We start from the raw sequence: 900,365 nt of genomic DNA on the forward strand, positions 1-900,365 counted from the left end.
GTGGCAGATTGCCGCTCACACGCCGCCAATCCTCGCAAAAAGCAAGGTTCCACCTGCCAGCCCGTATCGGCCGGGATCAGGGCGCTTTTGCGGCGGGTACCCCCAGGAAGGAATCATACAATAGCGCCGCCACCCCAGCAACGATCGCCACGTCCGCGAGGTTAAACACGTACCAATTATAGGTATTTCCGCCGATCTCGACATGGAACAGGGCGAAATCGACCACCGCGCCATAGGCCAGGCGGTCGATGCCATTGCCGATGGCACCGCCGATGATCAGGCCGAGCGCCACGGTTGCGAGCAGGGTGTGCGAACGGGCCATCCAGATCGCCAGTGCGACCACGGCGAGGACCTTGACCGCCATGAGCGCGAGCTGAGCTGCCTGGCTGTCGTTCTGGAGCCAGCCGAAACTGATGCCGATGTTCCAGGCCAGCACCAGGTCGAAGAACGGCATCACCTTCACCGCGCCGCGACGGGCGAGGTCGAAAACGTTCAGCAGCCAAAGTTTTGAGGCCTGGTCAGCCACGAGCGTGACCACGGCCGAGAGGATGCCGGCGCGGAGCGGGGTCATGCCGGGATCAGACCCTCACCCCCAACGCCTTCCATTCGCGCAGCGCCTTGGCGTCGCGCGGGGTGACGTCGGGGTATTCGGGGTCTTCGCCGACCATCGGCGAAATCTTCCAGGAGCGGGCGCATTTGGTGCCGACCGCCTTTTCCACCACGACCGCGACGCCGGGCACGGCATCGAGACGGAATGCATCGGCCGGCGCCTCGCCCTCACGCACCTCGTAATTCGAAGTGATGCAGACTTCGGCGAGATCGGTGTCGAACAGCGCCGCCAGCATGTCGCGGTCGGCGACATAGATCACCGGCGAGGCCTCGAGCGAGGAGCCGATGTTCTTGGCGGCGCGCTCGAGCTCGAGTGCGCCGGTGACGACGCGGCGGACGTTGCGGATCGCTTCCCACTTTGCGGCGAGCTTGTCGTCGCGCAAGCTTTCGAGGTTCTCCGGGAACAGCGTCAGATGCACCGAGGGCTCGGCGTTCGGCCGGAACATCCGCCACGCTTCCTCGGTCGTGAAGCTCAGGATCGGCGCGAGCCATTTCAGGAGGGTATCGCACAGGAGCTCGATCGCGGTGAGCGCCGCCTTGCGCGCCGGCGAGGACGGCGGATCGCAATACAGCGTGTCCTTGCGGATATCGAAGTAGAACGCCGACAGCTCCGAGTTCATGAAGGCCGAGAGGCTTGCGACGACGGTCTTGTAGTCGAAGGCGGCATAGGCCTTGTGAACGGTTTCGGCATGGCCGGCCAATTCGTGCAGCATCAGCCGCTCGAGCTCGGGCATCTCGGCATGGGCGACCTTCTCGCTCGCCTTGAAATGATGCAACGTTCCAAGCATCCAGCGGATCGAGTTGCGCAGCTTGCGATAGGTCTCGATGGTGTTCTTCAGGATCTCGGGGCCGATGCGCTGGTCGTCGGCATAGTCGGTGGCGCAGACCCACAGGCGCAGGATGTCCGCTCCCGAATCCTTGATCACCTTCTGCGGCTCGACGGTGTTGCCGAGCGACTTCGACATCTTGCGGCCGTTCTCGTCGAGCGTGAAGCCGTGGGTGAGCACGATGTCGTAGGGCGCGCGGCCGCGCGTGCCCGCGCTTTCCAGCAGCGAGGAATGAAACCAGCCGCGATGCTGGTCGCTGCCTTCCAGATACATCACGGTGTCGTCGCCGCCGTCGATCTTGCGGACGATGTTGCCGAGCTGCGGGAAGTTCTGCCGATCCTCCAGCACGAAGGCGTGCGTGGAGCCGGAATCGAACCAGACGTCGCAGATGTCGTCGACCTTCTTCCAGTCCTCGGCTGCGCGGGACCCGAGAAAGCGCTCGCGGGCGCCGTCCATGTACCAGGCGTCCGCGCCTTCCTCCATGAAGGCCTCGGTGATGCGCTGGTTGACGATCTCGTCTTGCAGGATCTCGGCCGAGCCGTCGCTCTTCTCGCGAACGAACACGGCGATCGGCACGCCCCAGGCGCGCTGGCGCGAGATCACCCAGTCCGGCCGGTTGGCGATCATGCCGTTGATGCGGTTCTCGCCCGCCGGCGGCACCCATTGCGTGACCGAGATCGCGCGTAGCGCGCGGGCGCGCAGGGTGTCGCCCTTCTTCGCGTGGCCATCCTCGCTGATGTCCTTGTCCATCGCGATGAACCATTGCGGCGTGTTGCGGAAGATCACCGGCTTTTTCGAGCGCCACGAATGCGGATATTGATGCTTGAGGCGGCCGCGCGCGAGCAGCTTGCCGGCCTCGATCAGCGCCTTGATCACGGCCTCGTTGGCATCGCCCTTCTCGCCCTTGTCGTTGAGCACGCGCTTGCCGGTGAAGCCCGGGGCCTGCGCGGTGTAGGTGCCGTTCTCGTCGACGGTGTAGGGGATGGCGGTCGAGATGCCGCGCGCATCGAGCTCGCGGGTGTTGGCCGTCCAGACGTCGAAGTCTTCGCGGCCGTGGCTCGGCGCCGTGTGCACGAAGCCGGTGCCGGTGTCGTCGGTGACATGCTCGCCGGCGAGCAGCGGCACGATGAACTCGTAACCGCCATCGAGGCCGCGCAAGGGATGGGCGCATTCCACGGCGTCCAGCGTGTCGCCGGGAATGTCGCGCACCTTCTCATAGGCCGTGACGCGCGCCTGCTTGAACACCTCGGCGGCGAGCGCATCGGCCAGGATCAGGAGGTCGCCGGTCTTGGCCCAATTGTCGGCGGCCGCGTCCGTCACCTTGTAGAGGCCGTAGGCGATCTTGGGCGAGAACGAGATCGCGCGGTTTCCGGGCAGCGTCCACGGTGTGGTGGTCCAGATCACGACGCTGGCGGAGGCAAGCGCGCCATGCGCGGGCGAGGTGACCGGGAATTTTACCCAGACCATGTCGGAGGTGTAGTCCTCGTACTCGACCTCGGCTTCCGCGAGCGCGGTCTTCTCGACCACGCTCCACATCACCGGCTTGGAGCCGCGATACAGCGTGCCGTTGGCGGCGAATTTCATCAGCTCGCGCGCGATCTGTGCTTCGGCCGGATAGCTCATCGTCTGATAGGGGTGATCCCAGTCGCCGATGATGCCGAGCCGCTTGAACTCCTCGCGCTGCACGTTGATCCAGTTGGTCGCATAGGCGCGGCATTCCTTGCGGAACGCCACCATTGCGGTGGAGTCGCGGAAGTCGGGCTTCTGCTTGCCCTTGGAGCGGTAGTTCTCCTCCTCGATCTTCCATTCGATCGGAAGGCCGTGGCAGTCCCAGCCGGGCACGTAATTGGAGTCGAAGCCGAGCATCTGCTGGCTCTTGGTCACGACGTCCTTGAGGATCTTGTTGAGGGCGTGCCCGATATGGATGTTGCCGTTGGCATAGGGCGGGCCGTCATGCAGCACGAATTTTGCGCGGCCCCGCGCTTCCTGGCGCAGCTTGTCGTAGAGGCCGATGTCGTTCCAGTATTTCAGCAACTCCGGCTCGCGCTGCGGCAGGCCGGCCCGCATCGGGAATTCGGTCTGCGGCAGATAAAGGGTCTTGGAATAGTCTTTGGCGTCGGACTTTTGCGGCTTTTCGGACATGAGGCTGACTGGCTCGGAAGGGCGCGGGAACGGATGGCGATGCGGAATCGCGGGGTGAAACGACAAAATCCCGGTCTTGCGCCGAGCCGAAAGCTCAGGCGGAAGCCGGGCCGCTAATCCCTATGATGCGCCGCGCAAACATGGGCTCTCCATAGCAGCCGGGCGGGGGAAGCGCAAAGGCCGACAGGCCCGCTTCGAGCCCTCAATCGATCACGCCAAGCCTCGGAAACGCGTCCGGGGCGGCCGCGAGCATGGTGCGGGCGCGGGTGGAATCGTCGTCCATCTGGCGGATCAGGGCATCCAGGCTGTCGAATTTCAGCTCCTCGCGGATGAAGCCGACAAAGGCGCAGTCGAGCGCCTGCCCGTAAAGGTCGCCCTTGAAGTCGAACAGGAAGATTTCCAGCAGCGGGGCGCCATTGTCGAAAGTCGGGCGGCGGCCGAAGCTGGCAACGCCGTCGAGGCGTTCGGTGCCGCGGCCGACCCGCACCGCATAGATGCCGTGCTTGAGGCCGCAATTGGCATCCAGCCGGATGTTGGCCGTGGGATAGCCGAGATCGCGGCCGCGCTTCTCGCCGTGGATGACCTCGCCGGTGATGAACCAGGGGCCGCCCAGCATGTTGGTGGCTTCGTCGAGTTGGCCCTCGGCGAGCGCGATCCGGATCGCACTGGAGGAGACCGGCCGCTCGTCGAAGTCGACGTGCGGCTGCACGTCGACTTCGATGCCGAGCCGGGGCGCCTCGTTGACCAGGAGGCTCGGCGAGCCGACGCGACCCTTGCCGAAATGGAAGTCGTAACCGACCGCGATGCCGCTGACGCCGAGGCGTCCGATCAGCTCATGGTGAATGAAATCTTGTGCGCTGGTCCCGGCCCTGGCCTTGTCGAAGGTCATGACCACGGCGCCGGCAAGCCCGGTGCCGGCCAGAAGCCGCAGCTTGGCCCCTTCTTCCGTCAGGCGGAATTGCGGGGTGTTAGGGCTGAAGAATCGCCGCGGGTGCGGCTCGAAGGTCAATGCCAGCGCGGGGCGGCCATGTGTCCGGCCCATCTCCAGGGCTGCAGCGATCACGGCGCGGTGGCCGAGATGAACGCCGTCGAAATTGCCCATGGCGACCACGGCGCCCCTTGCAATCGCGGAGTCCGGCGTGGTGTCGCGGATAATGGTAAAATGCGGGGCCATCAGGGGAATTCTCGAGCCGGCGGGACCGGCCGGGACCGTGGCTTGACCGGCCGGATGAAGTCAAGCGGGAGGGGGCGGCCGCCTCGAATGCGATTTCAGTCAAGCGGGGGCGCCCCCAATTAACGGGCTGTTTAACGCCTTGGTGTTAGTCCTTGGCGAGTGGAACCGCCGGGCTCCGGCTTGGCAGGTCCGATTGTAATATTCCTTGGTTTGCGTTGGGGGAGTCGAGATGGCGGTTGATTTGTCGATGTCGGTTCTGGTGGTGGACGACTACAGCACCATGATCCGGATCATCAGGAATCTCCTGAAGCAGCTTGGCTTCGAGAATATCGATGATGCCAGCGACGGTTCGGCTGCGCTGAACAAGATGCGCGGCAAGAAGTACGGTCTCGTGATTTCCGACTGGAACATGGAGCCGATGACGGGATACGACCTGCTGCGCGAAGTGCGCGCGGATCCGAACCTCGCCACCACGCCCTTCATCATGATCACGGCCGAATCGAAGACCGAGAACGTGATCGCGGCCAAGAAGGCCGGCGTGAACAACTACATCGTCAAGCCGTTCAACGCGGCGACGCTGAAGACCAAGATCGAGGCGGTCTTCCCGGACATGGCGAGCGCGTAAGGCGCGATCGAAGCCATCAGGTGAATTCGGAAGGCCCGGGCGGTTGTCCCGGGCTTTCTTTATTGGGTTTGTCGTTCCGGGATCGATGCTCACGCGACTGCGGAGTGTCGATCAGCTCACTACCATTTCAGTTCGCGCATCAGCGCCTTCGGCGGGTGGCCGAACAATTCCAGCACGGAGGCCGGGTCGAGCTGGTCGAGCCCCTCGAACTCCTCGGCATGGATGCCGCGGGTCACGAACAGGCAATCGATGCCGAACTCGCGCGCGCCGGTGAGATCGGTACGGACCGAATCGCCGATCGCCAGCACCTTTTTGCGGTCGATCTGGTGGCCCTGGCGTTCGCCGGCGAGCGCCATCGCGCGCTCGTAGATCGGCCGGTGCGGCTTGCCGTAGAAGATCACCTCGCCGCCGAGCTCGCGATAGAGCTCGGCGATCGCGCCGGCGCAATAGATCAGCCGGTCACCGCGTTCCACCACGATGTCGGGGTTGGCGCAGACCAGCGTCAGCTTGCGCTCGCGCGCCTTCAGCATCATGCCGCGATAGTCTTCCGCCGTCTCGGTCTCGTCGTCATAGAGGCCGGTGCAGACGATGTAATCGGCCTCTTCCAGCGGCGCGGTCACCGCATCGAGGCCGCGGTAGATCGAGTTGTCGCGCTCGGGACCGAGCCAGAACATCTTGCTGCCGGGATGCGCGGCGACATAGAGCCGAGTCAGGTCGCCTGACGACACGATCGCGTCGTAGGTTTCGTCGGCGACGCCGAGCTTGCGCAATTGCCGCTGCACGGAGTCGGCCGGGCGCGGCGCGTTTGTGATCAGGATCACCGTACCGCCGCGGCTGCGATAGGTGTGCAGCGCTTCGCAGGCTTCGGGGAAGGATTCGAGGCCGTTGTGAACCACGCCCCATATGTCGCTGAGCACGACGTCCACGCCGCCCACGAGCTCGCGCAGGCTTTCGGCGAAATGCAGCGTGGTCATGATGCGCGCGGCCGATCAGAGGCGGCGCGCCAGCGCGGCGTTGCCGGTGATGCGTTGTGCCGGAGGCGCGGCTGACGTCGCGCCTGGGCTTGGTGTGCCGGAGCCATTGGATCCCTGAGTGTCCTGCGCCTGGGTCGGCGCGGCCCCGCCGGTAGCAGATGCCCCCTCCGGCCGCAATGGCCGGGGCGGCGCGAACAGGAACCCCTGGCCGAACCGAACGTCATAGTCGAGCAGGTCAATCACGGCGCGCTCGCCCTCGATCCGCTCGGCGATCAGGTCGATGCCGAAGCGACCGAGCAGGTCGGAGAGGTCGGAGGGGTGGATGTCCGAGGCCGACGCCTGTTTCGGGTCGAGCAGCAGCGTCGCCGGCACCTTGATGAAGCGCACGCCGCGGTCGGCGAGCTCGCGCGGCTCGATGCGCAAATCCGTGACATGGTCGATGGAGAAACGGAAGCCGCGCTGCGCGAGCGCAGCAAGATTCTCGGTCTCGGCCGGGCCGAGATTGCGGAACGTCGATTGCTTGAATTCGAGCACCAGCGAGGGCGCCAGCGCCCGGTTGGCTTCGAGGAAGTCGAGATATTGCGCGAAGGTGGTGGAATTGCCGAGCGTGGAGGCCGCGACGTTGCAGAACACGCCGACGTCCTTGTTGCGCACCATCAGTCTCCGCAGCACCTGCACACAGCGCAGCATCACCATGTTGTCGATGCGCCCGATCAGGCCCGAGGCCTCCGCGATGCTGATGAATTCCTCGGCCGCGATCAGCTGGTCGCGCTCGTCGCGCAGGCGCGTGACCGCCTCGTAGAACCGGACCTTGCGCTGCGGCAGCGTCACCATCGGCTGGAGGAAGATGTCGATGCGGTTCTCGTCGATCGCGTTGCGCAGCGTCGCCAGCAATTGGGTCTGGTTGCGGCCATTGGCCGTCTGAACCGGATTGGCGGTCCGGCTCTGGACCGCCGGTGGGGCCGGCCGCGCCGGCGGTGCGGGCACTGGGGGAGGGGCAGCCGGCAGCTCCTCGAACGACGCAATCAGGTCGAGCGGCGCCTCCGGCTCCGGCCTCGCGACCGGGGCGGGGGCCGGCACCGGCGCGTGGCCGGCCATCAGATCCTCATGGGCCGACACGGTGGTGGCGAGCTGCCTGACCAATCCGCCGAGCTCGTTGATCTCGCCCACCACCGACTGGATGCGGTCGGAGTTGGTCGAATTGGAAGAAGCGATGCGCCCCTCGACGGCCGCAAGCCGGCGGCCGAACTCGGCCACCTGGCGGGCGAGGTCGGCGGTGCCGCGCGAGAGGTCGGCGATCTGGCCGCCGACGTCGCTGCGGTCGCGCAGCCGCATCGACACTGCATTGTAGAGGATCAGGAAGGTCAGGGCGGTCAGCGCCACGATCGCTGATTCGGTTCCGCTGATGCCCGCGACCGCGTAGAGCACAAGCCCGAGCGAGGCCGCGACCAGAACCATGCAGATGGCGATGAAGATCGTCGAAATGCGAATCATGCCGCGCGCTACGCCTCAAAGAGCTGCTGCCTCACCCCGGGAAAACACGGGCCGCTGTGCGACCCCGTCACGCCTCATGCTCCCCCAAGCGGCACGAGCCTAACATCATTGTTGATTCGAGGGGATAGCGGCCTGTTCGCGGGTCAGGTCAGCCCGGCGCGGCGAAAGCCTTCGAGGTAGTGCTCGCGGTCGGGGGCGAGCCTGATCGGCATGAACTCGGCGATCCAGGCCAGCGACACGTTTGGCTGCGCGCGGCGGAGTTCCTTCAGGGCCGCGCTGGCGGTCTCGGCATTCCCGGCCATGCCGGCGGCCGCGGTCAGTACCCGGTGTCCGCCGACGAAATCGCTGCGCTGGCGCAGGGATTCCTGCGCCAGTCGGATGGCTTCTTCGTAGTCGCTGCCGAGGAAGCGGGCAAAGGCGGCGATGCCGAAATAGACCGGCGCGTAGGGATCGCGCGGGCTGAGGCGGATCGCTCGCCGCGCCGCCTCGTCGGCGTCCCGCCAGCGGCCGCAATAGCCGAGCGCCAGCCCATAATAGCCCTGCGCGAGCGCAAAGTTCGGATTGAGCCGCAGCGCGGTCTCGAATTCGGCCAGCGAGTCGTCGAACCGCCGTGCGAACAGATTGACATGGCCGAGCGCATTGTGCGCCCAGGCATCCTCACTGTCGGCGCGGATTGCGGCCCCCGCCGCGCGCTCGGCGGCGGATATGGCGGCGGCCATCTCCATCCAGCCCATATGCGCCGTGAACATGTAGCTTGTGCCGAGCAGCCCGAGCGCCTTGCCGTAGTCGGGGTCGAGCGCGATGGCCTTTTCGAGCAGGGCCTGTGCCACCACGTGATCGTGCCGCGTCACGCGCCAGTAGTGGGAGAGGGCGCGCATCACGAGATCCCAGGCATCCATGCTGCCGGGCGGCTTGCGCTCGGCGCGAAAATTCTCCGCGGCATAGAGCTGCGGCTCGATCGCGGCGACGATGCGTTCAGTGATCTCGTCCTGCACGGCGAAGACGTCGGCGAGCTCGCGGTCGTAGCGTTCGGCCCAGAGATGGCTGCCGGTCGCGACGTCGTTGAGCTGCGCGGTGATGCGGACGCGGTCGCCTTCCTTGCGGACGCTGCCCTCGACGACATAGCGCACGCCCAGCTCTTCGGCGATCTGGCGCAGGTGAACCGCGCGGCCCTTGTAGACAAAGGAGGAGTTGCGCGCGATGACGAAGAACCAGCGCAGCTTCGATAGCGCGGTGATGATGTCCTCGCTGATGCCGTCGGAGAAATAATCCTGTTCGGCCTCGCCGCTCATGTTGACGAAGGGCAGGACCGCGATGGCGGGACGGTCGGGCAGCTGCAAGGCCGCCGGTGGCGGGGCGGACGGTCCGGCCGCCGCAGCCGGTGTTGCTGCTTTGGAGTGCTCGGTCACCTCGCCGACGAACCGCATGCCCTTGCGGGCGATGGTGCGGATCAGCCGCTGCTCGTCGCCATTGTCGTTGACCGCACGGCGCGCCGCGTTGATCCGGCTGGTCAGCGTGGATTCCGAGACGACGCGGCCGTTCCAGATCGCGTCGAGCAGATTGTCCCGTGTCACCACGCGCTCACGGTTGCGGACCAGATAGAGCAGCAGATCGAACACCTGGGGCTCGATCGCGACGAGCGTCTCCATCTGCCGCAATTCGCGGCGTTCGGGATCGAGCACGAAATCCTCGAACTGAAATGTCACGCTGCTCCTCGGCTCCTGTCCGGAAATCAAGGTGCTCTCAGCCTAAAATAACGCCGCTCTCAAGGCCAGCGAACCGCATGCGCCCTATCGTCCCGGCGTTTTCAACCGCAGGAGATTGCCATGTCGACATCCGCCGCGATCAAGCCGGCCACCGCTCAACCCGATCTCGCCGCCGTGAAGCAGCGCCAGCACGGCGCCTGGTCGTCCGGCGACTATGCCGTCGTCGGCACCACCTTGCAGATCGTCGGCGAGCAGCTCTGCGAGGCGCTCGACCTGCGCGCCGGCAGCAAGGTGCTGGACGTCGCCGCCGGCAACGGCAATGCGACGCTGGCAGCGGCGCGGCGCTGGTGTGACGTCACATCCACCGACTATGTGCCGGCGCTGCTCAAGCGCGGCCGCGAGCGGGCCGCGGCGGAGCATCTGATGGTCGAGTTCCGCGAGGCGGACGCCGAAGCGTTGCCGTTTGCGGATGCGAGCTACGACGTCGTGCTTTCGACCTTCGGCGTCATGTTCACGCCGGACCAGGACAAGGCGGCTTCCGAGCTCGCGCGGGTCTGCAAATCCGGCGGCAAGATCGGCCTCGCCAATTGGACGCCGCAAGGCTTTATCGGCCAGCTCTTCAAGATTATCGGCAAGCATTTGCCGCCGCCGGCAGGGGTGAAGTCGCCCGCGCTGTGGGGCACGCCGGCGCGGCTCGAGGAGATGTTCGGAGGCCAGGCCTCGGAGATCGCCGCCGAACCGCGCATGTTCGTGTTCCGCTATCGCTCGCCGGATCACTGGCTCGACGTGTTCAAGTCGTTTTACGGGCCGATGCTGAAGGCGTTCGCCGCCCTCGACGAGAGCGGCCAGGCGGCGCTGCGGCGCGATCTCATGACGCTGCTCGACGAGTTCAACCATGCCGATGACGGCACGGTCGTGGTGCACAGCGAGTATCTGGAAGCCGTCATCACCAAGCGGTGACGGCGAATCGGTCAGGCCGGACAATCTCCGGCCTGACCGCCGTGATCAGGTTGGCGCTGCGGCGCCGACCGTATCGGCCGAGACGGCCTCGCGGTTGCCGAGCGGCTTGGGCCGCCCGGTGGTCGTGTCGCGCAGGGTTTGCCGTTCGATCTCCGAATTCAGCTCGGCGCCGAACATGATGACGATCGCCGACACCCACATCCACATCATCAGTCCGATCGCCGCGCCGAGCGAGCCGTAGGTCGCGTTGTAATTGGCGAATTCGGACAGATACCAGGACAACAAGGCGGAGCCGGCAATCCAGAGGATCGCGGCCGTCACCGCGCCGATGCTCAGCCACTGCCAGCGCGGCGCGTCGCGACTGGGCGCGAAGCGGTAGAGGATGGCGAGCGCCGCCAGCAGGATGACGAGCAGCAGCGGCCAGCGCGCCAGCGCGACGATCAGCTTGCTCTCGGGCGCCATGCCGAGATGGTCGAGCGCGAGCGGGAAGGCAACCACGGCGCCCACCATCAACAGCAGTGCGGCGATGCCGCCGACCGTGAAACTCAGAGAAATCAGGTTCAGCTTGATGAAGCTGCGCTTCTCGCGCTCCTCATAGGCGACGTTGAGGGCGTCGAAGATGGATTTGACGCCGGCATTGGCGCTCCAGATCGCAAGCAGGAGGCCGAACAGGAAAGTCACGCCGAGGGCCGTATTGCCATTGGACACCACGCGCGCGACCTGGTCCTCGACGATCTGGAACGCGCCCTCGGGCAGCATCAGCGCGAGCGTTTGCAGATTGCTGCTGATCGTCGAGGGGTCGGCGAACAGTCCGTAGGAAGAGACCAGCGCGGTGACGGCGGGGAAGATCGCGAGCAGCCCGAAGAATACGACGCCGCCGGCGGTCGCGAGCAGGCGGTCGTCGTCGATGCGCTGGTAGGTCCGCCAGAAAATGTCCTTCCAGCCCCTCCAGGGGATCGCGAACGGGCTTTTCGAGCGGCGGCCATGGCCGGCCTGCAGGGCTGCGCCTGCCGGGTTCGTTTCCGGTGAGCTTGCTTCGTTGTTGCGGTGGTCCTGCGGAGGCCCCGGCCGAATCAAGCCGGAGTCCTGAAAGTATCGTTCCGCCGTGAGCACGAAAACCGTCGTGGCTGCCACCAGCAGCCAGCTGTCGAACTGCTCGGACTGCCGCGCACGCATGTCAGGCGTCCAAGCGGTGACCGTGACGTCTCCGACGCGCGGCTGTGAAGCCCACCAATCCGATCGCGGCGAGCATCAGGCCAAGCTGTACGGGCCGGTTTGTCGCAGCCCGCGAAATGTTGCCGCCGTGGCGGCGTTCGCCGGGCGCGAGGGGAACCAGCGGGATCGTCGTTGCGACCTCCTTCACCGCCTGCTGGACCGTCCCGCGCGGGATCCGCGGTGTGGCGATCGCAACGCGCATGCGGCTGGCGAGCGGCACGATCGGCCTGGTCCGGCGCTTGATTTGGGCCATGGCCACTCCGGCGCAGGCTGCAGCCAACACCAGGAGCAGGGCTGCGACGGCGCCAAAGCCCCAGAATTGTCCGTATGTGATCGCAACCCAGCGATACAGCGCGATCAGACCGACAAGGAAGGTCGCGATCAGGAACAGCCCGGCCGCCGCGAACAGCCCCGCCGCGACCGCATAGGAGGTTGCGCGTCCGGTGGCCTGATTGGTGCGGTCACGCAGATAGGACTGTGCGGCGCGCTTGAGATGGTTGAGTTTCAGCGCCACGCCGGCGCGCAGCAATTCGCCCGATGGCGCGAGCATGCGGGACATCCTCCGAGAGCGAGAAAATTCGTCAGGGGATGAACGTGGCGGAATTTGACTTGTTCCGCCGGGGTCGCAGCTGTCGTGACGGATCAGCCCAGATCGGCCGCCGCGATCCAGAAAACCTCGCCCTCGGACTCCTCGGTGTCCAGCCAGAGCAGCGGCAGTTCAGGAAAGGCCTCATCGACCAGTTCGCGTCCGCGGCCGATCTCGCAGATCAGCCCGCCGTCCGGCGTCAGATGATCGGGCGCGTCTCGCAGGATCCGGCGGACCACATCGAGGCCGTCGGCACCGCCGTCGAAGGCGAGCTTCGGCTCGGCGCGGCACTCCGGCGGCAGCGCCGCCATGCCTTCGGCGTCGACGTAAGGCGGGTTGGTGATGATCAAATCGTATTTGTTGTCACCGAGCGGGGTGAACAGGTCGCCGCGGTGCAGACTGATCCGGTCGTCGAGCCCGTATTCGCGGACATTTCGCGCGGCGACTTCGACCGCGCCCTTCGAGATATCGACGGCATCGATCGTCGCGTTCGGGAAATGATGTGCGGCGAGGATCGCGAGGCATCCCGATCCCGTGCAGAGGTCGAGCACGCGCTCGACGGCCGTGGGATCGTCGATCAGCGAGCCGGCATCGCCGTCGCCGCCGAAATGCGAATCCAGGAGCTCGCCGATGAAGGAGCGCGGAACGATGACGCGCTCGTCGACATAGAAGGGCAGGCCGCGCATGTAGACCTTGTTGACGAGATAGGCGGCCGGTTTGCGCGTCGTGACGCGCTGATGGATGAGATCGAGCAGGGTCTTGCCTTCCGCCGACGTGAGGCGGGCATGGGCAAAAATCTCGAACTGGTCGGGATGCAGATGCAGGGCTTCGCAGACCAGGAAGGCGGCTTCGGCGACCGGATCGGTCGTGCCATGGGCGAAGGCGAGCTTTGCCTCATTGAAGCGGCTGACCGCATAGCGGACGAAATCGATCAGCGTGACCAGCTCACCGGGGCCGACCTTCGCGAGTTTTGGCGCGGCGGGGCCGCGCGGGGTCTTTCTCGTCGCTCTCGCCATCAGGATCGGGTCCAGCGTGCGGCCGCCTCGTCGTCACGGGCATGGGCCTCGACCCAGCCGGTGCCGGTGGCGCTCTCTTCCTTCTTCCAGAACGGCGCGTTGGTCTTGAGATAGTCCATCAGGAACTCGGCCGCCTGGAATGCCGCCTGGCGGTGCTGCGAGGCGGTCAGCACCAGCACGATGTTCTGGCCGGGCATGAAGCGGCCGACACGGTGGATCACAGTGACGCCGTTGAGCGGCCAGCGCGATACCGCCTCGTCGGCATGGCGCCTGATCTCTTCCTCCGCCATGCCGGGATAATGTTCGAGCGTGAGCGCTGCGATCTTCGCACTGTCCTCGTCGCCGCGGCAGATGCCGGAGAAGCTCACGACCGCGCCGATGTCGGTGCGGCTCCTGGTCAGGGCCGCGATCTCGCGCGCGATGTCGAAATCGTCTTGCTGAATGCGGATGGTGACGGGGCAGGTGGTAGCAGGGGAGGTGGTCACAGGGGAGGTGGTCACGGGAGAAGACATGGCCTAGCCGCCGGTCATCGGCGGGAAGAACGCGATCTCGCGGGCGCCCGCGATCGCAGCGTCCGGCCTGACGTGGGCATGGTCGATCGCGGCGCGGATCACCTTCGGCTTCTCGAACGCGTAGGCGTAGGCTTCGCTTTGGCCCGACAGCCAGGCGATCAGCTCCTCCACGGTGCGCACGGTCGCAGGCGGCTCGATGGTCTCCTCGGCCTTGCCGACGCGCTCGCGTACCCAGGCGAAATACTTCACCTTCATCCCTCATCCTCCTTGATGAGGTGATGGATGCCGGCACGGAAATAGTCGTAGCCGGTGTACATGGTGAGGATCGCCGAGGCCCACAGCAGCGCCAGCCCGATCATCGAGACCACGGGCACCACTTCGTCGCCGGCCGGACCGGCCAGCAGGAAGCCGATGGCGATGAGCTGAACGGTCGTCTTCCACTTCGCAAGCTTGGTCACGGGCACGCTCACCCGCAAAGCGGCGAGGTATTCGCGCAGGCCCGAGACCAGGATCTCGCGGCACAGGATCACGATCGCGGCCCATAGCGACCAGCCGTGGATGATGCCGTCGGCGGCCAGCATCAGCAGGCAGGAGGCGACCAGCAGCTTGTCGGCGATCGGATCGAGCATCCGGCCGAACGCCGATTGCTGATTCCAGATCCGCGCGTAATAGCCGTCGAGGTAGTCGGTGACCGCAGCCGCGATGAAAATGGCGACCGCGAGCCAGCGCAGCCACAGCGAGCCGTCCATGATCGACTGTGCATAGATGCACCCGACCACGACCGGGATCGCGGCGATCCGGCCGTAGGTCAGGATGTTCGGGAGGGACATCGCGCGGCTGGTCGTCCCTCGTGTCGTGGCGATGTTCATTCGTCCTACCAATACCGCTGCAGCCTGAAGGTCAACCGTTCCGCTCCCAAAATGGGCCGCGGGATGCGACGACCATATGACCGCGGCCCCCTTAGTTCACCCCGGCTGGGGATGGAAATAATCGAAAATCCTGCGAGCGCTCTCCGCGCTCACCCCCGGAACCTTGCCGAGATCGGCGATCGAGGCCCGTTCGATCTCCTTCAAGGTTCCGAAATGATGCAGCAAGGCACGTTTGCGTGACGGGCCGATGCCCGGAATCTCCTGCAAACCGGCCTCGCGGATGTCCTTCTTGCGCAGCTTGCGGTGCGAGCCGATGACGAAGCGGTGTGCCTCGTCCCGCAGCCGCTGGATGAAATAGAGCACGGGATCGCGCGGCTCCAGCTTGATCGCCTCGCGCTCCGGCATGAACAGGGTCTCGCGGCCGGCATCCCGGTCGGGCCCCTTGGCCACCGACATCAGCGAGACCTGGGTCAGGCCGAGATTAGTGAAGATCTCGCGGACGGCGTTGAGCTGGCCACGGCCGCCGTCGATGATCACGAGATCGGGCCATTGCGGGAAATCGTCGTCCTTGACCTTGGCGCCCTCCTCGGGCGGATTGATCAGGCGCTTGAAGCGGCGCTCCAGCACCTCGCGCATCATGCCGTAGTCATCGCCGGGCGTCAGCCCTTCCGACTTGATGTTGAACTTGCGGTACTGGTTCTTCACGAAACCGTCCGGGCCGGCGACGATCATGGCGCCGACTGCGTTGGTGCCCTGGATGTGGCTGTTGTCATAGACCTCGATCCGCTTCGGCGAATGCGGCAGGCTCAGCGTCGTGGCCATGGCGTCCAGCAGGCGGCCCTGCGTCGCGGTGTCCGCGAGCTTGCGGCCCAGCGCTTCGCGCGCATTGGTGAGCGCGTGGGTGACGAGCTCCTTCTTCTCGCCGCGCTTGGGCGCGGCGACCTCGACCTTGTGGCCGGCCTTGATCGACAGCGCATTGGCGAGCAGCTCGCTCTCCTCGATCTCGTGCGAGAGCAGGATGTTCCGCGGTGGCGGCTTGTCGTCGTAGAACTGGGCAAGGAAGGAGCCGAGCACCTCTTCGGGCGTATAGCTCTTCTCCGCGCGCGGAAAATAGGCGCGGTTGCCCCAGTTCTGCCCGGTGCGGAAGAAGAACACCTCGACGCAGGAGAAGCCGCCGTCCTGGTGGATGGCGAACACGTCGGCTTCCTCCACCGTGCGCGGGTTGATGCCCTGCTGCGACTGAATCGCCGACAGCGCGGCGAGGCGGTCGCGGTAGAGTGCCGCGGTCTCGAATTCGAGCTCGCCGGAAGCCTTCTCCATCTCGCCGGCGAGCTCCTGCTTCACCGCCTGGCTCTTGCCGGACAGGAAGTCGCTCGCCTCGCGCACCAGGGTCGTATAGCCGGGGAAGTCGATCTCGCGGGTGCAGGGACCGGCGCAGCGGCGGATCTGGTAGAGCAGGCAGGGCCGGCTGCGGCTCTCGAAGAAGGAATCCGTGCAGGAGCGGATCAGGAACGCGCGCTGCAGCGCCGTGATGGTGCGGTTGACGGCGCCGGCGGAGGCGAACGGGCCGAAATAGCGCCCGGGCCGGGTCTGCGCGCCGCGGTGCTTGAGGATCTGCGGCGCCCAATGGTCGCCGGTGATCAGGATGTAGGGAAACGACTTGTCGTCGCGCAGCTGCACGTTGAAGCGCGGCCGCAGCTGCTTGATGAGGTTGGCCTCCAACAGCAGCGCTTCGGTCTCGGTGTTGGTCGAGACGATCTCGACGGTCACCGTGGCGGCGATCATGCGCAGGATGCGCGCCGGCTGCGGCGCGCTTTGGCGGGCATAGTTGGACAGGCGCTTTTTGACGTTCTTGGCCTTGCCGACGTAGAGCACGTCGGCGGTCGCATTGAGCATGCGGTAGACGCCGGGCGAGGTGGGGGCGAGGCGCACCGCGCGCTCGATCGCCTCGTGGCCGGTCGCCAGCGGCTCTTCGCCGACCGCGCCGTTCTCTTCCAGGATATCAGGCAGCCGCGCATCGTCCTCGTCGTCACCGCTTGCGGTCGCGGGATCGAGGTCCGGCGGCCCCATGTCCGTTTCCCGGGGCGGGGCGTCCGGCGCGGTGCCGCGCACGGGTCTGCGCGCGCGCGCGTCGTCCGGATTGTCAGGGGAATCGTGAACCATGGAACGAATTTAGGTGCTGGGGCGACCGATTTGAAGTTCCGGCCGTGCCGTACGCACAGATGACGGCGCAGTTCCCGGTAACACTTGCTTAAGCCTGTTAACAGCGCGGTAACCCGGCTTAACAGCGCTTTAACTTAAAACTCTCGATAAATCTTACGCGAAAAGATCTTGGTTTCGTAACCATGCGACACGGCCCGGCGCGGCGATGCCGGCATCGCACAGGTTGCGACAGTTGCGTTGGAGTGTGTGATGAAGAGGCTCGTTGTGGGCGCGGCCGCGTTGGTCGCAGCCGGCTGGACAGCTTCGGCAGAGGCCGCCGATCTCAGTTACGGGCAGCGAGCGCCCTATACCGTCAACCAGCCGCTCAACGCCTATAGCTGGGCCGGTCCGTATCTCGGCGGCAATGTCGGCTATGAATGGGGCTCGGTGAGCAACTCTCCCGTCAAGCCCTCCGGCTTCGTCGGCGGCGTGCAGGCCGGGTACAATTTCCAGAACGGCCCATGGGTGTTCGGTGTCGAAGGCGACATCCAGGCCGCCGGTGCCGACGACACGTTTGCGCCGTGGAAGTTCTCCAATCCGTGGTTCGGCACGCTGCGTGGCCGCGCCGGCTATGCCTTCAGCAACATACTCTTCTACGGCACTGCCGGTCTCGCTTTCGGTGAGCTGCGCGCGCAGACCTTTGGCTGGACGGAGTCGCACACCAGCGCCGGCTGGACCATCGGTGCCGGCGCGGAAGTCGGCTTCGCGCCGAACTGGAGCGCCAAGCTCGAATATCTCTACATCGATCTGTCGTCGAGCCAGTTCGCAATTACGGGCGTGTCAAACGGCTATAGCGCCAGCGTTGTGCGCGCAGGCGTGAACTATCACTTCTGATAGCCAAAGAAGAAAATACCGGACCACAGCCTCCCGGCCGCTCGCGGCCGGGATTTTTTTTACGCCAGGTGTTTCGTCAGAATCGCTAGGAGAGGATGACCAAATTGACCGCTTTCGGCCCCTTCCCCTTCTTGTCCGGTTCGACTTCGAAAGTAATACGCTGTCCTTCGGCAAGGTCCTTCAGTCCGGCCCGCTCCACAGCTGTAATATGCACGAAGACGTCGCGGCCTCCGTCGTCCGGTTTAATAAAGCCGTAGCCGCGTTCGCCGTTGAAAAACTTCACCGTTCCCGTCATGGCCATCGGGAAACTCCCCCTCATTGCTCCTCCGCCGCGACGCAACTCACGTCACGACATGACCGGGCCTTACGAAGCCCGGGAGCTGGCCATCCTTGGGCGGACCTTTCGGTCCGGTCGGATCTTTCTTAGGCCTTCACTCCGCCGCAACCATTCGCGGAAGCGGAACGTAAAGCCGGTCACGGAAACAGCATAATACGGTTCTTTGCGGATTGACTACCGCTCCTGCATATTTTTCCCAAGAATGCCGGAGTGTTACGGCCTCGGCACCTCTAATCGGAATCTGGCAGCGCCGCCCTGGCCGAGCGGCATTTCCAGCTCGGGCAGGATCGTCTTGAGCTCGCCATGCAGCGTGTAAGGGGGATTGACGATCAGGAGGCCGGTGGAGGTGAGAGCCGAGCCGTCGGCTTGCGGCGCAACGCTGAACTCGAGGCGCAGGCAATTTGCCGGCGGCTTTGCTGCGGCTGCGAGCCGAGCCACTGATTGCGCCAGGGCGTCGGTGGCACGCCGGCTCTTGGCGGGATACCAGATTACATAGATACCGGTCGCCCATTTCGCGAAAGCCGCCGAGAAGGCTTCGCCGAGCTTTTCGAACTCGTCCTTTGCCTCGAACGGGGGGTCGATCAGCACGACCCCGCGCCGTTCCTTGGGCGGCACGAAAGCCGGCAGCGCCACCCAGCCGTCGAGATCGACCACGCGGGCCTGTTCGTCGCGGCGCAGCACGCCGATCAGCGCCTTGCGCGCCTTCGGCTCGAGCTCGCAGGCGACGAGGCGGTCCTGCGGCCTGAGCATGCCGCGCGCGATCAGCGGCGAGCCCGGATAGGCCTTGAGTTCGCCCTTCGGATTGTAGGCGCGGACGATGTCGAGATAAGGCTTCGTCAGGGCTACGGTCTCGTTCGACAGCCGCGCCTGCATCAGCCGCGCGATGCCGGTCAGCCACTCGCCGCCGCGGCGCGCCTCGTCGCCTTCGAGATCGTAGAGGCCGGCGCCGGCATGGGTGTCGATGACGCGGAACGCCCCGGGCTTGTCCTGCAGATAGGTGATGATGCGTGCCAGCACGATGTGCTTGATGACATCGGCGAAGCTGCCGGCATGGAAGGCGTGGCGGTAGTTCATGAGGAAGAGTTACGACATCGGGCGATGAAAGTAACTGTTGTCATTCACGGCGGTGCACCCGCACCGAACCATGAGGCGCAATTGCGCATCTGAGAATCCATTTCGCCGCCGCCGATCTGGATGCCGGGATTTCGCGCATGTGCGCCCGGCATCACGTGCCGAGAGCTCGCGCTACCCGCCCCTGATCGGCGGCATCGTCACCTGGTCGCGGCGGCAGGCGCGGCGGTCGGTCTCCTCGCAGGCCCGGAATTGCAGGTCCTTGCTGAGGCAGATGCGGACTTCGGACAGCCGCGTCCGGTTGCAGGTGATTGAGACGGCGGCATTGCTGAGGCCCGGGTTGGCCTTGATGAAAGCCTCCTCGACCTCCGCCGGCGCCACGGTCTTGGCTTGCGACAAATCGAGATATTCGGCCGGAATCTTGATCGCGGCGCGCGCCTTTCGGATCGTCTCGAAATAGCCGCGGTCGGCAAGCCCCGAGCAGGTGCCGTGCTTGTCCCACTCGTTGAAGATCAGCCCCGGCGCGGGCATCAGGTCGAGCATCGAGGAGACGATGCTGCGGTTCAGCCGCGGCGCCGGCCGCTGGCAATATTCCGGAAAACCGTTCTCATATTGCGGCCACAGACCATGCACCACGAAAGCGTAGGGCCGTCCGCTGCACTGGATCTGCGAGCGGCCGCCGCGCTCCGCCGCCTCCTCGCAGAAGGAGGGAGACCACGACAGCGAGAGCACATAGAAGTCGAATTCGCCGGGCGCGTTCTGCCGCTTGTCCTGGGCCTTCGCGCCGCCGGCGAGGGTGGCCAGTCCCGCGGCCAAGGTCAGCGAGATCATCAGGCGGGAGAACGAATGCAATCTGGAATAAAACATGGCAACGCCCCTCAACTAGACTGTGCAACCGAGCCTAGCAGGCGATAAGAACATTTCAAGAACAAAATTCGAGCCGGGAGCGTTTAGTCGCCCGATCGGTGCGAATCAGCGCTCTTCCGATCAGGGCTTGTAATCAGGGCCTAGCGGCGCGGCAGGCCGGGTTGTAGGCCCAGTTGCGGTCGAGCCCGACCACGCACCATTCGACGCCATTGCCGTAGCCGGCGAAGCCGCCGTCCTCGATGATCGAGAAGTGCACTTTGCGCATCTTGCCGTCGGTGAGCATGGCTTCGCCGGTGCAATAGCGGCGCGGAATATTGTCGGACTGCCAGGGCCGGAAAGCGGTCTCGTGAACGGCTGTAAAGCCGGTGATCTTCAAGGAGGAATTCCAGAACGAGCTTTCCTTCTCCCAGAACTGGGTGGCGATTGTCGGCAGCGCCTTGTCGCAATCGGCGACGGCACCGTCATAGCGCGGCCCGCTCAGCCAGAAATTCAGCTCCAGCGGATTGGCGGCCCTGGCCTCACCGAGCGACAGCGCCCCGAACAGGAGGCCTAGCACGGCGGCAAAACGGAGTGATTTCAGGGGGGGCGAGGCGCGCATGGGCAATCCAGACAGCATGATCTGCGAGGGTGGGACGGTGCCGCGAAGGCCGGGCGGGGTCAAGTGCAGCGCGGCAACACTCGGCCAAGAGTTGACTGCAATGCTGCGTCAGACAGGCCTTCCGTTCTTTTCACAGCCGCGCAGGCACCGTAAACTGGCGCCAACCAATTGGAGTAACGGGAATGCGAATCATTGCGGCCGCGGGCCTTCTTGCCTTGGGTATGATGGCGAGCCAGTCGGCGCGCGCCGATCTTCTTCCGGTGCCTCCGTTCAAGGGCAACGACACCGGCGGCATCATCGCCTATTCGATGGCGACGCAGGTCGATGCCCGGCAGGCCGCGGTCGATCACTGCGCGCGCTACGGCAAGGTCGTGAAATTCCTTGCGGTGCAGGCCTATGAGGGCGGCTACATCTCGTTCTCCTGCCGCTGGGTGCCCTATGGTGCCGCCGACCAGCCGATCCGCACGCTCTACTGAGGCGTTGTCGTAACGCCGCGTCTCTCAGCCGGGAGCCTCTCACATGACGCGCAAACTTGTTTTGCTCGGCTCGACTCTTTGCCTGGTGCTGTCGGCCGGTGCGGCCTGCGCCGACGATCTGCCGGTGCGTAAGGCCGGCCTGTGGGAGCTGAAGATGGCCAGGACCGGCTCGGCGATGCCGGACATGACCATGCAGCATTGCACCGACGAGAGCGTCGACAAGGAGATGAACAACAACGTCTCGCCGATGGCCAAGCAGATCTGCGCCAAGCAGGACATCAGGAAGACCGCGACCGGCTATGTCAGCGATTCCGAGTGCAACGTCGCCGGCATCAGCACGACCTCGCATGCCGAGATCACGGGCGATTTCAACTCGGCCTACACCGTGAAAACCTCCTCGCACGCGCAAGGCGGCGCCGCCGGTACCGCGGGGCGCGATACCACAATGACTCTCGAAGCGAAGTGGCTGGGAGCCTGCAAGCCGGACCAGAAGCCCGGCGACATCGTGATGCCCGGCGGCTTCAAGATGAACGTGCGCGACGTCGACAAGCTGAAAGCGCTACTGCCGAAATAGGCGGCCGCGCCGCGAAACCGGTGCGCTCCCTCGCCCCGTTCCTACGGGGCGAGGTGAGAAGTAACTACACCGGTATCCGCACGCTCGCTCGCAATCCCCCCATCGGGCTGTCGCCGAGCGTGATGTCGCCGCCGTGCGAGCGGGCGATGTCGCGGGCGATGGCAAGGCCGAGGCCGGTGCCGCCTTCGTCCTGGTTACGGGCGTTGTCCAGCCGCAGGAACGGCTTGAACACCTCTTCGCGCAAATGGGCGGGAATGCCTGGGCCGTCGTCGTCGACCGTGACGGTCAGATAACGGTGATCGCGCTGGCCGGTGATGGCGATGGCCTTGCCGTAGCGGGCGGCGTTGGTGACGAGGTTGGCAAGGCAGCGCTTGAACGAGGCCGGCTTCACCGTGACCACGGGCAGTCCGTTGAACGCGACGGTCGCAGTGTGGCCGTGACGCTCCGCGTCGCTGCGAAGCTCCTCGAGCGCCTGCGCCATGTCGGTCGGCTGCGACTGCTCGCCGGAATCGCCGCGCGCGAAAGCGAGGTAATCCTCCAGCATCATCGACATCTCGTCGACGTCCTTGCGCATGCCTTCCAATTCGGGGTTGTCGCCGATCAGCGCCAGCTCGAGCTTGAACCGGGTCAGGATGGTACGCAGATCATGGCTGACGCCGGCGAGCATCGCGGTGCGCTGCTCCATCGTGCGCTCGATGCGCGATTTCATTTCGAGGAAGGCGACCGCCGCGCGCCGCACCTCGCGCGCGCCTCTGGGTCGGAAGTTCGGCGCCTCGCGGCCCTTGCCGAAACTTTCCGCGGCATCGGCAAGCCGCAGGATCGGCTTGATCTGGTTGCGCAGGAACAGCACGGCGACGATCAGCAGGATCGACGACGTGCCGACCATCCAGAACAGGAAGATTTCCGAGTTCGAGGCGTAGGCGGCGCTGCGTTGCGCGAACACGCGCATCACGGCGTCGTCGAGCTGGATGCGGATCTCGACGAGGTTGGATCGGCCGACCGTGTCGATCCAGAACGAGCGTCCGATCTGGCGGCCGAGCTGTACCGACAGCGTCTGGTCGAGCAGCGAGAAGAACGGTTTTGGCCCGGGCGGCGGCATGTCGCCGGCGGGCAGGAAATCGACGACGAGGCCGAGGCGCTGCTGGGCGATGCGGCGGATCTGGTCGCGATCCTTGTCCTGCGGATAGCCCTTGTAGACGTCGATCAGTGCGGCGATGTCCTGCACCACCGCGGCCGACAGGCGGCGTGTCACCGTGTTCCAGTGCCGCTCCATGAACACGAAGGCGACGACCGATTGCAGGATCACCATCGGCACGATCATGATGAGGAGCGCGCGGGCATAGAGGCCTGTCGGCATCCAGCCCTTGAACGCGTTGCCCATCCAGCCATTGACGGCGGAGACGCGGCCGGCGGCGCTTTTGAGCAGCGTCAGGCCGGTATCGATCGTGCTCATCGGTCGCGCTTCACTGCTCTGACTCTATGGCGATGCCACCAGGCGGTAGCCGATCCCGCGCACCGCCTGGAGGAAAAGCGGATTGGCGGGGTCGGTCTCGATCTTGCGCCGCAGGCGGTTGATCTGAACGTCGACGGCGCGCTCGTTGACGCTGCCATTGCCGGTCAGCGCGCTGCGCGGCACGGTTTCGCCCGGCGTTTCCGACAGGATTCGCAGCATCTCGCGCTCGCGGTCGGTGAGGTGGATGACGTCTTCGCCCTGGCGCAGTTCGCCGCGATCGAGATGGTAGACGTAGGGACCGAACGCGATCTTCTCGACCGCCGCGGCCTGCGGTGGCGGAGCGGCGCGCTTGAGGATGTTGTTGATGCGCAGCGCAAGCTCGCGCGGCTCGAACGGCTTTGCGACGTAGTCGTCCGCGCCGATCTGCAAGCCCTCGATGCGGGCTTCCGCTTCATGGCGTGCCGTCAGCATCACGATCGGCACCGAGGAGGAGGTCCGGATGAAGCGGGCGAGGTCGAAGCCGGTCTCGCCGGGCATCATCACGTCGAGGATCAGGAGATCGAAATGCAGGCCTAAAAGCTTCGAGCGCGCGTCGCCGGCACTGGCCGCGGTGGTGACGCGATAACCTTCACTGGCGAGGAAGCGCGACAACAGATCGCGGATGCGGCGGTCGTCGTCGACCAGCAGCAGATGCGGCGCGTCGTCTGCCGGTTGCACCGGCGGACGGGTGAGCGTGGCAGCGAGCGGCACGGTCACTCCTTTGCGTCTTGATTGACGGAGGCGAAGATCGTCTCGAGCACCTTGTCCGGATCCTCGCGGTCGATCATAGCGCGCAGGAAGCGCTTGACGGTCTCGGCATCCTGCGGAGCCATCTCGGCGAGTGCCTTGGTGATCCGCGTGGTCTGAAGGCCGGCCAGCTTCTGCACCAGCGCTTCGCCCTTCGGCGTCGCGTAGAGCAGGCGCTGGCGGCGATCATTGTCGCCGGTCTTCTGCACGATATAGCCCTCGTCCAGGAGCTGCTTGAGCACACGGCCGAGCGACTGCTTGGTGATGCGCAGGACATCGAGCAGGTCGGCGACCTTGAGGCCGGGATAGCGATAGACGAAATGCATGACCCGGTGATGGGCCCGGCCGAAGCCGAACGCCTCCAGCTCCTGGTCGGGATCGCCGACGAAATCGCGATAGGCGAAAAACAGCAGCTCGATGATATCCCAGCGCAAATTGCCTCCATCGCCTGCGGCCGGCCGAGGCTCGGCAGCGTCTTGAGGGGGAGTCGCGAAATTTATGTCAGGCATATTGACGTATCTTGGGTTCAATGTTACAAAACGATCAGCCCGCACGAAATTTTAGATCGTTTCGCGTCGGGTGGCAGTTTCAAGAGCGGCCGGAGAGAGCCGGACAGGCGGCAACGGCCGGATCAGATCTACCGTGCGATTGTCGAGCGGCATTTCGGCAAAACATACTGGACTTCTGCCTTCCGCAAAAGCATGTCCTCGCCGACATGCTGGCCACGGAAACCGGCCGTAACAAGGCTGGCGGTGGTCCGGCCAGTAACCTAATCAAGCCAGCCGGGCCCGGAACGGGCAGGCAGGCGCCAGAACAGCGCCGCCAACGGCAGCGGGAGCCAACGACATGAGCATGACATTCGACATCCAGCCCGCATCCAATCCGACGCCAGAGAAGGACCGCGTCGCCAAGCTGGTGGACCCCGGCTTCGGGCGGGTCTTCACCGATCACATGGCGATCGTCCGCTACAACCAGGCCAAGGGTGGCTGGTACGAGGCGCGGATCGAGGCGCGCGCCAACTTCCAGCTCGATCCGGCTGGTGCCGTCCTGCACTACGCTCAGGAAATTTTTGAAGGCCTCAAGGCCTACAAGCGCGACGACGGCGGCGTGAACCTGTTCCGCCCCGATGCCAATGCACGGCGCTTCAAGGACTCCGCCGACCGCATGGCGATGGCGCAAATCCCCGAGGACGTCTTCATCGAGGCGGTCGAGCAGGTCGTGCGCATCGACCGCGCCTGGATGCCTGGCGGTGAGGGCAGCCTTTACCTGCGCCCCTTCATGATCGCGAGCGAGACCTTCCTCGGCGTCAAGCCGTCGTCCGAATACATTTTTGCGGTCATCGCCTCGCCGGTCGGCTCCTATTTCAAGGGCGGGCCTGCGCCGGTGTCGATCTGGGTGTCGGAGAACTATACGCGCGCCGCAGTCGGCGGCACCGGCGCGGTCAAGTGCGGCGGCAATTATGCCGCCAGCCTGCGCGCCCAGGCCGAAGCGATCCAGCACGGCTGCGATCAGGTGGTCTTCCTCGACGCGATCGAGCGCCGCTATGTCGAGGAACTCGGCGGCATGAACGTGTTCTTCGTGTTCGACGACGGCTCCCTCTCGACGCCGCCGCTCGGCACGATCCTGCCCGGCATCACCCGCGATTCCATCATCGCGCTGGCAAGAGATGCCGGCAAGACCGTGCGCGAGGAGCCGTATTCGCTCGACCAGTGGCGCAAGGATGCGGCCAGCGGCAGGCTGAAGGAAGCGTTCGCCTGCGGCACCGCCGCCGTGATCTCGCCGATCGGCAAGGTGCGCTCGGTGAGCGGTGATTTCGACATCAGCGGCGGTGTCGCCGGCCCGGTCGCCATGGGCCTGCGCAAGCAGCTCGTCGACATCCAGTACGGCCGCACCAACGATCCGCACAACTGGATCCGCAAGGTGTTTTGATGCTTCTCCCTCTCCCCGCTTGCGGGGAGAGGGGCACCATGAACGCCCTGCCACGATCCCGCGACAAAGCCCGGAGATACTGGCGCATCCGGACATCGCGAACATGGCACCCAAACTCTCCCAGCCCGTGAAATGGGCCGTTCTCGCCGCAGTCACCGGCGTCACCGTTTTCGGCATCCTGACCATCGGCCCCAAGCCCGAGGTCTCGGCGGAAGACCGCTCGCCCCGAGATCACTCTCCTATCGTCGACGTACGCACCACCGATCCGGAGATGAATACCGCGATCGCGCGCGCCCGCGGCACGCTGTCGACATTCTGGGCCTCCTATGGGGCGCCGAAACCGTCGGAGACGGGGCACGCCCTGAAAGTGCGCTTTTCGACCCGCAAAGGCGGTGAGCACATCTGGATCGCCGAGGTAAGGAAGTTGCCGGGCGGCGCCTATTCCGGTCTCTTCGCCAATGAACCGCGCGATCTGCCGGGCAAGCGGGCCGGCGATAAGGTCGAGTTCGCTGAGGCCGACATCTCCGACTGGATGTTCATGCGCAATGGCAAGATCGTCGGTGGAGAAACCATCAAGCCGACGCTGAAGTCACTGCCGAAAGCGGACGCGGATGCCCTCCGGGCGCGGATGGAGCAGCCGTAGGGGACAAGCCGGCAGTTGCCGCTTCGCGCGTCGGCTGGTAAACGCCGCGCATGGCCGAGAAACCCAAAAAACCCCAGAAATTGAAGGCGCGGCTGCCGCGCGGGCTCGAGGATCGCGACCCCGCTGCGATCCGGGCGACGCGCGAGATGGTCGAGAAGATCCGCGCCGTCTACGAGCTCTACGGGTTCGAGCCGGTGGAAACGCCGGCGATGGAATACACTGATGCGCTCGGCAAGTTCCTGCCCGATCAGGACCGTCCGAACGAAGGCGTGTTCTCGTTCCAGGACGACGACGAGCAGTGGATCTCGCTGCGCTATGATCTGACCGCGCCTCTCGCCCGCTATGTCGGAGAACGATACGGGACCGACGGTCTGGTCCTGCCCTATCGCAGCTACCGGGTCGGGTACGTGTTCCGCAACGAGAAACCCGGCCCCGGCCGCTTCCGCCAATTCATGCAGTTCGACGCCGATACGGTCGGCTCGGCGACGCCGGCGGCGGATGCCGAGATCTGCATGATGGCGGCGGACACGATGGAAGCGCTCGGGATTGCGCGCGGCTCCTATGTCGTCAAGGTGAACAATCGCAAGGTGCTGGACGGCGTGCTGGAAGCCATTGGGCTCGGCGGCGAAGAGAACGCCGCGCGCAGACTGACCGTGCTGCGCGCGATCGACAAGCTCGACAAGTTTCCCGCCGACGAAGTGCGCAAATTGCTCGGTCCCGGCAGATGGGATGGTGGCGAAGAAGGCAAGGGCGACTTTACCAAAGGCGCCAATCTGAGTGCGGCGGAGGCCGACGTCGTTCTCGCCATCACCAAGCCGCGCGACGACTGGAAAGAGGCCATTGCCGCGGCAGAAACCTACCTCGCCAAGAGCGAAGTCGGTCAGGCCGGCGTGAGCGAGCTGGAAGAGATTGCCAAGCTGGTCACGGCGTCGGGTTACGGTGCGGACCGCATCAAGATCGACCCGTCCGTGGTGCGCGGCCTCGAATATTACACCGGCCCCGTCTACGAGGTCGAACTCCTGCTCGAGACCAAGGACGAGAAGGGCCGCCCGGTGCGGTTCGGCTCGGTCGGCGGCGGCGGGCGCTATGACGGCCTCGTGTCGCGTTTCCGCGGCGAGCCGGTGCCGGCAACCGGCTTCTCGATCGGCGTCTCTCGCTTGCAAGCCGCGCTGACGTTGCTCGGCAAGCTCGACACGCGGCCCGAGTTCGGACCCGTCGTCGTGACCGTGTTCGACCGCGACCGCGTCGCCGACTACCAGAAGATGGTCGCTGCCTTGCGCAGCACGGGCATCCGCGCCGAGCTCTATCTCGGCAATCCCAAGAACATGGGCAACCAGCTCAAATATGCCGACCGCCGCAACAGCCCTTGCGTCATCATCCAGGGCTCGGATGAAAAGGCGCGCGGCGAGCTGCAGATCAAGGATCTGATCGAGGGCGCCAAGGCGGCCGCTGCGATCGCCTCCAACCAGGAATGGCGCGAGAGCCGCCCGGCGCAGTTCTCGTGCAGCGACGCCGACCTCGTCGTAAAAGTGCGCGAGGTCCTGGCGCGCCATGACGTAAAGTGGGGATAGCCATTCCGGCAAGCCGTCATGCCCGGGCTTGTCCCGGGCATCCGCGTCTTGTTTGATGGCGACCGTCAATGGCCGGAGTTCGGCCGCATGGGAGAGAACAATGCCTGAGATCACCGTCAGCATGGCCGTGGGCCGCACCGATGAACAGAAGGCCGGCATGATGCGCGACATCACCCAGGCACTGGTGAAGAATCTCGGCGTCGATGCCGACGCCGTCGTCATCCAGATCAACGAAGCCCCGCTCGCCCACAAGATGAAGGGCGGCAAGACCTTCGTGGAGCGCGCGGCGGCGGCGAAGAAGTAGCTTCGGCTCGCGCGGCATTTTCCGCTGTCGTCCCGGATCGGCGCGCGCTTGGGGCGCGCTTGTCCGGAACGACACCGTTGAGGCAAGCATGGACGCACGCGACGTCATCAGGGTCGGCATGAGCGCCGAGCGCACGCTGGTGGTACCGGTGGAGCGCACGGTCGGGCATTTCGTACCCGGCATGCCGATGGTCTATGCGACGCCGATGATGATCCTGGAGATGGAGATGACGTCGGGCGATGCGATCCGCGGCGCGCTCCAGCCGGGCTGGGTCACCGTCGGCACCGAGGTCGACATCCGCCATCTTGCGGCAGCCTTGGTCGGTGCGACGGTGCGGACCACGGCAACGGTGATCGCGGTCGAGCGCCGCGTCATCCGCTTCGAGGTCGAGGCTTTCGAGGACACGCGCAAGCTCGGCGAAGGCCGTCACGCGCGCGGGCTCGTCAATGTCGAAATGTTCAACAAGCGGCTGGGGGCGACTTAGCGTCCGCTTGCTTCGACCTCATCCTGTGAGGAGACCGCGTAGCGGTCGTCTCGAAGGACGGCTGCGGGTGAGAGACGGGCCTGCATGGTTCGAGACGGCGCTGGCGCGCCTCCTCACCATGAGCGCCTATCTATTTCGCCAATTCCTTCGACCGTTTCGTCGCCGCCGCGATCGCGCGGATCATCAGGTCGCGCAGGCCGGGCTCGCCCATCAGCACGCCGAGGGCCGCGGCCGTGGTGCCGCCGGGCGAGGTGACGTTCTGGCGCAGCGTGCTCGAGGCAAGCTCCGACTGGTGCAGCAGCTCACCGGAGCCGGCGACGGTCTCGCGCGCGAGTTTTGTTGCCAGCGCCTCGGGCAGGCCGGCTTCGACGCCGGCGCGTGCGAGCTCTTCGGCGAGCAGGAACACATAGGCCGGGCCCGAGCCCGAAACGGCGGTCACCGCATCCATCAGGCTCTCGTCATCGACCCATTCGACCGAGCCGGTGGCGCGCAACAGCGCATCGGCCACTGCGCGCTGTCCGGTGCTGACGCTTTTTGCCGCGACCGCGACCGTGATGCCACGGCCGATCGCGGCCGGCGTGTTCGGCATCGCGCGCACCACGGCGCCGCCACAGACCTCTTCTAGCGATGCGATCGTGATTCCCGCCATGATCGACACGACGGAAGTGCCGTTCGAGACGAACGCTTTCAGCTTGGCGCCTGCATCGCGGAACATCTGCGGCTTCACCGCGACGACCATCGTCTCGACGGTACCTGCCGCCTGCGGGTCGGGATTGAGCGCGACGCCTTTTGTGGCCAGCGCAGTGATCTCCGGCGAGATGAACGGATCGACCACCGCGACGCGGCGCGGATCGAGCCCGCCCGCCAGCCAGCCGGTCAGCATCGCGCCGCCCATCTTGCCGGCGCCAGCGAGAAGGATGGTGCCGGTAATGCTTTGAAGAGTGCTGTTCGCCATCGCTGTTGCCACACCTGGTGTCGTCCTGGCCTAGTGCGCAATTGCGCACGGGGAGCCAGGATCCATTACCCCGAGGGTTCTAGTGGATGAAGGGCAGAGCAACAAGCATCGCGCGATGCGGAGAAATCACGCGGTATCGATCCCGGATCTGCGCTTCGCTTGTCCAGGACGACGTTGGAGAGAGAGGCGAGACTTACGCCTCGCCGACCGTGTCGAACATCGCCGCGTCCATCGCTTCGGTCGTGGATTTGCCCGCCCAGACCACGAACTGGAACGCCGGAAAATAGCGCTCGCAGGCGTGGATGGCGCCGGCGAGCATGGCTTCGCATTGCGCAGTGGAGGCGATGAGCCCGCCCGGCAGCACCAGGGCCTGCCGGTGCATGATCATGCCGGTGTTGGTCCACAGGTCGAAGTGGCCGACCCACAATTGCTCGTTGACCGCGGCGACGAGCCGCTGGACCTCGGCCCGCCGCGCGACCGGAATCTTCATGTCGAACGCGCAGGCCAGATGCAGCGCCTCGATTTCACCCATCCAGGTGAAGGAGATCTGGTAGTCGGTCCATTGTCCCTTGGAGACAATGGTGAGTTCGTCTTCGCCGGAGCGTTCAAACGGCCAGTTGTTGCTGGCAGCGATATCCTCGACCACCGCGAGCGGATGGTTTTTGGAATCGATAGTGCCTTCGAGCAGGGACATGCCGTCTCGACCTCTTGCCTTTTTGTTGTCTTTGATACGCACGCGGTTGGTCCGGCGCGCGCTCCCTCAATGTCGTTAAGGCGATCCCTCGGAGTCGCTGTTGCGATCTCCTCGGATCAGCGCGGGCTTGTCGCGGATCAACTGATGTGATTTGCGGAATCTGCGCAACCGGCTGCCGAGTCCGTCCACAAGTCAGGACTCGTTCGTCCACAGCTCATCTCCGCCACAATTATTAACGAAAAGAACAAACCGGAGTCGGATTCCGGGGGCGCGCCCAATCGTTAATTCCGCCCCGCGAGGGCCGCGCCCGCCATAGCGGCATGGGACCATGCGGTTTTCCCATGCGGAACGCGCTTGCTGCAGCCCCGAACCGGCGTCATATTTCCAGCTAGGCCGTTCATTCCGGACGGCCGATGTTCTCAGGGCGGGGTGAAAGTCCCCACCGGCGGTAAGGGCCGAAAGGCCCAAGCCCGCGAGCGCCTTCCTCGAGGTTTCCACCGAAGGGAAGGGTCAGCAGATTCGGTGCAACTCCGAAGCCGACGGTTAAAGTCCGGATGAAAGAGAACGGTCGGTGGCGGACGCATCGCAGGATGCGGCTGTTTGTCGTTCCGTGTGCCCTGATTCTGGTCCTTAACTGAGGAAAGCCATGAATCAGATGTTGCAAGACCCCCAAACCGAAACGTCCCAGACAACCCAGCCGCCGGTTCCCGTGGACCCGCCGGCAGTCGAGCACCCGCGCTTCGCAAAACCGCAGCGGGTGGCCTTCGTGCAGGCCTGCTGGCACCGCGACGTCGTCGAAGAGGCCCGCATCGCCTTCGTCAAGGAGGCCGAGGCGCGGCACCTCACCCACGTCGACGTGTTCGAGGTGCCGGGCTCGTTCGAGATCCCGCTGCACGCGCAGGTGCTCGCCAAGACGCGGCGCTACACCGCGATCGTCGCGGCCGGCCTCGTCGTCGATGGCGGCATCTATCGCCACGAGTTCGTGGCCGACACCGTGATCAAGGCGCTGATGGACGTGCAGCTGCGCACCGAGGTGCCCGTGTTCTCGGCCGTACTGACGCCGCAGCAATTCCACGAGACCGAGGTGCACTACGATTTCTTCCGCAGGCACTTTGCGATCAAGGGCGTCGAGGTCGCGGCAGCCTGTGCGGAGACGTTGCTCGGGCTCGAGCGTCTGCGCGGCCAGGTCGCGGCGGGGATCGTGTAACGCAGCGCGACGACCATCACCCCTCATCCCGAGGAGCGCGTAGCGCGTCTCGAAGGATGAGGGGCCATTCTACGATCGCGGCCATCTTGCATCACCCCAATGACACGCCCGCCTTGGCCCGGCTGATCCCGAGCGTCAGGATGCGCTGCAGGAGATCCGGATATTTGAGCCCGGCATGTTGAGCCGCCGTGGCGAACTCCTGGCTCTTGGCGATCTCGGGGTTGGGATTGGCCTCGATGAAATACGGCGTGCCGTCGGCGGCGAGACGAAAATCGATGCGCGCGTAGCCGTCGAGGCCAAGCGCCCGATAGATCCGCTTCGCCGCGCGCTGGATGCGCGCGGTGACTTCGGGAGCGAGGTCTTTCGCCGGCCCGTCGACGATGCCGACCTTCTCCTGATAGTCGGTGTCGTGCTTGGCTTTTTCGGTGGCGATGTGGCGTGACCTGCGCCCGCCCATGCTGCCGAATTTCAATTCCCAGACCGGCAGAACGCGCAGCCGGTTGTTGCCGAGCACGCCGACATAGAGTTCTCGCCCCTCGATGAACTGCTCGGCGATGGCGGCGGATTCGACCCGCTCGTGGATGAAGGCAACCCGCTCCGCGAGCTTCTCGTCGGTGTCGACGATCGAGGCCTGCGAGATGCCGAACGAGCCATCCATGTTCAGGCTCTTGACGATCAGTGGCAGCGCAAGCCGCGTCGGGCGCTTCACCTTGCGGCGCATCGGGAAGACGGCGAAGGCCGGCGCCGCAATCCGGCGGTGATGCACCAGCGTCTTGGACAAATCCTTGCCGCGCGCCAGGATCAGGCCGCGCGGATTGCACCCGGTATAAGGGACCTTCATCAGCTCGAGATAGCTGGCGATGTGCTGGTCGAAGGCGACGTTGTTGTGGAATTCCTCCAGCAGCGTGAAGACCACGTGCGGCTTGAACTCCTCGATCGCCTCGCGCACCGGCTTGATCTCCTCCTGCGCGCCGAGCGGGCGGACGTCGTGGCCGGCCGCGCGCAGGGTGCTCACCACGTCGTATTCCGTTTTCCACGTGTTGATCTCCTGCGGGGTGTACCCGTCGGAGGAGTCCGGGGGCAGGAAATCCGGATGCATCAGGACCAGAATACGGAGTCGCCTCATAGCGCGATCCATTTGCGCCGAGACGGGCCAAACAGCGCGTGCATCGTCTTGGCGGTCACGAGGACGGTGAAATCGAGAACGAGCTTCTGTTCGGGGCCGACGGCGCGCAGATCGAGCTCGCGGCAGCGGGAGATCATGTCGTCGAGAACGGCATCGAGCGTGAGCTGGTTCTCGCCAGTCCATCGCGAGACCAATTGCCTGATCTGGGCGCGGTGGCCCCTGATCAGGGCCGAAGCCGGCTTTGAGCGGTGATGGCGCGGATCGGCCGAAAACAGCCGTGAGAGGTCGCGGTCGTAGGTCTTCGGCGGCGTGAAGGCGTAGAACGCCTGCTTCTTCTTGTAGTGGTCTTCGAGCGTCTGGCCGAGCCGACCCAGCGGGTCGACGCGCTCTCGCGTGGTGATCAGCGGCCGCTTTCCCGCAATCTCGCTCATCAGCTCGTCGACATATTCGAGCTTCTTCAGCGCCGGCCAGCCGGCATATCGCGTTCGCCAGTTCGAACGCGGCCGCAGCCACACCGCAAAGGTCTCGGCGAAATCTTCGTCCGGATGGCTCTGCGCGTACCACAGCCGGAGATGCTGGACGTAGCGCCTGCTGGCAGGATTGGGCCGATAGTAGCGCGGGTAATGTTTCGACGACGGGCCGAACAGCTGCTGCCAGCGCCGGCGTCGCTGCAGCTGATAGCCGTGCTGCATGGCATGGCCGGCCTCGTGACGGAGGATGGCCATGCACTCGCGCCAGGTTCCGCCCTCGACGTCGAACATCATCTTCTTCTCGAGCTTCATCAGACGGGGATGGGCGAGATAGAAGGGGATGGCGATGCCCGGCACATCGCCCGGACTGAACCACTCGCTCGAGATCCATGTGTGCGGCCGCAGCCGAATGCCCCGCTCTTCGAGTTCCTCATGGAGCGTGCTGACGCAGTCCTCGAGCCAGGTGCCTTCGACCGTCACTCTCAGGCTGGAGAGGCGCTGCTTGAGCAACTCGTCATCCGACAGCTTCTCCCAGGCAAATTTCCGGCTTGGCATCAGGAATCCAGAGGGCAGAGATGACTCGGTATCCGGATGATGTCATGGGCGGCGGGCGGCAACAACCGGGGGGCCGTGAGGCGTGCTGCGGCGCGTCAGAGCGAGAGGCGGTAGGGTCGGCAAAGCGCAAGCGTGCCCACCACCTTCATCACAAAAGAAAAAGGTGGGCACGGCGCTTTGCGCATTTGCCCACCCTATGAGACCTTCCGGGATCGGAAGAACTAGTCGAACAAGCTCGACACCGACTCTTCCGCCGCGGTGCGCGCGATCGCGTCCGAGATCAGGCTGGCGATCGGCAGCGTGCGGATGTTCGGCGCCTTGGTCACCGCATCCGTCGGCAGGATCGAGTCGGTGATCACAAGCTCCTTCAGCTTCGAGCCGGCGATGCGGGCGGCCGCGCCGCCGGAGAGCACGCCGTGGGTGATGTAGGCATAGACGTCCTTGGCGCCCTTGGCGATCAGCGCGTCGGCCGCGTTCACCAGCGTGCCGCCGGAGTCGACGATGTCGTCGATCAGGATGCAGGTGTAGCCGGCGACGTCGCCGATGACGTTCATGACCTCTGATTCGCCCGCCCTTTCGCGGCGCTTGTCGACGATCGCGAGCGGGGTGTTGATGCGCTTGGCGAGGCCGCGTGCGCGCGCCACGCCGCCGACGTCGGGCGAGATCACCATCGTCTTGGAGAGGTCGAACTTGTCCTTGATGTCGCGCACCATCAGCGGCGCCGCGTAGAGATTGTCGGTCGGGATGTCGAAGAAGCCCTGGATCTGGCCGGCATGCAGGTCGAGCGTCATGACTCGGTCGACGCCGGCCTGCGTGATCAGGTTGGCGACGAGCTTGGCCGAGATCGGCGTGCGCGAGCCCGATTTGCGATCCTGCCGGGCATAGCCGAAATAGGGCAGCACCGCGGTGATGCGGCGCGCCGAGGAGCGGCGCAGCGCGTCGGTGATGATCAGCAATTCCATCAGATGGTCGTTGGCGGGAAACGAGGTCGACTGGATGATGAAGGCATCCGAGCCGCGGACGTTCTCCTGGATCTCGACGAAGATTTCCATGTCGGCGAAGCGCCGGACCACTGCCTTGGTCAGCGGCAGGTCGAGTCCTTGCGCGATGGCCTGCGCGAGAGCCGGATTGGAGTTGCCGGCGACGAGCTTGATGGAGCCGTTCTTGGCCGACATGGACGCTTCCTCCCGCGCTTTGCTGGACACGATGTTCAACATCTCGGATACCCACGGAGCACGGTTACGACGGGCGAGGAAATATCAGGCCGAGGGCAGCAATGGCAACCCGGCATGCTACGTTTTCCCTTCGAAAATCCTGAGTCGGGCCAACGGTTTGGCCGCAACTTCCTGAATACTTGGGGCCGTGGTTTAGCGGGGGTTATCGGTCGGCATAGCCGAGCGCCGAGGCCGGCATCCCGGCCGCCGGAGCCTCCGGGATGGCGCTCGCCACCGCTGGTCCCCGCAAGCCCGGCGCAGCGCCCGGTGCATCCGGGGTGCCGTTGATCATGTTGGAAAGTCCGCTGAATCCGGCCTGGGCGATCTTCCGCAGAACCAGATCGTCGGCGGCGCCCCAGGGATCGCGGCCACCCCTGGCCGAGGTCGGTTCCTCGCCGGAAAGCCGCAGCGCCCGCTGCTGGTTGGCGTCGTAAACGTCCCAGACCCAGGCGATCACGGTCCTGCCGCGCACGATCTGGGCCGAGAGATAGCTGCGCACGCGGTAGGCAGCCGTCCCCTCGCGGGAGACGACGGACAGGCTGCGCAGCTTGGATTCGCTGTCGAGCACGCCAACCATGCGGTCGAATACCTGCGGCGGTGGCCCGTCGATCGATTCGAAGGCGACCGTCGCCCCGGAGCCTGAGCTTGGCGCCATCGCATAGGAGTTTGCGGCACCACCGCCACCGGCGCAGCCGCCAAGCGCGGTCGCAGCCGCCAGCAGCATGACCGCCAGCACGCGCGAGCCCGCACGGCGCAAGATGAATGACGCGTCCCTCATTATGGAGGGCAGCGATATCGTTAAAACGCATTAACGTCTAGGGCGGGGGCGCCACAGGCCACGTCATTCCGGGTTCGATGCGGGCCGCATCGCCCCGCAATGACACGAGGTTGCCCGTGTGTTCACCCCTCCAGCGCGATCGCGTGAACGTGCCGGCCGTAGTCCGGCTCCTTGCGATGCACCGAGCGGCGATAGCTGAAGAAGCGCTCGTCGGCGTAGGTGTCCAGACCAAGATCGTCGATCATCAGGATGCCGGCGGCCTCCAGCCTCGTACGGATGAAGCCGGCGAGGTCGAACATCGCGTGTCCCTCGCGCACCGACGGCATGAAGAATATCGCGTTGTCCGCGTCCGCCTCGATGAAGCGCACCACGAACTCGTTGCCGACCTCGTAGCTGTCCTGCCGGATCAGCGGGCCGATCGCGGCGATGATGCCGCCGCGCGTGGCGCCGAGCTTTTCCATGGCCGAGATCGTCGCCTCCAGCACGCCTGTCAGCGCGCCCTTCCAGCCGGCATGGGCACCGCCGATCACGCGCGCGTCGGGGTCGACGAACAGCACCGGCCCGCAATCGGCGGTGGAGACGCCAAGCGCGATGCCGGGCGTTCTGGTGACCAGCGCGTCGCCCTTCGGCCGCGGCCCGCCCGGCCAGGGCGTTTCGGCAACGAGCACGTCGGGCGAATGGATCTGGTGCAGGCTGAGAAAGCGTTCCGGGGCAACGCCGACATGCTCAGCCATGCGGCGGCGGTTCTCCGCGACGAGGGCCTGGTCGTCATTGGAGCCGAGCCCGCCGTTCAGCGCCGAATAGATGCCGCCGGAGACGCCGCCTTCACGGGTGAAGAAGGCATGGCGCAGGCCTGGCACCGCCGAGAGCAGCGACGAAGTGAGTGTCATCCGTTCCCTCCGGCCTGTTCGAGATCGCTGAGGCCGGCAAGGCCTGTTAGCCGCGGCTCGGAGATGCCGAGCACCTTGAACATCGAGCCCATGCCGCTGCGCCCGGTGTCCGTCAGGCGCTTCAGCGCCACCGAAATGTCGGTGGCGATTTCAGGCGTTGCCTTCTGCATCAAGGCGGCCGCGCGGGTGTCGATGCCGACGCGCTTGAGGAAATCGCCCTGCGTCACCGGCCCGTGCACGCGGGCGCCGACATCCTCGGCGGCACGCGCCAGCGCCTGGAAGTCGACATGGGCGGTGACGTCGGCCTGGCCCGGCGCCTTCAAGGGATCGGTGAAGCTGTGGCGCGCGATCGCCTGGAACGTGTCGCCGGCGTCGCTGCGCAGATGGCCGTAATCGATGATCAGCGCCGCGCCGTCCTGGTCGCGCACGCGCGTGGCGAGCTTCATGACCTCCGCATCGGGCCGCCATTCGAACACGGCGCCGATGGGCGCCGCGCGCACCAGAGGCGGCAGCAGCACGTCGAAGCGCGGCGTGGGCTCGGAGGCCGCGCCGAATTGAAGCTTGCCGTTGGGATCGATCTCGATCACGCGCTCGTGCCAGCCGTTCTCGCGCTTCACCATCTGGTGGATCGGCAGCACGTCGAAATATTCGTTGGCGAGGATGATGCTCGGCCCCTCCGGCACATCGTCGATGCTGTCGTGCCAGGCGATGTTGCGTACGCCCGACAGCGTCGCGTTCTGCCGCTCGCGCAGCACCGGATTGACCTCGACCATGTGGATGTGAAGCGCCTGGTACAGCGGCGGCAGCACGCGGAGCGCGCGCAGCGCATCCGCCATCATGGTGCCGCGGCCTGGGCCGAGCTCGATCAGCCGCAGGAATTGCGGCGAGCCCATCTGCTTCCACACCGAAGCGGTCCACAGGCCCAGGAGTTCGCCGAACATCTGGCTGACCTCGGGCGCGGTGGTGAAGTCGCCTTCACGGCCCAAAGGATCGCGCGAGACGTAATAGCCGTAGCGCGGGTGCATCAGGCACAGTTCCATGTACCGCCAGACCGGCATGGGGCCCGATGATTTGATCAGCGCCCTGATCTCGTTGAGTAGCGGCTGCTCGGTCACGGTCCATCTTCTCGAAAGGAATTAACGAATGGCCCCTGCGGGCTTGGGCGCATCGCGCCTCACTGCCAGTACAATAAGTATGCCGCCGATGATAAGCATCGGGATCGACAACAGCATGCCCATGGTTAATCCGCCCCAGAGGAAGCCGAGCTGGACGTCGGGCTCGCGAAAATGCTCGCCGGCGATGCGGGTCAGACCATAGATCAGGATGAAGGCGCCGAGGATCATGCCCGGCCGCTTCAGGGCGCCGAACCGGATCATCACCGCGAGCACGGTGAACAGCAGGATGCCCTCCATGCCGGCCTCGTAGAGCTGGCTCGGATGGCGCGGCAGCTGGGTGGGATCGTTGGGGAAGATCATCGCCCAGGGCAGCTGCGGGTCGGCGGCGCGGCCCCACAATTCGCCGTTGATGAAATTGGCGATGCGCCCGAGCAATAGCCCGACCGGCGCGACTGCGGTGGTGATGTCGCCGAGCGACAGGATCGGGATGCGGTTGCGATAGGCAAACCACATCACCGCGACGACGCAGCCGAGGAAGCCGCCATGGAACGACATGCCGCCTTCCCACAATTTGAAGATCGCGGCGGGATGGTCGATGAAGAAGGGCAGATTGTAGAACAGCACGTAGCCGGTGCGGCCGCCGAGGATGATGCCGAGCGTGACCCACAGGATGAAGTCGTCGATCTGCAGCAGCGACATCGGCGCCGGCCCGCCCCACAGGCGCTCCTTCTTCAGGAGCGAGCGCGCATAGAGCCACCCGAACACGATGCCGCAGATATAGGCCAGCGCATACCAGCGGATCGCGAACGGTCCGATCTCGATCGCGATCGGTTTGAAGGCGGGAAAGTCGATGAGCAGAAAGGGCATCGGGCCTTGCTCTTAGAGTTTGATGGGCAAGCTGCGGCCCCGACGGAATTGCGCTCCCTCCCCCGCTTGCGGGGGAGGGCTGGGGAGAGGATGCCTCCACTGAAAGACTCCCCCAGAGGAGAGAGCCCTCACCCGGCGCGTTGCGCCGACCTCTCCCGCAAGCGGGAGAGGTGCACCGAGTTCGCGGATAGACTGATCCATGCTGCTCACACGAGATTGCGGCGATAGAGCGCCAGCAGACGCTCCCAATGCCGCTCGGCGGCGTCACGGTCATAGACCGGCCGCCTGGGAAAGGCGAAGCCATGATGGGTGCCGGGATAGATCTCGACCTCTGCTTTTGCGCCGCTCATGCCCTGCTTGACCTTCTCGATGATCTCGGCGGGCGCGTAGATGTCCGTCTCGGCGCAGGCGAAATAGAGCTCGGCCTTGGTCTTGTTTCCTGCGAGATGCGGGCTGTCATCCTGGTCGGTCGCAAGCTGCGTGCCGTAGACCGAGGCGGCGGCCTTGACGCGGTCGGGGAAATGCGTGGCGGCGTTCACGGCATAGCGGCCGCTCATGCAATAGCCGACGGTGCCGATCAGCTTGACGTTCGCCGCCGTCTGACCCTCGGCATAGGCGAGCAGCGCCCTGGTGTCGTCCATGATCATCGGAATCGTGAGCGAAGCCATCAGTGCGAACATCCGCTTGCGCTCCGGCGCGTTCGGATCGGCCGGCAGCGCGCCGAGCTCCATAACGCCGGAGCGGTAATAGAGGTTCGGCAGCATCACGTAATAGCCCGATGTCGCCAGCCGGCGCGCCATGTCGCGCAGCTCTTCGCGGATCGCCGGCGCGTCCATGTAGAACAGGATGACCGGAAACGGCCCGCCACGTTCGGGATGGGTGATGAAGGTTGCGGTGTGGCCGTCCTTGGTGGGGATCGCGATCTGCTGCTCGATCATCTCGTGCGCCTTCTGATTCTTCTTATGCAGGGACGTTGAATACGATTGCAAGGAAACCGGAGCATGACAAGGATACCGCCGCTCGGCCCTTGATCCGCCCTGTCCGGATTGCCATTGTCTTCCGAGCTGTTCGCGCAAAGTTTATCGGAGGCCGCCAATGACCCAGACCAACAACCGGTTTTTCGACGAGATCGGCCGCCTGATGAACGACGCCGCCGGTGCGGCCCAGGGCGTCAAGCGCGAGGTCGACACGGTATTGCGCACCCAGGCCGAGAAATTCCTGCGCGACATGGACCTGGTCAAGCGCGAGGAGTTCGAGGCGGTCAAGGACATGGCCCGTCTGGCGCGTGAGGAGAACGAGGCCCTGAAGGCGCGCATTGCGGCGCTGGAGGCGAAGCTCGGGGGATCTCCGGCAACCTGAACTGCGTGACGATCCGCCTTCTCACGATCCTGCTTGGCGCAATGGCGGGTACCGCCGTCAACCTGCGCTGAGGAGTTTGCGGGTTTCGGCTGCTTCTCTCGCGACCAGTCGGGTTTCGACCATATTCACGAGCAAATTCTTCAGCGGCAGCCTCATGAAGACGGGCGGGGCGGTGCGGCCGGATTGCCAGCGCGAAACAGTGGAAACGGCGCAGGGGAGTACTTCTGCGATGTCACGCAGCGTCAATCCGACTCGTAGCGCACAGGCAATCAACTTGCTCCAGTGAGCCTGTTCATCCACGCGACGCATCAGATCCAGCACCTGATGATCGATCGAATCGAGTTCCTCGTCGATTGACAGGGGTCGAAACCCGGCGTTCGACTCCGCATTCTTTACAGCGGGGGCCATTTGTGGTGCCTAACTTCGCGTTTTGCAATCAAGTCATCCCGAAGCAACTCAACGCACAATATGCAATAATGTTGCATATTGCAATAGGTCGGCACCCTACCTCATTACCGCAATTTCACTTCGAGGTAGAAGCTTGATAGCATGACTCTTTCTGCGGGTATGCAGTCATGGAAACGTTTTTGATTGCCGCGTCAAAGCGCGATGAGCTTGACGACCTGATAGGATTTTACCAGTCCGGCGAGACGGACACGCTTCCCGTTCCGTCATACGTCAGTCTCCGAGACGCCTTGGCTAATCAGTCGCTTATTACCGTAAGGGCCGCCGACGGCACCCTCGTTGCCGCGGCGGGCTATTTCGAATACGAGGTCGATCGATGCCTGGATCATCTATGAATTAGCGGGCACCAGGGTCAGAAACGCCATCGGCCGCCTGGCACCAGTCCCCCTTCAGCAGATATTACTCTCGCTGCGCATTATCCAGGTCGCCGGTACCGAAGAAGGGCCTCTCACCTTGATCTCAAGTGCGAAAAGCCTCGCCAGCATTGGCAATCTGGGATCTGCCGGCCTTGAGCTGATCAATCCGCTGCCCAATTGGTTCGAATACGATACTTGTAGCTGGATAGGCATGGCCGACCGGCCCGCATGGAAGCATTTCGCTGCGACCGCAATGACCGTCGGCAAAGCGCTTTCGATCCTGACACTCGTTGGCTTTGGTGGCGGGACCCACATCTGCGATGCGTCGCAGAAGCTGCCGGATGATACGATCGCCAGCCGTCGCATCAGGCTCGTATACGACCTGAAGGGATTGGTCCGTCAGTTCCCCTGGATGGTGACTGCCCACCGCCGTGGTTTCTGGCAAGATCCCTTCGTTCCCCTTCCGGCCCATCTCTGAGGGCACCCCTTAAAAAATCCCCGCATTTCCTTGTCATTTCCGCATCTTCCGGGTAAAAGCCCGCCAAGTTCGCGGCCCCCGCACCCCTGGAGGCTTGCTGCGAGCTGCACCATGGGCCGCGTTGCGGCCCATTAACTTTTGCAAAAACAAGGACTTAACGTTATGGCGACGACCGTCAAGGAATTGAAGGCGACCGCACGTCCGAAGAGCGGCAAGGGGGCCGCCCGGGCTGAGCGTCGCGCCGGGAGAGTGCCCGGAGTGATCTATGGCAACAACCAGCCCCCGCTGACGATCTCGATTGAAGATCGTGAACTGCGCCAGCGCATCCTCGCCGGCCGGTTCCTGACCACGCTGGTCGACATCGACCTCGAGGGCAAGAAGCACCGCGTGATTCCGCGCGACTACCACCTTGATCCGGTCAAGGACTTCCCGATCCATGTCGACTTCATGCGGCTCGGCGAAGGCGCCACCATCCGCATCAGCGTTCCCTTGCATGTCGTGAAGGCTGAAGGTTCGCCCGGCGTGAAGCGCGGCGGCGCCGTCAACATTGTGGCGCACGTGATCGAGCTCGAGTGCGGCGTCGAGAGCATCCCGCAGTACATCGAGGCCGATGTCGGCTCGCTCGAAATCGGTCACTCCTTGCATCTGGCCGACATCAAGCTGCCGGCCGGCGTGAAGGCGCTGACGCGTGAGGACGCGACCCTCGTCACCATCGTGCCGCCGTCCGGTTACGCCGAAGAGCAGAAGGCCGCGGCTGCGGCTGCTGCTCCGGGCGCTGTTGCGGCTGCTCCGGCGGCTGGTGCGGCGGCCCCGGCTGCGGGTGCTGCTGCGCCTGCTGCGGCTGCCAAGGCTCCCGCCGGCGGCGACAAGAAGAAGTAATCTTCCAAAGCTGGCGCGCGGTCTCTGATCGCGCGCCGAGCGAGGGGCGCGCCGCGTCATGCGACTCTTTGTTGGGCTCGGCAATCCCGGCGCGAAATACGCACGTAACCGGCACAATATCGGCTTCATGGCCGTCGACGAGATCGCGCGGCATCATGGTTTCGCACCATGGCGCCGCAGGTTTCAGGGCGAGACCTCGGAGGGAACGCTCGGCACCGAGCGCGTGATCCTGCTCAAGCCGACGACCTACATGAACGATTCCGGCCGCGCAGTGCAGGAGGCGGCAAGCTTCTTCAAGATCGCACCGGCCGACGTCACAGTGTTCCATGACGAGCTCGAACTGCCGCCGGGCAAGGTGCGGGTGAAGATCGGCGGCGGCATCGCCGGCCACAACGGCCTGCGTTCGATCTCGGCGCATATCGGCAACGACTATCGGCGGGTGCGGCTCGGCATCGGTCATCCCGGCGTCAAGGAGCTGGTGCACGGCCACGTTCTGTCGGACTTCGCCAAGGCCGACAACGAATGGGTGGTGACGCTCTGCGAGGCGGTGGCCGAGCACGCGGCATTGGTTGCCAAGGGCACGGACGCGACCTTCGCCAACAGGGTTCATCTCGCCATGCAGGCGAAGGGGTTTTTGACCAAGGACGACAACGGCAAGGAATAACGCTCGTGGGATTTAAATGCGGGATCGTCGGGTTGCCCAATGTCGGCAAGTCGACCTTGTTCAATGCGCTGACCGAGACGGCCGCGGCGCAAGCCGCCAACTATCCGTTCTGCACCATCGAGCCGAATGTCGGCGAGGTCGCCGTGCCGGATCCGCGGCTCGACAAGCTTGCGGCGATCGCCAAGTCCGGACAGATCATCCCGACGCGGCTCACCTTCGTCGACATCGCCGGCCTCGTGCGCGGCGCTTCCAAGGGCGAAGGCCTCGGCAACCAGTTCCTCGCCAACATCCGCGAGGTCGACGCCATAGCGCATGTCGTGCGCTGCTTCGAGGATTCCGACATCACCCATGTCGAGGGCAAGATCGCCCCGCTCGCCGACATCGAGACCATCGAGACCGAGTTGATGCTCGCCGACCTCGACAGCCTCGAGAAGCGCGTCGACAACCTCTCCAAGAAGGCCAAGGGCAACGACAAGGACGCCAAGGAGCAGCTCGACCTCGTCAACCGCACGCTGGTGCTGCTGCGCGAGGGCAAGCCGGCGCGGCTCGTCGAGCGCAAGGCGGAGGAGGGGCGTGCCTTCGGGATGCTCGGCCTGCTGTCGTCCAAGCCCGTGCTCTACGTCTGCAACGTCGAGGAAAGCTCGGCCGCCACGGGCAATTCGTTCTCCAGGGCGGTGCAGGACCAGGCCGCCAAGGAAGGCGCCATCGCCGTCGTCATCTCGGCAAAGATCGAATCCGAGATCGCCACCATTTCGCGTGAAGAACGCGCCGACTTCCTGGAGACGCTGGGCCTCGAGGAGGCCGGCCTCGATCGCCTGATCCGCGCCGGCTACACGCTGCTCGACCTCATCACCTATTTCACGGTGGGCCCGAAGGAAGCGCGCGCCTGGACCATCCATCGCGGCACCAAGGCGCCGGGGGCGGCCGGCGTGATCCACACCGACTTCGAGAAGGGGTTCATCCGCGCCGAGACCATCGCGTATGAGGACTACGTCGCACTGAACGGTGAAGCCGGTGCCCGCGACGCCGGCAAGCTGCGCCTCGAAGGCAAGGAATACGTCGTCGCCGACGGCGACGTGATGCATTTCAGGTTCAATACGTAAGACGCTGGCCGCAGTGCCGTAGGGTGGGCGAAGCGTGCCCACCACGTCACCCTTATCTCGCGAAAGATGGTGGGCACGGCGCTTTGCGCCTTTGCCACCCTACAGCGCCGCCACCCGCCTCACCGCAATCCGCCGCCCTGGTCCCGGATCGCGCCGAGATGCTCGTTGATGCGGAAGATGATCAGGATCAGCTCTGCGACGATGCGCGAGAACACGATTCCGACGACGACGCTCGCGATCGACGACAGCAGCATCAGGAAGCCGCCGAACGGGCTGATCGCCATCATCGCGAGGCCGGAGAAGATGCCGGAGAGGCCGAACAGGCAGATCAGCGCGATCACCAGCCAGTAGAAGGTCTTGATGATTGTCGGCGTGATGAAGCGGTCCCACTGAAACAGGTCGCTGAATGAAAACATCGCTCTCCCCAAGCCAAATCGAGGCTCCAAACCGGGCCTTGCAGGAAAATCCTGGCCCTCGGTTGATCCGACTCAAGACCAACGCCGGCGCGCCGAATGTAGCACGAGCCATGCGGGCCGGCGGGTTGAGATTGCCGCAAAGTGCGGCCACAATCTGTCATTCCCTCAAACCTCTCCCACGATGACCCTGACCTTCGAAGATTTTCCGCCCGGCCGTTACGGAACATTCGGCCCGCGCCATGTCACTCGCGACGAGATCCTGGCGTTCGCTGCCGAGTTCGATCCGCAGCCGATGCACCTGGACGAGGACGCCGCCGGCAAAAGCATGCTGCGCGGCCTGTCCGGCTCGGGCTGGCACCTCTGCTCGCTGATGATGCGGATGATGGCTGACGGCTTCATTATCCGGGCCGCTTCGCTGGGATCTCCCGGCGTCGATGAAGTGCGGTGGTTGTCGCCGCTCAGGCCCGGTGACGACCTCATGCTCGACGTCGATGTGCTGGAGGCGCGCGGATCGAAGAGCCGCCCGGAGCTCGGCATCGTCAAGTTCAAATGCACCGCGCGCAACGCGGCGGGGCAGGCGCTGTGCGAGATGACCTCGCCGATCCTGATCAAGCGGCGCGAGGGGGCGGTCTGATGCCGTTCTTCGAGGAGATCGAGATCGGGCACCGCCGCGAGATCGGCGCCTATACGTTCACGGCGGAGTCGATCAAGAGTTTCGCCGCAAAGTTCGATCCGCAGCGTTTTCACCTCGACGAGGAGGAGGGCAGGAACTCGCTGTTCGGCGGGCTCGCGGCCTCGGGCTGGCATGTCGGCTCGGCCTGCATGAGCCTGCTTGTCGCCGACGGCCAGCGTCTGGCGCGGGAGGCCGCTTCGCGCGGCGAGGAGGTCGCGGTGTGGGGCCCGTCGCCGGGCTTTCGCGACCTGCGCTGGATCAGACCGGTGCTTGCCGGCGACACCGTCGCTTACGTCAACGTCGTGATCGACAAGCGCAGCTCCGCCTCGCGCCCCGGCTGGGGCATTTTGAGCGCCCGCACCACCGGCACCAACCAGCGCGGCGAGGAGGTCTATTCGATCACCGCCAGCGCCTTCGTGCCGAAGCGCCCGAAGGACGATTAGATCTGTTCCAGGATGAACGGTCCAAATGAGTGCGTGAGTGTTGCCCGCGCGCTATGGACGCGATTCCGGACGGCTGCCATAAGCCTGCGCAACATGGTTACCCGCGAAGCAATTGGGGGAACCATCGAGTTGCTAACCAATTATGAACCTGTCGCTGTCTAATTGAACCAATTGGGCAGAGTACAGGGGAACGAGGACCATGGCAGACCGCGGCGCACTCAAGCTGGTCGGATTCATCTTTGCTACCGCGACGCTGGCCGTGATGCTGGTCGCCGGCATGGTGGTGAAGGGCTATGCCGATGGCGGCTACACCCTGGAAGCCTCGACCGTGGAAGCCGCCCGGTAAGATCTCGTTAATTCTTCGGGGCCGGCATCGGGCCCCGCTTCAGCGGCTATAGACGAACGCCAGGATCGCGATCGCAACCGCCAGCAATCCGACAAAACGCATCATGATCGTGCCGAACTGGTTCGGCGCGGGCCGCAGCGGTATGGGGTCGGTATTGTCGGGCCGAATGCTTTCCATGAAATGTTCCCCTGAGGCCAATCGCAACAGGGACCGGCGCTGGGCATTGGTCGCCGTGGCGGCGCGGAAAGTTCAAGGCCGTCCGGGCGCGAGACCCCTCCAGAATCAAAACCGCCGCGCTCCTTGCGGAACGCGGCGGCTGGTGATGCCTTCCAGTGATCAGCTGTTGCGCAGGCCGTCGGCGGCGCGCTTCCACTGCGCGACGTTGTCGGCGATCATGCGGGTCGACTTCATTGCGGCCTGGCTGAGCTGGGCATAGCCGGAGATCTCGCGCTGGACGCGCTGGCCTTCGGCATGGAGCAGGTCGCGCAGGCTCTCGAGCTCGGAGATCAAGTTCTCGATCTCGGCGAGCGAGGTGCCGGCGACGCGCTGGATCAGCGAATTGACGTTGGTGACGGTGGCTTCCGCGCTCGGATCGAGCGGCGGCGCGTCCGTGGCGGTCGTGGCCGGGCGGCGCAGATAGGCGATGTCGTTGCGGACGAAATCGCGGATGCCGGCTTCGACTTCGGTCACGGCGGCAAGGTTGGTGTCGACCGTCTCGGTCTCGGTGGTTTCGGTCTTTTCCGGACGCATGGCGTTCATCGTTTTCCCCTGTTCGCGTTGAGCGCAGCGCGAGTGTCCCCCGCACGACGACGTCAGTCAGGGACTAGGGCGTCGGATTTTGGCCGCAACTTGGCCGAGGTGCGGCAAGGGCGGTCCATTCGGGGGCTTTGCCGTGGCGTATGGTTACGAGAGTCTGAATGCCTGGCGCAGGGAAGAACCGATCCCCTCATGGTGAGGAGCGCGAAGCGCGTCTCGAACCATGCAGGCCCGGCTGCCGGAGCGGGGCCTCGATCCTTCGAGACGCGCGCGAGAGGCGCTCCTCATCAGGATGAGGGGAGAGAGTGGTGCGCGGGCTACCAGCTCTTCTTGAAACCCGCGGTCAGGCTCTTGTTGATCGCCCCTTGCGAGGTCTCGCCGACCGAGCCGGACACCGTGACGTTGTCGAACAGCTTCTGCTCGGCGCCGACCTTGCGCAGCCATTTGTCGTCGGTGGTCGACAGCGTCTGGCCGGCGGTGATGCTGGTGCCGGTGTCGGTGAGGGTGACCTTGGCGGACTGCTCGGTCTCGTAATTGCGCGTGACGTGCCCGCCGACGCCGGGCACCGCGGTGGTGCCCTGCTGGTTGACGCTGTAGCCGTTCTGGAGCGTCAGCGAGGTGTCGTCCGACAGCGGCACCGATTTGATCAGGGACGCCCCGAGCTTGCTTTGCTCGGCGCCGGGATCGACACGGGCCTCCACCGCGGTCTTGTCCCAGATCGCGCCCGCGCCCGGCGCGGTCGCGGCTGCCCAGGCGCTGCCGGAGGATTGCGGCAGGTTGCCGCCGTTGGTGGCCTTCTGCGCCAGCAGCTCGGACATCGTCCGCGGCTCGCTCGCCACCGTCATGTCGGCGCCGATGCGGGCGTCCCAGAACGAGGAGACCGACTGCTTCACCGTCACCGCCGAGGAGCCGTTGGCATTGGCGTTGGACGACCAGTTCAGCCCGTCATTGGCGGCGGCCTGCGCGCGTTTCTTGGCGGCGATGATGTCGTTGAGCGTGCCGGCGTCGATCGCGAGCTGGCTCCAGTCGAGCTTGTCGACGTCGATGCCCTTCATCACGTCGGGATCGCTGACGTCGGGGGCTTCCGCCGCTTCGGTGTCCTCGTCAGGCGCGGTCGCGGCGGGGGAGAAGGGCGGAATGATCTGCGCCGACACCGTCAGCACCGATCCCAAAATGAACATGGCCGCCAGCACCGGCAGCCTGGTCCAGCCAAAACCTGTCGAGAATTCCATCGTCCTGCCCGCGAACCCCGGCGCATGCCTTCCGATATTATATATCGGCCTTCGGTGATGACCATGCGCCATTCCGCACGAAACATGTTGATCCATCGGTGCGAAATTGTGGCGGCTCGCGCCGCGGACGCGAACCAACGGGCCGCGCGAAGGGCGCGCGCCCGATGACGAGCTTCTCCACGACGGCATCCGGCGGGGCTGGAGGCCAGGACGCGTCGCGGGGAGCATCAGTCAATCGGTCCCGGAAAGCGGGGCCCGTTGGCGTCCCCCTCAGCCGACGCTGCTCATCTTCGGCAGATGAATGGCGCGGCCGAGTGCCTGCTCGACCAGGTCGAACGTGTCGATCAGCACGCGCATGCTGATCAGCCTGCCCGCCCTGAACTGGGCGAACTGCGCGACCCGCAAGCTGATCGGCTTGTTGGAATCCAGCGCCGTCAGCGAATAGCGCAGCATCGAGGCGGCGGAATCGACGCCGAGCATGATGCTCTCGCGGTCGAAGCGGCGGACCTGGAAATTGTCGGCGAGCTGGCGGATGACGTCGAGCACGGAATCCTTGCCCTGGCGCGCGCCGAGGAACGGAAACATGTCGATCGGGCCGTACAGCGCCCACTCGACGTCCTCGTCGATCAGGGCCTCGATGTCCTCGAAATGCCTGTCGTTGATCGCGCGGTGCAACGCGCGCGAGAAACGCCAGAGGCTGTGCTCTGTCATTTTGGGCAGTCCTGACGCTGGCTTGCGAAAAACGAAAAACAACCCCGCGCACGGCAAAGTGCCGCGGGGCCGCTCAACTCATTTGTATACGAACAAAATACCAGATTTCGGCCAAAACGCAATTCACGTTTTTGCAATGCACAATTGATCGCAGTGTGTGGGATTTACAATAGAACCCCGTATTTTCCCGGTCCCGGCGGTCCTACGCCCCGTCCGCCGGCGCGCCCACGATCAGCGGCCCGATCTCCCGCTCGAGCACCTGCTGCACCAGATCGTAGGAATCGATGATCTCGCGGATCTGCGAGATCAGCCCGCCGCGCAGCGTGTAGAACACGGCCATGTCGAACTGCACGACGCGGTCGTTGCCGCGCTTCCTGAAATAGGTGTGCATGTAGGTCGCGACCGCGTCGCCCTCGGCGACGATGTGCGGCGTCTTGTAGCGAACCTCCGAATAGCGCGACCAGACCGTCTGCCACAGCGCGCGCAATTCGGCCTTGCCGTGGCGCGGCACCATGTGCGGCAGCACGTCGATCGGCGCGTGCGTGAGGAAGTCGACGTCGTCGGTGCAGCAGGAGAGGGCGGCCTCGATATCGCCGCCCGCAAAGGCGTCGAGCAGATGCAGCACGCGTTGCCTGTTCAGCGATTCGACCGTCATGCTGCTCCCGCCCTCATCGGCTGCGGATTGCCAACGCTATCGTGGGGTATGCCGATCCATCAATCCGCAAAAACACAGGGGGTCATTGCAGCTTATGACGCGCGAGCACAATGCCGCGTTCATGGGGTGCAATTACGGGTTGTGCGCCTGTTCGCGTGCAAGAGTTCGAACAGACGTCGCGTCGGGGAGTGACGTTGCGCGCACACCGGAGGGCGCGCCTTGCCGGGTCTGCGCAAGGGAACCCGGACCCGCCTGCGCTCGTTGATAGCGGGACATCGCATCCGGAGACATCGATCCATGAAATCCCCGCTTCTCGCCGTCACTGCCGCCCTTCTCATGCTCGGCGCAACCTCCGCTGCCAACGCCAAGGGCTGCATCAAGGGCGCCATCGTCGGCGGCGTCGCCGGCCACTATGCCGGCCATCACGGCGTCCTCGGAGCCGCCGCCGGCTGCCTCTACGGCCGGCACCATGCCAATGAGCAGGAGAAGCAGCGGCAACAGCAACAGCAGAGCCAGGTGAACGGGCAGGGCAAGCTGTAACGCTGTCGCCACCTTTCCACGCAGCTCGCGTCGTGGTAGCGAGACGTCGCGGCAACGGGCCGCGCTTCCAACCGATGGAGGGCGTCATGCGCAAGTCTCGCGATCTCGAAAACCTCCCCAGCTTTCAGCATCACGCGTAAGCGGCGGAATTCATTCCCCTCGGAAACCCACGTCAAGCGGGGCAGCCGCGTCGTTCACGGCGACGTCGAGCTGACAGAAAAGCTCGGCCGCAACGACCTCTGCCCTTGCGGTTCCGGACGCAGGTTTCAAGGCCTGTTGCATGACCTCCGGCGCCCATGACGGCTCCAACCGCAAATACTACTTTTAGGGAGTAGCCGTGGAAGCGCGGCGATCGCTCTCAACTCGTCGTTCCGGGGCGCGCGAAAGCGCGAGCCCGGAATCCATCACGCCCCTTGTTCCGCCAGTGAGGAGGGGCGTGACCCACCTCACATCGCCCCGCTACCATCGCGCCTAACGTCATTCCCATGTCATCAGGGAGACGTGCCATGGCCGCCCTCGCCACCGCCAGAAAGTCCCGCCTGCACAACGCGCTCGAAGGCCTCGCGCTGACCGCGACGCTGCAGAGCTTCCCGACCTTCGCCGCCGCCGCCTTCCTGCTCAAGCTGGTCGGCAACCACGACCTCGTCGGCGACCCCGGCGTCGCCATCTTCGTCGCCATCGCCTCGCTCGCCCATGCGATGCTCGCGGTGACGTTCGGCCCGAGCTTCCCCGCAGTCTTCAAGACCGTCTACGAACCCAAATTTTTCGAGGCCCATCTGTCGCTCGCCGACAAGATCACGGCATGGCGCACCCAGCCCGTCGCCTCGCTCCAGCTCGTGACCATCGTGCTGCTGCTGTCGGTGATGGCCGTGGTGACGGCGAGCGTGGGGTGAAGGTGCCATGCTCTTCATCACCGCGCCAAAACCCGGTCCGCTCAACTGGCTCGAAGGTTTTGCGCTAACCTCAATCCTTCAGGGCTTCCCGATCTTCGCCGCCGCATCCCTGATGGTGAAGCTGCTGGGAGTCTACCGCGGCAGCAGTCCCGTGCTCACCATTGCATTGGCGTCGATCTTCTACGGCATTTTCGTCGTCTCGGTCGGATCGGCCTTCCCGAAGGTCAAGAGCGGCTACGAAGCGCAGTTTTTCGACGCCAGCCTGTCCCCCTCCGAGAAGATCGCCCGCTGGCGCGCAAAGCCCGCAACCTCGCTGCAGCTCATGGCATCAGTGGCTGCTGTCGCTGCTGGCGACGATCGCGGGGTGAGGTGCGGACGATGCTCCGCCGCCCTACCTCTTCTTCCACCCGCCCCGTCGCCCCGGCATGCCGCCCGTCGACTTCGGCGCCGGCCCGAACTCCGGGCCCGACTGCCTTGAATCCGTCGGCTGGATGATCCGGCTCTCGCCGCCGAACGGCTTTGACGGCAATGCGCGGTTTTCGCGGTAGGGCAGCGATTCCGGCCCGTGCATCTCGTCGAGATGCGGCTTGTGCACCTTCGAGCCGGTGCCGCCGCCACCACCGCTGGCCTTCAGCGCCGAGCTCACGGTTTTCTTCTTCATGGCGCTGACCGGCAGATTGGCGGCGTCGCCGTATTTCTTACTGCCGGCATAGGCGCCGGCTTTGCCCTGCACGGTGCGCTGCTTGACGGTGGGGTCGTCGACGACGGCAAGCTCGGTCGCGCGCAGGCGCTTGACCTCGTCGCGCAGGCGCGCGGCTTCCTCGAAGTTCAGGTCGGCGGCGGCCTCGCGCATCCGCGTTTCCAGATCGGCGAGCACGGCTTCAAAATTGTGGCCGATCGAGATGACGTCGTCGGTCATGTCGTGGCCGCCGACCTCGACCAGCACGTGGTCGCGCTCGTAGACCGAGTTGAGGATGTCGCCGATCTGCTTCTTCACGCTCTCCGGCGTGATGCCGTTGGCGGTGTTGTACTCGACCTGCTTCTCGCGGCGGCGGTTGGTCTCGGCGATGGCGCGCTCCATCGAGCCCGTCATCTGGTCGGCATAGAGGATCACCTTGCCGTCGACGTTGCGCGCGGCGCGGCCGATGGTCTGGATCAGCGAGGTCTCGCTGCGCAGAAAACCTTCCTTGTCGGCATCGAGAATGGCGACCAGCGCGCATTCGGGAATGTCGAGGCCTTCGCGGAGCAGATTGATGCCGACCAGCGCGTCGAACGCGCCGAGGCGAAGATCCCTGATGATCTCGATGCGCTCGATGGTGTCGATGTCGCTGTGCATGTAGCGGACGCGAATGCCCTGCTCGTGCAGATATTCGGTGAGGTCCTCCGCCATGCGTTTTGTCAGCACGGTGATCAGCGAGCGATAGCCGGCCTGCGCGGTGGCGCGGACCTCGCCGACGAGATCGTCCACTTGCGTGCGGGCGGGGCGGATGTCGACGGGCGGATCGATCAGTCCGGTCGGGCGAATGACCTGCTCGACGAACACGCCGCCGCTCTCGTTGAGCTCCCAGCTGCTCGGCGTCGCCGACACCGCGACGGTCTGCGGCCGCATCATGTCCCACTCCTCGAACCGCAGCGGGCGGTTGTCCATGCAGGAGGGCAGGCGGAAGCCGTATTCGGCCAGCGTCGCCTTGCGGCGGAAGTCGCCTTTGAACATGGCGCCGATCTGCGGCACGGTGACGTGGCTTTCGTCGGCGAACACCAGCGCGTTGTCGGGGACGTATTCGAACAGCGTCGGCGGCGGCTCGCCGGGCAGGCGTCCGGTGAGGTAGCGCGAATAGTTCTCGATGCCGGCGCAGCTTCCGGTCGCCTCCATCATCTCGAGGTCGAAGGTGGTGCGCTGCTCCAGCCGCTGCGCTTCCAAAAGGCGCCCCTGGTCGTGGAGCTGGTCGAGCCGCTGCTTCAATTCGGACTTGATCGACTTGATCGCCTGCACCAGCGTCGGGCGCGGCGTCACATAGTGCGAATTGGCGTACATCTTGATGAATTCGAGCTCGTCCTGCTTGTGGCCGGTGAGCGGATCGAACTCTTCGATGGTCTCGATGATGTCGCCGAACAGATTCACGCGCCAGGCCCGGTCTTCATAGTGCGCCGGGAAAATGTCGATCACGTCGCCCCTGACCCGGAAGGTGCCGCGGGTAAAATCGGCCTGGGTGCGCTTGTACTGCAGCGCGACGAGGTCGGCGATGAGCTGGCGCTGGTCGATGCGCTCGCCCTTCTTCAGTGCGAAGGTCATCGCGGTGTAGGTCTCGACCGAGCCGATACCGTAGATGCAGGAGACCGAGGCGACGATGATGACGTCGTCGCGTTCGAGCAGCGCGCGCGTCGCCGAGTGGCGCATGCGGTCGATCTGCTCGTTGATGGACGAGTCCTTCTCGATATAGGTGTCCGTGCGCGGCACGTAGGCTTCTGGCTGATAGTAGTCGTAATAGCTGACGAAATACTCGACCGCGTTGTCCGGAAAAAAGCTCTTGAACTCGCCATAGAGCTGGGCGGCCAACGTCTTGTTCGGCGCCAGGATGATGGCCGGCCGCTGCGTCGCCTCGATCACCTTTGCCATGGTGTAGGTCTTGCCGGAACCGGTGACGCCGAGCAGCACCTGCGAACGGTCGTTGCGATTGATGCCCTCGACCAGCTCGGCGATCGCGGTCGGCTGGTCGCCGCGCGGCTCGTAGGACGATTTGATCTCGAAGCGCACGCCGCCTTCGGACTTTTCCGGCCGTGGCGGCCGGTGCGGGGTCCACACCTGCATCGAGCCGTCGTTCCCGCGGAACTCCGGCCGGCCCTCGCGGATCAGCGATTCCAGCGCCTCCGCGGTCGCCTTGACGCCGAGTGCTTCCAGCTTGCTGCGCGGTGGGCGGGCGAGCGCCTCGGCGTCGTCCTCCTCGGTGGGAAGACCGAGCTGCCGCGCCAGTTCCGGATCGAGCGTCGGGATCGTGGCCGCGGTGCCGTAATTGGCCTGCGGCGCCTCGCCAAGACCTTCGGCCTCTCCGCCCTTGCGGGGGAGGGTCGGGGAGAGGGGTAAGCCACGCGCCGCGCTGCCCGTCGCCATATCCTGCGGAAACTCCTTCGGCGTCGAGGCCCGCGCGCGATGCGCGGCGGCCTCGCCGCCGGAGCGGCGGTCGCGCGAATTGTCCGGCGGCGGCTGCAGGCCGGTGCCCGATCCAAGCCCGGCATCGCCGCGATTGATCGCGGGATTGAGCAGTTCGGCCAGCGCCGGCCCGATCGGCTGCACGTCAGGCCGATGCGCTTTGGAGTTCGGGGCCTTGGATTTCGGGGATTTTGGGGGAGCAGGTTTCTTCGCCATGACGCGAATATGGGGCGAGTCCGCCTCGCAATAAAGGGCGAATGCCCGTCCCGGGATCAGGCTGCTGACAGCAGGTTGGCAGCAGCGATGAGCGCAGGTGTGCGAACCAAAGTGCGGCGTGTCGCCCGGTCTGAAATTTGGGGCCTCGAGCTCCGTTTCATCGTGCGCTGCCGGGCCCACGCAGCGAAAGTCGCAAACTTCGCGCGGAGCCTCACTAGAGAGCGCTATTGTCAATCAAAACATCCCATGATTGTATATTGCGAGGAACCTTTCCCGAACTCCCTGCGACTGTCGACGGCTTTCACCAAAGTAATTTTGACATCGAATTTTTCAGGAGAGGCGGATGGCACGGCGAGCCAAAACTGCCGTCAAGACTGCCGTCAAGGCTCGTGTAACGAGCGCGCAGACCGATAAGCCCACGAGCGAGCAGCTTGATAAGCAGGTCGATAAGCGTCCCTGGCACCGGGAGCGCGTTCAGAGCTGGACCGAGTTCCAGAGCCGCATCGAGAATTATCTGGATGGCAACTATCTCTTTCGAGGTGTTGCCTCGGTGCGGTTTCCTCTCGTGACCTCCGTCGGCCGTCAGCGAGAGGGCTATGAGTACAGCAAAGTGCGCGAGCAGGCCTTGTTTGACCAGTTCAAGCGCGAAGCGTTGCCGTTCCTGCCGGTCCGGCCCGCCAGCAATTGGGAATGGCTTGCACTTGCTCAACATCATGGCGTGCCAACGCGTCTGCTGGATTGGTCGGAATCGCCCTCCGTGTCCTTGTTCTTCGCAGTGTGGGGAAATGACGAGGAGGATGCCGGTCTCTACATCATCCGTCGGCCGGACGAAGTTAAGGCCAAGGAGTTGGAAGAGCAGTCTCCCTTTGGCGTGACAGATGTCGCCTTCTTCTACCCCGGTTACGTCACGCCGCGGCTGGTCTCGCAACGCGGACTCTTCACGGTTCATCCGAAGCCTGATGAGCCCTATACAAGCGAGGAAATGCGGCAGATCGTGATCGGCAAGGAGTGCAAGGCCGATTTCCGCAGAAAGCTGGACGCCAGCGGCATCCACCATGCGGCAATCATGGCTGACCTCGATGGATTGTCGAGGCGTCTGGTTGCGGTTCAGGGGTATCGCGCGACGCCGCTGTCGCCGACGGCGGTCGTCGTCAGCTCCTCGGCCGGTACGGCACGCGCTGGCACCCTCGCGGCGAGCAATGCGAAGGTCGATGCCTCGTCGCCGAATCTGCGGATCAATCCAAGAGATCCGCAAAAAGGGCAGTGGGGCGGAAAGAGCGCCGATCGTGGTTGGAGAGTTTCGGCGAAGGTGGCCGAAAGCGAGACCGACTGGTTCAGGATCACCCTCACTGTGTCCGCGGCCCGTGGCGCAGGCAAGGTGCTTTCGGGCGATGTCGTATTCCATCTTCACGATTCATTCGCGAAGTCGGTACGCACGGAGCCTGCCCGCAACGGCAAGGCCGTCCTGCAGCTCTGGGCGTACGGCGCCTTCACTGTCGGGATATTGATCAAGCAGGACGGCACGATGCTGGAGATCGATCTTGCCGAACTGAAGGGAGCACCAAAGGTGTTTCGCGAGCGTTGATCTTCGCAAGCGCGTGCGCGGCAGGCTGGAATCTCAGGCCGCCGGCGGCGGCCCCTCGTCGTTCCCGGCCGCCTGATGCGGCTCGAGGATGTCGAGATGGATGCCGCCGCAATCGGTGCAGCGCATGGTCCAGTACTCGCATCCGGCACGGCCGCCGATCACACGGAGCACCGAGAGCTCGCCGTCGCATTCGGGGCATTTCGACAGCACGGTGCGGTCGTAGATCCTCGGCCGCGGCGCGTCTTCGAAATCGATGACTGACATGACCGGTTCCCCCTTTTACGCTGCCTGTCCCTTGCAGTCCGCTCGCTTATGCGTCGTCGGCACGGCGGCGGAAGCGATCGATATGGTGCTTGGCGTCGGCAATCGCGGCGTCGGGGTCCGGCCAGGCGAAGCCGACTTCCATAGCCGGAAACAGCACGCCGTCGATGGCGACGAGGCTGAGATCCGCGCGGCGGATGCGGGCGTGCCAGAGGCCCTTGCCGGCCTCGAAGGATTCGATGTCAAAACCGTCGTAGAGGGTCGTCATGTGTAGTCCCCAGAGTGTCCCGTGTCTTGTTGGAGGGTCAAGGGACCACATCTGCGGATTTCCGGATGTGAAGCCGTTCACAAGCGGCGGGCTTTTTCGCCCGCGGAACCGCTGAATTTCAGTTCCGCGCCGCGCTACGGCCGATCCGCTTGACCGGCCGAGCGGCGGGTTCCGACGCCGCGCGCATGATCCAGCGGCGGAACGCGGCGAAGTCGCGCTGCTCAGTCTGGAAGCTACGATAGAGCAGGTACCAGCGCATGCCCTTGGGCACCGAAAGGTCGAACGGCGCCACCAGCCGGCCGGCGGCAAGATCGTCGTCGATATAGGGCCGGATGCCCATGGCGATGCCGAGGCCGTCGGCGGCGGCCTGGAGCGCCTGGCCGTAGAACTGGAACTCCGGGCCGCGCGCGCTGATCCTTGTGAGGCCTGAAGCCTTCAGCCAGGTCGGCCAGTCCTCCGGCGAATGCTCGACGCGGATCAGGCTGGGGCCCTTGAGGTCGGCCGGGCGCTTCAGGCTCGCGGCGAGGCGAGGCACGCAGACCGGCGTGAGGTCGCCGGCAAACAGGGGCTCGGCGACCAGCCCCGGCCAGTCGCCGGTGCCGAGCTTGATGCCGCAGCTCCAGTCCTCGCCGAACGGCACCGCCGCGCCGCCGGTGGTGAAGCGCACCTCGATGTCGGGCTCCTCGCTGCGAAACTCCGACAGCCGCGGGATCAGCCAGCGCATCGCAAAGGTGTGGCCGACGCCGATGGTGAGCACGCGGACGCCGGACGGCGCCGTCACCTGCGCGGTGAGGCTCGCCAGCGCGTCGAAGATCGGCGTCAGCCCGCTCTGATAGGCGCGGCCGGCCTGCGTCAGCACCAGCTTGTTGGCCTTGCGCTCGAACAGCGCGACGCCGAGCCGTTCTTCCAGGATATGCACCATGCGGCTGACGGCGGCCGCCGATACGCTGAGCTCGAGCCCGGCCGCGGCAAAGCTGCCGGTGCGCGCCGCCGCCTCGAACGCCTTGATGCCGTTGAGAAACAGCAGCCGCCGCAAATGACCACCCTCAGGAAAGCTGATGCCAGGCCAAGATAACTCAGTTTGCGAAGGCAGGGCAAGCGGGGCAGAAATATCGGCGTAATTCCAGCTGATGTGTTGAAGGCCTGGACGAGGGGGCGCGCGCAGCTTGCGTTCCTGACCGGTCCACCACGGGAGAGCCCCCTTGACGCCCATCATGATCGCGGCCCTTGGATTGCTGATGGTCGGCACCGCCTTCCTGTCCGGGCTGTTCGGCATGGCGGGCGGGCTGATCCTGATCGGGGTGCTGCTGGCCCTGATGCCGCTGCCGACCGCGATGGTGCTGCACGCGATCACGCAGATGGCCTCGAACGGCTGGCGCGCGTTTCTGTGGCGCGCGCATATCCGCTGGCGGCCGGTCGCGAACTATATGGTCGGCGCTGCCGTCGCGCTCGCGGCCTGGTCGCTGACCCGCTACGTGCCGGACAAGCCGATGGCGCTGCTGCTGCTCGGCATCACCCCGTTCATGGCGCGGCTGCTGCCCGCGAACATCAAGCCGGATCCCGACCGTCTCTCGCAGGGCGCGGTCTACGGCACGATCTGCATGGGCCTCATGCTGATGACCGGCGTCTCGGGGCCGCTGCTCGACACTTTTTTCCTCGGCGGCGATTTCGGCCGGCGCGAGAAGGTCGCGACCAAGGCGATGTGCCAGCTCGTCAGCCATTTCACCAAGCTGATCTATTTCGGCGGCATCATCGACCAGGCCGCGACGCTCGATCCCGTGCTCGCCGGCGTCGCTGTCCTCGCCTCCATGCTCGGCACGACGCTGGCGCGGCGCATTCTCGAAGCCATGACCGACCAGCAATTCGTGGCCTGGTCGAACAAGCTGATCACCACCATCGCCTGCTACTACATCGCCTATGGCGGCTGGCTGCTGGTTCGCACGCCGGTGCTGGCGGCTTTCGACAAGGGAGGTTTGCAATGAGCGAGACCGCCGATCCGCTGGTGCTGGACTTCGTCGAATGGGTCGCGCGCGAGCCGCGCGCCTATGCCGAGGTGATCGCGACCTGGAAGACCTCGTGCCCGCGCCTCACCATCTGGGAAGACGCCGCCGAGCGCGGCTATGTCGCGCGCGAGACGCTGCCCGGCATCGGGCTGATCATCGCAGTGACACAGGACGGCGAGAAGTTGCTGCGAATGAATGGGCGGTGATGTCTCCACATCATCATTGCGAGCGCGAGCGAAGCAATCCAGAATGGGAGACCCTCACCCTGAGGAGCGCGCATCTTGCGCGCGTCTCGAAGGGCGAGGTCGAGATCGGGCTTTCATCCTTCGAGACGCGCGTTCCGCGCTCCTCAGGATGAGGTCCGGCGGGAGTTGCCTTTCCATGTCGCTCAAGCTCTTCGAACTCGTCGGCACCGACGCCTCGCGCCCGTTCAGCCCGTATTGCTGGCGCGCGCGGATGGCGCTGGCGCACAAGGGGCTTTCGGCGGAATCCCTGCCCTGGCGCTTCACCGAGAAGAGCGCGATCGCGCCGCACGGCTCGGAGAAGGTGCCTGTGCTCCTGCATCACGACAAGCCCGTCGTCGATTCCTGGGCGATCGCGAACTATCTCGAAGACAATTTCCCTGATCGCCCGTCGCTGTTCGGCGGCACGGGCGGCCGCGCCATGGCGCGCATGCTCAACGCCTGGGGCGACATCGCCATCGTCGGCGGCATCTTTCCGCTGATCATCGCCGACATCCCGAAGAATCTGGCGGACGTCGACGCGGACTATTTCCGCAAGTCGCGCGAGGCGCGCTTTGGCGGCAAGACCCTGGAAGAGATCATGGCCAGCCGCGACGCGGCCGTGGTCGCCTTCCGCAAGTCGCTCGAAGTGATGCGGCAGACGCTGAAAAAGCAGCCCTTCATCGGCGGCGATGCGCCGAACTATGCCGACTACATCGTGTTCGGCGGTTTTCAATGGGCGCGGGTGACGAGCCCGTTCAAGCTGCTGGAAGCCGATGATCCGGTGTATGCCTGGCGCGAGAAGCTGCTCGACGCGTTCGATGGCATGGCGCGGAAGTCGCCGGGGCACGCCGTGTAAGCTCGGTTGCTACGATACTGCCCCAGCCCGGATTAAGCTTGCGCTCCATCCGGGCTCCGCGCCGCCTTCCTTAGACATTCCCGGCACAAACAATCCTCGCCCTTGACCGGCATCGGCAGGCGCGCCGTTTCCTCCGCGCACCAGCAGGTCCCCGAAAGATCGCAGCCGAACTCGGTGCCGCAGCGGGAGCAGGCGAGGCGGCGTGGTTCCGGCATTGGAGTTTGTTTCGGATTTGTCATGATTTCCGCAACGGCTTGGCCATCATTTTCATGTCGGGTTCATCTCTCGCTGCGGTATATTATGCGCTGTGCGCAAGCTCGGAAAGCGCTTCAGGACGGCGCGAAGGACAAATCGATGGCCCGCGATTCGCAAGCCGCCCTCGTTGCGCTCAATCGTTTCGGCTTCGGAGCCCGCGGCGGGGCCTCGGGCGATCTCATCAATGCGGCGTCCGATCCGCGCGGCTTCGTGAAGGCGGAGCTCGCGCGTCCCAACGGTGTGCTGCTGGAAGCGCCGGGCCTGCAATCGACGCCGCAGCTCGGGCAGGCCGTGTTCGCCTATCAGGATCAGGTCAAGCAGGCGCGCGAGGCCGCCGCCAAAGCCGGCGCGCCGGCCGAGGCGGCGACGCCGGCCGATCAGAAGCCCGGGCTGCGCCGCAATCTCTCGCTCAATGCAGTCGCAACCGAGATCGCCGGCCAGATGGCCGAGGCCAAGCCGATTGACAACAAGCCGACCGACAATATGGCGAGGCCGGACGCCATGCAGCCCAACGTCGCCGCGCCGCCCGCCGCAAAGCCGGCCCCGCAGCCGCTCAACGTCATCCAGAAGACCTTTCGCGCCGAGGCGCTGGCGCGGTTGCAGCGCGCGACGCTGGTCGAGTGCGGCTTCACCGAGCGTCTCGTCGTGTTCTGGTCGAATCATTTCTGCATCTCCGCGAGCAAGGGTGAGCTGGCGCGAATCTGGGCCGGTGCTTTCGAGCGCGAGGCGATCAGGCCGCACGTGCTCGGGCGTTTCGCCGACATGCTCAAGGCGGTCGAGCAGCATCCGGCGATGCTGTTCTTTCTCGACAACCAGCAATCGCTCGGGCCGGAGTCGCGCGCGGGACAAAATCGCAAGCGCGGGCTCAACGAAAATCTCGCGCGCGAGATCATGGAGCTGCATACGCTCGGCGTCGGCGGCGGCTACACGCAGGAGGACGTCACCTCGCTCGCGCGCATCATCACCGGCTGGACCTTTGCCGGCCGGCAGGGGCAGCTCGGCACACCCGGCTCCTTCGTGTTCAACACCAATGCGCACCAGCCCGGGCCGCAAACGCTGCTCGGCAAGACCTACGAGGCGACGGGGCTGGCGCAGGGCGAAGCCGCGCTCGCCGACATCGCGCGACATCCGTCGACCGCGAATTTCGTCGCCGTCAAATTCGTCCGTCACTTCGTCGCCGACGATCCGCCACCCGCGCTCGTTGCGCGATTGCGCGATGTCTTCGTCAAGACCGACGGCGATCTCAGGGCGATGGCGACGGCGCTCGTCGATTCCGACGAGGCGTGGAAGGCGCCGCTGACCAAGATGCGCAGCCCTTACGATTTCCTGGTCGCGAGCGGCCGGCTGCTCGCGCGCGTGCCGGAGGATCCGGGCGCCTATCTGAACGGTCTCAATCTGCTCGGCCAGCCCATGTGGGCGCCGGCCGGTCCCAATGGCTTCCCTGACACCGCTGCGGCCTGGGCCGCGCCGGAAGGCATCAAGCTCAGGCTCGATATCGCCGCACAGCTCGGCGCGCGCCTCGGTAACAGCATCGATCCGCTCGACCTCCTGGAATTCGCCGCGGCGGATGCGGCATCCATCGAGACGCGGCGGACCATCGAACGCGCGGAGTCGCGGCAGCAGGCGCTGGCGCTGCTGTTGATGTCGCCGGAAATGCAGCGGAGATGATGATGATGATCGATTGCGTCGAGAACCGGCTGCTCACCTCGCGCCGCGGCCTTCTGCTCGGCGGCGCCTCCTTCGCGGCCTGGGCTTATTTGCCGAAATTCGCGCGCGCGGCCGAAGGGCGCGATCCCCGCCTGGTCGTCGTGATCCTGCGCGGCGCGCTCGACGGGCTCTCGACCGTCGCGCCGGTCGGCGACCCCGACTACGCCGGCCTGCACGGCTCGATCGCGCTCACGGCGGACGGCGCGCATCCCGCGATCATGCTCGACTCCTTCTTCGCGCTGCATCCGGCGATGCCGGAATTCGCCCGCATGTATCGCGACATGCAAGCCGCTGTGATCCACGCGGTGGCGACGCCCTATCGCGACCGCTCGCATTTCGACGGCCAGGACGTGCTCGAAAGCGGCTATGCCGGCCCGGGCCGCGTCCAGTCCGGCTGGCTCAACCGCGCGCTCGAAGCGCTGCCGCGCGGCGAGCGCGTCTCGTCAGGTCTTGCGGTCGGCCCCACCGCGCCACTGGTGTTGCGCGGCAATGCGCCGACCGTCGGCTGGGCGCCGGTGGCGCTGCCACAGGCCGATGACGACACCGCGATGCGCCTCGTCGATCTCTACCGTCACCGCGATCCCGCGCTGGCATCGGTGCTCTCGCAAGGCCTTCAGCTGGAAAGGGCCGCCAGCGGCAACGACATGAAGCCGAAGCCCGGCAACCAGGTCGCGCAGATGCGGCAGGTCGCGCGCGGCGCGGCCAAATTGATGGCGGCCGATGACGGCCCGCGCATCGCCGCGCTCGCCTTCGACGGCTGGGACACGCATGCGAATGAAGGCGGCCCTGTGGGGCGTCTCGCCTTCCTGCTCGGTGGGCTCGATGGCGCCCTCGCCGAATTCGAGAGCGGCCTGGGGGAGCGCTGGCGCGATACCGTCGTCGTCGTCGCCACCGAGTTTGGCCGCACCGCGCGCATCAACGGCACCGACGGCACCGATCACGGCACGGCCACCGTCGCGCTGCTCGCCGGCGGCGCCGTGAAGGGCGGCCGCGTCATCTCCGACTGGCCCGGCCTCAAGCCCGCCAACCTCTTTGAGGCACGCGACCTCAAGCCCACCACCGATTTGCGCTCCGTGATCAAGGGCGTGCTGCAGGACCAGTTCGGCCTGTCCGACCGCGTGCTGGCCGAGACCGTGTTCCCAGACAGCGCCAGCGCAAGGCCGATGAAGGGGCTGGTTACTTAACCTCTCCCCGCTCTTTGCGGGGAGAGGTCGGATCGCGCAGCGATCCGGGTGAGGGGCAAGGCAATGCGCGGCCATAGCGACAAATCCATCCGACTCGCGCGACGCTTGCGCGTCGATCAAACAGATGCGGAGACGGTTCTCTGGAATCGCATTCGCGGTCGGCGGATCGACGGCAACAAGTTCGTCCGGCAAGAGCCTATTATCGGCTACATCTGCGATTTCGTGTGCCGTGAGAAGCGGATCGTCATTGAAGTCGACGGCGGGCAGCACAATGAATCGGCAGCAGATGCGATCCGGGATGAACGCCTGCGCGAAAAAGGATATAAGATCCTTCGGTTCTGGAACAACGACGTGCTCGGAAATATCGAGGGCGTTTTGACCATTATTCAAACCGAACTCGCGGAGGCGGCCCCTCACCCCACCCTCTCCCCGTAAGAACGGGGCGAGGGAGTGAGAGAGCGGTGCCTCCCTTACGACTATGTGCCTGGTAGGAGATATCGACGATGTACATCGCCATGAACCGCTTCCGCGTCAGCAAGGGCTCCGAGGCCGCCTTCGAGCAGGTCTGGCTTTCGCGCGACACCCACCTGGACAAGGTGCCGGGCTTCGTCGAATTCCATCTGCTGCGCGGCCCCGAGCTCGAGGACCACACGCTGTATGCCTCGCATACTGTGTGGGCGAATTACACGGCGTTCGAGGCGTGGACCAGGTCCGAGGCGTTTCGCGCGGCGCATGCGCGGGCTGGCGACACCAAGCCGACCTATCTCGGTCATCCCCAGTTCGAGGGCTTCGAGGTGATGCAGACGGTCGGACGCGGCGCGAAGTAACGCGCCGCGCCGCTAGGATCAGCCCAGGGTGATCTTGTCGATCTCGGCGAGATCCTCCGTGCCAAGCTTCCACGCGATCGCCTTCACGTTCTCCTCGACCTGCTCGACGCGGGTGGCGCCGGCGATCACGCTGGAGACTTGCGGCCGCGCGGCAAGCCAGGAGAAGGCGAGCTCGAGCATGCTGTGCCCGCGCGCCTTCGCGAAGGCCGCGAGCTTCTCCACGATGTCCTCGTTGCGCGGCGTGACGTAGCGGTCGCGCAGCCGCGGCGTCTGGCCGAAGCGGGTGTCGCCGGGCGCGGCCTCGCCCTTCCTGTATTTGCCGGTCAGAAGCCCGCTTGCGAGCGGGAAGAACGGCAATAATCCGAGCTTGTATTCCGCTGCTGCCGGCAGCAAATCCTTCTCGATGTCGCGCACCACGAGGGAATATTCGTCCTGGCAGGAGACGAAGCGGCTGACATTCATCGCGCGTGCGACGTACTCCGCCTCCGCGATGCGCCAGGCCGGAAAGTTGGAATTTCCGATGTAGCGCACCTTGCCCTGACGGACGAGATCGTCGAGCGCGCGCAGGCTCTCCTCGATCGGCGTCAGCGGATCATAATCGTGCTGCTGGTAGAGATCGATGTAGTCGGTCTTCAGTCGCGTCAGGCTCGCCTCGACGGCGTTCATGATGTAGCGGCGGGAGGCGCCCTGCCTGGTTCCGTCCTCCGCCATCGGCTTGGAATATTTCGTCGCCAGCACGATGTCCTTGCGGCGATCGCCGAGCACGGTGCCGAGCACCGTCTCCGATCCGCCCATTGCGGAATAGATGTCGGCGGTGTCGAACAGCGTGATGCCGAGATCGAGCGCGCGGTGGATCACCTTGCGCGAGGCCTCCAGGTCGATGCGCTGGCCGAAATTGTTGCAGCCGAGCCCGACCGCGGACACGCGCAGGCCGGAGGCGCCGAGATTACGAATTTCCATGAAAGATCCTGTCGGAGATGGTCAGCGGCGCATTGTGACCACCGCGCGCCGCGGCAGCAAGCGGCCCGCTGCGCTGCTGCCATGCCGGCAGAGCGGACAAAAAAATGCGGCCCCTGTCAGACGCGGCGACTGACGGGGACCGCTTTGGGGCGCTTGATCGGTGACGGGGGGCCTGATCAGACGCAGGTGCAGCCTAATCCCGGAGTGTTACGCGCCGGTGACAGGTAAAGTTATCCACAGGCCGCGACCGCGAGGATCAGAAGATCTTGCGATAGACGATGAAGCCGGAGCGCTCGGCGACCTTGTCGTACAGGCTCTGTGCCGTGACATTGGTCTCGTGCGTCTGCCAATAGACGCGCGGGGATCCTGCGACTTTCGCACGCTCGTAGACGCCATGGATCAGCGCCGAGCCGACACCCTTGCCGCGTGCGGCCTCGGTCGTGAACAGGTCCTGCAAATAGCACGACGGCTCGATCGCGGTGGTGCTGCGATGAAACAGGTAATGCGTCAGCCCGAGCAGACGGCCGTCGCCTTCGGCGACCAGCGCATGCACCGGCTCATAGGCGTCGAAGAAGCGCTGCCACGTCATGCGCGTGACCTCGGGTGCGAGCGCGGTCTGGCCGGAGCGGCCGTAGAAGGCGTTGTAGCCGTCCCATAGCGGCAGCCATTGATCATAGTCCTGCTTGGTGACGGAGCGAATGGTGAGCGACATGTGAACTTCCGCAGGAGGACGCCAGGCAAAGAGCCGGTGAGGTGTCCTTCATACGTGATGATCGGCGCATCAATCAATCGCGCTTGTGCCTCACTCCGCGACGCGCAAGTACCGGATCAGCTTGCGGCTGGCGGGATCGCGCAGCGAGCGGTAGTAGTCGGCGCGCGACGGCGCATCGGTGTGCCGGACGAGGTCGGTCACGGGAGTGTAGCTCAGCATGCGGCCGCCATCGGGCAGCGCGGCACAGACGAAGCGCAGCACCTCGCCGTTGCGCAAGGCGATGTCGAACGGCGTGGCATCGCCGATCCGCACCGTCTCCATGCGCTGGGCGATGAAGGTGCCGAGCTCGTCCTCGGGCAGTTCGAATGCACCGGTGTCGCGGCCGTGATACATCAGCGCGATGAAGGGCGGCCTGCCGTCGGCGACGTCGTCCGGCACCGCAAAATAATCGCGGAACGCACGGTTGATGAATTCGGCACGCGTCTCGGCATCGAGCAGCACGATGCCGATATCGACCCGGTCGAGCGCGGCCGACAGCCGCGCCGCAGTGGCGTGGTTGCGGCGCTCGGCGGCGAACGTGCCGAGCAGCCGCGCGCGCATCACGCCGGTGATCGCCGCGGTGCCCGCGGCCGTGATCGCGAGCAGGCCGAGTTGGAGCAGATCTGCCGGCGCATGAAACGGGCCGGCGCCATGGGCGAGGAACAGCAGCGCTGCGCCGATCACCGCGAGCGCCGCGCTGCTCATGGCGGAGGCGAAGCCCGACAATGCGCCGGCCAAGGCTACGACGCAGACGAACAGCGGCGCAGGCGAGGGGACGGGGACAAAACGATCGAGCAGGATCGCCAGCAGCGTGATCGCTGCCGTCAGCGCCGGACCGGAAATGGCACGCCATCCGAACCGCATGAGCCTGGCCCGTTCCTCCCTGAACGAGATAAGGCCGCCAGACTGACCCATGGTTGCAGGAGCGCAATGCGATTTCGTGCGGGGCGCTTAAGGTGCGCTTGCCTGCAAGCGCAAAGCTTTCGGTTGTTTTTAGACCAAATGCACGGACCGCTCGCGCTGTTGCAGCGCGGGCGCGTTCAGCGTCGATATCCCCGGGCCTTTGCGCGTGCCGACGAATATCAACAGCGACGCCGCGACGAGGATGGCCGCAGTCAGGGTGATTGCAACGACTAACACAGGTGATTTCATCGACGTCCTGTCGCGATGCCGGTCGGCGCGGGCCACGCGGCGCCTTGAAGGCGGGTCCAGGATGAAACGGGAATCAGACCGGCAGGCCCATCGCCATGGTCGCCTTGGTCGACAGCACCGTCAGGGTGACGATCAGGCACAGCGAGAGCGCGGCGACGGCAAGCGAGGCCGCGACCGCGTTGGTCAGCCGGGAAGACGAAACGGTAGCGGGATGGCCTTGAAAGCCTGCCGTGCCGGACGCCCGAGTCATTGTCTAAATCCTTCAACGCACGAGCGAATCACCCGCGACTCGCGCAATTTCCCTGTTTCAACCGGCAATATTGCGGCGGCTATCCTGCCGAAAATGGCGACAATGCGGCAAAGGTCACGCTTGTGCCCGCTATTCGTTGGAGCGGGCGCCCGTCAGGCGCCCGCAGCGATGCTGGCGGGGGCCTCGACATCGGCCGGTCGCCAGTCCATCGCCACGAAGCCGGGGGCAGCCTCCACCCGTTTCAGCCAGTCCCGGATCGCCGGGAAGGTCGAAAGATCGAAGTCGCAGCGGTCGGCGAGGTGGGTGTAGCCGTACAGCGCGATGTCGGCGACCGTGAGCTGCCGCGCGGCAAAATAGGCGTTGGTCTTGAGGTGGTTCTCCATCACCTGGAGCGCCCCATAACCACGCTCCATCCAGTCTTCCAGGGAGTGGGTCTGGAGATCGCGGCCGCCCTTGACCAGCGACAGCCAGAAATAGGCGGCGCCGATGTTCGGCTCCAGCGCGTGCTGTTCGAAGAACATCCATTGCAGCGCTTCGGCGCGGTCGATCCGGTTCTCCGGCGCGAGCGGTGTTCCGACGGCAACATACCAGAGGATGGCGTTGGACTCGGCGAGATAGCGGTCGTCGCCGACCTCGAGCAGCGGCACCTGGCCGGACGGGTTCTTGGTCAGAAAGTCCGGCGTGCGGCTCTCGCCGCGCAGAATGTCCACCTCGACCGCTTCGTAAGGCACGTTCAACAGCGCCAGCGCAAGGCGGACCTTGTAGCTGTTGCCCGAGCGCTGCATCGAATAGAGCTTGTACATTCTGAGAATGATTCCGGAAGACGGGAAGGCGCGGCGCTTGTTGCCTCGCGACGCGGCTAAACAATGATGCCGATGCGAATCCGCTGCAAGGGTCAGCCAGTAGAAAAACTCGAAAACCCTACCGCATTGCAACGCGGCGGAAGATCATTTCCGTGCGAGCATGCAATTCGGTTCACGCTTGCGTCAACGCGCGGGCACATCGCGCGGCGCGTTCGCGTGAGAGAGTTGAACGGACGTGATCGCCTCGGTCGCCGTCGATCCGCCCGACACTCCGCCCGTCTCTCGAGCGTCGGACCGCCGTCGACTTCAAGGCCTGCGATGGGCGCAAAATTGCTCCGAGGACAGGTCTTGCCGGATATGAGCGATTTGCCCGGCAAAATTGCGGGAAATTGCGGGAAGTCGCGCATTGAACCGCTCCGGATCCGCAAACTTTTGCAAGATCGGACCGAAGTTCGGACCGAAGTTTCTTGCGGTGCAGCGGCACTCGTTTTAAGGTCACGCATTCCCACAATCAGAGTCGTGAAGCCAAAGGGTTCACGACGCTTGTCAGGAGATGACGATGTCCTTCCTTGCCGCTGCGCTCGACCGTGTGAAGCCGTCCGCGACCATCGCGGTCACGGATAAAGCACGTGCGCTGAAAGCGGCGGGCCGCAACGTCATCGGCCTCGGCGCCGGCGAGCCCGACTTCGATACGCCCGCCAACATCAAGCTGGCCGCGATCCACGCCATCGAAGCCGGCAAGACCAAGTACACCGCGGTCGACGGCATCCCCGAGTTGAAGGAAGCCATCATCGCGAAATTCCAGCGCGAGAACGGCGTCGTCTACAAGCCGAACCAGATCATCGTCGGCACCGGCGGCAAGCAGGTGCTGTACAATGCGCTGATGGCGACCATCAATCCGGGCGACGAGGTGATCATCCCCGCGCCGTACTGGGTCAGCTATCCCGAGATGGTGGCGCTCGCCGGCGGCGAGCCGGTGTCGGTGGTCTGCACCGCCGCGACCGGCTTCAAGCTTCAGGCCGAGGCGCTCGAGCGCGCGATCACGCCGAAGACCAAATGGGTGATCCTGTGCTCGCCGTCGAACCCGACGGGAGCTGCCTACACCAGGACCGAGCTGAAGGCGCTCACCGACGTGCTGGTGAGGCATCCGCATGTGTGGGTGATGACCGACGACATGTACGAGCACCTCGTTTACGACGACTTCCAGTTCACCACAGTCGCGCAGGTCGAGCCGAAGCTCTACGACCGCACGCTCACCGTGAACGGCGTGTCGAAGGCCTATTGCATGACCGGCTGGCGCATCGGCTATGCCGGCGGTCCGGCGCAGCTCATCAAGGCAATGGCGACCATCCAGTCGCAATCGACCTCGAACCCGTCGTCGATTGCGCAATGGGCCGCGGTGGAAGCGCTGAACGGTCCGCAGGACTTCATCCCCGCCAACAACAAGGTGTTCAAGGAGCGTCGCGACCTCGTCGTCTCCATGCTGAACCAGGCCAAGGGCATCGAGTGCCCGCGTCCCGAGGGTGCGTTCTACGTCTATCCGTCCTGCGCCGGGACGATCGGCAAGACCGCGCCGTCGGGCAAAGTGATCGACAATGACGAGACCTTCGTCACCGAGCTGCTGGAGACCGAAGGCGTCGCTGTCGTGCAGGGCTCGGCCTTCGGCCTTGGACCCGCGTTCCGCATCTCCTACGCGACCGCGACCTCGGACCTCGAAGATGCCTGCAAGCGTATCCAGCGCTTCTGCGGCAATCTTCGCTGAGCCTGTCGCGACAACACATCGACAAGGCCCGCTTCGGCGGGCCTTTTTTATTGCTTCACGAAATCTGGCACCGGCATCACACTTGTGGCATAGAACTCCCGCGCGGCTTTTACCGCGCCCTTTCTGCTCCCATCGCATTCATCGCCGGAGACATTTCATGCGTCGTTCGTTCATCTTCGCGGGGCTCGCTGCCGCCAGCCTCGTTGCGTCCGTCGCGAGCACGAGCGCGCAACAGCGGATGGTGCGGGTCGGCGTGCTCGAATGCCGCGGCGGTGCCAGCGTCGGCTTCGTGGTGGGATCGGTGACTCATCTCGGCTGCGTGCTGCGCGCCGAGGGTCTGCCCGAAGACCGCTACGTCGCGACCATTCGCAAGGTCGGCCTCGACATCGGCATCACCCAGGAGACGGCGCTGGCCTGGGGCGTGTTCGCACCGGTCGACCGGCTCGGACCGGGCGATCTCTCCGGCACCTATGCGGGCGCGCAGGGCAGCGCGTCGGTCGGCGTCGGCCTCGGCGGCAACGTGCTGGTCGGCGGCTCCAACAATTCGATCGCGCTCCAGCCGCTCAGCGTGCAGGGCCAGGTCGGCCTCAACGTCGCCGCCGGCCTCGAGAGCCTGGAACTTCGTCCGGGCCGTTGACGAATTCGCGACGGGAATCGCGCCGGCCGGCACGATCCCGGCATCGACGCACCGCAGCGACGTTTGACGCTTGCCAAATCTCGGGGACGGGCAGAGCATCTGCGTTTGCCGACCCAATCATGGGCCGAGCTCCACACCAAGGAGGCGGCGAAATGGGACAAGACGTCAGAAGTCCCCGAGGTCCACGGTGCATAGCGCTGGTGGGCCCTTTCCAAAGCGGTAAAACCACACTTCTCGAAGCAATACTGGCGCGAACGGGCGCCATCCCGCGCGCCGGCAGCGTCGATGCCGGAACTTCCGTCGGCGACGCCGCGCCCGAGGCCCGCCATCACAAGATGACCGTCGGGCTGACTGCCGCCACCACGATTTTCATGGGCGACAGCTACACCTTCCTCGATTGTCCGGGTTCCGTCGAGTTCGCCCACGACATGCGCGCCGCGTTGCCCGCGGTCGACGCCGCAATCGTGGTCTGCGAAGCCGACGAGAAGAAGCTGCCGCAACTTCAGATCATCCTGCGCGAGCTGGAGGAGATGAAGATCCCGCGTTTCCTGTTCCTCAACAAGATCGACCGCGCCAACAAGCGCATCCGCGAGACGCTCGCAACGCTCCAGCCCGCCTCGCGCGTGCCGCTGGTGCTGCGCCAGATCCCGATCTGGAAGGACGAGCTGATCGAGGGCTTCGTCGATCTCGCGCTGGAGCGTGCGTTCATCTATCGCGAGCACAAGGCTTCCGAGGTCATCGGGCTCGAAGGCGGCGATCTCGATCGCGAGAAGGAAGCCCGCTTCTCGATGCTGGAGAAGCTCGCCGATCACGACGATGCGCTGATGGAACAATTGCTCGAGGACATCCAGCCGCCGCGTGATGCCGTGTTCGACGATCTCGCCCGTGAATTGCGCGAAGGGCTGATCTGTCCCGTGCTGCTGGGCGCGGCCGCGCGCGAGAACGGCGTGCTGCGCTTGATGAAGGCGCTGCGTCACGAGGCGCCCGGCATTGAGGAAACCGCAAAACGTCTCGGCGTTTCCGAGAGCAAGGACGCGCTCGGCTTCGTCTTCAAGACGCTGCATTCCCAGCACGGCGGCAAGCTCTCGCTGACACGGCTGCTCGCCGGCCATCTCGACGACGGTGCCACGCTGCAATCCTCCTCCGGCGGGACCAGCCGCATCTCCGGCATCCTCGCCGTCACCGGCGCCTACGACACCAAGCGTGCCGCGGCGGACGCCGGCGACACGGTGGCGCTCGCCAAGCTCGATCTGATCAAGACCGGCGACACGGTCTCGAACGGCAAGTCGCCGCCGGCAGCGCTGGTCGCCGCGGAGCCGACAGCGCCGGTGCTCGCGGTCTCGATCGCTGCCACCGATCGCAAGGACGATGTGAAGCTCGGCCAGGCGATGGCGCGGCTGCACGAGGAGGACCCCTCGCTGGTGGTCGTGCAGAATGCCCAGACCCACGACACCGTGCTGTGGGGGCAGGGCGAGATGCATTTGCGGGTCGCCGGCGAGCGGTTGCGCGACCGCTTCGGCGTCAAGGTCACCTCGCATCCGCCTGCGATCGGCTACCAGGAGACCATCCGCAAGCCGATCATCCAGCGAGGCCGCCACAAGAAGCAGTCCGGCGGCCACGGTCAGTTCGGCGACGTCGTGCTCGACATCAGACCGCTGCCGCGCGGCGACGGCTTCAAGTTCGCCGAGAAGGTGGTCGGCGGCGCAGTGCCGCGCAACTACATCGGCGCGGTGGAAGAGGGCGTCGTCGACGGGCTCACGCGCGGCCCGCTCGGCTTCCCCGTCACCGATTTGCAGGTGACGCTGACCGATGGCTCCTATCACAGCGTCGATTCTTCCGACCTCGCTTTCCGCACCGCGGCGCGGATCGGGCTGAACGAAGGCCTGCCGCTATGCCAGTCGGTGTTGCTGGAGCCGATCCACGTGGTCGAGATCGTCTGCCCGACCGATGCCACCGCCAAGATCAACGCGATCCTGTCGGCGCGGCGTGGCCAGATCCTAGGCTTCGACACCCGCGACGGCTGGAGCGGCTGGGACTGTGTCCGCGCCATGATGCCGGAAGCCGAGATAGGCGAGCTCATCGTCGAGCTGCGGTCGGCCACGGCCGGCGCCGGCAGCTTCACCCGCACATTCGACCACATGGCCGAAGTCACGGGCCGCGCCGCCGACCAGATCATCGCCGCGCATCAGCACGCGGCGTGATCGGCTTCGCGCGATAAGGGAGGCATCGCTCTCTCACTCCACCTCTCCCCGTTCTCGAGGGGGAGGTGGGGTGAGCAGCCTATGCCTTTCCTCGGGCTCGCATGAGCGTCTCGGACGGCGGCTCCCCGAACTCAACTCTGTAGGTGTGCGAAAACTCCCCCATGTGCCAGAAGCCATGAGCGGCAGCGGCGGCCTTGATGTTGGTTCCCGGGTGGGCCTTTGCCAACGCACGGCGAACCATCCAAAGCCTTTTTATCCGAATGTATCTGTGCAGCGAGATGCCGTGAACGGCCACTATCGCGGCTTGCAACGTTCGCACGGAAGTTCCGAGGGCGAGAGCCAAGTTCTCGCTGTACATCGCGACGCCGGGTGCTTCCTGGATCATGGCATCGAGCTGGCTAACGAATTTGAGATGGCGATCATAGGACCTCGGACGCGATTCTATTGCGTCTGGGCGGATCAGGATGTCGTCCAGAGCGGCGTACAGTGTTTCCTGCATGTCAGGCGCTTGTTGCGCGAAGTCATCTGCTACCGGGCAAGCGGATGCCGCTTTGGCGATGTTCCACAAGACCCGCTGCAAATAATGCATCTGTTGAGCGGTGGCGCCAAAAAGGCCCAAGCCCTGCTCGACGTCCGCCCACCCTCTCGTGCGCATTGCCGTCCCGAGGCGGACCAGCGCGTATGTGTTTGGATACGGTTCGACCACACGGCAGGGCACAATTCCCCGCAGAAGGACAACTCCATCGCCTCTGACTTGCTGACCGTTTACGGTGTGGCAATGATCGTCGGACATTGGCACGACCAAGCCGCAGGTATCAGAGCCGAGATCGCCTTCATATTCGCGAGCGAACGATCGTTGCAGCACCAAGCGGCACTCCGGCAAAGCCAGCGTCGCGCGATGAATGGATGCTGACGCAGGATCGAGCGCGACCGTTCTTGAAGTGCCGAGGATGCCGCTCGGGCGAAATTGTTCAAAAGTCGCGAAGTGATCGGTCCGCAGCACCGCCGAGCGTCTCAGTCCGCAAAAACCCGGGGAGCACCCGGCTTGATCTTGAGAGCCGTCAAGGGCGCTTAGGTGGCGCATGGTCGCAAATCAGCAACTTTCTCGCGAGCAGATTCGATCAACAAATTCAAAGCAGCTGACTGTTCGATCAGCTGCGCCGTCGTCGGCACGTCTCGAAAATCACTCAATACAATTCGGATACATTTGTTTGCCGCGTCCAGTGCCGCGAGGGCGCGAGACAGGTCAGCCGCAGTGCTCAGATGCACTGTGTCGAGGCTCGCAACAGCTTCCCTGATGCCGTTAAGTCGTTTGACCGCGGGGTGCGCAAGCGGCCCCCGGACTGCAGGAAGGGGTATTATGTTGGGCATTCCAACATTTCCTTGTCGCTTCGATTGGGCGCTGGCGATACGGAGGGTGCACTATGATGGATATCATCTAATGATTAATGTCCCAACCGGCCCGCTTATCGGATTTCGGCGAGAATAGCGCGTGCTCCCATCGTGGCCGGAAAATGCAGCGGTAAAATCTTATTCTCGTTCGGTGGATCTGCATTGATCCAGATCAAGCTGAACGCTTGCCGGATTCCGTTAGGACTCCAAACGTCTCGTTAGCGAAGGCACGCACTTTTCTCGAAGCAGCGGGCTATCGTTAGGCGGTCTGAAGCCTTGCATGATGATCATCATTCGGGTGCATCCGAACGGACCAGACGGCAATGGCTCATATCCATCAGTCGATTCAACGCAAGCCGCAACTGATGGTCGGCGCATTCCTGGCATTGATGTTGGCCTCGGTCCTTGGTCTGGTCTCCTGGAAGACCTCGGTCGCTCGCAACGCAACCCTGGTCCGGGCAGAAGAAGATCTGAACAATCTGGCTCGTTCGCTCGCCCGGCACGCGACCAACACCTTCAAGGCCTCTGACGTGGCCATGACGGGAATGGCGGACCTGCTGAAGTATCAAAATCCATTGCCAGAGCGGTTCAATGCCCATCTGATCGCCACCACTCGAACCCTGTCGCAAATCCGAGAGATCGGCGTGCTTAACGCGGAGGGCAACTGGCGATACTCGTCATTTGAACGCCTGCCGGAGCACAACAATTCCGATCGCCCGTACTTTGCGCGTCACCGCGACAATCCCAGCTCGAAGATGCTCGTGACGGGGCCGATCATCTCCAGGATGAGCGGCCAGCCTTCCATCATCTTGTCGAAGCGGATCACCACGCCAAGCGGCGAGTTCGCAGGTGTCGTGGTGGCCGCGATCGACTGCGGTTACTTCAGCAGTTTCTACTCGTCCTTCGGCGTCGGCACCCAGGGCGGCATCAGTCTCCTGTCTACCGATGGAACGATGCTCGCTCGTTGGCCAATCGTGGAAGCAGGTCGAAAGTTCGCCGACACCTCGCTCTTTCAGAAGCGCCTGAGTGAAAGCTCCGCGGGAGCCTACAAGATCACCTCGCCGTTCGACGGTCTCGCCAAATACATCGCATACGAGCGGGACCCCGAATACCAGATCGTCGTGACGGTGGCGCGATCGGAGAATGAAGTGCTCGCTAACTGGCGTGCCGATCTCATCTCGGACGCAGTTGTGGCAGGCGTGCTGGTGGCAATCATCATCGGGATGGCGGGGCTGTTGAGCAGCCAATTGAGGTTCAGGACGGCACTCGAGCGGTCGCTGCGGGAACGCGAGGCCCGGTTCAGGCTGTTGGCGGACAACATCGCCGACATCGTGATCGTGATGGACCGAAACGGAGTCCTCCGTTACGTGTCTCCGTCCGTGGTGCCGGTGCTCGGGATGACCGAGAACGTCTTCCTGGGGCGCTCATGCCTCGATGTCGTGCATGACGATGACCGCGAAAAGGTAATAGCCGCGAGCCGCGAATTGAAGCAGGCAAGGGCCTACAGCTCAGTTCGGTTCCGCGTGCTGCGAGGCGATGGAGCCATGGCCTGGCTGGACGCCCACTTCAAGCTGGCAGAGCAATCGTTTGGCGGTGAGTTAGAGATCGTTGGAGTCCTTCGCGACATCACGGAGCAGAAGGGCCTTGAGGACGAGTTGTCGTCCGCCAACCTGAAGCTGGCGCAGCTCGCCACGACAGACGGTCTAACGCGGCTCGCCAACCGGCGCAGCTTCGACGCCTTCCTTCGCGAGGCTTACGTCAAGTATCCAGTTCTCTCGGTGCTGTTGATCGACATCGACCACTTCAAAGACTTCAATGATACCTTGGGTCATCAGGCCGGTGATGACTGTCTCCAGCGCGTCGCTGAAGTCGTTGGAAGTGCTACTGCGAACACAGGAGGGCTTTCGGCGCGATATGGCGGGGAGGAGTTCGCCATGGTTCTACCAGGCGTGGACGAAGAGAGGGCAGTCAAAGTGGCCGATGCCCTTCGAGTGCTGATCAGGCGGCTGCAAGTCTACCATCCGCGGGCGCCGCGAAGCTATTTGACGATCAGCGTAGGGGTCGCCCAAAAGAGCGACGCTACGATTGATGAACGGGCTCTCGTCCGCGATGCCGACATAGCCCTGTATCACGCTAAGGAACAGGGGCGAGACTGCACGATGGCAAGTTCGAGGCTGGTATCCGCTCGTTTGCGGACGCCCTCCCTGGTGCCGTCCTTGTCAGACTTGCAGAGGACTTCCAATGACGCCTGACGGAGTCACCCAGCCAAGACCACGTGACGCGTCTTCTTCAGGCACCGGCCGCCGTTCGTCGATGTACCGTTGGACAGATGCCTTTGTTATTCCGCAAAATCTTGCGGCTGCATGCCGGGCGCACGGAGCCATTCGCTCAAGTGAGACCCGGTCTCGCATTGGCGAGCCTTTTTCAGCAGGTGCTCGCGCTCCACGCCGGGGGGAAGCACTTTCGCTTCTTCCCGCAAACGGGCGGCTTCCCTTGCCAGTCTGGATTCCAGACTCGTTACCTGTTTGATCCGACGCCGCTGCGCCATCGTGATCTCCATGCCGAAAAACGCTCCAACGTTCCGCTGGGAGAACAGTTCCTCAAACGCGGTCGCTTGCAGCGCGAGTGGGGGCGCGCGCGGGCTCAGCAACTGCGATCTGGTTTGCAAGCCGAAGGCGCGCGATGGTCGTACGAGTCGGACGGACATTCGCTGGTAGCAAAGGAGTGCTCCCCCCGGATCGCACCGGACGATGCTCCCGTCACCGGACCGATCCGACCGCCCCCGCCGGCAAAGCGGGGAGATGTTGGCTCTTGCGTTTGCCCACATATGATGTATTTTACATCATTGTACATGTACTAGATATCACTTATAAGATCTGATACGTGAGGCCAAGGTGATCACGTCGTTCCAAATGCGGGCAGCCCGCGCGCTGCTCGGCATTGACCAGAAAACCCTGGCCGAGCTTGCCGGCGTTTCGTTGCCGACCGTCCAGCGGATGGAGGCCAGCACCGGCAATGTGCGTGGCGTGGTCGAGACCTTGATGAAAGTGGTCGAGGCGTTCGACCGGGCCGGCGTCGAGCTGATCGGTGAGCAGGCCCGCAGCGAAAGCGGCGGGCGTGGTGTTCGCCTGAAGGAGCCGGGGCCGCCGCGCCGTGTGGGGGCTTGATCGGAAGATGATCGTGCCTGGGATCAGGATGAGCTAGCGCATCGTCGCACGCACGATGCATCGGAGCATTGTGGGCATGAGCAGCACAGGCGAACACGCAGGCAAGCTGCACCAGCTTCGTCGACCGACATTTGCAGAACTCTATCTGCCAAAGTTCGTCACGGTCTGGCGCGAGGGCTACGGCGTCGCGGACTTTCGCGCCGACGTGTTCGCGGGCCTCACGGTCGCGATCGTCGCGCTGCCGCTGTCGATGGCAATCGCGATCGCTTCGGGTGTGACGCCGGACCGCGGCCTCTACACGGCCGTCGTCGGCGGGTTCATCGCGTCGCTGCTCGGCGGCAGCCGGTTCCAGATCGGTGGACCGGCCGGCGCCTTCATTGTGCTGGTTGCGGCGACGGCCGACCGTCACGGCGCCGACGGCGTCATCCTCGCCACGCTGATGGCTGGGCTTTTTCTGATCGCCGCCGGCTTCCTGCGCATCGGCACCTACATCAAGTTCATTCCATATCCTGTCACGGTCGGCTTCACCGCCGGCATTGCCGTGATCATCTTTGCGAGCCAGCTCCGCGATCTCTCGGGGATCACGCTGGCCGGGAAAGAGCCCAGCGAGTTCGTTCCGAAACTCGCAGCGCTCGCCAAAGGCCTGCCTACCGTCAATCCGTCAGCGCTTGCCGTCGCAATCGGCAGCATCGTCATCATCGCCGCCTTGCGCCGCTGGCGGCCGTCCTGGCCCGGCATCCTGATCGCGGTCGTGTTTGCGGCGGTCGCGAGCGCCGTGCTGTCGCTGCCGGTCGAGACCATCGGATCGCGATTCGGCGGCATCCCGCGCGAATTGCCGTCGCCGGCGCTGCCGGCGTTTTCGCTTGCCAAGGTGCAAGCGGTGCTGCCGGACGCGATCTCCTTCGCGCTGCTGGCCGCGATCGAATCGCTGCTGTCCGCCGTGGTGGCCGACGGCATGACCGGACGCCGTCACCGCTCCAATTGCGAGCTGGTCGCGCAAGGCGCGGCCAATGTCGGCTCGGCGCTGTTCGGCGGCATCTGCGTCACCGGCCTGATCGCGCGCACCGCGACCAATATCCGCGCCGGCGCGCGCGGACCGCTCGCGGGCATGCTGCATTCGGTCTTCCTGCTGCTGTTCATGCTGATCGCGGCGCCGCTCGCAAGCTACATTCCGCTGGCCGCACTCGCCGCCGTGCTCGTCGTCGTGGCCTGGACCATGGCGGAGAAGCAAGAATTCACGACGCTGCTGCGCTCCTCCTGGGGCGATGCCGTCGTGCTGCTCGCAACCTTCCTGCTCACGATCTTCCGCGATCTGACCGAGGGGATCCTGGTCGGCTTCGCGCTCGGCGCGGTGCTGTTCATCCATCGCATGGCGGAAATGACCGGCATCGAGGAGCGCTCGCCGCTGGTAGTCGCCGATCGTCCCGATGACGGCAATGGCAAGCGCGTGCCCTACGATCCCGCGCTCGCGGTCGATCGCGACGTGCTGGTCTACCGCATCACCGGCGCGTTCTTCTTCGGCGCGGCCTCGGCGATCGGAAGCGTGCTCGACGGCGTCGCCGACAAGCGCAAGGGTTTTGTGGTCGATTTCGCCGACGTGCCGTTCCTGGATTCCACCGCGGCAAACGTGCTCGGCCGCGTCGCCGCCAAGGCCCACCGCCAGGGGATCCGGCTGTTCATCACCGGGGCATCGCCCACGGTCCGCCGCGCGCTGCTCACCCATGGCGTCACGCCGCCGCGCGCCCGCTATCGCGAGACCATCGCGCGTGCGGTCGCCGACATCAAGGGCGGCGCGGCGCAGCCCGCGGCAGGTGACGCGGGCACGACCTAGCGCCGCGCCCCTCCCGATGCGGCGCCCGCGCGCTTGACAGAGCCTGCGGGACGCGAAATGGATCGCCTCCGAAACGACCCGAGGGGAGGACGACCGTGACCAAGGCTCCCGCAGCCTGTCTGATCGGATGGCCGGCCGCGCATTCACGCTCGCCGCTGATCCATCACTACTGGCTGCGCACGCTGGGTATCGAGGGCGGCTACGTCATCGAGGCGGTACCGCCCGATGATCTGCGCGATTTCGTGCTGCGGCTGTCGCTGCGCGGCTTCGTCGGCGCCAACGTCACCATCCCGCACAAGGAGGGCGTGCTGGCGCTGTCGACGCCCGATGCCCGCGCCATGGCCGTGGGCGCAGCCAACACGCTGTGGTTTGCGGATGGCGAGCTGCGCTCGACCAACACCGACGTCGAAGGTTTTCTCGGCAATCTCGATGCCAGTGCGCCCGGATGGGACGGCGCCGCCGAGGCGGTGGTGCTGGGCGCCGGCGGTTCCTCCCGCGCCGTCGTGTTCGGCTTGCTCGAACGCGGCTTCAAGCGCGTCCATCTCGCAAACCGCACCATCGCGCGGGCCGAGGCGCTGGTGAAGCAGTTCGGCGAGAACGTGCATCCCGTCATGTGGGACAGGATCAGCGACGTGCTGCCGGCCGCAAAAATTCTCGTGAACACGACCTCGCTCGGCATGCACGGCCAGCCGTCGCTCGAAATCGACGTGTCGCGCCTGCCGGATGGCGCCGTCGTCGCCGATCTCGTCTATGTCCCGCTGGTGACGCCGCTGCTGGCGGCCGCGAAAGCGCGCGGCCTGAAGACCGCCGACGGGCTCGGCATGCTGCTGCATCAGGCGGTGCGCGGCTTCGAGCTGTGGTTCGGCCGGCGGCCGCAGGTCACGGCCGAGCTGCGTGCGCTGGTCGAGGCCGATCTCACAAAGACTTGAGAGATTAGCGCGTAATCTCCGTGCCCGGCGAGAAAGCCGAACTGAAGACCGGCGCTAAGATCATCGCCTTCGTCAAGCCGCTGGCGGATGGATCACTCGAAGCCAATCGCATCAGCGTCGGCCGTTGACGGCCTGACGCCGCCGATGTGAGGCGGATGCTGCCGCCACATCCTCGCGGTCGTCCCGGACAAGCGAAGCGCAGATCCGGGACGACATTTGAGGCGCGCGTTTCGCGCCTCTGTGCCTCATACCGCAATGATGTGATCGTCGATCTCGTCGATCCTGTTGACGCCGCACAGGCCCATGGTGGTGAGCAGCTCCTTCTGGATAATGTCGATCGCCTTGGCGACGCCGGCCTGGCCGCCGGCGCCGAGGCCGTAGGCGTAGGCGCGGCCGATCATGCAGGACTTTGCGCCGAGCGAGAGCGCGCGCATCACGTCCTGGCCGGAGCGGATGCCGCCGTCGAACATGATCTCCACCTTGTCACCGACGGCATCGACGATCTCGGGCAGCACCTCGATCGAGGACGGCGCGCCGTCGAGCTGGCGGCCGCCATGGTTGGAGACCACGATCGCCTGCGCGCCGGTCTTGGCGGCGAGCTCGGCGTCCTCGACGTCGAGAATGCCCTTCAGGATCAGCTTGCCCGGCCAGATCGAGCGGATCCAGTCGATGTCCTTCCAGTTCAGCGAGGTGTCGAACTGCGAGCTGATCCAGGTCGACAGCGAGGTGATGTCGTCGCTGACCTTCAGATGACCGGCGAGATTGCCGAAGGTGCGGCGCTTGCCCTGGAGCACCCCCGACACCCAGGCCGGCTTGGTGGCGAAATCGATCAGCTTCGACAGCGACCATTCCGGCGGCACCGTCATGCCGTTCTTGATGTCCTGGTGGCGCTGTCCGATCACCTGGAGGTCGACGGTCAGCACCAGCGCCGAGCATTTTGCGGCGAGCGCACGCTCGATCAGCGCCTTGATGAAGCCGCGGTCCTTCATCACGTAGAGCTGGAACCAGAACGGCTTCTCGACATTGGCGGCGATGTCCTCGATCGAGCAGATCGACATCGTCGACTGCGTGAACGGGATGCCGGCGGCCTGCGCGGCGCGGCAGGCATGGATCTCGCCGTCGCCATGCTGCATGCCGAGCAGGCCTACGGGCGCGAGCATCAGCGGCATGGACGAGGGTTCGCCGAGGATCGTGGTGGAGGTGTCGCGCTTGGAGACGTCGACCAGGATGCGCTGGCGGAACTTGATGTTTTGCATGTCGTCGCGATTGGCGCGCAGCGTTTCTTCGGCATAGGAGCCGCGGTCGCAATAGTCGAAGAACGCCTTCGGAACGCGGCGCTGATGCAACGTGCGAAGATCGTCGATACAGGTGATGTGCTTCATGAACGTTTCCCCGGCCCGTCTTCTATCGGAAAGTCTCTTGGTGTCAGGAGTCTTGCATCGGAAGATCGAGGGGTCATCTAGCATGGTTGGATGCACAGCCAAATCGTTTGAGATGAGGGCGCCATGACCAAGCCGCACGCCGGACCTTCGCCGGAAGAGATCAAGGAGAAGCATGATCTCGAGGAAGCGCTGGAGGAAGGTCTGGAAGAGACCTTTCCGGGCTCCGATCCGGTCAACGTCACCCAGCCGGCGCCGAGCCGCGGCGACGGCCATGTGAAGCGCTCCGGCTAGGCAGGTTCCGCCCTGTTTCGCCATTTCGGCCGGAAATATAATGTTAACAAGACGTTATCGGGCCGGCGGCCGGGCCGGTTCCGTAATGATTCATCATATTTTTTGAAGCCAAGTTAGCCGCGATGGCTCTATAACACCTCAGCAAATCAGGGATGCGGGGCCCGTTCGGGCAGCCCGCGGTTGTATTGGGGGACCCTGGTTGTTGCGTGGGGGACGATATGAGCCGCAAATATTTCGGGACAGACGGGATTCGGGGCCGCGCCAACGGACTGATCACGCCGGAGCTCGCGCTCAAGGTCGGCCAGGCCGCGGGCCTCGCGTTTCAGCGCGGTGACCACCGCCACCGGGTCGTGATTGGCAAGGACACCCGCCTGTCCGGCTACATGATCGAATACGCCATGGTCGCGGGCTTCACCTCGGTCGGCATGGACGTGCTGCTGGTCGGCCCGATGCCGACGCCGGCGGTCGCGATGCTGACCAAGTCGATGCGCGCCGACCTCGGCGTGATGATCTCGGCCTCGCACAATCTGTTCGAGGACAACGGCATCAAGCTGTTCGGTCCGCAGGGCTTCAAGCTCTCCGACGACGTCGAGAAGCAGATCGAGCAGCTGCTCGACGAGCCCATCGACAAGCGCCTCGCACAGAGCGCGAGTCTCGGCCGTGCCCGCCGCATCGACGGCGTGCACGACCGCTACATCGAATTCGCCAAGCGAACGCTGCCGCGCGATCTGTCGCTCGATGGTCTGCGCGTCGTGGTCGATTGCGCCAATGGCGCCGCCTACAAGGTGGTGCCGGAAGCGCTGTGGGAGCTGGGCGCCGACGTGGTGCCGATCGGCGTCGAGCCGGACGGCTTCAACATCAACAAGGATTGCGGTTCGACCTCGCCGGAAGCGCTGTCGAAGAAAGTGCGTGAGATGCGCGCCGACATCGGCATTGCGCTGGATGGCGACGCCGATCGCGTCATCCTGGTCGACGAGCGCGGCCATGTCGTCGACGGCGACCAGCTGCTGGCGGTGATCGCGCAGAGCTGGAAGGAGGACGGCCGGCTGTCGCGGCCCGGCATCGTCGCCACCGTGATGTCCAACCTCGGGCTCGAGCGCTTCCTGAAAGGCCAGGGGCTCGATCTCGTGCGCACGCCGGTCGGCGACCGCTACGTGCTCGAGCAGATGCTGAACGGCGGCTACAATCTCGGCGGCGAGCAGTCCGGCCACATCATCCTGTCCGACTACGCCACCACCGGCGACGGCTTCGTTGCCGCCTTGCAGGTGCTTGCGGTGGTGCAGAAGCTGCGCCGGCCGGTGTCGGAAGTCTGCCACCGCTTCGATCCCCTGCCGCAGATCCTCAAGAACGTCCGCCACAAGGGCGGCAAGCCGCTCGATGATTCCGACGTCAAATCGGCGATCTCCGACGGCGAGAAGCGGCTCAACGGCCACGGCCGCCTGTTGATCCGCTCCTCCGGCACCGAACCGGTGATCCGCGTCATGGGCGAGGGCGAGGACCGCATCCTGGTCGAGGACGTCGTCGACACCATCGTCTCGGCGTTGGGTCAGGCAGCGGCCTGAGGTCTTCTTACCCTCCCCTGGAGGGGCAGGGTCGTTCGCGCGAAGCACGAGCGGGGTGGGGTGATCTCTCCACTCGGGCAGTATGGGGTGCGGAGGGATCGTCACCCCACCCCGTCTCACATTTTCGCTGCGCTCAATGTGAGCCGACCCTCCCCCTCCAGGGGAGGGTAAGCGACGAGAGCACACGCGCATCCCAGCCATCGACGATTGGCGGTGGTTCGGCCGCAGCTGGCATCGTAGTTAGGCAGTGCGGCGGTTCGCCGCGCCTGCCGGGATGCGCCATTGAACAAGCCTGTCGTCGTCTCCGAGGAAACGCTGACCGAGCCCGTCGTCGTCAGCGACGTGGCGCCCGCCGCTAAGGGTGCGGGGCCGGCCTATGTCGTGCTTGCCGGCATCAGCGTCTCGCACTTCCTCAACGACACCATGCAGTCGCTGATCGCCTCGGTGTACCCGATCCTGAAGGACACCTACGCGCTCGACTTCGCGCAGATCGGCATGATCACGCTGGCCTTCCAGTTCACGGCCTCGCTGCTCCAGCCGGTGGTCGGGCACTACACCGACAAGAAGGCGCAGCCTTATTCACTGGCGATCGGCATGGCCTCGACCTTCTTCGGCCTGTTGCTGCTGAGCGCCGCGCACCAATATCTCGTCATCCTCGTCGCCGCCGCGCTGGTGGGGCTCGGCTCGGCGGTGTTTCATCCCGAATCCGCGCGCATCGCCCGGCTGGCGTCGGGCGGCCGCTACGGCTTTGCGCAATCGGTGTTCCAGCTCGGCGGCAGTTTCGGCACCTCGATGGGGCCGGTGCTGGCCGCGCTGATCGTGGTGCCGTTCGGGCAGGGCAGCATCGCCTGGTTCTCCTCGATCGCGTTCCTCGCGATTCTCATCCTCTGGCGCATCGGCCGCTGGTACGCGCCGCAGATCAAGGCGAAGAAGACGGTGGCGGCCCTGGCTCATCCCGATGCGCCGAGCTCGCGCCGCGTCGTCGTTGCGCTTCTCGTGCTGGTGGCGCTGTTGTTCTCCAAGCAGCTCTACGTCTCGAGCCTGTCGAGCTATTACATCTTCTACCTGATCGATCGTTTCGGCGTGTCGACCCAGGCCGCGCAGATGTACCTCTTCATCTTCCTCGCGGCGAATGCGGTCGGCGCGTTTCTCGGCGGACCGCTGGGCGATCGCTTCGGCCGCAAGATCGTGATCTGGATCTCGATCCTGGGCGCGCTGCCGTTCACGCTGGCGCTGCCCTATGCCGGCCTCTATGCGAGCGCGGTCCTGTCGGTGATCATCGGCCTGATCATCTCCTCGACGACGTCGTCGATCATCGTGTTCGCGCAGGAGCTGGTGCCGCATCGCTTCGGCATGATCTCCGGCGTGTTCTTCGGCGTCGCCTTCGGCATCGGAGGCCTCGGCGCCGCCGTGCTCGGCAAGCTCGCCGATCACACCTCGATCGCGTTCGTCTATCAGGTCTGCGCCTATCTGCCGGCGATCGGACTGCTTGCGGTGTTCCTGCCCAAGCTGCCGCGGCACGCGCGTTAACAAATCCTGCTTCGCTGCATTGCGGCTTCATCAATCGTTAGCAATTGCGGCGCGCATGCGTTGCATTTTTGCAATGCTCTGGCCGCATCCGCGTGTGCGGTCAGAAAAAATCAACCTTAAAAATTAGGGTTAAGTGGCGCTTAAACATTTGCTGCCATCGTCCGTCCTGTGAGTTTCCAGAACGTGAGGCATCTGCATTTTGCCTCACCGGCCATAAGGACGAAGCCAATGCGTAGCGTGAAGTCTCTCCTTGCCGCGGGTGCGGCAACCCTGATCTCGTCGATGGCGTTCGCCGCCGATATGCCGATCGCGGCGCCCCCTCCGATGTACGCTCCGCCGGCTCCGCCCGCCGACTTCGGCGGCTGGTATCTGCGCGGCGACGTCGGCATGACCAATCAGCGCGCCAAGAGCATCGAGGGCACCATAGCGCCTGGGTTCACGAAGACGACGGAGGGGCTCGGCTTCGACTCGTCACCGCTGTTCGACCTCGGTGCCGGCTATCGCTTCAACAACTGGTTCCGCGCCGACGTGATCGGCCAGTATCGCGGCAAAGCCAATCTGCACGGCAGCGACAACGTCGTTGGACCTGGCTTCGTCGGCGTCAACAATTACACCGGCAGCAAGTCCGAGTGGGTCGTGATGGCCAACGCCTACGTCGACCTCGGCACCTGGTGGTGCATCACTCCGTTCATTGGTGCCGGTGTCGGCGGCTCCTACAACAAGATCAGCGGCTTCCGCGACGACGGCGTGTCGTACAGCCCCGGCCTCAACAACAGCGTCGCCTACTTCGCCGACAACGGGAAGTGGAATCTGGCCTGGGCGGCCCATGCCGGTCTCGCCTACAAGGTCAATCCCGGGTTCACCGTCGAACTGGCCTACAGCTACATGGATCTCGGCGACGCGGCGCCCGGCAACTATCGCTTGTTCGACAACAGCGGCTCAGGCCCGAGCTCGATCAAGATCAAGGACATCACCTCGCACGACATCAAGCTCGGCGTGCGCTGGGATCTCAGCAGCCCGCCGGCCTACATGCCGCCGCCGCTCGTCACCAAGGGCTGATCAGCAGCCTCATCGCTTAAGACCTCTTAACGGCGCGGGATCATCCCGCGCCGTTTTGCGTTGCGTATTTTTCATGGCGAGCGGTGACGAAGGGCTCCGGCGCAACCATTGGTTAAGGTTAACGAGCCATGATCATGGCGAAAGTTCGAGTTCGATGGAGCGTTGCAATGCGTAGGCTTTTGTTGGCGGCGGCAATGTTGGGGACGGTATCTGCCGCGCACGCGGCCGACATGCCGGATCTGCCGATCCTGCGCGGCAGCTTCACCGACGGCTTGAGCAAGTCCAACGTCAATTGGCAGGGAAGCTATTTCGGCGCCCAGGGCGGCTACGGCGCGTCGGACGAACATTTCAGCGGCAGCAACAAGACGATGCTGGACACGCTGCTGGACCACAACGTTATCCAGCAGATGGACGTGGCGAACTGGAATCTCGGCCTCGGCGGGCAGTCGACCCGGTCGAGCGGCTACGGTGCCTTCTTCGGATATAACGGCCAGTGGGACGATGTCGTCCTCGGCCTCGAGGTGAGCTATCTGCACGGCTCATTCGGTGGCACGTCACAAGCGTCCAAGGAGCTTGTCAGTGGCAGCGCGCTCAGCGACGGCTTCTTCCACGATGTCAGGGTGACATCGTCGGCCGGAATTTCAATCTCGGACATGGCGACGTTCCGCGGCCGCGCGGCGTATGCCTGGGGCTGCTTCCTGCCATACATCTTCGGAGGCTTCGCGCTCGGCAAGGCCGATATCTCGCGCAGCGTGCTCGTCGAGGACGCGGTCAGCGCCACGATCAACGGAGCTTATACGACCCTCCAGCCGCTGACCGCCAACGATACCGTGCACAACCACATGATCTACGGCTACACCGCTGGACTTGGCGTTGACGTCAACCTCGTCGGCGGGCTGTTCGCGCGCGCCGAATGGGAATACATCCGCTTCACCAGCAGCATCGACACGAATATCAACACCGTCCGCGCGGGCCTCGGCTACAAGTTCTGACGCGCGCGCATGGCGCCGGTTGACAGGTTTCCTCCGTCCTGATGCTCTGTCGCCCTGAGCGGGGCGACGGCGATGAAGATCTACGGCGATACCAATTCCGGCAATTGTCTGAAGGTGAAATGGGTCTGCGACAAGCTCGCGCTGCCCTATCACTGGGTCGAGATCGACACCCGCAAGGGTGAGACCCGCACGCCGCAATTCCTCAAGATGAACGGTGCCGGCCAGGTGCCGACCGTCGAACTCGACGACGGCCGCACGCTGGCGCAGTCCAACGCCATCATCCGCTATCTCGCCCGCGACAGCGCGCTGATTCCGCGCGATGCGTTTGCTGCGGCCAAGATGGACGAATGGCTGTTCTGGGAACAGTACAGCCACGAGCCCTATATCGCGGTATGCCGCTTCCAGCTCGTCTATCTCGGCAAGGACGCGGCGGATCTCGATCCCGAGAAGGTCAAGCGCGGCTATGCGGCGCTTGAACGCATGGAGCAGCATCTCTCCGGCAGCCGCTTCTTCGCGGGCGAGGGAGCTTCGCTCGCCGATTTGTCGCTGCTCGCCTATACCCGCGTTGCGCATGAGGGCGGCTTCGATCTCGGTCGCTTTGCTGCCGTCCGCCGCTGGATCGGCGAAGCCGAGGCCTATCTCGGCCTTCCATCGGCGCGTTGAGCCTGGAGCTTTTCGCATGAACGATAAGTCCGTTTCCATTCGTCCCGCACGTCGCGAGGACGTCCCTGCGATGATCGCAATGCTCGCCGACGATCATCTCGGGCGCGCCCGCGAGCGCGTGGAGGATCCGCTGCCTGCGGTCTATTACGCGGCGTTCGAGCGGGTCGAGCGCGATCCCAATCTCGCGCTCGTAGTCGCAGAGAGCGAGGGCAGGGTGGTCGGCTGCCTGCAACTCGCGGTGCTGCCAGGCATCAGTTCGCAAGGCGGTATCCGCGGCCTGCTCGAGGACGTTCGCGTTGCTTCCGATTGTCGCAGCCGCGGCATCGGTGAATTGCTGGTGCATTGGGCAGTCGCGGAAGCGAAAGCGCGCGGCTGCAATCTGGTCGAACTGTTGACGCATCAGACGCGAGTCGATGCTCAGCGCTTCTACAAGCGGCTTGGGTTCACTGCGAGTCACGTCGGCATGACTGTCCGCTTTTGACGCAGCTCTGCGGGAGCCTTGCGCGATCAGCACATTCGGATCGCGCGTGCGTTCGTATTAAGAGTGGGTAAACTACCCAACCGTCGTTCACGTGGAACCAGGAACGAACGGTGCTACCGCTGCGTCTGAAACCGGGCTCGGTCGGTTCGGGGATTTCGATGAAAAGCTATTCGATGATCAAGGTCGGCAACGACTACGTTGTGCAGGCCAATGACAAATGCATTTTGAAGGTCGGCAGCCGACGCCGTGCCGCGCAATTGATCAGCGATGCCACGGACTTGCTGAACGCGCTTGCCGTGGTCGAATCCCCTGATATCGCGCCGGAGGCGCCATCACTCGCGCGTGAGGCTCCGGAACTTCCTTGACGACTCTTCCCGTTTCCCGTATCAGCCGCGGCGGGACACCTCCCCCCAACGGGAGGCTTACTATCTGGAAGGGTAGATCATGACTGTAGCGAAGCCCGCTTCGCGGCCCAACGTGCCGCATTTCTCCTCCGGCCCCTGCGCCAAGCGCCCCGGCTGGAATGCCCAAAATCTCAAGGACGCAGCGCTCGGCCGTTCGCATCGCGCGAAGGTCGGCAAGACCAAGCTCAAGCTCGCGATCGATCTGACGCGCGAAGTGCTTGAAGTGCCCGCCGATTATCGCATCGGCATCGTGCCGGCGTCCGATACCGGCGCGGTCGAGATGGCGCTGTGGTCGCTGCTTGGTGCGCGGCCCGTCACCACGCTCGCCTGGGAATCCTTCGGCGAGGGCTGGGTCAGCGACATCGTCAAGGAATTGAAGCTCAAGGACGTCACCAAGCTCAATGCGGCCTATGGTGAAATCCCCGACCTTTCGAAGGTCGATCCCAAGAGCGACGTCGTCTTCACCTGGAATGGCACCACCTCCGGCGTGCGCGTGCCGAACGCGGACTGGATCAGTTCTGCCCGCGAAGGCCTGACCATCTGCGACGCCACCTCGGCCGCGTTTGCGCAGCCGCTCGACTGGGCCAAGCTCGACGTCGTCACCTTCTCCTGGCAGAAGGCGCTCGGCGGCGAGGCCGCGCACGGCATGCTGATCCTGTCGCCCCGCGCGGTGGAGCGGCTCGAGACCTACAAGCCGGCTTGGCCGCTGCCAAAAATCTTCCGCATGACCAAGGGCGGCAAGATCAACGAAGGCATCTTCGTCGGCGAGACCATCAACACGCCGTCGATGCTCTGCGTCGAGGACTATCTCGACGCGCTGAACTGGGCCAAGTCGATCGGTGGCCTGAAGGCGCTGATCGCGCGCGCCGACGCCAACACCAGGGTGCTCGCCGACTGGAAGGCGAAGACGCCGTGGATCGACTTCCTGGCCAAGGACGCCGCGATCCGCTCCAACACCTCGGTGTGCCTGAAGTTCACCGATCCCGCGATCACCTCGCTCTCCGAGGACGCGCAGGCCGAGTTCTCCAAGAAGCTGGTCGCGCTGGTCGAGAAGGAAGGCGCCGGCTACGACTTCGCCTACTACCGCGATGCCCCGGCCGGCCTGCGCATCTGGTGCGGCGCCACCGTCGAGGCCAGGGACGTCGAGCTCCTGACGCATTGGATCGACTGGGCCTTCTCCGAGACCAAGGCCACGCTAGCGAAAGCAGCGTAAGTTCTTACCCTCCCCTGGAGGGGGAGGGTCGACGCACCGCCAGGTGCGGCGGGGTGGGGTGATCTCTCCACACGGCGCACCGGCGATTTTCTTTTTGCAGCTTCACCCCACCCCGGCGCTTCGCGCCGACCCTCCCCCTCCAGGGGAGGGTGTGAAGGACACATTCCCATGACCAAGCCCAAAGTTCTCATTTCCGACGCGCTCTCGCCCGCTGCCGTGCAGATCTTCAAGGACCGCGGCATCGAGGTCGACTTCCAGCCCAACCTCGGCAAGGACAAGGACAAGCTCGCAGAGATCATCGGCAATTACGACGGTCTTGCGATCCGTTCCGCGACCAAGGCGACCGCCAAGATTCTCGACAAGGCCACCAACCTGAAGGTGATCGGCCGCGCCGGCATCGGCGTCGACAACGTCGAGATTCCCGCTGCCACGGCAAAGGGCGTCATCGTGATGAACACGCCGTTCGGCAATTCGATCACGACCGCCGAGCACGCCATCACCCTGATGCTGGCGCTGGCCCGCGAGATTCCGCAGGCGGACGCCTCGACCCAGGCCGGCAAGTGGGAGAAGAACCGCTTCATGGGCGTCGAGATCACCGGCAAGGTGCTCGGCGTCGTCGGCTGCGGCAACATCGGCTCGATCGTCGCCGACCGCGCGCTCGGCCTGCGCATGAAGGTGGTCGCGTTCGATCCGTTCCTGTCGCCGGAACGCGCCAAGGACATCGGCGTCGAGAAGGTCGAGCTCGACGACCTGCTCAAGCGCGCCGACTTCATCACCCTGCACACGCCGCTGACCGAGAAGACCAAGAACATCATCGATGCAGCCGCGATCGCCAAGATGAAGAAGGGCGTGCGCCTGATCAACTGCGCGCGCGGCGGCCTCGTCGACGAGCAGGCCGTGGTCGATGCGCTCAACGCCAAGCACATTGCGGGTGCCGCCTTCGACGTCTTCGTCGAGGAGCCCGCGACTGCGAACGTGCTGTTCGGCCATCCCAACGTGATCTGCACGCCGCATCTCGGCGCCTCCACCACCGAAGCGCAGGAGAACGTCGCACTCCAGGTCGCCGAGCAGATGTCGGATTATCTGCTGACCGGCGCGATCTCGAACGCCGTCAACTTCCCCTCGATCACGGCGGAAGAAGCGCCGAAGCTGAAGCCGTTCATCGCGCTCGCCGAGAAGCTCGGCTCGTTCGCGGGCCAGCTCACCGAGAGCGGCATCCTCAAGGTCGAGATCACCTATGAGGGCCACGTCGCCGAGATGAAGATCAAGGCGATCACGTCAGCCGTGCTGTCGGGCCTGCTGCGGCCGATGCTGGGCGAGATCAATGTCGTCTCCGCGCCGGTCGTCGCCAAGGAGCGCGGCATGGAGATCGACGAGATCGTGCGCGCCGCGCAGAGCGACTATGAAAGCCTGATCACCGTCACGGTCACCACCGAGCGGCAGGAGCGGTCGGTCTCGGGCACCGTCTATGCCGACGGCAAGCCGCGCCTGGTCGACATCAAGGGCATCCGCGTCGACGCCGAGTTCGGCAAGTCGATGATCTACGTGACCAACGAGGACAAGCCGGGCTTCATCGGCAAGTTCGCAAGCCTCCTGGGCGACGCCAAGATCAACATCGCGACCTTCCATCTCGGCCGTGTCGCGCCCGGCAGCGATGCCATCGCGCTGATCGAGGTCGACGGCGCGGTGCCGGCGGACCTGCTGGCCAAGGTGCAGGCCCTGCCACAGGTCAAGCAGGTCAAGGCGCTGACGTTCTGAGACGCCGACATATTCCGACCCGCGGAACAGCGCCGCCCTGATCCGAGGGCGGCGTTTCTGTTTGCCGCGAGGCGGCGCTATATTTTCTCCAAGCTTCGTGTACCAATGGCGCGATAACGCTGGGTTCAAGATCGTTCGAAAAGGGAGAAGACAATGCGTGAAGCCGTCATCGTTTCCTATGCGCGCACGGGCCTCGCCAAATCCGGCCGCGGCGGGTTCAACATCACGCCGCCGATGTCGCTCGCGGCCCACGCGATCCAGCACGCGGTGAAGCGTGCCGGCGTCGAGAAGGACTATGTCGAGGACTGCTATCTCGGCAATTGCGCTCACGGCGCGCCCAACATCGGCCGCCAGGCCGCGCTGCTCGCCGGCCTGCCGACGACCACGGCCGGCGTTTCGGTGAACCGTTTCTGCTCGTCGGGCCTGCAGACCATCGCGATGGCCGCCAACTCGATCCGCTCGGACGGGGCCGATTGCATCGTCGCCGGCGGCGTCGAGAGCATCTCGATCCCGGGCGGCGGCTCGCCGAAGGAATCGATCGATCCCGAATTGCTCAAGGTCGCGCCCGACATCTTCATGGCGATGATCGACACCGCCGACATCGTCGCCGAGCGCTACAAGCTCAGCCGCGAATACCAGGACGAGTTCTCGCTGGAATCGCAGCGCCGCATGGCATCGGCTCAGCAGGCCGGCAAGTTCAAGGACGAGATCGTCCCGATGAAGACGAAGATGAAGGTCGTCGACAAGGCGACCAAGGCCGAGAGCATCGTCGACTATGTCGTCGACCGCGACGAGTGCAACCGGCCCGAGACCACGCTGGAAGGCCTTGCCAAGCTCGAGCCGGTGAAGGGGCCCGGCAAGTTCGTCACCGCCGGCAACGCCAGCCAGCTCTCCGACGGCGCCGCCGCCGTGGTGCTGATGGAGGCCAAGGATGCCGAGAAGCGCGGGCTGAAGCCGCTCGGCCGCTTCGTCGCCTGGGCGACCGCCGGTTGTGAGCCGGACGAGATGGGCATCGGCCCGGTGTTCGCGATCCCGAAGCTGCTCAAGCGCACCGGCCTGAAGATCGACGACATCGACCTGTGGGAGCTCAACGAGGCCTTCGCCAGCCAGTGCCTCTACTCGCGCGACAAGCTCGGCATCGATCCGGCCAAGTACAACGTCAACGGCGGCTCGATCGCGATCGGCCATCCCTTCGGCATGACCGGCGCACGTCTCACCGGCCACCTGCTGCAGGAAGGCGCCCGCCGCAAGGCCAAATGGGGCGTGGTGACGATGTGCATCGGCGGCGGCCAGGGCGGCGCCGGGCTGTTCGAGATCTACAGCTGAGATCGCAAGGTCTGAATTGAATTGCGAAGGGCACGGCGCAAGCCGTGCCCTTCGTCATTGCGCGGGGCCGAAAGCCTTCGTCTATCCCGCAGTTCGTATTTGAAGCCCTCAGGCCTTCGCCAGCGCCTGTGCGAACACCACTTCGATCAGCGTGCCGGTGTTGGCCGTGCTCCTGATGTTGAACCGGGCGCGGTTGGCTTCGACCAGCGCCTTGGTCAGCGACAGGCTCAGCGCCGAATTGTCCTCGGCATCGCCTGGCGGCGGAGTGCGGAACGGCTCCATCGCGGCGGCGACTTCGCGCTCGGTGAGGCCGTGGCCGGTGTCGCGGATGCGCAAGGCAACCTCGCCGCGGTCGGACAGCGCGGTCGAGACGATGACCTGGCCGCCGGCGCTGGCGAGCCGGATCGAGTTCGAGATCAGGTTCATCGTGATCTGCCGCATCGCGCGCGCATCCACGCTGACCTGCGGCAGCGCATGGGCGAGCGAGGTGCGGATGATGATGCGCTCGCGGTTGGCCTGCGGCTGCATCACCACCACGCAGGCTTCGACCAGGTCGTTGAGGTTGAGGTTGGCGAAGTTGAGGTCGAGCTTGCCGGTCTCGATCCGCGACAATTCCAGCAGGTCGTCGATGATGGCGATGACGCGCTCGCCGGAGGCGCGGATGTCCTTCATGTATTCGCCGTAGCGCTCGTTGCCGAGCGTGCCGAAGCGTTCGGAGATCATCACCTCGGCAAAGCCGATGATGGCGTTGAGCGGCGTGCGGATCTCGTGGCTGATCCGCGCCAGCATGTCGGCCTTGGCATTGGCCGCGCCGTCGACGAGGTGGCGGGCGCGCATCAGCTCGCTCTCGCCCTGCTTGCTCTGGGAGAGATCGCGGAAGACGGCGAAGAAGTTCGGGCCGTCGGGCCGCGTGCGGCCCATGATCATCGCGAGCGGAATGACGCCGCCCTTCTTCTCGCGTCCCAGCACCTCGCGGCCGTGGTCGAGCAGGCTGGCGATATCCTGGCTCTTGACGCTTTCGAGATAGTCGGCGACGACATGCTGGCTCTCCGGCGCGAACAGCGTCACCAGGTTCTGCTGCATCAGCGTTTCGCCGTCATAGCCGAACAGCGCCTCGGCGCTGCGGTTGCAGGCGTGGATGTTGCCTTCGGCATCGAACATGACGATGCCCTCGGCCGTGGTGTCGAGGATCGCGGCGAGATCTTCCGCGTCGGCATCGCCGGCCTCGGGCTCGAGCGCGTAGGGGAACGATTCCGGGACGATGGTTTCGGCAACGACAGACTGGGCGACAACGGACTGCACGACGACGGTCTCGGCGGTGACGGGCGCGGCGACCACGGGAAGCGCCTGCGGCAATGCGCAGATCAGCGCGTGCGCGCTCTCGCCGTCCCAGTCGATGGCGTGCAGATGCGCTTCGGTGGTCGGCAGCGGCGCTTCGCCGCTCGCCACCGTCGCGCTGATCGTCACCGGCGTGCCGGCCTGCGACGTGCTGCTGGCCGGGGACACGCCCGGCTCGACATAGAGCGCATCGAGCCCGCCGGCGTTCTCCAGGGCGCTGATGCTGGCATAGCCCATGCGCGCGAGGAAGGCGGGGTTGGCGTAGAGCAGCCGGTCGAGGCGGTAGATCAGGATGCCCGTCGGCAGCAAATCGAGCAGCGCGCGGTCGCGCGTACTGTGGCCGCGTGCGGGCGGCGCGGGCTCGGTCAGCCATTCGGCCGGCGCGTGCGGGGCCTCGGGCTCCGGCGCCGGCGGTTCGGGGGCGATCTCGGCCGCCGGCGGCTCGATCGCGCTTGCTGTGATCGTCTCGCGATCGCGTTCGAGCCGCTCGGACAATTGCCGGGCGAGCTCGTTGAACGCGCTGTTCTCGATCGGCGTCAGCGTCGGCGATCTCTGATCACCGGGTGATCTGACATCGCCCGACGGGCGGAACGGCACGACATTGGGGGGCGTTTCCACGGGTGCTTCCGGATCGGTTGGGTGTGAAGTCACATCGGTTGCGGGTTCGGGCAGTTCGGCGATGGGCTCAGGCTCAGGCGTGGGTTCGGGCGGCTCGATCGGCGGAGGCGGCGCCTCCAGCTTGGGTTCGGGCTCAGGCTCCGGTTCGGACTCGGGTTCGACGATGTCGGCGGACAGGCCTTGCGGCGCCGGCGGCTCGGCGCGCTGCTCGAAACGCCGGAGCGCCTCGAGCCGGTTGAGGCCGTCGAGATCGCGGCAGACGCCGAACCCCCGGAAGCCGGCGAAATTGCGCGCGCTGTCGTAGACGGGAAGGCCCGCAAGCTCGATCGGCAGATGCTCGCCGCCGTCGGCCGGCCAGTTCACGGTAATGCCGGCCCAGGTGTCGTGACTTGCGAGCGCCTCTGCGACGCGCCGGTCCGGATCGAGCGCGAATTCCGCGGCGATCTCCTGCCAAAGGCGGCCGAATCCGGCGGCCGTGCGCGGACCGATCAGGTTGATGAACTCCTCGGAGAGCAGCGCAAAGCGGCCCTCCGCATCCATCTGCCAGAGGAAGCGCAGCGGATGCTGACGCGGTGCGGGCGGCTCTTCATGGCCCGACGGCGGCTCGACCATGCGGGAAATGATCGGCGCGGCCTGCGGCGACACAATGGCTTCCGGCGAGTTTTCAACCGGAGTCTGCGGGGCGCTGCCGGCGGTCCCGGCGAGCGCTTGCTGGATCGACACGATCTCCGTCGCCGGCTCGCTCGCGGGCGATTGGTGCGCGAGCGTCCCGGTTGCGTCCGGCGCTTCGACCGGCTCGGCAAAGGCGTCGAACAGCGCGAATTCGGACGGACCCTCGTTCGCCAACGCAGGCTGCACATCCTCCGGCACGGCGGCTGCAGTCGCGGGCGGCGCAGCCTCGGGCTGAGTTGTTTCTTCGCGCGCGACGTCTTCGGCAGTTTCAGTTTCGACGTCACCAGGCGCGGGCGCTGCAGCTTGCGCGGCCGGCTCGATCAGCGCGACCAGGCCGATATCGGCACCGCTGCCGACCCGTTGCAGCACCATCTGGCCGATGCCGATCGGGGTCTCGGCGCGGCCGAAGCTGAGCGCGTCGCTGCGCGCCTGTTCGAGGCCGGCTTCACCGAGATCGCGGAAGCCGAGCAGGGGACGGGCGGCCTCGCTGGCGCCGACGAACAGGCCGTCGGGCGCGAACACCGCCATCGGCACCCTGGCGCCGTCGACGAGACGAAGCAGGCGCTCGACCAGCGGCATGGTGCGCAGGTTCGGGTCCATCGCGGTAACGAGCACGCCGGAGCTGCCATCGGCAAACTCGAGCCGGGCGCAGCCGCAGGTCATCAGCGTGCCGAGCCGGGCGCCGAAGCCGCGCAGCCGTTCGAGCCTGATGGCGCCGTTCGCCGGCAGCTGGCGGGCGAGCCGGGCGACCTGGCGGCGATGGCCGTCGGCCGGGCCGAAGCTTCGCTCCGCCAGCGCCGCGGCATGGATTGCGCCGAACAGTCTTGCGCCGACCGGATTGGCCCACAGCACGCGCGTGCCGTCGATCGACCAAAGCCAGGCGGGCAGCGGAGAGGTCGCGTGCACGGCCAGCCGGGGATCACCCACGCCTCGCAACTGGAAATCCGAACTCGTCATCCGACCGGCTTCAAGTCTCGCTGTCACGCATCAGGGTACGAGGCTGCCGGAATGACAGCCTTAAGAAAGGGTTAGTATCGCCCGCGGGCGCGGGCAGGTCCACGGCCCCGGTCTACAGGGGAGGCCCTAAAGCCGCGATAACCTTAATCCGGCCGGCGCCGCAAGCCGCTGGCGCTCTGCATCCGCAGGATTCGCGGGGGGCTGCTCATTACCCTCCCCTGGAGGGGGAGGGTCGATCGCGCGAAGCGCGAGCGGGGCGGGGTTAATCTCTCCCCTCGGGCACCGCTTCTGCGGAAAGACTGTCACCCCACCTCGGTTCGCATACCGCTTCGCGCCATGCGGACCGATCCTCCCCCTCAAGGGGAGGATGGGCACTTACGATGTCGCCGCCCGAGCAATTACCCCTACCCCGCCACCTCAACCACCGGTTCCATCCGCCGGGAACCTCATCCTCTCCGGGATTAATTTTCGCAACGCCGCCCAAACTGCGTTGCGATGCACAATGTTGACATGTTAGGCAGCGATAGTGCTGGGCGTTGGGCGAGCCATCATTCGTTTCGCGTTTCCAGTCTTCGTACCCGCCAGGTCTTGGGCCAGTACTCTTCAGCCAAAGACACAGCCCGGTTGGCCGGCGGGCGCGCCAGAAGGCTCACTCCATTTTTCCATTAGCGTGAGGGACAACCATGACAGGTGCGACTGATCCGTTTTCTGCCTCGATCATTCCGTTCGAGGTCCCCGAGCAGATGCGTGCGTTCGCCGAAAAGGGCGTGTCGCAGGCCCGCGAGAGCTATGCCAAGTTCAAGGACGCCGCCGAGACCCACAACGGCACCATCGAGGCCGTGTTCACCTCCGCCCACAAGGGCGCGAGCGAGTACAATGCCAAGGTGATGGAGTTCATGAAGGCCAACACCACCGCCCATCTGGACTTCACCCAGGAGCTGTTCAGCGTGAAGTCGCCGCAGGACGCGTTCGCGCTGTGGACCGGCCATTCCAAGAAGCAGCTCGAGACCTTCCAGGCCCAGGCCAAGGAGCTCGCCGAGATCGCCCAGCGCGCGGCCACCGCCGCCGCCGAGCCGATCAAGGCCTCTGCCGCCAAGCTCTACCCGCCCGCCGCCTGAGCGGCTGGCTGGTTTGAATTATTGAAACCCGGGCCTCACGGCCCGGGTTTTCCTTTGGAAATAACGTCGTTTGAGGGTGGATTCAGTCCGTTTGCGGCCTTGCCAAAAACGGCCGTTGCACCTAGTTTCCGCCCCGTCCAGCCCCCCTCGGTACCGGCCCTTTCAAGGGCGCCCTTCGGGCGGCTCGCAAGGATGCAGTTGTAGCTCAGTTGGTTAGAGCGCCTGTCTGTGGAACAGGAGGTCGGTGGTTCGAGCCCACCCAACTGTACCAAGTTACTAAATTCCCCTGCAATCCCGGCATCTTACTGATAGACCTGACGTATTTGCGCCGCCTAAATACAAAAGGCGCTACAAATGGCATTGCGGATGGTCGCGTTAATTCGAGCTGCTGATGGTCGGTGGTTTGCACGTAAGGGCATTCCTGAAGATGTCCGTGAAGAGTACGCCCGGCTGTACGGGCACAGGCGTGAAGCGCACCTGAAGCTGCCTGCCGATACCCCCAAGTCCGAAGCGAGGGCGCGTCTGGGTGAATGGCTGGCAGAGATTGAGATCCGCATCGAGACGCTGCGGGCGCAACGGAACGGCGATGGACAGCCGCTCACCAAGCTAAATGCCATTGCCCTCGCAGGTCGCTGGTACTTGTGGTTCGTAAAGCAGCATGAGAGCGACCCGGGAAAACCGCGGTATTGGCGGGATCTAAGTGACTACGTCGTGTGGGAGGTGCTCCGCCCTGAGGCGCCCAACAGTTACGAGGCGAACACCAAAGCTGATCCCCGATGGGATTGGATCAAGGAGCCAGACGTTCGTGAGGCCGTGAGGCCGCAAATCGCTGAGCTGGCGCGGGTAGCAACGTTCCTTGCTAGCGAGGGCAAGGCACTGAACCGAGCTGCGTACACCCTCTTCGTGGATGCTGTGAGCGACAATCTTCTGCCCGCCATAACGTTGCTAGAGAAGCGCGCAAACGGCGACTATTCTCACGACGACAATCCTGACACCTTCCCGCCGTTCACAGAAGGGCCATCGAAAGCCTCAGGTGTTAGCTGTTGGGAGCTTTTTGAAGCGTTTGTCCATTTGACCAAACCCAAGCCTAACACGGTCAACCGATGGCGCGCCGTATTTCTTGAGATGCAGCGTGAGTTTGCAGAGACCGGGGCCGATGGCATTACGGAAGACGCAGCGCGCAGTTGGATGCACGGCCTGATCACGGAAAAGCGCACCGCTAAGACCGTGCGTGAGATTTGGCTTTCCGCATCACGGCGCGTGTTCAGCTGGGCGCGCGAGCACAAACGCGTTCGTACCAATCCGTTCAAAGAGGTCAAAGTCGATGTACCTCGCAAGGTGCAGACGAGAGAAGAGGGACGGAGTTTCACAGCCGCTGAAGTAACTACGATCCTGAAAGCCAGCCTCGCGTATGAAAAAGCTACAACCGCTACGCAGAGGACGCGCCGCTGGGTACCTTGGCTCTGCGCTTATTCCGGTGCTAGGGCTGGAGAGATAACCCAGCTGCGCGGCAAGGACATTGAGGAGCGGGATGGCACGCACGTCATGGTCCTAACGTCTGAGGCTGGAACGATGAAGACCGGAGAGACGCGCGTTGTGCCGCTGCATGAGCATCTCATCGCTCAGGGCTTCATCGAGTTCGTGAGGCAAATGGGAAGGGGCGCTCTCTTCTATAACGACAGTACGCCGCAACGAGTGAGCGCTGACCCTCTCAAGCCTTCGCGCAGCCGTGCTGAGACCGCGCGAGCGAGGCTTGGAGAATGGGTAAGAGAACTCGGTGTTACAGACCCCGGCATCAGCCCGAACCACGCATGGCGCCACACATTCAAGCGCATCGCTGACGAAGTCGAAATTTCGGAGAAGATGAACGACGCCATTACAGGACACAAACAGCTTACCGTTGGTAGGAACTACGGGCCGCCACTCGTCACCGCGATGGCCAAGGCCTTGAGAAAATTTCCGCGATACAAGCTAGATTGAGGCGCCTGTGAGTGCACAGTGTGTGCGACGGCGAGCCTCGCCCACAAAATGCCGCACCAAGGCAACCCGATGACGGCGCAAGGCCGCTCAGGGGCTGGCGAGAACCACGTCGGCTAACCCACGAGGAGCGGACGAGACCCGGAGCAGTTCGGCAGGTCGCAGTTTGACCCGGAACGGACCTGCCTTGGTTGAAGAGCAATTGCCCTAATTTGGATCTAGCGGCGACCCAATTCACTAACGACACGTTAAATTCTTTGGCATGTGAGCAATACTGACCAGCGCCGAACGCAGCGGAGGTTCCAGAGTGGTTACATCACCGCCCGCAACGGCAGCTACCGGTGACTGAGAGTTCTGTAACGCTCCCGCCTGATCAAGGCGTGCAACATGCTCCACCATCCCCAAACGCTATGTCCAACGTGTCGAACAGAAGCGGTGCTGGCTCGGATTACGCCCGGCCACTTTGGCTTCGATATCCGGACATTTGAATGCCCCGCGTGCAAGGACGTCCACCAGCTTGTGGCCGATTTGGTTGATCCGATGAAATCCCCACGAACAACCGGCTGGCTCTGCGGCCAACTGCAAGCGCCGACGTAGCGGCTGCACGTTAATGAGCCGGGTTTTTGTATGAGGGCCTTGAATACACGGGCACGGTGCCAATCTCACGTCCGTCATCGCTGATTATGGCGATGCGACGCTCAGGATCATCTTCGGGGTTATCAAGTGAAACGCCGATCGCCAGCGTCGTCGCTCTGATGATTGCCGCGATATCGTCGTCGCAAACAAAGCCCGATGAATCAAAAAGCCTGTGGCCATCCTCAACATCAAAAAAGTAGCGGGGCATTGGCAACCTCCAGATTGCCAAGTTCTTGCAGATGGCATTGTTCCGATATGAGGCCTCATCAGTTGGCGGCCTCTAAACCTGCCATGTCGCTTGATGGCCCATAGCGGCATCTCAGCCAAGCTGGCCCTATGTCCGCCATTGCGCTCTAAGCTGACGTGCCGCGAAGAAAAAAGGCCGCACCTGAGGCTCCGAATGGAAAACCTTGGTGCGGCCAGTGCTGGATCAGGCGGCCTTCACGAGGAAGCTCTTGGAGCCACGGCCAACACCTGGAATGTACTTCACGCCCAACTCCATAAGCGCCTGTGTGGTCGGGTGTGCGGTGTTGTTCAATGTCTCGCGCAGCTTCTTCACACTGCTGAGCTGCAGTGCATGTTGGATGACCGAAAGGGAAACGATGCCTGCGGTCGCCTTCCGCATGTACTCGATTAGCCGGACGTGAGAGCTTCCTGCCCGAGGTCTCTTCTCCTTCGCAGGGTCGAGCGAGAAGTCCCAAGGGCTCACGATAATACCCGGCATGTCCGCCTTGATGTCGTCAAGGATGGCATCTCCCGTACCGTCATGCGGCAGCACGATGAAGATGTCAGCGGCTGGACAACGCCCTTCAGCGTCGATGACGTGACGGCAGCAGATACGGTTCATGGCTTGTATGACCGAGACAGACAACTGCCGTTGCTCCATCTCCTTGCGGACATTCTTGTACTGCTTCCATTCGGGCGACTTGAGCCACTGATTGTCCTGAGCGCCCTGCAAAGCACAGAACATGTTAGTGGCCCACGTTTGGGGCCGGTACGGCAGGCCGAGGATGAGCGCCGTGTCGAAGTCCTGCCACGTGTTGCGACCGTCAACGGCGCCCCAGTGCCCCATCGAGAACTGCTTGAACTTAGCCTTCTCGGCCCATCTTTTCGTAATGACCTCTTCGACGTCCTTATGGACGCACATGAACACAGAGCGCTCCGGGCGTACCGCTGCCTCGATTGATTGACGAACACGGGACAGTCGTTCCCTGATCCGTTCAATCATGGCGTTCTTCCCAAGACCAGAGCCCCGCGCAACGTGGAGCCTCACGCTGCTATAGTCCCTTGCGCGCCCCGGGATGGTTGGTCGCACGTGTCCTTCCTCGAAGAGGTCCCACAGGAAGTTCGCACGTGCGGTGGCATCGAGGACCACAGGTCCCGGCGCGTTCAGAGGCACCGCCAGAGCCGCCGAGTTGATCGAATGCCACTCACCTGACTTGGAGTAGTAGGCGAACTGATCCAAGCAGGACTGAACGGCATTGATCGTTTCCTCAACACGCTTGGCCAAGCGGGTTCTGTCTGCGGTGCTGGTGTGGTTGTACACTATCCGGTCGTACGGGAGAGCCAGCATGGCCGAGATGAGAGGTGCGAAGTCTACGCACGCGGGCGCGCTCCCTTCTCCCCAGATCAGCGACATAGCGCCGTCGAGGTCCTCAAGGTCAACATATGCGAGGAGCACCTTGTGCACCTCTTCGAGAACGGCAACTTGCTCAGGCAATTCAGCGCGCACCGCAGGCGGAATGAGGCCAATGACGAAAGCCAAGTTCTCAGTCGTGGCGCTGCTCTCGTCCACGACATTGGCAAGCGCCTCGTCAATGATGGTGAGTAGCCGCTGTCCGCCTTTCCAAGACACAAGTCGGTCCCAAGGCCGCCAGTCTTGGCCCTTGAGGTTCCGCTTGGCATTCAGGAACGCTTGGTGGGTGATGATCACCACGTCGCTCTCATGCAGCTCTTCCGGTTTGGCGTAGTTGTCCGAGTGGTGCACGACAGCTACTGAGCGTCCCGCCAGTCCATTGATTGTGTTCTGAATGCTGTTCGCATCTTCCCTCAGTCGCGTGACGATGAGCATGCCGACAGGCTTAAGGGTGTCCGCGGTCTCCCGATTGAGGTCCGCTTGCATAGCGGCGTACACGCAAGTGCCTTGGGTTTTACCAGTGCCGGTTGGAGGCTGCAAAATGCGCCATGGAGATTGAACACCGCTGGCTGCTTCAACGATGGAGGTTCCGAAGTTCTCACCCATGATCCTCCAGAGCGTCTGAAGGTCTGACGAGGAGTGTTGACCAAGGCCGCCTTCGGAGCGAGATTTAGTCCAGTGCGAGTTCATGCGCTGGCTGAAATCCTGCGGGCACACGAGTGCATGTTTTGCTTTCGGTAGTGTGGTGACGTCCATAATGTTGGTGTTCCTTGTAGGACACGACAAGCCGCGCGGTGAACTCAGAGGAGCACCGTGAGAAGGCTTGTGACTGTGGGTTTATGAAAATGGTTGGTCTGGATAGACCAGCCGAAGGAGCCCCTGAAGGCTCTAAAGGAGGTAGTGGAGGCTCAGGGGTTGGTTGGGGTAGTGTTCTCGTAAATCACCCCCCAGAAGCTCTAATAGAAGATGGTCATTAGAGGTCTCAGGGGGATATTTCCTGATCACCGATACAGTTTATGACAGGATAGGGACTTCCGCTCCGACGTCGCAAAAGCGGCTCAAGGGCATTCCTCCGGCGCCACAGGGAGCCCTCACCAATCGAGCCGGCTGCTTGGCTCACCAAAGAGCCATCAATCATCAAAACCCCATCAGTGAACTTCTCTTGAGCCTCAGGCGCCGCTGCCAGTGCTGAGGTATCCTTGGTGTTCGCGCCAAGGCTTTACCGACGGTTTGATGTTGAGTTAGCGAGGCACGGAAGGCCCGCTTTCGTGCAGAAGGGCGTGGTGGCGGCTTCTAAGTGTCTGAAGCAGATGCAATTCAAAGCGGCATGAGGGGTTCTTGTATGCAGCTAACGAAACGCGTAGATCAGAGGCGTGCCGGAGCTTCCCTTGCCTTCTCCCTTCGAACACGATGGTGCCGCCCGTCAGCTTCTGGAGGCATTGCGATGGCCCGATGGTCCCCAATGCCCTCGCTGTGACGCCCGAGAACCTACCGTGTTCATAATCGGTGGTGAGAAGCGCACCCATCGGGAGGGGCTTTACCAGTGCAAGCGGTGTCGTCGCAATTTCAGCGTCACCGTGGGAACACCCTTGCAGCGCCTGAAAGTTCCTTTGAGCACTTGGGTGCGTGCGGCTCGTGAGTTCAGCGCCGATGACACCAATCGACCAGACAACGCAAGGCGCGGGGATAACCTGGTGCCCTTGGGCGAGCTGGCGCTTAAAATCGGCGTTTCCTACAGGACCGTGTTGCGGATGCGCGACATCCTCAAGCGATCCGCGAGCAAGTACAGGGGACACAGGAACGGCTTTGGTGCGTGGCCCCGGAGCCTGATGAGGCACAAAAAGGGCACTCCAGAGAAGACGATTAGGTCTTCTGGAGAACTCATCAAATTCATGTCGGCGGGTCCGAAGGCAAAGGGGATGCTGGATCGTACCGAGCAGGTTCTACGGCTCCTCCTTGCCGCTCGGCCCAAAGCAGTCCGACGCAAGCGCCGCCTTTCTACTGGGAGTGGGCGTGATAGGCCGCTAACGCCTTGATGATGCAAAGAAAGCCCACAAGATGCGCGGGTGTTCGTATGCAGCTAACGAAACAGAGGCCTTTTGTCTCCCGACACAAGGCTCATTGAGGTCGAAGGTGAAAGCGCGGCACCACACCATCTGACCCTCAGCGGGACCCGAGGGAAGCGGAGTGCATCGGTCAGTCTGATAGCGCTTGGCGCTTTAGCCCCCATATTTTGAAGGCGGGGGGGCGGGGTCGATCAGGAATGGGACCCGGTGGCCAGATGGGACCCACAGAAATTGCAAAGCCAGCCGGTGTTAATCGGTTGCTCCGTCAACTGCGGTGATCGAAGGCCGTGAGGTGCGGACGAGCATCAGCTTCACAGCGGTCGGTGCATAGGGCTTGCCTGTCTGCGTCATGTGCCCTGCATCCGCGAGGGCTGCAGAGATTTCTCTAAGGGACCGCTTGCCACCCTTTGGTCGCGCCCGTGCCAGCTGGCGGGCGAAGGCAACAGTCTCAGGTCGTTCCTCCGCGATAGACTTGCGCCCTTCCACCTTAATTCCCGCGCGTCTCTTACGATCCCGCGCGCCTCTCAGTTTTGCCACCAACATCGCCTTCTCAAACTCAGACACTGCTCCAAGGACCTGCCTGATTAGCCGAGCGGTGGGCGTATCGTCCAAGAACGACGTTGGGCTATCAGCGGCGATCAGATCGAAGCCGCGAGCTCTGAGCATCGCAAATCCGACCTCTTGGACCATTAGGTCGCGTGCAAATCGGTTAGCCGTCTCGACGACAATTGTTTTGGTGCCGTTGGCCTCCAAAGCCTCAAGCATCTCAGCAAAGCCGGGACGAGTGTCGATTGGGTCAGAGCCCTTCACCGCTTCGTCATGGTAGGTGCCCGCCAGCTCAATGCCAGCTCGCTTTGCGAACGTCTCGATGGCCTGCAGTTGTCTGCGGCCGCTGTCCTTGTCCTCCCCGATATTGGCCGCCGAGGAAGTCCTCAAATACGCGAATGCCTTGATCGATTTCGATGTCTTTCTCATGAGTTGGTTCCAATTTACGTATCTTATTCTTGAGAAATAGATACACGCCTTCGGGTATTTTGCAAGATGGATATCTACCCACCGTAATTTCGCTGGGCCGGAACTCGCGCGTTAGTTGACGCAATCCATGCTAGTGTTGCGGGTGAGGGTTCGCATGAGATGCCTAGATCGAGGATGACGCCTGACGTCGTGTAGGCCTCACGCGGAATTGGGGTGGGGAAACGGAACGATGGCGTTGACGCCGATTGAGCACGAGCTCTTCAAGCTACAAAAATTCAAAAAGAACCAGATCAATCATATGCAGAATGGAGTGCGCCTAGCGGGTCTCGCGGGCGTGCCTCTCGAAGACCTGTTGCGACAGGCGAGCTCCGCACGGTTGAAGCTAGCTAAGCGTTTCCTTCGCAGCTCACGGCACCTGATGTCTCACAGGCCTGTTCTATATAGGGATGTCGTCTCGCGAGCGTACTATTCCATCTACCACTCAGCTCGGGCCGTGTCGTTCCTGAGCCATCCCGGCGATGACTATGAGGAGCATGACAAGGTAGCGACGGGACTTCCGCCAGATTTACCGGATGTCGAAGTCTGGAGGAATAAGATCAAGGATGCGCGGCTGAAGCGCAACGAGGCGGACTATGAGCCGTTCATGGTCTCTGATCCTCAGTTCAAGCGAGCAAGCGCAACAGTGCTGAGCACGGCCAACGACTTCATTGTGGTGTGCTCGACATACCTGAGATCAGAGGGGTGTAACGTTTGATGCCCGAGAACGTCAGAAAAAGCTTCGCCGAGAATGGGGTGGTCGTTCGTGGGGTGGAAGTCCGGTCATTTCCTGGAGAAACGATTTACGTGGTTGAGGTAGACCCCTCCGCGTTCGAACAAGCCATGCGAACGAGTACCCAAGTTGAAGGCACACTAGGGCCCGGAAACTTGGTCGTCGTTCGCCAAGCAAAGGTTTCAAGCCAAGAGGTCGCCAGTGCGGTTCACTCAATCAATGATGAACGAGTTAGCAAGCTAATTGAGCTTCTAAACGAGCGCTCTCGGACATCGGAACAGCAGCCGAGCTTGGAGTACATCAAAGACGCCGCCGAGAACCTCCGGGTTGCGGTCACCCGCCGGCATCATCTCATCTTCGGTCGTCGTGGCGTCGGAAAGACAGCCCTGCTTCTGGAAGTGAAGAGGCGGGTCGAAAGAGCGTCGGGTGCGGTCCTATGGATCAACATGCAGGTGTTAAGAGGGCTGGACGCGAACAGGTCATTTCTGACGGTTGTTAAGCGGATTTGCGAGCTACCGAGCGTCCTGCATAAGCAGCGAACCCTATCCCCCGCTAGCATTGCTAAGGCCGATGACCTCGCGCGCCGGGTCCAATCTCTGTCTGACCTTTCATCGCTCCCGGAGCAAAAGGTGGCGCAGCTCATCCCGGACGCGCAGCGTCTGGTGGCCCTCTTATGCGCCGAAATGGCCGGAGATTTGTTCATATTCATTGACGACCTTCACTATCTTGAGATGAAGGACCAACCTCGCTTCTTGGATTTATTGCACGGGATTACGCGGGACACGGCCGCGTGGCTGAAGGTCGCGGGGATCAGGAACCAGTGCAAAACCTTTACGGATCACCCTCCTGTGGGGCTCCAGAGCGGTCATGATGCGGCCGAGATTACGCTGGACATAACTTTGGAAGAGCCCAAGAAAGCCCGCGGCTTCCTCAGCAATGTCCTGCAAACCTACCTTAGCGCTTCGAACATATCTAACCGCACTGGTGTTCTTTCTCCTGCGGCGCTTGACCGGTTAGTCTTGGCATCAGGCGGCGTTCCGAGAGACTTTCTAACGGTAGCAGCTAGGTCGGTTCAGATTGCAAGACTACGAGACAACGCAAGACAGGTCGGCGCTCAGGACGTCAATGAAGCTGCCGGTGAAGCAGGTAAGCAGAAAAGGAATGATCTTGAGGAGGATGCTGCGGCATCGACCGGTCAAGCCTCCGTCCGCCTGACCGCATTGGACCGCATCCGAAGGTTCTGCATCGACGAACGGCATTTTTCCTTTTTTCGGATTGGCCTCCGAGACAAAAACGACCATACCGATGCCTACCGGCTCCTCCAGAGCCTCGTAGACCTCAGAGTGATCCACCTCGTCAAATCGAGCCTGTCTGAGGCTCATGAGGTCGGGGAGAGATCCGAAGTCTACATGGTCGATTTGTCTGAGTATTCGGCGTCTCGTTTGAAGAAGGATCTCTCGGTCATTGAGCTGAAGGGTGACATTCTTGTGCTCAGGAAGACGGGTAAGGAGGGAAAGCGCGTGGACGCGGACACCGCGCGGAAGGTTGTTCAGGTGTTTCGAACCGGCCCGGAGTTCTCTCTCGGCGATTTCGATGACCTTCTTCCCGCGTTGGGTGTTTTCGCTTGACCGATGAATTGCACATCGAGCTTGCGAACCGCCGCGTGCATTGCTTGATCGCGTACCTTGAGCCCTTTCGCATCGTTGAAGCGGAAACGCTGACGCCTTGGCAAGTCTCAATAGACGACGTGAATGCTCTCAACTGGGACTATGTGAAGCTTCACGAAATTGTCGGAGGAATAGACGTCGGACTGCCGGCCCCATTCAACCTAGTCGTAACTAGAGACGGCGCACTTGCCCTCCCGCCGATCAAGGAGCTGCAGGCGGATCACGCTTCGGTCGAGTTTTTTAACCGTTGTCTGGCCGGCTTTTTGATTGGTGGTGTGTATTGCGAAGCGATTTCGTCGGATAGCCTTGATTTGGGGTCGGTTATCGACTGGAAGTATGTGCGCAGTCACAAAACAGGATTAGCTGCCCCAAACCGTTTTCACGAGCAGATTAGGTACCGCAAGGCTTCGGCTCTTGAGGCCATTTTGCTGATGGACCCGCGCACTGTGCAATTTTCGATCCTGGTTGATGCGATGAAAACGGGATTGTCCGTGTTGGACGAAATCACCAGACTTCGCGGCGATATCTTATTGAAGGGCGTAACAGGTATTGCTCGCCGCGATTGGAGCGCGGGTCTCTCCAATCTTTGGATTGTCATCGAGCAACTTGTGTCTCACGTTTGGAACGATGCCATCATCAAGAGAGCGGAAGCCGTGAGTGCTCCCAAAGCAAGACGGGATCAACTCGGAGACAACAGAACTTGGACCGTTGCCGTAAAGTTAGAATTGCTTCACCAGTTGGGCTATCTGAGCGCTGGCGCACTTCAGGAGCTATCGGTTGCTCGAAAAGCAAGAAACGACTTAGCACACGAAGGCCGTACGCCGTCTGAGGCATCTGCCCTTAGTGCGTTCAATGGGGTGCGCCATCTCGCCAAGGTGATCCTGCCGCACAAGCACATACCGCTTTTCGATCTTGATCTGGCCGATCACGCAATCTCGGACCCTTTCGCTCCCCGACGGCTAACCGGAGAACCCAAGTACTGGATGGCAATTCCAAAGCTGCCCGGCGAGGAGGAGCTTGAACGGCTTGAAGGATCATTGGCGCATCAGGTCCGGTCAGATCAACGCACCCGATGACGTGGTTGCGATAGTGCATTGGACGTCGATACCGGAGCGGGGCCGGAGGCAATCGTGGAAATCGTCGATAACCTGGAGACGCTCCATCGGGAGGAAGAGAGGCTCCGCGGAGAGCATCAAAAGCTCGTGGTTTCGAAGGAAGACTTGGGCGACCACATTCATATCATCCGAGAGGCGATGAATATGATTTGGGCGCTGTTGCATGAGTACCAGCACAAGAGCGAAGACGAACTTACTATGCAGTTCCTTGGCATTCGCCTTTTCAATACGGCAGCCGGTTCGATCAAGCTGGCCTACTCGGGATACTATCAGGGTGCATTTTCATCGCTGCGTGACTTCCTCGAAACCTTCTTTCTGATCGACTACTTAGGCACTCACCCCGAGCAAATCAGTAGTTGGAGCAGTGCAACCCAACGGGAACTGAGGGGGAAGTATGGGCCAAATGCGATTAGGAGCGCGCTGGACGCTCGTGACAGTTTCAAAGAGGGAAAGCGCAAGGAACTCTATGACCTGATTTCCCATCACGCGACCCATGCCACGCCAAGTGGGTTCAAAATGACAACTAACGATATGTTGGGGGAAATAGGACCTTTCTATCGAGAGCTGAACTTCGAAGCGTGGATGGGCGAAGCCGCAAAGATGGTCTGCAATGCAGGCATCGTATTCGCCGCGTCATTCAAGGCCGTTGACGAGCGCATACTCACAACGAAGGCCGTCTACCTCGAGCACCTGAACATTTGGAAGAAGAAGTACTTTGGCGGTGCTGACGTATGGAAAACATAGTGCTGTTCCTTTGCCGATAGACGAAGGCGTGTTGAACGAAGCGCGTGCCTTGGTGAGAAAGGCCGGGATGGGTGATTTCGTTTGCGTGGGATCGGCGCCAGCCTCTGAAGGTGCAGAAGGCCTTGTCGAGATTTCGCTGATTGATCCTCCGACGCGTCATGCGGGTGTCCTGAACTTTGACAAGCCCGACCCCGACAGGCCGGGTGTCCTGCGGAGCGCCAGCATCCTGTCGGCCATACGTGACAACTCACCGCTCCCACCGGTGGTTCTCTTTCGGCGGGCAGGGGAAGCGCGATACGAGCTCCGCGACGGTTTTCACCGCTTCCACCTGTCTGCAGCACTGGGCTTCACCCATGTGGCCGCAGTAGTGACTGACTGGAAGCCCGGCGAATACTGACATTGAGCGAGCAGCGCGGACTGCACCCGCTCCCTGAGGACGCCCTGCGGCCAACACCGAGATATTGGAAAATACAAAGGCGTGCTACAAAACAGCAGGAGGCGAGCGCAAATTCCTCAGTCTTTTCAGTAGGGAAATTGGCGGTTTAGGGTTCCCACCCAACTGTACCAGATTTTCTAATTTAAGATCAACACCTTGCCGATTGAGTCGCCTTGACTGGCCGCTCGATCACAATTTCGCGCAAGCAAATAGCAAGCAGCGAGAAGAGTTTCGCGGCCTCTGGAGATCAATTCCCCACCCCCTCGCTCACACCTTTGCCGCACCGCTGACCGGGGTTGGCGAAACGCGCAAGCCATGCAATCGCGGCATGTGTCCGCCTGTTCGCACCTCTACATGAAGCTATTTTCTCTCAAATAGGAAATGCGGCCGTCCAAGCCGTCCAAGTCGTCCGAAACGCTATAGCCATGCGGGTTGCTCATGCGTGTGGTTTTCCGTCCGGTGCCGCCCGAGCCGTCCGGAAAATTCGGGATCGTCAGGGGGCTTGGCGCGATCCTGACGCTGTGGCGCGCGCGGGGTGCGATACGTCAGGGTTGTCAGGTGAGAATCCCAACTTTGCGGCTGGCGGGTTTTCGGGGCGCGCTTGTGCCGTAGGGGCTAGCCCCCCGGGAAGGACCCGCGCCCAATAGGGCTGCCGCAGGCCGGAGGGCGCGCCACGAAGGGAAGCGCGCGCCATGCGAGGACACGATCGAGGGCGTGACGATGCGTCTCCATGATCGCCGACATGCACGGGCAGCGTGCCGAGCGCGAGCGGCGAGGGGGGCGGCGGGGGCAGGTGCAGCCAGCGAGCGGGCGAAGCTTCTCTCGACATCGCCTCGGGGTGACCACGTGCGCACCGGCGACGGCGCGGCGCACCGCGAAGGAAGCGCGCGCCAGCGGACGTCATCGAGGGCGCCAATGATGCGTTGCCCAAGCGGCCCGACGCCCAAGGCTAGCGCGCCAAGGCGGAAGCAGTAAGCCACACGCCGAACGCCGCGCCGCGCGACCGGGAGAATTTGTGTCGTACGAAACAAAACAGCGGCCCAAATGGACCGCTGTTTCAACGTGTCGGGCTGGATGCGCCCAAGCTTTGTGATTTTGACGCATGGGCGCCCGCCGCTGCGAAGCCTAGCGGCGCTCTAGCGCTACTGAGGCGGCCCCGCTTCCGGCATCGACCGGCCCGTTGATCCGGAGGAGCCCGTTGCCGGGCCGCCGCTCGATCGGAAAGCGTTGATGCCGTTCTGCACGGTCTGTTGCACCCGCGTGAGGAAGTCGGGCGACGGCGAGACCGTCACCTCCGTTTTGAGCGTCGCCTCGCCAACAACCTTAGCCTCGACGGACTCGCCGCTCCCGCCGATGCCAGTCGCCTTGCGGATGTCGTCGATCGTCCAAGACGACGCCATCTGCCCGCGCCCCGGCGTGCCCGGCCCGGCATAGCCGAGATCGGTCAGGCTCGCCTCGATCCTGGCGCGCTTGGCATCATTGAGCGCCTTGAGTTGCGCGTCATAGGCCGGATCGTCGTGGCCGTAGATGTCGGCCGCCGTTTCCGAGTCCTCGATCGCTTTCAATTGATCGAAGCGATAGCGCGGCCCGGCCTCATACCGCCGCAGTCGGTTGATGTCGTCGTCATCGAGCGCGGCGTCGGCGATTTGCGTGAGCGCGAGCATCGGCGCCATCGCCGCGACAGCCTTGCTCAAGCCGAAACTACCGCCCTTGCCAGTAATGAACTCTGCCGTTTTGCCGATGCCATCCGCGCCGAGTGCACCCGTCATCGCCGCAAGCCAGCCGCCGCCGGCAACGATATCTCCCGGTCTTGTCTTGCCGTGCTCAGCGGTATAGGCGAGCCCGCTCGCAAGCCAATTCATGCCCTGATTAACCGCCGGCATCATCGGCGCCGTCGTGTTCGCGAGCGTGTTGTCGAGTTGGGCACCGATCGACTTGGCGATCACCTTCGGATCGTTCTTTTGGAAGTCCTCGGCCGCCGCACCGCCCTTGGCATGCGCAATCAACTCGGCATCTTTTTTGATGCGGGCCTGTTGCGTGGCAAAGATGCTCATCATCTGCGCCGTCGTCTGTTGCGATGCGAGCGCTGCAATCACCTCTTGGATTTGCGTTGGATCGGTGACGCCCTTCGCCGCAAGTGTCGGCAACAGCACGTCGTTCACCCATCCGTAGGGATCGGTCTTGCCGGGCTGCAAGTATTCCTGACCGGCGAACGCGCCCGGCAACACGCCCTTGACGTTGCCGGTCGATGTCTTGATCACCTTGGACTCGTCGGTGATCAGGCCATATTTGAACGCCTGCTCAAGCGCCTTATTGGACATCTTGCCGCCGACGAATTGGGTGTAGAAGCTCGACAGCGCCTTACCGGCCGACGATCCGCCCAACTCTTGCGCCAGCGTCAGTGCCGTCTTGAGCATGAAGTCGTCACCCAAGGCGTTCGTTGCCGCGCGACCATATTTAAACATCTCATAATAGTCGGTCGGCCGCAGTGTGTCGCCGAACACATTGACGGCCTTCGCCATGCCGTCGATGTAGTGGTTGAACTTCTCGACGTTCTGAGTGACGCCCTTGATCTCCATGCCTTTGACGAGCTTGTCGAAGTCCTCGCCCAGCTCCTCGGCCTTCTCCGGATGCGCTCCGAGCGCGACGACACGCAAGCGCATGAGAGGGTCGAGAATTTTAGTCGCCTCCTCGAAATTGCCGACGACGGAGCGGATGTTGCGGGCAGTGTGCATGGCGTCCGTTTGCGAAATCGATTTGTACTTCATCGACATGGCGCCGGCGAGATCGTTCGCTTCCTTGATCTCCTCGGCCGTCATGCCGGCGGCCGACATGCGCGTTTCCTCATGCGCGCGATCGGAAGAAACCCTGACAGTCTCACGCGCGAGAGCGCTAACGGCCCGAGAGGCGCCATAGGCTGCCGCCGCGCCAGCGGCCATCTTCGCGCCGGTCGCGATCGTGTTCGAGGCGCGTTCAAGGCGCCCCGCCTGTCGATCGACAAGCGCAGCCATGTTCAATTGCTTCTGCACATCGCGGTTGAGCGCGTTCGCCGCACGCGCGATGCGGTTGATTTTCGCGGCGACGGCATCGAACGCACCGCCGGTCGCATCCTTGCCTTTGATGACGGCAAGGGCTTCAAGAATTGTACCCATGATGATTTCCCTTCAAGACTTAGTTGCGGCGCTCGCCCCGGCGCCATTCCGTTCGTCGAGCATGTCTTGCTCGTATAGCTTCACGCGCACAGCGGTTGCTATGACACGAAGTGCGAGACCGTCCTCGCCGCGATCAGTCATTTGGTCGCTGATGGGCGTCTGAATTTCGGCAGTCGTCTGTTTGATCACTCTCTACGTTTTCCTTTCTTAGGTTGGCTGGTTGAATCCCGTGAATCGGATCGACGATCCACGGCTCGGCGCTCTCTGCAATTACGCCAAAGGCGTCCGCGATCTCCACGCGCATGTTGTGAACGATGGCGTTCAATTCGGATCGCACTTGCGGAATGCCCGCCTTCGTGAAGGCTGCCGCGAGAGAGTCGGCATGCGAGGGAAGGTGCGTAACGACTTTGAGTACAGCCTCGGCCATGAGGCGCGCCCCCGCCTTCGCCTCGGCGACAGGCACCAATTCGCCGAGGCGTTGTTGAAGTTCGAGATACTTCAAATCGGCAGTGTACTGTTTCTCTCGCGTCTGCGCGTCGCGGAAGGCGGAAGATGTTGGCGCATCGACATCGGTCATCGCTTTCGTCGCCGTACCCGCCTCACGGGCGGCATCGCCGGTCGAGCCAACCGCAAGGTCATATTGCGCGAGGTTCACGCGAAGCGACCGGCCCTCGCCACGAGTAACGATGTTGCCCGCCTCGACGAGCCGCCGGACACGTTCATGAACGCTTTGGCGGGACAGATTCTTGAGCCGCGCCAATTCGGCGACGGACAGCCAAAGGCCGGAATCCAACTCGCTATCGAATGATGTTTGAGACATTGAAGCTTCCTTTAGATTGACGCCGCGGTTAGACCGGCGCGATGTCGTCGTCGGCCGCGTGCGGCGGCAGCGCGGCCCGGCGCATTGGCGCGACTGGCATGTCGTCAGGTGCGATGATCGAGATCAATCGCGCGTCCGACTTCCTCCGGTCAATAGTGAAGCCTTTGGCTCGCAGAAGGGGCGCGGCGCGATCGAGGCGATTACCGAGCCCTGATGCCGTCGCCGGCCAAGCGCGCGACCTCCGAACCGTCTCGCTGGAATGCCCGGTCAATCGACTAAGCAATTCAGTCGCCGTGCCAGTCCAAACCCGCTCAGTGCTCGCGCACATGAAATCCCGGATCGCGACCGCCACCGCGTCGGCCTCGAAAGCGCCGTCCGCAACATCAGCCCGGTTTCGGTTGTACGCAGCAACAAAGTCCCCCGATTCCCAGCCGAGACCGCGCTCCGACGCTGTAATCCACTTCATGAAATCGGCCATGCGAGGAAGCCGATCCAGCTTGACGCTCGCAACGTTGCGCAACCCGGCGCTGACGGCATCCAGAAGCGCGCCGAGGATCAGCGGTTGACGCTCGTGGTAATCCTGCCACAACGCATCTTCCGGACGACGTCCCGACTCGGGAATGACGCGAAGGTGCACATTGAGCGCGCGATCGGCCAAGTCGGCACGATCAGTCAATGACGGAATTCCATTGAGAATAACAGGCGACTGCACCTCACAGATCACCTCGTCGCGGTCGGTGTGCAGCATACGCGTTGCGAAGCCGCCGCCCGTCGCGATCCGGCAGAGCGCGTCACTCAACCAATTCGGCACCGAGGACAGGTTGTCGAAAGCGAGAACTTTCGAATTCATCGCCGACACGATAAGGTCGCGGTCATCTTTTGGTGCAGCGCGGATGGGTGCGGCGCTCGGGTCGATCAGCCCGCGCACCATGCGCGAGAATACCGACTTGCCGGTGCCCTGCTCGCCGTTCACCACGAGAACCGGATACGGTCCGCGATCGCGCAGCGAGGCGACCATGAACGCCACCACAAGTTTGAAGCTGTCGTCATCCTTGACGTTGACGAGATCACGAAAAACCTCGATCCCTTCACCAGCCTCAGGCTCGGGCAACGCGCGCATTGCCGGTGTCCGGATGAATTTCACCGGCGGGCGCTCGATCACTTGCCATCCGTGCGCTGTGATCTCGACGGCGCGCCATGCGTCATCGCAGAGATCGAGATAGATATGTTCGCCATATCGGCCCGTCCGCAGGCAAGCGACGCGCCGAGGCCTTTCATTGATCGCAATCGCCTCCAGTGTTCGGATCACATCGTCGAGCGTCGAGCTACTGAGAACCTGTCCGGTTTTCAGGCGAGAGAGGTTTGCCAGCCATCGCTTGAAAGCCTGCGATTTGAGCGCCCAATTTTCGGCGTGGCCGGCAATCTCGATCGTGGCGTAAGCGACAAGATCGGCATCGTGCCAGAGATCGAGCCCGTCAAGCGCGGCCATCAATGCGTCGCTGCGATTTTCGCGGCGCTTGCGTTCCCCCGGTTCGGTGCTTTGGTCCGGCTTGTCAGCTTGGACAGCGCGCGCGCTGTCGATCACTGCCGCGATGCGATCCGGTCCCCAGCCGTCGGCCTCGGCGTCCGCCGCGTCCCACCCCTCTGCGCAGGACTCCGGCGGCGACACGATGCGCACGGATGCCGCGATTGGCGCGACGATCGATGCGACGGCTTGCGCGTATGCCAGTCCGGCATCGTCCGCATCAGGCCAGATAATCACGCGCCGTCCGGTGAGCGGCGACCAATCAGCTTTCTTCGCGCTCTTCGAGCCGTTTGGGCTCGTGATTGCTACCAAGCCCGCCGGCAGCAAACGGCGAGCGGCGTCACAGGCCTTCTCGCCCTCGACGACGACAACGGGTGCACTCGGCTTTGCAGCGAGGAGATCGAGGCCGTACAGCGGACGCGGCGCCGGCCACGATTCCCACCGCCATTCAAATGCGCTGGCTGCATTATCTCGCCACAGGGTTTGAGGCCTGAATTGCTTGTCGTCATCGCGATCAAAGCGGTGCACATAGCCGAGCAACGCGCCGGTGGCGTCGGTGTATCGCCAAGTGGTGGTCGGTTTACCGAGCCGATGCCCAGGCGGTGAGGGCGCGTTGGCAGGAATTGGAACAACAATGGAGCGCCCAGCCTCGGGCTCGACCGCCGGCGCGGCGGCCGGCTTGCCGCTAAGCGGCGCAAACGGATCATTCATACGGATTCAGTCCAAGCATGCCGGCCACGCGCAACGCGGCCTCGGCTTGCTTCAAGCGAAAAATATATGCGGCGAGACTCACGAGATCGCCGCCACGGTCCCCGGTAGCGAAGTCGGCCCACGAGCCGGTGCGGAGATTGATCTTGAAGCTCCCCGGCTTGGCGTCGCCCCGTGTCGGGTTAAGCGCGATCCATTCGGCGCCTTCGCGCCTGCCGCTCGGCAGCCAACGCGAAACGATAGACTCCGCTTGCGCGCGTGCCCCCCGACGCGATGCGCGCGAAAGCGATGGGTTTACGTGCTGTCATCGGTCGGCCATCGCCTCATTCAAGGCCACGATGTCGGCCGCGCCGTTTGACGGCAGTTGCTTGGAGGAGCGAACGGCGCCGACAATCATCAGGCGGTAGCCGCGACCAAACCAAGGCGAGAGCGGATCGTGGCAGCCAGCCCCCCGGCCGGTCACAACCGAGCGCTCGCCATCAGGTTCGCCATGACAGTGAACGGCGCGGCAATGCGGACACCGGAACATCAGCGACATTCCACCGTCATCGCGCTTAACGCGGTAAGCCGGGATCAAATCCTCACGGTATGCGGCTTTCATGCCCGGCGCTCCCGACGAAGCTGGCACTTGATGCAAGGGCACGTCGCGACGGTTGCCTTCGGAGGCTTGCCATCGCGGCGCGGCTCGGCGTCGCACTGAATGCAAATGCAGCCGCGTCCGCAGCCGAGTTTCACCGGGCGCAACACGCCGCTATGCGGACAAACGAACCCTTCGCCCACGCTGACGTTGCCGAGAACTTCGACCACGCCATCACTGATCAGGCTGCCGCTCTTGGCGTCGAAGTAGTGTCGGCCAACCATGCGGAGCGCCGGCCGCAACGGCAGCACCGAAGGCCGAGCCTCCCGCCCGGTCTGTTGTTTGGATTCGCCACCGGAGCGTTCAAGGAAACGCTTAGCCATGGGCCGCCCTCCGCGCATCGGCCTCGGTGGTCGAGCTGACAACCCGCGCCTTGATGAAGGCGAGGACATCGCCGCGCCGATATCGAACCGATCGCCCAAGCTTCACGTAGCAACAGCCCGAGCCCCGCAGCCGCTCCATTTGCAGCGTTCGCACGCTCTGGCCGCGCATCCGCGCCGCCTCGATTTCATTGATAAGATCGTCTTCAGAAGTCATCATCGCGCTCCATGCGTTATCGCCGGGCATCCCGCCCGGGCGTTGCTGTTACGGTGGAGCGCTTGGAGATGTCCGGCGCTTCACCGATTACGGTGGAGCACTTGCCGTGATTTTAGCGGGGCAGCCGAGCCCGAAAGGCTACGATTCTTTTGCGCCGCATCCATGACCATTGAAGCCGCCCAAAATCGCGGGGGGCTTCCATGGGGCTATCGCCGGGCCAGCCGGTACAGAGCCAGCCGGCGAGATTCTATTCCGAGCGCGACTTGCGAGGCTTACGGTCGAGATGCCCAGCGGCGAGCTGCTCGAACAGCTCGCGGGCACCGGGCACCGAGGCGAGGGCGGCAAGCTCGGCATTCCTCTTTTCCGTGTCGCGAACCTGGCGTTTGGCGAGAGTTTCGGTAACCACCTCACGACCCATCCCCGGCGGATCAAGATAACGATCATATCGCTCGAAACCATCCCAATCCGGCCGACCCTTCAAGTCTTTTACGACCGTGCGAATGACGCCAGTCCAATCATCGAAAGGTGGAAGTCTGTCGGCATCGACACGCGACGCGGTGCCACCGCCGCCCTTAAGGCTGTCGTAGCATTTCGATACGAAGCGGTAGAAACGACCGCCGTCGGGCGTTGGATCGGTGCCAGTCAAATGTTTCCAGCCAAAGCACAGCGTTGCTACAAAGCCCTGGCGCCAGATGTCGCCCGGTGCATGCGGTGGAATGAGGCGATCCCTCTCGGCCCGAGCAAATTCAGCCAATTTGCGTGCGGCGTCACGGGCATTTGCGATCGTATCGAGAACGGCGTGGGTCGCCTTCGCAACATCGTTGTGTCGCGTGTAGTTCATCCGCGAGGCGCGATATCCGAAACTTGGGGCAACGCGCCACTCCCGAGCAGTAGCGAGGAAGTCGGCGATCTCCTCGGCAAGACGCCGCGCCGCATCCTCGGAATTTTCTAGAGAAGCTCCATGCTCCCGTTCCGCAAATCGGCGCGTTTCCAATTCGAGTGCGGCTCGCGTTACAGCCAAGACGATCCAGCGGCGCGCTTCGATGTGAGCGTTGGAGATTTTCGATGACCGCATGCGTTCGGGTAAACCGTCCAAGCAATCATCGATTGCCAGCCACTGCGCCCGCGAGGGAATCCAATCACCTCGCGCCGCTGGCTGGCCGCCCTTCGTGATCATTGATTGCGGGAAAAGGCGTCTCACCGCTTGATGACGCAAGGCGAGAAGCGCCGCATCAATTTTGTTTGCAGTCCACACTAGGAGCTAGCCTTTCGATGAGACGGTCCCTTTCTCAAGCGTACGCCGGCACCGCCTCCATTTTCGGGAATGAATATGATGCCGGCGGCGCGGAGTACCCGAAACACCGCCTCCATATTTTCCGGCCGCGCTGCAGGTTCACCATCGACAAGCTCCATGCGCTTGATTGTCGAGTCGGCCACGCCCGATCGCTCGGCCAAGTCTCTCACGGACCACTTTAGGAACCCGCGCGCCATGCGCAGTTGTCCGCCTGTAAACACTCAAAATCCCCCCATCTCGGTTTGACAACGATTCAGATATGTGACCTATTTTGGTTCACTTTAGTTTACTCGAATCCACGCTACAAGGGAGATTGCCACGATGCTGGCCTCGCCATCCAAGCCATCCAACACGATCACAAGGGGCGGCGCGGCCAAGGGTCGCGCGCCCGACGAAAACATCCACTTGCTAGTCGCGAAAGTCAGCCAGATTTGCTCAGAATTGGACACCGACAAAAGCAACCATTTGTCCGACGTCGGTGCGGAGAAAATCGCCATCGAGCTCGATCGGCTCGAGAAGAAGATCGTAAACGCCCAGGCGAGCACAATTGAAGGATTGAGAGCAAAGGCCGAGGCGGCAGATAAGCTGTGCTTCGAATACGGCAAAATCCCCGACTCGATCGTCCGTGATATCATGACCAACAAGTTTCCCGGCGCCACCTAGGCCTGATCGCGATCCATCGGCGGGCACGCCCGCCGGGCCTTCTCTCCATGAGTAGCGGTATACGGACGATGCCTCCTAAATTCTACACGCTCGCCGAGGCCGCCGCGATCTTTCGGGTTTCGAAGCGGGTTTTTGCCCAGTTCATCGCCGACAAGCCGTTTTATCGGACGATCGGCCGAGCAAAACTCTTCACCGACCAAGACATCGCACAACTCTATGAGGCGATGGAAAGTCCCTCGAAATCAATCAATGCGCGGGCTCCCCGCGCGCCGCGCTCTGAGGCGTCCGAGTACGCGCGCATTGCCGCCCTCATGCCGAAGGCCCTGCGGAAGAAATCAAAGCCGCTCACGCGCTAGTTTCTCCTTGTTAGGCGCGCGTTAACCGCCGGCAGGCGCGTTGGAGATCGCGGCACGACAAGCGAATGTATCGTTAGCAAGCCTCGGCTGACCTGATTCGTTGACCAATCGGATGCCGCTGCGATGATCGAACAGGGCCGGCCCGTGCTATGTGCCTCCTCCAGAATAGGGGGCATCTTCCCGGCCCCCGAGTCCCCACGCGCCGGACTTGAAGAGTTCCCTCTCCATCCCCATTTCAGGGAACCTCGAAGCTCCACCGACGCCCCAAAGGTCAACGTCTTGTCCGCGGATCACAAAATGAACCTTCCAGAGCGGCTTGCTTTACATGACAGCAGAATCGCCCAATTCTGAAAATTTCACCGAACCTCGGTTGCCGTCGACATGCGCGCACGACGACCGCATTTATTTTCAGACTCGGTGAAAAGAACTGACGTTTCGCTTTCCCAAGAAGTCCTGTCCCATCATCTCGAAACTTGACCAAACAAAGGTCGGAAGCGGCCTTTTGAAGGCTTCGCAAAACGGCTCGTTGAAAAGTTTGTCGCCCCCAATTTACGTCCTCAAGCTGGCCCGACAGGCGGCGGCGATGGAAAGACGGACGCTGAGACCTATCCGGTTGCCAAAGAGAGTTCTGAACGGTGGTTCGCGGCGGACCAGGCGGCAGCAAACGAACGCTGGGCTTTCGCGTTCAGTGCGAAGGAAGATTAGGCTGATAGTCTGATTGAAAGCTGATCGACCGAGTATATGATCAGCATGGCCTGGTTTCATTGGCACGTGGAGCTTGGCGACTATTCAGCAGATTGGGGACGATCAGTCAGACGATGATTTGGATTTTGCGGAACGGTGATCCGGAAGAGTTGGGTTTCGAGGGACTCAACCCGTCGGGCCTTCACCGTGTTTCCATGCGCACTTGTTTTCGGCGCAGGCTATCCCCTCTTGAATGTACGGCACGTACTCCGCCCGAACCGATCGGCCTACAGGTTCCGGAATTCCTATAGCCTTTTCCTTGCAGGATAGCAGACTGGAAACTGCCAAATCCCACCTGCCGCACTCGATCGCGGCAAATCCCGTATACAGAAGGCGTTTTGGAGACCCCTTCTTGCCAAAATCCCAGACGCCCTCAAGACCGATGGCATCTTCATCTTCCAGGAAGGTTCGCAGCAACTCTCCTGAGTCTTCGAATCGCTGGAAGAACGGAATAGCGTTATTATTGATGGTATCAAGGACGTCCTGCACGACCCCATCGTCGCCCGCACACCAAATCCTAGGAGCTTTATCTGCTCGTTGCGATCTTTCGTCCCGGATCGATAGACGGACTTGGCCGAAACCCTTTTCAGGTTGGAATCCGTCTGTTAGCGCATGCCCAGCGCGTGGCAGGAACGGGAAGAGGCAGCTCGGCTCGAGACCGAACGACCCCAGCGGCACCCGCCACTTTTCGCTGCGCGCACGCGGAATCACATCGAACTTGAGAACATCGAATTTGAGATTTGTGCGTCGCCAAATAGTCGTACCCTTTCGACCAATAAAGCCGGAAGGAGCAAGTTCCTGCTTACATAACGTTACAATTTCAGTCGAGGTTCTTTCTGGCATCATTCGCGATAGGCCTTATCTTTGGACATCACATTGGCGCGCTCATTTGAGACTGCGAATAGCCGAATCGACCGCCCCAACTACTCCTCCGATTGCTACCGCGTCACCTTGACTGAGTATGTTTACTCCAAGGTTATTGATGCCGGGGAGTAATTTTTGTTCAACCGCACCACTGTTAATCAATCCCTGGATGAGGGACACGTCGGTGCTTTCACGAGTGAATAGCCGAGCGGTTTACAGACGAGCATCGCAAAGCAATTGAATGGCTGAACGATCATACTAGCAACGACCTGAGCCTATTCGCTGTCGAACTCCAACTCTGGCGGATATATTAGCAATCGGATCGCTTCCGAAGCGCTGCCGCAGCTTGAAGCGCAGAAAGCTGAGATCGAGACGGAGATAGGAAGCTCGCTGAAGTGGAATCCGAATCCGAATGCAATCGACAAAGTCATCGTACTGGATCGCGCCGCTGACCTCGCTGACCGCACCAAATGGCCCGAATATTTTGAATGGCTCTGCGAACAAGTCTCACGCTTTAAGAAAGCATTCGAGCCGCGGATTAGGCAGCTAAAGTACCCACAACTGGACGAAGCGTCCGACTCGGCAGGCCTTTAAGCGCCTTCGGCGGGCGCGACGCCGCTCGCTTACCTCGCGACGGAGAAGGGGCTCGGGTCGTCGAGGAGATTCCGTTACGGTGACAGTGCACAAACTCCCGATCCAGCAGGACAGGCGCGCTATCCGCAACGCTGCGAATTTTGTGCGCGGTCACCGTAACAGCTGTTAGCCGCGCCACGATCGTCACCGCCGCCGGCAATCTCACCGCGGCCAGCAGCGCGCTAAGCTCCCGTGCCCGACACTGGGTTCATCAGCGGCTGGTACTGCATCGCGAAGTTGTACGCGTTCGCACCGGTCGGCATCGCCGCGAATAGCACGACCACGCTGGCCGCGGTCGGAGGCAAACCGAGCAGCTTGGTCAGGGGAAGGCGGCGGCCGGCCATTGCCAGCAGTTTGAGGAATTACGCTGACAGTGCACCAAACTCTCGACGCGGGGACTGCCCGCAACTGCTCAAAGCCGGTTTTGTGCCGGTCACCGTTACTCCCATCTGAGACAGGCCCAAGGTTGGGCACTAGAGAGCCACCTTATTGGGCGCAAAGGATTGGCGAGACTTGTCAGCGGAGAATTGATCTGTTAGATGATCTGTGCAGTGCATTCAGGAGATTAAAAATGCAGATCGTCTTCCCAGATAGTCACGAGGCATCTCAAGGAATTTGGATAACAAGGGTCCTCCCACATCACCTGACCATGTTTGGCAGCCCAAGCATTCCTAAAGGCAAAACCAGCGTGCTCATGGTGATCAAGCCCCGCTTCGATGAGGAGAAGGAGGAGTTAGCCGTGCAGGCCGAGCAAGTGCTTCTGTTGAACGTCGGAACAACTGCTCGAACCATCGTGATAGACGTGGACGGCGGTACAGCGCTGGGCGAGAGCGTAGATGCTCTTGCCGCTCAGGGCCATGGAGACAAAGATTTCCGCTATCTGGTCGATGTCCATCTCAAGGGTGAAGCGCGTGAAGCCGCGCACACCCTTCTGACCAAAGTACGCGAGGTATCTCCCGGAGACCTAAAGCGAGGTGAGCGCAACAATTTCAGCAACACGCCCGACAATTTTTGGTACGTGATCGTCCAACCTCGAGTGCAGGCCCTATCTGTGACTGTGCGCGGTGAAGCAGAAAGCTTCATGCCTTCAACTCTGACGTTGGTGACAGATCGCCCGGGTTTCACTCGCTTTCAGTTGCGTGGTCTCAACGAAATTGAGGAAGCGCTGAGGTTGATCAACAGCTCCACAAGGAGCAAGCGGTCAAAGCTCGGAAAGTACACCTGAGGAGGGTCCTCACGAGAAGGGCCATGTTACGGTAACAGTGCACAAAACTCTCGACGCAGGGAGTGCCCGATCCGCAACGCTGCTCAGAGCCAATTGTGTCCGTGGTCGCCGTAGCTCCTCAGTCCGCAATGCGCTATCGGTAGCTCGCCAAAGACGTTCATGAACAAGAAAGCCGGGCGAAAAAGATCGTGAGTTTCTTCGAGCGTCTCAAGACAGCAGCAGCCGCCGAGTGGCGGGCCTACACCGAGCATCCCTTCACGAACGGATTGGCAGACGGCTCGCTCCCCGAAGCGGCGTTTCGTCACTATCTCGTTCAGGACTATCTGTTCCTCATCGAGTTTGCGCGCGCCTACGCGCTCGCGGTCTACAAGTCGCCCAGTCTTGCCGACATGCGTGAAGCAGCGGCGGGCCTTTCGGCCATCCTCGATGTCGAGATGAACCTGCATGTGAAGCTCTGTGCCGAATGGGGTCTATCCCCGGCCGACCTCGAACAGGCCCCTCCGGCGGCCGAGATGCTGGCCTATACACGCTACGTGCTCGACGCGGGAATGCGCGGCGACCTGCTGGCACTCAAGGTGGCGCTGGCCCCCTGCGTGATCGGGTACGCGGAGATCGCGACGCGGCTCGCCTCGCTCCCCCTCGCGGACGCTGCGACGAACGCCTATCGCGTCTGGATCGCCGAGTATGCCGGCGCGCCGTACCAGGAGGTCGCTGCCAAGGCGCGGGCGCACATGGAGCATCTCGCCGATCTCTACGCCACACCGGCCCGCGAGGCAGAACTGATTGCGATCTTCAAGGAAGCCACCCGGCTCGAGGCAGACTTCTGGGAGATGGCCTGGCGCGCGGGCCAGCGGGTTCAATAACCCTTTCGGCAGTCGCCAGGCTCATGGCCTGAAGGTTATCAGCATCGTGGCACGGTGGATGCGCAGCGTCTCCAGAGCCGCGCGATCACCCGGTCGCACATGGCCGTCCACGATCAGCGATATGGCAAGCGGCATGCCGGTCCGGCTCAATGACCGTGCGGCACGCGATACCCCGCGTTTCGCAGCTTCAGGACGTTCGAGGTTGAGAGTTCTGCAGCGGACAAGCGGGACGCCACGTACGTCTGCGACGCCATGAACAGGCAAATCGAAAATGCAATCGTCGTGGTCGCACTCGCGATTTGATGCCAGACACCCATCGATCCCTCTTGTTCCAGACAGTCCCGCATTCAGAAGCGGCAGGGAGGCCATTCGTTCCTTCGTTCGGGAAAAATCGGCAATCGGTGCGGCGGACCTTTTCGGCGGCCGGGGTGTTTGCATACGGCAGGGACAAACAACGCTGAGGAGTTGAGCCATGAACGGAATTATCTATATCGTCGGTCTCGTCGTCGTGGTTGGCGTAATTCTGTCATTCCTGGGATTGCGTTGATCCGGCGGGTTGCGACCTGCCGAAGCGGAACGCGCCTGGCGGCCAGACGTGCCACCACCATGACCACCACCGGTAACGTCACCGCCGCCAGCACCGTGCCCAGCGCCACCGCGCCGGACACCGGGTTCAACAGCCGCTGATACTGGACCGCGTACGCGTTGGCACTGGTCGGCATCGCCGCGAACAGCACGATCACGCCGGCTGCGACCGGCGGCAATTCGAGCACGAGGATCCCGGGCTTCTCTCCCTGCGCGAGGACGATTCAATCCAGTCTCATCGCGCGTCAGGAGATCATGGCTTTGATTTGTGCCGTGTCCGCGAACTCAATCAGCTCGGCGAATTTGCCATCCTCAAATCTGAACAGGTCGAGAATCTCGGTGCTGGCAGTCTTTCCGGTTGGGTGGTGTCGAACGAGAGCGCGGGAATGTATTGCGGCACGATTCCCGTCAACCAACTCAGCCAGAATTTCGCGGCTTTCGAAGCTGAAGTCGGCAATCAATTGGCCGAAAGCCCCGCGCAGGGTCGGGTGCCCTTGCATAGTTCCCGTCAGTTCGAGCGTGCTCTTGTCTCCCATCAACGTGAACAGGCCCTCGGGATGAAAAGCCGCGACCAGGCCCTCCACGTCACCGTCATCGCGCGCGGCGTAAGCGCGTTTGATGACGTCGAGCATTCCCTCGCGATGTCCCATATCCGCCTCCTGTGATGCCTGTCATCCCATAATAGCTACCTTTGCGTGCAATGGCAAAATCGTGGCAGCGGGCTTACCGCGCCACCACCACCACCACCACCGGTAGAGTCACCGCCGCCAGCAGCGTCCCCAGCGCAAACGGCTCCAGACCACCGGGTTCACCAGCCGCCGATACTGAGCCGCGAAGATGTACGCGTTCGCTCCGGTCGGCATTGCCGCGAACACGAACGCGGCTGCCGGCATCGCCGGCAGTTTGAGCGCGTACGCCACGGCGACGGTCAACGACGAAGTTAGCGTCTATGCCTGGTCTCGCCGGGTCGTTTCGAGCTCTCCGAGAGCGCCAGCCGAGATCAGCTCTGTTGGCTCAGCTGGCTGGACCATATTCAGCATTTGGAGTAGGCTTTTTGGACACGGCATCATGTCAGCGGAGGTTCTCCGTGGAACATCGCGGCGTCAGCTTTTCGATCGTTGAAATGAGCTATTTGTCCGGTTGGCAGTGGACGGTCGGAAAGGGCCGAACCGTGTCGGTCGGTGTCTGTGCGACGCGGCTGGATGCGATCCGACAAGCTCGGACTTTCATTGACGCGATTGTGGACTGGGCTGCTTGAGCGGATCACTCACCGTCCCACCGCAACGTCATCCCCGCCAGCAGCGTCCCCGACACCGCGTTCACCGGTTGCTTATACTGAACCGCAGCGCGATGACGCTTCGTCCCCAAGCCATCTCGTCCCAAGCCATCTCATTTCAAGCCATCGCGCTTCAGAGATCATCTCGCGGACCAACGAATTTCATTTCCCCAAAAGACGGTCATTTTCCGGGCATTCAGGCGTAGCTCGCCAGGCAGGGACAGCGAGCAGCTACTTCACACCCGCCACCACCATGACCACCACCGGTAACGTCACCGCCGCCAGCAGCGTGCCCAGCGCCACCGCGCCGGACACCGGGTTCACCAGCCGCTGATACTGGACCGCGAAGATGTACGCGTTGGCGCCGGTCGGCATCGCCGCGAACAGCACGATCACGCCGGCTGCGACCGGCGGCAGGTCGAGCAGTTTTGCCAGCACGAACGCGACCGCCGGCATCGCCAGCAGTTTGAGCGCGCTCATCACGACGACGCTCAACGTCTCGCCCTTGACCTCGAACCGGAACAAATTGATGCCGAGCGCGATCAGCGCCGCGGGCGATCCTGCTTGTGCGAGCAGCTCGATCGTCCTGTCGACGACGGGATGAAGGCCGAGGCCGGTGAAGCGCCAGACCACGCCAAGGCCGATCCCCAGCATCAGCGGATTGCGCGCGAGATCCGCGAGCACGGGCCGGATCACCGACAGCACCGAGCCCGTCCGCTTGCGGCTGACGAGCTCCATCTGCAGGATGCCGCAGAGCCAGAGCAGCGGCGTGTTCACCGACAGGATCAGCGACATCGGGCCTGCGGCCTCGTTGCCAAGCGCCGAGAGCGTCATGGGGATGCCGAGCATCACGATGTTGCCGTAGACCGCGCCGATCGCGAAGACGACGCCGTCCTCGCGATCCTCGCGCCGTTGCCGCAGCAGAGCCGAGAGCGCCAGCGCCGCGATCCAGATGATGGCGAGCGCGCCGTAATAGGCGCCCCACATCCGCCAGGGGCTGACATCGGGGAATTCGGACACGACGATGGTGCGGAACAGCAGCGCGGGGATGGCGATGCTGAAGGCGAATTCGGAGATGCCCTTGTGCGCGGCCTCGGAGACGAAGCGAAACAGCACCGCAGCATAGCCGGCCGCGATCAGCGCAAACACCGGCGCGACGATCAATACGGTGGCCATGCGACCCTCACCTCAAGGGGGGAGACAGCCGACCACCCCACGCATCCTCGATCATGCCATCATGCCACTGTTTTGCCCGACGGGTCAAATTGATTTCGTAAAATCCGCAAGCATGAAAATTCGCAGGGACGCTCAGTGCCCCGGCTACTGTGCATGGGGTTGTTTTCGCATTTTTTGTCGGAGGAGGAGGTGCGCTCCCTCTCCCGCTTGCGGGGGAGGCCGGGGAGGGGGCTGTTGCCGAGACCGCACACGTCCGACCTTTCGCCTCGCCCCTCGTTGCCAACCAACGCCCGTTCACCCACTATTCGCATCGACTCGACATTTGGGGGGATCGATGCCGGCGTTCCGCTTTAAGACAACCTTGGCTGCTGCGATCGCGGGGATCGCCCTGGCCGTCCTGATCCACCCCGGTGCGGGCTTTGCCTACACGCCGGAGGAACAGCAGGCCTGCTCGCCGGACGCGATGCGGCTGTGCGGCGAGTTCGTACCGAACGTCGATGCCATCACCGCCTGCATGATCCAGAAGAAGTCGCAGCTCTCGCCGCCGTGCCGGGCCTTCTTCCGGCCGGGACCGGAGCCGGGCGAGGCCCGCGCCGGCAAGCCGACCAGCATCGCGCCCAAGGCCGCGAAGAAGACCACCAAGCCGGCGCCGAAGAAGAAGAAATCAAGCGAAGGCTGAGCGCCGGGCGCGCGCGCAGCGTTCCTCGCCTGAAACTCATCGTGCCCGGGCAAAAGCGCGTAGTCGCGCCCAAGGTCCCGGGCATTTGCGTTTCCGGGCTTCAGCCCCGCGACAGCCACCGGACTCGTTTTGTTCGCGCGGCTGGCGCGCAAGGATTGCGACAATTGCGACCGCGCGCGATGGAAAAGAGTCGCCAGACGGTTTGCGCGGCGAGGTTGCATTCCGCCTTGTCCGGTCCGGTTGCTCAAAAAACGCACGATTGGCCGGCGCGGAAGGCGTTTCATTGCAGTTCGTGTCGAGCGCCGAACGACGCAGTGTGACTCAAAAGCCAACACGCCTTGTTATTTCGTGGCGGCGAGGCAACTGTCGGTAAATTTTTCTTTCCCGAATCAGCGCGCTGATTCATTTTCACGGCCTGGGGTCAATCTGGAGGCCGAAGGTATGAACGTTATTGTTTTTGCATCGCGTAAAGGCGGCTCGGGCAAGAGTACCCTCGCCGCACATCTTGCCGCGCAGATCAAGGCGACCAAGCCCATCCTGCTCGTCGATGCGGATCCGCAAGGCTCGCTCACGCTGTGGCACAAGCTGCGTGGCACCAACGAACCGCCGATCAAGGCTGCGGTGAACTCGGTCAGCGGCATCGTCTCCGCTGCCAAGCGCGACGGTTATGAATGGGTGTTGATCGACACGCCGCCGAACCTGTCGGCCGTCGTCGACGACGCCATCCGCAATGCCACCATGGTCGTGATCCCCGCCCGTCCCGGCGTGTTCGACGTCAACGCGGTGCAGGAAACGATCCAGATGTGCCGTGCGGCGCGCAAGCCCTACGCGGTCGTGCTCAACGGTGCGCCGGCGCGCCGCGACGAGTCCGAAAGCCCGATCGTGACCATCGCCCGCGAGGCGCTGGCGAAATTCCGTGCTCCGGTGTGGGGCGGCCAGATCACCAACCGTTCGGATCTGCTGATGGCGCTGAGCCACGGCGAGGGCGCGCGGGAATACCAGGCCGAGAGCCGTGCGGCTCAGGAGATCGCAAGGCTGTGGGCGGCGATCGAGCGTTCAGTGAAGGCTATTCGCGGCACGGCGTCGGCGTCCGGCGCAATGCACAAGCAGGCGGCATAATTTTCATAAATCATTCCCCGGACGAAAAACGCGCGGACGTCCGCGCGTTTTACGTTTTCGGAGATAGCTATGGTGGTTACGCCACCATCAGCATGTAGAACACGATCACCGGCGACAGCGTGAGGATCACCGACCAGATGCCGGCGGCCCAGAGAATGTCCTCGGTGGTGAAGCCCTGCTGTCCGGCGTCGTAATGCGACGCCATGTCGTTATGACTATTCATAAACGCCCCCGCGATTTCTTCGCTTATGGACGTGAACGATAGGCAGGATGTTTTAAAATTCCGCGTCGCAGTTTCGCGCGCTTTCGAACACAGGTGCTACCACGGATTAACCATCCGAAAGGGATGCGCGTCAGCTGAGCCAGATCCGAAACACCAGCACCGGCATCAGGCCGAGCACCACCGCCCAGAACCCGAACGACGACACCAACAGAATTCCCCGCAAGAGATCGGCGGGCGCGAACATGTCTGCCGCCGTCGGGCGGATGCGTTGTCCCATGGTCATTCCCCCTTTTGAAAGACGTCGAACGCAAACGATAGGCGCGATTGCGTAAACGAGCCGTGGACGCGCCATGCGGCAGCAGCGAAGGCCGTTCGCGCCCGGTTAACCACGGAATCCACTTACCCTCCCCTGGAGTGCCGCCCAGGGGAGGGTAAGATGAACTACGCCGCCAACTGCATCCGCCGCTCGATCTCGCGATCGAGCGTAGCGGCAAGCTCGCTGCCGACTTCCACCATCGGCAGGCGCACTTCGGGGCTGTCGATGAGGCCTGCCCGCCACAGCCAGTACTTCGCCGGTGCGGGGCTGGGCTCTGCGAACAACAGTCGCGTCAGCTCGGCAACCTCGTGCCAGTGCGCCTGTGCCGCGTCATGGTTGCCGCGCCTGAGCTCGGCATATACCGCCGCGAACGTCGCGGTCTCGACATGGGCCGACAGCACGATGCCGCCGTCGGCGCCGTCGCTGAGCGCCTCATGATAATTTACGTCCTCGCCGGTCAGCACGCGAAAACTCTTGGGACGGTCGCGCAGCAGCGCGATGGATTGCTCGCGGCTCGCGCCGCAATCCTTCAGCCCGACGATGTTGCGATGCTCGGCCAGCCGCAGCAGCGTCTGGTTGGTGATGTTGACCGAGGTGCGATAGGGAATGTTGTAGAGCGCGATCGGCCAGGCGGCGTGGTCGGCAAGGGCTTCGAAATGCGCCAGCAGCCCGCGCTGCGACGGCCGAACATAATAGGGGCTCGCGATCAGATATCCGTCGATCGGCCAGTCCGCGGTCTCGTCGAGACGCTCCTTCAGCCGCGAGGTGTCCGCGCCCGACAGGCCGAGGCAGATCGGAATGCTGCGGCGATCGCCGGCCATCTCGTCGCGCACGATGGCGGCGAGCCGTTCGAGTTCGGCCTCGCGCAGCGTCATGCCTTCACCGGAGGTCGCGCCCAGGATGAAGCCGTCGACGGCCTGTCCGCAATAGTGCCGCGTCAGCCGTCGCAGCGACCTCTCGTCGAGCGCGCCGTCGCGAAACGGCGTCACCAGCGGCAGCCAGAGGCCGTGCAAATGATCTTGTAGACCGGTCATGTTCCATCTCCTTCTCGGGAAAAACCTGAGACGGAGGCACATGAAAAAACCCCGTCCAGGCGGCGGGGTTTTCGAAGATTTGCTGCGATGACGAAGGCAGTATTAGCGCGCGCAAAAATCCGAGGTCCCCGGGTGGGGGCCTTTTTTCGAAACGATTGCGCACGACTTCGTGATCATTTGCAAATGATGCGGGGTATGCGTGGAACTGTCAATACACGCGGAAGGCGAGAGCCTGATCGGACAGAAAAAAAGCCGGACCCGAGAGGGTCCGGCTTAAGGTATTGGCCACGTGAGGCCGACACAATCACCTTCCAAGAGGGATTACTGAACTCCCGCGCCACTGGAGGAGGGGGACAAATGCGCAACGCGAAGGCTCAGCGTGCAAGCAGTATGAGCTTGACCCGCGGCTTGCAGCAAGCGCCGGAGCCGCATGTCAGTCATGCGGAAATCAGGACGGCCAGCGCTGCGCCTTGCTCACCACGAAGTCGCGGAACACCTGCACGCGTGCGACCGTCTTCAGCTCTTCCGGATAGACGAAATACGTATCGAGCTGGATCGAATCCGATTCGCCGAACAGCTGTACGAGGCGGCTCTGTTCTTCGATCAGATAGTCCGGCAGCGCGGCGATGCCGAGGCCCTGCTGACAGGCGCGGACGAGGCCGAGGATGTTGTTGACCCTGAAATAGGCCTCGCGCGGACCCGAGCCGTTGCGCCCCGCTTCGACCAGCCAGTTGCGGTTCTGAAGATGCGGCGCGAAGTTGCCGTCGGAGAGCGTGATGATACGGTGGGAGTCGAGCTCCTCGAGCGTGCGCGGCGTGCCGAAGCGCTTGATGTAGTCCGGCGAGCAATAGGCATGGAAGCCCATCGCGAAAAGCTTGCGCTGGATGAGATCCGGCTGCGTCGGCTTGCGGGTGCGGATTGCGACGTCGGCCTCGCGCATCGAGAGGTCGAGCTCCTCGTCGGTGACGATCAGCGAGATCCGGATTTCCGGATAGAGCGCGGTGAATTCGCCGAGCCGCGGGATCAGCCAGTTGATGCCGACGCCGGGCGTGGTGGTGATCTTGAGATCGCCGCTCGGCCGCTCGCGGCTGTCGGTTAATTTGGCGCGCGCGGCCTGCAGCTGCATGAAGACGTCATGCGCGGTGCGGAACAGGAGGTCGCCCTGTTCGGTGAGGATCAGGCCGCGGGCATGGCGGTGGAACAGCGAGACCGAGAGCTCCTGCTCCAGCGCCGAGACCTGGCGCGACACCGCCGATTGCGACAGGCCGAGCTGCTCGCCCGCATGCGTGAAGCTGCCCGCTTCAGCTGCCGCGTGAAACACCTTCAGCTTGTCCCAATCCATATCCGTAAATCCGTCGCGTGTTCGAGGCATGATCTTTATTCCGCTGCCGCGCGCTCGCTGGCGCGCAGGGCCAAGAATCGTTCGGCCTCAAGGGCTGCCATGCAGCCGAGGCCGGCGGCCGTCACGGCCTGTCGATAGGTTTCGTCCGCGACGTCGCCGGCGGCGAACAGGCCGGGCACCGAGGTCGCGGTCGAGTTCGGGGCGACCTCGACATAGCCCGAGGGTTTCAGCTTGACCTGTCCGGCCACGAGCTCGGTCGCCGGCGCGTGTCCGATGGCGATGAACACGCCGTCGGTCTTCACGTCCGTAAGCGCGCCGGTCTTGACGTTCTTCAATCGCACATGGGTGACCTTGTTCGGGTTCTCGCTGCCGCAGATCTCGTCGATGGCCGAGTCCCAGACCACCTTGATCTTCGGGTGCTTGAACAGGCGCTCCTGCAGGATGCGTTCGGCGCGGAAATGATCGCGACGATGCACGATGGTGACCTGCGAGGCATGGTTGGTGAGGTACAGGGCTTCCTCGACCGCGGTATTGCCGCCGCCGACCACCACGACTTCCTTGTTGCGGTAGAAGAAGCCGTCACAGGTGGCGCAGGCCGACACGCCGCCGCCCTGGAATTTGCCTTCGGACGGCAACCCGAGCCAGCGCGCCTGGGCGCCGGTGGCGAGGATGACGGTGTCGGCGAGATAGACGTCGCCGCTATCGCAGGTGAGGCGGAACGGCCGCTGCGAGGTGTCGAGCTTGATCACCAGATCGGTCTTGATCTGTGTCCCCACATGCAGCGCCTGCTTCTCCATCTGCTCCATCAGCCAAGGGCCCTGGATCACGTCGGCGAAGCCCGGATAGTTCTCGACGTCGGTGGTGATGGTGAGCTGGCCGCCCGGCTGGATGCCTTGGATCAGGATCGGCTCGAGCATCGCGCGCGCGGCGTAGATCGCTGCCGTGTAGCCGGCGGGGCCGGAGCCAATAATGACGACCTTTGCATGGACAGGGGCGGACATTTCGACGGACGCCTTTCACGGGGGATTGCAGCGCGGGCGCGGAACATGCCGGGAGGCCTCGCGGAGGCGCTGAAATATCAGAGCTAATCTAAGCCTTCTGGTGAGCTATGCAAGAATTGCATTCCCTGTCGGCGGATTTTTCCAACAGGGAACAAAACTCGATTGCACTGCACGCGCAATAAAATTGCGCTGCGCGGTGCGTCTGCGCTATGAGGATTGCGACAAACCCACCAATACCGTCGCAAAGGCCCAGGAGTTCCAATCACGTGTCGCGGAACCTAGACGAGATCGACCTGAAAATTCTCACCGAGATTCAGGCCGACGGTCGAATCACCAATGTCGAGCTGGCCAAGCGCGTCGGTATCTCGCCCCCGCCCTGCCTGCGCCGCGTCCGGGCGCTGGAGGAGGAGGGGTATATCCACGGTTATCGCGGTCTCCTCGACGCGCGAAAGCTCGGCTTCGACGTCACGGTGTTTGCCGCGGTGCATCTCTCCAGCCAGGCCGAGGCGGATTTGCGCGCCTTCGAAGAGTTCGTCCGCGCCGAGCCGCTGGTGCGTGAGTGCTGGATGCTGTCGGGCGAAGTCGATTTCATCCTGAAATGCGTCGCGCCCGACATGGCGACCTTCCAGGATTTCGTCACGCACCTGACCGCCGCGCCCCATGTGCGCAACGTGCGGACCTCGCTGGTGCTGCACAATTCGAAGTACGAGGCGGCGGTGCCGCTGGACGTGAAGGGGAGACGGTAGGGCCTCCTTCGTCATTGCTTCGCTGCGCTCGCAATGACGAGTGGTGAGCGCGCGGGTTCACCTCAGGCTCAGGAACACGCCGAAACAAAAAGGCCGCACATCGCGCGGCCTTTCCAAAACGTCATCACGCGGCAGCGACAAATCCCTACCGCCACTCCACCTTGGTGATCTCGTATGCCTTGGCGCCGCCGGGTGCGTTGACCTCGACGGTCGAGCCCTTCTTCTTGCCGATCAGCGCGCGCGCGAGCGGCGAGGTGATGGAAATGCGGCCCTTCTTGGCGTCGGCCTCGACCTCGCCGACGATCTGCCACACCGCCTTCTTCTCGGTGTCCTCGTCGACCAGCGTCACGGTGGCGCCGAACTTGATGGTGTCGCCGGACAGTTTCGAGATGTCGATGATGTCGGCGCGCGCCAGCTTGTCCTCGAGCTCGGCGATGCGGCCTTCATTGTGGGACTGCTCTTCCTTCGCGGCGTGATACTCCGCGTTCTCCGACAAATCGCCGTGCGAGCGCGCCTCCGCGATGTGCTCGATGATGCGCGGACGGTCCTCGGACTGGCGCTTCTTCAATTCTTCCCCGAGTGCGGCAAAGCCGCCCGCTGTCATCGGAACCTTTTCCATGTCTTCTCTCGTCCTTCGGCCGCGCGCCCAGAAAAACAAAGGGCGCGGCAACCTTGATTCGTCAGTGTTTCCGGGGGCTGAACACGCCGCCGCCGGAATGTTATGTGGGCTTGGCGCCGGAACAGAACAACCGCATGGCCGGACAGTTCCTCCGGCCATTGTGGCTTCATCGCCAGTCACTTAGCAAAAGGCTTCCCCCTCAAGGTGTCCCCCTCGAGGCTTACCCTTCAAGGCTTACCCTTCAAGGCTTACCCTTCAAGGCTTGGCCTTCCGCTCGGATCAGGTTTCCGAAAAGTAGCTCTGAAGAGTCCGAACCTCAAGGTCCCCGCCCAGATAGGCGCGGATGCCCTGCGCGGCCGCCACGGCCCCGGAAAGAGTGGTGTAATACGGCACTTTATGCAAGAGGGCCGCGCGCCGCAGCGAACGGCTGTCGGCGAGCGCCTGCGGGCCTTCGGTGGTGTTGAAGACGAGCTGGACGTCGCCATTGGTGATGGCGTCCACGATGTGCGGCCGGCCCTCCAGCACCTTGTTCACCTTCTCGGTCGGGATGCCCTGGTCGGTCAGGAAGCGCGCCGTGCCCGACGTTGCCAGCACCTTGAAGCCGAGCGAATGCAGCTGGCGGACGGCCTCGGCGATGCGCGTCTTGTCGCTCTCGCGGACCGAGACGAACACCGTGCCCTTGCGCGGCACCCGCGTGCCGCCGCCGAGTTGGCTCTTGGCAAACGCCACTGCGAAGGAGCTGTCGATGCCCATGACCTCGCCGGTCGAGCGCATCTCGGGGCCGAGCACCGTATCGACGCCGGGGAAGCGGGCAAACGGAAACACGGATTCTTTCACGCCGACATGCTTGAAGTCGGGCTTCTTCAATTTGAAGTCGGCGAGCTTTTCGCCGGCCATGATCCGCGCGGCGATCTTCGCAACGGGCGTGCCGACCACCTTGGCAACGAAGGGCACCGTGCGCGAGGCGCGCGGATTGACCTCGAGCACGTAGATCTCGCCGTCCTTGATCGCGTATTGCACGTTCATCAGGCCGACGACGTCGAGGCCGAGCGCGAGCTCGCGGGTCTGCCGCTCCAGCTCCCCGATCATCGCGGCATCGAGCGAGTGCGGCGGCAGCGAGCACGCGCTGTCTCCGGAATGGATGCCGGCTTCCTCGATGTGCTCCATGATGCCGACGATGAAGGTGTCCTTGCCGTCGCAGAGGCAGTCGACGTCGATCTCGGTCGCGTCGGACAGATAGCGGTCGAACAGCAGCGGGTTCTTGCCGAGCACGGTGTTGATCTGCCCGGTCTTGTCGTTCGGGTAGCGCGCCTTGACGTCGGCCGGCACCAGCTCCGGCAGCGTGCCGAGCAAATAGTCGCTGAGCTGGTTCTCTTCGCGGATGATCTGCATCGCGCGGCCGCCGAGCACGTAGGACGGGCGCACCACCAGCGGCAGGCCGAGATCGGTTGCGACCAGGCGCGCCTGCTCGACCGAATAGGCGATGCCGTTCTTCGGCTGCTTCAGCCGCAACTTGTCGAGCACGCGCTTGAAGCGGTCGCGGTCTTCCGCAAGGTCGATGGCGTCGGGGGAGGTGCCGAGGATCGGCACTTCGGCCGCTTCCAGCGCGCGCGCGAGCTTCAGCGGGGTCTGGCCGCCGAACTGCACGATCACGCCGTGCAGCGTGCCGTTGGTGCGCTCCTTGGCGATGATCTCCAGCACGTCCTCGGCGGTGAGCGGCTCGAAATAGAGCCGGTCGGCAGTGTCGTAGTCGGTCGACACCGTCTCCGGGTTGCAGTTGACCATGATGGATTCATAGCCGGCGTCATGCAGCGCGAAGCAGGCGTGACAGCAGCAATAGTCGAACTCGATGCCCTGGCCGATGCGGTTCGGCCCGCCGCCGAGGATGATGACCTTCTTCTTGTCCGACGGCGTGCTCTCGTCCGCGGGCGCACCCGCGAACAGCGCCTCGTAGGTCGAGTACATGTAGGCGGTCGGCGAAGCGAACTCGGCCGCGCAGGTGTCGATGCGCTTGTAGACGGGGCGAACGCCGAGCGCGTGTCGCTTCGCCGTCACCTCGGCCTCCGTCGTCTCCGCGAGCACCGCGAGCCGCGCATCGGAGAAGCCCATGGCCTTGAGCGTGCGCATGCCGAAGGCGTTGCCGGGCAGGCCGCTCTTCCTGACCTTCTCCTCCATGTCGACGATCCCGCGCATCTCGCCGAGGAACCACGGATCGATCTTGCAGGAGTTGAAGATCTCCTCGTTCGACCAGCCGAGCCGCATGGCCTGGGCGACCTGCAGCAGCCGGTTCGGCGTCGGCGTGCCGAGCGCGGCGCGGATCGCGTTCTTGTCGTCGTCGCGGCCGAGCCCTTCGATCTCGATCTCGTCGAGGCCGGTGAGACCGGTCTCGAGCCCGCGTAGCGCCTTCTGGAGGCTTTCCTGGAAGGTGCGGCCGATCGCCATGACTTCGCCGACCGATTTCATCGACGTCGTCAGCGTGGTGGAGGCACCGGGGAATTTCTCGAAGGCGAAACGCGGCACCTTGGTGACGACGTAGTCGATGGTCGGTTCGAACGAGGCCGGCGTCGCGCCTCCGGTGATGTCGTTGGCGATTTCGTCGAGCGTGTAGCCAACCGCGAGCTTGGCGGCGACCTTTGCGATCGGAAACCCGGTGGCCTTCGAGGCCAAGGCGGAGGAGCGCGACACGCGCGGATTCATCTCGATGACGACCATGCGGCCGTCTTCGGGATTCACGCCGAACTGCACGTTGGAGCCGCCGGTCTCGACGCCGATCTCGCGCAGCACCGCCAGCGAGGCGTCGCGCATGATCTGGTATTCCTTGTCGGTCAGCGTCAGCGCCGGCGCCACCGTGATGGAATCGCCGGTGTGCACGCCCATCGGATCGAGGTTCTCGATCGAGCAGACGATGATGCAATTGTCCTTCTTGTCGCGCACCACCTCCATCTCGTACTCTTTCCAGCCGAGCACGGATTCCTCGATCAGCACTTCGTTGGTCGGAGACGCGTCGAGACCGCGCTCGATGATGTCGAGAAACTCTTCCTTGTTGTAGGCGATGCCGCCGCCGGTGCCGCCCATGGTGAAGGAGGGGCGGATGATCGCGGGCAGGCCGATCTCGGACAGTGCCATCAGCGCCTGGCCGAGCGCATATTCCTGATAGCGCTTGCGGCGGTCGCTTTCGCCGAGTGTCCACTGGCGCTCGAGCTCTTCGAGCGCGGCACCCGACGCCTTCGCGCGTTCGGCCTGGTATTTGTCGCGGAACGACTTCTTCAGTTCGGAGGCGTTGGCGAGCCGCGACTTCGGCGTCTCGAGCCCGATCTTGGTCATGGCCTCGCGGAACAGCTGGCGATCCTCGGCCTTGTCGATCGCGTCGGCGGTCGCGCCGATCATCTCGACGTCAAACTTTTCCAGCGTGCCCTGCCGGCGCAGCGACAGCGCGCAGTTCAGCGCGGTCTGTCCGCCCATGGTCGGCAGCAGCGCGAAGCCGCCGGGAATGACGTGGCGCTCTTTCTCGATGATCTTTGCGACGATTTCGGGGGTGATCGGCTCGATATAGGTCGCATCCGCCAATTCCGGGTCGGTCATGATGGTGGCCGGGTTGGAATTGACGAGGACGATGCGATAGCCCTCTTCCTTCAGCGTCTTCACCGCCTGGGTGCCCGAATAGTCGAACTCGCAGGCCTGGCCGATCACGATGGGACCGGCGCCGATGATCAGGATGGTGGTGATGTCTGTACGTTTGGGCATCAACTCTCGCCGAAGTGGAATTTGGGCACAAAAAAAGGGCGCGCTTGCTGCGCGTCCCTTTGGCCGAGAGCGCGGTGGTCTCCCCTGCGCGCGGGTGGGTCTTAGACCAGTTTTCGGGGCGGCGAAACCCCGAAAAACACCCATCAACCGGCAATTTTGACCGGTTTTGGCCGGGCCTGCCAGCCGCGGGCCAGATGCACCAGCAGCGAGGCGGCAACGCTCGTTCCGCCGATCCAGCCGAGGTCGTCGGACGAGAGGGTGGCCAGCACCGCGCCCCCCAGGGCTCCGCCGACGGCGAAGCCGAGATACATCGCGGAGGCGTTGAGCGAGAGCGCGATCATCGAGGCCTGCGGCTCGATCCGGATGATGCTGGCGACCTGGGCCGGATAGAACGCCCATCCCGAGATGCCCCACAGGAAGATCGCGCCCAGCACCGCATAATGCGCCTGTGCAGGCATCAGCTTCAGGACCAGCGAATGCAGGATCAGCGCGCCGGCCATGCCGGCGAGCCCGATGCCTGCGGTGGCGAGCGTGCCGAGCCGGTCGGCAAGGACGCCGCCGAGCATGTTCCCGATTGCGGCGGCGCCGCCGAACACAAGCAGCGCGAGGCTGATCTGCGAGGCATCGAAGCCAAGGCTGCGCAGCGGGATCGCGAAATAGGTGAACACGGTGAAGCCGCCGAGCGCCCATAAAATCGTGATCAGAAGGGCGATCAGGACATTGCTGTGACGCGCAACCGCCAGCCGTTCGCCGAGCGAAGCCGTGTTGCGCGGCAGGCCGCGGGGCAGGCCAAGCAGCAGGCCGGCGAGCGCAACGGCGCCGATCAGGGCGACCATGGCAAAGGTCGCGCGCCAGCCGAGAAGGCTGCCGACGAGGTTGCCGAGGGGAACGCCGATGACGGTCGCAACCGTGAGGCCCGAGGTGACCAGCGCCACCGCACGGCCTCGCCGTTCCGGCGCGGCGACCGCCACGGACACCGCGAGCGCCGTCGGCATGCACAGGCCTGAACCCAGGGCCATCAGCATGCGCGAAGCCAGCAACAGGGCGTAGTTGGAGGCCACCATCGCCGCGAGGTTGCCGGCAATGAACGTGGACAGCGCCAGGGCCAGCACGGTGCGGCGGTCGATATTGTTCAGCGTCACCGCCAGGATCGGCGATCCGACCGCATAGGTCAGGGCGTAGGCGGTGACCAACTGTCCGGCTGCGGGGACGGAAATCGACAGGTCGGTGGCGATCGCCGGTAAAAGCCCTGCAATGACAAAGCCTTCCGTACCGATCGCGAAGGCGGCCAGGGCCAGCCAGAGCACGCTCATTGAATCTATCCTCATGTTCAACGTTTATTGAACTATTGTATGCGAAAGGTCAGGAGTCAATTGGTTCAAGAACTATTGAACATTCCGGCCAGTTCGCTATGATTCTCGGACCATGAGCCGCACACCTCTACACCCCACCCGCGAGCAGATCGAGCTGCCGATGGTTCTGGATTGCCTGAGCGATCCGATCCGATTGGCGATCGTGTACCAGCTCGCCCAGCAGGAACGTGTCAGCAGCGAGCTCTGCTGCGGCGACTTCAGCGGGCTCGCCGGCAAATCGAATCTCGCCTACCACTTCGCCAAGCTGCGCGAATGCGGCCTGATGCTGACGCGCGTCGCGGGGACCAACCGCTTCATGCGGCTGCGCCGGGAGGATCTGGACACGCGTTTTCCCGGTCTGCTCGATGCCGTCATCAACTCGGCGAGCAAGGATGCCGACCGGCTTCAGCTGCTGTCGGAGTGCGAGGTGACTGCCGCGGGTTGAGGCTGGGACGATTGCGCGCCAACGCCCGACTACGCCCGGCGTGCTTCGTCGAGGCAGCCTTCGCCACGATACGGCTCGCCTGGCCGAAGCTGGCGGAGCCAGCGAAGGCTGGAGACCCGGCCTGGATTTGAACCAGGATAAAGAGCGATGCACCGCCCTCGCGTAGACGCTTCCGCCACCGGGCCGCAGCGATCATTACCGATCGGGGGTGCGACAGGCCATCCCAGGCAGTCGTTATGCTTAACGGACCAGAGGCGGCCGCGCGATGAAGGTCATGCGCCAGCGATTGTGGCCGATGTTGCGCTGAGCGCGCTGGACCGCGAAGCCGGCTGCCTTGAGCTTGGCGGTGATCTCCTCCTCGCTGTAGCGCTGCAGTCCGATGCGCGTGCGCAGATGACGGTAATCCGACAGCGCGGTGCTGATCAGCCCGATCAGCGCATCTTTCAAAAAGCCGTGACGCAGGCCGAAGCTGAGCAGAGCCAGGACGTCCCTGAACATGCCGACCTCAGGCTGGAGGATGTCGCCGAGCACCAGCTTGCCGGACGGCGTCAACAATCGCCGGATGTTGAGGAGCGCGGCATCGAGCTCTTCCGGCGCCATGTATTGCGCGACCGAGTTCATCACGACGAGATCGATTGACTGGTCCTGCATCTTGCGGACGTCGTCGAGCGAGCGGACACGAATTTTTGTATTCGGGGCAAACCGCGCAATCAGACGGCCGCGCACGCCGGGCGCAGGCTCGGCGAGGATCAGTTGGCCGCAAGCCGATGCAACCTGGGTCGCCGACAGCGCCTCGCCGCAGGCATAGTCCAGCACGGTCGCCTCGGGCGAGGAGATGTAGGCGATGATGTCCCGCGCAATGATCTGGAAGTGCAGGTCGCGATGCAGCTTGCTGACATAGATCGTATGCGTCGAGTCGTAATAATCGATCCAATCGTCCATGGTATCCGAAGGCCCCCGGCCAGACGGTTCCGGCAGAGGAACCGACGCTGCCCGCATTGCGTTAGGGGTGCGGCAGCGCGCCGTCAATGTCCGCGTCCTAACAGGAAGGTTTCCCGTGAGCAAAGCCCCGACCAAGGTCTCGCCCGATCTCGACACGCCTACCGATCTTGCACCTGATGGGGTCAAGAAGGTCTCGGAGGCGCTCAACGTGCTTCTGGCCGACGCTTTCGCGTTGTATCTGAAGACCAAGAATTTCCACTGGCACATCAGCGGCCGGCATTTCCGCGACTATCATCTGCTGCTCGACGAGCAGTCCGACCAGATCTTCGCCACCACCGATCAGCTGGCCGAGCGCGTCCGCAAGATCGGCGGCACCACGCTGAAGTCGATCGGCCAGGTCGCGAAGCTCCAGACCATCAAGGACAACAACGAGGACTACGTCCCGCCGCGCGAGATGCTGCGCGAGCTGATGCAGGACAACAAGCATGTCGCCGGCGCGATGCGCAAGGCGCATGAGGTCTGCGATGACGCCGGCGACGTCGCAAGCGCCAGCATCCTCGAAAACTTCATCGACGAGACCGAGCGCCGCACCTGGTTCCTGTTCGAAGCCACGCGCCAGGAAGGCGGCAACGAGGCGTAGTCGGACTGCATCAGCATCGTCGTCCCGACCTTCGCCGGGACGACGATGGAGTGTGCAGCTGGCGTTCGCGACTCACTACCGCCACAGGCGCATCATTGCCCCATCCTTGCCCGTGACCGGATCGGCCGGCGGCAGCGCGACCTTCGGGATCGTCTTCAGCGCCTTGGCATGGTTGTCCGGCGTTGCTCGCGTGATCTCCATCTTCGCGCCCGGTGGATAAGCACCGATCACGCAGAAATCGCCGCTCGCCTTGATGCGCTGATGTCCCGTGCCGGCCGGCAGGATCGCGACGTCGCCCGTCTTGATCTCCAGCTCCTGGCCATGATCGCCGCCGAAGCGAACACGGGCGCTGCCACGCGCGACGCCGAGCACCTCATGCACCGTCGCGTGATAGTGCAGATAGTCGAAGACGCCGTTGCGCCACGTGCCGCCCCAGCCGTTCGCTTCGAACAGGCTCTCGATCGTCTCTTCCGGCTGCGTGGAATCGAGCTTCACCGCGCCCTGATAGACCAGGAAGGGGAGAACGTTGTTCGGCACGAGCCCGTCATCCTCGAACACGATGGCGAGTGGCTCGGCATTGTCGCGGACGACGGCCATGGCGGGGCTCCTGCGCGGAATAGTTTGAATCAACGAAGGTCGTCAAGCGACGTTCCTCCGTCGCTCCGGCCTCGCGCTAGGCGCGCGCCAAAATGACAAAGCCCGGGGCGGACCCGGGCTTTTGTCGTGGAAGTGCTCTCGCGAGAGCGCCTTACGCGCTCTTCTTTTGCCGCATCAGATCGGCAAAGCGCTGGAACAGATAGTGCGAGTCGCGCGGACCGGGTGAAGCCTCGGGGTGATACTGCACCGAGAACACCGGTTTTCCGTCGAGCTGGATACCGCAATTGGAGCCGTCGAACAGCGAGATGTGGGTCTGCGTCGCGCCCTTCGGCAGGGTCTTCTCGTCCACGGCAAAGCCGTGGTTCATCGAGGTGATCTCGACCTTGCCGGTGGTCTCGTCCTTGACGGGATGATTGGCGCCGTGGTGGCCCTGATGCATCTTTCTGGTCTTGGCGCCGACGGCGAGGCCCAGCATCTGGTGACCGAGGCAGATGCCGAAGGTCGGCGTGCCCGACTTGATCACGTCCTGGATCACAGGCACGGCGTATTTGCCGGTCGCGGCCGGATCGCCCGGACCGTTGGACAGGAACACGCCGTCCGGCTTCATCGCCAGAATGTCTTCGGACGAGGTCGTCGCCGGCACCACCGTCACCTTGCAGCCGACGCCGGCGAGCAGGCGCAGGATGTTGCGCTTGATGCCGTAGTCGATGGCGACGACGTTGAACTCAGGCTTGTCCTGCCGGCCAAAACCCTTGTCCCAGAGCCACGGTGTCTCGTCCCAGGTGAAGCGCTGGCCGGAGGTGACCATCGGCACGAGGTCCATGCCCTCGAGGCCCGGCCATTCGCGCGCTTCTTCCTTGAGGCCATGCAGGTCGAACTCGCCGTTCCTGGCGTGTGCGATCACGGCGTTGGGCATGCCCTTGCTGCGGATCAGCGCGGTCAGCGCCCTCGTGTCGATGCCGGAGAGGCCGATGATGCCGCGCGCCTTGAGCCAGGCGTCGAGATGCTTGGTGGCGCGGTAGTTGGAGGGATTGGTGATCGCGGTGCGCAGGATCACGCCGCGCGCGCCCGGCGTCGCGGCCATGTTCACCGTCTCGATATCTTCCTCGTTGGTACCGACATTGCCGATATGCGGGAAAGTGAAGGTGATGAGCTGGCCGGCATAGGAGGGATCGGTGAGAATCTCCTCATAACCGGTCATCGCGGTGTTGAAGCAGACCTCACCGACGGCGTGGCCCTCGGCGCCAAGGCCAAAGCCTTCGAGCACCGTGCCGTCGGCAAGCACCAACAGCGCGGTCGGTTTGTGGTCCGGCCAAGCGGGATCGTTGTCATGTTGTGTCATGAGCCCGGTTCATAGTCCCAGCGGACGCCGGCGTCAAAGCGGAGAAGCGCCGATTCACATGCGTTTTTGCATATTTGACAGCTCCCGCCCGGCACTTAAAGCTCTGCAGAATAATTTCCGGCAAATTCCGGGGCTTGAGAGGCAATAATGGATCAGACCACCCCGATCGTGCTGGTTCCGGGGCTTGCCTCCTCGGCCCGGATCTATGCCCCGGTCATCCCGGCGCTCTGGCGTTTTGGCCCCGTGATGGTCGCCAACCATATCCGCGACGACAGCATGGCGGCGATCGCCCGCCGCGTTCTGAGCGAGGCGCCGCCGCGCTTCGCGCTCGCCGGCCATTCCATGGGCGGCTACATCGCGTTCGAGATCATGCGCCAGGCGCCCGAGCGGGTTTTGAGGCTCGCACTGATCAACACCCAGGCCCGGCCCGATACGCCGGAAGCGACCCTGCGCCGCCGCAGCCTGATGGAGCGAGCGAAGCGCGGCGAGTTGCGTGCCGCGCGCGAGGAGATGTTTCCGGAGCTCGTGCATCCCTCCCGCCGCGACGATTCCGGCATTCGCCGGCTCGTGGATGAGCAGGGCGAGGACGTCGGCGTCGAAGGCTATCTCCGCCAGCAGACCGCGATCATCGCGCGGGTGGATTCGCGGCCCACGCTTGCGACGATCACATGCCCGACGCTGGTGCTGACAGGCGATGCGGACAACACCATCTCCAACGCGTTCTCGAAGGAGATGGTAGAGGGCATCGCCGGTGCAAAGCTCGTCATTTTGGAGAATTGCGGGCATCTGCCGCAACCGGAGCAGCCTGAGGCGACAGTGCGGGCGCTGGTCGAATGGCTGGGACCCCCGGTTGTCTCAGGGACGCGAACGGCCTAGATCAGGCGTCGGATATTCGAAGGGATCACGATCATGCTGCGCGACGACATCAACAATGCGGTCAAGGAGGCCATGAAGGCCAAGGACGAGCGCAAGCTGTCCACGCTGCGCATGGTCAATTCGACCATCAAGAACGCCGACATCGAAGCGCGCGGCAGCGGCAAGCCGCCGCTGTCGGATGCGGACCTGCTCGGCGTCTTCCAGAAGATGATCAAGCAGCGCCAGGAATCGGTCGAGCTCTACGACAAGGGCGGCCGCGCCGAGCTCGCCGCGCAGGAGCGCGAGGAGATCGCGGTGATCTCGGCGTATCTGCCGAAGCAGATGGCGGATGACGAGGTGAAGAAGGCGATCTCGGATGCGATCTCGGAGACGGGCGCAGCCGGCATGAAGGACATGGGCAAGGTGATCGCGGTGCTGAGGGCGAAATACGCCGGGCAGATGGATTTCGGCAAAGCATCCGGTCTCGTGAAAGCTGCGTTGACTGGCTGAGCTCGTCCCCGTTCCCCTAGTGGGGGGAAGGGGGCACCTTTGAAGCGGCGCCCGTTCGGTCTACTCTCTCCCGATAGATAAATCGGGAGCAACCGATGACCGTCATCAAGCCGTTCCGCATCGCCGTCAGCGACGACATCCTCACCGACCTCAAGTCACGCCTCGTCCGCACGCGCTGGCCGGAGGCGGAGCTGGTCGACGACTGGAGCCAGGGCGCGCCGCTGACATGGATCCAGGAGATCTGCGGTTACTGGGCTGATGGCTATGACTGGCGCGCGCGAGAGGTAAAGCTCAACCGCTTCGAGCAATTCACGACCGAGATCGACGGGCTCGACATCCACTTCGTGCACGTCCGTTCGAAAGAACCATCAGCGCTGCCGTTGATCATCACCCATGGCTGGCCCGGCTCGATCGTCGAATTCCAGAAAGTGATCGCGCCGCTGGTCGATCCCGCCGCGCATGGCGGCAATCCCGCGGATGCGTTCCACGTGATCTGTCCCTCGCTGCCGGGCTTTGGGTTCTCCGCAAAACCGAAGACCACCGGCTGGGGCGTCGATCGCATCGCCGCGACCTGGGCCAAGCTGATGGATCGCCTCGGCTATGTCAGCTATGGCGCGCAGGGCGGCGACTGGGGTTCGGCGGTGACGACCTCGCTCGGCGCGCAGGACGCCGGGCATTGCGCCGGCATCCACATCACGCTCGCCTTCAACGCGGCGCCGAAGGTCGAGGGCGAGCCGACACCCGAGGAGAAGCGCGCGCTTGCCGGCCTCAAGCATTATGTCGACCTCGATTCCGGCTACTCCAAGCAGCAATCGACGCGCCCGCAGACGCTCGGCTACGCGCTGACGGACTCGCCGAGCGGGCAGGCGGCCTGGATCCTGGAGAAATTCTGGGCCTGGACCGACTGCAATGGCCATCCCGAGAACATTTTCGACAAGGACGAGCTGCTCGACAACGTCATGCTCTATTGGGCGACGCAGACGGCGACCTCTTCCGCACGGCTCTATTGGGAAAGCTTTGGCAAGCGCCGCACCACGCCGAAAGTCACCGTGCCGACCGGGGTTGCCGTGTTCCCCAAGGAGATCATCACGCCGGTACGGCGCTGGATGGAGCCGAACTTTTCCCGTATCACGCATTGGAGCGCGATGGAGAAGGGAGGCCATTTCGCCGCATTCGAGCAGCCGGAGCTGTTCGTGCGCGATGTCCGCAAGTTCTTCGCGACCGTACGATAGGATCTGGTGCATGCTCACCGAAGCCAAGACCTACGACGAGCTCTATCGCAACTTCCGCTGGGACGTTCCGGCGCACTTCAACATGGCGGAAGCCTGCTGCGATCGTCACGCCGAGGGCACGGGCCGGCTCGCGCTGGTCTATGTCGACGAGAGCGGCGCCGCCACGCGCACTTCCTTCGACGAGGTCGCGGAGATGTCGCGCCGCTTCGCCAACGTGCTGAAGGCGGATGGACTTGCCCGCGGCGACCGCGTCGCGGTGTTCCTGTCGCAATCGCTGGAATTGCCGATCGTGCATATCGCGGCGTTTCGTTCGGCGATGATCTCGATTCCTCTGTTCGCGCTGTTCGGCGAGGACGCGCTGGAATTCCGCCTGTCGAATTCGCAGGCCAAGGCGATCGTCACCGACGAGGGCGGCTGGGAGAAGCTCGCCAAGATCCGCGATCGTCTGCCGGATCTGAAGAACGTCTACATCGTCGGCGAGCGCGCGCCTGCGGGCACGAAATCGTTCTGGGATGCGGTGAAGGCCGCATCGCCCGACTTCGCCCTGGTCGACACCTCCGCCGACGATCCCGCGCTGATCATCTACACTTCAGGCACGACCGGCAATCCCAAGGGGGCGCTGCATGCGCACCGCGTCGTGCTCGGTCACCTCCCCAATGTCGAGATGTGCCACAACTTCCTGCCGCGCCCCGGCGATCTGATGTGGACGCCGGCGGACTGGGCCTGGATCGGCGGCCTCGTCAACGGCTTGTTCGCATTCTGGTACCACGGCATTCCGCTGGTCGGTCACCGTGCGCGCAAATTCGAGCCGCAGGCAGCGATGCAGATGATGGCCGATCTCGGCGTGCGCAACGTCTTCCTGCCGCCGACGGCGCTGAAGCTGATGCGGCAGGCCGGCGTGAAGCATTCCGGCGTCAAGCTGCGCAGTATCTTTACCGGCGGTGAATCCCTCGGCGGCGAACTGCTCGGCTGGGTTCGGGAGACCTTCGGCATCGATGCGCATGAAGTGTTCGGTCAGACCGAGTGCAATCTCGTGATCGGCAGCAACTCGAACCTGTTTCCGATCCGTCCCGGCTCGATGGGCAAGGCGACGCCGGGTTTCGACGTCCGCATCGTCAACGACAAGGGCGAGGAGCAGCCACGCGGCCAGCGCGGCATCATCGGCGTGCGCCAGCCGTGCCCGTGCACGATGCTCGAATACTGGCGAAATCCCGAGGCGACGGCGAAGAAATATGCCGGCGAATTCCTGCTCACCGGCGATCTCGGCGTGCAGGATGAAGACGGATATTTCTGGTACGTCAGCCGCGAGGATGATGTCATCACCACCGCCGGCTACCGCGTCGGTCCCTCCGAGATCGAGCACACGCTGATGAAGCATCCCTCGGTGGCGATGGCGGCGGTGGTCGGTATTCCCGATCCGATCCGCACCGAATCGATCAAGGCCTGGATCGTGCTGCGCCCGGGCTTCGCGGCTGGCGACGCACTCGCGCGCGAAATCCAGGAGTTCGTCAAGGTGCAGCTTGCCGCCCACGAATATCCGCGTTTCGTGGCGTTCGCCGAGACGCTGCCGATGACGGCGACCGGCAAGGTGCTGCGGCGCGAGCTGCGGGCGAGGGGTTAGCTTCTGACAATGCCAAAGATGTCTCAAGCCGCGGGCCTTCACCGCGCTTCGCTGAAGAAGCTGCACGATCTCGATGCGGCGCTGGAGCTCATGTACTACGGCTGGCGCGGCATGACGCTGGAGGCCGACGACTATCTGACAAAGCAGGGTCTGTCGCGCCCGCACCATCGCATCCTCTATGTGGTGGCGCGACAGCCCGACATCGCGATCGGCTCGCTGATCGAGACCCTCGGCATTTCCAAGCAAGCGCTGAACCGGCCGCTCAATCTCCTGCTGGAGCGCAAGCTCCTGACGTCGAAGCGGTCGTCCGAGCAGCATCGCTCCAAGCTGCTGCGCCTGACGGCCACGGGGCAGCGTATCGAGCAAACGGCGTCGGACCACGAGCGCAAGGTCATGCGTGATGCGTTCGATCGCGTCGGGACGCGAGGCGCAGTGGCCTGGATGGCCGTGATGGAAGCGATAGCCGACAACAATTGACAAGTCTCAAGTCAACATGGTTGACATGAGGTGCGCGCTTTGCCACTCTCCGGCAACGATCTGGGGGAGGGCCGCGCCATGGGCGGACAGGACAAGAGCGTACAGAAAATGGACCGCGGGGCCGCCGAACGCTTCGTCGCGGCATGGTGCGCGAGCTGGTGCCGGGTCGACATCGACGCGGTCGTCGCGCATTTTGCCGACGATGCGCAGATGCGCAGCCCTCTGGCGCTGTCTCTGACCGGCTCTCCTGTCGTCACCGGCGCCGACAACATCCGCGCCTATTGGCGCGAGGCCTATGGCCACATCGAGAGCGCAGACCTGAAGATCCTGAGCTGGAGCTGGGACGAGTTGATCGCGCGCCTGACGGTGTGGTGGCGACTCGGCGACACGCGCGCCAGCGAGTTCATGGATTTCGACGACGCGGGCCGCGTGGTCCGCAGCGAAGCTTTTTACGGAAAATAGGCATGCACCTTTCGGATTTCGTCCTCCTCCTCAACGCGCTCTGGTTCGGCGGCGCATTCATCCAGTTCAGCATTGCGCAAGCCAACACACTGAAGATTTTGCTGCCGCGCGAAGAGCGCGGCAATCCGATCGCGCCGACCCTGGCGGCCAGCGTAGCCTTTCTGGGCGGCATCAACCTGCCGATCGGGCTTCTGTCGCTCTATCTTCTCACCGCTCGTCCGCTTTTCTTCCAGCCGGTCGAGGCGCAGCTTGTGCTGTTCCTGTTCTTTGCCGCCTGCCATTTCAGCCAGTTCGCCTACAACCTTCCGGTCATGATGCGCGGTGGGCGCGTCGGGGTGGCTTACTGGCCCGTGCTGAAGGGCCCGATGCTCAGGATCTTCGTCATCGACGCGGCTTTGTTCGTCGCCAATCTTGGTGCGGCGCTTCTCCTCGCGTCGCACTCCTGACCAACAGTCCCGCGGCGCAGGCTTAGCGCGACGGCGCCGATAGTGCTGATCGCAGCACCGCGGCGAGGTCTCGTCGCCGGAACGGCTTGGTCAGGACGCGGGCGTCGCCGGCCCCGTCGGGCGCCTTGACGGGATTTTGGGTGTAGCCGGAGGTGAACAGCACCTTGAGCCCCGGCCGCAGCTGGGTTGCTTGCCTGGCAAGCTCGGGCCCGAACATGCCGCCGGGCATCACGACGTCGGTGAACAGCAGGTCGATATCCCCGGAGCCGCGCAACAATTCGAGGGCTGCGGGGCCGTTCGACGCCGCGATCACGCGGTAGCCGAGCGCTTTCAGTTCGTTCTCGACATAGGCCCGAACCATGTCGTCGTCCTCGACGACGAGAATGGTCTCGCTTCCGTCGGGAGCGACGATCCGTTCGGCGGGCGACGAAGGCTCGCTTCGCGGCGTTGCAAGGCGGGGAAAGAACAGCCTGACGACGCTGCCTTGTCCCGGCTCGGACTGCATCTGCACCACGCCGCCGGACTGCCGCACAAACCCGTAGACCATGCTCAGGCCGAGCCCGGTCCCCTTGCCGACCTCCTTGGTCGTGAAGAACGGTTCGAACGCCCGGCTCGCCACCTCGGCGGTCATGCCGCTGCCGGTGTCCGTCACGGCCACCATGACATAGTCGCCGGCGCGCGGCTCGCCGTTGACGTCGAGGTCGGATTCACCGAGCGAGGCGTTGCGCACCGCGATGGTCAGCCTGCCGCCCAGCGGCATGACGTCACGCGCGTTGAGCACGAGATTGAGCAGCGCAGTCGTCAGTTGGCCGGGATCGACGCTGGTCGGCCACACCTGCGGTTCGAGCGCGAAGCTGCATTCGATGTGCTCGCCCAAGGGACGGCGCAACAACGGCTCCATCTCGTGAACCTTCTCGCCGATGTCGATGTCTCGCGGCCTCAGAGGCTGCTTGCGCGCGAAGGCGAGCAGGCTCCGGGTCAGGTCGGAGCCGCGTTCGGCGGCGGTCGCGATGTCGCCGGCGATCCGGTGCAATTCCTTGTTCCCCGCCAGCCTGTCGGCGAGATGCTCTGAATTGCCGAGAATGATGGTCAAGAGATTGTTGAAATCATGCGCCACGCCGCCGGTGAGCTGGCCCATGGCTTCCATCTTCTGCGATTGGCTGAGCTTCTGGTTGAGGTCTGCGATGGCCGCGCGTTGCTGCTCGAGCGACTCCGCGGTGCCGTTGAGCAGGGTCATCAATCCGCCGAGCTCGCCGCGCGGATGGGGAAGAGGAATTCGCGCGCTGAGATCGCCGAGCCCAAGCCTCTTCGCCATGGTGGCGAGCCGCCCGACCTGGCGCCCGACGCTCACGGTGGCGAGGATCCATACGCCGGCCAGCAGCAGCAGCGAGGCCACCGCGAGGATCGCCATGTCCTCGTGGAGCCGGCGGTTCGCCGCCGCGACCAGTCCGTCCTTGGACCGTCCGACCAGGACGTAGAGGCCGGCGTCACGGGTCGAAGGCGAGCGGGCGACGGCCCAGACCTGCGTTCGGCCCTCGCGATCGGTCACTTCCTGAAACGCCTTCTGACCCGGAGCTGTCGCGAAGCGCAGCAGGTGGGATCCTGCAATCGACGCGCCCACGGGTTCGGCCCAGCCCGCTCCCGAGGGGGCGACGAGAACAGTCCCCTTGCCGTCGATGAGCAGCACCTCCTTCTCGCCAAGCAGCCGCTTGTGGTGGTACTCGGCGAATTTGCGCAGATTGAACGATGCGAGCAGGATCAGTTTCAGCGCGCCTGCCTCCGATCGCACCGGATATGCGATCTGGAGCACCGATATTCCGGTCAGCCGGCCGAAGACCGGCTCCAGCACGACGCCGTGCGAAACCAGGGCCTGCTTGAAATAGGCGCGATCCCTCAGATCGAGGGTGCGGTTGGTCCGCAGCGAGTCGCAGAACAGGCTGCCGTCCGGATCGATGGTCAGGATGCCGGTGAACTGAGGATATTCCTCGCGGACATCGGAGAGGAAAGCCGAGCACGCCGCCTTGTCGCGCGTGTCGAGGTCGCGCGCACGGGCCAGCCCATAGTGAAGCTGGGCGGTGCCCTGAATCTTTTCGCTCAGATCGCTTGCAATCTCGTCAGCCGACGCCGCCAGATTGGCCAGGGCGGCGTTGATTTCGCTGGTCCTGTTCTGCATGAAACGCAGCCCGACGAGGCTTGCCGGCACCAGCATGGCCGCGATCACGAGTATCAGTAGCCGGGTACGCAAGCTCATCGGTCGGGCGGTCCATTCCGGTCATCGCGAATGCTCGTTCAAAGACCCAATTTGCGGTACCACCATCCGTTCAGTCCATAGGCTCGGGGCCGAAAAAAGCCCCTGGCGTGAAAGATTTCGCGCCGTGTGCATCACGGTTGAGCCTCCTGAAGGGAGCGCCGGCGCCGGTGCGGTGGTTTTCCCCGGGCGCGCGGCGGAGGCTTGGGAATACCGTTGTCGGCGATCAACTCGCGCGTGCGCGCGCCGGAGAGAGGCGCTAACATGGAGGTCGATCCGCGTGCGACGGAGATCGCGGCGGCAGATGAGGAGGGAGCCGATGTCCATTTCGGGCAAGGTCGATCCGGTGGTGCGTCCCGTTGCGGCGACCGACATCGCCGAAGCGCTGGTCGAGGGCCTGCGTGATTTCCAGGCGCTGCCGTTTTACGGTCTCTGCTTCGGTGCGCTCTACGCGGCCGGCGGCATCGTCATCATGCTGTGCCTCACCGCGTTCGGCATGGTCTATCTCGTCTATCCCCTTGCGGCCGGCTTTGCGTTGATCGGGCCGTTCGTGGCGATCGGCCTCTACGAGGTCAGCCGGCGCCGCGAGCGCGGCGAGCCGGTCTCGCCCGGCGCGATCTGGTCCGCCATACGTTCACGCAGCGAGATCGGTTGGATGGCCTTCGTCACGCTGTTCGTTTTCGTGATCTGGATGTACCAGGTGCGGCTTCTGATCGCCTTGCTGCTCGGGCTGCATGCCTCGTTCTCGAACCTCCAGGAATTCATGACGGTGGTCCTGACGACCAACGAGGGCCTGCTGTTCCTGGCGATCGGCAACGCGGTCGGCGCTGCACTGTCGCTGGTTTTGTTTGCGCTGACCGTGGTGTCGTTTCCGCTGCTGCTCGATCGTGAGGTCGATTTCGTCACGGCGATGGTGACGAGCGTGCGCGCGGTGGTGACGAGCCCGCTGCCGATGATCTCGTGGGCCGCCGTGATCGTGATGCTGCTGATCGTCTCGGCGCTGCCGTATTTTCTGGGATTGGTCGTGACGCTGCCCGTGCTGGGGCACGCGACCTGGCATCTATATCGGCGCCTGGTGGTGCCGGTGGCGTAAGCGGGGAGCCGGACGCACCGGCCGCGTTCTATGCGCCCGTTGCCAGGCGGCGAACGCCGGATGAGGTGAGTTCGAGTTCGCCGAGGCGCCTGATCGCATAACCGAGGCCCGTCAGACGCTCGCCATGCACCTGCGGGATTTCGCGTTGCGCCTTGCCCTTGCCGACCTCGGCTAACGAGGCAAATTCATCCGCGTCGAGGGTCGCTGTGCCGTCTGTCATCAGCTGACCTCGTCGGTCCATACCTTGAAATTGAGCAGAGTGTTCGGGCCGAAGGTCTGGGTGATCGGAACGTCTGCGGCATCGCGTCCCTGCGCGATCAGCACCCGGCCGATCCGCGGCGTGTTGTTGCGCGGATCGAACATGTGCCAGCTTCCACCGATGAAGGCCTCGAACCAAGCCGCGAAATCTCCGGCCGCCCACGGCTGCGGTGTGCCGATGTCGCTGAGATAGCCGGTGCAGTAACGCGCCGGGATGTTCATGCAGCGGCAGAACGTGATCGCGAGATGGGCATAGTCGCGGCACACGCCCTTGCCTTCATCGTAAGCTTCCCGGGCTGTCTTGGTCGCCCGCGCATGCTCATGGCCGAACGTGATGCGGCGATGAACAAAATCGCAGATCGCCTGGACCCGCGCCCAGCCCGGCGGCGTCTGCTCGAACAATTTCCATGCGATATCCGTCAGGCGATCGGTCTCGCAGTAGCGACTGCCGAGCAGATAGACGAGCGTGTCGGTCGGCAGTGCTTCGACGGCGTGCTGAAACGCGTTCGGAAACGCCGGGTCAGGCAGGCCGCTGTCGCGAACGACGCCATCGGCAGCAAGGCGGAAGTTGCCGGCCGGCGCCACGATGCGGCTGCACCAATTGCCGAAGAGGTCGCGATAGGGACTGATAACCACTGAGGGGCTGGTAGTCAGCAGATCGGGCACGATGACATCGGAGGCGCGCGTGAAGTGCGTGCCCAGCACCATGATCATGGGCGTCGGTTGCGGGAACTCGTACAGCATCTCGAACCCGACGCGGAGCTTCATGCGAACGACTTTCCCTTGGCTGAGCTCCTAACATGGCTACGAAGCGGTCGAACACAAGACGTCGACGGTCTTATTCGATCGAGAGTGGCATCTGGCGCGTCAAAAGCGCGGCGGGGGCGAGAAAACGATAGCTAATTGCGGCGATTGCGCGCACGGTGCGGCAATGCCGGAAAGATCGGTCGTCTCTGCGCACGCGGCGCCACGACGACATGCGCTCGACGTGAAACGGCTCATTTCCTGCACCGGCGGAGCCAACTCATCGCGACGTCTCCAGTGGTGAGTCGAACGCGGCAGGCTCATGCCGCGGATGCCTGAACAATCCCACAGCGGTTCGATATGAGATCGAACGCCAACCGAAAGCACCCGATGGAAGCTCTACCGATCCAAGCTCTCTCCCCACGGCACGTCAAGACAGATGAAGCGGTTCGGCTCGGCGTAGAGTCGGGCTGGTACGCGATCAAGGTCAGCGGGACCTTTGTCTCGGGTCCGCACGACTCGGAAGGGGATTGCCGTCGCAAGATCGACGAGATTCAGCCGCCGGTGAAGAAGAAGCGATGAGGTCGCAGATTCCAGCCGCTACGGCGTCTTGATCCCCATCGCCTTCAGTGCCGCCAGCATCTGCGTCGGCGGCGCCATCTTGATCTGCGGCGCCTTCCCCGTCTCCAGCAGGCTCTTCAGCCCCGACAGGATCGCCGGCCAGCCCGAACGCCCGCCGGAAAGGATGGCGTCGCTGAGCGGCCGGTCGTGGCCTTCGCTCATGGTGAGCCTGACCGCGTCGCCGGCCGGCTCGATGTCATAGGTCACGAGAGTCGGTCCGAGCTTCTCGATCAGCTCGGGCCAGTTGACGTTGAAGGTCACCGACAGCTTTTTCGGCGGATCGTATGCGAGCACCTCGCCGCTGATGTGCGGGGCGCCATCCGGCGTGCGGACGATGAACGCGCCGCCAAGTCGCGGCTCCACCTCCACGGCATTGCCGAAGAAATATTGGCGGCTGAACTCGGCCGAGGTCAGCGCTTCCCACACCTTCTCCGGCGTTGAAGCGATGTAGATGGTGTAGACCGTGAGCGGCTTGAATTGATCGAGGTTCATTTTGCGTCGAATCCCTTGTTGAGCGCCGTGCACGGGATGGCGAGCACCTTGCCTCTCTCCAGGAGGCTCTTGAGCCCGGACAGGATCGCCGGCCAGCCATTGGAGACGGCCCCGAGATACTTCCCGCCTTCGACGAAGCCGTCATGCAGCACGGTCAAACGCACGAGCGCGCCGAACGGTTCGATGGTGAAGACCACCCGCGAGATCGGTTCGCCGCGCAGCTCTTCGTACTTCTGGTGCTTGAAGCTGTAGGACAACCGCCGCGGTGGATCGGCTTCCAGGATTTCGCCGGAATCGGTGATCTCGCCCTCCAGCAGCAGCGCGAAGGGGGAGCCGATTTTCCAGTCCGACCTGACCTCGGCGCCGAACCAGTATTGCCGGGTGAACTCGCTCGACGTCAGCGCCTCCCAAAGCCTCTCCGGTGTGGTCTCGATGTAGGTGACATAGACGAACTCCGGCTTACTCATCGCGCTTCTCCTGCTGGCGTTTCAACTCGCTGAGCGCGGCGAGCTTGCCGCGCTCGAATTTTTTAATCCAGCGTTCGCCGATCTGATGGATCGGCACCGGGTTGAGATAGTGCAGCTTCTCGCGGCCATGCCTGATGGTCGTGACAAGATTGGCCTCCTCGAGGATGACAAGGTGCTTGGTCACGGCCTGGCGCGTCATCGCGAGGCCTTCGCAAAGCTCGTTCAGCGTCTGGCCGTTTCTGGCATGAAGCCTGTCGAGCAGCGACCGTCGTGACGCATCGGCGAGCGCTTTGAAGACCTCATCCATGGCTGCGATAATAGGCAACTAAAAGGTTGCATGTCAAGATGGCGTTTTTGGCGCACGCAATATGGGTGTTGCGGATGTCGATCTGATCAGCCCGCGCTTTGCAGCGGTGACGTCTTCCGTTCCCGCCTCCGCCATGCATTAATGCTCCAAACCGCCCTCAGCGAGTCCTCACCATGATGTCCCTGCAAGCCTATCTCGCCTTCCTCGCCACCTGCATCGCGCTCGCGCTGCTGCCGGGTCCGATCGTCACGCTCGTCATCGCCAACGGGCTACGCCACGGCACGCGCGCGGCGCTGACCAACGTGGCCGGCGCCCAGGCCGGCCTCGCCATCGTCATCGTCATCGTTGCGGTCGGCCTGACCTCGCTGATGGCAACCATGGGCTACTGGTTCGACTGGGTACGCTTTGCCGGCGCCGCCTATCTGGTCTGGCTCGGCATCAAGCTGATCTGGGCGCCGGTCGAGGGCGTCAACGTCGACGAGCCGCCGGCGCCGCCGCGCGGCGGGTTCTTCCTGCAAGGTTTCCTGGTGCTGCTGTCGAACCCGAAGGTGCTGGTGTTTTTCGGCGCCTTCATCCCGCAGTTCATGGACATGAACCGCGACCACTTCCCTCAGGTCGCGCTGCTCGGGGCCACCTTCATGGTCACCGCGGTGATGACGGACGCGCTCTACGCCATCGCCGCCGGGCGCGCGCGAAAATTCTTCTCAGCCCGCCGCACGCGGATGATGTCGCGCATCTCCGGCGGCTTCATGATCGGCGGCGGCATCTGGCTGGCGCTGACCCGGGCAAAATAACCCCTCCAAAGCCGGTCCGGCTTGAACCCTTCGCAGCGGCAATGCGTCCAATCTGACATTGCCGCCGACGAAGGAATTGCCCGTGCCCGATCTGCCATGGTTCGTCTATGCGATGCTGCTCGCACCGCTCGGGCTCATCCTGGTCGCCGCCATCGTCAAGACCTGGCAGGTGCGCGAGGCGCGAAACTGGCCGCAAACGCCCGGCAAGGTCATGACCTCGGTCGCCGAATTGCGCGACGTCAAGGTTTTCGACGACGATCGCGAGGGAGGCTCTCGCCTCGAAAGCCGCAACTTTGCGAACGTGACTTACGAATATTCGGTCGGTGGCCGCAAGCTGCGCTGCAACCGTATCTCGATCGGCGAGGACCTCGGCAATTTTCAGGTCGCCGAGAAGCTCGCGAAATATCCCGCCGGCACGATCGTCACCGTCTATTACAATCCTCGCCATCCCGATCAGGCCGTGCTCGAGCGCGACCTTCCCAAGGGGCTGTGGGGCTGCCTCGGCATCGGCACGGTGGTCGTGCTTGCCATCGTGTTCGGCTCGGCCTTCGGCCTCAACCAGACTTATGCCTATCTCGCGCACCACGTCGGACGGCCCGATCTCGCCGGCCTCGTGGTCGCCTTTGCCGCGTTCGGCCTCGTCATCGCGCTGATGGGGTATGCCGTGCACCGGCAGGCGTCGATGGCGACGCGCTGGCCGGTGGTGCCGGGCACCATCAAGCTGTCGGGGATCGAGGACTATCGCGAGGCCAGCGAACCCGGCGAGGCGCGGGGCACCGAGATGTTCGGCAAGCGGGTGACCTACACCTACCTCTATCAGAACGTCAGCTACACCAATGAATGTGCGCGCGTCGCTGCCGGTACGCCGTCGGCTTCTGATGACATGCTGCGCAAGCTGATGTCGCGCTACCAGGACGGCGCGACCGTCGAGGTTCGCGTCAATCCCGACAACCCGGCCGAGGCAACGCTCGATGCAGGCGGCGCTGGCCGCATTGCCTTTGTGCTGTGGGGCATTGCCGCGATCTTCGCCGCGCTCGCGATGTTCGTCGCGACACGGGGGAGCTAGTCGACCAGCCTCGCCGCCCGCAGCTCCACCTCGATCTCCGCAAAGATCCGCGCCAGCCGCTCGGCCCATTGCTGTTGGCCGGACTGGTCGGCGATCAGATCCTGACGAATCTCGATGCCGGTGTTGACGAGGCCGCGGGCCTCGCCGTGGACGGGGATGGTGTAGTCGGTGAGGTCGTTCACGGCATAGGGCTCGTTGTCGCCGACGACGAGATCGCCCTCGGCGCGGAGGTGCCTGAGCAGCAGCTGCGGCAGCACGGTGTCGCGATTGTAGAGTGCGCCGATGTGCCAGGGGCGTGCGACGCCGGCATAGACCGGCGTGAAGCTGTGCAGCGACACCAGCACCGTCGGTTTCTTGTCGTGCAGGCGGCGGTCGATCGCGGCCTCGATGCGACCGTGATAGGGCTCGAAGATTTCGCGGCGCCTTGCGGTGCGCTGCTGCTCCGTGATCCCTTCGTTGCCCGGGATCGCGGTTGCTTCGGAAATCAACGGGATCGAGCTCACGGCGGCCGGCGGGCGGTTGCAATCGATCACCAGCCGCGAGTAGCGCTGCGCGATCAAATGCGCATCCAGCATCTCTGCCAGCCGGTCGGCGACGCCGGCAATGCCAATGTCCCAGGCAATGTGCCGCGTCAGCTCGCTGCCTGCGACGCCGAGATCGTCGAGCGCGCGGGGCAGGATCCGTCCGTAATGATCCGAGGTCAGCAGAAAGGGCGATTGGCCGGCCGTGTTGACTTCATGGACCGGATGGGCCTCGCCCTCGCCGAGCAGTTGAGATAGCGCGCCTGTTGCGTCTGTATCCATACGGGGTTGCCTGTCGAAGCAGCACTGATCCGCTAGGCTATAAAGCATGGGGCCCCAAAGCACTATTGCGAAGACGGCTTGAATGGGCGCCCGTTCGCGGGATAACAAGCTCCATGACCTCCGATCGCCTTTTCGTCTACGGCACCCTGATGCGCGGCTTCGACCATCCGATGGCGCGGCTGCTCGCGGCGCATGCGGACTTCCTCGGGGAGGCGACCTGCCGCGGCCGGCTCGTCCTGGTGAAACACTATCCGGGATTGCTGCTGTCCGAGGCGCCGTCCGATCGCGTGCACGGCGAGCTCTTTCACCTGCGCGCGGGCGACGAACTCTTGGGCGAGCTCGACATGTACGAAGCCTGCGGCGAGGGCTTTCCTGAACCGACGGAATATCTGCGCGAGCTGATCGACGTGACGCTGCCGGACGGGGCCACCGAGAAAGCCTGGACCTACGTCTACAACTGGCCCGTCATTGACCTGCCCGTCATCGAGTCCGGTCGTTTCCTGGATCACTAGGCCGACAGCACTTCCTTCACAACGCGCACATCCACCTCGCGCTCGACATAGGTCCACTCCTCGGTCCGCCTCAGCATCGCGACCAGCTCCTCGAACAGCGAGGCGTGCGTGGGGGCGAATTCGAACCAGGTCAGGAAATCGAACGGACCGCCGAGGTCGCGGCAGTGATAGAGCTGGCGGGCGATGGCGGGCAGGTAGCGCAGGCTGCTCGCGATGTGATGCGATTTGTCCTCGAAGATCCTGCGGCGCTCTTCCTGGGTGAGCTCCCACCAGGCCTGCGACTTGCGGATCGGGATCAGCGCCGCGCTGGTTGCCTCCAGTCGGCCGAGGCCGGCCTGGACGGCCACCAGCTGCTGCTTCTCGGCGCGCTCAGTGTAGCGCAAGCTGCTCGCGGCGCCGACCAGCCGCCAGGCATTGCGCGAGGGCACCAGCGGCAACGCGATGGCCTCGCTGTCGGTGACCGACAGCGCTGGCATGAAGGGCAGGGGCTCGCCCGTCACGGGCGAAATCGAGGTGATGCGCCAGCCCCCGCTCTGACCGCCTCGAAAGGTCCTGAACATGCCCTATCGAAGCGTGGAACCGGGCCGGGTTCAAGCTTTCCGTCGAAACTTTCGACCTGTGAATAGCCGGGAGAAGCCACACATGCTTCGTATTTCCGAGGGCCATCCCTATATGCCTATCCGGTTGGCCATAATGCCGACTCAGCCCAGAAATCAGCATCATGCGCTTCACGCCACAATTCCTCGACGAGCTTCGCGCCCGGCTTTCGGTGTCCGAAGTCGTGGGCAAGCGCGTCAAGCTGAAAAAGGCGGGGCGGGAGTGGAAGGGGCTGTCGCCGTTCCAGCAGGAGAAGACGCCGTCCTTCTACGTCAACGACCAGAAGGGTTTTTACCACGACTTCTCCTCCGGCAAGCACGGCGACATCATCACCTTCGTGATGGAAACCGACGGCTTGCCGTTTGCCGAAGCCGTCGAGCGGCTCGCCAGTCTGGCCGGCCTGCCGCTGCCGGCGGTGACGCCGGATGCGGCGCGGCACGAGCAGCGGCGCAAGTCTCTGCATGACGTCATGGATCTTGCCGCAAAATTCTTTGCGGAGACGCTGGCCTCGCGCCTCGGTGCCAAGGCACGCGGTTATCTCGCTGACCGTGCGATCTCGCCGGCGACGCAGTTGCAGTTTCGCCTCGGCTATGCCTCGCCCGACCGCTTCGCGCTCAAGGAGCATCTCGGCCAGCTCGGAATCTCCGTCGACGACATGGTCGAGACCGGGCTGCTCGTCGCCGGCAACGACATCCCCGTGCCCTACGATCGCTTCCGCGACCGCGTGATGTTTCCGATCACGGACATGCGCGGCCGCGTCATCGCCTTCGGCGGGCGCGCGCTGGAGAAGGACGTTCCGGCCAAATATCTGAACTCGCCCGAGACGCCGCTCTTCCACAAGGGCGACAATCTCTACAATCACCAGACCGCGCGCAAAGCGACCCATGACGGCAGCGCGCTGATCGTGGTCGAGGGCTATGTCGACGTCATCGCCATGGTCACCGCGGGTTTTGCCGGCAGCGTGGCGCCCCTCGGCACTGCGCTCACCGAAAACCAGCTCGCACTGCTCTGGAAGATGGCGGACGAGCCGATCCTCTGCTTTGACGGCGACCGCGCCGGTCAGAAGGCCGCGTATCGTGCGGCGGACCTTGCGCTGCCGTTCCTCAGCCCCGGCAAGAGCCTGCGCTTTGCGCTGCTGCCGGAAGGGCAGGACCCCGACGATCTCGTGCGCTCCGGCGGTCGCGGCGCGATGGAAGAGGTGATCGCGGCGGCGCGCCCGCTTGCCGACATGCTCTGGTCGCGCGAGCTGGAGGGCGGCAACTTCGCCACTCCCGAACGCCGCGCGGCGCTGGAGGCGCGCATCAAGGAGCTCGCGGGCGGCATCCGCGACGAGGTGGTGCGGCGCTATTATCGCCAGGATCTCGCCGAGCGGCTTCAGCGCACGTTCGCGCCGGAGAGCGGGCGCGGCGGCTTCGCCGGCCGTGGCAATTTCCGGCCCAATTCCGGGGGCCGTCCGTTCCAGCCCCGTGGCGGCGGACCAGCGAATCGATTCGGCGGCCGCGGCGCGCCGGGTCCGATCCAGATACCCGCCGGCCCCTACCAGGCGGCGAGCCCCCAGCTTGCCGCGAGCCCGATCATGCGCGGCCAGCGCAGTGCCATCTCGCGCCGGGAGGCCCTGATCCTGCAGTGCCTCATCAACCACCCCTGGCTGCTGCACGATCACCTCGAGGAAGTCGCGGCCCTGGAGCTGGCCCATCCCGAGGCCCACAAGCTGCGGGCGGGCATCATCGCCGCCTTCGCCAACGACCATCACCATTCGCCGGACCCCGGCGAACGCGCCGAGAAGATGCGCGGCGATCTCGACAAGGGCGGGTTTTCTCAGGTTCTTCAGAGGGTTGAGAACGGTATCACGACCGCGGCGGTGTGGGGGGCCCGCGAGGGCGCGGCGCAGGACGACGTTCTCTCCACCTGGCACCAGCTGGTTGCCTTGCATCGGCAATACCATTCACTACTTAGAGAGTTGAAGGACGCCGAGCTGGCCTTGGGGGAGGACCCCAGCGAGGCCAATTTGGCGTGGCTGCGCGACGTCAAGGCGCGGCTGGCCGAGGTCGACGGCACCGAAGCCCTGATCGAGGGTTTTGGCGAGCTATCGGGCCGGTTCCAGAAGAGCGTGTGATGAAAGAATCATGCGGACGGCCGGGGCCGGAACCGCTAAAAGACTCGCCAAATCCAAGGTTTGGCGGCAAAAACAGGGTTAATCGAGGCTTAACGGTCTTGTAGCACTTTGGCCACCAGGCGGCCGCAGGCAGAACAGACGCGTCAGGAATGAATCCGCGCAATCGCTGTTGGCACTACACCTGCATCCGCTGCGACAAAGAGGCTGACGAAGCGTTAGGCAATTCCGGCGAGAGAAAGTTTGGGGGTGGCGAGAGATATGCGCGCCGCCCTTTCCGTGTCGAGAGCTGCCGAAGCGAGAGCGTCGGGCAACAGGTTCAAGTGAATTCAGGCAGCGGCGAACGTCCTGCATGAAGCGCGTTTAGGAGCAATGGATGGCCACCAAGGCAAAGACGCTGCAGGCGAAGGACAAGGAAAAAGACGACAAGGCAGCGGACGCGCCGGAGAAGGACTCCCAGGACGCGCCCTCGCCCTTGCTCGACCTGTCCGACGCGGCAGTGAAGAAGATGATCAAGCAGGCCAAGAAGCGCGGCTTCGTGACCTTCGATCAGCTCAACGAAGTTTTGCCGTCCGACCAGACCTCCCCCGAGCAGATCGAGGACATCATGTCCATGCTCTCGGACATGGGCATCAACGTCACCGAAGCCGACGATAGCGAAGGCGAGGAGGACAAGGACGAGGGCGGCGAGGACGAGACCGACAACGAGCTCGTCGAGGTCACCCAGAAGGCCGTCACCGAGGTCAAGAAGAGCGAGCCGGGCGAGCGCACCGACGATCCCGTGCGGATGTATCTGCGCGAGATGGGCACCGTCGAGCTGCTGTCGCGCGAAGGCGAAATCGCGATCGCCAAGCGCATCGAGGCCGGCCGCGAGGCGATGATCGCAGGTCTGTGCGAAAGCCCGCTGACCTTCCAGGCCATCATCATCTGGCGTGACGAGCTCAACGAAGGCAAGATCTTCCTGCGCGACATCATCGATCTCGAAGCGACCTATGCCGGCCCCGACGCCAAGGCCGGCATGAACAATGCGATGATCGCCGGTCCCAACGGCGAGAACGGTGAAGCCCAGGCCGAAGGCGGACAGGCCGCTGCCACGGGTGCAGCGCCCGCGCATGTGGCGCCGCCCGCCGCGCCGCCGTCGCCGACCCCGTTCCGCGCCGCGCCCGCGCCCGGCAATGCCGGCGAAGCCGAGAAGGATCCTGCGGAGTCCGCCGCCGAAGCCGACATGGACGAGGACGACGAGTTCGAGAACCAGATGTCGCTCGCGGCGATCGAGGCCGAGCTCAAGCCGAAGGTCGTAGAGATCTTCGACAAGATCGCCGACAGCTACAAGAAGCTGCGCAAGCTGCAAGAGCAGGACATCCAGAACCAGCTCGAGAGCACCTCGCACGGGCCCTCGCTCTCGCCGCACCAGGAGCGCAAATACCGCAAGCTCAAGGACGAGATCATCGTCGAGGTGAAGTCGCTGCGCCTGAACCAGGCGCGTATCGACTCACTCGTCGAGCAGCTCTACGACATCAACAAGCGCCTCGTCTCGCATGAGGGCCGCCTGATGCGCCTGGCCGACAGCCACGGCGTCGCGCGCGAGGACTTCCTGCGCAACTACACCGGCTCGGAGCTCGATCCGCGCTGGCTCAACCGGGTCTCGAAGCTTTCGGCCAAGGGCTGGAAGAATTTCGTCCACCACGAGAAGGACCGGATCAAGGACCTCCGCCACGAGGTGCATCAGCTCGCTGCGCTGACCGGCCTCGAGATCATCGAGTTCCGCAAGATCGTGCACTCGGTGCAGAAGGGCGAGCGCGAAGCCCGTCAGGCCAAGAAGGAGATGGTGGAAGCCAACCTCCGTCTCGTGATCTCGATCGCCAAGAAATATACCAACCGCGGCCTGCAGTTCCTCGACCTGATCCAGGAAGGCAACATCGGCCTGATGAAGGCGGTCGACAAGTTCGAGTACCGCCGCGGCTACAAGTTCTCAACCTACGCCACCTGGTGGATCCGGCAGGCGATCACCCGCTCGATCGCCGACCAGGCCCGCACCATCCGTATCCCCGTGCACATGATCGAGACGATCAACAAGATCGTGCGCACCTCGCGCCAGATGCTCAACGAGATCGGCCGTGAGCCGACCCCGGAAGAGCTCGCCGAGAAGCTCGGCATGCCGCTCGAGAAGGTCCGCAAGGTCCTCAAGATCGCCAAGGAGCCCTTGTCGCTCGAAACGCCCGTCGGTGACGAAGAGGATTCACATCTCGGCGATTTCATCGAGGACAAGAACGCGATCCTGCCCATCGACGCCGCGATCCAGTCGAACCTGCGCGAGACCACCACGCGCGTGCTCGCCTCGCTCACCCCGCGCGAAGAGCGCGTGCTGCGCATGCGCTTCGGCATCGGCATGAACACCGACCACACGCTGGAGGAAGTCGGCCAGCAGTTCTCGGTGACGCGCGAGCGTATTCGTCAGATCGAAGCCAAGGCGCTGCGGAAGCTGAAGCATCCGTCGCGGTCGCGGAAGCTGCGGAGCTTCTTGGACAATTAATTCGGATCGTCATGCCCGGGCCTGACCCGGGCATCCATCCCAACGAAAACGGCGGGCCTGTGCCCGCCGTTTTTCTTTGTGCTGTCGCTTCGCGTGTCTCGCCGGCGGGCGGAGCCTATTTCTTCTTCGCGCCGACCCGTTCGAGTTCCTTGATCTCCAGCGGCGGGCGGCCGGATTTTTCGGCGATCTCGCGGTCCTGCTCCATGATGAAACCGCGCGCGGGCTCGTCGCCGTCGAGGCCGCCTAGCAGCTCGGAAGGCACGCGCCGGTTCGAGCGTTGGGAGCCGTCTTCATAGAAGACGTTGAAAAAGGCGAATTCGCCCTTGGGATTGGTTCCGGGTTTTTTGGCCATGGCGGCTTTTCGTCGATCAGGGCGCCATAGTCAAATGGCTTTGCGCATTGTGGGCGCGGCGCGCCCGGCCGCGGCGGGATCGATCGACGATGTCGGCTTGCAAGATGGAAAGCGTCGTGCGCCACGTAGGTCCGGCGCGGCCCTTCCTCGAATAAACGGCGGGCCGCGAAAGCCCGCCGTTTATTTTGGTCTTCCAGCGTCGCCCGGGGCTGGCGGGGCGACAACCTAGAATAGAAGACTATAACTCGAGCCATGCCGTGGCAAGATAAATGCGGAAGCGCTGATGTCGCAGCGAGCGCATCAGATATGCGCGATCGCGATATCCAGTTGCGATGCGGGCCGCGCATTTCAATTGGAAGGCCAAATCACTTGTTCATGTGTGCTGCTCTCGCAATGCAGCGACAGGTGCGCGCTTTGTCGAAAAGCGCATTTTCCTGCATGTCTTCCCGTCTGCGTGCACAGGTTGTGTTCCAATGCACGAGCGAGTTCCATGCGATGCGCAATTGCGCGTTGCAGATCGCGGCTTCCGCCTTCGCTCTCGGCGGAGAAGTCGCGCGCCTCGCAATGACAAGCAGGAGCTATGGCGCCACCAGTTCCACCCGCCTGTTGAGCGCGCGGCCGGTGTCGGTCGCATTGGAGCCGACCGGCGCCAGCAATCCGACACCGGCGGTGCGCAGCCTCGTCTGCGCGATGCGAAAGTTCTTCACCAGTTCGGCCGCGACCGCTTCGGCGCGGCGTTTCGACAGGTCGAGATTGTATTCATAGGCGCCCTGGCTATCGGTGTGGCCGACGATGAAGACGTTGAGTTGCGGCTGGCCGATCAGGAGCTTTGCGATCTGCTCCAGCGTCGGGCGGCTCTCCGGCTTGAGCACGGCCTTGTCGGTGTCGAAATAGATGCCGTAGAGCGCGATGTGACCGGTCTCGCCAAGACCCTTGGCCATCGCGGGGGCATCGACCATCTTGTTGGCGATGGCGCCGAGCTCGGCGACGGTGACCTGCGCGGTGATATCCTGGTTGTTCTGACTGACGATGACGCTGGAATAGGTCTCGCGCCCGCCCTCGGTCTTGCGGCCGGCAAAATAGCGATAGTTGAAGCCGTCGACCCACATCTGCGGCACCGGCAGCGTGTCGATGCTTTCCGTGAACGGAATGGCGCCGCAGGCATCGGTGTCGCACGCCAGCAACGTCTCGAAGCCGGCCTTCGCAAGCTGGGTCTCGAAATTGCGCGAAACCTCCAGGATCGAGGGGCCGGGATTGGTGCGATAGGCGATGCGGAAGACGCGGCCCTCGAGACGCCGCGCGTCGGTCGGCTGGCCGTCCTTGAAGGGCGCCGCCTGCATCCGTGCCGCGTCAAAATCCTTCATCACGTAGCCGGTGATGACGCTGCCGGCGAACCGGCCGATACCGGGATAGTCGCGGCTGCCTACGACATCGCGCGTCTGCGCGGAAGCTGTGATGACGGCGAGAAGGGAGAGCAGGGCGGCAAGGACGAGCGATCCGGGGCTGTTTCGCGGCGCGGGCATTGGCACTCTCTGTGGGTTGAGGAAACGGGGCGCAGACGTTAGTCGCCTGCACCACGCCGCCGGTTCTCACCGATGGCCCATTCCCTTGCCGATTGCCCGGAAAGCCGCGGCCGGTTTCAAGCCGCGGGTGCCATCCGGCTGCCTGGCTCGTGCGCCTGCGCCGCCTGCTGGCGTTCCATGATGGTCTGCCACAGCGTTGCGATGCTGGCCTGGGTCTGCGGTGCGATCAGGCAGTGGCCCTCATTGTCGAAGCCGCAAAACCGGGCCGACGGATCTTTCCGCACCTCGGTCAGCGCCTGGTTGATCATCTCCAGGCAGGTCATGACCTGACTGACGTCCTGCAGGCGGGTGTGATGCAGGATGTCCATCAGGCGGAACGTCATCACCGCGGGCTGACCGATGCTGATGCCGGGACGGCCGAGCTCGAGCAGCACGTTCACGGCGGGAAGCATGCCGCGGATGTGCTCAAGCACGCCGGCGATGTCTTCCACGCGACAGGCGACGAGATGGGCGGCCTGCGGCGGCGCGGCCGCAGGCGTCCGCGGCGCAAGGCCGAGCGAGGCGATCACCTCCTGCTCGATCCATTGCCGCACCGGTGCGGGTGCGTTGCGAATCTGCTCGGCGTTCAAGGTAATTCCGGTCATCGGCTAGTCTCCTGGGCGGCTCTGCCGTCTTGCTCAATCTAGAAGGCAGGGCGTGAGACACGTTGATGCGGATCAAGCGTGCCGCTTTGACGGTCGCCGCTTTCCCGGGCATGATCGCGCGCGCTGCTTTGCACTAGGATTTGGGAGATCGCTCGACATGCTGAGATACGCTGCGGCCACCGCTTTCATCGTCTGTCTGGCCGGCGGATCGGCGCAGGCCGCGCGCTGCGGCGGCGACTTCAACAGCTTTGTCGCCAGCATGACCTCGGAAGCGCAGGCCGCCGGCGTCTCGGCGGGCGTGACCAGCGCGGCCTTCAGCGGCATCGCCCAGGACGGCGCGGTGCTCGCCTTCGACCGGCGCCAGCGCTACACCTTCAACAAGAGCTTCGAGCAGTATGTCTCGACCCGCGTCGGTCCCGGCCGCATCAATGGCGGCCGAGCGCTGCTCCAGCGTCACGCAGCCTTGCTCTCGCGCATCGAGCAGCAGTTCGGCGTGCCGCGCTATATCCTGGTCGCGATCTGGGGGCTGGAGAGCGATTTCGGCAAGGGCGACATCGGCAAGCTGCCGGTGATCCGCACGCTGGCGACGCTGGCGCATGATTGCCGCCGCACCGAGCTGTTCCAGGGCGAACTGCTCGCAGCGCTCAAGATCGTGCAGCGCGGCGACCTTCCGCTGCGCGACCTGATCGGCGCCTATGCCGGCGAGATCGGCCAGACCCAGTTCCTGCCGTCGTCCTACATCAAATACGGCGTCGATTTCGACGGCGACGGCCACGTCGATCTCCGCCACAGCGTTCCCGACGTGCTCGCCTCGACCGCGAACCTGCTCCACACCAGCGGCTTCAAGATGGGCCAGCCCTATGGCGAAGGCACCGCCAATTTCGAGGCCATGCGCGAATGGAACAGGGCAGTGATCTACCGCAAGACCATCGGCTATTTTGCGGATCGGCTGGCAGGGCAGTGAGACCAGGCCGCTCGTCGCTGTGCTTCTCGCAATGGCGAGCAGAAACAGTGCCGCGTCACTGAGCTATTGCGCCGCCCCCTTCGTCATCTTCTCCAGCCGTCGCTGCAGCGGCGCCCAGTACGTTCCCGGACGGAAACGCTGCAGCAGGTCCATGAAGCGGGCGTCGTTGCCGATCAGGATGCGCGGCTCGTTTTTCTCGATGCCCTTGATGATGCGTAGCGCGGCGTCCCTCGGCGTGGTCTTGGCCGCGTTCTCGAACCGCTCGATCGATTGCGCGCGGCGCGCATTGTCGGTGACGCCGACGCCGGTGCGCGAATTGCGGGCGATGGCGGTGGCGACGCCGCCGGGATGCACGACCGAGAGCTTTACGGAGCTTCCCGCCACCGCAAGCTCGTGCCGCACGCTCTCGGAAAAGCCGCGCACCGCGAATTTCGCCGCCGCATAGGCCGACTGGCCCGGCGGCGCGATGATGCCGAAGATCGAGGAGAGGTTGACGATGTGCGCCGCCTCCATCGTCTTCAGATGCGGCAGGAAGGCGCGCGTGCCGTGCACCACGCCCCAGAAATTGATGTCGAACAGCCAGTCCATCTGCGCCTGGTCGATCTCCTCGAACGAGCCCATCAGCGCCACGCCGGCATTGTTGACGACGATGCCGAGCGAGGGATGCGCCATCGTCGCCTCACGTGCGAACTCTGCGATGTCGCCGGGCTCGCCGACGTCGACGCGGTGCACGCTGAACTTGCGGGCCTTGTCCGGTCCCTGGCCGATCTCGGCGGCGAGCGTCTTCAGCCCGGCCTCGTCGCGGTCCGCAAGCGCGAGATCGCAGCCGCGTAGCGCAAGCTCGATCGCCAGCGCGCGGCCGATGCCGCTTGCGGCTCCGGTAATGGCGGCGGCGCCGCGAATCGCAGTCATGATCTCCCCCCGTCAAGCCGTTCGCGTGGAACTATGATGTACATTTTTTCAAAATGGAACCGAACCGGAGGCGAATTGGCTCCTTAACTTACGCTACTCAAGCAGCATTGGAGCCGCCATGGGCCAGGCAGAACCATTTCGTGCCACTGCGTTGATCGTTGAGGACGATGCCATGCAGCGGGAGATGCTTTGTCTTCTGCTGGAGGAGAGCGGCTACCTGGTCATCCAGTGCGAAAGTGCCGAGGCCGCCGAGCGCATCCTCGACAAGGACGCGGGCGCGCTCTGCCTGATGCTGACGGACGTGCAGCTTGCAGGGCGCATGAACGGGGTCGAGCTCGCGCATGTCGCCAAGGACCGCAATCCCCGGCTCGACGTCGTCGTCACCTCGGGCCGCCCCTTGATGCAGCCCTTGCCCGCCGGTGCGAAATTCTGGGCCAAGCCGTGGGCGCCGCTCGACGTGCTGCGCGAGGCCGAGATCGCGCAGCTGTCCTGAAGGCGAGCCTGCGGGGCCCCCTTCTTGCCGGTTCTCTTGCCGACTTTCTTGCCGGGAGGCGCAATGATAAGGTCCGCCGATGACCTTGTCCTTCCTGCTCACCTCGCTCATCGTCGTCGCCTCGCCCGGCACCGGCGTGCTCTACACGCTGGCCGCGGCGCTGACGCGCGGCTCGCGTGCGAGCATCGCTGCCGCCTTCGGCTGCACGCTCGGGATCGTGCCGCACATGACGGCCGCGATGCTGGGGCTCGCCGCCGTGCTCCATACCAGCGCGCTCGCCTTCGCCGCGCTGAAATGGTGCGGCGTCGCCTATCTGCTCTACATGTCCTGGCAGGCGCTGCGCGAGACCGGGGCGCTGGCGGTCGAGGGCGAGATCAAGGAGCGGTCGAGCGGCCGGGTCATCGTCACCGGCTTCCTGATCAATATCCTCAATCCAAAACTGTCGATCTTCTTCCTCGCCTTCCTGCCCCAGTTCATCGCCGCGGACGAGCCCCATGTGCTGGCGCGGATGCTGGAATTGAGCGGCGCCTTCATGGCGATGACGTTCGCGGTGTTCGTGGTCTACGGCCTCTGCGCCGCCTCGGTGCGCGAGCGCGTCATCTCCCGTCCGCGCGTCATGGCCTGGCTGCGCCGTAGTTTTGCCGCCGGCTTCGCCGCCCTTGGCGCCAAGCTCGCTTTCGCCGAGCGGTAGGCAATAAAAAAGCGGGCCTTGTGCCCGCCATCTTCCAGCTCATGGACCTACCCGACGCCCGGGCGGAGCGAGCTCCACCCGGGCAAAGAAAAAGAAGCCTCGTTACTTCTTCTTCGCCTTCTTGGCCTTCTTCGCCTTCTTCTTCGTCGCCTTCTTCGCTTTCTTAGCCATAGTATCCTCTCAAGGGTTCATGGTTAAACGCGACACGAGGGATGCTCGGCGGAGGGCCAGCCTCGCAACATCCTCAGCGGCAAGCTCAGCAGATTCGCGCGCTTCTGCCCCGCGCTGTCATATCCGTGTCATCGCGTTATCCACAGCTCAGATGCATTTTCGGGTGATTTTCCGCCCGCGAATCCGCATCACCGCGTCGCAGCGCCATCGCCACCGACATGCCTAACGATCCGACAACGGCGCAGTCGTTCATGAATCCAAAACCAAGGGCGCGTTTTCGAGCAACGCGGTGAGACTCCGTTAAGCGCGCCGGCCGCATTGTTCCCCGCAAGAAAACGGGGACGGGGTCATGGACGGACGGCTGCAAGGGACGGGGAGCGCGCGGCTGCGCGTACCGCACGCGCCATGCTGAACGTGCCGACACTCTGGACCGTGTTCGTCGTCAACTTCCTGGCGCTGGGCCTGATCTGGGCCTACGTGACGCGCTCCTATCCGAAATTCGCGGCCGCCCGGTTCTGGATGGCATCGTCCTTCGTCGGCGCGACCGGCGCGATGGCCGCGCTGGTCCGCCTGTTCGTCACCTCCCCGGTGCCGCTCCTGTTGGGCGGAGCCGGCATCATCGCCGCAAGCTGTTTCGCCGCGATGGGCATTCAGCGCTTCTACGGCAGGCCGGTGGCCTGGCGCATGATGATTGCGACGGCTGCCCTGAGCGTCGGCGGCACCGCGTTTTTCCTGCTCGTCTTCGACCAGATGCAGTTGCGCATGACCTTCTACACGCTTGGGCAGGCCGTTCCGCTGCTGCTGGCATTGCGGCTTCTGCTGTCGCCACAGGACGGCCGCGTCAGTCCCGGCGCCTGGCTCGCCAGCATCGTCATCCTCACCATCATCGGGATCTTCGTGGCCCGCGTGGTGGGCAATCTGCTTGGCGGGGATTTTTCGGCCGTCGCCGGCAGCCAGGGCCACGCCGTCATGGTGCTCGGCCTCCTGTTCCTGTCGATGACGCTCAATTTCGGCTTCCTGCTGATGGCGATGGACCGCCTGCGCAACGAGGTTGCCGACCTCGCGCTGCTCGACGATCTCACCGGCGTCGCCAACCGGCGGCATCTGTTGCAGCGGCTCGGCGAAGAATGCGCCCGCTCGGAGCGCAGCGGCGAGCCGTTCTCGTTGCTGGTGATCGATCTCGATGGCTTCAAGAACATCAACGACACCCATGGTCATGCCGCGGGCGATGCCTGCCTCCAGCACTTCACCCTGATGGCGCAGACCCGCTTAAGGCCCGGCGACATGCTGGCCCGCACCGGCGGCGACGAGTTCTGCGTCGTGCTGCCGTCGTCGTCCTTGCGCGAGGCGGCCGCGATCGCCCGCCGCGTGCTCGAGGTCTGCCGCCAGGATGCCGCGGCCTGCAATGGCAAGGACATCCCGATCGCGATCTCGATCGGGGCCGCGCAGTGGGATCGCGACATCGGCCAGTTTCCGGACCGCCTGATCGCGCATGCCGACCACGCCCTCTACGCCGCCAAGAAGAACGGCAAGAACGACTTTGCCGTCTACGATCCGGCGCCGCCGCTCTCGCCTGAGCCGATCGGGCCGGGCAAGGCCGCACGCAAATTCGCTTGATGGCGTGCTAGGCTCGGGTCCGCACTGGACCCGCATGATGATGTCTCGCCTGCTCGCGGCGCTTTTCGCCGCCTTCCTGATCGCACCCGCCGCCGCAACGGACGCCGGGCTCGCAAAACTCGCGCGCGGCTCCGGCACGCCCGACATTCCCGGCCTGAAGATGGTGTGGCTGGCGCCATGGGGCGATGTCGCCAGCGCAAGGCCCTGGCGCAACATCATCGTGCACCAGACCGAGGGACCGGCGGGCTCGGCCCGCGGCGGCGCACAGGAGCAATCGAAGAACCCGACGCGCCGCGGCGTCACCCTCTGGGTCGAGACCGACGGCACGGTCTATTGGGCGGTCGCGGAGAATCTGGTGCCGACCCATGGCGACGGCGCCAACCGCAACGACAACAAGTACATCGACAACAGATCGACCTATCGCCAGGTCGTGCGCGACAACTCGATCGGCGTCGAGTTCGCCGGAAACTATCCCGATGTCACGGCAGGCCCGACCGAGGCGCAGGTCGCAGCATGGAAGATCCTGGTCCAGGTCCTGCGCGCGCGCTACGGCATCCCGCTCGACCACGTCTATGCGCACAACTGGATCGACTACAAGGATGCGCGCTATTGCGAAGGCTGCTGGCTTGCGACCCTGGCGAGGACCTGGGGGGAATAGAGGCCGCGCTCCCTCACCCCGCAAGCGGGGCGGGGCGGGGACGATGCGCGTCAATTACACCGGCTGCGCCATCCATCCGAAAAACCGCCGGATCAATCCCGGTCGCCGCGGCAGCCCCGGCGGATCGTCTGCCGCGAGCACGCGTTTGAAGAAGTAATCCAGAAACACCATGTCGTTCGGCTCGGTGACGGTGAATTTCTCCTCGCCGAAGAAGACACTGTAGTTGAAGAAGAACGGGCCCATGATCGGGATCGTCGCGGTCGAGGCGTAGTCCTTCGAGATCACGAACTCCGACGGTTCGAGCCCGTGCTCGCGCATCGCCTGCTCGACCAGCGGCAGCTTGCGCATGAACTGGGCGGAGAAGCCGCCGACGGTGGATTGCAGGATGATCGCCACGGTGTGTATCCGTTTGCTCGGTGCTGGTCGCTCTCATTTGGGTCGTTGACCGGCGACAAGGGTTCAAGATGCCTGGCCCGCGCCTGCGCGAACATGCTGCAAGTCACACCTCGAACAAACGCGTCACACCTCAAACAAAAAAGCCGGCGTTGCCGCCGGCTTCTTGTCTCTTTCGATCCGCCAATCTCTTACAGCGCGGCTTCCAGCGCGGCCTGTTCGGCCTTTGCGATGGTGCCCTTGACCGCGGCCTGCACCTTTTCGAAGGCGCGGACCTCGATCTGGCGGACGCGCTCGCGCGACACGCCGAACTCGGCAGCAAGGTCTTCCAGCGTCATCGGCTCATCGGCGAGACGGCGGGCCTCGAAGATGCGGCGTTCGCGCGGGTTGAGCACGCCCATGGCGCCGTTCAGGGCGTCACGGCGGTGATCATATTCCTCGTGCTCCGCCAGCATGGCTTCCTGGTTGGGCGTGTTGTCGACCAGCCAGTCCTGCCATTCGCCGGCTTCACCGTCGTCGCGGATCGGAGCATTGAGCGACGCGTCGCCACCGAGGCGGCGGTTCATGTCGATCACGTCCTGGTCCGTGACGCCGAGGCGCTTGGCAATGATCTTCACCTGGTCGGGGCGGAGATCGCCTTCGTCCAGCGCGGAAATCTTGCTCTTCGCCTTGCGCAGGTTGAAGAACAGCTTCTTCTGGTTCGCGGTGGTGCCCATCTTCACGAGCGACCAGGAACGCAGGATGTACTCTTGAATAGACGCCTTGATCCACCACATCGCGTAGGTGGCGAGGCGGAAGCCCTTTTCGGGCTCGAAACGCTTCACCGCCTGCATCAGGCCGACATTGCCTTCCGAGACGACCTCGGAGATCGGCAGGCCGTAGCCGCGATAGCCCATGGCGATCTTGGCCACGAGACGGAGATGGCTGGTGACGAGTTGGTGCGCCGCGTCGCGATCGTCATGCTCACGCCAACGCTTGGCGAGCATGTATTCCTGCTGGGGTTCCAGCATCGGGAACTTGCGGATCTCGGCGAGGTAGCGAGAAAGGCCGGATTCTCCATTGAGCACCGGCAAAGCAGCGGTACGGGCCATACTGAAGCCCTCCAAAGGTTCAGGCCCCCGATAGCGGCGGGCCAGGCAGACGACCGCTGTGTTAAAGCCGGCCGTAGCTGCGATGTTCCGCGTTGGTCATTTCCAACGCAGGCGCAATATAACCCAAGGGGGGCCAAAAAGGGAAGGATTGCTGACGTCACGTCCCCGTGTGGCAGCTATAACTTTTTGTAATGTAACGCTTTTCTTAAAGCCCCTGCGTCATAGCGCCGCTTTCAGAGCGCCTTGCAGGAGAAGCAAATCCTCCGGCAGTGGCGCCTCCCAGTGGAGTAATTCTCCGGTTCTCGGGTGCTCCAATTCCAGCAGATAGGCATGCAGGGCCTGCCGCCCCAGCGCCGTCAAGGCTGCCTGAGACTCGGGGCCGAGATGGTTCGCCTTGGTCTTGAAGTGCGGGCCATAGACGGCGTCGCCCATCAGGGGATGGCCGAAATGGGCGAGGTGGACGCGGATCTGGTGGGTGCGTCCGGTCTCGAGCTCGCAGGCGAGCAGTGAAGCGATCGGCTTGCCGTCGCGCCCGGCAAAACTCTCCAGGATTTCCCAATGTGTGACGGCCTCGCGGCCGCCCTGGCGCACCGCCATCTTCTCGCGCGCGTGCGGGTGGCGGTCGATCGGCGCATCCACGGTGCCGCGATGGCGGCCCGGCAGGCCCCAGGCAAAGGCCATGTAGCCGCGCCGCATCGCCCCGGTGCGGCCGTGGTCGGCGAATTGCGCGGTGAGCGAGGCGTGCGCAAGGTCGTTCTTGGCGACCACCATCAGCCCGGTCGTGTCCTTGTCGAGCCGGTGCACGATCCCCGGCCGGCGCACCCCGCCGATGCCGGAGAGCGAAGTTCCGCAATGGGCGATCAGCGCGTTCACCAGCGTCCCGGTCTCGTGCCCGGCCGCGGGGTGTACCACCAGCCCCTTCGGCTTGTTGAGGACGACGATGTCGTCGTCCTCGAACACGATATCGAGGGCGATATCCTCGCCCTTGGGCTCCGCCGGGGCCGCCTCCGGCACGTCGATTATGATCGTATCGCCCGAAGTGACGTGATAAGCGGGGTCGCGGACCGCGGTGGCCTTCAGGCTGACCGCGCCCGCCAGAATCAGGGCTTTCAGCCTCGATCGCGACAGGTCGGAAAGGTGCGCCGCCAGCACGCGGTCGAGCCGGGCCGAGCCCTCGTCGCCGCCGACCACGACCTCCAACCTTTGCGCTGAGCCTGAGTTTTCCATGACGACGTCTGATACCGCTGTTCCCGAACCGAGCCCCGAGCAGGCCGCGCTGTTCGCGCGGGTGCGGCGGATGATGCTGATCGCGGGGTTGACGACGGCGCTGGCAATCTGCGCCGTCCTGATCGCGGTGGGCTACCGCCTTTTCAAGTCGGAGGGAAGGGCGGCCGAGCCGGTCGGCGACGTCACCGCCACCCTGCCGAAGGGCGCCAGGATCGTCTCGACCGGGGTCGCCGGCGACCGGCTCGTGGTCACGCTGGACATCGGCGGGGTCACCGAGATCCGCACCTTCGACGCCCACACACTGAAGCCGACCGGGAAGCTGAAATTTGCCAATGAGCCGTAAAAGGGCGGTTCGGGTCCTTGCGGCGGACAAATTTCGAGGTTATTGGCTAGCCCTCACGCTCCCTTCGTCTAGCGGTTAGGACGCGGCCCTCTCAAGGCTGAAACAGGGGTTCGATTCCCCTAGGGAGCGCCAGACAATTCAACAACTTAGAGACGCAACGGAAAAGTCGTCGAATATCCGTTGAATAAGCGTCGGCGGACGTTGGCGAACTCCAACACACTGATTCACGGATCCAGCCACGCGCAGGTTCGCGCGCATAGATCCGGCAGCCCCGTTGGCAATCCGAGCGAGATTATAACGCACGAGCAGCAGGACTTGAGCCTGCACTTTGATCGTTATGAGCCGCAGACTATCGATCAGCTTTGTTGATTTTTCTGCATTTCGGTAAAGTCCGATCGCGATCGTTGCGTTCCGGTCGGATCGTTTCTGATGCGAAACTGGGGCAGTTACTTAGTCCGTGGTTTTGGGCTATGGGCCATTGCTCTCGGGCCGTTGAACTAATCAGTTAAAAAATCGACCAGGCGGTTCTCCTCCGTCGCTGGACTGCGCCGATCGCGGCATTCGAGAGGTCGTTGCGGAGGGAGAGGCACGCTACAAGCAGGCGTGCCGTTAAACAGGTCCAAAGCTGGTTGGGTCATTCACGGATCAGCACGACCGCGATCTACACCGCTTCGCGCGCGCCCGAGGATATCGAATGCGCGACCGCGTTCTGGCGAGATGCCGGTCTAGATCGGGACCGAATCGTGGCTCAAATTGACCCGCTCAACCGGGTCATTGGTGCGAGGATGCGAAGGCTGCGGGTTGCGCTTGGCCTGACCCAAACTGAATTAGGTGCCTACGTTTCAGTGACGCAGCAGCAATTCCAGAAATGCGAGTCGGTCACGATAGCATCGCAGTGAGCAAGCTTACGCTGTTGGCAACCGTGCTAGAATACCCGATAGCGAGCGTCTTTGCGCTGGCGCTCGCCGCTTCTGAATCATTGTGACGAGAAATGACCAAGCCCGCGAAGACTAGACCGTTCATCAGCAAAGTACGTTGCATTTACACCGGCAAAGTGATCGATCCGTTGGATGCTGCCCTCAAGCCGAGCGTCGAGCATATCATCCCACTCGCATTGGGTGGGTCGAACCAGTTTACGACGCGCGACGTATCGTCGGCGGCAAACAGCCGAGCCGGCGATGAAATCGACGATGCGGTTGCCAGCACCCTTCCGTTCTTGATGCTGCGCCATCGCTACAAGCTTCAGGGGAACCGCAAGGTTATACCCTGTCTGAAGATGAAGGGTGAATTCATCGACATCAAAGAGTCAGCCGAAATCAGCGTCAGCGCGGAGGGGGATATCGATTTCACGTTCCAGAATGAAAAGAAGATATCCGGAAAGATCATCTCGCTGGGCTCAACCGAGGACCGGGTGCGCTTTTTCCTTCGCGGGCGGCTTGAGCAAGCCAAACAGCGGAAGCAGCATCTTTACTCCCAATTTGGCGAAATCACGGACGATGAGGATATCGAGATTGCGCTTCTTCTCGCCAACCGAAACGAAGGCCGCGACTTCAAGGCCAGCGTGACGGTCGACATTTCGGCATTTAACGAAGCTCGCGCGCGCCTCATGGTTAAAATTGCGCTCGGATTGGGCCACCGGGTCCTTGGTCCCGAATGGACGTTTGGGCCGGGTGGCATCATGCTAAGGAGCCACCTCTTCCCGGGGGAAAAGGATCTGAACTTTGGTTTGCTGAAGGGCACCATCGATGCCGACGTTCCCGCGGTCCTCGCAGATATTGTCGGCCTTGCCAATAATCGGCATGTCCTGGCCGTGCTTCCCAACGGCAAATCGACGTCTGCCTTTATCTCTTTATTCGGAGGTCAGGCGGGTACTGCCGTGGTTGACCTTGGCTACGACTCCCGCCGCAAATTCAACCGTGCTGTGAACAAGGGCGAGCGTCTCGACTGCGCGTTCTCAATCCCGCTCGAGGTTGCGGGATCACGACCCCTGGAGGTGCGCTCGATCCACGAACTGGCCAATGCGGCAAACCTCAATGGAATTTTGCCAAAATCGCGAACCGAAGCCAAACGGCTATTGCGGTGACCTGTGCGATGCCTCGTATTCTGGTCTAAAAGCGCCGCCGTGCGCGTTGTCTCCGCATCAGCTGCCAATCAAACGCGCTCGGCATTCGGTGCCGGAACTCCTGACGTTTGCGCAAAAGGTCTGCGACGAGCTGAAGAGTTTCAGTGAACGGCTCGTCGAATGCGACACCGGTTCGATAAACCTCGATCAGATAGGATTTCGCGACAGGGGAAAGAAAGACCGCCCCACTCTGGCTATTCGGGTTCAGCCGCCAAAGCGTGGGCTCGGAAAATCGGCAAAGATCGGAGGGTTCGCTGTCGCCAAAGTCGAAATAGACCGGGACACGGCTCGCTTTCCAGTCTCGCAGTAGCGCACTGTCATGCAACCGCGCAGGAATAACCAGCGGTTGCTGGTGGATGGCATTATCGAAGGAGGCGAAGAATTGCGCCCGGTCCCGCTTGCGTCGTTGCCCATCTACGATCCAGATCATCTTCGAATAAAACTGCTCACGCCCCTGCCGTTCCGCTTCCGGAAGGAAGGAGTGCTGGAATTCAAGGGCAACGCCGCTTTCCGTTTTGACATCGGCGATGTGTTTTTCGCCGTTCGGCGCCGCGTGGATCGTTTCCTGCCAACCTTTTGGAAAGTGATCCTTCCAGCCGCGGTGCCATTGCGTCTCCGGCTCCCACCATGTGTCGCAGGTGCGCGTGCCTTTGTGCGCCCAATGCCAAATCCGGTGCTGACCACATTTTGCAATCGCCGCACCGCCGCAAACGCGACATGTGCCCGCGAGACCTGGCGCCGCTTCATGGCAATCATCTTCAACGAAAGCATATCTCATAAGCCGTCATTCCCCCGCCACGGTTGCCCATTGCCGTTGCATGGATGTTCGGGCCCGTGGAGCATATCAGGCCTCCGCTCCCTCGCTGAGGGTGATGCTGAGACCATGCTTCAGCGCCAGTTTTTCCATCATCGCGGTAAGCGATTGCGGAACCGGCATACTCAAATCACGTCCTAGCTTTGGGTCACCCTCATGGCAGCGGAGGCCATCGGAGATAAGCTGACCTACCGTCTTAGCGCTAGAAAAGTCCAACTTGCCTTCCGCGACATCGTCCGCGGGAACGACCGAGATGCTGGAGGGACCGTAAGCCCAAACGTAGGAGGAAGTTGTGCGGTCCTTCATGTCGCGCACTTGGGCAGCCAGACCTTTCCGATCTTTTGAGTCATTCCACTTGGACTGAACAATCATTCCCTTGTTGACTTGATAGTCCGGGGTATCCACGACGAGAGAAATATAGACATCCGCGCCCGACTTTTTCTCCCAACTTCCGCGACCCTTGTCCGGGAAATCTTGCGCGTGAACTTTGACGTGCATGCCGTGAACGTCCATGTTGTGGAGTTCGCGTTCGATGAGAGCTGTAATCTTGCTCGTAAACTGGTGCTCTTGCGTTGGCGCCAGGTAGTGCCTCGCACAGGTCTGGGCGACGATTTCGCCGATGAGGCGATAGGCTCGCTCTTGCCGCTCCTCGTCGTCTTCCTTTGTGCCCACCACTTCCCCCTTGAGGCCGGCTCGTCTGCTTCCGAGCGTCCGGTTTTTTCTAAAACTGCGAATAGAGGCCCTTCAGCAGGCGCGGCCATACCCTGGAAGCAAGTAGGCAATAGGCCTCAATAGGAGGCACCACCGGCTTTCTTAGCAATAAAGTCATTCATGCATTTCGCAAGGGCTGTACGGCGCGCCTTCAAGAATGCTTTGTAACTCTCAAGCTTGAGAAGCTCCGGATCGTTAGGCACAAGCTGCGCATCGAGCGACTCCTGCCCTTGCTTGGCAACGATTCCGGGGAGATACGCGGTTGGCTCTTTATTGCTTAAGCGGCGATTGGTCTGCCCCGTGATAAAGGCCATGTTGGCAATCTCATTGATCTCGCCGGTCTCGTATTGACGATCCTTAAGCAGAGATTTTGGGAAAATGTGATGCCACTGAATGAAATGCAACTTGCCTTGATGCGTCAGCGAAAGGCCGAGGCCGCTGAACCAATCCTTCGCGCCAGCATCCTTGAGGGCGAGATAGGCTAGCGAGAAGAGCGGGCTGTTCACGCCGCGCCCAGCGAGATCGTCTGGCTCTATATGCAGCCTTCCGAATTGCCGCTTCACGGGGTCAATCAGGGCCGCGACGTCGCCGCTGCGGAAGATGATCGCGAGATCCTCGTTCAGGAGCGTTTCGGTCGACCCGCGGGAATACCGGCCACGCGCATTTGCCGTAAGTAGCCAGTAGAGCAGCGCACGGCTTTCTTCCTTGGTCAGCTTGTTGTCCTTGACGCGGCTTACCGCGGCAAGAGCAATCACGAACATGGGAGAAGAAAGCAGGCTTTCGTCTTCGATGCCGGCGTTTGTCCGCAAAAAGTTAATGGCGAAACGTAACCCCTCTTTCGCTTCCTTCCATCCCTCTTGGAGGCGCACAATGGATGTTGCGCCAACCACACGGAAGAGGCCCTGCTTGGTTGCGAACACCACGATAGCGCGCACGAGAAGGCCGAGATCGAGCGTAAACCCATTATCCTCACACTCGTCCTGAAACTCCTCCAGCTCTTGCAGAAGATTTTGCCACCGCGACGTCATCTGCGCCAAGGCGAGGTCCGAGGATCGCAGCTTCGCCCCGAGCGAATTCACGCGAACGAATATCTCGGTGACTTCCTCGTAACTCATTCCCCGTTCGAGGACGTGGACCACATAGGAGTAGTTTTTGACCTGCCTTAGGCGCGTCAACCGATCGAGGTACTTCTGATAGCGCGGGTCGTCGAACCCCGTGATGCCAGCTTTTTGAAGAATGGCTGTGTCGCTCGACTTGAATATCTCGCTGACCGGTACCCAATTGGGCATCGCCAGGAGCGCGCGGCTAGCGACCACGAAGGTGCGGCGACTTAATCGCTCCGGCAAACCTCTATCGGCTCCGCCGCCGTCCTCGTCTGCGTTGTCCTCCCCGTTCCCGTCATCGGCCAACTCGTCCTCAGCCGAAAGGAGCGACTCCTGGTCGCTGTCGACCTCCAATGCTTCACTAGGCGGGCCTTCCGGATGGTCGAGATTAAATAGTATGTCGATGGGTCTCTTGCGGTGACGGACGGTGACCGGCTCGCCGTTGATGACGGCTGTGAGGGAGGTGAGCCGTTGCTGCCCATCAAGGAGGAGCTTCCGTCCCGCGAAGGCCGTTGTTTCCTGCGCAATCGCGAAGTCGCGCGTCGGTATGGGCTCATCCGTTTCCCACACCAGAATGGAGCCGCTCGGATAGCCACGGTATAGCGAGTCCAGAAGGTCGCGAACGCGCGTTCCCTTCCAGACATAGTGGCGTTGAATCTCAGGAAGCCTGAGCTCGCCCCGCTTGTACATGTCGACGAGCGCGCTGATCGGAACGTTCTGTTGCTGCATGGAGCCCCCGCAGTTGAATGCCGAAATCTACCGAAGGTTGACGGGGCAAGCTAGATGTCCCCAGCAACAGCGGTTAGCCTGAGAACGCTCGCCACCTAAAGGTAATGCCTAAACGGAAGCGGTTTCGAGGTCACATCCGGAATGGCTGTGAGGATTTCGCCGATGTCGTCTGCGAAGCGCAGCGTCACGGGCAGCCCGTCGTTGAATATGCACGTGTTGAAGTTGACCTTGGTAAGGGCCAGGATGTCGGCGATCACTTGCTCCAGCTTGGTGTCACCGAACACGATTTTGACCTTGAGAGGCGTCGGCACTTCGCGTCCTGGATAGGTCAGGAGGTGCGGTACGTAACCCGCGGACCAGACGAAGGCGTTGCGCTGGTCGACTTTCAAGGCGAGGCCGCGCATCACGGCCTTGCGGCCCTCGCGGAAAAGCTTGAGGTCGTTCGGCCGGAGGATCTGGATGCCAGTGACAGAGGTGCCGTCCGGCGCTCCCTTGCGGAAGCCCTTGATCTCGTCCCAGTTAAAGCGGGTCCGGCCGTGGATAAAAACCTCGCGCGGCGGCTGCTTGTTGTGAAGGTTCTTGTAAGCTTCGACGCAACGGCGAACAATGTCCTCAGCCTTCTCTTCCGATAGGTGATATTCGCCGTACTTGTCCGAAGCCCATTGGCCGACGGCGCCCTTGAATACGATGCCTTCGCCGGTATGAAGGAACATCTGCGCGCCGCAGCACGCTTCCTTGGCTTCGAGCGGGTTGTTGGTGCGCTTGAAGACGAGGCCGATGTAGCACACACCATCGCGAATGTCGGCGAGGGTCCACGGCTTCTCGCCGGCCTTGTAATAGATGCCAGTCGTAAGATTCCACGCAACGGTCGCATCATCCTGCATCTTGCGAGAGCGCTCGCCCTTGCTGTTGAGGTATTCGTGGGGAGCAATTGTGGTCTGGCGCACGAGCTGCGTGATCGCCTCGCAGCCAAGCAGCTTGGCCTTGAGCTGGTTGTGGAAATGGTTCTCGAACAGGTGCTTCTCGGCGGCAACATTCGCATCGTCGAAGAAGTCGGGTTCTTCCCAGAGTTCGATGGCCTTGGAATGCGAGAGCGAGACCTTAGGCACAATGCCTTCCGCTTTGCTTATGGTCGAGCGTGGCCGACACAGCTTCCACACCTCCTCGGGCACGACCACGAACCAGAGCGCGACCTTGGGGTCTTCCTCTTCGACCCAGCGAATGAGCGGTTTGGAGAACAATTCCACGGTGTCATAAACGCGCTGGTGCGGATCGGTCAGCTTGACCTTCGAATTCAGCTCGTCAGGATCAACCTCGATCTTGACGCGGGGAACGTCGTCCCATGCAGTGCGGAACACCGCTTCGAAGCCGGGATACGTGACCGAGCTACCGACCTTGGGATCGGCAGGCACGGCCTGCTTGATTTTCGCGGCCCATGCCTCGAACTGGCGGATGCAGTCCCGCGTGCCGATGACGCCGTAATGGATGCCGTGAAGCTTTTTGGGCGGCCCGAACATCATCAGGCCGTCCTTGGGGTCTTCAAGCAACTGCTCGAAGCCGAAGCGAAGTCGCGGTTCGGCGAATGTAAGGAGGCGCCGCGCGGGCTGGGACTTACGGGGTTTCGTCATCGTCGTCCTCCGGCGAGGTATCCTCGATCAGTTCGATCTCCCGGGCTTCGTCGAGGCCGTCATCGGCATCTTCGAAATATGTCCATGGGCTGGTGAAATTCATCGGCGCCATGGTGACAGCCAGTTCTTGGCCGCCGCCCACATTGATGGCCAAGGTCTTGCCGCCCTTGGCGAGCTCGGCCGTGAAAGCAAAGAGCCGGTCGCGCCATTCCTTGTTCCACCACTGCTTACAAACACTGCGCCGGGCCTTGTGCATCCGCTCAGGCTTTGACCACGGCTTGATCCCGTCGTCAGTGAAGATGACATGGTGCCGGAGCACGAGCCGCGGGAACGGCAGGATCTGAGGCGATGCCGAAAGGGCGTAGTGCCAGAAGCCGTCGGGAACCTTCTCGCCCTCCTTGGTGCGCTTGCTCTTGTTGCCCACCACCTGCCGGAAGGCACGGCGGCCGCGAAGCGCGCGGTAGTAGGCGCGGTTCTTTTCAAGCTGGGCATTCTTGAAAAACCGCGCAGCAAGGCCGCTTGCGAGCTCGAAAGTACCGAGCTCGCGTGCGGTGAGGGCGCCTTCCCATGCTTGCCGGACGAGGTCGGTGACGATGTTAGCTGCATCGAACGGGGCAATCTCGAGTGCTTTGTCCCCGCCTTCGATGAAAGCCTCGGTTTTGGCTGATGCGGCCGGTTTGAATGGCGCGTCAGAACCAAAGTGCTCCATCACCTCCGGCTCGGCAGCGAAGGTGATAAGATGCGTGCCGTGGAGGCGATGCGGATATGGGAAACCCGAGGCGCGCTTTTCGAGTGACTCGGCAGACCCAGCGAAGGGATGGAACTTGGCCATCTTGGGCAAGCGCAACTCGAACCAGTTGGTGTGGCAGACCTCGTCGCTGACGACCACCTGCCGCCGTCGGTCGAGTTGACGGTCGTACCATTCCGCGACGCAGGCCGGCCCTGCCAGCGGCGACTTCGGGATGTTCTCGCGCTCGAACAGCTTCAAAAGGGTCGCAAGGCCTTTCGACCAATTCTCGTCGAAGCGCACGATGTTGAGATCAGCGAGCGGCTTCTGCATCGCCGAGAAGGGAAAGGCGTCGATCTTCAACGGGATTACGAAATCGCGGAGCTTGTGCTTCTCTTGCGCCTCGAAGGCAAGGCGCAGTTCGCGCAAGCAGCCGGCCTTGCGGTTTGATTCGAGCTCGGAGACGAAGATGAAGCGGATCGCATGCGCATCGATGGCTTCCTCGATGTCGGTCCAGAAACGTTCACCGCCGAGGAGCTTGGTGGTGTCGCACCACACCTCGTAGCCCGCAATGGCGAGCTGTGTAGCGAGCCAAGTGGCGAAGGTGTTTTGCTGCGGGTTTGCGTGGCTGAGAAAGATGACGCTACGCGCGGGTGAAGGCGGCGCCGAAACCGCCGGGCCGCCTTCCAACACTTGATCGTCAACATCTCCCCGCATGGACTGGCTCCTAGTGCTTGCGGTCGCGGGGCGGGAACGGGTCATGGCCAGGTGCCACGGTGTCCGAGTCCCGCCAGCGGCCATCGCGGCCCTGAATGCGGACCTCGCCCCCGCCCAGGTTGTGGACGGTGCGCTTGGCTGAGCGTTCGGCTTCGCTTTGCTTGTGATGAACGCTCTCGGGCGTCACCACGCCGCCTTTCTTCACGGCCCAATCAGAGCCATGCTTCACGACGAATCGGTCGTTCTTTGACATTGTAATCTCCTTAAATGTGTTGAATCCAAACTGCCGATGGGTTAAGAAACTATACGCACCCAAAGCGGGTGTCAATATAGTTTCTATACGTACTTTCGGGAGTGGATATGAAGGCGGACGACAGCGGTATCCGATGGGGTGTCGAGCAAAGGCTCGAATTCATCGAGTTCCGTCTTTTCTGGGAGGGGGCGCTTAACCGGGCCGACATCACCCGTTATTTTGGGGTGTCGGTGCCGCAGGCCTCTAATGACCTATCGCGCTATCAGGAGCTTGCGCCGAATAACATCGAGTATGACCGCAGCGACAAGCGCTATCTGGCCAGCAAGCGCTTCAAGCCGATATTCCTGAAGCCTGACGCCGATCGCTACCTCAATCAACTTCGATCGATCAGCGACGGCGTCCTGCCCGCCCAGCAAACGTGGCTCAGCAACACGCCGGAATTTGAGTCGATGCCGCTTCCACGGCGACGCGTCGATCCCGCGATCCTTCGAGCGCTGCTCGCCACGATACGCGAGAAGCGCTCGATTCAAATTCACTACCAATCCCTGACCCGTGCTGACGCGATGTGGCGATGGATCACGCCGCACGCTTTGGGCTCCGATGGATTTCGCTGGCATGTTCGCGCCTTTTGTCACGAGGAGCGCATTTTCAAGGATTTCCTGCTTCCTCGCTTCCTCGACCTAAAGGGAGACGCTGAGCCAGGTGCTCCCGCCGAAGCCGATCACATTTGGGCCGAGCATATTGATGTGGTCCTTATCCCCCACCCCGATCTCACCAAGGGCCAGCGCCGAGTCGTTGCCCTCGACTTCGGCATGACCGGTGAGTCCATCAAGGTGCCTGTGCGGCTCGCGCTTCTTTATTACTTTCTAAAACGCTTAAATCTGGACGGAGATGCCGAGCGTCGCCCGTCGAAGGAACAACACATCGTGCTTGGTAACAAGGCCGATGTGCGTGCTGCCATGAAGCGCTCCCAAGAACAGACGCCGCTTGCGGCATAACAAGTAAGTACGAACGGCATCACAAAATGACAATCTACGGCCCAAACAATCCTCACCCGCTGTCCCGCATGAAGACGGAGCTGGTGTGGGAAGGAAAATATGACGAGTTCGGCAATCGGCGTGAAGTCGGTGTCGGCAACCTTGCCTTGCCATTGCAAAAAATTGAGACGATCGACGAGCCGCGCTCTCGCGCGGAAGAGCAGGGCTCCCTATTCGACGTATCGAAGGCTCATCGTGACGATTTTCGCAATCGGCTGGTCTGGGGCGACAACAAGTTAGTCATCGCCTCCTTGCTTGAGGAGTTCAGAGGAAGGATTGATCTCATCTACATCGATCCACCGTTCGATGTTGGTGCGGATTTCACAATGACCGTTCCGATCGGAGATGCGCGCGAGACGGTGCAAAAGGATCAATCCGTCTTGGAAATGGTCGCTTATCGGGACGTATGGGGCAAAGGGACCGCGTCGTACTTCCACACAATGTTCGAACGTCTGTCGTTGATGCGCGATCTGCTGTCGGAGCAAGGCTCTATTTGGGTGCATGTTGGACCGCAGGTCAGTCATCAAATCAAGATTATCTTGGACGAAGTTTTTGGGACAGAGAACTTCCTCTCGGAGATCGTCTGGAAACGGACCTCAGCGCACGGTGATACAAAATCTTTTGGGCATGTAACCGAACAGATATTTGGCTTCTCAAAGTCTGTGAGGCACTCGATTTTTAATGTAGTGCGCATACCGTTTTCAGACGAATACGTGGCATCGGAGTATCGGTATGTCGACGAGAAAGGCCGCCGGTTTAGGCGCGGCGACCTTACGGGGGCAGGCGTTCGCTATGGCGAAACGGGGCTACCTTGGCGTGGTCTCAACCCTACAGACGTCAATCGCCATTGGGGAAATCCGCCGTCTGAATTGGACAGGCTCGACAAAGAAGGGCTGATCTATTGGCCGCCGAAGGGAAAATGGCCGCACCTAAAAATATTTCTGGACGAGAGAAACGGTAGCCCCGCAACCAACATCTGGACGGACATCCCTCCGATCAACAACGTGGCCAAGGAAGCCACCGGATACGCGACGCAAAAGCCGGAAGCTCTGCTCGAACGCATCATTACCGCGTGCAGCAATCCCGAAAGCATTGTTGCTGATTTTTTCATTGGTTCCGGGACCACGCTGGCGGTAGCCGAAAAGCTGGGCCGCAGATGGATCGGCTCCGATCTTGGAAGGTACGCCATTCACACTGCGCGGAAGCGCCTTATTGGCGTTCAGAGAGATCTCCATGACGCCGCGCAGCCCTATCGCTCGTTCGACCTTTACAATTTAGGCCGCTACGAGCGTCAATGGTGGCAAAAAGAAGCGCTCAACGGCGCTGACGATCAGCATCGCGCGATTGTCTTGAAGTTCTTCAAAGCGGAGCCTCTTGGATCAGCTCCTTCTCCTCTTCTTCATGCACGCAAAGGGACTGCGTTTGTGCACGTCGACGGCATCGACAGCATCTTTACTCGTCCTGAAGTCAAGGAGGTTGCCCAAGCGGTCGCCGCGGCCGGCGGCCGTGAGGCCTACATTCTCGCTTGGGACTTCGAGATGGACATCCGGCAAGTGACGGCTGCCGTGGAGGCCGAGACCGGCGTCAAGCTTCGCCTAAGCCGTATTCCTCGCGAAATTATGGAAAAGAACCGTGCAGAGGTCCCGCCCTTCTTTGAGGTGGCGGTGCTGGAAGCCTCTCCCGTTGTTCGGAAGGAAGGCAAGGAACGGAAGGTCGATATTAAACTCACAAATTTCCTACCGTCACTTTCGGAGGTGCCGAGTAAGGAGCTGGAGGCCTTGCAAGAGCGCGCGTTGGAGAGTGGCTTCGATTTCATCGACTTCTGGGCGATCGATTTTGACTGGAAACCAAACCGGCCGTTCAACCACCATTGGCAGGATTTCCGTACGCGCAAGGACCGTGCGCTCAAGACCGTGAGCGACGCGGGTCATGTATATTCAAAGCCTGGAAAATATGTCGCCTGCGTCAAAGTCGTTGACGTCTTCGGCTGCGACACGAGCATTTCAGTTGAGGTAGAGGTATGATTGAGCAGAGTACGCCGGTCATCAACACGGCTGCGCTGGAACCCCTTTTTGCGCCATGGGATGAACCCAACCGACACCGCGTGCGCGGGCCGGGCCCGGGCACGCCGCCCGAGATCAAGACCTATCGCCGGCCTTCGCCGATCCGACTGGTCAATCCGCTGCGCGCGGCAGTCAAGGAGTGGCGCGACCTCCACTATCCGGGCGCGAGCGGTACCACCCGTGAATTGCTCGCTCATTGGTTTGAACGGCCCCACCGCGTGGGGTCGGGCGCGGGCGACGATTTCGAGTTCCGGTATTACTTCTGTCAGCGGGAAGCGATCGAGACGTTCATCTACTTGTTGGAGATCAGACGGCTCCGCAATCTGTCCTCCCTGCTGTTTGAGTATGGCGGTCCTACGGGTGAGACAGAGGCCTTGGGCGTCCGCCCGGAGGACGATGAGTGGGCACGCTATGCCTTCAAGCTCGCCACGGGTGCTGGCAAGACCAAGTGTATGAGCCTTGCGATCGTGTGGAGCTACTTCCACGCGCTGCGTGAGACGGAATCCGAGATGGCGCGGCACTTCGTCGTGATCGCGCCTAATCTCACTGTGTTTGAACGGTTGAAGCAGGATTTCCGTCCGGAGGCCGGAGGCAGAGATATTTTCCTTGCTGATCCGCTCATCCCCGCTGAATGGCGCGGCGACTGGAATTTCTCGGTTATTTTGCAAGACGAGGCTGGTGGCGCGACCACCGGCGGCGTTCTTTACCTCACCAACATTCACCGTCTGTTCGATGGCCGCTCGGGCGACGGCGATAGCGACGAATACGACTGGGCTGGACCTGCCGTCTCGAAGTCAAAGGTACTGGCGACGGCCGCTGAGCTCCGTGATCGCATTGCGGGGAATCGTCGGGTGATGGTGCTGAACGACGAAGCCCACCACGTCTGGGATCCTGGTTCGGCGTGGAACCAAGCGATCCGAGCGCTTCACGATGGGATGAAGGAACTGGGCGGCGATGGTGTGATCTCGCAGCTCGATTTCTCGGCCACACCCAAGAACAACAACGGCCAGATTTTTCCGCATGTCGTTTGCGATACGCCGCTTGGCGAAGCCGTCGATGCGGGCATTGTCAAGACGCCGGTCCTTGGCCGCACCAAGGAAATGATCGAGCAACCGCATGATGACGCCGCCTACCGGTTCGAGGCCCATTTGCGGCTTGGCTATGAACGGTGGCGCAAGAGCCAGGACGAATGGAAGAAGAGTGAGAAGAAGCCGCTTCTGTTCGTCATGTGCGAGAATACCGACGCTGCCAATCAAATCACTGCACGGCTCAACAACGATCCGATCTTCGCGGGGCTGAACCTGAAGACGATCAACCTTCATACGAACCTGAAGGGTAAGATCAAGACCATCAAGCAAGAAGGCAAGCGGATCGAGGTCTTTGTCGAGGACGAAAAGGCGATTTCCGATGACGATCTAAAGGCAATCCGCCGCATCAGCCGCGAGCTGGACAGCAACGAGAGCCCCTATAACTGTATCGTTTCGGTCCTGATGCTGCGCGAAGGCTGGGACGTTCGCAACGTTACGACGATTGTTCCGCTCCGGCCGTTTAGCTCTTCTGCGAACATCTTGCCGGAGCAGACGCTCGGCCGCGGCCTTCGCCGTATGACGCCGCCCGGACAGGCGAACGAGCTGGTGACCGTTATCGAGCATCCGGCTTTTGCAAGCCTGTATGAGCACGAGCTCGAACAGGAAGGCTTGCCGATCGAGATCATCGACGCGGAGAAAGTCCCCGCGACCACCGTCACCATCTTTCCAGACGATGCCAAGGATCTCGAAAAGCTCGACATCGCCCTGCCGGTCCTCTCTGCGGCGCACGAGATCCAGCCCAAGCTCGAAGGCCTCAGCGTCGAAAACGTGCGGGAGAAGTTCCGCGAGTACAAGGCACTTCCGCTTGGCACCAAAGGGGCAACCGAAGTCAAATACGAGGGCCGCCACCTCATCACCGACGAGGTGGTCGAGGAAATGCGCATAAGCCTGCCACTTCTCCAGAACGGCCTCACGGCGATCTCCTTCTATGTTCGTGAACTCGAAGCCGCCTGCAAAGTGCAGAGTACGCATGCGGTCCTTGCGCCGCTTTTGCAGACATTCCTCGGTGAAATTTTGTTCGGGGAGAAAGTGTCGCTTGTCGATCCGCGTCTGGTCGCGCGACTTTCGGACCCCGATGTGCGCGAACACATTCGCGCGGTGTTCGTGCCGCTTATCCGTGCGCGCACGGTCAAAACCGAGAAGCGCCGTATTGCGGGAGGGGCAGAGTCGGTTCGCCACTGGAAACCGTACCAAGCGACCTTCTCTGAGCAGCGCCCCGCCATGAAGGCCGGGCGCACCCTCTTCAATCTTGTTCCTTGCAACCGGTCGCTTGAAGTCGCGCTTGCAAAATTCGTCGATGTTGCGCCGGACGTCGCAGCGTTTGCAAAGAATGCGGGACCGCAAGCGGTTCGCATCGACTACCTGACGATCGACCAGCGGCTCGCTTTCTATACGCCCGACTTCTTCGTGCGCAGCCTCGATGGGACACACTACCTGGTCGAAACGAAGGGACGCCAAGACCGCGATGTGCCGAAGAAGGCCATGGCTGCGGTCGAATGGTGCAAGACCGCATCGCGCAGCAAAATCAAATGGGAATACGTCTTTATTCCTCAAAATGTGATGGAGGGGCTGGCTACGGAAAAGCTGGCCGACCTCGTTCGTGCCTGCGCGCCGGCGTTGCAGAACCTACTCAGTGAAACGAGCCGCGAGCCCGAGTTGCCATTGTTCGGGGCGAAGACGGGTCACGACGCTGAAAATTTCTTCGGCGCAAGCACGCTCGCCAAACTTGGGCCGCGGGCTAAGAAAGCAGCGGAAGATGCCCTCGAACTCTACCGCTACCTGGAGAAGAAAACGGACACAACGAGCCTCGCTCCTGTGTTCAACACCTTGCTTGGTTCGGTCGACGAAGCTGCAAAAGCCTTCATCATCAAGTTGCTTCAACCCAGGGTCCCGGTCAACCGCCTTGACCAGCAGCGTTGGTTCGAGCCGGATCTCTCAGCAGCGCCTCATCGGGAAGTCCGGCATTTCCAAAACATGGCGGCCTCTCTCAAACGCGCGCTGGTCTATGGCTCAGTTCACTCGGCGATTGGGCTGGCGCGATCGTGTCTGGATCATGCGGTTCAGGGTAAGCCTCCATTGAAGGGCGTATTTGCGGGCGTGCGAGAAGCCTTTGTCATCTCTGACGCAAAGGGGCATTTGATGCGGATCACAGAGCTGAACGATTTCCGAAATATGTACGTTGCTCATCACGAGAAGCCGCTCACGGATAGACCGCTCGCTGAAAAGAACCTTAAAGCGTGGGTTACCACGCTTTCCCTGCTGCGCGCGTAGGACGCAAGCGCGACTCTTTGGAGACTAACCCGTGGCACGCAACTCTAAAGTTTCACAAGCGATCTATCGGCATCACCTCAGGCTCAATCGGTTCCTCAACGACGCGTGGATTTTCACAACGTTGACCCGCCCAATGCTGAAGGAAAAAGGCGACGCGCTGGTCGCGAGCAAGTCGAAGCGAAAACGAGAATATCCTGTTCCGAGGAAGGGGGACACAGTAATCAGCGAACGCCGGGACGAAGACGTGGGAGCGCTTTTTCTCGCGCAGCATCGCCGAGGCATCTTTGACACCCACCTCATATCCATCATCTCGCGAATCGAAGCCTTCATTCAGGATTGCATCTTTGAGGTCGTAAAGAAATATCCCGAAAAGCTCTCCATCATCGGCGGAAAGTCGGGTATCCCGCTCGACCTCTATCTCCAGCACGAGGATCGTGACGATTTGCTGGAAGCCTATATCGCTCTGAGGTGCCAGGATTTGATGTTCGGGAAGCCATCGGACTATCTGGCGAAAGCGGCGGAGGTGCTTTCGATCCAACTCAAGCCGGATCTTGTCGCAACCTACGTTGAAATGAAGGCTTCTCGCGATTTGTTGATCCACAACGGCGGCCTGATCAATCAGCTCTACCTCGATAAGGCGGGGCGCAAGGCGCGGGGGAAGATCAATGAGGAGCTCGATATTGACGAGGACTATTTCGCGGAGGTGATCATGAATGCCAAAATATTATCAGGCGCCGTCCAAAGAGAGACTGAAGAAAAATATCGATGAAGACCCAACTCACGGATTTTCGCCGGATCGCTAGTTTGCCTTCCGTACGCGGACACATAGACCTGTGACCTAGCTTACTCGCGAGGATAAGTGTGAGTGTCCAAGGGCGTAAGCCGTCCTTCAGTCCCGACCGCTACCGCAACCCCGACAACGATCCGCGCGGAGCTTATTTCGTCGCGCCTCTTACTTACCTTGGTGTGCGGCACAATCGTCAGTACGAGTGGAGAGGACACGCTCCGCCGCCCGGCCGACACTGGAGGTTCACTCTAGAAGAAGCAGAGGCGGCGGATGTGGATGGCCGCATCCATTGGCCAGCCAATGGCGGCGCGCCTCGGCTCAAAAGATATTTGGCGGATGAGGAGACGCCTCTAGATGAGGACAGTCTTCCGCACACATCGGTTGATCGTGCACTGCGTTCCATGTTGCAGGCCTTGGCGCAAGAGATCGTCCGAAAGCCAGATTATCTAGCGCAGGTCGAGTGGCGTGATCTTGAGCGATTGCTCGGCGAGGTGTTGTCGGGATTGGGGTTTGGCGTATTGGTTACCCGGCCTGGACGTGATGGAGGCTTCGATCTGGAGCTAAGCTGCGACGAAGCCGGTCAGCAAGAAACTTATCTCGTAGAGATCAAGCATTGGGGTGCCCCTTCAAGACCGGGGCCCGGCGTGCTGGAGCGCTTCTTCGAGGTGGTGCTGTCAAGGCGGGCCAACGGTGGTCTATTTCTGTCGAGCTCCGGCTACAGCGCACCTGCGCTCGCAGGGCGCTCTGAAATTTCTCGTGAGTTAGTTCGATTGGGGAACGCCAACAAGATTGTCGGACTCTGCCAATCCTATGTCAGCCGCGGACACGGTCTCTGGACCCCAACCAGCAGTCTTCCTACAATTTTATTCGCAGACACGTACTAGAGTTGCCTAGCACCAGGGCAGCAGATGGCTCACGCATCGAGAGAGCCATCCATCGTCGCTGATATCTGCCGGCGCGGCGTGACTTTCCGCGGGGCGACGAACCGTTCCTAAATCATCTTGTAGAGCTCAACCACCACCCGAACGCGTTCTTCATCAGAGGAGTGGTTCCTGCACAGGCCAAGGAACTCGCGAGCCATGGCAGTTCTGGCCGATCATACCAGGAGACGAGGCGCGGGCGGGGCTGATCGAACCCCTGATAGGTCATGCCGTGCCGAAATGCACGCCTATCGGTGACAAACCATGACCAGCCGTATCGCTCAAATTAATTCCGCATGCGTGCTCTCCCAAGGGAAACTCACGCTCAATCTATTCGCGCCGTTGCATGGCGCTATTTGGAGGCCGCGGAATAGATGGCAATGTCTGCGATAGCCCGTGCGATTTAGCGGAAAGTTGCCTGAGCACGCCTTTGGCACGGCTGTCGGCGGATCCGCCGTGCAGCTAATCACCTCGCCTTGGCAACCGGGAAACGTCCACGCCCGCTTCCTCGAGGCGCTTCCTTGCGGCCGACACGACGGTGGCGTCAAACAGATCGCCGTGCCGCAGGACAATGGCTTCTCCGGTGAGCTCCGGCATGTTCCGCTCGATGATCATCGTGAAGCCGTCCGTGCTCTTCGTCCCCATCGCCCAATCGCGGAGTGTGTCGATCTCGCCGACACGCGCCACCTTCTGTCGCGTGCGCGCTAGCCGCGTGGTCTTGCCTCGCTCCACTGTCAGCATGTGCTCGAAGGCATGGATCGTCCGCCAGAAATCATGCTCCACGGTGCCCGGGGCTTCTTTCGGCAGGATTTCGATCAAGCGTCGAAACGCAGCTTCCTCGATGTCTTGTTGCTTTTCCTTCCGCGCATTCGCAATCCAGGTACGCAGCTTATCGACGTCCTCGCTGACGGCAATGAGAGCATGGATCTTTGCGTGATCAGGCATCTGAAATTCCTTGAATCACAAAAACGGTTGCAGCTTAGCAATTCCTTGAGCGTGCCAACAAGCCGTTCGAAGAATATCCTCGTTGTGTTCCAATTGGGCGCATGCGGCTTCGCCGCACCGGTGCTCTCGTAAACTGAGCCGCATAGGGCGTCTCGGCCATTCGGCTTCGATCACGCTTGCGCGAATTTGGAGAGCGGCCACGCCGCTCATGTCCTTTCTTCCTGTTGCTAAAGGGCTGCGCCCTTGGCGCGCGCAAGGCATCCAAACGCTCCGCGCCGCCTCCACACGTCTCCCGCAAGGGCGGGGCCCTCGTGTGGACCCTCGGCGCTCCGCGTTCGGAGCCTCCTTGCACTTGCCTACTGCCTGCTCGCCACGAGGGCAGGGTTGCAGCAGCTGCTGCAACCAGAAAGCAAGGAGGCAAGAATGAAATTAATCACCGACGAAATCCGCAACATCCTGCTCACCAACGGACAAGCCAACGCCGGACGCGAAGAAACCATCGACTTTAACCCCGCTGTCAAGCTGTTCTGCCCATGGGGCGCGGCGACATGGCTCCTCACCGAACTTGACCCCGAAGACCCGGACATCGCTTTCGGCCTCTGCGATCTCGGCATGGAATGTCCCGAACTCGGAAACGTCCGCATCAGCGAGCTTGAAGAGTTACGCGGCCCCGGAGGCTTGACCATCGAGCGCGATCTCTTCTTCACCGCCCACAAGACCCTTTCCGGATACGCAGACGAGGCCCAGCGCCTTGGGCGCATCGACGCGTAAGGGGGCATCATGGCTTCATGGCAAGGGCTGGCTGCCTGTGATCCTGCGAACGCCCGCTAGATCCGCCCAGCTTGAAGCGGAAAAGGAAGCGGCCTGAAATCAGCGCGGCGACGGGGCGCCGCCCCGTCGCTGTTCCTATTGTCGATAGCGAAGGCGGCGCAGAAAGGTGCGACACGTCACCAGCACCACATGAAGGCGGAAGGTGCTGTGATCCTCGTCTGATAACCCCGGATGCGAGCCATCAGTGTGCAGCATCTTGAACAGGCCGTTGATGTAGTTCTTGCCGTCATCCGTCCACTCGTTGCGATCCTTGGCAAGAAAGCCAATCTTCGCCAGCAGCGCACGGCGGTTCTCGGAGGTTAATACGTCTGTCTTGTCCGCCCCTTCGCAATACCGCGCGATGTCATCGAACAAGCCTTCAAGGAAAGTGCGGAACTGCGCATTGGCCGCCGCCCAATCCCCACGCGTATGCGCCTCAATCCCCTGGTCGAGATGGCCAAGCGGCTCGAGGAAACTAAAATGCTTCAAGAGTTGATGCACCTCGTCATCGACTTCCGGAAGCCCAAGCTCTTCCGGCAGCGCCTTGCGCAGATGCGGCACTCTTTGGTCGTCGAACCCAATCACATAGCCGTCGCGGGCCAACCCACGCGCGAAGGCGATCTCGTTCGGGTGAAGGGACGCCACGCGCATCGGCTTGACCGCTTCACGAACCACCGCCTCCGCCAATGACATTCGACCCTCCAGCGTATCGAGGAGATCATCACGCCGCTGCACGAGGATGCGGCCCAATCTGTCGGCTTTTTTCGACACGCTGATCGATGTGTCAGACGGAATCTCTCCCTCGAGTCCGAGGCGCAGCACCATGTGATTGAATGCAGCTTGCGACAGGCTCGTATCCAAAAACGCGACGGCGGCGATAAGGGTTGGACGCGTGAACGGCACGGAGCTCATCAGATCATGACGCCTTCAGATGCCCGGCAAGCGCGTCAAGAGATGTCATGGCGGTGACGAAGTCCGGTTTGTCGCCATAGACCATGTCGCGCTGGAAGGTGGCGTAACCGTCGATAAAGACTTTGTCTTTTGGGATGCCTTCAATGGCGCGGAGCGTCTCGGCGAGAGGGTCCTTCTGATAGGCCGGGAAACTTTTGCCACGCGTCGCGGCATCGTCCTTCATCACCTCGCGCGCGAGCGCTGCGACTTCCTTGCCGTCATACGCCTCCCGCGTCATATGCAAATCATAGATGTGCCGCACCAAGGTCGGGTCGCGATCCTTGCGCAAACCGGCAAGCTCCGACCCTGCGCGCCATGTCAGGCCCGTGAGCTTTTCCGCAGCCGTTTCCAGCACGGATGAGCACGGGATCGAGGCAACCTCAGGGGCAAGCCCGTTAGCCTCGGCGTAGAAAGACGCGATTGGCTTATCGACCGCAGGCCGCCGCAGCGGCCAGAGCGAAAGCTCGATCTGCACGCCGCCGGGGCGGAGCCCGCCGCCTTGCGCGAGCGCTTCATACGGAAGCATGTATTTCGTGTATTCGCCGCCATACATCACGCGGCGGTGCTCTTCGTTAGCGGGATCGAACACGAAGCCCGCGCCGAGCAGCGCCTCGGTGACGCTCTTACGAAGCTTGCGAAGCGTGTTCGACGAGGGCTTGCTGTCGCTGACGATTTTGAGGTCGATGTCTTCCGACATCCGCTTTGTCAGCTTGTAGGCGCGGCTCAACGCTGTGCCGCCGCCGAACACAAGGCGGAGATTGCCCGTGTCGAGCGCAGCAATCGCCGCCAATGCCCGCGCCACGTGCCAGTCTTTCTCGACAAGCCCTGCGCTCGGCAAGCCAAAGTGTTCCTGCACATCGACGAGTTCGTCGAGCGTTGGTTTACCGTTCAAGAACCAACTCCGCGTTGCGATAGCGCAAATGCCGGGAGAAACGGCCTTTGATGCGCACGACCGGATTGACAGGGACTTGCGTCGAGCGGCCTTCATTGTAGGCGCGCTGCGCCTCCGTTGGCTCCCATTCCACGCCGAGTTTATCAAGCGCTTGCTGCGCGACACCCAAGAAACCTTCACGGCTGCTCAGGACGGCTTTGCCGCTCAAGCTGGATGGCCGCGCACGGCCATAGATGCCGTAGCCGAGCCGCACCAACTGACCTTCATCGACCAGCGTACGCAGGGTGCGCAGCACCTGATCCTCGCCGCCGAGCTTCTTGAACTCGCGCGTGAGAAACACGTCTTCGCCTTCCTTTCGGGCGATCCGATGCTCGATCTTTTGACGTAAGGTCAGCTTGCGCGGCATATCGGGCCTCCTTGCAAAAACCCGACACCAATATAGGCAAAAACCCGACATACAGCAAGAAAAATCGTAGCAAAATCAATTATATAATAAATATCAATAGGATGGTACGGGCGCCGACGTAAGTTGAGGAGCCGGCCCTTGGGCTCGCCTCCTTCCAACGCCTGTCGGCTCATTCTAACGGCTCATGCGGCGAAAGATGTGGGAATGTCTGGTGCCGGCTGAAAGCCATACCTCGCCGCACACGCAATGCCTCCCATCTTTGCCGCGCCACGACCGAGCGATAATCACGTCGCTGGCCCAGCTGGATCTTCCTTGAGGCCGCGGGCGACGATCTGGAGCGTTCCGTCGGCAAGCGGCCGCTGCAGCTTCAGGGCCTCGTCCAGAGGGGCCGTTATCCAGGTCTCGACATCGTCCGGCGTCGTCAGGATCACCGGCATCGCCTTGGGGTGGATGGCGCCGACCTCGGCGTTCGGCTCTGTCGTGAGGAACGCGTAGAGGTCGTTAGTCGTCTCGCCTTCCTTGACCTTCCGGACGGACGTCCAGTTGGTCCAGATGCCGGCGAAGCAGGCGAGGGGGCGGGTCTCATCGAGCGCGAACCAGATATCACCGCCCTCGGCCTTGTTGAACTCGCTGAAGGAATTAAACGGCACCACACAGCGGTTTTCGGCTCCCAGCCATCTCGTCCAGTGTTTGCTTTTGACATTCCGGATATTGGTCGTCCCGCTGTCCGGCTCCATTCGCAGCAGTTCCTTGAAGTCGACCGCTTTGCCCTTGGCCTGCAGCTTTTCGGCCCGTTTCTTCGTGGCATCCATCTGCGCCTTTGACGACGACGGCATTCCCCACCGCGCAGTAGCGAGTTCGCGGCCCTCGGCGCCATTGCGCACGATCGGTGCCTTGTAATCGGGAAAAACCCCCGGCATCGGCGCCAGATTACCGACGTATCGGTTCACGACGCGGAACAGCGCGCTGATGGCTGCCTGGTTGGTCGTGATCGAGTAGAGATTGCACATCGGTCAGGCTTCGGTCCGAGGGTGGCGCGGCTGCCGGGCTAGTTGTAGCAGAGTCGCGGAAGGACGCCGGCCCGCCTTAGCGCATTTGCGGCAGCGCAGCCGGCTGGCGAGATCGTGCACGAAGTTGGTCGGCGGATGCTTCATCGCCGCGAGGTCGACGTCGCTCGGCGTCTTGCAGCGCGCGCACTGGATCTCCAGCCAGGGGAAGCCGCCATTCACCGCTTGGTCAATCGTCGGGGACGGATCGATCGGCTCTCCGTCTGACCACATGCGTTCATTCCAACTCTCGCATAGCAGCTTGTCGGCCTGCTGGATGAGCGCTTCTGCCTTCGAGCGCATTTCCGCCGATCGGGTGGCCAGGATGTTGGCCATTGCCCGCGCCTTGCCGAGCTCTTTCGCCAGAGCCTTTCGGTCGCCGCCCGACAGGGGCGTAGGGTGATACTTCGGGGCCATCCGGACATCCAGGCGCAAAGGGATCGGATCGGCGATCCGGAACGGGCTACGGCGCCTCGAACGCCGGCCAGCACCCGTCTTCCTCATGCCTGCCGGTGCGCTGCTGGCAGGTATTGTCGAGCAGTCGCTGCGCGACGTCCTTCCAGAGAGCATTGCCGCCATACAATCGGACTGCATCGGCGGTCTGGATTTCCACGGTTCGCTCGCAGCGGCGGCAGGAGACGCGCAGGACGTGGCGTGGAATTTCCCAAAGGCGTCGCTGACGCATTTGGACCTCTGTTGCGCTAGCGCGAGGGTCTTTGAAGACAGATTCCCAGTATTCGGCCGGGAGCGGCGCATCTGGAGCCGCACCGGGGGAAGCTGGCTTCCGGGCGGCTTCGGCGGCCAGTTTTTCCATCTGCTTCGGGATCGGCATGCGCCAGCTCGCGGGTCGGTCGGTCATTCCGAATTAGAACATAAAGAGAACAAAAGTCGAGTCCGCCCGTCTCGTCGCTGAGAAAAATCATCCCGTTGGCCCGGCCGCGATGTCGGAACCAAGGCCTGCAAATCGTCTTGAATCCGGCAATCAGTATCGGAGTTTTGCTCGCCATGGCCCCCCGCGCTAACTGGAAAGGCTTCCTGCGCCTTTCGCTCGTCACCTGTCCGGTCGCGCTGTATCCGGCCACCTCCGAATCCGAAAAGGTCTCGTTCAACCAGCTCAACCGGAAGACCGGCCACCGTATCAAGTACGCCAAGATCGACGTAGACACCGGCGAGGAGGTTGCCAACGAGGACATCGTCAAGGGCTACAAGGTCGACACCGACACCTTCATCGAGTTGACCAAGGAGGAGCTCGAGAACGTCGCGCTGGAATCGACGCGAACCATCGAGATCGACGAGTTTGTTGACCGTAGCGAGATTGATCCGCGATATCTGATCCGGCCCTATTACCTGTGTCCCGACGGCAAGGTTGGGCACGATGCGTTCGCCGTCGTCCGCGAAACCATCCGTGAAATGAACAAAGTCGCGATCGGACGCGTGGTGCTGACCAATCGCGAGCACATTATTGCCCTCGAACCCATGGACAAGGGCCTGATGGGAACGCTGCTGCGCTACCCTTATGAGGTGCGTTCTGCGGACGAGTATTTCGACGAGATCCAGGACGTCAAAGTCACCAAGGACATGCTCGATCTCGCCAGGCACATCGTCAATCAGAAGGCGGGTCACTTCGAGCCAAACAAGTTCGAGGACCAGTACGAAACCGCCCTAATTGATCTCATCAACAAGAAGCGCGCCGGCAAACCCATCACCGCGAAAGCGCGACCACGTGGCGAGAACGTCGTCGATTTGATGGACGCATTGCGCAAGAGCATTGGCGACGAAAAGGCGGCAAAAGTCTCCAAGACGGCCAAAAAGCCGCGCAAGGTCGCGAGCGGTCAGAAGGAAATGCTCATGCCGATCGCCGGCAAGAAGCCGGCGAAGGAAGCTACGGCAAAGAAGCCAGCGGCAAAGGCGCAGCGGAAGTCAGCCTGAGGAGCAGTCCCTGGACCCCGATCGTCAATACGCGGTTGCGTCCTTGCTTTTTGACTTCGTCAAAAGCCCGTCATTGCGACATCTGCGCGATCCCCACAGCATCAACAAGCTCGCGCGAGATATTGTGAATGCACTCGATCGAGCGAGTTCCGTGTGGAAGAAGTGGGAGGCAGGCCGGGAAGAGATCGCAAAAGCCGCGGCTCCCTGCTGGATACCTATAGAGGATCTCCAAGCTTTTCTGAACACGTTGCCCGGTCCACCGGTGACGAAAACCGATGTCGAGCAGCGCCTGCGCGCGATCTGGGAGGAGCCGCACTCAATCTATCCAAAGGATGAACTCAGGGATAGTTGTCTCGCGCTATATCAAGCAGAAAAGGCGTCAGGCACAGAAATGCGTGCCATCATTGGCGCGTTGCAAGAACACATAGAGCGTGAAGAGGAGCGGCTGAGGCAAGAGCAACAGGAACAGTACCGCCGGTGGAGGGAGGAGGAGCGAGTAAAGTTGGAGCAGCGTTTTCTCTTGGGCGCCGATTGCGGATGGACCAAAATCGAGAAGTCCGATGCGTTCTATTGTCGCCGCAATGGCCGCGCGTTTCGTATCGTGCAAGGCAAGGACAAGCGCTGGACGATGTACCGAATCAAAGAGATCGCCGATAAGGGCGAGTTTCTCGGCACGTACCAAGGGCGTGGTGATGCGAACAAGGCGCTCTCGAAGATTGCCTATGCTCCCGAGCCATAGTCATGATCTCGTAAAGGGCCTGAAATGGCATTTCGTGTCTTGATCATCGGTGGCACGGGGCAGGTGGGTGCTGCGGTGGTAGGTGCCCTCGCCGCGGAACCTTCCTGCGCTGAAGTCGTGATGGTCAATCGCAGGGCGACTTCCCTGAGCGCTGGTCCTCGTGTGCGGCAGGTGGTCCTGGATACGGCCGCTGCCGAGTTTCCTACAGAGGTGACCAAGCTTGCCCAGGGCATGATGGCGCAAGGCGATACCGTCTATGGGGCATCCTGTGTTGGCGTCGGTCAAGGCAGCCTGAAGTGGAGCGAAGAGGAACTAAAGGCGCTCGAAATTGGCGTGGTCGGTGGCTTTGCCCGCGGCTGCCGGGACGGGGGTATCACACATTTTTCTCTGCTCTCGGCAGTGGGGAGCACTGCGAAAAGCAGGATTCGCTATGTGCGCGTCATGGGGCTCAAGGAGGAGGCAGTTGAAGCAATCGGCTTCAAACGGCTCGCGATATTTCGCCCGGGAATCATTGCAGGCAATGTTCATACGCCGGGCTATGTAGCCTGGTTGGGAAGCCTGATTCCGGGGCGATTTGGGACGATTGAGCAGGACGATATCGGGCGCGCCTTTGTCGCCGAATTCATCGGTGGCTCGGACCAAACTGGGGTCGCGTATCTTGAGAATGGGGCGATGAGACAGCGGTCTCGTGCGTTGAAATAGACAACTAATTGCTCAGTCAGGGACATTCGGGGCAGGTATCACCGATCGAGTCCAGCATCTCGCGAACCTCGGCCGCGGCTTCATCGGCGGAGACGCCTGCTGGCGGATCTCGACGAGCGATATCATAGGCCCGGTCTCGCGCATGCGGATCGGCGCGATCCTGCATCCAACCGTGATCGTCGCATTCGCGGATAGCGCCGGCTTCCTGGAGCACGTGGATCGCCCATCCGCGCAGTGTCCGTATCGGCGGCCTTCGTTCACGCGTCATCAGCATCGAAATGGCTCCTCATACGACGAATCGTTGTGTCCGCCATTCGTTCCCCTCCTACCACAAGGCTGGGATTCGTAACGGCGCGGCTCAAGCTTTTGGAGTTCCGTATGCAGCCGCGAGCTGTTCTCTCCCGCGGTGGGTACTCGTCGCACTTTGAGGCCGGTTCGACGCGCCGAGGGCAACAAGGCGACCCTTCGAGAGCGATTTCGTCGCGCGGCTCGCAGCTCAATCGCCGTCTGCGCGGTCCATCTGTAGCGCCGGAATCGACCTTGATCGCCGGCACCAAGACCAAGCTTTAGACACGTGACCAAACCTGCTTGCAAAGTGAAATTATCTCGTCTGGGATCGCGATGAAGTCGAAGCAGTGCACGTCAGCGCGCTGCCCAAACGCCGCTTGTGCGGGGTAAACAGCGCTCTGGGGCGAGGCCCGTCTCCTTCGTCCGCAGAGGGACGATTCCCTGCTTTTGGCGCTACGACCTATGGCAGCCGTCCCTCATCCGAAACCCTCGCACGCGTCTTTTTTCCCCGCCGGCAAGCCGGCTCCTCGCGGCCGCTTCGCTGCAAAAAAGGAGCGGCTTCAGGTGCGCCGCTGCGCTTCGCCCCAAGGGTTCGGATGGGGGCCAGCCGCCATGACGGTCTCGCCATCGCAGGGCATCGGCGCCCTGCGGCAACGAAGGAGACAGACCATGACCGCGATTGGATTCGTCACCCGCACAATTTACGGCGGCTTCAGGGGCCAGCTCAAACTTCTGCCCATTTGCGCCGACATCGACATCGTGCCCAACCGCGACAAGTCCGGCGATTCATCACCGGACTTCCGCATCTTCACCCACGGGCTCGAGGTCGGATCCGGCCGGATTTTGTCCGGCGAGGGCCGCGGCGCGGACTATCTCAGCCTGTCATTTGCAGCACCTGGCCTCGGAGGCCGTAAGCTCAGTGCCAACCTTGGTCGAACGGCTGGCCTTTACGGTGACGGCAGCTTCTTCCTGATCTGGAATCCTGTCGACTAGGTCAAACATTGGGCTCCCACGCGTCGCGTGGGAGCCCTTTCCTATGTCCCGGAGATCAGGTTCTGAATACCGCCGGCTGGTGCAGAAACGCCCTCAACTAGGCGCACGTCGAAGAGAGAACGCAGCTGAACGGCGTGCGAGACAACCCAATGCGATCGAAGAAATGCGTTCGCACAGAGCGGAATTCTGCCTCGAGCCGAAGGTCGTTGGATGGCTTTTTCTGCTCATTTCGATGCAGAAAATCGCTCCATCGCCATTGGAATTCACGCCAATCTGTGGACGGCGGAGAGGCTGGAATTGATGGCCTGGGCGCGTGCCGAACGGTCGAGATTTTGCGTGCTTCTGCCTCAAATCGCTTGTTTCAAAATGGTGCGCCGGGTGTGCCTCAGCTGGGATTTTTGCACAAGGATTGCTCTCTTTTGCGGGCAAAAGGGACTTCGTTCTGCGTGTTGATCCCTGGACTGGTTTGCCACTAAAGGACCCTCGTTCACGCGCGCGAGAGTTCGCGGAAGAGTGCGATATTGACGTGCTGAAGGCATACGGGCGATGCCTTCGGCCCGCGCTCTACTCGTCGCTTCGCTCCTCACCGAGCCACCCTAGGGTGTCTCGGCCCTTCGGGTCACGATCGCTATCGCAAGCGCGCAAGCCGTGGGGTTTCGTAATTTAACTGCCAAGTCGGGTGGCATTTTCACAATGAATCAGCCACCAGGTAGCGTGTTCGGGCGGCGCTATTGATGGATCTACCGCAATGATCTGAACTGCATCTTGTCGCAGATCTCCGCGAGTACCGAGAGGATCTTGGCTCGCAAGTTGGGCCTTGGGAGAGCAGGGAGAGGAAGCCAGCATGGGTGAGCTGAAGCAGATCGGACGACCGATTAGGAGGGCAAGATAAAAGCACTGTCGCCGAAGAGCGGCTAAGTGGTTGTCTGCACATCCAAGATTTATCGGTAGCGGTAGATCCGATGTCGCCACGACACCGCTAAGTCGCTGAAGAACAACGTCTGCTCGGGCCACGGTAGCCTCTAGGCGCCAAGAGTACAGCGTAGCGAGAAACGGGCTATCGTCGAAGAATTTCGTGCTGTGCTCAGAGGTTTGGCGTGAGCAAGAACCGCACCCTCGTTGCGTGAAGCGCATCGCACGTCGACTGCTCAGTCTCAAGCGGGCCGCTCGCGCCCTTGCATCGGCATCCCGTGGTGCTGCATGTGACTGGCTTCGGAAAAATAAGCGGGCAGGCCGTAGCAAGCCCCCTCCCGGGCGCGCTATAACGACCTCTAGTTGGACGTCGCGCCGCGTCCGAAAAGGGCCGTAGAATTTCGCTTTGTCTTTATGGTCCATGCCTTCGACTTACTTGCCTTGGAGGCGACGAATTGCGCAGACTTCAGGCAGCTGAACCTTCACTGCCATCTCCTCAAACCGGCAAAACCCACTCGCCCACCCCATCTGTTCCGGCGTGCGGCAATCAGGTTCGAAGAGACGTGGGTTCGCAACGAGAATCACTGCGCAGCACGCCCGGCTGGTGGCCACATTGAACCGATGCGGGTCATACAGGAACGCCATGCCGCGCGGCGCGTCTTCGGGCGAGGAACTGGCGCACGAGTAGATCACCACTGGTGCTTCCTGGCCCTGGAACTTGTCGACGGTGCCGACGCGGACCACGTTAACATCGGCCAGCGCACGCCTTAAAGCGCTCACCTGGGAATTGTAGGGAGCGACGACGAGGATGTCCTTCGGCTCCAACGGGCGGGTTTCTCCGTCGGTGTTTGTCCAGGTAATGCTGGGCTGTAGCAACGAACGCGCAATAGCGACGACAGCGTCCACCTCTTCAAGGGATTGGGCTTGGTTGCCTTGGTGGGTCACTTCGACGAGGAAGAGCCCAGCACCGACGAACGGTGTGGCACCGTCAATCCGCTGGCGCTCCAAGCCAAAATTCGACTGCAACCGCCCCTCATAGTAGGCTTCCGATGTGAACGCGCAAACGGTGGGATGCAGCCGATACGTCCGGTCGAGGAAGAGGCCTTGCTCAGCTCTCAACGTCGCCTGCGCCGGTCCGAGCAGGTGCACGAGTGCCGCAACGTCGGCTCCATCCTCGTGGGCGCCCCGCGTGGGCTGTTCAAGCTGCTGCGGGTCGCCGAGCAACACCAGGTTACGGGCCGCACGTGCGGCGGCCAGCGCTTGCGCTAGAGCCATCTGTCCAGCTTCGTCGATGACAAGCACATCAAGGCGACCGATAGCATCAGGATGGGCCCAGAGCCACGCGGTGCCACCGACGATGGTGCCCGGGGCAATGCGGTCGAGCGCCTCGCCTGGCGACTTGGCGAATTCAATGCCATCCACACCATCGTGCTCATCATCTTTGTGCACCAGGTGCAGATGTTGGGCGCGGCGGCTCGACGCATTGTCGGCCTTGCGCACGGCGACCAGCAGGTTGTCGATAACCTTATGGCTGACTGCCGTGATACCAATCTTCTTGCCTGCCGCCGCGAGCGCAAGGATGGCCTTTGCACCTAGCGTCGTCTTGCCGGCTCCGGGCGGCCCTTGTACAGGCAGCACGCCGCCGTCGAGTTCGCTAGATAGGCGCACTAGCGCTGGGCCGGTGTCTTCATCGGCTCGGCGCAACTCCTCGCCGGCGCCGGTGACGCGGCGCGGCGGACGTGCACGCAGAAGCTCACACGCAGCGGCGTAGGGGCTGTCATGGTCAAACCCGTTGTCGCGCACGTGTTCGGCGAAGGCGAGCAATGACTCTTCGAGAGGTTTGGCGCCGACCACGGGATCTTTGAAGACTGAGGCGGGAAGGGCATGCATAGCCTTCTCACTGATACTCAGCACGATGGTCCGGTCGTCGAGATCGAGCGCTTCGACTGCAGCCTTAACCGTACCCGGTTCCTGGCCTGCATCTGCGGGGACCGGCCACACGGCGGTGTCACCGACGTCGATAGCCGCTTCCTGGATCGGGAAACGGAATCGGCAGCGCGCGTTCCGCTCGCGTCCTTGCTTCGGAAGCCGTTCAACGAACTCAAGGCCGGCGAGGATCTGACGTTCGTCGAGGTGCTCGTCGTTCGGCAGATCGCGAAGGCGGAAAAACTCCCACCAGGCGTTCTTTTCCTCCTGCCGGTAGTAACCGAGCATTGCAGCGAGCAGCAAGCGCGCACTTTCGTCCGCCGTCCGCGCCTCGGGGTCCGCAGGCAGGCCTCGCCGCAACGCTTCCCGAAGCTCCTCGATTCGCTGATCGCGGGCGCTGACCTTCTCACTTGGAGCTAAGATGCCGGGCACCGGTCGGACGATGCTTTGGCCGCGCGCGAGGAAATCGTCGCGCTGGTGCTCGAGCCAGCCGCGTAGGGATTCAGTGGAGAGGCAGTCGTCGCCGTTGTACGCGGCGACACGCTCACGGATCTCTTCGGCAATGCCGTCAGTGTCACCCAGTTCGAGTGCCAGTTCGAGGTCGCGCCGCGCAAGGCTGGCGTCGCGCAAGTCCAGCCGGCGCTGGAAGCCATGCAAAGCTTCTAGCTCCTTCAGGCCATAACGCTCCACGCCGATGCGAAAGCCCTCGCGTACGGTGGCATGCAGGTCCACGAAACGCCGACCGCGCAGCAGTTGATCCAGCTCAGATCCGCGCGTGGCATGGCGGGCTGACAGCCGTTTGAGAGCGGAGGGCTCGTAGGCGCCGTAGTGGTAGACATGGGCGCCGGGATACTTCTGAACGCGAGCCAGCGCAAAGTCGATGAAGGCCTCCAAGGCGGCCTTCTCTTCACCAGCATGCAGCGCCCAACGCTGGTTGAACTCGATTTCTCCGTTCTCGTTCTTGATGCTCACGCCGGTAAGGTATTCCAGTCCGTGCGGGGCAACGAATGGGTCGCCCTCGAAGTCGAGGAAGATGTCGCCTACCGAAGGCTCCGGCAACCGTGCGAGCCCGCGGCCTGGTTCAAGCGCAAGTGCCTCGGTCTGCGGCATGTCGGCACCACGGCTGACCACTTGCAGCCGCGCCTGCTGTCCAAGCCGCCTGTAGGTGTCTTCAGCGCCTCGTATAGGCTTGTCGGGGAGTCTGCCTTCGCGTTGGGCGATGGTCGCAACCGAAGGAAGTCCTTGCCGCTCGAACTCACGCACTTGAGCGCTGCTGATGGCGGCGATCAGCGAAGGGTGATCGTCAACCCGCCTCTGCCGGTCGCAATGGCGCCAGTAGATGCAGATGTCGCAGTGCGCCACGGGATGCGGATAGGTGCTCGGTGGCGGCGTCGCCGTTACCGCGGCCAGCAAGCGGGCACGTACGAGCCGGTAGTAGGCAGCGAACTTCGCGGTGCGATAGGTTTCCTGTTCGATCGGCGTGACAACGTGGATGTAATCAGGCGCCACGCCCTGCATTGGCTTCAGCAATTCGGCATAGGTGCAGAGTTGGAGGATCGTGCCCGGCTTGGTCTCAAGCGAGAGCTTGGTGTCAGCAGGCTCGTAGACGTAGCCAGGCAACGACGAGGTCGTGCTATCGACGCGCAGCAACAAGTCGGCGATGCCGCTGAACACCTCGTTGCTCAATGTTGCCTGCACGATAGCGTCGAAGCCGTCCTCCATCGCTCGGCGGGTCGCCGCAGGATCGCGCTGGTCGCGTAAGTCGCAGATCGAGCGGCCCGCACTACGCAGCTTCTCAACGTAAGCCGTTTCGTGCTGGCGGCCACGCTCGCGCAACGCCTCAAGCCGTGGGTCGGGGCTGAACTCGATCTGTAGCAGCCCCTCGCGCCGCTGGCGCTCGAGTTGCGTAAGGTGAGGACAAGCCAGATGGGCCGCAAGCTGTGTCGGAGTGAGGTGCCCAGATAGACCTAAGGTCGACTTATCGTGGGCGGCGACGTCGCCGTTTAGCGACTCTTGTCCCAGCGCTGCCCCCTGGGCATCCCGCGTCTCTGCCATAGCTCCCCCGGTGGTTCACGGCATCCTCCAATGTTGGTCTACCTTATCGCGAGCTTGCGTCTGTGGAACCCCGGTAGTTGTAGGGTAGCATAGAAATTTTTCCGCTGCAGCAGGCGCCTCGGGCGGATCAGACGTCACCTCGAGCCACTTAGGCCTCTTAGGATTGCTATCCTCGGATGGCAGCAACCAAGTCTGCGGTCTGGCACCTGAGCAATCCGACTTCTGCAATGCCTTTGAAAGCGGACGTTGGTAGGTCTGTTAGATGCGTACACTTACAACAAGATGGAGCTGGGCCTGCGGCGCGGTCGCTAGTCGCTTGATCAGAGCCTCGGCTTGCTGGCAGCTAATGTTCTATGAGCTGCAATATACGCTCGTCGATTTAACTAGGTTGGCGAGGGAGCGTCACCTCGGATCTTAAGCATGATGATCGGACAGGTGCTCTATTGCTTCTTGCACGAGGGCGACCGAACGTTGAAGCCGTTCCAAAAGAGACTTCAAATCAGCGGAGGTGATCTCCTCCAAGCGCAGATTATTGACCGCAACACACTGAGCGATAAGTTGGTCAATCGATCCGGCGATTGACGGCAAGCCGTTGCTCATGTCTTCGCAAGCAACTCCGCATACGCTGAAGCGCATGTGCCCATCCGGCGCTACCGTGGCGAAGAGCTTTGCATCTCTTAGGACCGTCGTCTCGACGATCGAGGCCGGAAGTTCCAGCGCACAAACCACGTTTCCACTTTCACTGAAGCGATAACCAGCTCGGTACCACATCGGGCCCGACGGTCCTCCGCCTTCAACTGCCAAGAATGCTTCAAGCGTATCGGCCATCTCTCGTCGTTGCTTTCCGTCGGATGCACGGGACGGGCAATCCCAGGCTAGGTGGTCGCAGGCAGAAATCTGAGCGACCAAATTACATACTATAGTTGGTAAACTTAAATTGTGTAATCGATTTTGTTTCCGCGCATGGATATGCGCCGGCTGGTTGGCCAAAATGTCAAAAGAGTTCGCCTTGAGAAGAAGCTCACTCAGGAGCAATTCAGCGACATGTCAGGCTTTAGCCAGCAATACATCAGTGGGCTCGAGTCTGGGCACCGCAATCCGACGGTTGTGACCTTGTATGAGATTGCAAAAGCGTTAGGGGTTAGTCCCTTGGATCTATTGGAGCCGCCATCGTCCCGACAGAAGCGTAGCAGTTGAAGTGGTTTGTCTAGAATTGGGACTCGGTCGAACTTTAGAAGCTTCGAAGAGCGTAGTTGCGCACCATACGTGTGCTCACGCGACGTGGATTTCGCCGGATAGCAGCTCACGTTTTGTTGTACCGCTTCCTCACATGCGTTCTGATTTGCCCGAGCTTGATCTGCATGAGGTGGTGTGGATTGAAATGGCGGTAGCTGATCCGCACGATTTTCGGATCTGTTGAAGTTTCTTCGTTGTTGCGCTTTATGTGGAGCCAACGCGAACTTGCCGAGAACGACACATGATACTCGAAGCGACTTCTCTCGGTTCAATAAATCCCGTTACTTCTCTGCTGATCGTTGCTGGCGTTTGCGGACGAGTGGCGCAATTGCAAAGAAGTCGAGTCGTTGTTGGCATCTCCGAGAGGTCATTGTGGGGAAGGGCTGCGCCCCGCGGGACTCAGATGTTCATCTTGGCGCTATTCGTTTCGCCCGGGCAAATGATGCTCCGATGCGCTTCCCTCGAAGGGGCCAAGCTATGACGGGCAAGCTTTCAGAGCATAGCGGGCGAAGACAGTCGGGATGCACTCCGTCAACAGGGCGCGAACTGAAAAGGCTTCCTTTTGCTCAGCGACTCAGCTGCACGATCGACGAGGCCTGCGAGGCCACTGGCCTGGGCGCACAAAGCTTTACGAGCTGATCGGAGCTGGCCGACTTATGACTACAACGGTTGGACGTCGGCGTTTGGTGATGGTGCAATCACTCTTTGCACTTCTAGGCACGACTAGGCCGTCGTGACCGACCGCCACCCTGGTCTTCTTCGGGCTCCGATCTTGGTGGTAAGCCCTCGAGAGGGCTCTCCGCGCACTACGCTCCTTCACTCGCGCCCTTGCCAAAATCCAATGGTATGGGTGTCGGCCAGAATTCCCGTGTCTCTAGATTCGTAAGACCGCGAACGGGTCCCTTCGCCTCTTGTGGCATCTGCAACGACGTGGGCTACGTTGGGAGGGGCGTCAACAATTCGGGCGCAAGTCGCGACTGGCATCATCGCGGTCCGTCCCGCGTTGCTGGCTCAAACGCCGGAACTTTCATGCCCGTTTCCCCATAGACACCACATTTCCGCCGCTCCTAGGTACCAGCGGCACGACCGCCGCCCTGGCGAGATCTTCCAGAGCTGTAGCAATGTATTTCGCATAGTGTCGCTCGATCATTTTGACGGAGGTGTTGTGCAGTTTGGCGACGTGCTGGATCGGTAGACCCTTTCGGAGGCCGCGCACAATGCTTGAGTGCCGTAAAGCATAGGGAATCAGGTCAGGCGTAGCGGTGCGTTCGCGAATGGCGCTCCATGGGCGTGTCAGCTCAGCTCTTTTCCATGGGCCGCGTTCGGACCTTTTCCACTCGATGCCGTTCGGCCCCTGTTCGTGGATCCAGCGTTCGAATAGCGTCGCATCGCTCGGCCGTCCGACGGTCGCGGGCAAAAGCGCCTCAATGACATCGTCACCTACGGGCACGGGGACTGAGCCGCCGTTGCCGCCGCGCCCCTTGTACGAACCGGGCACCATTAGACGCCGCTCCGAGGCCTGAAGGTCGCCCACGCGCATACGCCTAACCTGGGCATACCGCGCGCCGGTCGCCGCTAGACAAACGACGACTTGATACAGATCGCCGTCGAATCCCTGCTTCCTGTCAACTTCCAACGCTGCCTGAAGTATTTCGGCGACCTGCTGATCGGTGAGGATCTGGTTGTCGCGAGCAACCGATGTCTCATCATCGTCATCGATTCGCTCGGCCTTGAAGCCGGCTTTCACGTCGGCGAGGAACGTAGGATTTAGCTTCTTTCGATCCGCGGAAAGCCTGGGCCATGAAGCGTTGAGAGCGGCCTTAAGGTCATTCATAAGCCGCTGCTTTGTCGTGACTTTAAGTCCCTTCGGCAAGCCCTCACGCCACGTCAGCATATGATCTTCGTTCAACACATGCAGATGCACTGCCGCTAGAGGTGCAGCTTCGATGGCTCGCTGATTGCCGCGCTTGTCTTGGCCAAGAACGTAGCGTCGCAGTCTGTTGGCGGCATCGGACCGTACGTCACGACCTGTTCGTCGCCATTCTCGAGCGTCGCGCTCCTCGATGTAGGCCTCAACGGCCGATCGCACGGTAGGGGCAGGCCCGGCTGCCTGTGCCGCGGCTTCTACTCTCGCCCGAGCGACTGCGTCTCCGGCCGTCTTGTTTGCCTGCTGGAAGGTCAGAACGCCAACGGCCGGTTTGTCGTTGACGTCGTTGGCGGCGCCAATAGTGGTCTGCTTGTAGCTGGCGCCTTCATGATGGTTACGCCAACGGACTAACCAAACGCCGCTTTGTTTCCCTTTGCGATAGCCCAGGTGTGCTTCCGCATCGAGGCGGCGCCAATGCACGCCAGGCTCCAGTCTAGAGCGCGCCTTTGCCGTCGTAATTTGAGCCTCTATGAGCGCTTTCGACATTCATCTACCGCATCGCCACAGGACGGATAATCGTCGAATATCCGTCGAATATCCATCGTCGTGCAGAGGCGGACAATAATGAAATTAGATCGTCAAGTCATTGATTTTATTGAATGTAGGCGAACGGTGGCGAACTGGTTCAGGTGCTTTATTTAGCCCTCTCAAGGCTGAAACAGGGGTTCGATTCCCCTAGGGAGCGCCATCAGGCTCCATCGAGCGTTGATCTCTATCCTTTTGGCTGGTGCCAGACTCTCGCCGCAAAACGCGACCTCATCCTGAGGGCCCGCCGCAAGCGGGCGTCTCGAAGGATTGCCTCAGGCGAGTCTCCAGCCACGCCCTTCTTCATATGCTGTTTCACAGCCGGCGACAGGAACGACATTCTTCGCCTGTTGCGACCGAGGTGATCGTCGTCACAGCTCTCATCGGAGGTTTGCGCGCATCCTGTTCGTGATCGCGGATGGCCCGCGTCACCAACTGGAGACCAACATGAAACGTCCTGACGATATCGGCTTTGAAAGCCGCGAACTGTCCATCGACGAACTCGACGGCGTTGCTGCTGCCGGCCTGTTCAGCTGGATCAAGCACGAAGTGTCTTCGGCCGCGAAATGGATCGGTTCGGAGTTCGCCAAAGCCGAGAACGCCGTGAACTCCGCCCTCGGCGGCGGCCGCGTCACCATCACCATTCACCGGCAGAACTGAGCGAACGGCGTCTCCGACGCGCAACCTCCGGACCTTCGGGTCCGGAGGTTTTGAATGCCCGGCTGCACGTGAAGAATTTTCCGAAGCCGCAGCGCGGTGTCGGCTGTGACGGGCATTTCCTCGCGCTTAATGCGCTCGATCCGGGGTGCATGCCGGTGAGACAAAACACGGCAATTTGCTGTCAAGTAGCCGTCGCGAAAATATTCCACTTTACCGAAATTCGGATTTGTCGTATGTCTCGCTCATCCCAGCCCACAAAAGGGGCGGTCGTACGTCGTCACGAACGCGGGCTGGAATGCGGTGGACGCGGGCGGCGTTAAAGGCGGAGCGTAGCGTGCAGGGCGAGATGAATCTCGTGAGCACGGCACGAACCGCATCGACGGACGGCGCTCAAACCTCGCGAAGCCTCTGGCGAAGCAGGGCCATGTCCTGAAGCCTTAGGCGAAGCAGGAGGCCTGCGTACGGCGAAACCGTGTGGTCCTGGCCGTCGTTGCTACGGTCAAGCCTTTGCGAAGGCGTCATTGCGTCAACCGGCGCGGTGCCGTGCATTTCGCAAGGGTGAGGGAGGCCAGAACGAACTCGGCTCCCGGGAGAGCGCGGCATAGGCCGTCAAACCATCGCGCAGGGAAGGCCTGGTCTCGGCTGCCCTGTGTCTCCCCTGTGCATTGCGTGTGCATCTGTTCAGCATGGGGGTTTTGTGGGTGCCAGCCGGCGCCCGGTCTTCCCTGCGCCCTTTCTTCGCGAGGGGATGAAGCGAGAAAGCAAAGCTCGGGCAAAACTTGCCGCGAGGACGCGAGCGCATGTTTCCAACGATGTGCAAACCGACCTCCCGTGTGAGCATGCTGCATCGGCATCGGCGGCGGTGGTCGTTCCCTCCAAAATCTGCACTATGCGCGCCGGGACGGTGCGCGATGCGGCCGGCTCCCTCCAAAGCTGCTTCCGGGCCTTTGGAGGTTCTGGCTTTCTGCTTTTTGGAGTGACGACATGAGCGGTTTGGTGATCTCTGGCGGCCGGGTGGTGGATCCGGCGAGCGGAATGGACGCGGTTGGCGATGTGGCGGTGGTGGATGGCAGGATTGCCGCCGTCGGTGCCTCGCTTGGCGGCGCGGAGCGGGTGATCGACGCCACCGGCCTCGTGGTCGCGCCCGGCTTCATCGATCTGCACGCGCATGGCCAGTCGATCCCTGCCGACCGGATGCAGGCCTTCGACGGGGTGACGACGACGCTCGATCTCGAGGCCGGCGTGCTGCCGGTCGCGTCCTGGTATGAGCGCCAGGCCAGGAAGGGACGCGTGCTGAACTATGGCGCCTCCACCAACTGGGCCTTTGCGCGCATCGGCGCGATGACAGGTTCCAATGCGGAGAGCTCGCTGGAGGCGTTCGGCAACGCGATGCGCGATCGCCGTTGGATGGACAACGTTGCGAGCGATACGGAAGTGGCCGGCATTCTTGAGCGGCTCGGGCGCGGCCTGAGCGAGGGCGGCATCGGCATCGGCATCTTGAACGCCTACGCGCCGGGCGCCGGCGTGCAGGAGCTGACCGCGGTCTGCCAGCTCGCGGCCAAGCAGGACGTGCCGACCTTCACCCACGTCGCCTACATGTCGCGGGTCGATCCCGAGAGCGCGGCGGAAGCCTATATCCGCTTGATCGGCTATGCCGGCGCCACCGGCGCGCACATGCACATCTGCCATTTCAATTCGTCGAGCAAGACCGACATCGAGCGTTGCCGCGTGCTGGTCGAGAAGGCGCAGGCGCAAGGCCTGCCCATCACGGTCGAGGCCTATCCCTATGGCACCGGCTCGACCGTGCTGGCGGCGGCCTTCTTCAGCGACCCCGAATTCGTCGAGCGCAACGGCACCGGTTACGATTCGGTGCAGCGCGTGACCGACGGGCACCGCTTCCGCGATCGCGAGGAGCTGCTGAAGGCCCAGGCCGACGAGCCGTCATCGCTGGTGCTCTGGCACATCCTCGACACCGAGAACAATGCGCATCATCGCGACCTGCTCGACATGTCGGTGCTCTATCCCGGCGGCGCGATCGCGTCCGACGCGATGCCGTGGACGACGTCGGACGGCAAGACCTACACCGGCGATGCCTGGCCGCTGCCGGATGATGCCACCTCGCATCCGCGCTCGGCCGGCTGCTTCACGAAATTCATCCGCGAATGGGTGCGCGAGCGCAAGACAGTGTCGCTGCTCGAAGGCGTGCGCAAATGCGCGCTGATCCCCGCGGAGATACTGTCGCAGAGCACACCCGCGATGCGCGCCAAGGGGAAGCTCGCGAAGGACGCCGATGCCGACATCGTCGTGTTCGACTACGAGAAGCTCAGCGATCGCGCGACCTTCACGGCGATGAACCGCCCCTCCGAGGGCGTGCGGCATCTGATCGTCAGCGGCCAGCCGCTCATCACCGATGGCGTGCTGGACGTGGCGGCGCGCCCCGGCCGCCCCGTGCGCCGCCCCGTCGTCGAGGGCTGACCCATGCCGGTCCCCGTTCTCCTGGTCACGGGCTTTCTGGGGGCGGGCAAGACCACGGTCGTCAACCATCTGCTGGCGCACGCGGAGGGACGGCGGATCGCCGCAATCGTCAACGATTTTGGCGCGATCAACATCGATGCGGAGCTGATCGCGGGCGCCAGCGACGGCGTGGTCAGTCTCGCCAATGGCTGCATCTGCTGCTCGCTCGAAGGCGATCTCTTGCGCACGCTCTCGACGCTGCTGCGCCGCGATCCGAAGCCGGACTATATCGTTATCGAGACCAGCGGCGTCGCCGATCCCGCCGACATCGTCCGCAATCTGATGGATCCCGTGATCCTGCGCGAGGCGCCGCTGGAGACGGTGCTGTGCGTGATGGATGCAGCGACGCCGACGGCTGCCCTCGACGATGCGCTCCAGCGCTCGCAATTGCGAGTCGCCGATATCGTGGCATTGAGCAAGCTGGATCTGGCGGGCGGGGGTGCGGCTGGGCGGATGCGCGAGGCCATTCGCGCGCAGCGCGTCCCTGCCGTGGTGGTCGATGCGAAGCACGGCGAGATTCCGTCCGCGCTGCTGTTCCCCGCGATCGCCGATCGTACGCCCGCGTTACGCGAGCCGGGACCGCGGCGGCCGGCAGAGGAGCGCTTCGAGACATTGAGCTGGACCTCGGACCAGCCGCTCTCGCTGCCTCGCCTGCAGCAGGCCATCGGCCGCCTTGCTCCAAAACTCGCCCGCGCAAAAGGCTTGCTTGAGACGGTCGAGCAGCCCGGACGCCAGATGGTGTTTCAATTCGCCGCCGGCCGCGCGACGCTCGCTCCGGGCGAGGCGCCGACGCCGGGCGTGCCGCGCGCGCGGATCGTCTTCATCGCCGAGCTTGGTGTGCTCCCGAAGGCGGAGCTCGACGAGATTATGGCGGCGTGCGTTGCGGAATGAGTAGCGCAGTTCACGCCATTGCCGATGTGCCCGGTCAAATCGCGCGACGCTTCAACCCTCGACCGGCAGCGCATCGCCGTGCACGTACCACTCCGCGCGCGAGGTCCACTGCACATGCCGGTCGGGTGTCGCACCAAGCGGCTCGTCGAACGCGCCGGCGTGGATGATCGCTTCGCGCCCGCTGCGGGTCAAATGCGGCATCGGGCTGCTGCAGATCTTGCAGAACGCGGTGGCAAAGCTTCGCGCGTTGGGTAGATCGAAGCGCGCGACGGATGGTTCCCCGCGCACTCCACAATTGCTCGACCGACATGGTCATGCCGTTCAGGTCCCGGGTTCGGCTCGGCGGAGGTCTACTCCGCGGCCTATCAGACCCTGCCGGCCGGCAATTCTCAAGAGGATGTTCGGAGGCCCGGCAAACTCACGCAAATTGCGCGAGGCCGTGGCCGACGGACCAGTTCTCCGCCGGCGCGTCGAGCACGTTCACGAACACGTCCTCGGGCCGGATGCCCGGGCTCTCGCCGAGCAGCTCGGCGATCCGCCGGTACAGGGCCTTCTTCTGCTCGGCGGTGCGTGTGGCGAACACGGTGATCTGGATCAGCACGGCGTCGTCGCTGCGCTCGACGCCGTAGGCGTTGCCGCAGCGAAAGTTTGCCGGCGCAAGCTCGCTGATGGTCATGAACTCGTCGCCTTCGGGCACATTCAGCGCCTCGCGCATGGCGCGATAGAGACCGTCGAGGATCGCCTGCCGGTAGGCGTCCGGTTTCCCCGCGCGCATCGAGATGTGGAGGAGAGGCATGAGCTGATCCCTTTGCATGCGGGCCCGACCGGCCGCATGGTCCGTGCCGGCGGTTCGGCCCATCGACAAAACGGGCTATCAATCCCGATCTATTTTTGACACGATGTCCAGAAACCATATTTTTGACATCGTGTCAATTATGGTGAAAGCCCGGCATTGCCGGACAGTGGAGCAAACGTTGAGGCCGCGCGAATTCGACCACGACGATGTCCTGCGCATCGCGTTCGACCAGTTCTGGCGCAAGGGCGTGCGCGGCACGTCGCTGTCGGACATCGCCCGCGACGCCGGTGTTCAGCGCGGCAGCCTTTACAATGCCTTCGGCAGCAAGGAGGCGCTGTTCCTCCAGGCCTATGAACGCTATGCCGGCGAATATCTCCTGGCTCTGCAAAAGGCGCTAGGCGCGGGCTCGTTGCGAAGGCGCCTCGCCGCGTTCTTCGACCTCACCATCACGAACTTCCGCTCGGGCTCGCCGCCGCGGGGGTGTCCGACCACGCGCGGCTTGATGGAGCTCGGCGCGGTCGAAGGCGAGGGGCTCGACGAGGACGCGCGCGAGGCTTTCGCCAGCCTGATCTCGCGCATTACCACCCTGGTTCAGGACGCGTTGTCGGCGGGCGCCGTGCGCGGCGAGTTCAGCGGCAATCCCGCGGCCGCAGCGCTGCACATCATCACCGTGACGCGCGGTCTCGCCGTGATCGAACGTGCCTTCGGCGACGAAGCCCAGCTGCGCAAGATCGCCGCCCACACGATCGACCTGATGCTCGACAAGAAGGCCCGCTAGGTCGCAAGACGGATCTGGATGCGAGTAGAACCCATCGAAGCTTCAGCAGCAGGCAAGCGCGTCGAAGGCCCGCGTCGTTGCCATCTCGTTCTCGTTGCCGACGAACTGGCAGACCACGGACTTGAGCTCGCCAGGCTGCCTGCTGCGCGCGACCGCCAACAGCCGCATCAACTCCGCCTCGTCCTTCGACAGGCGCCGGCACGACGGCGGCATGAAGCACAGCTCGCACGGCCGGCCGCTGCGCAGGATTCGTACCAGCGCGGCAGCCCGCGCCACCAGCAGCGGGCTGTCGGCGATATCAGGCGCCTCGTCGGCGAAGCGATAGGCAGCCTCCCAGCAGTCGGAAGCGCCGGTCGCATAGGCCGCGCCGATGAACCGGAGCAGCGACAGCGCGATGCGGCAAAAATCATCGTAGTTCTCGACGCATGGACGCGACGACAGTGCGGTCTGGAGCGGACAGTGCCGCGGCTGGCCGGCTTCCGTGACAGGCACAAGGCCGCATGCATCCTGCATCATGAACGCCCTTGTCAGTGCAACGTGGGGCTGCCGACCAGCCAGTTCTTCATCGCCATCGTCCGCTCATGATCGAAAGACGGAACGTGCCGGTCGGGAAGGATGAGACCCGCCATGCGGAAGATCGTTGCAAGCCCGCGCACAGGCGCGAGAGCCCAGTCGGCGCCGACCGGCGGCAGCCAGGACTCGAACTGCTCGCGCGCGACGTCGACACGCTGCTGCTGTGCCGCGGCGATCGCCCGCAACAGTCCGTGCTCGCTGTCGGACATGCGCGGACAAGTCGGGCAATGCACCTCGATGGCCGTATGCGCCGTGCAGGCAAAGATCTCGATGATCGATTCCAGCGAGGGCACGGCATCGCCCACGCGAAAGTGGTCGTACACTTGCTGGATGTCGGTCGCGGTCGGAACGGCGCTTCCGCCGCGGGCCTTGGCCCGAAATCCCCAGATGAAGAGCCGCTCCGCCGCGCCGAGCGCGGGAAGGTCGAGGGACCCTGTCGATGTCGATTGATGCATTGAGCCTCTGGCCTCCGGCTGCGCTCACGCCACAGCTGGCGCTGATGATCTGCGCCGATCGTTCCGCCAGAGCCTCCTGCAAGTCAACGCCCGGAGGGGCGATATCGAGCTCTTCTAGTTTTGAAGAACTCGCATCTCGGATGCATCCGGCTTCGCGAGCCTATGGCGCCGTGCGCAGTAGGACGGCAGCATCCCCGCCGCAATTTGCGGAGGCCGGGAACCCGAATGCTTAAAGCTTTGCTAAGGGGCGTGGGATAAACTTGCATATCACCCTTCCAATTCTGCGAGCATCGATGTTTTTCTCCCGCATCAGTTTCAAGCTGGTCCTGATCGTCGGCATCAGCCTCCTTGGCATGGTCGCGCTCGCGCCGATCGCGCTCTCGACCCTGCGCGCACAGATGATCGCCGACCGCCAGGCCAAGACCCAGCATATGGTCGATGTCGGCTACGGCATCCTGGCGCATTACCAGAAGCTCGAGAGCGAGGGCAAACTCCCGCGCGAGAAGGCCCAGGCCGCCGCCATCGCGGAGATCAAAAGCCTGCGCTACGACAAGGTCGAGTATTTCTGGCTCAACGACATGGCCGCGAAGATGATCATGCACCCAATCAAGCCCGAGCTTGACGGCAAGGATCTCTCGGACATGAAGGACCCGACGGGCAACCGGCTGTTCTCGGGCTTCGTTGACGTCGTCAACAAGCAGGGTGCGGGCTTCTACAGCTACCTCTGGCCGAAGCCCGGCTTCGACCAGCCGGTCGGGAAAATCTCCTATGTGAAGGGCTTTGCGCCCTGGGGCTGGATCATCGGCACCGGCATCTATCTCGACGACGTCGATGCCGTCTTCCGTCAGGATGCGATGACTTTCGCACTGGTGTGCCTCGTGGTGTTGGCGCTCGTGCTCGGCGCCTCCTTCGTGATCGGCCGCAGCGTCACCCGGCCGCTGGCCAGGATCACCGCGCTGACCGAGCGCCTCGCCGCGGGCGACGGCGCGTTCGAAGTGCCCTACACCGGCCGCGGCGACGAGGTCGGCGGGCTCGCCAAGGCGCTCGCCGTGTTCAAGGACAATGCGACGGCGGTGGGGCGGATGCATGCCGAGCAGCAGGAACTGAAGCAGAGGGCCGACGAGGAGAAGCGCAAGGCCATGACCGACCTTGCCGGCAAGTTCGAGGCGAGCGTTCAGGCCGTCGTCCGCGAGGTCTTCAACGAAGCGCGCGCAATGCAGCAGGCCGCGCAGGGCATGTCGGAGACCGCGAACAAGGCGACCGATCGCGCGAGCATCGTCGCCACCGCCTGCCAGCAGGCCTCGAGCAACGTGCAGACGGTGGCCTCCGCCGCGGGGCAGCTGTCGTCCTCGATCACCGAGATCAGCCAGCGCGTCGCACAGGCTGCGAGCGTGGCCGACAAGGCCGCCGCCGACGGTCAGCGCACCAATGATACCGTGCAGGGGCTGGCCGCGGCCGCGCACAAGATCGGCGAGGTCATCGACCTCATCAACCAGATCGCCTCGCAGACCAATCTGCTCGCGCTCAACGCCACCATCGAGGCGGCACGTGCGGGCGAGTCCGGCAGGGGATTTGCCGTGGTCGCGAGCGAGGTCAAGTCGCTGGCGAGCCAGACCGCAAAGGCGACCGACGAGATCGGTGCGCAGATCACCGCGATCCAGGCCGAAACCAATCAGGTTGTCGGCAACATCGAGAGCATTCGCAAGACCATCATGGAGGTCAACGAGATCTCCTCGTCGATCGCGGCCGCGGTCGAGGAGCAGGGCGCCGCGACGCAGGCGATCGCCCATAGCGTGCAGGAGGCGGCCGCCGGCACCGATCAGGTCTCGCAGAACATCTCGGGCGTCACCGACGCCACTGCGGAAACCGGCCAGGTCGCCGGCCTCGTTCTGCAGTCCAGCGGCCGGCTGTCGCAGAAGCTGCAATCGCTGGAAAACGAGGTCAGCACCTTCGTTGCGGGAGTGCGGGCGGCCTAGTATAGCAGGGGGATGGGCCAACACCTCCGTGGACGCGCGCGCATCCTACTAATCAATCCGAACAGCACCGAGGCGACCACAGCGATGATGGTCGCCATTGCGACGTCCGCCGCCGCGGACGGTTTCGACGTCGTCGGCGCCACGGCAACGCGGGCGTCGTCGATGATCGTGACGCCGGATGCGCTGGACGCGGCTGCGCCTGAAGTCTTGGAGATCGCGCAGGCACATCGGCACGCATGCGACGGCATCATCGTCGCGGCGTTCGGCGATCCCGGCCTGGCCGGGATCAAGGCCAGCGTGAAGCTGCCGGCGGTCGGCATCGGCGAGTCCTCGATGCTGGCAGCCGCCGAGAACGGCCGCCGCTTCGGTGTGGCGACCACGACGCCAATGCTCAGGGCGAAGATCGACGCCTTGCCGGACGCGCTGGGATTGCAAGCGCGCTACACCGGCGCCCGTTTCGCCGACGGCGATCCGCAAGAGCTGATGCGCGATCCGGCGCGGCTACGCGCAGCCCTTGCCGGCGCGGTCGAGGCCTGCATCGCCCTCGATGGTGCCGGGGCGGTCGTCATCGGCGGCGGGCCGCTGGGCGAAGCCGCGCGCCAGCTTCAGCCGATGTTCAATGTCCCCGTCGTCGCGCCGATCCCGTGTGCCGTGGCGCGGATTATTCGCCTCATCACCTCGCGCGCGGCCGATTGATATTCCGGCCGACGGGAGCGGTCATCGTGGCCGGCGTTCTTGCCCTTGACGGCCTCGGCTAAAGTGACGAAGCAGAACTATCGGGCCTGTCGACCCGCGCCCCGGCTCGCGGGCATGGAGACGCTGCATGTCGTTCAAAAAACTCCTGATCGCCAATCGCGGCGAGATCGCCATCCGCATCGCGCGTGCGGCAGCCGATGCCGGCATCGCGACGGTCGCGGTTCACCCCGCGGATGATGCGCTGTCGCTGCATGTGCGCGTTGCGGATGAAGCGGTCGAAATCCCCGGCCGCGGCGCGCGGGCCTATCTCGACATCGAGGCCGTGGTCAAGGCGGCAATGGCATCCGGCTGCAACGCCGTGCATCCCGGCTACGGGTTCCTCAGTGAGAACGCTGCGTTCGCAAAGGCCTGCGCCGACGCAGGCATCGCCTTCGTCGGACCGAAAGCCGCGGCGCTTGAACTGTTCGGCGACAAGGTTGCGGCACGGCAACTGGCAAAGCGCTGCGGTGTGCCGATCATCGCCGGCACCAGCGGCCCTTCCTCGCTGGAGGACATCGCGGCGTTCTTCACCTCGCTCGGCAGCAACGCGGCGATCGTGATCAAGGCGATGGCCGGCGGCGGCGGCCGCGGCATGCGCGTGGTGGAGAGCGCCGCCGATCTCGCGGAGGCCTATGCGCGCTGCCAGTCCGAGGCCAAGGCGGCATTCGGCTTCGACGGCGTCTATGCCGAGCGCCTGATCCGGCAGGCGCGCCATATCGAGGTGCAGATCATCGGCGATCGCCATTGCGCGATCTCTCATCTCTGGGAACGCGAATGCACCATTCAGCGCCGGCACCAGAAGCTGATCGAGGTGGCACCGAGCCCGTCGCTGAGCGATTCCCTGCGCGGCCGCATCATCGAGGCAGCGAAGCAGCTTGCCGCGGCCGCGTCCTACGACAATCTCGGCACGTTCGAGTTCCTGGTCGACGGCGCCGCTGACGACAGCTTTGCCTTCATCGAGGCCAATCCGCGGCTCCAGGTCGAGCACACCGTCACCGAAGAGGTGCTCGGGCTCGACCTCGTCCGCGCCCAGCTTGCGGTTGCCGCCGGCGCAACGCTGGCCTCGCTCGGCCTGGCGCAGGGGTCCATCCCGAAGCCGCGCGGCTTTGCGATGCAGCTCCGCGTCAACATGGAAACGCTGGATGAGACGGGTGCGACCCATCCGACCGGCGGCGAGCTGGCCGTGTTCGAACCGCCGTCGGGGCCGGGCGTCCGTGTCGATAGCTTTGGCTACGCCGGCTACAAGACCAGTGCTGCCTTCGACTCGCTGCTGGCCAAGGTCATCGTGCATACGCCGGGCGAGGCCTGGCATGACGTCGTGGCCAAAGCCTCGCGCGCCTTGCGCGAGTTCCGGATCGACGGCGTCGTCACCAACATCGCCTTCCTCCAGGCGGTGCTCGCGCATCCAGATTTCAGGACCAACCGCATCGCGACCGATTTCATCGATCGCAACATTGCAAAGCTGGTCGAGGCGGCCGATGGCGCGGCCAAACCGCTCTCCTTCGCCCCGACCGAACGAAGCGGCGGTCACGGCACCGAAGCTCACGTCGCACAAGCGGTGCCCGAAGGCGCGGTGATGGTTGCCGCACCCCTGCAAGGCACCGTCGTCACCATCCACGTGAAGGAAGGCGAGATTGTGCGCCCGGGCCAGCAGCTCGCGGTGATCGAGTCCATGAAGATGGAACATCTGGTCATGGCCGATCAGGGCGGCCGCGTCATGAAGCTCGTCGCCGGCGACGGCGTCACGCTGCTGCACGGCGAGCCGATCCTCTACCTCGAGCCGCTCGACGTCGCGGCTGATCAGTCAGCGGCGGAAGCCGACATCGATCTCGATCACATCCGTCCCGATCTCGCCGAAATGATCGCGCGCCAGGCCAACACGCTCGACGAGAACCGCCCGGCCTCGGTCGAGCGCCGCCGCAACACCAACCAGCGCACCGCGCGCGAAAACGTCGCCCAGCTCGTCGACGACGGCTCGTTCATGGAGTATGGCAGCCTCGCGATCGCGGCGCAGCGGCGCCGGCGCAAGCTCGACGATCTCGTCAAGAACACGCCGGCCGACGGTCTCGTGATGGGCGTCGCGACCGTCAACGCGGAGAAGTTCAGTCCCGACGGCGGGCGCTGCATCGTCGTGGCCTATGACTATACCGTGCTCGCGGGCACGCAGGGCCACATGAACCACAAGAAGATCGACCGCATGCTGACGCTCGCGGAAGACTGGCACGTGCCGCTGGTGTTCTACGCCGAAGGCGGCGGCGGTCGGCCCGGCGATACCGATCGGCTCGGCATGACCGGCCTCGACGGTCCGTCCTTCGTGCAGTTCGCGAGGTTGTCGGGTCTCGTGCCCGTGATCGGTATCGTCTCCGGCTATTGCTTTGCCGGCAATGCCGCGATGCTCGGCTGCTGCGATGTGATCATCGCCACGAAAAATGCCTCGATCGGCATGGGCGGCCCCGCCATGATCGAGGGCGGCGGCCTCGGCGTCTATCATCCGGCGGAGGTCGGCCCGGTCTCGTTCCAGTCACCGAACGGCGTCATCGACATTCTCGTCGAGGACGAGGAGGAGGCGACGCGCGCTGCGCAAAAATACCTGTCCTATTTCCAGGGCGCGGTGACAGAGTGGCACGCCGCAGACCAGCGCCTGCTCCGTCGCGCGATCCCCGAGAACCGCCTGCGCGTCTACGACATCCGCAGCGTCATCGATCTCGTCGCGGACAAGGATTCCGTGCTGGAGCTGCGCCGCGACTACGGCGTCGGCATGATCACCGCGCTGATCCGGATCGAGGGCAAGCCGTTCGGCCTGATCGCCAACAATCCACGTCATCTCGGCGGCGCGATCGATGCCGATGCCGGCGACAAGGCGGCGCGCTTCCTCCAGCTCTGCGACGCCTTCGATCTGCCGATCGTCTCGCTCTGCGACACGCCCGGCTTCATGGTCGGCCCCGAGGCCGAGAAGACCGCGATCGTCCGTCACGTCTCGCGCATGTTCGTCACGGGCGCGAGTCTCACCGTGCCGCTGTTCGGCATCGTGCTGCGCAAGGGTTATGGGCTGGGCGCGCAGTCGATGATCGGCGGCGGCTTCCACGCCTCGTTCTTCACCGCGGCCTGGCCGACCGGCGAGTTCGGCGGCATGGGTCTCGAAGGCTATGTCCGCCTCGGCTTCCGCAAGGAGATGGAAGCGATCGCCGATCCCGACGAGCGCGAGACCTATTATCGCAACAAGGTCGCCGAGCTCTATGCCAACGGCAAGGCCGTCTCGATCGCCTCGGTGTTCGAGATCGACAACGTCATCGATCCCGCGGAAACGCGGCGCTGGATCATGGCGGGGCTAAGGTCTGTGCCGAAGCCGCCCGTGCGGACGGAGAAGAAGCGGCCCTGCATCGACACGTGGTGAGCGCAGTGCAGCAATAGCCGCGTTTTCGGTTCCCGATTGACATCCCCGCCTGTGGTGCCAGACTTTGCACAATAATACAGGGTGGAGACGTCCGCGATGGCCAGCCTTTCGGCCTCGAACCATGTCGCCCGTGTCTTGTCCGTCGCCAACCAGGTGGCCGACGTCGATGCCTCTTCGCGCATTGCCGATTCATGGCGGCGCTGCCTGATCAGCCACAAGCTGGACCCCGCCCGCCAGGGCCCGCCGCAGACGCTGACCGAGGCGGAGGTCCGGCATGTTGCCGAGCCGATGGAGGAGACGATCAGGCTCGTTACCCCCGAGCTCGACGACCTCGCCCGCGTGCTGCGCGACGCCGGCTATTGCGTCAATCTGGCGGATGTCAACGCAACCATGCTGTTCAGCCGTCTGCCGGGCGAGGCCGACGCAAAGATGTTCATGGACTGGAAGATCTATACCGGCTCGAACTTTGCCGAAACCTTTGAGGGGACCAACGGGCTCGGCACGGCGCTTGCCGAGCAGAAGCCGATCCTGGTGCATCGCGACGAGCATTTTCGTGCGCAGTGGCACATGTTCTCCTGTGCGGTGGCGCCGCTGTTCGACCAGGCCGGACGTCTTGCCGGCGCCATCAACATCACCTCCTGCCGCGAGGATCTCGAGCGGGCCGCGCACCAGCTCGCGCTCGCGGTGACGATGGAGGCGACGCGGCGGATGGAGGGCGTGATCTTCCGCGGTCATTTCCGCAACGCCTGGATCGCCACCGTGCCGGGCGACGGCGGAAGCGGTCTGCTCGCCTATGACGACGATCGCCGCATCGTCGGGGCCTGCCGATCGGCGCGCGCTCTGCTGGGCCTCACCGACGGCCTGATCGCAGCCGGCATCGATCTGTCACGCTACATCAAGTTCGATCACCCCGCACGTAACGCGGACGAAATCGTCGCGTTGCGCCGGGCCGACGGCAGTCCGCTGGGGCACGGCCATGTCGCGCCGCCGCTGCGGGTACGGCCGTCCACGCAGCATCGTGACGTCGCTGTCGATCGCTTCGACGCGCTGCATCGGCTTGCCGGTCGCGATCCCGAGCTGATCAAGAGCGTGAAGCGGCTGCGGAGCATCGGCGATCACAATCTGCCGGTGCTGCTGCATGGCGAGACCGGCGTCGGCAAGGACGTGTTCGCCCGCGCCATTCACGCCGCCAGCAATCGCGCGCGCCACAACTATGTGGCGCTGAACTGCGCGGCGATGCCGGAAAGCCTGATCGATGCCGAACTGTTCGGCTACGAGGCCGGCGCCTTCACCGGCGCGCGGCGCGACGGCTCGAAGGGCCTGATCGTGCAGGCCGACGGCGGCACGCTTTTCCTCGACGAGATCGGTGACATGCCGATCGCGCTGCAGACGCGCCTCTTGCGCGTGCTGGAGAACCGCGAGGTCTGGCCGCTCGGTGCGCTCAAGCCCGTGCCGGTCGACATCCGCCTGATCAGCGCCACCCATCGCGATCTCGGCCGCATGGCGGAGGAGGGCGCCTTCCGCGCCGACCTTTATTTCCGTCTGCGCGGCATGGAGGTGCGGCTCCCGGCGTTGCGCGAACGCGTCGACCGCGACGATATCATCCGGCAGATCGCGCGCGAGGAAGCGCCGGACTGCCGTCTCTCGGACGAGGCCTGGTCGCTGCTCTCGGCCTATCCCTATCCCGGCAACATGCGCCAGCTCCGCCACGTGTTGCGGCTCGCCGGCTGCACGGCCGAGGATCGCGTCATCACCGACGCCGACCTCGATCTGCCGCCGTTCGGCGGAAGAGCAGCGGAGCCCGATCTCGCAGCGGCCGAACGCGCGACGATCGCAGAGGCGCTGCGCAAGCACGGCGGCCGGGTCGCCGAGGCAGCGCGTGCGTTGAAGCTCAGCCGCGCCACGCTGTATCGCAAGATCAAAGCGATGAAGATCGAGGCGGCGCAGTAGGCGCCGTTCTTTAGGAGAAATCGCTCCAGCTCAGATGCCGCGAATCGAGGTCGCCGACCGTCACGGTGCCGCGCATCTCGCGCGGCGTGTGGAAGCTGCTGCGGAGATAGATCAGCGGGGTCGCTTCCGCCCCGTACGACACGCCGCGGACTTCACCGACGAAGATCGAATGCGTCGCGGTCTCGAACTCCTGCGCCAGCATGCAGTCGAAGGCGGCGACGGCGTCGGTCAGTACCGGTGCGCCGGTGGTCCCGCGCGTCCATTGCCCGAACGCAAATCGGTCGTCGCCATTGACGCCCTTCTGGCCGCTGAAGGTCAGCGCCAGCAGCGCATGATCCTCGTGCAGGAAGTTGATGGCGAACGCGCCTTCCTCGCGGATGCGCGCATGGGCGCTGGCGTTGCGGTTGACGCAGACGATCAGGGACGGCGGATTGTCCGACAGCGAGCAGGCCGACGTCACCGTCAGTCCCGTGCGTTTGCCGTGCTCGGCGCCGACCGTAACCAGCGCGACGGCGCCGGCGCATTGGCGCATCGCCTGCTTGAAATCCTTTGCGTCGACGCTCACGCCGAAATCTCCGAAATGTTGCGGGTGCGGCACGATCGCGCCGCACCCGCCTTCGGTCAAGCCGCCTTGCGCGCGGAGCCGAGATGCTTCAGGCGCGGTAGCACCTCGTTCTTCAGCAGGGACAGCGAGTGATGCCAGGCTTCCGCCTTGTGCTTGTAGTCGAAGCCGAACACCAGCAGCACGCCGAAGCCGCCGACCTCCTCGTAGATCTTCTCGATCTTCTCGGCGACGGTGGCGGGCGAGCCCACGATCCAGTTCCGCTTGGCGCAATATTCGACCGTCACGTCGCTGTCGGGCACGTCCGGCGCGTGCTTCAGATAGTCCTTGAAGCCGAAATGGCCGAGCAGGGGCAGGAAGTACTCGCCCATCATCCGGCCCATCATGTCGCCGGTCGAGAGCTTCCACGCCTCCTCGTCGGTGTCGGCGACGAACACCTCGCGCACTAGCCGCCAGTCCTGCCGGTTCGGCTTGCGGCCGGTCTTGGCGGCGCCCGCCACGACCGAGTCCCAATGGCTGCCGACATAGGCCGGATTGAGGTTGAGGCTCATCGGAATGAAGCCGCGCTCGCCGGCAAGCTTCAGCGTGTCCGAGTTCTTCGAGAGCCCGGCGACGCCGATCGGCGGATGCGGCGCCTGCAGCGGCTTGATGTGCGGCTTGAGGAAGTCGAACATCGTGTCCGGCTTGGTCACCGTCCAGAACTTGCCCTTGTAGGTCCAGGGCGCGGGATCGCTCCACATCTTCAGGATGATCTCCAGCGCCTCGCGGGTCATGTCGCGGTTCTGCCCGCTCATGCCGTCGACGTTGAACATCGCCCAGTCGCTCGGCAGGCCACTGGCCGCGACGCCGAAATTGAGCCGGCCCTCGGAGAGATGGTCGAGCATGGCGACGCGGTTGGCGAGCTCGGCCGGATGGTGATAGGGCAGCAGGAAGCCGCCCGGTCCGATGCGCAAGCGCTTGGTCTGCATCAGCGCCTGCGCGATCAGGAGATCCGGCGTGGGATTGGGTTCCCAGGGTGCGGTGTGGTGTTCGCCGACCCAGGCCTCCAGATAGCCGAGCTCGTCGAGCCAGCGCATGACTTGCAGGTCCCAGTCGTTTCCTTCCTTCAGGCCGCACTCCGGCGGATGCGAAGGCATCGTGAAATACCCGATCTCCATGGTTTCCTCATCTGATGTTGACGCGTCTTGTTGCGCGGTTCACGGACGTGAGCGGGGACACTTGAGCAAGCCGTGTGCCAGCGCGGAGTGCCCCTCGGGCCGGTGAGAAATCGCTGGTTTGTGGCGGCAATAGCCGATATCCCGGGGCGGATTTGCAAGGCCTCGTCTCATTGTCGCGAGACGGTGTCTTGTCGATGAGACGAGGACAGTTTCGAGATGACCGAACCCGCTTATCTCGCGGTGGACTGGGGCACCAGCAGCTTTCGGCTCTGGCTGGTCGATCGCACCGGTCAGGTGCTGGCCGAGCGCCGCAGCGATGAGGGCATGCTGGCGGCGGCCAAGGCCGGCTTCGCTGCCGTGCTGCAATCGCATCTTGCCGCCGTCGATGCGCCGGGCCATCTGCCGGTTCTCGTCTGCGGCATGGCCGGCGCCCGCACGGGATGGGTCGAGGCGGGCTATGTCGACACGCCGGCGCCACTCTCTGCCGTCCTGAAGCAGGCAGCGCGCGTGCCGGGCGAAGCGCGCGACATCCGCATCCTGCCCGGCATCGCCCAGCGCGATGCAGGCGCGCCTGACGTGATGCGCGGCGAGGAAACGCAATTGCTCGGCGCGCTCGGTCTCGATGCCGCAGGCGAGGCGCTCGTCTGCATGCCCGGCACGCATTCGAAATGGGTGCGGGTGACCGACGGCACGGTCGAGCGCTTTTCCACGTTCATGACGGGTGAGCTCTTCAGCGTGGTCTCGCGCGAGACGATTCTGTCGCTCGCGGTCGCCGGCGCCGATGATGCCGAAGATGTCACGAGCTTCAAGGCGGCGGTAATCGCTGCATTCAAGGCGCCTGCCTTCGCGGCCAATCTCCTGTTCGGCGCGCGGTCGCGTCAGCTTCTGTTCGGCGGCACGCCGGCTGCAGCGCGTGAGACGCTGTCGGGCACGTTGATCGGTGTCGAACTGGCGGCCGGGCTCTCCGGCGCTGTGCCGAAATCCGGCATCACGCTGATTGCCTCGGGGCGGCTCGCGATGCTGTACCAGCACGCCTTCGAGGCACTGTCGGTCGCAGTGCAGCCGGTCGATGCGGATGAAGCGGTCCGCCGCGGCCTGTCGATGGCGGCTGCGTCGATCTGGACCACATAGAAGGACCCTTGAGATGAGCATTCCCTTTCCGCCGATGAAGCGTCCGTTGGTCGCGATCCTGCGCGGTGTGAAACCGGAGGAGACCGAGGCCATCGTCGGCGTGCTGATCGAGGCCGGCATGACCGCGATCGAGATCCCGCTGAACTCGCCCGATCCATTCCGCTCGATCGCCACCGCTGCGAAACTGGCGCCGGCCGGCGTGTTGATCGGCGCCGGCACGGTGCTGACCGCCGCGGATGTCGATCGTCTCAACGATGTCGGCGGCAAGCTCATGGTGTCGCCGAATGTGGATACGCAGGTGCTCACGCGCGCGCATCAGCACGGCATGGTGACGCTGCCGGGCGTGTTCTCGCCGACCGAGGCGCTGCTTGCGGCGCGCTCCGGCGCATCGGGCTTGAAGTTCTTTCCGGCGAGCGTGCTCGGCGCGTCCGGCATCGCCGCGATCCGCGCCGTGCTGCCGGCCGGTGTGATGATCGCCGCCGTCGGCGGCGTCTCAGACCAGAATTTTGCGGAGTACATCAAGGGCGGCGTGACGGCGTTCGGGCTCGGCTCCAGCCTCTACAAGCCCGGCATGACGGCAACGGATGTTGCCGCTCGCGCGAAGTTGACGATTGCGGCCTACGATCGGGCGATTGCGAAAGACTGAGCCCGCAATAAACAAGCCGTGATGCCGTCACGGTCGCGCTTTATCCTATCTTGCCGCACTCGCGAGATCAGGAGACCGACATGGCGATCAACAACGTAGCCGATCTGTTCGTGGCAACGCTCGAACAGGCCGGCGTCAAGCGCATCTACGGCATCGTCGGGGATAGCCTGAACGCCCTCACCGAGGCGCTGCGCCGCCGCGGCACCATCGAATGGATCCATGTCCGGCATGAGGAGGTCGCGGCCTTCGCTGCTGCCGGCGAGGCCGAGATGACCGGGAGCCTTGCGGTGTGTGCCGGTTCCTGCGGCCCGGGCAATCTGCATCTGATCAACGGCCTGTTCGATGCACATCGCAGCCGCGTGCCCGTGCTGGCGATCGCCGCGCAGATCCCGATGGCCGAGATCGGCAGCGGCTATTTCCAGGAAACTCACCCGCAGAACCTGTTCCGCGAGTGCAGCCATTATTGCGAGCTGGTTTCGGACCCGAGCCAGCTTCCTTATGTGCTGGAGAATGCGATCCGCGCGGCCGTGGGTCTGCGCGGCGTCGCCGTCGTCGCCATGCCGGGCGACGTCGCTTTCCGTAGCCCCCCGAAGCGCGCGCTATCGACGACACGCGGCCTTGCGCTGTCGGCGCCGAAGGTCGTGCCGCAGGCGTGTGAGCTGAAGGCGCTCGCGGAACTGCTGAACGGCGCCGAGCGGATCACCCTGTTCTGCGGCCGCGGCTGCGCCGGCGCGCATGCGCCGCTGATGCAGCTTGCGGAAGCCCTGAAGAGCCCGATCGTGCATGCGCTCGGCGGCAAGGAGCATGTCGAATACGAAAATCCCTACGACGTCGGCATGACCGGCTTCATCGGTTTTTCCTCGGGCTATGCCGCCATGCACGCCTGCGACGCGCTGGTGATGCTCGGCACTGATTTCCCCTACAAGCAGTTCTTCCCGACCGACTGCCAGATCGCGCAGATCGACATTCGTCCGGAAAATCTCGGGCGGCGCTGCAAGATCGATCTCGGACTCGTCGGCGACGTCAAGCTCACCATCGAGGCGCTGCTGCCGCTGTTGAGGAAGAAGACGCAGCGCAAGCATCTCGACGATGCAGTCGCGCATTACAGGAAAGCGCGCGAAGGCTTGGACTCGCTTGCCAGGGGAACCCCGGGAGCCAAGCCAATCCATCCGCAATATCTTGCGAAAGTCATCAGCGACCATGCGTCCGAGGATGCCGTGTTCACCGCCGATGTCGGGACGCCCACAGTGTGGGCCGCGCGCTATCTCGACATGAACGGCCGCCGCCGGCTGATCGGCTCGTTCGTGCACGGCTCGATGGCCAATGCGATGCCGCAGGCGATCGGCGCGCAGGCCGCGCAGCCTGGCCGGCAGGTGATCTCGCTCTCCGGCGACGGTGGCTTCACCATGCTGATGGGCGATCTAATTACGCTGACACAGATGAAGCTGCCGGTGAAGATCGTCGTCTTCAACAACGGCGTGCTCGGCTTCGTCGCGCTGGAGATGAAGGCGGCGGGCTTCGTCGACACCAATGTCGATCTGGAGAATCCCGATTTCGCCGCGATGGCGCGCGCGATGGGTATTTTCGCCAAGCGCGTCGAGGATCCCGGCGAACTCCCGGATGCTATGAAGGAGATGCTGGCCCACAACGGACCGGCGTTGCTGGACGTCGTCACCGCCAAGCAGGAGCTGTCGATGCCGCCGACCATCACGCCGGAGCAGATCAAGGGTTTCAGCCTCTGGGTGCTGCGCGCGGTGATGAACGGCCGCGGCGACGAGGTGCTCGATCTAGCGAAGACGAATTTGCTGCCGCGCTAATGCGCGATCAAGTCATCGTGCTTTAGCTTTTTATCTTGAGCATGATCTTTTCGGAAAATCGCGTCACACTTTTCCGGATCATGCTCTAGCTGCGTTTGGCTGACGGCAGCGGCAGCCGTTCGTGGCGGCGCTGGAAGCGCTGCCAGTGCAGCACGATGCCGATCAGCAGGGCCGGCACGAAGCCGAGCGCGATCAGGAAATGCGGCAGCTGGGTCGGCGAGATGAACGCGATGGCGATGTCGGAGATCAGCCAGAGCGCTGCGAACATCACCGCGAAATCGGTGCGCGGGCAGCGCAGATAGTAGAATACGGCGGTGATGACGATGGCGGGTCCGATGGCGATGCCGATCATCACCGCCGTCAGCTCCTTCGGCGTCAGCGCGTCGAGCATCATCGACGCCAGCAGCCAGAGCGCGGCGAACATGGCGATAATGTCGAGCGGATGCCGCAACCCAATACCTCTCGCGGGAACGCGCTATCGTTGTGGCCCGGCCCCCGGCCGTCAAGGGAAAATACGCCTATTCCTCGTCGCTTCCGGGCGTCGGGCGCAGCATGAAATGGCCGAAAGCGGTGGCGATCGGCTTGTTGGCATCGTCCTGCCAGGCCCGTGCCTCGAAGGCCACGATGCGCCGGCCCTGCTTCACGATCGAGACATTGGCAACGGTGTCGAGTGCGCGGCCAGAGCGTAAGTAGTTGACGGTGAGGCCGATCGGCTTCGGCAGCGCGGTGACGCCGAGCTCGCGCGCCACGCCGACGATTGCGCTGGTCTCGAGGAAGGCGCCGGTCATGCCGCCATGGATCGCGGGCAGGATCGGGTTGCCGATGATCTGCGGGGAGAACGGCATCGTCAGCGTGCCGTCGTCGTTGACACGGATGCCGAGGCAGCGCGCGAACGGGCTGTTCGCGAACGGGCCGTCCTGATCCTCCGGCGCTTCCAGCGTCGGGATGCTGCGCGCATCCATTCTGCGGTCCGCGAGCATGTTGGTGCGGTTGGCGCCGATCATGAAGCAGGCGGTCGCGGTCGCGACCGGATCGTCCTCGGACTCCTGGTAGGCGGTGGAGCGCACGAAGGCGATCGAGCGCGTGGTGCGATAGCAGACCGAATGCGCCTTGATGGCGAGACCCGGCGTCGCAGGCTTCTGGTAGTCGATCCGCAGATCGAGGGTTGCGATGGCGCGCGTGCCGTCGAGCGCAAGTTGCACCGCCATGCCGCAGCTTTCGTCCAGCATCGCGGTGACGACGCCGCCATGCAGCACGCCGGTCTCGGTGTCGCCGACGAAGACGGGCCGGTAGGGGAGGCTGGACCAGGCCTCGGCCGGCGCGAAGCGGTCGAGCTGGAGCCCGCTGATATGGCCGTAATCGGAGCGGCGGCCCTTGATCGCTTCGGCGAGTTCCTCGAACGGGAGCGTGGCGGGTGGAGTGGGCGTTGGTGATGTGGACATGACGACGTTCTAGACCAGTGGCGGGCGCCGCGCAAAACCCCGACTGCGCGTGGCAGGGCGCTCCCGCCGGGGCGGTTTAGCCTCGACAGGGCGGGCCGAAGCAACGATGGTGAGCGCATCGTCTCTCGACTAGCTGTAAGGAGTGCTCATGGCCGACCCCGAAACGCCCGCCACCAGCCAGGGGCCCGTCACCATTTCGAGCTCCAGCTCGGAGCGGGCGCCGATCATCTATTTCGACGGCGCGTCCTGCTTTGGCCACCACAACGGCGCGATCCAGATCGAGCTCGCGGCGAACCTCTTGATGCCGGTCGGCGCCGCCGTCAGGGTCGACGTGGTCCAGACCGCGCACTTACGTTGCAGCGTGGCCGCGGCGCTGGCGCTGCGCGAGGCTCTCGACAAGGCGCTCGCGATGTATCAGCAGGGGCGGCAGCAGCCGGCGGAGGAGGAAATACCGGCGGTCAAGAATTGAGGCAGGCGGCGCGATCGCAAGTCAATGCGATCAACTCGCTCAGCTCACATGCACCTTCGGCTTCCTGCCGCCGTTCCACTTGCCGTCGAGCGCGCGCTCGATCTGGGCGGCGAGTTGCAGCAACAGGCCGTCATTGGCCTGCTTGCCGATCGCCTGGATGCCGAGCGGCAGGCCGTGCTCGTGGGTCGCCATCGGCATCGAGATCGCGGGCATGCCGCAGAGATTGGCGAGCGGCGTGAAGGCGAAGAAGCGCCAGAGATTGCCGAACCAGTCGAGCACGTCGGGATTGTCGGAGATGGTGAGGTATTCCCTGGTGCCGACCTTCGGCGTCGGTAGCGCCGTGATCGGGGTCAGGATCACGTCCCACTGCTCGAAGAACGCGCCGAAACCGCGTGAGGTCGTATTGAACACGCCTTGCATCTTCGCCCGCTCGGCGAAGCTCGTCTGCCGGCCGGCTTCCCAGATACGGATGTTCATGGGCTCGATGAGATCTTCCGGCGGCTTTTCCAGTCCGCGCGCGGCAAGCATGTTGGAGATCACCACGGCGAAATTCGAGATGTAGCAGGTCGTCTGCGCCTCGAACGCGGCGCGGAAATCGAGCTCGGGCAGCGCGTAGTCGACGTGATGGCCGAGGCCCTCGAGGAAGCGGCCGGTCTTCTCCAGCTCGGCGGCGATGTGCGGCGTCGCCGTGTAGTCGCCCCAGCTGTGCGACAGCGCGATCCGGAGCTTGCCCGGGTCGCGCTTGATCATCTCGGAATAGGGCTGAGCCGTGGTCCAGAACGGCATGAACTCGCCGGGCGCAGGCCCGCGGGCGTGGTCGACGAAGGCGGCGGTGTCGCGAACCGAGCGCGACTGGCAGCCCTGGATCGAGACCAGGCCCGTGAGGTCGGACATGTGCGGCGCGAGCGAGAACACGCCGCGCGAAACCTTCAGCCCGATATTGCCGTTGACGCCGGCGGGAATGCGGATCGAGCCGCCGCCGTCGGTCGCGTGCGCGATCGGCACCACGCCGGCGGCCACCATCGCGGCGCTCCCGGCCGACGAGCCGCAAGTGGTGTAGTCGGTGTCCCAGGGATTGCGCGTGACATAGACGGCGGGATTGTCCGCCGAGCTGCATACGCCGAATTCCGGCGTCGTCGTGCGTCCGATCAGGTTGAGCCCCGCCTGACGGAATTTACCGGTCAGGAACGTGTCGGCAGCGGCGCGATTGCCGCGCATCAGCAGCGAGCCCATCTCCTGGAGCCGGCCCTTCATGGTCGGTCCCAGATCCTTCATCAGGAAGGGCAGGCCGGCGAACGGGCCGGCGAGATTGGCGCCGTCCTTGGCGGGGTCGGCGATTACGTCCTCGAACAGCTCGACCACGCCCGACAGCGCCGGATTGACCTTGGCAACGCCCGCGGCGGCCTGGCGAGCCAATTCCTTTGCCGTCAGCTCTCCCTTGCGGACGCGCGCCGCCAGCCCCACGCCATCGTGCTGCGCCCATTCGTTCCAGCTCATCGGCAAAGTCATGAAGTCAAAATCCCTTGAGATGCGGCTCCACCTTTTTCGCAAGGGCCCGCGTGAATCAACTGAGCCGGCGCGAGGGGCAGGGTTGCGCCGGGCGGAGAGGTCCGCGTCAATAGGGCAGCCGCGCGATTACCGCAACCGGCCCGCCGCCCGCCGGCCCCTGATGCTCGGCGCCGCCGGAAACATAGACCGCGCCGGTGCCGGCAAGGCCCGCGATCAAGCCGCCGACGGCGGCGCGGGCATGGCGCGTCGAGCTGATGTCGGTATCTTCGAGCATGGTGTGGCGGAAGCCGCGCACGCTGCCGTCAGGCGAGGCTTCGGCCTTGGCGAAGATGTTGACGAGCTCGCGGCCCGCGGCGGCTTGCGGCGCGACGCCAAGTTGGACGCCAAGCCCGACGCTCCTCAGCGCCGACACCACCGCCGCTGCATCGATGGCGTCGTCCATCACGGAATGCCCGATCTCGAACCCGCTTGCCGACGACGCGGAGTTACCGAGCACGATGACGACGTTGTGCATCAGCTCGATCCCGGATGACGTAGACGCAACTGAGGAGAACAGATCGTAGCGCCGCAGCACGTCGTCGTCTTGGATGTCGGAGGCGACCTCACCGAGCGCGACCGCAACCCCGAGCGCCGAGGCGCCGCGCGAATAGGCCATCGAGCTGTAGGCGCTCGTCGTCGCCGTCTTGTGGCCGCGCGCGGCTGCCGCCTCGACTCGCTCGCTGGTGAGCAGCGGGCACTTGATCTGCACGAAATGGACATCGGCGGTTTCGGTGATACCCGCATCCTCCATCGCGGCTTTCACGGCTTTCGCCGTCTCCGTGATCTGGGCGGCGCGGCCGAGCTCTTCAGGAAGGAAATCGCGGGTGTGCGCCATGCCGATGCTCAGGCGCTTGCCCGAGATGCCTGGCGGCCGTTGCGCGACCTCGCTGCGCGTGAACACGGTGATATGAGGGCTGAGCACGCCCTCGGTGCCGCCCGACATCACGAAGGCGATGCGCTGCTCGACTTCGTGCGCGGAAAGGCCGAGCCGCGGCGCCAGCGCCGTGCACAGCGCTGCCACCGCATACTCCCTGGTAAAGTCGTTGACGCCGCCATTGCCCTCGGTCTTGCCGAGGATCGCCAGGATCGATGCCGGTTCGATCTCGCCGGAGCCGATCATGGCCATGAGGCCGGAAACGTCGCCGGGTCCCCTTGTGGCGATCTTGAAGACGCCGACCGATGAAGTCCGCATTGGAGTCCTCGCGTGGAGTTCGGTGGTCCGGCGGAGCAAACAGTCGTCGAACGGAGGCGGCTGTCAAGGTGCAAGCGATGGTCTCTCACAATCCCTTGCGCTGCCCGACGAGCAAAACACGCGAGCGCTTCCATTCGCGTTCTCGTGCCCCGGACGCGGCGCAGCGTCCCTTCGACGGTGCGTCTCCGCATACAGTGGCGCCTCTGGATCCCGGCTCTGCGTCGCAACGCAAGAGCGTTGCAGCGCGTCCGGGACAAGAACATAATGACCGCCGGCGGCAAATCCACGATTGTGGCGAGATCGCATCTGGGCGACAAAAAATCCCCTGTCGACGGTTGCGCGCCGCACCTTGATGAATCAACCCCGGTTGGTCCATAAGCGGCGTCCCGCAGCCGGTGGTTCGTCCCCGCATTGCGTGCTTGGATAGAGGGATTCGCGCGTGGCAAATATCAACCAGAAGATTGCGCAGGAGCTTGGGGTCGGGGCGGAGCAGGTCGAGGCGGCGGTGACGCTGCTCGATGGCGGCGCCACGGTTCCCTTCATCGCCCGCTACCGCAAGGAAGCGACCGGTGCGCTCGACGACGCGCAATTGCGCACCTTGGAGGAGCGCCTGGGTTACCTGCGCGAACTCGAAGACCGCCGTAAGGCCATCCTCGAATCGGTCCGCGAGCAGGGCAAGCTCGATGCCGCGCTGGAAGCCTCCATTCTCGCCGCCGACAGCAAGGCGCGCCTCGAAGACATCTATCTCCCGTTCAAGCCGAAGCGCCGCACCAAGGCGGAAGTCGCCAAGGAAGCCGGCCTCGAGCCACTCGCCAACCAGCTCGTGGCAGAGTCCGGCAACGATCCGAAGGTCGTGGCCGAGGCCTATGTCAATGCCGAGAAGGGCGTCGCCGACGCCGCCGCCGCACTCGACGGCGCCCGCGCCATCCTGGTCGAGCGTTTCGACGAGGACGCCGATTTGATCGGCGTGCTGCGTGAGGAGATGTGGACCAATGCGCGCATGGCCTCCAAGGTGCGCGACGGCAAGAAGACCGAGGGCGAGAAGTTCGCCGATTATTTCGAGTTTTCCGAGCCGCTGACGAAACTGCCCTCGCACCGCATCCTGGCGATGTTCCGCGGCGAGAAGGAAGAGATTCTCGATCTGCAGATCCAGGCCGAGACCGAGGCGCCGCCGCCGGGCGTGCCGAGCGCCTATGAGCTGAAGATCATGAAGCGGTTCGGCATCGCCGATCTCAAGCGCGCCGGCGACCGCTGGCTGATCGACACGGTCCGCTGGGCCTGGCGCACCAAGATCCAGGTGCATCTCAACATCGACCTGCGCATGCGGCTGTGGAATGCGGCGGAGACCGAGGCCGTGCGCGTGTTCGCCTCGAACCTGCGCGACCTGCTGCTGGCGGCGCCGGCCGGCACCCGCGTCACCATGGGTCTGGATCCCGGCTACCGCACCGGCGTCAAGGTCGCCGTTACCGACGCGACCGGCAAGGTCGTCGATACCGCCGTGATCTATCCGCACGAGCCGCAGCGGCAGTGGAACGAGTCGCTTGCAATCCTCGGCAAGCTTGCGCTCAAGCATCGCGTCGAGCTGATCGCTATCGGCAACGGCACCGCCTCGCGCGAAACCGACAAGCTCGCGGCCGATCTCGTCAAGGGCCTCGCCGAGTTGAAGATGACCAAGATCGTGGTGTCGGAGGCCGGTGCGTCGGTCTATTCGGCCTCGGCTTTCGCCTCGGAGGAATTGCCTGGTCTCGACGTCACCCTGCGCGGCGCGGTCTCGATCGCGCGGCGGCTGCAGGACCCGCTCGCCGAGCTCGTCAAGATCGAGCCCAAGGCGATCGGCGTCGGCCAGTATCAGCACGACCTCGGCCAGGCCAAGCTCGCCAAGTCGCTCGATGCGGTGGTCGAGGACTGCGTGAATGCCGTCGGCGTCGACGTCAACACCGCCTCGGCTCCGCTGCTCGCCCGCGTGTCGGGCGTCGGCTCCGGCCTGGCGCAGAGCATCGTCGCGCACCGCGACGCCAACGGCCCGTTCAAGTCGCGCAAGGCACTCAAGGAGGTGCCGCGGCTCGGACCCAAGGCGTTCGAGCAGTGCGCGGGCTTCCTGCGCATCCTCGGCGGCGAGGATCCGCTCGACGCCTCCGGCGTGCATCCGGAAGCCTATCCGGTGGTGCGCCGGATTCTCGCGGCCACCAAGAGCGACATCAAGGCGCTGATCGGCTCGAGCGAGATCGTGCGCACGCTGAAGCCGAAGGATTTCGTCGACGAGACCTTCGGCCTGCCGACCGTCACCGACATCCTGCGCGAGCTCGAGAAGCCCGGCCGCGACCCGCGTCCGGCGTTCAAGGCCGCGGTGTTCATGGAGGGCGTCGAGGAGATCAAGCATCTCAAGAAGGGCATGATCCTCGAGGGCACCGTGACCAACGTCGCCGCCTTCGGCGCCTTCGTCGACATCGGCGTGCACCAGGACGGGCTCGTGCACATTTCGGCGATGTCCAGGACCTACATCAAGGATCCGCGCGAGGTGGTGAAGCCCGGCGACATCGTCAAGGTCAAGGTGCTGGACTTCGAGGTCGCCCGCAAGCGCATCTCGCTGACGCTGCGCCTCGACGACGAGGTCGGCGCCAAGAAGGACGCTCCCGGCATGCAGCGCGACAACAATTCGCGCAACCCCGCTCGCATGACCTCGTCGGCCCCGCGCAAGCCGGAATCCTCCGGCGGCGGCGCCCTCGCCGAAGCCCTGCGCCGCGCGGCCGAGAAGAACGGCGGCAAGCGGGCGTGAGCTTTTAGCCTCTCCCTGCTCTTTGCGGGGAGAGGTCGCAGACTCTCCCCGCCTTGAGCTGCTCGACATCTAGAGAGTTCTATCCACGTCGTCATTGCTTCGTCGCGAGGGCTCCTCGCAATGACCAGGAGAGAGCCTGCGTCCCTAACACGCGCGTCAGAATCTGGCGCATTTGTAAGTTGAAGGTGAGGGCGCATTTTCCTCATCTGATCCCCTGGAGCGGCGAGACTGTCGCCGCGACAAGGAGGATCTTCCGATGCACAAAAGGCTTCTCACGGGCATCGTCGCGGCGGCCGTGGCTGCGACGCTGGCAGTCGCTTCGCCCGTTCTCGCCCGCGGTGGAGGCGGTGGCGGCGGCCATGGTGGTGGTTTCGGTGGCGGCGGCCACGGCGGCTTCGGCGGTGGTGGGCATTTCGGCGGCGGCATGCACGCGGGCGGTTTTGGTGGCATGCATGTCGGCGGTATGGGTGGTGCGCGCTTCGCCCATGTCGGCGGGCCGGCGTTTGGCGGCGCGCGGTTCTCTCATGCCGCGATCGGGCCGGGCTTCGCCGGCGTCGGCTGGCACGGCCACCACGCCTTCTTCCATCACCATCACTTGCGCCGTTTCGCCGTCTTCGGCGCGCCTTATTACTACGCCGGCTACAATGATGGTTGCTGGCGCAGAAGCTGGACGCCCTATGGATGGCAATGGGTCAATGTGTGCGGAGACTACTGGTAGTCGCATCGCCGTACCGCACCATTGTCGCGATCGCCATCGGGCGGTTCCGCTCAGCCCCGGAACGGGATAGTCTGGTGGCGATCGTCGCGGGGAGTTTGCCATGACCGGAGGCCACCGTCGCATCCTGGTCGTCGAGGACGATCCGGAAACCGCAGGCCAGCTCGTCGAGGAGTTGACGACCTCCGGCTACGACGTCGATCTCGCAGCCAGCGGGCGCGAAGCCCTGAGTCATGGCATCGCGCGCAACTATGCCGTGATCACCATCGACCGCATGCTGCCTGACATCGACGGCATCACCGTGATGCGCCAATTGCGCGACGACGGCATCGCCGCGCCGTTCCTGATCATCTCCGCGCTCGGCGAGGTCGATGATCGCGTGCGGGGTCTGCGCGCCGGCGGTGACGATTATCTCGTCAAGCCGTTTTCCTTCACCGAATTGCTGGCGCGGCTCGAGGCGCTCGGCCGCCGCAGCGAGACCGTCGCCAAGGAGACGATCTTGCGGGTCGGCGACCTCGCCATCGACCTGATCGCGCGCAACGCCAGCCGCCGCGGCCGCAAAATCCCGCTGCTGCCGCGGGAATTCCAGCTGCTCGAATATCTCGTCCGCAACGAGGGCCGCGTCGTCTCGCGCGCGATGCTGCTCCAGCACGTCTGGGACCTGCATTTCGATCCCTCCACCAACATCATCGACGTCTATGTCGGACGCGTCCGCCGCAAGGTCGACGATGCCCAGGCCTATCCGTTGATCCACACCATCCGCGGCATCGGATATTGCCTCCGTGCTCCTGGTTAAGACGCTCCGCTCCTCGACCTTCCGCCTCGCGCTGATCGCGATCGCGGCGTTCGGGCTGATCGTCGCCGCGATCATGGCGTATGTCTACTTCGGCACCATTGCCTTTGTGCGGAGCCGGGTCGGTGACGCCGGCGATCACGGCGGCTTCACCGCGATGATCGAGCTTGCGATGGTCGCGGTCGCCCTGTTGCTCCTGGTGCTCGCCGGGCTGGCGGCCGTGCTGGTGACGCGCCGGACGGTCGGGCGGATCGAGGAGATCAATGCCACCAGCCGCGCCATCATGCTGTCCGGTCTCGACCGGCGCATCCCCTTGCGCGGCAGCCACGACGAGTGGGACCGCGTGGCGGAAAACCTCAACCATATGCTCGATCGCATCGAGACGCTGATGGGCGAGGTCAAGCAGGTCAGCAACAACGTCGCCCACGATCTGCGCACGCCGCTGACACGCATGCGGGGCCGGCTGGAGAAGGCCTATCATGCCCCGCGCACAGGCGAGGCAGATGCGGCGCTGATCGGCGACACCATCGCCGATCTCGACGCCGTGCTGGGCATGTTCGCCTCCATCACGCGGATCTCGGAGATCGAGACCCGCGCCCGCAGGAGCGCCTTTCGCGCGCTCAATCTCGCCGAGGTCGCCGGCGAGGTCGTCGAGCTCTACGATGCCGCAGCCGAACAGGTCGCGACGCGGCTCAGCCTTGGCGGCGACCGCGAGGTGGCGATCACGGGCGATCGCGACCTTCTGTTCGACGCGATCGCCAATCTCGTCGATAACGCGATCAAGCACGGGCGGACGGGAGGGCAGGTCACCGTGACCTGTCGCGGCGCCGGCGCCGGTGGCGGGGCGACGATCGCGATCGCGGACGATGGTCCGGGCATTCCAGTTGAGGCGCGCGATCACGTCTTCAAGCGCTTCTACCGGCTCGAACAGAGCCGCTATACCCCGGGCAACGGCCTGGGCTTGAGCCTGGTTGCCGCCGTTGCCGGCCTCCACGGCGCAGAGATCGCGCTGCACGACAATGCGCCGGGCCTCACGGTCCAGCTCACCTTCCCGGCGACATCATAGCTCGATCACGCCGCGGCGCGCGGCATGCGCCACCGCATCGGTACGACCGGTGGCATCGAGCTTGTCCAGCAGCGAGCCGACGTGAAACTTCACGGTGTGCACGGAGATGCCGAGCTGACGCGCGATCATCTTGTTGGAGCCGCCCTCGGCCATCAGCGCCAGCACGTCGAGCTCGCGCTGCGTCAGCGCGATGTCGTCGGGCATGGTGCGCGCGTCGCGGGCGACGACCGTCGCAGCCGCTTGCTCGCCGGGCGCGGCAAGGCGAAGCCCGGCGACATTGCCGAGCAGCGTCGCCAGGCGGTCGGCGAGGGCGGGATCGTCGATCTCAAGCGACAGCACGATCTCCGGCGTCTTCGTCTCGTCCTCGCTCACGCCTCCGGCCTTTCGCCGACCGTGACCTTGAAGCTGACCGGCTCGCCGCCGCGACGCGCTGCGACATCGACCACCGCGCCGACGCTCGCCGGACCCAGGGTGCGCGACAGCGCGCGTACGCCGGACAGCTTCTGGTCGTTGACCGCGACGATGACGTCGCCCTGGCGGATGCCGGCCGCGGCCGAAGGTCCGGCCTTGTCGACGTTCATCACCATCGCGCCGATTCCGTCGTCGAGCCGCACCGGCTGGAGCCCGAGGCCGAGATAGCCGCGTGCGATGCGGCCGCGTGTCTCGAGCTGGGCCGCGACCCGCTCGATTGTCGCCGTCGGGATCACCAGCACGCGCCTGGGGCCGAGCACGGCCATGCCGAAAGCTTCACCCGATGCATCGAGCGCGAGGCCGCCCTGCTGGCTGGAGCGCAGGCGGACGTCGAGCTCGATCCGCGCGTCGATGTCGCCGCCGCGCAGGCTGCGCCAGCTCTTGCCGGACAGCGACACCATCCCGAGCGCGGCGCTCGGCGCGTCGCGATGGGTGGCGACCACGACCGACAGCGCGCCAAGGGATGGGATGGTGGCGGCCAGCTTGACTGGCGCGGGGCCGGCATCGATGCGCAGCAGCGCGATATCGGTCGTGTGGTCGCGGCCGGCGATCGTTGCGGCCGCGGTGCCGCCGTCAGGGAGGCCGATCTCGACCTCCCCCTCGTCAGCCAGGGCCTCGTCTGCAGTGACGATCAGGCCTGGCTTCCAGACGAAGCCGGTCGCGCGGGAGCGGTGCGAGTGCACGGAGACGACGGACGGTGCGGTGCGGGCCACCACATCCGCGAGAGCGGACGACAGTGAGGACAGAGGAGTTGGGTCGGTCATGGCTGGCTCCTGTAAGTTGTCCTCAATCTGGGATGTCGCGGCCGATCGCGTAACTGGCCGCATGGCCAGGAAAATGGCCAGGAAAAATGGCCAAGGAAGCTGATCCGTAAGACCACGGCCGACGAACATGTGATTGGGAGGCGCTCACGGGAACGTGTAGCAATCGGCCGACACTGCGCCGCACGGCGCTCAAGCGTTTCCAGCGAGCCCCGATTGATGACCATCGACCTCACCCGCCGCACCATGCTTCAACTCGCCGGCGCCACCTCGCTGGCGATGGCCGCCGCGGCCGCGGCGCGCGCCGAGGGTATGCCGCAGGGCGGGGGGCCGACCTATGCCAGCCGTACGCCGATGCGGGTCGGCATGGTGACGCTGCGGGTGAAGAATCTCGACAAGGTGGCGGGCTACTACCGCGACGTGATCGGACTCACCGTCATGCAACGCTCGGCTGCGGCCGCAACGCTCGGCACGGCCGGCATCGCGCTGCTGGTGCTGGAAGCCCGCCCCGACGCCGCAATCGAGCCGCGGGACGCCGCCGGCCTCTACCACACCGCCTTCCTGATGCCGACGCGCAAGGACCTCGCGCGCTGGCTGGTGCATGCGGCCTCGCATCGCGTGCCGCTGTCGGGCTTCGCCGATCATCTCGTCAGCGAATCCGTCTATCTCGACGATCCCGAAGGCAACGGCATCGAGGTCTATGCCGACCGCGATCCCTCGCAATGGCAGTGGAGCGAGGGCAGCGTGAAGATGGCGACCGACGAGCTCAACATCCCCGACCTGCTGTCGCTGACCAACACGCGCGTCGCCGACTACGCCAAGGCGCCGGACGGTCTGCGCATCGGTCACATGCATCTGCGCGTCGGCGATCTCGCGCAGGCCGAGAGCTTCTATCACGGCACGATCGGCCTCGATCCGACGCGCAAGCGCAACGGCGCCGCGTTCCTGTCGTCGGGCCGCTATCACCATCACCTCGGCATGAACGTCTGGCAGAGCCAGGGCGCCGGCCAACGCGACGATCAGGCAACCGGCCTCGCCTGGTTCTCACTGGTGACGGCGAAGCCGGATCTGCTCGCCGCCCAGGAGGAGCGCCTGCGCAAGGGCGGCGCGAAGGTCACGGCGCTCGCGAATGGCGTTGAGGCGATCGATCCCTGGGGCACGCGGGTGCGCCTGATCGGGGTTTGATCGCGGGCGCGAGCGTTGGTAATACCGGTCAGGCGCTCAGCCAGTTTCCGGGATCCACACCTGACATGTCCGATTTTCACGGCGTCTTCCCCTATCTTGTCTCGCCCGTCGATGCCGACGGCACGGTGCGCACGAACGTACTTGCAAAACTTTGCGACGATCTGATCGGCGCCGGCGTGCACGGGCTGACGCCGCTCGGTTCGACCGGCGAATTCGCCTATCTCAACGCCGTGCAACGCACGGCGATCGTGCAGACCACGATCGAGGCGGCGAAGGGACGTGTGCCGGTTGTCGCCGGCGTGGCCGCGACCACGACGGCGGATGCGGTCGCACAGGCGAAAGCGTACCAGAAGCTCGGCGCCGACGGCATCCTGGCGATCCTGGAAGCCTATTTTCCGCTCGCCGATGCCCAGGTCGAATCCTACTTCCGCAGCATTGCCGACGCGGTGGATATCCCCGTCGTCATCTACACCAATCCGCAATTCCAGCGCTCCGATCTGACGCTCGACATCATCGCGCGCCTCGCCGGGCATCCGCGCATCGGCTACATCAAGGATGCCTCGACCAACACCGGCCGGCTGCTCTCGATCATGAACCGCTGCGGCGATGCCTTGCGCGTGTTCTCGGCCTCCGCCCACATCCCCGCCGCGGTGATGCTGATCGGCGGCCTCGGCTGGATGGCGGGACCTGCCTGCATCGTCCCGCGTCAGAGCGTCGCGCTTTACGACCTGTGCAAGGCCGGCCGCTGGGACGAGGCCATGGCGCTCCAGCGCAGGCTGTGGCGCATCAACGAGGCCTTCGCCCGCTTCAACCTCGCCGCCTGCATCAAGGCGGGGCTGGCGATCCAGGGCTACGACGTCGGCGACCCCGTCCCTCCGCAGGCGGCCCTGACGGCCGATGCGCGCAAGGTGGTGGAAGCGGCGCTGCTGGAGCTTGCATAGCGCATCCGGCATGACGAAATCGTGGATATGCCGCCTAAAACCCCGGCTGGTCTCGGCTGCCTCGATCCGCTAAAAGGCTGCCGCATTTCAAGAGACCTCGAGGACCCAGCGGAATGAACATTCTTCCCGGCAATTTGCGTTTCGGAGCGGGGCAGCCCGTCAGGCGTTTGGAAGACCAGCGGCTGCTCACCGGGAAGGGGCAGTTCATCGACGACAAGCCGGAGGATGGCGCGCTGTGGTTGCACGTGCTGCGCTCGCCGCATGCCCACGCGAAGATCGTCTCGATCGAGACCGGCGCGGCGGCCGCGATGCCCGGCGTCACCGCGATCTACACCGGCGCCGACCTCGTCAAGGACGATATCGGCACCATCCCGACCCTGAGCATCTTCAAGCGCCCCGACGGCAAGCCGATGACCGTGCCGCCGCGGCGCCTGCTGGCCCACGAGGTCGTGCGCTACGCCGGCGAGGCGATTGCGGCGGTGGTGGCGGCCTCTCGCGCGGAAGCGCAGAGCGCGGCCGAAGCGATCGTGGTCGAATACGACGTGCAGCCGGCGGTGGTCGATCCGGTCGAGGCGGTCAAGCCCGGCGCGCCCGTAGTGTGGCCGGAGGCGCCCGACAACATCGTCGGCGCGATGAGCTATGGCGACGCCGCCAAGGTGGACGAGGCTTTTGCCAGCGCGGCGCATACGGTCGAGCTCGACCTCGTCAGCCAGCGCCTCGTGCCGTCGGCGATGGAGCCGCGCTCCACCATTGCCGAGATCGACAAGACGTCCGGACGGCTCCTCCTGCACGTGCAGTCGCAGACGCCCGCCTCGACCCGCGACGTGCTGGCGGAAGCCGTGCTGAAGCGCCCGAAGGACAGCGTGCGCGTGCTGGTCGGCGATATCGGCGGCGGCTTCGGCCAGAAGACCAACCTCTATCCCGAGGACGGCATCGTCGCCTATGCCGCGACCAAGCTGAACAGGAAGATCCGCTGGCGCGGCGATCGCACCGACGAATTCGTCGGCGGCACCCATGGCCGCGATCTGACCTCCACCGCCTCCTTCGCGCTCGACGAGAAGGGCAAGGTGCTGGCCTATCGCGTCAAGTCGATCGGCTGTACCGGCGCGTATTCCTCAGGCGCAGCCAACATCATTCCGCTGGTGCTCGGACCGTTCGTGCAGACCGGCGTCTACGACCTGCCGCTGGTGCATTTCGAGGTGAAGTCGGTGATGACCAACACCGCGCCCGTCGGTGCCTATCGCGGCGCCGGCCGGCCGGAGGCCGTGTTCATCGTCGAGCGCCTGTTCGATGCCGCCGCGCGAAAAATCGGCATGGACCCGCGCGCGATCCGGAAAGCGAACTACATCAAGCCGGCGCAGCTGCCCTACACCAACGCGGCGGGCCAGGTTTACGATTCCGGTGCCTTCGCCCACATGCTCGACCGCGCCGTGAAGCTTGCGGACTGGGACGGCTTTGCCGCGCGCAAGAAGGCCGCGAAGAAGAAGGGCTTGCTCTACGGACGCGGCCTCACCTCCTATATCGAATGGACCGGCGGCCGCGCTCACACCGAGAAGGTCAGCCTGCATGCGACCTCGCAGGGTCGCGTCGTGCTTCATTCCGGCACCATGGCGATGGGACAGGGGTTGCAGACCACCTACACCCAGATGATCTCCGACACGCTCGGAATTGCCATGGACAAGATCGACGTGGTCCAGGGCGACACTGATCTGGCCATGGGTTTTGGCAGCGTCGGCTCGCGTTCGCTGTTCGTCGGCGGCACCGCGGTTGCGGTCTCCTCCAACGACATGATCCAGAAAGCGCGCGAGAAGGCGGCGAACGTGTTGGAAACGTCGGTCGAGGACATCGAATATCAGGGCGGCATGCTGACCGTGGTCGGCACCGACCGCCGCATCAGCCTGTTCGATCTCGCCGAGAAGGAGAGCGGCGCCAGGCTCAGCGTCGATTCCGAAGGCGAGGTGGATGGGCCGAGCTGGCCGAACGGAACGCATATCTGCGAGGTCGAGATCGACCCGGAGACCGGCGTCTCCAAGGTGGTGCGCTACACCACGGTCGATGACGTCGGCGTCGCCGTGAACCCGATGCTGGTGACCGGCCAGATCCATGGCGGCGTCGCGCAGGGCATCGGCCAGGCGCTGTATGAGGGCGTCTCGTACGATGCCGATGGCCAGCTCCTCACCGCGAGCTACCAGGATTACTGCATCCCGCGCGCTGACGACGTGCCGCCGATCGAGGTGACGCTTGACGATTCCGCGCCGTGCCGCACCAACCCGCTCGGCGCCAAGGGCTGCGGCGAGTCCGGCGCCATCGGCGGTCCGCCCTGCGTCACCAACGGCGTGATGGACGCGCTCGCCGAGCTCGGCATCACCCAGCTCAACACTCCGCTCACGCCGCAGAAGATCTGGAAGGCGATCAGGGACGCGAGGGCGGCGGGTTAGTTACGCGGCGTGTAGCCCGGATGGAGCGCAGCGAAATCCGGGCCCGCGCTATTGCCACGACGTCATTGCGAGCGCAGCGAAGCAATCCAGAGTCCCTCCACGGAAGGATTCTGGATTGCTTCGTCGCAAGGGCTCCTCGCAATGACGAAGGAGAGAGGCGTATCCCGTCAAATCCCCAGCATCATCTTCGCAATGATGTCTCGCTGGATCTCCGAGGTGCCGCCGAAGATCGTGTAGGCGCGGCCGTTGAGATATTCCGGCACCACCGTCAGCATCTCCTCCGGCATCGCCGGCTCGTGGTTGAGCTTGTAGAGCGGGCGCATCGGCTCGACGACGAGTGCGTCGTGGCCGATCACATCGGCGCCCAACCGCGTTACGGCCTGACGGATCTCGCTGTTGCGCAGCTTCAGGATCGACGACACCGCGCCGGGATTCTGCCCGGTCTGCAGCGCCGAGAGCACGCGCAGCTCCGTCATCTCCAGCGCGTCGATGTCGATCTCGACCTCCGAGATGCGCGTTGCGATGTCGGGGCTGTCGATCGCGCGGCCGGTCAGGTCGGATTCGGCGAGCTCCGCGATTGCCTTCAGCCCCTCGCGCAGTTTCGCTGACGCAATCCCCGAGCCGCGCTCGAACTCGAGCAGATATTTGCCGTAGGTCCAGCCCTTGCCTTCCTCGCCGACGCGGTTGGCCACGGGCACGCGGACGTCGTCGAAGAACACCTGGTTGACCTCGTGGTCGCCTCCGATGGTGAGGATAGGCCGCGTGGTGATGCCCGGCGTCTTCATGTCGATCAGGACAAAACTGATGCCGTCCTGCTGCCGCGGCCCGTCACTGGTGCGCACCAGCGCGAACATGCGGTTGGCGTGGTGGGCGTGCGTGGTCCAGATTTTTGTGCCGTTGATGATGTAGTCGTCGCCGTCGCGCACCGCGCGGGTCTTCAGCGAGGAGAGGTCGGAGCCGGAGCCCGGCTCGGAATAGCCCTGGCACCAGTAGTCTTCGCCAGACAGGATTCGCGGCAAATAGAAATTCTTCTGCTCCGGCGAGCCGAAGCCGATGATGACGGGCCCCACCATCTTCACGCCCATCACGTTGACGTTCGGCACCCCGGCGCGTGCGGATTCGGTCTCGAAGATCCAGCGCTGCGCCGGCGTCCAGTCCGGCCCGCCATGCTCGACCGGCCAGCCCGGCGCGCCCCAGCCCTGCTTGTTCAATGCGCGCTGCCAGGCCATGCCGATGTCAGGGTCGGAGAATACCGACGGCGTCAGTGCGGTCGCGCGCTTCATCTCGTCGGTGAGATTCTTCGCAATGAAGCCGCGCACCTCGTCCTGGAAGGCGCGCTCCTCGGCATTGAACGACAGGTCCATGATGCGATCCTCTGGTCAGGCCGGAATGGTGATGCGGCCAAGCCGGGCGTGGCGGCCATAATGATGCGCGCTGCCGCCGAACAGCGTGTCGAAGGCGACGAGGCGCTTGAAATAGGCGCCGACCTCGAGCTCCTCGGTGACGCCCATGCCGCCGTGGAGCTGGATCGACTGCTCGCCGACGAAGCGCGCGCATTTTCCGATCTTCGCTTTCGCGCCCGAGGCCGCTCGCGCCCGCTCGACCGGCGGGCTATCTGCCTTCAGCGCTGCGCGCAACGCCATCGATCGCGCCTCGTCCACTTGCATCGCCATGTCGGCGAGGCGGTGGCGGATTACCTGGTTCGCCGAGAGCGGCCGGCCGAATTGCTTCCGGATCTTGGTGTATTCCAGCGTGGTGTCGAGCAGCGTCTGCATGATGCCGACGGCTTCCGCACCGAGCGCGGCGATGGCGCGATCGATCGCCCATTCGATCGCTGGTAACGCATCGCTGCCGTTGCCGAGCAGAGAATCCCCCGGCAGTTGCACGTCCGCCAGCTCGATATTGCAGGCCCTCCCGCCGCCGAGGCGCTCATAGTCGCTGACGACGAGGCTCGGCGCCGTCGCTGGCACAAGAAACAGGCCGATCCGTCCCGACGGCCCCTGATGATCGTGGATATGCGCGGAGACGATGATCTCGTCGGCGGCATGACCGTCGAGCACCGCGATCTTGCTACCGGCAAGCCGCCAGCCCTGCGCGGTCTTGTTCGCGGTCGCTGCGACCTTGGCGAGATCGAACCGCGCGGCGCGCTCGGAATGCGCGAATGCGAGCTTCAACGATCCGTCTGCGATCTTCGGCAGGCTCGCCTGCTTTTGCATGGCGTTGCCGCATTTCTCGATCAAGGCGGCACCGAGCACCACGGTCGCGATATAGGGCTCCGACACCAGCCCGCGCCCAAAGGCCTCCATCAGGATGCCGATCTCGACCGCGCCGCCGCCGAGCCCGCCGAGCTCTTCAGGTATCGGCAGCGCCAGCCAGCCGAGCTCGGCGAACTGCTTCCACACCGCAGGACTGAAGCCGAGCGGATCGTTCGCCATCTTGCGGCGGTGATCGGCATCGTAGCTTTCGGCCACGAAGCGTTCCGCGCTTTCGCGCAGCAGCCGTTGCTCGTCGCTGAGATTGAGGTCCATGGCGCTACTCCGCGGCCGCCGGCGGCTTGCGCACGGAGGGATGCAGTCCGGACGGATCGACCACCATGCCGAACTCCTGGAGATTATGCGCGTGACAGAGCTGATGCAGCGCAAAGGCCTGGTCGATCGCGGCCGGCTGGCCCATCACGTCGACCGAGCGGTTGACGGCTTCCTTGGTCAGCTTCAGTGCAAATGACGGCTTCGATGCGATCCTGCGCGCCAGCTCCAGCACGGACGCCGAGAGCTCCGCACGCGGCACGACCCGATTGACCATGCCGAGCTGATGCGCCTCCTGTGCGCTCCAGCTGTCGGCCGTGAACAGGAACTCCTTGGCTTTGCGCGGGCCAAGCTCCCAAGGATGCACGAACCATTCAACGCCGCAAACGCCCATGGTGACGACGGGATCGCAGAACTGCGCATCGTCGCTGGCGACTATGAGGTCGCAGGCCCAGGCCAGCATCAGGCCCCCGGCGATGCACTTGCCGTGCACCTCGGCGATAGTGGGTTTGGCGAGGTTGCGCCAGCGCCGCGTGATCTGGAGATAAATTTCCTGCTCGCGCGCAAAGCGGCCATGGGCGTTGGGCTCGGCAAAGCCGCCCCAATTTCCTACCGGTGGAAAATCGACGCCTGCGGCATTCTTGCCACCAGGGCGAAGGTCGTGGCCGGAGGAGAAGTGCGGCCCGTTGCCGGCGAGGACGATGACCTTGACCGCGTCGTCCTGCACCGCTTCGTCGAAGGCGGCATTGAGGTCGTAGGTCATTTGCAGGTTCTGCGCGTTGCGCGCATCGGGCCGGTTCATCACGATCCGGGCAATTGCCGGCTCCGGCCGCTCCATGAGGATGGTCTCGAACGAGGACATCGCGTTCCCTCTGGCGTTTCCGGTTTGATCTTGTTGTTCCGCTAAGTTGACTATGTCGGCCAAGGATAGGCAAGAGGCTTGCGTCAGTCGGCTGCTTTTCGCGCCGCCGGCGCAAGATGTCTGGCACCACGCGCACTCAATCTGGTAGTTTGCACCGGATTCCACCGGGAGAAATTTGATGCGCAAGATCCTGACCGTGCTGGCGGCCCTGGCCTCGCTGAGCCTCACCAATTGCGGCTACAACGCGATCCAGAGCGAGGACGAGCAGATCAAGGCCAACTGGTCCGAGGTCGTGAACCAGTATCAGCGCCGCGCCGATCTCGTGCCCAATCTCGTCAACTCGGTGAAGGGTTTTGCGCAGCAGGAAAAGGACGTTCTGCTCGGCGTCACCAATGCCCGTGCCAAGGTCGGCAGCATCCAGGCGACGCCGGAGGTGCTGAACGACCCAGCAGCCTTCCAGAAGTTCCAGGCCGCGCAGGGCGAGCTCTCGAGCGCGCTGTCGCGCCTGCTTGTCGTCACCGAGAATTATCCGCAGCTCAAATCGGATGCGCTGTTCAAGGATTTGATGTCCCAGCTCGAAGGCACCGAGAACCGCATCACGGTAGCGCGCAACCGCTACATCAAGGCGGTGCAGGAGTACAACGTCACCATCCGCTCGTTCCCGAGCAACCTGACCGCGATGATGTTCGGCTACAAGGAGAAGCCGAATTTCTCGGTCGAGAACGAGAAGGAAATCTCGACCGCGCCGAAGGTTGATTTCAACCCGTCGCCCGCGCCCTCGAAATAGCGCCGTCGGCTGACGATGCGCTCCATCAAAGGCTTCCTGATTGCGATCGTCCTGATATGGGCGTCCGCAGCGGCCGCCGACGTCGCGGTGCCGCAGCTCACCGGGCGTGTGGTCGATCAGACCGGCACGCTCTCCAGCGGCGACATCGCCGCGCTGTCACAAAAGCTGCAGGACTTCGAGACGCGCAAGGGCAGCCAGCTCGCCGTCCTGATCGTGCCGACGACACAGCCGGAGACGATCGAGCAGTTCTCGATCCGCGTTGCGGAGACCTGGAAGATCGGACGCAAGAAGGTCGATGACGGCGCGATCCTCGTCGTGGCCAAGAACGACCGGCACCTTCGCATCGAGGTCGGCTACGGCCTCGAAGGCGCGCTCACCGACGTCACCTCGCGGCGCATCATCGACGAGATCGTCACGCCGAAGTTCAGAACGGGCGATTTCAGTGGCGGCATCTCGGATGGCGTCGATCGGATGATCCGCGTCATCGACGGCGAGCCGCTGCCGGTTCCCTCGCCCAGCGTGAATTTCGGCAATCTGGACGATATCGCGCCGCTCTTCATCGTGACGCTGTTCGCCTCGATCGGCGTCGGAGGATTCTTCCGGGCCATGCTGGGGCGGCTGCTCGGATCATTGGCGACCGGGGGCATCGTCGCAGCATTGACCTGGCTCATTCTAGGTTCCTTCGCGCTCGCCATCGCTCTCGGAGCCCTCGGCTTCATCATCGGATTCATCGCCGACCTGTTCTCGGCGATGGGACCAGGCACGGGAGCGTCGCGTCGAGGCTCGTGGCAGAGCGGGTCCTCGGGAGGTGGCTGGAGCAGCGGATCGTCGTCGAGCGGCGGATTCAGCGGCGGTGGCGGCAGTTTCGGCGGCGGCGGCGCCTCGGGGAGCTGGTAGGTCATGGGCATCGGGCGAATCGGCAGGCATCTGCTTCATCACCATTGGCGCGCCAAGCGGGTGTTTCCGCCAAACGTGCTGGGCCGCATAGAGCAGGCAATCCGGCAAAGCGAGACCACGCATTCCGGCCAGATCCGCTTCGTCGTCGAAGGCGCGCTCGACGGCGGTCCGCTGTTCCGCAACCAGCCGGCCCGCGAGCGGGCGCTCGACGTGTTCTCGCATCTGCGCATCTGGGACACCGCCCACAACAACGGCGTCCTGATCTATCTCCTGCTCGCCGACCGCGACGTCGAGATCATCGCCGATCGCGGCATCGACGCGAAGGTGAGTGCCGAGGGCTGGGAGACGATCTGCCGCGCGATGGAGGCCGAGTTCAGGTCCGGCCAGTTCGAGCGCGGCGTGCTGGGTGGCATCGCGGCGGTGTCACGTGAATTGGCGCGGTATTTCCCGCCGCAGGAGTCTCACCCGAACGAGCTGCCGGATGCGCCTGTGGTTCTCTGACGCCGGGACGACGGTTTCAATCGTCCAGCTTGTTCAGGTCCCGCACCGACTGCATGATCGGCTCGAAATTCGAGCGCGCATCAAGCGCGTCGAACAATTGTGCTGTGTCTTCCAAGAGGCCGTGCGACCGCGCGATGGCGATGCGCACGTCCTCCTGCGGCGTGTCCGACAGCCGCCCGTGGCCTGACAGCAGGAGCTTCGCGTTCAGCCCTTTCAACCGCTCCAGCGACTGGATGTAGTCGGCGATGCTGCCGGAGCCGAACACGCCGCCCATCACGCCGCCGGGCATCAACGTGTCGGCGGCGAACAACAATCCCTTGTCCTGGTCGAACAGCGTGATGCAGGCCGAGGTGTGGCCCGGCGTGTACATCACATTGAGGCGGAAGTTTCCGAGGTCGATCAGATTGCCTTCCTCGAGCCAGATGTCGACGTTGATCGGCATGTTCGGCTCGTTGAACATCTTTCGCAGCATCGAGAAATCGTCGCGCAGCATGATCTTGTTGGCGGCCAGGCGATGGGCTGCGACATAGGTGCGGCGTTCGTTGAAATGCCAGGCGGCGCCGATATGGTCGAGATGCTCGTGGCTCAGCACCACCATGTCGATCTTCTCGGGCGGGCATTCGGCAAAGTTCAGGCATTCCACCATCGCCGGAAAGTTCGACGACAGGCCGACGTCGATCAGGATCGTCCGCGCCGAGCCGCGCACGAGATAGGCGTTCGCCGCGCGGTTGGAGAAGCGGATCTGAAAGACGTCATCGGTCGCCTGGATCAGCGAGCAGGTGTCGTTCTTCATCAGGACCGGGAAGGCCGTCGGCTTGCGGTCGCTCATGGCTGTGTAGCCCTGTAGGTGACCGCGTTGGAGGCGCGCAGGCGCTTTGCGAGCGCGTCCATCACCATCAGTGCGAACGCCGGCTGCTGGCTGACGAGATAGACGAAGCGGGCGTGGTTGATCCTCATCACCCTGGTGTTCGGCGCAGATGAGATCGCAGTCGCCGAGCGCGCCGAGCCGTCGATGACGGCCATCTCGCCGAAGAACTCGCCTTTGCCAAGCTTGATGATGCTGGTCTTGCCGACGTCGTTCATCTTGGCGATCTCGACCTCGCCATCGAGCACGACGAACAACTCGCGGCCGGTCGAGCCCTCCTCGAAGATGACGTCATCGACATCAAACGTGTTGATGCACTTCTCGATCGTCATCGTGCCTCTCCTGGCACCCCCGGGCTTTCTGCCTGTCGGGACGGTAAGCCATGTTAGCCGGGGAATTGCTTCAGGCAAGCAACGCCCTTGGGTGATGGCGGCCTCCCGCAGGGCAGCATCGGCTGACAATCTGTTGCACGGTGCCACACCGGTTCCATTTTCCCGGCCAAATTCGGCCCCGGATGAGTTCCTAAAATTTCGGTAAGCGGGTCCACAGGTAAGGATTTCGCAAGCAATGAAAGTTACCAAAAGGTCAACCCAGACTGGAGTATTTGAGCCGTGAGCGAACCAATGGCCGAGCAGGCTGCCCAGGATACAGGCGTCGTTGAAGTCGCTGCGACCGCGCCGCAGGCCGTCGAAGCCGCCGCCGGCATCGAGGCCCCCTCGATCGCCCCCGACCACGAGGCGCCGCCCAAGCCCGATCCGGTCAAGGCGGATGCCCCCGCTGTTCAGCCGCCCCGCATCGAGGTGCCGAAATTCAGTGCCCAGCTCGCGGTTGAGCCCAAGGCTCAGTCCAAGCCTGAGTCCAAGTCCGAGCCGAAGCCCGGCAAGCTCATCGTCATGGCCCCGTCGGAGCGCTCCTGGGAGCGTGAAGAATTTGCTCCGCATGTGAAGGCGGACGAGCCGCGCGAGACCGGCGGCAAGCGCCGTCTGTCGGCGATGGCAGCGGTCGTGGCGATCGCGGCGAGCGTCGGCGCGATCAGCGGCGCGCTCGCGACCGCCGGCATGATGCACTTCGCCAGCCCCGCCCCGACTCAGGTCGCCGACACCAGCGCGCTGGATGCTTCCGTCGCCCGGATCGACGCCGATGTCGTCGCGCTGAAGGCGAATGTCGAGCACACCTCCAGGACCGGCCTTGGCCAGTTCAACCGGACCAACGACCGCCTCGACAAGCTCGAGAAGGCGCAGGCCGAGCCGATGGCGAGGATCGCAAAGCTGTCCGAGACCGTCGACAAGCTCCGCGCCACGCCTGCGAAGGAAACCACCGGCTCGATCGCACCGACCCAGGTTGCGACCGCCGCGGCTGCGCCGGCCCCGGTGCCCGCCGCACCCAAGACCGAGGTCGGCCGGCTGCCGACGATCGAGGGCTGGGTGCTGCGCGACGTCGCCAATGGCGGTGCGCTGATCGAGGGCCGCGGAGGCCTCTACGAAGTCTACGCCGGCGATCCGATCCCCGGCATTGGCCGTGTCGATGCGATCCGCCGCCAGGACGGCCGTTGGGTGGTCGTCACCAGCAAGGGCCTGATCGTCGCGCGCTGAGCGGCTGATATCCGGCGTCCGAAGAGGCGCTTCACCACCATGTGAAGCGCCTTTTTGCTTGAATAGCCGTCTCGGCGCGGTGTTATTGAAGGCATGAGCCGCGCGCTGCGAATTCTCGTTGCCGCCGCCGTCTTTATTGGCGGCGCCGTTCCGCTTTTCGCGGCGGAGATAGCGCCGCTGACGCGCGGCACGGCGATCACCGATCCCGATCTGCTGCGCGAGTTCGACCAGCACGATGCGCTCACGATCTCGCGCCTGTTGGGGCCGGAGCGGAACGCGGACGTTCCGTTGACGACCGATCTGCTGTTCTCGCGGCTGCCCCAGCTCAAGCAAATTCCGCCCGCGATCGACGCGGAGTTCGACCGCTACGTCGCCCGGCTGAAAGCGGCCTATCCGACCGAGACCGTCGGTGTCGGCGAAGGCTTTGACGTGCAGCTGTTCGACCGGGCCAATCTGAAATCCCGCGAGACGCGTTTCGTGCTGGCCGGAATCGTCAACCGCATGGACCGCGCTTATGTTGCGGAAGAGACCTGCGGCGAGATCCGTCTGATCTACCGTCTGGCGCGTTTCGACACCGGGCCGGACGGCGGCAAGACCGCAACGCGGCTGCCGATGACGCTCAATCTGGTGATGAAGGCGCGCGATGCGCGACAGACGGACGGGAACGGCAAGCCGATCCCCTGCGCCGAGATCGCGCGGCGCTGGCTCGACAATGGCGACTGGCAGGGGCTGATCGGAGCCCGCTTCGCTCCTCACGATGCGATGCTCGATCGCATCGAGACCAACATCCAGCTCTCGGTCGCCGCAAAATCGGCGCTGCACGATTTCCGCTCGGACTATCTGCTCAAGGTGTTCAAATACGACGCCGCCACGAAGACTTTCGAGGAATCGACGCTGGAGAACCAGATCGACCGTGACCGCATCCTCGCCGACGACGCGCTCCGGCGCGACTTCAGGGATTGGCTGCTCGCGCCCGATCGTCTTCGCGAGTTCGATCGCGGCACGGTGCTGATTCCGGAGAAATTCCTGGCCAGGTCTGCGATCGTGCCGACGCCAGCCGGCCTCGATGCTTCTCCGTTGCAGCCGGAGTTCGGGATGATGCAGGGGGAGGGCAACGGGGAGGGGCAAGGCGAGCCTGTCTTCGCCGACAATGACGTGGTCGGCGCGCTGAAGCAGGCGGCCGCGCGCGGCATCGACATGCAGAACATCCGCTCGGTCGCGGGCTTCCGGCGCCGCCTCAACGACGTCACCTGCGCCGGATGCCATCAGACCCGCGGCATCGGCGGCTTCCATTTCCCCGGCGTCGATTGGCTCGCCGACAAGCCGTCGAACTCCAATATCGTGCCGGCCTCGCCGCATTTCTTCGGCGATCAGGTCCGCCGCCGCGACATCCTGATAGCGTTCGCCGCGGGCAAGCGCCCTGATTTCTCACGCGGATTTGCCAGCCGGCCGCAGACGCGCGGCAGCAACGAACTGGCCGGCACCGAATATCAGGACGGCTGGGGCGCGCATTGTTCCCTGGAAAAGGGGGGATCGGGAACGCCCGACAGGAGTTTTACGTCATGGAGCTGTGCTAAAGGCTTGACCTGTCAGGCTGCGGCGGCCTCGAGCCGCATCGGCATGTGCTTCATCAAGACGCGTTAGCGCGCGATCCGGAAAAGTGTGTAGCGGTTTTTCGAAGAGATCACGCGCAAGATAAAGCCAGCAAGCGATTTGGATGACCCATGACGGATAGCAGCGACGCCAACAAGGAGCGCAATCGCGAGATTGCGCGCAATGAGGAAGCCAAGCAGGTCAGCGGCAGCGTCCGAGTCAGCACCTGGGCCATTGCGATGGTGGTCATCGTCGGCGGCATCCTGTTCACGCTCGGCTGGCTGGCGCTGAAGTAGCCGGCGCCCTCAATTCGCGTAATTCGTCATCCGCTTGCCGGGCAGCAGCTCATAGGCCGGCTTCCAGCCGGGCAGTGCCGCCATACGGCCGAGCCAGGCGTGGATGGCGGGATGGCTCGCCCTGAAATCGAAGCCGTGCTCGTCGCTCGGATAGTGCAGATAGGCCATCATCGAGATATCGGCGACCGTCGGCCTGGTGCCGATCGCGAAGGCATTGTGCTGGAGATGACCGTCGAGGATGCCGAGGAAGTCCTCGAGCCGGCGGTGAAAGTGCTTCAGCACCTGCGGATCGTTTTTCTCGGTGAAGGCCCGCATGAAGCGGTAGGTCGCCATGTAACCGGTGAGCTTGTGGTTGTCCCAGAACAGCCAGCGCAGCAGCTCGAACTGTTCCTCCGCCGTCTCGGCGCCGAAGCGGCCATACTGCTCGGCAAGCTTCAGCAGGAGCGGTGCGGTCTGCGTCATCTTCACGCCGTCAACCTCGAGCACGGGAATCTCGCCCATCTCGTTGACGGCCTTGCGCCACTCCGCGGTGCGCGTGACGCCGCCGCCAAAATCGGTCCAGACCGGCTCGAACGTCTCGCCGCAAAGCGTCAGCATCAACGCCAGCTTGTAGCTGTTGCCGGATTCGGGGAAGTAGTGCAGGCGGTAGCTCGGCATGGGACCTCGCGACGTCGGGGCTCTGCCGATTGTTATACCGAGATGTTTTAACGCCGTCATTGCGAGCGCAGCGAAGCAATCCAGCAATGCATCCGCGGTGGGATTCTGGATTGCTTCGCTGCGCTCGCAATGACCGTGTTTGTGGGGCGAGCTTACCCCACCGCCCCCGAGCCCCGCAGCTGCTTGATCGCGGCCTCGTCGTATCCCGCGCCACGCAAAATCTCGTCACTGTGCTCGCCGACGCCGGGCGGCTTGCGCGGTTGCACCTTCCTGGCGCCGTCGATCCAGATCGGACTGGAGATCGTGAGCATGGTGTCGTTCTCGAACGGCACCAGCACCTCGTTGTCGAGCATCTGCTTGTCGTTGGGGATGTCGTCCAGAATGCCGACGATGCCGAACACCAGACCGTTGCCGTCGAGGATCCTGCGCCATTCGGCGAGATCCTTTGTGGCGAAGGTCTCGTCGAAGATCTTGATCAGCTCGACAGAGCGGGCGTGGCGGTCAGGCTTGGTGGCGAAACGCGGATCGGTGATTAGATCTTCGCGGCCCAAGCATTTGGCCAGCGTCGGAAACTGCTTCTCCTCGCTGAGCAGCGACAGGATAAGCCAGCGGCCGTCCTTGCACTGATAGTGGTTGGCGACAGCGTTCAGCGCGCGCTCGCGCGGCCGTCGCTCGGCGAATTTGGCGCCGCAGAGCTTGGCCTGCGCCAGCACGCTCGCCGCCCACACGCCGTTCGCCATCAGATTGGAGGCGACATGCGAGCCCTTGCCGGTCTTCTCGCGCTGATACAGCGCGGTGACGATGGCGCCGTAGAACGCCATGGCGCAGGGATGGTCGCCCATGCCGGCGACGGAGCGGGCCGGCGTGGTGTCGGTGTCGGCGCGGACGAGGTCCATCAGCCCCGAACGCGCCCAATAGGCATTGCTGTCGAAGCCGGGCTTGTTGGCCTCTTCGCCCTTCTCGCCATAGCCGGTGAAAGAGGCGTAGATCAGCCGGTCGTTGAGATGGGCGAGGTGGTCATAGGTGATGCCGAGCTTGGCGCGCACCGGCGGCGGCATGTTGGTGATGAAGACGTCGGCCTCTTCCACCAGCTTGTAGAGCACGGCCTGCGCCTCCGGCTTTGCGAGGTCGAGCGCGATGCTCTTCTTGTTGCGGGCTTCAAGCAGCCAGGCGAAATTGTGCTCACTGCTCGGATAGCCCGGAATGTTGGGTAGATTGCGGTACGGGTCGCCGGCGCCGGGCGGCTCGATCTTGACGACATCGGCGCCGAAATCCGACAGCACGGTCGCGGCCGCGGGCGCTGCGATGAAGCTCGCGCAATCCAGAACCTTCAGGCCTGCAAAAATGCCTTTTTCCATCGCGGCGTTGCTCCCTCGCTCTTGTCGTTTCCCGCGCGCTGGAATTGGTGCGGGCAGGCCATCGGCAGCATTAGACCGATGTTTCGGCGGGATGCAACGCTCCTTGCTTGCCTCACGCCTCGCCTGCGAGCAGGGCAGCATTGCCGCCGGCCGCGGCGGTGTTGATGGTTACCGTCTGCTCGGTCGCAAAGCGCGCGAGGTAATGTGGGCCGCCTGCCTTGGGGCCGGTTCCGGAGAGGCCGTTGCCGCCGAACGGCTGGACGCCGACCACGGCACCGATCATGTTGCGGTTGACGTAGATGTTGCCGATCTGGACGCGGTCGATGATGGCCTCGATGGTGTCGTCGATGCGCGAATGGATGCCGAGCGTGAGGCCGTAGCCGCTGCGGGCGATGGCTTGCAAGACGCGTTCGAGGTTCTCGGCGCGGTAGCGCACGACGTGGAGGATCGGGCCGAACACCTCTTCCGTCAGCTGGCCTGCGTCCTTGAGCTCGAAGATGTGCGGCGCGACGAAGCAGCCCTCTGGCGCCGCGCCTGCGAAGTGCAGCCGCGCCGCGGTCTTCATGCGCGCGATGTGCGCATCCAGCCTCTGCTTGGCCTCGGCGTCGATCACCGGGCCGATATGGGTTGCGACGTCAGAGGGATCGCCGAGCTTCAACTCGCGCGCCGCGCCAGCGATCATCTCGATCATGCGGTCGGCGACGTCCTCCTGCACGAACAGTAGCCGCAGCGCCGAGCAGCGCTGGCCGGCGGAACGGAAGGCGGAGGTCACGACGTCGTCGGCGACCTGCTCGGGCAGCGCGGTGGCATCCGCGATCATGGCGTTGATGCCGCCGGTCTCCGCGATCAGCGGCACGATCGGCCCATCCTTGGCGGCCAGCGTGCGGTTGATCAGGCGGGCGACCTCGGTCGAGCCGGTGAAGACGATTCCGGCGATATCGGGATGCGCGGTCAGCACGCTGCCAATGCGGCCGTCGCCGGTGACGAGATGCAGCGCGCCAGCGGGGATGCCGGCCGCGTGCAGCAGGGCTACCGCCTCAAGCGCGATGCGCGGCGTCTGCTCGGCGGGTTTTGCCACCACGCTGTTGCCGGCCATCAACGCCGCCGTGACCTGGCCGAGAAAGATCGCCAGCGGAAAATTCCACGGCGAGATCGCGACGAAGACGCCGCGGCCGCGCATGGTGAGCACGTTGCTCTCGCCGGTCGGGCCGGGCATCGCCGTCTCGCTGCCGAACAGTTTACGGCCCTGCGCGGCATAGTAGCGGCAGAAGTCGGCGGCCTCGCGCAGCTCCGACAGCGCATCGTCGAGCGTCTTGCCGCCCTCGCGCTGCAGCAGCGCGATGAAACGAGCGCTGCGGCTCTCCAGCAGATACGCGGCCTGCTCCAGGGCCGCCGCACGTGTTCCGGCGGGCGTCCGGCTCCAGCTGGCAAAGCCCGCGCGCGCTGCGGCCACTGCGGCGTCGGCCCGATCCGCGGTTGCATCGCCGATCGGCGCGAGGTCGGCCGTCTCGGCCTTGATGTCAGCAAGCAGTTGGTCGAGTGCGGCGCGCGCGCCGAACTCGACGCCCCGTGAATTCCGCCGCTCCGGTGCGAACAGGTCGCCAGGGAGCGGAATCCTGGGATGGGCCGCCGCTTGCGGCCGGACAATGGCATCCGCCGGACGCTGCAACAACGCCGGGACAGGCACGCGATAATCGGCGGCCTGCGCCACGAAAGATGAATTGGCGCCATTCTCCAAAAGCCGGCGCACCAGATAGGCGAGCAGGTCGCGATGGCTGCCCACGGGCGCGTAGGTGCGGTAGGCGATGTCGGGGTGATCCTTGGAGAGCTGCTCGTAGAGCGCTTCGCCCATGCCGTGCAGGCGCTGGAATTCGAAGCCGCCGTTGTTGCCGGCAAGCTCCAGCACGGTCGCGACCGTCAGCGCGTTGTGGGTCGCGAATTGCGGGAAGATGCGTGGCCGCAAGGAAAGCAGCTTCGCGGCACAGGCAACATAGTTCAGATCCGTCATCGCCTTGCGCGTGAACACGGGATAGCCGTCGAGCCCGCGCTCCTGCGCGCGCTTGATCTCGGTGTCCCAATAGGCGCCCTTGACCAGCCGCACCATCAGCTTGCGATCGTGCGCGCGGGCGAGCGCATCGACATAGTCGATCACCGCGCTTGCGCGCTTCTGATAGGCCTGGATGGCGAGGCCAAATCCGTCCCAGCCGGCAAGCGAAGGATCGGCGAGCGTCGCCGCGATCACGTCGAGCGACAGCTCTAGTCTGTCGGCTTCCTCGGCATCGACGGTGAAGTTCAGATCATGGGCCTTGGCGCGCTGCGCCAGATCGAGCAGCTGCGGCACCAGCTCGGCCATCACGCGCGCGTGGGTGATTGCCTCGAAGCGCGGATGCAGCGCCGAGAGTTTTACGGATATGCCGGGCCGGTCGGGCAGGGGATGGCTGCCCGCCGCCTTGCCGATCGTCTCGATCGCGCTCGCATAGGCATCGAAATAGCGCGTTGCGTCCGCCGCCGTGCGCGCGCCTTCGCCGAGCATGTCGAAGGAGTAGCGCGTCTTCTGGCCGGATCGCGGCCTACCTCGCTCCAGCGCCTGCTCGATGGTCTCACCCAGCACGAAATGATTGCCCATCAGCCGCATCGCCTGACGCGTCGCGGTGCGCACCGCCGGCGCGCCGAGCCGCTTCACCAGACGGCCGATGGTGCCGTCGGGCGTCTCGCCGGGCTGAATCACCCGCGCCGACAGGCCCAGTGCCCATGCCGAGGCGTTGACCAGGAAGGCCGTCGACCTGGTCTCGTGGTGGATGAAGTCGCCCTCGCCGAGCTTGTCCTCGATGAACTGGTCGGCGGTGCGCGCGTCCGGCACGCGAAGCAGTGCCTCGGCCAGCACCATCAGGGCGAGCCCCTCCTTGGTCGAGAGCGCGAATTCCCGCAGCATGTCCTCGACCCCGCCGAACCGGTCGTCGCGCTTGCGGATCGCCTCGATCAGCCGCGTCGCGGAGCGGTCGATCCGCGCCTCCTGCGGCGGGCTGAGATGCGACCCCGGCAAGAGGCGTGCGGCGATCTCGGCATCATCGGGCGCGTATGGAGCGGAAAACGGAGGCTGGATGTTCGGCATGGCGTGTCCTGTGGCTGAAATCCAGGATAAAGCCGGCGTTACCGTAGTTCGATAGACAAATTAGTCGATTTGCCTTAGAAAATGAAGGCTACCAATGTTTTGACCGGATAAAGTATGGAACTCGATCGAACGGACCGGAGAATCCTCTCGATTTTGCAGCAGGATGGGCGAATCGCCAATGTCGAGCTCGCCGAGCGCATCGGCCTGTCCCCGACCTCGATCGGCGAGCGGCTGAAGCGATTGCAGCGCGAGGGGTTTGTCGAAGGCTACGGCGCGCGGCTCAATCCGCACCGGCTCGGCCTCGGGCTGCTGGTGTTCGTCGAGGTGCTGCTCGACAAGACCACGCCCGACAATTTCGAGCGTTTTGCGCGTGCGGTGAAGCTCGCGCCTGAAGTGCTGGAGTGTCACATGGTTGCCGGCGGCTTCGACTATCTTGTGAAGGCGCGACTGGCCGACATGACCGCGTATCGGCGTTTCCTCGGCGAGACCCTGCTGTCGATGCCGGGCGTGCGCGAGACGCGAACCTATGCGGTGATGGAAGAGATCAAGCGCGACGCACCGTTGCCGGTAGACTGACGAAATGCCGTCGCGATTGTCATTGCCGAGGCGCTGGATGGGCGGTCCTTGCAGAAAAACAGCTCTCCGTGTGCAATCGCAACGCCTGTCGTCGAATGCACTGACCGTCTTCTAAAATTTTTTTGGCCCACTCCCGGACAGATCCGGGAGGCAGCAAAGGCTGGCGGGCTTATACTTTGAGGTTCTCTGCGGAGGTCTTGCCCCGGTTTGCGATCTCTTCGTATTCCACCGTCTGTCCTTCGTTGAGCGAGGACAGGCCGGCCTTCTGCACTGCCGAGATATGCACGAACACATCCTTGCCGCCCGACGCAGGCTGGATAAATCCATAACCCTTCGTCGGGTTGAACCACTTGACCGTACCTTTAGCCATCACGTCTTCTCCGCGGGTCTTCCTCCGAGATCTCGAACCGCCAGTCCCCGCCAACCGGCCGGTTCGGTCCTAATAAGATACGCGGAATGTGGCGGGCTTCATAGATCAAACCACATCGGCATTTCGCGGAATTCCGCTCAACTTCGCGGCGTTTTTACCCGGTTTTGCCCGTTTCGAGGTCAGTCGGCCCGCACGCGTCCCGCTGTCTGTCAATAAGTCGCGGCTAGATAATCGACGATCTTGCCGACATCGGCATCGTCGATCGGCGCGCCGTAGACCTTGATCATCTTGGTCACCTCGGCCTGCCAAAAAGCTTTCTTGTCCTTCATCGGCGGCTGCGTGTTGATGTAGTCGGCCGAATGGCAGGCGCTGCAATTGCCCTGCACGATCTCGAGGTTGGGGCCGGGCTTGAAGGCGGCGACCTCGTTCGGGAGCTGGTAGTTGACGGGCGCCGCGGTCACGGCGCCGATGCCGGCCCCGAGGGCGAGTGAGATGGCGAGGAGAACGGTGCGCTGCATGATTCATTCTCCCTTCAGGCCACGCTGACGCGGACGTTTTCGACGACGTTGCGCAGATAACCCGCCGGGTTCCAGCGTGGCGTGTCCGGCTGGGTCTCGCCGCCATTGCCGGTGGCACGGACCTTGAGATCATAGGAGCCGGCGGCGAGCTTCACCGCCAGCTTCCATTCACGGAATGAGTATTTGCCGAGATCCTTGCCGAGCCTGGCGCTGGTCCAGGTCTTGCCGCCGTCGGTGGAGACCTGGACCTCCTTGATGCCCTTGCCGCCGTCGAAGGCGATGCCGCGCAGCGTGGTGCGCCCCGCCTTCAGCTTGGCGCCGTCGGGCACGCTGGTGATGAAGGAGCGGATGGTGAAGCGGTTGATCGGGATCGTCGCCTTCGGCGTCGTGCCCGGCTCGATCGCATTGTTCGGGGTATCGGGAATGCGATAGGCCGACTTCATCCAGAAGCCGTCAAAGACATTGTCGACGACGGTGATCTCGCTGAGGTGCTTGACCCAGTAGGTGCCGTAATAGCCCGGCACGATCAGGCGCAGCGGAAAGCCGTTCAGGAACGGCAGGTCCTCGCCGTTCATGCCATACGCCAGCATCACTTCGCCGTCGGTGGCGTGATCGAGGTCGAGCGCCTTGACGAAGTCGGGCGTCTTGTCGCTGGCCGGGCCGTCCATGCCGTTGAAGGTGACTTGCTGGGCGCCGCTTTGCACGCCCGCCATCTCCAGCACGGCCTTGAGCGGCACGCCGCGCCAGCGCGCATTGCCCATCGCGCCGTTGGCGAGCTGGCCGCCGGCGACGCGCGGCTCAAAGAGGCCGCGGCTGTTGCCGGAGCACTGGTTGACGGCGACGATCTCGGTCGCCTTCATCTTCCTGATATCCTTCAGCGACAGCTTGAGCGGCTTGTCGACCTTGCCCTTGACCTCAAGCGTGAACTTGTCGGGGTCGAGATTGTAGGGCAGGTCGGAGAGATGGTAGCGGACGAAGAACGCGTTGTTCGGCGTGATCGGGCCGTCGTTGAACACAGCGAACGGCGTCTCGAGCTGTGGCGGCCGGCTGGTCAGGCCGATCATCGGCCGCTTCTGCGGATATTTCACCAGCGGCCGCTCGCCATTGGCAAACGGCAGCGTGACGGTGTCGAGTGCCAGCGCCTTGGTGGAATTCAATGTGGCCGCCATGGCGGCAAGGCCCGCTCCTTTGAGCAGGTCGCGTCGATCGAACATTCTCGTCTCCTCCCGGAGCTTTTCGTTGGATCGCGGTCATCACCGCGAACACGCGCTCATCTGTCGCGACGACTCGGATGAAGTCAATTCGTGCTTTCGCAGCAGGCCCATGCCGCTGCGTTGCAGCAAGCCGGTGTTACGAAGCGACGGCCCGAGTTGGCCGAATCGAGTCCCGCCGCGAGTTTGGTGCACTTCTCCCGCTTGCGGGAGAGGTCGGCGCGTAGCGCCGGGTGAGGGTTTTCTCTGCTAGGGGAGTGTCCCGTGGCGGAGATACCCTCTCCCCAGCTCTCTCCTGCTTGCGGGAGAGGGAGTGCACCGCATTCGTGGCTGACTTACGCTGCGACCCGCTCGCTTCCGTCGACCAGCGCCGTCAGCCCTCTCACGTCCGCGACGACGCGCACGGCCATCGGCTCGTCGCGGCCGCGGATCGCGACCTCCTGCTGCGGCAGCGAATCGTCGGCAACGCCCGCGGTGCGGCGGACCTCCTCCGAGACGACGGCTTCGCAGGCCAGCGTCTTGGTCATGTCCTGGAGGCGGGCGGCGACGTTGACGGCATCGCCCAGCGCCGTGAAGACGATGTGATCGCGATAGCCGATGTCGCCGATGATCACCTCGCCGCCGTGGATGCCGATGCCGAAGCGGATCGGCTGGCGCAAATCGTGGCTCAGGAGCTCGTTGAGCTCGTCGACATGGGCCGCGATCCCGGCGGCGGCCTTCAGCGCCTGCCGGCAGGCGGTCTGCGGATCGGTTGACAGCCCGAACAGCGCCAGCATGCCGTCGCCGACGAACTGGTTCGGCTGGCCGCCATTCTCGATCACGGCCTGCGAGACCGCGCCGAGGAAGCGGTTGACGATGAAGACGGTGTCGAACGGCAGCCGCTTCTCGGCCAGCTGCGTCGAGCCGCGCATGTCCACGAACAGGCTGACGAGATAGCGCTCCTGACCGATCCGAGCCGGCGTCGAGGCTTGCGCATTCGCCGACAGCGTATGCGCCGTGAAGAGCTGGAAGAAGGAGAGGTCCGACGTCGGCCGCAGCTGGCAGGCCAGCCTGATCGACGGATCGGTGGTGCCGACACGGGTGAGCACGAAGGCCTCGCGCTGCGACGGCTCCGGCAGGACGCCATGATCGCCGATGACGCGGATGCGGCAGGTCGAGCAGCGGGCGCGGCCGCCGCAGACGCTGGCATGCGGCACATTGTGGCGCAGGCTCGCTTCCAGCACGGAGAGGCCCTTGGGGACCCGCACCGTCTTGCCGTTGCCGTAGGACAGCGCGATCATGCCGCCGCGCCGCTCGCGCCAGGCGCGCACGCCGCGCGCGGCCAGCGCCAGTCCGAGCAGGCCGACATAGCCGATGGTGAGGCCGCCGGTGATGCGGTCGAGCGTGTTGGCTTCGGCGGTCGTGCCGACCTGGCGGCTGGTGAGATTATGCGTGCGCCATTCCCCGTCGTCGGCTTCGATCGCGACGCTGCGGCCGCCCTGATAGACGCCGAGCAGCGCCAGCGTCGGGATCAGCACCGCGGCCGCGAGCAGATAGGGCGCGGCACGCGTGAAGAACGGCTTGAGGCGGAGCCAGAAATAAATGCCGATGCAGCCGTGGACCCAGGCGATGATCAGCAGGATCGTCATGGTCCAGATGCGGTTCGACGCGACGAAGAACAGGTAGAGCTCCTGCGGATAGAGCTTCTGGTGTCCGTACAGCGTCTGGCCGAGCCGCACGCCGATCACATGCGCCATGACGAGGGCGGGGATGCTGAGCCCCAGCACGAGCTGGAGCGGCTCGATCGTCCGCCAGCGGAACTGCCGGCGCTGATACAGCGCGTAGACGCCGAGCCCCATATGGATGAGCGCGGCCGCATAGAAGATGATTGCGACCGGCAGGAACTGCCAGAACAGGACGTGGTAGTAGACCCCGACCTCCATGGCATCGACCGAGATGTTGCCGAGCGCATGGTTGAGGAGATGGCTGACCACATAGGCGAACAGGACGACGCCGCAGACCAGCCGCACCTGCCGCAAGCTGGCCGCGCGGACGAGTTCGGACATCTGTGCGAGAGCTTTGGCCATGATTCGCTTGTATCAGTTCACCAAGGAGAACAGCCAGCGTAGCGTTTAATTCCACCGGCGGACAGCTGGCCCGATCACATGCGCGGTAGGTCGCCAAATACTCCATTGTCGTCCGGGATCGGCGCTTCGCTTGTCCGGGACGACGGCGGAATAGGCCGATTCGCCGCCCAACATTGACTCCCCCTCCCAGGTTGGCGAAAAGCGCGGCCGTGACGACAGGTCCTGACATCACCGTGCCCTCCCACGGCGCCGCGCGCCGGCTCCTCGTCATGGCCGCGGCGATCATCGCCGCGATGACGCTGCTGCGGATCGTCTATGCCTGCGCGATCGAGCTGCGCACCGACGAAGCCTATTACTGGACCTGGTCGAAGGAGACGGCGCTGAGCTTCCTCGATCATCCTCCCATGATCGCGTGGTTCATCCGCTTTGGGACCGCGATCTTCGGTGACACCGCGCTCGGTGTTCGCCTCGGTGGCATCGTCGCAATGCTGGTGACGCAGCTCCTGCTCGCCGACATCGTCCGCCGTCTCACCCATGATGCGCGCGCCGTCATGTTCGCGGTGTTGATGCCGGAGGCCGCGCTTTACTACGGCCTGCTGATGGCCAAGGTCGCGCCCGATGTCGCCATGATCCCGTTCGCGGTGGCGATGATGTGGTCCCTGGTGCGGCTGGCACAGGGCGGCGACGGACGCTGGTGGCTCGCGGCCGGCCTGTTCGCCGGGCTGGCGATGCTGTCGAAATTCACAATGATCATGTTCGCGCCGGCGGTTGCCGCCTTCCTGCTGGTGCCGGATTGGCGCTGGCGCTGGCTGCGCAGCCCCTATCCATATCTCGCGGTCGTGATCGCAATCGCAATGTTCTCGCCCGTCCTGATCTGGAACGTGCAGCACGATTGGGCCTCGTTCCGCTTCCAGGGCGTACGCGCCACCGCCAATTACGGCATCTCGCTCCGCACCGTCGGCGATTACATCGGCTTGCAATTCGGCCTGGTCGGTTTCGTCATGTTGCCGGTGGTGCTGTCAGGGCTGGTGCTGACGGCATGGCGCGGCTATCGCACGCGCGAGCCGGCCGCGATCCTGCTGTCGACTGCAGTGCTGGTGCCGTTCCTCTACTTCCTCTTCAAGTCGCTGACGCTCCGGGTCGGCGACACCTGGCCGATGTTCATGTGGCCGGTCGGGTTCGCCGCCACTGCGGTCAACCTCGTGATGCTGCCACGCGAAAACTGGTCGGCGCGGTTGATTCGGTCGAGCCACTTCTGGCTCAAAACGGCGGTCGTCTCGGGCATCGCCTTCGTCGTCATCGTGTTTCTCTATTATGTCGCGGCGCCCTGGAATCTCCTCGGCAAGATCGATCCGATCGGCGCCGAGGCGGGCTACGAGCAGGTTGCAGCGCGCGCACAGGCCGCACTCGATGAGACCGGCGCAACCTGGATCGCCACCACGGACTATCGCACCTACGCCATGATGCGTTGGCTGTTCCGGGGCCGTGTGCCCGTCGTTGAGATCAACGAGCGCGGCCGCTTCCAGGATTTCCGCGATCCCGGCATGGACCGGATCAAAGGCCACGACGGTATCTATGTCGGGCGCGAGCCAGACAACCGCTCATCGCTGTGGGAGAATATCCCCGCCAGGCGCGAGCCGCTCGGCCGGGTCGAGCGCCGCTGGCGCGGCGTTCTGGCGGATAACTATGTGATAGAAAAGCTCACCGGCTGGACCCCGGAGCTGTCGCCGCCGAAGGACTCGCCGCTGTTCCTGTGGCGCGTGCTGGCGGGGGAATTCGAGAGGCGTACGCTCGGTTAGCACGGCGTCTCTTACCCTCCAGGGGAAGGTAAGTATGAGCGGCGTGCTACTCCTCGTCTTCTTTCTTTCGCAACAAATCCGTCGCGAGGTCCGACAGTTTCGGCGGCGGCAGTGCCGCGAACGGCAGCGGCCGCGTCACGTCGATCGCGGCGAGGCCCAGCCGTGCCGTCAACAGGCCGTTGAGCACGCCTTCGCCCAGCCGCTGCGACAGCTTCGCCGCGATACCGTGGCCGAGCATCTGCTGCACCAGGCTGTCGCTCGCGGCCATGCCGCCGGTGATGGCAAGATGGGCGATGACGTGGCGGAGCAGGCGGATCATGCCGAGCGCGCCGGGGCGGCCGCCATAGAGATAAGCAAGCTGGCGGATCAGCCGCAACGAGGCCACGAACACGAACATCACGTCGATCAGCGCACGCGGCGAAACCGCGGTGACGATCGAGACTTTTTGCGCGGCTGACGACACCAGCCGCCGCGCCTCCGCGTCCAGCGGCGACATCAGTTCGCGCTCGGCGAGGCGGATCATGTCGGCGCCGTCGATGATCTCGCCGGCGTGGCTCTCCAGCGTGGCGCGGGCGCGGGCGAGCTGCGGATTCTGGTGCGCGAGCGCGAGCAGGTCCTGCACGATGACGCGGCTCTCCTTGCGGTCGTCGCTGGCAAGCACCGCGGCCGCGCGCTGATGCAGCTTCTCGATCGTCGCGAGCCGCGCCAGGCCGAACGCCTCGCGCCCGATCACCACCGCGAGCGCCAGCGCGGTGACGAGCGCGAACGCCAGGCCGACAAAACCGAGGCTTTCGCTGCGCGCAAACAGATCCTCGATCAGATGCACGATTCCGAGCCCGACGCCGAGCAACGTCAGCCCGGCGACGCCCGACCAGAACAATGCGCCCCAGGGAAAGCCGCGCCGCGCCGGGAGCGCCGGTGCGATCGGCACCGGCAGCGCCAGTGGATCGTGCTCCGGCGTGATCTGGATCGTGCCGCGGCTCAGCCGGCTGGTCTCGTCGGCTTCGGTGACGACGACGCCGGGATCATCGAGCCGGAACGTCGCCGGCCGCCGCGGCTGGGATCGGTCGTTCATGACAGCTTGTCTCCGATCAGGAACTGCAAGGCACGGTCGAGGCGGATGTGTGGCAGCGCCGGCTGTTCATTGCCCTCGCGCTCGAGCTTGGGCGAACGGAAGCGCAGGAAGCGGAAATCGCTTTTCCCGGCGGCCTCAGTCGCCAGACCGCGGAACGACTCCGTGCCGTTGAAGAGCTGCTCGGGATCCAGAGGCAGATCGCCCGGAAAGGTCGCGACCTCGGTGTTGCCGTCAAAGAACTCGCCCCCGGCGCTTTCGCCTGCGGCCGGCGTTCCCAGGATCGACGGCAATTTGTCGCGGCCATTCGCGACCTGCGCCTCGCGCGTGGCGCGAACGGCGGCAAGCGCCACCACGTCGATCTCCGCGCCGGTATTTTCCGCACGCGCAACGGCGCGGGTCACCGCGCGGCGCAGCACGGCCTCGAGCCGGTCGTGACTGGAATGGTGCAGATGATCCGCCTTGGTCGCCGCGAACAGGATGCGGTCGATGCGCGGCCGGAACAGGCTGGTCAGGAAGGTGCTGCGGCCAATGTGGAAACAATCGAGAATGCCGGCAAGGGCGGCTTCGAGATCGTGCAGCGCCTCGGGGCCGGAGTTGAACGCGGCGAGCGCATCGGCCAGCACGATCTGACGATCGAGCCTGGCGAAATGGTCGCGGAAGAACGGCCGCACCACGACGTCCTTGTAGGCCTCGTAGCGGCGCACCATCATCGCCCACAGCGATCCCTCGGGCGCCTGCCTGCCTGCGGGCACGTCGAGCGGCGCAAAGGTCAGCGCCGGCGTGTCGGCGAGATTGCCGGGCATCAGGAAGCGGCCGGGCGGCAGCAGGCTCATCGCAAAGCGCTCGTCGCGGCAGGCTTGCAGATAGCCCCTGAAGAGCTTCGCCGCCGTCAGCGTCGCCAGCTCGTCCTCGCGCGCCTCGGGCTTGAGCGTTGCGAGATGCGCGTGCCATTCCGTGGCCAGATGCGCGCGCGGCGCCTCGCGCGACAGTGCGAGGCTTTCAGCCGACCATTGCTCAAAACTCTTCTGGAGCAGCGGCAGGTCGAGCAGCCATTCGCCGGGATAGTCGACGATGTCGAGCGTGAGTGTGCGGTCGGCGCCGTTGTGGCGCTGGTAGTCGATGACGAGGCGGAGCTCGCTGATATCGACGGTCGAGATCGGCCAGAGCCGTTCCTCGATCAGCGCGCGCAAATGGTTCTCATAGGCAAAGCGCGGCACCGCATCGTCCGGCTGCGGCGCCAGATGCGCCCGCGCGATCCGGCCGGATGAATAGGCCTCGAATACCGGAAACCTGCCGCCGCGGGTGAGGCCATGGATCAGCGCAGTGATGAACACCGTCTTGCCGGCGCGGGACAGGCCGGTGACCCCGAGCCGCACCGTCGGGTTGAACAAATGCTCGCCATAGTCGATCAGCGCCCTCGCCGACAGGCGCGCTTCTTCGACCATATCCTGGAAACTGAATGCCATATGAACGGTAGGGGATCTCGGGCGGGTGAAAATGTGAGACTGTTCACAGAAGTGGCAATTGCGTGGAGAAAATCAAGCTTCATACTTCCACCGCCTTTGTCGGCAAATCAATCGATTGAACGACGCGCCGGTCCCGAAACACCCATACAAGAGAGCATCGTCTCACCTTGCGGATTGCCATGACCGTCTTCCAGCTGAAACAACTCGCATCCAATTCCGTCCACGCCGCCGCCGATGCGTTCGGCTGGAATTACGACCGCGCCGAACTGATCGCCGATGGAATCATCCATGCGGTCGGCGTCCTCGCCGGCATCGTCGCCGCGACCGTCCTGGTGGTGCTCGCGGTGGTCTATGCCGACGCCACCGACATCGTCGGCGTCTCGATCTACGTCGCCGGCCTGCTCTCGATGCTGGTGCTGTCGGCGACCTATAATCTCTGGCCGGTCTCGCCGGTCAAATGGCTGCTGCGGCGGTTCGACCATTCCGCGATTTATCTGCTCATTGCCTCGACCTACACGCCGTTCATCCTGGAGCTGAAGGACAGCGTGTTCGCGCTGGTGCTGCTCGTCTGTGTCTGGTGCGTCGCGATCCTCGGCATCGTGCTGAAGCTTCGCTATCCCGGCCGGTTCGACCGCGGCGCGGTCGGCATCTACCTTGCAATGGGTTGGAGCGGCGTGATGCTCTATGATTCCGTGGTCAAGGCGCTACCTGCGCTGGTTCTGGATTTCATCCTTGCCGGTGGCCTGCTCTATAGCTTTGGCGTGATCTTCCACGCCTGGCGGCGGTTGCGCTTCCAGAATGCGATCTGGCACGGCTTTGTCTTGGCCGGCGCGGCGTGCCATTATACCGCGGTGCTCGACCTCGTGTTGAGCTGAGCAGGATCCAAGAAACCGTACAAGCCGCGGTAAAAGACAAAACAAGACAAGAGGAGACGTCGCATGCAGGTGACCGGCAAGGTCGTGGTCGTCACGGGCGGCGCCAACGGCATCGGCAAGGCGCTGTGCGAAGCGTTTCACGACGCGGGCGCGGCGAAGGTCGTCGTCGCCGACATGGATGCCGCCAACGCAAGGGCCGTTGCTGCCACTGTGGATGGCGCGGCCTTCAGATGCGACGTCGCGCAGGAAAAAGAGATCGCCCATGTCATCGAGGAAACCGAACGGCAGTTCGGCCCGATCGAGTTGTTCTGCTCCAATGCCGGAATCGGCGGCGGCTTCGATCCGATGTCGGTCAACGCCGGGGGCGCCTCCGACGAGCCGTGGCAGCGCAGCTGGGCGATCCACGTCATGGCGCATGTCTATGCGGCGCGGCATCTGATCCCGCGCATGAAGGCGCGCGGCGGCGGCTATTTCCTCAACACCATCTCGGCCGCGGGCCTGTTGTCGCAGGTCGGCAGCCCCGCTTATTCCACCACCAAGCATGCCGCGGTGGGCTTCGCCGAAAACCTCGCGATCTCGCACAAGGCCGACAACATCAAGGTCTCGATCCTCTGCCCGCAGGGCGTCGACACCAACATGCTGCGCGGGATCCCGAAGGGCCCGCAATCCGGCGACGGCGATCTCACGCCCGAGCAGGTCGCCAAGGATGTGCTCGCCGGCCTCGAGCAGGAAACGTTCCTGATCCTGCCGCACCCCCAGGTGCTCGGCTACATGCGCAAGAAGACCGAGAACTACGACCGCTGGATCGGCGGCATGGCCAAGATCCAGGCCAAGATGCGGGACGAGTTCGGGACGTAGGGAAGCTTCGCGCCAAATACTCGCCGTCGTCCCGGCCTTCGCCTGGCCTTCGCCGGGACGACACCGGTGGTTACGCCGCCGATTGCGCCTCGTTCTCCGCCCGGCTCTGACGCAACGCCTGCGCATAGAGCATCATGCCCTTACGCACCGTGCGCTGCTCCGTGGCCGTCAACACCGCCAGCGCCCCGCTCACCTGCTGGCGACCGAAGGCGTGCAGCGCTTCCAGTGTGCGGCGGCCCTTCGCCGTCAGCGACAACAACTTGCTGCGCGCATCGGTCTCATCGGCCGTCTCCCTGAGCTCACCGCAATCGATCAGCTTGCGCACCAGACGGCTGACGCTGGATTTCTCCAGCCGCAGGAAATCGCCGAGCGCACCCGATGTCATCGGGCCCCGGATGCCGATCTCCAGAATGGTGTGCACGGCCGACGGCGGATAGTCCGATGCCACCACCGTCGCATCCATGAAGCCGAGCTCGCGCACCATCAGGCGCGAAGCGGCACGGATGTCGTCGATCAGCGCAAGCTCGGCCATGCTTGACTCTCCGCATATAGTTGTATCATACAACTATATGCGGAGAGCGCCGCGCGCAAGCGTTTTGGAGCGGACCATGAGCGGAACTTTGCCGGCGGGGATGCGGATGCGGGGCAAGGTCTGCCTCGTGACGGGCGGCGGCAGCGGCATTGGCCGCGCCACGGCCTTGCGGATGGCGTCGGAAGGTGCGGAGGCCGTGGTCATTGCGGGCAGGCGCGAGGCCGAGATCGAGGCCGCCGCCGCGGCGTGCCGCGAGCTCGGTGCGGACGCCGTCCCGGTCAAGACCGACATCACGCAGGAGGACGATGTTGCGCGCCTTGTGCGCACCGCCGTCGAACGTTGCGGACGGCTCGACATCGCTTTCAACAATGCGGGCTTCCAGGAGCGCCGCGCGCCGCTGGAAGAGCAGGGCATGGACATCTACGACAGCGTGTTCGACACCAATGTCCGCGCGCTGTTCCTGTGCCTGCGCTATCAATTGCCGGCGATGCTGGCGCAGGGGCGTGGCAGCATCGTGGTCAACGCCTCCGTCAGCGGCGTGCGCAATCCCAACCCGGGATTCTCGCTCTATTCGGCCTCGAAGGCGGCCGCGATCTCGCTGACGCGCTCGGCGGCGATGGAGAACGCCTCGCGCGGCATCCGCATCAACGCCATCGCCCCCGGCCGCGTCGTCACCGACATGATGCTGCGCGCCGGCGTCGGCGACATAGCAACCGTCAGTGCAGGCCTGCCGCTGCGGCGGATGGGGAGCCCGGAGGAAGTTGCGGAAGCCGTGGTGTGGCTGTCGTCCGACGCGTCATCCTACGTGGTCGGGCACGTGCTCGCGGCGGATGGGGGCTTTCTGGCGTCGTAGCGCCCTAATGCTTCTGTCCGTACAACACCGGAACTGCTGAATCCACGATCACCTCGACGAGGCTCGTGCCGGCGAATGCCATCCCGCGCTTGAGCGCTTCGCCGAGCTCCGCGGCCTTCGTCACCCGCACCGCATCGCAGCCCATGCCTTCGGCGAGCCGGACGAAATCGATGCCCGGCAGCTCCAGTCCCGGCACGTTGCGCACCTGCATCACCTGGCTGAACGAGCGCATCGCGCCGTAGCCGGAATTGTTGATGACGACGACGGTGAGCGGCAGTTTTCGCTGCGCGGCGGTCCACAGCGCCTGGATCGAATACATCGCCGAGCCGTCGCCGATCAGGCACACGGTGCGGCTCTTCGGCTTGCCGAGCGCCATGCCGACCGCGGCGGGCAGGGAGTAGCCGAGGCCGCCGCTCGACATGGTGTAGAAACTGTCCTGGCCGCGCATCGGCATGAATTTTTGCATCGCCGGCCGGTGCGAGGGCACTTCCTCCACCAGCGAGCTGCCGTCCGGCATCGCCTGCGACAGCGCGTGCAACAAGAACTCCACCGGCAGCGGCTCGCCGGCTTGCGGCGCCGGCGGCAGCGTGCGGCCTTTCGGCGCCACACGTTTGCTCTCCGGCAGGAGGTCGAGCAGCAGGCTTAGCGCCGGCTTCATCGTGGCGATGATGCTGGTGCCGAACGGTGTGACCGCGGCGGCATCCGGGTCGTCGGTGATCTGGAAGATCGTCGCGCCGCCATCGAAGATCGCGGCGTGGCCCTCGACATGGAAGGTGAACACCGGCGCGCCGACGACGACGACGAGATCGTGCTCGCGCAGCGCATCGGAGAGCTGTGCGGGCGAGGCGTGCAGGAAGCCCGCGAACTGCGGATGGCGCTCGGGGAACGAGCAGCGCGCCGAGAACGGGCTGACCCAGACGCTCGCCTTCGCCTTCTCGGCCACGCGCACCATGAGGTCGACAGCGCCCGCGCGATCGACGCCGGGGCCGACCACGAGCGCGGGGTGCTTTGCCGAACCGAGCGCTGTGACCAGCGCCTTCATCGCATCAGGCTCGGGCCCGATCTCGCGGCTGACCTTGCGCGCCTCGACCGGAGCCGTCGCATGCGCCCAGTCGTCGATCGGGATCGACACGAAGGTCGGCCCGCAGGGCGGCTGCATCGCGGTGTAATAGGCGCGCGCGATCGCGGCCGGCACGTCCTCGGGCCGCGCCGGCTCGACGCTGTACTTCACATATGGCCTCGGAAACTCCGACGCGCGCTCGGCATAGAGGAACGCCTGCAAGGGGAGGATCGAACGCGCCTGCTGGCCCGCGGTGATGACGAGCGGTGTCTGGTTGCGATGCGCGGTGTAGATGTTGCCGAGCGCGTTGCCGACGCCGGCCGCCGAATGCAGATTGACGAAACCGGCATTGCTCGTCGCCTGCGCGTAGCCATCGGCCATGCCGACGGCGGAGGCTTCCTGCAGCGCCAGCACGTAGTCGATGTCGTCGGGCCAGTCGCTCAGGAACGGCAGCTCGGTCGAGCCGGGATTGCCGAACACTTTTTTGATGCCGAACGACCGCAGCAGGTCGAGCGTGGCCTGCTTGACGGTGACGGATTTGCTGCCGCTCTTGCCGTTCTTTGCCATGGTTTCCGTCCCTGTTGATTACCGACGCTCGTAGACCCACCGTCATTGCGAGGAGCCCTTGCGACGAAGCAATCCAGACCATCTCCGCGGAGGGACTCTGGATTGCTTCGCTGCGCTCGCAATGACGAGGAGGAAACAGCAGCGGCCTACCACACCGCCGTGCCCTTCATCGTCGGCTGCCCCTCGGCATTCGCGGTCCAAAGCTCCATGCCCGCCTCGGTCTCATTGGCGTTGATCGAAAACTCCGAACCCTCGAACAGCGGCTGCAGACCGCGATACGAAAACTTCTTCGGCGCTCTGCCGCCGCGCAGCTTTGCCGCCATCTCGATGATCAACGCGGCCTGCAACGGGCCGTGGAAGACCAGGCCCGGATAGCCCTCGACCTTGGTGACGTAGTCGCGGTCGTAATGGATGCGATGGCCGTTGAAGGTCAGCGCGGAATACCGAAACAGCAGCACGGGATCAGAGACATGGGTCTCGCGATGCTGCGCCTTCGGCGGCGGAGGCGGGGCCTTTGCCGGCGCGGTCGGCGTCGTCGTCATCTCGCGATAGACGATGTCCTGGCGTTCGCGGATGGCAGTGCCGCGCGGCGAGGAGATGCTGTGCTCGACCGCGACGAAGCACAGCGTGCCGGTCGATCCGGTCTTTACCGTCACGTCGGCAATGCGCGAAGTCCGGGTCGATTCATCGCCGACGTGCAAGGGCTGCAAAAATTCGATCTCGCCGCCGGCCCACATCCGGCGCGGCAGCGGCACCGGCGGCAGGAAGCCGCCGCGGGTCGGATGCCCGTCGGGCCCGAGCATCGACATCGGAAACACCGGCTGTGCCAGGCACCAATGCACCGTGAACGGCGCGGCATCGCCGGACTTGGGCTCGCCCACGTCCTGGAAAAGTGTCGCCCGAAGACCCTTGACGAGCTGCGCGGTGACGACGTCGGTGGCCTCCGTGCTGCGGCCGATCCATTGCCTGAGATGATCGATGTCGAGCTGCTCGGTCATGACGCCTCGCTCTGTTATGTCCTGGATTGTGGCTTTTCGCCGATCGCTGGCACAGCGCCGTAGGCGCGCGTCTCGCCGACGATGATCGGCGCCGGCGCGGGATAGCTGACGCGGCCGTTCGGCGTGTCGACCTCGATGCGGCGCAGATGCGGATGGTTGGTGAGGTCGGCCATGGTGTTGACCTCGGCGAAGGCGATGTCGGCGTCCGACAGCCGCTTGAGCAGCTCGTCGCGCCTCATCTTGCCAAAGCTGTCCGCGACCGTCTTGTCGGTGAAATCGCGGTTGCGCACGCGCTCGACCATGTTGGCGACGCGGGGGTCAGCCGGCAGGTCCGGCTGGTCGAGCACCTTCGCGCACAGCGTCTTCCACTCACGCTCGCTCTGGATCGAGATCAGAATGTCCTTGCCGTCGCTGGACGTGAACACGCCGTAGGGCGCGATCGAGGGGTGGCGCAGGCCCATGCGCTTGGGCGGATTGCCGGCTTCGGAATTCAGCAGCGGCACGGTGCACCAGTCGGCCATCACGTCGAACATGGAGATGCGGATGTCGGCACCCTTGCCGGTGCGGCCCCGGCCGATCAGCGCCTCCAGGATCGCTGCATGCGCGGTGGCGCCGGTCGCGACGTCGACGATCGACATGCCGACGCGCGAGGCGCCGTCGGGATTGCCGGTGATCGAGGCAAGGCCGCTCTCGGCCTGGATCAAGAGATCATAGGCCTTGCGGTGCGCGTAGGGACCCTCGTCGCCATAGCCGGTGATGGTGCAGGAAATCAGCTTTGGATAGTCCTTCAGCAGCCGCTCGCGCGAGAAGCCGAGCTTGTCCATCGAGCCCGGCTTGAGGTTCTGGATCAGCACGTCGGCGCTGGCGATCAGCTTCTCCAGCTCGGCGCAACCTTCCTTGGTGGCAAGATCGACCACCGCTGACTGCTTGCCGCGGTTGAGCCAGACGAAATAGCTGCTCTGGCCTTTGGCCGCGGCATCGTAACCGCGGGCGAAATCGCCCTCCGGCCGTTCGATCTTGATCACCTCCGCGCCGGCATCCGCCAGCCGCGACGAGCAGAACGGCGCTGCCACCGCCTGCTCGACCGCGATCACCCTAATCCCGTCCAATGCGCCCATGATTGCTGCCTCAGTACGAGCGGGGCATGCCGAGCACGTGCTCGGCGATGAAGGAGAGCACGAGGTTGGTCGAGATCGGCGCCACCTGGTAGAGCCGCGTCTCGCGGAATTTGCGCTCGACGTCGTATTCCTCGGCGAAACCGAAACCGCCATGGGTCTGGACGCAGGCATTGGCCGCTTCCCAGGACGCATCGGCCGCGAGCATTTTCGCCATGTTGGCTTCCGCGCCGCAGTCGAGCCCGGCCTCGTACTTGCGCGTGGCTTCCTTCACCATCAATTCGGCTGCGCGCATCGCGGCGTAGGCCTTGGCGATCGGGAACTGGATGCCCTGGTTCTGGCCGATCGGCCGGCCGAAAACGCTGCGCTCCTTGGCGTAGTTCGTGGCCTTCGCGATGAACCACTTTGCATCGCCGACGCATTCGGCCGCGATCAGGATGCGCTCGGCATTCATGCCGGAGAGGATGTAGCGAAAGCCCTTGCCTTCCTCGCCGATCAGATTCTCCGCCGGCACCTTCATGTCGGTGAAGAACACTTCGGTGGTGGCGTGGTTCATCATCGTGCGGATCGGGCGGATCTCGAGGCCCCTGTTCTTGGCCTCGCGCATGTCGACGATGAACACCGAGAGCCCATCGGTGCGCTTCTTGACCTCGTCCTTCGGCGTGGTGCGCGCCAGCAGCAGCATCAGGTCGGAATGCTCGGCACGGCTGGTCCAGATCTTCTGGCCGTTGACGATGTAGCCGGCGTTGCCGTCCTTGCGCGCAAAGGTCTTCAGCGAGGTGGTGTCGGTGCCGCTGGTCGGCTCGGTGACGCCGAACGCCTGCAGCCGTAATTCGCCGCTCGCGACCTTCGGCAGATATTTGGCCTTCTGCTCGTCATTGCCATGCCGCAGCACCGTGCCCATCGTGTACATCTGGGCGTGGCAGCCGCCGCCGTTGCAGCCGGCGCGCTGGATCTCTTCGAGGATCGCCGCGGCCGCGGACAGCTTCAGGCCCGCGCCGCCATATTCCTCGGGGATCAGCACCGAGAGGTAACCGGCCTCTGTCAGCGCATCGACGAAGGCCTTGGGGTAGGCCATCTCGCGATCGAGCTTGCGCCAGTATTCGCCGGGAAACTGCGCGCAGAGCTTTGCGACGGCTTCGCGGATGTCGGCGTGATCTTCGGTCTGGTGATCTTCACTCATGGCGTTTCCCGTTGGGTGCGGCGGTTAAGATAACGCCGGCCAATCCTCTGGCGTTGTGAAAACAACGCCATCCCCCTATGCTCATTTGCTATAGCGTATGGAGTAGCCTTCCAGGATTGGCAAGCATGGATTTCCGTCAGCTCAGGACCTTCAGTTGCGTGGCGGAGCTCGGCAGCCTCTCCAAGGCGTCCGACACGTTGCGCGTGGCGCAGCCGGCGCTGAGCCGGCAGATCAAGCTGCTGGAACACGAGCTGCGCACCGAATTGTTCACGCGCAACGGTCGCGGCATGGTGCTGACGGAGGCGGGCCGTCTCTTGCTGGCGCGCACCGCCGGCATCGTGCGGCAGATCGACCAGATCCGCGACGACATCCAGTCGGCCAAGGGGCCGCTGTCCGGTCAGGTCGTGCTCGGCCTGGTTCCGACCGTGAGCTGCGTGCTGTCGGCGCGTTTCGCGCGGCGCTGCGTCGAGAAGTTTCCCGGCATCTCGCTGCGCATCGTCGAGAGCTACAGCGGCCATCTCGTCGAATGGCTGCATCGCGGCGAGATGGACCTCGCCATCCTCTATGGCCGCTCCGCCGATCTGCATCTCAATGTGGAAAGCCTCGGCCGCGACAACATCGTCGCGGTCGGCCCGCGCGGCTGCGGCCTTGCGCGCAGGAAGAACGTCGAGATCGGCTGGCTGCTGCGGCAGCGGCTGGTGCTGCCCAGTCATTCCCACGGTCTCCGCGCGCTGATCGAGCATGCGGCGGCCCAGCGCAAGATCAAGCTCAACGTCCAGCTCGAGGCGGATTCGTTCCGTGTGCTGACCAGCCTTGTCGAGGAAGGCCTCGGCTTCGCGCTGCTGCCGCCCTCGTCGGTCCACGGCGAGGTCGCCGACGGGCGACTGGAAACCGCTGTCGTATCCAAGCCGATGACGCGCGAGCTCATATTCGCTTCTCCAATCGACCGCCCGGTCTCGACGGCCTCGCTTGCCGTCACCGCCCTCCTGCGCGAGGAGGTCGCCGCCTGCCGCAAGGACGGCGTGTGGGACATCAAGTTGAGTTAGATGCGCGCTTGTCGTAGAACAGCCGCGCGCCATCGTGCCTTCGCATCTGGCGCGAGCTGTCATGCCGAAATTTTATAGCTGGAGGTGGCCGCCGCGCTCGCCTGCGCGGCCGTGACGCGCATATGCATCCACAACTCGTCATTGCGAGCGCAGCGAAGCGATCCAGACTGTTTCCGCGGAGGGATTCTGGATTGCTTCGCTGCGTTCGCAATGACGGAGGCTAGGGTCTACCCCGGAATCCGCACCGGCAGCGACTCGTACCCCTTGATGAAGCTCGAATAGATCCGCTTCGGCTCGCCCACCACCTCGATGCGGTCGAAGCGCTTCAGCATCTCCTCCCAGACGATCTTGAGCTGCAGCTCGGCGAGGCGCATGCCGACACAGCGGTGGATGCCGAAGCCGAAGGAGAGATGGGTGCGCGGCCGCGGGCGGTCGATGATGAAGTCGTTCGGCTTCTCGAACATCTCCTCGTCGCGGTTGCCGGAGACGTACCACATCACGACGCGGTCGCCTTTCTTGATGTGCTTGCCGCCGATCTCGGTATCGGCAAGCGCGGTGCGCCGCATATGCGCGAGCGGGGTCTGCCAGCGGATCACCTCGGGCACCATGGAATCGATCAGTTCCGGGTTGGCGCGGAGCTTGTCGTATTGGTCCGGGTTCTCGCTCAGCGCCAGCACCGAGCCGGTCATGGTGTTGCGCGTGGTGTCGTTGCCGCCGACGATGAGCAGGATGATGTTGCCCATGAGGTTGTCGGGGTCCATGAAGCGCGTGGCGTCGTTGTGCGCCATCAGCGACAATAGGTCGTTGCGCGGCGCGGAGTTGACGCGTTCGTTCCACAGCTTGGACATGTACGCGTAGCACTCGTCCATCTCGCGGCGGCGCTCCTCGGCGGATGCGACGATGCCGCTCTTGGGCAGCGCGGTCGCGACATCCGACCAGCGCGTCAGCTTGCGCCGTTCTTCCCAGGGGAAGTCGAACAGGGTAGCCAGCATCTGCGTCGTCAGCTCGATCGAGACGCGCTCGACGAAATTGAAGGTCTCGTTGCGCGGCAGATTGTCGAGCACGGTCTGCGAGCGCTGGCGGATCAGTTTTGCCAGTTCGTCCAGATGGGTCGGCGTGAACATCGGCGACACCGTCTTGCGCTGCGACGAATGACGCGGCTGGTCCATGGCGATGAAGCTCGGCCAGTCATAACCTTCCGGCACGTCGCGGATCCCGATGCCGCCGAGCGTTGAATCGGAGGAGAACAGGGCGTGGTTGGTGTCGACATGCATGATGTCGTTGTACTTCACCACCGACCAGTACGGCTCGATCGGCGCGTTGGTGCAGTAGTGCACCGGCTCTTCCTTGCGCAGCCGCTCGAACCACGGCCACAAGGTGTCGTCCTGGAACAGCCGGGGCGCGCCGGGATGGAAGTGCGACAGCGGCGTCGCATAGGCCTCCTCGCGGGCCTTGCGCATGCGTTCGGCCTTGTCGGTCTTGACCGGAGTCTGGATGTTCATGTTGGTAGCTCCAGTGTTTGTTTCCAACCTCTCCCGCTTGCGGGAGAGGCACAGGCCGCCTCCGGCGGCCGACATCTCAAGAACGCCAAGGCGAAGGCTCGGCTAAGGCGCAGCGCCGGGTGAGGGCTTTCTCCTCCAGGGGATTGTCCCGTTGCGGAGATACCCTTTCCCCAACCCTCTCCCGCGAGCGGGAGAGGGGGCAGTATCCTCGTGGGTTATAGCTCGAACTCACGCCGTAATCTTCACCGGCAGCGTTTCCAAACCCTTCACGAAACTCGAATAGACCCGCTTGGGTTCGCCGACCACGTCGATATGGTCGAATCGCTTCAGGATCTCCTCCCAGATAATCTTGAGCTGGAGTTCGGCAAGCCGCAAGCCGACGCAGCGGTGGATGCCGAAGCCGAAGGACAGATGCGTGCGCGGCCGGGCGCGGTCAATGATGAAATCGTAGGGCTTTTCGATCGCCTCGGCGTCGCGGTTGCCCGAGACGTACCACATCACGACCTTGTCACCTTTCTTGATCTGCTTGCCGCGGAACTCGAAGTCGGCGAGTGCGGTGCGGCGCATGTGCGCCAGCGGCGTCTGCCAGCGGATCACCTCCGGCACGAAGCTGTCGAGCAGGCCGGGATTCTCGCGCAGCTTGCGATATTGCTCAGGATGCTGGCTCAGTGCGTAGATCGAGCCCGACATGGTATTGCGGGTGGTGTCGTTGCCGCCGACGATCAAAAGGACGAGATTGCCGAGGAAGTTCTTCGCGTCCATGTCGCGTGTCGCGGCTCCATGCGCCATCATCGAGAGCAGATCGCTCTTCGGCGGCTGCGCGATGCGCTCCTTCCACAGGCGCGCGAAATAGCCCGCGCATTCGGTCAGTTCGGCCTGCCGCTCGTCCTCGGTGGCGACGAGGCCGTCGGGCCCGGGAATCGTGGTGGCGATGTCCGACCAGCGCGTCAGTTTGCGGCGATCCTCCCAGGGAAAGTCGAACAGCACCGCAAGCATCTGCGTGGTCAGTTCGATCGAGACGCGGTCGACCCAGTCGAACACTTCGCCACGCGGCAGATTGTCGAGGCACTCGGCCGAGCGCTCGCGGATGCTGAGCGCGAGATTGTCCAGATGCGTCGGCGTGAACATCGGCGCCACGGTTTTGCGCTGGGCGGCGTGCCGCGGCGGGTCCATCGAGATGAAGCTCTCGCGGCGCAGATCCGGATCGATGTCGCGGATGGTGATGCCGCCGAGCGAGGAGGCCGAGGAGAACACCGAATGGTTGGTCTCGATCTCCATGATGTCGTTGTAGCGCGTCACCGACCAGTACGGCCCGAACATCGAATCCTTGCAATAGTGCACGGGATCTTCCCGGCGCAGGCGGTCGAAATAGGGCCAGAATGTATCCGTCCTGAACAGCTCGGGATCGCCCGGATCGAACTGCTCCAGCGGCAATGACGTGGCGCGCGCGCGTAACGCGTCGAGCTTCGCCGCGTTCTCGATGGTCCCATGCATGACCGCTCTCCCTGACATGAACCGCGCGTTCTCGTTGAATTCTGCGCTGCGGTATTTGATTTGCAATTACAGCCGGTTGTCCGCGCCGGAGCAAGGGAGAGTTTTGCCACATCCAACCTTTGCGAGAGGGTTGATCGGCCGTCACGCGGATGTGTCAACGTGATCTCCCGCACGCCCTCGGCTGCGGAGACGTGCGAAAACCGACTGGAATCGAGGTGAATCGAACCCGCCCGCCTTGGGGATCGACCAATCTCTGATCTATAGTTTGATCGCACCAGGCCGACATCCCGAGGTTGCCGCCGTGAACGACATGCAATGGGCCCCCATCGGTTCCGAACCCTTACCCCCGCCGCTGCCGCCCACGCGGGTCGACTTCACCGGTGACCGCTCCGCGTTCCGCAAAATGGTCACCAAGGGTGCCATGCTGGAGCTGGTCACGTTCGGCTTCTACCGGTTCTGGCTCGTCACCGACATCCGTCGTCATTTGTGGACGGACACGTCGATCGACGGCGACGCCGCCGAATATACCGGCCGCGGCAAGGAGCTGTTGATCGGCTTCCTGTTCGCGCTGGCAATCCTGGTGCCGATCTATCTCGCCTATTTCCTCGTCGGTATCGAGTTCGAGCGGTGGCAGGGCTTTGCCTCGACGCCGCTGTTCATCAGCTTCTACGCCTTCGGTCAGTTCGCGATCTTTCGCGCGCGGCGCTATCGGCTGACGCGCACGGTCTGGCGCGGCGTGCGGTTCTGGATGGACGGCTCCGGCTGGGCCTATTCGTTCCGTGCCATGCTGTGGGGCCTGCTGGTGTTCCTGACGCTCGGCCTGGCGCTGCCCTGGCGCGAGGCCTCGCTCGAACGCTACAAGATGCGGCACACCCATTACGGCGATTTGCGCGGCGATTTCGCCGCCGACGGCTGGACCTTCTTCAAGCGCGGCTGGTGGCTGTGGCTGCTCAGCCCGATCGCAATTGTGATCTTCCCGCTCGCCCCGTTCTTTTATGCCGAGTTCAAGGCGCGCGAATGGCGCTGGTGGCTCGACGGCATCCGCATCGGCGGCGTCAGCCTGTCCTCGAAGTTGCCGCACGATGCCTTCTACGGCCTGTACTGGAAAGTGATCGGCTGGTGGACGCTGCTCTCGGCCATTTTCGGCGCCTATCTCGGCGGCGCGACCATGCTCGTCGTCACGCTCAGCGGCGTTCCGGCCGAGCAGGCCTTCGGGCCCGACAATGCCGCCAAGAGCATCCCGATGCTGGTGATGATGGTGATCGGCTACTTCGCGCTGGCCCTTGCCCTCAACATCGTCATGCGGGTCTATCTCCAGCGCGATCTCTGGGCCAAGGTGCTGGAGACCGTCGAGGTGCACAACATCGGCGCTGCGGCGGACGTGCGTGGCAGCGGTGAACTCGCCAGCGCGCTCGGCGAAGGCTTTGCCGATGGGCTCGATGTCGCGGGATTCTGAGCTGTGAGTGAGGTGTCCACCGAGATCCCGGCGCAGTCCGCAAGGCCGACGATCTTCTTCGACGGCGTGTCGAGCCGCAGGCGGCAGGTGACGCTGGCGCTCGGTCAAGCGCTCGAGATTGCCGAGGAGGGCGGGGCGCCCGTGAGCTGGGCCTATGCTGACATTCGCCGCGCCGACAGTCCGGCCGGAATCTTGCGTCTTGCCTGCACGTCCGCGCCGTCCCTGGCGCGCCTCGAAATCCGCGATGCCGCGCTGGCCGCCGACGTCACCGTCCGCTGCATGCATCTCGACGAGCACCAGACCTCGCGTCGTGGCGTGGTAAAAATCGTCGGCTGGTCGGTGGCGGCCGCCGGTTCCATCGTCTGTGTCGTGCTGTTCGGCGTGCCGCTCGCCGCCGACCGTCTCGCGCCGCTGGTGCCGAAACCGATCGAGCGGCGCATCGGCGATGCGTCGGAAGTCCAGGTGAAGACCATCTTCGGGCGCAACGTATGCGAAGACCCCTCAGGCAAGGCCGCCTTCGTCAAGCTCGTCAACCGCCTGCGCGATGCCGCCGGTCTCGACGACGATTCCGTGACGGCGGGCGTGCTGCCGACTTCCGTGCCGAACGCGTTCGCGCTGCCCGGCGGCAAGGTCTACGTGCTGAGGGGCCTGCTCGACAAGGCGGAGAACCCCGACGAGATCGCCGGCATCCTCGCCCACGAGCTCGGCCATCTCAAGCATTACGACAACATGCGCGGCCTGATCTACAACGGCGGCACCTCGTTCCTGATCGGCCTGCTGTTCGGCGACGTCACCGGTTCGAGCGCCGTGATCTTCGCCTCGCGCAGCGTGGTCGAAGCCTCCTATTCGCGCGAGGCGGAAGCCGCTGCCGACACGTTCGCGATCGAGATCATGCACAAGCTCGGGCGCTCACCGAAGCCGGCGGCCGAGCTGATGTTCCGCATCACCGGCAAGGAAGGCGGCGGCCTCACCTCGATCCTGGCGAGCCATCCGCTGACCGAGGACCGCCTCGCACGCATGACCAGGGAGGATCGCCCTCCAAGCGGCCCGCCGCTGCTGACGGATAAGGAGTGGCAGGCGCTGAAGGGGATTTGCGGCAGCGGGAAGATCTGAGCTTCAGCGTTACCGCGTCCCGTAAGCGCGGTCGCCGGCATCACCGAGGCCGGGGATAATAAAACCATTCTCGTCGAGGCCTTCATCCACCGCCGCCGTCCAGATCGGCACGTCCGGATGCAAACCGCGCAGCCGTTCGAGCCCTTCCGGCGCTGCGATCAGGCAGGCCAGCCGAATGTCCTTGGCGCCGCGCTCCTTCAGCCGGTCGATCGCGGCCACCGCCGTGTTGGCGGTCGCAACCACCGGCGTCACCACGATCGCCAGCCGCTCGCTGAGATCGGACGGCGATTTGAAGAAATACTCGACCGCCGCAAAACTGTGCGGCTCGCGATAGAGCCCGATATGCGCGACGCGCGCGGTCGGCACCAGATCCATCATGCCGTCGACGAAAGTTGTGCCGGCGCGCAGCATCGGCACGAACACGAGCTTCTTGCCGGCGATCTTGGCCGAGTGCATCGTCGCCAGCGGCGTCTCGATGACGGTATCGGCGAGCGGCAAATCGCGCGTCACCTCGTAGCACAAGAGCATGCCGATCTCCTTGATCAGCTCGCGGAACGACTTTGTCGAGATGGATTTGTCCCGCACCAGCGTCAGCTTGTGCTGCACCAGCGGATGATCGACGATCGTGACGCCTTCCATGATCGGATGCCTTTCTTCCTTCTCCCCTTGTGGGAGAAGATGGCGCGAAGCGCCGGATGAGGGGTACCTTCCGCGAGCTTCAGTGAGAGAGACTCCCGCGGAAGCAACCCCCGCTACGCGAGGCACCCTCTCCCACAAGGAGAGGGTCAGAAAACCGTGCCGTCGCTGATCACCTTGAGCGGCGGCGCGCCATCGGGACGACGCGAAAAGGCAATGGCGCGGCCTGCGGCCCAGGTGCCGCCTTCCAGAATGCTGGCGAGCGGCAGGGACTCGGGCGTGCGACCGAGCTTTGCGCGGACGCGCTCCGCCAAACGGTCCAGCAACGCCACGGTCAGCGCGCGCCATTCCACGACGAGGAGGGAATCCACCGCATGCGCCCGCTCGGCGTCATTGGGATCGCGCAGGCGCAGCACCTCGTGGTCGACGAACAGGCCGCCATTGCGGTATTCGGCAAGCCCGGTCAGGCCGTCGATGTCGGTGACCTCGAGCCCGGCGCGCTGCAGCGGTTCGATCAACGAATAGCTCAGCCATTGCGACAGCTTGTGCAGGGGCACGAGGCCCGCCGTTGCGTCGTTGGCCTTGATCGCCGGATGGCGCCAGCAATCGCCGAGCGGAATTCCTGCAAGTTCGAGGCGCGACGGCCAGATCGGCCCAAGCTGGTTCAGCACCGCCGACAGGATCGCGGGCGCGGCGATGGCGCCGCCCACTGCCTGTGCCGCGATGTGATCGAACAGGCCGCCCGGCCGCGGCGTATCGCGCAGGCCGAAAACATCGGCACGTTCGGATACGAGCCGGCCCAGACGCCGCAACAGATCGGTGCGTCCTTCGAGGCCGAGCAGCGGATTGGCATCGCTCACCTGAAAAGCGGAGGTGAGCGCGGCGAGGGGCAGCTTTGCGAGCAAATCCGCGTCGGCCCTGAACGGTGCGCGCGCATCGCCGGAAAACAGTCCGCTCGCGAACATGTCGAGGCTGGCGATCGCAAGTCCCTCGGATCGGCCGATATCTTGCCCCGTCACGGCGTCACGGTATCGCCACGCCGCTCCCGCGCCGGCATCGAGCAGCACGCTGACGATGGCAAGGTCGAACTCGGCGCGCGCGCGCGCCGCGCGATCCGGCCACGACGTGGCGTCGGCGAGCCGCGCCCAGCGGTCGACGCCGCCGAGCACGAAGTGGCGCCAGCGCGCATGGAAGGGAATATCGAGCGTCGGATAGGCCTTGCGCGTGACCGCGAGCACGGCCTCCGCAACGCCGTCCATGCGGTCGAGATCGATGGTGAAATGCGTGAGCCCGCCGTTCAGGCCGATCTCGAGCATCTCTCCGGCCCGCGTGCGCACTGCTTCTGCGCTGAGCAGCGAGCGGGCCTGCAGTTCCAAAGCGTCCGCCATCACGCGATCAATATTTTTCCAGCGACCGTCCGACCACGCCGTTGACGTCCTTCTCCGGCGCGATGTCGGTCGAGTAGTAGCCGGCGGCCTTCTTCGCTGCGATCTCGACATAGGCGTCGGCCGGGATCAGCTCCGGCGGGATCGGTACGCGCTCGACGATGTCGATGCCCTGCGAGGTCAGCGCGTCGTGCTTCATGTCGCTCATGGACAGGAAGCGGTCGATGCGCTTCAGGCCGAGCCAGTGGATGGTATCCGGCATCAATTGCTGGAAGCGTGCGTCCTGGACGCCGGCGACGCATTCGGTGCGCTCGAAATAGGCGGCGGCCGCATCGCCATCCTCCTGGCGCTTGCGGGCGTTGTAGACCAGGAATTTCGTGACCTCGCCGAGCGCGCGGCCTTCCTTGCGGTTGTAGATCACGAGCCCGAGCCCGCCCTCCTGCGCGCCGCGCGCGGATTCCTCGATGCCGTGGATGAGGTAGGGGCGGCAGGTGCAGATGTCGGAGCCGAACACGTCGGAGCCGTTGCACTCGTCATGCACGCGGCAGGTGATCTTGGTGCGATGGTCCGGCAGTTTGGTCACATCGCCGAACATGTAGATCGTGGTGCCGCCGATCGGCGGCAGGAACACCTTCATGTCCGGCCGGGTCACCAGCTCGGGGAACATGCCGGCGGTCTGCTCGAACAGCGTGCGCCGCAGCTCGGTCTCGTTGGTCGCGAAGCGCTCGGCAAGGCCGGGCAAATACCAGACCGGATCGATCGCGATCTTCACCACCGACACGCTGCCATTGGCATGCACGACTTCGCCGTCGGCGCGCAGCCGTTTTGCGGCCAGCGCCTCGCGGATCTCCGGCAGGTCGAGCCGCGCGCGCGTTACCGCGATGCTCGGCCGGATGTCGGAGCCCTCGGCGATCTCCTTGCCGAAATTCTCGGCGACCAGATGACCCCAGGGATCGAGCGCGACGATCTTTGCGGGATCGCGCCATTGCTCGAACGGTCCGATGGTCGCCGCGGGGAACGTGTTGGTGAGGTCGGGGCGCCGGATCGGATCGAGCGCGCCGGCGGAGACGGCGAGCGCCCGGTACATCGCATAGGAGCCGCCATGGCTGCCGATCACGTTGCGATCCCCAGCGCGCGACACCGTGCCGATGATCGGCCCGCGGGCGCGCGCGTCGGCGGCGCCCCAGTGGATCGGAAAGGCGGCCTTCCGGCCCGGCTCCGGATGGGAGGTCAGGCGGATGTGGTCGGTACGGTTCGCGCGGCTCATGTCCAGGCTCCCAAAAAGCCAACGGCCCGCCGCTCGGACGGGCCTGGCTCTGTTGCGCTGCCGGAACGCCGGCGACGCAAGCTCAATCCAACATATTGTAGCGGCCAGCCACGACAGACAAGTTAATCGTGCTGTGCGGGGCAGGGCCGTTCGCCGCCAAATTCCCGTCATCAGCGCGCCGGCGGGGCTCTTCCGTGCGCCGCAACCTCACGCCGGCGAGCCTTGCCCGCGCGCCGTCGCGATTAGTGTAAGATACTGAAATAATTGTTATTTTTGTATTTTCAAGGGGCGGTGCCTGGTCTGCGCGGCGGCCGTCGAGTTTCTGGACAAAACATGTCATCAGTCCAGTCGCACAGAACGCCCTTGCCCTGGAGACCGCCATGCCCGCCGCCAGCTATATCGATCCCCGCAACGGACAGCTTTATCCGCTGGACCAGCCGCGCTGGTGCTCTGACCAGCGTACGCCGCTGCTGGTGACGCCGGGGGCTGGGCTGTCGCGCGAGGACATCGAGCCCCGCACGCGTTCACTCTGGCGCTACCGGGCAGCGCTGCCGGTCGCGATCGCGCAGCCGATCACGCTCGGCGAAGGCTGCACGCCGCTGGTTCAGCAGAACTGGGGCGAGCTGCGACCGTTCTTCAAGCTCGAATGGTTCAATCCGACCGGCAGCTTCAAGGACCGCGGCTCGGCGGTGATGCTGTCCTTCCTGCGGCAGATCGGCGTCGACGCCATCCTTGAAGACTCTTCCGGCAATGGCGGCTCGTCGATGGCCGGGCTAGGTGCCGCCGGGGGCATGCGCGTGAAAATCCTTGCACCGGCGTCGACCTCGCCGGCGAAGATTGCGCAGGTGCGTGCCTATGGCGCCGCGGTGCAGCTCGTCGAGGGCCCGCGCGAGGAGTCTGAGGCCGAGGCCATCCGCCAGTCGAGCCAGACTTTTTACGCCAGCCACAACTGGCAGCCGTTCTTCCTCGAAGGCACCAAGTCGCTCGCCTACGAGATCTGGGAAGACCTCGGTTTTCGCGCGCCCGACAATGTCATCGTCCCCGTCGGCGCCGGCAGCAGCCTGCTCGGCTGCGCCTTCGGCTTCCGCGAGCTGCTCAAGGCCGGCCAGATCGCAAGGCTGCCGCGCCTGTTCGCGGCGCAGCCGCAAAACTGCTCGCCGATCGACGCGAGCTTTCGGGCCGGCGTCGATACGCCTGTCGCGCGCGAGGTGAGCAAGACCATTGCCGAAGGCACCGCGATCAAGCATCCGCTGCGCCTGCGCGAGATCATCGGCGCCTTGCGCGAGAGCGGCGGCGGCACCGTCGCGCTCACCGAGGACGAGATCGTCGCCGCCCTGCGGCGTCTTGCCCGCCAAGGCCTGTTTGCCGAACCGACCAGCGCCAGCGCGGCCGCGGCGCTGGAAAAACTCTCCGCCAACGGTGCCATCAAGGCGAACGAGACCACGGTCGCAGTCCTGACCGGCACCGGCCTCAAGGCGGCAACCACCGTCGCCGATCTCGTTCAATAGGCCGGCGCGACCGCCCTTGGACGGCCCTTGCGCGTGCGTTGAACCTTCGGCGACCCTTGCGAGCCTCATGAAGATCGACCTCGAGCAAAGGAGAGTTCCGTGACCGAGCAGGATCCGTTTGCAGGTTTCAAGGCAGTCCAGAAGGAGGCCTGGTCGCTGTTTACGCCGATGGAGGTGTTCACGACGCCGAGTGCCGCCAAGCTCGTTGGTTTTGCCGGCGTTGCCGCCGGCCAAAGGCTGCTCGATGTCGGATGCGGCACCGGTGTCGTCGCGATCACGGCGGCGCGCCGCGGCGCAAAAGTCAGGGGTCTCGATCTGTCGCCGGTCTTGATCGAGCGCGCCCGCGAGCACGCGCAATTGGCGAAGCTCGATGTCGACTTCGCCGACGGCGACGCCGAGAGCCTGCCTTACGGGGACAATGAGTTCGATGTGGTGCTGAGCCAGTTCGGCCACATGTTCGCGCCGCGCCCCGACGTCACCATTGCCGAGATGCTGCGCGTGCTGAAGCCGGGCGGCACCATCGCCTTCTCCACTTGGCCGCCGCATCTCTACGTCGGACGGATGTTCGCGCTGATCGGCCGCCATTTGCCGCCGCCCGAGGGCGTTGCATCGCCGGTGCTGTGGGGCGATCCGAAGATCGTCACCGAGCGCCTCGCGGGCAAGGTGGCGGATCTCCGCTTCGAGATGGACATGATGACGCCGTCCGCACTCAGTCCGCAGCATTTTCGCCGCACCATGGAAACGACCATCGGACCTTTGATCAAGCTGATCGGCCAGTACAAGGACGAGCCGGACAAGCTCAAGAGCTTCCGCGCCGGGTTCGAGGCGCTGATCTCGGAATATTTCGACGCCGGCAACAACGTCATGCGCCAGCAGTTCCTGATGACGAAGGCGACGAAGGTGTGAGGCCCCCAGGGGAGGGGCAGAGCCTCACTCCTTCAGGTCGTTCACGCGCTTCACCCAGATGCGCACATCGGTGAGCACGCCGGGCAGCGCCGCCTTGACCTCGGCCACGGTCATGCCGGCCTTGATGCGGGGATCGTAGAGCAGATTGAGGATGTATTGGTCGTAGACGTCGAAATAGCCCATCGAGACGTTGTCGTTGAACATCGTCCACGGCACGCTCGCGGTGTCGTTGATCGGCCCAAGCGATTGCAGCAGCTCCTCATAGGCGCAGTCGAGGAAGGTGAAATCGCCGTTGTCGACGGTGAGGATGACGTCGGAATGCTCGATCTCGAAATGCTCGTTCTTGCGAAAGCCGGACAGGCATTGCGGATCGAGCGAGGTGCGGATCTCGCGGGCCTTCTCCGCGCCGTAGAAACTCGAGATGGTGCGGAACAGATCGCGGTCGCGCACGAGCTTCACGCGCACGTTCGCCGCCTCGCTGGAGTCGGTCATGGCGATGTCGAGATGCTGCACGCGGGTGCCGATGTCGGCCACGACTTTGGCGAGCTGGGTCTTGCGGTCGGCGCGGTCGCTCTCGGCGAACACGCGCACCGGCCCGTCGAACTTGCGGATGCGGTCGACGCGGCCGGCGAGATGATACTCGGCGCCGAACGCCGTTTTCAGGAAGCCTTCGACGATCTCGCCGTCGGTAAAATTCTTCTTCTCGGCGCGCTGGCGCGAGGCGATCGCGGGCAATTCGCCCGCGACGGCGATGGTGGTGTCAGGGGCGAACCCGAAGGTGGCGAGCGCCAGCAGGGCGATGCGAAAGCCGGACGAAGGCGGGACCAGTGCGCTCATTGCCATGCGACGCTGCCGTATTCGGAAGCGACGCACAAGACCGCATATTCACCCAACCCGTCGGATTGCGGCCGTTCGCTGCCCGGCTAGTTGTTCAGCACGACCACGGGGGTGCCGACCGAGACGCGGCTGTAGAGGTCGCTGACGTCGTCATTGGTCATGCGGAAGCAGCCCGAGGACACCGCCTGGCCGATCGTCTCCGGCTCGTTGGAGCCGTGGATGCGGTACAGCGTCGAGCCCAGATACATCGCGCGCGCGCCGAGCGGGTTCTCGATGCCGCCCTTCATGTGGCGCGGCAGGTCGGGCCGGCGGGCCAGCATCTGCGACGGCGGCGTCCAGTCCGGCCATTCCTTCTTGGCCGTGATCCTGTGCACCCCGCCCCAGCGGAAGCCGTCGCGGCCGACGCCGATGCCGTAGCGCAGCGCCTGGCCGTTCTGGAGCACCAGATACAGCCGCCGCTCGGCCGTGTTCACCACGACGGTGCCGGGGGCATAATTGCCGTTGTACATGACGGTGGTCCGGGGGATCGGGCTCACGCCGCCGCCGCCGAGATACCCGGTGGAACTGGTACCCGTGAAGTCGAACATTCCGGCCGCAGAGGCGCCGCCCAATGTGGCCGACAGCAATGCGATGGCGGCAATCGGCGCGGCAAAAAACCGGATCATTGTTTCCCCCAGCAAAAAATCGATTCAACGAAAGCCACAGGCCATATTTGCGGGCATTTCGCAAGCCACGGCGCCGTGAGGGACGTCATCCTCGGCGATCGGCGTTACCAAATCGGCAACCACGCCGATTGGTCGGAAAGCATTAGCCAAACCTGCGCATCGTCGCGCGGGGCTGGGCCGCGATGCCGCCTATTGCTTTGACGGAACCAGCGAACAATGATTGATCGGACGGATAATTGGACATTGCCGGTTGCGGGAGCTGACGGATGAACGGTGCGGAAAGCCTGGTGCGGACGATGGTCAAGGGCGGGGTGGACGTCTGCTTCACCAACCCGGGTACCTCCGAGATGCATTTTGTCGCAGCGCTCGACCGCGTCCCGGGCATGCGCTGCGTGCTCGGGCTGTTCGAAGGCGTGGTGACGGGCGCTGCCGACGGCTATTTCCGGATGAAGGGCACGCCGGCCTCGACCCTGTTGCATCTCGGTCCCGGCCTCGCCAACGGCCTTGCCAATCTGCACAACGCCAAGAAGGCGAATTCCGGCATCGTCAACATCGTCGGCCAGCATGCGATCTACCATATCGGCTACAACGCGCCGCTGACCTCCGACATCGAGGGCCTTGCCCGGCCGATGTCGTCCTGGGTCCGCACCTCGCCGGACTCCAAATCGATCGCCGCTGACGGCGCCGCGGCGATCGCCGCCGCCAGAAGCGCACCGCCGCAGATCGCGACCCTGATCCTGCCCGCCGACACCGCCTGGAACGAGGCCGACGGCATCGCCGAGGTTCCGGCCGAGCAGCAGCGCGCGAGCTATTCGCCGCAGGCGGTCGAGCAGGCCGCGAAGATCCTGCATGGCGACGGCGAGGGCACGCTGCTGCTGATGACCGGCAGCGCGCTCTCCGAGCAGGGCCTGGCGCTGGCCGAGCGCATCGCGAACAAGACCGGCTGCACCGTGATGGGCCCGACCTTCCGCCCGAAGATGGCGCGCGGCCGCGGCCGCTACTCGATCGACCGCATTCACTACGTGATCGAGAACGCAATTCCGATGCTGGCGAAATTCCGTCACATCGTGCTGGTCGAGTCCGACGACCCCGTGGCGTTCTTCGCCTATCCGAACAAGCCGAGCGTGCTCAGGCCCGAGGGTTGCGACGTGCACCGCATGACCTCCTGGGGCGAGAATTCGGTCGCCGCGCTCGAAGCGCTCGCGGGCGCTGTGAAGGCCAGTGCGAAGGACGTCAAGCCGCAGGCCCTGGCCGATCTGGTCAAGCCGACCGGCGCGCTGACCCACGCCTCGATCGCGCAGGCGATCGCCTACGCGATCCCCGAGAACGCGATCATGGTCGACGAATCCCTCACCACCGGCCGGGCCTTCTTCCCGCCGACGGCGGCCGCCGCCCCGCACGACTGGCTCCAGAACATGGGCGGCTCGATCGGCTTCTCGACGCCGCTCTCGATCGGCGCCGCGATCGCTTGCCCGGACCGCAAGGTGATCACCATGGTCGGCGACGGCAGCGCGATGTACACGATCCAGTCGCTGTGGACGCAGGCGAGAGAGAACCTCAACATCGTCACCATCGTGTTCGCCAACCGCATCTACCAGATCCTGCGCGGCGAGTTCGACAATGTCGGCGCCGGCGAGCCCGGCCAGCGCGCCAACGACATGCTGCGGCTCGACCGTCCGACGCTGGATTTCGTGGCGCTGGCCAAGGGCATGGGCGTGCCCGGCCGCGCCGTCACCAGCGCGGACGAATTCAACAAGGCGCTGGCCGAGGCTGTCGCCGAGCCCGGACCGCGGCTGATCGAAGTCCAGATGTAGGGCACAGCATCAGGAGCGCCGAGGGCCGGGGGGCAAGATGCAGACCGAGCTGAACAAGGTGATCGCGGCGCTCCGGGACTTCTACGCCAACGAGGGTTTCCTGTTCGAGAAGGACCTTGGCGAGCGGGCGATCACGCACCGCTTCGCCGTGCATCTGGAGAAGCAGTTCGCCGGCTGGGCGGTCGACTGCAACTACGACCGGCTCGGCGAGCGCACGCTGCACCTGCCGCACGGCACCATCATCTCGACCGACGATCATCTGGGCAAGTCGATCTATCCCGACGTCGTCGTGCATCAGCGCGAGATCCCGAACAATCTGCTCACCGTGGAGATCCGCAAGGCGAGCAACCACACCGCGCTCGATCACGACCAGCACAAGCTGATGGCGCTGACCGACGCGCATGTCTGGTTCGCCTATTGGATCGGCGTGCTGCTGGTGCTGGACGCGCACAATGTGACGATGTCGGAGGTCTATGTCAGCGGCCTCCTCGATCAGCCGCTGTCGCGCTGGTTCGCAACGCGGCTGGAAGAGATCGGCCTCGGGGCCGCGCATTGAGGCGCGATCTCGTAAGCGTCAGATGTCGAGGTCAAAGCGGAAGTCGCCCCAAATTGCCATGGAGTGAAACATGAGCAATGAAAGTGCTCACAATCGGCCCACCGTCCCTCTCGCAGCTTCCCTTGCCCTGTTCAGCGAAAATCTGATCGCACGGCGAGGTGTCGAACAAGCGAACATCCTGTTCGGGGGCCAGATAGATCCTGCCATTCAGGCTTTGCGCGTGAGAACCAAAGCCGTCGGCGTTGGCGACAAAGCACCGGACTTTTCGATGCCGATGGCTGAGGGCGGAACATGGAGTCTGGCCGAGCATCTTGCCCAGAACAAGTACTCTTCTCTGGTTATGGTCTTTTACCGCGGCACTTGGTGCGGATACTGCAATGTCTACCTCCGTGGGCTGCTTGGAGTTCAATCGCTGTTGTCCGAAGCCAACGCAGCCTTGATAGCGGTGTCTCCGGAGGCCGTCCCGGTTTTTTCTGACAATACCACTTCCGCCGGCTCGATATTTCCGGTCCTGATCGATCAGGGTGGGAAGATAGCCGAACAATTCGGTCTTACCTTCGAAATGGATGATGCCGCAAAAAGTATATTGAAAGGCTCGAACATCGATCTTGAGAAGCGAAATGCCGACGGCAAGTGGATACTTCCCGTACCTGGTACATTCGTGATTGATCGATCCGGGCATATTGTCTACGCGCATGTCGATGCAGACTATCGCAACCGGCCTGAACCGCAGGAGATCATTGCAATTTGCCGGGCGCTACAGCGATAACCGATATCGCACATTGGAAGATCGAGTGTGGCGGCAGGAAAACGTATTCACTTCCGCCTTTGGCCAAGGCCGAACTGTTGGCATGTCGGTCTCAATGTCGCCTTCTGAGAGCAATCCGGACTCGACGAGTTTATGAGGCCACGCCTGTGAGCTGGCTAATCTTTGGCTGACTCGATGCGCGCTAAAGCGCGTTGAGGTTGGGATGAATCGTCATCGCGCTTTAGGTTCTTGTTTGAGCATGATCTTTCGGAAAACCGCTTCGCACTTTTCCGGATCATGCTCTAGCAGCACGGTCGCCTCTCCCCGTCGCGCGCGATGACAAAGGGCCGCTCGCACGACACGAGCGGCCTTTGCATCATCGTCCGTCACGTGCTCAGTGCAGGGGATCGCCCTGGCCGAGCGCGTAGGCGACGAGGTCCTTCAGTGCGAAGCCGGAGCCGGTCACCGGCGTCCAGTTCGGGTCCTGCGACAGCACGGAGGAATTGTCACCGAACATCATGCCCAGGAAGACTTCGGCGACGATGCGGCCGCCGACCGGCCCGAGTTGCGGCGTCCTGACTCCCGTCGCCGGCGCGCCGGTCGCCGGGACCATCACATCGGTGTGGAAGTTGCGCGCCTCGGCCAGGATGTAGGTCCAGAGCGGGCAGTTGTCGGCAAACACGCCGTTCGCGATGTTCGCGATCTTGACTTGCGGATCGCCCGGTCCCGGCTCGTCGACGGCCTTGCCGATGATGATCTGATCGTCGGTCAGCGGCGTCAGGTTCATCGCCCTGGCGACGGCCTGGCCCGACGGCAGTCCGAGCCGCCAGCCGCGCTCGAGATTGCGCAGCGCCAGTGACGACGGATTGGAGGCGACCTCCGGCGGCAGCTTGCGCAGTGGATCGACCAGCGAGGTATCGATGCGATAGGCGAACTGAAGCCGTCTCTTGTTGTCGGGATTGGTGTCGTCGTCCTCGACGCCGTAGGGGCGCGTGTCCAGATCGATGAAGCGGCCCCAGTCCATGGCGCGTCCCGGTCCCATGGAACGGAAGCCGGTCAGTGCGTTGTGGTCGGGATTGTTGGGATCGGGGAAGATCTGCAGCAGCATGTTGGCCGCGTCGTTCAGCCGGTAGCCGGGACGGATCATGGAGTGCCCGAGCCGGTAGGCCGCGACCGAGAACTCGACCGGCATGAACGGATAGGTCTTCCAATGGTAGTGGGCGAGCTTGCTGCGGTCGTAGTGACCTGCGGTCTTCAGCTGGTCAAGCACGCTGGCGTGGACGATGCGCGGCAGGAAGTCGTTCAGCACCACGTATTGATAGTGGAATCTGACGCGCTTCTGCACGTCTTCGAACGACAGGCTGTCATTGTCGTCGACCATGCGGTTGTGAAAGCGCAGCATCAAGGCCTGGAACTGCGAGACGATGCTGTTCTCGTCGTTGCGGGGATCGCCGATCAGCGCGCGGCCCTTGAAGCGCGGCAGGTCGCTGGCATCCGGTACGCCCGCGCCGGTGACCTTCTCGCCGAGGCGGAACTTGATACCGTCATACATGTACGGCTGATCGTTCGGGCCACGGCCGTAGAGATTGTCCAGGTCGAGCGACGGCGTGCGGAAGTCGACGAGCCCGTCGGGGTCCTGCAGCTTGGTCAGCGAGCTGACCGGATCGAAGGTGATGTCGTGGTCGATGAACTGGCCGAAATAGGTGTAGAGCGCGGGAATGCCGCTCTCTTCCGCATCCGGCCCGTCCTTCGGTCCGTCGAAGTCGGCGACCATCTTGTCGGCCAGCGCCGACAGGTTCGCGACATTGTCGGAATCGTTCGGGCCGAATTTGGCCGGTGCGAGCTTGCGGAACATGCGTCCGAAGCGGCCTTGCGAAAGCGACGAACGCGTTGCGTTCAGACCGCGCGGAACAACTGCGTGGCGGCTGGTCATTGAAACACCTCCCTGAAAAGTCACGGTGGAACAAATAAAGCTAAAGTTGTTTTCAACATAATATGCATGTCAGGCTAGATCAGGCGTTTGGACGCCACAAGCCGCCACTTCACACGTTGCGCGGCATCGATGCTGTTCCGGGAGCAAGCGCGATGGACAAGCTGCGGCTGCGCTTTGCAAATTCTTCCCGGAACGATGGCGGATAACATTCTCGTCATCGAAAGACGCAAGCGGCTTCGCGCAGTGTCAATTCGCGGGATCGTCGGCGAGACGGATCGTCTTCACGTCGAGATTGTAGCGACGCGCGCGTCGTGCGCGCACGCCGCGACGTCGTCGGTCGTTGCGCTGCTGCGCGAACGTACAGCGCAGGCGATGATATCGATCGTTCGAAGGATGCGCCTGCGCGGCCGGGGATGCTACGGCGAGCAGGGCCGCGAGCGATGGAATGCCTTGCGTTCGCGACGAGGCACATCGTGCCGCAGCGAGCGGCCGGCTATGTGATCTCGGCCACAGTTTGCGATGGGGTTCCGGCCTATCGTGAGCAGACTTGCATGCGTCTCCCCGGGAGAACTACGCTTGCCACATTCCGATCAGGTATTTTGGAGGTTCTGATGCATAGGTCATACTTGCTGGCTGCGACAGCAGCGCTGGCGCTTCTCACGCAAACACCGCTCGCGCTGGCCCAGGGCGCGCCTGCTGCCGCCGGCACCGCGGCGCCTGCGGCGACAACGACTGCGCCGGCAGCGACGACGACGGCGCCCGGCGCAGCCACCGACAGCTCCAGCCAGCCGAGCGATTCCAAGAAGAGCGCGTCGAAGAAGTCCGCGAAGAAGAAGATGACGCGGCAGCAGGAGATCGATCATTCGGTCGACAGCGGCACCGTGCCCGCGCGCTACCGCAGTTCGGTGCCCAAGCAGTATCAGCAATACATTCCGTTCGATAAGCAGTGACGATCGCGCGGCGGCGCGAGGCGATCAGCCTTTGCGCCGCCGATGTCCTCGAAGGACGGCCCTGGAATGGGATCTTGGCCCTGCCGATTCCGGCCCCACATCCCCGGTGGCGGTCTGCGAGAGCGGTGCTAGATTAGGCCAAAGCCCGGGGGGAGCAATGAGTGACGACGTGAAGGATGCTGGCCTTGTGGCCATGATCAGCAGCATCCTGGGAGGCAACAAGCGCTCAGCAGACAGTATCGTACCGCCGCCGCTCACCGAGGTTCCCCCGACCGCGCCGACGAACGGGTTTGAGCTGGTCGAGCCGCCCACCCCCGATGCTGCGCCGGCCAAGGCCGAGAACAAGGCCGAGATCAAGCCCGAGAAAGCGGCCGAAACCGTGCCGGCAGTCACAAAGCCGGTCGAGCCGCCGGTGAAGATCGCCACGACGCCGGACGGCAGGCAATTGCTGCCTGCGGAAGCGATTGCCGATCTCGTGCTCGGCGAGCTGCGCAAACTGGAGGATTTTCCGGCGACCGGCGCCTCAGTCACGGTCTACGGCTACCGGCACTGGAACGCGATGATCACCTTCGCGCCGTTCTCGACGACGTTCCAGAATGCGACGCGGTTCCGCCAGGCCATGCCGGACCTCGTCTTCAAGCTGCGCCGTTTCGTCGAACTTGAGATATAATTCGGCAAATCGTCCAAAACAGTTCGACAGGATTTTGCATTGAGCGTCGCCTTTACCAAGGAAGAGAGCGCCGAAACCGCGGCAGAGACGCTGCTGCCGGATCGCCCGATCTCGCCGCATCCCAACCTCGTGACGGAAGCAGGCTTGCAGGCGTTGCAGAGACAGCTCGACGAAGCGCGCGAGGCCTATGAAGCCGCGCAAGCCATCGAGGACGTCAACGAGAGGCGCCGGCAGTCGGCGGTGCCGTTGCGGGACGCCCGCTATCTCACCGAACGGCTGCGCACGGCGCAGGTCGTTCCTCATCCGGCCTCGACCGATATCGTCGCCTTCGGCAGCACGGTGACCTTCAGCCGCCCTGACGGCCGCGTGCAGACCTATCGCATCGTCGGCGAGGACGAAGCCGACCCCAAGGCAGGCTCGATCTCGTTCGTCGCGCCGGTCGCGAAGTCGCTGATGGGGAAGGCGGTCGGAGACGTCGTTGGGGCGGGCACGCAGGAGATCGAGATTCTGTCGATCGCATGAGGGGCGCGCAGGGCGAGGCGAGGATTGCTATCGACAGGGGCGATCTCATTCGCCTAAACCATGTGTCATGCGTTTCAATTGTCTCGTCCTGATATCGATGGTCTCCGCCGTGTCCGCGCAACAAAGCCCGATGGTTGGATGAGACGGTTTTTGTCGGGAGCGTTGCCGTTTTATGCGCTGGCCGGGTTGGCCATGTGCATGTACCTCGTCCTGTACAGGACTGATCTCTTCGACTTGAACGCCATCGTCCAGGATGCGACCGGTTCACCGTGGTTTCCGGTATTCATATTCGTCTGCGTGCTCCTGGAGTCCGTCTTCCCGTATTTCGGCTATTTCCCCGGAACCGCGCTCATCCTGATGTCCGTGGCGCTCAATCCGAAGCCCGCGGATGTCTCCGTTTTCGTCGTGGCGTGGCTCGCCATCATCGTGGGCGCCGTCTTGAGTTACGGACAGGCTCGTTTTTTCAGACCGTTGTTGCAGCGGGTTGCCTCAAAGGCGGCACTGAACCGGTGTGAGTCGCTTCTCGACGCCTACGGTCCTTACGCGCGCGTCGCCTTGTTCGTTCATCCCAACGCTTGCGCGATGTATTTCACGGCACTCGGACTTCTCGGCCGGAACCTGACGCGAGAGCTCGCCTATCTCAGCGTGGGCGCAGCGGCCTCCGTGGGCATTCTGTTCGTCGTCGTGACCAGACTCGTGTCGTCCATCGGCACGACCGACGATGGGGAATTGCAGGTGCTGCTGGCGGCAGCGCTGGTCGCCATCGGGACCCTCGTCGGCCTCTACGCAGCCTTGCGGCCGGCTCGGGCCGCATGAAGCCTGAACAAGCGAGCAGAGCGCCGTACTCGCGGATGGTTCCTCTTGATGGCGAGACCGCAGCAGGCCCCATCCTGGCGGATTTGGGAATAAGTCTGCAAATTTCTCGCTATTCGGCCAGAAGTGGTTATACCTGAGGCATCACCGCGCGCCCCTGGCAGTCTATCGGTGACTGAGAGCGTTGCGCTCCCGCCCAAGCTAAGGAGGCGGTCAGGTGTCAAATCCAGCCAAATTCGATTTGCGTGAGTGGGGCGTGCCTCCGACGCTGCTGCTGGTCGTTTTCGTGCTGCTCATCGCGGCCGCGTTTATCTTTTAACGTCGGCCCTTCTGCGGTCCGGACCGCGCAACAAACCCGCCAGGAGGTCGCAATGGCCAACAAAGCAACGATCAGGAATGCGTATGGAATGCCGGCCGTGTTCGCTGGATCGAAAACGGGAAGTGATGACGCGGCTTTCGTCTTTGTCAGGGTGGGAGATGAGGAGCGCCGTATGCGATGGGCCGAATGGGATTCGCTCCCGGCATGGACTGGGCCTCGTCCTTCCTGGGGACCGAAATCCAGCACTCCGACATCCATCATCGACTGAGACATTGCGGAAGCCAGGTACGACTTGGCCCCTGGATACGCTGGCGGCACGTCGTGGAGCAAATGAGACGAACGCTGCTGTTGCGAAGTGGAGCGAGTAAAGCGCCCTCCGGGAGGTTGTAATCGCGTGCCGGAGTAGCCACCTGAGGAGCTCAGCATCCGACGCCTTGGGCGCCTGCCCGGATTCGCGACGCCTTAGCCACGCCAAATCCTATTGACGAAATCGGTCAACGGCACGTCGCCCCGACGTGTGCGTCACGGGTCAGGATCACCTATGCCTACCGAACATGCCAGCGTGCGGGTCGTCCACAAGCCCTGGGGCGTCGGCGATCTCAAACCCTGGAGCAATATTGACGGGTCTGGCGGTGCCGTCGGCGAGCTGTGGTTCGAGCGATCCGACGAGAGCGCACCCACCCCCGCCTTGCTGCTCAAGCTGCTGTTCACCAGTCAACCGTTATCCATCCAGGTTCATCCAGATGACACGTTCGCGCGCGCAATGGGGATGCCGAACGGCAAGAGCGAGGCATGGTACATCCTCTCGGCCCAGCCCGACGCGCAGATCGGCGCTGGATTGAAACATCAGGTAACGGCGCAGCAGTTGCGTGCATCGATCCAGGACGGCTCGATCGCCGAACTCGTTCACTGGCGATCGGTTGCCGCAGGTGATGTCATCTACATCCCGGCCGGCACCATCCACGCCATCGGAGCCGGCATCGTGCTCGCGGAAATTCAGCAACGCAGCGACACGACATTCCGCCTGTTCGACTATGGTCGGCAGCGTGAATTGCACGAGGACAACGCCGTCGCCGTTGCCCATCCGTGGCCGCTTCGAACGCTTGGCAATTCGGCGGCCGTTACCGCCAACCGGACGCTTCTCGTCGCGAGCAAGCATTTCGTTCTCGAACGCATTGAACTTCCCGGAGGTTCGAGCTGGGCGCTGCTTGCCGAACCGGAGACCTGGATGCTCATTCTCGAGGGCCACGCCGCAGTCGGTCTGGCCCCGGCATCCGTCGGGGAAGCCATCTTCATCGGTGGCGGCCGCAACAGCATCGAGGTTGGCGACAATGGATTGAGCGCGCTGATCGCGTATCCCGCCAGCCGCCCGGTCGATTTGCTGTTGCAGAGTCTCGACCAACCCGGCAAGCATGCCCGTCCGGTCGCGCATTCAGTTCCGCAATTCGCAGGCCTCGCCGAGGCGCGAACGTGAGCCCGCTTCGGCGCATCGCAGTCATCGGCAATTCGCTCCCTCGCCGTTGTGGCATCGCGACGTTCACGACCGATCTGGAAAGGGCGATTTCGAATTCGCGGCCGGACCTGGAGGTCAGCATCGTTACAATGAACGACCACGGACAGGCCTACGATTATCCCGCTTCCGTCGCCCTGCAGATCAAGGATGACGCCATCGAAGACTATGTCCGTGCCGCGGCATTCCTGAATGCGGGCCGATTCGACGTCGTTTGCCTGCAACATGAATTCGGGATCTTCGGCGGTGAGGCCGGCGCTCACATCCTGGAGCTGCTTTCGGGCCTCAGCATGCCTGTCGTCACGACGCTGCACACGGTGCTGGCCAAGCCGACCGCCGCGCAGCGTGCGGTCATGGAGCGTCTCGTCGAGGCGTCTTCCAGGATCATCGTGATGGCGAACAAGGGACGCGAGATGTTGCGCAGCGTCTATCGCGTGCCGGACGACAAGATCGAGGTGATTGCCCACGGCATTCCCGATTTTCCGTTTGTCGAGCCCGACGCGGCCAAGGCCAAGCTCGGATTCAGCGGGCGTTCCGTCATCCTGACCTTCGGGCTGCTGTCCCCCAGCAAGGGCATCGAGGTCATGATCGACGCGATGCCTCTGATCCTGGAACGTCGCCCGGACGCGGTCTATGTCGTGCTCGGCGCGACGCATCCCAATCTGGTGCGCGACCAGGGCGAGGCCTATCGCGAGAGTCTGATGACGCGCGTGCGCGAGCTTGGCATCGACGACCACGTCGTATTCCTCGACCAATTCGTCGATCAGGCGACGTTGCTGGAATTCATTTCCATGAGCGACGTCTACGTTACGCCCTATCTCAACGAAGCGCAGATGACGTCGGGGACGCTCGCCTACAGCTTCGGATTGGGCAAGCCGGTCGTTTCGACTCCGTATTGGCATGCGCTCGAGTTGCTGGATGACGGCCGTGGCGTGATCGTTCCCTTCGGCAACGCGGTCGCAGTCGGCAAGGAAATCGCGCAATTGCTCACCAATGCCCCTCGCCGGCAGGCGATGCGCGAGCGCGCCTACGCCATCAGTCGATCGATGACGTGGGAGCGCACGGCCGAGCGTTACATGGTCGCGTTCGAAAATGCACGTCATGGAGACTGGCTCAAGGTGGTGGCGCGTACCGGGCCGGTCGCGGTCGCCCACAGTCCGGCGGCATCAGATATGCAACTGGATCATTTTCTCTCGATGTGCGACGACACCGGCCTGTTCCAGCACGCCGTGCATTCGGTGCCGAACCGGGATCACGGCTATTGCGTGGATGACAATGCCCGTGCCTTGCTGCTGGCGTGCGCCCTCAACAATCCCGGCGAAACGCGCCTGTCCGAAGTGTTGACGGCCCGTTTTGCCGCGTTCGTTCAGCATGCGTGGAATCCCGACACCAGACGGTTTCGCAATTTCATGGGTTTCAATCGAAGCTGGCTCGAAGACCGCGGCTCCGAGGACAGCCATGGGCGAACATTGTGGGCACTGGGTGAGTGCGCACGCAGGGACGCAAGCCCGTCGCGACGCCGATGGGCCGCCGGCTTGTTTGCCGAGGCACTGCCTGTCGTCGAGACCTTTGGTTCGCCCCGCGCGTTGGCCTTCACCCTGCTGGGCCTGGACGGCTATTGCGCCGCTGTTCGCGATGATGCGCGCGCCCGCGCAATCCGGCTTGCTCTGGCCGACAGGTTGATGGCGAGTCTCGCGTCGGTCGAGACGCCGGACTGGACGTGGTTCGAGGAAGGCCTGGCGTACGACAACGCGCGTCTGTCGCAAGCCCTGATCCTCACGGGGATGGCTACGGAAGCACGGGATTACCTCGCCGCCGGATTGCGATCCTTGCGTTGGCTGATGACGCAGCAAACGGCTTCCACCGGGCATTTTCGCCCCATCGGCACCGACGGCTTCGGTGAGTTGCGCCGGGCGCCTCGCCCGTTCGACCAGCAGCCGGTGGAGGCCGCGGCGACGATCGCAGCCTGCCTGACCGCCTGGCGCGCGGAAGGTCATGCCGAATGGAAAGCGATCGCAACCAACGTTTTCGCCTGGTTTCTTGGCCGGAACGATTTGTCGATCGCGCTCGTGGATCCCGAGACCGGCAGTTGCCGGGATGGATTGCATCCCGACCGTGCCAACGAAAACCGCGGCGGCGAATCCGTCGTGTCTTACCTGCTCAGTCTTGCGGATATTCGTCAGCTTGCGCGCGTCAATGTCAGCGTGACGCCGTCGGCGGCGCTTCGCGTCATCGGCGTCTGAGTTCGGTTGACCTCTCCAAAGATCCGAGGACATCTTGTCGCAAGCCAGTTTCCTGCATCGGCAAGCGCTCCATCTGCGCCCCGACCCTACGCGCGTGATCGTTCGGCCGTTCAAGCCGGCAACTGAGCCGCGCGATCTCAACCCGACCGACAAGACGCGCGCCAACCACATCGTCGAACGCGTTTTGGCCCTTGACCCCGAAGTCACCGCCAGCCTGTTGGCGGACGTCTTGGCGAACTTTCAGGGCCGGCATCGCAACCTGCTGGAGACGTTCGAATTCCGCGCCGAGGAGATGGAACGGGCGCTGGCGGCTCACGGCGCTTTTTCGAGCGTCCAGCGCCAGTTGATCGGAGCCTATTTCCTCAACGAATATTCGTTCGAGGCGTCCGCCCTGTTCAATCCCAGCATCGTGCCGCATCCCGACCAGTCGGGCGCGCCGAAAGGCGGCTTGCGCTTCGTTCTCAGTCTCCGGGCCGTCGGCGAGGGGCACGTATCCTCGCTGACATTTCGCACCGGCACGATCGCAGCCGATGGCAGCCTGGCGGTCGATCCGACCGCGCGACTGGCCTCCAGTCCCCGCATCGGGAGCCGCGTACCCGGGCCGTCAGGCGAAACGGTTGAAATTACGTTCAAGGAAGAACAGGACATCAGCGAACGGGTGATTTTTCCGGTTACGGAGTCACAGTCCCAAGGCATCGAAGACGCCCGCTTCGTCCAATTCAGCGATGAGGATCGCAAGACGTATTACGCGACGTTCACCGCGTATACGGGCAGAGCGATACGGTCGGAGTTGATCGAAACGCGCGACTTCCTGTCATTTCGAATGACGCCGCTGCAGGGGACCGCCGCCCACAACAAGGGCATGGCGCTGTTCCCGCGCAGGATTGACGGCAAATACGCGATGATCGCGCGGCAGGACAACGAGAACCTTTACTTGATCTATTCGGACGATCTGCACCAATGGGACGGCGGTCAAGCCATCCTGAAGCCGCGGTTTCCGTGGGAGTTCGTGCAGATCGGAAACTGCGGTTCGCCGATCGAGCTCGATGAAGGCTGGCTGTTGCTCACGCACGGTGTCGGCCCCGTTCGAAAATATTCAATCGGCGCCGCCCTGCTCGACAAGAAGGACCCATCCAGGGTGCTGGGTCGTGCGAGCGAACCTTTGCTGCATCCGGAGCCGTCCGAGCGCGAGGGCTACGTTCCCAACGTGGTCTATACCTGTGGGGCGATGCGGCATCATGATCAGATTATTTTGCCCTACGCCGTCTCCGACACCTATTCCAACTTTGCGACGATCAAGATCGCGGCCCTGCTGCAAGCAATGTCCTGATTGCGCGGAAATCCACGTCTTGGGAGAGGCGGCCTGAGCGGCATCCGGAAGGGTCCATCAATGAAATTGAGGCCCTTGCGCAGCTTCCCGCCTCACGCCGTCGGGCATGGTCACCTCCCTCGACCGTGATGACCTGACTTGCCTCAGGCGTGGCCGAACACCGCATTCTCGCGAATAGATACAGACAGCGCGCCCTAAACCTGCTTCGCTGCTCGATTAGCGTCTTCGGAATATATTAGCGATCAGCCCGGTCTCGTGCCGGGCTTTTCGTCGAATCGCCTGGTTCCATTCGCGAGAGCCACCACGCCCGGGGATGATGCCATCCTGGCCCCTGTCTTGCCCGACGCGTCAAATCGAATTCGGAAAAGCGTAACTTATTGTTTCCGCTCGCCTCGGCTACTGTGCATGGGGTTGTTTTCGACAATTTTGACGGGACGGGTCTCGACCGCCGCGAGGCGTCGATCTTTGTCCGCAACGGGATGGTTCAGGAAGGCTGGCGGGGGGTGGGATGAATGGTGGGCGCACAAGGGATCGAACCTTGGACCTCTCCCGTGTGAAGGGAACGCTCTCCCGCTGAGCTATGCGCCCGGGACCATCATGCAGGCGGCCGGACTTTCGGCCGGCCGGCGCATTGGAGCCCGCGATTTAGAAGTGCGGGCCAAAGGTGTCAAGTTTCCAGGCGCCCCGCGGCCCGAAAACCTTCCGGAGTTCACGCAATCCGGCGACGGGACCGCTTTGGGGCCGTTTACGCGCCCTGCTGGCGGGCGCGGGAGGCGTGGGCCTGGAGTGCGCGGATGCGCTCGGCGAGCGTTCCGCCGCCTTCGGGCAGGGTGCCTGCGGCCGCGCCGTTGGTCGCAGCGTCGTTGGCCGGGCGCGGTGCCGGTCTCGGGGGCTGGCCGGCCTCGGCCGCGAGCAGGGCCTCGATCGGCGAGTTCGGGCCTTCGAGCTGCATCGCGAGCTTGGCCACCTCGGCGGCGATGTCGTTGATGCGCTCGCGCAGCAGCGCGTTCTCCATCCGCTCGGTCGCCCAGGAGCTTTCCGCCTGCTGCTGGATCGCGTTGAGGTCGCGCTGGAGTTTTGCCCGCTCGTCGCGCGCGCTGCGCAGTTGCTCCTCCAGCGCGGTCTTTTCCGCGCGGATCTGCTCCATGGCGGCCGACGACTTGCCGCCGCTCAGGGCTGCGATCTCGACGCGCAGCTCCTTGACGGTGCGCTCGTTGCCCTCGTTGGCCTGGCGGAGCTGGTTGTTCTCATAGTCGCGCTCGGCAAGCAGCTTGCCCTGGGTGGCGAGGCGGCCTTCGAGATCGCTGACGCGGCCCGACAGCATCTCGGCTTCCTTCACCTGCAGCATGAGCTGGCGATCGAGCTCGGTGACGCGCTGGCTCAGATTCTCGACGCGGCCGCGCGCGTCGCCGAGCTCGCGCGAGGCGGTCTCGGATTCGGTGCGCTCCTGCGTCAGCCGGGCCTGCGTCGTGGCAAATTCCTTCTCGGCATCGCCGACGCGGTTCTTCAGCTCTTCGATCTGCGCGCGTACAGCCAACAGCTCGACCTGGCGGCTCTCCGCCATCATCGAGCGGTCGGACAGTTCGGAATTGATCTTTGCCAGCTCGCCCTGCTTGTCGCTCAGCGCAATCTCGGCCTCGCGCAAGGATGCGGTCTTGGCGTTGAATTCCTCTTCGGTGGCGCGCAGCTGCTCCTTCACCGCCTTCTCGCGCGCCTCGAGTGCGAAGATCGTGGCGTTCTTCTCGCCGAGCTCGATCTTCATGCGGTTGATGGCGTCGCTCTTCTTGCCGAGTTCGGCGAGCTGGCTCGTGGTCTTGTTCTTGAGCTGGTCGACGCTCATCTCGAGCCGCCGCGCCGACATGGCGAATTCGGCGCGGAGCTGGTCCTTGTCGGCCTGGATCTCGGCCATCGACAGCGGCGTGGCGGCCTCGAGCCGGCGCGTGGTCAGGCGTACCGCGCGGTTGTGCACCAGCGGCACGATGGCAAGCCCGCACAGCATCGAGAGCAGGAAACCGATCGCCAGGTACATGATCGGTTCGACCATGGGCCAGAACTCCAAAGCTAAGGAAAAATTTACCAACGACATTGCATGCGGGGCCGGCAAAAAGCCAGCCCCGACACGTCGTTAACCTTGATCCGTCGCCTGAGGGGAAAGCGGGGACGCTAGAACGGGTTCCAGGTCGCGCGCGGGGTGAATTTCAAATAGCCGATATTGGCTCCCAGCCGCAGGCCGAGTCCCGAGCGGATCGGCACCAGCACGATGTTGTTGGCGGTGAGCGCCGTCATGCCGAAGCCGCCGATGATGTAGGCCGAGCCGTCGAGGCCGGCGAAGCGCTGGTAGATCGCGTTGGTGGCGGGCAGGTTGTAGACCAGCGTCATCGTGCGCGCGCCGTCGCCGCCCCAGTCGAAGCCGAGCGAGGGGCCCTGCCAGTAGACGCGCAGGTCGCCGGCGTTCTTGGTGTAGAGCGTGCCTTCGCCGTAGCGCAGGCCGGCGACGAAGGCACCGGACCCTTCCTCACCCAAGATGTAGCCGTTGGGCAGGCCCCATTGGCTGACCGCCTTCTCGATGATCGAGGCGAGGCCGCGCGAGACGTTGCCGAAGAAGCGGTGGCCGGCGGTGACGAGCTCGTCCGGCCCATAGGTGCCGGGCGTCGGGGTCCGCTGCGGCGGCGGCAGATCGGGCGGCGGCGCCTGCTGGGCGGAGGCCGGCACGATCCAGCCGACCATCGCGGCAAGCGCGAGCGCAGCAAGGCGTGATGCGAAAGTCATAAAAGAACCCCTGGTATCGAATCCGGTCGCTTCCTTAACCTGACGCCAACAGGCGCGGCTCTAGGTTGCGCCGGATGTCCCCTCGACTCGGATGTTATCCGCAGCAACTATGACGGCACAACGGCAGGAAGATAGCCCATTGCGCCCCGGAATTGCCTTGATCGGGCGCCTGGTCTGCCTTCTGGCGGGCATTTGGATCGCCTCTTGCGGAATGTCGGCACAGGCCGCCACCACCGAGCGGATCGTCGTCAATCGTTTCAGCGGCGTGGCCATCGAGGGCTTCGACCCCGTGGCCTATTTCGTCGACGGCGCGGCCGTGCAAGGGACGGCCGAGTTCGAGGCGAATCTCTGGGGCGCGGTCTGGCGCTTCCGCAACGAGGGCAACCGGGCCGAGTTCCTGGCCCATCCCGAAATCTACGGGCCGCAGTTCGGCGGCTACGATCCGGCCGACATCGCCCGGGGCGTTGCCATCGCCGCCAATCCCCGCTTCTACGTGATCTCAGCTCAGCGGCTCTATCTGTTCAGCCGGGAAGCCAATCGCGACGCCTTCGCCGCCGATCCGGAACGCTTCCTCTACGAGGTGGGCAAGCGCTGGCCCGCAATCCAGGACCAGCTCGGTCAGTAGCGGTTTTACAACCTCAGAGGCCTGCTCGGAGTTTTGCCGCCTGCGAGTCGCCCCAGGCGATGAACTCCGGGATGATGAAGCCGCCATCGTGCCGCTCACCGAAGCGGAGCTCGCCGCCCCTGCCGTCGGTCACCCGGCCGCCGGCCGCGGTCACGACCGCGCAGCCGGCCCCGACGTCCCATTCACAGGTCGGCCCGAAGCGGGGATAGATGTCGGCACTGCCTTCCGCGATCCGGCCGAATTTCACGGCCGAGCCGGCCGTCCGTCTGACGGCATTGGGCCTGTTATCGATGAATGCCTCGCTTTTGGGATCGCCGTGCGAGCGGCTCACCGTCGCGATCCAGGGCTCGCCCTGTGCCGGCAATTTGCGGGTATGGATCGGCACGGCAGCGCCGATGGTCGTGCCCTCAAAGCTCACACGCTCGGCACCACGGCCGACGATGCCGCGCCAGAGCAGCCCGAGCGCGGGCGCGGACACGATGCCCAGCAGCGGCACACCTGACGTTACCAGGGCAAGGTTGACGGTGAACTCGTCGCGACCGGCGACGAACTCCTTGGTGCCGTCGAGCGGGTCGATCAGGAAGAAGCTGCCCTGGAACGGCGGCGAGGCGAGCTGGGTCCGCTCCTCCGACAGCGTCGGCACGTCGCCCGCAAGCTGCGCCAGGCCCTCGGCGATGATGCGGTCGGCGGCAAGATCGGCCTCGGTCACCGGCGAGCCGTCCTGCTTGCCTTCGACCCGCATCGTCGCGCGGTTGACGCTGAGGATCGCTTCGCCCGCCCTCACCACCAGCGTGGTCAGCGGCTCCATCAGGCCGGATGCGGCCGCCCCGTCGATGATCCGCTTCACCTGCATGCCTCATTCATCGGCAATTCCGTTCCCTCGACTGATTCGCCGGCGGCTTTAGGGCCGCCTCGACCCTATCGCAAGCTAGCTGCCGCGGGCTTGCGAATGTTAGAACCCGCGGCATCGCCAAGCATGCGTGATTCGCCGCGTCCGTGCCGTGCAATACCAGGAAACCTTTATGTCTGACGCCTCGTCACCCGGTACCGCTACTGCTCCCGATATGCTCGAACTCGCAGCGCTGCTGTGCTCGCGGGTTTGTCACGATCTCATCAGCCCTGTCGGCGCCATCGTCAACGGGCTCGAAGTGCTCGACGACGATCCCAAGCCCGACGATCGCGAGTTCGCGCTCGACCTGATCCGCAAGAGCGCCAAGACCGCGTCCGCCCGCCTCCAGTTCTGCCGGCTTGCGTTCGGTGCCGCCGGCTCTTCCGGAGCCCAGATCGATCTCGGCGACGCCCAGACCATGGCGCGCGGCCACATCGAGGACGGCAAGTGCTCGATCACCTGGAATCTGCCGCGGCTTCTGCTGCCGAAGAATCGCGTCAAGCTGCTGCTCAACATGCTGGTTGTTTCCCAGCACACGATCCCGCGCGGCGGCATGCTGACGATCGATCCGATCGGCGAGGGCGAGACGATGAGCTTCCGCATCACCGCGACCGGGCATAATGCGCGCCTGCCGCAGAACATTTCCGAGCTCCTGAGCGGCGAGCGCGGCCCTGCCGCGGACGCGCACGCGATCCAGCCTTATTACACCCGGCTGCTGGCGCAGGCCTGCGGGCTCACCGTGACGCTCAAGCTGGAGGGCGAAGCCATCATCATTACGGCTTCGTAAACGGGCGGCGTCATCCGCAAGGATTAATCGAATCTTTACGAGGCGCTTCGGCTTGTCCGGAGCGCCTTATCTCTTTGTTGGTTCCGTTCTTTTGCACATACTCAACCATTATTAAACGCTTTGCGGTGAAGCTGGCCCCATTCCGAATTGGCGCATCACGTCTCGTGCGCGCCCTCCCTGTATGAAGGCCTGTTTTCATGGATGATCTGTTGCGGGAGTTTCTGACGGAGACCAGCGAGAGCCTGGATACCGTGGACAACCAGCTGGTGAAGTTCGAGCAGGAGCCGAACAACGCCAAGATCCTGGATAACATCTTCCGCCTTGTCCACACCATCAAGGGCACCTGCGGCTTCCTCGGGCTGCCGCGACTGGAAGCGCTGGCGCATGCCGGCGAGACCCTGATGGGCAAATTCCGTGACGGCATGCCGGTGACGGCCGGCGCGGTGACGGTGATCCTGGCCTCGATCGACCGCATCAAGGAAATCCTGGCCGGCCTCGAGGCGACCGAAGCCGAGCCCGAAGGCACTGACCGCGATCTCATCGACAAGCTGGAAGCGATGGTCGAGCAGGGCATGGCGGCAATGGCTGCCGGCGCCGCTGCTCCCGTCGCCGAAGCGCCGCCGCTGGTGCCGGAAGCACCTGCTGCCGTTGAAGCTGCGCCCTCCAGCCAGGGCTTGCTGATCGACCAGACCCTCGAGCGCCCGCTGCGTCCGGGCGAAGTCTCGCTCGACGAACTCGAGCGCGCCTTCCGCGAGACTGCGATCGAAGCACCGGCACCTGTTGTCCAGGCCGCGCCCGCTGCTGAAGCTCCCGCGCCTGCCGCCAAGGAAACTGTGAAGGAAACTGCCAAGGAAACTGCGAAGGAAGCCAGGGCGCCCAAGGACAAGGCCGCGCCGAAGAAGTCGATGGCCGACGAGGGCGCCTCCGAGGGCGACCGCATCGCCAACCAGTCGATCCGCGTCAACGTGGATACGCTGGAGCATCTGATGACCATGGTCTCCGAGCTGGTCCTGACCCGCAACCAGCTGCTGGAGATCTCCCGCCGCAACGAGGACACCGAGTTCAAGGTGCCGCTGCAGCGGCTCTCCAACGTCACCGCCGAGCTGCAGGAAGGCGTCATGAAGACGCGCATGCAGCCGATCGGCAACGCCTGGCAGAAGCTGCCCCGCATCGTCCGCGACCTCTCGAGCGAACTCGGCAAGCAGATCGAGCTGGAGATGCACGGCGCCGACACCGAGCTCGACCGCCAGGTGCTCGACCTGATCAAGGACCCGCTCACCCACATGGTGCGCAACTCCGCCGATCATGGCCTCGAGACCCCCGCCGAGCGCCTCGCGTCTGGCAAGGGCGAGCAGGGCACCATCCGTCTGTCCGCCTATCACGAGGGCGGCCACATCATCATCTGCATCGCCGACAACGGCCGCGGGCTCAACACCGAGAAGATCAAGGCCAAGGCGATCTCCTCGGGTCTGGTCACCGAGGCCGAGCTCGAGAAGATGAGCGAAGCCCAGATCCACAAGTTCATCTTCGCACCGGGCTTCTCGACCGCGGCCGCCATCACCTCGGTCTCGGGCCGCGGCGTCGGCATGGACGTGGTGCGCACCAATATCGACCAGATCGGCGGCACCATCGACATCAAGTCGGTGGCGGGCGAGGGCTCCTCCGTCACCATCAAGATCCCGCTGACGCTCGCCATCGTCTCGGCGCTGATCGTGGAAGCTGCCGGCGACCGCTTCGCGATCCCGCAGCTCTCGGTCGTCGAGCTGGTGCGGGCCCGCGCCAACTCCGAGCACCGCATCGAGCGCATCAAGGACACCGCGGTGCTCAGGCTCCGCAACAAGCTGCTGCCGCTGATCCATCTGAAGAAGCTGCTCAAGATCGACGACGGCGCCGCTTCCGATCCCGAGAACGGCTTCATCGTGGTCACGCAGGTCGGCAGCCAGACCTTCGGCATCGTCGTCGACGGCGTGTTCCACACCGAAGAAATCGTGGTCAAGCCGATGTCGACCAAGCTGCGTCACATCGACATGTTCTCCGGCAATACCATTCTGGGCGATGGCGCCGTCATCATGATCATCGATCCCAACGGCATCGCCAAGGCGCTCGGCGCCGCCGGCTCCTCGGCCCATGACATGGGTGACGAGAACGGGGCGCACCACATCGGAAGCGGCGAGCAGACCACCTCGCTCCTGGTCTTCCGCGCCGGCTCGTCGCAGCCCAAGGCGGTTCCGCTCGGGCTCGTCACCCGCCTGGAAGAGCTGCCCGCCGACAAGATCGAGTTCTCCAACGGCCGCTACATGGTGCAGTACCGCGAGCAGCTGATGCCGCTGGTCGCCATGGAGAGCGTCACCATCGCCAGCCAGGGCGCCCAGCCGATCCTGGTGTTCGCCGATGACGGCCGCTCCATGGGCCTCGTCGTCGACGAGATCATCGACATCGTCGAGGAACGGCTCAACATCGAGGTCGGCGGCTCCGCCTCCGGCATTCTCGGCTCGGCCGTGATCAAGGGCCAGGCCACCGAGGTGATCGACGTCGGCCACTTCCTGCCGATGGCGTTCGCCGACTGGTTCACCCGCAAGGAGATGAAGCCGTCGATGCACTCGCAGTCGGTGCTGCTGGTCGACGACTCGGCCTTCTTCCGCAACATGCTGGCGCCCGTGCTCAAGGCGGCCGGCTACCGCGTCCGCACCGCGCCGACCGCGCAGGAGGGCCTCGCCGCCCTGCGCGCGCAGACCTTCGACGTGGTCCTGACCGACATCGAGATGCCCGACATGAACGGGTTCGAGTTCGCCGAAGTGATCCGCTCGGACAACAATCTGGGCTCGATGCCGATCATCGGCCTGTCCGCGCTGGTGTCGCCGGCGGCGATCGAGCGCGGCCGTCAGGCCGGCTTCCACGACTATGTCGCCAAGTTCGACCGTCCCGGTCTGATCGCGGCGCTGAAGGAGCAGACCGCGGGCGCCGCCGGCGCCTCGGAGCTGAGCCGGGCAGCGGCGTAAACGGCAGGATCAGGAGACACGCACATGAGCAAGAAAGCCCAATCCACCGAAGGCGCCATGGTCGAATACGTCACCGCGATGATCGGCGGCCAGCTGTTCGGGCTGCCGATCTCCCGCGTCCAGGACGTGTTCATGCCCGAGCGCGTCACCCGCGTGCCGTTGTCCTCGCGCGAGATCGCGGGCGTGCTCAATCTGCGCGGCCGCATCGTCACCGTGGTCGACATGCGCGCCCGCCTCGGCCTGCCCAAGCCCGAGGACGGCAAGACCCCGATGGCGGTCGGCGTCGATCTGCGCGGCGAATCCTATGGCCTGCTGATCGACCAGATCGGCGAGGTGCTGCGGCTTGCCGAGGACGGCAAGGAGGAGAACCCCGTCAACCTCGATCCCCGCATGGCCAAGCTCGCCGGCGGCGTCCACCGTCTCGACGGCCAGCTCATGGTCGTCCTCGACGTCGATCGCGTCCTCGAGCTCGCGCCCGAGATGATGGCGGCCTGATACGGCGGCATCGCTGCCGACGGACTTGCAATTGGAAGTGCCCCCGCAAAAGGGGGGGAAGCAGAGGTTCACATGCGAACTTGTCTCGTCGTTGATGATTCCAGCGTCATCCGCAAGGTTGCGCGCCGGATCCTGGAGGGCCTCGACTTCCAGATCCTCGAAGCCGAGGACGGTGAGAAGGCGCTGGAGGCCTGCAAGCGCGGTCTGCCCGACGCGGTGCTGCTCGACTGGAACATGCCGGTGATGGACGGCTACGAGTTCCTCGGCCATCTCCGGCGCATGCCCGGCGGGGACCAGCCCAAGGTCGTGTTCTGCACCACGGAGAACGACGTCGCGCATATTGCGCGCGCGCTCCATGCCGGCGCCAACGAGTACATCATGAAGCCCTTCGACAAGGACATCGTGACCGCGAAATTCCAGGAAGTCGGCCTTATCTGAGCGACCGCCCGGAGGCTGAACGGCTCCTTCGGCGTTTGTTTTCAACTGACCGTTTCAGTCTGAGTTGGTGAGTAATGAGTGTTGCGTTCGCAGGTAATTCGACCCCGGGCTCGTCGCGCGAAGCCGGACCGCTGCGGGTGATGATCGTCGATGACTCCGTCGTCATCCGCGGTCTGATCTCGCGCTGGATCGGTGCCGAGCACGACATGGAGGTCGCGGCCTCGCTGCGCACCGGGCTCGAGGCGGTCAACCAGATCGAACGCATCAACCCCGACGTCGCCGTGCTCGACATCGAAATGCCCGAGCTCGACGGCATCTCGGCGCTGCCGCAGCTCCTGGCGAAGAAGCGCGATCTCGTCATCATCATGGCCTCGACGCTGACCCGCCGTAACGCGGAGATCAGCTTCAAGGCGCTGTCGCTCGGCGCGGCCGACTACATTCCGAAGCCGGAATCGACGCGCGAGGCGTCGGCCGCGGACATCTTCCACCACGACCTGATCCAGAAGATCCGCCACCTCGGCGCACGGCTGCGCCGCAAACCTGCCGTTGCGAGCCCGCCGCTGGCGCCTGCCAGCCCTGCTGCACCGGCCGCGCGTGCTCCGGCTGTCGCACGGCCCGCCGCGCCCGCACCTGCCGTGCATGCGCCGTCGTCGTCTTCGCCGCTATCCACGCGTCCGTTTTCGACCCAGGCACCGAAGGTGCTGTTGATCGGCTCGTCGACCGGCGGTCCGCAGGCGCTGATGGCGCTCGTCACCGAGCTCGGCCCGGTGATCGACCGCGTCCCGGTTCTGATCACCCAGCACATGCCGCCGACCTTCACCACCATTCTCGCCGAACACCTGGCGCGATCGAGCCGCAAGCCGGCGGCCGAGGCGGTCGACGGCGAGCCGGTGAAGCCGGGGCGGATCTATCTGGCGCCCGGCGGCAAGCACATGCGCGTCGTGCGCAGCGGCGCCGACGTGGCGATCGCGCTCGACGACGGCCCCGCCGTCAATTTCTGCAAGCCCGCGGTCGATCCGCTCTTCACCTCCGCCATCGACATCTGGCATGGCGCCATCCTCTCCGTGATCCTGACGGGCATGGGCTCGGACGGCATGCGCGGCGGCAAGGATATCGTCGCCGCCGGCGGCAGCGTGATCGCGCAGGACGAAGCCTCCAGCGTCGTCTGGGGCATGCCGGGCGCGGCGGCCAATGCCGGCATCTGCGCGGCGATCCTGCCGCTCAACCAGATCGGCGCCAGGGTCAACCGCCTGTTCGCGGGAGACCGTTCGTGACACCGGTCGACTATGAGTATCTGCGCAAGTTCCTGAAGGAGCGTTCCGGCCTCGATCTCTCCGCCGACAAGCAGTATCTGGTCGAGAGCCGGCTTCTGCCGCTTGCCCGCAGGGCGAGCCTTCCCGGCATTCCCGACCTCGTGCTGAAGATCAGGAACGGCGACGGCCGGCTTGCGACCGACGTGGTCGAAGCGATGACCACCAACGAGACTTTCTTCTACCGCGACAAGATTCCGTTCGATCATCTGCGCGAAACCATCATGCCGGGCCTGCTCCAGGCGCGCGCGGCGCGCAGGTCGCTGCGGATCTGGTCGGCGGCGTCCTCGACGGGGCAGGAGCCCTATTCGATCGCGATGTGCGTGAAGGAGATGGGCGCGGCCTTCGCCGGCTGGCGCATCGAGATCGTCGCCACCGATCTGTCGCAGGAGGTGCTGGAGAAATCCAAGGCCGGCGTCTACAGCCAGTTCGAGGTGCAGCGCGGCCTGCCGATCCAGCACCTGATGAAGTATTTCACGCAGACCGGCGAGACCTGGCAGCTCAATGCCGACATTCGCGCGATGGTGCAGTTCCGCCAGCTCAATCTGCTGCAGGACTTCTCCCATCTCGGCACGTTCGACGTGATCTTCTGCCGCAACGTGCTGATCTATTTCGACCAGGCCACCAAGGCGGTGATCTTCGAGCGGATGGCGAAGGGCCTGGAAGCCGACGGCACGCTGCTGCTTGGCGCCGCCGAATCCGTCGTCGGCATCACCGACGCGTTCCGCCCGATCGCCGAGCGGCGTGGTCTCTATCAGCTCAACCCCGCGCGCTCCGGCCGCCCGATGGGCGGACTGATGCCGCCGTCGCTCAAGGTTGCCGCGGCAAGGTGATCATTCTTCACCCTCTCCCCTTGTGGGAGAGGGTGGCTTCGCGATAGCGAAGCCGGGTGAGGGGTCTCCATCCTCACGAACGGTCTCGCGAGTGGAGAGAACCCCTCATCCGGCGCTTCGCGCCACCTTCTCCCAAAAGGGGAGAAGGGAAGAAAACTAACCCTCACAGGATCGCATGCGGCAGAAACCGCGAGCCGTTGCCCGTGATCGGGCTTTCGTCCTCGCGGATCGACAGCCCGCATGGCTCGTGATCCACCAGCCAGCTTCCGATCACCGGATAGAAGCCCGAAAAATTCGGCAGCGGTGACAATGCCTGCCGCACGAATCCTTCGGCGCCGTAAGGTCCTGCCTGCTCGTCGGGCGGGAGTCCGCCGGACACCAGCGTGACGTTGGCGCCTTCGCGCGACAGCAGCGGCTTGCGGACGTAGGAGCTGCCGAGTTCTGCGGCGCGCGCGTCGTCCTCGAAGAAGGCCGGCAGCAGATTGGGATGGTTCGGAAACATCTCCCAGAGCAGCGGCAGGATGCCCTTGTTGGAGAGTACCGCCTTCCACGGCGGCTCGATCCAACGTGTCGGCGCGCTCGCAAGCTTTGCGCCGAAGGCGTCGTGGAACATCCATTCCCAGGGATAGAGTTTGAAGGCGAGCGCGATGTCGCGGTCGTCGAGATCGACGAAACCGCCGGCCTCGTTGCGCCAGCCGATCTCCTCGATGTCGAGCAGCGTGGTGGAAAGTCCCGCCTGGCGCGCGGTGTCTTCGAGATAAGCGAGGGTGCCGGCGTCCTCCTCGTTGCCGGTGGTGCCGGTGAGATGGACGTGGCGGCTGGCCGCAATCTCCTTCCACGCCGCGATCAGCCGCTCGTGGATGGAGTTGTACTGGTCGGCGCGCCCGGGGATGATGCGCCGTTCGATCGCCTGCTCGAGCCAGGTCCATTGAAACACCGCGGCTTCGAAGATCGAGGTCGGCGTATCCGCGTTGTATTCGAGCAGCTTTGCCGGGCCCTTGCCGTCGAATGTCAGGTCGAGCCGGCCGTAGAGGCTGCGGTCGTCTCGCTCCCAGCTCTCGGCGATCAGGCTCCAGAACGCTTCCGGAATCTTCAGGCGCCGCAGGTGGCGCTCGTCGCCGATCACGCGGCCGGCAAGCTCCAGGCACATCGCGTCGATCTCGCCGGTCGGCGTCTCGATGCCGCGCTCGATCTCGTCGAGGGTGAAAGCATAGTAGGCGCGCTCGTCCCAGTAGCGCTCGCCGTCGATGGTGTGGAAGGCGAAGCCGCATTGCTCGGCGGTCTGCCGCCAGTCGTCGCGCTCGGGGCAGACGATGCGTTGCATGGATCAGCCGCCGCTCGAGAAGCCATGGCCGAACGAGCCGAAGCCGCCGCGGCTCACGCTGCCGGAGCCCGAATCGGACGACGTTCCCGACGAGGGATGGGACGAGGAGTCGCTGCTGAAGAAGCTCGATCGCGACGACCAGCGCGAGCTGCCGCCGCTCGAGGAGCTGCTTCTGCCGCACGCGGTGCCGGCCTGCACCGGCGTGTCCGCGCCCGGGACCGTCGCACCGGGGGCTATCGCCCCGGGGACTCTCGCCCCGGCAGGACCGGGCTCGCAGTGCTGCCGCGGCATCAGCGTGTAGGCGGTGGTGCCGACCGCAATCGTGCCCATCACCAGCAATGCGACGTGGCCGGAGCGTTTCGCCGGCCGTTGCGAAGGCGGCGGCCCGGCCGGCGGCCGGCGTTTGCCGAACTCCTTTTTGGAGGGTTTGTCGGCCATGTCAGTAGATCATGCACGCGGCGTTGAGCAGTCCCGCGGCGAGCGAAGACAGCCCGAGCCAGATCGCGGGCGCGAGCTCGCCGGCCGCGATCCGCGCCGGCAGATTCGGCACCGGCACCCTCACGAGAAAGAGCACGATGATCTGCACGATCAGCGCGATGATCGCCCAGATCAGGCAATCCAGCACATTGGCCGAATGCGCGATGGCGCTGACCAGCGGCGCGACGAAGCCGAGCAGGCTGAGGCCGAGCGCGATCGCTGCGGCCGGCTCGTTGTCGCGGATGAGCTGGAATTCGTTGTAGGGCGTGATGCGGGTGTAGACGAACAGGTACGCCACGATCGCGATCAGCCCGGTGCAGAAATAGACCAGGAAGGCGGGCAGGCCGGCGAGTGATTGCAGGATCATGGTTCCCCCATCGTGCAGCGACCATTCGTCGGCGGGGGAAGGATAGCGGTTCAACGGCGGGACGGCGATGCAGCCGCGTTCGCATCCCCCAAAAAACAAAACCCCGCCATTTGCGGCGGGGTCCAGGCTGGGAGGAGCGAGCCCCAGAGGCTCGCGAGTAAACCCAGGATCAGGCGGGAATGCGTTCTTCCTGCTCGTGCGGCTCGCGCAGCACGTAGCCGCGGCCCCACACGGTCTCGATGAAGTTGCGGCCTTCGGAGGCGTTGGCGAGCTTCTTGCGCAGCTTGCAGATGAAGACGTCGATGATCTTCAGCTCGGGCTCGTCCATGCCGCCATAGAGATGGTTGAGGAACATTTCCTTGGTGAGGGTGGTGCCCTTGCGGAGCGAAAGCAGCTCCAGCATCTGGTATTCCTTGCCGGTCAGATGCACGCGCTGGCCGCCGACTTCGACCGTCTTGGTGTCGAGGTTGACGACGAGGTCGCCGGTCTGGATGACCGACTGGGCATGGCCCTTGGAGCGGCGCACGATCGCGTGGATGCGGGCCACCAGCTCGTCCTTGTGGAAGGGCTTGGTCATGTAGTCGTCGGCGCCGACGCCGAGACCCTTGACCTTGTCCTCGATGCCGGCGAGGCCGGAGAGGATCAGAATCGGTGTCTTGATCTTGGAGACCCGAAGCTGCTTGAGCACGTCGTATCCGGACATGTCGGGCAGGTTGAGGTCGAGAAGGATAATGTCGTAATCGTATAATTTACCGAGATCGACGCCTTCTTCCCCCAAATCGGTCGTGTAGACGTTGAAGCTCTCAGACTTCAGCATCAACTCGATCGACTGCGCGACGGCGCTGTCATCTTCAATCAGCAAAACGCGCATGCCAGTTCCCCATAGTCGCCGCTCCTGGGCGTCAGGTCGGCCGCATTCGCGGCACTCAACAAAACGCCTTTGAACAACTGATTCGGATCCTGACGACAGATGGTTAACAAATCCTGATTCTGGAACGCAAGTCCCCCCGGTGCAATTTTTGTCGAATCGCCCTAAGGTCCTGTGTACGAAGCAGCTTTTGTCACCCGATACCGTTCAAGTTCCACTTTAAGAGACGGGCCTAACCGACTCCCGCGACTCAGCCTTCTTCTGAAGGGGAGTCACGCTCAGTCACAAAGACAGTGACGCAATGATTAACGATGCGGGTAAACACGAAGTTAAGCGCCGTTCAGAAATATGGCGAAACTTAAGGTTTTCGCCATGAAGCCCCCAAGGATGAAGGCGCGCTCCTTACCGCGTCCCTGATGAAGGCCCCGTTATGAAAGCCCCGTTATGAAGGCTCTTGCCGAACAGATCGGCGACATCGACGGCGTCAACATTTACGGCCGCGTGGTCGGCGTGCGCGGCCTGATGGTCGAGGTGGCCGGCCCGATCCATGCGATGTCGGTCGGCGCGCGGCTCGTGATCGAGACCGGCGGCAACCGCTCCATTCCTTGCGAGGTGATCGGCTTCTCCGGCAACAATGCCGTCGTCATGCCGTTCGCCGGCCTCGACGGCGTGCGGCGCGGCTGCAAGGCGGTCATCGCCAACGCCGCAAACCAGGTGCGGCCCTGTGCGGCCTGGCTCGGCCGCGTCGTCAATGCACTGGGGGAGCCGATCGACGGCAAGGGGCCGCTGCCGCAGGGCCCGGCGCCGATGCCGTACCGCAATTCGCCGCCGCCGGCGCACTCGCGCAAACGCGTCGGCGCGCCGCTCGATCTCGGCGTGCGCGCGATGAACACGTTCCTGACCTGCTGCCGCGGCCAGCGCATGGGCATCTTCGCGGGTTCCGGCGTCGGCAAGTCGGTTCTGCTGTCGATGCTCGCGCGCAACGTCGATGCCGCGGTCAGCGTCATCGGGCTGATCGGCGAACGCGGCCGCGAGGTTCAGGAGTTCCTGCAGGACGACCTCGGCGAGGAGGGCCTTGCGCGTTCCGTCGTCGTGGTCGCGACCTCCGACGAGCCGGCGCTGATGCGCCGCCAGGCCGCCTATCTGACGCTTGCGGTCGCCGAATATTTTCGCGACGAGGAGCAGGACGTCCTGTGCCTGATGGACTCGGTGACACGCTTTGCCATGGCCCAGCGCGAGATCGGCCTGTCCGCCGGCGAGCCGCCGACCGCCAAAGGCTACACGCCGACCGTCTTCACCGAGCTGCCGAAGCTTCTGGAGCGCGCCGGGCCGGGCCTGGGCGAGGGCGCCATCACCGCGATCTTCACGGTGCTGGTCGACGGCGACGACCATAACGAGCCGATTGCGGATGCCGTCCGCGGCATCCTCGACGGCCACATCGTGATGCAGCGCTCGATCGCCGAGCGCGGCCGCTACCCCGCCATCAACATCCTCAAATCCGTCTCCCGCACCATGCCGAAATCGGCCGACCCGGAGTTCTGGCCGACGATCCAGAAGGCGCGGGCGGTGATGGCGACCTATGCCGACATGGAGGAATTGATCCGTCTGGGCGCCTACCGGGCCGGCTCCAGCCCCGAGGTCGACGAGGCAATCCGCCTGCACGAGCCGCTGGAGGCCTTCCTGCGCCAGCGCAAGGACGAAAATGCGTCGCTGGCGGACGGCTACCGCCAGTTGGCGCAAATCCTCGGCAATTTGGAAACGGAACGCTAACTTTGTCCCGTCATCATCCGATCCCACAGAGTAGCAGAGCCGGTCTTGGCCCCAGTCGGGCCCGTGGGGAGACCGGTGCCGTCCCACGTGCAGCCAAGGGACTTCTGGGGAGTACGAGTCGATGAAGTCACGTGATACCCTCATCCGCCTGAAGAAGTTTCAGGTCGACGAGAAGCGCCGCCGGGTCACCCAGATCGAGACCATGATCGCCGACTTCCAGCGGATGTCGACCGATCTTGAACGCGAGATCTCGACCGAGCAGGAGCGTGCCGGGATCAACGATCCCTCGCACTTCGCCTATCCGACCTATGCCAAGGCTGCCATCCAGCGCCGCGAGAACCTGACCCGCTCGGCCGACGAGCTGAAGGGCCAGCTCGACGAAGCCAAGGGTGCGCTGGCGGAAGCCTTCGAGGAACTGAAGAAGGTCGAGCTCCTCGACGAGCGCGACCAGGCCCGCGAACGCGCCGAGGAAAACGCCCGCGAGCAGGCCGACCTCGACAGCATCGGCCTGATGCGCGCCCGCATCGGCGCCGTCGCCTAAAAACGCAGTCAGCGGTCGAACCGCCGAGAATCTGCTGAACCCGGGCCCGCAAGGTCCGGGTTTTCGCGTTTGCTATCCACAGCGTGGCGCCCCGCCCCTTGGTGATGGGCTTTGCTGCGCGCTATGGTGGCGGAGTGCCTGGGTCCGCGCGGAACGACGCGCCGGGGCCTGCGCGTTGGGGGGCTGAATGCTGACGCCAGCAGAGCTGGTCGGGCTGATTGAGGCGGTCGCCAAGGGCGATCAGGCCGCGTTCGAGCGCCTTTACGTCGCCACGCGCGCGAAACTCTATGGCGTCGTGCTCCGTATCTTGCGCAGACAGGATCTCTCGGAGGAGGTCATTCAGGAGGCCTACGTCAAGATCTGGAACAGCGCTGGCCAGTTCAATCCGGCCTTGTCGTCGCCGATCACGTGGATGGCGTCGATCGCGCGCAACCGTGCCATCGACATCGTGCGCAAGAAGACGGAATCCTCCATCGAGGAAGAGCCTCAGGCGATGGAGGTTGCGGCCGACAGTCCCGATCCGCTGGCGCGCCGTGAGATGACGGAAGAGTTGAAGCGGCTCCTGGAATGTATCGGCCGGCTCGAGCCGGACCGTCAGAGGCTCGTGCTTCTCGCCTATTACAACGGCTGGAGCCGCGAGCAATTGGCGGAGAAGTTTTCGGCGCCCGTCAACACGGTCAAGACGTGGCTGCGGCGCAGCATGTTGGATATCCGCGAATGCCTCGGACTATGAGGGCTGATGTTGTGAGGGTGGTTCTGGACTGCATGTGATGGCCTACACGGAAGACCATATCGCGCTTGCTGCGGAATATGCGCTCGGCACACTCGATGCCGACGAGCGCACGCAGGTTGCGATCATGATGGCGGTGGACACCGAGTTCGCCGCGATCGTGCAGGCGTGGGAATTCCGGCTCGGCGTGCTCAACCAGATGGTAGGCACGATCGAGCCGCGTCCGGTCGTGTGGGAGAACATCAGGTCCGAGCTCGCGCGGACGGGCTTCGCACAGCAGCCCCCCGCGCTGTCCGAAGCCTCGCCGCCGCCACCCGTACCGGAGTCTTTCTCGTTCGAAGCCGTGCCGCCGGAAGCGTCATCGGACCGCACGGAGCAACCGGAGCCGCAGCCTTCCGAAGCCGCGCAATCCGAAGCGGCGCAATCCGAAACCGCGCGCCCGGACCCCGATGCGCTTCCCGACATCGCGCCGGTCTTCATGCCGCAGGTCCATGCACCCGATCCTGATGTCGCGCGCGCGCCGCCGGCGCCGGTCGTGGACAACACCAATGTGATCCGGCTCGAGGGCCGCGTGAAGCGCTGGCGCACCGTCGCATCCGCCGTCGGCGCGCTTGCGGCCGCGCTGCTGGTGACGCTGTCGCTCCAGATCTTCCTGCCCGATGCGCTGCCTGGGGCCCTGCGTCCCGCGCCGCGCATCCAGACGGTCGAGGTCAAGACGCCGGCGCCGCTCGCGGCGTCGTCGCAATATGTCGCGCTGTTGCAGGGCCAGGCCGGTGGCCCCGCCTTCATCCTCACCATCGACGGTACGACCAGGAACTTCACCGTGCGCAAGGTCGGCGCGACGCCGGAGCCCGGCAAGAGCTTCGAGCTCTGGCTGATCTCCGACAAGCTGCCGCGCCCGCGCTCGCTCGGCGTGATCGGCAGCAGTGACTTCACCGCGCGTCCGCTGCTCGCCGCCTACGATGCCGACGTCGTCAACGGCGCCACCTACGCGGTCACCGTCGAGCAGCCCGGCGGCTCGCCCAATGGTCAGCCGACCTCGGCGCCGGTATTTTCCGGCAAGCTGATCGAGACCGTGCCGCCATCGCAGGCGCAGGTTCCGGCGAAGAAGTAGATTTCCATCGTCCGCCTGGCGAAAGCCAGGACCCATGACCCCAAGAGCTTGTTGCAAGAGTGAGCTGTGGCCACACCGGCGAGCAGCCGCTCCAATGCACGCTCGCCGTAGTTGGAGGTATGTGACCGCCACCATGATCACGTAGTCTCAAGCGCGGGCCCAGGCCATCCGTGGAGGAAGACGGATGATCAGGAATTTAGTGCACTGTCACCGAATTCCCAAAGCGCGTGAAGTCCGCAGCTTGACGCTTCTTGTGGTTCGAGTGGCCGCCGGCAGACGTCAGTCGCGAGAAGCTGAACTCTTATGCGTCCCCGAGAGCATTTCTGTTGCGCCCCTTCGGAGAAACGGCCCGCTCTGCTCCACGAGTCCGCTTATTGAGTCATAGCGGACAGGATTTGCTCAGGTCGAGTTCTTCGCATTTTGACCCATCGGCGAAGTGGCAGCATCGCTCCACGAGGTCCGCTTGTTGAGGCATGGCGGACAAGATTTGCTCAGGTTGAGTTCTTCGCATTTTGACCCAAGACAGACATTGGCCGGTAGTCGCTATAATTTGAACTCTATTCTTCATGCGGGCGAAAGCGTGCTTAGCTATTGTGGTTGTAGGACAAATGAGGTGCTGCGTCCCATGCCGAAATGGCTTGTTGTACTTGTCGCTCTCCTCGCGGCTACCGCCTACATCCCTCAGGTCCGCCACAGGGTGATCAACTGGCTTAAGACGCACCCTGCGCTCATTGGCCCAGCGCTGACCATCATCGGAATAGCGGCAGCCTTGTATCTGTTCATCGATCCTACCACTGTCCTATTTTTGGCGGTTGTTGCAGTCGTCTCCGGTCTCGCTGCATTTTTTGACCCAAGAACGTATTCGAGCCAATGAGAACGTCGTAGGAAGGGAAGGATCGTACACCAAATGGGCTCGGTTTTTCTGCTCTGGCATAGTCGACCACTTGAAGGCGGCGTCGATGAAAACGAGACTGACGATAAGCTCATCGGGGTCTACAGCAGCGCTGCCGAAGCGGAAGCCGCAAGAAGGCGCAAACTCCAGTTTGAGGGTTTTCGCGACTATCCCGACTGTTTCCAAGTCAGCAAGATGGAAGTCGACAAGGATGCATGGAGCGAAGGGTTCGTCACTACAAAGACGTAAATGAACTTCGCGCCGATGTCCGGTTCTGGCCCAAAGCGTCAGTTTGCGTGGCGGCAAGACCATGTCCTTAGTTGGGGGTAAGGCCGACCTGCCGGTTGAGCGCCCGGACTTCTCACTTTGACCCGTTTCAGACGTTAGCTGCTCCGCCGACCATCCTTCGAGACGGGGCTCAAGTTCTAACTGCGGCCATCGGCCGGGGACTGCAACAACTATGTCAGTTGCACACTTCTGTGGCTGCGCTTATGGATGTGCTGTAATACTTCCGCTGCTCGACGTGACATCCGGGCTTGACGGGCCGGCAACCGGCACTCGAGCAGATCATCTGGCCACTTGATCTCGCTTGTTGCTTCGGAGGCGCTGATTCGACCTGCTTGCGCTCGTCGTCTACTGCCTTCGGCGATTCACGCGCCGCGACAGGTTTCTTGTCTTGGCCTTTTTCACATTCGTTGTCGCTATTGATGTGATAGCCAGACCGGCACGTGATCCTGACACAGCTTTCGCCATCGGCCCTGAAGCCGCGCTCGCAGGCAAGTGGACAAACCCGACCGGGCTTGCCTTTGATGGCATCGAGTACTTCGAAGCTGGCAAGCTTGGTGTCGAATTTCGTCCCGGCAAATTTGTTGAACAGCGTCAAGGAGCGCTGTGAGGCGGTGTTCCAGTCACCGTCACCTGCGTTTGTCAGACAGCCCACGCGGTGCAACTCAGACTGAACCAGCTTGATCGTCTCTTGGGGCGAGAGAGATGGCTGCGGCGGCGTCGGCGGGAGATCCGCGACCTTCAGGTCGTCGTTCTTGTCGTTGGTTACCCTGGTGGCCGGCTGCGTCGTAAGCTCGGCTGCAGCCTTTTCCTTGGCAATCCTATCAGCAAGCGCGGCCTCGGCGGCCTGCTTTTCGGCAAGCGCTTTGTAAACGGCTGCCTCTGCATCCTTGCGCCGCTGCTCGGCTTCTGCTGCCTTCGTCTCTTCCGCCCTCTTGGCCTTTTCTGCCGCAAGCCGGGTGTTCTCGGCAGCTTTCGCGGCCGCCGCTGCCTTCTCCTGTTCAGCCCTGTTGGCGCGATCAGCAGCGAGACGTGCCTTCTCCTCCTCGGCCTGTCGCGCTTTGTCTGCTGCAGCAGCTCGCGCCTCTTCCGCCGCGATCTTGTTGAGCTGACCCTTTGCGAGACCGGCGTAAAACCCATCGGGATACTGCGCAAGGAATACGGTCCAGCCATCGCGGGTACCGAGTTGTAGCGCAAGTTCGTAGTTGCGGCGGACGGCCTCTTGCGGATCGGCTTGCGGTCCCATAGCCGGAGCGGCCGGGACCAGCGGCAGATCTTCGCCACCGAGAGAACCGTAGACGTAGGGCTCTTGGCGATAATCCGTGCTCTTGAGAACATCGTCGCGGACGAAGCCAAAGGCTTTACGGAGGTCGAGCCCGGGCTTTGGCAAACGCTCCACCACGGCCGTTGCAAATGGGCTGTTCTTCGAGGCGCCGTCTGACGCTGTCGAGCCGGCCTTTGCCGCAAAGGCGATCATCGTGTTCGGGCTTGAAGGCTCGACTTTAGCAAGACCGCGACCAATCGAACGGCTGGCCACGGTACGTTTCATCGATCCCGCGAACGGGTTGTCACGACAGGCATCGAGAATGACAAGGCGAAGCTGCTTGGCCGGTTCGATCGTCGCGAGAATACGGTCGAGCGGAAGTGCCTCGTCGTATACGTCCGTATCGACTTCCAGCGCAGCATCAGTTGGAACTAAATAGTTGATGCCATCGACCTCGATCCCGTGCCCCGCATAATAAACAACGGCGATGTCGGCATCCCGGCTCCGAAGGCCAAATTCCCTCAGCGTCTTCCGCGTCTCGGCAATGTTGAGATCAGTCCTGATCTCGACGAAATCGAACCCAGCTTTCTTGAACATGCCGCCAACCAGGGCGGCGTCATTCACAGGATTCGCCAGCTTCGGCACGCTCTTATAGGCGGAATTGCCTATCACCAGCGCGACCCGGCGTTCGGCGTGCGTCGGACCTATCGTCAAGGAAAGCAAAAGGATTAAGAAGAACCAGCCAAGTGCGCGCATGGAAGCCCCGAATATTTGCGCAGGGTATTCGCAGCTTGGGAGAATGCAAGTGGAACTCTGCGATGTCTCTGAGGGGCCGGGGCCTTTTGGACCACCTCATCAAACTACGGCTCGTAAGATGAACTAGGCCTCATCTGGCGGACTTTCATTCTGCCTTAGGCCGACTTCCGCTTCTGGCCCGTTGCCGCCGTTCGCTGACAGGGCCGCTATGTCTGGCTTCAGGAGATAAGCCGACCTAGGCTCAAGTCGGTTCGGAAGTCGGCCTGTGACCCAAAGCTGACTTCGCTCGACGTTTGTCTCAAGGCTTAGTTCGAAAAATCGCCGCCAGGACCCCCACCGGGAAACTTCTCTGGGGTGTCATCGGGCTTAATGCTGTCGCCTTGGACAAAGCCGACGACAATGATGGTAAGCAAAGCGATCTCGCCGAGAACCATTCCAGCTTCTCCGATCGGCATGGGTTGGCAATCGCAAAACACCGGGGTGAGGCCATCGCATCCTCTAGCGCTTTAGCGGTCGGTCGCTAAATCTGTCGGCGTATGCTGCGTCGGTCCAAAAGAACTCGTGAACGGCAATCACTTCACAGCCTGCCGCCTTGGCGAGCCCCATTGCTTCTACCGTAAAGTGTTGACCTGCGAGCAAGGTCGGGCCCCGCGGAGTTGGTATTTTTCCTAAAGCATGTGCAACCGCGCGTCCGGTGACAACACCATCCGGGAATTTGAGGACGAACGCGTATCTCGCCAGATTAGGATTTGCAGCGTATTGCTTGCCTAGATTCGGACCAAGTACCTTCCTCATCGAAGGAACATCAGCCGGAACATCGCGCATGAAAGCAGGTTTGAGGCCCATCGTTCTGCTTACCCGCCGGGCTATTGCAATGCAACCCTAGCGGTAACAATACCGAGGTGGCTGATTTAACGCGATCAAAAGGCAGTCGGCTCAGCGAAAGCCTTAACATGGTGAATGTCCGCTTTTGGCCCATCAGCGAAGTGTCGGCGCACCTCGTTGAGGTCCGCTTATTAAGGCACGGCGGACTAGATTGGCTCAGTTTGAGTTCTTCGCATTTTGACCGATTCTGTTGAGAAAGGCGGCTGTTGCGACGCAGAGGGATCAGTGATTCAGTCAGTCTAGGTGATTACGGTGACAGTGCTGGGCTGCACCCCTGAAGTGAGACACGGTAATTTGCCGAGACAGGCATTTCGAGGATGACCTGTGCAGGACGAGGAGAGAACCGTCACTTTCCGACGGCGCTCAAATCCAAGGCGAGAACGTGCTGGAACGGTTCTGCTGATGTTTGACGAGCATCGAACGAAGATCGCCCCTCCATTGGATTTTCGGGACAGCGGGACGTTCGCGCGCCGCGTATGGCGACCAGCCGGTCGCGATTTCCGAAACGGGCTAGCATGGCATAGTGCCACTGTTTTGCCCGACGCGTCAAATGGTGTTCGTAAAATACGAATTCGTGCGGGCCTTGAATCGCGCCTGGCTGACGGCGTGTCCGGCTGCGAAAGCGAAGCCGCGCCGCAGATGCCGCGCTCCTTGCCGGTCTGCCGCTGATTTGCCCGACGCCGCAATGGCTTGACCGACTGCATCGTGTGCCGCCCGGCAGCCGCGTCTCTACTGTGCATGGGGTTGTTTTTTATTTTTTGCAGAAGGGCCCAGCGAGGAGGGGAGGGAGCGCAGCCTGCGCATCGCTCTGTCGCCCCGGTCCATCCGGTCGTCGTGATCCGACAAGTCCCGCCAAATCCGTCCCCGATTTGAACCTCTCCGCGTTTCGCGGCGTCAAATGCCCGGAATTTGCAGTCGACACCGCCGATCATGGTGCCGGAGAGGGGCGAGAAATCAGATGGATGCAGCGAGAACGCCGGGCATCTTCGTTCACCAATATGCGGGCCTGCCGATGGGTCCGGCCTTTGAGCATTGGCGCGAACGGGCTTTCGGTTCCTGCGGCCTGGACATCGGGCCGAGCCGTGGCGACAGCATCGATTGCCGGCTCCAGATCAGCGTGGTCGACAACATCGCGCTGGCCATTCCCGAAGGCGCCTCCGCGCAATATTCACGCACCCAGAGCCATCTTGCCGACGGCAGCGACGACCTCGTCCTGATCGCGGGCCATGCGGGCCTCGTCCGCGTCGGGCAGAACGGCCATACCGTCGAGCTTGCGCCGGCGCAGATGGTGCTCGTCGACATGGCCATCACCGGCACGGTCGGCCATACCGACGAAGATCGCTTCACCAGCATCCGCATGCCGCGCCGGGCGCTGCTCGACATCAACCCGCGTGCCGAGGACAAGCTGTCGCAAGTGCTCTCCGACGGTGCAATCGCCGAGACGATCTTCCGCTACCATGCCCTTGCCGCCCATCATGCGCCGCATCTCGACGCCGTGGGCCAGCGCCTCACGGCGCAGCACATGGTCGATCTCGTCGGTCTTTTGCTCGGCACCGATGCGGAGCATGCAAGCCTCGCGCGCGGGCGAGGTCATGCGGCGGCCCGTCTCGATCTCATGCGCGCCGACGTGATGGCCGCTCTCGGCCGCAATGATCTCTGCCTGTCCGAGATCGCGACGCGCTCCGGCTTGAGCCCGCGCCAGGCTCAACGCCTGTTCGAGCAGGCCGGAACCACATTCACCGAATTTGTGCTGGAGCAGCGCCTGCTGCAGGCGCGCAAGCTGCTCGGCGATCCCCGCGCCAGGACGCGCAAGATCAGCGACATCGCACACTCATCGGGCTTCTCCGACCTGTCCTATTTCAACCGCGCCTTCCGCAAGCGCTTTGGCGCGACGCCGTCGGAACTGCGCGAGGCCTGAGCCGCACCGAGAATTTGTGCTGCCGGCCGGTACCGCGACAGTTGGTCCGCCCGGCCGGATGAGCTATATCTGTCTGCGCGGTCGGACGCCTCGATCGCTCGTCGCTTCCTTGTCACTCTCTTGGGAATGCAGTCACGGACATGGCGCGTATCGTCGTGCTCGGCGCCGGATTTGCGGGTCTGTGGGCGGCCATCGGTGCCGCGCGCAAGCGCGACGAGATCGGTGCGGCCGGCAGTGACATCGAGATCCGCCTCGTCGATCGCAATCCCTATCACAACATCCGCGTCCGCAATTACGAGGTCGACCTCAGCGAGGTCGCGCTTCCGCTGCCGCAACTGCTGGATCCGATCGGCGTCAGTCACGGGATCGGCGAGGTCGAAGCCATCGATCCCGTCCGGCGCGAGATCTCGCTGGTCACCGGCGGCGGCGACGAGACGCTGGCCTATGACCGGCTGGTGCTGGCGCTCGGCAGCGAAGTGATGCGTCCCGACGTTCCCGGCCTTGTCGAGCATGCTTTCGACGTCGACACCTATGCCGCGGCGCTCCGACTCGAGGATCATCTGACTTCGCTTGGACGCAGCGCGCCCGCGCCGGGGCGCGCGACGGTCGTTGTGGTCGGCGCCGGCTTCACCGGCATCGAGGTCGCGGCCGAGATGCCCGACAGGCTGGCGCGCGCCGGCATCAATGGCAGCCGACGCATCATCCTGGTCGATCCCAATCCTGTGGTCGGCGCCAGCATCGGCGCGCATGCGCGTCCGGTCATCGAGACGGCATTGGCCTCGCTCGACGTCGAGACGCGGCTCGGCGTGCGCGTCGCATCCGTCGAGGCCGGCGGCCTGCGCCTGAGCTCTGGCGAGTTCATTCCGGCGCAGACGGTGATCTGGTGTGCCGGGATGCGCGCGAGCCCCTTGGCGGCGAGCTTTCCGGGTGCACGCGACCGCCTCGGGCGTCTTCTCGTCGATCCCTTCATGCGGGTTGCGGATGCCGACGGTGTGTTTGCGGCCGGCGACGTTGCCTCGAGCGTGGTCGACGGCTTGCATCCGACCGTGATGTCCTGCCAGTTCGCCCGCCCGATGGGCCGTTTCGCCGGGCACAATGTGGTGGCCGATCTCGCAGGCCTGCCGCTGCTCCCGCTGCGGATCGATTGGTATGTGACCGTGCTCGATCTCGGTGGCTGGGGCGCGCTCTATACGGAAGGGTGGGACCGCGAAGTCCGCACCACCGGCGCGGCCGCGAAGGCGACCAAGGAGACCATCAACCGCAGGCGCATCTATCCGCCGCTCTCGGGACGCAAGGAGGAGCTCCTCGCTGCGGCAGCTCCGACCCTGCAGGCGCCGCCGCCGACCTATGGGGCGCGGTAGCGGATGCTCGTTGGAGGATTGACGGCAGTTCGCCCCACTCCGTCGCGATGACGGACCCCAGACATGAGAAAGCGCCCGTGGGGGGCGGGCGCTTTCTGTAGTCGACTTGGGGTTGGGGTCGTCTACATATCCACGTGGCGACTTTGGGGGGCTGATAAAGAGCCGCGTGAATTCCTGAAACTCATGTCTCCTTAGCGAACGAGTGAAGCGTTCGAGCTGGTGATCACAACCGGCTTGCCGGCCTTGATGACGCGGGCGGTCTGGGTCAGACCTTCGTCCGAACCCGTGCGCGCCGTGATGCCGAAGCCTGCCACCGCGATCCCTGCGACGAGGGCCACGACCACGATCTTCAGGTGGGTCGAGCGATCTGCGCTGTAAATCGAGTGGTTCATGGAAGGCTCCTGCCGCCCTCTACCCGAAGTAGTCGCCGCCCTGTTCGGGCAGGTTCATGCTTCCGATGCCCAACAACCTAGTATTGGGGGGATTCGTTCCCAAGAGGCGATCACAAGAGCGTGACACGACGTGAGAGTCCGCGATCAGAAGCGGCCTCCAATCGTGCAATTATATAATTATTTCAAGTACGTAATGTGCCTGCAAGGCGTTTTATCGACATCTGGTCGACAAGGCGCCCGGAACTCAAAAACCATTTGCCTGTGGCCAAAAAACATACGGCTTCTTAAGGCAAATCAGATGCTTCCGACCGTTTTCAACCTTGCCCTCGGGTGGATTTCCGCCTGCGACAGCACGGTGGTCTGGGCCCGGAACCGCTCGACCAGGGAGCGCACGAAGGGACGAATTGCCGCAGAGGTGACCAGCACCGGCGCCTCGCCCTCGCGGGCGGCGCGTTCGAACGCCTCGCGCACGCCGGTCATGAACTCCGACAGCTTCGAGGGCTGCATCGCGAGGCTGCGCTCCTCGCCCTGGCCGATGATGGATTCGGCAAAGGCCTGCTCCCACCGCGCCGACAATGCGATCAGCGGCAGATAACCGTTGTAGGAGGTGTTCTGCGCGCAGATCTGCCGCGCCAGCCGCGCGCGGACGTGCTCGACCATGGTGGCGGGATTGCGCGAGAAAGCGAGCGAATCCGCGATGCCCTCGAGGATCGTCGAGAGGTCGCGGATCGAGATGCGCTCGGCGAGCAGCAGCTGCAGCACGCGCTGGATGCCGGAGACCGTGACCTGTCCCGGCACGATGTCCTTGACCAGCTCGCTCTGCTCCTTCGGCAGCTCCTTGAGCAGCTTCTGCACCTCGCCATAGGAGAGCAGGTCCGACATGTTGGCCTTGAGCAGCTCGGTGAGGTGGGTCGAGAGCACGGTCGCGGCGTCGACGACGGTATAGCCCTTGAGCGAGGCCTCCTCCTTGAGGCTGGCATCGACCCAGGTCGCGGGCAGGCCGAAGGTCGGCTCGGTGGTGTGGATGCCGGGCACCTGCACCTGGCTGCCGCCGGGGTCCATGACCATGAACTGGTTCGGCCAGATCTTGCCGGAGCCCGCGTCGACTTCCTTGATCTTGATGATGTAGGTGTTGGCTTCGAGCTGGACGTTGTCGAGAATGCGCACGGCGGGCATCACAAAACCCATCTCGATCGCGAGCGAGCGGCGCAGCGCCTTGATCTGCTCGGTGAGGCGGTCGGTGCCGTCCGGCCCGTTGACGAGCGGCAGCAGCGCATAGCCGAGCTCGATCTTGAGGTCGTCGATCTTGAGTGCAGCCGAGATCGGCTCCTCGGTCGCAGCGGCGCCCGACGCGCCCGGCGTTCCCGGTGCAGGTGCGGTCTTTGCAATTTCGGCAGCCCTTGCAGTCGCCCGGTTGCGGTTGCGGGCGTGCCAGGCGAGCGCGCCGGCGCCGGCGCCGAGCGCCAGGAACGGAAGGGTCGGGATGCCCGGCAGCGCCGCCAGCACCAGCATGACCGCCGCGGACATCGCGAGCGCCTGCGGGTAGCCGGAGAACTGCTTCATCAGCGCCTTGTCGGCAGCGCCCGAGACGCCGGCCTTGGAGACGAGCAGGCCGGCCGCGGTCGAGACGATCAGCGCCGGCACCTGGGTGACGAGGCCGTCACCGACGGTCAGCAGCGTGTAGCTGCGGCCGGCGTCGGCAAAGGAGAGGCCCTGCTGCGCCACGCCGATGATCATGCCGCCGACGACGTTGATGAAGACGATCAGGAGGCCCGCGATGGCGTCGCCGCGAACGAATTTCGAGGCACCGTCCATGGCGCCGAAGAAGCCGCTCTCGTCCTCCAGGTCCTTGCGGCGCTGCTTGGCGACCGCCTCGTCGATCAGGCCGGCGGAGAGGTCGGCGTCGATCGCCATCTGCTTGCCGGGCATGGCGTCGAGGTGGAAGCGGGCGGCGACTTCGGCGATACGGCCCGAACCCTTGGTGATGACCACGAAGTTGACGATGATCAGGATGGCGAAGACGATGATGCCGATGACGAAATTGCCGCCCATCACGAAGCTGCCGAAGGCCTCGATGACGTGACCGGCGGCATCCGTGCCCTCGTGCCCGTGCGACAGGATCAGGCGGGTGGAGGCCATGTTGAGCGACAGGCGCAGCATGGTCGAGATCAGCAGGACGGTCGGGAAGGCGGAAAATTCCAGCGGCGCCTGGATGAACAGCGACGTCATCAGGATCAGGATCGAGAGCGTGATCGAGATCGCCAGGAACAGGTCCAGCACGATCGCGGGCAGCGGGAGGATCAGCACCACCAGGATGGTGAGGACGCCGAGGGCCAGCGCGATATCGCCGCGCTTGAGGATGTTCCCGACCTCGGCAAGGGTGGGGAAGCCGGCGTTCGTGCTGCCTACGCCCTGTCCCGCGGTGACGTCGACCATGGTAGCTGCTCCCCCGCGCGACTGCCGTCCGCGCGCCCCAATTGTCTGCGCGGCGGCCGAAGGGCCGCCGTTCCGAAAGTGAGGCACCGCACTGGCGTCCACGGGGGCTCCCGTCTTACGCGGCTGACGACACTCGACTTCACTCGGCAATTCTTGCCGGGTGTATGGTTAGCAAACGGTTAACGGAGGGTGCGGGCAAGCGTGAAGGGAGAGGGCGTCGGGGGGCCCCGAGAGATCATTCCAGGCGGAGGCTCTGGGCGGCGAACCAACAGCCACCCAGCCTCAGGCCTTAGACGGGAACCGCCACTTCACGCTCCGGATCTACAGCGCGTCCAGGACATCGGCCTTGCCCATGGGCGACGGTGCGGTCGTCCCCTTCCTGATCGACTCCGCAACGTAACGAAGCTCGAGATTCTTCACGAACCAATAAAGGGCAAAGGCCCAGAGGCCGGACCACTCCACATACAGGATGTAGGAATCGTTCTCTCGATCCGTATGCAGGAAATGCATGATGACCGAGCCTGCCATGGCCAGCAACATGTAGGTGCCGATCAGGAAGTAGGCCCTCCTGAACCATTTGCGGGCCGCACTGTCCTTCTTGAGCTTCGACAGCGTCGAGTCCGAGTACCAGAATATGATGATGCCGATACAGGCGAACGCCAGCACCGCGCTGATTCCGTGCAGCGTCACATTCGGAAGGCCGAACGATGCGAGTGTGAATGGACTCGTCTTGCCGGAGACGGCCATGGGAAAGATCGCAACGCCCAGGACAAATGCGCCGGTAAGGCTGAGCCAGCGGTCTTCATTTTTCGAGAAGCCCTTGTAGCGGTACAAGAACACGCCGACAGCGAAGAGGAAACCGCAGAACCAAAGCCGGACGGGATAGAGATCCGCCCTGCCTTGAACCGCGTCCTGGGCAAAATAGTAATCGCTCAACGAGGGCTGGAGACGAATGCCCCAAAGGAGTCCGATCAAGATGACGACGACCGGGAAAGCCGCAGTCAGCGCGCCCATCCGTGTTCGCAGTTTGCGGTAGTTTTCAACAATAGCCTTGTCGATATGATCCTGCTCCATAATGCGCTCCATGACTCAAATAAGGGTCATCTTGCCATTATTTAAAGTTGTGGAAAAGAGAGAGGTATCTCTGCGGGCGTCGCCGTTTAAGTCATGGTGGCGATCCCCGAACCTCGAGATTCCGGGGTTCGATGCAGCGCATCGCCCCCGGAACGACGAGGGCTGCCTACTTCGCCTTCTCTATTCTGGTCACCGTATACCCCGAAGCCGCCTCCTCGGCTTCGAAGGTGACCTTGTCGCCGACCTTCACCTGCTTGAGCAAGGCAGGGTCCCTGACCCGGTAGACCATGGTCATGGGTTCATCCATGCCGAGGCTTTTCGCCGGTCCGTGCTTGAGCGTGATCTTGCCGGTGCCTTCGTCGATCTTCTTGACCTCGCCGCTGATCGCGGCGCCCTGGGCCGCGAAGGCTCCGGCGGCAAGACCGACGGTCAGCGCCAACGCGGCAGCGATACGGATGATGCGGTTCATCGAAGGCTCCCTCGTTACTTCACGGTGACGTGGCCGACCATGCCGTAGTCGCGGTGGTCGGGGATCAGGCAGGAAAACTCGAATGTGCCGGCCTTGCTGAATTTCCAGAGGATCTCGGCCGTCTTGTTCGGTGCGAGCCGCACGCCGTTGGGGTCGTCGTGCTCCATGTGCGGATGCTTCTTCATCTCCACCGCATGCGCGAGATTCTCCTTGGTGGTGGCGAGCAGGAATTCGTGGTCCTCCTTGCCGACATTGCGCAGCACGAAACGGATCTGCTCGCCGCGTTTGACCTCGATCCTGGCGGGCGTGTAGTCCATTTCGTTCATCAAGATCTCGATCGTGCGGGCGGGCTTCTTGGAATCGCCGGGCTCGCCGGCCGAAAAGGTCCCATGCCCGTGCTGCTCGTGGGCAAAGGCCGGCGCGATCGAAAGCGCAGCCAGCGCGAGGGCGAGTTTGATCGTCTTGTTCATTGGTCTCTCCAGTTGGTGGTGGTTCATCGGCAAGCTCACATCTTCATGTTCTTCATCGGCGGGCCGCCTGGTTGTTGCCGCGGCGGCTCCGGGGCCGGCGGCGTGATCTCGTAGGCGACGGTGCCTTGCGGGAACTGGTAGGCACCGGGATCGCGATAATCGTCGCGCGCGAGGTCCTCGCGGATCTTCATCACCGTGAACATGCCGCCCATCTCGATCGGGCCGAACTGGCCGGTGCCGGTCATCATCGGCAGCGTGTTGTCGGGCGCGGGCATCTCCATGTTGCCCATCGCCATGCCGGTCGAGCCCATCGCCATGCTGTCGGGCGCGAGCTTGCCGACGGCCTTGGCGAGATCCTTGCGCGACACGCCGATCAGATTGCGCACCGCGTGTCCCATCGCATTCATGGTGTGATGCGACTTGTGGCAGTGGAACGCCCAGTCGCCGGGATTGTCGGCGAGCACGTCGAACACGCGCACCGCGCCGACCGGCACGTCGGTCGTCGTCTCAGGATATTGCGCGCTCTCCGGAATCCAGCCGCCGTCGGTGCAGGTCACCGCAAAGCTGTGGCCGTGCAGATGAATCGGATGGTTGGTCATGCTGAGATTGCCGATGCGCACGCGCACCTTGTCGCCGAGCCTGACCGGCAACGGATCGATGCCGGGAAACACCCGCGCATTCCAGGTCCACATGTTGAAGTCGGTCATCTCGTTGACCTGCGGCAGATAGGTGCCGGGATCGACGCGATAGGTGCTCATCACGAAGACGAAGTCGCGGTCGACGGCGCGGAAGTTCGGATCGCGCGGATGCACGACGACCATGCCCATCATGCCCATCGCCATCTGCACCATTTCGTCGGAATGCGGGTGGTACATGAAGGTCCCGCTCTTCTTCATCTCGAACTCGTAGACGAAGGTCTTGCCAGGCTGGATGTGCGGCTGGGTCAGTCCGCCGACACCGTCCATGCCGCTGGGAATGATCATGCCGTGCCAGTGCACGGTGGTGTATTCGGGCAGTCTGTTGGTGACGAAGATACGAACCTTGTCGCCTTCGACGGCCTCGATCGTCGGTCCCGGCGACTGGCCGTTATAGCCCCACAAATTCACCTTCATGCCCTCGGCGAACTCGCGCACCACGGGCTCGGCGACGAGATGGAATTCCTTCCAGTCGCCGTTCATGCGGAACGGCAGCGACCAGCCGTTCAGCGTGACGACGGGGTGATAGTCCGGGCCGCTGGTCGGATGCAGCGGCGGCTGCATCACCACCTTGTCCATGTGCGGGGCTTCCGGGATCGAGGCGGCCTGCACGCGGCCGCTGACGACGGATGCGCTGGCTAGCGCGGCAGTGCCCAGGAATCCTCGGCGGGAAAACATCTCGGCCTCCATGTCAGTGGCCGCCGTCGGCAGGCGCTGCCGCGGCGATGGTGGTTGAATTGTCGCCGCCGGCCGCAGGCGCGCCGCCGCCGTTGACGGCGGTCTGCAAGTCGGACTGGGCGAGGAAGAACTTCTGCCTGGCATCGATCGCGCCGCGCAGCGATGCGAGGCGCTGTCGTGCCTCGGTGAGCAGCGCGAAGATATCGACCTGCATGCTGGAGAAGCGGAGCTGCATCTCCTCGGTGATGATCTTGCGCAGCGGCAGGATCTCGCGCTGGTAGTGGCTCGCGATATCGTAGCTGGAGCGATAGACCCGATAGGCATCGCGCGCTTCCGAGCGGACGTTCACGGCGCGCTCGGTCAGACGATTGAAGGCGAGGTTGTAGGTCTCTGCTGCCTGCCGCACCCGAACCTCGCCGCCGTCGAAGATCGGGATCTGGAACTGCACGTCGAAGCCGCGTTCGCGGAACGGCGCTCCTTCCGGATCCTGGGTGCGGCGCGAGATCCCGGCGAGATCGAGCAGCGTCACGAAGCGCGTGGCCTCGGTGAGGTTCAGCGATTTCGCCAGCGCCGTCAATTCCAGCCGCGCGATCTGCAGGTCGATGCGATGGGCGACCGCGTCGGTTTCGATCGACGGCAATGCCCGCGGCCGGCGCGGCAGCGGCGGCATTTGATTGGGCAGGCGGAAGTCGAGGCCGCCGTCCCACAATCCCATCAGGCGCGCAAGCTTTTCGCGCGCGCTCGTCGCCGTCTGCCGCGCGGTCGCGAGGTCGGCGGTGGTTTCGGCGTAAAACACCTGCTCGCGGGCCTGGTCGAGCTTGTTGATCGAGCCGGTCTCGCCGAGCTTTACCGCGAGTTGTGCGGTCGATTCCGCCGTCGCCTTCGCGTCCGTCAGCAGCACCACCATCTCGTTGCCGGTCACGGCGCGGACATAGGCGCCGCGGACATCGGCGGCGAGCCGCAGCGTCGCCAGCGCTGCACGCAACTGCGCCTGACGAAAGCGGTCGCGGGCGATGTCGGAGCGGAACGGCAGGGTGGCGAGCGCGAGGATGTCGCCGACCACCTGGCGCTCGATTTCGCTGGCGCCATTGCCTGAGATCCGCGAGATCGAGAACACCGGATTGGGCGGCAGGCTTTGCTCGACGAGATCGGTCTCGGCCAGCGCCAGCTCGTTATAGGCCGCTTGCAATCCCCTGTTGTTGAGCAGCGCGATCTGCACGGCGGTCTCGGTGGTCAGCGTTCGCGCCAGCAAGCGGCGGACGGCCGCGTTGACGGCCTCCGCGCCCTCGGCCGACCGGACGAAGGCGACATCCTTATTGATGGTCTGGCTGGTTAGGTCCGAGACCGTCGTCATGCCTCCGTCCGGCGAGAATGCCATGCAGCCGGAGAGTCCGAACGCAGTGAGGACGAGCAGGCCCCGCGCGAGATGATGTGTCATGGCGCGCTCCTACCGGTCCTGCTTGGGCTGCGGCGCGACGTTCTCGTTGCGCTCGCGCCATGGTGCCGGCGTCGCAGGCCGCAGGCTGGTATACGGCGCGATGGTCGACCGATAGCTGGTGCGTGCGACCTTTGCCGAGGGATCGGCAGGATCGACGCCGGCGACCTGCGTCGTTGCCGGCATGCAGCCGGACAGTGCCAGCGCAGCCACGGCCAGCAGCGGCCAGTTAAATAGAAAGTGTCGTCGTCCAAGCGCCGCGGACGCGGCGGCGGACTTCGCCCCGGAAAGCGTCAACATGATTCATCCCTGATCTGTCGTAGGACCACAGGTCCACGCGCGCGGATGCGCGTCGGCCTGACGTCGTCGCGTCAGATCAGGCGATGGGAGGGCGGTAGAGCAGGGGCGGCGCGGCGCTGTGCAGGATCGCCACGATCTCGGGCGCACAGGCGGAAACCGGCTGAAGCGGCTTTGCGAAGCTGGGCAGATCGGCCGGCAACGCGCTCACACACATCATCGCGCAGCACGGTCCGGCCGTGCCCTTGCCGCCGTGGTGATGGGGCGCCGGCGCGTCCTGTGCAGCGGCCTGGTGATGCGCATGTGCCCCCGCATTGTCATGCGAGGAGTCGCCATGTGTATGGCTCGTCTGCATCTGATGGTGCGCGGGCACGATGTCGCCGAGCAGAACGTCGTCGCCGAGGCATGGCGCGGGGCCATGACCCCAGGCGAGGCTTGCTGCCGGCGCGAGCACGCAGAACAGATAGGCGAGGGCAATGAGGCGCCCCACCCTGATCCGCATCGATCGTGTCAATCGCAGCAACATTCCGTCGACATGCTCTCCGCGCGGCAATGTTGCACACGCTGATTGCAAATTAACGGCAAAGCGCGCGTTCGCCAAGCTCCTTCTTACCGCAGTGCACCGTGCATGCCCAATATCGCGCCACGCTGCTTGACCCTGCGGCCCCCTGCGGGCCATGGTCCGGCCCGTGCACGCGCCAAATCATCCAGAACAAACACCCGAGACATTCAGCCCTGATTCCCGTCGGGCCTGGATGCGGCTCGTCATTGCGCTGCTGATCGGCTCGATCGGCGGCGTCGGCATGTGGGCGATCGTGGTCATGATTCCCGCGGTGCAGGCTGAATTTGCCGCCACGCGCGGCGCGGTGTCGCTGGCTTTCACCCTCCTGATGTTCGGGTTCGGGCTTGGCGGCGTGATCGCCGGCAAGATCACCGACCGGTTCGGCATCGTGCCGGCGATGGCGATCAGCATCGCGTTCCTCGGCGTCGCCAATGTGCTCGCGGGACTGTCGACCCAGCTCTGGCAGTTCGTGGCGGCGTATTTCCTGATCGGTCTCGGCACGTCGGCGACCTTCGCGCCGCTGATGGCGGAGGCCTCGCACTGGTTCGAGCGTTATCGCGGCCTTGCCGTGACCATCGTCGCCAGCGGCAATTACGTCGCCGGCACGATGTGGCCGCCGCTCGTGAGCTTTGGCATGCAGACGATCGGCTGGCGCTACACCCATATCGGGATCGGCATCGTGTGCGTCGGTCTGATGTCCATCCTGGTGCTGGTCCTGCGCGCGCAGATGGGCGACGACAAGGTCCGCAATCACGCCAATGCGCCGCCGCCGCGGGTCGATCTCAAGCTGTCGACCAACACGCTGACCGTGCTGCTCTCGATCGCCAGCATCTCCTGCTGCGTCGCCATGGCGATGCCGCAGGTGCATATCGTCGCCTATTGTGGCGACCTCGGTTATGGCGTGGCGCGCGGCGCCGAAATGCTCTCGTTGATGATGGCCTGCGGCATCGTCAGCCGCATCGGCTCGGGCTACCTCGCGGACAAGATCGGCGGCATCCCCACGCTTCTGGTCGGTGCTCTCGCGCAAGGCTTTGCGCTGGTGTTTTACCTGTTCTTCGACAGCCTCACCTCGCTCTATCTGATCTCCGCCATGTTCGGCCTGTTCCAGGGCGGCATCGTGCCGAGCTACGCCATCATCGTGCGCGAGGCGATGCCGGCGAGCCAGGCAGCAACGCGCGTCGGCATCGTGATCTTTGCCTCGGTGTTCGGCATGTCCTTCGGCGGCTGGGTGTCGGGCGTCATCTTCGACGCGACCGGATCGTATGCTGCAGCCTTCGCCAACGGCGTAGCGTGGAATGGCGTCAATATCGTCATCGTCGTGACACTGCTGATCCGGTCGCGGATGAATGCGGTCAGGACCGGGCCGGGTTTTGCGACCTAAACCGCCTGTCCCGCCTTCAGCAGCGAACAACCCGTGATCTTGTAGCTGCCGTCCGGCTGCAGCTCGAGCGTGTAGAGCGCCTCCCAGGCCTCGCCATTGGCATCCACGATGTGGACGCGCTGCGCGACCCGGTTGCCTTCGGTCTTGCTCTCGCCGAACTCAAAGCTCTTGTGTCGATAGACCGGCGGGTAGCCGTTTTGCACCATGGACATGAAGATGTCGGGCGCGGGGAAGATCTCCCGGATCGCCGGCGCGGCATGGGAATAGGCCCCGGCCGCATCATCGTGCGCAAAAGCCTGTTCCTGGGCGCGGATGACGCCCTGCGCCGCAGTGACGTCGTCGGCGAATGCTGGAGCTGTGCCGAAGACGATCGTAAGGATGACGAGCAAAGCGGCAATGCGCATAACAGGCTCCGCGTTGAAACCCCGGCGATGCTGATCTTAGCATGACCTTAGGTAAGTACGGCGCGCTATCGCTTCCGTTTCACCGCCGGCTTCGCAGGCTTGGGAAGCCGAACCTTGGGCTTGCCGGCCGGTTGTACCCGCAGCCCGTCGACGAACACGTCGAGCATCCGCAGCACCGAGGATTGCCAGCCCGGCTGGTCGTGCATGTAGCACATGCCGAAGAACGCGCGCAGCAAGTCCTCGGGACTGACGTCCGCGCGCATCGCGCCAGCCGCGGCTGCGCGATCGAGCAGCGAGCCGATCGCCTTGGTCAGGCGCTCAAAGGAAAAGGCATGCAACTCCGACCCGCTTTGCACCGCGAGCGCCAAGGCTGCCACCATGCCCTTCTTGGTGGCAACGAATTCGACCCCTGAGCGCAGCCAGCGCCGCAGCGCATCCACCGGGTCCTTGGCGTTCTTCAACTGCTCGGCGAGCTCGCTGAGCTGCTCGACCTCGCGCCGGTACACCGCCTCGAACAAATCCTCGCGCGTCGGAAAATGCCGATAGAGTGTGCCGATGCCGACGCCGGCACGCTTGGCCACGGCCTCGAGGCTCGCCTCCGGACCGCCCGCGTTGAACACGGTCTTGGCCGCCTCGAGCACGCGCTCGCGATTGCGCACGGCGTCGGCGCGGGGCTTGCGGGTCTGGTCGGTGTGGTCGTCCATGCCGGCAATGTAGATCACGAATTGGTTAGATTGAACCCTGCAATGAACCCTTGCAGGGCTGCATCGCGTTGTCCGCGTTCGGGCTTTTGACGAATTCCAAATATTTTTCGGCGGCCCTTGTTAAACGGAGGGTGCCTCCGTATCTTCGTCGAGACGTTGGCTCGGATTGTGTCCGGGCGGCGCAGATCGACGGCGGCCACGGCGGTGGCGCGCTACGCGATCACCCATGTCCATATCTGATCGGAGCCTTGTATGAACCACTCCATCAGCCTCACCGTGAACGGTGCGCGGCGCGACTTCGTCCTCGACGATCCGCGCGTCACGCTGCTCGATCTGCTGCGTGAGCGCCTCCATCTCACCGGAACCAAGAAGGGATGTGACCGCGGCCAATGCGGCGCCTGCACCATTCTGGTCGACGGCAAGCGCATCAACTCCTGCCTCGCACTCGCCATCAGTCATGACGGTGCCGACATCCTCACCATCGAGGGCGTCGCGCGCGGCGACCAGCTTCACCCCGTGCAGGCCGCCTTCATTGCCCATGACGGCTTTCAATGCGGCTTCTGCACGCCCGGCCAGATCATGAGCGCCATCGGCATGATGAGCGAGGCGCAGGCCGGCAACGATCCCGAGCGCATCCGCGAATGCATGAGCGGCAATCTGTGCCGCTGCGGCGCCTATGCCGGCATCGTCGATGCCGTGCTCGAGGCGCAGGCCGGCATGGACGAATCCAATCAGAGGCGCTCCGCATGAAACAGTTCGATTATGTCAAGCCCGGCACGGTCGCCGAGGCCGTCGCCGCCGCGGCTCAGCCGGGCGCCGTCTATCTTGCCGCCGGCACCAATCTGCTCGATCTGATGAAGGGTGGCGTCAGCCGACCGGATCGTCTGGTCGACGTCACGCATCTGGGCGGCCTCGATCAGATCGAGCATCTCGCCGACGGTAGTGTGCGCATTGGCGCGCTGGTGAGCAACGCCGATCTCGCGCATGACGCGGACTTTGCAAAGGCCTATCCGGCCGTCGCCGAAGCGCTGCTCTCCGGCGCATCGGCGCAACTGCGCAATGCCGCCACCGTGGGCGGCAATCTGCTGCAACGGACGCGCTGCGCGTATTTCTATGACACCGCCAGCCGCTGCAACAAGCGCGAGGCCGGCAGCGGATGCGACGCGCGCGAGGGCGAGAACCGAAGCCACGCCGTGCTCGGCTGGAGCGAAAACTGCATCGCGACGCATCCGTCGGACTTCTGCGTGCCGCTGGTCGCATTCGATGCCGTCGTCGAGATCGAGGGCAGGAACGGGCGGCGCGAGATCGCGCTCGACGAGCTGCATCGCCTGCCGGGCGCTGCGCCCGAGCGCGAATCGGCGCTCGAACCGGGTGATCTCATCGTCGCCGTGCGTCTGCCGCCTGCGGCGCGCGGCTTTGCCGCGCATGCGCGCTACCTGAAGGTTCGCGAGCGCACTTCCTACGCGTTTGCCGTCGTCTCGGCCGCCGCTGCGTTGCGAATCGAGAACGGCAGGATCGGGGAGGCGCGGCTTGCGCTCGGCGGCGTCGCCGCAAAGCCCTGGCGCGCCCGCGCCGCGGAGGATGTGCTCAGGAACGTCGCGCCGACGGCAGACGCGTTCCAGGAGGCCGCCTGGCGTGCGCTCACCGACGCAAAACCGTCCGGTGACAACGCCTTCAAGATCGAGCTCGCGCGCCGCATCGTCGTGCGCGCGCTGACCCTCGCCGCTGCCGGCACGCCCGCGCGCATCCCCGCGCTGCCGGCCTCTTCCTTTGCCTCGACGTCCGGAGCCATTCATGCCTGAGCTCAACCTGACCAGCGCGCCCGCCCATCTGCGCCACGGCTCGAACATCGGCCAGCCCCTGACCCGCCGCGACGGCATCCTCAAGGTGAAGGGGCAGGCGACCTACGCCGCCGACAATCACCCGCCGGGCATGCTGTTTGCGGTCATGGCTGTTGCCAGCATTTCACGCGGCCGCGTGACCGCGCTCGATGTCGCCGCCGCCAAGCGCCATCCCGGCGTCGTCGACGTCATGACACCGGACCACAAGCCGCAGCTTGCGATCGACCCCGAGATCAAGACCAATCCGTTCGTGTTCCGGATGGAGGTGTTGCAGAGCAACGAGGTCCGCTACGCCAACCAGCCCATTGCCGTCGTGATCGCCGAAACGCTGGAGGCGGCGACGGAAGGCGCGGTGCTGCTGGCGCCGCGTTACGAGACGCTGCCCGCCCTCGTCGGGCTCGATGCCGGCGAAAGCTTCGTGCCGCCTGTCGTCGGTGTCGGCAACCCCACCGAAAATCACCGCGGCGACGTCGAGGCCGGTCTCGCGTCGGCCGACAAGCAGATCGACGCGACTTACGAGACGCCGCCGCAATATCACAACGCCATGGAGCCGCATGCGATCGTGGCCGCCTGGGACGGCGACAGCGTGCAGATCGACATGCCGACCCAGGGGCTCATGCTGTCGCTTGCGCGCGTGGCTGAGCTGTTCGGCATTGCCCACGACAAGATCCACATCCGCAGCCCCTTCCTCGGCGGCGGCTTCGGCTCCAAGGGATTGATGGCGGGCCCCCCGGTCCTCGGTCTCATGGCTGCCAAGCTCGTCGGCAAGCCCGTCAAGCTCGTGCTGCGTCGTGAGCAGATGTACGGTCCGGTCGGCCATCGCGCGCCGACGCGGCAGCGGCTGCGCATCGGCGCCGATGGCGAGGGGCGTCTGACCGCGCTCAATCATCATGCCAGAACGGTGTCGAGCACGTTCGATGATTTCTACGAACCGGCTGCCGATGCCTCGCACACGCTCTATGCGGCTCCTGCGATCCGCACCTCGCATGATGCCGTGCGCGTCAATACCGGCACCCCTTTGTTCATGCGCGCGCCCGGCGAGGCGACCGGCTCGATCGCGCTGGAGAGCGCGATCGACGAGATGGCCTGGGCCTGCGGCATCGATCCGCTCGCCTTTCGCCTCCAGAACTATGCCGAGGTCGAGCCGATCACCGGCAAACCGTTTTCGTCCAAGGCATTGCGTGCCTGCTACGAGCAGGGCGCGGCGCGCTTCGGCTGGGCGAAGCGACCGCTCCAGCCGCGGCAGATGCGCGACGATGCCGGCCTCCTGGTCGGCTGGGGCATGGGCACCGCGACCTTCCCGGCGTTGATGTTCCAGGCCGAGGCACGTGCAGTTCTTCGCGGCGACGGCTCCGGCGCCATGGAGATCGGCGCGCATGACATGGGGCAGGGCGCCTGGACGGCGCTGGCCCAAATCGCAGCCGACGAGCTCGGGCTCGATATCGACCGGGTCGAGTTCAAGGCCGGCACGTCGGACCTGCCCGATGCCGGCATCGCCGGCGGCTCGGCGCATACCGCGACCGCGGGTGCCGCGATCCACAGCGCCGGCGCAGCCGTGATCGCAAAGCTCGCCGATCTCGCAACCGGTGACGAGCGCTCGCCGCTGTTCGGCGCCGGCAATGCCGGCGTGATCGCGCGCGACGGCAGGCTGATCCGGCGTGACGACCAGAGCCGCAGCGAGAGCTATCCCGAGATTCTCGCGCGCGCAGGCGTCGCCGAGGTCGAGGCGCGCGGCACCGGTGCGCCGAATCCGGCGGCGATGGAGGAGTATGCGATGCATGCCCACGGCGCGGTGTTCGCGGAGGTGAAGGTCGATCCCGAGCTCGGCCAGGTCCGGGTCATGCGCATGGTCGGTGCGTTCGCGGCCGGGCGCATCGTCAATCCGCGCATGGTGCAGAGTCAGCTGTTCGGCGGCATGATCTGGGGCATGTCGTTCGCGCTGCACGAGGAGGCCATCACCGACCGCCGCAGCGGGAGGATCATGAACGCCAATCTCGGCGAGTACCACATCCCCGTGAACGCCGACGTGCCGTCGCTCGACGTGATCACGGTCGAGGAGCACGATCCGCACGTCAATGCGCTCGGCATCAAGGGCGTCGGCGAGATCGGCATCACCGGCAGCGCCGGCGCGGTCGCCAACGCGGTCTGGCATGCGACGGGCGTCCGTGTGCGTCGTTTCCCGATCAGGATCGAGGACTTGCTGACGCCGCTTTGAGGCAAAAAAAGCGGGACGAGCTGGTCTCGTTCCGCCGCGTCCTGCTAGTGCAACTTCTTGCGGAGGGCCTTGAGAGCCTCTCGCTGCGTCTCGATGTAGTCAGCGATCATCTTACGCAGCTCCTGCGAATGGAGCTTGTCAGTGTCGCGCTGCACTTCATCGAGCGCAGCCTCTGCATTGGCGAGCGTGATCTTCATCTGCGAGCCCGGTTAGAATGCGGCGCCGGAATGTCTCTCGGCTACGGCTCGCATCATATAGAGGATCGGCTCGCGGAAATTGAGATGGCTCAATCTCCGTAAGACACCGGGGCACTCCGTAAGATTCCGGATAATTTCAAAACGTCGGCGGCGTGCAGGCCGAGATCACCTCGCACGGCCTGCCGCCGACGCAGCGGAAGCGATGCGGGCGGCGGCTCTCGAAATAATAGGCATCGCCCGGATTGAGGATGCGGCGCTCGTCCTCGACGGTGACTTCGAGCTTGCCCGAAATCACGATGCCGCCTTCCTCGCCGTCATGGACGAGGTGCACCCGTCCGGTGTCGCTGCCGGGCTCGTAGCGCTCCTTCAGGATCTGAAGGCTGCGGCCGAACAGATTGTCGCCGATCTGGCGATACGAGATCGGCTTCTTGCCGACCTCGGTCAGCTCTTCGGAGCGGTAGAAGATCTTGCGCCGCGTCTCCGGCTCCAGCGCGAAGAATTCGGCGAGCCCCATCGGGATGCCGTCGAGGATGCGCTTGAGCGCGCCGACCGACGGGTTCATCTGGTTGGATTCGATCAGCGAGATCGTCGAATTGGTGACCCCTGAGCGCTTGGCGAGCTCACGCTGCGACAGCTTCTGGCGGGCCCGGATGAATCGCAGCCGTCCACCGATGTCGACGCTCATGCCCGGAATCCCTGTTGCAAGTGTTGCGGATCGGGCAAATATGGACCAGCACCCCCAGCTAAATCAATGGGTTGCGGCAGCGCAGAAAAGGACTTGTTGACTGGCCTGAGCCGTGGCTCTGCTAACGGGTCAGCAAAGGAGCGTGGCCCGTGACCCTTCATCAGATTCCGAACACCATCAAGACCGATTCGTTCTGGATGCCGTTCACGGCCAACCGGCAGTTCAAGAAGGCGCCGCGCCTGTTTTCCTCGGCCGAGGGCATGCACTACACCACCGTCGACGGCCGCAAGGTGATCGACGGCTCCGCCGGTCTCTGGTGCGTCAATGCCGGCCACGGCCGCAAGCAGATCGCGGCTGCGGTCGAGCGGCAACTGATGACGCTGGACTTCGCGCCGTCGTTCCAGATGGGCCATCCGCTGGCTTTCGACTTCGCCGAGCGCCTTGCCGAGATCGCCCCGAAGGGCCTCGACCGCATCTTCTTCACCAATTCCGGCTCCGAGTCGGTCGATACCGCGCTGAAGATCGCGCTCGCCTATCACCGCGCCAACGGCCAGGCGAGCCGCACCCGCCTGATCGGCCGTGAGCGCGGCTATCACGGCGTCGGCTTCGGCGGCACGTCTGTCGGCGGCATGGTCGCCAATCGTCGCGCCTTCACGACCCTCCTGCCGGGCGTCGACCACATCCGCCACACCCATGATCTCAGCCGCAACGCCTTCGCCAAGGATCAGCCGGAGCACGGCGCCGAGCTCGCCGACGATCTCGAGCGCCTCGTCGCTCTGCACGGCGCCGAGACGATCGCCGCCGTGATCGTCGAGCCGGTTCCGGGCTCGACCGCGGTGCTGCCGCCGCCGAAGGGCTATCTGCAACGCCTGCGCGAGATCTGCGACAAGCACGGCATCCTCTTGATCTTCGACGAGGTCATCACCGGCTTCGGCCGCCTTGGCACGCCGTTCGCCGCCAACTTCTTCGGCGTCACGCCTGATTTGATGACGACGGCCAAGGGCATCACCAACGGCACCATTCCCTGCGGCGCGGTGTTCGCTCACCGCAAGGTTCACGACGGCCTGATGGTCGGCCCCGAGAACCAGATGGAGCTGTTCCACGGCTACACCTATTCGGCGCATCCGACGGCCTGCGCCGCCGGTATCGCGACACTCGACATCTACAAGGACGAGGGTCTGCTCACGCGCGGTGCCTCGATCGCCGAATATTGGCGCGATGCGCTGCATTCGCTGAAGGGCCTGCCCAACGTCATCGACATCCGCAATTGCGGCCTGATGGGCGCGGTCGAGCTGTCGCCGCGTGACGGCACGGTTGGTGCGCGCGGCTACGACGTGATGGTCGACTGCTTCAATCGCGGGCTGTATTTCCGCATGAGCGGCGACTCCTTCGCGCTATCGCCGCCGCTCATTGTCGAGAAGAGCCACATCGACGACATCGTGTCGATTCTGGGCGACGCCATCAAGCGGGTGGCCTGATAATTGCTCTCGCCGTTGCGAGTTGTTTCTTGCAGCGGCGGGCGTGATGCCGCGGGAGTTTGACCAAGCGTGAAAGTTCTGATCCTCGGCAGCGGTGTCATCGGCGTCACCTCTGCCTACTATCTCGCACGTGCCGGTCATGAGGTAACGGTCGTCGACCGTCAGCCGGAGCCGGCGCTCGAGACCTCCTTTGCCAATGCCGGCGAGGTGTCGCCCGGCTATTCCTCGCCCTGGGCCGGTCCCGGCGTGCCGGTGAAGGCGATCAAGTGGCTCTTGATGAAGCACGGCCCGCTGGTGATCCGGCCGAAGCTCGATCCCGTGATGTGGGTCTGGCTCACCAAGATGCTGCGCAACTGCACCAGCGCGCGCTACGCGGTCAACAAGAGCCGGATGATCCCGATCGCGGAGTACAGCCGCGACTGCCTGCGCGACCTGCGCCGCGACATCGGCATTCAATATGACGAGCGTTCGCAGGGCACGCTCCAGCTGTTCCGCTACCAGGCCCAACTCGACGGCACGGGTGAGGACATCGCCGTGCTCAAGCAATACGGCGTGCCGTTTGAAGTGCTGAGCCGCGAGGGCTGCATCGCGGCCGAGCCGGCGCTGGCGGGCGTGAAGGAGAAGTTCGCCGGCGGGCTTCGCCTGCCGCAGGACGAGACCGGCGACTGCCACATGTTCACGCAGGCGCTCGCCAAGCATGCCGAAGCGCTCGGCGTGCGCTTCATGTTCAACACCGGCATCGACCGCATCGTCACGGACGGCGGGCGCGTGACTGGTGTTTCCACCAGCGCTGGCCTGTTGCAGGCGGACGCTTACGTCCTCGCGCTCGGAAGCTGGTCGTCGCGGCTGGTCGCGCCGCTCGGCATCTCGCTGCCGGTCTATCCGGTGAAGGGATATTCGATCACGGTGCCGATCAAGGACGCCTCCGGCGCGCCGGAATCCACCGTGATGGACGAGAGCTACAAGGTCGCGATCACCCGTCTCGGCAATCGCATCCGCGTCGGCGGCACCGCCGAAATCTCGGGCTATTCGAGCCAGCTCTACGACGCGCGGCGCGCCACGCTCGATCACTCGTTGACCGATCTGTTCCCGCGCGGCGGCGACCTCTCGAAGGCGACGTTCTGGAGCGGCCTGCGCCCGATGACGCCGGACGGCCCGCCCGTGATCGGTCCGACGCGCTACCCCAACCTCCATTTCAACACCGGCCACGGCACGCTCGGCTGGACCATGTCCTGCGGCTCCGGCCGCGTGCTCGCGGACATGCTGTCGGGCAAGAAGCCTGACATCGATGTCAGTGCGCTGACGGTGGAGCGATACGATCACCGGTTCGGGTAAGACTCTATCCGCTCGTAATGACGGCGGGGAGGTGTCGCGGTTCGCCTCACCTGCTCGCGGAGAGAGGACGAGCGATCAACCCGCCCCCGTCACGCAATTCACCCACAGCACCACGGCCTTCGCGTCATTGGCCGGATTCGAAAACCGGTGCGGCCTTCGGCTCGCGAACCGGAAACTGTCGCCCGTCTTCAGCGACCAGGTCTCGCTGTCCACCGTCAGCATCATCTCGCCGTCGAGCACGAGGCCGGCTTCCTCGCCGTCATGGGTGTAGAGCTCGTCGCCGGTGGAGCCGCCGGGCTCAAGATGTACGAGGAACAGGTTGAGCCGGTTGTCCGCACTGGCGGGGCTGAGCAATTGCTTCGAGACGCCGGTGCGCCATAGCTTCAATTCCGGCCGCTGCAGCCCGCGCGTCACCACCTGATCGGATGCACCGTCGGCGCTCGGGCTCGCGCCGAACAGCGCGGCGATGCCGACGCCGAGCACGTCGGCAAGCGTTGCCAGCACCCGCAGCGACGGCGAAGACAGGCCGCGCTCGATCTGGCTGAGGAAGCCGATCGACAGGTCCGTTCGCGAAGCGACCGTTTCGAGCGAGAATTGCCTGGCGCGCCGGAGATCGCGGATGCGGCGGCCGACCGCGACGTCCATCGCGGGCTCCGACGGTTTGGCGATGGCCTTGGTGACAACCTTGGCCTTCACCTTCGCCTTCACAGCCCTGGCCGGCTTTGCCGCGGCCGGTTTGCGCATTCTTTTGCCACCGCTCACGTCAAATCGCTTCCTTCATGTGCATGAAAACCGCTTGCATCGTCCGCGGAAGTGTGACCAAATTTTCATATTGGTGAAAATAGGCTGAAACGGCTTGGCCCGCAACGTCTCTCGTTTCGACACCGCGCCTCGCCGCCACCGGCCGAGTCCAAAGGGGATTGCGATGCCGTTGAAGCGTTTTGTTCAGGCCGCGGTCGCGGCGCTCGTGCTAGCTGTCGTGGCGCCGGCTTCGGCGCAGCAGGTGCTGAAGGTCGGCTCGACGCCGACAGGCATTCCGTTCACTTTCCTCGACACCAAGACCAATACCATCCAGGGCATCATGGTCGATCTCATCACCGAGATCGGCAAGGACGCCGGCCTCAGCGTGCAGATCGAGCCGATGCAGTTCTCGGCGCTGATCCCCTCGCTGACCTCGAGCAAGATCGACATCATTGCAGCCGCGATGTTCATCACCGCGCCGCGCAAGGAGGTCGTCGACTTCTCCGACCCGATCTACACTTACGGTGAAGGTCTCGTCGTGCCGAAGAGCGACACCAAAGCCTACGCTGTGCAGGAAGATCTGAAGGGCGAGACGGTCGGCGCCCAGGTCGGCACCGCCTTCGTCGACGCGTTGAAAAAGTCGGGACTGTTCGCCGACGTCAAGGCTTACGACACCATTCCCGACATCCTGCGCGACGTGAATGCCGGCCGCCTCAAGGCCGGCTACGCCGACTACCCGATCCTCGCCTATAATCTGAAGCAGGGTGGCTTCCCCGAGGTTCGCCTCGTCGACGGCTACAAGCCCGCCACCGTCGGGTCGGTCGGCATCGGCGTGCGCAAGGGCGAGACCGCGCTACTCAGCAAGATCAACGCCTCGCTCGCCAAGCTCAAGGCCAACGGCACCATCGACAAGATCCTCGACAAATGGGGCCTGAAGGCCCAGGGCTGATCGTTAAGGATCGATCGATGAAGGCTGGCCGATGAAAGGCTTCTGGCACGACGCCGCCGAGTTCTTCCCGATCCTGATGAGCGGCGTCGCGCTGACGATCGTCGTCACCATCGGCTCGCTGCTGCTCTCGACGGTGCTCGGCCTGATCTGGGCGATGATGCGGGTCTCCGGCATCAAGGCGCTGTCGATGCTCAGCGCCAGCCTGATCAACGTGATCCGGGGCATCCCGATCATCGTGCTCTTGTTCTACCTCTACTTCGTGATGCCCGATCTCGGCGTCACGCTCTCGGCGTTGCAGGCCGCGATCCTCGGTCTCGGCATCGCGTACTCGGCCTATCAGGCGGAAAACTTCCGTGCCGGCATCGAGGCGATCGACAAGGGCCAGATCGAGGCGGCGCAATCGATCGGCATGGGCTGGTGGCTCACCATGCGCCGTGTGGTGCTGCCGCAGGCGGTGCGTATCGTGTTGCCTCCCTACGGCAACGTCATGATCATGATGCTGAAGGATTCGTCGCAAGCCTCGACCATCACGGTCGCCGAGCTCGCGCTCCAGGGCAAGCTGATCGCGTCCTCGACCTTCAAGAACACCAGCGTGTTCACGCTGGTGGCGCTGATGTATCTCACCATGAGCATCCCGCTGATCCTGCTGGTTCGACACTTCGAGAAGCGGGCGGGCAAGAAATGATCGACCTCAACGACGTCCACAAGAGCTTTGGCGAGAACGAGGTGCTCAAGGGCATCACGGCGCGCGTCGAGAAAGGCGAGGTGGTCTGCATCGTCGGCCCGTCCGGCTCCGGCAAGTCCACGATTCTGCGTTGTATCAACGGTCTGGAAAGCTACGACCGCGGCGAGATCAACGTCGAGGGATTGAAGGTCGACCGCGATGCCGCCTCGATCGTGAAAGTCCGCACCCAGGTCTCGATGGTGTTCCAGCGCTTCAACCTGTTTCCGCACCGGACGGTGCTGGAGAACGTGGTCGAAGGTCCGCTCTATGTGAAGAAGGAGGCGCGCGCACAAGTGCTCGAGCGCGGCCGCGCGCTGCTCGCGCAAGTGGGCCTCGCCGAAAAGGCCGAGGCGCACCCGCCGGAGCTCTCGGGCGGCCAGCAGCAGCGCGTCGCGATCGCACGGGCGCTCGCGATGCAGCCCAAGGCCATCCTGTTCGACGAGCCGACGTCGGCGCTCGATCCTGAATTGGTCGGCGATGTCCTCGGCGTGATGCGCAAGCTCGCCGACGACGGCATGACCATGGTCGTCGTCACCCACGAGATGGGTTTTGCCCGCGACGTCGCCGACCGGGTGCTGTTCATCGACGGCGGCGTCATCGTCGAGCAGGGGCCAGCCAGGGCGCTGCTCAATCAACCCCAGCATCCGCGCACGCAGGACTTCTTGCGCCGCGTGCTGCATCCGCTCTGAACGGTCTCGCCATGCCGACGCGCCTGCCTCTGCCGCCTTCGCTCTATGCCGAGACCGCCGTCGCGCCGGTGGCCACGCCGCCGCTCGACGTCGACAAGACCGTCCCGGTCGCGATCGTCGGCGGCGGTTACACAGGCCTGTCCACAGCGTTGCATCTGGCCGAGCAGGGCGTCGAGGCACTGGTGCTGGAGGCGCAGGAGCCGGGCTGGGGCGCGTCGGGCAACAATGGCGGCCACACCAATCCCGGACTGAAGCACGACCCCGATCAGATCGAGGCCGATTTCGGCGCTGAGCTCGGCCGCCGCATGATCGAGTTCTCCTACGGCACCACGAATTTCACGCATGATTTGATCCGTCGCTACCAGATCCCGTGCGAGGCGCGGCAGAACGGCACGCTGCGCGCGGCCTATAACGAGGCCAGCGCCGCGGCGATCGACAAGACCGCGCAGCAATGTATCCGCCGCGGCATGCCGGTGAAGCTGCTCAACCGCAAGCAATTGCGCGAGATGACCGGCACCGATCGCTATCTCTGTGCGATGCTGGATTCCCGCGGCGGTGATCTGCATCCGCTGAGCTACGCCCGCGGCCTTGCGCGCGCCGCGATCTCCGCAGGCGCAAAGGTCCATGGCGAGACGCCGGCGCTGTCGCTGCGCCGTGAGGGCTCGCGATGGCGCATCGAAACGCCGCGCGCCGTGGTGCATGCCGACAAGGTGTTGCTCGCGACCAACGGGTTTACCGACGATCTCTGGCCGGGCCTCCGCCGCACCATCGTGCCGGTGTTTTCGTCGATCGCCGCCACCGCGCCGCTCTCCGACGAGATCGCCCGTTCGATCATGCCGACGCGCCCGGTGCTCTACGAAAGCGGCCATATCACGGTGTACTACCGCATCGATCAGCACAACCGCCTGTTGATGGGCGGCCGCGGCCCGATGCGCTGGATCAGCGCGCCGAACGATGTCGCCTATCTCATGCGTTATGCAGAACGGCTATGGCCGCAGCTCAAGGGCGTCGCCTGGACCCATGGCTGGAACAGCCGGCTCGCCATCACCAAGGATCACTATCCGCATGTGCACGAGCCGGCGGAAAACATCCTGATCTCGCTCGGCTGCAACGGCCGCGGCGTCGCGCTCTCGACCGCGATGGGCGCGCAGCTCGCCCGTCGGCTGATCGGCGGGCCCAAGGCCGGGATCGACATGCCCGTCACCGGCATCAAGCCGATCCCGATGCATGCCTTCTGGCCGGTGGGCGTGACGAGCGCCGTGATCGCAGGTCGCGTGCGCGACCGGCTGGGGATCTAAGGCGCAGTTGGATTTTCTTCTCGCCACGAAGCAGGTGCTCTCCCGCTTGCGGGAGAGGTTAAAGAGCCGGTGGCCCGATCTGGTGTAGTTTAACCTCAGCCTTCCGCGATCGCGTCGGCCCAAGGCTGAAAAATCTCGACCGCGCCTGTGTTGACGTCACCGTCACGCATCACCACGCTCGGGCAGGCGAACTTCATCGGCAGGGCCTGCACTTGTGTTTCCTCGTAGTCGAAGCGCGCCGCCAGGACTTTGCGCGCGTCGGCCGGCAGCCTGATATCGCCGATCACGGTCGCGCCTTCGCTGGCATCGATGCGCGGCTGATGGATTGCGGCATCGAGGTCCATGCCGAAATCCATCGCAAAGGACACGAGCTGCATCACCGAAGGCAGGATGCGGCGGCCGCCGGAGGCGCCGACCGCCAGCCGCTTGCCGTCCTCGATCTCGGCGATGACGGGCGTGTAGTTGGTGAGGCAGCGCTTGCCCGGGGCGAGCGAGTTGGTCGTGCCAGGCATCGGGTCGAACCACATGATGCCGTTGTTCATGGCAATGCCCGTGTGCGGCGTCACATATTTCGAGCCGAAGGACGAAAGCAGCGTCTGCGTCACCGCGGCGATGTTGCCGTGGCGGTCGACGACGGAGAAATGGGTGGTGCAGGCCGGCGCGAGATATTCGGCGCCGAGCGAGCGCTTGCCGTCGGCATCGCCCATGTCCTTGAGCCGCTCGCGATAGGCCGATTGCAAGGCGAGCGCATATTCGGCGTAGGCGGCTGCATCGGGCGCACCTGCCGGTTTCAGATTCTGCTGCAGAAGGCGGAGCGCATGTGCCAGCGTCGGTCCGGCTGTGAGCTCGGGCGTCGCAAATACCTTGCCGCCGCGGTAAGGGATCGCCAACGGCTCGCGCAGATGGGCGCGGAACGCGGCAAGATCCTCCACCGACAGCGCGCCGCCGTCGCCCCTGATGTCGGATGCGATGCTCCTGGCGAGATCGCCCTGGTAGAAATCACGCGGCCCGGCTTCGGCGAGGTGCGACAACGTCGCCTTCAAATTGTCCTGCGGCAGCCGAGTCTCGGACTTGATGCCCCACGGCGCGCTCGGCGGCAGGCCGTCCTTCAGGAACGCTGCCGCGCTCGCGGGATAGCGCCGAAGATCGGCCGCCGAGGCCGCGATCGTCAGCGTGGTCCACCAATCGGCCAGCAGGCCTTCGCCGGCGAGTGCGGCTGCCAGCGCGACCAGATCCTTCCATGGCAGCCTGGCGTGACGGCGATGCGCCTCCTCCATGCCGGCGACGACGCCGGGCACGGCGATCGAGCCGGGGCCATGGATGTTGCGGTCATCCTTCACCCGCTGCCAGGGGAACAGATCCGACGCTGCGCCTTCGCCGCTGAGCGGATAGTCGGCCATTTGCAGGCTCTGCGGCGCACACATGCCGTAGTCGATCACCTCGGTGCGATTTTCCCTGGCGCGGTAGAGCACCATCGCGCCGCCGCCGCCGATGCCGCTGTTCCAGGGCTCCAGCACGTTCAGCGCGAACGTGGTCGCGACGATCGCGTCGACGCAGTCACCGCCAGCCGCCAGCACCTGCGCTCCCACCTCGGCCGCCCGCCGCGATTGCGCGGCGACGATGCCGCCCTTGGACCTGACGGCGGGTTTGCGGATGGTCTGGGCGAGGCTGAACTGATGAGGCATGATGTTGTCTGCGTCTGGCTCTGTTGCGCGTCCCGATCGGCGTAGCGCTCGAACATTGGCACATCGCCGCTGACGAGAACATCCACGCGGCGAAGCGACATGGCAGGTGTGAAGCAGGCGCGGGATGGTGCGGCCGCGCACTTCTGCGACTGGCCCAAGACGTCGATGCCCGGGACAGGCCCGGGCATCACGAGTTTGCGAAGCGGTCAGCTGAAAAGGGAGGGCGAAGCCGCGGCGCTCAGCGCGCGCGATCCAGCCGGCTGGCTTGATACTTGGCGTGCCATTTCGGGCCGGGCCCGCGCATGTAGTGGAGCTCGGGCCGGTAGGGGGTGCCGGCGATCCGGATCAGCGTCTGCCATTTGGTGGCGACGAAGCTCAGGGGCTGGCGGAGCAGGCTCAGTGACGCGAGCAACATGGCATCACCTCAATGCGGCTTGCCGAGCATGGCGGTGAAGGGGAGATCGAAGATCTCCTCGCCGTCAGAGCCGCTGACATGGATCACCCAGTCGCGCCAATCTTCGGTGCCCGGCGTCAGGATCATCGTGTTCATGATCTGGGCGGCCCGGTCACGCGCCTCGGTCAGGCTGGCCACCGCGGTGCCGCTGCGATCGATCAGCGTGCCCTCGGTATTGGAGCAGTGGAAATAGACCTGGACCATATGCGTCTCCTATTGGGAGCGATTGGGACGGCAAACGGATACCATCCCAAGCCTTCGCGAAACATTCGGGTCGAACCCGGTAAGGGAATCTACGGAGATTGGTCGGCACCAAGACCCCTGCGGGTTTGATCACAAGGGGGTGTTGATCAACTGGACGGCGTTCCCATGACATGGAACAACTTTTGGCGGAAAGTCCAGGAGGCCGCCGTGAACCAGCTCACATTCTGGCGTGAACGCCGCTGCCCGCGGCTGTTTGCGGCGATCGTCGCTGGAGCGCTGCTCGGCCTTGCCTCGGGAGCCTCCTCCGAATCGGTGAGGAAAAGCGGCTACGCGATCGGCACCGAGACCTGCGGCGGTGCCGATCTGGTGTTTCCAAAAATCCAGATCGACATGAAGGCGGGATTTTGCGCCGGCCTCGTCGCCAGCGAAGAGGACCATCTCAAATTTCCACGCGCGATCGTCCAGGTGCCGGGCCGCGACCTGTTCGTGGTCGCCGACATGGGCGGCTGGGGCCACACCGATGGCCGGCTGCTGCTGCTCGATCCGCATGCACCCCAGGGCCAGCGGTTCAAGGAGCTGCTGACGGGAATCGAATATCCGTTCGGCCTCGTGATCGGCCCGGACAAGAAGCTCTATGCTTCGACCGCGGAGACGATCTTCCGGTTCGATCCGCTCGCCGACAATCCGCGGAGCACGGTCGAGACCATCATCCGTCATATGCCCGGCCGTCGGATCACGTTGCCCGACGGCACCAGGCTCGACGAGAGCGCGCATCCGCTCAAGCAGTTCGTCTTTGACAAGAACGGGCGGCTGTTCGTCAATGTCGGCTCGCACAGCGACGATTGCATCACGCCGGCGCCGATCACAAAACCCTGCGCGGCCGCAGAGGGCGCCTCCGCTATGGCATCGATCTGGCTGTTCACGCCGCCCGCGGGCGGCATCTTCGCGGCGTTGAAGCCGAACGATCCGGATCCGCCGCACAGCGTCTATGCGCGCGGTCTGCGCAATTCGATGGCCCTGGTGCTGCATCCGAACTTCCCCGATGCCGGCTACGCCTTCCTCCAGGGCGAGAATGGCCGCGACCTGCCCGACATCTTCAAGCCGAACGAGGAGATCAACGCGATCGAGCAGGGCAGGCATTACGGCTGGCCCTATTGCTACGATTTGTCGACGCCGAGTCCCGAATTCAGGAGCGTGCTGCAATCCGGCATCTACAAATCGCTCTGCACGACCAACGCGCTCTACAAGGCGCCGTTCTCGCTGATGCCGCCGCACGGCGCGCCGCTGGCGATGCTGTATTATCACGGCGCCAAATTTCCGGAGCTCGAGGGCAAGCTGCTGGTCGGCCTGCACGGCTATCGCCCGACCGGCAGCCGTGTCCTCGTCTACGACGTCGACGATCACGGCTTCCCGAATACCGTCCCGGCGCCGGTGCGCTACCACGTCAGTTGCGCGGCCGACCCGACCCACAGCTTTCAGACCGACGCCGGGGAGGTGGCTGCTGCTCCGTTCGAGGAGCTGATCGCCGGCTGGCACCGCGTCAACGGTACGCGGCCGCAGGGCGCCCCGGTCGGCATGACAGTTGCGGAGGACGGCGCGATCTGGCTGGTCGAGGACAAGAACCAGACCGTGATCCGGATCGATCGCGCCACGGGCGATGCGCCGCCGCCGCTGCCCTGCGACACGCGCAGCCAGATGCTGATCGACCGGCTCGCGGCCTTCGTTGCCGGGGACGCGCAGAACAGCATCCGGCTCACCACGCTGCGCAAGGGCCTCGTCGAAAAACACTGCGTCGGCTGCCATTCCGATTTCGGCCTGAAGCCAGGGCAATCGGACGCGGAGAAGGATGCAACGGTGCTGCGCTTCATGCTGTCGCAGGACGGCTGGATCTATCCCGGCGATCCCGACTCCGGCAGGCTGCGCACGCGGCTGCGCGGTCTCGGCGCCGAGAAGTTGATGCCGCCGGGCGGCGAAAGCCTGCCGAAGACCGAGCCTGGCTACACGCGCCTGCTCGACACGGTGGATCTGCTGGTTGCGAAAATGGTTCCGGGCACGCGGATGCGGATCAGGCCGGGTCCGCCGCAGCGCAAGTTCTTCAGCAAATCCAACACGGAATGCGGCGAAATACCGGCCGCCAAGGTCGTCGTCGTGACACAAAGGAACGCTGTAGACAAACCCGGCTTCAGCCGCTTCTTCCGGCCGGCCGATCCCTATCTGAACGGCGAGTGCAGCGACGACGATGGCTATTACATCCGGCAGGAATTTCTGGTGCCTGTGCAGTAGCATCCTGCTCATCGCGACGCTGCCGGCCGCTGCCGAAACCAAGTTGTTCGACAGCGTGCAGGTGACGCCCGCCAGCGAATATACCTTCGGTATCGAAGGACCCGCCGCCGATCTCGATGGCAATCTGTTCGTCGTCAATCTCGGCAAGCCCGGCACCATCGGCAGGCTGCCGGCGGGCGGTACGGCCTCGGAGCTGTTCACGACACTTCCCGAAGGCAGCGTCGGCAACGCGATCCGTTTCGATCGGAACGGCGCGATGTTCATCGCCGACTACAAGAAGCACAACATCTTCACCATTCCGAAGGGAAGCGCCGAGCCTGCCGTCTGGTTTCACTCCGACGAGATGAACCAGCCCAACGACATCACGGTCGCCCATGACGGCACGGTCTATGCGAGCGACCCGAACTGGAAGGGTCGGGAAGGCCACATCTGGCGCATCGCCAAATCTGCTGACGGCGCGGTGCAGGGGCAGGTCATGTCGGCGCCGCGCGCGATGGGCACCACCAACGGCATCGACCTCAGCCCGGACGGCAAGACGCTCTATGTCGGCGAATCCAGCAGCGGCCAGATCTGGTCCTACACGATCAACGGCAACGAGCTCGCGAGCGCAAAGCTGGTGAAGGCGTTTCAGCCCGACACCGTCGACGGGCTGCGCACCGACGTGGCCGGCCGTCTCTATGTCGCGCGCATCCTCAAAGGCACGATCGCGCTGATGAAGCCCAACGGCGCGGTCGAGCGCGAGATTGCGCTTAGGGCCAGGGAGCCCACCAACCTCGCCTTCGGCGGCAGCGACGGCAAGACCGTTTTCGTTACCCAGCGCCAGGGCGGCTTCATCGAGTCCTTCCGCACCGACCAGCAGGGCCGCGAGCACTGCCTGCAGCGCGGGCGCTGCTAGAAAAGGCGCGGCATTGTTCTTGCTTGCATCTGGCCGCCGCAGGGATTTAGACATCTGTGGACATCGTCGAAGAGCACGCGACCACGGAGTGTTTGAGTGAAAGCCGTCCATACCGAACTGCATCGCAGCCACGATCCGCAATTCTTCCTGGTCCGCGGTGTCGTCAAGCGCACCACCGAGCAGCCCGAGCGCGCCGACCGGCTGCTCAAGGGGCTCAAGGACGGCAAGCATCAACTGGTCGAGCCGACCACATTCGGGCAGGGGCCGCGTGCGCGAGTCCACAGTCCGGAATATCTGTCGTTCCTGAGCGAGGCCTGGGATGCCTGGACCGCGCTCGGCGATTCCGGCCCGGAGATGATCGGCAACATCCATCCCGTGCGTCATGCCGCGACCTATCCGACCCACATCGTCGGCAAGCTCGGCTGGCACACCGCCGACACCGCGGCGCCGATCGGCCGGGGCACCTGGGCGGCGGTATGCGCCGCGACCGACGTCGCGGTCACGGCGGCACAGATGGTCTTGGACGGCGAGGATGCGACCTATGCGCTCTGCCGACCGCCCGGCCATCACGCCTATCGCGACATGGCCGGCGGCTTCTGCTTCCTCAACAACAGCGCGATTGCGGCGGCACATCTGCGGCAGAGGCACGAGCGCGTCGTGATCCTCGACGTCGACGTCCACCACGGCAACGGCACGCAGGGAATCTTCTACGCGCGGCCCGACGTGTACACGATCTCGATCCATGCCGATCCGACCGCGTATTACCCGTTCGTTTGGGGCTATGCGCATGAGCGCGGCGAGGGCGAGGGGCGCGGCACCAATCTCAACATTCCCCTCGCCATCGGCACCGGCGATGAGGGCTACATCCAGGCCATGGATGTCGCGCGCAAGGCGATCGAATCCTTTGCGCCCGGCGCCCTCGTCATCGCGCTAGGCCTCGACGCCTCCGAGCACGATCCGCTGCGCGGCCTCGCCGTTACCACGCCCGGCTTCCGCCGCATCGGCCAGGCCATCGCCAAGATGGGCCTGCCGACCGTGTTCGTGCAGGAGGGCGGCTATCTCTCGGATATTCTGGGCGCCAATCTGACCTCGGTGCTGGCAGGATTCGAAGAGGCGCGCTGAGGCTCGCCTCTCCCTCCTGCGAAGAAAAGCGTGGCGTAAAGCTCGCCTGCGGCCATCCTTCGAGACGCCCGCCCAGGGCGGCGTCATTCGGCTGCTTCCTGCAGCGGCCATGCATTGCGGATAATGGGAAGGCCGCCGGCGGCGCGGGAGCCGTCGGCAATCGCCAGACGATGCGAGGGCGACGGCGAGCACAGCGAGAAGCGCCAGCCGTCCGGATCGTCGGCGATATCGGGCTTGAAGCTGATCTCGATGGCCTCGCGCGACACCTGCATCGCGAAAGCGTCGAGCGGCAAATTGAGGCCGAAACCCCTGGCCTTCAGATAGGCTTCCTTCAGCGTCCAATAGTCGAAGAAGCGCTCGATCGCGGCGGGCTCCGGCAGTCCGCGCAGCGTTTCGACCTCTTCCGGCGCGAAGAACCGAAGCGCCGTCGACAGCGGAGCCACCCGCCGCGATACGGTTTCGACGTCGACGCCGACGGCTTCGTGCCTGGACACGACACAGGCGACGCAGCCGTCCGCGTGGGACAGGCTGAAATACAGCGCGGCCGAGGTCTTGGGCGCTGCGACGAACGGCCGCCCGTAGCGGCCGGCCCCGAACGACCAGTCAGAGGGCGCGACATCGGGCGCGGCCCGGGACAGCGCCAAGCGCAACATCGCATGCGCGAAAATATATTGCCGGCGATGCCGCTCGAACATGAAGCGGTCAGCCCGGACCCGTTCGTCGACCGAGAGCAGATGTCGACACGCATCGACCGCGCCCGGCGCGTCGATCGTCTCGATCAGTCCGACAAACAGTTCAATTCTGTCGTCTGCCATCAATCGGGCCTTTGGCGTCAGGCAGAGGCTGGATCCCCGGTCCCGACGGAAGAATCAACTGAGCAAAAATCAACCAGGCGAACCGCTTCTAGCGGTCCACCCGGGCGAATTCTTGTCGATTTGCAGGCCGGTTTACAGATGCAAGCTTGTGCGAGACCCCAACTCGGCAAGCGAGCCGCCAATGTCCGTAAACTGAAGCCCAAGGTTCGTGCGGCGTCCCGGCCGTCGAGCCTTACTTCTTTTTGGCCTTGTTGAACCCGCCCAGCACGAAAAGGCTGGCGTCGATGTCCTTGATGTGGCTTGACGAGCTGCCCTTGGCAAATTTGATGAAGCCCATAAAACTCCCCCGGTAGAAAATAATCGTCCAAATCAAAACGTGGGAACAATCTTGCGTGCTGGCGTCAAAGAATCAAGACGCAACTTGATCATACACAGCTTTGGCGAGCGAACCCGTATTCGCACGTGCTTTGCAGCCGGTCTCGCGCTCCTTGTGTATCGGTGACAGCCAGGGCCGGTCGATCGGCAGCATCGGCTGCCCTCGCGCGCAGCACGATGCGGATCGCGGAAGCTTCGTTTCGCTTTACCTTGATTCGAATCGTGAGTTTCCAGCATCTCCCGCTGTCGCTATGAGTGCGGCTTGATTATTCGAGCGCGCGCCATGCATTCCGTTGCCCTGCTGACCGCCAGCTACGCCAAGGATATCGAGCGCTTTTCGCTGCTCAGCGAGAGCATCGACACCTGGCTCTCGGGATACACGCGGCATTATGTTCTCGTTAACGATGAGGACGTGCCGCTGTTCGAGCGGTTCGCTTCCGACAAGCGCGTCATCGTTCCGGCCTCGCGTTACCTGCCGAAATGGCTCTGGGCGTTGCCCCCGGCGCTCCAGTTCATCAGCAAGCGGCGCGTCTGGCTGTCGCTGCTGTCGTCGCCCGTCCATGGCTGGCACATCCAGCAGATCCTGAAGATCGCCGGCGTCCTCAACGCGCCGGAGCAGCGCGTCTGCATCCTGGATTCGGACAATCTTTTCTTTCGTGAATTCGACGTCGGTCAATATGCCGGCGCTGAGAAGACGCCGCTGTTCGTCACGCGCCGCGGGATCGACGCCGATCACCCCTTGCATGTCCTGTGGCTCCGCACCGTCGACCAGCTCCTCGGCGTGAAGGACAGGTCCTTCCCCGCGGACGACTATGTCGGCAACGCGCTGGTCTGGGACAAGGACACCGCGCGTGCGATGACCGACGCGATCAAGTCGGCGACGGGACTGAACTGGGTCCTGGCGCTGTGCCGGAAGAAGAAGTTCTCGGAATATCTGCTCTATGGCCATTTCGTCGCGAGCTCGTCCGCGCATCTGGCCACCCACCGGGTCACGGAAGACAGCATCGCCGTCTCGCATTGGGACGACACCCGGCTCGACCGCCCGGCGATCGAAGCGATGATGGGTGCCGCCTCGCCCGAGCAGGTCGCGCTCTGCATCCAGTCCTATTCGTCGACCTCGGTCGACGACATCCGCGACGTGTTCCGCCTCAGCTCGCGCGATCGCCGCGCTCCGAGCCTGTCTCCTGAAGATATGGGAGCCGCAGCCGAATTCGAATTACCGACGAAGACGCGCTAAGGCCGCGTCCTCAAACGTCCCTCGTGAACTTGCTGATCACGTCCATGAACGGCTTCGGCTTGAACTCGCCGTCGAGCGGCAAAGGGCGGTTGGGCTGCTTGTCCGCGCGGGCAAAGGTGCCGTTGATCCAGCTGTAACGGTCCGAGAGGCCCCAGGTCAGGATCGAACGCACCGGGCCGCTGGTCGAGATCGCGGTCAAGAGATCATCGACGCGCTTGGCGACGACGACGTCGCGCTCCGCCGGGGTCCCCGTCAGCTTCTGGTCGTCGACGTCGAGCTCGGTGACGAGCACATCGAGACCCCAGGAGCGCAGCTCGGTGACGAATTCGGCAAGCCCGTGCGTGTCGATCTCGAGCTCGGCGTGCAGATGCGATTGCAGGCCCACGGCGTGCAGCGGCACGCCCTGGTCGAGCAGGTCCATGATGAGAGTGCGGTAAGCCGCGCGCTTCGCAATGAACGAGTCCTTCGCCGACTCGATGTCATATTCGTTGATCGCAAGCTTCACGAAAGGATCGGCCGCGGCGGCGGTGCGGAAGGCCAGCGGAATCCAGCCGTTGCCCAGATGCTGCGTCCAGAACGTGTCGCGCCGGTCTTTCGGGCTGCGGGGATTGTCCGGGATCGGCTCGTTGACCACGTCCCACGACGTCAGCTTGTCCTTGTAATAGGAAACGACGGTGCCGATGTGATCGACGTAGGCGCGCTCGACGCCTTTGGAATCCTTGATCTGCTTGGTCCAGTCCGGAATGTCGTGATACCAGGCGAGCGCATGGCCGCGCATCGTCAGATCGTTCTGCCGGGCGAAATCCAGGATCGCATCGGCGCGTTCGAAGGCGAAGGTGTGCGCGTTCGGACGGAGCATCGGCCATTTCAGCTCGAGCACCGGAACCACCTGCGTGCAATAGGTGCTGATGGCTTCGCCGAGCCGCGGATCGGCCTGCAGGTCCCAGAGCGTGGCCGCGGCGCCAAATCCCGGTCGGCGCTGGGCGAGCTTCGACGCCGGCGCCGCGGACGCCGATGTGCCCGCCGCGAGTGCGGCAGCGCTGCCGAGGAGAAATTCGCGTCTGTCGAGCCTGGTCACGGCATTCCTTTGGGAACCAATGCGCCAACGTACCAAGCGGCGCCTCGCGATGCGGGGGTTTTGCTTTGTTGGGTTAACCTTTGCCATCGACGAGTCATCGTTGCGTTCGGCGGTCGCGCCCTTCCGATCAGGGAAGGGCAAATTTAACGCTAACCGACGAAATCCCGGGGGCTGTCTCATTCGCCGCCCGATTTGCAGACTTATGTGACACTCTTGAGCGATGCTGCAGCGCAATTCGCCCGTCCCGCCAAGGTCCAATTGATCAACGGCCGTCACACTCGCAACCATGTTGCCGGTCCCGTGCTCGCATGCTGAACCGCCATTTCTCGATTTACCTCGTCGCCTACATCCTGCCCGCGGCGGTGGGCTTCTTCGCCGTCACGGCTTACACGCGGCTGCTGACGCCGGCGGAGTACGGCGTCTATGTCGTCGGCATCAGCCTGGCCGGCATTCTCGGCGCGATCTTCTTTGCCTGGATCAAGCTGTCGGTGTCGCGCTATCAGGCGATGTCGGCCGAGGTGGATTTTCGCGGCACGGCGATGGTCGCCTTCGCGCTCACCGTTGCAGTGCTCTGCGCCACCACGCCGCTGGTCTTCCTGTTCCGCAGCGACGTCAGTGTCGGGCTGCTGCTCGCCAGCATGTTCGTCGCGATCACGGCGAATGCCGTCGATGTCGGCCAGGAGTTCGAACGCGCCAAATTGCGTCCCTATAGGTTCGCGGCGATCTCGATCGTGCGCAGCGTGGCCAGCGTCGGCTTTGGCCTGCTCGGCATCTGGCTCGGCTGGGGTGGATTGGGACTGCTGGCCGCGTTCGGCCTGGGGTCGCTCACCGGGATCATCCTCAATCTGATCGGCGACCGCACCAGGATCGCACGATTCCAGCGCAGCCAGTTCATGCAGCTCGCGCGCTACGGCTTGCCGCTGACGCTGGCCGGATTGTCCGTCGCGGTTTATTCGGCCTGCGACCGGCTCATCGTCGCTTATCTGCTGGGCAAGGACGCCGCCGGCATCTTCGGCGTTGCCGCCGATCTGCCGCGCCAGTTCATGGTCATGATCGCCTCCAGCGTCGCCGCGGCGACCGTGCCGCTGGTGTTCCGGTCATTGTCGGAGAAAAACGACGAGACGACGCGGGAGCGGCTGACCGAGAGCCTCGAACTTCTGCTCGTCGTCGTCGCGCCCGTCGCGGTCTGGCTTGCGCTTGCAGCAGACCAGGTCGCCGGCACGCTGGTCGGCGTCGACTTCCGCGCCGGCGTGTCGGCGCTGCTGCCGATCCTGGTGCTCGCGCGCTTCTTCGGCATCGCCAATCAATTCTACGTGCAGATCAGCTTCCAGCTCGCCGAGCGGCCTTTCATGCTCGCGGCGCAATCGTTCCTCACGCTGGTGGTCAGCGTGGCGTTGATGTTCGCGCTGGTCTCCGGTTACGGCCTCCACGGTGCGGCGCTGGCGACGCTCGCGACCGAAGCGATCGGCTTCGTCGTGGCCGTCGTCCTGATGCAGCGCGCCCATCCCGTGCCGTTCGACTTCAATCGCCTCGCTGGCGTTGCCGTCGCCGCTGCGGCGATGGCAGCTGCGATCCTCGTTGCACGATCGCAGGCCAACGGCACCGGCCTCGTATCGCTTGTGGTCGTGAGCCTCGCCGGCGGGCTCGCTTATGCCGCTGCGGCGTGGCTTCTCAACGTCGCGAACGTTCGCACGCTGTCGCTGCGTGTTCTGCGAACCTTCAATCGGAAGGCACTGGGCGTCTAGCCGCGATGTCCGACCAGGCCGTCGGGCCGGGCCCCGGGTGGGAACTTCGCTCCAGCTGAGCAATATTGACCAGTAACTTCGGACCCGGCGGCTCATGCTGGGGTCATCACCGCCCTTATCGGTATCTATCGGTGACTGGGAGTGCTGTCACGCTCCCGCCAGGCCTCGAGGGTGAATCGCATGCATGTGCAACATTCCCGCTCATCCGGTCCGCCATCTGCATCAAGCCTGCAGCCGCGCTGTCCCAGGTGCGGCGAACACATGACCTTGGCGAGGATGCCCGGCTCGCCCGCGTTTGACATCGGAACGTTCGCATGCGCCGGCTGCCATCAACTGCGCACCGCCATGGTCGAAGCCGATCCGATGACATCGGCCGCGGTTCTCTGGTTCGCCAGTTACGATCTGAGGCCGCCGACCTGAACGAGGGCCACCGATTGGAGGACCTGGAAGAATACATCCACCGCGAAAACCTGAGAAGCTTCAGAAGGCGGCTCGATCTGGCCAAAGACGACGCCCGGCGGCTATGGCTCCTGGAGCGGCTGGCCGAGGAAGAGGCGAGGGGCCGGGATGCGTCCCGATAGGTGGTTGCCGGCGGGCGAGTTGGTCGGCCATACGCTCGACGCCTCGGGTGCCGACAAGCGTCTCGACCGGGACAGCGAAGCGCTGCTCTCCGTCCAGGGGCCGCCGGAATCTGACGAGCCCGGAAACCGTCCCGCACAGCAAACCGTCCCGCACAGCAAAGGCAGCCATCTATTGCAGCGGCGACCGCCTCCCGGTCGCAGCATCGTAGACCAGGATTTGCAACATCGGGAACCTGCCGAGCAACTCGCCCCCGGCTGCTCGGGCAGCCGTTTCGCTGTCGTAACGGGTCTTGAAGTGACCATCGACCACAAGGGAGAAGCCATCGGCCGGTGCTACGTCGGCCCTTTGAATGGCTCTCGGCTCGATCTCGTCGACTTGCGTGGTCGGCGTTTTCATGGAGTACCTTCATATCGTTGCGGAGACGGCACGAGGCGTTCCTGCCTCCAACCGCTTCAGTCGTCCCTCACGATCTCAGGCTTGTCATACAAGACCGCGTTCAGGAGGGAGTTGTGAACTTCGATCTTGCCGTTGTAAGTGATGAAACCGAGCTTGCGGAACTTGTTCATGAAGAAGCTGACCCGGGAGCGGGTTGTTCCGATCATCTCCGCGAGCGTCTCCTGGCTGACCTGCACCGCGATGGGCTGAGTGGCGCCATCCTTGCCAAAATTCGCCAGGAGCAGCAGCAGACGCGCAAGCCGCTTCTCGCTCGAATTGAACAACTGGTCGATCAGGTCTTCCTCGATGCGGCTGTTTCGACTGAGCAGATAGCCCATGAACAACTCGGAGAACTTTGGTTCGCCCTTGAGCACCGCGAGCATCGCTGATTTCGCGATGGACGTGATCACACATTGTTCCATCGCCACCGTTGTCGAAATTCGCAAGGGATGGCCGTTCAGGCAACCCTCACCGAAGAATTGTCCGGGTTCCATGATTCCGACCACGGCTTCCTTGCCCTGCTCGGATATGACCAGAACCTTGATCTTCCCCGACTGGATGTAGAAGACCGTGTCCGCGGCGTCGCCTTGCGAGAACACGACCTGGTTCTTGTCGAGTTTCAATATGGCTTTGCCCTCGCCGACCTTGGCGAGAAAGAGCTTTGGATCGAACGCGCTTTTCGCCGCTTTTGGCATGACGTCGTCAAGAACCTGATGGAGAGAGCTTCAGCTTAGCAGGGCCGGCGCCGGGCGCGTTAGGCAAATCTTGCTTCCGCCCTCCGGCCCGCCGGTGATCCCGGCCAAACACTTGTGGCGGCGGCTCGGCCGCCTCGCCATATCGCTCGCCTGCGCTCAATGCCGTACGACCGTCTGATGCCGGTCCTTCATGAGTGCGGCATCCAGCTCCGTCTGGCTGATCGAGAAGGACTGGATCAGCAGTTGGGAGGCAGATGTCGCGGGCGTCTGAAGCAGCGTCGCCACGCGCCGATAAGCGATCCGCGACAACCCTTCGATCTGCTCGTCGTCAGCGAGCACGACATATTCACCTGCGGGCTGTGAGCCTTCCAGGCCCTGAAGAACGAAGGGATTGGCGAACGAAACGGTGGTCCGCGTAGTTCTGATGGGCAATGTGAGATCTCCTGGACGAACCTGCAGAGGTATCAGCCGCGTCACTTGTCGATCCGGCTCGTCGCGCAGGTCGGAGGCGGTCGTCAGAGACACTATCGGCTGGCTCGCCCTGCTTCCGAGCAGAATTGCTCAGCTTTGGAGGAATGGTCCGCAATTAATAGTGAGCCGCGCGCCGATCACACGACCGGCTCTGAGCTGTTTTGCACATCATCCGCCCTTGCTCAGGTCTAGTCTGACCGGTGGCGGAACACCGCTTGGTCGTCCGTTGGTGAGGATGTGAACATGAATCTATCTGGTGAAAGCCTTTTCGTCATATTGGCCGTGGGCATCGCGGCCGGTTGGCTTGCGGGCCGGATCGTCATGGGCACGCGCTTGGGCCTGGTCGGCGATCTCGTCGTGGGCATAGCAGGCGCCTTCATTGCGAGCTGGATATTTCCGCAACTGGGAATCCATCTCGGTTCCGGCATGGTTTCGCAGATCATCGACGCCGCGGTCGGCGCGGTGTTGCTGCTCATGATCGTGGCGCTCGTCCGCGGACGGAGCCGATGGAGCGGACAATGGGGCGGCGTTTGGCGCAAACGCTGGTAGGCGCGCTTCGCGAGAATCGGCCTGGAACGAACGTCGCCGGGGCTACTTGGTGATAGCGACCGGATTTGATGCCCACTCATCATATCCGATGATTGGCGGCCCCGGTTCGCACCCCCGTGCTGGGGCCGCTTCCTCGTGCGTTCGGGTTCGGCTGTCAATTGGCTGATCTCATCGGATCTTCAATGGATATTCTGTGGAGGTGCCCGCACTTGGAGCATTCGAAGATTCGCAGATTGCGACCGTCGCCGCCTGCCCCGACGTGGGTCAGCATCATGCGGCTCTGGCACGCCGGGCAGAGTGGCCGGGGTATCGGAATCAACGACGGTTCTGGACGAGCATAAATCTCGGACATATGAAGCTCCTGCCCATATGGTGGGGTATGCTGCACCCGAAGCCGTCGCCGATGACAACCGATTCGCCGGCTGAGACGCCGTGAGCATGCCGCGCCCGCGCCTCAGCCTCTGTTCAATATTGCTCACGCTTTCGGAAAATCTCCGGCCGGTCGGCGAATGCGTCCGCGCGCCCCTTCCGATCTCACTCGCAGTGTGCCAAAGGGGGCAGGCAGATTCCGCGGTAACGCCGGCTCCCGGCGTGAGCAATATTGCTCAGCGGCACAACCGGGCAGGGTTCAATATGAAAGCGTGCGGGCACCACCTCGGAGCTGCTGCCGGAGACGTCGCGTCGGCGTTCGTGCTTCTTCGGCGGACATGTTCGGGAGCGGACCAGATATGACTCAAAGGACGCCGGACATCCGCGCATCGGCGCAGTTGCTCGCCCGTTATCGCGAGCCCGACAGCGCGCGCGGTGGCCTCGAACTGGCGATCACGGCGGGACCGCTCCTTATCATCTGGGCTTTGATCTGGGCCGCGCTTGACCACGGCTATTGGTTTGCCCTGCTGCTCGAGGTGCCCGCGGCGGGTTTGCTGGTCCGCCTCTTCATGATCCAGCACGATTGCGGACACGGCTCTTTCTTCCGCGGCCGCGTTGCGAACGATTGGGTCGGCCGAGCCATCGGTGTGGTGACACTGACGCCATACCACTACTGGCGGCATAACCATGCACGCCATCATGCGAATTCCGGCAATCTCGATCACAGGGGCTTGGGCGACATCGACACGTTGACGGTGCGCGAGTTTCGTGGGCAGTCGCGATGGGGTCGGATGCTATATCGCCTGTATCGACATCCGATCGTGATGTTTGGCGTGGGTCCCACGTATCTGTTCATCTTGAAGCATCGATTGCCGGTAGGGCTGATGCGTGGCGGCTGGAAGCCCTGGTTGAGTACAATGGGCACGAACGTCGCGATTGCAGTCCTCGTCACCGCGATGATCCTGCTGGTCGGTTGGGGGCCATTCATGCTGATACACCTGCCGATCATCGTTCTGGCGGCGTCGATCGGCGTCTGGCTGTTCTACGTCCAGCACCAGTTCGAGCACACCTACTGGTCCCACGACGAGAGCTGGAATTTTCACGACGCTGCGCTGCACGGCAGCTCCCACTACCAATTGCCGGCTGTCCTGCGCTGGTTCACGGCAAATATCGGTGTCCACCACATCCATCATCTTTGCAGCCGAATTCCCTGCTATCGCTTGCCGGACGTGTTGCGCGACCATCCGCAGCTCGCCGGCGTCGGACGGATTACGCTGCTCCAGAGCTTGCGGACTGTGCGGCTGACCTTGTGGGATGAGGAGCGGTTGCAACTCATCTCCTTTGGAGAGGCAGCTCTGACCTCAACCGCCTCGCCGGCGTTGGCCTCGTCTGAGCCGCGGCGGCGTCCTGGCTGAAACGTCGCGAATGTGGGCGCCCCGTAGTTGCGCCCGCAGCCGACGGTCGGTCGCCATGGCGGCGTATGCGGCGCCTGTGATCTCATTGTGACCTGTAGCGCGCTCGGTTCCGCCACGGCGCGGACATCCGGGATTGCGCCATCTCCAAGGCGGACATTCTGACGCAGCGTCCAGCCGCAAGCTCCGGGCCAGCTTTAGCCGTGGCCACCCTTTCTCCCTTGCGGGCTGTCGTATATGAGAGATTTGTCGCCCCGACGCGCCGGATGTTCCCGCAAGCGGCTTGGAAGGGCGGCTGTGATTTCTTAATGCAAAGATCGCAATCTGACACGTGATCGGCACAGGCAGACCGGCATTTCGACCGAGGATGGCATGAAAAACCGACTGACAACGGCGCAACCCACCATGACGATGCGGCGTTGGGGTCCTCCCGGAATTGTGACATTGGCGTTGGTCGCATTGGCGGCGGCGGCCCCCGTCACCGCGGCCAAGCAGGCGCGCCAGCCGGCCGAGGCGGTCGCCCCGCGCGAGGCCGGTGAGCCGATCATGGCGATCGTGTCGATCAAGAGCCAGCAGGTCACCTTCTACGACGCCGACGGCTGGATCCTGCGGGCTCCTGTCTCGACCGGCACGACCGGGCGCGAGACGCCGGCCGGCGTCTTCGCCGTCGTCGAGAAGGACAAGGACCACCACTCGACCATGTATGACGATGCCTGGATGCCGAACATGCAGCGCATCACCTGGAACGGCATCGCGCTGCATGGCGGGCCGCTGCCCGGCTATGCCGCCTCGCATGGTTGCGTGCGGATGCCCTTCGGCTTCGCCGAGGGCCTGTTCGACAAGACCAATATCGGCATGCGGGTGATCATCTCGCCTAACGACGCGGCCCCGATCGATTTCACCCATCCCTCGCTGTTCGTGCCGAAGCGGGAGGCCATTGAGGCGGCGCCGCGCCGCATCGACAAGCTGTCCGGCGAGGCCGAGGAGGCGATCCGCGCCGCCGACGAGACCAAGAAGGCCGCCGCGGTCGCGGCGAAGGAGGCCGCAGCGCTTCCCGCCTCGCTGCGCAAGCTGGAACAGCAAAAATCGCGCGCCGACGCCGAGCTCGCTTTCGCCGACAAACAGCTCGCCGCCGCAAAGACCGATCCGGCTCGCGCCAAGGCCGAGGAGCTCAAGCAGAAGGTCGCCGCCAAGGCCGCCGATGCGGCAAGCCAGCTCGATGCCGCCAAGGCCGCCGCGCAGCCGAAGCGCGATGCCGTCGCCGCCACCAAGGAAGCTGCCAAGCTCGCGGCGACCAAGAAGAGCGAAGCCGTCAAGGCTGCGACCGACGCAAAGCTCGCGCTCGAGCCTGTCTCGGTCTTCATCAGCCGCGCGACACAGAAGCTCTATGTGCGGCGGAACACGCACAAGCCGGCGCCGGACGGCGGCGGCGAGGTGTTCGACACCAGCATCGAGGTTCCCGTCACGATCCGCAATCCCGACCAGCCGCTCGGCACGCATATCTTCACGGCAATGGCGAAGAACGATACCGGCCTGCGCTGGAGCGTCGTCACGATCGAGAACGGCGACGACGCCAAGGACGCACTCGATCGCATCACCATCCCCCAGGACGTGTGGGATCGCATCGGGCCGACCGCGTTGCCGCGCTCGTCGATCGTCATCTCGGACGAGCCGTTGAGTGCCGAAACCAACTATCGGACCGAGTTCGTGGCGGTGCTGAGCAACCAGCCGCAGGGTGGCTTCATCACCCGCAAGCCGACCGCGCCTCCAATGGATGTTGCGGACGACGACGGCTGGGGCAATGGCGGCAACGGTTTTGGCTTCTTCTTCCAGCAGCGCGACCCGAACCCGCAACCCGTCAATCCGCGCCGGCGTGGCCAGTATCAGTACTATCAATCGACGCAGCCGATGCAACGGAGCTGGTGGTAGGATCCGCGGCTTGGTGCGCCGTGCCGAAATCCGCTGCTAAATGCGCGCCTCGATCACGATAGCCTGAATCTTGCCCTCGATCGGTCCGGACCCATGGCGGGCTCGGATCGCCTCGGCAACGAGGTCCGTTGCAGCCTGAAGCTTGCTGCCGTCTCGTGCCTCGATCTCGCTGCGCAGCGGCGTGCCCTGGCAGAGCGCGATCGCGGCGTAGTCTGGCGACGGCGCGTGGGCCAGCTCGGATCGCGTTTCGATCGATATGTCACGGAAGCCCGCGCCTTCGAGGTCGGATCTGATGACGTCCTTGTCGTAATAGCCGTGCGGGGTCCGGACCATGAAGCGGGGTGGATCTTCGGGAAACATTTTTCCGAGCGCGACCGTGGCGTCGTGCGTGAGCGAATTGTCCTCGATGCGATCCCAGACGTTGAACACGAAGGTGCCATCGCCCTTCAGGACGCGCTTCACGTCCCCGTAGGCCTTGATCCGGTCCGGAAAGAACATGGCGCCGAACTGGCAGCAGACGACGTCGAATTCGGCGTCGCCAAATGGCAGGGCCATTGCATCCGCCTGGCGCCAGGTGATTCGATCATCATCCGCCTGACGATGCGCCGCGACCGCAAGCATCGGCTCGTTCAGATCGGTGGCGACATAACGGATGCCGCGCGGCAACGCCGCCGCCACGGCGCGCGTCACCGCACCGGTGCCGGCTGCGATTTCGAGCAGCACGGAAGGAGAGCGGGCGGCGATACGTCTTGCGAGGTCCTCGGCGTAGACGGCGAAGATCATCGGGACGAGATATTCGTCGTAGAGCTTCGGGATCGAGCCGGCAAAAACCTTGTCAGTGCTGGACATGCTTGCCTCGCTGAAGGTTCGGACACGAAGCTCGTATTACCATGGATTGCCGTCTACCGCGCCAGCAGCGCCGTGAACCCCGCCGGCTCCTGCATCGCCTTGCGCGCTTCGAGCGACATCGGCTCGTAGCGGCTGCCGTTGAAGATGCTGAGCCGGCTTCGACGCCATTTGACCCGGCATAGCAGCCTTCGGGCGTGTAGCTGACGTAGCCGTCGTCGCCGAAGCGATGGCCGAATTGCCCATCACCAGCGCCATGCGGCGAATGCCACAATCGGCTGAAAGACAAGCGCCAAGATGCTGAGAACAGCGCTGAGAACAAAGAGATAAAAAAACTTCATCACGGCCCCCAAGCCGGGATATTCAAAACGTCAATGAGAATATCCGACCGGGGCCGCAATACAATTTCTATTTGATTTCGTCCGGCGCTCCCAACCGGTGATCGGTTCTAGGATTTCGCCCCACCGACCTCACGGATCGGCCGTGTGCCGTCCCAGTTCATCGCCGCCTGCCGGACTTTTTCGAAGAACGGTCCCTTGCTGCCGCTGACGTCGGATATCTCGATCACGGTCCCCGGATGGGCCTGCGTGTCGAAATAGGCAAAGCGCCCCTTCTCGCCGCCGATCTGGCCTTCATGGCCGATCCTGTAGCCGAGCCCGATCGCCCTGTCGTAGAGCGCCTGGTAGTCGTGGCTCCAGTAGGACATGTGCTGGAGGCCTTCGTGACCGGCGTCCAAAAACTCCTTGTACAGCGAGGGTGCGTCGTTGCGCTGCTGGATCAGCTCGATCTGGAGGTCGCCGGAATTGGCCAGCGCGATGCTCATCTCGACCGCGGAATCCCGGCCGCGATGGCGGAACCAGTCGGTCTTGACGCGGTCCATGTAGTACCAGGGACCGACGCCCATCACCTCGTTCCAGTGCTTCATCGCGGCGTGAATGTCCCGCACGACATATCCGTTCTGGCGCACCGCGCCGAAGATGCGGCTCATGCTCGCGCTCCTCTCGTCGCCTCGTTCACCTGACTTCGATGCCTGCGTCCATGGCAACCTGCTTCCAGGCCGCGATATCGCGTGCGTTGATGTCGCGCTGCTCCCCGCCGGAGACGAATTGCGGTGTGATGCCGAGCGCAAGCAGCTTGTTCATTATCTCGGCATCGCCGAGCGCGTCCTTCAGGGCCGCCGACAGTTTTTTCGCGATCAAAATTGCTCTCCGCTTCTTCCGGGAGCAGAGTTTGAAACGCGTGGCGAAACGAATGACCGCGCATGTGGTTGACTAGCGAACGATCGTTCGTTAGTCAACCTTGTATGGCTGTCCCCACCCTCAGTGCGGCGCAAGCGGTTGCGCCGACGACCCGCGAGCGCATCCTCTCCGAGGCGCTCAATCTGTTCGCGCAGAGCGGCTATGGCGGCGCCTCGATGCGCGAGCTCGCGCGCCGCGTCGGCGTCCGCGAGAGCAGCCTCTACAATCATTTCGCCGGCAAGGCCGCGATCCTGGAAGCGATCGTTGCCGAGCACGGCCCGGCGAGTTCGGCGAGCCGGCTGGAACAAGCGCGCTACAGGCAGCTCGCGCGCCAGCCTGCTGCGTTCTGCCGGCAGTTTGCATTTGACCTGGTCGAGCAATGGTCCGATCCCCGCGAACACCAGTTCCAGAAAGTCATCACCGCCGAGCGAAACCGCGTGCCCGGCATCCGCGCCAAGTTCGCCGATCATTTTTACGCGCGCGAGCAGAGCATGATGACGGATTATTTTCGCGGCTTCGCGCTTGCCGGCCTGGTCTCGACGTCCGATCCGCGCGAGACCTCGCGGCTGTTCGCGGCCGGCCTCATCTACATCCGCCTCGAGCATTACGTGATGGGGGCGGCGCCGTCGCCGCGGCCGAAGGTGATCGAGGCGATCGACCGGTATCTCGCCTTCTTCCTGTCGCTGATCGCGGCGGATGGCGGGACGCACGTCAACAAGAAACGAAAAGCCAAGGGAGAGACGCGTGGCAAGGCTGCCCCTGATTGATCCGGAGACGACCAGCGGCGATATCCGCGCCTCGTTCGACCGCATGCCGGTCAAGCTCAACATCTTTCGCATGATGGCCCATGCCGAGGCCAACATGATCCCGGCGATGCGGCTCGGCAATTCGATCCTGCACAAGCAGAAGCTCGGCGCGGTCAACCGCGAGCTGTTGATCCTCCAGGCCGCCCAGCTGGAAGGCGGCGCCTATGAATGGCGCCAGCACGTGCCGATCGCGCTTGGCGTCGGCTGCACGCAGGCACAGATCGATGCGGTCGAGCGCGCTGACTATGACGCCAACGCATTGAACGAAGCCGAGCGTGCGCTGCTCAAATTCGGCCGCGACGTCGTCGAGAATGTCCGCGTGGGCGAAGCGACCTTCGCCGCCGCTCGCAGGCACTTCAGCGACCAGGAGATCGTCGAAGCCATCGTCACGCTCGGCTTCTACATGATGATGGCGCGTCTCACCGAAGCCACCGAGACCGATCTCGATCCCGCAGCCGGCATGAAGGTCTATGACGCCGGCAAGAAGCCGGGCCGCTGAGATGGCGGAAACCGAGAGCAAGCCGGACCGCTACGTCCGACCGCCGAGCGCGGAGTCACTGGGCGAGGCGCCGGGCAGGGGACGCCTCAAAGGCCGCCGCATCCTGATCGTCGGCGGCGGCCAGCGCGTGTTCGACGCCGCCACCGATCCGATCGGCAACGGCCGCGCCATGAGCATTCTTTGCGCTCGCGAAGGCGCGAAGGTCGCCGTCGCCGATCTCAACCGCACCTCCGCCCAGCAGACAGTCAAGCACATCATCGATGAAGGCGGTGAGGGTTTTGCCATCGCGGCGGACGTCACGAGCGAGGCTGACGTTCAGCGCATGATCGAGGAAGCTCACCGGGCTATGGGCGGCCTCGACGGCATGGTGCTGAACATCGGCACCTTCGGCAAGGTCGGGCTCGATGCCGTCAGCCCCGAGGAGTGGAATGGGATTTACGACGTCAACGTCCGCGGTCCCATGCTGTGCTGCCGCGCGGCCATGCCGAGATTCGACAACGGCGGCGCCATCGTCTTCATCTCCTCGATCGCCGCGCTGAAGGCCGGCTCGCAGATGGCGGTATACGATTCCTCCAAGGCCGCACTCGGCGGCCTCATGCGCAACATCGCCCATCTCGGAGCGCGCCGCGGCATCCGTGCCAATCTCGTCTATCCCGGCCTCGTCGACACCCCCAACGGCCGCGAGGCCGGCGCCGGCCGCCCCAATCGCGGCAAGGGCCACGTCCCCTTCGGCCGCCAGGCCACCGCATGGGAGATCGCCTACGCCGTGCTGTTCTTTCTCTCGGATGAAAGCGTCTATGTCACTGCGCAGACACTCGCGGTCGATAGCGGGCTGAGCGGGATGTGAGGCGGCATCCTATCGCTCGGGCGACAGCGCCCGGCCGAGCAGATGGTCGAGCGAGACCCGCCCCGGCCCGTAGGCCATGATGCCGAGCGCCATTGCGGCCCAGGTGATGTGCACCGGCCAGCCGTCGGGCACGGTGAGTTCGACGATGACAGTCATGAATAGCAGTCCAAGGGCGGCGAACCGAGTGCCGAGTCCGAGGATCAGCAGAATCGGGAACATGATCTCGCCGCACCCTGACAGGAAGGCCATCACCGTCGGCGCCGGATAATGATAGGGGCCGCCCGGCAGATGCAGCATGAATTCGTCGGTGAACAGCGTCACTGCGGTGTCGTTGAGCTGCAGGAAGCCGCCCCATTTGAGAATGCCGGAGCGCCAGAACGGCACCGCCAGTGCGACGCGCAGCACGAGCTGGACGATCGACGGCGATGCGATGGTCTTCACCAGATCATTGGCCCTCTCGATGAGCAGCCTGATAGCCGGTGGGTTGCCGCCTGCAGACAGGCGTTGATCCGCGATCATCGTGGGTCTCCAGAGGCAATTGAGCTGAATGCGCCGGCTTCGATCAGGCCGGCGATGTTCGAGGCGATGTCGAAACCGGGCGATGCCTCCAGCGCCGACACCGCGGCCTCGCCGAGCGGCTGGCCCGACATCAGACCGGTCGCGAAGACCGCGCCGCCCGGCGGAAGGTGCCGGACGGTGACGTCGAATTCTGCGCGCGTGATCAACGCGTCCTCCGGCGTCGATGCGTCGATGTGTTCGAAGGGCGCCGTATCGCGGTTGGCAGCAAAGATGGTCACCGCCGAGAATCGCGACCGCACGATGTGCGCCGCCGGGTGAGGCGCTAGGACGAGATCGGCCAACCGGTCGGGCGCGACAGCGGAAAGCTGTGCCGGCGCGAGCGGCGCGGCGTCGCGCGCGTGATATGCGTCGAGCCAGGCCCGCTCGATGCGGGCGACGTCGGCGAGCCACGGCATCGTCTGCGCATGTTCGTAGGCCTCGATGAAAGCCGGAAAGTCGCGGCCATAGTCGAACAGCAGCGGCGAGGTCGGCGGCGTCTGGCGAACATGGAAGCGCGCCATGGCGCGGAAGAAGTCGGGGCCGGTGATGCGCTGCACCGCCGGATAGATCGCGGCGACAGCGTCGATCAGGCTGACCGTGACGTTGTTGCGGTAGACGTCGTAGCGTTTGCCGCCCGCCTTGCCGTTCGGGCCGGTCACCGCCGCAGGCACACCGCGCGCCGGATCGAGCAGCGCCGGCGCGAAGGTCGCGGCAAAGGACAGATCCTGCTCAGGCGGCATGACGATCTCCGGTTGGCGCGGGTTGATTGCAGCGGTCGAGGATCGCCTGCGCGGCGGCGGCTTCCGCCCGCAGGATCGGCCAGTCCGGGATGTTGCTGTCCCACTCGATCAGCGTCGGCACGGCGCCGCGGCGCCGGACGACGATCTCGTAGAGCTTCCACACGGCGTCCGCGACCGGGCCGTCATGGCTGTCGATCAGCAGCAGATCGCCTTCGTCGTCAGCCTGCCCGGCGTGGCCGGCGAGGTGGATTTCCCCGACGAAGGACAGCGGAAAATCGGCGAGATAGTCGAGGGCCGAGAATCCATGATTGGTCGCGGAGACGAACACGTTGTTGACGTCGAGCAGCAGGCCGCAGCCGGTGCGTTCGGCAACGGCGCGGATGAAGTCGGTCTCGCTCATCGAGGATTCGCGGAAGGCGACATAGGTGGAGGGGTTTTCCAGCAGCAGCGGGCGGCGGATCGCGTCCTGCACCTGATCGATGTGATCGCAGACGTTCCGGAGCGTTGCTGCGGTGTAGGGCAGCGGCAACAGATCGTTGAAGAAGCTGGTCTCATGCGTCGACCAGGCGAGATGTTCGGACACCAGCGCGGGCTGGTAGCGCGCCACCAGTCCGCGAAAGCGGGCCAGATGCGCCTTGTCGAGCGGCTGGGGTCCGCCGATCGACATGCAGACGCCGTGCAGTGACAGCGGATGATCGCGACGGATCGCCTCCAGCGCGCGGTGGGGCGGACCGCCCGCGCCCATGTAGTTCTCGGCGTGGACCTCGAAGAAGCCGCGTTGCCGTTCCGCGCCCAGGATCGCCTGAAGATGTTCGGGCTTGAAGCTCGTCCCGGCGACGCCGCCGATTGGCGCGGAATAGCGGAGGGGCACCGCAGACATGTCAGGCGCGATTGCCGTCGTCATGGTTTCTCTCCGCTCTTCCCTGTTGTCGTGGTGGTCGCGACGCGCAGCGCGTCAGACCGGCTTGAGCGAGCCCTTCTTGCCGCCCGGCAGCTCGATGCTGGCGCAGGTGCCGCCCTGGACGAATTTCCAGGCGTTGCCCTGGAAGTCGGTGGTCGAGGTGCCCTGGCAGGTCGTGCCCGGTCCGGCCGCGCAATCGTTCTGGCCCTTCAGGGCGACGCCGAAGCATTTTTCCTTCTTGGCGGCGATGGCCGCATCGGCCTCGGCCTTGGTGAGCGGGCCGGCAGCGGCGAGGGTGGCAAGGGCGGTCGACATCGCGCCGGCGAGAACGAACGTCGTGACGACATGCTTGGCAGACATTGGAGTTTCTCCTGTTCGAGATGGCATCGCCTGGCAGGCGAAGGCGCATGGTTCCGTTCGCTCCGCGCACAGCCCGCGTTACCGCGAAGCTGCTCACGAAGCCGTGAGACCGCTTGGATCGGCGCACCACAGGTGCGCTTGGGCCGGGATTTGCGGGCAAGCGGCCGTTCAAATCCAATGCCGTGGCGCTATCGACTCATTAGCGGGAGAGCATTGGTGGCGGTTGGTCGCGCCTGCCAGAGGTAACGAACGGCGGAAGCCTGCGTAAAGCGATGACAGGAGCCGCGCCCGGCCAAGAGCGGAAACAGCCATGAATGTCGATCCCGGACGCCGACTTCGCGCGATCGCCAGGTTGACGGTCAGCATCCGCCTTGCCGTTTCGGCGCTGGTGCTGACCGCGATCCTGCTGACGGCGGCGCTTTCGAGCCTGCTATGGTGGCGCACGGCGGAAGCGGCCAGCCGCCAGCTCGCCTCGACCATCAACGAGCAGATCGTGGCTGCGGTGCGCAAGGAGGTCTCTGCCATCGTGGACGAGGCGCGCGCCGCGCACACTGCGATCCGTACCCTGTTCCTGCAGAACGTGCTCGACACCCGCGAGGCCGACAAGCGCGAATTCGTGTTCCTGTCGCAATTGCAGTCGCAGGCGACGATCTCATGGGTCGCCTTCGGTTGGCCCGACGGCTCCTTCTTCGCCGCGCACAAGCTCGGCGACCGCCGCCTGGAGATGATGGAGATCTCGCTGACCGATCATGCCGGCCAGCGCCGCGTCGACGAATACGACGTGGTGCCCGGCGACATCGAATTCGCCAATCGCCGCTTCGAGCCGACCGATTTCCGTGTCGCCGAGCGCGCCTGGTTCAAGACCGGGCTGGCGGCCGAGGAACCGCAATGGTTCAAGGTCATGGACCATCCGACCGGCGAGCGGCCGTCGATCGCCTTCGCCGGCCCGATCGATGTCTACCAGGAGCGGCAGGGCGTCCTGGCCATCGTCATCGAGTACACCAGGCTCGCACGCTTCCTGGCGCAGCTCGAGGTCGGACGCACGGGAACGGCTTTCATCATCGATAGCAGCGGCGAGTTGGTCGCAGCCCCCGACAGGGACGCCGACGAGCTGCATGCCGCGAAGAGCGATACCAGATTGCTGCCGCTGGCGCAGATGGCGCACGCGAAGGCGGGCGAGGACGGCCGCAAGGAAGCCTGGCGAAGTCGGCTGACGTCGGCCGGCGGGGCCTACGAAGTCGCGCTCACGCCGTTGCCGTTTCCCGGCTGGTCGCTGGCGACCGTGATCCCCGAGGCCGAGTTCCTCGGTCCGGTCGAGACGACATTGCACCGCCTGATCCTCGGCCTTGCCGTCGGCGCCGTGCTCGCAGCATTGGCCTCGGCGTGGCTGGCACGCTCCGTCATCGCGGCGCCGCTGTCGCGCGTCGTCGGCGAGCTTCGCCATGTCGAGGCCTTCGCGCTGGAGCAGGTCCGGCGCCATCCGTCGCGGCTCAAGGAGATCGCGAGCCTATCGGGCGCGATCGCCGAGATGGCGGCCGGCCTGTCCGCGTTCCGCAAATTCATCCCGGCCGATCTCGTCCGCGCCCTGCTGCGCCAGGGCGTCGAGGCCCGGCCCGGCGGCAGCATCCAGGAGCTCAGCGTGATGTTCGTCGACATCGCCGGCTTCACCGGGCTGTCCGAGCGGCTCGGCGATCGCGTGGTACCGCTGCTTTCGCGCTATCTCGACCTCGCCTCCGAGGCCGTGGTCGCCAATGGCGGCACCATCGACAAATTCATCGGCGACGCCGTGATGGCGTTCTGGGGCGCGCCGCAGCCGCAGGCCGACCACGCGCTGCGCTGCTGCCGCGCGGCGCTCGGCTGCCGCAGCGCGATCGCGGCGTCGGGCCTTGCCGACGATCTCGGCCAGCCGCTCCAGATCCGGATCGGGATCAACTCCGGCCGCATGCTGGTCGGCAATATCGGCTCGGAGCTGCGCCTGAACTACACCGTGATCGGCGATGCCGTGAACGTCGCGAGCCGCCTCGAGGGCGCCAACAAATCCTACGGCACGCAAATCCTCATTGGCGAAGCGACCGAACGTCTCGCGCGCGGCGCCATCATCGCGCGCGAGATCGACAGCATCGCCGTGTATGGACGTGAGGAGGGTTTTCCGGTCTATGAATTGATCGGACTTGCCGGTGAGAGCGGCGGTGAGACGCTCGATTGGATCGTCCGCTACGAACAGGGCCTTGCCAACTATCGCGCACGCCGATTTGCCGCAGCACTCGCCGATTTCGAAGCCGTGCTCAGCGAACGCGGCCATGATCGACCGGCCGAACTCATGCGCGAGCGCTGTCGGCAGTTCCTCGCCGACGCGCCCGATGCGTCATGGCGTCCGGTCGCGGCGCTGACGACGAAGTAGTCGGAATATCCGGAACAGGTTGCCGCACGACGTGGGTGGTCGGCGGGGCTCCGCAATCCCGTTCAGGGTTGAGCATCCTTGGCCACCACGAGATTCAGATTGCACGTCATAGCCAATCCGCCTAATACAATTGGACAAATGAACAAATAGCATGGTCGAATACCGAAAGGTGGGCCATGGAGGAACGGTGCCCTGGGCGTGCAGCGCGCGAGGGTGGCCAAGGATGGTAGCGCAGCATGTCGCATACGAACGCATTTGGCCTGGCGGGTGTCATCGGCATGCCGGTCGCGCATTCGCGTTCGCCCGTCATTCATAATTACTGGCTGAAGGCGCACGGCATCCGCGGAACCTACGTGCCGCTCGCGGTCGAGCCGGAGCGGCTCGAGGACGCGCTCCGCGGACTTGTCGCGCTCGGCTTTCGCGGCTGCAACGTCACCATGCCGCACAAGCAGACGGCGATGAAGCTGCTCGACCGCGTCAACGAGACGGCGACCCGCATCGGCGCCGTCAACACCATCGTCGTCGAGGAGGACGGCACGCTCTCCGGCTTCAACAATGACGGCAACGGCTTCGTTCAGAGCCTGCGCGACGCCAGGGCCGGTTGGCGCGGCTACGCCGGGCCGATCCTGCTGCTGGGTGCGGGCGGCGCATCGCGCGCGGTGGTCGTGGCGCTGCTGGAGAACGGCGCGCGCGAGATTCGCATCGCCAACCGCACGGCGGAGAAGGCGCAGGCGCTTGCAAACGATTTCGGCTCCGCCGTCAGCACCGTTGCCTGGGACGACCGCGGCGCCGCGCTCGGCGACGTCGCACTGCTCGTCAATTGCACCGATCGCGGCATGGTCGGCAAGGGTGCGCTCGAGATCGACCTGTCGCGGCTCAAGCCTGAAACGCTCGCCGCGGATCTCATCTACACGCCGCTGGAGACGCCGTTCCTGGCCGAGGCCCGCGCCCGCGGCTGCACCACGGTGAATGGGCTCGGCCTCCTGCTCAACCAGGCCCGGCTCGCCTTCAAGGCCTGGTTCGGTGTCTTGCCCGACGTGACGCCAGAGCTGATCAAGGCCATCGAGGCGACATTCTGATCCGGACGCTGGGGAGTTTCGCGCCATGACACTGCCGGCGTCCCCCAAAATCGACTGCCACATCCACGCCATCGATCCCGTTCGCTTTCCCTATTCCGATGACACGCCGTACCGTCCGAGCGGGCAGGAGATCGCACCGGCGGCGCAGCTCATCCGCGTGTTCGACGCCTTCGACGTCAGGCACGCGCTCGTCGTCGCGACCAACACCGGTTACGGCAGCGACAGCCGCATCCTGCTCGACACGCTGAAGCAGGGTGGCGGCCGGTTCAGGGGTGTGGCCGTGGTCGAGAACGACGTCGGCATCGAGGAGCTCGAACGATTGAAAGCCGCGGGCGTCGTCGGCGTTGCCTTCAACGTGCCGTTCCACGGTGCCGACCATTATCGCCATACGGCACCGCTGCTGGCGAAGCTGGCGAGCCTCGGCCTGTTTCTCCAGGTCCAGGTCGAGCAGGACCAATTGCTCGCGCTGCTGCCGCTGATCGAGGCATCGTCGGTGCGCCTCGTGATCGACCATTGCGGCCGGCCCTCGGTCGCGCAGGGCCTGAACGGAAAAGCCTTTCAGGCGCTGCTGGCGATCGGCCGCGAGCGTGACGCGCACGTAAAACTGTCCGGCACTTACAAATTCTCGCAGCAGCCGCACCCCTATGCGGACACCTGGCCGTTCATCGCCGCGCTCGTTGAGGCCTTCACGCTCGATCGCTGCGTCTGGGGCTCGGACTATCCGTTCCTGCGCGCGGCGGAACGGCTCGACTACGGGCCGCTGCTCGCGCTGCTGACGAAACTGTTTCCGGACGCGAGCGACCAGCACCGCCTGCTGTGGCGAACGCCGGCACGGCTGCTCGGCTTCGGCGACACGACAGATCGATCATAAAAAGCAAGCAAAGGGGAGGAGGACGTCATGAGGAATCTTGCAGCGCCGGTCGTCGTGGCGATTGCAGCTGCGCTATCTGCAGGTGGCGCGCAGGCGCAGAGCACAGTCTACATCCCCGACGTTATCGAGCTCTCCGGCCCCGGTGCCGTCTCCGGCACCAATTGGCGCGACGGCGTCGCGCTCGCCGTCGACGAGATCAATGCTGCCGGCGGCATTCTCGGCCGGAAGATCCAGACCGAGCATCTCGACACCCAGAGCAATCCCGGCGTCTCGCGCGCACAGGTGCAGAAGGTTCTGGACAGGGATCCCTATGTCGTGCTCGGGCCGATCTATTCCGGTTCGGTCAAGGTCAACATGGCGCTGACGCAGGCCGCCGAGATCCCGCAGATCGTCGGCGCCGAGGCCGCCGACATCACCACGCAGGGCAATCCCTGGATCTTCCGCACCGCCTTCGGCCAGCAATTCTCGATGCCGAAGATCGCCAACTATCTCCACGACAAGCTCAAGGTGAAGACGGTCGCGCTGGTCTGGGTCAACAATGATTTCGGCAAGGGTGGCCACGACAATTTCGTCAAGGAGATGAAGGCGCGCAACGTCGAGATCGCGGCCGATATCTCCACCGAGCAGGGCCAGGTCGATTTCGGCTCCGACGTGATCAAGCTGAAGGGCGCCAAGGCCGACGCCGTGTTCGTCTACACCAACGAGGAGGAAAGCGCCCGCTTCCTGATCGAGGCGAAGCGGCAAGGCCTGTCGACGCCGCTGTTCGGCGAGACCACGCTGCTCAGCCAGAAGGTGGTCGAGCTCGCCGGCCCCGCCGCCAACGGCGTGCGTGGCCATGTCGGCCTGTCCGCCGATGCGCCGGTGCCGGCGATCGAGGAATTCACGAACAAGTTCACCGCGCGCTACAAGTACCGGCCCGACCACAACGGCATCAAGGGCTACACCGCCGTCTATCTCGTCAAATACGTCACCGAAAGGATCGGTAAGTTCGACAGCAAGGCTTTCGGCGCGGCCATGAAGGGGCTGACGCTGACGCCCGACAAGGCGCCCGGCATGCTGATGGAAACAAGCTGGGACCAGAACGGCGACATCGACCGCGCCAGTTTCCTCGCCGAGATCGTCGACGGCAAGCAGAAGATCGTCGAGACCTTGCCGAAGCTGAAGGGTGGCAAAGGCGAGTAAGCGATCGGTAGCTCGTAGCCCGGATTGCACTTCGCGCGATCCGGGCTACGATCCTGCGTGCTTGATACGCAACTGAGATTCGCCCACCTGTCTGCCGGACGGCTTCAACACATGAAAACCACGCTGCTCAAATCCGAAGACTACACCCGCTCGCCCTGGAAGAACGGCGGCGGCATTTTCACCGATATCGCGGACGCCCATCGCGCGCACGCGCCGGTGAAGGATTGGGACAGCCTGCTCTGGCGCTTTGCCTCGACGCCGATCGTCGCGCCCGGTCCTTTCTCCTTTCTGCCCGGCATCGACCGCCTGCAGATGGTCATCGATGGACGCGGGCTGGTGCTGAAGGCTCCGGGGCTGCAATTCGATGAGCGCGAGCCGTTCACCACCGTGCGCTTCACCGGCGAGCTCGAGATCGTGACCGAGCTCGAGGCGGGGCCGGTCGAGGTCGTCAACCTGATGGCCCGGCGCGGTGCGGCGGAGATCGAGCTCGAAGCGCTCGGGGAACCCGGCGATCGGCCGTTGTCCGCCGGCACGCATCTGGTTTACGCGGCGCGCGGCGAATGCCGCATCCGCCTCGACGGCGAGGATTTTGCGATTTCGCACGAATGCACGCTGAAGGTCGAGCTGACCGAGGAATCGCGGCTCGCGCTCGTTTCGGGGCTGGCGGTGCTGGGATCGATCCGCCTCGCCGGCTAGACGGCAACCGCCCGCCGATGCGTACAATCCATGCAACTGGCCAGGTTGACGCCGCGGAGCCGGAGCACGATATCTCCCCACGTGAAGATCGCCGCGAAGGGGCAGGATATGAGCGTGCCGCAAGACAACCAGGCCCCCGCCACCCAGGCCGACGGCGTCGTCGACTGGCTGACCAACGGCACGCGTGACGAGCGCTTCATCGACAATATCTTTGCGCAGATGTGCATCCGGCTCCAGCAGGCGGGGATTCCGCTCAAGCGGTCGACGCTTCATGTCCTGATCCACCATCCGCAATGGCTGGGGGCCCGCTTCATGTGGTCCGACGGCATGCGCGAGGCGGAGATCGCGCGGGTCGACTACGACGTTCGCGAGCGGTCGGAATTCATCGGCAGTCCCGCCAACGAAATGTTCGACGGCGCGACCGAGGTGCGCGAAGATCTCGAGCGCGACCCCTCGCTCGGCCGCAAGCACGCCCTTTACGACGAGATGCGCGAGAAGGGCCTCACCGACTATGTGGCCTGGCCGCTCTACCACACGCTGGGCAAGCGCCATCTCGTCACCTTCGCGACCGACCGGCCCGGCGGTTTCGACGATGCGCATGTCGCCGCGCTGAAGAAGCTCTTGCCGGTGCTGGCGCTGGTGAGCGAGATCCGCATCAAGAACCGGCTGGCGCGGACGCTGCTCGAGACCTATGTCGGCGCCCATGCCGGCGAGCTGATCCTGGCCGGCGCCACCCGGCGCGGCACCGGCACGACGGTGCGCGCCGCGATCATGATCTGCGACCTCAGGGATTTCACCAAGATCTCCGACAACTGGCCGCGCGACGACGTCATCGACCTGCTCAACGATTATTTCGACGCGATGTCGGAGCCGATCGCGCGGCACGGCGGCGAGATCCTGAAATTCATCGGCGACGGCCTGCTCGCGATCTTCCCGCTCAGCGAGCCCGGCGCCTGCGCAAAGCTGCTGCGCGCCGTGACCGAGGCCCGCCAGGCCATGGCCGCGCTGAACGAGCGCAACAACGGGACCGGCCGCGCGCCCTTGAACTACGGCATCGGCGTCCATGTCGGCGACGTCATGTACGGCAATATCGGATCGAGCACCCGGCTCGACTTCACCGTGATCGGCCCCGCCGTCAACATGGCCTCGCGCCTCGAAGCCCTGACCAAGCAGCTGGGACGAACGGTGCTGTTGTCGCGGGATTTTGCCGAGCTGGTCGACCGCGAGTTCGACCTGGAGCGGGTCGGCAGGCACGAGGTGCGCGGCTTCAGCTATCCGATCGAGCTGTTCGCCTATCACGGCTGAGGGCGGGATGCTCGCGGCTGCGCCGCCTGCCCGATCGCAGGAAGCCGATGGTCCAGACTACTGTTTCGATCCGGTCCAGCTTCCGGCGCATCCATCGGATCGCCGGAATGTGCCGGAGCCGCTGCGGCCCGAAAACCGGCCCGACATGGTCCAGGTCAGGCTCCCCGCAGCTCCGACGCCGGACGTGGCGCCGTTCGGACTGACTTGAGCGGTGCCGTACTGTCCCACCAGCTTGCCGCCGGTGATGACCACCGCGTCGGTGGAGGTGCCGCAGGGCGTGCCGACACTGGTCAGAACCCATGCGCCGTCGAGATTGCCGCCCCCGCCGCTCCTTTGCGGCGCGCGGCCCGGCGCGTCGGCCTCCGGCTTGCTGCGTCGTGCCGGCTTCGAAGGCTCGGCTGCCCGCGGCGTCTGGCGCGAACCGGACAGTGACTTTTCGTCATTGCCGATGCTGCCGCCGGCGCTCCCCGATTGCGCACGCGCCATGTCCGGCAACGCGGCCACGGCCAGCGCGGCCGACAACAGCGCGGCTTCAAGACAATATCGAAACTGGTTTTGCATATTGCATGGGTCTCAATTGCACTGGTTTCAAATGAACCGGTCCGGCCCGACCGGAACACGTCGCGCCGACAATGCAGCAAGATTTGCCGGTCCCCGCCGCACGCGTCAAGCGCCGAGCCCTCCGCGCGCTGCTTCGCGCCGGATCGTATTGCCAACGCGAGGGTGTAGCACTACGCTTTGCACCCGGTAGCCCGAACGTTCCTACGATTGGCCGCGCGTTCATGCCAAGATTTCTTCGCATCGGAGTCCATCAGTCCAACGTCTCCGGATACACGTCGAAGGCATGGTGTGTCAGGCGTGTCGGCTCGGCGGTTTTCCTGAAATGGGGCGCCGTTGAGGTTCATGGCGCCGGCGACGGGCGCAAGGTCTATTGGACCCGCCTGCCGCAGGAGAAGACAGTTCGCTGTGGCAGCGCGCAGCGCGCCCAGGATTATGCAAAGGCCGCGATCGCGCGGCGCCGCAACCATCGTTACGAACCGCTGACCGGGCCCATTGCGAACCGGCGCCGATCGGCCGGCGCCGGCGCCGAGCTCAAGCAGGCCCTCGCCACCATCCTGATCGTCGACATCGTCGGCTCCACCGCCAAAGCTGCCAAGCTCGGCGATGCGCGCTGGACCAAGATCATGGGCCACTATTACGCGGCGGTTCGTAAAGAGCTGAAGAGCTCGCGCGGCAAGGAAGTGGTGACGACGGGCGACGGCGTGCTGGCGACGTTCAAGGCGCCGGCCGCCGGCATTGCCTGCGCAACCGCGATCCGGAAGGCGGTGCGCACGCTGGGCCTCGACATCAGGGTGGGCCTGCATGCCGGCGAGTACACGGTCAGCGGCACCGAGGCGGTCGGCCTCGCCTTTCACATCGGCACCCGCGTTGCCGCCAAGGCCCGCGCCGGCGAGGTTCTGGTGTCGAGCGCGGTCAAGGAGCTGATGAAGGCGCAGTCCCAGATCCGCTTCGCCGATCACGGCATGCACCAGCTCAAGGGCGTTCCGGAGCGATGGCGGCTGTACCGCGTGGAGGGGTGAGGGCGGGCCGGCCCGCGTTCCGGTCCGGCGGCCCCGCTATCGGCGCTTGAGCGTCAAGGCAGGCGCGACCGCTGCCACCACGCCGTCACCTCATCTGGACGACGACTTTGCCCCTGGCCCGCCCCTTTTCGAGATAGGCAAGCGCCTCTTTGGCCTGTTCGAACGGAAAGACCCTGTCGATCACCGGCCGGATGCGCTCGGCCTCGAGAAGCTCGCCGATCTCGGCGAGTTGCTTGCCGTCGGGATGCACGAACAGGAACGAATAGGCGGCGCCATTCTTGCTGGCATGGCGAATGATCTTGCGGCTCAGCAATCCGAACAGCAACACCATGAGGACATTCATCCCCCGGGCACGCGCGAACGCCGCGTCCGGGGGCCCGATCAGCGAAGCAATCGTGCTTCCCGGCTTCAGGATCCGAAGCGATTTTTCGAGCGCATCGCCCCTGAGCGTGCCCAGCACGGCGTCGTAGTCCCGCAGCACCTCCTCGAATTTCTGTGTCGTGTAGTCGATCACCTCGTCAGCCCCGAGGCTGCGCACCAGATCGATATTGCCGGTGCTGGTCGTCGTCCCCACCCGGGCGCCCAAAACTTTCGCGAGCTGGATCGCGAAGGTGCCGATCCCGCCGGCGCCGGCGGGGATGAACACCTTCTGACCGGGCCTGAGACGTATGCGCTCTCTGAGGGCCTGCAACGACGTCAGGCCGGCCATCGGGATCGAGGCCGCCTGCACGAAGTCCAGGTTGGCCGGCTTGAGCGCGGCAGCGTCCTCCGGCACGCGCGCGAATTCGGCAAGAGCGCCGGTTCCGAGATCGAAGATGCTGGCGAAGACGGCATCGCCCGGCTTGAAGCGGGTCACGCGGCTTCCAACCTCGACGACGAAGCCCGCAAGATCGCTGCCCAGCGTGGCCGGCAGTTGAAACTTGAGGATCGGCTTGAACATTCCTTTCGGAATCATGTTGTCGACCGGGTTCAAGCCCGCGGCGTGAACCTGGACCAGGATTTCGTTCGGCGCGGGCGCCGGCCGGGGAATGTCGGCCAACGCGACCTGATCCGGCTTGCCGTAGCGCTTGAAGACAAGAGCTTTCATTTTTCCTCTCGGTCCGAAGGTTCTTCGCAAATGGCGGCAGCAGGCCGCGCGTGCGCCGATTGCGCGCCGTCAGAAGGCCCGGGCGGTGCGCGCGGACTGCGATGCCGCCGGTGCATCTAGCCGCAGGTCCTTTCGAATTCCGGCATCCACCAGGACGGCTGGCGCAAACCGGCGCAGAAATCGCAGGCGCTTTGCGAGGCTGCCGGCCGTGTACTTGAGCTGCGGGCGCGCCGCGCTCGCCGCCTTCAGCACGGTCTCGGCCACCACGCCGGGCTGTTCGGCCGTCGCCATCACCTCGTTCACCCGCCTGGTCACGCCGGCGCGCGCCTCGCGATATTCATCGAGCTTGGCATCGGGCTCCAGGAAATTGGCGTCGAACGGCGTCCTGGTATAGGCGGGCTCGATCACCGAGACCCGGATGCCTCGCGTGCGCAGTTCATGGTCGAGCGATTCCGAATAGCCGGCCACCGCGTGCTTGGTTGCGGCATAGAGCGCGCCATAGGGCATCGGCAGAAAGCCGAGCACGGAGCCGATGTTGATGATGCGGCCGCTCCCCTGGCGCCGCATGTGCGGCAAGACGGCCCGTGTCATCCGGATCAGCCCGAAGAAGTTCGTCTCGAAGATCGCTCGGGCCTGATCCATCGAGCTCTCTTCCGCTGCCGCGGGGGCAACACCGAAGCCGGCATTGTTCACGAGCAGATCGACGCGGCCCTCTCGCCTTATCGCCTCGCTGACGGCGGCTTCCACCGATGCATCGCTGGTGACGTCGAGGGACAGCATCTCGAACGGTTGTCTGCCGGCCTGCGCGCCTCGCCGGCTGGTGCCGTAGACCTTGTAGCCGGCGTCGGCGAGCCGCTTCGCCGTGGCTTCGCCGATCCCGGACGAGGCGCCGGTCACGAGCGCGACCTTTGGCGTGATCCTGTTCATGAGCTTCTCCAGTGCTGTCATGGACCGTGAATTGATTTGATTACGATCGTAATTAAAGATATACATGACGACCGTAACTATAATTGTCAAGCCCGGGGGACCCGCCACATGCGCGTTTCAAAAGAACAGGCTGCCAAAAACCGCGAGCACATCCTTCAGGCCGCCTCCCGCCTGATGCGGGAGCGCGGCATCGCCGGCGTCGGGGTCGATGCACTCGCCGAGGCCGCCGGCATGACTCACGGCAGCCTGTACAGTCAGTTCGGCTCCAAGGAGCGGCTGGTCGAGGAGGCGATCGCCCATGCGATCAGCGCCAAGGGCCGCGAACTGCCCGCGGTTTTTGCGCTCGACGACTATGTTTCGGAGTACCTCTCGCCCGCGCATCGCGACGATCCCGCCGGCGGCTGCCCCTTCGCAGCTCTCGCTTGTGAGGTGTCACGCCAGAGCAGCGGCGTGAGGGAGCGCTTCACCGCCGGCGTGCGCGGCGCGATCGCCCTAGTGAGCAGCCGGATGCCCTCCGCACTGAAGCCGCGGCAGCGCGAGGACAAGGCGCTCGCGGCAACCGCATCGCTGGTCGGCGCCCTCGTGCTCGCCCGCGCCGTGAACGATCCCAAGCTGTCGGATGATATTCTTCGGGCGACGAGGAAGGAGCTGTTGGGGTGAGAGCGCTCTGAATTCTGGGAGTGTCGAACCGGCGAAAGCGGCCGGATTCGATGATCGCACCGTCACGGTAATCGGGCGCGCGCGTCCTCAAGGTCGGCAAACGGTCACTCTGTCGGGGGCGCGGCCCGCGCGAAATAGCGTGGCGGAGCGGTCATCACCTCGTCATCAGCGCACGCCCGTGCCTTTGCAGCGCTGGCACTTCACCACCTTGTCGCCCTTCTTGAGCAGGCCTTTGCCTTCGCAGTTCTTGCACTTCTGCTTCTTCTTGATGTTCGGGCCTTTTTCACTGGCCATGGAAGTCTCCTGCCGCGAGAGAGCGGTGAACCGCTGCTCGGTATAGGCTGGGCTCGGCGAGAGCGGTAGTCGATAATCCAGACGGACGCCGACGATGTTGCCATTTTCAGTCAATGTCGTCTCCGGGCCTTTCCTGGAGGCATGGGGGTTATCCGGCATCGATCGTCTGCATGCAAGCTTCGACGCCAACACCTTCGCCGCGCGTCTTGAAGGCGGTGACCGCTTCGCCATGGTCTTCGCCGGCATCACGCCTCATGCCGGTATGCGATCCCACCGGCTTCATGCTGCCGTCGTCTTCGGAAAGCGCGACGAGTGGCAGCAACAAGTTTCGTCCTCTCTTACCCGGGAAACGGCCTGGCATGTGCCGCAACGAGCTTGATCAAGTCAGCCTGACGGCGCACGCCGGTCTTTCCAAAGATATTCTGGAGATGCGTTTTCACGGTGGCCTCGCTGATGCCAAGCGCCTCCGCTATCCTGGGTACTCCGCTGACTTTCAGCAACGCATCAAGCACCCGCACCTCGCTCGGCGTGAGCCGAAATTGTCGCGCCGCCACTTCGGTCGGGTAACGCGCCGCCATTGACACCTTTCGGACGAAGACGGCGGCGACCGCAGAGTGGTGGGCCCCGGCTTGGCGGCGCGCCCCCGAGGTCAGCGGCAGGATATCGGCGACCCAATTCTGGCCAGGCTTGCCGGACAGCGGAATGGCAACACCATCCGCGCCGACAGCGCCGTCGCCACCGCTTGCGGCGGCGATGACATCGCGCAATACCTGCGCCGCATCTGGGTCCACGGCGATCAATGTGTGGTTGACGGCCCGCAGGATCGTCGCATCATCGAGCAGCGCTTGCGCGGCCATGTTGGAGAATGCAACGTGACAATGACTATCCAGCAGAAAAACGCCGGCGTCGAGCCCGTTGAGCGCATCTGATAGACTTCCGGCCTTTTCCTTTTGAAGGTCGATGACATTGCCGATCAATACCGCGCGGCGCACGTGGGGAACCAGCAGCTGCATGCGCTGCCGCATATCGTCGTCGGCAAGCCCTTGGCGCTCGCTTCGGAATACTCCGAACTGGGCGAAGCTCGTTGCGGTCTTGTCGAGCGTGGCAGCCAGATGATCGGCCCACCCGTTCGGCTTGACCCACTCCTTGTAGAAAGTCGTCTCGACGAACTCGCTATAAGGCAAGACGTTGGTCGTGTTGTAGATCTCCCCGATCTTGAAAAAGAATTGAGCCGTCAAACTCGGATCGAAACGGATATATTTGCTGAAATATTCGTCCACGCTGGAAGGTTCAACATTGTAGACGTAGTGAAGCTCACCCTGAACGGTGATGTCCTTCCAGTAAATTCCAGCCGCAGTTCCGCCGATGAATTGCGTCGCCTGCTCGAGAACGCCTGCCCACAAGCTGGAGTCGAGTGCTGCGTCGTAGATATTGCCGATCAGCAGCGACAAAAGTTCCGGATCGACCATTCCCGACACCGCTCGTTCGACTGACCACGATTGATGCAACTGGGCGATCGCATCAACCGACCTGTGGGACACCAATATGCTCTGAGACCTGACGGCCTTCAGTGTGTGCATGGTGCGAGTCGACTGCCTCCCACCCAAGGCGAGCGTTGTACAGGCGTAGAATATCGCAGGCCAGCCTAGATTTAGCGCGCCGGCATCGTGGCAGACTGCCGGACGGCATAGCGAACAGGCACTCTGTCGAGTGGAACGGACATTGCGATGACAGTGCTGCCTAATTCATGAACCTTCGAGTCTGCGAAGGCAGCCCGGGTCATTGAGCGCACTGTCGCCGTAATCCCGATGAATGCATCGATGTCCCGGCGAATCGATGGTGGCGTAGAGCATCAATGCCGTGCCACCGCCAAGTAGCCAGCTTCGGACCCACCGAGACGGCCAGAATCCTTGAGCACACCGTCAGCCCAATCCCGGCTTGCAGAACGCATGAATTTGCAAGCCGTTCTGCGAAGTCTCGCCGCAGCCAAAGGCCAGCCATGGGCTTATGGCAAATAAGGTGCTTAGCCATATTAAGGCAAGAAAGAGCGCGTCTAGGATGGTCCCGTTGGAGTGTTCACTCGAACGTCCCTGCATCCGTTGAAATATCTGCGATCGAAGTACAGTTGTCTCAAGCTCGTAGCCAGGTTGCGACTCATTGAGTGCACTGTCGCGGCAATCGCGCGTTTCCCTGGACGTCCTGCTAATTTGCCGCATTTCTCAGATCGACGATGCGGGCCATTTCGCGAATGCGCGATCGTTGCTGTTCGATCGCCGCGGAAAATTCGTCGGGCGTGCCGCCGAGAACGTGCTGCCCGGCCGCTTCGATGCGGGAGCGAATCGAGGGATCCGCGGATATCGCGCGCACGTCAGCGGAGATCTTGTCCCGCAACGTGGGCGACATACCGCGCCAGCCGAACAGACCCGCCAGCCCCTCGATCTCCATCTCCGGAAAGCCGGCCTCTGCGACCGTCGGAATGCCAGGCAGGCTCGGCTCACGCTCGGAACTTGCGACGGCAAGTATCCGCGCCTTGCCGGCGGCCACCGGACCTCCGACGGCCAGCAGGGCATGGGAAAGGATTTGAACGCGCCCCTCACTGAAATCCGCTTGCTGGGTCGTTCCGTCCCGGTAAGGAACGTAGACCTGCTTGAGCGACTGCCGTGCCAGCATCGCGGCATACAGGAAATGCGGCAGGCTCGGGCCTGAACTCCACGATAGTTCGCCGGGCTTCGATCGCGTCAGTTGAGCCAATTCCGGCAGCGAACGCACCGGCATTCGATCGTAAACCGCGATGACGAAAATGGCGCTCGCCGTCGAGGAGATCGGCACCATGTCGCGGGACGGATCGTAGGGCAACACTTCCTGCAGCCGCGGGTTCACGGTAATCATCGAGGCGGTCCCGTAAAGCAGGGTGTGGTCGTCTTTTGCATTCGCAAACGCGCCGCCACCGACGATGGCGTCCGCACCGGGCCTGTTCTCGACGATGACCGGCTTGCCCCATCGCCCGGCCAGCCCTTCGGCATAGAGACGCGCACTGAGGTCGTTGGCTGACCCGGCGGCAAATGGAACGATGATCTTCACGGCACGATTTGGCCAATCTTCGCCTGCAAGACATGTGGACAGGGTATCTGCATAGACCCCGGCAAGCAGCATCGTGAATGCGATGACATTTCGAATCTGCGGCAACCTCATCGCTTTTCTCCGTTGACCAACCGTGGGCAAGACGACAAGCATCAATAAGCGTCCTGAAACGCAATGTTGCCACCCATGTGGATGGGGCGGCGATGACAATTCCGGCCGCGATACCAGCAGACCACGGATGTGGGATCTCCGTCCTGAAACTGTCGTGAAATTAACCTGAAACTTCTCGCTGCCGCCGGCGCGCAGTTTCGGGTAAGATCAGGAAAATGAAACTGATCTTCAGCTCTTTGACGCTTGATCTGGAGCGGCTTTGCCTGCATGGGCCCGCCGGTCAAATTAGGCTGCGGCCGAAAAGCTTTGAAGTGCTGCGCTATCTTGCCGAGCACGCCGGACGGGCGCTCACCAAGGATGAATTGATCGCGGCCATTTGGCCTGATGTCACCGTCAGCGAGGAGTCGCTGACCCGTTGCATAAGCGATATCCGCCTCGCGATCGGTGACGACGCGCAACGCATCATCAAGACGCTGCCCAAGCGCGGCTATCTGCTCGAGGGGCCGGTCTCGCGTGATGGCAAGGGGGCCGGCCCATTGCCTCGATCGTCTGCCGACTTCCCCGCGATCGCTGTCCTGGCCTTCGCCAACCTCTCGCAGGATTCAAGTCAGGATTATTTCTGTGAAGGGATCATCGAGGACATCATCACCGAGCTTTCGCGATTTTCCGGATTGCTCGTGATCGCGAGGAATTCGTCGTTTCAATACAAAGGCCGAAGCGTCGATGTTCGACAAATCGGCAACGAACTCGGCGCGCGATATGTTCTCGAAGGAAGCATTCAAAGCAACGACGGCACTGTTCGTATCACGGCGCAATTGATCGACGCTGCACGGGGGGCGCATCTGTGGGCGGATCGATTTGACCGGAAGCTGGGCGATACATTCTCGATCCAGGACGAAATCGCGCGGATGATTTCCGTCAAACTGGCCATCCATATCGATGATGCCGAGGCACATCGTCCGCTGGCCAAGCCGACTGCCAATTGGGACGCATACGACTACTTCCTGCGCGGCAACCATATGATGAAGCGCCTGCTTACAGGGCCGGTCGAGGAACTCTATGAGGCGCGAAAGCTGCTCGAACGCTCCATCGAACTGGACCCCGCGTTCGCTCGTCCGTATGCGGCGCTCTCGACGACCTACACCTTGGCCTGGATTAATCCCGTCAACCATGAACACCAAAGCGAGGAAACCCTGCAGCGGGCGCTTGAACTTGCCCGGAAGGCCGTCGAACTCGGTCCGAACGAACCGTTCGGATACGGAGTTCTCGCCAATGCAGCCATGTTCCAGCGTGATCGCGCGGCATGTCTGGCGGCTTGGGATCGGGTTTTTGCACTAAATCCAAACTATTGCGACTGGCGATACGGCCAATGCCTGGTGTTGTTTGGCAAACCGGAAGAGGGGCTTGCCGCTCTTCGACGCTACATGCGGCTGGATCCTTTCTTTCCGCCGCAGGCATTGATGACCGAGGGACTCGCGCATTTCGTTCAGCGGCGGTACGAGGAGGCATTGGCGCCGTTTCGCGAAATGGTCGATCGCGCGCCGAACTTTCGGAACGGTCGCATGCTTTTGGCGGCGGCCTACGGGCATTTGGGAAAAACAAACGAAGCAGGGCCGCACATAGCGGCGCTGCTCAGGATCGAACCGGATTGCACGCTGAAGAAACTATCCGGCCAGCGCTATCTCCAGTCTGCCGAAGGTGTTCTTCACTATCTTGATGGGTTGCGTAAGGCGGGCCTTCCTGAGGGATGACCGGTTGTCGAGACCGGTACTTCCCCGGCTGCGGTCTTTGCCGGTCGGGTGGAAGAGGTTGACCGCTTTTGGCGCGAAGCGGCCGTTTGGCCAAGTCTCCGAATCTATGATGCAGGCGGAGAGTCCATAGCCAGAGCAAGTGTGGAGCGGTCGTTTGCGGACTGCTGAAGTATGGCAACGGACCACGGACAACGAAGTGCGGCACTTTCTTTGGTGGGCCCGGCTGAGCGGTTTTAGGTCCTACTGGCATTTTGGGGCGGGCTTAGCTATTGCCGTCGCGCTGATCGCCGTTACCGCGCTCATAGCGTGGCGAGAGGAAAGGTCCGAGAACCGTACAGCATGGGGTTCGGAGACTCGTCTGCGCGCGTTGCGGCGAGCTCGCAAGATGACCGTGGTGACGCTGGCAGAGTAATTGTAGGTCTCCACTGGTTCGGTCTGGTTCTGGGAAAACCGAAAAGCGCGCGTCTTGATGACCAGTCCATCACGTTCCAGTTGGGCGGCGCGCGCTGGTCGGACGAGAAAAGTAACATCGGCTCCGCCCTTGATAAGCATTCCACCGAAATAGCCCCCGAGCGCGCCCGCACCCAAAACAAGATATCGCATTAGCCCCCTCCTGCTGTCAGCTTCGGCTACATATTAAAGTACGCCGATCTGACATCAGGCTAGAGGGCCGATGACGGGTATGGGCCCAACAAGCGACATCGATCATGCAACGGAACGCCCTTGGGCAGAGCGAAGAGCCTCGGTGGGGGTTTTGTCCATCCGACAGCTTGGATTGGGCACAGAATCGTCGCCAACATGAGGTGACGTACGACAATCCTGTCTGCTAACGTAGTGTTGTTCGCATATTTGGGCGCTTGTTGCCCGCCAATCTATTGGAGGATTGTGTAATGGCTTTGGCGCTAGTTACCGGAACCAGCAGTGGCATTGGACTGGCAACCTCCGTGTCTTTGGCCCGTAACGGCCACACGGTAATCGCCACGATGCGAGATTTAAGCCGAGCCACAGAGCTAAGGAAAATAGCTGAAGCCGAAGATCTGCCAATCTCGTTCGAAGAACTCGACGTCAACAGCGATACTTCCGTTGATGGTCTAATGCGGCGTTTGCTCAACGACCGTGGTCACATCGATGTTTTGGTGAACAATGCGGGTCTCGGCGGTGGAGGGTCCATAGAAGAGCTTCCGCTCGAATTTTTTCGCGGAGTCATGGAAACTAATTACTTCGGTGCATTGCGATGCATAAAGGCCCTAATTCCAAATATGCGCGCACGTGGCGCTGGCTGCATCATAAATGTTACCTCAATCGCCGGTCGGATGGCGATCGCGCCAGCAGGGTCCTATGCCGCCTCCAAATGGGCACTTGAAGCACTCAGTGAAAGCTTGGCCCAAGAGATGAAGGCATTCAATGTGCGGGTCGCGATCGTCGAGCCCGGGGTAATTGCTACTCCCATATTTAGCAAGGCACGCCCGGTCTCCCCGGATAGTCCCTATCCTCACGCACGCCGACAGCGCGCGCTGTTTTCGGCGTCCTTGACCCAACCCACATCTCCGTACGTTGTTGGAGAAAAGATTTGCGAAATCGTGAAAAGCGGCAGTTGGCAGCTCCGATATCCTGTGGGCCCCGACGCCGAACCTTTCCTTAAATGGCGTGCAAGCAAGACTGACGAGGAGATCGTGCAAATGGGCGGGGCCACAGACGACGAATTTAAGTCAATCGCTAAGCGAGAGTTTGGCCTCGACGTCATTCTCTGATGAGGCAAGAAGAAGGGAGAACAATGCGACTACAAACTTGCGGACCACTTCTGCAACGGGTCAAACGCGGCGGTTTGTCTGAAGGTTCGCTATTTCCGCTCCACTGCTCACACCGGACATGCCGATGTAGGGCGCGCACGGCTGCAATGGGCCACGAACAGACTTCTTTTCTCTTGCCGTGTCCAAGAAAAGCCGCCTCGCGGCGGCCAGACGTCGGAAATACATTTCGTTCACTACGCTAGTGCGGACTGCCGCAGAGCCTAGGCTACAATCGGCCGGTGATCCGGTAGACTCGCGCCTCGCCTTCGACGCCGCGCAGCGGCGCCTCGAACTCCTCGACATGGTGGCCCGCCAGCAGCTGGCGAACAGCGGGCGCGGTGTAGAGTGCTTCAGTGAGACAGATTTCGCCGGCGTCGGCGAATGATTGCACCCGCGCGGCAATATTCACGGTCTGGCCGAAATAGTCGAGATTTTCGTTGAGGGTCACGGCGATAGAAGGTCCGCAATGTGCCCCCATTTTGAGAATGACGGCGGGCTGGCCGTGCTTGGAGTTGAACTCTCCGATGTCCCGCAGAATGTGCAGCGCTGCCGCCACGGCATCCACCGGCTGGAAAAACGCAGCCATGACGGCATCGCCGATGGTCTTCACAATGGCACCGGCATGCCGATGGGCAATTGCGTCGAGGAGAGCGAAATGTTCGCGGACGAGAGCATAGGCATTAAGATCCCCGAGGCGCTCGTAGAGCGCGGTCGATCCCTTCAGGTCCGTGAACAGGAACGTCACTTGCCGAACGCCGAGGCCCTCCTCCTCATCAACGCGCTCTGAGCGGAAGAGCTTGCGGAACGTCTGACGCGTCAGCAGCATCCCGCCCGAGACGTAGGGATCGAATTCGAGGGTCGGCTTCTCTGGCATTTCTAAGATTTCAGGTGGCCAGTTGATCAGGAGGAGCGATCCGCGCTTAGGGCCGATGTTGCTGATCTCGAAGACCACAGGCCCCGACGGCACGGCCGCAACGGAGGGCGTGAACCGCTGCCCGTCATAGGTGGTACGAACGATCGTCGGAGTATTCGGCATCTGCACGGCCGTGGGATCGAGCACGACCGGGAGCGTAAAGCCCGCCTGCGTCTGGACATTGACGCCTGAGACCGCGCCCGGCCCAATATCGGTCTGCAGCGTCGTTGTCAGGCCGGACGGCAGATAAGTCATTCCGCGAACGAAACCGCGCAAGACATCGACAAATCGAGTCTGTCCGCCGGGCAGCCGTCCGCTGTTGGCGAACTTGAGCTTCCAGTGCAGATCTTCGATCGAGAGATTGTCGACGTCATACAAGGCGAGGCGCCGAATTTGCGGCGAGACGGAGAAGGACACTTCGATGAAGTCGTCGAGTTCGGTCTGACCCTCGATATCGCAAAGCCCGCAGACGAAATGGCTCCGGAGCGCACGGAGCCTCCCGAAGCTTTCCAGCACCAGACCCGAGTGGGGGCAGAGAATGTCCCAATGCATGTCGACCAGCCCGGCGCGAGCGGCATGGAGAAACAGATCGATCGACTCCGGCTCAGCCACACTGCGATCACGGGCGAACGCCAGCGGATTGGCGCGGTACACGCTAACCTCGTCACCACTGCGGATCAGCGTTTCGAACTTGGAGATTACGCGCGGGCTCCAAGTGCGGGCCTGCTCGATCTGCGTCATCTTGCTTTCGAGAAGACGCTCGTCAATGGATGTCATCGATCAGCTCCTGACGATGGCAGTCTATCAGCTTCGCCCGGTCCTCGCGAGCCATCCGATGCCGCAGGGCCTATTGCACTGCAAAGATTTTCAATCCACCCATGTCGCTTATGGGTCAACAGCGTCGGTTTGATGGGGAGCCGCGTCACTTCCGATCCGCCCCGATTAGCTGACCATATTCGAGCCAAACTGCACTTCGCCGTGGGCCACAATCGGACTTGGGACCATTTAGCGGAGTGGACGAAGGTCTCTGCAGGTTGAAGGCGATCATAATGTCCGGCGGCCCCCGCGACGGGAGGGGTTCCTTTTTGCTCGCCGCCGGTGTTTCCTCTGCACGGCGGAGAACAGGCATGCAGGGATCGTTGGGGGAGAAGATTGGTGAAGGCGCCCACTCCGAAGCCTACACTTGGGCGCCCGGTCAGGTCGTCAAACTGCTCAAACCCGGCGTGCCGCGGGGGATGGCCTGGTTCGAGGTGCGCATGATCCGCGCCGTGCTCGCCGCCGGGGTTCCGGTGCCTGAGGTGTTCGGCGAGGTGACGCTGGACGGGCGCTTCGGCATCGTGCTGCAGCGGCTCGACGGACCGACCCTGCTGCAGCTAACTCGAACCGGCGCGGTGACGTTCGAACAGGCCGGTGCGATCGTTGCGGCCCTCGCCATGTCCATTCACAAGACGCCCCTGCCGTCGGAGGTCCTCTCCATGCGCGAGTGTATGGAGGCTCGGTTGGATCACGACGATGGCAAGCTCCCGAAGCACATCGCCCCTGAAATCCTCACGCTGATCGATCGCTTGCCGCCCGGCGACGGGCTTTGCCATACCGACCTGAGCCCGGGGAACGTGATCATGACATCGGAAGGCCCAAAGCTGGTCGACTGGGCCGGCGTGATGTGCGGGCCCGCCGTGCTGGAGCTAGGGTTCTTACATGTTGTCCTTTCTGAACTCGCCCCGGAAATAGCCGACAATCCAGAGCGTCCGCGCGCGACCAATGCGGCCGCGCAAACCGAATACGCGCGGCTGACCGGCATATCCCCCGCGGAGCTGACGGCGGCCATGGAGCCGTATTTGCCCATCGTCCGCACCTTCATCATCCTCGGCGACGTGGTGCCGTCATTGCGGGAGCGGCTGATCCAGCGCATCGAAGCGGGGCTGCGCTCGGAAGACTGAACCGTCTTGGTCGCGCGCGAGCCGAAGGGGCCTGTCGAAGCGAGGCGTCGGTGTCTCCTTTGGGGCAATCGAAGTCCTTATTGCGAGCCTTGATCAGCTCAGCGCAATGGTCAAACAGCCCAACCAGCCGCTCACGGTTCACGTTGCGGCCCATACGATTTTCAACGGATTGATGGAAGTTCGCGACAAGCTGGCGGCACGCAAGCCGGGCGAACCCAATCCGCTGGTCGATCCGGATGCGTTGCTCAAAATGCTCGCCACACAGCGCAGCGGCGCCGAACAGCGGCTTGAGATTGAACGCAAGGCCGGACGCTGAGGGATCCCCGGGATTGGTCGAGGAGGCCCGCTATCGAAGGTAACCGGACCATCCTACGAAACTCGGAAGACTGCAGCCCATCAGGTCTAGTGAAAGATCGCAATACGTCGCTTGTTATCCGGCCGGATCGCTTGGGCGGCCACCACATCATAGCGCCACGGCGAAGCAATAGTGCCCATCTTCATCGGGCCGTGGCGCGCCAATCTCGTAAAGCCGAAACCGCTCTTCCATCTCGCCTGCGTTGCTTAGCGATCAACAGCGCCTTTCACAGCTCCGCACGTTCGCCGCCTCCTGCGAACAGATACTGACCATTTCTGTGGCGGTAACGGTGGCGGCGATTTTCAACCCCCGTGCCGCCAATGCGTAATGCGTTGATTTCATTGGTGGGCCCGGCAGGACTCGAACCTGCAACCAGACCGTTATGAGCGGCCGGCTCTAACCATTGAGCTACAGGCCCCGCCGCGAGACGGCCGCGGGACTGCGCGGCCGGCAACGGTGCGCGGTTCGTTTACAGGGATGGAGGCGGGGGTGCAATGCTGGCTCTGGCGGATGGGGACGCCGGCGCAGCAATGCCCGAGATTTGCGAATACCCGAAATTGGCGATGATGCACTTATAGTCCTGTTTTGCCCGACGGGTCAAATCGCCTTCACCGGGGTTCGTTCGTCTCACCCTGTAACCCCTTGTAACCGCTAGCTTCGTCTACTGTGCATGGGGTTGTTTTCGATGTTTTTGATGAGAGGGGGCCTTTCGTCCCCTCCGATGTCTCGTTGGCGAGCTGCAGGCTCGCGGCAGATCGCCGGTGCTAGTCCACCGACACCCCGGCGAACGCCACGACCTTGCGCCACTTCTCGGTCTCGTCGCTGACCAGCTTGCCGAACTCGGCCGGCGTCATCGGCTTGGGGATGCCGCCGGTCTCGGCCAGGCGCGCCACCAGCTTCGGGTCCTTCAGGGCCTCGTTGACCGCCTTGTTGACGATCTCGACGATTTCGGGTGGCGTGCCCTTCGGCGCGGAGATGCCGTAGAAGCCGACCGATTCGAATCCCGGCACGGTCTCGGCGATCGTGGGCACGTCCGGCACGGTCGGCCAGCGCTGCGGCGAGGTCACGCCCAGCGCGCGGACATTGCCGCCCTTCGATTGCTCGAGCGCGGAGGGCAGATTGTCGAAGATCAGCTGCACCTTGTTGGAGATGATGTCGGGGAACGCGATCGCCGAGCCGCGATAGGGCACGTGCACCATGTCGCACTTGGTCATCGCCTTGAACAGCTCCGCCGACATGTGCACCGAGGTGCCGTTGCCGGACGAGGCAAAGGAGATCTTGCCGGGGTTGGCCTTGCAATAGTCGATGAACTCCCGAACCGTCTTCGCGGGAAACGCGTTGGAGACGACCAGCATGTTGGTGAGCTGCATGATGCTGGCGACCGGGGCGGTATCGCGCAAAAAGTCGAACGGCAGCTTCTTGTAGAGCGAGGTCGAGATCGCGTTGTTGGGCGCGACGAACAGCAGCGTATAGCCGTCGGCCGGCGAGGCGATCGCAGCAGCTGCCGCGATGTTGCCGCCGGAGCCGGTGCGATTCTCGACGATGAATTGCTGGCCGAGGCGGTCCGACAGCCATTGCGCCATGATCCGCGCGACGATGTCGACCGGACCGCCGGCGGCGAAGCCGATCATCCAGTGCACGGGACGGTCGGGATAGCCGGCGTAGGCGGGAAGGGGGGCGCTGAAAAGCGAGATAAGGAAAACCAGCCCGAAAAAACCGTTACGCAAAATTCGCAACATGAAGCCTCCCGTTGTTCTATTGTCGTTGGGTGACATGCTTTCACAAAAACCGCTTCCTGCCTACATCGTCGGACGTCGATGTTGACGCGGGGCGGCCGGGAACGACCATGAGATTCGCTTTTGTTTTCCTTCTCGGCGCGGCGCTGCTGTTGAGCCCCGCCGCCGCTCAAACCGGAGGCAGCGCCATTCCGACCACGACACCCGGCCTCAAGATAAGCCTGGGCACCGCGACGCCCGGCGGCGGCTTTCCGCTCTATGGCAACGCCTTCGCGGACATGATGAACGCGGCCGATCCGCAAACCACCATCGCGCCGCGCAACACCAGGGGCAGCAACGAGAACATTCCGCTGCTGGAGAAAGGCGAGCTCGATCTCGCTCTGGTCGCGGGCGAGCCGGCCTATGAAGCCTTCGCCGGCATCGGGCGTGCGCCGGTACGGCTGAGGATTCTCACCGCGATCTATTCCAACCCCGGCATGTTCGTGGTGCGCGCGGACAGCCCCTACAAGACGATTGCAGATCTCGTCGGACAACCGGTGGCGTTCGGCGCCAAGGGCTCCGGCCTGCCGATCCTGGCGCGCTATGTGCTCGATGGCCTCGGGTTGAAGCAGGACGAGGATTTCAAGGCTGTCTATCTCGACCGCGCCGGCGACGGCCCCGCGATGGTCGAGGATGGGCGTGTCGCAGCGCTCTGGGGCGCCGGCATCGGCTGGCCCGGCTTTGCCGCGGTGGCCTCGAGCCCATCCGGCGCGCGCTTCATCGCGCCCAGCGCGGACGAGATCACGCGCATCCGCGCCAAGCATGCGTTCCTCAAGCCGCTGACCGTGCCGGCCGGCTCCTACCCGAAGCAGGCCGAGCCGATCGGCTCGCTCGGTTCCTGGAGCTTTGTGCTGACGCGGGAGGATCTGCCGGACGATGTCGCCTATCGCCTCGCCAAGACGCTGCACGGTATCGAGGCGAATTTCTGCAAGAAGCTCGCTCAGGCCTGCGAGACCACCGCGGCAAACACCGTCGCCGCGGCGCCGAAGCCGGAGCTGATCCATCCCGGCGTGATGAAATATTTTCGCGAGATCGGCGTGGTGAAGTAGGACACCGCGCCTCCGCTTACTTCCCTTCTCCCTTCTTGTGGGAGAAGGTGGCGCGAAGCGCCGATGAGGGGTACCTCTCCGGTAATTCAGCTGCGAGATGGGCGCTCGCGGAGACAATCCCTCACCCGGCTTCGCTTCGCGAATCCACCCTCTCCCGCAAGGGGAGAGGGTACACCGTCAGCGCGGCTACGCCGTCACTTCTTCACCATCGCGCACGCCGGGTCCGGCGGACCGAACGCCTTGTCGCCGGGGATCGTCGCAAGGATCTTGTAATAGTCCCACGGATATTTGCTCTCCTCCGGCGTCTTCACCTGCACCAGCCAGAGATCGTGCACCATCAGATTGTCCTCGCGCAGTCTGCCGTTGCGGGCGAAGAAATCCTCGATCGGCTTTTCGCGCATCTTGGCGGCGACCTTGAGCGGATCGTCGGTGCCGGTCTCCTTGATGGCGTTGAGATAGTGCATCACGCTGGAATAGACGCCGGCCTGCCACATCGTCGGCATCTTGTTCATCTTGGCGAAATAGCGCTTCGACCATTCGCGGGTCTTGTCGTCCATGTCCCAGTAGAACGAGGTCGTCAGCAGCAGGCCCTGGGCTGCCTGCAAACCGAGGCCGTGGATGTCGGTGATCAGCGCCAGCAGCGCCGCCATCTGCTGGCCGCCCTTGAATACGCCGAACTCCGAGCCGGTCTTGATCTCGTTCATGTTGTTTGGGGGGCCTGCCGCAATGCCGATGATCTTGGCCTTGGAAGCCTGCGCCTGGAGCACGAACGATGATAGATCCGGCGTTGCCAGCGGCGGCCGCACCGAGCCCAGCACCTTGCCGCCACTGGCGGTGACGACGCTGGAGGCGTCGCGCTCCAGCGAATGGCCGAAAGCATAGTCGTCGGTGATGAAGAACCAGCTGTCGCCGCCGCGCTTGACCACCGCGTCCGCGGTGCCGACCGCGAGCGCGCGGGTGTCGAACACCCACTGGATCGCATAGGGCGAGCAGAACTTGCCGTGGAAATCGGCGGTGCCGGTGGAGTGGGTGATGAACAGTCGCTTCTTCTCGGTGGCGACGTTCTGCACCGCGAGCCCGACCGCGGAGACCGGGACGTCGACGATCAGATCGACCTGGTCGACGTCGTACCAGCGCCGCGCGATGCCGCCGCCGATGTCGGCCTTGAGCTGGTGGTCGCCGATCACGATGCTGATCGGCTTGCCGAGAACCTTGCCGCCGAAATCGTCGATCGCCATCTGCGCCGCCGTCACCGAGCCCTGGCCGGTCGGCGCCGAGGCCGGACCGTTCATGTCGGTGAGCACGCCGATCTTGACGATGTCGTCGGAAACCTGCGCCATTGCGGCACCCGGCAACAGCGCTGCGAAGGCGGCCGCGACCGGCAGTCCAAATCTCGTTGGCTTCACGTTTGTCCTCCCCTGGTCCGGCGCGTTGGCCGGTGTTGCTGGCCGGGTATGGCCCGGCTGAATTGGTTTCTTTTGCAACTATTTTGGGGCGGGCGTCAACGTCAGGCCGCGAAGCGGATTTGCCCGGCGGGCGAGGGGTCGTAGCCGGTCAGCTCCTCGGCGCGCTGGCGCAATCGTTTTTCGCCGAGGAACCGGATCAGGGCCTGCATGGCGGGGCGGAAATAGCTGCGCTGCCGCATCGCAAGATCGAGGTTCTCCCAGACCAGCGGCACGAAATCGAGACCGGCCGAGCGCGCCGCCGCGCGCGTCGCGATTCCGCAATCGGCTTGGCCCGCGCGGACCACTTCGGCGAGATCCGGCCCGGTCAGGGCGGGCGTCTCGATCCGTCGCAAATCCCGCGTCGAGGCGCCGGTGCGCTTGAGCAGCACGTCGAGCAGCATCTGCGCGCCCGTGCCTTGCTGCCGCATCGCCATCCTGGCACCGAGCGCGAGCACGTCAGACAGGCCGCGCAGCCGCTTGGGATTGCCCGGCGGCAGCACGAGGCCCTGCTCGCGGCGCACGAACGCGACCAGCAATGCATCATGCAGGTCAGGAGCGGCCCGCAGCGCTTCGACGCTGGCATCGCGGGCGAGATTCTCGGCCGCATCCAGGCTGTGGAAGTGCACCGCCACGGCCATCACCTCGTCGCGCTGCAGCCGCTCGAGCCCGCGCGCGCTGCCCTCGCTCATCGATCCCAGGCCCGAGCCGGATTCGCGCAGGCTCCAGTCCAGGAGCTCGTCCTGGCTGCCGCCCACGACCGGCGGCGGCTCCGCGATCAGCATGCCGGCCGGACGCGCAAGGCCCGACAGCACCCAGAGGTCGAGCTCATGCCGCGGGAAGAGCCACTTTCCGGTCACCTTGGTGCAAGGGATCGCGCCGGTGGTGACGAGTTCGTAAAGCTTGCGTTCGCCGAGCCGAAGATAGTCGGCGGCTTCGCTGGTCGTCAGGAATTCCATCCTGCATTCCTATGCAAATTCTTGCTTCTTTTTGGACATTCGTCGCAGGTGGAATTCTGCAGTTCTATTTCGGTCCGCGCGAACCATGCCCGATCATCTCGCTGCTTTGCAACAGATGCTGATCAGTGATTTCGCATTGGGTTTACAATCTGCAGCGCTCGAATGGTGCGGGCCTTGCGGACGTCGCGCTTTTCCTCGCAACCAACGTGCCGGTTGATTGGTTGCCGAGATTTCCCGGCACCCCGCCACATCGCGATCGGGTGCACGGTAAAAAGCCTGTTGCCGGTGGTAATCCGATTTGCGCTCTATCTTTTGTTGCTTCCGCCGATGGGCAGATGCGTCATGAGCGCGGCGCAATCGCTCATCATGATCGCGCCGTCTCCAATGGAACCCGCTCATGGCCGTTCGACTGTCCGTTGCCTTCGCACTTCTCTGCGGCCTCGTCGCGGGCGTGGCGGCGTCATCCGCCGAGGACCGCGCGATCGTCCTGGCCACGACGACATCGACGCAGGAATCCGGCCTGCTCGACTACCTGCTGCCGATCTTCCACGACAAGACCGGCATCGAGGTGACCGTAATCGCACGGCGTGCCGATGAGGTGCTCGACGGACCGCGAAGGGGGGAGGTTGATGTCGTGCTGATGCATGCGCGGCCGCAGGAGGAGAAATTCGTCGCCGACGGTTTTGGCGCAAAGCGCTTCGACGTGATGTACAACGACTATCTGCTGATCGGGCCGAAGAGCGACCCCGCCGGCGTGAAAGGCAAGGATATCGCGACCGCGCTGAAGGCTATCGAGGCCAAGGGCGCGCCGTTCGTGACGCGCGGCGATCGCTCCGGCACCCATGCCGCCGAGCTCGCGCTCTGGATCGTCGCCGGCATCGACATCGCGAGCACCAAGGGCGCCTGGTATCGCGAAGCCAGGCAGGGCATGACTGCCGCCCTCGAGGCCGCGCGCACGGCGAACGCCTATGTGCTGTCCGACCGCGGCAGCTGGATCGCGTTCAGGGAGCGCGGCGATCTCGACGTCGTCGTCGAAGGCGACAAGCGTCTGCTCAACCAATACGGCGTGATGCTGGTGAACCCGGACAAATTTCCGAACGTGAAGAAGGAACTGGGGCAGACATTCGTCGACTGGCTGATCTCGCCGGAGGGGCAGGCCACGATCGCCCGCTACAAGGTCGACGGCCAGCAGCTGTTCTTCCCCAATGCGGACAAGTCGGGCGGCTGACCTCCGCATCGCCCTCGGTTGCCAAAACGGACGATGCATGGTCCATCATGCCGCATGACCCAGCGCCTGCCGCCATCGCTGACGCCGCTCGACACCGCGCTCGCCACGTTGCTGAACGGGCTTGATCCCGTCGCACCGGTCGAATTGCCGCTGACCGACGCCGCCGGCTGCGTCGCGGCTGGGACGCCGCTGCTTGCGGCCTATCCGCCGCGCGACATTACCACTGCGGATGGCTGGGCATTATGCGCCAACGATCTGGTCGGCGCGTCCTCCTATTCACCGCTGCTCCTGCCGATGGCGCCCGCCTGGGTCGATGCCGGCGACGCGATGCCGGCGGGATGCGACTGTGTGCTCGACGCCGACGCCGTCGAGATGTCCGGTCCGCTCGCCCAGGTACTGGCGGAGGGCGTGCCGGGGCAGGGCGTCAGGCGTGCCGGCAGTGACATCGCGAACAGCGCACCCGCCGGCGCAGAAGGGGATCCGATCGGTGCGGCCGACCTGCTTGTCGCGCGCGTCGCGGGTCTAACAAAATTCAGCGTGCGGCGGCCGCGGCTGCGCATCGTCAACGTGCCCGATGCAATGGCAACGGCGTATTTGATCGCCGAGGTCGCGCGCCCGGTGGGCCTGGATGTGACGATGCATACCGCCGGCGGCCGTGATGCTGCGTCGATTGCGGAGGCGCTCGATGCTTCCTCCTGCGATCTCCTGCTGACGATCGGTGGCAGCGGCGTCGGCCGCAAGGATGCGGCGGTCACCGCGCTGGCCAGGCGTGGTGATTTGATTGCCCATGGCCTTGCCCTGCAGCCTGGACGCACCGCCGCCGTCGGGCGGCTCGGAAAGGTTCCTGTCGTCGCCTTGCCCGGCTCGCCTGACCATGCGCTCGCGGTCTGGCTCGCGCTCGCGCTTCCGCTCGTCGATCGTCTGTCGGCGCGCAGGCCGCGCCGCCGGATGACCTTGCCGCTCGCGCGAAAAATCGCATCCGGTGTCGGCATCGCTGAAATCGCCCTGCTGGCCGAGGAACATCATGCCTGGGTGCCGCTTGCGGTAGGCGAATGGCCGCTGCAGGCAATTGCCCGCGCGGATGCATGGCTGCTCATTCCCGCCAGCGACGAAGGATTTGCGGCGAGCGCGCCGGTCGATGCCTATCTGATGCGGGAGTGATATGGATTCCGGCATGACGATGATCACGCAATCACAGGTCCACGGCGCGCTCGAACAGGAGCAGTTCCTCAAGATCCTCTCCCGCGAGGAGGCCCTGGCGCGCTTCGAAGCGGCGTTGTTCCCACGCGCGCTTCCGAGCGAAGCGCGCAAGCTCGATGCTGCGCTCGCCGCGGCGCTCGCTGAAGACATCACGGCGCCGATCGACGTGCCGCCGTTCGACCGTTCCAACGTCGACGGCTTTGCGGTGCGCTCGGCGGACCTTGCAGCGGCCGGCATAGGCGCACCGGTTCGCCTCGGGCTGAACGGCGAGACCATTCACTGCGGCACGGCGCCAGTGCTGCAAGTGGCGGCGGGAACCGCAACACCGATCGCGACCGGTGGCCCGCTGCCGCGCGGTGCCGATGCCGTGGTCATGGTGGAGCACACCCAGCCGGCCGGCCTTGACGCAATCGAGGTCCGTCGTGCTGCGTCTCCCGGGCAATTCGTTTCCTATGCAGGATCCGACATCGCGCGCGGCGAAGCGCTGCTGCGCGCCGGCACCGTCATCGGCTCGCGCGAGATCGGCATGCTGGCGGCCTGCGGCATTGCCGAGGTGATCATCGCGCGCAAGCCGCGCGTCGCTGTGATCTCGACCGGTGACGAACTGGTCCAACCCGGCGAAGCGCTCGCGCCGGCTGCGATCTACGACACCAACGGCGCGATCGTCGCGGCCGCGATCGACGAGAACGGCGGCGAGGCGATTTTCCTCGGCGCGATTCCGGACGATGAAGCCAAGCTCGAAGCCGCGATGCGGCGCGCGCTGGCGGACGCCGATATGCTGGTGCTCTCCGGCGGCACCTCGAAAGGCGCAGGCGATCTGTCCCATCGCATCATCGGCCGGCTCGGCAAGCCCGGCATCATCGCGCATGGCGTTGCGCTCAAGCCCGGCAAGCCGCTGTGCCTTGCGGTGTGCGACGGCAAGCCGGTGGTGATCCTGCCGGGCTTTCCGACCTCGGCGATGTTCACCTTCCACGACATGATCGTGCCGGTGCTGCGCAGGATGGCCGGATTGCCGCCGCGCTCCGATGCGAAAGTGAGCGCGACTGTGCCGGTGCGCATCGCTTCCGAGCTCGGTCGCACCGAATTCGTCATGGTCTCGCTGGTGGACGGCAAGGACGGCTTGATCGCCTATCCCTCCGGCAAGGGATCCGGTGCAATCACGTCCTTTGCGCAGGCCGACGGTTTTCTGCGCATCGACGCGCTCGCCGACCAGATGCCCGCCGGGACCAAAGCCGAGGTGACGCTGTTCACGCCGCATGTGCGGGTGCCCGATCTCGTCATCGTCGGCAGCCATTGCACCGGCCTCGACCTCGTCACCGCACAGCTTGCGCATGCCGGGCTGACCGTGCGCTCTATCGCGGTCGGCAGCCTCGGCGGGCTTGCGGCGGCGAAACGGGGCGAGTGCGATCTCGCGCCGATCCATTTGTTCGACGACAAGACCGAGACTTACAACACGCCCTATCTGGTCGAGGGGCTCGAACTCGTGCCGGGCTGGCGGCGGATGCAGGGCATCGTGTTCCGGAAAGGCGACAAGCGTTTCGAGGGCCTCAGCGCGAAGCAGGGCGTCGCTGCCGCGCTCGCGGACCCTGCCTGCATCATGGTCAACCGCAACCAGGGTGCCGGCACGCGCATCCTGATCGACCGGCTGCTCGGCGGCGCGCGCCCGGAAGGCTATTGGAACCAGCCGCGCTCCCACAACGCCGTTGCCGCGGCCGTCGTACAGCACCGTGCCGACTGGGGCATGACCATTGCGCCGGTCGCCCATGCGGCCCGCCTCGGTTTCATCCCGCTCGCGGAGGAGCATTATGACTTCGCGCTGGTGACGGCGCGCAGGCAGCGGCCGGCGGCGCAGGCCTTTCTGGACGCACTCGGCTCGAATGAGGCTCGCGTGGCGCTGGAGCGTGCTGGCTTCAGGCCGGCTTAGAGTCACGACGATGCGGCACTCAAGCCGCGCGACAGGGTGGGGGACGCGATGGCGAGGCCGCTTTCGGTTGCGATCGTCGGTGCCGGCATGGGTGGGCTAGCAACTGCCGCAGCGCTCCAGCGCGCCGGCATCGACGTGACGGTCTACGAGCAGGCCTCCCAATTTGCGCGCATCGGCGCCGGCATCCAGATTGGCTGCAACGCGATGAAGGTCCTGCGCGCGCTCGGACTGGAAGCGCGGATGCGCGAGCACTGCTTCTACCCGCGCTCCTGGAACAACCGCGACTGGCGCAGCGGCGATATCAAGTTCGACATGATTTTTGGCGAGAGCGCGGAAGAGAAGTTCGGCGCGCCCTATCTGCTGGCCCATCGCGGCGATTTGCATGCGGCGCTGGCGAGCGTGGTGCCGGACGCGAGCATCAAGCTCAGCCACAAGCTCGTCGGTCTCGACGAGACAGGAGAAGGCGTCCGGCTCACTTTCGCAAACAGCACAAGCGTAGTCGCCGATGCCGTGGTCGGCGCTGACGGCGTGCATTCAGCCGTGCGCGACATCCTGTTCGACACCGCGCCGGTCAAATTCACCGGCCGCATCGCTTATCGCACCACCTATCCCGCCACGCTGCTTGGCGGTGAAAAGATCGACGACTGCACGAAATGGTGGGGCGAGGACCGCCACATCGTGATCTATTACGTCAAGCCCGATCGCAGCGAGGTCTATCTCGTCACCAGTCAGCCCGAACCGGATTTCCGCATCGAGTCCTGGTCCGCGAAGGGCGACGTGCGCGATCTGCGCGCCTCGTTCGAAGGCTTTCATCCGCAGGTCGGACAGGTGCTGGCCGCCTGTCCCGATGTCCACAAATGGGCGATCATGGACCGCGACGCACTGGAGCGATGGGTCGACGGCAAGGTGACGCTGCTCGGCGATGCCTGCCATCCGATGACGCCCTACATGGCGCAGGGCGCGGCCATGGCGATCGAGGATGCCGCCGTGCTGTCGCGCTGTCTCGACGGCGTCGACCGTGACGGCGTCGCAGATGCCTTCCGTCGGTTCGAGGCGACCCGCAAGGAGCGGACAACGCGGGTGCAGGAAACCTCGCGCGCCAATATCTGGCTGAAGCAGCGGACCGATACGAGCTGGGTCTATGGCTACGATGCGTGGACCGTGCCGCTGGCGGCCTGAGCTGGATTAGGACGCCGCATCCAGCGCCGCCAGCCGCTCTGCGTCGGCGATGTCCTCGACCGTGTTGGCATTGAAGAACGGATCGAGCGGCTCGGCCGGCCAGGTCACCGTCGCCAGTGGATAGCGCGCGGTCCAGCGGTCGATCTTTCGGAGGTCCTCGACGACCAGCGCATGGCGCAGCTCATTGCGCAAGGAGACGCGCCACAGCCCGATCACGGGATGCGACTGGTCGCCTGATGCCGCGACCGCGAGCTCGGCATTGGCCGCGATGCGTTCTTCATGCAAGCGCGCAACCAGATCGCGCGGCAGGAAGGGGCAGTCGCCGGCGGCGCTCAGCACCCATTCGACCCCCGGCCGGTTCGTGGCGGTCCAGTCGAGCGCGGCGAGGATGCCGGCGAGCGGGCCGGGGAAGCCGGGTACCTCATCGGGGACGACCTGCAAGCCGAACGCGACGAAGCGTGCGGGATCGCCATTGGCGTTGAGGATCAGTCCGCTGCATTGGGGGGCAAGGCGCGCAATCACGCGCTCCAGGATGGTACGGCCGCCGATGGTCCGCATCGGCTTGTCGCCGCCGCCCATGCGCCGCGCCAAGCCACCGGCGAGCAGGACGCCTTGCGTCGGAGGAAGATCAGTCGTCACCACCTTCACCCTTGCGCTTGTGCTTTGCGGATTCTTCCTCGACGTAAGCGAGGTTCTGGTCGTAGACGATGCGCTCCTCGCCCGCGAGCGCGATGAAGCGCTTGCCGCGGGTGCGACCGACGAGTGTCAGCCCGACTTGTCTTGCGAGGTCGACGCCCCAGGCGGTGAAGCCGGAGCGCGACACCAGGATCGGAATCCCCATTCGCACCGTCTTGATCACCATCTCCGAGGTGAGCCGTCCCGTTGTGTAGAGGATCTTGTCGGACGCATCGACGCCGTGGCGGTACATCCAGCCCGCGATCTTGTCGACGGCATTGTGGCGGCCGACGTCCTCGGTGTAGCAGAGCGGTTCGCCCTCCCTGCCCAGCACGCAGCCATGGATCGCGCCGGCCTCCAGATAGAGCGAGGGCATGGTGTTGATAGTCTGCGTCATCTGGTAGAGCCAGGAGGTGCGCAGCTCGGCCTTCGGCAGCGCGACGCTCTCGACTGCTTCGAGCAGGTCGCCGAAGGCGGTGCCCTGCGCGCAGCCCGAGGTCTGCGTGCGCTTCTTCAGCTTGGCTTCGAAATTGGTGTGGTGTGTGGTGCGCACCACGACCACCTGGAGGTCGTCGTCGTATTCGACCTCGGTGACCTCGTCGTTGTATTTCAGCATGTTCTGGTTGAGCAAATAGCCCAGCGCCAGATATTCCGGATAGTCGCCGATCGTCATCATGGTGACGATCTCCTGCGAATTCAGGTAGAGCGTCAGCGGCCGCTCCATCGGTACCTTGATCTCGACCCTGGCGCCGGACTGGTCCGTGCCGGTCACGCTCTGGGTCAAGCGCGGATCGCCGGGATTCGGGAGGATCAGGGGCACCGGGGCTTTGTCGATCTTCATCATGGCCGCGACGTTAGCATGACATTCGGGTCAAGCCGATATAAGCATGCTGGCGGAAAGCGAAATGGCTCCTGTCGTCATTGCGAGCGCAGCGAAGCAATCCAGAGTCTTCCGCGGTGGCAGTCGGGATTGCTTCGCTACGCTCGCAATGACGGGGAAAGGCCGGAGGTTCCATCGGCAGGTGCGTCGTTGGCGGAGATCGAGAGGTTATGAAAGTCATCGGCCTTGCAGGCTGGAGCGGTGCGGGCAAGACCACGCTGTTGACGCGGCTGATCCCGCATTTCAGCGCGCAGGGCCTGCGCGTCTCCGTCATCAAGCATGCGCATCACCAGTTCGACGTCGACGTCCCCGGCAAGGATTCCTGGCGCCATCGCGAGGCCGGCGCGGCTGAGGTGCTGGTGGCCTCGTCGAACCGTTGGGCGCTGATGCACGAGTTGCGCGGCGCAGCCGAGCCGCGGCTGCCGGAACTGTTGAGCAAGCTGTCAGCGGTCGATCTGGTCGTGGTCGAAGGCTTCAAGCGCGAGCCGCATCGCAAGATCGAGGTGCACCGCGCCGCCAACGGCAAGCCGTTGCTGTTTCCCGACGATCCCGGAATTTTCGGGATCGTGGCCGACATCGCCATTGAATCGCGGCTGCCGACCGTCCATCTCGATGATATCGAGGCTGCCGCGGCATTGCTGCTGGCCGCGGCGATGCCGGTCGAGGAAGCGGTCGCAAAAAGCGCCGCGCTGCGCTGACGAGGCACCATGGCGCAATTGTCGGACGATTGTTTTGCGTTCGGTGGACCGATGATGTCGGTCGACGAGGCCGTTGGTCTGATCACGACGCGTGTCAACGCGATTGCCGATCTCGAAACCGTGGCGCTCGTGGATGCCGATGGGCGGGTTCTGGCGCGCGACGTCGCTGCGCCGCTACCGCTGCCGCCCTTCACGAACTCGGCAGTTGACGGGTACGCCGTGCGCAATGCGGACCTTCCGCAAAGCGGAGAACACGCCTTGCCGGTCGATGGCCGCATCCAGGCCGGCGGCCTTGCACAGGCCGCCATCAAGCCCGGCCACACCGCGCGCATCTTCACGGGCGCGCCGATGCCACCGGAGGCCGGGACCGTCTTCATGCAGGAGGATGTCCGGATCGATGAGGCCGGCAAGGTCGTGCTGCCGCCAGGGCTGAAGCCGGGTGCCAATGTGCGCCCCGCCGGCGAGGACATTCCCGAAGGGCACGTCGCGCTGCGCGCCGGCCAACGGCTGCGGCCACAGCATGTCGCGCTCGCCGCGGCGTTGGGCCTGATGCGGGTCGACGTCGTCAGGCGCATCCGCGTTGCGGTGTTCTCGACCGGCGACGAGCTGGCTTCGCCGGGCGAGCCGCGCGCGACCTCGCAGCTGTTCGATTCCAACCGCTTCATGCTGATGGCGATGCTGCGCCGGCTCGGCTGCGAGGTTAGCGACCTCGGCATCCTGCGCGACGAGCGTGCTTCGCTCGCCAATGGCTTGAAGCAGGTTGCAAGCAAGCATGACCTGATCCTCACCACCGGCGGTGTCTCGACCGGGGAGGAGGATCACGTCAAGGCGGCGGTCGAGAGCGTCGGCTCGCTGGTGTTGTGGCGGATGGCGATCAAGCCCGGCCGTCCCGTGGCGATGGGTATCATCGGCGGCACGCCGCTGATCGGCCTGCCCGGCAATCCCGTGGCCAGTTTCGTCACCTTCGTCCATGTGGTGCGGCCAACGGCGCTGGCGCTGATGGGTGGTTTGCCGGAACCGCTGTTGTCGATCCCGGTGCGCGCGTCGTTCTCCTACAAGAAGAAGATCGGCCGCCGCGAATATGTTCGCGTCTCCCTGCGGCGCGCGGAGGACGGCGCGCTGGAGGCGGTCAAGTTCCCGCGCGAAGGCGCCGGGCTGTTGTCGTCGCTGGTCGAGACCGACGGTCTTGTCGAACTCGGCGAGGAGATCACGAAGGTCGAGCCGGGGCAGGGCGTAGGTTTCCTGTCCTATGCCGATCTGCTCTGACCGGTTGCGTTGACGCCACGGACCGGCCCCGCCATGTTGCGCCCATGACCAGAACCACGCTCGATCTCACCGGGCTGAAATGCCCGCTGCCCGCCCTGAAGACACGCAAGGCACTCAAACCATTGCAGCCGGGCGATCAGCTCGAGGTGCACTGCACGGATCCCCTGTCGGTGATTGACATTCCGAACCTGATTCGGGAGACCGGCGACACGGTGGAGATCACCGAGCGCAACGACGCGCGCATCGTGTTCTTGATAGAAAAGACGAATGGTCCGATAGGCAGCGCCAATGGTGCGCTGCGTTCTTGAGCGCGTTACCGCGTTGATACCGACCTTTTGTCTATCGACATCGATCATGGCTTCTGCCCAAATTGACTTTCTCCGTGGGGGCGCGGAGGTTGAGTCTTGTCTGCGATACGCGGATCAATGGGCCGCACACAAAGCTTGCACGTCGTATCGGGCATAGAGCCCCGCTCGAGGGGTTAACTTTTCGGAGGCGCGTGACGATCCTGGTGCGCGTCGGATGATTGTGCGGGGGCAGCAGGGACAGCTGGCTGCACCGCGGATGGCTGAGGATCAGGATCTTAGTGGCAGGCTGCTCAGAAGGGCGGCTTAGGGGAGGACTGTATGGCTACTATTGAGAGCGCTGGAACGATTTCAGGCGCTGGCGCCGGCTTTCTTGATCGTGAGCGGACGATTGCGAGGGCCGGCTTCAATCGCTGGCTGGTGCCGCCTGCGGCGCTATGCATCCATTTGTGCATCGGCATGGCTTACGGCTTCTCGGTGTTCTGGTTGCCGCTCTCGCGCGCGATCGGCATCACCGCGCCGAAGGCCTGTCCGGACATGTCGCTGTGGCAGGAGCTCTTCACCACCACTTGCGACTGGAAGGTCGCGAGCCTCGGCTGGATGTTCACCCTATTCTTCGTCGTGCTCGGCGTTGCGGCCGCTGTTTGGGGCGGCTGGCTCGAGCGGGTCGGTCCGCGCAAGGCCGGCTTCGTCGCGGCGATCTGCTGGTGCGGCGGTCTCATTCTCGGCGCCATCGGCATCTATCTGCATCAGCTCTGGATCATGTGGCTCGGCTCCGGCGTGATCGGCGGCATCGGCCTTGGTCTCGGTTACATCTCGCCGGTGTCGACGCTGATCAAATGGTTCCCCGATCGCCGCGGCATGGCGACCGGCATGGCGATCATGGGCTTCGGCGGCGGCGCTATGATCGGCGCACCGTTTGCCAATCTCCTGATCAACTACTTCAAGACATCGACCGAGGTCGGCGTGTGGCAGGCCTTCGTCGTCATGGGCGTGGTCTATTTCTTCTTCATGACCATCGGCGCGTTCGCCTACCGCGTGACGCCGGCGGGCTGGAAGCCCGAGGGCTGGACGCCGCCGAGCGAGAAGAAAACGATGATCTCCGAGCATCACGTTCACCTGGACAACGCGCACAAGACGCCGCAGTTCTGGCTGATCTGGTGGGTGCTGTGCTTGAACGTGTCTGCCGGCATCGGTGTGATCGGCATGGCCTCTCCGATGTTGCAGGAAATCTTCGCCGGAAAGCTGATCGGCCATCCGGAGCTCACCTTTAGTCAGCTCTCGGTCGATCAGAAGACGGTCATCGCCGGCATCGCGGCGGGCTTCGCGGGCCTGCTGTCATTGTTTAACATCGGCGGTCGCTTCTTCTGGGCGTCGCTGTCGGACTATATCGGCCGCAAGAACACCTACTATACGTTCTTCATCCTCGGCATCGTGCTCTACGCGCTGGCGCCGACCTTTGCGGCGATGGGCTCGAAGCTGCTGTTCGTGCTCGGCTTCGGCGTCATCCTGTCGATGTATGGCGGGGGCTTCGCGACCGTGCCGGCCTATCTCGCCGATATGTTCGGGACCCAGTTCGTCGGCGCCATCCACGGCCGGCTGCTGACGGCGTGGTCCACCGCGGGCATCATCGGCCCCGTTGTGGTCAACTACATCCGCGAGTTCCAGCTCGCGGCGGGTGTGCCGCGTGACCAGCTATACAATACGACTATGTACATTCTCTGCGCGATGCTGATTGCGGGCATCATCTGCAACTACCTGATCAAGCCGGTCGCTTCGAAATGGTACATGAGCGAGGCGGAGGTCGCGAAGTTGCAGGCGGCGAACGCCGGCGCCAATGTTGTCCAGACGGGTTCGTTCGGAATCGGCACTGGCGGCCTCGACGCCAAGGCTGCGATTTTCTGGCTCGTCGTCGGCGTTCCCATGGCGTGGGGCGTGTATAAGACGCTCGAGAGCGCGGTTAAAATCCTCTGACCGCAAACCCACCACCCGCGGGAGGCTGACGCCAGCTTCCCGCGGTGTTCGCCTTGCTGATCAATGAGAATGGGACCTAGGGGGATTCCTATGCTTCGCACCCGTATCTGCCTTGCCGCCATGCTGCTGGCCGCAAGCCTTCATGCCGCGTCCGCGCAAACCGCGGCGGCACCTGCGACCACCGCACCAGCCGCGACGACCGAGGCCAAGCCTGGCAAGATCAAGCTCACCATGCAGAAGCTGAAGGACATGAAGGCGAAGTGGGCGGCCAACAAGCCAAAGCTCAAGGCCTGCCGTGCCGACGTGAAAGCCAAGGGCCTCGCCGGCGACGATCGCTGGTTCTACATCGAAGAGTGCATGAACAAGACCTGAGCCGGTTCCACGATCAGTTTGCGTAGGGGGGCGTGAGGCTTGTTGGGCCGCATGCCCCTTAAATGCTTATCGGAGCGGATGAATTCGCTTGGCATCTGGTATGCCAAAAGCTAGACTTGGACATGTTCTAAAGAAGGTTTACGAGACTCATCGATGAACCACGACGTGCATGAGGTCCGCTCGTTCGAGCATCCGGGCGAGGGACGGAAGCGAGCCAAGGCCACGCCCAAGGGGCGGCAGGTCGATCCCACCGCCGCGCACGAGATCGAGCAGCTGCTCGGCGACCGGTCGCGGCGGCGCGATCTCCTGATCGAATATCTCCATCTGATCCAGGACAAATATCACCAGATCTCGGCCGCGCATCTTGCCGCGCTTGCCGACGAGATGAATCTCGCCTTCGCCGAGGTGTTCGAGACCGCGACGTTCTACGCGCATTTCGATATCGTGAAGGAAGGCGAGCCCGATATCGCGCCGCTGACGATCCGCGTCTGCGATTCGCTGACTTGCGCGATGCTCGGCGGCGAGAAGCTGCTCGAGGATCTGCAGAGCGCGTCGGGTCCCGGCATCCGTGTCGTCCGCGCGCCCTGCGTCGGGCGCTGCGATACCGCGCCGGCGGCCGAGGTCGGCCACAACTTCGTCGATCATGCGACGGTCGCAAATGTGATGGCCGCCGCGAAGGCCGGCGACACCCACGCGCATCTGCCCAAATATATCGACTACGACGCCTATGTCGCCGGCGGCGGCTACAAGCTGCTCGATCGCGTGCGCTCCGGCGAACTGTCGAAGGATGACCTGCTGAAGGCGCTCGACGACGCCTCGCTGCGCGGGCTCGGCGGCGCCGGCTTCCCGACGGGGCGCAAATGGCGCGCGGTGCTGGGCGAGCCCGGGCCGCGGTTGATGGCGATCAACGGCGACGAGGGCGAGCCCGGCACGTTCAAGGATCGCGTCTATCTCGAAAGCGATCCGCATCGCTTTCTCGAGGGCATGCTGATCGGCGCGCATGTGGTGCAGGCCTCCGACGTCTACATCTACCTGCGCGATGAATATCCGGCATCGCGCGAAATCCTCGAGCGCGAGCTCGCGAAGCTGCCCGCGGGCGGCCCGACGTTGCACATGCGCCGCGGCGCCGGTGCCTATATCTGCGGCGAGGAATCTTCGCTGCTGGAAAGCATCGAGGGCAAGCGCGGCCTGCCCCGGCACAAGCCGCCTTACCCGTTTCAGGTCGGCCTGTTCGGACTGCCGACGTTGATCAACAACATCGAGACGCTGTGGTGGGTGCGCGACATCGTCGAGAAGGGCGCTGACTGGTGGAAGGGCCATGGACGGCACGAGCGTCATGGCCTGCGCAGCTTCTCGGTGTCAGGCCGCGTCAAGACGCCGGGCATGAAGCTCGCGCCCGCAGGCATCACCGTGCGCGAGTTGATCGACGAATATTGCGGCGGCATGGCCGACGGCCATCAGTTCTATGCTTACCTGCCGGGCGGCGCGTCCGGCGGCATCCTGCCGGCGTCGATGGACGACATCCCGCTCGATTTCGGCACGCTGGAGAAATACGGCTGCTTCATCGGCTCGGCCGCGATCGTGATCCTGTCGCAGAAGGACAGCGTGCGGGCGGCGGCGCTGAACCTGATGAAGTTCTTCGAGGACGAAAGCTGCGGCCAGTGCACGCCATGCCGCGTCGGAACCCAGAAGGCGGCGCTGCTGATGCAGCAGCCGGTCTGGAACCGCGCCTTGCTGGAGGAATTGAGCCAGGCGATGCGTGATGCCTCGATCTGCGGGCTCGGACAGGCGGCATCGAATCCGCTTGCCACCGTGATCAAATATTTCCCTGACGAGTTCAAGGAAGCGGCCGAATGACGAAGATTACGTTCGAGCTTGACGGCAAGCAGGTCGAGGCCAGTCCCGGCGAGACGATCTGGCAAGTCGCAAAACGCCAGGGCCGGGAGATTCCCCATCTGTGCTATTCGCCGGCGCCGGACTATCGCCCCGACGGCAATTGCCGCGCCTGCATGGTGGAGATCGAGGGCGAGCGCGTGCTTGCGGCCTCCTGCAAGCGCACGCCGTCGGTCGGCATGAAGGTGAAGTCCGAAAGCCACCGTGCGGTCGCGGCGCAAAAGATGGTGATGGAGCTGCTCGTCGCCGACCAGCCGGCGCGCGAGACCTCGCATGATCCGGAATCCAAATTCTGGCACTGGGCCGAGACCACTGGCGTCACCGAGAGCCGCTTCCCTGCCGCCGAGCGCTGGGCGACCGATGCCAGCCATCCGGCGATGCGCGTCAATCTCGATGCCTGCATCCAGTGCGGCCTCTGCGTGCGCGCCTGCCGCGAGGTGCAGGTCAACGACGTCATCGGCATGGCCTATCGCAGTCATGGCTCGAAGATCGTGTTCGACTTCGACGATCCCATGGGCGAATCCACCTGCGTTGCCTGCGGCGAATGCGTGCAGGCCTGTCCGACCGGCGCGCTGATGCCGGCCGTGATGCTGGACGAGGCGCAGACGCGCGTCACCTATGCCGACAAGAAGGTGGATTCGCTCTGCCCGTTCTGCGGCGTCGGCTGCCAGGTGACCTACGAGGTCAAGGACGAGAAGGTGATCTACGCCGAGGGCCGCGACGGCCCCGCCAATCACAATCGTCTCTGTGTGAAGGGCCGTTTCGGCTTCGACTACATCCACCATCCGCATCGCCTGACCAAGCCGCTGGTGCGGCTGCCGAATGCGAAGAAGGATTCCAACGACCAGGTCGATCCGGCCAATCCTTTCACGCATTTCCGTGAAGCGAGCTGGGAGGAAGCGCTCGACATCGCCGCCAAGGGCCTGGTCAAGATCCGCGACACCAACGGCGTGAAGGCGCTGGCGGGCTTCGGCTCGGCCAAGGGCTCGAACGAGGAGGCCTATCTGTTCCAGAAGCTGGTACGCACCGGCTTCGGTTCGAACAATGTCGACCATTGCACCCGTCTGTGCCACGCCTCGTCGGTCGCCGCGCTGTTCGAGGGCCTGAGCTCCGGTGCGGTGTCGGCGCCGTTCTCGGCGGCGATGGACGCCGAGGTCATCATCGTGATCGGCGCCAATCCGACCGTGAATCATCCGGTCGCCGCGACCTTCATCAAGAACGCGGTCAAGCAGAATGGCGCCAAGCTGTTCGTGATGGATCCGCGCCGGCAGACGCTGTCGCGTCATGCCACCAAGCATCTGCAATTCAAGCCCGGCTCCGACGTCGCCATGCTGAACGCGATGATCAACACGATCATCACAGAAGGCCTGACGGACGATCAGTACATCGCCGGCTACACCGAAGGCTTCGAGGATATCAAGGAGAAGATCAAGGAGTTCACGCCGGAGAAGATGGAGCCGATCTGCGGCGTCCCGGCGCAAACCCTGCGCGAGGTGGCGCGTACCTATGCGCGCGCAAAATCGTCGATCATCTTCTGGGGCATGGGCATCAGCCAGCACGTTCACGGCACCGACAATGCGCGCTGCCTGATCGCGCTGGCGCTGATCACCGGCCAGGTCGGCCGTCCCGGCACCGGCCTGCATCCGCTGCGCGGACAGAACAACGTGCAGGGCGCGTCCGACGCCGGCCTGATCCCGATGTTCCTGCCGGACTATCAGCCGGTCGGTCGCGACGATTTGCGCGGGGCCTTCGAGAAGCTGTGGGGCCAAGACCTCGATCCCGTCCGCGGCCTGACCGTGGTCGAGATCATGAATGCGATCCACGCCGGCGAGATCAAGGGCATGTATATCGAGGGTGAGAATCCGGCGATGTCCGACCCCGATCTGCAGCATGCGCGCCAGGCGCTCGCCATGCTCGATCACCTCGTGGTGCAGGACCTCTTCGTCACCGAGACCGCATTCCACGCCGACGTCATCCTGCCGGCCTCGGCCTTTGCCGAGAAGGAAGGCTCCTTCACCAACACCGATCGCCGCGTGCAGCTCGCGCGCCAGGTGATCAAGCCACCGGGCGATGCGCGGCAGGATCTCTGGATCATCCAGGAGATCGGCAAGCGCATGGGCCTGCCGTGGAATTATGCCGGCCCCGGCGATGTCTACACCGAGATGGCAGAGCTCATGCCGTCGCTCAAGAACATCAGCTGGGAACGGCTGGTGCGCGAAGGTGCCGTGACCTATCCGGCGGACGATCCGGACAAGCCGGGCAACGAGATCATCTTCACGACCGGATTCCCGACCGCGAGCGGGCGCGGCAAGATCGTGCCGGCTCACGTCATCCCGCCGGACGAGATCCCCGACGACGAATATCCGATGGTGCTCTCGACCGGCCGCGTGCTCGAGCACTGGCACACCGGCTCGATGACGCGCCGCGCCCAGGTGCTCGACCAGATCGAGCCCGAGGCGGTTGCGTTCATGTCGCCAAAGGACATGCACAGGAAGAAGCTGGCGCCCGGCGATTTCATTCGCCTGGAGACCCGCCGTGGCGCGGTCGAGGTCAAGGTCCGCTCCGACCGCGACGTGCCCGAGAACATGGTGTTCATGCCGTTCTGCTACGCGGAGGCGGCGGCGAACCTGCTGACCAATCCGGCGCTCGATCCGTTCGGCAAGATCCCGGAGTTCAAGTTCTGCGCGGCGAGAGCCGAGCGCGCGGAGATGCGGGACGCGGCGGAGTAGCAATTCGCGAAAAACAACCCCATGCACAGTAGGCGAGGGGTTGAAAGGCTTGAGGAATTTTCGGTCTTGCCGAAACGACTTGCGGCGTCGGTCAAAACACCTGCATCAATGCATGATCACCAACAGCGCCGGCTTCGCCGCTCGCAACGACGGTGGTAAACGTAATCCATGTCGAAAGTCACCCCCGCCACACGCGCGCTCACAGCCGCCGGTGTCGCCTTCACCGTTCACGCTTACGACTACGATCCCGACGCCGAGAGCATCGGCCTCCAGGCGGCGGCTGCCCTGGCTGAGGATCCCGCGCGCGTGTTGAAGACGCTGATAGCCCTGGTCGACGGCAAGCCGGTCTGCATCATCGTTCCGTCCGACCAGGAAGTGTCGATGAAGAAGCTCGCCGCTGCTGTCGGCGGCAAGTCCGCGCAAATGATGAAGCCGCCGGAGGCCGAGCGCCTCACCGGCTTCAAGGTCGGCGGCATCAGTCCGTTCGGGCAGCGGAAACCGGTGCCCGTCGTGATCGAGCAGATCGCGCTCGCGCACGAGTATGTGTATGTCAATGGCGGCCAGCGCGGACTGCAGGTGCGGCTCAAGCCGGGTGATGTGCGGGACGTGTCGAACGCGGTTGCCGCAGACTTGATCGCCTGAGCGTTGCGTTCTACTGCTTCTGCAACAGCTTGAGACGGCAGCGTAACGCCTCGCGGATATGCGCGCGCGCGAGCTGCTCGGCCTTGTCGCCGTCGCGCGCGGCGATGGCCTCGATGATGATTTGGTGCTCGCTGTGGCTGGTCGATGGGCGTCCCGTCACCGTGAAGGTGGTGGGACCGAGCAGCGCGATCCAGTCCTGCAATTCGCGGGAGGCGTTGTCGAGATAGCGGTTGCGCGCGGCGCGGCAGACGGCTTCGTGGAAGGCGCGGTTGAGCCGCGCCATCTCGGCCGCGTCGGTCGCGGAGGATTCAACAAAAGACTGTTCGATATCCCTGAGTGCATCGATCTCCGTCGTCGAGGCATGCTCGGCGGCCAGGCGCGCGGCCGCGCCTTCCATGATCTCGCGCATGGCGTAAAGCTCGACCACTTCTGAAATGTCGAGGTTGCGCACGATCACGCCGCGGCCGCCGGCCGGCTCGACGAAACCACGCGCGGCGAGCCGGCCGAGCGCCTCCCGCACCGGCGTGCGGCTGACCTTCAGTCGCTGGGCGACCTCCTCCTCGCGCAGGCGATCGCCGGCGCGGTAGCTACCGGCTTGCAGCGCCTCGCAGAGCGAACGGAACACGGCTTCGCCGAGCGCCACGCCGCCGCCGCGCGCGATCGAGCCGCCTGTCTTTGCCGGGCGTCTGGCCATGGTCCCTCGAGGCGCATCCTGCCCATGCAGAGATGCCGCTTGCTCCCTTACTGTATATTCTTGTATACAAAGGTGCGCAATGGCGGTCCGGAGTGGGCGAGGCTGCCGTCGGGCAGAATGTCTCTAACTTCGTCGCTCCGGGTACACGGCATGAGCAGCAAATACGACGTGCTGGTGATCGGCGGTGGCAATGCGGCGCTGTGCGCGGCGATCGCTGCGCGGCGTGGCGGCGCCTCCGTCCTCGTGCTCGAAGGCGCGCCAAAGTTCTATCGCGGCGGCAACACCCGCCACACCCGCAACATGCGCTGCGCTCATGACGCGGCGACCGAAATTCTCACAGGTCCGTATACCGAGGAGGAATTCTGGGAGGATCTGCTGCGTGTCACCGGCGGACAGACCGACGAGATGCTCGCCCGCCACATGATCCGCGAGTCCAAGGATATCCTGAACTGGATCGTGGAGCAGGGCGTGCGCTGGCAGCCCTCGCTCGGCGGCACGCTGAGTCTCGGCCGCACCAACTCGTTCTTCCTCGGTGGCGGGCGCGCGATGCTGAATGCGCTGTATCTGACCGCCGAGCGGCTGGGCGTCGACGTCGAATATGATGCCGAAGTCACCGAGCTCGTGATCGAGGACGGCATGTTCCTCGCCGCGCGCCTCGAGCGGCCCGTCAAGGGCGAGACCGAGATCCGCGCGACGTCACTGGTCGCCGCGGCCGGCGGTTTCGAGGCCAACATCGAATGGCTCAAGCAATATTGGGGCGAGGCTGCCGACAATTTCCTGATCCGCGGTACGCCCTATAATCGCGGCTCGATCCTGAAGATGCTGCTCGACAAGGGCGTGCAGGAGGTCGGCGATCCCACCCAGTGCCACGCGGTGGCGATCGATGCCCGTGCGCCGAAATTCGACGGTGGCATCATCACGCGCCACGACTCGGTCGTGTTCGGCATCGTCGTCAACAAGCATTCGCAGCGGTTCTACGACGAGGGCGAGGACATCTGGCCGAAGCGCTACGCGATCTGGGGCCGGCTGGTCGCGGCGCAGCCCGACCAGATCGCCTACATCATTTTTGATTCGACCGTGGTCACCTCGTTCATGCCGACGCTGTTCCCGCCGATCGCCGGGCAGACGGTGGCCGAGCTTGCCGGCAAGCTGCAGCTCGATCCAGCCGCGCTGGAAAAGACCGTCACCGAGTTCAACGCGGCGGTGCGGCCCGGCACCTTCGACCACACCATTCTCGACGACTGCCGCACCGAGGGCATCACGCCGCAAAAGACGCATTGGGCGCGCAAAATCGAAACGCCGCCTTATCTCGCCTATCCGGTGCGGCCCGGCATCACCTTCACCTATCTCGGCACCCGCGTCACCAAGGAGGCGCGGCTGCTGATGGCGGACGGCAAGCCGTCGGCCAACATGTTCGCGGCTGGCGAGATCATGGCCGGCAACGTGCTCGGCAAGGGTTATGCCGCCGGCATGGGCATGACGATCGGCAGCGTGTTCGGACGGATCGCAGGACGGGAAGCGGCGAAACATGCACGGAACTAGAATTTTGGACGAGGCCGACCGTCTGATGACGGTCTGCAATTCCTGCCGCTACTGCGAGGGGCTCTGCGCGGTGTTTCCCGCCATGGAGATGCGCCGTGCGTTCTCGGACGGCGACCTCAACTATCTCGCAAACCTATGCCATTCCTGTGGCGCCTGCTATGTCGACTGCCAGTTCTCGCCGCCGCACGAGTTCAACGTCAACGTCCCAAAGACGCTGGCGGTCGCGCGCGCCGAGTCCTATGCAGCCTATGCCTGGCCGCATGCACTTTCGGGCGCCTTCGCGCGCAACGGCCTCGTCATCAGCATCGTCGCCGCGCTCAGCATGGCGGCCTTCATCCTCGGCTTTGCTGCTCTCAATGACCACAGCGTGCTGTTCGGCGTGCACGCCGGTCCCGGCGCGTTCTACAGACTGATGCCGCACAACGCGATGGCCGCATTGTTCAGCGCCGCCTTTCTCTATGCGATCCTCGCGCTGGTCATGAGCGTGCGCGCGTTCTGGCGCGACATCGGTACGCCGATCGGCGGCCGCGCCGACGGCGGCTCGATTGTCCAGGCGATCCGCGATGCCGGCGAGCTGCGCTATCTCCATGGCGGCGGCGTCGGCTGCTACAACGAGGACGACAAGCCGACCGACCGGCGCAAGCTTTTCCATCATTTGACCTTCTACGGCTTCCTGCTGTGCTTTGCCGCGACGTCAGTCGCCACGCTCTATCACTATCTCCTTAGCCGCGAGGCGCCGTATCCGTGGTGGGATCTGCCCGTGGTGCTCGGCACGCTCGGCGGCCTCGGTCTGATCATCGGGCCGATCGGATTGTTCATCGCGAAATCGCGCCACGCACCGGAGCTGCTTGACGAGCAGCGCTACGGCATGGATGTTGGCTTCATCGCCATGCTGTTCCTGACCGGCTTCACCGGCATGCTGCTCCTGCTGTTGCGGGAAACCGCCGCGATGGGGCCGCTGCTGGCACTGCATCTCGGCGCGGTGTTCGCGCTGTTCATCACCATGCCCTACGGCAAGTTCGTGCACGGCATCTACCGCTTCGCGGCACTGGTTCGCTATGCACAGGAGCGTCGCAGCGAAGCCGGCTCTTGAGGGGCGGCAATCGCATATGGCATTTTGCGCGATCACAGCGCGCGCCTCGTCCTTCGAGACGACCGCTTCGTGGTCGCCTCAGCATGAGGCTAAGTGGTATCGGTACTCGTCGAAACGAAGGCCGCACACTCGGTCATCATCCTGAGGGCCCGCCAACGGCGGGCGTCTCGAAGGATGGCTGCGGAGAAATCGCTCACATATGCGATGGCCCTGGCTCTTGAGGGGCAGGCTACGTAGCTTTGAGCGGCACCACGCTGTCGCGCCGACCAACCGCCGGTGCGACAGCCTTGGGCTGGGTCTTACGCCACCTCGCGCTCCGGCGCGGACGCCTGCTCGCGGGCCATCGTCGTTGCCGTGACGTAGTCGGTCTTGCCGGTGCCGAGCAACGGCACCTTGTCGACCACCATGATCGCCGCGGGCACGGCCAGTTCGGATGCGCCGATGGCCTTGGCCTGGCCCTGCATCGCACTGCGCTCGGCGGCCTTTTCCGTCGTCAGCAGCACGATGCGCTCGCCCTTGCGCGGGTCCGGGATCGACACGGCAATCGATGCGGCGTGCGGCCACAGGGTCGTCGCGATGGTCTCGACCGCGGACAGCGAGACCATTTCGCCTGCGATCTTGGCGAAGCGCTTGGCGCGGCCCTTGATGGTGATGAAGCCGGCCGCGTCGATCGCGACGATGTCGCCGGTGTCGTGCCAGCCCTCCGCGAGCACTTCGAGCACGCCGGGATTTTCGGCCCGCAGATAGCCGAGCATCACGTTCGGTCCGCGCACCGAGAGGCGTCCACCTTCCTCGATGCCGGGGACCGGATCGAGGCGGCTTTCCATCAGCGGCGACAGCCGGCCAACGGTGCCGGGGCGATTGGCCATCGGCGTGTTCATCGCCAGCACCGGCGCCGTCTCGGTGACGCCATAGCCTTCGAGGATGCGGATGCCGTAACGCTCCATGAACACCTGCCGCGTCCTATCCTTGACCGCCTCGGCGCCGGCGATCACCAGGCGCAGGGTGCGGAAGTCATAGGCATGCGCCGAGCGGGCGTAGCCGGCAAGGAACGTGTCGGTGCCGAACAGGATCGTGGCGCCGGTCTGGTAGATCAGCTCGGGCACGATCCGGTAGTGCAGCGGCGAGGGATACATGTAGATCGGAATGCCCGCGAGCAGCGGCATCATCATGCCGCCCGTGAGCCCGAACGAGTGGAACACCGGCAGCACGTTGAACACCTTGTCATTGGCGTTGGCATCGACCCGCGCCAAAGCCTGCGCCGCGTTGGCGAGGATGTTGCGGTGGGACAACACCACGCCCTTGGGCGTGCCTTCCGAACCCGACGTGAACAGCACCACGGCCGGATCGCTGGCCTGGCGGGTGACGCGCGGCGCGGTGCCTGCGAGCAGGCCCTTGATCTTGTCGGCCGTGCTGATCGAGGCGCGGACGTCCTCGAGATAGACCACGCGCGCCTCGGCGGAGATCGCAGCCATCAGCTTGTCGAGCTTGCCCTTCTCGATGAAGGCCTTGGACGTCAGCACGGTCCTGACCTGCGCGGCCTTCATGGCGGCGAGCACGTTGACCGGGCCCGCCGAGAAGTTGAGCATCGCCGGCACCCGGCCGATGTTCTGCAGCGCCATGAAGACGACGGCGACGCCCGCGGAGTTCGGCAGCAGCACGCCGACATTCTCGCCGACCGCGGTGCCGTTCTCGAGCTTCCGGCTCAAGACCTGCGCGCCGAGAATCAGCTTGCGATAGGTCAGCTTGGTGCCGAGCGCGTCCTCGACGATGACCTTGCCGGTGTCGCGGTCGCGATAGGCATGTCCGAGCGCCTCGAACAGCGTGTGATCGAGCATGGCGTTCTTCACGAGGGCGTCGATCATCACGTCCTGGAGCGCGGCGCCGGCGGCATTGCGGCGCGTCTTGCCCTTCAGCGCCGGATCGACCGGCAGCTTGACCGGCGGCAGGATCGTCACCGTTACCCGCGGAAACCACGTGCGCTTGATCTGGCTGCTGTTGAGGTAGCTGAGATGCGAGCGCTGCGCGCCTTCGATGCGCACCGGCACGACCACCGCGTCGGCCTTGTCTGCGATCATCGCGGTGCCGTCATAGACCTTCATCAGCGAGCCGGAGACGGTGATGCGTCCTTCCGGGAAGATGACCACCGGTTCTCCGGCGGCGACGAGCTTGATCAGGTCGCGCGCGGCCAGCGGCTTGGTCGGGTCCATGGTGTAGTGCTTGACCACGCGCAGAAACGGCTTGGCCCACCAGGCCTTGGCGATGCCGGTGTCGACCGCGAAGCTCGCGTCGATCGGCAACACGGCGTGCAGCAGCGGGCCGTCGATCAGGCTGACATGGTTGGGCGCGATCAGCATCCGGGTGCCCGGAGGCGGCAGGTTTTCTAGGCCGCGAACCTCGGTGCGGAAGAGGGCGCGGAACAGCAGTCCGCCGAAATCGCGCACGCCTTCCTTGCCCCACTTCGTGAGCACGAACCACACCGCGCCGAAGCTGGCGACGCCGAGGCCGAAGAAGATCCAGCCGATATGGAGGCCCGCCGCCTGCAGCAGCGCGACGAACAGCGAGCCGGCCACCATGAAGGCCGCCTGCAGCACATTGCCGGCGGCGATGATGCGGGCGCGCTCGGATGCTGCCGACCAGGCCTGGACCGCGGCGAAGGAGGGAACGACGAACAACCCGCCGCCGAATGCGAAGGCGACGAAGTCGACCAGCATGCGCAGGCCCGCGAACGAGGTTGCGAAGTCGGCGGCGGTGATGTCTTGACCCTTGGCGGTCACACCGATCGCCCAGGCGAGATCGAGGCCCGCAAACCCCATGATGATGGCGCCGATCGGCACCAGTGCGAGGTTCGGGCGAACGTGGCTGAGGCTTGCTGCGAACAGCGAGCCGATGGCGATGCCGATTGCGAAGATCGCAAGACACAGCGTCACCACGCCCTCGGTACCGCCGACGACGTCCTTGACCAGCGCCGGGAGCAGCGACAGCACGATCGCGCCGACCAGCCAGAACCAGGAGACGATCACGGTGCCGTCCCATAGCCGGTGGTCGGCGTGCAGCGTCTTCAACAGGCCGAGCGTCGAGGTCCAGGGATTGGCGTTGACGGGCAGGTCGGGTGCAGACGGCGTCGTCGCGGGGATGCGGGAGGCGAAGGCCCATGACAGCAGGGCCAGCACGACAACGGCCGATGCGACCCAGCCCATATGCGCGGAACCGGCCACGAACTGGCCGCCGGCGACGGTGCCGAGCAGGATGGCCATGAAGGTCGCGCCTTCGACCAGCGCATTGCCGCTCGCAAGCTCTCCGAGTTCGAGCTGATCCGGCAGCATCGCGTATTTCACGGGGCCGAACAGGGCGGCGATGATGCCGAACAGCGCGAGCGCTGCGAACAACAGCGGCACCGAATGCAGGAAGAAGCCAGCGGCGGCAAAGGCCGCGGCGAAGATCTCGGCGAATTTGAGCCGCCGCGCGACGACGGACTTGACGTATTTGTCGGCGAGCTGGCCGCCGAGCCCGGACAGGATGAAATAAGGGAAGATGAAGACGGCGCCTGCGACAGTCACCAGCGCATCGCCGTGGCCGGTCGCGGCACTGTAAAGCAGGATGATGACGAGTGCGTTCTTGAGCACGTTGTCATTGAGTGCCGAAAAGAACTGCGCCCAGAACAGCGGCGCGAAGCGGCGTGACGACATCAATTCCCTGATCATGACCAGTCCTGTTTTGGAAGGCAGCCTGAGATAGTTTCATTGTCGGTTGGACGTCGGGTCCAGAGGATATGCGACGGGCAATTGCGGGTTGACGGTCGCCCCGGCCTGCTCTGCGCGCTTACCTTCCGATCCTGTTGGTCTCCGCACGGTGTGGTTTGGTTCGCAATGGTTCGGTTGGCCTGTCGAGCTCCGGTAGGGGACCGCGCCCGCCGGGATATCGCCGCGGGCGGTGAGGAAAACCTGAACCGCATCGCCGAAGGTCGCGGCATCGGCTTCGAATGTCGGGACATGGTAAGTCCTTTCTTGCAACCTGATATTGTATTCGAGGTGACCCAAACGTGCCGGCTGCTCCCGCCTCAGGTGAGTTGGGAGAGGCGGCGGAAGGGCGAGAGGTGGCCGATAAGGCTGAAGCGGCGGCCCTCTTGGCGGGCACGGGCGCGGTTGGCCCGCCACATCCGGAAGGTCGCGCGGCGCTCGCTCAGTACACCGGCAATGTCGCAGGCATTCGCGATGCGATCGATCGGCGTCATCGCGAGCCGCAGGATAGCGCGGCCCAATCCGGTCACGAGGGATGCGGCGTCGTCGATGAAGGTGAAGGCGATATCAACAGCGAGCGTTTGCATTTTGCAGGTCTCCAGGTTAAATTGAACAATGTTCATGTGAGTAGCTTGAAAATGAACAATGTTCAAGAAGAATCGCTGCGGGACCGAAAAAAATATCGCCGGCGGCTCCAGGTCGTGAAGATCGCCCGCAGTATCATTGCGGCTAAAGGCCTGAGATCGCTGAAGGTTCGGGACGTTGCGGAGGCCGCCGGCTGCTCGGTTGGCAGCGTCTATAACGAGTTTGGCGACTTCGACGGGGTGATCCTGACGGTCAACCGGGAGACCGTTCAGGCGCTGACGATGCGTCTTGGCCAGGTTCCTGCCGAGGATCCCGTTCGCCAGCTCTACGGGCTTGCCGCGACCTACCTCGAATTCTTCGCCGAGCACGCCAACCTGCTGCGCTCGCTGTTCGAGCATCGGATGGAGGACGACCGTCCTTATCCCGATGATATCCTGCAGATGGTGATGGATGCTTTCGCCTTGATGCATCCACCTCTGGTGCGGCTGTTGCCCGATGCGGATGACGTCAAGATCGCACTGTTGTCGCGCACGCTGTTTTCGGCGGTGCACGGGATCATCTCGCTCGGTCTCGAAGAGCGCATGGTGGCGGTGCCGCCTCAGATGCTGCGCCAGCAGATCGAACAATTCCTCGACGCGCATCTTGCGGGTCTCGGGATTCTGCCTCGACGGTGAGAGGGGCGAGCAGCGTCAGGCGCGGGCAGCCTCGCGCGGCCGGGCTGCGACAACGACGACGTCGGCTTTCGCACTCTCGACCTGAACCCGGTTGCGGCCCCTCTCCTTGGCGCGATAGCAGGCGGTATCCGCACGCCGCATCGCGTCCTCGAGCGTGGTCTTGCCGCCGGAGATGCAGGCAACGCCGATGCTGGCGGTCACCGCGAAGCAACGGTCGTCCCAGGCGAAGCTGAACAGCTCGAGCGATCGCCGCAGCCGTTCGGCGATATCGACGGCATGCGAGGGCGGGCAGTGCGGCAGGATCAGGCCGAATTCGTCGCCGCCGAGCCGGGCCACCAGGTCGTGTGGCCGCCGGTCCTGTTGCAGCAGGCGCGAGACCTGGCAAAGCAGGCGGTCGCCGGCGAGATGGCCGCAACTGTCATTGACGTTCTTGAACTGGTCGAGGTCCAGCAGGATCAGGACCAGCGGTCCCGCCGCGGTCGTGTCCAGCTCGCCTTGCAGTCGCGCCTCGAAGGCGCGGCGGTTGGACAAGCCGGTCAGCCAATCGTGCGATGCCTGCCAGGCCAGACGTTCCTTCTCGGCGTGCAAGGCATCCTCGATTGCATGTCGTTGCAGCACCAATCGCCGCGTATGCCAGATCAGCAGCAGGATCAGCGTCGCGGCGGTGACGATGTTGATGCAGGTCAGCGTCACCTTGATCGCGCGGGAGCCTTCGCCGAGGACGGTGGAGAAGCGATTGGCATGCACCGTGAACTGGGTGTTGAGCTCCGAGAGCCGCGACGACAGGAAGCGCAGGCGGCCGCTGTCCTGAACAGGGCCCTTCTCCAGCTCGGACCGGATGACCTCGCCGAAGACGCTCAGCTCCAGCAGCATGGGATCGGTAGCAGCCCACTCGCTGATCGCTTCCTGGAGGAAGCTGACGCGGCTGAAATAGCGAAACAGCCAGATCAATCCCGGAACGTCATCGGGATGATTGCCGCCTTGCAGGAAGCCGATGCGGGCGGCCTCGACGTCAACCGGATCGCGCTCGAGCGCCCAGCGCGCGAACTCGTCGCCGATGGGAACGGAGAGTGAAGCCTGGTATTGCGCGAACTGGTTCGGCTCGCCCGAATGCAGATAAAGATTGAGGAAATAGACGGCGTTCTTCTGCGAGCGCGACCACAGCGCTTCGCCCGCGACATAGGCGCGGACCGATGACATCACCTCGAGGCTGAATCCCGCAATCGCCGCCTGGAGCACGACGACCATGACGAAAGGCGAGACGAGCTTGATGACGTGAAGGAAGCTGCCTCCCTTCGTCGACGACGTTGTCCTGCGAAACACCTGCGTTCCCCAAATCGATCAACGAACCCCTGTGGAGCGTTGCGCCTGCAACGCCAAGTAGAGGACAAGGTTGCTTAACTCGACCTCAATTCCGCAGGGGACTGCATCGGAGGGTGAAGGCGTCGTGAAGTGGATGTGTGCAGATCGTTGCAAATGCCGACAAACCGGAACCGGCGCGGCAACTGCAAACCAATGCCTCGCATTCGTCCTGCGCGGGTTACCTATCGAGAGAGTTTGGTCCGGTGCTAGACCAGCACCGGCTTGCGCACCCGGCCGACATCGCCGAACACGCGCAAATAACGCTCGATCTCGGAGGGCATGCCGGTTGCCTTCTCCGGATTGTCGGAGAGCTTGACCGCCGGGTGGCCGTCGACAGACGACACTTTGCAAACGATCGAGATCGGGTCGAGATTGATCGAGGCGTCCGGCGGGCAGCCGACGAAATCATTGGTGAGGTTGGTGCCCCAGCCGAAGGACAGACGCACCCGGCCACCGAAATGCTGATAGGTCTCCTCGATCGAGCCCACGTCCATCGCGTCGGAGAACACCAGCAGCTTGTCCTTGGGATTGCGGCCCTTCTGCTCCCACCACTTGATGATTTCTTCGCCGGCCTGGATCGGCGGCGCGCTGTCGGGGCGGAAGCCGGTCCAGTCGGCGACCCATTCCGGCGCATCGCGCAGGAAGGCCTTGGTGCCGAAGGCGTCGGGCAGTGCGATCAGGAGGTTGCCGCCATAGGTTTGGCGCCACTGGTCGAGGATGCGATAGGGCGCCCAGCGCAACTCCTCGTCGTCCCTGGCGAGCGCGGCCGCGACCATCGGTAGCTCATGCGCATTGGTGCCGATCGCTTCGAGATCATTGTCCATCGCGAGCAGCACGTTCGAGGTGCCGATGAAGGACGTGCCGAGGCCCTCCTTCACCGCCTCGACGCACCAGCGCTGCCAGAGGAAGCCGTGGCGACGGCGGGTGCCGAAGTCGGACAACCGGAGGCCCTCCAGCTTGCGCAGCCGCTCCACCTTGGTCCACAGCTTGGCCTTGGCCCGGGCATAGAGCACGTCGAGCTCGAAGCGGCCGCGGCCCTTCATCGCGGCGCGCGAGCGTAATTCGTTGAGGATCGCGAGTGCGGGAATCTCCCACATCGTGGTGTGGGTCCACGGCCCATGGAAATGCAGCTCGTATTGACCTTCGACCTTGCGCAGCTCGTATTCGGGCAGGCGGAATTCGGCCAGCCAGCGAATGAAGTCCGCCGAGAACATGTGGGTCTTGCCGTAGAAGGTGTTACCGGCAAGCCAGATCAGCTCCTTCTTGCCGAAGCGAATGGTGCGGGCGTGGTCGAGCTGGGCGCGCAGCTCGCCCTCGTCGATGATCTCGGCGAGCCGGACATGCCGTGAGCGGTTGATGACCGAGAAGGTCACCTGCTGATTCGGGTACGATTCCCGAATCATCTGTAACATCAATAACTTGTAAAAGTCGGTATCCAGCAGGCTGCGGATGATGGGATCCAGCCGCCAGCTGTGATTGTAGGTCCGGCTCGCAATGTCGGTCACTGTCATGGGGGAATTCTAGCGTGGCTACCCCTGCGCAACCAGTGGGTTTGGCGAGGATCAGGTTGTCCTCGGGCCGGGGGGCGATCGCTCAGGCCTCGGCCATCGCCGCCGCGGTCTCGAGCTGGCTCCTGACCCACCGTTGGGCAGGATCTTTCTGGTAGCGCTGGTGCCAGACCATGAACATCGGCAGCTCGGCCAGCGTTCGCGTACGGGACGCCAGTGGAATCCGCGCTTGCGCGAAGCCGCGCATCACGCCGGAGGCGAGCAGGCTCGGCATGCTCGCCAGCATCTGCGAGCCGCGCAGGAACGACGGCACGCCGGAAAAGCTCGGCACCGAGATCGCGATGTCGCGGTGGAAGCCGTTCGCCGCGAGCCGGCGATCGAAGTCGAGCCGCTCATTGTCGGTATAGACCACCGTGATGTGGCGCGCCGCGAGATAGGCGCCGCGCCCGGCCGGCGCGGTGCGCGTCTTGGGATCGAAGTAGCAGACGTAATGATCGCTCAGCAGTCGCTTCTGCACGATGTCGACGCCGGAAGGAGGCAGCGGCGTGATCAAAAGATCGCAGCGGTTCTCGCGCAGCATCGCGGGCGAGGGCGATTGCGAGGGGATCACGCGCAGGTTCAGGCTCTTTACTTGTGCGGCAACATGGTCGAAGAACCGCGGTAGCAGCAAATCGCGCTGGAAATCATTGGCGGCGATCGTCAGCGAGAGTTGCGCGCGAGCCGGTTCGAAGCTGACGCCGCCGGCAAAGCTGCGCATCTCGTCGATCAGCGCGCGGGCTTTCGCGGCTAGCGCCTGGGCGTGCGCGGTGGCAACGATACCGCGGCCGGACTTGGCGAACAGCGGATCGCCGGCGATCCGCCGCAGCTTGTTCAGGCCGTGGCTGACCGCGGATTGCGTCAGGCCGAGCCGCGTTGCGGCCGCTGTCACAGAACCTTCCTCCAGCACGGCGAGGAACAGTTCGAGCGCGTGGCCGTCCAGGGCCAAATGATCGATTTCTTTCATGCAATTCATTATAATCGATCTATTTATCTTGAGAATAGATCGTTCCATGATCTCCCGATAAGCCGCGCCCGGATCCGGGCGCCAAGGGAGAGACATGCCGATGAATGCCCAGGCTCCATTCCCAGCCTTGCAGGATCCCCGCCTCAACCGCCCCGAGCCGTTCACGCCGCCGCTCGGCGACGGCGGTTTCTTCCAGCGCGATCGCTCGATCCATCCGCCGGCGCATGCGCCCGGTTACAAATCCTCGGTCCTGCGGTCGCCGCGCCAGGCGCTGTTGTCGCTGGAGAATTCGGTTTCGGAGATCAGCGGACCGGTGTTCGGCCACAATGATCTCGGCCCGCTCGACAACGATCTGATCCGCAACTACGCCAAGGACGGCGATCCCGTCGGCGAGCGCATCATCGTCCACGGCCGCGTGCTGGACGAGACCGGCCGCGGCGTGCCGCAGACACTGGTCGAGTTCTGGCAGGCCAATTCCGGAGGCCGCTACCGGCACAAGAAGGACACCTATCTGGCGCCGATCGATCCGAATTTCGGCGGCTGCGGCCGCGCGCTGACCGACGACACCGGCTATTATTATTTCCGCACCGTGAAGCCCGGGCCCTATCCCTGGCGCAACTACGTCAATAGCTGGCGTCCCGCCCACATCCATTTCTCGGTGTTCGGCTCGGGCTTTGCGCAGCGGCTGATCACCCAGATGTATTTCGAGGGCGATCCCCTGATCCCTGTCTGCCCGATCCTGACGACGATTCCGGACAAGGACGCGCTGGACCGCCTCGTCGCGCCGCTCGACCTCAATGCCTCCACCCCGTTCGACTCGCTCGCCTACCGCTTCGACATCGTCCTGCGCGGCCAGCGCTCCACCTTCTTTGAAAACCGCCCGGAAGGAAACTGAGCAATGCCGCAGCAGCTCAACTACCTCAAGGAGACCGCCTCGCAGACCGCCGGGCCCTACGTCCATATCGGGCTGATCCCGGCCATGGCAGGCTTCGACATCTTCGAGAAGAATTTTTCGAATGTCCTGGTGACGCCGAATACGCAGGGCGAACGCATCGTGCTGGAGGGCAAGGTACTCGACGGCAGCGGCACGCCGCTGCGCGACGTGCTGCTGGAAATATGGCAGGCCAATGCGGCCGGCCGTTACAACCATCCGGCCGATCGCTCCGCCGCCGCGCTGGAACAGGATTTTCGCGGCTGGGGCCGCGGCGGCTCGGATTTCGACAGCGGGCTCGTCACCTTCGAGACCATCAAACCGGGCGGGATCATCGACAGGACGGGGCGCAAATGCGCGCCGCACATCAATGTCTGGATCGTCGCGCGCGGCATCAACATCGGCCTCAACACGCGGCTGTACTTCTCGGATGAAGAGGCGGCCAATGCCGTCGATCCCGTGCTCAACCTGGTCGAACCGGCGGTGCGCCGCAAGACGTTGATTGCCACACGCAGCGAACGCGGCGGCAAGGTGGTGTATTCATTCACGATCAATTTGCAGGGGCCGGAAGAGACGGTGTTCTTCGACGTCTGAGGCCTCAATTGTCCTCGCCATGGAGCTGCGCGCGAAAGGCGCGTGGCGACACTCCCGTGGCTGCGGCGTAGACGCGGCTGAAATAGGCGGGGTCCTCGAAGCCGAGCGCATAGGCGATCGTCGAGACCGGCAGGTTGGTGTAGACGAGGTTGCGCCGCGCTTCGCGGATCAGGCGGTTGAGGATCAGGTGCGAGGCCGTGTCGCCGGTCGCCGCCCGCGTCATCCGGTTGAGATGGGTCGGCGTGATCGACAGCGCGCCTGCATAGTCCGCAACGCTCCAGCGTTCCAGGTGATGCTGCTCCAGAAGCGCCTCGAAACGCCGGAAGAGTCCGCTTTCCGCCGTGCCGGTGCCGACGCTCTCGCTGGTGAGCGCGCGGGCCACAAGTCCGATCATGGCCGCCGACAGTGCACGCAGCACATGCGCGCGGCCGAAATCGCGTGCGGCGTGCTCGGCAAAGATCTGCTTCATGGTCGAGCGGACCTGCGGCGTGCCGCGTACCACGGCCGATCGTGACAGCGCGCCGCGCAGGCCTTCCGAGGCAAGCAGGGCCTCGTCCAATATTTCCGCGGCGATGGTCAGCACCCAGCCTTGCGTATCAGGCACGAAGCGGAAGCCATGGACGTGGCCGACAGGCACGTTGACGATTTGCATCGGCTTCAGCTGCACCACTCGCCCGTCGAGCGTAGCTTCGCCGCCGCCGTGCTCGATCAGCAGCACCTGGTGCAGCCGGGCATGGCGGTGCACGGCCAGTGTCCAGTCGTGCAGCACCGAGCGCGCCGCGATCGTTTCGCAATGCACGACGTCGGGAAGGTCGCCGGACTCGCCGAACAGATTGTAGACCCGGATTGCCGGGGCAGGGGACAAGCTTCGCATGTTCGAATTGTACAAGACAAAGACGAAACCCTCCATCGGTTTGCGGCGCCGAAACTGCAAAAAACTGCCGACGGGAGGACGCAAAAATGAAAGTTCAGGTCTGTATCATCGGTGGTGGGCCGTCCGGATTGCTGTTGTCGCAGCTCCTGCATTTGAAGGGCATCGACACGGTCGTGCTGGAGAAATACAGCCGCGACCACGTGCTCGCCCGCATCCGTGCCGGTGTTCTCGAGCATGGCTTCGCCAGGCTGATGCGCGAGGCGCAATGCGGCGAACGGATGGACCGCGAGGGCGAGATCCACAACGGTTTCGAGATCGCACATGACGGCGTGCTCTCCCATATCGATCTGCACCGGCATTCCGGCGGCAATTCGGTGCTGGTCTACGGCCAGACCGAGCTGACGCGCGATCTCTACGAGGCGCGCGACCGCCTCGGTGGCAACGTCGTGCACAATGCCGAGGACGTGACGCCGCACGACCTCACGTCTGATCGGCCTTACGTGACCTATCGTTCGAACGGCGAGATCATCCGGGTCGATTGCGACTATATCGTCGGCGCCGACGGCTTTCACGGCGTCAGCCGCAAGTCGATCCCCAAGGACGTGCTGCGGGAATATGAGAAGGTCTATCCGTTCGGCTGGCTCGGCGTGCTGTCGCGTACCAAGCCGGCCTCGCCGGAGCTGATCTATGTGAAGCACTCCCGCGGCTTTGCGCTGTGTTCTCTGCGCTCACAAGTGCTGAGCCGCTATTACGTCCAGGTGCCGCTCACCGACAAGGTGGAGGACTGGAGCGACGATGCATTCTGGGCCGAGCTGAAGCGCCGCCTGCCGGAGGAGGTCGCAGGCCGCCTGATCGCGGGACCGTCCATCGAGAAGAGCATCGCGCCCTTGCGCAGCTTCGTCGCCGAGCCGATGAGCTACGGTCGTTTGTTCCTCGCCGGCGATGCCGCGCACATCGTGCCGCCGACGGGCGCGCGTGGGCTCAATAGCGCGGCCTCGGACATCTACTATCTCTACCACGCCATGCTCGCGCATTATCGGAACGGCGATGATTCCGGACTCCGGGGCTATTCGGCCAAGGCACTGGCGCGGATATGGAAGGCGCAACGCTTTTCCTGGTGGATGACGATGCTGCTGCACCGTTTTCCCGACCGGAGCGACTACGAGGAGCGGCTCCAGCAGACCGAACTCGAATATCTGCTCTCGTCCGAGACGGCGCAGCGGCTGCTGGCAGAGAATTACGTGGGGTTGCCGTTTTAGTGCTCGCAAATGCCGCTATTTGCCTTCCAGCGTATTCACCGGCGTCCATTCAGAAGGCGGCGGGCTGGAGGCGTGTCGCCGCGCGCGTTCAGCGAACAGCGCTGATGCCGGATCGCTGTCTGCCGCGTCATCGAACGCGTCGGCTGCCTTCGCAAACTCCCGCGCGCGCCAGCAAGCCAGTCCGCTTGCGTAAGCGGCGGCCATCTTCGTCTGACCGGCGGTCTCCGCGCCCTTGACCGCGAGCGGCTCGAACACCTTGATCGCCTCGCCGCGTCCCATCACCCTGATCGCGTCGAGCTCGCGCCAGGCGAAGGCATCGCCGGTCTGGGCCATCGTCGTCTCCGAAGCCATGATCGCGGTGCCGTAATATTTGTTGGCGCCTTCGAGCCGCGAGGCGACGTTCACGGTGTCGCTCATCACGGTGTAGTTGAAGCGGCGGCGGGAACCGATGTTGCCGACAACGGCCTCGCCGCTGTTGAGCCCGATGCGGTGCGACAGGCCGCGGCCGGCGAAGGCGGCACTGCCGGCGTTGAGCTCTGCCAGCTCCTCGTGGCATTTCAGCGCGGCCCGGACGGCGTTGCACGCGTGCGTGGGATCGTCGGCGGGCGCACCGAACATGGCGACGATGGAATCGCCGATATATTTGTCGACATAGCCGCCATGGCTTTCGATGATGTCGGTCATGGCGGACAGATACTCGTTCATCAGGGTCACCAGCTCGCCCGGCGTCATCGTCTCCGCGATCGAGGAGAAGCCGCCGAGGTCGGAGAAAAACATGGTGACGTTGCGCATCTCGCCGCCGAGCGCCGGCATCTTGCCCGAGGCGACCATGGTGTCGATCACTTCGGGTGCAAGGTAGAACGCGAAACTCTTGCGCAGGAAACGCTCGTCGCGGTCGGCCAGCACGAAACGGTAGCCGATCATCATGGCGAGCGCGGCAAGGCTCGCCAGTGCCGGCTCCGTCAGTGGCAGCGCCAAGGCATGGACGAATGCGCCGACGGCCATTGCGGCGTAGACGGCGGTGAGGCCGAACCATGCGAGCAGCGCGCCACCCGGTGCGAGCACGCAGGCCGCGCAAGCGATGATTGCTGAGAACACGATCGTGAGAATGCTCCGTAGCGGAAAGCCAAGCTCGGTCACGGCGTCGCGCTCGATCAGATTTCGGACTGCGGTGGCGTGCACGAAGACGCCGGCGACGTCGCTGGGGGTCTTCTGTGCGATGCTAGCCGGTGCGGGCAGGGCGCATCTTGCGGCCGGCGTTCCGTCATGTCCACCGGACAGGCGCATGGAGGTGAGCTTGCGGTCCTCGAAATTCAGGGCGGTGCCGAGCAGCACGACCTTGCCGTCGAATGCGCGGCGGAAGAAATCGCGGTCGCCTTTTTCGACGCAGGCCCGGAGGTCGGCGAACGAAAAGGTCGGTACGTCGCGGCCCATCCCTCGAAAATTGAGCGTGAGTGTATTCGGTACCACGCTCGGGATGGCATAGCCGGACAGTTCGGTCGCGCCGGACGGTGCGATCTCAGGCTTTGCATCGAGCGCGCGCGCGGCGAGCTCGACGGCCATGGCAGGCACCGGCTTGCCGTCGATGGAGAAAGTGAGCGGCATTCGCCTGATGACATCGTCCGCATCGGTGTAGACATTGAGCGCACGGACGTTGTTTCGCACCGCCAGTTGCTGCGCGCGATAGGGTGGTTCTGGATGGTCGTTGCTCAGGATCTCGCCGAGCACCAGCTTGCCATTGTCTGATATCTGCCGCAGGGCGATCAGATAGTCCCGGTCAAATCCCTTCATGCGGGCGCCGAGCGGCGCGTCGCCGAAGGGAATCTCCGACTGCTCGATCGAGTTCTTGAAGATGACGTCGAAGCCGATCACCCTGGCACCGCCCTCGGTGATGCTTCCGAGCACCCGGCCGATCTCGCGCGTCCAGGTCTGCGTCGGTGATCCCTTGAAGGGCGGGGTCTCGTAGGTCTCGCCGTCGATGGCCACGACGACGACCGGCGATGTCGCGGGATCGCGGTGGTCGCCGATCAGCTTGCCGCGCAGCGCCGTGAGGATGTCGAGCGACAGGCCTTGCAGGGTCTGGAGCGGCGGAGACGTGGCGACCGCGCCCGTAAGGAGCGCAATCAGGATCGCCGCAACGATGTCCCCCCTGCCGATCCGCCGCATCGCCCCGTCGCTGGTTGCCTATTCGAGCCGCAGCAGGCGGCCGACGATCGGCGTCGGCGAGGACGTGGCGCTGGCATCGATCTGGAACGCGTAGCGCTTGGTACCGAGAATGGCGAGGTAACTACCGCCCGGGGTCAGTGACTTTCCGGCCTTGGCAAAGTCGTAGAACTTGCCGCCGACCATGGTCTCGCTCTTGAGCGGCACGCTGATCGTTGGCTCCTTGCCATCGGTGCGTTCGATCACCAGGGTGCTGCCGCTCTTGGCCTGCACCAGCGGCGCGACGCCGTAGAGCGTCGGCAGCTTGGCCGGAGCGCCCTTGGCGTCCGAGCGCATGGTGCGGAAAGTCGTCGCGGCACTCTGGTTCGCCTCGCGGTCCGACAGTTTTGCCGCGTTGGTATCGCAGGGCACCTTTTCCCGCTTGACATCGCCGAGTTGCACGGTGCTCTGCTCGGTGCCGACCAGGACGACGCCTTCGCTGATGGTCTCGCGTAGGCAGGATTTCAGATAGCTGAGCGTAATGCTTGCCTTGGGTCCCAGCTTGATGATCCTGCCCGGCGCCACATAATCCATGAACGCGATGCCGTCGACCTTGCCCTGCACATCCTCGACGATGGCGGCCGGAGTCTCCGCCAAAGCGGGGGCCGAAAGACAGCACGCGCCGACAACGGCGCCGATCAGGCTTCTCATGGGAATTCTCATCCAATTCGACCGATGCTTGCCCGGTCCCCGTCCTGGCCCGATGCTTAGCAGCGGAGCGCCCAGGCAAGTGTGACCAGAATCACTCTTAGTTATTGGTGCACTCTATCAGGAACAGGTTCAAACCGGCGACCGGAGAAACGGTGCGACGGCAAGCCTTTGGCCGGATTGATAATATCATTCGGCAGGGATGGCCTCGGCCAAAGTGACCTCGACCGGGTGGCTCTCCGCTGCACTCTCTATATAGGGAGCGCACATGTTGGGAGCGAGCGTGGCCTCGGTCTTCTGATACGGCGTCGCCTGTTGACCGGCGGCGATTTCCACCACCTCGTCCCAGCGCGACAGGAAGGCCCCGACACAGGCCGGGTCGAACTGTCGGCCCTGGTTTTCGACCAGATAGTCGCGCGCCACTTCCAGCTCCATCGGCTCTTTATATGGCCGCCGCGTCGTCAGCGCATCGAAGACGTCGGCGACCGCGACCACGCGTGCGGCGACCGGGATCTCGTCTGTCTTGAGGCCGCTCGGATAGCCCGCGCCGTCCCAGCGCTCGTGATGACCTGCGGCAATCTGCGCACCGAGCTGGATCAGCTCGCAGCTGGAATCCGCCAGGATCCTTTCGCCGATCGTCGCATGGGTGCGAATTACCGCCATCTCCTCGCCGGTCAACTTCCCGGGCTTGAGCAGGATGTTGTCGGGGATGGCGACCTTGCCGACGTCGTGCAGAGGGGCGGCCAGATAGATGTCGCGGCAGAGCCGGGCCGGCAGGCCGAGCTGCTCGGCGATGATGCGGCTGTAGCGGGCGACCCGCAGCGTGTGCTCGCCGGTGTCGTTGTCGCGGTACTCGACCGCGAGCGCGAGCCGCAGGATGATCTCCTCTTCGCGCTCGCCGAGCTTCCGGGTCGCGGCCGCCACCGCGCTCGCCAGATCGGCCGCACGGTCGTTCTGCTTGCGCACGGCTGCACCAAGCCGCACCAGATTGCGCAGGCGCACCGTCATCTCGAGGCTCTGTGGCTGTTTCGGTAAGAAATCGGTTGCACCAGCCTGCAGCGCTTCCATCTTCACGTCATCGGTCTGTCGCGACGTGATCATCGCGATCGGGATGTCGGCGCAGCCGGGCAGGGTGCGGAAGGCGCGGATGAAGCTGATGCCGTCCATATGCGGCATCTCGTAGTCGACCAGCACGAGATCGAAGACACGCTCGCGCGCGCAGGCCAGCGCCTCGACGGGATCGAGGAAGGTGGTAGCCTCGACCAGGCCTTCGGCTTCGATATGACGTTTCAGGAAATTGAGGACAGAGCGGCTGTCATCAATCAGAAGCGCTTGGGTCAGCATCGGCGGCCCGACTCGTTCGGATGGCGAAGCATGACCTCAACGAATAGCCTTTGCGATTTAACGCGGAGCAAACATCCAACCCGTGCCGAACTGCCTCGAGACCGCGCGCGGCGCATGAGATTTGGGCGGGCCATGCACGTCTGCATGCATACGCGAAGTTCTTCGAATTGTGACCCGTAGTTGTACGGAGGCGCTCATTAGGGGTTTGCATACTCTCCGTTGCGAATAGTCGTCGAGCGGGATTCTCGCCATGCGTGCAGAGAATCCTGAGGAAATTTGGGGGACGCATGTCGTCTGATGTCACCGAGCCGAAATGGTCCCTTCGGCTGCCTGCCGATTGCAGCATCGCTGCGATCCGCAATGTCTACGACCTCATTCGCGAGGCGTTCGGCCGGCAGGATCGGCTCGAGATCGATTGCTCAAGCGTCGACAAGGCCGACGTGACCTCGATCCAGCTTCTGCTGTCCACCGCCAAGACCGGCGAGGCCCAGGGCCGGCCTGTGGTCCTGACCTCCTTCTCCCAGTCTCTGCGCAACACCCTTCGCCGCGCCGGCTTCGCCAGCGAGGCGATGATCGATCAGCATTTCCCGCAAAAGAAAGATGGCGCCTAATGGCCACGATTCTCACGGTCGACGACTCTCCCAGCATCCGGCAGATGATCAAAGTCGTGCTCGAGCCGGCCGGTCACAGCGTCATCGAGGCCGGCGACGGCGCACAGGGGCTCGCCAAGGCGCAAGCCGGCAAGCTCGATCTCGTCATCACCGACCTCAACATGCCCGTCATGAACGGCCTGGAGCTGATCCGGGCGCTGCGCAAGCTTCCGAGCGCGGTCGGCATGCCCATCGTGTTCCTGACCACCGAATCCAATGACACGGTGAAGCAGGAGGCCAAGAGCGCCGGAGCCACCGGCTGGATCACCAAGCCGTTCAAGCCCGAGCAGTTGCTCGCTGTCGTCGGCAAGCTGGTGCGTGCATGAGCGCAATGGACCCGACCGAGGTCTTTCGTCAGGAAGCCAGCGAACTCTTCGAAGTTCTTGAAGGGGCCCTGCTCGATCTCGGCCAGCGTCCCGACGACCGCGAACTGGTCGATTCCGCATTCCGCGCCCTGCATACGATCAAGGGCTCGGGCGCCATGTTCGGCTTCGACAAGGTCGCCTCGTTCACCCACGAATTCGAGACGGCCTTCGACCGCGTCCGCAAGGGCGAGATCAAGCCGACGCAGGATCTGATCTCGGTCGCGCTCGCGGCCAAGGACTACATCCGCGCGCTGATCGAGGATCCCCAGTCGACCGACGACGTCATCGGCGATGCCATCCTCGACGACCTCAAGCGATTCGTGTCGTCGGACCAGCCTGTCGCATCCGTCGGCGGGATCGCCGATGCGCCTGTGCCGGTCCCCGGCGGGAGCAAGCAGGCCGGCTGGCATCTCTATCTGGAATTCGAATCCCACATCCTGCGCAACGGCTCGAACCCGCTCGACCTGCTGGAAGATCTCTGCAAGCTCGGGCCCTGCTTTGTCGTGCCGGTGACCGACGGCATCCCGTTCCTCGACGAGATGGACCCGGAAGACTGCTATCTGAAGTGGGACGTGAAGCTGCACGCCGCCTGCGACAAGGACGCGATCGACGACGTCTTCATGTTCGTCCAGGACGAGATGAAGCTGACGCTTTCGCCGCTGGAGCAGGTCGAAGCGCCGGCGCCGATGCCGCTCTTCCAGCTGCTCGACGAGGAGCCGGCTCCGCCGGTCGAAATGCCTGTGCCGATGGTCGAGGCGGCCGCGCCGATTGCCGCGCAGCCTGCCGTCAAGGCGGAGCCCAAATCTGAATCGAAGCCGAACCCCAAATCCGAATCGAAGTCCGAGGCCAAGCGCGACGATCGCGGCATCGCCACCGTCCGCGTCCAGGCGGAGCGTCTCGATGAGCTGATGGACCGCGTCGGCGAGCTCGTCATCGCCCAGGCGCGCCTGACCCAGCTAGCTTCGTCCGGCTCCGACCTTTCGATCAAGATGATCGCCGAGGAAATCGAACGTCTTGCCTCGTCCCTGCGTGACACCACGATGGGCGCGCGCATGGTGCCGATCGGCTCGCTGTTCGGGCGGTTCCGCCGCCTGATCCACGATCTGTCGCGCGATCTGTCGAAGCCGGTCGAATTCGTCACCACGGGCGAGGATACCGAGCTCGACAAGACCATGATCGAGTGCCTCGCCGATCCCCTGGTTCACCTGATCCGCAACGCCATCGACCACGGCATCGAGGACACCGCGACTCGCGCTGCCAACGGCAAGACGGAACAGGGCCGGATCGAGCTCGCTGCTGTCCATTCCGGCGCGCAGGTGCTGGTCACCGTGAAGGACAATGGCGGCGGCCTCAACACCGCGCGGATCCGAGCGAAAGCGGAAGAGCAGGGCCTGATCGCGGCTGGCGCCGTGCTCACCGACCACGAAATCCACCAGTTCCTGTTCCACCCGGGCTTCTCGACCGCGCAGACCATCTCGGCGCTGTCCGGCCGCGGCGTCGGCATGGACGTGGTCAGGCGCACCATCGAGAACATGCGCGGCACGATCGATTTGTCGACCAGACCAGGCCAGGGCACCACGGTGACGCTGCGCCTGCCGCTGACGCTCGCGATCATCGAGGGTCTCTTGATCCGCGTCGGCGAAGGCCGCTACATCATTCCGCTGTCGGCGGTGGAGGAATGCATCGAGCTGACGGCCGAGGACGAGCGCTCCCGCGGTCGCAACTTCCTCAACGTGCGCGGCAACCTCGTGCCCTTCCTCAGGCTGCGCGAGATCATGACCGCATCGGGCACGCCGGACCGGCACCAGAAGACCATCATCATCTCGACCGGCGAGACTCACGTCGGTCTCGTCGCCGACCAGATCATCGGCAACCACCAGACCGTGATCAAGTCGCTCTCCAAGCTGCATTCGGACGTCACGATCTTCTCCGGCGCGACCATCCTCGGTGACGGTACGGCGGCGCTGATCCTCGACGTTGCGCAGCTCGTGACGCTGGCGCAGTCGAAAGTCGAGAAGCAGCACATCAGCGAGGCGGCGTGATGTACGAGATGCAGGCCGGCGAGTCTAAGGCGGGCGCGATGCAGGTCGTGATGATCGGCCTCGGCGAGGAGAAGTTCGCGCTCGACGCGGGCCTCGTGCGCGAGATCATCGATCCGGTCCCCGTGACCAGGGTCGCGGGCGCGCGGTCGTTCGTTCCCAGCGTGATCAACGTGCGCGGCAACGTCATTCCGCTCGCGGACCTGCGCATCCGCTTCGGCATGCCGCAGCTCGACGACTCGGCCGACACGCGCATCGTCGTCATCGAGCTCGATCTCGACGGTGAGCCGGTGCTGGTCGGTCTGACCGCCGACAAGGTCTACGAGGTCACCGAGATATCGCAGACCGACGTGCAGCAGACACCGCGCGTCGGCATGCATTGGAAGCCGGAGTTCATTCGCTTCATCGCCAAATGGCGTGAAGAGTTCGTCATCGTTCCCAACATGGAACGCATCCTGAATTGAAATGAGGTCTCGGGGCGAGACTGGGGTAGAGGCTGGAAATGAGATTTACGGTCAAGGCAAAGCTTGCCGGCGCGTTCGGGCTGGTCATCGTCCTGTCCATGGTCGCGGGTGGCGTGGCCTACATGAAGCTCGGCGATATGATGGCGACCGCCGACAACATGGTCCTGCGCGCGAAACGCATGGAAAAGGCAACGGAGATCGAGAAAGACATTCTGATCCAGCTTCGCGCGGAAAAGAACGCCATCATCGGTAGCGAGACTGAGGTCGAGCAGGCCGCGGCCGACGCCGCCAAACGCCGCGAGAGCGCCCTGAAGACCAAGGACGAAGTCTACGCGTTGGCGAGTGAGGCTGGTCGGAAGCTGCTCGATGGCTTCGCCGTGACCTACGCCAGGATGAACGCCTATCAGGAGGAGACGATCCGGCTTGCAAAGACCGACAAGGTCAAGGCGACCGAACGCTCGACGAACGAGGGGCGCAAGGTGGTGAATGATGCGCTCGAATCCATGGGCGTTTATGTCGAGAACACAAAGAAGCAGATGGCGGAGCAGGCCGTTCAGTCGAAGGACGAAGGCCACCAAGCCCAGTTCATGCTGCTGACGCTGCTCGGTGTCTCGCTGATGGTTGCGATCGGCGCGGCCTTGTGGATTTCGATCTCGATCAGCCGGTCGCTTGGCCGTGCGGTCGGTCTTGCCGGCGCAGTGGCTGAGGGCGATCTCAGCCAGACCATTCCCTCGGCCAGCAACGACGAGATCGGCGACCTCGTCGGGTCTCTGAATGCGATGGTCGAGAAGCTTCGGCAGATCGTCGCCGAGGCGCTCACGGCCGCGCAGAACGTCTCCGCCGGCAGCCAGGAACTGTCCGCAAGTGCGGAGCAGCTGTCGCAGGGCGCGACCGAGCAGGCCTCCTCCGCGGAAGAAGCCTCGTCCTCGATGGAAGAGATGGCCTCGAACGTGAAGCAGAACGCCGACAACGCCAACCAGACCGAGAAGATCGCCGCGCAGTCGGCCAAGGACGCCGAGGCCAGCGGCGTCGCGGTGGGGCGTGCCGTCAACGCGATGCAGACCATTGCCGAGAAGATCACGATCGTGCAGGAGATCGCGCGACAGACCGACCTGCTCGCGCTCAACGCCGCGGTCGAAGCCGCGCGCGCCGGCGAGCATGGCAAGGGCTTTGCGGTGGTCGCCTCCGAGGTGCGCAAGCTCGCCGAACGCAGCCAGGCGGCGGCGGCCGACATCGGTACGCTGTCGACGGAGACCGTCAAGGTCGCGCAGGAAGCAGGCTCTATGCTGTCCAAGCTCGTGCCCGACATCAAGAAGACCGCCGAGCTGGTCCAGGAGATCACCGCCGCCTGCCGCGAGCAGGACGTCGGTTCGGCCCAGATCAACCAGGCGATCCAGCAGCTCGACAAGGTCGGCCAGCAGAACGCCAGCGCTTCCGAGCAGGTCTCGTCCACCTCGGAAGAGCTCGCCTCGCAGGCCGAGCAGCTTCAGTCCACTATCTCCTTCTTCCGGATCGAGCACGCCAACCACAATGAAAGAGCCGCAGCCGCGCCGATCGACCGTGCGGTCGGCCAGCTGCGCGCCAAGGCGGCAACCATGGCGGCAACCATGGCGGCGGCTGATCGCGGCTCGAAAAAGCCTGCGCCGGTCCGCAAGCCGGCACGCGCGATGAAGGTCGCTGGCGGCGGCGGCTTCGCTTTCGACATGCATGACGGCGAAGACGACCGCGACGCCGAGTTCCAACGCTGATCAAAACGGTCCGGCCTCGTGCCGGACCGCGCTCATTCGCTGCCCCTCGGTATCCCTGGACTGCATCATGGCCGCAACCTCGCAATATCTGACGCTCGGGCTCGCCGGAGAGACGTTCGGCATCAGCATCCGCAATGTCCGGGAAATTCTCGACATGCGGCCGATCTCGCGGCTTCCGCATGCACCGAACTTCCTGCTCGGCATGATCGACGTGCGCGGCAGCGGTTATCCGATCGTCGACCTCCGGACCAAGCTCGGTCTGCCGGCCGTGGAAGCGACCGAGGCGACCCGCATCATCATCCTCGACGTGCCGATGAAGGATCGTCTGGTCGGCGTCGGCTTCGTCGCCGATTGCGTGTTCGAGGTCACCGACATCGACGAGCAGGCGATCGAGCCGATCCCCGAGGTCGGCGGCAAATGGCAGTCCGACTATGCCGCCGGCATCGGCCGCAAGGGCGAGAAATTCGTCGTGATCTTCGATCTCGGCAAGCTGATGGCGAACGACGAGGTCCCGGAAGGACGTAACACGGCCGCGGATTCGTCCCGCGCCGCCTGAGTTTGCAAGTGCGTGGTCAAGCGTAAGCACCCCAATTCGAACCAACGAGATTGATATGAGATTCACCGTCAAAGCCAAGCTTGCCAGCGCGTTCGGCGTCGTCATCCTGCTCTCCATGATCGCCGGAGGCGTCGCCTATATGAAGCTGAACGATATGGTCGTGACGGCCGAGCACCTGTCGGCCAGGGCCGCTCGGCTGGCGAAGGTCGGCGAGCTTCAGGAAACCGTATTGCTTCAGGTACGAGCGGAAAAGAACACCATCCTGGCGGCCGATGCCGATCAGGACAAGTTTATCGGCCAGATCTCCCAGCTCCGCGAGCGCGCCCTGAAGGTGAAAGACGAGGTCTACGCCAGCGCGAGCGAGACCGGCAGAAAAATGATCGAGACGTTCGCTAACGCGTATGCAAATTCGAACAACGTCCAGGATCAAACGCTCGTGTTGGCAAAGCACGATAGAGCCAAGGCGACCGAGCGGTCCATGACCGAGGGCCTGAAGGCCTCCACGCCGGCGCTCACCGCGGCGAGCGACTACATCACCTATGTCAAGAAACAGATGGCCGACGAGAGCGAGCAGGCCAGGGTCGACGGCAGCCGTGCCACCATCATTCTGCTTTCGCTGATTCTTGCATCGCTGGTCATTGCCATAGGTGCCGCCGTCTGGATGGCGCTGAACATCAGCCGGTCGCTTTTCAGCGCGGTGAGCCTTGCCGACGCGGTGGCCATCGGTGATCTCAGCCGAAAGATCGAGCCCTCCAGCAATGACGAGATCGGGGATCTCATCAAGTCGCTGAATGCGATGACTGTGAATTTGAACCAGACCGCGGCTGTGGCGAACGAGATCGCTCATGGCAACCTCACGGTGGAGGCCAAGCCGCTGTCGGACAAGGACACGCTCGGTCTAGCCCTCGTGCGCATGGTGGAGAAGCTCCGGCAGATCGTGTCGGAGGCGCTCACGGCGGCGCAGAATGTCTCCGCCGGCAGCCAGGAACTGTCCGCGAGCGCCGAGCAGCTCTCGCAGGGCGCGACCGAGCAGGCTTCGTCCGCGGAAGAGGCCTCTTCTTCGATGGAAGAGATGGCTTCGAACGTGAAGCAGAACGCCGACAACGCCAACCAGACCGAGAAGATCGCCGCGCAGTCGGCCAAGGATGCCGAGGCCAGCGGCGCCGCGGTCGGCCGCGCCGTCAATGCGATGCAGACCATCGCCGAGAAGATCACGATCGTGCAGGAGATCGCACGCCAGACCGACCTGCTCGCGCTCAACGCGGCGGTCGAAGCCGCGCGCGCCGGTGAGCATGGCAAGGGCTTTGCCGTCGTGGCTTCCGAAGTGCGCAAGCTTGCCGAGCGCAGCCAGGCGGCCGCCGCCGAGATCGGCACGCTCTCGACCGAGACCGTCAAGGTGGCGCAGGAAGCCGGCCATATGCTTGCCAAGCTTGTGCCCGACATCAAGAAGACCGCCGAGCTGGTCGAGGAGATCACGGTGGCGTGCCGCGAGCAGGACGTCGGTTCGGCCCAGATCAACCAGGCGATCCAGCAACTCGACAAGGTCGGCCAGCAGAACGCCAGCGCCTCCGAGCAGGTGTCCTCGACCTCCGAGGAGCTCGCCTCCCAGGCCGAGCAGCTTCAATCCACCATCGCCTATTTCCGCATTGAGCACGGCGGAAAGGGCCCCGCGCCGATCGACCGGGCGGTCAACCAGTTGCGCGCCAAGGCAGCCACCATGGCGGCGGTCGAGCGTCCGGCCAGGAAGCCGCAGGCCAAGCCGGTGCGGGCCGTCAAGGCGGCCGGTGGCGGCGGCTTTGCCTTCGACATGAACGACGGCGAGGATGATCGGGACGCCGAGTTCCAGCGCTGAGACCCGTCAAGCGATCGGTCCATCCGTCACCAATAGGCCGATCGGTCGCCAGTGATTGCGTAAACGCGTGGGATTGAAGATGGCCCGTACGGCCCGACATTCGATGCAGGCGGCCATCCCGGACGGGGGCAGGCAACGATGATGCCTGCCATGCAGGATACGGCCGTCCATCTTTCGGACCGCCACTTCCGGACCATCGCCGAATTGATCGAAGGCCAGGTCGGTATCAAACTCCCGCAGGGCAAGCGGCTGATGCTGGAGGGGCGGCTGCACAAGCGCGTGCGCGCGCTGAATTTCTCCGACGTCAACGAGTATGTCGACAACCTGTTCGAACCGGATTATTTCGATAACGAGCTCACTCAACTCATCGATGTGGTGACGACCAACAAGACCGACTTCTTCCGCGAGCCCCAGCACTTCACCTTCATGCGGGAGGTCGCGATCCCCGCTTTGCTCAAATCGCATGGACGGAAGAGTGCGAACCTGAAGGTCTGGAGCTCGGCGAGCTCGACCGGCATGGAAGCCTACACCACCGCCATGGTGCTGGACGACATGACAAGAAACGGCTCGCGGTTTCAGTACCGTATCCTGGGGACCGACATTTCAACCGCGGTGCTCCGCCTCGCCCAGACCGCGATCTATGCGCGCGACGTGCTTGCGCCGGTGCCGGAGCACTTCGTGAAGCGATATTTCCTGTCGTCGCGGGACAAGTCGCGTGGTGAGGTACGGGTCGTGCCGGAGCTGCGGCGCATGGTGCATTTCATGCGGATGAACCTGATGGATGCATCCTATCCCGTCGATCGCGACGTCGACATGATCTTCTGCCGCAACGTCCTGATCTATTTCGACAAGCCGACCCAGCGCAAAGTTGTCGAGCAACTCTGCAATCATCTGCGGCCCGGCGGCTATTTACTGGTCGGACATTCGGAATCGATGATTCACAGTGCAGTGCCGGGTTTGAAGCAAGTTCAGCCAACCATTTTCCAGGTCTAGCCGGAGCGCAACCAGAATGCCGAGGGAGAAAGTTCGCGTACTGATCGTGGACGATTCGGCGTCGGTGCGCCAAATCCTGCAAACGATCCTCAATGAGGATCCCGAGATCGAGGTGATGGGGACGGCTTCCGATCCGTTTGCGGCGGCGCGACGTCTCCAGAACGAGATCCCCGATGTCATGATCCTCGACATCGAGATGCCGCGCATGGACGGCATGACGTTCCTGCGCAAGATCATGGCGCAGCGTCCGATCCCGGTGATCATCTGCTCCTCGCTCACCGAGGAAGGTTCGAACGTGATGTTCGAGGCGTTCGAGGCGGGCGCAGTCGACATCGTGCCCAAGCCGAAGATCGACACGCGGCAGGCGCTGCTCGAATGCTCGATGCGGCTGCGCGAGGCCGTGAAGTCGGCGGCGCGCGCACGGGTGCGCCCGCGCACCGAACGTCGGGTGATCGAAAAGAAGCTGACGGCCGACGCCATCATCCCGCCGCCGGTGCAGGGCAAGGCGCGGCCGACAACGGAACGCATCGTTTGCATCGGTGCATCGACAGGTGGGACCGAAGCGCTCAACGACGTCCTCGAGATGCTGCCGCCGCACTGTCCGCCCATCGTCATCGTCCAGCACATGCCGGCCGGTTTCACAGCGGCCTTTGCCAAGCGTCTCGACAGCGTCTGCCAGATCCGGGTCAAGGAAGCCGAGGACGGCGATCCGGTGCTGCCGGGCTGCGCCTATATCGCGCCGGGCGCCCGTCATATGCTGCTCCAGCGTATCGGCCTGCGCTACCAGATCGCGATCAAGGACGGCCCGCCGGTGTCGCGGCATCGCCCGTCCGTGGACGTGCTGTTCCGCTCGGCCGCCCAGCATGCCGGCGCCAATGCGCTCGGCGTGATCATGACCGGCATGGGCGACGACGGCGCGCGCGGCATGCTGGAGATGCGCAAGCTCGGCGCCTCGACGCGGGCGCAGGATGAAGAGAGCTGCGTGGTGTTCGGCATGCCCAAGGAAGCGATTGCCCATGGCGGTGTCGAGAAAATCGTCTCGCTGCACCATATCCCGCGCGAGATCATGCTCTGGTACCAGGCCGGGCATACGGCCCTGACAGGTTGATGGTCATGTCCGCCATGCCGGCCAACACGCTCATTGAAGCGACCGCCGCGGTCGACGACGTCTCGTCTCGGATCGAGGACGTCTTCGCGCGCGTCGGTCAGGAGCTGGGGCGCGGCCACCTCATCTTCAAGGAGCTGAACCAGGGCCTCGCGACGCTGTCCGAGGAACTCGCGGGCGCCGAGATCGAGGGCGCCGCAACGGCGCTACAGGAGATCGCCGCGCGGCTCAGCGAGCTTGCGCAGGCGCTTCCGGCCGAGAGCGCCCTGCTTGCGACGATCGGCACGAGCACCGTTGAGGCGTCGGCGCTGCTCAAGCCGCTGTTCAAGCACGTCCAGATGATCACCATCATCGCGCGCAGCGCGCGGATCGAGGCCGCTTCGCTCGACGGCGACCGCGAGGGCTTTCTGGCGTTCACGCAGGAGGCTTATGATCTCGGCAGGGCCGTGCAGGGCTCGATCGAGGGCTGCGCGCGGGATCAGCAGCGCCTGTCGGAAGCCGTCGCCACCGCATCCGGCCGGCAACGGGAGTTCGAGAGCCGCTACGGGAATCAACTGGTTTCGGAGAGCGCTGAGCTCGGCGCCGCCTATTCGGGATTGCTCGACCAGCGCCGCAGCAGCAGCCAGCTCGCCGTACTTGCCAGCACCAGCACCAAATGGATCGCCGAGGCGGTCGGCAGTGCGATCATCTCCTTGCAGGCCGGCGACAGCACGCGCCAACGCCTGGAGCACGTCTCCCACGGCCTTTCCCGTGTGTCCGGCTCCGCTCCGGGCCTCGTTCCTGAACCGGTTGCGAGCGACGACGGCACGCGCGCGGTCTGCCATTTGCAGGCGGCCCAACTCAGGGACGCCCAGCGCGAATTCGGCGGCGACATCGGCCAGATCGTCCGCGCGCTGACGGCCATCCTGCACGATGCGGGAAGCGTCGTCGGCCACGGCCGCACATTGTTCGGCGGCGAGGACGGCGGCTCGTCGTCGTTCCTGGCGCGCATCAAGCAGACGCTGGCGCACGCCTCGACCCTGATCGCCACCTGCGACGGCGCCGGCCGTTCGGTCGACGAGGCGCTGGCGATCGTCGAGGACACGCTGACAAAATTTCGCCAGGCGATCGCCGGGCTCGCCGAGGCGACGGTCGACATCACGCTGATCGGGATGAATGCTGGCCTCAAGGCGAGCCATCTCGGCAGCCGCGGCAGCGCCTTCGTCGTCATCGCCAACGAGCTCAAGGCGACTGCCGATCAGGTCTCGGCGGGCGCGGGGCGCTTGAGGCCCGTGCTCGACGGGATCGAGCGCTCGGCCAGGGAGCTGAAGGAGCTCCGTGTGCAGGGAGATCCCACGCAGCTCGCCAAGCTCGAGCCGCAGATCCTCCACGCGCTCCGCGAGGTCGAGGCCGGCAACGAACGGCTTGGCAAGCTGATGAGCCGGCTCGTCGCCGAAGGTGCGGAGTTCGAGGGGCTGATGAATTCGGCGCTGGGCCTGATGACCACGCTCGGTGAAGGTTCCGCTGCGCTGCCCGCGGTCGCCGGGCGCCTCGAGGCCGCGAGCGACGGCTCGCAGCGGCCGCAGCTCCATGCGGACGACGAAGCGATGCTCGACGATCTGTTCGCGCATTACACGATGGAGCGCGAGCGGGACGTTCACCGGGAATTCCTTCGAACCCTGGGGCTGGCATCGATCGCGGCGGCGCGCCGGGTCGAGGCGGTCGAGACCGCCGATGACGGCATAGAATTGTTTTGAGGTCGCGGCCGGCTTCGGCTCGAGCCTCGGCAGCAATTTGACGGGTTGACTTTGCAGGGCGTTAACCGTGGCGGAATACTCGCCGCACCGGTCATTGTCGCGCCCCAGAGTTGGCTGCAAATACGGATGAATTTCACGACGGGTGTTTCATGCTGAGAGACGGCAAATATGCTGCCTGGTTCAGAACCCCGCGCGGTCAGGGCACCGGCGTCGTGCATCTGGCCGAAGGGCGAATCTCGGGCAGCGACTGCTTCTTCACGTACGGCGGCTCTTATCGGGTCGACGAGCAACGCTTCACGGCCGTTCTGACCACGCGGCGACATTCCGAGGGCCCGCCGACCGTGTTCGGACCCGACGAGGTCGAGGTCAGGCTCTCGGGCGTGTGCAGCGGCGCGATGGCGACCTGTTCCGGAAAGGCCGACCAGGCGCCCGATGTGAAGTTCGAGGCGACGCTGATCTACAGCCAGGACGAGGCGCCGGCCGCTGACGCCAGAGGTGCGGTCGTGAAGCTCAATGCAGACAAGCTGCCCAAGGGCATCGACGGCCGTTCGCGGTCGCGCCACCCGTTTGTGCCTCCCAAGACGCCCGTTCCCTGAGGATCCTGCGCTTTAGCTTTGCATTGACGCTGTTGTCGCGAAAACGCTTCCCGGCCGCGCTGCGGCAAGAGTGCCTTTAGACGTGGAATCTAGGTTGGCGCCCATAACAAAAGGCGGACAGGGACATGCCTCAGATCTGGATGACATATGACGAATTTGCGACACTCAGCGGCTGTAACGCTGCCGAAGCCAGGGTGCAGGCGCTGCATCTGTCGCTCGATCGCCGCAAGAGCCGCGACGGGAACACCCGCGTCAAGCTGACCCCCGCATTGATGGCCCGGTTCTTCGAGACCATTCGTGAAGCCGAATTCGATCTCGATGAGGCGATCGCGGCGTTGCGCGATACCCATCGGCAGATGTCCGGCGTTCGCGCTGCCGAGCGGGAAGGGCTCGGGCGCGGAATGGCGTAAGTCCGCCGCTTAGGCGGCAAGCCGGCCCTCTTCGAATCAGGTGGTCGTACAGCCGGTGCGGCCCCGTGGGGGTGCGACAGTTGTTGCGCTCCTGCGCGATCTTGCGGCGGTCGCAAGCGCCGACATGGCTAAATTGCAGGCGGAGTTCAAGAGCACCAACTAGTGCCGCGAACGAGTCCAGGTTCTGGCAAGGCCGAAGCGGCGTGTGACACGGCGGAAAGCCTGATCCGAGGCACAGCATCGCTCGGCGAGGCGCATGCTGCGGATCTTCTGGCAAGCAAGCGGCATGCGAAGATGCGCACGGGCGGCCATCCCGGCGAGAACGGCGCCGGCGGTTGGCAAGGCGACCTAGGCGAAAAGCGAGCGCCCATTGCCAAAGGTTTAATCTTGGCTGACCGCTAATTTCCCATATTCTTGCCGGCGTTTTTTATATGTTTCCGAATGGCGTTTGAGCAATGAAATCTCCGGGAAGCCGGCACTACCCTATTCTTGATGTTTATCGGGCTATCGCATCCCTTGCCGTGCTGATTTACCATATTGCCGGATCCCTGCAGATCGCAAGTATGGCAATTCACGCGTATCTTGCCGTCGACTTCTTCTTCCTGTTGAGCGGCTTCGTCATCGATCGTGCCTACGGCATGCGGTTGGAAGATCCTTCTTTCAAGTTTGAATTCCTGTTGCGGCGTTTCGTCCGTCTTTGGCCGATGATCATTCTGGGCACCCTTGTCGGCGCCGCTGTTTCAATTGGCGGCCTCTTGAGAGGGCATGCGCTGGACCTGACCAAAATGGCCCTGGTGCTGTCATGTGGGTTGCTGCTTTTGCCCTTTGGCCGAATGCCGTTGACCGCATCCGTCTTTCCGTTTGATGGCCCTCTTTGGTCTCTGTTCTATGAAGTGGTGGCAAATGTTGTCTACTGTTTCGCGTTTCGGTGGCTACGCATACCCGTACTCTCAATCCTCGCGGTTCTTTTCGCGGTAGGACTGGTTGTGGTGTCGCTCGAACAGGGCGACCTCGAATTGGGAGCAAGAACCGGAGAAGTCTATGCTGGTTTGCTCCGTGTCGGCTTTTCATTTTTTGCCGGCGTCCTTATGTCGAGGATCGGAACGGTATCCATCGTCAGCGGTCCTACGGCCGTCGCCTCCGTCGTGGTTTTGGTTGGTGTGTTCATTGCACCTTTGCCCCAGCACCCGATGTACGATGTTGCATGTATTCTTGTCGTATTCCCGGTCTTGATATGGGGCGGCGCCGGGACAGCCGTGCCGCCGGGCTGGAGGCAGGCATGCAGGTTCGCTGGAGAGCTTTCCTATCCGCTGTACGCGGTGCACTACCCGATCACGCGCATCTTCTTCTATTTTCAGGAAACTCTTGCCCTTGGCAAAATGGCGCTCGCCCTTTCGATCGTGCTGGAGGTGATCACTTGCCTCGGCGCTGCGTACGTTGCGACGAAATTTGTCGATCAGCCTGTGCGTGATAGGCTCGGCTTATGGGTTGAGCGTATTCGTTGGCCCCGTGTGGCTCCGCTGACCGGCAGCACCTAGCTCGCGCGCCATGAGACTCGACTAGGACGGCGACCTCGGCAGAAAGGCCAGAATCGTCTGGGCGAGAATGACGCCGAAAGCGCCGCCGGCTGCCTTTTGTAGCACATCGATCAAGTGGGGATCGTGGGCAGGCGTTACCGCCTGGAAAACCTCTAGCGCGACTGCGACGGCAATCACGAAGGCGCAAGCCAGCCTGATTCGGCCGGGCAGCAGGAAAGACAGCAGAAAGCCCAGCAGACAGTAGGCGCTGAATCGCTCGATGATCACCACCCAATAGGCTTCGGCGTGGCCGATGAGCGCCGGTCTGCCAGCACGTTTGACGAGTATGGCGTAGACGATGAGCGCAAGGCAGATAACTGTAGCTGCGATGAGATGGTTTCGACGCATTGCAGCATCATAACGGTTCGATCGGAGCGACGCTCCCGAAAGCCAAGAATATCGTTAAGGTCTCGACCCCGAAGTGAGGTTCGGCCTGATCGCCCGCGAGGGGAGTGGCGACGTATGACGCAACCGAAGCCGCTGTAAGTCCTGGCGGATATGGCGCACCGGGCGGCCGGCTGTTCCGCTTGGGCAAGATCGTGTTCGTGCCGTCAGCCCTTCTTCGCACCCTTCGATTTCAACGACAGGCCGAGCCGCAAGGCCATCCGCTTGATCGCGTCAGGCGATCGCCCAAGCTGTCTCGCCGCCTCTTCCAGCGAAGTCGAAGACTTGGCCAACTCCATGAGCCGGCGATCCTCCTTGAACGACCAGGGCTTGCGCGCCATAACCAAAATGATCCTCTCGTTGACATGACGACAAAGCCGCCAAGCGGACCATGTTCGCTGGACGGCCTTGCTTGGGTGGGCCGGGCCTTGGGGAAGTCCGGCGAGAGGATGGATAAGCGATGGGAGAGACTTCGCAACAAACAACGCGAATTAAGCTAACCGCTCAACCTTACCAGCATGAAATCGATGCGCGTCGCTCCGTATAACCACGGGTGTTCTGATCAGCCGAGGTCGATCCGCGCTTATCCTCGATTTCGGTCGAGGATGTTCCGGCACTTCGTCCGGCTCCTCGAAGTCCCGACCCAACGTTCATTGGAAGACCAATACGCCGCGCCGACCGCGTGCTGTTGTGCAGGCTCGACTCGCTCGGGAATCCGGAGAGACAGTATCGGTGAGCACTCACGCTTGGCGGCGAGGAAGGACGGCGCCTATTCCAGCGGCGTCAGCTCTTGCGTGAGATTCGGAATCGTTGCCGTGCGGCAAACCTGTGACTGTCAATGCCAGCCAATCATGATCGTGCCAACGTCCGATACGATCACGACGATGCGACCGAGAATCGGTCGATCGCGGCGCGAGCATGCCGCGCCGATCTCAACGAGCAGTGTTGCGCTACTCTCGGGCGAGTCGTCACGAGATCGTCTAATTCACGCGGCTATGATCACGCCAACAACAACGGACCGTTCAGAAGATCGAGATGCTTCAGAAAGCGCGAGCGGCATTCCCTCTCACCAAGCTCAGAGAGCGAGCATTTGAAGGCGCGTTTTTCAGCATAGCGCTGATCGCGATGGCAGGCTGGGTCTATTTCATCACCTTGCTGCTGGTGAGACTGTTCTTCTACTTCTTCGGCTGACGCAGACCAGGCGATCAATTCGCATCCATCGTGCTGTTAAAACACGCGGCCTGACAACAAGATCAGCAGCGCTCATCATGATGTCGACACAACTCGAAGATGAGAATGCTGGGTCATGAAGATACCGCGCTCAGCAACTGGAAGACTTCAGAATGATGATAGTTGCGATCCTGCTCTCGATCCTCGCCGGCTTTGGTTCAGGCTACGCGACGCGCGCGTGGCGATCGCGCCGGCGCAGAACGCGTCATCCGCTCTATCAGCCTTACGATCAGACCCTATCTCCACAGAATGCGTCGCTGACGAGGGTGCGGCGTGCATTCTGAGCGATTGCAACTTCGGATATGTGGGGGCCGACGTCGTCCACGGAGCGCTGGGGGGCGGGGCCGGCATTATGGGAGGGGCGCGCGATGATCAGCCCGACAAACAACGCCCACCGGCGATATTTCGTCGATGCCGCGGGCCGGCGCGTTCTGATCGGCCTGACGTGCGAGGAGACGTTCGAATTCGAACGGCTCGATAGCGAATTGGTACTCGGTCCGGCGGGGGGCCAGACCGAGCCCGACGGCCGGGATGTCTGGCCGGCTGCCGGCGAGCAGCGCTGGCTACAACTCTACGAAAAGCATGAAGGAGCCTGGAAGGCCTGGTTGGTGCAAAATCGATCCATAAGCTGATCACACGTCAAACGGAGTCGTGCGGCTTGCTCGTTGGGCTATTGTGGAAGTCGAAGTGGCGTCCGGCAGTCATGTCAGGTCGAAAAAACTAGATGCACTCTTCCTGACCAGGTGGCGCTGGGAAAAGTTTCGCGAGGCGATCCGCACCCATCCCGCGTTCCGCCGCATCGAGAACGTGCCGCGCGATGACGTTCCGAAATTTCCATCCAGGTCCGTCAAATTGATCTGCGGCCCAAATCTGCGGCTTCGGGCGCCCGTCGAGGCCACGGATCCATACGAAGTAGTATTCGTCCATTTCTCGCGGGCCCGTCGCATTCAATGCGAACAAACCGCCGATGTCCTGCACGCCGACTTGGGCAAGCCTTCGCAAAAGGACACCAATGCGGTTAGCCCAGGCCGATACGCTTCTGCTGATAACCGCGACCGAGAATGTTCTCCCACCACTCCCGATTGTCGATGAACCACTGGACGGTCTTGGCCAGCCCGCTCTCGAAGTTCTCGTCCGCACGCCATCCAAGCTGGCTCTCGAGCTTCGAAGCATCGATCGCATAACGGCGATCGTGCCCTGGACGATCGGAAACGAACGAAATCAGGCTCCGCCGAGAACCTGTCCCGGACGGCGAAATTTCATCCAGCAGATCGCAGATGCCTTCCACGACGTGGAGGTTGCTGCGCTCATTTCGCCCGCCGACATTGTATGTTTCGCCGATCACGCCGCGCTCGAGCACGAGCGCAAGCGCCTTGGCATGATCCTCTACGTAGAGCCAGTCTCGGATGTTCTGCCCGTCGCCATAAACCGGCAACGCTTCTTCGGCCAGCCCCTTGATGATCATGTGGGGGATGAGCTTTTCGGGGAAGTGATAAGGCCCGTAATTGTTCGAGCAGTTCGTCACCATTGTCGGGAGTTCGTAGGTCTCGCGCCAGGCGCGGACCAGATGGTCAGATGACGCTTTGCTCGCCGAGTAGGGCGAATTCGGTGCGTAAGAGGTTGTCTCCGTGAAGTAACCGTCCTTGCCGAGCGAGCCGAACACCTCGTCCGTCGATATGTGAAGAAAGCGGAACCGTGAACGCCGGTCCGGTGACAGCCCTTTCCAGTACCGCAAGGCTTCTTGCAGCAGCGTGAAGGTGCCGACGATGTTGGTCTGAATGAATTCTCCGGGCCCATCGATCGAGCGATCGACGTGGCTTTCGGCTGCCAAATTCATGACCGCGACGGGCTGGTACTTTTCGAACAGTTTACGGAGTGACGGCGCTTCGCAAATGCACTGCTTCTCGAACGCGTAGCGCGGATTTGCGACGGCGCCCGGGATCGACTCGAGATTTGCCGCGTAAGTGAGCTTGTCGACGTTGACGACGCGCGCGTGCGTATCCCGAAGAAGATGACGGATGACTGCCGAGCCGATGAAACCGGCACCGCCCGTGACGAAAATCGTGGAGCCTTCAAAGCGCATGAGTCGTTTGCCTCAGTCCAGACCGTGAGCGGAGAAGGAGCGAGCCACCGATTGCAGATACTGGCCGTAGCTGCTCTTGGCGGTCTTCTCGGCAACCTTCGAGAAGGATTCCAGGGAAATGTAGCCGCGCCGCAAGGCAATTTCTTCCGGGCACGCGATGCGCAGCCCCTGTCGCTGTTCCAGGATCTGCACGAAGTGACTGGCTTCGACCAGGGAGGCGTGCGTTCCGGTGTCGAGCCAGGCAAACCCGCGCCCAAGAACTTCGACGAACAGGTCGCCACTGGCGAGGTATGCGTTGTTCACGTCGGTGATTTCTATCTCTCCGCGCGCGGAAGGCTTGATCTTCGCGGCGATGTCGAGCACGCGATTGTCGTAGAAATAGAGGCCCGTCACGGCCACGTTCGACTTCGGTCGCGCGGGCTTCTCTTCGATCGAACGTGCGCGCCCGTCACTGCCGAGCTCAACGACGCCATATTGCTCGGGCGTGTTGACGACATAGCCGAAGATCGTGGCGCCACTCTTGCGAGCCGCGGCCTTGGCGAGCAACTCGGGAAGTCCATGTCCGTAGAAGATATTGTCTCCCAGAACGAGCGCGACGGAATCCTCTCCTACAAACTCGCGGCCGACGATGAATGCGTCGGCAAGACCGCGCGGAGTTTCCTGCGAGGCATACGAAAACTTGACGCCGATTTCCGTTCCGTCACCAAGCAGGCGTTGAAACAGCGGCTTGTCCTGCGGCGTGGAGATGATGAGAATGTCGCGGATTCCAGCGAGCATCAGTGCCGACAGCGGATAGTAGATCATCGGTTTGTCAAAAACCGGAAGCAGTTGCTTCGACACCACGGTCGTGACGGGATAAAGGCGCGAACCTGTTCCGCCTGCGAGTATTATTCCCTTCATCGGCCCTCTCTGGTTTGCCAGCGCGAAAATATCAGATAGAGTGCGCTGCACAAGATTTTTGTCGACGCCGAGCTAGAGTCCCTGCGAATGAACGTTCTCACGACGGATTTGCCCGAAGTTCTGATCGTCGAGCCAAAGCTATTCGGTGATCAACGCGGTTTCTTCCTGGAGTCCTATCAATTCGCGCGATACGTGCAGAACGGCATTGCGCGGCCGTTCGTCCAGGACAATCTCTCGCGCTCGCGTTTCGGAGTGCTGCGTGGGCTGCATCTACAGAATCCGGCCACGCAGGGCAAGCTGGTCACGGTGCTTTGCGGTCGAGTTCTCGATGTTGCAGTTGATGTGCGCATCGGCAGCCCAAACTTTGGGCGCCATGTTGCCGTTGAACTGAGCGAAGATAATCGGAGGCAATTGTGGGTTCCTCGTGGCTTCGCCCACGGTTTCGCCGTTCTCTCCGAGACTGCGGATTTCTTCTATAAATGCGACGAGCTTTACAGTCCGAAGGATGAAATCTCAGTGCGGTGGAACGATCCGGCAATCGGCATCGACTGGGCTGTCGCGGATCCGTCACTTTCACCCAAGGATGCCGAGGCGCCGCTGTTGGCAGACGTGAAGGGCCTCCCCCGCTATGGGGAGGTCTGACATGAAGATCCTTCTGACCGGCGCTGCCGGGCAAGTTGGTGGGGCGCTGCTGCAGCAGTTTCAGGACCGCGCCAACATCGTTGCGCCGCCGCGTGAGGCGTTCGACCTGTCGCAGCCGGCGGGCCTCGCTGAAAAACTGGACGCGATCGTGCCTGATCTGATCATCAACCCCGCGGCTTATACGGCGGTCGATCGCGCAGAAGACGAGCGCGAGATGGCATTTCGTGTCAACGCTGAATCACCCAGGGCTATCGCCCAATGGGCCGCGCGCCGCCACATCCCGCTGGTGCACTTCTCGACCGACTACGTCTTCGACGGATCCGGTGACCGTCCGTGGCGTGAGGACAGCACTCCGCGCCCTCTCTCGGTGTATGGCGAGAGCAAGCTCGCTGGCGATCAGGCGATTGCCGAGGCGGGCGGACCGCATCTGATCGCGCGCACATCGTGGGTTTACGCCGCCTCGGGCGCGAATTTTCTCAAAACGATCGTGAGGCTGGCAGGAGAGCGGGAAGAACTGCGCATTGTCGCCGACCAGATCGGTAGTCCGACAACCGCAGGCGCGATCGCGCGCGCGATGGTCGCGATGCTGCAACCAGCGGACGGGGATGTTGCTGCAATGTTCGATAGACGGGGCGGCCCCGTCAATCTGGTGTGCGCCGGCGAGACAAGCTGGCACGGCTTTGCGGTCGCGATCGTTTCCGGGCTGAAGTCTCGTGGGGCCAAGTTTGCCGTAAAGCAGATCCTTCCGATCGCTTCGAGTGAATTTCCTGTCAAGGCGAAGCGACCCTTCAATTCGCGCCTGGATCTGACGCGCCTGCGGGAACGGTTCGATATTGCGATGCCGACATGGCAGCAAGCGCTTGATCCCGAACTGGACGCTCTCAACGGAACGATGTGATTTGTCCCCCCGCGCGGGCGCGCGAACGGGCAGAACGATTCGGGAGTTTAACCTTTGTTAACCATCCCGGGCCCATTTTCTGGTCTGGCGCTTCAACCGGAAATGACCGCATGTTCCAGCTCTTCCTGCGGGCTCGCACCCATAACTTCCTGAAGGACCGTTTCGGAGGAGAGCAGGCGTTCCGTGCGCGCTCGCCTGAGCGGGACGCCGAAACGGATCGCACGCGCATCGAGGCCATTATGATCGCGATCGAGGACGCCCTCCACGCGGCCGAGCGGGAACAGTCGGGCCTGAACCGGCGGGTAGAAGACGTGCTGGCGCGTGCCGCCGTGACCTTCGGCAACGGCGACGACGAATATCTCGAGCGCGAGGCGCTCGACAATCACCATCAGGATCTGTTCGACAAGGAGATCCTGAACGGCCAGCGGCGGCTCAAGGAACTCGGCGCCTCGATCGCTCATTTCAAGTTCCTGAAGGCGGCGATGCTGAGCCGCTTTCCGGAATATAGGCAGCCGACGAGCCCCACCAATTAAAGGCCGGCGCGGCCCACGACGCCGCGAGCCCTTACGGCTAGATCGCGAGCATGCTGTTGCCCTGAATGGACAGCAGCGTCAGGTTTCCGGTGGCATACGCGCCGGTATCGATGTTGGCGCGGTTCTCGTGCAACTCGGCCTGCTTCACCGGCGTGTGGCCGTGCACGACGTATTTGCCGAAGCGCCTCTTGCTCTGCAGGAATTCGTCCCTGATCCACAGCAGATCGGCCTCGCGCTGTTCTGAGAGTGGAATTCCAGGACGCACCCCGGCATGGACGAAGAAGAAGTCGCCGCAGGTGAATGTCGGCCGCAACTGACGCAGGAACGCGATGTGCTCTGGCGGCATGGCGGATGCGAGTTCGCGCACGAGATCGGACTGCTCGTCCTTGCTGAGGCCCGGTGCGGCGGACACGCCGTATGACATCATGGTCTGGAGACCGCCGAACTGAAACCATTCGGTGGCGAGCGAGGGGTCTTCCAGCACCGAAGTGAAATAGGCCTCGTGATTGCCCTTGAGAAACACCGTGTTGCGGCGGCGGCTGCGCCTGATCAGCAGATCGAGGGTGTGGCGCGAATCCGGCCCGCGATCGATATAGTCGCCGAGGAAGACCTCGATGGCGCGATAGGGCCGGCTGTTCGCCATGTCCGCGTCGATGACGGCGAACATCTGCTCGAGCAGATGCGCGCAGCCGTGGATGTCGCTCATCGCATAGATGCGCACGCCGTTCGGTAGCTTCGGCCGGGGCGGATTTCGGGGCGCTGTCGTGGACATTGGGTCCAACTCTTTCAGAGAGCTTCGCCCGAGATGTCAATATGCTAGCGACGAAATCGAGGCGCCGCGGGTCGCTTTTTTCTCCGGGCGGGCGGGATTGACGTCCCTTTGTGCGGCGGATCGATCACCTGCCGGGGGGCGGCAAGTTGTCGATCCCTGCGCGTCCGGTCTGATTAGCCGAAACTCCCGGCGTCGAGCGACGGCGCGGCTTTGTCGCGACAGGCGTTCGCCCGCGCGCGGACCAGCACTGCGCCGCCGAAATAGCCAAGCTGCAGCACCGCCGCAAAGACGAGAAGCGTAACGACGGTGTGAGCCGAATCATGCCCCTGCCAGGCCAGACCTGCGCCGAGAAAGGCTGCACCGAGAACGATGGCGGGCGGCAGGATGAATATTCTGAATCGGCCTCCTAGCAACGATCCGATCAGCAGACTGAAAACGGCTACCGTACTCACGACACAAACTCCCCGAATTGGTCACGAGTGTTAACGGTGCCGACCTAATAACGGCTTAAGCGGTATGGTTGAACAGCCGTTCAAATGCGCGCGAACTTCGGTGCGAACGTGGCGCGATCTGATAGCAAATGCGGCGCGATGCACGCATAATTGTCACGTGTGTGACAGTACTTTGGGCAACTCTTGCAGCGACGCTGCGTTGCATAAATTCGATTTGATTTTTTCGGTGCACTGCCGCAATGTCGCTTTGTTTAGTTAAGATATACTTTGGCGCACGTCGCGAATTTAGATCGATTTACTCGCAATTGCTGATTGCGAATGTGTGACGAGGCAGCGAGGTTCGGATGGCTGTAGCAACTTACGGTTCGGAAAACTTCTATTCGGGTATATCGAACCGGCGTGGTGCTCTCCAGAGACCCCTCCAGGTCGCGTTGATCGCCGGCGACTTCGTCGCCGTGCTGCTCAGCTACTTCACGGCGAGTGGTCTGTATCGCGTGCTCGCCACGGCCGAGCAGGATTCATCCGTCGGCGCCGGTCTTGTCGTCGGTGCGGTGTTTGTCACGATCGCCTATTTCCAGGGTGTGTATGACCACCATCGTCTGCTGAGCACGGTCTGGCAGCTGCGCAAGGCTCTGGCAGTCTGGCTGATCTCGCTGACCATTCTCGCGGTCGAAGCGTTTCTGCTCAAATCGTCTGCAGAGCTGTCGCGTGGGACCACGCTGCTGTTCGCCGCAACCGGCGGCCTTGCTCTGGGTGGCCTCCGCGTGCTGTGGCGCCTGGCTCTCACCTCGAGCTATGCCAAGGGGCGCCTGGTCGACCGGAAGGTGGTGCTGCTCAGCCTCAAGCCGCTGGATTTCACCTCGAATCGCCTCAAGGACCTGCGCAAGCACGGCTTCAACGTTGTGCGGCATTTCGTGCTCGAGCCCTCGGAAGAGGGCGCGGGCTGGGATCGCGAGATTCGTGACATCATTCGTCAGGCCCGGACCGCTGACGTGGAGGAATATCTCCTGGTGATCGACTGGGATGAGATGCCGCTGCTCCAGAAGCTGAGCCAGCACCTGCGCGTGGTTCCGCAGCCGATTCGTCTGCTGCCGGATTTCCCGATCGCCGATCTGGTCTCGCGTCCGTTCCAGCCCGTCAGCGGCACGGTCGCGATCGAGATCCAGCGTGCGCCGCTCAGCGTGTTTGAGCAGGCGCAGAAGCGCTGCCTCGACGTCGGTATTGCTTCGTTCGCGCTATTGTTGCTGGGGCCGCTGCTGGTGACCGCCGCGATCATGATAAAGCTCGATTCCAGGGGCAAGGTGATCTTCAAGCAGTTTCGACGCGGCTTTAACGGCAAGCAGTTCGAGATCTGGAAGTTTCGCTCGATGACGGTGGCGGAGAACGGCCATATCGTCACGCAGGCGACGAGGAGCGACGCACGGGTGACCCGTGTCGGCCGCGTGCTGCGGCGGACCAGCATCGACGAGCTGCCGCAGCTCTGGAACGTTCTGCGCGGGGAGATGTCCTTGGTCGGGCCGCGTCCGCATGCGCTCGCACACGACAACTATTACGATCCGATGATCAGCAAGTATGTCTACCGCCATCATATGAAGCCGGGCCTGACGGGGTGGGCCCAGGTCAATGGATTTCGCGGTGAAACGCCGACGATCGATCTGATGGAAAAGCGCGTCGAGTACGATGTCTGGTACGTCAGTAACTGGAGCATCTGGCTCGACATCAAGATCATCTTCAAGACGGCCCTGGCCTTGATCCATCAGGAAGCGTATTGACGGCGATCTTGCATACCGCTGGCCGGTGAAGCGCAACTGATTGCCTGTCCATCACAGGATGTTCGTGCCCGCGATCGCCGATGCGCCCATCCTGCCGCAACGGGCGGGCGCCAGCCGCAGCGCGGCTTGCCTCGGGCCTGCATCGCGCTTCGGTGGTTTCATGCAAAGCAATTCTCTCTCCGGGCGCGCCGACGTTAGCGCGGTACGACAGGCCCGGCCGGCGTCCGCCGACCGGGGATCATTGATTCAATGTGGCCTTCAGTTCGAATGGGGCTGTGGTCGGCAAGGTGATGACGACGGGGGTGGACCCTAGCCGTATTGTGCTCGACGTGGTCTTTTGCTGACACAGCGGCGCAAATTCCGGTTTTGTGTCGTTGGGAAATTCGAGCGTCGCCGAAGTCTTTTCCTGTGAGGTCCAGGCGATCAGCTGTTTTCCTCCAGGGGTCGTTGCCTCGACCACAAACAGCCCGGGCAAGGGTTGCTCAAGTCTCATTGGGCCCATGCTCTTGATGATAGCAATGGCTTCGCGGGTCGCGCATGCAGCAGGCTTTGGTGAAAAAGCGTAGTCGTACAGCCCGAAATTGTCTTCCAGGGCAGTCGGATCAGAACCCTGATCCTTCATTTCGTAGATCCAGGCCCCCTTTATCCAAGGTGTGGCTGCAGTCCAAAATAGAAATTGCGCGATATTGTTCGCGGCAGTTTGCGTTGAAATCGGGCAGGTCTTCGATGTTGTCGGCCATCCGACCTCTGTGACGAAGATGGGGATGTTTGATCCGGCGGAGTCCAGCAACTTCCGCAAGGAGCTGACTTGATGTATCGCAGCCTCTGCGGTTCGGTTGGAAACCTCGCGCTCGCAATGATTGTAGAGGTGAACGGACAAGCCGCTGGCACCTTCCAGCGCTCCGGACCGAACGAGCGCCATGGTCCACTTCCAGTCGGGATCCATTCCGACCGCCCCGACCAGCACCTGTGCCTGGGGTGCCACGCTGCGTATCCTTGCGAGCGCCTCCTTCGCGAGGGCGGAATAATTGGCCGCCGCGCGCGGATCGCTCGGGTCGCCTTCGCCGACCAGGAAGGGGCGTCCCAGCACGGCGTTCATATTCCATTCGTTCCAGATCTCGTAAATCGGGTTACGTTTGGCGGTCGCCTGAACGGCCTTCGCCGCGAAGTCGCCGAAGCTCTTTCGGCCGACGTCGGTCAGCGGGGGCTGGCCGTCAGGAACCAGAGGATTTGGATGACCCAGGATGAGCAATGGCCTTGCTTGAGTTCGATCCAGGAAATCGAACAGCTTGGCTGGTTCTCGTGCCACTTGAGTGGCCGCGTTGCCGATCGCCGGTCCAGCCTGAAACAAGCTCCAGGCGAGATCGTCCCTGACTGAATCAAAGGCGTCGGATCGCAATGTCAGCGCGGTCTTCTGAGGGGAATAGCCATATTCTCCACCTATCCCGAAGTGTACGCCGATGCCGATTATCGGCCGTTCGGCCCGCTCGGCCAACGGCTGCTTGCCAATCCAGAAGGATGTAGTTTGATTAGCCGCATAGATTTTACTGAAGAGCAAACCCGCTGCGATGACTGCAAGTGCCACTAACCCTCTTGTCGCTGCTCTGGCCATCTACGCCCTCACTTGTGTCAGGTAACGAACGTACATGCGAATTCTCATCGTTTCAGCTTTCTTTCCGCCCTTTGTCCAAGGCGGAGCCGAAATTTCCGCGCGCAATCTGGCGGCGTGGCTCGTTGCGAACGGCCATGAGGTCGCCGTCCTGACCACATCACCGGCTCCGGAGGACGAGGTGAGGGGGGCGATCGTTGACGGTCTCAAAGTCTGGCGCATTCACATGCCTCGGCCGTACGCGGTGTTTGAAGCTGCTCAAAAATCCGGTCTGCAGAAATCCATCTGGCATCTTCAAGACCATTTTGACCCTCGCAACAACTGGATCATGCGTCAGGTGCTGGACGAATTTGTCCCCGACATGGTCAACATACACGTCCTGCAAGGCATCGGCTGGAATACCCTTCGCGCGATCGGTGCCAGGAACATACCTGTCGTCTTCACGATTCATGACCTCAGCCTCGCCTGCGTGAGGATGGCGATGTTCAAGTCCGGTCGCGAGTGCGAGCGCCAATGCGCGCCTTGCGCGTTTTCGTCGAGAGCGAAGCTCGGCTTTCTCCGCTCCGTTCCACGACTGGGATTCGTGTCGCCTTCGCTTGCAATTTTCCGTCGGCTGTCGGCATTTCAACCGATCCAGACTTGGCTCCATGACCACATCCTGAACCCGAACAAGTCGCCGGACCCGACAGTCGAGAAGGAAGGATCGAGAACCGTTCGTTTCCTGTATGTCGGGCGTCTGCATGAGTCCAAGGGGTTGTACGTTCTGCTCCAGGCCCTCGAGCCGCTGTCGGCACGCCATGATTTCAAGCTGACGTTGGTCGGGACCGGCCCCAGCGAAGATGATCTCAGGCGGCGCTTCGGTGATCATCGCTGGATCGAGTTCGCCGGCCATGTCTCGGTGCAGGAAGTCGCCAACCGCATGGCGCAGAGCGATCTCCTGTTCGTGCCGTCCATATGGTTCGAAAATTCCCCCGGCGTGATCGTTGAAGCTCTCGGGCAGGGGCTTCCCGTCATGGGGAGCAATGCCGGCGGAATACCGGAACTCATCACACACGAGAAAAATGGTATCCTTGTGGAGGCGGGCGATGTAAGAGCCTGGAGCGCCGCGATCGAGAAAATACTGGATCATCCGGAGCGTCTTGAGGCGTACAAGGACAGCGCCGGCGCGGCGATGCAAGAATTCAATCAGGACACTCTGGGGCGGCGAGTCGTTGCCTTCTATGAAAGCGTGAGGACGCTACCGGTATGAATTCTTCCTCGACGGAGCAGCCGGCGGCAGACGCAACGAGCAGGTACAGGCAGGACGACTACGCGGCCGACAATCCGAACTGGCACGAGGAAGACGCGCCGTGGAAGGTCTCGCATATTCGGACGATTCTGGAGCGCAACGCTATCCCGTGGGCAACGCTCGCCGATATCGGCTGCGGGACGGGTGCGATCGTCGGAATCCTGTCCAAGCAGTATCCGCAATCGAAACTTGAAGGTTTTGAGGTTTCTCCCTATGCTCATGAGCTGTCCCTCAAGCGAGCGTCGGAAAATCTAAGTTTCAGCATGCAGGATGCTTTTCAGAGCGGGAAGCATTTCGATCTGACCATGGCGATCGACGTGGTGGAGCACGTCGAGAACCCCTTTGAATTCCTCAGGGCGATGGGGAAGATGTCTCGTTGGCAGGTCATCCATCTCCCGCTCGACATGAATGCTCTTGCGGTCGGACGTGGTTGGGTGCTGCCCGAAGCCCGTCGCACGTTGGGGCATATCCATTATTTCTCCCGGGATAGCGCGTTGTCGATGATTGCGGAATCCGGCCTGGAGACGATCGATTGCTTCTATACGGCTTGGGCGATCGACCAATCCTACAAGACCTGGAAGAAGCGGCTGGCCGCATGGCCCCGACGTTTGGCGTTTCGCGCCGCTCCCGACGCCACAGTTCGACTTGTCGGCGGATGGTCCCTCATGGTTCTCAGCCGTTCGAACTCGCCGCAGGCCGCGCAAGGCCGTTAGAAGCATGCCTGATGTCTTCCTGAACGGTCGGTTCCTTTCACAATCGCTGAGCGGCGTTCAGCGATTTGCCGCAGAAATCGTCAAGGCAATCGATCAATTGATCGATCGACAGCAGCTGCCTGCTCGGCTCAGCGACGCAAGCTGGACCCTTCTGGTGCCTTCGAACGCCGAAGAACGTCTTTCACTGAAGCACATTCACATCGCAAGGGTCGGAACGCGCACCGGGCATGCCTGGGATCAGATCGATCTCGCCGTGGCGGCGCGGAACGGTACTCTCATCAGTCTGGCCAATTCCGGGCCCGTGCTCCATCGTCGGCATCATATCGTGCTTCACGATGCGCAGGTCTTTCGTCACCCCGAGTTCTTCAGCCGCAGCTACGCGTCTTTCCATCGTGGTCTTGGACGGCTTTACGCGAGGACCGCGAACCTCATAACCGTGTCGGAGTTCTCCCGGAGCGAACTCTCGGCTGTCCTCGGTGTCCCGTCCGACGCCATCACGGTTTGCTCGAATAGTGCGGAGCACCTCGCCGAGGTCGAACCGGACACTTCGATACTCGAAAGGCTCGACCTCGGTCCGGGCAGGTATTTTCTGGCGATTGGGTCCACGAAAAAGAACAAGAATATCCGGCTCGCAACGGACGCGATCAAATCGATGCCGGCAGACCATCGGCTCGTGATCGTCGGCGCGGAGGATGAGCGCGTATTCCGGCACTCCGGTCCGATGCCCGATGAACGAGTGATGCGTGTGGGGCAGGTCTCCGATGAGGCGATCGCGGCATTGTACCAGCACGCGGCAGCATTGATCTTTCCAAGCTTCTATGAGGGATTCGGTGTGCCTCCGCTCGAGGCGATGCTGTTCGGCTGCCCCGTGATCGCTTCGGATATTGCCGTGCTGCGAGAAATCTGTGGTGATGCAGCCGAATACTGCAACCCGACGGATGCAGGGCAATTGTCGCTTCTGATGCACGAACGGATCGAAAAGGGGCCGCTGTCCGCCTTCGAGCGACAACGCCAAGCCGGCCGGCTGGCACGTTATACGTGGACTTCGTCGGCCCTTGCGTTGCTGAATTCGATATAGCGCCCGCTGTCACTGGCTCGCGGCGGCGAGCGGCCGCGCAATGGCGCCCTGAACCACACCAAGGAAGGGAACTGAAACCCCAATTAGTCGGAAGACGGCGCCGGCATGTTGCGTTCCGCGATTTTCGGAGATTGTCCCTGAAAGCTCGAGGTGACCGCCGCCGCCTTGGCGGGAACGAACAGGTTTTGCATCCAGCGGGCTTTCATCAGAGGGGCTTCTACCAGATGATGGAAGAGCACGGCGGCCAGCTGGCAGACGACCAAAATTGTCACAAAATACAGGGCGTGCGGTAGCGCGATCGAATGGTCAAGTTTGACCGCGAACTTCACAAGCAGTGAGATCAGCGGATAATGAATGAGGTAGAGCGCATATGAAGCCGCTCCTGCCTCCTCTAGCGGGCCAATTCGCCGGTTCAGGGATGGCATCGAACACGCGCCGTAGATGATTCCTGCGGCCCCCAGTCCGAACAGCAGAAGCTCAGCCTTTGCAGGAATCTGTTTCGAGATTGCGAAGTAGAAAGTGACGGCGAAAATGATCAGGCCGGCGAAGAGAAAGTAGGGGCCGCCGGCGGAGTATCCGCGAACATAAAGCCACGCAATGCCAACCCCTGCGAGAAAGAGCAGATGGTTGTTGTTGAAGATGAAATCGATAAGCCAGCCCTTCTCGTCGACCAACGCGAGAGGCAGGCCGACAAGGCCCCACGCGATCAGAACTCCGAATCCGATTCGCCGGTTCCACAGGAAGCAGACGAACATCGCGTAGAAAAGAATTTCATGGCGAAGCGTCCATTCCGTAGCCAGGATGACCTCTTCCTTTACGGGCAAGATCAGCAGCGACAGGGCGACGTCGGTGCTGCTCGGTACTCTCGTGGAGAAGCCGAGAAACGACAAGATGATCAGGGGAACAAGCACGATCCAAAGCGACGGATAGAGGCGGCGAAACCGTTTCGCCGCGAACCTTGCGACGGCACTGCGGCTATTCTCGAGATCGCGATGATGCGCCAGGTAAATGACGAAGCCACTCAGGACGAAAAACAGCTGAACGCCGGAATGGCCTGCCTTGAACAATGGAAACGTGCTGACCCCGAAGTATTTCGGCATCAGCATGGTCACCTCGCAATGGTAGGCCACGACGAGCAGCGCTGCGATGCCTCGGATCCAGTTCAACTGCAGCAGTTGTCCTTGCCGTGGCACCTGCGTTTCTCCTTTCGGAAGTTCGGGCTTCATGAAAGCTGACTTTCCCCGTCAAGTCGCAGCGGAGCCCAAAGCTCAGCCTGCGCGTCCGCTGATCTTGTCCACGCCCGGCGGCCGGAATAGCGGAACGGTAAACCGCGACCTGAACAGAAGAAGGCTGCGAATATGCGTCCTCCCTGCAAATGTGAGAGGACCGGCGGCGCTGGACCGCTGATGGTCATGAACCAATTGGGCCCCGGGCATGCCTTTGATCCTGTGTCCCGCCCGCCAGAGACGTGCGCAGAGATCGACATCCTCCATGTACAGGAAATAGCTCTCGTCCATTCCCCGGATCTGCTCGTATGCGCTGCGCCGGACGACGAAGCCCGTCCCCATCACCCATTCCGCATCAAACGGCCTTCCGGTCTCCCAAGCGTCCTTCATCAGGTGCTTTTCGGTACGCCCGGGCACCAGGGCCCCGATCCAGTCCACGCGCCGGGCAAGGACGTCGAACACCGAGTAGAAGCGGCGAGCCGAGTATTGCCGACTTCCGTCGGGATTGACGAGGTCCAGCCCGACCATTGCGGTTTCGGGACTGCGCTCCATGAAGTCTACGACGGAAGCGACGCTGTTGAACTCGAAATAGGTGTCGGGATTCAAGACGAGAAGATAATCGGCGGTGGTTGCCGCCACGCCCAGATTCACACCGGCTCCAAATCCGCCGTTGTGGTCGGCAACGATTGTTCGAATTCCGGGCAGGGCCTTGCGAACATCTTCGATCGAGTTATCTCCGGAACAGTTGTCCACGATCAGCACGCCGTCCGAATCCACCACGCGATGCTCCAGCATCGATTTCACGCAGCGAATGGTCAGTTGAGCGGTTCTGAAATTGACGATGATCGCCTGGAGCTTACCCGAACTGCTCATCGAGCGAGATTCCTGCAGAGTTGAAGGCCTAGTCATGCAAAACGTGCTCGCTATGACAAACCGCGCCCGTGGCAGGATTCCCGCGTCCGTGTGACGTCACAACTGCTGCTGATCTTTTGCATGAATTCCGATCTTCCTGGATGTGCTCGGCCTTCGTCGGTCCTGATGAGGTCATACCATAACTTTCCGGATGACCCCGTCACAAACCCAGCCGGGAGAGCCTCTATTTTTGTCATCATCGAGAAACTGCATGAGTGCGCTAACCCAGATTTTGCAGGAGAGACTGCGCAACTTTATGGGGTGCGAACGCCTCTCGTATTTCTGCGACGGTCTCGGTGGAGAGACGTTTTCCGGAATTCAGAGTTGCGATCATCTGATCCGTCCATGCATCCACATTGGTCGGATCGCCAACGTATTCCGCTTTACCCAAGGTTGCTTCGGGAAGCGATGTCACGCCGCTGACGAGCGTCTGGACGCCGAAGCCCATAGCCTCCGCTGCCGGCATGCCGAAGCCTTCGTAGAGCGAGGGCAAGACGAAGAGCCTTGCGTTTCGATAGAGTTCGCCGAGATCTGCGTCCGACAATATGCCCGTCATCACGATGCGAGCGGCGGTCCTCTCACTCGCATTTTCGAAGATCAGACGCCTTTTCTCGTCGGAGGCTTTGCCGGCGAGATACAATTCGACTTCGGGCATCGATTGGGCGACTCGGTCGAAAGCCTTGATGAGTACTCCCAAATTCTTGTGCGGGAAGGGGTGGCTGACGGTGAGAACGTAAGGCCGGCTCGCAAGCCTGCGAGCCTCTTCGCTAACTTCGCCCTGTTCAAGCCTGGACCACTCGATGGCGTTGTAGATGACCTTGCATTTGTTAGCCGCCGCGTCCCCGAAATGGCGTCGAACGTACTCCTTCTCGGAATTTGATATCAGGAATACGAGGTCGGCTGTCTTGAACATGCGGGGAAGATAGAAGTCGAGCCAGGCAATTCTCTTGCGGGAATGGTACTGCGGCAGCACCTTGTACTGAATGTCGTGGAGTATTACGGCTGACTTGGCGCGGCTGCCGGGACGCCGCGGCGGAAGGAAATAGTTCGGATAGACTGCCCAGCCGTTCCCAGGCCTTTGCCATTCGAACATAAGCTCCTCGAGGAAGCGGCTGTTCTTGCCAGGAAGCGGGGATTGTCGCTGCTGCGCGATCGTCGGGGTTTTCGCCATCCACTGCAGAAATTCCGGGGAGAGGCGCTTCGGATCGGAAAAGGCGAGCGTCAATGCGGTCTTCGCCTTGTCGAGACCGTGAATGAGATTGTAGATCGCGGATTCCGTGCCGCCGATCTTGTGGTGATGTATTGCGAACAGCGGAATGGTGAGTTCACTGGGCATCACGTCGCTCGACCTCTGATCGCGCCAAGAACGGACGAGAGTCTCTCTGGGGTTCGGTCTTGTGGCAGCATCAGTTGAGAACCCGTACGGTGACCGGAGCGGACGCATCGATGTCGTAGACGACCGGATTCGGCCCAACATTGCCTTGCGGACCCGAGGCCGGCGCGGCCTCGTCGCACATCGGCCGTCCCAATGCGCCGGGCGGGTTCAATAGTTCGTATCGCGCCTTGACGGCCGAGTTTGAGGTCCAAAGAACGATGTTTTGTCGTGCGCCGCGTCGGGCCCTGAAAATGAAGACGTCCAGGAGCGGCTCTTGAACGTCAACGTGATCAGCCGAGCGAACGAGATCCGTTGCTTCACGCACAAAGCAGGCGGCCGGCTTTGGCTCATCGTGAAAGGTGAATAGACCGAAGTTCTGCTCCCTGTCCGTCGGACTCGGACCGATATCCTTCAATTCATGCACCCATATTCCCTTGATCCAGGGGATCGTCGCGCTCTGCATGATGAATTGAGCGAAGTTATAACCGGCAGCGAGTGGCAATAGGCCGCACGGCTCGGTGGACGTGGGCCAGCTGAATTCGGTCACGTAGATCGGCGTCACGACCCCGCCACGGTCCTGCATCAGTTCCTGCTGCAAACGCTTGACCCGGCCGATCAGTTCAGTGGCCGTTCTGTTTTGCGGCTTCAGGCAATGGTTGTAGAGGTGAACGGATAAGCCATCAGCGCCGTTCATAGCACCATCGCGGACGATTGCCCTCGCCCATTTCCAGTCGATATCGTCCCCTACAGCTCCGACGATAACTGCAGCTTGCGCATTCGCACTCTTGATGGCTCGAACCGCGGAATTTGCAACGCGGACATAGTTGACCGCCGATCGGGGATCGCTGGCCGGTCCTTCGCCAACAAGTCTCGGCAGGCGTGTTCCCGTGCCGATGTCCATGTTCCATTCGTTCCAGATCTCATAGATCGGATCATATGGCCGTGTCAGCTCGACGACTTTTTTGAGGTAGGCATCGAATACTCCGAGCGCGTCATCGGACAGGGGCGGGATACCTCCCGGCACGAATGAGTTTGTAGACCCGACATTGAGGACGGGCTTCAACTTCGTTTGAGGCAGAAAATTCATCAGCCGCTGCGACTTGACGAGGGTCGGACCTTGAGGCGGAAAGCTGAAGGATTGCCACGGCAGGTAGTCGCGAAAAGATGCCGCGCCGATCTGCGCCAGCCCGTGCAGGGCCGTGGTTGCCGAGTCGTATCCGAGCGTGCGCACGAGGCCGAAATGTATGTTTGATCCGATCAGCAGCCGAGCTGCCGGATTGGCGCTGGTGACGGGCGGCAGAGTTACGGTTCGCTCCGCGGCCGCGGAGCGCTCGGCACCGAAAAACGCGACGCCGCACATCAGGCACCATGGAATGGCTCGACGCAGCACCGAATTGAACGGCGCGCCGGGACGTGCCGGACGCGACGAAGTACGATGATGGCCAGGCCTGCCGGTCAAAGATCCTGGGGCCTTCATTGGCTCGCAGGCCCGCGGAAATTGCGAATCTCGTCGATGAATTTGAGGTACTTCGCGCCGAGAAAGTCCTGATCGAACTCACGCGCGCGGCCCATCGCATTAGCCTGGTATCGGCCAAGCGTCTCGCGGTCCGACAGGACCTTTTCGAGGCCGGCGCGCCACGCATCCACGTCTCCCGGCGGCAACAGCAGCCCCGTTTCATCGTGCTCGACGAGTTCGGGAATTCCGCCGAAGTTGCTGCCGAGCACGGGAACTCCCAGGCCGAGGGCCTGAATGACGACACCTGGCGAATTCTCCAGCCAGATCGACGGAATGCAAAGCACGTCGCTCGTCGCGATATGATTTATGGCTTCCTGCAGCGGAACGTGGCCCGTGAAGTTGATCCACGAATGATGACCGAACCTCTTTCGCAACGCGGGTTCATGTCCGCCGCCGCCAACGATCGTGAACGTGAACGGCCAGCGATCCACGAGCCCCTCGGCGGCTTCAAGCAGGACATCTATTCCCTTCGCTTCGTGCAGCCGGCCCGCGTAGACGAATCGGACCGACGCTGAATCGGCGCGCTGGACTGTTGGCGACGGGTACTTGTTCGCGTTGAGAATGTGCGCGGTTGGGAATCGCTTCAGCGGCTGAAACTCGGCATTCCGTTCCAGATTGGCGCGGGATGGAGAACAGAAACCGATTCGCCGCATCGAGAGAATCCCGCGCCGCTTTACGCTCGCCGAAAGCTTGCACACGCCGCATTGCGTTTCGCAGGTCTTTCCGTTGACGAACATCGTCAGCCGCAGGCAGGACAGCGCCAGGTCCGGCATGACGTACATCATCGGGAGATCGCGCTTGGCAAACTCCTGCAGAACGTTGTGTCCGATGCCCGTCAGATAATGCACATTGCAGAAGTCGGGCTTGAACTCGTCGAGCACGCGGCCGACGATACGCTGATTTCTCGGGTCCAGATGATCTTGCAGATGCCACAACGGCTTCAGGTAAGTTTCATCGACGCGTCCCTGCTTATAGATCGGGTATGGCCGCGGCATGTAGATACTCCAGATTCTCATGCCATCGACGAGCTCGCCGTGCTTCTCCTCTGCGCGAGACTTTGCAGCCGTGAGTACGCCGATTTCATGTCCCTGCTTCTGGAGCCAGGAGGAGAGGTTGAAAGCAGAAATCTCAGCACCACCGAGCACATTCGGAGGGAACATTGCCGAGACAACCAGAATGCGCATACTTTCAAGCTCCAAATGACTAGCGGATCTGGCTCCTTTAAGCGCAGACACAGCGCCTTTTTATGACGTGCCCAGGTCATCCAGCATCTTGCAGTATCCGGGCCAAATGCCCGGCTCACCCGCTCCAGTCACAATGAACTGAGGCAGCCTAGCCGCGCACAACCCAAGAGATATTGGATGCGAATGCGGCGCTGCAGGATTGCAGCGCCGAGTGCCGGTGCCATCCAGTCTGACGTGCGTTATCTCGTCAGAGTCTGAATGTTAACAGCCGAGTCCGTTCCGGCGATCATAAGCGAGAAGAACTTGATGAACTCTGTGCTGGGCGATTCCGACACCACGATCGCGTCGTGATCTCGAACTTGGAAGGAGTCGGCGAAGAACAACCCGTCGGGCTTGCTCCAGTCAAAGTTGTAGACGGTCGGAACCAAATCGCCGGGGAAGCGTTCGACGTCGATTCCGGCCGACTTGAGCAGATTGCGCGGCTCAAGACGAAGAACATAGACCGAAGGTGAATTGGCGCGAGCGCCGTCCAAGCCGCCAGCCTTCGCGATCGCCTCAGCCAACGACATCCTGTCGTTTTCGAAGGTGAATCTGCGATTGTTGGTGCCGCCGATGGAGCCGGGCGAGGGCGTCGATCCGAAGACCATGAACACGCGCGGTTCACGGGACAGATAAACGACGTCGCCTGGCGCAAGGAATGCGTCCTCTTCCGGATGACGCACGATCGAACTCATCGTTTCGGTGTACGTCCGGCCGCCTCGCTTGACCCTGACCTTAGTTTCCCACGACGGGTATTTCGGGCCGCCCGCGCGCGCGATTGCGCCCATCACGCGAATCCCGCCCGGGTCGACCGGAAATCTGAGCGGCGCATTGACCTCGCCGAGCACGCTGATCTGGTTCCCGCGTTGCTCGACGACGGAGACGACGGCCTGCGGATCGATCGCGCGGTTCTTGATCCGCTCGCGAACGATGTCGGCAACCGCACGAGCGGTCAGCCCGGCGGCCTTGATCGTGCCCGCGTAAGGAACCGTGATGTTGCCGGATTGGTCGACCTGCTGGCGAGGTATGTCCACGAAGTTACCAGGCCGGACGCTGGCCTCTCGCGGAATGAAGAGTCCGCCGGACTGGGCCTCGAACACGGTTACAGTAACGATATCGCCGACGCCGATGGTGATGTCTTTGTAATTTCCGCCAGGCAAATTGCGAAAATTGCCGCTGACGTGATCGCTGATCGAGTTTGCCGCCTTCATGATCTGCGGGTCCACCGCCAGAAGCGCGTAAGGCACCGGCGGGCTGGGCGCGACCGTCAGCGCCGCATTTGAGACGACCGAAGCCCCGTTCGGCGCGTCCTGCGGCGTAAGCCCGCCGCACGCCGCCAAGCAAATGGCGGAGATGGCAAGCGCGGGAGAAACTTTGAACATCGATACTAACAAACGCGCATCCTATCTCACACTTAGCCTGCTGAATTCTTAGCAGTCGCACCATTTGAGACCAAGTCTGGATCAGGTTGCAACGGACAATGAAAATCAGTGTTGCAATCCGGTCACGTCGCGTTTCGCTAGAAGACAAATTTCGACAGGTGCCTTGGCGACGTTGTGACCACCAGTGCGTAAACTTTGAGCAGTTCCTGATGCGTCCTCTCGATGCGGAACATCGACACGAACCGATCGTAACCAGCCTCTCCCAGCGCTCGCAAATTCACCTGTGAGGCTCGCCTCAGTCCCGCCACAAGTGCCTGTGTTCCGGCAGGATCGCAGATCAACCCGGTGAGCCCGTCCTCGATGATTTCCGGCAGCGCGCCTGCGCGAAATGCCAGGATCGGCTTGTGCGCGCGCATTGCCTCCAGCGCGACGAATCCGAAGGCTTCCCACCGCGACGGGATCACGGCGATGTCTGTCAGGTCGAGCTGGGCCTCAATGTCCGTCCGCGCGAGCCAGCCCAGAAGGGTGACATTCGAAGGCATGGTGTGGTCGCCTTCCTCGTTGACGACCGCGGATCCGATCATTCGGACGTCAATAGACGTCTCGAGCTGCCTCGCCGCCTCGATCAGGAAGTCATATCCCTTCTGGCGATCAAGGCGTCCAATGAACAATACCTTCAGCTTTGATGTGTTCCAGCTGGCATCATCGCGACTGAAATTTGGGCGCTCGTTTCGCATTCCGCTCAGGACGAGGCTGAGCTTCTTCTCCGGGATACCGGCGTCGCGAGCTGCCGAGTACTCGTTTTGCGAGATACAGATGATTTTGTCGGTGACCTTGGCGAGCAACCGCTCCGCCACTTTGGCGACGGCGTTGCTGAAGCGCGACGTCTCGCGCGAGAAGGCCCAGCCATGCGAGCAGTAAACGATGGCAGGACGATTGCGCATGAAAACGAACGCCGTTCGCACGATCAGGCCGGCGAGTGTCGAGTGAACGTGCACGATGTCCGGTTTGGCAACCTGCACTTGCCGCATCGTCTCAAGAGCCAGCCTCATCAGGCTGGGCAAGTTCCGCCCTGAGCGGTCAAAGGCGACGATATTGGAATTCGCAATTCCGATCAGGTCGGCCCGGTGATCCGACGGAACGATATAGCACACGTTTTCCTTGCCGAAAGTCTGGCACTGAAGCGCGTGCAATTCGGTGAAATAGGTCGCGATCCCACCGCGAATAGTCTCGGCAACGTGGATGATCTTAAGCCGAGGGGAATCAGGCGTCATTCGAAAATTGGCTTGATGGAGACATATGCGACCCACACAACAAACACCCGGTCTTCAACGATATTCCTGCTTCGGTTTTGAGCAAGCCCGGTACAGGCTGAGATACATTCGCTGACAGACTTAACCAAAACGAGCTTTGTGGCAATTCAGCGCCCCCACTAAATTTTGCGGGTGCGATTTCCTGGTCCGCCCTTTGCTGGTCTCTGGACTGCACACACAAACACCAGCTCAGCCTCGAATGGTAGCGCCATCCGATCTGCCGCTCAGCCGCCAATGTCTATATTTCCGCCCAAGCGATTGCAACGCGAATATCTAACGTCGCTCCGCGCGCTTGCTTGGCGCGCGGAGTGCAAGAAGAACGGCGAGTGCTGATCGCGAGGCAGCCTGCGCGGGCGTTGCACCCTACACGAGCAGGAAATTGTCGTGCGTTAGGGTGGTCGAATTGACATGCGCGAGCAGAATCGAAGCACCATCTCCCAGGTGAACAATCGCGTCCGCTCCCGTCTGGGTGACGTTCAGGTGAGCGAAGTCGGCCGCGAGCGATTTGGATATCTGGATGACGTCGTGGTTCGCGGAGGCGCCCGCGTGAAAACCGGAGATTTGATCGTTGCCGTGGCTGAAGACAAAAGTCGTCGAACCGGCCGCCGTGAACAGGTCGTTGCCGTTGCCGCCCCTCAGCGTTACGCCCGCCGCGTTCGCCGTCTCGACGTGTGTGCCGTCGGTTTTGAGCAGATCCGTCTTCTGCAAGACTCCTGCGGGGCTGTAGGTCTTGTCCTGCGCGCCGGACGAGAGGAAGGTATAGATGTCCTTCACGCCGCTGCTCTGGGTTACGACTTTGGATGCCATCAGTCCCTTTGCGTCGTAGTAAGTCGCGGTCGAGCTGCCGTCCGAGCCGGTCGCAAGCGTGTAGTCGAGCGTACCGTCGGCGTGGGTGCGGGTCGCCGAGTTCAGCTTGCCGGCAGGATCGACGTGCTGAACGATGTTGACGTATGACTGGCCGACGATGCCGTAGGCATAGTTGTCCTGGCTGTGATCCGCGTGCAATACATACATCTTGGTCTTCACGCCGTCCGTGAAGAGAGACGTTGAGGTGGATCCGTCCGCGTTCTTGACGCTCTCCCGAGTGATCGACCCCGCGGCGTCGAACAGATCGTTGACCGACGATCCATCCGTGTGATGCACCGTCTGCGCCAGCTTCGTGCCGTGAGCGTCGTACTGCGTGCTGGTCTTCGTCCCATGGGCGTCGACGACCTGGGTGTACTCCAGGGTTCCATCCGCATGCGTGCGGACGATGGACGTCAATTGGCCCGATGCGCTGACGTGCTGGACGATGTTTTCGTAGGATTGACCTACGACATTGAACGCGTAATTGTCCTGACTGTGATCGGCGTTCGTGACGTACATTTTCGTCTTGATGCCGCCCCTGAACAGCGAAGTCGTGCTCGCGCCGCCCGCGACGACCACAGTTTCATTCAAGAGAGCTCCGACCGAGTCGAAATTGTCGGTGGTCGTGACGCCGCCTGCCATTGCGACTTTCTGTGCGTAGCTGCCATCGGCATGCAGCCGCTCGAACAGCACAAGGTGACCCGCCGCGTCGAAGCCGCTGTGTTCCGTCACATAAGCCTTTTGCTTGATGTTCAGCGCGTAGATGTCCTTCGTCCCGTCGGGACGCGAGATCGACTGGGCGATTTTCACGCCCTTGGCATCGAAGCTGGTCGACGTCGCCGTGCCGTCGGCGCTGCGCGTCTCGGTGTAGTCCAGGGTTCCGTCGGCGTGGGTTCTGACGACGGACGTGACGACGCCGCTGGCGTTCACGTGCAGAACCTCGGCGACGTGGCTCTTCCCGACGATGTTGTAGAGGAAATTGTCGTTCGAGCGGTCGGTATGGGTGACGAACATTGCCGTCTTGACGCCCGAAGTGAAGAGCGTGGTGCTCGTCGAGCCGTCAGCGTTGGTCTTGGTTTCCGACACGAGCGCGCCGGCCGGGTTGTAATGATCGTCGATCGCGCTTCCGTCCGCGCTGATATAGGTCTTTCCGGTGAGGGCGCCCGAGGCGGATTTGTGAGTCACCTCGGTGACATATGATTTGCCTGTGATTCCATAGACGAACACGTCCTTCGACTTGTCGCTATGGGTGACCGTCATCGACGTCTTGACCCCGTTCGCGTAGGACGAGGAGGCGGTTGATCCGTCGGCGTAGGTCACGAGGTCGTAGACCGTGAGGCCGGCCTGATAGGCCGTTTGCTCGGTCGACGTGAGCGCACCGGTCGAATCGTAGTTCTTGGTGAGGCTCCAGGTTGACGTCGAGGTGGTCACCGCGAACGAATAGCCGCCCTTGATCGTCGAAAGCACGTTGCCATAGTGCGAGATCATGTAGTCCATCGTCGCTTTCGTCGACACGGCAAGAACATGAGTGTCGGTCAGCGTGATGGACTTGACGGTTCCGGCGGCATTGAGGTCGGACAAATCGGCCACGATTTCGGCTGCGGTGCCGGTGACATTGGTCACGGCCGGCTGCGTCACCGAGGTGGCGGGGGCGTCGATCTCGATGATGAGCGGATGGTCGCTCACGGGCACGGTGAAATCCTGGACGTTCGTATAGCTCGCGATCGGCTTCGTGGTGTTCAGCGGATCGTAGATCGTGACGGTTTTGTGCACGCTGTTCAGATGAACATGAGCCCGCTTTGTCGGGTTTGCGATTTCGACGTCCTTCGCGTCGTTCCAGAGCTGCGGTTCGGCCCAAGCCACCAGATCGTAGGCCCCATTGCTCTTGCCGAGAACCATGCTGCTGCCCGTTGAGGGCAGGTTCTCGATCGTGTAGCCGAGCGACTTTGTCGGCGTGTGGCCGCCTGCACCATCGTCAGCAAGGAGTGTCGTCAGATTGTGGATTGCGGTCGCGGCCAGCTTCGGGGTGCCGTCCGCATTGAAGAGGCCGAACTTGCCTTCGGGGTCGGAGCTGCTGCCGTGGTCGAGCAACTCGTAGAGATACGTTGTGGTGACCCCATCCTTGAAGGCATCGACGAGTGAATTGAGAATGGACTTTGCCTGCACCAGTTGGTCGACGCCGAGGCCCGAATAGCTTGCCAGGGTGGTGTAGCCCGTCTCGGTAATGACCGAAGGGTTGTTGGGAGAGCTGGTTGAAGCGAGGTCGACGGCGTACTTGATGCCGTAGTTTTCGGGCGTAGTCGTCGCGACGTAGGCGTGGGACGACGAATAGTCCGAATATTTCGAGAGATCGCCAAGCCGAGCGTAGCCGCTCACGTCGTTCAGTCCCAGCGTCATGTTGTAGACCGCGACGTCGCTGAGATGTGCGTCGGCCTTGATGGCCGTGTACAGATCCTTCTGAAATTGCGCGGCAGCTTGCAGGGAGGAGCTGCCGTGGTAGGTGAAGGCTTGGATATTGGCCTCGTTGAGACCCTCGATCGCGATGACTCTGTTCGGATACGCTGCGACGAAACCGTCGAGGGAAGCGAGGAACTGGGCAATGCCAGCCGCACCGGATGCCGGCAGGTCGGACGTCACGACAAAGTCGAACTTCACGCCGGCAGCCGCAAGCGCATCGATCACCGGGATTGCCGACGGATCGGTTGGCAGGGAATCGCGGATCGTCGTGACGCCGAGATAGCGCAGGTCGTCGATCATGAGACTCGAGTTGGCGTAGCTTCCCCAGGAAGATGCGGCCGAGTAGGCGGCATGGGCGTTGACTGCGATCGAATCGACGAATGCATGCGCGGAAGGGACGGCGGATGATGTGCTTGTCGTCGTCATGAAGAGATTCCGAGTTGGAGAGTTTCACTCATCTCTGTCATGCAACTTGGAAGTTTTCGTGTTTGAAGATGGTAAAAAGAGTTTCGTCACAGTGTTCCCAATGAGGTCGATGATCGCGCAAGCGCCGCGGATCGCGTACGCGTGCGCGAGGTTCCGCAAAATGGGTCTGCTCATTTTCGATGCCATCGGGCACGAAAACGAGTCCGTCCCCGTGTTCTCACGGGCAACGAAGATGCGATCTCCGATGAGAAAGTTGGCAGATGCTTCGTTCGTAATCAGCCGACGTCCGGCGTCGCACGGATTTGCGTGAATCGTAAATCCGATTCCGGCCGTCAGGTGTTCAAGCGTTGTTAGCCAGATGTTTATCGTGTGCTCGAGTTGCCGTTGGCGTGAAAGAGTGCAGATCGGTCCGGATGGTTGCGGCTTCTCGCTTGCACGACGGCGAAGCAGCGCGCGACTTTCGCGTTATCGATCTGCTTACGGGCGGGCTCGCCTGGGCGCATGAAGTTCCGGGGCGGTCTGACTTTGAGTCTTTGTTGCAGTTCGTTGGACGGTTCACGGTGCCATACGATCCTTGCGGTATCGGATATCGACTGCCAAGCGCAGCTGCCGAGAGGCTGCGCGAGCCCAGCCCCGATATTGGCCGCTTGGAAAGGCCGTGGAACTTGCTACATCATGGTCGGCGGAGCCGGTCGCAAGCATCGGTTAAGAGGCGTCCAGCAGGGTGATGATGAGCATGTGGAGACAGGATCTTCAGCGAAACGCAGCACGTAATGGTCTGACTGGCGCCCTGATCGCTTTCGTCACGTCACCCGGCTTCGCTCTTGTGTCGCGTGCAAGGCTTGCGTCCTGGCTGGACGACCGGGGCAAAGGGGGCAGGGCTCTTTCGCGGCTCGTCTGGCGGTCTACCGTCAGGAATTACGGATGCTATGTTGCCCCTGCCGCGCGCCTCGGCGCCGGCCTCTGCCTGCCGCATCCGGTCGGAATCGTGATCGGCGAAGGTAGCGTGATCGGAAACGACGTGACGATCTACCAAGGCGTCACGCTAGGCAGGGCTTCGCACGACGTCGACGCCTATCCTTCGATAGACGATGGTGCGGTGATCTACGCTGGCGCAACATTGCTGGGCCGGATCAGAATCGGACGCAACGCGGTCGTCGCGGCGCATTCGGTGGTTCTGTCTGACGTGCCGGACTTTGCCACGGTCGTGGGGGCGCCCGCGAGGATCGTCGGCACTGTCAGGCCGGAAAGCCCGTTGTTGACGGCGGATATGAATCGGGCGACTTCGTCGCGCTAAGCCACTTCGGATGCCAGACCTTGCAGCCCGTCCAGGGACTTCGGCGAAGCGTCGGAGCGCGGCAAAATCTTCGCAGGGGCACCTACCGCCACGGAATTCGGCGGCACGTCCTTGAGCACGACGGCGTTTGCGCCGATCATTGAATTGCTGCCTACGGTGATGCTCCCGAGGACGACACAGCCTGCCATCAGGGAAGCTCCGTCCTCGATCCGCGGCCGGCCCCGATCGGTGTGGTCTTTTCGACCAATTGTGATGTGCTGCAATAACGTCACGCGCTTTCCGATATCACTGGCACCCACGACGATTCCGTACGGATGCGGAACATAAAGGCCGCCGTCGACGCTCGCCGCCAGAGCAATTTCCGAGCCGAACAGCAGGCATGTGAACCACCAGACGATGCGGCGAAGAATCCGGCCGACGAGCGGTACCCGGAAGAGTACCTCCTGTATGCGCCAGGCAAAGACGAACTGGAAGCCTGGCGTCAGCAACAGCATGCGTGCAACGAATGCAAAGCCTACCGAGGTGTGTTCGCGCGAGGCGTAATGAGCAAGATCCTCTTTGATCTTGTCGATGATCTTCATCTTCTCTGTCATGAACGTGAGCTCCGCAACGTCGGCTGGGCGCTGGCTAGATCCAAACGGCCTCGATGGGTCGGCAGGGCGACCTTCATTTCCACTCATCCGCTGTTGTCGGGAGAGGACGATGCGCCGGTCGAGCGAAGCGCCCCTGCCAAGAACCACGCGCGCATGAGCAACAGGATAACCGCGGTCAGGAAAATTGCAATTCCTGCGCCGAGGAGGCCGAGAGTTACAATGCCGACGCAGGTCATTGCGGTCGAAAGACAGACCCCGATCGTGTTGATGGCAGCGTAGGACGCATCCTTTCTCGTGCTCAAGAGCCCGACATTACCCAGATCTGAGCATGAGCGCAGCACGGCTGCCGCAAGCAGCAGCAGGAACAAGCCGCGATGTTCGCTCAGTCCCTCCATGGCCATGTAGCGCAGCGCCACTTCGCTCGCCGCGAAAATGGCCACGGCCATTCCCGTGGAAATCGAGATGACCTTGTAGAATTCACCGCGAAGGGCTTCGCGCCATGCCTCGCGATTCCCGCTCGAATAGGTCGTCACGAGAACCGGCAGGGCAGTTTGAACGACGGCAGTCGATACCAGCGTCTGCAGCGAATTGCTGAGCGACCAGAAGAACGTATAGATTCCTGTCGCCGAGAGTCCGAGAAAGAAGCTTACGATGTAGCGGTCGAGATACATGAGCCCGACGAGGCTGACATCGCTCACATAGATGTGCCAGGATTTCCTGAGGCGGTTGGTGATCCAATCGAAGTCGACTTCCCGCGACAGCACGCCACTGAGTTTCCACTTTCTTGCCATGATGCAAAGCGCAACGAGGGCAAAAACGTTCGAGACGATCCATGCGCACAGCACCGTTTCTATCGAGCGCAGTTGCGGAAACAACAGGCCGAGGCCGATGACAAAGGGAATCCAGACGGCGGAACGAAGCAGAACGAGCACATTGGCTTCGAGCGCCTTGTCGAGGCCGATCAACGGCAGGTGCAAATCGAGCCCGATCGTTTCGAGCCACACCAGGACGGCGATCAGCGCGTAAAGGAGGCTGATCGTGCGGTGCAGGTAGAGCGACAGTAATAGCGCCAGGATCGTAGCCAGACTCAGCGAAGCGAATGTGACGAACAAGCGATTCCGGACTCGAATTGCCGCTTCGGCCGGGGACAATCCCACGACCTCGCGCGCCACGAAATAATTCAGGCCCCAGCCGATCACCGCCGGAGCGAGGCCTGTGACACCGACCGTCAGCCCATAAACACCTGCCGCGTCGTAGCCCAGATATTTGATGACGTAGAACGAAAGCAGGAATCGTAGCCCTAGCGTCGCCGATCGAATGAGTACATTCGCGAAGGCAACCAGCTTCTGGGGGACTTGCATTGTCAGGGCACCGATGATCCGTGATTGTGCAGGGCAAGCATATCATCCGACCGGTGTCAAAGGCGAAGCGTCATCGCGCGGGTTACTGCTCGCCAGTATGCACGCGATCATTCTGCGGCACGCCAATCCGCCGAATTTTTGACCGCTTGTGCCTCATTGCAGGCAGGAATCCGATTGCGCAAGATTCGCTCTCAAGTCGAATGTCGCAAGGCCGCTCGTGCGGTTGCCAGAGAGGCGCGCGGATCAAAGGCGGTCGGGAGGTTGATATCGAGAACCGGTGCAATGCAGGGAGGCATCTCGGGTCGAACTGCGCTCCCGCTCGTCATTGCCCAATACGACAGCCCGATCGGCCGGCGTGCTTCCATCGCGACTGCCCCCGCCTCTGCGCCGCCTGAGCGGGCAAGCCTCGCACGGTTCGAGACCGCGTGGCGTCGCATCGAAACGCAAGGCGGGCGGTTCAAGGCTTCAATCCGTGCGGTTCCCGTCCGACGGCTGGCGATGGCCGATCGCGGTGTTCATTCGATCTTAGCCCTCGTGGACGTATCGGCGGAATCAGGGCGAATTGCTCAACGCCCCTTTTACTGTTCCCGGCCTAGGCTGATCGAAAGGCAAAGAAGAGTAAGTATGAGTTAACCAAGGGGAGGTTGGAATGAAGGCAAAACTCACGCGCGACAGCGCGAGGGCGCTTGTCGACGCCGGTTACATGCCTTTGTCGCATTATATAGAGATGTTCGGTGAGGACGGTCCGCCAGAGACGATCTCGCCCAGCATCGTCCCGAAAAAACGGCGTAGCGCGCCGGCCAAAAAGCTCCCGGTCGAGGCAGGTCGGGTGAAGCACGACCGTCACTCACGCCGGCGTCCCTGACGATCGAGCGGGACGTGGTCGCTCGTATTTTCTTGCAAGAGGGGACTGGCGACCGCGCTCTGGACTTCGACCGAAGTCTTCCGGCCGCCCGTGCGAAGGCGGGCTGCGATGGCGTTCCGTAGCCGGACCTCGATCAGCTCATAGGTGATAGTCGAGGCAACGAACGAGGACAGCAGTCCGAGGGCGACGAACATGGGCCAAACCACCCATGATGAGTAGCCATGGGAAACCAGCCGTGCCCCGACAACCTGCAGCGGGTAGAGCGCGAACGGGTGAACGAGATACAGGCTGTAGCTGATCTTGCCGACGAATTGTGGTGCAGCTTTCGACAGCAACTGCGCAATGGTCGAGGCCGGGTTCAGGACTGTCGAAAACAAGATGAGGCCTGGAAGCAGCCCCAGGAACGGATGAACATACTCCAGCAGCATGTACGTCAATGCCAGGCACGTGAAGCTGAGCAGCAGTCCCGATGCGCCTCGCGCTCCGATGCGCAGGTCGATCGCCCTTAGCGCGAACCCGACCAGAAAATAGGCCGAGATCGGAAAGTAGAGAACGGTGATGGCGCCACCAAGCACGAGCAGGGCGGTAACCGGCCGGGAGCGCGTGGCGAAATAAAAACCCGCCGCGAACCACAAGTAGAAGACCCACTCATATGTCAGCGTCCATGCGTTCTGCTGCCCAAGCGGTAGATGCAGAACGTCGGGAAGGAAGAGCAGGTTCGCGAGGAAGATCTTCGCGTAGTCCAGCGCATCGATGCCCTTGAAGAATTTGTATCCGACCAGCGGCCCGATGGCGAAGAGCGCGAGATGAAGGATGACAAATACAGGAAGGATGCGCAGACAGCGGTCGACGAAGAATTTCGAGACCACCTGATGCCGGACCAGGCTGGCTGGGATCAGGTATCCGCTTATCATAAAGAACACTTCGACCCCGCGGCCGAAGGTTGCAATGGTCGCATCGAACCACGACGGCACCGGCGGCAGAAAGCCGGCGATGAGGGGCATGTCATAGAGATGGACGAGCAAGACGCTTAGCGCGGCAAGGCCACGCAGCCCTTGGATCGACGGTTCAAAAAGCTGAGCTTGGGCCGTAGAGCCGTGCGGCCCGAAGATATTGCGCCTGCTGTCGGATATCCTCTTGGCGAGATACTTCGCCCTCCCTGCGCCCAAAGGACGATCAAGAAGAGCCATCACCCGCTTGCAACCTTTAGGAGCTGCGGCGGCTGTCTGTTCGCATTGCGGTTCACATGCGGGAGCGGGGACGGCTTTCCAAAAACTTCGCTGAACGCCATCGTGATCACCAGTAGACCGCTCGCAGGGCCGTAGCCGAGAACGGTTATGGTGTAGAAATTCATCACAAAGATGGCAGTGAGCTTGTAGATGTCGCGGGTCCTTGCCACGGCCATGATCACGAAGATCACGAAGATCACGAAGATCGGACCGAACATCAGGTAGGTTCCGATGTAGAAATTATCCACGGGTACGTAATAGCTGGCCTTATTCGAGAACAGTTGCTGAGGATAGTTGAAGCAGCCCAGCCCGCAGCCGGTGAAGTATCCCAGAGGCATCAGATCGTTCATATAGACGAACGGCAGCTGCCAGCTGTTGTTGATGCGATCCTGCAGGCTGTACAGGCCCTTTGCGATCCTCCCCAGATTGGTCCCGCTGAACGCCAGCATCAAAGCAGCTGGGACGAGAAGGCAAAGGAAGGACCAGAGCGCGAGCGAACGAAGCGCAGCGAAACGATGTCGTTCGCCGAATGCGCGAACCAGCAGAAGGGCGCCCAGATAGATCACCAGGACGCCCAGCGCGGTCTTGTTGGTCGAGACCTGAATCGCATAGAGCGCGGGACCCGCCCAAAGCAGGCACCATAGCACGCTCTTGCGAATGGAGGTGAAGACATAGGTTATCAGGACGAAATATGCAGCCATGGTGCTGTCAGCGGCGAACCCTGAAATGCGACTTTCGCCGCCCGTCCACCAAAGTCGTGCCGCAGTTCGCGTCGCGCCGAAAGATTCGTAGGAGAAGGCGACCCATGGCAGCCGCGAATGCGCGGACCAAAAAATCCCGATCATCGACGCGAAGAAGAGAAAATATATGATGTTCAGCAGAACTTTTTGGTCCTTGAACTCGCGGCCGCAAAAGCAAAATCCGACAAAGGCGGGCGCGATCATCTTCATGGAAGAGGCCAACCCCTTCACCTCTCCAAGGAACACGTATCCGAGGAAGAGCGCGAAGGCCGTATACAGGACGAGCAGAATGGCGACGATGCTGCCTTGCTTGAACGCATATCTGTACGTGAATGCTCCGACGCAGGCGAATGCAAACACGTCGGGAACGAACCACAGAGCGTCCAGGTGAGTCAGACTCGCATAATAGCGGAAGACGCCGGCAAAAGCGTCGCGGCTGAAATAGAGCAGCACCGCGAAGCCTTCCAGGGTAGGCAGGGCCCAGGCCGCAGGTGTGACCTCGCGTTTTTCCGCTGCCAGCGTCGTTGGTTGATCCATCGTAGGGCCTTCGGTTAGATCGCGCGTCTTGTAAGGGACCAATATGACCCATCGGTAGCGTAGCAAATTGTCTCGATTTTGGTCATTCTACACATCTGGCTCAAATGATCGTCGATTCCGCAGCTTGCCTATAGAATTTTCAGTGCATCGTATATCCCGGTTCATCGCAGTCGCAGTCTTTGTAATAGTCCCTTTGCCGTTTGGGTCGGTCGATCTGATCTGGACCTGGATATGGACGTCGCTTCTGCTTGCGAGTCTGCTAACCGCCAATCTCTCCCGGGTTTGCAACTCGGATTTCTGGGTTATCGGGCCGACGGGCGCTGTTCTGCTGCTATTGTGTGCGCTCGCGGTTTTTCAGATCTTCCCCGGGGTCAGTGATGCGCTCGCTGATCCTTCCTGGCGGGTTGCCAGGGACATTGCGGGAGTGACGGAGCCGAACCGTATTTCAGCCACGGCATCGGTGCCATGGATCGGGTTCGGTTCTTGCTTGCTCTTTGTACTCGCGTTCTTGCGTGCCTATCTGCTTGCCACCGACGAGGAGGCGGCACGGCAGACGTTGAAAACGATCGCGTATGCGGGATTCGCCTACGCGCTATATGGCATCCTGGCGCATCTCGCGGCGCCGAGCGCGCTGCTCTGGAGGAGCAAGGAATACTATCTTCCTTATGCGACGGGAACGTTCGTGAACCGCAACACTGCTGCCGTTTTTTGGGGCAGCTGCTCGATCTTGTTCTTGGGCCGTCTTGCTCGGATTGCATCGGACGCTCTGGTTGCCAAGCAGCCGCGTCGGCACGGTTCGCGTTCATTTACAGACCATCCTGCCACCCTTGCTGGGGGCTTTCTGACATGTCTCGTCGCCACCGGCATGACCGGCTCTCGTGCCGGGGTTCTATTGACCCTGTTCAGCCTTGCCTGCCTCGCCAATCTCCATCTCATGCAACTTCGGTTCCAATCCAGGCATTACTGGCTGGGAGCGGGAGCCGTCGCGGCTGCAACCCTCGTGGGGTTCCTTCTGATCGGCGGAAGTGTTGTCGGCCGGGTTAGTCTGTTCGGCCTAACTGACGGTCAACGTGCCGAAGTCTATCGGACGGCACTGGAGATGTTGCGCGGGCATGAATTGCTCGGCATAGGCATTGGAAATTTCGAGACTGCATTTCCGCCTCACCGCCCGGCAAGTCTTGGCAGTCAGGGCATCTGGGACAAGGCGCACAGCACGCCGTTGGAAATGATGATTTCGGTCGGGCTTCCGTTGGGAGCGACAATTTGCGCCATCGCCGCTTTCTTCTGGGGGCGGATGCTCTGGGGGACTTTCTCGAGGCTGCGCGACCGAGACATTCCCGCCACCGCTGCCTCGGTGTTTCTGCTCGGGGTGTTGCATTCGTGTATTGATTTTTCACTACAAATTGCTGGATTTGCGGTGATATTCGCGGCAATTTCGGGCTGCGGCCTGGCTCAGTCGATATCCACGACCCGACGTCCGCAAAAAATTTAGGCAATTTACCACTCGTTAAATTTACTCAACCGCTCCCCGGGAAATCCTGTATGTCTAATCGATGTTTTTTCTTGGAAGGAATTGGGGTTTCCAGATGCGCATGATACCCGGTTTGGTGATTGCATTGCTGCTGGCGCCATCGACATCGAATGCGGCGACCGCCGTTGACGTGGCCTGCGTACCTCTTTCCGGAGGCGTGACCGCTGAAAAGGCAACTCAGTTTCTCGATAATCCGCCTGGGCTGTTGAGTGGAATCCCCGAGGGGGAAGAAGGCAGGCTGTCCGCAGCAATTCGAGACTTCGCCTCGATGCGCCCCGAGACGGTGGAGGGCATTGGATCGCTATCGAGCGCCAGTTCTCCGGCGCAGAACCGAGCGATTGGCGCTGGACTTGGAACGGCCGCATCGACATGCGTGCTCAGTCGGCCGACGACCGCCATGGCAATCCAGGCCGCTGTCCTGAAGACCGAGAATAGCGATCTCATTCAATCTTTCGTAAGCATCACCGGCGATGTCCCGACGAACGTCGTTCCCGGCTCCGATCCAAACGGGGATTCGATCTTTGGCGGCGGGCGCAGTACCTCTCCGGTCCAGTCCCCTGGCGCGGTAAGTACTTCCGTGAGCAGCACTTTTACTGCGGCCTCGGCTCCGGCTTCGACGACGTTCTTCTCGGCGGCCTCGGCCACCTCGATCAATCCGCTCGCGCAGACCAGCCCGACAAACTGAACGAAGCGAGCCATTTAGACGCAATTTTACGAAATTGCGCAATCGGGTCGAGAACTTTCGAGTCTACCGTCGAGCGATCGAATGTATCGCGGGAGGCGGTGATGAAGCATCTGGTTGCAGCTCTGTTTGTTCTAAGCTCTTCGTTGCCGTGCCTTGCGGTTGAGCAGGGAGCGAGCAAGGGAGTGTTCCTGAAGGAGGCTCAGAACGTTCTGGCTCCGTTGCAGTTTGTGAAATTCTGCATGAACTACTCGAGCGAGTGCGCGCAGAGCTCGCCTGAAGCGCGATTGCCGGCTCAGGATGTCGCTCTTTCGACCCTCGCCGAGGTCAACGCGAGCGTGAACCAAGCCATTTCGCCTGTGCAGAAATCAACCGATCCGCTGCTGGCGCGTTGGACGATCTCGCCTTCGTCGGGAGATTGCAACGACTATGCAATCACCAAGCGCCATCTGCTTCTCGCCAAGGGGTGGCCTGCGAGTGCCTTGCGTCTGGCGGTCGTCTATGCCCCCGCTGGAGGGCACCTTGTGTTGATCGTACGGTTGCAGGACGGTGACTATGTCCTGGACAATCTCGTGCCGGACGTGCGCGATTGGCGGAGATCGAGCTATCTATGGGTGTCGATGGAATCCGGCGAGGATCCTCGCTTTTGGGTTTCGATCGCCAAGCAAGATCACCGCGATTTTGCCGAGCTCGGGAACAGGTAAGGGCCGCCGCAAGCAGGGCGATCGGTTTTCTTTTGCAATGCACAAAGACTTGCCGTATTTATCCGTTAAGCGCGGATGATCCATGACATACGGTGAGACCAAGTGCTTCGTAGAGACCGCAATCGCCTGTTGTGCCTTTATTCGCGTACTCCGATCTTGGTGCGATCGCTCCTGGCCGTGGTGTGCTTCACACTGGCTGGTGCGCCGTCGGCAACGGCACATTGCCTGCCGTTGCTGTTGAGGACTCCGCCGGTCGAGCTTCGCGTTTTTGCGGCCGATCCGGCGCATCTTTTGAAGTACGCGAACAACGACAAGACCAAGCTCGAGGACAAAGTAACGGAGTATTTGGCCACCGACCCCGATCTGCTGCCCCAGATTGCAAAATTGATTTCATTGGCTCCAGGGTCGAATCGGTCGGCAATCGGACGCGGGCTTGCTCGAGCGGCACAGCATTGCGGCCCGATCGAGCCCAAGGTCGTGCAGAGCATCATCGATTTTGTACGAAGATCGCAGGACTCGTCGGTGAGCGCCGGATATGCGTCGATTGAGAGCGACGCACCTGTTCCGATTTCGGCGCCGAGCAAGCCGGTCGCCCAGTCCAACTCGTTATTCGAGGGAGAATGGAACATGGATGTCGGCAATCCGTTCGCCCCCGTCCCGCTTCCTCTCGAACTGCCGCGGTAGCGCAGCATGTATCAGCCGCGAAATTCTTTCGAGCCTGGGCAGTCTTCGTCGTTTCCGCTCAACACCGCCGTTTTGACGTTCGAGCGGACGCTCGACATTGTGCGCCGGCAGTGGCCGTTGATCGCCTCTGTCGTGGGCTTCTGTCTGGCTGTGGTGGTGGCGTACGCCCTGACGGCCACCCCTTATTACACGAGCTCCGTCAGTATTCTCGTGGATACCCGTCAAGCGGTTATGAACAAATCGACGGACGCGGCGAACAGCACGCTGATTGATCCCGGCTTCGTCGAGAGCCAAGTCGAAATTCTCACGTCCGACGACCTGGTGCGCTCGGTCGTAGATACGTTGAACCTCACCAGCGATCCTGAATACGTCCAGGGGGACATGATCTCCTACGTGGTTGGCTCAATCACCAATCTGCTCGGTCTCGCCGAGCCGGAATCCAAAGATTTTGTGAAGCGGATGGTGGTCGCCAGCCTCAAGAAAAATCTGAAAGTGGAGCGGGTCGGCGTCACCTATGTGCTGACAATGTCGTTTCGATCGACCATGCCTGAGAAGGCGGCGAAAATTGCGAACGCCCTGGCAGATGCGTACATGACCAGCGTCCTGGAAGCCAAGTACCAGTCGACGAAGCGAGCGAGCGAATGGCTGCAAAGGCGAAGCACTGAGCTGCAGCAGCAGGCGATGGAAGCCGATCGGGCGGTTCAGACGTTCAAGGCTGAAAATCACATCGTTGGGACGAGCAAGGGCTTGATGAACGAGCAGCAGCTCTCCGACGTCAATACGCAATTGATTCAGGCTCGCGCCAGCACCGCGGAGGCCAAGGCCCGGCTCGACAGAATCAACGCGATCACCGACCAGGATCTTGCTCAACCGACGGTGACTGACGCTCTTAGCAACACCGTGATTACGCGACTGCGCGCGCAATATCTCGATCTCGCCGCGCAGTATGCGGATTGGTCGAACAAGTACGGCAAGGAGCACCAGGCGTCGGTCAACCTGGCTTCCCGCATGCAGGAACTGCGGCGGGCGATAAAGGACGAGGTCAGGCGCATCGCCGATGCCTACAAGAGCGATTACGAGATTGCGCGAAGCAGGGAAAGTTCGCTCGAAACGGACCTTAACAAGCTCGTGGGCGAATCCGGCAGCGCCAGTCAGGCCCAGGTGAAGCTGCGCAATCTGGAGAGCGCCGCCGACACCTATCGGACGCTGTACAACAACTTCCTTCAGCAATTGCAGGAAGCGACGCAAAACCAGAGCTTCCCGATCAGCGAAGCCAGGATCATCAGCACGGCTCAGAAACCGGACAAGAAGAGCTGGCCGAGAACGGGGCTGCTGCTCCTGGGCGGGCTGATCGGAGGCCTGTGCTTCGGTCTCGGTGGTGCCGTCGGCAAGGAGTTGCTGACCGAGGTCCTGCGGACGCCATCTGAGGTCGAGACTGAGACAGCGCTGCAATGCCTTGGCACGCTGCCTGAGCTTCGTCCGGAGGCGTCGGATGGTTCGTCGTCGGACACGCGCGGGGCGGCGCTTACGCGATATGCGCTCGAGCATCCGTTCTCGCGGTTTGCCGAAACGCTTCGCAACATCAAGACCGCCGTCGACCTGTCGCGTCTGACGAGAGAGACGAACGTCATTGCCGTCGTCTCGTCACTTCCAAAGGAAGGAAAGACGACCGTTGCCGCGAATCTGGCGCATCTGGCCGCTCTCGCAGGGCATCGCGCATTGCTGATAGATGGCGATCTGCACACTCAGACATTGACCCGGAAAATCGCTCCCGGCGCCAAGTCTGGTCTCGTCGAGGCCCTCGCGGAGCCGGGGCAGTTCGAGCAGCACATCCAGGTCGACCGGCAGTCCAATCTTCACTTTCTGCCGTCGGTCGTGCGGGCGCGGCTGGTCAATTCGGCTGATTTGCTGTCTTCCCAGGCGATGTCGGATTTTCTCAAATCGGCGAGAAAAAAATACGACTACATCTTTGTCGACCTCGCTCCTGTGCTTCCCGTGACGGACGCCAAGGCGGTCGGACATTTGGTCGACGCCATCGTTTATGTGGTTGAGTGGGGCAAGACCCGCCGTGCGGCGGTGAACGAGGCCATCGTCGATCTTGAAGTGTTCAGAGGCAAGATCGTCGGTATCGTGCTGAATCGAGCCAATCCGAAAACGCTGAAGCGAATTGAGTCGTACAAGGGGCGGCACTATTCCGACTATTACGTCGAGCAGGCCTGAGAACAAGCACGGGTCCCGCCGCCCGTCGGCAGTATATGCAGCCATCATCAACGTCGTAGTCGCTGCGACGGCACTGGTCTGGCTGCTATCGGCTGCGAGTTATACATTTCGGCCCACGTTGCAGGATCTGGCCGAGCGTTTGAGCCGCGGCGAGAACTACGACAATGAGGTGCTCGAACGTATTGCGGCCCGTTACGACGACGCCTCGGGGGCATTTTGCGATCCCCGGCAGCGTCGCAACCTGCTGCTGGTCAATCTGCGGCTCCTGAGCAATCACCTCGAATCCGGCAACGTCGATTCGCTTGATGCGAGCCTGGAGAACGTGACGCGCTCGGCCAAACACCTGATCGCGTGCTCGCCCTCGGAATCGATCGCTTGGCTGGCGTTGTACTGGGCTGAAATTCGAGCCGCAGGCTTTGGCCCGACCGCGGTTTCCTATCTCACTCAGTCGTATCATTTCGGGCCGCATGAAATCTGGGTGCAACTTTTCCGCGCGCCGCTTGCGCTGCGCGCCTACAGCTTCCTGCCGGAAGACCTCAAGCGACAGACACGCGCCGATTTCGACGACATCGTTGGCGCCCGTCTCTTTCCAACGGCCGTTCTGATGTACCAGGCCGCATCACAAGCGACCCAAGCCGTGCTGCTCGAGGGCATGTGCGACGATCCGATCGAGGTGAGACTCATCTTCCGTCGCTTCGCCGAAGGTCGCGGGCTGCGCATCGCGCATGCGTGCTTTGCCGAGCCCGACCATCCAGCCCGCGGATAGTATTTTGCAAAGAAATGGCCGACGACGACCGCTTCTCGCCGTCGCGCGTGGAGCGCCGGCCTTTCGAACTGGCCCCCTGAGCTGCTGCTCCACATCGTGCATGCATCGCCATCGCGGCACGTCCGTCGCCGGACGATGGAGCGGAATGCCGCTCTCAATGCATGAAACGGCCGCAAAGCCGAGCCTTGCTTCGGACGTATCAGTCTGGCATTGCAGTGCGAGATGGATGAGGCGACGAGTTGATCATGGCTCCTGTGATTGTCACCGGTGCGGCCGGTTTTATCGGTATGCATCTATCTGAACGCCTCCTCGTGCGCGGAGAGGATGTGGTCGGCATCGATGCGATCACGGCCTACTATGATCCAGCTTTGAAACGCGCTCGACTTGACCGCCTGCAACGGTATCCCGGATTCAAGTCTTATGAGACGGACCTTGCCGATCCCGACGCCACGGCGCGGGTCTTCGAGGATGTGCGGCCCGACCGCGTGGTGCATCTGGCGGCGCAGCCCGGCGTGCGCGCGTCGATCGATGATCCCATCACCAGCATCCGCGCCAATTGTGACGGCTTTGTCACCGTGCTCGAAGCCGGCCGGCGCCACGGTTTGGCGCATCTCGTCTACGCTTCGTCGAGTTCCGTCTACGGCGCCAATCGCACCTTGCCGTATTCGACCGAGCATTCGGTCAACCATCCGGTCAGCCTCTATGCCGCGAGCAAGAAGGCCAACGAGCTGATGGCGCACACGTTCGCACATGTTCACAAGCTGCCGGTGACCGGCCTTCGCTTCTTCACCGTCTACGGTCCGTGGGGCCGGCCCGACATGGCCGCCTATCTGTTCACGCGCGCGATCTTCGCGAACCAGCCGATCAAGATTTTCAATAATGGCGATATGTGGCGCGATTTCACCTATGTCGACGACATCGTCGAGGGCGTGATCCGCACGCTCGATCGGCCTGCGACGCCGAATCCGGCGTGGAATGCCGAGCAGCCGGAAAACTCGACCAGCTATGCGCCGTACCGCGTCTACAACATCGGCAACAACAGGTCGGTCAAGCTGATCGAGTTCGTCGAGACGCTCGAGAAGATCATCGGCAAGCCTGCGATCCGCGAGCTTTTGCCGATGCAGGCCGGCGACGTCCTGGAGACGCGCGCCGACATTTCCGCCCTCCAGCGCGACGTCGGCTTCGCGCCGTCGACGCCAATCGCGGAAGGCCTCGCGCGTTTCGTCGAATGGTATCGAAAGTACCACGGCGTCTGATCGCCGAAGCGAACGGCAAGACACGAAAAAAATCGGGTGGCGACGGTTAAGGTTTGTTCAGTTCGCGCAGCATCCTGCCCTAATGTTGGGCGAGCGGCCGGGTAGAGAAATGGTCTAGGGTGTTCAGTGGAACATCCGTCTTCAACGGAAAGAGTTTTTCATGCGAATCGCGATGATCGGAACGGGCTATGTGGGACTGGTGTCCGGAGCCTGCTTTGCGGATTTCGGTCACGACGTCACTTGCGTCGACAAGGACGAGAAGAAGATTGCAGCGCTTCATCGCGGCGAGATCCCGATCTACGAGCCCGGCCTTGACGAATTGGTCGTAACCAATGTGAAGGCCAAGCGTCTCGACTTCACCACCGACCTGTCGAAGCCGGTGGCGGATGCCGACGCGGTGTTCATCGCGGTCGGCACGCCCTCGCGCCGCGGCGACGGCCACGCCGATCTGTCCTATGTCTACGCCGCCGCGCGCGAGATCGCGCAGTCGCTGTCAGGGTTCACCGTCGTGGTGACGAAGTCGACCGTGCCTGTGGGCACCGGCGACGAGGTCGAGCGCATCATCCGCGAGACCAATCCGAAGGCGGATGTCGTCGTCGCCTCGAACCCCGAATTCCTGCGCGAGGGCGCGGCGATCCGCGACTTCAAGTTCCCCGATCGCGTCGTCGTCGGCACCTCCGACGAGCGCGGCCGCAAGGTGATGGGCGACATCTATCGCCCGCTGTCGTTGAACCAGGCACCGCTGATGTTCACGGAGCGCCGCACCGCCGAGATGATCAAATACGCCGCGAACGCGTTCCTCGCGACCAAGATCACCTTCATCAACGAGATCGCGGATCTGTCGGAAAAGGTCGGCGCCAACGTGCAGGAAGTCGCGCGCGGCATTGGCCTCGACAACCGCATCGGCACAAAATTCCTGCATGCGGGTCCCGGCTTCGGCGGCTCGTGCTTCCCGAAGGACACCAAGGCGCTGATCAAGATCGCGCAGGACTACGACGTGAGCTTGCGCATCGTCGAATCCGTGCTGGCGGTCAACGAGAACCGCAAGCGGGCGATGGCGCGGAAAGTGAGCCAGGCGCTCGGCGGTAGCTTGCGCGGCAAGACCATCGCCGTGCTCGGGCTCACCTTCAAGCCCGACACCGACGACATGCGCGACGCGCCGTCGATCCCGCTCGTGACCGGCCTGATCGACATGGGCGCGAAGGTCAGGGCGTTCGACCCCGTTGGCATGGAGCAGGCCAAGGGTGAACTTCCCGCCATCACCTATTGCGACGACGCCTATTCCTGCGCGGAAGGCGCCGATGCTGTCGTCGTCGTCACCGAATGGGTGCAGTTCCGCGGGCTCGATCTCGACCGGCTGAAGAGCGTCATGGCTCAACCCGTCGTCGTCGACCTCCGCAATATTTTCCGCCCCGAAGACATGCGTGCCGCCGGCTTCACCTACGAGAGTGTCGGCCGCCCCTCCGCGCAGGGTTGATCGCGACATATGATTGTCATACCCCGCGAAGGCGGGGTATCCAGTAATCCCGATCTTCGCAATGATTGGGACCTCAGTTTACTGGATCACCCGTCCCGGCACGCAATCGCGCGCAAGGCGGGTGATGACGGGACCCAAATACTTGCCCCGCAGCTTCGACACGCCCCTCCCGATCGATGCCGTGCTCGACGATTTGTCGCGCACCCTTGATCAGCATAATGCCGCCGTGCTGGTGGCGCCGCCGGGCGCCGGCAAGACCACGCGCGTGCCGCTGGCGCTGCTCGATGCGCCCTGGGCCAGGGGCAAGAAGATCATCGTGCTGGAGCCGCGCCGCATCGCCGCGCGCGCCAGCGCCGACCGCATGGCCAAGTCGCTCGGCGAGCGCACTGGAGAGACCGTCGGCTATCGCGTCCGCTTCGGCTCGAAAATCTCGCGCGCAACCCGCATCGAGGTGGTAACCGAAGGCATCTTCACCCGCCAGATCCTCGACGATCCCGAACTCTCCGGCATCGCCGCGATCCTGTTCGACGAATTCCATGAGCGCTCGCTCGATGCCGATATAGGTCTCGCGCTGGCGCGCGACGCGCAACTCGGCCTGCGCGAAGATCTGCGTATCCTCGTGATGTCGGCCACGCTGGACGGCGCCCGTGTCGCCAAGCTGCTGGGCGATGCACCCGTCGTCGAGAGCGAGGGCCGCGCCTTTCCGGTCGAGACGCGCTATCTCGGCCGCAAAGCGGATGCTCCGATCGAGCGGCAGATGGCGGATGCGATCGCGTCTGCACTGCGCGCCGATGGCGGCTCGGTGCTGGCGTTCCTGCCGGGCGCCGCCGAAATCCGCCGCACCCAGAATCTCCTCGCCGAGCGCGTGCAGGATGCCAGCATCGAGATCGTGCCGCTGTTCGGCGCGCTCGATGCCGCCGTGCAGGACCGCGCGATCTCGCCGGCGCCCAAGGGCACGCGCAAGGTGGTGCTGGCGACCTCGATCGCGGAGACGTCGCTGACGATCGAAGGCGTGCGCATCGTGGTCGATTCCGGCCTTGCCCGCGTGCCGCGCTATGAACCGGATATCGGACTGACGCGGCTCGAGACCGTGCGCGTCTCGCGCGCGGCGGCGGATCAACGCCGCGGCCGCGCCGGCCGTACCGAGCCTGGCGTCTGCTACCGGCTCTGGGACGAGCCGCAGACGGCGTCGCTTGCCCACTACACCCAACCGGAAATCCTCAGCGCCGACCTGTCCTCGCTGGTGCTCGATCTCGCGCAATGGGGCGTCGCCGATCCCGCGGCGCTGTCGTTCCTCGATCCGCCGCCCGCGACGGCCTGGAAGGAAGCCAAGAGCCTTTTGACTGAGCTCAACGCCCTCGATGGCGACGGCCGCATCACCGCGGAAGGCAAGAGCCTGCGCGCATTGGCCCTGCCGCCGCGGCTGGCGCGCATGATCGTGGATTCGCATCGCGCCGGCGAGGGCGAAGCCGCAGCCGAGATCGCGGCCATCATCACCGAGCGCGGGCTCGGCGGCGACAGCGTCAATCTCGAGCACCGCCGCGATCAGTTCCGCCGCGATCGTTCGCCGCGGGCAGCGAGCGCGCGCGACCTGGCGCGGCGTTGGGCCTCGCAGGTGGCGGCGTCGGAGAAGGCGGGGCAGCAGGATGATCTCTCCACCGGCCTGATGCTCGCCTACGCCTTCCCGGATCGCGTCGCGCGCAACCGCGGCAATGGCAGTTTCGTGCTCGCCAACGGCCGCGGCGCTGCCGTGGAGCAGACCTCATCGCTCGCCCGCGCGCCGTACGTCGCAATTGGCGAAATGACCGGAACGGCCGCGAGCGGACGCATCCTGCTCGCCGCGCAAATCAACCAGGACGAGATCGAGCGGCATTTCGCTGAGCATATCGAGAGCGTGGACGAAATCTCGTTCGATCGCGGCGCGATGGCACTGCGCGCGCGGCGCAAGCGCGCGCTGCACGCGATCACGCTGTCGGAGGCGACACTTGCCGTGTCGCCCTCGGAGGATACCGCGCGCATCTTCGCAGATGGGCTGATCGCCGCGGGCCTCGACCGGCTGCCCTGGTCGAAGGCAGCGAAACAATGGCGCGACCGCGTGATGTTCCTGCGCAAGGCGGAAGGCGCGAGCTGGCCCGATCTCTCCGACGACGGGTTGATCGCGCGGCAAAATGATTGGCTGGTGCCGGCGCTCTACGACAAGATCGCGCTGAAGGACATCTCCGCCGGCGATCTCTCCGACGCGCTGATGGCGCTGCTGCCTTGGGACATGCGCGCGCGGCTCGACCGCGAGGCGCCGACGCATTTCGAGGCGCCGACCGGGAGCGTGCTCGCGATCGACTACGAGGCCGAGCAGGGGCCCACCATCGCGGTCCGGCTCCAGGAGTTGTTCGGCCTCAACACCCATCCCTCGATTGCGGCGGGCAAGGTGCCGCTGGTGCTGGAATTGCTGTCGCCGGCGCAGCGCCCGGTGCAGGTGACCCGCGATCTCCCCGGCTTCTGGCGCGGCAGTTACGCGGCCGTACGCTCCGACCTGCGCGGCCGCTATCCGCGCCATCCCTGGCCGGAGGATCCCGCGAGCGCGCTGCCGACCCGGCGCGTGAAACCGCGCGGGACGTGAGGTTCGCGAAGGCGCATTAACCGTTCGCTCATCCTTTTCGTCAAAATGACACGGGCTTGGCCGTGGCTAAGCTCGCCGGCAGGCGTGTCGCGTGGTGAAATCGAGCTTTCGGGCTCGGAAGTGGTGTGATGCGTAACATAATGATCCTCGCGGCGATCATGATCGGCCTCGGCACCTTCATGGCGCAGATGGCGGACAAGATGAGCTCCGCGTCCGCCACCTCGGTGCCGCGCACGACGGTTGCGGTCGCGGCGAATGCGCCGACAGGCGGCCGCAGCCTGGCCATTTCCCGCGATGGCCGTGGCCACTTCCAGGCCGAGGGCCGGATCGAGGGCCAGCGGATCGGCTTCATGGTCGACACCGGTGCCTCCGTGGTGGCGCTGAACGAGACCTCGGCAGCGCGCTTCGGTCTGCGCCCCTCGCGCAGCGAGTACAACGCCACCGTCTCCACCGCCAACGGCACCATCAAGGCCGCCCGCACCCGCATCGCCATGCTCGACGTCGGAGGCCTCATCGTGCGTGACGTCGACGCCATGGTGTTGCCGGACGAGGCGCTGTCCGAAAACCTGCTCGGCCTCTCCTTCCTGTCCCGCCTCAAGCGCTTTGAGTACGCCAACGGCCAGATGGTGCTGGAGCAGTAACGATCTCCCAAAGGCCGCTGAGCCCGTATATTTCAAGAAACGTCTCTATTTCGACTGCTCACGGTCGGATTTTGTCCGTTACCAAACTGCCGCAATTATAAGCCATAAGCTGCCATTCCCGCCTTCCGCTGCGGCCTGGCATTCGCTAAGGCTGCATCAATTCCCGCCATTTTCGCGAGACCGTCTCAATGTTCCCCAAGCCGAAATCCGTATTGCTGCCCAACACCTACGCCTTCGAATCCGAGCCCATGGTGAAGGCGACCGGTTTTCGCGAGTACGACGCGCGCTGGCTGTTTCAAAAGGAAATCAACCTGATGGGAATCCAGGCGCTCGGCATGGGGCTGGGCGCGCTGATTGCGGAACTCGGGGTCAAACAGGAGATCGTCACCGGCCATGATTTCCGCGGCTATTCGGCATCGATCAAATACGCGCTGATCTCCGGCCTGATGGCGGCGGGCTGCAAGGTGCACGACATCGGCCTCGCGGTCACGCCGATGGCGTATTTCGCGCAGTTCGACCTCGACGTGCCCTGCTGCGCCATGGTCACGGCCTCGCACAACGACAATGGCTGGACCGGCGTGAAGATGGGCGCCAACCGTCCGCTGACGTTCGGTCCGGACGAGATGACGCGGCTCAAGGAGATCGTGCTCAATGCCGATTTCAAGAACAAGGCCGGCGGCTCCTACCAGTTCCACGAGAACTATCCGGCGCGCTACATCGCCGATCTCACAACCCGTCCGAAGCTGACGCGCAAGCTCAAGGTGGTCGCGGCCTGCGGCAACGGCACTGCCGGGGCGTTCGCGCCGCAGGTGCTGGAAGCGATCGGCTGCGAGGTGATCCCGCTCGACACCGAGCTCGACTACACCTTCCCGAAATACAACCCCAATCCCGAAGACATGGAGATGCTGCACGCGATCCGTGACGCGGTGCTGCAGCACAAGGCCGATGTCGGTCTCGGCTTCGACGGTGACGGCGACCGCTGCGGCGTCGTCGACAACACCGGCGAGGAGATCTTCGCCGACAAGGTCGGCGTGATGCTGGCGCGCGACATGTCCGCGATCCACAAGGACGCGCATTTCATCGTCGACGTGAAGTCGACCGGCCTGTTCATCACCGATCCGGTGCTGCAGAAGCAGGGCGCGAAGACCACCTATTGGAAGACCGGCCATTCCTACATGAAGCGCCGCACTCACGAGGCGGGCGCGCTCGCGGGCTTCGAGAAGTCCGGCCACTTCTTCTTCAACAAGCCGTATGGCCGCGGCTATGACGACGGCCTGGTCTCGGCGATCGCGATCTGCGACATGCTCGACCGCGCGCCCGGCAAATCGATGGCCGATCTCAAGGACGCACTGCCGAAGACCTGGTCGTCGCCGACCATGTCGCCGCATTGCGCCGACGAGGTCAAATACGGTGTCATCGACCAGGTCGTGAAGCACTTCGAGGGCTTGCAGGCCAAGGGTGCCAAGATCGGCGGCCAGGCGATCCGCGACCTCGTCACCGTCAACGGCGTCCGCGTCACGGTCGAGGACGGAAGCTGGGGCCTGGTGCGGGCCTCCTCCAACAAGCCGGAGCTCGTGGTGGTGGTCGAGAGCCCGGTCTCCGAGCAACGCATGCACGACATGTTCGAGATGGTGAACAGCGTGCTGCGTACGCATCCCGAAGTCGGCGAGTACAATCAGAAGATCTGAGCGCCTGCGAGCGCTCAGATCCCCGGTGGGCCGAACAGGGCGCGGAGCTTCGCCCCTGGTCCGCGGGCCTTCCAGGCGTCGTCCAGCATCGCGATCCATTCGCCGAGCGCGATCCGGACCGGATTGAAGGACGGCGTGCCGCCGACCAGGCCGAAGCGGAGCGGCTGGTCCGACGGCCGCTCGGCAAATGTTCCGAACAGACGGTCGAACACGATCAGGATACCCCCGTAGTTCCGGTCGAGACACGGCTCGTTGCAGGCATGATGCACGCGATGATGGCTCGGCGTGTTGAGCAGCCATTCGAGCGCGCCGAGCCTTGGCGCGAATTCGCTGTGGATGAAGAACTGGTAGAACAGGTTGATCCCCAGCATTGCGATGATCGCGAGGGGATGAAAGCCGATCAGCGCCAGCGGCAGGAAGAAGAGGAAGTTGCCGGAAATGTTGCCGGTCCAGCCGAGCCGGATCGCCGCCGTCAGGTTCAGCCGTGTCGTCGAGTGATGCACCGCATGCGTCGCCCACATCCAGCGAATGCGATGCGAGGCGCGGTGCTGCCAATAGTAGAGAAACTCGCTGCCGATGAACAATCCGGCGAGCGCGGGCGGGCCGGCTTGAGCGAAGTCGAACAGGCGGTGCTCGTGGAGGAAGGCAAACGGTACGGCGAGAATGCCGGCTTCCACGGCGCGCAGCAGGTTCTGTCCCAGCGCAACGCCAAATGACGCGACGCTTTCGCGCCAGTCGTGGGTCTCGCGATGCGCGAGCCGGCCGATGCCGTATTCAAGCAGCATCAGGCCGATCGCCGTTGCCAGGATCACGCGCCTGAGCGTTGGATCGAGCAGGAGTGAAGCGTAGCCCACGGCATCCTCCTATTTCGGCGCCACGCCGGCGCTGACGGCGCTGTCCCGGAGCGCCTGTGCGCGTGGCATCGCCTGAGCGCAGGACGCCGCGAGCTGGCCGGCATGGGATTGCAGGCAGGCGAGGATGCGTCCGCCACCCGGCGTGACGTCGCTGCACAGGCGGTCATAGTCGGCGCGGCAGGCCTGCATGACGGCCCTCGCTTCGCTGCGCATTTGCGGCGTGATCTGCGTCTGCAGCTGGCTCTGGGCGAACGCAGAAGTCGAGGCCGCGACACCGAGGGCGACGATGATCGCGGCCTGCGGGACTGCAAGGAGACGGAAAGCCGATGGCATTGTGTTCATCCTTTCTGATCTGGTGGGATTGGCCGCCGCCGCGTGGGGCGGACGCGGCGACGGCCCGGCCCGCGACTCAGCGCGAGACCGTGCCGGTGCGGGTGTAGGTGTTGCCGGCCGGGCCGGTGCGGGTGACGTTGCGCGAGCAGCTTCCGTTGGCGCAGCTTCCCGTCGCAGTGACACTCGACGTGCCGCGGGGACCGCTCGACGTCGCCGACCGCGTCCAGGCATTGGCGTCCGCCGCTGTCGCGACCGAAAGCGCGCCGATGACGAGGGTGGAGAAAATTAGTTTGGTCATGGTCGTCGTCTCCTTGACGTGTGAGGGCTGCCGTGAGCGGGAGCCATGCAAGGAGACTGAGCATGCTGCGTCAGCGCCGCGTGGCCCGGGCGAAACGTTTGTTATGGCTTTGTCCGGCGTGTGTAACGTTGTGTAACAATGGTGCCCGCAGCCTTGCGCGGGCCGCGCGGTAAGCCAGAATGCGGCGATGAACGCGCATCCGGCCACGATCCTCATGGTGGAGGACGATCCCGAGATCAGCCGCCTCGTCGCCGATTTCATGCGGCGCGAGGGGTTCGAGGTTGCTTGCGTCGGCGACAGCAAGGCCATGGACGCGATGCTTCAGCGCCTACGCCCAGATCTCGTGATCCTCGACTTGATGCTCCCCGGCGAGGACGGTCTGTCGATCTGCCGCAGGCTGCGTGCCGACGACCAGATTCCGATCCTGATGCTGACGGCCAAGAGCGAGGAGATCGACCGTGTGGTCGGCCTCGAGATGGGGGCGGACGACTATCTCGCAAAGCCGTTCGGGCCGCGCGAATTGCTGGCGCGGATTCGCGCCATCCTTCGTCGTTCCAACGGCACGGCGGCAAAACCCCTGATCCGCCGCTTTGCGTTCGACCGCTTCGTGGTCGATCTCGGTGCACGCAGCGTCGAGATGATCGAGACGGACGCCGCGGCCCCGCAGCTGACCAGTGCGGAATTCGACCTGCTCGGCTGTTTCGTGCAGCGTCCGCGCCGCGTGCTCACTCGCGATCAGATCCTCGACTGGACTCGCGGACGCTCGGCGGAGCCGTTCGATCGTACCGTGGACATGCTGATCTCGCGGCTGCGCAAGAAGCTCGACGGCGCAAGTCCGGGCTCCAATCTGATCACGACGGTACGCAACGGCGGCTATCTGTTCACTGCCACCGTCAAGCAGGTGTCGTGATGCTGCGCGTGACGCTCGCCGCGCGGCTCGCCCTGATCGGACTGATCGGATTTTCGGTGGTGGTCACGGTCGTGGTGGCGATTTTCTACCGGACCACGGTCCACGAGAACGAGCTGACACGGCCCTCGCCAGCGCGACTCGATGCGCTCGCGACGCTCGTCGAGCGCGCCACCTCCGATACGCGGCAGGCCGTGCTCGACGCGGTGTCGTCTCCGCAATTCATGGTGCGGATCGTGCCGTCGGCCGTGCCGGTCAGCGGCGAGACGCCGCCACAGCAACAACAATTGCGCGAGACCTATGCGGCCGGCCTTGCGGGCCGTCCGGTCGAGATTGTGTCGCCGCCCGATCGTCGCATGAGCCGGGTGTTTCCGCGGATCGCGCGGCTGATGGCCAATGCGATCGAGTTCCGTATCGGCCTGCGCAGCGGCGAGATGCTGATCATCGATGCCTATACCCGTCTGCCGGTCACACCGCTCGGGTTGCCCGTCGGCTTCGGCGCGGGCCTGTTCGGATCGATTGTGGCACTGCTGGCGCTGCTCGTGATGCAGCGCGAGACGCGGCCGCTGGCGCAACTCGCCGCGGCGGTCGATCGCGTCGACCTGTCGACCGATCCACCGCCGCTTCCGGACGCAAAGCGCAGCGCGCCGGAGATCCGTGCCGTTATTGCCGCGTTCAACCGCTTGCAAGGTCGGCTCGCTGAAATGCTGCGTGCGCGCATGACACTGGTTGGCGGCATCGCCCACGATGTCAGGACGTTCGCAACAAGATTGCGGTTGCGGGTCGAGCATATTCCCGATGATGCCGAGCGCCAGCGGGCGGTTGCCGATATCGACGACATGATCCGCCTGCTCGACGACGCGCTGCTGTCGACGCGTGCGGGCGCCGGAGGTCTGTCACAGGAGATGATCGAGCTTGCCGCCTTGATTGCTGCGGAAGTGCACGACCGGCGTGTCCACGGCGCAGCGGTCGATCTGGTCTCGGACGAGCGCGCGCAGACGAGCGTCGTGCTCGGCGACCGGCTGGCGCTGCGGCGGATCTTTGCCAATGTCGTCAACAACGCGCTCGCCTACGGCCGTGTCGCGCACGTGCGGACGGCCTTGAAGGATGGGGCGATTGTGGTGTCGATCGACGACGAGGGGCCGGGTATCCCCGCCAGCGAGCGACAGACCGTGCTGGAGCCGTTCCATCGGCTGGAGAAGTCGCGCAACCGCGCGACCGGCGGCGCCGGGCTTGGTCTGGCCGTGGTACGCAGCCTGGTCGAGGCCCATGGCGGAACCATCGAGATCGGCGCGGCCCCGGGCGGGGGCACGCGCGTCAACGTCAAGCTGCCGGTGTTTCAACCGGCGTGAGTGTCAGGCGGCGACCACTGCCGGGATCGGCAGCGCGGTGACCGACTTGATCTTTTCCATCGCAAAGCGCGAGGTGACGTTCTTCAGCGGCACGGCGCTGATCAGCTTCTTGTAGAACACGTCATAGGCCTGCATGTCCGCGACCACGACGCGCAGCATGTAGTCGACGTCGCCGGCCATGCGGTAGAACTCCATCACCTCGGGCATCGCGCTGACGGCCTCGGCGAACTTCTTGAGCCAGGCGTCGGAATGATCGGAGCTCTCGACCGAGACGAACACGGAGATGCCGAGCCCGATCTTGTTCTGGTCGACCAGCGCCACCCGCTTTAGGATGACGCCGTCGGCCTCCAGGCGCTGGATCCGCTTCCAGCAGGGGGTCGAGGACAGGCCGACGCGATCGCCGATCTCGGCGACGGACAGGGAGGCATCGTCCTGGAGCACCATCAGAATCTTGCGGTCGATGGCGTCGAGGCGGCGGCTGGTCTCGGGGAGCTGGACAGCAAGATCAGTCATTTGAAGAACTTTGTTCCATTTTGACGGCTGCTTTTCCTCATATAGAGAAAATTCTTCTATATCAAGTCTATTATCTCGGTGGTCCCAGGGGCTTGCGTTCGGAAAGCGGTTGCAAAAGTCCTTCAACTTCAGTGCGTTGCGGGGCGGCCAGACCGCCGCCATGGCGGGTGCATTTCAGCGCCGCCGCTGCCGCGGCGAATCGCAGCGCCTCCCGCGTGTCGCCGCCTTCGGCAAGGCGAAGCGTGAAGGCGCCATGGAAGACGTCGCCAGCGCCGAGCGTGTCGATGGCCTCGACCGGAAAGGCCGTCGTCTCTTCGAACTCACCCGCCTCGTTCAGCCAGATCGTGCCGCGCGGGCCGCGCGTGGCGGCCAGGAAGGCCGGCGTCAGCCCGGCCAGGCGCTTCAAGGCCTTGCCGTCGTCGGCGACGCCGGCAGTCTCCCGCACCTGTTCGCTGGCGAACAGCAGATGCGAGGCCGCCCTGAGGAGGTCGTCAGTCCGTGTCATCGCTCGGTCGACGCCGACGATGACCGGAATGCCGCGCCGTCGCGCCTCGTTGCAGAGGGAGGTCGCGAACGCGGCGCAGCGGCTTTCGACCAGAACCGCCGTGCAGTCGGTCAGCAGTACGTCGGCGTCAGGCAGCTTCACGCTCCACAGACCGGGATCGCGAAAGATGGTGAGCGTTCGCTCGCCGGAAGGGTCAATCAAGATTGCCGAGACCGGCGTCGTCAACCGCGGCATGCGCACGATATGCGCGGTTTCGATACCTTCGGCGGCCATCCTTTCGAGAATGAAGCTGCTCGACGTCTCGCCGGGATCGCCCATCGGCCCGGTGAACGTGACACGTCCACCAAGCCGGGCGATTGCGATCGCGGCATTGAGGGCATTGCCGCCGCAGATCTCCGCGAGATGGGTCGCATTCGCCTTGCTGCCACGCGCGGGCACGGCCTCGACACGAAAGGTGAGGTCGCGCACGGGAATGCCGATGCAGAGGATGCGCGGTGCAATCCCTGATGCAGCCATCGACCGCCTCAACTCAAGCGCCGCTTCCGTCCTGCACCCAACGGCCGAGCAGGTGATGGGCAATTGCGAACGGATGCGGGCCGGCGAGTCCGTCAGGATGCGTCCGTTTCAGCATCAGGGCGGCCTCCTCGCGCGTGAACCAGCGCGCATCCTCCAGTTCGGAATGATCGACGATGACATCCTCGTTCAGCGCCCGCGCGCTGCAACCGATCATCAGCGACGACGGATAGGGCCAGGGCTGGGTCATGTAATATTGCACGTCGGTGCAGCGGATCCCGGATTCCTCGAGGATTTCCCGACGCACCGCGTCCTCGATTGTCTCGGCGGCTTCGACGAAGCCGGCAAGGCAGGAATACATGCCGGGCGGAAACTGCTTCTGACGGCCGAGCAGGCATTTGTCGCCGGAGGAAACGTGCATGATCACGACCGGATCGGTGCGTGGAAAATGCTCGGCCTTGCAGCTCGGACATTCGCGCTTCCAGCCGCCTTCCTTCATCGCGCTGCGGGTGCCGCAATTGGCGCAATAGCCGTGGCGCTGGTGCCAGCTCACCATCGACTTCGCCATTGCGATCGCCGAGAGCTCATCGGGCGGAATCGCGCCCTGCATCGCCATGCCGCGCAGCTCGGTGACGGTGTAATCGTCGCGGCCGATCAGCTTCTCGGCGGCGGCCTGCGACAGGCCCATCCCGAACATCGCGGCGCCGTCGCGCAGCCCCAGGAAGACCGTGCCGGGATTGGCGCCGCATTTCAGCGCCTCGTCGATCGACAGCAGCGCGCGCGCGCCTTCGCCCTCGCGCTTCACCAGCAGCGAGTCTCGGTAGACGACGTAGGCGCGCGAGGAGGGCTTCTGCTCCATCGCGAACAGCTTTTCATCGTCGCGGCGCAGATGCGCGGCGCGGTCGAGGATGTTGGTGACGAAGGCCGGCTGTCCCAGCGGAAACGAGTCGAATGCTGACATTCTTGTTCTTTCAACCCAACCAGATCTTGCGGCGAAGCGCGCTGATGAAATTCTGCACCTCGGTGGCGTCATGCGCCAAGGGCTGCATTACACCCCAGACCGGTCGCGGCCAGGCGGCGTCACTGGTGCGGCGCGCGATGATGTGGACGTGAAGCTGCGGCACGAGGTTGCCGAGCGCTGCGATGTTGAGCTTGTCGCATTTGGTGATCTCCTTCAGCGCGCGCGAGACGCGGGAGATCTCCGTCATCAACTGCGCCTGCTGCACCTCGTCGAGATCGATGATCTCGACAGCGTCCGCGCGCCGCGGCACCAGCAGCAGCCAGGGATAATGCGCGTCCTTGATGACCAGCACCTTCGACAGCGGCAAGTCGCCGATGTCGATGGTGTCCTCTTTCAGGCGGGAGTGGAGCGACCAGGCGGGATCGGACATATGGGTTTCCAGCTTGCCCGACGCGATCGGGCTTGTTTGGCCCGACCATACGATACCGAGTTTGATTGGGGAAGGATGAGGCTCCGCAGGGGCCGCATGCACCGTTGTCGTCCTGGCCTTCGACGGGACGACAGCGAATTCGTGGCGGCCTTTTACGCCTCCGCCAGCACCCGTGCATTGGCACGGATCGAGGCCTCGCTGACGCTGATGCCGAGGCCGGGGCCGTCGGGCACCACGACGTGGCCGCCGCGATTGGCGACGCGCTCTTCCAGCACGTCCTCCGTGAGCACGTGATGCGGCATGTAGAATTCGCAGCCCAGCGAGATGCCGGGCGTTGCCGCAATCAGCTGCGTGCCGGCGGCGAGCCCAATGCCGCCCTCCCACAGCGTGCCGCCATAGCCGGGCAGGCCGGCAATGTCGGCGATGGCCATGATCGCCTGCGCCTCGAACAGGCCGCCGGCCTTCATCAGCTTGATCGAGACGGCATCGGCCGCCTCCCGGCGCACCACCTCCATCATGTCGCGGCGATCAAAACAGCTTTCGTCGGCAAGCACGGGTGTTTCCAGCGCCGCGGCGAGCTGTGCCATGACATCGAGATATTTGCGCGGCACCGGCTGCTCGATGAAGGTCGGCGCGAATTCTTCGACATCTCGCAAAATCTTGATGGCACCGAACGGCGCGAGCGCCTGGTTGTAGTCGACGCGAAGATCGACCTTGTCGCCGAACTCCTTTCGGATCGCCTCGAGATGGTCGAGATCCTCGCGATGCGGCTTCACGCCGGTCTTGACCTTGTAGATGACATTGCCATCCGGAACCATTTTCCTCATCCGCTCCAGATCGGCAGCGAAATCGGGATCGGCGATCGAGAACGACAGCGGGATCGTGTCACGCACGCGGCCGCCGAGCAGGTCGGCGACCGAAAGTCCGGACGACTTGCCGACGATGTCGAGCAGCGCCATCTCGATCGCGACCTTGGCCTCGGCATGCCCGACCAGCGCGCGGTCGAGTTCGGCCATCAGCGCGCGGATACGGCGCACGGGTTTGCCGAGCACGATCGGGCGCAAATAAATGTCGAGCGCGGAGAACGCGGCTTCCGGTGTTCCCGTGAACACCTCCCACGGCGCCGCTTCGCCCCAGCCGATCACGCCGTCGCTGGCCGTGAGCTCGATCAGCACGCGCTTTACCGTGCCCTTGACGTTGCCGACGCCCTGGAGGCGCGCCATCTTGATCGGGCTCTCGATCAGGAACAGCCTGAGACGTGCGACGGTTACTTCTGTCATGTCAGGCCTCCATTGACGTGCCAGACTTGGCCGGTGACGTAGGATGCTTTTGGCGATGCGAGGAAGGCGATGATTTCGGCCACCTCGTCCGGCCGCCCGCGGCGGCGCATCGGGATCAGCGCCTCGGTCGCTGCGATCTGTTCGGGCGACAGCCGGCTCTCGCTCGGCTTGTCCTTGACGATGAGACCCGGTGCGACCGCATTGACGGAGATACCCTCACTCGCGAGCTCGACCGCGGTCAAGCGCACCAGAGCTTCGAGCGCGGAGCGGCTCGCGGCCGTCGCCGCGAAAGGCGCGAATTCGGGGCGGATCGCATGTGCCACGAAGGATGACACCGCCACGATCCGCGCGTCACGCCCTGCACGCAGCAACGGCAGCGCGGCGTCGACCAACCGCGTGAATGCCAGTGCGGATTCGTCCATCGCTTGGCGGAACTGATCCGCGGACGTGCCGATCGCACTGCCGCGACGGGCGTGGCCGCCGACCAGAATCAATCCATCAAGCCGGCCGAAGGCCGTTTGCGCGGCGGCGATGGCATCAGTCGCCGCGGCCTCTTCGGCGAGATCGCCGAGGCATTTTGCCACCACAGCGCCTAGCGCTTCGGCCTCCGCCGTAGTGGCGTCGAGTCCCTCTGCGTTCGAGCGCGTGTGCAGCAGCAGCGCAGTGCCGGGCGCCGCCAGCAGCTTTGCGGTGGCGCGGCCGATGCCGCTGGCGGCACCGGTGACGAGATAGGCACGATCGATGTTGGGCATCACGGTGTTGCGTTGGCCGGCGGCAATGCGCCGGTGCGGTGGAAATGGCTGAGGAACGCCCGCGTTGCGGCTTCCTGCGGATTGTCGATCACCTGACGCGCCGGGCCTTCCTCGACCACGACGCCGTCGCGCATGAAGATGAGGCGGTCGGCGACCTCGCGGGCGAAGGCGATTTCGTGGGTCACGATCACCATGGTCATACCCTCCGACGCCAGCTGCTGGATGACAGCGAGCACTTCGCCGACGAGCTCAGGGTCGAGTGCCGAGGTGGCTTCGTCGAACAGCATCACGTCCGGCTCCATCGCCAGCGCCCGCGCGATCGCGACACGCTGCTTCTGTCCGCCGGACAGCGTCGCCGGGTATTGGTCGGCCTTTTCCGCGAGCCCGACCTTGGCGAGCTGCGCACGTGCGAGCCTTTCGGCATCCGCCCTGGTCATGCGCCGCACCGTGACCGGCCCTTCCATCACGTTCTGGAGCGTCGTCATGTGCGGGAACAGGTTGAAATGCTGGAACACCATGCCGGTGGTGGCGCGGAATTTTGCCAGCGTCTTCACGTCGGGCAGCTTCGTGCCGTCACCGAATGCAAAGCGCGTGTCGCCGACGCGGACGCTGCCGCCGTCGGGCGCGACCAGCAGATTGATGCAGCGGAGCAGCGTCGATTTGCCCGAGCCGGAGGGGCCGATCAGCGCCACGACGCCGCCCTTGGCGACGTCGAGATTGATGTTCTTCAAGACCTCGTTGCTGCCGAAGCTCTTGCGCAAGCCGCGGATCTCGATCTTTGACGTCTCGCTCATTCGCTGACCGCCAGTCGCTTCTCGCCTCGCCGGACGAGGATGGTCAGGGGAATCAGGATCGCCGCATAGGCGACGGCGACCGCGGTGTAGGTTTCCAGAGGCCGGTAGCTGTCATGGGCGGCGACCTGGCTCTGGTAGACGAGGTCAGGCACCGCCAGCACCGAAACCAGCGAGGTGTTCTTGAACTGGATGATCGACTGATTCATCAGGGCCGGAATCATCCGCTTGATCGCCTGCGGCAGCACGATGCGCCGCATGCTTTGGCCAGGGGTCATGCCGAGCGCGGCGCCGGCCTCCGACTGGCCGCGGTCGATCGAGATGATGCCGCCGCGGATGATCTCCGAATAGAACGAACCGCCATAGAGCGAGAGCGCCAGCGCCGAAGCCGTGATCGGCGTCATCTCGACGCCGGCGAGGATCGGCAGCGCGTAGTAGAACCAGATCAGCTGCACCAGGATGGGCGTGCAGCGGAATGCCTCGATGAAGGTGAGCGCGAGCATGCGCACCGCCTTGAAGCGCGACAGGCTGCCGAACGCCCCGAACAGGCCGAAGACGACCCCGAGTATGACGATGACCACGGTGAAGCCGACGGTGACGCCGAGCCCGTTGAGAAAGAGCCAGCGATAGCTCCAGAGGATGCCGAAGTCCCACTGATACATGTGTTCTTTCTTGCTTCACCTCTCCCGCTTGCGGGAGAGGTCGCATCGCATCGAAGATGCGGTGCGGGTGAGGGCTCTCTTCCCACAGGGGTTCTCGATTGCGGAGACACCCTCACCCCGCCCCTCTCCCGCAAGCGGGAGAGGGGCGGAACGAGCAAGCCCTGATCTCATCGCTTACAATGAAACGCCAGGCGGAATGTCCGCCTCGGTCACGCCCACCAGCTCCATGTTGGTGATGATCGCATTGCGAATGAAGCCGAGGCCCTTGTTGAAGTCGATCCAGGTATTGACGTAATCGCGCCAGGTCTTGTCGGTCTCGCGGCGGAAGCCGGCGTTCGACGTGGTGGCGAAGATCGGCGTCGGCAGCACGAACTGGCCGAGCGAGGGGTTCTTCTTCAGCACGGTCAGCGACAGCATGGTGATCAGGCACTGGGCGTCGACGCGCCCGGTCTGCAGAGCTGCGGTGGCGTCGTCCGCGGTCTTCAGCCGCGAGATCTGCGCCTTCGGCGTCAGGCGGCTGACGACCTGGTCGTGCGAGGAGCCCTGGTCGACGGCGATCTTGACGTCGGGCGAGTTCAGCTCGGCCCAGCTCTTCGGCTTGAAGTCCTTCTTGCAGAGGATGCCGAAGGCGTTGTTGAAGACCGGCACCGAGAAGTCGATCACCAGCGCGCGTTTCGGGGTCGGGTTCAGGCCGAAGAAGATGTCGATCTTGTTGGACTGCAGGTCCAGCACCGAATTGCCCCAAGTGGTCTCGGTGATCTCGAGCTCGGCCTCCATGTCGTCGGCGAGCCCCTTGGCGATGTCGATGTAGAAACCCTTCCACTGGCCGCTGGCGAGATCCTTCATGTAATAGGGCGCGCCGCCGCCGACGGCGCCGATCCGCATCTTCTTGGTGCGGCGGATGCGGGCGAAGGTCGATTCGTTGGGATCGGCCGCCTGGGCAACGGCAGGCGACGCCAGCGCGCCCGCGGTCACCGCGCCAATGGCGCCAAGCCCGACAATCGATGCAACATCACGACGTGTAACCATTGGGATCAATCGCTTTTCTGGTTGGATGGGGTTCCGGCTGCGTTCATACCAAGGCAGCCTTGGCAGCGAAAGCACAGCCTGTCGGCTGGGCAGATCATGAATTGCCCGGATGCTGGGCAGGCCCCGGCCATGCGGGCGATACCCGCTTGCTTTCCGGCCCTTTTGGCCCCAAATAGGCACCGGGAGATTGGCGGTGGACGAGCCACTCGCCAACCGGGTCAGGTCCGGAAGGAAGCAGCCCTAACGAGGTCCGGATCGGGTCGCTCGTCAGTCTCCTACCTGTTTCTCCGAGCGAATTGCGCCGGCGGGTTTCCCGCCAGCGCGCTCCTTTCCGCAAACGCCGGCCGAAAGACATTTCATTGCGGATCGACCGATGACCGACGCTGGCGCCCCTCCCAATCCCGATAGCGCCGGCCAGGCTGGAACGCCCTACCGGGTCCTGGCGCGCAAATACCGCCCTTCGAGCTTTGACGATCTGATCGGCCAGGAGGCCGTGGTCCGGACGGTCTCGAATGCATTCGAGACCGGCCGCATTCCGCAGGCCTGGATTCTCACCGGCGTCCGCGGCGTCGGCAAGACCACCACTGCGCGCATCCTGGCCCGTGCACTCAACTACGAGATGCCGGATGGTTCGGTGAAGGGCCCGACCATCCACATGCCGACGCTAGGGGTGCATTGCCAGGCAATCATGGAAAGCCGGCACATGGACGTGCTGGAGATGGACGCGGCCTCGCACACCGGTGTCGACGACGTCCGCCAGATCAATGACAGCGTGCGCTACGCGCCGGCCAGCGCCCGCTACAAGGTCTACATCATCGACGAAGTCCACATGCTGTCGACGGCGGCGTTCAACGCCTTCCTGAAGACGCTGGAGGAACCGCCGGAGCACGCCAAGTTCGTGTTCGCCACGACCGAGATCCGCAAGGTTCCGGTCACCGTGCTGTCGCGCTGCCAGCGCTTTGATCTCCGCCGTGTCGAGGCCGACGTGCTGATGAAGCACCTCGCCAGCATTGCCGCGAAGGAAAACGTCGAGATCGAACCCGAGGCGCTCGGCATCATCGCGCGTGCGGCTGAAGGGTCGGTGCGCGATTCGCTGTCGCTGCTCGACCAGGCGATTGCGCATGCGGCCGGCGCCGTGAAGGCCGATGCGGTCAGGCAGATGCTGGGGCTTGCCGACCGCACCCGCGTCATCGACCTCTTCGATTCGCTGGCGCGCGGCGACATCGCGAGCGCCTTCAAGGAGTTCCGCGACCAGTACGACGTCGGGGCCGATCCCATCGTCGTGCTTTCGGACCTCGCCGAATTCGTCAACTTCGTCACCCGCGTGAAGATCGTGCCTGCGACTGCCGACAACGTCGCCTATGGCGAGACCGAGCGCGTGCGTGCGCGGGATTTCGCGTCGAAGATCTCGATGCGCGTGCTGTCGCGGATGTGGCAGATGCTGCTCAAGGGCATCACCGAGGTGCAGGCCGCGACGCGCCCCGCCGCGGCTGCCGAGATGGTGCTGGTGCGCATCGCCTATGTCGCCGACCTGCCGACGCCGGACGAAGCGATCAGGATGCTGGAGCAGAACGATGGCGGCGCGTCGGTCGTAAGCGGCGGCAGCGCCGCGCGCAGCGCGCCCGCCGCGCCGGTGGCCTCTGCGCCGCCTGTTCGCATGCCGACATCGTCGCCGTCCTCGTTCGGCGGTGGCGCCCGCCCACAGATGGCCGCGCCCGCGGCCGACCCGCAGGCCGCGGCACCGGCGCTTCGCATTGCGAGCTTCACCCAGCTCGTCGCGCTCGCCGGGCAGAAGCGTGACCTCATGACCAAGGGCGCGCTCGAAGGCGACATGCGTCTCGTCCGTTTCGAGGAGGGCCGGCTGGAAGTCGCGCTCGAGCCCAACGCCTCCAAGACCATGATCTCCGAGCTCGCGCGAAAATTCGAGCTGTGGACCGGCCGCCGCTGGACTGTGATCGTCTCCAACGAGCAGGGCCAGCCGACGCTGCGCTCGGTGAACCAGGCTGCGAAGCAGGAACATGCGCGCACCGCCGAGGCCGATCCGCGCGTACGGGAGGTGCTGTCGCGTTTCCCCGGAGCCAAGGTCGTCGAGGTCCGAAAGCTTGCGCCCGAGACCCCGGAATCCAATATAAACGCCGACTATGGCAGCGACGATCCGCCGGACGGTTCCGACGGCGACGATCTCTAGAGCCAGTTTCGAGGACAATCACCCATGGCTGATTTTCTAGGCATGATGAAGCAGGCGGCGCAGCTGCAATCCAAGATGCAGGAGATGCAGGACCAGCTTGCCAACGTCGAGGTCGAGGGCATCTCCGGCGGCGGTCTCGTCGCAGTGCGCATGACCGCGAAGATGGACGTCAAAGGCGTCAAGATCGATCCCTCGCTGATGAAGCCGGAAGAGAGCGAGGTTCTGGAAGACCTGCTCGTTACCGCCCTTGGCGATGCGCGCCGGAAGGCCGAGACTGCGATGCAAGAGAAGATGCAGTCGCTGACCGGCGGGCTCGGCCTGCCGCCGGGGCTGTTCGGCCAGTAATATGGGCGCGGTTGCAGGTCCTGAAATCGAGCGGCTGGTCCAGCTCCTGGCACGGCTGCCTGGCCTCGGTCCGCGCTCTGCGCGGCGCGCGGCGCTGCATCTGATCAAGAAGCGCGAGGCGCTGATGATGCCGCTGTCCTCGGCCATGCAGGTCGCGCTGGACAAGGTTCAGGTCTGCAAGACCTGCGGCAACATCGACACGCAAAATCCCTGCACCGTCTGCACCGACCCGAAGCGCGATCCTGCAATCATCGTCGTCGTCGCCGACGTGGCCGATCTCTGGGCGCTGGAGCGGGCAAATGCGACTCAAGGGCGCTACCATGTGCTGGGCGCGACATTGTCGCCGCTCGACGGGGTCGGTCCGCAAGACCTCACCATCGACGCGCTGGTCGCGCGCGCACATGACGCGCAGGTGCATGAGGTCATTCTCGCCCTCAATGCCACCGTCGACGGCCAGACCACGGCGCATTACATCACCGACCTGCTTCAGGACGCCAACGTGAAGGTGACGCGGCTCGCCCATGGCGTGCCGGTCGGCGGCGAGCTTGATTATCTCGATGAAGGTACGCTATCGGCTGCGATGCGGCAGCGCACCCTGTTCTAGCCATCCAGCCTTGACGGAACGGACGACATGACGAAACTTTTCGCCACACGATTGGCTTTGGTCGCGATGATGACGATGCTGGTGACGCCGGCCGTCTCCGCGCAGCAGGGCGACGAGGCGCCGCCGCCGTCCAAGCCCGGCAAGCCGATCAACACCGGCGATGTGCTGTCGGGCGAGTTGAATGCGATGAAAGTGCGCGACGTCAAGAACGCCGGCAAGCGGATTGCGATGTACCAGATCACCTCCGAGCCACGCCGCCTTCCAGCGCCGAACGGGCTTTGCAATCTCGAGACCGGGCCCGAGACCTTCCAGCTCGTTCCCAGCGGTAACGCGCAGGCCGCGCAGCTGAAGACGTTCGCCGGCAAGGAGATCTCGGTCAAGGTCGACGAGGTCGCCTGCGCCAACGATCCCGGCCAGATGAGCGAGGCCGTGATCACGAAGTGGAGCCTGATCAAGAAGCAGTAGGAGCGCGCGCTCCGCTCTCTGGATTGCTTCGCTTCGCTCGCAATGACGAAGGTGGAAGCGTCGACCTACACCCGCACCGGCCCCAGCGCCTCGAAATGCCCGCGTTTCTGCAGCCAGGCGAGCAGCACCAGGCTCGGGATCGCCACCAGCACGCAGATCATGAAGAACAGCGGCCAGCCCGTCGTGTCCGCCACGAAGCCGGCGCCTGATGAAAGATAGGTCCGCCCGACCGCCGCAAGCGCGGTGAGCAGCGCGTATTGTGTCGCCGTGTGCAGCGGGTTCTGGCACAGCGCCGAAAGGTAGGCGACGAAGATCACGGTGCCGATGGCGCTGGTGAAATTTTCGCAGGTGATGGCGAAAGCGAGCGCCCATTGACTGGTGCCGACGAATGCGAGCCAGGAGAACGAGAGGTTGGCGAGCGCCTGCACCACGCCGCCGATCCAGAGGCTGGTCGAAAGCGAATAGCGCCGCGCAACGAAGCCGCCGGCAAAGCCGCCGATCAGTGTTGCGGCGAGGCCAACGCCCTTCACGATCGCCGCATAGTCGTTTCGGGAGAAGCCGAGGTCGATCACGAACGGCGCCGTCATGGTGCCGGAGAAGGCGTCGGTAAATTTGAACAGCACGACGAAGGCGAGCGCGGCGATTGCGTCCTTGCGCGTCAGGAATTCCGAGAAGGCGCCGGTCGCGGCGTGCAGCACGCGCACGAAGGCGGTCTCGGCCTTTGTCGCAGCTTCCGCCCGCACCGATTGCCCGGGCTCGGTTGCGACGAGCGCCGTGATCGTCCCGATCAGCACCATCGTCGCCATCACCACATAGCCCCACATCCAGGCCGACGTGCGGGCAATGCCGGTGCTCTCGAAGCCCGAGACGATAAACAGCGCGCCCGCGGTCGAGACCAGCATGCCGATGCGATAGGCCGCGACATATGATGCCATGCCGGCGGCCTGCTCGCTCTCCGGGAGGCTTTCGACGCGGAAGGCGTCGACCACGATGTCCTGCGTTGACGACATCGTCGCGACCAGCAGCGCGCCCAGCGCGACGTAGAACGGCGAGCTTGCGGGGTCGGTGAGCGCCAGCAGCAGGATCGCGATGATCAGCAGCAGTTGCGAGAACACCAGCCAGCCGCGCCGCCGCCCGAAAGCGCGGGTGAACAGCGGCACGTGCACCGCATCCACCAGCGGCGCCCACAGGAATTTCAGCGTGTAGGGCGTGCCGACCAGCGCAAATAGCCCGATGGTCTTGAGATCGACCCCGGCCTCCCGCATCCACACCAGGAGCGTCGATCCTGACAGCGCCAGCGGCAGCCCGGAGGAGAAGCCGAGGAACAGCACGATCAGCACCCGCGGTTGCAGGTAAACGGCAAGGCTGTCGCGCCAGGAGGTGGCGGGGGCGTCGGTGCCGGCGGGCGAGGTCGCGTCGGGTGCGGTCATGGGGTGGTGTTAGCAGATTCTGGGGGCGCTGCCTCTTTCCCTCGCCCCGTTCTTACGGGGGAGAGGGAAGTGCCTCACTCCCCCGCCTGGAGCTTCCTCGGGAACAGCTCCGGAGCACCTGTCGCCACCAGGTGCGGGCCTTCGGGCGCATCGGTCTTGCTGAAATCGAGCTCCTCGATTCTTCCTGCGCGCTTCTCGATCTTGTCGGCGGAGATCAGCACCTGGCGGACGTCCTCGTTGGCGTCGGCAAAGTGCTTCTGCAGTTTCAGCACGCGGTCGCGCAGGCGGCCGAGGTCGTCGCCGAGCTTGATCACTTCGGTGCGGATCTGGTCGGCCGCGTCGCGCATGCGCGCGTCCTTCATGATCTGCTGCATCACCTGGATCGCCAGCATCAGCAGCGAGGGCGACACCAGCACCACGCGGGCGCGGTAGGCCTTCTGGATCACGTCGTCGAAACCGTCGTGGATCTCGGCATAGACCGATTCCGACGGCACGAACATCAGCGCCATCTCCTGGGTCTCGCCGGTGACGAGGTATTTTTCCGCGATGTCGCTGACATGCTTCATCACGTCGCTGCGCAGCCGCTGCGCCGCGGTCCGCTTCTCCTCGTCGGTGCGGGCGTCGTGCAGCGCGGTCATCGCTTCCAGCGGGAATTTCGCATCGATGCAGAGCGGGCGCTGGTCGGGCAGGAACACAACGCAGTCGGGCCGCTTGCCGGTCGAAAGCGTGAACTGGAATTCGTAGGCACCCTTCGGCAGACCGTCCTGGACGATCGCCTCCATCCGCGCTTGTCCGAAGGCGCCGCGCGACTGCTTGTTGGCGAGCACATCGCGCAAGGTCGTCACCTGGGTGGTGAGGTCGGTGAGGTTCTTGTGGGCGCTGTCGATGATGCCGAGCCGCTCGTGCAGCGCGCGCAGGCTCTCCATGGTGTTGCGGGTAGAGTGCTCCATGGACTGGCCGACGCGGTGGGTCACCGAATCCAGCCGCTCGTTGACCGCGCGCGCCATCTCGGCCTGGCGGCCGGCCAGCGCCTGGGTCATGGCATCGACCCGGCCCGAGGACTCGCTCTGGGCGTGCAGCATCTGGCTGATGCGCTCCTCGAGCTCGTCGGCCCGGATGGCATTCGCCATCGCGAGTTCCGCGCCGCGCCGCCCTGACCTCGCGATCACGACCGCAATCATCACCAGCAGGATGAGGACCAGGACGCCGAAGCCGATCAGCGCATCGATGGTGCGCACCGGCCAGTCGCCGAGCATGAAAATGGTCTCGTTCATGCCTGTCCTTCTAGCCGATTCGCCTGGCGACACGAACGAATAGCGAACATTTATGGTTAACTACCCCCTAATTTTCGTGGTTAACGAAACCTGAAGTTTTATGGTTAGCGGATCGTTAACGGAGTTCCCGGCCGGATTGACCGCATCCGGTGCGCAGCTTAAATCGCGGCCATGGCCCTCAGAGAAATCATCATCCTGCCCGACAAGCAGCTGCGTCTGGTCTCCAAGCCGATCGAGAAGGTCACGCCGGAGATCCGCAAGCTTGCCGACGACATGTTCGAAACCATGTACGACGCGCCCGGCATCGGCCTGGCGGCGATCCAGATCGCGCGGCCGCTGCGGCTCATCACCATGGATCTGGCCAAGCCGGACCAGGACGGCGAGACCAAGCCGGAGCCGCGAGTCTTCATCAATCCCGAGATCATCGCCTCCTCCGAGGATCTGTCGGTCTACGAGGAAGGCTGCCTGTCGATCCCCGAATATTACGAGGAGGTCGAGCGGCCTGCCAAGGTGCGCGTGCGCTTCACCGATCTCGACGGCAAGGTGCACGAAGAGGACGCCGAAGGCCTCTACGCCACCTGCATCCAGCACGAGATCGACCATCTCAACGGCGTCCTGTTCGTCGACTATCTGTCGAAGCTCAAGCGCGACCGCGTGATCAAGAAGTTCGAGAAGGCCGCCAAGCGGGCGGAGTGAGCGATTAGTAGCCAGGCACTCCACTCTGCTCCCTCCCCCCTTGCGGGGGAGGGCAGGGGAGGGGGGTAGACCAGCAAAAGGTGCTCCCGATCTGCGGAGTGCAAACAACAAGGCGCCCGCGCTCAAACCGAGAGAGCGCGTCGTGTGGCACCCCCCTCCCTAGCCCTCCCCCGCAAGGGGGGAGGGAACGTATCGAGTTCTTGTCATGCCCCTCCGTCTGATCTTCATGGGCACGCCCGATTTCTCCGTGCCGACGCTGCTCGAGCTCGTCGCGCATGGTCACGAGATTGCGGCGGTATATACGCGCGCGCCGAAGCCGGGCGGACGGCGCGGCCTGCAATTGCAGCCGACCCCCGTCGAGGAAGCCGCGCGAAAACTCGGCGTTCCCGTGCTGACGCCGAAGACGTTGAAGACGCCCGAAGCGCTGGAACAGTTCCGCGCCTTTGACGCCGACGCGGCCGTCGTCGTCGCCTACGGCATGATCCTGCCGCAGGTCATCCTCGATGCGCCAAAGCTCGGCTGCTACAATCTGCACGCCTCGCTGCTGCCGCGCTGGCGTGGCGCAGCTCCCATCAACCGCGCGATCATGGCGGGCGATGCCGAGAGCGGTGTCATGGTGATGAAGATGGATGTCGGCCTCGACACCGGCGACGTCGCCATGGCCGAACGGCTGGCGATCACCGACACCATGACCGCGGCCGATTTGCACGACCGTCTGTCCCGGCTTGGCGCCGATCTGATGGTGCGCGCGATGGCTGCGCTCGCCCGCGGCGGACTTCAGCTCCGGAAGCAGAGCGAGGACGGCGTGACCTATGCTGCCAAGATCGACAAGGCCGAGGCGCGGATCGACTGGACGAAGCCGGCGCGCGAGGTGCTGCGCCACATCCACGGCCTGTCGCCGTTCCCCGGCGCCTGGGCCGAGCTGGCCGGGCTGAGCGAAAATGTGCGCGTAAAAATCCTGCGGTGTGAACTCGCGAAGGGTTTTGGCGCGCCGGGAGCGGTGCTCGACGACCAACTGACGATCGCCTGCGGCGAGGGCGCCATACGCGTCCTCGAGCTCCAGCGCGAAGGCAAGGCGCGCATGCAGGCCGTGGACTTCTTGCGCGGTGTGCCTCTGAAGCCGCCGATGCGGCTGGCTTGATGCCCCGCTACAAGCTCACCATCGAATATGACGGCGCGCCGTTTTTCGGCTGGCAGGTGCAGGAGACGCTGCCGTCGGTGCAAGGCGCGCTGGAGGCCGCCGTGAAGGCGATGACCGGCGCGGATCTGCGCGTCCACGGTGCGGGCCGCACCGATGCCGGCGTGCATGCGCGCGGCCAGGTTGCCCATGTCGACATCGAGAAGCAGTTTCCGCCGGGCCGTTTTCGCGACGGGCTGAACGCGCATCTGCGGCCGCATCCGATCGCGGTGCTAGAGGCCGAGATCGTGCCTGATACATTCGAGGCCCGCTTCTCGGCGGTGAAGCGCCACTACCGCTACCGCATCGTTAACACCCGCGCCAATCTCGCGCTCGATATCGGCCACGCCTGGCGCGTGCCGCGCCGGCTCGACGCCGACGCGATGCACGCAGCGGCACAACACCTGCTTGGCAAGCACGATTTCACGACGTTCCGCGACACCGAGTGTCAGGCGAAGTCGCCGGAGAAGACGCTCGACCAGCTCGACGTGATGCGCGACGGCCGCGAGGTCACCGTCGTCACCTCGGCGCGCTCTTTCCTGCACAGCCAGGTGCGCTCGATGGTCGGCTCGCTGATGTGGGTCGGCGAAGGCCGCTGGACCGCGGACGATCTCTCGGCCGCGCTTGCCGCCCGCAACCGCGCCGCCTGCGGCATCGTCGCCCCTCCGGAGGGGCTGTATCTGATGAAGGTGGACTACTGACGCCTGGTCCCTCCCTGCAGGGAGGGAGAAACGAAGCCAGAGCTCAAGTCGTCCTGAACTGGAGCACGCCGTCCTTGGTTTCGGCCGTCAACCGGCCTTCGACGATCATGTAGTTGACGTGGGCGACGAGCTCGCCGGCGGCAAAACCCATCTGGTGCTCGTCCAGCACGTGCTTGTTGAATACGACTGGCACCAGGGCCCGCGAGGTCTGCGGCACCTCGCGGCAGGCTTCCGCGATCAGGCGGCAACGCTCCTCGTGGTGATCGGCGAGCTGCTTGATGCGGGTCTTCAGTCCGTAGAACGGCACGCCGTGGCCCGGCAGCACCAGCACGTCATAGGGCAGCGTCGTGGTGAGGCTGGCGAGCGAGGCCAGATATTCGCCGAGCGAGTTCTGGTCGGGCTCGACCGCCCACACGCTGACGTTCGGCGAGATCTTGCTCAGCACCTGGTCTGCCGAGAGGAACAGCTTGTCGTCGGCGCAATACAGCATCACCTGGTCGAGCGCGTGACCGCCGCCGGTGATCACCTTGAAGCGGCGCGTGCCAATCACGACGTCGTCGCCATGCGAGATGCGGCGATAGGACGGCGGCAGCACCGAGACGCGCTTGAGATAGTCCTGGCCCCGGCCGAGCAGTTTTTCGGTGAGCGACTCGTCCATGCCGTGGCGGCGGAAGAACAACCGCTGCGCCTCCTGCCGTTCCTCGGTGCCGCGGTTCTGGTGATAGACCGATTGCAGATATTCGACCTGCGACATCACCAGCGGGCAGCTGAACCGCTCGACGATCCACCCCGCCAGCCCAACATGATCGGGATGGGAATGGGTCACGATCAGGCGCGTGATGTTGACGCCCTTCAGCGGTCCGTCGAACAGCCTGGTCCAGGCCTCGATTGTCTCTTCATTGCCGAAGCCGGTATCGACGATGGCATAGCCGTCGCCGTCGGCGAGCAGGTAGATGTTCACATGGTTGAGGCGGAACGGCAGCTTCAGCCGCGCCCACAACACGCCCGGCTTCACCTCGACGACCTGCTCCGGGCCGGGATGTTGTTCCCAGGGGTAGCGCAGGGCCTCGGCGAAGGACTGCACAATGTCGCTCTTTGAGTTCATGCTACCGACTTAAACCCACTGGCTGCGGCGCGCCAGCCGAAAAAGGACGCGAGCTGGCCGCCGCATGGCGGTCATGCCGGACGGGTTTTTCCGCAGCCCGGATGGAGCGCAGCGCAACCCGGGCCTTTCTCGCTTGCGGCACTATCTCGGACTGCGCTCCGTCCGGGCCATGGGACGGCTGCTTACGCGGCCCGCATATTGTTGAGGAACGCGTCGATCTCTCCGCGCAGCATGTCGGCTTCGCGGCGGAGCGCGTCGGAGGCGCCAAGCACTTCGCTCGCCGCTGCGCCGGCTTCCGCCGAGGCGGTGGAGACGCCGACGATGTTGCTGGAAACCTCGCTGGTGCCGCCGGCCGCATGCTGGATGTTGCGGGCGATCTCGCGGGTCGCCGCGCCCTGTTCCTCGACCGCGGCCGCGATCGTGGTGGTGACGTTGTTGATCTCGCCGATGATCCGGCCGATGCCCTGGATGGCACCGACTGCCGAGGTGGTGACCTGCTGCATGCTGGCGATCTGGGCGCGGATTTCCTCCGTTGCCTTGGCGGTCTGGCTCGCCAGGCTCTTCACCTCGGAGGCGACCACCGCGAAGCCACGGCCGGCCTCGCCCGCGCGCGCCGCCTCGATGGTGGCGTTGAGCGCCAGCAGATTGGTCTGCGAGGCGATGGTCTGGATCAGGTCGACCACGACGCTGATGCGGCTGGCGCTGTCAGCGAGGCTCTGCACCGTGGCGTCGGTGGCGCCTGCCTCGTCGACCGCCTTTCTGGCGATCGCGGACGAGGTGACGACCTGCTTGCTGATCTCCTCGATCGAGGACGAGAGCTGCTCGGTGCCGGACGACACGGTCTGCACGTTGACCGACGTTTCCTCCGCGGCGGAAGCGACCGCGTTCACCAGCGCATTGGACTGGTCGGCGGTGTTCGACATGCTCTGTGCGGTCGTCTGCATCGAGTTGGCCGACTGCGCGAGATTGTCCAGCGCGGAGCGCACCGTGCCTTCGAATTCGGCGATCTTCGCCTCCATGCGTGCGGCACGCTCGGCCTTGGCGACGCGGTCCTTGTCCTGCTCGCTCGCGAGCGCGCGGGCCTCGATCATGCTGTCGCGGAACACGGTCAGCGTGTCGGTCATCGCGCCGATCTCGTCATTGTGCCTGGCGCGCGCGATCTCGGTGTCGAGATCGCCGGCCGAGAGTGACTGCATGGCGCGCTGCAGGCCGGTGATCCGGCGCAGGATGTTTCGTCCGACATAGAGCCAGACGAACAGGGCCGAGCCGACCAGCATGAGTGCGCCGAGGGCCAGCATCGCGGTCGTCGCCAGCGAGATCTCCTGCCGCGCCTGGAAGGTCGAAGCGTTGGTCTCCTTCTGCACGCCGTCGACGAGCTGCTGCACGCTGATGCCGAGGCCGACATTGAGCTTGCGGGTCTCGTCCAGGATGGTCTGGCCGTAGTCGATGGCGTCGAGCTCCTTCTGGCGGATCTTGAACACGCCCGTCTTGCCCTCGCCGAATCCGAACAGCTTTTGCACGGCGTCGCGCACCGCCTGCATCGAGGTCATGTTCGGCAGGTCCTCGAGGTTCGACTTGACGCGGTCGCGCGTCGCCTTGAACTCCTTCTCGATCGCCTCCAGCGTGTCGCTGTTGTTTGCCGAAAGCGCCGCCATCATGTCGGCGGCCATCAGATTGCCGTTGGTGGAGATCGTCGCGACCTGAGCGACGGTGCGGGCGGCCTCGGTGGCGTCATCGGCGGAAACTTCGGCTGCGCCGAGGATCGCGTTCAGGCGCGTCTGTGCGTCCAGCATCGCAGGACCGGCCGCGCCGACGAAGGTGAGCTGTGCCTTACGCAGCGCTTCATATTGCTTGTCATGCTGCGCGCCGGTATCGAGCCGCTCGCGCGCGGCCGACACCAGGCTCTGGGTCGCTTCGTCGATGCTCTTTGCGGTGTCGCGCAGCGCGGTCGCGATCTGCTTGTCGGCGCCGAGCTCGATGATCTCGCCGAGCTTGGCCATGGCGAGCTGCTGGATATTCTTTACGCTCTTGGTGCGCTCGTTCAGCGCCTCGTCCGAGGGCGATGCCAGCAGGCCCGGCCCCTGCGCCGCGAGCGTTGCGCTTTGCGATGCGAGTTGAAGGCTCGCGGAGAGGCGCGGAATGTCGCGCCCGCTCAGATCCATCATGGTGCTGCCGAGATGGTTGAACACGAAGCCGGCGCCGGCCGCGATCACGAGGCCCATGCCTGCGATCACCGCGAAGGCCGTGAACAGGCTGCCGCGCACGCCCCATTTCGGCATCTTGAAGCGAGGCCGGAAGCGGCTCACGAAACGGCCAGCACTGATACGGATCGCCATCGAAATTCCCCCACGCTCATGCTTCTGTTCTGTGGCCGGCAGTATCGGCAGCGCCGGTTAAAAAATCGCAATTGGGGCAATTGCTTGGGTTCGTTCCGCACAGCGAAAAAAGAAGGGCCGGCAAACGCTGCCGGCCCCTCATCACGATAAGGTCTTGATAACCGTTCAGTAGCGCGCGGCGACCGGGCCGGCCCAATTGAAGCGGTAGTTGACGCCCGCCTTGATGGTGTGGTCGTCGGTGGTGAAGTTGCCGGTGCCCGCCAGCGGGCCTGCGGTGAAGTGCGCGTCGCCGAAATTATAGTACTGGTACTCGGCCTTGGCCGACCAGTTCGGGGCGAACATGTACTCGAGGCCGGCACCGACGGTGTAACCGTTGCGGTGATCGCCATCGATGATGAAGCCGGTCGGCACGCCGCCGACCGTCACCTTCTCGTTGTTGTCCGAATAGGCGTAGCCGCCCTTCACGTAGAGCAGGCCAGGACCCCAGGTGTAGCCGACCCGGCCGGTGATCGAGCCGAGGCCGCGCTGGTCGTTGGTGTAGGCGACGCCGCCCGGAAACACCGCGCCGACGCTGCCGGAGAGCCAGGAATACTGGCCTTCGACGCCGACCACGAAGTTCGGGTTGAACTGCCAGTCCGCACCGGCCTGCAGGCCGCCGAGGAAACGGCCATTGCCGTTGTTGCCGGTGGAGAGGCCGCTGAAATTGTTGTCGCTGGAGAACGCGCCACCGACATGCGCACCGAGGTAGAAACCGGTCCAGTTGTAGATCGGCGCGGCATAAGCCGGCGCGGGCGCCTTGTAGTAATTGCGGTTACCGAGATCGGCGCCGACGGCCGGCGCGGCAGCGCCCACCACGAGCAGCGCAACGGTCGCAAACAGAATCTTCTTCATAGTCCAAACTCCAACACTTAGGTCCCCGGCAGGCGCGCTTTCCGCGCCGTCGTTGGTTTTGCAGATAGCTCGCTTTTGACGAAAATGCTGTCACATGCATGGCACAGCGACAGCCAACCTAACTTATTGGGCTGTAAATGATTTTTGTGCTTAATGTCGGCTTAAGAAATGCTGAAGGAAGGCTTAACTTCGTGCCCCGCAGGTAACTTGTGCGCGCCTCTTGTTAACCAAGGCGCCGACGCGCCTCATCGCGCATCTGTTCGCGAAAAGCCGCGCGCTTTGCGGGCCGGTCTTCCTCGCGTACGTCGTGACGATCGAAGATGTCGAACTTCTCCAGGATCGGATAGCGCTCGCTCGCCATCGCGAGCACGCGCAGCACCTTGGTCGCCGACGGCGTCGGGCCGCTCACCTCCCACCGCCTGATGGTGTCGGCGCCGCCCTTCTCCGGCAATCCGCACAGCCTGGCCATGTCGACCGCGGTGAGCTTGCGCTCGAGGGCGTCGGAGAGGTCGGCGCGGAGTTGCTTCAGTTCGGGGCCGGTCATGCTGCTTGCGTCCAGGGAAGTCACTGAAGGCAATGCACTAGCGCTGATTCGGGTCGATCCGAAGACAGGCGTGATCATGATAGTGTGTCCCCGCCGGTCGAGCGTCAGCGAGGGGAAATGGCATGCCTGTTTTCAAGCTGCCCCTGTCGGGGGATGTCGTCCAGTCGATCTATCCATCGTTTTTCAGTCCTGCCGGCGGCCAGTTCGGCCTCGTCAACATCACGGTCGGGCAATCCTCGGCGCCCGATGTCGAGAAGGACGTGCTGTCGGACGTCGCCGGCTACGGCAAGCAGATCGGGCAAATCGCCGATGCGCTGCTGGCCGTGATCGAGCACCTGGAGGCGAGGCCAGATCAAGCGCTCGCTGACGACAAGGCGATCGCCGCATTCAAGGAACTCATGCATTCGGTCGCGACCGTGAAGGAGCGGCATGGCCGCCATGCCTGCCGGCCGAAGTGGCGGTAAACGCGGTGCGACCATGCTCCGGCACATTTGCGTTCGCACGGAGTTATGATCCTGTGCCCATGGAAATTGCCCGAGGAATGAGCACATGGCACGGGGGGCCGCTAGCAACCGAGGGATCAACCATGACAAGCCTCAAATTCGCCATTGCCGCGCTCATGACGGCCGGGCTGCTCGCCGCGCCGTTTGCGGCTGAAGCGAAGAAGGCCCGATCGAGCCGACATCACAGCACGAGCGTCGTGGCTCCGACCTATCGCGGCGCCGGCGCGCCGGCGGTGCAGCCGGGGGCGTCCTACGGGGCGTCCGGACAGACGGTCGGCACGGTCACAGCGCCGTCGGTCGGAACGTACAATTGGCCGTCGGTCGGCGTGACCAATTCGGTCCCGACCTGGAGCAACACCACGAGATAGAGAACACCTCTGGTGCGAGCCGATGCCGGTCAGCGCGGGCCGGTCGCGAGACCGGAGAGCAAATAGAGCGCGACCAGCAATGTCGCGACCGACAGCATCGTCGTGACCGAGACCGTAGCCGCAACCAGTTTCTCCTCGACCTTGTGCTCGTGTGCGAGCACGTAGACGGTCTTGGCCGTAGGCACCGCCGCGCACACGACCGCGGCGACCGTGTAGAGAGGGCTGAGGGCCAGGACCACACAGAGGCCGTAGACGATCGTTGGCATGATCACCAGTTTCACCGCCGCGAGCGCGAACGATGCCTTCAGGCTCGACCGCAGGTCCTCCAGGGACAGGCCTAGTCCGATCGCAAACAGCGCGCAGGGCGTGAGCGCCGCGGCAATCATGTTCAGGTAGGCCGCGACCGGTGCCGGAATCGGCAAGCCCGTGATCGCCCAGGCGAGACCAATCAGCGTCGACAGGACCATCGGATTGAGCAGGATCTGCTTCACCAGTCCGGCGGAGGACGCGGATGTCCCCCGCGCATCGCGCCTTTCCATCAGGATGACTGTGATCGGAAACATCACTGCCGCCACGAACACCGTCGCGACCGCGGCAGGCAGGACCGCAGGCTGGCCGTAGATCGCATGCAGGATCGGCAGTGCGACGAACCCTGTATTGGTCATCGCCGCCGCCATGCCATGGATGGTGCTGCTGGCGAGATCGTGGTTGCCGCCGGCGCGGACGGTCACGAAGACGAGCGCGAAGCAGATCAGGGAGCCGCCGCCGAAGGCGAGCAGGAAACGCCATTCCAGCAGATGGCGTGCCGGCTCCTGCGCGATCGTGACGATCAGCAGCGCCGGCATCGCCACGTTGTAGGCAAAATGCACCAGGGCATCGGCAAGCGAGCGGGAGAGATAGCCGAGCTCGCCGGCGAGCCACCCGGTGACGATGATCGCGAACACGGGAAGAACGAGGCTGGCGACCTCCATCCGGCATCCCCCTTAGCCAGTCAGCTCGATGCCATCCTAGCTGGGAGATGCGCCGTCGTCACGGTTCAACCGGATCGCAGCCTATGACTTCAGGCGCCCCTGCGGGCCTGTTGGCCGATCACGCAGCGCCATCCGGCGAGGCGCTCGGCCGGATGCTGGTTCATCCATTCGGCGAGCTGCGGCGCACCCATCAGGCACGATTGCATCGAAACGTCGGCGAAGTCGGACGTGGTGACGGTTAGCTCATGACAGTTCGCCGGAGAGGCGAGGTTGCAGAGCACGGCGATGATCTTGATCACGCGAGGTTGCCTCCGTCGCCGCGACGCGCGGTAGCTCCGCCCGACTGCTCGCTCGCCGGATCAGCAGGCGGGAAGATGCTGTCGTAGATCGCGCGCGCTTCTCGAATGAGGCGCTCTCGCTCGCGCTCCGATTTCGAGACAAACCGAATGACTTCGCCCATATTCGCTCCAAACGTTGAACGGCATCATTAGATGATGAATGTCATGCCAAGCATGTAGGATGCCGCTCGCGGCTTTGAAGCCGGAGCAGCGCTGTTGAAGCAATAACAAGCGCGTGACCGCCCCGTTCCTGTGGAAAATCGGCCGAATATCGGTGCCCGGTAGAACCGGTTACCTCACGCTGCCGGCGCCCGTTCCTTCCGCCCGGGCACGGCCGCCAGCAATTCGCGGGTGTAGGGGTGCTCCGGAGATGCGAACAGCTGTGCGGTCGGCTTCAGCTCGACGATGGCGCCGCGCTGCATCACCGCGATGCGGTCGCAGATCTGGGCGGCGACACGCAGATCGTGGGTGATGAAGAGCATCGAGAGTCCGAGGCGCGCCTTGAGGTCTTCGAGCAGTTTCAGCACTTGCGCCTGCACGGATACGTCGAGCGCGGAGACGGCTTCGTCCGCGACGATGATCTCGGGCTCGAGTGCAAGTGCGCGCGCAATGCCGATACGCTGGCGCTGGCCGCCGGAGAATTCATGCGGATAGCGCTCGAGCGCGCCCGCGTCCAGGCCGACCATCTTCAGGAGATCGCGTGCGCGGTCGAACGCCACCTTCTGACCGGTGCCGGCGGCGATCGGGCCGTCGGCAATGATGTGGCCAACCTTGCGGCGCGGATTGAGCGAGGCAAACGGGTCCTGAAAGATCATCTGGATACGATGGCGCTCCGCACGCAGCGCCTTGCCCGAGAGCGAGGTAAGATCGGTCTCGCCGATCCGCACCGTGCCGCGATCGCCCTCGATCAGCCGCATCACCAGGCGCGCTACCGACGATTTGCCCGAGCCGGATTCGCCGACGAGGCCAAGCGTCTCGCCCTTGAGGATGTTGAAGTTGACCTGGCGCGCCGCATCGACGCGGCGGTCCTCGCGAAACCAGCCGCCCGAGGTGACGTAGGTCTTGTCCAGCCCGATCACCTCGACGGCCCTGGCTTGATCGTCGAGCGGCTGGCGTGCCGGCGGATCCATCGTCGGCACGGCGGCGAGCAACGCCTTGGTGTAGTCGTGCTGCGGCTCGTTGAAGACGGTCGCGGCGGGGCCTTCTTCCACGACCTTGCCATGCCTGAGCACCACGACTTGGTCGGCGATGTCGGCGACCACGCCGAAATCATGGGTGATGAACATCACCGCCATGTTGCGGTTGCGCTGGAGGTTGCGGATCAATTTGAGGATCTGCGCCTGCGTGGTGACGTCGAGCGCGGTCGTCGGCTCGTCCGCGACCAGCACCGCCGGTTCGAGCGCCAGCGCCATGGCGATCATGGCGCGCTGGCGCTGGCCGCCGGAGAGCTGATGCGGATAGGCGCGCACGATGCGCTCGGGGTCGGGAAGGCCGACCTCGCGCGCCAGCGAGAGCGCTCTTGCGCGCCGCTCCGTCGGCGTCAGCAGGCCGTGGGCCTCGAACATCTCCGCCATCTGGTCGCCGATCCGCATCAGGGGATTGAGCGCGGTCATCGGCTCCTGAAAGATCATGGCGAGCCTGCGGCCCCGCAGATCGCGCCAGCCGTCGTCATTGAGCTTGAGCAGGTCGCGGCCTTCGAACTGGATCTCGCCGGAGGCGACGTCGACCGTGTCCGGCAGGAGACCCATCAGCGCATGCGCACACATGGATTTGCCGGAGCCGGATTCGCCGACGACGCAGACGATCTTGCCGGGCCGCAAATCGAGCGAGATGCCGTCGACGGCGAAGTCTCGCTCGGCGCCCTTGGGCAGCGCGATGCGCAGGTTCTTGATGGAGACGGCGGGCGGGGCGGTCATCGTCAGCGTCCCTCCCGCGACAGGCGCGGGTTGAGCGCGTCGTTGAGGCCTTCGCCGATCAAATTGAGGCCGAGCACCGAGATCAGGATGGCGATGCCCGGAAACACCGTGATCCACCAGGCCTGGCGGATTACGGTGCGGCCGGCACCGACCATGTAGCCCCAGGAGATCAGATTGGGATCGCCGAGGCCGAGGAACGACAGCGAGGATTCCAGCAGGATCGCGGTCGCCACCATCAGCGACGCCAGCACGATTACCGGCGACAGCGCGTTGGGCAGGATCTCGCGCAGGATGATCCAGGCGTTGCTCTGGCCGGTGACCACGGCGGCCTGGACGTATTCGCGCGTGCGCAGCGACAGCACCTCGCCGCGCACGAGGCGGGCAACCGGCGGCCAGCTCACCACGGCGATCGAGGCCACGATCGAATAGATCGAGGGCTGCAGGATGGCGACCAGCACGATCGCGAGCGCGAAACTCGGAATGGTCTGGAAAAACTCGGTGAAGCGCATCAGGGCGTCGTCGACCTTGCCGCCGAAATAGCCGGCCATGGCGCCGATCGGCACGCCCACGACCAGCGCCACCAGGGTGGAGACCAGGCCCACCAGCAGTGAAACGCGTGCGCCAAAGATCATGCCGGCGAACACGTCGCGGCCGAGCGCATCGGTACCGAGCGGTACGGTCGAGAGCGTGAACGGCGGCAGGAACGGCCGCTGCACCATGCGCCAGGGCGAGTTCGGGAACAGCATCGGTCCGAACACCGCGACTCCGATCGCGAGCAGCAGGATGACGAGCCCGATGACGCCGCTCGGGCTCTTCAGCATCGATTTCCAGAACTGTTTCATGAGGTGAATTCGATGCGCGGGTCGACCAGGCGATAGACCAGGTCGGTGATGAGGTTGAAGGTCAGGACCATGGCGGAGCAGATCACGAACACACCGAGCAGCAGATTGTAGTCCCGCTGCAGCAGTGCGTCGTACATCAGGCGTCCGATGCCGGGCCAGGCGAACACGGTCTCCGTAATGACGGCGCCGCCGATCAGCGTGCCGGAATGGACGCCGGCGAGCGTCACGACCGGCAGCAGCGCGTTGCGCAGCACATGGCGGCGCTGGATCACGGCATCGGAAAGGCCCTTCGCGCGCGCGGTCTTGACGAAGTCGAGCCGTTTCACCTCCAGCATCGAGGCTCGCGTCATGCGGGTGTAGGTCGCCATGAAGAACAGGCCGAGCGTCATCGCCGGCATGATCAGATGTTTGGCGACGTCGACCACATGGCCAAGGCCGGAGAAATTGGCGCCGACCGTCTCGTAGCCGAAGCTGGGCAGCCAATCCATGGTGACCGAGAACAGCAGGATGCCCATCAGCGCCACCCAGAAGATAGGCATGGCGTAGAAGACCAGCGCGAAGATCGTGATCGCGGTGTCGAGCCAGGTCCCGGCAAAGCGCGCCGCGAAGGTGCCGAACAGGATGCCGAGCACCAGCGAGATCGCGAAGGCCGTCAGCGTGAGCAGGAGCGTCGCCGGCAACCGCTCCAGGATCAGCTTCGACACCGGCGCCTGCTGGCGGAAGGAGAAGCCGAGGTCGAGTGTCACGATGCCCTTGACGTAGATGAAGAGCTGCTCGGGTACAGGCTTGTCGAGGCCGAACTTCTCCCTGAGCTGCTGGACGAAGATCTGGTCGCTGGCCCCGGCCTCGCCCGCCATCACGACGGCGGGGTCGCCGGGCGCAAGCCGGATCAGGAAGAAATTGAGAACGACGATCGCGAGCAGGACGATCACGCCCTTCACGACACGCTGAGCGACGAAGGAGAGCATAATTAGATGGCGATCAGATCAGGTTGAACGCAGCCGCAATCGCGGTGCGCTCCCTCCCCCGCTGGCGGGAGAGGGCAGGGGAGAGGGTATTTCCGCAGAGAGGACGCCGAGTGGAGAGAGCTCTCTCCCGCCGCGCTCTGCGAGCGCGTCGACCTCCCCCGCATGCGAGGGAGGTGAAGCAAGCGTGCGGCGCGAATCATCGCTACTTGTCGAGCCATGCGTCCTTGAAACCGTCATTGACGCCGATGCCGGTGGTGATCAGGTTCTTGACCTTGCAGCGCATGATGGTTGGGAATTGCAATTCGAGCATCCAGGCCACCGGCACGTCCTCGACCAGGATCTTCTGCGCCTTCTCGTAGATCTCCTCGCGCTTGGAATCCGAGGTCGCGACGGCGCCATCGGCGAACAGCTTGTCGATCTCCGGGTTGGAGTAGCCCTCGACATTGTTGAACACCTGGCCCTTGGCGATGGCGCTGGAGACGTAGTTGCGCCCGACACCGAGGGCTGGATCGCCGTACTGGTAGAGATATGTGAAGGCGATGTCGTAGTCCCAGTCGCCGATCTTCTGGTTGCCGCCGGCAACGTCGGTGGCGATCGTCTCGATGTTCATGCCGACGTCCTGGAGGTTCTGCTTCACGGCTTCACCCCAGCGCTGCCAGGTCTCGCCATAGGCGAGCGGCAGCAGGCGGATCTTCTCGCCCTTGTAGCCGGCCTCCTTCAGCAGCGCCTTGGCCTTGGCCGGATCGTACGGATATTTCGGCACGTCGGCGGTGTAGTACTTGATGCTCGAGGCGGACGGGCCGGTCGCGACCTTGCCGAGCCCGTTCCAGATCACGTCCTTGGCGAAATCCCGGTCGATCGCATACATGATCGCCTGCCGCACCCGCTTGTCGGCGAGCGGGCCCTGGCGGTTGTTGAGCCACAGCCAGGCCAGCGGCGAGAAGAACTCCCAGCCGGCGCCGGTGACGCAAGTGTCCTTCAGCTTGGACAGCCGCGGCACGTCGAAGTTCTCGACCGAGCCGCCGGGCAGCACGTCGACCTTGCCGGTCTCGTAGGCCACCGAGCGCGCCGCAGCGTCGGGGATGATCTGCCAGTAGATCTCGTCGATATAGGGCTTGCCCTTTTCGTAATAGTTCGGGTTCTTGACCAGGCGAATGAACGAGCCCTTCTGCCATTCCTTGAACATGAAGGGACCGGTGCCCACCGGCGCGTTGTTGTAAGGGTTGGTCTTCCAGTCGGTGCCTTCATACAGATGCTTGGGCACCATCGGCATCGAGCCGACCTCGAAGATGCCGAGGAACGGGCCGAACGGCTGCTTCAGTGTGAACACCACCGTGTAATCGTCGGGCGCTTCGATCTTGTCGACCTGCGCGAGGTTGTTGCGGGCACGCGCATGCGTTTGCTTCAGCATCTCGACCGAGAACAGCACGTCGGCGGCGGTGAAGGGCTTGCCGTCATGCCAGGTCACGCCCTTCCTGAGCTTGAATGTGTAGGTTTTCGCGTCCTCGCTGACGCTCCAGCTCTCGGCGAGCTCCGGCTGCGGTTCGAGCTTCGGGCTGTAGCGAAGCAGGCCTTCGAAGATGTTGCCCGCCACCATCTGCACCGGGCCGTTCTGGACCATCGCCAGCATCAGGCCGGGCGGCTCGGGCTGGATCACGGCGTTGATCACACCCCCCGTTTTTGGCTCTTGCGCCAGCGCCGAGGCCGTGAGGCCGCAAGCCAGGAGAAGACCAAGCAACACTCGTTTTGGCATGTCGTATCTTTCTCAAACGAGGCCGGCCGCAAGCGCTTCGCACGTTGTGGCGCGCAAAGCTACGGCCGGCCCATCCCAGTCCCCATCCGAGATCGAAGCTCACATAGTCCCGTTCGGCGCCGCAAGATGAAAGTCTCGACAGTGTTCGCACAAAAAATGTACAGCGCGTCCTGTTTTCACTTGATTCATTCTCCTGTCACGGAGACAAGTCCGCCATGGACAATGCCACGCGCTCCGAACGGTCCCGCAACGCTGCGCTCGATGCGGCGACCAGGATCATTGCGCGCGACGGGCCCGGCCGGCTGACGCTCGATGCCATCGCGCGCGAGAGCGGTCTGAGCAAGGGCGGCGTCATGCACCAGTTCCGCACCAAGGAGGCCGTGCTCAAGGCGCTCCTGGAGCGGCAGATGGATCATTTCGAGGAGTTCTCGCTCCGTTATATGGCGAAGGTCAGTGGGACCTCGGCCAATCCCCACCTGGCGACGCAGCTTGCCACCGTACGCGAAGCGGCCACGTCGCCGAATTCCGCAGCGCTGGCGCTTGTTGCGGCCATGGTCGAAAATCCCGGTCTGATGGTGCTGCCGCGCGAGCGTGAGTTGAAGCGGGTGGAGGCGATCAAGGCGGAGGCCGCCGATCCCGAGCTCGCGCTGTTGCGCTGGGCCGCGGCGCGGGGACTGTTGTTGAGCTCGCTGTTCGGCATGTCGCCGCTTGGCAAGGACGAGCACCAGCGGCTGTTCGCGCGCCTGCTCGATGACGATCAGTGGCGTCCTCTCGAAAAGGCGGCGAAGGTCCGCACGGCCAAGTCCGGCGCAGCGCCGGCGGCAAAGGCCGCAACCCCGCGCAAGCGCGCCTGATGCATCGTTAACGAATTCCGACCGGCGCCTGCCCAAAACCGCGCCTGCGGCCAAAGGTGCCAGACCGTCATTTTCGCACTTTACAAACCAACTGGTCGGTTTTATAAGCGGAAACACTGAGACGGCCCAAGGCTTCTGAAATGGCCCCGGACGATGCCTTGGGCCGGCAATGGTGAGCGCCGCAGCCGCGTCTGGTCCCAAAACGCGGCTGCGGTCCCCATAGCCCTTGCTGAAAGCCGCTAGAGGAGTCTGGAATGGATCGCTCGATCGCCCTGCGCGGTCCGGGAATGCTGGTGCTTTGCGCGGCCGCGGCCGGCTGCGCCTCGGTCGCGCCCGTGCCCTATTCGGAGATGGCGTCCTCGGCCTACATGGCCCCGGACAAATCGGACGCCTCCGGCCGCGTGCCCTACCGCTATTCCACCCAGGTGGACTGGCGCGCGTACCATAAGGTGATCCTCGATCCCGTCGTGGTCTACCGCGGCAAGGATCACCAGTTCGGCGACATGTCCGACAAGGACAAGGCGACGCTCGCCGCCTACATGCAGAATTCATTCGCCGAGCGGCTGCGCGGCCGTTTCGCGTTGGTGCGCGAGCGCGGACCGAACACGCTGCGGATCAGGCTGACGCTCACCGGCGCCGTCACCAACACGCCGGTGCTCGGCACGCTCTCACGCTTCGACCTCGCCGGCGCCGTCTACAACGGCGTGCAGGCCGCGCGCGACGGTGAGGGGACGATGACCGGCTCGGTCGTCTACGGCGTCGAGATCTTCGACGCCACGACCTCGCGCCTGCTCTCGGCCTACGTCACCAAGCAATACCCGGGCGCCTACGACATCAAGGCTACGGCCGGCTCGCTCGCCGCCGCCACCGCCGGCCTCGACAAGGGCGCCGACGCGCTGATGGCGCAACTCAACTGACGCCGCAATCCACCCAACGAAAGGTGCTGCCGATGAACTTCTTGCTCCGCTTCGTGCTGCGCGTCGCGATCACCGTCGTGATGATGATCATCGGCGGCCGCGCCGGCGCTGCCGCGCCCACTGATCCAAGCGGCACCTGGCTGGTCGAGGACGGCCGCGCCCGCATTCGGCTCGAACGCTGCGGTCCGTCGCGCGAGCGCATCTGCGGCTTCATCGTCTGGATGAAGGAGCCGGCCGACAAGCGCGGCCAGCCTTATCGCGACAAGGAAAACCCTGATGCAGACAAGCGCGCCCGCGCGCTGCTCGGCCACCAGCTCATCATGGGCCTGCAGGCGACGGCAGAGGGGCGGTTTGCCGGCGACATCTACAATGCCGAGGACGGCAAGTTCTACTCGGTCTCGCTGTGGCGCGAATCCCCCGACCGCCTCAAGCTCAAGGGATGCCTGATCAAGTTCCTGTGCCAGACCCAGACCTGGCAGCAGACTCTTGACGTCCAGCCCGGCCAGCTGGTCGGCCTGACCGGCGATCTCAACGGCCCCCGCGCCGACAAGGAATGGGCGCAAGTGCCGGCACCGAAGCCGGTACAGGCGAAGGGGAAGTAGTCTTCACGACGATCGCAGCGCCCGCCGCAACTCATCGAGGGCGTCTGCGAGTTGCTCGCGGTGCGCGATGTCATCCTTGGGGAGGGCAGCGACGCTGCCTGCGAGCTCGCGCAGGATGCTGGCGAGCAGGCCGAAGTTGATGTGCAGATGCACCGACTTGCGTTCGTCGGCCGCGCCCGGATGTTGCAGCACCAGCGCGACGCCGCTCCCGTCGAGCCGTGCCTCGAACCGCGATGAGTGCTCGAAGGTGCCGACATAGAACTTGTCGGGATATTCGATCGCGATCTCTGCCTTGTCGGGAACCGGACGGGACATGTGAACCTCATCGATGCCTCTCATTTTGGCCGGGAATAAACCGGGCCGCCTTGCGATAGGTCAGAGGCGTCCGCTTCCGGATTTGATCCGGATCAAAGCCAAGTCGCCGTTTCTGCGATCGAGTGGCAACTGGCCGGACGCCGCGTTGCGTGCCCTGGTTCTTTCAGCCGTGAGACGATCGATGGATATGCAGGCCACGACTATCCCTGCGGGCGACGACAGCGGCCCGGACGTCGTCGCGCCGGAGCCGGATGAGGGCGTGCAGCGCTGCCTGCAATTGCTGGGCGATGCCGGTCTGCGCCCGACGCGCCAGCGCCTGGCGCTCGGCCAATTGCTGTTCCTGCGCGGCCACCGGCACGTCACCGCCGAGGGACTCCATGAAGAGGCGATGGCGGCGAACGCGTACCTGTCGCTCGCGACCGTCTACAACACGCTGAACCAGTTCACCGAAGCCGGCCTGTTGCGCCGGACCGCCGCCGACGGCATCAAGTCGTTCTTCGACACCGATACGTCCGTGCACCCGCACTTCTACCTCGAAGGCGAGGATCTGCTGGTCGACGTCGCCGACGGTCTGACCTTCACCAAGCTGCCCGAGGCGCTTCCCGGCCACGAGATCGCGCGGCTCGACGTCATCGTCCATCTGCGCCGGAAGCGCGCGACGTAGGGGCGGCAGGACGATGTTCTAGCGTAATCCGGCCCGCCGGAATCCCTCCAGATAGTGCTCCCGATCGGCCTCATTGGCCCACGGCAATTGCGTCGCGATCCAATGCAGCGAAATGCCCGGCTGGGTACGGCGGAGCTCGTCCAGCGCCGTCTCCGCAAGCATCCCGTCGCCGGTCATGCCGGCTGAAACCGCGAGCACGCGGTAAGCGCCGGTGAGATCGCCGCGGTGGCGGATCGCCTCGCGCGCGAGCGTGATGGCTTCGTCATAGCGCCGCTCGGTGAAGCGCGCGTAGCCGGCAATGCCGTAGTAGATCGCCAGCGACGGATCGCGCGGTGAGAGCCGGATCGCTCTTTGTGCAGCGTCGAACGATTCGCTTGATCGCCCGGCGTAGGACAGCGCCAGGGCGTAATAGCCCTGCGCCAGCGAGAAATTCGGGTTGAGCGCGAGCGCCTGCTCGAACTCGGATAACGCGTCGGAAAGCCTGCGCGTCGAGAAAAAGACGCTGCCGAGCGCGGCATGCGCCCAGGCATCCTCGTGGTCGCAGCGCACCGCGGCGAGCGCGGCAGCCTCTGCGATCGGCACCGTCGTGGCAAGCTCCGCCCAGCCGAGATGTACGCCGAACATGTGGCTTGCCGCGAGCACCGAGAGCGCCTGGCCGTAGTTCGAGTCGATGGCAATGGCGCGTTCGAGCAAGGTCTGTGCGGCCGCGTGATCCTGTCGCGTCACCCGCCAGTAATGCGACAGGGCGCGCATCAACAGGTCCCAGGCGTCAAGGCTTGCGGGAGGCTTACGGTCGGCGCGAAAATTCTCCGCCGCATGGATCTGCGGCTCGATCGCCGCGACGATCGCGTTGGTGATGTCGTCCTGCACGGCGAAGACGTCGCCGAGCTCGCGGTCGTAGCGTTCGGCCCAGAGATGACTGCCGGTGGTGGCGTCGTTGAGCTGTGCGGTGATGCGCACGCGATTGTCCGCCTTGCGCACGCTGCCTTCGACGATGTAACGGACGCCGAGCTCCTCGGCGATCTGCCTGATATGGACCGAGCGTCCCTTGTAGGTGAAGGACGAGTTGCGGGCGATCACCATGAACCAGCGTTGCTTCGATAGCGCCGTGAGAATGTCCTCGCTGATCCCGTCGCCGAAATATTCCTGCGCGGGATCGCCGCTCATGTTCTCGAAAGCGAGCACCGCGATCGCCGGCCGGTCGGTCACGACCCGTGAGGGAGCAGGGCCGGGTTCCTCTGGCGCAAGAGTTGTTGCCCCATCTTCCCGGGCTTCGCCGACGAAACGGAAGCCCTTGCGCGGAATAGTCTTGATCAGCCGCTGCGTTGCGCCGTCGTCGCCAAGCGCCTTGCGCGCGGCGTTGATCCGGCTGTTCAGCGCGGAGTCCGAGACGATGCGGTCGCTCCAGATCTCGCTGATCAGGTCATCCTTGCTGACCACACGGGCACGCTGCGCGACGAGGTAGAGCAGGAGATCGAACACCTGCGGCTGTAGCGGCACGGGGGTGCCGCCGCAGGTCAGCTCCCGCAGATCGCCGTCGAGCACGTTGTTTTCAAAGAGAAATCGCACGTTTCTGTCGTCTCAAGCAAAAATCAAAGTCGTCTCAGGCGAAAATCAACCATCCGCGAAAGCATGGGGACCTCCGAACCGGCATGGTGAGAAGACCAAATAGTGCCGATGCCTCGGCACAACGGAGCGTTCTATGACCCAATTTGAACATCAGGTTTATTCCATCGGCCCGGAGGTTGCGGGCTCACGCATTTTCAAGTTCATCGCCTTTCTATACGGAATTGCGGCATATCTCGTGTTTTTCGTCACTATTCTCTACGCCATCGGCTTCGTCATGGGGCTGGTGGTGCCGAAGACCATCGACACCGGAACCGACACGCCGACGGCCGAGGCCGTCATCATCAACCTGCTGCTGATGGCATTGTTTGCCGTTCAGCACAGCGTGATGGCGCGCCGGCAGTTCAAGGCGTGGTGGACGCAATTCGTCCCCAAGCCGGTCGAGCGCAGCACTTATGTGCTGTTTGCGAGCCTGTCATTGCTGCTCCTGTTCTGGCAATGGCGTCCGCTGCCATCGGTCATCTGGGATGTCGGAAATCCGGATCTTGCCGTGACGGTGGTCACGCTGTCCTTCGCGGGCTGGATCCTGGTGTTCACCTCGACGTTCATCATCAATCACTTCGAGCTGTTCGGATTGCACCAGGTCACCAATCATCTCGTCGGCAAGGAGGAGACGCCGCCACGCTTCAAGACGCCGCTGCTCTACAAGTTCGTCCGCCATCCGATTTATCTCGGTTTCATCGTCGCGTTCTGGGCGGCGCCGGTCATGACCGCAGGCCATCTGCTGTTCGCGGCCGTGACCACGCTCTACATCTTCGTCGGCATCGCGCTGGAGGAGCATGACCTCGTCGATCTCTTCGGCGACGAGTACCGGCAGTACAAACAACGGGTGTCGATGCTTATTCCCTGGCGCAGATCGATATAGCGCTCGCGTCGTTCCGTCGCGTCCGCCGAAAGGAGGATGCGCGGCGGAACGATGACGCGTAACGGACCTTGCCGGACTGCAGTCTTCACGTCCATCGGGGTGATTCCCCCCTCATCCCGACGCCTCTCCCCGCATCCGCTTTGCCGAGTTATCGGCGGACAGGAGCGGGGAGAGGAATTCAACCCTTCATCAACGGAGACGACCCAATGAAACACGTCGGAAATTGCTTCTGTGGCGCGGTCACGATCGAGGTCACGGGTGCGCCGGAGGCGATGGGCTATTGCCATTGCCGTTCCTGCCGCTCGTGGTCGGGCGGCCCGGTTAACGCATTCAGCCTTTGGAAGCCCGAGGCTGTGCGCATCACCGAAGGCGCTCAGAACGTCGAGACGTTTGCCAAGACGCCGCTCAGCCAGCGCAAATATTGCCGGAAGTGCGGCGGCCATCTCATGACGAACCACCCGCCACTCGGCCTGGTCGACGTCTTCACCGCCACGATCCCCACGCTCGCATTCGCGCCCGGCGTCCACGTCAACTACGCCGAGACGGTTCTGCCGATGCGCGACGGCCTGCCCAAGCTGAAGGATTTTCCGGCCGAGTTCGGCGGCAGCGGCGAGATGATGCAGGAATAGACTTTCTTCGCCTCTCCCCGCAAGCGCACTGCAAGCGGGGAGAGGGAGAAGTCGTTCACATCCCCGCGCGCCGAAACCCTTCCAGATAATGCGCGCGATCCTCGTCCCGCAGCATGGGCAGCTCGCGCGTGATCCAGGCGAGCGAAATGCCGGGTTGGGCGCGGCGCAGGCCTTCCAGCGCCGCAGCCGAGAGCGCGGTGTCCCCCGACATGCCGGCGGCGGCCGTCAGCACGCGATGTGCGCCGACGAAATCGGCGCGTTGTCGCATCGATTCCCGCGCCATCTGCACGGCTCCTTCGTAGTCGCGGCCTATGAATCGAGCATAGGCGGAAACGCCGCAATAGATCGCCGCGAGCGGGTCGCGAGGGCTCAGCCGCAGCGCGCGGCGCGCGGCGGCATCGCCGTCCTGCCACCGCCCCGCGTAGCACAACGTCACGCCATAGAAGGCGTGCGCCATCGCAAAATTCGGGTTGAGCTGCAGCGCCAGTTCGAACTCCGCCAGCGCGTCATCGAAGCGGCGGCGGAAAAGATAAGCATAGGCGAGGCCGTGATGGGCCCAGGCATCCTCGCGATCAGCCTCCACCGCGGCGAGCGCCGCGCGTTCGGCGAGCGGCACGGTCGCAGCCATGTCGGCCCAGCCCATATGCGCGCCGAAGATATGGCTGGTCGCGAGCAGGCCGAGCGCCTTGCCATAGGCGGGGTCGATCGCGACCGCCTTTTCGAGCAGGTCCTGCGCGGCGGCATTGTCCTCGCGGGTGATGCGCCAGTAACGCGACAACGCGCGCATCACGAGGTCCCAGGCATCCAGGCTGCCCGGTGGCTTCTGCTGGGCGCGAAAACTCTCGGCCGTATAGAGCTGCGGCTCGATCGCGGCGACGATCGCCTCGGTGATTTCGTCCTGCACGGCGAAGACGTCGGCAAGCTCGCGATCGTAGCGTTCGGCCCAGAGATGGCTGCCGGTCGAGACGTCGTTGAGCTGGGCCGAGATACGCAGGCGCTCGCCGCTCCGCCTCACGCTGCCTTCGACCACGTACCGCACCCCGAGCTCGCGCGCGACGTCGTGCATGTGCACGGCGCGGCCCTTGTAGACGAAGGAGGAATTGCGCGCGACGACGAAGAACCAGCGAAGTTTCGACAGCGCGGTGATGATGTCCTCGCTGATGCCGTCGGAAAAGTAATCCTGCTCGCGGTCGCCGCTCATGTTGGTGAAGGGCAGGACCGCGATTGCGGGCCGGTCGGGCAACGCGAGCATGGACTGAGTCTGCGCGACGCGGCCAAGATCCGAGGCGACCGCCCCAAGCTGCGTCTGGACATTGCCGACGAAACGAAAGCCTTTGCGGGCGATGGTGCGGATCAGCGCCTGGCTTGCGCCGCTGTCGCCGATCGCCTTGCGTGCCGCATTGATGCGGCTGGTCAGCGTGGATTCGGAGACACTGCGCCCATGCCAGATCTTGTCGATCAGCTCGTCCTTGCTCACCACCCGGTCGCGGTTTTCCATGAGATGGACGACGAGATCGAAGACCTGTGGCTCCACGGCAATGGGAACCTGCTCGCGGCTCAGCTCGCGCAGGTCGGTGTCGAGGAGATGATCCCGGAACAGAAACTGCACGTCGAAAACTCAGACCTCACAATAGGTTCGGCAATGATGAAATCAAAATGGATTTCGACACGAAGTCTGTGAGTCTAACGAGAGGTCTGCCCGGTTCACCACGATCGCGTGATGGCAGCCATGCGGTTTTCGGAGGGAAATACAACCGCGACGAGAATGCGACGATTTGAGCCGGATGGCCGCGGGCTACGTACCGGATCGGATCTTCCTGTTCTTGCCGCCGTCACCCTGAGGTGGCCGCTTTCTTCAGCGGCCACCCCGGGATGACGGAGCTGACAACTCGACACGCGCCTGCGAGAGCATCGCACACCACTGAGTGTGCGCCGAACACTGAATGTCCTTTGCCGAACAGGGTGGCCTGCGTAAGCTACCCTTCATACAACACCAACCACGAAGAAACGCCCATGCCCGCTTTTTCCGCCGCGACCACCGTGATCGATTCCATGCTGTTCCGCGATGCCTTCGGCACGCCGCAGATGCGGGAGATATTTTCCGATGTCGCGACGCTCGCGCGCTATGCCGAGGTCGAGGTGGCGCTGGCGAAGGCGGAGGCGAAGTGCGGCGTGATTCCGCAGGAAGCCGCCGATCAGATCGCGGCGCGGACCGACGTTGCCGCGCTCGATTTCGATCTGCTGCGCCAGGAGACCGACGTGGTCGGCTACCCCATCCTTCCGCTCGTGCATCAGATGGTGAAGCAATGCGGCGATGCCGGCCGCTATGTGCATTGGGGCGCGACCACGCAGGACATCATGGACACCGCCGTGGTGCTGCAATTGCGCGCCGGGCTGGATATCGTCGCGCACGACATCGCCGAGCTGCGCAGGATCCTCGCCGAGCTCTCGAAGCGCTACCGCGACACGCCGATGGCGGGCCGCACCCATCTCCAGCAGGCGCTGCCGGTCACCTTCGGCTACAAGACCGCGATCTGGCTCGCGATGTTCGATCGCCATGCCGAGCGTCTGGCGCAATTGAAGCCGCGCGTCCTGGTCGGCCAGTTCGCCGGCGCTGCCGGAACGCTGGCCTCGCTCGGCGACAAGGGCTTCGAGGTGCAGGAGGCGCTCTGCGCCGAGCTGAAGCTCGGCGTTCCCGCCTCGACCTGGCATGTCGCTCGCGACGGCTTTGCCGAGGCCGTGAACTTCCTCGCGCTCGTCACTGGCTCGCTCGGCAAGATCGCGCTCGACGTCATGATCATGGCTTCGACTGAATTCGCAGAGGTCTACGAGCCCTTCGTCAAGGGGCGCGGCGCCTCCTCGACCATGCCGCAGAAACGCAACCCGATCTCCTCGGAACTGATGCTCGCCGCGTCCAAGGCGGTGCGCCAGCACGCCGGACTCATGCTGGATGCCATGGTGCAGGATTTCGAGCGCGCCACCGGCCCCTGGCACGCCGAATGGATGGCGATCCCCGAAAGCTTCGTGCTGACCGCCGGCGCCCTGCACCAGGCGAAGTTCGCGCTCGCAGGCCTCGTCGTGGACGAAACAAAGATGAACGACAATCTCGCCATCAGTCGCGGCCTGATCGTGGCCGAAGCTGTCATGATGGGGCTCGCGCCGCAGATCGGGCGGCAGGAAGCGCATGACGTGGTCTATGACGCTTGCAGGCTCGCCAACGAGAAGGGTCTGACGCTGGCGGACGCGCTCTCGTCCGACGCCCGCGTCTCTGTCAGGATCGACCGTGCCGGGATCGAGGCGCTTACTTCACCGAAAAATTACCTCGGCCTTGCTCCCGCCATGGTCGACCGGGTGCTGAAATCGGCAACGCGTTGAAAACCAAAATGCGTGAAACTGCGTATCTCTCCGTGCCGCAAGGTGCTCGCGCACTTGCGCCTTGCGATGCTAGACTTAAATTGGACGAGAGAGCTTCGGCAGAGGACCCCGCATGACTGATCACCGCAATTCCACCACTCCCATCGATCCTGCGAAGCTCGACCGGCTGGCCGAGGTGGCGGTGAAGGTGGGCCTGGGCTTGCGGCCGGGCCAGGATCTGCTCTTGACGGCGCCCGCGATCGCGTTGCCGCTGGTGCGACGGATCGCCGTGCATGCCTACAAGGCCGGCGCCGGCATCGTGACGCCGATTCTCTCCGACGAGGAGATGACGCTGGCGCGCTATCGCCACGGCCACGACAACAGCTTCGATCGCGCCGCCAACTGGCTCTACGAGGGCATGGCCAAGGCGTTCTCGGACAACACCGCGCGGCTCGCCATCGTCGGCGACAATCCGATGCTGCTGTCGGGCGAGGATCCGTCCAAGGTGGCGCGAGCCAGCAAGGCCAATTCGATGGCCTATCAGCCGGCGCTGGAAAAAATCGTCAATTTCGACACCAACTGGAACATCATCGCCTATCCGAGCCCGTCCTGGGCCAGGCAGGTATTTCCCAACGATCCCGAAGACGTCGCGATCGGCAAGCTCGCCGATGCGATCTTCGCGGCTTCGCGCGTCGATCGCGAGGACGCGATGGGCAACTGGGCGAGCCACAATGCGGTGCTGCGCGAGCGCACCAACTGGCTCAACGGCCAGCGTTTTCGCGCGCTCCAATACGCAGGTCCCGGCATCGACCTCACCATCGGGCTTGCCGACGGGCACGAGTGGGAGGGCGGCGCCTCGCTGTCCAAGAACGGCATCAGCTGCAACGCCAACATCCCGACCGAAGAGGTTTTCACCACGCCGCATTGCCGTCGCGTCTACGGCCATGTCGTGAGCTCGAAGCCGTTGTCCTACCAGGGCACGCTGATCGACAACATCGCGGTGCGCTTCGAGGACGGCAGGATCGTCGATGCCAAGGCCTCGCGCGGTGCGGAGGTGCTGAACAAGGTGCTCGACACCGACGAGGGCGCGCGGCGTCTCGGGGAAGTGGCGCTGGTGCCGCATTCCTCGCCGATCTCGCAGAGCGGGCTGCTGTTCTACAACACGCTGTTCGACGAGAACGCGGCATCTCACATCGCGCTCGGCCAGTGCTATTCGAAGTGCTTCGTCAACGGCGCCCAGCTCACGCCGCAGCAGATCGCGGCGCAAGGCGGCAACCAGAGCCTCATCCATATCGACTGGATGATCGGCTCGGCCGAGACCGACATCGACGGCATTCTTGCCGACGGCAGCAAGGTGCCGGTATTCCGCAAGGGCGAGTGGGCGAAGTAGGATTTTTCCTCAGGCCGCCGCGTTGCGCCGCATCGGGCTGTTGTCGATGCTGAAGCGGTTGAATAGCGTCGTGAATGGGCTGCCGTCGGTGGCCCGCACGATGGCGTCGGAGGCAGCCACTGCGTCGTAGAGCGCGCCGACCGGATCGTTCACCTCCGGCAGGTCGAGCGCGCTGCGGATTTCCTCGCGCGCCTCGTTGACGTCGTCCTCGTCGTCGAGTGTCGCTTCCAGCGCATCCGCCGCGCGCCGCATCTCGGCGAGATCGCCGCCGGTGGAGAATTTCAGGATGTCGAGCCAATAGGGTCGGGCGACGACGAGCTGGACCCACGCCTCGAAATCCTCCGCGATAATTCCCGCGCGGCCTTCCGACGAGACGTAGAGCACGTTCTGCGACGGGAGCAGCACGAACGCGCCGCCGGAGCCGTCACTGCCGATGTGCAGGGGGCTTTCGATGCCGTCGACGGTGAACCAGGTCTCCTCTTCGGCTGCGAAGGAGACATCGAGGCTGCCGAGCCAGGCGACGGCCTCGCTGTTGGCTGCGAGGACCTCGGGAGTGAGGGGCATCGGCATGGCTCCTTTCAGATCGTTCCGCGCATTTTGTCGCACCCCGGAAAAGACGGGTTCATCTGCGCGAAATTGCAGGGAAATCGCGACGTTAACCGCTTCGCATCTGCAACTTGCGGCTGATTGTCGGGGCCCGCGTAAGAAAGAATTAAAAGCCGGCTACTAGCGTTCCAAACATCTTTCGAAACAATCCGGGCCGAGACCCGGCCGGTCATATTATATCCCTTGGGGAGACAGATGTCGCGCGCATTGATTGAAATCAGTAGTTGCAACGTTGAGCTCGAGCTGCGGCCGATCGAGCCGTCCTGGATCATCGAGGGCAATCCGGTATCGCGCTCGCACATCCTGTCCACCAGCGCCGACGGCACCGCTTCGACCATCATCTGGGCCTGCACCGAAGGGCGCTTCAACTGGTATTACGACATCGACGAGACGATCATGATCATGGAAGGGTCGATCGTGCTCGAAAGCGACGGCATGCCGCCGAAGCGCTACGGTCCGGGCGACGTCATTTTCTTCCGCGATGGCGCGCATGCCAAATGGCATGTCGAGGGACACGTCAAGAAGATCGCCTTCTGCCGCAAGACCAATCCCGTGATGATCGGCTTCCTGATCCGCGTCGTCAACAGGCTCAAGCGGATGTTCGTCTCCGCCGGCGAACGCCGCCCCGCCTCGCTGATGGGGGCCGGCTAGTTTTTAAGGACGCTTCCCAGCGGCCACGACGGAAGAGGGGTCGGGATCAATATCCCGGCCCTTTTTCTCGTCATGACGGCCGTTCGAGCCGGTAGACATCGGTCGCGGTCTGTGAGAACAGCGCCGTCTTCTCGGCCTCACTCAAGGGCGCCGCGATGCGCTTGAAGGCGTTGAAGATCACCTGATAGCTGCACTGGCCCTTGTCCGGCGGGAAATTGCTCTCGAACATCGCCCGCGTGGGTCCAAACGCGTCGATGCAGGTCTCGACATAGGGTCGCCAGGCCGCAGCAAGCTCTTCGGATGACGGCGGCCTCTCGCGCAGATGGAAGTCGTAGCCGAGCAGGCACATCGCGAGCCCGCCGAGCTTCACCACCACGTTCTCACACTTCGCGATCTCCTGGATCGACGCGCGCCACTGCGGAAACACCTCCTCGCGCCGCCCCGCAAAGCGGCCGACGCCTGCCGGGCCGCCGCAATGGTCGAGCACGATCCTGGTGCCCGGAAAGGCGCGCGCGAGCCCGGTCAGCTCGTCGATCTGCGGATGGAACAGCCAGGCATCGAAGCTCAGATTCAGCGGTGCGAGGCAGGCAAAACCCTTGCGGAAGGTCGGGTCCTGCAACAGTCTCTTCGGCCGGTTCGCATACATGCCGGCGACGGCGGGATCCTTGTCCCAGGCCGAGGAATGCCGGATGCCGCGGAAACGGCCGTTGCCTGCCGCGATCTCGGCTTCCAGCACCGGCTTCGCTGCATCGCCCAGCAGCAAATTCACGTGGCTGACGATGCCGGCGCAGATCGCGGCCTTGCCGTAACCGCCGCTCGCGCTCATCGCGGCGACGCCATTGGCGAACTCGACCTCGCCGACGGGCTGGAATGCTTCGGGCCCGTGTGCGCGATACATCGAGCGGCAGTCGACGTAGACGGTGGCGACGATGTTGTGGCCCGAGGCGATGTCCGCCGCCATCTCCTCGATCAGATAGCGGTGCCCGCGATTCCAGAGGTGGTGATGGGGATCGACGATCGGCCGAGCCGAATCGATGATCTCCTCCTGATATTGCGCGAGCCAGTCCTCGCGCGGCTCGACGAACAGCCCGCTCGTATTGGCGGGCAGACCGCTTGCAGCCATCGGCGTTCGCTCCTTTTATTCTCTTGTGGTGGGAGCCTAGCACCTCATCTCTTTGCGCAGCAGCGCACGTTGCGCAACCGCGCTCCTCATCGCGAGCACAGCGGGGCGCCGTCGTCAGATACTCCGCCGCTTCGCCCTTACATCGACCACGAGCCGCCAATTGGCTGCGGCGGCCGGCTTGACCTCGCCGAGCCAATGGAAGGAATCGCCGGTGATCTCGGTAAACCTCCAGCGCGTCAGGTCTCCGGCTTCGGTGACGCCTTCCTGCACGATGTCCTCGCCCTGCGGGCGCCCGACCTGCTGGCGGAACACGCTGCGGCCGGGATCGAACCAGGAGATCCTCCACGCATCGATGGTCGGATCGTAGACCCGCAGCGTCGTGCCGTACCAGTTGCCGGCGATCGGCAACGCCGGGCTGCCCGCGAGGCGGGGGATGATCCAGACGTCCTGGACGGCGCGGCCCTCCAGCACCCAGCCAAAATGGATTTCGCCGGCCGCGGTGTGTTTCGTCCCGTCCGGACCGTGGGCGGTGATCTCGGCGTCCCAATCGCCGACGAAGCGGCCGTAAAGCTGCAGCGCCGCCGCGTGCTCTGGGTTCGGTCCGTCCGCGTGCAACAATCTCGCAAAGTCGGTCATGTCGATCTCCTGTCGTGGGGAGAGCAGCACGACCGGCCGGCAGCCGACTTGGAGAAAATTGCGCGTCAGGCCCCGTCGAGGATGATCACAGTCGGCTTCGACGGCAGCGCATCCCGGGACATGCGGAAGGAGCGCTCGGTGCGGTGGTCGATCTCGAACTGCTGGCCGATGCGGCGCATGAAGTCGTCGAGCGGGGTGGCGAAGCGATGCATCGGCAGCACCACCGAGGCGCGCAGCCGCCTGGTGATATCGGAGACGCCGTCGAGCGACATGGTGTAGGTGCCGTCGATCGGCACCATCACGATGTCGAGCCGCCCGATCTGGGCGAAATGGCTGTCGTCGAGCTTGTGGTGGAGATGACCGAGATGGCCGATGCAGAGGCCCGCGACCTCGAAGATGAAGATCGAATTGCCGTCGCGGATCATGTCGGCGCCGGCATCGTCGCCGACATAGCGGCGGATGTCGGTGGTGACGTTGCGGATGAAGGTGTCGCCGATACGTTCCGACACGATGGCCGGCTTGCCGTCCTCGCCCCAGCCATGCAGCACATGGGGAATGCGCTTGTCGGGATATAAGGAGTAGTGCGTGCTGTGCGCGCGGTTCATGGTGACGACATCGGGCAGCCGTCCGACCTGGTAGGCGCCGCTGTAGTCGGTGGCGATGCGCAAGCCGCCAGGCGTGTCGATGAAATAGGTGGAGTGGCCGGCATAGGTGATCTCGACCTCGGCCGAGCTGGCGGCCTGCCGGAACGCGACCGGCATGGCGCGCGGCGCCGCATTCGCCATCGCCAGACACTCGCTGCGCTGTGGCTGCTGGGCGAGGGCAGGTGCGGCGACCCAGCCAAGAAACGCGAAGACCGCCAAGATTAGTCGATACATAGCAGACCGTCCGTCACTCAAGCAGCGATCCAGACAGTGTATCGTCGAATCCGGCCGCGGTCATGTCGCGCTAGGGCAGCCGCGCCAATCCGCCGCTTGCCTCGATCAATTCACGGCCTTCTTGTCGAAAGACACGAACGTGTCGGCCCCAAGCCAGTTTCCTTCGTGGGCAATGACGCCATCGGCAAAATCGCCTCCGGCTTCGAGAAAGGCCAATCCAGCTTCGGCCAACGGGCGATTGACGGCCGCATTGGCGGCATTGAGAAAGTGCCGGATGGAAGCTGCGATATCGTCAGCGGAAATCCTGTAGCCTCGTGAGAGAACCCAGCTCAGCTCACAGAGTGCTGAGATCGAGATGGCCACCACGTCGGGCTTCTTGATAATGGCTTCGGCTGCCTTACTCTGCTCGGCATCATCTTCGTAAGGCAAAATGGCCTTACATTCAAGAGAAGGCAGATCTTCTGAAAGGCCCTCACTCCCGCCGCGGGCTGAATTTCCACGTGATGGCGACGAGCCCTGCGGTGATCAGGCCGCTGATGATGCCGGCAAGCGGCAGCGCGAGCAGAAGCGCGGCGCTGGCAGCCCAGCCGATGGAGGAGAAGGCTTCGGCAAACGTCGCAAGCCGCGACGAGGTCTGGCGGCGGCGGAATTGGCTGCGCCGGGCCTGAACCCGGAACCAGAGCTGGATCGCGGTGGCTGAGGCCGCGCTGATGACAACGGCACCGGCACTGACCGCGGCCTGGAGCGGCGAGGCAAAGGCGAGCGCCGTGACCAGCGGGCAGAAGATGACGGCGATCGCGATCAGCACCACCTCGATCTTGGCGCGGGTGACGCCGGATGGTGTCAACGGTGCGGTCGCGACCAGATCGGGCGCGTCCTCGCCCGAGATCGTCAGCCAGGCGAGCCCTCCTGCGAGCTGTCCCGCCGCCATGACGATAACCGGCGTAATCAACGTCAGCGCCGCGGAACTGTCGGCAAAGCTGCGCCAGAGCAGCAGCGCCGGCGGCACCAGATAGAGCAGCTGCATCAGGGTCTGCGAGACCAGCCAGGGATCACGCCAGAGCAGCGAAAATTCCTTGCGCCGCAGCGCCCGCTGCCGCGATCCGCCGCGGAACGGGCGTTCCTTCGCACCTTGGCGACCGGACTTGCCGTAAGCGGCGGCATCGATCGCAGTATCGGCGAAGCGGCCCGAGAAGATCGCCATGACGCTCCCGAGCAGCACGAGGCCGAGCGCCAGAAGCAGCAGCAGCGGCCCACCGTCGCCCATCGCCGCCCGCGCGGGCCACCACCAGAAGCTGTCGACGTCGGGGGCATGGTCAGCCACGCTACCCGAGGTCAGGATGGTGAAGCGCGACAGGGTGCCGTAGGACATGATTGCCGCGACCTGGAGCGCGATCACAAAGCCGGCGCCGATGATCGCGGCCAGGATCTGGGCTATGAGCCGCGTGCGCGCCGGGCCGATCAGCCGGAACAGCAGGATGGTGACCGCAATCGCGACCGCCGCGGCCGACAGGCCCATGGCGACGACGAGGCCGAACGCCGCAAGCCAGCGCGCGCCGCCCCCGAACACCAGCACGTCGATGAAGGGCATCGAGAACAGCAGCGCCATCACCGTGACGGAGAGCGCGATCGCGGCGATGCGCACCGAGAACAGATTGGCCAGCGTCGCGGGCGAGGACATGATGAGGTCGAGATCGGCACGGGCGTAAAACACCCGCGTCACCGATTCGATCGCCTGCGACACCATCAAGGTCCAGGCCAGAAAGATCGTCGCGGAGATCACGATCAGCGCGGATTTGTCGAGCGGCAAATACAGGTCGGCGAACCGGCCGATCACGGCCCAGGCGGGCACGTGCAGCAGCGCTGCGAAGAACAGCAGGCCGATCACCGCGGCACGCGTTCGCTTGCGCCGCCCCCCGGTCATCATGGCGAACCATTCGCGCCAGGCGAGCCGGAGCTCGTGGCGGGCAAACCAGGAGAGCGCGGTCGCCGAGCTCATGCGGCTTCCTGGAGCGTCACCAAGGCGATGAAGAGATCTTCCAGGCTGGTGTCGCCGTGACCGTTCTGCTGGCGCAGCTCGGTAAGCGTGCCCTCCGCAACCAGGCGGCCGGAGGCGATCACGCCGATGCGGTCGGCCATGCGTTCGGCAACCTCGAGGATATGCGTGGTCATGATGATGGTGCAGCCGGCCTTGACGCGCTCGCTCAGGAGACCCTTCACATGGCGCGCGGAGACGGCGTCGAGGCCGGTCAGGGGTTCGTCGAGAATGATGAGGCGGGGATCGTGCACGAGCGCGCCGGCGAGAGCGACCTTCTGGCGCATGCCCTTGGAAAAGCCCTCGCAGCGTTCGTGCCGGTGCGGCTCGAGCCCGAGCGAGCTCAAGAGCTCCTGCGCGACCGGTTCCGAGACCGATGGCGCGATGCCCCAGAGGCCGGCGACGAATTCGAGATATTCGAGCGGGGTGAGCTTGTCATAGATCATGGGCTCGTCGGACACCCACGCCATCACCTGCTTGGCGGCGACGGGATTCTGGAGCGCGTCGATGCCGAAGATCGAGACCGCGCCGGCATCGGGCCTGAGCAGGCCTGCAACCATGCGCAAAGTGGTGGTCTTGCCGGCGCCATTGGGGCCGACCAGCGCGTAGAATTCGCCGGCATGGATGGTGAGATCGAGGCTATCGACCGCCAGGCGGTCAAAACGCTTCGTTAACCCCAGGACTTCCAGCGCCGATCTGTCGGGCTTCATGACGGGCCACACCATCCGGTTTTGCATTGCTCGCGACCATGACCTGAAGATGTTTCGGCACGGTGAATCGCGTTGCCGCAAATTCCGTCATCCGGATTGGACTAAAGGCAAGTCACCGTTTGTTGACAGCGCTTGGCGGTTCAGGCTGAATTGGCGAAGGGACGAATGGCGCTAACGCAGCAAACGACTGCGTAGCGACTGGACACAAGATGCGGCAAGGCGGTCAGGAAGAACCGCCGGTTGTATCGGGAGGATGCGCGGCGATGCTGGATTTCGTTCAGCAGCTGGTCAGCGGTGTTGCGCTCGGCTGCGTCTACGGCCTGATCGCGCTCGGCTTCGTGCTCGTCTACAAGGCCACCGAGGTCGTCAATTTCGCCCAGGGCGATCTGATGATGCTGGGCGGCTTCTTCGCCTTCACCTTCATCGGCATGATGGGGCTGAACTACTGGGTCGGCTTTGCCGGTGCGGTGGCCGCGATGGCGCTGTTCGGCATGGTGGCGGAACGCGTGGTGGTGCGGCCGATCCTCGGCTATCCGCAATTCTCCATCATCATGGCCACGATCGGCCTCGGCTACTTCCTGCGCTCGATCGCCGGCATGATCTGGGGCACCGACGATCTCAAGATCGAGACCCCGTTCAGCCAGGGCGTGCTGCGCGTCGGTTCGCTGGTGCTCGCCCACGACAAGCTTTCGGTGATCGCGGCGACGGTCATCCTCTGCACGTTGCTGTGGCTGTTCTTCAACAAGACCACGCTCGGCACCGCGATGCGCGCCAGCTCCGAGAACATGCTGGCGGCCTATTACATGGGCATTCCGGTCAAGCGCGTGGTGTCGATCGTCTGGGCGATCAGCGCGGCGGTCGCGACCTGCGCCGGCGTGCTGCTGGCGCCGATCACCTTCATCCACTCCAATGTCGGTCTGGCGCTCGGCCTGAAGGCGTTCCCGGCGGCCGTGCTCGGCGGCTTCGGCTCGATCCCCGGCGCCGTCGTCGGCGGCGTGCTGATCGGGGTGATCGAGAGCATGGCCGGCTTCTATCTGGCGGAGGGCTGGAAGGACGTCGCGCCCTACATCGTGCTGCTCGCCGTGCTCTTGCTCAAGCCCGAAGGCCTGTTCGGCCTTCACGTTCGCAAGAAGGTCTGAACGCCATGCGCTTCCTGTTCAAGACGGACTATGAGGACGACATCAGGCTGTTTCCGCATTCGGGCTATTTCGTCTCCTATGGCCTGTTGCTGGCCGTGCTGCTGATAGCGCCCTACGTGCTCTCCAGCTATGTGATGAGCCAGCTCGTCTTCGTCTGCATCTATGCGACCGTCGGCGTGGCGCTGCTGATCTTGACGGGCTTTACCGGGCAGGCCTCGCTCGGGCATGCCGCGTTTCTGGCGATCGGCGCCTACACGGCGGCCTATTTGCAGAAATACAATGTGCCGTTCCCAATCTATTTCCTTGCCGCAGGTGTCCTGACCGGGTTGATCGGCGCGATGGTCGGCTTCCCGGCGCTGCGCTTGACCGGCATCTACCTCGTCATCGCTACCATCTCCTTTGCCCTGATCGTCGAAGAAATCCTGGCGCGCTGGGAAAGCGTCACCAACGGCAATGAGGGTATGCGGGTCAAGGCGGTGTCGTTGCTGGGGGTCACAGTCTCGCGCGACAGTCCGACCTTCTATTTCCTTTGCCTCGCCGTGCTGGTTTTGACCATCGTCGGCACGCTCAATCTGCTGCGCTCACCCACGGGCCGCGCCTTCGTCGCCATCCGCGACAGCGAGACCGCGGCGCGCAGCATGGGCGTCAATGTCGCGCTCTACAAGGTAAAGTCGTATGCGATCTCGGCGGCGATCACCGGCTTTGCCGGCGTGCTGTTCGCGCACAAGCTCTCCTTCATCTCGCCGGAGATGTTCACGCTGCAGCTTTCGATCGAGTTCATCATCGTGATCCTGATCGGCGGCACCTTCAGCCTGCACGGCGCGGTGCTCGGCGCGATCTTCATCGTGATGATCGATCCGTTCCTGACCTATCTGAAGGACGACATGCCCGGCATCATCGCCGGCGTCGCCGCGACGTTCGGCGCCGGCACACAGAGTGCCGCGAATGTGCAGTCCAAGGTCGCGGCCTTCGCTTCGCTTAACGGACTGAAGGGCGCGATCTACGGCATTATCATCGTGCTGTTCGTGCTGTTCGAGCCGCTCGGGCTCTACGGCCGCTGGCTCAAGATCAAGCTCTTCTTCCAGCTATTCCCGCTCTACAAGCGCGCCACCTTCAAGCGGCAGAAGATCTACGTGAAATCGGAGCGGAACCGATGAGCTATTTCCGCGCCGAGAATTTGTCGCTGCATTTCGGCGGCCTGAAGGCCGTCGATGCGGTATCCTTCGCGGTCGAGAAGGGCGAGATCCTCTCGATCATCGGTCCCAACGGCGCGGGCAAGAGCTCGATCTTCAACCTGATCTCGCGGATCTACCGGCCGACCTCGGGCCGCATCTTCTTCGAGGACCAGGACATCACCGAAGAGCCGCCCTACGACATCGCCAGGCTCGGCATCGCGCGCACCTTCCAGAACATCGAGCTGTTCGAGAATGCCACCGTGCTCTCCAACCTCCTGGTCGGGCGCCACCGCCATTCGACCACGCAGCTCTGGCAGGAGCTGCTGTTCCTGCCGAGCGTGCGCGCCAATGAGAAGGTGCATCGCCGTCGTGTCGAGCAGGTCATCGAGTTCCTCGATCTCGAGCCCTATCGCGACAAGCTGATTTCGGGTCTGCCCTACGGCGTGCGCAAGGTGATCGAGCTCGCGCGCGCGCTCTGCTCGGAGCCGAAGCTGATCCTGCTCGACGAGCCGTCCTCCGGGCTCAACGTCGAGGAGACCGACGACATGTCGTTCTGGATCCGCGACCTGAAGAACGAGCTCGGCGTCACCGTGCTCATGGTCGAGCATGACATGTCGCTGGTCAACCGCGTCTCCGATCGCGTCATCGCGCTGAACTACGGCCGGGTGCTGACCATGGGGTCGCCTGCCGAGGTGCAGCACCATCCCGACGTTGTCGCCGCGTATCTGGGAGCTTGAGGTGATGGATGCCGCGGTGACACCGGATATCATCCTGAAGCTCTCCAACATCGAGAGCTATTACGGGCCGATCATGGCGATCCGCGGCATCTCGCTGGAGGTGCCGCGCGGCCGGATCGTGACGCTGCTCGGAGCCAACGGCGCCGGCAAGACCACGGTGCTGAAGACCATCTCCGGCATTCTCGATCCGCAGAAGGGCGCGATCGAGTTCATGGGCAGGCCGATCCAGCGCATGGAGGCTGACCGCATCGTGCGGCTCGGCCTCAGCCACGTACCGGAAGGTCGCGAGGTGTTCCCGTTCCTCTCCGTGCGCGAGAACCTGATGATGGGGGCCTATCCGCGTAGGGATCGCGACGGCGTTGCGGAAGACATCGAGCGCGTCTATGGCTACTTCCCACGGCTGAAGGAGCGGATCAACCAGCCGGCCGGACAGCTCTCCGGCGGCGAGCAGCAGATGCTCGCGATCGGGCGCGCGCTGATGAACCGGCCGACGCTGCTGCTGCTCGACGAGCCCTCGCTCGGGCTGTCGCCGATCCTGGTGAAGGAGATATTCACCATCATCCGCCGCGTCAACGAGGAGCAGGGCATGTCGATCCTGCTGGTCGAGCAGAATGCCAAGGTGGCGCTGGAGACCGCGCATTACGGCTATGTGCTGGAGATCGGCCGCATCGTGATGAACGATAGCTGCGACCGCTTGATGCATTCCCAGGACATCCAGGAGTTCTACCTTGGCGCCAAGGAAGCGGGCGCGCGAGGCGAGCGGCGCTGGAAAAAGAAGAAGACGTGGCGTTGAGGAAGAACTGGCGCTAAACGGGATTGCCCGTCCGCAACAATAGACCGCCGGCAAGGCAGGCAGTGGAGAGGGAAGCGACGAGGAGGGAACGCGGATGGATCGACCGGCGGTGCTGACGGTCGCTGACACGATCGCGAAGAGCTTTTTGCGCGCCGCTGAAACGCGGGGCGACAGGCCCGCGATCCGCGAGAAGAAATTCGGCATCTGGCAACCGACGAGCTGGCGCGAATGGCTGGAGATCTCGAAGGAGATCGCCTACGCGCTTCACGCCTGCGGCTTTGTGCCCGGCGACGTTGCCTCGATCATCGCCAACGCCGTGCCCGAATGGGTCCACGTCGACATGGGCATCCTGTGCGCCGGCGGCGTCTCGACGGGCATCTATCCGACCGATGCATCGACCCAGGTCGAATATCTCGTCAACGACTCCCGGACGAAAGTGATCTTTGCCGAGGACGAGGAGCAGCTGGACAAGATCCTGGCGTGCCGCGCGCGCTGTCCCTCCCTGCAAAGGATCATCGTGTTCGACATGGAGGGCCTCAGCGGCTTCTCCGACCACATGGTGATGTCGCTCGACGAGTTTCGCGCGCTCGGCCGCAATCACATGGTCGACCGCGAGGCGCTGTGGCAGGAGATGATCGACAGTCGCAGCGCCGGCGATCTCGCTGTGCTCGTCTACACCTCTGGCACCACGGGTCCGCCCAAGGGCGCGATGCACGCCAACCTCAGCGTCACCCATCAGATGCGGCACGCCAACGACTTCATCCCGGCGCGAGAGAACGATGACCGGCTGATCTTCCTGCCGCTCTGCCACGTCGCCGAGCGCATCGGCGGCTACTACATTTCGGTCGCGCTCGGCTCGGTGATGAATTTTGCCGAAAGCCCGGAGACCGTGCCGGACAATCTTCGCGAGGTGCAGCCGACCGTCTTCCTCGCGGTGCCGCGCATCTGGGAAAAATTCTATTCCGCCATCACCATCGCGCTGAAGGATGCAACGCCGTTCCAGCAATGGGTCTACCGCCGCGCCATCGAAATCGGCAATCGCATGGTCGATTGCAAGATCGAGGGTAAAGCGCCGCCGCTGTCGCTCCGCATCGCTAACGGCCTGGCTTATCAGGTCGCATTCCGCAACATCCGCCGCATGATCGGACTCGATCGCTGCCGCATTGCCTTCACCGGCGCAGCGCCGATCGCACCGGAGCTGATACGCTGGTACCTCGCGCTCGGCATCGACATCCACGAGCTCTATGGCCAGACCGAGAATTGCGGTGTCGCGACCATGATGCCGTCGAAGCGGATCAAGCTCGGTTCGGTCGGCACGGCGGTGCCCTGGGGCGAGGTCGCGCTGTCGCCCGAGGGCGAGATCCTGATCAAGGGCGACTTCCTGTTCATGGGCTATCTGAACCAGCCCGAGAAGACCGCGGAGGCCATCGATCAGCGCGGCTGGCTGCATACCGGCGACGTCGGCACCATCGACAATGAAGGGTTCGTCCGCATCACGGACCGGATGAAGGACATCATCATCACCTCCGGCGGCAAGAACATCACGCCGTCCGAGATCGAGAACCAGTTGAAATTCTCGCCCTACATCTCGGACGCCGTGGTGGTCGGCGACAAGCGGCCGTACCTCACCTGCCTCGTGATGATCGACCAGGAGAATGTCGAGAAGTTCGCCCAGGACCACGACATCCCCTTCACCAATTATGCCAGCCTGTGCCGCGCGTCGGAGATCCAGGACCTGATCTGGCGCGAGATCGAAGGGGTCAACACCAATTTCGCCCGCGTCGAGACCATCAAGAGGTTTTTCCTGATCGAACGCCAGCTCACCCCGGAGGACGAGGAACTGACGCCGACCATGAAGCTGAAGCGCGGCTTCGTGAACAAGCGCTATGCCGCCGAGATCGACGCGATGTATCGCGAGCGCGCGGTGGCGTGACGTGCGCATGCTCCTGGAAGAGTGGGAAGTTTTTCCGACAAGAGGCATGCGCGGAAACAAAGGGATGTTCGTCTGAAGACAGCGAAGGAGTGATGGCCCCCGCCCTTCGCATAATACGGGCCCCAAGGAGAGGAGACGTCAATGTCGAGATCGATGAGAGCGTTCGGCCTTGCGGTGGGCGCGATGGCGCTCACCAGTCTGCCGGCCGCGGCGCAAACCAAGGTCACCAACGAAGGCATCTCGGGATCCGAGATCGTCATCGGCACCCATCAGGATCTGTCGGGCCCGATCAAGGGCTGGGGCGTGCCGGTCTCCAACGGCATGAAGATGGCGGTCGAGGAGGTCAACGCGGCGGGCGGCGTCAACGGCCGCAAGATTCGGCTGGTCGTCGAGGATAGCGGCTACGATCCGAAGAAGGCCGTGCTGGCTTCGCAGAAACTGATCGAGCGCGACAAGATCTTCGCGATGGTGGGAGCAATGGGATCGCCGACCGTGCTCGCCGCACAGGATATCCTGCTCGATGCGGGGGTGCTTCAGCTCTTCCCGCTGACGGCGGCCGAGTTCACCTTCAAGTTCGATCCGGCCAAGCCGCAGGAGCGGCTGAAGTTCAATAACCTGCTGCCCTATGTCGAGAGCACGCGCGCGGCGCTGAAATACATGATGGAGTGGAAGAAGTTCCAGAAGCCGTGCATCATGTACCAGGATGACGAGTACGGCAAAAACGTGCTCGACGGCTTCAGCCAGCAGCTCACCGCCATGAAGGTGCAGCCGGCCTCGATCACGAGCTACAAGCGTGGCGCCTCCGACTTCAGCGCGCAGATCGCCAAGATGAAGTCCGACAGCTGCGACCTCGTCGTGCTCGGCGCGATCCTCCGTGAGCCCATCGGCGCCATGACCGAGGCCAAGAAGCTCGGCTGGGAGGTTACCTTCCTCGGCGCCACGCCCACCAATGTGATGGAGGTGCCCATGCTCGGCAAGGAAGCCGTGGAAGGCCTCTACGCCGCCGCCCTCTTCGAGATCCCCTACGAGGACACGGCCAAGGGCAAGGTCAAGGACTGGCTCGCCACCTACAAGAAGATGTTCGGCACGGACGCCAACACCCAGGCCATCATCGGTTACAACGCGGTCATGACCTTCGCTTTCTACGCGCAGAAGGCCGGCAAGGATCTGACCGGCCAGAAGATGCTCGACGCGCTGGAATCCGGGGACAAGTTCGTCGACATCTTCAACTCGCCTCCGACGAAGTTCTCCAAGACCGACCATCTCGCCAGCACCATCACCCAGGTGCAACAGGTCAAGGGCGGCCGCTGGGTGCTGGTGAAGGACAATCTGATGTTCTGATCTCTCGCCGCAACGATGGTGCACCCTCTCCCCTTGTGGAAGAGGGTGGCATCGTGTCAGCGAAGCCGGGGGAGGGGTCTCTATCCCCACGAACGGTCCTGCGAGTGGAGAGGACCTCTCATCCGGCGCTTCGCGTCACCTTCTTCCACGAGGAGAGAAGGGAAGAAAACACCTACGAGCCCCCGCCCGCAGTGCCCGAGCTCACCGGGGCCAGCGCGTCCTCCCGGCATCGCCAGCCGTCGGCGGCTTTCACGAAGGCGAAGGTTCGCTGGATCCTGAGGCGGCGCGTGACGTTGAAGGCGTCTGCGGAGCGCTCCTTGTTGCCGGCTCCCGGCTGCGGACGACCCGTTCCGGCGTCCCAGCAAGTGCCCGTGCAGATGGTCGCGACCCTGCTGCAGGTGGCGAACGGCGCCAGCACCGCCATTTCGATCTCGCCCGTGACCTGCGCCTCCTGCTCGGTCACATGGCTGTCGATGGCGTAGACGCGGGTGATGCGGAGGAAATTGCCACAGGAATTGGCCGCATGGATTCGCGCGGCGCAGAAGTCGACGGCGTCTGTGTCGGGCGAGCGGGCTGCGACCTGCCGGCCAAACACCTTCTTGGGATCGCCTTTCGCCGCGCCGATTTCGTCGGTCTTGTGCTTCAGATATGCGGCGAGACAGTCCTCAGCGGATTCGAGCTCTCCGAGCGGAACGTTCTCCTTGCCGACAAGATTGCATTTGCGATCGCGCTCCCGCGTCCACCGGCCATATTCGGCAAAGGCAAAGCGCGACGCGGTCGAATCGAGTTTGCCGATCAAACCGAGCACCTGGCCGTTCAACTCGGTCTCGGCAAGCGCCAGCGACGGGTCCGCACAAATCACCGCGCCCGCGGCGGTGTTGGCCGCGAGACAGTCGAAATCCGGATCGCGCACGATCGCGGCGCGCTCCTCGGTCACCTTGAGTAGACATGCCTTCACCCGGTCGAAATCGTCGGTGCGGATCGCGGTCTGGCCGACGATGCCGCAACCGAGGTTGCGCTGGCGAACCCAGATCGCGTTTTCCTCGATCGCCGGCAGGCGATCGGGCAGGCGGCCAAGCCGCGCCTCGATTCCCGAGTTCAGCTTCTCGGCCGCAGCGGCAAGCTCGGGATCACCGCAGAACAATTGATTGCCGGGGTCGCGGATCTGCTGGCAGTTGTTCTGGGCGAATAGCGGCAGCCTGTCGGCGACGGAGCGGTCGGATGGGCCGGATTGCGCGAGGCCTGGTGCTGCCGGCAAGGCCAGCAGCGCAAGCACAGACAGCACGATGAACCGCATTCCCGTCGCCCCCAGTATGGCCGCGGCCATGCTAGCAGTTCCGGATCGCGCGGCGAAATGGGTTTGTGGTGGGTGGTCGGCACGGGCCTGCAGCCTGGATTCGCTGTGCTCCATCCAGGCTACCAGATCAATCAGCGTGCCTCGTCGGCGACCAGCGATATCCGCACCGGCTCGTCGACATATTTCATCACGGCCGACTGGAAGAGCACGAACAGCGGCTGGTAGCTCCGTGCGGCGTCGTCCTCGACCATTGCCATGCGGCGGTTGTCGAGCATCAGCCAGTGGCCCTCGAGCCGTGCGGCGACAACCGCATGCTCTTCCCCGGCGCGGGTGTCACGCACCACGACGATGCGGAGGTCATCGCTGGCAACGCCCGCGAGCCGCAACGCGGCGAGCTTGGCAATGGCATAGTCCTCGCAGTCGCCGGCGCCGCGCTCGAGGGTCGCGAGCGGCGAACTCCAGACATCCTCGGCACCGTCATTGGCTGCCCGGATGGCGAGGTTGATGGCGCGATTGGTTTCGCCGAGCCGGGCGCGGCCGTCACGGCTGCGGGCCTGGTCGACGATGGCGAGCAGTTTCAGTGCGGCGGGCGAAGCACAATTGTCCCGGTCGCCGTCGCACAGTGCGAGCTGCACCATGTCGTCGTCTAGCTTGGATTTCAGCGCGAGCCATTTCTGTTGCAGGCCGCCGCCGGAGATGGCGAAGGCGAACACGCCGAACGGCTCGGCGGATTTGCGCACGAGGATGCCGGCCCCCGGCGACAGCAGCGTGCCGGCGCGAAGTTCGGCGGCCGATCCGAGCAGGATCAATCCGCACAGGACAAGGATTGCGCGCCAGGCGCGCGAGCGAGCAGCGGTCTCCATCTGACATCCCCTTCCGGCTTCGTCAGGTCCCCCTCGACCTGTGCGTGCCGGGCTTTGTTGCTTTCGCGGAGATAGTGCGAGACGGGCCGTTTTGTTCTGCTTAACGCGCCCGGCTGCGGTCCCAAAACCGGGGGACAGGCTGAAACGGGCCTGCTCGAATTGCGTAAAGTTTTACGATTCGGGGGCTATCGGGGGCTAAGAGGGCACGGCTGCCGCGAATTCGCACCAATTGCAGGCAAAAGTTGCAGGGAACTTGGTTCCGTGCCGTATGGCTAACGACCCGCTATTTCACGGGTTCTGTTAGTTGGATCACAGATCTAGCTCCGTATTTGGCGCAAGATCCTGCGGGGAACCGCGAAAAAAAGATGACAAAAGTATCTATTGTAGAATTTCTACAATAGAACACATGGGGTGACTTGAAATGAGCGAGAATAAGTCCCGCTTTACTTTTCATTATTTCAAAAATTACTTTGACTTCTCTGCGGGTGCCCTGCCGCTTGGGAGCAACGACCGCTTGGTGATGCGAAATCACACAAGCAATAGATGGTTTCGCTAAGGACTTGGTAATGATATGCAAGTTTAGGCGAACGATACTTACTTAAATTTTAACCCTTTTTTTGGTGCCCGGTTGAATTACGCTGGCAAATTTGACGCCGCGATTTCCTTGGACGGCCTGGGTTCCCGCTCGCCCGCCGATGGCCATGTCGATTCCTTCATTGCCAAGGCTCATGGGCATGTGCCGGAAGGCGCGTTCGTCGTTCCCGATCCCAACCTGATCTTTCACGGTGAGTTCAAGCGCGCCGGCGCCGATCTGGTGCTGTCGCATGAGGGTCACGAGTTCGTCGTTCACGATTATTTCAGGGGCGACAAGCGCGCGGCGATCTCATCGCCCGATGGCGCCCATCTCACCGGCGACATCGTCAACGCGCTCACCGGCCACGTCCAATATGCGCAAGCCGCGTCCGGCATCGCCGCCGCGCAGGTCATCGGCCACGTCACCAAGCTCGCCGGCAGCGCCACGGCTATCCGCAACGGCGTCTCGGTCATCCTGAACAACGGCGACAATGTCGAGAAGGGCGATGTGGTCTCGACCGGTGCGGATTCGACGCTCGGCATCACCTTCATCGACGGCACCGTGTTCGGCCTGTCCTCCAATGCGCGGATGGTGCTGAACGAGATGGTCTACGACCCCAACGGGTCGAACAACTCCTCGCTGCTCAGCCTGGTCGCAGGCACCATCACCTTCGTTGCCGGCGAGACAGCCAAGCACGGCGACATGAAGGTCGACACGCCGGTCGCCACCATGGGCATCCGCGGCACGGCCGTGCTGAGCCAGATCAATTTCGTCGTTCCCGCCGGCGGCGGCGATCCGCAGCCGCAGGCGAGCTTCCAGGTTCTGGTCGAGCCGAACGGCACCACCGGCTCCTACATCCTGTTCGACAAGGTCACGCTGCTGCCGATCGCGACGGTCAATCAGGCCGGCCAGATGATCCAGATCAGCGGCGGCAACGTCTCGATCTCCAACGCGCTGATGTCGCCGGACATTCAGAAGCTGATCACGGACGTGTTCACACTGAAGTTCACCGACAACAACAGCAATACCAAGCTGACCACGAACTTCACCGATTCGATCACCCAGACCGGCAACATCGTCGTGATCAAGACGGACACCGGTGCCACCGCGACCGCGACCTTCACGAATCTGAATCAGCCGGGATCGCAGGGCCCCGGCCATGATCCGTCGACCAGCACCCGTGTTCCCGGCCCGCCCCTTTCCCGAAGTCTCGATGCCAACGGCAATGTGACGTCGGCGTTTGCGCTGACCGAGCGCGCGGACAAGACCGGCGACACCGTGGATTCCGACACGGTCTCCGGCCGAATCACCTTCATCGATCAAAACCTGGGCGATCGGCCGACGGTGAGCGTGGATCTCGCCGGTGCGCCGAACTACGTCTACAAGAGCGCCGGCCAGCAGGATGTCACCGGCACGCTCTCTGCGCTTCAGAAGCAGGACATTGCGGCGACGCAGATCCAGATCAACGTCGCCGCCGACGGTGGCAACAGCAACAATGGTTCGGCGGTCTGGACCTACACAATTCCGGACCACGTCTTCGACTTCCTCGCGGCCGGCGAAACCCTGACGCTGACCTACAAGGTCAGCATCAACAACAATTTCTCGGTCAACCCCGAAACGTCGTTCATCGACATCACCATCACCATCACCGGCACCAACGACAAGCCGGTGATCACCACCAGCGTTCCGACCATCACCTTCGAGGGCGGCACCAGCGTGCCGGGTGGCCCGCTCAGCAGCGAGGTGCCGACGACGGGCACGCTGAGCTTCGACGACGTCGATCTCACCGACAAGCATACGGTGTCGGTGGCGCTGACCAGTGCGACCCTGCCCGATGGCACGACTGTTCCGCCGGGTCCGCTTGCAGCGTTCCAGAACGCGATGTCGGTCGCGATCGCAGCCGGTGCCGACAGCACCGGGGACGGCACCGGCACCATCAACTGGTCTCTGGCCGACCTTCCCGTCTACCTTGCCGACTTCATTCCGAGGGGCGAGGTGCTGACGCTGATCTACACCGTGACGCTGACGGATTTGCAAGGCGCCACCTCGCAGCAGACCATCACCGTCACGATCACGGGCACCGATGCGCCTGCCGTGGTGTGGATCGCAACGGAGAAACCCGAGGCTCCCTCCGGAGGCTTCTGGAAAGATGCGGCAAACTGGGCAACCGGCACCGTTCCGACCATCGACGACGACGTCATCGTCATCACCGATCAATTGCACGGCCTGACGCCGTCTTTTCCGGCCACGATCGATGCGGCAGCCTATGCCAAGTCGGTCACGATGAATGATTTTGGCGGTCCACCGCCGCAGCTGATCAACCAGAGCTCGCTGACCATCGCGGGCTCGCTCGACATGAGTGCGGACTCGATCTTCACGAACGCCGCGACTGGCACGATGTCGGTCGGCGGCCTGGCCGAGATCCTGGACACCAGCGTACTCAGCAATGCCGGATACCTGACGCTCAAAGCCGGCGGCGATTTCGCCGTCGGCACCACGATCACCAATTCGGGCACGCTCGAACTATTTGGCGGCACGCTGAAGACGTTGGCCACGATCCACAATGCCGGCGGCACGCTGAAGACCGATGCCGGCGCGACGCTGATCGTCGATGGCACGACGGTCGATGGTGGCACCGTCACCATTCTGGGCACGCTGGAGCTCGAAGGCAGCAGCCTGATCGAGAACGGCACGCTGAACAATTCCGGCACGGTCAACGTCAAGGACACGGCGGAATTCGCCCACGAGACCGTCGCCAACACGCCAAGCGGAACGATCAAGGTGTTGGCGAATGGTTGGCTGATCATCGACCAGGGCTCCGGCGTCACCAATGCCGGCAACGTCACCGTCGATGCCACCGGCAAGCTGACGGTGAACGGCGCAACGATCAGCGGTGCCGGGACTGTCACAGTCAACGGCGAGATCGACCTGACGGGCAACGCCGTGCTGAGCGGCGGTATCCTGAAGAACAACACCACGTTCAATGTCAGCGGCACCGGCAATGCGCTGGATGGCGAAACCGTCACCAATGCCGGCACCATCGAAGTGCTGGCCAACGGTGCACTGACGATCGACCAGGGCTCGACCGTCGACAATTCGAGCGGCACTGTCATCGTTGACGGTAGTGCCGCGCTGATGCTGGATCATGCCACGATCAGCGGCGGCGCCGTCAACGGCAGCGGCACCATCGATGTCACCGGCGCCAGCAAGATCGACGGCGGCGCGACGCTGAGCACGAGCATCGTCACGGCGGACGCCAAGCTGACGCTGGACGGCGTCACGGTGTCGGGCTCGACGATCACCGACAATTCCAGCATCGAGCTGAACAACACCGTCAAGCTCAAGGACGGCGCCATGATCCAGGGCGGCCCGATCAGCAACAACGGCACGCTGGAGATCGCCGGCGCGGCGACGCTGCTCAACGATGTCCTGACCAATACCGGCCACACCGTCACGGTCGACGATGGCCAGACGCTGACGCTGTCCGGAACCGAGATCACCGGCGGCACCATCAACAATTTCAGCGGCTCGGTCGGCGGTGCGATCGACGTCACCGGGAACAGCAAGATCGACGGCAATGCGACCCTGAACAAGGGCGCCGTCACGGTCGAAAACGGTGTCACGCTGACGCTCGATGATGCGACCGTTGCAGGGAGTGCGATCGCCAATCATGGTGCAGTCAAGGTCGATACGAGCAAGAAGCTGACGCTGTCGGATGTGGGCTTGACCGGCGGTGGGCTCACGATCTCCGGCACGCTGGATTCGTCCGGGGCGACCACGATCACCGATGCTGCCATCATCAACAACGGCCTGATCGAAGCGGTCGGCGGCCTGCTGACGCTTGCCACCGTCACTTCGGCCACCATCGCCAACGCCGGCACGCTTCAGGCTAATGGCGCCGAACTCGACATCGACCATGAGGCCGTCACCAACACCGGCACGCTGGCCGCGATCAATGGCGGCACGCTGAAGCTGATCTCGATGACGGTGACCAACGGCACCGGCGCGGTTTCGGTCGGGGCCGGCTCGACGCTCGATCTCGTCGGTGCAGTCATCGACGGCGGCACGTTGACGATCGCGGGCACGCTGGAATCGACCGGCACGAGCGCGATCAACGACGCCGACATCACCAACACCGGCACGATCACTGTCACCGGCGGCACGCTGACGATCGATCCGGTGACGCTGCACACCATCACAAATTACGCTCTGATCCGGGTGAGCAACGGCGAACTCGACGTCTCCGGCGACCTGATCGTGAATACGGCCGAGATCAAGGCGATCGACCACGGCGTCCTGAAGCTGACCGATGTCACGATCACCAATGGCGGCGGGACGGTCACGGTCGACGCGACGTCGAAGCTGTATCTGTCCGGTGTCACCTCGATCAATGGCGGGTCTCTGACCAACTCCGGCAATCTCTACGGGGTCTCCGGTCTCAACACGATCTCGGCCGCGGTCACCAACACCGGCGCCATCGAGGTCCAGGCCGGAACGCTCAACCTTTCCGGCGGCCTCAGCGGCGTCGGCTCGGTGACCATCGACGACGGCGCGACGCTGGAGCTCGCGGGGGCGACGGCCCAGACCATTACCTTCGCCGGCGGCACTGATACCCTCCAGCTCGACAAGGCCGCGGGCCAGAGCTTCACCGGCACCATCGCCGGCCAGTCGACGACAGCCGGCACGTTCACAATCAAGGGCGCGGCCGATATCACGACATCGAGCGGCGACGCGCTCGACTTCACCGCGTCGGGCGGCACGAATGTCGCACCGGCCGATATCATGCTCGCACTCACCGGTAAGTTGACGGGCGCGGCGAGCGGCATTGTCGTCACCCAGAACGGCGCCGGCGACATTTCGCTGACGGCAACCGGCGGCGCCATTGGCGGCGCATACGGCATCGACGCGGTCACCCAGGGTGATGGCGACATCACCATCGACGCCGGCGGCATCATCACGGGCAGCGCGATCTACGGCATTCGGGTCCGCAGCTACGGCTCGGGCAGCGAGGCGGTCACGACCGAGGCCGGCAGCGTCATCACGTCGGGCAGCTCCGGCATCGTTGCAGTCAATCGGGCGACGTCCCTCGGCGCAGCATCCGGCAGCACCATCACCATCAACGCCTACGGTACGATCAACTCCGGCAGCAGCCAGAACCAGAGCGGCAATGCGCCCGCCGGCATCCAGGCCGGCTACAACGGTGCCGCCACCGGCAGCAACGCCAACACTGGCGTGAACGGCTCGGTCGTCGTCAACAACCACGCGAACATCACCGCCGCGGCGGGTTACGGCATTCACGCATATAATTACGGGAATGGCGACGTCACGGTGAACGATGCAGCCGGCACCATGATCGTCGGTGCCGAGGAAGGCATCAGGGCGCAGGCGCTCGGCGGCGGCGCCGGCGACGTCAGCGTGACGCTCGGTGCCGGTGCGTCGGTGACGGGCACCACCAGCTACGGCATCCTCGCCTACAGCATCGATGCGGGCGACATCAGTGTCACCCTCGCAAACGGCGACAGCATCATTTCGGGCAGCTCGGGCATCGTGGCTGTCAATTATGCGACCGCGATTGCCGCCGACGTCGACAGCACGATTTCCGTCGTGGCGCATGGCACGATCCATTCCGGCCCGACCGCGAACTCCGACACCTCCATTCCGGGCGGGATCATCGCCGGCTATAAGCCGGGCGGCACCAGCGCCTTCTCCAACGCAGTCAATGGCGACGTCATCGTCACGAGTGACGCGACGATCGTCGCTGACGCCGGCTACGGCATCGAGGCGTTCACCTGGGGCGCCGGCGATATCACGGTCACGACCGGCGCGACGTCCTCGATCACCGCCGCCACGGGCACCGCGATCGGCGCCTTCGATCACGGCGGCGGCAACGTCAGCGTCACCAACGATGGCTCCGCCACCGGCGCGGTCGGTCTCGCCGCCGTTGCCACCGGTAATGGCGACGTCACCATCGTCAATCATGGCAGCATCACCAGCACGAGCCTGGCCGGCATCAGCGTCACGCAGAACGAGGCCGGCGCGGCCGGCTCGACCCACATCATCAATACCGGATCGATCGTGGCGCCGACCGCCCACGCCGCGATCTATATCCAGGAGAACACGGCCGGCGGCTCCGCGCTGATCGACAATTCCGCCACCGGAACGATCGGACCCGCCGTCGCCTCGACCGTGACCGCCATGACCTACGCCATTGTCGAGACCGGCGGCGCTATCACGATCAACAATGACGGCCACATCAACGGCAATATCTCAGTCGCCACCGCCACGTTCAACAACAAGTCGGGCGGTATCTGGACCGTCTCCGGCAGCAGCGTGTTCGGCAATCTGTCCTCGATCGGTAACGCCGGCGAGATCGATCTCCTCAATGGCGCCTCGGTTTCCGGCTCCGGCCTGAGCATCGCCAATTCCCACGACATCGACAGCTGGGGCACGGCGTCGATCTCCGGCACCATCACCAACACCGGCAGCATCGAGGTCCACACCGGAACGCTGACGCTGTTCGGTTCGCTGTCCGGCGCAGGCTCGGTCAAGATCGAGGCCAATGCGACCCTCGAGGTCAACGCCACGGTGTCGCAGACCGTGACCTTCGAAGGCGGCGGTGCCGAGCTCCAGATCGACACCACGAGTTTTGGCGGGTCGATCGCCGGCTTCGTCGCGACCGACAAGCTCGACCTGTCGACCATCACGTATGATAGCGGGACAACGGCGACCTACGACGTTTCGACCGGCAATCTCGCCGTGAGCGACACCCATGGGCATACGATCACGCTGCACCTCCTCGGCGACTACAGCGACGTCCGCTTCGTCACCAGCAGCGACGGAAGCGGCGGCACGAACGTCGAGCTGATTCCGACCGATCACTGGACCGATGCTACGGGCGGCACCTGGAATGACGCGTCGAACTGGAGCCTGGGCGTGCCTGCGGCCAATTACGACGTCAAGCTCGACGCGCCCGGGACCTATACCGTCGACAGCACGACCAGCGTCACGATCGAAGATCTCACCGTTGCCTCGGGCGTGACGCTGAAGACCGAGCCCGGCACCGTGTTCACGGTGAACGGTGACGTCGTCGACAATGGTCTGATCGAGGCCGGCCCGTTCTCCGGAAACGACGTTTCGAACATCGACATCAAGGGCGACGTCAGCGGCACCGGGGCGATCGAGATCTCCAACAAGGCCGTCGTCGAGATCGAGGGGTCTGTTTCGGGGACGCTGGTCGACGGATCGTTCTCGGGAATCGTCGTCTATTACGACAACGGTCTGGGCACGCTGATCCTGGACCACTCCAGGGATTTCCACGGGCTCATCTCGGGCTCGCCGGCCGGGGCTCCGCTCTCGTCCGGTAACGAGATCGACATGAAGGACCTCGCCTGGACGTCCTCGATGTCGGCGCAGGCACAGTACGATCAGGCCACCAACATCACGACCGTCGACTTCTACAACGGCGCGACCACCATCACCCTGTCGTTCCTCGGCAGGGACCTGAATTGGCACCTTGAGAGCGACGGTCATGGCGGCACCACCGTCTACGATCCGCTTGCCGATTCACCCATGACGATCGAGACCGGTTCGGTGCTGAACCTCAGCGAAGCTTCCGCCGAGGACGTGATCTTCGTCAACGGAACCGGAACCACCGGCACCTTCGCGATCGACCACGCCGCCGACTTCACCGGCGTCATCAACGGCTTTGCCGGTGACGGTACCCTCGCCAATTCGGATCTCCTCGACCTCAAGGACATCGGCTTCTCGAGCCTGACCGGGGTGACCTACACCGAGAACGCCGACCATCTGGGCGGCGTGCTGACGCTGAGCGACGGGACCGATACCGCGATCCTCAAGTTTGCCGGGAACTACAACATCGACAGCTTCGATTTCGCCAGCGACGGCAATGGCGGCACGCTGGTCGTCGATCCACCCACGGGACCAACCCTCGTCGGGACCGACGGGCAGGACCAGTTTACCTTCACGAATTCGACGCTTCCGGTTCAGAGCACGATCCTCGATTTCGAGCTGGGCCAGGACAAGATCGACCTGCAGAAGTTTGCCGGCATCCAGTCCTTCAGCGATCTCGGCATCACGCAACAGGGAGCCGACACTCTGGTCACGCTCGACGATCACCAGTCGATCCGCGTGAAGAATCTTGTGGCGAGCAGCCTGCACGCCAGCGATTTCATCGTCGCGAACCATGCCTGACGGCCATGCCCCCGGTTCGGCTGCGGCGCCTCGTCTGCGGCGGATTCCGGTATCAAAGACATAGCTGATTGCGTATTGTCGCCCGAACATCGGACGAAGGCGGGCTGCGGGAAATTCGGGCGATATGAAACGTCTAAAGATCCTCCGGCGGTGGTTTGCGCGGAAGCTCGGTTTTGCGCGGCTGATGTGCCTGGCGCTGCTGGTCGTGTTTGCCGGCGCTCGCCTATGGGATCCGCCGCCGATCCAGGAATTGCGGCTGCGCACCTTCGACATGTTTCAATTGATCGATCCGCGCCACAAGGCGGCGCGGCCGGTCGTCATCGTCGACATTGACGACAAGAGCCTCGCCAAGCTCGGTCAGTGGCCGTGGCCACGCACGCGGATCGCCGACCTGATCCTTAACCTCACGGCTCAAGGCGCGGTGGCGATCGGCTTCGACGTGGTATTCTCGGAGGCCGACCGGCTGAATCCAGATCTGGTGGCGGGCCAGATGCGTTATCTCGACGACGCCACCCGCGCCAAGCTGCGCGAATTGCCGAGCAACGATCAGATACTCTCCGAAGCGATCAAGCGCTCGCGCGTGGTGCTGGGCGAGACCGGGCAGCCGGCGATCTCGTCCGAGCTCGACAAGACGCTGCCGTTCACCGGTGTCGCGACGGTCGGCGAGGAGGGCGCCGAGCGCTTTCTGTTTGAATTTCCTGGCCTGCTACGCAACGTCCCCGTCATCGAGAAGGTCGCGGCCGGCCGCGGCCTGTTCACGATCAGGACCGAGCGCGACGGCCTGATCCGCCGCGTGCCGATGGTGATGCGAGCCCAGGGCAACATCATGCCCTCGCTCAGCCTCGAGATCCTGCGCGTCGTAACGGGCACGCCGACACTGCTGGTTCGCACCGACAAGACCGGCGTGCGGGCCGTGCGCCTCAAGGGCGTCGAGATTCCGACCGACAAGAACGGCCAGATCTGGGTGCATTACGCCCCCCAGGACCCCTCGATCTATGTCTCGGCGGCCGACGTGCTCGACAACACCGTGCCGCCGAACAAGATCGCCGGCAAGCTGGTGCTGATCGGCACCTCTGCCGTCGGGCTCAACGACATCAAGACCACGCCGGTGTCGCGGGCCATGCCTGGTGTCGAGATCCACGCCCAGGTGCTGGAAAGCGTGCTGAGCGGCGCGGTGATTTCGCAGCCGAACTACGCACTCGGCGTCGAGCTGCTCGCCGCCCTCGTCATCGGCCTGCTCGTCATCATTTTCACACCGAACCTTGGGCCCGTGCGGCTGGTGCTCGCGGGTGCGGCGTTTGCAGTCATCCTGGTCGGCGTGTCCTGGTTCTTCTACGCGCAGTACCGCTACCTCATCGACTTCACCTATCCGCTGCTGTCGACCACGGCGATCTATCTGACGCTGATCTTCGCGAGCTTCGTGCGCGAGCAACGCCAGCGCGTGCAGATCCGTGGCATGTTCGCACAGTACATGTCGCCGGTTCTGGTCGAGCAACTCGCGCAGTCGCCGGAAAAGCTCGTGCTCGGCGGCGAGGAACGCGAGATGACGATCATGTTCTCCGACGTGCGCGGCTTCACCACCATATCGGAAACCTACAAGCACGACCCGCAAGGGCTGATTGCGCTCATGAACCGCTTCCTGACGCCGCTGACCGACGTGATCATCGATCAGAAGGGCTATATCGACAAGTACATGGGCGACGCCATCATGGCGTTCTGGAACGCGCCACTCGACGACAAGGAGCACGAGGTCAACGCCTGCGAAGCCGCGATCCGGATGCTGGAGCGGATCGACGCGGTCAACAAGGAGCGCGAGCAGGAAGCCTCCGACGGCGGCCACGTCTACATCCCGCTCAACGTCGGCATCGGCCTCAACACCGGCATCGGCGTGGTCGGCAACATGGGCTCCGACCTGAAGAAGAACTATTCGGTGCTCGGCGACAGCGTGAACCTGGCCTCGCGCCTGGAGGGGCAGTCCAAGGAATACGGCTTTCCCATCATCGTCGGCTCCAGGACCGCGCTTGCCGCCAAGGACAAGTTCGCGATCCTCGAACTCGACTTCATCATGGTCAAGGGCAAGACCGAGCCGGAAGTGATCTACGCCATCGCCGGCCGCGAGGACGTGATGCTTTCAGGCGCCTTCCAGCGCCTGCGCAACGTCACCATCGAGATGCTCGGCTGCTACCGCGGCCGCGACTGGCAAGGCGCGCTGGACGCCATCGAGCGCGGCCGCAAGAGCGAGGATGCCGACACGCTGGAAAAGCTGTTCAAGCTTTACGAAGTGCGCATCAAGGAATTCCAGGTCAATCCGCCGGCGGAGGGGTGGACCGGGGCATATGCGCTGCTGACGAAGTAGGGAATGTGTGGCTGGATGGCAGCCACACACCCGGTGTCGTCCTGGCGAAAGCCAGACCCATTACCACCGACCGTTGTTTTGCGAAGGCCGGTGGTCAATAGCTTGTCGCCGCAACTACTCCCTGGGGAAATAGGTCCTGGCTTTCGCCAGGACGACGGCAGAGGGTTGCGTGCCCCCTCACTCCACCCCGATCGTGGTCAGGTCCTGGAACCAGTGCTGCGCCTGGACGAACTGCTTGATCTTGGGTGACAGCGCATGCGGGTTGGTGTCGTGGACGACCCACACCAGCGCGGCATCGTCCACGATCAGCGCGTGTGCCTGCGCGATCAGATCGTCCTGCTTGGCAGTGTCGAAGGTCTGCTTGGCCTCGTTGATCAGCGCGTCGACCTTCGGGTTCTTGTAGCCGCCCCAGTTGACGCCGACAGGCGCGATCTGGTCGGAGGCGAAGAAGCGGACGATGGCGTAGAGCGGGTCGGAGGTGACATAGGCGATGTTGTTGGCGGTGATGCCGGCGTTCATCTCGTCGGCCGCGCCCTTGCGCCAATGCGTATAGAGCGTCTCGAGCTCGACCACCTTGAAGTCGATGTCGATGCCGATCTCCTTGAAGCTCTGCTGCAGGAATTCGTTCATCGGCAGCGACAGCATCTGGCCGGTGCCGCCCTGCGCGATGATGAAGGTCGTCTTCAGTGGCTTGGCCTTCGAATAGCCGGCCTCCTCGACCAGCTTCTTGGCCGCAGCCAGATCATATTTCAGCTCGAAGCTCGGCTTGCCGAACCACGGGCTGGACGGATCGACCTGGCCCTTGGCGGGCTTGGCCAGACCGTTCATCAGGCCGACCACCGCCTCGCGATCGATCGCGAGGTTCAGCGCCTTGCGCAGGCGGATGTCGGTCCAGGGCGAGCCCGGCAGCACGCTGAGGTGATAGTTCCAGACATGCGGCGTGACGTTGTCGACGATCTTCATGCCGGCGGCCTTGAGCTGCGGCACGGCGTCCGGCGCCGGCGTCTCGATCAGGTCCACTTGTCCGGCGAGCAGCGCGTTGGTGCGCGTCAGCGCTTCCGGCATCGGCACCAGCACCAGCTTGTCGACCTTCGGAATGCGCTTCTTGTTCCAGTAGTCCGGATTCTTGGTCAGCTCCGCAAGCTCGCGCGGCACCAGCTTGGTCAATTTGAACGGGCCGGTGCCGGAAGGATGGCTCGCGAACTTGTCCCAGTCCTTGCCGAGCTTCTCGTATTGCGCGGGACTCGACACCAGGAACCACAGCATCTGATAGGGAAAGAAGGAATCGACCGTCTTGGTGGTGATCTCCACCGTGAAGTCGTCGATCTTGGCGTAGCTCGCGACCGAGGGCAGGCGGGTCTTCACCTGCGCGCTCTGCCGCTTGTCGAATTGCGGGGCCTTGTCGTTGAGCACCTTGTCGAGATTCCAGATCACCGCGTCGGCGTTGAATTCGCTGCCGTCGTGAAACTTCACGCCTTTACGAAGAGCGAAGCGCCATTTGGTCTTGTCGGCCTCGTCCACCTTCCATTCGGTCGCGAGTCCCGGCACCAGCTTGCCGGGCCGATCGGATACGTCCATCTCCCAGGCGACGAGCGGATCGTAGATCGTGTAGGCCGTGAACTGATAGGCGCCGGCGCCGCGATCAGGCTGGCCCGTCGTCAGCGGAATGTCCGCCATCGAGATGCCGTAGCGCACCACCGTTTCGGCGCGCGCCGAGATTGCGGAAGCCGCCAGCGCAAGCACGGCGAGACAGATCGTCAGTCGGATACGCATGGCCCAAAGCTCCGAGGGAAAATTCGAGGGAGAAGTTGAAGCCAAACCTGCAATCTTGATGCCAGAATAGGCAGCGCGGTACTTTTGCCTGCGCTTGATCACAAGGACTTGTCGTCGCAGGGGCAATTCGCAGAATAAGTTTCCCCATTGGCACAGCCATTGCATACGATTGCATCAAAATTAATCATCGTAGGCCGGAAAAGGATTGAGTCGATGCTTATCAAGAAGACCACACGCGCGGCGTTGATTGCGGCGCTGGCTCTGACGGGTGCTGCCGCATGGCCGCGCGTGGCCAGTGCCGACACCGTGCTGCGCATCGGCATGACCGCTGCTGATATTCCGCGCACGCTGGGCCAACCCGATCAGGGTTTTGAGGGCAACCGCTTCACCGGCCTCACCATGTATGACGCGCTGACCGGCTGGGACCTGTCTTCTGCCGACAAGCCGAGCGTGGTGATCCCCGGGCTCGCGACCGAGTGGAAGGTCGACGATGCCGACAAGACCAAATGGACTTTCAAGCTGCGCCCCGGCGTCACCTTTCACGACGGCTCGCCGTTCAATGCCGATGCCGTGGTGTGGAACGTCGAGAAGGTGCTGAAGCAGGACGCGCCGCAATTCGACGCCAGCCAGGTCGGCGTCACGGCCTCGCGCATGCCGACGCTGGCGTCCGCGAAGAAGATCGACGACATGACCGTCGAGCTCACCACCAAGGAGCCAGACAGCTTCCTGCCAATCAACCTCACCAACCTCTTCATGGCGAGCCCGGCGAAGTGGCAGCATTTTTACGACAAGGCGGAAGGCGCCGACGCCAAGGCGAAGTCGCAGGCCGCCTGGACCGCGTTCGCAAAGGACGCCGCGGGCACCGGCCCGTGGAAGATGGCGAGCTTCACCCCGCGTGAGCGGCTCGAGCTCGTCAAGAACGCGAGCTATTGGGACAAGGCGCGCGTGCCCAAGATCGACAAGATGGTGCTCTTGCCGATGCCGGAAGCCAACGCGCGTACCGCGGCGTTGCTTTCGGGCCAGGTCGATTGGGTCGAAGCGCCCGCGCCCGACGCGCTGCCCGAGCTCAAGCAGCGCGGCTTCAAGCTCTATGCCAACGAGCAGCCGCATGTCTGGCCGTGGCAGTTCTCGCGCGTGGAAGGCTCGCCCTGGAACGACATCCGGGTCCGCAAGGCGGCCAATCTCTGCGTCGATCGCGAAGGCCTCAAGGACGGCCTGCTCGCCGGCCTGATGGTGCCCGCGACCGGCACGTTCGAGCCCGGCCATCCCTGGCGCGGCAAGCCGACCTTCGAGATCAAGTATGACAAGGCGGCCGCGCAAAAGCTGATGCAGGAGGCTGGCTTCGGTCCGAACAAGAAGCTGACGGTGAAGGTGCAGACTTCCGCCTCCGGCTCCGGCCAGATGCAGCCTCTGCCGATGAACGAGTATCTGCAGCAGGCGCTCGCCGAGTGCTATTTCGACGTGCAGCTCGACGTCATCGAGTGGAATACGCTGTTCACCAACTGGCGCCGCGGCGCCAAGGACCCCAGCGCCAACGGCTCGAACGCGACCAACGTCACCTATGCGGCGATGGACCCGTTCTTCGCGCTGGTGCGCTTCCTTCAGTCCGGCATGGCGCCGCCGGTCTCGAACAATTGGGGCTTCATCAACAACCCCAAATTCGACGAGCTGGTGAAGAAGGCGCGGCAGACCTTCGATCCCGCCGCGCGCGACGCGGCTCTCGCCGAGCTGCACGCGGCCTCCGTCGATGACGCAGCCTTCCTCTACGTCGCCCACGACGTCGGCCCCCGCGCCATCAGCCCGAAGGTCACGGGCGTGGTGCAGCCGAAGAGCTGGTTCATCGACTTCTCGCTGGTGTCGATGCAGTGAGGTGAGCACGCTGGTGGGGCTCCCCTCCCCCTCGTGGGGAGGGGTTGGGGAAGGGGGGCCACACGGGCGGTCCCCGTGTCGCCACCCCTCTCCCTAACCCTCCCCCACAAGGGGGGAGGGAACTCTCGCATCTCGCGTCCCTTACTCAAGCCCGCGCACCCAATCGTGCGACATCACGTCAGGTTAATCCGTGCTCGCCTATATCGCCAGACGCATCGTCTACGTCATACCGATCGTCATCAGCGTGGCGCTGGTGTGCTTTCTGCTCGTGCACATCACGCCGGGCGATCCGCTGGTCGCGGTGCTGCCGGCCGATGCCTCGCAGGAACTCGCGGCGCAGCTTCGCACCGCCTATGGTTTCGACCGGCCGCTGCCGGTGCAGTTCGGGCTTTGGCTGCTCCGTGCCCTTCATGGCGATCTCGGCAATTCCATCGCCACGGGCCGCCCTGTGCTCGCCGAGGTCATGCGCGCGGTCAGCAATACCGTGACGCTCGCGATTGCCGCCGCCATCATCGGCTTCACGATGGGCATCCTGCTCGGCCTGATCGCCGGCTATTTTCGCGAGACCTGGATCGACAAGCTCGCGACCTCCTTTGCGATCGCCGGCGTGTCGGTGCCGCATTACTGGCTCGGCATGGTGCTGGTCATCATCTTCTCGGTCCAGCTGAACTGGCTGCCCGCGGTCGGCGCCGGGCCCAACGGCTCAAACTCCTGGGCCTGGGACTGGGCGCACCTGAAATACCTCGTGCTCCCGGCGATCACGACCTCGGTGATCCCGATGGGCATCGTCACCCGCACGGTGCGCGCGCTGACTGGCGATATTCTCAGCCAGGATTTCGTCGAGGCGTTGCGTGCAAAAGGCTTGCACGAAACCGGCGTGTTCCGCCACGTCATCAAGAACGCCGCGCCGACGGCGCTCGCGGTGATGGGACTTCAGCTGGGCTACATGCTCGGCGGTTCGATCCTGATCGAAACCGTGTTCTCCTGGCCGGGCTCGGGCTTCCTGCTCAATTCGGCAATCTTCCAGCGCGACCTGCCACTGCTCCAGGGCACGATCCTGGTGCTGGCGCTGTTCTTCGTCTTCCTCAATCTGCTGGTCGACATCGCGCAAGCCGCGATCGATCCGCGCATCAAGCGGGGCTAGCCAATGAGCCCAGCCGTAGCCACACAAAAAGTGCGCTCCCTCCCCCGCTTGCGCGGGGAGGGTTGGGGAGAGGGTGTCTCCTCAATCGAGTATCCCCCAGAGGAGAGAACCCTCACCCGGCGCAGCGCGCCGACCTCTCCCGCAAGCGGGCGAGGTGCACTGCATCCTTGGCATGCACCTATCGAACCAACGTCCATTGGGAGCTAGCCGATGAGCGAGCTTCCGTTGTCTGCCACCAGCGATGCCGCGCTGCAGGCCGCGCCCGCGACCAAGGCGCGCGGCTATTGGGCGACCGTCGGCCGCCGCATCCGGCGCGACAAGGTCAGCATGGTTTGCGCGATGGTGCTGCTGCTGATCTTCCTGTCCGCGGTGATCGCGCCCTGGCTCGGGCTGGAGGACCCCTACAAGGGCTCGATGATCCGCCGCCTCCGCCACATCGGAACGGTCGGCTATCCGCTCGGCACCGACGAGCTCGGCCGCGACATGCTGGCGCGCCTGATCTATGGCGGACGGCTGTCGCTCCTCATCGGCATCCTGCCGGTGATCCTCGCCTTCGGCATCGGCACCTCGCTCGGACTCGTCGCAGGTTACGTCGGCGGCAAGCTCAACACCGCGATCATGCGCACGATCGATGTGTTCTACGCGTTCCCCTCGGTGCTGCTCGCGATCGCGATCTCCGGCGCGCTGGGAGCGGGTATCCTCAACTCCATCGTGTCGTTGACCGTCGTGTTCGTGCCGCAGATCACGCGCGTCGCGGAAAGTGTCACCACCGGCGTGCGCAACATGGATTTCGTCGAGGCTGCGCGGGCCTCCGGCGCGGGACCCTTCACCATCATGCGCGTGCACATCCTCGGCAACGTGCTGGGCGCGATCTTCGTCTATGCCACCAGCCTGATCTCGGTCTCGATGATCCTGGCCGCCGGTCTCTCCTTCCTCGGCCTCGGCACCAAGCCGCCGGAGCCGGAATGGGGCCTGATGCTCAACACGCTGCGGACCGCGATCTACGTCAATCCGTGGGTCGCAGCGCTTCCGGGCGCGATGATCTTTGCGGTCTCGATCTGCTTCAACCTGCTCTCGGACGGCCTGCGCAGCGCCATGGACATCAGGAACTAGCCATGAGCGATACCAACGCTTCCCTCGCCATGCTGGAGCCGATCGAAGACCTTGGCGGCGTCGCGCAGCCGCTGCTCCAGGTCAACGGCCTGACAAAACACTTCCCCGTGCGTGGCGGGCTCTTCGCCGCGAAGCGCACCGTGCGCGCCGTCGACAATGTCTCGTTTTCCGTCGCCAAGGGTGAGACGGTCGGCATCGTCGGAGAATCCGGCTGCGGCAAGTCGACCACCGCGCGGCTCCTGATGCATCTGATGCCGCGCGACACCGGCGACATCATCTATGACGGCATGGCCGTCGGTCAGTCCTTGTCGCTGCGCGAATTGCGCCGCGGCATGCAGATGGTGTTCCAGGATTCCTACGCCTCGCTCAATCCGCGCCTGACGATCGAGGAATCCATCGCCTTCGGCCCCAAGGTCCACGGCATGGCCGACGGCGCAGCACGTGCGCTGGCGCGCGAGCTGCTCGGCAAGGTCGGCCTGGTACCTGCAAACTTCGCCAATCGCTATCCGCATGAAATTTCCGGCGGCCAGCGTCAGCGCGTCAACATCGCGCGGGCGCTGGCGCTGTCGCCGCGGCTGGTGATCCTCGACGAAGCCGTCTCGGCGCTCGACAAATCCGTCGAGGCGCAGGTGCTCAACCTGCTTGCCGACCTCAAGCGCGAGTTCGGGCTGACCTATCTCTTCATCAGCCACGACCTCAACGTCGTGCGCTACATCAGCGATCGTGTGCTGGTGATGTATCTCGGCGAGGTCGTCGAGCTTGGTCCGGTCGACCAGGTCTGGGACCAGCCGGCCCATCCCTATACACGCGCACTTCTTGCCGCGATGCCGTCCTCGGACCCGGACAGGCGCACCGAGACGCCGCCGATCACGGGCGATCCGCCCAATCCGATCGATCCGCCGCCTGGCTGTCGCTTCCACACCCGTTGCCCGTTTGCGGAGCCGCTCTGCGCAAATGCGACACCAAAGCTCACAGCGCTCGATACAATGGGCCACGAGGCCGCGTGCTACATGGTAATTCCGGGTTCAGGCCACAGCCGCGCGCCCAGGGAGAAGACCGCATGACGAGACCGACACCAAAAGAGATCAAGCCGATCGCGCAAATCGCCGGCGTCCCCGTGGATGACGAGATCGCGACGCGCATCTCCAATTCCATCGGGCCGGCCTTCGAGGGCTTTGCGGCCATCGCCGGCACGCTGCCGTTCGATCTCGAGCCCGCGCTCTATCCGATCGCGCAGACGCAAAAGGTGTCGAAATGAGCACCGAGCCTGCATTGATGACGCTCACCGAGGTCGCGCGCGCGCTCGCGATGAAGCAGGTGTCCTCCCATGAGGTGACGCGCGCGCTGCTTCACCGCATCGCGCAATGGCAACCGCATCTCAACGCCTTCATGTCGATTGAATCAGAGGCAGCGTTGAAGGCCGCCGAGGTTGCCGACGCCGAGCTCGCCAAAGGCGAGGTTCGCGGGCCGCTGCATGGCGTGCCGCTCGCGCACAAGGATATGTATTATGACGCCGGCAAGGTCTCGACTTGCGGCTCGCTGATCCGCCGCGATTTTGTGTCGACCGTGACGTCCACCGCCTTGCAGCGGCTGAAGGACGCCGGTCAGGTTCGGCTCGGCACGCTGCATCTCGCCGAATTCGCCTATGGTCCGACCGGCCACAACGCCCATTACGGCCCGGTGCGCAATCCCTGGAACGTCGCGCATATCACCGGCGGCTCGTCGTCCGGCTCCGGCTCGGCGGTCGCCGCGCGGCTGACCTACGCGGCGCTCGGCTCGGATACCGGCGGCTCGATTCGCATGCCCGCGCATTTCTGCGGTGTCACCGGGCTGAAGACCACGGTCGGCCGCGTCAGCCGTGCCGGCGCGATGCCGCTGTCGCAATCGCTCGACACGGTCGGTCCGCTCGCCCGCACTGCCGAAGACTGTGCCCTGTTGCTGGCGCTGATGGCCGGCCCCGATCCTGCGGACTCGACCTGTAGCCACGAACCGCTGTCGGACTATGTCGGCGCGACCAGGGGGTCGCTCAAAGGCCTGAAGATCGGCGTGCCCGCGTCCTTCTATGTCGACGATCTCGACAGCGAGGTCGCGCGCGTGCTGGACGAGACCATCGCGGTGCTCAAGCGCGAGGGCGCCGACATCGTCACGGTCGAATTGCCGGACCAGCGGCAATTGTCGGCGGCAAGCCAGCTCGTGCTCGCGGCGGAAGCTGCCGCCTTCCACAAGCGCTGGATGATCGAGCGGCCCCAGGATTACGGCCCGCAGGTCCTGATGCGGCTCCAGAACGGGCTCGCGGTTCCCGCCATCACCTATCTCGAGGCGATGCGCTGGCGCGGCCCGGCGCTCGCCGCGCACAATGCGGCCACGGCGAAGGTCGACGCGGTGATCGCGCCGGCCTCGCCGGTGCCGGCGCCGACGATCGACGAAAGCGACGTCGGTGGCGGACCGAACGCGCCGGCGCTGTTGCAGCGGCTGACGCTGTTCACCCGCCCGGTGAACTTCCTCGGCCTGCCGTCGCTCACCGTGCCCTCGGGCTTCACCAAAAGCGGCCTGCCGATCGGCATGCAGCTGATCGGCCGCTCTTTCGATGAGGCGACCTTGCTCACCATCGGCGCCGCATTCCAGCGCGTCACCGACTATCACGACAGGCTGCCGAAACTCCCGTCATGACAAAGCTCGTCGAGATTTCAGGCCTCAACATCCGCTTCACCGGCGAACGCACGGTCTATGCAGTGAACGATCTCAGCCTCTCGCTCGGCGACGGCGAGGTGCTGGGCCTACTCGGCGAGTCCGGTTCGGGCAAGAGCGTGACCTTGCGCGCGCTGATGCGGCTGCTTCCGAAGAAGCGGACGCAGATTTCGGGCAAGGTCAATGTCATGGGCCGCGACGTGCTCGCCATGAACGACGAGCAGCTCTCGTCGTTCCGCGGCCAGACCGTGTCGATGATCTTCCAGGAACCCGCGCTCGCGCTCGATCCGGTCTACACCATCGGCGCGCAGATCGCCGAAAGCGTGGTGCGTCACGAAGGCAAGTCTTATGCGGAGGGCAGGGCGAGGGCGCTCGAAATGCTCGAGGTCGTGCGCATTCCCAGCGCGAAGCGTCGCCTCGACGCCTATCCGCATGAAATGTCCGGCGGCATGCGTCAGCGCGCGATGATCGCGCTGGCGCTCGCCTGCCGACCAAAAATCCTGCTGGCGGACGAGCCGACCACGGCGCTCGATGCCACCGTGCAGATCCAGATCCTGCTGTTGCTGCGCGAGCTTCAACGCGAGTTCGGCATGTCCGTCATCTTCGTCACCCACGACATCGGTGTCGCCATCGAGATCTGTGACCGCGTCGCGGTGATGTATGCCGGCCAGATCGTGGAGCAGGGGAGCTTGCGCGACATCGTCCGCAGCCCGGTGCACCCCTACGCCAAGGGCCTGCTCGCCTCCACCATCCACGGCGCCAAGCGGGGGCAGCGCCTCGAAACCATCCCCGGTACCCCGCCCTCGCTGGCCGAGAAGCCCCACAACTGCTCCTTCGCGCCCCGCTGTTCGGTGGCTCAGCCGCGCTGCCTGGAGCAACTGCCCGAGAACGTGGAGATCGGGCCGAGCCGGGCGGCACGATGTGTGTTGGCGGAGCCGGTCCCCGCGCTCTCCTGATACCTGGACGGCAATCTGGCAGCGGGGGAACATTCACACGTCATTCATCCCCGTTCCGGTTCCATAGGACGGTTCACGGAGAGGGACCTCACTTATGTACATTTCCAATGAAGGCCTGATTGTCATCCTGTTCGTCGGCCTGGTCGCCGGCTGGCTGGCCGGCAAGGTAGTGCGGGGCGCGGGTTTCGGCATCATCGGCGATATCGTGATCGGCATTGCCGGCGCGTTTGTGGCCAGCTTCCTGTTCCCGAAGCTCGGCATTCGCATCGGCACCGGCCTGGTGTCCGAGATCGTCTATTCCGCGATCGGCGCGGTCATCCTGCTGCTGGTGGTGCGGCTGGTACGCGGCGGCGGCCGGTTGTAGCGGCGCCCCGGTTTCAATTGATCAAGATTTAGACCTCTCCCCGCCCGGGGAGGGGTGACATGTCTGCAAGAAAAAGCCGCAAGACTGTGTGATTCCGGACTTGCGCGCGGGGCCATCAGGGGGTGATGTGCCCCCACAGGGGATCGGGTTGATTCAGCCGCGTTGGACGAGGGCCGAAAACGCGATGTTAATCCGGGTCGATTACTCCTGAAATTGCCTTTGAAATCAGGGGCTTTGGCCCCCACCCGAAAGAGATCAGACTGATGGCAGCCGTACCCGGCGTTCGTCGCTCAGAACTCGGTGACGCGCTGCGCGCTTGTCGCACGGCGTTTGTCGGCGTCGGCTTGATGAGCTGCATGATCAACCTGCTCTATCTGACCGGGTCGATCTTCATGCTGGAGGTCTACGACCGGGTGCTGCCGAGCCGCAGCATTCCGACCCTGGTCGGCCTGATCGTCCTCGCCAGCTTCCTCTACATGGCGCAGGGCGTGCTCGACATGATCCGCAACCGGATCTTGGGCCGGATCGGCACCGCGCTCGACGAGGCCCTGAACAGGCGTGTGTTCGACACCATCGTGCGCCTGCCGCTGCTTGTCGGCAACCGCAACGAGGGCCTTCAGCCGCTGCGCGATCTCGACAATGTCCGCTCCTTCCTCGGCGGCATGGGACCGAGCGCGTTCTTCGACCTGCCCTGGCTGCCGCTCTATCTCGCCATCTGCTTCGCCTTCCACGTCATGATCGGCGTCACCGCGCTGGTCGGCGCCGTCATCCTGGTCGGGTTGACGCTGGTCACCGAGTTCATGTCCCGCCAGCCGGCGCGCGACGCGATGGGGCTCGCCGCCCAGCGCAACGATCTTGCCCAGGCCAGCCGCCGCAACGCCGAAGTCATGGTGTCGATGGGCATGGCCGGCCGGATGAACCAGCGCTGGAGCGAGGCCAACGAAAAATACCTCGCCGGCAACCAGCGTGCGAGCGACGTCGCCGGCGGTCTCGGCGCGGTCGCAAAAGTGCTGCGCATGATGCTGCAATCGGCCGTGCTCGCGGTCGGCGCCTATCTCGTCATCCACCAGGAGGCGACCGCCGGCATCATCATCGCCGGCTCGATCCTTTCCGCGCGTGCGCTCGCGCCGGTCGATCTTGCGATTGCCCACTGGAAGTCCTTCGTCGCGGCCCGCCAGAGCTGGCACCGCCTGAGCCGTCTTCTGGAGCAGATGCCGGCGCAGACGATGCCGACCCAGTTGCAGGCGCCCACCAGCCGCCTCGCCGTCGAGGGCGTCGCCATGGTGCCGCCGGGCGACCAGCGCCTCATCGTGCAGGACATCACCTTTGCGCTCGAAGCCGGCAATGGACTTGGAGTGATCGGACCGAGCGGCTCCGGCAAGTCGTCCCTGATCCGCGCGCTGGTCGGCGTCTGGCAGCCGGTGCGCGGCAAGGTGCGGCTCGACGGCGCGGCGCTCGACCAGTGGTCGTCCGACATGCTCGGCCGCCACATCGGCTATCTGCCGCAGGACGTCGAATTGTTCGGCGGCACCATCGCGCAGAACATCAGCCGGTTCGACCCCGACGCCATCTCCGACGGCATCATCGCCGCGGCGAAAGAGGCCGGCGTGCACGAGATGATCATCAAGATGCGCGAGGGCTACAACACGCAGGTCGGTGAGCAGGGCACCGCACTCTCGGCAGGCCAGGCGCAGCGCGTGGCGCTGGCGCGCGCGCTCTACGGCAGCCCGTTCCTGGTCGTGCTCGACGAGCCCAATTCCAATCTCGACACCGAAGGCGACGAGGCGCTGACGCGCGCGATCCGCAGCGCGCGCGAGCGCGGCGCCATCGTCATCGTGGTGGCGCACCGCCCGATCGGCGTCGAGGCGGTCGACCAGATCCTGGTGCTGCGCGACGGCCGCATGCAGGCCTTTGGACCGAAGGAGCAGGTGCTCGCCCAGGTGCTCCAGCCGCGCGTGACCCCGCCGGCCCCGATCAAGATCGTCAGCGAAGGCGGAGCCAAGGCATGAGCACGATGGCCATCGGCGGCGCGAAGCCCGCAGCAAAGAGGACCGTGCGGGAATCCATCAGGTTTCACCTGTTTCTCGGCCTCGCGATCGTGCTGGTTCTGGCCGTCGGCCTTGGCGGCTGGTCATCGACCGTGCAGATCTCGGGCGCGCTGATCGCGCCGGGCCAGATCGTGGTCGAATCCAACGTCAAGAAGGTGCAGCATCCGACCGGCGGCGTGGTCGGCGAAGTGCGCGCCCGCGACGGCGACGTCGTCAAGGCGGGCGATGTCGTGGTGCGGCTCGACGACACCGTCACCAAGGCGAACCTCGCCATCGTCACCAAGAATCTCGATGCCGCCCTGGCGCGCACGGCGCGGCTCCAGGCCGAGCAGCGTGGCGTCGACAGGATCGAGTTCCCGCAATCGCTGCTCGATCGCGGCAACGATCCCGACGTCAAGAACCTTCTTTCCGCCGAAACCAAGCTGTTCGACGTCCGCGTCAACGGCCGCGCCGGCCAGAAGGCGCAGCTTCGGGAGCGCATCCAGCAGCTCAACGAGGAGATCGAGGGCCTCTCCGCGCAGGAGAGGGCCAAGGACAAGGAAATCTCGCTGGTGCAGCAGGAGCTCACCGGTGTCCGCGATCTCTACGACAAGCATCTGGTCCAGATCTCGCGCCTGACCACGCTCGAGCGCGACAGTGCCCGCCTCAATGGAGAACGCGCGCAATACATCGCATCGCGCGCGCAGGCCAAGGGCAAGATCACCGAGACCGAGCTTCAGATCATCCAGGTCGACAAGGACATGGTGAGCGAGGTCTCCAAGGATTTGCGCGAGACCAACGACAAGATCGGCGAGCTGATCGAGCGCAAGGTCGCGGCTGAAGACCAGCTTCGCCGCGTCGACATCCGCGCGCCGCAGGACGGAATGGTGCTGCAATCGACCGTCCACACGGTCGGCGGCGTCATCACCGCGGGTGACACCCTGATGCTGATCGTGCCGCAGGCCGACGACCTCCAGGTCGAGGCCAAGGTCAATCCCGTCGATATCGACAAGCTCCAGATCGGCCAGAAGACGCTGCTGCGCCTGTCCGCCTTCAACCAGCGCACTACGCCGGAGCTCAACGGCGTCGTCAGCCGCGTCTCGCCCGACGTCACCACCGACCAGCGCACCGGCCAGAGCTACTACACCATCCGCGTCTCGCTATCCGCGGAAGAGGTCGCCAAGCTCGGCGACTCCAAGCTGATCCCGGGCATGCCGGCGGAAGCCTTCGTCCAGACCGGTGACCGCACCATGCTGTCCTATCTGCTGAAGCCGCTGCACGACCAGTTCATGCGGGCCTTCCGGGAGAAGTGACGCGCTTGCCCTCCCCGGCCCTCCTGGGGAGGATAAGAAGAGCTCGCAATGACGACGCGGGTCTATTCTTGCTATAGTTCGACTCAAAGCCCAGCAACCCGGCGTCGAACCATGCAAACCCCGCCCTCCATCGCCACCGAATCCTTCTCCGACGCGGTCGCGGCGGTCGCCCGGCTCGAAGAGATCTACGAGCGCAACACGAAATTCCTGCGCGACCGGTTCGAGGCCTATGTCAACGGCGAAGCGATTACGGCGCGCATGCGGGCCTATTATCCCCTGGTCCGCGTCACCACCGCGACGCATGCGCGGCTGGATTCGCGTCTCGCCTACGGCTTCGTGGCCCGGCCCGGCGTGCATGAGACCAGCGTGACCAGGCCGGATCTGTTCCGGACCTACCTTACCGAGCAGATCGGATTGTTGATCCAGAATCACGGTGTGCCGGTCGAGATCGGCGAGTCCAGCGAGCCGATCCCCGTTCACTTCGCCTATCGCCGCGACATCAACATTGAGGCCGCCATCACCACCAGCGAGAACTCCGCCGTCACACGGTCGCTGCGCGATGCGTTCGACGTGCCTGATTTGGCCACCATGGACGATGCCATCGCCGACGGCACCTTCGCGCTCCAGCCCGGCGCGCCCGAGCCGCTGTCGCTGTTTCGGGCGGCCCGCGTCGACTACTCGCTGCGCCGGCTCTACCACTACACCGGCACGGACCCCGAATATTTCCAGAACTTCGTGATCTTCACCAACTACCAGTTCTATGTCGACGCCTTCGCGCAGCTCTGCCAGCAGCGGCTTCAGTCCGGCGAAGCCGGCCTCGACGCCTTCGTCGCGCCCGGCAATGTGATCACGCGCAGCGGCGGCGCCACAACGGGCATCGCGCCCGCGCGGACGCCGCAGATGCCGGCGTTTCATCTGGTCGAGCCCGGCTATCGCGGCATCACTCTCATCAACATCGGCACCGGACCGTCCAACGCGCGCAACGTCACGGACCACGTCGCCGTGCTGCGGCCCCATGCCTGGCTGATGCTCGGCCATTGCGCGGGCCTGCGCAACACGCAGCGGCTCGGCGACTACGTGCTCGCCCACGGCTATGTGCGCGAGGATCACGTGCTCGACCGCGAGCTGCCGCCATGGGTGCCGATCCCGGCGCTCGCCGAAATGCAGATCGCGCTCGAGGACGCCGTCGAAGACGTCACGGGCCTCGAGGGTTTCGAGCTCAAGCGCCTGATGCGCACAGGCACGGTCGCCAGCGTCGACAACCGCAATTGGGAGATCAGCGGGCCTGAGGTGATCCGCCGCCTGTCGCAATCACGCGCAGTTGCGCTCGACATGGAATCGGCCGCGATCGCCGCCAACGGCTACCGCTTCCGCGTCCCCTACGGCACGCTGCTATGCGTCTCCGATAAGCCGCTGCACGGCGAGATCAAGCTAGCGGGGATGGCCAGCGAGTTCTATCGCCGCCGCGTCGGGCAGCATCTCGAGATCGGCCTGAAGGCGCTGGAACGGCTCAAGCAGCAGGAATCGGAGCGGCTGCATTCGCGAAAGCTCCGCAGTTTTGCCGAAGTCGCGTTCCAGTAGGGACTAGTACCTCCTTGCGGCTGACAAGCCGGGGAATCCTGGGCATTGTCGGCGCGGGGCCGACCGGACCGTTTTCCATGCCGCTGATGCGCGACAAGATCATTGGTCATGATCTCGAACGGCTGGCCTTTCGCTTCACCATGCTGAGCGAGGGCGACGTCGTACAGTGCCAGATCAGCGACGCCGCGATGGACGAGCTTGCGGGCATGCAGGGCACCGAAAGCAGCGCGCGACAGGCGCAGTTCCTGTCGCTGCGCGAGTCCATCGAGCGGATCGCGTCAGACCTCTACGACGAGGCGCCGCGGGTCAGGGGCCATGTGGTGCGGATCTTTACCCGACATCTGGGACGGTGATCGCGGCGTGCTTTAGCTGTCGAACATGATCACGCTGCGCAGCGTCTTGCCGGCCTTCATGTTGGCAAAACCTTCGTTGATCTCGGAGAGCTTCAGCTTGGCCGAGATCCAGTCCTCCAGATGCAGCCGGCCGCGCAGGTAGAAGTCCACCAGCCGCGGCATGTCGACGCGAAAATGGTTGGAGCCCATCGACGAGCCCTGGATCCGGCGCTCACGCAGGAAGTCGAAGCCGTGCAGCTCGATCTTCTGGCCGAACGGGATCATGCCGACGATGGTGGCCGTCCCGCCCGAGGCGAGCATGCCGAAGGCCTGCTCGGCGGTCTCCTTGCGGCCGAGCACCTCGAAGGAATGGTGTACGCCGCCATTGGTGAGGTCGCGGACCTGCTTCACGACGTCGCCGTCGGCGGGGTTGATGATGTCGGTAGCCCCCAGCTTGGTCGCGAGCTGGAGCTTGGCCGGGTTGGTGTCGATGGCGATGATGCGGCCGGCGCCCGCGATCTGTGCGCCGTTGATCGCGGCCATGCCGACGCCGCCGCAGCCGATTACCGCCACGGTCTCGCCGGCGGTCACCTTGGCCGTGTTCACGACCGCGCCGTAGCCGGTGATGACGCCGCAGCCGATCAGCGCGGCGAGATCGAGCGGCATCTCCTTCCGGATTTTGACGATGGCGTTCTCGTGCACCAGCATCTGCTCGGCAAAGGAGGAGAGATTGAGGAACTGGTGCAGCTTCTCAGGTCTGGACCATTGCATACGATTGGAGACGCCCGGCAGCAGCTTCACCGTCGTGTCGGTGCAGAGCACCGTGCGGCCCGTGGTGCAATTGTCGCAGGTGCCGCAGAACACCGACAGGCAGGTGACGACGTGATCGCCCGGCTTCACGTAAGTGACGTCGGCGCCGACCTGCTCGACGACACCGGCCGATTCATGCCCGAGCACTGCAGGCAGCGGATGCGGGTAAAGGCCTTCCATGAAGTGCAGATCGGAGTGGCATAAGCCTGCGACAGAGGTGCGGATCAGGACTTCGCGTGGGCCCGGCCTCGGCAGGCTGACATCCTCGATGACCAGCGGCTTGTTGACTTCGTGGAGGACGGCGGCCTTCATCGAGCACTCCCTGTCGCGTTTTTTGGTTAGATCGTGGAGTGCAGCCTACGCTGCCAGAACCAGTTCGCCAACCTCGCTCATGCCGGCATCGCGCTCGCCGAGCAGCAGTGCCGCGATCTTCGCTTGCACCGCATTTTCCGTCAGCCGGAACGGATCGCTCGGCGACACCCGATGATCGATCACCAGACGCGACAGCAGCAGCCGGCGCGCATCGCCGCGCATGTCGTGGATGCGATGCGCCTCCCAGGCAAGCGCGACCGCGCTTGCGACATGGTAGAGCAGGCTGGTGGCGCGCCGCGCATCGGCCTCGTTGTCGGCCTTGCCCGCCACCTCGCGCGCAAAGCCGACTGCGCGATCGACGAGACCGCGCAGACGGTCGCGCCAGGCTTGCGGCACGGAGGCACTGTCGTCGAGCCGGGCATGCAGATCGGCCGCGAGCGCGGATTCGGCGCCGTGACGGCCGACCGCGCGCCGCAGCGCATCGATCGCGACGATGTTGCCGGTGCCTTCCCAGACCGAGCCGAGATGCGCATCGCGCAGCAGCCGCGCCGTCGCGAATTCCTCGATATAGCCGATGCCGCCGCGCATCTCGAGCGCATCGCCGCAGACCTTTCGCGCATCGCGCGTGGCGCGGAATTTCAGGGTCGGCGTCAGGATGCGCAGCAGCGCCGCCGCGTCCTGGCTGCCGCCCTCGGCGCGGTCGAGCGCGTCGGCCGTGAGGAAGCTCATCGACAGCGCCTGCTCGACCGGCAGCATGATCTTCAACATCTGCCTTCGGCCGAGCGGCAGGTCGATGATGCGGTTGCCGAACACCACACGGTTCATCGCCACGGTCATCGCGTCGTGGTAGGCCCGACGCATCAGCGCGGTGGATTTGACCCCGTTGGAGAGCCGCGACGAGTTCACCATCTCGGCCATCTGCACAAAGCCGCGGTCGAGCTTGCCGACCGCATAGGCGATCGCGCCTTCGAGCTTGATCTCGCCCGAGGCCATCGAGCGCGTGCCGAGCTTGTCCTTGAGGCGCACGATCCGGTAGTGATTCTGCGAACCGTCGTCGAGGAAGCGCGGCATCAGGAACAGGCCGACGCCGCGCGTGCCGGGGCCGGCGCCTTCGGGGCGCGCCAGCAGCATCACGACCTTGGCGTCGGCGTTCGAGCAGAACCATTTCTCGCCGTGGAGGCGCCAATGGTCACCCTCCTGCACCGCGCGCGTGGTCAGGGTGCCGACGTCGGAGCCGCCTTCCTTCTCGGTCATGAACTGACCGCCCTGCGTCAGCTTGCTCATGTCGGTCTGGGTCAGGCCGTCGAGATATTTTGCCTTCAGCGCCTCGCTGCCGAAATTCGCCAGCAGCTTTGCGCAGCCGTCGGTGACGTTGATCGGGCAGCCCATGCCGAATTCGGTCTGGTTGAACAGGAAGGTGAAAGCGTGCTTGGCGACGACGGGATATTTGTCCGGCCAGCCCATGATGCCCTTGCGGATCGAGAGCGCGTGGATGCCGAACTCGCCGAACGCGGCGTTCTCCAATTCACGATAAGCGGGGTGGTATTCGATCCACTGCACGTCGCGGCCGAACTTGTCGCGCTGGTGCAGCACCGGCGTGTGATGATCGGCGAGCCGCGCACACTCGTCGAGACGGCCGCCGGCGAGCTCGCCGAGTCGATCGAGATGCGGCTCGATGTGACGGAACAGCGCCTCCGGCAGATGGATGCGCAAGAGGTCGGTGAGTGCCGGATCGGCGCGATAGAAATTCATGCCGCTGGTATCGGGCGCTAGCAGTCCGGATGGTGCGGCCGCGACGTGTTTTGGCTGCGCTGGGACCGGCTTCTGCATGATCGTCCTCTTCGTTTCCGCCCGACGGCAATTCTTAACGCTTGCCGCTTGGGATGATGTCGATCATGCTCCAGTCGCGAAAGCGGATAAAGCCGCAAATTGTCGGGGAGGCATGATCGCCGTGAGGGAGCAATTCGCTCTGCGGAATTGTGATCGTCCCGGCTGGTTGTCCGCTCGGCGGATGCATAGATCAGCGGCTTCCCGTCTCCGAGAGATCAGGCCATGGAACACCCGAAATACAAGATCGCCCTCATCGTCGGCGCTGGCGAGGGCTTGAGCGCCTCGCTGGCGCGGCTGCTGTCCGCTCAAGGCATCCGCGTCGCACTGGCCGCGCGAAAGATCGAGAAGCTTGGCGCGCTCTGCAGCGAGACCGGCGCCAAGGCCTATGCCTGCAACGCCACCGAGCCTGAGGAGGTCGAGCGCCTGTTCGGCCTGGTCGAGCGCGAGATCGGCACGCCCGACCTCGTCGTCTACAATGCCAGCGGCCGCGCGCGCGGGCCGTTCGTAGACCTCGTTCCGGCCGACGTCGCGAATGCGATCGCGGTCAGCGGCTACGGCGGCTTCCTGGTGGCGCAGCAGGCGGCCAAGCGCATGCTGCCGAACAAGCACGGCGCGATCCTGTTCACCGGCGCCTCCGCCAGCGTCAAGGGTTATGCGCAGTCGGCACCGTTCGCTATGGGCAAATTCGCGCTGCGCGGCCTCGCACAGAGCATGGCGCGCGAATTGTCGCCGCAGGGCATTCATGTCGCGCATTTCGTCATCGACGGCGGCATCAAGAGCACGACGCGCACAGAGCCTGCCGACAAGCCGGACTCGATGCTCGATCCCGACGCGATCGCGGAGAGCTATTGGAACGTGCTGCAACAGCCGCGCAGCGCCTGGAGCTGGGAGCTTGAGCTGCGGCCGTGGGTTGAGAAGTTTTAAACGGGCTGCCGAGGGTGGGCGAAGGCGCAGCGCGCCGTGCCCGCCTTCGCGAACACCGGATGCGGAAATGGTGGGTACGCTTCACTTTGCCCACCCGACAAGAGTAGGGAGCGATATGAGCACGGAAACCACCATCGACACCGGCACCAGCGAACTCCTCTGTGTCATCCGCGACCGCGTCGCGGTCATCACGCTGAATCGGCCGGAGGCGCGCAATTCGCTGTCGGACCTGCTGACGCCGGCGCTGCGCACCATGATCCGGACCTGCGGCGAGAACCCCAATGTCGGCGCGCTGCTGCTCACCGGCGCCGGCGAAGCGTTCTGCGCCGGCGGCAACGTCAAGGGCATGGGTGCGCATCGCGATCCGAAGAAGCTGGAGATGTCGCTCGAGGACCGCATCGCCGATCTCCAGGAGCGGCAGCGGCTGCTCACCGGCGCGCTGGTGTCGGTGCGCAAGCCGACCATCGCCGCGCTGCCGGGGCCGGCGGTCGGCGCGGGTCTCGCCATCGCCATGGCCTGCGACATCCGCATCGCCGCGCAATCGGCCTTCGTTGCCACCGGCTATGCCCGCATCGCGCTCAGCGGCGATTACGGCATCGCCTGGCTGTTGACGCGCCTCGTCGGCACAGCGCGGGCGCGCGAATTGATGTTCACCGGCGATCGGGTCGATGCCGCGCGTTGCGAGGCCATTGGCCTCGTCAATCGCGTCGTGCCTGATGACAAATTGCAGGCCGAGGCCTTCGCCCTGGCCAAGTCCCTCGCCGAAGGCCCGCGCCTCGCGCTGCGCTACATGAAGGACAATCTCGACGAGGCCCTCCAGTTCGACTTCGAGACCGCGCGCGACCATGAAGCCGAACGATTGATCCGCCTGACCACGACCGCCGATCACAAGGAAGCCGTGCAGGCCTTCATCGAGAAGCGCAAGGCGGTGTTCACGGGGAAGTAGGGCTTCGCGGCCTGCGTGAGCACAAAAAATGCCCGGCCCTGGAGGACCGGGCTTGCAGTGGTGTCAGACCGAGGCTGAGGGGCTTTCGGCCTGACGGGAAAGGGCGGCGAGCCGCCAGCTCGCACAGGGAATGTCCTTTGGCGCGACCGTGATGTCCTTGTCGAAACGCACCAGCTTCCAGTCGTCCGGATGGTTGACGAAAGCAAAGCCGGATTTGCGGGCGAGCGAGATCATGGCTTCATTGGAGCGCAGCGTGTCGCCGAACATCTGCTCGGCGCCAAGCGCGGCTGCGCGGCATTCAAGATTCTTCATCAGCACGGTGGCGATGCCGTGGCCCTGCCAGCGATCGTCGACCGACAGGCCGAACTCGAGCGTCGCGGTCTCCGCATGCAGCGCATAGCGCGCTTCCGCGACGATGGTCTCGAATCCGTCGACCATCATTGTCGCGACCACGGTAAACCGGTCGCGCTCGCCGATCTCGAGGAACTCGTGCAGCAGGCCCTTCGGCAGCTCGCTGATGGCGCCGAAGAAGCGGTTGTAGCGGGAGCGGGTCGTGAGCGAGCGGAAATAATGCTGAAGCTCGTCGGTATCGCGCGGCTCGACGAAACGAACGCTCACCGCCTCGCCGTGCCGGGTGCGCAGCGCGTCCGAATATTGCTTCAAATCTTCCAGGCGAAGGGTGCTCATGACACGTGCCCCAAAGAGGACCTAACGAAAGAGGGACCGCCGGCGCCCCTGTGATCAGGCGGCGCCGGCCTGGCGGCCAATCAGGCCCGCCAGAAGGGCTTGTCGGCCTCATAGGCGATGTCGGTCCAGGACAGGCCGACATCGTGCAGGTCGCGCGCCGTCCAATTGCTGAGCTCGCGACGGGTCCGGTAGCGCTCATGCCAGACGTGAATCGTCTCGCCGATCTGCTGGAGCAGACCGGCCGCATGATGATTTGTCATCGAATTCTGGGTCAAAGTAGACATTTTCAGCTCCTTGAGCTAAGTTGACCGCTAATATCTGCTTCTCAGTGCGCTGCGACAAACGACAATTTGTACCCTTTCGCATGAAATAACGTCATGCATCCTGCTGCCAGATGACTGCCAGATTGCCCTCCCTGAACGGATTGCGGGCCTTTGAGGCCGCGGCGCGCCATCTCAGCTTCACGCTGGCCGCGTCGGAGCTGAACGTGACCCAGACCGCAATCAGCCATCAGATCCGCAGGCTCGAGGAGGAGCTCGGCATCCGCCTGTTCGTCCGGCAGAACCGCGCGCTGCAGCTGACGCCGGAGGCGCGCGACTATTTGCCGGGCGTCCGTGCCGCCTTCAACGACCTTCGCCTCGCCACCGACCGCCTGCTGCGGAAGGAGGACGACAAGGTGCTGACCGTCTCGACGCTGGCCTCGCTCGCCGCAAAATGGCTGCTGCCGCGGCTGACCGATTTTCAGGAGCAGCATCCCGGCATCGACGTCCGGATCACCACCTCCACCAGTCTCGTCGACTTCCAGCGCGACAATGTCGATGCCGCGATCCGCTACGGCCGCGGCCAGTGGCCGGGCCTGCGCGCCGACTGGCTGATGGCGGACGAGCTGTTTCCGGTGTGCAGCCCATCCCTCCTGCGTGGCGACAAGCCGCTGCGCTGCCCCGAGGATCTCAAGAGCCACATGCTGCTGCACACCTCCAACGCCAACAGCGACGACTGGCGGCTATGGCTGACGGCGGCGGGCCAGCCGGTCGACATCGCCAGGCAGCCCGGCATCACCTTCGACATGATCTTCATGACGATCCAGGCCGCGATCGACGGTATCGGCGTGGCGATGGGGCGGACGTCCTACGTCCAGGACGACATTGCCAAGGGGCGACTGGTGGTCCCCTTCAAGATCGCGCTGCCCGCCGATGCCGGGTTCTACCTGGTCGCGCCGGAGGGCCGCCGCGCGGCGCCGAAGCTCGCCGCATTCCGTGACTGGATGATCGCTGCGACGCGGAATAAAGTCTGAAAAATCATCAGCTTCCGTGGCAAAATCGATTGACTCGCAGCGCCCCGCGCGAGAAGGGGTAGGACAGATTGTCGCAGCAACAATCCGTCGCCTGCCGTGAAGTCAGTTCCCGGTCCGGCCGCATCTTCAAGGGGAGTAATGTCATGGCTGGACCAGCAACCAATCCGCCCGAGATCAAGTCGCGCATCGGCGCGATCCTGCGCGCCACATCGGGCAATTTCCTCGAGCAGTTCGACTTCTTCCTGTTCGGCTTCTATGCCGCCGCCATCGGCAAGGCGTTCTTCCCCTCGACCAACGAAACTGCGTCACTGCTCAACACCTTCGGCGTGTTCTGGCTCGGCGCGCTGATGCGCCCTGTCGGCGCGATCGTGCTCGGGGCCTATATCGACCGCATCGGCCGCCGCCAGGGCCTGATCGTCACGCTCGGCATCATGGCTATCGGCACCGTCGTGATCGCCTTCTGTCCGAGCTACGCCACCATCGGGATCGCGGCGCCGGTCATCGTGCTGATCGGACGCCTGCTGCAGGGCTTCTCCGCCGGCGTCGAGCTCGGCGGCGTGTCGGTGTATCTCGCGGAAATCTCCACGCCCGGCAATCGCGGCTTCTACACCTCGTTCCAGTCGTCGAGCCAGCAGGTCGCGATCTTCGTGGCCTCGATCCTCGGCTTCATCCTGTCCGAGGTGATGCCGGCCGACATGGTGGCCGCCTGGGGCTGGCGCATTCCCTTCTTCGTCGGCTGCATGATCATTCCGCTGATCTTCTTCCTGCGCCGGACGCTCGAGGAGACGCCGGCGTTCCTGGCCATGAAGAAGCATCCGACGGCGAGCGAAGTGTTCGCCTCCGCGCTCGCCAACTGGCGCATCGTCCTCCTCGGCATGATGATCGCGATCCTGACGACGACGACGTTCTACTTCGTCACCGTGTACACGCCGACCTTCGGCAAGACCGTGCTGAAACTGTCGACGCAGGACGCGCTGCTGGTGACGCTGCTCGTCGCCGTGACCAATTTCTTCTGGAATCCGGTCGGCGGCGCATTGTCCGACCGCATCGGCCGCAAGCCGGTGCTGATCACCATCGCCTGCCTGTCGCTGGTCACCGCCTATCCGGCACTGCACTGGCTGGTGGCGGCGCCGAGCTTCGGCAAGCTGCTCGCGGTCGAGATGATGTTCTCGTTCTATTTCGGCGTCTACAGCGGCACCATGCTCGGTGCGCTGGTCGAGATCGTGCCGGCGCATGTGCGCACCACCTGCTTCTCGCTGGCGTTTGCGCTCGCGGCTGCGCTATTCGGCACCTTCACGCCATTCGCCTCGACCTTGCTGATCGAGCACACCGGCGACAAGGCCTCGCCCGGCTTCTGGCTGATGTTCGCGGCATTGCTCGGCATCATCGCGGCCTCGGTCGTCTATCGCGGCGGCGGCAGGGCGGTCCCGACGTATGATGCGGTGGTCGAGCCGGTCGCGGGACATTGATGGTCGCTTCGATCATCGTCGACCTTCACCCTCCCGCTCCAGGGAGGGTGTGAAACGTGCGGCTGGCTACAACTCCACCACCACGTAATCGCTCTCGACCCGCACCGTAACAGTCTCGGCGACATACGGCCCCCTCACCACGCTCGCACCCGGCTCGACATGGGCCGGGTACGCCTTCGCGCGGAAGCGGCGGGGATCGCAATAGGACTGGCCGGTGCGGATGTCGAACTCCCAGCCGTGCCAGGGGCAGCGGATGATCTCGCCGAGCCTGGTGTATTCGATCTCACCAGGGTCGCTGGATTGCGCGAGCCCGATCAGCGGGCCCTCGCACAGCGCCGCGCCCTGATGCGGGCAGCGGTTCATCAGGCCGAAATATTCGCCCTTGATGTTGAAGACCGCGATCGGCCGCCCGTCGATCTCCAGAAATTTTCGCGTGCCCGGCGGAAGCTCGTCGACGGGAGCGATGACGTGTCTTGCCATCAGGAACTTGCCATCAGGAAATGCCGTAGAGCTTCTTCGCATTGCCGAGATAAAACGCTTCGCGATTGGCTTCACTGACGCCCGCCGGCAGCACCCGCGACGGCTCGTCATAGTCCCAATGCGGATAGTCGGTCGCGAACAGCAGGCGGTCCCAGCCGATCCAATTGATGACGTCGAACAGATCCTCGCGCCGTTCCGGATCCTCCATCGGCTGCGTCGTCCACCACACCTGCTCGCGGATATATTCGGATGGCGGCCGTTTGACGTGCGGCACCTCGCTGCGCAGCCGCCGCCAGACCTTGTCGAGTCGCCACGCCAGCGACGGCGCCCAGCCGAAGCCGGCCTCGATCATCACCATCTTCAGTTTCGGGAAGCGCTCGAACACGCCCTCTAACACGAGGCTCGCCAGCGCGGATTGCTGGCACTGCGAATGGCCCACCATCTCCTCGATGTAATAGGAAGGCCAGCCCGACGGCGTGATCGGGTTGCCGCCGAAGCCGAAGGCGTGCACGCCGACGGGCAACCCCGCCTCTTCCGCGGCCTGATAGATCGGCCAGTAGCGGCGCTGGCCGAGCGGCTCGACGTTGCGGCTGAGCAGCAGCACCTGAACGAAATTCCTATCACCGGCGCGCTCGCGGATTTCGGCGGCGGCGGACAAGCCGTCCTCATTGCCGACGACAATGGACGCCTTCAGCCGCTTATCCTTGCTGGTCCATTTGTCGATCTGCCAGTCGTTGACCGCGGAGCACAGCGCCGCCGAGAGCTCGTGGTTGCGGATTCCCTGCCCGGTGTTGAGCGGATTGAGCACGCCCAGCTGTACGTTGTTGGGATCGAGCAGCTGCTTCTGCATGAAGGAGAGCGATGAGCCCTGCGGCCCGCCCTCCGGCGGATAGGCGTCGCGGCGCGAGGCGTTGGGCTGGGCCTTCGGGTAAGGCGGCCCTTCCATCATGCCCTGATAGGCATGGACGCCGTAGACTTCGAGATGATGCTGCCAGCGTTTGGCGAGATAGGGATAGAGCTCGGTGCGGGTCGCGCGGGCCGGATGGATGTCGCAGTCCGCGATCGCGGTTTTGACGGTCAGTGGGGAAGCAGCTTCGGTGCTCTCGCGGAACTGGATATTCATCGCCTTGCCTCCTTTGGCAGCGGGCTAAGTCAGGCGGGGGTAGGTGGCATGCGGATTATCGATCATGATCTTGCGCACGAGATCGGGGGTGAGGCCCTCGGGCAGCGCGTCCTGGCCGTCGAACTGCCAGTGCGGATAGTCGGTGGAGAATAGGACCAATTCGTCCGACTGCATATGATCAAACAGGCGAATTAATGTCGCTTGATCCGGCGGCGCATCAAATGGCTGTAACGAGAAGCGGATGTTGCTGCGCACAATCTCGAGCGGCGCGCGATCGACCCAGGGCGTCTCCATCCGCACCCCGCGCCAGAATTTGTGCAGGCGCCAGAGATAGGGGGAGATCCAGGAGACGCCGGATTCCAGCATCACCATTTTCAGCCGCGGATATTTGGCGAAAACGCCCTCGACGATCAGGCTGGTGAGCTGGGTCTGGAACGCCTGGGCCTGACCGACATAGTCCTCGATGTGGTAGGAACCCCATCCGACCGAGGTCGGCGGATTGTGATAGGCGGAACCGGCATGAATGCCGATTGGGAGCCCCAGCCGTTCCGCGGCCTCGTAGATCGGCCACAGCGCACGCTTGCCCAGCGGCGTGTCGCCCATCACCAGCATCAGCACCTGCACGAAGCGCCTGTCCGGCGCGCAGCGCTCGATCTCGGCAACGGCCTTGTCGATGCTCTGCGTGGGAATCACGATCGAGCCGCGCAGCCGCGGGTCGCGATCGAGCCACTCCTTGGCGAGCCAGTCGTTCAGCGCGCGGCAGAAGGCGGCTTGCAGGTCTTCCGAAAACACCATCTGCACGCCGTAGAGCGGATTGCAGATGGCATGCGTGAACTGGAAGGGATCGAGCACATGGCGCTGCATGTCTTCCAGGCTTTCGCCCGGCTTGCCGCTTTCAGGGCGCCAGTCGGGCCGCGTCGTGATCGGCGAGTTCTGCGGATAGGATTGCGAGACGAGGTCGACCATGCCGCGCGTCGTCACCTGATCGCGCCAATAGTCGTTCAGATAGGGCAGCAGGCTGGTCAGATGCGGCACGGCCGGATGCAGATCGCAATCCACCCCGCCGGCGATCAGGGACGCCATGACGTCTCCTTCACGTTTCCTCGTCACGTCTTGTCGTGGGCGGCGCTCGGTCGCTCCGTCTTGTGGCTGCATTCAAGCAGGCCTGCCCGCCGCCCGCAACTCGGCCAACGGCGCTGTCATATGCTAGGAAGGCTGAGCTCGGTTGCGAGGGAATGAGAGGTCAAAGGCATGAAAGAGCTCGTCGGCATCGCGGAACAGGTCGCAGGCAGACTGATCGCGCGCAAACAGACCATTGCCGTGGCGGAATCCTCGACCGGCGGCCTGATCTCGGCCAGCCTGCTCGCGGTGCCCGGCGCCTCCGCCTATTTCCTCGGCGGCGCGGTGGTTTACACCCGCGATGCCAGACGCGTGCTGATGGATATTTCGGACGACGGCATGAAGGGCTTTCGGTCCTCATCGGAGCCCTACGCGCAGCTGCTGGCCGAGCAGATGCGCAGCCGCTTCAACTGCGACTGGGGCCTGTCCGAGACCGGCGCGGCCGGTCCCACCGGCAACCGCTACGGCGATGCCGCAGGCCATAGCTGCATGGCGGTCGCCGGGCCCGCAGCGGAAGTGACGACGCTGGAGACGGGCAGCAACGACCGTTTCGCCAACATGCAGATATTTGCGGCGACAGCGCTGAAATTGCTGCTGAAGACCTTGGAGCGGTGACGTCGCGGCGCCCGCGAAGCATCAAGCCCGGATCCAGCAGATATATTGCGCCGTCATTGCCAAGGAACTAGTCATCAAACATCTTCGGCGGCACGAACCCGCCGAACTCGCGTTCGATCAGCCCGGCGAGTTTCAGCGGCGTTCGGTCCTCGAGGAACGGCCCGATGATCTGAACGCCGACCGGCAGGCCGTCCTTCGACAGGCCGAGCGGAACGGCCGTTGCCGGCAGGCCCGGAAGCGTCGCAATGCCGGGCCATGCGAGCTGGTCGGAATAGGGGTAGTCCTTGCCATCGATGTTGATGGTTCGCAAGCGCTGCTCCGGCGAATGATCATGCGGATAGGCTGGCGTCGGCATGATCGGGCAGATCACCGCGTCGAAGCTGCTGAACAGCGCGCGCCATTGTGCGCGTAGGCCGGCGCGACCGCCGGCGTCGAGCACCCAGGCACGGTGACTTGCAGTGATGCCGCGCAGCCGCTCCGCGCCAAGGCTCTGGTCCTCCGGCGACAATTGGCTCGCTCGGGATTGCGAATCCGCCAGCACGTCGGGAAGGAAGAACGCGCCGAGGAACCCGAGCAGCATGCGCATATAAAGCCGCGACGTGTCCGCAAAATCCGGCAGCAGCGCGCTCTCGCGCGCGACCGTCACGCCGGCCTTCGTGAGATCGGTTGCGAGCCTGTCGATCGCGCCGCGCACATCCCGGTCAGTCGGCAGCAATGGATGGCTTTCGATCACCAGGACGCGAAAATCCCGCAGCGACTGATGCCGTGCAACAGGCAGATCGAGTTTGTAGGCGACGCCGGCTTCGAGCGGATCGGGTCCAGCCATAACGTCGAGCAGCAAGGGCAGATCCGCTGCCGTGCGCGCCATTGGCCCGATGACGGCGAGATCGTTGTCGCGCGGAAGGGCTGGAAACGGAGGCGGCGTCTCGCCGCGTGCCGGGCAGAGATTGATGGTCGGCTTGTGAGCGAAGATGCCGCAATGAAAGGCCGGCACACGCAGGGAGCCGCCGATGTCGGAGCCGGTGGCGAGCGCACAATAGCCTGCCGCAAGGGCTGCCGAAGATCCCCCGGATGATCCTCCCGGCGTGCGGTCGAGATCATAGGGGTTGTTCGTGGTGCCGTAGATGTCGTTGTAGCTCTGCCAGTCGCCGAGGCCTACTGGGACGTTGGTCTTGCCGAGGATCACGCCGCCGGCCTGCTTGATGCGTGCCACCGGTAGCGCGTCTTCCACCGGCTTGAAATTCTTCTGCGGAACGAACCCCCAGGTCGTGGGCAGGCCGGCGACGTTGAAGGATTCCTTCACCGTGACGGGCAGGCCGAGCAGCGGCTTCCGTTCGCCGCGCGCCAATGCGGCGTCCGCTTCGCGCGCAGCACCGAGCGCTCGGTCGAAATCCCTGACGCAAATCGCGTTGACCTTGCCGTCGTGTCGTTCGATGCGTTCGATCGCATCCTGCGTGAGCTCTACCGCGGAGACCTTCTTCGCGGTCAGTGCCGCCGAAAGCTCGACCGCGCTCTTGAAACTCCATTCCGATTTGGCCACGGCATTCTCCCGCGCTTTGCTGGACAGATGATGCGCAGTTTTACCTGATGTCGCAACCGCCGTTTGACAGCCGTTGACCTGTGACGAAAGCTACCTGGGCAGCATCCGCTGCATGACACGATCGCGATAGATGAAGATGTGTGCGAGCCCGGCTGCAACGTGAATACCGATGGTTACGACGAGCGCCAGTTCCATGGCCTGGTGCAGGCCGTCGATTGTCCGCCCGGCGGCAGCGTTGTCGGACGCGAGCATCGGCAGCGGCACAAGATAGAAGAGGGAAACAGACCATCCGCGGAAGGACGCAAACAGCCAGCCCGAAATCGTCGTGGCGAACACCAGCGCATAAAGCAGCCAGTGGATCGCCTCTGAGCTCACGCGTTGCCAGGCCGGGAGCGAGCTCTCCGGTGCAACGGGATGGGTAAGACGCCAGAAGAAGCGCAGGGCGGTCAGAGCCAGAACCGTCATTCCGACCGAGACGTGAAACGTCATCCCGGCACCGGGCGTCATGCCGCGGTGCAGGTCCGGCATCAGCCAGCCGATCGGGTATTGCACGACAAGCAGTCCGACAATAAGCCAGTGGAAGATCTTGGCCGGTGTCCCATAGTGAAGTTGGCCCGTCATGAAGTCGCCCGATCCTGCGACAAGTGTCGCTCGAGGGTTGGAAGCTGCATGCAAAGGCATGCGCGAAATGCGTAGCCGTTGATCATCTTCACCACGAGACGATCGGATGCGGGCGTGACGCGCGCGGCCGGCGTGACATCCGCCTCGCCATGGCGGCCGGAGCCGACGCCCATGATCGGATTGACGATGAACTCGTATTGCGCTCCGTCATCGCCGTCTACGCCGCCCCGATCAATATCCCCACCGCCAGCACGATGGCGCCGCCGAGCACGATCTGGAACACAGCCTGGAGGAACGGCGTGTCCATGTAGCGCGCGCGGATGAAGGCGATCGCCCACAATTCGAAGAACACGACGATGCCGGCGATCGCGGTCGCGATCCAGAACGCATTGGCCCACGTGTCCGGCACCAGATAGGGCATGGTGTGGCCGAGCCCGCCGAGCGTCGTCATCGCCCCGCAGGTGAGACCGCGCAGCCATGGCGAGCCGCGACCGGTGAGCGAGCCGTCGTCGGACAGCGCCTCCGCAAATCCCATGCTGATGCCGGCGCCGATGGAGGCGGCGAGGCCGACCAGAAAGGTCTGCCAATTCTGGTGGGTGGCAAACGCGGCCGCGAACAGCGGCGCCAGAGTCGAGACCGATCCGTCCATCAGTCCGGCGAGGCCCGGCTGCACGTATTGCAGCACGAACATGCGGCGGTTGGTGCGATCTTCCTCCGCGCGCACATCAGGGCTGAGGATCTGGTCCGACAGCTTTGCGGCCATCTCTTCGTGGCCTTTCTCCGCTTCGGCGAGATCGCCGAGCAAACGGCGAACGCCGACGTCCTGAGCCTGTTCGGCGGCCTTGACGTAAAAGCGCTCGGCCTGCATTTCCATGGTCTCGACCTCCCTGCGGATGGTGTCGAGCGACAGGTTCTTTGTGAGCCAGACCGGGCGGCGTCGCAGGAAGCCCTTGACGTCCTCGCGGCGGATGGGAGGCAGGTGCGGACCGAAACGCTGCTCATAGGTTTCCAGCAGCATGTGACGATGCCCGCGCTCTTCCTCGGCCATCTGCTCAAAGATCTTGGCGGAATCCGGATAACGCTCGCGGAGATCCTCGGCGAAGGTCATGTAGATGCGGCTGTCCTCCTCCTCGGAGGAGATCGCGACCGCGAGCACCTCGCGCTCGGTCAGATCGGAAAAGTTCTTCACGGCGGCCCTGCTTCCCAAGTTTAGAATAATTCTAAACTATATAGAATGCCGGGGTTCCCCGGTCAAATCACGCCGGGCCGCTCTTCGTCAGGAAGTCGAGCAGCAGACGGCTCACCTCGGCAGGCTGCTCCTGCTGCACCCAATGGCCGGCACCGTCGACGAGGTGGCAGCCGAGCATGTTCGTGCACCCGCGGCCCAGCATCGCTTCGAACACCCCGGGGCGCTGGTAGGTGCCCCAATCCTGCTTGCCCGAGATGAAGCAGGAGGGCACGTCGATGCTGCGACCGGAGAACAGCTGCATCTCGTTATTGAGCATGCCCGACGTGCCGTAGCGGTACCATTGCAGGCCACCCTGGAATCCGGTGCGGCGATATTCGGCGCTGTAATACGCAAGCTCGCTGTCCGGCAGCCATCGATTGGCGGCGATCGCGGCGGCCGAGGGCATCTCCTTCGCAACCGTCTCGGCCATGGTCTCGCCGGCGTCCATCACGTAGTAGGTCGGCAGTTTTGCGAGCTCGCTCGCCGACCATGATGTCAGCGGGTAAGGCTTGTTGTCGGCCCAGTCCGCGCTCTTGTGATGGTAGTAGGCGCGCAGGAAATCATGCACGCCTTGCGGCGCGTGCTGCATGTCGGCATTGGCCTGACGTGTCGAATAGTACCATTGATAGTGCTTGCGCGGACGCGGCAGCGCGGCGAGCTCGCGGTGAACGGGGTCTTCGACCGCAGGCTTCGCCGGCGCGTCGACCGTGCCAAACGGCAACGGCGGCGCGCCGCCGAACGGCGCGCTCATCATCGTCACCGAGCGAAACACGTCCGGACGTATCAGCGCGCACCAGGCCGCGACCGGGCTGCCGAAATCATGTCCGGCCAGATCGACCTGCTCGTAGCCGAAGGCCGACACCAGGGCGAGCGCATCGCGCACCAGGTTGAGGAGCGAGAAGGGCGCAAGATCGCCGTCGAAATCGGCGCTCCATCCCGTGGTGCGGCCGTAGCCGCGCTGGTCCGGCGCGATCACGTGATAGCCGGCTTCGGCGAGCGCCGGCATCACCTTGCGCCAGGAGAAGGCGAGCTCGGGAAAGCCGTGCAGCAGCAGGATGCAGGGCCGGCCCCTGGTCTCGAAGCCTGCCTCCAGCACATGCATGCGCAGGCCGTTGATGCCGTCGACATAACGCGAGCGGATGCCGGCGGGCAGGGGGACGTCGGGGAGATCGGCCATCGCTTCCTCCACTCGGGTGGAATCGCAGGGTGGGCAAAGGCGCGTTTTGCGCGCCGTGCCCACCATCTTTCTACACCGCGTTTGGCATGGTGGGCACGCTTCGCTTTGCCCTCCATACGAGTGCGGACTCTACTAAACCGCCGCGCAAACGAACCCGCTGCCCTTGCGCCGGATCTTGCCCACCGACGGCGACGGGAAATGCGCGGTGCAGCACAGCGTATCGGTGTCGCAATAGCGCTCCAGGAAACTGCGGCGCGTGGTTGCCGCCTTCGCCGGATCGACGTCGAACTTGATCGACAGTTCCGGATAAAGCGTCTGCAACGGCGAATGCATGAGGTCGCCGGAGAACACGGCGTCGTCCTTGCCGCGGCCCATCGTAACAGCGACATGGCCGGGCGTGTGGCCCGGTGTCGGCAGGATGCGGACGTGATCGCCGATCTGGTGGTCGTTGCCGACCACCTCGTGACGCTTGGCCTCGACCACCGGCAACACGCTGTCGACGAAGGGGGCGACCTCCGCCTTCGCGTTCTGCTCGGTCCAGTAGTCGAACTCCTGCTTGGCGAACACGTAGCGCGCTTTCGGGAAGGTCGGCACCCAGCGGCCGTTCTCCATCCGCGTATTCCAGCCGACGTGATCGACGTGGAGATGCGTGCACATCACGAAGTCGATGTCGTCAGGCGAGAATCCGGCAGCGTTGAGTCCGCGCAGATAGGTGTCGTCGGTCTTCATGTTCCATTTCGGGCGCTGCGGCCGCGGCTTGTCGTTGCCGATGCAGCTGTCGACCAGAATGGTGTGGTGCGGCGTCTTGATCACATAGGACTGGAAACACAGGATCAAGACATTCTGCTCGTCCATCGCCTTCGCCTCACGCATCCATGCGCGGTTCTCGGCCAGCACCTCCGGCGTAAGACCGGGGATGAGCTCCAGCGCCGGGAGGAACGTCGTCTCCTGCTCGATGATGCGATGGATGGTGAGATCGCCGACCGAGTATTTCAGGCTCATGAGAATTCCTGCGAGTTACAAGCATGATCCGGAAAAGTGTGCGGCGGTTTTCCGAAAAGATCATGCTCGAACGGAAAGCTGAAGCGCGATGCGGATCATCGCGTTTTAGCTGGCCGGCGGCACCGAGATCTTGACGGAAGGCCGCTCCAGCATCTTCTGGTGGAAGGCGTCGAGCTTCGGATAGGCCTTGCGCCAGCCGCAATCGGCGAAGCGGAAGTCGGCATAACCGAGCACGCAGACGAGGCCGATCTGCGAGATGTCGAACGGGCCGTTCAGCACGTCGGGCATGTTCTCGAAGCGCGCCATGCCGGTCCAGGCCCGGTTCCAGTGGTCGTCCGACCATGCCTGCCATTGCAGGCCCTGCGGCCGCACCATCTTCTCGTAGCGGCACAGCAGCATGGAATCGAGCATGCCGTTGATCAGGGAATGATTGGTCTTGGCCTTCCAGCGCCGTGGGCCATAGTCGGGGATCAGGCTGCCGCCGGCCATCTCGTTGAGATATTCGACGATGACGTAGGAGTCCAAGATGACGTCGCCGTCATTGGTGATCAGCACCGGCAGCTTCTTCAGCGGTGTGATGCGCGAATAGTCCTCGTTGGCCGTGCCCGGAGCGACGGTCGCGGGCGTGAATTCGATCTTGTCGATCAGCCCGAGCTCGATCGCGGCGATGCGCACCTTGCGGGCAAAGGGCGAGGCTGGGGAGAAGGAGAGCTTCATGGCGCGTATCCAACAATGAAAGTTTTGCTTCGTCATTGCGAGGAGCGAAGCGACGAAGCAATCCAGAGTGTCGCCGCGGAGGGATTCCGGATTGCTTCGCTTCGCTCGCAATGATGTTGTGGCGGGCCGTCGTGGTCGGAGGCTTACGCCCCAATAATCTCCTGGCGCTGCTCGCCGAGGCCCTCGATGCCGAGGGTGACGACGTCGCCGACATTGAGGAAAGTCGGCGGCTTCATGCCGAGCCCGACGCCGGGCGGAGTGCCGGTGGTGATGATGTCGCCCGGCAGCAGCGTCATGAACTGCGAGACATAGGAGATGCACTTGGCCATGGAGAAGATCATGGTCTTGGTCGAGCCGGTCTGGCGGCGCTGGCCGTTGACGTCGAGCCACATCGACAGGTCCTGCACGTCCTTGATCTCGTCCTTGGTCGCAAGCCACGGTCCGACCGGGCCGAAGGTATCGTGCGACTTGCCCTTGGTCCACTGCCCCAGGCGCTCGGTCTGGAAGGCGCGCTCGGAGACGTCGTTGCAGACGCAATAGCCGGCGACATGGTTCAGCGCATCGGCTTCCGAGACATACTTGGCACGGGTGCCGATGATCGCGGCGATCTCGACTTCCCAGTCGAGCTTGGTCGAGCCGCGCGGCTTCTCGACCGCGTCGTTCGGACCGGACAACGAGGTGTTCGCCTTCATGAAGATGATCGGCTCGGTCGGGATCGCCGCACCAGTCTCCTTGGCGTGGTCGCTGTAGTTGAGGCCGATCGCCACGAATTTCGAGATGCCGGTCACGGGCGCGCCGAAGCGCGGCTTGCCCGAGACGGCGGGCAGCGAAGCGGGATCGAGGCCCGCCAGCTTCTTCAGAGTATCAGGCGAATAGGCTTCGCCGGTGAGGTCCTTCACATGCGCCGACAGGTCGCGCAACTGGCCGGATTTGTCGATCAGGCCGGGCTTTTCCGCACCCTTCTCGCCATAACGAACAAGCTTCATTCTCGTTTCTCCCTTGGGATGGACTGATCGGTTAAATAGCTTCATGGAACAGGGCGGCGGGAAATTCAACCGCTCAAAGCGGGGCGCATTGCAGCCCCCGCAATTCAGGGATCGTAGGGCGGACAAAGGTGCGAAGCGCCGTGCCCTCCAATTCTCGTGGTTGCCCCGGGAATAGTGGGCACGCTCCGCTTTGCCCCCTACGATTGCAGCGCCACGAACCTGAACGCATCCCCGTCCCGCCGGATGTGCCCGGCCGAATAGTGCCCGCCGATCACCAGCGTCGGGCTGTCGGCAAAGCGCGAGAACAATTTGTGCCGGCTGGCCGCCGATTGAGCGGGGTCGGTATCGACGACCGAGCACCAGTCAAGATGCGCCATCTGGCAGGGGTGGTGGGCGACGTCGCCGGCGAGCAGCGCCTGCTCGCCGCCGGACTCGATCAGGACGCTCACGTGCCCGGGACTGTGGCCGGGGGTCGGGATCACGCGGATTTCCTCGCAGAGCCGGTGGTCGCTTGGGATCAACTCGGCCTGGCCGGCATCGACGACCGGCTTCACGGAATCGTTGAACACCGCGACCTTGTCCGGCTCGGCCGTGTAGCCGCGCCAATATTCGTATTCGGTCTTGCCGAACAGGTAGCGGGCGTTGGGGAAGGTCGGCACCCATCGACCGCCAGACAGCTTCGTGTTCCAGCCGACGTGATCGACATGAAGATGCGTGCACAGCACCGTGTCGATGCTGTCAGGGGGAAAGCCCGCCGCGGTCATGCTCTCCAGAAACGGGGTGCTGCGGTTGTTCCAGGTCGGCACGCCGCGGCCCTGCTTGTCGTTGCCAAGGCCGGTGTCGACCACGATGCGACGTGCCGGTGTCTCCACCACCAGTGAATGGATCGACATCTTCAGCCGGCCTTCATCCGTGGCAAAATGCGGCATCAGCCAGGGCAGCTTCCGGATTTCATCATTGGTCGCGGCCGGCAGGATGAAGCGGGTCGAGCCGACCGTCTCCATTTCGACGATCTTCGTGATCCTGACCTTGCCGACCGTCCACGACATGCCCTGCGCCCCCGGATTTTCTTGCTTTCGCGAAAGATGCGGCCTTCCGTGGTCGAACGCAATGGATCATCTGTCGCGATATCGCGTTATCCGAGGAACCCGAACCAGCCAAACGACACCCCAGGGGGAGCCCATGCCAGAGCTTGCCATTTCCGCCGACAAGGTTGCCTTCATCATCGAGAAGGCCCGTGAATTCGACGTCAAGGAAGCGGCGTCCGATCCGGATTCGGGGTCGAATCCGTCCGACGATGACGAGATCGACGTGCTGGAGGACAACGCGTCAGATCCGGTCGCTGGCGAGCTTGCAGGCTTCATCCGGGCGCTGAACGAGGACGAGCAGCTTGATCTCGTCACGTTGATGTGGCTCGGCCGCGGCGACGGTGACGTCGAGGAGTGGGACGATCTGCGTACCCGCGCCGTCGAGGCGCGCGCCGAGTACAAGGCGCCCCGGCGCGAAGCGGTGCGGTATCTGCTGGGCGAGCCGATGCTGGGCGATCTGCTCGCCGACGGCATGGACGAGCTTGGTATCGACTGGTCCGACGAGCGGACCACGCCGGTCTCGTAGGACCTACTTGGCGCAATCGACGATCACGGTGCCGAGCTTGTCGCCCTTCTCGACGGCGAGATGCGCCTGCGCGGTCTCCGACAGCGCGAACTGCGCCGCGACATTATGGATGCGCGGCCCTGCCGCCAGCCATTTCGAGATATCGGCCTGCGCAGCCCCAAGCAGCGCCGGCGGCAGTGCGAACAGCACGAGCGAACGAAGGGTAATGCATTTCTCCATCAGCTCGCGCATCGGCACTGTCGGCGTGCGGTTGCCATTGGTGGCGTAGACCGCGATCGTGGAATTGACGTCCATCAGCTTCAGCGTCGTCGCGATATTGCCTCCGAAATCGACATCGACGACACGGTCGACGCCGCGTCCGCCGGAAAAGGCCATTGCCTTGGCGGCGACGTCCTCGTCCTTGTAATTGACCACGAGATCGGCCCCCGCTTGCCGGGCCTGCTCCCCCTTCATCGCCGAGCTGACGGTTGCGATCACCTGCGCGCCGCCCCATTTGGCGAGCTGCACGGCATAGTGGCCGACCGCGCCGGCACCGCCGGTGACGAGCACGGTCTTGCCGACGATCGGTCCGTCCGCAAACAGGCTGCACCACGCGGTCATCGCGGGGATGCCGAGCGTTGCGCCTTCCGCGAACGAAAGATGATCCGGCAGCGGCGTCACCAGCTGCTCGGCAAGCGCAATATATTCCGCCGCCGTGCCGAAGGCGCGGCCGTTGCGCTGGCCGTTGAACAGCCAGACACGGTCGCCGATCTTGAAACGCGTCACGCCGTCGCCGACCTGATCGACAAACCCCGCGCCGTCGCTGTTCGGGATCACGCGGGGATATTCCATGGTCCGGTAGCTGCCGCCGCGCCGGCCGACATCGGCCGGGTTGACGCCGGAGGCTTCCAGGCGAATGCGAACTTCGCCTGGGCCCGCGACCGGCGTCGCCATCTCACCATAGGTGAGAACGTCCGCCGCCGGTCCTGCCTCTTCGTACCAGACCGCTCTCATCTGGATTGCTTTCTGAGTCTTGGGCAAGCAGGTGCGGCATCGGGAATCCACCTCTCCCCGCTGGGGAGAGGTGTAGCCCTGCCCTCACAGCGTGCCGGGGAAGGCGCCGCCGTCAAGCAGGAGGTTCTGGCCGGTGATGAAGCCGGCCCTCGCGCCGCAGAGAAAGGCGCAGGCATAGCCGAATTCGTCGGGATCGCCGAAGCGGCCGGCGGGATTGAGCTTGGCGCGCTCGGCCAGAACCTGGTCCGGCGTGATTCCGCGCTTCTCGGATTCCCCCTTCGCGGTACTGCGCAGGCGGTCGGTCTCGAACGGGCCCGGCAAGAGGCCGTTGATGGTGACGTTGTTGATCACGGTCTTGCGCGACAGGCCGGCGATGAAGCCGGTGAGGCCGGCGCGCGCGCCGTTGGAGAGGCCGAGGATGTCGATCGGCGCCTTCACCGCGGCCGAGGTGATGTTGACGATGCGGCCGAACTTGCGCGCCATCATGCCGTCCACGGTCGCCTTGATCAGCTCGATCGGCGTCAGCATGTTGGCATCGATCGCCTTGATCCAGTCGTCGCGGGTCCAGTTGCGGAAATCGCCGGGCGGCGGGCCGCCGGCATTGTTGATCAGGATGTCCGGCTCTGGGCAGGCCTTCAGCACGGCCTCGCGGCCGGCCGGCGTCGTGATGTCGCCGACGATCTCGGTGACGGTCACATCGGGATAGGCCTTGCGGATTTCGTCGGCCGTCTTCTTCAAGGCTTCGGCGCCGCGCGCGGTCAGCGTGACGTGAACGCCGGCTTCGGCCAGCGAGATGGCGCAGGCGCGTCCGAGGCCCTTGCTGGATGCGCAGACGATGGCGCGGCGACCTTTGATCCCAAGATCCACTGTTTCACTCCCGTAAATGGCAGGCAGGTTTTAAGACGGCGGCACTCTAGCCAACCTCGACGCCGCTGATAAGGGACGGGCTCGCACCAAAATGCATGCGCGTCGGCGCGGCGATGCAAATGTGCGGGCATGATCCGGAAAAGTGTCCGCAGTTTTCCGAAAAGTTCATGCCCAGACAATGAGCTAGATGCGCCGTTCCTGCTTGAGGCGGTCGATCGCGGAGGCCGCCTCCGGTGGCAGCGACTTGAAGCCCATCTGGCCGGCGGCCGAGAACAGCGGCCGCAGATGCGAGCCGGCGAGGAACGGCGGCTGGCGGTTGGCCGGCACGATCTGGTCGAACACCAGCACCAGCGTGGTGGCGACGAGGCCGACCCTGATCGCGCCGAGCGCGGCGCCGCCGAGCCGGTCGCCGATGCCGGCGTCGCGTATGGTGTCGCTCAGCGCCAGGCGGCCGATATATCCAAACAGCATGCCGACCACGACGAAGATGCCGAAGAACCAGATCCAGTTCTGAAACAGCGGTGGATTCGGATTGCTTGCGACCTGCGGGACGATCAGCGGCATCAGCGCGACGGCGATGGGGGCGGCGAGGAGATAGGCGAGGATGGTCATGGCACTGCCGAGCAGGCCGGTCCTGAAGCCAAATCCGATTGCAACTGCGAACGCCGCATAGACCGCGAGATCGAAACTGTTCATTGCGAAAGCCCTGCCATGGAACGAATGAACGCTGAACCGATCGTTCCGGTTTCAGATCGTTAAAATCGTCTGTATTGATGGGCTCCAAAAGCGCGGGAACACGTCCAGGGAAATCGTCATGTCAGACCTATTCGACGTCAGTAAAGAAACCATCCTCGTGACGGGCGCGAGCCAGGGGCTGGGGCGGCAATTTGCCCGGGTGCTGGCGGCGCATGGCGCGGCCGTCGCGCTGGCGGCGCGGCAAACGGAAAAGTTGAAGAATCTGGAACAGGACATCCGCGGCAAGGGTGGCCGCGCCGCCGCGGTCGCGCTCGACGTCACAGATATCGCTTCGATTGCGAAAGCCGTCGATGCGGCGGAAGCCGCGCTCGGTCCGATCACGGTGCTGGTCAACAATGCCGGCATCGCGATCGAGAAGCTCGCAACCGAGCAGACCGAATCCGATTGGGATGCCGTAATCGGCGCCAATCTGAAGGGCGCCTATTTCCTCGCGACGGAAGTTGCGCGGCGCATGATCGCGCGCAAGCAGCCCGGCAACATCGTCAACATTGCCTCCGTACTCGGCACCGGCGTGCTGAAGGCTGTGTCGCCTTACGCGATCTCCAAGGCGGGCATCATCCAGGCGACCAGGGCGATGGCGCTCGAGCTCGCCGGGCAGAACATCCGCATCAACGCGCTCGCGCCCGGCTACATCGACACCGAGATGAACCACGCATTCTGGTCGACGCCGCCGGGCGAGCGCCTGGCCAAGCGTATCCCCCAGCGCCGCGTCGGCGCCGAGTCCGATCTCGACGGCGCGATCCTGCTGCTGGCCTCGCAGGCGTCGCGGTACATGACGGGGAGCGTGGTGACGGTGGACGGCGGGTTTCTGCTGAATTGAGCTCTTTCTTCACCTCGCCCCGCTTGCGGGGAGAGGTCGCACCGCATCGAAGATGCGATGCGGGTGAGGGGGAGCCTCCGCAGATTCAACTGCATCCGTCCTCGCGGAGACTTCCCCTCACCCCAACCCTCTCCCCGCAAGCGGGGAGAGGGAGAAGAGCTACCGCATCTCCGCCCGGATCATATCCGCCGCCTTCTCCCCGATCATGATGGTCGGCGCATTGGTATTGCCGCCGATCAGCGTCGGCATGATCGAGGCGTCGACAACGCGCAAAGCCTCGACGCCGTGCACCTTCAGCGACGGATCCACCACGGCCATCGCATCGGTGCCCATCTTGCAGGTGCCGACGGGGTGATAGACGGTGTCGACGCGATTGCGCAGGATGGCGCGGATGTCGTCGTCCGTTCTCACACCGGACGTGAACATGTCCTTCTTCTGCAACGCGCGCATCGCCGGTGTCTCCATCAGCCGTCGCGTGGTCTTGAAGCCCGCGACCATCGTCTCGAGATCCTCCGCCTCGCCCAGAAAGTTCGGATCGATCATGGGGGCAGCGAACGGATCGGTGCTTTTCAGCCACACGCTGCCGCGGCTCTTCGGCCTGAGCAGGCAGACATGGCACGAGAAGCCTGCCTCCTTGTGCTTCTTGCGGCCGTGGTCGTCGAGCATCGCGATGATGAAGTGGAGCTGAATGTCCGGCACGTCGAGGTGGGCCTGCGTCTTCAGGAAGCCGCCACACTCGGCGAAATTGGTGGTCATCAGGCCGCGTCGCTCGCGGCGGTACCGCTGGATGGCGCGGAGCAGGGATGGCAGCCGACCGAGCGATGAATGAACGAAGTGCGGATAGTCGGAGGCGTACACGAACACGAAGTCCGGATGGTCCTGCAGATTGCGCCCGACGCCCGGCAAATGATGCACGACGCCAATGCCGTGCGCGCGAAGCGCATCGCCATCGCCGACGCCCGACAGCATCAGCAGTTGCGGTGACTGGAAGGCGCCGGAGGCGAGGATCACCTCGCGGCGGGCGCGCAGCTGCTTGGTCTGCTTGCCCTGGACATATTCGATGCCGACCGCGCGTCCACCTTCGAACAGGATTTTCGTCGCCTGCGCCCCCGTCTCGACGCGCAGATTCGCGCGCTTGTCCATATGGGGCTGAACGTAGGCACGCGCCGCGCTCCAGCGCTCGCCATTGTGCTGCGTCACCTGGTAGCTGCCGAGCCCTTCGTGGTCCTCTTCATTGAAGTCCTCGCGGATGCGGAATTGCGCCTCCCGCGCGGCCTGATGGAAGACGTCGTGGATCGGATTGTCCGAGCGCAGTTTGTTGACATGCAGCGGGCCCCCTTTGCCGTGATACGCGCCGTCGAAATCGGTGTTGTTCTCCGAGCGCTTGAAATAGGGCAGCACGTCGGCGTACGACCAGCCGGCATTGCCGAGCGAGGCCCAGTGGTCGTAGTCCCATTTGTTGCCGCGGATGTAGACCATGGCGTTGATCGCCGAGGAGCCGCCGAGGCCCTTGCCGCGCGGTTGATAGCCGATCCGGCCGTTCAATCCCTTCTGCGGCACAGTATCGAAGGCCCAGTTGGCCGCGCTGTATGGCAAAGCGAGCCCGAATGGCGTGGTGATCCGCCAATTGTCGTTTCGCCCGCCGGCATCGAGCAGTGCCACGGATGTCCCCGCATCCTCGGACAGCCTTCCTGCCACCGCGCAGCCGCCGGAGCCCGCGCCCACGACGACGAAATCGAATGTGTCAGTCACCTGGTTTCCCCCATTTGCTTTTTTTGTCGTCAGTGCGAGCGAAGCGAAGCAATCCAGTATCCCTCCGTGGTGACGGTCTGGATTGCTTCGCTTCGCTCGTAATGACGGCGTTGAGACTTTACGACATGAACCGCATCAATTTCTCCAGCCGCGCGATCTTGCCGCCGTAGGGCGGATAGAGGTCGGCGAGGCGGTTGAACCTGGAGCGGTAGAACACCGGCTTCAGCTTGCTGAACGTACGAAATCCCCATTCGCCGTGATAGGCGCCGGTGCCGGACGCGCCGACGCCGCCCATCGGCTGGTTGATTTGCGCGAAGTGGAACAGGCAGTCGTTGACGGTGACGCCGCCGGAGATCGTGCGCGTCAGCACCGTCTCGCGCGCAATCCGGTCCTTGCCGAACCAGTACAGCGCCAGCGGCCGGTCACGGGCATTGATGAAGGCGATGGCGTCTGCCGGCTCGCGATAGCCGAGCACCGGCAGCACGGGACCAAAAATCTCCTCCTGCATCGCGGCCATCTCTCCGGTCCCTCCGACGATCAGCGTCGGAGGGAATTTGCGGTGCGCCTTCCAGTTCGGATCGTCTGCCTTCGCCGGTTGCAGGATCTTTGCGCCGCGGCTTGCCGCATCGGCGACCAGACCTTCCAGTCGCGCATAATGCCGGTCGGAAATGATGGAGGTGTAGTCCTTGTTTGCGGGGTCGGTGCCGAACATGCGCCGCATCTGCGCGCGCACTTTTTCGGCGAAGGCCTGCAATGCGTGCTCGGGCACCAGCACGTAGTCCGGCGCGATGCAGGTCTGCCCGGCATTGAGCAGCTTGCCATAGGCGATGCGCTCGGCCGCCTCTTCGAGATCGGCGGAGGCGTCGATGATGGCGGGTGACTTGCCGCCGAGCTCGAGCGTGACAGGCGTCAGATTGCGCCCCGCGGCCTCCGCGACCAGCCGCCCAACCCGCGTCGAGCCGGTGAAGACCAGATGATCGAACGGCAGGTGAGCGAAGGTTTTTGCGACCTCGTCCTCCACGCTGGTAACGAGCAACTCGGTCGCGTCGAATCTCTGCCCGACCGTCTCCTTCAGCAGCGCGGAGAAGCTGGGGGCCAGCTCGCTCGGCTTGATGATGACACGGTTGCCGGCGGCGAGCGCGCCGATCGCGGGCGCGAGCGTGAGCTGGAGCGGATAATTCCAGGGCGCGATGATGCCGACGACGCCGAGTGCTTGCGGGATCAGCCGGTTGCGCGCGGGCAGGAATTGCAGCGCGGTGGCGACGCGTTGCGGCGCCATCCAGCTCTTCAGGTGCTTTGTGGCATGCCGGATCTCGCCGTAGACCATCATGGCTTCGGCGATGGTGGTCTCGACCGCCGAGCGGTGGCCGAAATCGGCCGAGATCGCCTGGCGGAAGCGTTCCTCGTTGTCGGCGACGACGGCGCGCAGCCGCGCCAGCCGGTCGAGCCGCTCGGCGAGGTCAGACGCCGGCTCGGTCCGCGACCGCGCGACCATGGCATGGAAGGCGTCCTCGAGGGCCAGCTGCGGGGCGCTCGCTGGCGAATTGTCCAAGGATTGGTTCAAGGCGCGATCCAGGGATCGGTCCATGGGCGTTCTCCCTCTTGAAGCGGCGTTCGCCCCTTGGTTTTGTTGCCGCAAGCTGGCCCTTTGTGGAACTTCTGGCAAGGGCGCGCCAAACCGACCCGAATTTGGTCCATCCGCCTGTCATAAACTCGAAAAAAACGTTCCCGCAGCCCTTTCCAAAGGCAGCCCGGGTTGATAGATACGCCCTGCACCCGACGGGCCTTGCCCGGGGTTGCCTTCCAAGGAAGCCTTTGGGACGGAAGAGCAAGCCACGCGTACAGCGCCGGCCCTCCATCCACCGTCTCCGGCATTTTCGCGAAGGCAAGGCAACGTTTAACGCGGGGTGGAGCAGCCCGGTAGCTCGTCAGGCTCATAACCTGAAGGTCATAGGTTCAAATCCTATCCCCGCAACCAAGATAAGGAAAAGCCCTTGAGAACATTATGTTTTCAAGGGCTTTTCTTTGATCTGATACCGTCAACATTCGCTTGTCGGCGTCCGAACTCAACCAATTGCCATCACTGTTGGAGACCAATCGCATGAAGGGTCTTCGGCATGCCTCGTTTACGGGCGCCACCGAGCCGTCCGACATATCGCGATGACGGCTCGTCGATGGTGGCGGAGGTTGAGGGGAGCGACGGTTGCGGGTCCTCAAACAGCCCCACACACTCCTTGACCGATGTCTGCTTTCCGGTCTGACCTTCACTTCACACGCGTCTATCTCTGTTTTCATGGCTTCACCGCATATGACCAGCAACGAACACGACCTTCTGAATGATCTCATCCAGCCGGCGCGGCTCACCTCGGTGGTCGACGTCGGGGCCAATCCGATTGATGGTGACCCGCCCTACAAGGCGATGCTGCAACGAAGGCTTTGCACCGTCGTTGGCTTTGAACCGCAGGACGCGGCGCTCGCCGAGCTCAACGCCCGCAAGAGCGACCTGGAGAGCTACTACCACTACGTCGTCGGAAACGGGCACAAGGCAAAGCTGCGCCTCTGCCGAATACCGGGAATGACGAGCCTGCTGCTCCCGGATCAGAACGCACTCTCGCACTTTGCGAAATTCGCCGAATGGGGCACCGTGGTCAGTGAACATCCGGTCCAGACCCGCAGGCTCGACGATATTGCCGAAATCCGGGACCTGGATTTCCTGAAGATCGACGTTCAGGGCTCCGAACTCGCCGTGTTCGGAAGCGGACGGCAGAAGCTGAAGCAGGCGGTCGCCATCCAAACGGAGGTCTCGTTTCTCTGCCTCTACAAGGAGCAGCCGACGTTCGGCGATATCGATGGGGAATTGCGCAAGCAGGGGTTCATTCCTCACGCCTTTACGGCGATCAATCAGCGAATGATCGCTCCCTTGAGCGACCCGTCCAATCCCTATGCGGCGATGAACCAGTTGCTGGAGGCGGACATCGTCTACGTGCGAAACTTCATGCGGCCAGCCGACATGACGGTCGAGCAACTGAAACATCTCGCAATGATTGCTCATCATTGCTACCGCTCGTTCGACCTTGCCGCGAACTGCGTTCACCACCTGATTGCGCGCAAGGCGATCCCCGACCAGTCGATCCGCGACTACATGGCGTCCATCCAGCTTCCCAAAAGTTGAACCCGACTGCCTGTAAGTATCAGCTTTTGCACCCGGGGCTCTCGCCGTGCTGGTCATCCCCAACCGAACCTCAGGCAGGGCCCGGCATATCGAGACGATCATAGGTCGTCGGAATAAGAGTTCGGCGTTAACCACCGTTAACGGTTCCAGCCTGAGCGAGCTCGCTTCGAAGTTTCTTAAATCTTACTGGGTACCTCTTCCGGGCATAGTGATCCGGGGGAAGACATGGGCAAGCGGGCCAAACGTGGAAAGGCGGAGACGCTCGCACTGCCAATGGCCGGGAGAGTCGTTATTGGCGCCGTGGCCCTTGCCGCGTTGGGGTACGGTTTGCTGTCTCGCCCGGCGAGCGTGCAGCCGACACGGAAGCCGTCCGCGGTCCAGGCCCAGGCATCGTCAACTCCGGTCTACGTGGCAACTCCGGTTCATGCGTCGGCTCCGGCTCCGATTCCGGCGCCGGCCGCTCTGGTCGAACCGCCAAAAGCCGCTGACGGTCCCGGAGCATTGGTTCGGCAGGTGGTTGACTACGCCAGCCGCCAGACCCCGGGCACCGTGATCATAGATACCAAAAACACGTTCCTCTATTTCGTTCTGAACGACGCGCAAGCACTGCGCTACGGCATCGGTGTTGGCCGCGAAGGTTTCACGTGGTCCGGTGAGCAGACCGTGGCCCGTAAGGCAGAATGGCCGGATTGGCATCCGCCTGTGGAGATGGTTGTGCGTCAGCCTTATCTGCCGCGGTTCATGGCAGGCGGTCCCGGCAACCCGCTCGGCGCCCGGGCGATGTATCTGGGCGAGACCGAATATAGAATTCACGGCACCAACAAGCCCGATACGATCGGGAAGCGGGTTTCGTCCGGCTGTATCCGGCTGACCAATGAGGATGTCGTCGACCTTTATGAGCGGGTGAAAGTCGGAGCGAAAGTGATCGTGCTTCCGGCAACCGCTGCCCGCCGACCATTGCAGGGAACGCCGCCCGACGCCGCTTTCCGATCGCCGGACTCGGCATCGCCGTCGAACCGGCCCTCGGCAACTAGCGCGCAGATGCTGTCATCTGGACCGAAGATCGCCGAGGTCCAGTAACTCAGTCCTCCGTCCTCGGTCTGCAACCGGGGACAAGGAGGCAATTCAGGTCGTCGCGCCGGTCAGAACTGCTTGACCTCGATGGTGCCTTCGACCTCCAGCAGTCCAACGGGCATCGGCCGCTCCTGTCATGATTCAGTAGGCAGCGAATCGTACGACAGGCCCATGACGGAGATGGGACAGACGCGACGCGCGGCGACAGCCCTCGGCTGACGCGAAACTGACAGCGACGGTCTTGCCGTGGACCGCCTGAAACAAATGCCTCTCGCGTGCCCGTGAGCGCGCGAGAGGCGATGATGAGGATTCTCCTGATCGAGCCAAAGGCGGCCGAAGATCAGTCCCTGTGCGGACAGACCATCGTCAGATGGAGCAGCGTTGGCTTGTCCGCGCCCTTCTTGTACTCCCACTCCAGCCGGATCTCGTGCCGGTGGGCATAGGCATCGCTCGGCTCGTGGACGATGATGTTGGTCTTCATCGGGATCGGCGGCTCGGAGTTGAAGCATTTCCGGACGCAGGCATCGAGCAGATCGCATCGCGTCAGCGGAATGACGCCCGGCTCATCCCTGGACAGGGGCACCGTGTTCGGCTGGGTGCTGAGATCGAGACGAGCCCGGCCCTTCTCCTTGTGCCAGTACTTGGCGCTTCCCTGCGGCCAGGTCGATGCGGGGTTCAGAATCAGGTGGTACTGGCCGTATTCCAGGGTCGGCAGATCGATGTCGTCCGATGCCTTGAGCTTCGCCACGCTCTTCTTCATGTTCGCCAGCGGGTAGTAATTGCTGTTCATCAAATCCCTGAACGGCTTGCCGCTGTATGTCCTTCCACCCATCGCCTTGTCCTTCGATATGATCTAAGCCAATCAGGGTAACGTGCAGCCCAGCAAAGCTCGTTGGCCAGAACGAAAGCCTTCGGCGCCCCCTAGAACGCGCGGCCCCATTCTCGCGCATGCAAAAGCTATCACTCGCGAATGTGCTTCGTCCAGAGAGCCACTGTTTGGTGATGCAGCCATGCTTCTGTGCAAGTTCGATTGCCATGCATTTCCCGATAGGTAATCTTGCGTCAAACTCCTCGCGTGCGCCGGTCGGCCGGGAACGACGCCGTGACCTCTGAAGGCACAGGAATGCACTGCGTCGCGTGTCAATCGACGATCGATCCGGGCGATAGCTGGTGTCCCAAATGCGGGGCGGCCGCACGACGCGCCGATCCTGAAAGCGAGCGCCGCTTCGTTACGATTCTCCGCGCCGACGTGGTCGATTCCACCGGGCTTGTTGCCGAGCTGGAGCCGGAGGAGGCCGTCTCGCGCCTGGAGCCGGCCTTGGCAGCCATGAGGGCCGCGGTACGTCAGTTTGGAGGCATCGTCAGCAAGGAATTGGGCGACGGACTCGCAGCCGTGTTCGGCGCTCCGATCGCGGACGACAACCATGCGCCGTTGGCCTGCCACGCGGCGATCGAGCTGGTCCGACGGGTCGGAAGCCTCGGCGATCCCGGGCTGCAGGTGCGGGTCGGCCTCCATTCGGGACACGTGGTCGCCTACATGGTCGCCAGCGAGTTTTCCAAGGTCTACGAGATCGGCGGTGCCGCCCAGCATCTCGCCGCGCGGCTGGAGTCGGCGGCCGAAGCTAATCAGATCTACGTGTCGGAAGCCTGCCAGAGGCTTGCTGATGGCCATGTCCGGTTTGAATTTCTGGGCGGCAGGGCGCTGCGCGGCTTCAGCCAGCCGCTGCCGGTCTATCGGGTCGTCGGCGCCAGCGATCTCTCGAGCTGGCGCGTACGACGGGCACGCAGCATTTCAAGGTTCTTCGACCGCACGACGGAGCGGGCCCTGCTGGGCCGCGCCGCGGAATGCGTCGGTGCCGGCCGGCAGACCGTGCTGTTGCTGGGTGACGCCGGCATCGGAAAGTCGCGTCTCGCGCATGAGTTTGCCCAGCAGCTCAAGGCGGATGGCTGGCGCTTGATCGACGCCGAGTGCAGTCCGAACCTCCAGGGCGCGCCATTCAGTACGCTCAAGCGCCTGCTGCTCTCGATCCTGGATGCCGCCGGCAAGGATCCGGACGGTCCGTCTGACCCGCGAAAGGATCGGCCGCTGATCCAGCAACGCGCCCTCGATGCCGTGCTTGATCTGCCGATATCGGAGCCGCAGTGGAACGAGTTGGAGCCTCATGCGCGGGGACGCGCGATTTCCGATGCGAGTTGCGCCATCGTCGAGAGTGTGGCGGGCCGCCGCCGCACCGTGCTTCTGGTCGAGGACCTGCATTGGATCGATCGGGCCAGCGATACCGTCATCGCTGCGATTGCTTCGCTGCAAGTACCAGGTCTTCTCGTGCTCCTCACCTCCAGGCCTAACGGCATGCCGGTATGGATTGCGCGCTGCCGCGCCGAGGTCGTCGCGATGCGACCTCTCGACGACGATTCGGGGCTGGCCATGCTGGCTGACATGCTCGGCCCCTCCGCGGCGAACGCCGATCTGAAAAGCCGGATCATTTCCCACACGGCCAACGTCCCCCTGTTCATCGAGGAGGTCTGCCGCGGACTGAGGGACAGCGGAACGCTTCGCGGCCAGTGGGGCGATCTCGCGCTGGTGCGTCCCATCGATGAGCTTGGTATCCCCACCAGCATCCAGGGCGTGATCGCGGCGCGCCTCGATCGCGTGTCGAGGCAGGAACGTTCCGTCTTGCAGATGGCGGCGGCGCTCGGGCCGCGATCGCGTGCCGCAATGCTGCGCAAGCTCGTAGAGTTGCCCGAGAACGTCCTCCAGGATTGCCTTGCGGCGCTCGATCGCGCCGAGCTGCTGGTCAGGATCGACAGCGAGTTGGACGACGCGCTCGAGTTTCGGCACGAGATGGTACGTCAGGTGACGTATGATTCGATGGTTGAAAAGGTGCGCGAAGGCATTCACGCGCGCATTCTCGAGACCCTGGAGGGCGACGGAGCTTACGCCGATGAACCCGATACGCTGTGCTATCATGCGGTGCGGGCCAAAGATTGGCGCAGGGCGTTCGGTCAGGGCAGAAGTGCAGGACGAAAATGTTTGAGCCGCTCGGCCTTTGCGGATGCGGCCAACTATTTCGAGATCGCAATGGACGCGCTCGACAAGACTCCGATGGCTCCCTTGCGGGAGGCCGACGCCATAGATCTTCGCATGGAAGCACGCGCGGCGTTCATCGCGTCCGGTCAGATTGCCGAGTGGCTCGACCTTGGAAAAGAGGCCGAGCGGCGGGCCGACGCGATCGATGATATCGGACGCAAGGTCGCCGCCATGACGGTCAGAGCCGGTGCGCAGAACTTCTATGGAGCGCCGGTCGAAGCGGTTGCGGTCAATGAAGAGGTCGTCCGTCTTGCGGAGGGCTGGGACAATCTGGGCTGGCTCAACCTCGCACGATATGGTCTCGGGCAAGCCTATTTCCTCGCTGGTTGCTACAGTGACGCCGGGCAGACATTGGCACTGGCTCACGCCCAGCTGGCCGGGCCGCAAGCCAGTGCCCCGATCGGGACGACTCCAAGATATCTGCTGCTGCTCTGCTGCATGATGAAGAGCTTCACCCATACCGTCATGGGCGAATTGGATATCGCGGAGCAGCTCCAGCAAGAGGCTGCGGCGATCGCAGCGGAGACCAATCGGCCCTACGACCGCGTCGCGGCCGCCTATAGCGGCGGCTGGCTGATGCTCGGCCGCAACGAGCCGGCGGCGGCCGCTGCCATTCTCGAGGACGGCTACGTGCTGGCGCAGAAGCACGGCATCCGGCTGTTCGTGCCGGTGCTCGCCTGCCATCTCGGCATCGCCTATTTGGAGCAGGGGCTGTTCGACCGCGCGCGCGGCATGCTGACTGAGGCGCGCGAGGAGGCGAAGGCGGTCGGCTACACCTCGGCGGTGTTGCGCAGCTCGATCTATCTGGCACTCGCCACCTATCGCCTCGGCGATGTCCAGGCTGCGCAGAACATGCTGCGTGAGGCGCGCAACACGGCGCGGCAGCAGGGGTTTGCCGGGCTCGAGGCCGAGGCCCTGTTCGGCGAAGCCGTGGTGACGCCGTCCTCGAGCGAGGAGAGCAGGGCGGCCATTCTCGCCGCCCTGCACGGCACGATCGCGATCGCCTCCGAAAGCGGCGCGCTGCCGCTCCAGCGCAAGGCCGAGGCGATGCTGAACGGGATGCTGGCGCGGGACGACGAACTGACCTAACCCACTCCGGGCCGGCCGATATCGGCCCGATGCGCCAAATAAATCCCGCAGGCGACGCAGAGGGTTGGCTACTGTGCATGGGGTTGTTTTCGCTGTTTTTGAAGGGTCCGCCATTGTGCAGCGCAGAGGACGGCGCGCCTACGCTGCCTGCTCCGATGACAAAGCCCCTTGCGCGCCCACCAAGGTCGGCTACCGTTGGCCCTGGCCGCACGGCCAGGTGACTTTTGATTCAGTTTTTTTAGCATTCCATTTTGCCGGCGCCGCAACGGCGCGACGCTCACCGAACGAGGCGGGGCCATGATCATACGGGACCAGTCGGCTCTGCTTGCTCCGGTCGAGCGCGATCTGCGGCTCGATCTCTTCCGCGGCATCGGACTGTGGATGATCTTCCTCGACCACATCCCGCACGACGTCGTGGCCTGGCTGACGCTGCGCAATTACGGCTTCAGCGACGCCGCCGAGTTCTTCGTCTTCATCTCCGGCTATCTGGTCGGCTGGATCTACGGGCCGATCGTCGCCGGCGGCTGGTTTCTCGCCGCGCTGAAGCGGCTGTGGCGGCGCGCGGCCGAGATGTACGTCGCCCACATCATGCTGTTCCTGCTGTTCACCGCGCAGATCGCGCGTACGGTCAGGAGGTTCGACAACCCGATGTATGCGGACGAGTTCAACGTTCACAACTTTCTCGACCATCCGGACATCCTGATCGGGCAAGCGCTCTCGCTGCGCTACAAGCCGGTCAATCTCGACGTGCTGCCGCTCTACATCACGCTGGTGTTCGCCTCGCCCTTCATCGTGTGGTGCCTGGTGCGCCGGCCGAACCTGACGCTCGCGGCGTCCGTCGTACTCTACGCGCTGTCGCGCTGGTTCAACTGGAACCTGGCCTCCTATCCGCCCGGCACGACCTGGTACTTCAACCCGTTCTGCTGGCAACTGATGTTCGTGTTCGCGGCCTGGTGCGGCATCGGCCAGGTCGAGAAGGTCGCCAAATGGGTCTGGTCGAGGACAGTGATGGGGCTGGCCGCGGCGTGGATCGCCTTCGCCCTCCTGATCGTGATGACCTGGCACATCCACGCACTCGAGGCGATGGTCCCGAAATGGATGATCAAGGCGATCTACCCGATCGACAAGACCGACCTCGACATGCTGCGCTTCACGCATTTTCTGGCGCTGGCGATCTGGGTGACCTATTTCGTCCCGCGCCACTGGAAGGCGCTGCATTTGAAATGGCTGCGCCCGGTCATCCTCTGCGGCCAGCATTCGCTGCCGATCTTCTGCCTGGGCGTGTTCCTGTCGTTCTCGGCGCATTGGATCCTGACGCAATACACGAAGGGCGTCTGGGAGCAGCTCGTCGTGTCCTTTGTCGGCATCATGATTCAGATCGGCGCCGCGTGGCTGCTCGACCGCGCCCGCAAGGTGCCGGAGCTGTTTGTGAAGGTGACGGAGGTCGAGGAGCCTGACGAGGTCACGCCGAACAGCGCGCCGGCGACCGCCGCCATGGCGCCTGCCAGCCGTTGAAGAAACGCGTCGCCCGCATCGTGGAGAGTTTCATGTCCAAACGTTTGTTGACGATCGCTGGTCTGCTTCTGCTCCTCGCCGGCGGCGCGTCCGCCGAGCCGCCGTCGCCGGAGGCGATGACCGCGGCGCGCAAGCTCGTGGTCACGCTGAGGATCGCGGACCAGTATCGCAACGCGCTTCCGCAACTGCTGCTCAAGCTCAGGCCCGTGGTCGCGCAGGACCGGCCGGAGATCGAGCGCGACTATGACTCGATGACAGCTCCCGGCGCCCAGATTTACGCCCCGTACGTCGCCGCGATGATCGACCAGATCGCCGCCGCTTATGCCGCAACCTTCACCACGGACGAGTTGCGCCAGATCGAGGCGTTCTATGCCCTGCCTGCCGGGCAGAAATATCTGGAGAAGGCGGATGCGCTGGCGCTGGCCAGCGCGCAGATCGGCCAGGACGTCAGCCAGAAGGCCACCGACGAACTGAAGCAGCGCCTCATCGAGGCGCTACGCCAGAAGGGGCGAAAGCCCTGAACGGCCGTTTTAGTGGATGGCGGCGTACATGATCCTCTCCTCCGTCGCGTCCAGCGCGGAGAATTCCTCCACGACCTTGCCCTGGCGCGAGACCAGGATGCGGTCGGAGAGCGCCATGATCTCCGGCAAATAGGACGAGATGACGACGACCGCCTTGCCATCGTCGGCGAGCTGGTTGATCAGCTCGTGGATCTCGACGATGGCGCCGACGTCGACGCCGCGGGTGGGCTCGTCGAAGATGATCAGGTCCGGCTCCTGCACCAGCGATTTGGCGATCACGACCTTCTGCTGATTGCCGCCGGAGAGCTCGACCACCTTGCCGTGGTCGCCGATGGCGCGAACCCTGAGCTTCTCGATCCAGGTCTTGCCCACCGTCTCGGCTTCCCGCCGCGACAGCATCATGCGTCCCCCGGGAAACTTCGACAGCAGGCCGAGATAGATGTTGCGCGCGATCGAGGACGTCTCGAAGAAGCCCTCGACCTTGCGATCTTCGGTGACATAGGCGATGCCGGCCTTGACCGCCGGCGCCGGCACCCGATAGCGCACCGGCTTGTCGTGCAGCAGGATTTCGCCGCCGTGAAAGAAGTCGCGCTTGAGCACGCCTGCGACGATCTTGAACGTCTCGGTGCGGCCCGCGCCGACGAGACCGAACACGCCGGTGATCTGCCCTGCGAAGACCGACAGCGAATTGTTCTTCACCATCGGCGCCATCTTCAAATTCTGCACCGTGAGCACGCGGGCGCCGGCCGGCCGCACGGTGCTCTTCCGCGCGCCGTAGAGTGTATTGGAGAGGTCGCGCCCGACCATGGCCTGCACGATGGCGGCACGGTCGAATTTGGCGGCATCATCGGTCACGACATGCTTGCCGTCGCGCAGGACGGTGATGCGGTCGGCCAGCAACAGGGCCTCTTCGAGGGCGTGCGAGATGAAGACGATCGAGACGCCGCGCTTCTTGAGATCGCGGACGAGGTCGAAGAAGTACTTCTTTTCCTCCGGCGTCAGCGACGCGGTCGGCTCGTCGAAGATGATGACCTTGGCGCGATGCAGGACCGCGCGCGCGATCTCGACCATCTGCTTCTTGGCGGCACCGAGGCCGCCGACGGTCGCAGTCGGCGTGACGTCGAAATTGAGCGATTGCAAAAACTGCTGCGCGGCGATGTAGATGCCGCGCAGGCGGTTGTAGAACCTCTCCTGCCCGAGAAACAGATTCTGCGCCACCGTCATGGTCGGCACCAGGCTGTTCTCCTGGAACACCATGGCGATGCCGAGATTGCGCGCCTCCAGCGGCGTCCGCGGCGCGACGTCCGCGCCATCGACCGTCATGGTGCCCGAGGTCAGCGTCACCACGCCCGCCATCACCTTGGTCAGGGTCGACTTGCCGGCGCCGTTCTCGCCGACCAGCGCGTGGATCTCGCCGCGGCGGAGGTCGAAATCCACCCCGTCGATGGCGGGCACACCGGCGTAGAGTTTCGTGGCCTTGCGCAGCGAGAGTGCGATGTCGCTCATGAGCAAAACTCCTCGGCAAGGCCGGACAGGGACAGTCGCAGCACGCGGCCCGGTCCCTTGGCGATCAGGACGAGATCGCCGCCCAGTTCGACCGCCGCAACGATGCCGTGGTTGACGCCGTCGACCCGGCTGTGCAGCGAATAGAGCGGCTGGCCATCCGCGTTGAGGCGGATGACGAGGCCATAGGACCGCGGCGGCGCCCACGGCTTGATGACACCCATGGTCTTGATGTGCGCGCCCTGCATCGGTTCCTTGAACGAGAGGCCCGAGCGCAGTCGAGGCGCGACCCAGTAGGCCGGATCGATCTCGGCCATCATGCGGCGGCGGTAACCCGGCTCGCGCAGCACGAACTCGATGAGCTGGGTGCGCGCGGTAAAGGCAGTGAGCCAGTAGCCGCCGCCCGCGGCTTTTGTCAGTCGCGACGGATAGACCGGCAGGTGAGCAAGCACGACCTTTGGCGATGCGCCCGGCGTCACCAGAACCAGGCGATGGCGCCAGCTCTCGCTGACCAGCGCGCCGTTGCCATGCGCACACGCGCCGAAGGCGTGGCCGAGCCCCTGCGCGAGAGGCGTCACGACCTTGCTGCCGGGATCCAGCCTGAACACGCGGCCGCTCCGGTTGAGCTCCATCAGGTCGCGCGCCCAGTCGTCGACGCCGCATGTCGCTGAGCCGTCCGTCGCAATCAGCGTGTTGTCGCCCGCCAGCGCGAGCGCGTTGATGGCGTTGAACGCCGTATCGGCGAACGTCACGCCTGGCTGCTCGGCCGACGCGTTTGCGTAGAGATGTACCTCGCGTCCGCCGAGGGCGACGGCGAGGCCGCCGCCGGGAAGGGCACACAGGGCCGAGATCGGCTGCTCGAAGCTCCGGACTTCCGATGCCTGGCCGCCAGTCAGGGACATCAGCCGCTGACCGTCCGCGATGTAGAGGTTGCTTCCATCCGTCGCGAGGTCCTCGGGCGCCTCGCAGGTCAGCAAGGTCTCGGCCGATTCCAGCTTCTGGTTGGGCTTCAGCGCGCCGTCGAAGGACGGCACGGTGATGGTGGCGTCGCCGCGTCCAAGAAAGCGGTTTGCGAACTCCCTGACGGCTGCGATCACGACTGCTTCCCCCACCGCTTGTCGTACTGGACGAAGTTCGGATCGGCATTGTCGAGCTTGTAGCGGCCGATCCGGTTGTTGAGGATGCCGCCGAGATAGAGATAGCCGCGATGCTCGCGCATCGAGGTGATCATCGGATGGTTCTCGCCGCGCAGGTCCCAGAAAGATTCGACGATTTTGCCCTGCTCGTTGAACTTGACCACACAGCCCGTGTTGATGTTGGGAAACAACCATTCGTCGACCGGCACGCGCTTGCCCATGCGGCGGCGGAAGCCGGGCATCTTCCAGGCGAGGTCGAGAGAGGGGCTGCGCATGCCGACCAGTGCCAGCCAGTAATTGCCGTCGGAGGCAAGGTTGATGTTGTCGGGGTAGCCCGGCAGATTGTCCATGACGACCTCGACCTTGCCCTTCTTCGGTCCGGCGAACCAATAGCGCTTGATCGAGCAGCCGAAGGTTTCGGCGAACAGGATCGATTGGCCGTCGCTGGCGACGCAGATGCCGTTGGGGAATTTGAGACCGCGCAACTCGGTGCGGGTCACGCCGGTCTTGGTGTCGTAGGAGATGATGCGGCCGTTGCCGCGCGCCTCGAGGCCGTCGATCGGCCACTCGTCCATCTCGTAACGCACGGTCGCCTCGGAGAAGAAGATCAGACCGTCGTCGGTGATGTCGAGGTCGTCGGCGAGCCGCAGGCGGCTGTCGTCGTTGACCGAGCGCATGCTGCGGTTGGTCTCGTCGGTGGCCTTTTCCACCGTGCCGTCAGGCGTGATGCGATAGAGTCCCATGCCGCCGATGCAGACATAGAGATTGTCCTCGCGGTCGAAGGCCATGCCGAGCGGCTGGCCGCCGATATGGGCGAACACCTCCATCTTCTGATAGTCGGGTGCGAGGAAGCGCATGATGTCGCCGTGACGGGATCCCGCATAGAGGTTGTCGTGGCGATCGAGGATGACGTCCTCCGGCGCCTCGATCCGGCCGAGGCCGATCGACTCGACGTTACGCAGCTTGTCGTTCTGCTCGAACGGGCCGCCTTGCCCGATTTCGGTCGGCGGTGGCGGCGGCAGCGCGTGATAGGTTGGCGCGACATAGACCTTGCTGATGATACGGGTGCGGTTCTTCTGCCAGCGGATATCGACCATGGCCGCGACGAGCAGGATGCCGGCGAGCGCCATCCGGTTGACGCCGCCGCGCGCATTCATGGTCGTCAGGCCGTTGGTGATCAGCAGCACGATCAGAACGCCGACTGCCGATTTTGCGACCGAGCCCTTGCCGCCGCCGAGCGTGATTCCGCCCAGTACCGTAGCCGTCAGCACGATCACCTCGAGCCCGACGCCGATGTCGCCGCCGACGGTGCCGAGCCGGGATGCGAAGAACAGCGCACCGATGCTGGTCAGCACGCCGCTTGCGACATAGCAGAGTGCAATCGTGCGGCGGACGGGAATGCCTGAATTGTACGCCGAACGGCGCGATCCGCCAATCGCCGTGATGTGCCAGCCCGGCCGGAGCCGGGTCATGAAGATATGGCCGACGATGGCGACGACGATATAGACCAGCGCCACGGTCGGAATGCCGAAGACGCTGCCACCGCCGATGAAATCCCAGGATGGGATATCTGGGAAGGCCGATGCGATCGCGTTGGAGTAGCGCTGGATCAGGAGATCGTAGGCCGAGCGGTAGATGATCAGCGTGATCAGCGTGGTGATGAAGGCGCGCAGCCGCAGATATCCGATCAGCACGCCGTTGACGGCGCCGAGCAGCGCACCGCAGAGCAGTGTGGCCGCCACCACCGCCGGGACCGGCCAGTCCAGCACGTCGAGCAGATAAAGCGCGCAGAAATCCGTCAGCGCGAAGATCGATCCGACGGACAGATCGATGCCGCCGACGATGACGACCAGCGCGAGCCCGAGCGCGATGAAGCCGATCTCTCCGGCCTGACGCGCGGTGTCGGCGAGGCTCGCCGGCGACAGGAAATTGTCGATGGATCGGCTGAGCGCGAGGCCGACGATCAGGAGCAGGATGACCGGGATGGCCGTCTCGGTCCATCGCTTGGACAGGATTTCACCGAGCAGATGATCGGGCCAGTAGCGGTAACGCAGGCTTGTCAGGGTGTCGCGCATCGGCATTCCAGAACCTTGCAAGTTTAGGGGCCGCGTCCCGGACGAGCGATCGTCCGGGACGCCTGGGTCTTGCGTCGCGACAGCTATTTCTTGAGGTCGCTGAGGTTCCAGCAGGCGGTCTGGCCGTCGGCGTTCTCCTTGGTGATCGGAATCAGCGTCGTGTATTCCGAGCCCTTGATCGAGCCGGGCTTGACGCCAGACGACAGCAGCCATTTGATCGTGCCCGCCATCTGCGCGGCCTGCGTCGGCACGTCGTAGCTCATGTTGAGATCGAACGCGCCTGATTTCACCAGCTCGCACGCGCCCTTGCGCTCGCCGCCGCCCGACGTCGCCACGAACACCTTGCCGGTGAGGCCGGCTTCCTTGACGGCCGCTGCGGTGCCGATGTCCATGCCGTCCCAGAAGCCGACGATGCCGCAGAGATCGGGATTCTGCTTCAGCACCGTCTGCGTGATCGCCTTGGCCTTGGCGGCGTCCCAATCGGCGGCCTGGCTCGACACCACCTTGATTTCAGGATGCTTGGCGAGCACGTTCTCGACGCCCTTGAGCGTATAGGCGCTCGCGGCCGCCGACAGCGCCCCCTGGATGATCGCGATCTTGTTCGACTTGCCCTCGCAGGCCTTGACCACGGCTTCGGTCTGGCGTTCGCCGATCTCGACCCAGTTGGCGCCAACGAAGGCGGAGCTGCGATAGGCCGAGCCCATGTTGATCTGGATGACGTAGATGCCCTCGTTCTCCGCGCGCTGCAGCAGCTTCGCATAGGTCTGCACGTCGGGATTATGGACCACCATCACCGCCGGCTTCTCCGAGATCAGCGACGTGACGGCTTGTGCGCCGGCATTGGTGTTCCAGTTGGCATCGCGGATCACGAACTTGACGCCGAACGGCTCGAGCTCCTTCTTCAATCCGGCATACCAGCCCTCGGTGAGGTCGAAGTTCATGGCGACCGGAACATAGGCGACAGTCTTGCCGGCCAGTGCCTCCTTGAACGGCTTCTGGAACGGCTCGTCCAGGCCCTGCTGGGCGAGGGCCGGTGCAGTCATGGCCGCAAGGCCCAGTGCGGCAAGGATGGCCTTGGTCGGGCTTCCGAAATGCTTCATTGCTTCCTCCTTGGTTGTGGTTGTCGTTGTTGTCGTTGGTTCAGATGTCGCCCTGTTGTGCGGTTTCTTCGTTGCGTGGATTCAGGAAGGAATCCGTGATGACGGCGAGCAGCAGGACCACGCCCTTGATCAGGTTCTGGCCGGCATAGGAGATGTCCATGATGGTCATGCCGTTGAGCATCGTGCCGATCACGAGCGTGCCGATGACGACGTTCAGCACGCCGCCGCGTCCGCCGGATAGCCCGATGCCGCCGAGCACCACGACCAGGATGACATCGTAGATCAGTGTCGAGTTGAAGACGCGGGTCGGCATCGAATTGACGGAGGCCGCCATCACGAGGCCGGCAAAGCAGCCAATCAGGGCGGTGATCACATATTGCAGGACGATGATCGGGCGGGCCGGGATGCCGGTCACGCGCGCGGCGTAGGGGTTGTCGCCGATCGCGTAGATATAGGCACCCCAGCGCGTCTTGCGCAGCAGGAACGCGACCACGATGCAGGCGATCGCGAACATCCAGATCGACGTCGGAATGCCGAGAACGGTGCCCTGTCCGAGCCGCTCGAAGCCGTCCATACCGGGACTCCACTGCACGACGTCGAGCTGGAACAGCGCAGCCTGCCCGAGACCGGCGAGGAGCAGGCCGGTTGCGAGCGTCGCAAACAGCGAGGGGACTTCGGCGTATGCGATCAGCCAGCCATTGACGAGACCGAAGGCGATCGTGAGCAGTACGGCGGTCAGCAGCGAAGCCGGCAGCGAGTGACCGTTCTGCACCATCTGCAAGACCAGCCCCGGCGGCACCGCCAGCGCCGCGATCAACGAGATGTCGATGCCGCGCCCGATCACGACGATCGCCATGGCAAGGCCGAGGATGCCGAGCACCGCGACGTTCTGGAGCAGCGTCAGCATGTTGTCTGCGGTCAGAAAGCCGCGCAGGAAGATCGAAAACACCAGAAACAGCAGCGCGAAGACGGCGAAGACGATCTCTTGCTGATTGAACCGGAAACGCTTCATCGTTTGGCCCTTCCTGGGACTATGGGTGCGCCATCTGCTTTGGCCTCGCACGTGCCCTGGCGGACGTGCGTCCGTTCGTGCGGTTGCCATTCGACAAGGCGGCGCTCAGGAGGTTGCCGACTCCATCGATGTAGCCGTCGATCGACGTGCCGCGCTTGCGATACTTGGCGCGTTTGACGTACCAGTCCTGGAGCAGCGGCTTGATCAATGACGCCGTGAGCTTGACATGGTCGATCGTGAAGGCGCCGCTGGCGACGCCCTGCCTGAGGACGTCGGCGATGATCTTCTCCGTCATGGCTTCCATGTCGATCGCACGCTGGCGTTCCGCTGGCGGAAAGGACTTCGCCTCCATGAAAGCGAAGACGAACCAGGGCTGCATCGCCTCGCTCATGCGGATGTGGGTCGCGATGATCCAGTCGAGGTGCTTGTGGGCGTCGTCCCTGACGTCGTCGGGGGGCGCTGTCAGCACTTCGGTCGTCGTTGCCGCGACTTCGTCGAGGATCATCGACAGGAGCCTGGGCTTGCTGTCGATATACGTATAGAGGCCGCCCATGCTCAGTCCGGAGGCTTCCGCGAGCTGGCGCAGCGTCGTGGCGTGAAAGCCCTGCTTGTTGGAGAGCGTAAGGGTTGCGCCGATGATGCGCGCGAGATTTGCGACGGCGAGACGTGGCTTCTGGACGCGGATGGAGTCGCGGTGACGTTCCAGAATGCGCGTGCACAGCGCTTCCGTCGAGAACGCGTTCGTCCAAGGTCGTCGGCGCGCGAGATTCACGCTGCCTCCCTAAATTTCTTCCCGGATCTTGTGGCGATGTTGTTGATCCAGGCGTGGGCTTTACACCCTTGTCGTCATTCCTAGCGCAGAGAGCAGCCATCGGGAAAGGGGGCGGACCAGAATTTTCTGAGAGAGCGCTCGCTCGTTTTTCCGTGCGATGCAATGTCGTGGACCCGCCCTGTCACGGAAGGCAGGTCCACAATGTGTGCAAAGCGTTACTTCACCAGTGGGCAGCCGCCGTCCTTCAGCGGCCGGACAGCCTGGTCGGCGGGGACTTCGGCGAGCAGCTTTTAATAATCCCGCGGACCCTTGGATTCCTCGGGCTTCTTGACCTGAAACAGGTACATGCTGTGCACCATCCGGCCATCATCGCGGAGTGTGCCGTTGTCGGTGAAGGCGTCCTTCACCCGGCAGCTCGCGCGTCTTCGCCATCACCGTCTTGGTGTCCTTGGTGCCGGTGGCCTGCACGGCTTTCAGATAGTGCAGCGCCGCGCTGTAGGTTGCGGCCCGGTTCATCGTCGGCATGCGCTTGACGCGCTCCAGAAAGCGCTTGCCGAAGGCGCGCGTCTTGTCGTTGAGGTCCCAGTAATAGGCCTCGGTGATGATCAGCCCCTGCGCGAGCTTCAGCCCGAGGCTGTGCACGTCGGAGATGAACATCACGATGGCCGCGAGGTTCTGGCCGCCGGCGACGATGCCGAACTCGCCGGCTTGCTTGATTGCATTGATGGTATCGCCGCCGCCGTTGGCGAGCCCGATGATCTTGGCTCTGGAGGCCTGGGCCTGCAGCAGGAAGGAGGAGAAGTCCGCGGTATTGAGCGGATGCTTGACGCTGCCGAGCACCTTGCCGCCCGCGGCCTTCACGACATCGCTGGTGTCGCGCTCGAGCGAATGGCCGAACACGTAGTCGGCGGTAGCCCGGCCGCAAAGGCGGCGCGCGCGATCCGATACATGACATTTCCCCCAATATTTACAGTTGGGCGCGCCAGCCTAAAGTTGCCGCGGCGAGGATGCAATTCTTGCGTCATGACGCCAGCGCGCAGGAATTTGACGCAGCCGACAGCGCCGACTACGCTTCGCGCAACTCGAAAAGCGATGGAAGAGCCTGGCGGACGTTAGGGCTCGGAACGTCGCGTAAATTGCAGATCTTGAGGGGAATGGAAATGTCGAACGACACCGCAGCCACCATATCCAAAGCGCGCGAGCATTCCATCGGCGATCTCTTGCGTCGATCGGCGGGCCGCGAGCCGAACAAGCTCGCGGTGAGCTGCGGCAATATCAGCTGGACCTTTGCGGAGATGGACGCGATCTGCAACCGGCTGGGCCGCGGCCTGCTCGCTCTCGGCGTCAAGAAGGGCGACCGCATGGCCGTGCTCTCGCGCAATTCGCACGCTTTCGCCGCGTTGCGCTTCGCGCTGGCGCGGATCGGCGCGGTGCTGGTGCCGATCAACTTCATGCTCAATCCGGACGAGATCAATTTCATCCTGAAAAGCTCCGGAGCCAAGCTGCTCGCGACGGGGCCGGATTTCGTCGAGCCCGCACGCGCCGCAAGCGCGAGGGATTGCGCGGTCGAGAAGATCATCTGGCTGCCGGGCGAGGATCCCGCCACGGCGCCGTCGGGCCTGACCACTTTCGATGATCTTCTTGCCGCCGACGGCTCGTTCCTGGAAGCGTCCGTCGACAGCCGCGACCTCGCGCAGATCGTCTACACCAGCGGCACGGAGTCGCTGCCCAAGGGCGCGATGCTGACCCATGAAGCCGTGATGTGGCAGTACGTCAGCTGCATCATCGACGGCGGCATGAGCGTGGACGACAAGTTTCTGCACGCGCTGCCGCTCTATCATTGCGCGCAGCTCGACGTCTTTCTGGGGCCGCAGATCTATCTCGGCGCCTCCGGCGTCATAACGGGCAAGCCGACCGCCGACAACATTTTGGCGCTGATCCAGGCCCACAAGATCACCTCCTTCTTCGCGCCGCCGACGATCTGGATCGCGATGCTGCGCTCGCCGAATTTCGACAAGACCGATCTGTCGACGCTTCAGAAGGGCTATTACGGCGCCTCGATCATGCCGGTGGAGGTGCTGCTCGAACTGCAGCGCCGGCTGCCCGACGTCAAATTCTGGAACTTCTACGGCCAGACCGAGATCGCGCCGCTCGCGACCGTGCTGCGGCCGGAGGATCAGCTGCGCAAGGCCGGCTCGGCCGGCAAGCCCGTGCTCAATGTCGAGACGCGCGTGGTCAACACGGCGATGGAGGACGTGAAGGTGGGCGAGGTCGGCGAGATCGTGCACCGCTCGCCGCATCTGCTGTCCGGCTATTATAACGATCCCGTGAAGACCGCGGCCGCGTTCACCGGCGGCTGGTTTCATTCCGGCGACCTCGCCACGGTCGATGACGAGGGCCACATCACCGTGGTCGACCGCGTCAAGGACATGATCAAGACCGGCGGCGAGAATGTCGCGAGCCGCGAGGTCGAGGAGATGGTCTATCGCATCCCCGCCGTGTCGGAGGTCGCCGTCGTCGGTCTGCCCGATCCGCGCTGGATCGAGGCGGTGACCGCGATCGTCGTGGTCAAGAGCGGCGAGAGGCTCGACGAAGAGTCCGTCATCAGGCACTGCGCCGGCCAGATGGCGCATTTCAAGGTGCCCAAGCGGGTCATCTTCGTCGACGCGCTGCCCAAGAACCCGAGCGGCAAGCTGCTCAAGCGCGAGCTGCGCCAGCGGTTCGTCGGCGGCGAGACGCTCGACAAGGCGGTCCAGAAGAGCTTCGGCACCTGAGACGGAGCATTTGCCATGAAAGCCTGGCAGGTCGCGCGCGACTGGTCGATCGAGGGGATGGAGTTGGCCGATCTGCCCGAGCCCGCGCCCGGCCCCGGCCAGGTCGCGGTGCGGATGAAGGCGGCATCACTGAACTATCGCGATCTGCTCACGGTGCAGGGCAAGGGTGGAGTCACCAGATTGCCGCTGATCCCGTTCTCGGATGGTGCCGGCGAGGTGATCGCGGTCGGCGAGGGCGTTGCTCGCGTCGCGGTCGGTGATCGCGTCTGTCCGATGTTCTTCCAGTCCTGGATCGACGGGAAGGTCTCGGCGACCAGTCGCCGCTACGCGCTCGGCGGCACGCGGCCGGGTGTGTTGCAGGCGGTCATGCTGCTCGACGCCGAAGGGGTCAGCCGCATCCCTTCGCATCTTTCGTTCCAGGAGGCTGCGACGCTGCCTTGCGCGGGGCTTACGGCATGGCGCGCGCTGTTCGAGGAAGCCAATGTGAAGCCCGGCGACATCGTGCTGGTGCAGGGCACCGGCGGCGTATCGATCTTCGCGCTGCAATTCGCAAAGCTCGCCGGCGCAAGTGTGATCGTGACCTCGTCGAGCGACGAGAAGCTCGAACGCGCCCGCGCGCTCGGGGCTGACCACACCATCAACTACCGCTCGGTTCCGGAATGGGGCAAGGCGGCCTCGGACTGGACCGGCGGCGGCGTCGACCACGTTGTCGAGGTCGGCGGCAAGGAGACCTTTGCGCAGTCGCTCGAGGCTGTCAGGGTCGGCGGGACCATTCTCGTGATCGGCGTGCTCTCCGGCTTCTCGCAGCAGATCGCGATTCCGAGCCTGTTCTCCAAGAATTTGCACGTCATCGGCCTCTCCGTCGGAAGCCGCCGCATGTTCGAGGGCATGACCGCCGCGATCGGGCGCAACGGGATGAAGCCAGTGATCGACCGCGTGTTCGGCTTCGATGCCGTGCCCGACGCACTGCGGCTGATGCAGCGGGGCGGACACTTCGGCAAGATCGTGGTGGAGTTCTCCTAGGAGCACGCAATGACGGTCTAATACTTCTTCAAGTGCGTCCCGAACGCCAGCCACAGCGCCATCGACGCCAGCCCAAATCCGCCGAGCAGCAGGAAGGTCGGTCCGTATCCGATCCATTGCGCGATCCAGCCGCCGAGCGCGGACTAAGGCTCGCGCCGACGCCTTGCACAGTAACCACTGCGCCCTGGCCGAGATTGATGCGGCCGGTGCCATTGGGGGAGCGCGCGACCATGCCGGGGACGGCTACCGTCTGCAGGCCGGTGCCGATGCCGTCGAGCACCTGCATCGGCACGACGCCCCACCATCCCGTGACGAAGAAGGCGAGCACGCCACGGCCGCTTGTTGCGGCTGGAATCGATGAAGCCGCCGATCGGCGTCGTGACCAGCATGCCCGCGACATTGCCGATCGTCATGGCGGTGCCGATCAATCCGCTCGCCCAGCCGCGCTCCTGAAGGAACACGCCGACGAACGGTCCGATGCCCGACTGCATGTCGGCCATGAAGAAGTTGACTGCGTACAGGGGCCAGAGACTGGGTGATGAAGGGCGCGATGTCATCGAGACGTTGAAAATGCTCCTGTCGATCGAATGGGTCTCGCGCCACGCGCAGACTGCCAGCCCATTGTGCCGGCGCTGATCGGAATCTAACCTGCCCTCATCGCGTTGGTTCCGACCGTATTTGCAACAGCTGGATGACGACCATGCCTCTGTGGACCTGCGAAACCTGCGGCGCGCAATTCCCGGACAGCGGAAATCCGCCCGCGTCGTGTCCGATCTGCGAGGATGAACGGCAGTTCGTCGGCTGGAACGGCCAGACCTTCATCACGCGCGAGGCGCTCTCGGAACGTCACCGCGTGCTCTGGCGCGAGGATCTCGGCCTGACCGGCATCGCGCTCGAGCCCAGCTTCGCCATCGGCCAGCGGGCGCTGCTGGTGCCGCTGGGAGGCGGCTGCGTCATGTGGGACTGCGTGCCGCTGGCGACACCGGAGGCGATCGCGCAGGTCCGCTCGCTCGGCGGGCTGAAAGCGATCGCGATCTCGCATCCACATTATTATGGTGCGCTCGCCGACTGGAGCGATGCCTTCGGCGGCGTGCCGGTCTACCTGCATGCGGACGACCGCGAATGGGTGACGCGTCCGCATTCATCGATCGTGCACTGGACCGGCGATCAGCATCGGATCTCGGACGATGTGCAGTTGCTGCGCACCGGCGGGCACTTTCCCGGCGCGACCATGCTGCATTGGTCGCGCGGCGCGGATGGCAGGGGCGCGCTGCTCACCGGCGATATCGCGCAGGTGACGATGGACCGCCGCTTCGTCAGCTTCATGTACTCCTATCCGAACTACATGCCGCTGAACGCCGCCGCCGTGCGACGGATTGCGGCCGCCGTCGAGCCGCTGGTCTTCGATCGCATCTATGGTGCCTGGTGGGGCCGCAACGTCGCGGCCGGCGCCAAGGCGGCATTCGCGGCGTCTGTCGCACGCTATCTGGCTGCCATCGCCTGAGCCGGTGCGATCGAATTCTTCTTGCCGGCCGTTAATAAATGGACTAAAAGTACAGTTATTAAGCGTGACGCAACGACGCGTCCGCGAGATCGGCACGATCGATGCATCGTCGGTTCGGCGGCGCGCTGTGCGGCCGCGTGGGAGTTGAACGCATGACGGCGGAGCGCGACTACGAGATTTTCGAGGCCGGAGACGTCACGCTCCAGTCCGGCGTCGTCTTTCCCGCGCTGAGCCTCGCCTACAAGAGCTACGGCACGTTGAACCCGAACAAGGACAACGTCATCCTCTATCCGACCTCGTTCAGCGCGCAGCACATCGATACCGAGTGGCTGATCGGGCCCGCCGGCGTGCTCGACCCCACCCGCTACTTCATCATCATCCCGAACCTGTTCGGCAATGGCCTGTCGTCCTCGCCGTCGAATACCGCCGAACCGTTTCCGCAAGTCACCTGTCACGACGCCATCGCGGTTCAGCACATGCTGCTCACCGAGCGGTTCGGTATCTCGAAGCTCGCCCTCGTTTATGGCTGGTCGATGGGAGCAATGCAGGCGTATCACTGGGCGGCGCTGCATCCCGACATGGTCGAGCGTGCCGCGGTCGTCTGCGGCAGCGCGCGGTGCGCGCCCTATAATTACGTCTTCCTCGAAAGCGTGAAGGGCGCGCTGACCGGCGATCCGGCCTTCCGCGACGGCCGCTTCGTCGAGAAGCCCGTCGCAGGCTATCGCGCCATGGGACGCGTTTACGCAGGTTGGGCGATGTCGCACGGCTTTTACCGCGACGAGGTCTGGCGCGAGGCAGGCTTCACCTCGCTGGAGGACTATCTCGTCCGTGCCTGGGACGCGGCGTTCGCGCGGCGTGACGCCAATGATCTGCTGGCGCAGATCGGCATCTGGCAGAACGGCGATATCAGCCGCTGCACGGCATTCGGCGGCGATTTCGATCGGGCGCTGGCCGCGATCAAGGCGCACATGCTGCTGATGCCGGGCGCGACCGATCGCTATTTCGACGTCCGCGACAACGAGGACGAACTCGGACGTCTCGTCAACGCCAGGTCGGCTGTGCTCCATCCCATTCCGTCACTGCACGGCCACCGGGCCGGCAACCCTGTCAACATTCCGCGCGATCAGGCCTTCATCAAGGCCGAGGTCGCGGAGCTTCTCGGCAAATAGGCGGGCATCGATCATGACCGACGCAACCGGTTCAGAGTCCGGCCACCGCCTGAAGCCGTTGAGCCCGGCAATGCTGCGCGAATTGGCGGTACGCTCCGATCTCAGGGGCGCCGCGCAGAGCCTTGGCCATTACGGCGTGATCCTGCTGGTCGGCGGGCTGATCTGGATGGTCGCCTCACGTCATGGCGTCCTGTGGGCGTTGCCGCTGATGGCTGTGCAGGGCTATGTCGTCGCCTTCCTGTTCATGGCGGTGCACGAGACGGCGCACAAGACGGCGTTCAGGAGCCGCGGCCTCAATCTCGCGGTCGGCTATCTCTCGGCCTTCATCATCGGATTGCCCTACGAATATTACTGCCTGTTTCACTGGGACCATCACCGCTACACCCAGGATCCGGAGAAGGACCCGGAGCTCATCGTCGGCGTCAGGCCGACATCCGACGCGCAACTCGCGATTGCCTATAGCGGCCTGCTCCAGGTTGCCGGCCGCCTCCGGCTGATGCTCGGCCATGCCGTCAGCGGCAAGGTCGTCGTGCCCTGGATTCCCGAGAACCGGCGCGCCATCATCGTGACCGAGGCGCGGGTCTATGTCGCGCTCTATGCGCTGCTGCTCGTGTTGTCGCTGTGGTTCGCCTCAGCGCTGCTGCTCTGGGTCTGGATCGTGCCGCTGATCATCGGGCAGTTCTTCCTGCGGCCCTATCTGTACGCCGAGCACACCGGCTGCGAGCGGACCCGCAGCGCTTTCCAGAACACCCGTACCACCTATACCGCCGCGATCGTCAAATGGTTGGCGTGGAACATGCCCTACCATGTCGAGCATCACGCCTATCCCTCGATCCCGTTTCACGCGCTGCCGAAGCTGAACGGGATCGTCGACGGCGAGATCGTCCATCGCGGCCGCGGCTACCTCAGAACGACGCGCGAAACCTGGGCCTGGTTTCGCAGGCAGCGGCAGGCTAGCTAGCAGCGCGGCCTCTCGCCAACGCCTTTTGCCGGCTTCCGATAGGAAGCTTTACCGCGGGTTCATCGCGCCCGCAGTTCGGGCGGGTCATTCCGATACCGTCTGGTCGATGGCTCCAGAATATTCAATATAATCAGCCGTTTGTAAGCCACAGAATCGTGGCTAACGAATTCTTCCAGATCGGGAAAGTTTTAGGAGTCTTGTATTCACGAGCCCGCGAAGCCCGTCGTTCTAATGTCGAAAGCATCAACGCAGCCGATGTCTGGAGTGATGGGTCATGAGCGCAACGAGAAGCCGCCTTCTGGTGGTTGACGACGATCTGGTGCAACGGGTTCTGATCGGCAAGATCGGGGCGAAACTCGGCTACGAGACCGTCGTCGCTTCCTCTTACGAGGCCGCAACCGAGCTTCTGGCGCGCGAAGCCTTCGAAATCATGGTCCTCGACCTGTCGCTCGGCGAACGCGACGGAGTGGAGCTGCTGCGTTTCGTGGCCGAGAAGAATTTCCGCGCGATGTCGATCGTCATCATCAGTGGCTGCGATGACCGCATCATGAAGGCGACACGGCGGGTTACGAGCGCGTTGAAGCTGACGCTTGGCGGATGCCTGACCAAGCCGCTAGATCTAAGCCGCCTGCGCAGCGCGCTCGAACGGCCGCGGCGGTCGCCGCTGGCCGCGACGTCGGCCTCGCCGTCGCTCCTGGTCACACCGGAGAGAATTGCGCGAGGCCTCGCCGACCACGAGTTCTTCGTCGAATTCCAGCCGAAGATCGCGCTCCAGACCGGACGGGTCATAGGCGCCGAGGCGCTCGCGCGCTGGCGCACGGACGAGTTTGGCATCGTCTCGCCACTGGTCTTCATTCCAATCGCCGAGGGCGCCGGCCTCATGCGCGGGCTGACCGACTGCATCCTGTCCTCGGCGATGTCGCAGGGCCGTAAGCTGATCGAGCTCAATCCCGGTCTTACCATCGCCGTCAACATCTCGGGCTCGCTCATGTCGGATCTGACATTGCCTGACCGGATCGAGGGGATTCTGCGCCGCGAAAACGTCCCTCCGGCGTCGCTGATCGTGGAGATCACCGAGACCACGGCGATGGCCGACGTCGATCGCGCTAATGACATTCTGGTGCGGCTGCGGATCAAGAAGATCGGTACGGCGATCGACGATTTCGGCACCGGCTATTCGTCGCTCGCGGCCCTGGCGCGGCTGCCGTTCAGCGAGCTGAAGATCGATCAGTCCTTCATCAAGGGCTGCGAATCCGATGACGACATGATGAAGATCGTCGATGCCTCCGTCGCACTTGCAAGGGCGTTCAACATGAAGGTCGTGGCCGAGGGCGTCGAAAGCCAGGAAGCGCTCGAGGCCATACGCCGGATCGGTTGTGATGTCGCCCAGGGATTCTTCTTCGCCCCCTCGCTGCGGCGATCGCGCGCGGAACAATGGATATCGCAGCGCAATTCGCTTGCCGACGATCAGGCCGGATCGGTGACGCTGCAGCGCGGCGTGCCGGCGGCGAGAGCCCTGGCGAGCTGAGACGACGAGCCCCGGTCGCGAAGCGACCGGGGCTGCGCCAGCCGATGCAGGCGTGTTCAGTAGATCCCGTACGCGCAGACGTTCACGACGCGGACGCGCAGGCCGTGGCGGGTCTGGACGACGCGCTCCTGGTAGCAATTGTTGACGCCGGTGTTGACATAGACGCCGCCGAAGCCCCAGCCGGGACCCCAGTGATGGTGGAAGCCGTGAGCGGACGCGGCGGTGGGCGCGAGAGCGGCAACGCCGAGCGAGCCGGCAGCGATCAGACCAAGTGCAAGCTTGCGAAACATCTTCATTCTCCAGTGTGGCGCAAAGGCCGTTGTTGTGTCCCTGCTTCTCGGTCGGACCGAAGCGCGAATGCGTTCACGGCGCGGACCGAGAATCGTGTTTCAGGACTGTTTCGTCGGCTGCGGCGAAATACGCCGATATCAGGCTTTACGCGCCGCGCGATACCGCGCGGCCATGGCCTGCGTCATCTCCGCCATCTTCTCGCGGAGGTCGGCGGGCGCCAGCACGTCGGCCTCGGGCCCGAGCCGCAGCAATTCGGCCGCCGCATGCCATGACGTCTTGCCGGTCGGCACTCTGGCGATGCGCCAGCCATCCGCGTCGGCCGTCTCTTCAAGCTGCGTGCGCGCCCTGACGTAAGGCTGGCTCAGCGCATCGAGCAGCTTGACGCCGAACGGTGACAACCGGACGACCGCGACATTGGGATGCATCTCGGCCTCGAGACGCAGCGTTGCGTCGCGCCAATAAGCGGCGAGATCGAAATTGGCGGGACGGTCGAAGCGATCGTCGAGCGCGGTGCAGTCGAGCACGCGCGCGACGCGATAGGTGCGCACGCTGCCGTCGACTTGCCCTGCGAGATACCAGCTGCCGCCCTTCAGCACGAGCCCGAGCGGCGCGACGCGGCGCTGCTTCTGCGCGCGCCAGCTCTGGTAGCGGATCTTGATCAGCGTTCCGCGCAGAGCCGCGCCGGCAATCGTGCGCAGATGCTTTGGTTGCTCCGCCTCGCCGAACCATCCGGGCGCGTCCAGATGAAAACGCTCCTGCATCCGCCCGGCGTCTTCGCGCAGATTCGCGGGCAGCGCGGCCATCAGCTTGTTCTGCGCAGCGATCATTGCCGCGTCGAGCCCGAGCGCCGCCGCCGGTCCCGGCAATCCCGTGAGGAACAGCGCCTCCGCCTCGCTCTGCGACAGTCCGTTCAGCCGCACGCGATAGCCGTCGAGCAGGCGATAGCCGCCCTCTGCACCGCGGTCGGCGTAAACAGGGACACCGGATGCCGCGAGCGCATCGATGTCGCGATAGATCGTGCGCACCGAGACTTCGCAGGCCTCGGCCAATTCGGGCGCGGTGACCTGCCACTTGGCCTGCAGGGTGGTGAGGATCGACATCATCCGGTTCGCGCGCATGATCCCTTAAACCATACCTGACACAAGATGTCAGGTATGGTCCGCTACAACCGCCATCGCCAGCCGGCCAGACGGAGACCTGCCATGACCAGACCTGCCATGACCGATCCGAACCGCATCACGCTGTATTATTCACCCCAAACCCGCGCCACCGGCACGCGGGTGCTGCTGGAGGAGCTGGGCGCGCCCTACGATCTCCAAATCCTCAACATGAAGGCCGGCGAGCAGCGCGAGGACGCCTATCTCGCCATCAATCCGCTCGGCAAGGTGCCGGCGATCCGCCACCGCGGGGCGCTGGTGACCGAGCAGGTCGCGATCACCATCTATCTCGCCGATTTGTTTCCGCAGGCCGGGCTGACGCCCGCTCTGAACGATCCGCTGCGCGGTCCTTACCTGCGCTGGATCGCCTATTACGGCGCCTCGTTCGAGCCGGCCCTGATCGACAAGTTCATGCAACGCGAGCCGGCGCCGATCACGCAGTCGCCTTATGCCGATTACGACATCATGTTGGGCGCGCTCGAAGCGCAGCTGTCGAACGGGCCGTATCTGCTCGGCGAGCGCATGACGGCGGCGGATGTCCTGTGGGGTGTCGCGTTCAGCTGGACGATGATGTTCGGGATCGTGCCGAAAAAGGACGTCTTCGTCCGCTATGCCGAGCGCATGACGTCGCGGCCGGCTTTCCAGCGGATCACTGCGGCCGACGCCGAGATGGCCGCGCGGCATGCCGCAGCGGCAGTCGGATGAACGATCTGGATTGCGGATGACGAAGCCGATGCACACGACCAACTGCTTCAACACCTTCATCCGGGTCGCTGAAGACTGTCCCGCGCGTGCCGGCGAGGAACCGCCGCTGCGCGCGGGAAAGCCGACCGTGGCCGGCCTGCAATACGAGATGATCGCCAAGGCACCCTACAAGCACACGTCCGACGACGTGATCTTCGCGACGTCCGCGCCGGGACGCGAGCTCGATGTGAGGGCGACGAAGGCGGAGAAGCGTGCGGCACGTGAAGCGTTCTTCTCCCGGGGGCAGGCGTGCATGAGAGCGTCGAGCCTGGGCAAGCGCTTCGGCTGGGGCGTTCATGCCGACAGTGAGGGCCGGATCGCGATTTACGCCGTCGACAGTAAACGCTACCAGGCGCTCGTCCGCGATCCCAAGCTCACGCAGGTGCGCGCGATGCGGTCGAAGCGGGCGTGATCAGAACTTTGGCTCCCGCTTCTCCGCGAACGCCTTGATGCCTTCCTTGATCTCGTCACCGCGCATGCTGTCGCGGTGGCGCTGGTCGGCGGCTTGCTCATCGAGCTCGCCGCGGGCGAATTCGTTGATCGCCCGCTTCATGCCGCGCATCGCCTGCGGCGCATTGCCGGCGAGGACGTCGGCGAGCCTGTCGACTTCCTCGTCGAGAATCTCCTCCGGCACCATGGCGGTGAGATAGCCGATCCGCAGCATCTCCGGCGCGGTGATCTTCTGTGCCGTGAGAAACAGCTTCTTGGCATTGTCGACGCCGAGCCGCGTCACGTAACGCTTGATGCCGCTCCTGTAGTAATGCAGCCCGAGCCGCGCCGCCGGCATGAACATTTCGGCGGTGTCGATGCCGATGCGGAAATCGCAGGCAAGCGCAAGGTCGGTCGAGCCGCCATAGACGCCGCCATTGAGCCGGCAGATCGTGGGCACGCCGAGATCCTCCAGCCGGTTGACCACGACCTCGAACGCCGAGCCCGCGCTCTGCTGCTCGCTCGCGCTGACCGCGCGCTCGGCGACGGAGTTGAGATCATAGCCCGCCGAGAAGGCACGGCCGGTTCCGGTCAGCACCAGCACGCGGAGATCGGGATCGGCCTCGACCCGGTCGAACAATGTTATCAGTTCGCCGAGATCTTCAGCCTGGAGCCGGTTGAGATGTTTGGGCCTGTTGAGGCGGATGGTGGCGCGTGCGCCGATGATTTCGAACACGGGGCCGGAGGCCGCCTCGGCGGTATCAGACATTCTCGTCTCCGTTTATTTGTTTTCGAGCGTGCGGCGCCTGGCTTCCGCATCGATGGTCTCGGCGAGATCAGGATGACGCGCCATCAGCATGCGGAAATCGACCAGGTCGAGCACCAGAAGCCGCGACACCTTGGTGGTCGAGACGTTGGCACCGCGCAGATTGTTGCCGAGCAGCGCCATCTCGCCGAAGAACGCGCCGTCGCCGAGCCGTACCTTCTTGCCGGGCAGGTCGACCTCGACCTCGCCGGCGGCGATGAAATACATGCAGTCGCCCTGCGCGCCCTTGCGGATGATCATGGTGCGCGCCGGCAGCTCCATGGTGCGCAGCATGTGGGTGACGTCGGCAATGGCCGCGGGCCCAAGCGCTGCGAAGAATGGCACCTTGCTGACGGATTCCCAGGTCTTCAGGAAATTGTCGCGCCGCGTTTCTGCCGCGAACCCGGTTGCCAGAATGCCGGTCCAGAGGCCGAACACGCCGAGGCCGGAGATCATCACCAGCGCCGCCACCATGCGGCCCAGCGGCGTCACCGGCACGACGTCGCCATAGCCCGTCGTCGTCAGAGTTACGACGGCCCACCACAGCGCGGCGGGGACGCTGCCAAACGTCTGCGGCTGCACGTCCCGCTCGAGGAAATATTCGGCGACCGAGGCCAGGAAGACCACCATCAGGAAGATCACGAGCACGCTGACCAGCGGCCCCGATTCCAGAACCAGCACGCGGCGAAGCTGCCGCAGGCCCGGGATGCCCGGCACCACCTTCAGCACCCAGAGAACGCTGAGCAGCCACGCCGTCCCGGGATCGGCGCCGAGCATCAGCGCGACCGGCACGGCCAGCGCCCCGACAGTATCGACCAGTCCGGCGGAGGAGGACATGTAGAGCGCAAGGCGCCCCGTTCGCGCCATGTGCCGCAGCCGCACCAGCCATTCGAACACGAAATAGACGAGGCAGGCCCACAGCAGGGCATCCACCCAGCGGTGCGCGGTCTCGTAGGCTGGGCCAACCGTCAGCAGCACCATGCCGAGCACGCCGCCGGCGACGGCCACATAGGCCGCCTTGGTCATGTTGCGGCCGGCCGTGGCGGCCGCGAACTGGGCCAGAGCGGAGATCAGCGGCTTGGACATGCGGGAAGGCGGCTCGGTTTCGTCTGTTGGCGGTCCCGGCTGGAACCTCGGTGCCAAAGTGCCTGCCCGGGCCGGAGCCGTCAACGACGGGCGCGCGTGCCGTTACCTGAAATGCGGCGGCTCGTCATAGCCGCCACGGCTGCTGAAGAACAGCAGCACCATCAAGCCGATGCCGACAGCAATGGAAAATCCGGCTCCCAGCGCCAACGCCACATAGCCTTCCGTCGGAAGCGGCTCACCTTCGACCGCCATTGCCGAATAAGCGAAATATCCAGCTGCAACCAGCATTCCCAGAAGGATGATGATGAGGAGTGTACGCATGGCGCCTTCCCCGGTTGTATCCGGAACCAAACGGTTGCGGGCGGGGACGGTTCCGGGACCAGGCATGGTGACGTGCGGGACATGTCGGCAAGGCGCCGCCGCGAGACCTTCCTGTCGATAGGTCAGGCACTCTGAGCTGTCTTCACCACCACGAGATTGCCCTCGTCGTGCGGCGGCGGGGCCGTGTCCTGGGCGAGCTTCTCGGCCTCACCGGCATGGCGTTTGAGGTAGTCGCGGCGCATACCGATCTCGTCGCGGACGAATTCGTAGCCGAGCTTGAACGTGTCGAGCCCGTCGGTACTGATCGTGCCATCGCGCAAGCCAATGACGGCGCCGCGCAAAATGCCCTCCAGCTCGTCCTGGAGACATTCGAGCTGGTCCAGCGAGCGGGCGTGCTCGATACGCTCGCCGATGTCGAGGATCGCGGTGGCGAGCTCGCTCGCCTTCTCCGGCGCGATCCGTGTGATCTTGGCGTAGATCGCGGCGAAGATCGAGCCGATGACGCTGAGCGCGGCAGCGCCCAGATACATCAGGTCGCTGTACTTATCCATGAACGACTTGGTGTCGTCGTTGATGTAGTCGGCCGCCCCCTGATGCGCCATCACGAAGGAGTCCTTCTCGACGGAGGCAGGCTCGATGTGGGTCGCAAAGCCGTTGTCGAGGCCGAGCGCGGACTTGTTCTCGTAGATGGTACGCGCCAGCTCGCCCGCGGTGGTCGGGGACATCTTCGATTGCGTCACGAGCAGCCATTCCAGGCCGATCGTGTCGAGATCGTCGTCCGGGATTTCCGGCGAAGCCGACAGCGTGCCTGCCGTCAGCGTCTCGTCGGAAATGCCAGGGAATTTGCGCGCCAGCGCCTTGGCTTCGTCGATCGCGTTCAGCGTAAAGCCGCCGCGCCTGGCGGCCTGCGCATAGGCCTTGTCCCGCACCGCCTTCGAGGCGTGGACGACGGCGATCACCGCACCCAAGCCGCTTGCCGGCGCGAACAGCTTGTCGAGCGTTGCGCCCTGCGGTGCCATCTGGATCTTCGCCGCGTCCGGGCCGTCGGGGACGTCGAGGATGCTGCGGACGAAGGCCAGCGAGGATTCGCTTTCTGCGAGGACGGCGACCTTCTTCTTCTTCAGCTCGGCGAGCGATTTGATCTTCTTGGTACCGGGCCCGAGCAGGAGCACGAGATCGTGCTCGAGGATCGCGAGCGTGCGCGCCCGCAGCGGCACCTTGGCGTCGGTGCGCAGCACGGCGAGGTCGGCCTGCTTGCGGTCGAACTGGGCGAGCGCCTTGGCATTGTCGGCGTTGTTGACGATCTTGATCCGGAAGCGCGAGGCGTTGTCCTTCAGGAGAGCGGCGAGCTTGGCCGCGAACAGCGCCTCGTCGCTGTTGGGGGCGCCGACGGCAAAAGTCAGCGTCTCCGAATTGTGCACCAGCGCGCGGCCGCCCCAGACGGTGGCAAGCGACAACAGCAGGGTCAGCACGACGTAGAGGAAGACCTGCTGCTGATTGGTCTTGATCACCTTGGGGCGTCGGGGCGGTGACGCGGTAGGGCCTTCAGTACTCATGGCAGCACTCTGGCCTTATTCCTTCGGTGGCGGGCGGCTCGCGGATGTGATCGCTGCGGGCGCCCCGTAATTCGTAAAGGTCTGAAAAAAGAACGATATTCTCTATCGGCAATGATAGCGCGCAGGTCACGGAATGCAAATTTCGAGCCGAAGGTAACCTTACTCGCTTCCGCCGCGGCGATTGGTCATCCTATCACCAGTTAGCCACAGTTGGCGATTTTCCGGTTCCCCCGGCTGCATTCCGTCTCGGGAGATGTCATAAATCGCGGGTCCCGGCGATTTGACCGGTCCAAGAAGAAGTTGCGCTGAACGCTCCAATTTTTCTTGTCACGTCAATGAGGGCGTCAGCTTGTCGTTTCCATCCATGTCATCGGCGATTCCGGTCGAAGCGCTCATTGGCTGGATGCTGCTGCTCACCTTCAAGCACGTCATCGCCGATTTCGTCCTCCAGACCGCCTGGATGGCGCACGGCAAGGACCAGAAGCACGGCTGGGCCTTGCCGCTTCTGGTGCACTGCCTGATTCACCTTGCGGTTGCGCTGCCGCTGATCCTGATCGTGGCGCCCAAATTCTGGTTCGTGGCCCTGATCGATTTCGTGATCCACATCACGATCGACCGTGCCAAGGGGTTTGTCTCCGCCAATTTCGGTGTCGATCTTGCGCATCCCTGGTTCTGGACCCTGATCGGCGTCGACCAGGCGCTGCACCATCTCACCGGATTCGGCCTGTCCATGTTCATGGCGGCGAACTGAGGGCGGCTTCCCGCGGAGTGGCTGCCCGGGCCCTATGGTTCGAGACGGCGCTGCGCGCCTCCTCACCATGAGGGATAGAGTCCTTCAACAGCTCCAGACCTCATCCTGAGGAGCCCGCCGAAGGCGGGCGTCTCGAAGAACTGCCGCGACCGCAGTCCCGGCCGGCGCCTCTGATTCGTGGCCAGCGCGCAAGGACCCCGGGTGACTACCGGGCAGCGTGGTTAACCTTTCATTAGAGAATTGCGCTGCATCCTCGCCGTCGAGGGAGAACTGCAATGTTTTCAAGTCGTGACGCCTTTGAAAGCGATTTTTGCCCGGTCCGCGACGAACTCCTTGGCGAGATGTATCGCGCCAGCGAGAGTGGCCTGCCGAGGCTGGTTGAGAGTGTTTCCCCAGACGCGCGCGCGAAGCTGGCGCTGTTCTGCTATCGCCGCAGCCACCTGCATTCGCTGGCGGTCGCGATCGCAGGCAGCTGCAGCGAGCGCGACCTGATCGAGAACGGCGGCCGTGTCGGCTCGACGCTCTACGCGCTGTCGCGCGAGGGCTTGGTCAAATCCACGCCGTCGCTGTCGGGCGGCCGCAAGCCGATCACGCTGTCCACCAAGCCACTCTCGGTGCTTGCGCCGATCGACGACGAGATCGACGACGAGATCGGCGAAGCCGTCCCCGCCTAAACGGTCTCGATCACCGGCAGCCCGAATTTCCGCCGCGCCATTGCGCATTCGGCATCGCCCGGCATGCAGGTGCGGCACACCTCGGGCCGAACCGCATAGATGCCGCACGCGGTCGCTTTTCCAATTTCGCCCTGCAAGGCCGAGCAGCGATCGCCCTCGCACCGCATGCCGGACTGGCGGTCGTTGACCATCGTTTCGGGAATCGCGGCAAGCTCCTCGTCGCTTTCGATCGAGAAGCGCGGCCAGTTCGCCGAATAGCCGCAGCAGGCGCCGCAACTCTGGCAACAGCTCGACAGGTCGATGGGGGAGGTCTCTTCCATCGTGCTCATGTGTCCTTTGGCGGGCCCCAGACCAGGCTCTGCCGCCATTTCGCCCGCAGCACGTCGCGACGCTCCGGATATCTCTCGTCGAGATAGCTCGCATCCACCACGCGGTCGGTGCGGAAGCTGCGGAAGTCGCCGCGCAGCTCGCACCAGGCCGCGAGCAGGCGCACCGCTTCGAGATAACCGACCGAGATCGGCCAGATCATGCGTTCGCTGGCGCGACCCTGCTCGTCGCGATAACGCAGCATGATCTTCTTGCCTTCGTGGATCTGGGTGCGCGTGCGCGCCATGTCGAGGCGGTCGGGCTCCCTGTTCCAGCTCGGCCGGGCGCGGCTCGCCGGCTCCAGCACGAAGGGACGCAGGCGCTCAGGCACGGTGTCGGCGATCTTCGCCATCAGATCTTCGGCGGCGCGCGCCAGTGTCGAGTCGGCATGGCCGGCGACCCATTGTGCGCCCAGCACCGCCGCCTCGATCTCGTCGGGTGTCAGCATCAAAGGCGGCAGGTCAAAACCCTTTTCCAGGATGTAGCCCATGCCGGCCTCGCCGCGGATCGGCACGCGCTGGCCGATCAGCGTCGCGATATCGCGATAGATCGTGCGCTTGGAGGTCTCGAGCTCGGCCGCGATCGCGTCCGCCGTCAGCGGCTTACGTGTGCGTCTCAGCACCTGGATGATTTGAAACAGCCGATCGGCGCGTCTCATGACGGATCTCTTGTCGGTGGTGTTTTCAGAAGGCGGCGCGCGGCTGCTGACAGGATGTTGGCAGCAGGGGAGTTCTATACCGGGACAACACATCGACTGAAGGGGATTTGTCCATGATCGTTCCAACCCATTTTGGCCCGGCCGCTCCGCTGTGGCGGACCCAGCCTCTCCAGCTCCAGGCTTTGCAAGTCCGAGCCTGGCGTGCTTGGGCGTTCAGCCGCCTCGTCTCCCTCGATCTCATGGTCGTCGACCTCCGCCTTGCGCTCGCGACCATGGTGGCTCGCTCGTTGGTTCAGGCTGTGGACGCGCTGGCCCGCCACGTCATGGCCCGCGCCTGGCGAGGGGCCCGCTTCGCAGAAGATATCACGGCTGCTGCCACCATGGTGGCAGCAGCCCGTCATTAGGTTCCGTCAACTTTCACAGGTTCAGGAGAGCTCGCATGATCACGCTTTACGGCTTTGGCACCGGTTTCGGCCTGCCGGAAATCAGCCCATTCGTCACCAAGACGGAGGTGCAGCTCAAGATGGCGGGACTGCCCTACCGGAAGGAGCGCGCGATGCCGCCCGCTTCGCCCAAGGGGCAGCTGCCTTTCATCGACGATAGCGGCGAGGCGGTGGCCGATTCCACCTTTATCCGCGCCCATATCGAGCGCCGCTACGGCTTCGATTTCGACGCCGGCCTGTCACTGGCCGAGCGCGCGCAGGCCTGGGCATTCGAGCGCATGATCGAGCATCACGTCTATTGGGCGCTGGTCGGCGCGCGCTGGGTCGATCCGGTCAACTTCGCCAAGGGCCCCTCGCATTTCTTCGACGGCGCACCGGAGCACAATCGCGAGAAGCTGCGCGAGGATGCGCAATTCCGCGTCGCCGAGAATTACCTGCTCTCCGGCCTCGGCCGCCACGGACCGGATGACGATGTCGATCTCGCGATGCGCTCGCTGTTCGCGCTGTCGGTGCAGCTCGGCGACAAGTCCTATCTGATGGGCACCAAGCCCTGCGGTGTCGATGCCACCGCATTCGGCGCGCTCGCCGGGATCCTGACGCCGTTCTTCGAATCCGGATTGCGGCAGCGGGCGGAAGGATTTGCCAACCTCACCGCCTATGTCGACCGCATGATGGACAGTTACTATCCAGAGTTCGCCTGGACCCCGCTGCGGCAGGCGGCTTGAAACTCGATGGGATGAGACCCGGCTTGCGCTCCGACAACGGTGCGTTCCCTCCCCCCTTGCGGGGGAGGGCTAGGGAGAGGGGTAGCCCAGGAAAAAGTGCCGGTTGTCGATGATGCGTCAAAGGGCGGGTGCACGACGGATGGAATCCCCGTGTGGCACCCCCCTCCCTGCCCTCCCCCGCAAGGGGGGAGGGAACGGAGAGAGCGGTGCTGTTGGCCGAACTCGATTCGATTTCACGCTGGACAATCTTAAAGCCAAAACAAAAGAGCCGGCCCATCGGGCCGGCTCTCGTCGTCTCGAAACTATCGCTGCGTCTACTTCACCAGCATGTACTTGCCGTTCTTCACCGTGAGCAGGATGCGCGAGCGCTGGTCGAGGCCGTAGCGGTCCTTTTCGGTGAAATTGTAGACGCCCTGGCTTGCGGCCAATTCCTTCTCGGACAGCAGCGCCTGGCGGATCGCTTCGCGGAATTCCGGCGTGCCGGGCTTGGCCGTCTTCAGCGCCACCGGGATGATGCGCTTGAGGATCTCGAACGCATCGTAAGAGTGACCGGCGAACTGGCTGCGGCTGTTCGGGCCGTACTTGGCTTCATAGGCCGAGTTGAGCGCGAGGCCCGGCTTCTTGGTGGCGGCCTCGTCCGGCTGATCTTCCGGGTCCATCACCGGGCCCGAAGCCATCAGCACGCCTTCCGCGGCTTTGCCGGCGATGCGGATGAAGTCCATGCTGGCGGCGCCGTGGGTCTGGTAGATCAGGCCCTGATAGCCGCGCTCGCGCAGCTCGGTCTGCGGCAGCGCGGCCGCGGTGCCGGAAGCGCCGACCAGGATGGCGTCGGGATTGGCGGCGACGAGCTTGAGCACCTGTCCGGTCACCGACGTGTCGGGACGTGCGAAGCGCTCCTCGTCGGCCAAGGTCATGCCCATCGGCACGCCCTGGGCCTTGAAGTCGTTGAACCAGAGGTCGCCATAGCTGTCGGAATAGCCGATATAGCCGACCGTCTTCACGCCCTTCGACTTCATATGCTCGTACACAACCTTGCCCATGATCGGGATCGGCTGCGGCATCGACACCGACCATTTCGCGCGCTCCGGGGTGACCGGGAAGGGCGCAAGGCCGAAATGCGGGATGCCGGCTTCGTTGGCGACGTTCGAGACCGCAATCGTCGAAGGCGTAATCGATGAGCCCATGATGATGTCGGCCTTCGATTCGGTAACGAAGCGCCGCGCGTTGGTGGTGGCGGTGGTCGGATCGCCGCCGTCGTCGAGCACGATCACCTTCAGCGGCACGCCGCCGATCTCCTTCGGCACGAATTCCAGCGCGTTGCGTTCGGGAATGCCGAGCGCCGCGCCGGGACCCGTCGTGGTCACGCTGATGCCGATGGTAATGTCGCTGGTCTGGGCCAGTGCGGGCAGGGCCGGTAGCGCAAACGTCGCCGCAGCGATGGCGGCGGTCAGGTAAAAGCGTTTCATTGATTCCTCCCTTTACGTGTTTCTTTGAAAGCAGAATTCGGGGGGTAATTCAGCCCCCTCTTTTGGCGATGCGGCGATTTAGCTCCAGACCTAGCTCCCCGTGAATTTGGCTACCATTTCCGCCGGGAACGGTGCCGATTTCAGCTTCTCGGGGTTAACGGGATCGCGGCCGACCAGAACGCGGGTCTCGAAACCCTCGATCGCCAGCGCCTCGCCCTTGTAGACGTTGTGCTTCACCTCGAAGCTCGAGCGCTTGATGCTCTCGATCCTGGTTTCGATGGTGATCCAGTCGCCATAGGTCGAGGGGATGTAGAACTTGGCCCGCGTGTCGACCATGGGAATGCCGACCAGGCCGTATTTGCGGACCAGGTCCTGCTTGGAGAACCCGGCGACCTCGAACAGGGTCGAGGTCGAATCGTCGAACATGCCGAAATAGCGCGGGTAGTAGACGATGTTGGCGGGGTCGCAATCGCCCCACTGGATCTGTACGTCGCGCTGGTTCACGAACATGCGTCGCGTCCTATTTCGGCGCCATGCGCAGCGAGCCGTCGAGGCGCACCACTTCGCCGTTGAGGTACGAATTCTCGACCATGTGCAGCGCCAGCGCAGCGAACTCGTCGGCATGGCCGAGCCGGCGCGGGAAGGGGATCGCGGCGGCGAGCGAATCCTGCGCCTCCTGCGGCAGGTTGGCGAGCAGCGGGGTGAGGAACAGGCCGGGCGCGATGGTCAGCACGCGGACGCCGAACTGCGCCAGCTCGCGCGCGATCGGCAGCGTCATGCCGACGATGCCGCCCTTGGAGGCCGAATAGGCCGACTGCCCGATCTGGCCGTCATAAGCGGCCACGGACGCCGTGTTGATGATGACGCCGCGCTCGCCGGTCGCTTGCGGCTCCAGCTTGGACATCTCGGTGGCGGCAAGGCGCAGCATGTTGAAGGTGCCGATCAGATTGACCTTGATCACCTTGTCGAAATCGGCGAGCGCCATCGGGCCGTCGCGGCCGACCACGCGCTTGGCAACGCCGATGCCGGCGCAGTTGACCAGCACGCGGGCCGGGCCGTGGGCCTTCGTGGCCGCGGCGATCGCAGCTTCGGCGGAGGCGGCAACGGAGACGTCGCAGGCCACGGCCACGCCCTTGATCTCGGCGGCAACGGTCTCGGCGAGCTTGGCATTGAGGTCGAACACTGCGACCTTGGCGCCCTGCGCCGCCAGTTTTCGCGCGGTGGCAGCGCCGAGGCCCGATGCGCCGCCTGTGACGATGGCTGCCTGATCCTTCAACAACATGGCGTTCTCCTGGTGCGTGGTTTCTTAGCCGACCGATATCACACGGTCCGATGGATTGGCAGCGTAGAGCTCCTCGATCAATTCGGTGCGGTGCTCGAGCACGGCGCGCTGGTTGATCGAGCCCTTGTCGGTGACCTCGCCCTTGTCGATCGAGAGCGGCGAGTCCATCAGGATCGCGCGCGTGATCCGGGTCGAGGAGCCCGTGGCCTGGCCGAGGAAACGGGTCAGGCGCTCGCGAAAGGCTTCGCGCACCAGCCGGTCGCGCGTCGCGACGACGAGATCGTCGGTCGGCAGCGTCGGGTTGATCAGCCGGCAGCCGTCGAGATCGAGCACGACCAGCGCGGAGACCTCGTCGCGGTTGATGCCGGCGATGACGACGTCGCGCACCAGCGGGGCGCAGGCCGCCGTGAGACGCGCGCGCAGCGGGCCGACGCTGACCCAGGTGCCGCTGGCGAGCTTGAAGTCCTCGCCGACGCGGCCGTCGAAATCGAAGCCGGCGTTGAAATCGTCGGGGTCGGACGGCTTCAGCGCATCGCCGAGCTTGTAGAATCCCTCTTCGTCAAAGGACTTTGCGGTGATGTCGGGCTGGCGCCAGTAGCCGGGCATCACGTTCGGTCCCTTGCAGCGCACCTCGAGCTTGCCGTTGTTCGGCACCAGTTTTGCGTCATTGCCCGAGACGGGCAGGCCGACATGGCCGGAACGGCTGGTGCGCGGATTGACCGACATGAAGAACGGCGCGGTCTCGGTGGCGCCAAGGCCGGTCAGCATCGGCACGCGGTAGCCTTTTTCCTTCACCGCGAGCTCGTCGAGGCTGTTCCAGACGAACGGCGACAACGCCGCGCCCGAGAAGAACATCGCGTGCAGCCGGTCGAAGAACTTTGCGCGCAGGCCCTGGTCGTCGCGCAAATAAGGCAGCAGCGATTCATAACCCTTGGGCACGTTGAAATAGACCGTCGGCGAAATCTCCTGCAGATTGCGCACGGTCTCCTCGATGCCGCCGGGCATCGGCTTGCCGGCGTCCAGATACATCGAGCCGCCATTGTAGAGCGTCAGCCCGATATTGTGGTTGCCGCCAAAGGTGTGATTCCAGGGCAGCCAGTCGATGATGACGGGCGGCTCGTCCTTGAGGAAGGCGAGCGTCTCGCGCAGCATCACCTGGTTGGCGCAGATCATGCGCTGGGTGTTGATGACCGCCTTGGGATTGCCGGTCGAGCCCGAAGTCAGCAGGAACTTCGCGATCGTATCGGGGCCGATCCGGCCATGGACCTCGTCGAGATCGGCGCGGATCGGCGTCGCCATGAGGTCGGCGAGCGTGGTGACGTCGCGCCCGGGCACGCGGCCGTAGGACGCGGCGATCTCGGTGCCGAGCGTGACGTTGGCCGCGAGCGCGTCCGCGAACCTGTCGGCGTCCTCGGCGAAGACGAGGCCGGGCGTCAAGAGCTTCATCAGGTAGGACAGCTTGCCGTAATCCTTCGACACCAGCGAATAGGCCGGCGACACCGGGCAGAACGGGATGCCGGCATAGTAGGCGCCGAACGCGAGCAAGGCGTGGTCGATCGAATTGCCGGAGAGGATGACGACCGGCCGCTCCGCCGACAGGCCGCGCGCGATCAGCGCGGAGGCGATGTGGCGGCTCGCGGCGAGCAGCTCGGCATAGGTGATCTTGCGCCAGAAGCGGCCGCCTTCGCGCTCGGCCATGAAGATTCGGTCCGGCGTCGTGTTCGCCCAATGATGCAGGCGGTCGGTGAGGCGGACGGGAAAGTCGCCGAGCGGCTGTTTGGGCCGCAGGTAAATCGTGCCGTCGTCGCGGCGCTCGATGTCGACGACGGGATCGCCGAACGAAATGGGCCGCAGCGGGAAAGTGCTCGCGCCGCGCTCCATGCTGGAAGAGGACGGCTGCGCACTCATGATTTCGGCTTCACCTTTGCGGTCTTGTGCTCGAGGAATTCGCGAATCCTGCGCTTGGCTTCCTTGTCGCTCTGCGCGACCGTCGCCATCAGCGATTCCATGAGGAGGCCGGCCTGCGGATTGGCCTCCGCGATCATCGGCAACGCCTGGAGCACGGCGAAATTCGTCAGCGGCGCGTTGGAGGCGACCTTGGTCGCAAGCTCCAGCGCCTTGCCGAGGCCGTTGCCGGCTTCCGTCACATATTGCGCGAAGCCGTAGGAAGCGCCTTCGGTCGCGCTATAGACGCGGCCCGTCAGCATCATGTCCATCATCCTGGCGACGCCGATCAGGCGCGGCAGGCGCACCGAGCCGCCGCCGCCGACGAAGATGCCGCGCTGCCCCTCCGGCAGGGCGAAATAGGTCGAGGGCTCGGCGACACGGATATGCGCCGCGCAGGCGAGTTCCAGCCCGCCGCCGATTACCGCGCCCCTGAGCGCCGCGATGACGGGCACGCGGCTGTACTGGATGCGGTCGAACACCCGGTGCCACATCTGGGAGTGGAGAAGGCCGCCGGTGGCGTCGTGATCCTGCAGTTCGGACAGGTCGAGGCCGGAGGAGAAATGGTCGCCGATACCGTGGATCACGACCGCGCCGATATCCTCGGGCAGGGACGCAAAACATTCGCCGATTTCCAGGATGATGCCGTCGTTCAGCGCATTGCGCTTGGCCGGCCGGTTCAGACCCACGGTCAGGACCCGGTCCGCCCGCTCGATCCTCAAAAGCCCGGAGGCGCCCGCCTCGGCGGTCTCGGCGTTTCCCTGTGTCATTTGCGTCCTTGTCAGAATAGTTATGTTGTATAACGAATTCCGGGGGAGTCAAGAAGCTCCATCCTCGCAGTCGCGAGGGTGAACCGTCAGGCAATCGGTGCCACACGAGCGCAAGATGCGGAAATGCTTCAGGCGGCTTCAGTCATCAGCTTTTTTGCGGCCTGGGCAAGCAGGCCCGATCGTGTGTAGCCGTGGGCTTCAGCGTACTTATCGATCTGCTCCAGGACGTCACCGGGCAACGTGACATTGACGCGTACGATCTTGGGCTGGCCATCTTTCACCGACACGAGAATGGCGACGCCGGAGCGGTTCGTGGGATCCGACATGATGTCTTCGAGCGACGAAGGCTCGGGAATGGCCTCGCCGTCTTCTTCCAACCCTTCAAGATGAAACGCCAGCGCTTCTTCAGCCATGTCCCGCGCTTCATCCAAGGTGGTCCCTGCAGTCACAACGCCGGGCAGGTCAGGAAACGACACGCCGAAATCGCTGTCGGCATCCTTATGGATAAGACCAATATAGTGACGCATGGCGCTTACCTCAGTTTCAGTCCTGATTGCTGTTCAATGCTCTTCAACGTTCCGAGCGCGATGTCTCGCTTCGGATGAGGGACCGTCACGCGGCCCTTTTTGGTCGGATGACTGAACTGGACGTGGCTGCCCTTCTGAGCCACTTGCACCCAGCCATCGCTGTGAAGGGCCGAGATAATGTCTCGACTATTCATGGTGTGTATTTATACACACTGTAGTGGCGGCGGTCAATGGGGCCTTACATCACCTGATGCACGTCGATCACCACGCGGTCGGCATGCCGCGCGGCCGAGCCGACGAAAATGCGCTCCATCAGCCAGCGATACTTCTCATGCCCGGTCTCGAATTTCGGCACGGTGCGAAAATAGATCTGCTTCGGGTCCACCGGCTCGCCGCGCTTGAGTTTTTGCAGCAGCTCGACCGGGCCGAAGCGCATGCCCTTGTTCTCGACATAGACGACGGCGCCGTCGTCGGTCTCGAAGGCGTATTTCGCCTCGAGGTCGATCAGCTCGTTGGGGCGGATGGTCTGGAAATCGGCGCCGAACGGCAGCACCTTTCCGGTGATCGATCCCGTCACCTTGCCGCCGAGGATCGGAATGATGCGGCGAACGCCGATACCGGTCTCTCCGGCAGTGACGACGTCGCCGATTTTCGCGGTGATGGTGAAGACGTATCTGGTGTCGAGCGTGGGTGTGGTCATCGCTTCACCTCCTTATTGCGCCATCATCCGGGTCGGCAGCCAGGTCGCCAGCAGCGGGAAGGCGATCAGGATCACGAGGCGCACCAGGTCCGTCGCCACGAACGGGATCACGCCCTTGAAGATGGTGGAGAAGGAGACGTCCTTCACCACGCTTTTTATGACAAAGACGTTCATGCCGACCGGCGGATGGATCAGGCCGAGCTCGACCGTCATCACGATGATGACGCCGAACCAGATCGGATCAAATCCAAGATGCGTGATCACGGGGAAGATGATCGGCACGGTGAGGATGATCATCGCCATGGCGTCCATCAGGCAGCCGAGCACGAGATACATCACCATGATCAGCGCCAGCACCCCGTAGGGGCCGAGGCCGAGGCCGGTGAGGAATTCGGTGACCTTCTGCGGTGTCTGCGTCACCGTGAGGAAGTAGCCGAAGATCAGGGCACCGATCAGCACGGTGAACACCGCTGCCGCGGTGCGCGTCGCCTGCAGCAGCGACGCCAGGATCTTCTCGCGGTCGAGCCGGCCCGTCACCACGCCGATGATGAAGGCGCCGGCGGCGCCGACGCCGCCGGCTTCCGTCGGCGTGAAGCGCGGCAGGAAGGGCAGGCCGTAGAGGCCGCCGATGACGAACACGAACAGCAGCACCGGTGCCCAGATGTCCTTCAATCCGGCGAATCGCTCGCGCCACGGCAGCACCTTGCCCTTGGGCAGGAAGTCCGGCCGGAAATAGCCGATCAGGAAGATCGTGATCATGTACATGCTCATCGCCAGCAGGCCCGGGATGATGCCTGCGATGAACAGTTTTCCGATGTCCTGCTCGGTGATGATGCCGTAGACCGCGAGCACTGTGGAGGGCGGCAGCATCGCCCCCAGCGTGCCGCCGGCGGCGATCACGCCCGTGGCGAACGACTGCGGATAGCCGAAGCGGCGCATCTCGGGATAAGCGACCGCGGAGAACGTCGCGGCGGTCGCGACCGACGAGCCGCAGATCGCGGCAAAGCCGCCGCAGGCGCCGACGGTGGCGATGCCGAGCCCGCCGCGCAAATGTCCGACGAAACCGTTGGCGGCGCGGAACAGCTCGCGGCTCATGCCGGAATTGCTGACGAACGAGCCCATCAGCAGAAACATCGGGATTACGCCGAACGTGTAGTCGGTGACCGTGCGCATCGAGGTCTGGCCGACCAGCTTCAGCGCCGGCGTGGCGCCGACCAGATAGGAGAAACCGGACACGCCGACGAGGCCCATGGCCATGCCGACGGGCACGCGCAGCAGCATCAGGACGAAGAGGGAAACGAAGCCGAGAACGGCGACGGCATCGGTGCTCATGATTACTCCGTTGCCTTCAGCTTGGGGTCGTGCATGTCTTCGGGATGGAAGATCAACCGGTAGGTGCGGATCGCGATCAGCAGCACGGCGGAGACGTCGCCGATCCAGGCGACCGCGAAGAACGGCCAGGTCGGCATGTGCATGTCGAAGGTCTGGACGTTGTCGTTGTAGGTGCCGCGTACCTTGTCGAATAGCGTCCAGGTCTGCACGGTGACCACGAACAGCAGCACCAGCGTCGCGAACACGTCGATCCAGCGCTGATGGCGCGGCCCGACATTGCCCCAGACGAGGTCGACCGTGATGTGGGTGCCGCGATAGGAGGTGGCGGCGATGCCCCAGAAGATCAGGATGCCGAGCAGCATGCGGCCGATGTCGAAGCTGTCGGGGATCGCGTAGTTCAGCGTGTTGCGCAGCAGCACCGACAGGAAAATGTCGAGCGCGACGATGCCGACGAAGCCGGCCGCGATCCATTCGATCGTGTCGATCACGCGATCCATCCAGGAGCGCTTCATGCGGGAAGAGTCCTATCTAAATTCAGCGACGTTTGGTTCAGCTGTTACCGCGCCGGAGGTGCGCTCCCTCTCCGCTCGCGGGGGGAGGGCTGGGGTGGGGTGCATCCGCAATGAACAATCCCAAAGCGGAGAGAGCCACCACCCGGCGCTTCGCGCCGACCTCACCCGCAAGCGGGAGAGGTGCGGCGAGTGTGTGGCTGCAGCCGGGCGTCACTCCGCCAGCGCGTTGTACTTCTTCAGCGAAGCCTTGAGCTCCGCGAGCGCGGCGTCGGGATCGGCGCCGGCCTTCTTGGCGCCGTCGGACCAGGTCTTGACCAGCGGCTCGGCCGCCTTCTTCCAGGCGGCGGTCTGCTCGCCCGTCAGCTTGTAGACCTCGTGGCCTGCTTCCGCCTTCACCTTGTCGACGCCGGCATCCTCGAACTTGCCCCAGTGCTCGCCGACCACGCCGGCCATTTCGGTCGAGCAGTTCTTGTCGATCGCGGCCTTCTGCTTGTCGGACATCGCATTGTATTTGTCCTTGTTCATCACGAACACGAAGGTCGTGGTGTAGAGCGGCGCGTCCATGTGGTACTTCGTCACCTTGTCGATGCCGAACAGCACCAGCGAGCCCCAGGGGAAGGTGACCGCATCGGCAACGCCGCGCTCGATGATGTCGCGCACTTCGGGTGCGGACGACTGCACATTGGTGCCGCCGAGCGAAGTGACGAAATTCGCCATGGTGGCATGGGCCGGGCGGACCTTCATGCCCTTCACGTCCTCCGGCATCACGATCTTCTTGGTCTTGGAATGGAAGGAGGAGGGCGAGTGGACGAAGGCTAGGCAGTACTTGACGTCCTTCATCTCCTTCTCGGCGTATTTGCGGTACCAGGCGTCCAGGCCCATCGAGCCGCCCTTGGCGTCGGAGATCAGGAACGGCAGCTCGCCGGCGCCGATGATCGGGAAGCGGCCGGGCTGGTAGCCGGGATTGACATAGGTGACGTCGGCGATGCCGTCGCGCGCCATGTCGTAATGGTCGAAGGCCTTGCCCATCTGCTGGGCCGGAAACACCTTGCCCTTGATCGTGCCGCCGGAATCCTTCTCGACCGCGGCCGCCCAGTCTTCCAGCGATTTCTGCAGCGGATGCGAGGCCGGCACCCAATGCGAGATCTTCAAATCGAAGGTCTTGTCCTGCGCGAACGCAGGCGTCACGCTTGCTGCCAGCAGCAAAGCCAGACAGGCTTTTCTCATCACGCGTCTCTCCCTGTTTCGACGGCGGGCTTCGATGGCCCGGTCTCTTTAATTAACATGTTATCTAATTCGCCGGCGCGTTCAAGCCGGAACTGACGCGGCGTGCCGCCGCGCTGTCTACGTCAGCCATTTTGCATGGATTTGTCGCGATGCGGCGACGCGCTCTCCCCTTTTGCCCAACCGTTATATGATATAATTATCGTGCGCGGACGATCGCGACAAGCGACCGTGACGAACCCTACAGGATCGGAAGGAGCAAGTATTGCGGACAAAAGTCGCAATCATCGGGGCCGGGCCGGCCGGATTGTTGCTTGGGCAACTTCTGCACCAATACGGCATCGATAACGTCATTCTGGAGCGGCAGAGCCCTGATTACGTGCTGGGCCGCATCCGCGCCGGGCTCCTGGAGGAAGGAACAGTCGCGCTGCTCGACCAGGTCGGCGCCGGTGCACGCGCGCATGCCGAAGGCCTGCCGCATGAGGGCATCGAGCTCGCCTTTTCCGGCCGCCGTCACCGCATCGACATGAAGGCCGCGACCGGCAAGACCGTCATGATCTACGGCCAGACCGAGGTCACGCTCGACCTGATGAATGCGCGGAAGGCGGCCGGCCTGACTACCGTCTACGAGGCCAGGGACGTGCAGCCGCATGATTTCGACGGCAGTCACCCGCGCGTAACCTACGTGAAGGATGGCGTTGCCCACGCGATCGATTGCGACTTCATCGCCGGCTGCGACGGCTTTCACGGCGTCAGCCGCGCCAGCGTGCCGGCTTCGGCGATCGAGGAGTTCGAGCGGATTTACCCGTTCGGCTGGCTCGGTATTCTCTCGGATACGCCGCCGGTCAGTCACGAGCTGATCTATTCCAACCACGCCCGCGGCTTTGCGCTCTGCACCATGCGCTCGATGAAGCGCAGCCGGCATTACGTGCAGTGCTCGCTCGACGACCACGTCGACCAGTGGCCGGACGATCGCTTCTGGGACGAATTGAAGCGCCGGCTCGACCAGGAGGCGGCCGACAGCCTGATCACGGGCCCCTCGATCGAGAAGAGCATTGCGCCGCTGCGCAGCTTCGTCGCCGAGCCGATGCGCTTCGGCAGGATGTTCCTGTGCGGGGACGCCGCCCATATCGTGCCGCCGACCGGCGCCAAGGGGCTGAACCTCGCCGCGAGCGACGCGCATTATTTGTCGAGCGCACTTCGCGAGTTCTACGACGAGAAGTCCAATGCCGGGATCGATGCCTATTCCGCCAGGGCGCTGGCACGGGTCTGGAAGGCCGTGCGTTTCTCCTGGTGGATGACCTCGATGCTGCACAAATTCCCCGACAACGGCACCATCGGCGCGCGGATCCAGCTCGCCGAGCTCGACTACGTCACGCAATCGCAGGCCGCGATGACGTCGCTGTCGGAGAATTACGTGGGGCTGCCGTTCTAGGACGATGCCGTAGCGAGGTCATAGGGTGGGTTAGCCTCGCGAATGCGTGAAGCGCAGTTCGCTGGGCGTAACCCGCCACTTCTGCTGCCGCGGACACCAAACAGGTGAGTTACGCCTTCGGCGAACCACGCTGCGGCACAGCCCGTTTCAAACACCCCCGCAAATTCCGTTTAAAACTTTGTAGGCGGTGAAACCGTCATCCACATCGCGTTCAATGGCCGCAGCCACCAACGCGAGATAGCCATGACCTCCACCGACATCCCCGCCGGCTTCGAGCCGCATTTCCGCAAGGCGCCGCTCACCGATCCGTGGGAGCCACTCTATTCCAAAAAGACCGACAAGGGCGTCACCGTGGGATTGCGGCTGGCGACGCCGCACACCAATGCGCGTGGGCTGATCCATGGCGGTCTGATTGCGGCGCTGGCCGATGCGGCCATGGGCTATAGCTGCGCGCAGGCGACGGGATGGACGACGTCGTTCGTCACGATCTCGCTGTCGGTCGACTACGTCGGTGCGGGCGAAATCGGCCAATGGCTCGCGATCGAGGGTGAGGCGATCAAGACCGGCTCTACGATCTGCTTCGCGCAGAGCCTGGCGAAGGCGGACGACACCGTGATCGCGCGCGCCAGCGGCACGTTTCGGGTGGTGCCGAAGAAGGCGTGAACCTACCCAAATCTCCACTCCGTCGTCTCCACCACGAGATCGACGAAGGCGCGCACCTTGGCCGAGAGCAGGCGCGAGGTCGGATAGACGATGTGGATCGGCAGCGCCGGCTGCTCGTATTTCGCCAGCACGATTCTGAGCCGCCCGCGCCGCAGGCCCTCGGCGGCCTGATAGGCCAGCACGCGCGTCACGCCGCCGCCGGCCTCGGCATATTGCAGGGCGGCGTCGGCGCTGTTGCTGGCGAAGCGCGGGTTCGGCGTCACCTCGATGTCGCGGCTGTCCTGCACGAAGCGCCAGTTCGCGGATGGACCGAATGCGATGGTCTGGTGCGTGAGCAGCGCCTCCGGCGTCTTCGGCTCGCCATGGTGCTTCAGATAGCCCGGGGTCGCCACGACGATCCGCCGCATTTCGCCGACCTGGCGCGCCACCAGCGTGGAATCGGCGAGATGGCCGATCCGCACCGCGACGTCGACGGCGTCTTCAACCAGATTGACGAGGTTATCGGACAGCCTGAGTTCGCAGGCGACCTCGGGATAGCGCTTGAGATAGGCGGTCATCACCGGCCCGACATGGAGCCGGCCGAAGCCGACCGGCGCCGACACCACGAGCCGTCCACTCGGCCGGTTGCGCTCCTCCCGCGCCGAGCCGTCGGCCTCCTCGACGTCGGCAAGGATACGCCGGGCGCGTTCCAGATAGCGCGTGCCGACGTCGGTCAGCCTGACCTGGCGGGTGGTCCGCTGCAGCAGCCGCGCGCCGAGATGCTCCTCCAGCGCCGCGATCAGCCGCGTCACCGCCGAGGGCGACAGCCGCAGCTTGCGCGCCGCCGGGGCAAAGCCGCGCAGATCGGCGACGGTGACAAAGACATGCATGGCTTCGAGACGGTCCATCCTATTATTTCATATATTGCAATGATGAAGTGTCAATCGGAATGATTGTTTTAGCCGATGGAAGTGTCCATTTTGCGTGGCGAAAGACGCAGCAACGCGCCGGAATTTTCAGGAGATGTTCCGATGACCGCAGCCCACACATACGCCAGCGACGTGGCCTTCACGCCGGCAGTCAAGTCGATCCAGACCCGTAAGGGCTCGCGCGAGGCCTATGCCCGCGCCGAGCAGCACGGCTGGCGCACTGAGGTCGACGAGAAGCTTGCCGGCTTCCTCGCCGAGGCCAACAGCTTCTATTTCGCCACCGCGTCAGCCGACGGCCAGCCCTATATTCAGCATCGCGGCGGACCGAAAGGGTTCCTCAAGGTGCTGGACAAACAGACGCTCGCCTTTGCCGATTACGCCGGCAACCAGCAGTTCATCACGCAAGGCAATCTGACGGAGAATCCCAAGGCGTATATATTTGTCATGGACTACGCCCACCGTCGCCGGGTGAAGATCTGGGGCGAGGCGCATGTGGTCGAGGACGACGCGGCGCTGACGCAGTCCCTTATGCCGAAAGGCTACCGGGCGCGGCCCGAGCAGGTGATCCTGTTCAAGATCGCAGCGTGGGACACCAACTGCCCGCAGCACATTCCGCAGAAGTTCGATGCAACGGATGTGGCGACCGCGCTGGCGGCAAGAGATCAGCGGATCGCGGAGCTGGAAGCGGAGGTCGCGGCGCTGAAGGGGGAGGCGAGCTCACCATCCAACGAAAACTGAATCGGCGTGTACGGTGCACTCTCTCCCCTTGCGGGAGAGGGTGGATTCGATGCATTGCATCGAAGCCGGGTGAGGGGTTTCGATCCTCACGAGCGGTTTTGCGAGTTGAGAGAACCCCTCATCCGGCGCTTCGCGCCACCTTCTCCCGCAAGGGGAGAAGGGAAGTGGAGCGGGCGGTTACAATACACTCGCACCTTCGTGCTGGAAGCCGAGATAGCTTGCCGCGACCCGCTCATTCGCTGCGACGTCGCTGGCCTTGCCGCTGAGCACGAATTCGCCGAGCTCCATGACATAGGCCTGGTCGGCGATCTTCAGCGCGGCCTGCGCGTTCTGTTCGACCAGCAGCACGGAGACGCCGCTGGCGCGCAGCTCGGTGACGATGCGGAAAATGTCGGCGACGATGATCGGGGCGAGGCCGAGGCTCGGCTCGTCGAGCATCAGCAGCTTGGGCTCGCCCATCAGTGCGCGGCCCATCGCGAGCATCTGCTGCTCGCCGCCGGAGAGCGTGCCGGCGAGCTGCTTGCGCCGTTCCTTCAGCCGCGGAAACAGGCCGTAGACCCGCTCCATCGAGGCTTTCGCCTTGCTTCTTTCGATGCGGAAAGCGCCGAGCTCGAGATTGTCCTCGACATTCATGGTCACGAACAACTCGCGGTGCTCGGGGACGAGGCCGAGCCCCATCGCGACGCGATCCTCGATGTCGAGCCGTGACAGGTCCTGGCCGGCGAAGACGACGCGTCCCTTCAGCGGCAGAATGCCCATGATGGCCGACAGCAGCGTGGTCTTGCCGGCGCCGTTGGCGCCGACGATGGTGACGATCTGGTTCTGGCCGACCTCGAGCGAGACCGAACGCACCGCCTCGACCTTGCCATAGGCGACATGCGCGTCGGTGACGGACAACAGCGCGCTCATGCCGCCACTCCGAGATAGGCCTTGATCACTTCGGGATTGGTCTTGATCGTGGCGGGCGTTCCTTCGGCGATCTTGGTGCCGAAATCGAGCACCACGATGCGGTCGGCAAGGTTCATCACGAAGCCCATGTCGTGCTCGACCAGCAGCACGCTCATGCCGCCGTCGCGCAAATCGCGCAGCAGCGATGCCAGCCGCTGCTTCTCCATGTGGCGCAGGCCGGCGGCCGGCTCGTCGAGCAGCAGCAGCATCGGATCGACGCAGAGGGCGCGGGCGATCTCGACGATGCGCTGCTGGCCGAGCGAGAGCGAGCCCGCAAGCTGGTGCATCTGGTCGCCAAGTCCGACGCGCTCGATCTGGCGGGCGGCCTCCGCGAGCAGCCTGGCCTCGTCGGCCCGGTCGAGCCGCAGCATCGAGGAGATGGGACCGGAGTGACCGCGCAGATGCGCGCCGATCGCGACGTTCTCCAGCACGGTCATGTCGGGCACCAGCTTGACGTGCTGGAAGGTGCGGGAGATGCCGAGCTTGACGATCTCCTGCGGCGGCGCCTTGTCGACCTTGCTGCCGAGCACCGAGATCGAGCCTGACGTCGCCGACAGCACGCCGGTGATCAGGTTGAACGTGGTGCTCTTGCCGGCGCCGTTCGGGCCGATCAGTGCGACGATCTCGCGGGCCTGGACGTCGAAGGAGACGTTGTTGACCGCGACCACGCCGCCGAACTGTTTGCGCGCCTTTTCGACCTGGAGCAGGACGCTGGATTGTCCGGGCGAGCGGGGGCGCTGCTCCAGTTTCAGCGAGGTGTCGGGCTTCTTGCCGCTCCTGCGCTCGGGCAGCAGCGACATCAGCCAGGGCCAGACGCCGCCTGGTGCGAGTTGCAACAGCGCCACCAGCATGATGCCGAACACGATGGTTTCGACCTGGCCGGAGCCCGGCAGGACAAGCGGCAAATAGCTCTGCAGCACTTCCTTGAGGACCACGACGAGGGCCGCGCCCAGCACCCCGCCCCAGACATAGCCGGCGCCGCCGACCACGGCGATGAAGAGATATTCGATGCCGGCCTGCGCGCCGAACGGCGTCGGGTTCACCGCGCGCTGAAGGTGCGCGTAGAGCCAGCCGGAGAGGCCGGCGAGCACCGCGGCGTGGATGAACACCAGCATTTTCGCCCGCGGCGTGTGCACGCCGAATGCCTCGGCCGCGACGTGGCCGCGCCGGAGCGCACGGATGGCGCGGCCGGTGCGGGAATCCAGTAGATTCATGGTGAGCAGCGCCGAGACGATCACGGCAACCCAGATCGCGTAGTAGATCGAGCCGGGCGAGAGCATCTTGAACGCGCCGATCGACAGCGGCGGGATCGCCGAGATGCCGTCGTTTCGTCCCAGAAATTCCAGCTTGCTGAAGAGATAGAACAGGCCGAGTCCCCAGGCCAGCGTGCCGAGCGGCAGATAGTGGCCGGAGAGGCGGACGGTGACGAGGCCGAGCAGCACCGCCAGCAGACCGCTGACCAATAGCGACAGCGGCAGGGTCAACCAGGGCGACAGGCCGTAGGTCGTCGACAGCACCGCGGTGGTATAGGCGCCGAAGCCGACGAAGGCCGCCTGGCCGAACGAGGTCAGGCCGCCGACGCCGGTCAGCAGCACGAGGCCCATCGCGACCAGGGCAGCGAGGCCGATATTGTCGAGCAGCACGATCCAGAACGGCGGCATGCCGGGCACGAACGGGATCGCCGCCATGAGAAGCGCGAAGACGAGGATGGGAAGCCGGCTCTGCATCTTGGCGTCAGTCCTTCTCTTCCTCGACCGCAGGCGCGGCGAGCGAGCGCAGCAGCAGCACCGGGATCAAGAGCATGAAAACGATCACCTCCTTGTAGTTGGAGGCATAGAAGGACGAGAACGCCTCGACGATGCCGACGAACAGCGCCGCGACGGCGGTGAGCGGGTAACTGACGAGCCCGCCGATGATCGCGGCGACAAAGCCCTTCAGGCCGATCAGGAAGCCGGAGTCGTAATAGAGCGTCGTGATCGGAACGATCATGATGCCAGACAGCGCGCCGATGACCGAGGCCAGCAGAAAGGCGATCTGACCGGACAGCGTGGTGCGGATGCCCGCAAGCCGCGCGCCGAGCCGGTTCACGGCGGTCGCGCGCAGCGCCTTGCCGTAGAGCGTCAGGCCGAAGAACAGCCAGAGCCCGACGATGAAGGCGATGGTGATGCCGTAGACGGTGATGCTCTGGCCGGTGAAGCGCAGCGCGCCGGCGGTGAACGAGCCGGACAGCACGGCAGGTCCGCGCTGGCCTTCGGCGCCGAAGAACAGAAGGCCCAGTCCCTGCAGCGCGAGGTGGACGCCCACCGATGCGATCAGCAGCACCAGCACGGAGGTGTGTGCCAGCGGCTGGAACGCAATCCGATAGAGAAACAGGCCGATCATCGCCACGATCACCAGCGACAGCGCGATGCAGACCGCCACCGGCGGCTTCTGGGCGGCGAAGTAGACGGTCAGCGCCAGCACGATGGCCGGCAGCACGATGTTAGCGACGATGCTGCGCAGGATCAGGCGCCCGTGCAGCGCCTTGCGCGCAGCGAACAGGTCGAAGGCGAAAGCGCCGATGCCCAGCGCCAGCGCGAGCTTTGCCGTCCCCGGCATCTGGCCCGCGGCCAGCGAGGCATAGGTCAGCGCGCCGTAGGTGACGAACTCGCCCTGGGGAATGAGGATGACGCGGGTGACGGCGAACACCAGCACCAGCGCGAGGCCGAGCAGCGCATAGATCGCGCCATTGGTGATGCCGTCCTGCAGCAGGAACAGCATGATGGTGGTATTCAAGACCGGACGCTCCCCCTCGAAGATTAAGGACCGGTCCCCTGATTGTGGTGGATGGTCCGCTCACAGCCATTGAAATACGCTGACGATATTTGATATGGTCCATAACAATTATCAAATATAACTTCAAGGGTGGCGGGCGACCCGTCCCGAATTTAACGGGATTACGAGCACGAGGCGATGACCGTTTCCAAAACCGCTGAAAAGTCCTCTGAAAAGCCCGCCGATACGGCCAAGGGCCGCAAGGACGCGGCCGAGGCCCAAGTCCAGGTTCAGGGCCCGGGACCTGCCGAAGCCCTCCAGCTCGGGGAGCTCTCGGAGCAGCTCGGCTATGTACTGAAGCGGGCGCAGCTCAAGGTGTTCGAGAATTTCCTGCGCTGCATGGCCTCGCTCCAGCTCACGCCGGCGCAGTTCTCCGTGCTGCTGCTGGTCGACAAGAATCCGGGCCGTAACCAGACCGAGATCGCGTCCACGCTCGGCATCCTGCGCCCGAACTTCGTGGCGATGCTCGACAATCTCGAGAGCCGCGACCTTTGCGCGCGGATCCGCTCCACCAACGACCGCCGCTCGCACATCCTGGTGCTGACCGACAAGGGCAAGGCGGTGCTGGCCCGCGCCAAGAAGCTCGTCGCCACCAAGCACGAGGCCCGGCTGAACGAGCTGCTGGGGCCGTCCAATCGCGAGGCCCTGCTGGGGATGCTCTCGAAGATCGCCAACGAGTTTTGAGGCGGGGCTGTCATCGCCCGGCCTCGACCGGGCGATCCAGTACTCCGAGACGGCTGTGACTCATCGATAGGCCGCGGCGTACTGGATTCCCCGCATCAATCGACCAGGATCACCCTGATATCGTTGACGTTGGTCAGCGTCGGCCCCGGCAGCAGCAGATCGCCCGTCGCCTCGAAGAACGTGGTCGCGTCGTTGTTGTCGAGATAGGCCTGCGGCTGCAGCTCCTGCGCCTTCATCTTCGCAAACGTCGCCGCGTCGATCAGCGCGCCGGCGGGGTCGGTGGGATTGCCGGCACCGCCGTCGGCGCCGTCGGTGTCGCCGGCGAGCGCGGAGATGTTTGGTGTGTCCTTCAGCAGGCCGGCGAGCGCCAGTGCGTATTCCTGGTTGGGACCGCCGCGCCCCTGGCCGCGCACGGTCACCGTGAGCTCGCCGCCGGAGAGGATGGCGACGCGCTTGCCCTGCGCGCGGGCCTGCAGCGCCAGCCGGACGTGATCGGCTGCGACCTCGCGGGCCTCGCCCTCGAGATCGGCGCCGAGATCGATCGTCTCGTAGCCGGCCTCTTTCGCGAGCTTCACCGCCGCGTCGAGCGACTGCTTCGGACGCGCGATCAGCTCGAACTGCGCGCGGGCGAAGGCGGCGTCACCGGGCTTGCAGCTCTCGTTGCGTTCATCGTCCAGCGCGCGGCGGACCGCATCGTCGACGTCGAGCTTGTACCTGGCGACGATGGCGCGTGCGTCAGCCAGCGTGGTCGGATCGGGCACGGTGGGACCGGAGGCGATCGCGGAGGGATCGTCATGCGGCACGTCGGAGATCGCCAGCGTCACGATCCCGGCGGCATTCTTGCCGGCGCGCGCCAGCCGCCCGCCCTTGATCCGCGACAGATGCTTTCGCACGACATTCATCTCGCCGATCGGCGCGCCGGAGCGCAGCAGCGCCTTGTTGACCGCCTGCTTCTGCGCGAAGCTGATGCCCTCCACCGGCGCGATCCAGTTCGCCGAGCCGCCACCGGTGAGCAGCACCAGAAGCAGATCGTCCGGCCCGGCCTCGCCAGCGAGCGCGAGCGTGTCGGCCGCGCCCTTCAGGCCGGCCTCGTCGGGCACGGGATGACCGGCCTCGACCACGCGGATGCGGCGCGTCAGCACGCCGTAGCCGTGGCGCGTGGTGGCGATGCCGACGAGGCGCTCCGGCGCGAGCTTGAGCGTATCGAGATAATGCCGCTCGGCGGCGGCGGCCATCGCGGCCGCGCCCTTGCCGGCGGCGAGGCAGATCACGCGCCCCCGTGGCGCGGGGCGCAGATGCGGCGCCAGAATTGTGCTCGGATGAGCGGCGGCGACCGCGGCGTCGTAGAGCGCGCGGAGCAGGGGACGTCGGTCGGTCATGACGAAAGGCCTTGGGCGGACAGAAGAGATCGGCGGCAAACGTTGCTCACATGCCTACCGCATCATGCGCCAGAGCGTAAGCCGGCTTTGCCATCATTCGATTGTGCAATCGCGTGATCATAATCGCTGCGCAAGCAAAAGCCCCCTGCGATGGTTCGCAGGGGGCCTGTTGTCGTCGTGTGAAGCGGTCAGCCGCCGACGTCGGCGCTGATCACGTCGCCGAACAGCTCCCACTTCTCGCCCTTGAATTTTTCCAGCTGAAGTTGGCTGATCGGTGCGAAGTCGGTCGGGGAGGTGTTGATCTGAATACCCGGCAGCAGCAGTTCGGTGCGGAAGTTTTTCAGGCCGGCCGCGTGCTTCATGACGTTCGCGCGGGTCAGATCGTCACCGCACTGCTTCAAGACCTGAACCAGCGTCTGCGCGACGGCGTAGCCGACGATGGTGCCCTTGTCGAGCTTGTCGCCCTCGGGGAAGTACTTGTTCATGAAGGCCAGGAAGTCCTTCATGCCCGGGTCGTTCGCCCATGCCGGATCCGACGCGTCCTTCAGATAATCGGCGGAGATGATATCCTGGCCGTTCTCGAAGCCGGCGGGCTTCATCACGCTGCCGACGTTGGCGGAGACGTTGTTGAGGAAGTGCAGCGGCTTCCAGCCGATCTCGGCATTCTTCTTGATCGCCTGCGCCGCGAATTTCGGCGTCGTGATGTTCATGAAGACGTCGGCGCCGGTCGACTTCAGCTTGACGATGTGGTTGTCGATGGTCGGCTCCGACGTCTCGTAGCTCTCTTCCATGACGATCATCGACGCGGCCTTGGCGCCGAGACCGTCCTTCAGGCCCTTGAGATAATCCTTGCCGTAATCGTCGTTCTGGAACAGCACGGCGATCTTGGCGTCCGGCTTGTTCTTCAAGAGCCACCTTGCGTAGATCTGCGTCTCGCTCTGGTAGTTGGGCTGCCAGCCCATGGTCCAGGGGAAGTCCTTCGGATCGTTCCACTTGGTGGCACCGGTGGCGACGAAGAGCTGCGGCACCTTCTTCGAGTTCATGTATTTGTGGATCGCCGAGTTCGGCGGCGTCCCGAGCGAGTTGAAGATTAACAGCACCTCGTCGCTCTCGACCAGCTTGCGCGCCTGCTCCACCGTCTTCGGCGGCGAGTAGGCGTCGTCGTAGCTGATGAAGTTGATCTTGCGGCCGTTGATGCCGCCCTCGTCGTTGATCTTCTTGAAATAGGCGGCTTCGGTCCGCCCGATGATGCCGTAGGCGGAAGCTGGTCCGCTGTAGGGCATGATGTTGCCGATCTTGATTTCGGTGTCGGTCGCGCCGGTATCGTATTTCTTCTGGGCCGATGCAGTGGAGGCCGTGGCCGCAATGAGCGCAAGCGCCATTGACGCGGCCGCAAGTTTGCCGGTGACAGCGGGCATTCCTATCTCCCTATTTTCTTGGTGTGTGTGCGCCCCTTTTCTTGTCTTGATCGTTTTTGGCGACGCTGCCCGCAATTCAATACGATTTGGCCAAGGCGTTCAACAGAAAGCCCCCGCGCCGGCGCCGCAGGGGCTGCTTCTTTAGTAGTCAGGAGGGGCGCCCGCCCGTGTGCGACTGCGAGAAGGCGCAGCCGTCTTGAGTTGATTAACCAAACGCCGGCGATTTTGAGTTGCGCCGCTTCAATGCCCGAGCTCGCTCGAGATGATATCGCCGAACGGCTCCCATTTCTTGCCCTTGAAGCGCATCATCTGGAGCTGCTCGATCGGGGCGAAATTGTCGGCTGTGGTGTTGATCTTGATGCCGGGCAGCAGCGTGTCGGGTTCGAAATCCTTCAAGGAAGCCGCCTGCTTCATGACGTTGTCGCGGGTGAGGTCGTCGCCGCACATCTGCAGCACCTTCACCATGGTCTGCGCGGCGGCATAGCCGAACACCACGGCGGCATCGAGCTTGTTGGCCTTGGGGTCGTATTGCGCGATGAAATTGTAGAACTTCTTCATGCCGTCGTCGGCATTCCACTGCGGGTCGGAGCCGTCCTTGGTGTAGCTCGCCGACAGGATGCCCTGGGAGATCTCGAGGCCCGCCGGTTCGAGCACGCCGCTGACCGAGGTCGAGACGTTGGAGATGATGTGGACCGGATGCCAGCCGATCTCGGCCGCTTTCTTGATCGCCTGTGCTGAGAATTTCGGTGTGGTGATGCTGATGAAGACGTCGGCGCCCGCGGCCTTCAATTTCACGACGTGCTCGTCGATCGCGGGCTCCGAGGTGTCGTAACCGTCTTCCAGCACGATCATCGAGGCCTTGGGCCCAAGGCCGTCCTTCAGTCCCTTCAGATAGTCCTTGCCGAAATCGTCGTTCTGGTAGAGCACGCCGATCTTGCCGTCCGGCTTCTCCTTCATGATGTACTTGGCGTAGATGCGTGCCTCGCTCGCGTAGCTCGGCTGCCAGCCCATGGTCCATGGATATTGCTTCGGATCGTTCCACTTCGAGGCGCCGCTCGCCACGAACAGTTGCGGCACCTTCTTCTCGTTCATGTATTTGCGGATCGCGCCGTTGGTGGAGGTGCCGAGCGAGCCGAAAATCAGCAGTACCCCGTCGCTCTCGACCAGCTTGCGCGCCTGCTCCACCGTCTTCGGCGGCGAGTAGCCGTCGTCGTAGGAGATGAACTTGATCTTGCGGCCGCCGATACCGCCCTCGGCATTGATCTTGTTGAAATAGGCTTCCTCGGCCTTGCCGATCGCGGCATACGCGGAGGCCGGCCCGCTATAGGGCATGATGTTGCCGATCTTGATCTCGGTATCGGAAGCGCCGCTGTCGTATTTCTTCTGCGCCAGTGCCGGTGCCGGGCTGCCCATCGCAGTGCACAACGCGAATGCGGCCAGAACGGCCGCAACCTGAAATCGAACGGCAGTCATCTTTCTCCACCCGGAACGGATCGGCGCCGCATTGAACAAAATTGACGGCGGACGTCAACAAAAAGCCCCCGCGATCGTTCGCGGGGGCTTCTCGATGTGTTGGATTATTGCGTCAACGCGTCACTCGGTGGCGATGTCGCCGCTGATGATCTCGCCGAACAGTTCCCACCTCTCGCCCTTGAAGCGCTGCATCTGGAGCTGCGCGATCGGGGCGAAGTCGGTGGCGCCGGTGTTGATCTTGACGCCGGGCAACAGGGTGTCCGGCGTGAAATCCTTCAAGGACGCCGCCTGCTTCATGATGTTGGCCCGGGTCAGATCGTCGCCGCACATCTCCAGGACCTTGGCCAGCGTCGATGCTGCGCCATAGCCATAGATCATGCTGGTGTCGGATTTGTCCGCGCCCGCCATGTACTTGTCGACGAACTCGTTCCACTTCTTCATGCCGGGGTCGTTGTTCCACTGCGGGTCCGTGGAGTCCTTGGCATAGGCCGCCGACAGCACGTTCTGCGCAGCCTCGAAGCCGGCCGGCTTCATCACGCTGCCGACCGAGATCGACACGTTGGTGAGGATCTGCAGCGGCTTCCAGCTCAGCTCGGCGGTCTTCTTGATGGTCTGAGCCGCGAACTTCGGCGTCGCGTAGATCAGCAGCACGTCGGGATTGGCCGCCTTGATCTTGACGATGTGGCCGTCGATCGACGGCTCCGACACCTCATAGCTCTCTTCCATGATGATCATGGACGCTGCCTTGGCGCCGAGCCCGTCCTTGGTGCCCTTGAGGTAGTCTTTGCCGAAATCGTCGTTCTGGTAGAGGATCGCGACCTTGGCGTCGGGCTTCTCCTTCAGAAGCCATTTCGCGTAGATCTGCGCTTCGCTCTGGTAGGACGGCTGCCAGCCCATGGTCCAAGGGAAGTTCTTCGGGTCGTTCCACTTGGTGGCGCCGGTGGCGACGAAGAGCTGCGGGATCTTCTTGGCGTTCAGGTACTTCTGGATCGCGCTGTTCGAGGGCGTGCCGAGCGGGTTGAACACCACCAGCACCTCGTCGCTTTCGACCAGCTTGCGGACCTGCTCGACGGCCTTCGGCGGCGAATAACCGTCGTCATAGGTGACGAAGTTGATCTTGCGGCCGTTGATGCCGCCCTTGTCGTTGATCATCTTGAAATAGGCTTCTTCGGTCTTGCCGATGATGCCGTAGGCCGACGCCGGACCGCTGTACGGCATGATGTTGCCGATCTTGATCTCGGTATCGGAAGCGCCGGTGTCGTATTTCTTCTGGGCGAGTGCCGCGCCGGAGGTGAAGGTGATGACCGCCGTTGCCGTGACCAGCGCAGCGGTTCGCAGTGTTCTTTCAAAAAGCAATTCGGGTCTCCTTGGCTTCAATTAACGGGTCGTCAGTTCTTTTTGAGCCTGCCGACGAGCTGCTGGCCCATGATCGCGACCTGCCTTGCGCCGTGCGGCACGAGGTAGATGACGAAGAACAGGAGGACGCCGAACACCGCACCGGAGAGGCCCTTCGAGATGCCTTCCGCGATATTCGGGACGAAGATGATGAAGGCGGCGCCGACGATCGAGCCGGGCAGCCAGCCGACGCCGCCGACGACCATGCCGAGGAACAGCTGGATCGAGAGCGTGATGGTGAAGCTGTCCGGTGCCACGAATTGCACCGCGATTGCACTGAGGCCGCCGGCGACGCCGGTGATGCCCGCGGAGACGCCGAAGGCGAGCGTCTTGTAGAGCGCGACGTTGACGCCCATCGCGGAGGCCGCGATCTCGTTGTCGCGGATTGCCATGAAGGCGCGGCCCGAGCGGGAGCGCAGCAGGTTCACCGAGAAGATGTAGATCGCAAGCACGATCGCGAGCGTGAAATAATAGAGCCACATGTCTTGCGACATCGGCAGGCCGAATGGCGCGTCGGGCTTGGTCACAACGAGGCCCTGCACGCCGCCGGTCCAGTGCTCGAGAAAGTTCAGCTTCAGGAGCTGCGGCATGGCCGTGGCGAGCGCGAAAGTTGCGAGCGCGAGGTACACGCCGGACAACCGCAACGCCGGCTGGCCGAACAGGAAACCGAAGCCGAAGCAGAGCACGCCAGCGATCGGCAGGCAGAGCACGTAATTGATGTTGAACGCCTCCATCATGACCGCGGTGACATAGGCGCCAACGGCGTAGAACGCGCTCTGGCCGAGCGAGAACTGGCCGCTGCCGCCGGTCAGGATGTTCAATGCCAGTACGGCGAGCCCGAGATACAGCAACTGGGTCAGCTGGAAGATGATGAAGTTCTTGGCGAACAGCGGCACGGCCAGGAGCAGCAGCAACACCACAACCGAGGTGCCGGTGCCCAGAGTCATGGCCCGCTTCGGAACCGCCTCGATGGCCGGGGCTTCCGTGACGACGTCTTCTGCTGTGCTCATGATCAAACTCGCTTGACGATTTGCCGGCCGAACAGACCAGCGGGTTTGACGACCAGGACGGAGATGATCAGCGCGAGCGCGATCGGGAGTTTCAGCTCGTTGCCGACGCCGGGGATGTAGGTGCCGGCGAGGTTTTCGAAGATGCCGACGAGGAAGCCGCCGACCACTGCGCCGAACGGGCTGGTGAGGCCGCCGAGCACCGCCGCGGCAAAGCCGTAGATCAGCACGCCGCCCATCATGTTGGGCTCGAGGAACACGACCGGGGCGATCAGCATGCCGGCGATGGCGCCGATGGCGGACGCCATGCCCCAGCCGAGCGCGATCATCCAGCTCGTGTTGATGCCGACCAGGCGGGCCGACTCAGGCACCGAGGCGGCCGCGCGCATGGCGAGGCCGATCCGCGTGTACTGGAAGAAGAAATAGAGCGCGAGCAGCAGCAGCACGGTGACGCCGATCATGCCGGCCTGGTGGGTCGAGATCAGCTGGCTGCCGAGGAACGGCGAGGAGCCGAACGGGGTAGGATACTGCTTGATGGTGAAGTCCCAGATCAGGCCGGCCGAGGAGTTGATGATCGCATACAGCGCGATGAAGCCCGCGACGTTGGTCAGCACCGGCGCCTTGGCGAGCGGCTTGAACAGGATGCGCTCGATCGCGATGCCGCCGATGAAGGAGAACACCAGCGCGATGATGAACGCACCCCAATAGGGTATGCCCCATTGCATCAATTGCCAGGAGATGAAGGTCGAGAACATCGCCATCTCGCCCTGCGCGAAGTTGAGATGGTCGATCGCCTGGTAGATCATGACCACGGCCAGCGCCATGCAGGCGTAGATGGCGCCGGTGGATATCCCGGCCAGCACCTGATTGGTGAAAAGCTCCATCGTGCCGGCTCCTCAGTAGCCCAGATAGGATTTGCGGATTTCTTCGTTGTTCGCGATGTCCTTGGCATTGCCCGACATCACGATGCGTCCGGTCTCGATCACATAGGCCTGGTCGGCGAGCTCGAGCGCGAGCTGGGCGTTCTGCTCGACCACCAGGATCGACACCTTGTCCTCGCGGTTGATCTTGCCGAGGATGCCGAACAGGTCGCGCACCACGAGAGGCGCGAGGCCAAAGGACGGCTCGTCCAGCAGCATCAGCCGTGGCCGCAGCATCAGGGCGCGGGCGACCGCGAGCATCTGCTGCTCGCCGCCCGACAGCGTGCCGGCCTGCTGGGTGTGCCGCTGCTTCAGCACCGGGAAATGGGCATACATGCGCTCGATGTCGGAGACGATGCCGGCGCTGTCCTTGCGGGTGATGGCGCCGAGCTGGAGGTTTTCCTCCACCGTCATGGTGGTGAAGGTGCCGCGGCCCTGCGGCACGTGGGCGATGCCGAACCGCACGATGCTCTCGGTGGAGCGGTTGTTCAGCGGCTTGCCGTCGAACTCGATCCCGCCGGTCGAGCGCACCATGTTGCAGATCGCGCGCAGCGTGGTGGTCTTGCCGGCGCCGTTGGCCCCGAGCAGCGTCGTCAGCGATCCCTCGTTGAGCGAGAAGGACAGGCCGTGGAGCGCCTGGACCTGGCCGTAATAGGCGCGCAGGTCCTTGACGTTGAGCAGCGTCGTCATTGGTCCTTGCTCCCGAGATAAGCCTTGATGACGTCGGGATCCGCCTGCACCTGGGCCGGCGTGCCTTCCGCGAGCTTCTTGCCGAAGTTCAGCGCGACGACGTGATCGGCGATCGACATCACGAGGCCCATGTGATGCTCGACCAGCAGCACCGTCATGTGGCGGTCGTCCCGGATGCGGCGAATGAGGTCGCCGAGCACATAGACTTCCTCATGGTTGAGGCCGCCGGCCGGCTCGTCGAGCAGCAGGATTTTCGGATCGGCCGCGAGCGCGCGCGCAAGCTCGACGCGCTTCTGCGTGCCGAAGGGCAGGCCGGACACGACGGTGTGGGCGACGTCCTCGAGTTTGAGATAGGCCAGGATCTCGTGCACCTTCTCGTTGACGCTGCTCTCGCTGCGCCGGACCCACGCGAGCCTCAGGGAGTCGCTGATGATGTCGCTGGAGGTCTTGGAATGGGCGCCGACGCGCACGTTGTCCATCACCGAGAGATTCGGAAACAGCGCCACGTTCTGGAAGGTGCGGCCGATCCCGATCTCGGCGATCCGGTGCGGCGGCCGCGACAGGATGCTCGCGCCTTCCATCAGGATGTCGCCGGACGACGGCTGGTACAGCCGCGAGAGGCAGTTGAAGAGCGTGGTCTTGCCGGCGCCGTTGGGGCCGATCAACCCGAGAATCTGGCCCTTGTGCATGTCGAAGGACACGCCGTTGAGCGCAATGATGCCGCCGAACACGACGCTGACGTCGTGAACTGCGAGCAGGGGCGATGTCCCCTGCGCGAGCTGTGCCTGCGTCATCTCGTCTCGCCCACACTGTTGAATGGGCAAAGGGGCGGTGTGAACCGCTCCCGGCGACGACAAAGGCTATCTGATCCCCTCGGCCACACGCGCAACTTTCCCTCCTGATTTCAGCTTTTTGCTGACGTCTTTTTTGGAATGCGGCATCAGACCCCCAAGTGCCGCTTCGATGTTCCTTACCATCGCAAGCAGACGCGGTCCAATGTCGTTGATCAAACGCTCTTCCGTGAAACGGAATGCGGGCGCGCCGCAATTGAAGGCATAGGGCCCGGTTCCGTCGTTCAGCTTCAGCGCGACTCCGGCTGCGCCGATGTCGTCATGCCAGTCGCCGACCGAGATCGCGAAACCGTATTTCGCGACGGTTTCGCCGGAACGCTCCAGCCCGTCGCGCATCTTGGGCCAGCGGCTGCCGTAATGTTCGCGCAGGACACGCGACAGTTCTGCGCGATCGTTTTCGTCGAGCGCCCAGAAATAGGCCCGGCCCATCGCGCTGGTTGCAATCGGCACGCGGGAGCCGACGTCAAGTTGAACGCCGACCGTTTCGCTGCCGCGGCTTTGCCCGAAATAGATCATGCTGTGACGGTCGCGGCCGCCGACGGCAACGGCGCCTCCCGTCGAGCGCATCATGTCTTCGCGAAACGGTTCGGACAAATGCCGAACACCGAGATTGGCCAGCGCAGCGTATCCGAGCGCCATCGCGGCCGGCGCGAGCTGATACTTCTCGAAGCGGGGAACCGGCGTCAGATAACCGAGCTTCGTCAACGTATAGGTCAGCCGCGAAACCGTCGGCTTGGGCAGATTGGTGCGGGCCGCGATTTCCTGGTTGCCGAGGAGACCGTCGCTGGGTTGAAATGCGCGCAATACGTCTAGTCCGCGGGAAAGCGCGACGACGAAATTCCGATCGGTCGCGGCCTTCTTTGCTGTACGCTTCATCCCTGATCTGCTTCTTGCGCGGAGTCGTTGACAAGTCACGTGCTTCAAAATAACCCTGCCGTCAAGATGCGGAATTAAATTCCGCAGTGCGAAATCGAACAAAAGTTACCCCACCAAGGAGGGACACCGTGAGCGAAGTGGTCAAGCTTGAGCGTCATGATGAAGTCGGGATCGTCACGGTCGACAGCCCTCCGGTGAATGCGTTGAGCGCTGCGGTCCGCGGCGGCATTTTGGAGTGCGTCAAGGCTGCGATTGCCGATCCCGCCATCAAGGGCATCGTGCTGACCTGCGCCGGCCGCACCTTCATTGCCGGCGCCGACATCACCGAATTCGGCAAGCCGCCGAAGCCGCCCGCCCTCAACGACGTGCTGTCCGAGATCGAGAACTCGCCGAAGCCGGTCGTGGCCGCGATTCACGGCACCGCGCTCGGCGGCGGGCTCGAAGTCGCGCTGGCCTGTCACTTCCGCGTGGCGGTCAAGGAGGCAAAGCTCGGCCTGCCCGAGGTGAAACTCGGCCTGTTGCCGGGCGCCGGCGGCACCCAGCGCCTGCCGCGTGCGGTCGGGCCGGAACTCGCCGTCAAGATGATCGTCGGCGGCGATCCCATCGGTGCGGCGGAAGCGCTCAAGAACGGGCTGATCGAGGAGATCGTCGAGGGGCCGGCCTCCGGCGGCGAAGCGTTCGTCCGCAAATTGCTCTCCGAGAAGCGTCCGCTGCGGCGCCTGCGCGACGACGATTCCAAGATCGCCGCCGCCAAGGCCGACCGCTCGATCTTCACCAATGCGGTCGCCGCGATGACCAAGAAGTCGCGCGGCCTGGAAGCGCCGTTCGCCGCGGCCGACGCTGTCGGCTACGCCATCGACCTGCCGTTCGACGAAGGCCTGAAGAAGGAGCGCGAGGGCTTCTTGAAGCTCGTCGCCAGCGACCAGTCCAAGGCGCAGCGCTATGCCTTCTTCGCCGAGCGCGAGGCCAGCAAGATCGCAGGCGTGCCTGAGGGCACCAAGTCGCGGCCGGTGAACCGCGTCGCCATCCTCGGTGCCGGCACCATGGGCGGCGGCATCGCGATGTCCTTTGCCAATGCCGGTGTTCCCGTCACCCTGATCGAGACCGGCGAGGAGCAGCTCAAGCGCGGCATGGGCATCATGCAGAAGAACTGGGAAGCGACCGCCGCGCGCGGCGGCATTCCCGCCGATGCGCCCGCCAAGCGCATGGCGCTGATCAACGGCGTCGTCGGCATCGAGAACGTCGGCGATGCCGACCTCGTCATCGAGGCCGTGTTCGAGACCATGGCGGTGAAGAAGGAAGTGTTCGGCAAGCTCGACCAGTACGTCAAGCCCGGCGCCGTGCTCGCCTCCAACACCTCGTATCTCAACATCGACGAGATCGCGAAGTCGACCAAGCGCCCGCAGGACGTGCTCGGCATGCACTTCTTCTCGCCGGCGAACGTCATGAAGCTGTGCGAGATCGTGCGCGCCGACAAGACCGCGCCGGATGCGCTGGTCACTGCCGTGACCATCGCGCGAAAAATCGCGAAGGTGCCGGCCGTGGTCGGCGTCTGCGACGGTTTCGTCGGCAACCGCATGCTGGCCCAGCGCGGCAAGCAGTCGGAAAAGCTGCTGTTCGAAGGCGCGCTGCCGCAGCAGGTCGACGCCGTCGTGACCAAATTCGGCATGCCGATGGGGCCGTTCGCGATGGGCGACCTCGCCGGCCTCGACATCGGCTGGCGCTCGCGCAAGGATCGCGGCATCAAGTCGGAGATCGCGGACGCGCTGTGCGAAGCCGGCCGCTTCGGCCAGAAGACCGGCAAGGGCTATTACAAGTACGAGGCGGGCTCCCGCTCGGCGCTGCCCGATCCGGAGGTCGAGAAGCTGATCGACGAGACGCTGCTCCGTCTCGGCCGCAAGAAGCGCGCCGTCAGCGACGAGGAGATCCTCGAGCGCATGATGTACCCGATGATCAACGAGGGCGCGAAGATCCTCGAAGAAGGCATCGCGGCGCGGCCCTCCGACATCGACGTGGTCTGGCTCTACGGCTATGGCTGGCCGATCTATCGCGGCGGCCCGATGTTCTGGGCCGACAGCGTCGGCCTCAAGCACATCGCCGATCGCCTCTCCTTCTACGCCAAGGAGACCAACGACAAGAGCCTCGAGCCGGCGCCGCTGCTGAAGAAGCTCGCGGCCGAAGGCAAGACGTTCGCCTCGCTCGCGGCCGCGTCGAAAGCGGCGTAATGGTCGCTTCGTCTCAACCTTCGTCATTCCGGGATGCGCCGCAAGGCGCAGGCCCGGAATCCATAACCCCAGTTGGCGATTATGGATTCCTGGCTCGCGACTTCGTCGCGCCCCGGAATGACGGTCTGTGTTAGTTGCTCGCTCAAGCAATCAAGAAAATGACCCATCCCGGCGAACAGTTTTATCCTGAGGGCGTGTGCTGGGACGACACCATCGTCCAGGGCTCGCTGCCTGATCTGCTGGCGAAGGCCGCGGCCGAGTACGGCCCGCGCGCCGCGCTGGAATTCCGCGACCGGCCGATCACCTATGCCGAGCTCGCCGCCATGGCCGGGCGTGCGGCCGCCGCGTTCCTGCGCGCCGGTTGCGGCAGCAACGCCTCCGTCGCGCTGTTCCTCGGCAACACGCCGGACCACCCCGTCAATTTCTTCGGCGCGCTCAAGGCCGGCGCCCGCGTCGCGCATCTTTCGCCGCTCGACGGCGAGATCGCGCTGACGCACAAGGTCTCCGATTCCGGTTCGCGCCTGCTCGTCACCTCCAACCTCGCGGCGCTGCTGCCGACGGCGCTGAAGTTTCTCGAGAAGGGCCTGATCGATCGCCTGGTCGTCTGCGAGGACGACAATTGGGGCAAGGTCGGCACGCCGCAGGCGCCGATCCCCGATGATCCCCGCATCGTCACCTTCAGGACCTTCGTCGAGGGGGCGACCGCGCCGGCAGAGTGGCCGAAAGTGACCGCCGCCGACGTCGCGCTGCTGCAATATACCGGCGGCACCACCGGCCTGCCCAAGGGCGCCATGCTCACCCACGGCAATCTGACGTCTGCGGTGTCGATCTACGACGTCTGGGGCAAGCCCTCACGCGCGGCGCGCGGCGACGCCATCGAGCGCGTGATCTGCGTGCTGCCGCTGTTCCACATCTATGCGCTCACCGTCGTGCTGTTGTCCTCGCTGAGCCGCGGCCATCTGATCTCGCTGCATCAGCGCTTCGACGTCGAAGCGGTGATGCGCGACATCGAGGTCAAGCGCGCGACTTATTTTCCGGGCGTGCCGACGATGTGGATCGCGATCGCAGCCCTCCCTGATCTGGACAAGCGCGATTTCTCCTCGCTCGCCACCATCGGCTCCGGCGGCGCGCCGCTGCCGGTGGAGATCGCCAACTTCTTCGAGCGCAAGGTCGGCAAGAAGCTGCGCAGCGGCTGGGGCATGACCGAGACCTGCTCGCCCGGCACCGGCCATCCGCCGGTTGGCCCGGACAAGCCCGGCTCGATCGGCCTGATGCTGCCCGGCATCGAGCTCGACGTCGTCGCGCTGGACGATCCGACCCGCGTATTGCCGCCGGGCGAAGTCGGCGAGATACGCATCAAGGGCCCGAACGTCACCAAGGGCTACTGGAACAAGCCGGAGGGTTCGACTGATGCCTTCGTCGACGGCCGCTTCCTCACCGGCGACATCGGCTATGTCGATACCGACGGCTATTTCTTCCTGGTCGACCGCAAGAAGGACATGATCATCTCCGGCGGTTTCAACGTCTATCCGCAGATGATCGAGCAGGCGATCTACACCATTCCCGGTGTGCACGAGGTGATCGTGCTCGGCATCCCCGACCAGTACCGCGGCGAGGCCGCCAAGGCCTTCATCAAGCTGAAGCCCGGCGCAAAGCCGTTCTCGCTCGACGAGCTGCGCGCGCAGCTCGCCGGCAAGGTCGGCAAGCACGAGCTGCCGGCCGAGGTCGTGTTCGTCGACGATCTGCCGCGCACGCCGGTCGGAAAGCTGTCGCGCCACGAGTTGCGCCAGCAGCAGAAACCGTCACAATCCACGCCACTCGCATCAGGAGGTCGTTCTTGACCGACGCCGTCATCGTTTCCACCGCCCGCACCCCGATCGGCAAGGCCTATCGCGGCGCACTCAACGCCACCGAGGGCGCAACCCTGCTCGGCCACGCCATCGGCGAGGCCGTCGCGCGCGCCAAGGTCGACCCGAAGGAGGTCGAGGACGTCGTGATGGGCGCAGCGCTCCAGCAGGGCGCCACCGGCGGCAACATCGCACGCAAGGCGCTGCTGCGTGCCGGCCTTCCCGTCACCGTCGCCGGCACCACGATCGATCGGCAATGCGCCTCCGGCCTGCAGGCGATCGCGCTCGCCGCGCGCTCGGTGATCTTCGACGGCGTCGAGATCGCGGTCGGCGGCGGCGGCGAGTCGATCTCGCTCGTGCAAAACGACAAGATGAACGGCTTCCACGCCCAGGACCCCGCTCTGCTCAAGATCAAGGGCGAGGTCTACATGCCCATGATCGACACGGCCGAAATCGTCGCCAAGCGCTACGGCATCTCGCGCGAGAAGCAGGACGAATATTCGCTGGAGAGCCAGCGCCGCACCGCGGCCGCCCAGCAGGGCGGAAAGTTCAAGGACGAGCTCGCGCCGATCACCACGCAGATGGCGGTCACCGACAAGGCGACCGGTGCCGTCTCGTTCAAGGAGGTGACGCTGTCGCAGGACGAAGGTCCACGCCCCGAGACCACGGCCGAGGGCCTTGCCGGCCTCAAGCCCGTCCGCGGCGAAGGTTTTTCGATCACCGCCGGCAATGCCAGCCAGCTCTCCGACGGCGCCAGCGCCTCCGTGATCATGAGCGACAAGGAAGCGTCCAAGCGCGGCCTCAAGCCGCTCGGCATTTTCCGCGGCTTCGTCTCCGCCGGCTGCGAGCCGGACGAGATGGGCATCGGCCCGGTCTTCGCGGTGCCGCGGCTGCTCAAGCGCCACGGCCTCACCGTCGACGACATCGGCCTCTGGGAGCTGAACGAAGCCTTCGCGGTGCAGGTGCTGTATTGCCGCGACAAGCTCGGCATCGACCCTGAGAAGATCAACGTCGACGGCGGCGCGATCGCGGTCGGCCATCCCTACGGCATGTCGGGCGCGCGCCTGACCGGCCACGCCTTGATCGAAGGCCGCCGCCGCAAGGCCAAATACGCGGTCGTCACCATGTGCGTCGGCGGAGGCATGGGCGCGGCGGGGTTGTTCGAGGTTTTGCAGTAATTCACAGGAGGATCCGATGGATCTCGCATTCACGAAAGAAGAGCAGGCGTTTCGCGAGGAAGTGCGGTCATTCTTCCGCGACAACGTGCCGCCGGACACGCGGCGCAAGCTGGTCGAGGGCCGCCACCTCTCCAAGGACGAGATGGTGACCTGGTGGCGCATCCTCAACAAGAAGGGCTGGGGCGTCAGCCACTGGCCGAAGCAATATGGCGGCACCGGCTGGACATCGGTGCAGCACTACATCTTCAACGAGGAGCTGCAGTCCTATCCGGCGCCGCAGCCGCTCGCCTTCGGCGTCAGCATGGTCGGCCCCGTCATCTACACTTTCGGCAACGAGGAGCAGAAGAAGCAGTATCTGCCGCGCATCGCCAATGTCGACGATTGGTGGTGCCAGGGCTTCTCCGAGCCCGGCTCCGGCTCCGATCTCGCTTCGCTCAAGACCAAGGCCGAACGCAAGGGCGACAAGTGGATCATCAACGGCCAGAAGACCTGGACCACGCTGGCCCAGCACGCCGACATGATCTTCTGCCTCTGCCGCACCGACAACAATGCCAAGAAGCAGATGGGCATCTCCTTCATCGTGTTCTCGATGAAGTCGAAGGGCGTCACCGTGCGCCCGATCCAGACCATCGACGGCGGCGCCGAGGTCAACGAGGTGTTCTTCGACGACGTCGAGGTGCCTGTCGAGAACCTGATCGGCGAGGAGAACAAGGGCTGGGATTACGCGAAATTCCTGCTCGGAAATGAGCGCACCGGCATCGCCCGGGTCGGCGTCTCCAAGGAGCGGCTGCGCCGCATCCGCGATCTCGCCGGCAAGGTCGAATCCGCCGGCAAGCCGATCATCCAGGACGCCGCGTTCCGCGAGAAGCTGGCGGCCTGCGAGATCGAGCTGAAGGCGCTCGAGCTGACCCAGCTGCGCGTTGTCGCCGACGAAGGCAAGCACGGCAAGGGCAAGCCCAATCCGGCCTCGTCCGTGCTGAAGATCAAGGGCTCCGAGATCCAGCAGACCACCACCGAGCTCCTGATGGAAGTGATCGGCCCGTTCGCTGCGCCCTACGATGTGCACGGCGACGACGGCTCGAACGAAGCCATGGACTGGACCGCCCAGATCGCGCCGAGCTACTTCAACAATCGCAAGGTCTCGATCTACGGCGGCTCCAACGAGATCCAGCGCAACATCATCGCCAAGGCCGTGCTGGGGCTGTGATCTTCTCCTCTCCGCGGAGGCGGGGAGGGCAATTCTTCCACCGTCATTCCGGGGCGCGACGAAGTCGCGAGCCCGGAATCCATAACCACCAATCGGGATTATGGATTCCGGGCCTGGCCCTTCGGGCCATCGCGGAATGACGAAGCCAAATAGTCCGGGTACGAGGAACCAAAGAACATGGATTTTGATTTGAACGAGGAGCAGCGGCTTCTCAAGGACAGCATCGACGGCCTGCTGACCGATTCCTACGATTTCGAGAGCCGCAAGAAATACATGAAGGAGAAGGGCGGCTGGAGCAAAGCGGTCTGGGGCAAGCTGGCCGAGCAGGGCCTGCTGGGCCTGCCCTTCGCGGAAGCCGATGGCGGCTTCGGCGGCGGCGGCGTCGAGACCATGATCGTGATGGAAGCGCTGGGCAAGGCGCTGGTGCTCGAGCCTTATCTCGCAACCGTCGTGATCGGCGGCGGCTTCCTGCGCCATGCCGGCACCGATGCGCAGAAGGCCGCGCACGTGCCCGGCATCGTCGATGGCAGCAAGACGCTGGCGTTCGCCCAGCTCGAGAAGAACTCGCGCTACGATCTGTTCGACGTCACCACGACCGCCAAGAAGAAGGGCGAGGCTTACGTCATCGACGGCGAGAAATTCGTCGTGCTCAACGGCGAGAACGCCGATACGCTCATCGTCACCGCGCGCACCAGGGGTGACCGTCGCGACAAGACCGGCATCGGCGTATTCCTGGTGCCCGCGAACGCCAAGGGCGTGACCAAGAAGTCGTACCCGACCCAGGACGGCCTGCACGCCGCCGACATCACCTTCACCGGTGTCGAGGTCGGCAGCGACGCCGTAATCGGCAATCCCGAGGACTCGCTCGCCCTGATCGAGCGCGTCGTCGACGAGGCCCGCATCGCGCTCTGCGCCGAGGCCGTCGGTCTGATGGACGAGTCGCTCAAGACCACGGTCGAGTACATCAAGACGCGCAAGCAATTCGGCGTCGCGATCGGCTCGTTCCAGTCGCTCCAGCACCGCGCCTCCGACATGTTCGTCGCCACCGAGCAAGCGAGATCGATGTCGATGTTCGCGACCATGGCCGGCGATTTCGAGAACGCCAAGGAGCGCGCCAACGCGATTGCGGCGGCCAAGGTGCAGATCGGCAAGTCGCTGAAGTTCGTCGGACAGCAGGCGATCCAGCTCCACGGCGGCATCGGCATGACCATGGAGGCGAAGATCGGCCACTACTTCAAGCGCCTCACCATGATCGAGAACTCGTTCGGCGACACCGACTACCACCAGCGCCGCGTCGCCGATGGCGGCGGGTTGATCTAGGTCTCTCCACCGTCATTGCGAGGAGCACTTGCGACGAAGCAATCCAGACTTTCTCTGCGGAAAGATCCTGGATTGCTTCGCTCCGCTCGCAATGACGGAGTACGCGGCGTCAGCGAGGCAACAACAATGAAAAACACCCCGTTCGATCTCACCGGCAAGGTCGCCGTGGTCACCGGCTCCAGCCGCGGCATCGGCCGCTCCTCCGCCGAGCTGCTGGCAAAGCTCGGTGCCAAGGTCGTGGTGTCCTCGCGCAAGGCCGAGGCCTGCCAGGAGGTCGTCGACGGCATCAAGGCGGCCGGCGGCGATGCCGTCGTCATTCCCTGCAACATCGCCCGCAAGGCCGAAGTCGAGGCGCTGATCGCGGGCGCAACGAAACACTACGGCAAGATCGACATCCTCGTCTGCAACGCCGCGGTCAATCCCTACTACGGCCCGCTGCTCGACATCACCGACGAGGCCTTCGACAAGATCATGGGCAGCAACGTCAAGAGCAACATCTGGCTCTCGGCGCTCGCGATCCCGCAGATGGCCGAGCGCGGCAATGGCTCCGTCGTCATCATCTCCTCGATCGGGGGCCTGCGCGGCTCCACCGTGATCGGCGCCTACGGCATCTCCAAAGCCGCCGACTTCGCGCTGTGCCGCTCGCTCGCCGGCGAATGGGGCCCGAAAGGCGTCCGCGTCAACTGCATCGCGCCCGGCCTCGTCAAGACCGACTTCGCCCGCGCGCTGTGGGAAGACGAAGCCAACCTCAAGCGCCGCACCGCCACCACGCCGCTCCGCCGCATCGGCGAACCCGACGAGATCGCCGGCGCCGTCGCCTACCTCGCCTCGGATGCGTCGAGCTTCATGACCGGCCAGACCATCGTCATCGACGGCGGCGTGACCACGGCCGCGGTGTAGCTCTCTTTCACTTGCAATTTTGCCGCGAGCGCGCTCCACTTTACTCTCCCCTGAAGGGGGAGGGTCGCTCGCGCGAAGCGTGAGCGGGGTGGGGTGAAGCCACGGCAATGGTCTCCACATCAATACGCCGCGCCGCCGCGAAGAAGTTGAGGGCAAATACGACGCCGCATGAACGGATGCTTTGGCGCGCCATCAAGGAAATGCCGATCGAAGGCTCGCACTTCCGACGACAAGCACCGATCGGTTCTTGCATTGTCGACTTCTTCTGCCCAGCAAAGCGCCTGATCATCGAACTCGACGGCGGACACCATAACGAAGATGAGACGGCCGACCGAGATCGTGCACGGCAGAGCTGGCTCGAGAACGAAGGGCTATCGCGTCATTCGCTTCTGGAATTCTGAGATCACAAGCGATCTGACCGCCGTGCTCGAACGCATCCATGTCGAACTCTGCGGATCGCGTGAGGCGGAAACAGCGCCCCTGAAACATCGCCGAACATAATGTTTCGAGCCCGCTTCTCTTACCCTCCCCTGGAGGGGGAGGGTCGCTACGCATGCAGCGCAGCGAAATGCGTAGCGGGGTGGGGTGACGGTCTCTCCGCGTCGAAAGCCGCCCGTGTGGAGAGATCACCCCACCCCGTCTCACATTTCGGTTCGCTCAATGCGAGCCGACCCTCCCCCTCCAGGGGAGGGTAAGCGCCTCTCGGCTTGACCTTCCCCTGCCAATCCCCTTTTCTTGGCGCGACACAATGATCCCTCTCGGGACAACGCCAAGAAAACGCCAGGGTAGCTACCATGTCTTTCGTCCTCGCCATCGACCAGGGCACCACCTCCTCGCGCGCCATCGTGTTCCGCAGCGACATTTCCATCGCGGCCCGCGCGCAGCAGGAATTCCCGCAGCATTTCCCGGCCTCGGGCTGGGTCGAGCACGAGCCGGAGGACATCTGGACCTCGACCGTGATGGTGTGCCGCGACGCGATCGAGCAGGCCGGCATCGGCGCAAGGGACATTGCCGCGATCGGCATCACCAACCAGCGCGAGACCACCGTGGTGTGGGACCGCGCCACGGGCCAGGCCGTGCACCGCGCCATCGTCTGGCAGGACCGCCGCACCGCCGACATCTGCGCCAAACTGAAAGCAGAAGGCCGCGAGCCGGTGATCTCGCAGAAGACCGGCCTGATCATCGATCCCTATTTTTCCGGCACCAAGGTCGCATGGATCCTCGACCACGTCCCCGGCGCGCGGGCGCGTGCCGCGCGCGGCGAGCTGATGTTCGGCACCGTCGACTGCTATCTGCTGTGGCGCCTCACCGGCGGCAAGGTGCACGCCACCGACGCCACCAACGCCTCGCGCACGCTGCTGTTCAATATCCACACCGGACAGTGGGACGACGAACTCCTGGAGATCATCGGCGTGCCGCGCTCGATGCTGCCCGAGGTGAAGGATTCCTCCGCCCGCTTCGGCGAGAGCGTGCCTGATCTCTTCGGCGGCGCCATCGCCATCTCCGGCATCGCCGGCGACCAGCAGGCCGCGACCATCGGCCAGGCCTGCTTCCGCCCGGGCATGATGAAGTCCACCTACGGTACCGGCTGCTTCGCGCTGCTCAACACCGGCACCACGCCGGTCGTCTCGAAGAACAAGCTGCTCACCACCGTCGCCTATCAGCTCGCGGGAAAACGCACCTACGCGCTCGAAGGCTCGATCTTCGTCGCGGGCTCGGCGGTGCAGTGGCTGCGCGACGGCCTCGGCATCATCAAGCACGCCGCCGAGACCGGACCTCTTGCCGATCAGTCCGACTCGATGCAGAGCGTCTATCTGGTGCCGGCCTTCGTCGGCATGGGCGCGCCCTACTGGAATCCGCGCGTCCGCGGCGCGCTGTTCGGCCTCACCCGCAACACCGGCCCCGCCGAGCTCGCGCATGCCGCACTGGAGAGCGTCTGCTACCAGACCTTCGATCTCTGGGCCGCGATGCGCGCGGATTGGCCGAGCTCGGAGACCGCCAGCGTCGTGCTCCGCGTCGACGGCGGCATGACGGCGTCCGACTGGACCATGCAGCGCCTTTCCGATCTGCTCGACGCTCCGGTCGATCGCCCCGTGATCCAGGAGACCACGGCGCTGGGGGCCGCCTATCTCGCCGGCCTCGAGGCCGGCGTCTATCCCGAGCCGACCAAATTCGCCGACAACTGGCGCCTCGAGCATCGCTTCAAGCCGAACATGAGCCAGGCGACGCGCGAGCGGAAGCTCGCGGGCTGGGCGCGTGCGGTGAAGGGCGTGCTGGCGAGTGATGAGGGGGAGGGGTAGCGGCACACGCTCTCTCTCCCTGTCATTGCGAGGAGCCCTTGCGACGAAGCAATCCAGACTGCCGCCGCGGAGACAGTCTGGATTGCTTCGCTGCGCTCGCAATGACGGCGTGTGGCGCTGCTGCCGCTCCTCAAACGGCACCGTCCTTCGACCCAATACGAAGGGAAGCAACCAACCATGATCCTTCCCGATGGCTATTCCGACGTCCCCGCCGGCAAGATCGCCGCCGTCGTCACTCATCTGGAGATGACCGCGCGCCCCTCACGCCGTGACGATCCGCCAGGCGCGTGGACGCTGCGCAGGGCCGATGCCCCCGCGCTTCATTGGTATCGCGATCTCCATCGCCGCGTCGGCGAGGAGTGGTTGTGGTTTTCACGGGCGCGCATGAACGACGCCGAGCTCGCCGCAATCATCCATGCACCGGGCGTCGAGATCTATGCACTTGTCGTGGACGGCCGCGATGAAGGCCTGTTGGAGCTGGACTTTCGCGAGGCCGGCCAATGCGAGCTGGTCTATTTCGGCGTTACCTCGCCATTGATCGGGACGGGCGCGGCCCACTTCCTGATGAACCGCGCGCTGGAGCTCGCATGGTCACGCGACCTCCGCCGCGTCTGGGTGCACACCTGCACCTTCGACCATCCGTCCGCCGTTGCGTTCTATCAGCGCTCCGGCTTCCGCCCGTTCCGCCGCCAGATCGAGATCGCCGACGATCCGCGGCTTGATGGCACAGTGTCGCGCAATGCGGCGAGGCATGTGCCGATTATTGAATAGTCTGCGGCCTACCCCCTCACTGTCATTGCGAGGAGCCCTTGCGACCAAGCAATCCAGACTGCGCCCGCGGAGAGGTTCTGGATTGCTTCGCTACGCTCGCAATGACGGAATGCATTGCGGCCGCGCCGCCCCTCGACCCGACGGTATCGCAGCCCGGATGAGCGAAGCGACATCCGGGGCTACCGCGCCCACATGTCGCTCCGCTCATGTGTGCTTACAAACTCAAAACACCTCCTGCTTCGCCCTTGCCAGCGAAAATCCCCGCTGCATCGCGTTGAAGCATGTCAGCCCGGTCTGCTCCGACCGGCAGGTAAATCCGCCGCGTTGCCACACCTCGCCATAGGCGAGCACCGGCAACGACGGATCCATCACCGTGTCGCCGGCGCAGATGCGTCCCGCGGCTCCCTTTGCGCTCATCTCGAAGGCGTTGCCCCATTCGAGTTCGCAATCGGCGGGCCGGCGCGGGCGGCTTTCCAGGTTCATGATGTCGCAGCGAAGAACGCCCTGGCCGTTATCGGTGAAGAACTGGCAGGCGATGTTCTTCGACGGTGTCTGGAAGCCGATCGGGCGGTCCTGCGTATGGGCGATGGTTGTTGCGATCAAAAGTCCGGAAATGCCAGGCAGCAGATATCGCATGAGATCGCGCCTCGGTCCGAAATCGTCATGCCCGGACTTGAACCGGGCATCCATCCTTATCCTATAATGACCTTGTGAAGAAGATGGATTGCCGGGCCTTCGCCGCGCCGAAGGGGCTTCGGCCCGCAGGCGGGTCAAGCCCGGCAATGACGAGAGGTGACCCATGTTCCTGATCGGCCAATACGATTCCCCCTTCGTCCGCCGCGTCGCGATCGCGCTCCGGCTCTACGGGCTCGCCTTCGAGCACAGGCCGTGGTCGACCTTCGGCGATGCCGACAAGATCGCGCCCTATAATCCGCTGCGCCGCGTGCCGACGCTGGTGCTCGAAGACGGCGAGGCGCTGATCGAGAGCACGATCATCCTGGACTATCTCGACGAGCTCGTCGGACCGGAGAAGGCGATGCTGCCGCGAAGCGGCGCCGAGCGGCGGAAGCATCTGCGCATCTGCGCGCTCGCCTCCGGTCTCGGCGACAAGGCGGTGAGCCTGCTGTACGAGCGCGTGCTGCGGAAGGAGCAGCTTGCGCTGTGGGTCGAGCGCTGCGAGGCGCAGATCGCGGACGTTCTGAAAGCGCTGGAGGCCGAGCGCGCCAAGGTGACGACGCCGTACTGGCTGGGGATGCGCATCGGCCACGCCGATGTCGCGGTGGCCTGCGTCGTGCGCTTCACCCGCGAGGCGCACCCGCTTCTGTTCGAGGCCTCGTGCTATCCGGCGCTGTCGGCTCACGCCGACGCCTGCGAGGCGCTGGCGCCGTTCCGGGAGATCGTGCAGCCGCTGGCACCGCCGAAGGGGTGAGCCGCATCACACGCCGCTACGCGAACCCGACCTTGATCAGGATCGTCAGGAAAAGGCCGCCGACGATCGCGCAGACCGCGGCACCGATCAGCGGACCCAGCGCGCCTTCCCGGCTCGCAGGCTCCAGCACCGCCTGTCCCGGCTGGTCCGGATCGTAATAGACGTTGACCTTCTGCCCGGGACGATATTTCGTCGCGGCCTTTTCGGCGACCTCGCGCAGCCCGGAGATCATGGTGCCGCCCCAATCGACTTCGGTGCCGATGAAGTCGCGCTTGCCGACCCTGTAGGCGTAGCGCAGATCGATCTGATAGCGGTGTACAAGCTTTGACGTCGTCGGTTTATCGTCGTGGTCGGTCTTCTCCTCGATGATCTCCTCGATCACGTCGCAATGCGTGACCCTGCCCGACGCGGTCGGCCAGCGCAGGCTGGCGCTCGCCAGCCGGCGCGTCCGGACATACTCGGCGACGCAGAACATGCCGCCCACGAGCACGATGATCGGCAGCGCAAACGCGAACAGCGGAACGCCGTTGTCGGCGTAGAGAACGTGGCCGGCGAGCGAATGCGCGGTCAGGGTGGCGGCGATGACGCCGAACACCATCGTGAACGCCACCAGCGCCGCGACGTTCTGCGCGGCAGCAGGTTCGAGCAGCGCCTCGGTCGGTTGCCTCGGATCGACATGGACGTCGACATGCGCGCCGACCGGATATCGTCCGGCCAGTTTTGCGGCCAGAACCCGCGTCGTGATGACGGGGCCGCCGACAAATATCTTGTCGCTTTCCAGCTCCTGGCCGCCGGCCTGATAGCGATAGCGGATGATGGGCCTGGCGTCGTTCCGATCGTCCGAGGCGTGCGCCGAGGGCTGGTCGACCCGGGAGACCGTGATGATCCCATCCACCTTGTCCCAGCTTCGCGCGGCTTGCATCCGGCCCCGCATGCGGACCAGGTTGAACAGCATCAATCCAAACAGCAGCACGGCGATGCCGGCGGCGATCTGTGTCCACATCAATTGTTGGGCGTTCAGCATCCGATTCCCCTGATCTTCGGCGGCGACCGCCATTGGTCGCGGCGAGCGCGCGTTGCGTTCACGGCAGGGGTGAGGTGCGGCGTCGATCCTACTTCCGCGTACAGGGCTTGATCTCGCCCGTCGCGTTCTTCAGGACGATCGGGCTCGGCGACAGCCTGATGCCGAAGAACAATTGGGAGCCGGAGACCTTGTCGTCCGAGCCTTGGTGTGCCTCCAGGTCGAGCTTCGCCGCGATCTCGGAGGTCAGCTTGGCCTTCTCCTCCATCGAGATCTTGTTGTGGTATTTGATCTCGTAGACGACGTCGGCTTCCAGCACCGACCGCGTCTGGCAGACGACGCCCCCGCTCGAAATGTTCTGGGTGACCGCGTCCTCGCATTCGGCCTTCAGCAACGCATTCCGGGTCGAGATCAGCGACTCGTCGGAAATCAGCAGGATGTTGGCATTCTCGAGCTTGAGGTGGATCGAGTCGACCTGCTGCATGCCGGCGACGGCGGACAGCTTGTCCCTGACCTGCGCGGACACGTCGAGATTCTTCTCGAGCGACTGCTTGAGGTCGCGGTCCACGGTCGGTGATTTCTGGATCTTGCCGGTCAGCAGCGCGGGATCGACCTCGCAGGTCGGATGCAGCTCCAGCCGGCCGTTGGTGAGATATTCGATCGTGTTGATCGTGCCGGGGCCCCCGAACGTGCTCGGCGGCACCACCTCGAAATATCCGGTTTCGGAGAGGATCGCCGTGATCGTCTGCTTCTTTCGCGGAAATCCGACCCAGACCGCGACCATCACGAGGGCCAGCGCGACAAAGACTCCACTACCAAGCCAAAGCCATTTGCGGCTTGCTACTTGCCTGGGCAGCACAACTGACTTCGCTCGCCGCATGGCACGTAGCCTTTCGGACAGTCCGCCGAGGCAATCGTGGGCAGCACGACAAGAACGATCGCGGCGACGAAGAGTGCAATGAACTGCTTCATATGTTCGACCCCAAGCAAACCGTCGGTTTGAAGGTAGTAGACCGACAGCGTAGCGAATCAAGGTTGAGCGGACAAGTGATCGAGTTCACAAGCTGCGGGTTCCCGCGAGCGAAGTTATGTCTGTTGCTTGTGTGCCGGAGGTCCGGGCCGCCACTTGCTCCGTCATTGCGAGCGCAGCGAAGCAATCCAGACTGTCGCCGTGGAATGCGTAACGGCCGCAGCAGGCGATGATGGAATATTACAGGTGTTTTGCCCGACGGAGCAAGCCGTTTCGGCAAGACCGAAAATCTATCGAGCTTTTTCAACCCCATCCCTACTGTGCATGGGGTTGTTTTCCCGTTTTTTGCCCTGGAGGCGGGCTATCCCGCCCCCGCGCGCTTCTTCTGCCAGACGAGATGCACCGCGCAGGTGCAGCCGGGCGGATGCGAGGCAAGCTCCTTCGACGTCTCGTCGTTCGCCGGCGTCGCCGTAAAGGCCTTGTCGGGCGCCTGCTGCGACGGGATGTAGTTCAAGACCGGCGCGAGCCAGCGCTCGGTCTCCGCCACACTCATGCCTTTGCGCGCGGCGTAGTCCTCGACCTGGTCGCGCTCGATCTTGCCGACGCCGAAATAATAGCTCTCGGGGTTCGCGAAATAGAGCCCCGACACGGAAGAGCCCGGCCACATCGCAAAGCTCTCGGTCAGCTTTACGCCGGCGGTCGCCTCGGCGTCGAGCAGCTCGAACAGCGTCGCCTTCTCGGTGTGATCGGGCTGGGCGGGATAGCCGGGCGCGGGGCGGATGCCCTGGTACTTTTCGAGGATCAGATCGTCGGGCGACAGCGCCTCGTCCGGCGCATAGGCCCAGAATTCGCGGCGCACGCGGGCATGCATGCGCTCGGCGAAGGCCTCCGCGAGGCGGTCGGCCAGCGCCTTGCACAGGATCGAGGAGTAATCGTCGTTCGCCATCTTGAAGCGGTCGGCGACCACATCCTCGCCGATCCCCGCGGTGACGACGAAGCCGCCGACATAGTCGGGCACGCCCGCAGGCGCGACGAAGTCGGCGAGCGCGGCGTTGAAGCGGCCTTCGCGCTTCTCGAGCTGCTGGCGCAGCGTGTGCAGCGTCGCGATGCTCCTGGTCCGGCTCTCGTCGGCATAGAGAACGACGTCGTCGCCGTCGGCATTCGCCGGCCAGAAGCCGACCGTCGCGCGTGCCCGGAACCATTTCTCCTTGACGATCAGGTCGAGCATTTTACGCGCGTCGTCGTAGAGCGAGCGCGCGACCTCGCCGACCTTGGCATCGTCGAGGATGGCCGGAAAACGCCCGGCAAGCTCCCAGGTCTGGAAGAACGGCGTCCAGTCGATATAAGGCACGAGCTCGGCGAGATCGTAGTCGTCAAAGCTCCTGGTGCCGAGGAAGGTCGGCTTCACCGGCCTGTTCGCCGCGAAATCGACCGGCACGCGGTTGGCGCGCGCCGCCGCCAGCTTCAGCCGCTTCTTGTCGGCCTGCGCGCGCAGATGCGCATCCGAGATTTTTGCGTATTCGGCCCGCACCTCGGCGGCGTAGGCGTCGCGCTTCTCGGGCGACAGCAGCGAGGAGGCGACGCCGACGGCGCGGCTGGCGTCGTTGACATGGACGACGGGACCGGCGCGGTAGCTCGGGTCGATCTTCACCGCCGTGTGCACCCGGCTCGTCGTGGCGCCGCCGATCAAGAGCGGCAGCTTGAGACCTTCGCGCTGCAATTCGCCGGCGAAGAACGCCATCTCGTCGAGCGAAGGCGTGATCAGGCCGGACAGGCCGACGATGTCGGCCTTCTCCGCCTTCACGGTCTCGACGATCTTGGCGGCCGGCACCATCACGCCGAGGTCGATGACCTCGAAATTGTTGCACTGGAGCACGATGCCGACGATGTTCTTGCCGATGTCGTGGACGTCGCCCTTCACGGTCGCGAGCACGATCTTGCCGGCGGAGCTCGATCCCTCGGTGCCGATGCCGTTGGCGAGGTTGCGCGCCTTTTCCTCCTCCATGAACGGCATCAGCCAGGCCACCGCCTGCTTCATGACGCGGGCGGATTTCACCACCTGCGGCAGGAACATCTTGCCGTCGCCGAAGAGATCGCCGACCACGTTCATGCCGGCCATCAGCGGGCCCTCGATCACGTCGAGCGGACGCTTCGACGCCTTGCGGGCTTCCTCGGTATCGGTTTCGATGAACTCGGTGATCCCGTGCACCAGCGAATGCGACAGCCGCTTCTCGACCGGCCATTCGCGCCAGGCCAGATCAGCTTCCTTGGTCTGGGTCTTGTTGCCGCGGAATTTTTCCGCCAGCGCCAGCAGGCGTTCGGACGCGCCCGGATCGCGGTTGAGGACGACGTCTTCGCAGGTCTGGCGCAGCTCGGCATCGATGTCGTCATAGACGATCATCTGCCCGGCATTGACGATGCCCATGTCCATGCCGGCCTTGATGGCATGATACAGGAACACCGAATGCATGGCTTCGCGCACCGGCTCGTTGCCGCGGAACGAGAACGACAGATTGGAGACGCCGCCCGAGATGTGCGCACCCGGCAGGTTCTTGCGGATCCAGCGCGTCGCCTCGATGAAGTCGACGCCGTAATTGTTGTGCTCCTCGATGCCGGTTGCGATCGCGAAGATGTTCGGATCGAAGATGATGTCTTCCGGCGGAAAGCCGACGCGGTCCACCAGGATGTCGTAGGCGCGCTTGCAGATCTCTGTCTTGCGCGCGAACGTATCGGCCTGGCCGGCCTCGTCGAACGCCATCACCACGACGGCCGCGCCGTGGCGGCGGGCGATCCCGGCTTCGTGAACGAACTTGTCCTCGCCTTCCTTCATCGAGATCGAGTTCACGACCGGCTTGCCCTGCACGCATTTCAGGCCGGCCTCGATCACCGAGAATTTCGAGGAATCGACCATCACGGGGACGCGGGCGATGTCGGGCTCGGCGGCGACGAGGTTCAGGAAGGTCACCATCGCCGCTTCGGAATCGAGCAGGCCCTCGTCCATGTTGACGTCGATGATCTGCGCGCCGTTCTCGACCTGATCGCGCGCGACCTGCAGCGCGGCCGTATAGTCGCCGTTGGTGATCAGCTTGCGGAAGCGGGCCGAGCCGGTGACGTTGGTGCGTTCGCCGACGTTCACGAACGGGATGGCGTCGGTCAGGATGAATGGCTCGAGGCCGGAGAGCCTCAAGCGCGGCTCGATCTCCGGCACGATGCGCGGCTTGTGCGGCGCGACGGCTGCCGCGATCGCCGCGATATGCTCCGGCGTGGTGCCGCAGCAGCCGCCGACGATGTTGACGAGGCCGTCGCGCGCGAACTCGCCGACCAGGCGGGCCATGTATTCCGGGGTCTCGTCATACTGGCCGAATTCGTTGGGCAGGCCGGCATTGGGATAGGCGCAGACCAGCGTGTCGGCGACGCGGCCGATGTCGGCGATATGCGCGCGCAAATCCTCGGCGCCGAGTGCGCAATTGAAGCCGATGGTGACGGGTTTGGCGTGCCGCACCGAATTCCAGAACGCCTCCGGCATCTGGCCCGACAGCAGGCGGCCGGACTTGTCGGTGATGGTGCCCGACACCATCACGGGCACGTCGATGCCGCGAGCTTCGGTGATCTCGGCGATCGCATAGAGCGCCGCCTTGGCGTTCAGCGTGTCGAAGATGGTCTCGACCAGCAGCAGGTCGACGCCGCCGTCGAGCATGCCGTCGATCTGCTCGCCATAGGATTTGCGCAAGTCGTCGAAAGTAACGGCGCGGTAGCCGGGATTGGAAACGTCGGGAGAGATAGAGGCGGTGCGGTTGGTGGGGCCAATCGCGCCGGCGACGAAGCGCGGCTTGCCGTCCTCGGCCTCGACGCGCCGTGCGGCATTGCCGGCAAGGCGGGCGCCTTCGCGCGCCATCTCGTAGACGATGCCGGTGAGATCGTAATCGGCCTGCGCGATCGAGGTCGTGGAGAAGGTGTTGGTGGCGACGATGTCGGCGCCGGCGCGCAAATACGCGGCGTGGATGTCCTCGATCGCCTGCGGCTGGGTCAGGATCAAGAGATCGTTGTTGCCGCGCAGGTCGCGATGAAAATTCTTGAAGCGCTCGCCGCGGAAGGCGGCCTCGTCGAACTGGAGGTTCTGGATCATCGTGCCCATGGCGCCGTCGAGCACGAGGATGCGCTCGCGCGCGGCATTGAGCAGGGCGGTACGCTTCGGAGAGGTGGGTACGGTCATGTTGTCTTACGCCGCCTTCTGCGCGCTCTTGGCGCGGATGCCGAGCAAATGGCTGATCGCGAACACGAGATCGGCGCGGTTCATGGTGTAGAAATGGAAGGTGTCGACGCCGTGCTTGGCGAGCTTCTGCACCTGGCCGGCTGCGACGGTGGCAGCCACCAGCTTGCGGGTCTCGGCGTCGTCATCGAGGCCCTCGAATTTCGCGGCGAACCAGTCCGGCACGGAGGTGCCGGCACGGGTGACGAAGGCTCTGGCCTGCTTGAAATTGTGCATCGGCATGATGCCCGGCACGATCGGGATGTCGATGCCGCGGGCGCGGACGCGGTCGAGATAGCGGAAGTAGAGGTCGTTGTCGAAGAAGACCTGCGTGATCGCGCGCGCAGCGCCGGCGTCGACCTTGGCCTTCAGCGTGTCGATGTCGGCGTCGAAGTCGCGCGCCTCAGGGTGCTTCTCGGGGTAGGCCGAAACCGACACCTCGATGTCCGCGTGCCGCGTCTTGATGCCGGCGACGAGGTCTGCGGAGCTCTGGTAGCCGTCGGGATGGCTCGAATAGGGCGTGCCGATGCCGCCGGCGGGATCGCCGCGCAAGGCAACGATGTGGCGGACGCCGACCTCGTGATAGCGGTCGACGATCTCGTCGATCTCGCCGCGCGAGGCGCCGACACAGGTCAGATGCGCGGCCGGCAGCAGCGCCGTTTCCTTGAGGATGCGCGAGATGGTCGAATGGGTGCGCTCGCGGGTCGAGCCGCCGGCGCCATAGGTCACCGAGACGAATTTCGGGTCGAGCGGGGCCAGCCGGTTGATGGTGTCCCAGAGATTGCGCTCCATATCTGCCGTCTTGGGCGGAAAGAACTCGAAGGAGATCGCAGGCCGCTTCAGGTACCCGTCTTGCCCGTCGGCTTGGGCGGGAATCGTCGCGTTAGTCATGGCACCACTCACTCCAATTTCAGGCGACCGGCGGTCAGGTCCAGCTTCGAAGGTCCAAGATAGGGCAAAGGCGGCTTGATCGACAGCCCATCAATGATGGGAAGTGGCCCACTTCACACGTATTATGTTGAATTTTAGCTCCTATCCGCTATATCGTGGGATGGTCACCGATCCATAAATATATCAGTATTGCAATACTTTATTGGATCTTTGGATGCTTGACGAGGCAACTAAGGGTGTGGGCCACGTGAATTTCTGATGATTGAGAGGTCGCTTGTCCCAACCATTCGCTAAGGGCGAGCCGGCCTGCCGCCCGCACGTCAGATCTGCGCAGCCTGCCCATTGCCGCCGCGCTGCCCTCCACTACGTTAACGCGCGATGATCCCGCTCTCAGTCCTCGACCTCTCCGTCGTCACCACAGGCACCAAGCCCGCCGCGGCGCTGCGCAACAGCATCGATCTGGCGCGCCATGTCGACGGGCTCGGCTATGTCCGCTACTGGCTCGCCGAGCACCACAATCTCGCTTCCGTCGCGAGCCCTGCGCCCGACGTGATGATCGGGCAGATCGCGGCGGTGACGAAGCACATCCGCGTCGGCTCGGGCGGCGTGATGCTGCCCAACCACGCCCCGTTGGTCGTGGCCGAGCGTTTCAAGATGCTGGAGGCGCTGTTTCCCGGCCGCATCGATCTTGGCCTTGGCCGCGCACCCGGCACCGATGGCGCCACGGCGTACGCGCTTCGCAGCCGGCTCGATCGCCGCGAGGGCGACGATTTCCTGGAGCGGCTGCACGAATTGATCCTGTGGCAGACCCGCGAATTCCCTGCTGGGCATCCCTACCACAACGTCGTCGCGATGCCCGACGACACGCCGTTGCCGCCGATCTGGCTGCTCGGCTCCAGCGATTATTCCTCGGAATTGGCGGCGCAAGTCGGCATGGGCTTCGCCTTCGCCCATCATTTCGCGTCCCACGACGCGATCGATGCGATGGTGCATTACCGCAATCGCTTCCAGCCCTCGGCCTGGAGTGCGAGCCCGCGCGCGATTCTCGCGGTCGCTGCTATCGTTGCCGATACCGACGAGGAGGCCGAAAAGCTAGCCACCTCGTTCGATCTCAACCGCCTGCGCCGCGACCGCGGCCAGTATCTGCCGTTGCCGAGCGTCGAGGAGGCGACGGCCTATCCCTATACGGCGTCCGAGCGCACCTCGATCCTGCGCAACCGCTCGCGCCTCTTCGTGGGCAATCCGGTGACGGTGCAGAAAAAGCTTCAGCCATTGATCGATGCCAGCAAGCCGGACGAGTTGATGGTGATCACGGCGGTCTACGACCACGACGCGCGAAAGAGGTCGTATTCGCTGCTGGCCGAGGCGTTCGGGCTCAGAGCGGCCGCGTAAACACTATCGTGCCCCGGACGCATCGCCCTTCAGCGGTGCGCCGCAGAGCCGGGGCCCATTGGAGCTTCTGGATCCCGGCTCGCGCTCCGCGCGTCCGGGACACGATTTCAATCCTGCTGCGTCTCGCTGAATGTCGCGCGGAACGGATGCCCCGGATACACGCCGACGATGCGGAATTCGCGCGAGAAGAATTTCAGTTCCTCGATGGCGAAGGCGAGGCCCTTGTCCTCGGGGTGGCCGTCGACATCGGCGTAAAACTGCGTGGCGAAGAAATTGCCGTCGACCATGTAGCTCTCGAGCTTGGTCATGTTGACGCCGTTGGTGGCAAAGCCGCCGAGCGCCTTGTAGAGCGCGGCCGGCAAATTGCGCACCCGGAACACGAAAGTCGTGACCAGCGGACCTGAGCCTTGCGCGGCCCATTTCGGTTCGCGCGCCAGCACCACGAAGCGCGTGGTGTTGTGCGCCTCGTCCTCGATATCCTCGGCGAGGATGTCGAGGCCGTAGATCTGTGCGGCGAGGCGCGAGGCGATCGCGGCGACGGTCTTGTTGTTGCGCTCGGAGATGTCGCGGGCGCTGCCTGCGGTGTCGGCGTGCACGATCGGCTTGATGCCGAGCTTGCGGATGATGCGGCGGCACTGGCCGAGCGCATGCACATGGCTCTCGACGCTCTTGATGTCCTCGAGCTTGGTCCCCTTCACCGCCATCAGCTGGTGCCGGACCGGCAAGAACCATTCGCCGATGATGAAGAGGCCGGAGGCCGGCAGCAGATGATGGATGTCGGCGACGCGGCCCGCGACCGAATTCTCGATCGGGATCATGCCGAGATCGGCCTCGCCCGAAGAGATCGCCGACAGCGCGTCTTCGAAGGTGGCGCAGGGCATCGGCTCGGCGTCGGGATAGGCTTCGACGATAGCGATGTGGGAATTGGCCCCAGGCTCACCCTGGAATGCGATTTTCATCTTGCTCATGCTCGGCTTTGTAACAGCGGCTCAGGATTTGGAAAGGATGCTGCGCGCGGTCTCAAGGTCCGCCGGCGTGTCGACCCCGCGGGGCACGGTATCGACGATGGTAAAGTCGATGCGCATTCCGGCTTCCAGGGCCCGGAGCTGCTCGAGCTTCTCCTGTAATTCCAGCGGCGAGGGCGGCAGCGAGACGTAGCGCTCTAGCGCGGCGCGGCGGTAGGCGTAGAGGCCGATATGGTGGTAACGCGGTCCGTCGCCGGTCGGCGCCGTGGCGCGGGTGAAATAAAGTGCGCGCATGCGCCTGCCACCGAGCGAGGTCCCGATCGCCTTCACGACGCTCGGTGCGAGGTCCTCCTCCTGGGTGTGGATCTGCGAGGCCAGCGTCGCGATGTCCACGGCCGGATCTTGCAGCGGCGGCAGCACCTCGCGGATGTTGTCGATCGTAATGGTCGGGAAATCGCCCTGGAGATTGACCACGATCTCGGCCTTGCCGTCCGGATCGAGCTTCTGCATGGCCTCGTGGATACGGTCGGAGCCGGAGGGGTGCTCCGGGCGTGTCATCACGGCCTCGCCGCCATGGGCAGTGACGACCGAGGCGATCTCGGCCGTGTCGGTTGCGACCGCCACCCGGCCGATTCGGGCGGCTTCGGCGCGGCGCATCACGTGCACGATCATCGGCAATCCCGCGATATCGGCGAGCGGCTTGCCGGGCAGGCGGGTGGCGGCCATGCGGGCCGGGATCAGCACCAGGATGCGGGGATCGGTCATCGGGTCAAGGGCCTGGAAACGGGGCGTTTTCCGCGCCGAGAAATGGGGTGGGGACGGGCCTGAAGCCCGCTCGCTTATACGGGTTGCCAGACCCCGGGCAAACCGATATCTCAATGGCAAAACTCGGGGAAACAATAAGGAATGTTTGATTCTCCCGAGGCTCGTCCTGGCGGCCGTTCGGCCGCTGTTCCTTCTTGCGGTGTGGGGCCTGGCCGGAAATGGACTCTTTCGAACTGAACAAGATTCTCGGTGCCGTGCTCGGCACCTGTCTGATTCTGCTGGTGACGAGCTTCACCGCGAGTGCGCTGTTCTCGCCCAAGATGCCGGAAAAGCCGGGCTTCGAGATCGCCGTGAAGGAAGACGCCGGCCACGGCAAGGAAGGCGGCGCTCCTGCCGCAGCCTCCGAGCCGATCGAGAAGCTGCTCCAGACCGCCTCGGTCGAAAAGGGCGCCTCCGCCGCCAAGAAGTGCGGCGCTTGCCATACCTTCGAGAAGGGCGGCCCGAATCGCGTTGGTCCGAACCTCTTTGGCGTCGTCGGCGACCATGTCGGCGAGGGCCGTGGCGGCTTCAACTTCTCGGCCGCGATGAAGAGCAAGGGCGGCACCTGGGATTTCGATGCGCTCAACAAGTTCATCGCAAATCCCAAGGCGGCTGTCCCTGGCACTGCGATGGGCTTTGCCGGCATCCCGAAGGATAGCGAGCGTGCCGACGTGATCGCTTACCTGAACAGTCTCTCCGACAGCCCGAAGCCGCTGCCGACCGCGGCAAAGTAGGTTTCTCGGCATTGAGCTGGACTATGCGGCCAGGCTGAAAAGCCTGGCCGTTTTCATATCCGGGCCTCGCGGTGACGTTATCGGGGCGTTTGGCCGCATTGGATGGAGCGGCCGGGCTTCCAAGATGAGGAAAAAGCAACATATTCCGTCGAAACCTCGCCTATATTGGGACCTTAAAGGAGTAGCCTCCTTCAAGACAGGAATGTTGATTTGGCCATTACCCGACGCGATCTCCTGCTCACCGGCACTGCTGCCGCAGCGCTTCCCGCCCTCGGTGTTCCCGTTGTTGGATCGGCGCAGGCGCAGCCGGCGAGCGAACTCCCATGGCGCCACGCGCTGTCGCTATTCGGAAAGGTCAAGTACCCCGCCGACTTCAAGCGCTTCGACTACGTCAATCCGGAAGCGCCCAAAGGCGGCGTCGCGCGCCAGATCGCCGTCGGCACCTTCGACAATTTCAACATCGTCGTTTCGGGTGTGAAGGGGCAGGTCGCCGGTGCCGTGGCGTTCATCTACGAAACGCTTCTGACACCCTCGCTCGACGAAGTTTCGACCGAATATGGCGCGCTGGCCGGGGCCGTCAGCCACCCCGCTGATTTCTCCTTCGTCACCTATCGTTTGCGGCCGCAGGCCAAATGGCACGACGGCCAGCCGGTCACCCCGGACGACGTGATCTTCTCGCTCGATTCCTTTAAGAAGCACCACCCGATGTACTCGGCGTACTACAGCCATGTGGTGAAGGCCGAGAAGGTCGGCGAGCGCGAGGTGAAGTTCGTGTTCGATGCGCCGGGCAATCGCGAACTGCCGCAGATCGTCGGGCAGCTCACGGTCTTGCCGAAGCATTGGTGGGAGGGGACGGACGCGCAGGGCCGCAAGCGGGATGTCTCCGCCACCACGCTTGAAGTGCCGCTGGGTTCGGGTCCCTACAGGGTCAAGGAATTCGTTGCCGGACGGTCGATCGCGCTGGAGCGCGTCAAGGATTATTGGGGGCGCGACTTCGCCGCCAATGTGGGCCGCAACAATTTCGACGAGATGCGCTACGAGTATTTCCGCGATGCCACCGTCGCGATCGAGGCTTTCAAGGCCGATCAGGTGGACTGGCGCACCGAGAACAGCGCAAAGAACTGGGCGACGGCCTACGACTTCCCGGCCGTGAGCGAAAAGCGCGTGATCCTCGAGGAGTTCGCCAATCGCAGCTCGGGCGTCATGCAGGCTTTCGTGCCCAACCTGCGCCGCGCCAAGTTCAAGGATCCTCGCGTGCGTCGTGCGCTCAACTGTGCGTTCGACTTCGAGGAGATGAACAAGCAGATCTTCTACGGCCAGTACAAGCGCATCAGCAGTTATTTCGACGGCATCGACGAGCTCATGGCGACCGGCTTGCCGCAGGGCAAAGAGCTCGAGATCCTCGAGACCGTCCGCGCCGAGGTCCCGCCCGAAGTCTTCACGACGGCCTACACCAATCCGGTCGGCGGCAGTCCGGAAGCCGTGCGCGACAATCTGCGTGAGGCGCTGCGCCTGTTCAAGGAAGCCGGCTACGAGGTGCGCGACCGCAAGCTGGTCGATGTCAAGACCGGCGCTCAGTTCTCCCTGGAGTTGCTGAACTCGGATCCGAGCTTCGAGCGGATCACGCTGTTCTACAAGCCGTCGCTGGAACGGCTCGGCATCGCTGTCAGCGTGCGGACGGTCGACCCGACTCAATACGAGAACAGGACCCGCGAGTGGGATTTCGACATCGTCACCAATTCCTGGGGCGAGTCGCAGTCGCCGGGCAATGAGCAGCGCGAATTCTGGTCGTCGAAGTCGGCCGACATCCCGGGGTCGCGCAACATTGCCGGCATCAAGAATCCGGCGATCGACAAACTGGTCGAGCGAGTGATCTACGCCACGGGGCGCGACGATCTCGTCGCGGCAACCAAGGCGCTCGACCGCGTGTTGCTGTGGAACCACTACGTCGTGCCGCAATGGACCTATTCGAAGGTCCGCACCGCCCGCTGGGATCGTTTCGGTCGGCCGGCGGAGTTGCCCAAATACGGGCAGTCGGGCTTCCCGTTCATCTGGTGGTACGACGCAGACAAGGCGGCGCGGATCGCAAAGAAGTCGTGAAGGACATCCCCCGCATGACGCAGATGTCACGCCGCCATGTGCTAGCCTTCGGTGTCGGCGGTGCCCTCGGTGCGTCCCTTGGAGCGCCGCTGTTGCGCGGCGCGGCGGCGTCGGAAGCGGGGACCGAGGCGCACGGCATCTCGGCGTTCGGCGATCTCAAGTACCCGGCTGACTTCCGCCATTTCGACTATGTCAATCTCGACGCGCCGAAGAGGGGCACGTTCTCGCTGATTCCTTCCGTGCGCGCGTATAATCAGTCCTATCAGACCTTCAACTCGCTCAACGCCTTCATCCTGAAAGGGGATGGCGCGCAAGGCATGGACATGACGTTTGCGCCGCTGATGCTGCGCGCGAATGACGAGCCGGACGCGATGTACGGGCTTGCCGCCAGATCCGTGCGGATATCGCCGGACAGGCTGGTCTATCGCTTCACGATGCGGCCCGAGGCGAAATTCCACGACGGCGCCAAGCTCACTGCGCACGATGCTGCGTTTTCGCTGACCGCACTGAAGACCAAGGGCCATCCGCTGATCATCGTGCAGCTGCGCGACATGGTCAGCGCGGAAGCGATCGACGATGCGACGCTTGTCGTGACCTTCGCCAAGGGGCGAGCACGTGACGTTCCGCTCTATGTGGCGAGCCTGCCGATCTTCTCGAAAGCGTATTATGCGTCCCGGCCGTTCGACGAAACGTCTCTGGAGATCCCGCTGGGCTCGGGTCCGTACAAGGTCGGCAAGTTCGAGGTCAATCGCTACATCGAGTTCGAGCGGGTGAAGGACTGGTGGGCCGCCGATCTGCCGCCCTGTCGCGGTAGCTATAATTTCGACGTCGTGCGCTACGAATTCTATCGCGACCGCGATGTCGCCTTCGAGGGGTTCACCGGCAAGAATTATCTCTACCGCGAGGAGTTCACCTCCCGCATCTGGGCGACGCGCTATGACTTCCCCGCCGCGAAGGATGGTCGCGTCAAGATGGAGGTCGTGCCCGACGACACGCCGTCCGGTGCGCAAGGCTGGTTCATCAACACGCGGCGTGACAAATTCAGGGATCCTCGCGTACGCGAGGCCCTGATCGATGCCTTCGACTTCGAGTGGACCAACAAGACCATCATGTACGGTGCCTATGCCCGTACGGTGTCGCCGTTCCAGAATTCGGACCTCATGGCGAGCGACGGGCCGCCGTCACCGGAGGAGCTCAAGCTGCTGGAGCCTTTTCGCGGCCAGGTTCCCGACGAGGTGTTTGCCGCACCGTTCACGCCGCCGGTTTCGGACGGCTCCGGGCAGGACCGCAGCCTGCTGCGCAAGGCGCAGCAATTGCTGAGCGAGGCCGGCCTGCCGATCAAGGACGGCAAGAGGGTGCTGCCGAACGGCGAGATCTTCAGGATCGAATTCCTGTTGGACGAGGCTTCGTTCCAGCCGCACCATGCGCCCTACATCAAGAATCTTGCGACGCTCGGGATCGAAGCGAGCGTGCGCCTGGTCGATGCCGTGCAACACAAGGCGCGCCAGGAAGATTTCGACTTCGACATGACGATCCAGCGCTTCAGCATGTCGGCGACTCCGGGCGATGCCATGCGCGCGTTCTTTTCTTCGCAGGTCGCCGCAACCAAGGGCTCGTACAATCTCGCTGGCGTCGCCAGCCCTGCCATCGATGCCATGATCGAGAAGATCATGGCGGCCGACAACCGCGAGGAATTGACCGTCGCCTGCCGTGCCTTCGACCGACTGTTTCGCGCCGGCCGTTATTGGGTGCCGCAATGGTATAACAAGACGCACCGGCTTGCTTACTGGGATCAGTTCGGTCATCCGCAAAAGCTACCGCGCTATGCCAATGGCGTCGGCGCCCCCGATATCTGGTGGTCCGACCCCGCCAAGGTCGCCAAGCTCGAGCAGGCAAAATAGCCATGAGCGCCTATATCGCCCGCCGCATTCTCCTGATGATCCCGACCTTGCTCGGGATCCTCTTCGTCTCCTTTGTCGTTGTGCAGTTCGCGCCGGGCGGCCCGGTCGAGCGCGTGATCGCGCAACTCTCCGGTGCCGACACCGGCGGCAGCTCGCGCATTTCGGGCGGCAGCGACTTTGCGCAGCGCGCCCCGGGGCAGTTAGGGGCCGGCGGCGATGCCATCAACTCGAAATATCGCGGTGCGCAGGGACTTGACCCCGATTTCATCAAGAAGCTGGAGGTGCAGTTCGGCTTCGACAAGCCGGCACCGGAGCGCTTCGCGCTGATGGTATGGAATTTCGCCCGCTTCGACTTCGGCAAGAGCTATTTTCGCGACGTCAGCGTGCTCCAGCTCGTCAAGGAAAAGTTGCCGGTCTCGATCTCGCTCGGCATCTGGCTGACGCTGCTGACCTATCTGATCTCGATTCCGCTCGGCATCCGCAAGGCGGTCAGGGACGGCACGCGCTTCGACACCTGGACATCGAGCGTGCTCGTGCTCGGCTATGCCATACCCGGCTTCCTGTTCGCGATCCTCCTGATCATCCTGTTTGCCGGAGGCTCGTTCTTCAACTGGTTTCCGCTGCGCGGACTGACCTCCGACGGCTGGTCGCAGTTTCCCTGGTACTGGAAGATCATCGATTACTTCTGGCATTTGGCGCTGCCGCTGATCGCCATGGGGCTCGGTGCGTTCACCACCATGACGTTCCTGACCAAGAACTCGTTCCTGGACGAAATCCGCAAGCAATACGTGATGACGGCGCGCGCGAAGGGCTGCAGCGAGAACCGGGTGCTCTATGGCCACGTCTTCCGCAACGCGATGCTGATCGTCATCGCGGGCTTTCCCAGCACCTTCATTCACGCCTTCTTCTCGGGCTCGCTTCTGATCGAGACGATCTTCTCGCTGGACGGACTGGGGCTGCTCAGCTTCGAGAGCGTACTCAACCGCGACTACCCCGTGGTGTTCGGCACGCTCTTCATCTTTTCGCTCGTCGGCCTCGTGGTCAACCTCATCTCTGACCTGACCTACATGTGGATCGATCCGCGGATCGATTTCGAGGCACGGGAGGTCTGATGACGCTGACCGCCCCTACCCCGATCGAAACCACCGCGAAGTCGCCGCTCGGCGATGCGGTGCCGATCACGCGCAAGCCGTTCGTGCCGTCGCCGCTCAACAGGCGGCGCTGGCAGAACTTCAAGGCGAACCGGCGCGGCTTCTGGTCGCTCTGGATCTTCATGATCCTGTTCGTGGTGTCGCTGTTCGCCGAGCTGATCGCAAACGATCGGCCATTTCTGGTGAAGTATGACGGTCATCTCTACTGGCCGGCCTTCGTCACCTATTCGGAGACGACTTTCGGCGGCGATTTCGAAACCGCGGCCGACTACCGCGATCCCTATCTACAGAAGCTGATCAAGGACAAGGGCGGCAGCATCGTCTGGCCGCTGATCCGCTACTCCTACGACACCCACAACCTCGATCTGCCCACGCCGGCCCCCTCGGCGCCGACCTGGATGCTGACGGAAGCGCAGTGCAAGCCGGTCGTCGAGAAGAAGGGCCTGAAGAGCTGTCGCGACCTCGAATACAACTGGCTCGGGACCGACGACCAGGGCCGCGACGTGGTGGCGCGGCTGATCTACGGTTTCCGCATTTCGGTGCTGTTCGGCCTCTGCCTGACCATTGTCTCCTCCGTCGTCGGCATCGCAGCCGGCGCGGTGCAGGGCTATTTCGGCGGCTGGATCGACCTGCTGTTCCAGCGTTTCATCGAGATCTGGACCGCGATCCCTTCGCTCTATCTGCTGCTGATTCTGTCGTCAGTGCTCGTGCCGGGCTTCTTCGTGCTGCTCGGTATCCTGCTGTTGTTTTCCTGGGTATCGCTGGTCGGACTCGTGCGCGCGGAATTCCTGCGCGGGCGCAATTTCGAGTACATCCAGGCGGCGCGGGCACTCGGGGTTTCCAACGCCGTGATCATGTTCAAGCATCTGCTGCCGAACGCGATGGTCGCGACCATGACGTTCCTGCCGTTCATCGTCTCCTCGTCGGTCATGACGCTCACGGCCCTCGATTTCCTCGGCTTCGGATTGCCACCCGGCTCGCCGTCGCTCGGCGAGCTGCTGTCGCAGGGCAAGTCGAACGTGCAGGCGCCTTGGCTGGGTTTCTCCGGCTTTTTCTCGGTCGCGATCATGCTGTCGCTTTTGATCTTCATCGGCGAAGCCGTGCGCGACGCCTTCGATCCGCGCAAGACCTTCAGGTAAGTCGATGGACGCGATCAACCAGCCCCTGCTTGCCGTGCGCGACCTCTCGGTAGCCTTCCACCAGGGCGGCGCCACCACGCTCGCGGTCGACAAGGTTTCGTTCCAGATCAGGCGCGGCGAGTGCGTGGCGCTGGTCGGCGAATCCGGTTCCGGCAAGTCGGTCAGCGCGCTTTCGATCCTGAAACTGCTGCCCTATCCCAACGCGTCGCATCCCTCGGGCAGCATCCGCTTCAAGGGACGCGAGCTGATCGATCAGTCCGAGCGAGAGATGCGGGAGATTCGCGGCAGCGACATCTCCATCATCTTCCAGGAACCGATGACCTCGCTCAATCCGCTGCACACGATCGAGGCGCAGATCGGCGAGATCATCCAGCTGCACAATCCGACCAGCAATGCGCAGGCGCGCAAGCGGACGCTGGAACTGCTGACGCAGGTCGGCATTCCCGAGCCCGAGACGCGGCTGAGCAGCTATCCGCACCAGCTTTCCGGCGGCCAGCGCCAGCGCGTGATGATCGCGATGGCGCTCGCCAACGAGCCGGACCTGCTGATCGCGGACGAGCCGACCACCGCGCTCGACGTCACCGTGCAGGCGCAGATCCTGGCGCTGCTCGCCGAGATCCGCTCACGGCTCGGCATGAGCCTGCTCTTCATCACCCACGATCTCGGCATCGTGCGCCGCATCGCCGACCAGGTCTGCGTCATGAAGGGCGGCGAGATCGTCGAGCAGGGACCGGTCGAGCAGGTCTTCAAGACCCCGAAACACCCTTATACGCGCGACCTGCTCGCGGCGGAGCCGAAGCCGGATCCGGCGCCGCCGCAGCCGGACGCGCCCGTGGTGATGTCGGCCGACGATCTGAAGGTATGGTTTCCGATCAAGCGCGGCCTGATGCGCAAGACGGTCGGCCACATCAAGGCGGTCGACGGCGTCAGCCTCGCCGTGCGCAAGGGCGAGACGCTCGGTGTCGTCGGCGAATCCGGCTCGGGCAAGACGACGCTGGGGCTCGCACTGCTGCGGCTGATCTCCTCGAACGGACGCATCGTGTTTCTGGGCAAGGACATCCAGGGCCTTCGCTTCAAGGAGATGCGGCCCTTCCGGCGCGACATGCAGATCGTGTTCCAGGACCCGTTCGGCTCGCTCAGCCCGCGCATGTCGATCGCGGACATCATCGCCGAAGGTCTTTCCGTGCACCAGCCAAAGCTGTCGCGCGAGGAGCGCGAGACGCGCGTCGTCAAGGCGCTCGAGGATGTCGGGATGAAGCCGGACACCCGCTACCGCTATCCGCACGAGTTCTCGGGCGGGCAGCGCCAGCGCATCAGCATCGCGCGGGCCGTGGTGCTGGAGCCGGATTTCGTCGTGCTGGACGAGCCGACCAGCGCGCTCGACATGTTGTTCCAGGCGCAGATGGTTGACTTGTTGCGCGAGCTCCAGCGCAAGCGCGAGCTCACCTACATGTTCATCTCGCACGATCTGCGCGTCGTTGCCTCGCTTGCGAGCCATCTCATCGTGATGCGCGGCGGCAAGGTGGTCGAGGAAGGCCAGGCGGCCGAGCTGTTCAAGAACCCGAAGACCGATTACACGCGCGCGCTGTTCGCGGCGGCGTTCCGGCTGGAGACGGCTGGGAACGGGTCGGTCGCAACCTGATCCTGCGTGATCGCAATCACGGCGGCTGAGCGATCGCTGCGACATCCTGTGCGCATGGTCGTGAGACGGTCTCGCGGCAGCGACAGGAGTGCAGAGATGACATCCAGTGCAATCGACGCGCAAGCGACGTGTGAGCTATCCGCAGGCGAGCTCGAGCAGGTTGCCGGTGGCGGCGTATGGACGACAGGCCCCGGCCGGAACTACGAACCGCCCCCGCCGCTGCGCGTCGAGAATGCACCCCAAATGGGTGGTGGCGGCAATAAGCTGAACCTGCCGCACTTGCACGCATTCTAGTCTAGGAGGCATACGGTGAGATGGATGGAGCGGACGATGGACTTCGTTGCGCTTTACCCATCCTGCGGCATGACTCTACAGCCGCTTGATCGCGATGATTTCGCTGCCTGCCTGCTTGATTCGCGCGATCGCCGGTCCGATCGGCTCGATCGCAGTGGCCATGTGATGCGCGTTGGCGTGAACGATGGTGCTGCCATCGCGGACGATGGCGACATGGCCCTTCCAGAAGATCAGGTCGCCGCGTTGCAGCTTGCTGCGCTCATGCGGTTCCAGCGCGCGGCCGAGACCAGCGTGTTGCATGTCGCTGTCGCGCGGGCAGCCGATCCCCGCCGATGTCAGCGAGACCTGGACCAGACCTGAGCAATCGATACCGAAACTGCTCTTGCCGCCCCAGAGATAGGGGGTGCCGACAAAGCGCTCGGCGACTGCGACGAAATCCGGCTCGCGATGATCGAGCGGGGCGAGATGGGTCTTCGGCAGATATGCCCCGTCGCGCGTGACGGCGAAACTGCCGTCCTCGCGCGCGACCGCGATCTTCGATCCCAGCAGCAGCGTGCCGGCCGGTGGCAGCTTGATCGAGGGGCCGGGGAAGGCGAACGTCCGCAGCGCGCTGACCACGTGGGTCGGAGCGGCCGAGGGCTTCATGAGCGCCGCGTCCGGCAGCCAGCCGACATAGCCGTCATCGGAAAGCTGCCCCCAGGCCCAGCCTTCGCCGTTGCGATCGTAGACCGTGACCCGTTCGCCGCGCAGCGCTTCCGTCATCAGCATCGCGTTCGACGACGGCTGTTCGCGCATGGGCGCGATCGCCTCGACTATCTCGAACTCCTCGCCCGTGACGAAGCGATCGGCCGGCACCTTGCCTTCGAGATATTTCGCGGCGATGTCACCCCGCGCCGGTGTCAGCCTAGGATCGTTTCGTGGATCATGCATAGCGCTCGCTCAGCAATGTGTAGATAGCGCGCGCGGCCTGGCACTCGCCGCCCTCGGGACGCGCCGGCTTTGCCGATGGCGTCCAGCCATAAATATCCACGTGAAGCCAACTCTTGGCCTGCTCGACGAAGCGCTGCAGGAACAGCGCGCAAACGATCGAGCCGGCGAAGCCGCCCGAGGGCGCGTTGGTGATGGTGGCGGTCTTGGAGTCCAGCCACGCATCGTAAGCCGGCCACAGCGGCATGCGCCACAACGGATCGTTCTCCTTCGCCGCGCAGCGCGCGACGTCGGCGGCAAGCGTCTCATCATTGGTGTAAAAGGGCGGTAAATCAGGCCCTAGCGCGACGCGTGCGGCGCCGGTCAACGTGCCGAGATCGATCAGCAGGTCGGGGCTTTCCTCGTCGGCGAGCGCCAGCGCATCGGCGAGCACAAGGCGCCCTTCCGCGTCAGTATTGCCGATCTCGACCGTGATGCCCTTGCGCGAGGTAAAGATGTCGAGGGGGCGGAAGGCATTGCCGGCGACCGCGTTCTCGACCGCCGGGATTAGCACGCGCAGCCGCAGCTTCAGCTTCGCATCCATCACCATCCGCGCCAGCGCCAGCACGTTGGCGGCGCCGCCCATGTCCTTCTTCATGATCAGCATGCCGCTCGACGGCTTCAGGTCGAGGCCGCCGGTATCGAAGCAGACGCCCTTGCCGACCAGCGTCACCCTGGGATGAGCCGGATCGCCCCAGCCGATGTCGATCAGCCGCGGCGCGCGGTCCGAGGCCATGCCGACGGCATGGATCAGCGGAAAATTCGCTTTCAAATCCTCGCCGATGGTGCAGTCGAAGCTTGCGCCGAATTCGGCGGCGAGATCCTGCGCGGCTGCGGCCAGCTCCTCCGGCCCCATGTCGTTGGCCGGCGTGTTGATGAGGTCGCGCGCCAGCATCGCGGCATCCGCCATGCGGTCGATCTCGGCCGCGTCGACGCCGTCGGGCGACACCAGGCGGACCTCGGGGCGATCCGCCTTGCGGTAGCGGGCGAACCGGTAGCTGCCGAGCGCGAAGGCGAGTGCGGCGAGCCGTGCATCGTGCGGTGCATTGGCGAAGCGATAGATGCCCGGCGGCAGCAGTCCGGGCAGGGCGCCCGGCCGGAACAGGTCGCGCGATCTTGCGGCCGCGTCCTCGATGCCGAACAGCACTTGCGCGATCGCGCCGTCGGGCGCGGGCAGGGCGAGATAGCCGCCCGGCTTGGCGGCAAAGGCGTTTGCTGCGGCGAACTGACGCTGCGCCGGCGGCAGCGTCTCGGCGACCTGATCCCAGCTCGACTTGGTGACGAAGGTGATCGGGATGGCGGTGGACGACGTCTCGAAGACAGAAGGCATTGGCGGGTCCGGATCGTCAGATCAAACGGGTCATGCGAACGGACGAGACTTCGCAGAGTTTCGCGGCGGCCGCAATCGGCTTTGCTATCACCGCCCGGTGAGCCGCTACTCGCAGCAAGGGTGCCATGCTAGGTTCCGGCAACGGCCACAAGGCGCCAGATCGCCGGCGGCCGACGACGAAGCCGCCGGGGAGGGAATGCAATGGAATCTGTGTGGAGCATGGTCACATTCATCGGCCAGGCCGTCGAGGCGATTTTCGGCTATGTCGAGCACCATCATTGGATCTTCGCATTCCTTGCCGGTGGCTACGTCCTCTACCTCCACGACCGTTCCGTTCATGCGCGCTTCGATGCGCTCGACAAGCGCATCGACGAAATCCGCAAGCGGCTCGCCATCGAATATTGACTGGGCGAGAGCATCATCGGGCAGGCCAGTATCCATGTTGGGAACTGCCGTTCACGTGAGCGCGGCCACGGGACAATGTGCTCGGCCTCGATCCGGGGCTCCGCGGCGAGTCGCCGCCGCGCACGCCGCCATGACAGGCGCGGCCGTCCGGCGTTAACCGGCCGTTAGGGTTAACAGTCTATTGCTGGCGCGTTCGGCTCGATCAATAGGCTCGAGAGTCAAAGCGTCATGCGTCAACGGTTCAGTCTTGCACGGCTTCTTGCGTCCACCTCGCTGGTCGCGGCGGTGGCCATGGGCCTCGGCGGCTGCACGGCGATGTCGAAACTCTCCGACGTCACGGGCTCGATCGGGCCGCATGCGGAGGCCGCTCCCGCCGATCCCGCACGCGCCGTCGACGTCTATGGCGAGCGCTACCGTGCCAATCCCAAGGACGCCGACGCGGCCCTCGCTTATGGCCAGGCCTTGCGCGCCAACGGTCAGCGCGCCCAGGCTGCCGCCGTGCTCGAGCAGGCGACCATTGCCAATCCCGGCAACAAGGCGCTGCTAGCCATGTACGGCCGTGCGCTCGCCGACAACGGCAATTTCCAACAGGCCTTCGACGTGTTGTCGAAGGCGCATTCGCCCGACAACCCGGATTGGCGCCTGCTCTCGGTGCAAGGGACCGCGCTCGATCAGATGGGCCGTCATGATGAAGCGCGTTCGTATTATGCGAGTGCGCTGAAGATCGCGCCCGGCGATCCCGGCGTGCTCTCCAATCTCGGCCTGTCCTATATGTTGTCGAGAGATCTGCCGAAGGCAGAAGACGCGCTTCGGCAGGCCTACGCCTCGCCGCGCGCAAACGCGCGGGTGCGTCAGAATCTCGGTCTGGTGGTCGGTCTCCAGGGCCGATTCGCCGAAGCCGAGACCATCGTGAAGGCGGACCTGCCGCCCGACCAGGCCGCGGCCAATGTGGCCTATCTCAAGGAAATGCTGACCCGCAGCGACGCCCCGCGTGGCGGGCCGAAGCGGACTCCGGTCGCCTCGCTCCGCCAGCCCGACTGATCACACCTGACCGTCTCGATCGTGGAGCCGCCGGCGCGAGCCGCGCGCGGCCCGCGTTCTATGTCATTGCATCTCGGAGATCTTGATGCCGGTCGGTCCGAGAATGACGACGAACAGCACGGGCAGGAAGAACAGGATCATCGGCACCGTCAGCTTCGGCGGCAGGGCTGCAGCCTTCTTCTCGGCCTCGTTCATGCGCATGTCGCGATTTTCCTGCGCCATGACGCGCAGGGAATGCCCGAGCGGGGTGCCGTAACGCTCCGCCTGCTGGAGCGCGAGACAGACCGACTTGACGCCCTCGAGCCCGGTGCGCCGTGCCAGGTTCTCATAGGCGACCTTTCGATCCTGCAGATAGGACAACTCGGCCGTGGTCAGGGTGAACTCTTCCGACAGCGCGATCGACTGGCCCACGATTTCGGTTGCTACCTTCCGGAACGCCATCTCGACCGACATGCCGGATTCGATGCAGATCAGGAGAAGGTCGAGTGCATCGGGGAAGGCGCGCTTGATCGAGAGCTGTCGCTTGGAGATCGCGTTCCTGAGGAACAGCATCGGCGCCTGAAGGCCGAGATAGGCCGCGCCGACGCAGATGCCGATCTTGATCGGTATCGACTGCTGCATATGCGCAATCAGGAACACGTAGACGACGGACCCGACGAACAGCACCATCGGGGCGACCATGCGGGCAAACAGGAAGGTGACGTAAGGCGCCTGGCCGCGATAACCCGCCATGATGAGCTTGTCCCGCGCGGCTTCCTGCGCGAGCCATTTGGTGAGGTTGAAGTCCTCGACGACCTTCGAGACGAGTTGCTTCGGCGTCTGGCGCAGCGAGACCTTTTCGCTCTTGTGGAGGCGTTCGCGCTCGCGCTGCCGGATGCGCTCACGCTCGCTCGCCACGGCCTTCATGCGCTTGGAGAGGCCCTCGCCGGCGAATAGCGGCATCACCAGCGTGTAGACGGTGGCGCTGGCGGCGATGGCCGCCAGCAGCATGGTCATGAAGCGGACGTCATGTAGCTTCGAAACGAGAAACTCAACCATACTGCACCGTCAGAAATCGAAGTTGATCATCTTCTTCATCACCATGATGCCGATACCCATCCAGACGACACAGCAGACCAGCATGAGCTGGCCGGTAGGATGGGTCCACAGCATCGAGATGTAATGTGGCGTCGTGAGATAGACGAGGAACATCACGATCGGCGGCAGCGAACCGATGATGCCGGCCGAGGCCTTGGCTTCCATCGACATCGCCTGGATCTTTTCCTTCATCTTCTTGCGGTCGCGCAGCACCTTGGAGAGGTTGCCGAGCGCTTCGGAGAGATTGCCGCCTGATTTCTGCTGGATCGAGATGACGATGCCGAAGAAATTGGCCTCCGGCAGCGGCATGCGATCGTAGAGGCGCGAGCAGGCCTCGCCGAGCGGCATGCCGATCGCCTGCGTCTCGATGATCTGGAGGAACTCGCCGCGCAGCGGCTCCGGCGCGTCGGCGGCGACGACCTTGATCGATTCGAACAGCGGCAGGCCTGCCTTGATGCCGCGGACGATCACGTCGACCGCGTCGGGCAGCGCCTTCAGGAATTTGGCTTCGCGACGCTTCTTCAGGAAGCCAAGCGCCCAGCGCGGCAGGCCGAAGCCGCCGGCAAAGGCGAGGCCGGCGGCGCCGAGCAGGCCGCCGCCGACGAACATGGCGACTGCGAACAGCGCGCCCGCCACGACGGCGGACACGATCCAGAATTTCTGCGGCGTCCAGTCGAGCCCTGCCTGCGACAGCCGGACGTTGAGCGGAACGCTCTTCTCCTGCTGGCGCCGTGCCTCGAGGTCCTTGAGCGAGCTCTCGACCTGCTCGCGGCGCGAACGCTGGCTCTTCTCGCTCTGCTTGGCAGCGGGTGCGTCGGCGCGCGCGATCGAGGCGCGGCGACCTTCCGCCTTTCGCTCTCCGGACAGGAGCGGATAGAGGAACACCCAGGCGATGCCGCCGACGGCGGCGGTGGCGAGGAAGGCGAGGGCGAGGACCTGCATGTTCATGGCTGTGCTGACCTGCTCACGTCGTCGGCGCGACTTCCGCGGCGTCGAGCGCAGCGGCAAGGCGTTTCTCGTCGCCGTAATAGCGGGCGCGCTCCCAGAACTTCGGACGGCCGATGCCGGTCGAGCGGTGCCGGCCGATGATCTTACCGTTGGCGTCCTCGCCGACCATGTCGTAGAGGAAGATGTCCTGCGTGATGATGGTGTCGCCTTCCATGCCCATCACCTCGGTGATGTGGGTGATGCGGCGCGAGCCGTCGCGCAGACGCGCCGCCTGGACGATGACGTCGATCGAGGCGCAGATCATCTCGCGAATTGTTCGCGACGGAAGCGAGAAGCCGCCCATCGTGATCATGGATTCGCAGCGCGACAGCGCCTCGCGCGGATTGTTGGCGTGCAGCGTGCCCATCGAGCCGTCATGGCCCGTGTTCATGGCCTGAAGCAGGTCGAACGCTTCGGGTCCGCGGACCTCGCCGACGATGATGCGTTCGGGGCGCATACGCAGGCAGTTGCGCACCAGCTCGCGCATGGTGACCTGACCCTCGCCCTCGATGTTGGGCGGCCGGGTTTCCAGCCGGACCACATGCGGCTGCTGAAGCTGGAGTTCGGCGGCGTCTTCGCAGGTGATGACGCGCTCGTCGTGCTCGATGTAGTTGGTCAGGCAGTTGAGCAGCGTGGTCTTGCCCGAGCCGGTGCCGCCGGAGATCAGCACGTTGCAGCGGACGCGGCCGATGATCTGGAGGATCTCGGCGCCCTCCGGCGAGATCGCGCCGAACTTGACGAGCTGATCGAGCGTCAGCTTGTCCTTCTTGAATTTGCGGATGGTGAGCGTGGGGCCGTCGATCGACAGCGGCGGCACGATGGCGTTGACGCGGGATCCGTCGGCAAGGCGCGCGTCGCAGATCGGCGAGGATTCGTCGACGCGCCGGCCGACCTGGCTGACGATGCGCTGGCAGATGTTGAGGAGCTGCTGGTTGTCGCGGAAGCGGATACCGGTGCGCTGGATCTTGCCGGCGACCTCGATGTAGACGGTGTTGGCGCCGTTGACCATGATGTCGGCGATGTCGTCGCGTGACAACAGCGGCTCCAGCGGACCGTAGCCGAGGACGTCATTGCAGATGTCGTCGAGCAGCTCTTCCTGCTCGGCGATCGACATCACGATGTTCTTGATCGCGATGATCTCGTTGACGATGTCGCGGATTTCCTCGCGCGCGGATTCCGAATCGAGCTTGGCGAGCTGGGCAAGGTCGATGGCTTCGATCAGCGCGCCGAAGATGGTCGCCTTGACTTCGTAATAATTGTCCGAGCGGCGGGCATCCATGGTCGGCGCGGGCTTCGCCGGGGCAAGCGGCGGCGAGGCGACGGCCGGGGGCGGCGGCGCGCGCGACACCGCGGGCGCCGGAGCCTGGATAGGCTCTGGCGCCACGGCGCCGGGCTTCGGGGCCCGAGAGTCGGTGTCTGTTCCGCTACGCTTACCGAACACTTAACAGCTCCATGCGGCGGCTATTTTCCCCGCAACTTCTCAATCAGGGGTGAAAGCAGGGACGACTTTTGCTTCTTCGTCTCGCTGCGGCCGGTCAGCCGCTGGGCGATCTGAAGGAACATTTCGATCGACTTGTGGTTGGCCGAGATCTCCGCGATCATCTGGCCGTTATTGGCTGCCGAGCCGAAGATCTGCGGCTCGAACGGGATCGAGACGACCGGCTGGCTCTCGATCGCCTTGGCGAACTCCGCTGCGGCGATCTCGGGCCGTTTTGGCACGCCGACCTGGTTCAGGCAGTAGAGCGGCGGCCTGTCGTTGGGGCGCGCGGCCTTCAGGAGATCGAACAGGTTCTTGGTGTTGCGCAAATTGGCGAGATCGGGCGCCGCCACGATCAGAATGTCGTCGGCTCCGATCAGGGCGCGCTTGGTCCAGCCGGTCCATTGGTGCGGAACGTCGAGCACGATGCAGGGCATCGTGGAGCGCAGTGTGTCGAATACGGCATCGAAGGCGTCGGTGCCGAAATCATAGACCCGGTCGAGCGTGGCCGGCGCCGCCAGCAGGCTGAGGTGGTCGGTGCATTTCGACAGCAGGCGATCGATGAAGGCGGTGTCGACGCGGTCGGGCGAGAACACGGCGTCGGCAATGCCCTGGGGCGGGTCCTGGTTGTAGTCGAGCCCGGCAGTGCCGAAGGCGAGATCGAGGTCGGCGACGACCGCGTCCATCGCGAGATCGCGCGCGATCGCCCAGGCGACGTTGTGGGAAATGGTCGAAGCGCCGACGCCGCCCTTGGCGCCGACCACCGCGATGATGCGGCCGACCGCCTTGGCTTCGGGGGCCGAGAACAGGTTGCAGATCGAGCGCACGACGTCGATCGCGCCGACCGGCGCGAGCACGTAATCGCTGACGCCGCGGCGCACCAGCTCGCGGTAGAGCGTGACGTCGTTGATGCGGCCGATCACGACGACCCTCGTGCCGGCGTCGCAGACGGTTGCGAGGTGGTCGAGCCCGCCCAAGAGGTCGTTGCGCCCGTCGCTCTCGAGCACGATCACGTTCGGCGTCGGCGCCGAGCGGTAGGCTTCGACCGCGGCGGCCATGCCGCCCATCTGGATCTTCAGGTGGGCCTTGCCGAGACGGCGATCCTCGCCGGCCGACTGGACCGCGGCAGCAGTTTCCACGGTCTCGCAGAAGGCCTGGACCGAGACGCGCGGCGCAGGCGCAATATGCTCCTCGACCGGCGTGGGAGCCGCGTCCGGCTGCTCTTCGGGTGTCTGGCGAGCGTAGCTGATCATTTGCCGGTATCGCTGAGTTTGGCCCTGTCGGCTTCCGGATAGGCAACCGCCGTCGGCACGCCCTTGCGATATTTCTCGAACGCAGCGGTGCGCCGCGCCGTGTAGGACGGCGTTTCGGGACGCGGCTGCTCGAGGTCCGAGGGATTGTCGACCATGGCTGCGAGGTTGCGCTGATAGGCGCAGCCGTAATTGTAGTATTCCTTGTTCTCGAACCAGCCCTTGTTCTTCATCGAGGGGCCGATGTCATCCGGCCACAGGCCGCAGGGGCCCGCGACCGCGGCGATCTTGGAATAGGTCAGCCGGATCGGTGGCAGGAAGCGCTTGTCTTCCGGCTGATAGGGGCGGGCGATGATGCCACGTGGCGGAACCCCCGCCGCCGCCAGCATCGCCTGAATTTCATGCATCGACTCGGCGACCGGACGCGCGTTGGGCGTACCGGCCGGCACGTCGATATGGATGGCGCCGGTGCCCTCGTGCAGCCAGGACGATGCCACACCCATCACGTCGGCGCGCTGCGCCGCGGTCAACCCGCCGCGGGCGTGGCCGACGAAGACGACGATCGAGCGGTTCTGCTCCTCGATCGCGATCGGATGACGCTGCTTGTAGCTGTCGGGAATGGATGCCGTGACCGCTTCGTCGTGCTGGCAGCCGCCGAGCGCGAGCGCGATGCCGACGAGCGCGCCACCGAAGCCGATGGCGCGTCTGCGAATCTGGGGTGGTGTTGTGGTCATAACGAAGTCCCCGTTCCGCTTTAGTCGGTGATGAAGCCGTAGGTGCCGCGGTAGTTCCGGGCCGGTTCGGTCCGGCCAGGCACGCCGTAGATTCGGTTGATGTTGCCGAGCAGCTCGACTTGCGGATCGGGAGGCGCCGAGAAGCCGTCATCCGGCCGCGACAGATCCTTTTGCGCCACTGCGCGAACGATATAGGGCGTCACGATCACGACCAGCTCGGTCGCGTTGTTGACGAAGTCGCGGCTGCGGAACAGCGTGCCGAGGACCGGCAGCTGCATCAGGCCCGGCAGTCCGCTGATCGCCTGCTTGGTCTGCTGCTGGATCAGGCCGGCCATCGCCATCGCGCCGCCGGAGGGAATCTCCAGCGAGGTCTCGGCCCGGCGTGTCTTGATCGAAGGCACCGTGAGCGAGTTCACCGAGGTCGAGGTCACGGCCTGCGACAGTGTGATCGCATTCTCGTTCGACAGTTCCGAGACCTCGGTCATCACCCGCAGGCTGATCTTGCCTTCGGTCAGAACGACGGGGGTGAAGTTGAGCGAGATGCCGAACTTCTTGAAGCTGATCTGGGTGGTACAGACATGCGTCGTGGGATCGCACGCATAGCCCGCCGGCACCGGGAATTCACCGCCGGCGATGAAGGTCGCCGACTCGCCGGAGATCGCGGTCAGGTTCGGCTCGGCCAGCGTCCGGATCACGCCGGCGGTCTCCATGGCGCGCAGGGTGGCCTGCACCGACGGGGTCGCGCCGAACTTCGTGGTCAGACTGTTGCCGTCCACCAGATTCTTGCCGAGAGCGGTAAACGGGTTGGAATTCGAGAAGCTCACCACGGACGTGCCGTAGTTGAGGTTGGCGGTAAGGTCGATGCCGAGCTGCTTGACGATGTTGCGCGCGACTTCCGCGACCGTCACCTTGAGCATGACCTGGTCGCGGCCGCGGACCACGATCGAATTCACGACCTTGTCGGCGCCGCCGGCGAGGCGCGCGGCGACATCGTTTGCCTGCTGCGCTTCCAACGGGTTCGCCGCAGTGCCGGTCAGCACGATGCCTTCGCCGAGGCCGTCGATCTGGATGTCGGAATTGGGCAGGATCTGCTTCAGCGCGGCCCGCGCGCCGTTGAGGTCGCGCTTGACCGCGATGTCATAGGCCGCAATTTGCTGGCCGGCGGAATCGAAGAACACGATGTTGGTCTGCCCGACCGCGGCGCCGATGATGTAGGCGCGCTGCGCCGAGCGGACCACCGCATTGGCAATCTTGGGGTCGGCGACCAGCACGTCCTTGATGTCGCGCGGAAGGTCGATCACGATGGACTTGCCGATGCCGAGCGAGAGGAATCGCGCGTTCATCTGGCCGTCGGCCGCGACCGGCGCCGTGGGCCGGTAGTCGGCGGCGACCACGGGGGTCAACACCGGGTTGAGTGCCAGCGCGAAGGCGGCCGAAAACGACAGGGCGCGGACCATTGAGGTTCGCATCGTCGCAAGCTCAGCCCTGCATTTCATATCGCCTGTCCTCATCGTGTCTTCGCCGTCTGACTTGGAATGCCGTAGCGGATGATCGAGACGCCGTCGCGCTTCTGCGTGGATTCATCGAGCGTGATTTCGCTCATCTTGACGTCGACGATGCTGCGCAGTGCCAGCGTCAGCGTGCCGCTCTGGCGCGCGGCGGAGAGCGTCGCAGTCTGCGCGGGGTTGAGCTCGAGGGTGACGGTCTTGCCGACCACCGCATTCTGGCCGTCCTTCTCCTTCGGCGCCTGGTCGATGGCGAGGACGCGGATATTGGCCAGGATGATCTCGGACGTGACGAGATCGGGAGCGCCGCTGTTCTGGTCCGGATTCTTGAGACGGCGTGTCAGAAGCACGTCGACGCGGTCGTTGGGCAGGATGAAGCCGCCTGCACCGCTCTCGGGCGAGATCTCGGTCGAGATCGCCCGCATGCCGGTGGGAAGGATTGCCGCCATGAAGCCCGAGCCTTCGGCCTTGACCAGCTTCTGGTCGCGAATCGGCTCACCCTGGATGAAGGGCGAACGCGCGATCGAACCGGTCACCTGGGTCGCGCCCTCGGGACGCTCGTTGCGGCGGATGAAGGTGGCGCTGGCGGTCGCGGCCGGCCAGGTCTGCCATTGCACGTCGTCCGGTTTGACGGTCTGGCCGAGTCCGATGTCGTTCTTGGCCACCAACACGTCGACGGTCGGAAGCTGCGCGACCGGAGCCGCCGGAGGCGGCGCAGAATTGTCCGAGCCGCTCGCCAGGTACGCGGCGACGCCGCCGGCGCAGATGGCGACCGTCAGGACGACAATGCGTGCCCTATTCATACGCTTCACTTTCCAACTAAACGCCGCGACGCTGCCGCCGCCGTAATCGGCAGTTGACCAGCTATTCGTCAAAGCATGGTTAATGAGGCGTATCTAAATCGCCTTAACGCCGGGTTTACCCGATGCGTTCAGCGCAGTGCGAGATGGGCAAGGTCGATCGCCTTCACCCATTCGGTCTCCGGGTAGACCATCAGCGCGCTCATCGCGAGCGCGATACCGTAGGGAATGCCACTCTCCTTGGCGTGCAGTCGTGCGAGCCAGGCCTGGCCCGCCAGCCCGTAAGGCAGCGGCCATTGCCGGAACTGGAGCAGGAGCAGCGTCAGCGCCCCGCCGAACAGCGAGGCATAGAGCAGGAAGTTCATCAGCTGCGCGAAACCGAACCAGAGCGCGACGGATGCCGCGACCTTGGCGTCGCCGCCGCCGACCCAGCCCATCGCAAAACAGGTGAAGGCCGCGACCAGGACGAGCGCGCCTGCGCCGACATGGCCCAGCAGCTCGTAAGGTGCCATGCCACCGGCGAGCGCGAGCGCGAAGAAGCCGGCGACCAGCGCCAGCGACACGCGGTTCGAGATCGTCATCGTGAAGAGATCGCTCGCGGCGGCAAACGCGATCAGGGCAGGGAAGAGCAGAAGGCGCGCAAGGTCGAGGATCATGAGCTGCGTCTTGAGGCCTGGGTTTGCCTGGGAGCTGGCGTCGCCGGATGCTAGCCCGCAGTGCTAAATAAACCGACAACGGCGATGCGGTCTTGCGGGGCGGATCTCGCCGGTTGCGCGCTCACCAGAGGCTGGCAATGCGCGCGGCGAGCGCGGCCGTCGCAAGCAGAAGCGCAAGGCAGACCCAATAGGCCGGCGAGCCGGTCCGAGCGTCCTGCGCCTCGTTCGCCGCGACCGCGGCATCCGTTCTGTACTCGTGCAACGCCACTGGAACTTGCCGTCTTGAAAAACAAAGGCCCCGGGAGCTCCGGGGCTTTTGCCGTCGTTCGTCGGTCGCTTACTTCAGCGAGGTGCTGATCGAGGTGAACTTGGTGTTCAGCGTGGTGCCGAGATTGTTGACGACGGTGATGATGGCCAGTGCGATACCGGCGGCGATCAGGCCGTATTCGATGGCGGTGGCGCCGGATTCATCCTTCGCGAAACGCGCAATCAGGTTCTTCATGAACAAAACTCCGTCTGGGTTGGATCGCCTCGTTCGGCGCTGGACTTGACGGGATGAACATGAGAGCGAGCTCTTTCGGTAGAGTTAATTCGATCGGGCAAACCCCCTTGCTTCGCGGTGCTTTTGGCCAGAGTGAATTTCGCCTTAAGGCGGCGGTTGCAATTCGTTCCGGTTCCCGATGTGCAACAAGCGCGGTGCCGGCTTCACCGGTCCTTAAATTTAGCGGAGTACGCGTAAACCAGCCATTTGGAAGAGAGGCGACGATGTCGAGCCTGCCCATGCAAGTCGCCCTGATGCTCGGAGAGACCATCGCCAAGGTGATCCCCGTCACCTTCGTCCTCGCGATGGTCTTCACCGTGCTCGAGCATTTCTGGGCCTGCAATCCCGGCGCGCCCTGGTGGCGCAAGCGGGAGATCGTCACGGACATCTGCTACTGGTTCTTCGTTCCGGTGTTCGCACGCACCATGCGGATCGGACTTCTGATCGTTGGCGCGAGCCTTGTTTTCAACATCCATGATGCCGACGAGCTCATCGCCTTCTACGACAACGGTCACGGCCCGCTGTCGCTGTTGCCCCTCTGGATTCAGGCCGCGCTGTTCCTGGTCCTGTCCGATTTCATGCTGTACTGGCTGCACCGGCTGTTCCACGGCGGCGGCTTCTGGAAGTACCACGCGATCCATCACTCCTCGGAGGAGATCAGCTGGATTTCGGCCGCCCGCTTCCATCCCGTCAATCTCGTGCTCGGCTCGATCGGGGTCGACGTCGTGCTGCTGATGGCCGGCATTTCCCCGAACGTCATGATCCTGGTTGCCCCGTTCACGACCTTCCATTCGGCCTTCGTGCACGCCAACCTCAACTGGACCTTCGGGCCGTTCAAATATCTGCTGGCGACGCCGGTGTTCCACCGCTGGCACCACACCTCGCTCGAAGAGGGCGGCGACACCAATTTTGCCGGTACCTTCCCGATCTGGGACGTGCTGTTCGGCACTTTCCGCATGCCCGAGGGGCAACTGCCGCAGGATTACGGCAAGGACGAAGCCACCATGCCGAAGGAAATCGCAGGGCAGCTCGCCTATCCGTTCCGCCGCTAGGGCTTTATCGAGAGCCACAAAACGCCGGTCCGTTCAAACAATAGTCCGCGAATTTGCGGAACGTTCACGAATTGAGGGCAGGTTAACCGGGTCGGGCACCGGCTCCGCTGTATCGAATCGTTCTGCCGGTTTGTGACGTCCCGGGAGTAAGAGTATGCGTAAAGAACTGCGCCGTCATGTGCGCGTCTGCCTTCTGGTTGCGACCGCGGTGCTGGCATCGCCGGCTGCCGGCCTTGCCGAATCCACCGCCGATACCATCGCCGTCAGTGTCGACCAGGCCAAGCTGGTGCGGCTGCCCGGGAAGGTGGCGACCATCGTGGTCGGCAATCCGCTGATCGCCGACGTCACGCTCCAGCCCGGCGGCATGATCGTCGTGACCGGGAAAGGCTACGGCGGCACCAATTTCATTGCGCTCGACCGGGGCGGCGAAATCCTGGTCGACCGCCAGATCCAGGTCGAAGGTCCGAGCGACCGGCTCGTCACCGTCTATCGCGGGGTCGAGCGCGAGTCCTATAGCTGTATGCCGACCTGCCAGCGCCGGGTCACGCTCGGTGACAGCGATGCCTACTTCAACAACACGATGAGCCAGGCCGGCACGTTGAGCAACAATGCCAGCGGCGGTGCCGGGGGCGCCAAGACGAACTGACACAAGACGAGCTGACAAGACGAACGAACGGGTCGTGCTGAATTCCGCGGGCAGAAACCGCAATGAAAAAAGGCCGGGCATCGCGCCCGGCCTTTTCTTTTGACTTGTTCGCTCGAGCCGATCGGGGCCGAAAGCGGTAGCTCAGCCGGCCGAGCGGAGGTTGTCCGCTGCCGACTTGCCGGAACGGCGGTCGGCCACGATCTCGTAGGAGATCTTCTGACCTTCGCGCAGCGTGCCGAGGCCCGCACGCTCCACAGCGCTGATGTGGACGAACACGTCCTGGCCGCCGTCGTCGGGCTGGATGAAGCCGAAGCCTTTGGTCGCGTTAAACCACTTCACGGTTCCCATGCTCATGGGGGTAGTCCCTTCTCAGATAACACAATGTCAGAGCCCGCTCGCGCGGACAGGTTAGATCGAATTTTTGGAAGGGTCGTCAGCGTGTCTGAACCGGCTGTACCGGTGGATGCTAATGTCGTCCGGCCGAAAATCGATTAATTCATTTTATTGGAAACAGGCCCTCAAAACAATCCTGACGTGCACGATTTTTTGATCCGCCGTGGAGTCCACGGCGGATCAGCATACAGGTTAGAATTTTAATTCCGCGCTCGCGCGCCAAGGGGCCGTTAACGGCGGCGGAACTGGCCACCGCGCTGTCCGGGACGTGGAGGTCCGCCCACACCGCTCGGACGTTCGTCCTTGTGGCGGAAAATCAGCCGGCCCTTTTCGAGGTCATAGGGCGACATTTCCACCGTCACGCGATCGCCCGCCAGCGTCTTGATGCGGTTCTTCTTCATCTTGCCGGCGGTATAGGCGACGATCTCGTGTCCGGCATCGAGTTGCACGCGGTAGCGGGCATCGGGGAGGATTTCGGTGACCAGTCCTTCGAACTGGATCAGCTCTTCCTTAGCCATGAATTTCTCCAGGTCGTGGACGGCTAGTGCGAATGGGGTTTGCGGTTCGGTTGGCTGTTCGGCCGACTCTCGCGGCGCAAAAAGGCAACGCCTTGTATCCCATCAGGCGCCCCGGCGCTATGCGCGGAACGCTGTTCCGGACGGCCGTTTGGCGAAGAATGCGCCTTGCCGCCGGAGCGGCCGCGACGAGATGCCTTCGAGCCGTTGGGGCCACCGCCGGGGCGGCCGTCAACATGCCTGGCGTCGCCATGCCGTCCTTCGCCGGGCCTTCCGTCGCCCTGCTTGCCGGCACTGTGGTGGCGCCCGTCGGCATGCCTTTCGTCGGCGCGCCGTCCGTCACCGTGCCGAGCGCCTTGCGAACGCTGGCCGGGGCGGCCCGGCCGGCCCTGTCGTTGCTGCGCCGGGGGAGGACCTGCATCGCGGCGGCCGGCGTCGGTGCGATGATCCTCGCGCGACAGCGTCACCTTGATCAGCCGCTCGATGTCGCGGAGATAGCTGAGCTCCTCGCCGCCTGCGACCAGCGAGATGGCGGTGCCTTCGGCGCCGGCACGCGCGGTGCGGCCGATGCGGTGCACGTAGGTCTCGGGCACGTTGGGCAGGTCGAAATTGATGACGTGAGTGATGCCGTCGACATCGATGCCGCGGGCGGCGATATCGGTGGCAACCAGCGTGCGGATGTCGCCGGAGCGGAACTGGGCGAGCGTCCGTTCGCGATGGTTCTGCGACTTGTTGCCGTGGATGGCGCTGGCGGCGATGCCGGCCTTCTCAAGGGTTTTCACCACCTTGTCGGCGCCGTGCTTGGTGCGGGTGAAAACCAGTGCGCGGTTGACCGGCTCCTGTTTCAACAGCTGGGCGAGGAACGCCGGCTTCGCGGAGAAGTCGACCTGGATGATGCGCTGCTGGATGCGCTCCACGGTCGAGGACACCGGAGTCACCGCGACGCGGGCGGGATCACGCAGCATGGCGTCGGCAAGCTCGGCGATGTCCTTCGGCATGGTGGCCGAGAAGAACAGCGTCTGCCGCTTGATCGGCAGCTTGGCGACGATTTTGCGGATGTCGTTGATGAAGCCCATGTCGAGCATGCGGTCGGCCTCGTCGAGCACGAGGAATTCGACGCTTCCAAGCCTCAAGCCGTTGCTCTGCACGAGGTCGAGCAGGCGGCCGGGAGTGGCGACCAGCACCTCGACGCCCTGCATCAGTGAGCGGACCTGACGCCCCATCGGCACGCCGCCGATGGCGAGTGTCGAGGACAGGCGGACGTGGCGGCCATAGGCGTTGAAGCTGTCGAGGATCTGGCCCGACAGTTCGCGCGTGGGCGACAGCACCAGGACGCGGGCCGTCTTCGGCTGCGGCTTGATGCGGTTCTCGAGCAGGCGGTGAAGGATCGGCAGCGCGAAGGCCGCGGTCTTGCCGGTTCCGGTCTGGGCGATGCCGACGACGTCACGGCCGGTCAGCGCGGTCGGAATGGTCTGGGCCTGGATGGGGGTGGGGGTGACGTAGTTCTCGTCGGCGAGAGCACGGGAGATGGGTTCGGCGAGGCCGAAGTCCTGAAACGAAGTCAAAAGGGGGTTCTTTCCATGTCAAAAGCGGGCGCCCGGCGCATTCGGCGCGGCGCGCGCAAAAGGGTGTCGTGAAGACACCTGCGTGTTTGGGGTGTCGGATGGCTTGATGGGATGGGGCAAGCCAGACGCCCGTAAGGGCTTAAGAACACGCGGCTCGCAACGGTCTCTTGATTCGCAAGAGGCCTCGCGCTCCATATGGAACATCGAAGGGGCGCTTTCAAGGCAAGTCTGCCGCAAACCGCGATTGCGGTGCAGAAATAGTTATGCCGGAATTTTAGCCAGAGTCCGCAATTTGCTCATAAAATAATCTGCCTGCCGCTTTCGCATACATTTAAATTGCCCATCGTTTAGGCGAAGCGGTTGCGGCGAAACTTTGTTTTAGATCTATTTTATAAACAAAAACAATGGTTTGAGTGGTGTTTACTCCATGGCATGGTTCTTGCGAATCCGTTAATCGCAGGCGGCCGTGGGGCCGTTTCGCAGCGTCTTTTTCACGTCTGCGTCAGGGAGATGAGATACTCATGCTTAACAAATCCACTCACGATATAGCGGCGTCATTTAGCCGCCGCGGCGTGCTCGCCGCGACCGCCGGACTGATGCTCGGTCTGGCTTCATTGACCGGCGCCAAGGCCGCCGACGACACCATCAAGGTCGGCGTGCTTCACTCCCTCTCCGGCACCATGGCCATCAGCGAAACCACGCTGAAGGACACTATCCTCTTCCTGATCGATGAGCAGAACAAGAAGGGCGGCGTGCTGGGCAAGAAGCTCGAAGCCGTCGTCGTCGATCCCGCCTCGAACTGGCCGCTGTTCGCCGAGAAGGCGCGCGAGCTGATCACCAAGGACAAGGTCGCGGTCGTGTTCGGCTGCTGGACCTCGGTGTCGCGCAAGTCGGTGCTCCCGGTCTTCAAGGAGTTGAACAACATCCTGTTCTACCCCGTGCAGTACGAGGGCGAGGAGAGCGAGCGCAACGTGTTCTACACCGGTGCTGCGCCGAACCAGCAGGCGATCCCCGCCGTCGACTACCTGATGAAGGAAGAGAAGGTGAAGCGCTGGGTGCTCGCGGGCACCGACTACGTCTATCCGCGCACCACCAACAAGATCCTGGAAGCCTATCTGAAGTCCAAGGGTGTCGCCCAGGAAGACATCATGATCAACTACACGCCGTTCGGTCATTCCGACTGGCAGACGATCGTGGCCGACATCAAGAAGTTCGGCTCGGCCGGCAAGAAGACCGCGGTGGTCTCGACCATCAACGGCGACGCCAACGTCCCCTTCTACAAGGAGCTCGGCAACCAGGGCATCAAGGCGAAGGACATCCCGGTGGTCGCGTTCTCGGTGGGTGAGGAAGAACTCGCCGGCATCGACACCAAGCCGCTGCTCGGCCATCTCGCCGCCTGGAACTACTTCGAATCGATCAAGACCCCGGCGAACGAGAAGTTCATCAAGGACTGGCAGGCCTACACCAAGAATCCGAAGCGCGTGACCAACGACCCGATGGAAGCGCACGTGATCGGCTTCAACATGTGGGTGAAGGCCGTCGAGAAGGTGAAGTCGACCGATCCGGACAAGGTGATCGACGCGCTTCCCGGCATCGAAGCGCCGAACCTGACCGGTGGCGTGTCGAAGATGCTGCCGAACCACCACATCACCAAGCCGGTGTTCATCGGCGAGATCAAGGGCAACGGCCAGTTCGACGTGGTCTGGAAGACCCCGGGTCTCGTTGCTGGCGATGCCTGGTCGAAAGAGCTCGACGGCTCCAAGGACCTGATCGGCGACTGGGTCGGCAAGAAGTGCGGCAACTTCAACACCAAGACCAACAAGTGCCTCGGCTCGGGCTCCTGATCCGGACCTGACGCTCCGTTACACGATCGGAGAAGGCGGCGATCCCGCCGCCTTCTCCACTCCTTTCTGCCGGGGTCATTCACAGTGCCAGCCCATTTGTCCGCCCGTCTCTGCACCTTTGTCCTCTCGTTGTTCCTGATCGCGTTCGCACTGCCGGCCTTTGCCGGTCCGTTCGAGGACGCCGTCGCCAAATTCGCCAACGATGATTATTCCGAGACGGAAGAGGCGATCGGCGTGGTCGCGAGCAGCGGCAACAAGCTGGCCTTCCCCATCATCAGCGCGCTCCAGGACGGCCGCCTCATGGCCGATCCTGAAAGCAAGAAGGTTTACGTCACCGGCGCCGACGGCAAGTCGATCGATGCCGCAACCGGCGAGCCGGTCGCCAGCGTTCCCGACAGCGCGAGCGCGGTCCGCCTCAACAACCGCCTGCGCCGCAGCGTCGACGCCGCGGTCGGCAGCCTGACGCTGCAGTCGCCGGATCTCGGAGTGCGCCTCCAGGCCGCGCAATCCGTCTTCAAGTCGCATGAGGAGACGGCGCTCGAAGCCGTCGACGGCGCGCTCGCCAAGGAAACCAACCGATCCGTCAAGGCCGCGCTGGTCGATGCCCGCGCGGCAATCCTGTTGTTCAAGTCCGACGCCACCGAGGTCGAGAAGCTCGAGGCGGTCGCCACCCTCAAGGCGCGTGGCGACCAGGAAGCGCTGGCGCTGCTCACCGGTATGGGCGACCAGCCGGCCTCGGTGACCAAGGCGGCCGCCAGCGCGATCGGCTCGATCCAGAGCTCGCTCGCGGTCTGGTCCATGGTTCAGAATGCCTGGTACGGCCTCTCGCTCGGCTCGGTGTTGCTGCTCGCCGCGATCGGCCTCGCCATCACCTTCGGCGTGATGGGCGTGATCAACATGGCCCATGGCGAGATGGTGATGATCGGCGCCTACACCACTTTCGTGGTGCAGGAGGTGATCCGCACCAGCTATCCCGGCCTGTTCGACTATTCGCTGCTGATCGCGGTGCCGCTCGCCTTCCTCGTCGCCGGCGCGATCGGCGTGCTGATCGAACGCAGCATCATCCGCTTCCTCTATGGGCGTCCGCTGGAGACGCTGCTCGCGACCTGGGGCCTGTCGCTGGTGCTGCAGCAGGCGGTGCGCACCATGTTCGGTCCGACCAACCGCGAGGTCGGCAACCCCTCCTGGATGAGCGGCGCGTTCGAGCTCGGCCAGATCACCATCACCTATAACCGCCTCTGGATCCTGGTCTTCACGCTCGCGGTGTTTGCGATCCTGCTCGCGATGCTGCGCTATACCGCGCTTGGCCTCGAGATGCGCGCGGTGACCCAGAATCGCCGCATGGCGGCCTCGATGGGCATCGCGACCTCGCGCGTCGACGCGCTGACCTTCGGGCTCGGCTCGGGCATTGCCGGCATCGCCGGCGTGGCGCTGTCGCAGATCGACAATGTCAGTCCCAATCTCGGCCAGAGCTACATCATCGACAGCTTCATGGTCGTGGTGTTCGGCGGGGTCGGCAATCTCTGGGGCACGCTGGTCGGCGCCTTCACGCTCGGCATCGCCAACAAGTTCCTGGAGCCGGTCGCCGGTGCCGTGCTCGGCAAGATCGCCATCCTTGTTCTCATCATCCTCTTCATTCAAAAACGCCCGCGCGGCCTGTTCGCGCTCAAGGGCCGTGCGGTGGAAGCATGACCCCTCACATGCTGACGCGATCGCTGGACCGCGGCGCGACCATCTTCCTCGCCATCGTCGTGGCCTGCGGCATCCTGATCCCGCTCTCCAACCTGCTGCTGCCCGCGGGCTCGTTCCTGCAAGTGCCAACCTATCTCGTCGCGCTCTGGGGCAAGTACGTCTGCTACGCGATCCTCGCGCTCTCGATCGATCTGATCTGGGGCTATTGCGGCATCCTCTCGCTCGGTCACGGTGCCTTCTTCGCGCTCGGCGGCTACGCGATGGGCATGTACCTGATGCGGCAGATCGGCACCCGCGGCGTCTACGGCAACCCGATCCTGCCCGATTTCATGGTGTTCCTGAACTATTCGAAGCTGCCCTGGTACTGGTACGGCTTCGACATGTTCTGGTTCGCGGCGCTGATGGTGCTGGTCGTGCCCGGCCTGCTCGCCTTCTGCTTCGGCTGGCTCGCCTTCCGCTCCCGCGTCACCGGCGTGTATCTGTCGATCATCACGCAGGCGATGACCTACGCGCTCCTGCTCGCCTTCTTCCGCAACGATTTCGGCTTCGGCGGCAACAACGGCCTCACCGACTTCAAGGACATCCTGGGCTTCAACGTCCAGGCCGAAGGCACCCGCGCCGCGCTGTTCGCGCTGAGCTGCCTGGCGCTGATCGCAAGCTTCCTGATCTGCCGCTCCGTGGTGTCCTCCAAGCTCGGCAAGGTCCTGATCGCAATCCGCGACGCGGAATCGCGCAGCCGCTTCCTCGGCTACCGCGTCGAATCCTACAAGCTGTTCGTGTTCACGTTGTCGGCCTGCATGGCCGGCGTCGCCGGGGCGCTCTATGTGCCGCAGGTCGGCATCATCAACCCATCCGAATTCGCGCCGGGCAATTCGATCGAAGCGGTGATCTGGGTCGCGGTCGGCGGCCGCGGCACCCTGGTCGGCGCGGCGCTCGGTGCGGTCGTCGTCAACTACGCCAAGACGTTCTTCACCTCGGGCATGCTGGCGCCGTACTGGTTGTTCATGCTGGGCGCGATGTTCATCCTGGTGACGCTGTTGCTGCCCAAGGGCATCGTCGGCACCTTCAACGCCTGGTGGGATCAGTCGAAGGAGAAGCGCGCCGCCGCCGCGACGACCGCGAGCGCAGCGGCGGAAGACGGCATCACCGAACCCAAGATGGCGGAGTAGCCGGTCATGAACGTCATGGACACCCGCGCGACCTCCGCGATGCTCTACCTCGACGGCGTGCACGTCTCGTTCGACGGCTTCCACGCCATCAACAATCTGTCGCTGACGCTCGCGCCCGGCGAGATGCGCGCCATCATCGGCCCCAACGGCGCCGGCAAGACCACGATGATGGATATCATCACCGGCAAGACCAAGCCCGACGAAGGCACGGTGCTGTTCGACGGCGTCACCGACCTGACGCGGCTCGACGAGACCCGTATCGCCGAACTCGGCATCGGTCGCAAATTCCAGAAGCCGACCGTGTTCGAGAGCCAGACCGTGCAGGACAATCTCCTGCTCGCGCTCAATGTCGATCACAGCGTCAAGGGCACGCTGTTCTGGCGCGGCAGCAGGCCGGAGTCCGAGCGCATCGACAAGGTGCTGGAGACGATCCGCCTCACCGAGGCGCGCAACCGCCTCGCCGGCAGCCTCAGCCACGGCCAGAAGCAGTGGCTGGAGATCGGCATGCTGCTCGCGCAGGATCCGAAGCTGCTGCTGGTGGACGAGCCCGTCGCCGGCATGACCGACGTCGAGACTCATCTGACCGCAGAGCTGCTGAAAGAGATCAACAAGACCCACACCGTGATGGTGGTCGAGCACGACATGACGTTCGTGCGCGAGCTCGGCGTCAAGGTCACCTGCCTGCACGAAGGCACGGTGCTCGCGGAGGGAACCATCGACCAGGTTTCGTCCAACGAGCGGGTCATCGAAGTGTATCTGGGGCGCTGAGCAATGCTTGAGGTCAAGGACATCAACCTGTTCTACGGCGCGGCGCAGGCGCTGCGCGGCGTCTCGATCGCCGCAGAGCCCGGCAAGGTCACCTGCGTGCTCGGCCGCAACGGCGTCGGCAAGACCTCGCTCTTGCGCGCCATGGTCGGGCAATATCCGATCTCCTCGGGTGCCATCGTGCTCGACGGCAGCGACATCACGGCCCTGAAGCCCTATGAGCGGGCGCGCAAGGGCATCGGCTTCGTGCCGCAAGGCCGCGAGATCTTTCCTCTTCTGACGGTCGAGGAAAACCTCAAGACCGGCTTCGGTCCGCTCAAGCGTGAGGACAGGCACATTCCGGACGACGTGTTCTCGCTGTTCCCGGTGCTGCAAAGCATGCTCGGCCGGCGCGGCGGCGATCTCTCCGGCGGCCAGCAGCAGCAGCTCGCGATCGGACGTGCGCTGGTGATGCGGCCAAAGCTGCTGCTGCTCGACGAGCCGACCGAGGGCATCCAGCCCTCGATCATCAAGGACATCGGCCGCGCCATCTCTTACCTGCGCAACCTCGGCAACATCGCCATCGTGCTGGTCGAACAATATCTCGACTTTGCCTGCGAACTCGGCGACAGTTTCGCCGTGATGGATCGCGGCGCGGTGAAATTCGCCTGCGATCGCTCCAATCTCGACCCGGCCGAAATCAGCCGCCAGATGGCCCTGTAGGCTATTTCTGCCGCGACCGGCTGGGGAGGCGGATGCGCAGCGACGTTTTAGTCACGTCTGGGGATTTCGAGGCGAACCGTGCCCGCGGCGCGGTGCATTTCGACGTGCATGCGCGCGATGGCGTGACGCGGCGCGGGACCTTGCATGAGTCCGGATCCCTGCGTGTGCGCTTTCCCTCGCCGGAAGGCGAGGGGCTCTCCGGCGTGTTCGTCAACACGGCCGGTGGCGTTGCCGGCGGCGACATTTTCGATGTCGACATCGTGGCGGGCGAGGGCTCGCGCCTGACATTGACTACGGCGGCGGCCGAGAAGGTCTATCGTGCGCCCGGGAATGCGGCGCAGCTCAGTATCGCCCTGAAGGTCGCTGCCGGCGCGCATCTCGGCTGGCTGCCTCAGGAGACGATCCTGTTCGATCGCGCCCGGGTTCACCGCAGCTTCGACATCGAGCTCGATGATTCCGCCTCGCTCGTGCTTTGTGAAATCGTCGTATTCGGCCGCACCGCCATGGGTGAGCGGATGGAGCAGGGCGAGTTCGTCGACCGCTGGCGGCTGCGTCGTGGTGGCAGACTGGTGTTCGCAGAGACCGTCAGGCTCGACGGCCATGTCGGCGCAAAACTCGGGCGGTCCGCCGTTGCCAGGGGTGGTGCTGCGATCGGAACGGCGCTGATCGCGCCCGGTGACGAGGCCCTGGTCGAGCGCATCCGCGAGGCGTCGGATTCCTTTTCCGGCGAGGTCGGAATCTCGGCCTGGAATGGATTTGCAATGGCGCGGTTCTGTGCCCAAGATGCGGCGCGCCTGCGGGCCGACATGATGGCCGTGCTGGCGCGCACCAGTGCGGCGCTGCCCCGGCTCTGGTTGAATTGAAGTGTTGAACGGAAGAGATTTCGCATGAACCTGTCTCCCCGCGAAAAGGACAAGCTCCTGATCTCGATGGCGGCCATCGTGGCCCGCCGCCGGCTGGATCGCGGCGTCAAGCTCAACCATCCCGAGGCGATCGCGATCATCTCCGATTTCATCCTCGAAGGCGCGCGCGACGGCCGCACCGTTGCCGAACTGATGCAGTCCGGCGCCCAGGTCCTCACGCGTGATCAGGTGATGCCGGGCATCCCTGAGATGATCCACGACATCCAGGTCGAGGCGACGTTTCCGGACGGCACCAAGCTCGTCACCGTGCACGAGCCGATCAGGTAGGAGCGAGAACATGATCCCCGGCGAACTCTTCATCCAGGACGGCGAGATCGAGCTCAACGCCGGCCGCAAGACCGTGACCTTGACGGTCGCCAACACCGGCGACCGCCCGATCCAGGTCGGCTCGCACTACCATTTCTTCGAGACCAACCCGGCGCTGAAGTTCGACCGCAGGAAAGCCCGCGGCATGCGCCTCGACATCGCCGCCGGCACCGCCGTTCGCTTCGAGCCGGGCCAGACCCGCGACGTCCAGCTGGTGGCTGTGGCCGGCAAGAAGACGATCTACGGTTTTCGTGGCGACGTCATGGGGAAGCTGTAGGGCAGGTTAAGGCGAGCACAGTGATCTACAGTGAGGTGAGCACGGCTGTCTCGCTCCCTCCCCCCTTGCGGGGGAGGGTTGGGGAGAGGGGTATGCCACACGACGAGGTCTCTCCACTGCAAAGAACCCGCGCCAAACGATTGAGGCGCGAGATGACTCGCGCTGAGACGTTGCTGTGGCGTCACCTGAAGGCCGATCGTCTTGCGGGCCTGGCCTTTCGCCGTCAGACCCCCATGGGCAATTACATCGCCGATTTCGTCGCCCATTCATGCAAGCTTATCGTTGAGCTCGATGGTGAGAGCCATGTGTTCGAAGAACGTATCCGGCACGATGAGTGGCGCGACCAATGGTTCGCGTCGCGTGGCTATCGTGTGCTGCGTTTCACCAATGACGACGTGATGAAAAATCTTGAGGGCGTCGTTCTCTCCATTCTCGAGGCAGCGGAGCCCGTGGCACCCCTCTCCCTAACCCTCCCCCGCAAGGGGGGAGGGAACCCTTCCACGGATGCGTCCCTAACTAGCGACGATATTTATCCTTCTGCTTCTCCACAGACTGAGGAGAAGCCATGACTCAACGTTGTGCGGCGTGTGCATTCGGTTGTCAGGCTTTCATTCGTGGTGAGGTGAGCACGCTATCCAGGCTCCCTCCCCCCTTGCGGGGGAGGGTTGGGGAGAGGGGTCTGCCCCGGGCGCTGACGGAAGCGACGGGGCAATTTCGTGCAGCGCGCATTTGCAGCGCGCGCGGACATGGAGTCCTGTGACCGCCATGCTGTCGCCAATCCGCCTCATCTCCGAAGCCGCCGAACTTGCCGCGCGCCGTCACAACGGAATGGCGCGCAAGGGGCGCGGCAACGAGCCCTACATCAACCATCTCGCGGAGGTCGCGAACCTGCTCGCGACCGCGACAGATGGTGCGGATGCCGAACTGGTCGCGGCCGGCTGGCTGCATGATTCGATCGAGGACACCGAAACCACGCGCGAGGAGCTCGCGCAGACATTCTCCGAACGTGTCGCCTCCCTTGTCGTTGAATGCACCGACGATATGAACCTGCCAAAGCCGGAGCGGCGGCGGCATCAGGTGCTCGATGCGCCTAAGAAATCGCCCAACGCCAAGCTGATCAAGATCGCCGACAAGATCAGCAATATCGGCGCGCGCGTCCATTCCGATCCGACGGCCGAGGAGCGTGACGACCTCGTCGACTACACTGACTGGGCCGAGCAGGTTGTCGCCGGTTGCCGCGGCGGAAACTCCAGGCTCGATACGACATTCGACGATATTGTGCTCACAGCGAGGGCTTCACTGTGAGCGCCGAACGACAATTCAAACGCAAACGGGGCTTGTGATGTCCGTCAAGATCAAACGTTCCGTGTATGCCGACATGTTCGGCCCAACCACCGGCGACAAGGTCAGGCTCGCCGACACCGATCTCATCATCGAGGTCGAGAAGGATTTCACCACTTACGGCGAGGAGGTGAAGTTCGGTGGCGGCAAGGTGATCCGCGACGGCATGGGCCAGTCGCAGGTGACGAACAAGCAGGGAGCGGCGGACACCGTCATCACCAATGCCTTGATCGTCGATCACTGGGGCATCGTGAAGGCCGACGTCGCGATCAAGGACGGCATGATCGCCGGCATCGGCAAGGCCGGCAATCCCGATATCCAGCCGGGCGTCACCATCGTCATCGGCCCCGGCACCGACGTGATTGCTGGCGAAGGCAAGATCCTCACTGCTGGCGGCTTCGACAGCCACATCCATTTCATCTGCCCGCAGCAGATCGAGCACGCGCTGATGTCCGGCGTCACCTCGATGCTCGGCGGCGGCACGGGGCCGTCACACGGCACCTTCGCCACCACCTGCACCCCGGGCCCGTGGCACATGGGCCGGATGATCCAGTCGTTCGATGCGTTTCCGGTCAATCTCGGCATTTCGGGCAAGGGCAACGCCTCGCGCCCCGCGGCGCTGGTCGAGATGATCAAGGGCGGCGCCTGCGCGCTGAAGCTGCACGAGGACTGGGGCACGACGCCGGCCGCGATCGACAACTGCCTGTCGGTCGCCGATGATTACGACATCCAGGTGATGATCCACACCGACACGCTGAACGAATCCGGCTTCGTCGAGGACACCATCAAGGCGTTCAAGGGCCGCACCATCCACGCCTTCCACACCGAAGGCGCCGGCGGCGGTCACGCACCTGACATCATCAAGGTCGCCGGGCTCAAGAATGTGCTGCCGTCCTCGACCAACCCGACGCGCCCCTTCACCCGCAACACCATCGACGAGCATCTCGACATGCTGATGGTGTGCCATCACCTCGATCCCTCGATCGCGGAAGATCTGGCGTTTGCCGAGAGCCGGATCCGCAAGGAAACCATCGCCGCCGAAGACATTTTGCACGATCTCGGCGCGCTCTCGATGATGTCGTCGGACTCCCAGGCCATGGGCCGCCTCGGCGAGGTGATCATCCGCACCTGGCAGACCGCGGACAAGATGAAGAAGCAGCGCGGGTCGTTGCCGCAGGACAAGGGCAAGGACAACGACAATTTTCGCGTCAAGCGCTACATCGCCAAATACACGATCAACCCCGCGATCGCGCACGGCGTCTCGAAGCTGATCGGCTCGGTGGAGAAGGGCAAGCTCGCCGATCTCGTGCTGTGGTCGCCGGCCTTCTTCGGCGTCAAGCCCGACTGCATCGTCAAGGGCGGCATGATCGTCGCGGCCCCGATGGGCGATCCGAATGCCTCGATCCCGACGCCGCAGCCGGTGCACTACCAGCCGATGTTCGGCGCCTTCGGCAAGGCGCGTACGGCCTCCTCCGTCGTCTTCACCTCGAAGGCGGCGATCACGGGAGGACTCGCGCGCAAGCTCGGTATCGACAAGAAGCTCTATGCGGTCCAGAACACCCGCGGCAGGATCTCGAAGAAGAGCATGATCCACAACGACGCCACGCCCAAGATCGAGGTCGATCCGGAGACCTACGAGGTCCGCGCCGACGGCGAACTGCTCACCTGTGCCCCCGCCGAGGTGCTGCCGATGGCTCAGCGATATTTCATGTACTGAAATAGCGTCTCAACGCATGCCTCCGGAGGATGTCCCGGGGGCCGGCTTTTCCGGTTTTGCGTTCGATCCCGCATGGTCTAAGGTCCCGCCCGGTATCTTAATCCAGAAGAAAAGCCGGGAGGATTTCTCGTGATCTACGTCGTTGCCACCTTGACCATCAAGCCCGAAACGCGCGCCGAATTCATCGCAGCCGCCACCGCCTGCATCAAGGAGACGCGGAAAGAGCCCGGCAATATCGCCTATGATCTGCACGAGAGCGTCACCGATCCCGCCAGGATGGTGTTCGTCGAGCAGTGGGAAAACGCCGAGGCGCTGGTGCCCCATCGTGCCATGGAGCACATGAAGACGTTCGGCCGCGTCGCGGTGAAGTGTTTTACGGCGCCGCCGAAGATCGAAGTGATCACGCCCGAGAAGGTCGAGACACGGTAACGGGGTAAAAGCGCATGATCCGGGCAACGCAGGTCAGGGGACAGTACCGCTTCACGGAGGCGCCGGCTGATACGGTAGTGCTCGATTTCGACGATCGGCACCGCCGCCGCATGGCGATGACGGGAACGCGGGGGCTCGAATTCCTGCTCGACCTGGAGAACGCCGTCGCCTTGCGCGGCGGCGATGCGCTGGTGCTGGAGGACGGCCGGCTGGTCGAAGTGGTCGCCGCGCCCGAGCCGCTGCTCGAAATTCGTGGCCACGATCCGCACCACCTCATCCGCGTCGGCTGGCATCTCGGCAACCGCCATCTGCCGACGCAGATCATGGCCAAGGGCCTGCGCATCCGCCGCGACCACGTCATCGAGGCCATGGTGAAAGGCCTCGGTGCGCGTGTGATCGAGATCGATGCGCCGTTCGATCCCGAAGGCGGCGCCTATGCCGATGCCGGCCACGCGCATGGGCACGACGACCATGCCCATCACGACCACGATCACCACGATCACGGGCACGATCATCACCATCATGATCATGCCGCGCATGACCATGGCCACGATCATCATGCTCATGACCACGACGAGCATTGCGACCACGGCGACCATCACCACGGCCACAAGCATGCTCATGACCACAAATGAGCCGGCCGGCGCCGGTGATCTCGCAGAGCGCGAGGCGGCGGCGCTGTACCGGCTGATGACCTGGCTGTCGCCGGCGTTCCCCGTCGGCGGTTTCTCCTATTCCAGCGGCATCGAATGGGCGGTCGAGGCAGGCGACATCACCGACACCGCCACGCTGGCGGACTGGCTCGATGCGATGCTCGGCGATGGCTCGGGCTTCTGCGATGCGACGTTTCTGGTCCATGCCTATCGCGCCACTGAACTGGGCGAGGACGCCACCTTGAGCGATGTCGCCGAGCTCGCCGCCGCCTTCGTGCCGTCGCGCGAGCGGCAGCTGGAGACGACCTCGCAGGGACGCGCCTTCATCGACATCGCCCGCGCCGCGTGGGATGCGGAAGGGCTGGATGCAATGGTTGCGGCATGCCGCACGCCACTGGTCTACCCGGTGGCGGTCGGCGTCGTTGCCGCGATGCACGGCGTGCCGCTGGCGCCGACGCTGCACGCCTTCCTGCATGCGCTGGTCTCGAACTGGATTTCCGCGGCCAGCCGGCTCATTCCGCTCGGCCAGACCGACAGCCAGCGCGTGCTGGTGAGGCTGGAAGCGGCCGTCGCCGCGACCGCCAATCGGGCGCTGAATGCGGCGTTGGACGACCTCGGCAGCGCGACGTTTCGCGCCGATCTCGCCAGCCTGCGGCACGAAACGCAATATACGCGGCTGTTTCGATCATGAGCGGCATGGCCTAAAATCAATCAGGAGAGAGCGAGTTACATGTCTACTTCTCACGGCCCCTTGCGTGTCGGCGTCGGAGGCCCGGTCGGATCGGGCAAGACCGCGCTGATGGACCTGCTCTGCAAGACCATGCGCGAGCGCTACGACATCGCGGCGATCACCAACGACATCTACACCAAATGGGATGCGGAATTCCTCGTGCGCTCGGGCTCGCTGACGCCGGACCGCATTGCCGGGGTCGAGACCGGCGGCTGCCCGCACACCGCGATCCGCGAAGACGCTTCGATGAATTTGGCCGCGGTGGCGGACATGCGCGCGAAATTCCCCGGACTCGATCTCGTCCTGATCGAATCCGGCGGAGATAATCTCGCTGCCACTTTTTCCCCGGAGCTCGCCGACCTCACCATCTACGTCATCGACGTCGCGGCCGGCGACAAGATCCCGTCCAAGGGCGGCCCCGGCATCACAAGGTCGGACCTCCTTGTGATCAACAAGATCGACCTGGCGCCCCATGTCGGCGCTTCCCTGGAAAAGATGGAGACGGACGCCAGGCGCATGCGCGGCGAGCGTCCGTTCGTCATGACCAACCTGAAGAAGAGCCAGGGCCTCGACCGCATCATCGGCTTCATCGAGGCCAAAGGCGGCCTGAAAAGGGGCAGCTGACGGACGCGACGACTTAACGCAGGCGTTTCGCTTCGTTAACGCCCTGGCGGCAGTGCCGTCCACGGAACAAATTTTCGACACGGCGATTAACTACCTCCGGTGCCCGGGGAGCCAATCCGTCCCGGCCGGACCATCGGCCGGACGGATTAAGCTTCTCAGGCGACCCAAGTTGCGTACTGATGCCTCCTCCTTCATTATCTCCGCCACCGGGGGTCACCCTGTTTCGGCACCTGGCCGTTCGAACGGCGTTCATATGCTCCGTGCTTATTGCCGACCTCCTGCGTTCGCCTGAGTAGTCGCGTGGTCCGGCTGGGATTCATCATCGGCTTCATCGCTCTGCTCGGGGTCTTGCTCTCCGGGCTTGCGGCCTATCGCGTCCACGACCAGGAGCTGGCGCTGGACCGGATCGCGCTGGCGCGTGCGATCGACGTCCATGCGAGCCTGGTCCAGGACCGGCTGACCGAGCGCGAGCTGCTCGCACGGGTTGCCTCAGGCCTGTTCCGGGCGCCCTCGGTGCTCAAGCCGAACATGCTCGAGCCGCTGCGCTCGGCCATCTACGCCTTCAAGACCGATTTCGTGGTGGCCGGCTGGGTCGCTCGCCTGAAGCCGAACGAGCTTGCCGCGGCGCAGGCCGCCATCGCCAGCGCCGGTTTTCCCAATCCGCAGATCCGCAGCTATGACGACAAGCCGATCGACCCGGCGAGCGTCACCCAGCCGATTGACGTGCTGTTGGACCTCGAACCGCGCAGCAACGAGACCAAGGCGCTGCCTGGCCGCAGCTACGACCAGGATCAGGTGCGCAGCGCCATGCTGACGCGCGCCAGGGTCGAGAAGAGGTCGGTCGCCTCGGACCCGATTCCGCTGCTGCGCAGCGGCGGGCCGATCGGCGTCATCGTGGCCGCTCCCGTCATCCCCGAGGGTGCGACTGAGCCGGCAGGCTTCATCACCTTTTCCTACGAGCTCGCCTCCCTGATGCTGACCAACGACGACATGTCGCTGTTCTCGGTCGCGCTGAAGGATCCGCGCAGGGACGGCGGCGAGCTCGTCGCCAATGATCAAGGCGTTGTCTCGGACCGCATGACGGCGGCGGACGGACCGGCGCCGTCGGCGACGCGCACGGTGAGCTTCGGCGCTCGCGACTGGCAACTCGGCTATTACGCCAAGACCAACTCGGCGCGTCGCGCCGAGCAGACCGCGATCATCGTGGCGGCGATCGGCTTTGCGATCACCGCGATGGTGTGCGGCCTGTTCGGCTATGTCGCCTACAACAATCTGCGGCTCAGCCGGGAAATCCAGGTGCGGATCGGCTTCGAGCGCCGGTTGACGGCTGTGATCGACGAGCTCAACCACCGGGTCAAGAACATCCTGGCGGTGATCCAGTCGATCGTGACGCGCACGCTGCGCCACGGCTCGGACATCGACGTCGCGCGCGAGCTGCTGATCGGCCGCATCCACGCCATGTCCAACGTGGTCTCGCTGCTCAGCGAGAGCCAGTGGCAGGGCGTCAAGCTGAAGGGCCTGTTCGAGGCGCGCGCCATCCCGCATGCCGACCGCATCGCGGTCACAGGTCCCGACATCGCGGTCAGCGCGCGGGCGGCGCAGAGCCTGTCGCTGCTGTTCTTCGAGCTCGCCTCGCACTCCGATGAGGGCCTGTCGCTGGTCGGCAAGCACCCGCACATCACCGCGAACTGGACGGTGACGGGCGAGGGGACCGACGAGGTCTTCCATTTCCGATGGGAGGAGTTCAACACCAGCGAGGCGACGCGCCGCCCCGATTCCGATTTCGGCCTGATCCTGCTCGACCGCGTCGCCCCCGAGGCGCTCGGCGGCACCGCCAAGCGCTATTTCACCGACGTCTCCTACGTCTACGAGCTGACCGCGCCGATGGAGACGGTGGTCGACATGTCCGAACGCGACCGCACCGACAAGATCTCTGCACCGGTCCGGCCGGTGCGGAGCTAGCTCTTCGGCCGCAACACGAGGTCAACCAGAGCCCGCGCGTAGGCCGGCGTGATCGGCGCGATGCCGAAGACGTAGCGGTAGAACAGGCCGCCATAGATCGCGTCGTAGAGATCCTGGGGCGGTCCTTCCGCGCTGATGCTGCCGTCGCTCTGGCCCGCGGCGATCATCTCGATCAGCGCGTCGCGGCGGAATTGCAGATAGCGGGCGTAGAACAGCTCCGCCGAGCCGGTCTTGGAGATGCATTCGGAGATGACGGCGAGCTGGACCTTGCCGAACTCGCCCTGCAGTGCTTCGGCGTAGGCCGCGGCATGGCGGCGTGCCCGCGCGGCGGGGCTGCCGGAGCTCGCTGGCGGCAGCGGCAGCATCTGCGCGGCATGATGGAGGAAGGCGTCGATCAGCAGCGCCTCGCGGGACGGCCACCATTTGTAGATCGTCATCTTGGAGACGCTGGAGTGCCGCGCGACCGCGTCGATGGTGGTGGCGGCAAGGCCGGTGGCGGCCATCAGCGCATAGGCGCTTTCGAGAATGGCGTTGGTGGTCTCGATCGATCGCGGCCTCCCGCGCCGGGGCGCGCTGTCAGCCTCGTCACCCCCGCTTTTCGCCATCGCCACGTCCGGTCTCCTCACGCAGAGTCACTCGGAATAGCGCAGCCACAGCCTTCGGCCTAGCAGAATCGCACGATTATGTGAGCTATGCCTGCTGCCGCAGCGCCGCAGGCAGGTCCTGCCGTCTGGACCAGGCGATGTAATAGGCGACCGCAGTCATCGCGGCGAAGCCAGCGATGCTCACCGCGATCTGCATCACCACCAGGTTCGGGCCTGTGATCAGGATGAGATGCCCGGCGAAGGACAGGAAAACGGCGGCGCAAAAGACGGCGAGCCATTCTTCGCCGCAAGTGATCACCGCCTGAAGCGGCTTCAATTGCAGGCCGGGATGATCGGCCGGAATGAGATGGGTCGCAAGGAAGGCGAGCGCGAGGAAGTGGACGATGCGGTAGGGCGCGAGGTTTTCCTTGTCGGTCGGCGCGATGCTGTCGAGGACGACGTCCGGCAGATAAACCGACAACGTCGGCGAATGCCGCATCAAGGTGAACGCCATCGCGAATACGAGATAGCTCCCAGCGAGGATCCGCAGCCAGGACATGCCGCGCAGCGCCCGCCCGGGCGCGCCCGTCACGGCGAACCAGCCGCCCAGCACCATCAGCATCTGCCAGCACAGCGGATTGAAGGTCCATTCCTGGTCCGGATAGACCCGGAAATTCCAGTCGAACCAGCGCGCGGCAAGATACAGCGCGACCGATGCGCCGAGCGTCAGGTTCGGCCACCGCAACAGCCCCCACAGCGCAAACGGAAAGAAAGCCATCAGCGGGATCATCAGCTGCAGCAGGTCGAGGTTCAGCGGTTCTTCCTGCAACACGAGGCCGCGGACCAGGGTGCGCAGCGGGTGGTCGAGAATGCCGGAGATGTTGTATTCGTGGATGATCTCGGGCGCCATCGATTGCGAGGCGACATAGGCGATGGTGTCGATATAGATCACGAACAGCACGACATAGGCGGCGTAGAGCCGCCAGACGCGGCGGAAGATTCGCGTTGCCGCGACGACATAGCCGCGCTCCAGCGCCATCCTGCCGTGGATGATCGCGACGCCATAGCCCACCACGAACACGAACAGATCGGCTGCCCCGCTGAAGCCGAAATTGCGCAGCGTCAGCAGGTTGACGACGTTGTTCGGGATGTGATCGACGAACACCGACCAGTTGGCGATGCCGAGCGTCAAATACAGCCTGGCGTCGTGATGGAATGCGGCGAGGTTCGCCTTGACGGACGGTTTCATTGAGTAAAATAGCTTTGGGAATCAGGGTGATGCTTTTACCGGCAACCACCTGCCTATCCGAGTAGCGTTTGCGTGAGCAGGGCCGGATTTGTCCCCGGTGGCGAAAAATTGCGCAGGCCCACCCCCAAACTTGCGCGAACCCGCTTATTCGACGCTGCGGCGCAATTTTCAAACGCGCTCTGACCGCTACTCGGCGGGTTCAGCCGACGTCTCGTCGGGTACGCCGGCGCGGCTGGCCATGATTCCCAGGGCGACGCCGCCGATCGCCAGGATCGGCAGCAGCCGCTTGACCCCGATGGCGCGAGCGATCTGGAGTCCCGTTGCGAGCAGCATCGGGTCCGCGAGCATGCTCTGTGCCGCCGACTTCGCGGCGCGCTCGGCCGCGATGTGAGCTTGCTTGCGCAACTGACGCTTGTAAGCCCAATAACTCAGCGCCGCGGTCAGGGTCAGGAGAAAGAAGACGCCGGCACCGGCGAGGCAGGCCTGCACCGGACCATATTTTTCCAGCACCGAGATGAAGGCCGCTGCGCATAGAAAGCATGTGGTGATGAAGAGAGCGAACGCCGCGCCCGCAGCGAGCGAGGTCAGCCGCACGGTTGTGCCGGTGGATGCGCTGATCCCGTCGATGATGCGCTGAAACATGGCCTTGCTCCTCAAATCCCCACAAGCCTGGTCGTCGCAACCGAGCCCCGGCGGCGCCGCAGCGCCGCCGTCTCGAAATCGATTTGCGACCTCAGCGGCGCCAGACCGCGCCGATCAGGAATCCAATTCCGAGCGCAAGCCCGACGGTCGCGAGCGGCCGCTGCGTGATCGCGTCCTCCAGCGTCTCCTCGATCGAGCCGTAGGCCTCCTGTGCCGCGTCCATCATCGCGCTGCCGCGCTCCGACACGTCGTCGATCGCGGAATCCACGTTCTCGCGCGCCTGGCGGTAGCCGCGGCGGGCCTGCTTGCTGGAGGAGTTGGCAAAAGTATTGAGCGCGTCGGTGATCTGATCGGTGAGGGCGGCGATATCGCTTTTCACGGCTGCTACATCCTTCTCGAGGCGTTCTCTGGTGGCTTTGTCGGTCCAGTCTCTCATCCCGGCTTCGGCATTGGTCGTGGACATCAGGAGCTCCGAGCTGTTGACGGCTGAGATAGCCGGAAAACGTTTCGTCGTCGGGTAAGTTCCGTTCGCGGAAACCAGTCAGTCCTGCGGAAGCTGCGGCGAATCCTGCGGCAGCAGATGCTCCTTCAGGATCAGGGCGACGATCAGCAGCGGCGACGATAGAAACGCGCCCATCGGGCCCCACAGCCAGGTCCAGAACGCCAGCGCGAGCAGCACGGCGAGCGCGTTGAGCTCCAGCCGCCGGCCGATGATGGTCGGCGTGAGGAAATGTCCCTCCAGGAAGGTAAGGCCGCCGAAGGCGAGCGCCGCCATCAGGCCGCCGCTGACGGTCGGGAAGGTGACAAGTCCCACCACGACCAGAATGACGAACATTGCGACCGGTCCGATGATCGGAATGAAATTGAGGGTGGCCGCGAGGGCGCCGAGGCCGGCCGGATTGGGCATGCCGGTGAGTGCGCAGACAATGCCGGCGGCGACGCCGACGCCGACATTGATGAGGGTCACGGTCAGGAGGTAGTTGCCGAGATGGACTTCGATCTCGTTGAGGATGCGCAGGGTGCGCAGCCGTGCGTCATGATCGCCGAAGGTCATGATCATCGCCCGCCGCAGATCGCGCCAGCTGGCGATGAACAGGATCAGGGTAACGAAAAACAGCAGGAATTCGGTAAAGGTCGGTGACAGGAATTCGATCGTCGGCTGCACCCACTCGAATTTCGGCATTTGAAGGCTGGGCAAACCCTCCGAGCCGCCGAGCATCGCCTGCAGCTCCCGCCACAGCGCCAGCGGCCGGTCGAACACGTGCAGCTTGTCCTTCAACTTCGCGCCGAGTTCGGGCAGGCGCGAGCTCCATTCCATCGCAGGCGAGGCGATCAGCGCGACGACGAAGCCGACCAGGGTGGTCACCGCGATCACGATCAGCGCGGCGGCGAGCCCTCGCGGCACTTTCCGCTTCTCCAGGAAGGTCGCCGCCGGCGAGAGCATCGTGCCGGTAACGAAGGCCATCACCACCGGCAGAAAGAACGCCCTTCCGAGATAGAGCACCGTGACGATTGCGATGAGGAGCAGCCCGGCCAGCGCGAATGCGACGAATTCGGTGCGGCGTATCACCGGCGGAAGTTCGCCCGGTCTCTCGGGAAGCGGAGTGCCCTCGCCATTGCCGGGAATGGGACGTTCACTGGGGAGGACGCGCACAATACTTCTCCGGCACGGAAACTACGGTCGGCGCCCATCGACGCCTAAGGAACGTGCGAGCGCGGCTCCGGTTCCATCGCGGCTTCGTGAAGGGACGATCGCTCGACTGTGACGCGGCTGCCGCATTCCGCGGCGGAACTTGTAGCGGCTCGGCCGCGTTTGATGGAAAGCGCATCACCCTGATGCAGGCATCCTACGGGGCAGCCCATGACGAAGTTCTCTGCAGTCCGACGCCGCTTTTCGCCGCGCCGCATCTCCGCTCTCGCGTTCGCAACCGCCTTGCTGGCCGTGCCTTTCGGCGCCGCAAGCGCGCAGACCCTCGGCTATATGCCGATGCAGCCTCAAGCCTATTCGCCACAGGCCTATCCGCAGGATCAGGGCTATTCAAGCCAGGGCTATGCAAGCCAAGGCTATGCAAGTCAGGAATCGCAGGCGCCCGACGAGGATGCCGCGCTTCCCGATCGCCTGCGCAAGCAGATCGTCAGCTTCGACCGGAGCGAGCCCGCCGGCACCATCGTCATCGATACCAACAACACCTATCTCTACTACGTGCTCGGCCAGGGACGCGCCATTCGCTATGGCGTCGGCGTCGGCCGCGAGGGCTTCACCTGGTCGGGTGTGCAGAGCGTCAGCCGCAAGGCGGAATGGCCGGACTGGCATCCGCCGGCCGAGATGATCGCGCGCCAGCCCTATCTGCCGCGCTTCGTCGCAGGCGGCCCCGGTAATCCGCTCGGCGCGCGTGCGATGTATCTCGGTTCGAGCGAATACCGCATCCACGGCACCAACGATCCCACCACGATCGGCAAGTTCGTCTCGTCCGGCTGCATCCGCATGACCAACGAGGACGTCACCGACCTGTTCAGCCGCGTCAGTGTCGGCGCCAAGGTCGTGGTGCTCCCGAAGAACGCCCCGCTGATGGCGAAAGGCAGCGATCCCGTGCGCAAGCGCTCGCCGGTGACGACGCTGCCCTCGGGCCGGCAGGCCCTGAACATTTCGACGTCGGCCGTGAACTGAGAGTTGAGTGAGGTCACATGAAGAGACGTTCGATCGGCAGACTGGCCGGCGGCGCGGCGGCGTTCCTCGCCGTCGCCTCCTTCGGCTTCGCGCTGACGCCGCCGGCGCATGCGGAGGACTTTTTCTCGGCGCTGTTCGGCGGCTTCCGCGGGCGGCCGGCGCCGGAGATCCGCATGCCGTTCCCGACCGATGACATGCCGCGTTACGACACGCCGCGGCAGCGGACCTCCTATGGCGGCGGCACGGCCTATTGCGTGCGCGGCTGCGACGGGCGTTATTTCCCGGCGCAGGGGAATGATGCCGAGAGCAAGGCGCAGTCCTGCAAGAGCTTCTGCCCCGCTTCCGAAACCTCACTGGTCTATGGCAGCGATATCGACGACGCCACGACGGACAAGGGAAAATCCTACTCCGACCTGCCGAACGCCTTCCGGTATCGCAACGAGATCGTGGCGGGCTGCACCTGCAACGGCAAGGATCCGGCCGGGCTCGCCCAGGTCAAGATCGACGCCGATCCCACCTTGCGCAAGGGTGACATCGTCGCGGGCGCCGACGGCCTAGTGGTCGCCAGCCGCAATGCCAACGCCAGCCGCGGCGTCGCAATGAACTTCTCCCCGCTGCCGGATTCGGTGCGCGCAAGATTCCGCCAGGTGCCGGTGGTGGCGAAGGAGTAGGCCCCACCGTCGTCCGGGCGAAAGCCAGGACCAGTTACCCCCAATGCCGATGTGGCGCGACGCCGCTAACCACCAGCCTACCTCTTGCAGAGGATGGTGGTTATGGGTCCTGGCTTTCGCCAGGCGAAAGCCAGGACGACGCCGAGCGTGTCGCTGACGCAGCCCTACGCCGCGCGGATCTTGCCGAGGAAGTCGCTGACCTCATGGCCGAGCTGGCGGCTCTGGCTGTCCAGCATCTCCGAGGCGCTCTTCACGTTGTCGGCGGCAGCGGCGGCAGCGTCCGCATCGGCTTTGACGCCGGTGATGTTGTCCGAGACGTTCTTGGTGCCCTGCGCCGCAAACTGCGTGCTGCGGGTGATCTCCTGGGTCGCCGCGCCCTGCTCCTGCACGGCGGCGGCAATCGCGGTCGCGACCTCGTTGACCTCGCCGATGATGCCGCCGATGGTCTGGATCGCGTTGATGGCCTCGCCCGCGACCTTCTGGATGTCGGCGATCTGCTCTGAGATTTCCTCGGTCGCCTTCGCGGTCTGGCTCGCCAGCGACTTCACCTCGGAGGCGACCACGGCAAAGCCGCGGCCGGCTTCGCCGGCGCGCGCCGCTTCGATCGTGGCGTTGAGCGCGAGCAGATTGGTCTGCTGTGCGATGGTGTTGATCAGGCCGACCACCTCGCCGATGCGCCCGGCGGACTTCGCCAGGCCCTGCACGGTGCCGTCGGTCTCGCTTGCCTGCGTGACGGCGCGGCCGGCGATGCCCGCGGCATGCGCGGCCTGCTGGCTGATGTCGTTGATTGAAGCCGAGAGCTCTTCGGCGGCGGCGGCGACGCTGTCGACGCTCATGGAGGCGTCGTTGGAGGCCTTGCCGGCGACCTGGACGCGGTCGTTGGTCTGGCGCGATACCGCGGACAGGTCGCCCGAGGTCTTGCGCATCTCGCCGGAAGCCTCGCTCAATTCGCCCAGCGTCTTGCGCACCGCGCCCTCGAATTCGCCGACATAGGCTTCGACCGCGCGCTGGCGCGCGACGGCGTCCGCATTGCGCTCGCGCTCGTGCTCTTCGATCTTGAGCTTGTCGGTCGCCTGCTGCTTGAAGGTCTCCAGCGCGCCTGCGAGCGCGCCGATCTCGTCGTTGCGGCCGAGATAGCCGCTGTCGACGGCAAGGTCGCCGCCGGCGACCTTCAGCATGGCGTCACGGATGGTGTTGAGCGGAGTGATGACGCGGCGGCTGACCAGCATGATCGCGCCGACGGCAAGGCCGATGGCGAGCGCCAGAAGTGCGAGCTGCATGACGAGTGCGCGTTGAGCTGCGTCGCGCTGTTCCAGCGTATGGCTCTTGGCGGCGTCGAGCGCGGTTTCGGCGACGGCAACCGCGGCGGCCAGACGGCCCACCGTCACCGGTGTCCATTGGTTCGCCGTCATCTCGGCCTTCTCACCCTTGGCAAGCGTATCGGCGAGGCGATCACGGAGCGCCAGATATTGCGGATCGAAATAGGCGGTCTTGACCGTCGCCAGGGCGGACGACAGTGCGGGCGGGAGCTGCATGCCCGACGCCGACAATTCCAGCGCCTTCCACATTGCGGCGGTTCCGCCGACGAATTGGGTATAGGCGAGGCGGGCCTCCGGCGCCATACGGCCGGCGTTGAGTCCGGTCGAGATGATCAGCGACGCTTCGCCCCCGGTATTGCGCAACAGCCAGGCGCTCTGCTTGATCGACAGCAGCTGATCGATCGCCGCATCCTGGTGGTTGACGGTGGCGGCCAGGACGTTCGAGAGCTTGTCCAGTGTGTCCAGCAGGCCCTGCGTCGTCTCCATATACTCCTTCGGCAGGCCTGCGCGGCGCTGGTCCTTGGGCTTGGCGACGTCCTCCCAGAACTGCTTCTGCTCCTCGGTCAGCAATTTGAAGAGGCGCGCGAGCTCCGGCACCAGCGTGCCGGACTGCGGAAAGTCCATGGTCGGCAGCAGCTCGACCGCGCGTGCCATCGCCGGCATCTGGGCGTCCCGGATCGAGCGCAGATATTTCTCGATCTCGCCATCCATGGGCACGGTCGCGTTCAGCAGGCGGTTGGTGGTCGAGCGATCGGTGCGCAGATTGTGCATCGCCTTGAACAGATCGGCGGAGGCGTCCGCGATCCGCGAGATGCGATTGGCAGTCTGGAGGCGATCCCACGACTCATGGGCCGTCAGCGAGAGCGCGATCACCACGCAGATCGACGTAATCGCGATCACCGCCTTCAGCAGCACGGATACGGTCAGACGATTCAGCATCGAAGTCCCCCAAATTCCCATTGCAAAGTTCGTGAAGACGCCCGGCAACATCGACAAGCGGGGGCGCGGCAGATCGGCAATCGCATGCCGTTGCCCCTCGGGGGGCCAAACGGTTTCTGCATCTGAAAGGAAAAGGGTAAAGTTTTAGACAGTTGGGCTGCCGGTAGAAGTACGTATTTACCAAAAGTTGCAATGGGTTGCCCGAATGGAACCGGCGCGCGAGATAGGCGTTAGGATATCGTTAGCAATCTGCCTGAAGGGGGCCTCGCGATGCTGGTCGGCGTACTCGTCACCTTTCTCGTCGTCATTCTCGTGCTCTATCTCATCAACATGTTGCCGATGGACGGCCGCGCCAAGCAGATCGCGCGCGTTGTCGTCATCATCATCGGCATCGTGTCGCTGCTGAAATATCTCGCAGTGTTTTAGCGGGGCTTAGGGTCCCCAAACAAAAAAGCCCCGGCGTGAGCCGGGGCTTTTGGTGTTTGCGTATCCGGGCTTAACCCGCTGCCTTGGCCTCGCGGCGGCGGGCGGTCAGGATGTATTCGGTGTAGCCGTTCGGCTGCTCGCGGCCCTTGAAGATAAGGTCGCAGGCGGCCTTGAAAGCGACGCCGTCGAAGGCTGGCGCCATCGGCTTGTAGATGGCATCGCCGGCGTTCTGCTTGTCGACGACGACCGCCATGCGCTTGAGCGATTCCATCACCTGCGCTTCGGTGATGACGCCCTGGTGCAGCCAGTTGGCGAGGTGCTGGCTGGAGATGCGCAAAGTGGCACGGTCTTCCATCAGGCCGACATCGTGGATGTCGGGCACCTTGGAGCAACCGACGCCCTGGTCGATCCAGCGCACGACATAGCCCAGAATGCCCTGGCAGTTGTTGTCGATCTCCTGCTTGACGTCATCGGGCGCCCAGTTCGACTTCGACACCGGAATGGTGAGGATGTCCGACAGTTTCGCCCGCGGCCCGCCCTTGGTCAGCTCCTCTTGGCGCGCGGTGACGTTGACCTGGTGATAGTGCAGGGCGTGCAGCGTCGCCGCGGTCGGCGAGGGCACCCAGGCGGTGGTGGCGCCGGCCTGCGGATGAGCGAGCTTCTGTTGCAGCATGTCCGCCATCTTGTCGGGCGCGGCCCACATGCCCTTGCCGATCTGGGCATGGCCGGGCAGGCCACAGGTCAGGCCCATGTCGACGTTCCAGTCCTCGTAGGCCTTGATCCAGGCCTGCGCCTTCATCTCGTTCTTGCGGATCATGGGACCGGCTTCCATCGAGGTGTGGATCTCGTCGCCGGTGCGGTCGAGGAAGCCGGTGTTGATGAACATGATGCGCTTGGAGGCGCGCTGGATGCAGGCCTTGAGGTTGACGGTGGTGCGCCGCTCCTCGTCCATGATGCCGACCTTGAGCGTGTTCTCGGGCAGGCCCAGCATCTTCTCGACACGGTCGAAGATCTCGCAGGTCAGCGACACCTCGTCCGGGCCGTGCATCTTCGGCTTGACGATATAGGCCGATCCCGTGCGGCTGTTCTTGGTCTTCGAGTTGCCCTTGAGGTCGTGGATCGCAAGCAGGCCCGAGACGGCGGCATCGAGCAGGCCTTCCGGAATCTCCTCGCCGGCTTCGTCCAGCACCGCGTCGGTGAACATGTGGTGACCGCAATTGCGCATCAGCAGCAGGCTGCGGCCGTGCAGCTTGACCTCGCTTTTGCCGTCCGGCGTCTTGTAGCTGCGGTCGGCGTTGAGCGCGCGCGTCAGCGTCTTGCCGCCCTTCTCGAAATCGGCCGACAGCGTGCCGTTCATCAGGCCGAGCGTGTTGCGGTAGACCAACACCTTGTCTTCGGCATCGACGGCGGCGACCGAGTCCTCCATGTCGAGGATGGTGGAGACCGCCGATTCCATGATCATGTCGGCGACGCCGGCCGGATCGTCCTTGCCGATCGTGCTGCTGCGGTCGATCTTCACTTCGACATGCAGGCCGTTATTGGCGAGCAGCACCGCGCTCGGCGCGGCCGCTTCGCCCTGAAAGCCGGCGAATTGTGCGGCGTTCTTCAGCGCGGTGGCGTTGCCGCTCTTGAGTTTCACCGCGAGCTGGCCCGCGACGATACTGTAGGCGGTGACGTCGGTGTGGCTGCCGGTCGCGAGCGGCACGGCGGCATCGAGGAATGCCTTGGCCTTGGCGATCACCTTGTCGCCGCGCGCCTTGTTGTAACCCTTGCCGCTCTCGGAAGGATCGTGCGCGATCGCGTCGGTGCCGTAGAAGGCGTCGTAGAGCGAACCCCAGCGCGCATTCGCAGCGTTCAGTGCATAGCGCGCATTGGTGAGGGGCACGACGAGCTGCGGGCCGCAGATCTTGCCGATCTCCTCGTCCACATTGGCGGTCTCGACCTTCTGCGTCGCAGGTTCAGGGACGAGATAGCCGATCTCCTTCAGGAAGGCGGTGTAGGCGTTGAGGTCGAACGCCTTGCCCTTGTTGGCGCGGTGCCAGTCGTCGATCTTGGCCTGCAGCGTGTCGCGGAATGCGAGCAGCGACCTGTTCTTCGGCCCCAGCTCCTTGATGATGGCGGCGAGTCCGGCCCAGAACGCATCCGGCGCGATCCCCGTTTTCGGGGCCGCTTCCTTGGCGATGAAATCGAACAGGACGGGAGCGATCTTCAATCCGTGGGCGTCGACGCGTTTCATGATGGTCTTTCTTGTTTGAAATGGCTGTTTTTGGCTGCTTTTGACCCGACAGCAGCAAAATGCGCCCACTGGGAGCGGCTTTCGGCCCTATTAGCCCCAAAATCGGGGCCGTGAGAAGGCCCCCGACGCCTGTCAAAATGTCAAGAAGGGGGTGGCCGGACCCGCGCTGCCTGCAGTTTGCGCACGGTGAATGCGGCTGAGCACACTCGGCTCCCTCCCCCGCAGGGTCAGGGCTATCGCCTATGACAGCGAGAGGTTTCCGAAAGAGCTCGGCCCGCATGGTTCGAGACACCCGCTTTGGCGGGCTCCTCACCATGAGGGTCTGATACCTCACCGCAGAACGCCACCTCATCCTGAGGGCCCGCCGTAGGCGGGCGTCTCGAAGGATGGGCCGCAGGCAAGCTGCCCGCCACGCTTTTCTTCATATGCGATAGCCCTGCCCCGCAAGGGGGGAGGGAACGCAGTTGAGCGTGCGGAGAATGCGCGATGTCGATCGAGGGAGCTTGCGCCCCCTCAAATATTGGCGGCGAGGTCCACGACCTCGTCGAACAGTACGCCGGTGGTCTTCAGCATCTGTTCGATCTCGTCCGCCGCCTCGGCGACCGTCCGCGACGACGTGTCGATCACGAGTTCGGCGGCCTGCGGCGCCTCGTAGTCGTTGCCGATGCCGGTGAACGAAGCCAGCGCGCCGGCGCGGGCCTTCTTGTAGTGGCCCTTGGGATCGCGCTCCTCGCAGATTTCGGCCGGCGTTGCCACGTGGATCTCGCGGAACGCGGTGTCGGCGATGCGGCGCGCGGTGGCACGGTCCTCGCGGGCCGGCGAGACGGCGGCGACGATGGCGACGTGGCCGTTGCGGGCCAGATGCGTCGCGACTTCGGCAAGACGACGGATGTTCTCGCTGCGGTCGGCGGCGGAGAAGCCGAGATCGCTGTTGAGCCCGGCGCGCAGCGTGTCGCCGTCAAGCAGGATCGGCGAGCCGCCATTGGTGAAAAGCCGGCGCTCCAGCGCCTTGGCCAGCGTCGATTTGCCGGAGGCGGGCAGGCCCGTGAGCCAGACCACGGCGCCGTTGTGCTGATAGCGCGCGGAGCGCTCATCCAGCCGCAGCGCGGATTCCACCGGCACGATGTCGACCGGCACGGCGCGCTGGCCGGCGTCGACCGACAGCACCAGGCCGCCGCCGGCGATACGGCCGGAGACCTCGATCACGAGGCGGCCGGTGCGCGGATTCTCGGTGTAGGGATCAGTTGCGATCGGATTGGACAGGGAAATGTCGATCTCGCCGACATGGTTGCGGCCGATCGCCTTGTTCTCGACGCTCGACAGCTCGCCGGGATCGACCGCCTTCTCGATCGCGACCACGGTGGCGCGACTTTCTTTCGGCCCGCAGCGAACCAGAAGCTGATCCCCCTTGGCGAGCGGCTTGTCGTGCAGCCAGAAGATCCGCGCGCGCAGCCGGCGTGTCTCGCGCGGGGCGGCGCTGGCATGGGCGATGATGTCGCCGCGCTCGACGAACAGCTCGCGGTCGAGCGTGATGCCGACCGAGCGGCCCGCACCCTGCCGTCCAGCGACCGGCGTCACCGGCCAGCTTTCGACCGTCTTGATCTTGGCGATCTTGCCGGCCGGCATGATCACGATCTCGTCGCCGGCGGTGAGGCTGCCGGATTCGATGCGGCCCGCGACGATGCGGCGGTCGTCGAATTTGTAGATCGCCTGCACCGGCAGCCGCAGCGCCAGCGCTTCCAGCGGCCGCGCCGGCTCGAGCCGGTCCAGCGCCTCGACCACCGTCGGTCCGTTGTACCAGCCGATACGTTCGGTGCGCTCGGCGACACCGTCGCCGTCGCGGGCCGAGATCGGGATCACTGCCGTGGGCTTCACGCCGAGTCCCTGCAAATGCGCGGAAATCTCGTCGCTGATCTCCTTGAATCGCGCGGCGGAGAAATCGACGCGGTCCATCTTGTTGACGACGATCGCGACCTGCTTCACGCCCAGAAGATGCAGCAGATAGCCGTGCCGCCTTGTCTGGTCGCGCACGCCTTCGAGCGCGTCGATGATCAGCACCGCACCGTCGGCCTGCGAGGCGCCGGTGATCATGTTGCGCAGGAATTCGGCGTGGCCGGGCGCGTCGATCAGCACGATGTCGCGTGAATTGGTGCGGAAGCGGATCTGCGTGGTGTCGATGGTAATGCCCTGGTCGCGCTCGGTCTGGAGCGCATCGAGCAGGAACGACCATTCGAACGGCATGCCGCGCCGGGCGCTGACCGCCTTCAGCATTTCGAGCTTGCCGTCGGGCAGGCTGCCGGTCTCGTGCAGGAGGCGCCCGACCAGCGTCGACTTGCCGTGGTCGACATGGCCGACGATGACGATCCGGACCTGGGGACGCGTGGTGCCGTTCGGGGTGGCAGGCGAAGCGGGGGTGACGATCATGTTCATAGCCGCATTGCGTCCTTGATCAGAGATAGCCGGCGACGCGGAGGCGCTCGAAAGCGTCCTCGGTCTCGTGGTCGAGCGCGCGGCCGGCACGCTCCGGGACCTTGGTCTGTTCGAGTTCGATCAGGATCTCGTCGATGGTCGATGCGGTTGAAGCGACCGGATTGGTGATGTCCTGATCACCCAGCGAGCGATAGCGCTTGCCGTCCTTGGCGAGATACAGCGGGATGATCGGGATATTCTCGCGCTTGGTGTAGGCCCAGATGTCGGCCTCGGTCCAATGCAGGATCGGATGGATGCGCAAATGCGCACCCTGCGGCGGCGAGGCGTTGAAATGGTCCCAGAATTCCGGCGGCTGGTCGCGTACGTCCCAATTGCCTTCGAGCCCGCGCGGCGAGAACACGCGCTCCTTGGCGCGGGTCGCTTCCTCGTCGCGGCGGATGCCGGCGATCAGGCCGTCGAAGCCGTATTTGCTGAGCGCCATCTTGAGGCCCTCGGTCTTGCGCGCGGCGGAACGGGCGGCCGGCGGCAGCGTTGGGTCGACGGCATCGATGGGCGGGCAGGGCTCGACGCGCAGGTCGAGATCCCATTCCTTCCCGTAATGGTCGCGGAAGCGATACATCTCCGGAAACTTCTTGCCGGTGTCGACATGGAGGGCCGGGAACGGCAGACGGCCGAAGAACGCCTTGCGCGCCAGCCAGATCATGACGTTGGAGTCCTTGCCGAGCGACCACAGCAGGGCGATCTTCTTCAAGCGGGCAAAAGCCTCGCGGAAGATGTAGATGCTCTGGGCTTCGAGCTGGTCGAGATGGTCCATGCTCGGGGCAAGGTCAGCAGAAAATTCTTGCGCGTGCGCGCGCTCGGCCGGGGCCGGGCTGCTCAGTCCGCGAGCAGCGGAATTGTCCTTGAGAAGATGCATCTCTGCCACTTTGCGTTTGGAGGCGAAAATTCTATAGTTACGATGCAAGAGAGAAGAAAAAATTTTCTCTTTGCACGCTCGAAACGACACATATATAGAAAATAATTCCAGTCAACCCCGGATGTGGGGGGAGCGAGTATCGCATGCGGTTCTTGCCGGTGTTTCTCGATCTCAAGGCCGGTCCGGTGGTCCTCATCGGCGCGGGCGAGCTTCTGCGTGCCAAGCTGCGCGTGCTCGCCGCCGCCGGTGCGCGCATCCGCGTGCATGCGATCGACGGCAATCACGATCTGGGCCTCGGTGCTGACGATGCCGCGCGCATCGACATCGCGGCCGCCGATCCGCTGACCGCCGATCTCTCGGGCGTCATCGCCGTCGTCTGCGCCGGCGCCGGCGATGTCGGCGTTGCGATGTCGGTCCGCGCCAAGGCGCTCGGCCTGCCCGTCAACGTCATGGACGATCTCGAACATTCCAGCTTCATCTTCCCGGCGATCGTCGATCGCGGCGATGTCGTGGTCGCGGTCGGCACCGGCGGCACCTCGCCGGTGGTGGCGCGGCGCGTGCGCGAAAAGATCGAGGCGCTGCTGCCGGCGCGCATCGGCGAACTCGCCGAGTTCATCGGCGGCTTTCGCAAATCCATCAACGAGCGCATTGCCGAGTTTCCGCTGCGCCGCCGCTTCTGGGAGCGCGTCATCGACGGCCCGATCGGCGCTTCCGTGCTCGCCGGCCGCAAGGGTGAGGCGGATGCCGCGCTCAAGGCGATTGCCGATCCGTCTGCGTTCGCGCGTGCCGGCAAGCCGGAAGGCGCCGTCGCGCTGGTCGGCGCCGGGCCCGGCGATCCGGATCTGCTCACCATCAAGGCGCTGCGCGCGCTCCAGGATGCCGACATCGTCTTCCACGATGAGCTGGTCTCGCCTGAGATTCTCGACCGCATCCGCCGCGACACCACGCGCGTTGCGGTAGGCCGCCGCGTCGGCAAGCCCGGCATCGGTCAGGACGCCATCAACAAGCGCATGATCGAGGCCGCGCAATCCGGCCAGCGCGTGGTGCGGCTGAAGGGCGGCGATCCCTTCGTGTTCGGGCGCGGCGGCGAAGAAGTCGAAGCGCTGCGCGCAGCGGGTGTCGCCTATTCGATCATTCCCGGCATCACCGCAGGTCTCGGCGGCGCCGCTGATTTCGAGGTGCCGCTCACCTACCGCCATGAAGCGACCCGCATCACATTCCTCACCGCGCACAAGGCGCGCGACGCCGAAGTCGTCGACTGGTCGACGCTGAACGACTCCAGAATGACCGTCGTGGTCTACATGGGCATGACGGCTGCCCCCGCCATCCGCGCCGGCCTTTTTGCCGCCGGCCGTTCGCCGGAGACGCCGGTCGGCGTGTTCGCCCGCGTCACGCGCCCCGATGCGCAAGGCGCGATCGGCACGCTTCGCGACCTGCCCGAGCTCGTGCGCCGGACCCATGGTGGTCCCGCCATTCTCATCATCGGCGACGTGGTCCGGCATGCCGGTTCGCTTCGCCGCGAAACTTCCGAGAAAACCCCGAAGCAAATCATCTCTGACCTATTGGATGCAGCCGAATGACCTCCCCGCTCGAACAGAAGAAGATCAAGATCGCCGGCCCCTCGGTCGTGACCGCCAACCGCACCTGGGACGGCATCGTGGTGTACCGTACCGCCGCCAGGAGCTGGTCCGCGGAGCTCTCGGAAGCCGCGATCGTGCGCAACTCCGACGAGGCGAAAGCGTTGCTTGCCGAGTCGGTCGCCGATGACGTCGGCGCGATCGGTCCCTATATCGCACCGGTGCAGGTCGGCGCGGACGGCAAGATCGAACCCGGCAATCTGCGCGAACAGATCCGCCGCACCGGTGTGACCATCGGACAGCCGGCCCAGGTTTAAGGCATTCTCTTATGTACGCTTACGACGAAATCGACCGCACGCTCGTCAACGAGCGCGTTTCGGAGTTCCGCGACCAGGTGAAGCGCCGTCTCTCGGGCGAGCTCACCGAGGACGAGTTCAAGATCCTGCGGCTCCAGAACGGCGTCTATCTGCAACTGCACGCCTACATGTTCCGCGTCGCGATTCCCTACGGGACGCTGGCGTCGAACCAGTTGCGGGCGCTCGCCCACGTCGCGCGCAAATACGACCGCGGTTACGGCCATTTCACCACGCGGCAGAACATCCAGTTCAACTGGATCAAGCTCGCCGAACTGCCGGACGCGCTGGCCGATCTCGCCGAGGTCGGTATCCATGCGATGCAGACCTCCGGCAACAACATGCGCAACGTCACGTCGGACCAGTGGGCCGGCGTTGCGCCCGGCGAGATCGAGGATCCCCGCATCTGGTCGGAGCTGATCCGTCAGCACACCACGCTGCATCCGGAATTCTCGTTCCTGCCGCGCAAGTTCAAGATCGCGATCACTGCGTCGGACCACGACCGCGCCGCGATCAAGATCCACGACATCGGGCTGAAGCTGATCAAGAACGAGAAGGGCGAGACCGGCTTCGAAGTGCTGGTCGGCGGCGGTCTCGGCCGCACGCCGTTCATCGGCAAGACGATCAAGCATTTCGTCCATGGCCGCGATATTCTCAGCTATATCGAGGCGATCCTGCGGGTTTACAACCAGTACGGCCGCCGCGACAACATCTACAAGGCGCGCATCAAGATCCTGGTGCACGAGCTCGGCATCGAAAAATTTTCGCGCGAGGTCGAGGAGGAGTGGCAGCACATCCGCAACTCCTCGCTCCAGATCGACGACGAGGTGATCGAGGACATCCGCTCGCGCTTCACCTATCCCTTTTACGAGAAGCTGCCGCACAATCCCGACGAGCTGCGCCAGGCCGCGGCCGATCCGGATTTCGAGGCATGGCGCAAGAACTCGGTCGCCCCGCACAAGAACCCGGGATACTCCATCGTCACGATCTCGCTGAAGCCGATCGGGGCGCCTCCGGGCGATGCCACAGCCGAGCAGATGGACGCGCTCGCCGATCTCGCCGACAAATATTCCTTCGGTGAGATTCGCGTCGGCCACGAGCAGAACCTCGCACTGCCGCACGTCGCCAAGCGCGACCTGCCGGCGCTGTGGAAGGCGCTCGACAAGCTCGGGCTGGCGACGCCGAACGTCAATCTGATCACCGACATCATCGCCTGCCCGGGACTGGATTACTGCTCGCTGGCGAATGCGCGCTCGATCCCGATCGCGCAGGAGCTGACGCGGCGCTTCGCCAACCACGAGCTGGCCAATCTGATCGGCCGGCTGCACATCAACATCTCAGGCTGCATCAACGCCTGCGGCCATCACCATGTCGGCCATATCGGCATTCTCGGCGTCGAGAAGAACGGCGAGGAGGTCTACCAGATCACCATCGGAGGCCGCGCCGACGAGAGTGCCGCGCTCGGCAATCTGATCGGTCCCGGCGTCAAGTTCGACGAGGTCGCCGACGTCGTCGAGGACATCGTGGAAGCTTATCTGGCGCTGCGCGAGCGGCCCGAAGAGCTGTTCATGGACACGGTGAAGCGCCTCGGCGTCGAACCCTTCAAGGAGCGCGTCTATGCCACTCGTTAACGGCGGAAAGATCGCCGACGACAGCTTCGTCAAGCTCGCCGTCGACACGCCGCTGCCCGAGGGCGGCGACATTCTGGTGCCGGCCGAACGTTTCGTCGGCGAGGCGGATGCATTGCTCGAGCGGGCCGGCAAGGTCGGCGTGATCTGGCCGAACAATCGCGACATCGCCGAGCTGGTGCCCTATCTCGGCAAGATCGCCGTCGTCGCGCTGGTGTTCCCGACCTTCCGCGACGGGCGTGCCTACAGCCAGGCGCGGCTGCTGCGCGAGCGTTACAATTATCGCGGCGACTTGCGTGCCACCGGTCAGGTGCTGCGCGATCAGTTCGTGTTCATGCTGCGCGCCGGCTTCGATTCCTTCGAGGTCAAGAAGCAGGCCGATGCGGAAGCCTTCATGCAGACCGCCAAGCGCTATTCGGTGTTCTATCAGCCGACCGGCGACGGCCGCATCACCGCGCTGCACCGGCGCATGCAACTGCGTCACTCCGAAGGTGTCGGCACATGAACGCGATCGCACCTCCGGTTTCGTCGACATCCGTCTCTGCGCTGCCCTCGGCGGATGAGCTCGATCGTGCCCTGCGCGATGCCTCGCCCGCCGAAATCATCGCTGCTGCGCTCAAGACGGTCGGGCGCGACAAGCTGGCGCTGGTGTCGTCCTTCGGCACGGAATCGGCGACGCTGCTGAAGGTCATGGCCGACGTCGATCCTGCGATCCCGGTGATCTTCCTCGACACCGGCTGGCTGTTCGAGGAAACGCTGGCCTATCGCGATACGCTGATCGCGACGCTGGGCCTGAAGGACGTCCGCTCGATCAAGCCGGCAGAGGAGACGCTGTCGCGCGACGATCCCGACCGCGATCTCTGGTTCTCCGATCCCGACGCTTGCTGCCGCATCCGCAAGGTGGAGCCGCTGGCGCGCGCGCTGAACCCGTTCGATGCGTGGCTCAACGGCCGCAAGCGTTTTCAAGGCAATGCGCGCGCCGACATTCCGGTCGTCGAGGACGACGGCGCGCGGTTGAAGTTCAACCCTTTCGCCAACGTCTCGCGCGAGGAACTCGAGGCTCTTTTCGTCCGCGCCAAATTGCCGCGTCATCCACTTGCGGCGTCCGGTTTTCGCTCGGTTGGGTGTATGCCTTGCACGAGCAGAACGACCGAGGGCGAAGACGAGCGCGCAGGTCGCTGGCGCGGCCGGGCCAAGACGGAATGCGGCATCCACACGATGAAGACTTCGTAGCAAAGTTGCGCTGCCGCGCCGCGAACAAGAAAATCCGGTTCCGTTGACTCGAGCGCGTTTCGACCCGAGTTATGCCTGCATGTCTTCGCTGACTCCAAGTCCTCGAAGTGAACGGAGATGGACAAGATACGTCGTATCGGTCCGCTCGCTGCAGGACTCCTCGTGACGGGTTTGCTGGCCGATGCCGACCTGCAATATTGGTATACCAAGGCAGGCCAGGAGATCGCGGCGCGCAACTTCTACCGGCCGCGCGATCCCGAGATCGCTAAAAACGCGAAAACTCCGTTGCCGAGGTCGCGCTGTCGGGCGGGGAGACCATCGAGATCGACGCCCCCCGCGGCCGGCAACTGCGCGCCGGCGACACGATCGGCCTGGAGCCCCGCCGCTACCGGATCTTTGCGGGCGCCTGAGCTGCCACGTTGGGTCGAATTTTCTTCAAAATTCACCTTTCAGCCACGGTTGGTATGCAACAACGGCCCCTCATTTGGGGGCTTCCGACCATGCGCGCTGCGGCCGCAATTCTCATCACTTTGCTGCTTGCCGGCTGCGCCGGCAATGAAGCGCCGGTCCAGCAACCCTCGATGTATGCCGACATGGCGGTTCCGGGCTCCAAGCTCGATGCGCAGGCGGCCGCGATCATGATTTCGCAATACCGCCAGAACAACGGCCTCGGCACCGTCGTCGTCGACCCCGATCTGATGCGGCTCGCCGAATCCCAATCGCAGGCCATGGCGGCGGCCAACAAGATGGACCATGACGTGCGCGCGCCGCTGGCCAAGCGACTGGCCGCCGGCAGCTATCCCGCCACCGTGGCGGTCGAGAACGTCTCGGCCGGCTATCATACGCTGGCGGAAGCGTTTTCCGGCTGGCGCGACTCGCCCCCGCACCGCGCCAACATGCTCAAGAGCGGTGTCACAAAATTGGGCATAGCGGCGGGCTATGCTCCCGGCACCAAATACAAGGTGTTCTGGACCATGATCCTGGCCTCGACTGATCCCCGATAAGCCAGACTTGATCCCGGGATGCATTGACGCCGCGGCGATCTGTCGCCACGGTCGCTCGCCATCTGCTATTGTTCCAGCATGATCGATCATAGCCCGGAAGTCGCAACAGTCCCCGCGAATGCGCAACGCGTCCTGGTTCTCCAGGGCGGCGGCGCGCTCGGCTCCTATCAGGCCGGCGCCTATCAGTCGCTGTGCCATTTCGATTTCGAGCCCGAGTGGGTGGCCGGCATCTCGATCGGCGCCGTCAACGCCGCGATCATTGCCGGCAACGAGGGCCCGACCCGCGTCAAGCGGCTAAAGGAATTCTGGGAGATGGTTTCCGCGCCGGTGCCGTGGAAACCGATCGGCAAGAGCGACCATAGCCGTGAACTGTTCAATTCGACCAGCGCGGCGCTGATCGCGACCTTCGGCGTGCCCGGCTTCTTCACGCCGCGCGTTCCGCCCGCGCCGATGTGGCCACCCGGGAGCCCGCAGGCCGAAAGCTATTACGACACTGCGCCGCTGAAGAAGACGCTGGAGCGGCTGGTCGATTTCGATCGCATCAACGATCTGAAAACGCGCCTGTCGGTCGGCGCGGTCGGCGTCACCTCGGGCAACTTCAAATATTTCGACAATTACGAGTTCAGGAAGCTCGGCAAGAAGATCGGCCCCGAGCACATCATGGCCTCGGGCGCGTTGCCGCCGGGCTTTCCGTCCGTCGTGATCGACGGCGAGCATTATTGGGACGGCGGCATCGCCTCCAATACCCCGCTCGATTACGTGCTCGATGCCGAGGTCGATCGCGACATGCTGATCTTCCAGGTCGATCTGTTCAGCGCGCGCGGCGATCTGCCGAATTCACTGCTCGAGGCCACCGAGCGCGAGAAGGACATCCGCTTCTCCAGCCGCACGCGGATGAACACCGACAAGAACAAGCAGGTGCACAACGCCCGCAGGGCGGTGCGCGACCTGATCGGCAAATTGCCGGATTATCTGAAGAACGACCCGTCCGTCGAATTCCTCGCCAAGATCTCGCGCGAAAGCACCGTCACCGTGGTGCATCTGATCTATCGCAGCAAGAACTACGAATCATCGTCCAAGGATTACGACTTCTCGCATGTCGCCATGGTCGAGCATTGGGAGGCCGGCGTGCGCGACGTGCATCTGTCGATGCGCCACAAGGATTGGCTCGAGCGGCCGCAGTCCGGCGAGACCATGGTGACCTACGATCTCACGGGGGACGTCACCGCGCCCCCGCCAAAAAGGAGCGAATAATATGGGTAGTCTGTCAGGCAAGAATGCCGTCGTGACCGGGTCGACCAGCGGCATCGGGCTCGCCTATGCGCGGGGCTTCGCCGGCGCCGGCGCCAACGTCGTCATCAACGGGTTCGGCTCGCCCGAGGACATCGAGAAGGAGCGCGCCAAGATCGAGTCCGATTTCGGCGTGAAGGCGGTCTATTCTCCTGCCGACATGACCAAGCCGGCGGAAATCGCCGGGATGATTGCCCTCGGCGAGAAGAGCTTCGGCTCGGTCGACATCCTCGTCAACAATGCGGGCATCCAGTTCGTTTCGCCGATCGAGGAATTCCCGCCGGAAAAGTGGGACCAGATCATTGCGATCAACCTGTCTTCGGCCTTCCATGCCATTCGCGCCGCCGTCCCCGGCATGAAGAAGAAGGGCTGGGGCCGCATCATCAACACGGCGTCGGCGCATTCGCTGGTCGCCTCGCCCTTCAAGTCGGCCTACGTGTCGGCCAAGCACGGCATCGCCGGTCTCACCAAGACCGTGGCTCTGGAGGTCGCGACCAACAAGATCACCTGCAACTGCATCAGCCCCGGCTATGTCTGGACGCCGCTGGTGGAGAAGCAGATCCCCGACACGATGAAGGCGCGCAATCTGACCCGCGAGCAGGTCATCAACGACGTGCTGCTCGACGCGCAGCCGACCAAGGAGTTCGTCACCTCCGAGCAGGTCGCAGCACTCGCCCTGTTCCTGTGCAGCGATGACGCCGCGCAGATCACCGGCACCAACCTCTCGATCGACGGCGGCTGGACCGCGGAGTAGGGCTTTCGGATCGGGTTACGAAAACGGCGGGAGCGCGATGCTCCCGCCGTTTTTCGTTCAATGGCTCCAGGCCAGCGCCGTCACGAACGCCGATGACAGGTTCAGCTCCGCGAAGATGATCTTGCCTGCGACCACGGCGAGCACGCAGGCAAGGGCGATGCGCAGTACCGTTTCCGGCACACGTGTCGCGCTGAAGCTGCCGACGATGATGCCGGGCAGCGAGCCCAGCAGCAGCACGCCCATGAGAGCCCAATCGACATCGCCAAGGGCCCAATGTCCGATGCCGGCGACCAGCGTCAGCGGCACCGCATGGGCGATGTCGGAGCCCACGATGGTCGCCATCGGCAGGCGCGGGTAGAGCAGCAGCAGCACGGTGACGCCGACCGCGCCGGCGCCGACGGATGAAATCGAGACCAGCACGCCGAGCACGATGCCGGTGATGACGGTCGCGATCGCGGTGGTGCGGTCATCGACCTGCTCGAGGCGCCGGCGACAGCGCTCCATGATCGACCTGCGGAAGATCAGCGAGGTCGCAGTCAGCAGCAGTGCGAAGCACAGCACGAGGTTGACGAGATTGCGCTCGGAATCGCTTTTGAGGTCGAGCTTCCACAGCACGAGCAGGGTCAGCGCGCTCGCCGGAATGCTGCCGCAGGCAAGCCGCAGCACCGCCGGCCAGTGCACGCTGCGCGACCAGCCATGCACGACGCTGCCGCCGGTCTTGGTGGCGGCGGCATAGAGCAGGTCGGTCCCGACGGCGGTGGAGGGATGCACGCCGAACAGCAGGATCAGCAGCGGCGTCATCAACGAGCCGCCACCCACGCCGGTCATCCCGACAAGCAGGCCGACGCCAAAACCGGAGGCGACATAGAGCGGATCAATCATGCCTTTTGAATCTTAGGTTTATCTCGTCGATTGGGCAATACGACGTAGAATGAACTTTCCCTGTGGCGCAACTGCTTGGGTGCAATAAGAAGAATCGTGCTGCCGCCCGTGAACAGGCAGGAGTTTCGCCGCGTTCATCGGCATGGCGCGAAACCGTTGTTCCCCAGGGCAAGCGCCGAAAGAGCAGTACGCTGGACCTATTTTCCGAACGCCAGCACGTGCAGGCCGAGCCGCTGCCGCACGATCCAGAACAGCAGCACCGTCTCGAAGCAAAGCGAGATCGAGGTCGCGGCCGCGGCGCCTTGGCCGCCGTAGCGGGGCACCAGCGCGATGCAGAGCACCAGGTTCATCACGAAGGCCAGCGCATAGGCCAGCGCGCAGATCTTCTGCTGGCCGAGCATGTTGAGCAGACGTTCCACCGGCCCGATCGCGGAGCGGACCACGAGGCCAATCGCGGCGACGAACATGATGTCGTAGCCGACGGTGAATTGCGGCCCGAACAGCCAGAGCAGTGGCTTGCCGAGCGCGAGCAAAACGATCGTCGCCGCCAGCGACGGCCAGAACGTCCAGTTGATGGCGTGCGCGACATAGGCGGACAGGCGGGCCTTGTCGCCGAGCGCATTGTATTCCGCAAAGCGGTGCGCGGTCGTCGCCGACATCGCGTAGTGGATGAACGACACCAGCGCCAGCGTCTTCACCACCGCGAAGTAGACGCCAACCTCGTCGGAGGGGCGGAACTGCTGCAGCACCAGCACGTCGGTGTAGGACAGCAGCAGGTAGAAGCTCTCGACCAGCAGGATCGGCAGCGAAACGGCGAGCCAGCCGCGGATGTCGTAGGCCTTGGGGCCCTGCTCGATGTGATCGGCGAGCCTGCGGTTCAGCACGACCATCTGTCCGGTCATCGCGATCCACACCGCGCCGGCGCTCGCGGCCATCGCGGCGACCGCGCCCAGATGATAGCCGAGCAGGAAGGCGCTCGCCGTGATGCCGATGATCAGGGTCTGGCGGATGATGAATTGCGGCATCAGGCCGAGCTGCATCCAGTCATGCGAGCGCGCGATGCCGTCCTGGGCGTTGGCGACGACGAAGGCGGGCAGCGTCATGCAGCCGATATAGAGCGGCAGCACCTCGGCCGGATTGATCCAGGGCGACAGCAATTTGACGATGCCGGCGAGGCCAAGCGACACCAGCGCGGAGACAGCGAAGGTCAGCCAGCGGCTGCCGGAGAGAAAGCCGCGCAGCAGCGCATGCTCGCCGCCGGTACGATACTCCGGGATGATTTTTTGCGCGGAAGCGGAGATGCCGAAGTCCATCATGCTGCCGAGCAGCAGCACCCAGGTCCAGACATAGACATAGACGCCGTAGTCGGACGTGCCCATCCAGCGCGCGAGCAGGATCTGCGAGAAATACGCCAGGCCCGCGCTGATGACGCGGATGATGAAGATGGTGCCGGCCAGACGCCGCGTCAGCGACGCCTCGCTCGAGCCGTCCGTGAGCTTGGCCCGCAGCCGCGCGATCAGCCCGGCCGGTCCGGTCGTTGCGGGGTCTGCATCCATCACGGCCAATTCGAACAGTCCCCGGGGCGCACGCGCATGCCGCGGCAGGCTTGCCGCAGCAGCCTTTGGAATTAGCAACCATTCGTTAAGATTCTGTTGGGCGGGGCAATACCCCTCGCGCTAGGCCGGGACGACAACTACTCCAGATTCATATTGAATTCGTACGATTTCTCCGGCCCGACCAGCGTGAATTTCAGCGCCGCGCCGTCGGGCTTGGCGCCCGGCGGCAGCCCATCGAGCTCGAACGAGAAACGCTTCACGCCGGGCGGGCTGGGCTCGACCGGCGCGGGAATCGGCAGCGACCAATCCGGCGTCGGGCCTTCCACGTACAAATTGACGCCGCGGCTGTCAGGCACGACCACGTCGACCACCACGTTCTTGGGTCCGTCGCGCCTGATGTCGCGGATGGTGAGCGGATTGGGATCGCCGACATTCGCGGGTTTCGGCACGGTGTCGAGCGCTGCACGCAGATTGGCGTCCTCGGTCGAGGCGACGTTGTTGAAACCAAGCTCGGCGCTGGCCTCGACAGGAATGCAGAGCTTCTCGCACACCGCGTAATTGATCTCGGCGCGCAGCGTCACCGGCTTGTCGGCGGCCTTGGCGACGATGCGCAAGGGCAGCACGATCTGGTCGTGATAGCCGATCGAATGGCCGCCTGCGCCGTCGTCGAACTTCTGCGGCGCCGGCCACATCACGGTCACCGCTTCGACATTGTCTGATTTCGAGAAGTCGAACCGTGGCGGGACGCCGGAATCGCCGGGCATGCGCCAGTAGGTTTTCCACCCCGGCTGGATCTGGAACGCGATACCGCCGAGCAGGACCGCGCCGCTGCGCGATCCTGCGAGCAACCGCACCGCGGAATGTCCGTCGCGCTGCCACGGCGAGGAGTCGTCGGCACGGGCTGCGATGGCCAGCGACGACGCAAGCAGGGTTGTCACGACGCCAACCGCCGCACGCAGGGGAACTCTTGTCAGCATGGCACGTCTTTACAGGGGCGTCCCGAGGCAAGCCATTGAATTGCTTGTGATGGATGCACTTCAATCAAGTCCCGGCAAGCCTTGATTTGACAGCCGCCCGGCCCGACATCAGGATAGGAATTGAAACCGGAGTGCTTCACCGATGGCTCCCACAGGCAAGAGGACGGGCGAAAGCACCCGCAAGCCGGCCCCCGCGCTCCCGAGTACGGCGCGTTACCTCGATGGACGGTTGCTGATCGCGATGCCCGTGATGGGCGACGAGCGCTTCGAGCGCTCGGTGATCTACCTCTGCGCCCACTCCGCCGAAGGCGCCATGGGCATCATCGTGAACCACCCGGCCGGCAGCATCGACTTCCCCGAGCTCTTGCAGCAACTCGGCATCATCAGGAAGGGCGAGCACATCAAGCTGCCGGAGAATGCCGAGAGCATGAAGGTGCTGCGGGGTGGTCCGGTCGATACCGGCCGCGGCTTCGTGCTGCACTCCAGCGATTTCTACATCGAGAACGCGACGCTCCGGATCGACGACGGCGTCTGCCTCACGGCCACCGTCGACATCCTGAGGGCGATCGCCAACGGCTCCGGCCCCAAGCACGCCATCCTCGCGCTCGGCTATGCCGGCTGGGCGCCGGGCCAGCTCGAGACCGAAATCCAGAGCAATGGCTGGCTGCATTGCGATGCGGATTCGGATCTGATCTTCGGCGACGACGTCGATGAAAAATACGGCCGCGCGCTGCGCAAGATCGGCATCGATCCCGGCATGCTCTCGAACGAGGCAGGGCACGCGTAGCTCTGTGGCTAGTGACGCTCTCACGGCCGTCATTGCGAGGAGCGAAGCGACGAAGCAATCCAGAATCCTTCAGCGATGACAGTCTGGATTGCTTCGCTTCGCTCGCAATGACGGAGTTTGTTGAGGCGGTCCGCTCTCGTCGTCGGTATCCTCCGCTGTTGTCCCGGCCTTCGCCGGTGAATGCCGCCTCTACTCCGCCGCCTGCTGCTGCACCGTCGGCTCCGTCCCGGCCACCGTCGCGCGGCGCATGTCGCGGGGCTGGGACTGATCGTAGCGGCGGACGCGGTGCATGGTCTGGCGGTTGTCCCACATCACGAGATCATGCAGCTTCCATTTGTGCACGTAGACGAACTCGCCTTGCGTCGCGTGCTCGTTGAGGTCGCGCAGCAAAAGGCGGCCCTCCGGCACGCTCATGCTGACGATCTTGCCGGCATGCGATGACAGATACAGCGACTTGCGGCGATGGACCGGATGGGTGCGCACGAGACGTTGCAGCACCGGCTTGAACATCTCCTTCTCGTCGTCGGTATATTCGGTGAAGCCGAGCGAGCCCCGCGAATACATCAGCGAATGCTCGCAGACGAGGTCCTCGATCTCCGTCTTGGTCTCGTCGTCGAGCGCGTCATAGGCGGCGCGCATGTCGGCGAATTCGGTGTTGCCGCCTTTCGGGTTCACCACGCGCGCCGACAGCAGCGAGAATTTTGCCGGGATGGGCCGGAACGAGCTGTCGGAGTGCCAGAGGCAATTGCCGAGGTTGAACAGATTGGCGCGGCTGTCCTTCGGCAGCGGCTTGCCGTCCTTGCCGAGGTTTGAAACATCGTTCAAGCCCGAACTGAGGCGGTATTCGCTGGCCTTGGTAATGTTGCCGCCGCGTGCGTCCTCGCGCTGGCCGAAATTCAGCGCGAAGGCCATCTGCTGTTCGTCGGTGATGTCCTGGTCGTGGAACACCAGCACCGCATATTTGTCCATGGCGGCCTCGACTTCGCGGGCTTCGGTCCCGGTGAGAGGCTTTCGCAAGTCGAGGCCCGAAACCTCGCCGACAAAATGTTTCTGAAGCTGCCGGATGGCGATCGTCATGACGTTGTCTCCCGCGGACCGCGAGCGGTTGGTCCCGCTCTGTTGAGGAAAAAGCTACTCCGGCGGCCGGCGATGTCAACGCTCGGGCAGCATACCTCTTACGCGTTGCGCGCCATCAGGCCGCCGTCGACCGGGATCACCGCGCCGGTGAGGAAGGACGCCGCCGGCAGGCACAGGCTCAGCGTCATATGCGCGACCTCCTCCGGATCGCCGTAGCGGCCGAGTGCAGTGCGGCGCTTGGCGTAGATGGTCTTGTGCTCCTCCGAGATGCGGTCGGTGATGGCGGTGCGGATCGGCCCCGGGCAGATGCAGTTCACGGTGATGCCCTCGCGGCCGAGCTCGACCGCGAGCGAGCGGGTAAGGCTTGCGACGCCGCCCTTCGCCGCGGAATAGGGGCTGTGCAACGCGGTGGCGCCGAGCGCCTCGGTCGAGGCGATGTTGACGATCCGCGCGCACTTCGATCGGCGCAGATGCGGCAGAGCGGCGCGGATGATGCGTGGATGCGCCGTCAGCATCACCGCGATGCCCCTGGCCCAGGCATCCTCGTAGGCCTCGTCGTCGATCGCGACGCGCACGGAGATGCCGGCATTGTTGACGACGACGTCGAGACCGCCGAAATGCGCGGCGACGTCGCCGACCACGCGCTTGATCTCGCCGGCGTCGGCAACGTCGAGCTTCCACGCCTTCGCTGCTCCGCCGGTTGCCGAGATCTCCTTGGCGACCGCATATGCGCCTTGCTCGTCATGATCGGTGACGGCGACGCTGGCGCCTTCGCTTGCGAACACGCGCGCGGTCGCGCGTCCCATGCCGCTGGCCGCGCCGGTGACGAGAACGGTCAGGCCCTTTACGGATCGGCTGAGCTCCTTGAAATCGGACATGCTGTTTCCTCGCGGCGTGCTTGTTCTTGTTATGATTGACAAGGCTGGCATCGATCCGCAGACAGGTCAAACAAGCGAGACAAAAGACGCGCAGAACAAAAGGGAGGCCGCGATGACGAACGAGCTGGATTTCTCGGGCAGGCAGGTGCTGGTCGTCGGCGGTTCCAGCGGCATCGGCAACGGCATCGCGCAAGCCTTTCGTGTCAGGGGCGCAGGCGTTGCGGTCTGCGGCACACGCGCTCACGCAACGGAATATTCAGCCGAGGAAGGCTCCGATCTCACCGGTCTTTCCTACGCGCAGCTCGACGTCGCCAATGCCGGCGCGATCGAGGCGTTCAAGCCGTCCTTCGACAAGCTGGATGTCCTCGTGCTCGCGCAGGGCGCGGTGCTCTATCGCCGCGGCGAATTCGAGATGGATGGCTTCCGCAAGGTCGTCGAGGTCAATCTGATGAGCCTGATGGCCTGCGCCACGCGATTTCATTCCATGCTGCGGGATGCGCGGGGATCGCTGATCATGGTGTCTTCGACTGCGGCCTATCATTCCACCATGGGCAATCCCGCCTACAACGCCTCGAAGACCGGTGCGGTCGGATTGACGCGGACGCTGGGCGAGGCCTGGGCCGAGGACGGCATCCGCGTCAACGGCATCGCGCCCGGCCTCGTCGACACCAAGATGACGAAGGTGACGACCGACAATCCCAAGCGGCTCGAAGGCGCGCTGGCGCGCATTCCGCTGCGGCGATTGGGCACGCCGGCCGACATGGCGGGCGCGGCCCTGTTCCTGGCGTCGCCGCTGTCGTCCTACATCATCGGCCAGACACTGGTCGTCGATGGCGGGCTCATCCTGTAGCTCATCCGGCTAGACACTCACCCGCATTACACTTTCGCAAAGACTTGGAACTGTGCTGCTCCTGATCGGTTACTTGGGCTGACCCCGGAGGAGGAGCATCATGGATAAAGATCGGATCGTCGGATCGGCCAAGGAATTCGCTGGACGCGCGGAAGGCGCTGTCGGAGATCTGGCCGGCGATGCGCAGACACAGGCGTCGGGCAAGGCGCGCGAAGCCGCCGGCACCGTGCAGAATCTCTACGGCCAGGCCAAGGACGCCGTACGCGACGCCGGCGAGACGGCGGCCGGCTACGCCAAGGACGCCTACGAGAACAGCGGCGAGACTTTCCGCGACGGCACGCAGGCAATTAGCCAGAAGGTGCAGGACAACCCGCTTGGCTCGTTGCTCATCGCCGGTGGCATCGGGTTCGCACTCGCGCTGCTGATGTCGCGGCCCGCCCGCCGCCCGCCGCCGCGCTGGCGCTACTACGGCTAAGCCGACGCTCGATAACCAAAGGGCCCCGGACGCAGGGCGGCCTGGGCGATGCGTCACATCGTCCGGAAACGCCGCATTGCTGAACCGGGGCCCATTCTTTTTGGGAATGCCGCATATGCCGGGTCCCGACTCTGCGCAGCAGCGTTGCGGCGCGTTCGGAACAATTACCTGAGCACTTCCGCCGATCGTCCGACATTGCCCGGTGGACGCGGGATCGCGGGGTTCGGATTGGGATTGCGCGGCCCCGGCGCCAGTTGACGCGGCGGGGGCGGCGGGGAGCCGAAGCCGAAGAAATCACGCATCGATGGCGCCGCCTGCGCCGGCTGCTGCGGCACCGGCGGCTTCTTCGGCGCGAGCTTTGGCGGCGCGATCGCTGCGGCCGCACCCGGCGTGCCGCCGTCGGGCGTCGTCACGGCCATCGGCGTATCGCCCTTGGCCTGCTCGCGGCCGACTTCGCGGCGCGGCCAGGCATAATCGTCGGCGCGGCCAGCGGGCGGGGCCAGCGGCTCGCCCTTCACCATCGTCCTTGCGGCGAGCGCATCGACGGCGGCGGGACGCGAGCCCGGTCCGCCCAGCAATTGATCGGTCGAGATCGAGGCCGCAACCAGCGGCACGATCGGGCCGGCCAGCGGCCGCGGCGCCGGCTTGCCGGGCTCGGCGCTGGTGTCGGGCGTTCCCGGTTCGCTCGGCAGCGCGATCGGGCCGGACCGTCCCGCGAGCAGGCGCGTGATCTCGCGCTCGACATAATGGGCGAGCTTGCGCGCGCCGGGCTTGGTGAAATAGACGCCGTCATAGCTGCGCAGCTGACGGATCTGGCCTTCGAAGTCCGGCCCCTTCTGCAGGAAGCGGCCGGCCTCGTCGACAAAACCGTCCCAGACGTCGACATAGGTGATGCCGGCCTTGGCCGCGCCTTCGCGATAGAGCGAATCCAGGAACAGCATGTCCGCCGTGCCCTTGGGACCGCGGATCGCGGGCAGGCCGACCCAGAGCACCGGCACGCCCCTGGCCTTGAGAACGTTGGCGAGCTCCTCGATCTTCTTGCCGTAGAGCTCGACCCAGCGCTCGTCGCGGAATTCGTAGAGACCGTTTGGGTTGCGCGCGGTCTTCTCCGGCGCGGTCGCAGGCGCGTCGGCGTTGTCGGCATCGTCCTGCGGCAGGTCGGTGTCGGCCGGCTTGTCGTCCGGCTTGGCGGCGGTGTCGGGCTTGGCATCGCCGGGCTTGTCGCCTGGCTTGCCTTGCGGCTTGGCGCGTGCGCCCTTGTCGTTCTTCTTGTCCTTGTCCGAGGCCTTGTCCGTTTTGTCGGGCGCAGCCTCGCGGATCGCGATGCGGTCGTTGAGGCCGAGCATGACGACGATGACATCGGGCTTCTCGGTTTCGAGAATGCCCTTGGCCGCAGCTGTCCAGTCCGAGGGCTCGCCCTTCGGCTGGTACTTGATCAGGCCTGAGGTGGTCCTGTGCTTGCGGATCACGCCCATGTCGGGCTGTTCGGTGTAGGCGTCTTCGAGTCCGTAGGCGAGCCAGTCGGCCATGGCGTCGCCGATCACGAGCACGTTCTTGTCGGGGATGGTGTCGCGCTTGGCCGGCGCCGGCGCGCGCGAAAAGTCCTGGCGCGGGGCTTGCGGCTGTTGCTGCTGGAACGGCGCGAAGAAGTCGCCGCCGAACCAGCCACCGCCACCTCCGCCGTTTCGTGGCGGCGGGGCCGAGCGCTGCGGCGGGCCGCCGAAGCCGGGGAAGTTGAAGAACTGCGCCGAGGCCGGTCCCGCGACCGACACCAGAATCGCAAGCGCCGTCCCCAGCGCGATCAGCGGGCCGGTCTCGGTCAGCGCCTTGAAAAGGGACTTCTTCGACATGCGATCTCGGGCACGCGCAATGGGGATTGGAAGCAGCTCGATATAATAACGGAATCAGGCGCCAAACGGGCAGATTCTCTTTCAGATTCTCGTTGATACACCGGGGAACAGCCTTCCCCGTCAAGGCTGCCGGCCAAAATCCCCGTTCAGGGTTACTTTCGGCGCGATTTTACCGCCCGCGCAGCCGGTCCAGCACGTCGGAGGAGGCAAAACCGTCCGCGGGGACCCCGATCGAGGCCTGGAAGTTGCGCAGGGCCTCCCGGGTCTGGCCGCCGAACTGGCCGTCCGGGGTGCCCTTGTAGAAGCCGCGCTGGGCCAGCAGTTGCTGGAGTTCCAGCCGCTCGGTGCGTGCCAGCTCCCGCTCCTGGCGCGGCCAGGGCTGCACGAAGGGCTGCCCCCCGCGCAGGCGGTCGGCGAAATGCCCGATCGCCAGCGCATAGGCCTCGGCCGGATTGTACTTCATGATGACGCGGAAGTTCTGCAGCATCAGGAAGCCCGGCCCCTGCGCGCCGGCGGGCGCCAGCAGATAGGCTTTCTCCGCCGGGTGCGTGAACGGCTGGCCCGCCGGACGCTTGAGCCCGAGCTTCTCCCATTGCGCGAGCGTCATCGCCTTGGCACGGTCGGCCAGCATGTAGTTGAAGCCCTGGGGCACCACGACCTCATAGCCCCAGGTCTGACCGGACTGCCAGCCGTCCTTCTTCAGATTGTTGGCGGTCGATGCGATCAGGTCGGAGGGATTGTCGACGACGTCGCGCCGTCCATCGCCGTCGCCGTCGACGGCAAAGCGCTTGAACGCGGTCGGCATGAACTGGGTCGGGCCGAAGGCTCCGGCCCAGGAGCCGCGCATCTGTTCAGGGCGTAGATCGCCGCGATTGACGATCTCCAGCGCGGAGAGGAATTCGTCCTTGAAGTAAGCCTGGCGGCGGCCGATGCAGGCGAGCGTCGCCGTCGATTGCAGCACGCTGCGGTCGCCCATCTGCGTCGAGTAGTTGGATTCGATGCCCCAGATCGAGGCGATGATATAGCGGTCGACGCCGGTGGCCTTTTCGGTGGCGTCGAACTGCGCCTTGTACTTGGCGAGCACCTCGCGGCCCTTGGCGAGGCGGTTGTCGTTCACGAGGATGTCGAGATAGTCCCAGATCGACTTGGTGAACTCCGGCTGTGAATCCATCAGGTCCATGATGCGCAGGTCGGGGGCGAGCCCTGCGGTGAAGCGCTGGAAATTCTCCTGCGTGATGCCGCGCCGTGCGGCATCGGGCCACATCGCAGCGACGCAGTTGTTGAAATTGCCGGCAGCCTCGCGGATCGCGGCGGCCGTCATCAGCGGATGGCCGGAGGCGCCGTCCTCGCCGCTCCAGGGTTGAGCGCCGCCCGGCGGAGCTTGCGCGGGAGCAGGGTTCGAGCCGGAGAAAATCCCGCCGAACAGGTTCGACAGGCCGTTCTGCGCCTGTGCCTGAGCGCAAGCCGGCAGCAGCAACGCGGCCGCGATCATCGCTCCGCTGGTCACAAATCCAGCACGTTTTGCCAGCCCTGCCATCGATTGCATCATGTCCAACCCGTCGACCTGAAAATCCGCCTTCAGGAGGCCCGGTTACGGTTGCCAATAGCTTAACAAAGGTGAAATTTTGGTGACGGGCTTTTTCTCAACTTCGCAAGGACGAGGCCCCACATCCGCCTTTGTTAGCGGCTGCAAACAAGCTAGCAAGATGCCATTGCTCCCTTCCTCAGGTATTCGATCGATCCCATGAAAATTCGCAAAGCCGTGTTCCCTGTCGCCGGCCTCGGCACCCGCGTCCTGCCCGCCACCAAGGCGATGCCGAAGGAAATGCTGACCATCGTCGACAAGCCGCTGATCCAGTACGTCTATGACGAGGCGAAGGAGGCCGGCATCGAGCATTTCATCTTCGTCACCGGCCGCAACAAGAACGTCATCGAAGATCATTTCGACAAGATGTACGAGCTCGACGCCACACTCGCCGCACGCGGCAAGAAGGCCGAGCAGGAGATCCTGGCGCAGAACCAGCCGGAGGCCGGCGCCGTCAGCTTCACCCGCCAGCAGGCGCCGCTCGGTCTTGGTCATGCGGTCTGGTGCGCGCGCGACATCGTCGGCGACGAGCCGTTCGCGGTCGTGCTGCCGGACGAGCTCGTGCTCAACACGCCCGGCTGCCTGAAGCAGATGATCGAGACCGCGTCCGGGCTCGGCGAGAAATCCAACCTCATCGCGGTCGAGGCGGTGCCCGACCATCTCACCCATCAATACGGCATCTGCGGCGTCGGCAAGCGCACCGGCAAGATGTTCGAGGTCGACGGCATGGTCGAGAAGCCGGCCAAGGGCACCGCGCCCTCCAACCTCTCGATCACCGGCCGCTACATCCTGCAGCCGGAAATCTTCAAGATACTGGAGACCCAGGAGCGCGGCGCCGGCGGCGAGATCCAGCTCACCGACGCCATGATCGGGCTGGCCAGGTCGCAGAAATTCTATGGCGTCGAATTCGAGGGCGAGCGCCATGATTGCGGCTCCAAGCCCGGCTTTCTCCGCGCCAACATCGCCTACGGCCTGAAGCGGCCGGAGCTGCGCGAGGGGCTGATCGCGGAGATGAAGAAGTATCTGGGAGAGTAGCGCTCGCTACATCCTCTCGTCATTGCGAGCGAAGCGAAGCAATCCAGAATGCATCCGCGAATGTGTCCGCGGAGAACCTCACGCCACCAGCGACAGCTTCGGCAGGGTCGCGATCACCGACTGGTTGCGGCCGCCGGCTTTCGCCGCATAGAGCGCCTTGTCGGCGGCGGCGACCAGGATCGGCCAGTCCGTGCCGCTCGCGGGAACGAAGCTGGCGACGCCGCAGGAAACCGTCGAACTGGTCTGGTCGTCGGACCAGCCCTGCACCTTGACGCGGATCGTCTCGGCGACCTTGAACGCGTCGGTGGCCGAAATGTTCGGCAGCAGCACGGCGAATTCCTCGCCGCCATAGCGCGCCGCGCAGTCGCCGGCGCGGCTCACCGAATCGGAAATGCAGATGGCTATGCCGACCAGCACCTGGTCGCCGGCCTGGTGGCCGAACGTGTCGTTGTAGGCCTTGAAGTGATCGGCGTCGATCATCAGCAGCGCGACCGGCGTCTTCTGGCGCATCGCGCGGCGCCATTCGACGTCGATGACCTGGTCGAACTTGCGGCGGTTCCTCAGTCCGGTGAGCGCGTCCGTCGTCGCCATCTCCTCGAGCTTGCGCTCGGCCTCGGCGCGCCGGCCGATCTCGCGGGCGAGCACCAGCGTCGAGGCCAGCATGAACAGGATCAGCGCCAGGACCACGGCACCGATGCGAACGGCTTCCTTCTGCCAGAGCTCGAACACGGCCGCCAGCGGCTTGCCCGCCACCACGAACAGCGGGCCGGAGCCAGTGCTGCGCACGTAGAGGCGCGGCGTCGCGTCCACCGGGCCCTGGCCCTCATAGGCTCCGCCGGCCTTGAGATTGTCGGCCTTCCAACTCTGCAGCGCCGCGAGATTCTTGCCGATCACGTCGAGGTCGAACGGCCGCCGCATCATGATGGTGCGGTCGCGCTTGAGCACGGTGATGGTGTCACTGGGATCGAGGTTCAGCCGCTCGAACAATTCGTGGAAATAGCTGAAGCGGATCGAGCCGGCGACGACGCCCATGAAGCCGCCGTCGGCGTCGCCGATGCGCCGGCTCAGCACGATCGAATAGGCCCCCCGGAACAGCATGGGCCGGCTGATGAAGAGCCCGGCTTCGGGATTGTCGCGATGGACCTTGAAGTAGTCCTCCTCGCTCCGGTTCTCCGGCGAGGGATCGAGCGTGGAGGCATCGACGGTCAGCCTGCCCTCGGCGTCGAACACCTGGATCGCGCCGAAATGCCTCGCCGTCGTCGCATGGTCGAACAGGATCAGGTGGCGGATCGACTTCGAGACCGTGGCGAGCTCCGGCAACAGCATGCCGCTGGCGACGGCCTTCAGGGACAAATCGTAGATCTCGATGTTGCGGCTGATGTCGGAATCGATGGTCGTCGCCAGGTTCTCCAGCGTCTGGCGGGCAAGCGCCTCCTCGCCGCGGCGCATGTCGAGCATCACGTTGACGCAAATGGCGGAAAAGCCGATCACCGTCACCACGGACGAGATGATCAGCAGCTTCGCCGAAATCCGCCACGGCCGCCGGGCCATGGCGTCGCGCCATCCAGACAACATCGTTTGCTCCCGACATTAGTGGATGCGCCCGAAAGCTTGAGTAGTGTTTAAGGCGGGACGACGCTGCCGCAATGAGTTAAGAAACGGTTTATGAGACCCACGGTTTTAGGCAGTCTCATGCGAGCGGACGAGAGGACGATTGTGAACGACTACGACGCCTTGCGCGATTATCTGATGCGGCAGAAGCAGGCGGAATTCGTGCTGACCTATGAACAGATCGAGGAGATCATCGGCGCGGCCCTGCCGCGCGCGGCGAATCGTGCCTCCTGGTGGGACAGCCTGCGCAGCCCCGACATCCAGATGCCGCAGCGCGAAGCCTGCCTCGCCGCGGGCTTCGTGGCGATGCGGATGCCGGACGGCCAGAGCGTGCGGTTCACGAAGCGGAAGAGCGACCGGCGGCGGTGATATTGATGAGGTTCGCTCTTCCCCTGTCCTCGTGTGGGAGAGGGTGGCTCGCCGCGAAGCGGCGAGGGGTCTCCCTCCGTAAGCCAGCCTCTAACCTCTGAATTTGCCGATACAGCCCCTCATCCCGCGCTTCGCGCCACCACGAGGGGAGAAGGGAAGAGAGCGCCTAGCTCGCTGCTTCCAGCCGCACTTCCGTCAGCAGGCGCATCGCGGCGTCCGCGTCCATCGGCTCGCCGAAGGCGAAGCCCTGCGCGTATTCGCAGCCCATCTGGTAGAGCTCGACCGCGTCGGAATCGGTCTCGGCGCCTTCGGCCACCACGTCCATGCCGAGGTCGTGCGCGAGCGCGATGATCGACTTCAGGATCACCGGACGGGTGCCGCGGTTGGTGGTGCGCACGAACGACTGGTCGATCTTGATGGTGTCGAACGGGAAGCGCTGGAGATAGGCCAGCGAGGAGTGGCCGGTGCCGAAATCGTCGAGCGACAGGCCGGTGCCGAGCTCGCGGATGCGCGTCAGCATCTGCGCTGCATGCTCCGGATTCTCCATCACCAGCGATTCGGTCAATTCGAGCTTGAGCGTGCCGCGCGCCACCGAGGAGCGCGACAGCACGGTGCGGATGTCGTGGATCAGATCGTGGCGCAGCAATTGCCGCGAGGAGACGTTGACGGAGGCGAAGATCGGCTCGCGCGAGCGCATCGCGCGCTGCCAGATCGAGAGCTGCTTGGCGGTCTGGTCGAGCACGAACATGCCGAGGTCGACGATCAGGCCGGTCTCCTCCGCGATGGTGATGAATTCCGACGGTGCCATGCGCCCGAGCTTGGGATGATCCCAGCGGCACAGCGCCTCGAAACCGGCGATCGAGCGATCCTCCAGCCGCACGATCGGCTGGTACAGGATCGTGAGCTCCTGCCGCTCGATGGCGCGGCGCAGTTCGCTCTCCAGCGTCAGCCGGTCGGTCTTGCGCGCGCGCATCGCCGGCTTGTAGACGTCGATGCGGTCGCCGCCGATGCGCTTGGAATGATACATCGCCAGCTCGGCGTCCTTGATGATCTCGTCCGTGAGCTGAACCTGCGGATCGGACAAGGCCAGGCCGATCGAGGCCGTGAGAAAGATCTCGCGGTCGTTGAAGGCGATCGGCGCGCGGATGGTCTTGCGGATGGTTTCGGCGAAGGCGGTGATGCGGGCCGGGTCCTGTTCCGACAGCAGGATCAGGCCGAACTGGTCGCCGGCCATCCGCGCCAGCGTGTCCTGCGGCTTCAGGATGCGGGTGAGGCGGCGGGCGAGCGTCAGCAGGATCGAATCGCCGACCGCGATGCCGACGGAATCGTTGACCTGCTTGAAGCGGTCGAGGTCGATCACCATCAGCGTCGGCCGCAGCGTCGGCATGGTCTTGGCGAAATGCGCGACCGCACCCAGCCGGTCCATGAACAGCTTGCGGTTGGGCAGGCCGGTGAGGTTGTCATGCACGGAATCGTGCAGCAGGCGCTCCTCGGCATTGCGCAGCTCGGTGACGTCGGTGAGGGTGCCGACCACGCGCGAAACCTCGCCGTCGGAGCCGACCACCGGGCGCGCCTTCAGCGCGAACCACATGAAGTGACCGTCCGGCGTGCGCAGGCGGAAATCCTGCACCAGGCGGCCGCGGCGCTGGTCGAGCACGCTGTCGAGCGCGGCGCGGAAGCGGTCCTGGTCGAGCGGATGCAGCACTTCGAGCCATGAGGCCGCCGGGCCTTCCAGCGTGCCGCGCTTGAGGCCGAGCAGGGCCTCGGTTTCGGGACTGGTGAAAACCTTGTCGGCGGAAACGTCCCAGTCCCAGATCAGGTCGCCGGAGCCGGCCAGCGCCAGCGCCCGCCGCTCGATGTCGGAGACGACGCCCGTCGTGGCGCCGCCGCCGGCAAAGGCGTGCTGCATCACCGTGAAGCCGATCAGCATCACGATCAGCACGAGGCCACCGAGCAGGGCAGGGCCGACGATATCGTTGGTGACGGAACCGGCGACCGTCATGCCGGCCGCGATCACCCAGACCACCAGCAGGAACCAGGTCGGGATCAGCAGCACGGCGCGATCGAAGCCGTGGGTCGACAGGTAGACGATCAGCGCGAAGCCGGCGAAGGCGATCAGCACCAGCGAGATGCGCGCGATGCCGGAGGCGACGGCCGGATCGAACAAGGCGAGCGCGACCAGCGAGCCCAGGAAGGCGAGCCAGCCCACCGTGATGTGGGAATAGCGCACGTGCCATCGACTGAGGTTGAGATAGGCGAACAGGAACACCAGCAGCGTTGCCGCCAGGATCGCTTCACCTGCCGCGCGCCAGATGCGCTCGGCGTTGTTCGACATGTCGAGCACCTTGCCCCAGAAGCCGAAATCGACGCCGATATAGACCAGCACGGCCCAGGCCAGCGCCGCGGCCGCCGGGAACATGATGCTTCCCTTGACCACGAACAAGATGGTGAGCACGAGGGCGAGAAGCCCGGAGATGCCGATCACGATGCCCTGGTACAGCGTGAAGGAGTTGACCTTGTCCTTGTAGGCTTCCGGTTCCCACAGATAGAGCTGCGGCAGCTTGTCGGTGCGCAGCTCGGCGACGAAGGTGATGACGGCGCCCGGATCGAGCGTGACGCGGAACACGTCGGCGGTCGGGCTCTCCTGCCGCTCCGGCCGGTCGCCGGTCGAGGGCGTGATGGTAGCGATGCGCGACAGCCCGAGATCCGGCCACAGCAGGCCCGAGGACACGATGCGGTAATGCGGGGCGACGATCAGGCGGTCGAGCTGGTCGTCGGTGTTGTTGGCGAGCGCGAACACCACCCAGTTCTGGCCGCCCTCGCGGGCGCGCACCTCGATGCGGCGGACGATGCCGTCGGTGCCGGGCGCGGTGGAGACCTGGATGCGGTCGGCATCGCTGCGCTGGTGCTCGAGCACGCCGGTGAGGTCGATCGCGGGCGCGTCACCGCGGACGCTGACAGCGTCGAGCGCGCGCGCCGGGGACGCGGCGACGAGAATCATGAGGCCCAGCGCGATGGGCGCGAGGCACCTGATCAGACGCAAGGTCAGTTCTCCGCGTTCGACGCAAACTTTGAATGCAAGGCTGGCACGTAAAGACGATTCAGACCGGACGGAATGGGTTCGGTGCGTCGCGATAGATGCCACGAAAGCGAGGAAAATCAAAGGGTTTCCGCCTGCGCCTGTGGGCCAGCGGCCTAGACCTCCAACACAATTTTGCCAATATGTGCGCTCGTCTCCATGCGGCGGTGCGCATCGGATGCCTTTTCAAGCGGGAAAGCGCTGTCCATCAACGGTTTGACGCGGCCTTCGCGCAAAAGCGGCATCACTTTCGCCTCGATCGCGGCCACCATTGCCGCCTTGTCCGCATTAGTACGGGGGCGCAGCGTCGAGCCGGTATGGGTCAGGCGCTTGACCATCACCTTGGCGATGTTGACGCTGACCTTGGGCCCGTTGAGGGTTGCGATCTGCACGATGCGGCCGTCGACCGCGGCGGCGTCATAATTGCGGTCGACATACTCGCCGGCGACCATGTCGAGGATCAGATTGACGCCGGTGTTGTTCGTCTCCGCCTTCACCACGGCGACGAAGTCCTCGGTCTTGTAGTTGATGGCGCGATCGGCCCCGAGCTTGAGGCAGGCATCGATCTTGTCCTGCGATCCCACCGTGACGAACACCTTCGCGCCGAATGCCTTGGCGAGCTGGATTGCCATGGTGCCGATGCCCGAGGAGCCGCCATGGATCAGCAGCGTCTCGCCGGCCTTCAGGCCACCGCGCTCGAACACATTGTGCCAGACCGTCATCAGGGTTTCCGGCAGCGCACCGGCTTCCTTGATCGACAGCGACGGCGGCACGCTCATCGCCTGGCCGTCCTGCGCGATGCAGTACTGCGCATAACCGCCGCCGGCGACGAGCGACATCACCTTGTCGCCGATCTTGTGCCGCTTGGCGTTGCTGCCGACCGCGACCACTTCACCGGCGATCTCGAGGCCCGGCAGATCGCTGGCGCCGGGCGGCGGCGGATAGGCGCCGGAGCGCTGCGCGACGTCGGGCCGGTTGACGCCGGCGGCCTGCACCTTGACCAGGATCTCGTCCGGGCCGGGCTGCGGCACGGCGCGTTGTTCCGGCACCAGCACCTCCGGTCCGCCGGGCTTGGAGATGGCGACCACGGTCATTTGCGCGGGCAGCTTGTCCATGATGTGTCCTTGAGCAAAGGTGCAGAATGCAACGAGGCCATTGCTTAGCCAGCGCGGCGCAGGCTGGCAACCGCCTCAACAAGGTCCCGCGCGAACGCAGGAGGAACGAGGATGGCGACGGAAGACGACGACCGCCCGCGCAAGAAGATCAGCCACGAGATCGGACAGGATCTCTCACTGTTGTCGGTCGAGGAACTGACCGAGCGCGTCGGGTTGCTCAAGACCGAGATTGCAAGGCTGGAAGAAGCCGCCGCCAAGAAGCGCGCCTCGCGCGATGCGGCCAACAGCGTGTTCAAGTCGTAGGACTCGCGTGTCCCGGACGAGCAGCGTCGCACTCCCTCCACGTCATTCCGGGGCGGCGCGGTAGCGCCGAGGCCGGAATCCATAACCACACGCCGTTGAAACGGGCAGGCTGACAGAGGCGGGCCATTCCATCCGCTTGTGGTTATGGATTCCGGGCTCGCGACTTCGTCGCGCCCCGGAATGACGGCCGAGAGGAAACACCATGGCAAGCCACTCGGCCATTGACCGACATGGCTAACGAACTCTCAAAAAATTAGCGCGTTTACTTCACATTAAGCTTTCGGGTTTATGACTGGAACTGTCCTCGTTTGGACACCGAGTGGCTCCTGTCCACTCTGTTTGACGCCTCCCTGTTATCAACTTTAAAAGCCGCCGGTATTCCGGCGGCTCTTTTTTTGCGCCCACTCCGCTTTTTGCGTCTCGCCACGGTTGAACTCCGAGGAAAGACCCGCGGAAACCATATCCGCGCTTGTCGCTGGACTCGGCGTCCCGCCCGCGCAATGATTTGTTCATCATAAGCCGGCGCCAAGCCGGGCAGTTAGACAGTTGCGTAAGGGGCGTTAACCATGGAACGTTTGCAAGCCGACGGCGCTCTCGTTCAACTCAGCGAGCGGTTCACCAATTCTGCGGCGTTCGGCGTCCTGTTCCGCGAGGGCATGGACCTGGTCGAAGAGACCGCCGCCTATCTCGACGGCGCCGGCCGCAACGAAGCCAAGGCGCTCGACCGTGCCGTCAGCCTCACCTATGCGACCGAGAGCATGCGTCTCACCACCCGCCTGATGCAGCTCGCCTCGTGGCTGCTGCTGCACCGTGCGGTGAAGGAAGGCGAGATGACGCTGAGCCAAGCCAACCGCGAGAAGACCAAGGTCAAGCTCTCCGCCGCCGATCCCGGCCCCACGGATACCATCGAGAAGCTGCCCTTGCAGCTCCAGGAATTGATCAACCGCTCGATGAGCCTCCAGACCCGCGTGCGCCGTCTCGACACCACCATCCACACCCCGCCGGCGGATCACCTCGCGATCGGCAATCCGCTGGTGCCGCACCTCAACGCGCTGAAGGCCGCGTTCGAGCGGTAAGCCTCCCGTCATTGCGAGCGAAGCGAAGCAATCCAGAAATCCCTCCGCGGAGGGAGTCTGGATTGCTTCGTCGCAAGAGCTCTTCGCAATGACGAGACCTCCCAAAAACAAAAACGCCCCCGGTTCTCCGGGGGCGGTTTCGTCTCCAGCCTTGCGGCCGGATCAATCCTTTTTGAGGAAGCCCGAAAACTTCTTCTGGAAGCGCGAGACGCGGCCGCCGCGATCCATCAGCTGGGCGTTGCCGCCGGTCCAGGCCGGATGCGACTTCGGGTCGATGTCGAGGTTCAGCGTGTCGCCTTCCTTGCCCCAGGTCGAGCGGGTCAGGTACTCGGTTCCGTCGGTCATCACGACCTTAATCGTATGATAATCCGGGTGAATTTCGGCTTTCATGGCAATTCCTCGGCGCCCGGCGCCTCGCTTGAGTGGCTATCGAATGACGGATTTGGCGGCTCTATACCCCACGGGCCCCTGTAAAACAAGCCGTTGTGGGGACTTGAGAACCGGGCCGGCCCCTAAGGGACATCCCGGATTTGCCACTGCCGCTCGCCCGGCCTATCTGGAGCGGGCTTCTTCTTTTTCCTTTTGGTCGGGATCTCATGAGCGCAGTCGAACGGCTTGAAACCGGGCCCGCGGAAGCCCCATCGATCGAAGCCGAACTGATCGAGGCGCCGGCGAAGAGCCGCGCGAAGCTGCGGCCGCTGCTGGCACTCGCGCCCTATGTCGCGCGCTATCGCGGCCGGGCGGCGCTTGCTTTCGTGGCGCTGACGATCGCTGCGCTGACGACGCTGCTGGTGCCGGTCGCGGTGCGCAGGATGATCGATTTCGGCCTGACGCCTGAAGGCATCGAGCTGATCAACAGCTACTTCTCGGTCATGATCGCGGTCGTCGCCGTGCTCGCGCTCGCAAGTGCCGCGCGCTACTACCTCGTGATGACGATCGGCGAGCGGATCGTCGCCGACCTCAGGCGCGACGTCTTCGCCCATCTGCTGTCGCTCTCGCCGGCGTTCTTCGATTCCGCGCGCAGCGGCGAGCTGATCTCCCGCCTCACGGCCGACACCACCCAGCTCAAATCCGCCGTCGGCGCCTCCGTGTCGATCGCGCTGCGCAACCTGATGATGTTCTTCGGCGCGGCGGCGATGATGGTGATCACCAGCCCGAAGCTGTCGGGCTTCGTGCTGCTGGCCATTCCCCTGATCGTGCTGCCGCTGGTCGCCTTCGGGCGCTGGGTGCGGCGTCTGTCGCGCAATGCGCAGGACACGCTCGCCGAGGCCTCCGCCTATGCCGGCGAACTGGTCGGCGCGATCCGCACCGTGCAGGCCTATACCAGCGAAGGGCTGGCTGCGAAGCGCTTCGGCGGCGAGGTCGAGCAGGCCTATGAGGCCGCGCGCACCTCGACCCAGGCGCGCGCGGTGCTGACCGCCATCATCATCTTCATCGTGTTCGCGAGCGTGGTCGCGATCCTCTGGATCGGTTCGCATGACGTGCTGAGCGGCGCGATCTCGCCGGGCCGGCTAGGCCAGTTCGTGCTCTATGCGGCCTTTGCCGCCGCCGGCCTCGGTCAGCTCAGCGAAGTCTGGGGCGAGGTCTCGGCGGCGTCCGGCGCTGCGGAGCGCTTGTTCGAGATCCTGCATGTGCAGCCCGACATCAAGGCGCCCGCGTCGCCGCGCGCGCTGCCGGTGCCGGCGCGGGGCGAGGTCGGCTTCGACCAGGTCAGCTTCGCCTATCCGGCGCGGGGCGATGTCAAAGTGCTCGACGCCGTGTCGTTCACCGTGCGCCCCGGCGAGAAGGTTGCGATCGTCGGCCCGTCCGGCGCCGGCAAGAGCACGATCTTTCATCTGCTGCTGCGCTTCTACGATCCGCGCAGCGGCGCGATCTCGCTCGACGGCGTGCCGGTCAAATCCGCCGATCCCCGTGATTTCCGGTCCCGCATCGCGCTGGTGCCGCAGGAATCGAACGTGTTCGCCGCGAGCGCCCGCGATAACATCCGCTTCGGCCGGCCCGATGCGACCGATGCCGAGGTCGAGCGCGCCGCCGAGCTCGCGCACGCTGCCGAGTTCATCCGCCGCCTGCCCGAAGGTTTCGACACCCCGCTCGGCGAGCGCGGCGTGACGCTGTCCGGCGGCCAGCGCCAGCGCATCGCGATCGCGCGCGCGATCCTGCGCGATGCGCCGCTGCTGCTGCTGGACGAAGCCACCTCCGCGCTCGATGCCGAAAGCGAGACGCTGGTGCAGACCGCGCTGGAAGAGCTGATGCGCCACCGCACCACGCTGGTGATCGCGCATCGCCTCGCCACCGTGCTGTCCTGCGACCGCATCCTGGTGATGGATCAGGGCAGGATCGTCGAGCAGGGCACGCATGCCGAGCTCGTCGCCGCGAACGGGCTCTATGCCAGGCTGGCGAGGCTGCAGTTCGAGGGGGCGTGAGGCGGCGCCTCATCCACGGATCCTAAACCGCGTCGCCGTCCGCGCAAGCCGTTGATCTCGTGGTCATCGGCTACTGTGCATGGGGTTGTTTTCGCAAATTCTGTTTTGGCCGTCCGATTATCGGCACTTCGGCGAAAGCGTCGGCACGTTCGGCCACGGCCAGTTCTTCCAGCTCCCGTCCTCACTGACGCAGGCCGTTGCGGCAGGGCTGCCCGGCGCCGGCTGGCTTGTCGTCTTGGCCGGCGGAGCGAGGCGCTGGTCGACATAGCTCGTCGACACATATCCGGCGACGATGACGCCGAGCAGGACCGAAGACCCCTTGGCCAGATCGCTCAGCTTCATCGCTCATCTCCATCCGCCTGCAATCGGCACAACGAATAGCGGGCGTGTTGGGATCCCGGCGTGACGGGAATCACGCCCGCCAGATCATCTTCAGCACCGGCCGGCCCGAGGTCGGGTTCACATCGTCGCCGGCCTGCGCAAAGTCGTTGCGCTCGTAGAAGCGGATCGCGCGGCTGTTGTCCTTGTTGACGAGCAGCGTGATGCCCGACGGCGACAGGCGTTTTGCCTCATCCACCAGCAGCCTTGCCGCGTCCGAGCCCCAGTGGTCCGGATCGACCACGAGCTGGTCGAGATAGCCGTCGCCGTCGATGGTGACGAAGCCGGTCAGCGTGCCGTCCGCTTCCGCGACCACGATCGAGGCCTTCGGCACCAGATCCTTGCGCCAGCGCTCGCGCCACCAGTCCAGCCGCGCGGCGAAGTCGATCTGCGGATAGGCCTGCTGCCAGGTGCGATGCCAGAGATCGATCGAGGCGGCCTCGTCCTCGGGACGGTAAGGGCGGAGGTGAAGCGCACTCACTACCGCTCCGTCAGCTTCAGCTCGATGCGGCGATTGCGCTTGTAGGCTTCCTCGGTGTTGGCGGTGTCGAGCGGCTGGAATTCGCCGAAGCCGGCCGCGACGAGGCGCTGGGCCGGCACGCCGAGCGAGATCAGGTACTGCACCACCGAGATCGAACGGGCGGCCGACAGGTCCCAGTTGGACTTGAAGTTGGGGCCGTTGACCGGGCGCACGTCGGTGTGGCCGTCGACGCGCAGCACCCAGGGGATCTCGTTCGGGATCTTCTTGTCGAGCTCGATCAGCGCGGTCGCCAAGGTGTCGAGCTCGGCGCGGCCTTCGGGCAGCAGCACCGCCTGTCCGGTGTCGAAGAACACCTCGGACTGGAACACGAAGCGGTCGCCGACGATGCGGATGTCGGGGCGGTTGCCGAGGATGGTGCGCAGGCGGCCGAAGAATTCCGAGCGGTAGCGCGACAATTCCTGCACGCGCTGCGCCAGCGCCACGTTCAGGCGGGAGCCGAGATCGGCAATGCGGTTCTGCGATTCCTTGTCGCGCTTCTCGGATGCATCGAGCGCCTCTTCCAGCGCCGCCAATTGCCGCCGTAGCGCGCTGATCTGCTGATTCAGCACCTCGATCTGCGCCAGCGCCCGGGCCGAAACCGCCTTCTCCGAATCCAGCGCCTTGCCGAGCTCGCTGGTCTTGCCCTGCGCGTCGTTGCCGGCGGCGGCGAGCCCGTCATAGAGGCCCTTGATGCGGTCGCGCTCGCTCTCGGCCGAAGCCAGTCCCGCCTTCAATTGCGAGACCTGGTCGTCGAGCGTGAGCTTGCCGAGCTTCTCCAGCGACAGCAGCTCGTTGAGCTGCGCGATCTTGGCGTTGAGCTGCTCCAGCGCCTTGTCCTTGCCGGTGACCTCCTGCGACAGGAAGAACTGCACGACCAGGAAGACCGACAGCAGGAACACGATCGACAGCACCAGCGTCGACAGCGCGTCGACGAAGCCGGGCCAGTAATTGAAGGAGGTATCGCCGCGGCGGCCGCGCGCCAGAGCCATGTCGCTAACCCTTCTCGGGCTGGCGCGCGATCCGCTCCAGGAGGCGCCGGATCTCGCGGTTCTGCTCGCCCTGGCCGTCGGCCCATTCGCGGATCATCTGCTGCTCGGTGCGCATGTGCGAGACCAGCGCCTGGATCGCTTCGGCGAGGCTCGCCATCGCCGCCGTGGTGCCGCGGCTGGCACTGCCTTCCTCGAGCACGGAGCGAAGCCGTTCGACGGCGGCCTGAAGCTCGCCGCTCGCAACTCCTCCGCCGCCACCGGCGGCGACGGCCACGTCGCCGCTGCCATATTCGCGCACGGTGGTGGCGAGCCAGTCTTCCAGGTCGGTGTAGAAGCGGTTCTGCGCCTGGCTCGATTGCAGGTCGAGGAAGCCGAGGATCAGCGAGCCGGCGAGACCGAACAGCGAGCTCGAGAACGAGATGCCCATGCCGCCGAGCGGGGCGGCGAGGCCCTCCTTCAGCGTGTCGAACAGGGCGCCGGAATCGCCCCCGACCTTGAGCCCGTCGATCACCTTGCCGACCGAGCCGACCGTCTCGATCAGGCCCCAGAAGGTGCCGAGCAGACCGAGGAAGACCAACAGGCCGGTCATGTAGCGGGAGATGTCGCGGGCTTCGTCCAGGCGGGTCGCGATCGAATCGAGCAGGTGCCGCATGGTGGTCTGGGTGATGGTCATCCGCCCGGTGCGCTCGCCGCCGAGAATCATCGCCATCGGGGCCAGCAGCTTGGGGTGGCGGGCGGGGGCGAGGCCGGGATCGGCGATGCGGAAATTGTTGACCCAGGAGACCTCGGGATAGAGCCGGATCACCTGGCGGAAGGCCAGGATGATGCCGATGAACAGGACGCCGCCGATCAGGGCATTGAGCCCGGGATTGGCGAAGAAGGCCTGGATGATCTGCTTGTAGAGCACCACGCCCACCAGGGTGCACAGCACCAGGAAGACCAGCATCCGCACCAGGAAAACGCTGGGTGAGGAGAGCTTGGTGTATTCGATGTCCATGGGGGAGCGGGGCGAGGCGCCTGACGGCATGGGCGGTATCATCCGTTACGAACTTGCTTGCGGGCGCACTATGGCACAGCGCCGGGCCAAAAAAAGCGCCGGATGTGCGGATTTCAGGGGGAGGCGCGGAACCCAATGCTGAAACCGCGCTTTGATACCTGCGTATTCTGCAGAACTTCGTCATTCCACCGGCTAGGCTCGGATTTTTGGACCCCTGCCGCCCAGAGACAGGTTGGTTGCATGAGCGTCGTTTCCGCGATCATGGGGACTGCCGAACGCGTGCCGCTGCCGGATGTGGTGATCCGCGCCGCGATCCAGCGCCTGTGCTCGCGCACGGCCACGCGCCTGTCCGCGCTGGGCGCGGCCGACGATGCCGCCTTTGCCGGGCGGCTGATGCTGCGGCCGATCGCCGAGGACGCGGATGCCGGGCCTGACGATGTCCCCGCCGCGTTCTTTGCAAAGGTGCTCGGTCCCAACCGCAAATACTCCTCCTGCTTCTACAAGACCAACGCGACCACCTTGCGGGAGGCGGAGGAGGAGGCGTTGCGCCAGACCGTCGAGCATGCCGCACTCGCCGACGGTCAGACCATCCTCGAGCTCGGCTGCGGCTGGGGCTCGCTGTCGCTCTGGACCGCGCGCCGGTTTCCGCACGCGAAGGTGACGGCGGTAACGAACTCGCAGGCGCAGCGCGCCTATGTCGAGGAGGAGGCACGGCTGCGCGGTCTCATCAACCTGCGCGTGGTCACCGCGGACATGAACGTGTTCGCGCCCGAGGGCCAGTTCGACCGCATCGTCTCGGTCGAGACGTTCGAGCACATGTTGAACTGGCGCAAGCTGATGACGCGCGTGCGGTCATGGCTCGCGCCCGAGGGGCGCTTCTTGATGCACATCGTCGCCCATCGCTCCGGCTCCCATCTGTTCGACCGCGCCAATCGCGACGACTGGATCGCGCAGCATGTCTTCACGAGCGGGTTGATGCCGAGCCATCATCTCGTCAGGCAATTCGAGGACATCTTCACGGTCGAGAAGGAATGGTGCTGGAGCGGTACGCATTATCAGCGCACCGCCAACCACTGGCTTGCCAATTTCGACGCGCATCGCGATACCATCGAGGCGGCCTTGCGGAACGTCCACGGCGAGGAGACCGGCCTGTGGATGCGGCGCTGGCGCTGGCTCTTCCTCGCGACCGCGGGCCTGTTCGGCTACGCCGATGGAACCGAGTGGGGCGTCAGCCAGTACCGGATGAAAGCCGCCGGGTAATTGCGATCTTCTGTCGCAGCACGCGCCGATGGAATCGGACTCACAATCGGGTGAGACATAAAAAATGCTCTGACTTCAACACGATAGGCCGTGTGACATTGAGCCGCCCGCAACATCCGTTGCGTTGCAGCAAGTCCCTTCTATTTTGACGGCATCAGCCGCGTGCGATTGCCCAGAACGGGCCTCGCGGAGTGAGTTCAGTTTCAACAACATCGGGGCACCCCATTTCATGTCAGGACTTCGCGCGCGATCGGCATGCGTTGCAATGATGCTCGCGGCCCTTTCGCCGCTGCTCGCGGGCTGCGATGAATCGAGCTCGGCCATCTCGGCCTATCAGCCGGCTCATCCCGACGTCAGCATTGTCATCGTCAAGCCGCAGCCGCGCGCCGTGGTGCGCGAGCTGCCGGGCCGCATCGCACCGACACGGGTCTCCGATGTGCGGCCGCGTATCTCCGGCATCGTGGTCGAGCGTCTGTTCCGCCAGGGCAGCGAGGTGAAGGCCGGCGATCCACTGTATCGCATCGATCCGCGTCCGTTCGAGGTCGAGGTGATGGCCAACGAGGCCGCGCTCGCCAAGGCCGAGGCCGCATTGATGCAGGCCAAGCAGCAGGCGCACCGTATCGCGACGCTCACCAGCCAGCGCGCCGCGCCCGAGGCCGAGAACGAGAAGGCGGTCGCGGCGGAGCGCCAGGCTCATGCCGAGGTCGAGGGACGCAAGGCGGACCTCGCGCGCGCCAAGCTCAATCTCGACTACGCCACCGTGCGTGCGCCGATCGACGGTGTCGTCGGTGCGGCTCTGGTCAGCGAGGGCGCGCTCGCGGTCCAGAACGAGACCAATCTTGCCACCATCCAGCAGCTCGATCCGATCTATGCCGACTTCACCCAGTCGGTGAACGAGCTCAACCAGCTCCGCCGCGCCTTCGAGAGCGGCGACCTCGAACGCATCGCCGCCGATGCTGCCAAGGTGCGCCTCGTGCTCGACGACAACACCATTTACTCGCTCGACGGCAAGCTGTTGTTCTCCGAGGCCAAGGTCGACGCCCACACCGGCCAGGTGACGCTGCGCGGCGAATTCCCCAATCCCAAGCGCGAGCTGCTGCCGGGCATGTATGTCCGCGTCCGCATCGACCAGGGTCTTGATTCGGACGCCATCGCGGTGCCGCAGCAGGCGATCCAGCGCAATGGCGGCGGCGGCAGCGAGGTGTTCGTCGTCAAGGACGACAGCCACATCGCGGTGCAGCCGGTGCGCACCGGCTCGGTGCAGGACGGCGTTTGGTTCGTCACCGAGGGTCTGAAGGCCGGCGACAAGGTCGTGGTAGAAGGTTTCCAGAAATTTGCCGCCGGCGACAAGGTCAAGCCGCAATCCTGGTCGGAGGCGGATGCGACCGCGGACAACCGGCACGCCCAGAAGCTCACGCGGTAATACGTCATGGCGAGCTTCTTCATCGACAGGCCGATCTTCGCCTGGGTGGTCGCGCTGTTCATCTGTCTGGTCGGCGCAATCGCGATTCCGCTGCTGCCGATCGCGCAGTATCCGATCATCGCGCCGCCCTCGATCTCGATCTCGACCAGCTATCCCGGCGCCTCGCCTGAAAACCTCTACAACAGCGTCACCCGGCTGATCGAGGAGGAGCTCAACGGCGCCTCCGGCATCCTCAATTTCGAATCGACCAGCGACTCGCTGGGCCAGGTCGAGATCATTGCCAATTTCCAGCCGGGCACCGATACCAGCGCAGCCTCGGTCGAGGTGCAGAACCGCATCAAGCGCGTCGAGGCGCGGCTGCCGCGCGCGGTGATCCAGCAGGGCATCCTGATCGAGGAAGCCTCCAGCGCGGTGCTCCAGATCATCACGCTGAACTCGACCGACGGCAGCCTCGACGAGGTCGGCCTCGGCGACTTCATGATCCGCAACGTGCTCGGCGAAATCCGCCGCATCCCGGGCGTCGGCCGCGCCACGCTCTATTCGACCGAGCGCAGCTTGCGCGTCTGGGTCGATCCGGCCAAGCTCGTCGGCTATGGGCTGACCGCCGACGACGTCAACAAGGCCATCGCCGCACAGAACGCGCAGGTCGCCTCGGGCAGCATCGGCGCCGAACCGTCGACGTCGAGACAGCGCACCTCCGCGCTGGTGCTGGTCAAGGGCCAGCTCTCGTCCCCGGACGAATTCGGCTCCATCATCCTGCGCGCCAATGCAGATGGCTCGACCGTGCGCCTGCGCGACGTCGCGCGCATCGAGGTCGGTGGCCTCAGCTACCAGTTCAACACCCGCCTCGACGGCAAGCCGACCGCGGGCCTCTCCGTGCTGATGTCGCCGACCGGCAATGCGCTGGCGACCGCAAGCGCGGTCGAGCAGAAGATGAAGGAGCTGTCGCGCTTCTTCCCGGCCAACATCTCCTACGAGATCCCCTACAACATCACGCCGGTGGTCGAGGCCTCGATCAAGAAGGTGCTGTCGACGCTGGTCGAAGCCATCGTGCTGGTGTTCGTGGTGATGTTCCTGTTCCTGCAGAACATTCGCTACACCATCATCCCGACCATCGTGGTGCCGGTGGCGCTCCTGGGCGCCTGTACCACTCTGCTGCTCGCCGGCTACTCCATCAACATGCTCTCGATGTTCGGCATGGTGCTCGCGGTGGGTATCCTCGTCGACGACGCCATCGTCGTGGTCGAGAACGTCGAGCGCATCATGGCCGAGGAAGGCTTGCCGCCGAAGGAGGCGACGCGGAAAGCGATGTCGCAGATCACAGGCGCCATCATCGGCATCACGCTGGTGCTGATGGCGGTGTTCGTGCCGATGGCGTTCTTCCCCGGATCGGTCGGCATCATCTATCGGCAGTTCTCGGTGACCATGGTCGCCGCGATCGGCTTCTCCGCCTTCCTGGCGCTGTCGCTGACCCCGGCGCTGTGCGCCACGCTGCTCAAGCCCGTCGAAGCCGGTCATGGCCATGCCAAGAGGGGCGTGTTCGGTTGGTTCAACCGCATGCTCGAAGGCGGCAAGGAAGGCTATTCCCGCACCGTCGGCTTCTCGCTGAAGCGCACCGGCCGCTTGATGCTGGTCTATGTCGCGCTGCTCGCCGGCCTGTCCTGGGCCTTCGTCAATCTGCCCGGCGGCTTCCTGCCCGTCGACGACCAGGGCTTCGTCACCACCGACGTGCAGACGCCGTCGGATTCGTCCTACGGCCGCACCGAGGCCGTGATCGAGAAGGTGGAGAAATATCTGGCGCAGCGGCCCGGCGTCGACAACGTCACCTTCCTGACCGGCTTCAGCTTCTCCGGCCAGGGCATGAACACGGCGCAGGCCTTCATCACGCTGAAGGACTGGTCGGAGCGGGGCCCGAAGGAATCTGCCGCCGCGATCGTCGCCGACATCAACCGCGATCTGTCCTCGTCGATCCGCGATGCAAAAATCTCCGCACTGCAGCCGCCGCCGATCGACAATCTCGGCAACTCCTCTGGCTTCTCGTTCCGTCTCCAGGATCGCGGTCAGAAGGGCTATCCGGCCCTGATGCGCGCCGCGGACCAGTTGATCGCGGAGGCCAATGCGAGCCCGGTGCTGCAGAAGGTCTATGTCGAAGGCCTGCCCGAGGCCGGCGTGGTCAATCTCGTGATCGACCGCGAGAAGGCCGGCGCCTTCGGCGTCACCTTCGAGGACATCAACAACACGATCTCGACCAATCTCGGCTCGAACTACATCAACGACTTCCCGAACCGCGGCCGCATGCAGCGCGTCGTGGTGCAGGCCGATGCGCGCGACCGCATGCGGACCGAGGACATCCTCAACTACAACGTCAAGAACAGCCGCGGGCAGCTCGTGCCGTTCTCGTCCTTTGCCACTGTCGAATGGGCGCGCGGCCCGACGCAGATCGCCGGCTTCAACTATTATCCGGCGGTGCGCATCTCCGGCGAAGCCAAGCCCGGCTTCACATCGGGCGATGCCATCGCCGAGATGGAGCGGCTCGCCGGCAAGCTGCCGCGGGGCTTCGGCTATGAATGGACCGGCCAGTCGCTGCAGGAGAAGCTGTCGGGCTCGCAGGCGCCGTTCCTGCTGGCCCTCTCGATTTTCGTGGTGTTCCTGTGTCTGGCCGCTCTCTACGAGAGCTGGACCATTCCGCTCGCGGTGCTGCTCACGGTGCCGCTCGGCATCGTCGGCGCCGTGATCGCGGCGATGCTGCGGGGCTTGCCCAACGACGTCTATTTCACCGTCGGCCTGATCACCATCATCGGCCTTGCCGCCAAGGACGCGATCCTGATCATCGAGTTCGCCAAGGACCTGCGCAAGGAGGGCAAGCCGCTGGTCGACGCCACCATCGAGGCCTGCCGCCTGCGCTTCCGCCCGATCCTGATGACCGGCCTTGCCTTCATCTGCGGCGTGCTGCCGATGGCGATTGCGCATGGCGCCGGCGGCGCCAGCCAGCAGGCGCTCGGCTCCATCGTGATGGGAGGCATGATCGCCGTGGTGATTTTGGCGTTGCTGATGGTGCCGGTGTTCTTCGTCTCGGTGCAGCGCGTGCTGGCGGGGGATCGGGAGCCGAAGGCGGCTAAGGAAGGCGAAGCGTATGGGCCGCCGGCGCCAGCGCGGCCGGGTTAACCTCCGTCGTCATTCCTGGCGCGCCTCTTGGGCACGAGCCCGGAATCCATCGCCCCACCCTGTATGCCGATCAATGGTTTTCGGGCTCGGCTTGCTTTCTCGGGGTCGTCAATCCAGACTGCATCTCTGGATTGAAGGGGCGTGTCGCCGCACCGCGCGGCAAATGCACAGACAGCCCGCCAATTGAGAGCATGTGATGCGTCTGACCGACATTGCGATCACCAATTATCGCTCCATCCGGCGGCTCTCCATTCCCATCCATCCCCTGTCCGTGTTTGTCGGTGAGAATGGTGTCGGCAAATCCAATCTCTACAAGTCCCTGTCGCTGTTGCGCGACGCGGCAATCGGGCAGATCACGCGGACGATCGCCGACGAGGGCGGCTTGAATTCGGTCTGCTGGTCGGGCATCCGCAAACGCGGCGAGGATGGGCGACTGCAATTATCGGCGAGATTCGATCGGCTGAGATATTCCATCGAGATCGGATTTCCCAGTCCGGCATCGGCGGCGTTTGCCGGGGAGCCGATGATCAAGGAAGAAAGCATCGAGGCGACGCAGGGCAAGCGAACGGTTCGCTTGATGGAGCGGAGGAATTCGCTCGTCAGCATCCGCGACGACAGCGGCGCATGGGTCAACCACAAGGATGCGGTGCTGCCGTCCGAGCAGGCGCTGGCGGGCTTTTACAACGGCAAGGAATGCCCCGAGATCGATCTGATCAGAAACGCGATGCTGGGCTGGCGCTTCTATCACGATTTCCGCACCGATCCGGCATCGCTGATCCGAAAGCCCTGCCTGGCGATCACGACGCCCTCGCTTAGCGCTGATGGAAGCGACCTGGCTGCGGCCCTGGCGACGCTTTACACCATTCGCGGAGACGCCACCGATTTGCAGGACGCAATCCAGGATGCCTTCCCGGGCGCCGAGCTCCGCGCATGGGAAGAGGGCGGCCGGTGCGAATTCGCTCTTCAACTGGCGGACATGCCGCGGCCGTTCAGGGCCCACGAACTCTCCGACGGGACGCTGAAATACATCTGCCTGCTCGCGGTGTTCATGGGCTACCGGCTGCCGCCGTTCATCGCCCTGAACGAACCCGAGACCAGCCTGCATCCGTCGCTGCTGTCGCCTTTGGCCCGTCTGATCGCCAAGGCATCAAGCCGTGCCGACATCTGGATCGTCACCCATTCGGAACAGTTGATGGAAGCCTTGCGAAGCGAGAGCGCGGTCCCGCTCCGCCGCGTGATCAAGTCAAACGGCGCCACGAATATCGAGGGCCTGACTCTCGGCGGCGAATATCGCGAGGAGGAGCCGGAGGATGGCGACTCTTAGCCGTTGCGCATCGAGCCGTCGCGCGACCGAGCCTACTTCCGCAAAATCTTCACAAGCTCCCCGTGCACGAACTCATTCCCGCACACCACATGCCCGGTCACGACCGGATCACCTGGCGTGTCGATATCCGTCACCGTGCCACCCGCTTCGCGGACCATGATCAGGCCGGCGGCGACGTCCCAGGATTGCAGATTGCGTTCCCAGTAGCCGTCGAGGCGGCCGGCGGCGACGAAGGCGAGGTCGAGGGAGGCGGCGCCGAAACGGCGCAGGCCGGCGACGCGGTCCTGGATCGCGGTCATCTCGCGGCGGAATTCCTCGTGGTCGCCGCGGCCAATATGAGGCAGGCCGCAGGCCACCACGCATTCGTTGAGCTGGCGGCGGCCGGCGACGCGCAGGCGCTGGTCGTTGAGGAAGGCGCCCTTGCCGCGTTCGGCGATGTAGAGCTCGTCATTGGCGGGGTTGTAGATCACGCCCGCGATGATCGTGCCTTCGCGCGAAAGACCGATCGAGATCGCGAATTGCGGGATGCCGTGCAGGAAGTTGGTGGTGCCGTCGAGCGGATCGACGATCCAGGTGTGGCTCTTGTCGCTGCCCTCGCGCATTCCCCCTTCCTCGCCGATGAAGCCGTAGCCGGGCCGGGCCTTGGCGAGGTCCTGGTAGAGGATCTCCTCGGCGCGCTTGTCGGCGAGCGAGACGAAATTCGCCGGCCCCTTCAGCGAGACCTGGAGATGCTCGATCTCGCCGAGATCGCGCTTGAGGCTGCGGCCGGCGCGGCGCGCGGCCTTGACCATGACGTTGATAGTGGCGGAATACAGCATGTGCTCTGGTCTTGATCGGGGGAAATGGCGCGAAATCGCGCCTGTTTGAGGGATGGGGTGCCCTGCGAGGGGCCCAACGTCAAGTCATTTGGTCCCGAGCCATTTCCTGGCGGCAGCCTCCGCCTTGGCCCGGTCCTCGGCCGGCAGATCGGACAATTGCTTGTCGAGCTCCGGATCGCCCTTGCCGCCGGTCTTGGCCACCAGATGCCATTTAAAGCCCTCGACCTTGTCCACGGGCGTGCCCATGCCATTGATCAGCACCCAGGCCAGCCGGTTCTGCGCGATCGCGCTGCCCTGGCGGGACGCCTTGCGGAGCAGTGCTACGGCTGCCGGCTCGTTCTTCGGCGTGCCGGTGCCGTTGAACATGGCGATGGCATATTCGACCTCGGCATCGACATTGTCGGCCAGCGAGGCGGCCTGGAGCAGCCGCACCGACCGTTCCGGGTCCTTCGGCACGCCGGTGCCTTCCTTGTAGAAGGTCGCGAGCGCATATTGGGCCTCGGGCAGGCCCGCATCGGCGGCCTGGCGCAGCAGTTCGGCGGACCGCTTGACGTCCTGCGGCAGGGTCTGGCCGTCGAGGTAGAGCAAAGCGAGGTTATAGGCCGCCTTGGGCTCGCCGAGCTTGGCGGCGGAGGCCATCAGCTTCACCGCCTCGCCCTTGTCGACCGGGCCGCCACGGCCGGCGATGCGCATCATGGCGAGCGCGAACATCGCCTCGCGGTCGCCGGCGTCGGACGCACGTTTGTACCATTCGAGCGCCTTGGCGTAGTTGCGGCGGATGCCCATGGCGTTGGAATAGAGCTCGCCCAGCATGGTCATCGCCTTGGGATCGCCTGCTTGAGCGCGGGCAGTGGCGAGCTCGAACGCGGTCTTGTACTGGCCGCGCTGGTAGGCGCCGAACACCAGATCGACGTTGGAATTGTCGGTCGGAGGCGCCGGGATCACGGTCGGGGCCGGGGACGGCTGGGGGGAGGCCGAAGGTTTTGGTGCCGGCGCCGCTTCCTTCTTCTTGGTGATCGTATGAGGCGTGGCCTTTGGCTTGTCCTTGGCCTTTTCGGCCGAGGGACTCGGCGTTGCCGCGGGCGGCGTGATCTGGAGCTGCGCGGCCGCGGGCGCCGTCAGCAGCAGCGTGGCCAGCATGGTGATGCGCGGGAGCTTCATGTTGGGCGCTAGCCGTGCTCCTGGCCCGCAGGATTTTTGCCCGCAAGCGCGGTCGCATGGGCCTTCTTGATCACAGCGTCCACCTCGACCAGCGCGGTCCCGGGGCCGCGCGGATCGGCCCAGATGAACTCGCCGACCAGCACGAAATCGGCGCCGCTGACCGCGAAGTCATGGGCTTCGTCGATCGAATTGGCGAAGCCGACGCAGGGCGGCTCGAACAGCTCCGCCCACCAGTCCAGCCGCTCGGCAATCGCCTGGGACGACGGGCGCTGGCCTTTCCCGTCGGGTTCGCCGAACAGCACGTAGTCGGCACCCATCTCGCCCGCATCCATGGAGTGGTGCCGCGTCGTCAGCCCGCCGACGCCGGCGATGCGATCGGGCTTGAGCGATGGCAGAGCCTCTTTCAGCGCGGCGATGCCGGGCAGGTGCGCGCCGTCGGCGCCGCCGCGTGCGACGAGCTCGGCATGGCCGTCGACGAGCAGGGCTGCACCCGCTTTCTGCACGACCGGCGCCAGCGCCTTGATGCGCGAGATCATGGTACGCTGGTCGGTCTCCTTCAGCCGCAGCAGCACGGCCGCGACGTCGGCGGAGCCGAGCAGGCCGGGCAGCTCGGCCAGAAGCGAAGCGGGATCGTCAACGATGGGCGTCGCGAGATAGAGGCGCGGCGCCGGGCGCGGCGGAGGCGATTTGTTCGACAAGATCTAGGCTGCCTTCTGTTCCAGGCTGCTTTGCCATTCGCCCCTGGAGGCGAGGCCATTCATGCGGGCGCGATGACTGAATGCGTGCTGTCCGGCTGCGACATTCTCGGCCTTGCCGGACCAGGCCTTCTGCGGCGCGGCCTGCAGTGCCCGGCCGTAGGAGAAGGTCAGGCCCCAGGGCAGCGGGCCAAGCTTGTGCATGGCGTTGAGATGCGCCGTTGCCTCTTCGTCCGACTGACCGCCGGAGAGGAAGGCGATGCCGGGCACCGCCGCGGGCACGCAGGCCTTGAGCAGCCGCATCGTCTTCTCCGCGACCTCCGCGACGGAAGCCTGCTTCGCGCATTTCTTGCCAGAGATCGCCATGTTCGGCTTGAGCACCATGCCTTCGAGCGCGACGCGCTGCACGCGCAATTCCTGAAACGTCTTGTTGAGCACGCGGCTCGTCACCTCATAGCAGCGATCGATGTCGTGGTCGCCGTCCATCAGCACTTCCGGCTCGACGATCGGCACGATCTGGGCGGCCTGGCACAGCGCCGCGTAGCGCGCCAGCGCATGGGCGTTGACGCCGATCGCGGTCATCGAGGGAATGCCCCGGCCGTCAGAGCCGCTCGCGATATCGATCACCGCGCGCCATTTGGCGAAGCGCGCGCCGCGCTCGTAATATTTCTGCAGGCGCTCGGCGAGCTTGTCGAGCCCGACGGTGACTGTTTCACCCGGGCACATCGGCAAGGCTTGCGTGCCCTCGTCGACCTTGATGCCGGGAATGGCGCCGTTCTGCTCGATCAGCTTGACCAGGGGCGTGCCGTCCTTCGCGTTCTGCCAGATCGTCTCGTCATAGAGGATCACGCCGGAGATGTACCGGCTCATGGCTTCCTTCGAGCGGAACAGCATCTCGCGATAGTCGCGGCGGTTCTCCTCAGTCGATTCCACGCCGATCGCGTCAAAGCGCTTCTTGATGGTGCCGGAGGATTCGTCGGCGGCGAGGATGCCCTTGCCGGGCGCGACCATGGCGGTCGCGATCCTGTTGAGCTCAGTCAGATTCATCGAGAGGTCCTCCCAAAACGATTCTGCCCTTGCCCGTGAAAATAGACCGTTCTCGGGCAAATGCCGAGTTAACGTTCGTCGCAGGGTAAAGGGGGGAGGTCGGGTGGGGTAAGTGTTAGGCCGGTCGGGCGGCTCTTCGCCCCGCTTGCGGGGAGAGGTCGGATTTTACGCGCCGCGTAAAATCCGGGTGAGGGGGTACAGGTCTATCGATAGGGCGCAACTCGCGGAGAGAGCCCCTCACCCCGACCCTCTCCCCGTAAGAACGGGGCGAGGGAGGGATAGAGCGTGCGCCTTGCTTAAGCCACCTTCGGGGCGAGCTCGCCCTTGGCGTAGCGCTTGGCCATCTCGGCGGTGGTCAGGACCTTCTTGATCTTGGAGGCCTGGCCGGCCGTGTTGAATTCCTGGAGCCTCTGCTTGCACAGCTTGGTCATCGCCTCCATCGCGGGCTTCAGGTATTTGCGCGGGTCGAACTCTTCCGGATTGTCCTTGAGCACCTTCCGGATCTGGCCGGTCATCGCCATGCGGTTGTCGGTGTCGATGTTGATCTTGCGCACGCCGTGCTTGATGCCGCGCTGGATCTCGGCCACCGGCACACCCCAGGTCGGCTTCATCTTGCCGCCATAGGCGTTGATGATGTCCTGAAGATCCTGCGGCACCGACGAGGAGCCGTGCATGACGAGGTGCGTGTTCGGCAGCTTGCGGTGGATCTCCTCGATCACGTTCATGGCGAGGATGTCGCCGTCCGGCTTGCGGGTGAATTTGTAAGCACCGTGAGACGTCCCCATCGCGATCGCGAGCGCGTCGACCTGGGTCTCCTGGACGAACTTCACGGCCTCGTCCGGATTGGTCAGGAGCTGGTCGTGGCTCAGCTTGCCTTCGGCGCCGTGGCCGTCTTCCTTGTCGCCCATGCCGGTCTCGAGCGAGCCGAGCACGCCGAGCTCGCCTTCGACCGAGATGCCGCCGAGATGGGCCATGTCGGTCACCGTCTTGGTGACGCCGACATTGTAGCTCCAGTCGCCGGGGGTCTTGCCGTCGGCCTTGAGCGAGCCGTCCATCATCACCGAGGTGAAGCCGGCCTGGATCGCGGTCATGCAGGTCGCGGCCTCGTTGCCGTGGTCGAGATGCACGCAGACCGGAATGTGCGGATAGATCTCGGTCACGGCATCCATCATGTGCTTGAGCATGATGTCGTTGGCGTAGGAGCGCGCACCGCGCGAGGCCTGGATGATGACGGGCGCGTCGACCTGGTTGGCGGCGTCCATGATCGCCAGCGCCTGCTCCATGTTATTGATGTTGAAGGCCGGTACGCCGTAATCGTTCTCCGCCGCATGGTCGAGCAATTGACGCAACGTGATCCGAGCCATCTGTCTTTTTCTCCCGTTTGGGCCTGCAAGGCTGACTTGAAAGGCCGACTGATTACTTGATGCGCAGCTTACTTGACGCGCAACACCTCGACGCCGGGCAGGGGCTTGCCTTCCATCCATTCAAGAAATGCGCCACCGGCGGTCGAGACATAGGTGAAGTCACCGGCCACATGGGCCTGGTTGAGGGCCGCGACGGTGTCGCCGCCGCCCGCGATCGAGATCAGCTTCCTGGCCTTGGTGCGCTCGGCGGCATGCTTTGCGGCCGCGACCGTGCCGCGGTCGAACGGCTGCATCTCGAAGGCGCCGAGCGGTCCGTTCCAGACCAGCGTCGCCGCATCGTCGATCGCGGCATGGACCCGCACGATCGATTGCGGGCCGACGTCGAGGATCATGCCATCGGCCGGGATCGCATCGAGCCCATAGGCGTGCGACGGCGCATTGGCCGCGAAATGATAGGCGACGGTGGCGTCGACCGGCAGGATGATGGCGCAGTTGGCGGCTTCCGCCTTCTCCATGATGCGGAGCGCGGTGGCGGCGAGATCCTTCTCGGCCAGCGACTTGCCGATGCCGACGCCCTGGGCGTGCAGGAAGGTGTTGGCCATGCCGCCGCCGATCACGAGCGCGTCGACCTTGGTCACGAGGTTTTCGAGCAGGTCGATCTTGGTCGAGACTTTCGCGCCGCCGATGATCGCGATGACCGGCTTGCTCGGCGAACCCAGCGCCTTCTCCAGTGCGACGAGCTCGGCCTGCATGGTGCGGCCGGCATAGGCCGGCAGCTTGTGGCCGAGGCCTTCGGTCGTGGCGTGGGCGCGGTGCGCGGCCGAGAACGCGTCGTTGACCCAGATGTCGCCGAGCTTGGCCAGTTCCGCGACGAAGGCCGGATCGTTCTTTTCCTCTTCCTTGTGGAAGCGGGTGTTTTCCAGGCACAGGATGTCGCCGTCCTTCAGCGCCGCCACGGCCGTGGCCGCGGGCCCGCCGATGCAGTCATCGGCGAAAGCGACGGGCTTGTTGACGACCTTCGCCAGCGCCTCGGCGACGGGCTTGAGCGAGTCCTTGGCATCGCGCCCCTTCGGCCGGCCGAAATGCGCGAGCAGGATGACCTTGCCGCCCTTGTCCGAGATTTCGGTGATGGTCGGCGCGACGCGCTCGAGCCGGGTCGCGTCGGTGACGCGCCCGTTGTCCATGGGCACGTTGAGATCGACGCGCAGCAGCACGCGCTTGCCCTTCACGTCGACGTCGTCGAGGGTGCGGAATTTGTTGGTCATCGGACGCTTCCTTGTCCCGGGCGCTACTAGCGGCGCAAAGCGCCGCTGTGCAGAACCGGGACCCACGTTGCAGCGAGTCCCGCGGTCGAATGGATCCCGGCTCTGCGTCGCAGCGTTTCACGCCGCGACGCGTCCGGGACACGAGAGCGGAGTTAGATCACCTTCGCCAGCGCGACGGCGGTATCGGCCATGCGGTTCGAGAAACCCCACTCGTTGTCGTACCAGGACATCACGCGCACCAGCGTGCCGTTCTGCACCTTGGTCTGGTCCTCGTGGAAGGTCGAGGAGTGCGGGTCGTGGTTGAAGTCGATCGAGACGTTCGGCGCATTGGTGTAGCCGAGGATGCCCTTGAGCTGCTGCTCGGAAGCGCGCTTCATCGCCGCGTTGATTTCCTTCACGTCGGTGGCGCGCTTGGCGATGATCTTGAGGTCGACGACCGAGACGTTCGGGGTCGGCACGCGGATCGCGACGCCGTCGAGCTTGCCCTTCAGCTCGGGCAGAACGAGGCCGATCGCCTTGGCGGCGCCGGTCGAGGTCGGGATCATCGACATCGCAGCCGCACGGCCGCGGTAGAGATCCTTGTGCATCGTGTCGAGCGTCGGCTGGTCGCCGGTATAGGCGTGGATGGTGGTCATGAAGCCGGTCTCGATGCCGACGAGGTCGTTCAGCACCTTGGCCACCGGCGCGAGGCAGTTGGTGGTGCAGGAGCCGTTGGAGACGACCAGATGATCCCTGGTCAGCGTCTCGTGGTTGACGCCGTAGACGATGGTGGCGTCGGCGCCGTCGGCGGGCGCGGAGACCAGCACGCGCTTGGCGCCGGCGGTCAGGTGCGCGGAGGCCTTGTCCTTCGAGGTGAAGATGCCGGTGCATTCCATCGCGATGTCGATGCCGAGATCCTTCCAGGGCAGCTTCGAGGGATCGCGCTCGGCGGTCACCTTGATCTTGCCGCCTCCGACGCTGATCGTGTCGCCATCGACGGTGACGGTGCCGGGAAAGCGGCCATGGACGCTGTCGAAACGGAGCAGGTGGGCGTTGGTCTCGACCGGGCCGAGGTCGTTGATGCCGACGACCTCGATGTCCTTGCGGCCGGACTCGGCGATAGCCCGCAGGATGTTGCGGCCGATGCGGCCAAAACCGTTAATTCCAACGCGGACTGCCATGTTTCGTCTCCTTATGACCGTTCAATGACGTTCGTCATGCCGCACAACGCGCTTAGCGCGCCTGCGAGGGTTTTTTAGGGCGGACGCCCGGTTCGGCCGGACGGTGCTTGATCATATGAGACGTTACCTAGTCCTTTTTTTTGGCAAGCTCAACTCTCAGGAAACGCGCTTCAGCACGGCGTTGACCGCAGCCTCGGCGGTGATGCCGAAATGCTTGTAAAGCTCCTTCGCCGGACCGCTTTCGCCGAAGGAATGCATCCCGATGAATTCGCCGTCCTGGCCGATCACGGCATCCCAGCCCCAGCGCACCGCTGCCTCGATCGCGACCTTCACCGGCGCGTTGCCGACGATTGCGGCGCGCTTGGCCTCTGGTTGCGCTAACAACAGCTCGAGCGAGGGCACCGAGACCACCCGTGACGCGATGCCGCGCTCGGCGAGCTGCTTCTGGGCGGCGACCGCGATCTCGACCTCGGAGCCGGAGGCGAACAGCGTCGCCTTGGCTTCGCCCTGGGCGGCCACCAGCTCGTAGGCGCCCTGGGCGCAAGGCGTGTCGTTCGGCGCATTGGTGCGAAGCTGCGGCAGGTTCTGCCGCGTCAGTGCCAGCACGGTCGGGCCGTCGATGCGGTTCAGCGCGAGCTCCCAGCACTCGGCGACCTCGATGGAATCGCAGGGGCGGAACACGCGCATGTTCGGGATGGCGCGAAGCGCGGCGAGATGCTCGACCGGCTGATGGGTCGGGCCGTCTTCACCGAGGCCGATGGAGTCATGCGTCATCACGTAGACGACGCCTGTGCCCATCAACGCGGCAAGCCGCATCGCGGGCCGCGCATAGTCGGTGAACACCAGGAACGTCGCGCCGTTCGGTGCGAAGCCGCCATGCAGGAAGATGCCGTTCATCGCCGCGCACATGCCGTGCTCGCGGATGCCGTAATGGATGAAGCGGCCCTTCGGCGTCTTGGCCGAGAAGGCGGTCGCCGACTTCGCCTTGTTGTTGTTGGAGCCGGTGAGGTCGGCCGAGCCCGCCAGGAATTCCATCGGCATGGCGCCGGCGATGACTTCGATCACGGCTTCCGAGGATTTGCGGGTCGCCGCAATCATCGGCTTCTCCAGCAGCTCCTTCTTGTAGGCGCGCACCGCCTTGGTCAGCGAGGCCGGACGCTCGTGGCGCAGGCGGCGCTCGAACTCGGCGCGCTTGCGGCTGCCGAGCTCGCCGAGCCGTCCTTCCCATTCCTGGCGAGCCGCCACGCCGCGGCTGCCGGCTGCGCGCCAGGCCTTGAGCACGTCATCGGGCACCGAGAACGGCTCGAGCGAGATGCCGAGATTTTCCTTGGCGGCCTTGAGCTCGTCGGCGCCGAGCGCCTCGCCGTGCACCTTCGACGTGCCGGCCTTGTGCGGCGCGCCGAAGCCGATGGTGGTGCGGCAGGCGATCAGCGTCGGCTTGCCGGATTTTTTGGCGCGGGTGATGGCGTCGGCGATCGCGGCCTGGTCGTGGCCGTCGATTTTCTCCGCGGCCCAGCCGGCGGACTTGAAGCGCTTCACCTGGTCGACGGAATCGGAGATCGAGGTCGGGCCGTCGATCGAGATGCCGTTGTCGTCGTAGAGAACGATCATCTTGTTGAGCTTCCAGTGCCCGGCCATCGCGATCGCTTCCTGCGACACGCCTTCCATCAGGTCGCCGTCGGAGGCGAGCACATAGGTGTGGTGGTCGACGATCTTCTTGCCGAACTCGGCGGCGAGCATCTTCTCGGCGAGCGCCATGCCGACCGCGGTCGAGATGCCTTGCCCGAGCGGGCCGGTGGTGGTCTCGATGCCCTTGGTGCGGAAATTCTCGGGATGCCCCGGGGTCAGCGAGTCGACCTGGCGGAACTGCTTGATCTGGTCCAGCGTCATTTCGGAATTGCCGGTCAGGTACAGCAGCGCATACAGCAGCATCGAGCCGTGCCCGGCCGAGAGCACGAAGCGGTCGCGATCCGGCCAGCTGGGTGCGGCGGCATCGAATTTCAGGAACTGCGTGAACAGCACCGTGGCGATGTCGGCGGCGCCCATCGGCAGGCCCGGATGGCCCGATTTCGCCTTCTCGACGGCGTCCATCGCAAGGCCGCGGATCGCGTTGGCCATACGGGAATGATCGACCTTCGTCATGTCTGAAATCCGTCTGATATGAGGCGCTTGTGGCGGTATTCGCCGCGCCGGAAGGAGCCTTTCGGCCGCTGGGGTCGCGGCTGGGGATAGCATCTCGGTTCCGGGAGTCCAAGGCAATCAAACGCCGGTTTGGCCGCAAAAGTTGCTTACGGCATGATCCGGAAAAGTGGCGGGCCGGTTTTCCGACGAGATCATGCCCGAGAGGAACTGCTGGATCGGGATGAATCTCATCCCGATCTAGCAGTGCATAGTTTCGCGGCGGCGTTGCGCTTGGCTAGCTTGCCACGTAAATTTCTGCTTCTAACCGCTTGCCGAACCGAGTCTTTTGCCGGACGGCAAGCCCCAGGGTAAAGGCCACCCATAGGCCACAGGTTCCGCCGCTGACTGCATGAACGATCGCGTTTCCAACAGCTCTGCCATGACGGAGTCCTCGGCCGTCGAGATCGAGATCGCGACGCGCAGGCTCATGGCGGCGCTCGACTCGCTCGAAAGCGCTGTGGAGCGTCGGCGCGATGCCGATCGCGACGAGAACGAGCTCGCGGCGCGGATCCAGGCGCTGGGCGCGGACCGTTCACGGCTTGCCGATGAGCTCGACGGTGCGCTGGTCAAGGCGCGCAAGCTCGAGCGCTCCAGTCGCGAGATCTCCGATCGGCTGGATTCCGCCATCGTCACGATACGCTCGGTGCTCGATACCGGAGAGGACGGATGAGCCACATCAACGTCACCATCAACGGCCGGCAATACCGCATGGCCTGCGAGGAGGGCCAGGAGGTGCGGCTGCTCAAGCTCGCCGAAAGCCTGGAGACGCGGATCCAGTCCCTGCGCGGAAAATTCGGCGAGATCGGCGATGCCAGGCTCACCGTGATGGCGGCGCTGACCGTTTGCGACGAGCTGGTCGACTCGGGCAATCGCATCCGCACCATGGAGCAGGAGCTGACTGAACTGCGGGATTTCCGCAATGCCGCCGTGGAGCGCGCCAGGATGACGCAGACCGCGGTGGTGAATGCACTGAATGCCGCCGCAGAACGCATCGAGAAGTCGACCCAGGTCCTGAACCGGACCGTCGGCAACGGCATCGCCATCGGGTAGCGGCTGCTGCCACGCGGCCAGTGCGCTCCCTCCCCCGCTTGCGGGGGAGGGCTGGGGAGAGGGTGTCTCCACGATCGAGGACCCCCAAGAGGAAAGAGCCCTCACCCGCGCCTTCGGCGCGACCTCTCCCGCAAGCGGGAGAGGTTAAGCGAGCCAGCGGCGCGAGCAACCAACCCAAATATCATCGCGCCCTATGCGCCGGGCTGGCGATTCGTCAGTATCGTTGTTACATTGCCAAAGCGAGGCTGCGACGCGCGTCCGGAGCCATAATATCCCCGGGGCCTTATCGATCCTTTAGGGAACTGTCCCTGGCCGAGCCCGTGGGCTCGGACATATGGTGCCCACCTACTTTCGTAGGGAACTCCGGGATCGAGTGCTTCAACGGCGTTCGCGGCTTCGCACTGTTGCTTCCTTCCGGTTCGTGCCTGTCGAAATGACTGCGGCCAGTTCAGTAGGTGTCATGCCCCGGCCCGCTCGGGGCATCCAGCACGCCGCGGCCCTTGTGTGAATCACCACCGCCTCTGGAATGCTGGATCACCCAGTGCGCAAGGGCGCACAAGACGGGTGATGACGTGGGGGACCAAAGCACATGACCACCAAATCCGAGCTCCGTGCCAAGGCCCTCGCGGCGCGCGACGCGCTGAGCGAGAAGAAGCGCGCCACGGCCGCAACAAAACTCGCCAGGCGCGGGCTGCCGTTCAAGCTCTTGCCGGGCAGCATCGTGTCCGGCTATTCGCCGATCCGCAGCGAGATCGATCCGATGCCGCTGATGAAGATGCTCGCCGAGGAGGGCGCCAGGCTCGCGCTGCCTTGCGTCACCGCGCGCGGCCAGTCGCTGGTCTTCCGCATCTTTCATCCGAACGACCGCTTGATGATGGGCCCGCTCGGCATCCCCGAGCCGTCGCCGGCCGCGGCGGAAGTCGTCCCCGACATCATGCTGACGCCGCTCGCGGCCTTCGACCGTCTCGGCCATCGCATCGGCTATGGCGCCGGGCACTACGACCACACCTTCGCGCATCTGCGCAAGGCCAAGACCATCGTCGGCATCGGGCTCGCTTTTGCAGCGCAAGAGATCAAGGCGGTTCCGGCACTAGCCCACGACGTGGCGCTGGATTATGTGTTAACGGAATCGGACGTGTTCGATTTCCGGAGTTCTGAAGTTGCGCATTCTCTTCGTGGGTGATGTCGTCGGTCGTAGCGGCCGCAACGCCATCGCCGAATATCTGCCCGGCATGGTCAAGGACTGGTCGCTCGATTTCGTCGTCGTCAACGGCGAGAATTCGGCCGGAGGCTTCGGCATCACGGAAGCGATCTATCAGGAGTTCCTCGATGCCGGCGCCGACGCGGTGACGCTCGGCAATCACTCCTGGGACCAGCGCGAAGCCCTCGTGTTCATCGAGCGCGCCGAGCGCCTGGTGCGGCCCGCGAACTATCCGCGCGGCACCCCCGGCCGCGGCGCCGCCCTGGTCGAGACCAAGAACGGCAAGCATGCGCTGGTCGTCAACGCATTGGGCCGCGTCTTCATGACCCCGTTCGACGATCCCTTTGCAGCATTGGAGCGCGAGTTAGGGGCCTGTCCGCTCGGCATTGCGGCAGATGCCATCGTCGTCGACTTCCATTGCGAGGCGAGCAGCGAGAAGCAGGGCATCGGCTTCTTCTGCGACGGCCGCGCCAGCCTTGTCGTCGGCACGCACACCCATGTGCCGACCGCGGACCACCAGATCCTGTCCGGCGGCACCGCCTACATGACCGATGCCGGCATGACCGGCGATTACGATTCCATCATCGGCATGCAGAAGGAAGAGCCGCTGCGGAGGTTCACGTCGGGAATTCCGTCGGGCCGGTTCGAGCCGGCCGCGGGGGCGGCGACGCTCAGCGGCGTTGCGGTCGAGACGGATGATGCGACGGGACTCGCGTTGCGGGTCGCGCCAGTGCGCGTCGGCGGCAGGCTGGAGCCGACGACGCCGAAATTCTGGTTGAGCTGAATTCCTTTGCGGCACTGACGGTGCACCCTCGCCCCTTGTGGGAGAGGGTGGCTCGCCGCGTGGCGGCGAGACGGGTGAGGGGTTCTCTCCGCACGCGAGTCTCTCACATTTGAATTCGCGGACAGAACCCCTCATCCGGCGCTTCGCGCCACCTTCTCCCACAAGGGGAGAAGGTGCGGTGGTGTTCGCGGCGAAAGATTTACTCCGCCGTCTGCTCCCGCAACTCCGCGACATCCTTCGCCGTCAGCTTCGAGCCCTTGGTGCCGAACCTTCCCGTCACGTAATTCGCCACCGCGGCGATCTCGTCGTCGGTGTACGCGTTGCCAAACGCCGGCATCGACAGCGCGCCGTCGGGCGTATGCCGCTTCGTCCCCGAGATCACGATCTGCGCGACGTTGGTGGCGGCGGGGTCGTTGACGGCCCAGGTGCCGGTGAGCGTCGCCATCGGCGACACCGGGCTCTCGCCGCTCCAGCCGTGGCAGCTGGCACAGGCGCTGGCGAACACCTTCTTGCCGCGCGCATCCGCCGTGACGCCGTCCTTGTGCGAGGCGGGCGCGACGGGAGCCGTGGTGGCGGGCAGATCGGGCGAGGGCTGTGGCGGCACGCTGCGCAAGTAAGCAACGATGCTGCTGATGTCTTCGGGGGCGAACTGGCTAAAACTGTGGTCGACGGCTTCGCCCATCGGACCCGAGGCCGAGCCGTGGCCAGGTGCGTGGCCGAGCGACAGATACGAGACCAGATCCGCGTCGCTCCAATTGCCGAGGCCGGTGGCCCTTTCGGAGGAGACGTTGAAGGCACGCCAACCGGCGGTAATGGCGCCGCCGAACTTCCTGCGGTTGTCCAGCGCGAAGCCGAGATTGCGCGGTGTGTGGCACTCGCCGCAATGCGCCAGCGCTTCGGCCAGATACGCCCCGCGATTCCACTCCGGGCTCTTCGAGGTGTCAGGCGCAAAGCGCGTGTCCGGATTGAACACGGCCGACCAGACAATCATCGCCCAGCGCTGGTTGAACGGGAACGACAGCGTGTTCTCGGGCGCCTCGGCGCGCACGGCCGGCAGGCTGAACAGATACGCCTTCACCGCCAGCACGTCCTCGTCCGTCATGAAGGTGTAGGACGTGTATGGCATCGCCGGATACAGCCGCGCGCCGTCGCGGCGCTTGCCGTGCTGGACCGCGCCCAGGAAATCCTGGTCGCTGTAATTGCCGATGCCGGTGTCCTTGTCCGGCGTGATGTTGGTCGAATAAAGCGTGCCGAACGGCAGCTTGAAGGCGAGACCGCCAGCATAGTCCTTCTCGCCGGGCTTGGTGTGGCAGACCATGCAGTCGGCCGCCTTGGCGAGATATTCACCGCGCTCGACAAGGCTTGCCTTTTCGAGTTTGGCCGGCACGCCCGTGGGCTTGCCGGCGCGATAGTCCGCCAGCGCCACTTTCGTGCCGCCGGCGAAGTCGAGCGGACCGGGTCCGCGGATGATCCAGACGCCGAGCGCTGCCACGACGAGGGCGATCACGATGAGGCTTGTGAGAATACGCATCTTGCCGCTCATGCCTTCTTCCCCGCAGCCAGCAATTTCCGATCGATCGGCAGGCGCCGCAGCGCCACGCCGGTTGCGGCGTAGATCGCATTGCGCAGCGCCGGCGGTCCCGCCGTCGTGCCGGTCTCGCCGATCCCGCCGGGTGCCTCGCCGCTCTTGACGACGTGAACCTCGATCTTGGGTGTCTGGTTGATCCGCAACATCCGGTAGTCATTGAAGTTGGATTGCTGGACGCGACCCTTTTCGATCGTGATCTCGCCGTAGAGCGCGGCGGTGAGGCCGAAGATCAATCCGCCCTCGACCTGGGCCACGATCGTATCGGGATTGACGGCGATGCCGGTGTCCACCACCGAGGTCGCACGGCGCAGATTGACCTCGCCTTGCTCGTCGACCTCCGCTTCCACCACCGTGGCGATGAAACTCCCGAAAGACGGCTGCAGGCACACGCCGCGCCCGACGCGCGCCGGCAAGGGCTGCCCCCAATTGGCTTTCTCTGCAGCAAGATTGAGGACGGACAGGAAGCGCGGCTGATTGGCCAGCATGCCACGGCGAAACTCGACCGGGTCCTTGCCCGCCTTGCGCGCCAGTTCGTCGATGAAGCACTCGACCGCAAACACGTTGTTGTTGGGGCCGACCCCGCGCCAGAATCCGGTTGGTATCGCCGGCGGCTCTGCCCGCACATATTCGACGTGGACATTCGGGATCTCGTAGGGCACGTCCGTGGCGCTGTCGACCGCGTCGATGTCGATGCCCTTCTGGAACGCCGGAGGCAGCCAGCGTGCGATGATCGCAGCGCCGGCGATCTTGTATTTCCAGCTGGCGATCTTGCCGCCCGACAAGGTCGCTGCGATCGTGTCGCGATAGACCGGTCGATAGACGTCGTGCTGAATGTCTTCCTCGCGGGTCCACACCACCTTGACCGGACCCTCGACCTGTTTGGCGATGCGGACGGCCGCGACCACCATGTCGGGCTCGAGCTTGCGGCCGAAGCCGCCGCCGAGCAGGTGCTGGTTGACGGTCACCTTCTCGATCGGGAGCCCGGCGGCCTTGGCCGCCTCCGACTGCACGCGCGCCATGATCTGCGTTCCGGTCCAGATTTCGCAGGAGTCGGGCTTGCAATGCACCGTGGCGTTCAACGGCTCCATCGTTGCGTGCGCGAGGAACGGCAGCTCGAACGAAGCCTCGATCTTTTCGCCGGAGGCGAGGCCCTTGGCGATGTCGCCGGTGGATTTGGCGACCACGCCGTCCTTTGCGCTGGCGGCGCGCAAGTCTTCCCAGATCGCTTTCGAATCGATCTTCGCGTTCGGTCCCTCGTTCCACGCGATGTCGAGCGCATCCAGGCCTTTCTTCGCCGCCCACATGTGATCGCCGACGACTGCAACGAGATCGTCGAGCACGACGATCTGCCGCACGCCCGGAATCTTCCTGGCGGCATGGTCATCGACCTTGCCGACCTTGCCGCCGAAAACCGGGCACTGCGCCAGCGTTGCGAACTTCATGTTCGGCACGATGGCGTCGATGCCGTAGACGGCCTTGCCGTTGACCTTCTCGGGCGTGTCGAGCCGCTTGAACGGCTGGCCGATATAGACGAAATCCTTGGGGTCCTTGAGTGGGACGTCCTTGGGCGGCGTCTGGCCGCTTGCGGCAGCCGCAAGCGCACCATAGCCAAGCGTCCGGCCGCTCGCCTTGTGGGTCACCTCACCCTTCGACGTCGTGCAACTGGCGGGATCGACGCCCCATTGCGCGGCCGCGGCCTGCACCAGCATGGCGCGCGCGCTGGCGCCGGCATCGCGCAGCGGCTTCCAGAACGCCCGGACCGACGTGGAGCCTCCGGTCGCCTGAATGATGAAAATGGGATTGCCGTAAAGCTTCTCGTTGGCGGGTGCGTGCAGCAGCTGGACCTTCGCCCAGTCGGCGTCGAGTTCCTCTGCCAGGATCATCGAGACCGCGGTGTAGATTCCCTGTCCCATCTCGACTTGCGGCATCACCAGCGTCGTCAGACCTTCCGGGTCGATGCGGATGAAGGCATTCGGCGCGAACTTGTCATCGGTCTTGTCCTCCGGCTGCACCGGTTCGTTGACGGCGGCGCGGAGCGGCAGATGGAAGGCGAGCAGGAAGCCGGTGGCGAGGCTGCCGGTCAGAAGCGTGCGGCGGGAGACGCTGTTGTGCGCATTCATGGCGGACCTCACGACTGACGGCCGTTGGCGGCCTGCTTGATGGCCTCGCGGATCCGCACATAGGTGCCGCAGCGACAGATGTTGCCGGCCATGGCGGCGTCGATGTCGGAATCATCGGGGTTCGGCGTTGCCGCCAGCAGCGCGGCGGCCGACATGATCTGGCCGGACTGGCAATAGCCGCACTGGACCACTTCGGCCTCCAACCAGGCCTTCTGCACCTTCGCGCCCGCCGGCGTGGTGCCGACATGCTCGATGGTGGTGATGACGCGGTTCGCGACGGCGCTGACCGGCAGCACGCACGAGCGCACCGCCTTGCCGTCGACATGCACCGTGCAGGCGCCGCACTGCGCAATGCCGCAGCCGAACTTGGTGCCCGTCATCCCGAGGATGTCGCGCAGCACCCACAGCAGCGGCATGTCCGGTGGCGCGTCGAACGATTTCGTTTCGCCGTTGATGGTGAGAGTAGTTGCCATGTGCATCCCCTTGCTCGGCGATCGCTTGCGGCGATCATCTCGGCGAATTTTTCCGCGTGACCATAATCATAACGACGCGAAGCGATGAAGCGTCGAAATTCCCGGCAATGCATATTTGCGCGGGTAGCGCGTCAGGCCATGACGTTCACGAATTTGTGCGGCGATCGCTGCAACGGTTTTGGGCCAATTGATATGATAATCGTCATGTTTTGACGCTTTTTCGTCGTGCATGCCGTTGGTCATCGCACTCGATCGTGCGAACGCGCAAAATCATGCGAAGTCGAAACTCGTGCGATTCGAAAAGTCGGGCACGACACATCCTCGCTTGCGGCCATCCTTCGAGACGCCCGCCGACGGCGGGCCCTCAGGATGAGGATCGAGTGTGCGGACGCAATTTGAAGAGCACCAATGCCAATCAGCCTCATCCTGAGGAGACCGCGAAGCGGTCGTCTCGAAGGACGGGGCGCTTGCTCAGGCCTCGCCAAGCGCGAATGCGATAGACCCACCTTGCGGGCGAGGGCCTGTGGCGGCGCATGTTAAACTTCGGAATACTAGCAATATGCGCCTGTGTTGCCCGACGAGTCAAGCTGCGTCATGGGCTGCCGGCGCAAGTCGTTGATCTCCCACGCTGCGGCTACTGTGCATGGGGTTGTTTTCGAGCTTTTTGCTTCAGGGACGTCGGAGCGCCGTCGCCAGCAACCGTCAGCTCTGCCGGAAGCCCATCCGGAAGGCGCCCCAGTGCTTGCCGCGGATCATGATCGGTGAGGACAGATCCTTCATCAGTACGAACTGCCCGCCGCCCATGTCGCGGCGATAGGTCTGGAGCAGGAACGGCTTGGTGTTGGCCGCGACCTTCTTCACCGCGCGGTCGGTGAACAGGCGGCGATTGCGGCAATTGGCGTTATTCCAGACCGGGTCCTTGCCCTGCGGCAGGCGGTAGTTCGGATTGTGCGTCGGCAGATAGCCGCCCTTGGCCCAGGCGACGCAGAACACGATGCGGGAATCGGATTTCTGGATCGGGTCCTGGATCGCAGGAAGCACGCGGTCGGTGAAGTCGACGTAGCTGGTATTGTACTGCTTGGGATCGGTGCCGGCGATTTCCCGGTAGTTCTCGTCCATGAGCTGGTCGAGCGAGATCTCGCCGCGGTCGATCGCGGCCTCGAACTCGTCCGAGATCCGCTTTGCGGTCTCGACGACGACGCGAATCAGCGGCGCATCCGACGTCTCGACGCCGCTGTCGGCGATCAGCGCGATCAGCGCTTCGGACGTGTCGAGCAATTTTGTCACGCGCTGATCGGCGTTCTTGAGATCGCGCGAGGAGAGGTCGACGCCCTTGGCGAGCTCGTTGAGCTCACCGATGACGATGTCGCAGTGTCCGAGATTGGAGGTCGCCGCGCGCGTGACGCTGCCGATCTCCGCTTCCACGGAGGCGAAGCCCTGCTGGACCCGCGAGATGATGCCGGAGATCTGCTGGGCGCCTTCGCCGGCGGTCTTGGCGCGCTGCGAGGCGTCGCTGCTCTCGCCGATCAGGCCTTCGATCTGGCCGTCGAGATCGCGCACGGTGTCGGAGATCTGATGCGTGGCCTGGCGGGTGGCTTCGGCGAGGTTCTTCACCTCGCTTGCGACCACTGCGAAGCCGCGGCCGGCATTGCCGGCGCGCGCCGCTTCGATGGTGGCGTTGAGCGCGAGCAGATTGGTCTGCTTTGCGATCGCCTCGATCGAGCCGGATACCTTCGCCACCTGCGCCAGCGCCGAGCCGACGGCGCTCAAGCGCGCCTCGATCCGCTCCACCGCCGCGACGAGTTCGGCGATGTGGCTGACGGCGGTGTCGACGGCGCCGCGCGACTGCGCGATCTCGCCGACCGCCGCTGACGTGGTCGATTGCACCGCCTGCGATGCATTGGCGATGTCGTGGTTGGCCGAGACCATCGTCTCGGCGGTCTTCTGGAGGTGATGGAACCGTTCCGACTGGTTCGAGACGCGGTTCGCGACTTCCTGGACGTTGCCGGCAATGTCGGCGAGTTCCACGCCGAGGCCGCCGATGCGGTCGGCGAGCTGATCGATCAGCCGCTCGGCGAGTGTCCGGTTGGAGCCGGTGTCCAGTACTGCAAGTTGTACGACGGACATGTCTTGAGAGTCCTCCAGTCAGAGCCGTTCGCCGGCTCACCGCGGCATTCCCATTCCAATCCCAACCCTAAAGGATGATTCGCGACCGGCGTCTTGCCTGAGCGTGCACTCGGGCACAATTCGCGCCCTGTTTCCTAGGATTGAGCATGAACTTGTCGAAAAAACGCTGCATGGTTTTTCGGGTCGTGCCCTAGAGCTTGTAGGCCGTGCGAAATCCACCCCAGTGCCGGCCCTGCACGCGGATCGGGACGTCGATCTCGCGCATCATCACCGTGTTCCCGTTGCCCATGTCGCGCGCATAGCTCTGGATCAGATACGAGCGCAGGTTGCGCGCGGCAGCCAACCCAGCCGGATCGTTGAACATCCGCCGGTTGCGGCTGTTGGCCGTGTTCCAGGCGACGTCACCCGGCCGCTGCGGATGCGAATAGATCCTGTTGTGCACCGGCAGGAAGCCGTTGCGATCGACCATGGCGCAGAACGCCATGCGCGGGTCCTTGGCCAGGAAGGCTTCCTGGAACGAGGGCAGCGCGCGATCGGCCCAGTCCAGATATCTGGTGCGGTATTGCTGCGGATTGGTTACGGCGATCTCGGCGTAATCGGTGTCGAAGAGGTCGTCGATCCTGACGTCGCCGCGCGCGACCGCCTGCTCGAAGATCCCGGTCAGCGCGCTGCCCGCCTCCATGGCGCGGGTGACGAACTCGGTGTTTTCTTCGTGGATCGACCAGAGCCTGTCCTCGATCTTCTCGTTGAGCTCGGCATTGGGACCGACGAATTGCGCGCGGGCGCCGGCCTTGGATTGTTCGACCACGCGCAGGCGGCAGGCGCCGACGTCTTCGAGCGTGCCTTCGATCATTGCTTGCGGTGCAAGGCGGCCCGCCTCCGCGCCGCCGATCAGCACGCCGTCCATCGCGATCTCGTAAACCGGCCATACGCCGCGCGCGGTTTCGAGCTTGAGATGGCAGGGCAGTCGCTCGGTCTTGCGGCGATCCTCGTTCTCGCTCTGGCGGAGCAGCACGGCGCAGCGCGATTTCAGTTTCTGCGCGAATGCGGTGACGGCCTTGCCGGCGCTGGCGACGTTCTCGCCGTGGGTCTCGGCCGCCTTGGTCGCAGCATCGATCTCGGCCGCGCTTTCGCCGACCGAGATGATGAACTCCGACGCGCTTGTCGCGTTGCCGGAGACCTCGCTGGTGGTGGCGTTCTGTTCGGCGACCGCGCCGTTGACGGTCTCGAACACCGGGCGGATTGCCTCGATGGCCTGCGAGATGCGGTGGACGGCATCGGCTGAGCCGGCCGCGTCGCGCTGCAGCGCGTCGATCTTTTTGGTGATCTCTTCCGTCGCGCCCTGGGTCTGCACCGCGAGTGCCTTGACCTCGGTGGCGACGACCGCAAAGCCTTTGCCCGCAGCCCCCGCACGCGCGGCCTCGATGGTCGAGTTGAGCGCAAGCAGCGTCGTCTGCCGCGCGATCTGCGCGATCAGATTGACGACGTTGCCGATGGCGGCCGAGGACTCGCGCAGCCGATCGACATTGGCGCGGGCTTCCTGGGCCGCGGCGCTGGCCTCGTCGGCCAGCTTGCCGGCCTCGCGAACCTGCGCCCCGATCCCCAGCGCCGACTGGGTGAACTTGTCGGCGGCATGGGCAAAGGTGGAGGCGGTCGACTGCGCAGCGTTGGTCCGGCCGGTCAGGGCATCGGTGCGGTCGCGAATGGCGGCGAGCGTCGTGGCCGTCGCCTCGGCGCCGCCAGCCACCGAATTGGCGGCACGCTCGAGCTGGCGAATCATCGCTCCAAGCTCGAGTTCCAGCAGTTCCAGGATTTCCTTGGCAGAATCCGCGTCAACGGCCGCAGCGGGCTCGGAATTGGCCGCAGGCTGCGCAGCCTGCGGGGCCGCCGCGGGCGCAGTCATGTCCGGCAGACGCTTCCGAAATAGTCCGAACGCCATCAGGTCTCTCTTGTCGGGGGACGGTCCGACGCTATTTTCGCAGGCTGGAATGAAATCAGGGTTAACGAAGCCTGACATCTAGGCACAGGACAGTAAGGTGTTACCTTAAAGTCGTAGAGCCTCTTTCTTTCCGGTGGGGGCGCGGCTTATAACGCCGCGCTTCCCACGCTCATCTTTTGGCGCACGATTCCCTAGAGAAGACACGCATGGCCGGACATTCCCAATTCAAGAACATCATGCACCGCAAGGGGCGGCAGGATGCCCAGAAGTCGAAGCTGTTCGGCAAGCTGGCGCGGGAAATCACCGTCGCGGCCAAGCTGGGGACACCCGACCCCAACATGAACCCGCGCCTGCGCGCGGCGATCATCGCGGCGCGTCAGGAGAACATGCCGAAGGACAATATCGAGCGCGCGGTCAAGAAGGCGCTCGGCAGCGAGGGCGAGAACTACGACGAGATCCGCTACGAGGGCTACGGTCCCGGCGGCGTCGCCGTCATCGTCGAGGCGCTGACCGACAACCGCAACCGTGCCGCTTCCGACATCCGCTCCTTCTTCACCAAATCCGGCGGCAATCTCGGTGAAACCGGCTCGGTCTCCTTCATGTTCGACCGTACCGGCATCGTCGAGTACGACCGCGGCGTCGCCTCCGACGACGCGGTGCTGGATGCCGCGATCGAGGCCGGCGCCGACGACGTGATCTCGGGCGAGAACGGCCACGAGATCTATGCCTCGACCGAAGGCTATCGCGACGTCGCCAAGGCGCTGGAAGCCAGGTTTGGCGAGCCGCGCAAGGCCGCGCTGATCTGGAAGCCTCAGAACACGGTCGCGGTGGACGACGAGACCGGCGAGAAGCTGCTCAAACTGATGGACCTGCTCAACGAGCACGACGACGTCCAGAACGTCTATGCCAATTTCGAGGTGTCGGACGCGCTGATGGCGAAGATGGGCGGGTAGGGCGATCAGGGCGATCGCGTGGACGGTGCGCTCCCTCGCCCCGCTCTTGCGGGAAGAGGCGAAGAGCAGCCCCCCGCTTTCCCCTGTTACTTCCGTTCTGTTTCTGTTTCGCTCCAAGCAGCCAGCCGCTATCACTGGCCCATGACTGCGCTCCCGATTCGTGGCCCCATTCGCATCATCGGCATCGACCCCGGCCTGCGCCGTACCGGCTGGGGCGTGATCGAGGCCGAGGGCAATCGTTTGATCTATGTCGCCTGCGGCTCGGTGGAACCGCCGGACGATCTGCCGCTGTCGAACCGGCTGCTCGCCATCCACGAAGGGCTTGCGGCGGTGCTGTCCGATCACAAGCCGATGGAAGCCGCCGTCGAGCAGACCTTTGTGAACAAGGACGGCGTCGCGACGCTGAAACTCGGCCAGGCGCGTGGCGTCGCCATGCTGGCGCCCGCGATGTTCGGCATCAGTGTTGCCGAATACGCGCCCAACCGGGTGAAGAAGACGGTGGTCGGCGCCGGCCATGCCGACAAGCAACAGATCGCGATGATGCTCAAGATCTTGCTGCCCAAGGCCGATCCGCCGTCCGCGGACGCCGCCGACGCGCTCGCCATCGCCATCACCCACGCCCATCACCGCCAGAGCACGGCGCTCAGGTTGAAGGTGGTGGGGTTATGATCGGCAAGCTCAAGGGCCTGATCGATTCCTACGGCGAGGATTATGTCGTCCTCGACGTCGGCGGCGTCGGTTACCAGGTGCATTGCTCGGCGCGCACGCTCCAGCATCTGCCGGCGCCCGGCGAGGCCGCAGTGCTGTCGATCGAGACTTATGTCCGCGAGGACCAGATCAAGCTGTTCGGCTTCCGCACCGACCAGGAGCGCGAATGGTTTCGCCTGCTCCAGACCGTGCAGGGCGTCGGGGCCAAGGTCGCGCTGGCCGTGCTCGGCACGCTGGCGCCGTCCGATCTCGCCAACGCGATTGCGCTGCGCGACAAGGCCGCGGTGGCGCGCACGCCGGGCGTCGGTCCCAAGGTGGCCGAGCGCATCGTCACGGAGTTGAAAGACAAGGCGCCGGCCTTCGCCAATGTCGACCCGGCCGTCGTGCACCTCGCCGGTGCCATCGACGACCAGCGCGCGCCGCGCCCGGTGGCGGATGCGATCTCCGCGCTGGTCAATCTCGGCTACGGCCAGCCGCAGGCCGCCGCCGCGATCGCATCGGCGTCGCGCAGCGCCGGTGAGGGGGCGGAGACGGCGCAGCTGATCCGGCTCGGGTTGAAGGAGCTGGCGAAGTGAGCGATCCCAAGGCCAACCGCATGGTCACGCCGGAGCGCCGCAGCGACGATGTCGGCGACACCGCGTTGCGGCCGCAATCGCTGTCCGACTTCGTCGGCCAGCAGCAGGCGCGCAAGAATCTCTCGATCTTCATCGAGGCGGCGCGCAAGCGCGGCGAGGCGCTGGATCACGTGCTGTTCGTCGGTCCGCCCGGCCTCGGCAAGACCACGCTGGCGCAGATCGTCGCGAAGGAACTCGGCGTCGGCTTTCGCGCCACGTCAGGCCCCGTGATCGCCAAGGCCGGCGATCTCGCCGCGCTGCTCACCAACCTCGAGGAGCGCGACGTGCTCTTCATCGACGAGATCCATCGCCTCAGCCCCGCGGTCGAAGAGGTGCTCTATCCCGCGATGGAGGATTTTCAGCTCGACCTCATCATCGGCGAAGGGCCGGCGGCGCGCTCGGTCAAGATCGAGCTGTCGAAATTCACCCTCGTCGGCGCCACCACGCGCGCCGGGCTGCTCACCAATCCTTTGCGCGATCGCTTCGGCATTCCGGTCCGGCTCAACTTCTACACCATCGAGGAGCTGGAAAGCATCGTTACCCGCGGCGCGCGCGTGCTCAATGTCGGCATGAGTGCTGACGGCGCCAACGAGATCGCGCGCCGCGCCCGCGGCACGCCGCGCATCGCCGGCCGCCTGCTGCGCCGCGTGCGCGATTTCGCCTCGGCGGCCGATGCCGACGAGATCGACCGCAAGATCGCCGACCACGCGCTGAGTGCGCTCGAGGTCGACGCCGCGGGCCTGGACGCCATGGACCGTCGCTATCTCACGACCATCGCGACGAACTATGGCGGCGGCCCGGTTGGCGTCGAGACGATGGCTGCCGCGCTCTCCGAGCCGCGCGATGCCATCGAGGACATCATCGAGCCCTATCTCATCCAGTGCGGCTATCTCCAGCGCACCCCGCGCGGCCGGCTGCTCACCTCGCACGCGTTCCGCCATCTCGGCATTGCCGAACCGTCGCGCGATGCCGCGGCGCAATTCGGCTTGTTCGGCACCGACGAGGCCGACGACTGATGCGCACGTCGCGGGCGCCGGATGTCATGAACTTCCGGTAATCTTTTGTGCAGACAGCCTGCACGGAGATGCTATCCGTCTGCACGAGCGCACCCCAATTCCGCTCCAATCGGACCGCATCACCAAAGCGTATCATCACCGGGCCGCCATGATCACGCGCCGTCATTTCTTCCGTTCCATCGGCGGCCTGTCGGCCCTCGGCGTCTCGACCGGGGCCTATGGCGTCGGCGTCGAGCCGCTGCTGCGGCTCGACGTCACGCGCTATCATCCGGCGCCGCGGCAGTGGCCGGCGGATTTTCCGTTGAAGATTGCGGTGATCGCCGACATCCATGCCTGCGATCCCTGGATGTCGCTGGAGCGGATCGAAGCCATCGTCGATCGAACCAACGCGCTCAACGCGGACATCATCGTCTTGCTCGGCGACTACGTCGCCGGTCTGCACCAGGTCACGCGCATCATTCCGGCGAGTGAATGGGCGAGAGTGCTGGCTGGCCTGAAAGCGCCGCTCGGCGTTCATGCCGTCATGGGCAATCATGACTATTGGGTGGACAGGGCCGTGCAGCAGGCAGGGCACGGACCGACCATCGCCCACCGCGCGCTGGAAGCGGCCGGCATTCCCGTCTACGAGAACGACGTCGTGCGCCTGATCAAGGACGGCCGCCCGTTCTGGCTCGCGGGCCTCGGCGATCAGCTCGCCTTCCTGCCGGCGCGGCGCTTCCGGAGCATAGGGCGCTTCGGCGCCGACGATCTCAACGCGACGCTCGCCAAGGTCACCGACGACGCGCCGGTCATCCTGCTTGCGCACGAGCCCAACATCGCGCCGCGCGTGCCGGCGCGCGTCGCGCTGCAACTGTCCGGCCATACCCATGGCGGCCAGGTCCGCCTGCTCGGCTGGTCGCCGGCGGTTCCGCCGCAGCACGGCGTCCGGCTCGCCTATGGTCATGTCCGGTTGAAATGCGACGTCATCATCTCCGGCGGCCTCGGCTGCAGCATCATGCCCGTCCGATTCGGCGTGCCGCCGGAAATCGTCGAGGTGACGCTGGGGCGGGGGCCGGCGATGGCGTAGCCCCGCTTGCGCGGCCGGCCGTTTTTGCGCAAAACGGACCGGTAGCGAAATGCGAAGAGGCTCGCGACGTGACAGCTCATCTCGACGGCGAGATCCGCGACGGCCGCCACCACATGCAGGTCCGTGTCTACTACGAGGATACGGATTTTTCCGGCATCGTCTATCACGCCAACTATCTGCGCTTCATGGAGCGCGGGCGCACCAATCATCTGCGCCTGATGGGCGCCGAGCAGCAGGCCCTGTTCGAGCAGCCTGCGACGGAAGATTCCGGCTTTGCCTTCGTGGTGCGCTCGATGCGCCTCGATTTCATGAGGCCGGCGCGCATGGACGACGTGCTCGACGTCGTGACCTGGCCGGTCGCGGTGAAGGGCGCCTCCATCATGCTGGCGCAGGAGGTGCGCCGCGGCGAGGAGGTCCTCGTGAAGGCCGAGGTGCGCGTCGCCTTCATCAGCGGCGGCCGCGCCCAGCCGATCCCGAAATCGATCCGCGCCTTGATGAAGGCTGATCTGATTTCGTGATTGCCCGATAGGTGATCGTCTATCGACTCCGGCGCCCGTGGCGATAGATTTGCGGTCCCGACCAATCGATGAGGCTATCATGTCGCGCCCGCCGCTGCCGCCCTTCACGAAAGAGACCGCCGCGCAGAAGGCGCGCATGGCCGAGGACGCCTGGAATTCGCGCGATCCGGTGCGCGTCTCGCTCGCCTATACCGAGGACAGTTGCTGGCGCAATCGCTCGGAGGTGTTCCAGGGCCGCGAGGCCATCGTCGCCTTCCTCACCCGCAAATGGGAGAAGGAGCACGACTACCGCTTGATCAAGGATCTCTGGGCCTTCGACGGCAACCGCATCGCGGTGCGCTTCCAGTACGAATGGCACGACGCGTCCGGCCAGTGGTATCGCTCCTATGGCAACGAGCAGTGGGAGTTCGACGAGCACGGCCTGATGCGGCGCCGCGAAGCCTCGATCAACGACATCGCGATTGCGGAGAAGGATCGCCGGTTTCACTGGGCCGCGCCAGGGCCAAGGCCGGCGGATGTAGCGGGGTTGGGGACGGATCCGTTCTGACTACCCACCACCCCAATTGCTCTTGCCTTTTGCTTTTGGGAAGTCCTCCCAGAACCACATAATGCCTAACGCCGCCACGAAGCCGGCGGCCATTACCATCCAGCCTTTCCATCGAAGTGCGAAGAATAGGAGATAGACTAGAGCTCCCAGCCCTACGACAATTAGGGCGAGTGCAACGATCAGGCTTATCGTTCGACGAATTGGGCTCATTCCTATCCAGCCTCAAGCGTAGTCCGCTACTTAGGCGATGTGCGCCTCGCCAGAAACCTCGTGATCGCCCCGCCAAGCTTCGCGCTATCCAGCGGCTCGGCAAGCGACGCCCTCGCCGTTGCGACAACATGCTCCGGCGCCTTGCCGTCGCGCAGCGCGCAACAGACTTCCGCGAACTCCACGTCGAACTCCGGATGCGGCTGCACCGACAGGGTCGTACCGTTGGCGTAAAGCAGGCCGGCGTGCGGCGTGAAGTCGGACGAGAGGATCGTCAGCGCGTCGTTCGGCGGCTCGATCACCTGGTCCTGATGCGATGCGGCGATTGCGACCGCCTCCCCCTCGACGACGCCGTTCTCGGGCAGCACCTGATAGACGTGCCGGCCGATGCCCCAGCCCTTCTCCGACTTGCGCACGGTGCCGCCGAGCGCCTGCGCGATCAGCTGATGGCCGAAGCAGACGCCGACCATCGGTGTCTTGCTGGCATAGGCGGTGCGCACAAAATCTTCCAGCGGCGCGATCCAGTCGAGCCCGTCATAGACGCCGGCGGCCGCGCCCGTGATCAGTACGGCCTCGAGCTTGCCCGGATCGGGCAGCGCATCGCCATTCGGGATGCTGACGATTTCGACCGTGGCGGTCGGGTCCTCGGCGCGGACCATGCGTTCGAACATGTCGGGAAACGAGCCGTGCTGCTCGCGATATTTTGGCGGGACCTGTCCGGTCTCGATGATGGTGATGCGTGCCATGTGCCCTCAGGTAAAGACGTTGCGCAAGCTCAGTCGCTTTCTGCCCCATGTTGCTGGTGCGGCGCTGCGGGCTCCAGCAATGCGCTTTCCCTGCGGACCTCGCCGAGAAAGGCCTTTGCCAGGCGCGACAGCGGCTCGGCTTCCGACCATAGCATATAGGCCACCGTGCGCGTCGTCGGCGTGAACGGCCGGACCACGAGGCCGCTGCCGCCGTTCTGCCGCGGCGAGAAGGGATCGACCACCGCGGCGCCGACGCCTGCGGCGGCGAGCACGCAGGCCGTGTTGCAGTAACGCACCTCGACGGTCGGCCGGAACGGCGCGCCGGCGCGGGCAAAGCCGTCGCGCACGGCCTCGCCGAGCCGCGTGCCGCGCTCCAGCCCGATGAAGGGCAGTCCGGAAAGATCGGCGGCCGAGATCACGGGCCTATCGGCAAGCGGATGCTGCGGCGGCAATACGCAGACCATCTCGCCGGTGTGCACCACCTCATGCGCGATGCCGGGATGATGCGTCAGGCCAAGCGCGAAGCCGAGCTCGGCGACGCGGCTCAGCACGCCCTCGATGATGCCCTCATAACGCCGCACGTCGAAGAACACGCGCGTCTCCGGGCGACGGCGCAGGAAGCCCGACAGCGCGGAAGGGATGATGCTGTAGGCGAGCGGCGGCGTCGCCACGATCGAAAGATGCCCCGAGCGGTTCTCGCGCAGATCGCGGACGCGGTTCTCGAGCTTGGCGTGCAGCGCGAAGATTGCCTCGCTCTCCTTGTAGAGTGCCATGGCTTCCGCGGTCGGAAACAGCCGGTTGTTGACGCGCTCGAACAGCGCAAAACCCGCCTGCGCTTCCATCGTCTTCAGCGCATTGCTGACGGCAGGCTGCGACAGCGCCAGTTCGTCGGCCGCGGCAACCGTTGTGCGGTGGCGGATGACGGCACGCAGGATCTCGAGCTGGCGCAGGTTCATATCACTGCCGATTATACTCAGGGCCAAAAGATCATAGCAGAACGAATTGATTTTGTAGCCCCGCTTCCGCGTAATGACCGCGGATTTGCACGTTGCATCAAAGGGTTCATTCGCCCATTGAGGCAGCACTGCGCACAGATTGGAGGCAATCTTGGTTCGTGTCCTTCGCGCCGCCGCAGCACAGATGGGGCCGACGCAAAAAGCCGATACGCGCGAGCATACGCTTGCGCGCATGATCGGCCTGCTGGACGAGGCCGCCGGCCGCGGCGCCAGCCTCGTGGTGTTTCCCGAGCTCGCCTTCACCACATTCTTCCCGCGCTGGCTGCTCGAAGGCGACGAACTCGATCGCTATTTCGAGCGCGGCATGCCGAACCCGGCCGTGGCAAAACTGTTCGACCGCGCACGCGCGCTGCGCGTCGGCTTCTATGTCGGCTATGCCGAGCTGACGCCCGACGGTCGCCGCTATAATTGCGCCATTCTGGTCGATCGCGACGGCGAGCTGCTCGGCCGCTATCGCAAGGTGCACCTGCCGGGCTCGGTCGAGCCGCGGCAAGGTGCGCGCTACCAGCAGCTGGAGAAGCGCTATTTCGAGTATGGCGACCTCGGCTTTCCCGCCTTCCGCGCCGGCTCGACGTGGGCCCACGCCATCATGGGCATGATGATCTGCAACGACCGCCGCTGGCCGGAATCCTGGCGCGTGCTCGGCCTGCAGGGCGTCGAGCTCGTCTGCATCGGCTACAATTCGGCGGCGTACGATCCCAATGGCGGCACGACGGAAGACGGAACGCTCCGTACCTTCCATTCGACGCTGGTGACGCAGGCCAACGCCTACATGAATGCGACCTGGGCGATCTCGGTGGCGAAAGCCGGCGAGGAGGACGGCTCCGGGCTGATCGGAGGCTCCTGCATCGTCGATCCCAACGGCCGTATCGTCGCGCAGGCCGCGACGCTCTCAGATGAGGTGATCGTCGCCGACGTCGATCTCGACCTCTGCCGCCAGGGCAAGGACAAGATGTTCAACTTCGCCGCCCATCGGCGGCCCGAGCAATACAGGGTGATCACCGAGCGTGCCGGCGTCATCGAGCCGGCCGTCCTCGACGCGGACTGACCAAATGGCACGGCGCTGGCAACGGAAGAAGATTGGCAAAGGAGTTGATATGACACGCCTCTCGCTTTCTCTCGGTCTTGCAGCGTTCGCTGCCGTCGCCTCCGCGCAGGCGGCCGAGCTTCCCGCGGAAATCAAGCAGGCGGGCACGCTGCGGCTGACCGTCAATTCAACCTACGCGCCGATGGAGTATCGCGATCCCGCGACCAACGAATTGGTCGGGCTCGACATCGATCTGGCCAACGAGCTCGCCAAGCGGCTCGGAGGCCTCAAGATCGTCTGGAGCGAGACGCCGTTCGCCGAGCTGATCCCCTCGCTCCAGACCAAACGGGCCGACTTCATCATCTCCGGCATTTCCGACCGTGCCTCGCGGCGCGAGACTGCCGATTTCGTCGATTACCTCGCGACCGGCCCGCAGTTTTTCGTGATGGCGGAGAGCGATTCCAAGGCCGCGACCGATCTCTGCGGCAAGAAGGTCGGCACCACGCGCAGCACCAGCTTCCCGGTCGAGATCGAGAAGTGGAGCAAGCAGAACTGCGAGCCGGCCGGAAAGCCGGCGATCCAGTACGTGCCCGGCGAGAACTCGATCGACGTCCGCAACCAGCTCAAGCAGGGTCGCATCGACGCCGCCGTGCAGGGCAGCGAGACGCTGCCTTATGCGCAGACGCAGGAGACCGGCAAATACCGAATTGTCGGTGAGGCCTTCGCCAAGGGCTATCAGGGCATCATGTTCCGCAAGGACGATGCGGCCCTGCGCGAGGTCGTGACGGAGAAGCTCGCCGCCATGATCGCCGACGGTTCCTACAAGGCGATTCTCGACAAATGGGGCCTTGGCGCGAACGCGGTCGCCCAGCCCATGCTGAACGCGGCGCCGCAATGAAGCCAGCGCCGGCACTCGCGGAGGGTTTCCCCGACTTGTCGGGGATGCAGATCGCGCGCGAGCCGCACTGGTTTCGCTGGGTCAGCGCGGCGCTGATCGTTCTCGTGCTAGCCGCGATCGCGCGCGCGTTCGCCAACGGCCAGATCGAATGGTCCTATGTCAGCCGCTTCCTGACCGCAAAGGTCATCCTCGAAGGCATCGTCAACACCATGGTGATGGCGGTGCTGGCGATGGCGCTCGGCATTTTCCTCGGCATCGTCGTGGCGGTCATGCGGCTGTCGCCCAATCCGGTGCTGAAGACGGTCGCGGCCGGCTACACCTGGCTGTTCCGCGGCACGCCGCTGATTTTGCAATTGCTGCTGTGGTTCAATCTCGCGCTGGTGTTTCCGACCATCGGCATTCCCGGCCTGTGGTCCGCACGCGCCGTCGACGTCATGACGCCGTTCCTCGCCGCGTTGCTCGGGCTCGGCATCAACCAGGGTGCCTACACGTCCGAGGTGATGCGCGCCGGCATGCTGTCGGTCGATATTGGGCAATACGAGGCGGCACAGGCGATCGGCATGGGACGGCTGCGCGCACTGCGGCGGATCGTCCTGCCGCAGGCGATGCGGGTGGTGATCCCGCCGCTCGGCAACGAGTTCATCGGCATGGTGAAGGCGACCTCGCTTGCGAGCGTCATCCAGTATCCGGAGCTGCTGCACAACGCCGAAAACATCTACTACGCCAATTCGCGCGTGATCGAGCTCCTGATCGTCGCCGGGCTCTGGTACCTGCTCGTCGTCTCGATCCTGACGCCGCTCCAGATGCTGCTCGAACGTCGCTTTGCCCGCGGCACATTGCAGTTTGCGCGATGACAAAACCCCTCGTCGCGATCCGCTCCGTAGCCAAGAACTTTGGCGAGTTTCAGGCTCTCAGAAGCGTCTCGCTCGACGTCTGGCCCGGCGAGGTGATGTGTCTGATCGGCGCCTCCGGCTCGGGCAAGACCACGCTGCTTCGCTGCATCAACCAGCTCGCGGCGATCGATGCCGGCGGCATCTGGCTCGACGGCGAATTGCTTGGCGTGCGCGAGCAGGGCGGGCGGCTCCATCGCCTCACCGAACGGGAGATCGGGCGGCAGCGGCTGAAGACCGGCATGGTGTTCCAGCGCTTCAACCTGTTCCCGCACAAGACCGCGCTGGAGAACATCACCGAAGGTCCGCTCCAGGTGCAGGGGCGCAAATCCGACGAAGTGCGTGCCGAAGCGCTCGAACTGCTGAGGCGGGTCGGATTGTCGGCCAAGGCGGACTCGTATCCCGCCCAGCTTTCCGGCGGCCAGCAGCAGCGTGTGGCGATCGCGCGGGCGCTGGCGATGAAGCCGATGCTGATGCTGTTCGACGAGCCGACCAGCGCGCTCGATCCCGAGCTCGTCGGCGAGGTGCTCGCCGTCATGAAGGAGCTGGCGAAGAGCGGCATGACCATGATGGTGGTGACGCACGAGCTGGGCTTCGCCCGCGAGGTCGCCGACCGCGTCGTCTACATGGACCAGGGCGCGATCGTCGAGCAGGGGCGCGCCTCGGATGTATTGGGTGCGCCGCGCGAGGAGCGTACGAGGGCATTTCTTTCGGCAGTGATCTAGCAATGGGGACATGTTGATGAAGAGACTTTTCGTTGCGGCGGCGCTTTTCGGCGCCATGGGTGTTCAGGCTTTGGCGGTCGAGCTTCCGGCGGAAATCGTCAAGCGCGGCAGCATCAAGGTTGGCATCGTGCCGAACTATCCGCCGATGGAGTTCCGCGATCCCGCGACCAACGCGCTGTCCGGGTTCGATGTCGAGCTTGGCGAGGCGATCGGCCGCAAGCTCGGCGTCAAGATCGAGTGGCAGGAGACCAGCTTTGCCGAGTTCATGCCGTCGATCGCGACGGGCCGGGTGGATGCAATCCTGTCGGGCTTCACCGACTATGCGAGCCGGCATGAGACCGCGACCTTCGTCGATTATCTGCGCAGCGGTCCGCGCTTCTTCGTTCAGCAGTCTCGCGCGGCCGAATTCAAGGATGCCGCCGCGCTCTGCGGCAAGAAAGCCGGCGCCAGCCGCCGCACCATGTTCCCGGCGCAGATCGCGGCCTGGAGCGAGAAGAACTGCGGCGGCAATGCGATCGTGTTCGTCGGCACCGACGGCTCGGCCGATGCCCGCACCCAGCTCAAGCAGGGACGCATCGACGCCGCCGTCCAGGGCGACGAGACGCTGCCCTACATCATGGATCAGGAGCCCGGCGCCTATGTGCCGATCGGCCAGACGCTTGCGCAGCAGTTCACCGGCATTGCCCTGCCGGTCAAGGAAAAGGCGCTTCACCAGGCGATGCTGGAGGCCGTCGATGCGCTGATCGCCGACGGCACCTATCGTACGCTGCTGGCGAAGTGGAAACTGAGCGATAACGCAATAGAGAAGGCGACCATCAATGCTGGACAGTAAGGCACTCCAGAGCATCCCGCTCGTTCCGGCCAACACGGCGGATCCCGCGCCGGACTATCCCTGGCCGACGCCGTACAAGTCCGCGATGTTCCTGTCGTTCGACGTGGACGCGGAGAGCGCCTGGACCAGCAAGGACGCCGTGCACGCCCAGCGGCTCATTACCATGAGCTATGGCGGCTACGAGGCGCGCGTCGGCACGCCGAAACTTCTGGAGCTGCTCGACCAGCTCGATCTCAAGGCGACGTTCTTCGTCACGGGATGGTCGGTCGATGCGCATCCGGCGATGGCTGAATCGATTCTCAAGGCCGGCCACGAGATCGGCCATCATGGCTATCACCATCTCCTGCCCGATCCCGGCGATCCCTGGATCGAGGAGGAGCTGGAGCGCGGTTTCGAGGCGCTGAAGCGCCGGCTCGGTGTCAAGCCGACCGGTTATCGCGCGCCTTATGGCGAGTTCACCGAGGAGCTGCGGGTGGCGCTGGTGCGCCACGGCATCGTCTACACCTCCTCGTTCCGCGACGACGTGCGGCCCTACCGGCATCGCCTTGCCGACGGCAAGCCCGGCACGATCGAGCTGCCGGTGACCGCGAGCTATGACGACTGGATGCACGGCCTGTCTGCACGCTTCAGCCCGCGCTCTATCTTCCCGAAAGAGCATGTGCTGTCGATCTGGAAGGACGAGCTCGACGAAACCAGGGACTGGGGCGCGATGGTGACCACCGTGCTGCATCCGCAATGCAGCGGCCGTCCGATGCGGCTGCGCCTGCTGCGCGAGTTCCTAACCTACGCAAAATCCTGCCCCGACGTCTGGATCACGACCGGCGAGAAGATCGCGGAAAACTTTCTGCGCCACGAGGCCGGTAACCGCTAGGCAGCCCCATGACCCGCCGTCGCATCCTCGTCATCAACCCCAACTCGTCCGCATCGGTGACGGCGGCGATCGACGACGCGGTCGGCCCGCTGCGCATTGCAGGTGGGCCTGACATCGAGGTGGTTGGCCTTGCCGAGGGCCCGCCCGGCATCAGCTCGCAACGCGACGCCGACAGCGTCGTGATGCCGCTGGTCAACCGTGTGTCGCGCGACGATGCGGATGCCTTCGTGCTCGCCTGCTTCAGCGATCCCGGCCTGCATGCGGTGCGCGAGGCGGCCGGTGGCCGCGCGGTGCTGGGCATTGCCGAATGCGGCATCTTTCGCGCGCTGATGCTGGGCGAACGCTTCGGGGTCATCGCGCTGTCGCCGTCGAGCATCCGCCGCCAGCAGCGCATGGCGCGGGTGATGGGCGTTGACGGCCGCTACGCCGGAAGCTGGTCGGTTGGTGCGAGCGCGGCGGAGACGGCCGGCGCCGACATCCGGGGACGCCTCATAGAAGCCGGCCGCGCGCTGGTCACCCAATGCCGCGCCGATGTCGTCGTGATGGGCTGCGCCGGCATGGCCTCGCACCGCGCGGCGATTGCGGAGGCGATCGGCGTGCCCGTGGTCGAGCCGGCGCAGCAGGCGGTCGCGGCCGCGATCGGCGCGGTCTTGCTCAACACGTAAAACGCCATTGATGCAGTCCAGGAGCCCCTTGTAATGCCGATCTCCCGCCGTTCGCTCCTCGGGGCCGCCGCAGCAATGCCGGCGCTGTCGCTGCCGAGCATCGTCCGCGCCGAATCCCAGACCACTCTGCGCTTCATCCCTGTCATCGACCTTGCCTTCGTCGATCCCATCTATTCGACCGCGCAGGTGTCGCGAAACCATGGCTTCATGGTCTACGACACGCTCTACGGCATGAGCGCCTCGCTCCAGGTCTCGCCGCAGATGCTGTCGGGCCACGCCATCTCCGGCGATCAATTGCAATGGGACCTCAGCTTGCGCGATGGCCTGTTCTGGCACGACGGCGAGCGCGTGCTGGCCCGCGACTGCGTCGCCAGCATCCGCCGCTGGGCCGCGCGCGATGGCTTTGGCGGCGAGCTGATGGAGGCAACCGCCGAGCTGATCGCAGCCGACGACCGCAGCATCCGCTTCCGCCTCAAACGCCCGTTTCCGCTGCTGCCGCAGGCGCTCGGCAAGGCCGCGATCAACGCCTGCTTCATGATGCCGGAGCGGCTGGCGAGCCAGGACCCGTTCAAGCCGCTCACCGAAGTCATCGGCAGCGGTCCGTTCCGCTATCTCGCCGACGAGCGCGTGCAGGGCGCACGCAACGCCTATGCCAGGTTCGAACGTTATCAGCCGCGCGCCGACGGCAAGCCGGATTGGACCGCGGGCCCGAAGATCGTGCATTACGACCGCGTGGTCTGGACCACCACGCCCGATGCCGGCACCGGCGTCGCCGCGCTCCAGACCGGCGAGCAGGATTGGCAGGAGACCACGCCGCACGATCTGCTTCCGATCATCAAGGCCGCCGGCGATATCGAGACGCGCATCCTCGATCCCCGAGGCTATGCCTGCATGCTCCGCCTCAATCACCTCCAGCCGCCGTTCGACAATCCCGCGATCCGCCGCGCGCTACTCGGCGCGATCGATCAGTCCGCGTTCATGACCGCGGTCGCCGGCACCGATCCCGCCTACCAGGTATCGCCGATCGGCTACTTCGCGCCGGGAACGCCGATGGCCAGCGAGGTCGGTCTCGACGTGTTCCGCGGCCCGCGCGACTACGCCAAGGTCAAGGCCGATCTGAAAGCCGCCGGCTACAACGGCGAGAAGATCGTGCTGCTCGTGCCCACCAATTCGCTGGCGCAAAAACCGCTCGGCGAGATCGCGGTCGATAGCTTGCGCAAGGCCGGCATGAACGTCGAATATGCCGGGCTCGATTTTGCCGTCGTCCTCCAGCGTCAGCTCAAGAAGGACCCGATCGGGCAGGGCGGCTGGAGCGCCGCGGTCGGCAACTGGCAGGGTATCGATTGGCTCAACCCCGCCGGCAACACCAACATCCGCGGCGAGGGCAAGGTCGCCGGCTGGTACGCCAGTGAAAAGATGGGGCCCTTGCGCAGCCGGTGGCTGGCAGCCTCCGAGCTTGCCGAGCAGCAGCGCATCTGCCGCGAGATCCAGGCAGTGGCGTTCGAGGAAATCCCCTATATTCCGATCGGCCTGTACAAGCAGCCGACTGCCTATCGCAAGGCCATCACCGGCATTCTCGACGGCACCGCCGTCTTCTGGAACGTACGCCCCGCATGAGCACGGTCGCAATTTTCGGCAGCTATGTGCTGTCACGGAAAGACGGCGCGCAGGACGTTCTGCGCGACCATTGGGTCCTCGTTGAAGGCAGGAAGATCGCCGCAGTCACGCGCGATAAGCCGCAGGCGGACCAAGTCTACGATCGTCCTGGCCGCTTCGTGCTGCCGGGCCTGCTCAACCTGCACAATCACTGCTTCAGCGAGGCGGTGGCGCGCAGCCACAGCGAGGACGGAAATGGCCGCAAGAACAACCAGAGCATCGTCTACACGGTGCTGCTGCCGCTGACCAAGCGCGGTGCCGAGCTGCTGTCCGCGGAAGAGCGCATGGCGGTAGCGCGGCTCGGTATCCTCCAGCTTCTGAAGGGCGGCGCCACCACGGTGATGGAACCGTTCCGCAACTCGATCCCTGAAATGTTCGATGCTGCCGAGGAGATGGGGATCCGCTTCTACGGCGCGCCATATCTCTTCTCCACCTCCGACGCCAAAGCAGGTCCGGACGGCGTCGTCCGCTATTCCGGCGATGACGGCACCGCCGACATGGCGACGTGGGACGCGCTTTACCAGCGCTGGAACAATCGCGGCGACGGCCGCATCGGCCTTGCGATGAGCCCGCACGCCACCGACACCTGCAGCCCGGATCTGCTGAAGGCTTGCGCGACGCGTGCGCGCGAGCTCGGCGTGCCCATCACCACCCACATGGCGCAGAGCCGCGCCGAGGTCGAAACGATCGGCCAGCGCTATGGCGGCCGTACGCCGGCGCAATATCTCGACTGGCTCGGCTTGCTGGCGCCCGATCTCATGGCGGCGCACTGCATGTTTAGCAGCGATGACGATCTCAAGCTGATGGCCGCGCGCGGCATGACCGTCTTGAATTGCCCGCGCGTGTTCGCGCGCGCCGGCGTCACCGCCGCCTTCAGCCGGTTCGCGGAGCACGGCGTGCGCACCGTGGTCGGCACCGACGGCTACAACATGGACTTGCTCGGCGAGCTCAACGCCGCCTCGCTGATCTCCAAGATCACGTCGCAGCGCGCTGATGTCGCCAACTCGCCCGAGCTGATCGAGGCAAACACGGCCGTGGCCGCCGATGTCATCAAGCGGCCTGATCTCGGCAGAATCGAACCCGGCGCGACCGCCGATCTCACCGTGGTCGATCTCACTCACCCGCATCTCCAGCCGCTGTTCGATCCGCGCCGCGCGCTGATCGCGCTCGCCAACCGCGCGAATATCGACCAGGTCATGGTCGACGGCCGCGTCCTGGTCGATGCCGGACGTTATCTTGGCGCCGACGAAGCGGCGATCACGGCAGCCGGAACCGCGGCGATCGGCAAGATCTGGGACCTGCCGGAGGCGCAGGCCGCATTCAACGGCTGACGGCTGGCTCATCGAATTCGGCGAGAGCCTTGCGCATGGTCTCGACCAGATCCAGCGCCACCGGCGAGGGGCTGCGCTGCGCCGGAAAGACCGCCGAGAACTCGAAGTCTATGCGCGGCAGGAAGCGGCGCACGACGACGCCGCGGGTGGAGAATTCCTGCGCGGTGAAGGGATCGCAGATCGCAACGCCAAGCCCCGACGACACCATGCCGCACATGATCTCCGACAGCGCGGTCTCCACCCGCAGCACGCGGCGGACGTCGTGACGGTGGAAGATCTGGTCGACGAGGTGCCGGCTCGACGATCCCGCCGACAGCGAGATGAACGTCTCGCCCTCGAAATCGCGCGGCTCCAGAACTTGTTTCTCGGCGAGGCGATGACCCGTCGGCAGCACCGCGACGCGCGCCGGCGCCGGCAATCTCTGGCTCGGCAAGCCGGAATGCGCGATCGGCACCTCGGCAAAACCGACGTCACACTGGTTGTTCAGCACCCAATCGACCACGATCGGCGAGATCACGCCGAAGAAGGCGAGGTTGAGGTTGGGTCGCTCTTTCAAAAAATGCCCTGTGAGCCGTGGCAGATAGCCGTTCGACAACGCCGGAAGTGCGGCGATCCGCAGCGAGCCGGTGCGGCGGCCACGGATTTCTTCGGCCGCCGCCGTGATGCGTTCGAGGCCGACAAAGGAGCGCTCGACTTCGGTATAGAGCGCCATCGCTGCGGCGGTCGGCACCAGGCCAGTGCCACGCCGCTCGAACAGCTCCATCTTCAGCAGCGCCTGCAGGTCGCGCAGCAACCGGCTGACCGCCGGCTGTGTCACGGTCATTAGCGCCGCCGCCTCGGTGACGCTGCCGGTCAGCATGGTCGCGCGGAAGGCCTCCACCTGCCGCGAATTGATCCGGGCCATCTCAACTTCCATTTATAACATTTAGGCATGCAGATGGTGCCATTATTCATTGGACGATGGAAGCCAGGGTTTGCGATCTTTTTCATCAGAGCTGGAGACAGCCCGCTTTTTCGGCAGGTTGGAGGGGTTCAAACCTCCGGATCGGGCGAAAACCGTCGAGCAGGGGCCGGAGCCCTGATCGGAGTGGGGTTTGCGCGGAAGGAAATGCGGAAGGCGCTTCGGCTCATGAGACTTGTCGGCACGTCACCTCATCCCGGTATTGGAGATCGGTCCCTATGAAGACTTTTCGCCTTTTGACAGCGGTCAGCATCGCGGCGCTCGTCGCCGCTCCGTCGGTCGTCTCGGCCCAGCAGAAAACGCTCTATGTCGCCGGCTATGGCGGCTCGTTCGAGAAGACCATTCGCGACGAGGTGATCCCGACCTTCGAGAAGGAGAACGGCGTCAAGGTCGAGTATGTCGCCGGCAACTCCACCGATACGCTGGCCAAGCTGCAGGCGCAGAAGGGCAACCAGCAGATCGACGTCGCCATCGTCGACGACGGCCCGATGTACCAGGCGATCCAGCTCGGCTTCTGCGGCAAGCTCGAGGGCCTGCCGGCCGATCTCTACGACACCGCGCGGTTCAAGGACGATCGCGCCGTCGCAATCGGCATCGTCGCCACCGGCCTGATGTACAACACCAAGGTGTTCGCCGAGAAAGGCTGGGCGCCGCCGACTTCCTGGAACGATCTGAAGGATACGAAATACGCCAAGCAGCTGGTCATTCCGCCGATCAACAACACCTATGGTCTCGAAGCGCTGGTGATGCTCTCGAAGATGAACGGTGGCGGCGAGTCCAACGTCGATTCCGGCTTCAAGATCTTCAAGGAGCAGATCAATCCGAACGTGCTCGCTTACGAGCCGTCGCCGGGCAAGATGACCGAGTTGTTCCAGTCCGGCCAGGCCGTGATCGCGGTGTGGGGCACGGGCCGCGTGCAGAGCTTTGCCAACACCGGCTTCCCGGTCGACTTCGTCTATCCGAAGGAAGGCGCGGCGACGCTGCTGACGACGGCGTGTCCGATCACCAAGCCCAATGCCTCGCCGCTCGCGTCCAGCTTCGTCAAGATGCTGCTCGACCCGAAGATCCAGCTCGTGATGCTGAAGGAGTATGGCTACGGCCCGGTGCTGAAATCGGTGGTGATCCCGCCCGAGTTCGGCAAGATGGCGCCGATCGGCGAGCGCGCGGCAAAACTCTATAATCCGGACTGGACTGTCATCAACGAGAAGCGCGAGGAGTGGACCAAGCGCTGGAATCGCGAGGTCGAGCGTTGATCTGAGCGTTCGCTGCGGAGACAGCGCATGGCCTATCTCGAGCTCGATCGGGTCGCAAAACAGTTCGGGGCGCAGACTGTGGTCGACGACTTCAGTCTGTCGGTCGGGAAGGGAGAGTTCATCTCCTTTCTCGGCCCCTCCGGCTGCGGCAAGACCACGACCCTGCAAATGATCGCGGGCTTCCTCGATCCGACGCGCGGCGCGATCCGCCTCGAGGACAAGGATCTGACCGCGATCCATCCGGCCAAGCGCGGGCTCGGCATCGTGTTCCAGAGCTACGCGCTGTTTCCGCACATGACGGCGGCGGAGAACGTCGCGTTCGGCCTCGAGATGCGCAACGTGCCGCGCGCCGAAACGGCCGAGCGTGTCCGTGCCGCGCTCGCGATGGTGGGCCTCGCCGGTTACGAGGACCGTCATCCGCGCCGCATGTCCGGCGGCCAGCAGCAGCGCGTCGCACTGGCGCGTGCGCTGGTGATCAAGCCGAGCGTGCTCTTGCTCGACGAGCCGCTGTCAAACCTCGACGCAAAACTGCGCGAGGAGATGCAGATCGAGCTGCGCCAGATCCAGCGCACCATCGGCACCACCACGATCCTGGTCACCCATGACCAGAACGAGGCGATGTCGCTGTCCGACCGCATCGTGGTGATGAGCCAGGGCCATATCGAGCAGATCGGCACGCCGCAGGAGACCTATGAGCGGCCCGCCTCGGCGTTCGTCTCGCAATTCCTCGGCAAGACCAACGACTTTGCCGCGACGATCGATCGGACCGCAACGCCGGCGCGGCTGGTGGCGGGCTCCTGGAGCGCGCCGGCTCCGGCCGGGCTCAACGGTCCCGCCACTGTCAGCATTCGTCCTGAAAGAATCGGCTTTGGCGACGCCGGCCTCAGTGCGAAAATCGTCACCCGCATCTTCCAGGGCAATCACTGGCTGTTTCAGTGCGAGAGCGAATGCGGCCCGGCGATCGTGATCCGCCAGAATGATGGCCAGGAACAGCCAATCGAAGGCGACACGGTTCGTCTCGCCTGGCGGCCCGAGGACATGAGTGTGCGTGCGAGGGTTGTCGCATGAGCACGGCCGCCGACGATCGCAGCGTGCGTGCGCCCTGGGTGCTGACCGCGCCCGCCTTGATGCTGTTCGTCGGCGTGCTCCTGATCCCGCTGGCGATGACCGTGATGCTGTCGTTCCACGATTGGGGCCAGTACAAGGGCATCGAGCCGGTCTTCATCCTCAAGAACTGGCGCGAGATCGCGACCGATCCCTATTACGCCGAGATGTTCTGGCGGACGTTTCGGATCGCGATCCTGACCACGCTGCTCACGGCCGTGCTCGGTGCGCCCGAGGCCTACATCCTCAACCGCATGAGCGGTCGCTGGAAGAGCATCTTCCTGCTGGTGATCCTTGGGCCGCTGCTGATTTCCGTGGTGGCGCGCACGCTCGGCTGGGCGCTGCTGTTCGGCGGCAACAACGGCCTCGTCAACAAGCTCTTGATGTCGGCCGGGCTGATCCGCTTCCCCATTCCCTTCATGTTCACCGAGACCGGCATGGTGATCGCGCTCGCGCATGTCATGATGCCGTTCATGGTGCTGTCGGTGTGGGCAGCGCTGCAGCGGCTCGATCCGCAGATCGAAAATGCCGCGCTCTCGCTCGGCGCGGGGCCGATCACCATTATTCGTCGCATCATCATGCCCCAGATCATGCCGGGCGTGCTGTCGGGCGCGATCATCGTGTTCTCGCTCTCGGCCAGCGCCTTTGCGACGCCCGCCATCATCGGCGGCCGCCGGCTCAAGGTCGCCGCGACGCTTGCCTATGACGAATTTCTCAACACACTGAACTGGCCGCTCGGTGCGGCGGTCGCAACGCTGCTGCTGGTCGCGCTGGTGTTGATCGTCGTCGGCAGCAATGCGCTGATCGAACGCCGCTACGCCGAGGTGTTCCGATGAGACGGAACGGCCCGTTGGCGCTGATCTTCCACACCATCTTCGTCATCGTCATGGTGGCACCGATCCTCGTGGTCTGCCTCGTCGCCTTCACACCCGAGGGCTTCCTGTCGCTGCCGACCAACGGCTTTTCACTGCGCTGGTTCAGGGCCATCGCGAACTATCCCGAGTTCATCCACGCTTTCTGGGTCAGCCTCGGGCTCGGTGCCCTGTCTTCCTTCGTGGCTCTGCTGTTCGCGGTGCCCGCGGCGCTCGCGATCGCCCGCTATCGCTTCCGCGGCCGTGACGCGCTGGCGGCGCTGTTCCTATCGCCGCTGATGATCCCGCATGTCGTGCTCGGCATCGCCTTCCTGCGCTTCTTCACCTCCGCCGGGATGGGCGGCAGCTTCGCCGCGTTGATCATCGCGCATGTCATCATCGTATTTCCGTTCGCGCTGCGGCTGACCCTCGCGGCCGCAACCGGCATGGACCTCTCGGTCGAGATGGCCGCGATCTCGCTCGGTGCCGGCGGCTGGACGCTGTTCCGCCGCGTCAGCTTGCCGCTGATCCTGCCCGGCGTCATCAGCGGCTGGGCGCTCGCCTTCATCCAGTCCTTTGACGACCTCACCATGACCGTCTTCCTCGCCGCACCGGGCACCGAGACGCTGCCGGTGCGGATGTTCCTCTACATCCAGGACAACATCGATCCGCTGGTGACGTCGGTCTCGGCCTGCGTGATCGCGATCACCATGACCGCCCTCATTCTGCTCGACAGCTTCTACGGGCTCGACCGTGTGCTCGCCGGCAAGGGCGATACGGGACGATAGGAGAACTCATGTCAGGGGAATACGACGTCGCCGTGGTCGGCGGCGGATTGCTCGGCTCCGCCATCGCCTGGGGCCTCGGCCGGCTCGGCAAGCGCGTCGCCGTGCTCGACGAAGGCGATATCACCAAGCGCGCCTCGCGGGCCAATTTTGCGCTGGTCTGGGTCCAGAGCAAGGGCCTCGGCATGCCAGCCTACACGATCTGGACTGTGCAGGCCTCACAAGCGTGGGGAAGGCTTGCATCCGAACTGAAGCAGCAGACCGGGCTCGACGTCTCTCTTCAGCAGAACGGCGGTTTCCATCTGACGCTCGGCGAGGACGAATTCGGCCAGCGCACCGAGCTGGTCAAGCGCATGCACAACCAGACCGGCGCGGCCGACTACAAGATGGAGATGCTCTCCGCATCCGACGTGAAGAAGTCGTTGCCGCTGATCGGGCCGGAGGTCTCCGGCGGTAGCTATTGCCCGCTCGACGGCCACGTCAATTCGCTGCGCACGTTCCGTGCGTTCCACACCGGTTTCAAGACATTCGGCATCGACTATTTCCCGGAGCGCCCGGTCTCGGCGATCAGCAAGAGCGGCGGTGAATTCCGCCTGACGACGCCGAAGGGCGAGCTTCGTGCCGCAAAAATCGTGCTCGCCGCCGGCAATGCCAATCAGACGCTGGCGCCGATGGTCGGCCTCTACGCGCCGATGGGCCCGACCCGCGGCCAGATCGTCGTGACCGAGCGTACCATGCCGTTCCTGCCGCACCCACTGACGACGATCCGCCAGACCGACGAGGGCACGGTGATGATCGGCGATAGCAAGGAGGACGAGCTCGACGATCGTACGCTGAAGCATTCGATCAGCGCCGTGATGACCGATCGTGCCCAGCGCATGTTCCCGCATTTGTCGCGGCTCAACGTGGTGAGGAGCTGGGCCGGCATCCGCGTCATGCCGCAGGACGGATTCCCGATCTACGACCAGTCTGAAACGCATCCCGGCGCCTTCGTCGCCTGCTGCCATTCCGGCGTGACGCTCGCCTCCAACCACGCCTTCGAGATCGCACGGATGGTGGCGCAGGGTGCGCTCGAGCCGGAGCTGGTCGGCGCGTTCTCGGCCAGCCGCTTTGGCGGTGCGGGCGCTGCGAACAATAGCGGCTACTAGAGATACTGAAGGAGCCATGAGGCATCCCATGTTTAGACGATCCGAACAGGACAAACGCCCGCAAGTGCAGATCTTCGTCGATGGCATCGCCGTCGCGGCGCGCCAGGGCGACACCGTCTCCGCCGCGCTCTTGGCGTCCGGCCAGGACGCGCGACGTTCCACGGCAGTGAGCGGCGCACCGCGTCTGCCTTATTGCATGATGGGCGTGTGCTTCGACTGCCTCGTCACCATCGACGGCGTCGGCAATCGCCAGGGCTGCCTCGTGCCCGTCGCCGAGGGCATGCAGATCGAGATCCAGAAGGGCAAGCGGGAGATCGGAAAATGACTGTGGCTCCCAAGCGCGAAGCCTACGACGTCGTGGTGATCGGTGCCGGGCCCGCCGGCCTCGCCGCGGCTGCGACCTCCGCCGAAGCCGGGCTGTCGACGCTGCTGCTCGACGAGAATGTCGGCCCGGGCGGCCAGGTGTTTCGCGCCATCGCTTCCACGCCGGTGACCGAGCGCAATCAGCTCGGTGCCGACTATTGGGTCGGGGCTGATCTCGTGCAGGCGCTGCGCGCGAGCAGTGCCGAAATCATTCATCGCGCCACGGTCTGGAGCCTCGACCGCAACCTCGAAATCGCCGTCTCCGTCGGTGGGGCCTCGGCCTTCGTCAAGGCAAAGCGCGTGATCCTTGCGACCGGCGCGCTGGAGCGGCCGTTTCCGATTCCCGGCTGGACGCTGCCGGGCGTGATGACCGCGGGCGCGGCGCAGACGATGCTGAAATCATCGGCGCTGGTGCCCGATGGCCGCACGGTGATCGCGGGGCAGGGGCCGCTGCTCTGGCTGCTCGCCGCGCAGATCCTGCGCCTCGGGGGCCGGATCGACCGCATCCTCGACACCGCCGAGCGCGGCAATTATTTCGCGGCGCTGCCGCACGCCTTCGCTTTCCTGACCTCGCCCTATTTCGCCAAGGGCCTGTCGATGATGCGCGAAGTGAAAGCGAAGGTGCAGGTCGTGTCAGGCGTGACTGAGCTGTCGGCAGCCGGCGACGGCCAGCTCGCGAGTGTGAGCTATGTCGCCGGCGGCAAGCGCGAGACCATCCCCGCGGATTTGCTGCTGCTGCATCAGGGCGTGGTGCCGAACGTCAATCTGGCGATGGCGGCCGGCATCGAGCATGGCTGGGACGAGCTGCAATTGTGCTGGTCGCCGGTGCTCGATGCGAGCGGCAATTCATCGGTCGCCGGCATTGCGATTGCCGGTGACGGCGCCGACATCGGCGGCGCGAATGCCGCCGTGGTGCGCGGGCGCATCGCTGCGCGGGCGGCGGTAGAAGCCTTGGCCCCCGCGGCTGGCGCGAAGCTTCCCGCGATGGCGACGCTGCGTGCCGATCTCGCCAAGGCCGAGCGCGGACGTATCTTCCTCGACACGCTGTTCCGCCCGTCACCGCAGTTCCGCATTCCCTCGGGCGACACCATCGTCTGCCGTTGCGAAGAGGTAACCGCGAAAGACATTCTCGATGCCGTCGCGATCGGCGCCACCGGGCCGAACCAACTCAAGGCCTATCGCCGCACCGGGATGGGCCCGTGCCAGGGTCGGCTCTGCGGCCTCACCGTCACCGAGCTGATGGCGCAGGCGCGGGGCAAGACCCCGCAGGAGATCGGCTATTACCGGCTGCGCGCGCCGGTCAAGCCGATCACGCTGGCCGAGCTTGCCGCCGTCCCGAAGAGCGAAGACGATATCAAGGCGGTGGTGCGCGGATGACCCAGAACGTGGATGCGATCGTCGTCGGCGGCGGCATCCACGGATGCTCCACCGCGCTGCATCTGTGCCTCGCCGGCCTGAAGCCGGTGCTGATCGAGAAGGACTATGCCGGCCGCCATGCGTCCGGCGTCAATGCCGGCGGCGTCCGCCAGCTCGCGCGGCACATCCCGGAGATCCCGCTCTCGATCCGCTCGATGGGAATCTGGGAGAAGATCTCCGATCTCCTCGACGACGATTGCAGCTTCGAGAGTCACGGCCAGGTGCTCGTCGCGGAAAACGAGGACGAGCTCGCGGTCTGCCGCGCGCGTGTGGCCGAACTCAACGCGCTCGGCTTCACCCATGAAGAGCTGATCGACGCGACTGAACTCCGGCGTCTGGTGCCTGCGGTCGCCGAGACCTGTCCCGGCGGCGTGGTCTCGCGCCGGGACGGCGCGGCCAATCCGGCGCAGACGACGACGGCGTTCCGCCGCAAGGCCGAGCAGCTCGGCGCCACCGTGCGCGAGGGCGTGGCGGCCAGCAACATCCGGCACAGCGACGGCCTCTGGCATGTCGATGTCGGTGCCGAGAGCTTTGCCGCGCCGGTGCTGGTCAATGCCGCCGGCGCCTGGGCCGGCAAGATCGCTGCTGATCTCGGCGAGCCGGTGCCGGTCGAGACCGTGGCGCCGATGCTGATGATCACCTCGCGCGTGCCGCATTTCATCGATCCCGTCGTGATCCTGCGCGGGCGAAAACTCTCCTTCAAGCAATTCTCCAACGGCACCGTGCTGATCGGCGGCGGACATCTGGCGAGGCCCTTCCAGGATCGCAACGAGACGGTGCTGGACTGGAAGAGCCTTGCAACCAGCGCCCGCACCGTGTTCGAGCTGTTTCCGGTGATGCGCGATGCGACCATCATGCGCGCCTGGGCCGGCATCGAGGCGAAGATGAAGGACGACATCCCCGTGTTCGGGCCGAGCGTGCGGCACCAGGGCCTTTTTCACCAGTTCGGCTTCTCGCTGCACGGTTTTCAGCTCGGCCCCGGCGCCGGCGCCGTGATGGCGGAGCTGATCGTCAATGGCGGCACCCAGACCAGGATCGGCGATCTCGGCATCGACCGCTTCCATCCTTCCACGCTCTAGCAACAAGACAAGAGGACATCATGAGCATCACCCGCAGCATCCGCACGCCCATCATGCACCGCGCCGTCGAGGCCAACGGCTTCGTCTTCCTCGGCGGCACCATCGCCGACGACACGTCCGTGTCCATGGGGGACCAGACTCGCAACATCCTCGGCAAGATCGCCGGCTATCTGAAGGAAGCGGGAACCGACAAGAGCCGCATCGTCAGCGCCTCGATCTTCGTCACCGATCTGTCCAAGAAGAAGGAGATGGACGCGGCCTGGACCGAGTTCTTCGGCGACGATTTACCGACCCGCGCCACCGTCGGCGTCGCCGATCTCGGCGGCAGCGCGCTGATCGAGGTGGTGGTGACCGCGCTCAAGGGTTGACGACAGCCGTTCGGATTGTTCGGCCGAATGGAGCGATTGTGCCCGCCAGAGGCGCTGCGTGCCAACGGCGGGATCATCCGATCTCGCCTCCCGGTCCGTACGGCCTATGCTGCCGCGCTGCCCCCCGGTTCGAGCGCCTCACCCATCTCCAGCGGATGGGCCATGGTCTCGTGCAGCGCATCGCGGTCGAGCTCGCCTTCGGAGATGCTGATGACGACGCAGGCGACGCCGTTGCCGATCAGATTGGTCAGCGCGCGGCATTCGCTCATGAACTTGTCGATACCGACCAGGATCGCGATCGACTGGATCGGAATATCAGGCACGATCGAGAGCGTGGCCGCGAGCGTGATGAAGCCGGCGCCGGTGACGCCCGAGGCGCCTTTCGAGGTGATCATGGCAATACCCAGAATGCCGAGCTCCTGCCAGATCGTCAGATGGGTGTTGGTCGCCTGCGCCAGGAACAGCGTCGCCAGCGTCATGTAGATGTTGGTGCCGTCGAGGTTGAAGCTGTAGCCGGTCGGGATCACGAGGCCGACCACCGAACGCGAGGCGCCGAGATGCTCCATTTTCTGGATCATCTGCGGCAGCACCGTCTCCGACGACGAGGTGCCGAGCACGATCAGCAATTCGTCCTTGATGTAGGCGATGAAGCGCAGGATCGAGAAGCCGGCGAGGCGCGCGATCGCGCCGAGCACGACCAGCACGAACAGGATGCTGGTCAGATAGAACGTGCCGATCAGGGCCGCGAGGTTGAGCAAGGAGCCGAGGCCGTAGGCGCCGACGGTGAACGCCATCGCGCCGAAGGCACCGATCGGGGCCGCGCGCACGATGATGCGGATGATGCCGAAGAACATCTTTGCGGCCTTGTCGATCGCTTCCGCGATCGGCTCGCCGGCCTTGCCGAGGAAGGCGATGGCGAAGCCCGACAGGATCGAGATCAGCAGCACCTGCAACAGATCGCCGCGCGCGATGGCGCCCAGATAGCTGTCGGGGATGATCGCCATCAGATGGGCGACGATGCCTTCCTCCTTGGCCTTGGTGACGTAGGTCGCCACCGACTTCGGGTCGATCGTGGCAGGATCGATGTTGAAGCCGTGCCCGGGCTGGAGCACCTCGCCGACCAAAAGGCCGACGGCGAGTGCGACGGTCGAGACCGATTCGAAATAGATCAGCGACTTCAACCCGACCCGCCCGACGCGCTTGAGATCGCCCATCGAGGAGATCCCGTGCACCACGGTGCAGAAGATCACCGGCGCGATCATCATCTTGATCAGCGCAATGAAACCGTCGCCGAGCGGCTTCAAGGCCTTGCCGAGATCGGGATAGAAATAGCCGATGAGCACCCCGAGCGCGATCGCGATCAGTACCTGCACGTAGAGGATCTTGTACCAGGGCTGATGCCGGCGATGGATGGCTGGCTGGATTGCGAGTTGTGTCATATTGTATGCCCCGGAACGTATTGATCTTGCATGATTTGCATCATGTGATGGCCGTCGCAGAAGCGACAATCACATTTTTGTCTGTTCGCACGAAGATCGATCGCTGCACCGCAACTGGGGGGAAGATGTCGATCGCCACCGGCTCGGACGAGCAATCACAGGGCTATTTCCCGCGTTGGAAGCTGAAGACCTCCGGCGTGATCATGCCCGAAGAGCGGCTGCCATGGGGCCAGACCGTCGTCTCCGGTCTCCAGCATTGTGTCGCAATGTCGGGCTCAACGATCATCGCGCCGCTGCTGATGGGGTTCGATCCCAATGTCGCGGTGCTGTTCTCCGGCATCGGCACGCTGATCTTCTTTGTCATCGTCGCGGGGCGCGTGCCGAGCTATCTCGGCTCGAGCTTCGCGTTCATCGCCGTCGTCATCGCCGCCACCGGCTATGCCGGGCAGGGGCCGAATCCGAATCTCTCCGTCGCGCTCGGCGGCATCATTGGCGCCGGCGTGCTCTACGGTGTGATCGCGCTGATCGTGATGTGGTCGGGCGTCGGCTGGGTCGAGCGCCTGATGCCGCCGGCCGTCACCGGGGCCGTGGTCGCCGCGATCGGCCTCAACCTCGCGCCGGTCGCGGTCAAGGCGGTGAGCGCCAATGCGTTCGATACCTGGATCGGGCTCGCGACCGTTTTGATGATCGGCGTGGTTGCAGTTGCCGCTCCCGGCTTGTGGCGCCGCCTGCCGATCATCCTCGGCGCGATCGGCGGATATGTCTTGTACCTGCTGTTCGCGAACGGCCTGGGCTTCGGCAAGCCGGTCGACTTCGCGCAGCTCTCGGCCGCGCCGTGGCTCGGCCTGCCGAATTTCACGGCGCCGAGTTTCCATGCCGATGCGATCTTCCTGATCGCGCCGGTCGCGGTCATTCTGGTCGCCGAGAACCTCGGTCACATCAAGGCCGTCGGCGCCATGACGGGCCGGAGCCTCGATGACTATCTCGGTCGCGCGCTGCTCGCCGACAGCCTCGCGACCATCGTGGCGGCCTGCGGCGGCGGCACCGGCGTCACCACCTATGCCGAGAACATCGGCGTCATGGCAGCGACGAAGGTCTATTCGACCTTGCTGTTTGGCTTCGCGGCCACGGTGTCCATCCTGCTCGGCTTCTCGCCGAAATTCGGCGCGCTGATCCTGTCGATCCCGGGACCCGTCATCGGCGGCCTCTCGATCGTGCTGTTCGGGTTGATCGCAGCGATGGCGGGCCGGATCTGGGTCGAGAACAAGGTCGACTTCGCCAATCCGGCGAACTTGATCACGATTGCCGTGGCATTGACGGCGGGCGCGGGCGATCTCACGCTCAAATTCGGCGCGTTCACGATCGGCGGAATCGGCACCGCAACCTTTGGCGCCATCATCCTGTACCAGATCCTGACCTCGCCGCTTGCCCGGCGCGCCGAATGAATCGCAGCGATGCGCTGAGGGATGGAACAAAAAGCCGGTTCCGTCGATGATCAGGCGTCCCGGAGAGAACTCATGCCACAAACCGATCGATCGACCTCGTTTCACTCGCGCCTCGTCGGCCAATACGCGCTGGTGACCGGCGCCTCACAAGGCATCGGCCGCGCCGTCGCCATCCGGCTCGCCCAGGAGGGCGCGACCGTCGCCATCAACTATGTCGATCATCCCGAAAAGGGGGAAGAGACGCTCGCGCTGGCACGCACGGCATCGAGCGATCGCGGCCACGGCAGGCTCGATCATGTCGTCGTCGGGGCCGATGTCAGCAGCGAGCAGGACGTCGCGGCAATGTTCGAGACCATCCTGGCGCGCTGGAGGCGCCTCGACTGCCTTGTCAACAATGCCGGCTTCCAGCGGGAATCGCCGAGCGAGGCGCTCGACATCGAGACCTACCGCCGCATCATCGACGTCAATCTCAACGGCGCCGTGCTTTGCGCGCAGAAGGCGCTCGCCCATTTCGTCGCGCGCGGCGGTGGCGGCAGCATCATCAACTGCACCAGCGTGCACCAGATCATCCCGAAGCCCGGCTATCTCGCCTATTCGATCAGCAAGGGCGGCATGGCCAATCTGACGCGAACGCTGGCGCTCGAATTCGCCGGCCGCGGCATCCGCGTCAACGCGGTCGGGCCCGGCGCGATCGACACGCCGATCAACGCGGCCTGGACCGGCGATCCGGAGAAGCGCGGCGTCGTCACCAGCCATATTCCGCTCGGCCGCGTCGGCACGCCGGAGGAGATCGCCGCCGTGTTTGCCTTCCTCGCCTCGGATGAAGCAAGCTACATCACCGGGCAGACCATCTACGCCTGCGGAGGCCTGACGCTGTTTCCCGAGTTTCGCGACAATTGGGCGAGCTGAAGCGTCGCTAGAACTCGCCGCCGATCCCGACATAGGCGGTGTGTTCGGTGCCGCCGCCATTGCCGTAGCCGCCGACCACGCTCAGCGGCATCGCGGTGTTGAGGCGATGGGCGAAGCCGAAGCCGAAGCCGCCTTCGCCGTGATAGACCGAGCCACGCATCTGCCAGGTGGTCTTGCCGGGGGCCGAAGGCATCGGCGCGCTTGCGGTTGCGACCGCCGCCGCGATGCCGCGCCGCGCCTCGGTACGATTGTCCCAGATCTGGGACTGCAGCCCGGAGAGCTGCGACTGGAAGCCTGACGACATGCTGCTCAGCTGGCTCATGTTGACGGCGTCGGTCGGATTGATGCCCGCGGCGACGTTGGTCAGCCGCCGCTCGTTGCCGGCCGTGCCGAACGACACGGTGTTGGGAGCGCTTGCCACCGACCCTGCGCCGATCGCGACCGAGTTTGCCCCCAGCGCCTCTGCTCCGGTTCCAAAGGCACTCGCAGTCGCGCCGTTGGCAATGCTATTTGCGCCCACAGCCGTTGCGTTGATTCCGATCGCCTGACTGGAAGAGCCCGTTGCGGTTGCGTTGTCGCCGGTCGCTTTGCTAAGGGATCCCGTCGCGGTTGCATTCAGGCCGGTCGCATTGCTGAAAAAGCCGGTTGCTGTCGCGCTGTCGCCGATCGCGGTGGCCTGGCTGCCGAGCGCGGTCGCGGCGCCGCCAGTGGCTATCGTGTTGCCGCCGATTGCCGTGGCAAGGAAGCCGGTTGCGTGACTGAATTGACCAACCGCCGTGGCAGCCGAGCCGTCCGCATTGGCCTGTTCGCCGAAGGCTGCTGCACTGGGGCCGTTCGTCGTGGCAAGGCTTCCCACCGCCGTCGCTTCACCCGCGGGGCCGTTGTTCACGCCGCCACCCGCCGCGTAGTCGGCGGCCGCTGCCGCATCGGCCGCCAGCAACGGGACCGCCGCGGCCGCGAGGACGAAACTTGCTGATACAAGGCGACGGATGACGTTCGCGCGACGTACCGTGGGCCCCACGCTCGCGCGTTTCCGCTGGCCTGCATGGCTCAGTCGGCGAAGCAACCTGAATGACATTCCTTGACGCCCCATTCATCGTTCGCTCCACGGTGCGGAAGGAGCGCCGGGAGCGCATCAACCGTTGGGTTGAAGGCGGCTCGATAGCGGCATACGGCGGCTGGTTTTCTGTCTTGTGTTGCAGAATTGCCTGCGTCACCCGGGATGCATTTCGGCAACAGCCCCGTCCAAAAGCGGCAACCAGAAACCGGCAGTGCTTCGACTTCAACCGAACGGTTGATGTCCGGCCTGTCGCCTTGGCCCACATTCGCGGCGGCCGCATCCGGCCACCGATCGGGACAGACCCGACCTCTGGACCTGAGAGCGCAAATGCCTTCTGCGATCATTAAAGCGATGCTTTGTTTGACCAAAGCCCTGGCTGCAGCCGTGGTGCTCGCTATGTTCGTCTTGACGCTTGATCTTGCGCCCGCCGCTGCGCAAGGGGTCTGCGGCGCGGCGGTAACAGGCACCGCGCTCGGTTCTGCGCCTGGCGTCGGCGCCGTCGCTTGCGGCGGCCAAGCGAGCGGTAACGGCAGCGTGGCGATCGGCCAAAGCGAGGCAACGGGTAACGCAAGCACGGCAGTCGGTGGGGCCAGCAAGGCGGACGGAGCGGGCGGGACGGCAAGCGGGTTCCTCAGCACAGCGTCCGGAGTCTACAGCACGGCGACCGGCATCGGTACCTTAGCAAGCGCTGACTACAGCACGGCCACCGGCGGCTATAGCACCGCGGCGGGCGTTGGCAGTACCGCAATGGGCGGCGGCGACGGAGCCGGAGTCGGCAACGCGGCCACCGCTTCTGGCATTTACAGTATCGCGATCGGAGGCGGTGGTGACGGAGCCGCTGGCTTGGGCGCGCAATCGTCCGGTGACAGGGCGATCGCGATCGGTCTTGCCAGTGTCGCGTCCGGGGCGTCCTCGACAGCCGTCGGAAATGGAGCCAGCGCTGCCTCGAGCAGCGCGACCGCGATCGGCACTGGCGCCTCGGCCGGTTTCACGAACTCCACCGCCATCGGCTCCGGCGCGACGGCGACGGCCGCCAACCAGGTCGCGATCGGTACGGCAAGCAATACCTATCGCCTGGCCGGCGTCGCATCCACCGCGAGCCTTGCGGCGCAGAGCGGGCCGGTCTCCTTCGTTACCACCGACGCCGCCGGCAACCTCGCGACGTCGAGCTTCAACCCGGCGAGCATCACTTCACTGCAATCGCAGGTGACTTCGCTGCAGTCGCAAGTGATGGACAACCGGCTCGAAGCGCGCAGCGGCACCGCCGTTGCGCTCGCGGCCGGTTCGATGCCGGCCCTGCAAGCGGGCCGCAAATTCGCACTCTCGGCGGGCTACGGCAATTTCGAGGGCGCCAATGCGTTCGCCCTCGGCGCCACGGCGCTGCTCTATGACGGCAAGAGCTATGCGATCATCGCCAATGCCGGCGGCGGCATCGGGCTCGAGCGCGACGTTGCAGGCGGGCGTGGTGCTGTCTCGATCCAGTGGTAGGAAGAACGCATTCGCCATGACGCTGCGTCGGTTGAGTGCGGGCCTCGGGCTTGTGATGCTCGGGCTCCTGATTCTGGGGGCGGTGACGACATCTGCGCAGCAGACGCCGCCGCCGTCGCAGTCGCAGTCGCATCAGGCGTCATCCCAGCAGCAACAGGCAGCCAAGCCTGCGAACATCGACCGTAACGGCGTGCTGATGCTGATCCGCTCGACGCTGCTTGCGCTCGATCACGCCAACAAGACCGGGAACTACACCGTGCTGCGCGATCTCGGCGCACCGGGTTTCCAGGTCAACACCGCGGCGCGGCTCGCGGAGATCTTTGCCAAGCAGCGCGGCGACAAGCTCGATCTCTCCGGCGTTGCCGTCATCGATCCGCAATTGTCGCTGCTGCCGCAGATCGAGCCGAACGGTCTGCTGCACATGGCAGGATTTTTTCCGTCAGTGCCGTCGCAGGTGAATTTTGAGCTGCTGTTCGCGCCGGTCGACGGACAGTGGCGCGTGTTCGGCGTGTCGTTGTCAGTCGGTCAATCCGCACCGGTGGCGCCTGCCACGCCCGAAGCTGCGCCCGGCAAGGCCGTCGTCTCGCACAAGCAATCCGCGCCGGCGAAACCGAACCTGTCCTCGAAGCCGCCAACGCAATGATCGGAACGCAAGGGTGATGCGGGTTGCTCAAAGAGGCATCCCGGTGATCTGGCAAAAGCGGGTTGCGCAGACTACATCTTCGCCATGACAAATGCGCCGCTTCAGGATTTCGTCGCCCGCCACGAACGTCTGTTCGTGCTGACCGGCGCCGGCTGCAGCACGAACTCTGGCATTCCCGACTACCGCGACAGCCACGGCAACTGGAAGCGCACCCAGCCGGTCAATTTCCAGGCTTTCATGTCCGAAGAGCGCACGCGCCAGCGCTATTGGGCGCGCAGCCTGATCGGCTGGCGGCGGTTCGGCCAGGCGAGGCCGAACGATGCGCATCACGCGCTGGCCCGGCTCGAGGCGAACGGGCGCTGCGGGATGCTGTTGACCCAGAACGTCGATCGGCTGCATCAGTCCGCCGGCCACCGGCAGGTGATCGACCTGCATGGCCGGCTCGACCTGGTTCGCTGCATGGGTTGCGGAGCGAAGACGCCGCGGAGCGAATTCCAGGAGACGCTGGGCCGCGCGAATGCGGAATGGCTCGCGCTCGACGCCGCGGATGCGCCCGATGGAGATGCCGATCTGGAGCACGCGGATTTTTCGTCGTTCGAGGTGCCGGCCTGCGAGGCCTGCGGCGGCATCCTCAAGCCCGACGTCGTGTTCTTCGGCGAGAACGTCCCCCGCGAAATCGTCGCCACCGCGCAGGATCATCTGTCGCAGGCCGATGCGATGCTGATCGTCGGCTCATCGCTGATGGTCTATTCCGGCTTCCGCTTCGTGCAGGCTGCCGCGCAGCGGCAGATCCCGATCGCTGCGGTCAATCTCGGGCGCACCCGCGCCGACGATCTGCTCACGCTCAAGGTCGAGGAGCGCTGCGAAGCGGCGCTTGCATTCCTGCTCTGAACGCGCCCAAGGCGAACATGCCTTGCCTATTGCATAGGTGCCAAGCAGAATAGCCGGACGCGGCATGTTCTCGTCATCCATGGCACGGAAATTGCTGCGCTTTCGACCCCAGTCTTGACGATCAGCACGGAGAATTTGGAATGCTTGAGGGAGCCGAGGTGCGGCTTGCCGTCGATATCGGTGGCACGTTCACCGACATCGTGCTGGATTTGGGTCGGGACCGAAGAACGCGCAAGGTATTGACGACGCCGCAGCGCCCCGAAGAGGCGGTCCTGGACGGGATGCGGCTCATTCTGGCTGACGCGCGCGCGCATATCAGCGACATCGACGTCTTCATTCACGGCACGACGCTGGCGACCAACGCGATCATCGAGCGCCGCGGCGCCAAGACGGCGCTGGTTGCGACCGAAGGCTTTCGCGACGTGCTCGATATCGGCACCGAGAGCCGCTACGACCAGTACGATCTCACCATCGACAAGCCGAGGCCGCTGGCGCCGCGTTCCCTGCGCTTCACCGTGCCCGAGCGCATCGACGCCCACGGTGCCGTCCGCCTCCCGCTCGACGAAGCAGCGGTGCGCGCGCTCGCGCCAAGATTGCGCGCGCTGAACGTCGAGAGCGTCGCCATCGCCTTCCTGCACTCCTACGCCAATCCCGAGCACGAGCGCCGAGCGGCCGCGATCCTCGCCGAGGAGATGCCCGGCACCTCCGTGACGGTGTCATCGGCGGTGTGCCCCGAGATCCGCGAATACGAGCGCACTTCCACAGCGGTCGCCAATGCCTACGTGCAGCCGCTGATCGACGGCTATCTCGCCCGCATGGCCGAGGCGTTGCTGGTCGAGCAGTTCCGCGGCGCGATCTATCTCGTTACCTCCGGCGGCGGCGTCACCTCGATCGAGACGGCGCGGCGCTTTCCGGTGCGCCTGGTCGAGTCCGGCCCGGCCGGCGGCGCCATCTTCGCGGCGCAGATCGCAGCAAGGCTCGGCGAGAGCAAGGTGCTCTCCTTCGACATGGGCGGCACCACCGCAAAGATCTGCCTGATCGAGAAGTACCAGCCAGAGACCTCGCGCGTGTTCGAGGTCGATCGTGCCGCGCGCTTCCTCAAGGGCTCCGGCCTGCCGGTGCGCATTCCCGTGATCGAGATGGTCGAGATCGGCGCCGGCGGCGGCTCGATCGCGCATGTCGATGCGATGAAGCGCGTCACCGTTGGGCCTGAGAGCGCGTCGTCGGAGCCGGGGCCGGCCTGCTATGGCCGCGGCGGCCAGCGTCCGGCCGTGACGGATGCGGACGTTGCGCTGGGCATGATCGATCCCGACGCCTTTGCGGGTGGCACGATCAAGCTCGACCCGGAGCTGTCGAAACAGGCGCTGCTGCGCGCCGTCGGCGAGCCGCTCGGCCTGTCGGCGGAAACCGCAGCCTATGCCGTGCACGAGGTCGTCTGCGAGAACATGGCGAGCGCGGCGCGCGTGCACGCGGTCGAACGCGGCGAGATCGTCGGCCAGCACACGCTGATCGCCTTCGGCGGCGCCGCGCCGCTGCATGCGGCGCGTGTCGCCGAGAAGATCGGCGTCTCGCGGGTGATCGTGCCGTCGAATGCCGGCGTCGGCTCGGCGGTCGGGTTCCTGGCCGCGCCCATCGCCTATGAGCTGGTGCGTAGCCGCCACGTCCGCCTCGACGATTTCGACACCGAGGCGGTCTCCGACCTCTTGCAGGAAATGGCGACCGAGGCACGCGCCCTCGTCGAGCCGGGTGCGGCGGGCGCGCCGGTGCGCGAGCGCCGTGCCGCCTTCATGCGCTATGTCGGTCAGGGTCATGAGATCACGATCGAGCTGCCGAACCGGCGGCTGAATTCGGCCGATCTCGCCGGCCTGCGCCAGAAGTTCGAGGCGGATTATTCCGCAATGTTCGAGCGGTCGATCCCGGGCGCCGCGATCGAGGTGTTGAGCTGGTCGGTGCTCGCGACCACCGATGCGCGCAATCCGGTGCGCGTTGCCGACGTGATGCGCAAGCCTGCCGGCAAGGCGTCAGGCAGCCGAAAGTTCTTCGACGGCCGGGCCGGGGAAGTGATCGAAATCCCGCTCTATCGCCGCGAGGACATGGCGCCGGGTGCGACCATTGCGGGCCCCGCGGTGATTGCCGAGGACGAAACCTCCACCTTCGTCTCCAACAGTTTCGACGCCCATATCGATGGTGCCGGCAGCATCGTCATGGAACGGAAGGCGGCCTGATCATGAGCAAGCCAAGCGGAACGAGCCTGATCGATCTCCAGATCATGTGGCACCGGCTGATCGCCGTGGTCGAGGAGCAGGCACAGGTCTTGCTGCGCACCGCATTCAGCCCGATCGTCCGCGAATGCGGCGACCTCTCGTCCGGCGTGTTCGACCTCAAGGGGCGGATGCTGGCGCAGGCGGTGACCGGTACGCCCGGCCACGTCAACTCGATGGCGGAATCGGTCAAGCATTTCATTGCCCGCTTCCCGATCGAGACGATGAAGGAGGGCGACGCCTACATCACCAACGATCCCTGGATGGGCACCGGCCATCTCAACGATTTCGTCGTCACCACGCCCTGCTTCAAGGACGGCAAGCCGGTGGCGCTGTTCTCCTGCACCAGCCATCTCATGGACATCGGCGGCATCGGCTTCGGGCCCGACGCCACCGACGTGTTCATGGAAGGGCTCTACATCCCCATGCTGAAGCTGATCGACCAGGGCGTCGTCAACGAGACGCTGATGGCGATGATCCGCACCAACACGCGGCTGCCGATCGACACCGAAGGCGACACCTATTCGCTCGCCGGCTGCAACGACGTCGGCTGCGAGCGCCTGGTCGAGATGATGAGCGAGTTCGGCATCGATACGCTCGACGAACTCGGCGACTACATCTGCGACCGCTCGCGCGAGGCCGTGCTCGCCGAGATCGCAAAATTGCCGAAGGGAAGCTGGCACAACACCATGGTCGTCGACGGCTACGACACGCCGGTCACGCTGGCCGCGACGCTGACGATCTCGGATACGGGCATCCATGTCGACTTCGACGGCACCACGGGCGCCTCGAAGTTCGGCATCAACGTGCCCCTGTCCTACACCACGGCCTACACCGTGTTCGGCCTCGGTTGCGTCGTCGCCTCGCAGATCCCGAACAATGCCGGCTCGCTCTCGCCGTTGACGGTGTCGGCGCCGGCTGGTGCCATCCTCAATGCGCCGAAGCCGGCGCCGGTGGCCTCGCGCCACATCATCGGGCAGATGCTGCCCGACGTCGTGTTCGGCTGCCTGCGCCAGATCATTCCCGAACGAGTGCCGGCGGAAGGCACCTCGTGCCTGTGGAATCTCAACGTGCGCGGCCAGACCCGTTCAGGCGCCGGCGGCAATTACGGATTCTCGATGGCGGTGACCTCCAATGGCGGCACCGGCGCGCGCTTTGCGAAGGACGGGCTGTCGGCGACCGCCTATCCCAGCGGGGTGCGCGGCACCCCGGTCGAGATCGCGGAAACGCAGACGCCGCTGATCTTCTGGCGCAAGGAGCTGCGCCCGGATTCCGGCGGGGCAGGGCGCACCCGCGGCGGCCTCGGCCAGATCATCGAGGTCGGCAGCGGCGTCGATGCGCCGTTCGACATCCTGGCGGCATTCGACCGTATTGATCATCCGCCGCGCGGTCGCGACGGCGGCCTTGACGGCGAGGCTGGTTATGTCGGCCTGAAGTCCGGAAAGAAGCTGCGCGGAAAAGGCTTTCAGCAGGTGCCGCCGGACGATCGCCTGGTGGTGCTGACGCCGGGCGGTGCCGGGATCGGCGATCCCCGGGAGCGCGCGCCGACAGCCGTCAACGACGATGTCGAGAGCGGCCTCGTATCTTCAGACAATGCAGTTGCAGTTTATGGGTCCGCGCGGTGACGAGCCGGGAAGCTTGCGCGCTAGCGAACGGAGAGAAGAGATGATCACGCGACGGAATTTCACCGCGGGCGCAGCGACCCTGCTTGCCGCGACCCAGATCCCCACCCGCGTACGGGCAGCGACGGTGAGTTGGGACATGTCGACGGTCTGGCCTGACGGCAATTTCCACACCCAGAATGCGTTCGCCTTTGCGGCAGAGGTCAAGAAGCAGACCGAAGGCGCGGTCGCGATCACCGTGAAGGCCGGCGGCCAGCTCGGCTTCAAGGGCCCCGAGCATCTGCGCGCCGTGCGCGACGGTCTGGTGCCGCTCGCCGACGTCCTCAACATCCAGCAGGTCGGCGACGAGCCCTTCATGGGCGTCGAGAGCATTCCGTTCCTGTGCGGCTCGATGGACGAATTGAAGGTGCTGCACAAATATGTGCGGCCCGAATACGAGAAGGTCGCCGCGCGCAACAACCAGAAGATCCTCTACATCGTGCCGTGGCCGACGCAGTACCTGCATCTCAAGGTCAAGGTCGCCGACGTCGAGGGTCTGAAGAACATCAAGATCCGCGTGCCCGACAAGGGGGCCGTCGACATGCTGGCCGCCATTGGCATGGCGCCCGTGATGATTCCCTGGGGCGAGACCATTCCCGCGCTGGCCTCGGGCGCCGTGTCAGGCGTCTCCACATCTGCGGTGTCGGGCGTCGACGGCAAGTTCTGGGAATTCCTGAAATACGTCTACCCGACCAACCACGTCTGGTCTTCGCAGATGCTCACGGTCAATCTCGACTCCTGGAAGGCGCTCAGTGCGGATCAGCAGAAGCTCGTCGCGGACATCGCGGCGAAAATGGAGCCGGGTTTCTGGGCGAACTCGCTCAAGGCCGACGTTGACAGCCTCAACCGCCTGAAGGAAGGCGGCATGGAGGTGGTGCCGGTCTCGGAGGCGATGATCACGGACATCCGAGCGAAGACCGCGCCGCAGCTCGACGCCTTCCTCAAGCGCGTGCCGGCGGCCGACAAGCCGGTGCGGGCCTATCTCGCCGAAATGAAGCGCTGAGGGCATCACCTTGGTGAGTATCTCGCCCGAAGCTCCGCAAAGCCTCAACGCAGCGGCGCCGGCGCCGCTGCGCATCCTGCTCGACGGCATCGACCGTCTCGGCCGGCTCGACGGCTGGATCGGCGGCGGCTGCCTGCTGTTGCTGACGCTGTTGATGCTGTGCGAGGTCGCCACCCGCTTCCTCTCGAACTTCCTCTCCTTCTTCCCGCCGACCATCTCGATCGCGTGGGAATATTCCTCCTACCTGATGGCAGCGTCCTTCACCTTCGGCGCCGCCATGACGCTGCGCGTCGGCGGCCACATCCGCGTTGTCCTGCTCCTGAAGAACGTTCCCGCGCCGTTTCAGCGCGTGATCGAGATCCTCTCGGCCGCTGCCGGCTTCGCTTTCATGGCGTTCCTGACCTCGGCCATGGCAAAATTCGCCTGGGGTGCCTTCATCCGCGGCCAAGTCTCGACCTCGAGCGATACTCCGCTGTGGTTTCCGCAAGCCGTCGTCGCCTTCGGCATGCTGCTGCTCACGCTGCAGTTCCTGGCGCGCGCGATCCAGGCCACGCTCGGCCTGCCGCTGGAGGATCACCGCATGAAGGCCTCGCCCGTCGAATGATCGTTTTGCCCGCTACCGGATTCAAGATCGCATGACCATCGAAGTCGTCGCCCTGTTCGCGATCCTGTTTGCGCTGCTGGCATGCGGCGTGTGGATCGGCCTCACGCTCGCGCTGACCGCCACGCTGCTGCTGGCGATGTTCCGCTCGATCCCGCTCGACAAGCTGCTGCCGCAATATGCCTGGAACATCCTGACCACGCAGGAGCTGCTGGCGCTGCCGCTGTTCATCCTGATGGGCGAGCTGCTGTTTCGCACCCGCCTGTCGCGCTCGCTGTTCCAGGGCCTCGCGCCCTGGGCCGGGCTGCTGCCGGGCCGCCTGCTGCATGTGAACGTGATCGGCTGCACCATCTTCGCGGCGATCTCCGGCTCGTCGGCCGCGACGACGCAGGTGATCGGCCGCATGTCGCTCAACGAGCTGACACGCCGCGGCTATTCGCGAGATATCGCGATCGGCTCGCTCGCCGGCGCCGGCACGCTCGGCTTTCTGATCCCGCCGTCCAACATCATGATCATCTACGGCGTGCTCGGCGACGTCTCGATCTTGAAGCTTTTCACCGCCGGCGTCTTGCCCGGCCTCTTGCTGGCCGCCACCTTCATGGGCTGGGTGATGCTGCACACGACCTTTAACCGCACGCTGGTGCCTGAGTCGGAAGCAAAGCTCTCGCAGGTGTCGTGGGGCGAGCGTTTCGCGGCGCTGAAGGATCTCGCACCGGCGCTGTTCCTGATCGCCTGCGTGCTCGGCTCGATGTATGGCGGGCTGGCGACGCCGTCGGAGGCTGCCGCCGTCGGTGTGCTCGGCGCGGCGCTGGTCGCCTGGGCGCAGGGCTCGATGTCGCAACAGGTGGTGCGCGACGTGCTGATCGGATCCGTCGTCACCTGTTCGATGATCGCGCTGATCGTGCTCGGCGCCTCGATCCTCGGCAACGCGGCCGCCTTCCTCGGCATTCCGCAGGCGGTCGCGGCCTTCGTCAAGGGCCTGGGGCTGTCGCCCTTCATGCTGATCGTGGCGCTGATCGTCTTCTATCTTGTCCTCGGCTGCTTCCTCGACGGCTTCTCGATGATCGTGATGACGCTGCCAATCGTGCTGCCGATCGTGAAGGGCGCGGGCTTCGACGAAATCTGGTTCGGCATCTTCATCGTGCTCGCGGTCGAGATGGCGCAGATCACCCCGCCGGTCGGCTTCAACCTGTTCGTCATCCAGGGCCTGACCGACGATGGCCTCGGCTACATCGCGCGCGTCACCATGCCCTACCTCATCATCATGGTCGGCTTCGTGCTGCTGCTGACGCTGTGGCCCGGCATCGTCACGATCCTGCCAAGAGTGCTGTACGGATAGCGCCGCCCCGGCCGTGAGGCCGGGACAGCGTCTCGATCGTTCAGTCCTTACGCCGCGGCCTTCTTCCGCGCCTGTTCGGCCTTGTACAGCTCGAATTCCTCTGCGATCGCCTTCGCAACCGACGGCCGCTGGCGCAGGCGCTCGTAATAGGCCTTCACGTTCGGCCATTTGGCGAGCTCGATCGGCGGCGTCGCCATGGTCCAGTTGATGACCGTGACGAGATAGGCATCGGCGACGCTGAAATGGTCGAGCAGGAAGTCGCGCCCCTTCAGGTAGTTGTCGAGATAGTCGAGCCGCGACAGGTTCTTCTCCAGCGCATACGCCTTGGTTTCCTGCGGCGCCTTGCGGTCGAGCACGGGGATGAACAGGCCCTTGTGCAGCTCGGTGCCGATGAAGCAGAGCCATTGATGCAGCCGGGTGCGATCGATGCCCGCTGCCGCGCCGAGCCCGGATTGCGGGAAGCGGTCTGCGACATATTGCAGGATGGCGGCGTTCTCGGTCAGCACCACGCCCTCGTCGGTGCGCAGCGTCGGCACCAGGCCGATCGGGTTCACGGTGCGGAAATCGGTGCCGTCGTTCAGCACTTTCTTGGTCGGCGGATCGACTTCGAGATAGTTCGCCTCGGCACCGGCTTCGTACAGCGCGACGCGGGTCGCCATCGAACAGGCGAGCGGCGAGAAATAGAGATCCATCTGTAGCCTCCTTGGGCAATTCCTCGATGTGACTTTTGGATGTCGCTCAACCTGGCCAGATTGATTTTTGTACTGTCTTGCATAATATAAGGCGGGTCAAGGATTATTTTGCGAAATGGTACAAAAATCGAAACCGCCAACTGCTGCCGGCGAACCCAAGCGCCGTGGGCGTCCGCGCACTTACGAGCCCGAGATCGCGCTCGGCAAGGCGCTCGACCTGTTTCGCAGGCAGGGGTTCGCCGCGACCTCGCTCGACGATCTCAGCGAAGCCACCGGCATGAATCGCCCAAGCCTCTACGGCGCCTTCGGCGACAAGCGTGAGCTCTACATCAAAAGCTACCAGCGCTACCGCGAGGAAGCGCGTGCCTCGATGGTGGAGATTTTTCGCCAGGAGATGCCGGTGCGCCAGCGGCTGGAGCGCATCTTTGCCTCCGCGCTGAACATTTATCTCTCAGGCGAAACCGGCCCGCGCGGTTGCTTCACGGTGGTGACGGCGGCATCCGAAGCCGTCGGCGATCCCGAGATCCGCGCGATGGTGCTCGATGGCCTGTCGGAGCTCGACAAGGCGTTTGCGAGCTGCTTCCGCCGCGCAAAAGAGAAAGGCGAACTGCCGGAGAGCGCCGATCCGGCCGTGCTGGCGCAAGTCGCGTCCGCAACCGTGCACTCGATCGCCATTCGTTCGCGGGCGCGGGTGTCGCGGAAGGATCTGGAAGCGATCGTCAAGGGCGCGATCGACGTGATGGTGGGCGCTAAATCCTGAGCCGGGATGACGGCGAGTATGCGGCGCGATCCCGCGCCCGCTACGCCGCGCGGATATGCGCCAGGAAACGATCCACCTCGTCGCGCAGCCGCTGCGACTGTTTTGACAGCTCGATCGCCGAGCCCAGCACTTCCTGCGCCGCCGTACCGGTCGCGGCGATGCCGGCGGTGACGCCCGCGATGTTCTGCGAGACCTCGCCGGTGCGGGCGGCTGCCTGCTGGACGTTCTGCGCGATCTCCTGTGTCGCCGTGCCCTGCTGGCCGACGGCCGCCGCAATGGCCGCCGAAATCTCGTCGACCTGCTGGATCGTCGCGCAGATCGACTGGATACCGTCCACCGCGCCGGTCGTCTCGCCCTGCACGGCCGTCACCTGCGCGCCGATCTCCTCGGTCGCTTTCGCGGTCTGGGTCGCCAGCGCCTTCACCTCGGAGGCGACCACGGCAAAGCCGCGGCCGGCTTCGCCCGCGCGCGCCGCCTCGATGGTCGCGTTGAGCGCAAGCAAATTGGTCTGCCCCGCAATGCCGTTGATGAAGGAGACGACGTCGCCGATCTTCTGCGCGGCATCTGCCAGGCTCTGCACCCGTGCGTTGGACCTTTGTCCATCGCTGGCGGCCCTGCCGACGACTTCGGTCGCATGCGCAAGGCGGCGGCTGATCTCGGTCATCGACGACGACAGCTCTTCGGCAGCGGCTGCGACCGTCTGAACGTTCTCCGATGCGAGCGCCGAGGCCGACGATACCGTGCCGGTCTGCTGCCGCGACTGCTCGACGATGGCCGACATCGAGCGCGCCGTGTGCTCCATCTCGACCGCGGCCGAGGAAACCGTGGTGACGACGTCCCGGATGCTGGCTTCGAAATTGTCGGCGAGCGCGGCGAAGGCGCGCCGCTTCTCCGATTCGGACCGGGCCTTGGCCTCGAGCTGATCGGCCTGGAGCCGATTGAAGTTGACGGCGTTGTCGCGGAAGACCGCGACCGCCTTCACCATCTCACCGACCTCGTCATTGGCCTTGCTGGTGGGGACGGCGACGTCGAGGTGTCCGTCCGCGAGCTCGCGCATCACGCGTGTGATGGAGAGGATCGGGCGCGAAATGCTGCGGGCGATGAGATAGCCGACGATCGCGGCGAGCACGAGCCCGAGCGCGGCGATGCCGAATGCCAGCAGCCAGGCACGGTCGGCGGAGGCCACATAGTCGGCATTGTCCATCACCAGCTCGACCGCGCCGAGCGGCTTGCCGGAAAAATCCTTGATCGGTCCGAGCAGCGCGGCCACCGGCGTGGTGTCGAGCCTGGCCTGCCGGACCGTGAAGTCGCCGCCGGTGGCGCGGCCGTAGTCGGCAGCGTCGAAGAAGCTCTTGCCCTTCAGCGTGCCGCCGAACAGCTTGAAGCCCGCGCCGTCGGCGAGATGGAAGGCGACGTCGACATGGCGGTTGGTCTTGAAGTCGTCGAGGAAGGACTGGCCGAAGGTCAGGCCGAACTCCACCGAGCCGAGATGCTTAGCCCCTTGCGCGATCGGGACCACGCCGCGGATACCGAGCCCGGCCACGCCGCCTTCGAGGCCGACCACGACCCTGTGCTCCTGGTTGGCGACGACGACGGTCTTGCGGAAGCCGGACAAGTCGTCGCCGAATTTGGCGGGCTGATGCACGCGCAGGAACGAGGTCGCCGGCGCCACGTGGAACTGAAACTGATCGACGCCGTACTCCGACTTGGTTGCGGCAAAGACCGGCCCGAACAGGCCGATCAGGGCGTTGCGATCCTGTTTGGCCATTGCGTCCTGCGTCGCCGGCATCGCGGCGACGATGGCGCTCATGGCGGCGGCGCGGTGGGACTCTTCCGCGATCCGCGATTGCAGCGCGTCGTAATGGCTGCGCAGCTCGCGCTGGTCGGCGCGGTCGATGATCCCTGAGATGATCCACATTGCCCCGAGCACGGCAAACAGGGCGGTCGCCGCCGCCGTCACCGCCAGCGCAACCGTAATCCGCATCCTGAGGCCGAGGCTCGTCCGCATGTCCGACTCGTTCTTTGACTGTTGGTAAAGAACGACTATCAACTTCTCGCTAAGAGAGGATGAACGGGATACCGGCGGAGCGGTGTGCTTGTGGGGTGCCGGCTATCGGCCAAGGCCGCATCGCCGGCGAGCCCTAATACCCCCGCGTCCGGTCCACGACGTTCTCCAGCGTCCCGCCCGCCTCGAACCGGGCGATCTGCTCGGCGACATAGGCCGAGATTGCGTCCGCATCAGTGTCGGCGGCGTTGTGCGGGGTCAGCAGCACCTTCGGATGGGTCCAGAACCGGCTTTCCTTTGGCTGCGGCTCCTGCACGAAGACGTCGAGTGAGGCGGCGCCCAGCGTACCGTCGTCGAGGCAGGCCAGGATGTCGGCCTCGTTCTGCAGGCCCCCGCGGCCGGCATTGATCAGCACGGGCGCGCCGAGCGGGCTCTTGCGGTTGAGCTTGGTGAAGACGTCGCGGTTGAGGATGCTGTGCGTATCGGGCGTCAGCGGCAGCAGGCTGACGAGGATGTCGGTCTTGCGCAGGAACGCATCCATTCCGGCCGTGCCATGAAAGCACTCGACGCCTTCGATCGTCCGCGGGCTGCGGCTCCAGCCGGCGACGCGGAAGCCGAGCCGGCGCAGCACGTCGGCCGCATCGGCGCCCAGCGTGCCCAGTCCCATCACACCGACCGTCACAGCGCTCGCCGGCCACTGATATTGCGGCTCCCAGCGCTTCGCGCGCTGCGAGTCACGCAGATAAAGCTCCTGGCGGTGGTGCATCAGCACGTGCAGCACGACGTATTCTGTCATGCGGTTGGTCAGATCGGGGACGGCGACGCGCACCAGCGGCACACCGGGAAGGCTCATGTCCGCCATCAGCGCATCGACGCCGGCGCCAAGATTGAAGATCGCGCGCAGATTGGGGAATGCGCCGAGGTCGCCCGGCACCGGTTTCCACACCGCGGCGTAGTGCACCTCGGCCGGATCGAGCCCGGCATCCGGCAGCAGCACCACGCGGCGGCCGCCGCAGACGGCATCGAACCGGGCCTTCCAGCGCTCGGGCAGCCAGTTCTGCTGCGTGCTGTTGATCAGGACGGCCAGTGTGCCTTTGGTCATTCGAAGTGCCTCGCCGGGTTCCGCTCAAGAAGGCCCTCCTTGGCACGATCTGCCGGATTTTTCTTGCAAATTTTTTCCGCAGCCCTGTCGGGGCGGGGCATATTGGATCGTCTTCAAAACAAGAGTTCGGGGAAGGTACTGCCCATGCTTTACGCGATCCTTTGCTATCACGATGAAGACTTCGTCGGCTCCTGGAGCAAGGACCAGGATGAAGCCGTGATGAAGAAGCTCGCCGTGGTGCAGGAAGGTCTCGCCAAGCAGGGCAGGCTCGGTCCGGTGGCGCGGCTGCTGCCGACCACGGCCGCGGCGACGCTGCGCAAGGAGGACCCGCCGCTGGTGCTCGACGGGCCCTATGCGGAGACCAAGGAGCAGTTGCTCGGCTTCTACATCGTCGACTGCAAGAGCCTCGACGAGGCGCTCGACGTTGCGCGCGACCTCGGCTCGGCCAATCCCGGCGGCGCCTATGAGGTGCGCCCCGTCGGCGTGTTCAGGCCCGGAGGAAATCTCACGTGAGCGAGGCCGACACCGCCTGGATCGAGACCGCGCTGACCTCGGCGCGACCGCAGGCGGTAGGCGCGCTGCTCCGTTATTTCCGCGATCTCGACACCGCCGAAGAGGCCTTCCAGAACGCCTGCCTGCGCGCGCTGAAGACCTGGCCGCAGAACGGGCCGCCGCGCGATCCCGCGGCCTGGCTGATCCTGGTCGGCCGCAACGTCGCGATCGACGAGGTGCGCCGCGCCCGCAAGCAGACGCCGTTGCCGGAGGACGACCAGGCCATCTCCGACCTCGACGATGCCGAAGGTGCGCTCGCCGAAAGGCTCGACGGCTCGCATTACCGCGACGACATCCTGCGGCTGATGTTCATCTGCTGCCATCCAGGTCTGCCGGCGACGCAGCAGATCGCGCTGGCGCTGCGCATCGTCTCCGGTCTCACCGTGAAGCAGATCGCGCGCGCCTTCCTGGTTTCGGACGCGGCGATGGAGCAGCGCATCACGCGCGCCAAGGCGAAGGTCGCGGAGGCCGGGACGCCGTTCGAGACGCCGGGCGCGGTCGAGCGCTCCGAGCGGCTCGCCGGTGTCGCCGCGATGATCTACCTGATCTTCAACGAGGGCTATTCGGCCAGCGGCGACACCGCAGAAATCAGAAAGCCGCTCTGCGAGGAGGCGATCCGGCTGGCGCGGCTGCTGCTGCGGCTGTTCCAGAGCGAGCCGGAGATCATGGGGCTCACGGCGCTCATCCTGCTGCAGCATGCCCGCAGCGCCGCGCGCTTTGCCGCGGACGGCACGCTGATCCTGCTGGACGACCAGGACCGTTCGCTGTGGAACGGCACCATGATCGCGGAAGGCCTCGCGCTGATCGACAAGGCGATGCGCCACCGCCGCAGCGGGCCCTACCAGATCCAGGCTGCGATCGCCGCGCTGCATGCGCGCGCAGCAACGCCGGAGGAAACCGACTGGGCCCAGATCGACCTGCTCTATGGTGCGCTGGAGGTGGTGCAGCCCTCGCCGGTGGTGACGCTCAACCGCGCGGTCGCGGTCTCCAAGGTGCGCGGACCGCAAGCCGCGCTCGACCTGATCGAGCCGCTGGCGCCGAAACTCGCCAGCTACTTCCATTTCTACGGCGTGCGCGGCGCCTTTCTGATGCAGCTCGGCCGCAGCGACGAAGCCCGCGTCGCCTTCGACCGCGCCATCGCTCTCGCCAACACGTCCGCGGAAGCCGCCCACATCCGCATGCATCTCGATCGCCTGATCCGGGACAGCCAGCCGAAGGGCGCCAATGGCGGCGCCAGGCAGGGCGCGAAGGCGAAGTAGGCATACCGTCTCCGCCGTCATGCCCGGCTTGTCCCGCGCATCCATGCCCTCCGCCGGCACCGGGAACGTTGATGGCCGGGACAAGCCCGGCCATGACGGTCTTCAAAATTATTCATTTCGTCTTGTCGGGCGCAACCGGCTCTCTTCGTCCTAAGCCCGTATCCAGGGAGCCATTCATGCTGAAAGCCATTGCCATCATCGCCATCCTGCTCGCGGCCGGAATCGTGAGCGTACTCGTCTTTGCCTTGACGAAGCCCGACACATTCCGCGTCGAGCGCAGCCTCGCCGTGAAGGCGCCGGCCAATGCGATCTATCCCCTGGTTGCCGATTTCCATCGCTGGACGGCCTGGTCACCCTATGAGGGCCGCGATCCCGCGATGAAGCGCAGCTTCGGCGGAACTGCGGAAGGAAAGGGCGCGACCTATGCGTGGGACGGCAACAACAACGTCGGCTCCGGTCATATGGAGATCCTCGAGGCCAGTGCGTCGTCAAGGCTTCGGATCAAGCTCGATTTCGAGCGTCCCTTCGAAGGCCACAACACCGCGGAGTTCACCTTTGTGCCGCAAGGCGATGCCACATTGGTCACGTGGGCGATGTCCGGCCCGGCCCCGATCCTGTCCAAGGTCATGCAGGTGTTCATCAATATGGACACCATGATCGGCAAGGATTTCGAGGCGGGCTTGGCCAGCCTGAAGAAGCTCACCGAGAAGTAGCACCCTCACGGCCCAAGGAAGCGAAGAAGAGGAGAGAAACGATGCTCAATCCCTATCTTTTCTATCAGGACACCTGCGAAGCGGCGTTCAATTATTACGCCAAGGCTCTCGGCGGCAAGATCGAAGCGATGATGCGTTCGTCGGAGGCGCCGCCGGACATGGCGGCCGCGCCCGGCCGCGAGAAGACGATCATGCATGCGCGTATGTCGCTGCCCGGCGGCAGCGTGCTGATGGCCTCGGACGCGCCGCCCGAGCATTTTAAGAAAGCCCAGGGCTTTTCGGTCTCGCTGACGGTCGCGGACCCCGCGGAAGGCGAGCGCAAGTTCAACGCGCTCGCCGATGGCGGTAGCGTCACCATGCCCTTCAGCAAGACGTTCTGGGCCAAGGGCTTCGGCATGTGCGTCGACAAGTTCGGCATTCCCTGGATGGTGAACTGCCCCGCCGAGGGAATGTGACGGACGCGATCGCCTGACGCGCGAACAGGTCATCCCTCTCTTTGCCGTTGCGGGAGAGGGAGACTTGTAACGTGCGGCGGATCCGGCCCGCGTGCTCGCTCAGCGGACCGACCCGGTTACGTCGATTCCCGGTGACGGGCCTGACGGAACGCAGCGAGGGCAGATCACAAGCTTGGTGCCGAGCTGCCTGTCGTTTTCCGCTTCGATCTCGTCATGGACCACCCACCACGCCTCGGAGTACGGGCGCAAGGTGCCGAGCACTCTTTCCCGCTCCTGGTTCGAATTACGCTCCGCAGGAGCTTGGCTCGCCACACGACGCTTTGTGACGGAGGGTCGATTCGGATCCTGACCGAGGCCGTCCCATGCAATCGGACGGCGCTCCTGCGCAGGCGCGACTGCGCATCCCATCAGCGTTGCGCAAAAAGTAAGCAAGATGAAGCCGTGTCGCATCATGGCGGACCCCTGGTGCGGTACGCGACACACAAACTCCGCATGCGGATACTTGCATCGTGACCGTTAAATGGAACCTAAGGGAAACGCGTGGCCGGAATGGCTGAATATGATTCTTGCTCTGACATCACATTGCGAGAGCAGTGCGGCCGCTTCGTGAAATGATGTGGACCGCATCGCACAACAACTGGCGCAATATTGGGCTGTGAACCCCGAGACAGAATCGCTAATAATTTCTTCATAAATTCTACAAACTGGGGTGGGCGTAACTTGGAAGGGAGCGACCGATGGCGGCGGCGCTACAAATCAATTTTGCACTTTGGGGCATGCTCATCTGCGCGAGTCTGGAATTGGCGCAGGCGATCCAGAGGCTCTATTAGGATTAGGGCCTGACCAGGCGCGAGACCGGCGCAATCTTGCCAGCCCGCTTGCGTGCTAGCTCACGAGCAGTGCGATGAGCGTGAAGCTGACACTTGCGATCACGATCATCGAGACGATGTAGTTGCGCGGCTGAGCCGTACGCGCGGGCGGTCGCTGCCGTCGCGGTGGCTCGCTGATTTGCCGGACCGGCTCCGTCGGTGCGCCCCCGGCCTCTGCGCCCGAGCCGATATATTTCACATAAAGCTCGAGCAGTCGCAGCTCGGACGCCAAATCCATCAGGCCCTCGCGGTCGCGCCGCGACAGCAATTCGAATTCGACGGTTTCTTCGGAGCTCAGTTGGCCAAGGACGATGCGTCCCCGGTCCGAGAGGCGGTAGTGGAAATCGAGGGGCTGCATAGCCTGCGACCCGTTTGAAAATGAGTAATCCCGAAAATGCGGAGCCATCGTAGTCTGCGACCACTGCTGGGATTGTGACGGCCCCGCGGCCATCGCGATCCGGCAGCGGCCTCAATCTGGACGGCACCATCATAGAGATTCAGGAAAGGCCGGAAACCGCATAAATTTGGCAGGCATTGCGAAGCGCTTGAGCGAATTTGGCACCCGCAGAGCCGGAATATCGCGAGATTGCCTAATCGTCGGACAGCGGCGGATGCAACATGGTCAGGCTGCGCGGACTCGCCTGATCCTCACCGGCAGCGCGGATAGATTGCGGCGAGGTCGCGCCCCTTCAACAAAAGCAGCCGCGACGAGAGGCCACCGCGGCGGCTGATCCAGTCGCGCACCGGACCGGGATAGGCTTCCAGCACCGCGTCGGATGCTTCCGGCTCGGCATAGAAGCGTCCATGCCGGTCGACCGAGCGCGCTGCATGGAAGCCGAGCACGGCCCGCTTCGTGACGCAGATGCGCTCACCCGGCACGATGCTCAGCACCAGCGTGCAGGCGGAGAGGCAGGGACCGTCGATCACCACGCGCTCGCCGCTCTCGCGCACCTTCTCGAACAAATCGAGGAATGGTCCGACCCGTCCGCCCGGCGACTGGATGATGCGGATTTCGGCTGACGCCGGTGCCGAGGCGAGGATGGTCGCTGCGAGCGTCAGGGCTTTGAGCAGGAACACGCGTCGCATGGAGCACTCCACAAGCTCGATCCCTGCAAATAATCTATCCGTTCCGGCGCTGCCCGCGCAACGTCGGCAGGCCGATGCCCGCCGCATCGAAGCCGCCATCGACGGCCAAAATCTGGCCGGTGATGTAGCTCGATCGGTCCGAGCACAGGAAAAAGATCGCTTCGGCGAGTTCCTCTTCCAGGCCGTAGCGGTTGAGCGGAACGGCGTCGTGATAGTCGGCGCGGATCTCGGGGGTGTGTACCTGCTTCGCCATCGCGGTGTCGACCGGCCCCGGCGCGACCGCATTGACGCGGATGTTGAGGGCGGCGAGCTCGACCGCGAGCTGCTTGGTGAGATGCGCGAGACCCGCCTTGCTGGTGCCGTAGGCCGAACGCAGTGTCGAGGCGCGCACCGCCGAGATCGAGGTGATGTTGACGATGGCGCCGCCATTGCCGTCGCGCATCAGCGGCACCGCCGCCTTGGTGCAGAGGAACGGGCCGGTGAGGTTGACCGCCATGATCCTGTTCCAATCGGCGTCGCTGGTCTCCAGCACCGGCGCGAACACGGCGACGCCGGCGTTGTTGACGAGGGCATCGAGCCGGCCGAAGCGGCTCATGACCGCGGCCATCGCAGCTCCCACGGCCGCTGCGTCGGAGACGTCGCAGGTGATCGCCAGAGTCGCCTCGGCCTGGCCGATCCCGGCGACCGCGCGGCCGAGCAGCTCGCCCTCGACGTCGAGCAGCGCCACGCGCCAGCCCTCGGCCAGGAACTTCTTCGCGGTCGCAAGCCCGATGCCGCGCGCGGCTCCGGTGACGAGGGCGATTTTTTGCGGGGCTTGCGGCATCGGCTGATCTGTCCTGTGTCGAAAAGGCTGGTCGTGCGTGAGCACGCCTTCCTTTTACTTCGCTTTCATGCCGGCGAGGAAGACCAGATCATACCCCTCGAGCGAATGCGTCTGCGCGGACGATCCACGTCCGTCACCCTGCGAGGCTCACCGTGCTGCGCACGGCGAGTGCGGGTGCACAGTTCTTGCCTATGACAGCTCCGCCGAGGCGCGCTGCATGTTGGCCGACATGTCCGAGGTCACGATGCTCTGCTCCTCGACCGCGGCGGCGGTGGAGGCGATGAACTCGTTGACGCCGGCGATCGCAACCTTGATCGCGGTGAGCGAGCTTGCCACGTCGCCGGAGATGGTGTTCAGCGCGTCGATCTCGGAGGTGATGGTGTCGGTTGCCTGCTTGGCCTGGTTGGCGAGGCTCTTCACCTCGGAGGCGACCACCGCGAAGCCGCGGCCGGCCTCGCCCGCGCGCGCCGATTCGATCGTGGCGTTGAGCGCGAGCAGGTTGATCTGGCCGGTGATGCCGGAAATCATCTCGACGATGCCGCTCATCGCCTGCGCCGCCGTGTTCAGCCGCTGCGCCTGGCCGTCCGCGGCCTCGACGCGGGTGGTCGCGACCTTGGAGGTCTCGCGCGACTTCGCCATGGTTTCGGAGATCTCGCGGATCGAGGCGCTCATCTGCTCGCTGCCGGCCGCGACCGCCTCTATCAGTCCGCGCGCATTGTCGGCCTTCTTGCGGCCGATCGCCTGCGCGGTGATGTCGGTGGCGTATTTCACCACCTTGTACGGCCTGCCGTTGAGGTCGAGGATCGGATTGTAGGAGGCCTGGATCCATATCTCGCGGCCGCCCTTGGCGATGCGCTTGTATTCGGCGGCCTGGTATTCGCCGCGGTTGAGCGTCTCCCAGAACTGGCGGTAGGACGCCGCGTTCTTCTCATCCGGCTCGACGAACATGGAGTGGTGCCGCCCCTTGATCTCCTCCAGCGAATAGCCCATCGCCTTGAGGAAGTTCTCGTTGGCGGTGCGGATCGTCCCGTCCATGTTGAACTCGATCACCGCCTGCGATTTCTGGATCGCGGCGAGCTGACCGTCATTGTCGGCCGCCTTCATCTTCTGCGCTGTGACGTCGGTTGCGAACTTGACCACCTTGAACGGCTTGCCGGTCTCGTCGAGGATCGGGTTGTAGGTCGCCAGGATCCAGATCTCCTTGCCGCCCTTGCCGAGCCGCTTGTATTCGGCAGCCTCGAACTCGCCGCGGTTCAGCTTGGCCCAGAACGCGGCATAGGCCGCGTCGGCGCGGTCCTCGGGCGTCACGAACATGCTGTGGTGCTTGCCCTGGATCTCGTCGAGCGAATAGCCCATCGCGCCCAGGAAGTTCTCGTTGGCGGTGAGGATGGTGCCGTCCATCTTGAATTCGATCACGGCCTGCGCACGGTTGACTGCGGCGATCTTGCCGGCATCCTCCATGGTCTTGACCTTGTACGCCGTGATGTCGGTGGCGAACTTGATGAAGCTGATCACCTTGCCGCTCGGGTCGCGCAGCGGCGCGTAGGAGGCGTGGACCCAGACCTCCTTGCCGTTCTTGCCGAAGCGCTTGTATTGCGTGGTCTGGAATTCGCCCCGGTTCAGGCTGGCCCAGAAGTCGCGATAGCGGGCGCTCTCGCGTTCGGCCGGGCTGACGAAGATGCTGTGATGCTTGCCCTTGATCTCCGAGAGCGTATAGCCGCTCATCCTGAGGAGATTTTCATTGGCATCGAGAATGGTGCCGTCAAGGCCGAATTCGATCACGGCCTGCGAGCGATCGAGCGCTTCGACTTCCGCGATCGCGTGTCGGGTCTTGCTGCTTTGGAAATTGAACACGTGATGCTCCGCGCAATGTTCTTCGGAGCGAAGCGGCGGGGTCGCCGCGCCGTCGCGCCTGCTTAGAAAAGTTGCACGAGCGTGTTGAGCAATTGTAAACCCTTGCAGCAGTTTGCGCCTGTTCCGTAGTTCCACGTGCGCGGCCATGTCGCTCTGGTTGCAGGCATTCCGGATTCATGTGCACAGCGGAGTTCATAGGCCGGGCAGTATTTGTACGGAGCAGATCGCAATATTTTTCGCGTCGCGGTGCCCGGAATACTCGTGCGCGATGTCGGCTCGGCCGCGCCTCGATCGTCTTCAGGACGATGTTGCTCACGGAACAAATCGATGACCGACCCCGAGCGCCTGATTCGAGACCTCTTCGCCGCCTATCTCGGCAACGACCGGCAACGGGTCGCCGACGCACTGGCGGACGATTTTCGCTTCACCAGCCCGTTCGACGACGACCTCGACAAGGCGGCCTATTTCGGGCGCTGCTGGAAGGACACCGGCTGGATCGCGCGGCACGACATCGAGCGGATTTTCGTCCGGGGCGACGAGGCCTTTGTCACCTATCTCTGTCTGGCGACGGATGGCAGGAGCTTTCGCAACACGGAGTTCTTCAGCTTCGCCGGCGGCAAGGTTCGCCGTATCGAAGTCTATTTCGGCGCTGCCCGGCAGGATGGGCGCTTCCTGCCGCAGTCGCGCTAGCGGCCGGCGCAAAATAATTCCCGACAGCCTGTCGGTTCCGTCAGGGTTGGTTCGTCTTGCAAGTGAGGGCTGGAGGTGAGGGCAGGCGGCTCGGGCCGTCGCTCCCCGTCCTTCCGGAGTGGCGCCTCGCCGTGCAACCCGGACGACAAAGCAAGCAAGGAATGCTCATGCGATTCATGATGCTGATGATCCCGCTCGGCTACGAGACCGCGCCGCCCGACGTTCAACTCGATCCCGAGCGGGTCGCGGCGATGATGCGCTACAACGAGGTGCTGAAGGACGCGGGCGTGCTGATCACGCTCGACGGCCTGCATCCGCCGTCGATGGGCGCGCGCGTCTCGTTTGCGGCCGGCGAGCCGCTCGTGACCGATGGTCCCTTCACTGATGCCAAGGAAGTTTTGGGCGGCTATTGGATGATCGAGGTTGCCTCGCGCGCCGAGGCGATTGCCTGGGCCAGGAAGTGCCCGGCCTCGCCGAACGAAATCATCGAGATCCGCCAGGTGCAGGAGATGAGCGACTTTCCGCCCGACCTGCAGGAGGCCGCCGCCGGTTTCGGCGATCTGAAGAGGTAACCACAGCGGTCGCGAAGAAATCGCGGCTTCGTCAATCCATCAACAAAGGAGAGAACCGATGAGCACCGACACCTATCTCGCCGTTTTCCTCGGCAGCAAGACCAGCCCCAAATGGGCCGCGTGGAACGCGATGCCCGAGGCCGAGCGCAAGGCGAAGGAGCAGGCGGGCATTGCGGGCTGGAAGGGCTGGGTCGAAAAGCACCAGGGCGCGATCCAGGCCATGGGAGGTCCGCTCGGCAAGACCAAGCAGGTCGATGGCAAGGGCATCGCCGACATCGCCAACGAGATGGGCGCCTTCACGGTGGTGCGCGCCGCGTCCCATGAAGCCGCGGCGAAGATGTTCGAGAACCATCCGCACTTCGCGATCTTCCCCGGCGAACGCGTCGAGATCATGCCGGTCCTGCCGATCCCGGGCGGCTAGGACTTCGGCCGTCGCCCCGGACCGGGAGAATACGGTTAACCATCCCGGTCGCCGCTAGTGACCTTCGCGCCCGGCTCATGTAAAGCTCGTTCACATGAGCTGGCGCAAGGAGCAGCGCCGCGCCGAGCGCGGCTATCACCACGGCAATCTGAAGGAAGCCCTGTTGCAGGCCGCCCTCGGGCTGATTGCCGAGAAGGGCGCAGCCGGCTTCACATTTGCCGATGCCGCGCGCATGGCCGGCGTCAGCGCGGCAGCCCCGTACCGGCATTTCCGCGACCGCGACGAGCTGCTGTCCTCGATCGCGCAACGCGGTTTCGAGCAGTTCGAGGCGCGCCTGACCGCGGCCTGGGATGACGGGCGGCCCGATACCGTCACGGCGTTCGAGCGTGTCGGCCGGGCCTATCTCGCCTTCGCACGCGAGGAGCCCGCGTTCTACAATGCGATGTTCGAATCCGGCCTTCCGGTCGATGCCAATCCGGCGCTTCAGGCCGCCAGCGAGCGGGCTTTCAACATCATTCGCGCCGCGGCCGAGCGCCTGGCGGCGCTGGCGCCGCCGGGCACGCCGCGGCCGCCGGCGATGATGATGGCGCTGCACATCTGGTCGATGGCGCACGGCGTTGCCTCGCTGTTCTCGCGCGGCGATGCTGCGCGGCGCAAGCTGCCGATGTCGCCGGATGAGCTGCTCGAAGCCGAGGTGCTGATCTATCTGCGCGGTCTCGGTTTCCCGACCGACCGCCGTCCGCCGGCCAAGAGCGCCGAGCCGCCCCCGGTGCCGCCGGAGGCATCCTCCGGTTCCGGCGTGCCGCCCGGCGGTCCCTGGGGCAAGCCGAAATAAAGTTGCGCAAATAATTCCGAGACCCTGTCGGGCGGCCGGCTTGACAAAATCGCGGGATGATTTAGCTATGTAAATGTTATTTACATTCACAACGGCACTGTTGCCGTCATGGAGATGGGAAATGGCCTACACCGCTGATGTCAATCGCTGGCGCGGCCCTTCGGACCAAAACCAATACTACGAGCGTCCCCGCATGCTCGACACGCCATGGCATCCCGGCTGGATCGCCGTGACCATCCTCGGCTTCATCATCTGGTGGCCGATCGGACTCGCCCTTCTCTTTTTCACACTCGGGAGCAGAAAAATGGGTTGCTGGAGCCACCAGGATCGCTGGCAGAACAAGATGGAGCGGATGCAGTACAAGATGGACCGCATGCGCGGCCGCATGGAGCGCCACGGCTTCGGCTTTGGTTTCGGCCCGCCCTCGAGCGGCAACCGCGCCTTCGACGAGTACCGCACCGAGACGCTGCAGCGGCTCGAGGAAGAGCAGGTCGAGTTCAAGAACTTCCTCGACCGCCTGCGTCACGCCAAGGACAAGGAAGAGTTCGACCAGTTCATGGCGCAGCACAAGACGCGTCCGACCCCGCCGCCGACCGATCAGCAGCAAGGCTGATCCGGGGACCTCTCAAAGCCTTCAGGCACATGCCCCCAAAGTCCTGATGGCCCCGAGCCGCCCGCCTGCGCATCCCGCAGGCGGGCGGTTTGGTTTTTCACCTCGCTCCGCGTGCGGGGAGAGGTCGGATTGCATCGCAGATGCAATCCGGGTGAGGAAGTACAGGTCTCGCGACGATCTCATACGGGGAGTGGGAGCCGATAGAACCGGATCAGCTCGAGCCCCGACTAAGCCCTGAGCGCGCGCTTTGCTCGCGCATCCACGGGTAATGCCATGACGAACGCCGGACGCAAGCCGATCGGGCAGCGGATCGCTCTTCTCGAACGCGCGTCTGCGCTGTTCGACCGGTACGGTGCATCGGTGCCGCTCGCGATCGCGTTCCTCAACGGATGGCCGACGGAGATCAAATTCTATCCGGAGCTTGTGGTCGGCAACGCGTGGAAGGTTTTTCTCAGCCTCGCCCTCTACCAGCTCGCTGCGTTCGCGCTCAGGCGCGCCATCTCGTTCGCGGCACCGGACCTTGCCCCATGATCCTGCTCCGCGATTTCGCGCTCTTCGTCCTTCCCGTCCTCGTCGCGGCAGGCGGCTGGCTCTATGCGCTCAGCCTGCGCCGGCAGACCCGGCCGTGAGGTTCAGCGCGCCGTGGCGAGCTGCGCGCGAACCGATGTCAAAAAGTGTTCGTAGGCATGGTCCACGATCTCGTTGAGTGACCGCGTCCGCGCGAACATCGCCCTGGCCTCGGCGAGAAACTCGTCGCGGGTCGGGATCGCCGGCAGATGCAGATGCGTCAGCGCGTCGACGCCTTCATGCGCGCGATTGAGGATGTCGTGCAGCGTCGGCAATTGCATTTGGGCGAGGTCGGCCCGGCGCCGCGCCGACGAAATCGCGTGCGCGAGTTTCTGAGCATCGAACCGGGCGGCAAGCTCGCGCGCCGCCCGGTTGATGACGCGTGCGCCGAGCGGCTGCTCGTTGCGCAGCACCTGTTCGGGCGGCGCCTTCATGTTCCAGACGACGCCACACCAGGACAGGACCTTCAGGATGTAATAGGTCACGTCGATTTCCCACCAGCGAAAACCTTGTCGCACGCTGCTCTGGTAGGCGTGGTGATTGTTGTGCCAGCCCTCGCCCAGGGTGAACAACGCCAGCAGCCAGTTGTTGCGGGAATCGTCGCCGGTCACGTAGCGCTTGCGTCCATGCACGTGGGCGAGGGAATTGATGCAGAAAGTCGCGTGATAGAGCAGCACCGTGCTCCACAGGAAGCCCACGACCAGGCCCGACCAGCCCGCAACCAGGAAGCAGAGCACTGCGAGCACGATCGCCGGCAGCAGTTCGAGCCGATGCAGCCACATCAGCTCCGGGTAACGCGCGAGGTCGCCGACCTTCACGAGGTCGGTCCCGTCGTGCTCCCGATAAAAGATCCAGCCGAGATGGCTGTACAGGAAGCCGCGGTGTCGTGGGGAATGCACGTCGATTTCGGTATCGGAATGCAGATGATGGTGTCGATGCTTGGCCGCCCACCACAATACGCTCTTCTGCGCGGTGCTTTGCGCAAGGCAGGCCAGGATGAACTGAAACACCCGGCTGGTCGCAAAAGCCCGATGGGAGAAATAGCGGTGGTAGCCTGCTCCGATCGCAAACATGCGCACGCCATACAGTGACACGCAGATCGCGACGGCCTGCCACGTGATGCCCGTCCAGACGGCCGCCACGCAGCCGAGATGGACCAGCACGAACGGTATTGCGGAGGGGTACATGACGTCGTCGTGCTGGTCGTCGGCGGGCGCGTTGGGCGACATGTCTTGGCGTAACCTTTCTTGGCATGACCTTGGGTGAGGGATCCGGAATTCGTTGCGGCAGCGCCGAAGGCCGCCGGGTACGAAAAACCCGCGGATGGCGGACCATCGCGGGGGCTTGAACGAGATGTTTTGCCTGGACATCCCCGGCCGAAGCAGAGCTGGCCTGAAGTTCGCCGGACTATATGGTCCCGGCTGCCTGGCATGCAAGCTCGTAGCTTCACGGAGGGGCTGCGGCATGTTGCTCGGGGGTACCAATCGTGCCGCCGGCGCGGCGTGGCGCGCGGACGGCCCCCGGCCTATATTCGAGACGCGAGAAGAAAGAGGCGGCGATGACGGCGGTTGCGACCTCGGCGAACGAGAGTCTCTGGCAGGAGATTCGCGGTGAGGCACAACGTGCGATCGCGGCCGATCCTGTCTTTGGCAGATCCCTCGCCGATACAGTCCTCGTCCATGACGATTTTGCTGCCGCACTGGCCGATCTGATCGGGCGCAGACTAGGCGGCTCTGCAGCGGAGCGAGCGCGCTTCACGGCCTTCGCCCTCGATGCCTTCAGCGACTCGCCGGACCTGATCGAGACAGCCGGCCGCGATTTGCAGGCGATCGCGATCAACGATCCCGCCATCGCCGAGCTGTTGCCGCCACTGTTGCATTTCAAGGGTTATGTCGCGCTGCAAGCCTGGCGCGTCTCGAACTGGCTCTGGCACCGCGGCCATGTCGATGCCGCCCTGCTGTTTCAGAACGAGTCTTCAAATTTGCTGCAGGTCAGCATTCATCCCGCCGCCAGCATCGGCGCGTCGGTCTATCTCGACCACGCCACGGGTATCGTGATCGGCGCGAACGTGGTCATCGGCGAGGGGACCACCGTCCTCCAGAATGTCAGCATCGGCCGCAGCAGCGAAATGCCGGCGCGCTCGCCCCGCATCGGCCGCGGCGTCTATATCGGCGCCGGTGCGGCCATTCTCGGCGATATCAGCATCGGCGATTTCGCCAAGATCGGTGCCGGCACGGTCGTGGCATCGGACGTGCCGGCCGGCTGCACCGCGGTCGGTATTCCCGCGCGGCTAACCAATTGCCCCGAGCCCGCCCCGGCGCAGTGACCCAACTCCCTGCGTTGCCTACCTTTCCGCCAGCCAAATTCGCCCGCGGTAACCCCGCATTAACTATCGCCGGGCTCTGGTAATTGCGGACAATCGCGCCCAAAGCTGCGGTCAAGGCCCATAGTTTTGACATCTTGGCAGGGAATGCAGGCGGCCGGCTTTGGACGAGCCCTGCACCCCAGAAAGACAAGGCTTTGAGCGGGCTTGCCGGCCACGCCGGTTTGTAGCGCGGCTGTTGGGGAACCGGCGGCCATTTGCTGGCCGGGACATGAGGTACGATCGCCTTGAGAGGATACCGCTTATGAATCCGGCCGACGTGGCTCAGTCAGCCCTTCCGGTTGCCGCTTCCGCGGACGTGTCGCTGATCGCGCTGTTCTGGCAGGCTCACTGGATCGTGAAAGCGGTGATGCTGGGACTTCTGTCCTGCTCGGTCTGGGTCTGGGCGATCGCCATCGACAAGATCTTTCTGTTCGCCCGCACCCGGCGTTCGATGGACCGCTTCGAGCAGGCGTTCTGGTCCGGCGAGTCGATCGAGGAACTCTATCGTACGCTCTCGGCCAAGCCGACGCATTCGATGGCGGCCTGCTTCGTCGCGGCGATGCGCGAGTGGAAGCGTTCGTTCGAGAGCCATGCGCGCTCGGTCGCAGGCCTTCAGATGCGCATCGACAAGGTGATGAACGTCTCGATCGCGCGGGAGGTCGAGCGGCTGGAGCGGCGTCTGCTGGTGCTCGCCACTGTCGGCTCCGCCGGCCCCTTCGTCGGCCTGTTCGGCACGGTCTGGGGCATCATGTCGAGCTTCCAGTCGATCGCAGCGTCGAAAAATACCTCTCTGGCGGTGGTGGCCCCCGGTATCGCCGAGGCGCTGTTTGCGACCGCCGTCGGCCTTATCGCCGCCATTCCTGCCACTATTTTCTACAATAAGTTCACGTCCGAGGTGAACCGGCAGGCCCAGCGGCTCGAAGGTTTCGCCGATGAATTTTCAGCCATCCTGTCGCGCCAGATCGACGAGCGGGGCTGACGGACGGCATGTATAGTGTGAAGGGCAATTTGGGCACCAGACCATGGGCATGAACGTCGCGAGTTCGTCCGGAGGCGGCGGGCGCCGTGGCCGGCGCAAGCCGGTCGTGGCCGAGATCAACGTCACGCCGATGGTCGACGTGATGCTGGTGCTGCTCATCATCTTCATGGTGTCGGCGCCGATGTTGACGGTCGGAGTGCCGCTCGACCTGCCGCAGACCCAGGCCAAGAGCCTCGAAAACAACGACCAGAAGCCGATCCAGATGTCGGTCGATATCAAGGGCAAGGTGTTCATCAACGATGCCGAGATCGCGATCAACGAGCTGATCCCGAAGCTGAAGGCGATCACCGACGCGCGCGGCGGGCTCGAGGAGCGCATTTATCTGCGTGCCGACAAGAAGGCGGATTACGGCACGGTGGCCAAGGTCATGGGCCTGTTGTCCGGCGCGGGATTCAAGAAGCTCGCCCTCGTTACGGAAGCGGATCAGGGGTAAGCGGTGAAGGTGAAGGTCGACAAGACACTCGTTGCGTCGATTGCCCTCCACGTCCTCGTGCTGGGATGGGGGCTCGTCACCTTTAGCAGCAGGGCATTCGTGCCGGCGGAAGAGTCGCTGCCGATCGACATCATCTCCACCGACCAGCTCGCGCAGATGATGTCGGGGCAGAAGACCGGCGACAAGAAAGAGCCGAAGCCCAAGGTCGAGAAGATCGCGGAGGCCAAGCCCGAGGAAGACGCCGTCGGCAAGGTCACCGAGAAGAAAGAGCTGATCAAGACCAACTCGACGCCCGAGCCGCCGCCAAAACCGGTCGAGAAGCCGGTCGAGAAGAAGCCCGAGCCGCCCAAGCCCGTGGCGGAAGCCAAGCCGAAGGAAGAGCCGAAGCCGCCGGAAAAGAAGCCTGATCCGGCCAAGGAAGATCCGATCGCCGAACTGCAGAAAAAGCTCGAAACCAAGAAGCCGCCGCCCAAGCCGGAGCAGAAGGTCGCGGCGGTGCAGCCGCAGCAGCAGCCGAAGCCCAAGGAGCGCAGCTTCGATCCCGCGCAGATCCAGCGTGACCTCGACAAGCGCGCCGCGACCCGGCACGAGCTCGCCGGCTCGACGCTGAATGCGTCGGCCTCGCTGGGATCGACGATCGGAACGGCCGCCAACAACGTCGCGACCTGGCGGGGTGCGTTCCAGGGCGCGGTGAAGCGCTGCTTCACGCCGACCTATAACGGCCAGGACGCCGATCAGTACGAGGCCGACATCGACATTCCCATGAAGATCGACGGATCGCTCGCGTCCGAGCCGGTCGTCGTCGCGGTGAGAGGGCCGTCGCGCTCGATCGCCCAGGCTGTGGCCGAGAGCGCCAAGCGCGCCATCGTGCAGTGTCAGGTCTATTCGTTCCTGCCGAAGCAGCAATACGAGAGCTGGAAGCTCATTCCGATGACTTTCGGCCTGAAAGACATGTTGTGACATCCGAACAAAAGAATTTTGCGATGAATGACGTTCGATCGATGAACCGCCGCCGCTTCATGACCCTGACCGGATCGACGCTCGCGATGCTGGGGGGCGGACAGGCCTTCGCCCAGCAGCCGCAGGGGCGGCTCCGCATCGATCCCACGGAGTTTCGGCCGATTCCGATCGCGATCACCAACTTCGTGCCGGGCTCACCCGCCGACGGCGACGTCGGCAACGGCGTCACGCAGGTCATCACCAACAATCTGAAGCGCTCGGGTTTGTTTGCCCCCGTCGACCAGGCCGCCTTCATCGAGCGCATCAGCAACATCGACGTCGCGCCGCAATTCGAGAACTGGAAGACCCTCAACGCGCAGGCCCTGGTCACCGGCCGCATGACGCGGCAGCCGGACGGCCGCCTCAAGGCCGAATTCCGCCTGTGGGACGTGGTCACCGGCCAGCAGCTCGCCGGCCAGCAATATTTCACCTCGCCGGAATATTGGCGCCGCATCGCCCACATCATCTCCGATCAGATCTATGAGAAGCTGACCGGCGAGAAGGGCTATTTCGACAGCCGCGTGGTGTTCGTCGACGAGTCCGGGCCGAAGGAGCGCCGCGTCAAGCGGCTCGCGATGATGGACCAGGACGGCGCCAATGTGCGCTATCTGACTCGCGGCGCCGACCTCGTGCTGACGCCGCGCTTCTCGCCGAACTCGCAAGAGATCACCTACATGGAGTTCGGCCAGGGCGATCCGAAGGTGTATCTCTTCAACATCGAGACCGGCCAGCGCGAGATCGTCGGCAATTTCCCGGGCATGACCTTTGCGCCGCGCTTCTCGCCGGACGGCCAGCGCGTCATCATGAGTTTGCAGCAGGGCGGCAATTCCAATTTGTTCGTGATGGATTTGCGCTCGCGCTCGACCACGCGCCTCACCGATACGCCGGCGATCGACACATCTCCGTCCTACTCGCCGGACGGCACCCGCATCTGCTTCGAGTCCGATCGCGGCGGCAGGTCGCAGATCTATGTGATGGCGGCGGGCGGCGGAGCTGCGCAGCGCATTTCCTTCTCCAAGGACGACACCAACGCCACCTATTCGACGCCGGTATGGTCGCCGCGCGGCGACTACATCGCCTTCACCAGGCAGGGCGGCGGACAGTTCTCGATCGGCGTCATGAAGCCGGACGGCTCCGGCGAACGGCTGCTCACCTCCGGCTTTCACAACGAAGGCCCGACGTTTTCGCCGAACGGCCGCGTGCTGATGTTCTTCCGCGATCCCGGCGGCAGCGGCGGGCCGTCGCTGTTCTCCGTCGACATCTCGGGCCGCAACGAGCTGAAGGTGCCGACGCCGGGCTTCGCCTCCGACCCGGCATGGTCGCCGCTGTTGTCCTCGACACAGGGCGGCTAAGACATCGCGTCTCCAGACACGCGATGTTTCCGAAAAAACGCGCCGATTTTTTCGCGTTCGGCGGAGAATGCAAGGTTTCCTTCACCTTGTGCCCGGCAAGGCTTGCCTAGCTGCTTGATATATCAGCAGAAATGGGTTCGCTATTGCCGAAAAACAACCCGACCTTAACGATGTTCCCTCAGAAAGGCTTCATCTGGCTTGGGTAAAAGTACGCGCTAAACAGGACGCGTAGCAAGCCGATGCAGCTGGCCGACCAGAAGCAGAGCGATCGAGACGAGCTGGAGCCGATACTCTACGCCGCTCTCGTCAACTCCATGGTGCAGAATTTCTGGGCGATCTTCCTCGGATCGGCCTGCACCGCCGTGGCTGCGGTCATGACTGCCTTGAAGACCGGCGACGTCCTGCTGTGGCCGATCGCGTTTCTCATCATCGCCATCGGCACTGCGCGCGCGTTTCAGATGCGGCGCTACGAAAACCGGATCCCGGCCCTGACGTTTGCAGAGGCCAAGCATCTGGAGCCGCGCTATTGGTTCGGCGCGCTCGTCTATGCCGGCATCATCGGCCTGTGGTGTTTCGTCGTCATCTTCAACAACGACGACGCGGTCGCGAACATGCTCTGCGTCTCCGTCACGGTCGGCTACACCGCCGGCGGCGCCGCCCGCAATTACGGCCAGCCCCGGGTGATCCAGTGGCACGTCGCGCTGGCCTGCGGTCCGATGTCGCTCGCCTTGATGCTGCATGGCGGGTTCTACTATATCGGGCTCGCGATCCTGCTCGGGCTGTTCTTCATCGCGCTGAAGAACATCAACCTCGGCCTGCATGCGATCTTCGTCAAGGCGCTGACCTCGAGCTTCCGGGAATCCGCGCTGGCGAGCCAGTTCGACACCGCGCTCAACAACATGCCTCATGGCCTGTGCATGTTTCGCGCCGACAGCCGCCTTGCGGTGATGAACCATCGCTTCGGCGAGCTGATGGCCTTGCCTGAAGATCTGGTCAAGCGCGGCGCCACCGCCGCCGACATCGTGTCGGCCTGCGTCGCCGCGCGGTCGATCTCGGCGGACAGCGGCAACCAGATCATGGCCGAGATCGAACACGCGCGGATCTGCGAGATCGTCACCGCCGACCCGGACCCCTCGCGCGGCCGCACGCTGGCCTGGACGTTCCAGCCGATGGCCGGCGGCGGCACCGTGCTGCTGCTGGAAGACATCACCGAACGCACCAACGCGGAAGCCCGCATCAGCCATCTTGCCCGTTACGACGAGCTGACGGCGCTGCCCAACCGCGTCAGCTTCCGCGACGAGATCGAACGGCTGCTGGCGATTTCGCACAATTCGGAACGCCTCTCGGCGCTGCTGTTCATCGACCTCGACCAGTTCAAGCAGGTCAACGACACGCTCGGCCATCCCTGCGGCGACCAGCTCCTGTGTGCGGTCGCCAACCGGCTGCGCGAGATGCTGCGTCCCGAGGATTTCGTCGCGCGCTTCGGCGGCGACGAATTCGTCGTGTTCCAGCAGAACATCGCGTCGCCCGAGGACGCCGCCGCGCTGGCGCGCCGCATCGTCGAGCGGCTCAGCGAGCGCTACCGCATCGACAATCACCTGGTCGAGATCGGCGCCAGCGTCGGCATCGCGCTGACCGCGCCGGACGGCGTCAGCGCCGATACGCTGCTCAAGAACGCCGACATGGCGCTGTACCGCGCCAAGGCCGACGGCCGCGGCACCTTCTGCTTCTTCCGCGACGAGATGGCGGCGACCGTCGAGGCGCGCCGCATTCTCGAGCTCGATCTGCGCAAGGCGCTGGCCAACGAGGAGTTCGAGCTGTTCTACCAGCCGCTGGTCAATCTGAAGTCCGGCAAGATCACCACTTGCGAGGCACTGCTGCGCTGGAATCATCCGGTGCGCGGCACGGTCTCGCCGGTCGACATCATCCCGGTCGCCGAGGACATGGGCCTGATCGTCGATCTCGGCCGCTGGATCCTGCGCCGCGCCTGCATGGAATGCATGAAATGGCCGGACGGCGTCAGCGTCGCCGTCAACTTCTCGCCGCAGCAATTCCACCAGCGCGACGTCCTGAGCGAAATCCGCTACGCGCTGGAGGTCTCGGGGCTTCCGGCGCACCGGCTCGAGATCGAGATCACCGAATCCTCGCTGCTGCGCAACACCCAGCTCACGCACGACATCCTGTCGCAACTGCATGCGCTCGGCGTGCGCATTTCGCTCGACGATTTCGGCACCGGCTATTCGAGCCTCAGCTATCTGCACAATTTCCCGATGCAGAAGGTGAAGATCGACCGCTCCTTCCTCGAAGGCATCGACACCGACCGGCCGCTGACGCTGCTGCGCGGCGTGGCGCGGCTGTCCGCCGATCTCGGCATGTCGGTCGTGGTCGAGGGCATCGAGACCAACGAGCAGCTCGAGCTGATCAGCGCCGACGGCACCGTCTCCGAGGCGCAAGGCTATCTGTTCAGCCGTCCGGTGCCCGCCGTGCGGATGCGCCAGCTCCTCAACGCCTCCTATGGACGGCGCGGCGACGGCCTGCTCCAGGTCGTCGGCACGCGCTCCTTCGCCTGACGCCGCTTCGCTGAATTTCCTGTCGTTTCAGTCTGTTGCCGGGCACCGTAGTCCTACGGGTGATTAACCCTAACCCTTCGATTGCTTTGCATACTTGTTAAGGAGCTGTTAATAAATGATCACGCGCGCGCAGGTTGTCCCGCAGGAGTTGCCTTGGGCAGCACGTCGTGAACGGTGAGTAAGGAGTTGGAATGCAGTCCTCAGCCAGAGCGGTCATTTCGGCTGTTGGACGAGGGGCGGAACTCCTCACCGACGTCGACTATCATCTCGCAGAGACGTTTGCCGAGAAGGAGGAGATCTACAATCTCCGCTACCGCGCCTATCTGCGCGAAGGCGCCGTCAGGGAGTCGGCGGACGCACGGGTCACCGACCGCTATGACGAGCTGCCGAACGCGTGGACCTTCGGTGTCTATCTCCACGGCGAGCTCTGCAGCTCGGTGCGCATCAGCGTGCTGACCTCGGAATGGCGCGAGTCCACCTCGGCCGACGTCTTTCCCGATATTCTGCTGCCACGGCTCGACCGCGGCGAGGTCATGATCGATCCGACGCGCTTCGTCGCCGATCCCGACCAGGTCAAGCGGGTTCCGGAACTGCCCTATTTGACGACGCGCCTCGCCTACATGGCCTGCGAGCATTTCAATGCCGATCTGGGCCTTGCGATCGTGCGTCCCGAGCATCAGGCCTTCTACCGGCGGGTGTTCCTGCACGAGACCATCGCCGAGCCCCGGCTGGTTCCGGGACTGACCAAGCCGTTCGGGCTGATGGCGGCGGACTTCCCGACCTTCCGCAAGAAAGTGTTCGAGCGCTATCCGATCATGCGGTCCACCGCCTTCGAGCGGCGGATGCTGTTCGGGCGCGGCGGCCAGCGCGAGGTCCCGCAGCGGCCCGTCCCGCAGCCGGTGCTGGTGGCGGACGCCGCTCACGCCTGAGGGCGGGCTGGGCATGTTCCGAGGCCGCCGCCTTTCGGCGGGGGGCCCCGGTCGCCTGACATATCCTCGGGGCCCAAAATTCCGGCAGGATCCAGCGTTTTTGCCGGCCGGCGCGGCTTGCCTTCACCCTCGCGCCACATTTACAACCCATTAACCATGACGGTTGCTTTTCGCTGGTTGGGGGCATTTGACCGGCTGAGGCAAGGTTCCGTCAAGGTTGACGGAACGTTCGCTTAACCAACCCCCTGTAGACCGGACAGCAGTGGACTGAACGTGAGCGTGGAGGCTCCGGAATGAAACATCCTATGCGTATCCTCCAGGGATTGAAGCTGGTCGCGGTGCTTGCCGTCGCGCTGTCGATGGGCGCCTGCGCCAACAAGAACTCTGCCACGGATGCGATGGCCAATGCGGCGACGCCCGGAAGCCAGCAGGATTTCGTCGTCAACGTGGGTGACCGCGTGTTCTTCGAAAGCGACCAGACCGATCTGACCCCGCAGGCGATCGTGACCCTGGAGAAGCAGGCCCAGTGGCTGCAGAGCTACCCGCGCTACAGCTTCACCATCGAAGGCCATGCCGACGAACGCGGCACCCGCGAATACAACATCGCGCTCGGCGCCCGCAGAGCCCAGTCGGTGCGCTCGTTCCTCGCCTCGCGCGGCATCGACCCGAACCGCATGCGCACGATCTCCTACGGCAAGGAGCGGCCGGTGGCCGTCTGTAACGACATCTCCTGCTGGTCGCAGAACCGCCGTGCCGTCACCGTGCTGAACGCGAGCTCCTGACGCTCAGTCAGGTCCCTGGCGATTGGTCAGGCGCCGTTCATCTTCAGAAACCGAATATGCCGGCGCCCCTCTCGGGCGCCGGTTTCGTTTCAGCGATCTGTGACAGAAACCCCTTTGTTCCAGTCACATTTTTGGCGTACTCCACTTCAATGTGTGGCGCGTCGAATGATCCGTCGCAGGCCATTTCGCTTTCGTCGTCAGGGCAAGATGTCATCCAGATTCAAGGCAATTACCGGCACCGTGGCGATCGCCGCGCTGCTCTCTTTCGGCTCGCCCGTCTTCGCGCAATCGGATGATGCCGACCCCGAGATGCGGATCGAGCGGCTGGAGAACCAGCTGCGCCAGCTCACCGGCCAGAACGAGGAGCTGCAATACCGCAACCGCCAGCTCGAGGAGCGGCTGCGGGCGCTCGAGGGCGGCGCGCAGGCTGCGCCCGGACAGGGCCAGCCCAACGTCGCGGCCATGCCGCCCGCGCAGGCCGCGCCGGCCTATCGCCAGCAGCCGCCGCAACAGCAACCGGCCCAGCCGAATTACGAGCAGCCGCAGATCGCCTCGCCCGCGCCGATCGTTCAGGAGCCGCCTGCGCCCGGCGCGCCCGGCAGTCGTCGCCGCGGCGATGCGTTTGACCCGAACCAGAATCCCGGTGCCCCGGGTGCGCCGCGCGCGCTCGGCGGCGGGCAGCAGCCGATCGCGGCGGGTGGTGGTCAGGCAGCCGCGCCCGGCGGGCGCGGCTACGGCGAGCCGCTCGATCTCTCCAACAATGGCGGCCGCTATCCGCAGGCAGCGGCCCCCGCGCAGCCCGCTTATCCGCCGGCCCAACAGGGCAATCCCGCGCCATCAGGCGGCACGGGCCTTGCGACCCTGCCGCCCTCGGCCACGCCGCGCGACGAGTTCGACCTCGGCATCGGCTACATGCAGCGCAAGGACTACGCGCTCGCCGAGCAGACCATGAAGAACTTTTCGCAGAAATTTCCGAACGATCCGCTGCTTGGCGACGCGCAATACTGGCTCGGCGAGAGCTATTTCCAGCGCCAGCAATACCGCGACTCCGCGGAAGCCTTCCTCGCCGTCACCACCAAATACGACAAGTCCGCCAAGGCCCCGGATGCCCTGCTGCGGCTCGGCCAGTCGCTGGCCGCGCTGAAGGAGAAGGAGGCCGCCTGCGCCGCCTTCGGCGAAATCGGCCGCAAATATCCGCGCGCCTCCGCCGGCGTCAAAGCGGCCGTGGACCGCGAGCAGAAGCGGGTGAAGTGCTGACGCGTAGCGTTTAAGTCCTGACAATGCTGACGGCGCTGCGCTAAACATTGCAGCATCCGCTTGCGACCGTCAGGGCCGCGTCATGTCAGACGACGACAATTCACCGATCTCGGCGCGCGCGGCGAAGCAGCTGTTCGCCGAGCTCAAAGGCGCGCCGGCACTGGTGCTCGCGGTCTCCGGCGGGCCTGACTCCGTTGCCCTGATGTGGCTCGCGGCGCGCTGGCGGCGCGGCCTTGCGCGCGGTCCGCATCTCACCGTCGTCACCGTCGATCACGGCCTGCGGCCGGAAGCGGCGCGCGAGGCGCGCGAGGTCAAGCATCTGGCGACCGGGCTCGGCCTGACCCACCGGACCCTGCGCTGGCGTGGCGCAAAGCCGGAGACGGGATTGCCTGCGGCCGCGCGCGAGGCCCGCTACCGCCTGCTCGCGCAGGCTGCGCGCAAGGCCGGCGCGAGCCATGTGCTGACCGCCCATACCCGCGACGACCAGGCCGAGACCCTGTTGATGCGTCTTGTCCGCGGCAGCGGACTTGCCGGACTGTCGGCGATGGCCCGCCTCACCGAGCGCGACGGCGTCGTCCTTGCGCGTCCGCTGCTCGATGTCCCGAAGTCGCAGCTGGTCGCGACCCTGCAGCGGGCGAAGATCGGGTTTGCCGATGATCCCACCAACCGCGACACCGCCTTCACCCGGCCGCGGCTGCGCGCGCTGCTGCCGCAGCTTGCGGCGGAGGGCGGCGACGCCCGCACGCTGGCCCGGCTCGCAGGCAGGCTGGCGCGCGCCAATGCGGCGGTCGAACTGATGGTCGATGGCGCCGAGCGCTTCCTTCAACTCCGGGCGCGCGGCGATGCGCCGCAGGCGGGCGTTCGAAGCTTCGAGGCCCAAATCTTTTTCGAAGCCCAAGCGTTTGCCGCCCTGCCGGAGGAGGTCCGGCTGCGGCTCCTGCTGCGGGCGGTCAATGCGCTCGGCCATGAAGGGCCGGCGGAACTGGGCAAGGTCGAAACCCTGATGGCCGCGCTCGACCAGGCCATGGCTGCGGGGCCCGCGGCCGCAAATGGCCGGCCGGTGCTGCGGCAGACCCTCGCGGGAGCCTTGATCAGCCTTGCCGGGGGGCGTATCCACGTCGCGCCGGCGCCGGCCCGGCGGCCCAAGGGGCGCTGAGCGCGGATCACGGGAGCCGAGCGCGGATCATGGCACCGGCCGTTTCGGTGGCGCGCCGTCAGGCCACCTTAACCAGGCAGGAAAAACCCCTGTCACGCCGCCATTATTTCAGCGGGAATCGCTCTAAGATGGGATAAATAGTCCCATCTCGTTCCCTTGGCAGCGACCGGGGCGGCACCTAAATTGTATGCGTCCAACCGAGAGGATTCCTTGGGATTTCCTCGTACTGCCCCAACTAGCTAACCGCCCAAGGATCAGGCCGCGATCCGCGCGACCACGAAGGAAGATCGATGAACGCCAATCTGCGCAATTTCGCCCTCTGGGTCATCATTGTCTTGCTGCTGTTGGCGTTGTTCACGCTCTTCCAGAATCCGGGTCAGCGCGCCTCCTCGCAGGACATCGCCTTCTCCCAGCTCCTGAGCGAAGTTGACCGCGGCAACGTGCGCGACGTCGTGATCCAGGGGCCGGACATCCACGGCACCTTCACGAACGGCTCGAGCTTCCAGACCTATGCGCCGAGCGACCCGACGCTGGTGAAGCGCCTCTATGACAGCAAGGTGCAGATCACCGCGAAGCCGCCCGGCGACAACGTGCCGTGGTTCGTCTCGCTGCTGGTCTCCTGGCTGCCCTTCATCGCGCTGATCGGCGTCTGGATATTCCTGTCGCGGCAGATGCAGGGCGGCGCCGGCAAGGCGATGGGCTTCGGCAAGTCGCGCGCCAAGATGCTCACCGAAGCGCATGGCCGCGTCACCTTCGAGGACGTCGCCGGCGTCGACGAGGCCAAGCAGGACCTGCAGGAGATCGTCGAATTCCTCCGCGACCCCGGCAAATTCCAGCGCCTCGGCGGCCGCATTCCGCGCGGCGTTCTGCTGGTCGGCCCTCCCGGCACGGGCAAGACCCTGATCGCGCGTGCGGTCGCGGGCGAAGCCAACGTGCCGTTCTTCACCATTTCCGGTTCGGACTTCGTCGAGATGTTTGTCGGCGTCGGCGCCTCTCGTGTGCGCGATATGTTCGAGCAGGCCAAGAAGAACGCGCCCTGCATCATCTTCATCGACGAAATCGATGCGGTCGGTCGTCACCGTGGCGCCGGTCTCGGCGGCGGCAATGACGAGCGCGAGCAGACGCTGAACCAGCTGCTGGTCGAGATGGACGGCTTCGAAGCGAACGAGGGCGTGATCCTGATCGCCGCGACCAACCGTCCCGACGTGCTCGATCCCGCGCTGCTGCGTCCCGGCCGCTTCGACCGCCAGGTCGTGGTGCCCAATCCGGACGTCGTCGGCCGCGAGCAGATCCTCAAGGTTCACGTCCGCAAGGTGCCGCTGGCCCCCGATATCAACCTCAAGACCATCGCGCGCGGCACCCCGGGCTTCTCCGGCGCCGACCTGATGAACCTCGTCAACGAGGCCGCGCTGACCGCCGCCCGCCGCAACAAGCGAATGGTGACGCAGGCCGAGTTCGAAGAGGCCAAGGACAAGGTGATGATGGGCGCCGAGCGCAAGTCGCTCGTCATGACCGAGGAAGAGAAGCTGCTGACGGCCTATCACGAGGGCGGCCACGCCATCGTCGGCCTCAACGTCGTCGCGACCGACCCGATCCACAAGGCGACCATCATTCCGCGCGGCCGCGCGCTGGGCATGGTCATGCAGCTGCCTGAGCGCGACAAGCTGTCGATGTCGCTGGAGCAGATGACCTCGCGGCTCGCCATCATGATGGGCGGCCGTGTCGCCGAAGAGCTGATCTTCGGGCGCGAGAAGGTGACCTCCGGTGCGTCCTCCGACATCGAGCAGGCGACGCGCCTGGCCCGGATGATGGTGACGCGCTGGGGCCTGTCCGAGGCGCTCGGCACCGTCTCCTATGGCGAAAACCAGGACGAGGTTTTCCTCGGCATGTCGGTGTCGCGCACCCAGAACGCGTCGGAAGCGACGGTTCAGAAGATCGACACCGAGATCCGGCGCTTCGTCGAAGAAGGCTACAACGAAGCGACGCGCATTCTCACCGAGAAGCGCGCCGACCTCGAAGCGCTCGCCAAGGGCCTGCTCGAGTTCGAGACGCTGTCCGGCGACGAGATCGTCGATCTGCTCAAGGGCAAGAAGCCGAACCGTGAATCCGTGCTCGAGCCGACCACGCCGCGCGCCTCCGCCGTGCCCCCGGCCGGCAAGTCGCGCCCGCGGCCCGATCCGGATCCCGGCCTGGAGCCGCAGCCGCAGGCGTAATCGCAAGCGGCAGATGAAATTGAAAAACGCGGCGGAAACGCCGCGTTTTTTTATTGTCGATGACGAGTTACGAGTGTGGACACTTTCGGCGCCTCGTCATTGCGAGCGTAGCGATGCAATCCAGACTGTCACCGCGGCAGGATTCTGGATTGCTTCGCTACGCTCGCAATGACGGAAGATAAAGTAGCGTGGGCAAAGGCGCCCAGGCGCCGTCCCCGCCATCTCTCGGCCGCTGTTCCGACGATAGCAGACAACATAACGGGCTCAACGTGGCTCAGCTAAGGGCCAATAGGCGACCTAGGTGTCGTGCTCCTCATTTCGCTGGCAGCCTCACGCTGGCGAGATCGGTGCCCACGATGATGTTGCCGGTGTAGCCGCCGTCCTCGGCGGCTTTCCGGTAGTCCTGCTCCGTCAACGGGCCACCGGGGACCTTCACGGTCCCCTGAGTAGGAGCACCGAGTGACGGCGCGAGATGGGTGAGCATGAGGTACTTCACCCCGTCGTGTTGAGCCATGGCACCGAGATCGGTCGCATTGCTCTGGCGATAGTAGACCGGAGGCGGCGCTCCACTGCCTCTTTCCGGCGAAAGCACGGGGTGGATGGTCGTATGCACGATGATATCGGCACCCTTGGCCAGCTTCTCGACCTGATCCGACGTCGAGGTCTTGCGCGGCGGAGCCTGCACGTCGTTGGATGCGTCCCCGCCAATCACCACGCTGCCGGCCGGCGTGTCGACGCGATAGGCTGCAGAACCCGGGATGTGCGTCGTCCGGATCGCGCTGACCTTCACGTCACCTGACGTCCAAACGACTTGTGCGTCGTCCTTTGGATCGAAGGTGACAACCTTCATCCCCGCAACCGGACCGGCTGCGTCGACGAGGCCCTTCATTTCGGCGGCCCGGTAGGCGGTCTCACCTGACTGCTCATAGGCGTCGTCGATATGGGCGACAAATTTGCTGCAACTCACGGTGAATCCAAGCTGCGATTTCTCGTCGGTGCTGCAGACGACGTCGAGCTTCGGGCCTTGAGGGACGCCGAAGAACCAGCGCATCTGCACGATATCGGAGAATCCCTCCGTATGGTCCGAGTGGATGTGTGTGAAGAAGACGCCGTTGAGCTGCGCGGCCTGGACGCCGATTTGCGCCAGTCTCATGAGCGTTCCGCGGCCGGCGTCGAACTGCATCAGCACGGACCTGCAGTCGTTTGTGTCGTCACCGTACCGCACGAACGTCCCGGGCCCGGCGAGGTCGTTGTAGGGCGGCGGACCGCTGGTGCCGGTCAATGTGACGACCATGCAGGGCGCGGCCTGCGCACCTGTCGCGGCGACGGCCGTTGCCATGAACAGGAATGCCATCGCGGATAACAGCTTGCGCATTATGATCCTCTCTCTGCCCGACACCAATGTCAGCGGCAATGTCATTGGCTTGCAGGCATGCGCTGCAAAGGAATGAGACGCCCCATGGTCCGGAGCTGATCAACGATTTGCCGTAGCAATCGAGCACAGTCGCGCGATCCTTGGGTGGCTCCAACACGTGATCTGCATTCAAGGTCGCCGTGTGCAGGCCCGATAGGTCGCGGTACCATTTCCGTTGATCGTATTTAGGTACCCCACCGTCCAGGTCTGGGACTTTTGGCTGTAGCAAACGATTCCGAGAGGAATATCGGCAGGCAATGTTTGGGCGGCAGATTCCGTCGCCAGCGTAGCCAACAAACTGAATGCCACAACAGATAAGGAAAATTTGGGCACGATCTCTTCTCGTAAGTCCGGACGCGGCGCGAGCCGTCCGCTTGGACCATCTATAAGAGGACTGCCTCGGGCTAATGTTGAGATAACTCAAGGAAATCGATGCGTTTGAATCGCAGCCAGATGCTGCAAGCGGCAGCACGCGCCCCATGAACTCAACGTCGCTGCTTCCTACCCGGCGTCGTCGAACAAGGTAGATCGATCCTTATTTCGTCACCATGTGGCGAGTCGGCGTGACCGTGCTCGTCGGCGGCGCAGGTGAGATGGAGAACGTCAGCCAGGTATTCCAGCCCGACGGCCGGTTCGCCGCGTCAAATTCCCCATAGGCTTTCACGTTCAGATAGCCCTGCATGTCTCCGACCGGAAACAGGTAGCCGAATTGCGGACCTACGCCCAACACGCGCGAGCGGAATGACCCGAGAATAGGGTGCTGACCGGAATCGTCGGTGACCTGCTGATAGGCATATCCGACGAAGCCCACGAACGCGTGCTTGGAAAGAAACTTCGATACGCCCCAGTCGAAATGGAAATCGACGCCGCTCTGGTACTGCGTGTCTGGGTTCTTGAAATTGTAGGTGAACCCGGCGACGCCCGAGAATTCCTGCCCGGTAGCGGGATCGAGATACGTGTAGCCGCCGCCGCCATCGATGGCGCCGTGACCGATGCCGGTGTTGGCCAGACGGGTCGGTTGGTAGTCTCCGACGGGAATGTCGCCGGTCGCATAGGTCATCCAGTTGTGAACGCCGTTGTGCCACTTCAGCGACATCACTGGATAGAGATCGCCGACCGACACAAGTGTGTCCGAAAGACTGCCGGTCCGCGTCGTGCCGAACGGGCCGACGTTGGTGGTCAGCGTTCCATCGATGCCGACTGCGCTTCGCGCGAATGTGCCGGTGAGACCCACGGCCAATTGTCCACCCAGCACTGGCGTGGCGAACGTATAGGTCGGCGCCAGGATCAGAATGTCGGCTTGCGCATTGAGGCTTGCGTTCAGGTTGACATTGACCGTCGCCGGAAGTTTGCCGACCGTGATTTCCCGCGATGCAGCGACACCACCCGAGCCTGCGACGGAGGTGTGGTAATAAACCGTGCCTAGCGACCAACCCGGTGTCATCGGCAAGGCCGCGAGGCTGCCAAACTGACCCGGAAGCCAGAACGAAATGCCGTTTTCATCGGCCCTGGCGCTTTCAACGGAGGCGGCAAGAAGGCCAGCGCTAACGAGACAGGCTGTCAGCCATGCACCTTGTGATCTAGAACCGGCGCGTTGCATTCGTCCTCCAAGTCTTCGTCCCTATTGCCGGTTATTCCCGCATGATTTGGCGTCGCAAGGCAATGCCGGCGGTCCGATAGGTCCAAAGGACATCCGCTGTGGCGCATTAATGTCACAAGTCTCCGCTGTAAGAGGCGCAATCGCGCACCTCATTACCTGCGCCAAGAGAGCTTCACCTCTGATGAGCACATCGGAGATGGGGCCATTGGCTGAAGTAGCCCGCTCCTGGATTGTCTTGTATGTTGCTCGTCTTTGAGGGGAGTTGTTATGGCAGTTACCGGGCCGGACGAACCTCCGCCGCACATTCAATTAATTCAAATGGGTCGTGCCCACGTCGTCGCGAGAACCGTCTACGCGGCGGCCAAGTTGGGGGTGGCAGATCAACTCGCCTCCGGACCGAAGACCGCTGCACAACTTGCCGGACTGTTGCACGTACATGCGCCTTCATTGCACAGGCTGATGCGTGCCCTGGCGAGCCTGGGCATTCTGACCGAGCGCACAGGACAACGCTTTGCCCTCACCGCATTGGGTGAGGCGCTGAAAACCGGCGCGCCCGGCTCGGCACGAGCATCCGTAATTTTTTCCGGCAACCCGTCGTCTCAAAGTGGTTGGGACCACGTTGTCTATTCCATTGAAACGGGACGGCCCGGGTTTGAAAAGGCGCAGGGCGTCGCGTTTTTCGACTACCTTGCTCATCATCCCGAGGAAGCATCGCTATTCAGCGAGATGATGGTCGGCATCCATCATCAGGAGCCTGCTGCGGTTGCCACGGCTTATGACTTCTCGGTCTTCAGGACCATTGTGGACGTCGGCGGCGCGACCGGCAACATGCTGGCGGCTGTCCTCTCTCAACATGCCGGGCCGCGCGGCATTTTGTTCGACCGGCCGCACGTTGTGACCGATGCACCAAATTTGCTCAAAGCCAGAGGCGTGAGCGACAGAGTGATGATTGAGCCTGGCGATTTCTTCAAGGGCGTCCCCGCGGGCGCCGACGCCTACGTCCTTTCGCACATCATCCACGACTGGAATGAGGATCAGTGTCTGACTATCCTCGGCAATGTCCGCAAGGCAATGAATTCGGTCGGGCGTCTGCTCCTCGTTGAAATGGTACTGCCCATCGGCGACATCCCGCATCCAGGGAAGATGCTCGACATGACCATGCTCGTCAGTATGGGAGGTCAGGAGCGAACCGAAGTCGAATACGCGTCACTCTTGAGCAAGGGAGGTTTCCGACTAACCCGGGTCGTGCCGACCAATTCGGCTGCGAGCATCGTGGAGGCCGTGATCGCTTAGGCGCGAGCGATATTGGCTGCTGGGGCCGCTTCGGGTCAAAATGCGAAGAACTCAACCTGAGCAAATCTTGTCCGCCATGCCTCAACAAGCGGACCTCGTGGAGCGATGCTGCCACTTCGCCGAAGGGCCAGAAGCGGAAGTGAACCCTAGGGAGGCGACCCCGATCACGCCCTGTGTTCCGGGGACCAGCTCTGGTTGGTCATCCAAGAACAGAACGCCATCGAGATACCTCCAGCAATGGCAGTCAAAAGCAAATGGCTTTGGGACGACAAACCCGCCAGAGACGATCCAACAACGCCGGACGCCGTGACGAGAGCAAGCTGCCAGCGCCGCCCTTCCAGAAAGTAATCGACAACCGCACTTGGAAACGTGACCAAAACACTCAAGAACGGAAGTCCGACCAACCAACCGAGTGCACTTGTCGATCCAAACATGAACTCGATTACGCCGCCCAGAAGCAGCGGTCCGAATATGAGAAACGTAAAAATGCGTTTCATTGATTCACTTCCTCGCAAGAACGCGATCCGTTCGGAGTGTGGTCGCTCTAATAACCGGGTTGCGTTAACCCCGTACGAAGTGAAAGTCGAAAAAAGTCTGCTACGGGTCAACTGGCGAAATGCTCGGCGTGCCTGCTCAAGTCCGCCTCACATTTGAAAGCGGACATCTGCCCGGAGCTTTCGTCCTCACTTCGGGGTCGTCGCCACCGCGCCGTCCGCATTCTCCCGCACATGGATCACCGCGATGTCGTCGGCATAGATCCGCTTCCAGCCCTTGAGCTGGTCGAGGATCTGCGGGCCCGGCGCGTCGGCAACCAATAGCGTCGCATCGATCTTGTATTCGTCGAGCAGGCGCGGAAGCAGCTCGGGCTGCTTGCCCTCCGTCGCCTTGAAGAAGTCCATGACGAATTTCTCGCCGTAGAGCTCGGCGCGGCCGTCTACGTAGACAGGGATGCCGCGCGAGATCAGATAGCCGCCGAACTGATAGGCGTTGAAGACGCGCTGGACCTTGCGTTGTTCGAGCAGATCGACCGCCGCGGCCGGCGTCTGCGCCATCGTGAAGGCGAAGCGGTGGTGCCTCATGTAGAGCGAGGTCGAGGTCCAGCTTGCGGCCACGATCATCAGCGCGCCGAGCGCGGTGACATAGCGGGCCGGCCAGCGGTCGGCACCGGTTGCGTCCGGCTGCGGGCGCGAGGCCAGCTGGCCGAGCGGTTTTGCCAGAACCAGCGGCACCAGGAAGGCGAAGGCCTCGATGCTCCTGACATGGGTCAGTGCGCTCCAGGTCAGGAACAGGATCAGGAAGATCCTGGGTGCCGAGAGCACGAGGCCGCGATAATAGCCGAATGCGATCAGGCCGAGCAGGGCGCCTTCGAACGAGCTGAAGGTGGCGAAGTTGGCCGGCATCCATTCGAAGATCAGCGAGAGCAGCTCGCCGAGGCTGAGGATGTTGGTCGCGCCCAGCAGCGTGCGCCAGCCGTAAGGCGTGCAGCAGCTCGCGGCCAGTGCGCCGATGCCGAACAGAACCCAGCGAAGGAACAGCGAAAGCCGCCGACCCTTCTCTGCATGCTCGACCGCTTCGAGCGAGATCGGGCCGATCAGGGCGAGGCCAAGCACGAAGCCGCCGTGCAAATTCGCCCACAGCGCCATCAGCGGCAGCCAGGTCCAGGACGGCGCGCGCCTGCGATCGGCGGCCGCCATCAGCAGGCCGACCCACGCCACCATGACCGGCAGCGCCAGGATGTGCGGACGCGCCAGGACGTGATGCTGCGACAGCAGCAGCGCCAGCATCGCAAACAGCACGGCGCGCGGCGCCTCGATCTGCGCGTCGAGCAGATAGACGAAGATCGCGGCCGTGAGCGCGGCGCCCATCGCGGTGAGGATGACGGGACCCGCCCAGTCCCATTGCGCGTAGGAAAACGCGAACATGGCCTGCGAGAGCCACGACGTCGAAATCCACGGCGCGCCCGGCCGCGTGAAGGAATAGATGTCCGTGTACGGCATGGCGCCGTGATCGAGGATCCATTGCCCGATCTTGATCTGCCAGAACGAGTCGGAGTCCTGCAGCAGCGTGTCGCCGACATAAAGGAAGAACAGATAGGTGCCCGCTCCGACGCATAGAGGCACCAGGGCTCTCGCGCGGCTTTGCATCGCGATGCTGTTGGCAAAGGAAAGGGACATGCCGCCTCGTCGTTCCGTTATTCTTGCCGTTGTTCTTGCCGTAGTTCTTGCCGGGTTCGTCGGCAGTGGAGCACGGCGGACATAACTTCGGGTAAATCCGTCTGGCGGGCCGGCTTCATGTCCGGATCATTTAACCGGTTGTTTTAGATTTCGGTTTACCATCGGCGAATACGTGCAATCCGCTCTGTGTTTACGCAGTCGAATTAACTGCGGCGCAATTCTTTGTCACTACGTTCGGTTCCATGGTCGGGCGGCGCTGGGAAGCCGGAATGACCAGACCAGTTGTAGCCTCGTGTACTCTTTGGGAGCAGTCTATGAAGAACCTCGTTTCGCGTTTCATGAAGGACGAATCCGGCGCCACCGCCATTGAATACGGCCTGATCGCCGCCGGCATCGCGCTGGCGATCATCACCGTCGTCAACAACCTCGGCACCACGCTGAACACCAAGTTCACCTCGATCTCGACCAGCCTCAAGTAAGGCCGGACGAACCGGGAATTGAGAGAGCCCCGTCCTGGACGGGGCTCTCTTCTTTTGTGCGGAGAGTTTGCGAGCCGGACGACCGCGCGAGCTTCCCGCAATGTGACATCGACCGTGTGAGCGCTCGTCGTCGCCGCGTGGCCATGGTCCGCTACGCCGCATGGGTCTCGGCAAATCTCCGTCCTGAACCGATTTGGCCTGGAGGACGCGGCGAAGCCCTCGCGCCCGCGCAAGGGCCGCGCGAGTTAACGCCTGATTTCGTGCCTCATCGCGATGTGGAGGAGGGCTTCGCCGCTGCGTCGTCGCGCACGTGGACCACGGCAATGTCATCCGTGTAGATCCGCTTCCAGCCCGGCAGATGGTCCATGATCCTTGCGGCGGGGATCCAGCCGTTCAGCAGCGTCGCGTCGATCTGGTAGGTGTCGAGCAGGCGCAGCAGGGTCTCCGCATTCTTGCCCTCGACGGCGTCGAAATAGTCGAGCACGAACTGCTCGCCGTACAGCTCGGCGCGGCCGTCGATGAAGGTCTTGACGTTGCGCGAGACCAGATAACCCCCGATCGGAGCGGTGCTGAAGATGCGCTGTGCGTGGCGCCGCTCGAGCAGGTCGACCGCGGCCACGGGAGACTGGTTGCCGATAAAGGCATACCGGGTCGGCGTGGCATAGGACCGCGTGATGCTCCAGGCGGCCGCGACGATCGCGAGCGCCGCGATCGCGGTCACTGCAAAGGAGGACCGCGCTTCGGTCCGCGCGAGCGCGGCCGCTCTCGTCACGCCCAATTGCTCGGCGAACGGCTTTGCCAGCACGAGCGGTGTCAGCAGCGCAAAGGCCTCGATGTTTCTGACGTGGTTGAGTGCCGCCCAGACCAGGCCGAGCAGCAGGAGAATACGGGTCCATGGCAGCACCAAGCCGCTGTAAAAGCCGATGGCGATCAATCCGAGCAGGCTGGCGCCAAACAAATCGAACGAGCTGAAATCGGCCGGCATCCACTCCCAGATCAGCGAGAGCAGCTTGCCCAGGCTGAGGATTTTCGCCGATGCGAGCGGCGTGTTCCAGCCATAGGGCGTACAGCAGCTTGCGGCGAGCGCAACAACGCCGAACAAGGCCCAGCGCGAGGCCAGTGCAAACCGGTCCTTGCGATCGGCGGATACGATCGCATCGAGGCCAATCGGTCCGATCAGGACCAGTCCCATGACGAAGCCGCCGTGAAGGTTGGCCCACAGCGCCATCAAGGGCAGCAGCAGCCAGGAGGGCGCGGTGCGCCGGTCGGCGGCCGCCAGCAGCCCGCCGACAAAGGCCACCATGACAGGCAGCGCCAGCATGTGCGGGCGGGCGAGAAAGTGGCCGATCGACATGAAGAGAAGCGGGGTGACGAGCAGGAAGGCGCGCGCGGGCTCCAGATAGGGCTCAAGCAGATAGACGAAGATCGCCGCGGTCACGCCGATCGCGAGCGAGGTCAGGATCACCGCGCCCGACCAGTTCGACGGCTCGTAAGCCAGCGCGAACAGGACTTGCGACAGCCAGGAGCTCGAGATCCAGGGCTCGCCGGCTCGCGTGAACGAATAGATGTCGGTATAGGGCAGTGCGCGGTGCTCGAGGATCCATTGCCCGATCGTGATCTGCCACAGCGTATCGGAATCCCGCAGCATGATGTCGCCGATGCCCAGGAAGAAGAGGTAGACGCCGGCGCCGATGCAGAGCGGCAAAAGCCAGCGCGCAACGCCGCGGACAGGCAGGCTGCTTGTGATCGAAATCGACATGGCACTCTCGGGGCTGAACGACAACGCGCAACAGCGCGCGAGCATCGGCACCTGAGCATGATCGCTTTTAAGTTGGGGTAAACCGGAGCGTCGCGCGGCCGCCGCGCCGTGCAAGGATGCGTTTACCTGCGCACCTGCGCCTCGGAGCTGCGTGGCGCACATATGCTGATTTGCATCTTGTCATGCGCCGTGAATAGTTGTTCAGTTCTTGAGGGCGATTTGGGCGAAAGTGAAGAAGCATCCGGCCGGGCTTTGCACGGGACCGGGAGCTGGGGACAGGTAGCGCGCCATGGTTTATCGGCGGACGCATCAAGTTGTTAAGCGCCTCGCGGCCCGACGGAGCGCCATTCTGGCGGCCGCGCGTGAGGCGGCGTCGGAAGGGGGCATGGCCGCCGTGCAGATCGCGCCGGTGGCGGTCCGGGCCAATGTCGCGGCGGGCACGGTCTACCGCTACTTTCCCTCGAAGGCCGAGCTGATCTCCGAATTGATCGCCGAAGTTTCCCGCGACGAGCTCGCGGCGATCCGCCGGGCGGCCGATGCCGCGCCGGGGCCATCCTCGGCGCTGGCGGCGGCG

844 protein-coding genes, 6 tRNA genes, 2 other RNA genes, 4 pseudogenes and 1 riboswitch (1 of these 857 running past the window's edge) are annotated in these 900,365 nt (G+C 64.1%); of the genes and pseudogenes, 446 read left to right on the forward strand and 410 right to left on the reverse strand.

The window, feature by feature from the left end:
- Positions 1-76: 76 nt before the first annotated feature.
- From lspA to JQ572_RS02850, 3 genes are all read right to left on the reverse strand, one after another.
- Positions 77-571 carry a signal peptidase II gene (gene lspA / locus JQ572_RS02840; protein ID WP_211381451.1) on the reverse strand — a complete coding sequence of 165 codons (495 nt, stop codon included), beginning with the start codon at positions 569-571 and terminating at the stop codon, positions 77-79.
- A 7-nt stretch (positions 572-578) separates the two neighbouring features.
- A complete protein-coding gene (gene ileS / locus JQ572_RS02845) occupies positions 579-3,578 on the reverse strand; it encodes an isoleucine--tRNA ligase (RefSeq protein ID WP_211381452.1) in 3,000 nt (999 codons plus the stop codon).
- A 202-nt stretch (positions 3,579-3,780) separates the two neighbouring features.
- The gene (locus JQ572_RS02850; RefSeq protein ID WP_211381453.1) at positions 3,781-4,752 is read right to left on the reverse strand and encodes a bifunctional riboflavin kinase/FAD synthetase; all 972 of its coding nucleotides are present in this window, start codon (positions 4,750-4,752) and stop codon (positions 3,781-3,783) included.
- A gap of 229 nt (positions 4,753-4,981) precedes the next feature.
- Here JQ572_RS02850 and JQ572_RS02855 point away from each other — a divergent pair, with 229 nt between their 5' ends.
- Positions 4,982-5,377, forward strand: a complete 396-nt coding sequence (locus JQ572_RS02855; protein WP_007596883.1) for a response regulator — start codon at positions 4,982-4,984, stop codon at positions 5,375-5,377.
- A 119-nt stretch (positions 5,378-5,496) separates the two neighbouring features.
- On the opposite strand, the gene JQ572_RS02860 is transcribed toward JQ572_RS02855, so the two are convergent.
- From JQ572_RS02860 to JQ572_RS02870, 3 genes are all read right to left on the reverse strand, one after another.
- Positions 5,497-6,351 (reverse strand): TIGR01459 family HAD-type hydrolase, encoded by an 855-nt coding sequence (locus JQ572_RS02860; protein ID WP_211381454.1) that lies wholly within the window; start codon positions 6,349-6,351, stop codon positions 5,497-5,499.
- Positions 6,352-6,366: 15 nt separating this feature from the next.
- Positions 6,367-7,845, reverse strand: coding sequence for an EAL domain-containing protein (locus tag JQ572_RS02865; protein ID WP_211381455.1), 1,479 nt, complete (start codon positions 7,843-7,845; stop codon positions 6,367-6,369).
- Between the two features lie 143 nt (positions 7,846-7,988).
- A complete protein-coding gene (locus tag JQ572_RS02870) occupies positions 7,989-9,551 on the reverse strand; it encodes a winged helix-turn-helix domain-containing tetratricopeptide repeat protein (RefSeq protein WP_211381456.1) in 1,563 nt (520 codons plus the stop codon).
- A 120-nt stretch (positions 9,552-9,671) separates the two neighbouring features.
- Between JQ572_RS02870 and JQ572_RS02875 the strand changes: the two genes are divergently transcribed.
- On the forward strand, positions 9,672-10,511 hold the full coding sequence (locus JQ572_RS02875; protein WP_211381457.1) for a class I SAM-dependent methyltransferase: 840 nt from the start codon (positions 9,672-9,674) through the stop codon (positions 10,509-10,511).
- Positions 10,512-10,556: 45 nt separating this feature from the next.
- Here the strand turns inward: JQ572_RS02875 and JQ572_RS02880 are convergent, their stop codons facing one another.
- The 7 genes from JQ572_RS02880 to uvrC all read right to left on the reverse strand — a co-directional run bounded on the left by JQ572_RS02880 (position 10,557) and on the right by uvrC (position 16,872).
- Positions 10,557-11,687: a YihY/virulence factor BrkB family protein gene (locus JQ572_RS02880; RefSeq protein ID WP_211381458.1), complete on the reverse strand. Its 1,131-nt coding sequence runs from the start codon at positions 11,685-11,687 to the stop codon at positions 10,557-10,559.
- Position 11,688: 1 nt separating this feature from the next.
- Positions 11,689-12,276, reverse strand: coding sequence for a phage holin family protein (locus JQ572_RS02885; protein WP_211381459.1), 588 nt, complete (start codon positions 12,274-12,276; stop codon positions 11,689-11,691).
- A gap of 92 nt (positions 12,277-12,368) precedes the next feature.
- Positions 12,369-13,328 (reverse strand): 50S ribosomal protein L3 N(5)-glutamine methyltransferase, encoded by a 960-nt coding sequence (gene prmB / locus JQ572_RS02890; protein ID WP_211381460.1) that lies wholly within the window; start codon positions 13,326-13,328, stop codon positions 12,369-12,371.
- Positions 13,328-13,840, reverse strand: a complete 513-nt coding sequence (locus tag JQ572_RS02895; protein WP_211381461.1) for a molybdenum cofactor biosynthesis protein MoaE — start codon at positions 13,838-13,840, stop codon at positions 13,328-13,330. Before JQ572_RS02895 ends, prmB begins: the two co-directional genes overlap by 1 nt.
- Positions 13,841-13,843: 3 nt before the next feature.
- On the reverse strand, positions 13,844-14,095 hold the full coding sequence (gene moaD / locus JQ572_RS02900; RefSeq protein ID WP_211381462.1) for a molybdopterin converting factor subunit 1: 252 nt from the start codon (positions 14,093-14,095) through the stop codon (positions 13,844-13,846).
- Positions 14,092-14,709, reverse strand: a complete 618-nt coding sequence (gene pgsA / locus JQ572_RS02905) for a CDP-diacylglycerol--glycerol-3-phosphate 3-phosphatidyltransferase (RefSeq protein ID WP_211381463.1) — start codon at positions 14,707-14,709, stop codon at positions 14,092-14,094. The genes moaD and pgsA overlap by 4 nt, the downstream gene beginning before the upstream one ends.
- Positions 14,710-14,805: 96 nt before the next feature.
- The gene (gene uvrC / locus JQ572_RS02910; RefSeq protein ID WP_211381464.1) at positions 14,806-16,872 is read right to left on the reverse strand and encodes an excinuclease ABC subunit UvrC; all 2,067 of its coding nucleotides are present in this window, start codon (positions 16,870-16,872) and stop codon (positions 14,806-14,808) included.
- A 249-nt stretch (positions 16,873-17,121) separates the two neighbouring features.
- Between uvrC and JQ572_RS02915 the strand changes: the two genes are divergently transcribed.
- Complete coding sequence (locus JQ572_RS02915; protein WP_211381465.1) at positions 17,122-17,745, forward strand: outer membrane protein; 624 nt, start codon at positions 17,122-17,124, stop codon at positions 17,743-17,745.
- A gap of 85 nt (positions 17,746-17,830) precedes the next feature.
- On the opposite strand, the gene JQ572_RS02920 is transcribed toward JQ572_RS02915, so the two are convergent.
- The 4 genes from JQ572_RS02920 to JQ572_RS02935 all read right to left on the reverse strand — a co-directional run bounded on the left by JQ572_RS02920 (position 17,831) and on the right by JQ572_RS02935 (position 20,618).
- A complete protein-coding gene (locus JQ572_RS02920; RefSeq protein ID WP_008544396.1) occupies positions 17,831-18,046 on the reverse strand; it encodes a cold-shock protein in 216 nt (71 codons plus the stop codon).
- Between the two features lie 249 nt (positions 18,047-18,295).
- Entirely contained in the window at positions 18,296-19,156 is an 861-nt protein-coding gene (locus JQ572_RS02925; RefSeq protein WP_211381466.1) for a 23S rRNA (adenine(2030)-N(6))-methyltransferase RlmJ, read from the reverse strand.
- Between the two features lie 171 nt (positions 19,157-19,327).
- Positions 19,328-20,020: a ribonuclease T2 family protein gene (locus tag JQ572_RS02930; protein ID WP_211381467.1), complete on the reverse strand. Its 693-nt coding sequence runs from the start codon at positions 20,018-20,020 to the stop codon at positions 19,328-19,330.
- Between the two features lie 133 nt (positions 20,021-20,153).
- Positions 20,154-20,618 (reverse strand): hypothetical protein, encoded by a 465-nt coding sequence (locus JQ572_RS02935; protein WP_211381468.1) that lies wholly within the window; start codon positions 20,616-20,618, stop codon positions 20,154-20,156.
- A gap of 182 nt (positions 20,619-20,800) precedes the next feature.
- On the opposite strand from JQ572_RS02935, the gene JQ572_RS02940 reads away from it, so the two are divergent.
- Positions 20,801-21,094, forward strand: coding sequence for a hypothetical protein (locus JQ572_RS02940; protein ID WP_211381469.1), 294 nt, complete (start codon positions 20,801-20,803; stop codon positions 21,092-21,094).
- Positions 21,095-21,137: 43 nt separating this feature from the next.
- On the forward strand, positions 21,138-21,668 hold the full coding sequence (locus tag JQ572_RS02945) for a DUF3617 domain-containing protein (RefSeq protein WP_211381470.1): 531 nt from the start codon (positions 21,138-21,140) through the stop codon (positions 21,666-21,668).
- Between the two features lie 64 nt (positions 21,669-21,732).
- Here JQ572_RS02945 and JQ572_RS02950 read toward each other — a convergent pair whose 3' ends face one another.
- From JQ572_RS02950 to JQ572_RS02960, 3 genes are read right to left on the reverse strand one after another with little or no spacing between them, the layout of a single operon-like run.
- The gene (locus JQ572_RS02950) at positions 21,733-23,121 is read right to left on the reverse strand and encodes an ATP-binding protein (RefSeq protein ID WP_211381471.1); all 1,389 of its coding nucleotides are present in this window, start codon (positions 23,119-23,121) and stop codon (positions 21,733-21,735) included.
- A 24-nt stretch (positions 23,122-23,145) separates the two neighbouring features.
- Positions 23,146-23,877 carry a response regulator gene (locus JQ572_RS02955; RefSeq protein ID WP_211381472.1) on the reverse strand — a complete coding sequence of 244 codons (732 nt, stop codon included), beginning with the start codon at positions 23,875-23,877 and terminating at the stop codon, positions 23,146-23,148.
- Positions 23,874-24,416: a MarR family winged helix-turn-helix transcriptional regulator gene (locus tag JQ572_RS02960; protein WP_211381473.1), complete on the reverse strand. Its 543-nt coding sequence runs from the start codon at positions 24,414-24,416 to the stop codon at positions 23,874-23,876. Before JQ572_RS02960 ends, JQ572_RS02955 begins: the two co-directional genes overlap by 4 nt.
- A 337-nt stretch (positions 24,417-24,753) precedes the next feature.
- Between JQ572_RS02960 and JQ572_RS02965 the strand changes: the two genes are divergently transcribed.
- The 5 genes from JQ572_RS02965 to JQ572_RS02985 all read left to right on the forward strand — a co-directional run bounded on the left by JQ572_RS02965 (position 24,754) and on the right by JQ572_RS02985 (position 28,838).
- Complete coding sequence (locus JQ572_RS02965) at positions 24,754-25,836, forward strand: branched-chain amino acid aminotransferase (RefSeq protein WP_211381474.1); 1,083 nt, start codon at positions 24,754-24,756, stop codon at positions 25,834-25,836.
- 103 nt (positions 25,837-25,939) lie between these two features.
- Positions 25,940-26,479 (forward strand): YegJ family protein, encoded by a 540-nt coding sequence (locus tag JQ572_RS02970; RefSeq protein ID WP_211381475.1) that lies wholly within the window; start codon positions 25,940-25,942, stop codon positions 26,477-26,479.
- Positions 26,480-26,529: 50 nt separating this feature from the next.
- Positions 26,530-28,050, forward strand: coding sequence for a histidine--tRNA ligase (hisS, locus tag JQ572_RS02975; protein WP_211381476.1), 1,521 nt, complete (start codon positions 26,530-26,532; stop codon positions 28,048-28,050).
- Between the two features lie 100 nt (positions 28,051-28,150).
- Complete coding sequence (locus tag JQ572_RS02980) at positions 28,151-28,354, forward strand: tautomerase family protein (protein WP_007596840.1); 204 nt, start codon at positions 28,151-28,153, stop codon at positions 28,352-28,354.
- Between the two features lie 88 nt (positions 28,355-28,442).
- A complete protein-coding gene (locus JQ572_RS02985; RefSeq protein ID WP_211381477.1) occupies positions 28,443-28,838 on the forward strand; it encodes a thioesterase family protein in 396 nt (131 codons plus the stop codon).
- A 130-nt stretch (positions 28,839-28,968) separates the two neighbouring features.
- Here JQ572_RS02985 and proC read toward each other — a convergent pair whose 3' ends face one another.
- Complete coding sequence (gene proC, locus JQ572_RS02990) at positions 28,969-29,793, reverse strand: pyrroline-5-carboxylate reductase (RefSeq protein ID WP_211381478.1); 825 nt, start codon at positions 29,791-29,793, stop codon at positions 28,969-28,971.
- Positions 29,794-29,986: 193 nt separating this feature from the next.
- Positions 29,987-30,487, reverse strand: a complete 501-nt coding sequence (locus JQ572_RS02995) for a type III secretion system chaperone family protein (protein ID WP_211381479.1) — start codon at positions 30,485-30,487, stop codon at positions 29,987-29,989.
- A 411-nt stretch (positions 30,488-30,898) separates the two neighbouring features.
- A riboswitch (FMN riboswitch) is annotated at positions 30,899-31,057 on the forward strand.
- A 76-nt stretch (positions 31,058-31,133) separates the two neighbouring features.
- Here JQ572_RS02995 and JQ572_RS03000 point away from each other — a divergent pair.
- A complete protein-coding gene (locus JQ572_RS03000) occupies positions 31,134-31,694 on the forward strand; it encodes a 6,7-dimethyl-8-ribityllumazine synthase (RefSeq protein ID WP_211381480.1) in 561 nt (186 codons plus the stop codon).
- A gap of 91 nt (positions 31,695-31,785) precedes the next feature.
- Here JQ572_RS03000 and JQ572_RS03005 read toward each other — a convergent pair whose 3' ends face one another.
- The 8 genes from JQ572_RS03005 to JQ572_RS03040 all read right to left on the reverse strand — a co-directional run bounded on the left by JQ572_RS03005 (position 31,786) and on the right by JQ572_RS03040 (position 39,647).
- Positions 31,786-32,820, reverse strand: coding sequence for a D-alanine--D-alanine ligase family protein (locus JQ572_RS03005; RefSeq protein WP_211381481.1), 1,035 nt, complete (start codon positions 32,818-32,820; stop codon positions 31,786-31,788).
- A complete protein-coding gene (locus JQ572_RS03010) occupies positions 32,817-33,845 on the reverse strand; it encodes a putative zinc-binding metallopeptidase (RefSeq protein WP_211381482.1) in 1,029 nt (342 codons plus the stop codon). The genes JQ572_RS03005 and JQ572_RS03010 overlap by 4 nt, the downstream gene beginning before the upstream one ends.
- A gap of 221 nt (positions 33,846-34,066) precedes the next feature.
- On the reverse strand, positions 34,067-35,020 hold the full coding sequence (locus tag JQ572_RS03015; RefSeq protein ID WP_211381483.1) for a ribose-phosphate pyrophosphokinase: 954 nt from the start codon (positions 35,018-35,020) through the stop codon (positions 34,067-34,069).
- A 202-nt stretch (positions 35,021-35,222) separates the two neighbouring features.
- Positions 35,223-35,837, reverse strand: a complete 615-nt coding sequence (locus JQ572_RS03020; protein WP_211381484.1) for a hypothetical protein — start codon at positions 35,835-35,837, stop codon at positions 35,223-35,225.
- Positions 35,838-35,959: 122 nt separating this feature from the next.
- Positions 35,960-36,727 (reverse strand): peptidoglycan editing factor PgeF, encoded by a 768-nt coding sequence (pgeF, locus tag JQ572_RS03025; protein ID WP_211381485.1) that lies wholly within the window; start codon positions 36,725-36,727, stop codon positions 35,960-35,962.
- Complete coding sequence (locus tag JQ572_RS03030; protein ID WP_211381486.1) at positions 36,724-37,842, reverse strand: class I SAM-dependent methyltransferase; 1,119 nt, start codon at positions 37,840-37,842, stop codon at positions 36,724-36,726. Before JQ572_RS03030 ends, pgeF begins: the two co-directional genes overlap by 4 nt.
- A 21-nt stretch (positions 37,843-37,863) precedes the next feature.
- Positions 37,864-38,709: a prolipoprotein diacylglyceryl transferase gene (gene lgt / locus JQ572_RS03035; RefSeq protein ID WP_211381487.1), complete on the reverse strand. Its 846-nt coding sequence runs from the start codon at positions 38,707-38,709 to the stop codon at positions 37,864-37,866.
- A 206-nt stretch (positions 38,710-38,915) separates the two neighbouring features.
- Positions 38,916-39,647 (reverse strand): dienelactone hydrolase family protein, encoded by a 732-nt coding sequence (locus tag JQ572_RS03040; RefSeq protein ID WP_211381488.1) that lies wholly within the window; start codon positions 39,645-39,647, stop codon positions 38,916-38,918.
- A 157-nt stretch (positions 39,648-39,804) separates the two neighbouring features.
- On the opposite strand from JQ572_RS03040, the gene JQ572_RS03045 reads away from it, so the two are divergent.
- Positions 39,805-40,068 (forward strand): accessory factor UbiK family protein, encoded by a 264-nt coding sequence (locus JQ572_RS03045; protein WP_211381489.1) that lies wholly within the window; start codon positions 39,805-39,807, stop codon positions 40,066-40,068.
- Positions 40,069-40,125: 57 nt separating this feature from the next.
- Here JQ572_RS03045 and JQ572_RS03050 read toward each other — a convergent pair whose 3' ends face one another.
- On the reverse strand, positions 40,126-40,476 hold the full coding sequence (locus JQ572_RS03050; protein ID WP_211381490.1) for a hypothetical protein: 351 nt from the start codon (positions 40,474-40,476) through the stop codon (positions 40,126-40,128).
- Between the two features lie 336 nt (positions 40,477-40,812).
- Here JQ572_RS03050 and JQ572_RS03055 point away from each other — a divergent pair, with 336 nt between their 5' ends.
- The 4 genes from JQ572_RS03055 (at position 40,813) to ychF (ending at position 44,013) form a co-directional block, all read left to right on the forward strand.
- Entirely contained in the window at positions 40,813-41,367 is a 555-nt protein-coding gene (locus tag JQ572_RS03055) for a hypothetical protein (RefSeq protein ID WP_211381491.1), read from the forward strand.
- Positions 41,368-41,529: 162 nt separating this feature from the next.
- A complete protein-coding gene (locus tag JQ572_RS03060) occupies positions 41,530-42,246 on the forward strand; it encodes a 50S ribosomal protein L25/general stress protein Ctc (RefSeq protein ID WP_211381492.1) in 717 nt (238 codons plus the stop codon).
- A gap of 58 nt (positions 42,247-42,304) precedes the next feature.
- Complete coding sequence (gene pth / locus JQ572_RS03065; protein ID WP_211381493.1) at positions 42,305-42,910, forward strand: aminoacyl-tRNA hydrolase; 606 nt, start codon at positions 42,305-42,307, stop codon at positions 42,908-42,910.
- Between the two features lie 5 nt (positions 42,911-42,915).
- Entirely contained in the window at positions 42,916-44,013 is a 1,098-nt protein-coding gene (gene ychF, locus JQ572_RS03070; RefSeq protein WP_211381494.1) for a redox-regulated ATPase YchF, read from the forward strand.
- 119 nt (positions 44,014-44,132) lie between these two features.
- Here the strand turns inward: ychF and JQ572_RS03075 are convergent, their stop codons facing one another.
- Positions 44,133-44,429: a DUF4282 domain-containing protein gene (locus JQ572_RS03075; RefSeq protein ID WP_211381495.1), complete on the reverse strand. Its 297-nt coding sequence runs from the start codon at positions 44,427-44,429 to the stop codon at positions 44,133-44,135.
- Between the two features lie 181 nt (positions 44,430-44,610).
- Here JQ572_RS03075 and JQ572_RS03080 point away from each other — a divergent pair, with 181 nt between their 5' ends.
- The 3 genes from JQ572_RS03080 to JQ572_RS03090 all read left to right on the forward strand — a co-directional run bounded on the left by JQ572_RS03080 (position 44,611) and on the right by JQ572_RS03090 (position 45,891).
- On the forward strand, positions 44,611-45,063 hold the full coding sequence (locus tag JQ572_RS03080) for a MaoC family dehydratase (protein WP_211381496.1): 453 nt from the start codon (positions 44,611-44,613) through the stop codon (positions 45,061-45,063).
- Positions 45,063-45,545: a MaoC family dehydratase gene (locus JQ572_RS03085; protein ID WP_211381497.1), complete on the forward strand. Its 483-nt coding sequence runs from the start codon at positions 45,063-45,065 to the stop codon at positions 45,543-45,545. Before JQ572_RS03080 ends, JQ572_RS03085 begins: the two co-directional genes overlap by 1 nt.
- A 199-nt stretch (positions 45,546-45,744) precedes the next feature.
- Positions 45,745-45,891, forward strand: a complete 147-nt coding sequence (locus JQ572_RS03090) for a hypothetical protein (RefSeq protein ID WP_211381498.1) — start codon at positions 45,745-45,747, stop codon at positions 45,889-45,891.
- A gap of 39 nt (positions 45,892-45,930) precedes the next feature.
- Here JQ572_RS03090 and JQ572_RS03095 read toward each other — a convergent pair whose 3' ends face one another.
- The 5 genes from JQ572_RS03095 to JQ572_RS03115 form a co-directional block, all read right to left on the reverse strand.
- The gene (locus JQ572_RS03095) at positions 45,931-46,068 is read right to left on the reverse strand and encodes a hypothetical protein (RefSeq protein ID WP_211381499.1); all 138 of its coding nucleotides are present in this window, start codon (positions 46,066-46,068) and stop codon (positions 45,931-45,933) included.
- A gap of 159 nt (positions 46,069-46,227) precedes the next feature.
- Positions 46,228-46,650 carry a hypothetical protein gene (locus tag JQ572_RS03100; RefSeq protein WP_211381500.1) on the reverse strand — a complete coding sequence of 141 codons (423 nt, stop codon included), beginning with the start codon at positions 46,648-46,650 and terminating at the stop codon, positions 46,228-46,230.
- Positions 46,651-46,964: 314 nt separating this feature from the next.
- Positions 46,965-47,879: a hypothetical protein gene (locus JQ572_RS03105; protein WP_211381501.1), complete on the reverse strand. Its 915-nt coding sequence runs from the start codon at positions 47,877-47,879 to the stop codon at positions 46,965-46,967.
- 270 nt (positions 47,880-48,149) lie between these two features.
- A complete protein-coding gene (locus tag JQ572_RS03110) occupies positions 48,150-48,590 on the reverse strand; it encodes a nuclear transport factor 2 family protein (protein ID WP_211381502.1) in 441 nt (146 codons plus the stop codon).
- Positions 48,591-48,792: 202 nt separating this feature from the next.
- On the reverse strand, positions 48,793-49,245 hold the full coding sequence (locus tag JQ572_RS03115; RefSeq protein ID WP_211381503.1) for a nuclear transport factor 2 family protein: 453 nt from the start codon (positions 49,243-49,245) through the stop codon (positions 48,793-48,795).
- 297 nt (positions 49,246-49,542) lie between these two features.
- On the opposite strand from JQ572_RS03115, the gene JQ572_RS03120 reads away from it, so the two are divergent.
- From JQ572_RS03120 to JQ572_RS03135, 4 genes are all read left to right on the forward strand, one after another.
- Positions 49,543-49,785 (forward strand): hypothetical protein, encoded by a 243-nt coding sequence (locus JQ572_RS03120; protein WP_211381504.1) that lies wholly within the window; start codon positions 49,543-49,545, stop codon positions 49,783-49,785.
- A 210-nt stretch (positions 49,786-49,995) separates the two neighbouring features.
- Complete coding sequence (locus JQ572_RS34950) at positions 49,996-50,085, forward strand: SEC-C metal-binding domain-containing protein (protein ID WP_249128872.1); 90 nt, start codon at positions 49,996-49,998, stop codon at positions 50,083-50,085.
- A 206-nt stretch (positions 50,086-50,291) separates the two neighbouring features.
- Positions 50,292-50,678 carry a hypothetical protein gene (locus tag JQ572_RS03130; protein WP_211381505.1) on the forward strand — a complete coding sequence of 129 codons (387 nt, stop codon included), beginning with the start codon at positions 50,292-50,294 and terminating at the stop codon, positions 50,676-50,678.
- A 7-nt stretch (positions 50,679-50,685) separates the two neighbouring features.
- Positions 50,686-51,156, forward strand: a complete 471-nt coding sequence (locus JQ572_RS03135; RefSeq protein WP_249128800.1) for a hypothetical protein — start codon at positions 50,686-50,688, stop codon at positions 51,154-51,156.
- Here the strand turns inward: JQ572_RS03135 and uvrB are convergent.
- Positions 51,070-54,042 (reverse strand): excinuclease ABC subunit UvrB, encoded by a 2,973-nt coding sequence (uvrB, locus tag JQ572_RS03140; RefSeq protein WP_211381506.1) that lies wholly within the window; start codon positions 54,040-54,042, stop codon positions 51,070-51,072. The genes JQ572_RS03135 and uvrB overlap by 87 nt on opposite strands.
- A 343-nt stretch (positions 54,043-54,385) precedes the next feature.
- Between uvrB and JQ572_RS03145 the strand changes: the two genes are divergently transcribed.
- The gene (locus JQ572_RS03145) at positions 54,386-55,627 is read left to right on the forward strand and encodes an FRG domain-containing protein (protein ID WP_211381507.1); all 1,242 of its coding nucleotides are present in this window, start codon (positions 54,386-54,388) and stop codon (positions 55,625-55,627) included.
- Positions 55,628-55,660: 33 nt separating this feature from the next.
- Here JQ572_RS03145 and JQ572_RS03150 read toward each other — a convergent pair whose 3' ends face one another.
- The 3 genes from JQ572_RS03150 to JQ572_RS03160 form a co-directional block, all read right to left on the reverse strand.
- Positions 55,661-55,891, reverse strand: a complete 231-nt coding sequence (locus JQ572_RS03150) for a hypothetical protein (RefSeq protein WP_211381508.1) — start codon at positions 55,889-55,891, stop codon at positions 55,661-55,663.
- 46 nt (positions 55,892-55,937) lie between these two features.
- On the reverse strand, positions 55,938-56,156 hold the full coding sequence (locus tag JQ572_RS03155) for a hypothetical protein (RefSeq protein WP_211381509.1): 219 nt from the start codon (positions 56,154-56,156) through the stop codon (positions 55,938-55,940).
- Between the two features lie 118 nt (positions 56,157-56,274).
- On the reverse strand, positions 56,275-57,192 hold the full coding sequence (locus JQ572_RS03160) for a LysR substrate-binding domain-containing protein (protein ID WP_211381510.1): 918 nt from the start codon (positions 57,190-57,192) through the stop codon (positions 56,275-56,277).
- A gap of 166 nt (positions 57,193-57,358) precedes the next feature.
- On the opposite strand from JQ572_RS03160, the gene JQ572_RS03165 reads away from it, so the two are divergent.
- From JQ572_RS03165 to JQ572_RS03175, 3 genes are all read left to right on the forward strand, one after another.
- The gene (locus JQ572_RS03165) at positions 57,359-58,138 is read left to right on the forward strand and encodes a sulfite exporter TauE/SafE family protein (protein ID WP_211381511.1); all 780 of its coding nucleotides are present in this window, start codon (positions 57,359-57,361) and stop codon (positions 58,136-58,138) included.
- Entirely contained in the window at positions 58,135-58,365 is a 231-nt protein-coding gene (locus JQ572_RS03170; protein ID WP_211381512.1) for a hypothetical protein, read from the forward strand. The genes JQ572_RS03165 and JQ572_RS03170 overlap by 4 nt, the downstream gene beginning before the upstream one ends.
- A gap of 175 nt (positions 58,366-58,540) precedes the next feature.
- Positions 58,541-59,239, forward strand: a complete 699-nt coding sequence (locus JQ572_RS03175; RefSeq protein WP_211381513.1) for a glutathione S-transferase family protein — start codon at positions 58,541-58,543, stop codon at positions 59,237-59,239.
- Positions 59,240-59,271: 32 nt separating this feature from the next.
- Here the strand turns inward: JQ572_RS03175 and JQ572_RS34955 are convergent, their stop codons facing one another.
- Complete coding sequence (locus JQ572_RS34955) at positions 59,272-59,478, reverse strand: cysteine-rich CWC family protein (RefSeq protein ID WP_249128801.1); 207 nt, start codon at positions 59,476-59,478, stop codon at positions 59,272-59,274.
- A 115-nt stretch (positions 59,479-59,593) separates the two neighbouring features.
- On the opposite strand from JQ572_RS34955, the gene JQ572_RS03180 reads away from it, so the two are divergent.
- From JQ572_RS03180 to hmuQ, 4 genes are all read left to right on the forward strand, one after another.
- Complete coding sequence (locus JQ572_RS03180; RefSeq protein ID WP_211381514.1) at positions 59,594-61,162, forward strand: DUF1800 domain-containing protein; 1,569 nt, start codon at positions 59,594-59,596, stop codon at positions 61,160-61,162.
- 5 nt (positions 61,163-61,167) lie between these two features.
- Positions 61,168-62,385, forward strand: a complete 1,218-nt coding sequence (locus JQ572_RS03185) for a DUF1501 domain-containing protein (protein ID WP_211382397.1) — start codon at positions 61,168-61,170, stop codon at positions 62,383-62,385.
- 63 nt (positions 62,386-62,448) lie between these two features.
- Positions 62,449-62,820 carry an endonuclease domain-containing protein gene (locus tag JQ572_RS03190; protein ID WP_211381515.1) on the forward strand — a complete coding sequence of 124 codons (372 nt, stop codon included), beginning with the start codon at positions 62,449-62,451 and terminating at the stop codon, positions 62,818-62,820.
- Between the two features lie 68 nt (positions 62,821-62,888).
- Complete coding sequence (hmuQ, locus tag JQ572_RS03195) at positions 62,889-63,212, forward strand: heme-degrading protein HmuQ (protein ID WP_211381516.1); 324 nt, start codon at positions 62,889-62,891, stop codon at positions 63,210-63,212.
- Positions 63,213-63,230: 18 nt separating this feature from the next.
- Here hmuQ and JQ572_RS03200 read toward each other — a convergent pair whose 3' ends face one another.
- From JQ572_RS03200 to JQ572_RS03225, 6 genes are all read right to left on the reverse strand, one after another.
- The gene (locus tag JQ572_RS03200) at positions 63,231-64,172 is read right to left on the reverse strand and encodes an aldo/keto reductase (RefSeq protein WP_211381517.1); all 942 of its coding nucleotides are present in this window, start codon (positions 64,170-64,172) and stop codon (positions 63,231-63,233) included.
- A 256-nt stretch (positions 64,173-64,428) separates the two neighbouring features.
- Positions 64,429-64,884, reverse strand: a complete 456-nt coding sequence (locus JQ572_RS03205) for a GNAT family N-acetyltransferase (protein WP_211381518.1) — start codon at positions 64,882-64,884, stop codon at positions 64,429-64,431.
- Positions 64,885-64,974: 90 nt separating this feature from the next.
- Complete coding sequence (locus JQ572_RS03210) at positions 64,975-65,787, reverse strand: PAS-domain containing protein (RefSeq protein WP_211381519.1); 813 nt, start codon at positions 65,785-65,787, stop codon at positions 64,975-64,977.
- Positions 65,788-65,916: 129 nt separating this feature from the next.
- Complete coding sequence (locus tag JQ572_RS03215) at positions 65,917-66,111, reverse strand: hypothetical protein (RefSeq protein WP_211382440.1); 195 nt, start codon at positions 66,109-66,111, stop codon at positions 65,917-65,919.
- Between the two features lie 37 nt (positions 66,112-66,148).
- Positions 66,149-66,325 carry a hypothetical protein gene (locus tag JQ572_RS03220; RefSeq protein ID WP_211381520.1) on the reverse strand — a complete coding sequence of 59 codons (177 nt, stop codon included), beginning with the start codon at positions 66,323-66,325 and terminating at the stop codon, positions 66,149-66,151.
- Positions 66,326-66,477: 152 nt separating this feature from the next.
- Positions 66,478-67,128 carry a glutathione S-transferase family protein gene (locus JQ572_RS03225; RefSeq protein WP_211381521.1) on the reverse strand — a complete coding sequence of 217 codons (651 nt, stop codon included), beginning with the start codon at positions 67,126-67,128 and terminating at the stop codon, positions 66,478-66,480.
- Between the two features lie 559 nt (positions 67,129-67,687).
- Here JQ572_RS03225 and JQ572_RS03230 point away from each other — a divergent pair.
- The 3 genes from JQ572_RS03230 to JQ572_RS03240 all read left to right on the forward strand — a co-directional run bounded on the left by JQ572_RS03230 (position 67,688) and on the right by JQ572_RS03240 (position 71,728).
- A complete protein-coding gene (locus JQ572_RS03230; protein WP_211381522.1) occupies positions 67,688-68,890 on the forward strand; it encodes a pyridoxal phosphate-dependent aminotransferase in 1,203 nt (400 codons plus the stop codon).
- A 157-nt stretch (positions 68,891-69,047) separates the two neighbouring features.
- Positions 69,048-69,527: a DUF992 domain-containing protein gene (locus JQ572_RS03235; protein WP_211381523.1), complete on the forward strand. Its 480-nt coding sequence runs from the start codon at positions 69,048-69,050 to the stop codon at positions 69,525-69,527.
- A 152-nt stretch (positions 69,528-69,679) separates the two neighbouring features.
- Positions 69,680-71,728: an elongation factor G gene (locus JQ572_RS03240; protein ID WP_211381524.1), complete on the forward strand. Its 2,049-nt coding sequence runs from the start codon at positions 69,680-69,682 to the stop codon at positions 71,726-71,728.
- 79 nt (positions 71,729-71,807) lie between these two features.
- Here JQ572_RS03240 and JQ572_RS03245 read toward each other — a convergent pair whose 3' ends face one another.
- Positions 71,808-72,731, reverse strand: coding sequence for an AraC family transcriptional regulator (locus JQ572_RS03245; RefSeq protein WP_211381525.1), 924 nt, complete (start codon positions 72,729-72,731; stop codon positions 71,808-71,810).
- Between the two features lie 712 nt (positions 72,732-73,443).
- Between JQ572_RS03245 and JQ572_RS03250 the strand changes: the two genes are divergently transcribed.
- Positions 73,444-75,372, forward strand: a complete 1,929-nt coding sequence (locus JQ572_RS03250; RefSeq protein WP_211381526.1) for a sensor domain-containing diguanylate cyclase — start codon at positions 73,444-73,446, stop codon at positions 75,370-75,372.
- Positions 75,373-75,458: 86 nt separating this feature from the next.
- Here the strand turns inward: JQ572_RS03250 and JQ572_RS03255 are convergent, their stop codons facing one another.
- Complete coding sequence (locus tag JQ572_RS03255) at positions 75,459-75,680, reverse strand: hypothetical protein (RefSeq protein ID WP_372703115.1); 222 nt, start codon at positions 75,678-75,680, stop codon at positions 75,459-75,461.
- A gap of 334 nt (positions 75,681-76,014) precedes the next feature.
- Between JQ572_RS03255 and JQ572_RS03260 the strand changes: the two genes are divergently transcribed.
- From JQ572_RS03260 to JQ572_RS03270, 3 genes are all read left to right on the forward strand, one after another.
- Positions 76,015-76,287, forward strand: a complete 273-nt coding sequence (locus JQ572_RS03260; RefSeq protein WP_211381527.1) for a helix-turn-helix domain-containing protein — start codon at positions 76,015-76,017, stop codon at positions 76,285-76,287.
- A gap of 76 nt (positions 76,288-76,363) precedes the next feature.
- Positions 76,364-78,118, forward strand: coding sequence for a SulP family inorganic anion transporter (locus tag JQ572_RS03265; RefSeq protein ID WP_211381528.1), 1,755 nt, complete (start codon positions 76,364-76,366; stop codon positions 78,116-78,118).
- 95 nt (positions 78,119-78,213) lie between these two features.
- Positions 78,214-79,047 (forward strand): shikimate dehydrogenase, encoded by an 834-nt coding sequence (locus JQ572_RS03270; RefSeq protein ID WP_211381529.1) that lies wholly within the window; start codon positions 78,214-78,216, stop codon positions 79,045-79,047.
- A gap of 245 nt (positions 79,048-79,292) precedes the next feature.
- Here the strand turns inward: JQ572_RS03270 and JQ572_RS03275 are convergent, their stop codons facing one another.
- Positions 79,293-80,429, reverse strand: coding sequence for an alpha-hydroxy acid oxidase (locus JQ572_RS03275; protein ID WP_211381530.1), 1,137 nt, complete (start codon positions 80,427-80,429; stop codon positions 79,293-79,295).
- A 123-nt stretch (positions 80,430-80,552) separates the two neighbouring features.
- Between JQ572_RS03275 and JQ572_RS03280 the strand changes: the two genes are divergently transcribed.
- The 11 genes from JQ572_RS03280 to JQ572_RS03330 all read left to right on the forward strand — a co-directional run bounded on the left by JQ572_RS03280 (position 80,553) and on the right by JQ572_RS03330 (position 91,708).
- Positions 80,553-80,720, forward strand: coding sequence for a hypothetical protein (locus JQ572_RS03280; RefSeq protein ID WP_199580841.1), 168 nt, complete (start codon positions 80,553-80,555; stop codon positions 80,718-80,720).
- A gap of 218 nt (positions 80,721-80,938) precedes the next feature.
- Positions 80,939-82,282, forward strand: coding sequence for a phosphoglucosamine mutase (glmM, locus tag JQ572_RS03285; protein ID WP_211381531.1), 1,344 nt, complete (start codon positions 80,939-80,941; stop codon positions 82,280-82,282).
- Positions 82,283-82,564: 282 nt separating this feature from the next.
- Positions 82,565-83,812, forward strand: coding sequence for an MFS transporter (locus tag JQ572_RS03290; RefSeq protein ID WP_211381532.1), 1,248 nt, complete (start codon positions 82,565-82,567; stop codon positions 83,810-83,812).
- Positions 83,813-84,040: 228 nt separating this feature from the next.
- The gene (locus JQ572_RS03295; RefSeq protein ID WP_211381533.1) at positions 84,041-84,871 is read left to right on the forward strand and encodes an outer membrane protein; all 831 of its coding nucleotides are present in this window, start codon (positions 84,041-84,043) and stop codon (positions 84,869-84,871) included.
- Positions 84,872-85,038: 167 nt separating this feature from the next.
- Positions 85,039-85,863, forward strand: coding sequence for an outer membrane protein (locus JQ572_RS03300; protein WP_211381534.1), 825 nt, complete (start codon positions 85,039-85,041; stop codon positions 85,861-85,863).
- A 72-nt stretch (positions 85,864-85,935) separates the two neighbouring features.
- The gene (locus JQ572_RS03305) at positions 85,936-86,526 is read left to right on the forward strand and encodes a glutathione S-transferase family protein (protein ID WP_211381535.1); all 591 of its coding nucleotides are present in this window, start codon (positions 85,936-85,938) and stop codon (positions 86,524-86,526) included.
- A 16-nt stretch (positions 86,527-86,542) separates the two neighbouring features.
- On the forward strand, positions 86,543-87,007 hold the full coding sequence (locus JQ572_RS03310) for a GNAT family N-acetyltransferase (protein WP_211381536.1): 465 nt from the start codon (positions 86,543-86,545) through the stop codon (positions 87,005-87,007).
- A 173-nt stretch (positions 87,008-87,180) separates the two neighbouring features.
- On the forward strand, positions 87,181-87,372 hold the full coding sequence (locus JQ572_RS03315) for a hypothetical protein (protein ID WP_249128802.1): 192 nt from the start codon (positions 87,181-87,183) through the stop codon (positions 87,370-87,372).
- A gap of 79 nt (positions 87,373-87,451) precedes the next feature.
- Positions 87,452-88,624 carry a phosphoserine transaminase gene (locus JQ572_RS03320; RefSeq protein WP_211381538.1) on the forward strand — a complete coding sequence of 391 codons (1,173 nt, stop codon included), beginning with the start codon at positions 87,452-87,454 and terminating at the stop codon, positions 88,622-88,624.
- 168 nt (positions 88,625-88,792) lie between these two features.
- Positions 88,793-90,382, forward strand: coding sequence for a phosphoglycerate dehydrogenase (gene serA, locus JQ572_RS03325; protein WP_211381539.1), 1,590 nt, complete (start codon positions 88,793-88,795; stop codon positions 90,380-90,382).
- A 153-nt stretch (positions 90,383-90,535) separates the two neighbouring features.
- Positions 90,536-91,708: a thiolase family protein gene (locus JQ572_RS03330; protein WP_211381540.1), complete on the forward strand. Its 1,173-nt coding sequence runs from the start codon at positions 90,536-90,538 to the stop codon at positions 91,706-91,708.
- Between the two features lie 108 nt (positions 91,709-91,816).
- Here JQ572_RS03330 and JQ572_RS03335 read toward each other — a convergent pair whose 3' ends face one another.
- Positions 91,817-95,293, reverse strand: coding sequence for a PAS domain-containing sensor histidine kinase (locus tag JQ572_RS03335; RefSeq protein WP_211381541.1), 3,477 nt, complete (start codon positions 95,291-95,293; stop codon positions 91,817-91,819).
- Positions 95,294-95,976: 683 nt separating this feature from the next.
- Between JQ572_RS03335 and JQ572_RS03340 the strand changes: the two genes are divergently transcribed.
- From JQ572_RS03340 to JQ572_RS03350, 3 genes are all read left to right on the forward strand, one after another.
- Positions 95,977-96,411, forward strand: coding sequence for a phasin (locus JQ572_RS03340; RefSeq protein ID WP_211381542.1), 435 nt, complete (start codon positions 95,977-95,979; stop codon positions 96,409-96,411).
- A gap of 194 nt (positions 96,412-96,605) precedes the next feature.
- Positions 96,606-96,682, forward strand: a tRNA-His gene (locus JQ572_RS03345).
- 83 nt (positions 96,683-96,765) lie between these two features.
- A complete protein-coding gene (locus JQ572_RS03350; RefSeq protein ID WP_211381543.1) occupies positions 96,766-98,391 on the forward strand; it encodes a tyrosine-type recombinase/integrase in 1,626 nt (541 codons plus the stop codon).
- A 604-nt stretch (positions 98,392-98,995) separates the two neighbouring features.
- On the opposite strand, the gene JQ572_RS03355 is transcribed toward JQ572_RS03350, so the two are convergent.
- On the reverse strand, positions 98,996-99,232 hold the full coding sequence (locus JQ572_RS03355) for a DUF6894 family protein (RefSeq protein ID WP_211381544.1): 237 nt from the start codon (positions 99,230-99,232) through the stop codon (positions 98,996-98,998).
- Between the two features lie 222 nt (positions 99,233-99,454).
- Positions 99,455-101,416, reverse strand: a complete 1,962-nt coding sequence (locus JQ572_RS03360) for a DEAD/DEAH box helicase family protein (RefSeq protein WP_211381545.1) — start codon at positions 101,414-101,416, stop codon at positions 99,455-99,457.
- A 617-nt stretch (positions 101,417-102,033) separates the two neighbouring features.
- Between JQ572_RS03360 and JQ572_RS35490 the strand changes: the two genes are divergently transcribed.
- The gene (locus JQ572_RS35490; protein WP_433996195.1) at positions 102,034-102,696 is read left to right on the forward strand and encodes a transposase; all 663 of its coding nucleotides are present in this window, start codon (positions 102,034-102,036) and stop codon (positions 102,694-102,696) included.
- Positions 102,697-102,975: 279 nt separating this feature from the next.
- Here JQ572_RS35490 and JQ572_RS03370 read toward each other — a convergent pair whose 3' ends face one another.
- On the reverse strand, positions 102,976-103,701 hold the full coding sequence (locus tag JQ572_RS03370) for a recombinase family protein (protein ID WP_211381547.1): 726 nt from the start codon (positions 103,699-103,701) through the stop codon (positions 102,976-102,978).
- A 229-nt stretch (positions 103,702-103,930) separates the two neighbouring features.
- Here JQ572_RS03370 and JQ572_RS03375 point away from each other — a divergent pair, with 229 nt between their 5' ends.
- From JQ572_RS03375 to JQ572_RS03395, 5 genes are read left to right on the forward strand one after another with little or no spacing between them, the layout of a single operon-like run.
- Positions 103,931-104,455 carry a HEPN domain-containing protein gene (locus tag JQ572_RS03375; RefSeq protein WP_211381548.1) on the forward strand — a complete coding sequence of 175 codons (525 nt, stop codon included), beginning with the start codon at positions 103,931-103,933 and terminating at the stop codon, positions 104,453-104,455.
- On the forward strand, positions 104,455-106,098 hold the full coding sequence (locus JQ572_RS03380) for an ATP-binding protein (protein ID WP_211381549.1): 1,644 nt from the start codon (positions 104,455-104,457) through the stop codon (positions 106,096-106,098). The genes JQ572_RS03375 and JQ572_RS03380 overlap by 1 nt, the downstream gene beginning before the upstream one ends.
- Positions 106,095-107,213: a hypothetical protein gene (locus tag JQ572_RS03385; RefSeq protein ID WP_211381550.1), complete on the forward strand. Its 1,119-nt coding sequence runs from the start codon at positions 106,095-106,097 to the stop codon at positions 107,211-107,213. The genes JQ572_RS03380 and JQ572_RS03385 overlap by 4 nt, the downstream gene beginning before the upstream one ends.
- A 54-nt stretch (positions 107,214-107,267) precedes the next feature.
- Positions 107,268-107,996, forward strand: coding sequence for a hypothetical protein (locus JQ572_RS03390; RefSeq protein ID WP_211381551.1), 729 nt, complete (start codon positions 107,268-107,270; stop codon positions 107,994-107,996).
- 28 nt (positions 107,997-108,024) lie between these two features.
- Positions 108,025-108,393, forward strand: a complete 369-nt coding sequence (locus tag JQ572_RS03395; protein WP_349643088.1) for a ParB/Srx family N-terminal domain-containing protein — start codon at positions 108,025-108,027, stop codon at positions 108,391-108,393.
- Between the two features lie 1,181 nt (positions 108,394-109,574).
- On the opposite strand, the gene JQ572_RS03400 is transcribed toward JQ572_RS03395, so the two are convergent.
- Complete coding sequence (locus tag JQ572_RS03400) at positions 109,575-111,266, reverse strand: phage tail tape measure protein (protein WP_211381552.1); 1,692 nt, start codon at positions 111,264-111,266, stop codon at positions 109,575-109,577.
- A gap of 12 nt (positions 111,267-111,278) precedes the next feature.
- On the opposite strand from JQ572_RS03400, the gene JQ572_RS03405 reads away from it, so the two are divergent.
- Positions 111,279-111,662 (forward strand): hypothetical protein, encoded by a 384-nt coding sequence (locus JQ572_RS03405; protein WP_211381553.1) that lies wholly within the window; start codon positions 111,279-111,281, stop codon positions 111,660-111,662.
- A 55-nt stretch (positions 111,663-111,717) separates the two neighbouring features.
- Here the strand turns inward: JQ572_RS03405 and JQ572_RS03410 are convergent, their stop codons facing one another.
- The 6 genes from JQ572_RS03410 to JQ572_RS03435 all read right to left on the reverse strand — a co-directional run bounded on the left by JQ572_RS03410 (position 111,718) and on the right by JQ572_RS03435 (position 117,066).
- The gene (locus tag JQ572_RS03410; RefSeq protein ID WP_211381554.1) at positions 111,718-112,404 is read right to left on the reverse strand and encodes a hypothetical protein; all 687 of its coding nucleotides are present in this window, start codon (positions 112,402-112,404) and stop codon (positions 111,718-111,720) included.
- 28 nt (positions 112,405-112,432) lie between these two features.
- The gene (locus JQ572_RS03415; protein ID WP_211381555.1) at positions 112,433-114,640 is read right to left on the reverse strand and encodes an ATP-binding protein; all 2,208 of its coding nucleotides are present in this window, start codon (positions 114,638-114,640) and stop codon (positions 112,433-112,435) included.
- A 301-nt stretch (positions 114,641-114,941) separates the two neighbouring features.
- Positions 114,942-115,238 (reverse strand): hypothetical protein, encoded by a 297-nt coding sequence (locus tag JQ572_RS03420; RefSeq protein ID WP_211381556.1) that lies wholly within the window; start codon positions 115,236-115,238, stop codon positions 114,942-114,944.
- Complete coding sequence (locus tag JQ572_RS03425) at positions 115,235-115,597, reverse strand: hypothetical protein (RefSeq protein ID WP_211381557.1); 363 nt, start codon at positions 115,595-115,597, stop codon at positions 115,235-115,237. Before JQ572_RS03425 ends, JQ572_RS03420 begins: the two co-directional genes overlap by 4 nt.
- Positions 115,590-115,811: a helix-turn-helix transcriptional regulator gene (locus tag JQ572_RS03430; RefSeq protein ID WP_249128804.1), complete on the reverse strand. Its 222-nt coding sequence runs from the start codon at positions 115,809-115,811 to the stop codon at positions 115,590-115,592. Before JQ572_RS03430 ends, JQ572_RS03425 begins: the two co-directional genes overlap by 8 nt.
- 247 nt (positions 115,812-116,058) lie before the next feature.
- Complete coding sequence (locus JQ572_RS03435; protein ID WP_211381558.1) at positions 116,059-117,066, reverse strand: hypothetical protein; 1,008 nt, start codon at positions 117,064-117,066, stop codon at positions 116,059-116,061.
- A gap of 360 nt (positions 117,067-117,426) precedes the next feature.
- On the opposite strand from JQ572_RS03435, the gene JQ572_RS03445 reads away from it, so the two are divergent.
- Together JQ572_RS03445 and JQ572_RS03450 are read left to right on the forward strand one after the other, a co-directional pair.
- Complete coding sequence (locus JQ572_RS03445) at positions 117,427-117,768, forward strand: hypothetical protein (RefSeq protein WP_211381560.1); 342 nt, start codon at positions 117,427-117,429, stop codon at positions 117,766-117,768.
- A 68-nt stretch (positions 117,769-117,836) separates the two neighbouring features.
- Positions 117,837-118,124, forward strand: coding sequence for a hypothetical protein (locus JQ572_RS03450; RefSeq protein ID WP_211381561.1), 288 nt, complete (start codon positions 117,837-117,839; stop codon positions 118,122-118,124).
- A gap of 870 nt (positions 118,125-118,994) precedes the next feature.
- On the opposite strand, the gene JQ572_RS03455 is transcribed toward JQ572_RS03450, so the two are convergent.
- Positions 118,995-119,714 (reverse strand): hypothetical protein, encoded by a 720-nt coding sequence (locus tag JQ572_RS03455; protein WP_211381562.1) that lies wholly within the window; start codon positions 119,712-119,714, stop codon positions 118,995-118,997.
- Between the two features lie 339 nt (positions 119,715-120,053).
- Here JQ572_RS03455 and JQ572_RS35495 point away from each other — a divergent pair, with 339 nt between their 5' ends.
- The 3 genes from JQ572_RS35495 to tenA all read left to right on the forward strand — a co-directional run bounded on the left by JQ572_RS35495 (position 120,054) and on the right by tenA (position 122,453).
- Positions 120,054-120,326 carry a DUF4268 domain-containing protein gene (locus tag JQ572_RS35495; RefSeq protein ID WP_433996198.1) on the forward strand — a complete coding sequence of 91 codons (273 nt, stop codon included), beginning with the start codon at positions 120,054-120,056 and terminating at the stop codon, positions 120,324-120,326.
- A 610-nt stretch (positions 120,327-120,936) separates the two neighbouring features.
- Positions 120,937-121,590 (forward strand): hypothetical protein, encoded by a 654-nt coding sequence (locus JQ572_RS03465; RefSeq protein WP_211381563.1) that lies wholly within the window; start codon positions 120,937-120,939, stop codon positions 121,588-121,590.
- Between the two features lie 188 nt (positions 121,591-121,778).
- A complete protein-coding gene (gene tenA / locus JQ572_RS03470) occupies positions 121,779-122,453 on the forward strand; it encodes a thiaminase II (RefSeq protein ID WP_211381564.1) in 675 nt (224 codons plus the stop codon).
- A gap of 482 nt (positions 122,454-122,935) precedes the next feature.
- Here the strand turns inward: tenA and JQ572_RS34965 are convergent, their stop codons facing one another.
- The 4 genes from JQ572_RS34965 to JQ572_RS03490 all read right to left on the reverse strand — a co-directional run bounded on the left by JQ572_RS34965 (position 122,936) and on the right by JQ572_RS03490 (position 125,490).
- Positions 122,936-123,226, reverse strand: a complete 291-nt coding sequence (locus tag JQ572_RS34965; protein ID WP_249128806.1) for a hypothetical protein — start codon at positions 123,224-123,226, stop codon at positions 122,936-122,938.
- A gap of 57 nt (positions 123,227-123,283) precedes the next feature.
- A complete protein-coding gene (locus JQ572_RS03480; RefSeq protein WP_211381565.1) occupies positions 123,284-123,688 on the reverse strand; it encodes a nuclear transport factor 2 family protein in 405 nt (134 codons plus the stop codon).
- 108 nt (positions 123,689-123,796) lie between these two features.
- Positions 123,797-123,970: a hypothetical protein gene (locus JQ572_RS03485; protein ID WP_249128807.1), complete on the reverse strand. Its 174-nt coding sequence runs from the start codon at positions 123,968-123,970 to the stop codon at positions 123,797-123,799.
- 575 nt (positions 123,971-124,545) lie between these two features.
- Positions 124,546-125,490, reverse strand: coding sequence for an AEC family transporter (locus tag JQ572_RS03490; RefSeq protein ID WP_211381566.1), 945 nt, complete (start codon positions 125,488-125,490; stop codon positions 124,546-124,548).
- 334 nt (positions 125,491-125,824) lie between these two features.
- On the opposite strand from JQ572_RS03490, the gene JQ572_RS03495 reads away from it, so the two are divergent.
- Together JQ572_RS03495 and JQ572_RS03500 are read left to right on the forward strand one after the other, a co-directional pair.
- Entirely contained in the window at positions 125,825-126,169 is a 345-nt protein-coding gene (locus JQ572_RS03495; protein WP_211381567.1) for a hypothetical protein, read from the forward strand.
- A gap of 441 nt (positions 126,170-126,610) precedes the next feature.
- On the forward strand, positions 126,611-127,288 hold the full coding sequence (locus JQ572_RS03500) for a ParA family protein (protein WP_211381568.1): 678 nt from the start codon (positions 126,611-126,613) through the stop codon (positions 127,286-127,288).
- 76 nt (positions 127,289-127,364) lie between these two features.
- Here JQ572_RS03500 and JQ572_RS03505 read toward each other — a convergent pair whose 3' ends face one another.
- The 5 genes from JQ572_RS03505 to trxB all read right to left on the reverse strand — a co-directional run bounded on the left by JQ572_RS03505 (position 127,365) and on the right by trxB (position 131,204).
- Complete coding sequence (locus JQ572_RS03505) at positions 127,365-127,511, reverse strand: hypothetical protein (protein ID WP_211381569.1); 147 nt, start codon at positions 127,509-127,511, stop codon at positions 127,365-127,367.
- 130 nt (positions 127,512-127,641) lie between these two features.
- Positions 127,642-127,788, reverse strand: a complete 147-nt coding sequence (locus JQ572_RS03510) for a hypothetical protein (protein WP_211381570.1) — start codon at positions 127,786-127,788, stop codon at positions 127,642-127,644.
- A 164-nt stretch (positions 127,789-127,952) separates the two neighbouring features.
- Entirely contained in the window at positions 127,953-128,861 is a 909-nt protein-coding gene (locus JQ572_RS03515; protein WP_211381571.1) for a 4-hydroxy-tetrahydrodipicolinate synthase family protein, read from the reverse strand.
- A gap of 448 nt (positions 128,862-129,309) precedes the next feature.
- Complete coding sequence (locus JQ572_RS03520; RefSeq protein ID WP_027534296.1) at positions 129,310-130,233, reverse strand: LysR family transcriptional regulator; 924 nt, start codon at positions 130,231-130,233, stop codon at positions 129,310-129,312.
- 5 nt (positions 130,234-130,238) lie between these two features.
- On the reverse strand, positions 130,239-131,204 hold the full coding sequence (gene trxB, locus JQ572_RS03525) for a thioredoxin-disulfide reductase (protein ID WP_211381572.1): 966 nt from the start codon (positions 131,202-131,204) through the stop codon (positions 130,239-130,241).
- Between the two features lie 266 nt (positions 131,205-131,470).
- On the opposite strand from trxB, the gene JQ572_RS03530 reads away from it, so the two are divergent.
- The gene (locus JQ572_RS03530; RefSeq protein ID WP_027547667.1) at positions 131,471-131,950 is read left to right on the forward strand and encodes an Lrp/AsnC family transcriptional regulator; all 480 of its coding nucleotides are present in this window, start codon (positions 131,471-131,473) and stop codon (positions 131,948-131,950) included.
- Positions 131,951-132,095: 145 nt separating this feature from the next.
- On the opposite strand, the gene greA (JQ572_RS03535) is transcribed toward JQ572_RS03530, so the two are convergent.
- From greA (JQ572_RS03535) to JQ572_RS03545, 3 genes are all read right to left on the reverse strand, one after another.
- Positions 132,096-132,569 carry a transcription elongation factor GreA gene (gene greA, locus JQ572_RS03535; protein WP_027534300.1) on the reverse strand — a complete coding sequence of 158 codons (474 nt, stop codon included), beginning with the start codon at positions 132,567-132,569 and terminating at the stop codon, positions 132,096-132,098.
- A 279-nt stretch (positions 132,570-132,848) separates the two neighbouring features.
- Positions 132,849-136,313, reverse strand: coding sequence for a carbamoyl-phosphate synthase large subunit (gene carB / locus JQ572_RS03540; protein WP_211381573.1), 3,465 nt, complete (start codon positions 136,311-136,313; stop codon positions 132,849-132,851).
- A gap of 143 nt (positions 136,314-136,456) precedes the next feature.
- Positions 136,457-137,626 carry an MFS transporter gene (locus tag JQ572_RS03545; RefSeq protein WP_211381574.1) on the reverse strand — a complete coding sequence of 390 codons (1,170 nt, stop codon included), beginning with the start codon at positions 137,624-137,626 and terminating at the stop codon, positions 136,457-136,459.
- A gap of 112 nt (positions 137,627-137,738) precedes the next feature.
- On the opposite strand from JQ572_RS03545, the gene JQ572_RS03550 reads away from it, so the two are divergent.
- On the forward strand, positions 137,739-138,110 hold the full coding sequence (locus JQ572_RS03550) for an ArsR/SmtB family transcription factor (RefSeq protein WP_211381575.1): 372 nt from the start codon (positions 137,739-137,741) through the stop codon (positions 138,108-138,110).
- 240 nt (positions 138,111-138,350) lie between these two features.
- Here the strand turns inward: JQ572_RS03550 and JQ572_RS03555 are convergent, their stop codons facing one another.
- A complete protein-coding gene (locus tag JQ572_RS03555; protein WP_211381576.1) occupies positions 138,351-139,052 on the reverse strand; it encodes a class I SAM-dependent methyltransferase in 702 nt (233 codons plus the stop codon).
- A 115-nt stretch (positions 139,053-139,167) separates the two neighbouring features.
- Here JQ572_RS03555 and JQ572_RS03560 point away from each other — a divergent pair, with 115 nt between their 5' ends.
- Positions 139,168-139,692: a Dps family protein gene (locus tag JQ572_RS03560; protein ID WP_211381577.1), complete on the forward strand. Its 525-nt coding sequence runs from the start codon at positions 139,168-139,170 to the stop codon at positions 139,690-139,692.
- Between the two features lie 75 nt (positions 139,693-139,767).
- Here JQ572_RS03560 and JQ572_RS03565 read toward each other — a convergent pair whose 3' ends face one another.
- Positions 139,768-140,289 carry a hypothetical protein gene (locus JQ572_RS03565; protein ID WP_211381578.1) on the reverse strand — a complete coding sequence of 174 codons (522 nt, stop codon included), beginning with the start codon at positions 140,287-140,289 and terminating at the stop codon, positions 139,768-139,770.
- Between the two features lie 151 nt (positions 140,290-140,440).
- Positions 140,441-141,631, reverse strand: a complete 1,191-nt coding sequence (carA, locus tag JQ572_RS03570; RefSeq protein WP_211381579.1) for a glutamine-hydrolyzing carbamoyl-phosphate synthase small subunit — start codon at positions 141,629-141,631, stop codon at positions 140,441-140,443.
- Positions 141,632-141,778: 147 nt separating this feature from the next.
- On the opposite strand from carA, the gene JQ572_RS03575 reads away from it, so the two are divergent.
- The 7 genes from JQ572_RS03575 to JQ572_RS03605 all read left to right on the forward strand — a co-directional run bounded on the left by JQ572_RS03575 (position 141,779) and on the right by JQ572_RS03605 (position 147,234).
- Positions 141,779-142,507, forward strand: a complete 729-nt coding sequence (locus JQ572_RS03575; RefSeq protein WP_211381580.1) for an alpha/beta fold hydrolase — start codon at positions 141,779-141,781, stop codon at positions 142,505-142,507.
- Between the two features lie 33 nt (positions 142,508-142,540).
- On the forward strand, positions 142,541-142,996 hold the full coding sequence (locus JQ572_RS03580; RefSeq protein ID WP_211381581.1) for a GatB/YqeY domain-containing protein: 456 nt from the start codon (positions 142,541-142,543) through the stop codon (positions 142,994-142,996).
- Positions 142,997-143,091: 95 nt separating this feature from the next.
- Entirely contained in the window at positions 143,092-144,228 is a 1,137-nt protein-coding gene (locus tag JQ572_RS03585) for an epoxide hydrolase family protein (RefSeq protein ID WP_211381582.1), read from the forward strand.
- A 10-nt stretch (positions 144,229-144,238) separates the two neighbouring features.
- Complete coding sequence (locus tag JQ572_RS03590) at positions 144,239-145,849, forward strand: acyl-CoA synthetase (RefSeq protein ID WP_211381583.1); 1,611 nt, start codon at positions 144,239-144,241, stop codon at positions 145,847-145,849.
- Between the two features lie 9 nt (positions 145,850-145,858).
- On the forward strand, positions 145,859-146,326 hold the full coding sequence (locus tag JQ572_RS03595) for a MarR family winged helix-turn-helix transcriptional regulator (RefSeq protein ID WP_211381584.1): 468 nt from the start codon (positions 145,859-145,861) through the stop codon (positions 146,324-146,326).
- Positions 146,327-146,404: 78 nt separating this feature from the next.
- A complete protein-coding gene (locus JQ572_RS03600) occupies positions 146,405-146,788 on the forward strand; it encodes a nuclear transport factor 2 family protein (RefSeq protein ID WP_211382402.1) in 384 nt (127 codons plus the stop codon).
- 2 nt (positions 146,789-146,790) lie between these two features.
- Positions 146,791-147,234 carry a hypothetical protein gene (locus JQ572_RS03605; RefSeq protein WP_211381585.1) on the forward strand — a complete coding sequence of 148 codons (444 nt, stop codon included), beginning with the start codon at positions 146,791-146,793 and terminating at the stop codon, positions 147,232-147,234.
- Between the two features lie 22 nt (positions 147,235-147,256).
- On the opposite strand, the gene JQ572_RS03610 is transcribed toward JQ572_RS03605, so the two are convergent.
- Complete coding sequence (locus JQ572_RS03610; protein ID WP_211381586.1) at positions 147,257-149,485, reverse strand: ATP-binding protein; 2,229 nt, start codon at positions 149,483-149,485, stop codon at positions 147,257-147,259.
- Positions 149,486-149,801: 316 nt separating this feature from the next.
- On the opposite strand from JQ572_RS03610, the gene JQ572_RS03615 reads away from it, so the two are divergent.
- The gene (locus JQ572_RS03615) at positions 149,802-150,575 is read left to right on the forward strand and encodes a DUF2189 domain-containing protein (protein ID WP_211381587.1); all 774 of its coding nucleotides are present in this window, start codon (positions 149,802-149,804) and stop codon (positions 150,573-150,575) included.
- Positions 150,576-150,603: 28 nt separating this feature from the next.
- On the opposite strand, the gene JQ572_RS03620 is transcribed toward JQ572_RS03615, so the two are convergent.
- Both JQ572_RS03620 and JQ572_RS03625 read right to left on the reverse strand, forming a co-directional pair.
- A complete protein-coding gene (locus JQ572_RS03620; RefSeq protein WP_211381588.1) occupies positions 150,604-150,795 on the reverse strand; it encodes a hypothetical protein in 192 nt (63 codons plus the stop codon).
- Entirely contained in the window at positions 150,795-151,601 is an 807-nt protein-coding gene (locus JQ572_RS03625) for a transglutaminase-like domain-containing protein (protein WP_211381589.1), read from the reverse strand. The genes JQ572_RS03620 and JQ572_RS03625 overlap by 1 nt, the downstream gene beginning before the upstream one ends.
- 366 nt (positions 151,602-151,967) lie before the next feature.
- On the opposite strand from JQ572_RS03625, the gene JQ572_RS03630 reads away from it, so the two are divergent.
- Positions 151,968-152,159: a hypothetical protein gene (locus JQ572_RS03630; RefSeq protein WP_249128809.1), complete on the forward strand. Its 192-nt coding sequence runs from the start codon at positions 151,968-151,970 to the stop codon at positions 152,157-152,159.
- An 18-nt stretch (positions 152,160-152,177) separates the two neighbouring features.
- Here JQ572_RS03630 and JQ572_RS03635 read toward each other — a convergent pair whose 3' ends face one another.
- The 3 genes from JQ572_RS03635 to JQ572_RS03645 are packed head-to-tail and all read right to left on the reverse strand — an operon-like array spanning position 152,178 to position 153,464.
- Complete coding sequence (locus JQ572_RS03635) at positions 152,178-152,690, reverse strand: SRPBCC family protein (RefSeq protein ID WP_211381591.1); 513 nt, start codon at positions 152,688-152,690, stop codon at positions 152,178-152,180.
- Positions 152,687-153,157, reverse strand: a complete 471-nt coding sequence (locus JQ572_RS03640; RefSeq protein ID WP_211381592.1) for an SRPBCC family protein — start codon at positions 153,155-153,157, stop codon at positions 152,687-152,689. Before JQ572_RS03640 ends, JQ572_RS03635 begins: the two co-directional genes overlap by 4 nt.
- Entirely contained in the window at positions 153,150-153,464 is a 315-nt protein-coding gene (locus JQ572_RS03645; RefSeq protein WP_211381593.1) for an ArsR/SmtB family transcription factor, read from the reverse strand. Before JQ572_RS03645 ends, JQ572_RS03640 begins: the two co-directional genes overlap by 8 nt.
- Before the next feature lie 173 nt (positions 153,465-153,637).
- On the opposite strand from JQ572_RS03645, the gene JQ572_RS03650 reads away from it, so the two are divergent.
- Complete coding sequence (locus tag JQ572_RS03650; RefSeq protein ID WP_211381594.1) at positions 153,638-154,258, forward strand: LysE family translocator; 621 nt, start codon at positions 153,638-153,640, stop codon at positions 154,256-154,258.
- A gap of 82 nt (positions 154,259-154,340) precedes the next feature.
- Positions 154,341-155,324: a DUF3592 domain-containing protein gene (locus JQ572_RS03655; protein WP_211381595.1), complete on the forward strand. Its 984-nt coding sequence runs from the start codon at positions 154,341-154,343 to the stop codon at positions 155,322-155,324.
- On the opposite strand, the gene JQ572_RS03660 is transcribed toward JQ572_RS03655, so the two are convergent.
- On the reverse strand, positions 155,321-156,127 hold the full coding sequence (locus JQ572_RS03660) for an N-formylglutamate amidohydrolase (protein WP_211381596.1): 807 nt from the start codon (positions 156,125-156,127) through the stop codon (positions 155,321-155,323). The genes JQ572_RS03655 and JQ572_RS03660 overlap by 4 nt on opposite strands.
- 113 nt (positions 156,128-156,240) lie before the next feature.
- Between JQ572_RS03660 and JQ572_RS03665 the strand changes: the two genes are divergently transcribed.
- A complete protein-coding gene (locus tag JQ572_RS03665; protein WP_211381597.1) occupies positions 156,241-156,639 on the forward strand; it encodes a gamma-glutamylcyclotransferase family protein in 399 nt (132 codons plus the stop codon).
- Here the strand turns inward: JQ572_RS03665 and JQ572_RS03670 are convergent.
- Positions 156,636-157,199, reverse strand: coding sequence for a chlorite dismutase family protein (locus JQ572_RS03670; protein WP_211381598.1), 564 nt, complete (start codon positions 157,197-157,199; stop codon positions 156,636-156,638). The genes JQ572_RS03665 and JQ572_RS03670 overlap by 4 nt on opposite strands.
- Positions 157,200-157,360: 161 nt before the next feature.
- Between JQ572_RS03670 and dnaG the strand changes: the two genes are divergently transcribed.
- Together dnaG and rpoD are read left to right on the forward strand one after the other, a co-directional pair.
- Positions 157,361-159,352 (forward strand): DNA primase, encoded by a 1,992-nt coding sequence (dnaG, locus tag JQ572_RS03675; RefSeq protein WP_211381599.1) that lies wholly within the window; start codon positions 157,361-157,363, stop codon positions 159,350-159,352.
- A 373-nt stretch (positions 159,353-159,725) separates the two neighbouring features.
- Entirely contained in the window at positions 159,726-161,882 is a 2,157-nt protein-coding gene (rpoD, locus tag JQ572_RS03680; protein ID WP_211381600.1) for an RNA polymerase sigma factor RpoD, read from the forward strand.
- A gap of 115 nt (positions 161,883-161,997) precedes the next feature.
- Here the strand turns inward: rpoD and JQ572_RS03685 are convergent, their stop codons facing one another.
- The 3 genes from JQ572_RS03685 to JQ572_RS03695 form a co-directional block, all read right to left on the reverse strand.
- On the reverse strand, positions 161,998-162,234 hold the full coding sequence (locus JQ572_RS03685; RefSeq protein ID WP_211381601.1) for a hypothetical protein: 237 nt from the start codon (positions 162,232-162,234) through the stop codon (positions 161,998-162,000).
- Positions 162,235-162,812: 578 nt separating this feature from the next.
- Entirely contained in the window at positions 162,813-163,757 is a 945-nt protein-coding gene (locus tag JQ572_RS03690) for an OmpA family protein (RefSeq protein WP_211381602.1), read from the reverse strand.
- A gap of 116 nt (positions 163,758-163,873) precedes the next feature.
- Positions 163,874-164,401 (reverse strand): hypothetical protein, encoded by a 528-nt coding sequence (locus JQ572_RS03695; protein WP_211381603.1) that lies wholly within the window; start codon positions 164,399-164,401, stop codon positions 163,874-163,876.
- A 157-nt stretch (positions 164,402-164,558) separates the two neighbouring features.
- Between JQ572_RS03695 and JQ572_RS03700 the strand changes: the two genes are divergently transcribed.
- Positions 164,559-165,365 carry a lytic murein transglycosylase gene (locus tag JQ572_RS03700; RefSeq protein ID WP_211381604.1) on the forward strand — a complete coding sequence of 269 codons (807 nt, stop codon included), beginning with the start codon at positions 164,559-164,561 and terminating at the stop codon, positions 165,363-165,365.
- 63 nt (positions 165,366-165,428) lie between these two features.
- Here JQ572_RS03700 and JQ572_RS03705 read toward each other — a convergent pair whose 3' ends face one another.
- Complete coding sequence (locus JQ572_RS03705; protein WP_211381605.1) at positions 165,429-166,277, reverse strand: SDR family NAD(P)-dependent oxidoreductase; 849 nt, start codon at positions 166,275-166,277, stop codon at positions 165,429-165,431.
- A gap of 118 nt (positions 166,278-166,395) precedes the next feature.
- On the opposite strand from JQ572_RS03705, the gene JQ572_RS03710 reads away from it, so the two are divergent.
- The 4 genes from JQ572_RS03710 to JQ572_RS03725 all read left to right on the forward strand — a co-directional run bounded on the left by JQ572_RS03710 (position 166,396) and on the right by JQ572_RS03725 (position 169,907).
- Positions 166,396-166,770, forward strand: a complete 375-nt coding sequence (locus JQ572_RS03710; protein WP_211381606.1) for a response regulator — start codon at positions 166,396-166,398, stop codon at positions 166,768-166,770.
- A 79-nt stretch (positions 166,771-166,849) separates the two neighbouring features.
- Entirely contained in the window at positions 166,850-167,461 is a 612-nt protein-coding gene (locus tag JQ572_RS03715) for a LysE family translocator (RefSeq protein ID WP_211381607.1), read from the forward strand.
- A 576-nt stretch (positions 167,462-168,037) separates the two neighbouring features.
- On the forward strand, positions 168,038-169,249 hold the full coding sequence (locus JQ572_RS03720) for a GGDEF domain-containing protein (protein WP_211381608.1): 1,212 nt from the start codon (positions 168,038-168,040) through the stop codon (positions 169,247-169,249).
- 34 nt (positions 169,250-169,283) lie between these two features.
- Entirely contained in the window at positions 169,284-169,907 is a 624-nt protein-coding gene (locus JQ572_RS03725; RefSeq protein WP_211381609.1) for a peptidoglycan recognition protein family protein, read from the forward strand.
- A 54-nt stretch (positions 169,908-169,961) separates the two neighbouring features.
- Here the strand turns inward: JQ572_RS03725 and JQ572_RS03730 are convergent, their stop codons facing one another.
- From JQ572_RS03730 to JQ572_RS03740, 3 genes are all read right to left on the reverse strand, one after another.
- A complete protein-coding gene (locus JQ572_RS03730) occupies positions 169,962-170,303 on the reverse strand; it encodes a hypothetical protein (RefSeq protein ID WP_211381610.1) in 342 nt (113 codons plus the stop codon).
- A 188-nt stretch (positions 170,304-170,491) separates the two neighbouring features.
- A complete protein-coding gene (rpoH, locus tag JQ572_RS03735; protein ID WP_211381611.1) occupies positions 170,492-171,391 on the reverse strand; it encodes an RNA polymerase sigma factor RpoH in 900 nt (299 codons plus the stop codon).
- 219 nt (positions 171,392-171,610) lie between these two features.
- Positions 171,611-172,618, reverse strand: a complete 1,008-nt coding sequence (locus JQ572_RS03740) for an RluA family pseudouridine synthase (protein ID WP_211381612.1) — start codon at positions 172,616-172,618, stop codon at positions 171,611-171,613.
- On the opposite strand from JQ572_RS03740, the gene JQ572_RS03745 reads away from it, so the two are divergent.
- The 3 genes from JQ572_RS03745 to JQ572_RS03755 all read left to right on the forward strand — a co-directional run bounded on the left by JQ572_RS03745 (position 172,617) and on the right by JQ572_RS03755 (position 175,044).
- On the forward strand, positions 172,617-172,961 hold the full coding sequence (locus JQ572_RS03745) for a hypothetical protein (RefSeq protein WP_211381613.1): 345 nt from the start codon (positions 172,617-172,619) through the stop codon (positions 172,959-172,961). The genes JQ572_RS03740 and JQ572_RS03745 overlap by 2 nt on opposite strands.
- A 57-nt stretch (positions 172,962-173,018) precedes the next feature.
- A tRNA-Glu gene (locus JQ572_RS03750) sits at positions 173,019-173,093 on the forward strand.
- Between the two features lie 859 nt (positions 173,094-173,952).
- Positions 173,953-175,044, forward strand: a complete 1,092-nt coding sequence (locus tag JQ572_RS03755) for a hypothetical protein (protein ID WP_211381614.1) — start codon at positions 173,953-173,955, stop codon at positions 175,042-175,044.
- A 25-nt stretch (positions 175,045-175,069) separates the two neighbouring features.
- Here the strand turns inward: JQ572_RS03755 and JQ572_RS03760 are convergent, their stop codons facing one another.
- From JQ572_RS03760 to JQ572_RS03790, 6 genes are all read right to left on the reverse strand, one after another.
- On the reverse strand, positions 175,070-175,861 hold the full coding sequence (locus tag JQ572_RS03760) for a competence protein CoiA (protein ID WP_211381615.1): 792 nt from the start codon (positions 175,859-175,861) through the stop codon (positions 175,070-175,072).
- A gap of 66 nt (positions 175,862-175,927) precedes the next feature.
- Positions 175,928-176,569 carry a hypothetical protein gene (locus JQ572_RS03765; RefSeq protein WP_211381616.1) on the reverse strand — a complete coding sequence of 214 codons (642 nt, stop codon included), beginning with the start codon at positions 176,567-176,569 and terminating at the stop codon, positions 175,928-175,930.
- A gap of 116 nt (positions 176,570-176,685) precedes the next feature.
- Positions 176,686-178,440: a GmrSD restriction endonuclease domain-containing protein gene (locus JQ572_RS03770; protein WP_211381617.1), complete on the reverse strand. Its 1,755-nt coding sequence runs from the start codon at positions 178,438-178,440 to the stop codon at positions 176,686-176,688.
- Positions 178,441-178,535: 95 nt separating this feature from the next.
- On the reverse strand, positions 178,536-179,852 hold the full coding sequence (locus JQ572_RS34970) for an argonaute/piwi family protein (RefSeq protein WP_249128810.1): 1,317 nt from the start codon (positions 179,850-179,852) through the stop codon (positions 178,536-178,538).
- A gap of 199 nt (positions 179,853-180,051) precedes the next feature.
- Entirely contained in the window at positions 180,052-181,512 is a 1,461-nt protein-coding gene (locus tag JQ572_RS03785) for a toll/interleukin-1 receptor domain-containing protein (RefSeq protein WP_211381619.1), read from the reverse strand.
- Positions 181,513-181,522: 10 nt separating this feature from the next.
- Positions 181,523-181,765, reverse strand: coding sequence for a DUF2188 domain-containing protein (locus JQ572_RS03790; RefSeq protein WP_211381620.1), 243 nt, complete (start codon positions 181,763-181,765; stop codon positions 181,523-181,525).
- Positions 181,766-181,872: 107 nt separating this feature from the next.
- Between JQ572_RS03790 and JQ572_RS03795 the strand changes: the two genes are divergently transcribed.
- The 5 genes from JQ572_RS03795 to JQ572_RS03815 all read left to right on the forward strand — a co-directional run bounded on the left by JQ572_RS03795 (position 181,873) and on the right by JQ572_RS03815 (position 189,895).
- Positions 181,873-182,763, forward strand: a complete 891-nt coding sequence (locus JQ572_RS03795) for a BrxR family helix-turn-helix transcriptional regulator (RefSeq protein WP_211381621.1) — start codon at positions 181,873-181,875, stop codon at positions 182,761-182,763.
- 26 nt (positions 182,764-182,789) lie between these two features.
- The gene (locus JQ572_RS03800; protein WP_211381622.1) at positions 182,790-184,826 is read left to right on the forward strand and encodes a DNA methyltransferase; all 2,037 of its coding nucleotides are present in this window, start codon (positions 182,790-182,792) and stop codon (positions 184,824-184,826) included.
- On the forward strand, positions 184,823-188,224 hold the full coding sequence (locus JQ572_RS03805) for a DEAD/DEAH box helicase (protein ID WP_211381623.1): 3,402 nt from the start codon (positions 184,823-184,825) through the stop codon (positions 188,222-188,224). The genes JQ572_RS03800 and JQ572_RS03805 overlap by 4 nt, the downstream gene beginning before the upstream one ends.
- A 31-nt stretch (positions 188,225-188,255) precedes the next feature.
- Positions 188,256-188,993 carry a hypothetical protein gene (locus JQ572_RS34975; RefSeq protein WP_249128811.1) on the forward strand — a complete coding sequence of 246 codons (738 nt, stop codon included), beginning with the start codon at positions 188,256-188,258 and terminating at the stop codon, positions 188,991-188,993.
- Positions 188,994-189,283: 290 nt separating this feature from the next.
- Positions 189,284-189,895 carry a restriction endonuclease gene (locus tag JQ572_RS03815; RefSeq protein ID WP_211381624.1) on the forward strand — a complete coding sequence of 204 codons (612 nt, stop codon included), beginning with the start codon at positions 189,284-189,286 and terminating at the stop codon, positions 189,893-189,895.
- A gap of 498 nt (positions 189,896-190,393) precedes the next feature.
- Here JQ572_RS03815 and JQ572_RS03820 read toward each other — a convergent pair whose 3' ends face one another.
- Positions 190,394-190,876 (reverse strand): hypothetical protein, encoded by a 483-nt coding sequence (locus JQ572_RS03820; RefSeq protein WP_211381625.1) that lies wholly within the window; start codon positions 190,874-190,876, stop codon positions 190,394-190,396.
- 384 nt (positions 190,877-191,260) lie between these two features.
- Between JQ572_RS03820 and JQ572_RS03825 the strand changes: the two genes are divergently transcribed.
- Positions 191,261-191,647 carry a DUF2958 domain-containing protein gene (locus tag JQ572_RS03825; RefSeq protein WP_433996196.1) on the forward strand — a complete coding sequence of 129 codons (387 nt, stop codon included), beginning with the start codon at positions 191,261-191,263 and terminating at the stop codon, positions 191,645-191,647.
- A 135-nt stretch (positions 191,648-191,782) separates the two neighbouring features.
- Here JQ572_RS03825 and JQ572_RS03830 read toward each other — a convergent pair whose 3' ends face one another.
- From JQ572_RS03830 to JQ572_RS03855, 6 genes are all read right to left on the reverse strand, one after another.
- Positions 191,783-192,598, reverse strand: coding sequence for a hypothetical protein (locus JQ572_RS03830; protein WP_211381626.1), 816 nt, complete (start codon positions 192,596-192,598; stop codon positions 191,783-191,785).
- A 4-nt stretch (positions 192,599-192,602) separates the two neighbouring features.
- The gene (locus tag JQ572_RS03835; RefSeq protein ID WP_249128812.1) at positions 192,603-193,529 is read right to left on the reverse strand and encodes a nucleotidyl transferase AbiEii/AbiGii toxin family protein; all 927 of its coding nucleotides are present in this window, start codon (positions 193,527-193,529) and stop codon (positions 192,603-192,605) included.
- On the reverse strand, positions 193,519-193,935 hold the full coding sequence (locus JQ572_RS03840) for a DUF6088 family protein (RefSeq protein WP_211381627.1): 417 nt from the start codon (positions 193,933-193,935) through the stop codon (positions 193,519-193,521). The genes JQ572_RS03835 and JQ572_RS03840 overlap by 11 nt, the downstream gene beginning before the upstream one ends.
- Positions 193,936-194,219: 284 nt before the next feature.
- Complete coding sequence (locus tag JQ572_RS03845) at positions 194,220-194,945, reverse strand: SOS response-associated peptidase (protein ID WP_211381628.1); 726 nt, start codon at positions 194,943-194,945, stop codon at positions 194,220-194,222.
- Between the two features lie 3 nt (positions 194,946-194,948).
- A complete protein-coding gene (locus JQ572_RS03850) occupies positions 194,949-195,398 on the reverse strand; it encodes a hypothetical protein (RefSeq protein ID WP_211381629.1) in 450 nt (149 codons plus the stop codon).
- Between the two features lie 46 nt (positions 195,399-195,444).
- A complete protein-coding gene (locus tag JQ572_RS03855) occupies positions 195,445-195,840 on the reverse strand; it encodes a hypothetical protein (protein WP_211381630.1) in 396 nt (131 codons plus the stop codon).
- Positions 195,841-195,986: 146 nt separating this feature from the next.
- Between JQ572_RS03855 and ku the strand changes: the two genes are divergently transcribed.
- From ku to JQ572_RS03870, 3 genes are read left to right on the forward strand one after another with little or no spacing between them, the layout of a single operon-like run.
- Complete coding sequence (gene ku / locus JQ572_RS03860) at positions 195,987-196,910, forward strand: non-homologous end joining protein Ku (RefSeq protein WP_211382405.1); 924 nt, start codon at positions 195,987-195,989, stop codon at positions 196,908-196,910.
- Between the two features lie 43 nt (positions 196,911-196,953).
- Complete coding sequence (locus JQ572_RS03865; protein WP_249128813.1) at positions 196,954-197,649, forward strand: hypothetical protein; 696 nt, start codon at positions 196,954-196,956, stop codon at positions 197,647-197,649.
- A gap of 24 nt (positions 197,650-197,673) precedes the next feature.
- Positions 197,674-198,351, forward strand: a complete 678-nt coding sequence (locus JQ572_RS03870; RefSeq protein WP_211381631.1) for a Rossmann-fold NAD(P)-binding domain-containing protein — start codon at positions 197,674-197,676, stop codon at positions 198,349-198,351.
- Between the two features lie 16 nt (positions 198,352-198,367).
- Here the strand turns inward: JQ572_RS03870 and JQ572_RS03875 are convergent, their stop codons facing one another.
- Complete coding sequence (locus tag JQ572_RS03875) at positions 198,368-198,625, reverse strand: hypothetical protein (protein ID WP_211381632.1); 258 nt, start codon at positions 198,623-198,625, stop codon at positions 198,368-198,370.
- Positions 198,626-199,308: 683 nt separating this feature from the next.
- Here JQ572_RS03875 and JQ572_RS03880 point away from each other — a divergent pair.
- A complete protein-coding gene (locus tag JQ572_RS03880) occupies positions 199,309-199,632 on the forward strand; it encodes a DUF736 domain-containing protein (RefSeq protein ID WP_211381633.1) in 324 nt (107 codons plus the stop codon).
- Between the two features lie 1,344 nt (positions 199,633-200,976).
- Here JQ572_RS03880 and JQ572_RS03885 read toward each other — a convergent pair.
- Entirely contained in the window at positions 200,977-204,525 is a 3,549-nt protein-coding gene (locus JQ572_RS03885) for a TM0106 family RecB-like putative nuclease (RefSeq protein WP_211381634.1), read from the reverse strand.
- A gap of 414 nt (positions 204,526-204,939) precedes the next feature.
- Positions 204,940-205,353, reverse strand: a complete 414-nt coding sequence (locus JQ572_RS03890) for a hypothetical protein (RefSeq protein WP_211381635.1) — start codon at positions 205,351-205,353, stop codon at positions 204,940-204,942.
- A 135-nt stretch (positions 205,354-205,488) separates the two neighbouring features.
- On the opposite strand from JQ572_RS03890, the gene JQ572_RS03895 reads away from it, so the two are divergent.
- Entirely contained in the window at positions 205,489-205,722 is a 234-nt protein-coding gene (locus JQ572_RS03895) for a helix-turn-helix domain-containing protein (RefSeq protein WP_211381636.1), read from the forward strand.
- Between the two features lie 1,066 nt (positions 205,723-206,788).
- On the opposite strand, the gene JQ572_RS03900 is transcribed toward JQ572_RS03895, so the two are convergent.
- A complete protein-coding gene (locus tag JQ572_RS03900; protein ID WP_211381637.1) occupies positions 206,789-208,174 on the reverse strand; it encodes a tyrosine-type recombinase/integrase in 1,386 nt (461 codons plus the stop codon).
- A 125-nt stretch (positions 208,175-208,299) separates the two neighbouring features.
- On the opposite strand from JQ572_RS03900, the gene JQ572_RS03905 reads away from it, so the two are divergent.
- From JQ572_RS03905 to JQ572_RS03920, 4 genes are all read left to right on the forward strand, one after another.
- A tRNA-OTHER gene (locus JQ572_RS03905) sits at positions 208,300-208,376 on the forward strand.
- A 284-nt stretch (positions 208,377-208,660) separates the two neighbouring features.
- The gene (locus JQ572_RS03910) at positions 208,661-208,873 is read left to right on the forward strand and encodes a hypothetical protein (protein WP_211381638.1); all 213 of its coding nucleotides are present in this window, start codon (positions 208,661-208,663) and stop codon (positions 208,871-208,873) included.
- A gap of 984 nt (positions 208,874-209,857) precedes the next feature.
- Entirely contained in the window at positions 209,858-211,348 is a 1,491-nt protein-coding gene (locus tag JQ572_RS03915) for an amidohydrolase family protein (RefSeq protein WP_211381639.1), read from the forward strand.
- Between the two features lie 3 nt (positions 211,349-211,351).
- Entirely contained in the window at positions 211,352-212,278 is a 927-nt protein-coding gene (locus tag JQ572_RS03920) for a CobW family GTP-binding protein (protein ID WP_211381640.1), read from the forward strand.
- Positions 212,279-212,329: 51 nt separating this feature from the next.
- On the opposite strand, the gene JQ572_RS34980 is transcribed toward JQ572_RS03920, so the two are convergent.
- Positions 212,330-212,479 carry a GFA family protein gene (locus JQ572_RS34980; protein WP_249128814.1) on the reverse strand — a complete coding sequence of 50 codons (150 nt, stop codon included), beginning with the start codon at positions 212,477-212,479 and terminating at the stop codon, positions 212,330-212,332.
- A 217-nt stretch (positions 212,480-212,696) separates the two neighbouring features.
- Positions 212,697-213,074 (reverse strand): tautomerase family protein, encoded by a 378-nt coding sequence (locus tag JQ572_RS03930; RefSeq protein ID WP_211381642.1) that lies wholly within the window; start codon positions 213,072-213,074, stop codon positions 212,697-212,699.
- 178 nt (positions 213,075-213,252) lie between these two features.
- Between JQ572_RS03930 and JQ572_RS03935 the strand changes: the two genes are divergently transcribed.
- Entirely contained in the window at positions 213,253-213,852 is a 600-nt protein-coding gene (locus JQ572_RS03935; protein ID WP_211381643.1) for a TetR/AcrR family transcriptional regulator, read from the forward strand.
- A gap of 42 nt (positions 213,853-213,894) precedes the next feature.
- Here JQ572_RS03935 and JQ572_RS03940 read toward each other — a convergent pair whose 3' ends face one another.
- On the reverse strand, positions 213,895-214,368 hold the full coding sequence (locus JQ572_RS03940) for a hypothetical protein (RefSeq protein WP_211381644.1): 474 nt from the start codon (positions 214,366-214,368) through the stop codon (positions 213,895-213,897).
- An 11-nt stretch (positions 214,369-214,379) separates the two neighbouring features.
- On the reverse strand, positions 214,380-214,880 hold the full coding sequence (locus tag JQ572_RS03945) for a hypothetical protein (protein WP_211381645.1): 501 nt from the start codon (positions 214,878-214,880) through the stop codon (positions 214,380-214,382).
- Between the two features lie 293 nt (positions 214,881-215,173).
- Here JQ572_RS03945 and JQ572_RS03950 point away from each other — a divergent pair, with 293 nt between their 5' ends.
- The 4 genes from JQ572_RS03950 (at position 215,174) to JQ572_RS03965 (ending at position 222,935) form a co-directional block, all read left to right on the forward strand.
- Positions 215,174-216,856, forward strand: a complete 1,683-nt coding sequence (locus tag JQ572_RS03950) for a methyl-accepting chemotaxis protein (protein WP_211381646.1) — start codon at positions 215,174-215,176, stop codon at positions 216,854-216,856.
- Positions 216,857-216,868: 12 nt separating this feature from the next.
- Entirely contained in the window at positions 216,869-217,552 is a 684-nt protein-coding gene (locus JQ572_RS03955) for an aspartate/glutamate racemase family protein (RefSeq protein ID WP_211381647.1), read from the forward strand.
- A 127-nt stretch (positions 217,553-217,679) separates the two neighbouring features.
- On the forward strand, positions 217,680-220,985 hold the full coding sequence (locus JQ572_RS03960; protein ID WP_211381648.1) for an acetyl-CoA carboxylase family protein: 3,306 nt from the start codon (positions 217,680-217,682) through the stop codon (positions 220,983-220,985).
- A 96-nt stretch (positions 220,986-221,081) separates the two neighbouring features.
- Entirely contained in the window at positions 221,082-222,935 is a 1,854-nt protein-coding gene (locus JQ572_RS03965; RefSeq protein ID WP_211381649.1) for a sigma-54-dependent Fis family transcriptional regulator, read from the forward strand.
- A gap of 10 nt (positions 222,936-222,945) precedes the next feature.
- On the opposite strand, the gene JQ572_RS03970 is transcribed toward JQ572_RS03965, so the two are convergent.
- Complete coding sequence (locus JQ572_RS03970) at positions 222,946-223,500, reverse strand: flavin reductase family protein (protein ID WP_211381650.1); 555 nt, start codon at positions 223,498-223,500, stop codon at positions 222,946-222,948.
- Positions 223,501-223,556: 56 nt separating this feature from the next.
- Positions 223,557-224,654 (reverse strand): LLM class flavin-dependent oxidoreductase, encoded by a 1,098-nt coding sequence (locus JQ572_RS03975; RefSeq protein ID WP_211381651.1) that lies wholly within the window; start codon positions 224,652-224,654, stop codon positions 223,557-223,559.
- A 216-nt stretch (positions 224,655-224,870) separates the two neighbouring features.
- Between JQ572_RS03975 and JQ572_RS03980 the strand changes: the two genes are divergently transcribed.
- The 3 genes from JQ572_RS03980 (at position 224,871) to poxB (ending at position 228,248) form a co-directional block, all read left to right on the forward strand.
- Positions 224,871-225,785: a 2-dehydro-3-deoxygalactonokinase gene (locus tag JQ572_RS03980; protein WP_211381652.1), complete on the forward strand. Its 915-nt coding sequence runs from the start codon at positions 224,871-224,873 to the stop codon at positions 225,783-225,785.
- 13 nt (positions 225,786-225,798) lie between these two features.
- A complete protein-coding gene (locus JQ572_RS03985; protein WP_211381653.1) occupies positions 225,799-226,431 on the forward strand; it encodes a 2-dehydro-3-deoxy-6-phosphogalactonate aldolase in 633 nt (210 codons plus the stop codon).
- 80 nt (positions 226,432-226,511) lie between these two features.
- On the forward strand, positions 226,512-228,248 hold the full coding sequence (gene poxB / locus JQ572_RS03990; RefSeq protein ID WP_211381654.1) for a ubiquinone-dependent pyruvate dehydrogenase: 1,737 nt from the start codon (positions 226,512-226,514) through the stop codon (positions 228,246-228,248).
- 85 nt (positions 228,249-228,333) lie between these two features.
- Here the strand turns inward: poxB and JQ572_RS03995 are convergent, their stop codons facing one another.
- Positions 228,334-228,699, reverse strand: coding sequence for a hypothetical protein (locus tag JQ572_RS03995; RefSeq protein WP_211381655.1), 366 nt, complete (start codon positions 228,697-228,699; stop codon positions 228,334-228,336).
- A 67-nt stretch (positions 228,700-228,766) separates the two neighbouring features.
- On the reverse strand, positions 228,767-229,690 hold the full coding sequence (locus tag JQ572_RS04000) for a PaaI family thioesterase (RefSeq protein ID WP_211381656.1): 924 nt from the start codon (positions 229,688-229,690) through the stop codon (positions 228,767-228,769).
- 148 nt (positions 229,691-229,838) lie between these two features.
- Between JQ572_RS04000 and JQ572_RS04005 the strand changes: the two genes are divergently transcribed.
- Positions 229,839-230,159: a hypothetical protein gene (locus tag JQ572_RS04005; RefSeq protein WP_211381657.1), complete on the forward strand. Its 321-nt coding sequence runs from the start codon at positions 229,839-229,841 to the stop codon at positions 230,157-230,159.
- A gap of 39 nt (positions 230,160-230,198) precedes the next feature.
- On the opposite strand, the gene JQ572_RS04010 is transcribed toward JQ572_RS04005, so the two are convergent.
- A complete protein-coding gene (locus tag JQ572_RS04010) occupies positions 230,199-231,668 on the reverse strand; it encodes an amidase (protein WP_211381658.1) in 1,470 nt (489 codons plus the stop codon).
- A gap of 106 nt (positions 231,669-231,774) precedes the next feature.
- Entirely contained in the window at positions 231,775-232,899 is a 1,125-nt protein-coding gene (gene atzD / locus JQ572_RS04015) for a cyanuric acid amidohydrolase (protein ID WP_211381659.1), read from the reverse strand.
- Between the two features lie 439 nt (positions 232,900-233,338).
- Here atzD and JQ572_RS04020 point away from each other — a divergent pair, with 439 nt between their 5' ends.
- The 4 genes from JQ572_RS04020 to JQ572_RS04035 all read left to right on the forward strand — a co-directional run bounded on the left by JQ572_RS04020 (position 233,339) and on the right by JQ572_RS04035 (position 238,249).
- Entirely contained in the window at positions 233,339-235,675 is a 2,337-nt protein-coding gene (locus JQ572_RS04020) for a Tex family protein (protein WP_211381660.1), read from the forward strand.
- Between the two features lie 256 nt (positions 235,676-235,931).
- On the forward strand, positions 235,932-236,393 hold the full coding sequence (locus JQ572_RS04025) for a hypothetical protein (protein WP_211381661.1): 462 nt from the start codon (positions 235,932-235,934) through the stop codon (positions 236,391-236,393).
- Between the two features lie 100 nt (positions 236,394-236,493).
- Positions 236,494-237,186 carry a response regulator transcription factor gene (locus tag JQ572_RS04030; protein ID WP_211381662.1) on the forward strand — a complete coding sequence of 231 codons (693 nt, stop codon included), beginning with the start codon at positions 236,494-236,496 and terminating at the stop codon, positions 237,184-237,186.
- Positions 237,173-238,249, forward strand: a complete 1,077-nt coding sequence (locus JQ572_RS04035) for a sensor histidine kinase (RefSeq protein WP_211381663.1) — start codon at positions 237,173-237,175, stop codon at positions 238,247-238,249. Before JQ572_RS04030 ends, JQ572_RS04035 begins: the two co-directional genes overlap by 14 nt.
- Here the strand turns inward: JQ572_RS04035 and JQ572_RS04040 are convergent.
- Both JQ572_RS04040 and JQ572_RS04045 read right to left on the reverse strand, forming a co-directional pair.
- Complete coding sequence (locus JQ572_RS04040) at positions 238,244-238,621, reverse strand: response regulator transcription factor (protein ID WP_211381664.1); 378 nt, start codon at positions 238,619-238,621, stop codon at positions 238,244-238,246. The genes JQ572_RS04035 and JQ572_RS04040 overlap by 6 nt on opposite strands.
- Positions 238,618-239,484, reverse strand: coding sequence for a S1C family serine protease (locus tag JQ572_RS04045; protein ID WP_211381665.1), 867 nt, complete (start codon positions 239,482-239,484; stop codon positions 238,618-238,620). Before JQ572_RS04045 ends, JQ572_RS04040 begins: the two co-directional genes overlap by 4 nt.
- Positions 239,485-239,700: 216 nt before the next feature.
- Here JQ572_RS04045 and JQ572_RS04050 point away from each other — a divergent pair, with 216 nt between their 5' ends.
- The 3 genes from JQ572_RS04050 (at position 239,701) to JQ572_RS04060 (ending at position 244,045) form a co-directional block, all read left to right on the forward strand.
- Entirely contained in the window at positions 239,701-240,666 is a 966-nt protein-coding gene (locus JQ572_RS04050; RefSeq protein ID WP_211381666.1) for a VOC family protein, read from the forward strand.
- 65 nt (positions 240,667-240,731) lie between these two features.
- Positions 240,732-241,607 (forward strand): dihydrodipicolinate synthase family protein, encoded by an 876-nt coding sequence (locus tag JQ572_RS04055; protein WP_211381667.1) that lies wholly within the window; start codon positions 240,732-240,734, stop codon positions 241,605-241,607.
- Positions 241,608-241,720: 113 nt separating this feature from the next.
- Positions 241,721-244,045 (forward strand): xanthine dehydrogenase family protein molybdopterin-binding subunit, encoded by a 2,325-nt coding sequence (locus tag JQ572_RS04060; RefSeq protein WP_211381668.1) that lies wholly within the window; start codon positions 241,721-241,723, stop codon positions 244,043-244,045.
- Positions 244,046-244,212: 167 nt separating this feature from the next.
- Here JQ572_RS04060 and JQ572_RS04065 read toward each other — a convergent pair whose 3' ends face one another.
- From JQ572_RS04065 to JQ572_RS04075, 3 genes are read right to left on the reverse strand one after another with little or no spacing between them, the layout of a single operon-like run.
- On the reverse strand, positions 244,213-245,409 hold the full coding sequence (locus JQ572_RS04065; protein WP_211381669.1) for an acyl-CoA dehydrogenase family protein: 1,197 nt from the start codon (positions 245,407-245,409) through the stop codon (positions 244,213-244,215).
- A 15-nt stretch (positions 245,410-245,424) separates the two neighbouring features.
- The gene (locus JQ572_RS04070) at positions 245,425-246,573 is read right to left on the reverse strand and encodes an acyl-CoA dehydrogenase family protein (protein ID WP_211381670.1); all 1,149 of its coding nucleotides are present in this window, start codon (positions 246,571-246,573) and stop codon (positions 245,425-245,427) included.
- Between the two features lie 4 nt (positions 246,574-246,577).
- Positions 246,578-247,432: an enoyl-CoA hydratase gene (locus JQ572_RS04075; RefSeq protein ID WP_211381671.1), complete on the reverse strand. Its 855-nt coding sequence runs from the start codon at positions 247,430-247,432 to the stop codon at positions 246,578-246,580.
- 178 nt (positions 247,433-247,610) lie between these two features.
- Between JQ572_RS04075 and JQ572_RS04080 the strand changes: the two genes are divergently transcribed.
- Genes JQ572_RS04080 through JQ572_RS04090 form a run of 3 tightly spaced genes read left to right on the forward strand, consistent with a single transcriptional unit; the run spans position 247,611 to position 249,617 of the window.
- Positions 247,611-248,219 carry a LemA family protein gene (locus JQ572_RS04080; RefSeq protein ID WP_211381672.1) on the forward strand — a complete coding sequence of 203 codons (609 nt, stop codon included), beginning with the start codon at positions 247,611-247,613 and terminating at the stop codon, positions 248,217-248,219.
- A 15-nt stretch (positions 248,220-248,234) separates the two neighbouring features.
- Positions 248,235-249,116 (forward strand): TPM domain-containing protein, encoded by an 882-nt coding sequence (locus tag JQ572_RS04085; protein WP_211381673.1) that lies wholly within the window; start codon positions 248,235-248,237, stop codon positions 249,114-249,116.
- A 3-nt stretch (positions 249,117-249,119) separates the two neighbouring features.
- Complete coding sequence (locus JQ572_RS04090) at positions 249,120-249,617, forward strand: TPM domain-containing protein (RefSeq protein ID WP_211381674.1); 498 nt, start codon at positions 249,120-249,122, stop codon at positions 249,615-249,617.
- Positions 249,618-249,633: 16 nt separating this feature from the next.
- On the opposite strand, the gene JQ572_RS04095 is transcribed toward JQ572_RS04090, so the two are convergent.
- On the reverse strand, positions 249,634-250,446 hold the full coding sequence (locus JQ572_RS04095; RefSeq protein WP_211381675.1) for an MBL fold metallo-hydrolase: 813 nt from the start codon (positions 250,444-250,446) through the stop codon (positions 249,634-249,636).
- Complete coding sequence (locus JQ572_RS04100; protein WP_211381676.1) at positions 250,443-250,814, reverse strand: Crp/Fnr family transcriptional regulator; 372 nt, start codon at positions 250,812-250,814, stop codon at positions 250,443-250,445. Before JQ572_RS04100 ends, JQ572_RS04095 begins: the two co-directional genes overlap by 4 nt.
- Before the next feature lie 291 nt (positions 250,815-251,105).
- Between JQ572_RS04100 and JQ572_RS04105 the strand changes: the two genes are divergently transcribed.
- The 3 genes from JQ572_RS04105 (at position 251,106) to JQ572_RS04115 (ending at position 253,963) form a co-directional block, all read left to right on the forward strand.
- Positions 251,106-252,074 (forward strand): hypothetical protein, encoded by a 969-nt coding sequence (locus JQ572_RS04105; RefSeq protein WP_211382407.1) that lies wholly within the window; start codon positions 251,106-251,108, stop codon positions 252,072-252,074.
- 93 nt (positions 252,075-252,167) lie between these two features.
- Positions 252,168-253,718 (forward strand): hypothetical protein, encoded by a 1,551-nt coding sequence (locus JQ572_RS04110; protein ID WP_211381677.1) that lies wholly within the window; start codon positions 252,168-252,170, stop codon positions 253,716-253,718.
- An 80-nt stretch (positions 253,719-253,798) separates the two neighbouring features.
- Positions 253,799-253,963, forward strand: a complete 165-nt coding sequence (locus JQ572_RS04115) for a hypothetical protein (RefSeq protein ID WP_211381678.1) — start codon at positions 253,799-253,801, stop codon at positions 253,961-253,963.
- Positions 253,964-253,972: 9 nt separating this feature from the next.
- Here the strand turns inward: JQ572_RS04115 and JQ572_RS04120 are convergent, their stop codons facing one another.
- The 3 genes from JQ572_RS04120 to putA all read right to left on the reverse strand — a co-directional run bounded on the left by JQ572_RS04120 (position 253,973) and on the right by putA (position 259,090).
- A complete protein-coding gene (locus JQ572_RS04120; protein ID WP_211381679.1) occupies positions 253,973-254,620 on the reverse strand; it encodes a glutathione S-transferase family protein in 648 nt (215 codons plus the stop codon).
- A gap of 152 nt (positions 254,621-254,772) precedes the next feature.
- Entirely contained in the window at positions 254,773-255,978 is a 1,206-nt protein-coding gene (locus JQ572_RS04125) for a CaiB/BaiF CoA transferase family protein (RefSeq protein ID WP_211381680.1), read from the reverse strand.
- Positions 255,979-256,090: 112 nt separating this feature from the next.
- Positions 256,091-259,090 carry a bifunctional proline dehydrogenase/L-glutamate gamma-semialdehyde dehydrogenase PutA gene (gene putA / locus JQ572_RS04130; RefSeq protein WP_211381681.1) on the reverse strand — a complete coding sequence of 1,000 codons (3,000 nt, stop codon included), beginning with the start codon at positions 259,088-259,090 and terminating at the stop codon, positions 256,091-256,093.
- 114 nt (positions 259,091-259,204) lie between these two features.
- On the opposite strand from putA, the gene JQ572_RS04135 reads away from it, so the two are divergent.
- Positions 259,205-259,666 carry an Lrp/AsnC ligand binding domain-containing protein gene (locus JQ572_RS04135; protein WP_211381682.1) on the forward strand — a complete coding sequence of 154 codons (462 nt, stop codon included), beginning with the start codon at positions 259,205-259,207 and terminating at the stop codon, positions 259,664-259,666.
- 169 nt (positions 259,667-259,835) lie between these two features.
- Here JQ572_RS04135 and JQ572_RS04140 read toward each other — a convergent pair whose 3' ends face one another.
- From JQ572_RS04140 to JQ572_RS04155, 4 genes are all read right to left on the reverse strand, one after another.
- Entirely contained in the window at positions 259,836-260,036 is a 201-nt protein-coding gene (locus JQ572_RS04140; protein WP_008134691.1) for a cold-shock protein, read from the reverse strand.
- 209 nt (positions 260,037-260,245) lie between these two features.
- A complete protein-coding gene (gene sorB / locus JQ572_RS04145; RefSeq protein WP_211381683.1) occupies positions 260,246-260,554 on the reverse strand; it encodes a SorB family sulfite dehydrogenase c-type cytochrome subunit in 309 nt (102 codons plus the stop codon).
- Positions 260,555-260,568: 14 nt separating this feature from the next.
- Positions 260,569-261,768: a SorA family sulfite dehydrogenase catalytic subunit gene (sorA, locus tag JQ572_RS04150; protein WP_211381684.1), complete on the reverse strand. Its 1,200-nt coding sequence runs from the start codon at positions 261,766-261,768 to the stop codon at positions 260,569-260,571.
- 332 nt (positions 261,769-262,100) lie between these two features.
- Positions 262,101-263,831, reverse strand: coding sequence for an adenylate/guanylate cyclase domain-containing protein (locus JQ572_RS04155; protein ID WP_211381685.1), 1,731 nt, complete (start codon positions 263,829-263,831; stop codon positions 262,101-262,103).
- A gap of 269 nt (positions 263,832-264,100) precedes the next feature.
- Between JQ572_RS04155 and JQ572_RS04160 the strand changes: the two genes are divergently transcribed.
- Complete coding sequence (locus tag JQ572_RS04160; protein WP_211382408.1) at positions 264,101-265,630, forward strand: glycosyltransferase family 39 protein; 1,530 nt, start codon at positions 264,101-264,103, stop codon at positions 265,628-265,630.
- A 46-nt stretch (positions 265,631-265,676) separates the two neighbouring features.
- Here the strand turns inward: JQ572_RS04160 and JQ572_RS04165 are convergent, their stop codons facing one another.
- On the reverse strand, positions 265,677-266,705 hold the full coding sequence (locus JQ572_RS04165; protein WP_211381686.1) for a YcjF family protein: 1,029 nt from the start codon (positions 266,703-266,705) through the stop codon (positions 265,677-265,679).
- Complete coding sequence (locus JQ572_RS04170; protein ID WP_211381687.1) at positions 266,702-268,171, reverse strand: YcjX family GTP-binding protein; 1,470 nt, start codon at positions 268,169-268,171, stop codon at positions 266,702-266,704. Before JQ572_RS04170 ends, JQ572_RS04165 begins: the two co-directional genes overlap by 4 nt.
- Positions 268,172-268,350: 179 nt before the next feature.
- On the opposite strand from JQ572_RS04170, the gene trhA reads away from it, so the two are divergent.
- Positions 268,351-269,046 (forward strand): PAQR family membrane homeostasis protein TrhA, encoded by a 696-nt coding sequence (gene trhA, locus JQ572_RS04175; protein WP_211381688.1) that lies wholly within the window; start codon positions 268,351-268,353, stop codon positions 269,044-269,046.
- Between the two features lie 63 nt (positions 269,047-269,109).
- The gene (locus JQ572_RS04180) at positions 269,110-269,904 is read left to right on the forward strand and encodes an SDR family oxidoreductase (protein ID WP_211381689.1); all 795 of its coding nucleotides are present in this window, start codon (positions 269,110-269,112) and stop codon (positions 269,902-269,904) included.
- Between the two features lie 70 nt (positions 269,905-269,974).
- Here the strand turns inward: JQ572_RS04180 and JQ572_RS04185 are convergent, their stop codons facing one another.
- Positions 269,975-270,436 carry a MarR family winged helix-turn-helix transcriptional regulator gene (locus JQ572_RS04185; protein ID WP_211381690.1) on the reverse strand — a complete coding sequence of 154 codons (462 nt, stop codon included), beginning with the start codon at positions 270,434-270,436 and terminating at the stop codon, positions 269,975-269,977.
- Positions 270,437-270,512: 76 nt separating this feature from the next.
- On the opposite strand from JQ572_RS04185, the gene JQ572_RS04190 reads away from it, so the two are divergent.
- Entirely contained in the window at positions 270,513-271,289 is a 777-nt protein-coding gene (locus JQ572_RS04190; RefSeq protein WP_211381691.1) for an SDR family NAD(P)-dependent oxidoreductase, read from the forward strand.
- A 4-nt stretch (positions 271,290-271,293) separates the two neighbouring features.
- Here JQ572_RS04190 and mdlC read toward each other — a convergent pair whose 3' ends face one another.
- The 4 genes from mdlC to JQ572_RS04210 form a co-directional block, all read right to left on the reverse strand.
- Positions 271,294-272,916, reverse strand: a complete 1,623-nt coding sequence (gene mdlC, locus JQ572_RS04195) for a benzoylformate decarboxylase (protein ID WP_211381692.1) — start codon at positions 272,914-272,916, stop codon at positions 271,294-271,296.
- A gap of 146 nt (positions 272,917-273,062) precedes the next feature.
- A complete protein-coding gene (locus JQ572_RS04200) occupies positions 273,063-273,914 on the reverse strand; it encodes an HTD2 family dehydratase (protein ID WP_211381693.1) in 852 nt (283 codons plus the stop codon).
- Between the two features lie 14 nt (positions 273,915-273,928).
- Positions 273,929-275,032 (reverse strand): CaiB/BaiF CoA transferase family protein, encoded by a 1,104-nt coding sequence (locus JQ572_RS04205; protein ID WP_211381694.1) that lies wholly within the window; start codon positions 275,030-275,032, stop codon positions 273,929-273,931.
- 10 nt (positions 275,033-275,042) lie between these two features.
- The gene (locus JQ572_RS04210; RefSeq protein ID WP_211381695.1) at positions 275,043-276,212 is read right to left on the reverse strand and encodes an acyl-CoA dehydrogenase family protein; all 1,170 of its coding nucleotides are present in this window, start codon (positions 276,210-276,212) and stop codon (positions 275,043-275,045) included.
- Positions 276,213-276,337: 125 nt separating this feature from the next.
- On the opposite strand from JQ572_RS04210, the gene JQ572_RS04215 reads away from it, so the two are divergent.
- A complete protein-coding gene (locus JQ572_RS04215; RefSeq protein ID WP_211381696.1) occupies positions 276,338-277,258 on the forward strand; it encodes a LysR substrate-binding domain-containing protein in 921 nt (306 codons plus the stop codon).
- Between the two features lie 227 nt (positions 277,259-277,485).
- On the opposite strand, the gene JQ572_RS04220 is transcribed toward JQ572_RS04215, so the two are convergent.
- Together JQ572_RS04220 and JQ572_RS04225 are read right to left on the reverse strand one after the other, a co-directional pair.
- Entirely contained in the window at positions 277,486-278,760 is a 1,275-nt protein-coding gene (locus JQ572_RS04220) for a cytochrome P450 (RefSeq protein ID WP_211381697.1), read from the reverse strand.
- Positions 278,761-278,988: 228 nt separating this feature from the next.
- On the reverse strand, positions 278,989-280,254 hold the full coding sequence (locus JQ572_RS04225) for a cytochrome P450 (RefSeq protein ID WP_211381698.1): 1,266 nt from the start codon (positions 280,252-280,254) through the stop codon (positions 278,989-278,991).
- A 301-nt stretch (positions 280,255-280,555) separates the two neighbouring features.
- Here JQ572_RS04225 and JQ572_RS04230 point away from each other — a divergent pair, with 301 nt between their 5' ends.
- Both JQ572_RS04230 and JQ572_RS04235 read left to right on the forward strand, forming a co-directional pair.
- On the forward strand, positions 280,556-281,710 hold the full coding sequence (locus JQ572_RS04230; RefSeq protein ID WP_372703108.1) for a YjgN family protein: 1,155 nt from the start codon (positions 280,556-280,558) through the stop codon (positions 281,708-281,710).
- A gap of 3 nt (positions 281,711-281,713) precedes the next feature.
- Complete coding sequence (locus JQ572_RS04235; RefSeq protein ID WP_211381699.1) at positions 281,714-282,823, forward strand: M48 family metallopeptidase; 1,110 nt, start codon at positions 281,714-281,716, stop codon at positions 282,821-282,823.
- A 9-nt stretch (positions 282,824-282,832) separates the two neighbouring features.
- Here JQ572_RS04235 and upp read toward each other — a convergent pair whose 3' ends face one another.
- The 3 genes from upp to JQ572_RS04250 form a co-directional block, all read right to left on the reverse strand.
- Positions 282,833-283,462 carry a uracil phosphoribosyltransferase gene (gene upp, locus JQ572_RS04240; RefSeq protein ID WP_211381700.1) on the reverse strand — a complete coding sequence of 210 codons (630 nt, stop codon included), beginning with the start codon at positions 283,460-283,462 and terminating at the stop codon, positions 282,833-282,835.
- Positions 283,463-283,608: 146 nt separating this feature from the next.
- Positions 283,609-284,847 (reverse strand): URC4/urg3 family protein, encoded by a 1,239-nt coding sequence (locus JQ572_RS04245; RefSeq protein ID WP_211381701.1) that lies wholly within the window; start codon positions 284,845-284,847, stop codon positions 283,609-283,611.
- A 7-nt stretch (positions 284,848-284,854) separates the two neighbouring features.
- Complete coding sequence (locus JQ572_RS04250; RefSeq protein WP_211381702.1) at positions 284,855-286,111, reverse strand: GTP cyclohydrolase II; 1,257 nt, start codon at positions 286,109-286,111, stop codon at positions 284,855-284,857.
- Between the two features lie 380 nt (positions 286,112-286,491).
- Here JQ572_RS04250 and JQ572_RS04255 point away from each other — a divergent pair, with 380 nt between their 5' ends.
- Positions 286,492-287,619, forward strand: coding sequence for a threonine synthase (locus JQ572_RS04255; protein ID WP_211381703.1), 1,128 nt, complete (start codon positions 286,492-286,494; stop codon positions 287,617-287,619).
- Between the two features lie 99 nt (positions 287,620-287,718).
- A complete protein-coding gene (locus tag JQ572_RS04260) occupies positions 287,719-288,525 on the forward strand; it encodes a class I SAM-dependent methyltransferase (protein ID WP_211381704.1) in 807 nt (268 codons plus the stop codon).
- Positions 288,526-288,549: 24 nt separating this feature from the next.
- Here the strand turns inward: JQ572_RS04260 and JQ572_RS04265 are convergent, their stop codons facing one another.
- Together JQ572_RS04265 and JQ572_RS04270 are read right to left on the reverse strand one after the other, a co-directional pair.
- The gene (locus JQ572_RS04265; protein WP_211382410.1) at positions 288,550-289,362 is read right to left on the reverse strand and encodes a DUF2927 domain-containing protein; all 813 of its coding nucleotides are present in this window, start codon (positions 289,360-289,362) and stop codon (positions 288,550-288,552) included.
- Positions 289,363-289,448: 86 nt separating this feature from the next.
- Complete coding sequence (locus tag JQ572_RS04270; RefSeq protein ID WP_211381705.1) at positions 289,449-290,027, reverse strand: L,D-transpeptidase; 579 nt, start codon at positions 290,025-290,027, stop codon at positions 289,449-289,451.
- 266 nt (positions 290,028-290,293) lie between these two features.
- Between JQ572_RS04270 and JQ572_RS04275 the strand changes: the two genes are divergently transcribed.
- The 3 genes from JQ572_RS04275 to JQ572_RS04285 all read left to right on the forward strand — a co-directional run bounded on the left by JQ572_RS04275 (position 290,294) and on the right by JQ572_RS04285 (position 293,166).
- Positions 290,294-291,841, forward strand: coding sequence for an acetolactate synthase large subunit (locus tag JQ572_RS04275; RefSeq protein WP_211381706.1), 1,548 nt, complete (start codon positions 290,294-290,296; stop codon positions 291,839-291,841).
- A 37-nt stretch (positions 291,842-291,878) separates the two neighbouring features.
- Positions 291,879-292,397 carry a hypothetical protein gene (locus JQ572_RS04280; protein ID WP_211381707.1) on the forward strand — a complete coding sequence of 173 codons (519 nt, stop codon included), beginning with the start codon at positions 291,879-291,881 and terminating at the stop codon, positions 292,395-292,397.
- A 70-nt stretch (positions 292,398-292,467) separates the two neighbouring features.
- Positions 292,468-293,166: a peroxiredoxin-like family protein gene (locus tag JQ572_RS04285; protein ID WP_211381708.1), complete on the forward strand. Its 699-nt coding sequence runs from the start codon at positions 292,468-292,470 to the stop codon at positions 293,164-293,166.
- 373 nt (positions 293,167-293,539) lie between these two features.
- Here JQ572_RS04285 and JQ572_RS04290 read toward each other — a convergent pair whose 3' ends face one another.
- Positions 293,540-295,078, reverse strand: a complete 1,539-nt coding sequence (locus tag JQ572_RS04290; protein WP_211381709.1) for a peroxidase family protein — start codon at positions 295,076-295,078, stop codon at positions 293,540-293,542.
- A 611-nt stretch (positions 295,079-295,689) separates the two neighbouring features.
- Between JQ572_RS04290 and JQ572_RS04295 the strand changes: the two genes are divergently transcribed.
- The 7 genes from JQ572_RS04295 to JQ572_RS04325 all read left to right on the forward strand — a co-directional run bounded on the left by JQ572_RS04295 (position 295,690) and on the right by JQ572_RS04325 (position 303,435).
- A complete protein-coding gene (locus JQ572_RS04295) occupies positions 295,690-296,028 on the forward strand; it encodes a hypothetical protein (protein WP_211381710.1) in 339 nt (112 codons plus the stop codon).
- Positions 296,029-296,185: 157 nt separating this feature from the next.
- Positions 296,186-296,698, forward strand: a complete 513-nt coding sequence (locus tag JQ572_RS04300) for a hypothetical protein (RefSeq protein WP_211381711.1) — start codon at positions 296,186-296,188, stop codon at positions 296,696-296,698.
- A gap of 39 nt (positions 296,699-296,737) precedes the next feature.
- Positions 296,738-297,220: a transcription elongation factor GreA gene (gene greA / locus JQ572_RS04305; protein WP_211381712.1), complete on the forward strand. Its 483-nt coding sequence runs from the start codon at positions 296,738-296,740 to the stop codon at positions 297,218-297,220.
- Positions 297,221-297,358: 138 nt separating this feature from the next.
- Positions 297,359-298,036, forward strand: a complete 678-nt coding sequence (locus tag JQ572_RS04310) for an SNARE-associated domain-containing protein (RefSeq protein ID WP_211381713.1) — start codon at positions 297,359-297,361, stop codon at positions 298,034-298,036.
- An 878-nt stretch (positions 298,037-298,914) separates the two neighbouring features.
- Positions 298,915-299,826: a class I mannose-6-phosphate isomerase gene (locus JQ572_RS04315; RefSeq protein ID WP_211381714.1), complete on the forward strand. Its 912-nt coding sequence runs from the start codon at positions 298,915-298,917 to the stop codon at positions 299,824-299,826.
- Positions 299,823-302,105 carry a glycosyltransferase family 4 protein gene (locus JQ572_RS04320; RefSeq protein ID WP_211381715.1) on the forward strand — a complete coding sequence of 761 codons (2,283 nt, stop codon included), beginning with the start codon at positions 299,823-299,825 and terminating at the stop codon, positions 302,103-302,105. The genes JQ572_RS04315 and JQ572_RS04320 overlap by 4 nt, the downstream gene beginning before the upstream one ends.
- Before the next feature lie 34 nt (positions 302,106-302,139).
- The gene (locus JQ572_RS04325; protein WP_211381716.1) at positions 302,140-303,435 is read left to right on the forward strand and encodes a glycoside hydrolase family 130 protein; all 1,296 of its coding nucleotides are present in this window, start codon (positions 302,140-302,142) and stop codon (positions 303,433-303,435) included.
- Between the two features lie 513 nt (positions 303,436-303,948).
- On the opposite strand, the gene JQ572_RS04330 is transcribed toward JQ572_RS04325, so the two are convergent.
- From JQ572_RS04330 to JQ572_RS04340, 3 genes are all read right to left on the reverse strand, one after another.
- A tRNA-Val gene (locus JQ572_RS04330) sits at positions 303,949-304,023 on the reverse strand.
- A 157-nt stretch (positions 304,024-304,180) separates the two neighbouring features.
- Positions 304,181-305,479, reverse strand: a complete 1,299-nt coding sequence (locus tag JQ572_RS04335) for a coiled-coil domain-containing protein (RefSeq protein ID WP_211381717.1) — start codon at positions 305,477-305,479, stop codon at positions 304,181-304,183.
- A gap of 119 nt (positions 305,480-305,598) precedes the next feature.
- Entirely contained in the window at positions 305,599-306,204 is a 606-nt protein-coding gene (locus tag JQ572_RS04340) for a DUF1134 domain-containing protein (RefSeq protein ID WP_211381718.1), read from the reverse strand.
- Positions 306,205-306,343: 139 nt separating this feature from the next.
- On the opposite strand from JQ572_RS04340, the gene JQ572_RS04345 reads away from it, so the two are divergent.
- Positions 306,344-306,829, forward strand: a complete 486-nt coding sequence (locus JQ572_RS04345; RefSeq protein WP_211382411.1) for a YHS domain-containing (seleno)protein — start codon at positions 306,344-306,346, stop codon at positions 306,827-306,829.
- Positions 306,830-306,842: 13 nt separating this feature from the next.
- On the opposite strand, the gene JQ572_RS04350 is transcribed toward JQ572_RS04345, so the two are convergent.
- On the reverse strand, positions 306,843-307,682 hold the full coding sequence (locus JQ572_RS04350; protein WP_211381719.1) for a 3'(2'),5'-bisphosphate nucleotidase CysQ family protein: 840 nt from the start codon (positions 307,680-307,682) through the stop codon (positions 306,843-306,845).
- Positions 307,683-307,851: 169 nt separating this feature from the next.
- On the opposite strand from JQ572_RS04350, the gene chpT reads away from it, so the two are divergent.
- From chpT to JQ572_RS04380, 6 genes are all read left to right on the forward strand, one after another.
- Entirely contained in the window at positions 307,852-308,505 is a 654-nt protein-coding gene (gene chpT, locus JQ572_RS04355) for a histidine phosphotransferase ChpT (protein WP_211381720.1), read from the forward strand.
- 197 nt (positions 308,506-308,702) lie between these two features.
- Positions 308,703-311,504: a hybrid sensor histidine kinase/response regulator gene (locus tag JQ572_RS04360; RefSeq protein WP_211381721.1), complete on the forward strand. Its 2,802-nt coding sequence runs from the start codon at positions 308,703-308,705 to the stop codon at positions 311,502-311,504.
- A gap of 24 nt (positions 311,505-311,528) precedes the next feature.
- The gene (locus JQ572_RS04365) at positions 311,529-311,999 is read left to right on the forward strand and encodes a chemotaxis protein CheW (protein ID WP_211381722.1); all 471 of its coding nucleotides are present in this window, start codon (positions 311,529-311,531) and stop codon (positions 311,997-311,999) included.
- A 72-nt stretch (positions 312,000-312,071) separates the two neighbouring features.
- Positions 312,072-312,437 carry a response regulator gene (locus JQ572_RS04370; protein ID WP_007600538.1) on the forward strand — a complete coding sequence of 122 codons (366 nt, stop codon included), beginning with the start codon at positions 312,072-312,074 and terminating at the stop codon, positions 312,435-312,437.
- 74 nt (positions 312,438-312,511) lie between these two features.
- Positions 312,512-313,711 (forward strand): protein-glutamate methylesterase/protein-glutamine glutaminase, encoded by a 1,200-nt coding sequence (locus tag JQ572_RS04375; protein ID WP_211381723.1) that lies wholly within the window; start codon positions 312,512-312,514, stop codon positions 313,709-313,711.
- Positions 313,708-314,580, forward strand: coding sequence for a CheR family methyltransferase (locus JQ572_RS04380; RefSeq protein WP_211381724.1), 873 nt, complete (start codon positions 313,708-313,710; stop codon positions 314,578-314,580). The genes JQ572_RS04375 and JQ572_RS04380 overlap by 4 nt, the downstream gene beginning before the upstream one ends.
- Before the next feature lie 163 nt (positions 314,581-314,743).
- On the opposite strand, the gene JQ572_RS04385 is transcribed toward JQ572_RS04380, so the two are convergent.
- The 4 genes from JQ572_RS04385 to ctrA all read right to left on the reverse strand — a co-directional run bounded on the left by JQ572_RS04385 (position 314,744) and on the right by ctrA (position 317,619).
- Entirely contained in the window at positions 314,744-315,904 is a 1,161-nt protein-coding gene (locus JQ572_RS04385; RefSeq protein ID WP_211381725.1) for a glutathionylspermidine synthase family protein, read from the reverse strand.
- Between the two features lie 3 nt (positions 315,905-315,907).
- The gene (locus JQ572_RS34985) at positions 315,908-316,342 is read right to left on the reverse strand and encodes a hypothetical protein (protein WP_249128815.1); all 435 of its coding nucleotides are present in this window, start codon (positions 316,340-316,342) and stop codon (positions 315,908-315,910) included.
- A 1-nt stretch (position 316,343) separates the two neighbouring features.
- Complete coding sequence (locus JQ572_RS04395; RefSeq protein ID WP_211381727.1) at positions 316,344-316,748, reverse strand: DUF350 domain-containing protein; 405 nt, start codon at positions 316,746-316,748, stop codon at positions 316,344-316,346.
- Between the two features lie 169 nt (positions 316,749-316,917).
- The gene (ctrA, locus tag JQ572_RS04400) at positions 316,918-317,619 is read right to left on the reverse strand and encodes a response regulator transcription factor CtrA (RefSeq protein WP_015688285.1); all 702 of its coding nucleotides are present in this window, start codon (positions 317,617-317,619) and stop codon (positions 316,918-316,920) included.
- Between the two features lie 441 nt (positions 317,620-318,060).
- Between ctrA and fliI the strand changes: the two genes are divergently transcribed.
- The 5 genes from fliI (at position 318,061) to JQ572_RS04425 (ending at position 322,912) form a co-directional block, all read left to right on the forward strand.
- Positions 318,061-319,386, forward strand: coding sequence for a flagellar protein export ATPase FliI (gene fliI / locus JQ572_RS04405; protein ID WP_211381728.1), 1,326 nt, complete (start codon positions 318,061-318,063; stop codon positions 319,384-319,386).
- A 121-nt stretch (positions 319,387-319,507) separates the two neighbouring features.
- Positions 319,508-319,927 carry a flagellar export protein FliJ gene (gene fliJ / locus JQ572_RS04410; RefSeq protein WP_129271398.1) on the forward strand — a complete coding sequence of 140 codons (420 nt, stop codon included), beginning with the start codon at positions 319,508-319,510 and terminating at the stop codon, positions 319,925-319,927.
- Between the two features lie 187 nt (positions 319,928-320,114).
- Entirely contained in the window at positions 320,115-320,660 is a 546-nt protein-coding gene (locus JQ572_RS04415) for a sigma-70 family RNA polymerase sigma factor (protein WP_211381729.1), read from the forward strand.
- 37 nt (positions 320,661-320,697) lie between these two features.
- Positions 320,698-321,771: an anti-sigma factor gene (locus tag JQ572_RS04420; RefSeq protein WP_211381730.1), complete on the forward strand. Its 1,074-nt coding sequence runs from the start codon at positions 320,698-320,700 to the stop codon at positions 321,769-321,771.
- Between the two features lie 907 nt (positions 321,772-322,678).
- Positions 322,679-322,912, forward strand: a complete 234-nt coding sequence (locus JQ572_RS04425; protein ID WP_211381731.1) for a DUF7336 domain-containing protein — start codon at positions 322,679-322,681, stop codon at positions 322,910-322,912.
- A gap of 214 nt (positions 322,913-323,126) precedes the next feature.
- Here the strand turns inward: JQ572_RS04425 and JQ572_RS04430 are convergent, their stop codons facing one another.
- Entirely contained in the window at positions 323,127-324,968 is a 1,842-nt protein-coding gene (locus tag JQ572_RS04430) for a caspase family protein (RefSeq protein WP_211381732.1), read from the reverse strand.
- Positions 324,969-325,273: 305 nt separating this feature from the next.
- Positions 325,274-325,402: a hypothetical protein gene (locus JQ572_RS35295; protein WP_262049051.1), complete on the reverse strand. Its 129-nt coding sequence runs from the start codon at positions 325,400-325,402 to the stop codon at positions 325,274-325,276.
- Between the two features lie 1,409 nt (positions 325,403-326,811).
- Between JQ572_RS35295 and JQ572_RS04435 the strand changes: the two genes are divergently transcribed.
- Positions 326,812-327,771: a helix-turn-helix transcriptional regulator gene (locus JQ572_RS04435; RefSeq protein ID WP_211381733.1), complete on the forward strand. Its 960-nt coding sequence runs from the start codon at positions 326,812-326,814 to the stop codon at positions 327,769-327,771.
- Positions 327,772-327,911: 140 nt separating this feature from the next.
- A complete protein-coding gene (locus tag JQ572_RS04440) occupies positions 327,912-329,132 on the forward strand; it encodes an NAD(P)/FAD-dependent oxidoreductase (RefSeq protein ID WP_211381734.1) in 1,221 nt (406 codons plus the stop codon).
- Between the two features lie 191 nt (positions 329,133-329,323).
- Here the strand turns inward: JQ572_RS04440 and JQ572_RS04445 are convergent, their stop codons facing one another.
- From JQ572_RS04445 to JQ572_RS04485, 9 genes are all read right to left on the reverse strand, one after another.
- Positions 329,324-329,524, reverse strand: coding sequence for a hypothetical protein (locus JQ572_RS04445; protein WP_011084994.1), 201 nt, complete (start codon positions 329,522-329,524; stop codon positions 329,324-329,326).
- Positions 329,525-329,818: 294 nt separating this feature from the next.
- Positions 329,819-331,960: a flagellar biosynthesis protein FlhA gene (gene flhA / locus JQ572_RS04450; RefSeq protein ID WP_211381735.1), complete on the reverse strand. Its 2,142-nt coding sequence runs from the start codon at positions 331,958-331,960 to the stop codon at positions 329,819-329,821.
- Between the two features lie 321 nt (positions 331,961-332,281).
- Positions 332,282-333,034, reverse strand: coding sequence for a hypothetical protein (locus JQ572_RS04455; RefSeq protein ID WP_211381736.1), 753 nt, complete (start codon positions 333,032-333,034; stop codon positions 332,282-332,284).
- Positions 333,035-333,200: 166 nt separating this feature from the next.
- Positions 333,201-333,503 (reverse strand): copper-binding protein, encoded by a 303-nt coding sequence (locus tag JQ572_RS04460; protein WP_211381737.1) that lies wholly within the window; start codon positions 333,501-333,503, stop codon positions 333,201-333,203.
- Positions 333,504-333,517: 14 nt separating this feature from the next.
- Entirely contained in the window at positions 333,518-333,973 is a 456-nt protein-coding gene (locus JQ572_RS04465) for a cupredoxin domain-containing protein (RefSeq protein WP_211381738.1), read from the reverse strand.
- 35 nt (positions 333,974-334,008) lie between these two features.
- Entirely contained in the window at positions 334,009-335,346 is a 1,338-nt protein-coding gene (locus JQ572_RS04470; RefSeq protein WP_211381739.1) for a multicopper oxidase family protein, read from the reverse strand.
- A gap of 13 nt (positions 335,347-335,359) precedes the next feature.
- Complete coding sequence (locus JQ572_RS04475) at positions 335,360-336,784, reverse strand: TolC family protein (RefSeq protein ID WP_211381740.1); 1,425 nt, start codon at positions 336,782-336,784, stop codon at positions 335,360-335,362.
- 9 nt (positions 336,785-336,793) lie between these two features.
- Positions 336,794-337,081 carry a hypothetical protein gene (locus tag JQ572_RS04480; protein WP_211381741.1) on the reverse strand — a complete coding sequence of 96 codons (288 nt, stop codon included), beginning with the start codon at positions 337,079-337,081 and terminating at the stop codon, positions 336,794-336,796.
- A gap of 76 nt (positions 337,082-337,157) precedes the next feature.
- Positions 337,158-337,580, reverse strand: coding sequence for a hypothetical protein (locus tag JQ572_RS04485; protein WP_249128816.1), 423 nt, complete (start codon positions 337,578-337,580; stop codon positions 337,158-337,160).
- Between the two features lie 175 nt (positions 337,581-337,755).
- Between JQ572_RS04485 and JQ572_RS04490 the strand changes: the two genes are divergently transcribed.
- Positions 337,756-339,021 carry an MFS transporter gene (locus tag JQ572_RS04490; RefSeq protein ID WP_211381743.1) on the forward strand — a complete coding sequence of 422 codons (1,266 nt, stop codon included), beginning with the start codon at positions 337,756-337,758 and terminating at the stop codon, positions 339,019-339,021.
- Here the strand turns inward: JQ572_RS04490 and JQ572_RS04495 are convergent.
- Both JQ572_RS04495 and JQ572_RS04500 read right to left on the reverse strand, forming a co-directional pair.
- Positions 339,018-339,425, reverse strand: a complete 408-nt coding sequence (locus JQ572_RS04495; protein WP_211381744.1) for a DUF4864 domain-containing protein — start codon at positions 339,423-339,425, stop codon at positions 339,018-339,020. The genes JQ572_RS04490 and JQ572_RS04495 overlap by 4 nt on opposite strands.
- A gap of 65 nt (positions 339,426-339,490) precedes the next feature.
- The gene (locus JQ572_RS04500; RefSeq protein WP_211382412.1) at positions 339,491-340,129 is read right to left on the reverse strand and encodes a TetR/AcrR family transcriptional regulator; all 639 of its coding nucleotides are present in this window, start codon (positions 340,127-340,129) and stop codon (positions 339,491-339,493) included.
- 252 nt (positions 340,130-340,381) lie between these two features.
- On the opposite strand from JQ572_RS04500, the gene JQ572_RS04505 reads away from it, so the two are divergent.
- From JQ572_RS04505 to JQ572_RS04515, 3 genes are read left to right on the forward strand one after another with little or no spacing between them, the layout of a single operon-like run.
- On the forward strand, positions 340,382-340,879 hold the full coding sequence (locus tag JQ572_RS04505; protein ID WP_211381745.1) for a (2Fe-2S)-binding protein: 498 nt from the start codon (positions 340,382-340,384) through the stop codon (positions 340,877-340,879).
- A complete protein-coding gene (locus JQ572_RS04510; protein ID WP_211381746.1) occupies positions 340,876-341,931 on the forward strand; it encodes an FAD binding domain-containing protein in 1,056 nt (351 codons plus the stop codon). Before JQ572_RS04505 ends, JQ572_RS04510 begins: the two co-directional genes overlap by 4 nt.
- Positions 341,924-344,185: a xanthine dehydrogenase family protein molybdopterin-binding subunit gene (locus tag JQ572_RS04515; RefSeq protein ID WP_211381747.1), complete on the forward strand. Its 2,262-nt coding sequence runs from the start codon at positions 341,924-341,926 to the stop codon at positions 344,183-344,185. The genes JQ572_RS04510 and JQ572_RS04515 overlap by 8 nt, the downstream gene beginning before the upstream one ends.
- A 44-nt stretch (positions 344,186-344,229) precedes the next feature.
- Here JQ572_RS04515 and JQ572_RS04520 read toward each other — a convergent pair whose 3' ends face one another.
- Positions 344,230-344,382 carry a hypothetical protein gene (locus JQ572_RS04520; protein ID WP_211381748.1) on the reverse strand — a complete coding sequence of 51 codons (153 nt, stop codon included), beginning with the start codon at positions 344,380-344,382 and terminating at the stop codon, positions 344,230-344,232.
- A gap of 136 nt (positions 344,383-344,518) precedes the next feature.
- Entirely contained in the window at positions 344,519-345,067 is a 549-nt protein-coding gene (locus JQ572_RS04525; protein ID WP_211381749.1) for a cupin domain-containing protein, read from the reverse strand.
- 149 nt (positions 345,068-345,216) lie between these two features.
- Between JQ572_RS04525 and aptA the strand changes: the two genes are divergently transcribed.
- Entirely contained in the window at positions 345,217-346,545 is a 1,329-nt protein-coding gene (gene aptA, locus JQ572_RS04530; RefSeq protein WP_211381750.1) for an omega-aminotransferase AptA, read from the forward strand.
- A gap of 69 nt (positions 346,546-346,614) precedes the next feature.
- Positions 346,615-347,880 (forward strand): D-amino acid dehydrogenase, encoded by a 1,266-nt coding sequence (locus JQ572_RS04535; protein WP_211381751.1) that lies wholly within the window; start codon positions 346,615-346,617, stop codon positions 347,878-347,880.
- Positions 347,881-347,955: 75 nt separating this feature from the next.
- On the opposite strand, the gene JQ572_RS04540 is transcribed toward JQ572_RS04535, so the two are convergent.
- Positions 347,956-348,624 (reverse strand): helix-turn-helix domain-containing protein, encoded by a 669-nt coding sequence (locus tag JQ572_RS04540; protein WP_211381752.1) that lies wholly within the window; start codon positions 348,622-348,624, stop codon positions 347,956-347,958.
- 181 nt (positions 348,625-348,805) lie between these two features.
- Here JQ572_RS04540 and JQ572_RS04545 point away from each other — a divergent pair, with 181 nt between their 5' ends.
- From JQ572_RS04545 to JQ572_RS04560, 4 genes are read left to right on the forward strand one after another with little or no spacing between them, the layout of a single operon-like run.
- Positions 348,806-349,570, forward strand: a complete 765-nt coding sequence (locus JQ572_RS04545; RefSeq protein ID WP_211381753.1) for an ABC transporter substrate-binding protein — start codon at positions 348,806-348,808, stop codon at positions 349,568-349,570.
- Positions 349,571-349,601: 31 nt separating this feature from the next.
- Complete coding sequence (locus JQ572_RS04550) at positions 349,602-350,255, forward strand: amino acid ABC transporter permease (protein ID WP_211381754.1); 654 nt, start codon at positions 349,602-349,604, stop codon at positions 350,253-350,255.
- Positions 350,252-350,983: an amino acid ABC transporter ATP-binding protein gene (locus tag JQ572_RS04555; protein WP_211381755.1), complete on the forward strand. Its 732-nt coding sequence runs from the start codon at positions 350,252-350,254 to the stop codon at positions 350,981-350,983. The genes JQ572_RS04550 and JQ572_RS04555 overlap by 4 nt, the downstream gene beginning before the upstream one ends.
- An 11-nt stretch (positions 350,984-350,994) precedes the next feature.
- Positions 350,995-352,281, forward strand: coding sequence for an NAD(P)/FAD-dependent oxidoreductase (locus JQ572_RS04560; protein WP_211381756.1), 1,287 nt, complete (start codon positions 350,995-350,997; stop codon positions 352,279-352,281).
- A 95-nt stretch (positions 352,282-352,376) separates the two neighbouring features.
- On the opposite strand, the gene JQ572_RS04565 is transcribed toward JQ572_RS04560, so the two are convergent.
- The 3 genes from JQ572_RS04565 to JQ572_RS04575 all read right to left on the reverse strand — a co-directional run bounded on the left by JQ572_RS04565 (position 352,377) and on the right by JQ572_RS04575 (position 354,624).
- Positions 352,377-353,966 carry a gamma-glutamyltransferase gene (locus tag JQ572_RS04565; protein ID WP_211381757.1) on the reverse strand — a complete coding sequence of 530 codons (1,590 nt, stop codon included), beginning with the start codon at positions 353,964-353,966 and terminating at the stop codon, positions 352,377-352,379.
- A gap of 238 nt (positions 353,967-354,204) precedes the next feature.
- A complete protein-coding gene (locus JQ572_RS04570; protein WP_211381758.1) occupies positions 354,205-354,381 on the reverse strand; it encodes a hypothetical protein in 177 nt (58 codons plus the stop codon).
- A gap of 9 nt (positions 354,382-354,390) precedes the next feature.
- Complete coding sequence (locus tag JQ572_RS04575) at positions 354,391-354,624, reverse strand: DUF6894 family protein (RefSeq protein ID WP_211381759.1); 234 nt, start codon at positions 354,622-354,624, stop codon at positions 354,391-354,393.
- A gap of 207 nt (positions 354,625-354,831) precedes the next feature.
- Between JQ572_RS04575 and JQ572_RS04580 the strand changes: the two genes are divergently transcribed.
- From JQ572_RS04580 to JQ572_RS04590, 3 genes are all read left to right on the forward strand, one after another.
- The gene (locus JQ572_RS04580) at positions 354,832-356,907 is read left to right on the forward strand and encodes a PQQ-dependent sugar dehydrogenase (RefSeq protein WP_211381760.1); all 2,076 of its coding nucleotides are present in this window, start codon (positions 354,832-354,834) and stop codon (positions 356,905-356,907) included.
- A complete protein-coding gene (locus JQ572_RS04585) occupies positions 356,864-357,802 on the forward strand; it encodes an SMP-30/gluconolactonase/LRE family protein (RefSeq protein WP_211381761.1) in 939 nt (312 codons plus the stop codon). Before JQ572_RS04580 ends, JQ572_RS04585 begins: the two co-directional genes overlap by 44 nt.
- A 96-nt stretch (positions 357,803-357,898) precedes the next feature.
- Positions 357,899-358,924 (forward strand): histone deacetylase family protein, encoded by a 1,026-nt coding sequence (locus JQ572_RS04590; RefSeq protein ID WP_211381762.1) that lies wholly within the window; start codon positions 357,899-357,901, stop codon positions 358,922-358,924.
- Positions 358,925-359,007: 83 nt separating this feature from the next.
- Here JQ572_RS04590 and JQ572_RS04595 read toward each other — a convergent pair whose 3' ends face one another.
- The gene (locus tag JQ572_RS04595) at positions 359,008-359,739 is read right to left on the reverse strand and encodes a 4'-phosphopantetheinyl transferase family protein (protein WP_211381763.1); all 732 of its coding nucleotides are present in this window, start codon (positions 359,737-359,739) and stop codon (positions 359,008-359,010) included.
- A 658-nt stretch (positions 359,740-360,397) separates the two neighbouring features.
- On the opposite strand from JQ572_RS04595, the gene JQ572_RS04600 reads away from it, so the two are divergent.
- Positions 360,398-361,351, forward strand: coding sequence for a DUF6492 family protein (locus JQ572_RS04600; RefSeq protein ID WP_211381764.1), 954 nt, complete (start codon positions 360,398-360,400; stop codon positions 361,349-361,351).
- Positions 361,352-361,361: 10 nt separating this feature from the next.
- Here the strand turns inward: JQ572_RS04600 and JQ572_RS04605 are convergent, their stop codons facing one another.
- Complete coding sequence (locus JQ572_RS04605; RefSeq protein WP_211381765.1) at positions 361,362-362,429, reverse strand: endo-1,4-beta-xylanase; 1,068 nt, start codon at positions 362,427-362,429, stop codon at positions 361,362-361,364.
- Between the two features lie 308 nt (positions 362,430-362,737).
- Between JQ572_RS04605 and JQ572_RS04610 the strand changes: the two genes are divergently transcribed.
- Together JQ572_RS04610 and JQ572_RS04615 are read left to right on the forward strand one after the other, a co-directional pair.
- Entirely contained in the window at positions 362,738-364,174 is a 1,437-nt protein-coding gene (locus JQ572_RS04610) for a lipopolysaccharide biosynthesis protein (RefSeq protein WP_211381766.1), read from the forward strand.
- Positions 364,175-364,488: 314 nt separating this feature from the next.
- A complete protein-coding gene (locus JQ572_RS04615) occupies positions 364,489-364,755 on the forward strand; it encodes a hypothetical protein (RefSeq protein WP_211381767.1) in 267 nt (88 codons plus the stop codon).
- 169 nt (positions 364,756-364,924) lie between these two features.
- Here the strand turns inward: JQ572_RS04615 and JQ572_RS04620 are convergent, their stop codons facing one another.
- The 3 genes from JQ572_RS04620 to JQ572_RS04630 all read right to left on the reverse strand — a co-directional run bounded on the left by JQ572_RS04620 (position 364,925) and on the right by JQ572_RS04630 (position 366,318).
- Positions 364,925-365,152, reverse strand: coding sequence for a hypothetical protein (locus JQ572_RS04620; protein WP_211381768.1), 228 nt, complete (start codon positions 365,150-365,152; stop codon positions 364,925-364,927).
- A 56-nt stretch (positions 365,153-365,208) separates the two neighbouring features.
- On the reverse strand, positions 365,209-365,886 hold the full coding sequence (locus JQ572_RS04625) for a Crp/Fnr family transcriptional regulator (RefSeq protein ID WP_211381769.1): 678 nt from the start codon (positions 365,884-365,886) through the stop codon (positions 365,209-365,211).
- A gap of 156 nt (positions 365,887-366,042) precedes the next feature.
- Positions 366,043-366,318 (reverse strand): hypothetical protein, encoded by a 276-nt coding sequence (locus tag JQ572_RS04630; protein WP_211381770.1) that lies wholly within the window; start codon positions 366,316-366,318, stop codon positions 366,043-366,045.
- Between the two features lie 282 nt (positions 366,319-366,600).
- Here JQ572_RS04630 and JQ572_RS04635 point away from each other — a divergent pair, with 282 nt between their 5' ends.
- The 3 genes from JQ572_RS04635 to JQ572_RS04645 all read left to right on the forward strand — a co-directional run bounded on the left by JQ572_RS04635 (position 366,601) and on the right by JQ572_RS04645 (position 370,616).
- Positions 366,601-366,906 (forward strand): GlsB/YeaQ/YmgE family stress response membrane protein, encoded by a 306-nt coding sequence (locus JQ572_RS04635; protein WP_211381771.1) that lies wholly within the window; start codon positions 366,601-366,603, stop codon positions 366,904-366,906.
- A 728-nt stretch (positions 366,907-367,634) separates the two neighbouring features.
- Positions 367,635-368,690, forward strand: coding sequence for a fatty acid desaturase (locus JQ572_RS04640; RefSeq protein WP_211381772.1), 1,056 nt, complete (start codon positions 367,635-367,637; stop codon positions 368,688-368,690).
- A 369-nt stretch (positions 368,691-369,059) separates the two neighbouring features.
- Entirely contained in the window at positions 369,060-370,616 is a 1,557-nt protein-coding gene (locus JQ572_RS04645) for a L,D-transpeptidase (protein ID WP_211381773.1), read from the forward strand.
- A gap of 36 nt (positions 370,617-370,652) precedes the next feature.
- On the opposite strand, the gene JQ572_RS04650 is transcribed toward JQ572_RS04645, so the two are convergent.
- From JQ572_RS04650 to JQ572_RS04660, 3 genes are all read right to left on the reverse strand, one after another.
- Positions 370,653-371,465, reverse strand: coding sequence for a class I SAM-dependent methyltransferase (locus tag JQ572_RS04650; protein WP_211381774.1), 813 nt, complete (start codon positions 371,463-371,465; stop codon positions 370,653-370,655).
- A 445-nt stretch (positions 371,466-371,910) separates the two neighbouring features.
- A complete protein-coding gene (locus JQ572_RS04655; protein ID WP_211381775.1) occupies positions 371,911-372,450 on the reverse strand; it encodes a VOC family protein in 540 nt (179 codons plus the stop codon).
- Positions 372,451-372,475: 25 nt separating this feature from the next.
- Positions 372,476-372,661 (reverse strand): hypothetical protein, encoded by a 186-nt coding sequence (locus JQ572_RS04660; protein WP_249128818.1) that lies wholly within the window; start codon positions 372,659-372,661, stop codon positions 372,476-372,478.
- A 104-nt stretch (positions 372,662-372,765) separates the two neighbouring features.
- On the opposite strand from JQ572_RS04660, the gene JQ572_RS04665 reads away from it, so the two are divergent.
- The 3 genes from JQ572_RS04665 to JQ572_RS04675 are packed head-to-tail and all read left to right on the forward strand — an operon-like array spanning position 372,766 to position 374,852.
- On the forward strand, positions 372,766-373,467 hold the full coding sequence (locus JQ572_RS04665) for a TetR/AcrR family transcriptional regulator (RefSeq protein ID WP_211381776.1): 702 nt from the start codon (positions 372,766-372,768) through the stop codon (positions 373,465-373,467).
- Complete coding sequence (locus JQ572_RS04670; protein WP_211381777.1) at positions 373,445-374,005, forward strand: carboxymuconolactone decarboxylase family protein; 561 nt, start codon at positions 373,445-373,447, stop codon at positions 374,003-374,005. The genes JQ572_RS04665 and JQ572_RS04670 overlap by 23 nt, the downstream gene beginning before the upstream one ends.
- 1 nt (position 374,006) lies before the next feature.
- Positions 374,007-374,852: an SDR family NAD(P)-dependent oxidoreductase gene (locus JQ572_RS04675; protein WP_211381778.1), complete on the forward strand. Its 846-nt coding sequence runs from the start codon at positions 374,007-374,009 to the stop codon at positions 374,850-374,852.
- Positions 374,853-374,861: 9 nt separating this feature from the next.
- On the opposite strand, the gene JQ572_RS04680 is transcribed toward JQ572_RS04675, so the two are convergent.
- From JQ572_RS04680 to JQ572_RS04695, 4 genes are read right to left on the reverse strand one after another with little or no spacing between them, the layout of a single operon-like run.
- Positions 374,862-375,371 (reverse strand): DoxX family protein, encoded by a 510-nt coding sequence (locus JQ572_RS04680; protein ID WP_211381779.1) that lies wholly within the window; start codon positions 375,369-375,371, stop codon positions 374,862-374,864.
- A complete protein-coding gene (locus JQ572_RS04685) occupies positions 375,368-376,150 on the reverse strand; it encodes an HvfC/BufC N-terminal domain-containing protein (RefSeq protein WP_211381780.1) in 783 nt (260 codons plus the stop codon). The genes JQ572_RS04680 and JQ572_RS04685 overlap by 4 nt, the downstream gene beginning before the upstream one ends.
- Positions 376,140-377,054 (reverse strand): MNIO family bufferin maturase, encoded by a 915-nt coding sequence (gene bufB / locus JQ572_RS04690; protein ID WP_211381781.1) that lies wholly within the window; start codon positions 377,052-377,054, stop codon positions 376,140-376,142. Before bufB ends, JQ572_RS04685 begins: the two co-directional genes overlap by 11 nt.
- Before the next feature lie 51 nt (positions 377,055-377,105).
- A complete protein-coding gene (locus JQ572_RS04695) occupies positions 377,106-377,411 on the reverse strand; it encodes a BufA1 family periplasmic bufferin-type metallophore (protein WP_211381782.1) in 306 nt (101 codons plus the stop codon).
- Between the two features lie 310 nt (positions 377,412-377,721).
- Here JQ572_RS04695 and JQ572_RS04700 point away from each other — a divergent pair, with 310 nt between their 5' ends.
- The 6 genes from JQ572_RS04700 (at position 377,722) to JQ572_RS04725 (ending at position 384,945) form a co-directional block, all read left to right on the forward strand.
- Complete coding sequence (locus JQ572_RS04700) at positions 377,722-379,812, forward strand: adenylate/guanylate cyclase domain-containing protein (protein WP_211381783.1); 2,091 nt, start codon at positions 377,722-377,724, stop codon at positions 379,810-379,812.
- A 236-nt stretch (positions 379,813-380,048) separates the two neighbouring features.
- A complete protein-coding gene (locus tag JQ572_RS04705; protein WP_211381784.1) occupies positions 380,049-380,891 on the forward strand; it encodes a shikimate dehydrogenase in 843 nt (280 codons plus the stop codon).
- Between the two features lie 25 nt (positions 380,892-380,916).
- On the forward strand, positions 380,917-381,762 hold the full coding sequence (locus tag JQ572_RS04710) for an amidohydrolase family protein (RefSeq protein ID WP_211381785.1): 846 nt from the start codon (positions 380,917-380,919) through the stop codon (positions 381,760-381,762).
- A gap of 27 nt (positions 381,763-381,789) precedes the next feature.
- The gene (locus JQ572_RS04715; protein WP_211381786.1) at positions 381,790-382,944 is read left to right on the forward strand and encodes an ABC transporter substrate-binding protein; all 1,155 of its coding nucleotides are present in this window, start codon (positions 381,790-381,792) and stop codon (positions 382,942-382,944) included.
- 111 nt (positions 382,945-383,055) lie between these two features.
- Positions 383,056-383,640, forward strand: a complete 585-nt coding sequence (locus tag JQ572_RS04720) for a HutD/Ves family protein (RefSeq protein ID WP_211381787.1) — start codon at positions 383,056-383,058, stop codon at positions 383,638-383,640.
- Between the two features lie 108 nt (positions 383,641-383,748).
- Complete coding sequence (locus JQ572_RS04725) at positions 383,749-384,945, forward strand: adenylate/guanylate cyclase domain-containing protein (protein ID WP_211381788.1); 1,197 nt, start codon at positions 383,749-383,751, stop codon at positions 384,943-384,945.
- 57 nt (positions 384,946-385,002) lie between these two features.
- Here JQ572_RS04725 and JQ572_RS04730 read toward each other — a convergent pair whose 3' ends face one another.
- Positions 385,003-385,506 carry a hypothetical protein gene (locus tag JQ572_RS04730; RefSeq protein ID WP_211381789.1) on the reverse strand — a complete coding sequence of 168 codons (504 nt, stop codon included), beginning with the start codon at positions 385,504-385,506 and terminating at the stop codon, positions 385,003-385,005.
- Between the two features lie 221 nt (positions 385,507-385,727).
- Here JQ572_RS04730 and JQ572_RS04735 point away from each other — a divergent pair, with 221 nt between their 5' ends.
- Positions 385,728-386,525, forward strand: a complete 798-nt coding sequence (locus JQ572_RS04735; protein ID WP_211381790.1) for an adenylate/guanylate cyclase domain-containing protein — start codon at positions 385,728-385,730, stop codon at positions 386,523-386,525.
- Between the two features lie 85 nt (positions 386,526-386,610).
- On the opposite strand, the gene JQ572_RS04740 is transcribed toward JQ572_RS04735, so the two are convergent.
- On the reverse strand, positions 386,611-387,612 hold the full coding sequence (locus JQ572_RS04740) for an NADP-dependent oxidoreductase (RefSeq protein ID WP_211381791.1): 1,002 nt from the start codon (positions 387,610-387,612) through the stop codon (positions 386,611-386,613).
- Positions 387,613-387,681: 69 nt separating this feature from the next.
- Positions 387,682-388,539: an oxidoreductase gene (locus JQ572_RS04745; protein WP_211381792.1), complete on the reverse strand. Its 858-nt coding sequence runs from the start codon at positions 388,537-388,539 to the stop codon at positions 387,682-387,684.
- 108 nt (positions 388,540-388,647) lie between these two features.
- Here JQ572_RS04745 and JQ572_RS04750 point away from each other — a divergent pair, with 108 nt between their 5' ends.
- A complete protein-coding gene (locus JQ572_RS04750) occupies positions 388,648-389,199 on the forward strand; it encodes a TetR/AcrR family transcriptional regulator (protein WP_211381793.1) in 552 nt (183 codons plus the stop codon).
- 165 nt (positions 389,200-389,364) lie between these two features.
- Here the strand turns inward: JQ572_RS04750 and JQ572_RS04755 are convergent, their stop codons facing one another.
- The 4 genes from JQ572_RS04755 to JQ572_RS04770 all read right to left on the reverse strand — a co-directional run bounded on the left by JQ572_RS04755 (position 389,365) and on the right by JQ572_RS04770 (position 392,685).
- Complete coding sequence (locus JQ572_RS04755; protein ID WP_211382441.1) at positions 389,365-389,652, reverse strand: DnaJ-like cysteine-rich domain-containing protein; 288 nt, start codon at positions 389,650-389,652, stop codon at positions 389,365-389,367.
- Positions 389,642-389,818 carry a hypothetical protein gene (locus JQ572_RS04760; protein WP_211381794.1) on the reverse strand — a complete coding sequence of 59 codons (177 nt, stop codon included), beginning with the start codon at positions 389,816-389,818 and terminating at the stop codon, positions 389,642-389,644. Before JQ572_RS04760 ends, JQ572_RS04755 begins: the two co-directional genes overlap by 11 nt.
- Before the next feature lie 13 nt (positions 389,819-389,831).
- Complete coding sequence (locus tag JQ572_RS04765; RefSeq protein WP_211381795.1) at positions 389,832-390,962, reverse strand: helix-turn-helix transcriptional regulator; 1,131 nt, start codon at positions 390,960-390,962, stop codon at positions 389,832-389,834.
- A 733-nt stretch (positions 390,963-391,695) separates the two neighbouring features.
- Positions 391,696-392,685 (reverse strand): Bug family tripartite tricarboxylate transporter substrate binding protein, encoded by a 990-nt coding sequence (locus JQ572_RS04770; RefSeq protein ID WP_211381796.1) that lies wholly within the window; start codon positions 392,683-392,685, stop codon positions 391,696-391,698.
- Positions 392,686-392,900: 215 nt separating this feature from the next.
- On the opposite strand from JQ572_RS04770, the gene JQ572_RS04775 reads away from it, so the two are divergent.
- The gene (locus JQ572_RS04775) at positions 392,901-394,436 is read left to right on the forward strand and encodes a winged helix-turn-helix domain-containing protein (protein ID WP_211381797.1); all 1,536 of its coding nucleotides are present in this window, start codon (positions 392,901-392,903) and stop codon (positions 394,434-394,436) included.
- A gap of 462 nt (positions 394,437-394,898) precedes the next feature.
- Here JQ572_RS04775 and JQ572_RS35500 read toward each other — a convergent pair.
- Positions 394,899-395,039 (reverse strand): annotated as a pseudogene (locus JQ572_RS35500) (2-dehydropantoate 2-reductase N-terminal domain-containing protein); the annotation flags it as partial.
- Positions 395,040-395,326: 287 nt separating this feature from the next.
- On the opposite strand from JQ572_RS35500, the gene JQ572_RS04785 reads away from it, so the two are divergent.
- On the forward strand, positions 395,327-396,187 hold the full coding sequence (locus JQ572_RS04785; protein WP_211381799.1) for an SDR family oxidoreductase: 861 nt from the start codon (positions 395,327-395,329) through the stop codon (positions 396,185-396,187).
- A 265-nt stretch (positions 396,188-396,452) separates the two neighbouring features.
- Here the strand turns inward: JQ572_RS04785 and JQ572_RS04790 are convergent, their stop codons facing one another.
- Positions 396,453-397,916: an adenylate/guanylate cyclase domain-containing protein gene (locus JQ572_RS04790; protein ID WP_211381800.1), complete on the reverse strand. Its 1,464-nt coding sequence runs from the start codon at positions 397,914-397,916 to the stop codon at positions 396,453-396,455.
- 350 nt (positions 397,917-398,266) lie between these two features.
- On the opposite strand from JQ572_RS04790, the gene JQ572_RS04795 reads away from it, so the two are divergent.
- Positions 398,267-399,079 (forward strand): phosphotransferase, encoded by an 813-nt coding sequence (locus JQ572_RS04795; RefSeq protein WP_211381801.1) that lies wholly within the window; start codon positions 398,267-398,269, stop codon positions 399,077-399,079.
- Between the two features lie 106 nt (positions 399,080-399,185).
- Entirely contained in the window at positions 399,186-399,395 is a 210-nt protein-coding gene (locus tag JQ572_RS04800; RefSeq protein WP_211381802.1) for an MBL fold metallo-hydrolase, read from the forward strand.
- A gap of 381 nt (positions 399,396-399,776) precedes the next feature.
- Here JQ572_RS04800 and JQ572_RS04805 read toward each other — a convergent pair.
- A tRNA-Ile gene (locus JQ572_RS04805) sits at positions 399,777-399,852 on the reverse strand.
- A gap of 346 nt (positions 399,853-400,198) precedes the next feature.
- Positions 400,199-401,173 carry a Bug family tripartite tricarboxylate transporter substrate binding protein gene (locus JQ572_RS04810; RefSeq protein ID WP_211381803.1) on the reverse strand — a complete coding sequence of 325 codons (975 nt, stop codon included), beginning with the start codon at positions 401,171-401,173 and terminating at the stop codon, positions 400,199-400,201.
- A 107-nt stretch (positions 401,174-401,280) separates the two neighbouring features.
- Here JQ572_RS04810 and JQ572_RS04815 point away from each other — a divergent pair, with 107 nt between their 5' ends.
- A complete protein-coding gene (locus tag JQ572_RS04815; protein ID WP_211381804.1) occupies positions 401,281-402,258 on the forward strand; it encodes a TAXI family TRAP transporter solute-binding subunit in 978 nt (325 codons plus the stop codon).
- A 194-nt stretch (positions 402,259-402,452) separates the two neighbouring features.
- Here JQ572_RS04815 and JQ572_RS04820 read toward each other — a convergent pair whose 3' ends face one another.
- Entirely contained in the window at positions 402,453-403,664 is a 1,212-nt protein-coding gene (locus JQ572_RS04820; RefSeq protein ID WP_211381805.1) for an ABC transporter substrate-binding protein, read from the reverse strand.
- Positions 403,665-403,765: 101 nt separating this feature from the next.
- Positions 403,766-404,659 carry a helix-turn-helix transcriptional regulator gene (locus JQ572_RS04825; protein ID WP_211381806.1) on the reverse strand — a complete coding sequence of 298 codons (894 nt, stop codon included), beginning with the start codon at positions 404,657-404,659 and terminating at the stop codon, positions 403,766-403,768.
- A 397-nt stretch (positions 404,660-405,056) separates the two neighbouring features.
- On the opposite strand from JQ572_RS04825, the gene JQ572_RS04830 reads away from it, so the two are divergent.
- From JQ572_RS04830 to JQ572_RS04845, 4 genes are read left to right on the forward strand one after another with little or no spacing between them, the layout of a single operon-like run.
- Positions 405,057-405,887 (forward strand): ABC transporter substrate-binding protein, encoded by an 831-nt coding sequence (locus JQ572_RS04830; RefSeq protein WP_211381807.1) that lies wholly within the window; start codon positions 405,057-405,059, stop codon positions 405,885-405,887.
- Positions 405,888-405,941: 54 nt separating this feature from the next.
- The gene (locus tag JQ572_RS04835) at positions 405,942-407,048 is read left to right on the forward strand and encodes a molybdopterin-binding protein (protein ID WP_211381808.1); all 1,107 of its coding nucleotides are present in this window, start codon (positions 405,942-405,944) and stop codon (positions 407,046-407,048) included.
- A 13-nt stretch (positions 407,049-407,061) separates the two neighbouring features.
- Complete coding sequence (locus tag JQ572_RS04840; RefSeq protein ID WP_249128820.1) at positions 407,062-409,011, forward strand: molybdopterin biosynthesis protein; 1,950 nt, start codon at positions 407,062-407,064, stop codon at positions 409,009-409,011.
- A 48-nt stretch (positions 409,012-409,059) separates the two neighbouring features.
- A complete protein-coding gene (locus JQ572_RS04845) occupies positions 409,060-410,190 on the forward strand; it encodes an FAD-dependent monooxygenase (RefSeq protein WP_211381810.1) in 1,131 nt (376 codons plus the stop codon).
- A gap of 6 nt (positions 410,191-410,196) precedes the next feature.
- Here the strand turns inward: JQ572_RS04845 and mobA are convergent, their stop codons facing one another.
- Both mobA and fdhD read right to left on the reverse strand, forming a co-directional pair.
- A complete protein-coding gene (gene mobA, locus JQ572_RS04850) occupies positions 410,197-410,838 on the reverse strand; it encodes a molybdenum cofactor guanylyltransferase MobA (RefSeq protein WP_211381811.1) in 642 nt (213 codons plus the stop codon).
- Positions 410,819-411,709: a formate dehydrogenase accessory sulfurtransferase FdhD gene (fdhD, locus tag JQ572_RS04855; protein WP_211381812.1), complete on the reverse strand. Its 891-nt coding sequence runs from the start codon at positions 411,707-411,709 to the stop codon at positions 410,819-410,821. Before fdhD ends, mobA begins: the two co-directional genes overlap by 20 nt.
- Before the next feature lie 206 nt (positions 411,710-411,915).
- On the opposite strand from fdhD, the gene mobB reads away from it, so the two are divergent.
- The 8 genes from mobB to ybaK all read left to right on the forward strand — a co-directional run bounded on the left by mobB (position 411,916) and on the right by ybaK (position 421,624).
- Positions 411,916-412,443 (forward strand): molybdopterin-guanine dinucleotide biosynthesis protein B, encoded by a 528-nt coding sequence (mobB, locus tag JQ572_RS04860; protein ID WP_211381813.1) that lies wholly within the window; start codon positions 411,916-411,918, stop codon positions 412,441-412,443.
- A gap of 9 nt (positions 412,444-412,452) precedes the next feature.
- Positions 412,453-413,709 carry a molybdopterin molybdotransferase MoeA gene (locus JQ572_RS04865; protein WP_211381814.1) on the forward strand — a complete coding sequence of 419 codons (1,257 nt, stop codon included), beginning with the start codon at positions 412,453-412,455 and terminating at the stop codon, positions 413,707-413,709.
- A gap of 44 nt (positions 413,710-413,753) precedes the next feature.
- The gene (locus JQ572_RS04870) at positions 413,754-414,017 is read left to right on the forward strand and encodes a sulfurtransferase TusA family protein (protein ID WP_211381815.1); all 264 of its coding nucleotides are present in this window, start codon (positions 413,754-413,756) and stop codon (positions 414,015-414,017) included.
- A gap of 318 nt (positions 414,018-414,335) precedes the next feature.
- Positions 414,336-415,988: an OFA family MFS transporter gene (locus JQ572_RS04875; RefSeq protein ID WP_211381816.1), complete on the forward strand. Its 1,653-nt coding sequence runs from the start codon at positions 414,336-414,338 to the stop codon at positions 415,986-415,988.
- A 90-nt stretch (positions 415,989-416,078) separates the two neighbouring features.
- Positions 416,079-416,360, forward strand: a complete 282-nt coding sequence (locus JQ572_RS04880) for a hypothetical protein (protein ID WP_211381817.1) — start codon at positions 416,079-416,081, stop codon at positions 416,358-416,360.
- A 153-nt stretch (positions 416,361-416,513) separates the two neighbouring features.
- On the forward strand, positions 416,514-418,217 hold the full coding sequence (locus JQ572_RS04885) for an NADH-ubiquinone oxidoreductase-F iron-sulfur binding region domain-containing protein (protein WP_211381818.1): 1,704 nt from the start codon (positions 416,514-416,516) through the stop codon (positions 418,215-418,217).
- Positions 418,214-420,982, forward strand: coding sequence for a formate dehydrogenase subunit alpha (gene fdhF, locus JQ572_RS04890; RefSeq protein WP_211381819.1), 2,769 nt, complete (start codon positions 418,214-418,216; stop codon positions 420,980-420,982). Before JQ572_RS04885 ends, fdhF begins: the two co-directional genes overlap by 4 nt.
- A 168-nt stretch (positions 420,983-421,150) precedes the next feature.
- Positions 421,151-421,624 (forward strand): Cys-tRNA(Pro) deacylase, encoded by a 474-nt coding sequence (ybaK, locus tag JQ572_RS04895; protein WP_211381820.1) that lies wholly within the window; start codon positions 421,151-421,153, stop codon positions 421,622-421,624.
- 10 nt (positions 421,625-421,634) lie between these two features.
- Here the strand turns inward: ybaK and JQ572_RS04900 are convergent, their stop codons facing one another.
- Positions 421,635-422,318, reverse strand: a complete 684-nt coding sequence (locus tag JQ572_RS04900) for a GntR family transcriptional regulator (protein WP_211381821.1) — start codon at positions 422,316-422,318, stop codon at positions 421,635-421,637.
- 150 nt (positions 422,319-422,468) lie between these two features.
- Between JQ572_RS04900 and tcuA the strand changes: the two genes are divergently transcribed.
- Positions 422,469-423,860 carry an FAD-dependent tricarballylate dehydrogenase TcuA gene (gene tcuA / locus JQ572_RS04905; protein WP_211381822.1) on the forward strand — a complete coding sequence of 464 codons (1,392 nt, stop codon included), beginning with the start codon at positions 422,469-422,471 and terminating at the stop codon, positions 423,858-423,860.
- The gene (gene tcuB / locus JQ572_RS04910) at positions 423,847-424,953 is read left to right on the forward strand and encodes a tricarballylate utilization 4Fe-4S protein TcuB (RefSeq protein WP_211381823.1); all 1,107 of its coding nucleotides are present in this window, start codon (positions 423,847-423,849) and stop codon (positions 424,951-424,953) included. Before tcuA ends, tcuB begins: the two co-directional genes overlap by 14 nt.
- A 299-nt stretch (positions 424,954-425,252) precedes the next feature.
- Here tcuB and JQ572_RS04915 read toward each other — a convergent pair whose 3' ends face one another.
- A complete protein-coding gene (locus JQ572_RS04915) occupies positions 425,253-428,657 on the reverse strand; it encodes an acyl-[ACP]--phospholipid O-acyltransferase (protein WP_211381824.1) in 3,405 nt (1,134 codons plus the stop codon).
- 356 nt (positions 428,658-429,013) lie between these two features.
- The gene (locus JQ572_RS35405; protein WP_306235818.1) at positions 429,014-429,280 is read right to left on the reverse strand and encodes a hypothetical protein; all 267 of its coding nucleotides are present in this window, start codon (positions 429,278-429,280) and stop codon (positions 429,014-429,016) included.
- A 51-nt stretch (positions 429,281-429,331) separates the two neighbouring features.
- On the opposite strand from JQ572_RS35405, the gene JQ572_RS04920 reads away from it, so the two are divergent.
- Positions 429,332-429,952, forward strand: a complete 621-nt coding sequence (locus tag JQ572_RS04920) for a TetR/AcrR family transcriptional regulator (protein WP_211382413.1) — start codon at positions 429,332-429,334, stop codon at positions 429,950-429,952.
- Positions 429,953-429,967: 15 nt separating this feature from the next.
- Here JQ572_RS04920 and JQ572_RS04925 read toward each other — a convergent pair whose 3' ends face one another.
- The 3 genes from JQ572_RS04925 to JQ572_RS04935 form a co-directional block, all read right to left on the reverse strand.
- Positions 429,968-431,275, reverse strand: coding sequence for a GGDEF domain-containing protein (locus JQ572_RS04925; RefSeq protein ID WP_211381825.1), 1,308 nt, complete (start codon positions 431,273-431,275; stop codon positions 429,968-429,970).
- Between the two features lie 245 nt (positions 431,276-431,520).
- Positions 431,521-432,825 (reverse strand): nicotinate phosphoribosyltransferase, encoded by a 1,305-nt coding sequence (gene pncB, locus JQ572_RS04930; protein ID WP_211381826.1) that lies wholly within the window; start codon positions 432,823-432,825, stop codon positions 431,521-431,523.
- Positions 432,826-432,907: 82 nt separating this feature from the next.
- A complete protein-coding gene (locus tag JQ572_RS04935) occupies positions 432,908-433,834 on the reverse strand; it encodes a LysR family transcriptional regulator (RefSeq protein ID WP_211381827.1) in 927 nt (308 codons plus the stop codon).
- Between the two features lie 91 nt (positions 433,835-433,925).
- Between JQ572_RS04935 and pcaH the strand changes: the two genes are divergently transcribed.
- Both pcaH and pcaG read left to right on the forward strand, forming a co-directional pair.
- Complete coding sequence (gene pcaH / locus JQ572_RS04940; RefSeq protein WP_211382414.1) at positions 433,926-434,720, forward strand: protocatechuate 3,4-dioxygenase subunit beta; 795 nt, start codon at positions 433,926-433,928, stop codon at positions 434,718-434,720.
- A 3-nt stretch (positions 434,721-434,723) separates the two neighbouring features.
- Entirely contained in the window at positions 434,724-435,350 is a 627-nt protein-coding gene (pcaG, locus tag JQ572_RS04945) for a protocatechuate 3,4-dioxygenase subunit alpha (protein WP_211381828.1), read from the forward strand.
- Positions 435,351-435,354: 4 nt separating this feature from the next.
- On the opposite strand, the gene JQ572_RS04950 is transcribed toward pcaG, so the two are convergent.
- Complete coding sequence (locus tag JQ572_RS04950; RefSeq protein WP_211381829.1) at positions 435,355-436,260, reverse strand: helix-turn-helix domain-containing protein; 906 nt, start codon at positions 436,258-436,260, stop codon at positions 435,355-435,357.
- A gap of 50 nt (positions 436,261-436,310) precedes the next feature.
- Between JQ572_RS04950 and pobA (JQ572_RS04955) the strand changes: the two genes are divergently transcribed.
- Positions 436,311-437,483, forward strand: coding sequence for a 4-hydroxybenzoate 3-monooxygenase (gene pobA, locus JQ572_RS04955; RefSeq protein ID WP_211381830.1), 1,173 nt, complete (start codon positions 436,311-436,313; stop codon positions 437,481-437,483).
- A 15-nt stretch (positions 437,484-437,498) separates the two neighbouring features.
- On the opposite strand, the gene JQ572_RS04960 is transcribed toward pobA (JQ572_RS04955), so the two are convergent.
- The 3 genes from JQ572_RS04960 to JQ572_RS04970 all read right to left on the reverse strand — a co-directional run bounded on the left by JQ572_RS04960 (position 437,499) and on the right by JQ572_RS04970 (position 441,677).
- A complete protein-coding gene (locus JQ572_RS04960; RefSeq protein WP_211381831.1) occupies positions 437,499-439,649 on the reverse strand; it encodes an adenylate/guanylate cyclase domain-containing protein in 2,151 nt (716 codons plus the stop codon).
- Between the two features lie 18 nt (positions 439,650-439,667).
- Positions 439,668-440,336, reverse strand: a complete 669-nt coding sequence (locus tag JQ572_RS04965) for a hypothetical protein (protein WP_211381832.1) — start codon at positions 440,334-440,336, stop codon at positions 439,668-439,670.
- 186 nt (positions 440,337-440,522) lie between these two features.
- The gene (locus JQ572_RS04970; RefSeq protein ID WP_211381833.1) at positions 440,523-441,677 is read right to left on the reverse strand and encodes a response regulator; all 1,155 of its coding nucleotides are present in this window, start codon (positions 441,675-441,677) and stop codon (positions 440,523-440,525) included.
- Positions 441,678-441,964: 287 nt separating this feature from the next.
- Here JQ572_RS04970 and JQ572_RS04975 point away from each other — a divergent pair, with 287 nt between their 5' ends.
- From JQ572_RS04975 to JQ572_RS05035, 13 genes are all read left to right on the forward strand, one after another.
- Positions 441,965-442,288, forward strand: coding sequence for an STAS domain-containing protein (locus JQ572_RS04975; RefSeq protein WP_211381834.1), 324 nt, complete (start codon positions 441,965-441,967; stop codon positions 442,286-442,288).
- Positions 442,288-442,653 carry a response regulator gene (locus JQ572_RS04980; protein WP_018317043.1) on the forward strand — a complete coding sequence of 122 codons (366 nt, stop codon included), beginning with the start codon at positions 442,288-442,290 and terminating at the stop codon, positions 442,651-442,653. The genes JQ572_RS04975 and JQ572_RS04980 overlap by 1 nt, the downstream gene beginning before the upstream one ends.
- Complete coding sequence (locus tag JQ572_RS04985) at positions 442,650-444,734, forward strand: chemotaxis protein CheA (RefSeq protein WP_211381835.1); 2,085 nt, start codon at positions 442,650-442,652, stop codon at positions 444,732-444,734. The genes JQ572_RS04980 and JQ572_RS04985 overlap by 4 nt, the downstream gene beginning before the upstream one ends.
- Positions 444,734-445,195: a chemotaxis protein CheW gene (locus JQ572_RS04990; RefSeq protein ID WP_211381836.1), complete on the forward strand. Its 462-nt coding sequence runs from the start codon at positions 444,734-444,736 to the stop codon at positions 445,193-445,195. The genes JQ572_RS04985 and JQ572_RS04990 overlap by 1 nt, the downstream gene beginning before the upstream one ends.
- A gap of 38 nt (positions 445,196-445,233) precedes the next feature.
- Positions 445,234-446,943: a methyl-accepting chemotaxis protein gene (locus tag JQ572_RS04995; protein ID WP_211381837.1), complete on the forward strand. Its 1,710-nt coding sequence runs from the start codon at positions 445,234-445,236 to the stop codon at positions 446,941-446,943.
- 67 nt (positions 446,944-447,010) lie between these two features.
- Positions 447,011-447,499, forward strand: a complete 489-nt coding sequence (locus tag JQ572_RS05000; RefSeq protein WP_211381838.1) for a chemotaxis protein CheW — start codon at positions 447,011-447,013, stop codon at positions 447,497-447,499.
- Between the two features lie 55 nt (positions 447,500-447,554).
- Positions 447,555-449,351 carry a methyl-accepting chemotaxis protein gene (locus tag JQ572_RS05005; RefSeq protein WP_211381839.1) on the forward strand — a complete coding sequence of 599 codons (1,797 nt, stop codon included), beginning with the start codon at positions 447,555-447,557 and terminating at the stop codon, positions 449,349-449,351.
- A gap of 138 nt (positions 449,352-449,489) precedes the next feature.
- Positions 449,490-450,344 carry a CheR family methyltransferase gene (locus JQ572_RS05010; RefSeq protein ID WP_211381840.1) on the forward strand — a complete coding sequence of 285 codons (855 nt, stop codon included), beginning with the start codon at positions 449,490-449,492 and terminating at the stop codon, positions 450,342-450,344.
- A 16-nt stretch (positions 450,345-450,360) separates the two neighbouring features.
- The gene (locus tag JQ572_RS05015; protein ID WP_211381841.1) at positions 450,361-451,452 is read left to right on the forward strand and encodes a protein-glutamate methylesterase/protein-glutamine glutaminase; all 1,092 of its coding nucleotides are present in this window, start codon (positions 450,361-450,363) and stop codon (positions 451,450-451,452) included.
- Positions 451,453-451,457: 5 nt separating this feature from the next.
- Entirely contained in the window at positions 451,458-453,185 is a 1,728-nt protein-coding gene (locus tag JQ572_RS05020; RefSeq protein ID WP_211381842.1) for a chemotaxis protein, read from the forward strand.
- A 149-nt stretch (positions 453,186-453,334) separates the two neighbouring features.
- On the forward strand, positions 453,335-453,781 hold the full coding sequence (locus JQ572_RS05025; RefSeq protein ID WP_211381843.1) for a hypothetical protein: 447 nt from the start codon (positions 453,335-453,337) through the stop codon (positions 453,779-453,781).
- 125 nt (positions 453,782-453,906) lie between these two features.
- Positions 453,907-454,191: a hypothetical protein gene (locus JQ572_RS05030; RefSeq protein ID WP_211381844.1), complete on the forward strand. Its 285-nt coding sequence runs from the start codon at positions 453,907-453,909 to the stop codon at positions 454,189-454,191.
- Positions 454,192-454,646: 455 nt separating this feature from the next.
- On the forward strand, positions 454,647-455,729 hold the full coding sequence (locus tag JQ572_RS05035) for an acyltransferase family protein (protein WP_211381845.1): 1,083 nt from the start codon (positions 454,647-454,649) through the stop codon (positions 455,727-455,729).
- Between the two features lie 21 nt (positions 455,730-455,750).
- On the opposite strand, the gene JQ572_RS05040 is transcribed toward JQ572_RS05035, so the two are convergent.
- Positions 455,751-456,116, reverse strand: a complete 366-nt coding sequence (locus JQ572_RS05040; protein ID WP_211381846.1) for a VanZ family protein — start codon at positions 456,114-456,116, stop codon at positions 455,751-455,753.
- A gap of 203 nt (positions 456,117-456,319) precedes the next feature.
- Positions 456,320-456,493 carry a hypothetical protein gene (locus JQ572_RS05045; protein WP_211381847.1) on the reverse strand — a complete coding sequence of 58 codons (174 nt, stop codon included), beginning with the start codon at positions 456,491-456,493 and terminating at the stop codon, positions 456,320-456,322.
- A 694-nt stretch (positions 456,494-457,187) separates the two neighbouring features.
- Here JQ572_RS05045 and JQ572_RS05050 point away from each other — a divergent pair.
- Both JQ572_RS05050 and JQ572_RS05055 read left to right on the forward strand, forming a co-directional pair.
- Positions 457,188-457,343 (forward strand): hypothetical protein, encoded by a 156-nt coding sequence (locus tag JQ572_RS05050; RefSeq protein WP_211381848.1) that lies wholly within the window; start codon positions 457,188-457,190, stop codon positions 457,341-457,343.
- 407 nt (positions 457,344-457,750) lie between these two features.
- The gene (locus JQ572_RS05055) at positions 457,751-458,014 is read left to right on the forward strand and encodes a hypothetical protein (RefSeq protein ID WP_211381849.1); all 264 of its coding nucleotides are present in this window, start codon (positions 457,751-457,753) and stop codon (positions 458,012-458,014) included.
- Positions 458,015-458,400: 386 nt separating this feature from the next.
- On the opposite strand, the gene rfbB is transcribed toward JQ572_RS05055, so the two are convergent.
- Complete coding sequence (rfbB, locus tag JQ572_RS05060) at positions 458,401-459,465, reverse strand: dTDP-glucose 4,6-dehydratase (protein ID WP_211381850.1); 1,065 nt, start codon at positions 459,463-459,465, stop codon at positions 458,401-458,403.
- A 12-nt stretch (positions 459,466-459,477) separates the two neighbouring features.
- The gene (rfbA, locus tag JQ572_RS05065) at positions 459,478-460,365 is read right to left on the reverse strand and encodes a glucose-1-phosphate thymidylyltransferase RfbA (protein WP_211382415.1); all 888 of its coding nucleotides are present in this window, start codon (positions 460,363-460,365) and stop codon (positions 459,478-459,480) included.
- 87 nt (positions 460,366-460,452) lie between these two features.
- On the opposite strand from rfbA, the gene rfbC reads away from it, so the two are divergent.
- The 3 genes from rfbC (at position 460,453) to JQ572_RS05080 (ending at position 462,438) form a co-directional block, all read left to right on the forward strand.
- Positions 460,453-461,007, forward strand: coding sequence for a dTDP-4-dehydrorhamnose 3,5-epimerase (rfbC, locus tag JQ572_RS05070; protein ID WP_211381851.1), 555 nt, complete (start codon positions 460,453-460,455; stop codon positions 461,005-461,007).
- A 1-nt stretch (position 461,008) separates the two neighbouring features.
- Positions 461,009-461,905 (forward strand): dTDP-4-dehydrorhamnose reductase, encoded by an 897-nt coding sequence (rfbD, locus tag JQ572_RS05075; protein WP_211381852.1) that lies wholly within the window; start codon positions 461,009-461,011, stop codon positions 461,903-461,905.
- A 110-nt stretch (positions 461,906-462,015) separates the two neighbouring features.
- On the forward strand, positions 462,016-462,438 hold the full coding sequence (locus JQ572_RS05080; RefSeq protein ID WP_211381853.1) for a hypothetical protein: 423 nt from the start codon (positions 462,016-462,018) through the stop codon (positions 462,436-462,438).
- A 37-nt stretch (positions 462,439-462,475) separates the two neighbouring features.
- Here the strand turns inward: JQ572_RS05080 and JQ572_RS05085 are convergent, their stop codons facing one another.
- Together JQ572_RS05085 and JQ572_RS05090 are read right to left on the reverse strand one after the other, a co-directional pair.
- Positions 462,476-463,210 (reverse strand): metallophosphoesterase family protein, encoded by a 735-nt coding sequence (locus JQ572_RS05085; protein ID WP_211381854.1) that lies wholly within the window; start codon positions 463,208-463,210, stop codon positions 462,476-462,478.
- Positions 463,211-463,383: 173 nt separating this feature from the next.
- On the reverse strand, positions 463,384-463,662 hold the full coding sequence (locus tag JQ572_RS05090; protein WP_211381855.1) for a hypothetical protein: 279 nt from the start codon (positions 463,660-463,662) through the stop codon (positions 463,384-463,386).
- Positions 463,663-464,006: 344 nt separating this feature from the next.
- On the opposite strand from JQ572_RS05090, the gene JQ572_RS05095 reads away from it, so the two are divergent.
- Complete coding sequence (locus JQ572_RS05095; RefSeq protein ID WP_211381856.1) at positions 464,007-465,434, forward strand: undecaprenyl-phosphate glucose phosphotransferase; 1,428 nt, start codon at positions 464,007-464,009, stop codon at positions 465,432-465,434.
- Between the two features lie 238 nt (positions 465,435-465,672).
- Here JQ572_RS05095 and JQ572_RS05100 read toward each other — a convergent pair whose 3' ends face one another.
- Complete coding sequence (locus JQ572_RS05100) at positions 465,673-467,046, reverse strand: cellulase family glycosylhydrolase (RefSeq protein ID WP_211381857.1); 1,374 nt, start codon at positions 467,044-467,046, stop codon at positions 465,673-465,675.
- Positions 467,047-467,080: 34 nt separating this feature from the next.
- On the opposite strand from JQ572_RS05100, the gene JQ572_RS05105 reads away from it, so the two are divergent.
- The 3 genes from JQ572_RS05105 to JQ572_RS05115 are packed head-to-tail and all read left to right on the forward strand — an operon-like array spanning position 467,081 to position 470,122.
- Positions 467,081-468,292 carry a glycosyltransferase family 4 protein gene (locus JQ572_RS05105; RefSeq protein WP_211381858.1) on the forward strand — a complete coding sequence of 404 codons (1,212 nt, stop codon included), beginning with the start codon at positions 467,081-467,083 and terminating at the stop codon, positions 468,290-468,292.
- Entirely contained in the window at positions 468,289-469,044 is a 756-nt protein-coding gene (locus JQ572_RS05110; RefSeq protein ID WP_211381859.1) for a class I SAM-dependent methyltransferase, read from the forward strand. Before JQ572_RS05105 ends, JQ572_RS05110 begins: the two co-directional genes overlap by 4 nt.
- Positions 469,045-469,048: 4 nt before the next feature.
- Positions 469,049-470,122, forward strand: coding sequence for a glycosyltransferase family 4 protein (locus JQ572_RS05115; protein WP_211381860.1), 1,074 nt, complete (start codon positions 469,049-469,051; stop codon positions 470,120-470,122).
- A gap of 83 nt (positions 470,123-470,205) precedes the next feature.
- Here JQ572_RS05115 and JQ572_RS05120 read toward each other — a convergent pair whose 3' ends face one another.
- The 8 genes from JQ572_RS05120 to JQ572_RS05155 form a co-directional block, all read right to left on the reverse strand.
- The gene (locus JQ572_RS05120) at positions 470,206-471,348 is read right to left on the reverse strand and encodes an acyltransferase family protein (protein ID WP_211381861.1); all 1,143 of its coding nucleotides are present in this window, start codon (positions 471,346-471,348) and stop codon (positions 470,206-470,208) included.
- Between the two features lie 42 nt (positions 471,349-471,390).
- Entirely contained in the window at positions 471,391-472,221 is an 831-nt protein-coding gene (locus JQ572_RS05125; RefSeq protein ID WP_211381862.1) for a glycosyltransferase family 2 protein, read from the reverse strand.
- Between the two features lie 259 nt (positions 472,222-472,480).
- Positions 472,481-473,596, reverse strand: a complete 1,116-nt coding sequence (locus JQ572_RS05130) for a glycosyltransferase family 4 protein (RefSeq protein WP_211381863.1) — start codon at positions 473,594-473,596, stop codon at positions 472,481-472,483.
- Between the two features lie 70 nt (positions 473,597-473,666).
- Entirely contained in the window at positions 473,667-474,995 is a 1,329-nt protein-coding gene (locus JQ572_RS05135) for a glycoside hydrolase 5 family protein (RefSeq protein ID WP_211381864.1), read from the reverse strand.
- Positions 474,996-475,108: 113 nt separating this feature from the next.
- On the reverse strand, positions 475,109-476,335 hold the full coding sequence (locus JQ572_RS05140; RefSeq protein WP_211381865.1) for a glycosyltransferase: 1,227 nt from the start codon (positions 476,333-476,335) through the stop codon (positions 475,109-475,111).
- Between the two features lie 239 nt (positions 476,336-476,574).
- Positions 476,575-477,756: a polysaccharide biosynthesis/export family protein gene (locus JQ572_RS05145; RefSeq protein ID WP_211381866.1), complete on the reverse strand. Its 1,182-nt coding sequence runs from the start codon at positions 477,754-477,756 to the stop codon at positions 476,575-476,577.
- Between the two features lie 137 nt (positions 477,757-477,893).
- Positions 477,894-479,030, reverse strand: a complete 1,137-nt coding sequence (locus tag JQ572_RS05150; protein ID WP_211381867.1) for a glycosyltransferase — start codon at positions 479,028-479,030, stop codon at positions 477,894-477,896.
- 402 nt (positions 479,031-479,432) lie between these two features.
- Positions 479,433-482,798, reverse strand: a complete 3,366-nt coding sequence (locus JQ572_RS05155) for a hypothetical protein (protein WP_211381868.1) — start codon at positions 482,796-482,798, stop codon at positions 479,433-479,435.
- A gap of 736 nt (positions 482,799-483,534) precedes the next feature.
- Between JQ572_RS05155 and JQ572_RS05160 the strand changes: the two genes are divergently transcribed.
- On the forward strand, positions 483,535-484,095 hold the full coding sequence (locus JQ572_RS05160) for a serine O-acetyltransferase (RefSeq protein ID WP_211381869.1): 561 nt from the start codon (positions 483,535-483,537) through the stop codon (positions 484,093-484,095).
- Here the strand turns inward: JQ572_RS05160 and epsC are convergent.
- From epsC to JQ572_RS05180, 4 genes are all read right to left on the reverse strand, one after another.
- Entirely contained in the window at positions 484,092-484,688 is a 597-nt protein-coding gene (gene epsC, locus JQ572_RS35305; RefSeq protein ID WP_283814049.1) for a serine O-acetyltransferase EpsC, read from the reverse strand. The genes JQ572_RS05160 and epsC overlap by 4 nt on opposite strands.
- Before the next feature lie 83 nt (positions 484,689-484,771).
- The gene (locus JQ572_RS05170) at positions 484,772-486,049 is read right to left on the reverse strand and encodes a lipopolysaccharide biosynthesis protein (RefSeq protein WP_211381870.1); all 1,278 of its coding nucleotides are present in this window, start codon (positions 486,047-486,049) and stop codon (positions 484,772-484,774) included.
- Between the two features lie 843 nt (positions 486,050-486,892).
- Positions 486,893-488,104 (reverse strand): acyltransferase family protein, encoded by a 1,212-nt coding sequence (locus tag JQ572_RS05175; RefSeq protein ID WP_211381871.1) that lies wholly within the window; start codon positions 488,102-488,104, stop codon positions 486,893-486,895.
- Positions 488,104-489,420, reverse strand: coding sequence for a hypothetical protein (locus tag JQ572_RS05180; protein WP_211381872.1), 1,317 nt, complete (start codon positions 489,418-489,420; stop codon positions 488,104-488,106). Before JQ572_RS05180 ends, JQ572_RS05175 begins: the two co-directional genes overlap by 1 nt.
- A gap of 142 nt (positions 489,421-489,562) precedes the next feature.
- Here JQ572_RS05180 and JQ572_RS05185 point away from each other — a divergent pair, with 142 nt between their 5' ends.
- From JQ572_RS05185 to JQ572_RS05235, 11 genes are all read left to right on the forward strand, one after another.
- Positions 489,563-490,912: an O-antigen ligase family protein gene (locus JQ572_RS05185; protein ID WP_211381873.1), complete on the forward strand. Its 1,350-nt coding sequence runs from the start codon at positions 489,563-489,565 to the stop codon at positions 490,910-490,912.
- Positions 490,913-490,973: 61 nt separating this feature from the next.
- Positions 490,974-491,636 carry a hypothetical protein gene (locus JQ572_RS05190; protein WP_211381874.1) on the forward strand — a complete coding sequence of 221 codons (663 nt, stop codon included), beginning with the start codon at positions 490,974-490,976 and terminating at the stop codon, positions 491,634-491,636.
- Positions 491,637-491,737: 101 nt separating this feature from the next.
- Complete coding sequence (locus tag JQ572_RS05195; RefSeq protein WP_211381875.1) at positions 491,738-492,337, forward strand: transglutaminase-like cysteine peptidase; 600 nt, start codon at positions 491,738-491,740, stop codon at positions 492,335-492,337.
- A 156-nt stretch (positions 492,338-492,493) separates the two neighbouring features.
- Complete coding sequence (locus JQ572_RS05200; protein WP_211381876.1) at positions 492,494-493,021, forward strand: hypothetical protein; 528 nt, start codon at positions 492,494-492,496, stop codon at positions 493,019-493,021.
- Between the two features lie 6 nt (positions 493,022-493,027).
- Positions 493,028-495,241, forward strand: coding sequence for a polysaccharide biosynthesis tyrosine autokinase (locus tag JQ572_RS05205; RefSeq protein ID WP_211381877.1), 2,214 nt, complete (start codon positions 493,028-493,030; stop codon positions 495,239-495,241).
- Between the two features lie 118 nt (positions 495,242-495,359).
- Positions 495,360-496,007: a hypothetical protein gene (locus JQ572_RS05210; protein ID WP_211381878.1), complete on the forward strand. Its 648-nt coding sequence runs from the start codon at positions 495,360-495,362 to the stop codon at positions 496,005-496,007.
- Between the two features lie 245 nt (positions 496,008-496,252).
- Positions 496,253-497,263 carry an NAD-dependent epimerase/dehydratase family protein gene (locus tag JQ572_RS05215; protein ID WP_211381879.1) on the forward strand — a complete coding sequence of 337 codons (1,011 nt, stop codon included), beginning with the start codon at positions 496,253-496,255 and terminating at the stop codon, positions 497,261-497,263.
- Between the two features lie 160 nt (positions 497,264-497,423).
- Positions 497,424-498,740, forward strand: coding sequence for a UDP-glucose dehydrogenase family protein (locus JQ572_RS05220; RefSeq protein ID WP_211381880.1), 1,317 nt, complete (start codon positions 497,424-497,426; stop codon positions 498,738-498,740).
- A 142-nt stretch (positions 498,741-498,882) separates the two neighbouring features.
- Entirely contained in the window at positions 498,883-501,357 is a 2,475-nt protein-coding gene (hrpB, locus tag JQ572_RS05225; protein ID WP_211382417.1) for an ATP-dependent helicase HrpB, read from the forward strand.
- 128 nt (positions 501,358-501,485) lie between these two features.
- Positions 501,486-501,998 (forward strand): TIGR02281 family clan AA aspartic protease, encoded by a 513-nt coding sequence (locus JQ572_RS05230; protein WP_211381881.1) that lies wholly within the window; start codon positions 501,486-501,488, stop codon positions 501,996-501,998.
- A gap of 188 nt (positions 501,999-502,186) precedes the next feature.
- Positions 502,187-503,686 carry a phosphomannomutase/phosphoglucomutase gene (locus tag JQ572_RS05235; protein WP_211381882.1) on the forward strand — a complete coding sequence of 500 codons (1,500 nt, stop codon included), beginning with the start codon at positions 502,187-502,189 and terminating at the stop codon, positions 503,684-503,686.
- A gap of 14 nt (positions 503,687-503,700) precedes the next feature.
- Here the strand turns inward: JQ572_RS05235 and JQ572_RS05240 are convergent, their stop codons facing one another.
- From JQ572_RS05240 to JQ572_RS05250, 3 genes are all read right to left on the reverse strand, one after another.
- On the reverse strand, positions 503,701-504,540 hold the full coding sequence (locus JQ572_RS05240; RefSeq protein ID WP_211381883.1) for a sterol desaturase family protein: 840 nt from the start codon (positions 504,538-504,540) through the stop codon (positions 503,701-503,703).
- A gap of 9 nt (positions 504,541-504,549) precedes the next feature.
- Positions 504,550-504,873, reverse strand: a complete 324-nt coding sequence (locus tag JQ572_RS05245) for a cysteine rich repeat-containing protein (protein ID WP_211381884.1) — start codon at positions 504,871-504,873, stop codon at positions 504,550-504,552.
- Between the two features lie 76 nt (positions 504,874-504,949).
- On the reverse strand, positions 504,950-505,171 hold the full coding sequence (locus JQ572_RS05250; RefSeq protein WP_211381885.1) for a hypothetical protein: 222 nt from the start codon (positions 505,169-505,171) through the stop codon (positions 504,950-504,952).
- A gap of 187 nt (positions 505,172-505,358) precedes the next feature.
- Here JQ572_RS05250 and JQ572_RS05255 point away from each other — a divergent pair, with 187 nt between their 5' ends.
- Both JQ572_RS05255 and JQ572_RS05260 read left to right on the forward strand, forming a co-directional pair.
- A complete protein-coding gene (locus JQ572_RS05255) occupies positions 505,359-506,081 on the forward strand; it encodes a response regulator (protein ID WP_211381886.1) in 723 nt (240 codons plus the stop codon).
- The gene (locus JQ572_RS05260) at positions 506,081-507,430 is read left to right on the forward strand and encodes a sensor histidine kinase (protein WP_211381887.1); all 1,350 of its coding nucleotides are present in this window, start codon (positions 506,081-506,083) and stop codon (positions 507,428-507,430) included. The genes JQ572_RS05255 and JQ572_RS05260 overlap by 1 nt, the downstream gene beginning before the upstream one ends.
- A gap of 3 nt (positions 507,431-507,433) precedes the next feature.
- Here JQ572_RS05260 and JQ572_RS05265 read toward each other — a convergent pair whose 3' ends face one another.
- The 9 genes from JQ572_RS05265 to JQ572_RS05305 form a co-directional block, all read right to left on the reverse strand.
- A complete protein-coding gene (locus JQ572_RS05265; RefSeq protein ID WP_166068044.1) occupies positions 507,434-507,943 on the reverse strand; it encodes an Lrp/AsnC family transcriptional regulator in 510 nt (169 codons plus the stop codon).
- A gap of 70 nt (positions 507,944-508,013) precedes the next feature.
- On the reverse strand, positions 508,014-508,964 hold the full coding sequence (locus JQ572_RS05270) for a sugar kinase (protein WP_211381888.1): 951 nt from the start codon (positions 508,962-508,964) through the stop codon (positions 508,014-508,016).
- 13 nt (positions 508,965-508,977) lie between these two features.
- Complete coding sequence (gene nudC / locus JQ572_RS05275) at positions 508,978-509,922, reverse strand: NAD(+) diphosphatase (protein ID WP_211381889.1); 945 nt, start codon at positions 509,920-509,922, stop codon at positions 508,978-508,980.
- A gap of 10 nt (positions 509,923-509,932) precedes the next feature.
- Entirely contained in the window at positions 509,933-510,352 is a 420-nt protein-coding gene (locus JQ572_RS05280; RefSeq protein ID WP_211381890.1) for an HIT domain-containing protein, read from the reverse strand.
- 152 nt (positions 510,353-510,504) lie between these two features.
- Positions 510,505-511,632 (reverse strand): muconate cycloisomerase family protein, encoded by a 1,128-nt coding sequence (locus JQ572_RS05285; RefSeq protein WP_211381891.1) that lies wholly within the window; start codon positions 511,630-511,632, stop codon positions 510,505-510,507.
- Complete coding sequence (locus JQ572_RS05290) at positions 511,629-512,384, reverse strand: SDR family NAD(P)-dependent oxidoreductase (protein WP_211381892.1); 756 nt, start codon at positions 512,382-512,384, stop codon at positions 511,629-511,631. The genes JQ572_RS05285 and JQ572_RS05290 overlap by 4 nt, the downstream gene beginning before the upstream one ends.
- On the reverse strand, positions 512,384-513,178 hold the full coding sequence (locus JQ572_RS05295; RefSeq protein ID WP_211381893.1) for an amino acid ABC transporter ATP-binding protein: 795 nt from the start codon (positions 513,176-513,178) through the stop codon (positions 512,384-512,386). The genes JQ572_RS05290 and JQ572_RS05295 overlap by 1 nt, the downstream gene beginning before the upstream one ends.
- Positions 513,175-513,837: an amino acid ABC transporter permease gene (locus JQ572_RS05300; protein ID WP_211381894.1), complete on the reverse strand. Its 663-nt coding sequence runs from the start codon at positions 513,835-513,837 to the stop codon at positions 513,175-513,177. The genes JQ572_RS05295 and JQ572_RS05300 overlap by 4 nt, the downstream gene beginning before the upstream one ends.
- A 174-nt stretch (positions 513,838-514,011) precedes the next feature.
- Positions 514,012-514,866 carry a transporter substrate-binding domain-containing protein gene (locus JQ572_RS05305; RefSeq protein ID WP_211381895.1) on the reverse strand — a complete coding sequence of 285 codons (855 nt, stop codon included), beginning with the start codon at positions 514,864-514,866 and terminating at the stop codon, positions 514,012-514,014.
- Positions 514,867-515,048: 182 nt separating this feature from the next.
- Here JQ572_RS05305 and ffs point away from each other — a divergent pair.
- The 5 genes from ffs (at position 515,049) to JQ572_RS05330 (ending at position 518,468) form a co-directional block, all read left to right on the forward strand.
- Positions 515,049-515,145: signal recognition particle sRNA small type (gene ffs, locus JQ572_RS05310), an RNA gene on the forward strand.
- Positions 515,146-515,239: 94 nt separating this feature from the next.
- Entirely contained in the window at positions 515,240-517,054 is a 1,815-nt protein-coding gene (locus tag JQ572_RS05315; RefSeq protein ID WP_211381896.1) for a DNA polymerase III subunit gamma/tau, read from the forward strand.
- A 24-nt stretch (positions 517,055-517,078) separates the two neighbouring features.
- The gene (locus JQ572_RS05320) at positions 517,079-517,399 is read left to right on the forward strand and encodes a YbaB/EbfC family nucleoid-associated protein (protein WP_211381897.1); all 321 of its coding nucleotides are present in this window, start codon (positions 517,079-517,081) and stop codon (positions 517,397-517,399) included.
- Position 517,400: 1 nt separating this feature from the next.
- Entirely contained in the window at positions 517,401-518,003 is a 603-nt protein-coding gene (recR, locus tag JQ572_RS05325; RefSeq protein ID WP_211381898.1) for a recombination mediator RecR, read from the forward strand.
- 27 nt (positions 518,004-518,030) lie between these two features.
- On the forward strand, positions 518,031-518,468 hold the full coding sequence (locus tag JQ572_RS05330) for a hypothetical protein (RefSeq protein ID WP_211381899.1): 438 nt from the start codon (positions 518,031-518,033) through the stop codon (positions 518,466-518,468).
- 65 nt (positions 518,469-518,533) lie between these two features.
- On the opposite strand, the gene JQ572_RS05335 is transcribed toward JQ572_RS05330, so the two are convergent.
- A complete protein-coding gene (locus JQ572_RS05335; RefSeq protein WP_211381900.1) occupies positions 518,534-519,898 on the reverse strand; it encodes an AmpG family muropeptide MFS transporter in 1,365 nt (454 codons plus the stop codon).
- A gap of 74 nt (positions 519,899-519,972) precedes the next feature.
- The gene (locus tag JQ572_RS05340) at positions 519,973-521,172 is read right to left on the reverse strand and encodes a DNA recombination protein RmuC (protein WP_211381901.1); all 1,200 of its coding nucleotides are present in this window, start codon (positions 521,170-521,172) and stop codon (positions 519,973-519,975) included.
- Positions 521,173-521,343: 171 nt separating this feature from the next.
- Here JQ572_RS05340 and def point away from each other — a divergent pair, with 171 nt between their 5' ends.
- The 3 genes from def (at position 521,344) to truA (ending at position 523,746) form a co-directional block, all read left to right on the forward strand.
- Positions 521,344-521,868, forward strand: a complete 525-nt coding sequence (gene def / locus JQ572_RS05345; RefSeq protein ID WP_211381902.1) for a peptide deformylase — start codon at positions 521,344-521,346, stop codon at positions 521,866-521,868.
- A 205-nt stretch (positions 521,869-522,073) separates the two neighbouring features.
- Positions 522,074-523,009, forward strand: coding sequence for a methionyl-tRNA formyltransferase (fmt, locus tag JQ572_RS05350; protein WP_211381903.1), 936 nt, complete (start codon positions 522,074-522,076; stop codon positions 523,007-523,009).
- Entirely contained in the window at positions 523,009-523,746 is a 738-nt protein-coding gene (truA, locus tag JQ572_RS05355) for a tRNA pseudouridine(38-40) synthase TruA (RefSeq protein WP_211381904.1), read from the forward strand. The genes fmt and truA overlap by 1 nt, the downstream gene beginning before the upstream one ends.
- A 43-nt stretch (positions 523,747-523,789) precedes the next feature.
- Here the strand turns inward: truA and JQ572_RS05360 are convergent, their stop codons facing one another.
- From JQ572_RS05360 to JQ572_RS05375, 4 genes are all read right to left on the reverse strand, one after another.
- Entirely contained in the window at positions 523,790-524,851 is a 1,062-nt protein-coding gene (locus tag JQ572_RS05360) for an MBL fold metallo-hydrolase (RefSeq protein WP_211381905.1), read from the reverse strand.
- Between the two features lie 182 nt (positions 524,852-525,033).
- The gene (locus tag JQ572_RS05365) at positions 525,034-527,187 is read right to left on the reverse strand and encodes a methyl-accepting chemotaxis protein (RefSeq protein WP_211381906.1); all 2,154 of its coding nucleotides are present in this window, start codon (positions 527,185-527,187) and stop codon (positions 525,034-525,036) included.
- Positions 527,188-527,352: 165 nt separating this feature from the next.
- Positions 527,353-528,078, reverse strand: coding sequence for an outer membrane protein (locus JQ572_RS05370; RefSeq protein ID WP_211381907.1), 726 nt, complete (start codon positions 528,076-528,078; stop codon positions 527,353-527,355).
- 223 nt (positions 528,079-528,301) lie between these two features.
- Positions 528,302-528,622 carry a hypothetical protein gene (locus JQ572_RS05375; protein ID WP_211381908.1) on the reverse strand — a complete coding sequence of 107 codons (321 nt, stop codon included), beginning with the start codon at positions 528,620-528,622 and terminating at the stop codon, positions 528,302-528,304.
- 122 nt (positions 528,623-528,744) lie between these two features.
- Here JQ572_RS05375 and JQ572_RS05380 point away from each other — a divergent pair, with 122 nt between their 5' ends.
- Positions 528,745-529,086, forward strand: coding sequence for a hypothetical protein (locus tag JQ572_RS05380; protein WP_211381909.1), 342 nt, complete (start codon positions 528,745-528,747; stop codon positions 529,084-529,086).
- 122 nt (positions 529,087-529,208) lie between these two features.
- A complete protein-coding gene (locus tag JQ572_RS05385) occupies positions 529,209-529,493 on the forward strand; it encodes a hypothetical protein (RefSeq protein ID WP_211381910.1) in 285 nt (94 codons plus the stop codon).
- 29 nt (positions 529,494-529,522) lie between these two features.
- Here JQ572_RS05385 and JQ572_RS05390 read toward each other — a convergent pair whose 3' ends face one another.
- From JQ572_RS05390 to JQ572_RS05420, 7 genes are all read right to left on the reverse strand, one after another.
- Positions 529,523-530,464, reverse strand: a complete 942-nt coding sequence (locus tag JQ572_RS05390; RefSeq protein ID WP_211381911.1) for an AEC family transporter — start codon at positions 530,462-530,464, stop codon at positions 529,523-529,525.
- A gap of 89 nt (positions 530,465-530,553) precedes the next feature.
- Positions 530,554-530,763: a hypothetical protein gene (locus JQ572_RS05395; RefSeq protein ID WP_211381912.1), complete on the reverse strand. Its 210-nt coding sequence runs from the start codon at positions 530,761-530,763 to the stop codon at positions 530,554-530,556.
- On the reverse strand, positions 530,760-530,924 hold the full coding sequence (locus JQ572_RS05400) for a hypothetical protein (RefSeq protein ID WP_211381913.1): 165 nt from the start codon (positions 530,922-530,924) through the stop codon (positions 530,760-530,762). The genes JQ572_RS05395 and JQ572_RS05400 overlap by 4 nt, the downstream gene beginning before the upstream one ends.
- A gap of 174 nt (positions 530,925-531,098) precedes the next feature.
- Positions 531,099-532,718, reverse strand: a complete 1,620-nt coding sequence (locus tag JQ572_RS05405; protein WP_211381914.1) for an ABC transporter ATP-binding protein — start codon at positions 532,716-532,718, stop codon at positions 531,099-531,101.
- A 2-nt stretch (positions 532,719-532,720) separates the two neighbouring features.
- On the reverse strand, positions 532,721-533,560 hold the full coding sequence (locus JQ572_RS05410) for an ABC transporter permease (RefSeq protein WP_211381915.1): 840 nt from the start codon (positions 533,558-533,560) through the stop codon (positions 532,721-532,723).
- A complete protein-coding gene (locus JQ572_RS05415; protein ID WP_211381916.1) occupies positions 533,557-534,528 on the reverse strand; it encodes an ABC transporter permease in 972 nt (323 codons plus the stop codon). The genes JQ572_RS05410 and JQ572_RS05415 overlap by 4 nt, the downstream gene beginning before the upstream one ends.
- Positions 534,529-534,730: 202 nt before the next feature.
- Positions 534,731-536,281 carry an ABC transporter substrate-binding protein gene (locus JQ572_RS05420; protein WP_211381917.1) on the reverse strand — a complete coding sequence of 517 codons (1,551 nt, stop codon included), beginning with the start codon at positions 536,279-536,281 and terminating at the stop codon, positions 534,731-534,733.
- A gap of 215 nt (positions 536,282-536,496) precedes the next feature.
- Here JQ572_RS05420 and JQ572_RS05425 point away from each other — a divergent pair, with 215 nt between their 5' ends.
- The 3 genes from JQ572_RS05425 to JQ572_RS05435 all read left to right on the forward strand — a co-directional run bounded on the left by JQ572_RS05425 (position 536,497) and on the right by JQ572_RS05435 (position 538,654).
- Complete coding sequence (locus JQ572_RS05425; RefSeq protein ID WP_211381918.1) at positions 536,497-537,135, forward strand: TetR/AcrR family transcriptional regulator; 639 nt, start codon at positions 536,497-536,499, stop codon at positions 537,133-537,135.
- A gap of 254 nt (positions 537,136-537,389) precedes the next feature.
- Positions 537,390-538,052 carry a DUF3313 domain-containing protein gene (locus tag JQ572_RS05430; protein WP_211381919.1) on the forward strand — a complete coding sequence of 221 codons (663 nt, stop codon included), beginning with the start codon at positions 537,390-537,392 and terminating at the stop codon, positions 538,050-538,052.
- A gap of 32 nt (positions 538,053-538,084) precedes the next feature.
- Complete coding sequence (locus JQ572_RS05435; RefSeq protein ID WP_211381920.1) at positions 538,085-538,654, forward strand: DUF2147 domain-containing protein; 570 nt, start codon at positions 538,085-538,087, stop codon at positions 538,652-538,654.
- A gap of 3 nt (positions 538,655-538,657) precedes the next feature.
- On the opposite strand, the gene JQ572_RS05440 is transcribed toward JQ572_RS05435, so the two are convergent.
- Complete coding sequence (locus JQ572_RS05440; RefSeq protein ID WP_211381921.1) at positions 538,658-538,969, reverse strand: hypothetical protein; 312 nt, start codon at positions 538,967-538,969, stop codon at positions 538,658-538,660.
- Positions 538,970-539,150: 181 nt separating this feature from the next.
- Here JQ572_RS05440 and irr point away from each other — a divergent pair, with 181 nt between their 5' ends.
- On the forward strand, positions 539,151-539,633 hold the full coding sequence (irr, locus tag JQ572_RS05445) for a Fur family transcriptional regulator Irr (RefSeq protein ID WP_249128821.1): 483 nt from the start codon (positions 539,151-539,153) through the stop codon (positions 539,631-539,633).
- A gap of 18 nt (positions 539,634-539,651) precedes the next feature.
- Here irr and JQ572_RS05450 read toward each other — a convergent pair whose 3' ends face one another.
- Complete coding sequence (locus tag JQ572_RS05450) at positions 539,652-541,202, reverse strand: winged helix-turn-helix domain-containing tetratricopeptide repeat protein (protein WP_211381922.1); 1,551 nt, start codon at positions 541,200-541,202, stop codon at positions 539,652-539,654.
- A gap of 133 nt (positions 541,203-541,335) precedes the next feature.
- Between JQ572_RS05450 and mddA the strand changes: the two genes are divergently transcribed.
- Complete coding sequence (gene mddA, locus JQ572_RS05455) at positions 541,336-542,124, forward strand: methanethiol S-methyltransferase (protein WP_211381923.1); 789 nt, start codon at positions 541,336-541,338, stop codon at positions 542,122-542,124.
- A 206-nt stretch (positions 542,125-542,330) separates the two neighbouring features.
- Positions 542,331-542,753 (forward strand): GFA family protein, encoded by a 423-nt coding sequence (locus JQ572_RS05460; RefSeq protein WP_211381924.1) that lies wholly within the window; start codon positions 542,331-542,333, stop codon positions 542,751-542,753.
- Between the two features lie 55 nt (positions 542,754-542,808).
- Here JQ572_RS05460 and JQ572_RS05465 read toward each other — a convergent pair whose 3' ends face one another.
- Complete coding sequence (locus JQ572_RS05465; RefSeq protein ID WP_211381925.1) at positions 542,809-544,362, reverse strand: winged helix-turn-helix domain-containing tetratricopeptide repeat protein; 1,554 nt, start codon at positions 544,360-544,362, stop codon at positions 542,809-542,811.
- 404 nt (positions 544,363-544,766) lie between these two features.
- Between JQ572_RS05465 and pcaB the strand changes: the two genes are divergently transcribed.
- Entirely contained in the window at positions 544,767-546,128 is a 1,362-nt protein-coding gene (gene pcaB, locus JQ572_RS05470) for a 3-carboxy-cis,cis-muconate cycloisomerase (RefSeq protein ID WP_211381926.1), read from the forward strand.
- A gap of 112 nt (positions 546,129-546,240) precedes the next feature.
- Positions 546,241-547,497, forward strand: coding sequence for an aminopeptidase (locus tag JQ572_RS05475; RefSeq protein WP_211381927.1), 1,257 nt, complete (start codon positions 546,241-546,243; stop codon positions 547,495-547,497).
- Between the two features lie 9 nt (positions 547,498-547,506).
- On the opposite strand, the gene JQ572_RS05480 is transcribed toward JQ572_RS05475, so the two are convergent.
- Positions 547,507-548,061, reverse strand: coding sequence for a hypothetical protein (locus tag JQ572_RS05480; protein WP_211381928.1), 555 nt, complete (start codon positions 548,059-548,061; stop codon positions 547,507-547,509).
- A gap of 237 nt (positions 548,062-548,298) precedes the next feature.
- On the opposite strand from JQ572_RS05480, the gene JQ572_RS05485 reads away from it, so the two are divergent.
- A complete protein-coding gene (locus tag JQ572_RS05485; RefSeq protein ID WP_211381929.1) occupies positions 548,299-548,754 on the forward strand; it encodes a cupin domain-containing protein in 456 nt (151 codons plus the stop codon).
- Between the two features lie 70 nt (positions 548,755-548,824).
- Here JQ572_RS05485 and JQ572_RS05490 read toward each other — a convergent pair whose 3' ends face one another.
- The 6 genes from JQ572_RS05490 to JQ572_RS05515 all read right to left on the reverse strand — a co-directional run bounded on the left by JQ572_RS05490 (position 548,825) and on the right by JQ572_RS05515 (position 554,136).
- Positions 548,825-549,877 carry an amidohydrolase family protein gene (locus JQ572_RS05490; protein ID WP_211381930.1) on the reverse strand — a complete coding sequence of 351 codons (1,053 nt, stop codon included), beginning with the start codon at positions 549,875-549,877 and terminating at the stop codon, positions 548,825-548,827.
- A gap of 114 nt (positions 549,878-549,991) precedes the next feature.
- Positions 549,992-550,513, reverse strand: coding sequence for a hypothetical protein (locus JQ572_RS05495; protein WP_211381931.1), 522 nt, complete (start codon positions 550,511-550,513; stop codon positions 549,992-549,994).
- Between the two features lie 65 nt (positions 550,514-550,578).
- Positions 550,579-551,391 carry an MBL fold metallo-hydrolase gene (locus tag JQ572_RS05500; protein ID WP_211381932.1) on the reverse strand — a complete coding sequence of 271 codons (813 nt, stop codon included), beginning with the start codon at positions 551,389-551,391 and terminating at the stop codon, positions 550,579-550,581.
- A gap of 105 nt (positions 551,392-551,496) precedes the next feature.
- Positions 551,497-551,820: a type II toxin-antitoxin system VapC family toxin gene (locus JQ572_RS05505; protein ID WP_249128822.1), complete on the reverse strand. Its 324-nt coding sequence runs from the start codon at positions 551,818-551,820 to the stop codon at positions 551,497-551,499.
- 43 nt (positions 551,821-551,863) lie between these two features.
- Complete coding sequence (locus tag JQ572_RS05510; RefSeq protein WP_211381933.1) at positions 551,864-553,390, reverse strand: permease; 1,527 nt, start codon at positions 553,388-553,390, stop codon at positions 551,864-551,866.
- Positions 553,387-554,136, reverse strand: coding sequence for an ABC transporter ATP-binding protein (locus JQ572_RS05515; protein WP_211381934.1), 750 nt, complete (start codon positions 554,134-554,136; stop codon positions 553,387-553,389). Before JQ572_RS05515 ends, JQ572_RS05510 begins: the two co-directional genes overlap by 4 nt.
- Positions 554,137-554,399: 263 nt before the next feature.
- On the opposite strand from JQ572_RS05515, the gene JQ572_RS05520 reads away from it, so the two are divergent.
- From JQ572_RS05520 to JQ572_RS05545, 6 genes are all read left to right on the forward strand, one after another.
- Positions 554,400-555,275: a branched-chain amino acid ABC transporter permease gene (locus tag JQ572_RS05520; protein ID WP_211381935.1), complete on the forward strand. Its 876-nt coding sequence runs from the start codon at positions 554,400-554,402 to the stop codon at positions 555,273-555,275.
- A gap of 5 nt (positions 555,276-555,280) precedes the next feature.
- A complete protein-coding gene (locus JQ572_RS05525; RefSeq protein ID WP_211381936.1) occupies positions 555,281-556,432 on the forward strand; it encodes a branched-chain amino acid ABC transporter permease in 1,152 nt (383 codons plus the stop codon).
- A complete protein-coding gene (locus JQ572_RS05530; protein ID WP_211381937.1) occupies positions 556,429-557,187 on the forward strand; it encodes an ABC transporter ATP-binding protein in 759 nt (252 codons plus the stop codon). Before JQ572_RS05525 ends, JQ572_RS05530 begins: the two co-directional genes overlap by 4 nt.
- A gap of 4 nt (positions 557,188-557,191) precedes the next feature.
- The gene (locus JQ572_RS05535) at positions 557,192-557,980 is read left to right on the forward strand and encodes an ABC transporter ATP-binding protein (protein WP_211382420.1); all 789 of its coding nucleotides are present in this window, start codon (positions 557,192-557,194) and stop codon (positions 557,978-557,980) included.
- A 94-nt stretch (positions 557,981-558,074) separates the two neighbouring features.
- Positions 558,075-559,913, forward strand: a complete 1,839-nt coding sequence (locus JQ572_RS05540) for an AMP-dependent synthetase/ligase (RefSeq protein WP_211381938.1) — start codon at positions 558,075-558,077, stop codon at positions 559,911-559,913.
- Positions 559,914-560,054: 141 nt separating this feature from the next.
- Positions 560,055-561,254, forward strand: a complete 1,200-nt coding sequence (locus JQ572_RS05545; protein WP_211381939.1) for an ABC transporter substrate-binding protein — start codon at positions 560,055-560,057, stop codon at positions 561,252-561,254.
- A 172-nt stretch (positions 561,255-561,426) separates the two neighbouring features.
- Here the strand turns inward: JQ572_RS05545 and JQ572_RS05550 are convergent, their stop codons facing one another.
- Positions 561,427-562,551 carry a lysozyme inhibitor LprI family protein gene (locus JQ572_RS05550; protein ID WP_211382421.1) on the reverse strand — a complete coding sequence of 375 codons (1,125 nt, stop codon included), beginning with the start codon at positions 562,549-562,551 and terminating at the stop codon, positions 561,427-561,429.
- A 131-nt stretch (positions 562,552-562,682) separates the two neighbouring features.
- Positions 562,683-563,414: a transglutaminase-like cysteine peptidase gene (locus JQ572_RS05555; protein ID WP_211381940.1), complete on the reverse strand. Its 732-nt coding sequence runs from the start codon at positions 563,412-563,414 to the stop codon at positions 562,683-562,685.
- 628 nt (positions 563,415-564,042) lie between these two features.
- Between JQ572_RS05555 and JQ572_RS05560 the strand changes: the two genes are divergently transcribed.
- Together JQ572_RS05560 and JQ572_RS05565 are read left to right on the forward strand one after the other, a co-directional pair.
- Positions 564,043-572,199: a FecR domain-containing protein gene (locus JQ572_RS05560; RefSeq protein ID WP_433996197.1), complete on the forward strand. Its 8,157-nt coding sequence runs from the start codon at positions 564,043-564,045 to the stop codon at positions 572,197-572,199.
- A 124-nt stretch (positions 572,200-572,323) separates the two neighbouring features.
- Positions 572,324-574,555, forward strand: coding sequence for a CHASE2 domain-containing protein (locus JQ572_RS05565; protein WP_211381941.1), 2,232 nt, complete (start codon positions 572,324-572,326; stop codon positions 574,553-574,555).
- 177 nt (positions 574,556-574,732) lie between these two features.
- Here JQ572_RS05565 and JQ572_RS05570 read toward each other — a convergent pair whose 3' ends face one another.
- On the reverse strand, positions 574,733-576,328 hold the full coding sequence (locus JQ572_RS05570; protein ID WP_211381942.1) for an ABC transporter substrate-binding protein: 1,596 nt from the start codon (positions 576,326-576,328) through the stop codon (positions 574,733-574,735).
- Between the two features lie 213 nt (positions 576,329-576,541).
- Between JQ572_RS05570 and JQ572_RS05575 the strand changes: the two genes are divergently transcribed.
- From JQ572_RS05575 to JQ572_RS05630, 12 genes are all read left to right on the forward strand, one after another.
- A complete protein-coding gene (locus JQ572_RS05575) occupies positions 576,542-578,197 on the forward strand; it encodes an ABC transporter substrate-binding protein (protein WP_211381943.1) in 1,656 nt (551 codons plus the stop codon).
- A 190-nt stretch (positions 578,198-578,387) separates the two neighbouring features.
- Entirely contained in the window at positions 578,388-579,341 is a 954-nt protein-coding gene (locus JQ572_RS05580) for an ABC transporter permease (RefSeq protein WP_211381944.1), read from the forward strand.
- 210 nt (positions 579,342-579,551) lie between these two features.
- Positions 579,552-580,454, forward strand: coding sequence for an ABC transporter permease (locus JQ572_RS05585; RefSeq protein WP_211381945.1), 903 nt, complete (start codon positions 579,552-579,554; stop codon positions 580,452-580,454).
- 2 nt (positions 580,455-580,456) lie between these two features.
- The gene (locus JQ572_RS05590; RefSeq protein ID WP_211381946.1) at positions 580,457-581,518 is read left to right on the forward strand and encodes an ABC transporter ATP-binding protein; all 1,062 of its coding nucleotides are present in this window, start codon (positions 580,457-580,459) and stop codon (positions 581,516-581,518) included.
- The gene (locus tag JQ572_RS05595) at positions 581,515-581,712 is read left to right on the forward strand and encodes a hypothetical protein (protein WP_018321359.1); all 198 of its coding nucleotides are present in this window, start codon (positions 581,515-581,517) and stop codon (positions 581,710-581,712) included. The genes JQ572_RS05590 and JQ572_RS05595 overlap by 4 nt, the downstream gene beginning before the upstream one ends.
- Positions 581,709-583,124: an amidase gene (locus JQ572_RS05600; RefSeq protein ID WP_211381947.1), complete on the forward strand. Its 1,416-nt coding sequence runs from the start codon at positions 581,709-581,711 to the stop codon at positions 583,122-583,124. The genes JQ572_RS05595 and JQ572_RS05600 overlap by 4 nt, the downstream gene beginning before the upstream one ends.
- On the forward strand, positions 583,121-584,098 hold the full coding sequence (locus tag JQ572_RS05605; RefSeq protein WP_211381948.1) for an ABC transporter ATP-binding protein: 978 nt from the start codon (positions 583,121-583,123) through the stop codon (positions 584,096-584,098). The genes JQ572_RS05600 and JQ572_RS05605 overlap by 4 nt, the downstream gene beginning before the upstream one ends.
- A 94-nt stretch (positions 584,099-584,192) precedes the next feature.
- A complete protein-coding gene (locus JQ572_RS05610; protein ID WP_211381949.1) occupies positions 584,193-584,462 on the forward strand; it encodes a GlsB/YeaQ/YmgE family stress response membrane protein in 270 nt (89 codons plus the stop codon).
- A 263-nt stretch (positions 584,463-584,725) separates the two neighbouring features.
- Positions 584,726-586,471 carry a type I secretion system permease/ATPase gene (locus JQ572_RS05615; protein WP_211381950.1) on the forward strand — a complete coding sequence of 582 codons (1,746 nt, stop codon included), beginning with the start codon at positions 584,726-584,728 and terminating at the stop codon, positions 586,469-586,471.
- Positions 586,468-587,802, forward strand: a complete 1,335-nt coding sequence (locus JQ572_RS05620; protein WP_211381951.1) for an HlyD family type I secretion periplasmic adaptor subunit — start codon at positions 586,468-586,470, stop codon at positions 587,800-587,802. Before JQ572_RS05615 ends, JQ572_RS05620 begins: the two co-directional genes overlap by 4 nt.
- 111 nt (positions 587,803-587,913) lie before the next feature.
- Positions 587,914-589,383 carry an AMP nucleosidase gene (locus JQ572_RS05625; RefSeq protein ID WP_211381952.1) on the forward strand — a complete coding sequence of 490 codons (1,470 nt, stop codon included), beginning with the start codon at positions 587,914-587,916 and terminating at the stop codon, positions 589,381-589,383.
- 77 nt (positions 589,384-589,460) lie between these two features.
- Positions 589,461-589,736 (forward strand): DUF1488 family protein, encoded by a 276-nt coding sequence (locus JQ572_RS05630; protein ID WP_211381953.1) that lies wholly within the window; start codon positions 589,461-589,463, stop codon positions 589,734-589,736.
- A gap of 12 nt (positions 589,737-589,748) precedes the next feature.
- On the opposite strand, the gene JQ572_RS05635 is transcribed toward JQ572_RS05630, so the two are convergent.
- On the reverse strand, positions 589,749-590,837 hold the full coding sequence (locus JQ572_RS05635; protein WP_211381954.1) for a Zn-dependent alcohol dehydrogenase: 1,089 nt from the start codon (positions 590,835-590,837) through the stop codon (positions 589,749-589,751).
- Positions 590,838-590,882: 45 nt separating this feature from the next.
- Complete coding sequence (locus JQ572_RS05640; RefSeq protein ID WP_211381955.1) at positions 590,883-592,667, reverse strand: acyl-CoA dehydrogenase family protein; 1,785 nt, start codon at positions 592,665-592,667, stop codon at positions 590,883-590,885.
- A 222-nt stretch (positions 592,668-592,889) separates the two neighbouring features.
- On the opposite strand from JQ572_RS05640, the gene JQ572_RS05645 reads away from it, so the two are divergent.
- Together JQ572_RS05645 and JQ572_RS05650 are read left to right on the forward strand one after the other, a co-directional pair.
- Complete coding sequence (locus JQ572_RS05645; protein WP_211381956.1) at positions 592,890-593,591, forward strand: SDR family NAD(P)-dependent oxidoreductase; 702 nt, start codon at positions 592,890-592,892, stop codon at positions 593,589-593,591.
- Positions 593,592-593,706: 115 nt separating this feature from the next.
- Positions 593,707-594,537, forward strand: coding sequence for an enoyl-CoA hydratase (locus JQ572_RS05650; protein WP_211381957.1), 831 nt, complete (start codon positions 593,707-593,709; stop codon positions 594,535-594,537).
- A 63-nt stretch (positions 594,538-594,600) separates the two neighbouring features.
- On the opposite strand, the gene JQ572_RS05655 is transcribed toward JQ572_RS05650, so the two are convergent.
- Positions 594,601-595,224 (reverse strand): GNAT family N-acetyltransferase, encoded by a 624-nt coding sequence (locus tag JQ572_RS05655; RefSeq protein WP_211381958.1) that lies wholly within the window; start codon positions 595,222-595,224, stop codon positions 594,601-594,603.
- Between the two features lie 80 nt (positions 595,225-595,304).
- On the reverse strand, positions 595,305-595,508 hold the full coding sequence (locus JQ572_RS05660) for a DUF1127 domain-containing protein (protein WP_211381959.1): 204 nt from the start codon (positions 595,506-595,508) through the stop codon (positions 595,305-595,307).
- Positions 595,509-595,618: 110 nt separating this feature from the next.
- On the opposite strand from JQ572_RS05660, the gene JQ572_RS05665 reads away from it, so the two are divergent.
- Positions 595,619-596,518, forward strand: coding sequence for a transcriptional regulator GcvA (locus tag JQ572_RS05665; protein WP_211381960.1), 900 nt, complete (start codon positions 595,619-595,621; stop codon positions 596,516-596,518).
- A 143-nt stretch (positions 596,519-596,661) separates the two neighbouring features.
- Positions 596,662-597,987, forward strand: a complete 1,326-nt coding sequence (tcuC, locus tag JQ572_RS05670; RefSeq protein ID WP_211381961.1) for an MFS transporter — start codon at positions 596,662-596,664, stop codon at positions 597,985-597,987.
- Positions 597,988-598,053: 66 nt separating this feature from the next.
- On the opposite strand, the gene JQ572_RS05675 is transcribed toward tcuC, so the two are convergent.
- The 3 genes from JQ572_RS05675 to JQ572_RS05685 are packed head-to-tail and all read right to left on the reverse strand — an operon-like array spanning position 598,054 to position 600,673.
- A complete protein-coding gene (locus JQ572_RS05675; protein ID WP_211381962.1) occupies positions 598,054-598,467 on the reverse strand; it encodes a Rieske (2Fe-2S) protein in 414 nt (137 codons plus the stop codon).
- Between the two features lie 13 nt (positions 598,468-598,480).
- Complete coding sequence (locus JQ572_RS05680; protein WP_211381963.1) at positions 598,481-599,590, reverse strand: amidohydrolase family protein; 1,110 nt, start codon at positions 599,588-599,590, stop codon at positions 598,481-598,483.
- 24 nt (positions 599,591-599,614) lie between these two features.
- Positions 599,615-600,673, reverse strand: coding sequence for an amidohydrolase family protein (locus JQ572_RS05685; protein WP_211381964.1), 1,059 nt, complete (start codon positions 600,671-600,673; stop codon positions 599,615-599,617).
- 168 nt (positions 600,674-600,841) lie between these two features.
- Here JQ572_RS05685 and JQ572_RS05690 point away from each other — a divergent pair, with 168 nt between their 5' ends.
- Complete coding sequence (locus JQ572_RS05690; RefSeq protein WP_211381965.1) at positions 600,842-601,324, forward strand: CinA family protein; 483 nt, start codon at positions 600,842-600,844, stop codon at positions 601,322-601,324.
- 67 nt (positions 601,325-601,391) lie between these two features.
- Here JQ572_RS05690 and JQ572_RS05695 read toward each other — a convergent pair whose 3' ends face one another.
- From JQ572_RS05695 to JQ572_RS05730, 8 genes are all read right to left on the reverse strand, one after another.
- Positions 601,392-602,864: an amidase gene (locus JQ572_RS05695; RefSeq protein ID WP_211381966.1), complete on the reverse strand. Its 1,473-nt coding sequence runs from the start codon at positions 602,862-602,864 to the stop codon at positions 601,392-601,394.
- Positions 602,865-602,954: 90 nt separating this feature from the next.
- Complete coding sequence (locus JQ572_RS05700; RefSeq protein WP_211381967.1) at positions 602,955-603,485, reverse strand: cytochrome b; 531 nt, start codon at positions 603,483-603,485, stop codon at positions 602,955-602,957.
- Positions 603,486-603,702: 217 nt separating this feature from the next.
- Entirely contained in the window at positions 603,703-604,674 is a 972-nt protein-coding gene (gene mbfA, locus JQ572_RS05705) for an iron exporter MbfA (RefSeq protein WP_211381968.1), read from the reverse strand.
- Positions 604,675-604,741: 67 nt separating this feature from the next.
- The gene (locus tag JQ572_RS05710; RefSeq protein WP_211381969.1) at positions 604,742-605,890 is read right to left on the reverse strand and encodes an alpha/beta fold hydrolase; all 1,149 of its coding nucleotides are present in this window, start codon (positions 605,888-605,890) and stop codon (positions 604,742-604,744) included.
- A gap of 132 nt (positions 605,891-606,022) precedes the next feature.
- The gene (locus JQ572_RS05715) at positions 606,023-606,892 is read right to left on the reverse strand and encodes an MBL fold metallo-hydrolase (RefSeq protein WP_211381970.1); all 870 of its coding nucleotides are present in this window, start codon (positions 606,890-606,892) and stop codon (positions 606,023-606,025) included.
- A 105-nt stretch (positions 606,893-606,997) separates the two neighbouring features.
- A complete protein-coding gene (locus JQ572_RS05720) occupies positions 606,998-607,609 on the reverse strand; it encodes a glutathione S-transferase family protein (protein ID WP_211381971.1) in 612 nt (203 codons plus the stop codon).
- 143 nt (positions 607,610-607,752) lie between these two features.
- Entirely contained in the window at positions 607,753-608,595 is an 843-nt protein-coding gene (locus JQ572_RS05725) for a fumarylacetoacetate hydrolase family protein (RefSeq protein ID WP_211381972.1), read from the reverse strand.
- A gap of 197 nt (positions 608,596-608,792) precedes the next feature.
- Positions 608,793-609,644, reverse strand: coding sequence for an MBL fold metallo-hydrolase (locus JQ572_RS05730; RefSeq protein ID WP_211381973.1), 852 nt, complete (start codon positions 609,642-609,644; stop codon positions 608,793-608,795).
- A 133-nt stretch (positions 609,645-609,777) separates the two neighbouring features.
- Here JQ572_RS05730 and JQ572_RS05735 point away from each other — a divergent pair, with 133 nt between their 5' ends.
- Complete coding sequence (locus tag JQ572_RS05735; protein ID WP_211381974.1) at positions 609,778-610,209, forward strand: DUF3775 domain-containing protein; 432 nt, start codon at positions 609,778-609,780, stop codon at positions 610,207-610,209.
- Between the two features lie 3 nt (positions 610,210-610,212).
- Here JQ572_RS05735 and JQ572_RS05740 read toward each other — a convergent pair whose 3' ends face one another.
- The 3 genes from JQ572_RS05740 to JQ572_RS05750 form a co-directional block, all read right to left on the reverse strand.
- Complete coding sequence (locus JQ572_RS05740) at positions 610,213-611,202, reverse strand: NADPH:quinone reductase (protein ID WP_211381975.1); 990 nt, start codon at positions 611,200-611,202, stop codon at positions 610,213-610,215.
- An 84-nt stretch (positions 611,203-611,286) separates the two neighbouring features.
- Positions 611,287-612,069, reverse strand: a complete 783-nt coding sequence (locus tag JQ572_RS05745) for an SDR family oxidoreductase (protein ID WP_211381976.1) — start codon at positions 612,067-612,069, stop codon at positions 611,287-611,289.
- A 183-nt stretch (positions 612,070-612,252) separates the two neighbouring features.
- On the reverse strand, positions 612,253-612,765 hold the full coding sequence (locus JQ572_RS05750; protein ID WP_211381977.1) for a CvpA family protein: 513 nt from the start codon (positions 612,763-612,765) through the stop codon (positions 612,253-612,255).
- A 118-nt stretch (positions 612,766-612,883) separates the two neighbouring features.
- On the opposite strand from JQ572_RS05750, the gene JQ572_RS05755 reads away from it, so the two are divergent.
- The gene (locus JQ572_RS05755) at positions 612,884-613,645 is read left to right on the forward strand and encodes an SDR family oxidoreductase (RefSeq protein ID WP_211381978.1); all 762 of its coding nucleotides are present in this window, start codon (positions 612,884-612,886) and stop codon (positions 613,643-613,645) included.
- Positions 613,646-613,804: 159 nt separating this feature from the next.
- Here JQ572_RS05755 and JQ572_RS05760 read toward each other — a convergent pair whose 3' ends face one another.
- Both JQ572_RS05760 and JQ572_RS05765 read right to left on the reverse strand, forming a co-directional pair.
- Positions 613,805-615,397: a GMC family oxidoreductase gene (locus JQ572_RS05760; protein ID WP_211381979.1), complete on the reverse strand. Its 1,593-nt coding sequence runs from the start codon at positions 615,395-615,397 to the stop codon at positions 613,805-613,807.
- Positions 615,398-615,515: 118 nt separating this feature from the next.
- Positions 615,516-616,985 carry a coniferyl aldehyde dehydrogenase gene (locus JQ572_RS05765; protein WP_211381980.1) on the reverse strand — a complete coding sequence of 490 codons (1,470 nt, stop codon included), beginning with the start codon at positions 616,983-616,985 and terminating at the stop codon, positions 615,516-615,518.
- 313 nt (positions 616,986-617,298) lie between these two features.
- Between JQ572_RS05765 and JQ572_RS05770 the strand changes: the two genes are divergently transcribed.
- From JQ572_RS05770 to JQ572_RS05780, 3 genes are all read left to right on the forward strand, one after another.
- Positions 617,299-617,375 (forward strand) — tRNA-Met (locus JQ572_RS05770).
- A 225-nt stretch (positions 617,376-617,600) separates the two neighbouring features.
- Positions 617,601-618,569: an FkbM family methyltransferase gene (locus tag JQ572_RS05775; RefSeq protein WP_211381981.1), complete on the forward strand. Its 969-nt coding sequence runs from the start codon at positions 617,601-617,603 to the stop codon at positions 618,567-618,569.
- A 225-nt stretch (positions 618,570-618,794) separates the two neighbouring features.
- Complete coding sequence (locus JQ572_RS05780) at positions 618,795-619,649, forward strand: L,D-transpeptidase (RefSeq protein ID WP_211381982.1); 855 nt, start codon at positions 618,795-618,797, stop codon at positions 619,647-619,649.
- A 334-nt stretch (positions 619,650-619,983) separates the two neighbouring features.
- On the opposite strand, the gene JQ572_RS05785 is transcribed toward JQ572_RS05780, so the two are convergent.
- Entirely contained in the window at positions 619,984-620,475 is a 492-nt protein-coding gene (locus JQ572_RS05785; protein ID WP_211381983.1) for a hypothetical protein, read from the reverse strand.
- 291 nt (positions 620,476-620,766) lie between these two features.
- Between JQ572_RS05785 and JQ572_RS05790 the strand changes: the two genes are divergently transcribed.
- The 3 genes from JQ572_RS05790 to JQ572_RS05800 all read left to right on the forward strand — a co-directional run bounded on the left by JQ572_RS05790 (position 620,767) and on the right by JQ572_RS05800 (position 625,856).
- Positions 620,767-623,820, forward strand: a complete 3,054-nt coding sequence (locus JQ572_RS05790) for an ATP-binding protein (protein WP_211382423.1) — start codon at positions 620,767-620,769, stop codon at positions 623,818-623,820.
- Positions 623,821-624,117: 297 nt separating this feature from the next.
- Entirely contained in the window at positions 624,118-625,335 is a 1,218-nt protein-coding gene (locus JQ572_RS05795; RefSeq protein ID WP_211381984.1) for an OpgC domain-containing protein, read from the forward strand.
- Positions 625,336-625,367: 32 nt separating this feature from the next.
- A complete protein-coding gene (locus tag JQ572_RS05800) occupies positions 625,368-625,856 on the forward strand; it encodes a DUF2059 domain-containing protein (RefSeq protein ID WP_211381985.1) in 489 nt (162 codons plus the stop codon).
- Positions 625,857-625,865: 9 nt separating this feature from the next.
- Here the strand turns inward: JQ572_RS05800 and JQ572_RS05805 are convergent, their stop codons facing one another.
- The 7 genes and pseudogenes from JQ572_RS05805 to JQ572_RS05835 form a co-directional block, all read right to left on the reverse strand.
- Positions 625,866-627,362 carry a sugar ABC transporter ATP-binding protein gene (locus JQ572_RS05805; protein ID WP_211381986.1) on the reverse strand — a complete coding sequence of 499 codons (1,497 nt, stop codon included), beginning with the start codon at positions 627,360-627,362 and terminating at the stop codon, positions 625,866-625,868.
- Positions 627,359-628,456 (reverse strand): SMP-30/gluconolactonase/LRE family protein, encoded by a 1,098-nt coding sequence (locus JQ572_RS05810; protein WP_211381987.1) that lies wholly within the window; start codon positions 628,454-628,456, stop codon positions 627,359-627,361. Before JQ572_RS05810 ends, JQ572_RS05805 begins: the two co-directional genes overlap by 4 nt.
- On the reverse strand, positions 628,453-630,576 hold the full coding sequence (locus tag JQ572_RS05815; RefSeq protein ID WP_211381988.1) for an ABC transporter permease: 2,124 nt from the start codon (positions 630,574-630,576) through the stop codon (positions 628,453-628,455). The genes JQ572_RS05810 and JQ572_RS05815 overlap by 4 nt, the downstream gene beginning before the upstream one ends.
- A 77-nt stretch (positions 630,577-630,653) precedes the next feature.
- Complete coding sequence (locus JQ572_RS05820; RefSeq protein WP_211381989.1) at positions 630,654-631,670, reverse strand: sugar ABC transporter substrate-binding protein; 1,017 nt, start codon at positions 631,668-631,670, stop codon at positions 630,654-630,656.
- 40 nt (positions 631,671-631,710) lie between these two features.
- A complete protein-coding gene (locus JQ572_RS05825) occupies positions 631,711-632,682 on the reverse strand; it encodes an ABC transporter permease (RefSeq protein ID WP_211381990.1) in 972 nt (323 codons plus the stop codon).
- 19 nt (positions 632,683-632,701) lie between these two features.
- Positions 632,702-633,454, reverse strand: coding sequence for a TetR/AcrR family transcriptional regulator (locus tag JQ572_RS05830; RefSeq protein ID WP_211381991.1), 753 nt, complete (start codon positions 633,452-633,454; stop codon positions 632,702-632,704).
- 215 nt (positions 633,455-633,669) lie between these two features.
- Positions 633,670-634,366: pseudogene (locus tag JQ572_RS05835) on the reverse strand (ABC transporter substrate-binding protein); the annotation flags it as partial.
- 248 nt (positions 634,367-634,614) lie between these two features.
- Between JQ572_RS05835 and JQ572_RS05840 the strand changes: the two are divergent.
- Entirely contained in the window at positions 634,615-636,228 is a 1,614-nt protein-coding gene (locus JQ572_RS05840; protein WP_211381992.1) for an acyl-CoA synthetase, read from the forward strand.
- A 15-nt stretch (positions 636,229-636,243) separates the two neighbouring features.
- Complete coding sequence (locus tag JQ572_RS05845; RefSeq protein ID WP_211381993.1) at positions 636,244-637,251, forward strand: zinc-dependent alcohol dehydrogenase family protein; 1,008 nt, start codon at positions 636,244-636,246, stop codon at positions 637,249-637,251.
- 17 nt (positions 637,252-637,268) lie between these two features.
- Here JQ572_RS05845 and JQ572_RS35410 read toward each other — a convergent pair.
- A pseudogene (locus JQ572_RS35410) lies at positions 637,269-637,808 on the reverse strand (MFS transporter).
- A gap of 143 nt (positions 637,809-637,951) precedes the next feature.
- Here JQ572_RS35410 and JQ572_RS05850 point away from each other — a divergent pair.
- From JQ572_RS05850 to JQ572_RS05865, 4 genes are all read left to right on the forward strand, one after another.
- Positions 637,952-638,755, forward strand: coding sequence for an MBL fold metallo-hydrolase (locus JQ572_RS05850; protein WP_211381994.1), 804 nt, complete (start codon positions 637,952-637,954; stop codon positions 638,753-638,755).
- A gap of 152 nt (positions 638,756-638,907) precedes the next feature.
- Positions 638,908-639,924: an alpha/beta fold hydrolase gene (locus tag JQ572_RS05855; protein ID WP_211381995.1), complete on the forward strand. Its 1,017-nt coding sequence runs from the start codon at positions 638,908-638,910 to the stop codon at positions 639,922-639,924.
- Between the two features lie 13 nt (positions 639,925-639,937).
- On the forward strand, positions 639,938-640,885 hold the full coding sequence (locus tag JQ572_RS05860; protein WP_211381996.1) for a fatty acid desaturase: 948 nt from the start codon (positions 639,938-639,940) through the stop codon (positions 640,883-640,885).
- A 274-nt stretch (positions 640,886-641,159) separates the two neighbouring features.
- Positions 641,160-642,413 (forward strand): EAL domain-containing response regulator, encoded by a 1,254-nt coding sequence (locus JQ572_RS05865; RefSeq protein WP_211381997.1) that lies wholly within the window; start codon positions 641,160-641,162, stop codon positions 642,411-642,413.
- 56 nt (positions 642,414-642,469) lie between these two features.
- Here the strand turns inward: JQ572_RS05865 and JQ572_RS05870 are convergent, their stop codons facing one another.
- Together JQ572_RS05870 and JQ572_RS05875 are read right to left on the reverse strand one after the other, a co-directional pair.
- On the reverse strand, positions 642,470-642,703 hold the full coding sequence (locus JQ572_RS05870; RefSeq protein ID WP_211381998.1) for a hypothetical protein: 234 nt from the start codon (positions 642,701-642,703) through the stop codon (positions 642,470-642,472).
- A gap of 138 nt (positions 642,704-642,841) precedes the next feature.
- On the reverse strand, positions 642,842-643,822 hold the full coding sequence (locus tag JQ572_RS05875) for a helix-turn-helix transcriptional regulator (RefSeq protein ID WP_211381999.1): 981 nt from the start codon (positions 643,820-643,822) through the stop codon (positions 642,842-642,844).
- Between the two features lie 99 nt (positions 643,823-643,921).
- On the opposite strand from JQ572_RS05875, the gene JQ572_RS05880 reads away from it, so the two are divergent.
- Together JQ572_RS05880 and JQ572_RS05885 are read left to right on the forward strand one after the other, a co-directional pair.
- A complete protein-coding gene (locus tag JQ572_RS05880; RefSeq protein WP_211382424.1) occupies positions 643,922-644,566 on the forward strand; it encodes a glutathione S-transferase family protein in 645 nt (214 codons plus the stop codon).
- Between the two features lie 16 nt (positions 644,567-644,582).
- Complete coding sequence (locus JQ572_RS05885) at positions 644,583-645,017, forward strand: DUF6157 family protein (protein WP_211382000.1); 435 nt, start codon at positions 644,583-644,585, stop codon at positions 645,015-645,017.
- Here JQ572_RS05885 and JQ572_RS05890 read toward each other — a convergent pair whose 3' ends face one another.
- The 4 genes from JQ572_RS05890 to JQ572_RS05905 form a co-directional block, all read right to left on the reverse strand.
- Positions 645,018-645,803 carry an enoyl-CoA hydratase/isomerase family protein gene (locus tag JQ572_RS05890; RefSeq protein WP_211382001.1) on the reverse strand — a complete coding sequence of 262 codons (786 nt, stop codon included), beginning with the start codon at positions 645,801-645,803 and terminating at the stop codon, positions 645,018-645,020.
- A 12-nt stretch (positions 645,804-645,815) separates the two neighbouring features.
- A complete protein-coding gene (locus JQ572_RS05895) occupies positions 645,816-646,925 on the reverse strand; it encodes a cyclic nucleotide-gated ion channel (protein ID WP_211382002.1) in 1,110 nt (369 codons plus the stop codon).
- A 102-nt stretch (positions 646,926-647,027) separates the two neighbouring features.
- Positions 647,028-647,246, reverse strand: a complete 219-nt coding sequence (locus JQ572_RS05900) for a hypothetical protein (protein WP_211382003.1) — start codon at positions 647,244-647,246, stop codon at positions 647,028-647,030.
- Between the two features lie 122 nt (positions 647,247-647,368).
- Positions 647,369-648,802 (reverse strand): TAXI family TRAP transporter solute-binding subunit, encoded by a 1,434-nt coding sequence (locus tag JQ572_RS05905; protein WP_211382004.1) that lies wholly within the window; start codon positions 648,800-648,802, stop codon positions 647,369-647,371.
- A gap of 403 nt (positions 648,803-649,205) precedes the next feature.
- On the opposite strand from JQ572_RS05905, the gene JQ572_RS05910 reads away from it, so the two are divergent.
- Both JQ572_RS05910 and JQ572_RS05915 read left to right on the forward strand, forming a co-directional pair.
- The gene (locus tag JQ572_RS05910; protein ID WP_211382425.1) at positions 649,206-649,553 is read left to right on the forward strand and encodes a DUF3307 domain-containing protein; all 348 of its coding nucleotides are present in this window, start codon (positions 649,206-649,208) and stop codon (positions 649,551-649,553) included.
- Between the two features lie 275 nt (positions 649,554-649,828).
- Entirely contained in the window at positions 649,829-650,227 is a 399-nt protein-coding gene (locus JQ572_RS05915) for a hypothetical protein (protein ID WP_211382005.1), read from the forward strand.
- On the opposite strand, the gene JQ572_RS05920 is transcribed toward JQ572_RS05915, so the two are convergent.
- On the reverse strand, positions 650,224-650,547 hold the full coding sequence (locus JQ572_RS05920) for a YkgJ family cysteine cluster protein (RefSeq protein WP_211382426.1): 324 nt from the start codon (positions 650,545-650,547) through the stop codon (positions 650,224-650,226). The genes JQ572_RS05915 and JQ572_RS05920 overlap by 4 nt on opposite strands.
- Before the next feature lie 5 nt (positions 650,548-650,552).
- The gene (locus JQ572_RS05925) at positions 650,553-651,251 is read right to left on the reverse strand and encodes a helix-turn-helix transcriptional regulator (protein ID WP_211382006.1); all 699 of its coding nucleotides are present in this window, start codon (positions 651,249-651,251) and stop codon (positions 650,553-650,555) included.
- 113 nt (positions 651,252-651,364) lie between these two features.
- On the opposite strand from JQ572_RS05925, the gene JQ572_RS05930 reads away from it, so the two are divergent.
- Both JQ572_RS05930 and JQ572_RS05935 read left to right on the forward strand, forming a co-directional pair.
- Positions 651,365-651,655: a hypothetical protein gene (locus JQ572_RS05930; RefSeq protein WP_211382007.1), complete on the forward strand. Its 291-nt coding sequence runs from the start codon at positions 651,365-651,367 to the stop codon at positions 651,653-651,655.
- 35 nt (positions 651,656-651,690) lie between these two features.
- Positions 651,691-652,419 (forward strand): glutathione S-transferase family protein, encoded by a 729-nt coding sequence (locus JQ572_RS05935; protein ID WP_211382008.1) that lies wholly within the window; start codon positions 651,691-651,693, stop codon positions 652,417-652,419.
- A gap of 314 nt (positions 652,420-652,733) precedes the next feature.
- Here JQ572_RS05935 and JQ572_RS05940 read toward each other — a convergent pair whose 3' ends face one another.
- The 11 genes from JQ572_RS05940 to JQ572_RS05990 all read right to left on the reverse strand — a co-directional run bounded on the left by JQ572_RS05940 (position 652,734) and on the right by JQ572_RS05990 (position 662,179).
- Positions 652,734-653,885 (reverse strand): ABC transporter substrate-binding protein, encoded by a 1,152-nt coding sequence (locus tag JQ572_RS05940; protein WP_211382009.1) that lies wholly within the window; start codon positions 653,883-653,885, stop codon positions 652,734-652,736.
- 90 nt (positions 653,886-653,975) lie between these two features.
- Positions 653,976-654,395 (reverse strand): acyl-CoA thioesterase, encoded by a 420-nt coding sequence (locus tag JQ572_RS05945; protein ID WP_211382010.1) that lies wholly within the window; start codon positions 654,393-654,395, stop codon positions 653,976-653,978.
- A gap of 10 nt (positions 654,396-654,405) precedes the next feature.
- Complete coding sequence (locus JQ572_RS05950) at positions 654,406-655,167, reverse strand: SDR family NAD(P)-dependent oxidoreductase (RefSeq protein WP_211382011.1); 762 nt, start codon at positions 655,165-655,167, stop codon at positions 654,406-654,408.
- A 24-nt stretch (positions 655,168-655,191) separates the two neighbouring features.
- Positions 655,192-657,075, reverse strand: a complete 1,884-nt coding sequence (locus tag JQ572_RS05955) for a feruloyl-CoA synthase (protein WP_211382012.1) — start codon at positions 657,073-657,075, stop codon at positions 655,192-655,194.
- The gene (locus tag JQ572_RS05960) at positions 657,072-657,881 is read right to left on the reverse strand and encodes a crotonase/enoyl-CoA hydratase family protein (protein ID WP_211382013.1); all 810 of its coding nucleotides are present in this window, start codon (positions 657,879-657,881) and stop codon (positions 657,072-657,074) included. Before JQ572_RS05960 ends, JQ572_RS05955 begins: the two co-directional genes overlap by 4 nt.
- 128 nt (positions 657,882-658,009) lie before the next feature.
- Positions 658,010-658,408 carry a type II toxin-antitoxin system HicB family antitoxin gene (locus tag JQ572_RS05965; RefSeq protein WP_211382014.1) on the reverse strand — a complete coding sequence of 133 codons (399 nt, stop codon included), beginning with the start codon at positions 658,406-658,408 and terminating at the stop codon, positions 658,010-658,012.
- Between the two features lie 5 nt (positions 658,409-658,413).
- On the reverse strand, positions 658,414-658,602 hold the full coding sequence (locus JQ572_RS05970; RefSeq protein WP_211382015.1) for a type II toxin-antitoxin system HicA family toxin: 189 nt from the start codon (positions 658,600-658,602) through the stop codon (positions 658,414-658,416).
- Between the two features lie 44 nt (positions 658,603-658,646).
- On the reverse strand, positions 658,647-659,108 hold the full coding sequence (locus JQ572_RS05975; RefSeq protein WP_211382016.1) for a DUF3237 domain-containing protein: 462 nt from the start codon (positions 659,106-659,108) through the stop codon (positions 658,647-658,649).
- Positions 659,109-659,120: 12 nt separating this feature from the next.
- On the reverse strand, positions 659,121-660,440 hold the full coding sequence (locus JQ572_RS05980) for a TRAP transporter large permease (protein ID WP_211382017.1): 1,320 nt from the start codon (positions 660,438-660,440) through the stop codon (positions 659,121-659,123).
- A gap of 2 nt (positions 660,441-660,442) precedes the next feature.
- Positions 660,443-660,952, reverse strand: a complete 510-nt coding sequence (locus JQ572_RS05985; RefSeq protein ID WP_211382018.1) for a TRAP transporter small permease — start codon at positions 660,950-660,952, stop codon at positions 660,443-660,445.
- Between the two features lie 210 nt (positions 660,953-661,162).
- On the reverse strand, positions 661,163-662,179 hold the full coding sequence (locus JQ572_RS05990; RefSeq protein ID WP_211382019.1) for a TRAP transporter substrate-binding protein: 1,017 nt from the start codon (positions 662,177-662,179) through the stop codon (positions 661,163-661,165).
- Between the two features lie 262 nt (positions 662,180-662,441).
- Between JQ572_RS05990 and pobA (JQ572_RS05995) the strand changes: the two genes are divergently transcribed.
- Together pobA (JQ572_RS05995) and JQ572_RS06000 are read left to right on the forward strand one after the other, a co-directional pair.
- Complete coding sequence (pobA, locus tag JQ572_RS05995) at positions 662,442-663,611, forward strand: 4-hydroxybenzoate 3-monooxygenase (protein WP_211382020.1); 1,170 nt, start codon at positions 662,442-662,444, stop codon at positions 663,609-663,611.
- Positions 663,612-663,854: 243 nt separating this feature from the next.
- On the forward strand, positions 663,855-664,274 hold the full coding sequence (locus JQ572_RS06000) for a PaaI family thioesterase (protein ID WP_211382021.1): 420 nt from the start codon (positions 663,855-663,857) through the stop codon (positions 664,272-664,274).
- A 2-nt stretch (positions 664,275-664,276) separates the two neighbouring features.
- On the opposite strand, the gene JQ572_RS06005 is transcribed toward JQ572_RS06000, so the two are convergent.
- Positions 664,277-665,161, reverse strand: coding sequence for a LysR family transcriptional regulator (locus tag JQ572_RS06005; RefSeq protein WP_211382022.1), 885 nt, complete (start codon positions 665,159-665,161; stop codon positions 664,277-664,279).
- Between the two features lie 123 nt (positions 665,162-665,284).
- Here JQ572_RS06005 and JQ572_RS06010 point away from each other — a divergent pair, with 123 nt between their 5' ends.
- Positions 665,285-665,920 (forward strand): pyridoxamine 5'-phosphate oxidase family protein, encoded by a 636-nt coding sequence (locus tag JQ572_RS06010; protein ID WP_211382023.1) that lies wholly within the window; start codon positions 665,285-665,287, stop codon positions 665,918-665,920.
- A gap of 177 nt (positions 665,921-666,097) precedes the next feature.
- On the opposite strand, the gene JQ572_RS06015 is transcribed toward JQ572_RS06010, so the two are convergent.
- From JQ572_RS06015 to JQ572_RS06025, 3 genes are read right to left on the reverse strand one after another with little or no spacing between them, the layout of a single operon-like run.
- Positions 666,098-666,829 (reverse strand): ABC transporter ATP-binding protein, encoded by a 732-nt coding sequence (locus JQ572_RS06015; RefSeq protein ID WP_211382024.1) that lies wholly within the window; start codon positions 666,827-666,829, stop codon positions 666,098-666,100.
- Positions 666,826-668,595 (reverse strand): branched-chain amino acid ABC transporter ATP-binding protein/permease, encoded by a 1,770-nt coding sequence (locus tag JQ572_RS06020; protein WP_211382025.1) that lies wholly within the window; start codon positions 668,593-668,595, stop codon positions 666,826-666,828. The genes JQ572_RS06015 and JQ572_RS06020 overlap by 4 nt, the downstream gene beginning before the upstream one ends.
- Before the next feature lie 7 nt (positions 668,596-668,602).
- Positions 668,603-669,643 carry a branched-chain amino acid ABC transporter permease gene (locus JQ572_RS06025; RefSeq protein ID WP_211382026.1) on the reverse strand — a complete coding sequence of 347 codons (1,041 nt, stop codon included), beginning with the start codon at positions 669,641-669,643 and terminating at the stop codon, positions 668,603-668,605.
- A 177-nt stretch (positions 669,644-669,820) separates the two neighbouring features.
- Between JQ572_RS06025 and JQ572_RS06030 the strand changes: the two genes are divergently transcribed.
- On the forward strand, positions 669,821-670,366 hold the full coding sequence (locus JQ572_RS06030) for a MarR family winged helix-turn-helix transcriptional regulator (protein WP_211382027.1): 546 nt from the start codon (positions 669,821-669,823) through the stop codon (positions 670,364-670,366).
- Positions 670,367-670,461: 95 nt separating this feature from the next.
- On the opposite strand, the gene JQ572_RS06035 is transcribed toward JQ572_RS06030, so the two are convergent.
- From JQ572_RS06035 to JQ572_RS06075, 9 genes are all read right to left on the reverse strand, one after another.
- Complete coding sequence (locus tag JQ572_RS06035) at positions 670,462-671,745, reverse strand: glycerate kinase type-2 family protein (RefSeq protein ID WP_211382028.1); 1,284 nt, start codon at positions 671,743-671,745, stop codon at positions 670,462-670,464.
- Positions 671,746-671,933: 188 nt separating this feature from the next.
- Positions 671,934-673,163 carry an ABC transporter substrate-binding protein gene (locus JQ572_RS06040; protein ID WP_211382029.1) on the reverse strand — a complete coding sequence of 410 codons (1,230 nt, stop codon included), beginning with the start codon at positions 673,161-673,163 and terminating at the stop codon, positions 671,934-671,936.
- A 240-nt stretch (positions 673,164-673,403) separates the two neighbouring features.
- Positions 673,404-674,636, reverse strand: a complete 1,233-nt coding sequence (locus JQ572_RS06045; RefSeq protein WP_211382030.1) for an ABC transporter substrate-binding protein — start codon at positions 674,634-674,636, stop codon at positions 673,404-673,406.
- Between the two features lie 120 nt (positions 674,637-674,756).
- The gene (locus tag JQ572_RS06050) at positions 674,757-675,992 is read right to left on the reverse strand and encodes an ABC transporter substrate-binding protein (RefSeq protein WP_211382031.1); all 1,236 of its coding nucleotides are present in this window, start codon (positions 675,990-675,992) and stop codon (positions 674,757-674,759) included.
- A 32-nt stretch (positions 675,993-676,024) separates the two neighbouring features.
- Positions 676,025-677,041: a branched-chain amino acid ABC transporter permease gene (locus tag JQ572_RS06055; RefSeq protein WP_211382032.1), complete on the reverse strand. Its 1,017-nt coding sequence runs from the start codon at positions 677,039-677,041 to the stop codon at positions 676,025-676,027.
- Positions 677,042-677,043: 2 nt separating this feature from the next.
- A complete protein-coding gene (locus JQ572_RS06060; RefSeq protein ID WP_211382033.1) occupies positions 677,044-677,922 on the reverse strand; it encodes a branched-chain amino acid ABC transporter permease in 879 nt (292 codons plus the stop codon).
- Between the two features lie 12 nt (positions 677,923-677,934).
- Entirely contained in the window at positions 677,935-678,648 is a 714-nt protein-coding gene (locus tag JQ572_RS06065; RefSeq protein WP_008135694.1) for an ABC transporter ATP-binding protein, read from the reverse strand.
- Positions 678,645-679,442 (reverse strand): ABC transporter ATP-binding protein, encoded by a 798-nt coding sequence (locus tag JQ572_RS06070; protein ID WP_211382034.1) that lies wholly within the window; start codon positions 679,440-679,442, stop codon positions 678,645-678,647. The genes JQ572_RS06065 and JQ572_RS06070 overlap by 4 nt, the downstream gene beginning before the upstream one ends.
- Positions 679,443-679,508: 66 nt before the next feature.
- Positions 679,509-680,375, reverse strand: coding sequence for an IclR family transcriptional regulator (locus tag JQ572_RS06075; RefSeq protein WP_211382427.1), 867 nt, complete (start codon positions 680,373-680,375; stop codon positions 679,509-679,511).
- Positions 680,376-680,503: 128 nt separating this feature from the next.
- On the opposite strand from JQ572_RS06075, the gene JQ572_RS06080 reads away from it, so the two are divergent.
- The 10 genes from JQ572_RS06080 to JQ572_RS06120 all read left to right on the forward strand — a co-directional run bounded on the left by JQ572_RS06080 (position 680,504) and on the right by JQ572_RS06120 (position 692,123).
- Positions 680,504-682,600 (forward strand): 3-hydroxyacyl-CoA dehydrogenase NAD-binding domain-containing protein, encoded by a 2,097-nt coding sequence (locus tag JQ572_RS06080; protein WP_211382035.1) that lies wholly within the window; start codon positions 680,504-680,506, stop codon positions 682,598-682,600.
- A 158-nt stretch (positions 682,601-682,758) separates the two neighbouring features.
- Positions 682,759-684,441: a dicarboxylate--CoA ligase PimA gene (pimA, locus tag JQ572_RS06085; RefSeq protein ID WP_211382036.1), complete on the forward strand. Its 1,683-nt coding sequence runs from the start codon at positions 682,759-682,761 to the stop codon at positions 684,439-684,441.
- On the forward strand, positions 684,438-685,625 hold the full coding sequence (locus JQ572_RS06090) for an acetyl-CoA C-acyltransferase (protein ID WP_211382037.1): 1,188 nt from the start codon (positions 684,438-684,440) through the stop codon (positions 685,623-685,625). The genes pimA and JQ572_RS06090 overlap by 4 nt, the downstream gene beginning before the upstream one ends.
- A gap of 16 nt (positions 685,626-685,641) precedes the next feature.
- Positions 685,642-686,832 carry a pimeloyl-CoA dehydrogenase large subunit gene (pimC, locus tag JQ572_RS06095; RefSeq protein ID WP_211382038.1) on the forward strand — a complete coding sequence of 397 codons (1,191 nt, stop codon included), beginning with the start codon at positions 685,642-685,644 and terminating at the stop codon, positions 686,830-686,832.
- A 177-nt stretch (positions 686,833-687,009) separates the two neighbouring features.
- Positions 687,010-688,152, forward strand: a complete 1,143-nt coding sequence (gene pimD, locus JQ572_RS06100) for a pimeloyl-CoA dehydrogenase small subunit (RefSeq protein ID WP_211382039.1) — start codon at positions 687,010-687,012, stop codon at positions 688,150-688,152.
- Positions 688,153-688,278: 126 nt separating this feature from the next.
- Positions 688,279-689,052 (forward strand): SDR family NAD(P)-dependent oxidoreductase, encoded by a 774-nt coding sequence (locus JQ572_RS06105; protein ID WP_211382040.1) that lies wholly within the window; start codon positions 688,279-688,281, stop codon positions 689,050-689,052.
- Positions 689,053-689,159: 107 nt separating this feature from the next.
- Positions 689,160-689,453 (forward strand): endonuclease domain-containing protein, encoded by a 294-nt coding sequence (locus JQ572_RS35310; RefSeq protein ID WP_283814050.1) that lies wholly within the window; start codon positions 689,160-689,162, stop codon positions 689,451-689,453.
- Positions 689,371-689,553: a DUF559 domain-containing protein gene (locus JQ572_RS35315; protein WP_283814051.1), complete on the forward strand. Its 183-nt coding sequence runs from the start codon at positions 689,371-689,373 to the stop codon at positions 689,551-689,553. Before JQ572_RS35310 ends, JQ572_RS35315 begins: the two co-directional genes overlap by 83 nt.
- 293 nt (positions 689,554-689,846) lie before the next feature.
- Complete coding sequence (gene glpK, locus JQ572_RS06115; RefSeq protein ID WP_211382041.1) at positions 689,847-691,352, forward strand: glycerol kinase GlpK; 1,506 nt, start codon at positions 689,847-689,849, stop codon at positions 691,350-691,352.
- Between the two features lie 177 nt (positions 691,353-691,529).
- Positions 691,530-692,123: a GNAT family N-acetyltransferase gene (locus JQ572_RS06120; protein ID WP_211382428.1), complete on the forward strand. Its 594-nt coding sequence runs from the start codon at positions 691,530-691,532 to the stop codon at positions 692,121-692,123.
- Between the two features lie 222 nt (positions 692,124-692,345).
- On the opposite strand, the gene JQ572_RS06125 is transcribed toward JQ572_RS06120, so the two are convergent.
- Positions 692,346-692,759, reverse strand: coding sequence for a DUF6636 domain-containing protein (locus JQ572_RS06125; protein ID WP_211382042.1), 414 nt, complete (start codon positions 692,757-692,759; stop codon positions 692,346-692,348).
- A 163-nt stretch (positions 692,760-692,922) separates the two neighbouring features.
- On the opposite strand from JQ572_RS06125, the gene JQ572_RS06130 reads away from it, so the two are divergent.
- The gene (locus tag JQ572_RS06130) at positions 692,923-693,552 is read left to right on the forward strand and encodes a glutathione S-transferase family protein (protein WP_211382043.1); all 630 of its coding nucleotides are present in this window, start codon (positions 692,923-692,925) and stop codon (positions 693,550-693,552) included.
- A gap of 16 nt (positions 693,553-693,568) precedes the next feature.
- Here JQ572_RS06130 and JQ572_RS06135 read toward each other — a convergent pair whose 3' ends face one another.
- From JQ572_RS06135 to metF, 4 genes are all read right to left on the reverse strand, one after another.
- On the reverse strand, positions 693,569-694,576 hold the full coding sequence (locus tag JQ572_RS06135; RefSeq protein WP_249128825.1) for a DUF3592 domain-containing protein: 1,008 nt from the start codon (positions 694,574-694,576) through the stop codon (positions 693,569-693,571).
- 88 nt (positions 694,577-694,664) lie between these two features.
- Positions 694,665-695,453: a hypothetical protein gene (locus JQ572_RS06140; protein WP_211382045.1), complete on the reverse strand. Its 789-nt coding sequence runs from the start codon at positions 695,451-695,453 to the stop codon at positions 694,665-694,667.
- 451 nt (positions 695,454-695,904) lie between these two features.
- The gene (gene metH, locus JQ572_RS06145; RefSeq protein ID WP_211382046.1) at positions 695,905-699,756 is read right to left on the reverse strand and encodes a methionine synthase; all 3,852 of its coding nucleotides are present in this window, start codon (positions 699,754-699,756) and stop codon (positions 695,905-695,907) included.
- 6 nt (positions 699,757-699,762) lie between these two features.
- Entirely contained in the window at positions 699,763-700,683 is a 921-nt protein-coding gene (gene metF, locus JQ572_RS06150) for a methylenetetrahydrofolate reductase [NAD(P)H] (RefSeq protein WP_211382047.1), read from the reverse strand.
- A 378-nt stretch (positions 700,684-701,061) separates the two neighbouring features.
- Here metF and JQ572_RS06155 point away from each other — a divergent pair, with 378 nt between their 5' ends.
- Positions 701,062-702,075 (forward strand): LLM class flavin-dependent oxidoreductase, encoded by a 1,014-nt coding sequence (locus tag JQ572_RS06155; RefSeq protein WP_211382048.1) that lies wholly within the window; start codon positions 701,062-701,064, stop codon positions 702,073-702,075.
- Positions 702,076-702,182: 107 nt separating this feature from the next.
- Here the strand turns inward: JQ572_RS06155 and JQ572_RS06160 are convergent, their stop codons facing one another.
- Positions 702,183-703,043 (reverse strand): prephenate dehydratase, encoded by an 861-nt coding sequence (locus JQ572_RS06160; protein WP_211382049.1) that lies wholly within the window; start codon positions 703,041-703,043, stop codon positions 702,183-702,185.
- A gap of 21 nt (positions 703,044-703,064) precedes the next feature.
- Positions 703,065-703,805 (reverse strand): 3-deoxy-manno-octulosonate cytidylyltransferase, encoded by a 741-nt coding sequence (locus tag JQ572_RS06165; protein WP_211382050.1) that lies wholly within the window; start codon positions 703,803-703,805, stop codon positions 703,065-703,067.
- A gap of 218 nt (positions 703,806-704,023) precedes the next feature.
- Here JQ572_RS06165 and JQ572_RS06170 point away from each other — a divergent pair, with 218 nt between their 5' ends.
- From JQ572_RS06170 to JQ572_RS06195, 6 genes are all read left to right on the forward strand, one after another.
- Positions 704,024-704,578, forward strand: a complete 555-nt coding sequence (locus JQ572_RS06170; protein WP_211382051.1) for a c-type cytochrome — start codon at positions 704,024-704,026, stop codon at positions 704,576-704,578.
- 210 nt (positions 704,579-704,788) lie between these two features.
- Complete coding sequence (locus JQ572_RS06175; RefSeq protein WP_211382052.1) at positions 704,789-706,678, forward strand: extracellular solute-binding protein; 1,890 nt, start codon at positions 704,789-704,791, stop codon at positions 706,676-706,678.
- 14 nt (positions 706,679-706,692) lie between these two features.
- Positions 706,693-708,579: an extracellular solute-binding protein gene (locus JQ572_RS06180; RefSeq protein WP_211382053.1), complete on the forward strand. Its 1,887-nt coding sequence runs from the start codon at positions 706,693-706,695 to the stop codon at positions 708,577-708,579.
- 2 nt (positions 708,580-708,581) lie between these two features.
- Entirely contained in the window at positions 708,582-709,691 is a 1,110-nt protein-coding gene (locus tag JQ572_RS06185; protein ID WP_211382054.1) for a microcin C ABC transporter permease YejB, read from the forward strand.
- Positions 709,691-710,869, forward strand: coding sequence for an ABC transporter permease (locus JQ572_RS06190; protein ID WP_211382055.1), 1,179 nt, complete (start codon positions 709,691-709,693; stop codon positions 710,867-710,869). Before JQ572_RS06185 ends, JQ572_RS06190 begins: the two co-directional genes overlap by 1 nt.
- Before the next feature lie 4 nt (positions 710,870-710,873).
- Positions 710,874-712,511: an ABC transporter ATP-binding protein gene (locus tag JQ572_RS06195; protein WP_211382056.1), complete on the forward strand. Its 1,638-nt coding sequence runs from the start codon at positions 710,874-710,876 to the stop codon at positions 712,509-712,511.
- Between the two features lie 369 nt (positions 712,512-712,880).
- Here JQ572_RS06195 and JQ572_RS06200 read toward each other — a convergent pair whose 3' ends face one another.
- A complete protein-coding gene (locus JQ572_RS06200) occupies positions 712,881-713,735 on the reverse strand; it encodes a C40 family peptidase (RefSeq protein ID WP_211382057.1) in 855 nt (284 codons plus the stop codon).
- Positions 713,728-715,101 (reverse strand): leucyl aminopeptidase family protein, encoded by a 1,374-nt coding sequence (locus tag JQ572_RS06205; RefSeq protein WP_211382058.1) that lies wholly within the window; start codon positions 715,099-715,101, stop codon positions 713,728-713,730. The genes JQ572_RS06200 and JQ572_RS06205 overlap by 8 nt, the downstream gene beginning before the upstream one ends.
- A gap of 201 nt (positions 715,102-715,302) precedes the next feature.
- Between JQ572_RS06205 and JQ572_RS06210 the strand changes: the two genes are divergently transcribed.
- Together JQ572_RS06210 and JQ572_RS06215 are read left to right on the forward strand one after the other, a co-directional pair.
- Entirely contained in the window at positions 715,303-715,506 is a 204-nt protein-coding gene (locus JQ572_RS06210; RefSeq protein ID WP_211382059.1) for a hypothetical protein, read from the forward strand.
- 228 nt (positions 715,507-715,734) lie between these two features.
- Positions 715,735-716,547 (forward strand): tetratricopeptide repeat protein, encoded by an 813-nt coding sequence (locus JQ572_RS06215; protein ID WP_211382060.1) that lies wholly within the window; start codon positions 715,735-715,737, stop codon positions 716,545-716,547.
- Positions 716,548-716,610: 63 nt separating this feature from the next.
- On the opposite strand, the gene JQ572_RS06220 is transcribed toward JQ572_RS06215, so the two are convergent.
- The 10 genes from JQ572_RS06220 to JQ572_RS06265 all read right to left on the reverse strand — a co-directional run bounded on the left by JQ572_RS06220 (position 716,611) and on the right by JQ572_RS06265 (position 725,535).
- Entirely contained in the window at positions 716,611-717,585 is a 975-nt protein-coding gene (locus JQ572_RS06220; RefSeq protein ID WP_211382061.1) for a type II secretion system F family protein, read from the reverse strand.
- A gap of 9 nt (positions 717,586-717,594) precedes the next feature.
- Positions 717,595-718,572, reverse strand: coding sequence for a type II secretion system F family protein (locus JQ572_RS06225; protein ID WP_211382062.1), 978 nt, complete (start codon positions 718,570-718,572; stop codon positions 717,595-717,597).
- 16 nt (positions 718,573-718,588) lie between these two features.
- Positions 718,589-720,052 carry a TadA family conjugal transfer-associated ATPase gene (locus JQ572_RS06230; RefSeq protein WP_211382063.1) on the reverse strand — a complete coding sequence of 488 codons (1,464 nt, stop codon included), beginning with the start codon at positions 720,050-720,052 and terminating at the stop codon, positions 718,589-718,591.
- Positions 720,053-720,072: 20 nt separating this feature from the next.
- Positions 720,073-721,341 (reverse strand): CpaE/TadZ family protein, encoded by a 1,269-nt coding sequence (locus JQ572_RS06235; protein ID WP_211382064.1) that lies wholly within the window; start codon positions 721,339-721,341, stop codon positions 720,073-720,075.
- The gene (locus tag JQ572_RS06240; RefSeq protein WP_211382065.1) at positions 721,338-722,072 is read right to left on the reverse strand and encodes a CpaD family pilus assembly protein; all 735 of its coding nucleotides are present in this window, start codon (positions 722,070-722,072) and stop codon (positions 721,338-721,340) included. The genes JQ572_RS06235 and JQ572_RS06240 overlap by 4 nt, the downstream gene beginning before the upstream one ends.
- A 20-nt stretch (positions 722,073-722,092) precedes the next feature.
- A complete protein-coding gene (locus JQ572_RS06245; protein ID WP_211382066.1) occupies positions 722,093-723,568 on the reverse strand; it encodes a type II and III secretion system protein family protein in 1,476 nt (491 codons plus the stop codon).
- An 11-nt stretch (positions 723,569-723,579) separates the two neighbouring features.
- The gene (gene cpaB, locus JQ572_RS06250; protein ID WP_211382067.1) at positions 723,580-724,380 is read right to left on the reverse strand and encodes a Flp pilus assembly protein CpaB; all 801 of its coding nucleotides are present in this window, start codon (positions 724,378-724,380) and stop codon (positions 723,580-723,582) included.
- Positions 724,381-724,508: 128 nt separating this feature from the next.
- Positions 724,509-725,033: an A24 family peptidase gene (locus JQ572_RS06255; RefSeq protein ID WP_211382068.1), complete on the reverse strand. Its 525-nt coding sequence runs from the start codon at positions 725,031-725,033 to the stop codon at positions 724,509-724,511.
- Between the two features lie 121 nt (positions 725,034-725,154).
- Positions 725,155-725,301 (reverse strand): hypothetical protein, encoded by a 147-nt coding sequence (locus tag JQ572_RS06260; protein WP_211382069.1) that lies wholly within the window; start codon positions 725,299-725,301, stop codon positions 725,155-725,157.
- A 69-nt stretch (positions 725,302-725,370) separates the two neighbouring features.
- A complete protein-coding gene (locus tag JQ572_RS06265; RefSeq protein ID WP_027544253.1) occupies positions 725,371-725,535 on the reverse strand; it encodes a Flp family type IVb pilin in 165 nt (54 codons plus the stop codon).
- Positions 725,536-725,798: 263 nt separating this feature from the next.
- Here JQ572_RS06265 and JQ572_RS06270 point away from each other — a divergent pair, with 263 nt between their 5' ends.
- Positions 725,799-726,626: a sterol desaturase family protein gene (locus tag JQ572_RS06270; protein WP_211382070.1), complete on the forward strand. Its 828-nt coding sequence runs from the start codon at positions 725,799-725,801 to the stop codon at positions 726,624-726,626.
- Positions 726,627-726,780: 154 nt separating this feature from the next.
- On the forward strand, positions 726,781-727,272 hold the full coding sequence (locus JQ572_RS06275) for a pilus assembly protein N-terminal domain-containing protein (RefSeq protein ID WP_211382071.1): 492 nt from the start codon (positions 726,781-726,783) through the stop codon (positions 727,270-727,272).
- 141 nt (positions 727,273-727,413) lie between these two features.
- Here JQ572_RS06275 and JQ572_RS06280 read toward each other — a convergent pair whose 3' ends face one another.
- From JQ572_RS06280 to JQ572_RS06290, 3 genes are all read right to left on the reverse strand, one after another.
- On the reverse strand, positions 727,414-727,626 hold the full coding sequence (locus JQ572_RS06280) for a cold-shock protein (protein ID WP_007599788.1): 213 nt from the start codon (positions 727,624-727,626) through the stop codon (positions 727,414-727,416).
- Between the two features lie 269 nt (positions 727,627-727,895).
- Positions 727,896-728,183, reverse strand: coding sequence for a translation initiation factor IF-1 (gene infA / locus JQ572_RS06285; RefSeq protein WP_008131890.1), 288 nt, complete (start codon positions 728,181-728,183; stop codon positions 727,896-727,898).
- Positions 728,184-728,206: 23 nt separating this feature from the next.
- The gene (locus JQ572_RS06290; RefSeq protein WP_211382072.1) at positions 728,207-729,745 is read right to left on the reverse strand and encodes a DEAD/DEAH box helicase; all 1,539 of its coding nucleotides are present in this window, start codon (positions 729,743-729,745) and stop codon (positions 728,207-728,209) included.
- Between the two features lie 521 nt (positions 729,746-730,266).
- Here JQ572_RS06290 and urtA point away from each other — a divergent pair.
- The 16 genes from urtA to JQ572_RS06370 all read left to right on the forward strand — a co-directional run bounded on the left by urtA (position 730,267) and on the right by JQ572_RS06370 (position 744,879).
- The gene (gene urtA / locus JQ572_RS06295) at positions 730,267-731,589 is read left to right on the forward strand and encodes an urea ABC transporter substrate-binding protein (RefSeq protein WP_211382073.1); all 1,323 of its coding nucleotides are present in this window, start codon (positions 730,267-730,269) and stop codon (positions 731,587-731,589) included.
- Between the two features lie 84 nt (positions 731,590-731,673).
- Positions 731,674-733,281 carry an urea ABC transporter permease subunit UrtB gene (gene urtB / locus JQ572_RS06300; RefSeq protein ID WP_211382074.1) on the forward strand — a complete coding sequence of 536 codons (1,608 nt, stop codon included), beginning with the start codon at positions 731,674-731,676 and terminating at the stop codon, positions 733,279-733,281.
- Entirely contained in the window at positions 733,278-734,450 is a 1,173-nt protein-coding gene (urtC, locus tag JQ572_RS06305) for an urea ABC transporter permease subunit UrtC (RefSeq protein ID WP_211382075.1), read from the forward strand. The genes urtB and urtC overlap by 4 nt, the downstream gene beginning before the upstream one ends.
- A 6-nt stretch (positions 734,451-734,456) precedes the next feature.
- Positions 734,457-735,218, forward strand: a complete 762-nt coding sequence (gene urtD / locus JQ572_RS06310) for an urea ABC transporter ATP-binding protein UrtD (RefSeq protein WP_211382076.1) — start codon at positions 734,457-734,459, stop codon at positions 735,216-735,218.
- Between the two features lie 3 nt (positions 735,219-735,221).
- Positions 735,222-735,917: an urea ABC transporter ATP-binding subunit UrtE gene (gene urtE, locus JQ572_RS06315; protein ID WP_211382077.1), complete on the forward strand. Its 696-nt coding sequence runs from the start codon at positions 735,222-735,224 to the stop codon at positions 735,915-735,917.
- Positions 735,918-735,949: 32 nt separating this feature from the next.
- On the forward strand, positions 735,950-736,780 hold the full coding sequence (locus JQ572_RS06320; RefSeq protein WP_211382078.1) for an urease accessory protein UreD: 831 nt from the start codon (positions 735,950-735,952) through the stop codon (positions 736,778-736,780).
- A 24-nt stretch (positions 736,781-736,804) separates the two neighbouring features.
- Positions 736,805-737,107, forward strand: coding sequence for an urease subunit gamma (locus JQ572_RS06325; RefSeq protein ID WP_007605424.1), 303 nt, complete (start codon positions 736,805-736,807; stop codon positions 737,105-737,107).
- Between the two features lie 10 nt (positions 737,108-737,117).
- Positions 737,118-737,423, forward strand: coding sequence for an urease subunit beta (locus JQ572_RS06330; protein WP_211382079.1), 306 nt, complete (start codon positions 737,118-737,120; stop codon positions 737,421-737,423).
- A gap of 92 nt (positions 737,424-737,515) precedes the next feature.
- Positions 737,516-737,992: an endonuclease domain-containing protein gene (locus JQ572_RS06335; RefSeq protein WP_249128826.1), complete on the forward strand. Its 477-nt coding sequence runs from the start codon at positions 737,516-737,518 to the stop codon at positions 737,990-737,992.
- A gap of 196 nt (positions 737,993-738,188) precedes the next feature.
- Positions 738,189-738,728 carry an HD domain-containing protein gene (locus tag JQ572_RS06340; protein WP_211382081.1) on the forward strand — a complete coding sequence of 180 codons (540 nt, stop codon included), beginning with the start codon at positions 738,189-738,191 and terminating at the stop codon, positions 738,726-738,728.
- Positions 738,729-738,765: 37 nt separating this feature from the next.
- A complete protein-coding gene (gene ureC, locus JQ572_RS06345) occupies positions 738,766-740,481 on the forward strand; it encodes an urease subunit alpha (protein ID WP_211382082.1) in 1,716 nt (571 codons plus the stop codon).
- A 129-nt stretch (positions 740,482-740,610) separates the two neighbouring features.
- Entirely contained in the window at positions 740,611-740,910 is a 300-nt protein-coding gene (locus tag JQ572_RS06350; protein ID WP_211382083.1) for a putative quinol monooxygenase, read from the forward strand.
- Between the two features lie 14 nt (positions 740,911-740,924).
- Positions 740,925-741,545, forward strand: a complete 621-nt coding sequence (ureE, locus tag JQ572_RS06355; RefSeq protein WP_211382084.1) for an urease accessory protein UreE — start codon at positions 740,925-740,927, stop codon at positions 741,543-741,545.
- Positions 741,526-742,254 (forward strand): urease accessory protein UreF, encoded by a 729-nt coding sequence (locus JQ572_RS06360; RefSeq protein WP_211382429.1) that lies wholly within the window; start codon positions 741,526-741,528, stop codon positions 742,252-742,254. The genes ureE and JQ572_RS06360 overlap by 20 nt, the downstream gene beginning before the upstream one ends.
- A 39-nt stretch (positions 742,255-742,293) precedes the next feature.
- The gene (gene ureG, locus JQ572_RS06365) at positions 742,294-742,917 is read left to right on the forward strand and encodes an urease accessory protein UreG (RefSeq protein ID WP_211382085.1); all 624 of its coding nucleotides are present in this window, start codon (positions 742,294-742,296) and stop codon (positions 742,915-742,917) included.
- A 300-nt stretch (positions 742,918-743,217) separates the two neighbouring features.
- Positions 743,218-744,879: a CHASE domain-containing protein gene (locus tag JQ572_RS06370; RefSeq protein ID WP_211382086.1), complete on the forward strand. Its 1,662-nt coding sequence runs from the start codon at positions 743,218-743,220 to the stop codon at positions 744,877-744,879.
- Here the strand turns inward: JQ572_RS06370 and JQ572_RS06375 are convergent.
- The 5 genes from JQ572_RS06375 to JQ572_RS06395 all read right to left on the reverse strand — a co-directional run bounded on the left by JQ572_RS06375 (position 744,876) and on the right by JQ572_RS06395 (position 749,008).
- Positions 744,876-745,484 (reverse strand): TetR/AcrR family transcriptional regulator, encoded by a 609-nt coding sequence (locus JQ572_RS06375; RefSeq protein WP_211382430.1) that lies wholly within the window; start codon positions 745,482-745,484, stop codon positions 744,876-744,878. The two genes, JQ572_RS06370 and JQ572_RS06375, sit on opposite strands and share 4 nt — an antisense overlap.
- Positions 745,485-745,569: 85 nt before the next feature.
- Positions 745,570-746,712, reverse strand: a complete 1,143-nt coding sequence (locus JQ572_RS06380) for an OpgC domain-containing protein (protein ID WP_211382087.1) — start codon at positions 746,710-746,712, stop codon at positions 745,570-745,572.
- 186 nt (positions 746,713-746,898) lie between these two features.
- Positions 746,899-747,354 (reverse strand): hypothetical protein, encoded by a 456-nt coding sequence (locus JQ572_RS06385; RefSeq protein ID WP_211382088.1) that lies wholly within the window; start codon positions 747,352-747,354, stop codon positions 746,899-746,901.
- 91 nt (positions 747,355-747,445) lie between these two features.
- Positions 747,446-747,817 carry an ElaB/YgaM/YqjD family protein gene (locus JQ572_RS06390; RefSeq protein WP_211382089.1) on the reverse strand — a complete coding sequence of 124 codons (372 nt, stop codon included), beginning with the start codon at positions 747,815-747,817 and terminating at the stop codon, positions 747,446-747,448.
- Between the two features lie 78 nt (positions 747,818-747,895).
- Entirely contained in the window at positions 747,896-749,008 is a 1,113-nt protein-coding gene (locus tag JQ572_RS06395; RefSeq protein WP_211382090.1) for an AI-2E family transporter, read from the reverse strand.
- 207 nt (positions 749,009-749,215) lie between these two features.
- On the opposite strand from JQ572_RS06395, the gene JQ572_RS06400 reads away from it, so the two are divergent.
- Both JQ572_RS06400 and JQ572_RS06405 read left to right on the forward strand, forming a co-directional pair.
- Positions 749,216-750,022 (forward strand): L,D-transpeptidase, encoded by an 807-nt coding sequence (locus JQ572_RS06400; protein WP_211382091.1) that lies wholly within the window; start codon positions 749,216-749,218, stop codon positions 750,020-750,022.
- Positions 750,023-750,039: 17 nt separating this feature from the next.
- Positions 750,040-750,693: a DUF2865 domain-containing protein gene (locus JQ572_RS06405; RefSeq protein WP_211382092.1), complete on the forward strand. Its 654-nt coding sequence runs from the start codon at positions 750,040-750,042 to the stop codon at positions 750,691-750,693.
- 164 nt (positions 750,694-750,857) lie between these two features.
- Here JQ572_RS06405 and JQ572_RS06410 read toward each other — a convergent pair whose 3' ends face one another.
- Positions 750,858-752,951, reverse strand: coding sequence for a methyl-accepting chemotaxis protein (locus tag JQ572_RS06410; protein WP_211382093.1), 2,094 nt, complete (start codon positions 752,949-752,951; stop codon positions 750,858-750,860).
- 270 nt (positions 752,952-753,221) lie between these two features.
- On the opposite strand from JQ572_RS06410, the gene JQ572_RS06415 reads away from it, so the two are divergent.
- Positions 753,222-753,377, forward strand: coding sequence for a Thivi_2564 family membrane protein (locus tag JQ572_RS06415; RefSeq protein ID WP_007599832.1), 156 nt, complete (start codon positions 753,222-753,224; stop codon positions 753,375-753,377).
- Between the two features lie 70 nt (positions 753,378-753,447).
- Here the strand turns inward: JQ572_RS06415 and JQ572_RS06420 are convergent, their stop codons facing one another.
- The 3 genes from JQ572_RS06420 to cysD all read right to left on the reverse strand — a co-directional run bounded on the left by JQ572_RS06420 (position 753,448) and on the right by cysD (position 758,857).
- On the reverse strand, positions 753,448-755,613 hold the full coding sequence (locus JQ572_RS06420) for a malate synthase G (protein WP_211382094.1): 2,166 nt from the start codon (positions 755,611-755,613) through the stop codon (positions 753,448-753,450).
- Positions 755,614-756,126: 513 nt separating this feature from the next.
- The gene (gene cysC, locus JQ572_RS06425) at positions 756,127-758,043 is read right to left on the reverse strand and encodes an adenylyl-sulfate kinase (protein WP_211382095.1); all 1,917 of its coding nucleotides are present in this window, start codon (positions 758,041-758,043) and stop codon (positions 756,127-756,129) included.
- 19 nt (positions 758,044-758,062) lie between these two features.
- Positions 758,063-758,857 (reverse strand): sulfate adenylyltransferase subunit CysD, encoded by a 795-nt coding sequence (gene cysD / locus JQ572_RS06430; protein WP_211382096.1) that lies wholly within the window; start codon positions 758,855-758,857, stop codon positions 758,063-758,065.
- A 245-nt stretch (positions 758,858-759,102) separates the two neighbouring features.
- Here cysD and cysG point away from each other — a divergent pair, with 245 nt between their 5' ends.
- The 9 genes and pseudogenes from cysG (at position 759,103) to JQ572_RS06470 (ending at position 766,798) form a co-directional block, all read left to right on the forward strand.
- Positions 759,103-760,539, forward strand: a complete 1,437-nt coding sequence (gene cysG / locus JQ572_RS06435; RefSeq protein ID WP_211382097.1) for a siroheme synthase CysG — start codon at positions 759,103-759,105, stop codon at positions 760,537-760,539.
- Positions 760,536-760,853: a DUF2849 domain-containing protein gene (locus tag JQ572_RS06440; protein ID WP_211382098.1), complete on the forward strand. Its 318-nt coding sequence runs from the start codon at positions 760,536-760,538 to the stop codon at positions 760,851-760,853. The genes cysG and JQ572_RS06440 overlap by 4 nt, the downstream gene beginning before the upstream one ends.
- Positions 760,854-760,864: 11 nt before the next feature.
- The gene (locus tag JQ572_RS06445) at positions 760,865-762,520 is read left to right on the forward strand and encodes a nitrite/sulfite reductase (RefSeq protein ID WP_211382099.1); all 1,656 of its coding nucleotides are present in this window, start codon (positions 760,865-760,867) and stop codon (positions 762,518-762,520) included.
- On the forward strand, positions 762,507-763,022 hold the full coding sequence (locus JQ572_RS06450; protein ID WP_211382100.1) for a DUF934 domain-containing protein: 516 nt from the start codon (positions 762,507-762,509) through the stop codon (positions 763,020-763,022). The genes JQ572_RS06445 and JQ572_RS06450 overlap by 14 nt, the downstream gene beginning before the upstream one ends.
- Positions 763,019-763,750, forward strand: a complete 732-nt coding sequence (locus JQ572_RS06455) for a phosphoadenylyl-sulfate reductase (RefSeq protein ID WP_211382101.1) — start codon at positions 763,019-763,021, stop codon at positions 763,748-763,750. The genes JQ572_RS06450 and JQ572_RS06455 overlap by 4 nt, the downstream gene beginning before the upstream one ends.
- A gap of 287 nt (positions 763,751-764,037) precedes the next feature.
- Positions 764,038-764,160 (forward strand): annotated as a pseudogene (locus JQ572_RS35505) (sulfate ABC transporter ATP-binding protein); the annotation flags it as partial.
- A 90-nt stretch (positions 764,161-764,250) separates the two neighbouring features.
- Positions 764,251-764,754, forward strand: coding sequence for a CAP domain-containing protein (locus JQ572_RS06460; protein WP_211382102.1), 504 nt, complete (start codon positions 764,251-764,253; stop codon positions 764,752-764,754).
- 78 nt (positions 764,755-764,832) lie between these two features.
- The gene (locus JQ572_RS06465) at positions 764,833-766,008 is read left to right on the forward strand and encodes a DUF3734 domain-containing protein (RefSeq protein ID WP_211382103.1); all 1,176 of its coding nucleotides are present in this window, start codon (positions 764,833-764,835) and stop codon (positions 766,006-766,008) included.
- A 1-nt stretch (position 766,009) separates the two neighbouring features.
- Entirely contained in the window at positions 766,010-766,798 is a 789-nt protein-coding gene (locus JQ572_RS06470) for a 3-hydroxybutyrate dehydrogenase (protein WP_211382104.1), read from the forward strand.
- A 57-nt stretch (positions 766,799-766,855) separates the two neighbouring features.
- On the opposite strand, the gene JQ572_RS06475 is transcribed toward JQ572_RS06470, so the two are convergent.
- From JQ572_RS06475 to JQ572_RS06485, 3 genes are all read right to left on the reverse strand, one after another.
- Positions 766,856-767,680: a sulfite exporter TauE/SafE family protein gene (locus tag JQ572_RS06475; protein ID WP_211382105.1), complete on the reverse strand. Its 825-nt coding sequence runs from the start codon at positions 767,678-767,680 to the stop codon at positions 766,856-766,858.
- A 197-nt stretch (positions 767,681-767,877) separates the two neighbouring features.
- Positions 767,878-769,245, reverse strand: coding sequence for an oligosaccharide flippase family protein (locus JQ572_RS06480; RefSeq protein WP_211382106.1), 1,368 nt, complete (start codon positions 769,243-769,245; stop codon positions 767,878-767,880).
- A 128-nt stretch (positions 769,246-769,373) separates the two neighbouring features.
- Complete coding sequence (locus JQ572_RS06485) at positions 769,374-770,213, reverse strand: protein-disulfide reductase DsbD domain-containing protein (protein WP_211382107.1); 840 nt, start codon at positions 770,211-770,213, stop codon at positions 769,374-769,376.
- A 142-nt stretch (positions 770,214-770,355) separates the two neighbouring features.
- Here JQ572_RS06485 and JQ572_RS06490 point away from each other — a divergent pair, with 142 nt between their 5' ends.
- Positions 770,356-771,000: a YqgE/AlgH family protein gene (locus JQ572_RS06490; RefSeq protein ID WP_211382109.1), complete on the forward strand. Its 645-nt coding sequence runs from the start codon at positions 770,356-770,358 to the stop codon at positions 770,998-771,000.
- Positions 771,001-771,189: 189 nt separating this feature from the next.
- Here JQ572_RS06490 and JQ572_RS06495 read toward each other — a convergent pair whose 3' ends face one another.
- Together JQ572_RS06495 and JQ572_RS06500 are read right to left on the reverse strand one after the other, a co-directional pair.
- A complete protein-coding gene (locus tag JQ572_RS06495) occupies positions 771,190-772,077 on the reverse strand; it encodes a TauD/TfdA dioxygenase family protein (protein ID WP_211382110.1) in 888 nt (295 codons plus the stop codon).
- 98 nt (positions 772,078-772,175) lie between these two features.
- Entirely contained in the window at positions 772,176-772,955 is a 780-nt protein-coding gene (locus tag JQ572_RS06500) for an SDR family NAD(P)-dependent oxidoreductase (RefSeq protein WP_211382112.1), read from the reverse strand.
- 112 nt (positions 772,956-773,067) lie between these two features.
- Here JQ572_RS06500 and JQ572_RS06505 point away from each other — a divergent pair, with 112 nt between their 5' ends.
- Both JQ572_RS06505 and JQ572_RS06510 read left to right on the forward strand, forming a co-directional pair.
- The gene (locus JQ572_RS06505; protein ID WP_211382114.1) at positions 773,068-773,805 is read left to right on the forward strand and encodes an SDR family NAD(P)-dependent oxidoreductase; all 738 of its coding nucleotides are present in this window, start codon (positions 773,068-773,070) and stop codon (positions 773,803-773,805) included.
- A gap of 100 nt (positions 773,806-773,905) precedes the next feature.
- On the forward strand, positions 773,906-774,280 hold the full coding sequence (locus tag JQ572_RS06510; protein ID WP_211382115.1) for a CsbD family protein: 375 nt from the start codon (positions 773,906-773,908) through the stop codon (positions 774,278-774,280).
- Between the two features lie 164 nt (positions 774,281-774,444).
- Here the strand turns inward: JQ572_RS06510 and JQ572_RS06515 are convergent, their stop codons facing one another.
- Together JQ572_RS06515 and JQ572_RS06520 are read right to left on the reverse strand one after the other, a co-directional pair.
- Positions 774,445-776,130 (reverse strand): SGNH/GDSL hydrolase family protein, encoded by a 1,686-nt coding sequence (locus JQ572_RS06515; protein WP_211382116.1) that lies wholly within the window; start codon positions 776,128-776,130, stop codon positions 774,445-774,447.
- A 169-nt stretch (positions 776,131-776,299) separates the two neighbouring features.
- The gene (locus JQ572_RS06520) at positions 776,300-777,679 is read right to left on the reverse strand and encodes a lytic murein transglycosylase (RefSeq protein WP_211382117.1); all 1,380 of its coding nucleotides are present in this window, start codon (positions 777,677-777,679) and stop codon (positions 776,300-776,302) included.
- Positions 777,680-777,874: 195 nt separating this feature from the next.
- Between JQ572_RS06520 and JQ572_RS06525 the strand changes: the two genes are divergently transcribed.
- Positions 777,875-778,750 (forward strand): UTP--glucose-1-phosphate uridylyltransferase, encoded by an 876-nt coding sequence (locus JQ572_RS06525; RefSeq protein ID WP_211382118.1) that lies wholly within the window; start codon positions 777,875-777,877, stop codon positions 778,748-778,750.
- A 78-nt stretch (positions 778,751-778,828) separates the two neighbouring features.
- Here JQ572_RS06525 and JQ572_RS06530 read toward each other — a convergent pair whose 3' ends face one another.
- Positions 778,829-780,325, reverse strand: coding sequence for a sensor domain-containing diguanylate cyclase (locus tag JQ572_RS06530; RefSeq protein ID WP_211382119.1), 1,497 nt, complete (start codon positions 780,323-780,325; stop codon positions 778,829-778,831).
- Positions 780,326-780,466: 141 nt separating this feature from the next.
- On the opposite strand from JQ572_RS06530, the gene JQ572_RS06535 reads away from it, so the two are divergent.
- Entirely contained in the window at positions 780,467-780,730 is a 264-nt protein-coding gene (locus tag JQ572_RS06535) for a DUF7662 domain-containing protein (protein WP_211382120.1), read from the forward strand.
- 166 nt (positions 780,731-780,896) lie between these two features.
- On the opposite strand, the gene JQ572_RS06540 is transcribed toward JQ572_RS06535, so the two are convergent.
- Together JQ572_RS06540 and JQ572_RS06545 are read right to left on the reverse strand one after the other, a co-directional pair.
- Positions 780,897-783,773 carry an EAL domain-containing protein gene (locus JQ572_RS06540; protein ID WP_211382121.1) on the reverse strand — a complete coding sequence of 959 codons (2,877 nt, stop codon included), beginning with the start codon at positions 783,771-783,773 and terminating at the stop codon, positions 780,897-780,899.
- Between the two features lie 152 nt (positions 783,774-783,925).
- Positions 783,926-784,924 (reverse strand): NAD(P)H-quinone oxidoreductase, encoded by a 999-nt coding sequence (locus JQ572_RS06545; protein WP_211382122.1) that lies wholly within the window; start codon positions 784,922-784,924, stop codon positions 783,926-783,928.
- Between the two features lie 111 nt (positions 784,925-785,035).
- Here JQ572_RS06545 and JQ572_RS06550 point away from each other — a divergent pair, with 111 nt between their 5' ends.
- Together JQ572_RS06550 and rcdA are read left to right on the forward strand one after the other, a co-directional pair.
- Positions 785,036-785,227, forward strand: a complete 192-nt coding sequence (locus tag JQ572_RS06550; RefSeq protein WP_211382123.1) for a DUF1192 domain-containing protein — start codon at positions 785,036-785,038, stop codon at positions 785,225-785,227.
- A gap of 566 nt (positions 785,228-785,793) precedes the next feature.
- On the forward strand, positions 785,794-786,303 hold the full coding sequence (gene rcdA, locus JQ572_RS06555) for a protease adaptor protein RcdA (RefSeq protein WP_211382124.1): 510 nt from the start codon (positions 785,794-785,796) through the stop codon (positions 786,301-786,303).
- A gap of 162 nt (positions 786,304-786,465) precedes the next feature.
- On the opposite strand, the gene rpmE is transcribed toward rcdA, so the two are convergent.
- Positions 786,466-786,693 carry a 50S ribosomal protein L31 gene (gene rpmE, locus JQ572_RS06560; protein ID WP_027530154.1) on the reverse strand — a complete coding sequence of 76 codons (228 nt, stop codon included), beginning with the start codon at positions 786,691-786,693 and terminating at the stop codon, positions 786,466-786,468.
- A gap of 206 nt (positions 786,694-786,899) precedes the next feature.
- On the opposite strand from rpmE, the gene JQ572_RS06565 reads away from it, so the two are divergent.
- A complete protein-coding gene (locus tag JQ572_RS06565; protein ID WP_211382125.1) occupies positions 786,900-788,726 on the forward strand; it encodes an ABC transporter ATP-binding protein/permease in 1,827 nt (608 codons plus the stop codon).
- Between the two features lie 117 nt (positions 788,727-788,843).
- On the opposite strand, the gene JQ572_RS06570 is transcribed toward JQ572_RS06565, so the two are convergent.
- From JQ572_RS06570 to JQ572_RS06585, 4 genes are all read right to left on the reverse strand, one after another.
- Positions 788,844-789,068 carry a hypothetical protein gene (locus tag JQ572_RS06570; RefSeq protein ID WP_211382126.1) on the reverse strand — a complete coding sequence of 75 codons (225 nt, stop codon included), beginning with the start codon at positions 789,066-789,068 and terminating at the stop codon, positions 788,844-788,846.
- A 70-nt stretch (positions 789,069-789,138) separates the two neighbouring features.
- Positions 789,139-789,585 (reverse strand): GNAT family N-acetyltransferase, encoded by a 447-nt coding sequence (locus JQ572_RS06575; RefSeq protein ID WP_211382127.1) that lies wholly within the window; start codon positions 789,583-789,585, stop codon positions 789,139-789,141.
- Complete coding sequence (locus JQ572_RS06580; RefSeq protein WP_211382128.1) at positions 789,585-790,613, reverse strand: peptidoglycan -binding protein; 1,029 nt, start codon at positions 790,611-790,613, stop codon at positions 789,585-789,587. The genes JQ572_RS06575 and JQ572_RS06580 overlap by 1 nt, the downstream gene beginning before the upstream one ends.
- A 4-nt stretch (positions 790,614-790,617) precedes the next feature.
- A complete protein-coding gene (locus JQ572_RS06585; RefSeq protein ID WP_211382129.1) occupies positions 790,618-791,640 on the reverse strand; it encodes a flagellar motor protein MotA in 1,023 nt (340 codons plus the stop codon).
- A gap of 210 nt (positions 791,641-791,850) precedes the next feature.
- On the opposite strand from JQ572_RS06585, the gene JQ572_RS06590 reads away from it, so the two are divergent.
- The 4 genes from JQ572_RS06590 to JQ572_RS06605 all read left to right on the forward strand — a co-directional run bounded on the left by JQ572_RS06590 (position 791,851) and on the right by JQ572_RS06605 (position 798,782).
- Positions 791,851-792,870 (forward strand): SAM-dependent methyltransferase, encoded by a 1,020-nt coding sequence (locus JQ572_RS06590; RefSeq protein WP_211382130.1) that lies wholly within the window; start codon positions 791,851-791,853, stop codon positions 792,868-792,870.
- A 229-nt stretch (positions 792,871-793,099) separates the two neighbouring features.
- Positions 793,100-794,293 carry an efflux RND transporter periplasmic adaptor subunit gene (locus tag JQ572_RS06595; protein ID WP_211382131.1) on the forward strand — a complete coding sequence of 398 codons (1,194 nt, stop codon included), beginning with the start codon at positions 793,100-793,102 and terminating at the stop codon, positions 794,291-794,293.
- 6 nt (positions 794,294-794,299) lie between these two features.
- Positions 794,300-797,458 carry an efflux RND transporter permease subunit gene (locus JQ572_RS06600; protein ID WP_211382132.1) on the forward strand — a complete coding sequence of 1,053 codons (3,159 nt, stop codon included), beginning with the start codon at positions 794,300-794,302 and terminating at the stop codon, positions 797,456-797,458.
- Positions 797,459-797,654: 196 nt separating this feature from the next.
- Positions 797,655-798,782 carry an AAA family ATPase gene (locus JQ572_RS06605; protein WP_211382133.1) on the forward strand — a complete coding sequence of 376 codons (1,128 nt, stop codon included), beginning with the start codon at positions 797,655-797,657 and terminating at the stop codon, positions 798,780-798,782.
- A gap of 32 nt (positions 798,783-798,814) precedes the next feature.
- On the opposite strand, the gene JQ572_RS06610 is transcribed toward JQ572_RS06605, so the two are convergent.
- The 8 genes from JQ572_RS06610 to tkt all read right to left on the reverse strand — a co-directional run bounded on the left by JQ572_RS06610 (position 798,815) and on the right by tkt (position 808,434).
- On the reverse strand, positions 798,815-799,600 hold the full coding sequence (locus JQ572_RS06610) for an inositol monophosphatase family protein (protein WP_211382134.1): 786 nt from the start codon (positions 799,598-799,600) through the stop codon (positions 798,815-798,817).
- 84 nt (positions 799,601-799,684) lie between these two features.
- Positions 799,685-800,761, reverse strand: coding sequence for a tetratricopeptide repeat protein (locus JQ572_RS06615; protein ID WP_211382135.1), 1,077 nt, complete (start codon positions 800,759-800,761; stop codon positions 799,685-799,687).
- Positions 800,762-800,769: 8 nt separating this feature from the next.
- A complete protein-coding gene (locus JQ572_RS06620) occupies positions 800,770-801,459 on the reverse strand; it encodes a thiamine phosphate synthase (protein ID WP_211382136.1) in 690 nt (229 codons plus the stop codon).
- Positions 801,460-801,462: 3 nt separating this feature from the next.
- The gene (locus JQ572_RS06625; RefSeq protein ID WP_211382137.1) at positions 801,463-802,503 is read right to left on the reverse strand and encodes a class I fructose-bisphosphate aldolase; all 1,041 of its coding nucleotides are present in this window, start codon (positions 802,501-802,503) and stop codon (positions 801,463-801,465) included.
- 296 nt (positions 802,504-802,799) lie between these two features.
- Positions 802,800-803,867, reverse strand: a complete 1,068-nt coding sequence (gene fba / locus JQ572_RS06630; protein ID WP_211382138.1) for a class II fructose-bisphosphate aldolase — start codon at positions 803,865-803,867, stop codon at positions 802,800-802,802.
- Between the two features lie 68 nt (positions 803,868-803,935).
- Positions 803,936-805,132, reverse strand: coding sequence for a phosphoglycerate kinase (locus JQ572_RS06635; RefSeq protein ID WP_211382139.1), 1,197 nt, complete (start codon positions 805,130-805,132; stop codon positions 803,936-803,938).
- Positions 805,133-805,284: 152 nt separating this feature from the next.
- Positions 805,285-806,292 (reverse strand): type I glyceraldehyde-3-phosphate dehydrogenase, encoded by a 1,008-nt coding sequence (gap, locus tag JQ572_RS06640; protein WP_211382140.1) that lies wholly within the window; start codon positions 806,290-806,292, stop codon positions 805,285-805,287.
- Positions 806,293-806,448: 156 nt separating this feature from the next.
- On the reverse strand, positions 806,449-808,434 hold the full coding sequence (gene tkt / locus JQ572_RS06645) for a transketolase (protein ID WP_211382141.1): 1,986 nt from the start codon (positions 808,432-808,434) through the stop codon (positions 806,449-806,451).
- Positions 808,435-808,822: 388 nt separating this feature from the next.
- Here tkt and JQ572_RS06650 point away from each other — a divergent pair, with 388 nt between their 5' ends.
- From JQ572_RS06650 to JQ572_RS06670, 5 genes are all read left to right on the forward strand, one after another.
- On the forward strand, positions 808,823-809,143 hold the full coding sequence (locus JQ572_RS06650; protein WP_026232773.1) for a DUF4164 domain-containing protein: 321 nt from the start codon (positions 808,823-808,825) through the stop codon (positions 809,141-809,143).
- The gene (locus JQ572_RS06655) at positions 809,140-809,523 is read left to right on the forward strand and encodes a cell division protein ZapA (RefSeq protein ID WP_211382142.1); all 384 of its coding nucleotides are present in this window, start codon (positions 809,140-809,142) and stop codon (positions 809,521-809,523) included. Before JQ572_RS06650 ends, JQ572_RS06655 begins: the two co-directional genes overlap by 4 nt.
- Positions 809,524-809,762: 239 nt before the next feature.
- Positions 809,763-809,924, forward strand: a non-coding RNA gene (ssrS, locus tag JQ572_RS06660) — 6S RNA.
- A 188-nt stretch (positions 809,925-810,112) separates the two neighbouring features.
- Positions 810,113-810,706 carry a 5-formyltetrahydrofolate cyclo-ligase gene (locus JQ572_RS06665; protein ID WP_211382143.1) on the forward strand — a complete coding sequence of 198 codons (594 nt, stop codon included), beginning with the start codon at positions 810,113-810,115 and terminating at the stop codon, positions 810,704-810,706.
- Entirely contained in the window at positions 810,684-811,508 is an 825-nt protein-coding gene (locus JQ572_RS06670; protein ID WP_211382144.1) for a TIGR00282 family metallophosphoesterase, read from the forward strand. Before JQ572_RS06665 ends, JQ572_RS06670 begins: the two co-directional genes overlap by 23 nt.
- Positions 811,509-811,707: 199 nt before the next feature.
- Here JQ572_RS06670 and JQ572_RS06675 read toward each other — a convergent pair whose 3' ends face one another.
- The 6 genes from JQ572_RS06675 to JQ572_RS06700 all read right to left on the reverse strand — a co-directional run bounded on the left by JQ572_RS06675 (position 811,708) and on the right by JQ572_RS06700 (position 819,755).
- Positions 811,708-813,051 carry a c-type cytochrome gene (locus tag JQ572_RS06675; protein WP_211382145.1) on the reverse strand — a complete coding sequence of 448 codons (1,344 nt, stop codon included), beginning with the start codon at positions 813,049-813,051 and terminating at the stop codon, positions 811,708-811,710.
- Positions 813,048-815,216 (reverse strand): xanthine dehydrogenase family protein molybdopterin-binding subunit, encoded by a 2,169-nt coding sequence (locus tag JQ572_RS06680; protein WP_211382146.1) that lies wholly within the window; start codon positions 815,214-815,216, stop codon positions 813,048-813,050. Before JQ572_RS06680 ends, JQ572_RS06675 begins: the two co-directional genes overlap by 4 nt.
- Before the next feature lie 8 nt (positions 815,217-815,224).
- Positions 815,225-815,689 carry a (2Fe-2S)-binding protein gene (locus JQ572_RS06685; protein ID WP_211382147.1) on the reverse strand — a complete coding sequence of 155 codons (465 nt, stop codon included), beginning with the start codon at positions 815,687-815,689 and terminating at the stop codon, positions 815,225-815,227.
- A 66-nt stretch (positions 815,690-815,755) separates the two neighbouring features.
- On the reverse strand, positions 815,756-815,932 hold the full coding sequence (locus JQ572_RS06690) for a hypothetical protein (RefSeq protein ID WP_211382148.1): 177 nt from the start codon (positions 815,930-815,932) through the stop codon (positions 815,756-815,758).
- Positions 815,933-816,391: 459 nt separating this feature from the next.
- Positions 816,392-817,816 carry a methyl-accepting chemotaxis protein gene (locus tag JQ572_RS06695; protein ID WP_211382149.1) on the reverse strand — a complete coding sequence of 475 codons (1,425 nt, stop codon included), beginning with the start codon at positions 817,814-817,816 and terminating at the stop codon, positions 816,392-816,394.
- Between the two features lie 190 nt (positions 817,817-818,006).
- Entirely contained in the window at positions 818,007-819,755 is a 1,749-nt protein-coding gene (locus JQ572_RS06700; protein ID WP_211382150.1) for a methyl-accepting chemotaxis protein, read from the reverse strand.
- 206 nt (positions 819,756-819,961) lie between these two features.
- On the opposite strand from JQ572_RS06700, the gene JQ572_RS06705 reads away from it, so the two are divergent.
- From JQ572_RS06705 to JQ572_RS06735, 7 genes are all read left to right on the forward strand, one after another.
- Positions 819,962-820,708, forward strand: a complete 747-nt coding sequence (locus tag JQ572_RS06705) for a YebC/PmpR family DNA-binding transcriptional regulator (protein WP_211382151.1) — start codon at positions 819,962-819,964, stop codon at positions 820,706-820,708.
- A gap of 141 nt (positions 820,709-820,849) precedes the next feature.
- Positions 820,850-821,377, forward strand: a complete 528-nt coding sequence (gene ruvC / locus JQ572_RS06710; protein WP_211382152.1) for a crossover junction endodeoxyribonuclease RuvC — start codon at positions 820,850-820,852, stop codon at positions 821,375-821,377.
- On the forward strand, positions 821,374-821,991 hold the full coding sequence (gene ruvA / locus JQ572_RS06715) for a Holliday junction branch migration protein RuvA (protein ID WP_211382153.1): 618 nt from the start codon (positions 821,374-821,376) through the stop codon (positions 821,989-821,991). Before ruvC ends, ruvA begins: the two co-directional genes overlap by 4 nt.
- Before the next feature lie 20 nt (positions 821,992-822,011).
- Positions 822,012-823,046 (forward strand): Holliday junction branch migration DNA helicase RuvB, encoded by a 1,035-nt coding sequence (ruvB, locus tag JQ572_RS06720; protein WP_211382431.1) that lies wholly within the window; start codon positions 822,012-822,014, stop codon positions 823,044-823,046.
- Positions 823,047-823,194: 148 nt separating this feature from the next.
- A complete protein-coding gene (locus tag JQ572_RS06725) occupies positions 823,195-824,112 on the forward strand; it encodes a metallophosphoesterase (RefSeq protein WP_211382154.1) in 918 nt (305 codons plus the stop codon).
- Between the two features lie 113 nt (positions 824,113-824,225).
- Positions 824,226-824,630, forward strand: a complete 405-nt coding sequence (ybgC, locus tag JQ572_RS06730) for a tol-pal system-associated acyl-CoA thioesterase (RefSeq protein ID WP_249128908.1) — start codon at positions 824,226-824,228, stop codon at positions 824,628-824,630.
- A gap of 79 nt (positions 824,631-824,709) precedes the next feature.
- Complete coding sequence (locus tag JQ572_RS06735; RefSeq protein ID WP_211382156.1) at positions 824,710-825,177, forward strand: nuclear transport factor 2 family protein; 468 nt, start codon at positions 824,710-824,712, stop codon at positions 825,175-825,177.
- A gap of 236 nt (positions 825,178-825,413) precedes the next feature.
- Here the strand turns inward: JQ572_RS06735 and JQ572_RS06740 are convergent, their stop codons facing one another.
- The gene (locus JQ572_RS06740) at positions 825,414-826,130 is read right to left on the reverse strand and encodes a type 1 glutamine amidotransferase (RefSeq protein ID WP_211382157.1); all 717 of its coding nucleotides are present in this window, start codon (positions 826,128-826,130) and stop codon (positions 825,414-825,416) included.
- Between the two features lie 29 nt (positions 826,131-826,159).
- Positions 826,160-827,086, reverse strand: a complete 927-nt coding sequence (locus JQ572_RS06745; RefSeq protein WP_211382158.1) for a LysR family transcriptional regulator — start codon at positions 827,084-827,086, stop codon at positions 826,160-826,162.
- Positions 827,087-827,237: 151 nt separating this feature from the next.
- On the opposite strand from JQ572_RS06745, the gene JQ572_RS06750 reads away from it, so the two are divergent.
- The 9 genes from JQ572_RS06750 to JQ572_RS06790 are packed head-to-tail and all read left to right on the forward strand — an operon-like array spanning position 827,238 to position 836,041.
- Positions 827,238-828,194 (forward strand): N-carbamoyl-D-amino-acid hydrolase, encoded by a 957-nt coding sequence (locus JQ572_RS06750; RefSeq protein WP_211382159.1) that lies wholly within the window; start codon positions 827,238-827,240, stop codon positions 828,192-828,194.
- Between the two features lie 49 nt (positions 828,195-828,243).
- Positions 828,244-829,071 (forward strand): ABC transporter substrate-binding protein, encoded by an 828-nt coding sequence (locus JQ572_RS06755; RefSeq protein WP_211382160.1) that lies wholly within the window; start codon positions 828,244-828,246, stop codon positions 829,069-829,071.
- Positions 829,068-829,925 (forward strand): amino acid ABC transporter permease, encoded by an 858-nt coding sequence (locus JQ572_RS06760; RefSeq protein ID WP_211382161.1) that lies wholly within the window; start codon positions 829,068-829,070, stop codon positions 829,923-829,925. The genes JQ572_RS06755 and JQ572_RS06760 overlap by 4 nt, the downstream gene beginning before the upstream one ends.
- A complete protein-coding gene (locus JQ572_RS06765; RefSeq protein WP_211382162.1) occupies positions 829,922-830,686 on the forward strand; it encodes an amino acid ABC transporter ATP-binding protein in 765 nt (254 codons plus the stop codon). The genes JQ572_RS06760 and JQ572_RS06765 overlap by 4 nt, the downstream gene beginning before the upstream one ends.
- A 16-nt stretch (positions 830,687-830,702) precedes the next feature.
- On the forward strand, positions 830,703-831,518 hold the full coding sequence (locus tag JQ572_RS06770; RefSeq protein ID WP_211382163.1) for an ABC transporter substrate-binding protein: 816 nt from the start codon (positions 830,703-830,705) through the stop codon (positions 831,516-831,518).
- Positions 831,505-832,389: a polysaccharide deacetylase family protein gene (locus tag JQ572_RS06775; RefSeq protein WP_211382164.1), complete on the forward strand. Its 885-nt coding sequence runs from the start codon at positions 831,505-831,507 to the stop codon at positions 832,387-832,389. The genes JQ572_RS06770 and JQ572_RS06775 overlap by 14 nt, the downstream gene beginning before the upstream one ends.
- Before the next feature lie 8 nt (positions 832,390-832,397).
- A complete protein-coding gene (locus tag JQ572_RS06780) occupies positions 832,398-833,054 on the forward strand; it encodes an aspartate/glutamate racemase family protein (protein WP_211382165.1) in 657 nt (218 codons plus the stop codon).
- Positions 833,055-833,087: 33 nt separating this feature from the next.
- The gene (locus tag JQ572_RS06785; RefSeq protein WP_211382166.1) at positions 833,088-834,671 is read left to right on the forward strand and encodes an ABC transporter substrate-binding protein; all 1,584 of its coding nucleotides are present in this window, start codon (positions 833,088-833,090) and stop codon (positions 834,669-834,671) included.
- Complete coding sequence (locus JQ572_RS06790) at positions 834,668-836,041, forward strand: amidohydrolase family protein (RefSeq protein ID WP_211382167.1); 1,374 nt, start codon at positions 834,668-834,670, stop codon at positions 836,039-836,041. Before JQ572_RS06785 ends, JQ572_RS06790 begins: the two co-directional genes overlap by 4 nt.
- Here the strand turns inward: JQ572_RS06790 and JQ572_RS06795 are convergent.
- Positions 836,031-836,945 carry a LysR substrate-binding domain-containing protein gene (locus tag JQ572_RS06795; RefSeq protein WP_211382168.1) on the reverse strand — a complete coding sequence of 305 codons (915 nt, stop codon included), beginning with the start codon at positions 836,943-836,945 and terminating at the stop codon, positions 836,031-836,033. The two genes, JQ572_RS06790 and JQ572_RS06795, sit on opposite strands and share 11 nt — an antisense overlap.
- Positions 836,946-837,220: 275 nt before the next feature.
- Here JQ572_RS06795 and JQ572_RS06800 point away from each other — a divergent pair, with 275 nt between their 5' ends.
- The 9 genes from JQ572_RS06800 to JQ572_RS06840 are packed head-to-tail and all read left to right on the forward strand — an operon-like array spanning position 837,221 to position 845,369.
- Positions 837,221-838,255 (forward strand): ABC transporter substrate-binding protein, encoded by a 1,035-nt coding sequence (locus tag JQ572_RS06800; protein WP_211382169.1) that lies wholly within the window; start codon positions 837,221-837,223, stop codon positions 838,253-838,255.
- Positions 838,256-838,282: 27 nt separating this feature from the next.
- Positions 838,283-839,323, forward strand: a complete 1,041-nt coding sequence (locus tag JQ572_RS06805) for an ABC transporter ATP-binding protein (protein ID WP_211382170.1) — start codon at positions 838,283-838,285, stop codon at positions 839,321-839,323.
- Entirely contained in the window at positions 839,320-840,195 is an 876-nt protein-coding gene (locus JQ572_RS06810; RefSeq protein ID WP_211382171.1) for an ABC transporter permease, read from the forward strand. The genes JQ572_RS06805 and JQ572_RS06810 overlap by 4 nt, the downstream gene beginning before the upstream one ends.
- On the forward strand, positions 840,192-840,998 hold the full coding sequence (locus JQ572_RS06815; RefSeq protein ID WP_211382172.1) for an ABC transporter permease: 807 nt from the start codon (positions 840,192-840,194) through the stop codon (positions 840,996-840,998). The genes JQ572_RS06810 and JQ572_RS06815 overlap by 4 nt, the downstream gene beginning before the upstream one ends.
- Positions 840,999-841,006: 8 nt before the next feature.
- The gene (locus JQ572_RS06820; protein WP_211382173.1) at positions 841,007-842,143 is read left to right on the forward strand and encodes an NAD(P)/FAD-dependent oxidoreductase; all 1,137 of its coding nucleotides are present in this window, start codon (positions 841,007-841,009) and stop codon (positions 842,141-842,143) included.
- Between the two features lie 28 nt (positions 842,144-842,171).
- Positions 842,172-842,468 (forward strand): (2Fe-2S)-binding protein, encoded by a 297-nt coding sequence (locus JQ572_RS06825; protein ID WP_211382174.1) that lies wholly within the window; start codon positions 842,172-842,174, stop codon positions 842,466-842,468.
- On the forward strand, positions 842,465-843,883 hold the full coding sequence (locus JQ572_RS06830; protein WP_211382175.1) for an FAD/NAD(P)-dependent oxidoreductase: 1,419 nt from the start codon (positions 842,465-842,467) through the stop codon (positions 843,881-843,883). The genes JQ572_RS06825 and JQ572_RS06830 overlap by 4 nt, the downstream gene beginning before the upstream one ends.
- The gene (locus JQ572_RS06835) at positions 843,880-845,001 is read left to right on the forward strand and encodes an NAD(P)/FAD-dependent oxidoreductase (protein WP_211382176.1); all 1,122 of its coding nucleotides are present in this window, start codon (positions 843,880-843,882) and stop codon (positions 844,999-845,001) included. Before JQ572_RS06830 ends, JQ572_RS06835 begins: the two co-directional genes overlap by 4 nt.
- 20 nt (positions 845,002-845,021) lie before the next feature.
- On the forward strand, positions 845,022-845,369 hold the full coding sequence (locus JQ572_RS06840; RefSeq protein ID WP_211382177.1) for a RidA family protein: 348 nt from the start codon (positions 845,022-845,024) through the stop codon (positions 845,367-845,369).
- A gap of 104 nt (positions 845,370-845,473) precedes the next feature.
- Here the strand turns inward: JQ572_RS06840 and JQ572_RS06845 are convergent, their stop codons facing one another.
- Positions 845,474-846,808, reverse strand: coding sequence for a dicarboxylate/amino acid:cation symporter (locus tag JQ572_RS06845; protein WP_211382178.1), 1,335 nt, complete (start codon positions 846,806-846,808; stop codon positions 845,474-845,476).
- Between the two features lie 125 nt (positions 846,809-846,933).
- Between JQ572_RS06845 and JQ572_RS06850 the strand changes: the two genes are divergently transcribed.
- Entirely contained in the window at positions 846,934-848,253 is a 1,320-nt protein-coding gene (locus tag JQ572_RS06850) for a solute carrier family 23 protein (RefSeq protein WP_211382179.1), read from the forward strand.
- Positions 848,254-848,325: 72 nt separating this feature from the next.
- Positions 848,326-849,162 (forward strand): SDR family oxidoreductase, encoded by an 837-nt coding sequence (locus tag JQ572_RS06855; RefSeq protein ID WP_211382180.1) that lies wholly within the window; start codon positions 848,326-848,328, stop codon positions 849,160-849,162.
- Between the two features lie 7 nt (positions 849,163-849,169).
- On the opposite strand, the gene JQ572_RS06860 is transcribed toward JQ572_RS06855, so the two are convergent.
- Positions 849,170-850,102 (reverse strand): adhesin, encoded by a 933-nt coding sequence (locus JQ572_RS06860; RefSeq protein ID WP_249128828.1) that lies wholly within the window; start codon positions 850,100-850,102, stop codon positions 849,170-849,172.
- A 447-nt stretch (positions 850,103-850,549) separates the two neighbouring features.
- Between JQ572_RS06860 and JQ572_RS06865 the strand changes: the two genes are divergently transcribed.
- The 8 genes from JQ572_RS06865 (at position 850,550) to JQ572_RS06900 (ending at position 860,109) form a co-directional block, all read left to right on the forward strand.
- Entirely contained in the window at positions 850,550-851,710 is a 1,161-nt protein-coding gene (locus JQ572_RS06865) for a YadA-like family protein (protein ID WP_211382182.1), read from the forward strand.
- A 16-nt stretch (positions 851,711-851,726) separates the two neighbouring features.
- Complete coding sequence (locus JQ572_RS06870) at positions 851,727-852,353, forward strand: hypothetical protein (protein ID WP_211382183.1); 627 nt, start codon at positions 851,727-851,729, stop codon at positions 852,351-852,353.
- 84 nt (positions 852,354-852,437) lie between these two features.
- Positions 852,438-853,244 (forward strand): NAD-dependent protein deacetylase, encoded by an 807-nt coding sequence (locus JQ572_RS06875; RefSeq protein WP_211382184.1) that lies wholly within the window; start codon positions 852,438-852,440, stop codon positions 853,242-853,244.
- A 140-nt stretch (positions 853,245-853,384) separates the two neighbouring features.
- Entirely contained in the window at positions 853,385-855,469 is a 2,085-nt protein-coding gene (locus tag JQ572_RS06880) for a hydantoinase/oxoprolinase family protein (RefSeq protein ID WP_211382185.1), read from the forward strand.
- 2 nt (positions 855,470-855,471) lie between these two features.
- On the forward strand, positions 855,472-857,130 hold the full coding sequence (locus tag JQ572_RS06885) for a hydantoinase B/oxoprolinase family protein (protein ID WP_211382186.1): 1,659 nt from the start codon (positions 855,472-855,474) through the stop codon (positions 857,128-857,130).
- Between the two features lie 40 nt (positions 857,131-857,170).
- Positions 857,171-858,169, forward strand: coding sequence for a TRAP transporter substrate-binding protein (locus tag JQ572_RS06890; protein ID WP_211382187.1), 999 nt, complete (start codon positions 857,171-857,173; stop codon positions 858,167-858,169).
- A gap of 10 nt (positions 858,170-858,179) precedes the next feature.
- Positions 858,180-858,773, forward strand: a complete 594-nt coding sequence (locus JQ572_RS06895) for a TRAP transporter small permease subunit (RefSeq protein WP_211382188.1) — start codon at positions 858,180-858,182, stop codon at positions 858,771-858,773.
- A 31-nt stretch (positions 858,774-858,804) separates the two neighbouring features.
- Complete coding sequence (locus JQ572_RS06900; protein WP_211382189.1) at positions 858,805-860,109, forward strand: TRAP transporter large permease; 1,305 nt, start codon at positions 858,805-858,807, stop codon at positions 860,107-860,109.
- Positions 860,110-860,156: 47 nt separating this feature from the next.
- Here JQ572_RS06900 and JQ572_RS06905 read toward each other — a convergent pair whose 3' ends face one another.
- Positions 860,157-860,801: a glutathione binding-like protein gene (locus JQ572_RS06905; protein WP_211382190.1), complete on the reverse strand. Its 645-nt coding sequence runs from the start codon at positions 860,799-860,801 to the stop codon at positions 860,157-860,159.
- 115 nt (positions 860,802-860,916) lie between these two features.
- Here JQ572_RS06905 and JQ572_RS06910 point away from each other — a divergent pair, with 115 nt between their 5' ends.
- Positions 860,917-861,561 (forward strand): TetR/AcrR family transcriptional regulator, encoded by a 645-nt coding sequence (locus JQ572_RS06910; RefSeq protein WP_211382191.1) that lies wholly within the window; start codon positions 860,917-860,919, stop codon positions 861,559-861,561.
- A gap of 40 nt (positions 861,562-861,601) precedes the next feature.
- Here the strand turns inward: JQ572_RS06910 and JQ572_RS06915 are convergent, their stop codons facing one another.
- Entirely contained in the window at positions 861,602-863,569 is a 1,968-nt protein-coding gene (locus tag JQ572_RS06915) for a methyl-accepting chemotaxis protein (RefSeq protein ID WP_211382192.1), read from the reverse strand.
- 133 nt (positions 863,570-863,702) lie between these two features.
- Positions 863,703-864,668, reverse strand: coding sequence for a 2-hydroxyacid dehydrogenase (locus tag JQ572_RS06920; RefSeq protein ID WP_211382193.1), 966 nt, complete (start codon positions 864,666-864,668; stop codon positions 863,703-863,705).
- 144 nt (positions 864,669-864,812) lie between these two features.
- Between JQ572_RS06920 and JQ572_RS06925 the strand changes: the two genes are divergently transcribed.
- The 4 genes from JQ572_RS06925 to JQ572_RS06940 all read left to right on the forward strand — a co-directional run bounded on the left by JQ572_RS06925 (position 864,813) and on the right by JQ572_RS06940 (position 867,647).
- On the forward strand, positions 864,813-865,181 hold the full coding sequence (locus tag JQ572_RS06925; protein WP_211382194.1) for a YciI family protein: 369 nt from the start codon (positions 864,813-864,815) through the stop codon (positions 865,179-865,181).
- The gene (locus JQ572_RS06930) at positions 865,178-866,479 is read left to right on the forward strand and encodes an RNA polymerase sigma factor (protein ID WP_211382195.1); all 1,302 of its coding nucleotides are present in this window, start codon (positions 865,178-865,180) and stop codon (positions 866,477-866,479) included. The genes JQ572_RS06925 and JQ572_RS06930 overlap by 4 nt, the downstream gene beginning before the upstream one ends.
- Positions 866,480-866,655: 176 nt before the next feature.
- Positions 866,656-867,192: an SRPBCC family protein gene (locus JQ572_RS06935; protein WP_211382196.1), complete on the forward strand. Its 537-nt coding sequence runs from the start codon at positions 866,656-866,658 to the stop codon at positions 867,190-867,192.
- 41 nt (positions 867,193-867,233) lie between these two features.
- Positions 867,234-867,647: a VOC family protein gene (locus tag JQ572_RS06940; RefSeq protein WP_211382197.1), complete on the forward strand. Its 414-nt coding sequence runs from the start codon at positions 867,234-867,236 to the stop codon at positions 867,645-867,647.
- Between the two features lie 99 nt (positions 867,648-867,746).
- On the opposite strand, the gene JQ572_RS35005 is transcribed toward JQ572_RS06940, so the two are convergent.
- The 5 genes from JQ572_RS35005 to JQ572_RS06960 all read right to left on the reverse strand — a co-directional run bounded on the left by JQ572_RS35005 (position 867,747) and on the right by JQ572_RS06960 (position 872,279).
- On the reverse strand, positions 867,747-868,100 hold the full coding sequence (locus JQ572_RS35005) for a hypothetical protein (RefSeq protein ID WP_249128829.1): 354 nt from the start codon (positions 868,098-868,100) through the stop codon (positions 867,747-867,749).
- Positions 868,101-868,532: 432 nt separating this feature from the next.
- Positions 868,533-868,922, reverse strand: coding sequence for a hypothetical protein (locus JQ572_RS06945; RefSeq protein ID WP_249128830.1), 390 nt, complete (start codon positions 868,920-868,922; stop codon positions 868,533-868,535).
- A gap of 242 nt (positions 868,923-869,164) precedes the next feature.
- Positions 869,165-869,602, reverse strand: a complete 438-nt coding sequence (locus tag JQ572_RS06950; RefSeq protein WP_211382198.1) for a hypothetical protein — start codon at positions 869,600-869,602, stop codon at positions 869,165-869,167.
- Between the two features lie 34 nt (positions 869,603-869,636).
- Positions 869,637-870,425, reverse strand: coding sequence for an SDR family NAD(P)-dependent oxidoreductase (locus JQ572_RS06955; RefSeq protein ID WP_211382199.1), 789 nt, complete (start codon positions 870,423-870,425; stop codon positions 869,637-869,639).
- Positions 870,426-870,614: 189 nt separating this feature from the next.
- Entirely contained in the window at positions 870,615-872,279 is a 1,665-nt protein-coding gene (locus JQ572_RS06960) for a methyl-accepting chemotaxis protein (RefSeq protein WP_211382200.1), read from the reverse strand.
- 327 nt (positions 872,280-872,606) lie between these two features.
- On the opposite strand from JQ572_RS06960, the gene JQ572_RS06965 reads away from it, so the two are divergent.
- The 6 genes from JQ572_RS06965 (at position 872,607) to JQ572_RS06990 (ending at position 875,941) form a co-directional block, all read left to right on the forward strand.
- Positions 872,607-872,969 carry a nuclear transport factor 2 family protein gene (locus JQ572_RS06965; protein WP_211382201.1) on the forward strand — a complete coding sequence of 121 codons (363 nt, stop codon included), beginning with the start codon at positions 872,607-872,609 and terminating at the stop codon, positions 872,967-872,969.
- A gap of 167 nt (positions 872,970-873,136) precedes the next feature.
- Positions 873,137-873,541, forward strand: coding sequence for a YciI family protein (locus JQ572_RS06970; protein WP_211382202.1), 405 nt, complete (start codon positions 873,137-873,139; stop codon positions 873,539-873,541).
- Between the two features lie 58 nt (positions 873,542-873,599).
- The gene (locus JQ572_RS06975) at positions 873,600-873,962 is read left to right on the forward strand and encodes a hypothetical protein (protein ID WP_211382203.1); all 363 of its coding nucleotides are present in this window, start codon (positions 873,600-873,602) and stop codon (positions 873,960-873,962) included.
- Positions 873,963-874,056: 94 nt separating this feature from the next.
- Positions 874,057-874,797 (forward strand): TetR/AcrR family transcriptional regulator, encoded by a 741-nt coding sequence (locus JQ572_RS06980; protein ID WP_211382204.1) that lies wholly within the window; start codon positions 874,057-874,059, stop codon positions 874,795-874,797.
- Positions 874,798-874,918: 121 nt separating this feature from the next.
- Positions 874,919-875,410 carry a DUF2852 domain-containing protein gene (locus tag JQ572_RS06985; RefSeq protein ID WP_211382205.1) on the forward strand — a complete coding sequence of 164 codons (492 nt, stop codon included), beginning with the start codon at positions 874,919-874,921 and terminating at the stop codon, positions 875,408-875,410.
- 273 nt (positions 875,411-875,683) lie between these two features.
- A complete protein-coding gene (locus tag JQ572_RS06990; protein ID WP_211382206.1) occupies positions 875,684-875,941 on the forward strand; it encodes a hypothetical protein in 258 nt (85 codons plus the stop codon).
- A 101-nt stretch (positions 875,942-876,042) separates the two neighbouring features.
- Here JQ572_RS06990 and JQ572_RS06995 read toward each other — a convergent pair whose 3' ends face one another.
- Entirely contained in the window at positions 876,043-877,206 is a 1,164-nt protein-coding gene (locus JQ572_RS06995; protein WP_211382207.1) for an acyl-CoA desaturase, read from the reverse strand.
- 329 nt (positions 877,207-877,535) lie between these two features.
- Here JQ572_RS06995 and JQ572_RS07000 point away from each other — a divergent pair, with 329 nt between their 5' ends.
- The 11 genes from JQ572_RS07000 (at position 877,536) to ftsH (ending at position 891,072) form a co-directional block, all read left to right on the forward strand.
- Positions 877,536-878,303, forward strand: coding sequence for a serine acetyltransferase domain-containing protein (locus JQ572_RS07000; protein ID WP_211382208.1), 768 nt, complete (start codon positions 877,536-877,538; stop codon positions 878,301-878,303).
- Positions 878,304-878,604: 301 nt separating this feature from the next.
- Positions 878,605-879,321 carry a protein TolQ gene (gene tolQ / locus JQ572_RS07005; protein WP_018641591.1) on the forward strand — a complete coding sequence of 239 codons (717 nt, stop codon included), beginning with the start codon at positions 878,605-878,607 and terminating at the stop codon, positions 879,319-879,321.
- A gap of 43 nt (positions 879,322-879,364) precedes the next feature.
- Positions 879,365-879,814 (forward strand): protein TolR, encoded by a 450-nt coding sequence (tolR, locus tag JQ572_RS07010; RefSeq protein ID WP_211382209.1) that lies wholly within the window; start codon positions 879,365-879,367, stop codon positions 879,812-879,814.
- A 3-nt stretch (positions 879,815-879,817) separates the two neighbouring features.
- On the forward strand, positions 879,818-880,774 hold the full coding sequence (locus JQ572_RS07015) for a protein TolA (protein ID WP_211382210.1): 957 nt from the start codon (positions 879,818-879,820) through the stop codon (positions 880,772-880,774).
- A 41-nt stretch (positions 880,775-880,815) separates the two neighbouring features.
- Positions 880,816-882,165 carry a Tol-Pal system beta propeller repeat protein TolB gene (tolB, locus tag JQ572_RS07020; RefSeq protein ID WP_211382433.1) on the forward strand — a complete coding sequence of 450 codons (1,350 nt, stop codon included), beginning with the start codon at positions 880,816-880,818 and terminating at the stop codon, positions 882,163-882,165.
- Positions 882,166-882,404: 239 nt separating this feature from the next.
- Positions 882,405-884,735: a putative bifunctional diguanylate cyclase/phosphodiesterase gene (locus JQ572_RS07025; protein WP_211382211.1), complete on the forward strand. Its 2,331-nt coding sequence runs from the start codon at positions 882,405-882,407 to the stop codon at positions 884,733-884,735.
- A 191-nt stretch (positions 884,736-884,926) separates the two neighbouring features.
- Positions 884,927-885,664 (forward strand): N-acyl amino acid synthase FeeM domain-containing protein, encoded by a 738-nt coding sequence (locus tag JQ572_RS07030; protein WP_211382212.1) that lies wholly within the window; start codon positions 884,927-884,929, stop codon positions 885,662-885,664.
- A 293-nt stretch (positions 885,665-885,957) separates the two neighbouring features.
- A complete protein-coding gene (gene pal, locus JQ572_RS07035; protein WP_211382213.1) occupies positions 885,958-886,446 on the forward strand; it encodes a peptidoglycan-associated lipoprotein Pal in 489 nt (162 codons plus the stop codon).
- A gap of 207 nt (positions 886,447-886,653) precedes the next feature.
- The gene (ybgF, locus tag JQ572_RS07040) at positions 886,654-887,703 is read left to right on the forward strand and encodes a tol-pal system protein YbgF (protein ID WP_211382214.1); all 1,050 of its coding nucleotides are present in this window, start codon (positions 886,654-886,656) and stop codon (positions 887,701-887,703) included.
- 82 nt (positions 887,704-887,785) lie between these two features.
- Positions 887,786-888,859 (forward strand): tRNA lysidine(34) synthetase TilS, encoded by a 1,074-nt coding sequence (gene tilS, locus JQ572_RS07045; protein ID WP_211382215.1) that lies wholly within the window; start codon positions 887,786-887,788, stop codon positions 888,857-888,859.
- Positions 888,860-889,149: 290 nt separating this feature from the next.
- Positions 889,150-891,072, forward strand: a complete 1,923-nt coding sequence (ftsH, locus tag JQ572_RS07050; RefSeq protein ID WP_211382216.1) for an ATP-dependent zinc metalloprotease FtsH — start codon at positions 889,150-889,152, stop codon at positions 891,070-891,072.
- A gap of 313 nt (positions 891,073-891,385) precedes the next feature.
- Here the strand turns inward: ftsH and JQ572_RS07055 are convergent, their stop codons facing one another.
- Both JQ572_RS07055 and JQ572_RS07060 read right to left on the reverse strand, forming a co-directional pair.
- On the reverse strand, positions 891,386-892,492 hold the full coding sequence (locus tag JQ572_RS07055; RefSeq protein ID WP_211382217.1) for an MBL fold metallo-hydrolase: 1,107 nt from the start codon (positions 892,490-892,492) through the stop codon (positions 891,386-891,388).
- A 529-nt stretch (positions 892,493-893,021) separates the two neighbouring features.
- The gene (locus JQ572_RS07060) at positions 893,022-894,086 is read right to left on the reverse strand and encodes a SphA family protein (protein WP_211382218.1); all 1,065 of its coding nucleotides are present in this window, start codon (positions 894,084-894,086) and stop codon (positions 893,022-893,024) included.
- A gap of 267 nt (positions 894,087-894,353) precedes the next feature.
- Between JQ572_RS07060 and JQ572_RS07065 the strand changes: the two genes are divergently transcribed.
- Positions 894,354-895,379 carry a methyltransferase gene (locus JQ572_RS07065; RefSeq protein ID WP_211382219.1) on the forward strand — a complete coding sequence of 342 codons (1,026 nt, stop codon included), beginning with the start codon at positions 894,354-894,356 and terminating at the stop codon, positions 895,377-895,379.
- Positions 895,380-895,543: 164 nt separating this feature from the next.
- On the opposite strand, the gene JQ572_RS07070 is transcribed toward JQ572_RS07065, so the two are convergent.
- Together JQ572_RS07070 and JQ572_RS07075 are read right to left on the reverse strand one after the other, a co-directional pair.
- Positions 895,544-895,876 (reverse strand): hypothetical protein, encoded by a 333-nt coding sequence (locus tag JQ572_RS07070; RefSeq protein ID WP_211382220.1) that lies wholly within the window; start codon positions 895,874-895,876, stop codon positions 895,544-895,546.
- Between the two features lie 186 nt (positions 895,877-896,062).
- Positions 896,063-897,553 (reverse strand): hypothetical protein, encoded by a 1,491-nt coding sequence (locus JQ572_RS07075; RefSeq protein WP_211382221.1) that lies wholly within the window; start codon positions 897,551-897,553, stop codon positions 896,063-896,065.
- Between the two features lie 314 nt (positions 897,554-897,867).
- On the opposite strand from JQ572_RS07075, the gene JQ572_RS07080 reads away from it, so the two are divergent.
- Entirely contained in the window at positions 897,868-898,032 is a 165-nt protein-coding gene (locus JQ572_RS07080) for a Flp family type IVb pilin (protein WP_063201121.1), read from the forward strand.
- 265 nt (positions 898,033-898,297) lie between these two features.
- Here JQ572_RS07080 and JQ572_RS07085 read toward each other — a convergent pair whose 3' ends face one another.
- Entirely contained in the window at positions 898,298-899,791 is a 1,494-nt protein-coding gene (locus tag JQ572_RS07085) for a hypothetical protein (RefSeq protein WP_211382222.1), read from the reverse strand.
- A gap of 289 nt (positions 899,792-900,080) precedes the next feature.
- Here JQ572_RS07085 and JQ572_RS07090 point away from each other — a divergent pair, with 289 nt between their 5' ends.
- Positions 900,081-900,365, forward strand: partial view of a TetR/AcrR family transcriptional regulator gene (locus tag JQ572_RS07090; RefSeq protein WP_211382223.1) — the beginning only. The gene runs 396 nt beyond the window's last position; 285 of the gene's 681 nt are visible here — the first part of the coding sequence; the start codon lies at positions 900,081-900,083; the stop codon falls past the right edge of the window.

The sequence above is a fragment of the Bradyrhizobium sp. SZCCT0153 genome (assembly GCF_018129995.1).
Lineage (GTDB): Bacteria > Pseudomonadota > Alphaproteobacteria > Rhizobiales > Xanthobacteraceae > Bradyrhizobium > Bradyrhizobium japonicum_G.

Excerpts from the sequence above, each read along its gene's own strand:
- JQ572_RS05410 (WP_211381915.1), bottom strand. The coding sequence starts at position 533,560 with ATGAAACAGTTCTGGAAATCGATGCTGAAGAGCCCGAGCGGCGTCATC.
- JQ572_RS03515 (WP_211381571.1), bottom strand. The coding sequence starts at position 128,861 with ATGACCGGTCTACAAGATCATTTGCACGGCCTCTGGCTGCCGCTGGTG.
- JQ572_RS06030 (WP_211382027.1), top strand. The coding sequence starts at position 669,821 with ATGACCGTTTCCAAAACCGCTGAAAAGTCCTCTGAAAAGCCCGCCGAT.
- JQ572_RS05970 (WP_211382015.1), bottom strand. The coding sequence starts at position 658,602 with ATGAATAGTCGAGACATTATCTCGGCCCTTCACAGCGATGGCTGGGTG.
- JQ572_RS05255 (WP_211381886.1), top strand. The coding sequence starts at position 505,359 with ATGAACGCGCATCCGGCCACGATCCTCATGGTGGAGGACGATCCCGAG.
- JQ572_RS06515 (WP_211382116.1), bottom strand. The coding sequence starts at position 776,130 with ATGTCGAAGAAGTCCCTTTTCAAGGCGCTGACCGAGACCGGCCCGCTG.
- JQ572_RS05930 (WP_211382007.1), top strand. The coding sequence starts at position 651,365 with ATGATCGTTCCAACCCATTTTGGCCCGGCCGCTCCGCTGTGGCGGACC.
- JQ572_RS04095 (WP_211381675.1), bottom strand. The coding sequence starts at position 250,446 with ATGAGCGACCGCAAGCCGACGGCCTTCCCGGTCCTGATGAAGAACGAC.
- JQ572_RS06125 (WP_211382042.1), bottom strand. The coding sequence starts at position 692,759 with ATGCGATATCTGCTGCCTGGCATTTCCGGACTTTTGATCGCAACAACC.
- JQ572_RS04785 (WP_211381799.1), top strand. The coding sequence starts at position 395,327 with ATGGCTTTGGCGCTAGTTACCGGAACCAGCAGTGGCATTGGACTGGCA.
- ureC (WP_211382082.1), top strand. The coding sequence starts at position 738,766 with ATGTCCGTCAAGATCAAACGTTCCGTGTATGCCGACATGTTCGGCCCA.
- JQ572_RS05935 (WP_211382008.1), top strand. The coding sequence starts at position 651,691 with ATGATCACGCTTTACGGCTTTGGCACCGGTTTCGGCCTGCCGGAAATC.
- JQ572_RS04715 (WP_211381786.1), top strand. The coding sequence starts at position 381,790 with ATGAGGAATCTTGCAGCGCCGGTCGTCGTGGCGATTGCAGCTGCGCTA.
- JQ572_RS06835 (WP_211382176.1), top strand. The coding sequence starts at position 843,880 with ATGACCCAGAACGTGGATGCGATCGTCGTCGGCGGCGGCATCCACGGA.
- JQ572_RS06735 (WP_211382156.1), top strand. The coding sequence starts at position 824,710 with ATGTCGCGCCCGCCGCTGCCGCCCTTCACGAAAGAGACCGCCGCGCAG.
- fdhD (WP_211381812.1), bottom strand. The coding sequence starts at position 411,709 with ATGATGAAGATCGACAAAGCCCCGGTGCCCCTGATCCTCCCGAATCCC.
- JQ572_RS04110 (WP_211381677.1), top strand. The coding sequence starts at position 252,168 with ATGAGCCGCGCGCTGCGAATTCTCGTTGCCGCCGCCGTCTTTATTGGC.
- JQ572_RS06565 (WP_211382125.1), top strand. The coding sequence starts at position 786,900 with ATGAGCGCAGTCGAACGGCTTGAAACCGGGCCCGCGGAAGCCCCATCG.
- JQ572_RS05180 (WP_211381872.1), bottom strand. The coding sequence starts at position 489,420 with ATGGATCAACCAACGACGCTGGCAGCGGAAAAACGCGAGGTCACACCT.
- JQ572_RS04705 (WP_211381784.1), top strand. The coding sequence starts at position 380,049 with ATGTCGCATACGAACGCATTTGGCCTGGCGGGTGTCATCGGCATGCCG.
- JQ572_RS04050 (WP_211381666.1), top strand. The coding sequence starts at position 239,701 with ATGACCATCGACCTCACCCGCCGCACCATGCTTCAACTCGCCGGCGCC.
- JQ572_RS04435 (WP_211381733.1), top strand. The coding sequence starts at position 326,812 with ATGGATGCAGCGAGAACGCCGGGCATCTTCGTTCACCAATATGCGGGC.
- JQ572_RS04845 (WP_211381810.1), top strand. The coding sequence starts at position 409,060 with ATGGCGAGGCCGCTTTCGGTTGCGATCGTCGGTGCCGGCATGGGTGGG.
- JQ572_RS05845 (WP_211381993.1), top strand. The coding sequence starts at position 636,244 with ATGAAAGCCTGGCAGGTCGCGCGCGACTGGTCGATCGAGGGGATGGAG.
- JQ572_RS34955 (WP_249128801.1), bottom strand. The coding sequence starts at position 59,478 with ATGACAAATCCGAAACAAACTCCAATGCCGGAACCACGCCGCCTCGCC.
- JQ572_RS05730 (WP_211381973.1), bottom strand. The coding sequence starts at position 609,644 with ATGTCGTGGACGGTCGGCAAGGTCAGGATCACGAAGATCGTCGAAATG.
- ruvA (WP_211382153.1), top strand. The coding sequence starts at position 821,374 with ATGATCGGCAAGCTCAAGGGCCTGATCGATTCCTACGGCGAGGATTAT.
- JQ572_RS07000 (WP_211382208.1), top strand. The coding sequence starts at position 877,536 with ATGACGGCGGTTGCGACCTCGGCGAACGAGAGTCTCTGGCAGGAGATT.
- JQ572_RS04775 (WP_211381797.1), top strand. The coding sequence starts at position 392,901 with ATGAAACTGATCTTCAGCTCTTTGACGCTTGATCTGGAGCGGCTTTGC.
- JQ572_RS06905 (WP_211382190.1), bottom strand. The coding sequence starts at position 860,801 with ATGGATCTCTATTTCTCGCCGCTCGCCTGTTCGATGGCGACCCGCGTC.
- JQ572_RS06055 (WP_211382032.1), bottom strand. The coding sequence starts at position 677,041 with ATGAGCACAGCAGAAGACGTCGTCACGGAAGCCCCGGCCATCGAGGCG.
- JQ572_RS05015 (WP_211381841.1), top strand. The coding sequence starts at position 450,361 with ATGCCGAGGGAGAAAGTTCGCGTACTGATCGTGGACGATTCGGCGTCG.
- JQ572_RS03915 (WP_211381639.1), top strand. The coding sequence starts at position 209,858 with ATGAGCGGTTTGGTGATCTCTGGCGGCCGGGTGGTGGATCCGGCGAGC.
- JQ572_RS03985 (WP_211381653.1), top strand. The coding sequence starts at position 225,799 with ATGAGCATTCCCTTTCCGCCGATGAAGCGTCCGTTGGTCGCGATCCTG.
- cysD (WP_211382096.1), bottom strand. The coding sequence starts at position 758,857 with ATGGACCATCTCGACCAGCTCGAAGCCCAGAGCATCTACATCTTCCGC.
- JQ572_RS03785 (WP_211381619.1), bottom strand. The coding sequence starts at position 181,512 with ATGCGGGGAGATGTTGACGATCAAGTGTTGGAAGGCGGCCCGGCGGTT.
- JQ572_RS06195 (WP_211382056.1), top strand. The coding sequence starts at position 710,874 with ATGGACGCGATCAACCAGCCCCTGCTTGCCGTGCGCGACCTCTCGGTA.
- JQ572_RS02855 (WP_007596883.1), top strand. The coding sequence starts at position 4,982 with ATGGCGGTTGATTTGTCGATGTCGGTTCTGGTGGTGGACGACTACAGC.
- JQ572_RS04005 (WP_211381657.1), top strand. The coding sequence starts at position 229,839 with ATGGCCGACCCCGAAACGCCCGCCACCAGCCAGGGGCCCGTCACCATT.
- JQ572_RS04025 (WP_211381661.1), top strand. The coding sequence starts at position 235,932 with ATGCACAAAAGGCTTCTCACGGGCATCGTCGCGGCGGCCGTGGCTGCG.
- JQ572_RS03605 (WP_211381585.1), top strand. The coding sequence starts at position 146,791 with ATGCACCTTTCGGATTTCGTCCTCCTCCTCAACGCGCTCTGGTTCGGC.
- trxB (WP_211381572.1), bottom strand. The coding sequence starts at position 131,204 with ATGTCCGCCCCTGTCCATGCAAAGGTCGTCATTATTGGCTCCGGCCCC.
- JQ572_RS04505 (WP_211381745.1), top strand. The coding sequence starts at position 340,382 with ATGAACCACTCCATCAGCCTCACCGTGAACGGTGCGCGGCGCGACTTC.
- JQ572_RS05485 (WP_211381929.1), top strand. The coding sequence starts at position 548,299 with ATGTCGCGCGCATTGATTGAAATCAGTAGTTGCAACGTTGAGCTCGAG.
- cysG (WP_211382097.1), top strand. The coding sequence starts at position 759,103 with ATGCGGTTCTTGCCGGTGTTTCTCGATCTCAAGGCCGGTCCGGTGGTC.
- JQ572_RS05405 (WP_211381914.1), bottom strand. The coding sequence starts at position 532,718 with ATGACCGCCCCGCCCGCCGTCTCCATCAAGAACCTGCGCATCGCGCTG.
- JQ572_RS04950 (WP_211381829.1), bottom strand. The coding sequence starts at position 436,260 with ATGGAGGGTTTCGTCTTTGTCTTGTACAATTCGAACATGCGAAGCTTG.
- JQ572_RS05510 (WP_211381933.1), bottom strand. The coding sequence starts at position 553,390 with ATGAGCTCGGCGACCGCGCTCTCCTGGTTTGCCCGCCACGAGCTCCGG.
- JQ572_RS06105 (WP_211382040.1), top strand. The coding sequence starts at position 688,279 with ATGAAAAACACCCCGTTCGATCTCACCGGCAAGGTCGCCGTGGTCACC.
- JQ572_RS04280 (WP_211381707.1), top strand. The coding sequence starts at position 291,879 with ATGCAGACCGAGCTGAACAAGGTGATCGCGGCGCTCCGGGACTTCTAC.
- JQ572_RS06655 (WP_211382142.1), top strand. The coding sequence starts at position 809,140 with ATGAGCCACATCAACGTCACCATCAACGGCCGGCAATACCGCATGGCC.
- JQ572_RS02945 (WP_211381470.1), top strand. The coding sequence starts at position 21,138 with ATGACGCGCAAACTTGTTTTGCTCGGCTCGACTCTTTGCCTGGTGCTG.
- JQ572_RS04870 (WP_211381815.1), top strand. The coding sequence starts at position 413,754 with ATGACCAGAACCACGCTCGATCTCACCGGGCTGAAATGCCCGCTGCCC.
- JQ572_RS03085 (WP_211381497.1), top strand. The coding sequence starts at position 45,063 with ATGCCGTTCTTCGAGGAGATCGAGATCGGGCACCGCCGCGAGATCGGC.
- JQ572_RS03975 (WP_211381651.1), bottom strand. The coding sequence starts at position 224,654 with ATGGAGATCGGGTATTTCACGATGCCTTCGCATCCGCCGGAGTGCGGC.
- JQ572_RS03310 (WP_211381536.1), top strand. The coding sequence starts at position 86,543 with ATGAACGATAAGTCCGTTTCCATTCGTCCCGCACGTCGCGAGGACGTC.
- rfbA (WP_211382415.1), bottom strand. The coding sequence starts at position 460,365 with ATGAAGGGAATAATACTCGCAGGCGGAACAGGTTCGCGCCTTTATCCC.
- JQ572_RS06280 (WP_007599788.1), bottom strand. The coding sequence starts at position 727,626 with ATGAGCATGGGAACCGTGAAGTGGTTTAACGCGACCAAAGGCTTCGGC.
- recR (WP_211381898.1), top strand. The coding sequence starts at position 517,401 with ATGGGCGCGGTTGCAGGTCCTGAAATCGAGCGGCTGGTCCAGCTCCTG.
- JQ572_RS04980 (WP_018317043.1), top strand. The coding sequence starts at position 442,288 with ATGGCCACGATTCTCACGGTCGACGACTCTCCCAGCATCCGGCAGATG.
- JQ572_RS05840 (WP_211381992.1), top strand. The coding sequence starts at position 634,615 with ATGTCGAACGACACCGCAGCCACCATATCCAAAGCGCGCGAGCATTCC.
- JQ572_RS06465 (WP_211382103.1), top strand. The coding sequence starts at position 764,833 with ATGATCGATCATAGCCCGGAAGTCGCAACAGTCCCCGCGAATGCGCAA.
- JQ572_RS05615 (WP_211381950.1), top strand. The coding sequence starts at position 584,726 with ATGGCAGCCGTACCCGGCGTTCGTCGCTCAGAACTCGGTGACGCGCTG.
- JQ572_RS04340 (WP_211381718.1), bottom strand. The coding sequence starts at position 306,204 with ATGACTTTCGCATCACGCCTTGCTGCGCTCGCGCTTGCCGCGATGGTC.
- JQ572_RS03545 (WP_211381574.1), bottom strand. The coding sequence starts at position 137,626 with ATGAGCGTGCTCTGGCTGGCCCTGGCCGCCTTCGCGATCGGTACGGAA.
- JQ572_RS06225 (WP_211382062.1), bottom strand. The coding sequence starts at position 718,572 with ATGAACATGCAGGTCCTCGCCCTCGCCTTCCTCGCCACCGCCGCCGTC.
- JQ572_RS04600 (WP_211381764.1), top strand. The coding sequence starts at position 360,398 with ATGCATTCCGTTGCCCTGCTGACCGCCAGCTACGCCAAGGATATCGAG.
- JQ572_RS05750 (WP_211381977.1), bottom strand. The coding sequence starts at position 612,765 with ATGAACAGTTTCGATCTCGCGGTCTATGCGGCGTTCGCAGTTGCAATC.
- JQ572_RS05490 (WP_211381930.1), bottom strand. The coding sequence starts at position 549,877 with ATGGCTGCAAGCGGTCTGCCCGCCAATACGAGCGGGCTGTTCGTCGAG.
- pgsA (WP_211381463.1), bottom strand. The coding sequence starts at position 14,709 with ATGAACATCGCCACGACACGAGGGACGACCAGCCGCGCGATGTCCCTC.
- JQ572_RS06135 (WP_249128825.1), bottom strand. The coding sequence starts at position 694,576 with ATGCTGAACGCCCAACAATTGATGTGGACACAGATCGCCGCCGGCATC.
- urtA (WP_211382073.1), top strand. The coding sequence starts at position 730,267 with ATGCTTAACAAATCCACTCACGATATAGCGGCGTCATTTAGCCGCCGC.
- JQ572_RS06130 (WP_211382043.1), top strand. The coding sequence starts at position 692,923 with ATGTTCCTGATCGGCCAATACGATTCCCCCTTCGTCCGCCGCGTCGCG.
- JQ572_RS02865 (WP_211381455.1), bottom strand. The coding sequence starts at position 7,845 with ATGATTCGCATTTCGACGATCTTCATCGCCATCTGCATGGTTCTGGTC.
- JQ572_RS06985 (WP_211382205.1), top strand. The coding sequence starts at position 874,919 with ATGGCCTACACCGCTGATGTCAATCGCTGGCGCGGCCCTTCGGACCAA.
- JQ572_RS03005 (WP_211381481.1), bottom strand. The coding sequence starts at position 32,820 with ATGAGGCGACTCCGTATTCTGGTCCTGATGCATCCGGATTTCCTGCCC.
- JQ572_RS04990 (WP_211381836.1), top strand. The coding sequence starts at position 444,734 with ATGTACGAGATGCAGGCCGGCGAGTCTAAGGCGGGCGCGATGCAGGTC.
- JQ572_RS04115 (WP_211381678.1), top strand. The coding sequence starts at position 253,799 with ATGACGGATAGCAGCGACGCCAACAAGGAGCGCAATCGCGAGATTGCG.
- JQ572_RS03155 (WP_211381509.1), bottom strand. The coding sequence starts at position 56,156 with ATGACGACCCTCTACGACGGTTTTGACATCGAATCCTTCGAGGCCGGC.
- JQ572_RS05300 (WP_211381894.1), bottom strand. The coding sequence starts at position 513,837 with ATGTATCAGTGGGACTTCGGCATCCTCTGGAGCTATCGCTGGCTCTTT.
- JQ572_RS03415 (WP_211381555.1), bottom strand. The coding sequence starts at position 114,640 with ATGAATGATCCGTTTGCGCCGCTTAGCGGCAAGCCGGCCGCCGCGCCG.
- JQ572_RS03615 (WP_211381587.1), top strand. The coding sequence starts at position 149,802 with ATGTCCATTTCGGGCAAGGTCGATCCGGTGGTGCGTCCCGTTGCGGCG.
- JQ572_RS06625 (WP_211382137.1), bottom strand. The coding sequence starts at position 802,503 with ATGAATCTGACTGAGCTCAACAGGATCGCGACCGCCATGGTCGCGCCC.
- epsC (WP_283814049.1), bottom strand. The coding sequence starts at position 484,688 with ATGACAGAGAAGATGAAGATCATCGACAAGATCAAAGAGGATCTTGCT.
- JQ572_RS06390 (WP_211382089.1), bottom strand. The coding sequence starts at position 747,817 with ATGTCCACGACCAATGCCGAAGCCGGGATGAGAGACTGGACCGACAAA.
- JQ572_RS05110 (WP_211381859.1), top strand. The coding sequence starts at position 468,289 with ATGAATTCTTCCTCGACGGAGCAGCCGGCGGCAGACGCAACGAGCAGG.
- dnaG (WP_211381599.1), top strand. The coding sequence starts at position 157,361 with ATGCGCTTCACGCCACAATTCCTCGACGAGCTTCGCGCCCGGCTTTCG.
- JQ572_RS04210 (WP_211381695.1), bottom strand. The coding sequence starts at position 276,212 with ATGAGTGAAGATCACCAGACCGAAGATCACGCCGACATCCGCGAAGCC.
- carA (WP_211381579.1), bottom strand. The coding sequence starts at position 141,631 with ATGACACAACATGACAACGATCCCGCTTGGCCGGACCACAAACCGACC.
- JQ572_RS03595 (WP_211381584.1), top strand. The coding sequence starts at position 145,859 with ATGCCAAAGATGTCTCAAGCCGCGGGCCTTCACCGCGCTTCGCTGAAG.
- JQ572_RS03800 (WP_211381622.1), top strand. The coding sequence starts at position 182,790 with ATGACAATCTACGGCCCAAACAATCCTCACCCGCTGTCCCGCATGAAG.
- JQ572_RS04700 (WP_211381783.1), top strand. The coding sequence starts at position 377,722 with ATGAATGTCGATCCCGGACGCCGACTTCGCGCGATCGCCAGGTTGACG.
- JQ572_RS03370 (WP_211381547.1), bottom strand. The coding sequence starts at position 103,701 with ATGAGAAAGACATCGAAATCGATCAAGGCATTCGCGTATTTGAGGACT.
- proC (WP_211381478.1), bottom strand. The coding sequence starts at position 29,793 with ATGGCGAACAGCACTCTTCAAAGCATTACCGGCACCATCCTTCTCGCT.
- rcdA (WP_211382124.1), top strand. The coding sequence starts at position 785,794 with ATGGAACGTTTGCAAGCCGACGGCGCTCTCGTTCAACTCAGCGAGCGG.
- JQ572_RS04565 (WP_211381757.1), bottom strand. The coding sequence starts at position 353,966 with ATGCCTCATCAGTTCAGCCTCGCCCAGACCATCCGCAAACCCGCCGTC.
- JQ572_RS03230 (WP_211381522.1), top strand. The coding sequence starts at position 67,688 with ATGTCCTTCCTTGCCGCTGCGCTCGACCGTGTGAAGCCGTCCGCGACC.
- JQ572_RS35405 (WP_306235818.1), bottom strand. The coding sequence starts at position 429,280 with ATGCAAACGCTCGCTGTTGATATCGCCTTCACCTTCATCGACGACGCC.
- JQ572_RS06615 (WP_211382135.1), bottom strand. The coding sequence starts at position 800,761 with ATGAAGCTCCCGCGCATCACCATGCTGGCCACGCTGCTGCTGACGGCG.
- JQ572_RS04995 (WP_211381837.1), top strand. The coding sequence starts at position 445,234 with ATGAGATTTACGGTCAAGGCAAAGCTTGCCGGCGCGTTCGGGCTGGTC.
- JQ572_RS07075 (WP_211382221.1), bottom strand. The coding sequence starts at position 897,553 with ATGTCCCTTTCCTTTGCCAACAGCATCGCGATGCAAAGCCGCGCGAGA.
- JQ572_RS04875 (WP_211381816.1), top strand. The coding sequence starts at position 414,336 with ATGGCTACTATTGAGAGCGCTGGAACGATTTCAGGCGCTGGCGCCGGC.
- JQ572_RS03805 (WP_211381623.1), top strand. The coding sequence starts at position 184,823 with ATGATTGAGCAGAGTACGCCGGTCATCAACACGGCTGCGCTGGAACCC.
- JQ572_RS05215 (WP_211381879.1), top strand. The coding sequence starts at position 496,253 with ATGGCTCCTGTGATTGTCACCGGTGCGGCCGGTTTTATCGGTATGCAT.
- JQ572_RS04840 (WP_249128820.1), top strand. The coding sequence starts at position 407,062 with ATGACGATGATCACGCAATCACAGGTCCACGGCGCGCTCGAACAGGAG.
- JQ572_RS05425 (WP_211381918.1), top strand. The coding sequence starts at position 536,497 with ATGGACAATGCCACGCGCTCCGAACGGTCCCGCAACGCTGCGCTCGAT.
- JQ572_RS03870 (WP_211381631.1), top strand. The coding sequence starts at position 197,674 with ATGGCATTTCGTGTCTTGATCATCGGTGGCACGGGGCAGGTGGGTGCT.
- JQ572_RS04265 (WP_211382410.1), bottom strand. The coding sequence starts at position 289,362 with ATGAGCGCACTGGTCCCGCCTTCGTCCGGCTTTCGCATCGCCCTGCTG.
- JQ572_RS05860 (WP_211381996.1), top strand. The coding sequence starts at position 639,938 with ATGACCGACGCAACCGGTTCAGAGTCCGGCCACCGCCTGAAGCCGTTG.
- JQ572_RS03480 (WP_211381565.1), bottom strand. The coding sequence starts at position 123,688 with ATGGGACATCGCGAGGGAATGCTCGACGTCATCAAACGCGCTTACGCC.
- mddA (WP_211381923.1), top strand. The coding sequence starts at position 541,336 with ATGACCCAATTTGAACATCAGGTTTATTCCATCGGCCCGGAGGTTGCG.
- JQ572_RS03955 (WP_211381647.1), top strand. The coding sequence starts at position 216,869 with ATGGGCCAACACCTCCGTGGACGCGCGCGCATCCTACTAATCAATCCG.
- cysC (WP_211382095.1), bottom strand. The coding sequence starts at position 758,043 with ATGAACATGATCGTCACCCCCGCTTCGCCTGCCACCCCGAACGGCACC.
- JQ572_RS03040 (WP_211381488.1), bottom strand. The coding sequence starts at position 39,647 with ATGATCGAGCAGCAGATCGCGATCCCCACCAAGGACGGCCACACCGCA.
- JQ572_RS05105 (WP_211381858.1), top strand. The coding sequence starts at position 467,081 with ATGCGAATTCTCATCGTTTCAGCTTTCTTTCCGCCCTTTGTCCAAGGC.
- JQ572_RS05295 (WP_211381893.1), bottom strand. The coding sequence starts at position 513,178 with ATGAGCGAGACGTCAAAGATCGAGATCCGCGGCTTGCGCAAGAGCTTC.
- JQ572_RS02880 (WP_211381458.1), bottom strand. The coding sequence starts at position 11,687 with ATGCGTGCGCGGCAGTCCGAGCAGTTCGACAGCTGGCTGCTGGTGGCA.
- JQ572_RS06010 (WP_211382023.1), top strand. The coding sequence starts at position 665,285 with ATGACCGCAGCCCACACATACGCCAGCGACGTGGCCTTCACGCCGGCA.
- JQ572_RS05375 (WP_211381908.1), bottom strand. The coding sequence starts at position 528,622 with ATGACCGGCCCCGAACTGAAGCAACTCCGCGCCGACCTCTCCGACGCC.
- JQ572_RS03875 (WP_211381632.1), bottom strand. The coding sequence starts at position 198,625 with ATGCTGATGACGCGTGAACGAAGGCCGCCGATACGGACACTGCGCGGA.
- JQ572_RS02995 (WP_211381479.1), bottom strand. The coding sequence starts at position 30,487 with ATGTCCCTGCTCGAAGGCACTATCGATTCCAAAAACCATCCGCTCGCG.
- JQ572_RS04140 (WP_008134691.1), bottom strand. The coding sequence starts at position 260,036 with ATGGCTAAAGGTACGGTCAAGTGGTTCAACCCGACGAAGGGTTATGGA.
- JQ572_RS04650 (WP_211381774.1), bottom strand. The coding sequence starts at position 371,465 with ATGTCCAGCACTGACAAGGTTTTTGCCGGCTCGATCCCGAAGCTCTAC.
- JQ572_RS05280 (WP_211381890.1), bottom strand. The coding sequence starts at position 510,352 with ATGTCCGATCCCGCCTGGTCGCTCCACTCCCGCCTGAAAGAGGACACC.
- JQ572_RS05415 (WP_211381916.1), bottom strand. The coding sequence starts at position 534,528 with ATGCTCTCCTTCGTCGCTCAGCGTGTCGTGAAGGGCGTGATCGTCCTG.
- JQ572_RS05790 (WP_211382423.1), top strand. The coding sequence starts at position 620,767 with ATGCACTGCGTCGCGTGTCAATCGACGATCGATCCGGGCGATAGCTGG.
- JQ572_RS03600 (WP_211382402.1), top strand. The coding sequence starts at position 146,405 with ATGGGCGGACAGGACAAGAGCGTACAGAAAATGGACCGCGGGGCCGCC.
- cpaB (WP_211382067.1), bottom strand. The coding sequence starts at position 724,380 with ATGAATAGGGCACGCATTGTCGTCCTGACGGTCGCCATCTGCGCCGGC.
- JQ572_RS03015 (WP_211381483.1), bottom strand. The coding sequence starts at position 35,020 with ATGTCGGCCAAGAACGGCTCCATCAAGCTCGTCGCCGGCAACTCCAAT.
- JQ572_RS04100 (WP_211381676.1), bottom strand. The coding sequence starts at position 250,814 with ATGACGATCGAGAAGTGCATCAACACGTTTGATGTCGATGACGTCATC.
- JQ572_RS05365 (WP_211381906.1), bottom strand. The coding sequence starts at position 527,187 with ATGGCGATCCGTATCAGTGCTGGCCGTTTCGTGAGCCGCTTCCGGCCT.
- JQ572_RS05905 (WP_211382004.1), bottom strand. The coding sequence starts at position 648,802 with ATGAGTACTGAAGGCCCTACCGCGTCACCGCCCCGACGCCCCAAGGTG.
- JQ572_RS05500 (WP_211381932.1), bottom strand. The coding sequence starts at position 551,391 with ATGTATCGACTAATCTTGGCGGTCTTCGCGTTTCTTGGCTGGGTCGCC.
- JQ572_RS06475 (WP_211382105.1), bottom strand. The coding sequence starts at position 767,680 with ATGATTGATCCGCTCTATGTCGCCTCCGGTTTTGGCGTCGGCCTGCTT.
- JQ572_RS05820 (WP_211381989.1), bottom strand. The coding sequence starts at position 631,670 with ATGAAGCATTTCGGAAGCCCGACCAAGGCCATCCTTGCCGCACTGGGC.
- JQ572_RS06440 (WP_211382098.1), top strand. The coding sequence starts at position 760,536 with ATGACCTCCCCGCTCGAACAGAAGAAGATCAAGATCGCCGGCCCCTCG.
- JQ572_RS06950 (WP_211382198.1), bottom strand. The coding sequence starts at position 869,602 with ATGCGACGCGTGTTCCTGCTCAAAGCCCTGACGCTCGCAGCGACCATC.
- JQ572_RS04170 (WP_211381687.1), bottom strand. The coding sequence starts at position 268,171 with ATGGCATTCAGTTTCCAGGATATGGTCGAAGAAGCGCGCCTGTCGGCG.
- JQ572_RS03980 (WP_211381652.1), top strand. The coding sequence starts at position 224,871 with ATGACCGAACCCGCTTATCTCGCGGTGGACTGGGGCACCAGCAGCTTT.
- JQ572_RS04675 (WP_211381778.1), top strand. The coding sequence starts at position 374,007 with ATGGCGGAAACCGAGAGCAAGCCGGACCGCTACGTCCGACCGCCGAGC.
- pth (WP_211381493.1), top strand. The coding sequence starts at position 42,305 with ATGCGACTCTTTGTTGGGCTCGGCAATCCCGGCGCGAAATACGCACGT.
- JQ572_RS05435 (WP_211381920.1), top strand. The coding sequence starts at position 538,085 with ATGAACTTCTTGCTCCGCTTCGTGCTGCGCGTCGCGATCACCGTCGTG.
- JQ572_RS03790 (WP_211381620.1), bottom strand. The coding sequence starts at position 181,765 with ATGTCAAAGAACGACCGATTCGTCGTGAAGCATGGCTCTGATTGGGCC.
- JQ572_RS04960 (WP_211381831.1), bottom strand. The coding sequence starts at position 439,649 with ATGCGGCGGATCGGCAGGGGGGACATCGTTGCGGCGATCCTGATTGCG.
- tcuB (WP_211381823.1), top strand. The coding sequence starts at position 423,847 with ATGCACGGAACTAGAATTTTGGACGAGGCCGACCGTCTGATGACGGTC.
- urtD (WP_211382076.1), top strand. The coding sequence starts at position 734,457 with ATGAACGTCATGGACACCCGCGCGACCTCCGCGATGCTCTACCTCGAC.
- JQ572_RS05230 (WP_211381881.1), top strand. The coding sequence starts at position 501,486 with ATGCGTAACATAATGATCCTCGCGGCGATCATGATCGGCCTCGGCACC.
- JQ572_RS05085 (WP_211381854.1), bottom strand. The coding sequence starts at position 463,210 with ATGTCCACGACAGCGCCCCGAAATCCGCCCCGGCCGAAGCTACCGAAC.
- JQ572_RS04350 (WP_211381719.1), bottom strand. The coding sequence starts at position 307,682 with ATGCAGGTGAAGCGGATCATCGACGGGGCGGCCGCATCCGGCCTGATG.
- JQ572_RS05650 (WP_211381957.1), top strand. The coding sequence starts at position 593,707 with ATGAGCACGGAAACCACCATCGACACCGGCACCAGCGAACTCCTCTGT.
- JQ572_RS04440 (WP_211381734.1), top strand. The coding sequence starts at position 327,912 with ATGGCGCGTATCGTCGTGCTCGGCGCCGGATTTGCGGGTCTGTGGGCG.
- JQ572_RS34985 (WP_249128815.1), bottom strand. The coding sequence starts at position 316,342 with ATGGCCGACAAACCCTCCAAAAAGGAGTTCGGCAAACGCCGGCCGCCG.
- JQ572_RS03740 (WP_211381612.1), bottom strand. The coding sequence starts at position 172,618 with ATGGAAAACTCAGGCTCAGCGCAAAGGTTGGAGGTCGTGGTCGGCGGC.
- JQ572_RS05855 (WP_211381995.1), top strand. The coding sequence starts at position 638,908 with ATGACGGCGGAGCGCGACTACGAGATTTTCGAGGCCGGAGACGTCACG.
- JQ572_RS05620 (WP_211381951.1), top strand. The coding sequence starts at position 586,468 with ATGAGCACGATGGCCATCGGCGGCGCGAAGCCCGCAGCAAAGAGGACC.
- JQ572_RS06935 (WP_211382196.1), top strand. The coding sequence starts at position 866,656 with ATGCTGAAAGCCATTGCCATCATCGCCATCCTGCTCGCGGCCGGAATC.
- urtE (WP_211382077.1), top strand. The coding sequence starts at position 735,222 with ATGCTTGAGGTCAAGGACATCAACCTGTTCTACGGCGCGGCGCAGGCG.
- JQ572_RS05245 (WP_211381884.1), bottom strand. The coding sequence starts at position 504,873 with ATGCCATCGGCTTTCCGTCTCCTTGCAGTCCCGCAGGCCGCGATCATC.
- JQ572_RS05195 (WP_211381875.1), top strand. The coding sequence starts at position 491,738 with ATGAAGCATCTGGTTGCAGCTCTGTTTGTTCTAAGCTCTTCGTTGCCG.
- JQ572_RS05945 (WP_211382010.1), bottom strand. The coding sequence starts at position 654,395 with ATGTTCGTGAACCAGCGCGACGTACAGATCCAGTGGGGCGATTGCGAC.
- JQ572_RS04495 (WP_211381744.1), bottom strand. The coding sequence starts at position 339,425 with ATGCGCATTGCCGCTTTGCTCGTCATCCTTACGATCGTCTTCGGCACA.
- JQ572_RS05980 (WP_211382017.1), bottom strand. The coding sequence starts at position 660,440 with ATGAGCACCGATGCCGTCGCCGTTCTCGGCTTCGTTTCCCTCTTCGTC.
- JQ572_RS05990 (WP_211382019.1), bottom strand. The coding sequence starts at position 662,179 with ATGAGAAAAGCCTGTCTGGCTTTGCTGCTGGCAGCAAGCGTGACGCCT.
- JQ572_RS05495 (WP_211381931.1), bottom strand. The coding sequence starts at position 550,513 with ATGACCGACTTTGCGAGATTGTTGCACGCGGACGGACCGAACCCAGAG.
- JQ572_RS06525 (WP_211382118.1), top strand. The coding sequence starts at position 777,875 with ATGAAAATTCGCAAAGCCGTGTTCCCTGTCGCCGGCCTCGGCACCCGC.
- JQ572_RS07065 (WP_211382219.1), top strand. The coding sequence starts at position 894,354 with ATGGCAGTTACCGGGCCGGACGAACCTCCGCCGCACATTCAATTAATT.
- fliJ (WP_129271398.1), top strand. The coding sequence starts at position 319,508 with ATGAAGTCACGTGATACCCTCATCCGCCTGAAGAAGTTTCAGGTCGAC.
- urtC (WP_211382075.1), top strand. The coding sequence starts at position 733,278 with ATGACCCCTCACATGCTGACGCGATCGCTGGACCGCGGCGCGACCATC.
- JQ572_RS04480 (WP_211381741.1), bottom strand. The coding sequence starts at position 337,081 with ATGTTGACGCTTTCCGGGGCGAAGTCCGCCGCCGCGTCCGCGGCGCTT.
- JQ572_RS06490 (WP_211382109.1), top strand. The coding sequence starts at position 770,356 with ATGGCTCCCACAGGCAAGAGGACGGGCGAAAGCACCCGCAAGCCGGCC.
- JQ572_RS05525 (WP_211381936.1), top strand. The coding sequence starts at position 555,281 with ATGCGCTTCCTGTTCAAGACGGACTATGAGGACGACATCAGGCTGTTT.
- JQ572_RS03280 (WP_199580841.1), top strand. The coding sequence starts at position 80,553 with ATGACCAAGCCGCACGCCGGACCTTCGCCGGAAGAGATCAAGGAGAAG.
- JQ572_RS05130 (WP_211381863.1), bottom strand. The coding sequence starts at position 473,596 with ATGCCCAGTGAACTCACCATTCCGCTGTTCGCAATACATCACCACAAG.
- JQ572_RS05005 (WP_211381839.1), top strand. The coding sequence starts at position 447,555 with ATGAGATTCACCGTCAAAGCCAAGCTTGCCAGCGCGTTCGGCGTCGTC.
- JQ572_RS06890 (WP_211382187.1), top strand. The coding sequence starts at position 857,171 with ATGATCACGCGACGGAATTTCACCGCGGGCGCAGCGACCCTGCTTGCC.
- JQ572_RS05335 (WP_211381900.1), bottom strand. The coding sequence starts at position 519,898 with ATGACCGCACCCGACGCGACCTCGCCCGCCGGCACCGACGCCCCCGCC.
- JQ572_RS03700 (WP_211381604.1), top strand. The coding sequence starts at position 164,559 with ATGCTGAGATACGCTGCGGCCACCGCTTTCATCGTCTGTCTGGCCGGC.
- tolQ (WP_018641591.1), top strand. The coding sequence starts at position 878,605 with ATGAATCCGGCCGACGTGGCTCAGTCAGCCCTTCCGGTTGCCGCTTCC.
- JQ572_RS06375 (WP_211382430.1), bottom strand. The coding sequence starts at position 745,484 with ATGGCGAAAAGCGGGGGTGACGAGGCTGACAGCGCGCCCCGGCGCGGG.
- JQ572_RS03130 (WP_211381505.1), top strand. The coding sequence starts at position 50,292 with ATGGCCGCCCTCGCCACCGCCAGAAAGTCCCGCCTGCACAACGCGCTC.
- JQ572_RS04730 (WP_211381789.1), bottom strand. The coding sequence starts at position 385,506 with ATGCAAAACCAGTTTCGATATTGTCTTGAAGCCGCGCTGTTGTCGGCC.
- JQ572_RS06330 (WP_211382079.1), top strand. The coding sequence starts at position 737,118 with ATGATCCCCGGCGAACTCTTCATCCAGGACGGCGAGATCGAGCTCAAC.
- lspA (WP_211381451.1), bottom strand. The coding sequence starts at position 571 with ATGACCCCGCTCCGCGCCGGCATCCTCTCGGCCGTGGTCACGCTCGTG.
- JQ572_RS03420 (WP_211381556.1), bottom strand. The coding sequence starts at position 115,238 with ATGAAAGCCGCATACCGTGAGGATTTGATCCCGGCTTACCGCGTTAAG.
- JQ572_RS05780 (WP_211381982.1), top strand. The coding sequence starts at position 618,795 with ATGGGCAAGCGGGCCAAACGTGGAAAGGCGGAGACGCTCGCACTGCCA.
- JQ572_RS05250 (WP_211381885.1), bottom strand. The coding sequence starts at position 505,171 with ATGACCAAACTAATTTTCTCCACCCTCGTCATCGGCGCGCTTTCGGTC.
- JQ572_RS04215 (WP_211381696.1), top strand. The coding sequence starts at position 276,338 with ATGGATTTCCGTCAGCTCAGGACCTTCAGTTGCGTGGCGGAGCTCGGC.
- JQ572_RS03445 (WP_211381560.1), top strand. The coding sequence starts at position 117,427 with ATGCTGGCCTCGCCATCCAAGCCATCCAACACGATCACAAGGGGCGGC.
- JQ572_RS04900 (WP_211381821.1), bottom strand. The coding sequence starts at position 422,318 with ATGGCCAGACGCCCGGCAAAGACAGGCGGCTCGATCGCGCGCGGCGGC.
- fdhF (WP_211381819.1), top strand. The coding sequence starts at position 418,214 with ATGACGAAGATTACGTTCGAGCTTGACGGCAAGCAGGTCGAGGCCAGT.
- JQ572_RS03300 (WP_211381534.1), top strand. The coding sequence starts at position 85,039 with ATGCGTAGGCTTTTGTTGGCGGCGGCAATGTTGGGGACGGTATCTGCC.
- JQ572_RS05460 (WP_211381924.1), top strand. The coding sequence starts at position 542,331 with ATGAAACACGTCGGAAATTGCTTCTGTGGCGCGGTCACGATCGAGGTC.
- JQ572_RS05370 (WP_211381907.1), bottom strand. The coding sequence starts at position 528,078 with ATGAAGAAGATTCTGTTTGCGACCGTTGCGCTGCTCGTGGTGGGCGCT.
- metF (WP_211382047.1), bottom strand. The coding sequence starts at position 700,683 with ATGACTAACGCGACGATTCCCGCCCAAGCCGACGGGCAAGACGGGTAC.
- gap (WP_211382140.1), bottom strand. The coding sequence starts at position 806,292 with ATGGCAGTCCGCGTTGGAATTAACGGTTTTGGCCGCATCGGCCGCAAC.
- JQ572_RS05315 (WP_211381896.1), top strand. The coding sequence starts at position 515,240 with ATGACCGACGCTGGCGCCCCTCCCAATCCCGATAGCGCCGGCCAGGCT.
- JQ572_RS04030 (WP_211381662.1), top strand. The coding sequence starts at position 236,494 with ATGACCGGAGGCCACCGTCGCATCCTGGTCGTCGAGGACGATCCGGAA.
- JQ572_RS02895 (WP_211381461.1), bottom strand. The coding sequence starts at position 13,840 with ATGTCTTCTCCCGTGACCACCTCCCCTGTGACCACCTCCCCTGCTACC.
- JQ572_RS02985 (WP_211381477.1), top strand. The coding sequence starts at position 28,443 with ATGGACGCACGCGACGTCATCAGGGTCGGCATGAGCGCCGAGCGCACG.
- JQ572_RS04800 (WP_211381802.1), top strand. The coding sequence starts at position 399,186 with ATGGTCAAACAGCCCAACCAGCCGCTCACGGTTCACGTTGCGGCCCAT.
- JQ572_RS04750 (WP_211381793.1), top strand. The coding sequence starts at position 388,648 with ATGCGCGTTTCAAAAGAACAGGCTGCCAAAAACCGCGAGCACATCCTT.
- JQ572_RS05715 (WP_211381970.1), bottom strand. The coding sequence starts at position 606,892 with ATGAGCCTGAAATACTCGGTCGGCGATCTCACCATCCATCGCATCATC.
- JQ572_RS05290 (WP_211381892.1), bottom strand. The coding sequence starts at position 512,384 with ATGCCCAACATCGATCGTGCCTATCTCGTCACCGGTGCCGCCAGCGGC.
- JQ572_RS04010 (WP_211381658.1), bottom strand. The coding sequence starts at position 231,668 with ATGACTTTGCCGATGAGCTGGAACGAATGGGCGCAGCACGATGGCGTG.
- JQ572_RS03255 (WP_372703115.1), bottom strand. The coding sequence starts at position 75,680 with ATGGAGATCACGATGGCGCAGCGGCGTCGGATCAAACAGGTAACGAGT.
- JQ572_RS03940 (WP_211381644.1), bottom strand. The coding sequence starts at position 214,368 with ATGATGCAGGATGCATGCGGCCTTGTGCCTGTCACGGAAGCCGGCCAG.
- JQ572_RS06455 (WP_211382101.1), top strand. The coding sequence starts at position 763,019 with ATGAACGCGATCGCACCTCCGGTTTCGTCGACATCCGTCTCTGCGCTG.
- JQ572_RS03565 (WP_211381578.1), bottom strand. The coding sequence starts at position 140,289 with ATGGCCGTCGTCCGCGACAATGCCGAGCCACTCGCCATCGTGTTCGAG.
- JQ572_RS35005 (WP_249128829.1), bottom strand. The coding sequence starts at position 868,100 with ATGATGCGACACGGCTTCATCTTGCTTACTTTTTGCGCAACGCTGATG.
- JQ572_RS06410 (WP_211382093.1), bottom strand. The coding sequence starts at position 752,951 with ATGCTGAATCGTCTGACCGTATCCGTGCTGCTGAAGGCGGTGATCGCG.
- rfbB (WP_211381850.1), bottom strand. The coding sequence starts at position 459,465 with ATGCGCTTTGAAGGCTCCACGATTTTCGTCACGGGCGGTGCCGGTTTC.
- JQ572_RS04520 (WP_211381748.1), bottom strand. The coding sequence starts at position 344,382 with ATGAAGATCACGCTCGCCAATGCAGAGGCTGCGCTCGATGAAGTGCAG.
- JQ572_RS04300 (WP_211381711.1), top strand. The coding sequence starts at position 296,186 with ATGAGTGACGACGTGAAGGATGCTGGCCTTGTGGCCATGATCAGCAGC.
- JQ572_RS04720 (WP_211381787.1), top strand. The coding sequence starts at position 383,056 with ATGAAAACCACGCTGCTCAAATCCGAAGACTACACCCGCTCGCCCTGG.
- JQ572_RS06190 (WP_211382055.1), top strand. The coding sequence starts at position 709,691 with ATGACGCTGACCGCCCCTACCCCGATCGAAACCACCGCGAAGTCGCCG.
- JQ572_RS06530 (WP_211382119.1), bottom strand. The coding sequence starts at position 780,325 with ATGTTGTCTGGATGGCGCGACGCCATGGCCCGGCGGCCGTGGCGGATT.
- JQ572_RS04665 (WP_211381776.1), top strand. The coding sequence starts at position 372,766 with ATGGCTGTCCCCACCCTCAGTGCGGCGCAAGCGGTTGCGCCGACGACC.
- JQ572_RS04965 (WP_211381832.1), bottom strand. The coding sequence starts at position 440,336 with ATGAGAAGCCTGATCGGCGCCGTTGTCGGCGCGTGCTGTCTTTCGGCC.
- JQ572_RS04825 (WP_211381806.1), bottom strand. The coding sequence starts at position 404,659 with ATGGAATTCCTGACGACCAGCGAAGCCGCCGACTATCTTCGGCTCGGC.
- sorB (WP_211381683.1), bottom strand. The coding sequence starts at position 260,554 with ATGCAGCGCACCGTTCTCCTCGCCATCTCACTCGCCCTCGGGGCCGGC.
- JQ572_RS06700 (WP_211382150.1), bottom strand. The coding sequence starts at position 819,755 with ATGGCGTTCGGACTATTTCGGAAGCGTCTGCCGGACATGACTGCGCCC.
- JQ572_RS05320 (WP_211381897.1), top strand. The coding sequence starts at position 517,079 with ATGGCTGATTTTCTAGGCATGATGAAGCAGGCGGCGCAGCTGCAATCC.
- JQ572_RS03845 (WP_211381628.1), bottom strand. The coding sequence starts at position 194,945 with ATGTGCAATCTCTACTCGATCACGACCAACCAGGCAGCCATCAGCGCG.
- ybgC (WP_249128908.1), top strand. The coding sequence starts at position 824,226 with ATGCAGGTCCGTGTCTACTACGAGGATACGGATTTTTCCGGCATCGTC.
- JQ572_RS06990 (WP_211382206.1), top strand. The coding sequence starts at position 875,684 with ATGACGAACGCCGGACGCAAGCCGATCGGGCAGCGGATCGCTCTTCTC.
- JQ572_RS05175 (WP_211381871.1), bottom strand. The coding sequence starts at position 488,104 with ATGGCTCTTCTTGATCGTCCTTTGGGCGCAGGGAGGGCGAAGTATCTC.
- tilS (WP_211382215.1), top strand. The coding sequence starts at position 887,786 with ATGTCAGACGACGACAATTCACCGATCTCGGCGCGCGCGGCGAAGCAG.
- JQ572_RS02980 (WP_007596840.1), top strand. The coding sequence starts at position 28,151 with ATGCCTGAGATCACCGTCAGCATGGCCGTGGGCCGCACCGATGAACAG.
- JQ572_RS04735 (WP_211381790.1), top strand. The coding sequence starts at position 385,728 with ATGCCAAGATTTCTTCGCATCGGAGTCCATCAGTCCAACGTCTCCGGA.
- JQ572_RS04055 (WP_211381667.1), top strand. The coding sequence starts at position 240,732 with ATGTCCGATTTTCACGGCGTCTTCCCCTATCTTGTCTCGCCCGTCGAT.
- JQ572_RS04710 (WP_211381785.1), top strand. The coding sequence starts at position 380,917 with ATGACACTGCCGGCGTCCCCCAAAATCGACTGCCACATCCACGCCATC.
- JQ572_RS03610 (WP_211381586.1), bottom strand. The coding sequence starts at position 149,485 with ATGAGCTTGCGTACCCGGCTACTGATACTCGTGATCGCGGCCATGCTG.
- JQ572_RS06360 (WP_211382429.1), top strand. The coding sequence starts at position 741,526 with ATGCTCATGACCACAAATGAGCCGGCCGGCGCCGGTGATCTCGCAGAG.
- JQ572_RS06875 (WP_211382184.1), top strand. The coding sequence starts at position 852,438 with ATGACAAATGCGCCGCTTCAGGATTTCGTCGCCCGCCACGAACGTCTG.
- JQ572_RS03180 (WP_211381514.1), top strand. The coding sequence starts at position 59,594 with ATGGCCCGCGATTCGCAAGCCGCCCTCGTTGCGCTCAATCGTTTCGGC.
- JQ572_RS34980 (WP_249128814.1), bottom strand. The coding sequence starts at position 212,479 with ATGCCGCATTTGACCCGCAGCGGGCGCGAAGCGATCATCCACGCCGGC.
- poxB (WP_211381654.1), top strand. The coding sequence starts at position 226,512 with ATGGCGATCAACAACGTAGCCGATCTGTTCGTGGCAACGCTCGAACAG.
- JQ572_RS04360 (WP_211381721.1), top strand. The coding sequence starts at position 308,703 with ATGGATGATCTGTTGCGGGAGTTTCTGACGGAGACCAGCGAGAGCCTG.
- JQ572_RS03075 (WP_211381495.1), bottom strand. The coding sequence starts at position 44,429 with ATGTTTTCATTCAGCGACCTGTTTCAGTGGGACCGCTTCATCACGCCG.
- JQ572_RS06450 (WP_211382100.1), top strand. The coding sequence starts at position 762,507 with ATGCCACTCGTTAACGGCGGAAAGATCGCCGACGACAGCTTCGTCAAG.
- JQ572_RS03635 (WP_211381591.1), bottom strand. The coding sequence starts at position 152,690 with ATGAACCTCGATCAATTCAAGCCGCTCACGGTCTACACCATCTACATC.
- JQ572_RS06325 (WP_007605424.1), top strand. The coding sequence starts at position 736,805 with ATGAACCTGTCTCCCCGCGAAAAGGACAAGCTCCTGATCTCGATGGCG.
- JQ572_RS04655 (WP_211381775.1), bottom strand. The coding sequence starts at position 372,450 with ATGAGCCGCATCTTCGGCGCGGTGCGCCAGAACGGATATGTCGTGCGG.
- JQ572_RS05865 (WP_211381997.1), top strand. The coding sequence starts at position 641,160 with ATGAGCGCAACGAGAAGCCGCCTTCTGGTGGTTGACGACGATCTGGTG.
- JQ572_RS05385 (WP_211381910.1), top strand. The coding sequence starts at position 529,209 with ATGACAAGCCTCAAATTCGCCATTGCCGCGCTCATGACGGCCGGGCTG.
- JQ572_RS06275 (WP_211382071.1), top strand. The coding sequence starts at position 726,781 with ATGCGTAAAGAACTGCGCCGTCATGTGCGCGTCTGCCTTCTGGTTGCG.
- JQ572_RS06965 (WP_211382201.1), top strand. The coding sequence starts at position 872,607 with ATGACCGACCCCGAGCGCCTGATTCGAGACCTCTTCGCCGCCTATCTC.
- JQ572_RS05420 (WP_211381917.1), bottom strand. The coding sequence starts at position 536,281 with ATGCCAAAACGAGTGTTGCTTGGTCTTCTCCTGGCTTGCGGCCTCACG.
- JQ572_RS04070 (WP_211381670.1), bottom strand. The coding sequence starts at position 246,573 with ATGGACCTCAATCTCAGCGACGAGCAACGGCTGCTGCGCGAAAGCGCG.
- JQ572_RS03550 (WP_211381575.1), top strand. The coding sequence starts at position 137,739 with ATGAGCCGCACACCTCTACACCCCACCCGCGAGCAGATCGAGCTGCCG.
- JQ572_RS05600 (WP_211381947.1), top strand. The coding sequence starts at position 581,709 with ATGAGCACCGAGCCTGCATTGATGACGCTCACCGAGGTCGCGCGCGCG.
- JQ572_RS04880 (WP_211381817.1), top strand. The coding sequence starts at position 416,079 with ATGCTTCGCACCCGTATCTGCCTTGCCGCCATGCTGCTGGCCGCAAGC.
- JQ572_RS05515 (WP_211381934.1), bottom strand. The coding sequence starts at position 554,136 with ATGAAGCCCGACAGATCGGCGCTGGAAGTCCTGGGGTTAACGAAGCGT.
- JQ572_RS03660 (WP_211381596.1), bottom strand. The coding sequence starts at position 156,127 with ATGGATACAGACGCAACAGGCGCGCTATCTCAACTGCTCGGCGAGGGC.
- JQ572_RS03720 (WP_211381608.1), top strand. The coding sequence starts at position 168,038 with ATGCTGAACGTGCCGACACTCTGGACCGTGTTCGTCGTCAACTTCCTG.
- JQ572_RS06980 (WP_211382204.1), top strand. The coding sequence starts at position 874,057 with ATGAGCTGGCGCAAGGAGCAGCGCCGCGCCGAGCGCGGCTATCACCAC.
- JQ572_RS06830 (WP_211382175.1), top strand. The coding sequence starts at position 842,465 with ATGACTGTGGCTCCCAAGCGCGAAGCCTACGACGTCGTGGTGATCGGT.
- JQ572_RS06760 (WP_211382161.1), top strand. The coding sequence starts at position 829,068 with ATGAAGCCAGCGCCGGCACTCGCGGAGGGTTTCCCCGACTTGTCGGGG.
- JQ572_RS06265 (WP_027544253.1), bottom strand. The coding sequence starts at position 725,535 with ATGAAGAACCTGATTGCGCGTTTCGCGAAGGATGAATCCGGCGCCACC.
- JQ572_RS04575 (WP_211381759.1), bottom strand. The coding sequence starts at position 354,624 with ATGGTCCAGGTCTATTTCCACTGCTCCAATACCGAGGGCACGCTGATC.
- JQ572_RS05950 (WP_211382011.1), bottom strand. The coding sequence starts at position 655,167 with ATGTTGTTGAAGGATCAGGCAGCCATCGTCACAGGCGGCGCATCGGGC.
- glpK (WP_211382041.1), top strand. The coding sequence starts at position 689,847 with ATGTCTTTCGTCCTCGCCATCGACCAGGGCACCACCTCCTCGCGCGCC.
- JQ572_RS06255 (WP_211382068.1), bottom strand. The coding sequence starts at position 725,033 with ATGATCCTCGACCTTGCGCGCCTTCTGCTCTTCCCTGCCCTGATCGCG.
- JQ572_RS06825 (WP_211382174.1), top strand. The coding sequence starts at position 842,172 with ATGTTTAGACGATCCGAACAGGACAAACGCCCGCAAGTGCAGATCTTC.
- JQ572_RS06045 (WP_211382030.1), bottom strand. The coding sequence starts at position 674,636 with ATGACTGCCGTTCGATTTCAGGTTGCGGCCGTTCTGGCCGCATTCGCG.
- JQ572_RS03225 (WP_211381521.1), bottom strand. The coding sequence starts at position 67,128 with ATGTACAAGCTCTATTCGATGCAGCGCTCGGGCAACAGCTACAAGGTC.
- rpoH (WP_211381611.1), bottom strand. The coding sequence starts at position 171,391 with ATGGCCCGTACCGCTGCTTTGCCGGTGCTCAATGGAGAATCCGGCCTT.
- JQ572_RS06210 (WP_211382059.1), top strand. The coding sequence starts at position 715,303 with ATGGAATCTGTGTGGAGCATGGTCACATTCATCGGCCAGGCCGTCGAG.
- JQ572_RS05010 (WP_211381840.1), top strand. The coding sequence starts at position 449,490 with ATGATGCCTGCCATGCAGGATACGGCCGTCCATCTTTCGGACCGCCAC.
- JQ572_RS04270 (WP_211381705.1), bottom strand. The coding sequence starts at position 290,027 with ATGATCCGGTTTTTTGCCGCGCCGATTGCCGCCATCGCATTGCTGTCG.
- JQ572_RS06675 (WP_211382145.1), bottom strand. The coding sequence starts at position 813,051 with ATGAGCGGCAAGATGCGTATTCTCACAAGCCTCATCGTGATCGCCCTC.
- JQ572_RS04560 (WP_211381756.1), top strand. The coding sequence starts at position 350,995 with ATGCCGACGCGCCTGCCTCTGCCGCCTTCGCTCTATGCCGAGACCGCC.
- JQ572_RS05955 (WP_211382012.1), bottom strand. The coding sequence starts at position 657,075 with ATGAGTGCGCAGCCGTCCTCTTCCAGCATGGAGCGCGGCGCGAGCACT.
- JQ572_RS03770 (WP_211381617.1), bottom strand. The coding sequence starts at position 178,440 with ATGCAGCAACAGAACGTTCCGATCAGCGCGCTCGTCGACATGTACAAG.
- JQ572_RS04455 (WP_211381736.1), bottom strand. The coding sequence starts at position 333,034 with ATGGAGCAGGATCATATCGACAAGGCTATTGTTGAAAACTACCGCAAA.
- JQ572_RS03045 (WP_211381489.1), top strand. The coding sequence starts at position 39,805 with ATGACCCAGACCAACAACCGGTTTTTCGACGAGATCGGCCGCCTGATG.
- JQ572_RS03855 (WP_211381630.1), bottom strand. The coding sequence starts at position 195,840 with ATGACCGACCGACCCGCGAGCTGGCGCATGCCGATCCCGAAGCAGATG.
- JQ572_RS05530 (WP_211381937.1), top strand. The coding sequence starts at position 556,429 with ATGAGCTATTTCCGCGCCGAGAATTTGTCGCTGCATTTCGGCGGCCTG.
- JQ572_RS05870 (WP_211381998.1), bottom strand. The coding sequence starts at position 642,703 with ATGTTTCGCAAGCTTGCACTTGGTCTGATCGCTGCCGGCTCGCTCGGC.
- truA (WP_211381904.1), top strand. The coding sequence starts at position 523,009 with ATGCCCCGCTACAAGCTCACCATCGAATATGACGGCGCGCCGTTTTTC.
- JQ572_RS05170 (WP_211381870.1), bottom strand. The coding sequence starts at position 486,049 with ATGCAAGTCCCCCAGAAGCTGGTTGCCTTCGCGAATGTACTCATTCGA.
- hmuQ (WP_211381516.1), top strand. The coding sequence starts at position 62,889 with ATGTACATCGCCATGAACCGCTTCCGCGTCAGCAAGGGCTCCGAGGCC.
- JQ572_RS05440 (WP_211381921.1), bottom strand. The coding sequence starts at position 538,969 with ATGTCCCGTCCGGTTCCCGACAAGGCAGAGATCGCGATCGAATATCCC.
- putA (WP_211381681.1), bottom strand. The coding sequence starts at position 259,090 with ATGCCGAACATCCAGCCTCCGTTTTCCGCTCCATACGCGCCCGATGAT.
- JQ572_RS05050 (WP_211381848.1), top strand. The coding sequence starts at position 457,188 with ATGCTTCAGAAAGCGCGAGCGGCATTCCCTCTCACCAAGCTCAGAGAG.
- JQ572_RS06415 (WP_007599832.1), top strand. The coding sequence starts at position 753,222 with ATGCTGGTCGGCGTACTCGTCACCTTTCTCGTCGTCATTCTCGTGCTC.
- JQ572_RS05125 (WP_211381862.1), bottom strand. The coding sequence starts at position 472,221 with ATGAGCAGTTCGGGTAAGCTCCAGGCGATCATCGTCAATTTCAGAACC.
- JQ572_RS03145 (WP_211381507.1), top strand. The coding sequence starts at position 54,386 with ATGGCACGGCGAGCCAAAACTGCCGTCAAGACTGCCGTCAAGGCTCGT.
- JQ572_RS03960 (WP_211381648.1), top strand. The coding sequence starts at position 217,680 with ATGTCGTTCAAAAAACTCCTGATCGCCAATCGCGGCGAGATCGCCATC.
- JQ572_RS03920 (WP_211381640.1), top strand. The coding sequence starts at position 211,352 with ATGCCGGTCCCCGTTCTCCTGGTCACGGGCTTTCTGGGGGCGGGCAAG.
- JQ572_RS06915 (WP_211382192.1), bottom strand. The coding sequence starts at position 863,569 with ATGCGGACGAGCCTCGGCCTCAGGATGCGGATTACGGTTGCGCTGGCG.
- JQ572_RS06840 (WP_211382177.1), top strand. The coding sequence starts at position 845,022 with ATGAGCATCACCCGCAGCATCCGCACGCCCATCATGCACCGCGCCGTC.
- JQ572_RS06485 (WP_211382107.1), bottom strand. The coding sequence starts at position 770,213 with ATGCTGACAAGAGTTCCCCTGCGTGCGGCGGTTGGCGTCGTGACAACC.
- JQ572_RS04155 (WP_211381685.1), bottom strand. The coding sequence starts at position 263,831 with ATGGCCAAAGCTCTCGCACAGATGTCCGAACTCGTCCGCGCGGCCAGC.
- JQ572_RS04245 (WP_211381701.1), bottom strand. The coding sequence starts at position 284,847 with ATGGCGGACGCTTTGGAACTGCAGGCCCGCTCGCTGCTCAGCGCAGAA.
- JQ572_RS03510 (WP_211381570.1), bottom strand. The coding sequence starts at position 127,788 with ATGGGACAACGCATCCGCCCGACGGCGGCAGACATGTTCGCGCCCGCC.
- JQ572_RS05520 (WP_211381935.1), top strand. The coding sequence starts at position 554,400 with ATGCTGGATTTCGTTCAGCAGCTGGTCAGCGGTGTTGCGCTCGGCTGC.
- JQ572_RS02885 (WP_211381459.1), bottom strand. The coding sequence starts at position 12,276 with ATGCTCGCGCCATCGGGCGAATTGCTGCGCGCCGGCGTGGCGCTGAAA.
- JQ572_RS06005 (WP_211382022.1), bottom strand. The coding sequence starts at position 665,161 with ATGGACCGTCTCGAAGCCATGCATGTCTTTGTCACCGTCGCCGATCTG.
- JQ572_RS05430 (WP_211381919.1), top strand. The coding sequence starts at position 537,390 with ATGGATCGCTCGATCGCCCTGCGCGGTCCGGGAATGCTGGTGCTTTGC.
- JQ572_RS03150 (WP_211381508.1), bottom strand. The coding sequence starts at position 55,891 with ATGTCAGTCATCGATTTCGAAGACGCGCCGCGGCCGAGGATCTACGAC.
- JQ572_RS03170 (WP_211381512.1), top strand. The coding sequence starts at position 58,135 with ATGAGCGAGACCGCCGATCCGCTGGTGCTGGACTTCGTCGAATGGGTC.
- JQ572_RS06780 (WP_211382165.1), top strand. The coding sequence starts at position 832,398 with ATGACCCGCCGTCGCATCCTCGTCATCAACCCCAACTCGTCCGCATCG.
- JQ572_RS04545 (WP_211381753.1), top strand. The coding sequence starts at position 348,806 with ATGCCGTTGAAGCGTTTTGTTCAGGCCGCGGTCGCGGCGCTCGTGCTA.
- JQ572_RS05655 (WP_211381958.1), bottom strand. The coding sequence starts at position 595,224 with ATGAGCACCCTTCGCCTGGAAGATTTGAAGCAATATTCGGACGCGCTG.
- JQ572_RS03090 (WP_211381498.1), top strand. The coding sequence starts at position 45,745 with ATGGCAGACCGCGGCGCACTCAAGCTGGTCGGATTCATCTTTGCTACC.
- JQ572_RS03555 (WP_211381576.1), bottom strand. The coding sequence starts at position 139,052 with ATGGACGATTGGATCGATTATTACGACTCGACGCATACGATCTATGTC.
- infA (WP_008131890.1), bottom strand. The coding sequence starts at position 728,183 with ATGGCTAAGGAAGAGCTGATCCAGTTCGAAGGACTGGTCACCGAAATC.
- JQ572_RS35315 (WP_283814051.1), top strand. The coding sequence starts at position 689,371 with ATGAGACGGCCGACCGAGATCGTGCACGGCAGAGCTGGCTCGAGAACG.
- JQ572_RS06180 (WP_211382053.1), top strand. The coding sequence starts at position 706,693 with ATGACGCAGATGTCACGCCGCCATGTGCTAGCCTTCGGTGTCGGCGGT.
- JQ572_RS06865 (WP_211382182.1), top strand. The coding sequence starts at position 850,550 with ATGCCTTCTGCGATCATTAAAGCGATGCTTTGTTTGACCAAAGCCCTG.
- JQ572_RS03295 (WP_211381533.1), top strand. The coding sequence starts at position 84,041 with ATGCGTAGCGTGAAGTCTCTCCTTGCCGCGGGTGCGGCAACCCTGATC.
- JQ572_RS05540 (WP_211381938.1), top strand. The coding sequence starts at position 558,075 with ATGGATCGACCGGCGGTGCTGACGGTCGCTGACACGATCGCGAAGAGC.
- JQ572_RS06705 (WP_211382151.1), top strand. The coding sequence starts at position 819,962 with ATGGCCGGACATTCCCAATTCAAGAACATCATGCACCGCAAGGGGCGG.
- lgt (WP_211381487.1), bottom strand. The coding sequence starts at position 38,709 with ATGCCCTTTCTGCTCATCGACTTTCCCGCCTTCAAACCGATCGCGATC.
- JQ572_RS06040 (WP_211382029.1), bottom strand. The coding sequence starts at position 673,163 with ATGCCCGCTGTCACCGGCAAACTTGCGGCCGCGTCAATGGCGCTTGCG.
- JQ572_RS03725 (WP_211381609.1), top strand. The coding sequence starts at position 169,284 with ATGATGATGTCTCGCCTGCTCGCGGCGCTTTTCGCCGCCTTCCTGATC.
- JQ572_RS06335 (WP_249128826.1), top strand. The coding sequence starts at position 737,516 with ATGCCACACGACGAGGTCTCTCCACTGCAAAGAACCCGCGCCAAACGA.
- JQ572_RS04770 (WP_211381796.1), bottom strand. The coding sequence starts at position 392,685 with ATGAGGTTGCCGCAGATTCGAAATGTCATCGCATTCACGATGCTGCTT.
- JQ572_RS03930 (WP_211381642.1), bottom strand. The coding sequence starts at position 213,074 with ATGCCTCTCCTCCACATCTCGATGCGCGCGGGGAAACCGGACGCCTAC.
- JQ572_RS03890 (WP_211381635.1), bottom strand. The coding sequence starts at position 205,353 with ATGGCCGATACGCTTGAAGCATTCTTGGCAGTTGAAGGCGGAGGACCG.
- JQ572_RS03500 (WP_211381568.1), top strand. The coding sequence starts at position 126,611 with ATGAACGTTATTGTTTTTGCATCGCGTAAAGGCGGCTCGGGCAAGAGT.
- JQ572_RS04200 (WP_211381693.1), bottom strand. The coding sequence starts at position 273,914 with ATGACCGAGCAGCTCGACATCGATCATCTCAGGCAATGGATCGGCCGC.
- JQ572_RS06510 (WP_211382115.1), top strand. The coding sequence starts at position 773,906 with ATGGATAAAGATCGGATCGTCGGATCGGCCAAGGAATTCGCTGGACGC.
- JQ572_RS03205 (WP_211381518.1), bottom strand. The coding sequence starts at position 64,884 with ATGTCGCTCACCATTCGCTCCGTCACCAAGCAGGACTATGATCAATGG.
- JQ572_RS03400 (WP_211381552.1), bottom strand. The coding sequence starts at position 111,266 with ATGTCGGCCGCCGGCATGACGGCCGAGGAGATCAAGGAAGCGAACGAT.
- JQ572_RS06810 (WP_211382171.1), top strand. The coding sequence starts at position 839,320 with ATGAGCACGGCCGCCGACGATCGCAGCGTGCGTGCGCCCTGGGTGCTG.
- JQ572_RS05800 (WP_211381985.1), top strand. The coding sequence starts at position 625,368 with ATGTCCAAACGTTTGTTGACGATCGCTGGTCTGCTTCTGCTCCTCGCC.
- JQ572_RS05095 (WP_211381856.1), top strand. The coding sequence starts at position 464,007 with ATGGCTGTAGCAACTTACGGTTCGGAAAACTTCTATTCGGGTATATCG.
- JQ572_RS02965 (WP_211381474.1), top strand. The coding sequence starts at position 24,754 with ATGAGCATGACATTCGACATCCAGCCCGCATCCAATCCGACGCCAGAG.
- JQ572_RS03360 (WP_211381545.1), bottom strand. The coding sequence starts at position 101,416 with ATGGACGTCACCACACTACCGAAAGCAAAACATGCACTCGTGTGCCCG.
- JQ572_RS04135 (WP_211381682.1), top strand. The coding sequence starts at position 259,205 with ATGGAACTCGATCGAACGGACCGGAGAATCCTCTCGATTTTGCAGCAG.
- JQ572_RS06775 (WP_211382164.1), top strand. The coding sequence starts at position 831,505 with ATGCTGGACAGTAAGGCACTCCAGAGCATCCCGCTCGTTCCGGCCAAC.
- JQ572_RS02930 (WP_211381467.1), bottom strand. The coding sequence starts at position 20,020 with ATGTTTTATTCCAGATTGCATTCGTTCTCCCGCCTGATGATCTCGCTG.
- JQ572_RS03575 (WP_211381580.1), top strand. The coding sequence starts at position 141,779 with ATGGATCAGACCACCCCGATCGTGCTGGTTCCGGGGCTTGCCTCCTCG.
- ureG (WP_211382085.1), top strand. The coding sequence starts at position 742,294 with ATGTCTACTTCTCACGGCCCCTTGCGTGTCGGCGTCGGAGGCCCGGTC.
- JQ572_RS03670 (WP_211381598.1), bottom strand. The coding sequence starts at position 157,199 with ATGTTCAGGACCTTTCGAGGCGGTCAGAGCGGGGGCTGGCGCATCACC.
- JQ572_RS04180 (WP_211381689.1), top strand. The coding sequence starts at position 269,110 with ATGCAGGTGACCGGCAAGGTCGTGGTCGTCACGGGCGGCGCCAACGGC.
- JQ572_RS05055 (WP_211381849.1), top strand. The coding sequence starts at position 457,751 with ATGATCAGCCCGACAAACAACGCCCACCGGCGATATTTCGTCGATGCC.
- JQ572_RS04370 (WP_007600538.1), top strand. The coding sequence starts at position 312,072 with ATGCGAACTTGTCTCGTCGTTGATGATTCCAGCGTCATCCGCAAGGTT.
- rfbC (WP_211381851.1), top strand. The coding sequence starts at position 460,453 with ATGAACGTTCTCACGACGGATTTGCCCGAAGTTCTGATCGTCGAGCCA.
- JQ572_RS03200 (WP_211381517.1), bottom strand. The coding sequence starts at position 64,172 with ATGGAAATTCGTAATCTCGGCGCCTCCGGCCTGCGCGTGTCCGCGGTC.
- JQ572_RS06570 (WP_211382126.1), bottom strand. The coding sequence starts at position 789,068 with ATGAAGCTGAGCGATCTGGCCAAGGGGTCTTCGGTCCTGCTCGGCGTC.
- JQ572_RS03695 (WP_211381603.1), bottom strand. The coding sequence starts at position 164,401 with ATGACCGGAATTACCTTGAACGCCGAGCAGATTCGCAACGCACCCGCA.
- JQ572_RS03350 (WP_211381543.1), top strand. The coding sequence starts at position 96,766 with ATGGCATTGCGGATGGTCGCGTTAATTCGAGCTGCTGATGGTCGGTGG.
- JQ572_RS03335 (WP_211381541.1), bottom strand. The coding sequence starts at position 95,293 with ATGACGAGTTCGGATTTCCAGTTGCGAGGCGTGGGTGATCCCCGGCTG.
- JQ572_RS04585 (WP_211381761.1), top strand. The coding sequence starts at position 356,864 with ATGGCTATTACATCCGGCAGGAATTTCTGGTGCCTGTGCAGTAGCATC.
- JQ572_RS05565 (WP_211381941.1), top strand. The coding sequence starts at position 572,324 with ATGAAACGTCTAAAGATCCTCCGGCGGTGGTTTGCGCGGAAGCTCGGT.
- trhA (WP_211381688.1), top strand. The coding sequence starts at position 268,351 with ATGACCGTCTTCCAGCTGAAACAACTCGCATCCAATTCCGTCCACGCC.
- JQ572_RS06850 (WP_211382179.1), top strand. The coding sequence starts at position 846,934 with ATGTCGATCGCCACCGGCTCGGACGAGCAATCACAGGGCTATTTCCCG.
- JQ572_RS06975 (WP_211382203.1), top strand. The coding sequence starts at position 873,600 with ATGAGCACCGACACCTATCTCGCCGTTTTCCTCGGCAGCAAGACCAGC.
- JQ572_RS05330 (WP_211381899.1), top strand. The coding sequence starts at position 518,031 with ATGACGAAACTTTTCGCCACACGATTGGCTTTGGTCGCGATGATGACG.
- JQ572_RS06075 (WP_211382427.1), bottom strand. The coding sequence starts at position 680,375 with ATGAAGCGTACAGCAAAGAAGGCCGCGACCGATCGGAATTTCGTCGTC.
- JQ572_RS06400 (WP_211382091.1), top strand. The coding sequence starts at position 749,216 with ATGACGAAGTTCTCTGCAGTCCGACGCCGCTTTTCGCCGCGCCGCATC.
- chpT (WP_211381720.1), top strand. The coding sequence starts at position 307,852 with ATGTCTGACGCCTCGTCACCCGGTACCGCTACTGCTCCCGATATGCTC.
- JQ572_RS06405 (WP_211382092.1), top strand. The coding sequence starts at position 750,040 with ATGAAGAGACGTTCGATCGGCAGACTGGCCGGCGGCGCGGCGGCGTTC.
- JQ572_RS06445 (WP_211382099.1), top strand. The coding sequence starts at position 760,865 with ATGTACGCTTACGACGAAATCGACCGCACGCTCGTCAACGAGCGCGTT.
- uvrC (WP_211381464.1), bottom strand. The coding sequence starts at position 16,872 with ATGGTTCACGATTCCCCTGACAATCCGGACGACGCGCGCGCGCGCAGA.
- JQ572_RS06695 (WP_211382149.1), bottom strand. The coding sequence starts at position 817,816 with ATGTCCGTCGTACAACTTGCAGTACTGGACACCGGCTCCAACCGGACA.
- JQ572_RS05915 (WP_211382005.1), top strand. The coding sequence starts at position 649,829 with ATGTTTTCAAGTCGTGACGCCTTTGAAAGCGATTTTTGCCCGGTCCGC.
- JQ572_RS05260 (WP_211381887.1), top strand. The coding sequence starts at position 506,081 with ATGCTGCGCGTGACGCTCGCCGCGCGGCTCGCCCTGATCGGACTGATC.
- JQ572_RS04885 (WP_211381818.1), top strand. The coding sequence starts at position 416,514 with ATGAACCACGACGTGCATGAGGTCCGCTCGTTCGAGCATCCGGGCGAG.
- JQ572_RS03265 (WP_211381528.1), top strand. The coding sequence starts at position 76,364 with ATGAGCAGCACAGGCGAACACGCAGGCAAGCTGCACCAGCTTCGTCGA.
- JQ572_RS06520 (WP_211382117.1), bottom strand. The coding sequence starts at position 777,679 with ATGATGCAATCGATGGCAGGGCTGGCAAAACGTGCTGGATTTGTGACC.
- JQ572_RS05545 (WP_211381939.1), top strand. The coding sequence starts at position 560,055 with ATGTCGAGATCGATGAGAGCGTTCGGCCTTGCGGTGGGCGCGATGGCG.
- JQ572_RS03465 (WP_211381563.1), top strand. The coding sequence starts at position 120,937 with ATGCAGATCGTCTTCCCAGATAGTCACGAGGCATCTCAAGGAATTTGG.
- JQ572_RS06910 (WP_211382191.1), top strand. The coding sequence starts at position 860,917 with ATGGTACAAAAATCGAAACCGCCAACTGCTGCCGGCGAACCCAAGCGC.
- JQ572_RS02940 (WP_211381469.1), top strand. The coding sequence starts at position 20,801 with ATGCGAATCATTGCGGCCGCGGGCCTTCTTGCCTTGGGTATGATGGCG.
- JQ572_RS03710 (WP_211381606.1), top strand. The coding sequence starts at position 166,396 with ATGGGCCAGGCAGAACCATTTCGTGCCACTGCGTTGATCGTTGAGGAC.
- JQ572_RS03945 (WP_211381645.1), bottom strand. The coding sequence starts at position 214,880 with ATGCATCAATCGACATCGACAGGGTCCCTCGACCTTCCCGCGCTCGGC.
- JQ572_RS05475 (WP_211381927.1), top strand. The coding sequence starts at position 546,241 with ATGACTGATCACCGCAATTCCACCACTCCCATCGATCCTGCGAAGCTC.
- JQ572_RS06605 (WP_211382133.1), top strand. The coding sequence starts at position 797,655 with ATGCGTCTGACCGACATTGCGATCACCAATTATCGCTCCATCCGGCGG.
- JQ572_RS04555 (WP_211381755.1), top strand. The coding sequence starts at position 350,252 with ATGATCGACCTCAACGACGTCCACAAGAGCTTTGGCGAGAACGAGGTG.
- uvrB (WP_211381506.1), bottom strand. The coding sequence starts at position 54,042 with ATGGCGAAGAAACCTGCTCCCCCAAAATCCCCGAAATCCAAGGCCCCG.
- JQ572_RS06690 (WP_211382148.1), bottom strand. The coding sequence starts at position 815,932 with ATGACCAACGGCATGCACGACGAAAAAGCGTCAAAACATGACGATTAT.
- JQ572_RS04060 (WP_211381668.1), top strand. The coding sequence starts at position 241,721 with ATGAACATTCTTCCCGGCAATTTGCGTTTCGGAGCGGGGCAGCCCGTC.
- greA (WP_027534300.1), bottom strand. The coding sequence starts at position 132,569 with ATGGAAAAGGTTCCGATGACAGCGGGCGGCTTTGCCGCACTCGGGGAA.
- pimC (WP_211382038.1), top strand. The coding sequence starts at position 685,642 with ATGGATCTCGCATTCACGAAAGAAGAGCAGGCGTTTCGCGAGGAAGTG.
- sorA (WP_211381684.1), bottom strand. The coding sequence starts at position 261,768 with ATGTTCGATCGACGCGACCTGCTCAAAGGAGCGGGCCTTGCCGCCATG.
- JQ572_RS03220 (WP_211381520.1), bottom strand. The coding sequence starts at position 66,325 with ATGACTCGGGCGTCCGGCACGGCAGGCTTTCAAGGCCATCCCGCTACC.
- JQ572_RS06550 (WP_211382123.1), top strand. The coding sequence starts at position 785,036 with ATGGCGACGGAAGACGACGACCGCCCGCGCAAGAAGATCAGCCACGAG.
- JQ572_RS04920 (WP_211382413.1), top strand. The coding sequence starts at position 429,332 with ATGAACAATGTTCAAGAAGAATCGCTGCGGGACCGAAAAAAATATCGC.
- JQ572_RS06420 (WP_211382094.1), bottom strand. The coding sequence starts at position 755,613 with ATGAAACGCGTCGACGCCCACGGATTGAAGATCGCTCCCGTCCTGTTC.
- JQ572_RS03175 (WP_211381513.1), top strand. The coding sequence starts at position 58,541 with ATGTCGCTCAAGCTCTTCGAACTCGTCGGCACCGACGCCTCGCGCCCG.
- JQ572_RS05190 (WP_211381874.1), top strand. The coding sequence starts at position 490,974 with ATGTTTTTTCTTGGAAGGAATTGGGGTTTCCAGATGCGCATGATACCC.
- JQ572_RS04165 (WP_211381686.1), bottom strand. The coding sequence starts at position 266,705 with ATGAACGACCGATCCCAGCCGCGGCGGCCGGCGACGTTCCGGCTCGAT.
- JQ572_RS04045 (WP_211381665.1), bottom strand. The coding sequence starts at position 239,484 with ATGACCGACCCAACTCCTCTGTCCTCACTGTCGTCCGCTCTCGCGGAT.
- JQ572_RS05625 (WP_211381952.1), top strand. The coding sequence starts at position 587,914 with ATGCAAACCCCGCCCTCCATCGCCACCGAATCCTTCTCCGACGCGGTC.
- JQ572_RS03185 (WP_211382397.1), top strand. The coding sequence starts at position 61,168 with ATGATCGATTGCGTCGAGAACCGGCTGCTCACCTCGCGCCGCGGCCTT.
- hisS (WP_211381476.1), top strand. The coding sequence starts at position 26,530 with ATGGCCGAGAAACCCAAAAAACCCCAGAAATTGAAGGCGCGGCTGCCG.
- JQ572_RS03715 (WP_211381607.1), top strand. The coding sequence starts at position 166,850 with ATGACCTTGTCCTTCCTGCTCACCTCGCTCATCGTCGTCGCCTCGCCC.
- JQ572_RS04120 (WP_211381679.1), bottom strand. The coding sequence starts at position 254,620 with ATGCCGAGCTACCGCCTGCACTACTTCCCCGAATCCGGCAACAGCTAC.
- JQ572_RS04500 (WP_211382412.1), bottom strand. The coding sequence starts at position 340,129 with ATGGACGACCACACCGACCAGACCCGCAAGCCCCGCGCCGACGCCGTG.
- moaD (WP_211381462.1), bottom strand. The coding sequence starts at position 14,095 with ATGAAGGTGAAGTATTTCGCCTGGGTACGCGAGCGCGTCGGCAAGGCC.
- JQ572_RS03235 (WP_211381523.1), top strand. The coding sequence starts at position 69,048 with ATGCGTCGTTCGTTCATCTTCGCGGGGCTCGCTGCCGCCAGCCTCGTT.
- JQ572_RS03755 (WP_211381614.1), top strand. The coding sequence starts at position 173,953 with ATGACCAAGCCCGCGAAGACTAGACCGTTCATCAGCAAAGTACGTTGC.
- JQ572_RS03895 (WP_211381636.1), top strand. The coding sequence starts at position 205,489 with ATGGATATGCGCCGGCTGGTTGGCCAAAATGTCAAAAGAGTTCGCCTT.
- JQ572_RS03450 (WP_211381561.1), top strand. The coding sequence starts at position 117,837 with ATGCCTCCTAAATTCTACACGCTCGCCGAGGCCGCCGCGATCTTTCGG.
- JQ572_RS06740 (WP_211382157.1), bottom strand. The coding sequence starts at position 826,130 with ATGGCACGCATCACCATCATCGAGACCGGACAGGTCCCGCCAAAATAT.
- rpoD (WP_211381600.1), top strand. The coding sequence starts at position 159,726 with ATGGCCACCAAGGCAAAGACGCTGCAGGCGAAGGACAAGGAAAAAGAC.
- tcuA (WP_211381822.1), top strand. The coding sequence starts at position 422,469 with ATGAGCAGCAAATACGACGTGCTGGTGATCGGCGGTGGCAATGCGGCG.
- JQ572_RS03620 (WP_211381588.1), bottom strand. The coding sequence starts at position 150,795 with ATGACAGACGGCACAGCGACCCTCGACGCGGATGAATTTGCCTCGTTA.
- JQ572_RS05785 (WP_211381983.1), bottom strand. The coding sequence starts at position 620,475 with ATGGGTGGAAGGACATACAGCGGCAAGCCGTTCAGGGATTTGATGAAC.
- fba (WP_211382138.1), bottom strand. The coding sequence starts at position 803,867 with ATGGCTCGGATCACGTTGCGTCAATTGCTCGACCATGCGGCGGAGAAC.
- JQ572_RS04090 (WP_211381674.1), top strand. The coding sequence starts at position 249,120 with ATGGGCATCGGGCGAATCGGCAGGCATCTGCTTCATCACCATTGGCGC.
- JQ572_RS06995 (WP_211382207.1), bottom strand. The coding sequence starts at position 877,206 with ATGTCGCCCAACGCGCCCGCCGACGACCAGCACGACGACGTCATGTAC.
- JQ572_RS05570 (WP_211381942.1), bottom strand. The coding sequence starts at position 576,328 with ATGCGTATCCGACTGACGATCTGTCTCGCCGTGCTTGCGCTGGCGGCT.
- JQ572_RS04000 (WP_211381656.1), bottom strand. The coding sequence starts at position 229,690 with ATGTCCACATCACCAACGCCCACTCCACCCGCCACGCTCCCGTTCGAG.
- JQ572_RS04640 (WP_211381772.1), top strand. The coding sequence starts at position 367,635 with ATGACTCAAAGGACGCCGGACATCCGCGCATCGGCGCAGTTGCTCGCC.
- JQ572_RS05875 (WP_211381999.1), bottom strand. The coding sequence starts at position 643,822 with ATGCGCGCGAACCGGATGATGTCGATCCTCACCACCCTGCAGGCCAAG.
- JQ572_RS06060 (WP_211382033.1), bottom strand. The coding sequence starts at position 677,922 with ATGGAGCTTTTCACCAATCAGGTGCTGGCCGGGATATCCACCGGCGCC.
- pgeF (WP_211381485.1), bottom strand. The coding sequence starts at position 36,727 with ATGACACTCACTTCGTCGCTGCTCTCGGCGGTGCCAGGCCTGCGCCAT.
- JQ572_RS03320 (WP_211381538.1), top strand. The coding sequence starts at position 87,452 with ATGACTGTAGCGAAGCCCGCTTCGCGGCCCAACGTGCCGCATTTCTCC.
- JQ572_RS04185 (WP_211381690.1), bottom strand. The coding sequence starts at position 270,436 with ATGGCCGAGCTTGCGCTGATCGACGACATCCGTGCCGCTTCGCGCCTG.
- JQ572_RS05380 (WP_211381909.1), top strand. The coding sequence starts at position 528,745 with ATGCCTGTTTTCAAGCTGCCCCTGTCGGGGGATGTCGTCCAGTCGATC.
- JQ572_RS07085 (WP_211382222.1), bottom strand. The coding sequence starts at position 899,791 with ATGTCGATTTCGATCACAAGCAGCCTGCCTGTCCGCGGCGTTGCGCGC.
- JQ572_RS03585 (WP_211381582.1), top strand. The coding sequence starts at position 143,092 with ATGACCGTCATCAAGCCGTTCCGCATCGCCGTCAGCGACGACATCCTC.
- ctrA (WP_015688285.1), bottom strand. The coding sequence starts at position 317,619 with ATGCGCGTTTTGCTGATTGAAGATGACAGCGCCGTCGCGCAGTCGATC.
- JQ572_RS06855 (WP_211382180.1), top strand. The coding sequence starts at position 848,326 with ATGCCACAAACCGATCGATCGACCTCGTTTCACTCGCGCCTCGTCGGC.
- JQ572_RS04765 (WP_211381795.1), bottom strand. The coding sequence starts at position 390,962 with ATGGTCGATCCGGAACTTTTGTCGCTGCTGATCGGCAATATCTACGAC.
- JQ572_RS06245 (WP_211382066.1), bottom strand. The coding sequence starts at position 723,568 with ATGAAATGCAGGGCTGAGCTTGCGACGATGCGAACCTCAATGGTCCGC.
- JQ572_RS03375 (WP_211381548.1), top strand. The coding sequence starts at position 103,931 with ATGGCGTTGACGCCGATTGAGCACGAGCTCTTCAAGCTACAAAAATTC.
- JQ572_RS03520 (WP_027534296.1), bottom strand. The coding sequence starts at position 130,233 with ATGCCTCGAACACGCGACGGATTTACGGATATGGATTGGGACAAGCTG.
- JQ572_RS06205 (WP_211382058.1), bottom strand. The coding sequence starts at position 715,101 with ATGCCTTCTGTCTTCGAGACGTCGTCCACCGCCATCCCGATCACCTTC.
- JQ572_RS03850 (WP_211381629.1), bottom strand. The coding sequence starts at position 195,398 with ATGGCCCCGAAGTATCACCCTACGCCCCTGTCGGGCGGCGACCGAAAG.
- JQ572_RS04420 (WP_211381730.1), top strand. The coding sequence starts at position 320,698 with ATGGCCTACACGGAAGACCATATCGCGCTTGCTGCGGAATATGCGCTC.
- JQ572_RS03305 (WP_211381535.1), top strand. The coding sequence starts at position 85,936 with ATGAAGATCTACGGCGATACCAATTCCGGCAATTGTCTGAAGGTGAAA.
- JQ572_RS05080 (WP_211381853.1), top strand. The coding sequence starts at position 462,016 with ATGTTCCAGCTCTTCCTGCGGGCTCGCACCCATAACTTCCTGAAGGAC.
- JQ572_RS06610 (WP_211382134.1), bottom strand. The coding sequence starts at position 799,600 with ATGCTGTATTCCGCCACTATCAACGTCATGGTCAAGGCCGCGCGCCGC.
- JQ572_RS05690 (WP_211381965.1), top strand. The coding sequence starts at position 600,842 with ATGAAAGAGCTCGTCGGCATCGCGGAACAGGTCGCAGGCAGACTGATC.
- JQ572_RS03885 (WP_211381634.1), bottom strand. The coding sequence starts at position 204,525 with ATGGCAGAGACGCGGGATGCCCAGGGGGCAGCGCTGGGACAAGAGTCG.
- JQ572_RS05885 (WP_211382000.1), top strand. The coding sequence starts at position 644,583 with ATGACGAAGCCGATGCACACGACCAACTGCTTCAACACCTTCATCCGG.
- JQ572_RS05975 (WP_211382016.1), bottom strand. The coding sequence starts at position 659,108 with ATGACCACACCCACGCTCGACACCAGATACGTCTTCACCATCACCGCG.
- JQ572_RS04295 (WP_211381710.1), top strand. The coding sequence starts at position 295,690 with ATGCATAGGTCATACTTGCTGGCTGCGACAGCAGCGCTGGCGCTTCTC.
- pobA (WP_211381830.1), top strand. The coding sequence starts at position 436,311 with ATGAAAGTTCAGGTCTGTATCATCGGTGGTGGGCCGTCCGGATTGCTG.
- JQ572_RS05135 (WP_211381864.1), bottom strand. The coding sequence starts at position 474,995 with ATGTGCGGCGTCGCGTTTTTCGGTGCCGAGCGCTCCGCGGCCGCGGAG.
- JQ572_RS05660 (WP_211381959.1), bottom strand. The coding sequence starts at position 595,508 with ATGTCTACTTTGACCCAGAATTCGATGACAAATCATCATGCGGCCGGT.
- JQ572_RS03275 (WP_211381530.1), bottom strand. The coding sequence starts at position 80,429 with ATGAAGCACATCACCTGTATCGACGATCTTCGCACGTTGCATCAGCGC.
- JQ572_RS05140 (WP_211381865.1), bottom strand. The coding sequence starts at position 476,335 with ATGCGCATTCTGGTTGTCTCGGCAATGTTCCCTCCGAATGTGCTCGGT.
- JQ572_RS04835 (WP_211381808.1), top strand. The coding sequence starts at position 405,942 with ATGACCCAGCGCCTGCCGCCATCGCTGACGCCGCTCGACACCGCGCTC.
- prmB (WP_211381460.1), bottom strand. The coding sequence starts at position 13,328 with ATGGCGAGAGCGACGAGAAAGACCCCGCGCGGCCCCGCCGCGCCAAAA.
- JQ572_RS06940 (WP_211382197.1), top strand. The coding sequence starts at position 867,234 with ATGCTCAATCCCTATCTTTTCTATCAGGACACCTGCGAAGCGGCGTTC.
- JQ572_RS04830 (WP_211381807.1), top strand. The coding sequence starts at position 405,057 with ATGGCCGTTCGACTGTCCGTTGCCTTCGCACTTCTCTGCGGCCTCGTC.
- JQ572_RS05610 (WP_211381949.1), top strand. The coding sequence starts at position 584,193 with ATGTACATTTCCAATGAAGGCCTGATTGTCATCCTGTTCGTCGGCCTG.
- JQ572_RS07070 (WP_211382220.1), bottom strand. The coding sequence starts at position 895,876 with ATGAAACGCATTTTTACGTTTCTCATATTCGGACCGCTGCTTCTGGGC.
- irr (WP_249128821.1), top strand. The coding sequence starts at position 539,151 with ATGGATATGCAGGCCACGACTATCCCTGCGGGCGACGACAGCGGCCCG.
- JQ572_RS02970 (WP_211381475.1), top strand. The coding sequence starts at position 25,940 with ATGGCACCCAAACTCTCCCAGCCCGTGAAATGGGCCGTTCTCGCCGCA.
- JQ572_RS03580 (WP_211381581.1), top strand. The coding sequence starts at position 142,541 with ATGCTGCGCGACGACATCAACAATGCGGTCAAGGAGGCCATGAAGGCC.
- JQ572_RS03380 (WP_211381549.1), top strand. The coding sequence starts at position 104,455 with ATGCCCGAGAACGTCAGAAAAAGCTTCGCCGAGAATGGGGTGGTCGTT.
- JQ572_RS04205 (WP_211381694.1), bottom strand. The coding sequence starts at position 275,032 with ATGGGCGCATTGGACGGGATTAGGGTGATCGCGGTCGAGCAGGCGGTG.
- JQ572_RS06785 (WP_211382166.1), top strand. The coding sequence starts at position 833,088 with ATGCCGATCTCCCGCCGTTCGCTCCTCGGGGCCGCCGCAGCAATGCCG.
- JQ572_RS03000 (WP_211381480.1), top strand. The coding sequence starts at position 31,134 with ATGAATCAGATGTTGCAAGACCCCCAAACCGAAACGTCCCAGACAACC.
- JQ572_RS06800 (WP_211382169.1), top strand. The coding sequence starts at position 837,221 with ATGAAGACTTTTCGCCTTTTGACAGCGGTCAGCATCGCGGCGCTCGTC.
- JQ572_RS06065 (WP_008135694.1), bottom strand. The coding sequence starts at position 678,648 with ATGACGACGCTGCTCAACGTCAAGGACCTGCGCGCCTATTACGGCCAG.
- pcaB (WP_211381926.1), top strand. The coding sequence starts at position 544,767 with ATGCCCGCTTTTTCCGCCGCGACCACCGTGATCGATTCCATGCTGTTC.
- JQ572_RS03495 (WP_211381567.1), top strand. The coding sequence starts at position 125,825 with ATGCCGGCGTTCCGCTTTAAGACAACCTTGGCTGCTGCGATCGCGGGG.
- JQ572_RS04460 (WP_211381737.1), bottom strand. The coding sequence starts at position 333,503 with ATGAACCGCATCATCCGTATCGCTGCCGCGTTGGCGCTGACCGTCGGT.
- JQ572_RS03425 (WP_211381557.1), bottom strand. The coding sequence starts at position 115,597 with ATGGCTAAGCGTTTCCTTGAACGCTCCGGTGGCGAATCCAAACAACAG.
- JQ572_RS05235 (WP_211381882.1), top strand. The coding sequence starts at position 502,187 with ATGTTCCCCAAGCCGAAATCCGTATTGCTGCCCAACACCTACGCCTTC.
- JQ572_RS06020 (WP_211382025.1), bottom strand. The coding sequence starts at position 668,595 with ATGCAGAGCCGGCTTCCCATCCTCGTCTTCGCGCTTCTCATGGCGGCG.
- JQ572_RS06140 (WP_211382045.1), bottom strand. The coding sequence starts at position 695,453 with ATGCGGCGAGCGAAGTCAGTTGTGCTGCCCAGGCAAGTAGCAAGCCGC.
- JQ572_RS06870 (WP_211382183.1), top strand. The coding sequence starts at position 851,727 with ATGACGCTGCGTCGGTTGAGTGCGGGCCTCGGGCTTGTGATGCTCGGG.
- JQ572_RS02850 (WP_211381453.1), bottom strand. The coding sequence starts at position 4,752 with ATGGCCCCGCATTTTACCATTATCCGCGACACCACGCCGGACTCCGCG.
- bufB (WP_211381781.1), bottom strand. The coding sequence starts at position 377,054 with ATGACGACGGCAATCGCGCCTGACATGTCTGCGGTGCCCCTCCGCTAT.
- JQ572_RS05605 (WP_211381948.1), top strand. The coding sequence starts at position 583,121 with ATGACAAAGCTCGTCGAGATTTCAGGCCTCAACATCCGCTTCACCGGC.
- JQ572_RS06590 (WP_211382130.1), top strand. The coding sequence starts at position 791,851 with ATGAGCGTCGTTTCCGCGATCATGGGGACTGCCGAACGCGTGCCGCTG.
- JQ572_RS04335 (WP_211381717.1), bottom strand. The coding sequence starts at position 305,479 with ATGGTCGAACCGATCATGTACCTGGCGATCGGTTTCCTGCTCTCGATG.
- JQ572_RS06815 (WP_211382172.1), top strand. The coding sequence starts at position 840,192 with ATGAGACGGAACGGCCCGTTGGCGCTGATCTTCCACACCATCTTCGTC.
- JQ572_RS03050 (WP_211381490.1), bottom strand. The coding sequence starts at position 40,476 with ATGGCCCCCGCTGTAAAGAATGCGGAGTCGAACGCCGGGTTTCGACCC.
- ybgF (WP_211382214.1), top strand. The coding sequence starts at position 886,654 with ATGTCATCCAGATTCAAGGCAATTACCGGCACCGTGGCGATCGCCGCG.
- JQ572_RS06235 (WP_211382064.1), bottom strand. The coding sequence starts at position 721,341 with ATGATCAGCTACGCTCGCCAGACACCCGAAGAGCAGCCGGACGCGGCT.
- JQ572_RS05720 (WP_211381971.1), bottom strand. The coding sequence starts at position 607,609 with ATGAAGCTCTCCTTCTCCCCAGCCTCGCCCTTTGCCCGCAAGGTGCGC.
- ileS (WP_211381452.1), bottom strand. The coding sequence starts at position 3,578 with ATGTCCGAAAAGCCGCAAAAGTCCGACGCCAAAGACTATTCCAAGACC.
- JQ572_RS03095 (WP_211381499.1), bottom strand. The coding sequence starts at position 46,068 with ATGGAAAGCATTCGGCCCGACAATACCGACCCCATACCGCTGCGGCCC.
- JQ572_RS06500 (WP_211382112.1), bottom strand. The coding sequence starts at position 772,955 with ATGTCCGATTTCAAGGAGCTCAGCCGATCCGTAAAGGGCCTGACCGTT.
- JQ572_RS05265 (WP_166068044.1), bottom strand. The coding sequence starts at position 507,943 with ATGACTGATCTTGCTGTCCAGCTCCCCGAGACCAGCCGCCGCCTCGAC.
- JQ572_RS05115 (WP_211381860.1), top strand. The coding sequence starts at position 469,049 with ATGCCTGATGTCTTCCTGAACGGTCGGTTCCTTTCACAATCGCTGAGC.
- JQ572_RS04375 (WP_211381723.1), top strand. The coding sequence starts at position 312,512 with ATGAGTGTTGCGTTCGCAGGTAATTCGACCCCGGGCTCGTCGCGCGAA.
- JQ572_RS03080 (WP_211381496.1), top strand. The coding sequence starts at position 44,611 with ATGACCCTGACCTTCGAAGATTTTCCGCCCGGCCGTTACGGAACATTC.
- JQ572_RS06035 (WP_211382028.1), bottom strand. The coding sequence starts at position 671,745 with ATGACCGACCGACGTCCCCTGCTCCGCGCGCTCTACGACGCCGCGGTC.
- JQ572_RS05155 (WP_211381868.1), bottom strand. The coding sequence starts at position 482,798 with ATGACGACGACAAGCACATCATCCGCCGTCCCTTCCGCGCATGCATTC.
- JQ572_RS04525 (WP_211381749.1), bottom strand. The coding sequence starts at position 345,067 with ATGAGCGTCGACATCGGTGGACGGCTGCGATTCATCCGGGCCCGCCAG.
- JQ572_RS05035 (WP_211381845.1), top strand. The coding sequence starts at position 454,647 with ATGAAATCTCCGGGAAGCCGGCACTACCCTATTCTTGATGTTTATCGG.
- JQ572_RS06925 (WP_211382194.1), top strand. The coding sequence starts at position 864,813 with ATGCTTTACGCGATCCTTTGCTATCACGATGAAGACTTCGTCGGCTCC.
- JQ572_RS06160 (WP_211382049.1), bottom strand. The coding sequence starts at position 703,043 with ATGAGCAAGATGAAAATCGCATTCCAGGGTGAGCCTGGGGCCAATTCC.
- JQ572_RS06805 (WP_211382170.1), top strand. The coding sequence starts at position 838,283 with ATGGCCTATCTCGAGCTCGATCGGGTCGCAAAACAGTTCGGGGCGCAG.
- JQ572_RS04275 (WP_211381706.1), top strand. The coding sequence starts at position 290,294 with ATGAACGGTGCGGAAAGCCTGGTGCGGACGATGGTCAAGGGCGGGGTG.
- JQ572_RS05160 (WP_211381869.1), top strand. The coding sequence starts at position 483,535 with ATGTGGAGACAGGATCTTCAGCGAAACGCAGCACGTAATGGTCTGACT.
- JQ572_RS04425 (WP_211381731.1), top strand. The coding sequence starts at position 322,679 with ATGGGCTCGGTTTTTCTGCTCTGGCATAGTCGACCACTTGAAGGCGGC.
- JQ572_RS05755 (WP_211381978.1), top strand. The coding sequence starts at position 612,884 with ATGTCAGACCTATTCGACGTCAGTAAAGAAACCATCCTCGTGACGGGC.
- JQ572_RS04975 (WP_211381834.1), top strand. The coding sequence starts at position 441,965 with ATGTCGTCTGATGTCACCGAGCCGAAATGGTCCCTTCGGCTGCCTGCC.
- JQ572_RS06755 (WP_211382160.1), top strand. The coding sequence starts at position 828,244 with ATGACACGCCTCTCGCTTTCTCTCGGTCTTGCAGCGTTCGCTGCCGTC.
- JQ572_RS06880 (WP_211382185.1), top strand. The coding sequence starts at position 853,385 with ATGCTTGAGGGAGCCGAGGTGCGGCTTGCCGTCGATATCGGTGGCACG.
- JQ572_RS05100 (WP_211381857.1), bottom strand. The coding sequence starts at position 467,046 with ATGGCCAGAGCAGCGACAAGAGGGTTAGTGGCACTTGCAGTCATCGCA.
- JQ572_RS06885 (WP_211382186.1), top strand. The coding sequence starts at position 855,472 with ATGAGCAAGCCAAGCGGAACGAGCCTGATCGATCTCCAGATCATGTGG.
- JQ572_RS04065 (WP_211381669.1), bottom strand. The coding sequence starts at position 245,409 with ATGGACCTGTCGTTCAATGCCGAGGAGCGCGCCTTCCAGGACGAGGTG.
- JQ572_RS05900 (WP_211382003.1), bottom strand. The coding sequence starts at position 647,246 with ATGCGTACACTCCTCATCATCATCCTTCTGGGAATGCTGGTTGCAGCT.
- JQ572_RS06200 (WP_211382057.1), bottom strand. The coding sequence starts at position 713,735 with ATGCATGATCCACGAAACGATCCTAGGCTGACACCGGCGCGGGGTGAC.
- def (WP_211381902.1), top strand. The coding sequence starts at position 521,344 with ATGGCCCTCAGAGAAATCATCATCCTGCCCGACAAGCAGCTGCGTCTG.
- JQ572_RS04160 (WP_211382408.1), top strand. The coding sequence starts at position 264,101 with ATGGCCGCGGCGATCATCGCCGCGATGACGCTGCTGCGGATCGTCTAT.
- JQ572_RS06770 (WP_211382163.1), top strand. The coding sequence starts at position 830,703 with ATGAAGAGACTTTTCGTTGCGGCGGCGCTTTTCGGCGCCATGGGTGTT.
- ruvB (WP_211382431.1), top strand. The coding sequence starts at position 822,012 with ATGGTCACGCCGGAGCGCCGCAGCGACGATGTCGGCGACACCGCGTTG.
- JQ572_RS06505 (WP_211382114.1), top strand. The coding sequence starts at position 773,068 with ATGACGAACGAGCTGGATTTCTCGGGCAGGCAGGTGCTGGTCGTCGGC.
- JQ572_RS06595 (WP_211382131.1), top strand. The coding sequence starts at position 793,100 with ATGTCAGGACTTCGCGCGCGATCGGCATGCGTTGCAATGATGCTCGCG.
- JQ572_RS06600 (WP_211382132.1), top strand. The coding sequence starts at position 794,300 with ATGGCGAGCTTCTTCATCGACAGGCCGATCTTCGCCTGGGTGGTCGCG.
- JQ572_RS05400 (WP_211381913.1), bottom strand. The coding sequence starts at position 530,924 with ATGGGCGAAGTCATTCGGTTTGTCTCGAAATCGGAGCGCGAGCGAGAG.
- JQ572_RS06320 (WP_211382078.1), top strand. The coding sequence starts at position 735,950 with ATGCGCAGCGACGTTTTAGTCACGTCTGGGGATTTCGAGGCGAACCGT.
- JQ572_RS06070 (WP_211382034.1), bottom strand. The coding sequence starts at position 679,442 with ATGACGCAGGCACAGCTCGCGCAGGGGACATCGCCCCTGCTCGCAGTT.
- JQ572_RS05150 (WP_211381867.1), bottom strand. The coding sequence starts at position 479,030 with ATGACGCCTGATTCCCCTCGGCTTAAGATCATCCACGTTGCCGAGACT.
- JQ572_RS06765 (WP_211382162.1), top strand. The coding sequence starts at position 829,922 with ATGACAAAACCCCTCGTCGCGATCCGCTCCGTAGCCAAGAACTTTGGC.
- JQ572_RS05000 (WP_211381838.1), top strand. The coding sequence starts at position 447,011 with ATGGCCGCAACCTCGCAATATCTGACGCTCGGGCTCGCCGGAGAGACG.
- JQ572_RS02960 (WP_211381473.1), bottom strand. The coding sequence starts at position 24,416 with ATGCCTGACATAAATTTCGCGACTCCCCCTCAAGACGCTGCCGAGCCT.
- JQ572_RS06970 (WP_211382202.1), top strand. The coding sequence starts at position 873,137 with ATGCGATTCATGATGCTGATGATCCCGCTCGGCTACGAGACCGCGCCG.
- JQ572_RS05710 (WP_211381969.1), bottom strand. The coding sequence starts at position 605,890 with ATGGCCGATCTCCCCGACGTCCCCCTGCCCGCCGGCATCCGCTCGCGT.
- JQ572_RS04985 (WP_211381835.1), top strand. The coding sequence starts at position 442,650 with ATGAGCGCAATGGACCCGACCGAGGTCTTTCGTCAGGAAGCCAGCGAA.
- JQ572_RS04125 (WP_211381680.1), bottom strand. The coding sequence starts at position 255,978 with ATGGAAAAAGGCATTTTTGCAGGCCTGAAGGTTCTGGATTGCGCGAGC.
- JQ572_RS03820 (WP_211381625.1), bottom strand. The coding sequence starts at position 190,876 with ATGCCTGATCACGCAAAGATCCATGCTCTCATTGCCGTCAGCGAGGAC.
- JQ572_RS02935 (WP_211381468.1), bottom strand. The coding sequence starts at position 20,618 with ATGCGCGCCTCGCCCCCCCTGAAATCACTCCGTTTTGCCGCCGTGCTA.
- JQ572_RS03100 (WP_211381500.1), bottom strand. The coding sequence starts at position 46,650 with ATGAACGCCATGCGTCCGGAAAAGACCGAAACCACCGAGACCGAGACG.
- JQ572_RS03490 (WP_211381566.1), bottom strand. The coding sequence starts at position 125,490 with ATGGCCACCGTATTGATCGTCGCGCCGGTGTTTGCGCTGATCGCGGCC.
- JQ572_RS04395 (WP_211381727.1), bottom strand. The coding sequence starts at position 316,748 with ATGATCCTGCAATCACTCGCCGGCCTGCCCGCCTTCCTGGTCTATTTC.
- JQ572_RS03430 (WP_249128804.1), bottom strand. The coding sequence starts at position 115,811 with ATGACTTCTGAAGACGATCTTATCAATGAAATCGAGGCGGCGCGGATG.
- JQ572_RS03190 (WP_211381515.1), top strand. The coding sequence starts at position 62,449 with ATGCGCGGCCATAGCGACAAATCCATCCGACTCGCGCGACGCTTGCGC.
- JQ572_RS03965 (WP_211381649.1), top strand. The coding sequence starts at position 221,082 with ATGGCCAGCCTTTCGGCCTCGAACCATGTCGCCCGTGTCTTGTCCGTC.
- JQ572_RS03120 (WP_211381504.1), top strand. The coding sequence starts at position 49,543 with ATGAAATCCCCGCTTCTCGCCGTCACTGCCGCCCTTCTCATGCTCGGC.
- JQ572_RS03315 (WP_249128802.1), top strand. The coding sequence starts at position 87,181 with ATGATCAAGGTCGGCAACGACTACGTTGTGCAGGCCAATGACAAATGC.
- JQ572_RS04515 (WP_211381747.1), top strand. The coding sequence starts at position 341,924 with ATGCCTGAGCTCAACCTGACCAGCGCGCCCGCCCATCTGCGCCACGGC.
- JQ572_RS04085 (WP_211381673.1), top strand. The coding sequence starts at position 248,235 with ATGCGCTCCATCAAAGGCTTCCTGATTGCGATCGTCCTGATATGGGCG.
- JQ572_RS05680 (WP_211381963.1), bottom strand. The coding sequence starts at position 599,590 with ATGAATATCCAGTTCCGCGAGAGCACCGAAGCTGCTTCCCCACTGACC.
- JQ572_RS05145 (WP_211381866.1), bottom strand. The coding sequence starts at position 477,756 with ATGTTCAAAGTTTCTCCCGCGCTTGCCATCTCCGCCATTTGCTTGGCG.
- JQ572_RS04485 (WP_249128816.1), bottom strand. The coding sequence starts at position 337,580 with ATGCGGATCAGGGTGGGGCGCCTCATTGCCCTCGCCTATCTGTTCTGC.
- JQ572_RS03105 (WP_211381501.1), bottom strand. The coding sequence starts at position 47,879 with ATGGAATTCTCGACAGGTTTTGGCTGGACCAGGCTGCCGGTGCTGGCG.
- JQ572_RS04290 (WP_211381709.1), bottom strand. The coding sequence starts at position 295,078 with ATGACCAGCCGCCACGCAGTTGTTCCGCGCGGTCTGAACGCAACGCGT.
- JQ572_RS03830 (WP_211381626.1), bottom strand. The coding sequence starts at position 192,598 with ATGAGCTCCGTGCCGTTCACGCGTCCAACCCTTATCGCCGCCGTCGCG.
- JQ572_RS03630 (WP_249128809.1), top strand. The coding sequence starts at position 151,968 with ATGGAAGCTCTACCGATCCAAGCTCTCTCCCCACGGCACGTCAAGACA.
- JQ572_RS04550 (WP_211381754.1), top strand. The coding sequence starts at position 349,602 with ATGAAAGGCTTCTGGCACGACGCCGCCGAGTTCTTCCCGATCCTGATG.
- JQ572_RS03330 (WP_211381540.1), top strand. The coding sequence starts at position 90,536 with ATGCGTGAAGCCGTCATCGTTTCCTATGCGCGCACGGGCCTCGCCAAA.
- JQ572_RS04685 (WP_211381780.1), bottom strand. The coding sequence starts at position 376,150 with ATGCCGCCTGAGCAGGATCTGTCCTTTGCCGCGACCTTCGCGCCGGCG.
- JQ572_RS04445 (WP_011084994.1), bottom strand. The coding sequence starts at position 329,524 with ATGAACCACTCGATTTACAGCGCAGATCGCTCGACCCACCTGAAGATC.
- JQ572_RS04075 (WP_211381671.1), bottom strand. The coding sequence starts at position 247,432 with ATGTCCTCGTTCGAGACCATCCTCATGGAGCGGCCGGAGCCGGCAATT.
- JQ572_RS03410 (WP_211381554.1), bottom strand. The coding sequence starts at position 112,404 with ATGTCTCAAACATCATTCGATAGCGAGTTGGATTCCGGCCTTTGGCTG.
- JQ572_RS06725 (WP_211382154.1), top strand. The coding sequence starts at position 823,195 with ATGATCACGCGCCGTCATTTCTTCCGTTCCATCGGCGGCCTGTCGGCC.
- JQ572_RS05270 (WP_211381888.1), bottom strand. The coding sequence starts at position 508,964 with ATGGCTGCATCAGGGATTGCACCGCGCATCCTCTGCATCGGCATTCCC.
- JQ572_RS06000 (WP_211382021.1), top strand. The coding sequence starts at position 663,855 with ATGACCTCCACCGACATCCCCGCCGGCTTCGAGCCGCATTTCCGCAAG.
- JQ572_RS02875 (WP_211381457.1), top strand. The coding sequence starts at position 9,672 with ATGTCGACATCCGCCGCGATCAAGCCGGCCACCGCTCAACCCGATCTC.
- JQ572_RS03840 (WP_211381627.1), bottom strand. The coding sequence starts at position 193,935 with ATGCCGCGCAAGCTGACCTTACGTCAAAAGATCGAGCATCGGATCGCC.
- JQ572_RS05895 (WP_211382002.1), bottom strand. The coding sequence starts at position 646,925 with ATGTCCAAGCCGCTGATCTCCGCTCTGGCCCAGTTCGCGGCCGCCACG.
- JQ572_RS06790 (WP_211382167.1), top strand. The coding sequence starts at position 834,668 with ATGAGCACGGTCGCAATTTTCGGCAGCTATGTGCTGTCACGGAAAGAC.
- JQ572_RS35295 (WP_262049051.1), bottom strand. The coding sequence starts at position 325,402 with ATGGTTCTCGGCGAGATCGCTTTGCTTACCATCATTGTCGTCGGCTTT.
- JQ572_RS03340 (WP_211381542.1), top strand. The coding sequence starts at position 95,977 with ATGACAGGTGCGACTGATCCGTTTTCTGCCTCGATCATTCCGTTCGAG.
- JQ572_RS04740 (WP_211381791.1), bottom strand. The coding sequence starts at position 387,612 with ATGAAAGCTCTTGTCTTCAAGCGCTACGGCAAGCCGGATCAGGTCGCG.
- JQ572_RS04725 (WP_211381788.1), top strand. The coding sequence starts at position 383,749 with ATGAGCGTGCCGCAAGACAACCAGGCCCCCGCCACCCAGGCCGACGGC.
- JQ572_RS05735 (WP_211381974.1), top strand. The coding sequence starts at position 609,778 with ATGCCAGAGCTTGCCATTTCCGCCGACAAGGTTGCCTTCATCATCGAG.
- fmt (WP_211381903.1), top strand. The coding sequence starts at position 522,074 with ATGCCCCTCCGTCTGATCTTCATGGGCACGCCCGATTTCTCCGTGCCG.
- JQ572_RS03505 (WP_211381569.1), bottom strand. The coding sequence starts at position 127,511 with ATGAATAGTCATAACGACATGGCGTCGCATTACGACGCCGGACAGCAG.
- JQ572_RS05850 (WP_211381994.1), top strand. The coding sequence starts at position 637,952 with ATGCCTCTGTGGACCTGCGAAACCTGCGGCGCGCAATTCCCGGACAGC.
- JQ572_RS05645 (WP_211381956.1), top strand. The coding sequence starts at position 592,890 with ATGGAACACCCGAAATACAAGATCGCCCTCATCGTCGGCGCTGGCGAG.
- JQ572_RS06665 (WP_211382143.1), top strand. The coding sequence starts at position 810,113 with ATGACCACCAAATCCGAGCTCCGTGCCAAGGCCCTCGCGGCGCGCGAC.
- JQ572_RS05305 (WP_211381895.1), bottom strand. The coding sequence starts at position 514,866 with ATGGTTACACGTCGTGATGTTGCATCGATTGTCGGGCTTGGCGCCATT.
- JQ572_RS07030 (WP_211382212.1), top strand. The coding sequence starts at position 884,927 with ATGCAGTCCTCAGCCAGAGCGGTCATTTCGGCTGTTGGACGAGGGGCG.
- JQ572_RS05675 (WP_211381962.1), bottom strand. The coding sequence starts at position 598,467 with ATGGCAAGACACGTCATCGCTCCCGTCGACGAGCTTCCGCCGGGCACG.
- JQ572_RS06460 (WP_211382102.1), top strand. The coding sequence starts at position 764,251 with ATGCGCGCTGCGGCCGCAATTCTCATCACTTTGCTGCTTGCCGGCTGC.
- JQ572_RS02925 (WP_211381466.1), bottom strand. The coding sequence starts at position 19,156 with ATGAACTACCGCCACGCCTTCCATGCCGGCAGCTTCGCCGATGTCATC.
- JQ572_RS07025 (WP_211382211.1), top strand. The coding sequence starts at position 882,405 with ATGCAGCTGGCCGACCAGAAGCAGAGCGATCGAGACGAGCTGGAGCCG.
- JQ572_RS06385 (WP_211382088.1), bottom strand. The coding sequence starts at position 747,354 with ATGTTTCAGCGCATCATCGACGGGATCAGCGCATCCACCGGCACAACC.
- JQ572_RS05220 (WP_211381880.1), top strand. The coding sequence starts at position 497,424 with ATGCGAATCGCGATGATCGGAACGGGCTATGTGGGACTGGTGTCCGGA.
- JQ572_RS03645 (WP_211381593.1), bottom strand. The coding sequence starts at position 153,464 with ATGGATGAGGTCTTCAAAGCGCTCGCCGATGCGTCACGACGGTCGCTG.
- JQ572_RS04540 (WP_211381752.1), bottom strand. The coding sequence starts at position 348,624 with ATGCGCAAACCGGCCGCGGCAAAGCCGGCCAGGGCTGTGAAGGCGAAG.
- JQ572_RS04810 (WP_211381803.1), bottom strand. The coding sequence starts at position 401,173 with ATGTTGCGAATTTTGCGTAACGGTTTTTTCGGGCTGGTTTTCCTTATC.
- JQ572_RS06015 (WP_211382024.1), bottom strand. The coding sequence starts at position 666,829 with ATGAGCGCGCTGTTGTCCGTCACCGACGCGCATGTCGCCTATGGCAAG.
- JQ572_RS06155 (WP_211382048.1), top strand. The coding sequence starts at position 701,062 with ATGATCCCGCTCTCAGTCCTCGACCTCTCCGTCGTCACCACAGGCACC.
- JQ572_RS03590 (WP_211381583.1), top strand. The coding sequence starts at position 144,239 with ATGCTCACCGAAGCCAAGACCTACGACGAGCTCTATCGCAACTTCCGC.
- JQ572_RS05590 (WP_211381946.1), top strand. The coding sequence starts at position 580,457 with ATGAGCGATACCAACGCTTCCCTCGCCATGCTGGAGCCGATCGAAGAC.
- JQ572_RS04255 (WP_211381703.1), top strand. The coding sequence starts at position 286,492 with ATGCCCGCCGCCAGCTATATCGATCCCCGCAACGGACAGCTTTATCCG.
- JQ572_RS05360 (WP_211381905.1), bottom strand. The coding sequence starts at position 524,851 with ATGAACTCAAAGAGCGACATTGTGCAGTCCTTCGCCGAGGCCCTGCGC.
- JQ572_RS04285 (WP_211381708.1), top strand. The coding sequence starts at position 292,468 with ATGAGCAATGAAAGTGCTCACAATCGGCCCACCGTCCCTCTCGCAGCT.
- JQ572_RS05795 (WP_211381984.1), top strand. The coding sequence starts at position 624,118 with ATGATCATACGGGACCAGTCGGCTCTGCTTGCTCCGGTCGAGCGCGAT.
- JQ572_RS05555 (WP_211381940.1), bottom strand. The coding sequence starts at position 563,414 with ATGGAGACCGCTGCTCGCTCGCGCGCCTGGCGCGCAATCCTTGTCCTG.
- glmM (WP_211381531.1), top strand. The coding sequence starts at position 80,939 with ATGAGCCGCAAATATTTCGGGACAGACGGGATTCGGGGCCGCGCCAAC.
- JQ572_RS06380 (WP_211382087.1), bottom strand. The coding sequence starts at position 746,712 with ATGAAACCGTCCGTCAAGGCGAACCTCGCCGCATTCCATCACGACGCC.
- JQ572_RS04755 (WP_211382441.1), bottom strand. The coding sequence starts at position 389,652 with ATGCCGGATAACCCCCATGCCTCCAGGAAAGGCCCGGAGACGACATTG.
- JQ572_RS05020 (WP_211381842.1), top strand. The coding sequence starts at position 451,458 with ATGTCCGCCATGCCGGCCAACACGCTCATTGAAGCGACCGCCGCGGTC.
- JQ572_RS05030 (WP_211381844.1), top strand. The coding sequence starts at position 453,907 with ATGCCTCAGATCTGGATGACATATGACGAATTTGCGACACTCAGCGGC.
- JQ572_RS05765 (WP_211381980.1), bottom strand. The coding sequence starts at position 616,985 with ATGGACCGATCCCTGGATCGCGCCTTGAACCAATCCTTGGACAATTCG.
- pimD (WP_211382039.1), top strand. The coding sequence starts at position 687,010 with ATGGATTTTGATTTGAACGAGGAGCAGCGGCTTCTCAAGGACAGCATC.
- JQ572_RS05665 (WP_211381960.1), top strand. The coding sequence starts at position 595,619 with ATGACTGCCAGATTGCCCTCCCTGAACGGATTGCGGGCCTTTGAGGCC.
- JQ572_RS07060 (WP_211382218.1), bottom strand. The coding sequence starts at position 894,086 with ATGCAACGCGCCGGTTCTAGATCACAAGGTGCATGGCTGACAGCCTGT.
- JQ572_RS06920 (WP_211382193.1), bottom strand. The coding sequence starts at position 864,668 with ATGACCAAAGGCACACTGGCCGTCCTGATCAACAGCACGCAGCAGAAC.
- JQ572_RS04680 (WP_211381779.1), bottom strand. The coding sequence starts at position 375,371 with ATGATCGCGGATCAACGCCTGTCTGCAGGCGGCAACCCACCGGCTATC.
- ureE (WP_211382084.1), top strand. The coding sequence starts at position 740,925 with ATGATCCGGGCAACGCAGGTCAGGGGACAGTACCGCTTCACGGAGGCG.
- JQ572_RS07055 (WP_211382217.1), bottom strand. The coding sequence starts at position 892,492 with ATGACATTGCCGCTGACATTGGTGTCGGGCAGAGAGAGGATCATAATG.
- JQ572_RS04415 (WP_211381729.1), top strand. The coding sequence starts at position 320,115 with ATGCTGACGCCAGCAGAGCTGGTCGGGCTGATTGAGGCGGTCGCCAAG.
- JQ572_RS04190 (WP_211381691.1), top strand. The coding sequence starts at position 270,513 with ATGAGCGGAACTTTGCCGGCGGGGATGCGGATGCGGGGCAAGGTCTGC.
- JQ572_RS02920 (WP_008544396.1), bottom strand. The coding sequence starts at position 18,046 with ATGGCCATGACGGGAACGGTGAAGTTTTTCAACGGCGAACGCGGCTAC.
- JQ572_RS04310 (WP_211381713.1), top strand. The coding sequence starts at position 297,359 with ATGAGACGGTTTTTGTCGGGAGCGTTGCCGTTTTATGCGCTGGCCGGG.
- JQ572_RS05685 (WP_211381964.1), bottom strand. The coding sequence starts at position 600,673 with ATGGCGTCCCTGATCGCCGGCGGGGTGGATTGCGATCTGCATCCGGCC.
- JQ572_RS06795 (WP_211382168.1), bottom strand. The coding sequence starts at position 836,945 with ATGGCCCGGATCAATTCGCGGCAGGTGGAGGCCTTCCGCGCGACCATG.
- JQ572_RS06495 (WP_211382110.1), bottom strand. The coding sequence starts at position 772,077 with ATGACGATCGCCATCCGGCAGCTTCAGAAACATTTTGTCGGCGAGGTT.
- JQ572_RS03020 (WP_211381484.1), bottom strand. The coding sequence starts at position 35,837 with ATGAGGGACGCGTCATTCATCTTGCGCCGTGCGGGCTCGCGCGTGCTG.
- JQ572_RS03745 (WP_211381613.1), top strand. The coding sequence starts at position 172,617 with ATGACGACGTCTGATACCGCTGTTCCCGAACCGAGCCCCGAGCAGGCC.
- JQ572_RS04510 (WP_211381746.1), top strand. The coding sequence starts at position 340,876 with ATGAAACAGTTCGATTATGTCAAGCCCGGCACGGTCGCCGAGGCCGTC.
- tolR (WP_211382209.1), top strand. The coding sequence starts at position 879,365 with ATGGGCATGAACGTCGCGAGTTCGTCCGGAGGCGGCGGGCGCCGTGGC.
- JQ572_RS06470 (WP_211382104.1), top strand. The coding sequence starts at position 766,010 with ATGGGTAGTCTGTCAGGCAAGAATGCCGTCGTGACCGGGTCGACCAGC.
- JQ572_RS05040 (WP_211381846.1), bottom strand. The coding sequence starts at position 456,116 with ATGCGTCGAAACCATCTCATCGCAGCTACAGTTATCTGCCTTGCGCTC.
- JQ572_RS06270 (WP_211382070.1), top strand. The coding sequence starts at position 725,799 with ATGTCGAGCCTGCCCATGCAAGTCGCCCTGATGCTCGGAGAGACCATC.
- JQ572_RS06945 (WP_249128830.1), bottom strand. The coding sequence starts at position 868,922 with ATGGCTCCGCATTTTCGGGATTACTCATTTTCAAACGGGTCGCAGGCT.
- JQ572_RS06955 (WP_211382199.1), bottom strand. The coding sequence starts at position 870,425 with ATGCCGCAAGCCCCGCAAAAAATCGCCCTCGTCACCGGAGCCGCGCGC.
- JQ572_RS06240 (WP_211382065.1), bottom strand. The coding sequence starts at position 722,072 with ATGACCACAACACCACCCCAGATTCGCAGACGCGCCATCGGCTTCGGT.
- mdlC (WP_211381692.1), bottom strand. The coding sequence starts at position 272,916 with ATGGCAAAGAACGGCAAGAGCGGCAGCAAATCCGTCACCGTCAAGCAG.
- JQ572_RS04790 (WP_211381800.1), bottom strand. The coding sequence starts at position 397,916 with ATGACATCCATTGACGAGCGTCTTCTCGAAAGCAAGATGACGCAGATC.
- JQ572_RS04470 (WP_211381739.1), bottom strand. The coding sequence starts at position 335,346 with ATGTTTTCCCGCCGAGGATTCCTGGGCACTGCCGCGCTAGCCAGCGCA.
- JQ572_RS05920 (WP_211382426.1), bottom strand. The coding sequence starts at position 650,547 with ATGGAAGAGACCTCCCCCATCGACCTGTCGAGCTGTTGCCAGAGTTGC.
- JQ572_RS06545 (WP_211382122.1), bottom strand. The coding sequence starts at position 784,924 with ATGGACAAGCTGCCCGCGCAAATGACCGTGGTCGCCATCTCCAAGCCC.
- JQ572_RS05815 (WP_211381988.1), bottom strand. The coding sequence starts at position 630,576 with ATGCCGATGCGCGACACCCTGACAAGCCTGCGTTACCGCTACTGGCCC.
- JQ572_RS05640 (WP_211381955.1), bottom strand. The coding sequence starts at position 592,667 with ATGCAGAAGCCGGTCCCAGCGCAGCCAAAACACGTCGCGGCCGCACCA.
- JQ572_RS06120 (WP_211382428.1), top strand. The coding sequence starts at position 691,530 with ATGATCCTTCCCGATGGCTATTCCGACGTCCCCGCCGGCAAGATCGCC.
- JQ572_RS05550 (WP_211382421.1), bottom strand. The coding sequence starts at position 562,551 with ATGCGGTTCATCGTGCTGTCTGTGCTTGCGCTGCTGGCCTTGCCGGCA.
- JQ572_RS03760 (WP_211381615.1), bottom strand. The coding sequence starts at position 175,861 with ATGAGATATGCTTTCGTTGAAGATGATTGCCATGAAGCGGCGCCAGGT.
- JQ572_RS03455 (WP_211381562.1), bottom strand. The coding sequence starts at position 119,714 with ATGATGCCAGAAAGAACCTCGACTGAAATTGTAACGTTATGTAAGCAG.
- JQ572_RS05575 (WP_211381943.1), top strand. The coding sequence starts at position 576,542 with ATGCTTATCAAGAAGACCACACGCGCGGCGTTGATTGCGGCGCTGGCT.
- JQ572_RS05725 (WP_211381972.1), bottom strand. The coding sequence starts at position 608,595 with ATGAAGCTTGTTCGTTATGGCGAGAAGGGTGCGGAAAAGCCCGGCCTG.
- ftsH (WP_211382216.1), top strand. The coding sequence starts at position 889,150 with ATGAACGCCAATCTGCGCAATTTCGCCCTCTGGGTCATCATTGTCTTG.
- JQ572_RS04365 (WP_211381722.1), top strand. The coding sequence starts at position 311,529 with ATGAGCAAGAAAGCCCAATCCACCGAAGGCGCCATGGTCGAATACGTC.
- JQ572_RS03060 (WP_211381492.1), top strand. The coding sequence starts at position 41,530 with ATGGCGACGACCGTCAAGGAATTGAAGGCGACCGCACGTCCGAAGAGC.
- JQ572_RS06580 (WP_211382128.1), bottom strand. The coding sequence starts at position 790,613 with ATGGCTCTGGCGCGCGGCCGCCGCGGCGATACCTCCTTCAATTACTGG.
- JQ572_RS04620 (WP_211381768.1), bottom strand. The coding sequence starts at position 365,152 with ATGAAAACGCCGACCACGCAAGTCGACGAGATCGAGCCGAGAGCCATT.
- upp (WP_211381700.1), bottom strand. The coding sequence starts at position 283,462 with ATGGAAGGCGTCACGATCGTCGATCATCCGCTGGTGCAGCACAAGCTG.
- JQ572_RS04220 (WP_211381697.1), bottom strand. The coding sequence starts at position 278,760 with ATGAACATCCAGACTCCGGTCAAGACCGACAAGGCCGAACGCATGCGC.
- JQ572_RS03115 (WP_211381503.1), bottom strand. The coding sequence starts at position 49,245 with ATGACGGTCGAATCGCTGAACAGGCAACGCGTGCTGCATCTGCTCGAC.
- JQ572_RS04595 (WP_211381763.1), bottom strand. The coding sequence starts at position 359,739 with ATGGCAGACGACAGAATTGAACTGTTTGTCGGACTGATCGAGACGATC.
- JQ572_RS04570 (WP_211381758.1), bottom strand. The coding sequence starts at position 354,381 with ATGTTGCTCGCGTCACTGAGCCTGCTCCGCCAGCCCCTGAGCTTCGTC.
- fliI (WP_211381728.1), top strand. The coding sequence starts at position 318,061 with ATGAAGGCTCTTGCCGAACAGATCGGCGACATCGACGGCGTCAACATT.
- JQ572_RS04610 (WP_211381766.1), top strand. The coding sequence starts at position 362,738 with ATGCTGAACCGCCATTTCTCGATTTACCTCGTCGCCTACATCCTGCCC.
- JQ572_RS04615 (WP_211381767.1), top strand. The coding sequence starts at position 364,489 with ATGCGCCGGCTGCCATCAACTGCGCACCGCCATGGTCGAAGCCGATCC.
- JQ572_RS05890 (WP_211382001.1), bottom strand. The coding sequence starts at position 645,803 with ATGTCTGATACCGCCGAGGCGGCCTCCGGCCCCGTGTTCGAAATCATC.
- JQ572_RS03950 (WP_211381646.1), top strand. The coding sequence starts at position 215,174 with ATGTTTTTCTCCCGCATCAGTTTCAAGCTGGTCCTGATCGTCGGCATC.
- JQ572_RS06170 (WP_211382051.1), top strand. The coding sequence starts at position 704,024 with ATGGACTCTTTCGAACTGAACAAGATTCTCGGTGCCGTGCTCGGCACC.
- JQ572_RS05340 (WP_211381901.1), bottom strand. The coding sequence starts at position 521,172 with ATGAACGAGACCATTTTCATGCTCGGCGACTGGCCGGTGCGCACCATC.
- JQ572_RS03405 (WP_211381553.1), top strand. The coding sequence starts at position 111,279 with ATGCGCGCGATCGGAAGAAACCCTGACAGTCTCACGCGCGAGAGCGCT.
- JQ572_RS05805 (WP_211381986.1), bottom strand. The coding sequence starts at position 627,362 with ATGAGCGACATCGCACTCTCGCTGCGCAAGGCCACGAAACTCTACGCC.
- JQ572_RS05045 (WP_211381847.1), bottom strand. The coding sequence starts at position 456,493 with ATGGCGCGCAAGCCCTGGTCGTTCAAGGAGGATCGCCGGCTCATGGAG.
- JQ572_RS04490 (WP_211381743.1), top strand. The coding sequence starts at position 337,756 with ATGGTCCGGCCCGTGCACGCGCCAAATCATCCAGAACAAACACCCGAG.
- JQ572_RS03625 (WP_211381589.1), bottom strand. The coding sequence starts at position 151,601 with ATGAAGCTCCGCGTCGGGTTCGAGATGCTGTACGAGTTCCCGCAACCG.
- JQ572_RS06635 (WP_211382139.1), bottom strand. The coding sequence starts at position 805,132 with ATGACCAACAAATTCCGCACCCTCGACGACGTCGACGTGAAGGGCAAG.
- pal (WP_211382213.1), top strand. The coding sequence starts at position 885,958 with ATGAAACATCCTATGCGTATCCTCCAGGGATTGAAGCTGGTCGCGGTG.
- JQ572_RS03880 (WP_211381633.1), top strand. The coding sequence starts at position 199,309 with ATGACCGCGATTGGATTCGTCACCCGCACAATTTACGGCGGCTTCAGG.
- JQ572_RS06340 (WP_211382081.1), top strand. The coding sequence starts at position 738,189 with ATGCTGTCGCCAATCCGCCTCATCTCCGAAGCCGCCGAACTTGCCGCG.
- JQ572_RS06220 (WP_211382061.1), bottom strand. The coding sequence starts at position 717,585 with ATGGTTGAGTTTCTCGTTTCGAAGCTACATGACGTCCGCTTCATGACC.
- rpmE (WP_027530154.1), bottom strand. The coding sequence starts at position 786,693 with ATGAAAGCCGAAATTCACCCGGATTATCATACGATTAAGGTCGTGATG.
- JQ572_RS05880 (WP_211382424.1), top strand. The coding sequence starts at position 643,922 with ATGACCGATCCGAACCGCATCACGCTGTATTATTCACCCCAAACCCGC.
- ybaK (WP_211381820.1), top strand. The coding sequence starts at position 421,151 with ATGTCGAAAGTCACCCCCGCCACACGCGCGCTCACAGCCGCCGGTGTC.
- ku (WP_211382405.1), top strand. The coding sequence starts at position 195,987 with ATGGCCCCCCGCGCTAACTGGAAAGGCTTCCTGCGCCTTTCGCTCGTC.
- JQ572_RS07080 (WP_063201121.1), top strand. The coding sequence starts at position 897,868 with ATGAAGAACCTCGTTTCGCGTTTCATGAAGGACGAATCCGGCGCCACC.
- serA (WP_211381539.1), top strand. The coding sequence starts at position 88,793 with ATGACCAAGCCCAAAGTTCTCATTTCCGACGCGCTCTCGCCCGCTGCC.
- JQ572_RS04745 (WP_211381792.1), bottom strand. The coding sequence starts at position 388,539 with ATGAACAGGATCACGCCAAAGGTCGCGCTCGTGACCGGCGCCTCGTCC.
- mobB (WP_211381813.1), top strand. The coding sequence starts at position 411,916 with ATGAAAGTCATCGGCCTTGCAGGCTGGAGCGGTGCGGGCAAGACCACG.
- JQ572_RS03650 (WP_211381594.1), top strand. The coding sequence starts at position 153,638 with ATGATGTCCCTGCAAGCCTATCTCGCCTTCCTCGCCACCTGCATCGCG.
- JQ572_RS04080 (WP_211381672.1), top strand. The coding sequence starts at position 247,611 with ATGCGCAAGATCCTGACCGTGCTGGCGGCCCTGGCCTCGCTGAGCCTC.
- JQ572_RS04635 (WP_211381771.1), top strand. The coding sequence starts at position 366,601 with ATGAATCTATCTGGTGAAAGCCTTTTCGTCATATTGGCCGTGGGCATC.
- JQ572_RS05985 (WP_211382018.1), bottom strand. The coding sequence starts at position 660,952 with ATGAAGCGCTCCTGGATGGATCGCGTGATCGACACGATCGAATGGATC.
- JQ572_RS03910 (WP_211381638.1), top strand. The coding sequence starts at position 208,661 with ATGAAACGTCCTGACGATATCGGCTTTGAAAGCCGCGAACTGTCCATC.
- JQ572_RS02915 (WP_211381465.1), top strand. The coding sequence starts at position 17,122 with ATGAAGAGGCTCGTTGTGGGCGCGGCCGCGTTGGTCGCAGCCGGCTGG.
- pcaG (WP_211381828.1), top strand. The coding sequence starts at position 434,724 with ATGCCGCAGCAGCTCAACTACCTCAAGGAGACCGCCTCGCAGACCGCC.
- JQ572_RS04250 (WP_211381702.1), bottom strand. The coding sequence starts at position 286,111 with ATGAGCCGCGCGAACCGTACCGACCACATCCGCCTGACCTCCCATCCG.
- carB (WP_211381573.1), bottom strand. The coding sequence starts at position 136,313 with ATGCCCAAACGTACAGACATCACCACCATCCTGATCATCGGCGCCGGT.
- JQ572_RS03685 (WP_211381601.1), bottom strand. The coding sequence starts at position 162,234 with ATGGCCAAAAAACCCGGAACCAATCCCAAGGGCGAATTCGCCTTTTTC.
- JQ572_RS03110 (WP_211381502.1), bottom strand. The coding sequence starts at position 48,590 with ATGACAGAGCACAGCCTCTGGCGTTTCTCGCGCGCGTTGCACCGCGCG.
- JQ572_RS05585 (WP_211381945.1), top strand. The coding sequence starts at position 579,552 with ATGAGCGAGCTTCCGTTGTCTGCCACCAGCGATGCCGCGCTGCAGGCC.
- JQ572_RS03665 (WP_211381597.1), top strand. The coding sequence starts at position 156,241 with ATGACCTCCGATCGCCTTTTCGTCTACGGCACCCTGATGCGCGGCTTC.
- JQ572_RS05925 (WP_211382006.1), bottom strand. The coding sequence starts at position 651,251 with ATGAGACGCGCCGATCGGCTGTTTCAAATCATCCAGGTGCTGAGACGC.
- JQ572_RS06745 (WP_211382158.1), bottom strand. The coding sequence starts at position 827,086 with ATGAACCTGCGCCAGCTCGAGATCCTGCGTGCCGTCATCCGCCACCGC.
- JQ572_RS05630 (WP_211381953.1), top strand. The coding sequence starts at position 589,461 with ATGCCGCTGATGCGCGACAAGATCATTGGTCATGATCTCGAACGGCTG.
- JQ572_RS05025 (WP_211381843.1), top strand. The coding sequence starts at position 453,335 with ATGCTGAGAGACGGCAAATATGCTGCCTGGTTCAGAACCCCGCGCGGT.
- JQ572_RS04915 (WP_211381824.1), bottom strand. The coding sequence starts at position 428,657 with ATGATCAGGGAATTGATGTCGTCACGCCGCTTCGCGCCGCTGTTCTGG.
- JQ572_RS03210 (WP_211381519.1), bottom strand. The coding sequence starts at position 65,787 with ATGCGGTTCGGATGGCGTGCCATTTCCGGTCCGGCGCTGACGGCAGCG.
- JQ572_RS06685 (WP_211382147.1), bottom strand. The coding sequence starts at position 815,689 with ATGGCAACTACTCTCACCATCAACGGCGAAACGAAATCGTTCGACGCG.
- JQ572_RS06585 (WP_211382129.1), bottom strand. The coding sequence starts at position 791,640 with ATGCCGTCAGGCGCCTCGCCCCGCTCCCCCATGGACATCGAATACACC.
- JQ572_RS04465 (WP_211381738.1), bottom strand. The coding sequence starts at position 333,973 with ATGAACAAGACGATCAAACTCGCCCTCGCGCTGGCTGCGCTTTCGATC.
- JQ572_RS05700 (WP_211381967.1), bottom strand. The coding sequence starts at position 603,485 with ATGACGGGCCAACTTCACTATGGGACACCGGCCAAGATCTTCCACTGG.
- JQ572_RS06215 (WP_211382060.1), top strand. The coding sequence starts at position 715,735 with ATGCGTCAACGGTTCAGTCTTGCACGGCTTCTTGCGTCCACCTCGCTG.
- tcuC (WP_211381961.1), top strand. The coding sequence starts at position 596,662 with ATGGCTGGACCAGCAACCAATCCGCCCGAGATCAAGTCGCGCATCGGC.
- JQ572_RS04475 (WP_211381740.1), bottom strand. The coding sequence starts at position 336,784 with ATGACACATCATCTCGCGCGGGGCCTGCTCGTCCTCACTGCGTTCGGA.
- pncB (WP_211381826.1), bottom strand. The coding sequence starts at position 432,825 with ATGACAGTGACCGACATTGCGAGCCGGACCTACAATCACAGCTGGCGG.
- JQ572_RS05120 (WP_211381861.1), bottom strand. The coding sequence starts at position 471,348 with ATGAAGCCCGAACTTCCGAAAGGAGAAACGCAGGTGCCACGGCAAGGA.
- JQ572_RS03355 (WP_211381544.1), bottom strand. The coding sequence starts at position 99,232 with ATGCCCCGCTACTTTTTTGATGTTGAGGATGGCCACAGGCTTTTTGAT.
- JQ572_RS03135 (WP_249128800.1), top strand. The coding sequence starts at position 50,686 with ATGCTCTTCATCACCGCGCCAAAACCCGGTCCGCTCAACTGGCTCGAA.
- JQ572_RS04970 (WP_211381833.1), bottom strand. The coding sequence starts at position 441,677 with ATGCTGACCCAAGCGCTTCTGATTGATGACAGCCGCTCTGTCCTCAAT.
- JQ572_RS04815 (WP_211381804.1), top strand. The coding sequence starts at position 401,281 with ATGAGATTCGCTTTTGTTTTCCTTCTCGGCGCGGCGCTGCTGTTGAGC.
- JQ572_RS04935 (WP_211381827.1), bottom strand. The coding sequence starts at position 433,834 with ATGAATTGCATGAAAGAAATCGATCATTTGGCCCTGGACGGCCACGCG.
- metH (WP_211382046.1), bottom strand. The coding sequence starts at position 699,756 with ATGACCGTACCCACCTCTCCGAAGCGTACCGCCCTGCTCAATGCCGCG.
- JQ572_RS05285 (WP_211381891.1), bottom strand. The coding sequence starts at position 511,632 with ATGACAGAAGTAACCGTCGCACGTCTCAGGCTGTTCCTGATCGAGAGC.
- JQ572_RS04695 (WP_211381782.1), bottom strand. The coding sequence starts at position 377,411 with ATGTCTGCCAAGCATGTCGTCACGACGTTCGTTCTCGCCGGCGCGATG.
- JQ572_RS04225 (WP_211381698.1), bottom strand. The coding sequence starts at position 280,254 with ATGCATGGGACCATCGAGAACGCGGCGAAGCTCGACGCGTTACGCGCG.
- JQ572_RS06680 (WP_211382146.1), bottom strand. The coding sequence starts at position 815,216 with ATGAATGCGCACAACAGCGTCTCCCGCCGCACGCTTCTGACCGGCAGC.
- JQ572_RS06900 (WP_211382189.1), top strand. The coding sequence starts at position 858,805 with ATGACCATCGAAGTCGTCGCCCTGTTCGCGATCCTGTTTGCGCTGCTG.
- JQ572_RS05960 (WP_211382013.1), bottom strand. The coding sequence starts at position 657,881 with ATGACACAGGGAAACGCCGAGACCGCCGAGGCGGGCGCCTCCGGGCTT.
- JQ572_RS05635 (WP_211381954.1), bottom strand. The coding sequence starts at position 590,837 with ATGAAGGCCGCCGTCCTCCACGAAGTCAACAAGCCGCTGGTCATCGAG.
- JQ572_RS05535 (WP_211382420.1), top strand. The coding sequence starts at position 557,192 with ATGGATGCCGCGGTGACACCGGATATCATCCTGAAGCTCTCCAACATC.
- JQ572_RS06845 (WP_211382178.1), bottom strand. The coding sequence starts at position 846,808 with ATGACACAACTCGCAATCCAGCCAGCCATCCATCGCCGGCATCAGCCC.
- JQ572_RS04625 (WP_211381769.1), bottom strand. The coding sequence starts at position 365,886 with ATGCCAAAAGCGGCGAAAAGCGCGTTCGATCCAAAGCTCTTTCTCGCC.
- flhA (WP_211381735.1), bottom strand. The coding sequence starts at position 331,960 with ATGGTCGACGTCACCGCGGGACAGGGCGTAGGCAGCACGAACGCCGGC.
- JQ572_RS05910 (WP_211382425.1), top strand. The coding sequence starts at position 649,206 with ATGCTGCTGCTCACCTTCAAGCACGTCATCGCCGATTTCGTCCTCCAG.
- rfbD (WP_211381852.1), top strand. The coding sequence starts at position 461,009 with ATGAAGATCCTTCTGACCGGCGCTGCCGGGCAAGTTGGTGGGGCGCTG.
- JQ572_RS05940 (WP_211382009.1), bottom strand. The coding sequence starts at position 653,885 with ATGAAACGCTTTTACCTGACCGCCGCCATCGCTGCGGCGACGTTTGCG.
- JQ572_RS06165 (WP_211382050.1), bottom strand. The coding sequence starts at position 703,805 with ATGACCGATCCCCGCATCCTGGTGCTGATCCCGGCCCGCATGGCCGCC.
- JQ572_RS03690 (WP_211381602.1), bottom strand. The coding sequence starts at position 163,757 with ATGCCCGCGCCGCGAAACAGCCCCGGATCGCTCGTCCTTGCCGCCCTG.
- JQ572_RS03250 (WP_211381526.1), top strand. The coding sequence starts at position 73,444 with ATGGCTCATATCCATCAGTCGATTCAACGCAAGCCGCAACTGATGGTC.
- JQ572_RS03640 (WP_211381592.1), bottom strand. The coding sequence starts at position 153,157 with ATGAGTAAGCCGGAGTTCGTCTATGTCACCTACATCGAGACCACACCG.
- JQ572_RS03795 (WP_211381621.1), top strand. The coding sequence starts at position 181,873 with ATGAAGGCGGACGACAGCGGTATCCGATGGGGTGTCGAGCAAAGGCTC.
- JQ572_RS03240 (WP_211381524.1), top strand. The coding sequence starts at position 69,680 with ATGGGACAAGACGTCAGAAGTCCCCGAGGTCCACGGTGCATAGCGCTG.
- JQ572_RS03010 (WP_211381482.1), bottom strand. The coding sequence starts at position 33,845 with ATGCCAAGCCGGAAATTTGCCTGGGAGAAGCTGTCGGATGACGAGTTG.
- JQ572_RS04795 (WP_211381801.1), top strand. The coding sequence starts at position 398,267 with ATGCAGGGATCGTTGGGGGAGAAGATTGGTGAAGGCGCCCACTCCGAA.
- JQ572_RS05205 (WP_211381877.1), top strand. The coding sequence starts at position 493,028 with ATGTATCAGCCGCGAAATTCTTTCGAGCCTGGGCAGTCTTCGTCGTTT.
- JQ572_RS04430 (WP_211381732.1), bottom strand. The coding sequence starts at position 324,968 with ATGCGCGCACTTGGCTGGTTCTTCTTAATCCTTTTGCTTTCCTTGACG.
- JQ572_RS05595 (WP_018321359.1), top strand. The coding sequence starts at position 581,515 with ATGACGAGACCGACACCAAAAGAGATCAAGCCGATCGCGCAAATCGCC.
- JQ572_RS04645 (WP_211381773.1), top strand. The coding sequence starts at position 369,060 with ATGAAAAACCGACTGACAACGGCGCAACCCACCATGACGATGCGGCGT.
- JQ572_RS04385 (WP_211381725.1), bottom strand. The coding sequence starts at position 315,904 with ATGCAACGCATCGTCTGCCCCGAGCGCGACGACTGGCGGCAGACCGCC.
- JQ572_RS04865 (WP_211381814.1), top strand. The coding sequence starts at position 412,453 with ATGGCGCAATTGTCGGACGATTGTTTTGCGTTCGGTGGACCGATGATG.
- JQ572_RS06820 (WP_211382173.1), top strand. The coding sequence starts at position 841,007 with ATGTCAGGGGAATACGACGTCGCCGTGGTCGGCGGCGGATTGCTCGGC.
- JQ572_RS05740 (WP_211381975.1), bottom strand. The coding sequence starts at position 611,202 with ATGAGAGCGGTCTGGTACGAAGAGGCAGGACCGGCGGCGGACGTTCTC.
- JQ572_RS35310 (WP_283814050.1), top strand. The coding sequence starts at position 689,160 with ATGGTCTCCACATCAATACGCCGCGCCGCCGCGAAGAAGTTGAGGGCA.
- JQ572_RS04105 (WP_211382407.1), top strand. The coding sequence starts at position 251,106 with ATGGCCGAGCAGGCTGCCCAGGATACAGGCGTCGTTGAAGTCGCTGCG.
- pcaH (WP_211382414.1), top strand. The coding sequence starts at position 433,926 with ATGAATGCCCAGGCTCCATTCCCAGCCTTGCAGGATCCCCGCCTCAAC.
- tolB (WP_211382433.1), top strand. The coding sequence starts at position 880,816 with ATGAACCGCCGCCGCTTCATGACCCTGACCGGATCGACGCTCGCGATG.
- JQ572_RS05965 (WP_211382014.1), bottom strand. The coding sequence starts at position 658,408 with ATGCGTCACTATATTGGTCTTATCCATAAGGATGCCGACAGCGATTTC.
- tkt (WP_211382141.1), bottom strand. The coding sequence starts at position 808,434 with ATGACGAAGGTCGATCATTCCCGTATGGCCAACGCGATCCGCGGCCTT.
- JQ572_RS03705 (WP_211381605.1), bottom strand. The coding sequence starts at position 166,277 with ATGACTGCGATTCGCGGCGCCGCCGCCATTACCGGAGCCGCAAGCGGC.
- JQ572_RS05390 (WP_211381911.1), bottom strand. The coding sequence starts at position 530,464 with ATGGAGGTCGCCAGCCTCGTTCTTCCCGTGTTCGCGATCATCGTCACC.
- JQ572_RS02950 (WP_211381471.1), bottom strand. The coding sequence starts at position 23,121 with ATGAGCACGATCGATACCGGCCTGACGCTGCTCAAAAGCGCCGCCGGC.
- JQ572_RS06650 (WP_026232773.1), top strand. The coding sequence starts at position 808,823 with ATGAACGATCGCGTTTCCAACAGCTCTGCCATGACGGAGTCCTCGGCC.
- nudC (WP_211381889.1), bottom strand. The coding sequence starts at position 509,922 with ATGTCAGCATTCGACTCGTTTCCGCTGGGACAGCCGGCCTTCGTCACC.
- pimA (WP_211382036.1), top strand. The coding sequence starts at position 682,759 with ATGACCCATCCCGGCGAACAGTTTTATCCTGAGGGCGTGTGCTGGGAC.
- JQ572_RS06185 (WP_211382054.1), top strand. The coding sequence starts at position 708,582 with ATGAGCGCCTATATCGCCCGCCGCATTCTCCTGATGATCCCGACCTTG.
- JQ572_RS02860 (WP_211381454.1), bottom strand. The coding sequence starts at position 6,351 with ATGACCACGCTGCATTTCGCCGAAAGCCTGCGCGAGCTCGTGGGCGGC.
- atzD (WP_211381659.1), bottom strand. The coding sequence starts at position 232,899 with ATGCGGACTTCATCGGTCGGCGTCTTCAAGATCGCCACAAGGGGACCC.
- JQ572_RS05825 (WP_211381990.1), bottom strand. The coding sequence starts at position 632,682 with ATGAAGCGTTTCCGGTTCAATCAGCAAGAGATCGTCTTCGCCGTCTTC.
- ruvC (WP_211382152.1), top strand. The coding sequence starts at position 820,850 with ATGACTGCGCTCCCGATTCGTGGCCCCATTCGCATCATCGGCATCGAC.
- JQ572_RS05480 (WP_211381928.1), bottom strand. The coding sequence starts at position 548,061 with ATGCCCCTCACTCCCGAGGTCCTCGCAGCCAACAGCGAGGCCGTCGCC.
- JQ572_RS03900 (WP_211381637.1), bottom strand. The coding sequence starts at position 208,174 with ATGTCGAAAGCGCTCATAGAGGCTCAAATTACGACGGCAAAGGCGCGC.